Raw genomic sequence first — 913600 nt, forward strand, 5'->3', positions numbered from 1 at the left:
ACCTTCCTCGACACCCTCGCCCACCACCGCCGCACCCACGGCCAACCCGCCCTCTCCCTCGGCTGGGGCCTGTGGGAAGACCGCTCCACCATGACCGGCAATCTCACCCACACCGACCTCCACCGCATGACCCGCCACGGAGTAAGCGGGCTCTCCGCGGCCCAGGGGCTGGCACTGTTCGACGCCGCGTGCGCGGCCGGCGAGGCGCACCTGCTGCCCATCCGGCTCGACGTGGCGGCGCTGCGGCGTTCCCTCGGCGCAGAGGAGCCCGTGCCGGCGTTGTTGCGCGGGCTGGTGCGCCGCCCGGTGCGCCGGGCCGCCGCTCGGGAGGGAGCCGAACCGCAGGGCCGGTCCCTGACCGCCCGGCTGGTCGATTTGGAGCCGGCCGAGCGGATGGCGTCGGTGCTCGGCCTGGTGCGGGAGCACGTCGCCGAGATCCTGGGCTACGCGGGCGCCGGGGGCGTGGAGACCGAGCTCAGCTTCAAGGACCTGGGGTTCGACTCGCTGACGGGCATCGAGTTGCGCAACCGGCTGGCCGCGGCCACCGGGCTGCGGCTGCCCGCCACCCTGGTCTTCGACCACCCGAGCCCGGTCGAACTGGCCCGGTACATCGTCACCGAGGCCCTCGGTGACGAGCCCGGCACCGCGGCCGGCCCGGCTCAGCGCAGCGACGTGGACCCCGACGAGGACGCGGTGGCCGTCGTGGCCATGGCCTGCCGCTATCCGGGAGGGGTGCGCACTCCGGAGGACCTGTGGCGGCTGGTGCACTCCGGCGGCGACGCGATCTCCGGGTTCCCGGCCGACCGCGGCTGGGACACGGAGGCGCTGTACCACCCGGATCCGGACCACCCCGGCACGACGTACGCGGTGGAAGGCGGATTCCTATACGACGCCGCCGAGTTCGACGCCGGGTTCTTCGGGATCTCGCCCCGTGAGGCGCTCGCCATGGACCCGCAGCAGCGGCTGCTCCTGGAGACTTCCTGGGAGGCCGTGGAACGGGCCGGCATCGACCCGAGGACCCTGCGCGGCAGCCGTACGGGCGTCTTCGCCGGTGTCATGTATCACGACTACGGTACGCAGGTCACCGAGGTGCCGGAGGGGCTGGAGGCGTTCCTCGGCAACGGCAGTTCCGGCAGCATCGTCTCTGGCCGGGTGGCGTACCACCTGGGTCTGGAAGGCCCGGCCATCACGGTCGACACGGCCTGTTCCTCCTCGCTGGTGGCCCTGCATCTGGCCGCTCAGTCGCTGCGCAACGGTGAGTGCTCGCTGGCGCTGGCGGGGGGCGTGACCGTGATGACCACGCCCGGCACCTTCACAGGGTTCAGCCGGCAGCGCGGGCTGGCCCGCGACGGGCGGTGCAAGGCGTTCGCGGACTCCGCGGACGGCACGGGCTGGGGCGAGGGTGCGGGCGTCGTACTACTGGAGCGGCTGTCGGACGCGCGGCGCAAGAACCACCCGGTGCTGGCGGTGGTCCGCGGCAGCGCGGTGAACCAGGACGGCGCGAGCAACGGTCTCACCGCCCCGAACGGTCCCGCGCAGCAGCGTGTGATCCGCCAGGCCCTGTCCAGTGCGGGGCTGACCGGCGCGGACGTCGACGCGGTCGAGGCCCACGGCACGGGCACGAGCCTCGGCGACCCCATCGAGGCGCAGGCGCTGCTGGCCACGTACGGACAAGAGCACAGCGACGAACAGCCCTTGTGGCTCGGTTCGTTGAAGTCCAACATCGGCCACACCCAGGCCGCCGCCGGCGTCGGCGGCGTCATCAAGATGGTCATGGCCATGCGCCACGGCCTGCTGCCCCGGACCCTCCACGTCGACACACCCTCCACCCACGTCGACTGGGACTCCGGAGCCGTCTCGCTGCTGGCGGAGACCACCGAGTGGCCAGAGACCGGCCGTGCCCGACGGGCGGCCGTCTCCTCCTTCGGGATCAGCGGGACCAACGCCCATGTCGTCCTGGAGCAGGCCGCGCCGGACGAGGCCGGGACCGAGGAGCACGAGCCGGGCGGGGTCGTCGTCCTGCCGTGGGTGCTGTCCGGCAGGAGTCCGGAGGCCCTGCGTGCTCAGGCCACCCGGCTGCGGGACTTCGTACAGGAGCGGCCGGAGCTGACTGCCGCGCAGGTCGGGCTGTCGCTGGCCACGACCAGGTCCGCGTTCGCGTACCGGGGCGCTGTCCTCGGCGACGGCTCGGCGGAGCGGCTCGCGGCCCTGGACGCGCTGGCCCGTGGCGAGGGTTCCCCGGCCGTGGTGACGGGGGCCGCCGCGGGCGGCCACAAGGTCGCCTTCCTGTTCTCCGGGCAGGGCACCCAGCGGCCCGGGATGTGCCGGGAGCTGTATGCCGTGTCCGAGGTGTTCGCGGCGGCGTTCGACGAGGCCTGCGCGCAGTTCCGTCCGTTGCTGGAACGGCCCCTGGCGGATGTGGTGTTCGCGGAGTCCGGCACCCCGGAGGCGGAGCTGCTGGAACGCACCGAGTACACCCAGCCCGCGCTGTTCGCCGTCGAGGTGGCGCTGTTCCGGCTGCTGGAGGCGTGGGGGCTTCGGCCGGAGCTGCTGGCGGGGCACTCGATCGGTGAGCTGGCGGCGGCCCATGTCGCCGGGGTCTTCGACCTGCCCGACGCGGCGCGGCTCGTGGCGGCCCGCGGCCGGCTGATGCAGTCGCTGCCCGCCGGCGGGGCCATGGCCTCGCTGCAGGCGGCGGAGGGCGAGGTGCTGTCGCTGCTGGCCGGGCGGACGCACGAGGTGGGGGTGGCCGCGGTCAATGGGCCCTCGGCCGTGGTCGTGTCGGGCCGCGAGGGCGCGGTCGAGGAGATCGTCGCGCACTTCGCGGCTCTGGGCCGCAGGACCCGGCGGCTGCGGGTCAGTCACGCCTTCCACTCGCCGCTGCTGGATCCGGTGCTCGACGAGTTCGCGGAAGTCGCGCACGAGGTGTCGTACCGGGCGCCGCGTATCCCCGTCGTCTCCGACGTCACCGGGAAGACCGCGCCGGACGGCCTGCTTCAGGATCCCGCCTACTGGGTGCGGCACGCGCGCGAGGCGGTGCGTTTCGCCGATCAGCTGACACATCTGGACAAGGAGGGCGTGACAGCGTACGTCGAGGTCGGCCCGGACGCGGTGCTGGCCGCGATGGCCCGGGAGTGCCTCGGCGGTCAGACGCTGGTGGTGCCCGTCCAGCGGCGGGACCGCGCCCACGCCCGGGCGCTGGCCACGGGCGTCGCCGAACTGCACGTCCACGGGGTGTCCCCGGACTGGGCAGCGATGTTCGCCCCGACCGGCGCCCGTACGGTCGAGCTGCCGACGTACGCCTTCCAGCACACGGCGTACTGGCTGCGGTCGGGGCCGCAGCAGGTGCCGGCCGGTAGCAGCGACCCGGAGCGGCGGTTCTGGCGGGCTGTCGACAGCCGGGACGTCGGTGCTCTGGCCGCGCTGCTCGACGTCGACTTCGCCCGTGAGGCCGACTCACTGAACGCGGTGCTGTCGCTGCTGTCGGCGTGGGACCACAGCCGCGCCACGGCCGCACCGGAGGCGCCGGAGGACGCTCGGCCCGCCGAGGACGACGGGGACCTGGCGCGGGCCCTGGCCGAGGCGTCCGAGGGCGAGCGGCCCGCGCTGCTGCTGGAGGCGGTGCGGTCGGCCGCGTCCGCGGTGCTCGGGCACGCCGACGCGCAGGCGCTGCCGACCGAACAGGACTTCCTGGACGCCGGGTTCGCCTCGCTGACGGCCGTCGAGCTGAGCGGCCGGCTCACCAAGGTCACCGGCCTCGACCTGCCGCCCACGCTGATCTACGACCACCCCACGCCGGCGGAGCTCGCCGCGCACCTGCACGAGGAGATGAAGAGGACCGCGTCATGACCCCCACTCGTACCGCACCCATCGAGAGCCCCTGGATCCGCCGCTATCAGCCGGCGCCCGCCACCGGTGTCACCCTGGTGTGCTTTCCGCACGCCGGTGGCTCGGCCACGTCCTTCCACGCACTGTCCCGGGCGCTCGCGGGGCGGCTGGACGTGGTGGCCGTGCAGTATCCCGGCCGTCAAGACCGCCACCGTGAGCGCGCCTTCGAGGACTTGCACGAGCTGGCCGATGCCGCCTTCGACGCGGTCGTCGAGTCTGTCGGCACCGACCGTCCGCTCGCCCTGTTCGGGCACAGCATGGGCGCGTCCGTCGCCTTCGAGGTGGCCGCGCGGCTGGAGCAGCGGGCGGGCGTCGCGCCCGTGTCCCTGTTCGTTTCGGGGCGCCGCGCCCCGTCCCGGCACCGCAGCGAGGACCTGCACCGCAAGGGCGACGACGCGCTGCTGCGGGAGATCCGCGCCCTGGACGGCACCGCGCAGGCGGCGCTGGACGACGAGGACATCGTCCGGATGTTCCTGCCGTCCCTGCGGGCCGACTACAAGGCGATCGAGCGGTACCGCAGCGCGCCGGGCGCGTCCGTCGGCTGCCCCGTCGTCGCGCTGACCGGCGACAACGACCCGAAGACCACCGTGGAGGAGGCCCGGGCCTGGCAGGAGCACACCACCGGCCCGTTCGACCTGCGGGTCTTCGGCGGCGGTCACTTCTACGTCTCGGAGCAGACCGACGCGGTCGCCGAGGTGCTGGCCGCGCGGCTGGGGGTCGCAGGGGTCGGCTAGGGGTTATCCGAGTCAGAAGGCGAAGTTAGCGTGACCGCGCGTTCTCCGTATTCCACGGACGCGAACTCATCGTTCTCCACGGACGCGCATCCACCGTTCTCCACCGAACCGAACACAGTGTTTTCCACACAGTATGGGGGATCCCGAACCATGACCGATCCGCAGACGTGGCGGGTTCTCGGCAACGCGGACGCGCACGAACTCGTGCTCGCCGTGGACTTCGACGCCACCGGCCGGGCCGAGGGCCGCTTCACCGATCTGGCCCAGGGGCTGGGCGGTCTGCCCTGCTCGATCTGGGAGACGATTCCCCAGGAGGCGGGGACCGGCGACGACGACGCGGACCCCGTCGAGCGGTGGTTGGCGGAGGTGGCGGCCGACGGCCGCCCGGTCCGGGCGGTGTTCGGCTTCTGTGTCGGCGGCGTCTACGCGGCGGCGATTGCGCAGCGCCTCGCCGCCCGGCAGGAACAGGCGCCCGCGCTGCTGCTGTTCGACCCCGAGCAGTCCGGCCCGCTGACCCTGTACTCCCAGTTCCACAAGGTGCTCGACTCCATGTCCGCCCTGCTCAGACCCGAGGAGAGCGGGCAGGCGGCGGCCGAGGCGCGGCGGGCCCACGAGCAGCACACCCCGATGGCCGCGCTGGGCGCCGAACTCCTCGACGTGTACCGGCGTACCGCCAAGCCCGCCTTCGACCGGCTGGAGCTGGACGACAAGCGGACGCAGGAGATCACCGCGGTCTTCGCGTCGTTCGTCGGCTATCTGATCGCGGCGGCGGAGATCGACCCGCTGCCGGCGTGGCGGGAGGCCGTCGTCGTCACGTCCTCGTCGCCCACGAGTGGTCTGAACGGCTCCCGCGCGGCGGGCCAGGACATCGCCGTAGGCCGGGAGCTGCGCGTCGACGTCCCGCACGTCGATCTGCTGCGCGACCCCGGTGTCACCCGCACGGTGACCGAGCTGCTCGACCCGGGCTCGCGCGGCTGAGCAGTCGCGCACGCGCACATCCCGTATGCGGGCGTCCCGTGCGCGCGCGTCCCGTGCGCGCGCATTCCGTACGCACAACCCGTACGCCCAAATCACGTACGCAGCACTCGCGTACATACGCCCCACCGCGAATTCCCGCGAGACCACGGAACGGTTGGAATGCCAGAAGCAACGGAAGTCCGGTCGACCCCGGCCGACAGCAAGGAGCACGCCCTCTGGCTCCTGGACGAGCTGGTGCCCGTCAAGGGGGTCAACAACCTCTCCGTCGCCCTCCAGGCCGACGCACCACTGCTCGGCCCGGCGCTCCAGGGCACGGTCGATCTGCTGCTGCGCCGGCACGAGGCGCTGCGCACGGTGTTCCGGCAGGAGGAGGCGGGCCTCATCAAGGAGGTGCTCGACCCAGGTGACCTGCGGGTCGAGGTCGAGCAGCTGGCGGCCGAGCCGGGCGAGGTCGCGGCTGTCGTCGGGGAGTTCATCGCGCGTCCCTTCGACATCGACGGTCGGCCTCTGGTGCGGGCCGCGCGGGTGAGGTGCGCGGACGGCGACGCGTTCTGTCTCGCCGTCCACCACCTGGTCTTCGACACGGTCTCCGGCGCGGTCCTGCTGGAGGAGTTCACCGCTGGGTATACGGCGCAGGCCGCCGGTGCCGAGCCGCCTGCCGAACTGCTGGCCGCACATCCGCCGTACCGGGAGCCCGCTCCCCGGCCGGCGGCCGTGGAGTACTGGCGAGGACAGCTGGCCGGGGCCGACGCCGCGGGCCTCGCCCTGTGGTGCGGCAGCAAGGACCTTCCGGAGCCGACCCTCACCGGTGACCAGATCACGGCCGGCCTGTCCCCGCGGGCGACGGAGGTGCTGCGCCGACTGCAGAAGGAGCTGCGCGCGCCGGAGGCGGTGGTGCTGCTGGCCGCGTACGGTCTGCTGCTGGCCCGGCACGGCGCGGGCCCCGACCTGGTGGTGGGCACGCCGGTCAACGTCCGGGCGCGGGAGGCGTCCAGGGCCGTGGGCTACCACGTCAACACCTTGCCGCTGCGCATCCCCGTCGACCTCGGCGGCGGCTTCCGCGACCTGGTGCGGACCGCCCGCGACGCGTTCCTCGGGGCCGTCGCCCACGCCGATGTGCCGGTCGACGTGCTGCTGCCGGAACTGCGCAGGGACGGCGGCGCCTCCTGGCGCAACACCGTCTTCCGGCATCTGTTCAACTACGTTCCGGACGACGGCCGTACGAGCTTCCCCCTCGGGGGCACCACGGCCCGGAGGCTCCCGGTGGAGAACGGGTTCAGCAAGTTCGACCTGGAGTTCTTCTTTCTGTCCTCGGCGGACAAGGTGACCATCCGGGCCGCGTACTACACACAGGTGCTGGAGCGGGCGGACGTACAGGGGCTGCTCGAACGCTTCGAGGCGCTGCTGCTCGCGGCCGCCGACGGGCCCGACCGGCCGATGGGTGACCTGCCGCTGGCCGGCCCCTCCGACCTCGCGGTGCTGGCCGCGAGCAACGACACCGCGCGCCCGGTGGAGCCGCCCAGCGTGCTCGCGGCGGTGCGCGAACGGGTGGCGCTGACGCCGGCCGCTCCGGCCGTCGTGGCGGGCGGTCGCAGCACGACCTATGGCGAGCTGTGGCGGGCCGCCGAGCACACCCGGGACGTCCTGGCGGAGGCTGGTGTCGGGGCCGGTGACATCGTCGCGCTCGCCGCGCCCCGGAGCCCGGAACTCGCGGCCGCGGCCCTCGGTGTGTGGCTGGCCGGCGCGGTGTATCTGCCCGTCGATCCGGAGCACCCCGTCCAGCGCCTGGCGTATGTGCTGGACGACTCCGGCGCGCAGGCGGTGCTGACGGCGCCGGGGGTGGAGCTGCCCGAGGGGGCCGGGGCGCGCGTGCTTCCGCTGGAGCCGATCGCCCGGGACGGCTCCGGCCCGCTGCCGGACTCCGCTGTGAGCGGCTCCGATCCGCACTCGTGCGCCTATCTGATCTACACCTCCGGTTCGACGGGGAAGCCGAAGGGCACCCTGGTCGGCCACCGCGCCCTCGCCAACGTGGTCCAGCACTTCACCGAGGAGCTGAAGGTCACCGCGGACGACGCCGTGCTGTGGCTGACGACGTTCGCCTTCGACATCTCCGCCTTGGAGCTTTTCCTGCCACTGGTGTGCGGCGGGCGGCTGGTCGTGGCCTCCGACGAGGCCCGCACCGACGGCCGCGCCCTGCTGGCCGAGGTGGTCGCGCACGACGTCGGCATCGTGCAGGCCACCCCGACGACCTGGCGCGTCGTCGCCGACGCGGCGGACGGGCAGCTCGCGGGCCGACGCCTGGTCTGCGGCGGGGAGCCGCTGCCTCCGGCGCTGGCGCGCACCCTGGCCGCCTCGGGCGGCTCACTGCTCAATGTGTACGGCCCCTCGGAGACGACCATCTGGTCCACCTCGGGGCCGGTGCCGGACGAGGTGGTCCGCGTGGACGTGGGCCGCCCGATCGCCAACACCCAGGTGTTCGTCGTCGACCCGGACGGCCGGGAACTGCCGGTCGGGGTGCAGGGCGAGCTGTGCATCGCCGGGGCGGGTGTCGCGCTGGGCTACCACAACCGCCCCGAGCTGACGGCGGACCGCTTCCGCGACCATCCCACGCACGGGCGCCACTACTGCACCGGCGACCTAGCCCGGCTGCGGCCCGACGGCAGTGTCGAGCTGCTGGGCCGGACCGACCGGCAGATCAAGCTGCGCGGGCACCGGATCGAACTGGGCGAGGTGGAGGCGGTGCTGCTCGACCGTCCGGACGTACGGGACGTCGCCGTCGTCGTGGTGGGGCGCGGCGGGCCGGACGCCGCCCTGGTCGCGTTCGTGGAACCGGCGGACGGCGTGGCCGAGGTGGACACCGCCGGGCTGACGGCCCATGCCCGGTCCCTGCTGCCCTCCGCCGCCGTACCCCAGGAGATCGCCGTGCTGGAGTCGCTGCCGACCACCGCCAACGAGAAACGGGACCATCTCGCGCTGACCCGCCTCGCCGAGCAGCGCCGCTCCGAGCGCAGCGCGGCCGCACGGTCGGCGGAGGCCTCGCCCGAGACACAGTCCGGCACGGCCGGGCGGCTGCTCGCCCTGTGGCAGAGCACGCTCGGCCGGACCGACCTCGGCCCGCACGCCAACTTCTTCGACAGCGGCGGGCATTCGCTGCTCGGCGCGCAGCTCGTGCAGCGCATCGAAAAGACGCTGGGCCTGCCGGTGCGCCTGGCCGACCTGTTCGCCCATCCCACGCCGCTCGCCATGGCCGAGCATCTCGATCCGGACGCCGCCGCACTGTCGGCCCGGGAACCCGAGGAAGACGGAGCCTGAGAAAGACATGGAGACCGTGAACCAGAACCACGCCACCGCCCCGACCGCCGCGACCGCCGCGTCCGTGCCGCCCTCGTGGCGGGTCCTGTGGCAGGACACGTTCGAGGGGCCGGCCGGGTCCCCGCCCGACCCCGCCCTGTGGCAGGTGGTCACCGGGCAGCCGTTCGGCGCCGGCATCGAGTTCCACACGGACGACCCCACGAACGTCGGCCTCGACGGGGCCGGACATCTGCGGATCACCGCCACGCATGAGGACGGGGAGTACCGGGCGGCGTGGCTGGAGACCCGGCGCGAGGACTTCGTGCCGCGGCCCGGCGGCGCGCTGCGGCTGGACGCCCGGGTGAAGACCGCCGCGGGCCCCGGCCTCGACTGCGCGCTGTGGGCCTGGGGCACGCAGTTGCGGCACCGGGGCGATGAGGACCCGGTGCAGGCCTGGTACCGGGCCGGGGAGATCGACGTCCTGGAGGCGCTCGGCTCCGAGCCGGACTCCGTGTGGGGTGCCGTCCACTCCCCCGAGTGCCACAAGATCCCGTCCCTGGGCATGGGTGCCCGTACGACCACCGAGGACGGCAGCCCGCTCAGCGCGGACTTCCACACCTACTCGGCGGTCTGGCGGCGCGGGCCCGACTCGATCACCTGGTACCTGGACGGCTGCGAGTACCTGCGGCTGACACCGCAGGACACCACACCGAAGGGCTGGCTGTTCGACCAGCCCGTCTACTTCTGTCTGGCGATCATCATCGGCAGCCCCGGCGGCCCGGTCCTGCCGGGCGACCCCGACCCGGCGACGCTGCCGTCGTCGCTGCTCGTCGACAGCATCACCGTCTCCGAGGAGCTGCCCGCGTGAGAGCGCTCACTGACGTGGACCTCGACGGGCTCGTCGCCGAGTTGGTCGAGAGCGTGCTGGAGGACCCGACCGGCGCGCTGGGGCCCTCGGTGTACGAGACGGCCCGGCTGGTGTCGCTGGCCTCCTGGCTGGACGGGGACGCCGCTCGGGTCCGATACCTCCTCGACGAGCAGCAGCCCGACGGCAGTTGGGGCGGCCCCGGCGGGTACGCGCTCGTGCCGACGCTGAGCGCGACGGAGGCGCTGCTGGTTGTGCTGGGCCGGGAGGACCGCGAGGGCGGCGAGTGGCCGCTGTCACGTGCCGCGCTTGCTGAAGCCGCGCGGCGGGGGCTCGCGGCGGCTGCCGCGCTTGTGGCGCGGAGCGCCGAGGAGCCGGTGCCGTCGACGGTCGTGTTCTTCATGGTCATCCCGGCTCTGGTGGAAGGGATCAACGCCCGGCGCGCCGTCCTCGGGGACGGCCCGGTGCAACCGCTGGCGCTGCCGCACGGGTTGTCCGACGAGGCGTTGCGGGGGCTGCGCGGGGGTGCCTGGCGCAATCCGCTCGCCGGTCACTATCTGGAGATCGTGGGCCCGGCGGCAGTCGGCGCCGCCGAGATGGAGCCGGTCGACGGGGTCGTCGGCTGTTCCGCTGCCGCCACCGCCGCCTGGCTCGGCCCGCGCGAGCCGGCCGATCCGGCGCACCCCTCGGTGCGCTTCCTGCGGCAGGCACAGGAGCGGGGCGCCGGACCGGTTCCTGCGATGACTTCGATCGTGTTCTACGAGCGGGCGTGGATCGCCGGGAACCTGGCGACCGCCGGGGTGCCGCGGGACGTGCTCGCCCCGCTGCTGAAGGAACTGCCCGTCGACGTCGGCCGGTCGGGGGCGCCGACCGCGCCTGGTTTCGCGTACGAGGCGGAGACCAGCGCGATCGTCCTGACGGCCCTGGCCTGCCTGGGGGCGCCGCAGGAACCGGAGTATCTGTGGCAGTACGACGCGGGCAGCCACTTCATGTCCACCATCCCGGAGCACGAGCCGTCCACGACCACCAACGCGCACATCCTGGAGGCGCTGGGCTGTCATCTGGCCGACGGTCCCGCCGATGGGGGCCGCTACCGGGACGCCGTGAACCGGATCGCGTCATGGCTGCGGGGCCGCCAGCAGCCCGACGGCAGCTGGTACGACAAGTGGCACGCCTCGCCCTTCTTCGCAACGATGCGCTGCGCCCTGGCCCTGCACCGCTACGCCGGCCCGGCCTCGGCCGAAGCCCTCGACAGGTCCGTCGACTGGCTCCTGCACCGGCAGCACGAGGACGGCTCGTGGGGCCGCTGGCAGGGCGCAGCGGAGGAGACCGCCTACGCGGTACGCACCCTGCTGGCGCTGACCTCCGACGGCAACGCCCGGTCGGAGCAGGCGGCCCAGGCCGTGCGCAGGGGCTGTTCCTACCTCCTGGGGCACGGCTTGAACGCGGACCGCCGGCCCCCGCTCTGGATCGGCAAGGAGCTGTACGCCCCCGGCCATCTGGTAAACGCGGCGGTACTCGGCGCCCTGATCGCGGCCCGGGGGTAACCGCCCGCTGAAGCGCCGACCCGCGGGCAGCGGCAACCGACCCTGGGAGCACTGACCGCGGCCGGCGTTCGGCAGCCGCTCGAAGCGCAGTGCACGCCCGACGCGAGCCGACCGTTGGGACAGCTGCGCCCGGCCGGCGGTCAGCCACCGCTCGGAACACTCAACTCGGCCGGCGGCCCGGCCGTCAGGAACGCTCACCGCGGCGCAGCGGTGAGCAGCTGCGCCGAGCGCTGGCCGCGCCCGGCAGCAACCGACTACTGGGAACGCTGGTCGCGGGCAGCGGCAACCAACCGCTCTCAGCGCTGCCGTGCCGTCGGCGGGATCCGGCGGTCAATAACACAACTCAGCCAGTCTATTAACCCGGTTCAGTTATGCTGTGACCCGGAATTCGCCGTCCGGTCGCCGGGCGGCGCGCAAGGCCGTCACTTCGGAAAGGTCGATCGATGACGTCACACGTCCAGGACACGTACGGCACCCAGGAGGCCGGCGGACTCGACGACGAGCTGGCCCTGGAGCGTGCGTATGTCGCGGTGTGCCGCGAGGCGATGACCCGCCAGGTGGACGATGCCCAGTACCAGGTCGTCGCGGGCGAGGACGTGTCGGGTGACGGCGCGAGCGCCGAGGCGCTCGGCCGCTACCTGCGCACCCGCGCACGGCAGATGGCGGAGGAGCCCGACAGCCCCCTGTTCTTCGGCCGGCTCGACTTCGAGGACTCCGAGGAGGCCGGGAACCACCGGCGGCAGCGTTACTACATCGGCCGCAGGCGGGTCTCGGAGCACCCGGCCGCACCGCCCCTGGTGATCGACTGGCGCGCGCCGGTCTCCCGCACCTACTACCAGGCGAGCGCCCTGGAGCCGCGCGGAGTCGCGGTGCGGCGGCGCTTCGGGTGGGCGCCGTGGAGCCACGGCGCTCCCGAGGACCTCACCGGGCTGGAGGACGAGCACCTCGCCCACGCCCGGGGCGAGGACGGCGAGGACGCGGCGAGCGCGATCGTCGCCGCCGAGATCGAGCGGCCCCGTCTCGGTCCGATGCGCGACATCGTCGCCACCATCCAGCCCGAACAGGACAACCTGGTCCGCAGCGAGCTGAACGAGTCGGTCTGTGTGCAAGGCGCGCCGGGCAGCGGCAAGACCGCCGTCGGCCTGCACCGCGCCGCGTATCTCCTCTATACGTTCCCCGAGCGCCTGCAGCGCAGCGGTCTGCTGATCATCGGCCCAAACCGCACCTTTCTGCGCTACATCTCGGAGGTGCTGCCGTCGCTCGGCGAGATCGACATCGCCCAGCTGACGGTGGAGGACGTCGTCGCCCGGCACCCCGTGCGGCGGGTGGACTCCGAGGATGCCGGCGTCCTGAAGCACAGCGACCGTATGGCCACCGTCCTTGAGCGTGCGCTGTACGCCCGGGTGCGGCACCCGGAGGACTCCATCGCGGTCACCGACGGCTCGTACCGCTGGCGGGTGGACTCGTACGACCTGGTCCAGGTCATCGATGAGGTGCGGGGTATGGGCGTGCCGTACGGGATCGGCCGCGAACACGTGCGTTCGCGGGTGGTGACACTGATCCAGCAGCAGGCCGAGCGGCGGGCCGGCCCGAAGAGCGTGACATGGGCGCGGAAGATCGGCCGCTCGAAGCCGGTCGCCGCGCTGCTGGAGGCGGCGTGGCCGGTGGCGCGGCCCGGGGAGGTCGTGGCCACGCTGCTGAGCGATCCCGCGGTGATGGAGGCCGCCGCGGACGGGGTGTTCGACGCCGCCGAGCAGCGGGCCCTGCTGTGGGCCAAGCCGCCGCGGTCGGAGAAGAGCGCCACCTGGTCGGTGGAGGACATGCTGCTGCTCGACGAGGTCGCGGGGCTCATCGAACGCCCCGAGGGCTACGGCCATGTGGTCGTGGACGAGGCCCAGGACCTGTCGCCGATGCAGTGCCGGGCGATCGCCCGGCGCAGCGCGTTCGGCTCCATCACAGTGCTGGGCGACCTGGCCCAGGCGACGGCGCCCTGGTCCGCGCGGACCTGGCAGGAGCAGCTGACGCACCTGGGCAAGGCGCTGGCCACGGTCGTCCCGCTGACCACCGGCTTCCGTGTGCCGGCCGCGGTCATGGAACTGGCCAACCGGCTGGTGGGCGCCCTCGGCGTGGACGTGCCGCCGGCCCGCTCGCTGCGCCATGACGGCGAGTTGACGGTCAGCGCGGTCGACGACGTGGCGTCCGCCACCGTGTCCGCGGTCCGCGCCGCCCTCGGCCGGGAGGGCTCGGTCGCCGTCATCGCCGCCGACGACGCGGTGGCCGCCACGTCGGCGGCCCTGCGCAGGGCAGGCATCGAGACGGCGACGGCCGAGGAGGTCGGCACCCCCGCCCGGGTGACCGTACTGCCCGCGACGGTCGTCAAGGGTCTGGAGTACGACCATGTCGTCGTGGTGGAGCCGGCTGCGATCGTGGAGTCCGAGCCGCGCGGACTGCACCGGCTCTACGTCGTGGTGACGCGTGCGGTGTCCCGGCTCGACGTCCTGCACGCCCGGCCGCTGCCGGAGGCGCTCGTCGCCTGACGGTCGCGGACCTGTCCGAGACATGCGGCCCGGGGACTCCCCCGGGCCGCACTTTCTTTACGTCTCCTTGAAGAATCCCAGGCGGAGAATTGCCCTGGCTTTCGAAGTTGGCCGAATTGCCGTTCCCGACGGTCACACTTGCGCCAAATACCTGTGACGATGATCACTGAAGGTCCCCTGGACTGTCTGAAGTTGCAGGATGGCTGAAGACATAGGAAACCTCGGCACCATAGGGAGCATCCTGCGGATGTCCATCGTCGGACGGGACATACAACTCACCCAATTGCATGGCCTGCTGACCGCACGCGACCGCGGAGCGGGTCCGATCGCCCTGGTCAGTGGCCCTGCGGGGGTCGGCAAGACCGCTCTCCTGCACGAATTCACCCAGCGCGCGGCGAAATCCGGTTCCCTCGTCCTGAGAGCGGCCTGCTCCCCGAGGGAACGCGCCAACGCATGGGGTGTGGCCCATCAACTCCTGTGGTGCACAGGAAGATGGAAAGACGCTTCACAGCGTACGAGTGACATACTCGCAGCCGTCGGCCGCAGTCTTGCGGCGATCACCCGGGCGCCGGAAGGTGAACGCGATAAGGCGATGGACGAATTTTGCGCGTCCGTCATGAAATTGGCCGACGACCATCCCCTCGTCCTCGCCGTCGACGACATCCACGAAGCCGACCCGGAGTCGCTGGGCTGCCTCGGCCATCTCGCCCGCCGTATGGTCGCCTCCCGGGTCCTGGCGGTGTTCACCGACCGGCCGCAGGCCCTGCCGCCGTACGCCGCCGCGCGGGCCGAGTTCGGCCGGCAGCCCGGTTTCCATCAGCTGCGGGTCGGCCCGCTGACCGCCGGCGACATTCGGCTGCTGCTCACCGACCGGCTGGGCGTGCCCGCCGACGAGGCCGACGCCGCCGAATTCCACGCGGCGAGCGGGGGCAGCCCGCTGCTGACGCGGGCACTGATCGAGGACACGCACAACGCCCTGCAGGGCATGGCCACGGCCACGTTACGTCCGGTCGCCGGGGAGGTGTTCGACGCCGCGGTGGTCGACTGCGTCCACCGGGTCAGCGCGCCCGCGGCCGATCTCGCCCGGCACCTGGCGGTGCTGGGTCCGGACGCGCTGACGGTGCTCCTCGACCGCAACAGCACCGACCCGCCCACCCGGCACCTTCAGGAACTGGCCCAGGCCGGCCTGCTGGTGGGCCCGGGTTTCCGCCACCCGAGGATGCACACCGTGCTGGGCGGCGAGGTCTCCGCCGAGGAGCGGACGCGGCTGCACGGGCGCGCCGCCGTCCTGCTGCACGACAACGGCGCACATCCGGCCGCGGTCGCCGAACACATAGTGGCGGCGGGAGGTGTCGCGGAATCCTGGGCGATCCCACTGCTCAGGGAAGCCGCGGCCGACGCGCTCGCCCGGGACGAGTTCCCCAAGGCGATGCGGCTGTTCGACATGGCCCACGCCATCTGCCCGGACGGACCCCTGCGGGCATCCATCCTGTTCCAGCGCACACTGTCTGCCTGGCAGGTCGACCCGGCCAAGGCGATGCGCCGGCTCCCGGAACTGAAGGAGGCACTTCAGGCCGGGCACCTGACGGCCGCGTCGGGCGCGATGTCCCTGATCAAGAACCTGGTCTGGCACGGCTATGTGGACGAGGCCGCGGACGTGCTGGAGCTGGTCGACGATCAGCTGGCCGACGACCCGGTCGAGGAGGGTGTGGCCGAAGTACGGGCACTGCAGCGGTGGCTGTCCGTGCTGTGCCCGCCGTTCCACCGGCGGATGTTCGGCGATGTGTCCCCCGACGTCGCCGACGAGATCGCCCCCGCGGCGATCGCCGCCCAACCGCGGCTGCAGGCGGCCACCGCCCTGTCCGTCGTCCTGCGGGGCGGCGAACCCGGGTCGGCGGTGGTCGGCGCTGCGCATGTGCTGGAGATGTCCAGTCTGACGCCGACGCTCGAAACCATCCCGCTGGCGCTGATGACGCTGTTCTACGCCGACCGCACCGAGCAGGTCGACGCGTGGTGCACCACCCTGCTGGAGGCGGCCCGTGAGCGGAACATCCCCACCTGGGACGCGCTGCTGTCCTCGCTGCAGGCGGCGAACCTCATCCGACAGGGCCGGCTGCTGGAGGCCGAGCGGCACAGTGACCTGGCCCTGTCGCGGATGTCGTCACGGAGCTGGGGGCTGAGCATCGGGCTGCCGTTGGCGAGTTCGGTGTCCGCGCTGACCGCGATGGGCCGCTACGACGAGGCGCGGGCCCGGCTCGGCCAGCCGGTGCCCGAGGCGCTCTTCCAGACCCTCTTCGGCCAGCACTACCTGTATGCCCGAGGGCAGTTCCACCTGGCCACCGGGCGTCTTCAGGCCGCTCTCGGCGACTTCCTGGCATGTGGCAAGGCCCTGGAGAGCTGGGGGGTGGCCGACACCACGCTGATCGCGTGGCGCACGGGGGTGGCCGAGGCCCGGCTGCTCCTGGGCGAGCCGGACCTGGCCGCGACGTATCTGCGGGAGGAACTGACCCGGCACAAGGGCCGCCCCCGGCTGCACGGCAACGCGCTGCGTCTGCTGGCTTCGACGATGGAGCCCCGGCAGCGGCTGCGGTCGCTGCGGGAGGCCGTGGACGAGCTCCAGGACTCCGGCTGCGACCTGCTGCTGGCGCACGCGCTGGGCGATCTCGGCCATGTCTACCACCTGCTGGGGCAGTCCAACCGGGCACGGGTGATCGTACGGCGTGCCTACCGGATGGCGAAGAAGTGCCATGCCGAGCCGCTCAGCCAGAATCTGCTGCCGGACGCCGAGCGGTCGGCCGACAGCCGGGTGTGCGCCGCCGCGCACGAGGCCTCGGAGCAGGTGCACGACGTGCTGTCGGAGGCAGAGCTGCGGGTCGCCGCGCTCGCGGCAGAGGGGCACACCAACCGGGAGATTGCCCGGCGGCTGTTCATCACGGTCAGTACGGTCGAGCAGCACATGACGCGGATCCTGCGCAAGCTCAACCTCTCCCGCCGTGACGAACTGCCGCAGGGCCTGGACACTATGGGCGGTTCAGCCGCACCGGCAGTGAGTGTAGCCCGCGGATGAGCGTGCTGGTGCGCCACTGCACGTCCTCGGGGTCGACCGCGAGCCGCATGGCGGGGAAGGTGTCGAGCAGCGCACCGAACGCGATCTGCGCCTCCATCCGCGCCAGGGGTGCCCCGAGGCAGTAGTGGATGCCATGCCCGAAGGCGACATGGCCACCGGTGGGCCTGCGGATGTCCAGCGTGTGCGGATCGCCGAAGCGCTCCGGATCCCGGTTGGCCGAGGCCAGTGCCAGCAGCACGAAGTCACCGGCCGGGATCTCGGTGTCGCCGATGCGCAGGTCCTGGGTGGCGCACCGGAAGGTGGCGTGCTTCAGCGGGCTCTCCAGCCGCAGGAACTCCTCCACGGCGCCGGGCAGCAGGGAGCGGTCCTGACGCAGTGTCTCCCACTGGTCCGGGTTCCGCATCAGGTGCAGCGTGCCGTTGCCGAGGGTGTTGACGGTGGTCTCGTGACCGCCGATGAACAACAGGAAGGCCATCGAGACCAGTTCGGTCTCGGTGAGCCGGTCGTCGACGTCACGGGCCGAGACCAGCGCGGCGAGGACGTCGTCGGCGGGCGTACGGCGCTTGCGCTCGATGAGGTCGCCGAGGTACTCGATCATCGCGGTCGAGGCGGCGGCGGTCGCGGCCGGCGAGTCGCCGGAGACGAGCGCCTTGGACCAGGACTTGAAATTCTCCTGCTCCTCCAGCGGCACGCCGAGCAGCAGGCAGATCACGCGGATCGGCAGCGGGAACGCGAACGCGTCCAGCAGGTCCACGGGGTCCTCGTTCGGGAGGGCGGTGAGCAGTTCACCGGTGATCTGCTCGATCTCGGGCCGGAGCTTCTCGATGGCGCGGCTGGTGAACGCTTTGTTCACCAACTTGCGCAGCCGGGTGTGGTCCGGTGGGTCGGAGTGCAGCATGTGGGTGGCGAGGGCGGAGGAGAACGCGCCGCGCTTGTTGCGGTCGGGCTCGTTCTGCGCGAACAGCCGGTCCGTCCTGTTGAGGTCGGTGCTCAGTCGGGGGTCCGCGAGGGCCGAGCGCACCTCCTCGTATCCGGTGATCAGCCAGACCGGCAGTCCGCCGCACACGGGGACCCCGGGAGGCATCATCACGCGGTGCGCCGAACCTTCGGCGCTGAGCCGTGCGTACACGGAGTGGGGGTCCTGCATGAACGCGTCGTCGAGTTCCAGAGGGGCTGAATCCTGAAGCATGGGCACATCCTCGAAAATGACGGCTCCGGGCCGTTCGTGGGTCGCGCTGAGCCTATGTACGCCCCAGGCGGGCCGAAGCCGATCCACGGTGAGAAGAGGGGGTCTAGGGGCCTGATAGGGGCCGCCCGCCGGTCCGTTGGGCAAGTCCCGGCGGGCGGCCGGAGCAGCCACCGGGCCGGGGGAGGTACCCGGCGGCTGCTGGTCCGGTGGCGCGGTCAGTTGCTGGGCGCCAGGTCGCCTTCCGTGGCACGCGCCTGCTCCGGGGGAGCCTGTGCGGGCTTGCGCAGGTCGATGGTGATCAGCAGGCCCGCGAGTACGGCGGCGAGGGCGGTGATGCCCGCAGCCCACAGGCTCGCGACGGCGTAGCCGTGGACGGTCGCCTCGGTGACGGCCCGCTCACCGCGGCCGCCGGACGCGATCCGGTCGGCGGTCACGCTGGTGGCGATGGCGTTGAGCAGGGCCGTGCCGATGGAGCCGCCCAGCTGCTGGGAGGTGCTCACGAAGGCCGACACCACGCCCACCTCCTGCGGCGGCACGCGGTAGGTGGCGGCGCTGATGCACGGCGAGATCACCAGTCCGACACCGATGCCGAGCAGGATCTGGGTAGGCATCAGGGTCGAGGCGTAGGAGCTGTCGGGGGTGAGCCGGCCGAGGTTGAGCAGGCCCAGCATCGCGATGAGCAGGCCCGGCACCACGAGCAGGCGCAGCGGGACGCGGGGCACCAGCCGGGCGGCGATCTGGGTCGAGGTGAGCACCGTCGCCACGGTCGCCGGCAGGATCGCCAGACCCGTGCGCAGCGGCGAGAAGTCCATCACCACCTGCAACTGGTAGGTGAGGATCAGGAACAGACCGAACAGGCTCACCATCGCCAGGGCGATCGTCAGGCTCGCTCCCGCCCGGTTGCGGTCGGCGACCAGCCGCAGCGGGAGCAGCGGGGCCGGCCCCTTGGCCTGGGTGAGGCCGAACGCAGCGAGCAGCACCAGGGCGGCCCCGAGGCAGCCGAGGACGCGGAGCGAGGTCCAGCTGTGGGTCGCCGCCTGGTCGAAGGCGTAGACGAGGGCGAGCATCCCGCAGGCGGAGAGCACCGCGCCGGGCACGTCCACGCGCTGGCGGTTGGCGGGCAGGGCCGGCAGCAGCAGCAACGCCCCGGCGACCACGGCCGCGCCGATCGGCACGTTGACGTAGAAGCACCAGCGCCAGTCGAGGTACTCGGTGATCACACCGCCGCCCAGCAGTCCGATGGCGCCGCCGGCGCTGGCGACCGAGCTGAATACACCGAACGCCTTGGCGCGTTCGCGCGGTTCGGTGAAGGTGGTGGCGAGCATTGCCAGGGTCGAGGGCACTAGCAGCGCCGCGAACACGCCCTGCGCCGCCCGGGCGCCGACCAGCACCCCGGCGTTCGGCGCGGCGCCGCCCGCCACCGAGGCGACGGCGAAACCGATGGCGCCGGCCACGAAGGCGCGCCTGCGACCCACGAGGTCGCCGACGCGTCCACCGAGCAGCAGCAGGGCACCGAAGGCGAGGGTGTAGGCGGTCACCACCCACTGCCGGCTCGCGTCCGACATCCCGGTGTCCTGCTGGGCCCACGGGAGAGCGATGTTCACGATGGTCATGTCCAGCATGACCATCAGCTGAGCCAGGGCGATCACCCCCAGCCCCCACCACCGGTAGCGCACCGACCTCTCGGTGGAGGCGCCTGTTGCCTGTGCCATGTCTGAATTCCTTCCCTCACCGCGGGGCAGCGCTCCAGTGGGCCCGTCCGTCTTCCACCGGCGGACACTAGAGCAGATTTCTTAACCAAGTCAATTCTAGAACTCGGTTATCTGATTGCCTGGGTAAGGGAAGTGCTAGGATGGCCTGGTGAATGCGCCGATGGGCTTGCGGGAGCGCAAGAAACAGCGAACGCGAGAGACGATCTCCGACACGGCGATCTCGCTCTTCCTTGAGCACGGGTTCGACCAGGTCTCGGTCGTCGACATCGCGGCTGTCGCCGAGGTTTCCAAACCCACGCTGTTCAAGTACTTCCCCACCAAGGAAGACCTGGTCGTCCACCGCTTCGCCGACCACCAGACGGTGAGCAGTACCGTTGTCGCGGAGCGGCCGCCCGGCGTGTCCGCGATCGATGCCCTGCACCGGCACTTCCTGGACGGACTGGCGGCTCGGGACCCCATCACGGGGCTCAACGACGACGAGGACGTCCTCGCCTTCCACCACCTGGTGTATTCCACGCCGAGCCTGGTGGCGCGCGTCAGCCAGTACCTGGCCCAGGCCGAGGAGGCGCTCGCGCAGGCCCTGGTCGACGCGCTCGACTCGGACCGCGAGATCACGGCCGCCTTGCTGGCCGGCCAGGTCATCGCCACCGAGCGCATCCTGGCATCGGTGAACTGGCAGTGCATCGTCGCCGGCCGGTCCGCGGACGAGGTGTACCCCGAGGCGGTGGCCGACGCCGACCACGCGTACGAACTGCTGCGCCAGGGCCTGGCGGGGGCAGCCACCCAGAAGTGAGAACGACGACGGCGCCGCCTCCGAAGAGGCGGCGCCGTCGTCGTTCTTCCGTCGTACGCCGGATCAGTCGGCCGCGTCCGCCGACTCGGCCGTGCCGTGGCCGGGCTCCAGCCGGGTCAGGTTGTTGTGCCGCTCGATGTAGTCGGCGAGCCGGTCCATGCTGTCCGTGCCGCGCTCCCGGAAGGCCCGCGCCTGGGAGGCCATGTCGGCCGGGGACTTGTTCTGGCCGAGCTTGTACACGCCGTCGATGCGCCCGATCGGGATCTCGAACCCTTGGATGAGCCGCAGATACTCGTCGAACAGCGCGCTCGCCCGGCGCGGCAGCGACCAGGGCTGCTTCGGCGCGAGTCGGCTCTCCTGATCCTCGATCAGATCGTCCAGCTGACGCATGGTGCGCACCTCGTCCAGCAGCCGCGGCCGGCCCGTGACATGCACGGCCGCATACGCCCAGGTGGGGAAGTGCGGCTGGGTGGCGTAGTGGTCGGGCGAGATGTAGGCGCTGGGTCCCAGGAACGCCACCACCACCTCGACATTGCCGGCCAGCGCCTCACAGATCGGGTTGCCTCGCGAGAGGTGCCCGCGCAGCTTGCCGTAGGGCCAGGCGTGCCGGTCGAGGACGAACGGGATGTGGACGGCGGCGGGCCGGCCCTCCACCGACAGCGCCATCAGGCCCAGCGGGTACTCCTCGATGAGGTCCCACTGGGTCTCCAGGTCCGGCGGCCGGAAGTAGTCGGGGCGGTAGACCATCTGCACTCTCCTTTCCGTGGGGCCTGATCAGGCGGTGGCGGCGGACACCGCGCCGCCAAGCAGCGAACCGAGGTAGCCGAGCACCGCCGCGCCGTCCCCCGCCGGCGCGGTGAGCCCGATGTAGCCGTCCGGGCGGACCAGGACCAGCGTGTCGGCGCCAAGGCCGTAGGCCGTCGGCCGTTCGCCGAGCAGGCAGGTCCGAAGGTCCTCCGGGCCGGCTGCCGCGACCTCGCGCAGGGCCGCCTCGCAGCCGGCGCCGAAGCCGAGCAGCGTGAAGTGCGGGCCGCGGAACACGTCGAACAGCCGGACGAGCTGGCCGGTCATGTCCAGGCACACCGAGTCCGGGGCCCGGTCGCCGGCCTGGACGCCGTCGGTGTCGGAGAGCATGGCGCGGCTGAGCGAACTGGCCCGGTACTCAATGCCGAGCTGCAGCGTCTCCTGGGTCAGGCCGGCCTCGGCGCCGCCCGTGCCGCCGGTCATCTCCTCGAACACGGCTCTGGTGCTGGCGACGCTGGTGTCCAGCGTCCAGCGCGCCACGGGCAGCCGCTCTTCCTGGTAGGTGTCGAGCAGCTCCGGCGCCGCCCCGGCGAGGACCAGCGCGAGCTTCCAGCCGAGGTTGTAGGCGTCCTGGACGCCGGTGTTGGCGCCCAGCGCCCCGAGCACGGGGTGGACGTGCGCGGCGTCCCCGGCCAGGAACACCTGGTCCACCCGCAGCCGGTCGGCCATCCGCACGTTGATCCGCGAGGTCGACAGCCAGGTCGCGTCATGGACCCGGATCGGCATGCCCGTGGCCCGGTCGACGGCCCGCTGGAGGGCCTCCACCGACGGCTCCATGGGCCGGCCGTCCGCGTCGGCAGGGGGCGTGGCCTGGACCTGCCAGGAACGGGTGCCGCTGAGCGGGCACAGCATGACCACACCGAGGTCGAGGTCTAGCCACTGGTACCAGGCGTCGGGCGCCAGCCCGTCGATCTCGACGTCCCCGACGATCAGCTGCTTCTCCTCCTCGGTGAACCCCTCGAAGGAGATGCCGAGTTTCTTGCGGACCATGCTGCGGCCCCCGTCGCACCCGACCAGATAGGCGGCCGACACCTGCTCGGTGCCCTGCGCGGTCGCCAGGGTGGCGGTCACCCGGTCCGGGCCCGGCTGGTCGAACTCCACCAGCTCGGTGCCCAGTTCCACCGAGACGCCGTACTCGGCGAGCCGTTCCCGGAGGATCTCCTCGACCCGCGACTGCGGCATGAAGTGCAGCCGGCGGAACGGCTCCCCCTGGGTGGGCGCGTTGTCCAGGTAGGGGATGGTCTCGTTGATGAGCCGGTCCCGGCGGTAGCGCCGGAACGGCAGCCGCTGCGTACCGGACGCCAGGACCTTGTCGATGACCCCGAGGTCGTAGAACACCTCCAGGGTGCGCGGCTGGATGCCGGCCTTGCCACGCGAGGCGGTGGTGAAGCTCTGCTCCTTGTCGATGATCCGCACGGGCACGCCCCGGCGGGCCAGTTCGAGCCCGAGGGTCAGTCCGGTCGGCCCGGCCCCGCTGATCAGCACACTGACGCTGACGCTGTCCATACAACCCCGTAACTTCGTCGTCGATTGGGCGATCGCCCTGGTCAGGGCTGCACGCTAAGGACGCCGCGGGGCGCGGGCTAACCCCTAGCGATCCCCTACGGACAGGTGATCTCGCTGGTGAACGGCCCCGGCGGCCAGTAGGGGTCGGGCTGCCTGCGCCACGGCGCCCAGGCGCCGTCGGAGACCTGCGCAGTGAGGGTTCCCCCTGGGGCGGCGGACCGGGGGCGTCCTGCCCTCCGGTCCCGGGGTGCGCTCGGCTCAGCCGTGCCGTGGCGAGGCGAGGGCCGTCACAGTCGGCGCAGTTCGTGGCCGACGACGTACGAGCCGATGTTCCGGCCCAGCCGGAGGCCGTCGACCGCGTCCCAGCGGTAGGGCACGCAGAGGTAGAGGCGGCTCAGCGCGTCCTCCTCGGCGGCGTCGCTGAACCGGTTGAGGGGCGGTTGCGCACGGGCGACCTGGGGTCGTCGGTGGTGGCGGTGAGCGAGATCTGGTCGGTGTTGAAGACGTCGGTCATCACCGTCTGCCACGCCCCGGCGAAGGCCGCGTGGCCGGACGCCCAGGGCGGGGAAGCACGGTGCGGGGCCGAGCGGCTGCCAAGTAGTGTCGCCGAGGCCCACCTGTATGGCCCAGACAGGGCGCCACAGGTCGACCGGCGTCTGGTACTTGACGTCCCACTCAGCGATCGCGCCGTCCGCCATGGCGAGCGACACGAGGGCGAAGGCCCGCGCGGTGTCGTAGACGTTGAGGTTCCACTGATTGGCGAGGATGCGGGTGAGGTCGAGCATCTGCCCCGGCGGCTTGTAGGTACCGTCGGCGTCGTTGGCCCAGAACCAGGCCGCGGCGGTCTGGTCGGTGGTGCGCGCGGTCGAGTTCGCCGCCCCGAGCAAGCGTACTTCGGCCACCTGGTCCTGGTACGCCGGGCTCGCCATCAGTGCCTCGTACGTGCCGAGGATCTCGGGCGTCGCGGGCCGGAACTACGCCCCGGAGGACAGCACGAAGGGACGCACCTTGCTCCAGTTCGGGTCGACGGCGCCGTTCTCGGCGGTGCAGCCGGGGCCGCCGGTGGGACGCCAGGCGCCGGACTTGTTCTCCACGGTGTAGGACTCGCAGTTGTCCCAGCCGTCGGTCAACTTCGATATCCGAAACACGGCGGCAGAGCCCGCCAGGCACAACCGCTGACCAGCAAGTAGTTGATCGCCGCGAATAGCGTCTCATCAGGAGTGTCCTGCGTTCCGCCGCCCTGTGGCCGCATCTTCGACGGTGGGATCAACGGCTTCGCGATCTCCCACAGCCCGTCCGAAACAATCCAACTCCAGGTACCCCGCCCCATAGACAGCCCAACGAGCGATCACCACATAGGACACCGTCTTAGCGTATTCCGAGACGGTCCACTGCCCGACTTCGCGGCGGGCCTCGGCAACGGATGGCGCCGTATTTCTTCTTCTCCGCGTAGATCTGCGTAAGGCGCTCGATCGCGTAATCCTGCGTTCCGTAGCCAGCTTCCTCGCGCTGCTTGCAGACTGCGTCCCTGAGCCGGATCGGGTACGGGTGCGAGGAGCGAATCTGCTTGGCACAGTCGCATTCCTTGACGAAGGAGCCCATGCCGCAGGCGAGCTGTCGGGCCACGCATCGAACCTTCCGAGCGCAACTCAGTGATCACGCACCGCATCTGTGCGGGCGGACAGGTCAGCAAGCGGAGACGCGGCTGGGAACGCATGCTGACTTCTTGCTGACTAGCGGGCCTCCATCATGCCGCTGACCTGCACAAACACCCAAACGCTAGATCTTGGACTTGAACATGGTACGAAGCATTCAGAACTCCCTGAATTGAGCTCCCTGCCTGCTTTCCGCAGGTCAAGGGCTTTCTTCCAGCCTACAGTGGCTCGCTCTCCAGCTGAGGCCCACCGGTCGTTGACGGATTCACGCCGGCCGCTTGCTGACATCGCTGACGCTGCGCCGGTAACGGGCCTTCCACCTGACTCGGACACGACATCCCGACCAGGGTATGGACACGTGCGGCAGAACCGCATCGAGATCTGTGTCACGGCAGGCAGGCCCGACATGACCGGACCGCGCTCCGCTCAGCCGCGACAACTCGGTGAGGGCGCGTCCGGCCGGTCACTGGATGCGGATCTCGGCCGGCTGCAGGCAGTACCCGGTGAACTCGCCGGGGGCGGGGGCGCGGGCACCGAGCTCGGTGGCCTGCAGCCGGGTCGGCCTGCCCCGTTTCACCGTGCCGACAGTTGAAAGACAGTCCCGTGGTTCAGATGCAGGCAGGGGGACTGCTCGAAGGTGGAAGAACGCTTGTGGTCCGGCCTTCCGTCGGCCGAGCTTTTCCTGTTCCAGGTGCTCACCGCCCGGCTGTGCACCCACCCTCGGTCCGTGCGGCTGCCCACAGTGCGATCTGCGTGCGAGAGCGCAGGCCCAGCTTGTCGCGGATCTTGTCCAGGTGCGTGGCGACCGTGTGGCCCGAGAGTCCGAGCCTGTCCGCGATCTGCCGGTTGGTCAGCCCTTCGGCGACGAGTTCGGCCACCGTGGACTCCCTTGCGGTGAGCCGGAGCCGCTCGTCGGTGGCGCGGACATCGCGCCTCGATCGGTCCTCACCGCTCCCTGCGCCGAGCGCGTACGCGACCAGCCGCTCTCCGCGCAGCCCACGGGCACCGGCGACGGCAGCCTCCCGCGCCGCAGCTGACAGCCGTGTCCGGGCACGCGCCGCCGCCTGTTCCATCCTGTGCCGCCAGGGAGCCTCGGGCTCGGTGTCCAGGTGGCGCCGCGCCTGCACGCTCGCCTCGTACAGCCTCAGCGCACGCTGCATGTCGCCGCTCTCCGCAGCCACGAGGGCCAGGCCCTCCACGGGGTACAGGGCATGGAAGCTGGCCCCAGGAGCGATCCGCAGCACCTCGGAGAACAAGGTCTCCGCGCTGCGCAGACGCCCCAAGGCCAGCCGTACGGCTCCCGCGGTGTGCAGCGCGGCCGCGATCCGAGGCCACGGCGCTTGCTGCCTCAGCATGGGCAGACACCTTGTCATCAGTTCGTCGGCCTCCAACTCGTCGCCGGACTGAAGCAGCGCCCAGGCCAGGTGATGGGTGCACCAAGCAATGTCCTGCGGCCTGCCGGAGGAAGCGACGGCCTCCAGGCACTCCCTCAGATCCGCGACGGCCTCGGCGAACTCACCGCGGCACAGGCGCGCCGCCGCCCGTGCGTCCAGGGCGTTGGCCAGTCCGGCGGCGTCACCGCGCATCCGTTCGCTCTGCACCGCCTGCTCCCCCAGGCACAGCGCCTCGTCCAGATGGGCCAGCTGGCAGGCCACGCGTGCGGCGAGCGCCGGCACCTGCCCACCCAGCGCCCGGCCTCCGGCTCCCTGCAGTGGTCCGCTGAGCAGCGCGCGGGCGGCCGACGGCTGCTCCTGCTGGTAGTGCACACGTGCCAGCTCCAGTGTCAGCCGCGCCTGCACGGCATCGCCGTGGCCGGCGCTGCAGGCCAGTACCGACACGAGATTGTCCCGTTCCGCCGCGAGCGGGCTGCCGGCCTGGTCGGCGAACACCTCCCTGCGGCCTCGCCCGGCCAGCTCGGTCAGCCACGCGAGCGCCCGGCGCAGGGTGGCGTAAAGCTCGCCGGATGCACGCAGACGGTCCAGGGCGCAGGCACGGATGGCACTCAACTGCCTGAAGCGTGTGGGCGCCGTCTCTCCCGGCAGACGTACGACGAGCGACTTCGCTTCCAGGGCGCACAGGATGCGGAATACCTGCCGCCGGCCAATGCCGTCACCGGCGCAGACTGATTGCGCAGCGGTCGCGTCGAACCCGCCGACCAGGACCGAGAGGCGCCGGAAGACCGCCTGCTCGGCCGGATCCAGCAGCCGATGGCTCCAGTCGACAGCTGCGGCGAACCCGCTGTGGCGTGCGGGTCCGGTTCTGCTTCCCCCGGTCAGAAGGTCCAACTGGCAGAACTGGTCGTCCAGCCCTGCCAGGATGTCGCTCAGCGCGAGCGCACGGACGTGGCGGGCCGCGAGTTCGACTGCGAGCGCCAGACCGTCCAGGCGCCGGCAGATCTCGGCCACCAGATGGCCGTTGCCGCGATGGAGCGCGAACCCTGGGGAGTTGCTCGCGGCCCGGTCGACGAAGAGCCGTACGGCATCGGACTGCATGAGGGCCGTCGCATCGTCTCCGGCGTCGGCCGGCGGCAGGGACAGCTCGCCGAGCCGGAACACGGTCTCTCCGGGCACCCTCAGGGCCTCCCGGCTGGTGGCCAGGATCCGCAGACGGGGGCAGCGGCTCAGCAGGCTCGCCGCCAGCCGGGCGCACGGCTCGGCCAGATGCTCGCAGTTGTCCAGAATCAGCACCCGGGAGGCGTCACCGATCGCCCGGACCAGCACGTCGACGCCGGTCCGGCCCGCTCGTTCGCCCACCCCCAGCACGGCGGCCACGGACTGCGTCGCCAGCGCGCCGTCCTGGAGTGAGGCGAGTTCCACGAGGTCGACCCGTGCGAAGCGCCTCGGTAATCCCTTGGCGAACTCCAGCGCCAGCCGGGTCTTGCCCACACCGCCCGCACCGGTCAGCGTGAGGAGGCGCGAGCTCCTCAAGAGGGTACGCAGGGCCGACAGCTCGCTCTGCCGGCCGACGAAGGAGTCGAGCGCCGACGGCAGGACGTTTCCACCGGCCGTCGAGACCGCAGGCGTGACGCCCGAAGCCGCCCGTCGCCGCAGCGCCCGCTGCCGACAGGCGCTGGAGCAGTATCGAGCCGGCCGACCCCCGTGCGGCCTCACGGTCAACGTCGCACCGCACACTTCACACGTTCGACTCCGGCTCATGCCCGACTCCTGGCCGCACCGCCCAGGAACGAAACCATCGCCTTCAGCCATGTGTCTCTACGAAGTCTGAGCCGGTCGGCTCCGGCAGGAGCAGTGCGGCCGGAGTCGCGCGTGCGATGGCCGACACGGTGGCAGGGCCGGCCATCGCAGGCGTCCAAGTGCGTCAGGGTGTGGCGGCGGGGTCGATGCCGAGCACGACGGTTCCGGTCACTCCCTTGCCGAGGTCGCTGCCTGCCTGGGTGAGGGTCAGCAGGGTCGAGGACCCGCCGTTGCGGTAGATGCCGTCCCGCGCGTTGAGCGTGCGGGTGACCGTGTTGTTCCGGTACGGGGACAGGACAGCGATCCTGGTGTTGTACGCCTCCGGGAAGTAGAGCTGGCCCGTATGGGACACGTGGCCACCGTGGTACGTCCCGTTGGACACGGTGCCTCCCGCATGCGTCTTGACGTGGATGTGGAGGGCCCGGCCGGCGTACCAGCCGGGGTAGATGGTGGTGAACTCCGCGACACCGGCGGAGTCGGTGAGCTGCACGCCGCGCAGGAAGGTGGTGTCCGGGGTGGAACCGCCGGCGGCATAGCCGGAGTAGACCCCGAGGGCGTCGCAGTGCCAGATGTCGACCGCCGTCCGGGGCAGCGGGGCGCAGGTCACTGCGTCGACCACCGTCACGCGGAGGGTCAGCGGAACACCCGCCTTCCCCTCTGTGATGTCCTTGCGGACCGTCTCCAGGTCCAGGTAGTATGGCCCCTCGGTCTGCTCGGGCGTGAGGACGCAGGCTGCAGCCGGCCGGGCCGCGGCCTGGTGCTCGGTGTCGGCGGTCGCCTGCGTGGCGGCGAGACCCAGCGCGGCCACGCCGAGGGTGGCGCCGCCCAAGGCCGCTATGACGGACCTGCGGGTGGCACCTGCGGGAACGTCCGACGGCTGGAGGTCGCGCTGCGGTTCCGCGGTGGTGTGGCGGGGAATGTCAGTCATGGCGTGAGCATGGCGTCTGTGACGGCTCACGGGATCGCACGGACGACCCACGAGGCAACCGCGTAACGAAACCCTCCATGCGTGCCACGTGCGCGCCATGCACGGTCGCACCCTCCATGGGTGCCACGTGGGCGCCGTGCACGGTCGCCGCGCCGATGACGATCCGGATCAGCAGGACGAGGGCCTGACGTCGTGTTGAGCCATGCGCGGACGGCCACGCTCCAACAGGCGTAGCGGGTACGGTCGTTCACTGCTCTCGGCGCGACCACCTCATCGACGGGAACGTGCCGACTCGGGTGCGGCGCCATTCAGACAGCGAGACCGCCTGGTTCAGGATGTCGGCATCGGCCTGGGCCGCTGACGTATGACGTGATGCCAGCCCCGATGAACGCTGCTCACCGCCCGGATGGCCCAGGCCGGGAGTGAGGGGAGACATGGCCGTCGGCCAGGTGCCCCGGGGGGGGATCGCCGTGGTCGCGGCGCGTGCCCGTCGTCTTCACTCGCGGCGCAGGACCTTCGACCCGTGCCAGCGGCAGATCATGAGAGCGAAGTGGAGGTCGAAGGCGTTGGCGTCGAGGTCGAGTTGATAGTGGTCGACGGCGCGCTGGACGCGGTAGTGGACAGTGTTCCGGTGCACCATCAGCTGGTCCGCGGTGGCGGCGTAGCTGCGATTGGTGGCGAGGAAGACGCGCAGCGTCTCACGAAGGAGCTCGCGGCGGCGGTCGTCCACGGCGAGCTCACCGAGGGTGTCGAAGACGAAGTCGGCCAGTTCGCGGGGCTCCTCGACCAGGAGAGCGACGGGCGCGACGCGGGTGAAGGCCACCACTTCGGGGGTGCCGGCCCCCGCGGAGAGGGCGAGGGCCTTGGCGCGGGCAGCGGCTCGGGTGCTGCGGCGGAAGCCGTCGAGGCCCGGGCGGACGATGCCGAGGGCGACCCGCACCGGTAGCGCGGCGTCGGCCAGCTCGGTGGCGATGGTGTCGGGGTCCACCGGGCAGTCGGACCTGACGGCCAGCCAGATCCGGGCGTCGGCCTCGTCGGTGTGGACCAGCAGGGGACGGCCATGGGCACGCAGGACGGTGGACAGCAGCGAAGCCAGCCGGTCGAAGACGGCGGTGGGGTCGGCGGTCGCCGTGGGTCCGTGGAGCCAGCCCTCGACGGCCATATGGTTGCCGGACAACCGGTAATCGAGGGCGGCCTCGGCCTGCCGCAGATCGACGCGGGGGTTGTCGAGGAGCTGGCTGACCCAGTACTGGCGCAGCATGCCACGGGTGCCCACCCAGCGTTCACGCTCCTCCTCGTAGACACGGCCGATCTGATCGCAGACCCGGTCCACATAGGCGGCGCTGAGGCTGACCAGGGTGATGACGGTGCCGGCCGGATCCGGCAGCCCCAGCCGGACCGCCTCGCCGAGGACGAGGTCCAGGCTCTGCGCATGGCCGAGCCGGTAGGCGCGCAGCAGGGCGGAGAGCGGAACGTCGCGCTGGGCGAGCCTGCGGGCGTAGGAGACGGCCGAGGCCGGCGCGTCCACGGTCTGCGGGTCGATGCGGTTGATGATGACGTGCAGGGCGGTGACGATGTTCTCGGTGATGCTGGCTTCCAGGAGCCTGTGCAGCGGTTCGTCGTGTTCCAGTTGGGCGATCTCCGCCTCGGTGGTGGCGACCAGCCTGGCGATGACGTCGTCCCGGTTGGCCTGTATCACCTGGGCGACGAGAACGACCGGGTCCGGTGTCCCCTCCGGCCGCTGCACGGGACCGTTCACCGGTCCAGGTACCGCAGTGCGGAGCGGGCGGCGTTCGCCCCGCACATGCCGTGCACCCCCGCACCGGGTGGGGTGGCCGCCGAGCACAGATACACGCCGGGGATGCCGGTGCTGTAGGGGTCGAGGGACATCCGGGGGCGCAGCGCGAGCTGCACCTCGGTGTTGGCCCCGCCGATGATGTCGCCTCCCACGTAGTTGGGGTTGTACTGGGACAGCTCCACGGCCGAACGAACAGCGATGCCCACGATGCGTTCCCGGAAGCCGGGAGCGAACCGCTCGATCTGGCCCAGCACGGCCTCGGTGGCGTCCCCGGTGTAACCGTGCGGTACGTGCGCGTACGCGTAGACGGGGTGGACGTCCCCGGCCGAGCGGCCCGGGTCGGCGAGGTACTGCTGGGAGAGCAGCACGAAAGGTCGCTCCGGCATGCGGCCCCGGCTGGTCTCCGACTCGCTGTGGACGACCTCTTCAAGGGTGCCGCCGAGGTGCACGGTGCCGGCCTCGCGGCAGGACTCGTTGGTCCACGGCACCCCGCCCGCGACGGCCAGGTCCACCTTGAACGCCGCCGGGCCGTGGCGCCAGCGCAGATAGGCGCGTCGGACGCGCGCCGGCAGTGCCGGACCGCAGATGCCGACGGCAGCGCGCGGGGCGACGTCGAGCATCACGATCCGGGCGGGCGGGAGTTCGGTCAGCGCTCGCACGGTCACGCCGGTCTCGACCGTGCCGCCGAGCTCGCGTAGCAGCGCGGCCAGCCCGTCACTGATCACACGGGAGCCACCGCGGGCGACGGGCCAGCCGTAACGGTGCCCGGCGGCGACGAACATCAGCCCGAGCGACGCCGTCAGGGGGCGTGTCAGGGGATGGAATGCGTGCGCCGCCGCCCCCGCGAACAGTGCCCGGGCCTCCTCGCCGCGCCAGCGCCGAGCCACCGCCGTGGCCGGCTGCAGCGCCCGCACCCCGAACCGGCCGAGGCGGAGAGGATGTGCCGGCAGGTGCACCACCGGCCGCAGGACGTCGTCGAGCAGGGCGTCGAAGTCGTCGGTCAGCGGCGCGAACAGCCGCTCCCAGGCCGGGCCGTCGGCACCGAGCCCGCGCACGGTCCGCTCCATGGAGCGGAGCAGCACCCCGGCCCGCCCGCCGTCCAGCGGGTGGGCCAGATCGACCTCGGGCCACGCCCAGTCGACGCCGTACCGCTCCAGGCCGAGGGTGCGCAGGAACGGCGAGCCGACGCCCAGCGGGTGGACCGCGGAGCAGTGGTCGTGCAGGAGTCCGGGGAGGGTCAGTTCGCTGCTCCGGGTGCCGCCGCCGATCTCGTCGGCGGCCTCCAGGACGGTCACCCTCAGCCCCCGTTGGGCGAGGGCGACGGCGGCGGCCAGCCCGTTCGGGCCGGCCCCCACCACGATGGCGTCACTCATGTGCGGCCGCCACCTCGGTCGCCGGTCGCGGGTGCGCGACGGGCTCGACGGGAATCGCGGGTGTCTCGTCGTCGAGCCAGGGCTGCCTGATCACCATCTCCCCCACGTTCACATGTCCCTCCTCGACCAGGCCGCTCGCCGCGTCCACGATGCGGTAGTGCTGGCGCTGCCGGTGGGTCGGCTGGGACTCCAGCACGACGACGCGCAGGTCGCCCGGCGCGAAACCGCACCGCTGCTGTACGGCGGCCACCAGCTGCTCGTTGTGCAGATGGCCGTCTCCGAAGTTCCAGCCGAGGACAGCTCCCGCCACGGTCTCGCCGTCCCGCACATCGTAGGATTCCACGTCGTCCACGGCCCGCGGCAGCAGCCCGGCCAGCGCACGGCCGTGGCTGTGCATCGCCCGCCAGGCAAGCCCCTGGTGGAGTACCAGCTCGGCGGCTTCGGCTCCGTACAGGCGGGTGAGCTGCTCCACGGGCAGACCGGATGCCTTCACGATGTGCTCGCCCAGCCGGTGTTCGGTGCCCTTGCGGAAGCACCACAGGCTGGTGGCCCAGTTGCCGGCGTAGTAGCGCATCGAGGGCAGGAACGACACCAGGTCGGGACGGACGTGCCCGAGCAGAGGGACCACGGCCAGGCTCAGCACCAGCACCGCGGCCAGCAGCGGCGAGTGCAGGGTGAAGGCGCCGACCGCCGCGTCGTGGCCGAAGAGAACGAGCGCCGAGTAGATGAAGAAGACGTTCCACTCCAGCGGTACGCCCATCGGAAAGGTCGACATGATGTGCAGATGGAAGACGACCATCACGGCCAGAGCGACCGTGGTGACGGTCCCGCCGTGGGAGAGGACCAGGACCAGCGGCACGGCGTACTCGACGACCGTGCCGCTGTGCGCGGCCGCGGCGGCGAGAGCGGACGGCCTGAGATCGTCGGGGTAGTGGCGGTACAGCCGGCGTTTGAACCAGGCCGGCCGCAGCGGGCTGTTGCTGATCATCACCGCCACCACGAACGGGAAGTGGCGGTTGAGCTTGGAGGAAGCCGCGCCCCACCACAGGGCGAGCATGACCAGTTTCAGCGCGGCGGTCATGTCGCTCACCGGGAAGAGGAAGACCACGAGCGTCAGACCGTAGTGCTCCGCGCGGGCGGCCAGGAAGACGGTCTTGTCGCGCAGCCCGAGCAGCGCGAGCAGCGCGGCGAGGACGGCGACGCGCCACGGAGCCGACACGTCGGACGCGCCCGGGCCGCCTGACTCGGCCGGTGAGCACAGCAGCCACACCGCCGCCCCGAGCAGCGCCGCGTACAGGGCCACATCGGCCACCGTGCGCCGGGTTCCCGCGGTGAACGGAATCCGGCCGGGCCAGGGGGGCAGCCGTACCGTGCCGGGGCGCAGCCAGTGCAGAAACGCGCCTACCGGCGGCAGGAAGTGTGAGCTGAGTGGGCCGGAGCCGCAGCCGAGGCCCAGCACCTCCCACAGCAGTGTCCAGACGACGAGTTTCTGATAGACGAGCGGCTCCGCCCACCAGGTACCGAAGTCCGCGATGCCTCCCACGCCGGGGGTCGCGGAGACGACCGCGATGCCGCCGAGCGCGTACGCGGTGATCTTGAGCAGGTACAGCAGGTGCACGATGCCGGGGGTGCCGAAGCCGTGCATGGTCCAGTGCTCGGCCAGCGGCCTGATGCGTTGCTGGTAGGGGCGGCTGCGCCACTGCTGCAGGTCGACGTCCGCCGTGTTCGGTGCGAGGAATCCCATGACTGTTCTCCCGCCCCTGTTCAGCCGGCCACGGTGACAGCGGTGGTCCTGGCCCGCAGTGCGGGTTTGTCCGTCTTGCCGACGGGATTCCTGGGCAGCCGGTCGACGAAGACGATGTCGGTGGGCACCTTGAACCTGGCCAGCCGGGCACGGCAGTGGTCGAGCAGGCCGTCCGCGTCGGTTGCCGCGCCAGGACGCAGCGCCACGAACGCCACCGGCACTTCGCCGAGCCGCGGGTCGGCGGCGCCCACCACGGCGGCTTCGAGCACGTCGGGATGGTCGCCGAGGACGGTCTCGACCTCCTTGGGGTAGATGTTCTCGCCGCCTCGGATGATCATGTCCTTGATGCGGTCGACCAGCACGAGATAGCCGTCCTCGTCGAAGCGGCCGACATCGCCCGTGTGCAGCCAGCCGTCGACCACGGCGCGGGCGGTCTCCTCCGGGCGGCCAAGGTAGCCGCGCATCACGTTGGGTCCGCGGACGACGACTTCACCGGTCTCCCCCGCCGGGACGATCCGGCCCTGCGGGTCCATCACGGCGACCTGCTGGCCGGGCATCGGCCGTCCGACCGTGCCGGGCCTGCGCGGGCCGTCCAGTGGGTTGGTGGTGGAGGCGCAGGTGCCCTCGGAGAGGCCGTAGCCCTCCAGGATCGGGATGCCGTAGCGGCGCTCGAACCGCTCGATGAGTGCGGGCGGCATCGGGGCCGCCCCGCAGGCGGCGAACCGCACCGACGAGGTGTCCGGCCGTACGTGGTCCGGAAGTTCGGCGAGCATCGAGTAGATCGCCGGGACCGCGGAGAAGCAGGTCGGGCGCGCGGCTTCGACGAGGTCGAAGAAGGTCTCGGCCCGGAACCGTCCGGCCACGGTGACCCGTCCGCCGGCCAGCAGCGGGGACAGCACACCGGCCAGGATTCCGTTGACGTGGAAGAGCGGCAGGATCAGCAGGCTGTGGTCGGCCTCGGAGAGCCGGGCGGACTCGATCATCATGCCCGCCATGGCGGCGAGGTTGGCGTGGTCGAGCATGACGCCCTTGGGGCGCCCGGTGCTGCCGCTGGTGTAGATCAGCAGGGCGAGCGCGTCAGCATCCGTCTGCGGTGCGGCCGTGTCTTCGGCCGTGGCGCCCAGTTCGGCCACCGTGAGCGTCCTGGCGAGTGTCGACGGCTCCGCGGTGACGACCACCGCGGCGCCCGCGTAGCCGAGCTGGTACCGCACCTCGTCGTCGGTGAGAGCCGGGTTGACCGGGGTCACCGCCGCGCCGAGCCGCCAGGCGGCGAAGAGCACGACGACGAAGTCCACCGTGTTGGGCAGCAGCAGTGCCACCACGTCCCCGCGCCCGATCCCCCGCGCCCGCAGGGCCGCCGCGGCTCGGCGGACCCGGCGGGCGAACGCCGCGTTGTCCAGGACCGACGTCTCGTCGGCTGTGCAGGGACCGTCGGCGTCCCGTCGGGCCCGCAGGTCTGGCAGTTCCGCGATGTGCATGTCGGCTCCTCGTGGTACGTCGACGGACGTCGGGCGGACGGAACGCCCGTCCCGACGCGGGACGGATGTCCGGTACGTGAGGAGAGACGGTACGAATGGGCGGGGCTCGCGGCCCATGGGCGCGGGCGACGACGCTCGCGGCCGGACTTGTGCGCGGCGCACGAAGAGAGGCCGGCACGCCCGCACCGATCCACGCCGGCCCCGAGGCACGCTTCACTCGGGGCCGGTGCGGGGTCGTGGAGAGCCCGGGTCAGACGAAGGCGCTCTCGCCGGTGATCGACTTTCCGACGATGAGGGTGTTCATCTCGCGGGTGCCCTCGAACGAGTAGATCGCCTCGGCGTCGGCGAAGAACCGGGCGATGTCGTAGTCGAGCACGATGCCGTTGCCACCGAAGATCTCCCGGCACCACGCGACCACCTCGCGCATCCGCGAGGTGACGTAGGCCTTGGCCAGCGAGGAGTGCTCGTCGCGGAAAACACCGGCGTCCTGCAGCCGTGCGAGCCGGACCAGCATGCCCCAGCAGGCGGTGATGTTGCCGAGGCTCTTGACCAGCAGGTCCTGCACCATCTGGAACCGTGCGATCGGGCGGCCGAACTGCCTGCGTTCCTTGGCGTGGTGGAGAGCCAGCTCGTACGCGCCGATCATCACGCCGAGGGCCTGCCAGGCGACTCCGCTGCGGGTGGCGCGGAGAATCTCCGCCACATCACGGAAGGAGTCGATCCGCTGCAGCCGGTTGGCCTCGGGCACCTTGACGTCGGTCAGGGTGATCTCGGCGTTCTCCACGATCCTGAACGCGATTTTGTTCTCGATCTTCACCGCGGAGAAGCCCGGGGTGCCCTTCTCCACTACGAAGCCCTTGACTTTGTCGTCCGCCTCGTCGCGGGCCCAGACCACCACCAGGTCGGCGAACGTGGCGTTGCCGATCCACCGTTTGGCACCGTTGAGCACCCAGTTCTCGCCGTCCCGGCGGGCCGTGGTGCGCATGCCCCCGGCCACGTCGGAGCCGCCGAGCGGCTCGGTCATCGCGAAGGCGCCGATGGTCTCCAGCGCGGCCATCGAGGGCAGCCAGCGATCCCGCTGTTCCTGGTCGCCACCCCGGTAGATGCTGTACATCGCCAGGCCGCTGTGCACGCCGAAGAAGGTGGCGCTGGAGGCGTCGGTGCGGGTGTACTCCATGGAGAGCATGCCGACCAGCAGGTTGCTTCCAGCCGGCAGGGGGTCGCCGTACCCTTCGTAGGGGACGCCGGCGAGTCCCAGCTCGCGGAACCTGCCGATGAGCTCCCGGGGGAACTCCCCCTTCGCCCAGTACTCGTTGACCAGCGGCTTGACCTCGGTGCGCATGAACGACCGGGCCCGTAGCAGCAGTTCGCGCTCGTGCGACGGCAGCAGCGACTCGAAGTCGTAGAAGTCCGCGGCCGGCCGCTCGTCGACGGATGCCGTTTCGGATTCCTTCTCGGGCAGCAGTGCGGTCATGACCGGGTCTCCTTCTCCAGGCTGGTGGCGCTGTCCCGGGCGGACAGCACGGCGAGCTGCTTGGCGTCGCGTTCCTGGCTGAGGTCGGCGTAGGAACGGGAGCCATAGGCGTCCTCGACGGCCGCGACGAGCCGTTCGGTCTGTTCGGGGCTCTGCTCCGGGCTGCCGAGGGAGTCCCACATCTTCTGCATCGACACACCGATGTGCTCGGCCATGTGCCGGTAGCCGCCGGGGCCGCCACCGAGGTGTGCGCCGAGGAACGGTCCGACCGTCGCCCAGCGCAGGCCGAGCGAGTTCACCATCACGGTGTCCAGCTCTGCCGGGCTGACGACGCCCTGCTCGACCAGGTAGATCGCCTCCCGGCTGAGGGCGTTCTGCAGGCGGTTGCCGACGAAGCCGAGGATCTCCTTGCGTTCCACGACCGGGACCCGGCCGACGGAGCGGTAGAAGTCCACGGCCCGCGCCACGCTCTCCTGCGAGGTGCGCTCCCCAGGTACCACCTCCACCAGAGGCACCAGGTGCGGCGGGTTGAAGGGGTGGCCGATCAGGATCCGGCCGGCCTCCTCGATGGTGTCGGTGAACGCCGTGGCGGGGATGGCCGAGGAGGAGCTGAGCAGCAGCGCGTGTGCGGGGGCCGCGCCGACCAGGGTGGTGAACAACTCCCGCTTGAAGTCGGCGTTCTCCGGTCCGTTCTCCTGAACGATGTCGGCGTCGCGCACCGCGTCGGCGAGATCGTCGGCGATGTGCACCCGCTCGGCGAGGCCGTGCGGGTCCAGGCCCTGCGCGGCCAGCTGCCCGGCCGCCCGGTCGAGCGCCTCGGCGACAGCCTCGGCCAGATCCGGCCGCGGGTCGGTGACGCGTACCTGCAGGCCGTGACCGGCGAAGAGCGCGGCCCAGGACAGGCCGATCGTGCCGGCGCCGACCACCGCGGCGGTGGTGAATGGCTTGGTCATCACATGTCCTCCTTCTGCGTGCGTGGCCGTGTTCACCGCACGGGACGGGCGGGATGGGCCAGGTAGTCGTGCACGGGCTTGACCGGCGCCAGGGTCAGGTCGGTCAGGATGTGGCTGGCCGAGACGATCTCGCGCACCGGCAGATCGGCCAGGGGCGCCAGCACGTGCTCGAAGAGCTGCAGCCGGGCCGGACCGGTCCAGGCGCCCTTCACCGTGATGTCGGTGATCTCCGTGCGCACCAACTGCGCCACCTGCGGCGCCCCGTCGAACCCGGGGACCAGCTTCAGCATGTAGGTCGGCACCCCGACCTGGGCCACGGCCTCCTCGACCGACAGCTCGCAGTGCTTATAGCCCATCGTGGCGGTCGCCACCCGCAGCGTGCCCACGTCGAGCGCACCGACCAGCGCTCCGTGGTCGGCGTAGAGGGCGGGCGATCCGGCGGTCTTGGGGTAGGCGCCGGCCTCGCGGCCGGACGTGATGGCCGGGAGGTTGTCCAGGTACATCGCGTGCAGATACTCGCCGCGCTCGCCTTCGTAGCGGACCGGAATCGCCTGGCCGGACTCGGTGTACGGTCCGTATCCGCTGACGTCGCCCATGCGCATCACCTCGAAGCGCACCAGCGGCTCGTCGATCTCCAGCGGTTCGGGCACGACGGCGCGCAGTGCCTCGTGGTCGGTGCGGTAGACGATGTTGAGGTACTCGCGGTCGGTGAAGCGCGGCACGACCGGCGGATAGGCCGGGTTGGTGAGCGGCGTCGCGATGTGCCGGGGTATGTCGTACTGATGCATCGTGTGTTCCCCCTCGGGGCCTACCGGCCCTGCCAGACCGGGGAGCGGCGCTCGGTGAAGGCGGTCATGCCCTCGCGTACGTCCGCGGAGGCGGCGAGCCGGGCCATCTGCCGCGCCTGCACGGCAAACGCCTCCTCCTCCGGCGCGCCGTCGGCCGCGCGGACGAGTTCCTTGACGGCGGCCAGTGCCAGCGGGGCGTTCTGCGCTGTCCGCTCGGCCAACTGCAGGGCGGCCGCGACGGTTTCACCGGCCGGCACGACACGATTGGCGATGCCCAGTCGGCCGGCCCGTTCGCCGGTGACCGGTTCGCCGGTCAGCAGCAGTTCCATGGCCAGGTGGTACGGGATGCGCTTGGGCAGCCGGATCACTCCGCCGCCTGCCGCGATCAGCCCACGGCTGACCTCGGGGAGGCCGAACCGGGCATCGTCCGCGGCGACGATCAGATCACAGGCCAGGGCGAGTTCGAAGCCGCCTCCCATGGCCCAGCCCTCGACGGCGGCGATCAGCGGCTTGGTCGTGCGGGCCTGGGTCAGGCCGCCGAAGCCGCGCCCCGGGATCTCTGGCGATTCACCGGCCAGAGCGGCCTTGAGGTCCATTCCGGCGCTGAACGTGCCGCCGGCGCCGGTGAGCACGCCGGCCCGCAGGCCGGGGTCCGCCTCCAACTGGTCGAGAGCCGTGGACAGTCCGGCGGCGACAGCCGCGTTGACCGCGTTGCGCGCCCGGGGCCGGTCTATGGTGATGAGCAGTGAGGAACCGATGGTCTCGGTCCGCACCTCGGTGGTGCTGTGCATGGTGTGTGTCCTTGCTTGACGGCCGGTCAGCGGCCGGCTGCGAGTTCCTTGAGGACCTCTTCGGTGTGCTGGCCGGGCAGCGGGGCGAGACGGCGGACCGAACCCGGAGTGGCGGAGAACCGCACCGGGATGCCGACCGAGCGGATGGCGCCCTCGCTGGGGTGGTCCACCACGTCGAGCAGCCGGCCGCCGCGCACGTAGGGGTCGTCGGCGGCCCGGTCGAGTTCGAGCACGGGGGCCATCGGGATGCTGTGCTCGGCGCAGACCCGCTCCCACTCCGCAGTGGTCAGGCTCGGCGAGCACTCCTCCACCAGCTCCATCAGGGCGTCGACGTCGTCATCGGCGATGGACTCGCCGTTGACACGCCGGTCCGCGGCGAGATCGGCACGGTCGGCGGCGAGGAAGAAGTCCCGGAAGTTCTGCGGGTTGTACGGCATGACGCAGGCGAGGCCGTCCTTGGTGGGCACCGCGCGGTGGCCCCTCTTCATCGACAGTGGGAACCCGGTCGGACCCTCCGACGGTTCGAAGACATGGCCCGCCAGGTGCTCGACGAGGTTGAACGCGATGAGCGTGTCGGTCATCGGGATCTCGACGTACTGGCCGGCGCCGGTGCGGTCACGGTGGACCAGCGCGGCGAGCACCGAGTAGACGATAGTCAGCGCGCATACCTTGTCGCCGATGATCGTCGGCAGGTACGCCGGTGTGCCCAGCGCCCGGTTGGTCACGTCCACCAGGCCGGAGGCGGCCTGTACGGTCTCGTCGTAGGCCGCGTTGCCGGCCCGGTCGGAGTCGCTGCGGAACCCCTGGGCGTGGGCGTAGATCAGGCGGGGGTTGCGGGCGGCGACGTCGGCGTGGCCGAGGCCGAGGCGGGCGAGCGCGCCCGGGCGCATGTTGGTGACCAGCACATCGGCGCTGTCGATCAGTTCGAGTGCCCGCGCGCGGTCGGCGTCGTCCTTGAGATTCAGCGTCACGCTGCGCTTGTTGCGGTTGACGTTGAGGTTGAGCGGCGTCATGCCGGGCGTGGTCCGGTACGGACCCACCCGAACCGTGTCGGACGGGGACTCGATCTTGATGACGTCGGCACCGAGGTCGCCCAGGATCTGCGCCGCGTAGGGCCCCATCACCACCGTGGACAGATCGATCACCCGCACGCCGTCCAGCGGACCTGTGGTGTCGGCGGCCGTGATGTCCATCATTACTCCCGTTCACACAGTAATTTCATGCCGAATGTTTCCACCGACGACGTTATGCATGAACGAACCGGAAGGGAATGATCAACTGGCGAACAAGGGCATGACCGCTGCGGTCACACCGATTCCACAGTCCACCAAAAATGGTCTACGGAAATCGGTCAGACGGTGATGACTTCATGGAAGATCCGGCGGGCCAGGACAGCGACCTCACTCAGGTCCCCGCCGGTGTTCACCCTATCGGCATGGAACAACAGGCCGGTGACCAAAGTGGGTTGGAAGCCCTCGACCGGCAGCACGGCCACGTTTTCCAAGCGGTACAGGTGCATGGGGCTCTCCGGCGAGAGCATGGTCATCGAAAACGCGATGCCGGAGGAGATCAGTTCCGAACTTCCGGAATAGTCCGCCATTTTTATGCGGATCCTCTTTTTTACACCGACCGAATTGAGGCGGGCATCGATTTCCTCGAAATAGGCCGGTGTGGCGTCGTTCGGTGTGGCCACATACGACAGGTCGGCCAGCTCCTCCAGCGTTACGGACGCCCGCCCCGCGAACCGGTCGGCCGGCACCGCTGCACCCAGCACCTCGCGCATCACCTCGATGATCTCCAAAGCCGGGTCGGAGACCGGCAGCCGGGCCAGCGCCATTGCCAGCCTGCCGTCGCGCACCGCGTCCGCCAGGTCCGCCGACGTGCCGGGCCAGCGCTTGAGTTCGCACACCTCACGGCACTCGCCCTCGAGCAGCCGGACTCGCTCCCGCAGCAGCGGGTGCACTCCGGCCGGCATCCCTATGAACAGTCTGTCCAGCCGCGGACGCACCGCCTCGCTCAGCCGCCACGGGATCGAGTTGACGCGCTCCAGGACGTCGCGCGCCATCGGCAGCAGTGCGGCACCTGCCGGGGTCAGATCGACGCGGTGGGTGGTGCGCTCGAAGAGGTCATGGCCGAGTTCGCGTTCGAGGTCCTTGATGCGCTGGCTGAGCGGAGAAGCCGCCATGTGCAGTCTGCGCGCCGCCTGCGAGAAGTTGAGTTCCTCGGCCACGGCGACGAAGTAGCGCAGGTGCAGCATGTCCACACCAGTCACCCTACCCACGGCAGATCTCACCGAGCGCAGGAGCGCCGATGCAGCGGTCGCCGCCGCTCAGGTGCCGACTGCCGAGATCCGGGCCATCCACGGGCCGCAAAGCCGCCGGCCGCTTCCGCCCGCCTCATCCGTGCAGCTCGGATGCCGTGGCGCGCGGGTGCTACCGGCAGACGAGGAACTGCTGTCCGCCGAGGTCGCATCAAGCCGCTTCCCCCGGACCGGCGTCGAGCATGCGGGCGGCCTTGGTGCTGCCCGGGAAGCAGGGCCGATAGTGCAATACGACCCATTCGGCCATGTCGTAGATCGGGATGCCCTTCCAGAGCGCGTGGGAGGCGAAGTAGTGCCGGAAGCTGTACATGCCGACCCCGTCCTTGGCAGGGAGATCCGCAAGAGTCTCCGCACACGGCGGCGGTCCATCGGTTCCGCGCAGTAGCCGCTCGGACCGCTCAGGAGATAGCCCTCGTGCGTGGTGCCGTGCTTCTCCTCGTAGCGCTCCATCGCTTCCCGCACCGAGACGGGCAGAGGGACCTCGCGGAACTCCCCTGCCGTGCGGTGCTTCCAGTTCGCCGGCTTGAGCGTGTCGGAGTGGATCTGCTCCTGCACTCGGTGGACGTCGTCCGCAGTCCCTGTCGCGGGTGTAGGTCAGCAAGCCGGACACCGTCCGGCCTGATGCTGACCATTTGCTGACCCGGACGCGGTGATCGGGACCCTGACCTGCACTCTTGAAGAGGGCACTCGCCTGGGCTTCCGCGTGAACCAGGTTGTTGTGACGTCACCGACCAGGTGCCTGTTCGGAGAGCCTTTTCAGGATGCACGGGAACTGAACGGACCTGCGCCGGCCTTCGCGCAGACAGCCGGGTCCGGGTCGCGGCCGTCAGGCGCTGGCGCGGCTGACCAGGCGGGTGGGGAGGATCAGCGGGGTGGGGTCCTGCCCGTTGACGAGTGCGACGAGCATGCGTGCCATCTCCCGCCCCAAATCCTCTATGGGCTGGTGGACGGTGGTGAGCGGCGGATCGGCGATCCGCGCGACGGCCAGGTCGTCGAAGCCGACCACGGCGACGTCGGCGGGGATCCGTCGGCCGGCCTCCCGCAAGGTGCGCATCGCTCCCGCCGCCATGTTGTCGTTGGCAGCGAACACCCCGTCCACTCCGGGGTGTTCCGCCAGCAGGCCGGCCATGGCGGCGGCTCCGCCGGCCTCGGTGAAGTCCCCTTCCCGCGGTGGAAACGGATCGAGACCGGCGCCCAGCATGGCGTCCCGGTAGCCGCGGTACCGGGCGCGCCCGGCCCCGGTGTCCAGCCGACCGCAGATCGCGGCCACGCGCCTACGGCCGAGCGAGAGCAGGTACTCGGTCGCCTCGCGCGCCCCACCGACGTTGTCGACGTCCACGTACCACCGGGGTGCCGAACCCACCGGGCGTCCACCGAACACGACGGGTACCTGCGCGTCGTCGATCATCCGGGCCAGCGGATCGTCCTCGCGCAGCGCCATCAGCATGGCGCCGTCCACGCCCTTGGACCGAAGGAGTTCCGCGACCCGCTTGCGAGCCCGCTCGGTGGCTGCCAGACAGAGCATCAGATGCAGGTCGGCCTCCTCCAGGGCGGCCGACGCTCCCACGATCACCCGGGCGAAGAAGGGATCGGCGAAGATCGACGGGTCCTCTCCGGAGACGACCAGGGCGGCCGCTCCCGTCTGACGGGTAGCCAGGGCTCGGGCCGTCGGATTGGGTACGTAACCGAGGTGCCGGACCGCCCGTTCGACCGCCTCACGCTTGGCGCGGCTGACATGCGGAGCGTTGTTGAGGGCGCGGGAGGCCACCGAGCGGGAGACACCGGCGCGTTCGGCGACCTCGTCGAGCGTCGGCTGCCGACGCGGCGCATCTTCTGTCATGAATCATGAGCTTCCCACAGGTAGGGAGCCCCCTCGGTGACAAGTAGGACTGGGAGCGCTTCCAGTTTTGTGCACTGCTACCTCTTGATCCCCGCCGAAAGTCAACTGCCGCGCCGAGTATTGACAGTTGAAGCGGCTCGCCACACGATTGGGACCGCTTCCAGTGGGAGCGCTCCCAGCATCCCGTACCCCTGCCGGAAACCGAGGTACCGTCATGCGCCCGAGACTCCGCGCACTGGTGGCAGCGCTCTGCGCTCTGCCGCTGGCGCTCGCCGTCGCCCCGTCCGCCCACGCGGCCGACCCGACCACCATGACCAGCGGCTTCTACGTGGACCCCGACTCCAGCGCGAAGAGGTGGGTGGCCGCCAACGCCGCCGACGGCCGGGCCGCCGCGATCAACGCCTCCATCGCCAACACCCCGATGGCCCGCTGGTTCGGCTCCTGGAGCGGCACCATCGGCACCGCCACGGGTGCGTACGTGGGGGCGGCGGACACCCGGGACAAGCTGCCCGTCCTCGTCGCCTACAACATCTACCACCGCGACTACTGCGGCGGGCACTCCGCGGGCGGAGCGTCCTCGCCGTCCGCCTACGCCAGTTGGATCGCCCAGTTCGCCGGCGGGATCGCGGGCCGCCCGGCCGTCGTCGTCCTCGAGCCGGACTCCCTCGCGGACTACGGCTGCATGACGCAGGCGCAGATCGACGAACGCGAGGGCATGATCACCGGCGCCGTCACCGAGTTCAACCGCCAGGCCCCCAACACCTGGGTCTACCTGGACGCCGGCAACCCGCACTGGGTCGACGCGGCGACCATGGCCCGGCGCCTCCACGAAGCCGGCCTCCGTCAGGCCCACGGCTTCTCGCTCAACGTCTCCAACTACTTCAGCACCGCCGAGAACACCGCATACGGCAACGCCGTCAACAGCGAACTCAGCGCCCGCTACGGCTACACCAAGCCGTTCGTCGTCGACACCAGCCGCAACGGGAACGGCTCCGACGGACAGTGGTGCAACCCCGCGGGCCGCCGCATCGGCACCCCCACCCGGACGGGCTCGGGCGCCGAGATGCTGCTGTGGATCAAGACTCCGGGCGAGTCGGACGGCAACTGCGGGGTCGGAGCCGGCTCCACGGCCGGACAGTTCCTCCCCGAGGTCGCCTACAAGATGATCTACGGCTACTGATCCGGGCCTTCCGCCGCCTGCCCGGGCGATCGGCAGCCCTCAAGGGGTGGCGGCGCTCCCTCAACCATCCCACCGCTCCCCTCGACCATCCCATCGACCAGGAAGCACTCATGAATCCACGCAGCCTACGGCGCCGTGCGGCCGCCGTCGTCGCGGGCCTCACCGCCTGCGCCGCTCTCACCGCGACACAGGCGCAGGCCACCCCCACACAGGACGTGATCACTCCGGCCACGAAGTTCTACGTGGACCCGCACAGCAAGGCGGCACAGCAGGCGCTCGTGGACTTCGGGAACGGCGACATCGAGAACGCCACGAACATGGCCAGGCTCGCGAGCTGGCCACAGGCCGAGTGGTTCACCAAGGGCACGCCGGACGAGGTGCGCACCCAAGTGAGCAGGCTCGTCCATCGGGCCCGGGCCGTCGACCGGACGCCCGTCCTGGTCGCCTACAACGTTCCGGGCCGGGACTGCACGCAGTACTCCAGTGGCGGAGCCGCTTCCTCCGCCGCCTACCGGCAGTGGATCGACGCGTTCGCCGCCGGCCTGGGCGACAGCAAGTCGGTCGTCGTGGTCGAACCGGACGGCGCGGCCCTTCTCCCCAAAGACTGCGGGCCCACCGCGGATCCGACCGGCGAACTCACAGCCGCCCGGATCGCCGACCTGGCCTACGCCGTCAGAACCCTGAAGGCCCGGCCGCGCACCGCGGTCTATCTCGACGCGGGCAACGTCCAGTGGCGCCCCGTCGGCGACATCGCGCAGCGGCTGCTGGACGCCGGGGTCGGGTACAGCGACGGTTTCGCGCTGAACGTGTCCAACACCCATCCCACCGACCACAACGCCAGGTACGGCGCCTGGATCGCCCAGTGCATGTGGTTCGCCACCTCGGGACCCACGGAGGCGCGCGGCCACGCCGAGCGGTGCGCCGACCAGTACTACTCGTCCGCCGCGCCCAACGACGGCGCCCCCGGCAACGCGGTCTCCTCCACCGACCCCAGCACCTGGCGGTGGACCGACGCCTGGTACGACCGGAACGTGGGGACCCCGCCGGCCGGCGATCTGCGGCATTTCGTGATCGACACCAGCCGTAACGGGCTGGGCGCCTGGACCCCGGAACCGGGCAAGTACAGCGGGGATCCGGAGATCTGGTGCAACGCGCCCGGCCGTGGTCTCGGCCCGCGCCCCACCGCCGACACCGGAGTCCCCCTCGTCGACGCGTACCTGTGGATCAAGATCCCCGGTGAGTCCGACGGCAGTTGCACGCGCAACACCGGCGGGACGATCGACCCCGAGTACGGCGTCGTCGACCCGCCCGCGGGTACCTGGTGGCCCGAACAGGCCCACACGCTGGCGCACAACGCGGCCCCGCGTCTGAGGTTCAACCACTGATCCGGGCGCCGAGCCCGGCTACGCCGCTCCCGCAACGCGCACATGGGCATGCGTGCGTTGCGGGCCACGGCACCGGGCGCTCGAGTGGGCAGCGCGCAGGGTGCCGGTCAGGCGGCGGGCCTCCGGACTGATCGGCTCAGCCGCCGCTCTTGCGCCTGAACGAGCGCTGGCTCGCAGCCGGGCCGTGCGCCGCGCGCACCTTCGACGCATCGGAGTTGGCGGCGACATCGGCCGCGTCCGCCTGCGCACCGCGCTTGCGGGCCAGGGCTTCGCGGAACTTGCGCTTGAGGTCGTAGGTGCCGTCGCTGTCCGGCGCCAGAGGGGATGTCTCGGGGGCGGCCGGCTCCGAACCTTCCGGGGATACGGGTTCTGCGGTCATGGTGACCTCCTGGGTTCGGGGGGGTGAGCAAGCACAGCTTGTCATGCCGGGCGCGGTGCGGGGCGCCGGCAACATCATCCTGCTGCGTTTCGGCTGGTGCCGGGGCAGTGGTTCTCAGCCGTTGCGACGCACGAGGGCGGCCTTGCGGGCCTCGGCGAGCTTGCGGGCCTCGCCGGCCTTCCGGGACTTGCCGCCGGCTCCGCGGGAGGGGTCCTTGCTGGTGCCGAGGCCGCGGAAGGGGGCGTTGGTGTTCTTGGGCCGCTCGACGGCGGGCCCGCCGTCGAGCGGGACGCCGGAGGGGGCCTTCGCTCCGGTGATCCGGCTCAGTTCCGCCTCGCCCGAGCGCACCTTGGTGACGGTCGGCTCGATGCCGGCCTCGGCCATGATGCGGCTCGTCTCGCGGCGCTGGCCCGACAGCACGAGCGTGACCACGCTGCCGGACTCACCGGCGCGGGCGGTGCGGCCCGCCCGGTGCACATAGTCCTTGGGGTCGGTGGGCGGGTCGACGTTGACCACGAGATCGAGGTCGTCGACATGCAGGCCACGGGCCGCGACGTTGGTGGCCACCAGAACGCTGATCTGGCCGTTCTTGAACTGCGCCAGGGTCCGTGTGCGCTGCGGCTGGGACTTGCCGCTGTGCAGGGCCCCGGCGTGCACCCCGCTGGCCCGCAGATGCCGGGTGAGCTGGTCGACGGCGTGTTTCGTGTCCAGGAACAGCAGTACGCGGCCGTCGCGGGCGGCGATCTCCGTGGTGACGGCGTAGCGGTCAGGGCCGTGGACGACCAGAACGTGATGCTCCATCGTCGTGACCGTTCCCGCGGACGGGTCGACCGAGTGGACCACGGGGTCGTGCAGGTAACGGTGGACCAGCTGATCGACGTCACGATCGAGAGTGGCCGAGAACAGCATCCGCTGACCGTCGGGATGTACCCGGTCGAGCACGTCGACAACCTGCGGCAGGAATCCCAGGTCGCACATCTGGTCGGCCTCGTCCAGCACGGTGATCCTGACCCGTTCCAGGCGGCAGGCCTTGCGCTCGATCAGGTCGTGCAGGCGTCCGGGGGTGGCGACGACCACCTCGGCTCCCTCGCGCAGCGCGGCGACCTGCCGGCCGATCGACATGCCGCCGACGACCGCGGCCATCCGCAGCCGCAGTGCCTCGGCGTACGGTGCCAGCGCCTGGGTGACCTGTTGCGCCAGCTCCCGGGTGGGCACGAGGATCAGCGCGAGGGGTTGCTTCGGTTCGGCGCGCCGTCCTGCCGTACGTGTCAGCAGCGGCAGGCCGAAGGCGAGCGTCTTGCCCGATCCGGTGCGCCCGCGCCCCAGGACGTCGCGTCCCTTCAGGGCATCGGGCAGTGTGGCGGCCTGGATGGGGAAGGGTTCGCGCACGCCGAGTTCGCCCAGTGTCCGCAGCACCTGCGCCGGAAGTTCCAGGTCGGCGAAGGAGACGGCCGGGGGCGGCGCCGGGGTCGTGGCCCCGGAGTGGGCGGGACCGCCGTGAGCGATGCCGGAGTCATCAGGGTGCTTCATGAACAGCCTTCCGCAGGGGAACGTACCGAGGAAGGCCCGGCAGGCTTGAACAGCCCACACACAAGCTGAACCGAACAGGCAGAATCGCCCACCGCGACGACCACGCAAACGCATGACACTAACACACGGCACAGCATCGCGCCGTGACGCGGATCACCCCTCCCTCTCGATGACCCGCCGCGGCCCGACATTCCTACGACACGGTCCGCCGGACTCCCGTCTGACTCGCCCATGCGGGAGGCCGAAGGTCAGCCGTCGGTGCGGTGTCCCGGCCGGGCGGCGGCATCCTGGGCCGCGATGAGGTCCTTGTACCAGTGGAAGCCGGCCTTCGGCATGCGGCGCCGGGCAGGACCCTGCACGTCCCCGGCAACCGTGAGGTGACGTCCGCGCCGCCAGCCCGCCCCGCCCTGCGCAGAACCGTCGAGGCGTATCCCGCCCGCCACCCCCGCGAACGCGACGCGTCGGCCGACCTGCTGCCGCTCCGGAGCAATGCGCCGATACGACACGGACGTCACCTCGGCGACCCTGCGCGACATGTTTCTTCGCTGGCGGCTCGAGGGGAAGCCGGAACTGTGAAGAATCCACTGCGCCTGAGCCCGATGATCGGAGACCTGATCCTCCGTCACGCAGACCGGCTCGGTGGTCTGGTCGGCGCGTTGTCGCCGGTGCCGGAGGAGAGCCGGAACCGGACCGTGCTGCATGTCGTCGGGGTCCACCTCTACCTGGAGGACGACGAAGAACGCGTGCTGCTCGGGCTGCGCCACCCCGACGCCAAGTACGCGGGAAGGACATGGCATTTCCTGGCAGGGCACTGCGAGCAGGAGTCCGCGATCAGCTGCCTGGTGAGGGAAGCGCTCGAAGAGGCCGGCCTGGTCATCGATCCCGCGGACGTGGAGCTGGTCCACGTCGTGCACATCGTGGACGCCCCTGGCGGACAGCCGCGCATGCAGTTGGTGTTCCGGGCCCACCGCTGGAAGGGCGCCCCGGAACTACGCGAGCCCGACAGATGCCTCACCTGGCAATGGTGGCCGAAGGACGACCTGCCGGAACCGATCGTGCCGTACACCCGAGCAGCCATCACCGGTATCGCCGACGGGCGTGTCTACACGGAGCTGGGGTGGTGAACGGACACGACGTCCCCCGCGCGCCCTCCCCGCGGCGGCACACCGAGCCGCTGGACGTTCACCTCATCGCGGTCCGCGAGCGGGAGGGGCGCCCGGAAGTGCTGCTGTCGCGGCGGGCCGGCCCGGTGTACGCGGCCGGCTGCTGGCATCTTCCGTCCGGACACCTGGACGGGCCGCACGAGGACGTGGTCGCCGCTCTCGTCCGCGAGACCCGGGAGGAGACCGGTGTCCGCGTCGACGCCCGCGATGTCCGGGCGGCCGTCACCGTGCACCACCGCTCCCCCGGCGGGGGCGCGCGCGTCGGCTTCTTCTTCGAGACACGCCGCTGGCAGGGCACGCCCCGCGTGTGCGAGCCGGAGGTGTGCGACGCCATGGACTGGTTCCCGCTCGACGCCCTGCCGGAGCCGATGGTCGCCTACTGCCGGGCCGGACTGGACGCCTACCGGGCCGGAGCGCGGATGGCCGTGCACTTCCAGCACCCCGGTGACCCGATCTCCTACGACCCGTGCTTCGACCGGCTGGTCCTGGTCGGCACCGCTCCCTGGCCCGCCTCCGCATCCCGGAACATCCCCGGCCCTCGCACCGGTGGGCAGGAGTAACACGTCGACGTACGTCTGCGGAGAGGTCAGGTCCCCGTCAGCGCTGCCGCTGCACCGTCCGTCTCCCTGAAGGAGGCGGACAGGGCGCGGGCCTCGTGTTCGGTCATGCGGGTCGTTTCGTACGGCACGGCGTTGACCCAGCGCTGAGTCAGCCGGGCGATCCGCTCCCCGTACCGCTGAGCGGTGATCAGGTCCCCGCGGGATCCGGCCTGCTCCGGTCCCTGGTCGGCGTGGCTCTGGCTCATCAGCCCGAGCCACGAGCCCAGCCGGTTCACGTCGTCGCGGGAGCCACCGCTCCAGTTGTTGCCCGGCATGTCGGCCACGCCGATCCACTGCATGCCCAACTGTGCGGCGAAGACAGCCAGCTGTCCCAGAACCGCCAGTTTGTCGCCGCTCTGCGAGGCGGACATGGTGAACCCTCCGGCCAGCTTGTCCTTCCACGCCTGCGTGGTGAACGGCGTGAACGCCGCCTCCATGAACGCCTTGAACACCGCCGACACGCTGCCCATCAGCGTGGGGCAGCCGAGGACGATCGCATCGGAGCGGTCGAGCAGCGCCAGCACCTCCGCGTCGTGCCAGCGGCCCGCGGTGACGTCCTCGGGCCGGATCTCGACGAGGTGCACCTGGGCGCCCGGTACCAGCCGGGCACCGTCGGCGAGGTGCTCGGCCAGGACCCGGGTGTGTCCGTGCACCGAGTGATGGACCACCGTCACGGTGACCACAGGTGCCTCGGGCTCACGCTCAACGTCCTTGACTGTCATGTCTTCTCACTGCTTCCGGTCGTGGGGAAATCCTTGCCTGCACAGCCATTTCAGCTGGGGCACGGGACGGCATCAACGCCGAACTTCGCCGCGCAGCGATCGGTGGCACCGATCGATCGCGTTGGCCTGTCCCCGTGGACAGGATCGAACTGGAAGCATTCGTCGCGGTGGCGGAAGAACTCCACTTCGGCCGCGCCGCCGCCCGTCTGCACCGGGGGCAGCCCACTGTCAGCGACGCCGTCCGGCGGCTGGAGAGCGCCCTGGGCGGCCGGTTGTTCCACCGCACCAGCCGCCGGGTGTCACTGACCGACCTCGGCGAAGCGCTGCTGCCCGACGCCCGCGCCACACTGGCCCAGTTACGCCGCTTCCAGCAGCGCGGACGCTCCCTGGCCGCCGGTGACCGGGCCCGGACCACCCTGGTGGTGGCCCACGCCGAATACACCGACCACCAGCTGCTCTTGCGCTGCTTGCCGCAACTGCGCGACCCCTTCCCCGACGTGACGATCGTGCCGGAGTCCATGCCGACCACGGCCCAGGTCACCGCCCTGCGGGCGGAGACGATCGGGCTGGGCATCGGCTGGGCGACCGGCGACGTCGCCGGCGTACGGGCGAGGGTGCTGTCCAGCGAGCGGTTCATGGCGCTCGTGCCCGCCACCCACCCTCTCGCCGGGCACACCGAGCTGAGCGCGGCCGAGCTGTCCACCACCGGCCTGCTCAGGTGGCCCCACCAGATCAACAGCGGTCTCTGCGACCGGCTCCTGTCCGCCTTCCACATCGGCGGGGCCGACCTGCGCATCATCAGAACGGCGGACAGTGTGCACGCCATCGCCGCTCATGTCGCCGCGGGAACGGGTATCGGCATCACGGTCGAATCCGCGCTGGACCATCAGCCGCCGGGCTTGCGCGTCATCCCCCTCACCGGCCCGTCGACCACCGCCGACCAGGTCGTCCTCACCCCCACCGACCCGTCGGACGCGGCCACGGCCCTGCGCGACCTGCTTCTGCACACCTCGAGGAAGCCGGCCCGGACCCACTGATCGCCGGGCTCGAGAGCGGGCCGGGAAACGAACCCCTGTCTGACTGAGTACGGTCTGGTTCGGCGGCGCCGGGGGCGGTACTTTCGGCGGCGCGACGGTCGAACGGGCCGTTCGACCCGCTCGGCCCGCTCGGCACGACTTTCCGGCTTTCCGGCGCGAACCCCGCACGCGTCCGGCCGACCACCGCCACCGCCCGCGCGCGGTCGCGGCGTTCCGGCCACGCTCCATGAGAGAAAGGTTCAGCGCTATGAGTGCACGGATTCAGCCGACCGCCCAGGTGGACGAGGCCGCGACGATAGGTGACGGGACGACCGTCTGGGATCTCGCCCAGATACGCGAGGACGCGGTCCTGGGCAGCGGGTGCATCGTGGGGCGGGGGGCCTACGTCGGGCCGGGTGTACGGATCGGCGACCACGTCAAGCTGCAGAACTACGCCCTGGTGTACGAGCCCGCCGTGCTCGGCGACGGGGTGTTCGTCGGTCCGGCGGCCGTGCTCACCAACGACCACTTCCCGCGGTCCGTGGACCCGCGGGGCCGGCTCAAGCGCGGGGACGACTGGGAGGCCGTGGCCGTGACCGTGGGCGAGGGGGCTTCGCTCGGCGCGCGGTCGGTGTGTGTGGCCCCCGTGCGTGTCGGGCGCTGGGCGCTGGTCGCGGCAGGGGCGGTGGTCACCCGGGACGTACCGGACTTCGCGCTGGTGGCGGGTGTTCCGGCGCGCCGGATCGGCTGGGTGGGCCGGGCCGGCGCACGGCTGGTGGAGCGGGCCGGTGAACCGGGGGCGTGGGAGTGCCCGGACACGGGCGCGCTGTACGACGAGAAGAACGGCGAACTCTTCGAGCGAGTATGACTTCCTGATTTTCGCAATACGCCAATCTTCGAACATCCGTAGGCATAACATGTGTGCGAACTGTGGAGGTGGGGCACAGTGAGCACACAAACCAGCGCCCAGGGGGGGTACCGGGTGGGGACATCTGTGTCTGCCGCGAGGAGCGAGCGCCGCTCCGTCGCCTGACGTCCGACGATCGACTTCCGACGATCGACTCCGAAGATCGACGTCCGACGACCGGTGTCCGACGTCTGCCGTCCGCCGTGCGGCCTTCCGTCCCGGCGATGACAAGTCTGTGCACAACAGGGGGGTTGGTGTGTCCACACGATGATCACGACACGTCTCGCGGCGCTCGGTCATGAGGAGCCGCCGCTGCTCACGCTCGCCGGGCGGCTCCTCGCGCTCGCCGAATCGGGGCTGCCGAAAATGCTGCTGCCCGGCGGTGAGGCTTTCGCCTTCACCATGGCGGGGCAGCAGCGCCCCGACGGTTCCTGGTCCCTCGAGCGGCGTGGGATCAGCACCCGGTACGCGGCCATCACCGCGCTCGGCGTCCGTTTCCTGCCCGAGGACCGCCAGAGTGCGGTGCTCGGCGGGCGTACCGCTGAGGAGTTCGTCGGTCTGCTGGTGGAGTCGCTGCCCGCGGTGACCAACCTCGGCGACGCGGCCCTCATCGCGTGGGCCGCCGCCGACACCGGGCACCCCAAGCTCTCCGACGCCCTCGCCCGGGTCGAGGCCCTGGACGCGGCGGGCCGGCCGCAGTACACGGTCGAGGCGGCGTGGGTGCTGTCCGCACTCGCCGCGGCCCGGGACGTCGTCGACGTGGAGGCGCACTATGCCGCCGCCCGCGACCGTCTGCTGCGCGCCCGCCTCGGCGACAGCCCGTTGTTCCCGCACGCCACCGGGCCCGGCCTGGTGCCCTGGTACCGGGAGCACGTGAGCTGCTTCGCCGACCAGACCTACCCGCTGCAGGCCCTGGCCCGGGCGCACGCGAGCAGCGACGGCGGCGACCCGGAGGCGCTGGCCGCGTCCGAGGCGTGTGCCACGCGCATCTGCACGCTGCAGGGCGAGGGCGGCCAGTGGTGGTGGCACTACGACGCGCGCACCGGCGGGGTAGTGGAGAGCTACCCCGTCTACAGCGTCCACCAGCACGCGATGGCCCCGACCGCCCTGTTCGACCTCGCCGACGCCGGCGGCACCGAGTTCGGCGCGGCGATCCGGAGGGGCCTGCGCTGGATGACGGACGTACCCGAACTGGCCGGGGCCGCGCACCGGGAGCCGATGATCCTCGACGACCTCGGCGTCACCTGGCGCAAGGTCTTCCGGGGCGATCCGAGGAAGGCCGTACGCGCCGCCCGGGGGCTCGCCACCCGCGTCGCCCCGAATCTGCGGCTGACGGCCCTGGACCGGGTGTACCGCCCCCTGTCCGTGGACCGCGAGTGCCGGCCGTACGAGTTCGGCTGGATGCTGCACGCCTGGCTGGGGGGCCGTATATGAGTGCGCGTCGGACCTTGTTCGGGATCGAGGTGGACGCGCTGACCATGGACGAGACCGTGCGGCGCTGTCTGGAAGCGGTGCGCGACGGCCGCCGGCTGGAGATCGGGGTGGTCAACGCCGCGAAGCTGGTGAACATGCGGCGCGATGCCCGGCTCGCCGACGCCGTGACCGGCTGCGATCTCGTCCTCGCCGACGGGCAGGCCGTGGTGTGGGCCGGCCGCGTCCTGCGCGCCCCGCTGCCGGAACGGGTGGCCGGCATCGACCTGTTCCTGCGGCTGCTGGCCGAGGCGGAAACGGCCGGCGTCTCCGTGTACTTCCTCGGTGCGAAGGAGGAGGTCCTGAAGGAGATGCTGCGCCGGGTGGCGAACCGCTTCCCCCGTCTGAAGGTGGCCGGCAGCCGCAACGGCTACTTCCACGACGACGAGCAGGAGGCGATCGCGGACGGCATCGCCCGCAGTGGCGCCCAGATGCTCTTCCTCGGCATGACCTCCCCGAAGAAGGAGATCTTCACCGCCGCGCACGGCACCCGCACCGGCGCCCGCGTCGTGCACGGCGTCGGCGGCTCCTTCGACATCCTGGCCGGGGTCACCAAGCGGGCCCCGAAGTCCTGGCAGCGCTGGGGGCTCGAGTGGCTCTACCGCGCGCTGCAGGAGCCGCGTCGCCTCGGCCGGCGTTACGTCACCACGAACGCCTCCTTCCTTCTCATGACGGCGCGCGAGTTCGTCCGGCTCACCCCGTCGCCCGCTTCCGCGAACAGGAGTCACTGATGCGCGTCGTCGTGGTTGGACAGGGTTACGTCGGACTGCCGCTGGCCGTGCGGGCCGCCGAGGTCGGGCACGAGGTGATCGGCTACGACGTCGACGCCCGCCGGATCAAGAGCCTCGCCGCCGGTGCGTCGTACGTCGAGGACGTCTCCTCGGAGCGGATCCGCGCCGCGCTGGACGACGGCAGCTACAGACCGAGCGATCTGGCGCGCGACTGCGGCGGTTTCGACGTCGCCGTGGTCACCGTGCCGACGCCGCTGCACGAGGGCACCCCCGACCTGCGCTACATCAAGGAGTCGGCGGCCACCCTCGCCCGCTATCTGCGCCCCGGCGCCACCGTCGTCCTGGAGTCCACGACCTATCCCGGCACCACCGAGGAGCTGTTCGCGCCGATCCTGGAGGACGGCTCGGGCCTGAAGGCGGGCGCCGACTTCCACCTCGGCTACAGCCCCGAGCGGATCGACCCGGGCAACGCCGTCTGGGGCTTCCAGCAGACCCCGAAGGTGGTCTCCGGCGTCGACGCGGCGTCCTTGGCGTCCGTGCGGGACTTCTACGGGCAGCTCGTCGACACCACCGTGCCGGTGCGTTCGCCCAAGGAGGCCGAACTCGCCAAGTTGCTGGAGAACACCTTCCGGCACGTGAACATCGCGCTGGTCAACGAGATCGCGATGTTCGCCCACCACCTGGACATCGACGTCTGGCAGTCCATCGACGCGGCCTCCACCAAGCCGTTCGGCTTCATGAGGTTCACGCCCGGGCCGGGCGTCGGCGGCCACTGCCTGCCGATCGACCCCTCCTACCTGTCCTGGCGAGTGCAGCGTGAACTCGGCCAGAGCTTCCGGTTCGTGGAGCTGGCCAACGACATCAACAGCCATATGCCCGAGTACGTGGCGCGCCGGATCAGCGACCTGTTCAACCAAAGACGCCGGTCCGTGAACGGCTCGCGCATCCTGCTGCTGGGCCTGGCGTACAAGAAGAACACCGGTGACGCCCGGGAGTCGCCCGCGCTGCGCATCTCCCAGCTGCTGCTCGACATGGGGGCCCAGGTCAGGGCGGCGGACCCGCACGTCGTGGAGGACCTGCCGGTGGATTCCCGGCTGGTGAGGGTCGAGCCGGTGACCGAGGAACTGGCGGCCGCCGACGTGGTGGTCCTGCTCACCGACCACGACGGCTTCGACTACGAACTGATCGCCGAGTACGCCCCGTTCGTCCTCGACTGCCGTCGGCGGCTGACGGCCGGCCCCACGATCGAGGTGCTCTGAGTCATGCGAGTCGTCTGCGTCGCCGGGGCGCGACCCAACTACATGAAGATCAAGCCGGTGATGGACGCCCTGGAGCGCCGGGGCGCCGAGGTCGTGCTCGTCCACACCGGTCAGCACTACGACCCGGCGATGAACGACGTGTTCTTCGCCGACCTCGGCATCCGTGCGCCCGACCGCTTCCTCGGGGTCGGCTCCGGCACCCACGCCGAGCAGACCGGGCGCGTGATGACCGCGTTCGAGCCGCTCCTGAACGAGGTGTCCCCGGACGTCGTCGTCGTGGTCGGCGACATCAACTCCACCCTGGCCTGCGCCCTGGTGACGGCCAAGGCGGGGCCGCTGCTCGCACACGTCGAGGCCGGTCTGCGCAGCCGTGACTGGAGCATGCCGGAGGAGGTCAACCGGGTCGCCACCGACCGGGTCAGCGACTATCTGCTGGCCCCCTCGCCGGACGCGGTGGAGAATCTGCGCGCGGAGGGCTACCGGGACGACCAGATCCACCTCGTCGGCAACGTCATGATCGACACGTTGCTGGCCAACCTGGACCGGGCCCGGAAGGTGGGCGCCCTCGACCGGTACGGCCTGACCCGGGGCGAGTACGGCCTGGTCACGCTGCACCGCCCGGCCAACGTGGACGACCCCGAGGTGCTCGCCGGGCTGCTGAAGGCCCTGGGGGAGATCGCCGCCCGCTGCCCGCTCGTACTGCCCGTGCATCCGCGCGCGGCCGGGCGGCTGGCCGAGATCGGCGTCCCCGGCGGTGTCCGGCTGGTGCCTGCCGCCGGGTACCTGGACTTCATCGCCCTGCAGGAGGCCGCCCGGCTCGTGCTGACCGACTCCGGCGGGGTGCAGGAGGAGACCACCGCGCTCGGTGTGCCGTGCGTGACCCTGCGGGACAACACCGAGCGGCCCATCACCGTGGAGCAGGGCACCAACGTCCTGGCCGGCCGGGAACCGGAGCGGATCGTGTCGACCGTGCACCGGGTGCTCGACGCCCCGCCCGTCCCGCGCCGGCCCGAGTTGTGGGACGGCCGTGCGAGCGACCGTATCGCCGAGGTGCTGCTGGAGGGAGGCACCGCGCGTACCCGGCCGAGGCCCACCGACCGAACGCTCCCCCTATGATCCGCTTGCCACATATGCTCGGGGCACGCCGGGCCGCGAGGGGGGACCGCCATGGATCTCGCTGAGATCTTCCGTGTCATGCGCAGGCGCTGGAAGGTGCTGTTGCCCGGGCTGCTGCTGACCGCGGCGCTGACCGCGGCCGTGGCACTGACGGTGCCGGTCACCTACCAGTCGCAGAGCACGGTGGTGCTGCTGAACTCGCAGAAGGCCACCGTCGCCTACGACGGCAACCCGTTCCTGAGCACGCAGACCTCGCTCACCGGGATGGCCGACAGCCTGGCCCGCAATCTCAACTCCGACGGCTCGCTCCGGGAGCTGAAGTCCCGGGGGGCGACGGGCACGTTCGAGGCGAAGCTCGCCGACAACGCGCAGGGGCCGCTGATGTGGCTCACCGTCACCGGCGACGACAAGGCCGGTGTCCTGGCCGCGGACCGCATCCTGACCGCGTACGCCCAGGAACGGCTGGAGCAGTTCCAGCGGCAGCAGCGGGTCGACCCGAAGGCCATGATCCGCATGACGACCGTCGTGCCGCCGCAGAACCCGCTGGCGCAGACCAAGACCCGGCTCGAGTACATGATCATGGCCGGAGGCCTGGGCCTGGTGCTGAGCCTGGTGGCCGTGTTCTTCGTGGAGGCGCGCCGGCGGCCGCGGGGTGCGGAGCCCGCGCTGCCCGCGTCGCCGGGGGCACCGGGCGAACCGGGGGAACCGGCCGTGGAGCGGACGATGGCGCTGCGGACCGCACCCAGCTGGTCCCGGTCCCCCGACGGCAGGCCGGCCGACGGCAGGCCGGCCGAGACCGGGTCCCCCGACGCCGTGTCCGCCCGGGATCCGAGGGCCGGGCGGTCCGTCATGACCGTGGAGTCCGCCGCCGAGCCGCTCGACGAGGAGTCTGCGCATGGACAGCATCGACAGCGTCCGCACACCGGACAGCGACACCGCTGAGCCGAGCGGCACTCCCGCTCCCGCCTCCCTCGGCCACCAGGTCCGTTCCGCGGCCCGCTGGAGCCTGGTCAACACCGTCGTCATGCGGCTGGGCAACTTCGCCACCGGCATCCTGCTGGCGCGCTTCGCGCTGGGCCCGGCCGAGTGGGGCGTCTACGGCATCGCCCAGACCGTGCTGCTGGTCCTGCTGTCGGCTAACGAACTCGGCGTCAGCCTGGCCCTGGTGCGCTGGGAGGGCGACCCGCGCCGCTTCGCGCCGACCGTGCTGACCCTGGCCACCGCCTCCAGCGGCCTGCTGTACGCGGCCCTGTTCGTCGCGGCGCCGACGGTCGCCGTGCTGCTGGACTCGCCCGACGCCACCGGCGTGCTGCGTGTGATGTGCCTGTGCCTGGTGATCGACGGCGTGGCGCAGGTGCCCGCCGCCATCCTCACCCGGGAGTTCGCGCAGGGGCGGCGGATGGTCATCGACGCGCTCAACTTCGTCGTCAGCACCTCCGTGACCCTGGCGCTGGCGTTCACCGGTGAGGGCGCGATGAGCTTCGCCTGGGGCGCGGTCGCCGGCAACATCGCCGCCCTCGCCGGCTGCGCGCTGGCCGCCCCCGGCACTCTGCGCTTCGGCTGGGACCCCGTGCAGGCCCGCGCGCTGCTGAGGTTCGGGCTGCCGCTGGCCGGTGCGAGCCTGCTCGCGCTCGCCGTCGTGAACGTGGACACCCTGGTCGTCGGCTCCGCCCTCGGCGGGGTCCCGCTCGGCTTCTACGTGCTGGCGTTCAACATGTCCGGCTGGCCGGTCCGCATCATCTCCGAGGCGGCCCGGCGGGTCTCCTTCGCGGGCTTCTCCCGTCTCGCCGACTCCCCGCAGGCCCTCGCGGACGGTTTCAGCCGCGCCCTCGGTGTCCTGGTCACCGGGACGGTGCCGCTGTGTGTGCTGCTCGGCGGGCTCGCCGCCCCGGTCGTCCACCTCGTGTACGGCAGCACCTGGGTGCCCGCCGCGGCCGCGCTGCCCTGGCTGATGGCCCTGGGCCTGGTCCGCATCGGCTGCGAACTCGCCTACGACTGCCTCATCGCCGCCGGCCGGCGCCGCTCGCTGATCCTCACCCAGGGCCTGTGGGTCGTCGCCCTGGTCCCCGTCCTGATCGGCGGCGCCCGGCTGAACGGCATCGTCGGCGTCTCCCAGGGCCATGTACTGGTCGCCGCCGGTCTGGTCGTGCCCGCCTTCCTGCACGCGCTCGGCCGGGCCGGAATAGGCCTCGCCCCCGTCGCCCGGGCCTGCGCCTGGCCGTTCCTGGGGGGCGCGGTGATGACCGTGGTGGTGCTCGCCGCCGAACGCTTCCTCGGAGACGGCCTCCTCGCCCTGTGTGTCACCCCAACGGCCGCCCTGGCCTGCTATGTAGTGTGCGTTCTGCCGAGCCGCCGCTTCCTGCTCGGCTCGCGTACCCCGGAGACCGTATGACGAGGCTGCGCCTCCTGCTCGCCGGCCTGGCCCTCGTGCTGTGCGCCGCCTGTTCGCCGGGCGGCGACCCCGCTCCGGCCCCCTCCCGGGAGAGGGCGCAGGACGCCAAGCCGCCGCTCCCCGGTGAGGCCGGCTTCCCGGACGCCCGCAGCACCGGCCCGCGCGTCGGCCTCACCCCGCACGGCGCGGGGAACGTCAGCATCAGGACCGACGGCACGGTCATCAAGGGCTGGGACCTCACCGGCTCCCTCGACATCTACGCCGACGACGTGACCGTCGTCGACTCCAGGATCACCTCCGCCAACTGGTGGGGGATCAATCTGCGCCCCGGCCACAGCGGTCTGAAGGTCCTGCACAGCACGATCACCGCCGTTCCCGGCAAGGGCCCGGACAACGGCGGGGTGGACTACGCCGTCTCCACCATGGGGACCGCTTCGACCGAGGTCGGCTGGTGCGACATCTCCGTGTTCGGCAACGCCCTGTCCATGGGCCAGGGATACCTGCACGACAACTACGTCCACGACCTGGTGCCGTTCCGCAACAGCGGTGGCGAGTGGCAGCACACCGACGCCGTGATCAGCGGCGGCGGCAACACCGGCGAGCTGGTCGTGCGGCACAACACGCTGCTCAACCCGGTCCCCGTCGACCGGGGGGCGTCCGCCGCCCTCGGCCTGTTCGCCGACGCCGGCCACGTCTCCCGGGTCAGCGTCGAGCGCAACCTGCTGGCCGGCGGCGCGTACGCGCTGTACGGGGGCGGGCCCGGCGCCACGAGGGTCAGGGTGACGGACAACGTGTTCTCCCGTCGCTACCACCGCAACTCCGGCGTCTACGGCGCCGTCACCGCCTGGAACGAGGGCGGCAGCGGGAACGTCTGGCGCGGCAACCGGTTCTCCGACGGCACCCCGATCGTCCCCGAGCCGGCCGGCTGAGGAAGAGGATCATGCGACGTATCGTCCGCGCCCCCTGGGAGCTGCTCAAGCGCGCGTTCGGCTGGCTCGTCCTCTTCGAGCTGCGCAACAAGGTCCTGCTCGCCCCCTCGGCGCTGCGACTGCGCCGCTTCGAGACCGCGGAGGTCCGCCGGCTCGCGGCCGCCGCAGCTCCCCCGCCGGCCGCGCTCGTCGCCACGGTCATCGCCACCCACCACCGCCCCGACGCGCTGCGGGCGGCCGTCCGTTCCGCTCTCGCCCAGAGCGTGCGCGACCAGGTCGTGATCGTGGTCGACGACGGCGCCGGGCTGCCCGAACTCCCGGCCGATTCACGGCTGTTCGCCGTGTCGTTGGCCCGTAACACGGGTGTGGCCGGCGTCGTGCGCAATGCGGGCATCCGCCTCACCCGTTCGCGGTACGTGGCGTTCCTGGACGACGACAACCTGTGGGAACCGGACCATCTGGAGCGGGCGCTGGCGGTGCTGGAGTCCCCCGGTGGGCCCGACGGCGTGTACACGGCGCTGCGCCGCGTCCTGCCGGACGGCACCGAACGGGACGTGCTCTCGGTGCCGTTCGACCGGCGGCGGGCCGCCCGGGAGTCGTTCCTGGACACCAACGCGTTCGTCGCGCGACGTACGAAAGCCCTGCACTTCAGCCGGTTGCGGCGGACGCCCGAGGTGATGCCGCGCGAGGACTGGGAGCTCATCCACCGCTACAGCCGCGGCCACCGAGTGCGCCACGTCCCGCACGCCACCGTGCGGTACCTGGTGAATCCCGGGAGTTTCTACACGACTTGGTCCGCCTGAGGCCCGGGGGCCGCCCGCAGCGCGCCCGGGGTGAGCAGCGCGCGGGCCGCGGTGCGGCTGGCGGCGCGGCCGAGAAGGGCGCGTGAGGTCTCCCGCAGCAGGACGGCCCCACGGAAACACGCTGTCGCGAGCGCTCCGTGGCGTCGCCGGTACAGCCGCACCCGGTTGAGGGTCAGCAGCGTCCACAGCCGGGGCGACACCTGCGAGTCCCCGCCCAGGTGGACGGCCTCGGCGGCCGGTTCCAGCCGTGTGGCGTGTCCGAGGTCGCGTGCCCGCAGGCAGTACTCGGTCTCCTCCGAGTAGAGGAAGAAGGACTCGTCCCACGGGCCGCACGCGGCCAGGCAGCCGGCCGAAATCGCCATGAGCGCGCCCGTCGCCCAGTCCGCCCGGGTCGGCCGCCGGTAGGCGTCCGGGTCGGTGACGAGTTCGCTCAGCGCCGGGAAGCGTCCGGCCCGGCGGTTGCCGATGACGGCCTCACCGAGGGCCCGCAGCACGCTCGACTCCCGGCGCAGCGAGTGGTGCGGGGTGTCCCGGCCCTCCTCGTACAGCAGGGGTACGGCGATGCCGACGCCGTCGCCGAGGCTGTCGACGAGGCGCCTGGCGCAGCCCCGCCGCATACGGATGTCCGGGTTGCAGATCAGGACGGCGTCGCAGCCGTCGGCGGCGGCCAGCGCCGCGTTGACGCCGGCGGCGTACCCGGCGTTGCGGCCGGTCTGCACGACGGTGGCGTCGGGGGCGAGGGTCTTCAGGACGTCGACGGTGTCGTCGGCGGAGTCGTTGTCGGCGACGACCAGCCGCCAGTCCAGACCGGTCATGCCGTCCGGGAGCGCGGCGAGGAACCCGGGGAGCACCGCAGCGCTGTTCCAGGTGACGACGATGACGGCGACGCGGCTCATCGGGACTCCACGAGATCGGGAAGCCGGGCTTCGGTGGGGGTGCCGCGGTTCACGACGGCGGCGGCAGCCTCCTCGCGCCGGATGAACCCGAGGTAGCTGCCTCCGGCGCCCAGCAGCAGGAAGAACATGCCGGCGAACATCGGGAAGCTCAGCGAGTCGAAGGTGGCGCTGATGACCAGCGCGACCAGGGAGGAGGCGAAGAACGCCTGCCCCAGTTCGCGGTCGGCCTCGGTGCGGGCGAGGCGCCGGATGGCGCCGCCCTGGTGGATGCCGGTGACGAACAGGGTGAGCAGGGCGAGCAGCCCGACCACCCCCATCTCGGCGAGGCCCAGCATGTACTGGTTGTCGGTGAAGAAGTACAGGTCGGGGGTGAAGGTGCCGAAGCCCCGCCCGATCAGCGGGTGTTCCTTCAGATACGGCACGATCGCGCTGTACTTCACCGTCCGGGCCTGGGTGCTGCTGTCGGAGTTGGACAGGAAGGAAGCGAACAGGCCCGTGATGGTGCCGATCAGACCCGGGATGAGCACCTTGAAGACGGCCACGGACGCCGTCATCACCCCGATCGCGGCCCAGCGCCTGGCCGGCTTCCAGCGCACCACCATCACCACGGCCACCAGCAGCAGGCCGATGATCGAGGTCCGCGACACCGACAGGGGCAGCGCACCGGCCAGCAGCACCACCGGCGCCCACCGGCGCCAGGGCCGCAGCCGACGGCGTACCGGATCGAAGGCCTGCTGGATCGCGAAGGGCAGCAGGATCGCCAGCACGCCGGCGAACTCCAGGGGCTGGGCAGTGGTGGAGCGGGGCCGGGTGAAGGCACCGCGGTCCATGACGGACACCTGGGCCACGCTGGTCTGCAGGCCGGGGATGTGCAGGGAGTCGGCGATGTTGGTGGCGGCGAAGAAGTCGTAGAAGCCGATCGCGGCGACGACGGACGCGAACACCACCACCCTGCGCAGCAGCACGTCGAGCCGGCCGCGCTCCTGCACGGCCGCCGACGTCAGAACGACCAGCGACACCCACACCAGGTAGCCGATCAGCCCCCGGTCGGCACCGAGGACCTCCTGGTGCGAGCTCTCCCGCATCGCGTCCGCGATGTACGCCAGGAGGACGGCCACCCCGAGCGCGCCCACCGCGACCCGGACGAGCCGGGTGCCCGGCGCGGGCAGGATGCGGCCGCCGAGCCAGGTCGCGAGGTACCACAACAGGCCGAGCAGGGCGAAGACGTTGGCCGGGGTGCCGACGCCGCCGAGCGCGGGCAGGGCGAGGTTCGACGGGATGAAGAAGGCCAGCGCCAGATAGACGGTGAGGATCGCCGTGGCGTCGACGCGCCGGGCGAGCACGCCCACCGGGGCCCGGCTCACCTTCGGCCGGGGCTCCGTGCGCCGCCGGCGGCGGACCACCGCGACACCCTCCATCAGGATCGACAGCAGGAACGCGCTGACGACCCCCACGATGACGACGGCCGCGACGTCCTGGTAGCGGCTCTTCGACTTCGCCACGGGCGTCTGCGGCAGGACGACGGGCGCCGTCTGCACCAGGTAGGCGGGCGGGACCTTGGCGGCCTCCTGCAGGGCGTCGAGCTGCTCACCGGCGAACGCGGTGAGGGTGTTGGTCTCCTCGAGCACCTTCGCCCGGTCGGTGCCGGTGACGCTGAGCGAGAGCAGCGGGCTCTCGCTCTGCGGTGCGAATCCCGCGGTGTACGGGTCGGTGACGCCCCGGCCGCGCAGTTCCTCCGCCGCCTCGCCGGAGGCCAGGGTGCGGATCAGCACGTCGGCCGTGACGATCAGAGAACCGCCCGCGTTCGACAGGGGGTTGCCGAACGTCGGGGCCAGCCGGGCGACGGCCGAGGAGTCCAGCAGGGCTACGGAACTCTGCGACTGGTAGGAGACGGGCACCGTCACGTACAGATAGCCGCCGCAGACCAGGCTGAGCAGGGTGAAGGGCACCATGAAGTACCAGCGTCTGCGCAGGATGGCCCATATCTCACCAAGGCTCACGAACCGTCCCCCCGATCGGTGGCGTCACGCCGCGCGTCCTGCCAGTATCGAGGGCGACGGAAGGATCTCCTATGTCGCCCGGGAACGTCGCCGACGCGCTGCTGCGGCGCTGGTACGTCGTGGTGGCCGCGCTGCTGCTGACGGCCGCCGGGGCCTGGCAGGTGGTACGTCCGGCACCCCAGTACGTCGGCTCCGCGGTGGTCGTGCTCAAGCCGCCGGTGACCCGGAACCAGCCCAACCAGCTGACCAATCTGCAGCCGCCGCTCGCCCTGGTCTCCTACTCGGTGATCCAGCAGCTCCAGTCCCCCGCGGGCGACCGGGAGCTGCGCGCGGCGGGCGTCGAGGGGACCTACCACCTGGTGCCCCGCAACAGCGGCACCAGCGCGACGCCCCGCTATCTGATCCCGTCCGTGCAGGTGCAGGCGCAGGCGTCGGACTCGGACGCGGCCGTGACCGCGGTACGCCGGGTCGTCGACGTCTACACCCGGCACGTCGGGGCGTTGCAGACGTCCCAGACGGTTCCCGACGGGGCGCGGATCACCGCCTCGGTCCTGGTCTCCCCGAGCGCCGCCGCAGTCCGGGGCACACCGAGCCGGGGCCTGGCCGGCGCCGCGCTGCTGGGCATGGCCGGCGGTGTGGTGGGCGCGTTGTGGCTCGACCGGTATCTGACGGGCCGTCGCAAGGTCACTCCCGGACGGCACGGCGGTCCGCTTCCCGTGGTCCCCTGAGCACGGTCGCATCAGATGCCGCGGCGCTTCCAGGACTGCCACCACAGCCACTCCTGGCCGCGGTCGGCCACGGCCGACCACACCAGTGGCTGCAGATACGGCATCGCCGCCGGTCCGATCCGCCGCCGCAGCCGTAGCGCGCGGTACTCGGGCAGGGCCCGGTAGCCCGGCAGGCACTCCTCGGCGAACGCGACGCACGCGTCGACCGGGACGACATCGGTACGGCCCCGGTCGTAGGCGCGGTAGGCGCGGCGCAGGGCGTAGCGGGCGAGCCGGGTGTGGACCTGTTCGGCGAGGCGGTCGCGCTGGGGCAGCCGGTCGGCGCACTTGGTGAGCACCGAGTCGAAGGCGACGAGGCGCTGGCGCAGGTCGTCGAGCTGGCCGCCGTAGTCGGTGGTGGACATGTTGTCGCCGTGGACGCGGTAGAAGGCCTGGTCGGCGCCGCGTACGTAGCCGACGTCGGCGTGGGCGGCGAGCCGCATCCACATCTCGATGTCACCGGCGTGCGGGAGGGCCGGGTCGTAGCCGCCGACGGCGCGCTGGAGGCTGGTGCGGACGACGACCTCGGGTGAGGTGATGCAGCCCGTGCCCTCCCGGAAGCGGCGCTCCAGCCACCACTGGCCGGGGTGGACGACGGAGCCGGTGGTGCGGGTGCGGGCCTTCGGCAGCGGGCCGCCGTGCCGGAAGCGCAGCGGGCGGCCGTAGGCGAACCCGGCCTCGGGATGGGCGTCGAGGAGGGCGGCGGCGCGGACCAGGGCGCCGGGGACGAGCCGGTCGTCGGCGGACAGCAGCGCCACGTAGTCGCCGTCGGCCCACTCCAGCAGGCCCTCGTTGTAGGTGGCGATGTGGCCCTTGTTGGTCTCGTGGACGCGGACCTCGATCCGCGGGTCGGAGGCGGCCAGCTTCCGCGCGACGTCGGCCGAGTCGTCGGGCGAGGCGTCGTCGATGACGAGGACCCGGACGTCCACGCCGTCCTGCTCGTCCAGGACGCTGCTGACGCAGTCGGCGAGGAAGTGGCCGTACTTGTAGCAGGGGATGACAACACTGACGGTGCTCATCGGTGCGACAGCCAATCCCCGGTGGTGGTCCGCGCGGAAGCGGACCACCACCGGTGCGCTCGGTCGGTCAGTTCTTCTTCTTGTGGACGGTCTTGCTGGTCAGGGTCCAGCTGTGGGACCGCACCGGGTGGCGGTGCTTGTCCCGGGCGCTGACCGTGACGGTGAACCGCGTGCCGTCCGGCAGCGGGGCCGACAGGTGGACGGACACCTTGTGGGTGGCCCGGTCGTAGGAGGTGACGGCCGTGACGTGGAGCTTCCTGGCGGCGGCTGCCGTGGGGCCGGGCAGGACGGTCACGGTCGCGGTGACGGAGGACAGGGCGGTGGCGGCGGGCAGGGCCGCGACGAGGGGGGTGGCCGCGTCGGCGGTGTGCGTCACCGAGGACGTGGTCACCTCCGAGGCGGTGGCCGGTGCGAGCATCCCGCTCGGGTTGTCGGCGGTGAGGACCGGGCCCACCCAGTAGTTCGCGGATCCGTAGGAGCTGTTCGGGAAGGCGGGGCCCGTGCCGTACCGGTAGAGCCCGTTGTGGTGCGCGGCGGTGTCGGCGGTGGCGGTCAGCGGATACGACTGGTGGGCCGCCGCGAAGTAGCCGCCGTCGACGGCGTAGTTGCCCTGCGGGGCGTGGTAGGAGACGACGTACGCGGTGTCGGCGGTGATGGCCACCGGGGTGGCGAAGGTCAGCGTCTGCCAGCCCGAGGCCGTCTCGTTCGTGAACGTGCCGCTGCCGAGCAGGGTGCCGTCGTCGCTCCACAGGCTGCCGGTGTGGGTGCCGGTGTTGCCGGTGCCCTTGTAGAAGGTGACGCCGGTGACCCAGCCGGCGGTCGACGAGGTGAACCTGGTGCCCAGTTCGACGGAGTTGGCGTCACCGGTCACGTCGGCGGTGGCCGGGACGGTGCCGGCGTTCCAGAGCGTGCAGGGGCAGGTGACCGCCGGCGGGGTGGAACCGGTGGTGAAGTTCCAGGTCACCGGGGCCGCCAGGGCGTTGCCCCACACGTCGGTGGCCTGCACGGACGCCGTGTAGGTGGTGTGCAGCGCCAGTTCGGTCGACGGGGTGAAGGTCGCCTTGTTCGCCGCGGGGAGCGTGACGGTGCCCGGCACGGCGCTGCCGCCGGGGTCCTTCACGGTGAACGTGAGGCTGTCCGCGTCGACGGCCGCGTTGAAGGTGGCCGACACCGGTGCGGTGATCGACGTGTTGACCGCCCCGGAGGTCGGGGACGTCGCCGTGACGGTGGGCGGGGCCGTGCCGGCCGTCGAGGTGTCGAGCACCGCGTCGACCCAGTAGTTGCTGCCGGAGGACTGCGAGGTCGGGAAGGCGCTGGTGGAGCTGTACCGGTAGACGCCGTTGCCGCCGTCGGTGCCGGACTTCAGTGCCGTGAGCGGGGCGAGGCCGGCGTCGCTGTCGGTGAAGTAGCCGCCGTCGTAGGAGTAGCCGCCGTTGGGGGCGAAGTAGGAGGCGACGTAGGTGGTGTTCGCCTTGACCGCCACCGGGGTGGGGAAGTTCAGCTGCTGCCAGCCGGAGGCCGTCTCGTTCGTGAAGGTGCCGGTGGCCAGGCGGGTGCCGGAGGCGGTCCACAGGCTGCCGGTGTGGGTGCCCGTGTTGGCGGGCGACTTGTAGAAGCGGACACCGGTGATCGAACCGGCCGCCGTGGTGCGGAACTTGACGCCCAGCTCCAACGAGCTGCCGTCGCCCGCGTTGACGGTGCCGGGCACGGCCGAGGCCGGCCAGACGGTGCAGGGGCAGGTCTGCGGGCCGACGGTCACCGGGAGGGTCGTGGCGGCGCCGATGTTGACGCTGTCGTCGACGGCGCGCACCTTGAGGGAGGCCGGCCCCGGTGTGGTCGGGGTCCAGGTGTACTTCCAGGAGGTGAGACCGGTGGCGGCGTTCCATGTGGCGCCGCCGTCCGTGGACACCTCCACGCGGGCGACCACTCCCCCGCCGGTGTCGGTGGCGGTGCCGGTGAGGGTGACGGGCTTCAGCGCCGGGAGGGTGGCACCCGAGGCGGGGCTCGTCACGGTGACCGCGGGTCCGGTGCCGTCGGTGGAGGCGGTGGCGGCGGCGAGGTTGCTCTGCGGGGTCTTCGGCTGGACGCCCATGTCGGCGAGGATGTTCACGGTCGCCTGCTGCATCCGGGCGTCCTCGGTGACCACCGTGTCGGCGGGGTCGTAGGTGGGGACATTGGTCAGTCCCCATGACCACTGCACGGTGCCGGAGCCGAACACCAGCGCCCCGGAGTCCTGGTCGCGGAACGCGACGAGGCTGTGCGTCGCGGTGCCGTTGCCGTAGACGTTGCCCCAGTCCAGGCGGTACTTGCCGTCGGTGATGTCCACCGTCGTGGAGGACAGGTCGATCGCCCCGGCCGGCCGGGTGCCGTTGGCGATGTCGCTGTCCCACTCGTAGCCGAGGGTGCCGGCCGGGAAGGTGGCGGTCTGGCCCGGTGTGAGGTTGGCGATCGAGGTGTTGCGCCACAGCCGGTTCCTGCCGTACGAGCCGGGGACCGTGATGGCGTCGTTGCGGTATCCGTTCACCGTGAACATGGAGCCGGTGAGGATGTTCGGCGGCTGGTAGGCCTGCCCGTACTGGGCGCCGGCCGGGTCCATCCAGGTGCCGGTCCAGCTGCCGCTGGGGTCGGCGATGCCGTTGTTCTGCGCCATCTTGGTCATCTTGTAACAGACCAGGGTGCGGTTCGCCGTGGTCGCGCCGTCGATGCTCGGGGCGAGGCGGGTCTTCCAGAAGACCTCGTTGCCGCTGAAGAAGGCCTCGCGCAGCCCGGCCTTGCGGGCCGCCAGCACGTTGGAGTACTGGCTCTGCGTCCAGTACTCGTCGTGGCCGGAGGACAGGTACACCTTGTGGTTCTTCAGCAGAGTGGCGCCGTTGGTGGAGACGTCCACACCGGACAGATAGCTCACGTCGTAGCCGTTGCGCTCCAGCCACGACAGCATCATGAACTCGGAGCCGTAGATGCCGTTGTCGCCGCCGATGTCCAGCGGCCGGTTGTAACTGACCTCGTAGGCGCGGCCGTCGGGCGCGGGGCCGGCGCCGCCGTACAGGTCCTGGCCGCCGTAGTCGTTGTAGGCCTGCCAGGTCTGGTCGCTGGTCTGCACGACGACGTCGGAGGTGCTGGAGTCCTTGCGGACGACGAACGGGTACGGCATCAGGCCGTCGCCGTCGGTCTGCGTGATGTTCGCGATGTACAGGCCGGACACGGCGTCGCCGGGCACGGTCCAGCTCGCGGTCACCGGCCAGTTGCCGCAGTCGACCAGGCCGGTGGCGCTCTCGGTGGTGCAGCTCCTGGGACCGGTCGTGTAGTTCGCCGGGTACGTCACCGCGGCCTGCGCCGCCGTCGACACCTCCCGGGCGCCGTCACCGCCGTACCAGCCCAGCCGGTAGATCTCGATGCGGTACGGGGTCTTCGACTGGACCTTGAACTGGACCGTGTCGCCCGCCTGGACGCTCTCCTTGGTGGTGAACCCCTTGATGTCACCGTAGGCGTTGGCCGAGAACCAGTCGGACTTCGGGCTGCCCGGTTTGGAGTTCTCGCAGACGACCGGGTTCGATCCCGCACCGCACGGATCGGTGACCGCCTGGGCGGGGACGGCCTGCGGTAGCACTGTCCAGATCAACGCTGCGACGACGGCGAGGCGCCCGCCCCGCAGCCGTCTGCTCCAACTGTTCATGAGTACCTCTCAGCGGTGCTGTGCAGGACCGACCCGTGCGGTCGGGGTGGAGCGGGGATGGTTCAGCAGGCGAGCGCCGCGGTGAGCACGTCCACGACCCGCTGCTGCTGGTCGGGGGTGATCTGCGGGTAGAGCGGAAGCGACAGGATCCGCTCGGCCGCCTTCTCGGCGTTCGGGAAGTCGCCCGGGGAGTGGCCGAGATGGCGGTACGCCGGGGTGAGGTGGACGGGTTGCGGATAGTGCACGCCCGCGCCGATGCCCTCGGCGCCCAGCTTGCCGACCACGTCGTCGCGGTCCGCGCCGGTGATCTGGACGACGTACAGGTGCCAGACGTGGACATTGCCGGGCGCCGTCACCGGCAGGACGACCCGGCCGCCGGCCGCCAGGCCGGTGAGCAGCGCGTCGTAGCGGGCGGCGGCCGCGCGGCGGGCCGCGTTGCCGTCCGTGAGGCGGGCCAGCTTCGCGCGCAGGACGACGGCCTGCAGTCCGTCCAGGCGGCTGTTGAAGCCGGGCACGTCGTGGCGGTACTTGGCGACGCCGCCGTGGTTGGCGATCGCACGGACCAGGTCGGCGCGTTCCTCGTCGTCGGTGAGGACCGCGCCCGCGTCGCCGTAGGCGCCCAGGTTCTTGCCCGGGTAGAAGCTGGTGGCGGCGATGGAGCCGCTGCCCGGTGTGCGGCCGCCACAGCTGGCGCCCTGGCACTGCGCGGCGTCCTCGACGACGCGGACATGGCCGGGGAGCCGGCCGGTCAGCGCGGTGACGTCGGACATCTGACCGTACAGGTGCACCGGCACCACCGCGCGGGTGGCCGGGCCGACCGCGTCCAGCGCGGCCTGCGGATCCAGCAGATGGCTGTCGGGCAGGCAGTCCGCGAGGACCGGGCGGGCGCCGATGCGGGCCACCGCGCCGACGGTGGCGATGAACGTGTTGGCGGGCACCACGACCTCGTCGCCGGGCCCCACCCCGCCGGCCCGCAGGGCGAGTTCGACGGCGTCGGTGCCGTTGGCGACGCCCACGCAGTGCGCGACGCGGCCGAAGTCGGCGTACTCGCGCTCGAAGAGGCGGACCTCCTCCCCGCCGATGAACGCCGTGTTCGCCAGGACGCGTTCGAAGCCGGCCCGTACCTCGTCGGCGACCTCCGCGTGGGCCGCCTTCAGGTCCACCAGTGGAATCCGGTTCATGCGTGTGGTCCCCCCATTGCTCTCAGCGCGAGTTCGTCCAGCGCCGGGGCGGCCGCCTCGCGCAGCCGCCGGGCCGGGCTCCCCACCCAGACCTCTCCCGGCGGTACGTCGCCGAGCACGGTGCTCCCCATCCCGATCTGCGACCAGGCGCCGACCGTGGTGCCCTCCCGGACCAGGGCCCCGGAGCCCACATAGCTGCCCGTGGCCAGCCGCACTCCCCCGCCCAGGCACACACCGGACGCGACGGTGGCGAAGTCCTCGACGACGTCGTCGTGGGTGAGGACGGTGTGCGGCATCACCGCGACGTGCGCGCCCACCCGTACGGCGGCCGTCAGCGCGCAGTGCGCGAGCAGCACCGAGCCGGGGCCGACGCGCGAGGTCGCCGAGACGGCCGCGGTCGGGTGGACCACGGTGGCGTAGCGGTCCTCGGGCAGGTCGAGCCGGCGCACCAGGCGGGCGCGGGCGCCGTAGTCGCGCGGGTTGCCCACGCAGATCACCACGTCGGCGTCGGGCAGGTCGTGGACCAGGTCCGTGCCGCCGAGGACGGGCAGGCCGTCGACGTCGGTGCCGTGCAGGGCCCGGTTGTCGTCGAGGTGCCCGAGCAGCGTGACCTCGCCCGCGTCCCGTACGGCCTGCGCGGTCTCCCGGGCGAAGCCGCCGGCGCCGATGATCAGCAGCGTGTTCATCGTGCGGCCTGGGCGCGCAGAGCGGCCACCACGCGGTCCTGCTGGACCTCGGTCATCGTGTGGAACAGCGGCAGGATCAGCGAGTCGCGGCTGATCCGTTCGGTGACCGGCAGCGGCGCGCCGTGGTGGCCGGCGTAGGCGGGTTCGAGGTGTGCGGCCATGATGCCGCGGCGGGCGGAGACGCCGGCCGCGGCGAGCGCGGCGAGCAGGTCGTCCCGGCCGACGGGGAAGTCCGGCTCGAGCAGCACCCAGTAGGACTGGAAGTTGCTCTCGCCGTGCTCGGGGTCGCGGACCGGGGTGAGGCCCGGGATGTCCCGCAGCAACGCCTCGTAGCGGGCCGCCAGTTCCCGGCGGCGGTTGATCATCGCGTCGAGTTTGCCGAGCTGGACCAGGCCGACCGCGGCCTGGATGTCCGTCATCCGGTAGTTGTAGCCGACCTCGAGATAGCTCTCCAGGACGGGCTTGTCGCTGGCGTGACGCTCGGCCGCCGAGGCGTTCATGCCGTGTTCGCGCAGCCGGCGCAGACGGGCCGCCCATCCGGCGTCGTCGGTGGTGATCATGCCGCCCTCGCCGGTGGTGACGATCTTGCGGGGGTGGAAGGACCAGGCCGCGACCAGGGCGCCCTGTCCGACGGGCTTGCCGCCGGCCGTGGAGCCGATGGCGCAGGCCGCGTCCTCGACCAGCGGGATCTGCCAGTCGGCGCAGGCGGCGCGCAGGGCGTGCACGTCGGCCGGGACGCCGCCCTGGTGGACGGCGAGGACGGCCCGGGTGCGCGGGGTGCGGACCGCGTCCACGGTGTCCGTGGTCAGGTTGCCGGTGGCCGGGTCCACGTCCGCGAACACCGGCTCGGCGCCGACGTGGCGCACCGCGTTGGCGGTGGCGATGAAGGACAGCGAGGGCACCACGACCTGGTCGCCGGGCCCGAGTCCGAGGGCGACGAGGGACAGGTGCAGGGCGGTGGTGCAGGAGCTGACCGCGACGGCGTGCTCGGCGCCGACGCGCTCGGCGAAGGCCCGCTCGAAGGCGGCGACCCGGGGGCCCTGGGCGACCCAGCCGGACAGTACGGCCTCGGAGGCGGCCCGGGCCTCCTCCTCGCCCAGCCAGGGGATCATCACGGGGATGCGGTCGGTGCTCACTTGGCCGCCTCCCGCTCCGCACGCCACCACGCGACCAGGTCCTTGAGCCCGGTGCGCAGGTCGATGTGGGCGGTGAAGCCGAGCCGCTCGGCGGCCCGGCTGGTGTCGGCGAGGCGCCGGACCACGTTGTTCACGGTGCGGGCGGGGCCGTACTCGGGCTCCAGGCCGGTGGCGCCCATCGCCTCCAGCAGGCCCTCGGCCAGCTCCTTCAGCGAGGTCTCCGTGCCGCCGGCGACGTTGAACACCTCGTCGGTGACCGGGGACTCGGCGGCCAGCACATTGGCGCGGGCGATGTCGCGGACGTCGACGAAGTCCATGGTCTGGGTGCCGTCACCGAGGATCAGCGGCGGCTCGCCCGCCTCGATGCGTTCCATCCAGCGGATGAGCACCTCGGTGTACAGGCCGTGGATGTCCATCCGGGGGCCGTACACGTTGAAGTAGCGCAGGGCCACGTAATCGAGCCCGAACATGGCGTGGAAGCTGCGCAGCATGCCCTCGTTGAAGGCCTTGGCGGCGCCGTAGAACGTGTCGTTGTTGTAGGGGTGGTGGCGCTCGGTCGTCGGGAACTTCTCGGCCATGCCGTAGACGGACGCCGAGGACGAGGCGACGATCTTGGAGACGCCGGCGTCGACCGCCGCCTCCAGGACGTTGAAGGTGCCGTCGACCATCACCTCGTTGGCGAGCCGGGGTTCCTCGGCGCACTGCGTGATGCGGATCGCGGCGAGGTGGAACACCAGGTCGGCGCCCTCGGTGACCTTGCGGACCAGGGCGGCGTCACGGATGTCGCCCTCGACGACCCGCACGGTGTTGCTCCTAAGTGCCTGGGCGAGGTTGGCCATGCGCCCGCGCACGAAGTTGTCGAGCACGACGATCTCGCGGGCACCGCCCTCGGCCAGGAGGTCGACCAGGTGCGAGCCGATGGTGCCCGCCCCTCCGGTGACCAGGATCTTCTTGCCTCGTACGCTGCTCAACTGCTTGGCCCTCTCGCTGATGTGGAACGTCAGTGCGCGGCGCTGGAACGGACGTCAGTGGCCGGCGCGCAGGCCGACGACGGCGCCCTTGAACTGAAGGCTCCGGGAGGCCGCTTCGAGAATGTCCAGCACGCGCAGGCCCGCGCGGCCGTCGGTCAGCGGCGCCCGCCGGTGCCGGATCGCGTCGGCGAACTCCTCGGCCATGCCGCGCAGGGCTTCGCGCTCGGCGATCGCGGGGGCGACCATGTCCCCGGAGCGGTACGAGACGAGCATGTCGCGGCGCTCGTCCGCACCGATCTCCTGCGGCGCGGCCAGGTCCACGCCCCGGTCGTAGATCGCCACCCGTTGCAGCGGGTTGAGGTCGTCCCACACCAGGGTGCGTTTGGCGCCGCCCACCATGGTGGTGCGCACCTTCGTCGGGGAGAGCCAGTTGACGTGCACGTGGGCGATGGCCCCCGTGTTGAGCTGCAGCGTCAGATAGGCCACGCAGGCCTGGCCCGCGCCGATCGGGTCGGCCCCGTGGGCGGCGACGGCGACCGGCTCGACGTGGCCGGGGAGGATGAAGTCCAGGATGGACAGGTCGTGCGGGGCCAGGTCCCACAGCACGTCGATGTCCTTCTGGACGAGCCCGAGGTTGATGCGCACCGAGTCGACGAAGTGGATCTCGCCGAGTTCCCCGGAGTGGACCGCCTCCCGGATGCGGCCCACGGCGGGCGTGTAGCAGTAGGTGTGGTCGCACATCAGGGTCAGGCCGCGCTCCCGCGCCTCGTTCACCAGGCGCAGCCCGTCGGCGTAGGTGGCCGCGAGGGGTTTCTCCACGAGGACGTGCTTGCCGGCGCGCAGGGCGGCCAGGGCGATGTCGAGGTGGGTGCCGGCGGGCGTGGCCACGGCGACGGCGTCCACCTCCGGATCGGCGAGGACGGCCGCGTAGTCCGCGGTGGCCTGCACGGTCGAGTAACCGCCGAGGACCCGCTGGGCGCGGTCCACGTCGAGGTCGCACAGCCAGCGCAGCCGGAACCGGTCACTGGCCTGGAAGTTGCGGACGAGGTTGGGGCCCCAGTAGCCGGCCCCGACGACGGCGACCCCCAACGGCTCCTGCGTCACGGCGTTCCTCTTTCCCTGGCTCATCAGTAGGCCCCCGTTCCGCGCACCACGGCCGAGCCGGTGCGCAGCAGGATCGACAGGTCGAGGCCCATCGACCAGTTGTCCACGTATCCGAGATCGAGCCGGACCGCCTCGTCCCAGGGCAGGTCGGAGCGGCCGCTGACCTGCCACAGCCCGGTGAGACCGGGTTTGACCAGCAGCCGGCGCTTGATGTCCGGCGTGTACTCCTCCACCTCCTCGGGGAGCGGAGGGCGGGGGCCCACGAGCGACATGTGGCCCTTGACCACGTTGATCAGCTGCGGCAGTTCGTCGAGCGAGCTGCGGCGCAGGAACGAGCCGACGCGGGTGACGCGCGGGTCCTTCTTCACCTTGAACAGCAGTCCGTCGCTGTTGCTGTTGAGGTGCTCCAGCTCGGCCCGCAGGGCGTCCGCGTCCTGCCGCATGGTGCGGAACTTCAGCATGGTGAAGTGGTCGCCGTAGCGGCCCACCCGCTGCTGCCGGTACAGGGCCGGTCCGGTGCTGTCCAGCCGGACGATCAGGGCGATCAGCAGCAGGGGCAGCCCGAACAACAGCAGGAGCGCCGCCGCGAGCGTACGGTCCAGCGCCTCCTTGGGCAGCCGGGAGAGCCGGGAGAGGTTCGGCGCCTGGACGCGCAACAGCGGCACGCCGTTGGTGGGGCGCACGGCCAGGCGGGCGGCGGACACGTCGGTCAGGACGGGCGCCAGCAGGAAGTCCGCGGCGTGGACGGCGGCCGTCCACGACATGCGGCGCAGGACGGCGGCGTCGAACTCCGGGGCCGGGAGCACCACCACGGTGCCGATGCCCATGGCCCGGATGACGTCGTCCAGGTCGCCGGCGCCGCCCAGGACGGGCACCCCCAGCCGGCGGATCTGTGTGCTGTGGTCGGCGTCGCTCACGCACGCGCCGGCGACGTGCAGGGCGCGTGCGCCGCCGGTGCGCCGCAGGACGGCGGCCAGCTCCAGGACCCCGCGCGAGGGCCCGACCAGGAGCGTCGCGCTGCGGTCGCGCCCCCGCGCCCAGCGCCGGTGCAGCCGGCGGCGCAGTGCGTAACGGAGCGGCAGCGCGAAGGCGATCGCCGGCACCGCGGCCGTCGTCATGTCATGCAGGAACCCCGCATCGCGGGTGAACACCCAGTAGGTGGCCGCCAGCGCGGGCAGCAGGGCGGCGCCGCGCAGCACACGAAGGTATTCCTCGGCCCCCAGACCGAGGGCGCCGCGCTCGTAGGTGCGGTGGGCGAGCATCGCCACGATCCACAGCGGCGGCAGCACCAGCGCCACCGCCCAGCGGCCGTACGCCCCGTGAATCACCAGGGCGGCGGCCAGGGACGCGAACACGTCCGCGGCCAGCAGAGCTCTTCGGTATGTGCGTTCCCAGCGTCTTCGACGAGCATCTGGACGTCTATGTTCCACGACCAGGTGCTCATGCGTCATCTCAATGGTCATGGACCCCCCACCACCACATGCGCAACTATGCCTGAGCCAACGAAAACCGGGCATGCGGTCGCGAGACCCGCAGCCGGGAATGGATCGGCGCCGCTGTGTCTCCTCAGCCCAACGGCACTGAAAAACAAGGGAGTCTCAGCGGTTCCCCAACCGCTTCACGCCCCCCGCGTGCTGGCCGGCTGCCTGTTTCGGCCTCCGGTCCCCCAACGCCGTTCCCCTGACGTGCAGCCAGGGTCTGGTTTCCCTCCCAAACCGGTCCGGCGGACCTCAATCTAGACCACGGGACGCAGTCCCGGGAACAGTTGGACGAAACACGCAGCGCAACGGGATGCCGGGGGGCATACTGCCCGGGTGACGAGCATCGTGATCCCGGCGCACAACGAGGCGCGCGTCCTCGGCCGGCTCCTCGATGCTCTGCTGGCCGACGGCTTCGGGGACGACACCGACATCGTGGTCGTGTGCAACGGGTGCACGGACGACACCGCGCGCGTCGCGGCCGCCCGCGGTCCGCGCGTGCGGGTGGTCGAGATCCCCGTCCCCTCCAAGCACGCCGCGCTGCGGGCGGGTGACGACCACGCGCGCGGCTTCCCGCGCCTGTACGTGGACGCCGACGTGGTGCTCACGGCCGCCGACGTACGGGCGCTCACCACGCCCCTGGACGACGGCGCCGACGGCACCTTGCGGATCCTCGCCACCGCGCCACGGCGGCACATCCCGCTGGCCGCCTGCGCCTGGCCGGTGCGCGCCTACTACCGGGTGTGGCAGCGGCTGCCCGCGGTGCGCGAAGGGCTGTTCGGCCGGGGCGTCATCGCGCTGTCCAAGGCCGGGCACGACCGGATCGCCGTCCTGCCGCCGCTGATGGCGGACGACCTGGCCGCGTCGCTGGCGTTCGCCGCGCACGAGCGGCGCGTGGTCGGCGCGGCACAGGTCGTGGTCCATCCACCGCGCACCTGGCGGGATTTGATCAAACGGCGGGTCCGGGCGGCGGTGTCCACCGCGCAGGTCGAGCGGCAGGGCCCGCAGGGGTCCTCGGCGCGAACCGGACGATCGGACCTGACGGCGCTGCTGCGCGCGGAGCCATCACTCCTGCCGGGCGTCGTGGTCTTCGTCGCCGCGGCGCTGGTCGCCCGCCGGGGGGCGCGCAGGGCCATCCGCGCCGGGGACTTCGGCACCTGGCTGCGCGACGAGAGCAGCCGGCGGAACTGAGCGCACCGGGAGTCCTGCCACATGTACCTCACCGACCGTTCCGCACCGGCGCAGACGGGCGCCGACGCGGGCCGTATACGCGGCCGGCGGCCCGCAGTCGCCCCGGTCGTGCTCGTGCTCGGCACGGTCAGCCTGATCACCGACATCTCCTCGGAGATGGTCACCGCCGTCCTGCCGCTCTACCTGGTCAGCACGCTCGGCTTCAGCCCGCTGGGGTTCGGCACCCTGGACGGCATCTACAACGGCGTCAGCGCGCTGGTGCAGCTCACCGGCGGCCACCTCGCCGACCGGGTGCGCGGCCACAAGCTGATGGCCGGGCTCGGCTACGGGCTCTCGGCGCTGTGCAAGCCGCTGCTGCTGCTCGCCGGCAGCCTCGGCACGCTCGGCACCGTCCTGGCGCTGGAGAGGACCGGCAAGGGCCTGCGCACCGCCCCGCGCGACGCGATGATCTCCCTGTCCACGCCGGCCGCGAACCAGGGCCGGGCGTTCGGCGTGCACCGGGCGATGGACACCACCGGCGCCATGCTCGGCCCGCTGACGGCCTTCCTCATCCTGCGCGCTGCCGCCGACGGCTACGACGCCGTGTTCGGCGTGAGCACGTGCGTGGCGGTGCTGGGGGTGCTGGTCCTGGTGCTGTTCGTACCGGGGCGGCGGCAGCCGGGGCGGACGGAGGAGGCCGGCCCGCCGCGCCCCAAGCCGTCCGTGGGCGAGGCGCTCGCCCTGCTGCGCCTGCCGCGGCTGCGGGCGCTCGCCGGCTGTGCCGCGCTGCTCGGTCTGACCACCGTCAGCGACGCCTTCCTCTATCTGCTGCTGCAACGGCGGGCCGGGGTCGGTGACGCGTGGTTCACGCTGCTGCCGCTGGGCACCGCCGTCGTGTTCCTGCTGCTGGCCGTGCCGATGGGCGCGCTGGCCGACCGGGTCGGGCGGCGCACCGTGTTCCTCGCCGGGCATCTGGCCCTGCTCGCCGCCTACGCCCTGCTGCTGTGGGCGCCGGCCGCGCCGGTCCTGGCGCCGGTCGTCCTCGCCCTGCACGGCACGTTCTACGCGGCCACCGACGGCGTCCTCCCGGCCGCCCTCGCCGGTGTCGTGCCCGAGCACCTGCGCGCCAGCGGCCTCGCCATCGTCGGCACCAGCCAGGCCCTGGCCCGCTTCTGCTGCTCGCTGGGCTTCGGCGCCGCGTGGACGATGTGGGGCGACGGCCCCGCGCTGGCCTGTTCGGCGGCCGGCCTGGTGTGCTGCGCCGTCGTCGCGGGCCTGGTGCTGCGGCCGGCGGACGGCACACGATGACCACGACATCCACCGGCTCCGCCGGCCCCGTTGGCCCCGCCGGAACGACGAACGCGAGGACCGGAATGACACCGCTGCGCCGCCGCCTGCTGATCCTCCTCGCCGCGGTGCTGCTGCTCGCCGGCCTCGGCACCGGCGTCGTCCTGCACGCCGCCGACCGCGCCGACCGGGCCGGCCGGGCGCAGTCGGGCGGTCCCGCCGTCACCGCGGGCACGCCTGCGCTCGGCCAGAAGGGCCGCCTGCTGTTCGTGAACGCGGCCGCCGGCCCGCACCGGGGCGCTCTCGCCTCCGTGCCGTCGGCCGATCCGGGGGGCAGGCGGATCGCGGCGAGCCTGAAGTGCGTCCGCTTCTACGCGGCGGCCGGCACGGGCGTCTGCCTCCAGTCCAACCCCGGCGTGCTCAAGCAGAGCAACCGCGCCCTGATCCTCGACGCCGGGCTGCGCACCGTGCGCACCTTCCCGCTCGCGGGCACCCCGAGCCGGGCCCGCGTCTCGCCCAGTGGCCGCTTCGCCGCGTGGACCGTCTTCGTCTCCGGCGAGTCGTACTCGTCGGCCTTCTTCTCCACCCGCACCTCCGTGCTGGACACCCGTACGATGCGGCTGACGCCCAGCCTGGAGACGTTCTCCGTCGTCAAGGACGGCAAGCCGTACCACGCCTCGGACGTCAACTTCTGGGGCGTCACGTTCGCCGCCGACGACGACACCTTCTACGCCACCCTGAACTCCGCCGGCCGCACCCACCTGGTCCGCGGTTCCCTCTCCCGGCGTACGGTGACCACCCTGGCGGAGAACGTGGAGTGCCCGTCGCTCTCCCCCGACGGGACCCGGGTCGCCTACAAGAGGCGGGTCCTGTCCGGTGCCTCGCTCTGGCACGAGTACGTCCTCGACCTCAAGACCTTGCGCCGGACGCCGCTCGCCGAACGCCACAGCGTCGACGACCAGGCCACCTGGCTCGACGACCGCACCCTCGTCTACACCCTGCCCGCCGACGGCAAGATCGGCGGCAGCGACCTGTGGAGCGTGCCGGCGGACGGCACGGGAAGCCCGAGGCTGCTGATCGCGGGCGCGTCGTCCCCGGCACCGCTGTAGCCCGCGGCCCGCCTGGTGGGCCCGGCTGGAGGGGCGCGGACCAGGGAGGGCGGACTCCCCTTCGAGACGGCCCAGTTCGAGCTGGCCGAGGGCAGTGTGCTGACCCTGGACGCCGACGGCTTCGCCACGGAGCTGATCGTCAGTGAGCTGGTCACCAACGCGATCCGCTACGGCAAGGGCCCGATCCAGCCGCGGCGGATACTCCGGTCCACGCTGACGTGCGAGGTCTTCGACACGAACAGCACCTCGCCGCACCTGCGCCACGCCCGCATCTCGGACGAGGGCGGCCGCGGCCTGCTGCTGGGCCGTCGAACGGGCCGGTTCGCTGGGGCGGTTGGCCGAGTATCCCGTCGACCATCTCGACGTCCACGCGGGACCCTGGCAGCAGCGGGCACTGGCCCACCGGCTCCCCTTCCTCATCCGGGCACCAGATCCCTCCGCCACCCCGTCACCGGGGCCGGCACCGGGCTTCCCGGCCGAGCAGGACCGCATGTCACGGCACCCGCACTTGCTGCCAAAGGAGATGGGCATGAGCACGTACGACTACGTCATCGTCGGTGCCGGTTCCGCGGGCTGTGTGCTCGCGGCACGCCTCTCGGAGGATCCGGAGGTCCGGGTGGCGCTGATCGAGGCCGGCGGTCCCGACACCGCGCAGGAGATCCATGTCCCGGCCGCCTTCCCGCAGTTGTTCAAATCGGCCCTGGACTGGGACCTGGACAGCGAGCCGGAGCCGGGGATCGGCGGGCGGCGGACCTACCTGCCCCGGGGCAAGGTGTTCGGCGGCTCCAGCTCGATCAACGCGATGATCTATATCCGCGGCAACCGCGCCGACTACGACGGCTGGGCCGCGGCCGGTGCCGACGGCTGGTCGTACGACGAGGTCCTGCCGTACTTCAAGAGCTCGGAGGACAACGAGCGCGGCGCGGACGAGTACCACGGCGCGGACGGGCCGCTGACCGTCAGCGACGGCCGGTCGCTGCACCCGCTCGCCTCGGTCTTCGTGCAGGCGGCCGTGCAGGCCGGGCACAAGGCGAACGACGACTTCAACGGCGAGACGCAGTTCGGTGTCGGCCGCTACCAGCTCACCCAGCGCGGCGGTCTGCGCTGCAGCGCCGCCGTCGCGTATCTGCACCCCGCGCTGGAGCGGCCGAACCTGACCGTGTTGCCGTCGGCCCTCGCCCACCGCGTAGTGGTCGAGGGCGGCCGGGCGACCGGTGTGGAGGTGGAGCGGGGCGGCACCGTCGAGGTGGTGCGCGCCGAACGCGAGGTGATCCTGTCCGCGGGCGCCTACGAGTCGCCGAAGCTGCTGATGCTGTCCGGGATCGGGCCGGCCGCCACCCTGTCCGCCTTCGGCATCGGCGTCGTCCAGGACCTGCCCGTCGGCGAGGGGCTGCAGGACCACTACATGACGCTGCTGAACTTCCGTACCGGCGTCGAGTCGCTCCTCACGGCGGCCACGCCGGAGAACGCCGCGCTGCTGCAGAGCGAGGGCCGCGGCCACCTCACCTCCAACCTCGGCGAGGCCGGCGGCTTCTTCCGCAGCCGGGACGACCTGGCCGCCCCGGACGTGCAGTTCCACGCCTCCCCCGTACTCTTCCACCAGGAGGGGCTCGGCGCACCCACCGAGCACGGCTTCGCCTTCGGCCCGTGTGTGCTCGCCCCGACCAGCCGCGGCACGGTCACCCTGCGCTCCCCGCGGCCCGACGCCGCGCCCCGGATCGTGCACAACTACCTCACCACCAGGCAGGACCGCGACGCCATCGTCGCCGGTCTGCGCATCGCCCTGGATATCGCGGCACAGCGGGCGGTGACCGACGTCGCGACGGGGCCGTACCTCGTCCCGGACTCGGACGCGGACGCGGATCTCCTCGCCTGGGCACAGCGCAACGGGCAGACGCTGTTCCACCCGACGTCGACGTGCGCGATCGGTGAGGTCGTCGACCCCGAGCTGCGTGTCCTCGGCGTGCCGGGCCTGCGCGTCGTGGACGCCTCGGTCTTCCCGACGGTGCCGCGCGGCAACACCAACGCACCGACCATCATGGCCGCGGAGAAGGCGGCCGGCCTCATCACGGGAGTCGGACGATAGCGAGTCCCGTCCTGCCGGCCGACCGCGCCCTCGCCCCCTACCGACGAGAAGAACCAGAACCTAACGAAGCACTCTAGGGCGCCTCCCTCGCGTCCCGACGGGCCCGGGCCGCCGTGATCAGGGCCTGCATGAGCCGTACGTCGGTTCCGGCCTCCGGATGCCACTGCACGCCCATGGCGAAACCACCGGCGCCGGGCAGCTCGACGGCCTCGACCGTGCCGTCCTCGGCGTGGCAGCTCGCCGTCAGGCCGTCGGCCAGCCGGTCCAGGGCCTGGTGGTGGTAGGTCGCCACGGTGACGGCCTCGGGCAGTACCGCGGCCAGCCGGGTGCCCGGCACCGGTTTGACGACGTGCCGGGCGAACACCCCGGGCGGGCCGCAGTGGCCGCCGTGTCCCACCACGTCCGGCAGGTGCTGTATGAGGGTGCCGCCGAGGGCCACGTTGAGCAGTTGCATGCCCCGGCAGACGCCGAGCAGCGGGGTGCCCCGCTCCAGCGCGGCGTCGATCAGGGCGAGTTCCCAGGCATCCCGCCGCTCGTGGGCGGGGCCGGTGCGCGGGTGGCGTGCGGCGCCGTAGCGGCGCGGGTCGACGTCGGGGCCGCCGGTGACGACCAGGCCGTCCAGGCGGGCGACGGTCTCCTCGGCGGCGCCCGGGTCGTCCGGCGGCAGCAGGAGAGCGAGCCCGCCGCAGCGCTGCACCAGCTCGTGGTAGCCGGCCGGGAGCACTGCGGCGGGCAGGTCCCACACGCCCCAGCGCACGGAGGACTCCAGGTAGGTGCTGATGCCGATGCAAGGCGTGGGCACGGGGGTCTTTCCTTCCGGGCGTGGGGCGGGGTCAGTCGCGTTCGAGTTCGGCCTCGGCGGCCGCCAGCGCGGCGAACTCCTCCTCGGGGGCGGAGGCCACGAGACGGTGCCGACTGTAGAGCGCGAAGTAGGCGAGGGCGACCGCGTACACGGCCAGCGCGATCAGCGCGGCGGTCTTGTCCACCAGGAACGTCGCGGCGAGCGCGGCGCACGCCAGGACCAGGGCCACCGAGGAGGTCACGACGCCGCCCGGGGTGCGGTACGGCCGTGGCAGCCGCGGCTCACGGCGGCGCAGCACGATGTGGGACAGCGCCATCAGGGCGTAGGAGATGGTCGCGCCGAACACGGCGACGTTGAGCATGCGGGCGCCGTCGCGGGTCGCGGCGGCGAGCGCGAAGCCGAGCGCGCCGGGCACCAGCAGGCCGAGGTGAGGCGCCTTGCGGCGGCTGGTCAGGGACAGGAAGCGGGGCAGGTAGCCGGCCCGGGAGAGAGCGAACAGCTGCCGGGAGCCGGCGTAGATGAGGGAGAAGAAGGAGGCGACGAGCCCGGCGAGGCCGGCGTAGTTCACGAACCGGCTCAGCGCGGTGGGCCCGCCGTCCCCTTCCAGCGCCGCGACCAGCGGATTGCCGGCGTCCTTGATCGCGGCCGAGCCGTGTGCCCCGGTCGCGGTGAGGAAGGTGACCAGGGCCAGGGCGAGCAGGATGCCGATGGACAGGGCCATCGCCCTCGGCAGGGAGCGCGCCGGGTCCTTGGTCTCCTCGGCGGCCAGCGGCACCCCTTCGACGCCGAGGAAGAACCACATGCCGAAGGGGAACGCGGCCCAGATGCCGAGGAGTCCGTACGGCAGCCAGGAGTTCGCGGCGAAGGCGGTGTGGTCGACGGGGATGTCGTCGAGCCGGCCGGCGTCGAAGTGCGTGAGGGCGCCGACGGCGAAGACGATCAGTGCGGCGACCGCGATGCCGGTGACGACGAAGCTGAAGCGCAGCGCCTCTCCGACCCCCCACAGGTGGATGCCGATGAACAGGGCGAAGCAGGCGAGGTACACGGGCCAGTCGGAGGTCAGCCCGAACAGGTGCAGGGACTCGACGTAGTCACCGATGAAGATGGCGATGGCGGCCGGGGCGAGCACGTACTCGATGAGGATCGCGGTGCCCGTGAGGAACCCGCCCCACGGGCCGAGCGCCCGGCGGGCGAAGCCGTAACCGCCGCCGGCGGTGGGCAGCACCGCGGCCATCTCGGCCTGCGAGAAGACCAGGCAGGTGTACATCACGCCCATCAGCAGGGCGGCCGCGGCCAGGCCGCCGAACCCGGCCTCGGCCAGGCCGAAGTTCCAGCCGGCGTAGTCGCCGGAGACGACGTAGGCCACGCCGAGGCCGGTCAGCAGCAGCCAGCCGGCGCTGCCCCGGCGCAGGGTGCGCCGTTGGAGGTAGGCGTCGTCCGGCGACGGGGGCGCCGCGGGGGAAGACGAGGTCACATGTGCGTCGGTGCCGTCGGTCATGGGCCGCTCCCTACCTCGAGGAAAGGTACGGATGCACACCTTTGCGTTCCCGGAGCGCCGAGCGCAAGACCTCCGGGCTCTTCCCTTCCAAAGGTCTGCATGCGTACCTTAGGGCCTCCGTCCGCACCGACAGGAGGCCGTTCCCGTGGCTGACCGTACGCCCCCGCTCAGCGTCGACGACCTGGTGACACTCGTCGACGGCGGGGAGATCCACACCGTCGTCCTCGCCTTCACCGACATGCAGGGAAGGCTCCAGGGCAAGCGGTTCGCCGCGCGCTTCTTCCTCGACGAGGTCCTGCGCCATGGCACCGAGGGCTGCAACTACCTGCTCGCGGTGGACGCCGACATGAACACCGTCGGCGGCTACGCCATGTCCTCCTGGGAGAGCGGCTACGGCGACTTCGCGATGCACGCCGACCCCGCCACCCTGCGCCGCACCCCCTGGGACGCGGGCACCGCGCTGCTGCTCGCCGATCTGGCCTGGCACGACGGCTCCCCGGTGGTCGCCTCCCCGCGCCAGATCCTGCGCCGCCAGCTGGACCGGCTCGCGGAGCACGGCTGGACCGCGTACGCGGGCACCGAGCTGGAGTTCATGGTCTTCAAGGACACCTATGAGGCGGCCTGGTCCCGCGGCTACCGCGAGATGACCCCGGCCAACCAGTACAACGTCGACTACTCGCTGCTGGGCACCGCCCGGGTCGAACCGCTGCTGGCGCGCATCCGGAACGAGATGGGTGCGGCGGGCATGACCGTGGAGTCCGCCAAGGGCGAGTGCAACCTCGGGCAGCACGAGATCGCCTTCCGCTACGACGAGGCGCTGACCAGCTGCGACCAGCACAGCATCTACAAGACCGGCGCCAAGACCATCGCCGCGCAGGAGGGCGTGTCCCTCACCTTCATGGCCAAGTGGGACGAACGTGAGGGCAACTCCTGCCACATTCACCTCTCGCTGCGCGACGAGGCCGGCCGTCCCGTCCTCGCGGGCGACGGGCCGTACGGGATGTCCCCGCTGATGGAGCACTTCCTGGCCGGGCAACTGGCGGCGATGCGGGACTTCACGCTGCTGTACGCGCCGAACATCAACTCCTACAAGCGGTTCCGCCCGGGCTCGTTCGCGCCGACCGCCGTCGCCTGGGGTCCCGACAACCGCACCTGCGCGCTGCGGGTCATCGGCCACGGCCCCGGGCACCGCCTGGAGAACCGGCTGCCCGGCGGCGACGTCAACCCGTATCTGGCGGTCGCCGGCATGGTCGCGGCCGGGCTGTACGGCATCGAGCACGAGCTGGAGCTGCCCGAGGGGTGCACCGGCAACGCGTACACGGGCGACGCCAGGCAGGTGCCCGGCACTCTGCGGGAGGCCGCCGAGCTGTGGCAGTCCTCCCCGATCGCGCGGGCCGCCTTCGGCGAGGAGGTCGTCGAGCACTACCTGAACATGGCCCGCGTCGAGCTGGACGCCTTCGACTCCGCCGTCACCGACTGGGAGCGTTTCCGTTCCTTCGAGCGCCTGTGAGGAACCCCTTGTCCGACCACTCCTACCGCTGCGAGCCTTCCGAGCCCTTTGCGCACGAGGTCCTCAATCCGGCGACCGAGGAGGTCGTCGCCACCGTCCCGGCCACGAGCGCCGCGGAGGTGGCCGAGGCCGTCGCCCGCGCCGCCCGCGCCCAGACCGCCTGGGCCGCGCTCGCGCCCGGCGACCGGGCCCGGCTGCTGCGCCGCTTCGCCGCCGTCATCGACGACCACCTGGAGCAGCTGGCGAGGCTGGAGGTCCTGGAGGCCGGCCATCCGATCGGCAACGCCCGCTGGGAGGCCGGCAACGCCCGCGACCTGTTCGACTACGCGGCCGGCGGCGTCGAGCGCCTGGCGGGCAGTCAGATCCCGGTGGCGGGCGGCCTGAACGTCACCTTCCACGAGCCGCTCGGTGTGGTGGCGGTGATCGCGCCGTGGAACTTCCCGATGCCCATCGCCTGCTGGGGCGCTGCCCCGGCGCTGGCCGCGGGCAACGCGGTGCTGCTCAAACCCGCCGAGACGACCCCGCTGACGGCGATCAGGCTGGCCCGGCTCGCGCTGGAGGCCGGTCTGCCCGAGGGGTTGTTCCAGGTGCTGCCGGGCGCCGGCCCGGTCACCGGCGCCGCGCTCGTGGAGCACCCCGGTGTCGCCAAGGTGGTGTTCACCGGGTCCACGGCCGTCGGCAAGCAGGTGCTGGCGAAGGGCTCGGCGCAGCTCAAGCGGGTGACCCTCGAACTCGGCGGCAAGAGCCCGAACATCGTCTTCGCCGACGCCGACCTGGAGCGGGCCGCCGCCGCGGCGCCCGGCTCCTTCCTCGACAACAGCGGCCAGGACTGCTGCGCCCGCAGCCGCATCCTCGTCCAGCGCGAGGTGTACGACCGCTTCCTTCAGCTGCTCGAACCGGCCGTCACGGCGTGGCGGGTGGGCGATCCGGCGGACCCCGAGACGCAGATGGGCCCGCTGATCTCGGCCGCCCAGCGCGAGCGCGTGCGCTCCTACGTCCCCGACGGCGCTCCCGTCGTCATCCGCGGCGAGGCTCCCGAGGGCAAGGGCTTCTGGTACCCGGCGACGGTCCTGGAGGGACGCCCCGGTGACCCGGCGGCCACCGAGGAGATCTTCGGGCCCGTCGCCGTCGTCCTGCCCTTCGAGGACGAGGCGGACGCCGTACGCCTGGCCAACGCGACCGACTACGGCCTGTCCGGCTCCCTGTGGACCCGGGACGTGGGACGCGCGATCCGCGTCTCGCGGGCGGTCGCCGCCGGGAACCTGTCCGTCAACTCCCATTCCAGCGTCCGCTACTGGACCCCGTTCGGCGGGTTCAAGCAGTCCGGCATCGGCCGGGAGCTGGGGCCGGACGCCCTCACCGCCTTCACCGAGACCAAGAACGTCTTCATCAGCACCGAGGAGAACCGACCGTGACCGAGTCCGCCATCTGCCGCCGCCTGGCCGGCCGTACCGCCGTCGTCACCGGAGCCGGCAGCGGCATCGGCCTGGCCACCGTGCGCCGTCTCGCCTCCGAGGGCGCGAACGTCGTGTGCGCCGACATCGACGCGGCCGCCGGAAAGGCCGCCGCCGAAGAGGTCGGCGGGCTGTTCGTGCAGGTCGACGTCACCGACCCGGAGCAGGTCGAGGCCCTGTTCAAGACGGCCTACGACACCTACGGGAGCATCGACGTCGCCTTCAACAACGCGGGCATCTCGCCGCCCGACGACGACTCCATCCTGGAGACCGGCCTGGAGGCCTGGAAGCGCGTCCAGGAGGTCAACCTCACCTCCGTCTACCTGTGCTGCAAGGCGGCGCTCCCCTACATGCGCCGCCAGGGCAGGGGGTCGATCATCAACACCGCGTCGTTCGTCGCCGTCATGGGCGCGGCGACCTCGCAGATCAGCTACACCGCCTCCAAGGGCGGCGTGCTCGCCATGTCCCGCGAACTCGGCGTCCAGTTCGCCCGGGAGGGCATCCGCGTCAACGCGCTGTGCCCCGGCCCGGTCAACACCCCCTTGCTGAAGGAGCTGTTCGCGAAGGACCCGGAGCGTGCCGCGCGCCGCCTGGTGCACGTGCCGGTGGGGCGGTTCGCCGAGCCGGAGGAGATGGCGGCCGCCGTCGCCTTCCTCGCCAGCGACGACTCCTCCTTCGTCAACGCCGCCGAGTTCCTCGTCGACGGCGGCATCGCGGGCGCGTACGTCACCCCGCTGTAGGCCCCGCCCGCCGCCCCGGACGGCCGCCGGCGCGCCCGCACGGCCGGCGGCCGTCCACACGTTCCACAGCTCCAGCGTTCCGCAGCCCGAGGAGGCGTATCCCATGTCCGGCAAGAGCCGTCCACGGCTGGTGACCGCCCTGGCCTTGTTCCTGCTCGCCGGATCCCTGGCCGCCGGCCGCCCGGCCGTGGCGGAGCCGGCGCCGCGCGCGTGCCCCGTCCTCGCGCCCTCGCCCGGCTGGTACGGCGACAACCGCGCGCGGCTCCAGCAGCTGATCGACCGTCACGGCGGCTGCGGGGAACGGTCCCACCGGATGAAGGGCCGACCGGTCGCGGTGTTCGACTGGGACAACACGGTCGTCAAGAACGACGTCGGTGACGCGACGATGTTCTGGCTGCTGCGCCACGAAAGGATCCGCCGGCCCGCCCACCGGGACTGGCGCACGACCAGCCGCCACCTCACCGACGCCGCCGTCCGGGCGCTCGCGGCCGCCTGCGGCAGCTCCGCGCCGGCCGGTGCGCCGCTGCCCACCGCCACGGACACCGGCTGCGCCGACGAGATCCGCGCGGTGTACTCCGACGGCGCCACGACCGGCGGTGAGCACGCCTTCGCCGGCTTCGACCACCGCCGCACGCAGCCGCAGTACGCATGGCTCGCGCAGCTGCTGCAGGGCTGGACGCCGCGCGAGGTCAGGGAGTTCGCCGCGGCGGCCCGGGCGGAGAACCTCGCTGCGCCGGTCGGAACCGAGCAGCGGGTCGGCAGCGGACGGGAGACCGGCTGGGTGCGCTACTACGCCGAGCAGCGCGACCTGATCCGCACGCTCCAGCGGTCCGGCTTCGACGTATGGATCACCTCCGCCTCGCCCGAACCGGTCGTCGAGGTGTGGGCGCGTGGCGCCGGCGTCGACGCCGCGCACACCATCGGCATCCGCAGCGTCACCGCGGCCGGCCGGCTCACCGCGCATCTGAGGGGCTGCGGCACGGTCCGCGACGGCGAGGACGCGCTGATCCCGTACATCGACGGCAAGCGGTGCTGGATCAACACGGTGGTGTACGGCGTCCACGGCGCCGCGGCCGAGCGGTCCCTGCCCGCGGACCGCCGGCAGGTCTTCGCGGCCGGCGACTCCGACACCGACGTCACCTTCCTGCGGGACGCCACGGTGCTGCGGCTCGTGCTCAACCGCAACAGGACCGAGCTGATGTGCCGGGCGTACGACGACGGCGACGGGCGCTGGATCGTCAACCCGATGTTCCTTCAGCCGAAGCCGCGCAGGGCGGACCCGTACCCGTGTGCCACGACCGGATACGAGAACCCGGACGGCACGCGCGGGCCGGTGCTCCGTCAGGACGGTTCTCCCGTGCCGGACCAGTGGGACAGGGTGTACCCGCAGGGGCTGTGAAAGACTGACGTGTTTCCCGTGCCTGTTCGGGCAGGGGAGAGACGACGTACAGCGAGTGGAGAAGCAGTCATGACCAACGTCCGCCTTTCGACGACGATGGGCGACATCGTCCTCAGCCTCGACGACGCCAAGGCCCCGAAGACGGTCGAGAACTTCCTGGAGTACCTCAACAGCGGCCACTACGCAGGAACGATCTTCCACCGGGTCATCAACGGTTTCATGGTCCAGGGCGGTGGCCACGGCACCGACATGCGCATCAAGCCCGCCCCGCGCACGGTGGAGAACGAGGCCAAGAACGGCCTGAAGAACGTCAAGTACAGCGTCGCCATGGCCCGGACGTCCGCTCCGCACTCGGCCAGCGCGCAGTTCTTCATCAACGTCAGCGACAACGACTTCCTGAACTACCCGGGCCAGGACGGCTGGGGTTACGCGGTCTTCGGCAAGGTCGTCGAGGGCCAGGACGTCGTCGACCGGATCGCGCAGGTCCCCACGGGTGCGCAGGACGTGCCCAAGGAGCAGGTCGTGATCAACTCCGCCGAGGTCGTCCAGATCTGAGCCACGGCGTCACTCAGTACGGCCGGCCGGGCGCCGGGTCCTCCTTCAGCAGGGGGCGCAAGGCGCCCAGCACGGCACCCACGCACACGTCCCGCAGTTCGGTGCGGGTGCACGTCGGCTCGGTCAGCCAGTCCACGCACAGCACCTGGACGAAGACCAGCCAGCTCTTCAGGACGCCGGAGACGGCCTGCCGGGTGCCGGCGTCGGTGACCGGCAGGACGGCGAGCAGGCGCTCACGCAGGGCGTCCAGCTCACCGGTGATGATGGTCTGGATCAGCCGGTCGCCGGCCAGGACCCGGTTGGCCGCCAGGACGGTGTTGCGGTTCTCCGCGAAGTACGCGATGTGCACGTCCAGCCCCTGGGCCAGCTGGTCCGCCAGGTCGTCGGCGGGGTCGAGCCGGGTCAGGTCGAGCAGCCGCTCGGCGACCTGCCGGTAGAGCGCGGCGAACAGGTCCCGCTTGCTCGGGAAGTACCGGTACAGCAGCGCACGGGAGACGCCCGCCCGCTCGGCCACGTCCTCCATCAGCACCTCGTCGTAGGGACGCTCGGCGAACTGCCGCGCGGCCACGGCGAGGAGTTCGGCCCGGCGTTCGTCGGGGCTGAGGCGGCGGCGAGGGGACATGGGCGGCATGTTACTTGACATGTGTCTACTAGCGGCGCCTACCCTGAGGGCGTTACTGGACGTGTGTCTACCAAGCGACGGGGGTGTCCGGCATGACGCGGGTCGGAGTGCTGCGAGGACTGGCGTGGGCCATGGGGTACGCGTGCGTGGCCATCGGCCTCTTCCATGTGCTGCTCGGGAACGCCGCGATCCCCGGCGCCGGTGCGGCCGGGCCGACCGTCGACAGCTTCGGGCGGTTCATGGGCGCGGTCTTCGCCGGGTACGGGCTGGCCTGGCTGTGGGCGGTGCGGCAGTCCCCCGTCCCGGCGGCCGCGGTCCGGATACTGACCGCGGTGTTCCTGCTCGGCGGGGCGGCGCGGCTGCTCTCCCTCGCCGTCGCGGGCCGGCCGCACTGGTTCCAGCTCCTGCTGGCGGCCGTGGAACTGGGGTTGTCGCCGCTGCTGTTGTGGCTGGCGGACAGCGAGGAGGCGGCGGTCACGGCCTGACCGCCCAGCGCCGGGGACACCGCAGCGGCACGGTAGGGACCGATGCCCGTCCGGGGCAATCCGCTCAGGCCCCGTACGCGCTCTGCGAGAATGGACGGCCGGTCTTCCGAGCGCCGCAGACCGGCGGTGCTCGTCTCGTCCCTGGAGAGCACGCACGGTGTCCCGACAGCACGGAACCCCCTCCCCCGCCGGGGGCCGCAAGCGCCCCGCCTCGTCCGCACGCCGGGGCGGGTCCGACACGGCGGGTGGGGGGCGCGGCGGGCGCCGGTCCCCGCAGGCGCCCTCGCCCCGGGAGGCGGCGCGCGGCAAGCAGGGGGCACCCGGCGGCGGTGACCCGGTGCCCGCGCCGCGCCGGGCGGACCTGCAGGCCGACTGCGCGTCGTGCTTCGGGCTGTGCTGCGTCGCGCTGCCCTTCGCCCGCTCCGCCGACTTCGCCGCCGACAAGCCGGCCGGAAAGGCGTGCGGGAACCTCCAGGCGGACTTCCGCTGCGGCATCCACACCGACCTGCGCGAGCGGGGCTATCCGGGCTGCACCGTCTTCGACTGCTTCGGCGCGGGCCAGAAGGTCTCCCAGGTCACCTTCGGCGGTACGGACTGGCGGAGCGCGCCGGGCACCTCCGGGGCGATGTTCGCCGTGTTCCCGGTGATGCGGCAGCTGCACGAGCTGCTGTGGTACGTCACCGAGGCGCTCGGCCTCGCGGCGGCCCGGCCCGTCCACCGGGACCTGCGGCGCGCGGCGGACCGTATCGAGGAACTCACCCGGGGCAGTGCCGAGGAGATCCGCGCGGTGGACGTCAACGCGCTGCGCGGCGAGGTGAACGAGCTGCTGCTGCGGGCCGGCGAGCTGGCGCGGGCGGGGCTGCCCGGCCGGCGTCGCAACCACCGCGGGGCGGATCTGATCGGGGCCCGGCTGGCCGGCGCCGACCTGCGGGGCGCCAGTCTGCGCGGCGCGCTGCTGATCGCGGCCGACCTCTCGGGCGCCGACCTGCGCTCGGCCGACCTGATCGGCGCGGACCTGCGTGACGCCGACCTTTCGGGCGCCGACCTCTCGGGCGCGCTCTTCGTCACCCAGGCCCAGCTGAACGCGGCCAGGGGTGACGCGTCGACGGTTCTGCCGGCGGGGCTGGAGCGGCCAGTGCACTGGTGACGCGGGGCGCGGGCACGGGGCGCGGGGCCCGGCCGCCGGTGGGTTCGGCCGTTCGGCGCGCTGGAGATGCGGCGGGCGAGCGGGCGCTGTTGACTGAAGTCACCGGCACCGCACCGGAATCCACGACTCCGGCCGGGCCGCGTCCGGAACCCCGAGACGGATCGCGGCCCGGTCGGTGCTCTGCCCCGGCCGGGTCCGCAACCGCCCGGACGTCTCCTTACGCCACCGTCTCCCCCGTCAGCCGCCCGGCGGCCCCGGTCGTGTCCTGTGCCCGTGCGAACTGCGTCCGGTGCAGTTCGGCGTACCGTCCGTCCGCCGCCAGCAGCTCCTCGTGGGTGCCGCGCTCCACGATGCGGCCCGCCTCCACCACCAGGATCACGTCGGCCGTGCGCACGGTGGACAGCCGGTGGGCGATGACGACGGCGGTGCGGTCGGCGAGGGCCTCCGTCAGCGCCTCCTGCACGGCCGCCTCCGAGGTGTTGTCGAGGTGGGCGGTGGCCTCGTCGAGGATGACCACGCGCTGGCGGGCGAGCAGCAGCCGGGCGATCGTCATGCGCTGGCGTTCGCCGCCGGAGAGCCGGTAGCCGCGCTCGCCGACGACGGTGTCCAGGCCGTCGGGCAGGGAGCGGACGAGGTCGTCAAGGCGGGACCGGCGCAGCGCGTCCCACAGTTCGTCCTCGCTCGCCTCGGGGCGGGCGAGCAGCAGGTTGGCGCGGACGCTGTCGTGGAAGAGGTGGCCGTCCTGGGTGACCATGCCGACGGCTCCGTGCAGTGAGCGGAACGTCAGGTCGCGGACGTCGACGCCGCCGACTCTGACCGCGCCCGCGTCGGCGTCGTAGAGCCGCGGCAGCAGCTGGGCGATGGTCGACTTGCCGGCGCCGGAGGAACCGACGAGGGCGACGGTCCGGCCGGGTTCGGCGCGGAAGGAGATGCCGTGCAGGACCTCGGCGCCACCGCGGGTGTCGAGGGCCGCCACCTCCTCCAGGGAGGCGAGGGAGACCTGGTCGGCGGCCGGGTAGGCGAAGCGGACGTCGTCGAACTCGACGCCGACCGGCCCGTCGGGCACCTCGCGGGCGTCAGGCTTCTCCACGATCAGCGGCTTCAGGTCGAGCACCTCGAAGACCCGCTCGAAGCTGACCAGCGCGCTCATCACCTCCACCCGGGCCCCGGCGAGCGCGGTGAGCGGCGCGTACAGCCGGGTCAGCAGCAGCGCGAGGGAGACGACGGCGCCCGCCTCCAGGGTGCCGTGCAGGGCGTAGAAGCCGCCGAGGCCGTAGACCAGGGCGAGGGCGAGCGCGGAGACCAGGGTGAGGGCGGTGATGAACGCGGACTGGGCGGTGGCGGTGCGGATGCCGATGTCGGCGACCCGCCGGGCGCGCAGCGCGAACTGCACCGACTCCTCCTCGGGCCGCCCGAAGAGCTTCACGAGCGTGGCGCCGGGGGCCGAGAAGCGCTCGGTCATCCGGGTGCCCATGGACGCGTTCAGCGCCGCCGCCTCCCGCTGCATACGCGCCATCCGGCTGCCCATCCGCCGGGCCGGGATCACGAACACCGGCAGCAGCACCAGCGCGAGCAGGGTGATCTGCCAGGACAGCGTCAGCATGACCGCGAGGGTGAGCAGCAGCGTGACCAGGTTGCTCACCACGCCGGACAGGGTGTTGCTGAAGGCGCGCTGGGCGCCGATGACGTCGTTGTTGAGCCGGGAGACCAGCGCTCCCGTACGGGTTCGTGTGAAGAACGCGACCGGCATGCGCTGCACATGATCGAACACAGCCGTCCGCAGATCGAGGATGAGCCCCTCACCGAGCGTGGCCGACAGCCGCCGCGAGAGGATGCCCAGTGCCGCCTCGGCCACCGCGATGAGCGCGATGAGCAGGGCGAGGCGTACGACGTGGCCCGCCTCGCCCCTCGACACGATCGAGTCGACGACGCGTCCGGCGAGGATCGGGGTGGCCACGGCGAGCAGCGCGGTCCCCACCCCGAGCACCACGAACAGGGCGATGCGTCGGCGGTGCGGGCGGGCGAAGGCGCCGATGCGGCGCAGCGTCGCGGGGTCGAAGGGGCGCCGCTCCTGCTGAGCGGTCATGACGCTGTGCAGCTGCGTCCAAGCGGTGGTCTCCATGCTCATGGACAGCAACGTAGAACCTCAATCATCGTTGAGGTCAATGTCCGCCGTCCGTCCCCCCGTTCGAAGGATCCGATGACCGTACGCAATGTGCCGTACCCGCTTCCGCAACCCGCCGTTGGCGCGGTGCGGAGAACCTCTCCCGATGTGACCGCCGTCCCCCTCCCCCCGCTGCCGCAGGGACGACTCCCCCGTCGCGTCCCCGTCCGGCAGATGCTGTGTCTGCTCCCGCTCCTGCTCGTCGCCGTCGTCGCCGTACGGCACCGCTCCACGCTCACCGAAGGGCTCGGCCAGCTGCGCACCGCCGAGTGGCCCTGGCTGGTCGCCGCGGCCGGCGCGACCTGTCTGACCTGGGTGGCGGCCTCCTTCACCCGGCAGGGGGCGGTCGTCGAGCGGCTGCCCCGGCGGCGGCTGCTGGCCACCCAGTTCGCGGCCGGCGCCGCCAACCATCTGCTGCCCACGGGCCTCGGCGCGAGCGCGGTCAACCTGCGCTTCATGACGGTGTGCGGGGTGCCGCTGGCCCGCTCCTCGGCCGCCCTCGCGCTGTACATGCTCGCCGAGTGCGTGGGCCGGATCGCCCTGCTGGCGGCGCTGCTGCTCGCCTTCCCGGACGCGCTGCACCTCGGCACGCTGCTGCCCGGCGGCGCGCTGCTGCCGCTGCTGGCGGCCGCCGCCGCGCTCGCCTCGACCGCGGCACTGACGCTGGTCTGCGTACGGCGGCTGCGCACGGCCGCGCGCGGCTTCCTGCGCACCGCGCTCGGCGAGGCCCGCTCGGTGCACGCGCGACCGGCCCGCGCCCTGGCGCTGTGGGGCGGCTCGCTGGCCTTCCCGGCGCTGCAGGCGTCGGGTCTGGTCCTGGTCGGGCGGGCGCTGGACCTTCCCGTGTCGCCCCCGCACATCGCGGTGGCGTACCTCGCGGCGACCGTGGCGGTGGCGCTGGTGCCGACACCGGGCGGGATCGGCTCGGTGGAGGCCGCGCTGGTGGTGGCACTCGTCGCGGCGGGCGGGCCGGCGGCCGTGGCGACCGCGGTGGTGCTGGCGTACCGGATCCTCACCGTGTGGCTACCGCTGCTGCCGGGCGCGCTGACGCTGGGGGCGCTGGTGCGTCTGAAGGTGATCTGAGACCGGCGACTCGCGAGTAACCTGCGGGCGTCGCCGTACAGCGCCGCCCAGAAGGGGTTCCGTCATGCCGGTCCGCGTCGAACGAAGAGAGCACGTCACCACGGTCGTGCTGTCCCGCCCCGAGGTGCGCAACGCCGTGGACGGGCCGACGGCCGCGGAACTGGCCGCCGCGTTCCGGGCCTTCGAGGCGGACGAGGAGGCGCGGGTGGCGGTGCTGTGGGGCGAGGGCGGCACGTTCTGCGCGGGCGCGGACCTGAAGGCCATGGGCGGGGAGCGGAGCAACCGGGTCGCCGGGGACGGGGACGGGCCGATGGGGCCGACCCGGATGCGGCTGTCCAAGCCGGTGATCGCCGCTGTCGCCGGGCACGCGGTGGCCGGCGGGCTGGAGCTGGCGCTGTGGTGCGATCTGCGGGTCGCCGAGGAGGACGCGGTGTTCGGCGTGTTCTGCCGCCGCTGGGGAGTGCCGCTGATCGACGGCGGCACGGTACGGCTGCCCCGGCTGATCGGCACCGGCCGCGCGCTGGACATGATCCTCACCGGCCGCCCGGTCCCGGCAAGCGAGGCGTACGGGATGGGGCTGGCCGACCGCGTCGTGCCGGCCGGCACCGCACGTGCCGCCGCCGAGGAACTCGCCGCCGCCCTGGCCCGCTTCCCGCAGGACTGTCTGCGCTCCGACCGCGCGGCGGTCCTGGACCAGGAGGGGCTGGGTGAGCGGGAGGCGCTGCGGGTCGAACACGCCCACGGCGCGGCCGTGCTGGACGAGGCGATGCGGGGCGCCGGCCGGTTCGCGTCGGGGGCGGGACGGCACGGGTCGTTCACGGACGGCTGACGCGGCGCTCGTCACGGCGCCCGGTTTCGAACTGCCGTGCCGGATACGGCAGGATGAGCGCTCGCGCCGCGCGCTGACGCCCCGTCGGGCGCGTACGGCGCGCATCCCCGATACGAGCAGTTCGAGCAGGTGACAACGTGACGAGACTTCACATCCCGTCGTCGGCCGAGGGCGCCGACGACCGTCTTCTCGGAGGCGGCCGGTGAACCGTGCGCTGACCCTGGACGACCTGGTGCTGGCCGGCATCGCCCTGGCGGCGGGCCTGCTGGCGGCCTTCTTCTCCCGCACCCTGCTGCGCTGGCTGGCGAAGCACGCCAAGCGGACGAAGTGGAGCGGTGACGACGTCGTCGTGGACGCCCTGCGCACGGTGGTGCCGTGGGCGGCCATCGCGGGCGGTGCCGCCGCGGCGGCGGCCGTGCTGCCGCTGACCCGGACGGTGCAGCGGACCGTCAACCAGTCGCTGCAGGTGTGGCTGATCTTCGTCGTGACCCTGTCGGCGGCCCGGGTGGTCGCCGGGCTGGTGCGCGCGGTGACCCAGTCCCGCTCCGGCGTCGCCGGGTCCGCGACGATCTTCGTCAACATCACCCGGGTGCTGGTCCTGGCGATCGGGTTCCTGGTGGTGCTGCAGACCCTGGGCATCTCCATCGCGCCCCTGCTCACCGCCCTGGGCGTGGGCGGTCTGGCCGTCGCGCTGGCGTTGCAGGACACGCTCGCGAACCTCTTCGCCGGCATCCACATCCTCGCCTCCAAAACCGTGCAGGTGGGCGACTACATCCGGCTGAGCAGCGGGGAGGAGGGGTACGTCGAGGACATCAACTGGCGGCAGACGACCGTGCGGGCGCTGTCCAACAACCTCGTGGTCATCCCGAACGGCCAGCTGGCCAAGACCAACATGACCAACTTCTCGCGGCCCGAGCAGGACCTGACGATCCTGGTGCAGGTCGGGGTGGCCTACGACAGCGATCTGGACCATGTGGAGCGGGTGACCAACGAGGTGATCGCCGAGGTGATGACCGAGACCACCGGGGCGCTGCCGGACCATGAGCCGACGATCCGCTTCCACACCTTCGGCGACTCCCGGATCGGCTTCACGGTGATCCTGGGCGTCCGCGAGTTCAGCGACCAGTACCGGATCAAGCACGAGTTCATCAAGCGCCTGCACAAGCGCTACCGCGCGGAGGGCATCCACATCCCGGCCCCGACCCGCACGGTCACCCTCCAGCAGGGCACGGTCACGATCCCTCAGCAGCGGCCCGGCGAGGACATTCGGTCGGTCCTCTTCTCCGGCGAGTAGAGCACCCCGAAAGGGGCGCGGGGAACTGCGACCAGCCACGACGCGCCCGCGCGCCGAGGAACCGCCACCCCGTGCCCCAAAGGGCGCCTGGCCCCGCGGAGCGCCTACGCTCGGAAGCGGAATGAACTCCCCCACCAACCCCCACAGCATCGACCGACGGCTGGAAGCCCTCGCGCGCCAGCCGTTCCGGGCGAAGTTCCACCTGCGTGGCCGCGACCGCGCCACCGCCGAGCTGAAGGGCCCGGCGACGATCCGGCGGCACGCCGACGACCTGATCGTCAAGCGCCTCGCACCGGCCGAGCCGTACAAGGACGGCAAGCAGACGCCGTACCGCGGTCACCCCGTGTTCGTCGCCCAGCACGCGACCGCGACCTGCTGCCGGGGCTGCCTCCAGCGCTGGCACGGCATCCCCAAGGGCCGTGAGCTGAGCCACGCCGAGCGGGCGTACGTGGTGGAGGTGATCTGCCGGTGGATCACGCGCGAGATGACCGGGGGTACCGGGCCGGACACGGTCCGCCGCGACTGAGCCGTGCGGCCGCGCACGGGGCGGCCCACGGCGTCGTTTCAGGCCAGGACCCTTGTCGAGCCGGACCGGATCAGGAGATATCTTGATGTCGAGCAATGTTGCAGACGTGGAGCGGAGCACCCGGTGACTGACTCGACCATCATCTATACGCACACTGACGAGGCCCCGGCCCTGGCGACGTATTCCTTCCTGCCGGTGGTCCAGGCGTACGCCGCGCAGGCCGGTGTCGATGTGAAGACCCGCGACATCTCGCTGGCCGGGCGCATCATCGCCGTGTTCCCGGAGTACCTCACCGAGGACCAGCGCATCCCGGACGCGCTGACCGAGCTGGGCGAGCTGGCCAAGACGCCGGCCGCGAACATCATCAAGCTGCCGAACATCTCGGCGTCCATCCCGCAGCTCAAGGCCGCCATCGCCGAGCTGCAGGGGCAGGGCTACGCGCTGCCGAACTACCCGGACGAGCCGAAGACCGACGAGGAGCGCGAGATCCGCGCCCGCTACGACAAGATCAAGGGTTCCGCAGTGAACCCGGTCCTGCGTGAGGGCAACTCCGACCGCCGCGCCCCGGCCTCCGTCAAGAACTACGCCAAGACCCACCCGCACCGCATGGGCGCCTGGTCCTCCGAGTCCAGGACCGATGTGGCGACCATGGGCGAGAACGACTTCCGCTCCACCGAGAAGTCCGTGGTCATCGAGCAGGACGACACGCTCAAGATCGAGCTGGTGACCGCCGACGGCACCACCACCGTGTTGCGCGAGTCCGTACCCGTGCTGGCCGGCGAGGTCGTCGACGCGTCCGTGCTGCGCGTCGCCGAGCTGCGGGAGTTCCTCGCCGCGCAGGTCGCCCGCGCCAAGGCGGAGGGTGTGCTGTTCTCCGTGCACCTGAAGGCCACGATGATGAAGGTCTCCGACCCGATCGTCTTCGGTCACGTGGTGCGCACCTTCTTCCCGAAGACGTTCGAGAAGTACGGCGAGAAGCTCGCCGCCGCCGGCCTGACCCCGAACGACGGTCTGGGCGGCATCCTCAAGGGCCTGGACGCCCTGCCCGAGGGCGACGAGATCAAGGCCTCCTTCGACGCCGAGCTGGCCGAGGGCCCGGACCTGGCCATGGTCGACTCCGACAAGGGCATCACCAACCTGCACGTGCCGTCCGACGTGATCATCGACGCGTCGATGCCGGCGATGATCCGCACCTCGGGTCACATGTGGGGCGCCGACGGCCAGGAGCACGACGCGCTCGCCGTCATCCCGGACTCCTCCTACGCCGGCGTGTACCAGGCCGTCATCGAGGACTGCAAGGCCAACGGCGCGTTCGACCCGTCCACCATGGGCTCGGTGCCGAACGTCGGCCTGATGGCGCAGAAGGCCGAGGAGTACGGCTCCCACGACAAGACCTTCGAGATCGCGGCCGCCGGCACGGTGCGCCTCGTCGACGCCTCCGGTGCCGTTCTGATCGAGCAGAACGTCGAGGCCGGTGACATCTTCCGCGCCTGCCAGACCAAGGACGCGCCGGTCAAGGACTGGGTGAAGCTGGCCGTCACCCGCGCCCGCGCCACCGGCGACCCGGCCGTGTTCTGGCTGGACGAGGACCGCGCCCACGACGCCAACCTGATCGCCAAGGTCAAGCAGTACCTGCTGGAGCACGACACCGAGGGCCTGGACATCCGGATCCTGTCCCCCGTCGAGGCCACCAAGCTGTCGGTGGAGCGCATCCGCCGCGGCGAGAACACCATCTCGGTGACCGGCAACGTGCTGCGTGACTACCTGACCGACCTGTTCCCGATCCTGGAGCTGGGCACCAGCGCCAAGATGCTGTCGGTCGTCCCGCTGATGGCGGGCGGCGGCCTGTTCGAGACCGGCGCCGGCGGCTCCGCGCCCAAGCACGTGCAGCAGCTGGTCAAGGAGAACTACCTGCGCTGGGACTCCCTCGGTGAGTTCTTCGCGCTCGTGCCGTCCTTCGAGCAGTTCGCCGAGGCCACCGGCAACACCCGGGCCAAGGTCCTCGCCGACACCCTCGACCGGGCCACGGCGACCTTCCTCAACGAGGACAAGTCCCCGACCCGTCGCGTCGGCGGCATCGACAACCGCGGCAGCCACTTCTACCTGTCCCTGTACTGGGCGCAGGAGCTGGCGCGGCAGAGCGACGACGCCGAGCTCGCCAAGGCCTTCCAGCCGCTCGCGGAGACGCTCGCCGCGAACGAGCAGAAGATCGTCGACGAGCTGAACGCCGTCCAGGGCAAGCCGGTCGACATCGGCGGCTACTACCAGCCCGACCCGGCCAAGGCCGCCGCGGTGATGCGCCCGTCGGCCACCTGGAACGAGGCCCTGGCGTCCCTGAGCTGAACGCCTTCCGCGTTCCCGATCCGACGCCGGTGATCTGACCGGCCCCCACCTCCGCCCCGACCGAGCACCGCCCGGCCGGGGCGGAGGTGTTTCCCGGGGCGGCTCGTCCTCGTCGCCGCCTGGCCGGGGCGACTGCCCGACCGGGCGGGCCCGCGGGGGGCACTTCGCAGGCCGCACACGCGTGCACGCCGGTCCCGGCCGCGCGGCCGCCGGCTCAGCGCCCGCAGGGCGTCCCCGGTGCGAAGACCAAACGCTGCCCCCGACGAGGCGGGGTACTTAGCGCCCGGCGGGGCGACTGCCCATACCCACCCCGACCGGGCGGGCCCGCGCGGTGGCCACCTCGGGGACGCGACATGCCTGCACGCCGGTCCCGGCCGGGCGATCGCCGACGCGGGACGCACGCGCTACCGCCCGCAGGGCGTCCCCCGGTGCGGAGACGTAATCGCTGCCCCCGGCGGGGCGAGGTACCACATCCGGGGCGGCACGAGCACGCGCCGACCCCCGCAGGGCGAGGCACCGCCCCGTCGGTGGTCCGAGCGCGCCCCGCGCCGGGGAAGGCGGGGCGTTCCGCGGGTGCGGGGAACGCGAGGGCGCGCGCCGGCTGCCGGCCCGCGCGGGCGCTTCTCCCGCCGCCGGCGGCCCTCGCGGCCTTCGAGGCCCCCGCCGGGGCAGGACCGCGCCGGTGCCACCGGTCGGCGGACCGGTGACATGGCGTGCGCCCCGGTGCCGGCGGCACGGTGTGCGTGCCCGTGCCGGTGGCATCGCGTCACCGTGCCGCGGCATGGCCTCACCGTGCCGGTGTGGGATGTGGCACCTTGATCAGGCACCCTGCCACCGACAACGCCCCGGAGCCGCCCCATGACCCCAGCCGAGCCGTCCTTCGAGCTGCTGACCGGAGCGGGCGTGTCGCCCGTGATCCTGCATGTGCCGCACTCCGCGCGGGAGATACCGGACGACGTACGCGCCGGCATCGTGCTCGACGACTCCGCGCTCGCGCGGGAGCTGGACCACATCACCGACGCGCACACCGCCGGGATCGCGGACGAGGCGGCCCGGCTGGCCGACGTCACGCCGTGGCGGTTCGTCAACCGGCTGTCGCGGCTGGTCGTCGATCCGGAGCGGTTCCCGGACGAGCGGGAGGAGATGGGAGCGGTCGGCATGGGCGCCGTGTACACGCGGACCACGCACCGGGAGGTGCTGCGGCCCGACGGCCACGACCCAGAGCCGCTGCTGGAGCGGTACTTCCGGCCCTACGCGCGGGCCATGACGGAGGCCGTCGCGCAGCGGCTCGACTCCGTCGGGCGGGTCGTGATCGTCGACGTGCACTCGTACCCGACCACCCCGCTGCCCTACGAACTGCACGGCACCGGCCCGCGCCCGCCGGTGTGCCTGGGCACGGACGCCTTCCACACCCCGCCCGGCCTGCTGATGGCGGCGCGCGAGGCGTTCGCCGGGTGCGGTGAGACCGGCCTGGACAGCCCGTTCAGCGGGACGTACGTGCCGTTGGACTTCTACGGCCGCGAGCCGCGCGTCGCCGCGCTGATGGTGGAGATCCGCCGCGACACCTACATGAGCGAGCCGGGCGGACCCGCCGGCCCCGGGCTGTGCAGGCTCGCCGGCGCCCTGGCCCGTCTCGTGGACGCCGTCTCCGGCTGACTCCGCGGCCCGCCTCCGGTCAGGCCCGCAGCCACTCCGTGACGACGACGTCCCCGCCGGTCCGCAGCCGCAGGGCGAACGGCCCGGCGGGCGGCGCGGCGGCGCTGAAGCGGCCCATCGTGTCGGCCGTCAGCGCGGCACCGGCGTGCGGTCCGCTCAGCACCTCCACGCTCGCCCGCTGCGGCGGCAACACCTGCCCGTACAGCCCCTCTGCGCCCACCTCCACGTCGACCGTCAACTCCCCCGCCTGGAAGGTCAGCATCCGCGGCACGTCCGTCGCCCCGCGCACCGGCAGCGCGTCGATCAGCGAGTCGAAGGTCAGCTCCGCGATCCGGGCGTCGAGGTCGTGCAGCGCGTACGCCTCCACGGCGATCGCGCTCAGGGCGGCCGGCAACGGATCCAGTACGGTCGCGGCCGCGCGCAACTCCCCCTCCAGCCGGTCCAGTTCCGCTTCGTCCACCGGCCCGAGGCCCTCGCCGCCCACCGGCCCGAAGTACTCGTCCACCGGTCCGCCGCCGTCGTCGTCGTTCACCGCACCCCCCGTGCGTCCAGTCGTGCCCGCAGCCGGCGCAGGCAGCGCTGGCGCAGCGGGCCGATGCTGCCCACGGCGATACCGAGCGCCGCGGACACCTCCTGATAGCTGGGCGGCGGCGAGGCCATCAGCACCCGCAGCAGCCCCTGGCACCGCTCGCCCAGCGCCCCCAGCTCCCGCCGCAGCCGGCGGATGCGCTCGCTCTCGGCGGCCGCCTCCTCCGCCTCCAGCAGCGACTGCTCCGGCGTGTGCTCCTCGCTGGGCCGGTCCAGCAGAGACGGATCGTCGGTCAGGGTCAGCCGTTGCAGACTTCTGATCACCTTCAGCGACTCGTGCCGCGCGGTGCTCGCCAGCCACGCCCCCGCCTTGTCGGGCTCGCGCAGCCGCCCCAGGTGCTGGGCGAAGCGGAACCACACGGTCTGATAGACCTCGTGCGCGTCGGCGTCCGAGAGCCGGTGCGCGCGCACCACCGACCAGACCAGCGGGCTGAGCCCTTCCACCAGCGCCTTCCAGGCCGCGCCGTCACCGTCGACGGCGGACCGGACCAGCGTGCCGACCTCTGCACGGTCCACGACTGCTCCACCCCTCGTGTACGGCACGTCATGGTACGCCGTACGGAGGGCGACCCCGGCCGTCATGACGCCGGGGCGGCCGCCGGACGCCAGGTGGGCGGCCGCAGCGCCGGCACATGCGCACCGCGCACCTCGGCGAACTCCACGTCGGCGGCGAGCAGTTTGGCCAGGGCGGCGCGCGCGTCGGTCTCCCGGTGGGCGCTCATGTGCGCGGCGACGAGCCCGGCGGCCACCGGGGTGGCGAAGGAGGTGCCGCTCCAGTGCGCCAGGCCCTCGAACATCACCTGGTCCGGTTTGGCGCCCGTGTCCCCGTCGTCGCTGAGCAGTCCGCTGTGGCCTGGGGTGGTGCAGGTGCAGGCGTAGGTGAAGCCGTAGCGGCAGGCGTCGTAGGTGGAGTGGTGGTAGACGTACGGCACGGGTGTGGTGAAGCCGGTGAAGGTGCTGGTGAGGCGCTCACCGGGAGCGTAAGCCCGCACCCAGGGGCCGTGATTGGTGAAGCAGGCGCCGAACTCGCCGTCGTCACGCAGGGCGCCGACGCTCAGCACCGCGTCCTCGAAGCCGGGCACGGTGGCGTAGGCGGCGGGCCAGAAGGGACTGGCGCTGGAGTTGTTGCCGGCCGCGGCCACCAACAGGGTTCGCTGCTGGCGCAGTTCGCGCATGAAGGCGTCGAGGCCGAGCAGGCCGTCGGTGCGGCCGTTGGAGGTGCCGGCCGACAGGCTGAGGATGGCGGGCCAGCCGTGCCGGTCCACGGCGTCGAAGAGCTTGTCGCCGAACTCGGACTCCAGGATGGCGCCGGCGTCGTTCAGGGTGCCGAGGACGGTGATGTCGGTGCTGGGCGCGACGGCGGCGAGCAGCCCGGCGATGAAGGTGCCGTGGCCCATGTACTGGCGCAGGACGCCGGAGTCGTCGGTCTCCTGCGGGTGCAGGTCGCCCTGGGTGTGGGCGAGCAGCGGGTGGGCGCGGTGGTCATGGCTGAGGCCGTTGTCGATCACCAGCACGCCGACGGCCCGCTCGGGGTCGTAACCGCCCCGGCCGGGCGCCGGGTTGAGGCCCGCGGCGCGCTCGGCGGGCACGGGCTCGTCGCCGGGACAGGAGTTCACCGCGATGGACACCACGTGGTTGCGGCTGACCAGCCGGCGCCCGGTGCGGTCCTCGGCCTGCCGTACGGCGCGCAGCGCGTGGCCGACGACGGGGTCGGCGGGGTGGCTGCCCCGGCCGGGGTCGGCGACCTGGACGCGGGTGACGCCGGAGCGGTTGGTCTGCGGGGCCGCCCGGCGCACGGGCTCGGGGTCCAGGCCGTCGGTGGCGGTGAAGTGGGCGCGGACCGCGTCCTCGACGAACGCGGCGTCGTCGCCGTCACGCACGAGGAGGACGCCTTTTTCGAACACGAACTCCGGGGCGTCGTCCGGGCCGAGGGCCAGCGGGACGTCGGGCATGGAACGCTGGATCTGGTGGAACTGCTCCCTGAAGCGCTGGGCCGCCATGTCGTGTTCCTCCCCGTCGAGGCAACCGTCGTAGGGAAGAGCCCCCGGGTCGCCGATTGATACAGAGGCACTCCGGTGGGGATGTGGTTCCCGGTCCCCTACCATCCCAAGGGTGACCTCGGGAAGCGACTCGGTGTTCGGCCTGCTGCCGATGGTGTTCGCGGCCCCGCACGAGGCGCTGGCGCGGGCGCGGGAGGTGCTGGAGGCGGATCCCTGCCCGGTGCACGCCTCCGTGGCACATCAGGTGATCGGCATCTGGCAGCGGGACTGGGGCGATCTGCGTCTCGCGCTGCGTCATCTGCGGCGCGCCCGGGACCTCGCGGCCCGGGCGGGGTCGGCCGACCGGGAGGCCGACGTGCTGGCCACGCTCGGAGTGGCCCTGGTGCACGCGGGCCGCACCCGGCAGGGCCTGGCGGCGCTGGAGCGGGGCGTCGAGCGCGGCAGCGGGCACACCAGGGCGCAGGTGCTGTTCCGCCGGGCCTACGCCCGCTGGGTGCTGGGCCGGCACCGGGCGGCGCTGGAGGACGTGCGCCGGGCGATCCCCGTGCTGCGGCAGGAGAACGACGTCATCTGGACGGCACGGGCGCTGACCCTGCGGGCCACCGTGCACCTCGCGCTGGGCTCGGTGGAGCGGGCGGACGCCGACTTCAGCGCCGCGGAGGCGCTGTGGGACACCACCGGCCAGGAGCACGACAAGGCCGACGCGGTGGAGAGCCGGGGTCTGGCGGCGTTCCGCGCGGGGGACGTGCCGGCGGCGCTGCGGCTGCTGGACGAGGCGGAGAAGCGGTACGCGGAGCTGGGCACGCCCACGTTCATGCTCGACATCCGGCGCTGCGAGGTGCTGATGGCCGCGGGGCTCGCGCCGGAGGCGCTGGCCGAGGCGGACGCGGCGATCCGGGCGCTCGACGGGATCGGCGGGCAGCTGACCCGCAAGGCGGAGCTGCTGCTGGCCGCCGCCCGGGCCGCCCGCCCGGCCGGGGATCCGCACACGGCGATCGCCCGGGCCGCGGAGGCGGTGCGGCTGTTCGCGGCGCAGCGGCGCCCGTGGTGGGAGGCGCACGCGCGGCTGGTGCTGACCGAGGCGCGGTTCGCCGCCGGGCGGACCTCGGGGCGGCTGGTCGCGGACGCGGCGCGGGTCGCCGAGCGGCTGGCCTCGTTCGGGGCGCCGGCCGCGCCGGAGGCGTCCTTGCTGGCGGGGCGGATCGCGCTGGCGCTGGGCCGGCCGCGGGACGCCGAACGGCACCTTGCCCGGGCGGCGCGCAGCCGGCACGGCGGGCCGCCACTGGCCCGGATCACCGGCTGGGCGGCGCAGGCGCTGCGCGCCCGGGCCGCCGGGTCGAGTGCCGGCGTGCTGCGGGCGTGTCGCAGCGGTCTGGCCGTGCTGGACGCCCACCGGATGACGCTCGGCGCCTCGGAGTTGCGGGCCCGCGCCACCGAGCAGGGCGCGGAGCTCGCGGCGATGGCGCAGCGGGCGAGCCTGGACTGTGGCGGGCCGCGCCGTCTGCTGGAGTGGAGCGAGCGCTGGCGGGCCACCGCACTGAGCGCGCCGCCCACCCGGCCGCCGGCCGATCCGGCGCTGCTGAGCCGTCTGACCGCGTTCCGGGAGATCGCGGCACGCGCGGAGGAGGCCCGCGGTGCGGGCCGGGCCGTGCCGGCGCTGGAGCGCGAACAGCGGCGGCTGGAGCGGGAGATCCGCTCCCGCACCCTGCACCTGCGCGCGGACGCACCCGGTGGCGCCGACCGCTTCGACGCCGGCCGGCTGCTGGAGCGGCTCGGTGAGGGGCGGCTCGTCGAACTGGCCGTGGTGGACGGGCGGGTGCACGTGCTGCTGGTCGGGCAGGGCCGGGTGCGGCGGTTCACCGCGGGGTTGCTCGCCGATGCGGAGGCGGAGGCGGAACACGTGCAGGCGGGGCTGCGCCGGCTCGCGCATCCCGGCGGCGAGGCGCGGCTGCCGGTGCTGCTGGCGGCGGGGCGGCGGCTGGAGGAGCTGCTGCTCGGTGAGGCGGTCCGGCATCTGGGGTCGGGCCCGCTGGTCGTCGTACCGCCGGGTCGGCTGCATCGCGTGCCGTGGGCGGTGCTGCCGTCGCTCAGGGAGCGGGTGGTGAGCGTGTCGCCGTCGGCGAGCAGCTGGCTGCGCGCCCGTGACACCGAGCCGCCGGCGGACGGCCGGCACGTCCTGGTGCGCGGGCCGGGGCTGGCCACCGGCGGGGCCGAAGTGCCGGAACTGGCCGGGCGGTACGGCGCACCGACGCTGCTGGAGGACGAGCACGCGCGCGCGGCGCGGGTGCTGGCGGAACTGGACGGCGCGGCGCTCGCGCACATCGCCGCGCACGGCGCCTTCCGCGCCGACAGCCCGCTGTTCTCGTCGCTGCGGATGGCGGACGGGCCGCTGATCGTGCACGACTTCGAACGCCTCGCGCGCAGCCCGTACCGGATCATCCTGTCCTGCTGCGACACGGCCCGCTTCGCCTCCGTCGGCGCCGACGAACTGCTGGGACTGGTCACGGCGTTGCTGCCGCTGGGCACAGCCGGTGTGGTGGCGGCGAGCGCGCCGGTCAACGACGCGGCGGTGGTGCCGCTGATGCTCGCGCTGCACAAGGGCCTCGGCGCGGGGCTGTCGCTCGCGGAGGCGCTGCGCGACGCCCGCGCCGCCGTCCCGGACGACGCGCTGCACCAGACGACGGGCTGGGCTTTCACGGCGTTCGGCGCGGCGTGACGGCGCTTCAGACGGCTGCTACTCCTGCGGCGGCTCCGCCGGCCAGGGCGGGGCGTCGGGGGCCAGGTGTATGGATCACGAGCGTCGTTGACAGCTCCGGGGCTTGATCATGGCGAAGACCTCCGGTGTGGTGGAGCTGTCCAGGACTGCACCGCACGGAGGTCTTCGTGTCCCACCGTAATGCCCGGCTGACCGTTCACGGCAGGCGGCACTCGGCGGCCACCCCCCGATCAGCCGCGTTGACAACGCTTCAGGTCAATACAGCTAGGCGCCGTGCAGGCGGCTGCCGCGGGACCGCACAGACAGGGGCCTCGGCGATCTGCCGGTTGCTGACCGGCGGCGGCGAGGGTGACGATCCGCCGTCGGCGGACGGTGAGTTCGCCAGCACCGGACCGGTCAGCGCCGGGTGTGTGCCCTCGGGCAGCGACAGGCGCGGCCGTCAGCTCCCCCGGGGCGGCGGCACACCACGCGGCGGCCTTCCCATCCGGCGCCGGCTCCCCCGGCTGGGCCACGGCGAACGCCGGCCTGCGGCAGCCCGGGTCGTCCGCTGCTGAGAAACCCCCGCTCCCCCGCCGCGCAGGACGGACGGTGGCGCCCCGCCCGAACGCACAGCACGTCACCACCCCGGCTGGGCCCCTGGTCCACAGTCCGGCGTCGGCGTTCTCAGGGCGGCAGGAGGCGGGTGAACACGATTCTCGCCTCTCCGGGCCCGTCGTAGTCGTCCTCCGCGCGCGCCTCGAAGCCGAGGCTGCGGTGGAAGGCGAGCGAGCCGCTGTTGCCGAGCGAGGTGATCGCCTTCAGGCGCACCGCGCCCTGGCCGCGGGCCGCCTCGGTGAACGCCTCGTACAGCCGACGGCCCAGGCCCGTGCCCCGGCTGTCGTCGCGGGTGGCGATCAGATGGACGTAGCCGGTGCGGTCCGGGGTGACGAAACCCACGAGGTAGCCGCGGATGCCGTCGTCGGCGCGGGCCACGAGGCAGGTGGCACCGAACTCCTGCACGAACACGGGCTGGTGCAGGGCGCGCAGGTCGCGCTCGCCCCAGTAGCGGGGGTGGTCGGCCACCACCTGGTGCAGGTCCCGCACCGTGGCCCGGGTGATGTCGAGTGTCATGGGCCGATCATGGCACCCGAGCCGTGGTGGGCGCCGTGAACGTCAGGAAGCCGCCCGCTCCGCCCGGACGGCGTCGTCGGGGTGGGCGAGGCCCAGGTGGTCGCGGAGGGTCGTGCCCTCGTAGTCGGTGCGGAAGACGCCCTGTTCCTGCAGGAGCGGGACGACGGTGTCGGCGAACTCGTCCAGGCCACCGGGGGTGATGTGCGGGACGAGGATGAACCCGTCGGAGGCGTCGGCCTGGACGAGGTCGTTGATCGCCTTCGCCACCGTGGCCGGGGAGCCGACGAAGTTCTGCCGGTTGCCGGTGTGGATGACGAGGTCGCGGATCGACCAGTTGTTGGCCTCGGCCAGCTCGCGCCACTCGCGGGCGGTGGCCAGCGGATCGCGGTACATGCGCACCTGGGCGCGGCCCCGGGCGATGTGGTCGTCCCCGACGTCCGGGTCGACGACGGGCAGCGGGCCGTCCGGGTCGTATCCGGACAGGTCCCGGTTCCAGACGAACTCCAGGTGGCGGATCGCGGTGACGCCGCTGACCTGCTGCCGCCGCACCTCGCGGGCCGCCTGCTCGGCCTCGGCGTCGCTGTCGCCGAGCACAAAGGTCGCGGCGGGCAGGATCAGCAGCTGGTCGGGGCGGCGGCCGTACTTGGCGAGACGGCGCTTGACGTCCTGGTAGAAGGCCTGGCCGGTCTCCAGGGTGCCGTACCGGCTGAAGATGGCGTCGGCCTCGGCGGCGGCGAACTCGCGGCCCTCGTCGGAGTCGCCCGCCTGGAAGATCACCGGGCGGCCCTGCGGGGAGCGCGGGACGTTGAAACGTCCGTGGATGTCGAAGTGCCGGCCCTGGTGCACGAACGCGCCGGCCTTGGCGTCGGACAGGAAGGTGCCGGTGGCCTGGTCGGCGATGATCTCGTCGCCCCGCCAGGAGTCGAACAGCTCGTGCGCGGTGGCGAGGAACTCCTGGGCTCGGCTGTAGCGCTCCTCCTGCGGCAGGAAGCCGCCGCGGCGGAAGTTCTCGCCGGTGAAGGCGTCCCATGAGGTGACGACGTTCCACGCGGAACGCCCGCCGGAGAGGTGGTCCAGGCTCGCGAACTGGCGGGCCACCTCGTAGGGTTCGTTGAAGGTGGAGTTGATGGTGCCGGTCAGGCCGAGGTGCTCGGTGACGGCGGCGAGCGCCGCCAGCACCGTGAAGGTGTCGGGGCGTCCGACGACGTCCAGGTCGTAGATCTTCCCGGCGTGTTCGCGCAGGCGCAGGCCCTCGGCGAGGAACAGGAAGTCGAACTTGGCGCGTTCGGCGGTCTTCGCGAAGTGGACGAAGGAGTCGAACTCGATGTGGCTGCCGGCCTTCGGGTCGCTCCACACGGTGGTGTTGTTGACGCCGGGGAAGTGCGCGGCCAGGTGGATCTGCTTCAGCGGCTTGGTCATGGCGGTGGAATCCCTCGGCTCAGGCGGCGGTGTAGCGGTTGACGGGGCGGGCGAGGCCCAGCAGGCCGCGCAGGGTGTCGGCTTCGTAGGCGCGGCGGAAGGCGCCCCGGCGCTGGAGTTCGGGGACCAGGCCGCGGGTGATCGCGGGCAGGTCGTGCCCGGCGACGGCCGGCCGCAGCCGGAACCCGGACAGCCCCGCTTCCTGGAACTCAAGGAGCAGGTCGGCCAGTTGGGTGGACGTCCCGGTGAAGATCCGCGCGTCGCTGGTGTACGGCTCACCGGTCACGGCGTCCAGACGCTCCCGGCGGGCGGCGGCCGCGCCCGGGTCGTCGTCGAGGAAGACCACCAGGTCGGCGAAGACGTGCAGGGGTTGACCGGCTCGCCCGGCGGTCTCCTGCTCGGCGCGGATCTCGGCGACGATCGCGCGGGCCTGCTCGGTGTCGTGCGGGGTGACGTAGCCGAGGTCGGCCTGGCGGGCCACCACCCGGTAGGGAACGGTCCAGTGGGCGAGCGCCGTGACGAGCGGCTGGCCCTGCGGCGGGCGCGGGGTGATGGAGGGGCCCTTGACGCTGAAGTGCCGGCCCTCGAAGTCGATGTAGTGCAGCTTGTCCCGGTCGATGAAACGCCCGGTGGCCACGTCCCGGATCTCCGCGTCGTCCTCCCAGCTGTCCCACAGCCGGCGCACGGCCTCCACGTGGTCGGCGGCCTCGTCGAACAGCTCGGTCACCACGTCCCGCGCGGCGGGGCTGTCGTAGGCGTCGATGCGCTCGATGGTGCGGCGGCCGAAGTGGGCGGCCTCGGTGGGGCGGGCGGAGATCTGCACGCGCAGGCCGGCCCGGCCGGTGCTGACGTAGTCCAGGGTGGCGATGGCCTTGGAGATGTGGAACGGCTCGGTGTGGGTGGCGATGACGGTCGGCACCAGGCCGATGTGCGAGGTCAGCGGTGCGACACGGGAGGCGATCAGCACGGCGTCGAGCCGGCCGCGGACCTGGTCGGTGCGCTCGTCCGGGTCGAGGAAGTGGGAGGACTGCGGACCGAGGCCGTCCTCGATCGTCACGAAGTCGAGCAGACCGCGTTCGGCCTCGGTGACGAGGTCGGCCCAGTATCCGGCGGTGAACAGGTCGCGGGGCCGGGCCACCGGCTCACGCCAGGAGGCGGGATGCCAGCCGGTGCCGTCCAGGGCGACGGCAAGGTGCAGGGGAGCAGAGGGAGTCGAGGACACGAGGATGCCTTCCTGGAGGTCTGTGGGGACACGTCCGGCCCCGGGGAGCCACGGGGCGCGTGCGCACGAAGGGCCGCGAGGGCGGCCGGCCGGAAGGGGTCCGGCGTCAGGCGAGACAGAGCGCGCCGGCCACGCGCAGCAGATCGATGTGCGGCCGGGTGCGGAGGCGGACGGTGTGCGGGCTGCGGGGCACGGGCGTCACCTCCGGGGTGCGGGCGGGCGCGGCGGCTGGGGCCGCGCGAGGGTCGTCGTGGGTTCAACACCCTGTGCGGGCGCGGGTGTTGCCGTTGTCAGGAGTTGTCCAGCGGCAGGCCGGGCGGGTTGATCTGGGAGGTGGTGACGGCCTCGTTGGAGAGGTTCCATGCCTTGAGCCACTGCGCGTACTGGCCGTTCTTGATGAGGTGGTTGATCGCGTCGGCGACCGGCTTGGCCAGGCCGCTGTCCTTCTTCGTGGTGGCGGCGATCAGGCCCTGCAGGGTGGCGCCCGCCCCGGAGAAGGTGCCCGCGGTGCGCGTGGCCTGCGGGGTCTTCGCGGTCTGTGTGACGTGGTAGGCGATGCCCGGGTTGGGGCCGAAGTAGGTGTCGATCTTGCCGCTGCTCAGGGCGAGGTAGGTGCTGTTGTGGTCCTGGTAGTACTTGACGGTGAGTTTCCTGCCCTCGCTCCGCAGCTTCTTCTTCCACTCCAGCAGGATCCGCTCCTGGTTGGTGCCGCTGCTGACGGCGACGGTCTTCCCGGCGAGGGTGCGGTAGTCGCCGTCGAACGTCCAAGTGTCGTTCTTGGGGACCTCGAAGGCGAGGTTGTCCTGCCGGTAGGAGGCGAACTCGTACTTCCGCTTGCGCTCCTCGGTGTCGGTGACGTTGGAGAAGAGGACGTCGGACTTGCCGCTGTCGAGGCCGACGAACATGTTCTCCCAGGTGGAGTTGCGCACTTCGGGCTTCAGACCGAGGACCGCGGCGACCAGCCGGCCGAGGTCGGGTTCGGCGCCGGTGAGGGTCTTCTGGTCGCCGCCGACATAGGCCAACGGCGGGAAGCCGGACGGCAGGGCGCCGACTCCGACCAGGAGGGTGCCGCGTTTGCGGATGGCTGCGGGCACCTCGGCGCTGAGGGACTTCACCTCGCTCACCTTCAGGATGGCTTCCCTGGCCGCGCCGTTGGACAGCCGTCCCACGGTCACCGTCCCGGCGGCGGCACTGCCGGCCGTGGTCGCGGCCTCGCTGTCCCCGCCGCAGGCGGCCAGCGAGCCGGCGAGGAGCGCGGTGGCGGTGGCGGCGGTGAGACCGCGCAGCAGGTGGCGTCGGATGACGTGGGAAGTCATGGCTGTCCTTGTCGCTGGGTGAACGGGATGAGCGGAAGGGGACGACGGATGGTGTGTCATACGGCGGCCTCGTGACGGACACGCGCGCGCAGGCCGGTGAGGCCGGAGCGCAGGCGCTGCAAGGGGGTCGGCGGAAGGGAGCGTGCGGCGCCGCGGGCGTAGTGCCGTTCGACGTAGAACTGCACGACGGAGATGGCGCTCGTGAGCAGCAGGTACCAGACGGTGACGACCAGGAGCAGCGGCACGATGTCGCCGGGGTAGGTGGAGCCCATGGTCTGCGCGGCGCCGAACAGGTCGAGCAGGGAGACGTAGAAGACCAAGGAGGTGCCCTTGACGAGGCCGATCAGCTGGTTGACGTAGTTCGGGATGATGGAGCGCAGCGCCTGCGGCAGCACGATCCGGGTGAACTGGCGGCTCCTGGGCAGGCCGAGGGCCGCCGCCGCGTCGTGCTGGCCCTGGTCGACGGAGAGGATGCCGCCGCGGACCACCTCGGCGGCGTAGGCGGCCTCGTTCAGGCTGAGGCCGACGACGGCGACGACCATGTCGGTGGCCAGCCGCGACTCGTCGAAGGTGAGGAAGGCCGGCCCGAAGGGGACGCCGAGGCTGAGGGTCTTGTACAGGGCGGAGAAGTTGTACAGGAACAGCAGGACGACGATGAGCGGGATGGACCGCAGCGCCCAGACGTACGTCCAGCTGACCAGGCGCAGCACCGGGCTCCTGGACAGCCGGGCGAGCGCCAGCAGGATGCCGCCGAGCAGGCCCAGGACCGCGCTGTAGACGGTGACCTCCAGGGTGATGAGGAGGCCGTCGAGGATGGTGGGGCGGGAGAACCAGTAGGCGAAGCGGTCCCACTGGTAGAAGCTGTTGGTGGCCAGTCCGTGGACGAACTGGGCGAGCAGGACGAGCACGACGGCGGTGGCGATCCAGCGCCCGGGATGCCGCAACGGCACGACGCGCGGCGGGTGTTGCTTACCTGACGGGCTGTCACTGACCGGCGGGGCGGCCAGGGAGACGGCGGCGCCTTGGGTGTGGCTCATGGTGGGCTCCGGCGGGGAGTCGGCGGCGCCCCTCGGGCGTGGCGGGCCGCGCGGGGCCGCGTCCGGGCGGCGCGGGGCGGCTGCCGGGACGGGCGGGGCGCGGAGGGTGCACGGGACCGGGGGCTCGGGCGGGCGGCGGCACACCGCGGGTGCGGGGTGCGGCGAAGGAGCGCGGGGCGGACGGCTGAGGGGTCAGCCCCGGCAGCGGGCACGGCCCGGTGCGGTACACAGTGCGCTGTTGACGCGCAGGAGATCGACGGCGCGGTCGGCGACCAGCGGGTTCGCATACGGCCGCACGCAGCCCACGGCGCGGCGGGCCGCCGTGCTGGGAGCTGCGTGCATCACGTCACCGTCACTGTTCCGGCCCCGGGGGGCCTCGCGCTTACCGAAACGTCATCCGGTCCGGTCGTCACCTGGGGCACCCCACCGCGGAGCGAGGGTTGCCGGTCAGCAAGCCAGGGCTTGTCGCTGACGCTCATGACCGTTCTGGGCCGTAATTAAGACAGCTGCCCGAACGGCTGTCAACGGCCGTCCGGGTGCTGGGACCTGGCGTGACGGGCCCAGTCGAGGATCTGTACGGCGGACCCGGCGGCCTCCAGGCCGCGGCAACGGGCGTGGTGGCGTAGGGCGATGGAGTCGAGGTCGAGGTGGGTGCCGAACGCCGGGTGGGCGGACAGGCGGCGGGCGTGGGCCCACAGGGCGGGGTGACCGGCGATGCGCTGCACGGCGGCGGCGTCGAGGTGATGCCGGTGCACGGTGTCGAGTTGAACCAGCGCGACCCACAACTCGATGTCGGCGGCGGTGAGTTGCTCACCGATGAGATACCTGCGCCCGGCCAGCAGCCGTTGGGCGTCGTCCAGCGCGGTCAGCAGGGTGCGCAGGGCCGCAGCCCGCTCGGCGGGGTCGGCGGCTGCCGATCCGGCGCGTTGGGCGGCCTCCTCGATGCCGTCGGTGCACAGCCGCTCGACGTGCTCGATACCGGCGGCACCGGCCCGGGGATAGAGCGAGGGGTGGCCGGAGGTGAAGTGCCGGTCGAGGTCGCGCATGATGTCGCGCGCGTGCGTGCTGACGATCCGCCCGGACCAGTCGTCGCTGAGCACGGGCGCAAGGGCCGGGCCCGGATAACGGTGGGCGCCGGCCTCGTACAGCGGGCGCAGCGTGGCGTGTCCACCGTCGGGGCAGTCCGGGACGGCGGGCAGGAAGGTGACCGGACAGCTCTCGTCGAGCCCGAGCAGGCTGTGCGTGATGGCGATGCGCAGCCCGTCGGGAGCCGCGGTCGACACGTGCAGCCGGTAACGGCGGGGCACGGCGTAGTGCCCACTGCGCGCGTCCCGCCCGATCCGCCCGCGGAAGGCGGACGCGGACGACACGGAGGGGTGGGCGGCGAGGGGTGTGACGGACATGGGTCTCCCGGGGGTCGGGCGCGCGCGGGGGGGGGACCGGCGGCGGGTGCGGGGCGGGTGGGCGGCACCCCGTGGGGCGCCGCGGTGGCCGGGTACGGGCACGCGGGGTGGGATCGTGGGCGGTGGCGCGGAGGGCAGCGGTAGGTCCGCCACCGGCCACGGTGCGGAGCGCGGGAAGGGCCGCCGGCCCGGGCTCAGGCGGCCGGGCCGATGGCGCTGCAGACACGCAGAAGGTCGATGTGACGGCGGGAGGTGAGCAGGGGCGAACGGCTCGCTCGGGCGTGGGCCGGGAGCGGTGCGCGAGTCCTCATGCCTTTCCCTACCTGTTCACTAGGATTCCTGTCGGGAGTGTCGATCGACTTCGGGTCACCGTCAAGGGGGCGTCCACCGGTTGGTCAGTGGGTGAGGGGCAGCGGCACACGAAAAGGGCCCCCGCGGGCTCTCGCCCGCGAAGACCCTTCGCACCGTCGGGACGACAGGATTTGAACCTGCGACCCCTTGACCCCCAGTCAAGTGCGCTACCAAGCTGCGCCACGTCCCGGTGCGTCGCACGCGGTGGACCGCGTGATCACGCAGGTAAACCCTACCCCACCCGCGCGGGTGGTCCCGCCGGGCGGGGCGGGCGCTGTGGTCAGCCGGTGCCGGTGTACGCCACCGTCGTGCGGTCGGCGGCCTCGCGGGCCCGGCTCTCGTCCTCGCCGCTCGCCACGTTCGCTGCGTACCAGGCCTCGCTGCTCTCGGCATAGAAGCGGCGGCCCTCCTCGGAGGTCATCCACGCCATGCCCTCGGCCGGATCGACGGGCTTGCCGGTGCGCAGGTGCACGGTGAGGCCGACGAGCATCCCGTCCCAGCCGACGCCGACCGCGCCGGGCCCGAACTCGGCCCACTTGGTGTCGTCGACGTGGGCGATGTGGTCGAGCTCGAAGCGGGTCCGCCCCTCCCCCTCCGGCGTCAGCCGCAGCTCGATCCAGCTGACCTCGCCGCCGTACTCCCAGGTCGCGGTGAACCCCTTGGGTACCTCGCAGCGCTCGATCGTGCCGCCGGCCTGGCCCTCCAGCTGGAAGCGGCCGCCCTCGCGCAGGTCTCCCTCGACGGGGAGGAACCAGCGGGGGATGCGCTCGGGGTTGGTGCACGCGTCCCAGAGGTCGTCGAGCGGGACGTCGTACGTCCGGCTCACGGTGACCACGCGGGCCTCGCCCGCCTTGAAGTCACGGCGACCGACCGTGCGGCGCACGCTGCTGATCTGGCGGGTCACGTCGATCACGGGGTGCTCCTCGGGGGTTCGCCGGTGCCGCGCAGCCGGCGCTCACGGCGGCCGCGGGCGAGTTCGGTGGCCAGGGCGTCCAGGTGCGGGGTCCAGAAACGGCGGAAGCGGTCCAGCCAGGCGTCGATGTCCCGCAAGGGCTCGGAATCGACGGCGTACAGCCGCCGGGCACCCGCGGCGCGGACCGTCGCGAAGCCGTTCTCCCGCAGCACCTTCAGATGCTGGGAGACGCCGGGCTGCGATATCCCGAACTCCACGCGGACGACGTCGGCGACCGCCCCGGCGGTCATCTCACCCTCGGCCAGCAGCTCCAGTATCCGGCGGCGCACCGGGTCGGCGAGGACGTCGAAGGCGTGCATGGAACGAGGTTATCAGCTTGCGCTTATATAAGTAACCGGTGATTACGCTGCCGCCGCGTCGCCGGCCCCGAGGAGCGGGGAGGCGACGCGGCGGCGGCAGGTACCGTCCGCGGGCTACCTGACGCCCGCCCGGCGGGGTGCCGCGCCGTCCAGATGGACGACCACCGTGGTGAAGAAGCGCTGCACCGCGTCGTCGACGCTGCGGATGAAGCCGGACTCCGCGTTGCCCCGGCCGCTCCCCATGCCCTTGAACAGCGACAGCCGGAAACCGGTGATCCGCACACCGCTGTCCTTCGGCAGCATGTCACCGGGCTCGGGGCGCAACCGCTCCAGCGTGCCCCGCGGACCGCCGGCGTCCCCGTCGACGAGGGTTTCGACATGCAGGTCGGCCGGCGCCTCGGCCAGCCGCCGCACCAGCCGTTTGGCCCAGGACAGTGGATAGCCCTGCTCCGGCGCGGGGATCTCCATGGCGGTGCGCAGCTTGCCGGTCCGCAGGTCCGCGCTGATCGCGAGGACACCCGGCGTGCCCTCGATGCGCAGTTCGGCATGCAGCCGGCCGTTCAGGCACAGCTGGTCGGCGAGGTCGCTGCGGCGGGCCCGCGGGTCCGTGCCGCGCCGGGTGCGCTGCACGGGGAGCACCTTCTGGCCGAGCTCACCGCCGAGCCGCAGGCAGACCTGACGGATCAGCCGCTCCCAGCTCTCCACCACCTCCAGCGCCCGGGGGTCGCCCTGGCACAGCGTCTCGTCGTCGATGCCGTTGCGCACCGGGACCCAGGCGGAGCCCATGTTCTGGAACCCGTGGCAGCCGGAGTTCTCGTGCTGGAGGTAGTGGAGCAGCTCCTGGAGCAGCCAGGCGTGCGCGGCGTTGCCGACGCCCTCGTGCCGGATGAGCAGCTGCGCCTGGTGCGCCACCTCGGCCCAGGACAGGTGCCACAGGGCGACCTTGTGCTTGCGGCGGCCGTCGACCTTGACGTCGACGAGCGGAGTTCCCTCCAGGGCCACGTCGTTGGAGAGCGTGATCACCGCCTCGTAGCCGCGGCGCGCGGCGATGTCCATGTACGCCTGGACCTGTTCCGCCTTCAGGGGGTTGCCGTTGGTCTTCGTCTCGACCAGCGCGGTCCACAGCTTCCCCGCGCGCTCCACCCGGATGACCCCGTCGGGGCGGCGCGGCGTGTCGCCGTGCGGCAGGGAGACCTCCGTGAACGTCTCCATCCGCCCGGCCGGGGCGCCGAACGCCGCGGTGAGCCTGCGGCCGAACTCCGGCACCTGGGCCATCACCGACAGCAGGACCGAGGTGGCGCGCATCTCGCGGTCCCGGTCGCTCTTGAGGGCCGACACCGGAAAGAGCTTGGCCTGCTTCCAGGAGTCGTTCTCGGCGAGCGTCTTCACCGCCGCCTTGGGCAGGGTGATCTTCTTCTTGGCCGTGCGCGGCCGCGCGGACGACTTCCTGGGGGCCGGTTCGTCGGCGGGCTGACGAGGCGCGGGCACCGCCTCCAGTGTCGCCTGCGCCGAGGGCACGGCCGCCGTCTCCGCCCGCTCGTCGCCGGGCGCGTCCTCCAGCACCGCGGCCGCCGAGGTGGTGTCCGTCTCCTCCGCGTCGTCGACGTCGACGCCGAAGTCGGTGGCCAGGCCGGCCAGGCCGCTGTCGTAGCCCTGGCCGACGGCCCTGAACTTCCACTCCTCCCCGCGCCGGTACAGCTCGCCGAAGATGACGGCGCCGACCGAGTCGGCGTCGTCGATGGTGAAGCGCAGCAGGTTCTCACCGGCCGCGTCGGCCAACGTCACCCTGACGTCGTCGAGTTCGCCGAACCGGGCCCCCCGGTACCGGCTCGCGGCGACGACGATCCGCTCGACATCGGGCGCAACGGCGGTGAGGTCGAAGCTGATGCGATCCTCGCTGCCGTTGTCCGTGGGCGTCTTGCCGAGCAGCTGCACGCTGCCGTCGGCCGCCACCGGGTTGTTGTAGAAGTAGAAGTCCGCGTCGCTGCGCACCTTGCCGTTCGCGTCCAGCAGCAGCACGGAGACGTCCGCGTCCCCCTCCCCGGTCGGACTGGCCCAGCCCAGCCCGACGATCACGGATCCGGCGTCCTCGCTCAGGGCTGCCAGCGACACATTCGAGCCCTTGATCATTTCCTGCACAAAGCCCCCCAACCGCCGCGCGTTCCCAGCGCGCGGACATCACTGCCCCGAAGGCCTGTCGAGACCCCAAAGGCCTGTCGAGCGACACGGTGTGACATGCCGCAGGCAGATGACTGTAATACCCACGCAGCCGGCTCGGGGCAGCCCGCGGCAAACGGGGGCAGGGGCGGCTGCCGGCGTCACTTGATGATCGCGTTCGCCACGACCACCACGAAGCCCAGCAACGCGTCCACCGCTCCGATGGCCAACGCCGTGGGCCAGCCGCGGCGGGACGAGCGGGCCGTCGTCAGGCCGAGGGTGAAGAGCAGGGCGATGTTGAGGGCGAACGCCGGGTATTCGACGCCGTCGGGGGGCCACCAGCCCCAGCCGGCTCCGGCGAGCACCAGCACCGTCGGCAGGACGGCCGTGACCAGGGGCCACTCGTCGACGAGGGCGCGCAGGGCGTCCCCGCGGCGGTGCGGGCCGCGCTCGGCGATGTAGTGGGCGTAGCCGTGGGCCAGCGCCGAGGCGAAGGCGGTGATCAGCAGCCACAGGGCGTCGTAGCGGCGGCTGTGCGCGGAGGAGTGCCCGTACTGGGTGAGGGCCGCGACCATGGAGCTGGCCAGGACGGCGCCGTAGACACCACCGAAGAGGATCATTTCGCGCGTGTCGTGGCCGCGCGACACGGTGGCCGTCGGCGGCGAGTCGGAGTCGGCCATGCCCTCACGATCACCCGGCTCCGTGGCGCCTGCCACTTGCAAGGGGCCGGACCGGCGGGTGTGCGGGTGCGATGAACACAGCGGGCGGGGGGCCTGACCGGCAGGCGCCGCGCCTGCGATGACCACGCGGGCCGGGGCCGGACCGCAGGGGCACGGGTGTGATGCCACGGCCGGCGACGGCCGGACCCGGCAGGCGCGCCGGTACGACGATGTGTCCGGCCCGCGGGACCCAATACGCACACTGTGTCAAGCACCGCCGCGTGAGCCGTGCCGCTAGGGTCGCCGCATGATCCACTCCTTCGCCCTGCACGTCCCGGACGCCGACCTGACGCCGGAGCCGCTCGACCCCGCCCAGATCGTCTCCGGCTCGCCCGAGGTGACCGGGAAGGTGGTGTGGGAGTCCGAGGACGGGCGCCAGGTCCGCGGCGTCTGGCAGATCACGCCCGGCGTCGTCACCGACACGGAGGCCGACGAGATGTTCGTCGTGCTCAGCGGATCGGCCACGGTCGAGGTCGACGGCGGACCCACCCTTCGCCTCGGCCCCGGCGACATGGCGGTGCTGCGCGAGGGCGACCGCACGACGTGGACGGTGCACGAGACGCTGCGCAAGGTGTACGCGATCAATCAGTGACCTCTGGGCTCGTTCGGGGAACGGTCGCGGACGTCTTCACCGGCCGTTGCGGGGCACCGGCCCGTCGTCCCCCGCACCTCCAGGTGCGGCGCGGTCAGCTGGATCCGGCCCGCGCCCGCCTGGCCCTCGAACCGTTCCAGCAGGCAGCGCGCGGCGCGTCGGCCCACCTCGTGGCCGGCGTTGTCGGCGGTGGTCAGCCAGACGTGCCGGAGCCGGGAGATGCTCGTGTTGTCGTAGCCGGCCACGGAGACGTCCCGCGGCACGTTCAGTCCCAGCTCCGCGGCCGCCGTCAGCACGCCGACCGCCGTCATGTCGTTGACCGCGAAGACCGCCGTGGGCCGGTCGGGGCGGCTCAGCAGCCGGACCGTGGCCCGGTAGCCGCCCTCCTCCGTCAGATCCCCGCGCTCGACCAGCTGCTCCAGCCCGTGTGCGGCCAGCGCGGACGCGTAGCCGTTCCGGCGCAGCTCGCTCACCGCGCCGTGCCCGCCGACGTGCGCGATCCGGCGGTGCCCCAGCCCGATCAGGTGCTCCACGGCGAGCCGGGCGCCCTGCTCGTCGTCTCCCGCCACCACGTCCACGCCCGGCAGCACCGGCTCCCGCGCTCCCGCGACCACCACCGGGAGCCGTTCGGCGACCCGCGCCAGCCCGGCCGGATCGGGCAGCGTGCCGACCACGACCAGGCCGTCGACCCCGAGGTCGAGGAAGGGTTCGGCGACGTCGTGGCCCGCGCGGCGGCCGAGGCGGGCGTCGGAGAGCAGCATGTGCAGACCGGCCGTGTGCAGCAGGGAGTTGAGACCGTCGAGCAGCTCCACGAACCAGGGGTTGCGCAGGTCGTGCAGGAGCACCCCGACGGTGCGGGAGCGTCGTTCGCTCAGGGTGCGGGCCGCGGCGTTGGGCCGGTAGCCGAGCTCACGCACCGCCTGGAGCACCGCGTCCCGCTTTTCGGGGCGCACCTGACCGGAGCCGCGCAGCACGAGGGAGACCAGCGATTTGGACACCCCCGCCCGTTCGGCCACATCGCGGATCGTCGGCTGCCTCATGGTGTGGACCGTTCCATGAAGCCATCTGGTTGTCAAAGGGCTTGACAGGACGGACAGGCCCGCACAAGGTGACGGGAGAAGCCGTTTGGAACGGTCCAAAAGCGAGAGGGCTGTCATGGCACGCACGCTCGGGGTCGCCGTCGTCGGGTTCGGCTGGATGGGGCGGGTGCACACCCAGGCGTACGCGCGCGTGCTCCACCACTTCCCCCTCCTCGGCCTGCGGCCGCACCTGGTCACCGTCGCCGAGGAGGTGCCGGGCCGGGCGGAGGAGGCCTCCGCGCAGTTCGGGTTCGCCTCCACTACCCGTGACTGGCGTGAGGTCGCCGCCGATCCGCGGGTGGAGGCGGTCAGCGTCACCGCGCCGAACTTCCTGCACCGTGAGATCGGCGTCGCCATGGCCGAGGCGGGCAAGCACCTGTGGATCGAGAAACCGGTCGGCCTGGGCGCCGGCGACGCCCGCGCGGTCGCCGACGCGGCCGCCAGGGCGGGCCTGCAGGGCACGGTCGGCTTCAACTACCGCAATGCCCCGGCCGTCGAGGCGGCCCGTGAACTGATCGCCTCAGGGGAGCTGGGCTCGGTCACGCACGTCCGCATCCGGCTGTTCAGCGACTACGCCGCCCACCCCGAGTCCGCTCTGACCTGGCGTTACGAGCGGGAGCGCGGCGGCAACGGGGTGCTCGGCGACCTGGCCTCGCACGGCGTGGACCTCGCCCGGTACCTGCTCGGCGACATCACCGCCCTGACCGCCGACACCGCGATCTTCCTGCCCGAGCGGGCCCGGCCCACCGGTGCCACCGCCGGCCACGCGCGCGCCGCCGGCGGTGCACTCGGCCCCGTGGAGAACGAGGACTATGTCAGCTGTCTGCTGCGCTTCGCCTCCGGCGCCCGTGGCGTACTGGAGGCCTGCCGCGTCTCCGTGGGCGAGCAGAACGCCTACGGCTTCGAGGTGCACGGCACCCAGGGCGCCGTCTTCTGGGACTTCCGGCGGATGAACGAACTGGGCGTCAGCCGCGGTACGGCCTACCAGGACCAGCCGGTGAGCACGGTGTACGTCGGCCCGGGCGCCGGCGAGTACGGCGCGTTCCAGCCCGGCGCCGCCAACGCCATGGGCTACGACGACCTGAAGGTCATCGAGTGCCACCGCTTCCTGCGCTCCATCGCCGAGGGCACCCCGCACGGGGCGACCCTCACGGACGCCGTGCACAACGCGACCGTGCTGGACGCGATGACACGGTCCGCCGAGACCGGGGCGTGGGTCACGCTCCGGCAGTGACCGTCACGCTTTCCGCGCCAGCACCCGCAGCCGTCGTACGCCGTCGGCGAGTGCGTCGGCGACATCGCGCGGCGGCATGTCCGCGCCGCCCGGGACGGTGGTGCGGGCCAGAAGCGGCAGCTCCACCTGCACGCCCGGGCCGCCGGCCATGTTCACCGGGTTGCCGGGGTGGACGCCCCGCAGGGCGGCGGGGATCAGCGCCAGGTCGGTGACCGGCTCGAACCGGGGCCGCAGCGCCTGTAGCCCGCCCGCCATCAGGTGCGCCGCGCTCCGGTCGGCCCCGCCGAGGAAGATCGAGCGGGGCGCGGCCTTCCGCAGATGCCCGTGCAGCGATACGACGACGTCGACGCGGGCGAGGAAGTCGCGCAGCAGGCCGCACGGGGCGGCCGCCATCCGTGCCGAGGTGATGTGCACCGGTTCCCCGTCGCTCTGCCGGAACACCAGTCGCGCCGCCCCGCACCGCTCCGCCAGTTCGTCCGCGAGTTCGCCGGTGCCGCCCTCGACGCTGGCGTGCAGCGCGAGCAGGCCGATGCCGCCGCCGGGGGTCAGGGTGACCCTGAAGTCGACGCCCTCGATCGTCACGCGCTCGGTCCGCGTGCGGCCCGCGCCGGTCATCGGGCGGCCTGCGGCGGCATGTTGAACGGAGTGACGACCTGGATCGCGGACGGCAGGGTCGGCCCGGCCGGCGGGAGCGCGCCGTGGGCCCGCATCACCAGGTGGCAGGCCTCGCGCAGGTCCTGGCGCAGGTCGTGGTGGAGGACGGCGGACAGGCGGTGTTCGCGCAGCAGGCGGGTGTTGTCGTGGTCGAGGTCGTGGGCGACGAACACGGCGCACGCGCGGCCGAGGTCGGCGAAGGCCTGGAGCGTGGCGATGTTGCCGCCGCCGATCGAGTACACGGCACGGATGTCCGGGTCGCGCTCCAGGGCGGCCCGCACGAGGTCGTACTGGGTCGCGTCGAGTCCCTGGCCCTCGGCGATCTCGACGAGGACGCGCCCCGGATGCCGGGCGCGCATGGCGCTGCGGAACCCCATCTCGCGCTCCTCCTCGTTGCGGAAGAAGCCGCTGCTGAGGCTGGTGAGGACGTTGCCGGGCCGGTCGCCGAGCCACTGGCCCATCAGATAGGCGGCGGTGGCGCCGGCGGCGCGGTTGTCGATGCCTACGTAACCGAGCCGGGTGCTGGCCGGCAGGTCGGTGGCGAGGGTGATCACGGGGATGCCCGCTGCGGTGAGGCGACCGACGGCGGCGGTGATCTCAGGGACGTCCGGCGCCTTGAGCAGCACCCCCTGGGAGCCCCTGCGCGCGATCCGGTCCAGGACGCGAACCTGCTCCTCGACCGGCCCGGTCTCGCGGAAGTGGAAGCGGGAGCGCAGCACCGCCGGGTGCAGGGACGGCAGCTCCGCCTCCAGAGCGGCGCGTACGGCGGTGGAGAACCGCTCCGGTGCCTGCATCACGATGTCGATCATGAAGGTGCGGCCGATCAGCCGGACCTGGGTGCGCTGCCGGTCCAGGTCGGCGATGGCCCGGTGCACCTCCTGCGTGGTGGACGCGCGGACCCCGCCGCGGCCGTTGAGCACCCGGTCGACCGTGGCCTCGCTCAGACCGGCCTGACGTGCGATCTCCTTGATCGGGAAGGGGTGGCCCACGGTCGGCTCCTTGAGGGGTTTTTGATGGCTGCCTGCCGGTTGTTCGCCGTGTTTGTCCTGACAAGAATGACAGAGCCGCGCCGCTCAGTGACCCGCACCTTGCACCATGGAGCACGCGTCGCGCCATGAACCGAAGGGACCGCGATGTCCGCCACCGCACCACAGCGCGCCTGGCTGTCCGAGCCGGACTGCGACCTGACCGCCTTCCGTACCCTGATCGAGCGGACCACCGACCCCGCCGACTGTCCGCACGCCGCCGCCGTCGAGCACAACGTGCCGCTCTACGACGCCGGGCAGCTCGGCTCCGGCCGCGACATCCAGGCCGAGATCGTCCGCGTCCTCGCCGACGGCCCCGGGGTCGCCGTCTTCCGGGGCGCCTTCCCGGACCCCGCCGTCGTCGACCGGCTCACCGCCGTCTTCGATGCGCTGATCGCCGAGCAGCGCGCCGCGGGCCGGACGGGCGGTGACCACTTCGCGCGCCCGGGCGCCAACGACCGGGTGTGGAACGCCCTGGAGAAGGCCGCGCTGTACGACGCGGAAGCGTTCGCCGCGTACTACGCGAACGAGGTCGTGGCGCTGGTCTCCCGGGCCTGGCTCGGTCCCGCCTACCAGGTCACCTCCCAGGTCAACGTGGTCAACCCGGGCGGCGAGGCGCAGCAGCCGCATCGCGACTACCACCTGGGCTTCCTGGCGGGCGAGACCGCCGCGGCCTACCCGGCGCATGTGCACCGTCTCTCCCCCGCGCTCACCCTGCAGGGTGCCGTCGCGCACTGCGACATGCCGGTGGAGTCCGGGCCGACGCTGTACCTGCCCTACTCCCAGCTGTACGTGCCCGGGTATCTGGCCTGGCGGCTGCCGGAGTTCCGGGCGTACTTCGCGGAGCACCATGTGCAGCTGCCGCTCGCCAAGGGGGACGCGGTCTTCTTCAACCCGGCCCTCTTCCACGCGGCCGGCACCAACCGCTCGGCGGACATCCGGCGCACGGCCAACCTGCTCCAGGTGTCCTCCGCGTTCGGGCGGGCCATGGAGAGCGTGGACCGGGAGGCGGTCGTGAACGCCGTCTACCCGGTGCTGCTCAAGCGCAGGGCCGAGGGTGTGGGCGAGGCGTGGCTGGAGCACGTGATCGCCGCGAGCGCCGAGGGCTACCCCTTCCCCACCAACCTGGACCGCGACCCGCCGGTGGAGGGGCTCGCCCCGCCGTCACAGGCCGATCTGCTGCGGCGTGCGCTCGCCGGGGAGTGGAGCCCCGGGACACTGCGCGAGGAACTGCGCGCGGGCGCCGGGCGACGGCGCACGAGCTGACACGGAAGACGAGGGAGCAAGGAGAGATATGGGACTGCTCGACGACAAGGTCGTGCTGGTCAACGGCGGCAGCCAGGGCGTCGGCGCGGCCGTCGCCCGGGCGGCGGTCCGTGAGGGCGCGGCCGTGGCCGTCACCGGACGCCGCCCCGAGCCGGGCGAGGCACTGGTCGCGGAACTCACGGCCGGCGGCGGGAAGGCGCTGTACGTGCGGGCCGATCTGGCCGACGCGGAGCAGGCGAGGGCGGCGGTGGCCGCGGTGGTGGACGCCTGGGGCCGCATCGACTGCCTGGTGAACTCCGCCGGGCTCACCGCGCGCGGCACACTGCTCGACACCACGCCCGAGCTGTTCGACCAGCACATCGCCGTCAATCTCAGGGGGCCGTTCTTCGCGATGCAGGCGGCCGTCGCCGACATGCTGTCCCGCAGGGCGTCCGGCACGATCGTCAACGTCATCACGTCGTCGGCGCACGGTGGGCAGCCGTTCCTCGCGCCGTACGTGGCCGCGAAGGCGGGGCTGGCGGGACTGACCCGCAACGCGGCGCACGCCCACCGCTACGACCGCATCCGGATCAACGGCCTGAACATCGGCTGGACCGCGACCGAGGGCGAGGACGCCACCCAGCGGGCCTTCCACGGGGCGGGCGACGACTGGCAGGAGCAGGCGGCGGCACGGCTGCCGATGGGGCGGCTCGGCCGGCCCGACGAGATCGCCGACTTCGTGGTCTTCCTGCTGTCCGAGCGGTCCGGGGTGGTCACCGGTTCGGTGATCGACTGGGACCAGAACGTCCTCGGCGGACTGGACTGACCGGCAACCGGACCGACCGGCACACTCCTCTTCCTCTTTCGAGTTCTCTCTCAAGGAGCACCATGCGTATCGGAATCCTCGGCCTCGGCCGCATCGGGGCCTTCCACGCCGAGACCCTGTCCGGGCTCGACGCCGTCGAGTCCCTCGTCGTCACCGATCCCGTGGCGGACGCCGCCAAGGCCGCCGCCGAGCGGTTCGGCGCCGAGGTCGCCGACTCTCCCGAGGCCCTGCTGGCCTCCGGGGTGGACGGCATCGTCGTCGCCGCGGCCACCGACGCCCACCCGGCACTGATCCGGGCCGGCGTGACGGCCGGCGTGCCCGTGTTCTGTGAGAAGCCGGTCGCCCGGACCATCGCCGAGGGCGTCGAGGTGCTGCGCGCCGTCAAGGGCAGCGACGTGCCGGTGCAGATCGGCTTCAACCGGCGCTTCGACGCCGGGTTCACCGCCGCACGCGCCGCCGTCCGGGCCGGGGAACTCGGCAAGCTGCACACCGTGCGGTCGACCACCCTCGACCCGGCGCCGCCTCCGGCCGCCTACGTCGCCGCGTCCGGGGGCATCTTCCGGGACTGCTCCGTGCACGACTTCGACATCATCCGCTGGGTGACCGGCCGCGAGGTGACCGAGGTGTACGCCGTCGGCGGCAACCGGGGCGCCGACTACATCCGGCAGGCCGGTGACGCCGACACCACCGGCGCGCTGCTCACCCTCGACGACGGCACCATCGCGGTGGTCTCCAACTCCCGGCACAACGGCCGTGGTTACGACGTCCGCATGGAGCTGCACGGGTTCGAGGACTCCCTCGCCGTGGGCCTCGACGACAAGCTGCCGCTGCGCTCGGCCGAGCCCGGTGTCACCTTCCCCTCCGGTGTCCCGCACGACTTCTTCATGGATCGCTTCACCGCGGCCTACCGCGCCGAACTCGCCGCATTCACCGAGCTGATCGCCGGCACCCGGCCCTCTCCGTGCACGATCGAGGACGCGCTGGAGGCGGGCTGGATCGCGGAGGCATGCACCCTGTCCCGGCACGAGCACCGGCCGGTGACACTCGCGGAGGTACGCGGGGCGTGACTCCCGGCCGGGGGGGCGGACGGGCGCCTGCGGAGGTATGCGGCACCTGACCCCCTGCGGGACACGGAACAGGCGACCGCGAAGGTACGCGGCGCCTGGCCTTCGGCAGGGCGGAGGCGCGTGAGCGCTTCGGCAGGACGGAGGCGCGTGAGCGCACCTCCCCCGCGCGGGACCGGAACAGGCATGGCCGGAAGCACACCGCACCCGAACCGTGGCGGGGCCCCGGCCGGCGCTCCGGTCGGGGCTCAGCCGTAGTCGTGCGACGAACTCACCGCGCCACCGGTTGCGCCGGCAGGTCGAACACGTGGTCCGGGGAGACGATCCGGGTCACGGCCTGGCCGAAGAGGGTGCTGGGCTCCTGGTTCTTGTAGTTGATGTCGGTGTTCAGCACCACGACGACCGTCGCCTGCGCGGCCGGCAGATAGATGGTGAGGGACTCGTAGCCGGGCAGGGAGCCGTTGTGCCCGATCCAGCCCTGCACATTGAAGATGCCGAGTCCGTAGCCGGTGCCGGCGATCGGGGTCGCGGGCGTCGTCAGCCGCTGCTGCTGCGTCGCGGGGCTGATCATGTCACCGCCGTTCGGCAGCTTGCCGGTGGCCACCGTGCGGGCCCACACCCGCAGGTCGTCCAGCTGGGAGATCATCGCGCCGGCCGCCCAGCCCCAGGAGGGGTCCCAGTCGGCGGAGTCCTCGACCTTCCCGGTCGCCGTCTGGTTGGTGTACCCCTGCGAGTGCGGCGTCGGGAACTCGTTGCCGGTCGGGAAGAGCGTGTGCTTCAGGCCCACCGGGTCGAGGATCTTCTGCTGGATGTAGTCGTTCAGCTTCTGCCCGCTCTCCTTCTCGACGACCAGGCCGAGCAGGATCAGGTTGGTGTTGCAGTAGTAGAACTGCTGGCCCGGCGGGAAGAGCACGGGGTGCTTGAAGGAGTAGCCGAGCAGCTGTTGCGGGGTGAAGGGGCGTTTCGGGTCGGAGGTGAGCGCCTTGTAGAAGTCCTCGTCCGCCGAGTAGTTGAACAGCCCGCTGCGCATGCCGGCCAGCTGCCGGATGGTGATCTTGTCGCCGTTGGGCACGCCGCTGATGTACTTGTCAATGGTGTCGTCCAGGCCGATCTTGCCCTGGTCGACGAGTTGCAGCACCGCCGTGACGGTGAAGGTCTTCGTCTCGCTGCCGATGCGCATGTAGAGGTCGGGCGACATCTTGCGGCCGGTGCTCTTGTCGGCGACGCCGAAGGACTTGACGTACTGCCCCTGGTGGGGCGTCCACACGCCGACCGTCACGCCGGGGATCTTCGCCTGGTGCATCACCCGCTGCACGGCGGCGTCGAGAGCCCGCTGCACGGCGGGCGTGAGCGCCCGGACCTCGTTCCCGGACGGGGACGGCGAGACGGACGGCGAGACCGAGGCCGACGGGGAGACGGACGGGGAGGCCGATGGCGAGACGGACGCCGGCGTCGACGGCGACGTCGACGTCGATGGGGACGGCGACGGCGAGGTCGCCCCGGAGGAGGACGGCGAGGTGGACAGGGGCGCCGAGGACGGGCCGTACGGCGACGGCGGCGTGGGGGCGGCGGTCGGCAGCGCGACGGCCACCCCGCCGGCGACCGGTGCGGCGAGGAACCCCAGCGCGGCGGCCACGACGGCCGCCCTGCGCAGAGGGGTGGAAGCGTACGACATGGGCTTGCTCCCCGTGAGACGGCGGAAGGGGACGCCCCGCGAACGTCGTGGAAGGCGGCGGGAGCGAGGCCGTGGGACACGGACCGACACCCTGGTGCACCAGTGGCCCCAGCGGTCACACCGGCTACACCCAGCATAGGAGCGCCCGCCCGTCACGTCCTGTCGGCCAGCGGGCGCCCCGCCCGTTCCGCCGTGCGCTCAGGCTCCGCAGGAGCGCAGGAAGCGGCGGGTGCGGACCGCGATCGGCAGGGGCTTGTCCGGCTCGCAGGGATACATGTCCTGCTCGACGATGGCGAACAGGTCCACGCCCAGCTTCTGTGCCGCCACCAGCACCGGCTCCAACTCCGGCACGCCGGACGGTGGTTCGCACATCACTCCGCGCTGGACCGCCGGACCGAAGGGCACCCCATCGGCCACGACGTCGGCGAGGATGCCGGGGTCGACCTGCTTGAGGTGCAGATAGCCGATGCGCTCGCCGTAGGTCTCGATGAGCTTGACGCTGTCGCCGCCGCAGTAGGCGTAGTGCCCGGTGTCCAGGCACAGGTTGACGAGGTCGGAATCGGTGGAGTCGAGGAAGCGCTCGACGTGGGCCTCGGTGTCGATATGGGTGTCGGCGTGCGGGTGGACGACGATGTCCAGGCCGTAGGTCTCCTTCACCTCGTGTCCGAGGCGCTCCATGCCCTTGGTGAGGTAGGCCCACTGCTCGGTCGTCAGCTCCGGCGGCTCCAGGATCTCGGCGGTCTTGTCGTCGCGCCAGAAGGACGGGATGACGACGAGGTGCCGCGCGCCCATGGCCTGGGTGAGGGCCGCGACCTTGGCGACGTGCTCCCAGGTGGCGTCCCACACCGACAGGCCGCGGTGCAGGCCGGTGAAGACGGTGCCCGCGGACACCTTCAGGCCGCGGGCCCGCACCTCGTCGGTGAGCCGGGCCGGGTCGGTGGGCAGGTAGCCGTAGGGACCGAGCTCGATCCACTCGTAGCCGGCCTCGGCGACCTCGTCGAGGAAGCGCTGCCAGGGCACCTGGGCGGGATCGTCGGGGAACCACACCCCCCAGGAGTCGGGGGCGGAGCCGACCCGGATGCGGCTCAGAGCAGCGGGCATGTCAGGGGGTTCCTTCCGACGTGGGGGCCGCCACGGGTGCGGAGAGGTCCTGCGCCTCGGGGAGTCCTTCCACGTCGACGCCCCGGACCTGGGAGAGTTCGTGCTTGAGGGCGGCGAGCTCGGTGCCGCCGGCCATGTGGTTGGTCAGCTCCTCCAGGCCGACCTCGCTGCGGGCGGCGGACAGCTCCAGGGTGCCCAGGCGCAGCACGTTGAACTGGTCACCGACCATGTAGGCGTGGTGGGGGTTGTGGGTGATGAAGATGACGCCGAGGCCGCGGTCGCGGGCGGCGGCGATGTACTTCAGGACCACGCCGGACTGCTTGACACCGAGGGCGGCGGTCGGCTCGTCCAGGATGAGCACCCGGGCGCCGAAGTAGACGGCGCGGGCGATGGCCACGCACTGGCGCTGGCCGCCGGACAGGGTGCCGATGGGCTGTTCCAGGTCGTCCAGGACGATGCCCATGTTGCGCAGCTCCTGGTCGGCCGTCTTCTTCATGCGGCCGATGTCGAGGCGGCGGACCGGCCAGGGGCCCTTGGTCATCTCGGACCCGAGGAAGAAGTTGCGCCACACCGGCATCAGCGGGACGGTCGCGAGATCCTGGTAGACGGTGGCGATACCGCGGTCGAGGGCCTCGCGCGGGGTGCTGAAGCGCACCGGCTGCCCGTCCACGAGGAACTCGCCCTCGGTGTGCTGGTGCAGCCCCGAGATGATTTTGATGAGGGTGGACTTGCCTGCGCCGTTGTCGCCGAGGACGCAGGTCACCCGGCCGGGGAAGACGTTCAGGTCCACGCCGTGCAGGGCGCGGATGTTGCCGTAGGACTTGCCGGCCGCGCGCAGTTCGACGAGGGGCGTGTCCTTCTCGGGCACGGTGTCCGCGAGGATCGCGCCGTGTGTTCCGCTGCTGGTCATGTCACCTCACCTCCTCGTCGCGGTGCGCTGCACGTACAGGTTGATCAGGACCGCGCCGAGGAGCATCACCCCGAGGAACGCCTTGAACCAGTCCGGGTTCCAGCCGGCGTACACGATGCCCTGGTTGACCATGCCGAACATGAACGCGCCGAAGACCGGGCCGATCGCGGAGCCGTAGCCGCCGGTGAGCAGGCAGCCGCCGATGACGGCCGCGGCGATGTAGATCAGCTCCTGACCGACGCCCTCGCCGGACTGCACGGTGTTGAAGGAGAACAGGTTGTGCATGCCGACGAACCAGGCGCCGAAGCCGACGGTCATGAACAGCGTGATCTTCGTGAAGTTCACGGGCACGCCGACGGCCCGGGCGCTGTCCTTGTTTCCACCGACGGCGAAGATCCAGTTGCCGTACTTGGTGCGCAGCAGCACCCAGGTGGCCAGTGCGGCGAAGACCAGCCACCACACCACCGTGATCTTCACCTGGACACCGCCGACGTCGAAGGAGGAGGCGAAGACCTTTCTCGCCTGGCCGAAGCCGTCCATGTCGCTGATGTCGTCGGTGGCGACGTTGCCGGTGACGAGTTTGGTCACCGCGAGGTTGACGCCCTGGAGGATCAGGAAGGTGCCGAGGGTGACCAGGAAGCTGGGCAGCCCCGTTCTCACCACCATCCAGCCGTTGAAGGCGCCGATGCCGAGGGAGACGATCAGGGCGACGGCCACGCCGGTCCACACGTTCATGCTCAGCTGGAAACTCAGCATGCTCGCGGTGAGGGCCGAGGTGATCACCGCGACGCCGGCCGACAGGTCGAACTCGCCGCCGATCATCAGCAGCGCCACCGGCAGCGCCATGATGCCGATGGTCGACGACTGGTAGAGCACCGTGGCCATCGAACTGCCCTGGCGGACGGTCGGGGCCGCGATGAGGAAGAAGATCAGGACGGCCACGGCGCCGAGGAAGACGCCGACCTCGGGCCGCGCGAGCAGCCGGAACACCAGGGAGCGCTGCCGGGTGCGGCCGTCGGAGCCCCTGGGGCCGGGGGCCGGCGGTGTCCCCACCGCCGGCGCAGCCTGCTGGGTCATACCGATCACCGGGTGCCCTTCGCGGCGAAGTTCGCGACCTGGTCGACGTTGGACTTGTCGACGAAGGCCGGACCGGTGAGCACCGGCTGCTCGCCACCGCCGCTGTAGTTGCCGTTGTTCTTGTAGAGCCACAGGGAGTCGACCGCCAGGTAGCCCTGGAGGTAGGGCTGCTGGTCGACGGCGAACTGGATGGTGCCGTTCTTGATGGCCTTGGTGAGGTCCTTGTTGAGGTCGAAGGTGGCGACCTTGGCCTTGCTGCCGGCGTCGCCGACCGACTGCACCGCGGTCAGCGCGAAGGGCGCGCCGAGGGTGACGACGTAGTCGATGCCGGTGTCCTGCTTGAGCTTGGCGGTGATCGTCGACTTCACGGACGGCATGTCGGTACCGTTGACATAGAGGTTCTGCACGGAGCCGGAGAAGGTCTTCTTGACACCGTCGCAGCGCTGCGTCAGGCCGATGTTGCCCTGCTCCTGGATGACGCACACGGCGTTCTTGGCGCCCACCTCGTTGAGCTTCTTGCCGAAGGCCTCGCCGGCGACGGTCTCGTCCTGCCCGAAGAACTCCAGCAGGCCGAGCTTCTTCCAGTCGCTGACACCGGAGTTGAGGCCCACGACGGGTATGCCGGCGCTCTTGGCCTTGGCGACGGCGCCCTTCATGGCGTCCGGCTTGGCGAGGGTGACGGCGATGCCGTCGACCTTCTGGTCGATCCCGTTCTGCACCAGGTTGGCCTGGTTGCCGGCGTTGGGGTCGGCGGAGTAGATGAGCTTGATGTTGTCCTTGGCGGCCGCGGCCTCGGCGCCCTTGCGGACGATGTCCCAGAAGGTGTCGCCGGGCGACTGGTGGGTCACCAGGGCGACCGTCATCCGCGGGGTGTTGGCCTTGCCGGCGGAGGCCGCGGCCCCTCCTTCCTCGGACTTCTTGCCGCCGGAACTGCTGGAGCAGCCCGCGAGGGCCAGGGCCGCCGCCGCGGCCAGGGCCACGACCGGGGCGAGTCTGCGGGAGTGAGAAGAGCGGTCCATCTTTCCTGCACCTCACTGTGCGACGTGTGCGACGGGGGAAGACGTGTGCGACGGGGAAGGGAGGGGATCGAGAGCCGTGTCCCACGGCTGTTGCGCTGGGACGGGATACAAGTCGCTGCGGCGTCCGCTGTCAATACTTTGTTAAGACATCATTTCACGAGCAGGTCCGAATGTAAGTACAAAGCATTGACAGCGTCGGCTTCGGCCACCTACACCTGGGAGGCGGCAGGCCCGCCGGTACGTGGTCGATCCCTACCCCAGGGGCGCGGGCGTAGCCCTGACGCGGAAACGGAGCGACGTCTTGACTCTCAGCATCCCCGACCTCGCCGCAGTTCGCGCGCGGCACCCGGAGGCCGTCGCCGAGGCCGCCGCCCGCCGCGTCCGGCGGCCGCTGCTGAACGGCTCCGGGCGGCTGATGATCGTCGCCGCCGACCACCCGGCCCGCGGTGCGCTCGCCGTCGGCGACCGGCACCTGGCCATGGCCAACCGGGCCGAACTGCTGGAGCGGCTGTGTACGGCGCTGACCCGGCCCGGGGTCGACGGGGTGCTCGCCACCGCCGACATCCTGGAGGACCTGCTGCTGCTCGGCGTGCTGGACGGCAAGGTTGTGATGGGCTCGATGAACCGCGGGGGGCTCGCTGGCGCCGCCTTCGAGATGGACGACCGGTTCACCGGGCACCGCGCCGCCGACCTCGCCCGGCTGCGCTTCGACGCGGGCAAGCTGCTGCTGCGCATCGACTACGACGACCCCGGCTCGCTCACCACGCTGGAAGCCACCGCCCGCACCATCGACGAGATGGCGGCCCTGCGGCTGCCGGTGTTCGTCGAGCCGTTCCTCACGCGCCGCGTGGCCGGCCGGGTCCGCAACGACCTGTCCGCGCCGGCCGTCACCCGCTCCATCGCCATCGCCTCCGGCCTCGGCGGCACCTCCGCGTACACCTGGCTCAAGCTGCCCGTCACCGACGACCCCGACGACATGGGCGAGGTGCTGCAGGCCTCGACCCTGCCCGCCGTGCTGCTCGGCGGTGACGTCGGGGACGACCAGGACGCCGCTTACGAACGCTGGCGCAAGGCGCTCGGACTGCCCACCGTCCACGGCCTGGTCGTGGGCCGCTCGCTGCTCTACCCGGCCGCGGGCAGTGTGGAGGAGGCGGTCGACACGGCCGTCGGACTGCTGTGAGGCCCCGCCGGGGAAGGTCTGCTGTACGGGCGTGCCGTCAGAGGTCCGCTGTACGGCGCGTGCTGTGAAACGGAGGAGTTCATGACGTACCACCTGCCCGCGGGCAAGGCGGCCGCCGGGCCCTACGCCGTCGACATCGGTCCCAAGGAGGCCGGCTGGGGGTACTCCGCCCTGCGGGTGCTGGAGCTTCCCGCCGCCGGATCGCACACCTTCGACACCGGTGACAGCGAGTGGATCGTGCTGCCGCTCGGCGGCTCCTGCACGGTCGCCGTGGCCGACGACTTCGGTCACCACACCTTCGAGCTGGCGGGCCGGGCGGACGTCTTCAGCGGGGTCAGCGACTTCGCCTACGCCCCGCGTGACGCCCGCGCCACCGTGACCTCCGCCGCCGGCGGCCGCTTCGCGCTGACCGGCGCCCGCTGCGCCCGCCGGCTGCCCGCCCGCTACGGGCCCGCCGCCTCCGTACCGGTCGAGCTGCGCGGCAGCGGGAACTGCTCGCGCCAGGTCAACAACTTCGCGGCGGCCGGCGTCTTCGACTGCGACAAGCTCATCGCGGTCGAGGTACTCACGCCCGGCGGCAACTGGTCCTCCTTCCCACCGCACAAGCACGACGAGCACCGTCCGGGCGAGGAGTCGGTGCTGGAGGAGATCTACTACTTCGAGTTCGCCGCCCACGCCGCCACACCCGGCCTCGGCTACCAGCGGGTCTCGCCCTCCGGGCGGGGCCGCAGAACGGACGTGCTGGCCGAGGTCCGCGACGGCGACGTCGTCCTCATCCCCGACGGCTGGCACGGGCCGTCCATGGCGGTGCCGGGCCACCACATGTACTACCTCAACGTCATGGCGGGCCCCGAGGCCGAGCGGTCCTGGCTGATCTGCGACCACCCCGACCACGCCTGGATCCGCGACACCTGGCCCGCACAGCCCGTCGACCCCCGACTGCCCCTCTACACCGCCCCGGAGACGTCCCGATGAGCGCCCGCACCCTCCGTCTGACCACCGCCCAGGCCCTGGTGCGGTTCCTCGCCGCCCAGTACACCGAACGCGACGGCGTGCGCCGCAGGCTGATCGCCGGCACCTGGGGGATCTTCGGTCACGGCAACGTCGCAGGGATCGGCCAGGCACTCGTCGAGTACGCGGACGTCATGCCGTACCACCAGGGCCGCAACGAGCAGGCCATGGTGCACGCGGCCGTCGGCCGGGCCCGCCATCTGAACCGGCTGTCCGCCATGGCGGTGACGACGTCGATCGGCCCGGGCGCCACCAATCTGGTCACCGGCGCCGCCCTGGCCACCATCAACCGCCTGCCGGTCCTGCTGCTGCCCGGCGACTACTTCGCCGCGCACCCCGCCGACCCACTGCTCCAGCAGCTGGAACACCCGGTGGAGGCGGATGTGTCGGTGAACGACGCTCTGCGACCGGTCTCCCGCTACTTCGACCGGATCACCCGCCCCGAAGCCCTCCTGGTGAGCGCGCTGCAGGCCGCGCGGGTGCTGACCGACCCGGCCGAGACCGGGGCCGTGACGCTGGCCCTGCCGCAGGACGTGCAGGCGGAGGCGTACGACTGGCCGGTGGAGTTCTTCGCCGAGCGCGTGTGGTTCGTACGGCGGCCTGCGCCGGACCCCGTCGAACTCACCGAGGCCGTCCGGGAGATCCGGGCCGCGTCCCGCCCACTGATCGTCGCGGGCGGCGGCGTCCACCACAGCGAGGCCGAGGAGGCGCTGCGCGCGCTGGTGGACGCCACCGGCATCCCGGTCGCCTCCACACAGGCCGGCAAGGGCTCGCTGCGTTACGACCACCCGGCCGACGTGGGCGGCATCGGCCACACCGGCACGGCCGTGTGCGACGACCTCGCCCGCACCGCCGACCTGGTGATCGGCGTCGGCACCCGCTACTCGGACTTCACCACCGCCTCCGGGACCCTCTTCCGCGATCCCGGCGTGCGGTTCGTGAACCTCAACATCACCGCCTTCGACGCGCACAAGCTCGCGGCGCGCACGCTGGTCTGCGACGCGCGCAGCGGTCTGGAGCGGCTGACGGCGGCGCTCGCCGGGCACCGCGTCGACGCGGCGTACGAGGCGGAGTACCGGGAGGGCAAAGAACGCTGGGAGCGGGTCGTGGACGGCGCGTTCCGCGCGGCGGACGACAGCGCAGTGCCGACGCAGACGCAGGTGCTCGGCGCCCTGGACGGCGTCGTCGGCGACACGGACGTGGTGATCAACGCGGCCGGTTCGCTCCCCGGCGACCTGCACAAGCTGTGGCGGGCGCGCAGCCCGCGCCAGTACCACCTGGAGTACGGCTACTCCTGCATGGGCTACGAGATCCCGGCCTCGATCGGTGTGCAGCAGGCCGCGCCGGACACGGTGGTGTGGGCGCTGGTGGGCGACGGGACGTATCTGATGATGCCGACGGAGATCGTCACCGCCGTCCAGGAGGGGCTGCCGGTCAAGCTGGTGCTGATCCAGAACCACGGCTACGCCTCCATCGGCGGTCTGTCGGAGGAGACCGGCGGCGAACGCTTCGGCACCGCCTACCGCCACCGGGCCGCCGACGGCACGTTCACCGGGCCGCCGCTGCCGGTCGACCTCGCGGCGAACGCGGCCAGCCTCGGCATGGAGGTGCTGCGCGCCAAGACGGTGGCCGAGCTGCGCGAGGCGCTGGCCGCCGCACGCTCCGCGGACCGGCCGACCTGCGTGTACGTCGAGACGAACCCGGCGCCGACCGCGCCCGGCGCCGAGGCCTGGTGGGACGTGCCGGTCGCCGAGGTGGCGGGCCGTGATGCCGCGGTCGCCGCCCGCGCGCGCTACGAGCAGCGGGTGGCGGACCGCCGCCGCCACCTGTGAGGGGGGAGCCATGACGCCGTCCCGCACCGCGGGGCCTGGCACGGACGCGGTGGACTTCGCCCTGGACCGGGCCAGTCCGGTTCCGCTCTACCACCAGCTGGCCCAGCAGCTGGAGGCGGCCATCGGCCGCGGCGTGCTGGTCCCGGGCAGCCTGCTCGGCAACGAGGTCGGCCTGTCCACCCGGCTCGGCCTGTCCCGCCCGACGGTCCGCCAGGCGATCCAGTCCCTCGTCGACAAGGGCCTGCTGGTGCGGCGCCGCGGGGTGGGCACCCAGGTGGTGCACCGCCAGGTCCGGCGCCCGCTGGAACTCAGCAGCCTGTACGACGACCTGGAGGCGGCCGGGCAGGGACCGTCGACGCGGGTCGTGCGCCACGAGCGGGGGCCGGCGAGCGCGGAGGTGGCCGCCGCGCTGGGGATCGGCGAGGGCGAGGAGGTGATCGTGCTGGAGCGGCTGCGGCTCACGCACGGCAGGCCGGTGGCCCTGCTGTGCAACCACCTGCCGGCGGCACTGCTCGATCTCGACACGGCCCGGCTCGAGACGACGGGCCTGTACCGGCTGATGCGCGCGGCCGGCATCACCCTGCACAGCGCCCGGCAACGCGTCGGCGCCCGCTGCGCGACGGCCGAGGAGGCGTCCCGTCTGGACGAGCAGCAGGACGCCGCGCTCCTCACCATGCAGCGCACGGCCTACGACGATACGGGCCGCGCGGTGGAACACGGCACCCACATCTACCGCGCGTCGCGCTACTCGTTCGACTTCCAGTTGCTGGTACGGACCTAGGGGAGCCGTGGCGGCCCGGGAGGGGGCCAGTGCTGGCCAGGCGGGGCACTTGACGGGGCGCCGCAGGCGGAGCAGAGTCGGGTATACGTCGTAAACGTACACCATGTCGTGCGCGAAGGAGCCCAGGTCCATGAGCGCACCGTCCACGATCCTGGTCACCGGCGGGGCCGGTTTCCTCGGCAGCCATACCTGCGTCGACCTGCTCGATCACGGCTACGAAGTGATCGTGGTCGACAACCGGTCCCCCGCCCTGAGGCAGGTCCTGGCCCGCGTCGAGCAGCTCGCGGGCCGGTTCGTCGGCGCCGTGTACGAGCTGGACATCCGCGACCGCCGCGCGCTGTCGGCGGTGTTCGCCCGGCACCCGATCGACGCGGTGGTGCACTTCGCCGCCCTGACCTCGGCCCGGACCTCGCTGACCAGGCCGGTGGAGTACTACGACGCCAACCTCGGCGGCACCACCACGCTGCTGCGCTCGATGCACGAACACGGGGTGCGCCACCTGGTGTTCTCCTCCACCTGTGCCCTCTACGCGCCCACCGAGCAGGGCACGCACACCGAGAGCGACCCGATCCGCCCGGAGGACCCCTTCGCGGCCTCCAAGTGGGCCTGCGAACAACTTCTCGCCGACGTCTGCCTGCGCCGGCCGGAGTACACGGTGGTGTGCCTGCGCCACTTCACACCGGCCGGGGCACATCCGAGCGGGCTGCTGGGCGGGGGCGGTCCCGGCACGCACGACTCCCTGCTGCCGTCGGTGGCCCAGGTCGCCGCGGGCCGGCGCCGGCGAGTACGGGTGTACGGCGGTGACTACCCCACGTCAGACGGCACGGCGGTCCGCGACTACATGCACGTGCTGGACACCGTCGAGGCGCACCGGCTGGCGCTGAACCATCTCGCCGACGCGCCGGGGCTGCACGTGTACAACCTGGGCAGCGGACGGGGCGTCTCGGTGCTCGAGGTCGTCGCCGCGTTCTCCCGGGTGTGCGGGCGTGCGCTGCCGTACGAGGTGGTCCCGCCCCGGCCCGGTGACGCGGCGCGGCGGGTCGCGGACGCCGGGGCGATCGGCCGGGCCTGGGACTGGAGCCCGAGTCGCGGCCTGGACGACGTGTGCCGTGACGCCTGGCGCTACCAGCGGCTCCGGCAGGTCGGTTACGGCGACTTCGTCCGCCCTTCCGGGCCCGGGGAAGAGTGAGCACCGGCGCCGCGGACTCGGCCTGGGGCCGGCGCCGAAGATGCGCCTCGGAGCCTGGCGTGCCTAGGATCGGTATTCAGATGCTTTCTCGAGGTTGACGCTTTGACCGCAGCTCGGTGTCCTCCGCGTTGGGAGGCGCTTGCCAGTGCTGCCGACCCGCCGGCTGCCGGCCGCTTATCTCGCGACCATCCTGGCCGCCGCCTGCGTCTACCTGCTCGTCCCCGCCCTGCGGACCCCGCTGTGGGCGCTGATCGGGCTGGGTGGTGTGCTGGCCGTCCTCGCCGGAGTCCGGCGCAACCGGCCCGCCGTGCGCTGGCCGTGGCTGGCGCTCGCGGCCGGGCTGCTGGCCTTCGCGGCCGGCGACACGTACTACAACGCCTCGGAGCAGTACTTCCACGCCTCCAACCCGTTCCCCTCCCCCGCCGACGCCTGCTATCTCGCCGTCTACCCGCTGCTGGCTGCGGGGCTGTTCGGGCTGGTCCGGCACCGCTGGGTGGGCCGCGACCTGCCGAGCCTGCTCGACTCGATGATCGTCACCGCGGGGGTCGCCGTGCCGGTCTGGGTGTACCTGGTGCAGCCGCTGGCCGGCCAGGATCAGCTGACCTGGCAGCAACGGGCGATCAGCGTCGCCTACCCGCTAGGGGACCTGCTGGTCCTCGGAATGCTGGCCCGGCTGCTCGTGCCGAGGGGCGTCCCCAACCGGGCGGTGCAGCTGCTGGTGCTGGGCACCGTCACCCTGCTGTGCTTCGACATCACTTACGGCTTCCTCCAGCTCAACGGCACCTGGCAGGCGGGCACGGCCCTGGACTCGGGATGGGTCATCTTCTACACGGCCTGGGGCCTGGCCGGGCTGCACCCCTCCATGGCCGAGCTCACCGCCGCAGAGCCTCCGCCGCAGTCGCTGCTCCTGCGGTGGCACCGTCTGGTCCTGCTCACCGCCGCCACGCTGATCGCCCCGGCTCTGCTCCTGGTGGAGGAGCGGATGGGCCGGGTGCACGACGCGACGGCACTGGCCGTCTTCTCGACGCTGATGTTCCTGCTGGTGATCTTCCGGCTCACGGTCATGGTCGTCGCCCACCGCAAGGCTCTGGCCCGGGAGCAGACCCTGCGCACGGCGACCGTCACGCTGGTGGCCGCCATGACCCCGCAGGAGATCGCGGCGGCGTGCACGCGGGCGGTCGGCAGCCTGTTCGGGCCTGAGACACCGCACCGCTCGCTGCTGCTCACCACGCAGCAGGCCGCGGAGCTGTACGCCTCCCTCGACGGCCCGCGCGCCCGCGCCGGTCGGACCGAGCCGTCGCAGCGCTCGCTCGCCGTGCCCGTGGAACGGCTCGACCCACGGTTCGCCACCCGGCTCAACGGGCTGCCCCGTGCGCTGGTGTGCCCGACGGCGGCGCCCGGCGCCGCCGAAGGCCCCGAGCCGGCGGGCGCGCTGGTGGCGGCCGGTCCGGAGCGACGGCTGAATGAGGTGCGCGGTTCCCTGGAGATCCTCGCCTCGCACGCGGGCCTCGCCATGGAGCGCGTGAGGCTGCGGCAGGAGATCGTGCGCAAGGAGAGCGAGGCGTACTTCCGGACGCTGGTGCGCAACACCTCGGACGTCATCCTCATCGTCGACGAGGACACCACCGTGCGGTACGCCAGCCCCTCGGCCCGGGCGGTGTTCGGCCGCAGCGAGCTGGCCGGGACGGCGCTGCGGGACCTGGTGACGCCCGGCGACCGGGACGGGGTGGACCGCACCCTGGGGTTGCTGGGCAGGTACGGGCGCCACGAAGCGCACGACCACTGGTGGGTGCTGCGCGGTGACGGCCGCGTCGAGGTGGAGGTGCGCTGCAGCGACCTCCGGCAGGACACCACCGTGGGCGGCGTGGTGGTCACCCTGCGGGACGTGACGCAACAGCGGCAGCTGGAGGAGGAGCTGACCCAGCGGGCCTTCCACGACCCGCTGACGGGTCTGCCCAACCGCACGCTGCTGCTGGAGCGGACCGCCCGCGCCCTGCTGCGCGGCCGCCGGGAGTCCACGCTGACCTGCGTGCTCTTCCTGGACCTCGACGACTTCAAGACCGTCAACGACACCCTGGGGCACTCCACCGGCGACCGGCTGCTGAAGGCCGTGGGCGAGCGGCTGGCGCACACCCTGCGGCGTACCGACACGGCGGCTCGGCTCGGCGGGGACGAGTTCGCGGTGCTGATGGAGGACGCCCGGCAGCCGCTGGACGCCGAGCTGCTCGCCGCCCAGCTGATCCAGGCCTTCAGCCGCCCCTTCCATCTGGGCGACGAGGCGGTCACCGCCTCCGCCAGCGTGGGCTTGGCCACCGCGCTCGACAGCTCCGACGCCGAGGAACTGCTGGCCCTGGCCGACATGGCGCTCTATGCGGCCAAGGCGGCAGGTAAACGCCAATGGCGCCGCTTTCTCCCCCAGCTGCGGGTGCAGGTGGCGCAGCGGCACGATCTGCTCGCCCATCTCGACGACGCGATCGCACAGGAACGTTTCTCGCTGTGCTACCAGCCCGTCGTCGACCTCGCGGAGTCGCTGCCGCCGGTGGTCGGTTTCGAGGCGCTGGTCCGCTGGCCGCACGCGCCGGGCGGCCTGGTACCGCCCGACCAGTTCATCCCGCTCGCCGAGGAGACCGGCCAGATAGCGCCGCTGGGCGCCTGGGTGCTGCGCAGCGCCGTCTCCGACATCGCCCGGCTGCAGCGCCGCGTCCGGCCCGCCGCGCCGCCGTACGTCAGCGTCAACGTCTCCAGCCGGCAGTGGCGCGACCCCGGGTTCGTGGGGGCGGTGAGCCAGGCGCTGGACACGGCGGCTCTCGACGCGCGCTCCCTGCAGCTGGAGCTCACCGAGTCCGTGCTGATGCAGCGGGACGAGCAGATCGACTCCGCGATCGGCGGGGTAAGGGGCCTCGGGGTGCGCATCGCGGTGGACGACTTCGGCACCGGGTTCTCCTCGCTGCGTTATCTGCGGGAGTTCCCCCTCGACGTACTGAAGATAGACAAGACGTTCATCGACGACCTGCCGCGCGACCCACGGCAGGTGGCGCTCGTCGAGGGGATCGTCCGGATCGCCGACACCCTCGGCCTGACAGTGATCGCGGAGGGCATCGAGCAGCAGGCACAGCGGGAGCTGCTGGCCGACATGGGCTGCCGGTTCGGGCAGGGCTACCTGTTCGCGCCCCCGATGCCGCTGGACGAGGGGGAGGCCTTGCTGCGGCGGACGGCGCCCGTGATCACGGCACGGCGCCCGGGCCCGGCCGAGGGCGCCCGGGCGGCACGGGCGGGTCTCGCAGCGGCCGCCGGGGAGACCTCTCAGGTCCCGGCGCCCCCGGCGAGCACGCCTGCGACGACCGCCTCCCCGGGCAGCGGGACAACCCTCGAGAGGGGACACCGCACCATGGACGGAACGCCCGCCCACCTGGCGCCGGTCCGGCGCGACCCCCGCTGGGCGGACCTCGATCATCTGCGCCACACGAGTCGGATGAGTGACGCCGTACTGGACGAGGTGCGCGGCCGGCACATCCGCTGCGGCGAACACTGGCTGATCGATTTCGCGTCCTGCAACTACCTCGGCTTCGACCAGGATCCGGACATCATCGAGGCGATCGGCCCGACCGTGCGGGACTGGGGCACCCACCCGAGCTGGTCGCGTCTGCTGGGCAGCCCCCGGCTGTACCCGGACATCGAGGAGCGGCTCACCGCGCTGCTCGGCGCCGAGGACACCCTGCTGCTGCCGACGGCCACCCTCATCCACCACGCGGTGATCCCGCTCCTGGCCGAGCAGGGGGATGTGTTCGTGGAGGCCACCGCCCACCGCACGGTGTACGAGGGGTGCGTGTCGGCCCGCGGTCAGGGTGCGAGACTGCACCGGTTCCACGCGGACCGGCCGGAGCAACTGGACGCGCTGCTGCGGGACGCGCCGTCCGGCACCCCGCGCCTGGTGTGCATGGACGGCGTGAACAGCATGAGCGGCAACGTGTTCGATCTGCCGGTGCTCGCCGGGATCTGCCGGGGGCGCGGCGCCACGCTGTACATCGACGACACGCACGGCTTCGGTGTCATCGGCGAGCGCTCGCCGACCGAGCCGTGCCCGTACGGCTCGCGCGGCAACGGCGTGGTCCGGCACACCGGTACGTCCTACGACGGGATCGTGCTGGTGGGCGGGTTCTCCAAGGCGTACTCGTCGCTGCTGGCCTTCCTGGCGCTGCCGAGCGCGCTGAAGGACCATCTGAAGATCGCGGCCGCCCCCTACCTGTTCTCCGGCCCCTCCCCCACCGCCTCGCTGGCGACCGCCCTGGCCGGTCTGGAGGTCAACGAGCGCCGTGGGGACGCCATCCGCGCCGATCTGCACCGCAAGACGGTACGGGTGCTCGACCTGGTGCACGCGCTGGACCTGGACACGCCGTGCGAGGGCGAGCTGCCCATCGTGGAGATCCCGCTGGCGGACGCGGCCGAACTGGAGGCGGTCGCCGACTTCCTGTGGGACCACGGCGTCTACGTGACTCTCGCGGCGTATCCGCTGGTGCCGCGCCAGCAGGTCGGCTTCCGTGTCCAGGTCACGGCGCTGAACTCCGACGACGACATCGACCGGCTCGGCGAGGCGCTGACCGGGCTGGACGCGCGGGGCGCACTGCGGCACCGCGGCTGAGGCGGCGCCGATGTCGATCCGCAACGACGACGTGAACTGGGACGGCTGGCCCGTCGAGGACTACCTCACCGAGAACTACCGCCAACTGCATCCGTGTGACGCCGCGGTCATCGCCCACCACGCCGCGTACTACCGAACCCTGCCCGCCGGGGGCCTGGCCCGCACGGTGGAGTTCGGTGCCGGTCCGAACCTCTACCCGCTGCTGCTGGCCTCCGCGGTCAGCGCCGGGATCGACGCGGTCGAGGCGGGCGCCGCCAACGTCGCCTATCTGCGGCGGCAGTTGGCCACCGGTCCGGACGACAGCTGGCGCCCCTTCCACTCGCTGTGCCGGCAGCTCGACCCGCGGATCGCGGCGTCGCCGCCGGCCGCGCTGGCCCGGGTGCGGGTGGTGCACGGTGATGTGCGGGCGCTGCCGCCCGGGACGTACGAACTGGCGTCGATGCACTTCGTGGCGGAGGGGGCGAGTGAGGCCTTCGACGAGTTCGCCGCCTTCTGCGGGCACTTCGTGCGCTGTGTGGTGCCCGGCGGGCACCTGGTGGCAGCCTTCATGGAGAACCTGCCCACCTACCGCATCGGGGCCACCTCGCGCTGGCCGGGCTGCCCGGTGGACCCCGAGCGCGTCACCAGGGTGTTCGCACCGCTGACCGAGGAGCTGGACGTCACACGGATCGACGCCGATCCGACGCTGCCGGAGTACGGGGATACCGGGATGGTGCTGCTGACAGGGCGAACGCGGTCTCGACCAGCGCGAGGTGGCTGACGGCCATGGGGGCGTTGCCCAGGTGGCGGCCGGCGGCCGGGTCCCACTGCTCGGCGAGCAGTCCCACGTCGTTGCGGACGGCGAGGACACGCTCGAACGTCTCACGCGCCTTGAGGACATGGCCGGTCGCGGCGAGGGTGTCGGCATGCCACAAGGAGCAGGAGACGAAAGCTCCTTCACGACCGGCCATGCCGTCCACGGGGTGCACCCCTTCGTCGCCGGGTGCGTAGCGGTGCAGGAAGCCGTCCTCCTCGAGGGCCCCCAGGGCACGGACCGTGCTGCGGACACGCGGATCCTGCGCGGGCAGGAAGCCGAGCCGGGGCATGAGCAGGGCGGTGGCGTCCAGGGCGGTGGAACCGTAGGACTGCACGAAGGAGCCCTGTCGCGGGTCCCAGCCGTCCCGGCAGACCTGCCGGTGCACCTCCTGCCGCATGGCCCACCACTGCGCGGAGGAGCCGTTGCGGCCCAGCAGCTTTCCCATGCGCACAGCCCGGTCGGCGGCCACCCAGGCCATGACCTTGGAGTGCACGAAGTGGCGGCGCGGCCCGCGCACCTGCCACACGCCCTGGTCGGGCTCGCGCCAGTGCCGCAGCAGGTAGCCCATCAGCGCGTCGACCAGCTCCCACACATGGGCCGGCATCGCAATCCCCACCCGCAGGGACTGGTAGAGAGTGTCCAGCACCTCGCCGTAGACGTCGAGCTGGAACGATCCGTCGGCACAGTTCCCGAACCTGACGGGCTGCGAGCCCTCGTAGCCGCTCAGCCAGGGCGCCTCGGTCTCCCGCAGCAGCCGCTGGCCGCCCACGCCGTAGACGGATTGCAGGTCGGCGGGGTCGCTGGCGACGGTGCGCACCAGCCAGTCCAGCCAGGCCACCGCCTCCTCCCGGTAACCGCTGCGCAGCAGGCAGGACAGGGTCAGCGTGGAGTCGCGCAGCCAGCAGTAGCGCTGGTCCCAGTTGCGCCCGCCGCCGATACAGCCGGGCAGCGAGGTGGTGGGGGCGGCGACGACGCCACCGGTGGGGGCGTAGGTGAGGGCCTTCAGCGTGATCAGGGAGCGCACCACGGCGTCCCGCCAGGGGCCCTGGTAGCGGCAGCGGCCGGCCCAGCCGCGCCAGTAGTCGGTGGTCTCCTTCAGCAGGGTCTCGGCGGGAACGGCGAGCGACCGCGGCGGCTCGGTGTGATGCGAGGGCTCCCACGCCAGGACGAGGGCGATCCGCCGGCCGGCGGGGACGGTGAACTCGGCAACGGTGGCGTGCTCGTCGCCTGACAGCCGCCCGTCGCCGTCGATGCGCAGCCACACCGCGTCCGGCCCCGCGACGGCGACGGTGCAGCCGTCGATGCCGTGCACCCAGGGCACCACCCGGCCCTGGTGGAAGCGCAGCCGCAGCTCGCTGCGCAGGGACACCTCGCCCGCCACGCCCTCCACCATCCGCACCAGGCAGGGCAGCGGCGAGCCGGTCGGCATGAAGTCCGTGACCCGCGCGACGCCGGTCGCGGTGCGCCACCAGGTGTCCAGCACCAGCGTGTCGGGCCGGTAGGAGCGCCCCGCGCAGGTGCCGGCACCGGTGGCCGGGGCGAGGCGCCAGAAGCCGTTGTCGGGTGTCCCCACCAGGGCGGCGAGGCACGCCGGCGAGTCGAAACGGGGCAGACAGAGCCAGTCGACGGAGCCGTCGCGGCCGACCATGGCCGCGGTGCCCATGTCTCCGAGCAGGGCGTAGTCCTCGATGGACGTCATGGTGTCCTGCCTCCCACCGCCCCGTCCTGGGCGAGGTATGGCTCCTCCGTGCGGCCGGCCCACCACCGGGCCACCACGTGCTCGGCCCGCTTGCCCTGGGCGGAGCAGTCCAGTGACCGGACGCGGTCCGTCGGGGCCGGCAGCTGTGCCCAGACCCACCAGTGGACGCCCGCCCACCAGGGCAGGCCGGTGAAGGTGCGCAGCAACGCCTCGTAGCCGGCGGCCTGTTCCGCCATGTCGGGGGCGACCGGGCCGGTCGGCGCGCCGCGCACGCCGGCGTATCCGGCCTCCGCGAACAGCACCGAACGGCCGGTGCGGGCGGCGAACTCCCCGAGCGCGCCGCAGACGGGACGCCAGGCCTCGATGAACGCCTGCGCGTCCCGGCGCGGCCCGGTGGGCAGCGGCCAGCGGGCGTCCACAGCGATCAGATCGACCGCGTCCCAGAAGGCGACATCCTCGTAGTCCTTCAGGCGCGCCGCGTAGAGCAGCGAGCCGCCGTAGACGACGCGTGTGCGCTCGACGAGCGCGAGCCAGCGCGCGCGGTCGTCCACCGTGCCGGCGAGTTCGGTGCCCACGGTGAACGCGTCGGCGCCGTAGCGGGCCGCGAGGCGCGCATAGTGCGCGATGAACTCCGCGTAGGCGGCGAACCAGCGAGCGGGCAGGGCGGGGCGGATGGTGCCGCGGTACGCGGCGTCGTCGAGGTCGAGGTGGGGTTTGAGCAGAGCGTTCAGGCCGTGCGCATGCGCCAGGCGGATCATCCGCGCGACCCCTGCGTCCGTAGGGGTGATGCGGCTGGGGCGGATGATGTCCGAGGTGGCGGCGGGCTGGTACCACGTGGGAGTGAGCTGGACCCAGTTGGCGCCCGACCGTGCGATCCGGCGCAGGTGCTCGGCGGCGCGGGGGTCGTCGTAGCCGTCGCGGGCGTAGCTGGGCAGGGCGAAACCGCGATGCCGTGGCAGGGGCCCGGGTGCCGGGACGACCTCCCCGTCGACGTGTCCGTGACGGAAGGGAAGCTGCATGTCGGTCACCTCGCTGCCCTCGCCGGTTCGCGGGGACCACCGTATCCGTATCGTGTACGTTTACGACGTATACAGACAGGATGGCCCCGACCCCACGTAAGGTCAAGTCACGAAGGAGGGCGGTCCATGGCGAAGAACCCCGACACCACCCCGGCGCGGCGCGCCAGCGACCGGGGCCGTTACGGCCGGCTGAGCCGGGAGCGGGTGCTGGCCAGCGCGCTGGAGCTGGTCGACCGCGAGGGCCTTGGCGCCCTGAGCATGCGGCGGCTGGGCGCGGAACTCGGCGTCGAGGCGATGGCCCTGTACCGCTATGCGGAGGGCAAGGAAGCCCTGCTGGACGGCCTGGTCGAGGCGATGCACCTGGAGTTGCAGGCACGCCTGGACGCCGAAGGTCCGGCCACGGACGACACGCCCGACTGGCGCGCGGACCTGCACCGCTTCGCCGGGACGCTGTACGACGTCTGCCTGGCCCACCCGCACGCGGTGCCGCTGCTGACGACCCGGCTGCTGGCCGTGCCGATGGCCCGCAGGCCGCTGCCGGTGCTCCGCAGCCATGAGCGTGTGCTCGCCCTGCTGGAGAAGGCCGGCCTGGACGAGGCCGGGACCGCCGCCGCGTTCCAGGCCTGCCTCGCCTGGCTGCTCGGCTATGTCTCGGTCGAGCTGCATCCCATGGTGGACAACCCCGACGAGCCCGACCCGGCCTTCCGGCTGGGCCTGCACCGCCTGCCGTCGCAGGAACTGCCCACCCTGCGCCGCACCGCGCCGGCACTCGCCGAACGGGGCGGGACGAAGGGACTGGCGGCCGGCCTGGACGCGCTCCTGGACCGCTTCACGGACAGCGGGCCGACCGCGCCCTGAGACCGGCGCGACGGCCGCGCACCCACGCCGGGCCCGTCACCAGAGCTTGTCGATCCTGCCCGGGTGCAGCGCGATACGGCTGTTCCGAAAGGCCGGTTCCGCCGCGCGGCTGCCGTGGGTGAAGAAGCAGGCCATGGTCACCTTGTCGAAGGCCGACCAGTCACTGGGGAAGGGCGACTCGGCCGTCCCGCCGACCAGGACGGCGCCGGGCAGCCGCCGCCAGCCGGCGCTCTCGTAGAACGCCTGGAGCGGACGGTCGCAGGTGAACAGGCCCACCTCCAGGCCCTGCCCGGCCATCGCCTCCCGCGCGGTGCTCACCAGGCGCCTGCCGTGGCCCCGGCCGCGCGCCTCGGGCCGCGTGACCACCGTGCTCAGCCCGCCGACCGCCCAGCGCCGCCCGGCATGGGGGATCTCCTTGGTCAGCACGTCCAGGGCCGCCAGTACCGTGTCGCCGGCCACGAGCAGCATGGACACCGGCCGCAGCGCGGGGTCGTGGACCGGCGCGAGCGACACGGCCGACGCTTCGTCAGAGGACGGCCAGGCGTCCTCCTGCAGTGCCCGTACCTGCCGCCGCAGGCCGGTCGGGACGGCCTCCTCGGGGTAGGTCAGAACCGTCGCTTGCGCGGGGGCGGGGATCACCGCGCTCCTTCCGTCGGGGCCACCGTTCAGGGTAACGGCATCCGCGATCACGCCGTGCGGGACCGATCCCCTGGGGGACGGTCCCCACGGCGAGCCGTCCGCCGCCCGTCGACGGAGCGTCGTCACGTCCCGGACGGCGCGCCCTTCCGCGCGGTGAGCACGGTGTGGATCAGCCGGTCCCCGGCGCGGGCCGTGCTGTCGTCCGCGTCGAGCGCCGGGGTCAGCTCGGCGATGTCGCACAGCGCCGGCTTGCCGCTTCCGGCGACCCGGGTGCAGATCCGTTCCACGACCTCCATCGCGACCCTGCCGGTGGCCTCGGTGTCCTTCGGGTCACCGGACAGGGCGGCCCAGCGCAACGGACCGAGGCCCTCCTCGAACAGCGGACGGATGCGGGCCGGGACGAAGCCTGGGAAGGCGAAGACGCGCTCGCAGCCGGCCTTGCGGACCTCGTCGCCCGCGAGGGGATCGTCCGGTCACCGAGGTGGGCGTACGGCTGCCCGTCCACCCCGCTGGGTGGCGTGGCGTGGCGGGATGATCCCCGGCGCCCTCCGCGCCAGGACACGCGAAAGGCCGTTCCGGATCACTCCGAAACGGCCTTCACCTACGACTTCGCAAAGTCGGGACGACAGGATTTGAACCTGCGACCCCTTGACCCCCAGTCAAGTGCGCTACCAAGCTGCGCCACGTCCCGGCCGCGCCGATACGCGGGTGTCCCGCGTGATCGCGCGAACAGCACTTTACCCCACACCGGGGGCTGGGCCGAAGGGGGCACGGCCGGCACGGGACAATCGAGGCATGGCAGGCACCGCGGACACGGACGGCACGGCATCCGGCGACGGCACCTCACCGCCGCGCCCCGGCGACGGGGCCTCTCCCCCGCGCCAGGGCGACGGCGCCCGGGACCGGGACGGCGAGGGGCGGGCGCGCAACGCGCGACCCCGGGACGGGCTGGGCCGGCCCCTGCCGTACGGCGCCCCGGGCGTGGACCGGCAGCCGGAGGGGGTGGTGCGCACCCCGCAGGAGTCCGTGACCGAGGCGCAGGCGCTGCTGGACGAGGGCAAGCCGTTCCACGCGCACGAGGTGTTCGAGGACGCGTGGAAGTCGGGGCCGCAGCGGGAGCGGACGCTGTGGCGGGGGCTCGCGCAGCTCGCGGTGGGCCTCACGCACGCGGCGCGCGGGAACGCCACCGGCGGGGCGCGGTTGCTGCGGCGCGGGGCGGGCGCCGTCGAGGAGTGGGCGGCGGACACCGGTGAGGACCGGCCGCACGGCATGGACCTGGGCTCTCTCGCCGTCTGGGCGCGGGAGCTGGCCGCCGAGGTGGAGGCCGGCGGCGGGCCCGTGGACGCCCGGGAGCGGGCGCCCCGGCTGCGCTGACCGGCGGGCGGTGCGGTCACTGTCAGTGGCGTACGGCAGACTCGGGGCGTGCGAAAGATTCATGTCATCGGGATCGGTGCCGGCGATCCCGACCAGCTGACCCTGCAGGCGGTCAAGGCGCTGCGCGCCACGGACGTGTTCTTCGTCCTCGACAAGGGCGAGGTGAAGAGCGACCTGGTCCAGCTGCGCCGGGACATGCTCGAGGCGCACGTACCCGAGGGCGGCTACCGCGTGGTGGAGGCGCGTGACCCCGAGCGGGACCGCCGCGCGGGCGGCGCCGCGTACTCCCCGGCCGTCGGGGACTGGCGCAGCGCCCGCGCCGGCATCTACGAGCGACTGATCGCCGAGGAGCTGGGCGAGGAGGAGACCGGCGCGTTCCTGGTGTGGGGCGACCCGGCGCTCTACGACAGCACGATCGCGATCCTGGACGAGGTGCTCGAGCGGGGCGCGGTCGCCTTCGGCTACGACGTCGTGCCCGGCATCAGCAGCGTCTCCTCGCTCGTGGCCCGGCACCGCACGGGGCTGAACCGGGTCGCGCGGCCGGTGCAGATCACCACCGGGCGGCGGCTGGCGGAAGGCTTCCCGGACGGCGTGGACGACGTGGTCGTGATGCTGGACGCGCACCAGGCCTTCCGGCAGTACGCCGACCAGGACATCGACATCTACTGGGGCGCCTACCTCGGCACCCCGGACGAGATTCTCGCCTCCGGTCCGATCGCCGAGGCCGCGCCGCGCATCGAGCGGCTGCGGGCCGAGGCACGCGAGCGCAAGGGGTGGATCATGGACACGTATCTGCTGCGCCGCAACCCGAAGGACGCCTGACGCACCCGCCGGGGCCACCGGGCATGCGGGGGCGGTCCGCCGGTTGATCGTGACCTCGTGACAGCCGCCGAGGACATGGCACCGCCGGCCGCGCAGCCACCGGTGCTGCGCGTACGCCGCCGGAACATCGTCTTCGTGACGATCATGCTGGGCGTGCTGCTCGAGGCCCTCGACCGGACCATCGTGGGCTACGGCGCTGCCGACGATCGTCTCGGACCTGGGCGGCGCCGAGCATGGTCAAGTCGCCGTCCCGGCCGGTGATCGACTATGCGGGCATCGCGCTCGTCGCCGTCGGCGCGTCCGGACTGATCCTGGCGACCAGCTGGGGCGGCAACGAGTACGCGTGGGGCTCCGGCGTCGTCATCGGCCTGTTTCGCCGGCGGCGCGCTCGCCCTCGCCCTGTTCTGTCTGGTCGAGACGCGGGCCGCGGAACCGATGCTTTTGATGCGGCTGTTCGCCGACCCGGTGTTCACGGGTCGGCGCCCGGGCGACGGCGGCCGGGGGCGCCGCGCCGGTACGGGCGGCCGCCGCGATGCGGCCCGCATCCGCAGCGGGCGGTGGCGTGCCTTCGCATCGGCCAAGTGCCGCAGGGTGGTCCCACGCGTTACCGACCGTTGCGCGTCTCCCTCACCTGCGGCTGAACCCCAGCCGCTCCAGCACCGCCGCCACGTCCGCCACCGCCGTGACGCCCTCCGGCAGCGGCGGGCGGCGTACGACCACGACCGGCAGGCCCAGCTCGCGGGCCGCTGTCAGTTTGGCCGCGGTGGCCTCTCCCCCGCTGTCCTTGGTCACCAGGACGTCGATGCGGTGTTCCCGCAGAAGCGCCCTCTCGTCGGCCACGGTGAACGGGCCCCGCGCCAGGATCACGTCGAGCCGCGGCGGCAGCGGAGGCTCGGGCGGCTCCACGGACCGTACGACGAAGTGGATGTCCGTCAGGTGGGCGAAGGCGGCGAGGCCGAGGCGGCCCGTGGTCAGGAACACCCGGCGGCCGAGGCGGGGCAGCTCCCGCGCGGCCGCGTCCAGGGAGTCGACGGTGTGCCGGCGCTCGCCCGGGGCCGGACGCCACCCCGGCCGGCGCAGCACCACCAGAGGTACGCCGGTCAGCGCGGCGGCCTCGGCGGCGTTCGCGGTGATGCCGGCCGCGAAGGGATGGGTGGCGTCGACGACCGCGCTCACCCGCTGCTCGCGCAGCCACCCGGCGAGCCCCTCCGCACCGCCGAACCCCCCGACGCGCACCTCACCGTCGACCGCCCCCGGCCGGGTCACCCGCCCGGCCAGCGAAGTGGTCACCCGCACCTCCGCCCGCTCCGCGAGGGCGGCGGCGAGACGGCGGGCCTCGGTGGTGCCGCCGAGGACGAGGACGTGCGGGGTCGGCATGGCGTCGAGGGTACGAGGTGCCCGGTCCGGGCAGGTCACCGGCCCGGGTGGAGCAGGCGGCCGCCGCGGACCGACCGGCGGTCGCGGATCGGCGGTCGCGGACCGATCGGCCGCCGCGGCTCACCCCTGCGCGGGCCCGGCGCCGTGGCGCCGACGCCGGGGTGAGCGCGTCACCGGGGTGGCCGCCGTCCCCTTCGGCGGGATTCAGAAGTCGTCCGCGCCGTTGCGGAGTTCGGGGGTCCAGTAGCCCGTGAGGGCCTTGGCCGGATCGACGGCGATGCCGTCGCTGCCGGGCGCGGTGACGGCGATGACCGTGGAGTCGCCGTCCAGCATGACGGAGAACGCCGACACCGGTTCGTTGTCCTCGTCGACCCCGCCGTCCGACAGCTTCACCAGGGCGTAGGCCGGGGCTCCCACGGCGAGGACGACCGGCGTGGCCGGCTTGCTCTTGGCGACGGCCGGGACGTCCTGCTTGTGGCTCTCCAGGAACTGGATGTGCGGGAAGCCCGTCAGCCGGCAGGAGTGCCCGGCGGTGTTCTTCGCCGTGAGGACGATGTGGGTGTAGGGCGGGCCGTCCTGGGTGGCGGCGGTGACGCGGACGTCCCGTGCGGTGCAGACGGGCGTGGAGGCGGTCGCCTGCTCGCCGGTCGCGCCGTCCGAACCCGCGGAGGAGTCGGCGGACCCCGCCGAGCCCTTGGATCCGCCCGAGCCCTTCGACCCGCCCGAGGGCGCCGAGTCGGCCGATCCCGTCGTGCCGGACGTGCGGGTTCCGTTCACCGTCGCCCCGGCGGCCGGGGACGACGCCACCGTGGCCGAGGTGGTCGGTGCCGACGAGGACTTGGTGCCCGCGTCGCTCTGGCAGGCGGTGAGGGACACGGCGAGGGCCGTGCCCGCGACGGCGAGCAGCGTGGTGCGGTGACGCAGCGTGTTCATGGAAAGTTCCCCCGTGAGTGGTGCGGGGCCGCGGCGCGGTGCCGTCGGCGGTTCCTGCGAAAGGTGATCGGCGCGGGCCCGGACAGGGCGTTCCGCGTCGGCCTTCAGTCGACCATTTCCGGTCCGCGTCGCCCAGGCGGTTCTCCCGGCAGAAGTACCGTCGGCCATACTTCTGCCGGGGGCTCTCAACCGGACGGGCCGGACGATCGGGGACATCGACGGTGCGCGACGGCATGCCTTCCACGGGGGACTTCGGGCAGCAGTTGCGGCACCTACGAGTCCGTTCCGCTTTGAGCCAGGAGGCGCTGTCCCACGCGGCGGGGGTGAGCGTCAGGGCGCTGGCGGACATGGAACGCGGGCGCACCCGTGGGCCGCAGCGGCGTACGGTGCGGGCGCTGGCCGAGGCGCTGGGACTGGACGGTGACGAGGCGGCGAGCCTGGAGAAGTCCGCCTCGCTCGGCCGGCCGCGCCCCCGCACGGCCGCCGGTCCGGCGGGCCCCGGCACCCTGGGCCTGCCCCGCGACATCCGGGACTTCACCGCCCGCGGCCCGGCCCTGGCCCGGCTGCTGGAGCTGGCGGAGGACGCCGATCCGGACCTGCCGCCGGTCACTGTGGTCTCCGGGCAGCCGGGTCTGGGCAAGACCGCGTTCGCGGTGCACGCCGCGCACCGCCTCGCGCCGTACTTCCCGGACGGGCAGTACGCCCTGGACCTGCACGGCATGGATACCGAGCCGACCACCCCCCGCGACGCGCTGGCCCGGCTGCTCGGCGCGATGGGGGTCGCCGACGCGGCGATACCGGCCGGCACCGACGACCGTGCGGGTCTGTGGCGGTCCCTGGCCGGCGAGCGGCGCATGCTCCTGCTGCTGGACAACGCGGCCGACGAGTCCCAGGTCGGCCCGTTGCTTCCGGGCAGCGGTCCGTCCCTGACAATCGTCACCAGCCGCCACGCCCTGGCCGGTCTGGAGTCCGTCCACCGCACCGATCTGGCCCTGCTGCGGCGCGAGGAGGCGGTGGAACTGCTGACCCGCATCATCGGCCCGGACCGGGTGCGGGCGGAGGCACAGGCGGCACGTGACCTCGCCGACCTGTGCGGGCACCTGCCGCTGGCCGTCCGGATCGCCGGCCAGCGGCTCCTCAGCCGGCCGCACGAACGTCTCGGCAAGCTCGTCGCCCGCCTCGCCGCCGAGGGCCGGCGGCTGGACGGGCTGCAGGCCGGAAGCCTGCGGGTGCGTGCCGCCTTCGCGCTCTCCTATCGGCAACTGCCGCCGGGACCGAGGACGTTGCTGCGGCGCGCCGCGCTGGCCGCCGGAGCGGACTTCAGCGCCGAGACCGCCGCGGTCCTGGCCGGCCTTTCCTACGACGAGGCGGTCGCCTGCGCCGAGGAACTGACCGACGCCGGACTGCTGCAGAGCGATGCCGCCGCCGAGCGGTACCGCTTCCACGACCTGCTCAGGCTCTACGCGGCCGAGCAGGTGGAGGCCGAGGACGGCCCCGAGGTCCGCGACGCCGCCCTCGACCGGACCGCGTCCTGGATGCTGCGCCGGGCCACCGCCGCCGCGCTGCACTTCGACGTCGACCACGAACGGAGCGTGCCGCAGGACGACCCGGACCCGGACACGGCGCCCACCGGCCGGGAAGAGGCACGGGCCTGGCTGGAGGCCGAGCGGGCCCAGTGGCTCGCCGCACTGCGCCGGGCCCATGACACGGGCCGCCACCGGCAGGTCCTGGACACGGCGGAGGCGATGCACTGGTTCTCCGATCTCAACCAGCACTGGGAGCAATGGGTGGAGGTCTTCCAGCGCTCCGCGGACTGCGCCCGGCTGCTGGACAGCAGACGGCAGGAGGCGGTTCACCTCAACTACCTCGCCTGGGCCCACAACCTCTGTGTGCACGACCCGCACGCCGCCCTGACGAGCGCCGACGCCGCGCTCGTGGCGGCCCGCCAGTGCGGGGACGGGCTTCAGGAGGGCTGGGCACTCGGTTACGGCGCCGGCGCACTGCACCGGCTGGGCCGCGCGGAGGAGGCCCAGGAACGGCTGCGTGAGGGGGCGCGCTGCCTCGCCTCCCAGGAGTCACCGCAGGGCCGGCTGGCCGAGCTGACGATCCTCAACAGCCTCGGCACCCTGCTGCGCCAGACCGGCCGGGCCGCCGAGGCGCTGGACATCCACCGCCGCAGCGAGCGGATCTGCCGCGCGGGGGTCCCAGGCCGGACGGACGAAGTGATCGGGTTGTACCACGCGGTCGCCCGGCAGCAGATCGGCAACGACCTGGCGGCCCTGGAACGCTGGGACGAGGCCGAGGCGCCGCTGCGGCAGGCCCTCGCCGCCTTCGAGGCCGCGCAGATGCCGGTGTGGGTTGAGCAGGCCCGGCTGGACCTGGGTCAGGTCCTCGGTGCCATGGGCCACCCGGAGGCCCGGGAGACGTTGCGCACCGCCCGCGACGCCCTCGCCGCGCTGAGAAGCCCGCGCCAGGTCGAGGCCGCCGCCGCACTCGCCGCGCTCGACGAAGCCACCGCCGGAACCGTCTAACGCAGGAGCAGCTGCAGACCGCCCACCACGGTGGCCGCGATGACCAGTTGCTCGAAGAGTTTCTGGTTGATCCTGTTCACGGCCCACTTGCCGAACAACGCACCGGGCACCACGAACACCGCCAGCGCCGCGTCCAGGAGCAGCGAGCGGCCGTCGATCAGCCCGAGACCGGCGCTGAAGGGCACCTTGGAGACGTTGACGATGAGGAAGAAGAACGCCGACGTGCCCAGGAACCCCAGCTTGCGGAAGCCGGCCGAGAGCAGGTACATCGACATCACCGGGCCGCCGGCGTTGGCGACCATCGTGGTGAAGCCGCCGAGGACGCCGTAGGAGCGGGCCTTGATCCGGCCCGCGCGGGTGGTGACCGCGTCAGGCTCCGCCGTCCGTTCGGCCGTGCGCCGGCGCCACACGGTCACCGCGGCCATGACCAGCAGGATGACCCCGATCGAGACGCGTACGACCCCGTCACCGGCCCACACCAGGAACAGCGTGCCGGCCACCACGCCCGCCGCGACCGCCGGGAACAGCCGCCACAGCGTGGGCCAGTGGGCGTGCCGCCGGTAGGTGAGCACCGCGAGCACGTCCCCGGCGATCAGCACCGGGAGCAGTACGCCGGTGGAGGCGCGGGCGGGCAGGACCGCCGCGAAGATCGCGAGGCTGACCGTGTTCGCCCCGCTCACGGCGGTTTTCGAGAAGCCGACGAGCAGCGCCGCGAAGGCGAGCGCGGCGAACCCCCAGCCGGATATGTGCCACAGCGTCATCGTGTCCATGCGGCCACCGATGCTATGTCCTGACAACCGGTGCGCAGAAGGACCGTCTCGTCAGGCGGCCCGCCCGACTCGGCTGCTCGCCCCTAACCGGCGTACTGCGTGCGCAGCTCCCGCTTGAGCACCTTCATGCTCGGGCCGAGGGGCAGCGTGTCGGCGAACTCCACCCGCCGCGGGTACTTGTGCCGGCCCAGGTGTTCCTTGGACCACGCGGTGAGCGCGGCGGCGTCCCGGGAGGCGCCCGGCGCCGGGACGACGACCGCGCACACCTCCTCGCCGTGCAGCTCGTCCGGCAGGCCGATCACGGCGACCTGTGCGATGCCGGGGTGACGCATCAGGACCTCCTCGACCTCGCGCGGGTAGACGTTGTAGCCGCCGCGGATGATCACGTCCTTCTTCCGGTCGACGATCCTCAGGAAGCCGTCCTCGTCCTTGGTGCCGAGGTCGCCGGTGCGGAACCAGCCGTCGACCACGGCCTGAGCGGTCGCCTCGGGGCGGCCGAGGTAGCCGGAGAACACGTTGTGGCCGCGGATGACGACCTCGCCCAGCTCGCCGGGCGGCAGCAGCTCGACACGGCCCTCGACCTCGGCGCGGGCGATCTCCACGTCGACGCCCCACAGGGGGTGCCCGATGGTGCCGGCCTTCGTGCCGAAGCAGGGCTGGTTGACCGTCGCCGTCGGTGAGGTCTCCGACAGCCCGTACCCCTCGTAGATCCGCGCCCCGAACGCCGCCTCGAACCGCTCCAGGACGGCGACGGGCAGCGAGGCGCCGCCGGAGATGCACACCCGCAGCTCCGGAAGGGCCGGCGCCGCGGCGGCCGCGGCGGCGAGCGAGACGAACATGGTGGGCACGCCGTGGAAGGTGTTCACCTTCTCCGCCACCATCAGCTCGATCGCGCGTGCCGCGTCGAAGCGGGGCAGCAGGACGAGGGTGGCGCCCGCCCGCCAGGTGGAGTTCATCGACACCGTCTGCCCGAAGGCGTGGAAGAGCGGCAGCGCGCCGAGCGCGATGTCGTCGGGGCGGATGTCGTTGGCGTCGAAGGCGTTGACGGTCGCGTTCATCACCAGGTTGAAGTGGCTGAGCACGGCGCCCTTGGGCACGCCGGTGGTGCCGCTGGTGTAGAAGACGACCGCCGGGTCGTCGGCTGCGCGGGTGACGTACGACCGGAGCGGCTCGGCGTTCGCCGCCAGCTTGTCGAACTCCTCGCCGAGGGTGACGACCCGCACGCCGGTGGCCTCGGCGGCGGCGCGCCCGGTCTCCGCCTGCGCGGGGTGGACCAGCAGCAGGGTGGCGCCGCTGTCGCGCAGCACGTGCTCGACCTCCGGCGCGGAGAGCAGCAGATGCACGGGGACGACGACCCCGCCGGCCGCGGCGACGGCGTAGTACGCGAGCGGGAACTCGGCGGTGTTGGGTGCCATCAGGGCGATGCGGTCCCCCGGCGCGACGCCCAGCCCGGCCAGCGCGCCGGCCTGCGCCAGCGCCTGCCGCCACACCTCGGCGAAGGTCAGCCGCCGCTCGCCCTCGATCAGGGCGGTCTTCTCCGGACGGCGCCGGGCGTTCTCGGCGAGGATGACGGCCAGGGAGAGGGTTGCCATGGAGTGTCGCTCCGATTCCTTGCGGCTCGTGTTACCGGATCCCCTTCAGGGGAGCCCCCGTTCGGCTCCTCGGTGCGGAGCCGCCGTGCGCTGTGCTCGGTGCCCCTCGAGCGGGGCCGCTGTGCTCAGTGCCTCTCGACCAGCACCGCGCTGCCCTGGCCCACGCCCACGCACATCGTGGCGAGGCCGCGCGCGGCGCCCGTGCGGCGCATGCGGTGCAGCAGGGTGGTCAGGATGCGGGCGCCGGAGCAGCCGAGCGGGTGGCCCAGCGCGATGGCGCCGCCGCTCGTGTTGACCAGGTCGGGGTCGATGCCGAGCTGGTCGACGCAGGCGAGGGCCTGGGCGGCGAACGCCTCGTTGAACTCGGCCTCCTGCACCTCGCCGATGCTCCAGCCGGCCCGGGCCAGCACCTTGCGGGTGGCCGGGACCGGGCCGATGCCCATGACGTCGGGGTGGACCCCGGCGGAGCCGCCGGCGACGTACTGGCCCATGGACTCCAGGCCCAGCTCGTTGAGGGCCTCCTCGCTGGCCAGGATCAGGCCCGCCGCGCCGTCGTTCATCGGTGAGGCGTTGCCCGCGGTGACCGTGCCGCCGGAGCGGAAGACGGGCTTGAGGCGTGCGAGCTTGTCGTAGGACGTGTCCTCGCGGATGCACTCGTCGGTGTCGACGACCGTGCCGTCCGGGCGCTCGACGGGCAGGAGTTCGTCGTCGAAGTGGCCCAGCTTGCGCGCTTCGGCGGCGCGCTGGTGGCTGCGCAGCGCGAACTCGTCCTGCTGTTCCCGGCTGATGCCGTACCGGGCGGCGACCTCCTCGGCGGTCTCACCCATGGCGAGCAGGCCGTGCAGGTCCTTCATCGCCGGGTTCACCAGCCGCCAGCCGAGCCGGGTGTCGTAGGTCTCCATGCGGTGCGGCAGGGCCTCGTCGGGGCGGGGCAGGACGAAGGGGGCGCGGCTCATCGACTCCGAGCCGCCCGCGATCACGAGGTCGGCCTCGCCCGCGGCGATCGTGCGGGCGGCGGCGGTGACCGCTTCGAGGCCGGAGGCGCACAGCCGGTTGACCGTGGCGCCGGGCACGGTCTCGGGCAGGCCGGCGAGCAGGGCGGCCATGCGGGCGACGTTGCGGTTGTCCTCGCCGGCCTGGTTGGCGGCGCCCCAGTAGACGTCGTCGATCCGGGCGGGATCGAGTGCGGGCACGTCGGCGACCAGGGCGCGGATCACGGCGGCGGCGAGGTCGTCGGGGCGGACGGAGGACAGCGCGCCGCGCAGCTTGCCGATGGGGGTGCGGCGGGCGGCCGCGAAGTGGACGGGACGCACGGAAGGACTCCTGACCGACGGCGCTGTGGACCAGCGAGCTCTTAATTAGCACTGCTAGTTTTGGACTATAGACCGAGGGACCGCTCCCTGGGAAGATCCCCCCTCACAGCTGCGCCGACCCACCGGAGGAGACATGGCCGAGTCGCGCGAACACGTCCTGGCCGGAACCCGCGGCACGATCGTCACCCGCGAGTGGCCGAACCCGCGGGCCCGGTACATCGCCGTCGTCGTCCACGGCTACGGGGAGCACATCGGCCGCTACGAGGGCCTCGCGGACGTACTCCTGGAGCATGGCGCGGCGGTGTACGGGCCGGATCACATCGGGCACGGACGGTCGGCGGGTGAGCGGGTGGTGATCGAGGACTTCGAGGACGTCGTCAGCGACGTGCACGCGGTGGCCCGGCTCGCCCGGGCCGCACACCCCCGGCTGCCCGTGGTGATGGCCGGCCACTCCATGGGCGGCCTGATCGCCTCCCGCTACGCCCAGCGGTACGGCGACGACCTGGCCGCGCTGGTGCTGTCCGGGCCGGTGATCGGGGCCTGGGAGACCCCCGAGCGGCTGCTCGCGCACGCCGCGCGGCACGGCGAGATCCCCGACGTCCCGATCAGCCCGGCCGCGCTCTCCCGCGACCCGGCGGTCGGGGCGGCGTACGCGGCGGACCCGCTGGTGTGGCACGGGCCGATGAAGCGGCCGACGCTCGAGGCGTTCGTGCGCACGCTGGAGAGGGTGGCGAAGGGCGGTGACGTGGGGCGGCTGCCGGTGCTGTGGCTGCACGGCGACGACGACCGGCTCGTCCCGCTGCCGGGCAGCCGGATCGGCGTGGAGCGGCTGGCCGGTGACGGCGGCCCGACCGAGCGGGTCTACCGCGGCGCGCGGCACGAGGTCTTCCATGAGACCGACAGGGACGAGGTGTTCGCCGAGGTCACGGGCTTCCTGGACAAGGTGCTCACACCCTGAGACACCCCGAGACACCCCGGCGGGCATCCCGGACGCCTCCCGGTTTGGCCGCCGTACCGCCAGGGCACCCGCCCCTCTTCGCAGACGACGTGAGGAGGAGAAGCGCGCCATGACCGTGGTGAAGAGCACGCTGCCCGACGACGCCCGCCGTGTCACCGGCCAGGCCCTGCAGGAGACCCTCGTTGACCTGCTCGGCCTGTCACTGGTGGCAAAGCAGGCGCACTGGAACGTCGTGGGGCCGCGGTTCCGCTCGATCCACCTCCAGCTGGACGAGGTGGTCGAAGCCGCGCGTGGCTTCGCCGACACCGTGGCGGAGCGTGCCGCGGCGCTGGGCGTGACACCGGACGGCCGTCCCGAGACCGTCGCCGCCGCCTACGGGCTGCCCGGCGCGAAGGACGGCCGGCTGCGCGACACGGAGGTCGTGGGGCTGATGGTGCAGTCGCTCGAAGAGGCCGTCACCCGGCTGCGGGACCGCATCGAGGTCACCGACAAGCCCGACCCGGTCACCCAGGACCTGCTCATCGGCATCACCGCCGAGCTGGAGAAGCAGCGGTGGATGTTCGAGGCGGAGAACTTCCCGCAGGACTGACCGGGGCACGCCGTCCCGGCCCGCCACCCCGGTACCCATGCAACGCCACGAAAGGGGCAGCTGATGACCGACGCCCTCGAACTCGACGCGCTGTGGGAGGACTTCCACCGCGCGGTGAACATGACCTCGGCCGAGCTGGCCGCCTGGCTGAAGGTGCGGGACGCCGCCGAGGACACCGAGCCCCTGCCGGAGCAGGCGGGGAGCCCGACCGGGCAGCACGTGCTGGCCATCCTGCAGAAGCGGCGCACCGACCTGACGGAGGACGACCTGCGGGTGATGCGCAAGGTCGTCGACACGGTGGACGAGGAGGCCGACGTGGAGAACGAGCCGGAGGCCGCGGACACCCGCCGCCGGCACCGGCTGATGACGATCGGGCACGACCCGCTGAAGCCATGAGCCTGCGGCGCTCTCGCCGGTGCGGCGCGGTGCGTCGTTCCGGTGCGGCGCGCGGGGGTGCTCGCCCCCTTCCGGCGGCCCGTGCGGGTGCGTGCGTCGGGGCGGTTCGCGCCGTTCCCCACGTCCCGCCCGGGCCGCCGTACGCGCGTGCCGCTCAGGTCGCCAGGCGGGTGAGGGCCGCGGCGATCAGTGTCTGGACACCTGGCAGCAGGACCGCCGGATCGGGGGCGAACAGGGGGCTGTGGTTGCCGGGGACGTTGCCGAACTTCTCGGCGAGCTCCTCGCCGGGGGCCGCATCCCACACCGGGGCCGGTGTCGAGGTGACGTACCAGTAGTCGTAGGGCACACCCTCGGGTGCCAGCAGGGAGAAGTCCTCGCTGCCCATGGCCGGGCCGAAGTCGAAGACGGTGTGGTCGCCGAAGAGCGCGCGGTGCGCGGCGGCGATCTCGCCGTCCAGGGCCGCGTCGTTGACGGTGTTCGGGTAGCCCGGGTGCACGGTCACCTCGGGCGGGAGCGGGCAGCCGGCCGCTGCGCACTCCCCCTCCACTATCCGCCGGACAGCGGTGAGGACGCGTTCGCGTACCGCGGCGTTCTGGCTGCGCAGGTTCAGGGCGAGCCGGGCCTCGCCGGGGATGATGTTGTGCTTCGTACCGGCATGGAACTGGCCCACCGTCAGCACCGCCGACTCCTTCGCGGCCACCTCACGGGCGACCACGGTCTGCAGCCGGGTGACGACGTACGCCGCCGTCACGACGGGATCGACGGTGGACTCGGGGCGTGAGCCGTGGCCGCCGACGCCGTGCACGACCACGTCGATGTCGTCCGCGGCGGACATGGTGAGACCGGGGGTGTGCGGGTAGAACCCGGCCGGGCCGGGGGCGACGTGCTGGCCGAACAGGACGTCGGGGCGCGGGAAGCGCTCGTGCAGGCCGTCCGCGACCATCGCGCCCGCTCCCCCGCCGCTCTCCTCGGCGGGCTGGCCGATCACGACGAGCGTGCCCGACCAGGTGGCACGGGCCGCCGCGAGGGCCTCGGCGGCCCCGGCCAGCCAGGTGACGTGCAGATCATGACCGCAGGCGTGCATCACTGCGTCCACGCTCGAGGCGTAGGGCAGCCCGGTCGCCTCCCGCACCGGCAGCGCGTCCATGTCACCGCGCAGCCACACCACCGGCCCGTCACCGTTGCTGAGCACGCCCACCACGCCGGTGCGGGCGACCCCCTCGGTCACCGCGTATCCGGCCGCGCGCAGCCGTGCGGCGAGCCTGCCCGCGGTGCGGTGCTCCTGGAAGGCGAGCTCGGGATGACGGTGCAGGTCGCGGTAGAAGTCCTCGAGCTCCGCGGCCTTCACCGCCTCGCTCACCTCGCGCGTCCGTCGGGCCACGGCGGGCGGATCGATCATGCTGCTGCCTCCTCGTGATCGGCTGCGGCGATTCTCGACGGCCGGAGGGGGCCGGCTCCAGCCCCCGTGCTCGTGCGGCGGTACTGCCCGGTGACAGCGGGGTGAAAATATGGAAACGGCCGGTTCTTTTCCATCCCGGCGCACACTCCGCGTCATAGGTTGTGGCACAGATCACGTGTGCGAAACCCGAAAGGACGGCGGTCACCGATGTCCGGAGTCCAGGACGAAGCCCTTGGCTCAGCCACAGCGTCTTCCGGCTACACCCAGCGGCTCGCGCGGCTGGAAAAGGCCGGTATCAGACGGCTGCTGCCCACCCAGGCCCCGTACCGGTGGAATCTGCGGCGTCTGCGCCTGGGCCGGGTGCTCGACGTGGGCTGCGGCCTCGGCCGCAACCTGCTGAACTGCGGACCCGACAGCGTCGGCGTCGACCACAACGCCCACTCCGTGGCCGTGTGCCGTGAGCGCGGGCTGACCGCGTACACGCCGGAGGGGCTGGCCGAGGCGCCCGGCTGCGGTCCCGGCTCGTTCGACAGCCTGCTGTGCGCGCACGTCCTGGAGCACATGGCGGAGGACCTCGCGCAGAGTGTGCTGCAGCAGTACCTGCCGCTGGTCCGGCCGGGCGGGAAGGTCGTGCTGATCACGCCGCAGGAGGCCGGGTTCAAAAGCGACGCCACGCATGAGCGCTTCGTCGGCTTCGAGGAACTGGACCGGCACGCGCAGCAGGCGGGGATCACCGTGGCGCGGACGTACTCCTTCCCCTTCCCCCGGGCCCTCGGCACCGTCTTCCCGTACAACGAGTTCGTGCTGGTCGGCCGGGTCGCCGGCTGAGCGGCTACGGCAGGTGCAGGAAGCGTGCGATGGTGCGCAGGACGCCGTTGTCGTTGTTCGACGGGGCCAGGTGCCGGGCACGGCGGACGACCTCCGGGTGAGCGCCGGTCATCGCGAAGGACCACTCGGCGGCGTCCAGCATCTCCAGGTCGTTGAGGTAGTCGCCGAACACCATGGTCTGGGCCGGGGTGATGCCCAGCTCGCCCTGCAGGCGGCGGACGGCGGCGCCCTTGTCGGCGGTGCGGTTCATCACGTCCACCCAGTGCTCGCCGGAGACGACGACCTTGTGGGTGGCGGTGAAGTCGGCGAGCCCGGGGGCGGTGCCGTGCTCGGCGGAGCCGAAGTCGTACAGGGCGACCTTGATGAAGTCGTCGTCGACGGCGGTGACGTCCGGCACGACGCGGTGCTCGGCGTAGTACTTGCGCACCTCGGCCAGGAACGGCTCGTCGGTGCGCTCGACGTACGCGGCCCACTTGCCGCACAGCACGGCGCCGACGTCGACGCCGCCGGCCGCGAGGCGGCGGGCCGCGCCGACGACACGGACGGCGGCCTCCCGCTGCAGCGGGTCGGAGCTCAGCTCGACGCCGTCGCGTACGACGTAGGTGCCGTTCTCGGCGATGAACACCATGCCCTCGGCGACGTCCGCGAACTGACGCTCCAGGGTGGCGTACTGACGTCCGCTCGCCGGGCTGAACAGCACGCCCCGCTCGCGCAGCAGCTGCAGCGTGCGCCACAGGCCGGGCGGAATCTGCTTGTCGTCGTCCAGGAGCGTGCCGTCCATGTCGGTGACGATCAGCCGGATGTCGGCGGGGACCTCACCCAAGCGGGGCTCGGGGGTGCTGACCAGGGGGGCGCTGCTGTACGGCATGTCCTGCTCTCGGTCGGGGGCGTCCTTTCCACCCTACGGGAGGCGTCCGCGCGCCCCGTGTCGCGATTTCCCGGGACAGGGTGATCACCGGACGGCACAATGAGGCGGCGACGCCCGGTGCGACGAGGAGGATGCGATGACCACCCTTGCCGATCCCGTCCCCGGTGGACGCCCCGGTGATGTCGAACGGGCCACCGCGCTGGCCGGTGAGCTGTCGGGGCGCGGTGTGCACGGCGTCGTGCTGGCGTACGTCGACACCGCGGGCGTCACCCGGATCAAGACGGTTCCGACCGCGAAGCTCGCCTCGGCGGCGGCATGGGGTGTCGGCATGTCCCCGGTGTTCGACACCTTCCTGGCCGGTGACGGCATCGCCACCACCGATGTACTGGGCTCCCCCGACGGTGATCTGCGGCTCTTCCCCGACCTGCACCACCTCACGGTGCTGGCCGGGCAGCCCGGGTGGGCGTGGGCGCCCGTCGACCGGATCACCCAGGACGGGAAGCCGCATCCCGGGTGCAGCCGGACCTTCCTGCGCCGGATCACCGCCGACGCGGCCCGCGCGCACGGGCTGTCCTTCCGCGCCGCGATCGAGATCGAGTGGTCGGTGGGGCTGGGCTCGGCACCCGACGGGACGTTCCTGCCCGCCGCCACCGGCCCCGCCTACGGCGCCGACCGGCAGGTGGAGCTGGGCGACTACCTCGCCGATCTGCTGGCCGCCTGCCACGCGCAGGGCGTGGACGTCGACCAGTTGCACCCCGAGTACGCCGCCGGCCAGTTCGAGATCTCCGTCGGCGCCCTCGACCCGGTGGCGACGGCCGACCGCAGCGTGCTGGTCCGGCACACGATCCGCGCGGTGGCCCGGCGGCACGGGCTGCGGGTGTCGTTCGCGCCTGCCGTGCTCGCCGAGGGCGTCGGCAACGGCGGACACGTCCACCTCTCCGCCTGGCGGGCCGGGGACAACCTGCACACGGGCGGCGAAGGCCGGTACGGGATGACGGCCGGCGGCGAGTCCTTCGCGGCGGGCCTCCTCGGCCATCTGCCCGGCCTGACCGCGGTGACCGCGCCGAGCCCCGCGAGCTATCTGCGGCTGAAGCCCTCCCAGTGGGCGGGGGTGTACACCGCCTGGGGCCTGGAGACCCGCGAATGCGCCCTGCGGGTGATCGCCGGCATGGCGGGCCGCCGCGCGACGGACGCGAACGTCGAGGTCAAACCCGTCGACCTGGCCGCCAACCCCTACCTCGCCCTGGGCTGTCTGCTCGCCGCCGGGCTGGACGGCCTCGTCTCGGGCGCCGTCCTGCCCGAGGAGGTCACGGGCGACCCGGCGCTGCTGCCGGCCGACGAGGCGGCGAAGCGGGACGTGCACCGGCTGCCGGTGTCCCTGACGGAGGCGGTGGACCGGTTCCGGGCGGACACGGTGCTGCGCGAGGCGCTCGGCCCGGTCCTCGCCGACGCGGTCGTCGCCGTCCGCGAAGGAGAGGTGGCCGCCGTGGCGGGGCTGGACGACGCGCGGGTCGCCGCGGCCTACCGGTGGCGGTACTGACCATGGGCGCCGTCGCCGACGCGCTCGCCACGCTGCCGCTGGTGGACCACCACTGCCACGGCGTCGTCGCGACCGACCTGGAACGGGCCGGCTTCGAGACCCTGCTCACCGAGGGTGACCGCTGGCCCGGGATGTCGTCCTTCGACACACCAGTCGGGCTCGCCGTGCGCCGGTACTGCGCTCCCCTGCTGGACCTGGAACGGCACGCCCCGCCGGACGCGTACCTGGCACGCCGGGCCGAGCTGGGCGCGCGGGAGGTGAACCGGCGCTTCCTCGCCGCCGCGCGTACGGAGGTGTTCTGCGTCGACACCGGTTTCGCGCCCGCGGGAGCCGTCGGCCCCGCCGAGGCGGCCGGAGCCGCGGTGGCGTACGAGGTGGTGCGGCTGGAGTCGGTCGCCGAGGCGGTGGCCGCGCACGGGGTCGAAGCGGACGCCTACGCCGACGCGTTCCGTGCGGCCGCCCAGGGGGCCGTAGGGCGGCCGGGCGTGGTCGCCGTGAAGTCGGTCGCGGCCTACCGCACCGGTTTCGCGCTGGACCCGGCCCGCCCCACGGACGCGGAGGTCACCGCGGCGGCCGCGGACTGGCTGCCGCACGGCGGCCGGCTCACCGACCCGGTGCTGGTACGGCATCTGCTGTGGACGGCCGTCGACCTGGGACTGCCGCTCCAACTGCACGTCGGCTTCGGCGACAACGACCTGCGGCTGCACCGCTCTGACCCCGCGCTGCTGACGGACTGGCTGCACCTGATGGCAGGAACGATTCCCGTCCTGCTGCTGCACTGCTGGCCCTACCAGCGGCAGGCCGCGTACCTGGCCGCGGTGTTCGAGCAGGTCTACCTGGACGTCGGCCTCACCCTGCACCACGTCGGCCCGGCCCGCGCGCGTGCGGTGCTGGCCGAGGCCCTGGAGATCACGCCGTTCCGCAAGCTGCTGTACAGCTCCGACGCCTGCGGTGTGGCCGAGTTCTACGCACTCGGGGCGCTGGCCTTCCGGCGGGGGCTGGCCGAGCTGCTCGACGAGCGGGTGGCCGCCGACGAGCTGAGCCTGCCGGACGCGCTGCGCATCGCCGAGTGGGCGGGAGCACACAACGCCCGCCAGGTCTACCGCCTTTCCGGTCCCTCCTGAAAGTATGATCAAGCAATGTCTGACATGACCGAAACCACGCCCGGTTGGCTGTCCTCCGACGAGCTGGAGCAGGCGCGGGCGCGCATGCCGATCCTGTACGTGGAGGCCGTGCCCGTCCGGGTCGACGACAGCGGCGAAGTCACCCGGATCGGCCTGCTGCTGCGCATCGGGCCGGACGGAACGGTCAGCCGGACACTGGTCTCCGGCCGGGTCCTGCACCACGAGCGGGTGCGTGACGCCCTGCTGCGCCACCTGGAGAAGGACCTCGGGCCGGTGGCGCTGCCCCGCATCCCGGCCTCGCTCCAGCCGTTCACGGTCGCCGAGTACTTCCCCACGCAGGGCATCACGCCGTACCACGACCCCCGGCAGCACGCGGTGTCCCTCGCCTACATCGTGCCGGTGACCGGGGACTGCCGGCCGCGTCAGGACGCCCTGGACCTGGTCTGGTTCGACCCGCACGAGGCGGCCTCGCCGGGCGTGCAGAGCGAGATGCCGGGCGGCCACGGCTTCCTGCTCCGCCAGGCCCTGGCCCACCTGGGCCTGCCGCACTGACGCCCGGCGTTCTCAGGGCATTCCCGGTCAGTGGTCGTCACCGTTCGCCCCAGACGATGAGGCGGTGCGTGTAGGCACGGGTCAGCGGGTCGCGGTCCGCGCACGTGGTGAGGGTGATCCGCGCCTTGTCCGGCTTGACGCCGGGCTTGTTGGGGACCGGCAGGACGACACCGACGTCGGTCGGTTCCACCGTCCTGGTGCCGGTGACGTGGTAGGTGTACGTCCGCCCGCGCCATGCGACGACGAGTGCGTCGCCGCGCACCAGCGTGTTCAGCTTCCGGAAGGGCTCGCCCCAGCCCGTGCGGTGGCCGGCGACCGCGAAGTTGCCGACCTCGCCGGGCATCGCGGAGCCCGGATAGTGTCCCGGCCCCTTGGCGAGATCGTTCTGGGTGACGCCCTCGACGATCACCGGGTGATACGCGGAGCCGAATCTCGGGATGCGCAGGACGGCGAGCGCGGATGCGTCCCGGGGACGTGGCTCCGCCCGCGTCCTCGATGGCCCGGTGGCGACGGCCGGCTGGTCGCGCCCGGCCACGGGGTGTGCGAGCTGGGCGCGAAGGTCTCGCTGGGCTCGGCCGTAGGCCTGGTCGTGCTGCCGGTTCTGGTAGGTGGCGAGACCCGCCACCAGCAGACCGGCAATGATCAGAGCCGTACCGAACAGACGGATCAGTGTCCGCATGGTGCTCGTCCTCGCCGTCTTGGCGGGGCCGCCGGGCAGGCGGCCCCGCCTCGGGTGTGTGCCGGCGACGCTCTAGGTGTCGTTGTCGTGCGTCCTGCGCGGAACCAGCCGCAGCACGGCGAATCCCGCCGAGACGAGGACGAACATCACGACCCAGAACCAGATGCTGTCCACCCCGCCGGTGACGGGCAGGAGGCCCGCACCGACGCCGGCGGAAGCAGCGGTTCCTGCGCCTGTGTAATCCGCCATGAGGTGCTCCTTTCGCGTGCGCAGCGGCCGATCCCATATGGACAACTGCACGGAACAAGAGACGATCGGGGAAAGGGAAAGCACGTCCGAAGGAAACCTCGGGTCCATGGAGTACACGTGCTTCGGAAGGGATGTATCGACGGCGATCGTTCACGCCGCGACGATGGCTTGTTTACACCGTAGCGCCGCTTGTTTACGCCGTATACGTACAACCTTCTCCCCTTGTGCCGCCGACGTCAAGCGGAGCGGCGTTCACGCGGGGCCCTGCGACGCGGGCGGACCCACGAGGCGGTCGAGCAGCGCGTCGAGGCCGACGGCGAGCCCTTCCGGCCCGCTCGGCTCGGCGGCCGTGACGGCCTGGAGTTCGGGCAGTTCCTCCGGTGGGTCCATGAGACACAGGTCCACAGCGGGATAACCGTGGATCCAGGCGAGGCAGGCCCGGAACACCAAGGGGATGCGACGCTCGTCGAGCCCGGCCTCCCGCAACAGCGCGAGCACCGCCAGGTGCTGCTTGCGGACGACGGGCGGCCGGCGGGCCAACGGCACCTCCAGCACCCGGACGGTCAGCAGCGGCGCGGCACGGGGATGGGCCTGGCAGATCTCGTATGCCGTGCGGGCGATGCGATGCAGGCCGGCGCGCCACGACTCCGCGCCGCCCGCCCAGTCCGCCCGCTCCTCGGCGGCCCGGCGCTCCGCCTGTTCGCGGTACAGCCCCTCGACCAGGCCGTCGAGCAGCTCCTCCTTGCTCGCCGCGTGCCGGTAGAGCGCCATCGCCTCCACGCCGAGTTCGGCACCCAGACGGCGCATGCTCAGCGCCGCGAGCCCCTCGCGGTCCACCAGTTCCAGGACGCCGGCCAGCACGCGCTCCCGGCTCAGGCGACCGTAACCGCCACCCCGTCGCGTGGCCGCCATTGCGCACCTCCTCTGGATGCCCGGCGCACCTGGCTCGTGTTGACTGCGCACCCTCCTCGCTTAATAGTGTACGTATACGACGTAAACATTCATCTCGGAACACATCCGGGTCGCTGACGGAAGGCGGACGTCATGTCTCGCACCGAGGGCCACAGCGTTGCCGCCGACGCCCCGCAACAGGTGGTGGTGGTCGTTCCCGCCTACAAGGAAGTCGAGTCGCTGCCGCGCGTTCTCGACGCGCTGAGCCGGCAGACGCGTCCGGCGGACCGCGTGGTGGTGACCCTCGACCCCTACCGGGACCGGCGGACGACAGCCGAACTGGAGCGCATCGGCCGCCGCGCGGGCGCCGAGGTGCGGCACTCGGTCGGAAACCGGCACAAGAAGGCGGGCAATCTCAACGGGGCGCTCGCCGAACTGCTGCCCACCCTGGCGGACGACGACGCGGTGCTGGTGCAGGACGCCGACACCTACCTCGATCCCCACTTCATCGAAGTGACGCACGCCGGACTCCGCCAGGGTTACGGCGCGGTGGGTGGCAATTTCCGCGGCCGTTCGGGCGGCGGACTGTGCGGTGCGTTCCAGCGCAACGAATACGTCCGCTACGCCCGTGACACCGCACGCAAGCGGGGGAAGGTCCTGTGCCTCACCGGCACCGCCTGCCTGTTCCGGGTGGCGGCACTGAGGGACGTCCTGACCGCGCGTCGCGACGGACAGCTGCCGGCCGCGGACGGCGTCTACGACACCAAGGTGCTGACCGAGGACAACGAACTCACCCTCGCCCTCAAACACCGCGGATGGCGCGTCGTCGCCCCCTCCCGCGCCACCATGACGACGGAGGTCATGCCGACCTGGGGCGACCTGGCCAGGCAAAGACTGCGCTGGAAGCGCGGAGCGCTGGAGAACCTGTTCGACTACGGGCTGACGCGCCACACCTGCGAAGGGTGGGTCAGACAACTGGTCGCCCTGATGGGCACGGCCGTGTCGGGCATCTACATCGGGGCCATCCTGTGGTACCTCGCCAGCGGCACCGGAGTGCACCTCGCACCGTTCTGGCTGGCCCTCACCGGGTTCTACGCCATCGAGCGCGCGATCACCGTGAAGGCCCGGGGATGGCGAGTGGCGGCCACCTCGATGCTGGTCGTACCCGAGTGGTTCTACGACCTGTTCCTGCAGGGAGTGCACATCCGGGCGCTGACGGAGTCGGCGTTGCGCCGGGAACGCACCTGGTAGGCGGGGCGATTGCCGGAAACGCAGAAGAGGCCGCTTCGGCATCTCGCCGAAACAGCCTCCGACTCGCGACTTCGCGAAGTCGGGACGACAGGATTTGAACCTGCGACCCCTTGACCCCCAGTCAAGTGCGCTACCAAGCTGCGCCACGTCCCGTTGCCCGTCTGACCTGGGGTTTCCCCCGGACGAACGGACAGGGAAACAATACCGCACTCGCGTCGGTGGTCGCGCGCCCCTTTCCGGCGGGCCGCGCCGGGTGCCCCCCGGAGGGGCCGGCCTTGACCTCAAGTCCGCTTGAGGTTGCACGCTCGTCGGCATGACGATCACCGAGGAAGAGGTCCGCCGGTACGGCTACGCCGACCTGCCCGGACTCATGGGTCTGATGACCGGCGACGAGAAGCACGGGCCGGCCGCCACCTCCACGCTGGACGTGCTGTGGGTGCTCTACGACCGGGTGCTGAGGGTCGCGCCGGACCGGCTCGACGACCCGGCGCGGGACCGGTTCCTGCTGTCCAAGGGGCACGGGCCGATGGCGTACTACGCGGTGCTGGCCGCGAAAGGGTTCGTGCCGGTGGAGTGGCTGACCGGCTTCGGGTCGTACGACTCGCCGCTCGGGCACCACCCGGACCGGATGCTGGTGCCGGGCGCCGAGATCGGCAGCGGCTCGCTCGGGCACGGGCTGCCGATCGCCGTCGGCGCCGCGCTCGGCCTGCGCGCGCAGGGTCTGCCCGAACCGGCGGTGTGGGTGCTGACCGGGGACGCCGAACTGGACGAGGGCAGCAACCACGAGGCGATCGCGTTCGCCGGGCCGGCCGGTCTTGACCGGCTGCACACGGTCGTGATCGACAACGCCTCCGCCAGCCATGCCCGGCCCGGCGGTATCGCGGCCCGCTTCGAGGCCGCGGGCTGGTCCGCGGTCACCGTGGACGGCCGCGACCACGACGCGCTGTACGCCGCGTTCACCGCACCCCATCCGGGCCGCCCGCACGTCGTGGTGGCCCGTGTCGAGCCGAAGTACGCCTGATCCCGGTCCCTCCGACCCCGAAAGGAAGAGCTCTCATGGAGACCATGCGCGAGCGGTTCGCCCCTGTGCTCACCCGGCTGCTGGACGAAGACCCGCGGGTCGCCGTCGTGCTCGCCGAGATCGGAAAGGACGGTTTCACCGAGGCGATGCGCCGCCATCCGGACCGGGTGGTCAACGTCGGCATCCGCGAGCAGCTGCTGGTCGGCGCGGGCGCCGGTCTGGCACTGACCGGGCTGCGGCCGGTGGTGCACACCTTCGCCAGTTTTCTGGTGGAGCGGCCCTTCGAGCAGGTGAAACTGGACCTCGGGCACCAGGGGCTCGGCGCCGTCCTGGTCAGCGCGGCCGCCTCGTTCGACTGGCCGGCGGGCGGGTTCACCCACATGGCGCCGGGGGACGTGGCGCTGCTGGACACGCTGGACGGCTGGACCGTGCACGTTCCGGGCCATCCCGACGAGGCCGAGACCCTGCTGCGGCACGCCGTCGCGGCGGGCGACGACAAGGTGTACGTGCGGTTGTCGGTGCAGGCGAACGCCCAGGGGCGGCCGGTCGACGGGGAGCGGTTCCTGACGGTGCGGGAGGGCAGCGCGGGCGTCGTCGTCGCGGTGGGGCCCCTGCTGGACGCCGTACTGGAAGCGACCGAGGGCCTCGACGTGACCGTGCTGTACGCGACGACTGTGCGGCCCTTCGACACGGCGGCCCTGCGCCGGGCGGCAGACGCGGCCCGGCCGGACGTCGTGCTGGTCGAGCCGTATCTGGCGGGCACCTCGACGGCCGCGGCCGACGACGCCCTGGCCGACCTGCCGCACCGGGTGCTGGGGCTCGGCGTGGGGCGGCGCGAGCTGCGGCGCTACGGGACCGTCGAGGAGCACGTGGCCGCACACGGCCTGGACGCCGCCTCGCTGCGCGAACGGATCGCTGGGTTCCTGCGGCCGGCCGGCTGAGTGGCCTGTCAGCCGTGTTCCGTCCGCGTCGGCCGGGGTATCGCCGTCCCGGCCTGCGGGGGCGTGTCGGCGCGGACCAGGTCGCGTATCGCGGGCACCGACAGCAACGCCAGCGCGACGACGACACTGGTCGCCGCGGACACCAGCAGCACGGGGTCGGCGCCCAGTGCCGAGGCGGCGGGGCCGGACAGGGCCTGGCCGACGGGCAGCATGGCGAGGGAGCCGGCGACGTCGTAGGCGTGGATGCGGTTGAGGACGTCGGCGGGGACCTGGGTCTGCACACTGGTCGCCCACATCACGCCCCAGAACGACATCGCCGCCCCGGCGACCGCGGCCCCGGCCGCCATGGCGGGGACCCCGAGGCCCGCGCCGACGCTCGCCGGGAAGGCGACGAAGCCGAACAGCGCGATCGCCCCGGCGCGCAGCATGCGGCGCGGGCGCAGCCGCAGCGCCAGCAGTCCGCCGACCACGGTGCCGGCGCCGAGGGCGGAGTTGACCAGGCCGTAGGCACGCGGCCCGTGGTGCCGCACCACCTCGGCGGCGACCAGGGGAACGCTGGGGCCCCAGACGGCGATCATGTACAGACACCAGACGGCGATCACGCCCCACAGCCATGTGCGGGCCCCAGCCTTCGACGAGATCGGCCCGGAAGGCGCGAGCGCCCCGCCGGGGTGAGCGGTCGCCGTGCGCGAGCGGGGGCATGCGGATCAGCAGCAGGCACAGGGCGCTGACCGCGTAGGTGGCGGCGTGCGCGGCGAACACGCCGCCGGGTGAGGCGAAGCCGACGAGCAGGCCGGCGAGCGCGGGGCCGGCGAGCTGGGCGGCGGACTCGGCGATGCGGATGGCGCCGTTGGCGCCCTGGATGTCGGCGGCGAGACGGGGCACGGTACTGGCCACGCCGGGCTGGAAGACCGCGCCCGCGACCCCGCCCGCGAAGCCGATCGCGCAGATCTCCCACAGCACCACGTGGTCGGCGAAGAACAGCGCGGCGGCCAGGGACTGGGTGCCCAGCCTGATCAGGTCGGCGCCGATCATCAGCTTGCGGGTGGAGAAGCGGTCGGCGATGACCCCGCCGAAGACGACGAGCCCGGCGAACGCGGCGGCGGTCGCGGCCATGGCGAGTCCGACCGCGCCGGCGCCGTACCCGTGCTGGAGCAGTCCCGCGGCGAGGGCCACCGGCAGCATGGTGTCGCCCAGCCGGGCCACGGCCCGCGCCACGAAGAACAGCGCGAAGTCCCGCGACCACACGCCTCCCCCGCCGCTCACCACCGCGGTCCCGGTGTCACCGGCTCCTCCCGCGCCGCACCCCGTCGCGGACCCCGCGTCAGCCACCCCAGGCCCTCCCCTCCCGGTGTCCTGTGGCAGCCGGAGCCCCCTCCGCTCCGGCTGCCGTCACTGCCGTCACTGCCGTCACTGGCGTCGGATCATGCCATCCGCCACTGACAACGCCGCGGGAATTTCCGCCCCGTGGTCATTCCGGGGCCGGCTGCCCCCACTCCGGGTAGGACTCCAGCAGTCGCGGTGGGGCCGCCTGGCGCCAGGAGTCGGTGAGGATGTCGCGCAGCTCCCGCTCGTCCTCCAGCGCCCCGAGCCTGACCCGGATCCAGGCGAACTGCGCCTCGTGCCCGGCGATCCAGAACTTCTCCGGCTCGGCCAGCACCAGTTCGTCGCGCTCCTCCTTCGGGCAGCGCACCGCCATCGAGGTCTCGTCCTCGGGCAGCGTGGCGAACATCTTTCCCGCGACCCGGAACGTGGGCATGCTCCAGGCGGTCTTCTCCGTCGTGTCCGGCAGGGACAGCGCGACACGGCGTACGTCTTCGGCATCCGGCATGGCAGGAACCGTAACCGCTGCCACTGACACTCACCCGCCGGCGCCGGCCGCCCCGACCTGCTTGTAGTACAGGGTCGTCGGACGCAGTACGCCGTCGGGGCTCGCCGCGTAGTCGGGGATCGTCCCGGCGCGGGTCCAGCCGGCCGAGCGGTACAGGGACTCGGCGGGGCTGCCGGTCTCGGTGTCCAGGTGCAGCAGCGTGATCCCGGCCGCGACGGCGGCCTCCTCGGCGGTGGCCAGCAGGGCGCGGCCGAGTCCGCGGCCGCGCGCGCCGGGGTGGACCATCAGCTTGACGATCTCCGCGCGGTGACGGCTGTTGGGTTTGTCGGGCAGGGCGAGGCTCACGGTGCCGGCCGGCCGCCCCGCGTCGTACGCGACCCACACGGTGAGCCGTCCGGCGGCCACGGCCTGTGCGCGCTCCCGCCACCAGGCGACGGCCTCGGCCGGTTCCAGGGGGCCGAGGAAGCCGATGGAGGCACCCCCGGCCACCGTGTCGACCAGCAGGTCCGCCAACTCCGCGGAGGCGGCGAGGAGGTGCGGGGCGTCCAGGCGTCTCACGGCCGCACCACCGCCAGCAGGTAGCGCACGCCGGTGTCGTCCGCGCAGCGGAACCGGGTGGCCCCCCAGACCCGCATCCGCAGGCAGTCACCGGCTCCGAGCCGGTGCGTGACGTCCTGCGCGGTCACCTCCATCGCCCCCTGAAGCACCCAGATGTGCTGTTCCAGGCCGGCGACGGGCGGGCGGTCGTAGGCGAGGTCGGTGCCGGCGGCGAGGCGGCCCTCCACGAGTTCGCCGCGCAACCCGGTGTGCGGCGGGGACACCGAGCGCCGTACGAAGCCGGCCGAACGGTCCTCCCAGACCGGCTGGTCCGCCGCGCGCACGACGGCGGCGGGCTCCGCCTCGACCTCGCTGAGCAACTGGGACATGGTGCGTCCGTAGACCGCGCACAGGCGGTTCAGCAGGGCGGCGGTGGGGCTGATCTCGGCCCGCTCGGCCCGCGAGAGGGTCGAACGGCTGATGCCGCAGCGCTCGGCCAACTCGCCCAGCGACCAGCCTTGTTCGGTGCGCAGTTCGGCCAGCCGCACTCCGAGCCGCACGTCGACGTCGGCGGCCACGACTTCCGGGTTTCCCATATCCGGGACGTTATCCCGGATATGAGACAGCCGTGTTACGGCGGCCTCACTCCCGTCCGCCGAACTCGTGCGCCTGCCGGCCGGTTCACCTCGCGTCCGGGCGGCCCGTCCCGCCGCTATCCCTCGGCCGCCTCGCCCAGCGCGTCCAGTACCGGGCGGATCAGCGGGTGCTCCTCCGCGCCCCGGCGTACGGCGGCGAAGACGCGGCGGGTCGGCGGTGCGCCGTCGACCGGGCGGACGACGACGCCGGTGAGGTCCATGCCGCGCAGGGCGGAGCGCGGCACGAGGGCCACGCCGGCATCGGCCGCCGCGAGGGCGACGACGGCGCGGAAGTCGTCGGAGGAGTGCTCCATGCGGGGCTGGAAACCGGCGTGCTCGCAGGCCAGGACGACGACGTCGTGGCAGGGGTTGCCGGGGTAAGGGCCGATCCACGGGTCCTTGGCCAAGTCGGCGAGGGGGACCTCGACGGAGTCGGCGAGGCGGTGGCTGACCGGGACGACCGCGTCGAACGGCTCCGCGTAGAGCGGCATGTGGGTGAGGCGGGGGTCGTCGGCGGGCGGCGCGCCGCGGTACTCGACGGCGACCGCCACGTCTACCTGCCGGTCCAGCACCATCGGCAGGCTGGCGTCGCCCTCGGCGTCCTGGACGCGGATGCGGATGCCGGGGGCGGTGCCGGCGAGCCGGGCCACCGCGGGCGCGACGACCAGCGCGATGCCGGTGGCGAAGGCGGCGACGGTGACCGTGCCGGCCTGTCCGGAGCCGTAGGCGGCGAGCTCGGCCTCGGCCCGCTCCAGCTGGGCGAGGACGGCGTTGGTGTGGCTGAGCAGGATCTCACCGGCCGGGGTGAGCCGTACGCCCTTGGCGCCGCGCTCGACCAGGCGGTGACCGGTCTCCTGCTCCAGCGCGGTGAGCTGCTGGGAGACCGCCGACGGGGTGAGGTACAGCGCGGCGGCAGCCGCCGTCACCGTGCGGTGGTCGGCCACCGCACGGAGGATGTGGAGCCGCCGCGCTTCGATCACGGAATCGATTGTCTCAGGTCTGCCGGGCAGGTCGGCGCCGGGCGGGTGGGTCAGGCGCCCAGTTCCGCCCGCGCCGCCACGAACGCGTCCACGGCCCGGTTCACGTCCTCGGTGGAGTGCGCGGCGGACAGCTGCACGCGGATGCGGGCGGCGCCCTGCGGCACGACCGGGTAGGAGAAGCCGATCACGTACACGCCGCGCTCCAGCAGCAGCTCCGCCATCCGGCCGGCCACGGACGCGTCACCGATCATGACGGGGGCGATGGCGTGGTCGCCGGGGAGGATGTCGAAGCCCTCCTCGGTCATGCGGCGGCGGAACAGGGCGGTGTTCTCGTTCAGCCGGACCCGCAGGTCGTCGGCGGACTCCAGCAGGTCGAGGACCTTCAGCGAGGCGGCGGCGATCACCGGGGCGAGCGTGTTGGAGAACAGGTACGGCCGCGAGCGCTGGCGCAGCAGGGCGACGATCTCGGCGCGGGCGGCGACGTAACCGCCGGAGGCACCGCCGAGGGCCTTGCCGAGGGTGCCGGTGATGATGTCGACGCGGTCCATCACGCCGTGCAGTTCGGGGGTGCCTCGGCCGGTGGGGCCGACGAAGCCGACGGCGTGCGAGTCGTCGACCATGACCATCGCGTCGTAGCGGTCCGCGAGGTCGCAGATCTCGGCCAGCGGCGCCACGTAGCCGTCCATGGAGAAGACGCCGTCGGTGACGATCAGGCGGCGGCGCGCGTCGGACGCCTCCTTCAGCTTGGTCTCGAGGTCTTCCAGGTCGCGGTTGGCGTAGCGGAAGCGGCGGGCCTTGGACAGGCGGATGCCGTCGATGATGGAGGCGTGGTTGAGGGCGTCGGAGATGACCGCGTCCTCCTCGCCGAGCAGCGTCTCGAAGACACCGCCGTTGGCGTCGAAGCAGGAGGAGTACAGGATCGTGTCCTCCTGGCCGAGGAATGCCGCGAGGCGCGCCTCCAGCTCCTTGTGGACCTCCTGGGTGCCGCAGATGAAGCGCACGGAGGCCATGCCGTAGCCCCAGCGGTCCAGGGCCGCGTGGGCGGCGGCGACGACCTCGGGGTGGTCGGCGAGACCGAGGTAGTTGTTGGCGCAGAAGTTGAGGACCTCGCCGGGGCGGCCGCCGGCGGTGACGTTGACGGTCGCGGACTGCGGGGTGTCGATGACCCGCTCGGGCTTGTGCAGCCCGGCGGCGCGGATCTCGTCGAGGGTGACACGCAGGTCGTCGCGCACGGATTCGAACATCGGGAAAGCTCCTAGGAGTGCTCGCGGGGAAGAGGCCGGGGCGGGGTCAGGCGGTCCAGTCGAGGATGACCTTGCCGCCCTTGCCGCTCGCGGCGTCCGCGAACGCCGCCTCGAAGTCGCGGTAGCCGTAGCGGCCGGTGATCACGGGGGCGAGGTCGAGGCCGCCCTCCAGCAGCACCGACATCGCGTACCAGGTCTCGAACATCTCCCGGCCGTAGATGCCCTTGATGGTGATCATCGAGGTGACGATCCGGGCCCAGTCGACGGGGAACTCCTCGGCGGGCAGGCCGAGCATGGCGATACGGCCGCCGTGCGTCATGTTGGCGATCATGTCGCGCAGCGCCTCGGGCCGGCCGGACATCTCCAGGCCGATGTCGAAGCCCTCGCGCAGGCCCAGCTCCCGCTGCCCGTCGGCGATCTGTTCCCGCGCCACGTTCAGGGCGAGGCTGACACCGATCTTCCGTGCCAGCTCCAGGCGCTCCTCGCTGACGTCGGTGATGACGACGTGACGGGCTCCGGCGTGCTTGGCCACGGCGGCGGCCATCAGGCCGATCGGGCCGGCGCCGGTGATGAGCACGTCCTCGTTGACGAGCGGGAAGGACAGCGCGGTGTGCACGGCGTTGCCGAACGGGTCGAAGATCGCGGCGACGTCGAGGTCGACGGGGACGCGGTGCACCCACACGTTGGACGCGGGCAGCGCGACGTACTCCGCGAACGCGCCGTCGCGGCCGACGCCGAGACCGACGGTGGCCCGGCACAGGTGACGGCGGCCGGCCAGGCAGTTGCGGCACTTGCCGCACACCAGGTGGCCCTCGCCGCTGACCCGGTCGCCGACGGCGATGTCGGTGACGTCACGGCCGGTCTCGACGACCTCGCCGACGAACTCGTGCCCGATCACCAGCGGGGTGTCGATCGCCTGCTGCGCCCAGCCGTCCCAGGCCCGGATGTGCAGGTCGGTGCCGCAGATGCCGGTGCGCAGCACCTTGATCAGGACGTCCCCGGGGCCGATGGCCGGCTCCGGCACGTCCGTGAGCCACAGTCCGGGCTCCGCCTTCTCCTTGACCAGCGCCTTCACGCTACGGCTCCTGTGGTGCTCGGGCCCGGGCGCGGGCAGGCCGAAGAAGCCCGCGTGCGGGAAGAGGGATGGGAATGCGTTCAGCAATCTGCCGTATAGCGCACGCCGGGGTCCATCGAGCTTTTCTTAAGCGGCGGCTCAGCTTTCCTTCACGCCTTCGGTCCAGTCGTCACACCGGCCCGTGTGTGCCCCGCGGCCGGTCGTCACACCAGCCCGTGTTCCAGCCGGCCCGCCAGGTCGGCGGCCGCGGACTTGATCGTCTCCAGGCCGGCCTTGCCCCAGGTGCGTGGCGCGCGGTCGGCGACGCACACGGTGCCGAGGACGGTTCCGGTGGAGTCGATGAGCGGGGCGCCGAGGTAGGAGCGGATGCCGTACTCGTCGACGACCGGGTTGCCGGCGAAGCGCGGGTAGTCGGCGACGTCCTCCAGGGCCAGGGCGCGGCGGCGCACCGCGACGTGCGGGCAGTAGCCGTGGTCGCGCGGCAGGACCCGGCCGAGGGCGGGGCGCGGCGGCTCGCCCGGCGCGGGCGGCGGCGGGGGCGGTGCGTGCAGTCCGGCGAAGAACTGCGAATCCGCGCCGAGGAAGTTGACCATCCCGAACGACGCTCCGGTGAGGTCGGCGAGGTGGCCGGCGTAGGAGTCCAGGGAGGGCTCGGCCCGCTCCCCGAGACCCAGCAGGTGCAGCCGGCGGGCGCGAGCGGGGGCGTCGCGGTCCTCGGGGGTGAGCAGCAGCCGGCCGACGGGGCTCGGCGGCTCGTACCTCATGGCCGTTCTCCAGCAGTGCGGGGATGGTTCGGAAGATGGTCTGGGGGCGTCACGGTCTCTCCTGTCAGGCGCCGCGGGTCGAGGCGGGAGCGACGGGGGCGTAGGCGATGAGGTGCCGCACGAGGGTGAGCAGGGTCTGCACGCCGGAGGCGGAGATCCGGGCGTCGCAGCGCACGACGGGGATCTCCGGGGCCAGGTCGATGGCGGCGCGTACCTCGTCGGGGTCGTAGCGGTGGCCGCCGTCGAACTCGTTGATGGCGAGGATGAAGCCCAGGCCGCGCTCCTCGAAGAAGTCGACGGCGGCGAAGCAGTCCTGCAGCCGCCGGGTGTCGGCGAGGACGACCGCGCCGAGGGCGCCCTCGCACAGTTCGTCCCACATGAACCAGAAGCGCTCCTGTCCGGGGGTTCCGAACAGGTACAGCACGTGCTCGGGATCGAGGGTGATGCGGCCGAAGTCCATGGCGACCGTGGTCTCCATCTTGTTCTCGATGCCCTCGAGACTGTCGGTGGCCGCGCTGACGGTGGTGAGCAGCTCCTCGGTGCTGAGCGGGGCGATCTCGCTGACCGCGCCGACGAAGGTGGTCTTGCCGACGCCGAAACCGCCCGCGACGAGGATCTTCAGCGCGGTCGGGAACGGGTCGCCGTGGTCGTGCCCCTGGTAGGTGGGCGCGCCGGCTCGGTAGTCGGGGTGGCCGCCGTAGCCGGAGCGGTCGTAGGACGTCTCAGAGCTGTCGTCGTAGTCCATCGAGCACTGCCTCCAGTAGGGCCCGGTCGGTGGGTTGGTGGTGGAACGCCGGGGGTTTGGTGGTGAGCGCGCCGGTGTCGACGAGGTCGGACAGCAGCACCTTGGTGACGACCGCCGACAGCTTCAGGTGGGCGGCGATCTCGGCCACCGAGACGGGTGCCCGGCACAGGTCGAGGGCCTGTGCGTGTTCGGGGCCGAGATAGCCGAGGGGGGTCGCCCCGGTGGCCATCACCTGTGACATCAGGTCGAGTGCGACGCTGGGGCGGGTGCGGCCGTTGCTCACCGTGAAGGGGCGCACCAGCCGGCCGGCCGCGTCGTCGAGCCAGGGGCCCTCCCCGGCCGCCGCCACGCTCAAGGCCGCATCACCGGGGGTTCGGCGGACTGCTGGCGGGGCGCGGTCACCAGGTAGGGGCGGACGCTCTTGACGAGCATGGCCATCTCGTAGCCGAGCACGGCGGCGTCCGCGTCGCGGCCGGCGAGCACGGCGAGGCAGGTGCCGGAGCCCGCGGTGGTGACGAACAGCAGGGTCGCGTCGAGTTCGACGACGACCTGCCGGACGTCGCCGCCGTCGCCGAAGCGGATGCCGGCGCTGCGGCCGAGCGAGTACAGGCCGGAGGCGAGGGCCGCCATGTGGTCGGCGCTGTCCACGTCGAGCCCGTGCACGGACTTCACGAGCCCGTCGCAGGACAGCAGGACGGCGCTGCGGGTGTGGGGTACGCGCTGGACGAGGCCGCTCAACAGCCAGTCGAGGTCGGTTGCCTGGGCGGTCGGCGCATCGCTCGCCATGGTGGATCGACTCCTTGGGGTACGTGGTGGGGCGGGAGCGGTGGGGGTGGTCATCCGGCCGGTGCGCTCCCGTCGTGCCGGGTGGTGAGACGGTCGGGCGCGGGGGCGACGGGGTGGTGCGGCGCGGGGGCCGGCCTGCCGTCGTGGGTGCCGGGTGTGTCGAGCGGCGCGGGCAGGTGGACGGCATGCAGCCCGGGGTGCGGGGCGTGCGGAGGCGTCAGGTGCAGGGCGGTGGGCCCGGTCGCCGGTTCCGGGCGGGGCTCGGTGACCGGGCCGAGGCTCTGCTGGGCCTCGGCCAGAGTGATGCCGCGCTGGAAGGCGGCCATCAGACCGGGGTCGGGTCCGGCGGCGTCGTCCTCGGGGCGGGGCAGGGGGCCGCCGCGCAGTTGCGGCACGATGTGTTCCTGGGCGCGGCGCCGGGGCAGCCGGGGCTTGTCCATGGCACCGCGGACGGCGCCGGCCCGCGGGAGCGGCGGGGCGCCGGCGATCTCCTCCACGGCCGCCCGGTCCTCGGACCGGATGCCGGGTACGGCCGAGGCGGGGGTGGGTCGCTCCTGCTGCCGGCCCCGCACGGGCAACGGCGGAACGCCCCGCCCGTGGGCGGCGCTCCCGGGGGCCGGGGAGGCGGCCCGCTCGGGCAGGGGGTGGGCGGGCCGCTCGGGGCGCGCCTCGCCCGGCCGCCCGGCGCCGGTGTGCTGGTCGCCCTTCCTCGGCCGTACGACCGGCACGGCGCCGTCGTCGCCGTCCGGCACCGTGGCGTGGGACACGCTCGCGGGCGCGGGACGGGGCTCGTGCGGTGCCACGGCGTACAGCCCGGTGGGGTGCGCCTGCTGCGGCGGTACGACGACGGGGTGCGCGCCGGTGCCGGTGTCGTGCGGTCGGTCCCCGCCCGCCGGAACGGCCCCGGTGCCGGTGCCGGCGCCGAGCAGGGCCTGCGGGACGACGAGGACGGCCTGGACTCCGCCGTAGATGTTGTTCTGCAGACGCACCCGGATGCCGTGCCGCCGCGCGAGCTGGGAGACCACGTAGAGCCCGATGCGGCCGTCGGCGAGCAGCCGGGCGACGTTGACCTGGTCGGGGTCGGCGAGCAGCTGGTTCATCCGCTGCTGTTCCTCGACGGGCATACCCAGGCCGCGGTCCTCGACCTCGACGGCGAGGCCGGAGGTGACGAGGCTGGCGCGCAGCAGGACTTGGGTGTGCGGGGCGGAGAACACGCCGGCGTTCTCGACGAGTTCGGCGAGCAGGTGGATGACGTCGGCGACGGCGTGGCCGCGCAGGGTGCCCTCGATCGGCGGGACCAGCTTGACCCGGGAGTACTGCTCGACCTCGGCGATCGCCGAGCGCAGCACCTCGGTCATGGAGACGGGGTGACTCCACTGCCGGCGGGAGACGGCGCCGCCGAGCACGGCGAGGTTCTCGGCGTGGCGGCGGATGCGGGTGGCGAGGTGGTCGACGTGGAAGAGGCTCTTGAGCAGGTCGGGGTCCTCGATCTCGTTCTCGAGCTCGTCGAGGATGGAGATCTCCCGGTGCACCAGGGACTGCAGCCGCCGGGCGAGGTTCTCGAAGACCTCCAGTTTCTGTTCGCTGCCGGTCTGGCTGGACAGCTGCGCGGCATGGACCACGGCGGCGACGGCGGCGTCGTGCGCGCGGGTCAGGTCGGCGGCGAGCAGGTCGAGGTCGTCGGCGTCGGGGCCCGGGGCGCGCGGTTGCGGAGGTGCGGGCGGGGCCTCGCCGCGGCGCAGCGCCTCGACGAGGGCGCGCAGGTCCGCCTCGCCGCGCGCGCTGCGGCGGCGCAGGGCGCCGACCCGGTCGCCGATGGAGCGGGCGGCGCGGTCGGCCGCGACGGCGGCGATGACGATGCCGGCGAGGGCGACGGCGGCCGCGCCGACCAGCACGGCCCACAGGCCGTCGGGGCGTGGCCCGGAGGTGCGGACGGTGAACAGCACCGCCGCGCAGGCGCTCAGGGCGACCGCGGTCGGTGGGAGCACGGCGAGGCGCAGCAGCTGCGGCCGTATGTGGGCCTCGGGGAGGGAGGGGTGGGTGCGGACTGCCGGCCGCCCGTGCCGCCCGCCGCCCTCACGGCGGTCTGCGCGTGCGGCCGGTGCGCGGAGGTGAGACATCGGTGTCCTCGTACTGGGGTCCGGGTCCGTCGGGCTGGTGTCGCCCGACGGACACTCACAGTAGTCGGCAACCCGTCCTGTGCGGTGGGCAGTTGACAAAGTCCCACACACAGCACCCCCCTCTGGTATGAGGCTTCGTACGACAGACCGATAACCCTGCCCGGGAAGGGGACAGCGGCGATCATTTTGCGATCAGAGCTGTTCAGGAGCGGTCATGACGAAAGGAAGCGAGGGCCGGGAGGCATGTCACCTCCCGGCCCTCGCCCTTTCCGTTTTCTGTTCGGTGGACGCCCGGCGGGGATCACTCGGGACCGGTCCGCACTCGGTGCAGCTCTCCCCTTGGTATCACTCAACGTGAACGGCGAAGTGACTCGGGATCAGAACGCCGCGCGCGCCGGCGCCGGCAGGCGGGCCGGGTCGAACGTCGTGGCGGCGAGGGTGCCGTCGGCCGTGAGCAGGCCGAAGACCGGGTGGCCGGTGATGTCGAAGGCCTCGCCGAGCGGTCCGTCGCCCTCCTCGACGACGACATGGGCGACCGCGGGCAGGGCCGCCACCTGCTCACGGGCCTCCTCCGGCGTGCCGTGCACGACCGCCAGGACGCTGCGGCCGGTCAGGGCCGCCGTGGCGCGGGCCTGCTCCACGAAGCGGGGCAGCCGCTCCTTGCAGGCACGGCAGTCGGGGGTGAAGAACCCGAGCATGGTCTCGCCCAGCCCGTCGCGGGTGATGCGCTCGCCGGTGGTGGTCACGGCGGTGAAGGAGGGCACGGTGGAGCCAGACGGGACGATCAGCCCGACCACCACCCGGTCGGACGTCTCCGCTGCCTGCGCCCGCCGTTTGCGGATGACGCCGAAGGTGAGGAGCAGGTTCAGCAGACACAGCACGGCGAGCACCACGACGGCGCCGGCGAGGAAGGGCATGGGTGACGCCGAGGTCTCGTGTCATCGCCGGGCGGGGTGTCCGCCGCGGCGGTCCGGGAGGTCGAGCCGCCTTCAGGGTGCGGCGGTCGACGCCTACGGGGCGGATCCGCGGACGCACCCCTGGGTGCGGGGGGGCGCCGTCGTCGAACAGCGAGCCCAGCTCGTCGGTGAAGATCACGAGGAGTGCGCCGGCCAGCGCGGCGAACGCCGCGGCAAGCACACCGGCCGCCTGACCCGGCACCGGCGTCCCGGCGAGCGCCGCCGCCAGGCCCAAGGCGGCCAGGGCGAGCAGCACGGTGTTGCGCACCACGTGCCGGCGGCCGAGCGGCGTCGTCAAACGGGTCGCGGCGGTGCCCGGCGACCCGGTCCCGGAGGATGTGCGCGCGGCCGTCGGCGCTCCGCGGGGCGGGCGGGTGGCACCCGGGGCTCCCTGGTCGTCCGCGGGGGCGCACCGCGCACCCAGGACTCCCGCCACTTCGGCTACGTGCCCGCCTCGACCCTCCTCGGCGTCGTCCTCACGGTCCGACGCGGGTGACGGCTCCCTGGACGGGGGCTCCGGGGGGGGCGGTTCCCTGGACGAGGCGCTCAGTCGTCGCCCACGAGGTCCAGCCCCCGGGCCGCGCGCAGTCCGAGCTCCGGGGCCGGCCAGCTGCGGGTGAGGGTCTGGGACACGCCGCGCCACCAGGGCCGGGTGGGCAGGTCGCCGCCCGGCTCGAAGGGCGCGCCCGGCACGGGCACCGCGACGGGCTGCCCGACCGCCTCACCGGCCGCCAGCATCCACTCCCCCGGCTCGGCCCACGGGTGCGGGGCGAGGTTGAAGGTGCCCCAGTGGATCGGCAGCAGCGCCCCGTGCGGTGCGCCGCCCTGGAGATCGAGGTGGGCGCGTACGCCCTCCTCGGGGGTCATGTGGATGTCCGGCCAGAACTCGCTGTACGCCCCGACCTGGATCATCGTCGCGTCGAACGGGCCGTGGGCTGCGCCGATGTCCCGGAAGCCGTCGAAGTAGCCGGTGTCGCCGCTGTGGTAGATCCGGTGTTCCTCGCCCGCGACGACCCAGGACGCCCACAGCGTGTGCTGGGTGTTGCGCAGGCCGCGGCCGCAGAAGTGGCGGGCCGGGGTCGCGGTCAGGGTGAGGGGGCCGACCTTGGTGTCCTCGTGCCAGTCCAGCTCGCGCAGCCGGCTCTCCGCGACGCCCCAGTGCTCCAGGTGGGCGCCGACGCCGAGCGGCACGGCGAACAGCGTGTCGGTGCCCGCCAGCGCCTTGATCGTGGGCAGGTCGAGGTGGTCGTAGTGGTCGTGGGAGATGACGACGACGTCGACCGGGCCGAGCGCGGCCAGCGGCAGGGGCGCGGGGTGCAGCCGTCTGGGCCCGGCGAAGGGGAACGGGGAGCAGCGCTCACCCCACACAGGGTCGAAGAGCACCCGCTGCCCGTCGATCTCGGCGAGCACGCTGGAGTGCCCCATCCAGGTCAGCCGCAGCCCCGTCGCCGGCGGCCGGGCGAGGTCGGCGAGCGTGGTGGAGTGCACCGGAACCGTGCCCGTCGGAGAGCGCCGGGGGCGGGCCTCCTTGTCGAAGTACACCTTGGCGAAGTCCATCGCGGAGCCGGACGGGCGGGTGCGGGCGGTGCCTCCCGGGTTCACGAACACGCCGTCCTTGAAGTGGGGCGAACGCCGGATGCGCGCCAGGCGCTCACCGGCCGGGTCCGCACCGAAGGCCGCCGGCCTCAGCGCACGGAGCCCGGAGCTCGTGAAACGGGAGCCGGTCACGGCACCTCCAGAAGAGTCGGGGCGTTCCATTATGGTCCGCGACACGACCGACTACGGGGCGGGGCGGGGCAGGCGCGGGCGGCGGAAGCCGGCGGCCGGGGGCCGGGGGCCGGCCTGGGCCCAGGGGCCCCCGGAAGCCGAGATCAGGGGTCGTAGGCCCGGCGGCCAGGGGTCGTAGGCCCGGCGGCTGTGTGTGATCGTCCGTGGCGAGTGCGTCGCGGCCTTGATCTCCCCGACGGGTTGCCCGAGAGGTCTGTCGTCGGCCCCCCGACTCGGCGGGCCGGGTGCCGGGCGGACCGAGGTGCGGGCGGGGCGGGCCCGAGCCGACGGGACGGGCCCGAGCCGGCAGAGTGCGCCGCGCGTACGGCGCGGTCGGGGCATGGGGGCCGGCCGGGCGGCCGTCCGGGAACGACGATGGCCAGTCACCGAGAAGGGCGGCGAGGCCAGTTCACGTTCGGCCTCGCCGCCCTTTGAAGGGGAGACGCACGCTGCGGCCCGACTTCGCCTTTCGAACCGCAACTTTTATGCACCGCACGGGTGCCACGTGCCGAGCCAGGTAAACCACTTGTCGTCAGGCGCGGCAGGCGAATCCCCCGAACGCCTAGGGTCTTTCGCGAGCCCGGCATGATCCAAACGAGAGGCCCTAGGCCGGGGCCGGCCGCGGCATCAGTACGCACACGGCCTTACCGCTCGGGACCGGGACCACCGTCACCCTCTTGGCCAGGCGACGGACCATGGACCAGCCGAACCCTCCGGCCTGCCCGCTCAGGTCGGGCAGGCGTGAGCACGGAGGGGTGGGATCGGAGTCCACCACCGTCACCTCGACCGCATCGGGACGGGCGTCCAAGCTCAGCATGCACGTCGCACTGTGCGCATGCCGCACCACGTTGGTGACGAGTTCCGAGACGACCAGTTCGACGTCGTCGGCCGCGCGGCCCACGACCGGCGGTACCAGCTGCCGCAGATACCGCCGGCAGACGCGCCGAGCCCTGACGGGAGTTTCCGAGTCACTGTCGAGGACCGTGTGACGCGACGGACCGACTCCCGTCCCCGGACGATGGCGGATCACGCGCTGCCTCCCTGACTGGCCGGTACGTTCCGTTCGTGTGCCCGGCCTTCGCGTCGCCGCTGCCCGCCCCGGTGACTGCACCGGCATGGGGAGCAGGTCCGGGCGAGCACCCGTGCCGCCGGACGGCCCACGGTTCAGCGCGTGGTGAGCATGCCCTCACGCAGGCGCTTCAAGGTCCGGGACAGCAACCGTGAGACATGCATCTGGGAGCATCCCAGGTGCTCGCCGATCTGGGCCTGGGTGAGTTCCTCGACGAACCTCATGTGCAGGATCTGCCGGTCGCGCTCGCCGAGTTCGGCGATCAGGGGCGCCAGGGCGTGGAAGTCCTCCACCAGCCCCATGGCGGGGTCCTCGGCGCCGATGAATTCGGACAATGCCATCTCACCGTCCGGTGCGCCCCCGATGGTGGCGTCCAGGGAGGAGGAGTTGTAGCCGTTGGAAGCCATGCGGGCCTCTATGACCTCCTCCTCCGACAGGCTCATCAGTTCGGCGAGCTCCCGGACGGTGGGGGTGCGGCCCAGCCGGGAACGCAGTTCGTCCGTGGCCCGTGCGAGCTCGACCCGGGCCTCCTGCAGGCGGCGGGGCACGTGGACGGCCCAGGAGGTGTCCCGGAAGAAGCGCTTGATCTCGCCGACGATGTAGGGGATGGCGAAGGAGGTGAACTCCACCTCACGGGACAGTTCGAAGCGGTCGATCGCCTTGATCAGGCCGATCGTGCCGACCTGGACGATGTCCTCCATCTCCTCCGGACCGCGGCTGCGGAACCGGCTCGCCGCATACCGCACGAGAGAGGTGTTCATCTCGATCAGCGTGTTGCGCGCGTACTGGTACTGGGCCGTGCCCTCCTCCAGCACCGCCAGCCGCTCGAGGAACGCCTTCGTCAGCTGCCGGGCGTCCTTCGGCGGGACCGCCCGGGGGTCGGTCACCTCCGGCAGGCCGGCCGTCTTGCCGTTCACGTCCGTGCGTGACGCCGTCGCTGCCATCATTTCTCTCCCCTTCTCGTGCCTCCCCGACCGAAGCAGCCAGTGAGGCGCGACTACCCCGGTCCACACGAGGAAAACTCAGGTGCGGGACGGAGCGTCTTCTTCCCGCCCTCGGGGGACGCCGGCGTGAGCCCCGGTGGCGGTCTTAGCGAGTTCCGCGTTGAACTGAGCGCCCATCAGCAACGCCAGATTGGACAGCCACAGCCAGATGAGGAAGACGATGACGCCGGCCAGTGAGCCGTAGAGGCGGTGGTAGGTGCTCACGTGGTTGGTGTAGAAGGTGAAGCCGAGCGAGACGACCAGCAGGAGCGCGACCGCCAGACCACCGCCCGGCGCCATCCTCCGTACGGGACGCGAGGCCGCGGGGCCCGAGCGGTACAGCACCAGAACCAGGGCGACCGCGACCACGGTCAGGAGGGGCCACCGCAGCGCGCCCCAGGCGGTCTCGGGCACGTTGCCCAGATCCAGGGCCCTGCCCAGACTCCTGGCCAGGCTTCCGGTGAGGAGCAGGGCGAGGGTGGTGACGAGGAGCAGGGCGATCAGTACGACCGTGGTGAGGATGACGCGTGGAACGGTGCGCCACACCGGGCGGTGCGCGCCGACCCGGTGCATCGCGTGCAGGGCCCGCCGGAAGACGCTCAGGTAGCTGGAGCCCGACCACAGCGCTCCCGTCACGCTGAAGGCGAAGAGCAGCCACGTCGCGGACGACTGCCCGGCCATCTGCTGCAGAGCACCGCGCAGCAGCCCACGGGAGGCCAGCGGGAAGAGCTGGAGCATCCGGTCGATGACTCCCGGCTTCGTCGTGGGCATGGTCAGGCCCAGCACCGACAGGATCACCAGCAGCACGGGGAACAGAGCCAGCACCGCGTAGTAGGTCAGTGCGGCGGCCCAGTCCGTGACGTCGTCGTCCCACACCGCCACCGGTACCCGGCGAAGCGCCGTCCACCATCGGCCGTCCCGGCCGCCACAGTCACGCATGCCCCGATGTTCCCATCGCGGACCGCTCGCAGACGCCCTGCCCGGGGCTTCTTCAGCGCCTGCGGCCCCGTGCGGACCAACCGCTTCCCACGCCCGCGAGGTGCAGGGCCAGCACGGCGAGACCGATCAGCATGATGTTGGTCGAGGTGAAGGTGTCGTTGGTGGAGATGTCAGCCGCATTGATCAAAAAGGCGATGAAGAACAAAACCGCCGAGGCGATGGCCAGCACGATGCTCGTTCCTTCCGGCAGGGGTGAGAACGGATACTCCGGTGCGTTGCGGATTCCCCCTCTCCGGCCATGCACACGGCAATACCGGCGCGCAGCCAACTGAGCTGTTTCGGTCGGCGGGTTGGGCGTGCGAGCGCCGAGTGTCAGCCGAGTGTCATCCGTGGGGTTGCCGTCTCCCGGCGCGGGCAACCGCAGTAGCGCGGGGCGGTATCGGAACAGCTTGCGCTACCGAAGGTGACGACGCGAAGGAGGCCGACAATGACGTGGTGGGGCTGGGCGCTCTTCCTCATCGCGCTGGTGCTGCTGCTCACCGTGGGAGCCGTCGCCCTACAGGCGCGCCGCCGCTCCGGCACGGTCCTGGTGGTGCGGCGCGAACGGCGGCCCCGTCGGGGAGGTGCCCGGTGAGCACGCTCATGCTGGCCTCCGAACTGACCGGGCGGGTCGTGGTGACGTTGGGCGGTGAAGCCTTGGCGAAGGTCAAGGACACCGTCTTCGACGCCCCCGCAGGCCGGATCACCGGCTTCACGCTGAGCGGGCGGGGGCTGCTGGCAGGGCCGCTGCGGCAGAGTCTGCCGTTCACCGACGTCCATGCCCTCGGGCCGTCCGCCGTGATGATCCGCGACAGGGCCGCACTGGTGGAAAAGCGGGCGGTCATCGAACCCGGCGAGGCCGCGCGCGGCGATGTGCTGGGCGCGCCGGTTCTCACCGACCAGGGCACGGAGGTGGGGACGGTGCTCGACCTCGTCGTCGCGAGTGGGGCCGGCGGTCGGGTGGTGGGGTTCGAGATCGCCACCCACGCACCCCTCGAGCGGCGGCAGCGCAAGGTGTTCATCCCGCGCGGCCAGACGCTCGCCGTATCCGGACAGGCGCTGGTCGTTCCCACGTCCGCGCGTCACTTCCTCGCCGACGACCTGCCGAACTTCGCCGCCCAGGTCGAGGCCTTCCGCGTGCGCAGCCGACAAGGGGCCTCGGACACCCTTTCCCCTGGCGAGGACGAAGGAGGACGCGGATGATGCTCTTTTCGCAGACGCGCGGGCTGCCCGTTCTGACCGCCGTCGAGGCCGCATCGCTCGGCAAGGTGGAGGCGGTGTCGATCGACGCGGCCACGGCCACTGTCTCCTACCTGCGTCTGGCGGGAACTTCCCGTCACGCCGACGCGGTCTCCTGGAGCGCGGTCGAGGCAGTGGGGCCGGATGCCGTCATCGTGCGCTCCCGGATGGCCGCCGGCCGTACCGCGCCCGATGTGCCGGAGCATCACGAGGTCGTCGGGCGGCGGGTGTTGACGGACCAGGGCACCGAGCACGGGACGGTCAAGGATGTGGCGTTCGACCCGGACTCCGGACGTGTGCTCACCCTTTTCACCGCTCTGGGCGACATCCCTGGTGAGCGGCTGATCGGCGTGGGCCCCTACGCCGTGGTGGTGCGGGCGGTCGACCGGTGATCCCAGGACGGAACCGTGCCTGCGGGGCCGTGACCCTCGGCTGCCGGATCATCATCTGATCCGTGGGACGAGTGAAGAGGCAGACGGTAGTACCGCTTGCCTCTTGCCTCTTCGGGTACTGCATTTTGATGGGGATGCGTGCCCAGTCCTGAAACCTACGGAAGTGATGTGCCGGTGACCCGTCTCGGCAGCCCCGGAGGCGACGAAACGAGGGGATCGCGCGATGGCGTCGAGGCTGTCGCGGTGGAGATCGCCGATGCCGTGGACAGTCTCACCAGCCTCTGGTCGGTGGCTGCCCAGGAGGCCGCCTTGCGCTTGTCCCTGCATCAGCTGAGGGCGTTGCGCGCCTTGGAGGCGGCTCCGGACGTGAACCTGACGGCCCTTGCCGAGCAGCTGGGGATAGGCCCGCCCACGGCGAGTCGGCTGTGCGACCGGTTGGAGGCGGCCGGCCTCCTCCAGCGTTCGCCCCATCCGCACAAGCGGCGGGAGGTCCAGTTGAGGCTCACCGGGCACGGGAACCGGGTGCTGAAGGACGTGGCGGCCCGGCGGGCGCAGGCCCTGGGCGCCGCTCTGGCATCGATGGCCCCCGAGGAACGTTCGGCCTTGAGCCGTGGCCTGCGCGCCTACCTGGCCGCGCGCGAAACAGGTGCGCCGCCGCCCGCGCAGCGATGACGGGCGTGCTCACCCGGCCGTGCGGGGCCCGCACGGCGTTCGCCGCGGCACGGCCGGTCCGGTCGAGGCACACCATCGCGGCATCGGGAGCCTCGCCGAGCTGTCCCGCAGCGGCTGCTGCCTCGCGGGTGGACCGCAAAGGGTGCAGGCATGTCCGAAGTCTGGCGCCGGGCGTGCCGGCCGCGTGCTGAAGCCGGCCGGAGGCCGCCGCTGCGGCCAGGGAGGCCACCACGGACTCCCTGGCCGGGATACGCGACCTGGGTGCCGCCGGTCAGCGCCCGCGCCAGTCGAGGCAGACCACCAGGGCGTCGTCGTCGGGGACGGGCCGGCCGCGGTGGCCGGTCAGCTCCCGCAGGACGGCCCGCGGCACCTCGGCAGCGGGCAGCAGCCGGGTGGCCTGGATCGCCCGGGTCAGCGCGGTGTCGCCGTAGGGCTCCCCCTCGGGGGAGGCGACGGCGTACACCCCGTCGCTGACGAAGATCAGACGATCACCGGGCTCGACCTGGAACTCCTGGGCGACGTAGTCGGTCTCCTCGAACATGCCGAGCGGGAGCTGCTCCTCGAAGCGCACCGGCTCCACCACGCCGCCGCGCAGCCGCAGCAGCCGTGGGGAGCCGGCGTCCACGACCCGGGCACGGCCGGTGGCGAGTTCGAAGTCGAGCATCAGCACCGACACGTAGCAGCGGCCCCGGTAGTGCGCGTAGACCGCCTGATCGGCGAGGGCCGCCTGGTCGGCGATGGAGAGGCCGGCCCGCCGTGCGTTGCGCAGCGCGTTGATGGCCAGGTTGGTCAGCAGGGAGGCCTCTATGCCCTCCCCCATGCCGTTGGTGACGTAGAGCATGAGGTGGTCAGCGGTCAGGGACCAGTCGAAGTTGTCGCCGAAGATGGCGTAGGCGGGCTCCAGTTGAGCGCCCAGTTCGTACTCCGGGCGCGCGCAGGAGCGTCCGGGCAGCAGCTGCCACTGCATCTCGGCGGCCAGGGTGAGCCGGTCCTTGCGGCGTGCCTGCATGTACAGGTCGGTGTCCCGCTCGGCCACGATCACCTCGTGTCCCAGAACCTCGGCGATCTCGGCGAGTTCCGCGAGGCATTCCTCGACGCGCCCGCCGCCCGGTACGGTGACCGACAGCACGCCGAGCCGGTCACCACGCACGGTGACGGGCAGGTGGACCCGGGCCCGGCCCTCGCCGAGAGTCTCCACGACGGGCTGCTGGGCTCCGAACGCCCGGCCTGCCGGGCCGCTGTGCACCGATACCGGCTCCAGGGTGTGCGGCAGCACCGACACCGGTTGCAGCAGGGTGAGGCTGTAGTCGGCCAGGAACAGCTCGACGGACTCCGCCGCATACTGCTCCAGCAGTACACGACGGACGGCGTCGAGCAGCTCGTGCGGAGCCGCGGTACGGAGTGCGCGTTCAGCGACCACGAATCTCTTCACGATGGGAAAAACACCAATCCTTCGCCGGTGTGCCACCGGACATCACTCGGGGACTTCGGTCGTTGGATGCGTGTACCCGGTTGCCGAGACATCAGTAGCCGGCCCACTCGCCTAGTACGCTGGCAGCCGTCCCAGCGCGTCTACGAGAGTGTGACCGTGACTTCCTTCCGCGCCCGCCCGCAGCCCGACGAGGTCGCGCGGGTGACCTCCACGGCCGCGGAGCTGCTGGAAGTCGTCTGGGGCCGGGCCTCCACGGCGCCCGCCTCCGCGTCCCAGCTGCGTGTGCTGCTCGTCCTCGAGCACCAGGACGGCATCAATCTGCGCACCCTCGCCGACTGCCTGGCCTCCACGCCTCCGTCGACCAGCCGGCTCTGCGACCGGCTGCAGGCGGCCGGCTTCATCGACCGCGACGTCAGCCCGACCGACCGGCGCGAGGTGCGCCTGCACCTGAGCGGCCACGGCCGCTCCTTCCTCGCCGACCTGCGCGAGCGGAGACAACAGGAGCTGCAGTCGGTACTGAACGTGATGCCCCCGGCGAAGCGCGCAGCCCTTCTGGAAGGGCTGGAGGCCTTCTGCGACGCCGCTTCGACCCAGAAGCGCCACGAGCCCGGCGCCGACAGCCGGTCCGCCTGAGACGAGCGGCGCGACACGGGAAGTCGCCCAGTTGCTCGCCGACGGCGCGGGTCCCAGGACCGCGGCGCGGGGCCGGGCATTCGAGGTGTCCGGCCCCGAGCGCTGCACTAGGGTGAACAGCCGTGGCGAGAGTGCGGTTGAGCGTGGCGGAGCGGCGGGAGGAGATCCTGCGGGCCACCGTGGAGCAGATCGAGGAGCGGGGCGTTGCGGCGGTGCGGATCGCCGACGTCGCCCAGGCTCTCGGGGTGAGCAACGCGCTGGTGCTGTACCACTTCTCCACCAAGGAGAAGCTGGTCGCGGCGGCCTTCGCGTACGCCGCCGAGGCCGACCTCGCGCGGCTGCGGGAACTGCTCGGCCGCCGTACCACCGCGCTGCGCCGGCTGCGGGCGGCGGTGCGCTGGTACGCGCCGACGGGGCAGGCCAAGGGCTGGCGGCTGTGGATCGAGGGCTGGTCGGCGGCCCTGCGCGAGCCGCCGCTGCGCGCGGTGGGCCGCGACCTGGACCGGCGGTGGAAGGCGGCGCTCGCCGAAGTCGTCGAGGAGGGAGTGGCCGCGGGCGAGTTCACCTGCCCCGATCCGGCCGCCTCCGCGCTGCGGCTGACCGCTCTGCTGGACGGGCTGGCGGTACAGCTGACCGCGTACGGCGGCACGGTCTCGCGCATCCGGGCGCAGGAGTGGGTCGATGAGGCGCTGGCCCGGGAACTCGGACTGAGCCGCCAGGAGTTGACCGCGCCGGGGAGGTGAGTGACACCAACCCTGCCGTGGGGCGGTGCGCAGCGGCCTCGTAGAGTCCCGGGGTGAACCGACTGCACGCACCCGATCCCCATTTGCCCATGCTGACGGAACCACAGGCCGCGCGGCTGCGCTCCCTCGCCGTCGACCACCTCGGCGCCGGGCACGACGACGTCGTCGTCACCGGCACGGACGTCCTGCACAACGGGCGCCGCAGCCCGCTGACCACGCTGGCCCAGCGCTGCCGTGACATACCCGAGGAACAGTGGCCGGAGTTGGTCCGGCAGCACTTCGCGCGCCTGGAGAACGCCTCGCGGGGCGACGAGGGCGCCGAAGAGCTGCTGCGCGGGACGCGGCTGCGGCTGCTGCCCGACGACGCGTTCCCCGAGGAGGCGGCGGGCAGTTTCCGCTACGTACGCCCGGTCGCCGACGGCCTGCTCGCGGCCCTCGCCCTGGACACTCCCGACTCGGTGCGCATCCTGCACGACGGCGACGTGGCCCGGGTGGACGCCGAGCGGCTGTGGGCGGCGGGCCGGGCCAACCTGCTCGCCGAGCCCGTGCGGCACGAGGAGGTGCGCACCGGGACGGGGGCGGTGCTGCACTCGGTGTACGGCGACTCGCACTTCGTCGCGAGCAGGGCGCTGGCCCTGCCGGAACTGGTCCGGGAGGTGACCGGCCGGGACCTGCCGGAAGCCGGCGCGCTGGTGGCCGTGCCGACGCGGCATCTGCTGGCGTTCCATCCGATCGTGGACAGCACGGTCGTGGACGCGGTCAACGACCTCGGCTCCTACGCGCTGGGCGCCTGCCAGGACGGACCGGGCTCGCTTACCCCGCGTCTGTACTGGTGGCACCGGGGACGGCTGGTGTGTCTCACCCACATCGACGAGGAGACGCGCTCGCTGTCCGTGCGGGCCCCGCAGGAGTTGCTGGAGCTGATGAAACGGCTGCGCGGTGGCCAGGGCTCGTCCCCCTTCGCCACGGCGCTCGCGCACGCGCACGCCCAGGCCGCCGACGATCCCTCCGCGGTGAAGCTCGAGAGCTGGGAGGCGTGGGTGCGTGCCATGCAGGAGGGCTCCGCGCTGTTCGCAACGCCGGACGCTCCGCAGGGCGACGGCCGGGCCTGGCTGGAGGCGTTCTGGCTGGCGCTGGTGTGCCGGGAGGGCGAGCGGCTGACGAGGCTGAGCCAGGTGCCGGTGGAGCGGCTGCGCCGGGCCGGTGAGGCGGACGACTACCTCTTCCACTGGATCGGCACGCTGCAGGCCTTCGTGCTGCGGCGCCCCATGGACGAGGTCGCCGACCGGCTGGTCACCACGATCCAGACGTCCGACCCGCAGGTGGCGACCCGCACGCCGGGCGATCTCCTGAACCTGGTCGACTACCAGCCGATCGCGCTGTTCCACCGGTTCATCGCCCGCGATCAGGAGAAGTTCGCGGCCGCCCTGGCCGAGGCGCTCGCGCACCACGGCCGCTACTGGGAGGGCTCCTGCGACCCGCGCGCGCTGGTCGCCCTCGGCCCGCTGGCGCTGGCCTCACTGGCGTACGACGCGGGCTTCCCGGTGGACACGTCGTCGCCGTATCTGCCGACCCACCTCGTGCAGGGGAGCTGGTACGGGGAGTTCCCGACCTGACGGCGGGCCGAGGGGCGGTGCCGCCGCGGCCCGCCCCTCGCCGCGCGGTTCAGGCGACCGCAGCGATCCGCATCTTGATGTCGTCCGGTGACAGGGTGCCCTTGGCGGTCACATGGTCGCCGGAGGACTCGCCGCGCAGCCGCCGGCCGATCCACGGCACCAGGTACTCGCGCGCCCAGTGCACGTCGTCGCGCCGGACCTCGAGCGTGCCGCGCGGCGGCAGCGGCGGCCAGGGCTGCTCGGGGTCGGCCGGGATCCTCAGGCCGAGCGCCTGGCCGGCCCGCAGCGCCACGCGCGTGTGCCCCTCGGGCGACAGGTGCAGCCGGTCGTCGTCCCAGGCGCGGCGGTCCTGAACGGACTTCAGCGACCACAGGTCGAGTACCGGGCAGCCGTAGCGGTCGGCGATGGCCCGGACGTGCCCGTTGTACGTGGCGATCTTGCCGCGCAGATGCTTGAGCAGCGGGACGCCCCGGGTGTCGAAGCCGGTCGTCACCATGACCGTGCCGGCCGCCGCGGCGAGCTGCGCGACCGCCCTCTCGAACCGCTCGGCGACCTCGTCGGGGTCGGTGCCGGGCCGGATGATGTCGTTGCCGCCGGCGCAGAACGACACGAGGTCGGGGGCGAGTTCGACGGCCCGCGGGACCTGCTCGTCCACGATCTGGTCGAGGAGTCTGCCGCGTACTGCGAGGTTCGTGTAGGTGAAGTCGCCTTCGGGTCGCCGGTCGGCGAGGAGTACGGCGAAACGGTCGGCCCAGCCCACGAACTGCCCGTCGGGGCCGGGATCACCGACGCCCTCGGTGAAGCTGTCCCCCACCGCCACGTACGACCCGATCACTGCTCTGCTGTCACTCTTCGAATCGTCTGCCACAGCAGTCCATGATTCACCCTCGAATGTGACTTACGCGACCGTAGGCAAGGGTTGACGGGCGGTGAGATAAGCCACTCCACATGTCCGGCCGTGTCGGGAATAAGCGCTCCGGCCGGAAAACCCCGGCCGGTCCGGACACATCGAGGGGCCGGACACACCGAAGGCCGGACGCCCGTGGATCGGGGTCCGGCCTTGGTGGCGTGTCAGACGGGTGGCCGCCGGGGCGGCGCGGGGTCAGCCGACGGTGACGCCGTGGGCGCGCAGGTAGGCGACCGGGTCCACGTCGGAGCCGTAGTCCGGCGTGGTGCGGATCTCGAAGTGCAGGTGCGGGCCGGTCACGTTGCCGGTCGCGCCGGACAGGCCGAGCTGCTGGCCCGCGGTCACGGTCTGGCCGGCCGAGACGGAGAGCTGGGACAGGTGGGCGTACTGGGCGTAGTAGCCGTCGTTCAGCTTGATGACGACCTGGTTGCCGTAGGCGCCGCCCCAGCCGGCGGAGACGACGGTGCCCGCGCCGACGGCCTTGACGGTGGTGCCGGTCGGGACGACGAAGTCGACGCCGGTGTGGTAGCCGCTGGCCCACATGCTGCCGGCGGTGTGGTAGGCGGTGCCGATGGTGGCGCCGCTGACCGGGAGGGTGAAGCCGGCGGCGGTGCTCGTCGACCGGGCGGGCTCGGCGGCCTTCGCGGGCTTGGCGGCGGACTTGTGCGCGGGCGCCTCGCTCTTGTGCGACGGGGCGGCCTTGTGCGCCACGGCGGCCTTCTTGCCGAGGGTCAGCTTCAGACCGGGGTGGATGAGCGACGGGTCGCTGCCGACGACCTCACGGTTGTCCTCGTACAGCTTCTTCCAGCCGCCGGCGACATGCTGCTCGTCGGCGATCTTCGACAGGTAGTCGCCGGACTTGACGGTGTAGAGGCGCACCCCGGACCGCGTCGCCTTCTTCTCGGCGGACGGCAGGCTCTGGACGGCCTTGGCGGACACCGACTGGGCGGCGCTCTGCGGCGTGGCGGCGTGCGCTCCGGCGGCGCCCATGAGCGGCAGCGCGAGCGCGGCGCCACCGGTGCCGACGACGGCGAGAGTGCGGGCGAGACGCTGGGTCTTCGGACGACGGTGCTTACCCTTTGCGGGCATGGCGCTTTTCCTCTCCGGCGCCTGCGAGGTGAGCTGTCGGGTTCGGGCTGGAGATGCCCGGCCGCTGGGTGCGGCTTCACCCCATAGCCGTTCCGGGAACCGGAACAGGCGGTCGTACCTGTGGGTCCCCCGCTCCTGCCGTGCGTCGGGTGGGTGGGTGCGGTGCGCCGGACGGCGGCAGGATTCGGCGTCCGTCCGGATTCGGTGGGAACGTAAGCGAGCAGGACGCACAGGGACAAGCAGGAGGTTGCGTGAACGGGCGTTTATCGTGATCCAATGAGGGAATCCGCCGTCACACTGCGTGAATTCGATCTGCTGTCAGCTCGTCAATTCACCAGCAAATCCACCGCCATTACGTGGACATGACGTACGACGGACGGTCACGGTTATGACGCTCCTCACGCGCTCACCTTCCAGTGACCCCTATTTCCACGCGAGTTGGGAACAAGAGGCCAATTCGGGCAGAAAGCCCAGATGTGACGCCGAGGGATTACCAGCCCATTCGTACACCTCGGTCGGGAGGCCGGTGCAACCGGTTGCCCCGGGAATCCATGTCGTATCGTCGAAGGGCAGCCCGTCGGCCATTCGAGCCGCGTCGGCGGGTACGAGCGGGAGGAGCCCTTCGTGACGCAGCAGGTGCCGTCGACCGAACCCGAGCTGGCCGGAGTGCGCAACTTCCGAGACGTGGGCGGACTTCCCACGATCGACGGTCGGCGGGTGCGGCACGGCGTGCTGTTCCGCAGCGGCCACCTCGCTCACGCGACGCCCGAGGACGCGGCGTACCTCGCCACCCTGGGGCTGCACACGATCTTCGACTTCCGCAACGCGGCCGACCAGACGCTGGAGGGGCCGGACGTCGAGCTGCCGGGCGTGCGCAACGTCAATCTGCCGCTGTCGGACCCGGCGGACGGCGCCGAGTTCTGGAAGATGGTGCGCGACGGCGATCTCGAGCAGCTGCGCGGCATCCTCGCCGACGGCAAGGGAGCGAACCGGATGATCGCCTCCTACCGCACGATCATCAAGGAGCGCACCGCCGAGCACTCCCGGGTGCTGCACGCGCTCGCCGAGGACAACGTCCCGGCCCTGATGCACTGCGCCGCGGGCAAGGACCGCGCGGGCCTGTCGATAGCGGTCACCCTGCTCGCCCTGGGCGTGGAGAAGGACGCCATCGTCGAGGACTACCTGAAGTCCAACGAGAAGCACCGCCGCTACAAGGTGCGCCGCAGCGGCTCGGCCGAGTCGGCCTACACGCCCGAGGTGATGGAGCTGCTCAGCCCGCTCTTCGACGCGCGCGCCGAGTACCTCACTGCGGCGCTGGAGACCATCGAGGAGACCTGGGGCGGCGTCGACGCCTACCTGGAGCAGGGACTGCGGCTCACCCCCGAGACCCGGGAGCGGCTGCGGGCACGCCTGCTCGACTGAGCTGCGGAAGCGACCGCGCGGCCGGCCGTGCCCGCCGTGCCCGCCGAGGGGCCTACTGCCGGGCGCCCAGCTCGAACAGCAGCCAGACGAAGCCGGCCAGGACATGGCCGACGGCGATGTAGATGATGAGCCGGATCCACAGGGTCCGGGGGAACTTCTCCTCGACGTTGCTCATCGCGCCTCTCCAGGGTGGGCGGGCCCCAGGCACAGCGTGGCCGTGGGGCTCTGCAGCAGGGTGTGGACGAACAGCAGCTCCAGACCGGCGGGGTCGTCGGCGGCGATCCGGTGCGGGGTCATGGAGTCGAAGTGCGCGCTGTCCCCCGGGCCGAGCCGGTGGGTGGTGTCCCCCAGGCGCAGCCTGAGCCGTCCGGTCAGGACGTACAGCCACTCCTCGCCGGGGTGTACGCGCACGATGTCACCCTGCGCGCCATAGGGCACCTGCACCCGCAGGGCCTGCATACCGCGGCCCGGCGCGCCGGCCTGCCGGTACGTCCAGCCGCCGGCCGCCGTCGGCTCCATGTCGGAGCCGCGCACCACGGCGTCCCGCTCGGCGACGCTCTCGCCGAGCAGCTCCGAGACGGTCGTACCGTAGATACGGGCCAGCGCGAGCAGCATCGGCAGCGAGGGCTGGCGCTGCCCGGTCTCCAGGCGGGACAGATGGGCCGGGGAGAGTCCGGCGGCGCGGGCGGCGGCCTCCAGGGTGAGGCCGGCGCGGCGGCGCAGGGACCGCAGCTGCGGGGCCACCGCGGGCAGGCCGCCGGCCGGTTCCGCAGGGGACTCGGAGGAACTCATGTCCCCATTCAGCCGCAGGCTTGCCTCTGTGGCAAATTTGTTGCCTCAGAGGCAAAGTCTGCCACTGCCCGCGCGGCTCACCCACCCGGCCCGGCCCGGCCCGCCGTGTGCCGCTACCGGTTCGTCACGGCCTGCTTGATCAGCGTCTTGCCGAAGTCCCACATCAGCCCGTTGCCGCTGTGCGCGTCGTCCATCACGGCGGTGAAGGCGTCGACGAAGCGGTCCACGTCCGCCTCGTCGATGATCAGCGGCGGGATCAGCTTGATCACTTCGAGGTGGTCGCCGGAGACCTGGGTGAGGATCCGATGCCGCTGGAGCAGCGGCACGACCACCATCTGTGCGAACAGGCCCTTACGGGCGGCCTGGAGCATGGTCCAGCGGCTGCGCAGCTTCAGCGAGGCGGGCCGGCCGAACTCGATGCCGATCATCAGGCCTCGGCCGCGGACGTCGGCGAGCAGTTCGTACTTCTCGGTCAGCGCGGCGAGCCGGGACCTCAGCAGCTCGCCGGTCCTGCGCACCCCGGCGACGATCTGCTCCTGCTCCATGACCGACAGTACGGCGAGGCCGCATGCCATCGCCTGGGCATTGGAGCCGAAGCTCGCCGAGTGGACCAGGACGCGGTCCATGGACGAGTAGACCTTCTTGAAGATCCACTCCCTGCCCAGGGTGGCGCCCACCGGCACATAGCCGCCGGAGAGGGCCTTGGCGACGCAGACCAGGTCGGGTTCGACGCCGTCCTCGTGCTGGTAGGCGTAGAAGTCGCCGGTGCGGCCGAGGCCGGTCTGCACCTCGTCGGCGATGAGCAGCGCCTTGTGGCGGCGCAGCAGCTCCTGCGCGGCGCGCAGATAGCCGGGCGGGGCCTCGTGCACGCCCTTGCCCTGGATCGGCTCGACGATCAGGGCGGCGACGTCGCCCTTGCGCAGCTCCCGCGCGAGCGCGTCGAGGTCGCCGAGGGGGACAGCCGTGTCGGGCAGCAGCGGGGCGAAGCCGTCCCGGAAGCCGGACTCGCCGTTGACCGACAGCGAGCCGGTGGTCAGCCCGTGGAAGGCGTGGTCGCAGTACAGGACGCGCGGCTTGCCGGTGGCGTACCGGGCGAACTTCAGGGCCGTCTCGACGGCCTCGGTGCCGCTGTTGCCGAAGAACACCCGGTCCAGATGCGGGCTGTGCGCGAGCAGCCGTTCGGCGAGCAGGCCGGGCAGCGGCTGGCAGTCGAAACGGGTGAGGTCGGCGAGGCCGAGGTCGAGCACGTCGTGCAGCGCCTTGCGGACGACGGGGTGGTGGCGGCCGAGGCCCATCACCCCGAACCCGGCGAGCATGTCGAGGTAGTCGTTGCCCTCGGCGTCGAAGAAGTGGGCGCCCTCGGCGCGCTCGTAGACCTTGTCGAAGCCGATGGTGCGCAGCATGCGCGGAAGCTGCGGGTTGAGGTACCGCGCGTGCAGCTCGTAGCGTTCGGCTCCACGCTCGGCGAGCAGGGCGCCGAGGTCGAACTCGGTGGTCATTCACTCTCCTTGACTGGGCCGTCCAGGTCCCTCACGGCCAGACTCGCGCTGATCCGGCCGGCCACCTCGACGGGGGTGAGGCCGATGTCGGCCAGCACCTCACCGCGCTTGGCGTGGGCGAGAAACTGCTCCGGGATGCCGAAGCGCCGTACCGGCACATCCACGTCGGCGTCGCCGAGGGCGAGGGCCACCGCGCTGCCGACGCCCGCCGCGCGGCTGTTGTCCTCGACGACGGCAACCAGCCGGTGTTCGGCCGCGAGGCCCGGCAGCGCCGCGTCGACGGGCTTGACCCAGCGCGGGTCGACGACCGTGCAGCCGATGCCCCGGGCCGCCAGCAGCTCGGCGGCCTGCAGACACACGGGCGCCATCACGCCGACCGCGACCAGGAGGACCTGCGGGCTCCCGGCCGAGCGGTGCAGCACGTCGAGGCCGCCCACGCGGTCGATCGCCGGGATCGACGCGCCGACGGACTCCTTCGGGAAGCGGACCAGGGTCGGAGCGTCGTCCACGGCGACGGCCTCGCGCAGCTGGGCGCGCAGCTGGTCGGCGTCGCGCGGCGCGGCGATCCTGAGGCCGGGCACGACCTGGAGGACGGACATGTCCCACATGCCGTTGTGGGAGGGCCCGTCGACCCCGGTGACGCCGGCCCGGTCGAGGACGAAGGTGACCCCGCAGCGGTGCAGGGCGACGTCCATCAGCAGCTGGTCGAAGGCGCGGTTGAGGAAGGTGGCGTAGACCGCGACGACCGGGTGCAGTCCGCCGGTGGCCAGGCCGGCCGCGGAGACGGCCGCGTGCTGTTCGGCGATGCCGACGTCCCACACGCGGTCCGGGAAGCGGGCGGCGAACTCGCCGAGGCCCACCGGGTGCAGCATGGCCGCCGTGATCGCGACGACGTCGTCCCGCTCCTCGCCGATCCGCACGATCTCGTCGCCGAACACCGACGTCCACGACGGCCCGTCGGCCGGCACGAGCGGCGCGCAGGTGAGCGGGTCGATGACGCCGACGGTGTGGAAGTGGTCCTCCTCGTTGCGCAGGGCGGGTTCGTAACCGCGCCCCTTGACCGTGAGGCAGTGCACCAGCACCGGGCCGTGGAACCGCTTGGCGCGCCGCAGCGCCGACTCGACGGCCCGGATGTCGTGCCCGTCGATCGGGCCGACGTACTTCAGGCCCAGGTCCTCGAACATGCCCTGCGGTGCGAAGGCGTCCTTGAAGCCCTTCTTCGCGCCGTGCAGGGACTCGTAGACCGTGTTGCCCACGACGGGTGTGCGCAGCAGCGCGGCCTTGCCCCAGGCGAGGACCTTCTCGTAGGAGTCGGTGGTGCGCAGCGTCGCCAGGTGGTTGGCGAGGCCGCCTATGGTGGGGGCGTAGGAGCGTTCGTTGTCGTTGACGACGATGATGAGCGGCCGGTCCCTGGCCGCCGCGATGTTGTTCAGTGCCTCCCAGGCCATGCCACCGGTCAGCGCGCCGTCCCCGATCACCGCGACGACGTGGCCCTTCTCCCCCTGCACCTGGCGGGCCTTGGCGAGTCCGTCGGCCCAGCCGAGCGCGGTGGAGGCGTGGCTGTTCTCGATGACGTCGTGCTCGGACTCCTCGCGCGAGGGGTAGCCGGACAGGCCGCCCTTGCCGCGGAGCTTGGAGAAGTCCTGACGTCCCGTCAGCAGCTTGTGCACGTAGGACTGGTGGCCGGTGTCCCACAGGATGCGGTCGGCCGGCGACTCGAAGACCCGGTGCAGGGCGATCGTCAGCTCCACCACGCCCAGGTTGGGCCCGAGGTGTCCGCCGGTCCGGGTGACCGCCTGCACCAGGAACTCGCGTATGTCGTCCGACAGTTCGCTCAGTTGCGCCTCCGACAGCGCCTTCAGGTCGCGTGGTTGCCGGATGTCCTCCAGGATCGTCACGCTCGGGCCCCCTCTCGGTCCGTGCCGTATGTCAACTCACCGTCACTGCCGGTCTCCCGTTGGCCGGTCCGGAGCCCTCCCGCTCCATCTGCTCGGCGATCTTCATCGCCTCCTCGATCAGGGTCTCGACGATCTTCGACTCGGGTACGGTCCTGACGACCTCGCCCTTGACGAAGATCTGCCCCTTGCCGTTTCCGGAGGCGACGCCCAGGTCCGCCTCCCGTGCCTCGCCGGGGCCGTTGACCACGCACCCCATCACGGCCACCCGCAGGGGGACTTCCATGCCCTCCAGGCCGGCCGTGACCTCGTCGGCCAGCTTGTAGACGTCGACCTGGGCACGGCCGCAGGACGGACACGAGACGATCTCCAGCCGGCGCTCCTTCAGGCCCAGGGACTGCAGGATCTGGATGCCGACCTTGACCTCCTCGGCGGGCGGCGCGGACAGCGACACCCGGATGGTGTCGCCGATGCCCTGCGAGAGCAGCGCGCCGAAGGCGACCGCCGACTTGATCGTGCCCTGGAACGCCGGACCGGCCTCCGTCACGCCCAGGTGGAGCGGGTAGTCGCACTGCTCGGCGAGCTGGCGGTAGGCCTCGATCATCACGACCGGGTCGTTGTGCTTGACGGAGATCTTGATGTCGCGGAAGTCGTGCTCCTCGAAGAGGGACGCCTCCCACAGGGCCGACTCCACCAGGGCCTCGGGGGTCGCCTTGCCGTACTTCTGGAGCAGGCGCCGGTCCAGGGAGCCGGCGTTGACGCCGATGCGGATCGGGGTGCCGTGGTCCTTGGCGGCCTTGGCGATCTCCCTGACCTTGTCGTCGAACTGCTTGATGTTGCCGGGGTTGACGCGGACCGCGGCGCAGCCGGCCTCGATCGCGGCGAAGACGTACTTCGGCTGGAAGTGGATGTCGGCGATGACCGGGAGCTGCGACTTGCGGGCGATCGTGGCGAGCGCGTCGGCGTCGTCCTGCGTCGGGCAGGCCACCCGCACGATCTGGCAGCCGGAGGCGGTCAGCTCGGCGATCTGCTGGAGCGTGGCGCCGATGTCGGACGTGCGGGTCGTCGTCATCGACTGCACCGACACCGGGGCCCCGCCCCCGACCGGCACCGGCCCGACCTGGATCTGCCGCGACACGCGTCGCGCGGCGACCGGCCGGGCCGGTACCTCGGGGACGGGGAGGGACACGGCGGTCATCGCCTCACTCCCGGTTCCCTGAGACGGTCTCGCGCATGGCGCGCAGGGACTCCTTGAGCGATCCCATCGTGGCCAGCACGGCGGTGGGCTCGTAGCCGCAGTGCGCCATGCAGTTGGCGCAGCGCGGGTCCTTGCCGCGGCCGTACTTGTCCCAGTCGGTCTCCTCGATCAGCTCGCGGTAGGTCGGCACGTAGCCGTCGCTCATCAGGTAGCAGGGGCGCTGCCAGCCGAAGAGCGAGTAGTTGGGGATCGCCCAGGCGGTGCACGGGAAGTCGACCTTGCCCTCGAGGAAGTCGAGGAACAGCGGGGAGTGGTTGAGCCGCCACTTCTTGCGGTTGCCGCCCGCGAAGGCCTTCTTGAACAGCTCGCGGGTCTGCTCGACGCCGAGGAAGTGCTCCTGGTCGGGGGCCTTCTCGTAGGCGTAGGCGGGCGAGATCATCATCTCGTCGACCTTCAGGTCGTCGTTGAGGAAGTTGAGCACCTCGATGATGGTCTGCGGGGTGTCGGTGTTGAAGAAGGTGGAGTTGGTGGTGACCCGGAAGCCGCGCCGCTTGGCCTCCTTGATGGCCTCCACCGCCTCGTCGAACACGCCCTCCTTCGCCACGGACTCGTCGTGCCGCTCGCGCAGCCCGTCGATGTGCACGGCGAAGGCGAAGTACGGGGAGGGCGTGAACTTGTCGATCTTCTTGCGCAGGAGCATGGCGTTCGTGCACAGGAAGACGTATTTCCGCTTGGCCACCAACTGGCGCACGATCTCGTCGATCTGCGGATGCATCAGGGGCTCGCCGCCCGCGATGGACACCATCGGCGCACCCGACTCCAGTACGGCGCCCACGGCCTGCGCGACCGGCATGCGCTGCTTGAGCACGCCCGCCGGGTGCTGGATCTTGCCGCAGCCCTCACATTTGAGGTTGCACGCGAAGAGCGGCTCGAGCTCCACGATCAGCGGGAACTTGTCCCGCTTGCGCAGCTTCTGTTCGGCCAGGTATGTAGCGACCTTGATGGACTGGCGCAGCGGCATGGCCATCTGGCTCACCTCCGGGGGAGCAGCACATTACGGTGCCATTCGAAAAAAATAGGCAATACAGACCGAAGAACACGGAAAGCTGATATTCCACCGCGTATCGTGCCGATCCGGACGAGTTCATGTTCTGGAGCGTCCACGACCACCCGGACGGCCGCAACCGGGCGTACGCCGGCCCGGACGGCGCTGAAGAGCGTGGCCGCCGACTCCATGTCCACGGCGATCGCGCCACCGGCGGCCAGCGCGGACCGTTCGGCGCCGTGTACGACGTGGTCGGAGCCGGTGAGCGGACCGGTGTGCACGGTGCGCCCGGGAAGGGTGCGGGAGAGCTCCTTCACGAGCAGTTCGGTGCCGACGCAGGCGACCGTCGAGCGCTGGTCCCTGGTCTCCTCGGCCACGACCAGGTCGCCGGGGTGCATCCCGGGGGCGAGCCCCGCGCAGAAGCCGGTGGCGACGACGGCGGCGTCGGCCAGCGCCGGGGTGGCCAGGGCCCGCTCGACCGCGCGCTCGGCCGCCCTGGGCCCCATGCCGGTGCGCAGCACGGTTACCGGCCCGCCCGCCCCGCTCTTGTCGCCGGCGCGCAGGGCGAGGTGCTCGATGCCGAGCGCGCAGGCGATCAGCAGCGGGGCCAGGGCGGGCTGGGTGCTCATCAGGCCCCCTTGGCCTCGGCGTGGGCCCGGTGTGCCGGGAGCCGGTCGGCGAAGGGGTCGCCGTGGACGTACCGGCCGAGCGCGGTGAGCGGGAACACCTGCCGGTACAGGTGGTAGTTGATGGAGAAGTCCCAGGGGAAGCCGGTGCCGGTGAAGTAGGGCTCGTCCCAGGAGCCGTCCTCGCGCTGGGTCGCGGCCAGCCATGCGATGCCGCGCTCGACCGCCTTGGAGTCCCTCTCCCCCGCCGCGAGCAGCGCCATCAGCGCCCACGCCGTCTGGGAGGCGGTGGAGGGGCCCTTGCCGCTCCACTCCTTGGTGTACTTGTAGGAGCGCAGGTCCTCGCCCCAGCCGCCGTCGTCGTTCTGCACGGATTCCAGCCACGCCACGGCACGCCGGATCGCGGGGTGCGAGCCGGGCAGGCCGGCGGCGGTCAGCGCGGGGACGACGGAGCCGGTGCCGTAGACGTAGTTGACGCCCCAGCGGCCGAACCACGAGCCGTTCGCCTCCTGTTCGGCCAGCAGCCACGCGATGCCGCGCCGGGTGCGCGGGTCGTGGGCGAGCCCCTCGACGGCGAGCATCTCCACGACGTGCGCGGTGACGTCGGCCGACGGCGGGTCGATGACCTCGCCGAAGTCGCAGAACGGCAGCCGGTTGGGGAAGGGGCTGGTGTTGTCGGCGTCGAAGGCGCCCCACGCGCCGTTCTTCGACTGCATGCCGAGGTTCCAGCGCACGCCGCGGGAGATGGCCTTCTCGACGCGCTCGGGATCGTGGTGCACGACCCGGCGCAGCGCGAGGACGACCTCGGCGGTGTCGTCGATGTCGGGGTAGTTGTCGTTGTGGAACTCGAACGCCCAGCCGCCGGGCGGCAGTCCGGGCCGCTTCACCGACCAGTCGCCGGGGCGCACGATCTGCTCGCCCAGCATCCAGTCGGCGGCCTTGACCAGCTGCGGGTGGTCGGCGGGCACGCCGGCGTCGGCGAGCGCGATGGTCGCAAGACAGGTGTCCCACACCGGTGACTGACACGCCTCGATCATCCGGGCGCCGTCCTCGCGCCACACGGCGAAACGGTCCAGCGACTCGAGTCCCGCGCGCATCACGGGGTGCTGGAGGTCGTAGCCGAGCAGGTGCAGCGCGATGACCGAGTACACGGCCGGGGGCTGGATGCCGCCCCAGCAGCCGTCGTTCTCCTGGCGCTCGATGATCCAGCGGGCGGCGGTGTCCATCGCGGCCTTGCGCAGCCGCTTGGGCACCACCTTGCGCAGGACGTGCAGACCCTTGTCCAGGCGCTGGAAGGCGCCGTCCCAACTGGCCACGGGCGCGAGCGCCTTGGCCGGGCTGGGGTTCGCGGGGTCGGTGTGCAGCTCGTCCAGCGGGAAGGGCGCGGGGCGCACCGGGCGCTTGGCGGAGACGACGGTCAGCGGCACGATCGTCTGCCGGGCCCAGCACCCGAAGTCGTAGATGTTCAGCGGGACCCAGTGCGGGAACCAGATCAGTTCCGGCGGGAGTTCGGGCAGGTCCTCCCACTTCCACCAGCCGAACAGGGCCAGCCAGATCCGGGTGAAGACGCGGGCCGCTGCGATTCCGCCCTGCTCGCGGACCCAGGCGGAGGCCTTCGCCATGTGCGGGGCGTCGACCGCGTCCCCGGCCAGCCGCAGGGCGACGTAGGCCTCGACGGTGGCGGACAGGTCGCCGGGGCCGCCGTAGAAGGTGGCCCAGGTGCCGTCCTCACGCTGCTCGCCGCGGATGAACAGGGCGGCGGCGCGGGTGGTCGCCTCGTCGCGGATGCCCAGGAACTGGCGCAGCAGCAGGTCCTCGGCGTCCATCGTGACGTTCGTCTCGAGGTCGCCCTTCCACCAGCCCTCGGCATCCTGCGTGGAGAGCAGGTAGTGGGTGGCGCGCTGCACGGCGCGGATGGCGGCTTCGTGCACCCCGGCCGCCCCGGGGGTGTGGGTGTCGGTTTCGCTGGCCGCGGCAGCGCGGGGCGGCAAGGTCGCCCCGGTGCTTCCGTCGGTCGTCGCTGTCATGGCTTCCCCTTCGTGCAGTCGTGCGCGTCGTGCTGCTGTGGGTCCGCCGTCGGCCGGTGCTCTCGTGGCGGAGCTGCCGGCCGGCGACTACGCGAGGGTGGATGTTCGCTCGATAGTGATCATCTCTTTCGTACGACGACGAAGTCGGCGAGCGCCGTGAACTGCTCCCGCACCCGGTCGGGCATGTCGACGGCGTCGAGGGCTTCGATGGCGATGGTGTGCTGGCGGCGCGCCTCCTCGGCGGTCCAGTCCCGGCCGCCGGCCTCCTCGATGAGGCGGGCGCGGGCCGCGAACTCCTCCTCGGAGAAGTTCGCGAAGTCGCTCGCCTTGGCGTCGGCGGCCAGCAGGTCGCCGAGCTGCTCGGAGGCGGCGCCGCCCGCCGCGAGCGCGGCCACGACCGGCAGGGACTTCTTGCGCTGGCGCAGATCGCTCCAGGTCTGCTTGCCGGTGGCGTCCGGGTCGCCCCAGATGCCGAGGAGGTCGTCGACGGCCTGGAAGGCCAGGCCGAGGTGGTAGCCGTACTTCTCCAGCATGTCCGCGGTACGGTCGTCGGCGCCGCCGAGGACGGCACCGATGGAGCTGGCGCAGGCGAGCAGGGCGCCGGTCTTGTTGCCCTCCATCTCCAGGCACTCCTCGACGCTGACGCGATCGCGGTGCTCGTAGGAGATGTCCTGCGCCTGACCGTCGATCAGGGCCCGGGTGGCGGTGGTCAGCCGGCGCGTGGCGCGCCCGGCGTCGGTGGTGCCGAGCTCCAGCAGGACCTCGTTGGCCAGCGCGAACAGGGCGTCACCGACCAGAATGGCCTGGGCGGGGCCGTGCACCTTCCACACGGTGTCGCGGTGGCGGCGCTGTTCGTCGCCGTCCATGAGGTCGTCGTGCAGCAGCGAGAAGTTGTGGACGAGCTCGACCGCGACCGCGCCCGGGACGCCCGCCTCGGGTGCCGCCCCCGTCACCTCGGCGGACAGCACCGCCAGGGCGGGGCGTACCGCCTTGCCGCCGTCGCCGGAGGACGGGTTGCCCGCGGCGTCGATCCAGCCGAAGTGGTAGGCGGCGACGGTGTCCATGGGAGGGGCCAGGCGGTCGACGGCCGCCCGCAGTACCGGCGTGGCCAGTGTCCGGCCGCGCTCCAACAGCGCGGCCACGTCCACCTCGGTGGCACGAGCGGCCGTCGAGGCCGGGGGCACAGGGGGCACAGTTACTCCTCTTGTTGCGGTACCGGGGGTGCGGGGACCTGCCTCGCCGCGCTCACCGAGCATCACGCCGCCTCCTCGAGGGGGAAGAGACGGCTGGGGCGGGGCCGGCCCAGGGCGCCGAGCGCGGCCTCGGCCGCGCTCACACCGCTGCGGACCGCACTCTCCATGGTCGCGGGCCACCCGGTGGCGGTCCACGCTCCGGCCAGGTACAGGCCGGGGGTTCTGGTGCGGGCGCCGGGCCGCAGCCGCCCGACGCCGGGGGTGGGAGCGAACGTGGCGGTGCGCTCCCGGGTCACGAAGAAGTCCTGCACCTCGGCACCACGCGTGCCGGGCAGCAGCCGCTGAAGCTCGGGCAGATAGCGTGCGCGCAGCTCGGCGACGGGCAGGTCGATCTCGTCGTGCACGGCGGACTGGGACAGCGCCAGGTACTGGCCCGAGCGCAGCCCGGAGGCGTCCGTGCGGTCGAAGACCCACTGCACCGGGGAGCCCAGCGCGGTGAGGAAGGGTGCGTCGAGCACCTTGCGGTCGTAGACGACATGGACGTTGAGGATCGGCGCGGTCCCGATCCGCAGCAGGTCCCCGGGCGCGTCGAGCGCGCCGGGCGGCAGCAGGTCGTGGGTCTCGCGCTGCGGTACGGCGAGGACGACGGCGTCCGCGGTGAGCGTCTCGCCGGGAATCTGAACACGCAGGCGTCCGTTTCCGTCTTCACTGACGGAGGTGACGCGTGTACGGACTTCGGTGCGCACGCCCGCGGAGTCGAGCGCCTTGCGGGCCAGCCGGTCGTGCAGCTCGCCCAGGGGAACGCGCGCCCAGCCGATGTCGGCCGCGCCCGGGTCGGACAGCAGACCGGTCTTGAACACCATCGCGGCGAGAGCGAGGGAGGCGTCGGAGGCGACCGCGTTGAGAGTGGCGACCCCGACCAGGTCCCACAGCGCCTCGACGGCGCGCGCCGACTGGCCGTGCGCGGCCAGCCAGCTGCCGAAGTCCTGTGTGTCCAGGGCCGGGTCGGCGAGGTCGAGTCCCTTGAGCGCGAGCGCGGCCCGCCCGACCCTGGCCCGCTCGGCGAGCGAGAGGTGCGGGTAGGTGGCGAGGCTGCGCCCCAGGTGGAGCGGTACGGGCAGGGCGTCGCGCCGCAGCCGGCCGAGCCGCCGCCCCGCGGGCCTGTCGAGGTCGACCACGGGTACGTCGAGGCGGTCCTGCAGCGGGGCGAGCGCGGCGCCGTCGATGCGCTCCAGGAACCAGCGGTAGGCGGTGCAGCAGCGCAGATAGACATGCTGGCCGTTGTCGACGGTGAGGTCACCGCGCTGGAAGGAGAAGGCCAGGCCGCCGAGTCTGGGCCGGCCCTCCAGCAGGGTGACGCCGAGGCCCGCGTCGGCGAGCGCGAGCGCCGCGGTGATGCCGGCGAGCCCGCCGCCGACCACGACGGCGTGCCGCCCGGAGCCGGCCGGCCCGGGCGAGTCCGCCCGCGTCCCGTCGCTCATCGCGTCCCCTCCCCCGCGGCCGTGCCGTGCTGCCCGAGGGCCGCACGGGAGGCCGTCGCCGTCAGGGACGCCGCCACGCGGGGAAGGGTTGCCTGCCGCATGCCACCGTCCGGGGTGAGGTCCATCAGGCGCGCCTCCTGACGGTCTGCCGGGAGATGTGCCGGGCGTCCAGTCCGGACAGGCCGCGCACGGCGACGTAGGCCTTCTCGTGTCCGGGCAGCGAGACGCGGCCGCGCAGGACGGCCTCGGGTTCGCGTTCGATGCGGTCCAGCAGCCGGCGGTAGATGCCGGCCATCGCGGCCACGCAGGCGCCGCTGCGCCGGTCGAGCATCGGCAGCAGCCGGTAGCCCTCGGCGAAAAGGGCGCGGGCCCGTCGCACTTCGAAGTGCACGAGGCCCGCGAAGTCGGAGCCCTCCGGTGGGGTCGGCCCCCGGAAACCGGCGGAGCAGCCGAATTTGGCCAGGTCGTCGGCGGGCAGGTAGGTGCGGCCGCCCTCGGCGTCCTCGCGGACGTCCCTGAGGATGTTGGTGAGCTGCAGCGCGAGCCCGAGCGTGTCGGCGTACTCCGGCGCGCGTTCGGCGCCGCGCGCTCCCGGTTCCGTACCGAACACGCCGAGGGAGAGGCGGCCGATGGCGCCCGCCACGCAGCGGCAGTAGACCTTCAGATCGTCCCAGGTCTCGTAGGTCTCGCCGCGTACGTCCATCAGGACGCCGTCGATGAGCTCGTCCAGGCCGCCCAGCGGGACGGGGAAGTGCGCGGCGGCGTGGGTGAGGGCGACCGCGACCGGGTCGGTGTCGTCGTCGGCGACCTCGCCGGCGCGGATGCGGGCCAGCACCGCCCGGGTGTCCTCGAGCCGGGCCACCTTGACATCGTTACCGAGCGCGCCGTCGCCGATGTCGTCGACGCGACGCGAGAACGCGTACAGCGCCGACATCGCGCGCCGCTTGGGCGTGGGCAGCAGCCGGATGCCGTAGGCGAAGTTACGGGCCTGCTGTCCGGTCACGGCCTCGCAGTAGCGGTAGGCGGCGAGTACCGGTGCGGACACGTGTGACTCAGGCTCCACGGTCCGGATCACCCCTCTCCTCGCAGGGTCAGGCCCACCTCGCGCAGCAACTGGACCTTGCCGTGCTGGGGAGGGCCGGGAAGTACGTCGTATTCAGCGGCGGCGATCGCGTCGATCGCCGCCCTTCCCCCCGCAACGAACCCCGCGAGCAGCAGTTTCAGCCTGCCCTGGACGCTGCCCACCAGCGGTGCGCCTTCATCCAGCAGCCGGCGGGCGCGTTGCGCTTCGAACGCGACCAGCGCGCGCACCGAAGCGCCCGCGCTCGCCGCGGCGAGATCCGCCTCCCGGATATGAAAGCGTTTCATGTCCGCGGCGGGCAGATAGATGCGGTCACGGCCGAGGTCCTCGGCCACGTCCTGGAGGTGCTCGACGATCTGCAGGGCGGTGCAGATCTGGTCGGAGCGGCGGATCCGCTCGGGGGTGGCGGTGCCGGTGACGGCGAGCACGAGGCGGCCCACGGGATTGGCGGACAGTTCGCAGTACGCGAGGAGGTCGTCGTAGGTCTCGTAGCGCGAGACGAGCTGGTCCTGACGGTTGGCCGCGATCAGCCCGAGGAAGGGCTCGGGGGTCAGCGCGCGGCGGCGGACCGTGCGCTGGAGCCGGCGCAGCAGCGGATGGCGGGGGGCACCGTCGAAGACGCGCCGCAGATCGGCCTCGAAGGCGTCCAGCAGGACGAGACGGTCCTCGGCGTCGCTCTCCGGCACGCCGAGCAGCTCCGCGTCGGCGCCGCCGGGGGCGAGGTCGCCGTCACCGATGTCGTCGACCAGCCGGGCGAAGCCGTAGACGGCCATGAGGTCGTCGCGCCAGGCGCGGGGCAGGAAGAAGGGGGCCACGGGGAAGTTCTCGTCCGCGGCCTTGGCGAGGGTGCCGCGCTCCGGATCCGTACGGGGTCGCGTCGTCGCCGTGTCCGTCACCGCCGGCTGCCCGGGGCGGGGACGGCACATGCTGCGCCCAGCTGGGGAGTTTCCGTAGCCATTGCCGTCACATCTCCCGTTCTACACCGCGGACCCGATACACACTATTTCGGACACGCCGCCCGAGCCCCCGCGCGGCGTCCCCGGCGGAGGGTGTCGCGCACTATCTCCCCACTTGCCGCCTTTGAGGACCGCTCCAGTTTACGTTGTACAACGCCGCAAGGATCTCCGGGGTTTCCTGCGCATCACAAGAACACACCGATTGAAGCCAAGATTCCTTGGAGCAGCCGGAGTTGACGCTTCCTTTGCACAAGAGAGGGCCCCGCCGGAGCCGGTCCGGCGGGGCCCTGCGCTCAGCGGGTCACTTGCCCGTGAACTTCTCGTACTCCTTGAGGACCTCTTCGGTGGGCCCGTCCATGCGCAGCTCGCCGCGTTCCAGCCACAGCACCCGGTCGCATGTGTCGCGGATGGACTTGTTGCTGTGACTGACCAGAAACACCGTGCCGGCCTCCTTGCGCAGCTCCCGGATGCGCGCCTCGGAGCGCTTCTGGAACTTCGCGTCACCGGTGGCCAGCGCCTCGTCGATCATCAGCACGTCGTGGTCCTTGGCGGCCGCGATGGAGAACCGCAGACGCGCGGCCATGCCGGAGGAGTACGTGCGCATCGGCAGGGTGATGAAGTCGCCCTTCTCGTTGATGCCGGAGAAGTCGACGATGTCCTGGTAGCGGGCCTTGATCTCCTCGCGGGACATGCCCATGGCCAGGCCGCCGAGGATGACGTTGCGCTCGCCGGTCAGGTCGTTCATCAGCGCCGCGTTCACACCCAGCAGCGAGGGCTGGCCATCGGTGTAGACCCGGCCCCGCTCGCAGGGCAGCAGCCCGGCGATGGCGCGCAGCAGGGTCGACTTGCCGGAGCCGTTGGAGCCGATCAGGCCGATGGCCTCGCCCTTGTAGGCGACGAACGACACGCCGCGCACGGCGTGCACCTTGCGCACACCCCGCTCCTCCTCGCCGGAGCGCCGTTTGAGTATGCGGCTGAGGGCGGCGGTCGCGCTGCCCTTGCCGCCCTTGGCGCCATTGACGCGGTAGACGATGTGCACGCCGTCCGCGATCACCGTCGGGACGCGTTCGGTGCCCTGTTGCTCAGCCACGGCCGTACCTCTCCTCCGCCTTCCAGAAGTACACGAAGCCGCCCACCGCGAACAGCAGGGCCCAGCCGCCGGCCGCCGCCCAGACGTGGTCGGGCAGGTTGCCCGCGCCGTAGCCGTCGATGAGCGCGAAGCGCATCAGGTCCATGTAGATCGCGGTCGGGTTCCACTGGAGCACCGTGGCGATCCACGCCGGCTTGTCGGCCAGCATGACCGGGATGGAGAACATCACGCCCGACGCATACATCCAGGTGCGCATGATGAATGGCATGAGCTGCGCGAGGTCCGGGGTCTTGGCGCCGGCCCGCGCCATGATCAGCGACAGCCCGGTGTTGAAGCAGAACTGCAGCAGGAGTATGGGAATGATCAGCAGCCAGGACATGTCCGGGTAGCTGCCGAACCCGATCGCGAAGACGAACAGCACGATCATCGAGAAGAGCAGCTGCTGGAGCTGCTGCAGCGAGAACGAGATCGGCAGCGAGGCGCGCGGGAAGTGCAGCGCCCGCACCAGGCCGAGGTTCCCGGAGATCGCGCGGACGCCGGCCATCACCGAGTTCTGCGTGAAGGTGAAGACGAAGATGCCCGTGACCAGGAACGGCACGTACACCTCGCGCTCCATGCCCCTGTTGGCCTTCAGGATGAGCCCGAAGATCATGTAGTACACGGCCGCGTTCAGCAGCGGCGTGGCCACCTGCCACAGCTGGCCCAGCTTGGCCTGGCTGTACTGGGCGGTCAGCTTCGCCGAGGAGAAGGCCATGATGAAGTGGCGCCGACCCCACAGCTGACGGACGTAACTCGGCAGCGAAGGACGGGCGCCGCTCACGGCCAGCCCGTGCCGGGCGGCGAGCTGCGCCGCCGTGAGGCCCTCGTCGGGCGACGGGGCCGCGCTCACCGCGACTCCGCCATCGTGCGTTGTCTCACTCACAGTGGAAACTTTCGTCTTCGTTTCGATGCGCAGCCTGTGCGGGCTGGGCACGCGCCGGGGGCCAGGGGTCGGGCCCGTCGGCGTGCCGTCGGGAACGAGCTTCTCAGATGATGGGGGGCCGGCCCAGCCGGGTCAGCCGCCACACGGTACGCCACCGCATGGGGCGGCGGGGACCGCACGCGGTGGCCCAGCCCTCGCGGAAGCCGCCGAACCAGGCCTTCAGCGCGGACCGGGAGGGACGGCGGGCCAGCGTGAGCAGCAGCCACACCCCGAGATAGACCGGGACGAGGGCGGCGGGCAGGTTGCGGCGGGCCAGCCAGACGCGGTTGCGGGCGACCATGCGGTGGTAGACCGCATGCCGCGAGGGTGCGGTCGTCGGGTGGTACAGCACCATGTCGGACCGGTAGTCGATCATCCAGCCCGCGTCCAGGGCCCGCCAGGCCAGGTCGGTCTCCTCATGGGCGTAGAAGAACGCGTCCGGCAACACGCCGACCTCGGCGAAGACCCGCGTACGGACGGCGTTGGCGCCGCCCAGGAAGGTGGTGACCCGCGAGGAGCGCATCGGGTCCGAGGCGCGCAGCCGCGGCACGTGGCGGCGCTGGGTGACGCCGGTGTCCGGGTCGGCGATGCGGAAGCTGATGATGCCGAGCTTCTCGTCGTCGGCGAACGCCTGGCGGCACAGCTCGGCGGTGTCGGCGCGGGCGAGCAGACCGTCGTCGTCGAGGAAGAGCAGGATGTCGACGTCCCGGCCGCCGGGCCCGAACGCCTCGATGCCGACGTTGCGCCCGCCGGGGATGCCGAGGTTCTCCGGCAGCTCGATGGTGCGCACGCCCGCGGGGACGTCCGGTACCGGCGAGCCGTTGCCGACGACGACCACCTCGACCCGGTCACCGTCCTGCTTGGCGACCGAGTCGAGCAGCGCGCGCAGCTCGTCGGGGCGGTTGCCCATGGTGATGACGACCGCGCCGACCTTCGGTGAGGCGCTCATTTCAACCTGCTGGAGGCGAGGACGGACACCAGGTGCAGCACGGTCTGCAGCAGCGCGATCCCGGCGAGCACGGCGGTGCCGAGGCGGGTGAAGAACAGGTCACCGCGGGCCTGGTCGACGATCGCCAGCACCAGGATCAGCAGGGACGCCTCGATGCCGAGGATCAACCGGTGGAACTTCAGCGCCGCGGCGGCCTTGCGGGCCAGCGCCATCCCGGAGGAGCGCGGCTCGGACGCCGCCTCCTTGACCGGCGGCAGCCCTGCCTGATGGCGGGCGACGCCGACCAGGTCGGTCTCGGCCTTGATCAGGATCGCGCCGAGCGCGGCGAGGGTGCCGAGGAACGCCCACAGCCAGTCGATACGGCCGCTGCCGAACAGGTCGGCGGCGCGCAGCCCGAGGCCGACCAGCACGGCGGCGTCGGTGAGGTAGGCGCCGACCCGGTCCAGGTAGACCCCGCCGAGGGAGTACTGCTGCTTCCAGCGGGCGATCTCGCCGTCGACGCAGTCCAGCAGCAGGTACAGCTGGACCGCCACCACGCCGAGGACCGCGCCGGGGATCCCGGGCACCAGCAGCGCCGGGGCCGCGAGCACGCCGCAGACGGTCATCAGGTAGGTGAGCTGGTTGGGGGTGACCCTGGTGGTCACCAGGTAGCGGTCGATCCGCAGGGACACCTCACGCATGTAGAGGCGGCCCGCCCAGTGCTCACCGCTGCGCCGGTCCTTGACCCCGGCGGGGTGCACGACCGGGCGGAGTTCAGCTACCGATGGCCTTGACATAGTCGGCGTAGACGTCCTTGATCTGTTCGGTCGTGAGGTCGAGGTGTTCGAGGATCGTGTAGCGGCCGGGCCGGGTCTCCGGGGCGAACTCCACGACCTTGACGAACTCCTCGGTCGTGAAGCCGATCTCGGCGGGCAGCACCGGCAGCCCGTGCCGGCGCAGCACCTGGGCCATGTGGGCCGACGCCTCGTGCGCGCCGCGCAGGTACATCGCGAAGCTCGCGCCGAGACCGCACTGCTCGCCGTGGCTGGCGGCCCGCTTGGGGTAGAGCAGGTCGAAGGCGTGGTTGATCTCGTGGCAGGCGCCGGAGGACGGCCGCGAGTCGCCCGAGACGGACATGGCGATGCCGCTGAGGACCAGCGCCTCGGCGAGGACCTGCAGGAAGTCGTTGTCGCCGATGCCGCCGGGGTGGCGCAGCACCGCCTCGCCCGCCTGCCGGGCCATGGCCGCGGCCAGGCCGTCGATCTTCTCCCCGTTGACCCGGTTGGCCAGCTCCCAGTCCGCGATGGCGGAGATGTTGGAGATGGCGTCGCCGATGCCGGAGCGCACGAAGCGGGCCGGGGCGTCGCGGATCACGTCCAGGTCGATGACGACGGCGATCGGGTTCGGCACACCGTAGGAGCCGCGGCCGGCGTCGTTGTCGAGGGTGGCGACCGGGGAGCACAGGCCGTCGTGCGCGAGGTTGGTCGGCACGGCGACCAGCGGCAGGCCGACGCGTGCAGCGGCGAACTTGGCGCAGTCGATGATCTTGCCGCCGCCGAGGCCGACGACCGCGTCGTAGCGGCCCGCCTTCATGTCGCCGGCCAGCCGGATCGCGTCGTCCAGGGTGCCGCCGCCGACCTCGTACCAGGTGGCGCCGGGCAGGGTGGGCGCGATGCGCTCGCGCAGCCGGGCGCCGGAGCCGTTGCTGACGGCGACGGCGAGCCGCCCGGAGTGCGAGATCCGCTCGTCGGCGAGGACGCCCGCCAGGTCGTCGAGGGCACCCGGGCGGATGTCCACGACGACCGGGGTGGGGATCAGCCGGGTCAGTACTGGCACGCGATCACACGCCCCTTGGCGAGGTCGTCGTGGTTGTCGATCTCGACCCACTTGACGTCGCCGATCGGCGCCACGTCGATCTGGAAGCCTCGGTTGACGAGCTCCTGGTAGCCGTCCTCGTAGTACAGCTGCGGGTCACGCTCGAAGGTGGCCTTCAGCGCGTCGGCCAGCTCGGCGGCCGCGTCGCCCTCGATGAGAGTGACGCCGATGTACTCGCCGGTCGCCTCGGCCGGGTCCATCAGCTTGGTGATCTTCTGGACGCCCTTGGCGGGGTCGACGACGACCTTCATCTCCTCGTCGGCGAGGGACTTCACGGTGTCCAGGGCGAGGATGATCTTCTTGCCGTCGCCACGGGCCGCGAGCAGGGTCTTCTCGACGGAGACCGGGTGCACGGTGTCGCCGTTGGCGAGGATCACACCGTCCTTGAGGGCGTCACGGCCGCACCACAGGGAGTAGGCGTTGTTCCACTCCTCGGCCTTGTCGTTGTCGATCAGGGTGATCTTCAGGCCGTACTTGGCCTCCAGGGCCTCCCGGCGCTCGTACACGGCCTCCTTGCGGTAGCCGACGATGACCGCGACCTCGGTGAGCCCCACCTCGGCGAAGTTGCCGAGGGTGAGGTCCAGGACGGTGAGGCTGTCCTCGGCGCCCTCGGGCCCGACCGGCACCAGCGCCTTGGGCAGGGTGTCGGTGTAGGGGCGAAGACGCCGTCCGGCGCCGGCCGCCAGCACGAGGCCGATCATGCGGGTTCTCCTTCGTCGTGTACGGCGGGTGCGCCGCCCTGATGGGCGGACACCCAGAAGCGGATGCTCTCGACGAGCACCAGCAGGGCGATGATCACGGCCAGAGCCGTGAGCGCGACCTTGAACTGCGAGGCGGTGAGCAGCGCGGCCAGTACGGCGACGAGCAGCGTCCGCCCTTCCTGTCCCCCGGTGACGCGCACCAGCCAGGCAGGGGGCGCGCCGGCGCCGCCGCGGATGCGGTACACCGTGTCGTAGTGATGGTAGGCGACGGCCGCCACCAGCCCGAAAGCCGCCGGAAGTGCCCCGTTCACGTCGGCTTTCGCGGCCAGCGCGAGCACGGTGACGTATTCGGCGGCTCGGAACAGCGGCGGGACGAGCCAGTCGAGCGGGCCGGTGAGCGGGCGGGCGACGGCGAGCGCGGAGGTCAGGACGTAGCCGGCGGCCGCCAGGGCGGGCCACACACTGCCGTAGCCGGTCAGCGCCGAGACGGCCACGACCGCCGCGCCGCCCAGCAGAGCCGCGGCGGGGACGGCGAAGCCGGGCAGCCGCCCCGGCAGCACACGGGCGAGGCCGAGGGCGAGCGGCCCGGAGTCGGCCAGGTCCGCGAGCGAGCGCGCCGCGCGGTCGGTGCGGCGCCGGCTCCTGCGGGCCAGGGACCGCAGCACCCGGCCGGCCGTGGTGTACACGGAGGCGAAGGCGCAGCCGATGAGCAGGGCGTAGAAGGTGATGCGCGGGGTGGTCGCGGCGGTGAGGACCGCGATCATGGCCCACCGCTCGCCGATGGGCAGGATGATCATGCGGCGCACCCACAGCGTCCAGCCGACGCCGTCGAGCCGGTCGGTGGGGGCGGCGGGCCCGGCCGGCCCGGCTCCGGCCGTGGCGGGGGCCGCGTCGTCGGTGGCCTCGTGGAAGGCGAAGTCGACCATGTGCCTGCCGGTCTGCAGGATCATCGCCCCGAGCGCCAGCGCCCATACGTCGTCGCCGCCGCGGGCCGCGCCGAGGGCGAGCCCGGCGTAGTAGGCGTACTCCTTGGCCCGGTCGAAGGTGGCGTCCAGCCAGGCGCCGAGCGTGGAGTACTGCAGGGAGTAGCGGGCGAGCTGGCCGTCGGTGCAGTCGAGCACGAACGAGGCGATGAGCAGGACGGCGGCCGCGACGAAGCCGCCGCGGGTGCCGGTGGCCGCGCAGCCGGCGGCGATCAGGGCGGTGAACAGGGAGGCGGTGGTGACCTGGTTCGGGGTGAGTCCGCGCCGGGCGCACCAGCGGGCGAGGTAGCGCGAGTACGGGCTGATGAAGAAGGTCGTGAAGAAGCCGTCGCCGGCCTTCACGGCCGACTTCAGGCGTACGGCCTCCTCGTCGACGGCGGCGACGGCCTGCCGGGCCTCGTTACGGGCCTGCGGGTCGTCCGGTACGGCCGCGACGAGGCTGCCGAGCGCGGGACGGTGGACGTCGGTGCCCTCGGCGTCGAGGGCGGCGGTGACACGGTCGGCGAGGCCGGCGACGGCGGTGTGAGTGGTGCCCTGGGTGTCACCGGACGCGGAGGTCTCCCTGGCCATCGCCCGGGTGAGGGCCTGGCGGCCGGCGGGCCGGGCGGTGACGGCACCGGGGATCGCGGCGAGCGGGAAGCGGGGGTCGGTCAGGCCGAGGCGCAGGGCGTGCAGGTGGCCGACGAAACGGGTGTCGACGACGGCGACGCGCTGATCACCGGGGACCGCGGCGAGCAGGGACTCGGCGTCGGCGGCGTCGGAGGCGAGTCGCACCTCGAAGCCCAGCGCCCGCAGGTCGTCCTCGATCGACGCTCCGGGGACCGGCTGGCCGGTGAGGATGGCGGTCGACAACCGAACTCACTCCCTGGACACCGGCGCGTCGGGCGCCGGTCGTGTGCATGGTGGGGGGCACCGCTGGCTGCACCAGGCGGGCGGCATGTCGGCAGAGGCTATCGGATGCCGCGAAGCGCGTGTTCACCGCCCGTTAAACACCTGCTCGACGCGGACTGCACCGCCCTTTGCCGCGGTCATCATCGGTGATCACACCCCCACCCCACAAACCGCCCCCGACAGACGCCGCATCGGGGGACATACCGCCGGGCGCTCTGGGGGGGGTTCCTGGGGGCGCTGTGTCCCTGTCCTGCGTGACGGCTGCCCGGGAGACCGGCGTGGCAGCTGCCCGTGAGCGGGCCGGAGCCCGGGCCGGGCGCCCAGGCCGGGCGCCTGGGCGGGGGCCTGGGCCGGGGCCGGGGCCTCGTCTCCTGTATCTCGGCGATGGACACGGGGGGCCGAGCCGGGGCGGGCCTCGCGCGGGGCCAAGAGGCGGGGCCGCGTACCAGGGGTGGGGGAGCCGGGGGCACGCCGGGTGGCGGGACGAGGCCCGCCCGGCGGCGTGCAGGGCGGGCCGGGAGCAGCACCGGGCGGCGGGCCCAGGCCCACCGGACCGCATGCACCGTGGGCCGGAACCGCCCGCCTGACGGCAGAGCAAGGCCGCCCGGCGGGATGCAGGGCGGGGCGGAAGCCGCACCGGGCGGCGGGCCCAGGCCCACCGGACCGCATGCACCGTGGGCCGGAACCGCCCGCCTGACGGCAGAGCAAGGCCGCCCGGCGGCATGCAGAGGCGGGGCGGAAGCCGCGCATCGGGTGGTGGGCCGGGGCCACGGGGCGCCTGCGGCGGGGCGGGAGCCACGCGCCAGGCGGCGGGCCAGGGTCGTGGGGGCACGCGCCGAGGGACCACGCCGTCAGTTCCCCGGACGGTGTGGCTGGGTCTGGCGGCCCGCGCGTCTCGGTGGCCGAGCAATCGGCGCCGGCCACCTCCCTCCGCCGACCCGACCCCGACGCGGGCCACGGAGCCCGGCCCACGCGTCGTCCACCGCACCCGATCCCCGGCCGGCCCCCGGCCCCGCCGGGCTCACGCGGCGCCGCAGCCCGCCCCGGCGGAGCAACCCGGGCTCGCGCGACCCCAGCCCGCCGCAGCCCTCCCCCTGCAGAGCCGCCCCCACCATCCTGACCCGGTCCCTCCCCCGCCGGGCTCGACACCCCCGGCGCCCGCGGCCCGCTCCCCTTGCGGAGCAGCCCGCAACGCCCTGACCTGGGGTTCGTTTGTGCAGGTCAGGGCACATGACAACGGTGTTCAGTGCCGCGTTGCCCGATACCCCCCACCCGTAGTTGACTGGGGGCCCGGACGTTCAACAGGAGGAGTTTCATGGGGGTTGGCCACGACCACGCGCACGGTCACGGTGGACATGCGCACACCGCCGGGACGGCCACCGCGGCGTACCGCGGGCGGCTGCGCGCCGCGCTGGGGATCACGCTCACCGTGATGGTGGTCGAGATCGTCGGCGGCCTGCTGGCCGACTCCCTCGCGCTGGTCGCCGACGCCGCGCACATGGCCACCGACGCCCTCGGGCTCGGCATGGCCCTGCTGGCGATCCACTTCGCGAACCGTCCGCCGAGCGAGCGCCGCACCTTCGGCCTGGCCCGCGCCGAGATCCTCGCCGCGCTCGCCAACTGTCTGCTGTTGCTCGGCGTGGGCGGCTATGTGCTCATCGAGGCGATCCAGCGCTTCGTCACCCCCGCCGCCACCGAGGGCGGCCTGACCATCGTCTTCGGTCTGGTCGGCCTCGTCGCCAACAGCGTCTCGCTCGTGCTGCTGATGCGCGGCCAGGCGGAGAGCCTCAACGTGCGCGGCGCCTTCCTCGAGGTCGCCGCGGACGCGCTCGGCTCGGTCGCGGTGATCATCGCCGCGGGCGTGATCCTGCTCACCGGCTGGCAGGCCGCCGACCCGATCGCCTCCCTGGTCATCGCCGTGATGATCGTCCCGCGGACCGTCAAGCTGCTGCGCGAGACCCTGGACGTGCTGCTGGAGTCGGCGCCGAAGGGCGTGGACATGGCGGAGGTGCGCATGCACATCCTGGCCCTGGACGGCGTGGAGGACGTCCACGACCTGCACGCCTGGACGATCACCTCCGGCCTGCCGGTGCTGTCCGCGCACGTCGTGGTCAGCACCGAGGTCCTCAGCGCGATCGGCCACGAGAAGATGCTGCACGAGCTGCAGGAGTGCCTCGGCGGCCACTTCGACGTCGAGCACTGCACCTTCCAGCTGGAGCCGGGCGGCCACGCGGAGCACGAAGCGCACCTGTGCCACTGAGCGCCCCCGCCGTCACCTCCCGCTCACCCGGAAAGGACGGTTCCGCAGCCGTCGCCCCGGGCAACATCAACCACCGGGCCCCCTTCCGGTGACCGGACGGCCACGGCCGCGGTCCGCGTCGGCGCGGGACATGCGGGCGCGTCGCCAAGGGCCGGGAGTGCCGGACAGGTACGGCAGACTGGGGCCGTAGGACGATGCGAAGGATGGGTATGCCGATCACACCTGCCACTGCGACGCGCACCTCGTCGTCGGACGGCGCCGCGGACGCGATTTTGCTGGAACTGGTCGACGAGAACGGCGTGACGATCGGCACCGAGGAAAAGCTCGCCGCCCATCAGGCTCCCGGGCAGCTGCACCGGGCGTTCTCCGTGTTCCTCTTCGACGAGACCGGCCGGCTGCTGCTCCAGCAGCGGGCGCTGGGCAAGTACCACTCCCCCGGCGTCTGGTCGAACACCTGCTGCGGCCATCCCTACCCAGGTGAGGCGCCCTTCGCCGCCGCCGCCCGGCGCACCCACGAGGAGCTCGGCGTGTCCCCGTCACTGCTCGCCGAGGCCGGCACGGTGCGCTACAACCACCCGGACCCGGCATCGGGCCTGGTGGAGCAGGAGTACAACCACCTGTTCGTCGGGCTCGTGCAGTCCGCGCTGCGTCCGGACCCGGAGGAGGTCGGCGCGACAGCCTTCGTGACCTCCGCCGAGCTGGCCGAGCGCCACGCGCAGGACACGTTCTCCGCTTGGTTCATGACCGTCCTGGACGCGGCGCGCCCGGCGATCAGGGAGCTGACGGGCCCGGGCGCAGGCTGGTGAGCGCCGCCCCGTTCCGGTGGGCGCAGGCCGCCGGGCCGGTCGAGGAACGTTACGGCACGCGCGCGGGCGTGAGCGGCAGGGCCGCCCAGATCACCTTGCCGCCGCTCGCGGTGTGCTCCACTTCGCACACCCCGCCCGCCTCCCGTGTGATCTCGCGGACCAGCAGCAGCCCGCGCCCGCCGAGCTGCCCGTGGTCGGCCTCCAGGGCGGTGGGGCGGTAGGGGTGGTTGTCCTCCACGGACACCCGCACCCATTCGGCGCCGACCGCCACCTCCACGGCGAGCATCGGCGACAGCAGCGCCGCGTGCCGGACGGCGTTGGTCACCAGCTCCGAGACGATCAGCAGCAGTCCCTGCAGCAGGTCGGAGGAGACCGGGACGCCCTGGCGGTACAGCAGGTCCCGCACGGCGTGCCGGGCCTGCGGTACGGAGGCGTCGACAGCGGGGGCGGTGAACCGCCACACGCCCTCGTACGGAAGCGGGTCCCGTCTCGCCGGGTCGGCGGGTGCCTCCGCGCCGCCCGCGGGGCGTGGGGCGGACCCGCGCCCTTGATCGTCCATCGTCCGGTCGCCACCCTTGCGCTCGATTGTCACCACACGTCGAGTGTTGAGAACGCGTCGCTCCCGTCCGCACACCTGAACAGAAGTAGGCACATATCGAGCGTTCGTGACCGTTGGCGTATGACACGGTCAGATGTGGGACTGCTCGTGTCGACGTCGTGCCGCCTTCCGGAACTCTTCGGGTTGTACGGGTTCGGTGGGAGCCGTCGCGTGCGGTCCGGCGTCGGCCGTCCCCGGCCGTCTTCGCCCAGCGTGAGACGTTTCACCTTCCGTCGGTGGGTGGTCTCACTCCCGGCGCCGCCCGGGGGTCCGGCGGCGCCGATAGCATCCGGCCCATGGAGCCCGAGCTGCTGCACAGCGTCACCGAAGCGGTCGCCACCGTCGTCATCCGCCATCCGGCCAAGCGCAACGCCATGACGGCGGCGATGTGGCAGGCGCTGCCGCCGCTGCTGGACACCCTGGCCGCCGATCCGGACGTGCGCGTCCTGGTGCTGACCGGCGAGGGCGGCACCTTCTGCGCGGGCGCCGACATCTCCACGCTCCAGGGCTCCCCCGAGGAGGCCCAGCGCCTGGCGGTGCTCGCCGAGGAGGCCCTGGCCGCGTTTCCCAAGCCGACGCTGGCCGCGGTGCGGGGCCACTGCGTGGGCGGCGGCGCCCAGCTGGCGGCGGCCTGCGATCTGCGGTTCGCGGAGCAGGGAGCGCTGTTCGGGGTGACCCCGGCGAAGCTCGGGATCGTCTATCCGGCCTCCGCCACCCGCCGGCTGACCGCGCTGGTCGGCCCGGCGACCACGAAGTACCTGCTGTTCTCCGGTGAATTGATCGACGCCGAACGGGCCCTGCGCACCGGCCTGGTCGACGAACTGCTGCCCGAGGGGGAACTGGCCAAGCGGGTCGCCGAGTTCACCCGCGTCCTGGCCGCCCGCTCGCAGCTCACGCAGGCCGCCGCCAAGGAGTTCGCGAACGGCCGCACGGACCGCGAGGACCACTGGGCGCGGCAGGCGCGCGGCAGCGGCGACACCGCGGAGGGCGTCGCCGCGTTCCTTGAGCGCCGCGCGCCGCGCTTCACCTGGACTACGTCAGGCTGAATCGGCTCGCGGTGCGGAACTCCTCGACGAGGTGCGCGGGCGCCTTCTCGGGCGACCCCGCGTCGTAGGGCGGCTGCGGGTCGTACTCGGTCAGCAGTTGCACGGCCTGGGCGTGCTCGTCGCCGGCGATCCGGCCGACAAGGGCGAGCGCCATGTCGATGCCGGAGGAGACCCCGGCGGCGGTGACGTACTTGCCGTCGAAGACCACCCGCTGCCCGGTGGGCTCGGCGCCGTACTGCCGCAGCAGGTCCAGCGCGGCCCAGTGGCTCGTGGCGCGCCGGCCGCGCAGCAGGCCGGCGCAGCCCAGCAGCAGCGACCCGGAGCACACGGAGGTCGTCCAGGTGCTCGTCGCGTCGGCCGTGCGCAACCACTCGGCCAGTGCCTCGTTCTCCGCCTGTGCGAAGGTGCCGGGGCCGCCCGCCACCACCACGACGTCGGGGCTGGGCACCTCCCGCAGGGCCCTGTCGGCGGTGACGGCGAGGAATCCGGTGTCGGTGCGGACGGCGCCCGGTTCCTCGGCGACGAAGTCGACGTGCGCGTCCGGCAGGCGGCTGAGGATCTCGTAGGGCCCGACGGCGTCGAGGGCGGTGAAGCCGTCGTAGACGACCATGGCGATCTGCATGAGGATCCCTCTCAACGGGTGGGGGCGGGGCGGAAGCGGCGGCGGTACTCCGCCGGGGAGGCGCCGAGGGCCTTGACGAAGGCGCGTCGCATGGCCTCCGGGGTGCCGTAGCCGCTGGCCCGGGCGACCTCCTCCACGCCGTCGCCGGTGTCCTCGAGCAGACGGCGGGCGTGTTCCAGGCGGACCCGGTCGACGTACCGGCCGGGTGTCGTGCCGGTCTCGGCCTGGAACGCGCGCGTGAAGTGACGCGGCGAGAGCCGGGCGCGCGCCGCGAGCGCCTCCACGCCGAGGTCGTCGTCCGGGTGTTCGGTAATCCACTGCTGGACTTCACGCAGCGGCTCGCGGGAGGCGGTCTGCGCGGCGAGCTGGGCGCTGAACTGCGCCTGGTTGCCGGGCCTGCGCAGGAAGACGACCAGGTGGCGGGCGATGGTGAGCGCCGCGTCCCGGCCGAGGTCCTCCTCGACCAGGGCGAGCGAGAGGTCGATGCCGGAGGTGACGCCTGCGGACGTGCTCACGTGGCCGTCGCGGACGTAGATGGGGTCGGGGTCGACCTGGACGGCGGGGTGGTCCCGGGCGAGCTTGTCGCAGTACGCCCAGTGCGTGGTGGCGCGCCGGCCGTCCAGCAGTCCCGCCCGGGCGAGCAGGATCGCGCCGGTGCACACCGAGACCACACGCTGCGCACGCGGTCCGTGCCGGCGCAGCCAGTCGACCAGGTGCGGGTCGGGGCTGCGTGTGCCCTGCCCGCCGGGGACGAGCAGGGTGTGCGGGTCGGGCGTGTCCTCCAGCGCCTCGTCCGGTACGAGGAGCAGGCCGCTGGAGGTGCGCACGGGGGCGCCCCCCGCGGACGCCGTACGCAGGCGGTAGCTGCCCGGGGTCTGTTTCTCCGCACCGGTGAAGACCTCCAGGGGGCCGGTGACGTCGAGGCTCTGCACGCCGTCGAAGAGCACGAAGAGAACGGTTCGCTGCGCCATGCCGACGATTCTTCGGGAGTCGCGCCATGGCGGCAACGACGAATTTCCCACCTTTTCTGCCATCGCGGGCGGTGAGTGAGGCCCGGGGACTGGAGCAGATACCGACCGGTCGGTAACGTGCCCGCATGACTACCGCCGTCCTCGCGCCGCGCGCCGGCCGCCGCTGCCACAACGCGCTCAACACGCTGCACGCCATGCACTACTTCGCGCCCGAACTGGGCAAGGAACTCGGCGCGCTGGGGATCACGCACCCCCGCGGGGTCAACTTCGCCGTCCGGTCGGCGGCGCTCGGGCCGGTGGGCGCCGGCACCGTCGCCGCGGCCTTCTACAACTACCGGTACGACCTGGTCGCCGAGCACGTGCCCGCGGTGTGGGCGACGGCCGCGCCGGCCGATGTGCTCGCGGCACGCGCGCGTGCCGTCGACGGATCGCTGCGCCGCCTGCTGGGCGAGGAGGCGATCGCGTCGAAGGAGATGGCCGAGGCGGCACGGCTGGCGCTGCGGGCCGCGCAGGCCTGTTCCCGCCCCGGGCGGCCGCTGTACTCCGCCCACGCCGACCTGCCGGTGCCCGAGGAGCCGCACCTGGCGTTCTGGCACGCGGCGACGCTGCTGCGCGAGCACCGGGGCGACGGGCACCTCGCCGTACTGCTGGCGGCCGAGCTGGACGGTCTCGAGGCCGTGGTGACGCACACCGCGACGGGCAAGGGCATGACCCCGGCCTGGGTGTTCACCACACGCGGCTGGACGCGCGCGGACTGGGACGCGGCCCGGGCGCGGCTGCGCGGGCGCGGTCTGCTCGACGCGTCGGGGGAACTGACCGAGCAGGGCGTGGCGCTGCGCGCGGACATCGAGGAGCAGACGGACCGGCTGGACCGGGCGCCGTACGAGCACCTGGGCGCGGAGGACGTCGCGCGGCTCACGGACCTCGCCGGCGCCTTCGCCCGCACCGCCGCCCTCGCGGGGGCCTTCCCGGCGGACCTGGTCGGCAAGGGCTGAGCCGCTGGTCCGGCGAGTGCCGAGCCGCCGGCGGCCCGGGCATGGGAGCACAGCGGCGCGGTACCCGGTCCGGGACAGCAACCCGGACGAACAAAGGGGATCTACGTGTTGCGTGCGATCGCAGACGTCCTGCGCCAGATCGGCTCGGCGGTGGCCACGGTGGTGACCCTGCCGTTCCGCGCCGTGGCCCGCCTGTTCGGCGGCGCCTCGAGCACGGCCCGAGGACATGGGGCCTGAGCCCAGGGGGCGGGGCGGGCCGGTGACACGCTGACCACCGCCCTCCCGCCCCGGCCGCCCCGCCGTCCCGGCGTGCGCGATCCCGCCCCGCCGGGAGGCACGCCCTGATCCACGTTGTCGGTGCCGCCTGCCACAATTGCCGCGCAACCCGATGTGGAGAAGGCGGTACGGGATCGTGACGACACCCGGATCCATCGAAGTAGGGTCCATCGAAGGCAGGATCGCCGAGGAGCTCGGCGTACGAGAGCGGCAGGTCAAGGCCGCCGTGGAGTTGCTCGACGGCGGTTCGACGGTGCCCTTCGTCGCCCGCTACCGCAAGGAAGCGACCGAGATGCTCGACGATGCGCAGCTGCGCACGATCGAGGAGCGGCTGCGCTATCTGCGTGAGCTGGAGGAGCGCCGGACGGCGATCCTGGAGTCGGTGCGCGAGCAGGGCAAGCTCACCGACGAGCTGGAGGCGCGGATCCGCGGCGCCGAGACCAAGGCGCGGCTGGAGGACATCTACCTCCCGTACAAGCCCAAGCGGCGCACCAAGGCGCAGATCGCCCGCGAGGCGGGTCTCGAGCCGCTGGCCGAGGGACTGCTCGGCGACCCGTCCGTCGACCCGCTCGCGGCCGCAGCGGCCTTCGTCGACGCCGACAAGGGCGTCGCCGACCCGCAGGCGGCCCTGGACGGCGCCCGCGCGATCCTCACCGAGCGGTTCTCCGAGGACGCCGACCTGATCGGCGAGCTGCGCGAGCGCATGTGGGTGCGGGGCCGGCTGACCGCGAAGGTGCGCGAGGGCAAGGAGGAGGCGGGCGCCAAGTTCGCCGACTACTTCGACTTCGCCGAGCCGTTCACCGAGCTGCCCTCGCACCGCGTCCTGGCGATGCTGCGCGGCGAGAAGGAAGAGGTCCTCGACCTCGTCCTGGAGCCGGAGGAGCCCACGGACGGCCCGTCGTCGTACGAGGGCATCGTCGCCGCGAAGTTCGGGATCGCCGACCGCGGGCGGCCGGGTGACAAGTGGCTGAAGGACACCGTCCGCTGGGCCTGGCGCACCCGCATCCTCGTCCACCTGGGCATCGACCTGCGGCTGCGGCTGCGCACGGCCGCCGAGGACGACGCCGTGGGCGTCTTCGCCGCCAACCTGCGGGACCTGCTGCTCGCCGCCCCCGCGGGCACGCGCGCGACGCTCGGCCTCGACCCCGGTTTCCGTACGGGCGTCAAGGTCGCCGTCGTCGACGCCACCGGCAAGGTCGTCGCCACGGACGTCATCCACCCGCACGTCCCGGCGAACCGGTGGGACGAGGCGATCGCCAAGCTGGCCCGGCTCGCCGAGGAGCACGCGGTCGAGCTGATCGCCATCGGCAACGGCACCGCCTCCCGCGAGACCGACAAGCTCGCCGGTGAGCTGATCACCAAGCACCCGGAGCTGAACCTCACCAAGGTCATGGTGTCGGAGGCCGGCGCCTCGGTGTACTCGGCGTCGGCGTTCGCCTCGCAGGAGCTGCCCGACATGGACGTGTCGCTGCGCGGCGCGGTGTCCATCGCGCGCCGGCTGCAGGACCCGCTGGCCGAGCTGGTGAAGATCGACCCGAAGTCGATCGGCGTCGGCCAGTACCAGCACGACCTGTCCGAGGTGAAGCTGTCCCGCTCGCTGGACGCGGTCGTGGAGGATTGTGTGAACGGCGTCGGTGTCGACGTCAACACCGCGTCCGCGCCCCTGCTGGCCCGCGTCTCCGGTATCACCTCAGGGCTCGCCGAGAACATCGTGGCGCACCGCGACGCCAACGGCCCCTTCACCTCCCGCGCGCAGCTGAAGAAGGTGCCGCGGCTCGGCCCGAAGGCGTACGAGCAGTGCGCCGGCTTCCTGCGCATCCGCGGGGGCACCGACCCGCTGGACGCCTCCAGCGTGCACCCCGAGGCCTACCCGGTGGTGCGCCGCATGGTGAAGAACACCGGGCAGGAGGTCGCCTCCCTGATCGGCAACACCGCGGTGCTGCGCTCGCTGCGGCCGCAGGAGTTCGTCGACGACACGTTCGGTCTGCCGACCGTCACCGACATCCTCAAGGAGCTCGAGAAGCCCGGCCGCGACCCGCGGCCCGCCTTCAAGACGGCCACCTTCAAGGAGGGCGTCGAGAAGATCTCCGACCTCGCCTCCGGGATGATCCTCGAGGGCGTCGTCACCAACGTGGCCGCCTTCGGTGCCTTCGTCGACGTCGGTGTCCACCAGGACGGGCTGGTGCACGTCTCCGCGATGTCGAAGACGTTCGTCAAGGACCCGCGCGACGTCGTCAAGCCCGGCGACATCGTGAAGGTGAAGGTCCTCGAGGTCGACATCCCGCGCAAGCGGATCTCGCTGACCCTGCGTCTCGACGACGAGGCTGCCCCCCAGGAGAAGTCCGCCTCTCCCGGCGGCGGCCGGCAGCGCGGCGGACGCCCGCCGCAGCAGCGTCAGGGCCGCGGGGGCGGCGGTGGTGCCGGTGGCGGCGGCGGTGGCCGTCAGGCTCCGGCGAACAGCGCCATGGCCGACGCGCTGCGTCGCGCGGGGCTGCTGGGCGGCGACAAGAAGGGCCGCCGCTAGGCCGTTTCGGGGCGCCCGGTTCCGCTCCGGCAGGGGCGGAACCGGGCGCGCTCGTACAGTGGCCGTATGACCACTTCGCGTGTGCTCACCTGGGACGTGCCGGCGAGCGGTGGGTACGAGACCGCGTGGGTCGACTGCGGCCCGGGCGCCCTGCACGCCCGGGGACGGGCGGTCGGCACCACGCCGGAGCCGTACTGGATCTCCTACGAGCTGGAAACCGCGGAGGACTTCGTCACGCGGCGGCTGCTGGTGACCGCGGAGACCGCCGCCCGCACCCGCACCCTGGAGCTGCGCCACGACGGCCGCGGCGGCTGGAGCGCCGACGGGGAACCCCTGCCCCCGCTGACCGGCGCCCTCGACTGCGACCTCGGGCTCAGCCCGCTCACCAACACCATGCCGCTGCTGCGCCACGCGCTGCACCGGGCAGTGGGCGAGCAGGAGTTCCTGATGGCCTGGGTGTCGGTGCCGGGCCTGGTGGTACGCCCGTCCCGGCAGACCTACACCCATCTCGCCCGCCTGTCCGGCGGAGGCGGTCGCGTCCGCTACGCCTCCGGCTCCTTCCGCAGCGACCTGGAGATCGACGCGGACGGGTTCGTCGTCCACTATCCGCGGCTGGCGACACGGATCGCGGCGGAATAACGCGGAATAACAGGGTGAAGGAAGATCGTCGCGTCGGCAGACTGGCCGCATGAGCGCGACCGAACCCAAGGAAGACCTCCGCCGCTGCCTCCAGGACGCCCGCGAGGTCATGCTCTGGAAGCTGGAGGGAGTTTCGGAGTACGACGTCCGCCGCCCGCTGACCCCGACCGGCACCAATCTACTGGGCCTGGTGAAGCACCTGACCGGCGCCGAGGCACTGTACTTCGGCGCGACCTTCGGGCGGCCCTTCGACGGGCCGGCACTGTGGATCGCGGGCGACGCCGAACCGGACGCTGACCTGTGGGCCCGGCCCGAGGAGCCCCGCGCGCGGATCGTCGCCGGGTACCGGCGGGCGTGGGCGCACGCGGACGCCACGATCGAGGCGCTGCCGCTGGACGCGGTGGGCCGGCTGCCCGGCGGCCCAGGCGTCGAACTGACCCTGCACCGGGTGCTCACTCACATGATCGGCGAGACGCACCGGCACGCCGGGCACGCCGACATCGTCCGGGAGCTGATCGACGGCACCGCGGGCCAGCGGGCGGGCGGCGGCAACGTGGCACCGCACGACCCCGGGCACGTGGCCCGCGTGGAGCGGGCGGCGAAGGAGGCGGCCGGCCTGTACGGCGGAGACGCCCCCTAGCGTTCGGTGACCTTGCCGTCCGCGACCTCCAGGCGGCGGGTTACGTGGACGGCGTCCAGCATGCGGCGGTCGTGGGTGACCAGGAGCAGGGTGCCCTCGTAGGCGTCGAGCGCGGATTCCAGTTGCTCGATGGCCGGCAGGTCGAGGTGGTTGGTCGGCTCGTCGAGGACGAGGAGGTTGACGCCCCGGCCCTGCAGGAGCGCCAGGGCGGCCCGGGTGCGCTCGCCCGGGGAGAGCGTCGCCGCCGGGCGCACGACATGGCCGGCCTTGAGGCCGAACTTGGCGAGCAGCGTGCGGACCTCGGCCGGTTCGGTGTCGGGGACGGCCGCGCAGAAGGCGTCCAGCAGGGACTCCGGGCCGTGGAACAGCCGCCGCGCCTGGTCGACCTCGCCGACGAGCACCCCCGAGCCGAGCGCGGCGTGCCCGGCGGCCAGGGGGACACGGCCGAGCAGGGCGCCGAGCAGGGTGGACTTGCCGGCGCCGTTCGCACCGGTGACCGCCACCCGATCCGCCCAGTCGATCTGCAGGGAGACCGGGCCGAAGGTGAAGTCGCCGCGCCGGACCTCGGCGTCGCGCAGGGTCGCCACGACCGCGCCGGAGCGCGGGGCGGAGGCGATCTCCATGCGCAGCTCCCACTCCTTGCGCGGCTCCTCGACGACGTCGAGGCGCTCGATCAGCCGCTGCGTCTGGCGGGCCTTCGCGGCCTGCTTCTCGCTGGCCTCGCTGCGGAACTTGCGGCCGATCTTGTCGTTGTCGCCCGCTTTGCGCCGGGCGTTCTTCACACCCTTGTCCATCCACGCGCGCTGGGTGCGCGCCCGGTCCTCCAGCGCGGACTTCTTGTCGGCGTACTCGTCGTAGTCGTCGCGTGCATGGCGGCGGGCCACCTCGCGCTCCTCCAGGTAGGCGTCGTAGCCGCCGCCGTAGAGGTTGATCTGCTGCTGGACGAGGTCGAGTTCGAGCACCTTGGTGACCGTGCGGGTGAGGAACTCGCGGTCGTGGCTGACGACGACCGTGGCCGCGCGCAGCCCGCTCACGAAGCGTTCGAGACGCTCCAGGCCGTCCAGGTCGAGGTCGTTGGTGGGCTCGTCGAGGAGGAAGACGTCGTAGCGCGACAGCAGGAGTGAGGCGAGGGAGGCGCGGGCCGCCTGGCCGCCGGACAGCGACGTCATCGGCTGGTCCAGACCCACGGCCAGACCGAGGGAGTCGGCGACCTCCTCCGCGCGCTCGTCGAGGTCGGCGCCGCCGAGGGCGAGCCAGCGCTCCAGGCTCACCGCGTACGCGTCGTCAGCGCCGGGCGCCCCGTCGACCAGCCCCTGCGTGGCCTCGTCCATGGCCCGCTGGGCGGCGGCGACGCCGGTGCGGCGGGCCAGGAACTCCCGGACCGTCTCCCCCGGCCGCCGCTCGGGTTCCTGCGGGAGGTGGCCCACGGTGGCCGTCGGCGGGGACAGGCGAAGCTCGCCCTGCTCGGGCGGGAGGAGCCCGGCGAGCATGGTCAGCAGCGTGGACTTGCCCGCGCCGTTGGCACCGACCAGCCCGATCACGTCGCCGGGCGCGACGACGAGGTCGAGCCCGGAGAAGAGCGAGCGGTCGCCGTGCCCGGCGGCGAGGTTCTTGGCGACGAGAGTGGCAGTCATCAGGGCGCCGATCCTAACGGGGCGTCCAGCAGGACGCGGTGCCTGCCGGTCTCGAGGATGCCGTCGAAGATCCCGTGGGTGTGGCGAGGGCCGGTCCACACGGTACGCCGTCTACCGCACCCGGCACGGCGAGGTGACCTCGACCCGCCTCGCCCCGGGCGGGTCAGGCGGCGCTGCCGACGGGGCTGCGGTCCAGGGCGTGTTCGATGACCGCGGTGACCGCCCGCAGGCCAGGTCGGCGCACTCGGGGCAGCCGTGATGACGGACCGCCCGCCGGGCAGCGGCGCCTCGGCCTCGCGCAGCAGGCCGCGCACCGTTCGGCGAAGCACGGCAGACATGCGGTGAGCATTCCCGCGTCGTCACCGATGTGAGCGCTGACACGTTCCGCTACCGTCCCGGTGTGGAAAGTGAGCGCAGGGACGACGTGATCGTGGTCGGTGGCGGGGTCGTGGGGCTGACCACCGCCGTGGTGCTCGCCGAGCGCGGCCGGCGGGTGCGCGTGTGGACGCGGGACCCGGTGGAGCGGACGACATCGGCGGTCGCCGGTGCGCTGTGGTGGCCGTACCACATCAAACCGGTGGCCTCGGCGCGGGCGTGGGCACTGCGCTCCCTGGACGTGTACGAGGAGCTGGCGGAGCGCCCGGAGGCGACCGGCGTGCGCCTGGTCGACGGGGTGCTGGGCGAGACGGAGCTGGAGGAGGTCGCGGGATGGGCTGCCGCCCGGCTGCCGGGGCTGCGGGCCTCCGTGAAGGAGGAGTACGCCGGGTCGGGGGTGTGGGCGCGGCTGCCGTTGATCGACATGGCGGTGCATCTGCCGTGGCTGCGGCGGCGGTTCACGGCGGCGGGCGGGATCGTCGAGGAGCGCACGGTGTCCGATCTGGACCGGGTGCCGGCCGCGGTGGTGGTCAACTGCACGGGTCTGGGCGCCCGTCGGCTCGTCCCCGATCCGGCGGTGCGGCCGGTGCGGGGGCAGTTGGTCGTGGTGGAGAACCCCGGCGTGCGCACCTGGGTCGTCTCGACCACCGCCGAGGGCGAGTTGGCCTATCTGCTGCCGCACACCGACCGTCTGCTGCTGGGCGGCACCGCGCAGGACGGCGACTGGTCCACCGAGCCCGACCCGGCCGTGGCCGAGGCGATCGTACGGCGGTGTGCGGCGCTGCGGCCGGAGGTGGCCGGGGCGCGCGTCCTGGAGCACCGGGTGGGGCTGCGGCCCGCCCGGGACGCGGTCCGGCTGGAGCGCGAACCGCGGCCGGACGGGCGGGTGGTGGTGCACAACTACGGGCACGGCGGCGCGGGCGTCACCGTGGCGTGGGGTTGTGCGGAGGAGGCGGCCGCGTTGGCCGCCCCCTCCTGAGGGGCGGCTCTCGTGGGGGTCAGGGCACGCGCGGGGTGGTGCGCGGCCCGTGCACGCCGTTCAGCGTCGTCGGGTGCTGGGCCGGGGTGGCCGCTCCGGCCGTGGCGCGGGCGAAGGCACCGGCACCGCCGGCCAGCGGGAGCCGGGCGGAGGTCCGGGACAGGTCGAGGGTGAGGGTCGGGGTGGTGGACGGCGGATCGATGAGGTCCTTGTCGGTGCCGGCCACGATCAGCGCCAGCCGGTGGCCCTTGGGCACGACGTGGTCGGTCGCCGCCAGGTCGACGGTGATCGTGTACGACCGGCCCGGCACGAGCGGCGCGCCCTTGCCCGGGTGGGCCCAGGTGCCGAGGTCGGCCCAGCCGCGGCTGACGACGGTGTAGCCGACGTCGGTGGTCTTGGCCCGCGTCTCCTTGAAGCAGGCGCTGTCGCCCGCGGTGCTCGCGCCCCAGCAGGTGTGTTCGGTGAGGGTGATGATGCCCTCGCCGGCGTCGGCGTAGTCCCGGACGGTGGCCGGGCCGATGTCGACGAGGACCGCCGACAGATGGGCCGTGCTGGTGGTCGGTGTCGCGGTGACGGTGACCTTGGAGGAGCCGGACAGACGCAGGTCGCGGGTGAGCGGCGCGGTGGTGAAGCCGGCCTTGTCGGGGGTCGGCCGGTCGATCTGGGCCGCCCAGTCGGTCTCGCTGTGCTTCGGGTCGTCGGTGAAGGTCGCGGTGCCGGTGGCCGGGCGCAGACCGAGGGTGCCGACGCCGGACTCGGTGCCGGGGGCGGGCCGCAGGGTGGTGAGCCGGGTGCCGCTCGGGGGCCAGACGTGCGAGGTCACCCACTGGTCGGGGTGGCGTTCGATGTCGGCCATCGGTTCGCGGTCGATGCCGTTGTCGTAGCCGAGGAGTTCGTGGTCGAACCAGCGGTGCAGGGTGTCGACCCACGGGGCGCGGCGGAAGTCGAAGGGGTCGACGTGCCCGGTCTGGGAGAGCCAGATCTTGCGCTTCACGCCGTTCTTCGCGAGGGCGTCCCACCACTGGCCGAGGTGCTTGGTCCGCACGTTGAGGTCCTGCATGCCGTGCACGAGGAAGACGCTGGCGCGGACTTTCTTCGCGTCCTTGACGTAGTCGCGCTCGGTCCACAGGGGCGTCCAGTCGCCGCTGCGGGGCGCGCCGTCGACCAGCTTCTGCTGTACGGCCGCGCACTTGGCGTGGGCGTCGGGGCTCTCGACGTAGTCGGACAGCCACTCGGGGCCGGAGTCGTACAGCGGAGCGCCCTGCTGGAAGTAGTAGTCGTACCAGGAGGAGATCGCGCTGATCGGGACGACGGTCTTCAGGCCCTTGACGCCGGTCGCGGCGACGCCGTTGGCGATGGTGCCGTCCCAGCTCTTGCCGATCATTCCGGTGCGGCCGTCGGTCCAGCCGGCTGTGACGGTGGTGGTGCCGGTTCGGGAGGTGTACGCCTTCGCGCGGCCGTTCAGCCAGTCGATCACGGCCTTGGCGGACAGGACGTCGGAGCGGCCGCCGACGTCGACGCAGCCGTCGGAGCGGTTGGTACCGGCGAGGTCGACGCCGACGACGGCGTAGCCGCGCGGAACGAAGTAGTTGTCGTAGAACAGCGGCATCCGGAGGATGTCGCCGTGTGCGTCGTAGGTCTTCTTCTGGCTCTCGTTGCCGCGGCCGCAGCAGGAGTAGTAGGGGCTGGCGTCCATGATGACGGGCACCTTGCGGCCCTGCGCGGCAGGCTCGCTGGGCCGGACGATGTCCGCGGCGACGCGGTCGGTGCGGCCGTCGCCGTCGCCGTCGAGTCCGGTGTCCACCCAGACGGCTTCGCGGATGGCGTGCGCGTACGAGTAGACGGGCCGGCTCTCGCGCGGGGTGGCGTGCGCGGCGGCCGGGGTGAGGAGAGCGGCCACCAGGGCGGCGACCGCGGCTGTCACGAGCGTTCTTGTGGTCGTGAAGCGGGTGCGTTTCGGCATGCGCGGACGGTACATCGGTCAACTCCCGTGCAGAAGAGCGCATACGGGGGCCGGTGAGCCGTGTCGGGCGAGCAGGCCGTGAGGAGCGTGGAACGGCTTCGGTCATGACGGCTGAATGGCGATCGTGTGACAGGAGGGACCATGGACATGACCGGAGGCGGAGGGACTCAATAGGCTCGAACGAACTTCGGTCCCCTACGACTTGGAGCTTTCGTGCACCGCAGAATCATCGCGCCGGGCGCACTGGCCGCCGCCTCCGTCCTGCTGGCGATCCCGGCATCGGCGGCGAGCTTCTCCCCCGGCGCCCCGGGCATCGGCGACCCCTACTACCCGGCCTACGGCAACGGCGGATACGACGTCTCCCACTACGACCTGAGGCTGAAGTACCAGCCGGCCACCGACGAGTTGGAGGGCACCGCGACGATCCTGGCGCGGACCACGCAGGATCTGTCGCGGTTCGACCTGGACTTCCTGCTGGATGTGAGCGAGGTCCGGGTCAACGGGGCCAAGGCGGCCTTCACGACGTCGGGCGAGCACGAGCTGGTGATCACGCCGAGGACGCCGCTGCCGAAGGGGACGGCGGTCACCGTCGTCGTGCGCTACAGCGGGGTACCGTCGTCGAAGAAGGCGTACGGCTTCACGAGCTGGCACCGCACCCCGGACGGCGGCATCGGGGCGAACGAGCCGGAAGCGGCCTGGTGGTGGTTCCCGAGCAACGACCATCCGCTGGACAAGGCCACCTACGACGTGTCGGTGCTGGTGCCCGACGGAACCCAGGCCCTCTCCAACGGCACGCTTCAGTCCACGAGTTCCAAGCTCGGCTGGACGCGGTGGAACTGGCGTGAGAACAAGCCGCAGGCGACCTATCTGGCCACCTTGGCGCTGGGCAGGTTCGACGTCACCACGTCCACCTCCGAGGGCGGCGTCCCGGTCGTCAACGCCTACAGCAAGGACCTCGGCGACAACGACGGCGCGGCCCGGGCGAGCGTGGAGCGCACCGGGGAGCTCGTCGACTGGCTGAGCGGCTACTTCGGCCCGTACCCGTTCTCGTCGGCGGGCGGCTATGTGCCCAACACGACCACCGGGTACGCGCTGGAGACCCAGACGCGCGTCTACTACAGCCCGCGGCAGTTCGCGAACGGCGCGAACACCTCCGTCGTCGTGCACGAGCTGGCCCACCAGTGGTGGGGCGACAGTGTGTCGCTCAAGGGCTGGAAGGACATCTGGATCAACGAGGGTTTCGCGCGGTACGCGCAGTGGCTGTGGTCGGAGCACGAGGGCGAGGGCACCACGCAGGAACTCGCGGACTACACCTACGCATCGCACCCGGCCGACGACCCCTTCTGGACGGTGAAGCCGGGCGACCCGGGTCCGGACAACCAGTTCGACATCGCGGTCTACGACCGGGGCGCGCTGGCCATCCAGGCGCTGCGCAACGAGATCGGTGACGACGCGTTCTTCAGGATCCTGAAGGGCTGGCCGCAGCAGTACGCGTACGGCAACGCGTCGGTGGCCGATTTCCAGCGCTACGCCGAGCAGGTCTCCGGCAAGCCGCTCGCGGCCCTCTTCGACACCTGGCTGTACCAGCCGGTGAAGCCGAGCGCTCCGGCGGCCCGCGCGGAATCCTTCGCCCGGACCTCGGCGGCCCCGGCCGCCCAGCCGAAGTCCTGGAAGAAGATCGCGGCGACGAACGAGGTGCACGGGCACTGAGCGGAAGGCGGGGCCGGCGGGCGGGTGACGCAGGCCCTGCCGGCCGACGCGGAGGCTGAGGCCGACCCGGCCGGCCGGCGGGGTGCGACTCCGGGCCCGCCGGCCGACACGGAGGGTGCGACGACGGGCCTGCCGGCCGCCTCGGGGCTGTGGCCCCGGGTCGGCTAGCCGGTGACGGGTTCCGCCTCGGTCGCCCGGGCCAGGAGCTCGGTGCGGCCGAGGGCGGCCGTGCGGGTCGCCGGGACCGTGCAGGCGTGGGCGCCGGCCAGTGTGCCGTAGAAGGCGCAGCGCTGCGGCGGCTCGCCGGTCAGGAAGCCGAAGAGGAAGCCGGCGGCGAAGGCGTCACCCGCGCCGTTGGAGTCCACCACCGGTGCGGGCGGCGCCGCCACCGGTATGCGGGTCAGGGTGCCCTCGGCCAGCAGGTGGGCGCCCTCCGCCCCGGCCGTCGCGACCGCGAGGCGGGCGCGGCCCCGGGCGGCGATGCGGCGCAGGGTGCCCTCGGGGTCGGTCAGAGCGGCGGCCGACAGGAAGACGATGTCGGCCTCGTAGGCGAACTGCTCGTGGTAGGGGTTCTCGCCGTCCCAGTCGTGCAGGTCGGTGGAGATCGTCACGCCGGCCGCGCGCAGCGCCGGCAGGGCGTCGGCGCACGGCTGGGTGATGCACACATGCGCGTGCCGGGCGGTGGCGGCGAGGCGGCGGACGGTGTCCTCGGGCAGCCGGTCGCCGGGGCGGCTGCGGCTGGTGTCGTACAGCGACAGACGGCGGCCGTCCGGGCCGACCAGGTTCACCGCGCGTTTGGTGCCGGCCGGCTGCGGGATCGCGGTGAGCGCGATGCCGTGGTCGCGGTGCAGGTCGCGCACCAGGTCGCCCTCCGGGTCGTCGCCGAGCAGGTCGACATGGTGGACGGCGAGGCCCAGGGCGGCCAGACCGAGCGAGACGAAGTCGCCGGTCTGGCCGGCGCGGGTACGGATGCCGGAGTCGATCATGTAACTGTCGGCATAGGGCAGCGGCAGCTCGGGCACCTGGACGATCGTGTCCACCCCGGCCCCGCCCAGCACGAGAACGTCGAGGTCCCGGCTCACAGCCCCTGCCCGTGGTCGTGGACCGTCACGGCGCTCTGCCGTGACCGGCAGACGTGGGCGATCAGCTTGACGCCCTTGACCGGCGGCGCGGTGGCGTCACCCCGGCCATATGTGATCTCCGACATGACGCCACCCTAGGGGGTGCCACCGACAGTGGCCATGGGCTGCTACTGCGTGACTTCGTACTCCGCGTTCTGGGCCACGCGGCGGCGCACGGCGAACCAGCCGGCGACCAGGAGCACCGCGATCAGCGGGATCAGGAGCAGCGTCTTGCGGCCGACCTCGGGGTCGTTCCACATCATGCCGAGGCAGGCCAGCAGGAACGCCACCGTCGCGATCTCGGTGACGGGGCTGCCCGGCAGGCGGAAGTGCGGCCGGGTGACCAGGCCCGCCTTGGCCCGGCGCACGAAGACCAGATGGCAGATCATGATGATCACCCAGGTGCTGATGATGCCGAGGGAGGCCACGTTCAGCACGATCTCGAAGGCCTGGCTCGGCATCAGGTAGTTCAGGCCCACGCCGAGCACACAGATTCCGCAGGTCAGCAGGATGCCGCCGTACGGCACCTGGGTGCGGCTCATCACGCGGGTGAACTTCGGCGCCGAGCCCGCCATCGCCATGGAGCGCAGGATGCGGCCGGTGGAGTACAGGCCGGAGTTGAGCGAGGACATGGCCGCGGTCAGGACGACGAGGTTCATCACGTCGCCGGCCGCCGGCACGCCGATCTTCGACAGCACGGTCACGAAGGGGCTCTGGTCACCGGAGTACACCGACCCCGGCAGCAGCAGCGCCAGCAGGACGACGGAACCGACGTAGAACAGACCGACCCGCCACATGATCGAGTTCACCGCGCGCGGGACGACCTTCTCGGGCTCGGAGGTCTCGCCGGCCGCGACACCGACCAGTTCCAGCGCCGCGTACGCGAAGATCACGCCCTGCATGACCAGGACGACCGGCATGACGCCGTGCGGGAAGACGCCGCCGTGGTCGGTGACCATGCTGAGGCCGGGCGTGTGACCGCCGACCTCGTGCTGCGTGGCCAGCAGGAAGATGCCGATCAGCATGAAGGCGACGAGCGTGGCCACCTTGACGATCGAGAACCAGAACTCCATCTCGCCGAAGATCTTCACGGAGATGAGGTTCACGGCGAGCACCACCGCGAGCGCGATCAGCGCCAGCACCCACTGCGGGATGGGCGTGAACAGGCTCCAGTAGTGCGTGTACAGCGCGATCGCGGTGATGTCGGCGATACCGGTCGTCGACCAGTTCAGGAAGTACATCCAGCCGGCGACGTATGCGCCCTTCTCGCCGAGGAACTCGCGCGCGTACGACACGAAGGATCCGGAGGAGGGGCGGTAGAGGACCAGCTCGCCGAGCGCCCGCACCACGAAGAAGGCGAAGATGCCGCAGACGAGGTAGGCCAGCGCGAGGGCGGGGCCCGCGCTGTGCAGTCGGCCACCGGCGCCCAGGAAGAGGCCGGTGCCGATCGCGCCGCCGATCGCGATCATGTTGACGTGGCGGTGCTTGAGGTCCTTGCTGTAACCGGCGTCGCCCGCGTCCGCGGGCGTTGCGGTCGCCGCGGGGTGGGCGGCGGCCTGTGCCGTGTGCACGGCTTCCTTGCTCACGGGTGGTTCCACTCTCTGGTGCGGCCCGAGCGGGTTGCCCTCGGGACTCGTACGTGGCTTGGCCCGCACCACCCCCTCACGGCACAGACCAAGGCAGCAGCTTCCCCGCTGGATCACTTCTCATGCGATGGTCCATGTCACAGAGCGGTTCTTCTCACATGGGGTTCACGGCGCGTTCACCAGGGCGGACGAGCGGTCCACTCCTCGCACGACAGGTGTCACAGCACCGGTGAGACAGTGATACTGCTGCACATGACGACGACCGAGGAGCCGACCCTCACGATCGACGAGCTGGCCGCCCGCGCGGGCGTCACCGTGCGCACGGTCCGTTTCTACAGCACCAAGGGTCTGCTCCCGCCGCCCGTGCTGGGCCCGCGCCGGGTGGGCCACTACGGCCCCGGTCATCTCGCGCGCCTGGCGCTGATCGAGGAGCTCCAGCGCCAGGGGATGACGCTGGCGGCGATCGAGCGGTATCTGCGGCAGCTCCCGGCCGACCTGAGCGCCCGCGACCTCGCCCTGCACCGCGCGGTGGTGGCGTCGTGGGCGCCGGACACGGTGGAGTCGGTGAGCCGGGAGGAGCTGGAGCGGCGGGCGGGCCGCGCGCTCGGCGACGAAGACCTGCGGCGGCTGACGGCCATGGACGTGGTCGTGCCGGACGGGGACGCGTTCCGCGTCGACGCCGGGCTGCTGCGGCTCGGCGTCGGGCTGCTGGACGTACCGCTGTCGCAGGAGACGGTCCTCGCCGCCCGTACCGTGCTGATCGAGCACTCCCGTGCAGCCGCGCGGGAGCTGTCGGGACTGCTGCGGGCCGCGGTCGCCGACCGCGGCCCGCAGGATGTGAAGTCACTGTCCGCCCATATGCACCCACTGGTGGTGCAGGCACTGCTCACGACCTTCCAGCGGTCGCTGAAGGATGAGCTGCGGGAGTGGCTGGACAGCGCCGATGAGTGATACGGCCGCTCAGCGCCCGTCCGTGAAGGTCTCCCCCGTCTCCGCCTTCTCCACCAGCAGCGCCGGCGGCGTGAAGCGCTCGCCGTAGCGCTCGGCGAGCTCACGCGCGCGTGCCACGAAGCCGGGGAGACCGCCGTCGTAGCCGTTGATGTACTGCAGCACGCCGCCCGTCCAGCCGGGGAAGCCGATGCCGAGGATCGAGCCGATGTTGGCGTCGGCGACCGAGGTCAGCACCCCCTCCTCCAGCAACCGGACGGTGTCCAGCGCCTCGGAGAACAGCATGCGCTCCTGCATGTCGCGGAAGGGGATCTCGCGTCCCTCCTGCGTGAAGTGCTCGCGCAGGCCCGGCCACAGGCGCAGCCGCTTGCCGTCCTCGCCGTACTCGTAAAAGCCGGCGCCGCCGCTGCGGCCGGTGCGGCCGAACTCGTCGACCATCCGGTCGATGACGGCCTCGGCCGGGTGCGCCGTCCAGGTGCCGCCGGACTCCTCCACGGCCCGCTTCGTCTCGTTCCGGATCTTGCGGGGCAGGGTCAGCGTCAGGTCGTCCATCAGGGAGAGCACCTTGGCCGGGTAGCCGGCCTGGGCCGCGGCCTGCTCGACCGACGCGGGCTCGATGCCCTCGCCGACCATGGCCACGCCCTCGTTGATGAAGTGGCCGATGACCCGGGAGGTGAAGAAGCCGCGCGAGTCGTTGACGACGATCGGCGTCTTGTTGATCTGCCGCACCAGGTCGAAGGCGCGGGCGAGGGCCTCGTCCCCGGTGCGCTCGCCCTTGATGATCTCCACCAGGGGCATCTTGTCGACCGGCGAGAAGAAGTGCAGCCCGATGAAGTCGGTCTGCCGCTCGACGCCCTCGGCGAGCGTGGTGATGGGCAGCGTGGAGGTGTTCGAGCACAGCAGCGCGTCCGGCGCGACGACGGACTCGGTCTCCTGGAACACCTTGTGCTTGAGCGCGGTGTCCTCGAACACGGCCTCGATGACCGCGTCGCAGCCCGCGAGGTCGGCGGCATCGGCGGTGGGCGTGATGCGGGCGAGCAGCGCGTCGGCCTTCTCCTGCGTCGTACGGCCCTTGGCGACGGCCTTGGCGCACAGCTTCTCGGAGTAGCCCTTGCCCTTGACGGCGGCTTCCAGGGCGACGTCCTTGAGGACGACGTCGATGCCGGCGCGGGCGCAGGAGTAGGCGATGCCGGCGCCCATCATGCCGGCGCCGAGCACGGCGACCTTGCGGACCTTGCGGGGCTCGACGCCCTTCGGGCGGTTGGCGCCGGAGTTGACGGCCTGCAGGTCGAAGAAGAACGCCTGGATCATGTTCTTCGAGGTCTGGCCCGCGGCCAGCTCCACGAAGTAGCGGGCCTCGATGATCTGCGCGGTCTCGAAGTCGACCTGGGCGCCCTCTACGGCGGCGGCGAGGATGTTGCGCGGCGCCGGGTAGGGGGCGCCGCCCGTCTGCTTGCGCAGACTGGCCGGGAAGGCGGGCAGGTTGGCGGCGAACTTCGGGTTCGAGGGGGTGCCGCCGGGGATGCGGTAGCCGGGGCGGTCCCAGGGCTGCTCGGACTCGGGGTGGGCGTCGATGAAGGCGCGGGCCCGGGCGAGAAGCTCCTCGTGGCTGTCGACGACCTCGTCCACCAGGCCGTTGTCGAGGGCGCGGCGCGGGTTGTACTGGGTGCCCTGGAGGAGGACCTTCAGCAGGGCGTCGGTGATGCCGAGCAGCCGGACGGTGCGCACGACGCCGCCGCCTCCGGGCAGCAGGCCGAGGGTGACCTCCGGGCAGCCGATCCTGGAGCCGGGGGCGTCCAGGGCGACGCGGTGGTGACAGGCCAGCGCGATCTCGTAGCCGCCGCCCAGGGCCGCGCCGTTGATCGCGGCGACGACGGGCTTGCCGAGGGTCTCGATGCGGCGCAGGTTGCGCTTGATGGCCATGCCGCCGTCGAGGAGGTCCTGCGCGGTCTCGGGGGTGACCCGGATGAGGTCGCGCAGATCGCCGCCGGCGAAGAAGGTCTTCTTGGCGGAGGTGACGATGACGCCGCGGATCGAGTCCTTCTCGGCCTCCAGGCGGTCGGCGACCGCGGCCAGCGAATCGCGGAAGGCCTGGTTCATGGTGTTGGCGGACTGGTTGGGGTCGTCGAGGACGAGGGTGACGACACCGGTGTCGTCCTGTTCCCAGCGGATGGTGGTGGGCTCAGTGCTCATGGAAGCTGCTCCGTGATGGTCCGTGGTGATCCGTTGGGAAGGTCAGATGCGCTCGACGACGGTGGCGATGCCCATGCCGCCGCCCACGCACAGGGTGGCGAGGCCGTAGCGCTTGTCCTGGCGCTCCAGTTCGTCGACGAGGGTGCCGAGGATCATCGCGCCGGTCGCGCCGAGCGGGTGGCCGAGCGCGATGGCACCGCCGTTGACGTTGACCTTGTCCAGCGACAGGCCCATGTCCTTCACGAAGCGCAGCACGACCGCCGCGAACGCCTCGTTGATCTCGACGAGGTCGATGTCGTCGATGGTCAGTCCGGCCTTGGCGAGGGCCTTGCGGGTGGCGGGGGCGGGGCCGGTGAGCATGATGGTGGGCTCGGAGCCGGAGACCGCGGCGGAGACGATCCGGGCGCGCGGGGTGAGGCCGTAGCGCTCGCCGACCTCCTTCGAGCCGATGGCGACGAGGGAGGCGCCGTCGACGATGCCGGAGGAGTTGCCCGCGTGGTGGACGTGGTCGATCTGCTCCACCCAGTGGTACTTCTGCAGCGCGACCGCGTCGAAGCCGCCCAGTTCGCCGATGTCCGCGAAGGACGGCTTGAGCTTGGCGAGGGAGTCGGCGGTGGTGCCCGGGCGCAGGTGCTCGTCGTGGTCGAGGACGACGAGGCCGCTGCGGTCCTTCACGGGTACGACGGACCGCTCGAAGCGGCCTTCCTTCCAGGCGGTTGCCGCGCGCTCCTGGGAAAGGGCCGCGTACTCGTCGACGTCCCGGCGGGTGAAGCCCTCGATGGTGGCGATGAGGTCGGCGCCGATGCCCTGCGGCACGAAGTTGGTGGCGAGGTTGGTCATCGGGTCGTTGAACCAGGCGCCGCCGTCGGAGGCCATCGGCACCCGGGACATCGACTCCACGCCGCCCGCGAGGACCAGGTCCTCCCAGCCGGAACGGACCTTGGCGGCGGCCAGGTTGACCGCCTCCAGACCGGAGGCGCAGAAGCGGTTCTCCTGCACGCCGGCGACCGTGTCGGGCAGGCCGGCGGCGATCGCGGCGATCCGCGCGATGTCGGAGCCCTGGTCGCCGACCGGGCCGACCACGCCGAGCACGATGTCGTCGACCGCCGCCGGGTCCAGGCCCGGGAAGCGGGCGCGGATCTCGTGGATGAGGCCGACGACCAGGTCGACGGGCTTGGTGCCGTGCAGGGAGCCGCCTGCCTTGCCGCGTCCGCGCGGGGTGCGGATGGCGTCGTACACGTACGCTTCGGTGCTCACGAGGAGGCCTTTCGCTGAAGGTGGGAGGAAGGCGGGGGCAGCAGTTCGGGTACGTCCCAGTCGCGGGCCACGTCCGCGGTGTCGGCGCCGGGTCGCGCCGGGCCGCTGCGGATGGTGGCGGGGGTCGCGGAGAAGCGCGGCGCCGGGGCGGGCTGGGTGATGCCGCCGTGGTCGGTGAAGGTGGAGCGGGCGGCGAGGTGGGGGTGGTGCGGGGCCTCACGGAGCGACAGCACGGGCGCCACGCAGGCGTCGGAGCCCTCGAAGACGGCCGTCCACTCGTCCTGGGTACGGGCCTTGAAGCGGGCGGCGACCGCCTCGCGCAGCTCGCCCCAGCGGGCGACCTCGTGCCGGGCCGGGACCTCGCCGTCGATGCCGAGCAGGTCGGTGAACGCGTCGTAGAACCGCGGCTCGAGCGCGCCCACCGCCATGTACCGGCCGTCGGCGGTCTCGTAGGTGCCGTAGAAGGGGCAGCCGCCGTCGAGGAGGTTGGCGCCGCGCCGGTCCTGCCAGTCGCCGGCCGCGAGCATGCCGTGGATCATCGCCGACAGATGGGCGGTGCCGTCGACGATCGCGGCGTCGACGACCTGCCCGGTGCCGCACGCGCGCGCGTGGTGCAGCGCGGCGAGGAGGCCGACGACGAGGTAGAGGGAGCCGCCCGCGTAGTCGCCGAGGAGGTTGGCCGGGGGCGGGGGCGGCTGGTCGGGGCCGCCGATCATGCCGAGGGTGCCGGTGACGGCGATGTAGCCGATGTCGTGACCTGCGCGGTCGGCGAGCGGGCCGTCCTGGCCCCAGCCGGTCATGCGGCCGTAGACCAGCTTCGGGTTGCGGGCGTGGCAGGCCTCCGGGCCGACGCCGAGGCGCTCGGCGACGCCGGGACGGTAGCCCTCGATGAGGAGGTCGGCGCGGGCGGCCAGGGCGAGGACGCACTGTGGTCCGCCGGGGTCCTTCAGGTCGACCACCACCGAGCGCTTGTTGCGGTTGGTGACGTCGTACGCCGGGTCGATGCCGAGGCCGGGGCCGCCGGGCCGGTCGACGCGCACCACGTCGGCGCCGAGGTCGGCCAGCAGCATGGCGGCGAACGGACCGGGGCCGATACCGGCCAGCTCGACCACGCGCACGCCGGTCAGCGGCCCCTGCGCGGGCGTCGTCGGTGCCGTGGCCATCCAGGCCCCCTCGCTGTGACACAACCGATGTAACACCAGTGATGCTAAGAACGTGTTCCACCGGGCACAAGACCCGGGCGAGCAAGCGCTTAGCCAATTATGGGCCGCCGCCGGCCGGTCGGCCTCCTGTCCGCCGCCCGCCTCACCCGGCGTCCAGCTCGGCGACAAGCCGCCTGGGCGCGATGGCGCGGTAGCTCTCCTCCACCCAGTCGCACAGCAGCTCGGCCGCCGGGGCGCCCGGCTCCTGGAGCGGGATGCGCACCCAGCCCGCTCTGCCCAGGCCGTACCCGGCGGGTTCGGCGCCCGGGGAGGTCAGGGCATGGGCGTGGGCCGCCTCGTCCGTGAGTTTCACGGTCACCGCCATGGGGTGGCTGCCGTCGTCCACACCGAGGAAGGCGAACACCTTCTTGTTCACCTTGGCGACCGTCTCGCCCCAGGGGAACTCCTCGGCCGCACTCGGCAGGGACAGGGCGAACCCGCGTACTTTCTCCCACTTTCTCTGGACGCTTTCGGCCACGGCCATCCGCCACCTCCGGGCTCGTCATCCGCTCACGCACTCCTCACGCTAGCCTCGGCCACCGACAGCGGCGCGGCCGAACAAGGCGAGGGGTGTCATGAGCAGGCTGAACAGGACGGACCGTCCGTACGACATCGTGCTCTTCGGAGCCACCGGCTTCGTCGGGACGCTCACCGCGGAGTACCTCGCCGCGCACGCGCCCGCCGACCTGCGCTGGGCGGTGGCCGGACGCGACACGTCGAAACTCCAGCGGCTGCGGGAGCGGCTGCCCGGCGGCGAGCGGATCGGGATGCTGCGGGCCGACGTCGCCGACGCCGCGTCGCTGCGGGAACTCGCCGAGCACGCGCGCGTGGTGGCGTCCACGGTCGGGCCGTACATCCGTTACGGCGAGCAGCTCGTCGCCGCCTGCGCGGACACCGGCGCGGACTATCTCGACCTCACCGGTGAGCCGGAGTTCGTGGACCTGATGTACGTACGGCACGACGCACGCGCGCGGGAGACGGGTGCGCGCCTCGTGCACGCGTGCGGCTTCGACTCCGTACCGCACGACCTGGGGGTGCTGTTCACGGTGGGGCAGCTGCCGCCGGACGTGCCGCTGACCGTGGACGGCTTCGTGTCCGCCGACGCGGCCTTCTCGGGCGGGACGCTGGCCTCGGCGCTGAACCAGTTCGCGCGCGGACGGCAGATGGTGGCGGCGGCCCGGGACCGCGCGCGGCACGAGCCGCGGCTGGTGGGCCGCCGGGCGGCCGCCCCGATCGGCGCGCCGCACTACGCGCGCGACATCGGCGCGTGGGCGCTGCCGCTGCCGACCATCGACCCGCAGGTCGTCCAGCGGTCGGCACGGTCCCTGGACCGCTACGGGCCCGACTTCCGCTACCGCCACTACGCGGCCGTACGCCGGCTGCCGGTCGCGGCCGGGGGGATCGCGGCCGTGGGCGCGGTCGCCGTCGCCGCCCAAGTGCCGCCGGTACGGCGCTGGTTGTCGGACCGGGTCCGCCCCGGGGAGGGGCCGGACGCCGAGAAGCGGGCCCGCAGCTGGTTCCGCGTGCGCTTCGTCGGCGAGGGCGGCGGCCGGCGCGTCTTCACCGAGGTGTCGGGCGGCGACCCCGGCTACGGCGAGACCGCGAAGATCTTCGCCGAGGCGGCCCTGTCCCTGTCCTTCGACGACCTGCCGCCGACGTCGGGCCAGGTCACCACGGCGGTGGCGATGGGTGAGGCGCTCACCGAGCGGCTGCGGGCGGCGGGAATCGTCTTCCGGGTCGCCGCGCGCCGCTGAGGCGGCGTCCGGCGGTCCGCCCGACTCAGGCGCGGCTACAGCGGCCAGGACACCACTGTGTAGATCATCGCGCAGACCCAGCCGAGCCCGGCGAGCACGGCGAGGGCGAGCGCGGCGTTCACGGCGCGTTCGACGGGCCGGGCGGGGTCGTTGAGGGGCTTGGCGGCGCGATGTGTCGTCATGCGGGTCAGCCTTCCGGTGCCCTGCCCGCCGCACATCCGTACGGGTACTCAGTACGCGTACTCAGATGCACCCTGCTTTGAGACTTTCACCGGCACCGTGCAGGCACTCCTCGCCGCCGTCGGCAGAAGTCTCACCGGGCGCGTCAATGAAACGATGGAACGTATGAAATTCCTTCTCGACATCACCCTGGACGAGGCGGCGAGCAGCGAGGACAAGGCGCGGGAGCTGAGCCGGATCCTGCGGTACTGGGCCGGCAACGTCCGCCACTATCCGCTGCAGACCGGCGACGGGTCGGCCGTGTACGACTCGGGCTACAAGGAGGTGGGTGCCTGGCGGGTCGTCGCCTCCTGAAGCGCCCGGCGGCACAGCGCGTCGGCCCGGCGGGTGGTCTCCGGCAGCCGGTAGGCCGGCGTCAGCGCCAGTGTGTGGGCGCAGGCGCCGGCGAGGCTCACGCGGTGGCCCACGGACACGAACACCGGCTTGACGCCGTCGCGGGTGCGCAGCGCCCTGCCGACCTCCTCCTCGCCGGCCAGGAGCGGCGAGGAGGACCCGCGCGGCGCGTCCGGCTCGTCGTAGGCGAAGGTGAACGGGTTCTTGGCGACGCCGATGGTGGGCAGCCCGGTGAGCACGCCGAGGTGGCTGGCGAGCCCGAAACGGCGGGGGTGGGCGAGGCCGTAGCCGTCGCAGACGACCAGGCCCGGCGGACAGGGCAGGGCGTCCAGCGCGGCCAGCACCGTCGGTACCTCGCGGAAGGCGAGCAGCCCGGGCACGTAGGGGAAGGAGACCTGGCCGACGGCCGTGGCCTCGGCGACGACACCGAGGGTCGCGGCGTCCAGGACGACGGCCGCCGCGGCGACGACATCACGCCCGTCGTCATAGGCCACGTCGACGCCGGTGACGTGCCCGGTGCCCGGCTGCGGCCCCGGCTCGTCGAGCACCACCCGGGCCCGCAGCCCGTCCTGGACCGCCCGGGCCTCTTCCTCGGTCGCGGGCCAGCCCGCGGGAACGCGTACGGTCGTCATGATGACCATGAGCCTACGGTGTCGCCGCGACCCGGCGTAGGCTCGCGATCATGTTCGTGATGGAGCTGATCTACACCGCCCCGCTCGAAGCCGTCGACGCCGTCCTGAAGGACCATGTCGTCTGGCTGGACGAGTTGTACGCCCAGGGCCGCGTCCTGGCCTCCGGACGCAAGGAACCCCGCGACGGCGGGGTGATCATCGCCGTCGCGGGGGACCGCGCGCAGATAGAGGCCATCGCCGCGAGCGACCCCTTCGTCGCCGCGGGCGTCTGCGAGTACCGCATCACCGAGTTCATCGCCACCAAGACGGCGCCGGAGCTGGAGCGCCACCGCGAGACGCTCGGCTGAGCGGTACCGCTCACTTGCCGAGGGCGCGCTGCAGCTCGCTCTTGTTCATGTTCGAACGGCCGGAGATGTCCCGGCGCTTGGCCTCCTCGTACAGCTGGTCATAGGTCTGGCCCTCGGAGCCCTTGCCCTGGGAGCCCTTGCCCGACCGCTGGCCGCCCCGCTTGCCGGACGACATGTCCTTGGTGGAGGAGCGGCCGGCGGTCTTGGACTCGCCGGAGCGGGCGCGTTCCTTGTTGACGGTCCGTGCGGCCATCTCCTTGGCGCGCCCGGTGCTCGCGCCGCGCTCCTCGGCGCTCTCCTTGATGTGTTCGTACTGGCGTTCCCGCTTGGGGCTGGAACCGCGTGGCATGTGCGTTCACTTCCTTTCGGATGCGGTCCCCGAGTACCCCCATTGCACCCGAATCCGCCTCCCGGGGCCTGTTTCAGGGCTCCATGCGGGCCACGCGCCCCTGCTCGCCCGCGGCCCAACACGCCCGGTCCGCCGTGCAGTCCACGGTGTCGTACGACCCGGTGTCGACGGTGCGCCAGGTGCGCCCGCCGTCCGTCGTCAGCTCGGTGCCGGTGGGGCCGACGGCGAGCGCGGCGCCACGGCTGTGCGCGAGCCAGGCGGCGCCGGAGCGGTAGGCGGGCGGAGGGCGGTCGGCAGGGCGCCAGGTGCGGCCGCCGTCGGCGGTCACCGCGGCCGCGAGCGGCGAGGGCTGCTCGGGGCGGTAGTCGCCGCCGACGGCGAGTCCGTGGGTGCGGTCGCGGAAGGTGAGCGCGAAGACACCGCGGGCCGGGTCGCCGGCCGGGACGGGTGCCTCGGTGGCCGTCCAGGTCAGGCCGCGGTCGGCGGAGTGCAGCACGCGCGCGTGGGCGGCTCCGCCGGTGGCCAGCCAGACGTCCTTCGGTCCGGAGGTGACCAGGCACTGGCCGCTCGCCGCGAAGCCGGCCTCGCCGTCCAGGGCGGCGGGCATGCCGCGTGCGGGCAGCACCGTCCAGGAGCGGCCGCCGTCGCTGGTGGACAGAGCGCGGAACCGCCCGTCGACGGGGTCACTCACCGCCAGGCCATGCCGGTGGTCGAAGAAGGCCAGGCAGTCGTAGAAGGCCTTCGGGTCGGTGTTGCGGAAGGACTCCGTCCAGGTCGTGCCGCCGTCCTCGGTGCGATACACGCGGGACGCCTCGCCCTCGCCGATCGCCAGGACGACGGCGCGGCGCGCGTCGAACGCCTCGACGTCCCGGAACTGCAGTTCGCCGGCGCCGGGCGGGGAGACGTTCCGCCAGCTCGCCCCGCCGTCTGTGGTGCGCAGCACGGTCCCCGCGGTGCCGGCAGCCCACGCGGTGTCCCGGTCGACGGCGGCCAGCCCGCGGAAGCGGACGGAGGGCGCGCCGGTGTTCTTGAGCGCCCAGTGGGGCATGCGGTGCGCGCCGTCGTGCGCCTGCGCCGGAGCGGCGGCCAGGGCGGCGAGCACCGTGGCGCACACCGCTCCCGAGACGGTCCCGCGACCCTTGCCCGCCTTGGGTCGTTTGCGCCCGTTGCGCCTCTCGGATCCCTTGCTCCTCATGACCCTCGCGATCGTCATGGCGGGCGAAGCTAGCCGACCGCCCGGGTGCCGTCCAGAGCGCGTCCCGCCACAAGTGACCTTCCCGGCACACCGGAAGCAGTCGGACACCTCCGTGCATGAAGGCGGTGACAGAGGTCACTCGCTCTGAGTGTGCACGGATCGGCCGGTTCCTACGTCTCTTGGAGTGACCGGCCTCATCCGCCCCTCCGTCCGTCCACCGTCCAGCCGTCACAAGGGAGCAAGGCGTTGTCCACCGTCATCGAGCAGCCCGTGCAGGCACGTCTCGTCGCCGCCGCGCCCCGGATGCCGAACATCCCCGCCACGCTGCACTACGACCGCCGGGACCCGTTCGCGATCCGGATGACCTTCCCCGCGCCGGCCACGCTGGAAGGCGTGGAGGTCTGCTGGACCTTCTCCCGCGAACTGCTCACGGCCGGCCTGGAGGGCCCGGAAGGCCACGGCGACGTCCGAGTGCGGCCATACGGCTTCGACCGCACGGTCCTGGAGTTCCACGCCCCCGAGGGCACGGCCGTCGTCCATGTCCGCACCGGTGAGATCCAGCGCTTCCTGCGGGCCACCAGCGAGCTGGTGCCGGTGGGCCTGGAGCACCTGCAGCTCGACCTGGACCACGGCCTGGCGGAGCTGATGCGGGACGCCTGCTAGGCCGTCCCCAGGTCTGCTGGGCGCTCCGGCTCCGGCCCGGCAGCGGTTCAGCTCGCCGTGGTCGAGCCCTCCGGACAGCGTCTCGTGGGTGCCGGCGCCGAGCAGTTTCCCGTGCCGCGTGGCGGACGACGGCGTGCGCGGCCTGGGCGAACCCGGCACGTGCCCGCGCGCCCTGCACGGGGCTCCGTCAATTCGGTTGACCGCCCCTATGCGCTCCCTTACCGTGGATGTCGGCCCTGTTGCCGTCGATTGGAGAAGGACGTTGCTCGTCTGAGGTCCTGAGACACCGCGCCACACCCGTCAGGTGTGCATTGCGTGCGTGCGACCTCGGCATACGAGCCGTCCCGGGCACAGGGCTTTCCCTTTGACGCCTTCCCGGACCCTCAGTGGTTGCCGTCCCGCGGTGTCTCGATACGCGTTTGCCCCCGCTTCCGTATACGAGCAACCGCGAGGCCCCATGTACGTATCCCTCACCTGCACCTCCCTGTCCTTCGCCTGGCCGGACGGCACGGTCGTCCTCGACGGCCTGGACGCCACCTTCGGTCCCGGCCGCACCGGACTGGTCGGCGCCAACGGGTCGGGCAAGTCCACCCTGTTGAAGCTGATCGCCGGGGAGCTGACCCCCACCGACGGTGCCGTACGCGTCGCTGGGGAGACCGGCCATCTGCCGCAGAACGTCACGCTGGACACCACCCTGCGCGTCGACGAGGCGCTCGGCATCGCCGTGCAGCGCGCCGCGCTGCACGCCATCGAGGCCGGTGACGCCGCCGACGAACACTTCGAGACCATCGGCGACGACTGGGACGTCGAGGAGCGCGCGCTCGCCACCCTCGGCGAACTCGGCCTCGGGCACATCGCGTTGGACCGCACCATCGGCGAGGTGTCGGGCGGCGAGTCGGTCCTGCTGCGGCTGGCCGCGCTGCTGCTGCGCCGGCCGGAGGTCCTGCTGCTGGACGAACCCACCAACAACCTCGACCTGTACGCCCGCCGCCGGCTCTACGCGGCCGTGGAGTCCTGGCCGGGTGTGATGATCGTGGTCAGCCACGACCGTGAACTGCTGGAGCGGGTCGACCAGATCGCCGATCTGCGCGGCGGGGAGATCACCCGGTACGGCGGCAACTTCTCCGCCTACGAGGAGGCGCTCGCCGTCGAGCAGGAGGCCGCCGAGCGCATGGTGCGCGTGGCGGAGTCCGACTTGCGCAAGCAGAAGCGCGAACTGACCGACGCCCAGGTGAAGCTGGCCCGCCGCAAGCGGTACGGGCAGAAGATGTGGGACCAGAAACGCGAGCCGAAGATCGTCATGGGGGCGCGCAAGCGCGCGGCCCAGGAGTCCGCGGGCAAGCACCGCCTCCTGCACGAGGAGAAGCTCACCGAGGCCAGGGAACGGCTCGACGAGGCGGTGGAGGCCGTACGGGACGACGACGAGATCCGTGTCGACCTGCCGCACACCGCCGTCCCCACGGGCCGCGGCGTGCTCACCCTGCGGGCCCTGACACTGGCCTACGGCGCGCGTGTCGAGGGCGGCTTCGATCTGTACGGTCCGGAGCGGATCGCGCTGATCGGGCGCAACGGCGCGGGCAAGACCACGCTGCTGCGCACGATCGCCGGCGAACTCGCGCCGGTCTCGGGCGAGGCGACGGCGCACGTCCCGCTGCGTTTCCTGCCGCAGCGCCTGGACGTCCTGGACGGTGAGCTGACCGTCGCGCAGAACGTGGCCCGGTTCGCGCCGGGCGCCACCAACAACCGGATCCGGGCGCGGCTCGCCCGCTTCCTGTTCCGGGGCGCACGCGCCGACCAGATGGCGGCCACGCTGTCCGGCGGCGAGCGCTTCCGGGCGGCCCTGGCCGCGCTGATGCTCGCCGAGCCGGCCCCGCAGCTGCTGATGCTGGACGAGCCGACGAACAACCTCGACATGGCGAGCGTGAACCAGCTGACCACGGCGCTGGAGTCGTACCAGGGCGCACTGATCGTGGCCAGCCACGACCTGCCGTTCCTGGAGTCGATCGGCATCACGCGCTGGCTGCTGCTCGACGGAGAACTGAAGGAAATCACGCCAGAAGCTGTCGGGTATCCCGCCTAGCGTCGGGGTCATGCGCGACTACATCACCCTCACCGGAGCCAGGGAGAACAACCTCAAGGACGTCACCCTGCGCATCCCGAAAGGCCGGCTGACCGTGTTCACCGGCCTTTCGGGATCGGGCAAGTCGTCGGTCGTCTTCGACACGATCGCCGTCGAGTCGCAGCGCCAGCTCAACGAGACGTACACCTGGTTCGTGCGCAACCGGCTGCCCAGGTACGAACGCCCGCGCGCGGACGCCATGGAGGACCTGTCCCCCGCCATCGTGGTCGACCAGCGGCCGGTCGGCGGCCACTCACGCTCCACCGTCGGCACGATGACCGACGTCTACGCGGTGATCCGGGTGCTGTTCTCCCGGTGCGGTACCCCGAGCGCCGGCGAGGCGACGGCGTACTCCTTCAACGACCCGGCGGGCATGTGCCCCGAGTGCCAGGGGCTCGGCCGCACGGTACGGCCCGCCTGGGACCGCATCCTCGACCCGGCCCGCTCCCTCGCCGGCGGTGCGATCCTCTTCCCGCCGTTCGCCGCGGGCACCTGGCAGGGGCAGACCTACACCAACACGGCGGACCTGGATGTGCGCAAACCGGTCGGCGAGTTCACCGACGCCGAGCGGGAGTTCCTGCTGCGCGGGCGCGGCACGCGCGTGAACGTCGACAACACCGGCGGATCGCGCGCCATCGACTACGAGGGCCTGGCGGACCGCTTCGAGCGGCTGTACCTGAACCGGGACCTGTCCGCGCTCAGCGCGCGCACCCGCGAGATGGTCGAGCGCTTCCTCACCGAGGACACCTGCCCGCGCTGCGCGGGCGCCCGGCTCAACGAGGCCGCGCTGGCCACCCAAATCCGCGGCCGGTCCGTCGCCGACTGCACCCGGATGCAGATCACCGACCTCATCGCCGTACTCGGGGAACTCGACGACGACCCGCTCGCCGCGCCGATCGCCGGGGCCGCCGTCACGGCGCTGGAGCGGATCGAGGCGATCGGCCTCGGCTACCTCAGCCTCGACCGGGAGACGGCGACGCTGTCCGGGGGCGAGGGACAGCGGCTGAAGACCGTACGGCACCTGGGCTCCAGCCTGACCGGCATGACGTACATCTTCGACGAGCCCAGCGTCGGGCTGCACCCGCGCGACGTCCACCGCCTCGGCGACCTGTTGCTGGGCCTGCGCGACAAGGGCAACACCGTGCTCGTCGTCGAGCACGACCGGGACGTCATCGCGCTGGCCGACCACGTCGTCGACATGGGTCCCGGAGCCGGTACCGAGGGCGGGCACGTGGTGTTCGAGGGGCCGCCGCGCGCGCTGGCCGGGTCGCCGACGGCGACCGGGCGCTGTCTGCGCCGCCGTACGGCGCTCAAGGCGCGGGTGCGGCGGCCGGGCGGCGGGCTGTGGGTGAAGGGCGCGAGCCGGCACAACCTGCGGGAGGTGACGGTTAAGTTCCCGACCGGGGTGCTGACCGCGGTCACCGGCGTCGCCGGGTCGGGAAAGTCGACCCTGGTGGCGGAGTTCACCGCCGCTCATCCGGACGCCGTGGTGGTCGACCAGTCGTCGATCGGGATCTCCGCACGCTCCACGCCGGCGACGTATCTGGGGATCATGGACACGGTACGGCGGATCTTCGCGCGCGCGACGGACAGTGAGCCGGGGCTGTTCAGCTTCAACTCCACGGGCGCGTGCCCGGCGTGCGAGGGGCGCGGGGTGCTGTACGCGGACCTCGCGTTCATGGACCCGGTGACGACCACCTGCCCGGACTGCCGGGGCCGGCGCTTCCGGGAGGAGGTGCTGCGGCTGACGGTGGACGGCCGTTCGATCGCCGACGTGCTGGCGATGACGGCCGAGCAGGCACTCGGCTTCTTCGGCGACAGCGCGGTGCGGCGACGGCTGCGCGCCCTGCACGACGTCGGCCTGACCTACCTGGCGCTCGGACAGCCGCTGTCCACGCTGTCCGGCGGCGAACGGCAGCGGCTGAAGCTCGCGACCCGGCTGCACCGCACCGGCGCGGTGTACGTGTTGGACGAGCCGACGACCGGCCTGCACATGGCGGACGTGAACGGGCTGCTCGCGCTGCTGGACCGGCTGGTGGACGGCGGCAACACGGTCGTGGTGGTGGAGCACGACATGGACGTGGTGGCCCACGCCGACTGGGTGATCGACCTGGGCCCGGACGGGGGCCGGGACGGCGGCCGGGTCCTCTTCGAGGGCACCCCACGGCAACTGCTCACCGACCGGACGTCGGTCACGGCGGAGTACCTGCGCCGGGCGGCGGGCTGCCCGGGGGGCGCCATGGGTGCGGGCTGACGGCGGGGGCGACGTCGGTGCGGGCTGACGGCGTCTCCCTCGGAACCGCGCGCCCCGGGCGGGGGCGGTTCGGACGGCCGGAGAGGGCCGTGTGCGGCCGAGACGGCCGAGGGTCGGCTCAGGGCGGGCCACGGCGGCAGGGGCGACCCAGTGCCGCCCGGGAGGCCGCGGCGGGGGGGGGTGACGGCTCAGCGCCGGCCCAGGCGGCCACGGCGGCCGGAGGCAGCCGAGCAGTGACCCGGGCGGCCGCGACGGGCACGGAGACGGCTCGGAGGCGGTCGTGGGGCGGTCCGGCGGCGGGCGGTCGTGGTCCCTGGACCGACGCCGGGCGCGGCTGCGGTCCGCGACGGCCGGGCGCGTCTGCGGTCCGCGACGGCCGGGGCGCGCGTGGGGCCCGGGGACGCCGGGGCGCGCCCGCGGTCCGGGGACGCGGGGCGGCCCTGCTCCTCGGCCGGCCGTGACGGCGGGGCGCGCCCTGTGTGCCAATCCGGGGTTACGCCCTGGTAATCCCTCCCCACCCGGGGTTTCGCCGAGTACTCCTCGCCCGGCATCATGGCGGACCGGTGCCCCATGATGGCCCCAGGAACCACCCGCCGATACGGAGACCACGCTCGTGCCCAGCAAGAAGGCCCTCGTCCGCCGCCCCAGCCCCCGCCTCGCCGAAGGTCTGGTGACGCACATCGCGCGGGAGAAGGTCGACGCCGAGCGGGCGGTCGAGCAGTGGGAGGCGTACGTCGCCGCCCTGCGCGCGCACGGCTGGGACGCGATCGAGGTCGACCCGGCCGACGACTGCCCCGACTCGGTGTTCGTCGAGGACACGGTGGTCATGTACAAGAACGTCGCGCTCATCACCCGCCCCGGCGCCGAGTCCCGCCGGCCGGAGACCGTCGGCGTCGAGGAGGCCGTGGCGCGGCTCGGCTGCTCGGTGAACTGGATCTGGGAGCCGGGCACGCTGGACGGCGGCGACGTGCTCAAGACCGACGACACGATCTACGTGGGCCGGGGCGGCCGTACCAACGCGGCCGGGGTGCAGCAGCTGAGGGCCGCCTTCGAGCCGCTGGGCGCGCGCGTGGTCGCCGTACCGGTGAGCAAGGTGCTGCATCTGAAGTCGGCGGTGACCGCGCTGCCGGACGGCACGGTGATCGGGCACATTCCGAAGGTGGACCGGCCGGCGCTGTTCCCGCGGTTCCTGTCGGTGCCGGAGGAGTCCGGGGCGCACGTGGTGCTGCTCGGCGGCGCGAAGCTGCTGATGGCGGCGAGCGCGCCGCGGACCGCGGACCTGCTCACCGACCTCGGCTTCGAGGTGGTCGCGGTGGACATCAGCGAGTTCGAGAAGCTCGAGGGGTGTGTGACTTGCCTCTCGGTACGGCTGCGGGAGCTGTATGCCTGACGGGCGGCATCCTTACCCGTGCGGCCCCGGGATCTGCGGATTCCGGGGCCGTGATGTCTCTCCGGCGGGCCGGAGCCGGCTGTGCTGATCAGCAGTGTTTACGACGTCCTTAACCTACGGTTACGTAACCTACGGACTCGTAGCCTACGATTCCGTAAGTTCCGGCGCCGCACCGCCGGAGGCTTCCGCTCCGTTACGTCCCCCTGGAGTACCCGTGACTGTTACCTCGTCCCACCTCGGCAGTTCCGCCGCCTGGACCGACGCCCGGCTGCTGTACGCACTCGAGGAAGTGGTCGAGAAGGAACTGAACCGGCATCTGCAGGTCGCCAAGGACTGGATGCCCCACGAGTACGTGCCATGGAGCGACGGCCGCAACTTCCCCGGCTACTTCGAGGACGGCGAGGCCTGGGACAAGGAGCAGTCCAAGGTCACCGAGATCGGCCGCATCGCGCTCGTGGTGAACCTCCTGACGGAGGACAACCTGCCGAGCTACCACCACGAGATCGCCACGCTCTTCGGCCGGGACGGCGCCTGGGGCACCTGGGTGCACCGCTGGACCGCCGAGGAGGGCCGGCACGGCATCGTGATGCGGGACTACCTGCTCGCCTCGCGCGCGGTGGACCCGGACAAGCTGGAGCAGTTCCGCATGGCGCACATGAGCGAGGGCTTCGAGTCCGACAACCGGCACTCGATGCTGCACTCGGTCGCCTACGTCGCCTTCCAGGAGCTGGCCACCCGCATCTCGCACCGCAACACGGGCCACCAGTCCGGTGACCCGGTGTGCGACCGCATGCTGGCGCGCATCGCGACCGACGAGAACCTGCACATGATCTTCTACCGCAACCTGCTCAAGGCGGCCTTCGAGATAGCGCCTGACCTCACCATGCAGGCGGTGCGGGACGTGGTGGTCAACTTCCGCATGCCCGGCCACAGCATCCCCGGCTTCGAGCGGGCAGCGGCGCAGATGGCGATCGGCGGCGTGTACAACCTGCGCATCCACCACGACGACGTGCTCCAGCCCGTGCTGCGCCACCTGAAGGTACTGGAGATCGACGGCCTCGGCCCCGAGGGCCTGCAGGCCCAGGAGGAACTCGGCCTCTACATGGGCGGCCTGAACGACGAGGCGACGAAGTTCGACGAGAAGCTGGCGGCGCGCCGGGCGCGGCTGGCAGCCCGCGCGGGCGCCTGACGCTCGGCGCGACCGGCGAGCCGGCAGGCGCCGGGTCGCCGGTCGCCGGCGCCCCGTGCGGAGCGGTCCGGCGTCGTCGGCGGGCGCCCGCATCCGGTGCCGGGCGGTGTCCGAGGCCGGCGCCGGCCGGTGCGCACGCCCCGTACGGGCCACCGGAATTGCCCGTGCGAGGCCGGGCCGGCCTGCGGCATCATGCCCCGCATGAGGGACAACGGCAGAGCGGCGCGGACGGTCGGATTTCTTCTCGGGCTGACCGACGAGGAAACCGCCGAACGCGTCCGGTCACGCATCGGCCTGCCTAGCCAGGAGGACCCCGTAGCGCTGCGCCGCCGGCTGGCCCGCCCCTGGCAGTGGCCGGGCCGGCTGCCGGCCTCGGTGGCGCTGTGGATGCTGGAGCAGGACGACCCCGACCTCAACGTCACGGTGTGGCGGTACCTCACCACCGACTCCGGCCTGCGCCGGGCCGTCTGCCGCGGCGTCCCGTTCGGACCCGGCCGTACCGAGCCGCTGCCGCCGCCCCCGACGCTGGCCGGCGAAGAGCCCGAGGTGCCCGAGAGCTACGTCCACCACGGGCTAGTCGGTTCCCTGCGCCGCGCCACCGCCATGAAGACCGCACGCGCGGCCGCTTCGATGGTGCTCACCCGCGATGACTGGCGGACGGTCACCGCGGCGGACGCCGAGCGCCCGCTGCCCGGTTACGCCCGCTGGGCCCTGTCCGTACGCCCCGACTGTCCGCCGGCGCTGCGCGCCCGGTTCGGCAGTCACGCCAAGTTCACTCACCGGGTGCGGCAGGCAGGCGTGTTCGACGGGCCGGCCGACTACGCCACGGCCCACGGGCCCGCCGTGGACGTCCTCGACCTGCTGTCCCTCGGCCCCTGCGCGTTCCCGGCCCGCGCCCGGGCCGCCGAGGACGCACTGCGTCCGCTCGTCCAGGACCACTTGGGCCGGCGGGAGGACGCCTGGGCGGTGCTGGCGCAACTGGTCGAGACGTTCCACGGCACCGTGCCCGAACTGGTGATGACGGCCGGCGCCATCGCCTGAATCCCCTCGGCCCCGAAAGGGGGCGGGGCGGCTGGATTCGAACCAGCGTGTTCCGGTTTTGGAGACCAGCGCGCCTGCCTCTGCGCTACGGCCCCGCCTTGAGAGCGCAGCGTAATGCCTTGGCCCGCTGTCAGTGGTGCCTGCTACCAATGAGGCAGTGCGACGACGCGGGAACAGCACGGCACGGGGGGCGCCATGGGTTACGAGGCATACGGAGAGCGGGCACCGGGGCGTGCCGTGGTGGTCGACCTGGCCGACCGCCGGGCACTCGAGCGGTACCGTCCGGCGGATCCGCTCGTGATCGAGGAGGCCCAGCGGCTGAAGGAGGCCGCGCTGCTGGACTTCGGCCTGACGCAGTCGGCGGTGGCGTCGTGGCTGTACGCGAAGTGCCCGCACCAGATCGCGACGACGGCGGTGGACACGGCGGCGGTGGTCGCCTCCGGCGACGGCACCTGTCTGCTGCTGTACAACCCGGAGTTCTTCGCCGGACTCGGCCTGGACGGCGTGAAGTTCGTGCTGTTCCACGAGGCGCGCCACCTGGTGCACCGGCATCTGCTCGCCGATCCGGAGCTGCGCGAGGACCCGGTGTTCACGCTGGCCGCCGAGGTCGCCATCAACCATGTGGCGCTGATCCGTCTCGACCGCACGGAGCTGCCCCTGCTCGACGGCCGGCCGACGGGCGTCGACCCACGGCGGGTCCACGACGCCTACGTCGCCGACCTCGGCGAGCACAGCCGGGAGCCGGTGTCCTACGAGGAGTTCACCGAGACGGACATGCGGGTGTACGGCGAGCTGAAGCGCATGCACCGGCCGCCGGTTCCGCAGCCGGTGTGTCCGCATCTGGTGGCCGGTCTCGTCCCGGCCGACCAGGCGACCGTCGACGAGGTGACCTCCTCCGCCCTGCTCAACTCCCTGCTGGCGGCGCGCCGGGGGCACACGGGCGCGGAGCGGGAGCTGCTGGACCTGATGAGCCGCACCTCGGACGGCTCGGTGCGGGCCGCGAAGATCTGGGGGACGCTCGGCGCGGGGGCGCTGCGCGGTGAGACCATGCGCACGCGGACGGTGCACTGGTGGCAGCGCTGGCTGGCCGACGTGCTGGGCTCCAAGCTCAGGGAGGGCGAGCGGCTGGTGTACCCGAAGAAGCGGGGCGCCCTGCTGGCGGCGCTCGGGCAGGAGCCGATGCTGGCCCGGCGCGGCCCGGTCCGTGAGAAGGTCCTCGTCATCGCCTACGACACGTCCGGCTCCATGCCGGACCAAGTGATCCGGTGGCTGACGGAACTGGTGGGCCGGATCGACGGGGTGGAGGCGCACTGGCTGTCCTTTGACGCGGTGGTGATGCCGTTCAGGCCGGGCGAGCGGGTGTACGGCGGTGGGGGTACCAGCTTCCAGGCGGTCGCCGACTATGTGGAGGGGCGCACGGAGGTGAACGGCCGCCGGTTCGACGTCTCGCCGGACGCGGTCGTCGTCCTCACCGACGGCTACGCGCCGCCGATCACGCCCGCCGAGCCGGACAAATGGATCTGGCTGATCACCGAGGGCGGCCGTGAGTGGCCCGAGACGCACACGCCTGCGATGGCCTGCCATCGCGTCACGACGGGAACGCGGTAGATGACAGTGCACACGGGGCGGCAGACGCAGGTCACGGCGCCCGGCGGCGGGCGCATCGAGGAGCCCTCGCGTCTGGAGGCGTTCATCGACGCGATGATCGAGCTGGGGCAGACCGGGCAGATCTTCGGCGAGCACGGCATCGGCAAGACGGCGACGTTCTTCTCACACCTCACCCGGGCCCACTCGGACACGGCGCTGGTCTATGTGCCGGCGGCCAATCTGACGCCGGACGACCTGCTCGTCAACGCGCCCGTGCGTGATCCTCGCACCGGTGAACTGGTGCTGCGGCAGCTGGTGATGAGCCAGCTCAAGCCGGACCGGCCGTTCGTGCTGCTGATCGACGACTCGCTGCAGGCGGGCGACACCATCCAGTCGCAGCTGATGCAGATCGCCTGCAACTGGACGCTGGGCGAGCACGATCTGCGGGCCCTGGGCTGTGTCGGCGTGTTCCTCACCGACAACGAGTCCCTCGCGGAGACCTCGGCCAGGCGCGGTGACCTGGCGCTGCTGGACCGCATGGTGACGATGCGGATCACGGCGAACGACACCTCCTGGCAGCGGCATCTGGCGGCAAAGTACCGGCCGTGGGACCTGCGCCCGGTGTTCTCGCTGTGGGCGTCGCTCTCCCCCACCCTGCGCGAGCTGTTGTCGCCGCGCACACTGGACAACGTCCTGGCCAACGCCCGCGAGGGCTTCCCGCTGCGCTGGGGCCTGCCACTGCTGGACGGTGCGCGCCTGCGGCTGGCCGAGCCCGGCCCGGACGGCCGGCCCGGACCTGACCGCACGGCGGAGATCCTGGACCGCCTCGCCGGGGCGCTCGGCGTGCCCGATCCGGCCCGGATTCCCGACCCGGTCCGGCAGGTGGTGCGCGCCGCGCTGCGCAACCGCTGGACGGTGCTGCTGCAGGGCCCGCCCGGCTGCGGCAAGACGGAGGTGGTGCGCGAGACGTTGCGTGAGGGGCTGGGCCGGGAGCCGCTGTACTTCTCCCTGCCGGTGACGAACGTCGAGGATCTGTGCGCGCCGGTGCCGTCGCCGGACGGCACGCTGGACAATCTGCTCGCCGCGCCGTTCACCGGGCCGGAGCCCAAGGCGATCGTGTGGGACGAGTACAACCGGCCCAAGGACCGGGCCGCGTTCGCCAAGCTGATGGAGATCACACAGGAGTGGTCGCTGGCCGGGCGGCGGATCGAGCACCTGCGGGCGCAGATAGCCGTGCAGAACCCGCCGTACCACCTGGGCCGCAAGCTGCTCGTGTCCCGGAACAACATCGCCCAGGCGAGCCGGTTCACCGTGTCGCTGGAGGTGGAGCCCGAGGACATCCCGGCGAACGAGTGGCTCATCGACCGGTACGGCGCGGACGCCGAGACGGTGCTGGAGTGGTGGAAGCACGACATCGACGACGACGGCCGCGCCTGGATCACCAAGCGCACGCTGGAGCGGCTGATCAAGCTGCACCGGCGGGGGCTGCCGCTGGAGATGGCGACGGTCTACCTCGGGGACGGCGAGTACGCGCCCGTGCCGCTCACCGGGCTGATCGACCGGTTCCGGGGCCGGCCGGTGACCGGGCTGCGGGAGCTGGCCCGTGACGTGGACGCCTGGGAGGCCCGGCTGCGCCGTGCCGCCGAGCAGTCGGCGGAGGGGGACGACGACAGTGACGTGGTCCACCAGATCCTGGCCAATGCGGAGCTGTCCCAGCTGAAGAGGCACCGTGCGGCGGTGGCCCGCCTGGTGGCACTGCTCCCGGCGAAGCTGCGGGCGACGTATCTGGTGGGGACGTCGCAGAAGCAGCAGCGGTTCTGGACGGAGGTGTTCATGGCGATGCGCAAAGGCTAGGCCCATCGTCCCGCGGGCGGGGCGCTGGCCTGGGCGTCGGGGTCGCCGTCCTGCGACGCGGCGCGGTGGACGCTGCGGACGGCGGCGACGTCGGCCGGGACCGGCAGGGGCGGGACGTGCGCGCTCAGGGCGTCCAGGCGGCGTTTGACGCTCGCGGCGATGCCGCGGCCGAGGACGAAGCGGGTGGCCGTGACCGCCCGGGGTGCGGTGTCGAGGAGGCGGTGGGCCTCACGGCTGCGCAGACCGGTGTGGGTCAGGACGAGACGGCTGAGGCGGTGCTCGGCGCCCGCCAGGGCCTCGGCGATCGTCTCGGTGGCGGTCAGGTCGAGCCGGTTGTCCACCGCGCCGAGGACGGCCGCCGCGCGCACCCGGCCGAGGTCGAGGAGGGTGACTCCGGCCCCGACGGCCGCCGTGACCAGCCGGGCGGCCGCATGAGGCCCGATACCGTTGCTGGCGACGGAGAGCCGGGTGAGACGCGCGTGCGGTGCCCGCTCCAGCGCGTCGGCGAGCCGCAGCGCGCCCGTATCCCCCAACCCGGCGGCTGACACGTACAGTTCGTCCAGTGCTCCGGCGGTGATCAGCGCGGCGAGGGGTTCGGCGCCGGCCTGGCCGAGGGGGTTGCCGCCGACGAACAGCCGCTCGATGCGCCGCCCGTGGTCGGCGGCTGCGAGCAGCGCGTCCGCGAGCACGGTCGCGCCGGCCGCATCGAGGCCGGTCTGGACGAGATCGAGGGTGCGCAACTTGCGGGCAGCCTCTAGGAGTTCGGCGGCCGCGCGGCCGCCGCCGCTGCCCAGCGGGTTGCGTTTCAGCCAGACGCCGGTGACGACCTGCGGCGAGGCGCGCAGGTTGTCGGCGATCCGGCAGGCGCCGCCCGCGGTGATGCCGTTGCAGCCGAGGTAGAGCGTTTCGACGTCCCTGCTCTTCTCGGCCACGGCGGCGGCGCCGTCGTCGCCGAGGGCGTCCGTGCCGAGCAGCAGGTGGCGTACCGGGGAGGGCCCGTCGCCCTGTGCTTCGGCGATCAGGGCGGCGCCGCGGGCGCCCAGTGCCTGCTTGCACAGGTCGAGCCGGCCGTCGGGCAGGGCGGTGCCGGCCGCGAAGTCCAGCCGCTCCCCCGCCGGGCGACCGGCGCGCAGCCAGTCCAGCAGCGGGGCGAGGTCGGCGAGCGGGCGCGGCGCCACGGGCGGCACGCCGGCGAAACCGCCGTGTTCGTCGGGGGACCCGGTCACCACGCCGCCTCCTGGTAGTCCTTGAGGAACACGCCCGACACCGGGTCGCCGGCCTCGCCGCGCACGATCGGGTCGTAGACACGGGCCGCGCCGTCCACGATGTCCAGCGGGGTGCGGAAGCCGGCGCCGGCCATGCGGGCCTTCTTGGGGGCCGGGTTCTCGTCGGTGATCCAGCCGGTGTCGACGGCGCACATGTGCACGCCTCGGTCGGCGAGTTCGGCGGCGCTGGTGCGGGTGAGCATGTTCAGCGCGGCCTTGGCCATGTTGGTGTGCGGGTGGCCGGCGGTCTTGTTGCGGACGGCGAACCGGCCCTCGACGGCGGTGACGTTGACGATGTAGCGGCGGGGGTGCGACGAGGCGAGCAGCAGGGGCAGCAGGCGGTCGCAGAGCAGCGCGGGTGCGAGCGCGTTGACGAGCTGGGTCTCCAGCACCTCCGCCGGATCGAGCCCGCCGAGCCGCGCCGACCAGGAGTTCTCTGGTGACGGGTCGGGCAGCAGTCCGGCCTCGTCGGCCTCCCGCAGGGCGGCGGGCAGCGCGGAGACGGACCCGCCGAGCATGCGCATCGGGGTGAACCCCGGCGCCGGGCGGGCGCCCTCGGGCAGGGCGTCGTACTCCGCGCCGGCCAGCAGCGCGTACGACTCGGGGGGCCGGCGGACGGTCTGGGCGGCGTTGTTGACGAGGACGTCCAGCGGCTCGCCGTCCTGCCGCAGTTCCTCACACAGGCCCAGCACCTGGCGCGGATCGCGCAGGTCGACGGCGAGGACGGTGAACCGCTGCCACCAGGTCTCGCTGCCCGGCGCGCCCCGGAAGCGGCGCACGGTGTCGTGCGGGAAGCGGGAGGTGACCAGCACATGGGCGCCGTCTCGGAGCATCATCAGCGCAAGCTGGAAGCCGATCTTGACACGGCCGCCGGTGATCAGCGCCCGGCGGCCGGTGAGGTCGGTGCTCAGGGCGCGGCGCCGGGTGTGGTCGGCCGCGCAGTGCGGGCACAGCCGGTGGTAGAAGGAGTCGACCTGCCGATATGCCGACTTGCAGACATAGCAGTGGCGTGGTGTGCGGAAGACCCCGCCGGTGCCGGGCGCGACCAGGGGCGCGTCCTCGCGGCGGTCCGTGGCGCCGGTGGCGGTGGCGGCCATGACGGCGGCGTCGGCGGCCGACTTCTCCTCGCCGCGTGCCTTGCGGCGCCGCAGCCGGCCGTCGCGGGCGAAGGAGGCGGCGACCTGCTCGGCCCGCAGCCGGACGGGATCGTCGACGGGCAGGGCGCGCAGCTTGCCCACCACCTGGTGGAAGGCCGCCAGCTCCGCCTGGGTGACCGTCTCGGCCGCCTCGTTCATGTCCCCGCCCCGTGTCCGTGCCCGGCAGTGGTCCCGACCGGATTCGAACCGGCGTATCCGCCTTGCAAAGGCGGCGAGTCTGCCTCTGCTCTACGGGACCTCGCACGCGTCCGGACGACCGGATTCGAACCGGCGTGTACGCCGGTGCATGGCGTGCGACTGCCTCTGCGCTACATCCGGGCGCGCCCGAGGATCTTAGCGGTACGGCCCCCCGCGAGCCGTACCGGTTTTCGATTCCCGCGACGGGGGCGTGCAGGGTGGTGACCGGCCGGGCCGGTCACGGGGCGGTGCGGCGCAGGGCCTGGCGTTCCTTCTCGGACAGGCCGCCCCAGACGCCGAAGCGCTCGTCGTGCTCCAGGGCGTGGTCCAGGCAGGCGGAGCGGATCGGGCACAGGGCGCAGATCTGCTTGGCCTCGCGGACGGAGCTGCCGGGCTCGGGGAAGAAGAAGTCGCCTCCGGTCTGCGCGCACAGCGCCTCCTCCTGCCAGGCGAGGTCGGGCATGTCGATCGTCTCGATGTACATGGCCGTGAGCGTGCCGGGCGGCGCAAAACGTTCGATCAACGCCGGATCAACGCCTCCCCGGGCTTCCGGCCACCCGATGATGCCCCCGCCACCGGTGGCGCGCACGGCGGCGCGCGGGACGGTGTTGCGGCGGCGATTGTCAGTGGCCGGTGCAAGACTCGGCAGAGCAGACAACGGGACCTTCGAAGGAGGGTGACGATGCTCACCACCCGTTTCGTCAACGGCGCTCCGAACTGGCTCGACGTCGGCACGGCCGACATCGAGGGCGCCACGCGCTTCTACGGCGCCCTCTTCGGCTGGCGGTTCCAGTCGGCGGGCCCCGACGCCGGCGGCTACGGCTTCTTCCAGCTGGACGGAAAGACCGTGGCCGGCGGTATGCAGGTCGCACCGGAGCAGGGCCCGCCGGCCTGGACGGTGTATTTCCGCAGCGGGAACGCCGAGGACACCGTGAAGGCCGCCGAGCAGGCGCACGGCAGCGTGCCGTTCCGGCCCATGGACGTGATGGGCGAGGGCACCATGGCCGTCCTCGCCGACCCGGCCGGGGCCCGGTTCGGCATCTGGCAGCCGGGCCGTACGAAAGGCGTCGACGTGGCCGGTGACAGCCGTTCACTGACCTGGGTCGAGCTGTACACGGCGGACATCGCCGCGGCGGCCGCCTTCTACCACTCGGTGCTGGGCCTGGAGACCTCGGCGGTGCCCTTCCCCGGCGGCACGTACACCTGCGTCAATCCGGCCGAGGGCGGCGAGGACGCCATGTTCGGCGGGATCGTCGCCCTGGCGGACGACCCGGCGGAGACGGAGGCGCACTGGCTGCCGTACTTCGAGGTGCCCGACGTGGACACGGTCGTCGCCACGGCGGAGCAGCTGGGCGGCACGGTCCGGGTGCCGGCCATGGACGTGGAGGGCGTCGGCCGGATGGCCCGGCTCGCCGATCCGTACGGGGCCCGGTTCGCAGTGATCAAGAGCGCCCCGCGGCAGGAGTGACGGCCCGCGCCGCGCTCCCGTGAACGCCGGGCCTGCCTACGCCGACGCGCGGCGCACCAGGGTCGTGGGCAGCACCACGCCGGGCGGCTCGCCCAGCGCGCCGTGCTGCGCCGCGGCACCGTCGCCGTCCAGGCCGCCCAGCAGCAGGCGGGCCATGAGCCGGCCCATCTCCTCGATGTCCTGACGGACCGTGGTCAGCGGTGGGTCGGTCTGCTCGGCGACGGTGACCATGTCGTCGAAGCCGATGACGGCGACGTCGTCGGGGACGCGCCGCCCGTGCTCGCGCAGGACGCGCAGCGCGCCGGCGGCGCTGAGGTCGTTGCCCGCGAAGACGGCGTCCAGGTCGGGGCGGCGGTGCAGCAGCGTGCGCATGGCGCGCTCGCCGCCGGCCGCGGTGAAGTCTCCCTCGGCGATCAGGGACGGGTCGGGGTCGCCCAGGGCGTCCCGGTACCCGTCGAGCCGGTCCGCCGCCGACGTCTGGTCCAGGGGGCCGGTGATGTGGGCGACGCGGCCGCGGCCGAGGGCGAGGAGATGGCGGACGGCCTCGCGGGCGCCGCCCCGGTTGTCGCTGTCGACGTAGGAGGCGCTGCGGTCGCCGTCGCGCCAGCCCGGGCGGCCGCCGAACACCGTGGGGACGCCGGCGTCGTGGATCAGGCCGGGCAGCGGGTCGTCGAGGTGCAGCGAGAAGACGAGCGCCCCGTCGACATGGCCGCCGGCGAGGTACCGGGCGACGCGCGCGTGGTCGTCGCGTCCCTCGGTGAGAAGCAGGACGAGCTGGTTGTCGTGGGCGGTCAGCTCCCGGCTGATGCCGCGTAGTTGCAGCGCGAAGAAGGGGTCGGCGAAGACGCGGGTCTCGGGCTCGGCGATGACGACGGCGACGGCCTCGTGCCGCCGGGTCACCAGGCTGCGGGCGGCCTGGTTGGGGACGTAGCCGAGTTCGTCGACGACGCGCCGGACCCGCTCCACGAGGTGCGGTCTGACTCCGTCCCCGCCGTTGACCACCCGGGACACCGTCGCCCGGGACACACCGGCCCGGGCGGCGACGGCCTCCAGCGTGGGGCGCGGGACTGTCTGGGTCACGTCGGGCTCCTCGGCGGCGGGGTGCGGCCCAGGATAGCCCGGGTGGCCTGCGTCGGCGGAGGGTGCGCCTGCCCTGCCCCGTCCGGCTCGGCGAGGCAGGCCGGGGCGGTGCGCCCGCCTCGGCCCGGCCGCCGGCACGTGTGTCCCGGGGGACTTGAGCTCGTTGATCAGCCCCTCGACGGTGTTCCCTCCTTGCTTCCCTCGTTGCAGAGGTCGGCGTCGTGGCTGACGGGTCCACCGGGACTGCGACGGAGCCCTTCCCCTGACCCGGCCCTGAGCGTGTGCGCCCTGCGCCCCGATCGCCCCTGAGCGGTCCCCGACCCGACCGGAAAAGCCCTGACGGGGTCACCACATGGGCGACAGTGCACCTACCGTGACGACGGTGCCCCGGCCGGGTCCGCACGCCTCACGCAACCGCTCTCTTCACGAGGAGGATCCATGCCGTTCAGAGGCAGATCCGCACTGCGGCGCATCGCCGCGCGGGGCACGGCCATGGCCGTGGGGGCCGCCATGGCCGTCCTCACCGGCCTCGCCGCCGCTCCCGCGGTCCACGCGTCGCCGTCTCCCACCGGGGCCCTGCGGTGGGCACCGTGTGACGACCCGGCAAACCCGGGAGCCGAGTGCGCCACTCTTTCGGTGCCGGTCGACTGGGCCCACCCGGACGGGCCGAGACTCGGCCTGGCCGTGGCCCGCCGCAAGGCCACCGCCGCCGGCGCACGCGTCGGCTCGATGGTGTTCGGCCCAGGTGGGCCGGGCGACTCGGGTGTGGAGATGGTGGTGCGCCGTATCAGCCGGTTCAGCCCCGAGGCCCGCCGCAGGTTCGACATCGTCAGCTTCGACCCGCGCGGCGTGGGCGGCAGCAACCCGGTGACCTGCTCCGGCGACCTGCTGGCCGAGCGGCCGTCACCGGAGCTGCAGAGCCAGGCGGACTTCGACGCCACCAAGGCGTACAACAGGCGGCTCCGTGCCGACTGCCGGGCCCGTACCGGTCCCGTGTTCGACCACCTTGACACCGCCCAGACAGTCCGGGACCTGGACGCCCTCCGGGCCGCCCTCGGCGAGCGGAAACTGACCTTCCACGGCAGCTCGTACGGCACGCTGCTCGGCGCGCAGTACGCCGAGACCTACCCGCGCCGCGTGCGCGCGATGGTGCTGGAGAGCGTCATGGACCACAGCGTCCCGACCACCCGTGACTTCCTGCGGTCCGCGGCGGCCACGGCAGAGGATTCGTTCCAGGAGTTCGTGAAGTGGTGCCACGGTGCCGCGGACTGCGCGCTGCACGGCCGTGACGTCCGCGCCGTCTGGCAGGGCTTGTTGGCGCAGTCCGGGCGCGGCGAGCTGGAGGACCCGGCGAAGCCGGGCACCTCGCTGTCGTCCTCGGATCTGGTCAACAAGATCGCGTTCCGGAAGTTCTACCAGGCCGACTTCGCGGGCCTGGCCACGGCGATCGCGGGGATGGACGCGAGCAAGCCGCTGCCCGCGTCGCCCACCTCGACAGCGCCGCTGCATCCGGCCACCCCGGTGTTCTGCTCGGACTGGCACCTGCCGGTGCGCGACTACCAGGAGTACGCCTCACTCGTCGCCATGATGAACATCACCGCCCCAGACCTGCCCTATCTGCTGCCGATCCACATGGCAGCGGCGTGTCTGGGCGCATCGACCGCCAACCCGCAGCACCGCCTGGACGCACAAGGCGCCCCGCCGATCCTGCTGTCCAACGCGCTGCACGACCCCGCCACCGGCTATCCGTGGGCGGTCTCGGTGGCCTGGCAGCTCGGCCGCAGCGGCGTGCTCCTCACCTACGCCGGCCAGGGGCACGGCAGCGTCACCAGCGGCCCATGCATGGAGGACGCCGTGGACAGCTACCTCACCGATCTGGCAGTCCCACCACGGGGCACCATCTGCCCCGCCGTGCCGTCCTGACAGCTTGCCGATCCGGATCCGCCTGGAAGGCGGATCCGGTAGGACGACGATCGTGAAGCGCAGGCAACTCACCGAAAGCCGGCGAAAGGTGATGCGATCTGTTGCAAGCAGCCGACTGACCACCACATCGCACAGACGCTAGGACGGTGTGCCGGTCTCGTCCGTCGGTTGTGGGCGACGGGCGCGGCTCGGCTGGACCCGCTTGGGCTCGCCGGGCATCTTCGGGTACTCGGGCGGGTAGGGCAGGTCGCCGAGGCCGTGGTCGTGTTCGTCCTTCGTCGCCAGGTCGAGCAGCGCCTGGAGGGAGTAGCGGTGGTCGTCCATGTCGGCGTGGACGTCGCCGAGTTCGGCGAAGCGGGCCGGCATCGTCACGAGGTCGAAGTCGCGCGGGTGGGCGACACCGACCTCCTCCCAGCGCAGGGGTGCGGAGACGGGGGCGTGCGGGCGGGGCCGTACGGAGTAGGCGGAGGCGATGGTGCGGTCGCGGGCGGTCTGGTTGTAGTCGATGAAGATGCGCTCGCCGCGCTCCTCCTTCCACCACTTGATGGTGACCTGCTCGGGCATCCGGCGCTCCATCTCCCGGCCCACGGCGATCGCGGCGCGGCGCACCTGGGTGAAGGTCCAGCGCGGTTCGATGGGCACGAAGACGTGCAGGCCGCGGCCGCCGGAGGTCTTCGGGAAGCCGCGCAGTCCGCCGAACTCGTCGAGGACGGCGCGCAGTTCGTGGGCGGCGCGGGCGGCGTCGTCGTAGTCGGTGCCGGGCTGCGGATCGAGGTCGATGCGCAGTTCGTCGGGGCGGTCGACGTCGTCGCGGCGTACCGGCCAGGGGTGGAAGGTGAGCGTGCCGTACTGGGCGGCCCACAGCACGGCGGCCTCCTCCGTGGGGCACATCTCGTCGGCGCTGCGGCCGCTGGGGAAGGTGATGTGGGCGGTGGGGATCCAGTCCGGCATGTTCTTGGGGGCGCGTTTCTGGTAGAACCACTCGCCGGTCACGCCGTCCGGGTAGCGCTCGAGTGTGGTGGGCCGGTTGCGCAGGGCGCGCAGGATGCCGGGGCCGACGGCCTGGTAGTAGCGGGCGAGGTCCAGCTTGGTGAAGCCGCGCTCCGGGAAGAAGACCTTGCCGGGGTTGGACAGCCGTACGGTCCTGCCGCCCGCTTCGAGTTCCACCGCGTCACCCATGCGGCCACGGTAGGCGCAGCCCGCAAACTTCGCATACCGGATGAATCACCTGGCCGGATGGTGCACCCGGCCGAAGGTGCACGACGTGCAGTCGGAGAAGGACCGGGCGAGGGTGGCGAAGAGGCGGTCGATCCAGGCCCTGTCGTTTGGATCACCCCGGCGTCGCGGGGTCTGGCACGCACTCCCCCGAGCTCTTCAGGAAGTCGTCGCGGCCGGCCATGCCACCCAGGATGCATCGGGCGGACATTCGCGACGAATCGTACAGTCGGTGCATGGACCTGCCCGTCATGCCGCCCGTGAAGCCGATGCTCGCCAAGTCCGTCGCGAAGATCCCGCCCGGTATGCAGTACGAGGCGAAGTGGGACGGGTTCCGCGCGATCGTGTTCCGCGACGGGGACGAGGTCGAGCTGGGCAGCCGGACCGGCAAGCCGCTGACCAGGTACTTCCCCGAGCTGGTGGCGGCACTGAAGGAGCGGGTGCCCGAGCGGTGCGTGCTGGACGGGGAGATCGTGATCGCCCTGGAGGGCCGGCTGGACTTCGACGCGCTCACCGAGCGCATCCACCCCGCCGACTCACGGGTGCGGATGCTGGCGGAGAGGACCCCGTCCTCCTTCGTGGCATTCGACGTGCTGGCGCTGGACGACGAGTCGGTGACCGGCGTGCCGCTGACCGACCGGCGGGCGCTGCTGACCGGGGCGCTGGCCGGTGCGACGCCCCCGGTGCACGTGGCTCCGGCGACGACGGACATCGAGGTGGCCGAGCGGTGGTTCGAGGAGTTCGAGGGGGCGGGCCTGGACGGAGTGATCGCCAAGCCGCTCTCTCTGCGGTATCTCCAGGACGAGCGCGCCATGTTCAAGATCAAGCACGAGCGGACGGCGGACGTCGTGGTCGCCGGTTACCGCTTCCACAAGTCGGGGCCGGTCGTGGGCTCCCTGCTGCTCGGCCTCTACGACGACAAGGGCGCGCTGCAGCACGTGGGCGTGTCGGCGGCGTTCTCGATGAAGAAGCGCGCCGAACTGGTGGAGGAGCTGGAGCCGCTGCGCATGGACGACGTCGCGGGCCATCCGTGGGCGGCCTGGTCCGAGGACGCCGCCCACGAGACGGCGCGGCTGCCGGGGGCGCCGAGCCGCTGGTCGGGCAAGAAGGACCTGTCCTGGGTCCCGCTGCGGCCGGAACGGGTGGTGGAGGTGGCGTACGACCACATGGAGCACGGGGCGCGCTTTCGGCACACCGCCCGCTTCCGCCGCTGGCGCCCGGACCGGACACCGGAGAGCTGCACTTACGCGCAGTTGCAGGAGCCGGTGCGCTACGACCTCGCGGAGGTCCTCGGCGAGTGACCGCCCGCGCGCGTGGAGGTGCGCACACCCTCACCGACCGCCCGCGCGGCAGCTCGCACACACGCTCACGGCTTCATCAGGATCTTCACCGCGCCGTCCTGCTTCTTCTGGAACATCTCGTAGGCGTGCGGCGCCTCGTCCAGCGGCAGCCGGTGGGTGGCGAAGTCGTCGACGCCGAGGGGGTCCTCGTCGGTGAGGTACGGCAGGATCTCGTCGCTCCAGCGGCGCACATTGGCCTGGCCCATGCGGATCTGGATCTGCTTGTCGAACAGGGTCAGCATCGGCATCGGGTCGGCCATGCCGCCGTAGACGCCGACGAGGGAGAGCGTGCCGCCGCGGCGGACCAGTTCGATGGCCGTGTGCAGGGCCGCGAGCCGGTCGATGCTGAAGCGCTCCATGAGCGGGCCGACCAGCTTGCGAGGCATCGACGAGGTGGCCTGCTGGGCCAGCTTGGCGAGCGCGCTGCCGTGCGCCTCGGTGCCCACCGCGTCGATCACGGCGTCGGGTCCGCGCCCGTCGGTCTGGTCGCGGATGGCGGTGACCAGCTCCTTCTCGCTGTCGAAGCTGCTCAGGTCGAAGGTCTCCACCCCGCGGTCCTTCGCCCGGCGCAGCCGCTCCGGGACCCGGTCCACCCCGAACACCCGCCCGGCGCCGCGCACCTGGGCGACACGGCAGGCCATGTCGCCGATCGGGCCGAGCCCGAGCACGGCAACGCTCCCGCCCTGCGGGATGTCGGCGTAGGCGACGGCCTGCCACGCCGTGGGCAGCACGTCGGAGAGGTAGACGAAGCGGTCGTCGGGCGGCCCCTCGGGGATCTTGATGGGACCGAACTGGGCCTGCGGGACGCGCAGATACTCGGCCTGCGCGCCGGGTACCGAGCCGTACAGGCGGGTGTAGCCGAAGAGGGCGGCGCCCATGCCCTCGGCGGAGACCTGGGTGGTCTCGCACTGGGTGGGCAGCCCGTTCAGGCACATCCAGCAGCCGCCGCAGGCGATCTGGAACGGCACCACGACCCGGTCGCCGGCCATCAGGTCCGGCACTCCGGCGCCGACCTCCTCGACGATGCCGATCGGTTCGTGGCCGAGGATGTCGCCGGGCGTCATGAACGCGGTCAGCACCTCGTACAGATGCAGGTCGGAGCCGCACAGCCCGGAGGAGGTGACGCGGATGACGGCGTCGGTGGGTTCCTGGATCGTCGGATCGGGCACCGTCTCCACCCGCACGTCCCGCTTGCCCTGCCACGTCACTGCCTTCATCGCGCCGGCTCCCTCCGCCGTGTGTGCGCATCCGGGGAACTGCGTCCGGGTACCCGGACGGCCCCCGGCGAACCGTTGGGGGCGGTTCGCTGAGCCGATCGGCCGAGCCGGCCCGACCGAGGGAGGACGACCGGGTATGTCCAGTGATGATCCGATAAGCGGACGATCAATGACCGAGCTGGGCGGGTGGCGACGGTGGCCAGAGGACGTGGGGCGCGCGCACGACGCGCGGTGACGACGACGGCGTTCCTGGCCGTCACGCTGACGATCGCGTCGGCCGCGGGCTGCACGACGGGGCGCGAAGAGGTCGACGACGGGCGCGATCACAGCCGCGGGACGGCGACGGCACCCTCGCCGACCGGGCAGGAAACGAGACCCACGCCGAGCGGCCAGGGGACGGGGCCCACGCCCAGCGGCCAGATCTCGGGACCCTCGCCGAGCGGTCAGCACACCGCCCGGGGTTCCGTGATCGCGGTGAAGATCGACAACTCGTCGGCGGCCCGGCCGCAGACCGGCCTCAACGCCGCGGACATCGTCTATGTCGAGCAGGTCGAGGGCGGGCTGAGCCGGCTGATGGCGGTGTACGCGACCGCGGTCCCGTCCGTGGTGGGCCCGGTGCGCAGCGCCCGCGAGTCGGACCTTGAGCTGCTGCGCCAGTTCGACCGGCCCACCCTCGCCTTCTCCGGCGCCCAGAGCAAACTGCTGCCGCTGATCGACCGGGCCCCGCTGCGGGCGGAGACCCCGGGCCACACCAGGGGTGCCTTCGAACGCGGCGCCGGCCGCCCCGCCCCGCACAACCTCTTCCTGCGCCCGCGCGCCCTGCTGAGCCGCGAGCCCGGCGCGACGGCGCTGACCACCGGCTTCCGCTTCGGCGCGGCACCCGAGGGCGGGCACCCGTCGGCGTCGCGCACCGTGCGCTACCCGCTCGCCAGTTTCACCTTCACCTGGTCCCCGGGCCGGCACCGCTACCTGGTCGCCATGGACGGCACGCCCGCCGTGACGACCGACGCGGGACCGGTGGCACCGGCGACGGTCGTCGTGCAGTACGTCAAGGTGCACCCGTCCCGATTCCACGACTTCCTCGGCCACGCCACGCCGTACACGCAGACGGTCGGCGCGGGGGCGGCGACGGTGATGCGCGACGGGCGGGCCTACCGGGCCACCTGGAAGCGCCCCACGGCCACGGACGGCACGCGCTTCGAGACGAACGACGGGAAGCCGATGACCTTCGCCCAGGGCCAGGTCTGGGTGGTCCTCGCCAAGGCCGCCTGACCGGTACGCCCCGGCGCCTTCCCTCGCCGGGTCAGCACGGCGACTCCCTCGCCCGCCAGCCCTGCCCCCCTCGCCGGTCAGCTCTGCGAGGCGGCGACCGGCTCCGCGGGGTTGCGCAGCCCCTCCGCCGCGTCGGCGACGCGGCGGATCAGGTCCAGGAACCGGGTCTGCTCCTCGGCGGACAGGGGCGCGAGGAAGACCTGGTTCATCCGCGCCGTGCGGACGGTCAGCTTGCGGTGGGTGCGCAGGCCCTCGTCGGTCGGACGGAGCAGGGAGCGACGGCCGTCCTGCGGGTCGCGCACCTTGTCGATCAGACCGCGGCGGCCGAGCCGGCTGATCACCTCGGCGATCGTGGAGCGGTCGAGGCCCACCCGCTCCCCCACCGTGCGCTGGTCGAGCCCCGGCTCGCCGACGAGCGCGTTGAGCACCGCGAACTGCGGTGAGGTGATCTCCTCCGAGACCATGGTGTTCCAGAGCAGGTAGTGGGCCTGCTGGAGCCGCCGGGCGAGGTGCCCGGGGTGCGTCGAGAGGTCCACCGCGGCCATGTGCGCTCCCCTGGTCGTTTTCGTTGGTGCACTGAACGATACCTGCACACTCCCCTCCCGCCTTCAGCGGCCTCTCCCACGAAGCCCAGGTCTTGACGGCTCAACCGACCGATGGCAGCGTGACGGCATCTCGCTGAATTACTCAGTTCGCTGACTAATTGGAGGCTCCCCGGATGGACAAGGTGGTCGCCTCGGCCCTGGAGGCGGTGGGTGACGTGCCGGACGGTGCGTCGCTCGCGGTCGGCGGGTTCGGGCTGAGCGGTGTGCCGAACGTGCTGATCCAGGCGCTGTACGAGCGCGGGGTCAGCGGTCTGAGCGTGGTCTCGAACAACTGCGGTGCCATGGAGACGGGTCTCGCGGTGCTGCTGGCCGCGGGACGGATCGGCCGGGTGACCGGCTCCTACATCGGCGGGAACAAGGAGTTCGCCCGGCAGTATCTGGCGGGCGAGCTGGAGGTGGAACTGATCCCGCAGGGCACGCTCGCGGAGCGGCTGCGTGCGGGCGGGGCCGGCATCCCCGCCTTCTACACGCCGGCCGGGGTGGGCACGCAGGTCGCCGAAGGCGGCCTGCCCTGGCGCTACGACGGCTCCGGCGCGGTCGCGCTGGCCTCACCGCCGAAGGAGGTCCGCGAGTTCGACGGCACCGCGTACGTGCTGGAGCGCGGCATCCGCACCGACTTCGCGCTGGTGCGGGCGGCGAAGGGCGACCGGCACGGGAACCTGGTGTTCAACAAGTCCACCCGGAACTTCAACCCGCTGGCCGCCATGGCGGGACGGATCACCGTCGCCGAGGTCGAGGAACTCGTCGAGCCCGGCGCCCTCGACCCCGACGCGGTGCATCTGCCCGGCATCTTCGTGCAGCGGGTCGTGGCGCTGAGCGCACAGCAGGTGGCGGACAAGAAGATCGAGCAGCGGACGGTGAGCAGCTGATGGCCTGGACGCGCCAGGAGATGGCCGCCCGCGCGGCGCGAGAACTGAAGGACGGGAGCTACGTCAATCTCGGCATCGGCCTGCCCACCCTGATCCCGAATCACCTCCCGCCGGGTGTGGAGGTCGTCCTCGAATCCGAGAACGGCATCCTCGGCACCGGCCCCTACCCCACCGAGGACCAGGTCGACCCGGACCTGATCAACGCGGGCAAGGAGACCGTGACCGTCCTGCCGGGGGCCTCCTTCTTCGACTCCGCGCTGTCGTTCGCGATGATCCGCGGCGGCCACATCGATGTCGCCGTGCTCGGCGCCATGCAGGTCTCCGCCGGCGGCGACCTGGCCAACTGGGCCGTCCCGGGCAAGCTCGTCACCGGGATCGGCGGCGCGATGGACCTGGTGCACGGGGCGCGCACGGTGATCGTGGTGATGACCCACACCGCCAAGGACGGCAGCCCGAAGATCCTCAAGCAGTGCACGCTTCCGCTCACGGGCAAGGCGTGCGTGAACCGCGTCATCACCGATCTCGGCGTCCTGGACGTCACCGACGACGGGCTCGTTCTCGTCGAGACCGCGCCCGGCGTGAGTGTCGACGAGATCACCGCCAAGACCGACGCACCGCTGACCGTTCCGGAGAATGCGCTGTGAAGCCGGTTTACATCGTCGACGCCGTACGCACCCCGTTCGGCAAGTACAACGGCGCCCTGGCCGGTGTCCGCCCGGACGACCTGGCCGCGCACGCCCTGCGCGAACTCCTGGCCCGCACCCCGCAGCTGGACCCGGCCCGCATCGACGACGTGTACCTCGGCAACGCCAACGGCGCCGGCGAGGAGAACCGCGACGTCGCCCGCATGGCCGCCCTGCTCGCCGGACTGCCCACCACCGTCCCCGGCGTCACCGTCAACCGCCTGTGCGCCTCCGGCCTCGAGGCCGTCGTCCAGGCCGCCCGCGCCATCGCCGTCGGTGACGCCCGCATCGCCGTGGCCGGCGGCGTGGAGTCCATGACCCGCGCCCCCTACGTCCTGCCCAAGAGCGACAAGCCCTTTCCGGCCGCGCACACCGAGCTGTACTCGACCACGCTCGGCTGGCGGATGGTCAACCCGAGGATGGACCCGCAGTGGACCATTCCCTGGGTGAGTCGGCCGAACTCATCGCCGACAAGCACAAGATCACCCGCGAGCAGCAGGACGAGTACGCCCTGCACAGCCACCACAAGGCCGCCGAAGCCCGGGCGCGGGGTCTCTTCGACGCCGAGATCACCCCCGTCCCCGTCCCGCAACGCAAGGGCGACCCGGTTCCCTTCGCCGCCGACGAATGCGTACGCCCCACCGCCTCCCTGGAGGCGATGGCCAAGCTGAAGCCGTCGTTCCGGGACGACGGCACGGTGACGGCCGGCAACGCCTCCCCGCTCAACGACGGCGCCGCCGCCCTCCTCCTCGCCGACGAGGAAAGCCTCGAAGCCACCGGCCGGGAGCCGCTGGCCCGGATCTCCGCCACCGGCGTCTGCGGCATCGACCCCCAGTACTTCGGCCTCGCTCCTGTCGAAGCGGTCAACCGGGCTCTGGACAGAGCCGGCAGAACCCATGCCGACCTGGACGTCCTCGAACTCAACGAGGCCTTCGCCGCGCAGGTCCTCGGCTGTCTCGCCGAATGGCCGGAGTTCGACCCGGCCGTGCTCAACCCGCAGGGCGGTGCCATCGCCCTGGGCCACCCGCTCGGCGCCTCCGGCGCACGCCTCGCCGGCACCCTCGCCCACCAACTCGCCTGCAAGGGCAGCGGAGTCGGCGTCGCCACCCTCTGCATCGGTGTCGGCCAGGGCCTCGCCCTCCTCCTCGAACGCTAGAAGATCCCACCATCCCGGGGACTGACATGACTCTCACCCAGCACGACATCGACCAGGAGATCGCGGCCGAGCACGCCGCGTACGAGAAGCGGCTCGCCGACGGCGCGCCCGTGGAGCACCACCCGCGGCGCGACTACGCCCCCTACCGGTCCTCCGTCCTGCGTCACCCGAAGCAACCGCCGCTCACCATCGACGTCACCAAGGACCCCGAGCTGATGGAGCTGGCCTCCCCCGCCTTCGGCGAGCGCGACGTCACGGAGATCGACAACGACCTCACCCGGCAGCACACCGGTGAGCCGGTCGGCGAGCGCATCACCGTCTCCGGGCGGCTGCTCGACCGCGACGGACGCCCGCTGCGCGGCCAGCTGATCGAGATCTGGCAGGCCAACTCGGCCGGCCGCTACGCCCATCTGCGCGAACAGCACGACGCGCCGCTCGACCCGAACTTCACCGGCGTGGGCCGCACCCTCAGCGACGACGAGGGCCGCTACCACTTCACGACGATCCAGCCCGGCCCGTACCCGTGGCGCAACCACGTCAACGCCTGGCGTCCGGCGCACATCCACTTCTCGCTCTTCGGCACGGCGTTCACCCAGCGGCTCGTCACGCAGATGTACTTCCCCAACGACCCGCTCTTCCCGTACGACCCGATCCTGCAGTCCGTGACGGACGACGCCGCCCGGCAGCGGCTGGTCGCGACCTACGACCACGCTCTGTCGGTGCCGGAGTTCTCCCTCGGCTACCGCTGGGACATCGTGCTGGACGGCCCGAACGCCACCTGGATCGAAGAAGGACGCTGAGGCGACATGACGAAGATCGACACGAGCCGGCCAAAGACCGTGCTGCCCACGCCGTCGCACACGGTCGGCCCCTTCTACGGCTACGCGCTGCCCTTCCGCGGCGGCGAGGAGATCGCGCCGCTCGGCCACCCGGACACCGTCACCGTGCACGGATACGTCCTCGACGGCGAGGGCAAGCCGCTGCCGGACGCCTTCGTGGAGCTGTGGGGCGCGGACCCGGACGGGAACATCCCGCAGGTGGACGGCTCCCTCCGGCGCGACCCGGCGACCGGCGGCCATCTCGGCCGCAACGGCGTGGAGTTCACCGGCTGGGGCCGGATGCAGACGGACGCGAACGGCCACTGGTACGCGCGCACACTCCGTCCCGGCGCGCGCGGACGCAGTGCGCCCTGTCTCAGTGCGTGCGTGTTCGCCCGGGGTCTGCTGGTGCACCTGTTCACGCGGATCTACCTGCCCGGCGACGACGCGGCGCTCGCCGCCGACCCGCTGCTCGCCCAGGTGGGCGACCGGCGCGACACGCTGATCGCCGGGGACGAGGGCAACGGGACGTACCGTTTCGACATCCGCCTTCAGGGCGAAGGCGAGACGGTCTTCCTGGAGTTCCAGTGACATCCGAGGCAACGGACACCGGCCTGCTCGCCCCCGGCTGGTTCGGCTCCCCGGCGGCCGCGGCGACGAACGACGCCGCCTTCCTGCGCGCCCTGCTCGACGCCGAGGCCGCCCTGACCCGCGCCCAGGCCGCCCTCGGGCTCGCGCCGCGCGAGGCCGCGGCCGCGGTGACCGACGCGGCCTCCGACCGGGGCGCCTTCGACATCGCCTCGCTGGCCGCGCGGGCCCGCGGCGGCGGCAATCCGGTGATCCCGCTAGTCGCGGACCTGACGAAGGCGGTCGGCGAGGAGTACGGCCCCTATGTCCACCGGGGCGCGACCAGCCAGGACATCATGGACACCGCGGCGATGCTGGTCGCCGCTCGCGCCCTCGGCCTCGTCCTCGCCGACCTGACCCGCACCGAGCGGGAGCTGGCCCGGCTCGCGGCGGAGCACCGCGACACGCCGATGCCGGGGCGGACGCTCACCCAGCACGCCGTACCGACGACGTTCGGGCTGAAGGCGGCCGGGTGGCGGTCGCTGGTGCTCGACGCGCGGGACCGCGTGACGGCCGTACGGGACGCGCTGCCCGCCCAACTCGGCGGGGCAGCCGGTACGCTGGCCGCCTTCACGGCATACGGCGCCGAGGACGCGACCGCACTGCCGGCGCAGTACGCGTGCGAACTGGGCCTGCGTGCGCCGCTGCTGCCGTGGCACACCCTGCGCACGCCGGTCGCCGATCTCGCCGGGTGCCTGGCCTTCACGGCCGGGGCGCTGGGCAAGGCGGCCGCGGACGTGCTCACCCTGTCCCGCACCGAAATCGCCGAGGTGGCGGAGGGCAGCGGGGGTGGCTCGTCGGCCATGCCGCACAAGGCGAACCCGGTGCGCGCCACGCTGGTCGCGTCCGCCGCCCGGCGTGCCCCGCAGCTCGCGGCCACCCTGTACGGGGCGATGGCCGCCGAGGACGAGCGGCCGGCCGGGGCCTGGCACGCGGAGTGGGAGCCGCTGCGGGACCTGCTGCGCCTGGTGGGCGGCGCGGCCCGGGAAGCGGCCGAACTGGCCGAAAACCTGCGGGTCGCCCCGGATGCCATGCGCGCCCACCTGGACCTCACCCACGGTCTGATCGTCTCCGAACGGCTGTCGGCGGAACTGGCCCCGCTGCTCGGCCGCGCCCGCGCCAAGGAGCTGCTCACCGCGCTCGCCCGGAGAGCAGCCGAAGAGGGCCGTCCGCTCGGCGAACTCCTCGCCCATGAGCCGCAGTTGCAGGGCGTCGACCTGGACGAGCTGCCGGACCCCGCCCGTTACACCGGCTCCGCCGGAGCCCTCACCGACCGTGCGCTGGAGCGACGTTGACCGACACACTCCTCAACCACCTCATCGAAGGGCCCGCCACCGCTCCCCCGCTGCTGCTGGGGCCCTCGCTCGGCACGTCGTACGCCCTGTGGGACACCATCGCGCCCGAGTTGTCGATCGGGCACCGCGTGGTGCGCTGGGACCTGCCGGGGCACGGCGGGTCGGCGGCCGATCTGGTCGGTCCGGGCGCCACCGTCGGCGACCTGGCCGGCCTGGTACTGGCGCTGGCCGACTCCCTCGGCGCCGACCGGTTCGCGTACGCCGGGGTGTCGCTGGGCGGCGCGGTCGGGCTGCACCTCGCCGTGCACCACCCGGAGCGGCTCTCCTCCCTGGCCGTGATCTGCTCCTCCGCGCACTTCAACGGGGCGAGCCCCTGGCAGGAGCGGGCCGAGCGGGTGCGGCGCGAGGGGCTCGACTGGCTGGTGGAGAGCGCGGACGCCCGCTGGTTCACCCAGGGATTCACCGTCCCGCGCCTGGTGCGCGACCACCGGGAGGCCGACCCGCACGCGTACGCCGCCTGCTGCGACGCGCTCGCCGCTTTCGACCTCACCGACCGGCTCGGCGGGATACTTGTACCGACGCTGCTGGTCGCCGGCCGGGAGGACCCGGCGACGCCGCCCGCGCATCTGCGTCAGATCGCGGACGCGGTGCCCGGCTCCACGCTGGTGGAGCTGCCCGGCGCCTCGCACCTGGCGCCCGCACAGTGCCCGCAGGCGGTACTCACCGCGCTGCGCGCACACCTCGGCGGCGGCGGGGCGCGGCTCGGCATGGCCGTACGGCGTGAGGTGCTCGGCGACGCGCATGTGGACCGGGCGCAGGAACGGCAGACGCCGTTCACGGCGCGGTTCCAGGACTTCATCTCCCGCTACGCGTGGGGCGAGATCTGGACCGACCCGACGCTGTCCCGTCGCGAGCGCAGCCTGATCACCATGACCGCGCTGGTGGCGCACGGCCACTACGACGAGCTGGCGATGCACGTACGGGCGGCGCGGCGCAACGGGCTCACCGCAGAGGAGATCGGCGCGGTGCTGTTGCAGACGGCCGTGTACTGCGGGGTGCCGGCGGCGAACTCGGCGTTCGCGGCGGCCCAGCGGGTGCTCGCGCAGGAGGAGGACTGAGGGCGCCGCGCGCGGGCCGGCTGAGGGTGTCCCTGCCGGTCGTAGGCTCCGCCGCATCTCCCACGGGGGTGCGCGGCGGGCCTACGGTGGGGGCATGTCCACTGTTCTGATCACCGGGGCGACCTCGGGTCTCGGGCGGTACGTCGCCTTCGAGCTGGTGCGCGCCGGGCACCGCGTCCTCGCGCACGGGCGTGATGCGGGCCGCACCGAGCGGCTGGTCGAGGAGCTGCGCACGGAGAGCGACGCCGACGGCTTCGTCGCCGATCTGGCCTCGCTGGCGCAGGTACGTGAGCTGGGCGCGCGGGTCGCCGCCGCCCGTCCGGACCTCGACGTGCTGATCAACAACGCGGGCGTGGGTGCCCGATCGCCGGGCGGCGGACGGGAGGTGAGCGCCGACGGCCACGAGCTGCGCCTCGCGGTCAACTATCTGGCGCCGGTCGCCCTGACCCGCGCCCTGCTGCCGGTGCTGCGGCAGAACACCCCCGCCCGGATCGTCAACGTCGGCTCGGGCGGGCAGGAGCCCCTGGACCCCGACGACCCCGAGATGACGCGCCGCTACGACGGGATGTCGGCGTACTGCCGCAGCAAGTTCGCGCTGGCCGCGCACACCTTCGCCCTCGCCGAGGAGCTGGCCGGCACGGGCGTGGCGGTGAACGTGCTGCACCCCGCCACCTACATGGACACCGCGATGGTCCGCGAAGCGGGCGTCTCGCCGTGGAACTCCGTCGCGGACGGCGCGCCCGGCGTGCTCGCCCTGGCGACCGGGGACCTGGAGAGCGGGGCGGCGGGCACGGGCGGCTACTTCGACGGGACGCGTCCGGCACGGGCGCACGAGGCGGCGTACGACCCGCGGGTGCGGGAGCGGCTGGCCGCGGTGACGGAGCAGCTGCTCACGATGTGACGGAGGAGCGGCTCACGGCGTGAGGGGCAGGCTCATGCGGGTGTCACGCGGCGGCGCACCGCTCATGGGCTGACACCGCTCAGTCCGCGGACCGTCTCCAGTGCCTGTGTCGCCCGCGCGGCCAGCCCGTCCGCGCCGCAGGAGCGGGCCAGCGCCAGGCCGCGCTCCAGCTCGGCCCCGGAGCGGGCCAGGATGCCGTACTCGATCCGCGCGGCGGCGTGCTCGTACTGCGCGGGCGAGGCCGCGAGATACGTCACCGCCTGCGCGGCCAGGTCGACCGCGCGACGGCCGGTCTCCAGGGCGGCCGCGCAGCGCAGCGCCTCCCCGATGGCGGTGTCGGTACCGAAGCGCTCGGCGCGCGTGCGGGCGTCCGCGGCGAGCCGGGCGGCGCGGGCGGGGTCCTCGGTGGCCAGCGCGCGGGCCAGGTCGCCGGCCCAGGGAACCATCACCGGGTTGTGGTGGCCGCGCGCGGCGGCCGCCTTCTCCGCGGCCTCCAGTTCGTTGATGCCGTCCTTGGTGCGGCCGACGGCCAGCAGGAGCCGGCCGCGCAGGGAACGCGGGTCGGGCAGCACGATGGTGGACGGATAAGGCGGCGCGAAGCCGTACTGCTCCGCGATCGACCAGGCCTCCTCGACATGGCCGCGGGCCAGGAGGGTGTCGACCAGGTTGCAGGTCGCCGACCAGTACAGGGGCAGGCCGCGGCCGACGCGTTCGGCGAGCCGCAGCGCCTCGCGCAGGGACTCCTCGGCCTCCCGGAGCCGGCCGCGCCTGCGGTGCCCCAACCCGACGTAGGCGTGGGCGAGGGCGAGGTGGCCGCCGCTCCAGCCGGCGGACTCGTAGGCCCGCAGGGCGTCGGTGAAGAGGGCCTCGGCGCGGTCGAGGCGGTCGGTGTAGGCGTAGGCGCTCGCCAGCATCATCGGCAGTTCGAGGCCCCACTGGGTGTCGGTCCAGCCGAGGCCGGGGGCGAGACGGCCGTTGACGAGGGCGCGGTCGCACACCTCGACGACCTCCTCGGCGTTCTCGCCGCGGCTCATGGCGTCGAAACCGCGCAGGATGAGCAGGGCCCGCTCGGAGTTGTCGCGACCGGTGCAGGTGCGCGCGAGCTGGGCGAGCCGTTCGGAGCGGCCCGGGGTCGGCGCCTCACCGGCGTGGACGCCTTCCCACATGAACTGCACGGCCTGAAGGCGCATCCTCGCCGGTCCGTCCGGCAGCCGGGCCGCTTCGGCCCCGACGGTGCGGACGGCCTCCTCCAGCTGGTCGTTGTGGAGCAGCGCCTGCGAGAGGCGTACGACGGCATCCACGCGGACGTCCTCGCCCAGGCCCGGCAGGGCGAGGGCCTGGCGCAGGTGGCCGATGGTCTTCGCGGGGGCGGTGAGCAGGGTTGCGCAGCCGAGTTCGAACAGCACGCGCGCCCGCACCTCGGGCAGCGGCGGCTCCTCCAAGGCGCGTTCCAGGCAGCGCTGGGCGGCGTCGGGGGCACCGACGGCGAGGTGTTCGCGGGCGGCCTCGCGCAGTTGGCCGACGAGTTCCTCGTCGTCGTCCGGGTGGACCTGGAGAAGATGGCGGGAGGCGGCCGCGGCGCCGAGGCCGAGGTCGGTGACGAGCTCGGCGGCGATGCCGTGCATGGCGCGGCGCAGGGCGTCGGGGATGGAGTTGTAGACGGCAGTCGCGATCAGCGGGTGGACGAACTCCAGGGCGCCGTCCCGCGCGGGGCCGGCGGCCGGGTCGGGCGCGGTGAGAATGCGCGCGTTCTTGAGGAGTTCGGCGCAGCGGAGGGCGTCCTCGCGCTTCATGGTGGCGAGCCGGGAGACCAGGTCGACGGTGATGGCGTCGCCGAGGATGGCGGCGGCCCAGGCGAACCGGGTGGCGTCTACGCCGAGTTGTTCGAGGCGGGCGACGAGGCCGCCGCCGCGGGCGGAGCGGTTGAGGTCGCGCAGTTCGGCGGCGGAGGACTCGGCCGGCAGGAGTTCGCTGTCGCGGACCTTGGCGAGGAGCTCGACGGTCTCGTACGGGTTGCCGCCGGTGACGGCCCACACCTCGCGGCAGAAGGGGGCGTCGGCGTGCGCGCCGAGCTCGGCGCGGGTGAGGCCCGCGACGGCGTCGGGGGTAAGGGCGCTGAGGACGGTGGCGGGCCGTCCGGCGGCGGCGACGGCCTCCAGCAGGCGGGCGCTCTCCCCCGCGATCTCGCCGGGCCGGCGGGCGACGACCACGAGGACGGACAGGTCGTCGAGGCGCTCGGTGAACGCGGCGAGCCAGCGCAGCGTCTCCTGGTCGGCCCAGTGGGCGTCGTCGATGAGCAGCACCAGCGGCCAGTCCCGGGTGGCGAGGCGGCGTACGGCGGCGACGAGGCCGTCGCACACGCCCTGCGGGTCGGCGTGGCCCTCCCCGGGTTCCGCTATGCCGAGGGCGGGGCCTGCTATGTCGTACCAGTCGCCGAGGTACTCGCGGGCCTCCTCCGGAAGCATCGGGACCAGGGCGGGCTGCAGCAACTGCCGTACGACGTTGAAGGGGACGGAACGCAGGGTTTCGCCGCCGCGGGCCGACCAGACCGTGCAGCCGCGGGCCTCGGCGATCCGGCGGGTCTCGGCCAGCACCGCGGTCTTGCCCAGGCCGGCCTCGCCCCGGAACACCAGCAGGGTGCCGGAGGTCATCCGGTCCGCGCACAGGTCGTCCACCGCCCGTGCGACGACGGCGATTCCTGATCGCGCTCCCACAGGGAAGCCGAGGCGGCCGTCGTGGGCCGTACCTCCGTCATCCCGCTACCTCCCCAAGTCGCCCGAACGACGTACCGACCTCGAGCCTAGCCCCCTCGGCCACCGGACGGTGCTCCGCGACCGCAGGTGTTGCCGTGGAGAGTGAAAGGGGGTATGGGAGACGACGGCCGGGCCTGCGGGGTGCGACGACACCGTCAACGGAGTGCTGCGGACCCTGAATTGACGCGGGGTCGGCCGGAGTTTGACGGGGGGCCGCCGGGGGGATCGCGGGGGCAGTCCGCGAACGCCCTCACGGATGGGCCGACCGCGGTGGCAGCGGGCCACGGGGCAACTCCCCGGGTGCGTGGGCCGCGGACGACTCGGCCGGCGGCCCCGGCGGGGAGTCCGCGGTGGGGGTTCTCATCCGGCTTTCAGGGTGGGCTCATACGGTGGGGGCATGACGCAGGTGACTCCTCCCGGGTGGTATCCCGACCCCGGGCAAAGCAGTGACGGTCCCGCCACCGAGCGCTGGTGGGACGGCGGGGCGTGGACGGACCGGACGCGCCCGGCGGGGACGGCCGCCTGGGGGCCCCCGGCCGACGGACCGGCGACGCCGGCCCACCCCTGGTATCCGGGGTATCCGGCGTACCCCGGATACCCCGGGCAGCCGCCCGCCCGGCGTGGGCGGCGTGGGCTGCGGATCGGTATCGCCGTCGCCGCGGCCGCAGCCGTACTGGCGAGCATCGGTGTCGGGGTCTACGCCCTGACCGACGGCGGTGGCGGCAGCAGCCGTCGCACCGACGCGCAGCAGGCGCCGGGACCCGACGGCCGTAACGGCGGCCCGGGCGAGCGCGGTGAGGGCGGTGGCGGCGGGCAGGCGCCGTCACCGGGGCAGAGCGAGCCGCCGAAGATCGACAGCGGTTCGGTGACCGACGCGGCCGGCGGTATCAGCCTGCCCATCCCGGACGGCTGGTACGGCCAGGAGTACGGCACCAGTGCCGCGGTGACCTCCGACTCCTCCTACCCGTGCCCCGGTGTCACCTCGCAGACCTGCACCAAGGGCGGCGCGTACGCGGCGCCGGCGGCGATGCTGGGGGTCCGGGGCACCACCCCGGAGGAGGTGGCCAAGGCGGACATCGCGAAGAACGCGAAGGAGTCCTACGGCGGTGCCACCTACGGCGCGATCACCTCGCACCAGGTGCTCGCCTCCCAGGCGGTCACCGTGGCGGGGCAGAAGGGCTATCTGGTCCGCTGGAAGGCGGTCACCAGCAAGGGCGCCGACGGTTACGTCGAGTCCCTGGCGTTCCCTTCCCCGGCCGGCCCCCGGATGATCGTCCTGGTCCGGTTCGGCGTGGACGCCGACCAGGAAGTGTCGGTCATCGACCGGATCACCCAGGGGATCAAGCAGGCCGCCGGCGGAGGCAGCGGGCAGAGCGTCTGAACCGGCGGCCGGGAACGGACGACGGCCGGGTGGGACCCCCTCCGCTCAAGAAGGGTCCCACCCGGCCGGGGGGTGCGCGCCGCCCCCGTCCCCACGGTGCGGCGCGGTCAGGTCACCGTCCAGTCATCCCATGGACGGCGGCCTGAGTCTTCAGGTGAGGCCGAGTGCCGGCAGCACCACGGCCTCCACGAACCGGACCAGGTAGTCGGAGTCCGCGTACTGCCCGTCGATGACGGGCCGCACCCGCAGGACGCCGTAGAGCTGGACCGGGACGAACTCCAGCGCCGGATGGTCCGCGGCGACCTCGCCGCGTTCGACGCCGCGGCGCAGGATCGCGCGCAGCGCGCCCATCTCCGGCTCGACGAGCGCCTCGCGCAGGGCCTTGCGCAGCTCCTCGTCCTGCATCACCGCGTGTCCGAGGGCCTGGAGCAGGCTGGTGTCCGGCCCGGACCAGGCGCCGGCCTGCCGGGCCGCCTCGCGCAGGTCCCCGGCGACCGAACCGGTGTCGATGCCGGCGAACCGGCACGCCCGGTTGGAGCGCAGCGCGGCCGCCACGAACTGCGGCTTGGTCTTCCACTGCCGGTACAGCGTGGACTTGCTGCACCGGGTGCTGGCGGCGATGCCCTCCATGGTGACGGCGTCGTACCCGCACGAGCGGATCTGCTCGAGGACGGCGTCGAAGAACTCCTGCTCGCGCTCGGGCGTGAGCTTGGAGCGGCGCGATGCGGCGGCCGTCTCCGGTCCGTCCGCGGCCTGCGACGTCATCGGGGCTTCACCTCGCTGGGATCCGTGGGGCGCTGACTTCCAGTGTGTCGCACCTCAATCGATACGCCAGTGTACCGGTACTCCCCCGTATCGGTACACTGGCGTATCGGTACGCTGTCGTATCGATGAGAACCACCGCACCGCCGTCAGTGAAGGGGCCGGGGGATGAACGCCCGCACCGAGCCTGAAGAAGCAGAGCCGGAAGAAGCCGAGCCCGGGCAGGCAGAGCCGGGTGACATAGCCGCGCGCACGGCGCGGCCGCCGCTCGTGCGCGAGCTGCTGCTCGTCGCCGGTCTCTTCCTCGTGTACAAGTTCGGCCGCCAGTTGGCCACCGGCCACACCGGTGAGGCCTTCCGCGACGCCCACCACGTGTGGCACTTCGAGCGGACCCTCCGGCTGCCGGGCGAGGGCGCGGTGCAGTCGCTGCTGCTGCACGGCGACACGCTGATCCACGTCGCGAACACCTACTACGCGACCGTGCACTTCCCCGTCACGGCGGCCTTCCTCATCTGGCTGTACCTGCGCCGCCCGGCCCACTACGTCTGGGCCCGCCGGGTGCTGGCCGTGCTCACCACCGCCGCGCTGGTGCTGCATCTCACGTTCCCGCTGGCCCCGCCGCGGATGCTCGCCGAGACCGGGCTGATCGACACCGCGCGGGTGTACGGCCCCTCGGTGTACGGGCCGCCGCAGACCGACCATCTGTCGAACCAGTTCGCGGCGATGCCGTCGCTGCACTTCGGCTGGGCCCTGATGGTCGCGATCGGCCTGATCGCCGCGACCCGCTCCCGGTGGCGCTGGCTGTGGCTGCTGCATCCGGCGCTGACGCTGCTGGTGATCGTCGGCACGGCCAACCACTACTGGCTGGACGTGATCGTCGCGACGGCGCTGCTCGGTGCCGCCCTCGCGGTGATCCATCTGCCGCACCGCACGGCGACGACCGCCGGGCGGGGGCGCGAGCAGTTGCTGCCCACCGAGGACCGCGAGCTCGTGGGAGCGGCCCGATGAACGCCGCCCTGATCGCCGTGGTGCTCTCGCTGTTCTCGGCCGCCGCCTACGCCACCGCGGCCGTCGCCCAGGAACGGCTGGCGTCCCGGTCCTCCGGGGCCGGGCTGCCGCGCATGCTGGGCAGCCGCGCCTGGTGGTCGTCGGTCGGACTGAACGCCGGCGCCGCGCTGCTGCACGTGGTCGCGCTGAAGTACGGTCCGCTCACCGTCGTACAGCCGCTCGGGGCGCTGACCCTGGTGGCGGCGGTACCGCTGGGGGCGCGGATGGCGGGGCGCCGGGTCAGCGCGACCGAGTGGCGGGGCACCGGGTTCACACTCCTCGGGCTCGGCGCGATCCTCGTCACCGCGTCCGGTCCCGCGCCGGACGACGTGCTGAGCGTGCCGGAGGCGCTGGCGGTCGCGGGTGCGACGGCGGCGCTGATCGGGGCGCTGTCCCGGCCGGGCGCCCGGCCGGGCCTCAGGCACGCGACGGCGTCCGGGCTGGCCTCGGGTGTCGCCTCCGCGCTCACCCAGACCGTCACGGTGGCCGCGACGGACCGCTCGGGTCCGCTGCTGAGCGTGCAGGTGATCGGGGTGGCGGTGCTGGTCGCGGCCTTCGCGACGGGTGGGCTGCTGCTGTCGCAGACCGCCTACCGAGGCGGCCTCGGCGCTCCGCTGGCGGTGGTGACGCTGGCGAACCCGGTGGCCGCCGCGGTGATCGGTGTGTCCCTGCTGGGCGAGCGGCTCCAGGGCGGGGTGCTCGGCATCCTGCTCGCGCTCGCGGGCGCGGGGTGCGCGGCGTGGGGTGTGCTGCTGCTGTCCCGCGCGACCCCGCAACCGGCCGCGAACCCGGCACCCGCACTCGCACCCGCACCCGCACCCGCACCCGCACCCGCACCCGCGGTCCACGACGACGAGCACCCGGTGGCGGCCGTCCTCGCCCTGGACCCGAACGCGGCGATGCCCCGGCCGACGAGCGAACCGGGGCACCTGAGCGTGCTGTGAGGCAGGGAAACCGCGGTGGGGACGTGGCGGTGAGACGGTGACGACCGGCCTCAGCCGAGCCCGCGGGAGTCCTGCTTCAGTGCCGTGTCGACGGTCAGGGCCGTCGCGACGACGAGGGTGAGCAGCGGGTCCGGCAGCTGGTAGTGGATCTGCAGGACGTAGTTGTCCGCCGTCGTGAACATCGTCTTGGCGAGGCCTTCCCAGGTCTTCGTGATCCGGGCCACCTCGTTGTCCGCGTGGTCGACGATCGCGAAGTTCCACGCGCGCCAGTTCTCCGCCTTGATGGCGCCGACCTTCTGGCCGTTCACCATCATCGCGAAGTTGATCTTCCCGAAGACGTTCTGCTGGACGATCTCACCGACCGGCGTGCCGTCCGGGCGCTCGACGATCACCCGGGACTTGAAGATCTTGCCCGGGCGGGTCAGCAGCAGCACCGGCTGGCCGTAGGCGTCGCGGATCTCCAGCTTGACCTTCATGAACTGGTCGATGCTGTAGAGGAACCGCACGATCTTGCGCAGGATGCTCTGACCGACCTGGACGACCGCACCGATCTCCCGGCCGTGCTGGTCCATGACCTTGTACTCGTTGGTCAGCTCGATCAGCTTGGCCTTCTGGTTCACCACCAGGACCGGCTCGGAGAACAGGGTCCCGCCACCGGCGCCGCCCGCGGCGACACCGGCCTGCTGCTGGACCTGACGCTGGACGCGCGGGTCGGGGCCGGCCTGCTGCGCCGGCACCTGCGGGACGGCTGGGGCCTGTACCTGGGCCTGCGGGTGGTGGCCCTGAGCCGGGGGCCGGCCCTGCTGGTCGGCGTGGGTGTGCTCGGTCCACTGGGTACCGTCCCAGTACCGCAGGGTCTGCTGCGCCCCGTGCGGGTCGGGGTACCACCCTGCAGGTGTGTTCGATTGCGTGGTCACCGGGGCACACTATCGCGCACCGGCCGGAAAGCAACCGGCGTCCGGACGCCCGCCGCCACAGGGCTCGAAGGCGGCGGGCACCCGTCGTCCGAGCGTCCGTCAGACGGTCGCGATGGCCGGGTCGCTGAACCCTGGCAGCCCGTTCTCGACATGTCCGGCGAACCGCCGCAGATAGGCCGCGTCGCCGTCGGCCGTCACGGTCAGGTCGTACCAGCGCCGGCTCGCCGTGAGGTCGACGAGCTGCTTCACGGTGGCGCCCGGCCGCACGCTCACGGACCGCTTGGCCCCGCCGTAGCCGTCGGTCACGGTCAGACGTGCGGTGCCCGAGCCGGAGTTGGTGAAGGTCAGCTCCAGGTTGTCCCCGCTCGGCCGGGCCTTGACCTCGGGACCGGTGACCTTGTTGCGGCCCTTGAAGGCGCGCAGAAAGCCGTTCGGGCCGTGCACGGTGAGGTCGTAGGAACCGCTCGAGTACACCGAGTTCCAGGTGTCCGCAACGGTCTTCCCGGCCTCGGTGGTGTAGGTCCAGGGGCCGTCGGTGCGGTTGCCGGAGGTGACGAGGAAGGCCGCGCCGGCGGCGGCTCCGGAGGCGAAGGCGAGGGTGAACTTCCCTGCCGCCGCGTCGACCGACCCGTCCACGGCCGGGTTGTACCGCAGGGGGCGGGCGGGCCGCAGGCCCCGCTCCTGCTTGGGCAGCGCCCCGGTGGCCGGCGGTGTGGGCTTGTAGTCGGGGTGGCGCAGGCGGTCCGGCGGCTCGTAGCCGGCCGTGTCGGGCAGCGCGACCGGCCGGGTGTCCGGGCGGGAGAAGTCGAAGGCGGAGGTCAGATCGCCGCAGACGGCCCGCCGCCAGGGCGAGATGTTCGGCTCGCGCACGCCGAAGCGGTTCTCGATGAACCGGATGATGGAGGTGTGGTCCAGCGTCTCGGAGCAGACGTAGCCGCCCTTGCTCCAGGGCGAGACCACCAGCATGGGCACCCGCTGGCCGAGCCCGTAGGGGCCGGCGACGTGGCTCGCGTCGCCCTTGAAGACGTCGAGGGAGGCGTCGACGGTCGACTTGCCCTGGGCGGCGGAGCCGGGCGGGAACGGCGGTATCAGGTGGTCGAAGAAGCCGTCGTTCTCGTCGTACGTGATGAACAGCGCGGTCTTCGCCCACACCTCCGGGTTGGAGGTGAGCGCGTCCAGCACCTGGGCGACGTACCAGGCGCCGTAGTTGGCCGGCCAGTTCGGGTGCTCGGTGAACGCCTCGGGGGCGACGACCCAGGACACCTGGGGCAGCTTCCCGGTCGCCACGTCGGCCTTCAGCCGGTCGAAGTAGCCCTCGCCCTTGCGGTAGTCGGTGCCGGTGCGGGCCTTGTCGTACAGCGGGTCGCCGGGCGCGGCGTTGCGGTACTGGTTGAAGTAGAGCAGCGAGTTGTCGCCGTAGTTGCCCCGGTAGGCGTCCGGGATCCATCCCCAGCTGCCGTTCGCGTCGAGGCCGTCGCCGACGTCCTGGTAGATCTTCCAGGACACCCCGGCCTTCTCCAGGCGTTCGGGGTACGTCGTCCAGCCGTACCCCTTCTCGTCGTTGCCGAGGACGGGCCCGCCGCCGGAGCCGTCGTTGCCGACGTAGCCGCTCCACATGTAGTAGCGGTTGGGGTCGGTGGAGCCGATGAAGGAGCAGTGGTACGCGTCGCAGATGGTGAAGGCGTCGGCGAGCGCGTAGTGGAACGGGATGTCGTCGCGGTTCAGGTACGCCATCGTCGTGGAGCCCTTGGACGGCACCCACTTGTCGTACTTGCCCCCATCGAAGGCGGCGTGTCCGTCGTTCCAGCCGTGCGGGAGGTCCTGGAGGAACGCCATGCCCAGGTCGTCGGCGTCCGGATGGAAGGGGAGGATGTCCTTGGTGCCGTCGGACTGGTACCAGACGGACTTGGCGCCGGGACGGGTGGTGGCCGGGCGGGGGTCGCCGAAGCCGCGGACGCCTCTGAGGGTGCCGAAGTAGTGGTCGAAGGACCGGTTCTCCTGCATGAGGACGACGATGTGCTCGACGTCCTCGACGGAGGCCGTGCGGTGGTTCGCCGGGAGGGCGGCGGCCCGCTGGATGCTGGCGGACAGCGCGGTGAACGCCGTGGTGGCGCCCGCGAGTTGGAGGAAGCGACGCCGGTTCACATCGGACATGGGGGGACAGACCTCTCGTCTGGCGACGGCAACTCGCCGCTGAATGACGCAATGTGCGCGGAGCGAGTGTTCCAAGAGCATCAAACGTCAGGGAAGGGTCTGGTGGCACTCATGTGAACTCATCGCTACGGCAGGTGTGCGGAACCGGCCACACGGGGAGGTCGCGATCATGACAGGGACGCAGACGACGGTACCGGCCAGGACAAAACGCCCCGTACGGCAGCTTCTTGCGGCATCCGTGGGCAATGCCGTCGAGTGGTACGACTGGTACGCCTACACGTTTCTGGCGACCTACCTCGCGCGGGCGGTCTTCCCCAAGGGCGCGGGGAACTCACTGCTGCCACTGCTGTCGGCGTTCGCCGTGTTCGCCGTCGGCTTCTTCATGCGGCCCGTCGGCGGCCTGGTCATGGGCGCGATCGCCGACCGGCGCGGACGGCGGGCCGCGCTGACGGTCACCATCCTGCTGATGGGCGGCAGCAGCCTGCTGGTCGGCCTCACCCCGACCTACGCCTCGGCCGGACTCCTGGCGCCGGTGGTGCTGGTCGCGGCCCGGCTGCTGCAGGGGCTGTCGGTGGGCGGCGAGTTCGCCGCCTCGACGACCTTCCTGGTGGAGTCGGCCGGGCCGGGCCGGCGCGGGCTGTTCTCCAGCTTCCAGTACGTCTCCACCACCGCGGGGCAGCTCGTCGCCTCCGGGATCGCGACGCTGCTCGTGGACACACTCGCCGAGTCCTCGATGGACGGCTGGGGCTGGCGCGTGCCCTTCTGGCTCGGCGGTCTGTTCAGCCTGGTCGGGTTCTGGATCCGGCGCGGCGCCGAGGAGACCCGCAGCGCCGCACTGCAACGGGCCCCGCGGCCCGGTCTGTTCGAGGCGCTGCGCCGCCACCCGCGCGCGTCACTGCGCATCGCCGGCATCACCGCCGGTGGCACCCTCGCCTACTACACCTGGACGTCGTACCTGCCCACCTACGCCGAACTCAACGCGGGCGTCACCAAGTCCGACGCGCTGCTCGCCGGGACGATCTCGCTGGCGTTCTTCGCCCTGCTGCAGCCGCTCGGCGGGATGCTCTCCGACCGGCTGGGCCGCCGCCCGCTGCTGCTGTTCTTCGGGCTGGGCTTCGCGCTGCTGTGCGTGCCGCTGCTGCACGCGCTGCGCGACTCCTTCACTGTGCTGCTGCTCGTGCAGCTGGCGGGCATGGTCCTGCTGACCGGTTTCACGTCGATCAGCGCCGCGGTCAACGCCGAGGTGTTCCCGCCCCGGGTGCGCGCGGCCGGCATCGGCTTCCCCTACTCCCTCACGGTCGCCCTCTTCGGCGGCACGGCGCCGTACGTCGGCACGCTGTTCAAGCAGTGGGGGCGGGCGGGCCTCTTCCCCTGGTACGTCGCCGTGCTGTGCCTGCTGTCCTCGCTGGTGTACCTGCGGCTGCCGGAGACCGCCCACCGGGAACTCGACCGCTGACGAGGGGTGTCACACCCGGCTGCCGGTCGCCGTGTCCGCGGACAGCCGCTGGGCGACGTAGATCGGGACGACGGAGAGCAGGACCAGGACCGCCGCCACCACGTTCACCACCGGGGCCTGCTGCGGGCGGGTCATGTTCTCGTAGATCCACAGCGGCAGGGTCTGCACGCCTGGCCCGGCGGTGAACGTCGTCACCACGATCTCGTCGAAGGACAGCGCGAACGCCAGCAGCCCGCCCGCCAGCAGCGCGGTGCGCACCAGCGGGAAGGTGACGTCGGCGAAAGCCCGGAGGGTGTGCGCGCCGAGGTCCGCCGCGGCCTCCTCGTACGACCGCGAGGTGCGCCTCAGACGCGCCACCACGTTGTTGAACACCACAACGATGCAGAAGGTGGCGTGCCCGACGACGACGGTGAACAGGCCGAGGCCCACGCCGAGCGGCTGAAGCACCGTGCCGAAGGCGGAGTTGAGCGCGATGCCGGTGACGATGCCGGGCAGCGCGATCGGCAGGACGACCACGAAGGACAGCGCGTCGCGGCCGAAGAAGCGGTACCGGGCGACGGCGAAGGCGATCAGCGTGCCCAGCACCAGGGCGATCGCGGTCGCCCCGAGGCCGGCCTTGACCGACACCCACAGGGCCGCGCGGGCCCCGGAGTTCTCCCAGGCGACCGACCACCAGTGCAGGGTCAGCCCGGGCGGCGGCCAGCTCGCACTGCGGTCGGGGTTGAGGGAGTTGACGAGGACCAGCAGCAGCGGCACGTAGATCACCGCGAAGCCGAGCCCGGCGGCGACGCGCAGCGCGATGCGCGCGGGACGGGACAGTTGCACGAGTCGGGCACCTCCTCTACAGGCTGCTGAGCGCACCCGTGCGGCGCATGGCCAGCAGGTACAGCACGATGACGACGACCGGGACCGTGCCGAGGGCCGCGGCCATGGGCAGGTTGAGTTCGATGTTGGAGTACACGAGGTTGCCGATCAGCTGGGTCTTCCCGCCGACGATCTGCACGGTGATGTAGTCGCCGAGGCTGAGCGAGAAGGTGAAGACGGAGCCGGCGGCCACGCCCGGCAGCACCATCGGCAGCACCACGGACCGGAAGGTCCGCCAGGGCCGGGCCCCGAGGTCGGCGGAGGCGTCCAGCAGACCGCCGGGCAACTGCTCCAGCGCGGTGTGGACCGGCAGGATCATGTACGGCAGCCAGAGATACGTCAGGGTCAGTACCGTCGCCGGCAGTCCGAACCCGGGTCCGGCCAGGCCGAAGGGCCTGAGCATCCAGTCGGCGAGGCCGCCCTCGGACAGGATCAGCCGCCAGGCGTACACCTTGACCAGATAGCTCGCCCACAGCGGGGTGAGGATCGCGACGACCAGCAGCGGCCGCCACTTCGGCCGCGCGACGCGGGCGGTGTAGAAGGCGAGCGGGAAGGCGATCACCGCACAGCAGACGGTGACGGCGAGGGCGACGCCGATGCTGCGCACGATCACCTGACGGAAGACCGGGGTGGTCAGCAGTTCCTGGAAGTTGTCGGTCGAGAAGACCTTGACGACCTGGGAGGTGAAGGAGTCCGTCGTCCAGAAGGCGGAGACGAACAGCACGGTGAGCGAGCCGAGGTAGAGCACGGCCAGCCACAGCAGCGGCGCGGTCAGCAGCAGGGACAGACGCAGGCGGGGGCGCCGGTGCAGCGCCCCGGCGAGCCGCCGGACACGGTCGCGTCCGGCGGTCTCGGGGATGACGGCGGTCATGGCGTCAGCCCTTGATCTCGGTCCAGGCCTGGACCCACTTGGCGTACGGCACGCACTTCACGTCGGTGCGGCCGTCCAGGCACTGCTCGATGGGGGTGTTCCAGAAGGCGATGTTCTTCCAGTAGGCCTCGTCGGCGGCGTGGTAGACCGTGCAGAAGTTCTTGTCGCTGGTGACGGTGCACGCCTTGGAGTTGGCCGGGGCCTCGCCGAAGTACTCGGCGACCTCGGCGTTGACCTTCGGTGAGACGATCCAGTCGAGCCACTTGTAGGCGCAGGTGGGGTGCTTGGCCTTGGCGGAGACCATCCAGGTGTCGGACCAGCCGGTGGAGCCCTCCTTGGGGACGAACGCCTTGACCTTGGCGCCCTCGTCGGCCGTGAGGTTGGCGATCACCTGCCAGGTGGTACCGACGACGGAGTCACCGCTCTTGAAGGCGGAGACCTCCTTGAGGTAGTCGCTCCAGTACTCGCCCACGTTCGCGTTCTGCTTCTTCAGCAGGTCTACGGCCGCGTCGAACTGCTTCTGGTCCAGCGCGTACGGGTTCTCGATCTTCAGCTCCGGCTTGGTGGCCTTCAGATACAGGGCTGCGTCGGCGATGTAGATCGGCGAGTCGTACGCGGTGACGTGGCCCTTGTACTTCGCGGCGCCGTCGAAGACGGCGGACCAGGAGGTGGGGGCGGGGCTGACCTTCTGGGTGTTGTACATCAGCAGGTTGGCGCCGCGGCCGTGCGGGATGCCGTACATCTTCCCGTCGACGGAGTTCCAGGCGCCGTTCTTCAGACCGCTGAAGATGTCCTTGTAGTTCGGGACGAGAGCGGTGTTGACGGGGGCCGCGTCGCCGGAGGCGATGAGGCGCAGCGAGGCGTCGCCGGAGGCGGAGACGGCGTCGTACTCGCCGGTCTTCATCAGCTTGACCATCTCGTCGGAGCTTGCGGCGACCTTGGAGTGGACCTGGCAGCCGGTCTGCTTCTCGAAGTCGCCGACCCAGTTCACCTTGGGGTCGTTGGAGCCGTCCTCGACATAGCCAGCCCAGGCGATCAGGTTGACCTGGCCCTCCGGCGCGCCGAGCTTGGCGGGGGCCTGGAGGTCGGGCGGGTTGAGGCCGCCCGGGCCTGCCTCGGTGCCGGAGGAGCCGCAGGCGGTGGCGGCGAGCAGCACCGCGGCGGCGGCCGCGGCCTTCCATGCGGGGGTGAAGCGCACGACGTACTCCTGGGAGGTCAGTGGGGGACGTGGACGGCGTGGCGGCGGTGCCACTGGAGGCGGATCCGCATGCCGCGGTAGGCGGCGACGTCCTCGGAGGAGGTCTCGAGGTTCTGCTGGAGGGCGGTGAGGCGGCCGCCGGCGTCGAGGTCGACGAGGAAGCGGGTGGCGTCGCCCAGGTAGACGACCTCTGCGACGGTGCCGGTGGCCGAGGAGTGCTCCGGCTCGTCGGCGCCGTCGGCCTCCTTCAGGACGCGGATCTTCTCGGGGCGGATGCTGTAGGTGCCCGGGGCGCCGACGATGCGGTGGGCCGACTCGCCGTTCAGCAGGTTGGAGATGCCGACGAAGGAGGCGACGAAGCCGGTCGCGGGGCGTTCGTAGATCTCGGCGGGGGTGCCGACCTGTTCGATGCGGCCCTGGTGGAAGACGGCGATGCGGTCGCTCATCGTCAGGGCCTCCTCCTGGTCGTGGGTGACGAAGACGAAGGTGATGCCGACCTCGCGCTGGATCGCCTTGAGCTCGACCTGCATCTGCTCGCGCAGGCGCAGGTCGAGGGCGCCGAGCGGCTCGTCGAGCAGCAGCACCCGGGGGCGGCCGACGAGGGCGCGGGCGAGGGCGACGCGCTGGCGCTGACCGCCGGAGAGCTGGGCGGGGCGGCGCTTGCCGTAGCCCTCCAGGCGGACCTCGGCGAGGGCCTTGCGGGCGCGGACCAGGCGCTCGGGCTTGGGGACCTTGCGGATCCTCAGGGGGTAGGCGACGTTCTGTTCGACCGTCATGTGCGGGAAGAGGGCGTAGTCCTGGAAGACGGTGTGCACATCGCGTTCGAAGGGCGCGCGGCGCGTCACCTCCTGCCCGGCGAGTTCGATCCGGCCCGCGGTGGGGGTCTCGAACCCGGCGATCATGCGCAGGACCGTCGTCTTGCCCGAGCCGGACGGGCCGAGCATCGAGAAGAACTCGCCGTCGCGGATGTCCAGGTCGACCCCGGCCACGGCGGTCGTGTCACCGAACGACTTCCGCAGGTCCTGCAGCCGGACGGCCGTCCCGGTGGCCGGCTCCCCCCGGGTCCCGCCGGCCCTTCCTTCAGCAATCCCCTCCATGGGCGGGAACCTTTCTGACGCCTTCGAGCGTTGACCGATGGAGCGAAAACATATGAAGTCATAGTTCAAATCTCAAGGCCCCCTTAGGGTAAAGCTTGAGTCAACGCACAAGGTGGTGGCCGTGAATCAGCAGCAGATCGCCGGGGGCGCCCGCGCGGCCGTCTTCGCGCCCCTCGACAGCCGGGCACGGGTGGAGACGGTCGTCCGCCGGCTCGGCGACGCCATAGAGCTCGGCCTGCTCGCCGACGGAGAGCAACTGCCCGGCGAGAGCGAGCTGGCCGGGCAGCTCGGTGTGTCCACCGTGACCCTGCGGGAGGCGCTGATGGCGCTGCGCCAGCAGGGCCTGGTCACCACCCGGCGCGGCCGGGGCGGCGGCAGCTTCGTCTCCCTGCCGGAGGTGCCCGCAGAGGAACGCCTGCGGACCCGGCTGCGCGGCTGGAGCACCGAGGAGCTGCGCGATCTCGGCGACCACTGGGCGGCGCTGTCGGGGGCGGCGGCGCGGCTCGCGGCGCAGCGCACCGAGCCGGAGGACCTCACGCAGCTGCGACGCACGGTGGAGGAGTTCACCGCCGCCGAGGACGCGGCCGCCCGCGCCCGGATGTACGGCCGCTTCCATGTGGAGCTGGCCGCCGCGGCGCAGTCCGCGCGGCTCACCCGCGAACAGGTCGCGCTGCAGACGGAGATCGGGGCACTGCTGTGCCTGGTGCTCGGTGACGACGCGGGCACATGTCGTGAAGAAGTCGCGGACCGACACCGCGCCGTGATCTCGGCGGTGCAAGATGGGGCCCACGACTCGGCCGGCGCACTGGCCGAGCGGTGCGTACGGGAGTCGACGGCACGGCTGATCGCCGTACGGCTCGCCCTGTAGGCCTGTCACGGCCCCGGCTGCTGGAGGGCGTCATGAGCTCGAGCCCCGGCCTCGTCGCGACCGCTCCGCCCGCGCCGGACCTCGGCGCCGCACGGCGGGTGGCACACCTCGCGGGCGGCACCCTGGAGGCGGTGTTCACGGCGGTCGCCGCGACCGCCGACGAGACGGGGGCCCTGCTGACCACGCTGGCCGCGGCCGGCCACAGGCCCACCAGCGCGGACCTCGCCGCGCTGCGGCCCGCCCTCCATCTTCGGCTGCGTCGGCAGGAGTTGGTTTCGGGCATCGGCTTCGTCGCGGCGCCGGGGCTGCTGGCGGACGTACCCGCGTGGCTGGAATGGTGGCAGTGCGGGCCCGAGGGAGACGTACGGCCGCTGCTGCCGGACCTGGACCCCGAGCAGTCGGCGTACTCGGACTACACGCACTGGGACTGGTTCGCGCTGCCCCGCGACACCGGGCGCCGCGCGGCGGCCGGGCCGTACGTCGACTATCTCTGCTCGGACGAGTACAGCCTCACGCTGTCCGCGCCGGTCACGGTCGCGGGCCGCTTCGCCGGCGTGGCCGCGGCGGACGTCTACCTGCGGCACTTCGAGGCAGCGGTCCTGCCCCTGCTGCGCGCCCTGCCGGTACCGGCCCGCCTGGTCAACGCCCGCGGCCGCGTTGCCGCCTCCGCCGACCCCGCCCACCTGGCCGGCTCCCTCACCAAGGGCCCGGACTTCGCGACCGCACTGGAACACGGCCGCGAACTCGCGCTGCCGGGCCTGCACCTGCTGCCGTGCGGCGAGGTACCCCTGCTGCTGGCCCTGACCCTCGCCCTGCCGGACGACTGAGGCGCACGGCGCCTGGTGCGGGGGGGGCGGTTGGGGGGCGCGGATCGGCTGGGGCGTGGATCGGCTGGGAGCGGGTTGGCGGGGGCCTCGTGTCCGGCGGTGGGGCGGCCCGGCCGGGGCGTGCTCGGCAAAGGCATCGCGCTCGGCACGAGAATCGCGGGCCCGGTGGAAGGGGCTCGCGCCCGGCAAGTGCATTGGCGCTCGGGGAGGCTCGCGCCCCGGCGGGTCTATCAGCGCTCGGGGAGAGCTCGCGCCCGGCGAAGCATCGCGCCCGGGGGCTTGTACTCGGCGAGGGCATCGCCCCGGGTCCGGTCGGCGAGGCATCGCGCCCAGCGCAAGAGTGGTCCGGCCCGGCCGGTGCGCGCGCCCGGCGCCGCATTGTGCCCGGTGCCGCATTGTGCCCGGTGCCGCATTGCGCGCGGTGCCGCATTGCGCGCGGTGCGGTCTGCGAGCGGGTGGGAGCTCAGCGCACGAGCCGGACGACGGCGCCGGCAGGACGGCGCCGGGGCAGCGCGCCCGACGCGGCGTGAGGAACCCGGTGACCGGGCATGCGGGGCGCCGCGCGGCGCAGGGTTGCCGCATCGCCTGCCGGAGAGCGTCTCCCGTGCCACAGTTCGGCCCGGCAGCACCCGCCCGGGCGGAGACCACGCACTCACCCGCCGGCGGCCACCGCGGCCACCCTCCACCACGCCCGCGGCGGCGTCCGGCAACGAGGAGGGGGCAGCGCCGGAGCGCCGCCGCCTGCCGCGGTGGGGTGAGCCGGGCGGGGCCGGGCCGTGGCATCGCGACCCGCGGTGGGCGCGGCGGCGCGTGCGGGACCACACCCGGCGCGGGATTCCGGTGCGGGCACGAGCTCGGGCCCGGGCCGCTGCATCGCCGGACGGCACCCCGCGCCCGGCCGGCGCAGGGCAGCGCCGAGGGACGAGCCCCGGCCGGAGAGTACGTGTCGAACCCCGGCCGGAGTGCACTTGTTGTGCCGCCGGACGGCCCCCGTGGCCGTCCCCTCCCCCGGCGGGCCGGGCGCCGTCGGCGACCTGAACGCCGGCGGTGTCCGGTCAGGGGCCGGGGGTGGGGACCACCGTGAGGTGGGCCGCCGAGCGGGCTCGGCGGCGGCCGCGTGGGGGCGGGGCCGTGCGGCGGGGCTCGCGCAGGACCAGGGTCAGCCGGGTGCAGCCCATCTCGCGCAGCATCGGGGTCGTCTCGTCGATCAGCCGGCACTCGGTGGCGCCCCGGCGCGGATCGGGGTGCAGCAGGGGCCGCACCGCGCCGTCCTGCCGCAGGCCCTCCTCCCCCACCGCGCGCATCCAGTGCGGCAGACCCTGGCGGAACGCGGCCTCCATGATCGGGTCCTGGGCGATGTCCCGGCGCACCGCCTGCAGCACCGGATCGTGCGCGTGCCGCTCCAGGGCGCTGCGGAACTGCGCCAGCATCGGCAGACACCAGCTCGTCTCGTGGTCACCGAGGACGGCACCCGCGTCCGGGTGGAAGAGCACGAAACGCAGGAAGTTGTCGCCGGGCATCGCCGTCGGATGCGGGGCGACCGCCCGGAAAAGTGACTGATAAGCGGTGTTGGCCAGCACCACGTCCCAGCGGTGGTCCACCACCAGGGACGGCAGCGAGAGCGCAGCCATGAGCGTGGCGCAGTCCTGGAGATAGGCCTGGGCCTCGGGAGAGTCGGGGACGGGCCGCGGCGCCGGCCGCTGCCCACCTGCCTGATATGCCATCGGGAGGTCACCCCTTATGACTCTGCGGCCTTTCACGCGGCGCCTCGATCCTGGTGCCCGGACACTTGCCGTGTCAACTATCGTGGCATTCCGCGCTCGTTGACGGCTGAAATTGGCCACAGTTGTGGCGAGACCTGGATGGAAGTTCGAACCAGCGGATAATCTCCGGGCAGTTCACGACTGCCGGTGCGGCACGACACGCCTGTGAGAGGGCTGTGAGAGACGTGGGAGACCTGTCGGTGACGGATGGCTTCGAGGTTCCGGACGCCACTCCGTCCGCTGTGCTGTCCGCCGTCGTCACCCGGGTCACCGCACTCGCCGACCGGCTCGGCGTGCCGCATTCCGAGGTGTTCGACACCACCCGCCTGTCCGTGGCCTGCGGTGTCCCCGAGCCCGTGGTCAAGGCCCTGCTCAGCGGCCGCCCGGCGGGTGAGCCGGACGTCCAGGCGCGGTTCCTGCAACGCCTGGACCTGCTGCGCCGCACCCGGCTCAAGCCCAACGGCCGCCGCTACACCCAGCAGGAGATCGCCGACGGCGCGGGCATGTCGCGGCAGCAGGCGGGCGCGCTGATCAACGGCGACAGGCGCCCCACCATGGAGCACTGCGACGCCCTGCAGCGCTTCTTCCGGGTGCACGCCGGCTTTCTGACCGCGGAGGACCCGGAGGCGCTGGCGGGCGCGCTGCAGCGCACCGAGCAGGACCTGCTGCAGCGGCTCGCCGGCCGGGAGCGGGCGGCTGCCGCGGCCGCCGAGGACCCCTTGGAACGGCTGCTGCAGGACCACGGTGTGCGCGGCATCGCCTGGCGGGCCGCCCAACTGCCCACCGACCAGCACCGCGACAAGGTCGCCGAATGGCTGGACATGCTTCTGGAGAGCGTCAAGCGGCCCGAGTCGTGAACCGGGGGAGGACCGTGGGCATCGCCAGGGACATGCGCCGCCTGTGCGGCGCGCTGGTCACCGAACTCGACCTGCCGGCACCGGCCGCGCCGGTCGAGCTGTACACCGCGCTGTGCGCCGCGATGGGCCGGCGCCGGGGCCGCCCCGTGCGGCTGCGCACCGCCGCGTTCCCGCCCGGGACGGCCAGCGGGCTGTGGCTCGACATGGCCGACCAGGACCTGGTCGTACTGGAGGAACGCACCGCTCCCGACCACCAGTTGGTGATCCTCGGGCACGAGCTGTGGCACATGCAGGCCGGGCACCGCGGTCACCCCGTCGACGGTGCGTCGGTCGGCGCACGGCTGCTGGGCGACGGCGTCGATCTGCAGGCCACGGTCCGTTCGGTGGCCGCGCGCACCCGTTTCGACGAGGCCGACGAGCAGGAGGCGGAGGCCTTCGGCATGCTGCTGGCCAGCCGGTGCCGCACCTGGCTGGCGGGTTCGGCACTGCGCGCCCCGGTGCAGCGGGACCGGCTGGCGGGCCGCATCGAGGCGTCACTCGGTTATCGGGGCCCGCAGGGCTAGGAGGCGTCTCTCCCGGGTTGTCGGAGCGGCTGAGTCCGGTTGTCAGTGGGGGACGGCAAGCTTGGTCCCCTCATGCCGACACGGGGAGGGCCGATGCCGACCACCGTACTGACCGACCGCGAGCGCACCGCCGTTCAGGCCTATCTGCGGTTGCTGCACACCGTTCGGGCCGTCCACGACGACGGCGCCGGCCCTCCCGGGGTGCCCGGCCCGCCGCCGGTCCCGCCCGCGGTCCTGGCGGAGGCGGAACGGGCGCTCGCCGAAGCGGGCCTTTCGGGCAACGAGGAGGCGTTCTTCCACCTGCTGCGCGGCTGGTACCCCTGACCCGGCCGAGGGGCGGCACAGCCGTCAGCGGGGTGCCACACACCGTGACACCGCACCGCGGGGCTGCCGACCGGCGGTCCCTACGCGCCGCCGCGCCTCTCCGGGCGCGGCGGAGCCTCACGCGTACGGCACGGTCACGGCCGTGGCGAGCAGGCCGCGGCCGGCCGTCCAGCGGCCCTCGAACTGCTGTACGGCGCGACCGCCCACCGACGGGCCGGGTACGAGGAGTTCGGCGCGCAGGGTGCCGTGCGGGCCGCCGCCGGGGTCGGGACGGAGGTCGATGTCTGCCTCCATGAAGTCCAGCCACCGGCCGGTCAGCGGGAACCACGCCTTGTAGACGGACTCCTTGGCGCTGAACAGCAGCCGGTCCGCGTGCAGCCCGGGCAGCGCCACGGCGAGCTCCGCCAGGCGCCGCCGCTCCGTGGGCAGCGACACCGTGGGCAACACCCCGTCGGGCAGCGGCCCGTGCGGTTCCGCGTCGATGCCGAGCGAGGCCAGGTCCGCCGCGTCGACGAGCGCGGCTGCGGCATAGCCCTCGCAGTGCGTCATGCTGCCGGTCACCCCACGGGGCCAGCGCGGCGCGCCGCGTTCCCCGGGCAGCAGGGGCTGCGGCTCCACGCCGAGCTTGTCCATCGCGCGCCGGGCGCACGCCCGTACGGCGGCGAACTCGCGGCGCCGCTTGGGCACCGCCCGCGCCACGACCGCCGCCTCCTCGGGGTGCAGCAGTGCCTCGTCGGCGCCGTCGAGGTCGTAGGTCTCGACGGCGACGACGCAGGACGGCAGGAGTTTCTCGATCACGGCCGGCCCGCCTGCGCGGGGAGGATGCGACGCAGTCGTCCCGGTGGCTGGGTCCGCTTGCGCCATTCGCGCGGGTAGCCCACCGAGACCTCCTCGAAGCGGACGCCGTCCTGGTGGGTCGTGCGCGGGATGTGGAGGTGGCCGTAGACCATGGCGGCGACGTCGAAGCGGCGGTGCCAGTCGGCGGTGAGCGCGGTGCCGCACCACATGGCGAACTCCGGGTGCCAGAGCACCTCGGTCGGGTGACGGTGCAACGGGTAGTGGTTGACGAGCACCATGGGCAGGCCGTCGGGCAGCTCGGCCAGCCGCCGCTCGGTCTCCGCCACGCGGGCCCGGCACCAGTCCTCCCGGGTCGGGTAGGGATCGGGGTGCAGCAGGTTCTCGTCGGTGCAGACGACCCCGGTCCGGTGCGCGTAGGCCAGGCCCTCCTCCTTGGTGGCGCAGCCCGCCGGCAGGAAGGAGTAGTCGTACAGCAGGAAGAGCGGGGCGACGGCCACCGGCCCGCCCTGACCCTTCCATAGGGCGTAGGGGTCCTCCGGGGTGAGGACGCCGAGGTCGCGGCAGACGCCGACGAGGTGTTCGTAGCGGGCGACGCCGCGCAGCGCGACCGGGTCGCTCGGATGGCTCCACAACTCGTGGTTGCCCGGCGCCCACACCACCTGGCTGAAGCGGCTCGCGAGGGTCTTCAGGGCCCAGCGGACGTCGGCCACGGTCTCCGAGACGTCTCCGGCCACCAGGAGCCAGTCGTCGTCGGTCTCCGGGCGCATCTCCTGCACCAGCGCACGGTTCTCCGGGTAGCCGATGTGCAGGTCGCTGATGGCGAGCAGCCGGCCGTCGCCCCGGGCCCCCGATGTCACGCGTCTTCCCCCTTCGTCAGGCGAACGCCACCACCAGAACACATCCGTACGCGGCGGACAAGGCCGAGCTCGGAAGCTGTCCGCCGGTCGCCTGATCGCGGCCGGACCTGCCCCGGAAGCCGTAACACACGCGTTGCACGCGGGGCCCCGGGAAAGCCGTATGATCCCCCCGACACCACCGCCGAGGCTCCCTGAACGCAGGGCGGTTCGGTGTCCCTCCCTCACTCCTGCCCGGGCACGGGCCGCCGAGCCCTGCCCGCTCGACCCGGAAGGCGGCCTGCATGGTCTCTTGCGTACGCGTCTGGCTCAACCGCACGTACGCGGAGAACGTGTTCTTCATGGATCAGCTGCGGCGAAATCCCGACGACCGGGCCGTCGCGATCCACGCCACCCACGGCGACCCCGACTCCCCGGTGCTGGCCGCCGCGGACACCGCCGAACTCGAGCCGGAGGGCCTGTCGTCGGCGGCGTACGTCGAGTACGCCCTCGACCAGTGCCGGCGGCGCGGCATCGACGTGTTCGTGCCCCGGCTGCACCAGGCGGCGATCGCCGCGCGCCACGCGGAGTTCACCGCGGCGGGCACGGCACTGCTCGCGCCGACGCCGGAGGCCGTCGCCGTCTTCCAGGACAAGGTGGTCGCGTACGAGGCCGTGCAGGCGATCGGGGTGCCGGTGCCGCCGTGGTGGCGGGTGCAGGGCCCCGACGAATTCGTCGCCGCCGTCGAGGAGCTGGAGGCGGCCGGGCACCAGGCATGCTTCAAGCCGGCGTCCGGGGCCGGCGGGGTCGGCTTCCGGGTGGTCAGCCGCGCCCCCTTCTCACTCGTCCAGCTCAGCGGCTTCCCGAGCCCGTATGTGAACCTCGACCTGGTGGTGGACGCGCTGCGGCGGGCCGAGGAGCCGGTGGACTGGCTGGTGATGCCGCGGCTGGAGCAGCCGGAGGTGTCGGTGGACTGTCTCACCGGTCCCGACAACCGCCTCCGGCTCGCTGTCGGCCGCACCAAGAACGGCCGCCGCCGGGGCTTCACGCTGCACGAGCAGTGGCTGGAGCCCGCCCGGCGTATCGCGGAGGGCTTCGGGCTGCACCACCTGTCCAATGTGCAGTTCCGTATGTTCGGTGACCGGCCGGTGCTGATGGATGTCAACACGCGGCCCGCCGGAGGGCTGCACCAGCTGTCGCTGTGCGGGGTGAACGTGCCATGGGCGGCGGTGAAGCTGGCGCTGGGCGAGGACCCCGGGGTGATCGAACCGCCGTTCCTGGGGCCGGACTACACGGTGGTGGCGGGGCTGCGGGCGCTGCGGTCGGTCACGCTGCCGGCGCAACGGGTCGACTCCGTCGGCGCCCGGGTGGGCGAGGCAGTGCCTCTGTAGGCCCCGGCACACCACCGGAGGCAGCCGGAGCGACGTTCCCTCACCGGTATGGACCAATTCTGTCCAGAGCCTTGACGGGCGGATTGGTCCATACCAAATTGGTGCGCGCACCACCCCCGCACATCCGTGCACTCCCGAACGCCCCCATTCCTTCAGGGAGATCGCGTGCGCTCCACAGCCCCCAGACGCCCCGTGCGTCGCCTCCTCGCTCTGCTCGGCTCCGGCGCCCTCGCGCTGACCGGGGCCATCGCCCTGCCCAGTACGGCGCAGGCGGCCAACATCCTCGGCAACGCCGGCTTCGAGTCCGGCTCCCTCTCCCCCTGGTCCTGCACCGGCAACCTCGGCTCGGTCGTCGACTCCCCCGTGCACAGCGGCGGCAAGGCCCTCGCCGGCGCGGTGACGTCGAGCGACATCGCCAAGTGCAGCCAGACCGTGTCCGTACAGCCCAACACCACCTACTCACTGCAGGGTTGGGTGCGCGGCTCCTACGTCTACTTGGGCGTCGACTCAGGCGCCTCGACGTGGACGTCGTCGCCGTCGGCGTACACCCCGCTGTCGGTGTCCTTCACCACGGGCGCCTCCCAGACCAGCGCCACCATCTACGTCCACGGGTGGTACGCGCAGGGCACCTACTACGCCGACGACATCAGCCTCGACGGGCCGGGCGGCGGCGGAGGCGGCTCGGACACCCAGGCGCCGACCGCGCCCTCCGGCCTCACCTCCACCGGCAAGACCTCGTCCAGCGTGTCGCTGAAGTGGAACGCCTCGAGCGACAACGTCGGCGTCACCGGGTACGACGTCTACAGCGGCGCGAGCAAGGTGGCGAGCGCCTCCGGGACCAGCGCCACGGTCAGCGGCCTTTCCGCGAGCACCGGTTACACCTTCACCGTGAAGGCGCGCGACGCGGCCGGGAACGTCTCCGGCGCCTCCAATGCCGTCACGGTCACCACCGACGCCGGCACCGGCAACGGAGGCGGCGGCTTCAAGCAGGCCGCGCCGTACCTGTACGAGGGCTGGGGCGACCCGCCGAGCCCGACGACGGTGATGAGCGCGACCGGCGTGAAGTGGTTCACGATGGCGTTCGTCCTGGACTCGGGCGGCTGCACCCCCGCCTGGGACGGGCAGCGGGCGCTGACCGGCGGGGCCGACCAGTCCGCCATCAACGCGATCCGCTCGGCCGGTGGTGACATCGTCCCGTCGTTCGGCGGCTGGCAGGGCAGCAAGCTCGGCGCCAACTGCTCCTCTGCGAGCGCGCTCGCCGGGGCGATCCAGAAGGTGATCGACGCCTATGGCCTGAAGGCGATCGACATGGACATCGAGAACACCGACGAGTTCGAGAACGAGGCCGTCCAGGCGAAGATCCTCACCGCGCTGAAGACGGTCAAGGCGAACAACCCCGGTCTGAAGACCATCGTGACCTTCGGGACCTCGACCACCGGCCCGACGTACTACGGCAACCGGCTCATCGAGCAGGCCAAGTCGCTGGGCGCCGACATCGACGTCTTCACCATCATGCCGTTCGACTTCGGCGGCGGCTCGGACATGTACGGCAACACCGTGAACGCGGCCGAGGGTCTGAAGGCCAAGCTGAAGTCCACCTTCGGGTGGGACGACGCCACCGCCTACTCCCACATCGGCATCTCCGGCATGAACGGGCTGTCGGACCAGCAGGAGAACACCACGCCGCAGATCTGGACCCAGATCCGCGACTGGGCCAACTCCCACCACATCGCCCGGCTCGCCTTCTGGTCGGTCAACCGTGACCGTCCCTGCCCGGGCGGCGGCGTGGCCGAGAACTGCTCCGGGACCAGCCAGACGAACTGGCAGTTCACCTCCATCACGGCCGGTTTCACCGGCTGAGCCCACCCCCCGTCCTCCCGCGTTCCCCCCGGCCTCCGGCGCCGGGGGGAACTTTTTTCCGCGGGGGTGTATCAGACGGCGGCCTCGGTGCTCTCCATACCGGGGAACGGGGGAAGCACCACAGGATCCCGGACGGGGGAAGCACCGGGATCCTGCCGGGGGGAAGCACGGGGGACCGGGCCGGCCGGCCGCTGCGGGGGAGCGGCCGGCCGGCCCGCAAGCAGTTCCGGGGGCCGGCTAGGTCAGATACGCCAGTCCCGGGTGGACGGCACGGTAGCCGTCGAGCAGGCGGCGGGCCACGGTCACCGAGTCGACCAGCGGGTGCAGCGCGAACGCCTTCACCGCCGCCGTACGCGAGCCGGACGCGGCCGCCGCGAGCACCTCACGTTCGACGGCCTTCACCGCGCACACCAGCCCCGTGGCATGGCCGGGCAGCGGGTCGGCCGCCACCGGGTGGGCGCCGTTCGCGTCGACCAGACAGGGCACCTCGATCACCGCCTCGGTATCCAGCGCCGCCAGGGTGGAGCGGTTGCGGACGTTGAGGATCAGCGTGGTGCGCTCGTCGCGGGCGATGGCCCGCATCAGCGCCAGCGCCACCTTCTCGTAACCGCCGGACAGGTCGTCGGCGTCGCGCTCGCCCGCGCCGGCCGCCTCCCGGTTCTCCGCCATGTAGGTCGCCTCGCGCTCGGCGCGGGTGCGGTTCCAGGCAGCCAGGGCGGGGGTCGCCGGGTCGCGCACCTCGTGGTAGAAGCGGGCCTGCTGGTCGCGCAGGAAGGCGCCGCGGGTGCGCTCGGCCTGCTGGTAGGCGGAGACGGTCTCGCGGTTGAAGTAGTAGTAGTGCAGGTATTCGTTGGGGATCGCGCCCAGCGAGCGCAGCCACTCGGCGCCGAACAGCTTGCCCTCCTCGAAGGAGGTGAGCAGCTCGTCGTCGGCGAGCAGCCGCGGCAGTTCGTCGCGCCCGGCCACGCGCAGGCCGCGTACCCAGCCGAGGTGGTTGAGGCCGACGTAGTCGATCCACGCCTGCCCCGGGTCCGCACCGAGCACCCGGGCGATACGGCGGCCGAGACCGACCGGTGAGTCGCAGATGCCGATCACCCGGTCCCCGAGGTGCCGGGACATGGCCTCGGTGACCAGCCCCGCCGGGTTGGTGAAGTTGATGACCCACGCGTCCGGCGCGAGCGCGGCCACACGGCGGGCGATGTCGACGGCGACCGGCACCGTGCGCAGCCCGTAGGCGATGCCGCCCGCGCCGACCGTCTCCTGGCCGAGGACGCCCTCGGCCAGCGCGACCCGCTCGTCGTCGGCGCGGCCCGCGAGTCCGCCGACGCGGATCGCGGAGAAGACGAAGTCGGCGCCGCGCAGCGCCTCGTCGAGGTCGGTGGTCGTCGTCACGCTCGGGGCGTCCGGGACGGCCGCCGCCTGCTCGGCCAGCACCCGGGCGACGGCGGCGAGCCGGCCGGCGTCCACATCGTGCAGGACCACCGCGGTGACGCGGCCCTCGGCGCGGTCCGTCAGCAGGGCCCCGTACACCAGCGGCACCCGGAATCCGCCGCCGCCCAGAATCGTCAGCCTCATACCGCTCCCACCTCGTCCACCACGCGGGAACCCTACCCGGCACCCCGGCCGTTCCCGGCGCGCTCACCGCGGTGGCGCGGTGCGGGTCGGCACGATGGCAGCCGGACCCAATAATTGCAGCCTGCAATAGTTGTTGCACCCTCCCGGATCCGGCATCCTGGGACACCCGGCGGCCGAGTACCGGGGAGAGCGCCATCAGCCCGCGGCAGACGAAGCGGACCACCCCGATCGACGCGGACGAGCCCTGGACGCGCGCGCTGCACGCGGACGCCGGTTGTCTGCTCTACCGGCTGCGGCCTCGTCGACGACCTGGAGAAGCAGGGCCTGACCGAGCGCCGCCCGGCGCCCGACGACCGCCGCAGCCGGATCGTCGTCCTGACCGACGCCGGCCGCGCCTTCCTGCGCGGCACCGACGAGGCGGGCCGGCGTGTGACGGCGGAACTGCTCGCCCCGCTCGACGACGCCGACCGCGAGACCCTGCACACGCTGCTCCTGCGCGTCGCGGAGGCCGGCCTCGACTGAGCGGGGAGGCGACGGCGAGCGCCGGTTGCCGACGAGGCGAGGGCAGACGAGGTTCAGTGCTCGCAGAGGGAGAATTCTCGTTCGTAGAGCTGCTCGTTGTGTTCGTCGACGAAGAACTTGCGTTCCTGCATGAGTTGTTCGCGGTAGCTCTTGGCCTGTTCGAGCGTCATGGTCGAGGTGTCGGACCATGGTTGCTGCGGTGGCACATCGGATGTCGAGACGATCTTTTCCGACGGGTCGACCAGGAAGAAGGCGAGAATTTTCCGATGTCCCGGGCGGGTGGCGTCCGCCAGGCGGAACGAGCCGACGCGGTGTTGCAGGATGTTCGGGAACGCCAGGCAGCGGCCGGCCGGTGTGGAGGCTGATCCCAGCATCTGGTTCAGTGCGTCCTCGTTCTCCAGGCCGTAGACCTCACGCACACCGTTGTCGTCGTTCTGTTCGTAGTCCGGATCGTCGAGTGCCGCCCGGAAACTCAGCCGGCTCTCGGTGATGTTCTCGCTGTCCCAGTAGTAGATGCCGGTCGAGACGATCCGCTCGTTCAGCATCCCCTCGACGTGCCAGGAGCCGCCGGGGTACTCGGGCTTGTCCGGGGTGAGATGAATGGTGGCGAGCTTGACGATGACCTGGAGACGGCGGCCGCGCAGGTCGACCCGGGCGGATTCGTCGGGCACCTCGGGCGGGGTGAAGTCCGGGGCGTCCGGGATGACCGGGCGGCGGTTCTCCCACCAGTCGTCCGTGGCCTCTTCCCATGCGCGGACGGCTTCTTGGTAGGCCTCGTCATCGCTGTAGGAGGAATGGTCCGGCTGCTCCGGCTCCGAGTCGTACCATCCGTAAGGATCGGCCTCGATCCGCAGGGGCCGCGGATGGCGCAGATCGGTGAGCACGTTCTCCAGCAGCGGGCGCAGGCACGCGAACAAGTCCGGCAGGACGGAGGCGAGTTCGCGATGAGTCTCGGGGTGGACGTTGTTGACGTACGAACGGAAGGTGACATCGCCGTCGTCACTGACGTCGACGTCCGTGGGCAGCCACTGGAATTTCTCCGAGAACTCGTACTTCGAGTAGCGGTCCGTCGGGTTCTGCCACGCCCGCTCGGGCGCGCCGCTCGCCTCTCTCACCAGGCAGAAAAGTGAGGGATGAACCAGATCCAGCACCTGGCCGTCGGATCCGGGGTGCCAGTCCAGTTCTGCTTCGGGGACCTCTTCCAGAACCCGGACCGCCTCGCGCAGCCGGGATCCGAGCTTGTCGTCGACCAGCATGTCCGACTGCCACACCCCGTCGACGGCGGACACCTCGATGCCGGTGCGTTCGTCCCGCAGCGCGGCATAATGCACGAGTTCGGCAAGCACGTAACGAACCTGCGCTTCGGTGAGACCCTGGGCGAGAGCTTCTTTCGTCCACCGCGCGACGATTTCCGCATCGTTCATCTTGTCGAACCACCCGGGCTTCTCCCGAATGTGCGCGCTGCACTGCATCATCTGAAGTTCCCGCAGCGTTCTAGGCGTTGCGAACGATATGGAACGGGAGGCATGAAAGGGCAGCGGGAAAGCGGACAGGCCGGTCAATTCTCTTGATCCTCCCAGTCGGTGTGCGGTGGCGGGAAGGATACTTCAGCGGACTGACACCGCGGCCCAGGTCCCTGCCCTCGCCGACCCGGGAAGGGCCGGAGGTTGCGGGCGTTGCGGCGCAGGCCGCCCTCCGACGGCAGCGCATCCCGGGACGTTCACCCCCTTCGCGGTATTCGCGACCCGAACTTGCCCGCCCCGCATGGAGTTTGTTGCCTTCAACCTCTTGACGGTCGCAGCGACGGAGAGCACATTGGCCGCACTTGAGAGCGCTCTCAAACGGCATCCGCTTGCGACTCCGAGAGGCACCCCCCATGACCGAATCCCCCGTCACGCCCAGACGTCGCCCGCTGCGGCGGGCCCTCGTCGCCGCCTTCGGCACCCTCGGCCTGGCCGCCGCCGCGGCGGGCATCGCCGTCCCGTCCGCCGACGCCGCCGCGCCAACGCCCCCATCCGGCTGGACGCGCGTCTTCCTCGACGACTTCGACGGCCCCGCGGGCTCCGGCGTCAACACCGCCAACTGGCAGTACGACACCGGCATCTCCTACCCCGGCGGCCCCGCCAACTGGGGCACCGGCGAGGTCGAGACGATGACCAGCAGCACGAGCAACGTCTCGCTCGACGGCAGCGGCAATCTGCGCGTCACCCCGCTCCGCGACGCCTCCGGCCGCTGGACGTCCGGGCGTATCGAGACCGTACGCACCGACTTCCAGCCGCCGGCCGGCGGCAAGCTGCGCGTCGAGGGCCGCATCCAGATGCCCAACGTCACCGGCACCGCCGCCGAGGGCTACTGGCCGGCGTTCTGGGCCCTGGGCGCGCCGTACCGGGGCAACTACCAGAACTGGCCCGGCGTCGGCGAGCTGGACATCATGGAGAACGTGCAGGGCCTGAACAAGGTGTGGGCCACGATGCACTGCGGCACCAGCCCGGGCGGCCCCTGCAACGAGACCACCGGCATCGGCAACTCCACCGCGTGCCCGAACACCACCTGCCAGTCCGGCTTCCACACCTACGCGATGGAGTGGGACCGCTCGGTGAGCCCGGAGGCGATCCGCTTCTCGGTCGACGGCGTCGTCTACCACACGGTGACGGCGAACCAGATGGACGCGGCCACCTGGGCCAACGCCACGAACCACGGCTTCTTCGTCATCCTCAACGTGGCCATGGGCGGCGGCTTCCCGGACGCCTTCGGCGGCGGACTGGACGGCGACACCCAGCCCGGCCATCCGATGGTCGTGGACTACGTCCAGGTCCTGTCGTCCGGTGGGGGCGGCACCACTCCCCCGCCCACGCCCCCGCCGTCCGGCAACCGCGACGCCTACAGCCCCGTGCAGGCCGAGTCCTACGACAGCCAGTCCGGCACGATCACCGAGGCCACCTCCGACAGCGGCGGCGGGCAGAACATCGGCGCCGTGGCGAACGGTGACTGGACCCTGTACAAGGGCGTCAACTTCGGCTCCACGGCGGCCCGTCAGTTCTACGCCCGGGTGGCGAGCGGTGCCGCGTCCGGTGTGAGCGGGCTCGTCGAGGTGCGCCTCGACAGCCGCAGCAACGCTCCGATCGGCAGCTTCGCCCTGGCCAACACCGGCGGCTGGCAGTCCTGGCGGACGGTCCCGGCGAACATCGGCGGCGTCACCGGTGTCCACGACGTCTATCTGACCTTCACCAGCGGGCAGCCCGCGGACTTCGTCAACGTGAACTGGTTCGACTTCGGGCACTGAGTCCGCCCGGGTCCAGGAGCGCCCGGGGTCGGCCCAGCGCCATCCCCGGGTGCTCAGGGTCCACTGCCCGGCCGGGCCGTGCGGGCCACCAGGAGCAGGAACAGCCCGCAGGCGGTGACCATGAGCCAGCCCGGACGGGAGGCGTGCGCGAGTTCGGCGGCACCGGCGCCGGCCACCAGGCCGCCGGCCAGGGCGATGCCGAGGGCGGAGCCGAGCTGGCGTGCGGTGGAGGTGATGGCTCCCGCCACGCCGGCGCGGCTGCGCGGCAGCGCGCCGACCGCGGTGTTGGTGAGGGGGGCGTTGGCGAATCCGAATCCGGTGCCGATGAGCAGATAGGCCGTCAGCAGCAGGAGGACGCCGGTGTCCCGGTCGAGCGCGGCGAGGCTGAGACCGCCGGCCGCGATGAACGCGCCGCCCAGGGCGAGGGGACGCCGGGGGCCGACGCGTCCGACCAGGTACCCGGACCAGGGGGCGCACAGCGTCGCGCCGACGGCCATGGGCAGGGTGGCCGCTCCGGCCTGAAAGGCAGTCCAGCCCCGGGTGTGCTGGAGGTACAGGGTGTTGAGCAGCAGGGTCGCGTTGAGGGCGACGAACACGGCCACCGCTCCGAGGACCGCTCCGGTGAACACCGGGCGCCGGAAGAGCCGTGGGTCGATCAGCGGCTCGCCGCGCCGCAGCTCGGCCCACGCGAACGCCGCGGCCGCCAGGGCCGCGCACGTGTAGCCCGCGAGGATCCAGGGCGAGGTCCAGCCGATGTGCGGCCCTTCGATGAGGAGGCCGATCGTGACGGCGATGACCGCGGTCAGCAGGAACTGGCCGGGGCAGATCGAGCCGACGCGCCCGCCCTGCCGCCCGGGACTCGGGCACCAGCAGCGCGCTGAGCACTAGAGCGGCGACGACGACCGGCGCATTGATCCAGAACACCGACCGCCAGCCGAGCGCGGCGACGAGCGCGCCGCCGGTGACCGGTCCTGCGGCCATGCTGAGGCCGAACACCGACGCCCACACGCCGATGGCCTGGGCCCGTTCCCGGGGATCGGGCATCACGTTCACGACGATCGCCAGGGCGACGGGGCTGAGCATCGAGGCGCCGACGCCCTGCACGGCACGGGCCGCGACGAGCACGCCCGCCGACGGAGCGAGAGCACAGGCCAGGGAGGCGACTCCGAAGACGGCCAGGCCGCACTGGAACACCCGGCGGCGGCCCAGCCGGTCCGCCAGCGCGCCGGCGGAGATCAGCAGACCGGCCAGGACGACGGTGTAGGCGTCCACGGTCCATTCCAGGCCGCGGGTGCCGATGTCCAGGCCGTCGCCGACGGCGGGGAGCGCCACGTTGACGATGGTGGTGTCCAGGCCGACCAGAAACATGCTCAGACAGCAGACGGCCAGGACGGTCCGGCGTCTTCGCCTGCTCAGCGAGGGCGGCGCGGAGAGCGCCGGCGCGGTGATGGTCATGGCTTCACCTCTCGGATGCGGGGGCGGGTGCCCGGCCATGCTGCGGCCGGGTGGCGGCCCCCTCCGAGAGTTTTTGCGGTGGCGGCAAAACGGGCCCTGCGCACCTGGGTGTTGAGCCTGGGCGGCAGGCCGGCGGCGACCGCCGCCGACGGCCTTCCCACGCCGACACCACGCGTGACACATGTGCACGTGTGGCACGTGTGGCACGTGATCGGCCCGCCGACCGCCCCCTACCGCAGCTCCGCCCGGAACGCCGCCGGCGTCCGGTCGGTGTGCTGGTGGAAGAACTTGGAGAAGTTCGCCGCGTCGGGGAAGCCGACCGCCGCGCCGACCCGGCCGATGGGCAGATCGGTGTGGGCCAGCAGCCGCTTGGCCTCCAGGACGACCCGTTTGTCGATGAAGCCCTTGGGTGTCTCCCCGGTGGCGGCGCGCACCGCGCGGACCAGGGTGCGGCGGGAGTAACCGAGGGCGTCGGCATAGGCGCTGACGCTGTGGTTGGTGGCGAAGCCCCCCTCCACCGCGTCCCGGAAGCGGGTGAAGGTGGTGTCGCTCGGGTGCCGCGCCGCCTCCGCGGAACTGGCGGCGAGATGCGCGAGGCGCAGCAGGAACGCGGTCAGGGTGTGCCGCAGCACCGCCGTGTGCAGGCTCAGCGGGAGGGTGTCCGTGTCCTCGTACTCGCGCCGGAGCTGCTCCAATGCCGTGCGCAACCCGGTGAGCTGGGCCGCGGCGGGGTGGAGCAGGGGCGGCAGGTCGTAGCGGTACAGGCCGGTGGCCTCGACGGTCGTGCGGGGCAGAAAGCCGGGCTGCATGGTCAGGACGGTTCCGCGGTACTCGCTCTGTTTCGAGAAGCGGTGGACCTGACCCGGGCGGATCCACAGGACGTCACCGGCGTTCGCCTCGTACTCGGCGAAGTCGACCATGTGGCGGACGGGGCCGTGCGTGAAGAGCATGACGACGTGGAAGTCGATGCGGTGGACGCGGTCGAGAGGAGCCTCGGAGTGCCAGGTGCGACCGCTGCCCATCGGGCCGACCTGCATGCCCACACCGCCGACGCTCAGACCCACCGGGAAGGGGAACGTTCTGATCCCGTCCGCATCCTCGCCGGCGTCGCCGTCTTGCCTGGTTGTGTCCGCCATGTCCTTCTCGTGCCGTCCCGGTCGCGCGCTCGGTGTCCCACTTTCACCACAGGCTGACACACGCAGACCTTCCGGAGAAAAAGTCAGACTTTTAAGTTTGAACACGTCAGAGCATAAGCAGCGCTTCTTGCGAGGACTTCTTGAAGATGAGCACGCAGACACCCGACACCCTCGAGTGGACCGAACTCGACCGGCGTGCCGTCGACACCGCACGGCTGCTGGCCGCGGATGCCGTGCAGAAGGTCGGCAACGGCCACCCCGGCACCGCCATGGCCCTGGCCCCGGCGGCGTACACGATCTTTCAGAAGGTGATGCGGCACGACCCCGCCGACCCGGAGTGGACCGGCCGTGACCGTTTCGTCCTCTCCCCCGGCCACACGTCGCTGACCCTCTACACCCAGCTGTACCTCGCCGGGTACGAGCTGGAGCTGGACGATCTGAAGGCGTTCCGCACGCACGGCTCGAAGACGCCCGGCCACCCCGAGTACGGGCACACGGCCGGTGTGGAGACCACCACCGGCCCGCTCGGCCAGGGCGTCGCGAACGCCGTCGGCATGGCGATGGCCGCCCGCTACGAGCGCGGCCTGTTCGATCCCGGGGCCCCGGCCGGCGAGTCCCCCTTCGACCACACGATCTGGGCGATCGTCTCCGACGGCGACCTCCAGGAGGGCGTCTCCGCCGAGGCCTCCTCCCTCGCCGGCCACCAGAAGCTCGGCAACCTGGTCTTCCTCTACGACGACAACCACATCTCCATCGAGGGCGACACCGCGACCGCGTTCTCCGAGGACGTGCTGAAGCGGTACGAGGCCTACGGCTGGCACACCCAGCGCATCGAGCCCGCCGGGGACGGCGACGTCGACGTACACGCCCTGTACGCCGCCCTGAAGGCCGCGCAGGCCGAGACCGAACGGCCGTCGATCATCGCGATGCGCACGGTCATCGCCTGGCCCGCCCCGAACGCCCGGAACACCGAGGCCGCCCACGGCTCCGCGCTCGGCGAGGCGGAGGTCGCCGCCACCAAGCGCCTGCTGGGCTTCGACCCGGAGCAGGCCTTCCAGGTCGACGCCGACGTCCTCACCCACACCCGCGCCGCCCTGGACCGGGGCGCCGACGCGCACGCCGCCTGGGACAAGCAGATCGCCGTCTGGCGCGAGGAGCGGCCGGAGCGCGCCGAGCTGTTCGACCGGATCGTCGCCGGCCGGCTCCCCGAGGGCTGGGAGGAGGCCCTGCCGGCGTTCGAGGAGGGCAGGGCCGTCGCGACCCGCGCCGCCTCCGGCAAGGTCCTGCAGTCGCTCGGCGGGGTCATCCCCGAGCTGTGGGGCGGCTCCGCCGACCTGGCAGGCTCCAACAACACCACCATCGACAAGACGTCCTCGTTCCTCCCCGAGGGCAACCCGCTGCCCGAGGCGAACCCGTACGGCCGTACCGTCCACTTCGGGATCCGCGAGTTCTCCATGGCCGCGGAGATGAACGGCATCGCCCTGCACGGCAACACCCGCGTCTACGGCGGCACCTTCCTGGTGTTCTCCGACTACATGCGCAACGCCGTGCGGATGTCGGCGCTGATGCAGCTGCCGGTGACCTACGTGTGGACGCACGACTCGATCGGCCTCGGCGAGGACGGGCCGACCCACCAGCCGGTGGAGCACCTGGCCTCGCTGCGCGCCATTCCGGGTCTGAACGTCGTCCGCCCGGCCGATGCCAACGAGACCGCGGCCGCCTGGGCCGAGATCCTGAAGAGGCACGCCACCCGTCCGGCCCCGCACGGGCTCGCGCTCACCCGCCAGGGCGTGCCGACGTACGCGCCGAACCCGGACGCGGCGAAGGGCGGCTACGTGCTGCGCGAGTCGTCCACGAAGACCCCGGAGGTGATCGTCATCGCCACCGGCTCCGAGGTACAGCTCGCCGTCGCCGCGCGGGAGCGGCTGGAGGCCGAGGGGATCGGCACGCGCGTGGTGTCGATGCCGTCCGTGGAGTGGTTCGAGGAGCAGCCCCGCGCCTACCGCGAGTCCGTCCTGCCGCCGGCCGTGAAGGCCCGGGTCGCGGTCGAGGCCGGCATCGGTCTGACCTGGTACCGCTACATCGGCGACGCCGGCCGCATCGTGTCCCTGGAGCACTTCGGCGCCTCCGCCGACGCCACGACCCTGTTCGCCGAGTACGGCTTCACCCCCGAGAACGTCGCCGCAGCAGCCCGGGAATCGCTGGCTGCCGTGCGCGGTTGATCCGATCGCCAGAAGGAAGATGATCACTGTGACCGAAGCAACCGCTCCCGCGGCAGCCCTCAAGCGCCTTTCCGACGAGGGCGTGTCGATCTGGCTGGACGACCTCTCGCGCACCCGCATCGACAGCGGCAACCTCGCCGAGCTCATCGCCACGAAGCACGTCGTCGGCGTCACCACCAACCCGTCGATCTTCCAGGCCGCCATCGGCTCCGGCGAGGGCTACGAGGCCCAGCTCACCGAGCTGGCCGTGCGCGGCGTGACGGTCGACGAGGCCGTCCGCATGATGACCACCGCCGACGTACGGGCCGCCGCCGACGTGCTGCGCCCGGTGTACGAGTCGACCGGCGGCCGCGACGGCCGGGTCTCCATCGAGGTCGACCCCCGTCTCGCGCACCACACGGCGGCCACGATCGCCGAGGCCAAGCAGCTCGCGTGGCTGGTGGACCGCCCCAACGTCATGATCAAGATCCCGGCGACCAAGGCCGGTCTGCCCGCCATCACCGAGGTGATCGCCGAGGGCATCAGCGTAAACGTCACGCTGATCTTCTCCCTCGAGCGCTACCGCGCGGTGATGGACGCCTACCTCGCGGGCCTGGAGAAGGCCGCCGCGAAGGGCCTGGATCTGTCCGCGATCCACTCCGTGGCGTCCTTCTTCGTCTCCCGCGTGGACGCCGAGATCGACAAGCGCCTGACCGTCCTCGGCACCGACGAGGCGCTCGGGCTCAAGGGCCGCGCCGCCCTCGCCAACGCCCGCCTCGCCTATGCGGCCTACGAGGAGGTCTTCGCCGGTCAGCGCTGGCTCGCCCTGGCCGGCGCCAAGGCGAACAAGCAGCGCCCGCTGTGGGCGTCGACCGGTGTGAAGGACCCGGCGTACAAGGACACCCTGTACGTGGACGAGCTGGTCGCCCCGGGCACCGTCAACACGATGCCTGAGGGCACCCTGAACGCCGTCGCCGACCACGGCGAGATCACCGGCGACACGGTGTCCGGCGGCTATGCGCAGGCGCGCGCCGACCTCGCGGCGGTGGAGAAGCTCGGCATCTCCTACGACGCGGTGGTGCAGAAGCTGGAGGACGAGGGCGTCGCCAAGTTCGAGACGGCCTGGCAGGACCTGCTGACGGCCGTGGCGAAGGCCATGGACAGCAAGGGGGTGGCAGCGTAAATGACCGCGACACCGCTGATGGAACTGACGGCTCCGGCCGCAGGCTGGGCCAACCCGCTGCGCGATCCGCGCGACCGCCGGCTGCCGCGGATCGCGGGCCCCTCGGGGCTCGTCATCTTCGGCGTGACCGGTGACCTGTCCCGCAAGAAGCTGATGCCGGCCGTGTACGACCTGGCCAACCGCGGGCTGCTGCCGCCGGGCTTCTCCCTGGTCGGTTTCGCCCGCCGCGACTGGGAGGACCAGGACTTCGCGCAGGTCGTGCACGACGCCGTCAAGGAGCACGCCCGCACCCCCTTCCGTGAGGAGGTGTGGCAGCAGTTGTCGGAGGGCATGCGGTTCATCCCCGGCGACTTCGACGACGACAACGCCTTCGACCAGCTGCGCCAGACCGTCGAGGAGCTGGACGCCGCCCGCGGCACCAGCGGCAACTACGCCTTCTACCTGTCGGTGCCGCCGAAGTTCTTCCCGAAGGTCGTCCAGCAGCTGAAGAAGCACGGCCTGGCGGACGGCCCCGAGGACTCCTGGCGGCGCGCGGTGATCGAGAAGCCGTTCGGCCATGATCTCACCAGCGCCCGTGAGCTGAACGCGATCGTGCACGAGGTGTTCGAGCCGGACCAGGTGTTCCGCATCGACCACTACCTGGGCAAGGAGACCGTCCAGAACATCCTGGCGCTGCGCTTCGCCAACCAGATGTTCGAGCCGATCTGGAACCGGTCCTACGTCGACCACATCCAGATCACGATGGCCGAGGACATCGGCATCGGCGGCCGCGCCGGCTACTACGACGGCATCGGCTCGGCCCGTGACGTCATCCAGAACCACCTGCTCCAGCTGATGGCGCTCACCGCCATGGAGGAGCCGGCCGCGTTCGACGCCGAGTCGCTGCTCACCGAGAAGCTCAAGGTCCTCAAGGCCGTACGGCTGCCCGACGACCTCGGCAAGCACACCGTGCGCGGCCAGTACGCGCCCGCCTGGCAGGGCGGTACGAAGGTGCGCGGCTATCTGGAGGAGGACGGCATCGACCCGAACTCCACCACCGACACCTACGCCGCGATCAAGCTCGGCGTCGACAACCGCCGCTGGGCCGGGGTGCCGTTCTACCTGCGCACCGGCAAGCGGCTGGGCCGCCGGGTCACGGAGATCGCGGTGGTCTTCCAGCGCGCCCCGCACTCCCCCTTCGACTCCACGGCGACGGAGGAGCTGGGCCAGAACGCGATCGTCATCCGGGTGCAGCCCGACGAGGGCATGACCGTCCGGTTCGGCTCCAAGGTGCCGGGCACCTCGATGGAGATCCGGGACGTCACGATGGACTTCGCGTACGGCGAGTCCTTCACGGAGTCCAGCCCGGAGGCGTACGAGCGCCTCATCCTGGACGTGCTGCTCGGCGACGCCAACCTGTTCCCGCGTCACCAGGAAGTGGAAGAGTCCTGGAAGATCCTCGACCCGATCGAGGGCTACTGGGCCGCGCACGGCAGGCCGGCGCAGTACCCGTCGGGCAGCTGGGGACCCAAGGAAGCGGACGAGATGCTCGCACGAGACGGACGGAGCTGGCGCAGGCCATGAGGATCGACCTGACCGACACCACGGCAAGCAAGGTCAACAAGGCGCTCGTCCAGGGGCGCCGTGCCATCGGCACCCCGGCGGTGGGCATGGTCCTGACGATGGTCATCGTCACGGACGAGGAGAACGCCTACGACGCGATCAAGGCGGCCGAGGAGGCCTCGCACGAGCACCCCTCGCGCACCCTGGTCGTCATCAAGCGGCACGCCCGCACCCCGCGCGACCGCCAGGCCTCCCGGCTGGACGCCGAGGTCCGGGTGGGCTCGGAGGCCGGCACCGGCGAGACGGTCGTGCTGCGCACCTACGGCGAGGTGTCCGACCACGCCGACTCCGTCGTCCTGCCGCTGCTGCTGCCGGACGCCCCGGTCGTCGTGTGGTGGCCGGTCGACGCGCCGGACAACCCCTCCAAGGACCCCCTCGGCGCGCTGGCCCAGCGCCGCATCACCGACCTGTACGCGGTCGAGAACCCGCTGGAGATGCTGCAGACCCGGGAACGCACCTACGCCCCCGGCGACACCGACCTCGCCTGGACCCGGCTCACCCCGTGGCGCTCGATGCTGGCCGCCGCCCTGGACCAGGCCCGCGCGAAGGTGATCTCGGCGGCCGTCGAGGCCGAGGCCGACAACCCGGCCGCCGAGCTGCTGGCCCGCTGGCTGGAGGCCCGCCTCCGGGTCACCGTGGACCGGGTCGTCACCGCCGGTCCGGTCGTCACCGCCGTACGCCTGGGCACGGCCGAGGGCGAGCTCGTCATCGACCGGCCCGAGGGCCCGCTGGCCACGCTGACCCTGCCGGGCCAGCCCTCGCGCACCCTGGCGCTGAAGGTCCGCGCCACCTCCGAACTCATCGCCGAGGAACTGCGCCGCCTGGACGCCGACGAGATGTACGCCATCGCCCTGCGCGGCGAGGGCAGCAAGGAGACTCCCGCACATGTCTGAGACCCCGTTGCTGACCCGGCGGCCCGAGTGGACCGCCCTGGAGGACCACCGCGCCCAGTGGCAGGCGCACCTGCGGGAGCTGTTCGCGAGCGACCCCGGGCGCGCCGAGCGGTACGTGGTGCGCGTCGGTGACCTGCGCATCGACTACTCGAAGAACCTGATCACGGACGAGACCCTCGCCCTGCTGCGGGAACTGGCCACCGCCACCGACGTGTTCGGGCTGCGCGACGCGATGTTCCGCGGTGAGAAGATCAACGTCACCGAAAGGCGGGCGGTGCTGCACACCGCGCTGCGTGCCCCGCGCGACGCCGTGATCGAGGTCGACGGCGAGAACGTGGTGCCGAAGGTGCACGCCGTGCTCGACAGGATGAGCGCCTTCGCCGAGCGGGTCCGCTCCGGCGAGTGGACCGGCCACACCGGCAAGCGCATCCGCAACGTCGTCAACATCGGCATCGGCGGCTCGGACCTCGGCCCGGCGATGGCGTACGAGGCACTGCGCGCCTTCACGGCCCGTGACCTGACGTTCCGTTTCGTCTCCAACGTCGACGGCGCCGACCTGCACGAGGCCGTGCACGACCTGGACCCGGCGGAGACGCTGTTCATCGTCGCGTCCAAGACCTTCACGACGATCGAGACGATCACCAACGCCACCTCGGCCCGCGCCTGGCTGCTTCAGGGCCTGGGCGGCGAGGACAAGGCGGTGGCCAAGCACTTCGTCGCGCTGTCGACGAACGCGGAGAAGGTCACCGAGTTCGGTATCGACGTCGACAACATGTTCGAGTTCTGGGACTGGGTCGGCGGCCGCTACTCCTACGACTCCGCGATCGGCCTGTCGCTGATGATCGCCATCGGCCCGGACCGCTTCCGGGAGATGCTCGACGGCTTCCACACCGTCGACGAGCACTTCCGCACCGCGCCCGCCGAGGCCAACGCCCCGCTCCTGCTGGGCCTGCTGGGCATCTGGTACGGCAACTTCTTCGACGCCCAGTCGCACGCGGTCCTGCCGTACAGCCACTACCTGTCGAAGTTCACCGCGTACCTGCAGCAGCTGGACATGGAGTCCAACGGCAAGTCGGTGCAGCGCGACGGGCGCCCGGTGGAATGGCAGACCGGGCCGGTGGTGTGGGGCACGCCGGGCACCAACGGCCAGCATGCCTACTACCAGTTGATCCACCAGGGCACCAAGCTCATCCCGGCCGACTTCATCGGGTTCGCCCGTCCCGTCGCCGAGCTGAGCGACCGCCTCAAGGGCCAGCACGACCTGCTGATGGCCAACTTCTTCGCCCAGACCCAGGCCCTCGCCTTCGGCAAGACCGCCGACGAGGTGCGCGCCGAGGGCGTGCCCGAGGAGCAGGTCACCGCCCGCACCTTCCAGGGCAACCACCCCACCACCACCGTCCTGGCCCGCGAGCTGACCCCGTCCGTGCTCGGCCAGCTGGTCGCCCTCTACGAGCACAAGGTGTTCGTCCAGGGCGCGATCTGGAACATCGACTCCTTCGACCAGTGGGGCGTGGAACTGGGCAAGGTCCTCGCCAAGCGGGTCGAACCCGCCCTCACCGAGGGCGCGGACGTGCCCGGTCTCGACCCGTCCACCGCAGCGCTCGTCGCGGCCTACCGCGACCTCAAGGAAGTGAAGTAACCATGCAGATCGGTCTTGTTGGTCTCGGCAAGATGGGCGGCAACATGCGCGAGCGTCTGCGCAACGCCGGCCACGAAGTCGTCGGATACGACACCAACCCCGAGCTCTCCGACGTCGACAACCTGGTCGAGCTCGCCGACCGCCTCGCCGCACCGCGCGCGGTGTGGGTCATGGTCCCGGCCGGCGCGGTCACCCAGAACGTCATCGACCAGCTGTCGGGCATCCTCAAGCCCGGCGACACCGTCATCGACGGCGGCAACTCCCGCTGGAGCGACGACGAGAAGCATGCCGAGGAGCTCGCCAAGCGCGGCATCGGCTTCGTCGACGCGGGTGTCTCCGGCGGCGTGTGGGGCCTGGAGAACGGCTACGCGCTGATGGTCGGCGGCGAGAAGGAGCACGTCGACCGCCTCAAGCCCATCTTCGACGCCCTGAAGCCGGAAGGCCCCTACGGTTACGTCCACGCGGGCAAGGTCGGCGCCGGGCACTTCGCGAAGATGGTCCACAACGGCATCGAGTACGCCATGATGCAGGCCTACGCCGAGGGCTGGGAGCTGCTGGAGAAGGCCGAATCCGTGGAGAACGTCCGCGAGGTCTTCCGCTCCTGGCAGGAGGGCACCGTCATCCGCTCCTGGCTGCTGGACCTCGCCGTCAACGCCCTCGACGAGGACGAGCACCTGAACAAGCTGCGCGGCTACGCCGAGGACTCCGGCGAGGGCCGCTGGACGGTCGAGGCGGCCATCGACAACGCGGTGCCGCTGCCCGCGATCACGGCCTCCCTGTTCGCCCGGTTCTCCTCCCGCCAGGACGACTCGCCGCAGATGAAGATGATCGCCGCGCTGCGCAACCAGTTCGGCGGCCACGCCGTCGAGTCCTCGAAGAAGTGACCCTGCGTGGGTGATCTTCTCCTCGTCCGCCACGGCGAGACCGAGTGGAGCCTGACGGGACAGCACACCAGCTTCACCGACCTGCCCCTCACCACCCATGGTGAGGAGCAGGCCAAGTCCCTGGCTCCGCTCCTGTCCGGACGGCCCTTCGCGCTGGCTCTCACGAGCCCGCTGCGGCGGGCCGTCCGCACGGCGGAACTCGCGGGCGTGCTCGGGGCCGTCCCGGAGCCCGACCTGCACGAATGGGACTACGGGGGGTACGAGGGCGTCGCCACCGTCGACATCCACCGCACCCGTCCGGGCTGGGACCTGTGGACCGACGGCGTCCCGCCCGGCACCGGCAGCCGTGGGGAGTCGCCGGAGGAAGTGGGCCGTCGCGCGGACCGGGTCCTGTCCCGGGTGGTCCCGGCCCTGGCGGCCGGCGACGTCGTCCTGGTCGCCCACGCCCACTTCCTGCGCGTCCTGACGGCCCGCCGCCTGGGCCTGCCGCCGTCAAAGGGGCGGCTGCTCCAGCTGGCGACGGGCACACTGAGCCGGCTGTCGACGGAACACGGGCGACCGGTGGTCGCGGAGTGGAACGTGCGGGCGTAAGGAGACGGTGATGACGCACGACGGTGGTCTGCGACTGCATCTGCGGCGTGTTCTCGCCGCGCCATCCCCTGTCGTGTTCAGCGCCCTGACCGAACCACGGGAGCTGGCCAGGTGGTGGGGACCCGAGGGGTTCACCATCCCGAGCGTGGAGTGCGATCTGCGGCCGGGCGGCGGTTATCGCATGGCGATGCAGCCACCGGAGGGCGACGCATTCCACCTCGTGGGTGAATACCTCGAGGTCGCTCCTCCGGTGGGCCTGTCCTACACCTTCCGCTGGGAGGATCCCGATCCCGAGGACCAGGAGACGGTCGTGCGGCTGACGCTTCGCGACATCGGTGCCGCGTCTGCCGAACTGACCCTCACCCAGGGCGACTTCCTGACCGAGCGGCGACGAGCCCTCCACGAGGAAGGCTGGACCCAGGCCCTCGACAAGCTCGAGGAACTGGTGTCATCGGCTGCGTCACCCTGAGACGTCGTGTGCCGTGTGCTGCGCGGCCAGGCGTATCGGTGCGTTCGGGGCGCCGTAGCCGCCGTAGCCGCCGTCGCGCTGGACCAGTTCGAAGAAGACCTGGCCGACGGTCCGGGTGTAGCAGTGGCGGAACTCGCCGCCCTGCTGGTCGCGGTCGTAGAGGATGCCGAGGTCGCGATAGGCCGCCAGGTCCTCCTCGGGGAGGTCGAAGCGGGCGGCCAGGTCGTCGTGGTAGTTGGCGGGCACCGGCAGCAATCGGCCGCCCGCCGCGCGGAAACGCCGGGCCGCGGCGACCACGTCGTCGCAGGCCAGTGCGATGTGCCGGGCGTGCGCGGTGGCGTCGCCGGGGGCCGCGCCCACGGTGAGGGCGAGGCGGACGCTGCCGTCGGCGGTGGCTACGGCGCGGCTGCGCATCAGGCCGTACGGGTCGGCCAGGTCCACGCTCTCCTGGGCGTCCAGGCCGAGGACGGAGCGGTGGAAGAGGGCGGCCTCGTCGAAGTGGTGCCAGGGCTGGGTGAGCGCGAGGTGGTCGATGCCGCGGATGCCGGTGTCCCGCGGGGCTGCCGTCACGTCCGCGAAGTCGGCGCGCCAGTCGGGGAGTTCGGGCGCCCGGCCGGTGGCGCAGAAGAACAGTTCCGTGCCGTCGGGTGCGGCCACCGCCTCCAGCGGCGCGTCCTCGGGTGCGCGCCGGCGGGGCAGTACGGGCGCGAGCAGGGCCTCGGCGCGACGGGCGGCGCCGGCCGGGTCGGGCGAGGTGAGGCCGATCGCGGCGAGCCGGGTGCCGTCACGGCGGGCGGCCGGGCCGGTGTTGAGCAGGATCCGGGCGTCTCCCTGCTCCCACAGGTCGACCGGCTTGCCGCGGTGGCGTGCGGTGCGGGTGAAGCCGAGGGCGCCGAGCACCGCGGCGGCGGGGGCGGGGTCGGGGGTGAGGAGTTCGGCGAAGGCGACGCCCGTGGGCACGACGGGCGCGGGCGGTGCCGCCGCGCCGGTCTCCTCCTGCAGGACCAGCAGTGAGCGGCGGCCGTCGACGGCCGTGGGGCCGGGGTCGGCCTGCCGGAAGACGTCGTTGAAGACCTCCAGCGACAGCGGGCCGGTGTATCCGGTGCGCAGCACGTGCCGTACCAGGCCGGCGACGTCGAAGCCGCCCTGGCCGGGGAAGCAGCGGTAGTGGCGGCTCCACTGCAGGACGTCCATGGCGAGCCGGGGCGCGTCGGCGAGCTGGAGGAAGAAGATCTTGTCGCCGGGGATGTCCTCGATGCCCTTGGGGTCCGAGCCACGGGACAGGATGTGGAAGCTGTCCAGGCAGGTGCCGAGCGCCGGGTGGTCCGCGGCCTCGACGATCCGCCAGGCGTGGTCGTACGTCGACACGTGCCGCCCCCAGGCCAGTGCCTCGTAGGCGACGCGGACGCCGAAGTCCTGGGCGAGGTCGGCGAGCCGGGCGAGCTGGGCGGCGGCGAGGGCGTCGTCGTCGACGGCGAGCGGGTGGACGCTGGAGCAGACCAGGACCGTGTCGGCGCCGAGCCGGCGCATCAGCTCGAACTTGTGCCGGGCGCGGCGCAGGCTGCGCGTGAACTCCTCCTCGGGCAGCGCCTCGACGTCCCGCATCGGCTGGTAGAGGTCGACGGTCAGACCGAGGTCGGCGCAGCGGGCGCGGATCTCCTCGGGACCGAGCGGGCCGGCGAGCAGGTCGTTCTCGAAGATCTCGACACCGTCGAAGCCGGCCCGGGCGGCGGCCGTGAGCTTCTCGGTGAGGGAGCCGCTCAGACAGACGGTGGCGATACAGGTACGCATCGGTGGCCTCACGGGGTGGTGGTCGCGGCGGCGCCGGTCAGGGCGGCGAGGTCGGCGAGCACCGCCGCGCTGTCGGGTTCCCGCCCGGTGAACAGGCGGAACGCGTCGGCGGCCTGGAAGGCGGCCATCCCGCCGCCGTCCAGGGTGGTGCAGCCCAGCGCCCGCGCGATGCGCAGCAGTTCGGTCCGAAGGGGGCGGTAGACCACCTCGGCGACCCACAGGCCGGGGTGCAGCAGCTCGGCGGCCAGCGGCAGCCCGGGGTGGGCGGCCATGCCGGTCGGGGTGGCGTGGATGACGCCGTCGGCGCCGGTGAGCAGTGCGGGCAGCTCGTCCGGGCCCGCGGCGACGGCCCGGCCGGCGCCGAAGTGCCCGGTGAGGGACGCGGCGAGGGCGGCGGCTCGCTCGGGCTGGGCGTCGACGAGGGTGATCCGTTCGGCGCCGAGGGTGAGCGCGGCGTGCGCGACGGCCGCGCCGGCGCCGCCCGCACCGAGCTGTACGACCCGCTCCAGCGGGGCATCGGGCAGGCCGCGCGCGAAGGAGGCGGCGAAGCCGGTGACGTCGGTGTTGTGGCCGACTGCCCGGCCGCCGTCGAAGACGACGGTGTTGACCGCGCCGAGCGCCTCGGCCTGCGGGTCCAGGGCGTCGAGATGGGGAATCACCAGCTGCTTGCAGGGGTGCGTGACGTTGAGCCCGTCGTAGCCGAGGTCGCGGGCGGAGCGGACCAGGTCGCCGACGGCCTCGGGCTGCAGCCCGAGTGTGTCGAGGTCGAGGAGCCGGTAGAGGTAGCGCAGCCCCTGGCGGTCGGCCTCCCGCTGGTGCAGGGCCGGGCTGAGCGACGGGCCGATGCCGGAACCGATCAGTCCGACGAGGAAGGAGTCACCGGGCACTGCTGACCTCCGGAGCTAATGTACGAACCAGTACGTTAGCTATACCAGTCCAGCGGACCCACGAAAAGCCCCGGCCCGCCGCGGACCCGCCGCCTTCTACAATCTGCGGCACTGGCCCAACGCACCGGGGGAAGCCCATGACCAGCGTCGACGAACCGGCACGCACCGGCGGACGCACCCGCGACGCCGCCCGCACCCGGGCCGAGATCCTCGACGTGGCGACCCAGGAGTTCGCCCGGGCCGGCTACGACGGGGCCCGCGTCGACGAGATCGCCGCCCGCACCCGCACCACGAAGCGGATGATCTACTACTACTTCGGCGGCAAGGAGCAGCTGTTCACGGCCGTGCTGGAGCGGGCGTACGCGGTGATCCGCGAGGCCGAGCAGCAGCTGGACGTCGAGCACCTCGACCCCGTCGCGGCGATCCGCCGGCTGGCGGAGCTGACCTTCGACCACCATGAGGAGCACCCGGACTTCATCCGGCTGGTCAGCATCGAGAACATCCACGAGGCCGAGCACATCGCGGCGTCACAGAAGCTCGGCCGGATCGGCTCGCCCGCACTGGACGTCATCCGCCGCATCCTGGCCGCCGGCCGGGGGTCGGGCGTGTTCACGGCGGACGTCGACGCCGTCGATCTGCACGCGATGATCAGCGCGTTCTGCTTCTTCCGGGTCTCCAACCGGCACACCTTCGGGGCACTGTTCGACCGCGATCTGCTCGACCCGGCGGAGCGCGAGCGCTACCGGACGATGCTGGGCGACATGGTGCTCGCCTATCTGACGGCGGAGCGCGCCGGCGACTGAGTCCGCGGGCTTCCGCTGCGGCAACACCCCTTGACAGCGTGGAAACACGGGCGCAACATCGCTTGCCATCGCGACTAACTATCCAGTGGGTTAATTAACCGAAGATCCGGCTCCCCCGCGCTCCCCGCGTTGTCCCGCGGTTCTTCCGCTCACCCCGTTCCGCCTACGGTGGAGTCCCCCGAAGGAGCACGCCGTGTCCGTCCCCGCCGCACCGCACGACGCCACCGCCCCGCCCGGCCAGGCCAGGAAGGCGGCGGCCGCCGCCTGGATCGGCAGTGCCCTCGAGTACTTCGATTTCTTCATCTACGGCAGCGCGGCCGCGCTGATCTTCCCGGAGGTCTTCTTCGACTCCTCCGACCCGGCGACCGCCACCCTGCTCTCGCTCGCCACGTTCGGGGTCGCCTACGCCGCCCGCCCGGTCGGCGCCCTCTTCCTCGGGCACATCGGCGACCGGCTGGGCCGTAAGAAGATCATGGTGTTCACGCTGATCCTGATGGGCGTCTCGACGTTCCTGATCGGCTGTCTGCCCACCCGCGCACAGGTCGGCGGCCTCGCCCCGGTGCTGCTGGTGGCCTGCCGCGTGCTCCAGGGCATCTCCGCGGCCGGTGAGCAGGCCAGCGCGAGTTCCATGACGCTGGAGCACGCGCCGCCAAACCGGCGCGGGTTCTTCACCAGCTTCACCCTCAGCGGTACGCAGGGCGGCCAGCTCATCGCCACGCTCGTCTTCCTGCCGATCGCCGCACTGCCCGAGGACCAGTTGCTGTCGTGGGGCTGGCGGGTGCCGTTCTGGCTGAGCATCGTGGTCGCGGTGGTCGGCTACCTGGTGCGCCGTCGGCTGGCCGAGACGCCGGCGTTCACCCGGCAGGCCGCGACCGAGGGCGTGGTGAAACTGCCGCTGGCGGTCCTCGCGCGCGAGCACTGGGCGGACGTGCTGCGGGTGATCGCGGGCGCGCTGATCGCCTCCGTCAGCACGATCTTCACGGTGTGGGCGCTGGCGTACGCCACCAGTGACGCGGTGGGGATGGACCGGTCCGGGATGCTGTGGGTGGGTGCGCTCGCCAATCTGGTGGCGCTCGTCGCGATCCCGCTGTGGGCGCGGCTGGCGGACCGGATCGGCCGCCGCCCGGTGTACCTGGTCGGCGCGGTGGGCAGCGCGGTGACGATGGCGCTGTACCTGTGGGCGATCTCCACCGGCTCCTACCCGCTGACGCTGGTGTGCGGCGTCCTGGCGTTCGGGGTCGTCTACAGCGCCGCGAACGGGGTATGGCCCGCGTTCTACGGCGAGATGTTCTCCACCCGGGTCCGCCTGTCCGGCATGGCCGTCGGCACCCAGATCGGGTTCGCGGTCGCCGGTTTCGCGGTGACGTTCGCCGCGCGGCTCGCCGGGCCGGGCGGTGACGACTGGGCCGCGGTGGCACTGTTCACGGCCGCGCTGTGCGTGCCGCCGGTGATCGCCGCGCTGTCGGCGCGGGAGACGCACCGGGTGCCGACCGAGCTGCTCGGCCGGCGGCCGGTGTCCCGGGCGGCGCAGCAGGAGACGGTGACGGCCTGAGGTCACGTACCGCCCGGGAGCCGTGCCCACGGCGACCGGGGCCCGGTGCCGCGCTACGGGCGCGGGTGCCGTGGCTCGTACAGTCCGATCTCGCCGCCGCCCGGCAGCCGGAACCCGGTCAGACGCCCCCAGGGCGCCTGCACCACCGGGCTGAAGTCGACGCCCTTGGCGGTGAGTTCGGCGATGGTCGCGGTCAGGTCGTCGCACATCAGCATCAGCTCGTGCGACGGCTCACCGTCCGCGGGGTGGCAGGCCACCTCCGCGGGCGGCATCCGGAAGATCAGCCAGCCGTTGCCGGCGTCGACGTGCGGCCAGCCCAGCACGTCCCGGAGAAAGGCCCGGTCGGCCTCCGCGTCCCGGCTGTACAGCACCACGTGCGCCCCATTGATCACCCCTGGGAGGCTAGCGCCTGCCTTGAGGACCGGCCAGATGACGCGCGGCCCGCACAGCACGCTCACCTCCGCCTGCGGCCGCCCTCGGGCTCACTCGCCCGTGATGTCGACACTGACGTGCGCGGACAGTGCGCGCAGGAAGTCCTGCGCGTCGAAGATCGCACCGGCCGAGGCGACACCGGCCCCGCGGGTCCGTCCCGTCAGGATGCGGTCGACCGCCTCCACCGCGAGCGGCGCGGTGACGGCGTAGATGTCCCGCCCTCTCGCCACGGCACGCCGCTCACGACCGCCGGAGCGTACGACGACGTCGACGAGGAAGGTCTGCGCCGACCGCCCCCGCTCGTCCGTCGCCGCCGGGGCGGGTGCGTCCGGGTCCACCACGTCGCGGGCCGCCTCGACCGTCATGTAGGTGCGCACCTCGGGGATGGACAGGTGGCTGGGGAGGGTGATGACGTCCGCCATCGTGAACTCGCCGATGACCGCGCGGGGACCGGTCGGGGCGGGGAACGCCCACTCCAGGGCCGGCGGTTCGTCATGACGGTGTTCCAGCCGCCCGTTCGTGTACACGATGCGTGCGCTGCCCCGCCGCTGCCGGGACACCGCGCCCGCCGCCCGCGTACCGGCCGTGGGGTGCCAGCTATTCAGCCCGTACGCGATGTGCGCCTCGTCCGCCGCCGTCCAGTCGCCCATCGCCGCGGTGGCCAGCAGGTCGCCGAGGCCGCCGTAGAAGGCCATCGCCGGGACGATCACCGCGCCCGCCGCCCGCGCGCGGTCGGTGAAGTGCGTGAACGTGTCGGCGTTGGCCTCGATCTCGGCCGCCACGTCCACGTAGGGAATCCCGGCCCGCAGAGCCGCCTCGATCAGGGGAGCGGCGGTCACGGCGAACGGCCCGGCGCAGTTGACCACGGCGGCCACGCCGGCCAGGGCGCGGTCGAGGGCGGCGGCGTCGTCGACGGGCGCCGGCCGGACATCGAGCCCCGGGCCGGCGGCCGCCCGCAGCTTCCCGGCGTCGCGGCCGGAGAGGACGGGGACGAATCCGCGTTCCAGCAACTCCGCCACTACGAACCGTCCGGTGTGCCCGTACGCCCCGTACACGGCCACCCTCTGCCCCGCTGCCATGCCGCTCTCCTCCGCTTGAACGATCGACTGCGCTCATCCTGTCGTCCGTGGTGCACGCCCGTGAGTGTCGGGAACGACACCACCCGTACAATTCCGGACATGAATCCGAGGGCGGGGACGGTCGCACTGGCGGTGACCGAGGGCATGCTGCACTTCGAACTGTCCGTGGCGTACGAGGTGTTCGGCTCCGCTCCGGACGCGGTGCGCGGACCCTGGTACGACGTGGCCGTCTGCGGCCCGGCTGCCGTACGGGTCGGCCGCTTCCTGCTGGAGCCCGACCACGGCCTGGACCGGCTGGCCCACGCGGACACGGTGATCGTCCCCGGGTGGGCCGACGTCGACGTGAGTCCGCCCGCCGACCTCGTGCACGCGGTGCGCGCGGCGCACGCGGCGGGAGCGCGCGTCGCCTCGCTGTGCACCGGGGCGTTCGTGCTGGCCGCGGCCGGACTGCTGGACGGCAGGCGCGCGACCACGCACTGGGCGCACACGGCCGCGCTGGCCGCCCGCCATCCCGCGGTCGAGGTCGATCCCGACGTGCTCTACGTCGACAACGGCAGCGTGCTCACCTCCGCCGGCAAGGCCGCCGCGCTGGACCTCTGCCTGCACCTCGTCCGCCTGGACCACGGTTCGTCGGTCGCCAACACGGTGGCCCGGCGCCTGGTGGTGCCGCCGCACCGCGACGGTGGTCAGGCTCAGTTCGTGACCACCCCGTTCCCGGCGCCGGGCCATCATCCACTCGCCGGCCTCCTGCCCTGGGTGCTGCAGAACCTGGACCGTCCGCTGACCGTCGAGGACCTGGCCCGCAAGGCGCGGATGAGCTCACGCCACCTCAGCCGCCACTTCCGGTCACTGACGGGGTCCACTCCGCTGCAATGGCTGCTGACCCAGCGGATCCGCCTCGCCCAGGAGCTGCTGGAGACCACCGACGGCACCGTCGACGCCATCGCGGCGGCCACCGGCATGGGCACCGCGACAACGCTGCGCCGGCACTTCAGCCACCGGGTCGGCGTGCCCCCGGACACCTACCGCCGCACCTTCCGTCGCCGCAGCGGCTCCCCCGGGTCGGCGCCGCCACACACTGTCCGGTGCGCTGACAGCTGATGCCTGCCGGGGGCGACGAAGGCGCTGCCTGCCCTGCGCCGAACCGATCCGGCACCGGCGCCCCTTGAACCTGACACCGGTGTCAGGGTCGACCCTGCGGGCATGACGACCGACACCACGTCACCCGCCGTAGGGGTGCGCAGCCCCCGACTTCCCCTGGCCGCCCTTCTCGCGCTGGCCACCGCCGTCTTCGTCACCAGCCTCACCGAGACCCTGCCCGCGGGACTGCTGCCCGCGATGAGCGCCGGACTCGGCGTCGGCGAGTCGGCGGCCGGACAGGCGGTGACCGTCTACGCCGTCGGGACGGCCCTCACCGCGATCCCGCTGGCGGCGGCCGCCTCCGCCTGGCGCCGCAAGCGGCTGCTGCTGACCGCGATGGCCGGCTTCGCCGTCGCCAACACGGTGACCGCCGTCTCCGCGGACTACCCGCTCACCATGGTGGCCCGGTTCGTCGCCGGCGTGGCGGCCGGACTCGCCTGGGCCCTGCTCGCCGGATACGCCCGTGGCCTGGCCCCCGCCGAACTGCGCGGCCGCGCGGTCGCGGTGGTGATGACCGGCATCCCCGTGGCCCTCTCGCTCGGTGTACCCGCGGGCACCTACCTGGGTGAACTGCTGGGCTGGCGCTGGGAGTTCGCGCTGATGACGGCGGTGACCGCCGGACTGCTCGGCTGGATCGCGCTGCTGGTGCCGGACCGGCCCGGACAGCAGCGGACGGCACGTGAACCGGTGCTGCGCGCCCTGGCCGTGCCCGGGGTCGCGCCGGTCCTCTTCGTCACGCTGGTCTTCGTGCTCGCGCACACCGTGCTGTACGCCTACATCGCCACGTTCCTCGACCGGTACGGCATGGGCGGCTCGGCCGGCGCGGTGTTGCTGGTGTTCGGCGGGGCGTCCCTGGTGAGCATCTGGTACGTCGGCGCCCGCATCGACCGCCGGCTGCGCGCGCTCAGTGTGGCGGCCGTCCTGCTGGTCGCCGGGGCGGCGGCCGTGCTGGGCCTCTTCGCGGACGTACCGGTGCTGGTGTACGTCGCGGCGGGGCTGTGGGGCCTCGGCTGGGGCGGTGTGCCGACGCTGCTGCAGACCGCCGCGGCGGAGGCGGGCGGCCCGCGTGCCGACGCCGCGCAGGCGATGCTGGTCACGCTGTGGAACGCGGCGATGGCGGCCGGCGGGGTGCTCGGCGGGGTACTGCTCGACCGGTTCGGGGCGGGCGCCTTCCCCTGGACGGTGCTGATGCTGATGGCGCCGGTGCTGGCGGTGGTGGCGGGAGCGCGCCGGCACGGTTTCCCTGCCGGGTGACAGCCGGACACCCGCCCGCCGGCGGCCCTCGACTCGCCCGGCACACCGGACGCTTCGCGGCCGGGCGCCTCTTACCGGGGCGCCGCCGCCGCGTCCAGCAGGGGGCCCAGTTCCTCGACGACCGTGTGGAGCGCGCGGGTGTCGCGTTCGCTGCGGGCGAGGAGGATGGCCCCCTCGAGAGCGCTGATCATCACGGTGGCGAGGGAACGGGCGCGGTCCGCGGGCACCCGCATACCGGTGAGCCCCTCGGCCACCGCGCCGGTCCACGTGGCGAACGCCCCGGCCGTCGCCTCGCGCGTCGCCTGCCCGGCGGCCGAGCAGTCGACGGTGGCGGCGGCGACCGGGCAGCCCGTGGCGAAGCCGCCGCTCTCGTACTCGTCGATCCACTGGCGGGCCATCGCCGCGAACAGCCCGCTCGGCGTGGGGTCGTCGAGCTGCGCGAGGAAGCGGGGCACGCGCCGGGCGGCGTACCGGCCGGCCCAGCCGACGGCCTCGTTGACGAGCTGTTCCTTGCCGCCGGGGAAGTAGTGCTGGAGCGAGCCGCGGGGCGCCTCGGCGTGCGCGGCGACGTCGCGCATCCCGGTCGCGGTCACGCCGTCGCGCCGGATGAGCTGGGCCGCGCTGAAGACCATCCGCTCCCGTGGTCCCGGTCCGGACCCCGCCATCTCCGACCTCCTGACACCGTCGCCGAGCCTGTGCCCAGGGTAGGGCCGGACGACCGGCTATGACGACGGTCATGGAGCAGCGCTACTATGACGACTGTCATAGCGAGTGGGCAGGAGGGTGGACGCATGCATGTCGGCTTCATCGGTCTCGGCGTCATGGGGCAGCCGATGGCCCTGCGCCTGGCCGCCGCCGGGATCCCGCTGACCGTGTGGAACCGCACCCCGGCCCGCGCCGAGCCGCTGCGCGCGGCCGGCGCCACGGTGGCCGCGGACGCCGGCGAGGTGTTCGCCGGGGCCGGCACCGTGTTCCTGATGCTGGCCGACGAGGGGGCCGTCGACGCCGTACTCGCCCGGTACACCGAGGAGTTCACCGCGCGCGTGGCCGGTCGGACCGTCGTCCACATGGGCACCACGTCCGCGGAGTACTCCCGCGCCCTGGAGGCGGACGTGCGCGCGGCGGGCGGCCGCTACGCCGAGGCCCCCGTCTCCGGATCGCGGGTACCGGCCGAGCAGGGCCGCCTGGTGGCGCTGCTGGCCGGCGAGGAGGCGGCCGTGTCCGCCGTACGGCCGCTGCTGGCGCCGATGTGCCACCAGACGTTCGTGTGCGGTGCCGCCCCGAACGCGCTGCTGATGAAGCTGTCGGTGAACCTCTTCCTGATCACCCAGGTGACCGGGCTGACGGAGGCCTTCCACTTCGCCGGGCGGCACGGGCTGGATCCCGAGCTGTTCCTGGACGTCCTGGACGCCGGGCCCATGGCCAGCGCGGTGTCCCGGATGAAGGCGCCCAAGCTGCTGGCCGGGGACTTCGCGGTGCAGGCGGCCGCGCTGGACGTCCTGAAGAACAACCGGCTGATCGCCGAGGCCGCCCGCGCCCGGGGGCTCGCCTCCCCCCTCATCGACGCCTGCCACACGCTGTTCGAGGAGACGGTGGCGCTCGGACACGGGGGCGCGGACATGGTCGCCGTGCTGCGCGCGATCGAGGCGCGGACGGAGACTCCGGCCGAGAGCTGATCGGCCGGCGCCGTCAGCCGTCGTTGGCGCCCTTGGGGATGCCGTACGCCCGCTCCACCGGCAGTCGCAGGACCAGGCGGCGGTCGCGGACCATGGCGGCGCGGTAGTCGTCCCAGTCGGGGTGCTCGCCCGCGACGGCGCGGTAGAGGCGGATCAGCTCCTCCACGGTCTCGTCGTGAGGGTCCTGCGCCACCGGCGTCAGGTCTGCCGTCGCCTCGACGACCGTGTAGGCCCAGCGGTCGGCGCTGGTGACGTGGTACGACGCGCGCGGGTCCCGGCGCAGGTTGCGCGTCTTGGCGCGGTCGTCGGTGAGCGAGATCCGGACGACCCGCTCGTCGGGGTCGTAGTGGTGGCTGACGTTCGACAGCTGCGGGCGTCCGTCGCGCTTGAGGGTGACCAGCACCCCTCCTCGCTGCTCGGAGAGGAGGGCGAGCAGCGCGTCCTGTGTCGTGTCATGAGTCATGTGGGGACAACTCGCGGGAGGCGCGGCCCATTCCCGCTCGGTAGACAGTGTCTACGGCAGCCTGGTAGACACTGTCTATGACTGCTGCCGAACCGGCCGATCTACGGACCCGACTCGTCGACGCCGGCGTGGACCTGGTTGCCCATGAGGGCGTCCAGGCACTGACCCTGCGGGAGATCGCCCGGCGTGCCGGCGTCTCGCACGGGGCGCCGCGCCGCTGGTTCCCCACCCATCTGGAGCTGCTGTCGGCCATCGCCCGCCGCGGCTTCGGCGACCTGGCGGACCGGGTCGCGGCGCTGGACACCGCGGGCTCACCACGCGCCGGCGTCGAGGAACTCGCCCGTCTGTACCTGGAGTTCGCCCGGGACAACCCCGGCATGTACGAGCTGATGTTCCGTCACGACCTGCTGGAGAGCGGTCGTCTGGGGCTGCGGGAGACCAGCCTGCCGCTGTTCGGCGTGCTCGTGGACCTGGTGGGCCGGGCCCGGCCGGACGCCGACGCCCGCACGGTCGCGGCCGCACTGTGGGCGAACCTGCACGGCATCGCCCAGCTGTGGCGCTGGGGCAGCCTTCAGCTCGCCACCGGCAGCGAGGACGTCACCGTGCTGCTGCGCGGCGCGCTGGACGCCCACCTCGGCTCCGGGAGGACCCGGTGAAGCGGTGGGCCGCCCTGACGTGCAGCATCGCGGGTGCGGTCGTGGTGGCCCTGGACGGCACGGTCCTGACCGTCGCCCAGCCCGCCCTCGGCGCGGACCTGCACGCGTCGGCCGGCCAGGTGCAGTGGACCACCACCGGGTACCTCATCGCGGTGGCCGGCCTGCTGGTGGCCGCCGGGCGGATCGCCGACCTGTACGGGCACCGGCGCGTCTTCGCCGTCGGCATGCTCGGCTTCGGCGCGGCCTCGGCGGGGATCGCGGCGGCCCCCGGCGTGGGCTGGGTCGTCGCGCTGCGGATCGTCCAGGGCGTCTTCGGGGCCCTGCTCCAGCCCGCCACCCTCGGCATGCTGCGCGCCGCCTACCCACCGGACCGGCTGCGCCGGCCGCTCGCCGCGCGCACGGCGGCCATCGGCCTGGCGGCAGCGACCGGACCGCTGCTCGGCGGGGCGCTGACGACGGCGGTGGGCTGGCGGGCCGTGTTCCTCGTCAACGTCGTACCGGCTGCGGCGTTCGGGCTGCTCGCCCTGGCCTGCGGGCAGCCGGGAGCGCCCCGCCGAGAGCACCCGGCGCCCCGCCCCGACCTGCCCGGCGCCGTGCTGCTCGCGCTCTGCCTGGCCGGTTCGGTGCACGCCCTCGTCGCGCTCCCGGCGTCCGGGTGGACGCCGGCCCGCGCGCTGGAAGCCGCGGGGGCCGCGGGGGCGGCACTGGCCTTCGTCCGCCATGAGCGTCATACCGCCGACCCGCTGGTGCCCGCCGACGCGGTCGGCGCGGCGGGCGTGGGCGCCGCGCTGGGCATGCTGGTGGCCGCGTCGGCGGCCCTCCAGGGCGCCCTGTTCACCTGCGTCTACGTCCTCCAGCGCGACCTCGGCCTGGATCCGCTGCACTGCGCGCTGACCGCCCTGCCGCTGGCCGCGCTGATGATCCTGGCCGCGCCCGGCTGCACCGTCGCGCTGGGCCGGGCCGGTGCCCGCCGCACGACCGCTGCCGCGCTGGCGGCGCTCGCGCTGGGACTGCTGGTCCTCGCCCGCGCCACCGGCCCGCTCGTCTTCGGTGCCGGGTTCGCGCTGCTCGGCGCCGGTTTCGGCACGGTGATGGTGGCGGCCACCCACGTCGTCGTACGACAGGCGGCCGCGCGGTCGGCCGGGGTGGCGGGCGGCCTGCAGCAGACGGCGCTGAACCTCGGCCCGGTCCTGGGCGTGGCCACCGCGACCACCCTGTGGGGCCTGGCCGGATCGCGGGCGCCGCTGTTCGCCCTGGCCGCGGTGGCGGCGGTCGCCGCGGTGGCGGCGCGGGGCCTGCCGGGGCGGGACACAGAGCCAGGGGCAGCGGGGGCGGAGGCGGAGGCGAAGGCGAAGGCGACCGGAACGCGTCCCGCCGCTTCCGTGCGGCGGTGACGTCTGACGGCTCGCGGGTGGGGTATGCCGGTGGAGGGGCCCGCGGCGACGAAGGACACGCGATGGCGATGCTGCGACAAGAGGTCGAGCCGGGTGAGGCCGGGCTGGACGCGACGGCGCTGGACCGGCTCGACCGGCATGTCGTCCGCCTCGTCGAGGAGGGCCGGCTGCCCGGGTTCCTCGTCTGCGTCGCACGCGGCGGGCGCGTCGCGCACCTCACCTGCCACGGCCTGCGCGACATCGCCGCCAAGGCGCCGGTCGAGCCGGACACGCTGTGGCGGATCTACTCCATGACCAAGCCGGTCACCGCGGTCGCCGCGCTGCTGCTCGTCGAGGAGGGCCGGCTGGCGCTCGACGACCCACTCGAGCGGTATCTGCCCGCGTTCGCCGCGCCGCGCGTGTACGTGGGCGGCGAGGGGACGGACGTGCGGACCCGGCCGGCCGCCGGGCCCCTGCTCATCCGGCATCTGATGACCCACACCGCCGGTCTGACCTTCGGCTTCTACCACACCCACCCGGTGGACGCCCTGTACCGGGCGGCGGGCCTGGAGTCGTCGGTGCGGCCGGGCTCCGACCTCGCGGAGACGATCGAGCTGTACGCGAGCCTGCCGTTGCAGTTCGACCCGGGCACCCAGTGGAACTACTCGGTGGCCTCCAACGTGCTCGGCCGGGTGATCGAGGTGGTCTCCGGGCAGCCGCTCGATACGTTCTTCACCGAGCGGATCTTCCGCCCGCTCGGCATGACCGGCACCGGCTTCCAGGTGAGCGAAGAACAGGCGGGGCGGCTGGCCGAGTTGTACGGCGACGCGGACGACGGCGGTATCACGCCGATCCCCGGGCTGCCGGTGCGCGGACGGCCCCGGTTCCTGTCCGGCAGCGGCGGCCTGGTGACGTCCGCGCCCGACTGGCACCGCTTCATGGAGATGCTGCGCCGCCGCGGGGAACTCGACGGCGTACGCCTCCTCGCGCCGCACACGGTGGCGGAGATGACCCGCAACCAGCTGCCGGGCGGCGCCGACCTGAGGTCCTTCGGCAGCCGCCCGGCCCACGACGAGCGCGGCAACGACGGCGTCGGTTTCGGCCTCGGCGTCTCCGTCGTCGTCGACCCCGCCCGCACCCTGGCACCGGCCGGGTCCGGCACCTACGGCTGGAGCGGGGTGGCGACGACGACGTTCTGGGTGGACCCGGGCCGGGAGCTGACCGTGCAGTTCCTGACCCAGCTGCGGCCGGGGCGCTCGCTGCGGCTGTTCCCGGAGCTCAGACGGCTCGTCCACGAGGCGGTCACCGACTGAGTCGGGACCGGCTCACGACCAGTGGGCCACCGCGTCCAGGTGCGGCAGATGGTGGTCCATCCGCTCCCGCTTGGTGCGCAGATAGGTGATGTTGTTCTCGCACGGCGGGATCAGCAGCGGCACCTGCTCGGCCACGCCGACGCCGTGCCGTACCAACGCCTCGCGCTTGAGGGGGTTGTTGGACATCAGCCGCACGGAGTCCACGCCCAGGTCGCGCAGCATCGCGGCGGCCACGCCGTAGTCGCGGGCGTCCACCGGCAGCCCCAGCGCCAGGTTCGCCTCCACGGTGTCCAGGCCCTCCGCCTGCAACGCCATCGCCCGCAGCTTGGCCAGCAGTCCGATGCCCCGGCCCTCGTGGCCCCGCAGATACAGCACGACGCCGCTGCCCTCGGCGACGACCGCGCGCAGTGCCGCGGCCAGCTGGTCGCCGCACTCGCAGTGCCGGGAGCCGAACGCGTCACCGGTGAGGCACTCCGAGTGCAGCCGGGTCAGGACGTTCTCGGTGCCGAGGTCTCCGTGCACGAGCGCGACCTGCTCCTCGCCGCGGTCGTGGTCCAGGAAACCGATCGCCTGGAACATTCCGTACACCGTCGGCAGCGGGGCGCTCACGACGCGTTCCACACCCGTGCGCCGGTCCTGCTTCTCGCCGAGGACGCCGAGGGGCGCCGTGCTGTTCTCTGTCATGATCTGATTCCTCAGCTCCGTACGAAAGGCCGTGAAAACATGAGTGGTTCGGGCTCGGTGACAGCGGGAGACGGTCCGGTGCCGGCGGGTCACGGTCTGCTGCCCGCGGACACCACGGAAGACGTACGGGCGCGGGCGGCGGACGGTTCAGCACGGGTCGCCGTCCTTCCCGTCGGCAGCCACGAACAGCACGGCCCGTACCTTCCGCTGGCGACGGACACCCTCGTCGCCTGTGCGATCGCCCGGGAGATCGCCGCCGCGTACCCGGTGCAGCTCCTGCCGCCGGTGACGATCTCCTGTTCGCACGAGCACGCCGGCTGGCCGGGCACCGTCAGCATCTCCGCGGTGACGCTGCACGCGGTGGTGAGGGACATCGCCGCCTCGCTGCGCCGCTCGGGCGTCGAGGCCCTGGTCGTCGTCAACGGGCACGGCGGCAACTACGTGCTCGGCAACGTCGTCCAGGAGGCCTCCGCGCGCGGCGAACGCATGGCGCTCTTCCCGGCCGCGGAGGACTGGGAGGCGGCCCGCGTGCGGGCGGGGGTGGCCACATCGCTGCTCACCGACATGCACGCGGGAGAGATCGAGACGTCCGTTCTGCTGCACGCTCACCCCGAATTCGTCCGGCCCGGTTACGAGTCCGCCGACGTCGTCGCCGACGACCGCCGTCATCTGCTCACCGTGGGCATGTCCGCCTATACGGCTTCCGGTGTCATCGGCCGTCCCTCCCTGGGCTCGGCGGACAAGGGCGGAGAGCTGCTGGCGAGCCTCGCGGACTCCTTCGGCGCATACTTCGCACTGCTCACGGGAGCCGCCGAGGAGTAGCCGCGGGCGGGCAACGCCAGCGCGCCCGGCAGGGCGGCCGCGAAACACAGCACGCCGTAGACCACCGCGACCGCCAGCCCGGTGCCCGCGCCGAGCCCGGCGGCACCGAACGCCCACGCGGTCACGCCCTCCCGCGGCCCGAACCCGCCGACGTTCAGCGGCAGTCCCATCGCGAGCAGGGCCAGTACGGCGAGCGGCAGCAGCGCGACGACGGAGGCGCCGGGCGCGGCGGCCCGGGCGGCGAGGGCGAACGTCGCCAGGTGTCCGGCGAGCACGACGGCCGAGGACAGCAGCACACCCGGCCCGTTGCGCCGGGACAGCAGCCCCTCGCGGGCCTCCGCCAGCACCGCCCGCAGCGCACGCGTGTGCCGGGCGGGCGCCCCCGGTGCGCGGTTCATGCGGACGGCGAGGACCACGGCCAGCGCTCCGACGGCGGCGAGCGCGGCGAGCGGGACGGCGTGCCGTACGTCGCCGCGGACCGGGGAGGGCGCGACGAGCAGCACCAGCAGCCCGGCCACGGTCAGCACGACCTGCCCGGCGGTGCGTTCCAGGACCACCGCGCGCACGCCTCGTCCCATGTCACCGGCGCTGCGCCCGTGCCGCACCGCGCGGTGCACGTCGCCGAGGACACCGCCGGGCAGGGCGGCGTTGAGGAACAGCGCGCGGTAGTAACCGGCGAGAGCGGTGCGGAAGGGAAGCCGGATGCCGAGCCCACGGGCCACGAGCGACCAGCGCCAGGCACTGCACGCCGTGGTGATCCCGCCGATCCCGACGGCCGCGGCCAGCGTCGGCATGTCGATCCTGCGCAGCCCGTCGAGAAACGCCCCGGTCCCCAGCCGCCAGACCAGCAGCCCGAGGATGAGCACCCCGGCGAGGGTGCCGAGGTGCCGGCGGAGGGAGGCCGACCGGCGGGCGGTGGGGGGCGTCGGCATACCCCGGACGGCCCCGGCGTGACCGGCACGTCCGGTTCCGGGCCCCGGGGGCGGCGGGCCGGGTGTCCCGCCCGCCGGGCGGAGGTGAGGCGCGCCTGTGCCGGAGGCGGACTCGGGGCGCGCGTCGGCCGAGCCGTCGTGGCCGGTCGCCGTACCGGAGCCGACCGAGCTGTCGTGCACGTTTTGGGTCCGCGGGCCGGCCGAGTCGTCGAGGCCGTTCCGGGTCTCCGAGCCGACCGATTCGTCGCGGCAGCTCCCCTCCGCCCATCCGGCCGCTCTCGGGGCCGGGACTGCGGTGCCCGGGCGGCGCGCCGTCGTAGCGGCGGGACCGGTACCGGTCGAGGCGATCCGCCCGGTCACGGGCCCCGCGGTGTCCGCCTCGGGCATCAGGACACCGGCCGCCGTGGCGGACGTCGCCCCGACGCGATCGGCGGCCGGGCGCCCCGTTCCGGCCCTCATGACGTGCCGCCGCTCGGAGCGGCCAGGGCCAGCAGGTCGCTGTGGTGGACGATCGCGCGCAGCTCCCCCACGGCCAGGGACGCGAGCCGGGCCGCCAGATAGGTCCCGGCGCGCTCGGCAAGCTCCGGCCGCTGTTCCAGGGCGGCGCCGACCCAGCCGCGCAGCCACTGCGCCGTCAGCTCGGGGTCGGCGGACCCCAGATGCCAGGCGCTCGGGCGGACCCGCACGGTGGCGCCGTACGCGGCGAACGCCTCGCAGGCCGCGGTGACCGCGTCCGGGCCGAGCAGACCGGTGCGCCGCTGGTGGTCGTTGAAGGCGGCCGTGATCTCCGCGTCCAGTGGATCCCCCGGGGTCAGCTCCACGCGCCCGGCGACGGAGAGCGTGAGCAGCGCCGGACAGCCGGCGCCCGCGCACGCGGCGGCGAGGGCGTCGATCTCGTCGCGGGTCAGCACGTCCAGCAGCGCGGACGCGGTGACCAGGCCGGCACCCGCCAGCGCGTCCGGCGTGAGCCGGGCGACGTCGCCGCGACGGGTCTCCACGGTGACCCGGCTGCCGTCGGCGGCGGCGCGCGGGGCGCCGGCCGCCGCGAAGTGCAGCAGGTAGGGGTCGCGGTCGTGCAGCACCCAGTGCTGGGCGCCGTCCAGCCGGGGCGCCAGCCAGCGGCCCATCGAGCCGGTACCGCATCCCAGGTCGTGCACGACCAGGCCGCCGGAGCGTCCGGGCCGGTTGGCGAGCCGGATGCGCAGCGGGTCCAGCAGATCGGCGGCGCGCGCGGCCGCGTCGGCCGGCTCCCGCAGCCGCAGCCACTCGGGCGCGTACCGGGCCGGTTCCTCGGGAGCACCCGGCCGCAGCCGTACCGTCTCCCGCTCCCCTCGCCGGGTCACCGGCCCGGCGCCCGGAATCACCACGGACGTGCCCCCGGCCGCCTGGGCCGGCGCGGCCTGAGCGAGCTGCCGCACCGCCGGAGCGGGCGCACCGGGAGTCGTCTGCTCCTCGCGCGGAACGCGGCCGTCCGCAGCGGCCGTGGGCCGCGTCATGACGGCCTCCCCGACGGGGCCGGGAGCCTGCCCAGGACGGCGGCCAGGCGCTGGGCCGTCGTCCCCCAGCCGCTCAGGGCGGCCCGGCGGGCGCGCGCGGCCGTCCTGAGGCGGCGGCGCAGCTCCGGGTCGCCGAACCAGGCGCGCAGGGCCGTGGCGAGGGCGGCGGGGTCGTCCGGGGGGACGAGGAGGCCGGGGCGGGTGCCGTCGGGGGCGCGGCCGAGCGCCTCGGGCAGTCCGCCGACGTCGGTGGCCAGCACCGGGACCCCGCGGGCCAGGGCCTCGGTGACCGCCATGCCGTAGGTCTCGCCGGCGGAGGCCAGGACCATCAGGTCGGCGGTGGCGTAGGACGCGTCGAGGGCTCCGGCGGTGCGCGGTCCGGTGAGGGCGACGCGGTCGTCGAGGCCGTACGACCGGATCGCCGAGCGGACGCGGGAGACGTAGGCCGGGTCCTGGGTGACCCCGCCGACGAGTTCGCAGTGGAAGGGCAGGCCGGCGACCGCGGCCAGGGCCTCCACCAGCCGGTGCTGGCCCTTGCGCGGGGTGACGGCGGCGACGCACAGCAGGCGGGAGACGCCGTCGGTGCCGGGCGCGAGGGGCGCTATGTCGGCGCCGGGCGCGGCGACGTGCACGGCGTCCGGGGCGAGGCCGTGGTGGGCGACGAGCCGGCGTCCGGCCCACGCGCTGGTGGCGATCACGGTCGGTACGGCGCGCAGCACCGCCCGCTCCCGTGCGTCCAGGTCGGCGGCGACGGCCGGGTCGAGGCCAATCTCGTCGCCGAGGGGGAGATGCACGAGGACGGCGAGGGACAGCCGCCGCGCCGCCGGGACGACGACCTCGGGGACGCCGCAGGCGACCAGTCCGTCCAGCAGGACCACCGAACCGTCGGGTATCTCCCGCAGGGTGCGGTCCAGTGCGGCGCGGGCGCCGGCGTCAGGGCGGGGCCAGGCGCCGGCCACCAGGTGGGCGTGCGGCTGCCAGCCGAAGCCGGGCAGGTCCAGGCCCACGCGCCGGTCGTAGGCGTTGCCGCCGCTCGGTGCGGCCGGGTCGTCGACTCCGGCCGGCATCACGAAGTGCGCGGTGCGCAGGGACATGGGGATGATCCCGCCGTCGGTCGGGGATACGGGCTGCGCGGGTATGTGGGCGAGCCGCTTCGTCCGCGTCGTCGTGCCGGTCACAGCGCACGCTCGTAACTCGCCCACGCCACATGCGACTCGTGGAGGGTGACGGAGAGGCCGGCGATGCCCCGGGCGCCCTCGCCCAGCGCGCCCTTGTGGATGCGCTCGGCGAGGCGGTCCGCTATGACCTTGGCCAGGAACTCCGTGGAGGTGTTGATCCCGGCGAAGTCGGGTTCGTTGTCGAGGTTGCGGTAGTTCAACTCGCCGACGACGGCGCCCAGTTCGCGGGTGGCCAGACCGATGTCGACGACGATGTTGTCGTCGTCCAGCTCCTCGCGCCGGAAGGTGGCGTCCACCAGGAACGTCGCCCCGTGCAGGCGCTGCGCGGGGCCGAAGACCTCACCGCTGAAGCTGTGGGCGATCATGATGTGATCGCGGACGGTGACACTGAACAACGGACGACCCTCCAGGTGCGGCGCGTCGGTTCCCCGGCCGATGGCCGCCGGGGATGCCGAGTAATACGGCTCATGTCTCCCCCGCGTTCAGCCTCTCCTCACCCTTTTCGCTCAGGTCAGGCGCTCGGATCGGGATACCGGATCCGGTGGCACAGCGCCGGCACCTCCCCCGACGCGAGCCGGGGCAGCGCCTCGGGCAGCTCCTCGAAAGCGGACTCGCCGGTGACGAGGGCGTCGAGGGCGGGATCGGCGAGCAGGTCGAGGGCGAGCGCGAGCCGGTCGCCGTAGGAGCGGGAGGCACGGGCCGGGGAGACGGTGCCGACCTGGCTGCTGCGGATCGTCAGGCGCCGGGAGTGGAAGGCCTCACCGAGCGGGAGACGGACCGTGCGATCGCCGTACCAGCTCAGTTCGACGACCGTGCCCTCGGGGGCGAGGAGTTCCAGCGCCCGGGTGAGGCCCTGCTCGGTGGCACTGGCGTGCACGACGAGGTCGCACCCGCCGAGCGCGTCCGCGGGCGCGGCGAAGCCGACGCCGAGCGCCTCGGCGGTGCGGGCGCGGCCCGGGTCGGTGTCCACCAGCTGGACGCGGACGCCCGGGAAACGGGCGAGCAGGGCGGCCACCGAGCAGCCGACCATGCCCCCGCCGACCACCGCGATCCGGTCCCCGACCAGCGGCGCGGCGTCCCACAGCGCGTTCACGGCGGTCTCCACGGTGCCGGCCAGCACGGCCCGGTGGGCCGGCACGTTCTCGGGGACGACGGTGAGGGCGTCCGCGGGGACGACGTACCGCGTCTGGTGCGGGTACAGGCAGAAGACGGTACGGCCGGTCAGCTCCGGCGGCCCCTCCTCCACCACGCCGACGTTGAGGTAGCCGTACTTCACCGGGCCGGGGAAGTCGCCCTCCTGGAACGGCGCGCGCATCGCCGCGTGCTGACTGACGGGCACCCCGCCGTGGAAGACGAGGGTCTCGGTGCCGCGGCTGACCCCGCTGAACAGGGTCCGCACCACGGCCTCCCCCGGCGCGGGGTCCGGCAGAGTGACGTCGCGGATCTCGCCGTGCCCGGGCGAGCGAAGCCAGAACGCGCGTGCTGAACGGCTCATCGGCATCCTCCTGAACGATCGGAAGGCGGTGCACGTACCGGGATGTGCACAGGCCGCGCACAGTACGCGGCGTTGATCGACTCTGTCACTCGGCCGGAGGGTGTTCGGTGGCCCTGAACGACATGTATGCAGCCAGGCCCGTTCAGCAGGAGCCGGCGGTGGGCGCAGGCGTCCAGCTGGTGTTGCTGGGCCTGCTCGGCGCGGCGATAGGTCTGGGGCCGGTGGGGTGGCTGACCGGGCTCGTCTTCGCCGTCACCAGCTGGGCGGTGCTGTCGCGGGCCCTGCACCGTTCCGGTCTGGACTCCTTCGGCCCCGCGAACCGTGTCACGCTCGGCCGCGCCACTCTGGTCGGCGGAGTGACCGCGTTGGTCGCGGACTCCTTCGAGAGCGCGCCGCCGGTGACGCTGTTCGTCGCGCTGACGGCGGTGGCGCTGCTGCTGGACGGCGTGGACGGCAAGGTGGCCCGCCGCACCGGCACCACGACGGCGCTCGGTGCGCGCTTCGACATGGAGGTCGACGCGTTCCTGATCCTGGTGCTCAGCGTGTACGTGGCGCTGGACTTCGGCCCGTGGGTGCTGCTGATCGGCGCGATGCGCTACGTGTTCGTCGCCGCGGCCCGCGTGTGGCCGTGGCTGACCGCCCCGCTCCCGCCGAGCACCGCCCGCAAGACGGTGGCCGCCCTCCAGGGGATCCTCCTGCTGCTCGCAGCCTCCGCCCTGCTGCCGCAACCGGCGGGCGCCGGGGTGGTACTACTGGCGCTGGGGCTGCTGACCTGGTCCTTCGGCCGGGACGTGGTGTGGCTGTGGCGAAGCACGCACAGCGTGCCGGACACGGTCCCGGTGCACGCGGAGGAACTGGACCTCGCGGCCCGCTGAGCGCGATGTGTCCGGTCGCTCAGACCCGGCGTGGCAGCAGGGCGAGCGTCGCCAGGGGTACGCAGGCCGGCACGAGCCAGGCCGTCCTCCCCATCGCCGGCTCACCAGCCCGGATACCGCTCCCACCAGTGCGGGTCCCACGCCGGTACGTACTCCATGCCGCTGGGCGAGTCGTCGAGTTCCAGGGTCATGTCGCGGGCCAGGGTGTCCAGGACCCAGGCCAGTTCGTGACGGGCGATCAGGTCGGTGGGCAGCGCCTCGACCCCGTGGACGGCGCCGAGCAGCGCGCCGGTCACGCACGCGACCGAGTCGCCGTCCGGGGCGCCCGCGGCGAAGGTGAGCGCGGCGCGGATGTCGGTGCGGGCGGGGAAGGATGCGGCCGCGTAGACGGCGCCGAGCAGGGCCGCGGGCGCGGTGGGGTCCGGGGCGAGGCCGGCCAGGTGGCCGGGGTGCGCCGGCTCGTCGACCGCGCGGCGCAGGGCCGCCGTCAGCAGGGCGTGCTCCTGCTCGGTCACCGGGCGGTTCTCGGCCGGGAGGGCGGTGAGACCCGTGTGCAGGGCTTCCCGTACGGCCTCGTCGGGCCGCACCGGCGTATGGGTCAGGCAGTGGCGGGCGAGGTGGACCGCATGCGCGGTGGCGCTCTGCGCGGCCGGGTCGCCGTGCGTGAGGGCGGCAAGCGCGGCGGCCTGGGCGATGCCCGCGGGGCCGGTGGCCGCGACCGGGAGCGTCCGGGTCAGCGCGTGACAGCCACGGCTCGCGGTGGCCATGCCCGGCTCGCCCTGCTCGATCCGGGACAGGGCCGTCACCGTCGCCGGTGCGCTGCCCCGCCGTTCGGCCAGCGCGGGCACGCCCGCGAGCCAGCCGTCCGGCCAGGGCTGGTGGTCGTACGGGTTCCAGCGGCGCCGCATCGTCTCGCGGGCGATGCCCTGCAGGTGGGCCCAGCGGCTGTAGGCGTGCAGGACCACGCCGGGCGCGTGGCAGATGCCCTTGTGGTGGACGCGCACCTGGGCGCGGATGATGCCCTCGGCCGTGAAGCAGGCCAGTTGGGTGCTGACGCCGGCGGGCAGCGGACCGCCGGCGGGCAGCCTGCCCCGCGCCGCCCCCAGGGTGTCTCCGATCGCCAGGCCGAGCATCAGCCCGCGTACGCGGGACTGCCGGGCGAACAGTTCCCTCTGGGGGTCCTTGGCGTGGGGCAAGGCGGCGCGCCTCTCTTTCTTCGTGGGGAGAGCCGACGGCGGCGTCAGAGGCCGGCCCGCTCCAGCAGCACGGGCAGGGCCTCCGGCTTCACCTTCTGCACCGACCGCACCTGCCCGAGCCCCAACTGCTCGCGGCTCACCGGGTCACGGGACAGCGCCTTCGTCGCCTCGGTGAGCAGCGTCGCGGCGACGAGGTAGGAGACCTCGGGATCGTCGGGGTCCTGCCAGGGTTCCTCGTCGACCTCGCCCACGGCGCAGACCGCCGCGTCCGGGTGGGTGAAGAAGAACCAGAGCCGGTCCCCGGGCTTCATACGGTTACGGCGGCTGAGCCAGAGATCCAGTTCGGGGTCCTCCTCGGCCAGTTGCCGGATCGTCTCCGGGTCGGTCGGTTCACCGTCCAGCATGTCCAGTTGAGGATTGAGGATGTAGATCCAGTCCGCCACGGCTCTCCCCTCGATCAGAACGCCCGGTCCGCGACCGCGCGCACGCAGCGCCCCATGGTGCCAGGCGGACGGCACTGGTGCGAACTTGGTTTCGAAGACCGGACATCGGCCGGGGCCTCGGCACCGGTCCTCGGCCGCCGACGCACGGCCACCGGCCCACGGCCCACGGCCCACGGCCGCAGCGTACGGCCGCCGGTGCAACCGCTCCGGACAGCCGTACGCCCACCATGCGTGCCGCATCCTTGACGGGCGGGCCGTCGGCGGCCCTCCCCCGGCCAAGGGGAGGGCCGCCGGCCGTGCGCGTCACGCCGGCGCGTATCCCGTCGGCCGGGTCGTGAAGGTGCCGCGGCCCTGGGTGCGGCTGCGCAAGCGGGTGGCGTAGCCGAACAGTTCGGCCAGCGGCACCGTCGCCGTCACCACCGCCGCGCCGCCGCGGGTGTCCGACCCGGTGACCCGGGCCCGGCGCGCGGCCAGGTCGCCGAGGACCGCACCGACCGCGTCCTCGGGCACGGTCACCGTGACCTCGGCGACCGGCTCCAGCAGGAGCATGGCGCAGCCGCGCAGCGCCTCGCGCAGGCCGAGCCGGCCGGCGGTGCGGAAGGCCATCTCCGAGGAGTCCTTCACATGCGTGGACCCGTCGGTGAGCGTGACCCTCAGGCCCGTCACCGGATGCCCGGCGAGCGGGCCGCCCTCGGCGAGCGCGTCCCGGCAGCCGGCCTCGACCGCGCGGACGTACTCCTGCGGCACCCGGCCGCCCACCACGGTGGACGCGAACGCGAAGCCGGTGGTGCCCGGTCCGCCCGGCAGTGGTTCGACGTCGAGCACGACGTGCGCGAACTGGCCCGCTCCGCCGTCCTGTTTGACGTGCCGGAAGACGACACCGGTCACGCCGCGGGAGACCGTCTCGCGGTGGCTGACCCGCGGGCGGCCCGTGGTGATCTCCAGCCCGTGCGCGCGGCGCAGCTTCTCCGCCGCGACCTCGAGGTGGAGTTCGCCCATGCCGGACAGCACGGTCTGGCCCGTCTCGGGGTCGGTGCGGACCACCAGGGACGGGTCCTCCTCGACCAGCCGGGCCAGCGCGGCCGACAGCCGTTCGGTGTCGGTGCCGCGACGGACCTCCACGGCCACCGAGACGACGGGTTCGGCCGCGCCCGGCGGTTCGAGCACGATGGGCGCGCCCGGCGCGCACAGGGTCGTGCCCGCGCGGGCGGTCTTCAGGCCGACGACGGCGACGATGTCGCCGGCGCCCGCCCGCTCGACCGCCGCGTGCCGGTCGGCCTGGACGCGCAGGATGCGGCCGACGCGCTCGGTGCGGCGTGCTGTGGCGTCCCACACGGTGTCTCCCTTCTCCAGCGTTCCGGCGTACACGCGCAGGTAGGTGAGGCGTCCGGTCGCCGTGGCGGTGACCTTGAACGCCAGGGCGGTGAACGGGGCGGCGGGGTCGGCGGGGCGCTCCTGGCCGTCCTGCGTGCCCCGGACCGGCCGCCGGTCGGCCGGCGAGGGCAGGTAGGCGACCACGGCGTCCAGCAGCGGCTCGATACCCCGGTTGCGGTAGGCGGAGCCGCACAGCACAACCACGCCGTCACCGCTGATGGTCAGGTCCCGCAGGGCGGTGGAGAGCGTCCGTGCCGAGAGGGTCTCCCGGTCGCAGAACTCCTCCAGCGCCGCCGGGTGCCGCTCCGCCACGGCCTCCTCCAGCGTCCGGCGCCGCCGCCGGGCCTCGTCGAGGACCGCGTCCGGAACCGGTCCCTCGTTGACCGATTCGCCGCCGTCGGGCCAGGTCAGGGCGCGCATTCGGACCAGGTCGACGACTCCGGTGAAGGCGTCCTCCGCACCGAGCGGCAGCTGCACCACCAGCGGCGTGGGGTGCAGCCGCGCGCGGATGGACGCCACGGCCGCGTCCAGGTCGGCGCCCGCGCGGTCCATCTTGTTGACGAACGCGATCCTGGGCACGCCGTGCCGGTCGGCCTGCCGCCACACGGACTCGCTCTGCGGCTCGACACCCGCCACCGCGTCGAACACGGCGACCGCGCCGTCCAGCACCCGCAGCGAGCGCTCGACCTCGTCGGCGAAGTCGACGTGGCCGGGGGTGTCGATCAGATTGACGCGGTGGCCGTCCCAGGCACAGCTGACGGCCGCGGCGAAGATGGTGATGCCGCGGTCGCGTTCCTGCGGGTCGAAGTCGGTGACGGTGGTGCCGTCGTGCACCTCGCCGCGTTTGTGCGTGGTGCCGGTGGCGTACAGGATCCGCTCGGTGACGGTGGTCTTGCCGGCGTCGACGTGGGCGAGGATGCCCAGGTTGCGGACGGCGGTGAGCGGGTGGGTGAGGTGACGGTCGAGTGCGGTGCGCACGGCCCTGTTGCCTTTCGGTGGGATGCGGTGCAAGAGCAGCGCGATTCCCCCACGACGCAGAGAGTTGACGGAACGTCAGATCGTCAGATTCGCGTCGCGGGCTTCCGGTGCCGGCCGCGCAGCGGGCACCGGACGGCACGAGACACGAGGATCACCTCGTAACGGGCGCGGGAAGCGGCGGCAGCGGTGCGGTCACGCATGGCCTGCTCCTCTCGCTCGTCATAGGCCGTGGCGGCGCGCCGCACAGGGCGTGCGGCGCGCGATGTGTGCCGAGTCTAGGGAGACGGGTGTGGGCCAGGCATCCGATTTACCGTCAGCTACCCGTGGACTCCGCGGGCTTGTAGAAGTGGGCGCGTACCCGGCGCAGCCAGGCGTCGGCCGCCGACTCGTCGGGCCGCTCGGGCAGGGCGCTGGGCGTGGTCGCGAAGGCGTCCTCGTAGTGCCGCAGCAGCGGCTCCGCGGCCGACGGGTCGGCGGCGACCCGCTCACCGAAGGCGTGGTAGGCATCGGGGTCGTCGACGCGGACGGTCAGCGCGCCGGTCGCGTACAGCTCGAAGCCCTGCACGCACAGCCGCCGCAGGTGCCGGGCGTGCTTGGCGACCCGCGCGGGCGGGGCGGTGCCCTCGGACCGGTTGACGAGCTTGCGGAACTGCTGGGTGGCGTAGCCGAGATAGGCGTCGCGGACCCGTCGGGCGCTGAGCAGGGAGGTGCGCAGGGCGATGAGTTCGTCGCCGAGCGGGGTGCGCACCTCGTACAGCTCGTCCGGCAGCCACACCAGCTCCATGACGGTCGGGTTGCCGCCCAGGGCCAGCCGGCACCACTTGGCCGCCTCGTGCAGGGTGCGGTCCGGTGCGGTGGAGACGTAGGAGTCCTGGGGCTGCCGCAGGCCGTGCAGTTCCTCGGTGGGGGCGGCGAACAGGCCGAGCCGGTCGATGTCGGAGCCCTCGCGGGCCAGACCGTACGCGGTCGAGCCGACGATGCCGGACAGCAGGACGTATCTCTCGCTCACAGGTCCCCCCGGTGGTGGTGCGGTCCGCCATCATGCCTCGCACAACCGTTCACCGGCCTCGCATTTTCCGATCGCGCGGAGGTCCTGCCGGTCACGGTGCGTGCCCGCCGCGACACCTGGCGCGACCGGCCCGGTGGGGCGGAGAGAGGACCGGACGCTGCCGGCGTGACCGCTCAAGAAAAAAGACCCCTGCGATGCAGGGGCCTCACTGGTGTCCGAGGGGGGACTTGAACCCCCACGCCCGATAAAGGGCACTAGCACCTCAAGCTAGCGCGTCTGCCATTCCGCCACCCGGACAAGGTGTCTGTCGCTCGGCGGGAGCTTCCCCGCGGCGACGAGGACAACCATACCAAGGTTTCGCAGTGCGTTTCACCTGCGTATCCGTGACCTCGGGCAGGTGCGGCGGGGTGTCACGTGGCGTGCTCGGGCCGTGACGCGACCGGGGCGCGGGAACCGCTCCCCGGCGCCCGGCCGCCGAGGAGGGGCCTGCCCGCGACACGGGGGAGGCCCCTCCTCGTACCGGTGCGCTATTCGCGGCGCAAGGCGGCCAGATTGCGGTAGCCGATCGCCGCGTGCTCCAGCGACTGCCCCGGGTTGGTGGCGCTGGGCGCGTTGTCCTGCTCGACCATCGGGTTGTGGTAGTTGCGGTGGCCGACGCGGGTGAAGAACGTCGTGTAGTCGATCACGCCGGTGCCGAACGGCACCATGTCGTAGCCCATGCCGTTGGTGTTGTTCACGACGCCGTCCTTGGCGTGGAAGAGCGGGTAGCGCTTGTTGTACCGCTCGACCAGACCGGCCGGGTCGAAGATCTCCGTCTGTGTAGTGCCGTCGTGGGCGGTGTAGGTGCGGAACTTGTACTGCGCCACATGGGCCCAGAAGACGTCCATCTCCAGCCAGACCAGCTGCGGGTCGGTGACGGTGAGGAAGTACTCCAGCTTGCGCAGGCCGGAGCTGCGGGTCGGCCGGCCCTGGGCGTCCAGCGGGCCGCCGTCCAGCAGGAAGCCGTAGGCCGCGTCGTGGTTGTGGGTGTACAGCTTGATGCCGGCGGAGCGGGCGATCTCGCCGAGGGCGTTCCACTTGTCGGCGGCCACGTCCCAGTCGGACTTCACGGCGCTGGAGGTGGGGTCGCCACCGGTGCCCATGTGCGCCATGCCGAGGATGTTCGCGATTTCCAGGTGCTTCTTGAAGGTGTCCAGGTCGGCGCTGGTCAGCGGCCAGGACGGCGGGATGAAGCCGTGGTTGCCCTGGGCGCGCAGCCCGTAGTCGTCGAGCCAGCCGCGCAGGAGCCTGGCGCCCTGCACGGACTCGAGGTTCGCTCCGCCGGGCGCGTTGGCGTGCTGGCCGTAGCCGGCGAACTCGACCTGCCGGTAGCCGAACCGGGCCAGTCGCTCGAAGACCGCGCGGAAGCCGGAGGGCAGGGTGGTGGTCAGCGGGTCGCGGCCGATGGCGTCGCGGACGGTGTACAGGATGATGCCGCGCCGGTCGGCGGGCACCAGCTCGTGCCCCCGGGCGGTGTCGCCGTCGGCGGCCGCCGGGGTGGCTGCGTGCACGGGGGCCGCGCCGAGGACGGGCGCGGCGATCGCGCCGGCCGCGACGGCGGTGCAGGTGCTCAGGAAGGAGCGGCGGCCGATGCCGAGGGAGCGGCGCAGCTGGTCGTCGGGGGTGCGGATGTCGTTCACGGGTGCCTCTCTTCGCCATGGTGGTCCGGTCCGTCGAGACCGGCAAGGTGGAGCAGGAGGGACTTCACGTCGGTGGCCGCGAGACGGTCAGCGACGGCGCGGGGGGTGGAGCACAGGACGAGCGGACCGTCGTCGTCGCTCGTGGGGAGGCGGCCGTGGCTGCCGCGCACGGGTGCCGGGTCGAGCGGCACGACCGCCATGCGGTAGCGCAGGCCCACCTTCTTGCGGGCCAGGGCGCCGGCCGCGCGGAGTTTCACATAGGGGTCGAGCGGGTCCATGAACAGCTCGGCCGGGTCGTAGCCGGGTTTGCGGTGGATGTCGACGAGCCGCGCGAAGTCGGGTGCGCGGGCGTCGTCGAGCCAGTAGTAGTACGTGAACCAGGCGTCCTCGTCCGCGACGGCGACGAGTTCCCCCGCGCGCGGGTGGTCCAGGTGGTGGGCCTTCTTGCCCTCGTCGCCGAGCAGGTCGGCGAGGCCGGGCAGGCGGTCGAGGGCGGCGCGGGTGGCGGCGAGGTCCTCGGGGCGGCGTACGTAGACGTGGGCGATCTGGTGGTCGGCGACGGCGAAGGCGCGCGAGGCCATCGGGTCCAGGTACTCCATGCCGTCCTGGGTGTGCACCTGGAGCAGCCCGGCGCGGCGCAGGGCGCGGTTGATGTCGACCGGGCGGCGCACCGGGGTGATCCCGTACTCCGACAGGGCGAGCACGGTACGGCCCCCGGCGCGGGCGTCGTCCAGCAGCGGGGCGAGGGCGGCGTCGAGGTCGGCGGCGGCGCGGTGGGAGCGCGGATCGTCGGGGCCGTAGCGCTGGAGGTCGTAGTCCAGGTGGGGCAGGTAACACAGCGTCAGGTCCGGTCGGCGGGTGCGGTTGATGTGCCGGGTGGCGTCGATGATCCAGCGGCTGGAGGTGAGGTCGGCGGTGGGGCCCCAGTAGTGGAAGAGGGGGAACGTGCCGAACTCCTGCGTCAGTTCGTCGTGCAGGGCCGGGGGCCAGGTGTAGCAGTCTGGTTCCTTGCGGCCGTCGGCGTAGTACACCGGGCGGGGGGTGACCGTGTAGTCGGTGTCGGCGCCCATGGCGTACCACCAGCAGACGTTGGCGACCGTGTAGCCGGGGTGGGCGCGGCGGGCGGCGTCCCACACCTTGTCGCCCTCGATCAGGGCGTTGTGCTGCCGCCACAGCAGTACGTCGCCGAGGTCGCGGAAGTACCAGCCGTTGCCGACGATGCCGTGCTCGTCGGGGTGGGTGCCGGTGAGGAAGGTGGCCTGGGCGGAGCAGGTGACGGCGGGCAGGACGGTGTCCAGGGGGGCGTGGGAGCCGGTGTCGGCGAGTGCTCGCAGGCGGGGCATGTGGGCGAGCAGGCGCGGGGTGAGGCCGACGACGTCCAGCACGAGCAGGGGGGTCGGCTCGGTGGTGCTCATGGCAGCTCCTTCAGGCCTAGGTCCGTCAGCAGGTCGCGGGCCAGGGTGAGTTCGGCGGCGATGCCGTCGACGAGCCGGTCGCGGGTGCGGGGGCGCAGCTCGGGTGGCAGGGCCTGCCAGGTGTAGGTCTCGACCTCCAAGTGGCGGGTGAGCGGTTGCGGTCCGCCGGCCAGCCGGGCCAGGGCGGCTTTGAGGACGGGCAGCGTGGAGGTCAGCGGCGGGGCGGGGTCCGCGTGCAGCGGCACATGGAAGTGGGCACGCCAGGGCGTGGCGTCGGGCAGGGTGTCGCCGGCCACGGCCTCGTCGAGGTCGTCGGTGCCGCGCAGGCCGGTGGCGGTCGTCGTGCGGGTCTGGTGCAGGAAGCGGGGCTCGGCGAACTGGGCCAGCGCCGCCCGCACCTCGGGCAGGTGGGGCTGCTCGGCGTGCAGGGCCGCGGACAGCTGGGACTTGACGATGGGGACGCCGGCCGCGGTGAGGGCGTCCAGGGCGGTGTCCGGGTCCTCGAAGGAGGTCGCGAGGTGGCACGTGTCCACGCACACGCCGATGCGGGGATGGCGGATCGCGGCGAGCGGGGCGAGGGCGTCGCCGGTGGTCTCGACGACGCACCCCGGCTCGGGCTCCAGGCCGATCCGCACGCTGCGGCCGGTCAGCTCCTGCAGGGCGTCGAGACGTTCGCCGAGCATCCGCAGCGCGTCGAGTCCGCGGCCCGTGTCCGCCGCGGTGCGCCAGGCGAGCGGCAGGGTGGAGATGCTGCCCTCGGTGACGTCGTCCGGGAGCAGGACGGTGAGGACGCGGGCGAGGGCGCTGGTGTGCTCCAGCCGTTCCGGTTCGGACCAGTCGGGCCGGTACACCCGGTACTTGACCTCTTCGGCGCCGAATCCCTCGTACGGGAAGCCGTTGAGGGTGACGACCTCCAGGCCGCGCCTTTCGAGCTCGTCGCGCAGTCCGCGCAGCGCGGCCGGGTCGGTGGCCAGGGCGCGGGCGGCGCCCTGCGCGAGCCACAGGCCGATGCCGAGGCGGTCGCGGCCGAGGCGGCGGCGCACCGGCTCGCAGTAGTCCCGGAGTTGCCCGAGGACACCGTCGAGGGTCTCGGCCGGGTGGACGTTGGTGCAGTAGGCGAGGTGGACCGTGGAGCCGTCGGGGTGGCGGAAGCGCATGGGCGTCACTCCCCGCCGCGCAGCACGGAGTTGCCCTCGTGGGTGGGGCCGGTCGCGGCGACGTCCAGGGCGAGGCGGCCGCTGAGGCCGTAGAACGCGACCGGGTTGCGCCACAGGACGCGGTCCACGTCGTCCTCGGTGAACCCTTCGGCCAGCATCAGGTCGGCGACCTTGCGGGTCTTGAGGGGGTCGCTGCGGCCCCAGTCGGCGGCGGAGTTCACCAGCACCCGCTCGGGGCCGTAGGTGCGCAGGAGGGCGACCATGCGGGCCTCGTCCATCTTGGTGCCCGGGTAGACGGAGAAGCCCAGCCAGCAGCCGCTGTCCTTCGCCTCCTTGACCGTGGTCTCGTTGAGGTGGTCGACCAGGACCCGTTCCGGGGCCAGCGCCGATTCGCGTACGACGTCGAGGGTGCGGCGCAGGCCTGCGAGCTTGTCGCGGTGCGGGGTGTGCACGAGGGCGGGCAGGCCGTGGTCGGCGGCGAGCTGGAGCTGCACGGCCAGGGCCTTGTCCTCGGCGGGTGTCATCGCGTCGTAGCCGATCTCGCCGACGGCGACCACGCGGTCCTTGACGAGGTAGCGGGGCAGTTCGTCGAGGACGGGGGTGCAGCGCGGGTCGTTGGCCTCCTTGGGGTTGAGGGCGATCGTGCAGTGGTGGGCGATGCCGTACTGGGCGGCGCGGAACGGCTCCCAGCCGAGCAGTGAGTCGAAGTAGTCGTAGAAGGTGGCGGGCGCGGTGCGGGGCTGCCCCAGCCAGAAGGCGGGCTCGACCACGGCGCGCACCCCGGCGGCGTGCATGGCCGCGTAGTCGTCGGTCGTGCGGGACGTCATGTGGATGTGCGGGTCGAAGATGCGCATCACTGATCCCCCTCCTCGGTCAGGGCGAGCACGCGGCGCAGGTCGTCCGGCACGGCACGGCCGGCGGCGGTGCGTTCGGCGGCGTAGTCGCGCAGCATGCGGGCGAGTTCCGCGTCACCGCGGGCGCGCCGGTCCAGGTCGGCGATGGCGTCCACGGGCACGCCGGTGAACAGGCACTTCAGTACGGCGTGCCGCCAGCCGTGCGGATCGAGGTGGCGGGCGGCGTAGGGGCCGACGGCGGCGGCCAGCAGCCGGGTGTCGTTGGTGCGCAGCGCGTCCTCGACCAGCGGCAGGGCGTCCGGTCCGGGTACCAGGCCGGGCAGGGCGCGCAGCACGGCGAGGCGTTCCTCGGCGGTGCCCTGGTGGTAGACGCGGGCCAGCGCGTCCCGGTCGGGGCGGGCGGCGGCGAGGATGAGGGCGCGGGCGGTGGTCGCGTGCTCGGGTCCGCAGCGTCTGCCGGCCTCGGCCAGGCGCAGTTCCCACACGGAGATCGGGCCGTGCGCCCCGGGGTGCGCGGCGGCCTCGTCCAGGGCCCGGTCGAGCCAGGCGCGGGCGGCGCCGGGCAGACGGTCGCGCAGGTCGTCCGCGGTGAGGTGGGTCATGAGGTGCTCCCTTGTGCGTGCCTGAGGAAGGGCAGGGAGAGCGCCGCGAAGTGCGGGCCCGCGTGGGAGTGGCGGGGCAGTTCGACGACCGTGAGGCCCTGGTAGCCGACCTCGGCGAGGGCGGAGAGCACGGGCGGGAAGTCGATCTCGCCGTCGCCGAACGGGAGGTGTTCGTGGACGCCGCGGCGCATGTCCTCGATCTGCACGTGCCGCAGCCACGGAGCGGCGGCCCGGACGCAGTCGGCGGGCGGCAGCGGCTCCAGGCACTGGCAGTGGCCGATGTCGAGGGTGAGGCCGAGGGGTGCGGGATCGCCGAGGTCGCGGCGCAGACGGTGGAAGTCGTCGAGGGTGGCGAGGAGGTGGCCGGGTTCGGGTTCCACGGCGAGCGGGACGCCGGCCGCGGCGGCCGCCTCCAGTACGGGTGCGAGGGACTCGGCGAGCCGCTTCCAGGCGGTGTCCTCGTCGGTGCCGGCCGGTGTGACGCCGCTGAAGCAGTGCACGGCGTGCGCGCCGAGGCCGGCGGCGATCCGTACGGCGCGCAGCAGCAGGTCGGTGCGGCGGGCGCGGTCGTCGGGGTCGGCGTCGAGCAGGGTCGGGCCGTGTTTGCGGCGCGGGTCGAGAACATAGCGGGCGCCGGTCTCGACGGTGACGCCCAGGCCCAGTTCGGCCAGCCGGCGTGCGATCCGGCTGGTGCGGGTCGGCAGGTCGGGGGCCAGCGGGTCGAGGTGCATGTGGTCGAGGGTCAGGCCCACGCCGTCGTAGCCGAGGTCGGCGAGCAGGGCGAGGGCGTCGTCCAGGCGCAGGTCGGCCAGGCCGTTGGTGCCGTACCCGATGCGGAGGCTCATGTGATGCTCACCCGCTTCGCGAGGCGGGCGCCCAGGGGTGCGAGCGCCGCGACCAGCAGCGCGCTGCCCCGGGCGCCGGAGCGTGCGGCGAGCGCGGCCTGGAGCGGCACGGTGGCGCGGATACCGGCGCCGACGGCGCGCTGGGTGAGCGGGGGTGAGGGGTTGAGCGCGGCGTGGGTGTAGGGGCGGGCGGCGGTGGCGGCGTACAGGGCGGTCAGGGCGGCGGTGAGGGTGGGGCCCGGCAGTCCGCGGGGGGCTGCGTCGCCGCGGGCTGCCGGGAGACGGTGGGTGAGCAGGGCGGTCGTGGCCAGGGCGGCCAGCGGGGCCGCGGTGGAGCCGCCGCGGGTCTCGGTGCGGGAGACCGTCGTGACGGCGAGGGTGTGGCTGCTGAGCAGGGCCGCCGACGGCACGGCCGCGCGGGTGCGGCCGGCGGTGGCGGCAGCGCCGAGCAGCAGGTCGAGGGCGCGGGCGGCCGCCATGCTCGCGGGGCCGGCCGGGGTGTGCTTCAGGGCGAGGTCGTACGCCCAGACGGTGGCCGCGAGCGGGGCGGCGACGGTGAGGGCGGGGCGGCCGGCGCGGGCCGCGAGGCCCAGGCCGGCCGCCGTGAGCGCACCGGCCGCCGTGAGGGCCGCGGCGGGGCGGACGCGGCCCGACGGAAGCGGCCGGTGCGGGCGGTCCACGGCGTCCTCGGCGCGGTCCGCCCAGTCGTTGAGGGCCATCCCCGCCTCGTACAGGCACACCGAGGCGCCGATGGCGAGGAGCGTGCGCCGGTTCGGCCGTACGGCGGCGGCAGCGGCGCCCGCCAGGACGTCCCCGGGGACCGTGCACAGGGCGGGCAGCCGCAGCAGTTCGGCCCAGGCGCGCAGCCGGGCCCTCACCGCTGTCCCCCGCCGAGCCGCCCGGCGAACCGCAGCAGTGCCGCGTACTGCTCCCCGAGCGCCGCCGGGCCGTCTCCGACCGGGTCCTTGAAGTAGAAGCCCAGGTCGGTGAGCGGTCCGCTCAGGCCGGCCTCGTGGGCGCGGGCGGTCAGCCGGGCCAGGTCGAGGACGAGGGGTGCGGCGAGGGCGGAGTCGCAGCCCTGCCAGATGGTCTGCAGGACCATGCGGGTGCCGAGGAAGCCGTCGAAGGCGACGTGGTCCCAGGCGGTCTTGAAGTCACCGAGGGCCGGTACGTCGTCGATGTGCACCTCGCCCTGCGGCACCGCTCCGAGGGTGTCGGTGAGGACGCGTTCCTTGCCGGCGTTCTTGGCGGCCGCGGCGGCCGGATCGGCCAGGGCCGCGCCGTCGCCCCCGCCGAGCAGATTGGTGCCGGACCAGGCCCGCACGGTGAGCGAGCGCTGCGCGAACATCGGCCCGAGCACGGACCGCAGCAGCGTCTGCCCGGTCTTGCCGTCCCGTCCGGCGTACGGCAGCCCGCTCGCCGCGGCCTCGGCGGTCAGCGCCGGGTGGTGCAGTCCGGTGGAGGGGGTGAAGTTGACGTAGGGGCAGCCGGCGCGCAGGGCGGCGGCCGCGTAGAGGGAGCTCGGGGGCAGCTCCCCGCCGGTGGGGGCCGGTTCCGTCGAGGCGACGTTCACGACGACGACCCGTGCCAGATCGTTTCTGCGCGAGAAGTCGGTCAGGTCGGCGGTGAAGGTCTCGATGAGCTGGTCCGCGTCCCTGGTGTCACCCGGCAGCGGTCCGCCGGGCCTGATCTCCCGGTCCGCGGCGGCGAGTTCCGCGGTGACGGCCGCGGGCAGTCCGTGCGGCAGCACCCCGGCCGCGGCCAGGTGCTCGGCCCGCTTGGGCAGCGGGCAGTCGACGGTGTCGTGACCGCCGAAGACCAGTGCGCCCAGCGGGGGCAGACCGGCCGCGGTGAACTCCGGGGTCTCGGTGACCATCCCGGTCGGCGGGTGCAGGGCCGCCGTCAGCGCGGCGCAGCCCGCCACGACGGTCGTGGCGACCGAGCCGCGGGCGCCTATCAGCCAGACTCCGGTACGGGACGCGGACATGGGCAGCCTCCTTGTCGCGTGCGAACCCTGAAAAGGGTGGGGAAAAGACGGCGGGCGGGAGTCCGGCGTCCCCCGCCCGCCGCCGCTCAGTCGCCCTGGGCGGGCAGTTCCTTGATCCGGATGTCGCGGAAGGACACCTCGTCACCGGCTCCGTGGTTCTGGATGCCGATGTGCCCGTCCGTCAGGCTCCGGGCCGGATCGGTGTTGGTGAAGTCGTTGATCTGCACGCCGTTGAGCCACACGCGCAGGCGCTCGCCCTGCACGCGGATCTCGTAGGTGTTCCACTCCCCCGGCGGGTTCAGCGCACGATCACGCTTCTTCAGATCGGCGGACCGGAAGCCGTAGACGGACCCGGTGGTCTTCTCCGGGACGTCGGTGGCGTCGATCTGGACCTCGTACCCGTTGTTCACGGCCGACCAGGGGTCGTCCGAGGGCGGGAAGCCCACGAACACACCGGAGTTGTCGTCGCCGGCCACCTTCCAGTCGAGCTTCAGGGAGTACGAACCGAAGCTCTGGTTCGCGTACCACAGCAGGCCCAGCCCTCCGGACGAGGTGAGCGTGCCGTCCTCGGACAGCGTGAAGGAGCCGGGTCCGGCCTGCCGCCAGCCGTCCACGGAGGTGCCGTCGAAGAGCGGACGGTAGCCGTTCTCCGGGCGGCAGTCCGCCTGGGCCGCGCCGATGGCGTACCGGATGCCGCCCAGCAGGTGCTGCCGGAAGGCGGGGTCGGCGTAGGACTCCCTGGTGTGGCCGCCGCCGGTGTAGAAGGCGCGGCCGCCCTGGTACTCCTGGCACCAGGCGATCGGGTGGTCGCCGTTCATGGTGCCGCCGCTGTACGACGACTCGTCCAGCGAAGCGAGGACGTGCGCCCGCTCGCGGGGATCGGAGCGGTAGTTGTACCACTCGTCGGTGCGGTTCCAGGCCGGGCCGAGGTGTGCGGTCGCCGGGTGCGCCCGGTCCTCGACCGTGACAGTGGCGGGCTGGATCGCCGGGTGCGACTGGAAGTACGCGCCGGCCAGTCCGCCGTAGAACGCCCAGTCGTACTCGGTGTCGGCGGCGGCGTGCACGCCGACGTAACCGCCGCCGTGGTGGACGTAGTCCTCGAAGGCCCGCTGCTGGGCGGCGTCCAGGACGTCCCCGGTCGTGGACAGGAACACGACCGCGGCGTACCGGCGTAGGTTGCCCGGCGTGAACGCGCCCGCGTCCTCGGTGGCGTCGACCGTGAAGCCGCCGCTCACGCCGAGCTGCTTCACCGCTGCCACACCGTCCGGGATGGAGTCGTGGCGGAAGCCGGCCGTCTTGGAGAAGACCAGCACCCGCTTGCCGTCGCCGGGCTGGGAGGTCGCCGGGCCGGTCGCACAGCCGAGCAGCAGCGCGGCGGTCGCGGCGGCGGTGGTGAGTCTGCCGACGGTTCGCATGACGTCCGCCTCTCAGCCGGTCGTGAAGGTGAAGTCGTCCACGTCGAACAGGGCTCCGGTGCCGCCCTTGAACACCAGGTACAGCGTGGTGGTGCCGCGGGGTGCGCGGGACAGGCCTGCCTCGACGTCCTGGAAGGTCTCCCAGCCGCCGGTGACGGGGACGGCCGCATTGCCGAGCAGGGTGCCGGTCGGGGAGCCGGCGCGCACCTCGAGGGTGCCGCCCGCGCCGCCGGAGGAGACCCGGGCGGTGATCTTCGTGGCGTTGCTCAGGGCGTACGGCGTGAAGGAGATCCAGTCGCCGTTGTCGATGTCGCCGACGGTCCTGCCGCCGTGCGCGGTGTCCTTGGCGACGACGCTGACGCCGGAGCTGTCACCGAAGTGCTCGGCCTGGCGGTGCTTGGGCTGGGTGACGTGCCGGGCGTGCGTGGTGAGCGGGGCCTGGCCGCCGCCGCCGTTGTCGGTGTACTGGGCGTCGAAGACGCCGAAGATGTTGGCGTCCTCGTCGTGGCCGCCGTCGGCGCTGGTCTGGATGGTGCCGGAGCAGCCCGTGGCGGAGGTCAGCGGGTGGCCGTGGCTGTCGTGACCGAGGACGAAGGTGACGGTGACCTTGGAGCAGTCGACCGCCGTTCCGTCCTCGGGGTCGGTCACCTTCACCTTGAACGGGATGGCGTCACCGAAGCTGAACAGCTGCCCGTCCTGCGGCAGTTCGAGTGTCACCTTCGGCGCGGTGTTGCCGACGACGATCTGCACGCCGGCGCTGCCGGTGCGGCCGCCGGGGTCCTTGGCGGTCAGGGTCGCGGTGTAGGTGCCGTTCGTCTTGTACTTGTGCGTGGGGTCGGCCTCGGTGGACTTGGTGCCGTCCCCGAAGTCCCAGCTGTAGGTGAGGGCGTCGCCGTCCTGGTCGGTGGTGCCGGCGGAGGAGAACTGCACCTTCAGCGGCGCCTGCCCGTTGGTGCGGCTCGCGGCGGCCTGCGGGACCGGGGAGTGGCCGTCGGTGGCGTTCTCGATGCGGTACAGCGCCGAGTTGTCGTCGCCGCCGAACCAGGAGAGGCCGTAATCGAGGACGTACAAGGCGCCGTCGGGGCCGAAGGCCATGTCCATCACCTGGGTGCCGGTCCAGGGGAAGGGGTTGATGGACTGCACGGTGCCGTTGCCGTCGCTGACGATCCGCTTGATCCAGCGGCGGCCGAACTCACCGGCGAAGAAGTTCCCGTCATAGGCCTCGGGGAACTTCACCGGCGACTCGAGCGCCGGGTCGTAGTGGTAGACCGGGCCGCCCATCGGGGACTCGGAGCCGGAGCCGAACTCGGGCACGGAGCCGTTGTCGTAGGGGATCCATGCGGGCTGGGCCGGGGGCAGGTCGGTCAGGCCGGTGTTGTGCGGGGAGGTGTTCTTCGGCGCGTCGCAGTCGAACGCGGCGCCGGAGGCCTTCGTGGCGAAGTCGTAGTCGACGTAGGCGTCGTTGGCGCCGGTGCAGTACGGCCAGCCGAAGTTGCCGGGGCCGGTGACGCGGGCGAACTCGACCTGGCCGGCGGGGCCGCGGCTGGGGCTGGCGGAGCCGGCGTCGGGGCCGTAGTCGCCGACGTAGAGGATGCCGGTCTTCTTGTCGACGCTGAACCGGAACGGGTTGCGGAAGCCCATGGCGTAGATCTCGGGCCGTGTCTTGGCCGTGCCGGGCGCGAAGAGGTTGCCGTCGGGGATGGAGTAGGAGCCGTCGGCGTTCACCTTGATGCGCAGGATCTTGCCGCGCAGGTCGTTGGTGTTGCCGGCGGTGCGCTGGGCGTCGAAGCCGGGGTTGCGGTCCGCCCGCTCGTCGATCGGGGTGTAGCCGTCGGACTGGAAGGGGTTGGTGTCGTCGCCGGTCGACAGGTAGAGGTTCCCGGCCGCGTCGAAGTCGATGTCACCGCCGACGTGGCAGCACAGGCCGCGCGTGGTGGGGACGTCGAGGATCTGCTTCTCGCTGGCGAGGTCGAGGGTGCCGTCCGTCTTCAGCACGAAGCGGGAGAGCCGGTTGACGCCGTTGAAGGGCGCGAAGTCGGCGGCGGTGCCGCTCTCCGGGGCGTCGCCCGCCGGGGTGTTCAACGGCGGCGCGTAGTACAGGTAGATGAACCGGTTGCTGGTGAAGTCCGGGTCGATGCCCACGCCCTGCAGGCCCTCCTCGTCGTGCGAGTACACGGCGAGCTTGCCCGCGAGCCTGGTGTTGCCGGCGGCGTCGGTCAGGCGCAGTGTGCCGTCGCGGGAGGTGTGCAGCACGGAGCGGTCCGGCAGCACGGCCAGCGACATGGGCTCGCCGACCTCCGCCGCGCCCTTGGCGAGGGTGACCTGCTGGAAGTCCTCGGCGGCGAGGGTCTGTTGGTCGGCGACGGCTGCGCCGGCCGGCGGTGTGGTGAGGGTGAGCGTGGCGCCCGCGAGCAGGGCACCGCTGAACAGCGCGAGTGCCGCGCGCAGACGTGAGCGAGGGGATCTGGTGGTGCGGTCGTTCCCGTGCACGAATGCCTCCAGATGAGGGGCTGGTTGTACGGGCGGGTGGAGACGCCGGGATGCGCCGTCATCCCGGAGAGGGGGAAGAGAAGTCAGTTGGCGAACGCCGCGTCGAAGGACGCCGTCGGGGGTTCGAAGTCGTACGCCTTCAGGCGGGTCAGGGCCTCGGGGGCGCCCTGGAGCCGGTCCATGCCGGCGTCCTCCCACTCCACGGAGACCGGGCCCTGGTAGCCGATGGAGCGCAGCATGCGGAAGACGTCCTCCCAGGGGACGTCGCCGTGGCCGGCCGAGACGAAGTCCCAGCCACGGCGCGGGTCGCCCCAGGGCAGGTGGGAGCCGAGACGGCCGTTGCGGCCGTCGAGGCGCTTGCGGGCTTCCTTGCAGTCGACGTGGTAGATCCGGTCGCGGAAGTCCCACAGGAAACCGACCGGGTCGAGGTCCTGCCACACGAAGTGGGAGGGGTCGAAGTTCAGGCCGAACGCGGGGCGGTGGCCGACCGCTTCGAGGGCGCGCCGGGTGGTCCAGTAGTCGTAGGCGATCTCGCTGGGGTGGACCTCGTGCGCGAACCGGACGCCCTCGGCGTCGAAGACGTCCAGGATCGGGTTCCAGCGCTCGGCGAAGTCCTGGTAGCCGCGCTCGATCATCGACTCGGGGGCCGGCGGGAACATCGCCACCAGGTGCCAGATCGCGGAGCCGGTGAAGCCGATGACGGTGTCGACACCGAACGCGGCCGCCGCGCGCGCGGTGTCCTTCATCCGTGCGGCGGCGCGCTGCCGTACGCCCTCGGCGTCGCCGTCGTCCCAGATGGCGGCCGGCAGGATGGCCTGATGGCGTTCGTCGATGATGGCGTCGCACACGGCCTGGCCGACGAGGTGGTTGGAGACCGCCCAGCACTTCAGGCCGTACTTGTCGAGCAGCTGGTGGCGCGAGGGTATGTAGGCCGGGTCGGCGAGGGCCTTGTCGACCTCGAAGTGGTCTCCCCAGCAGGCGAGTTCGAGGCCGTCGTAGCCGAAGTCCCGGGCGAGCCGGCAGACCTCTTCCAGGGGCAGGTCGGCCCACTGGCCGGTGAACAGCGTGAACGGACGCGGCATGGCGGTGGCTTCTCCTCAGAGCCCGACGGGCGTGTAGACGGAGTTCTTCTCGGCGCTCTCCTCCACGGCCGCGAGTACGCGCTGCACCTGCAGCCCGTCGGCGAAGGAGGGTTCGGGGCGGCGGCGCTCCGCGACCGCGTGGACGAGGTCGCGGACCTGGTGGACGAAGGTGTGCTCGTATCCGAGGCCGTGGCCGGGCGGCCACCAGGCGTCCACGTAGGGGTGGTCGGGCTCGGTGACGAGGATGCGGCGGAAACCCGCGTGCTCGCCGGGCTCTGTGCCGTCGTGGTACCAGAGCTCGTTGAGCCGCTCCAGGTCGAAGGAGAGGGAGCCGCGCTCCCCGTTCAGCTCGATGCGCAGGGCGTTCTTGCGGCCGGTGGCGTACCGGGTGGCCTCGAAGGAGGCGAGGGCGCCGGAGGTGAACCGGCCGGTGAACAGGGCGGCGTCGTCGACGGTGACGGTGCCGGTGCGGGCGGCGGCGGTCCCGGCGGACAGACCTTGTACGGCCCCCGCGGGCAGCGGCCGCTCCCGCACGAACGTCTCCGTCAGCGCGGACACCCCGGCCAACTGCTCCCCCGCGAGGTACTGGGCGAGGTCCACGATGTGTGCGCCGAGGTCGCCGAGCGAGCCGGAGCCCGCCTGCTCCCTGCGCAGCCGCCAGGTCAGCGGAAAGGCCGGATCGACCAGCCAGTCCTGGAGATACGTCACCCGCACGTGCCGCAGGGTGCCGAGCCGGCCCTCGGCGACCATGCGGCGGGCCAGCGCGGTCGCCGGGACCCGGCGGTAGTTGAAGCCGACCATCGCCACCAGGCCCCGCGCCTCGGCCTGCTGCGCCGCACGGACCATGGCCTCGGCCTCGGCGACGGTGTTGGCCAGCGGCTTCTCGCACAGCACGTGCTTGCCCGCGGCGAGCGCGGCGAGCGCGATCTCGGCGTGGCTGTCGCCGGGGGTGCAGATGTCGACGAGGTCGACGTCGTCGCGCTCGATCATCTCCCGCCAGTCGGTGACGGCCTGAGCCCAGCCGTGCCGGCCGGCCGCCGCGCGCACCGCCGTGGCGTCCCGGCCGCAGATCACGGCCAGCTCCGGGCGGCGGGGCAGGTCGAAGACCCGGCCCGCGGTGCGCCAGCCCTGGGAGTGGGCGGCGCCCATGAAGGCGTAGCCGACCATCCCGACGCGCAGCGGCGGTCTGTCCCGGCCCGCTGAGCCGGCCGGGCTCGTCGGGCTCTGGGTCCCGTCTGACTGCTGCGGCTGTGCCATGGGGTAAGTCCTCCGTCCTCGTCGTGACGACGTCGTGGCGGTGCGGTGGGGGGTGCGGGGCCAGGCCTGTCGTTGCGTTCACCCCGGTGTGGCGGGGGCCCTCGGTCAGCGGAAGCCGGTGGGCATGTACTGGTCGACGTTGGTCTTGTCGACGACGGCCGAGTAGAGCGTGATCGACGCCGGGATCTCGAACTCGGCGAGGCCGCCGACGCCCTTGCCCTGGCCGAGGGCGCGGGCGAGGTCGATGGCGGAGGCGGCCATGGTGGGCGGGTAGAGCACGGTCGCCTTCAGCACGCCGTTGTCCTGCTTGATGGCCTGGAAGGCGGAGAGCGCGCCCGCGCCGCCGACCATCAGGAAGTCGTCACGGCCGGCCTGCTCGATGGCGCGCAGCGCGCCGACGCCCTGGTCGTCGTCGTGGTTCCACAGCGCGTCGAAGCCCGACTGGGCCTGCAGCAGCTGGGCCATCTTGGCCTGCCCGGACTCCACGGTGAACTCGGCGGCCTGGCGGGCGACCTTGCGGATGTTGGGGTAGTTCTTCAGCGCGTCGTCGAAGCCCTGGGTGCGCTGCTTGGTCAGCTCCAGGTTGTCGAGCCCCGCGAGTTCGACGACCTTGGCGTTCGGCTTGCCCTTGAGCTTCTCGCCGATGTAGTGGCCGGCGCTCAGGCCCATGCCGTAGTTGTCGCCGCCGATCCAGCAGCGGTAGGCCTGCGGGGTGTTGAAGACGCGGTCGAGGTTGACCACGGGGATGCCGGCGCGCATCGCCTTCAGGCCGACCTGGGTGAGGGCCTTGCCGTCGGCGGGCAGCACCACCAGCACGTCGACCTTCTTGTTGATCAGCGTCTCGATCTGGCCGATCTGCTGCGCGGTGTCGTTGGAGCCCTCGGTGATCTCCAGGGTGACGTCGGAGTACTTCTTCGCGCGGCTCTTGGCGTTGTCGTTGATGGCGTTGAGCCAGCCGTGGTCGGCCTGCGGTCCGGCGAAGCCGATGGTGACGTGCTTGCCGGGCTTGTCGGCGGCGGCCGGCCGCTCGTCCGCGGCCGGCGCGGAGTCCTTCGGCTCGTTGCTGGTGCAAGCCGTGAGGAGGGCTCCGGCGGAGACGGCGGCGGATCCGAAGAGCAGTCCTCTGCGGGTGGGCAGCTGGGGCATGGCGGGGAACCCTTTCCTCAGGTCGTGCTTGCGGTACGGCGCTGGACCAGCACGGCGGCGACGATGATCGCGCCCTTGGCGATCTGCTGGACGTCGCTCTGCAGGTTGTTCAGGGCGAAGATGTTGGTGATCGTGGTGAAGACCAGAACGCCGAGCACGGACCCGGTGATGGTGCCGCGGCCCCCGCTGAGCAGGGTTCCGCCGATGATGGCGGCGGCGATGGCGTCGAGTTCGTAGAGGTTGCCGTTGGTGTTCTGGCCGGAGCCGGACAGGACGATCAGCAGGAACGCGGCGATGCCGCAGCACAGTCCCGACAGCAGGTACAGATACAGCCGCTGGCGGCGGACGTCGATGCCGGCGAGCCGGGCGGCCTCGGCGTTGCCGCCGACGGCGACGGTGCGCCGGCCGAAGGTGGTCCGGTTCAGCAGCAGCCAGCCGAGAACCGTCACGAGTGCGAAGACCAGCACCAGGGGCGGGATGCCGAGGACATACGCGTCGCGTTCGCCGAGGCTCAGCACGCCGTCGATGGTGACGATCTGTGTCTTGCCGTCGGTGATCTGCAGGGCGAGACCGCGCGCCGAGGCCAGCATGGCGAGGGTGGCGATGAACGGGACCATCCCGCCGTACGCGATGAGCAGGCCGTTGACCAGGCCGCAGCCGAGGCCGACGACCATCGCGGTGAACAGGATGCCCGCGAAGCCGAACTCCTGGGTGGCGAGGGTGGTCGCCCACACCGAGGCGAGGGCGACGATCGCGCCGACGGAGAGGTCGATGCCGCCGGAGGTGATGACGAAGGTCATGCCGACGGTGACGACACCGATCACCGACGCCTGGGTGAGGACGAGTTGCAGATTGCGGGTGTCGAGGAACTCGTCGGGCTTGGTGACACCGCCGATGACCACGAGCACGGTGAGCACGCCGAGCAGGGAGAGGGTGCGGACGTCGGCGCGGGCCAGCAGGGTGCGCCAGGCGGGGAGATGGACCGGCGGCACCTTCGAGGTGCCGTCCCGCGGCGGGGAGACGTGCTGCGTCATGACGCCGGGCTTCCTTCCATGACGAGGTCGAGGACGCGGTGTTCGTCGAGCTGCCGGGCGGGTGCGGTGTGCACGACCCGGCCCTCGCGCAGGACCAGGACACGGTCGGCGAGGCCGAGCACCTCGGGCACCTCGCTGGAGACGAGGAGCACCGCGAGGCCTTCGTCCGCCAAGCGGCGGACCACCGCGTACAGTTCGGCGCGGGCGCCGACGTCGACGCCGCGGGTGGGCTCGTCGAGCAGCAGGACCCGGCAGCCGCGCAGCAGCCAGCGGGCCAGGACGGCTTTTTGCTGGTTGCCGCCGGACAGGGTGCGCACCGGCACGGACGGGTTGTCGGGCCGCAGCGACAGCTCTCGGACGGCGGCGCGGGCGGCGCCGCTCTCGGCCCCGCGGTCGATCCAGCCGCCGCGGGAGAAACGGGACAGTGAGGAGACGGAGACGTTGCGGGTGACGGACTCCAGCATCAGCAGCGCCTGCGCCTTGCGCTCCTCGGGCGCGAGCCCGAGACCGGCGCGGACGGCGGCGCGGACGCTGCCGGGCCTGAGCGGACGGCCGTCCACGAGCACCTGACCGGCCGTCGGCCTGCGGGCGCCGTAAATCGTCTCCAGGATCTCCGAGCGTCCCGAGCCGACGAGTCCGGCGAGGCCGACGATCTCCCCGGCGTGCACGTCGAGGTCGAGCGGCGCGAACTCGCCGTCCCGGGCGAGCGAGCGCACCTGGAGCACCGGCGTGCCGGCGGGCGGCTCGGCCGGCCGCTCGGGGAAGACGTACTCCACGTTCCGGCCGGTCATCAACGCGACCACGTCACGGGTCGGGGTCGTCTTGGCGGGCAAGCCCCCCGCGAGTGCCCGCCCGTCCTTCAGCACCGTGACGCGGTCGCCGATGCGGCGGATCTCCTCCAGGCGGTGCGAGATGTAGACGACGGCGACCCCCTCGGCGGTGAGGTCGGCGACGATCCGGAAGAGGTTGTCCACCTCGTCGGGGTCGAGCGCGGCGGACGGCTCGTCCATCACGATCAGCCGTACGTCGTGGGAGAGCGCCCGCGCCATGGAGACGATCTGCTGCTGCGCCGCGGACAACTCGCCCACCAGGCGGCCCGGTTCGATCTCGGGGTGCCCGAGTCGCCCGAGCAGCGCGGCGGTCGACTCCTTCGCCGCCTTGCGCCGTACGACGAAGCCGGCGGCCGCGGGTTCGTGGCCGAGGTGGACGTTCTCGGCCACGGACAGGTGTTCCACCAGGTCGAGTTCCTGGTAGATGGTGGCGATGCCCAGGCGCATGGCGGCGATCGGGGAGCGCAGGGTGACCGGCTCGCCGCGCCAGCGGATGGTGCCGGTGTCGGGCTGGTGGGCTCCGGCGAGGACCTTGATGAGGGTGGACTTGCCGGCGCCGTTCTGGCCGAGCAGGCAGTGCACTTCGCCGGTCTGGACGTCGAGGTCGACGCCGTCCAGGGCCCGGACGCCGGGGAAGGACTTGGTGATGCCGGACATGCTGAGCAGCGGTGGTTGTGGTGCCATGCGGATTCCCCTCGGCGGGCGTGCGGGCCGGTTCAGGGCAGGGCGGAGCAGGACGGGGCAGCTTGTGACCAGGGTGCGGCGGAGCGTGAGCAGGGCAGGGCAGGGCTGAGCTGGTCCCCGTACTGATGAGGTGAACCGAGGTCGGTGACTTACGCGGGTGAGAACAGGTGGTCGCTGATCAGCCGGGCCGCGCCGATGACTCCGGCGACGGGTCCCAGCTCCCCCAGGACGATGGGCAGGTTGCCGGTCGCCAGCGGCAGCGACTGGCGGTAGACCTGGGTGCGGATCGCGGCGAGCAGGGTGTGGCCGAGTCCGGTCACCCCGCCGCCGATCACCACCAGGCCCGGGTTGAAGAAGCTGACCAGGCCGGCGATGACCTGGCCGGTGCGGGTGCCGCCCTCCCGGATGAGGTCGAGGGAGGTGGCGTCACCGGCGGACGCGGCGGCGGCGACGTCCACGGCGGAGAGCGTGCCGCCCGTCTCCAGCCGTGACGCCAGTTCCGGCGACAGCCCCTGGCGGGCGGCCTCGGTGGCGTCGCGGGCCAGGGCGGCCCCACTGAAGTGGGCCTCCAGGCAGCCGCGGTTGCCGCAGGCACAGGGACGGCCGTCGGGCACGGCCTGGATGTGGCCGATGTCGCCCGCGCTGCCCGTCACCCCGCGGTGGACGCCGCCGCCCACCACGATTCCGCAGCCGATGCCGGTGCCGATCTTGACGCAGAGGAAGTCGCCCACGGAGCGTGCGACGCCCGCGTGCATCTCCCCCATCGCCATCAGGTTCACGTCGTTGTCGACCATGACGGGGCAGCCCAGTTCCTGGCTGAGCGCCTCCCGTACGGGGAAGCCGTCCCAGCCCGGCATGATCGGCGGGGCGACCGGGACGCCCTCCGGGAAGCGGACCGGGCCCGGAACGCCGATGCCGGCCCCGTCGTATCCCTCCGCGAGCCCGGAGTCGCGCAACTTCGCGGCCATGGACAGCACATGCTCGAAGACCGCGACGGGTCCCTCACGGACGTCCATGGGCTGGTTGAGGTGACCCAGGACCTCCAGCTCGGCGTTGGTGACGGCGACGTCGATCGAGGTCGCGCCGATGTCGACGCCGAGGAAGCGCAGCTGCGGGTTGAGCCGGACGTTGTGCGAGCGGCGCCCGCCGCGGGAGGCGGCGAGTCCGTCGGCCACGACCAGGCCCGTCTGCAGCAGCCGGTCGACCTCCACGGCGAGCTTGGACCGCGAGAGGTCGATCTGATCGCCCAGCTGGGCGCGGGAGTTGGGTCCCCCGTCGCGCAGCAGCTTCAGCAGCTGAGCCTGATGCGTGTTCGCGGGTCGTGCGGTCATGCGCCTCACGTGCCCCTCCCCGCCTCAAATCGGCCACCGTCGTTGGGCTTTCGAGGGGAACGTAGCAGCGACCGTTGAATGTGGGAAGAAGTCGCGCAGGGATTCCCGCAGACTTTCTCCACTCACAGGACAAAGACCGGAGCCCGAACTTCCCTGCCCCTAACGAGAGGCCCGAGACCTCTTACGACGGACGGGCACGTCGATCACCTGCGGGGACTGCTGCCGAACGCGCCGGCCGCGCTGCACGCCGGGGAGTCAGGACGCCGGGCGGTCGTGGTACGAGCGCCGGGTGTGCTCGGTGTGTTCGCGCATCAACCGGGTGGCGCGGCTCTCGTCGCCCTCGGCGATGGCGGCGATCAGCGCGCGGTGCTCGATCCAGGACTGCTGCCCGCGCTGCCGCGCGACCGGCGTGTAGTACCAGCGCACCCGGCGGTCCACCTGGGCCGCGAGGTCGGCGAGGACGGTGTTGCCGGCCAGTTCCATGACCGTGGCGTGGAAGCGGGCGTTGAGCGCGAGGGCGGTGTCGACGTCGTCCGCGGCGACGGCCTCCTCGCCCTGCGCGCACAGCTCTTCGAGGCGGGCGACGCCGTCCCTGCCGGCGGCCGCGGCGGCGAGCCGGGCGGCCTCGGCCTCCAGGAGCGTGCGGACGGTGAGCAGCTGGTCGGCCTCCTCCTCCGTCGGCTCGTGCACGAACGCGCCCTGGGCAGGCCGCAGATCGACCCAGCCCTCGGTGTTGAGCCGCTGCAGCGCCTCGCGCACCGGCTGCCGGGAGACCCCGAGATGCCCGGCGAGTTCACTCTCCACGAGGTGCTGACCGGGCTGCAGGGTACGCGTGGTGATGAGTTCGAGCAGGGCCTCGTAGACACGCTCGCGCAGCGGGCCGGGCCGCTCCAGTCGGGGCACCGCGCCCTGCGGCAGTCCGGTCGACAACATCGCTCCCCCTCGGGACTCGGTGGGACGGCACGCGCAGCAGACCAGCAGTATCGATTGTCTTTCGTCTACAGTCTACGGCGCACACGAGCCGCCGCGGCGTGCCGCACGTCGCCTCAGGGGTACACCGGCGCGCTCAGGGGCAGCGCACGACCTGCCCCGCGTACGACAGGTTGCCGCCGAAGCCGAACAGCAGCACCGGGTCGCCGGTCGTGACCCGGCCCTGCTCGACCAGCTTCGACAGGGCCAGCGGAATGCTCGCCGCGGAGGTGTTGCCGGAGTCGGTCACGTCGCGGGCGACGACCGCGTGCGCGGCGCCGATGCGCTCGGCGAGCGGTTCGATGATGCGCAGGTTGGCCTGGTGGAGCACGACGGCCGCGAGGTCCTGCGGGGAGATGCCGGCGCGTTCACAGGCCTGCCGGGCCAGCGGCGGCAGCTGGGTCGTCGCCCAGCGGTAGACGGACTGCCCCTCCTGCGCGAACCGGGCCGGCTGGCCCTCGATGCGCACGGCGTGCCCCATCTCGGGCACCGACCCCCACAGCACGGGCCCGATGCCGGGCTCCTCCCCGTCGGCACACGCCTCGACCACCGCGGCCCCCGCCCCGTCACCGACCAGGACGCAGGTGCTGCGGTCGCTCCAGTCGGCCACGTCGGACATCTTGTCGGCGCCGATGACGAGGGCCCGCCGGGCAGCGCCGGCGCGCAGGGTGTGGTCGGCGGTGGCCAGCGCGTGGGTGAACCCGGCGCACACCACGTTGACGTCTATCGCGGCCGGGCGCGGGATGCCGAGCCGGGCGGCGACGCGGGCCGCGGTGTTCGGGGAGCGGTCGATGGCGGTGGAGGTGGCGACCAGGACGAGGTCGATGTCGGCGGGCGCGAGGCCGGCCGTCGCGAGCGCCTTGGCGGCGGCGTGCGCGGCGAGTTCGTCGACGGGCTCGTCGGGCCCGGCGATGTGCCGCGTGCGGATGCCGACCCGGCTCCTGATCCACTCGTCGCTGGTGTCGACCAGTCCGGCGAGGTCCTCGTTGGTGAGCACCTTGGCTGGCTGGTAGTGGCCGACGGCGGCGATCCGTGAGCCGTTCATCTGGAGGGTCCCCCTCGTTGCCTGGACAGCGGACCCCTCAGTCTGATCAGTGACTCACGGGTACGAGGGCAGGCGAAGCGACAGGAATCGGGTGCGGGTGTTGTCGGCTTCCATCAGAGGCGCGGACCCGGCCGGACAGCCGCTGCGCGACCCCCTTGCCCAGCGTCACCTCCAGGAGCTGCTCGCCTCCTCGGCGGACCTGTCGACCACGCCCGGGGCGGCGGAGTGGATCGCGCAGTACGGTGCCGAGCCCGACCGTTTCGGCCCGGACGCGGCCCGTCTGAACGAGGAGCCGAAGGCCGACTACGAGCTGTACGTCCGCGACTACGACAAGTGCATCCTGCGCCACAAGTGCGTCGACGCCTGCGGCGAGCAGTGGCAGACCGAGACGACGACGGTGTGCGCATACTGCGCAGTGGGCTGCAACCTCACGCTGCACGTACAGGACAATGCGATCGTCAAGGTCACCTCGCCGCACGACACCCCGGTGACCCACGGCAACCTCTGCATCAAGGGGCGGTTCGGCTACCAGCACGTACAGAACCGGGACTGACCGGGACGGATGGGGACATGGGACGAGTGACGGAACGACGCAAGGTGATCCGCGTACGGGACGGAGCGGTCTCCGCACGCCCGGACACGCTCGTCGCGGAGGAACCCCTGGAGATCCGCCTCGACGGCAAGCCCCTCGCCATCACCATGCGCACCCCCGGCGACGACTTCGCGCTGGCCGCCGGCTTCCTGGTCAGCGAGGGCGTGCTGGCGGAGGCGCCCGACCTGCTCAACATCGTGTACTGCGCGGGCGCCACGGCGGACGGCTCGAACACGTACAACGTCGTCGACGTCCGGACGGCCCCGCACGTGGTCGCCCCCGACATCACACTGGAGCGCAACGTCTATACGACGTCCTCCTGCGGCCTGTGCGGCAAGGCGAGCCTGGACGCCGTGCGCACCACGGCCCGCTGGCCCATCGCCGACACGCCCCCGCTGCGCGTGACGCCGGAGCTGCTGGCGAGCCTGCCCGACCGGCTGCGCGCGGCCCAGCAGGTGTTCGACCGGACCGGCGGGCTGCACGCGGCGGCCCTGTTCACAGAGGACGGCGAGCTGCTGGACGTCCGTGAGGACGTGGGCCGGCACAACGCGGTGGACAAACTGGTCGGGCGTGCCCTGCGGAACGGGGACCTGCCCCTGTCCCGCACGATCCTGCTGGTGTCCGGGCGCGCCTCCTTCGAGCTGGCGCAGAAGGCCGTGATGGCCGGCATCCCCCTGCTGGCGGCGGTGTCGGCGCCGTCGTCGCTGGCCGTGGACCTGGCGGCCGAGACCGGCCTGACCCTGGTGGGCTTCCTGCGGGGCGCCTCCATGAACGTGTACGCGGGCGAGGACCGCATAGCCCTGAAGGCCACGGCCGACCAGGACTGACTCCCTCCCCCGCGGCACGACGACGGGGTCCCGCAGGCGGGGAGCGCCCCCTGCGCCGCGGGACCCCGTCTCAGTTTGTTTCCCGCGTCCCGCTGACGCGGACCAGCATCTCCAGGAACCGCTCCCGCTCCTCCTCCGACAGCGGCTCCAGGAGTTCCGCGTTGGCCGCGCAGGCCACCTCCTCGCACCGCTGGAGCATCCGCTCGCCCTGTTCCGTGAGCCGCACGGCGTTCTTGCGGCGGTCCTTCGGGTCGGGTTCACGCAGGACCAGGGACGCGGACTGGAGGTCGTTGAGGACACCGACCAGGTCCTTGGGGTCCAGGCCCACGCCGCGGCCGAGGTCGGCCTGCGCGACCGGGGCGAGGTCGCGGACGGCGGAGAGCACCACGTGGTGCCACATCTTCATGCCCTGTGCGGCGAGCGCCTCGGCGACCAGAGCGCGCCCCCGCGCGGCGGCGCGCCCGAGCAGCCAGCTGGGCAGGGAGCGGATCGCGGGCAACGGTGCTTCGGCCATGCGAGCAGCCTATCCGGAAGTCATTGGACTTCCCCACGACATCACCTATACCGTTGGGACTCCCAACGAATTCATGGGTACACCCAACGATTTTCCGGAGGTCGCCATGCGCCGCATCCGATACGACCGCCCCGGCGGCCCCCTGTTCATGGAGGAGGCCCCCGTCCCCGCACCCGCCCCCGGCGAGCTGCTCGTGCGCTGCGAGGCGGTCGGCGTCACGCTCCCCGTCGTCCGCAAGGTCACCGAGGCCGCGGAGCCCATCGCACTCGGCGGCGAGATCGCCGGCGAGGTCGTGGCCGTCGGCGAGGGCGTGACCCGCTGGGCGCCGGGCGACCGGGTGACCGGGCTGTGCTTCGGCCACGGCTACGCCGACTTCGCGCTGCTGCAGGACGCCATGGCCTCACCGATCCCGGACACGGCCTCGGCCGTCGACGCCGTTACCCTGGTGCGCAGCGGCCTCGTCGCCTACGGCGCCCTGGACGCGGCACGTCCCGAGCCTGGCGAGACGGCACTGATCACGGCCGCCGCGAGCGGTGTCGGCCATCTCACCGTTCAGCTGGCCCGGATACGCGGCGCGGCCCGGGTGACCGGCGCCGTCTCCGATCCGGCCAAGGCCGGCTTCGTGCGCGCGCTCGGCGCCGACGAGGTCGTCGGGTACGGCGACGACAGCTGGGGTGAGCCGGCCGACTACGCTCTGGACGCCGTCGGCGGCGAGCTGCTCACCCCGGCCCTCGCCGCACTGGCCCCCGGCGGCCGGCTCGTGGCGTACAGCTCGGGCGGCGGGACCATTCAGGCGTACGACCTGCTGGTGGCCGCCAAGTCCGTGATCGGGTTCCAGATGGCCCGCATCGCCCGCGGCCGGCCGGCGCTGTACGAGCAGTGGCGCGCAGAGCTGTGGCGGCTGTTCACCGAGGGCTCCCTGAGGCCTGCCGTGCACGGCGAGTTCGCGCTCGCCGACGCGGGAAAGGCACACGAGACGATAGAGAACCGGGCGAATCTGGGCAAAGTTGTTCTGATCCCATGATCCGCTCGGCCCGTCCGGGAGACGATGGACGGGGCGGGGTCGGCGCGTGACAGCCGCAGGTGTGGGTGGGCGGCCGGCCGGCGCGGAACCGTGTCGTGGGCCTGATCACCGTGCGGGACCGGGGCGCGGCACCGCGGACGGCGTCCGTGCGCACCAGGAGCGCGTACAACGACGGCCGGTGGCACGGCGCCGGGGCGCAGGCCGCCCGTCGCTGTCCGTCGACGGCGTGGAGTCCTCCGTCGCGGCTCCCCCGGGCTCGGTCAGCCGGACCTCGCCCTTCGGGGTGCACCTCGGGCAGCGCATGGACGGCAGGGCCTTCTTCACCGGAGCGCTCGACGAGCTGCGCGTCTGGGACCGGGCGCTGAGCGACGGGGAGCTGAGGCATCCGGCGGTGCCGGACTCAGCGCAGCACACGGTCCTGTCGCTGCCCCTGGACCGGGTGAGCGGCTGAGTCTTCGCCGTCCGCCTCGGGGTCGTGGGAGCGGCGCTTGGCGATCACCGCGCACACCATCAGCTGCATCTGGTGGAAGAGCATCAGCGGCAGCACGGCCAGCGAGGCCTGCGGGCCGAAGAGCACGCTCGCCATGGGCAGCCCGGACGCCAGCGACTTCTTCGACCCGGCGAACTGGATCGCGATCCGGTCCGCGCGGCCGAAGCCCATCGCCTTCGCGCCGTACCAGGTCATCAGCAACATCACCGCGAGCAGCACGGCCTCCACGACGAGCAGCCCGCCGAGCCGGACCGGGCTGACCTGGTGCCAGATGCCGCGGACCATGCCCTCGCTGAACGCGGTGTACACGACGAGCAGGATCGAACCGCGGTCGACCAGGCCGAGCACCTTCTTGTGCCGGGTGACGAAGCCGCCGATCCAGCGGCGCAGCACCTGCCCGGCGAGGAACGGCACCAGCAGCTGCAGCACGATCTGCACCACGGAGTCGGCGGAGAAGCCTCCCGCGCCGCTGCCCAGCAGACCCGCTGCCAGCAGCGGCGTGACGACGATGCCGACCAGGGAGGAGAAGGAGCCGGCGCAGATCGCGGCGGGCACGTTGCCGCGGGCGATGGAGGTGAAGGCGATGGAGGACTGGATGGTGGAGGGCACCAGGGTGAGGAACAGCAGGCCCTGGTAGAGCGGCTGGGTGAGGAAGACCGGGACCAGCCCGCGGGCGGCCAGGCCCAGCAGCGGGAAGATCACGAAGGTGCAGACCAGGACGGTGCCGTGCAGCCGCCAGTGCTTGAGGCCGTCCAGCGCCTCACGGGTGGACAGCCGGGCGCCGTACAGGAAGAACAGGAACGCGATCGCCGCCGTGGACGCACCGGAGGCGACGTCGGCGCCCGTGCCGCGCGCCGGGAACAGCGCGGCCAGCCCCACCGTGCCCAGCAACAGCACGATGTAGGGGTCGATCGGCATCCAGCTCGGCCACTGCAGGCGTTTCACGGTGCTCCACGTGCTCGGTCGTCGTACGTACGGATGGGGCGTGCGGCCTCGGGCTGCGGCCATGGACGTGGCCCCGGTTCGCCGCCGGGGGCAGGCGGCCCGCGGCCCGCGGCGAGGCCCGGAGGGCGCCCTTCCATCCTGCTCCCCCGAGCCGTGATCGGGAATCCGGCATACGGCTCTGACTGTCATCACGTTTCATGATGAGCGGCTAGGGTGGCAGGCGTGTACGACCCCTCCCAGCTGCGCACCTTCCTCGCGGTCGCGCAGACGCTGAGCTTCACGCAGGCAGCGCGGCGGCTCGGGCTGCGCCAGTCGACGGTCAGCCAGCACGTGCGGCGGCTGGAGGACGCCACCGGGCGCACGCTGTTCACCCGGGACACGCACGCGGTGGAGCTGACCGAGGACGGCGAGGCGATGCTCGGCTTCGCGCGCCGGATCCTGGAGGTGCACGAGCAGGCCACGGCGTTCTTCACCGGGACCCGGCTGCGCGGCCGGCTGCGCTTCGGCGCGTCGGAGGACTTCGTGCTGACTCGGCTGCCGGAGATCCTGGAGGGCTTCCGGCACGACCATCCCGAGGTCGATCTCGAGCTGACGGTGGAGCTGTCCGGCACGCTGCACGAGCAACTGGCGGCCGGGAAGCTGGACCTGGTGCTGGCCAAGCGGCGCCCGCAGGATCCGCGCGGGGAGCTGGTGTGGCGGGACGACCTGGTGTGGATCGGCGCGGAACGGCTGCGTGTGGACCCCGACCGGCCCGTCCCGCTGATCGTCTACCCGCCGCCGGGCATCACCCGGGCGCTCGCCATGGAGGCGCTGCAGCGGGCGGGGCGCCCGTGGCGGATCGCCTGCACCAGCGGCAGCCTGAACGGCCTGATCGCGGCGGCCCGCGCGGGCCTCGGCGTGATGGCGCACTCCCGCGGCCTGGTCCCGCCCGGCCTGGTGCGCGTCCCCGACCGGGCCGGTCTTCCGGAGCTGTCGGGCGTCGACTTCGTCCTGGTGCACGGCCACCGCCGCACCTCCGCCCAGGACGCCGCCGACGCCCTCGCCGCGGCGATCCTGGCGGGCGGTGACCGCCTTCAGCGGCGCCGGCGGACCGGCGTCGGCTAGGACACCCGGGGACGCGCCGTCGGGTTCAGCGGGCCGGCATGGGATACGTCAGCTGCTTGACCCGGCGCAGCAAGGGGCTGGCCTCGACGTGCTGGACGCCCGTCAGCCGGCCGAGGGGGCCGCTGAGGTAGGCGTAGAGCTCGGCGGTGTCGCGGAAGACGGCGGTGGCCGTGAGGTTGGACGGGCCTGCGGTCGCGGCGGCGTGGGCGATCTGGTCGTGCGTGGCGAGCGCCTCGCCGACGGCGTGCAGAGTGGCCGGTGTGGTGGTGATCCACAGGGCGGCGGCGGTCGGGAAGCCGAAGATCTCCGAGTGGTACTCGACGTCGATGTAGACCGCCCCCGACCCCAGCAGCGCGGCGAGCCGGCGTTTGACCGCCGACTCCGAGCGGCCGGTCGCGCGCTGCAGTTCCGGGTAGCCGGCCCGGCCGTCGCGCTCGAGAACGGCCAGCAGCGGCTCGTCCGACGGTTCGATGCGGGCGGGTCCCGCGTGCGGGACCGGCTCCGGCCGCAGGGCCGCGATCTCGTCGTCCCGCAGCACGCCGAACTTGCCGAGCCAGCCCGTGGGCCCGCCGTAGAAGCGGTGCAGCATCTGGTGGGCGCGGATCTCCAGCACGCGCGGGGTGCGCGGCAGCTTGCCGAGCAGCAGGTCGTCACGGTCGCCGGCGCTGCGCGGCCGGGTGCCGAAGACGATCTCCGTGCCGCCGGAGGCGAGGCCGATCCAGTTGGTGTCGGGCCGTTTGGCGAGCGCGTCGGCGATGGTCAGGGCGGCGTCGGGGACGCAGCGCAGCCGCAGCGTCCACTGGTCCTGGCCGAGCCGCTCGGCGTCCCGGACGGCGACGACGCGCAGACCGCCCTCGGAGCACAGCCGGCGGTAGCGGCGGGCGACGGTCTGGTCGGACGCCCCGAGCACGGCGGCGAGCCGGCTGAAGGAGGCGCGCCCGTTCAGTTCCAGGGCGCACAGCAGGCGCAGGTCCAGCTCATCGAAGGTGTCGGATTCCCACTCCAGCACGCCGTCTCCTGTCGGATTCCGTCACTCGGGAGGTCACCTCGCATGTGATCGTCCACGGACGGCCCATCGTACGGAACCGGGCGCAGACGCGTCCCGGTATCGGTGAGGAGTTGAGGACATGCGCACATGGGGGCCGCTGACGGCGGTGTGCCTGGGCACGTTCATGTTGTTGCTGGACGTGACGATCGCGGTCGTGGCGCTGCCGGACATGGGGCGGGCGCTGCACGCGTCGCTGAGCGATCTGCAATGGGTGATGGACGGCTACGCGCTCGCGCTGGCCGCGCTGCTGCTGGGCATCGGAGCGGCGGCCGACGTCCTCGGGCGCCGTCGGGTGCATGTGGCCGGTGTCGTGCTGTTCGCGGTGGCGTCGCTGCTGTGCGGGCTGGCCGGCGGGCCGGGGCTGCTGGTCGCGGCCCGCTGCCTGCAGGGCGTGGGGGCGGCGGCGATGTTCGCCACCACTCTGCCCCTGCTGGGCGCGGTCTACCAGGGCCGGCAGCGGTCGGTCGCCCTCGGCGTGTGGGGCGCGGTGAGCGGCGCGGCGGCCGCGGTGGGCCCCGTGGTCGGCGGGCTGCTGACCGACGGGCCGGGCTGGCGGTGGATCTTCTTCGTGAACCTGCCGGTGAGCGTGGCCTCGGTGTGGCTGACCCTGCGGGTGGTGCCGGAGTCGCACGGCGAGCGCCGGCGGCGTATCGACCTGGCCGGCACGGCGACCTTCGCCGCGTTCGCCGGGGCGCTGACCTACGGGGCGGTGCGGGCCGGGTCGCACGGCTGGACGGAGTCCGGGACGCTGCTCTCCTTCGCCCTCGCGGTGCTGGCGCTGGTGTGCTTCGTCGTGGTGGAGCTGCGGGTGGCCGACCCGCTGCTGGACCCCCGGCTGTTCCTGCGGCCCGCGTTCACGAGCGTGATGGTGGGCGCGTTCGCCTTCAACCCGGCGGCGTTCGCGGTGATGGCGTACTCCTCGATCTGGCTGCAGACCCTGCTCGGGATGAGCCCGGTGCGCGGCGGCCTGGTGTTCCTGTGGCTGTCGCTGGCCTCGTTCGTGGTGGCGGCGCTGGGCGGCCGGCTGCTGCACGGCGTGCCGGCGCGGCTCACCGTCGGCGGCGGGCTGCTGCTGATCGGCGTCGGCCAGTTCTGCTCGGCGGTGCTGGACGCGGGGTCGACGGCGACGACGCTGGTGCCGGGTCTGGTGCTGGTCGGCATCGGTACGGGTCTGGTCTCGCCGGGCATCGCGGGCGCAGCGCTGGCCGTGGTGGAGCCGCAGCGCGCCGGTATGGCGGGCGGCGCGGTCAACACCTTCCGCCAGCTCGGTTACGCGCTCGGCATCGCCGTCTTCGGCACGGTGCTGACCTCGCGGCTGCGGGACACCCTGCCGCCGGACGCCGCGCACACCCTGGCCGGTGGCGGCGCCGGCGCGCTGCGCGGGGCGTTTTCCGAGCACACGCTGCGGTCCGCGTTCGCCTCGGGTCTGAACACCGCGTCGGTCGCGGCGGGTGCGGTGGCGATGATCGGCGGCGCGCTGGTGCTGACACTGGCCCGTTCACCGCGCGCCGAGCGGCCCACGGTGACGGAATCCGGGGCGCGGACGCTGACCGAAGTGAAGCGCTGACGGGAGCCCGCGCCGCGCGGCGGCCCGGTCGTACAGATTCGGTGGAGATTGGGGCGCCGAAACTTACGGAACCGTCGGTTTTCTGTCCGACCCTTCCGCATGTGCGCCCATTTTCCGCCCATGACCAGCGCGGACCCCGGCGCCGCCCGAAGCGCTCGCCCCTCCCGTCCCGCCGCCGCGTGGGGTAGCTTTCACGGCGCTGCGCGGGCGCCAAGGACGAGCCGGGCGCCGGGACCGGGGAGCGGGGAGTGGGTTTGCGCGAGTACTCCAACCCTCCGTTGGCGCTGTCGCCGCCGGTGGGCGGTCTGGCCGACGTCGTCTTCCGGCATGCCGAGACCGATCCGCTGCACGTCGCGCTGGGCCGCAAGGACGAGGCCGGGCAGTGGCGGGACGTGACCGCGGCCGAGTTCCGCGACGAGGTGCTGGCGCTGGCCAAGGGGTTGCTGGCGAGCGGCATCCGGTTCGGCGACCGGGTCGCGATCATGTCCCGTACCCGCTACGAGTGGACGCTGTTCGACTTCGCGCTGTGGACGATCGGCGCCCAGGTGGTGCCGGTGTACCCGACCTCCTCGGCCGAGCAGTGCTTCTGGATGCTGTACGACGCCGAGTGCACGGCGGCGATCGTGGAGCACGAGGACCACGCGATGACGATCGCCACCGTCATCGACCGGCTGCCGAACCTGCGCCGGCTGTACCAGCTGGACGAGGGAGCCGTGCAGGAGCTCTACGACGCGGGCGCCCACCTGGACGACGAAGTGGTGCACCGGCACCGCGAGGCGGTCACCCCGGAGTCGGTGGCCACGATCATCTACACCTCCGGCACCACCGGCCGCCCCAAGGGCTGTGTGATCTCGCACGGCAACTTCATGTACGAGGCGGACACGGTCATCGGGCGCTGGGAGCCGGTGTTCCACTCCAAGAAGGGCGACGAGGCGGCGACGCTGCTGTTCCTGCCGCTGGCGCACGTCTTCGGGCGGATGGTGCAGGTCGCGGCGATCCGCGGCAAGGTCCGCTTCGGTCACCAGCCGCAGCTGAACGCGGCCGCGCTGCTGCCTGACCTGCAGGCGTTCCGGCCGACGTTCATCCTGGCCGTGCCGTACATCTTCGAGAAGGTGTTCAACGCGGCGCGGCGCAAGGCGGAGAAGGACGGCAGGGCGGCGCCGTTCGAGAAGGCCGTCGAGGTGGCGGTGAAGTACGCCGAGGCGGTGGAGGCGAAGGCGTGGGGCATCGGGCCCGGGCCTTCGGCGGGGCTGCGCATGCAGCACCAGTTCTTCGACAAGCTGGTGTACGCGAAGGTGCGCGCGGCGATGGGCGGCCGGATCCGCAACGCCATGTCCGGCGGCTCGGCCATGGACCGCCGGATGGGCCTGTTCTTCGCGGGCGCCGGTGTGCAGATCTACGAGGGATACGGCCTGACCGAGTCGACGGCCGCGGCCACCGCGAACCCGCCCGAGCGCACCCGGTACGGCACGGTGGGGCAGCCCATCCCGGGCGTGACCGTGCACATAGCCGACGACGGCGAGATCTGGCTGCGCGGCGGCAACGTCTTCCAGGGCTACCTCAACAACCCCAAGGCGACCGACCAGACCCTGCACGACGGCTGGCTGGCCACCGGCGACCTCGGCTCGCTGGACGAGGACGGCTACCTCACCATCACCGGCCGCAAGAAGGAGATCCTGGTCACCTCGGGCGGCAAGAGCGTCTCGCCGGGGGTGCTGGAGGAGCGGGTGCGCGAGCATCCGCTGGTGAACCAGTGCATCGTCGTCGGCAACGACCGCCCGTTCATCGCCGCCCTGGTCACCCTCGACCAGGAGGCCGTCGAGCACTGGCTGCAGATGCGCAACAAGCCCCGCCTCACCGCGTCGGAGCTGGTGCGCGACGCCGATCTGGAGACCGAGGTGCGCCGCGCGGTCGTGGCGGCCAACACGCTGGTCTCGCAGGCGGAGTCGATCCGCACCTTCCGCATCCTCGCCCAGCCCTTCACCGAGGAGCACGGCCTGCTCACGCCGTCGCTGAAACTGAAGCGCAAGGCGATCGAGAACACCTACGCCCGTGAGGTGGAGGCGCTCTACCAGGTGTGAGCCGTCGCACGGCAGGCGACGGATTTCGCCGTCAGGAATGCATCGCGGCCGGTGATCGTTGACGATATGCGGAACACCTGACGGACAACCGAAGGATCAAGAGCTCGTGAGCAGCAAGGTCCCCCCGATCACCCTCAACAACGGCGTCGAGATGCCCCAGCTGGGCTTCGGCGTCTGGCAGGTGCCGGACGACGAGGCGGAGCGGGCGGTCGCCACCGCCCTGGAGGCCGGGTACCGCAGCATCGACACGGCGGCGATCTACGGCAACGAGGAGGGCACCGGCAAGGCCATCGCCGCCTCCGGTCTGCCCCGCGAGGACATCTTCGTCACCACCAAGCTCTGGAACAGCGAGCAGGGCCACGACTCGACGCTGCGCGCGTTCGACACCTCGCTCGCCAAGCTCGGCCTGGACTACGTGGACCTGTACCTGATCCACTGGCCGCTGCCGTCCAAGGACGCCTACGTCGACACCTACAAGGCGTTCGAGAAGCTGCACGCCGACGGCCGCGTCCGCGCGATCGGTGTCTCCAACTTCCTGGAGCCCCACCTGGACCGGCTCATCGCGGAGACCTCGGTCATCCCGGCGGTCAACCAGATCGAGCTGCACCCGCACCTCCAGCAGCGCGCCGCCCGCGAGTACCACGCCGAGCAGGGCATCGCCACGGAGGCCTGGTCGCCGCTCGGCTCGGGCAAGGGCATCCTGGAGATCCCGGCGATCGTCGCGATCGCCCAGAAGCACGGCCGCACCCCCGCCCAGGTGGTGCTGCGCTGGCACCTCCAGCTCGGCAACGTCGTGATCCCGAAGTCCGTGACGCCGTCGCGGATCAAGGAGAACATCGAGGTGTTCGACTTCAGCCTGGACGACGAGGACCTCGCCGCGATCAGCGCGCTCAACGAAGACCGGCGGCTGGGCCCGGACCCGGCGACGTTCGACGTGGTCTGAGCGACACTCCGTCCCGACGTCACCTCGTCTCGCGTCACCCCGTCCGAGGATCATTCCTCCCGATCGTCACCCGATCACCACGCCGCTCCGGGACCCGCCGTCCCGGGGCGGCGTGGCGTATCCCCGGGGACCGGGCATCGGGGTGCTAGCGTCCGGGACTCGTGCACTCGTTCCCCGCAACGCGTACCCGCCCCCGCCGTCTCGCCCTCGGTGCGGCCGCGGCAGCCGTCCTCGCCGCCGGTGTCCTCCCGGCGCTCGCCGGCCGCGGTTCCGGCGCGGCCTTCGCCCACGAGGGCTACGTCCCCGCCGCCGATCTGCTCGCCAAGGTGCGCTCCTGCGCGCAGGTGTCGCACGGCTTGTACCGCACCGACCAGGACAAGGCCCCCAGCGTCCCGGTGTGCGCGGCGAAGGGCGCGGTGTTCTTCACCGCCGACATGGACATCGACTGCGACGGCCGCCCCAGCGCCCGGTGCAGCGGGGCCACCGACCACTCGTTCCAGGACGACACCGCCTTCCACCAGTCCAACGGCAAGCCACTGCGCGCCGACCGGCTGCCGTTCGTCGTCGTCCCCGGCGCGAGCGACATCTGGGACTACCGCGCGTCGGGCGTGCGGGGCGGTGGCGTGGCGGCGGTCGTCCACGACGACCAGGTCGAGTACGCGGTCGTCGGCGACGTGGGCCCCAAGCAGATCATCGGGGAGGCGTCGTACGCCACCGCCAAGGCCCTGGGCCTCGACCCCGACCCGGAACACGGCTGCACCGACGCCCCGGTGACATACATCCTGTTCACGGACTCCCAGGTCACGCCCCTCGAGAGCCACCGCGCGGCGGTGACTCTCGGCGAGCGGCTGGCCCGGGAGTTCCTGCAGAGCAACTGACGCGGGGGCGTCGTCACACGGGCTGCCCGATGGGCCGTACGACGACGGTGTTGACGTCGACCCCGGCCGGCCGGCGGATCGCCCAGACGACCGAGTCGGCGATCTGCTCGGCGGTCAGCAGACGGCCGGGCGGCAGGCTGCCGTAGGAGTCCCAGAACGGCGTCTCCACCCGGCCCGGCGCCACCAGCGTCACACCGACGCCGTACTCGGTGACCTGGCGCCGGGTGTTCTCGGCGAGCCCGGTCACCGCCCACTTCGTCGCCCCGTACAGGTTGCCCGGGCCGTTGACGAACCCGGCGACGCTGCCGACCAGCACGATCCTGCCCCGGGTCTCCTTCAGCGCGTCGACGGACGCCCGGATCAGCAGCGCCGGCCCGAGCACGTTGGTCAGCACCATCTCCGGCCAGCCCGCCGGATCGCCCTCGGCGACCGTGTCGTGGGTGGCGAAACCGGCGTTGGCGACGACGGTGTCGAGGCGGCCGTACGCCTTCAGCGTGCGCGCGACGGCGTCCTGGACGTCGGCGTACTCGGCGGCGCTGCCGGTGACCGTGAGCAGCCCCTCCGGCTCGCCGAGCCCGGCGGCGAAGTCCCGCAACCGCTGCTCACCGCGTCCGGTGACGGTCACCCGCCACCCGTCGTCCAGCAGCCGCCGCGCGACGGCCGCGCCGATGCCGCTGCCGCCGCCGGTGATGAGTGCGACCGGAGAGTCGGTCATGACAAGCCCCCTGAGAAGTCGTTCGTCGTGAACGAGCGGGAGTTCATCAGTTGGAGCGCACTCGATGTCAAGGACGGCCGGTCAGTACGGCCTGACCGCCGTGTGGACGGTGTGCGCGGCGAGGACGAACACGTCCTGGCGGTGGTGGACGCTCGCCGGGTCACCGGGGTCGAGGAGGCGGTCCAGGGTGGCACGGTCCTCGGCGTCCAGACCGTCGCCGACCGTTTCCCGCAGCCGGCCGAGGGCGGTGACGACATGGGCGCGGGCCCGGTCGGGCACGGGGGCCGGGACGTCGAGCAGGAAGGTGCGGGTGCGGGTGTGCTTCAGGCCGGCCGCGGTGAGCAGCGCCGGCCAGTCCTCGGTCACGGCGACGCTGCCGGGCAGCTCGGCGCGCATGCGGGCGAAGCGGTCCTCCTGCAGCGCGTCGAGCCGCGCCTGCAGACCCGGGCGGCCGAAGCCGATGTCGCGGGGCAGGTGGCGGGCCGGCAGCCCGCCCTCCAGCAGGGCCAGCGTGCCGCCGGGTGCCAGCCGCTCGGCGAAGGCGGCGAGGGCGGCGCGCTGGTCGCCGAGGTGGTGCAGGCTGCGGCTGGCCCACAGCAGGTCGGCGGGGTAGTCGAGGTCGTCCAGGGCCTCGGGCAGGTCCCCGGCCAGGGTGGCGAAGCGGTCGGCGACGCCGGTGCGCTCGGCGCGGGCCTGGGCGCGCTCGAGCAGCGGCGCGGAGCCGTCCGCGGCCAGCACGCGGGCGCCCGGGAACGCCTCGGCGAACAGGCACGACACCACGCCGGGCCCGCTGCCCGCGTCGACGATCAGCCCCGGCTCGGTCACCTCCTTCCCCAGCCAGGCCAGCGCGCGCTCGTACAGGGGCGTGAACAGCTCGGCCTCGGACTCCAGATATGCCGCCATCTCGGCCCAGTCGATGTCGGCGCCGTGGTCGTGGCCGTGGCCGTGCGGGTGGTCATGGTGGTGCTCGTGTGCCATGGTGGTCAGCCTCTCCTCCGGATGCCGCCAGCGTGCGCCGACGCACCGCGCGGCGGCCAGCGCTGTTGCCGGGACGGCAAAAATGAGGTGCGGGCGCGGACCGGTGAAGCCCACCATGACGCGGTGGACGACGAGATGCTGACACGGTTCCTGCGGGACGGGTTCGTGAAGATCGACGGAGCCGTCCCGCCGCGGGTCGCGCGGGACTGCGCGCGGCTGCTGTGGCGGGAGACGGGCTACGAGCCCGACGACCCGGGCACCTGGAAGGACCCGGTGGTGTGGGTGGGCGGGATGGCCCAGGGCCCGTTCGCCGCCGCGGCCAACACCCATGTGCTGCACGAGGCGTTCGACCTGCTGGTGGGGGTGGGCCGCTGGCAGCCCCGGTACTCGCTCGGCACCTTCCCGCTGCGCTTCCCGCACCCGGAGGAGCCGGCCGACGCCGGCTGGCACATCGAGGCGAGCTACCTGCCCGAGGGGGCCGAGCACTACCGCACCAATCTGCTCTCGCAGGACCGGGCGCTGCTGATGCTGTTCCTGTTCAGCGAGGTCACCGAGGCGGACGCGCCGACCCGGATCAGGGTCGGCTCGCACCTCGACGTGCCGGCCGTCCTGCAGCCGTACGGCGAGGCCGGCGCCTCCTTCCTGGAACTGGGCCCGAAAGTGGACGCGGCCTCGGCGCACCGCCCGGTGGCGTACGCGACCGGGCGGCCGGGGGACGTCTATCTGTGCCATCCGTTCCTGGTGCACGCCGCCCAGCCGCACCACGGGACGCGGCCCCGGTTCCTGGCGCAGCCGCCGCTGCACCCGGCGGAGCCGGTGACGCTCCAGCGGCCGGACGGCGACTACTCGGCCGTCGAGTTCGCGATCCGCCGGGGCCTGGGCGAAGAGTCCTGACCCCGGCGGTCGCACTCGGGGCCGGCTCCCCACGGCCGGCCCCGAGCGGTCACTCACCGCGCTACGGCAGCGGCGGGTAGGCGTTCTGCATCAGCTGCTGGAACTGTGCGGAGAACCAGTGCCCGGCCAGCGGCGCGTTCGGCAGCGCGCCCGAGGGGTTGTTGCCGTTGCGCGCGTTGCCTCCGTAGGTCGGGTCGCACATCCGGTCGAAGCCCTTGCCCTCGTCGTTGGAGACGGCGGAGCTGGACCCGTCGGACTCCCCCGGCGGCTTGACCCAGACGTAGGCGTCGATCCCGGCGGCGGGCGCCGCGGTGGGCCGTTCGCCGAGGCCGGCACCGCTCTGGTTGCACCAGTTGCCGACGTGGATGCGCCGGTCGGTGCGGCTGCCGTTGACGTAGTCGTCGACGGAGGTCAGCGGGCCGGGACCGGCCGGGCGGGCGGTGCCGCCCCAGCCGTTGCGGGAGGTGTCGATCAGCATGCCGAGGTTGCTGTTGAACCCGGCCGCGACGAGCTTGTCGCGCAGCCCCTGGGCGAAGGACTGCTCGTCCACGTACTGGTTCCAGTCGACCCACTTCGACTGGCGCACGGTCTGCCCGTTGACGCTGTCGGTGACCTTGAAGTACGGCTCCTTGGTGGGGCTGTAGTTGGCGGTGTTGACGATGAACCCGGTCACGTCGTTCACGCTCGCGCCGTTGGAGGTCGCCGTCCGGTAGAACTCCTGCACGGAGGGGCCGATGTTGGTGTCCCAGCCGAGCCAGCCGTGGTGACCCGCGTCGATGTAGTTGTAGACGTTCGGGATGGCGCCGAGCTTGTCCAGCGCGTAGCCGACGCCCTTCTCGTAATTGCCGTTCGACTTCATGGTCACGCAGGCGTCGGTGGTGGTGTTGGTGCCGCCGGCGTTGGTGACCAGGTTGGGCAGGGAGTCGGGTTCGATGACGGTGGCGATCCGCAGGCCCGCGTACTTCGCGTCGGACAGGATCGAGGCGATGGGGTCGATGTACTGGGTCTTGTACTTGTCGATGTCGTTCGGGCCGAGTTCGCCGTTGGAGGCGAGGGCGGCGCAGTCCCGGCCGGGCAGGTCGTAGATGACCAGCTGGACGACGAGGTCCCCGGATCCCTTCTGCTTCAGCGCCTCGTCGAGGTGAGCGCGCAGGCCCATGCCGCCGTTCACGCCGTTGATGGCGGCGATCCGGTCCAGCCAGACGTAGGTGGGCTGGTTGGCGACACGGCTGCCACCCGGTTCGGCCGCGGCCAGCGACGACCACTCGGGGTTGACGTACACCTTGGCGCCGGCGTAGGGGTTGTCGGCCTTGCCCGACGGGTCGGTGGGGGTGGGCGTCGGGGTGGTCGGGTCGGGGGTCGGCGTGCCGCCTGTGCCGTCGACGTTGCAGGTGACGCCGTCGAGGGTGAAGGTGGCGGGAACCGCGTTGGTGCCGCTGTAGGAGGCCTGGAAGCCGAAGCTCGCCGAACCGCCGGTGGGCAGCGAGCCGTTGTAGGACTCGTTGGCGGCGGTGACGGCGGTGCCGGACTGGGTGACCTTCGCGTTCCAGGCGTTGCCGATCTTCTGGTTGCCGGCGTAGGTCCACTTCAGCGACCAGCCCGACTTGGCGGCGCCGTTGTTGGTGACGGTGACGGCGGCGGTGAAGCCGGTGTCCCACTGGTTCTGCACGGTGTAGCCGACGGTGCAGGCGGGAGCGGCGGCCGCGGCCCCGGCGGGCACGGCCGTCAGCGCGGCCGCTCCGGACCCGGCGGTCAGCGCAAGGGCGGCGATCAGGGACAGTCTCGTACGACTCATGGCTGCGGGTTTCCTTGTCGGTAGCGGGTGTTACGGGTTGAGGGCGCGCAGATGGTCACGCAGCCCGGTGCCGTAAGCGGTGGGGGTGCCGTCGTAGGCGGAGATGAGCGAGGGACCCGAAGAGCAGTCCCAGGTGTTCCAGGTCCAGCCGAGGTAGGACAGGCCGCGGTCGTCGAACCACTTCATGACCCGGTCGACGAAGGAGTGGGCGCAGGTGTTCTCGCCGATCTCCCCGCCGATCAGGGGGACTTGGGCGGCGACCGGGGCGAGTGTGGAGTCCCAGCAGCTCTCACTGGAGCAGGTGTTGAAGTTGTACACGTGGTACGCGGCGGCCAGATTGCCCGCCGGGTCGGCGGGTTTGTACGTCAGCCACTGGCTCAGGTCGTTGGAGTAGGCCAGGCCGCCCAGCATGATCACGTTCTTGGCGCCGGTGGCGCGCACCGCGTCGACCAGGTCCTGCATGCCGGCGACCTGGTAGCCGATCCCCGGGCAGGTGCCGCCGTCCCGCCAGCACTGCCAGGCCTGGGCGATGGTGGACGTGGCACGGTCCGGGTAGGGCTCGTTGAACAGGTCGAGGACGACGGCCGGGTCGTCCTTGAAGGTGCTCGCGACCGACGACCAGAACGACGGTGAGTACTGCGCGTCCGGCATCGGCTTCTGGCAGGTGGCGTGCACGTCGGAGCAGCCCGCCGAGTTGCCGGTGTACTGCCCGTACGTCCAGTGCAGTTCGACGATCGGCGTCATGCCGTGCGCCTTGACCCGGCCCACCAGCTCCTTGACGGCGCTGATGTAGTTGGCGCCCGCGTACTCCGGCTTGACGTTGGCCAGGCCGAGCCAGCACTCCTCGTTGAGGGGGATGCGCACGGCGTCGGCCTTCCAGTCGGCGATCGCCTTGATCGCGGCGTCGTCGACCGGGCCGTCCCAGATGCCGTAGCCCTGGACGCACATGAACTCGCCGCCGGAGCGGTTCACGCCGAGCAGCCGGCGCGCCCTGCCGTCGGCGTCGACGAGCTTGTTGCCCTGGACGTGCAGGGCGGGTGCGCCGCCCCCGGAGGGCGGCGGGTCGGTGGGGCCCGGGTCGGTCGGGCCCGGGGTGGGTTCCGTGTCGACGTTGCAGGCGGTGCCGTTGAGCTTGAAGCCGGCCGGTACGGCGTTGGTGCCGGAGAACCAGCCGAGGAAGCCGGCGCTGACGCTCGCGCCGGTGGCGAGCGAACCGTTCCAGCTCTTGTTGGCCGCGGTGACGGTCGTGCCGGACTGGGACCACTCGGCGTTCCAGCCCTGGGTGACCTTCTGGGTACCGGGGAAGTCGAAGGTGAGCCGCCAACTGCTCAGCGCGGCCGTGTTGTTGGTGATCTTCACGGCGCCCTGGAAGCCGGTGTCCCACTGGCCGGTGACGGAGTACTCCACCGTGCACGCGGGCGCGGCGGCCTGTGCCGTGACGACCGGCACGAGCGCGGTGGTGAGCAGGGCGATCGCGCCGCCGACGGCTAAAAGTGCTGAACGCGGGGGGTGTCTCATCGAGCGACTCCTTGCAGTTCGGGCACGTGCTGGCACACGCGCCGACTGGTGGAACCGCTCCCACTGGTGCGATGGAAGGTAGCGGGAAGTGACGGAGAAGACCAGAGGGGTCACGGGACTTTTCGAAAGGCGGGCCGTCGAACTTTTTCGACTCTTCAAGTCTCTTGACCCTCCGTCAGCCCATCCCCACTATGGGAGCGCTCCCACTGGTTCAAGCCTTGACTTCTCCCGAGCCCGTACACCCCGAGCCGCAAGGAGGAACCAGCACCATGCATCCCCCACCCCGACGCGGACGCAGAGCCGTACGGCGACTGTGGACCGCCGCCGCCGCGGCCTTGGCACTGCCCTTGTCGATGCTGGCGAGCGGCGCGACGACCGCGCACGCTGCCGCACTCCAGTGCAGCGTCGACTACAAGACCAACGACTGGGGCTCCGGCTTCACCGCGGACCTGACGCTCACCAACCGTGGCACCGAGGCCCTCGACGGCTGGACCCTGACGTACAGCTACTCCGGCAACCAGAAGCTGACGAACGGCTGGAACGGCACCTGGAGCCAGTCCGGCCAGACGGTCACCGTCAAGAACGCCTCGTACAACGGCATGATCGCCGCCGGCGCGGGGACCAGCACCGGCGCGCAGTTCACCTACAGCGGCACCAACACCGCGCCGACGTCGTTCGCGGTCAACGGCACACCCTGCACCGGCGCGCACCAGCCACCGGTCGCCGTGCTGACCAGCCCGGCGGCGGGCGCTGTCTACACGCAAGGGGACGCCGTCCCCCTCGCGGCGACCGCGGCCGCGGCGGACAACGCATCCATCGGCAAGGTGGAGTTCTACGACGACACCACGCTGCTGGGCACGGACACGACCGCGCCGTACACGCTCTCCGCCTCCGGCTTGACCGTGGGCAGTCATTCCCTGGTGGCGAAGGCGTACGACAGCCTGGGCGCGTCGGCGTCCTCCACGCCCGTCGGCATCACGGTCGCCGCGGGACCCTCCGTGGTCGCCTCCACCCAGCAGCTGGCGGTGCAGCAGGGCAAGACGGCCTCCTACGAACTGAAGCTGTCGACGCAGCCCAGCTCGAACGTCACGGTCACCACCGCGCGGGCGAGCGGCAACAGCGGCCTGAGCGTCTCCGGCGGCGCCTCGCTCACCTTCACCCCGGCCAACTGGTCCACGCCGCAGAAGGTGACGGTCACCGCGGACGCCTCCGGGACCGGCGCGGCGACCTTCGAGTCCACCGCCCCCGGGCTGGCGAAGGCGTCGGTGACGGTCACGCAGATCGCCGCGGCCAAGGAGTACGACGCCCGCTTCCTGGACCTGTACGGGAAGATCACCAACCCGGCGAACGGCTACTTCTCGCCCGAGGGCATCCCCTACCACTCGGTCGAGACGCTGATCGTGGAAGCCCCCGACCAGGGCCACGAGACGACGTCCGAGGCGTACAGCTACCTGCTGTGGCTCCAGGCGATGTACGGCAAGGTGACGGGCGACTGGTCGAAGTTCAACGGCGCGTGGGACCTCATGGAGAAGTACATGATCCCCACCCACGCCGACCAGCCGACCAACTCCTTCTACAACGCGTCCAAGCCGGCCACCTACGCGCCCGAGTACGACACCCCCGACGAGTACCCGGCGAAGCTGGACACCTCGGTGCCGGTGGGCTCGGACCCGATCGCCGGGGAGCTGAAGAGCGCCTACGGCACGGACGACGTGTACGGCATGCACTGGATCCAGGACGTCGACAACGTCTACGGCTACGGCAACGAGCCCGGCACGTGCGAGGCCGGACCGGCGGCCACCGGCCCGTCGTACATCAACACCTTCCAGCGCGGCCCGCAGGAGTCCGTGTGGGAGACCGTCCCGCAGCCCACCTGCGACGCCTTCAAGTACGGCGGCAAGAACGGCTACCTGGACCTGTTCACCGGCGACTCCTCCTACGCCAAGCAGTGGAAGTACACCGACGCCCCGGACGCCGACGCGCGTGCGGTGCAGGCCGCCTACTGGGCGGACGTGTGGGCCAAGCAGCAGGGCAAGGGCACGGCGGTGTCCGGCACGGTCGCCAAGGCCGCCAAGATGGGCGACTACCTGCGCTACGCGATGTACGACAAGTACTTCAAGAAGATCGGCAACTGCGTCGGTCCGTCCGCCTGCCCGGCCGGCAGCGGCAAGGACGCCTCGCACTACCTGCTGTCCTGGTACTACGCGTGGGGCGGCGCCACCGACACCTCGGCCGGCTGGGCCTGGCGCATCGGCTCCAGCCATGTGCACGGCGGCTACCAGAACCCGCTCGCCGCGTACGCGCTCAGCTCCTACGCCGACCTGAAGCCCAAGTCGGCCACGGGCGCGGGCGACTGGGCCAAGTCCCTCGACCGGCAGCTGGAGTTCTACCGCTGGCTGCAGTCCTCGGAGGGCGGTATCGCGGGCGGCGCGACCAACAGCTGGGCGGGCCGGTACGCCACCCCGCCGGCCGGCACGCCGACCTTCTACGGCATGTACTACGACCCGGCGCCCGTCTACCACGACCCGCCGTCCAACCAGTGGTTCGGGTTCCAGGCGTGGTCGATGGAGCGCGTCGCCGAGTACTACCAGCAGACGGGCAGCACGGCCGCGAAGACGGTCCTCGACAAATGGGTGAAGTGGGCGCTGTCCAAGACCACGGTCAACCCGGACGGCACGTACCTCATCCCCTCCACGCTCCAGTGGACCGGGCAGCCGGACACCTGGAACGCGTCGAGTCCCGGCGCCAACACGGGACTGCACGTCACCGTCACCGACTACACCGACGACGTCGGTGTGGCCGCCGCCTACGCCAAGACCCTGACGTACTACGCCGCCAAGTCCGGTGACACACAGGCGAAGGCGACGGCGAAGGCGCTGCTCGACGGCATGTGGACGAACTACCGGGACGCGCTCGGTGTGGCCGTTCCGGAGACCCGCGCCGACTACAGCCGGTTCGACGACAGCGTGTACGTGCCGAGCGGCTGGAGCGGCACGATGCCGAACGGCGACAGGATCGACTCCGCGTCGACGTTCGCCTCCCTGCGGTCCTTCTACAAGAACGACCCGGCCTGGTCGAAGGTCGAGGCCTATCTGAAGGGCGGCGCGGCGCCCGTGTTCACGTACCACCGGTTCTGGGCCCAGGCGGACATCGCACTCGCCATGGGTTCGTACGCGGAGCTCCTCGAATAGTCCCCGCTCTCCGCGTACACGCCGGGCGGCCCCGACCTCCCTGGGGCCGCCCGGTTCTCTCACGCCCTCCTTCACCGACGAGGAAGGACCCCACCGTGCGAAGAACCCGTATCTGGACGGCCGTAGTGGCGCTGGCCGCCGGGCTGCTGGCCGGGGCCCCGCCCGCGCTCGCCGCCGACGCGCCGACGGCGGAGGCCGCCTACACCTGGAAGAACGTCCGCGTGGACGGCGGCGGCTTCGTGCCCGGCATCGTCTTCAACCGCTCGGAGAAGAACCTCGCCTACGCCCGTACCGACATCGGCGGTGCCTACCGCTGGCAGCAGTCGACGAAGACGTGGACACCGCTGCTGGACTCGGTCGGCTGGGACGACTGGGGCCACACCGGCGTCGTCAGCCTCGCCTCCGACTCCGTCGACCCGGACAAGGTGTACGCCGCGGTCGGCACGTACACCAACGGCTGGGACCCCGGCAACGGGGCCGTGCTGCGCTCCGCCGACCGGGGCGCGACCTGGAAGAAGACCGACCTGCCGTACAAGCTCGGCGGCAACATGCCGGGCCGCGGCATGGGCGAGCGCCTCGCGATCGACCCGCACCGCAACAGTGTGCTCTACCTCGGCGCGCCCGGCGGCAAGGGCCTGTGGCGCTCCACGGACTCGGGCGTCACCTGGTCGCAGGTGACGAACTTCCCCAACGCCGGTAACTACCAGCAGGACCCGGGCGACACCTCGGGATACACGAGCGACAACCAGGGCATCGTCTGGGTCACCTTCGACGAGTCGACCGGCACCGCCGGCAACGCCACGAAGACGATCTACGTGGGCGTGGCCGACAAGGACAACGCGGTGTACCGGTCGGCGGACGCGGGCGCGACCTGGCAGCGGCTGGCCGGGCAGCCCACCGGTCACCTGGCGCACAAGGGCGTCCTGGACGCGGTCGACGGCTACCTCTACCTCGCCTACAGCGACAAGGGCGGCCCGTACGACGGCGGCAAGGGACAGCTGTGGCGGTACGCGACCGCGACCGGCACCTGGACCGACATCAGCCCCGTCGCCGAGGCCGACACCTTCTACGGCTTCAGCGGGCTCACCGTGGACCGGCAGCACCCGGGAACGGTGATGGCGACCGCGTACAGCTCCTGGTGGCCGGACACACAGATCTTCCGCTCGACGGACAGCGGCGCGCACTGGACCACGGCGTGGGACTACACGTCGTACCCGGACCGCGAGAACCGCTACACCATGGACGTGTCCTCCGCCCCCTGGCTGACCTGGGGCGCGAACCCCTCCCCGCCCGAGCAGAGCCCCAAGCTCGGCTGGATGACCGAGGCGCTGGAGATCGACCCGTTCGACTCCGACCGCATGATGTACGGCACCGGAGCGACGATCTACGGCACCGAGGACCTGACGAAGTGGGACAGCGGGACGAAGTTCGCCCTCCGGCCCATGGTGCAGGGCCTGGAGGAGACCGCGGTCAACGACCTCGCCGCTCCCCCGTCCGGCGGCGCCCAGCTGTTCAGCGCCCTCGGTGACATCGGCGGGTTCCGGCACACGGACCTGACGAAGGTGCCGTCGATGATGTACACCGCGCCGAACTTCACGACCACCACCAGCCTCGACTTCGCCGAGACGAACCCCGACACGGTGGTGCGGGTCGGCGACCTCGACTCCGGTCCGCACATCGCCTTCTCCACGGACAACGGGGCCACCTGGTCCGGCGGCACCGACCCGTCGGGGGTGAGCGGCGGCGGCACGGTGGCCGCCGCGGCGGACGGCAGCCGGTTCGTGTGGAGCCCGCAGGGCACCGGCGTGCAGCACTCGACGGGCTTCGGCACGTCGTGGTCGGCGTCGGCCGGCCTCCCGGCGGGCGCGGTCGTCGAGTCCGACCGGGTCGATCCGAAGAGCTTCTACGGCTTCAAGTCCGGCCGCTTCTACGTCAGTTCCGATGGCGGAGCGACCTTCACCGCGTCCCCCGCGACGGGCCTGCCCAGCGGTGACAGCGTGCGCTTCAAGGCGCTGCCCGGCACCAAGGGCGACATCTGGCTGGCCGGTGGGGCGAGCGACGGCGCGTACGGACTGTGGCACTCCACCGACGGCGGCGCGACCTTCACGAAGCTGAGCGGTGTGGAACAGGCCGACACCGTCGGCTTCGGCAAGGCGGCGCCGGGAGCGTCGTACCAGACCCTCTACACCAGCGCGAAGATCGGCGGGGTGCGCGGCATCTTCCGCTCCACGGACAAGGGCGCGAGCTGGACGCGGATCAACGACGACGCCCACCAGTGGGGCTGGACGGGCGCGGCCATCACGGGCGATCCGCGGGTGTACGGCCGGGTGTACGTCTCCACCAACGGCCGGGGCATCGTCTACGGCGACGTCTCCGGCACCGGGGGCGGTACGGATCCGGCTCCCGCGGGCGGGTGCGCGGTGACGTACCGGATCACCAACCAGTGGTCGGGCGGCTTCCAGGCCGACGTACAGCTGACCAACAGCGGGACGACCACCTGGAACGGCTGGTCGCTCGGCTGGGCCTTCGACGACGGCCAGCAGATCACCCAGCTGTGGAACGCCGACCACACCCAGTCCGGCGCGTCCGTGACCGCGAAGAACACCGCCTGGAACGGAACGGTCGCGGCAGGCTCGTCCGTGAGCTTCGGCTTCACGGGCAGCTGGTCGGGGCGGAACACGGCACCGACGGTGTTCCAACTGGGCGGCCTGAGCTGCGGCTTGAGGTGAGCGAGGGGGGCGCGCAGGCGGCCGGACTCGTCGCCGGGAGATGCCACGCTTCTCCGGACTCGTGCGCCCCGCCGCGCGCTCTTGTGGACGCGCTCGACTCCCCCGACCTTGGTGCGTAGGTGTAGTTGCTTCACGACGACGGGAGAAATCTTTGCGGCGTTGGTGGAACGACACGGCAGGCCGGCTGTCGGTGGCGCTGGCGGTGCTTTTCGAGCGGTTGGCAGGACGGGAGGCCACGCGGCGGGTCCGGTTGCGGCGGAACGAGGCGCTGCGGCGGGCGCACCAGCGCGGTGTGCCGGTGGAGGTGCTGGCGGCGCGACTGGGCCTGACGCCGGCGTGGGTTCGATCTGTGATCCGCAACCCGGAGAAGGCCGCACTCGAAGAAGCGGCGTAGCGCGGGAGGCGGTTCGAACAAGAAGCCCCCGACCGGCGTCACCCGGCGGTCGGGGGCTTCTGGGCTCCGGCTGAGAATGCGCTCAGGCACCTCGGCGCGTCGGCCTTCGAGTTGCGGATTCCTCGGTGGCCCCTTGGTGCGCGGGCCCTCTCACGGCGCGTAGACGGCCGGCCGCGGCGGCGTCGGCATGCCGTTGCCGAGGAAGAAGCTCGGGTGCGGCGGCTGGTTGTACGCGGTGTTCTGCCACGCCAGGCCCGTGCGGTACTGGGTGTCGTGCAGCAGGGTGGTGATGCGGGTGGCCGTCGGGTAAGGGGTGGAGTAGATCCGCAGGGCCGTGTTGTCGGCGGTCGGCCAGACGACCTCCTCGCGCCAGTCGCCGAGGATGTCCCCGGACAGGGACGGCGTGGCCTTCGTGCCGTTGTTCGCGCGCACCGACGCGCCGGTCAGCAGGCGGGTGTCGGCGGAGGTGCCGTACTTGTCGACGTGGGTGCCGTCGAGGAGTTCGCGGACCGGGTCGCCGTCCCACCAGGACAGGAAGTTGGCGGAACCCGGTTTGCGGCTCGCCACCACCGCGCCCCGGGGATCGCGGAGCCCGCTCTCGGCGGACGACCAGGACTCGGCGCCCGCGCTGCCGGCCCAGATGTCGTCGGAGACGCCGCGGCCGTTGTCACCGTTGGGCGGGGTGGACCACAGGATCTGGCCGGTGCGGGCGTCCGCCATCCAGGACGAGGGCTTCGAGCCGTCCTCGTCGACCTTGAACTCCTCCAGGCCCGGCCGGGACGGGTCGAGGTCGCCGACGTGCATCGCGTCGCCATGGCCGTTCCTCGTGGTCCACAGGCCGGCGCCGTTGTCGTCGACCGCCATCGAGCCGTAGACGATCTCGTCGCGGCCGTCGCCGTCGACGTCCGCCACGGACAGCTGGTGGTTGCCCTGCCCGTCGTAGCCCTTGCCGCTGTTGGTTGAGGAGGCGGTGTCGAAGGTCCAGCGGCGGGTGAAGGCACCGCCCCGCCAGTCCCAGGCGGTGATGACGGTGCGGGTGTAGTAGCCGCGCGCCGTGATCAGGGAGGGCCGGGAGCCGTCGAGATAGGCGGTGCCGGCCAGGAAGCGGTCGACGCGGTTGCCGTAGGAGTCGCCCCAGGAGGACACCGTGCCGCGGGCGGGCACATAGTCCACGGACTGCAGGGCCCGGCCCGTCCGGCCGTCGAACATGGTCAGATACTCGGGGCCGGACAGCACATGGCCGGAAGGATTGCGGTAGTCGGCCGCGGGGTCGCCGACGACCGTGCCGGTGCCGTCCTTCGTGCCGTCGGCGGTCTTCATGGCGACCTCGGCGCGTCCGTCGCCGTCGTAGTCGTACACCTGGAACTGCGTGTAATGCGCGCCGGAGCGGATGTTGCGGCCCAGGTCGACGCGCCACAGGCGGGTGCCGTCCAGCTTCACCGCGTCGACGATCGTGGTGCCGGTGTAGCCGGACTGCGAGTTGTCCTTGGCGTCGGTGGGCTGCCACTTGAGGACGAAGTCGAGGACGCCGTCGCCGTCGAGGTCGCCGACGGAGGCGTCGTTGGCCTCGTAGGTGTAGGCCACTTTGTCGGGGGTGGTGCCGCCCGGCGGCGGGGAGAGCGGCACGTCCTTGTAGCCGGTGCGGAACTGGATCGCGTGCACGGCCTCGCCGGTCTCGGCGCCGTTCACGACGGGCCGGACGACGTAGTCGGCGGAGGATTCGGCACCGGAGTGGAACCAGTTCGTGGCCGTGACCGGTGACGCGGTGAGCTTGGTGGCGCCGCGGTAGACGTTGAACGCCACGCCGTCCGGGTCGGTGCCCAGCCAGCGCCAGCTGACCAGGTTGCCGCCGGCGGTGTGGACGCTGACCACACCGCGGTCCAGCTTCTCGACCTGCCGCGCGGTGGCGGCCCGGGCCTCGCCCGAGGCGACCGAGGTGAGGGCGGCGCCGGAGAGCGCGGCCGTGGCGGTCAGCGCGGCCAGGACGGCGGCGGTACGGCGTCTGCGGTGCCGGGTGCGCGAGTGCGGGTGCGGGTGGCCCATACGGCCCTCCTACGGGGGGAGCGGACAGGTGGCACCCGCTGGTCGCCGCCGGCGAAGGGAAGGTTGCCGGGTCTACGCCGGCTTGCGGAACGCGCGCAGCGTGAACTCCGGGTCAGGGCGGGGCCGGTCCTGGTCCGGCAGCTCGGCCAGCCGGGCCGCGTAGCGCTCGGTGAGCGGCCGTCCGGGCGGCAGCGTGACGAACCAGCCGCGACGCAGGTCGGCGATCGTACGCCGCGGACTACGGCCCTGACCGCGTCCGGTGAACCGGGCCCGGCCTGCCGGGACCAGACCGTGCTCGACGGCGTACTTCTCGACCTGGTCGGAGGCGTCGCGGGCCTCGCTGGGCGGCCGGGAGGCGAGGACGGCGTCGATGTCGCTGCCCACGTTGTGCGCGGCGGCCTTGTCGACCGTGGTGACGTACACGCCGCCGGGTGCGAGGACCCGGGCGCACTCGGCGACGACGGCGCGCACGTCCTCGGGTGTGTCCAGCAGGTGCAGCAGCCATACGCCGGCGACCGCGTCGAACGCGGCGCGCGCGAAGGGCAGGCGCCGCGTGTCGGCGCGTATGACGGCACCCGGCAGACGGGCGGCCGCGTGCCGGGTCATGGTGTGCGCCAGGTCGGCGCCGATGACGGCGAGGTCCGGGCGGGCGGCGGACAGCCGGCGTGTGACGATGCCGGTGCCGCAGGCGACGTCGAGCATCCGGCGCGCGGTCGGCGGTACGAGACTCAGCACGGCGTCCGCCGCCGCGGCCGCCCGGGGTTCGCCGCCGCGCAGGGCGTCGTAGCGCTCCGCTTCCTTGTCGTAGTCCAGCACCACCCGCTCCCCCCTCGTCCGCGTGTGTGCCGGTCAGTCGGCCCCGTGGCCTGCGGCCAGGTCCTGGACGCGGCGCGCCAGCTCGAAGTCGAGCGCGGTGACCGCGCCGCCGGCGCTGTGTGTGCTCACCGTGAGGGAGACGGTGTTGTAGCCGAGGGTCAGGTCGGAGTGGTGGTTCAGCTCGTCCTGCACCTGGGCGATGTGGATGACCATCGCGGTCGCCGCGAAGTGGGAGGCCAGCCGGTAGGAGCGGGCGAGGCGGTCCCCGTCGAGGGACCAGCCGGGCAGCTCCGCCAGCCGGTCCTCGATCTCCTTCTGCGACAGCGGTTCGACGGCCATGCCTCGCTCCCTTCAGCTGTGTCGCGTACGCGTCCAGCCTGCCACAACGCGGCGCGGCGAGCGCCGGTCGACGCGGTGCGTCCGGCGAACTCCACCGCGCAGCCGAGTGCGTCCCCGAGCGCCCCGCCCCGGCGGACCTCGGCTACCGTCGTCCCCATGACCCCTGTCGCCTCCGGCACCACCGTCTCCCCCAGCGCCCCCGCCGGCCAGGGCATCGGCCCGCTGCTGCGGGCCTGGCGGGTACGGCGGCGGATCAGTCAGCTGGAGCTGGCGCTGCGCGCAGACTCCTCCGCCCGGCACATCTCCTTCGTCGAGACCGGCCGCTCCAAGCCGAGCGAGGAGATGGTGCTGCGGCTGGCGGAGCACTTGGAGGTGCCGGTGCGCGAGCGCAACGCGCTGCTGCTGGCGGCCGGTTACGCGCCCCGCTACCCGGAGACCGCGCTGGACGATCCGGCGCTGGACGCGCTGTGGGACGGCATGGAGCGGCTGATCCGCGGCTACGAGCCGTACCCGGCGCTGGTGCTGGACGGGCTGTACCGGGTGCGGGCGGCGAACCGGGGTGTCGCGATGTTCTTGGAGGGCGTGCCGGAGTGGCTGCTGCAACCCCCGCTGAACGCGATGCGGTTGACGCTGCACCCCGAGGGCATGGCGCCGCGCATCCGGAACCTGCGGGAGTGGCGCGGGCATCTGCTGGAGCAGATGCAGCGGCAGATCGCCCTGCAGCGCTCCGAGGAACTGCGCGCGCTGTACGAGGAGGTGGCGGCCTACCCGGTGCCGCGAGAGGCGCCGGACAGCGAACCCGAGGAGCCCTACCCGTATTTCGCGCTGCCGTTGCGCTTCGAGCACGAGGGCCGGGTGCTGTCGTTCATCTCGTCGATCTCCACCTTCAACACGCCGATGGACGTCACGGTCGCCGAGCTGGCCATCGAGACGTTCCTGCCGGCCGACCCGGCGACCGTGAAGTACCTGCACTCGCTGGGGACCTGACCGGCAAAACCCCGCACCTGGCGGCCCGTCGGCGTCTCGCGCGTGACAGACTGGCCGGTGTGCTTCGGCTGCTTCGGCGCGTAGGGGAGGCGTGGGGTGAGTGAGCGGCGGCCCGCGCCCACGGTGGGCCAGGTGGTGCTCGGCAGGCGGTTGCAGGAGCTGCGGGAGGCGGCCGGTCTCGAACGCGAGGAGGCCGCGCAAGTGCTGCGGGTGGCCCCGGCGACCGTGCGGCGGATGGAGACGGCCGAGGTCGCGCTGAAGATCCCGTATGTGCAGGTGCTGCTGCAGACGTACGGCGTCGGTGCGACGGAGGTCACCGAGTTCGTGGCGCTGGCCGAGGAGGCCAACCGGCCCGGCTGGTGGCAGCGCTTCCACGATGTGCTGCCGGACTGGTTCAGCCTGTTCGTCAGCCTGGAGGGTGCGGCGCGGCTGATGCGCTCCTACGAGCCGCACTTCGTGCCGGGCCTGCTGCAGACGGAGGGCTACGCGCGTGCCGTGCTGGAGTCCGGCACGATCGGGCGGCGCAGCCCTCAGGCCACGGAGCGGCATGTGACGCTGCGCATGGAGCGGCAGCGGCTGCTGGAGAGCCCGGACGCCCCCCGTCTGTGGGTGGTCATGGACGAGACGGTGCTGCTGCGCCCGGTCGGCCACGACCCGGCGGTCATGCGGGAGCAATGGGAGAAGCTGCTGGAGTTCGGCGAGCGCGACAAGGTCACGCTGCAGGTCGCCGAGTTCGCCTCCGGCCCGCACCCGGGGGCGTACGCGCCGTTCTCCCTGTTCCGCTTCGCGGAGCCGGAGCTGCCCGACATGGTGGTCTCCGAGTACCTCAGCGGCGCGCTGTACCTGGACTCCCGCTCGGAGGTGTCGGTGCATCTGGAGGTGCTCGACCATCTGACGACGCACGCCGCGTCGGCCGAGCGCACGAAGAAGATCCTCACGCACCACCGTGACCGACTGAGCTAGGAGAGCCCCGAGCATGACCGGATCCGACACCGCGGCGTCCCGCATCGACACCAGCCGCCCGCACCCGGCCCGGGTGTACGACTGGTGGCTGGGCGGCAAGGACAACTACCCGGTGGACGAGGAACTGGCCCGCCGGATCCTCGCCGTCGACGGCACCGTGGTGCGCGGCGCCCGCGCCAATCGCCGGTTCATGCACCGGGCCGTGCGCGCGGTGGCCGAGGCGGGCGTCCGCCAGTTCCTGGACATCGGCACCGGCATCCCGACCGAGCCCAACCTGCACCAGGTCGCGCAGGGCGTGGCTCCGGAGGCGAAGGTGGTGTACGCGGACAATGACCCGATCGTGCTGCGGCACGCCGAGGCGCTGCTGCGCGGCACGGCGGAGGGCTCCACGGACTATGTGCACGCCGACGTCCGCGACGTGGACACCCTGCTCGCCCGGGCCGCCGAGTCGCTGGACCTGGACCGGCCGGTCGCGCTGTCGCTGGTCGCCCTCACCCACTACCTGAGCGCGGACCCCGCCGGGGACGACGTCCACGGCCTGGTCAAGCGGTACGTCGACGCGCTCCCCCCGGGCAGCCATCTGATCCTGTCCCAGGTCACCCCGGACCTGAACCCGGAGGCGATCGAGAAGGCCGCCGAGAACTTCCGGCGCAGCGGCACCCCGTTCTTCCCGCGCCCGCTCGCCGAGTTCTCCCGATTCTTCGACGGGCTGGAGCTGCTGGGCCCGGGGGTGATCCCGGTGACCGGCTGGCGCCCGGAGCCGGTGGACGTGGCCGCCCAGGCGGAGGGCATCGTCCCGGTGTACGCGGGGGTCGCCCGCAAGCCCTGACGGATGCGCCCGCGCCGCCTGCCTCCCGCGGGCCCCTGCTCGCCGTACCGGTCCCGCTGACCCGTACGGATGCGCTGAACAGGTGCCTCTTGCCGCCCGCCCCTAGCGTCGAGCCTGACGGTGAGCGAGAAAGGGCCTGTGACCGACACGCGGATACCGCCCACCGAGCCGGGCGCGGCCCTGCTGCGCGCCGGCCGGTTCTTCCGGCCGGCGGTACACGGCGTTCACGCTGAACACCGAGCACCTGCTGCGCCGTAGGCAGACCGCGGACGACGAAGCCGAGGTGGCCGACCCGAAGGAGGCACCCTGATGCCCTCGGACGCCGTGCTGTACCAGGCGGCCGCGCTCTGCCTGACCTATCCCGACGACGACCTGTTCGCCCGGCTGCCGCTGCTGCGCGAGGCGGCCCCGCAGCTGCGCGCGTTCACCGACCACGCGGCCGTCACCGAACCGCGGGAGCTGGCCGCGCACTACGTGCAGGTCTTCGACCCGAAGAACCGGCACAGCCTGTACCTCAGCTGGTGGCACGACGGCGACACGCGGCGCCGCTGGATGTCGCTGGTCCGCTTCAAGGAGCAGTACCGCGCGCACGGTCTGGAGTTCACCGACGAGGAGCTGCCTGACTTCCTGCCCGCGGTGCTGGAGTTCACCGCCCGCACCGGTGACACCGGCCTGCTGACCGAGTACCGCGACGCTCTGGAGCAGCTCCGGACCCGGCTGACCGCCTTCGGCACCCCGTACGCGGCCGTCCTGGACGCCGTGTGCGCCGCACTGCCGCCCTCCCGCACCGAGGTCCGCCGATGACCACCCTGCTCCGGGGCGCCCTGCCCTGCATCGCGTTCGTCCTGCTGCTGGCCGGCCTGCTCTGACGCCACCGCCACGACAGGTTCCGGCCGGACCACCCGCTCCTCGCAGGTGTACGAGTCGCGGCTGCTGAACATCGCCTCGCCGGCCTTCCACTACGGCATCCTGTTCGTCCTCGGGCCGGACACCTGGCCAGCCCGAGGACAGCCGCGAAATGACCCGGCGGCGTGCGGTCGGGCCGCTCGTCGAGCGGGGCGGAAAAGCCGGCGCGGACCGTCCCCCGGAAGTCGGGGGACGGTCCGCGTGGTGTACCGGGTGCGGGCGCGGACTCAGGCGAGCTTGGCGTCCAGCGTCATCGGTACGGCCTTCAGGGCCTGGCTGACCGGGCAGTTGGCCTTGGCGTCCTGCGCGGCGGCGACGAAGGCGTCGTTGTCGATGCCGGGGACGGTGCCCTCGACGGTGAGGTGGATGCCGGTGATCCCCTCACCGGGCTGGAAGGTGACGTCGGCCGAGGTGACGAGCTTGGTGGGCGCGTTGCCGGCCCCGGCCAGAGCGTGCGACAGAGCCATGGAGAAGCAGCTGGAGTGGGCGGCGGCGATCAGCTCCTCCGGGCTGGTCTTGCCGTTCGCCTGCTCGGCGCGCGACGGCCACGACACCGGCTGCTGACCGATGCCGGAGGAGTCGAAGGTGACGACACCGTTGCCCTCGAGCAGGTTGCCTTCCCAGACGGTGTGTGCGGAACGCGTGGTGGCCACGTTTGCTTCCTTTCACGTGTGGTCCCGCCCAAGCGGGGTTCCCTAAGCCTCCATCCGATCACATTTCAGCACTCCGCACGCACAGGACCGGCCTCTCACGCCCCGCCGCGCTGCCGCCGCGCCGCGAGCCACGCGTACACGGGGACGCCCGCGAACAGGAACAGCACGCCCTGGTAGACGGCGGCGTAACCGGCACCCGCGACGAGCCACAGGGAGAAGCCGAAGGCGAGCGCGGCGAGGACCGCGTCGCGCACCAGGCGCACCCGGTCGACCTGCGCGCCCCGGGCGAGGTGGTGGATCTGCGCGGCGGTGGTCAGCAGGTACGGGACGGTCGCGGTGAAGGTGGTGACCAGGACGAGGACCTCGAAGACCCGCGCCGAGCCGGCCGTGTAGTTGTAGATCGTCAGCAGGGAGGCGAGGACGACGGTGACGCCGACACCGACGGTCGGCACACCGCGCCGCTTGCGGGTGAACGCGGCCGGGAACAGCCCGTCGCGGGCGGCCGCGTAGGGCGTCTGGGCGCTCAGCAGGGTCCAGCCGTTGAGGCAGCCGGTCATCGACACCAGTGCGGCGAGCGCGACGGCCCAGCCGCCCCAGGAGCCGCCGAACATGGCGTTCACGGCGTCGGAGAACGGGGCGGTGGAGTGCACCAGCTTGTCGTGGGCGACCGTGCCGAACACGGCGAGGGTGCCGAGCAGGTAGACCAGGGCGGCGCCGGTGGTGCCGATCACGGTGGCGCGGCCGACGTTGCGGCGCGGGTCGCGGACCTCGCCGGCGCTGACCGCTGCGGACTCCACGCCCAGGTAGGAGAAGAGCAGGATCGCGGCGGAGGCGGAGATCGCGCCGAGCGTGCTGCCGCCGCCCTCCTGGAAGGGCCCGAGGTTGTGCGCGTCGAAGTGGAACAGGCCGCCGACCGCCACGAGCAGCAGCGGGGCGAACTTCAGCACGGTGGAGATCAGCTGGACGGCTCCGACGTAGCGGCTGCCGGCGAAGTTGGACAGGGCGGGCAGCCACTGGATGACCAGTGCGGCCAGGCACGCGCTCCACTTGTGGTCGTTCACCGGGATCAGCACGTCGAGGTAGCCGACGGCGGCTACGGCGAGGGCCGCGTTGGAGACCCAGGTGGTGATCCAGTACGCCCACGCGGCGAGGAAACCGGCGAAGTCGCCGAAGGCCTCGCGGGCGTAGACGTAGGGGCCGCCGGTGCGCGGGTCGCGCTCGGCGAGCCGGCCGAAGACCAGGGCCAGCGCGATCGCGCCGAGCGTCAGGACGCCGAAGGCGAGCAGGCTGACGGTGCCGAAGGGGGCCACGGAGGCCGGGAGGAGGAAGATGCCGCCGCCGATGATGTTGCCCATGACGAGGGCGGTGGCGACGGGGAGCCCGAAGCGCCGGGCGTGCTTCTCGGGTGCCGAAGCGGACCGGGTTGCGGTCGCCTCGGGGGCCGGAGCCTGGACGGATCCGGTGTCGTGCATGGGGTGGTGCGCCTCTCGTCGTGCTGATGCCCGGGATCGCCGGGCTCCCCGCTGAGCCGCGGGGCGGGTGCCCGGGGTCGCCGGACGACCGCCCATGGTCGGTCACGGGTTGGAGGCGCTCCAAATCACGCGCTTTTGTCCTGTACGGCCGGGTCGGGCGCCGTAAAAGGTGCGCCCTCGAGGGCTTCGTACCGGGAATCGTCCACCGGCACCTGGGGGCCGTGCGCCTCGCGCAGCCAGCGCCGCAGCACCCGGTGGACGTGTTCGGCGCCGACGAGATCCGCCCCGTCGGCCACGGGCGCGGACAGCACCAGGGGCGAGAGCAGGAAGGGCCGGTTCTGGGCGCCGCCGAGGCCGCCGTGGGAGCCGATCTGCTCCTCGAAGGCGAGCACCTCGCCGTCGGCGGGGTCGTGGAAGGAGTTGACCATGATGTCGGCGGCGTGGGGGAAGGACTGGGTGCGGCGCACCGCGTCGGCGGCGCCGGGCCCGAAGGCGGCGAGCGGCCCGCGGCCGTCCGTCAGCTCCCCGACGGGTATCTCGGCCCCCCGCGCACCGAGCACCACCCCACCATGCTCCGCACTGCGCACGAGCAGGAACCCGACGCCGGGATGGTTGGCGAGGGTGGCCAGCAGCGCGGGGTGGCGGGCGTCGATCTCCTCGCGGGTCATACGGTGGGGGACGTCCGGGAAGGAGACCAGGCCGAGGTTGCCGGAGGCGAGCACGATGGGCTCGGAACGCCGCCCGGAGGGCCGGTGCTGCTCACCGCCCTCCTCCACGGGCCGGCGCAGCGCGGCGCGCACGGCGTTGCGGGCCTCGGCCCCACTGCGTGTCCGCCGGGCGCGGCGCGGCACGGGCAGCCCGCACCCGGCCCGCACCAGGTCACCGAGGGTGAGCCCGTACCGGGAGCGGAAGGTCTCCCCCGGACTCTGCCCGTGATCGGACAGCACGACGATCCGGTACGGCCGAGGGGCGTGCTCGGCGGCCTTCTCGATCAGCGCCAGCGACCGGTCGAGCCGCTGCAGCACCTTCTCGGCATCCCGGCTCGCCGGGCCGGAGTGGTGGGCGACCTCGTCGTAGGCGACGAGGTCGGCGTAGACGGTGGTGCGGCCTGCGAGCAGGTCGCCCATGACGGCGGCGACGACGACGTCGCGTTCGACGACGGTGGCGAAGGCGCGCACGAAGGGGTAGAGGCCGCCGCGGCTCACCCGCGGCCGCTGCTTGCGCAGCCGGGCCCGCACGGACTGACCGATCTCCCGGCCGGCCTCGGCGACGAAGGAGAGGGCGGTGCGGACGGCGTTGGCGGGGTCGGAGAAATAGGCGAAGTACCCGGCGCGGGAGCGGTTGGCGCGGCCGATGCGGGCGGAGACGGACAGCACCAGGGCGTTCTCGTCGGCCCCGCCGCTGAAGAGGTTGCCGCGGCTGGCGCCGTCCGCGGTGAGCAGCCCCCCGTCGTGGGTGCGGGCGACGGCGCGGCGCTGGAGCTCGGCGGCGGAGGAGGGCCGGTTGCACACCATGACCTCCCCCGTGTCCTTCTCGTACCAGCGGAAGGCGGGCACGTCGTGGTTGGAGCCGTGCAGGATGCCGAGCTGGCTGGCGCCGGTCTGGCTGGACCAGTCGGTGCGCCAGGGAGTGAGCCGGTGGGTGGGCTCTCCGAGCCAGCGGGCGACGGTCGGCATCAGCCCCTTGGCGACGGCGCCCCGGAGCACGTCGTGGCCGACGCCGTCCAGCTGGAGGAAGACGGTGCCGGGCCCGGCCGGGCAGGGCGGCCCGTGCCGGCGCCGACGCGTGGCGAGCCGGAGCAGCCGGCGCCGGTAGGCGTCGTCGTCGCGCACCGCGAGGGCGGCGCCGGTCGCGGAGGCCACGGCGGACATCACGGCGGCGACGATGACGGCGGTCTCGGGAGCGGCGGCGCTGTCGCCGGAGGGGTTGATCCGCAGGGCGAGCCACAGCAGCGACCCGTTGAGGAAGAACACCAGCAGCCCGAGCAGCAGGGCCGGCACGAGCAGCAGCAGCCGCACGAGCAGCGGCCACACCAGAGCCGACAGCAGACCGAACGCCCCGGCACCGAGCGCGGCGGTCACGGCGATACGGGTCGCGCTGTCACCGTCGGCGGACTGCAACTGGAAGTCGGGCAGCAGCCCGGCGAGCGCGAGCATGGTCACGGTGGACGCGGCCCACACGACGACGCTGCGCCCCACCTGTCCGGCCACTGCGGCCCAACGCCCACCGCCCGACAAGCCCCACGCCTCTCTTCCCCGACCCGCACCCGGCGCGGGTCCATCCCGTACACCCTGTCATACCGGTTTGTCCGGGTGGGGGTGTGGTGGGCGCCGGCAGGTGGACGCCTGCGGCAACCAACCCTGCCGAGAGCGAACATCCTTGGTTGCGGGCCGTGTTGTGTGAAAGCTGGGGGAACACATCCCGCGTCCCGGAGGCCTTCCATGAGCGCCGAGCACACGAACACCCTGTACGACGCCGTGGGTGGCGCCGACGCGCTGCGCCGGCTCTCCGAGACGTTCTACGAGGGGGTCCTGGCCGACCCCCTCCTCGCACCCGTCTTCGCCGGCTTCACCGCCACCCACGTGCAACACGTGGCCGTGTGGCTGGCGGAGGTCTTCTCGGGACCGGCCCTGTTCACGGCGGAGCACGGCGGACACCAGGCCCTGCTCCGCGCCCATCTCGGGCTCGGCATCACCGAGGAGCAGCGGCTCCGCTGGATGGAGCTGATGACGGCGGCCGTGGAGAAGGAACTGCCGGACGACGCCCTGCTGCGCCGCAGGGTGATGGAGTACTTCGACTGGGGCACGCGGATCGCCAAGGACGTCTCGGCCTCGGCCCCGGACACGGACCTGGGGGCCCCGGGCCCCACCCCGCGCTGGGGCTGGGACGGTCTGGCCTGACCCCGCCGCCACCGCCCCCGGGACGGTGACCCCGGCCGGCCGAGCCGTCAGCGACCGTCGTACCCGGCTGTCGGCATCGACAGGCGCCGATGCACCCGCGCCTTCATCTGCGCGTCGTACGCGGGCTCGGCGCAGCCGACCGTCTCCACCCGCACCCCCCGCCGCGCGCACTCCGCGGTGAACTCCTCCACGGAGGACAGCGCGGACTCCAGCACCCGCCTGCTCGGGGCGACGAACACGTCCCGCCCGGCCCGCACCCCGTCCCACAGCACGCGGTGGTCGGCCCGCAGCCCCCGGACGAGCAGTTCACGCGCGACGACGTAGCCGCGCTCGGCGGCCCAGCGGGCGCACATCGCGAACTGGCTGCGCGAGTCCACCAGAAAGGGGTCGCTGTCCAGCTCCTCCAGCGGCGTCAGACCGGCGATCGCCGTGACGCGGACCTGGGCCGGCCGGCCGAAGGCACCCCGCACCTCTCCCATGGCGTCCCCCTCACCTCCGCGTTTCGCCGCCGACCCTACTCCTGCCCGTAGGCTTCGGGGGAGTCGCTCGAAGGAGGCATTGAGGTGCCGGTGGAGATCACCTGGTGGGGTCACGCCACCTGCACGGTGGAGGACTCGGACACCCGTGTGCTCACCGATCCCCTGTTCACCCGCCGGCTGGCGCATCTGCGGCGCAGGCGCGGGGCGCTGCCGCCGCCGGACGCCTGGCGCGCAGACGTCGCACTGGTCTCCCACCTGCACGCCGACCACCTCCACGTGCCCTCCCTGGAGCGGCTTGCGCCGGGCACGCGCCTGCTGGTGCCCCGGGGTGCGCCGCGTGCCGTACCGGGACTACGGCGTCTGACGCATCTGCGTCTGCGCGAGATGGCTCCCGGCGACGAGACCCGGGCCGGCGATCTGGTGATCCGCGCGGTGCCGGCCGAGCACGACGGCCGCCGGCTGCCGTTCGGCCCGCACCGCTCCCCCGCCCTCGGATACGTCGTCGAGGGCGAGGCCCGCACGTACTTCGCCGGGGACACCGGGCTGTTCGAGTCGATGGCGAAGGAGGTCGGCCCGATCGAGGTGGCGCTGCTGCCGGTGGGCGGCTGGGGGCCGTACCTCGGGGAGGGCCATCTGGACGCGGGGCGGGCGGCGCAGGCACTGGCCCGGCTGGCGCCGCGCTGCGCGATACCGGTGCACTACGGCACGTACTGGCCGATCGGGCTGGACGCGGTGCGCCCGCACGAGTTCCACGCGCCCGGCGAGGAGTTCGTGCGGCTCGCGGCCCACTGGGCCCCGGACGTGGCCGTGCACCGGTTGGCGCACGGCGAGAGCGTGCGGCCGGCGGTCGCCCCGTGAGCGGGCTGGCCGCGGCGGTGACGGCGGTGCCGACGGAGTCCACCCAGCAGGCGCTCGGCTATCCGTCGCTGTTCCTGCTGGTGTTGATCGGGGCGCTGGTGCCGGTGGTGCCGACGGGCGCGCTGGTGAGTTCGGCGGCGGTGGTGGCCTTCCACCAGACGGCGCCGTTCTCGCTGGCGCTGGTCTTCGTCACGGCGTCGCTGGCCGCGTTCTGCGGGGACGCGGCGCTGTACTGGCTGGGCCGGCGCGGGATGCGCTCGCACAGCGGCTCGCGCTGGCTGGAGGCGATCCGCGCGCGGGCGCCGCAGGAGCGGCTGACGCAGGCCCAGGACAAGCTGGCGGAGCACGGGGTGGCGGTGCTGGTGCTGTCCCGGCTGGTGCCGGCGGGCCGTATCCCGGTGATGCTGGCGTGCCTGCTGGCGAAGTGGCCCCTGCGGAGGTTCGCGCGGGGCAACCTGCCGGCCTGTCTCGCGTGGGCGTTGACCTATCAGCTGATCGGCATCCTCGGCGGCTCGCTCTTCCCCGAGCCGTGGGAGGGCGTCGTGGCGGCGATCGGCCTGACCCTGCTCGCCGGTGCCCTGCCCGGTGTGTGGAGGCGCGTGCAGCGGTAGGCCCACCGTCGTACGGCGGGCGCGGGCCGCCGGGACCGGTCGCGCGGATCCCCGCCCCTTCAGGGGCGCTCCAGCACCCGGGACGCCCCCACCGCCAGGTCCCACAGGTCGTCGCGGTCCAGCCCGGCCCTCTCCCACGCCTCCCGCACCCGCGTCAGCGGTTCCAGGACGGGTTCCGCGGAGAGGATGAACGTCCCCCAGTGCATCGGGGCCATTCTGCGCGCGCCGAGGTCCCGGGCGGCCTGCACGGCCTCCTCCGGGTCGCAGTGGACGTCGCTGAGCCACCAGCGCGGGTCGTAGGCGCCGATCGGGAGCAGGGCGAGGTCGATGCCGGGGTAGTGGCGGCCGATACGGCTGAACCAGTGGCCGTATCCGGTGTCGCCGGCGAAGTACAGCCGCCGGCCGTCGGGCGCGGTGAGTACCCAGCCGCCCCACAGGCTGCGGCAGGTGTCGGTGAGGGTGCGCTTGGACCAGTGGTGGGCCGGGACGAAGTCGAAGCGGACCCCGGACAGTTCGGCGCTCTCCCACCAGTCCAGTTCGGTGACGCGGGTGAACCGGCGCCTGTCGAACCAGCGTCCCAGTCCGGCGGGCGCGAACACGGGGGTGTCGCGCGGCAGTCGGCGCAGCGTGGGGGCGTCGAGATGGTCGTAATGGTTGTGGCTGACGACGACGGCGTCGACGCGCGGCAGCTCCTCCCACGGCACGCCGACGGGCGTGATGCGGGCCGGGGTGCCGAGGATGCGGCGCGACCAGACCGGGTCGGTGAGCACGGTCAGTCCCCCGACCTGGACGATCCAGCTGGCGTGTCCCGCCCAGGTGACGGCGAGGGTGCGGGCGTCGACGCGGGGCAGCGGAGCGGGAGCGTAGGGCAGGCGGGGGATGTCGGCGAGGCCCTCCTTGCCGGGGCGCACCGCGCCCTCGCGGGCGAAGCGGGCGATCGCCTTGAGGCCGGGCAGCGGTGCGGTGAGCCGGTCGTGGAAGGTCCGCGGCCACACCCGCCGCTCCCCCAGCGGGCGGGGTTCGGCGAGGGGCGGGAGCGGGGGCGCGAAGGAGGGCGGGGCGGCGGCCGGGGGTGCCGGGGCGTCGGGGGACGGAGACGGGGTCGTGCCGGTGACGGGGGCCGGGGACGGGGACGGCGTCGTGCTCGTGACCGCGCCGGTGGCGGGCGACTCGGACTGCTGCGTCATCGAGGAGGCTCCCATCGCTGGGCGTCGTCGCGGAGGTCGTCGAAGACGGACCGCACCGTGCTCAACGCGCGGTGCACGTGTGGCAGTTCCAACGGCGCGGGGGACGTGAGGCATTCCGCGCGCTCGGCGTCCGTGCCGCCCAGCAGCGGACCCGTGGTCAGCCGCACGCGCAGCGCGGCGAGGTCGTCTCCGAAGCGGTGGCCGCCCGGGGCGGGCATGCCGAGCCGGGCGGAGAGGTATTCCTCCAAGTCCTGCGCGTCGCCCACCCCGTGCGCGGCGAGCGCCGCACGCAGCGGGCCCAGGTCGGCGTACAGGTGGCGGCCCGCCTGCGGCGGCCTGGCGAGGGCGCCCGCGGTGACGACGGCGTGATGCACGGCGGCGGCCACCCGCGCGTGCAGCGCGACGGTGGCCGCGACCCGGTCCGCGACCGGCTGGGGTTCGGTCAGCGCGTACGCGGCGGCGGCGGCGACGGGCGCGGCGATACGGGCGTCGAGTGCGGTGAGGATGTCCCGTACGCGCGCGTGCAGTTCGCCGCCGCGGCCGTCCGCCGGGAACCGGGCGATCGCGGCGGGCCAGCCGGCCGGCAGCAGCGCACCGGCCAGGTCGGTGACGACGGTGACCCGACCGGGCAGCATCTCGGCGGGGCTGAGCAGCACGGTGTCGTGCCGGGCGTGCAGGGTGTCGCGCCAGGTCTCGTCGCTGACCAGGTGCAGTCCCTCTCCGGCGGCCGCCTCCACTGTCTCGTGCAGCAGCTCCGGCGGGACGACCGTGCCGGTCGGATCGTCGGCGAGCGACAGGACCAGCAGCCGCGGGTCGCCGCCCTCGGCGCGGACCCGGCGGACGGTCTCCAACAGCGCGTAGGGGTCGGGCACACCGCCGGACTCCGCGGGTGTGGGCACGTGGAAGAGGGGTCTGCCCAGCACGCGCGCGTACGGCGCCCACCAGGCCGCGCAGGGCCGGGGCACCAGGACGTCCCCGCCGAGGGCCGCGGTCAGCGCCAGCAGCAGCGCGGGCGCGCCGGACGCCGCGGCGACACGGCCGGGTTCGGTGGCAAGGCCCCGCCGCTCCCAGTAGCCGCAGGCCGCCTCGGTGACGGCGGGTGAGCCGCCCACGGGTTCGGCGTCGGCCCGGTCGGCGGCGGCGCAGATCCGGGCGGTCAGTTCGGGGAGCACCGGCAGCCCGGTGCCGGGCAGTGGGGGGCCGTAGCGGACGGGGCCGTGCCCTTCGGGGTCGGTCCGCCGCATGCGTGCCTCCGCGCAGTCGCTCGTGCCGTGGGGTGGGCCGGTGCCGCGTCACCGCCTCGCCGCTCCGGCCTCCAAGTACCCACGTCGTGCGCCCCCCATGGCTCGGGGCGCGGGTTGCGCCGGTCACATCCCCCGCTCGCTCAGCGGCGGTCCCGCTCGCGCTGCCGCAGCCGGTGCGCGGCGGCCCCGGCCGCGCCCAGGATGAGCAGCCCGCCGGCCACCAGGGCGGGCGCCGAGGTGGTGAAGCTGCCGCCCTCGCCCGCGTGCACGCCGTGCTCGATCGCCGGGGGCCGCGGGGGCTGGGCGGTGGGCTGCTGCCGGCCGGGTTCCTGCGCGGGCGGTGTCGGCTTCACACCCTCGTCCCCCTTGCCTTCCTTGTCTCCCTTGTCCCCGCAGGGTGTGAGGTGGGGCTCGGGGCAGGCCGGGGCGGCGGTGGCGCCGTGGGAGGCGTGGGCGAGGTCGAACGTGGTGCGCCAGGGCCGGCCCTTGCCGCCCGGCGGTGCCGGGCAGGTGCCGTCCACGGCCCAGCCGGCGTCGGCTCCGCCGTCGGCCAGGCCCTCGAGGTCCTCGGCGGGGACGATCTTCGCGGTGCCCTTGTAGGAGGGCCCGGACAGTTCGTCGTCGCCGCCGGGCACCTTCTGCAGCTTCACGGTGCCGTCCGCGAAGGCCGCCTCGGAGCTGGCGTCGATGCTCTCGGGCGCGGGCCCGCCCGTCGGGTCGCAGGTCACGGACACGGTGACGGTGCCGCCCGGCTCCACCGAGGCGGGGCTGATCTGCGCGGCCGGCGTGGCCGGGTCGCCCGGGCCGGCCTCCACGGCCGTGTCCAGGGGGTCGGCCGGGTCATCCGCGGCCGCGGCCGGCGCGGCACCGGCCAGCACGACCAGCGCGGCGACGGACAGGGCACGGGCGGTGCGGCGCATGGGGAGAACTCCTTCGGCCGTACGACTGCGGGCACGGGGGTGTCGTGCCGTACAGCCATGACAGCCGCCGAAGGACGAGGCCGCGCGCGGCCGGACGCCGTTAGGGGGACGGCTGAGAGCCGACGGAGTGATTCAGCCGACGTCGAAGCCGGTACGGGCAGGGACGCGGGGAACTGCGCGACCAGCCACCGAACCCCCGCGCCCGGCATCGAAGAGAGACCCGCACGGCGCTACTCCGCATCCGCCAGGATCTCCGACCGCATCCGCCCACAGCACCGGCTGATCAGCCGGGACACATGCATCTGCGAGATCCCCAGCTCCTCCGCGATCCGGCTCTGCGTCATGTCCCCGAAGAACCGCATGTACAGGATCGCCCGCTCCCGCTCCGGCAGCGCCGCCAGCCGCGGCCGTACCGCCTCGCGGTCCACGACCGTGTCCAGCGCCGCGTCGGGTGAGCCGAGTGTGTCGGTCAGCGCGTAGCCGCCTTCGGTGCCCGTCATCTCGGCGTCCAGGGACAGCGCGGTGAAGCTCTCCAGCGCCTCCAGACCGGCCTTGACGTCCTCCTCGCTCAGCTGCGCGCGTTCGGCGATCTGCTCGACGGTGGGCCGCTCGCCGGAGACGGTCTGGGACAGCTCCTGGACGGCGGCGCGTACCCGGTTGCGCAGGTCCTGGACGCGGCGCGGCACGTGCAGGGTCCACATGTGGTCGCGGAAGTGCCGCTTGATCTCGCCGGTGATGGTGGGCACGGCGTAGCTCTCGAAGGCGTTGCCGAGCTCGGGGTCGTAGCGGTCGACGGCCTTGACCAGGCCGAGGGCGGCGACCTGGCGCAGGTCGTCGTAGGACTCGCCGCGGTTGCGGAAGCGTCCGGCGAGGCGTTCGGCCATCGGCAGCCAGACCTCGGTGATCTCCGCGCGCAGGGCGTCGCGTTCGGGCCCCGGCTCGAGCGCGGCGAGCCTGCGGAAGGCGTCGGCGGTGTCGGGGGCGTCGTCGTGCGGGTGTGTGCCGGTTCGGGTTCGCATGGTGCGTCGCTCTCCCCTGGGTGCTCTGGGTGGACGGTCACCGAGGGAATGGCGCAGGCCCGGACCGGGTACGCCGGGGCCACGTGCAGCCGTTCCCACGGACGTGCCTCCGTTCCGAAGCACTGGTCCTGCGCCTGCCCTGAAGGTCGGCGGGCAAACCCGGGCTCAGGTTTTCCGGGATGCCTGCGGGTGACTCGTCCCGTGCTGACGCCCACCGATGCCGGTGCGACCTGGAGGTCCTTCATGAGCAGCAAGGTGTCCGACTACGTCCTCGAGCGGCTGCGCGACTGGGGCGTGGACTGTGTGTTCGGCTATCCGGGTGACGGCATCAACGGACTGCTCGCCGCCTGGGGACGCGCCGAGGACAAGCCCCGCTTCATCCAGTCCCGGCACGAGGAGATGTCCGCGTTCGAGGCGGTCGGATACGCCAAGTTCAGCGGCCGGCTGGGGGTGTGCACGGCCACGTCGGGACCCGGCGCGATCCACCTGCTGAACGGGCTGTACGACGCGAAGCTGGACCATGTGCCGGTCGTGGCGATCGTCGGCCAGACGCACCGTACCGCGATGGGCGGCTCCTACCAGCAGGAAGTCGACCTGCACACGCTCTACAAGGACGTCGCCTCGGACTTCGTGGAGACGGTGACGGTGCCCGAGCAGCTGCCGAACGTGCTGGACCGGGCCATCCGCACCGCGTACGCGCGGCGCGCCCCGACGGCCGTGATCATCCCGGGTGACGTGCAGGAGCTGGACTACTCGCCGCCGGGCCACGCGTTCAAGATGGTGCCCTCCAGCCTGGACCGCAGCTCGTGGACGGCGATGCCCTCGGAGGAGTCGCTGCGCCGGGCGGCGGAGGTGCTCAACGCCGGTGACAAGGTGGCGATCCTGGTCGGGCAGGGCGCGGCGCACGCGCGCGAGGAGGTGCAGCACATCGCGGAGCTGCTCGGCGCGGGCGTGGCGAAGGCGCTGCTCGGCAAGGACGTCCTCAGTGACGAGCTGCCGTATGTCACCGGCTCGATCGGGCTGCTGGGCACCCGCCCGAGCTATGAGCTGATGCGGGACTGCGACACGCTGCTGACGATCGGCTCGTCGTTCCCGTACTCGCAGTTCCTGCCGGAGTTCGGCAAGGCCCGGGCGGTGCAGATCGACATCGATCCGCACATGGTGGGCATGCGTTACCCGTACGAGGTGAACCTGGTCGGTGACGCGAAGGCGACGCTGGACCGGCTGATCCCGATGATCGACTCGGGCCGCGGGCGGGAGTGGTTCGACACGGTGTGCGACAACGTGCAGCACTGGCAGCAGGTGATGGAGCGGCGCGCGAACCTCTCCGCCGACCCGATCAATCCGGAGTACGTCGCCGCCGCGCTGGACCCGCTGCTGCCGGACGACGCGATCATCACCTCCGACTCGGGATCGACCGCGAACTGGTACGCCCGGCACATCACGATGCGCGGCACCATGCGCGGTTCGCTGTCCGGCACGCTGGCGACGATGGGCCCCGGGGTGCCGTACGCGATCGGCGCGAAGTTCGCCCACCCGGACCGGCCGGTGGTCGCGCTGGTCGGTGACGGCGCGATGCAGATGAACGGCCTCGCGGAGATGATCACCGCGGCGAAGTACGCCGACCGCTGGCAGGACCGGCGGCTGGTGGTGGCCGTGTGGAACAACCAGGACCTCAACCAGGTGACCTGGGAGATGCGGGCCATGGAGGGTGCGCCGTCCTTCGTGGAGTCGCAGGCGATCCCGGACGTGCAGTACGCGGCGTTCGCCCGCTCGCTGGGCCTGACCGGCGTGCGGGTGGAGAAGCCGGAGGACGTGGAGGCGGGCTGGCGGGCCGGTCTGGAGGCCGACGGGCCGGCGGTGATCGAGTTCCTCACCGACCCCGCGGTGCCGCCGGTCCCGCCGCACGCCACCTGGGAGCAGATGGAGGCCACGATCGCGTCGATCCTCAAGGGCGACGCCGACCGGGGCTCGATGGTCAAGCAGGGCTTCAAGGCGAAGGTGCAGGAGTTCCTGCCGGGCCGGGACAAGAAGTAAGCCTCCGAAAGGAACGTGACATGCAGCGAGGCAGTGACCGGATGAGCGTGCACCGCGACAACGAGAGGAAGCACGAACTGCAGGGTCTGCTCCGGTCCGGCCACCCGACCCGGACCGAGGAGTGGCACGACCCGGAGCCGGCCGCCGACGACGACCCGCAGGTCTGGGGCGGCCCGGTGGCGCCCGGTGGCCTCGGCTCCTCCCTGGAGACCGTTCGCCTGGAGCTGGCGCGGATCCTGGGCCGCAGCTCGTTCCCGGCAGGCCCGCACGAACTGATCGGCGTGCTGCGCCGCAACAACGCGCCGGACCCGCTCGTGGACGCGCTGGAGCGCCTGCCCCGCAAGGCGCACTACGGCAACGTCCAGGAGCTGGCCGAGGCGGTCACCGGCACGCAGTCCACACGCACGAAGGGATGATCATGCGTATCGCTTTCCTGGCAGCCCCCGAGGGTGTCGAGCAGGTCGAGCTGACCGACCCGTGGCAGGCGGCGAAGGACGCCGGGCACGAGCCGGTGCTGGTGTCGACCGAGTCCGGCGAGATCCAGGCGTTCAACCACCTGGACAAGGCCGACACCTTCCCCGTCGACGAGGTCGTCCAGGACGCCTCGGCCGACTCCTTCGGCGGGCTGGTGCTGCCCGGCGGTGTCGCCAACCCGGACTTCCTGCGGATGGACGACAAGGCGGTGGCGTTCGTCAAGGACTTCTTCACGCAGGGCCGCCCGGTCGCCGCGATCTGCCACGCGCCGTGGACGCTGGTCGAGGCCGACGTCGTACGCGGGCGGGTGCTGACGTCGTGGCCGAGTCTTGAGACGGACATCCGCAATGCGGGCGGCACCTGGGTCGACGAGCAGGTCAAGGTCTGCGACCACGGACCCAACAAGCTGGTCACCAGCCGCAAGCCGGACGATCTTAAGGCCTTCTGCCAGACGTATCTGGAGGTGTTCGCGCAGGAGTCCCGGCAGGCCGCCTGAGCGGCCCGCGCGGGGCTGGGACGGTCAGCAGGTCAGGAGCGGGGAGTCGCCGACTCCCCGCTTCCGCGTTCCCGGGCGCCTTCCCGGGTACGGCCGGCCGCGACAGGACGGCTCGGGTTGCGACGCAGGTACTCGCCCTCGAGTTGCGCCATGCGTTCGTTGTGGGCGCGCAGCGCGTCGTTCGAGCCGTACAGCAGGGTGTCGTGACGCGTGCGGTGGATGTTCTCCAGCTCCTTCATCAGCTGCTGGTCGTCCAGTCGCCCTGGGTCGACTCCGCTCATGGTGGCCCCGTCCGGTCGGTCGTGTCCGTTCATGCGGTCCGGGTACCCGCCCGTGAGCACTACCCCCGAGCTCATCACGGGAGGGAGCCATGGATCTCGCCTTTCTGCACCCACTCTATGAACACTCCGGCCCCTGGGCCTCCGTGTACGTCGACCTCTCACGCCATGCGGAGGACACGGCGCACGAACGGGAACTGACGGCGCAGGCGGTGGCGCGGGAGCTGGCCGGGCAAGGAGCGGACGAGGCGACCTGCCGTGCGGTGCGCGAGGCCGTGGACGAGTTGCGCCATGCCAGTGATCCGCACGGACGCGCGCTGTTCGCGAGGGACGGTGAGGTGGTGCTGGATCCGCCGCTGGCCCGGGCGCCGGCGCGGGGCAGCTCCGCGCAGTGGGCTCCGCTGCCCCGGGTGTCACCGCTGCTGGAACTCGCCGGGGAGGACCCGGTGTGCGTGGTGGCGTACATCGACCGCAAGGGCGCGGACTTCGAGCTGCGCTCGGGCCTGGGCAGCCAGGAGGCCGGCACGGTCAGCGGGCGGCAGTGGCCGGTGCACCGGACCGGCTCCTCCGACTGGTCGGAGCGCCACTTCCAGCTGCGGGTGGAGAACACCTGGGAGCACAACGCGGCGGAGATCGCCGACGCGCTCGCGGTGTGCCAGGAAGAGACCGGCGCCGACCTGCTGATCCTGGTGGGTGACGCGCGCGAGCGGCGGACCGTGCACGAGCGGCTGCCGCAGCGGCTGCGCGGGTGCGCGGTCGAGGCCGACCACGGCAGCGGCAGCCGACTGCTCGACGAGGAGGTGGAGCGGGCGCGCGCCGAGCATGTGCGGCGGCGGGCGCAGGAGGACCTGGACCGTTTCCTGGCCGCCCGCACCCCGGGCGGCGAGGGCCGCGCGGCCGCCGTGGAGGGCGTGCCCGCGCTGGTGGAGGCGGCCCGCGAGCACCGTATCGACGAGCTGCTGATCCGGCCGGACGGCCCGGACACGCACCGTGAGGTGTGGATCGGCGAGGACCCCGACCAGCTGGCGGTGCGCCGCACGGAGCTGAAGACGCTCGGTGAGCAGCACTCGTGGTCGGCGCGCGCCGACGACGCCCTGCTGCGGTCGGTGGTCATGACGGGTGCCCCGGCAATCTCGGTCACCCCGGCCCTGCCGGAGCACGGCGACGACACCCCGGCGGGTGGCCTCGGAGCCCTGCTGCGCTGGAGCTGAGGCACCACTGACGGGGGCGTGATCCGGACGACAGACCCTAGCGGGCCCGCTCCACCCGTCGTTCGTCCCACACCGGGTCCGCCGTCTCGCGGACGTGGCCGTCCGTGCCGAAGACCAGGTAGCGGTCGAAGGAGCGGGCGAACCAGCGGTCGTGGGTGACGGCGAGGACCGTGCCCTCGAACGCCTCCAGGCCCTCCTGGAGGGCTTCCGCGGAATCCAGGTCGAGGTTGTCGGTGGGCTCGTCCAGGAGCAGGGCGGTGGCGCCGGCGAGTTCCAGCAGCAGGATCTGGAAGCGGGCCTGCTGGCCGCCGGAGAGGCGGTCGAAGGTCTGCTCGGCCTGCTGGGTCAGCTCGTAGCGGCGCAGCCGGGACATCGCCGCGCCCCGGTCCTGGGAGTGTTCCGTCCACAGGATGTCCAGGAGCGTGCGGCCCACCAGCTCCGGGTGGGCGTGGGTCTGCGCGAAGTGCCCGGGCACGACCCGCGCGCCCAGCTTCCACCGGCCCGTGTGCGCCACGTCCTCACCGGCGAGCAGGCGCAGGAAGTGCGACTTGCCGGAGCCGTTGGAGCCGAGGACGGCGACCCGCTCGCCGTAGAAGACCTCCAGGTCGAACGGTTTCATCAGGCCCGTGAGCTCGAGGCCCTCGCAGGTGAGAGCGCGTACACCGGTGCGGCCGCCCTTGAGGCGCATGGTGATGTCCTGCTCGCGCGGCGGCTCGGGCGGCGGTCCGGCCTCCTCGAACTTGCGCAGCCGGGTCTGCGCCGCCGCGTAGCGGGAGGCCATCTCATGGCTGACGCTGGCGGCCTGGCGCAGGTTCAGCACCAGCTTCTTCAGCTGGGCGTGCTTCTCGTCCCAGCGGCGGCGCAGCTCCTCGAAGCGGGCGAAGCGTTCCCGGCGGGCCTCGTGATAGGTGGCGAAGCCGCCGCCGTGCACCCAGGCGTCGGCCCCGGCCGGCCCGGGCTCCACCGAGACGATCTTCTCGGCGGCGCGGGAGAGGAGCTCACGGTCGTGGGAAACGAACAGGACGGTCTTGCGGGTCTCCCGCAGCCGTTCCTCCAGCCAGCGCTTGCCGGGCACGTCGAGGTAGTTGTCCGGCTCGTCGAGCAGCAGCACCTCGTCGGTGCCGCGCAGCAGCGCCTCCAGCACCAGCCGCTTCTGCTCACCGCCGGACAGCGTGCGCACCTGCCGCCACTGTGCCTTCTCGTACGGCACGCCGAGCGCGGCCATGGTGCACATGTCCCACAGCGTCTCGGCCTCGTAGCCCCGCACCTCCGCCCAGTCGGCGAGGGCCTGCGCGTACTGCAGCTGGGCGGCCTCGTCGTCCACGGTGAGCAGGGCGTGCTCGGCGGAGTCGACGGCGGCCGCGGCCTCGCGGATACGGGGCGGCGCCACGGAGACCAGCAGGTCGCGTACGGTCGTGTCGTCCCGTACGGACCCGACGAACTGGCGCATCACGCCGAGCCCGCCGCTGACGGTGACGGAACCGCCGTGCGGTTTCAGCTCGCCGGAGATCAGCCTGAGCAGCGTGGTCTTGCCGGCCCCGTTGGGGCCCACGAGCGCGACGGCGGCGCCTTCGCCGACCCGGAAGGACACGTCACCGAGCAGTGCCCTCCCGTCGGGGAGGTAGTACTCGAGGTGCGCGGCTTCCAGATGTCCCATGGGCAGGCATTCTCCGGTGCGGCACGCGGCGACGGCAAACTCATAACGCGGGGTCTGCCGTGCGGCCACGGAGGATCGCGTCATTCGACGGCCGGGACGGCCTCCCCCGTCGGGCCCGCCTCGCCCGACGGCGCCACCGTCTCGTCCGCCCAGGTCAGTGCCGTCCAGCCGGCGGACGGGCTGCCCTCCAAGGCCACCACGCCGGTGTTGCGCAGGGGATGGGCGGCGGCGAAAGGGACGTCGACGTTGGCCGCGCGGGCCGCGGTCCACAGACGGATCACGGCGCCGTGGCTGACCAGGGCGGCCGTGCTGGCGCCGGTCGCCGTGGCCTCGGCGACCACCGTGTCGAAGCGCTCCAGCACCTCCTCGCCGCTCTCACCGCCGGGCAGGCGCAGCGCGGTGTCCCCGGCCGCCCAGGCGAACACGGTCTTCATGTACAGCTCAGCCTGGGGACTGTCACCGGGCAGCATCTCCAGGTCGCCGGCCGTGACCTCCCGGATGCCGTCACGCACGCGCACGTCGAGGCCGTGGGCGGCGGCCAGCGGGGCGGCGGTGAGCCGGGTGCGGATCAGGGGGGAGACGTAGAGCGCCGTGATGTCCTCGCCCGCCAGCGCGTCGGGCAGCGCGGCGGCCTGCTGTTCGCCTAGGGCCGTCAGCGCGGGCCCGGGCGCCGCCGTGTCCAGCAGATGGCGCACGTTGGACGGGGTCTCGGCGTGGCGGACGAGCAGCAGACGCATACGGTCTCCGTGCGGTGTGGCCCCCCGGTCGGCAAACGGCCACTTCAGGGTAATCGCCAGGGTATGAGTCCCGATGTCGACCTCACCGCGCCCCGGTCCGAGGGGCACCCCCTGCGGCAGAAGCTGCTCGCCCTGGACTGCCGTCTCTTCGAGTTCGCCGCCGAGCGGCACTGGCCGGCCGCCGGGCCGGTGCTGCCCCGGCTGAGCCGCAGCGCCAACCACGGACTGCTCTGGTTCGCGACGGCGGCCGCCATCGCGGCGAGCCGCACCCCCCGCGGCCGCCGGGCCGCCGCCCGCGGCGTGGCCTCGCTGACGCTCGCCTCGCTGACCGTCAACACGCTCGGCAAGCGCTCGGTGCGCCGCGACCGGCCGGTGCTGGACCCGGTTCCGCTGGTGCGGCAGCTGAAGCGGCAGCCGATCACCACGTCGTTCCCGTCGGGCCACGCGGCGTCGGCGGCCGCCTTCGCGACCGGGGTGGCGCTGGAGTCCCCGGCCTGGGGCGCGGCCGTGGCGCCGGTGGCGTTCTCGGTGGCGATGTCCCGCGTCTACACCGGCGTCCACTTCCCGAGCGACGTGCTGGCGGGCGCGGCCCTCGGCGCGGGCGCCGCCTTCGCCGTACGGGGTCTGGCGCCCACCCGGGGGCAGCTGGCGCCGTCGGCCCGGCCGCGGGCGGACGCCCCAGTGCTGCCGGACGGGCGGGGCCTGGTGCTGGTGGCGAACACCGCCGCTGGGACCGCCGACCGGGTGCGGGCGCTGCGGAACGCGCTGCCGGGCGCCGAGGTCGTGGAGTGCGCGCCGCAGGACGCGCCGGCGGAGCTGGAGAAGGCGGCGGCGCGGGCGGTCGCGCTCGGCGTGTGCGGCGGCGACGGCACGGTGAACACGGCCGCCGAGGTCGCCCTGCGCCACGGGCTGCCGCTCGCGGTGCTGCCGGGCGGCACGCTGAACCACTTCGCCCTCGACCTGGGTCTGGAGGACGTCCGCGATCTGGCCGGGGCGCTGACGCGGGGCGAGGCGGTGCGCGTGGACGTGGGCCGGTTCACCTCCGGCGAGCAGCGCGGCATCTTCGTCAACACCCTCAGCCTCGGTGTGTATCCGGAGCTGGTGCGCGAGCGGGACCGCTGGGCGCGCCGCGTCGGCGGCTGGCCGGCCGGGGTGCTGGCGGCGCTGCGCGTGCTGCGCGCCGACCGGCATCCGCTTGAGGCGGAAGTGGGCGGCCGGCCGCACCCGCTGTGGCTGCTGTTCGTCGGCAACGGCACCTACCACCGCATGGGCCTCGCCCCGGGCCGCCGCCTGGACCTGGCGGACGGGCAACTGGACGTGCGGGTCGTGCACGGCGGGCGCCATCCGGCGCTGCGGCTGCTGGCCGCCGCCGTCGCCGGCCCGCTGACCCGCTCCCCGGCACACGCCGCTGTGCAGGTGCCCCGGCTGCGGCTGGCCGGTGTCGCCCCGGGCACGCTGCTCGCGTACGACGGTGAAGTGGCCGAGGTGCACGGCGAGGTGACGGTGGAGAAGCTGCCGCAGGCGCTGACCGTCTACCGGCCCGCGGTCATCCACTGACACACCGTCAGACCATATGGCGATACGCCTATCTCATCATGCGGCCGACGCGCGTACCGTGGCGAGCACCGGCCGGGGCGTCCGGCCGGGTTCGACGAGGAGGGGCACAGCCATGTCGGAAGCGCAGGAGACGGCCGTCTACACGCACGGGCACCACGCATCGGTGCTGCGATCGCACACCTGGCGCACCGCCGCCAACTCGGCGGCCTACCTGCTCGGCGTGCTGAAGCCCCACATGAGGATCCTGGACATCGGCTGCGGTCCCGGCACGATCACCGCCGACCTGGCCGCGCTGGTCCCCGACGGACACGTCACCGGCGTCGACCGGGCAGCGGGCGTCCTGGAGCAGGCGCGGGCCGAGGCCGACCGGCGGGGCCTGACGAACGTCGACTTCGCCACCGCCGACGTCCACGCCCTGGACTACCCGGACGACACCTTCTGCGTGGTCCACGCCCACCAGGTGCTGCAGCACGTCAGCGACCCGGTCCAGGCGCTGCGGGAGATGGCACGGGTCACCAAGCCCGGCGGCTTCATCGCGGTCCGCGACGCGGACTACGCGGCGATGACCTGGTATCCGCAGCTGCCCGCGTTGGACGACTGGCTGGCCCTGTACCACCGGGTCGCCCGCGCGGGCGGCGGCGAACCGGACGCGGGGCGCCGGCTGACGGCGTGGGCGCGCGCGGCGGGCCTGACCGACGTCACCGCGTCCTCCGCCACCTGGACGTTCGCCACGACCGAGGAACGGCGGTGGTGGAGCGGTCTGTGGGCGGAGCGCACGACGGCCTCCGCGTTCGCCGGGCTGGCCGTCGCCGGCGGGCACGCCACCGAGGCGGAGCTGGCCGCCGTGGCGGCCGGCTGGCGGGAATGGGGAAAGCACCAGGACGGCTGGTTCGCGGTCCTGCACGGCGAAATTCTGTGCCGCAAGGAAGTCTGAATCCCCTTTTTCGGGAAACCCGGAAAGCAGGAGGTTCAGACTATGGTTCCCATCCTGCTGGTACTGCTTCTGGCGATCGTCCTTTTCGGTCTCGGATTCGCAGTGAAGGTTCTCTGGTGGATCGCGCTGGCGGTTCTGGTTGTGTGGCTGCTGGGGTTCCTGCTGCGGAGCACGAGCGCGGCGGGCGGCAGGGGCCGCTGGTACAGGTGGTGAGGTGACCGGGAGCCCGACTCCCGGCCGGGACCGGCCTCCCCGGGGCTTTCCCGGGGAGGTCAGTCGCGAGGAAGCAACGGTCCCAGCGGCCCGAGGTCCAGATTGAGGTCCTCGGGCCGCAGTCCGTAGCGGTCGCGCAGTTCCGCCATGCGGTCCTCCAGCAGCATCAGGGTCAGCCCGATGCGCTCCTCCTGCTCCTCGCTCAGGTCGCCCTCGTCGAAGCGGCGCACGGCCTGGCGCTCCATGAGCTGACGCAGCAGCTCCACGACGGTCAGGACGAGCTTGACCAGGTCCCGTTCCACCGTGTCGGGATCGAGGTCCATGTGACGGTCGGTCACGGCAGCTCCTTGCGCGACGGAACCAGAGGATCGAACGGCGAGGGCACCTGGGCGTTCACCGAGCTGATCAGCGCGTTGAGGTCGATGCGCACCAGATCGACGTCGGCGATGCGCAGGGTGATGTCCCCCGTGATCACCACCCCGCCGGCCAGCAGCCGGTCCAGCAGGTCCACGAGCGCGATCTCACGGCGTTGGACGACGGTCACCCGGACCCCTCCCCCACCGGCCGCGGGGTCTCCACGAACGAATAGGCGGCCCAGGGGCCCGTGAGTTCCACGCGCATTCCCGGGACGTCGTCCTTGGTCCGGTCGACGAGTTCCACGAATTCCTCGGACGCCGCCCGCGGCACCAGATAGGCCGCATTGAGCACATTGCGTCCGGCGGCCCCGGAAAGCGCCGGGTTCTGCGGTGCGTGCACCCGGGAATCGTCGGCATGCGCGGAAAGGGACGCATGGAGCCGCGTGGCGAATTCCTCGGCCTTTTGCCACATGTCCTCGTGCGCCCTGGCACTCATGCTGCGCCGGCGCAGATAGTCCCGCCCCGACGCGGCCGGCGCCGCCGCGGAGGAGGCCTGCGGTGACGGCACCCCGCGCTGCGCCTCCTCGCCCTGCGCCTCCGCGTACACCTTCACGCCCCACTCGACCTTGCCCTGGAGCCGGTCCAGGGTGCGCCGGAAGTCGCGCTCGCGGGCCTCCATCATGGTGCGCACCCCGCTGTCGTCGTGGAAGACGGTGCCCAGGCGCAGCGGCAGCGGGGTGGTGACCACGGTCAGCGCGTCGATCACGCCCTGGTGGGCGCGGGCCGTTTCGGTCACCCAGTCGAGGTCCTCCAGATGCGCGCGCAGCGCTTCCTCGGCGAAGTCCCGCGCCGGGACCTCGCTGTAGACGGCGACCAGGCCGTGGTGGGTCAGATGCCGGGGCGGCGCGCCGCCCACCCCGGTCAGCTGCGCCTGGAGTGGCGCGCTGAACGGGCGGCACACGGCGTAGACGTACCGCAGTCCGGTCATGGGGCCTCCTCCTGGCCTCGTCCGGGCTCCAGCTCCGCCAGCCGGGCCCGCAGCTCGGCGTTCTCGCGGGTGAGTTCGTCGCGGCGGGCGCGGCTGGAGAGCGCCGGATCGGTCTCCCACCAGTCGATGCCCATCTCCTTGGCCTTGTCCACGGAGGCGACGATGAGCCGCAGCTTGATGGTGAGCAGTTCGATGTCGAGCAGGTTGATCCGGATGTCACCCGCGATGACGATGCCCTTGTCCAGGACGCGCTCGAGGATGTCGGCGAGGTTGGCTCCGCTGCCGCCCCCGTAGGGCTCGGGCATCCGGCCCGCCATCGGGCTGGGTGTGGTCATCGCCGGCTCCCGGAGTGCTCGTCCTCGTCCTCCTCCTCTTCCTCGTATTCCTCATCGGCGTCCCCGGCGCCCTCGTCCTCGTCCTCCTCCTCCTCTTCCTCGTCCTCGTACTCGCCCTCCTCCTCGTCGTACGGCTCCTCGTCCTCGTCCTCCTCCTCGTCCTCGGAGGCCTGCTGGTCCTCGTCCTCGGGGGCCTGCTCCTCGGCCTCGGGAGCCTGGTCCTCGGCCTCGGAGGTCTCCTCGCCGCCGTTCTCGTCCTCGGCCTCGTCGCCTTCCGCTTCCTCAGCCTCCAGCGCCTCCTCGTGGCTGCGGACGACCTCGCCGTCCTCGATCTCGCCGCGCCACCCCTCGTCCACTTCTCCCTTGAGGGTGATGAAGCGGGCGTAGTTCTTCAGGTCGAGACGGGCCCGGCGGCCCTGGGCGCGCCAGATGTTGCCGGTCTTCTCGAACAGGCCGGAGGGGTAGTACTCGATCACCAGCAGGACGCGGGTGAGGTTGTCCGCGAGCCGGTGGAAGGTGACCGCGCCCTTGGTGGTGCCCTTGGCGCCCTCCGACGTCCAGGCGATGCGCTGGTCGGGGATCTGCTCGGTGGTGGTCGCCTTCCAGCTGCGGCTGGACCAGAACACCTTGGCCTGCCAGTCGGAATGGGTGTCGTCGGCGCGGCTCGCGCTCTTGACGCCCTTGGCGAAGGTGCTGAAGTCCTGGTACCGGGTCCACTGGTCGTAGGCGGTACGCAGCGGCACCCCGACGTCGATGTGCTCGATGATCACGGTCGGCTTGTTGCCGGCGCGGCCCTTGCCGCCCTTCTTGCCGCCGCCGAGGCCCTTCAGCTTGCCCATCACGCTGTCCTTGGCTCGGGAGGCGCCGAGTTCCAGCGCCGTGCGGAGGGGGCCCTTGCCCTCGGCGATCTTGCGACCGCCGTCGAGAGCCAGCTTGGCGAAGCCCGGGCTCTTGCCCTCGGCGATGTCGTTCAGCTTCAGGGTGGTCTCGCCGAGCTTGTGCCCGACACCGCTGAGCATCCGGGTCGCCTGGGCGGCGAGGTAGTCCTGCAGTTCGGCCTTGAGCCGGTCGGCGGCTTCGCTGTGCGCCAGGTCGGCGAGCGGGTTCTTGCCCGCCGCGTTCCCGGCGGCGCCTGCCGCGTCCCGACCGGCGGAACCGGCCGCTCCCAGGGTATCGGTCATCGTTCACCGCCTCCCTTCGCCTGCCGGTCCCGGCCGACGGTCTTCTCGGCCGTCTTACCGGCCGAGGCGGTCTTCTTCGCAGCGGCGCCGGGGCCCGGCGCCCTCTTGGCGGTCTTCTTGGCGGGGGCGGCCTTCTTGGCCGGAGCCTTCTTGGCCGCCTTCTTGGCCTTGCGAGCCGAGCCGGTCGCCTTCTTCGCCGGGGCGTCGCGCTCGCCGCGCGACCTCTCCGGTTCGTCGTCGGCGCCCTCGTCCCGGTCTTCGTCCCGGTCTTCGTCCCGGTCCTCGGCGTCGTCCTCCGGCTCCTCGTCCTCCTCGTCCCGCTCACCGCGGCCCGAGCCGCCGGAGGTCTGATCGCGCAGATCGGCCGTACGGGAATGCAGCCGGTCGGCGAGGGCGCCGATCTGCCGCTCGACGAGGGCGCCGGAGGCCGCCTTGCCCACGCCTCGCAGGTCACCGCGCAGCTGGTCCCCGATCTCCTTGACCTGAGGATTGTTCTTGAGCTGCTGGTTCACCAGGTCCGCGACCATGCGCGGGCTGAGGTTCATCCGCTTGCCGGCGACCATGCTGCCGACGGCGATCGCCAGCTTCGCCTTCTTGGTACGTCCAAGGACGTATCCGGCCCCTACCGCGAGGCCCAGTCCGACTCGGTTCATTGCGCTGTCCACTCACCTGTTCCCGCGCTCGCGCGCGTCGCCGTCTCCAGCCGGTCGAGAAGCTCGTCCTCCTGACGGTCGAACTCTTCCTCGCTGATCTCTCCGGCCTCCAGCCGCTCTTCCAGGCGGGCCAGCTCGGTCCGTATGGTGGCCGGGTCGTAGTAGATCCGCTCCGCCTCCTGGAGCACCTGTCTCATCACCCACGCGCTGCCGCGCACCGGGGCGAACGGCAGCAGAAGCACCTCACCGAGCAGGCCCATGGCGTCACCCCTCTTCGGTGTCCGCGCTGCCGGCCAGGGTGGCCGTGTGCTCGGCCGGGCCCGGGTCGACGAAGCTGTAGGGCGGCAGCGGGCCGTTGACGCGGATCTCCAGCTGCGGCATGTCCGTGCGGGCCTGCTCGACGGCGGCCAGGAAATGCTCGGCGCTGTCCTTCTCGACCAGGAACGACGTGTTGGCCAGCCAGCCGGTGGACTCCGGCCCCGCGCTGACCGCGTCGGCGGCCGGCTCCAGGAGGCGCTGCAGGGCGGTGCCGTCCTCGGCCTCCTTGGCCTTCACGGCGGCGGCGACCATCTCACCGAGGCGCAGCTTGTCGTCGTAATTCCCGCCACCCGCCTGTCGGTTGGCCTCCGCGAGGGTGCGGATCTCCGGGCTCTCGGACATCACCCGGTGCAGGACCGCCTCTTCCACATGGTTGGCCTTGACGTTGTACTCCACGCGGCCGTCGAGGGCGCGCAGCCGTTCCTTGTAGTGGTCGGCGCGCTCGGTGAGCACCGCGGTGACGGTGTCGTCGTCGGGGGCGACGCTGCCGAACCGCATGGGCAGCACGCAGCCGGCCGCGCCCGCCTCGGCGAGCACGTTCTGGTGGGCGAGCAGGTCGCGCCGCTTGGGCCGCAGCCCTTCGGGGGCGTCACTGACGACGGCCGCCAGCTCACCCGCCCTGAGGATGCGGACCGGAAGGGAGGGCTCGCCGACGCCGTCCATCCCCTCGGGGAGCTTCGGGTGGGAACTCGCCGTGATGCCGTAGACGTACGTGCTCACTCCTGCTCCTCCTTCCGGCGGGCGGCCGTGCTCTTGCGGGGCCGCCGCTCCTCGGTCTCTCCCTCGCCGCGCGCCTCCTTGAAGGCGTCCGATATGGTCTGCGCGGCACCGGACAGGGCGCCCTTGGACTTGCCGCGCGCGCCGGACTCGGTGATCTCGCCGACCAGGTCGGGCAGGCCGGGGGCCTTGCGCGGCCCGGCCTCCAGGTCGAGCCGGTTGCACGCCTCGGCGAAGCGCAGGTAGGTGTCGACGCTGGCCACCACGACCCGTACGTCGATCTTCAGGATCTCGATGCCGACGAGGGACACCCGCACGAACGCGTCGATGACAAGCCCCCTGTCGAGGACGAGCTCGAGAACGTCGTAGAGGCCGCTGCTGCCGCCTCCGCCGCCGGACTGCTGTGCCGGGACAACGGTCATACCGACCGTGCCTCCTTCTGTCGTGATCGTGTGTGTTCGGTCGTCGAGAGCGAGCTGACTACCGGCCGCGGGCGTCCGCCCGGCCGCGCTCGTAACGACGGACCTTCCGGTAACCGGTGAGCTGCCCCTCGGGGTCCAGCTCCACCTGGTAGCTCGCCATCAGGCTCATCGTGTCGGGGACCCGAGCGAGTTCGAGGACCTCGACCTCCAGCGCCCAGCCGTCCTCCGTCTGCTCGAAGGACGACACGGACTCCGGATTCATACCGGTCAGCTCGGCGAGCTGGGCCCGTGCGTTGCGGAGCACCTCCATCGGACGGGGCCGCTCCTCGGCGGTCTCCCGCTCTGGTGCGGGCTTCCGCTCTGGTGCGGGCTTCCGCTCCTCGTCGGGTTCCCGCTCTTCGGGTTCGTTCGGTGAATTCTGCGAATCTCGCGTGTTCTTTGTGTTCGCCATGGCCACCTCTCTCCTCCGTGTGGCCGCTCGTGCCATGGCCAAACCTTCACGAACGCAGGCGCGGGCGGCACGAGCGGCTTCGATCGCACGGAGTGGCCCGTCAACCGCGCAGCGCGTCCAGGCGGCGCCGGGCGGGCCCCAGCGTGCGGCCCCTGTTCATAAGACCGGCCCACGGGTTGGTGCGGGCCTGGTCGACGGCGTCGGCGATGGTCCAGCGGCGGGCGTCGACGCCCGGGTCGTCCAGCTGGTCCCAGGTGAGGGGGACGGCGACGGGCGCACCGGGCAGGGCCCGCACGGTGAACGGGGCGACGGCGGTCTGCGCGTAGGCGTTGCGCTGGATGTCCAGGTACAGCCGGTCGCGGCGGTCCTTCTTGCGGGCGGCGGTGGTGAGCCGGTCGGGGTGCTCGGCGGCGAGCAGCTCGGCGACGTCGCGCGCGAACTGCCGTACGGTGTCGAAGTCCTGATGGCCGGCCAGGGGGACGACGATGTGCAGTCCTCTCGACCCGGTGGTCATCGGGGCGGACGGCAGGCGCAGCTCGTCGAGCAGGTCGCCCAGTCGGCGGGCGGCCTCCCGGACGGCCGAGAAGTCGTCACGGGAGGGGTCGAGGTCGAAGACCATCCGGTCGGGCGCGTCGATACTGCCGGTGCTGGAGAGCCAGCGGTGAAAGGTGAGACAGGCCTGGTCGGCGAGGTAGACGAGGCTGGGGGTGTCGTCGCAGACCGTGTGGCAGACCGTGCCGTCCTCCTTCGGGAGCTCGACGCGGGTGATCCACTCCGGATAGTGCTCCGGCGTGTTCTTCTGCATGAACCGGGGCCCGTCGACGCCGTCGGGATGCCGCTCCAGCATCAGCGGCCGGCCGCGCAGATGCGGCAGCATGAACGCGGCGACGGACCGGTAGTAGTCGACGAGATCGCCCTTGGTGTACTCCTTGGCGCCCGCGTCGCCCGGGAAGAGCACCTTGCCGGGCCGGTGCACCGGCACACGCCGGCGCCCGGCCCGCACCGTGCGCGTGTCGCCGTCGCTCACCGCACGACCGCCTCCCCCACCAGCAGCCGCCCGGCCGCCGCGATGGACTCGGCGTCGATGCCGGCGGCGTGCAGCTGCTCCTCGGGCGTGGCCGAGCCCGGCATGTTCCGCACCCCCAACCGGACCAGTCGCGGCACGGGCCGCCCGTCGGCGAAGGCCTCCGCCACTGCGTCGCCGAGCCCGCCCTCGGGGTGGTGGTCCTCGACGGTGAGCAGACAGCCGGTGTCCTCGGCGGCCCGCCGCAGCGTCTCGGCGTCCACGGGCTTGACCGAGTACAGATCGATCACCCGTACGGCGATGTCCTGCGCGGCCAGCGCGTCCGCGGCGGCGAGAGCCTCGGGCACGGTGACCCCGGCCGCGACGATCGTCAGCCGGTCCCCGCCGGAGGAGCGCAGCACCTTGCTGCCGCCGACGGGGAACTCCTCGTCGGGCCCGTAGAGCACCGCGCTCTTGCCGCGCGAGGTGCGCAGATAGCGGATGCCGTCCAGGTCGGCCATGGCGGCGACCAGCTTCGCCGTCTGGTTGGCGTCACAGGGGTACAGCACCGTGGAGCCGTGCACGGCCCGCATCATCGCCAGGTCCTCCAGGCCCATCTGGGACGGCCCGTCCTGCCCGATGGCCACCCCGGCGTGCGAACCGACGAGATTGATGCCGGAGCCGCTGACGGAGGCCATGCGCACGAAGTCGTAGGCGCGGGTGAGGAAGGCGGCGAACGTCGCGGCGTACGGCACCCAGCCGCGCGCGGCGACGCCGACGGCGGCCGCGACCATCTGCTGCTCGGCGATGTAGCACTCGATGTACCGCTCAGGGTGCTCCTTGGCGAACAGTTCCGCCCGCGTGGAGTCGCCGACCTCGCCGTCGAGCGCGACGATGTCGCCGCGCCCGTGTCCGAGGGCGGCGAGGGCCTTGCCGTAGGCGTCCCGCGTGGCGGCCTCCTCGCCCTTGTCCCAGCGGGGCAGCTCGTAGGGCGAGGTGGTCGCGGACCGCACCACGGTGACCGTCGGCGGCTCGTGCACCTGCACCCGCAGGTCGCGCTTCCCACCGAGCTGCTCGATGGCCTCCTCGGCCTCCGGCAGCGGCTTTCCGTGCAGCCCCTCCCGGTCCTGCACGCCCTCGACTCCCTTGCCCTTCAGGGTGCGGGCGATGATCGCGGTGGGCTGCCCGGCGGTGGACAGGGCTTCGCCGTAGGCCCGGTCGACGGCGTCGACATCATGGCCGTCGATCTCGATCGTGTGCCAGCCGAAGGCCTTGAAGCGGCGGGCGTAGGCGTCGAGGTCGTGGCCGTGCCGGGTGGGTCCGCGCTGCCCGAGCCGGTTGACGTCGACGATCGTGATCAGGTTGTCGAGATGCTCGTGGCCGGCGTGCTCGGCGGCCTCCCACACCGACCCCTCGGCGAGTTCGCTGTCGCCGGTGAGGACCCATACGCGGTAGCCGTCGTGCTCCAGCCGCTTGCCGGACAGCGCGATGCCGACGCCGACGGGCAGGCCCTGCCCGAGCGAACCGGTGGCCGTCTCCACCCAGGGCAGCCGCTGCGGGGTCGGGTGCCCCTCGAGCCGGCTGCCGAGCTTGCGGAAGGTCAGCAGTTCCTCGTCGCCGATCGCCCCGGCGGCCTTGGACGCGGCGTACAGCAGCGGTGAGGCGTGGCCCTTGGAGAGCACGAAACGGTCGTTGCCGGGATGGTCGGGCCGGTCGAAGTCGTAGCGCAGATGGTGGGCGAGCAGGACGGCCATCAGATCGGCCGCGGACATCGAGGACGTCGGGTGCCCGGAGCCCGCGGCGGCGGCCGCACGCACGCTGTCCACGCGCAACTGCTGGCCGAGTTCGACGAGTTCACCGGTGTTCATGTGTCTCCTTGAGCGTCGGTATCGGTTTCGTCGGTGCGGGTTTCGTCGGTGCGGGTTTCTTCCGTGCGGGGTTCGTCGATGCGCTTGACCGGCCCGGGCGCGGGACGGTCCGCGTCGAGGGCGTCGGGCCCGGGCCGCTGGGCGGGCGCGGGCTCCTGCCGCCGGGGCGCCCCGGGTGTCCGGGCCAGCTCCGGGGAGGCCGTGTCCAGGGGCACCGACCAGGACCGTACGAGTCCCAACTGGACGCCTTGGCGGGGCAGTACGGCATCGAGCAACCAGTCGGCGGCGACGCGCACCCGGTTGCCGGGCATCGCCGCGAGGTGGTAACCGCGGGTGACCAGCCCCGCGACCGGCCCGGACAGCGAAAGCCCCAGCGGATTGGCGGAGGCCTGCGCGCCGCCGAGGTCGACGACGAACCCCAGGTTCCGGTGCCGGTAGGACCGCAGCGCGCCGCCGGTCAGCGAGGCAGCCACGTTCTGCGCGGCGACCTTCCCCTGCCGCCACGCGTGCTGGGCGGTCATCGGGGTGTACGACCCCGGCTCGTCCAGATCCGGTACGGCGGCGGCGTCACCGCAGGCGAACACCTCGGGGCGCCCCGGCACCCGGAGGGTGGGCTCGACGAGGAGCCGTCCGCGCTCCAGCGGCAGGCCCAGCGACTCGGCGAGCGGATCGGGCCGGACCCCCACGCACCACACCAGGGTCCGGGTGTCGACGAACTCGCCGTCGGTGAGCAGGACACCCCGCTCGGTGGCCTCCTTCACGGAGGTCCCCATCCGCACGTCGACGCCCCGCTCGCGCAGTACGCGGTCCGCGGTGCGCGACAGCCGTTCGTCCAGCTCGGGCAGGACACGTTCGGCGACGTCGAGCAGCAGCCAGCGCGGGCGCATGCCGTGACGCAAGGGGTGGTTGCGCACCAGCGCATCGGTGAAGAGCTGCCCCTGCGCGGCGACCTCGGTACCCGTGTATCCGGCGCCTACGACCACGAAGGTGCAGCGGGCGGCGCAGGCGGATGGGTCGTCCCCGCCGGCGGCCAGCTCGATCTGCCGGATCACGTGATCACGAAGATAGAGGGCCTCCGGCAGCCCGCGGAAGCCGTGGGCGTGCTCGGCGACACCGGGGACGGGCAGCAGCTTGTTGACACTGCCGGCGGCCAGGACGAGCCGGTCGTACGCCACGGCACCGCTGTCGCCCTCGGGCCCGGTGTAGTGCACGGTCCGCGCGTCGAGATCGACCCGCCCGACCTCCCCGAGCACCAGCCGCACCCCACGCAGCGTCCCGGTCAGCGACACGGTCACCCGGCGCGCCTCGAGGATCCCGGCGGCGACCTGGGGCAGCAGCGGCAGATACAGGAAGTAGTCGGTCGGATTGACGAGCGTGATCTCGGCCCGCCCCCGGGCCATCCGCCCCAGCACCCGAGCGGCCCGGTACCCGGCGAACCCCCCACCGACAATCACCACCCGGGGTCGACCCACGACGTCCTCACCCTCTCCGTCCCGCACACAACGCACCGCCTCCCCGCGTTTCCCTCCGGGGGTTGGCCAAACGTGGTCCCGGCGTGGGCGGCACGTGGTTGCCCAAGGGTGGGCAGGACGTGGTCCCGGCGAGGGGGGACCTGGTTGCTCCGGTGAGCCGACCGTGGTCCCGGCGGGGGTGGGTGAGACGTGGGCCCCGACGGGGGTGAGCGGGCGCGGTCCCGACGGGGGTGAGCGGACACGGTCCCGCCAGGGGCGGGGGCGGAGGCTGTCTCGCCAGGCAGGAGGACGGACGCTGTCCCGCCGGATCGGGCGGACGCACTCCGGCCCTCGGGGAGCGTGCCGAGGGTGCAGGGGGCGCAGGCCCCCGCCGGGCGAGGGGCGGAGCCCCAGAGGGGGTCCGGGGCGCAGCCCCGTGGCGTACCTCTTGCGCAACCGAGACGGGCGGGCAGGTGGGCAAACACCCCGAAGGGGGTCCGGGGCGCAGCCCCGCGACGGCACCTCCTGCCCGACCGAGACGGGCTGGCGGGTGGGCCAACACCCCCCAAAGGGAGACCGGGGCGCAGCCCCAGCCAACCGCACCCACCCCCGTTGCACCGGCGGAGCCCTGGGTACTCGCCCCACCGACCACCCACCCCCCACCCCCGGAGGCGCCGCCCATGCCCCAGTACGGCTACTTCCTCTCCTGCGAGCAGTACGGCCCCGCGGAGCTGATCGAGCAGGCCAGGATGGCCGAGCAGGCCGGTTTCCAGGCGCTGTGGATCTCGGACCACTACCACCCGTGGAACGACGCGCAGGGCCAGAGCCCGTTCGTCTGGTCGGTGATAGGCGCCCTCTCCGAAGCCGTCTCGCTGCCCATCGAGACGGCTGTCACCTGCCCCACCGTCCGCATCCACCCCGCCGTCGTCGCGCAGGCCGCCGCCACCAGCGCGGTCATGACGAACGGCCGCTTCCGCCTCGGCGTGGGCACCGGCGAGGCCCTCAACGAGCACATCGTCGGCGGCCCCTGGCCCCCGGCCCACGTACGCCTGGAGATGCTGGAGGAAGCCATCCAGGTGATGCGCCGCCTGTTCACCGGCGAGGAGGTCAACCACCACGGCACGCACTACACCGTGGAGAACGCCCGCCTGTACACGGTCCCCGACGAGCCCGTCGCCATCGACATCTCCGGCTTCGGCCCGGCCGCCGTCAAGCTGGCCTCCCGCGTGGGCGACGGCTACATCACGATCGCCCCGGACGCCTCGATGGTGGAGCAGTACCGCAAGGGCGGCGGCGGGGCGAAGCTCGTCAGCGGCGGTACCAAGGTCTGTTATGACACCGACAAGGACGCCGCCGTCCGCACGGTCCACCGTCTGTGGGCGAACGAGCAGCTGCCCGGTGAACTCTCCCAGGTGCTCCCCTCCCCCAAGCACTTCGAACAGGCCCAGCAGCTCGTCACCGAGGACATGGTGCGCGAGAACCGGGTGTGCGGCGCCGACGTGGACGAGCACGTCGCCGAGCTGCGCCAGTTCGCGGACGCCGGTTTCGACGTCGTCTACGTCAACCAGATCGGCCCGGACGTGCGCGGCTTCTTCGACTTCTATCGCACCAAGGTGCTGCCGCAGCTGACCTGACACGTCCGGCGTGACAGGCGCGTCCGCGCTCGCCGTCGGGCCCGGTGTCAGGCCCGATGGTGGGGCGAGGCGGGGTCGGCGTCGTCCGGGCGCGGCACGGCCGGCCCGGCCGCCCCGGGCTCCGGAGTGCCCGCGGCGGGCGCGACGGGCGGCATCGGCGGGTACGGAGGGGCCGCTCCGGGCTCCGGCGCGGCCGGCGCGGTGCCGACGGCGTGCTCGGCCCCGCCCCGTGGGCCGGCGGACGGCCGCGCGGCACTCCGCAGCGCGTAGGCCGCGGCACCCAGGATCGCGGCGGTGATCAGCGCGGCGGCCCAGCCGGGCAGGCCGAGGGCGAGCGCCAGTCCCACGGCGAGCGCGAGTGCCGCCCCCGCGTACAGCGCGGCCGCGCCGGACGCCGCGTACAGCAGGGCGGTGCGGCGCCTCTCTCGCGTCTGGCGCCGCAGCTCGTCGCGGACGGTCTCGCGGGCCACCTGCGCCAGCTCGTCGACCAGGTGCTTGTCCAGATGCTCCAGGTGATCCAGCGGTTTCATACCGTTCGGGTACCCGGCGCCGCAGGGCCGTAACGGCGTGCAGCCGGCCCGCCGGTCGTGGGGATCGGGTGAAACGATCACCGGTCCGGGCGCGCCCAACTAGGCTCTGCCGTATGGAGATCCAGGGTGCCTCACTCCGTGTCTGCGTAGACGACCTCGACACCGCCATCCCCTTCTACGAGCGGCTCGCGGGCGGCAGAGCCCTCCGCTTCGAGCGGGGCGGCGTCCAGGTCGCCGCCATCGGCTGCTTCCTGCTGATGAGTGGCCCGGCGGCGGAGATCGAAGTGCTGCGCAAGGTGGCGGCGACGATCGCGGTCGCCGACGTGGACGAGGCGCACACCGTCCTCGCCGAGCTGGGCGCGGAGATCGTGGCCGGCCCGGTGCCGACGCCGGCGGGTCGCAATCTGATCGCTCGCCACCCGGACGGGGCGGTGTACGAGTACATGGACCGCCGCCGCCCGTAGCAGCCGCGGCCCCGACGGCTCAGGACGGCCGCATGCGGAAGTCGTACCGCTGAGGGAGGGGTTCGCCGGCGATCCGGGCCCACAGGCGCCCGATCACCTCGTCCCCCTCCCTGAGGTCGGCGACCTCGAAGCCCGCGTCGAACACGCCCCGCGCCTCGTTCGTCCTGCCCTCGGCGAGCAGCAGGGCCGCCTCGGTCAGCCGGAACCGGCCGAGTTCCCGGGTGCCGGGGTGCAGCCGCTCCCACACGGCACGCGCCGCGTCCGTACGCCCGGCGGCGAGCAGCGCCTCGATGGCCTCGCGGCCGAGCGCGGCGCCGACGGCCGTCCACTCGGGGCCGGTGTCGCGCCGCTCCCGGCACAGGTCGTCGAAGGCCTCGGCGTACCGCTCGGCGGCCCGCTCCCCGTGGCCGCCCTCCCGGTCGGCGACGGCAAGGCAGCGCAGCAGCGGCCACCGCGAGGGGGCGAGCGGCAGCGCCCGCTCCCAGCTGCGCACGGCCTGGGCGCGGTCGCCGGCGTGCCACTGGGCGACGCCGAGGTGGTACTCGGTGTGCGGACGGGCCGGTGCGGTCTCCAGCATGTCCCGCCAGTGCGGGGCGACGAGGCTCTCGCCGGGCGGCCGTTCCCCGCCCGGCTCGGGCAGCGCCCCGGTGTGCAGCAGCGCCAGCCAGGGTTCCTGTTCCTTGCCGAGGGTGGCCTGTGCGAAGGGAGTGCCGGGCAGCTTGAAGCCGCCGCGCAGGACCTCCAGCGCGCCCCAGCCGGAACCGACGGCGAGCGTCTCGGCGGGTTCGGCGTCGGCGTTCGGCAGCCACGCGGCGTAGGCGGAGTCGACCTCGGCGGGCGGCAGTACGGCCGCCAGGTGGGCCTCGGCCCGGTCGACGACGGCGTCCCACTCGCCCTCGGGGTCGGCGTCGAACGGACCGTACGCCTCCAGCCAGGAGACCTCGCTCTCCTCCGGCAGCCGCACATGCTCGAGTTGGGTGCGGACGAGGCCGGCCTGGATCTCGCAGTAGCCGCCGGTGCCGGGTTCGGTGAGCCACTGCTGCCAGCGGCGGCCGCCGGGCAGATGGCCCCACACGAACAGCTTGCGGCCGCGCAGCACGTCGGTGGAGGTCTGCACCAGCCCGTGGCCGCTCTCGTCCAGCGCGGCGATCCAGCGCCGGCGCCCTTCGGGCACGTCGTAGAAGTAGTCGGCGGCGTACGGGCTGCCCAGCGGGTGGCTGCGGTCCGCGCCGTCGTACGCCGGTACCGGAACCCGGCGCAGTCGGCGCTCGTAACCGAAGTGGTAGGCCTCGCTCGCCGGGGCGAGGACCCGGCACTCCTCGGGGACGGCGATGTTGGACCACCAGTAGGTGGGCAGGGGTCGCTCGTGCGGGTTGCGGACACGGACGCCGACGTACAGGAAGTCGGAGCCCTCCGGCAGCCACAGGTCGACCTGGAAGGGCAGGTCGCGCAGCCGCTCCCACTCCCACAGCCGCAGCATGTCGGTGCCGTCCGGGCCGGGGACGCGGGCGGCGTGCAGGGGTGCGCAGGACAGGGTGGTGTGGCCGGTGGCGCCGATGTTCCACTCGATGCCGCCGGAGTACCAGGCGCCGTTGAGGGCGAAGTTGGCCGGCTGGAACACCGGGTTGCGGTAGAGGAGTTCGCGCCCGGTCGGCTTGTGCAGCAGGGAGACGATCCGGCCGCCGAGGCCGGGCAGGACGGTGGCGCGCAGGCGGTCGTTCTCGATGACTAGGGCGTCGAGCCGGCGCGGTGCGCGGTCGCGGCCGTAGCCGTCGCGCACCCGCACGGGCAGCAGGCTGGTCAGCGGGGCGTAGCCGATCTGGCGGGCCATGTCGCGCGGCAGATCCTCCTTGTCGCGGTCGTCGATGCGGTGCATCTCGTCCAGGGGGCGCAGCGCGGGCAGCGGGTTGTCCGGGCCGAGGTCCGCGGCGGGCAGGGTCAGTACCTCACGTCGGATCGTCGTCACGATCACCATGGAAGCGGTTGCCCGGTGATCCGGCCAGGGCCGCTGCGGGTCAGGGTTGCGCAAAGTCGCCGGTGGTTCTGTAGGTGGGAGCGGGCAACGACGGTTTTGGACAGCACTTAGCGATCACAGGGCCCGAACATGTCGATGAGAACTGGCAACGCTGCGGGGTGTTGGGGCTCTTTGGATCTCGGCAGATGATGCGATCTGTTCGGGGACATGATGAGGAGTACAAGCCCGCGGTGCGGCATGTCGGCGGGGTGACCAGGTTCGGCTGGAGGCCGGGCCGGGAGCGGTGACCGTGGGGGTCCACGACGCCAGCACGCTTCTCCAAGGCACTTGCCCTTGGCTGACTGAGCTGTTCAGGGGATCGAGTGCGCAAATCTTATTGGCACGGTACCGATTTCGACCAGGATACGACTTATCCGGTGAATGCTTAGCGCATGCGTTCCCTGCCCAAGGGGACGGGAGATGGAGATCCCATGCGCAAGGCGATGAGGCTGCCTGGCTTGATGCTTGCGTCGCTGGCCCTGGTCGGAGCATCGGCGACGGCTGCCAGCGCGTCCGGTCAATTCGGCGCGGACCGGCCTGGACAGCAGGCCCGCGGTGCCGACGAGGGCAATAAGTGCGGCAACGGCACCAAGACGACGGACGGCGACGCGCAGGTCACGGTGATCTGTGGGGCAGATCATGTCACCATCCATAACGAACAAGGCATCACGCCGAGTCTTGCCACCGCGATTATTGGAGGAATTGGCGGGATCGTCGGGGGCGGTGGCTGAGAGGCCGGTTCCGGGAACCTGAGACGAGACGGACGAAACATGCTGCCCGGGCTTCGTCAGTGACGCACCAGATCCGTACTGTCGGCGTACGGACTACGTTCAGGTGTACGCCGACACGTACGTCCCGTCGGCGGGAAGGGTACTCGTGGCGGGTCCCCCTCTAGGGTCCATCGATACCCGACGCTGACATGAGCGTGTCCTGCGGAGAGCTGCGGGCGTTGGTCACGTGGCCCACGCGTGCAGTGGTCCTGGATCCGCACTCACGGCGCATCGAGGGTCTCCGGCTGCCAGGCTGTGGCCGGGCAGCCGGAGGTCCTGGGCAGTCATGGCCGACCCTGGCCCAGGGCCTCCGACGCGGGCTGCGGCCGGCCGTCGTTGGCGACGATGGTCTTGTTCCGGGCCGGGCGGCAGGCTGGTTCAGCCGGCGGCATCGTGCCCGGCGTCGGTGCGGGCCCTGGTGCTGGCGAGCCGGTAGGAGTCCCTTCCCCTGCCGACCCCTTAGCTTGACGGCCTGCGGGGGAAGCGGTCGCCGAGGACGAACGCGGCGGGCCAAGTCTCGCTCAATACCTTGCTGAGCAGGGGGTCGGTGGACTCCAGAACCTCGCTGCGGCGGACCGAGCCGTCCTCGTTGATCCGTTGGCCGCCGAGGACGACGGGGGCGCGCAGGACGCCCTCGCCCCAGGGGCCGATGGCATTGCACAGCAGGCCCTCAAAGCGGTGGCCGTCCAGGTCGTCGTTGTGGATCCGCTGCACGAAGTCGTCGATCACGGCTGCCTGGAGGTAGACCCAGGCGAGGTAGACCACCGTGCGTCCGTCGTCCAGACGGATCGGGAGGCGGACCTTGAGGAAGTTGCCAACGCCCTCCGCGATGATGATCGCGCCCGTGTCCGACTTTACGCGGCGTCTACGTTCTTCCTCCGAGAGCTCGGCCACCAGGTGAGGCAGGGCCAGGTCGAAGCCGGGGTGCTCCGGGTCGAGGTGGCCCCCGCAGTCGCAGGCGCAGGCGGCGCCGTGGCTGTGGGCGTTGTTTTGCACGGAGGCGGGAGCAAGATCGAGCCGGACCGTCGGGTAGCTCGGCTCGCCGCTGCCCGCCGGTACCGGCAGCAGCAATGCATAGAAGCGAACCGCTGTGAACGTCGTTGGCTCGGGCAGTCCGAGCGCCGCCATCGCTGCCGATGCGGCCTCGTGGCGCTCACCGTTCACGCGGATCTCAGCCTGCATGGCGCCTGGGCTGCCGCCATAGAAGACCTTGACGCCGTTGAAAAATGGCGATTCCAGGTCCGCGGTGAACGAGTCCGCGATCCGGTGCAGCACGTTCGCTTCCAACAGCGCGCCCTGAAGCCGCCGGTTCTCGTCGACATCGCGTCCGAGACCGACCGCGCCCGACGTGATCACGTGCCAGCCGGGCACGCCGCGCTCGTCGTCGGGGCCCGCGTGGCCCGCGAAATGCTCGCGGTGGTCGAGGAGTTCCAGCAGACACGCGCCTGCCGTCTGCACCCACGTGTTCGCTGCATCCTGGGGATCGGCGGACATCGACACAACACAATCCATGAAGCACGGCACGTCCGGCTGGAGACCGACGTCCGGTAGCGCGACGAGGTCGTAGTGGTGGCCGCCCCCGTGGTGCGGCGGGGCTACGGCCACGGCCCAACCATGCGGGCTGATCAACGAGTTCCCCTTGAGCTGGGCGCCCTGCGTCACGCCGGGCGCGAACTCTTCGAGCCCGCCCCTCACCAGTGCGAGGAACTCCAGGTCGGGCAGCCGGTTCGCCGGCGGTTCCTCTTTGCGCGTACGACGTCGTATCCAAGACACCTGTGGATGGTACTGAGGCCGCTCGGCCGACCGGGCAGCGCTCGGGCTTGTGGCTCCGGAGGTGCCGGGCGCTTGGACAGGCTTCCGGACCGGAGGATGGTCGACTGCCCCTGGCGCCCCGGGAGTGGCGGCGACCGGATGTGGCTGAAGGCCCAAACCAACGCGGTGGCGTGATCGCCTAACCAAGGGCGGCGACCCCGTCTTCACTGGCCATCACCACGGAAAGTAGTCGTTGCAGAGCTGGGCGAACGGGCGCTTCGGCCGTGTCGCGCGTCGATTACGGGCTCAGTTCCGGTCCTACTGGGAGAACGCGAACGTCCGAATGGGATCGAGGTGAAGTTCGTAGGGCCCGAAGCAGTCGGCTGCAAGGGTCGCGACCGGAGCACCGCAGGGGCAGGCTCGGTTGAGTCCTTCGTTGCCGGTCGGTCCGCAGCACCCTGTGCTGTTTTCCCAGTCGGGCAAGGGCTGAAGGTCAGAGGCGTCTTCAGGATTCACCAGTATGGTGCCCGGGGTGCCCGCCGAGATGACGAAGCCCTCCTCGTTGCAGACCAGAGGGCCCCGGGACTGCGCCTGCTGCGGGTTGTCCTGGTCATCCTGCAGGACATAGGGAGGTCCCCAGGGCTCGGGGTCGATCGCGTAGTAACCCTGTCGGACGGTGGAAGCCGCCCGACGTGTCTTCTTGTCCCGGTCTTGCAGACTGTCCGAGACGTCGGGGACAGCGGCGAGCTCGACGAGCTCCGGCGTGATCGCGGTGCCGCACTTGGAACAGAGGAAGACGGTCATCCCCTCGTTGTAGTGCCCAGCGTTGCCACCGCGCATCCTCCTTCTGCTCGGCGGCGGCGAGGCCGGCCTCGATCGGATAGCGCAGGGGCCTGGGCCAGGGACAATGCAGCACATGGATGACGCGTTCACACTCCTTCGGCAGGCCGTCGACCTACTGCCCGAGGATGCGGTGGCAGAGAACGGCCAGACGGTCGGAGATGTTCGCAGGGACATCGAGCTTCAGGAAGGGGAGATGGTGCTCGACGTGCTCATCGAGATCGCGGATGTCCCGCCTCGCGTCTGAGGCCACTGGTCCGGGCAGGTGCGCGAGCCCGCGGGGGACGGCCGTCAGCCACCGTCAGGGCTCGCGGTGAGTCGGCCAGCGCTGGTGCGGACGTCGGGCATGCCGAGGTGGACGGTGGACGGCTGGGCTGCACGGTCACGCATGGCCTCCAGCTTCTGCGCGGCGGCGGCCATGGTGGTCTCTGCGGATCGCCCGTACAGTCGGCGCTTTGAGTCGAGGTCACGAAGGAGCGCGAGCGTCCCATGAGCGAGCAGCACACCTACCGGGTGATCGTCCGGGGCACCTGGGACGGGCTGACCGACGAGGCCCGGGAGCGGCTGCTCGCACAGGCCGCCGGCCACGGGCTGACGAGCATGCGGTTCACCGATGAGGGCACGCTGAGCTATGAGCCGCGGCCGCTGAAGCACTTCTCGATGCGGTTCGTGGTGGTGTCGGACGCGGAGGACGGCGAGGAGATGGCCGCGGCGATCGCGGAGGACCGTGCGGCGACGACGCTGCGCGGTCTGGGGTACGGCTTCGGCGAGCTGAAGTCGTCCGTCACCGACCTCGACACGATGAAGATCAACTACAAGCGCGCATCTCGGCGGTGATCGCCCAGCGCTCGTGATCGCGCCACGCCCCGTCGATGAAGAGCATCTTCGGCGAGAACCCCTCGAGCCGGAAGCCGCAGGCGCGGGCCAGACCGATGGAGGCGGCGTTGCCCGGCTGGACGTTGATCTCCAGCCGGTGCAGCCGCATCGGGCCGAAGGCGTGGCCGACGACGAGGTCGAGGCCCTCCTTCATCAGCCCGCGTCCGGCCGCGTGCGCGAAGGCGCCGTAGCCGAGGGCGCCGCTGAGGAAGGCGCCCTCGACGATGTTGTTGATGTTGATGAAGCCCGCGATGTCCCCGCCGTCCTTCTCGCAGACCAGGAAGCCGGCCTTCGTGGGGTCCTCGATCAGCCGGGAGGCGTACGCCGTGTAGGCGTCGGCGCTGTCCGGCGGAAACAGCCACGGGTGGTGCAGATCCTTGCTCTGCCGGGCCCGTGCGGCGAACTCGGGCCCGTCGCCGTAGGCGAAGTGGCGTATGCCCACGCGGGGCCCTTCGGCGAGCCAGCGGGATGCATGGTGCGGCATTCGAACACTGTACGACGCGACCGGCGCGCGTGCGCGTCGTACCGCGGAGGCCCGTCAGGAGGACCAGGCGGGACCAGGGGCCCGGTCAGGTCAGCGCCGGCTCGTCCAGCGTCAACGTACCCACCTCCGCGTCGAGTTCGGCCGCGACGCCGAACGGGAGCGTCAACGCCCCCTGTCCGTGCCCGAATCCGAACTCCTCGGCGACGGGCACGCCGAGCCCGCCGAGCCGGTCGGCGAGCAACGCCCGCACCTGCTCGTACGGGCCGCACTGCTCCCAGGAGCCGAGCAGCACCCCGCGTACGCCCTCCAGCCAGCCCGAGCGCAGGAGCTGGGTGAGGTAGCGGTCCAGGCGGTAGGTCTCCTCACCGACGTCCTCAAGGCACAGCAGTCCGCCCCGCGCGGACGGCCGGGCGTGCGGGGTGCCCAGTTCGGCGGCGAGCAGGCACAGGCAGCCGCCCAGCAGCACGCCCCGCGCCCGCCCGGGCACCAGCGCGCCGCCGCCCGAGGTGATCGTGCGGACCGTCTCCGGGGCGAACAGCGTGGCCCGCAGATGCTCCTGGGCGCGGGCGTTCTTGACGAAGTCGACCCCGGCGGCCATCGGCCCGTGCAGGGTGACCAGGCCGAGCCGGGTCGCGAACGCCTCGTGCAGCGCCGTGATGTCGCTGAAGCCGACGAACACCTTCGGTCCGGCGGCCGCCATCGCGTCCCAGTCGAGCAGGTCGGCCATGCGCTGCACGCCGTAGCCGCCCCGCGCGCACAGCACGGCGTCGACGGCCGGATCGCACCAGGCGGCCTGGAGGTCGGCGGCCCGGTCCGTGTCGGTCCCGGCGAGGTAGCCGAAGTCGCGGTGCCGGTCGAGCACATGGGGTGCGACCACCGGGTCCAGGTCCCAGCCGCGCAGCACGTCGAGTCCCGCCTGCAGCCGCTCCTCGGGCACAGGTCCGCTGGGTGCGACGACGGCCACGCGGGCGCCGGGAGCGAGGCGGCGGGGCCGCGGCAGCGGCTTCACTTGGTCAGCTCCAGCCGCGGGACGCCGGTCGCATTCATCCCGAACACCTGGGCGTACAGGGACAGTTCGGCTTCCAGGGCGCGGATCATGGTCTCCGCCCGGCGGAAGCCGTGCCCCTCCCCCTCGAAGGCGATGTAGGCGTGCGGCAGCCGCCGGCCCTCGAGGCGGGCGAGGAACCGCTCGCACTGCGCCGGCGGGCAGATCACGTCGTCGAGCCCCTGAAGCAGGAGGAAGGGCGCGGTGATCCGGTCGGCGTGCGTCAGGGGCGAGCGCTCGGCGTAACGTTCCGGGCTGAATGGTCCGACCAGGGAGTCGAGATAGCGGGACTCGAAGTCATGGGTGCCGCCCGACGCCCAGCCGATGAGGTCGAGCACGGGGTAGATGATCGTGCCGCAGGCGTAGACGTCGGTGGTCGCCAGGGAGGCGGCCGCGGTCCAGCCGCCGGCGCTGCCGCCCCGGATCGCCAGCCGGGCCCGGTCGGCGGTGCCCTCCTCGGCGAGGGCGAGCGCGACGGCCGCGCAGTCCTCGACGTCGACCACGCCCCACTGTTCCCGCAGCCGCTCGCGGTAGACGCGCCCGTATCCGGTGGAGCCGCCGTAGTTGACCTCGGCCACCCCGATGCCGCGCGAGGTGAAGTAGGCGATCTCCAGGTCCAGCACGAGCGGGGACCGGCCGGTGGGCCCGCCGTGCGCCCACACGACGTACGGGGGCAGCTCGCCCTGCGGTGCCGCGCAGTGCGGGTGGTGGGGCGGGTACACATGGGCGTGGATCTCGCGTCCGCCGGGGCCGGTGAAGGTCCGGGCCTGTGGCTCGGGGCAGTAGGCGGGGTCGACGGCGTCCTCGTGGTCGGCGCCGATCACCCGGGCGCGTCCGGTGCAGGTGTCCAGCTCCACGACCTCGCCGCCGCTGCGCGCACCGGCGCCGACGGCGAGGACCCGGTCGCCGTGCACGGCGAGGGTGGCGGCGAACTCGGTCCACGGGCCGACGGCGTCGACCAGGTCGCCGGTCTCCGGGTCGAGTATCCCGAGGACGGCGGGCCCGCGCCCGTGCAGCACGGCGATCAGTCCGCTCTCCAGCGGCGCGAACCAGCGCTGCCCCAGCTTCCACAGCGGCCCGCCGAACTCCTCCTCGCGCGGGCACAGCGGCTCGCCGTCGCGGTAGAGGTTCCACCAGCCGGTGCGGTCACTGGCGTACAGCAGCCGCCCGTCCGCCGACCAGTCGGCCTGCGCGACGGACTCCTGCTCACCGCCCGCGATGACCCGCGGCTCCCCGAAGGTGCCGTCCGGGCCGACGTCGGCCACCAGCAGCTCGGTGCCGTCCCACGGCATCCGCGGATGGTCCCACGCCAGCCAGGCGGCCCTGCGCCCGTCCGGTGCGAGCCGCGGCCCGGTGACGAACCGGTGCCGCTCACCGGTCAGTTCGCGCACCGCGCCCCGGTCCTCGGCGGCCGACCCGTCCAGCGGTACGGCGGCCAGGACGCGCCGCACGTCGGTGGGCGCCGGGCCGGTGAACTCCTCCAGCACACACCACACCTCGCCACGGGCGAGAAGGATCTGCGGTTCGGCCCAGCGCGGCCCGGCCGGCGTCAGCGGGCGGGGCTCACCACCGGGCTCGTACACATACAGCCGCTGGTCGGCGAAGTGCGTGAACACCACGAGCGGCCGGCCCTCGTGCAGCGCACCGGCCCAGGGCCGTCCGCCGTACTCGATGACCCGGCTGCGCACGTTCCACGGCGCGGGCAGCACCGGCTCCCGCCGGCCGTCCGCGTGCCGCCGCACCAGGGTGCGCCGGCCGCCCTCGGTGGGGCGCGGCTCGGTCCACCAGGCCTCGTCGCCGACGAAGCCGACGTACTCGGGGTACCCGTCGTGGGCCGCGGCGAGCGCGGCGTCGATGGGCGACGGCCACGATCCGTACGGCAGGGTCTGCACGGTGTGTCTCTCCTAGGCTGTGCGCAGGAAGCGGTCGAGGACGCGGACGCCGAAGTGCAGTGCTTCGACGGGCACGCGCTCGTCGACGCCGTGGAAGAGAGCCTGGTAGTCGAAGCCCTCGGGCAGCTTCAGCGGCGTGAAGCCGTAGCCGGTGATGCCGAGCCGGGAGAACTGCTTGGCGTCCGTGCCGCCGGACATGCAGTACGGCACCACGTGCCCCTCCGGCGCGAACTCCTCGACGGCGGCACGCATCTTCGCATACGTCGGCGAGTCCACCGGTGCCTGGAGGGCGACCTCGTGGTGGTGGAAGGCCCAGTCGACGTCCGGCCCGGTGAGGTCGTCGAGGGTCGCGCGGAACTCGTCCTCGTGGCCTGCCAGATGGCGTCCGTCGATATGGGCGACGGCTTCGCCCGGGATGACGTTGACCTTGTAACCGGCGTCCAGCATGGTCGGGTTGGCGCTGTTGCGGACCGTCGCCTCGACCAGCTGGGCGGCCGGGCCGAGCTTGGCCAGCAGCGCGTCCACGTCACCGAGGTCGGGCTCGACGCCGTACAGCGTGGCGAGTTCGGTGAGCGCGGCCCGCACGGTCGGGGTCAGGCGCGTCGGCCAGCTGTGCTCGCCGATGCGGGTGACGGCGGCGGCGAGCCGGGTCACCGCGTTCTCCGCGTTGACCTTGGAGCCGTGTCCGGCCCGGCCGCGCGCGGTGAGCTTCAGCCAGCCCGTGCCGCGCTCGCCCGCCGCGATGGGGTAGATCTGCCGCCCGGAGCCGTCGTGGAAGGTGAAGGCGCCGGACTCGCTGACACCCTCGGTGCAGCCCTCGAACAGGTGCGGATGGTGGTCGGCGAGGAAGCCGGAGCCGTCCTCGGCGCTGGCCTCCTCATCGGCGGTGAACGCGACGACGATGTCCCGCCGGGGCCGGAAGCCCTCGCGGGCCCAGGCACGCACGACGGCGAGGATCATCGCGTCCATGTTCTTCATGTCGACGGCCCCGCGCCCCCACACGACGCCGTCGCGCACCTCCCCGGAGAAGGGGTGCACGCTCCAGTCGCGCGCCTCGGCCGGTACGACGTCCAGGTGACCGTGGAGCAGCAGCGCGTCCGCGGACGGGTCGGTGCCCTCGATCCGGGCGACGACGTTGGTACGGCCCGGTGTCCGCTCCAGCAGCACGGGTTCGAGCCCCGCCCCGGCGAGCCGTTCGGCGGCGTACTCGGCGGCGGGCCGCTCCCGGCAGTCGCCGCCACCGCGGTTGGTGGTGTCGATGCGGATGAGGCCGGAGGTGAAGTCGACGACCTCGTCCAGGGCCTGCTGGTCAGCCATACTGCTCCTCCACGGCGGCCGAGGCGATGGTGGTGACCGCCTTGAACGTACGGATCCCCTCGTACATGGTGGCGCTGGTGTACGCCACCTTCCGCTCCCCGATCCGGCCGACGCCGGGCACGACGGTCGCGGCCATCGCCAGGTGCTCGGCGTCGAACTCGACGGCTACAGTGAACGGGCCGCCGTCCGCGGCTTCCTGACGCACCGCCAGCCGAGCGGCTTCCTTGGCGGCGGCGCGGATGTCGGCGGCGGTGCGTGCCGGGGTGCGGCACACGGCGGCGTACCGCGACACATGGTCCTTCACGGCGACCTTCAGCGCCTCGGGCGCGTAGCCGAGGGCGTCCTCGCAGGCGACGTCGTCCCCGGTCACCAGGATCACGGGCACCCCGTACTCGGCGACGACATGCGCGTTCAGCAGTCCTTCGCTCGCGCGTACGTCGTTCAGCCAGACGCCGGTGATCTGGTTGGCGAGGTAGGTGTGGGCCAGGACGCCCTCCATGCCGGCGCCCGCGTGGTAGCCGACGAACGCGATGCCGTCGATGTCGCCGTGCTGCACGCCCTCGACCATGGACAGCGCCTTGTGCCGGCCGGTGAGCATCTGCGCCCGCTCGTCGAGCTGCTCCAGGAGCAGGTTGCGCATGGTCCAGTGGGCCTCGTTGATCAGCACCTCGTCGGCGCCGCCGTCGAAGAAGCCCTGCACGGCCGCGTTGACGTCGGAGGTGAACATCGCCCGGCACCGCTCCCACTGCGGCGTCCCGGGCAGCACGTCCGCCGGCCACGTCACCCCCGTGGCGCCCTCCATGTCGGCGCTGATGAGGATCTTCATGCTGCGCCACGTTACGCGCCGACCGCCCCGGCGACCAGGCTCCGGCCCGGGTGTCCCCCGCGGCGCGCCGGACGCCCCCGAGCGGGCGGGAGGACCCGCCCAGCGCCTCGGGGTGCGCCACGCCCACGCCACAGGCGATCGGACCGGCGTTGGCCCATCGCTGGGCCCCACCAGACCGCCGGGCCGCCCGAGCAGGGGACGACCCGGCCGACGGGCCGCCGAGCGCGGGATGACCCGGCCGACGGGCCGCCCGCGCGCGGGACGCCCCGACCACCGGGACCGTGACAGGCTCCCGGGCGGTCCGAACCGGGGCCCGTCCCTGGCGGACGGCGGCGGGCCCTCGGCCCCGAACGGGACGGCCGGCCTTCGGGGGGTTGCCGTGATCGACCGGCGGATGCCGGGAGGGCCCGACCGTAGGCGGCGGCGCCACGTCGCCGGGTCACCCAGGAGCCGGAGGACCCCACCGCCGGGGCGTCAGGCAGCCCGAGTGCGGGGTCCGTCCGCCGGAGGTGCCCGGCAGGCTGTCCGGCCGTCGCCCGCACACGCCGCCGCCCGGCCGCGGGTGCGTGCGGCCGGGCGGCGCGCCGGTCCTGCGGTCCGCCGTGCCGGTGGTCAGGCCGCCAGGCCCAGCACCAGGGACGCCACCACGGGCGCCGCGTACACCAGCGGGAACGGCACGTGGGAGAACCAGCGGGCGCGGGCCACGGTGATCGCCGCGCCGAGGAAGTACAGGATCAGGCCGGCCGCGGCCAGCCGCCCGATCGCCGGCACGGCCAGGCCGACGAGCAGACCCGCCGCTCCGGCGGCCTTGGCCGCGCCCAGCCACGGCCACCAGCTGCGCGGGACGCCGTAGTCGGCCAGCGGCTTGACGGTCCACTCCGCGTGGAGGAAGACCGAGCCGGCGGAGAAGGCCGCCATGGCGGCCCCGAGGACCGTGACGACGAGGTAGGCGGTGGACATGGCTGCTGCTCCTTGGCGGTGACGACTGTGCTGCTCTGTCACCGGTCTGACGAGACACACGGCCCGGATGTGACCGGCACGGCGCAACCAGGAGCCGTGACCGCGGTCACACCTGCCTGCGGGCCAGCACGAACCAGTGCGCGGGCAGCTCCAGCAGGCTGCCGTCGGGCAGGTACTCGGTCTGCGCCAGTGCCGTGTCGCCCTCGGCCAGGGTCTCCAGGCCGGCCCCGCCCAGCAGGTGCCGGATCTCCTCGTCGGGGGCGTCGGCCGGCTTGAGTCCGTGCTCGAAGACCCGGCGCAGCTTGGGCCCTGGCCCGCCCGGCCCTTGCGCGGCCCGCTGCAGCACCTCGCGGGAGCCGGAGGTCAGCTCCACGACGAAGGCCCGGCCGCGGGCGCCGGTCAGCTCGGCGACGGCCGCCGCGACCGCGGACCGCGCCTCCGGCTCGCTCTGGTGGATGACCGCCCGCATATAGACGTTGGTGTCACCCAGCCGCTCGTGCAGGGCGCGCACGGCGTCCGCGTCGGTCAGGTCGAGCTGCTGGAACTCCACCCCGTCGCCCTCCCCGCCGCGCCGCGCGTGCTCGACGGCCGCGTGGGACAGGTCGACGCCGACGGCCCGCGCGAACCGGGTGGCGAGATAGCGGGTCTGGGTGCCGTTGCCGCAGCCGAGGTCGACGACGGGCAGCGCCGGGTCGGCGTGGGGCAGCAGCAGCTCGGTGTGCGGGACGGCGGTCAGCTCCACACCGGCGTCCCATATCGCCTCGCCCGGCTCGTCGGATGTCTTCTCCCAGTAACTCTCCCAGGCATTACGGTAGTTGTCCGAGACGTTCATGCGTGCTCCCCAGGGTCGGCGTCATGATCGACATATCGCGACGCCCGGGGGCACGACAAGGGGTCGGGGGCAGGCTTTCACCCGGTGTTCGAGGAGATGGTCAGGATGACAACGCCTGTTCGAACCACACGGTCTTGCCGTTGCCCTGCACGCTGGCGCCCCACTCCCGGGCCAGCCGGCTGACCACGCGCAGTCCGCGCCCGTACTCCTGCTCCCGCCCGGAGTCGAGCAGTGCGGGCAGGTCGGCGCCTTCGTCGGTGACCTCGACGAGCAGCGCGTCCGCGAGGACGAGCCGCAGCCCGATCCGCCGTCCGCCGGTGTGCCGCACGGCATTGGTGACGACCTCGCTGACGAGCAGCTGTGCCGTCTCCACCGCGTCGGCCAGGTCCCAGCGCAGCAACTGGTCGCGAATCAGCCGGCGGGCGCGGCCCACCTCGCGCGGATCGTGGTCGAGCGGCCACTCGGCGACGTGACCGGTGGGGATGCCGTTGAGCCTGGCCATGAGGAGCGCGACGTCGTCCTTGCGTTCGCCGCGCGTGTTGAGGGCCCGGATGATGGTGTCGCAGGCGTCGTCCATGGAGGCCGCGGGATGCGCGGCGGACTCGCACAGCGCGGCCAGCCCGTCCCCGATGTCCGCGCCGCGCACCTCGACGAGCCCGTCGGTGCACAGCACGAGCCGGTCACCGGGCGCCACCCGCACCACGGCGGTCCCGAAGGGGACACCGCCGAGGCCGATGGGTGCGCCGGTCGGCACGTCGAGCAGCTCGCTGCGCCCGTCCTCGGCGCGTACCAGCACCGGCGGGATGTGCCCGGCGTTGGAGATCCTCAGCTCGCCGTGGATCGGGTCGTACACGGCGTACAGGCAGGTGGCGAGGTAGGTCTCGCCGAGCCGCCGGGCCAGGTCGTCGAGGTGGCGCAGCAGCTGGGCGGGCGGCACCTCCATGGCGGCCATGGTCTGCACGGCCGTACGCAACTGGCCCATCATGGCCGCGGAGTTCAGGCCGTGGCCCATCACGTCGCCGACGACGAGGGCGGTGCGGGCGCCGGGCAGTTTGATGGTGTCGAACCAGTCGCCGCCGACCCGGCCGAGGCGGGTGCCCGGCAGATAGCGAGTGGCGGTGTCGCAGCCCGCCATGCGCGGGGCGACCTGGGGCAGCATGCTGTCCTGGAGCGTCTCGGCGACGTTCTCCTGGTAGGTGTACATGCGGGCGTTGTCGAGCACGAGGCCTGCACGGGCGGCGAGTTCGGCGCCGGTGGTGCGGTCCATGTCGTCGAACGCGGCGCGGTCGGGGCGGCGCATGAGCACCATGAAGCCGAGGACGACGTTACGCGCCTTGAGCGGCACGATCAGCAGGGAGCGGCCGGTGATCAGCGGCCTGAGGTCGCGCTTTTCGAACTCGCCGGAGATCCGCTCACTCAGCTCGGGGCTCACCCGCTCGATGAGGACCGGTTCGCCCGTGACCATGCACCGGTAGAAGGGCGTGTGCTCGGGGAAGGCGAAGGTCTCGCCGACCGGGACGGTGTCGTCCCAGCGGCCCGGTTCGTCGTTGTGCTCGACCCAGACGCGGTGCATCACCGTCCGGGCGTCCGGCGGCCCGTCCGGAAAGTCCTCACCGGCCAGGACGGCCGCGCGCAGATGGGTGCCGGCGAAGTCCGCGAAGCGGGGCACCGCGGCGCTGGTGACCTCGCGGATCGTCGCGTCGAGGTCGAGGGAGGAGCCGATGCCCCGGCTGACCTCGTTGAGGAACTCCAGCCGCTCGCGTACGGCCGCGTACTCCAGGTCCTCCTCCGCGCCCGCCGGTACGGCCGCCGGCGCCACCGTCCGCGTTCGCTCGACGAGCGCCGGCGCGCCCCGGTCGGCGCGGCGCGGCACACCCCAGTCGGGGGTGACGGGCACGCGGTCGAACTGGCTGAACTCCAGGACCGGGTAGCCCAGTTCGAGCACCTGCGAGACGATCCGGGCGCTGGGGCCGGGGCCCATGTTGGGCAGGATCTCCGGCAGCCGGCGGGCCAGGCCGTCGGCGTCGGGCAGTTCGGTGTGGCGGGCGAAGCCAGGGGAGATCCGCTCGATCACCTCGTCGTCGTAACCGCGTTCGGCGTGCAGCCGGGCCGCGTCGGCGGCGAGCACCAGCAGCCGCGCGGAGTCGGGGCCGACCAGTGGGTAGGCCCACCACAGGACGTCGAGGCGGTCGCCCTGACCGGGGTGGGCGACGCGCGCCCGGCCCGCCGCCGGGTAGGCCGTGCGGCCGCCGAGCGAGGCGCCCAGGTCGGGGCCGAGGCCGTCGTAGGCGTCGTAGGCGTCCAGTGTCGGCCCGTCCTCCAGGTCCTCGGGCAGCGCGCCGGAGACCGGCAGCAGATCGACGGCGGCGTGGCCGACGGCGTCCTCGCGTGCGGTGCCGAACAGCCGCCGCGCGCCGGTGCTCCAGTGGGACACCAGGCCGCCCCGGTCGACGACGACCACGGCGAGCGGGATCCGCCCGGCGTCCGCCCGTGCGGTCTCGCCGCCGGCCGCGCGGCCGGGGTGCACGCCCGCTTCGGTGCCATGGTCCATGGCCCAGGCCCCTTCTCCCCCTCGACGTCACGTGGGTTCCCCGTGGGTGCCGCGCACTCAAGATCTGCGCCGCTCTCCCACGGTACGGTGACCGCGCACCGTGGTGTACGGCAATCACAGGAATTGCCGCGACCGGATGCGCCGTCACGCGCCCTGCGGCTCAGTCCTCGTGGCCGAGTTGCAGGTCCCGTTCGGTACGGCCACCGCCGGCCACCTGCAGGACGGTGGCGACGGGCGGGTAGCCGGCGGCGATGACGGTGTACTCGCCGGACGACAGGTCGACGAAGCGGAACGCGCCGTCCCCACCGGTGGTGAGGGTGTCGACGACGTTGCCGGCCGCGTCGAGCAGCGTCACGCGCGCGTCCTCCACCGGCCGGCCGCCGCTCGCCCGCACGGTGCCGCGCAGCACGGCGCCGCCCGCGAGTTCGACGTCCTGCCGGGTCTCGCGGGAGGCCTGCACGGTGACCGGGAGGGCGGCGGGGCGGAAGGCGGGGGCGCTGGCGGCGAGGGTGTATTCGCCGGCGACGAGTTCGGTGATGACGTAGCCGCCCTCGCGTCCGCTGCGGGTGGTGGCGACGACCTCGCCGTGCACATTGGTGAGGGTGACGGCGGCGTCCCGCACGGGGGTGCCGTCGGCGGTGAGCACACTGCCCGCGAGGCGTCCGGCGCCGCCCAGGACGACGTCCAGCTCGACGGGCCGCTCGCCGACGGTCACGGAGACGGCCTGCGGCTGGTGCCCGCCCGCGGCGGCGATCAGGACGTACGCGCCGGAGCCGGGCGTGGCCAGCGCGTACCGCCCGTCCTCGCCGCTGGCGCCCCGGCCGATCTGCTGCCCGGCGACGTCGATGAGGGTGAGCGCCGCGCGCGGTACGACGGTGCCGTCGGGGTGCTGCACCGTGCCGCAGACGGGGATGCCGGCGGCGTGGGGGGCGCGGGCCTGCGGGACGCTCGCGTGCACGGGCCCGGTCTCCGTCTCGGGGGCGGGAGCGTTGTGGGACTCTGCAGTGGTCAACAGGGGGGTCTCCTTGAGGAAGAAGGCGATGAGGAGGCCGAGGACGAGCACCGGCACCAGGTAGAGGAAGATGCGCGGCATGGCGTCGGCGTACGCCTGGATGTAGGCATCGCGCAGGGCGGGCGGCAGCCGGTGGACGAGCTGCGGGGTGATGGACTCGGCGTCGGGCAGTGCGGCACCCGCGCGTGCCGGGAGGCGGTCGGCGAGGGCGTCGGTGAGCCGGTCGGCGAAGAGGGTGCCGAAGATCGCGGCGCCCACGCTGCCGCCGATCTGCCGGAAGTAGTTGTTGGCGCTGGTGGCGGTGCCGAGGTCGGCGGGGCGCACCGAGTTCTGCACGGCGAGCACCAGGACGGGCATCACCAGGCCGATGCCGGCGCCGAGCACGGCCATCCAGATGCTGTAGTGCAGCCGCGGGGTGTCCACTTCGAGCCGGGACAGCAGCCACATACCGAGCGCGGAGACGGCACCGCCGAGCACCGGGTAGAGCTTGTAGCGGCCGGTGTGGCTGATGAGCTGGCCGGAGACGACGGAGGCGACGACGATGCCGCCCATCATGGGCAGCATCAGCAGGCCGGACTCGGTGGCGGAGGCCCCGTCGACCATCTGCAGGAAGGTCGGCAGATAGCTGGCGGCGCCGAAGAGGGCGACGCCGATCACCAGGCCGACGAGCGCGGAGACGTTGAAGACGGAGTCGCGGAACAGCCGCAGCGGGATGAGGGGTTCGGCCGCGCGGTGCTCGGTGAACAGGAACAGCGCGGCGGCGACGACCGCGCCCGCGCCGAGCCCGGCGATGACGCGCGAGCCCCAGGCGTACTCGGTGCCGCCCCAACTGGTCAGCAGCACCAGGCAGGTGGACCCGGCGGCGAGCAGCAGGGTGCCGAGGACGTCGAAGCGGGGCCGGGCGGTGGGCTTGGGCAGTTTCAGTACGACGGTGACGACGGCGAGGGTGAGCAGGCCGAAGGGGACGTTGATGTAGAAGCACCAGCGCCAGGAGAGGTGGTCGGTGAAGTAGCCGCCGAGCAGCGGTCCGGCGACGGAGGCGAGGCCGAAGGCGGCGCCGATCAGGCCCATGAACCGGCCGCGCTGCCGGGGCGGCACGATGTCCGCGATGATCGCCTGGACGCCGATCATCAGGCCGCCCGCGCCGACCCCCTGCACGGCCCGGAAGGCGATCAGCTGGTCCATGCTCTGCGCCCGTCCGGCGAGCGCGGAGCCGATGACGAAGACGACGATCGCGAACTGGAAGACGCTCTTGCGGCCGAGCAGGTCGCCGAGTTTGCCGTAGACGGGCAGTCCGACGGTGGAGGTGAGCAGGTAGGCGGTGATCGCCCAGGACATCCGCTCCAGGCCGTGCAGCTCGCCGACGATCTTCGGCAGGGCCGTGGCGACGATCATCTGCTCCAGCGCGGCGAGCAGCAGCGCGAGCATCAGCCCGAGGAAGACCAGGCGCACCTGGCGGGGGGTGAGCCCGGCCGGATCGCCGGGCTCGGGCGCGGGAGGTGCGGGCGGCGCCGCGACCGGCGGTTCCTGCAGCTCCTCCTGCGTCAGGGTGATCCCGCCCACGTGCCGCTCCCCTCGTCGCGCCTGCCACACAATTCCCGCGTAAGGCGACAACTACGGGCAGGCGAGACGAGTTACGGCGAATCGGCGCGTCGAACGGAGATCCACTCGAACCGGTGACGGGGTCAAGGCCCTTCGACGGGCGTGGACTTGTCAGAGTCCGGACGTCACCGGCGACCGGTCACTTCTCGACGTCGGCGGCGAGCTTGGCGAGCATCGCGTCGTAGATCCGGGCGAGCCCCTTGGGCGCGAAGGTCTTCTCGAAGAAGCCGCCGATGCCGCCGGCGCCCTTCCAGGTGGTGGTCACCTGCACCCGGGACCTCCCCTCTCCGGCCGGGGTGACGGTCCAGGTGGTGACCATGGAGGAGTTGCGGTCCTTCTCCACCAGCTGTCCGTCGGTGGGCTCGGTGACCTCCAGCAGGCAGTCGCGGACGCGCTTGCTGGTGGCCTGGAGCTTCCAGTGGACGAGGGTGCCCTCGCCGTCGCCGCCCTCGCGCACCTCGTACTCGCTGAAGTGCTCGGGCAGCAGCTTCTCGCGCGCGCCGCTGTAGTCGGCGAGGGTGTCGAACACCTTCTCCGGGTCCGCCGCGACGACCCGCTCGGTAGTGGCCTCGACCTGCGCCATCGGATCCCTCCAGGGACTCGTGTTCTCGGGCTTGGGGCAAGCCAACCACCCCGCCGCACGGCCACCCAAATCGGGGTGCCGGAAGTGATCGATCGGGGGTCTTCGGATGACCGGAGATGACGCTCGCACGATCAAGGGAACAAGTGTTCTATTCTATCGCCGGAGGCACCAGGTCTTCGCCAGAGCTACCGAGGAGGCGTCATGCGCTGGGAGAACCTCACCGTGGACTCCGGCGAGCACGGCCGGACCGAGGACGCCGCACTGTTCGGCGCGGACGCGGTGGTCCGCCGTACGATCGGCACGCCCGAGTTCAGTGGGATCACCTTCCACGAGATCCGGGCCCGCTCGATCATCAACCGGGTGCCCGGCGCCTCGCGCATGCCGTTCGAGTGGACGGTGAACCCCTACCGGGGCTGCACGCACGCGTGCGTGTACTGCTTCGCCAGGAAGACGCACAGCTATCTGGACCTGGACACCGGCATCGGCTTCGACACCCAGATCGTGGTCAAGGTGAACGCTGGGGAGCTGCTGCGCCACCAACTGGCCTCACCGCGCTGGCAGGGCGAGCACATCGCGATGGGCACGAACGTCGACTGCTACCAGCGCGCCGAGGGCCGCTACCGGCTGATGCCGGGCATCATCGGCGCCCTGCGCGACCGCGCGAACCCCTTCTCGATCCTGACCAAGGGCACGCTGATCCTGCGCGACCTGGAGCTGCTGAAGCAGGCGGCCGAGGTGACCGACGTCGGCATCTCCGTCTCGGTCGGCTTCGTCGACGGCGAGCTGTGGCGCACGGTGGAGCCGGGCACCCCCGCCCCGCAGCGGCGCCTGGACGTCGTACGCACCCTGGCCGGACACGGCATCAGGTGCGGGGTGCTGATGGCGCCGGTGATCCCCTTCCTCGGCGACCGGCCCGAGCAGCTGCGGGCGACCGTGCAGGCCGTCGCGGAGGCCGGCGCGACCTCGGTCACCCCGCTGACGCTGCACCTGCGGCCCGGGGCGCGGGAGTGGTTCATGACCTGGCTGCGGCAGCACCACGCGTATCTGGTGCCGCGCTACGAGCGGCTGTACGCCGCGGGCGCCTACGCGCCGAAGTGGTACCAGCGCCGGATCACCCGTCAGGTGCACGAGCTGGCCCAGGAGTACGGGATCGGGCCGGCCGGCCCGGGCCTGCCCCGCCGGATCCGCCCCGCGCGGGCGACCGGCACACCGGAGTCCGAGCCGACCCAACTGTCGCTGATCTGAGAGCGTTCGAGGGCATCCGGCGGCCCAATTGGGTCAAGTATCGCCGGAACGCGTTCCCCGGGGGTCCCTTGCCGGGACGATGCGGCGTGGACCGTGAATCTCGCGGCCACCACCCTCCGTCCTGGGAGGACCCCCATGAGCAAACGCGCAGCCGCGCTGTGCGGCGCCGCCGCCGTACTGGCCGGAGCCCTTACGGCCGCACCCGCGCAGGCGGGAGCCGCGCACGGCGCCCCCGCCGCCCACCTCACCTGGAAGAAGTGCGGCACCACCGACTATCCGACGCTCCAGTGCGCGTCGCTGACGGTGCCGCTGGACCACTCGAACCCGGACGGGCGGCAGATCACCCTCGCGCTGTCCCGTGTCCCGCACACCGCCCCGGTGTACCAGGGCCCGCTGCTGGTCAACCCCGGCGGTCCCGGCGGCAGCGGGCTCACCCTCGCCGGGTTCGTCGCCTCCTCGCTGCCCAAGGCGGTGGCAGCGCAGTACGACGTCATCGGCTTCGACCCGCGCGGCGTCGGCAAGTCCCGCCCCGTCCTGGACTGCAAGCCCGGTCACTTCAAGCCGGTGCGCCCCGACTCGGTGCCGGCGACCGGCGCCCTGGAGCAGGCCGATCTGCGCCGGGCCATCTCCTTCGCCGCGGCCTGCGGCAGGACGTACGCGGACCTGCTGCCCTACATGGACACGGTCAGTGCCGTACGGGACATGGACGCCATCCGCGCGGCGGTCGGCGCGCCGAAGCTCAACTACTTCGGTTACTCCTACGGCACCTACCTGGGCGCCGTCTACGCCCGGCTGTTCCCGGAGCGGGTGCGCCGCCTGGTGCTGGACTCGATCGTCGACCCCACCGGTGTGTGGTACGACGACAACCTCACGCAGGACTACGCCTTCAACGACCGCCACCGGGCGCTGATGGCCTGGATCGCCAAGTACGACGCCACCTACCACCTGGGCACCGACCCGGAGAAGGTGGAGGCGAAGTGGTACGCGATGCGGGCGGCCCTCGCCGGGAAGCCGGCCGAGGGGAAGGTGGGCGCCTCCGAGCTGGAGGACACCTACATCCCCGGCGGCTACTACAACGGCTACTGGCCCTACCTCGCCGAGGCCTTCTCGGCGTACGTCACCAAGAAGGACACCGCGCCGCTGGTCGAGGCGTACGACAACTTCGGCGCGGTGGGCGCCTCCGGTGACAACGGCTACAGCGTCTACACCGCCGTGCAGTGCCGGGACGCCTCCTGGCCGCGCGACTGGCGGCAGTGGCGCAAGGACAACTGGGCGGTGCACGAGAAGGCGCCGTTCATGACATGGAACAACGCCTGGTACAACGCGCCGTGCGCGTTCTGGCCGACGTCCACGCAGCAGCCGGTGCGTGTGGCCAACGACCGGCTGCCCCCGGCACTGCTGTTCCAGGCGACGAACGACGCGGCGACCCCGTACCGGGGCGGCACGACCGTGCACCGGTTGCTGCGCCGCTCCAGCCTGGTGGTGGAGCAGGGCGGCGGCAACCACGGCATCACGCTCAGCGGCAACGAGTGCCTGGACCGGTATCTGTCGGCGTATCTGGCCGACGGCACGGTGCCGCGCGGCGGCGGGGGCGTGGACGCGGTGTGCGCGACGCTGCCCGACCCGAAGCCGCTCGGCACCAAGGAGGCGTCCAGCGGCTCGCGGGGCTCGGCGCTGCACGGGCTGCTCGGCTTCCGCGGCTGAGCGGGCCTTTGACGTCCCGTCGGGGACGGTGGTTGTCAGACCCGTGCTCCACGATGGACGCATGAGTGAACTGACGCGAATCACCGCCCCCGACGGAGTCGCCCCCGCGGCGCAGTACAGCCATGTCGTGATCGGCACCGGCCGCCTGGTCGCCGTCTCGGGGCAGCTGGCGCTGGCCGAGGACGGCGGCGTGGTCGGCGAGGGCGATCCGGCCGCGCAGGCCCGCCAGGTCTTCGACAACCTCCGCCGCTGCCTGGAGGCGGCCGGGGCCACCTTCGACGACGTCGTCAAACTGACCTACTTCGTCACGGACATGGCCCACATGCCGGCGATCCGCGCGGCCCGGGCCGCACACATACCGGACGACCGTCTCCCGGCGTCCACGGCCGTCCAGGTGGCGGCGCTGGTGCGCCCGGAGTTCCTGATGGAGATCGAGGCGCTGGCGATCACTCCGGCCTGATGTGCGCTCAGCGCTGCGTGGGGATGCGGGCCAGCGCGTGGACCGCCGCTTCGGCGAGGGCCGGGTGGGCCAGGGCCTCGGTGAGGACCTCCCGGGCCCGGGCGTCGGCCAGGGTGCCGAGCCCTTCCACGCAGGCGAGGGCCACCCTGCGGTAGGGGTCGTGCGGGCTCAGGCGGCGGCGCAGCGTGGTGATCAGGGCCGGCACGGACTCCGGCGCGTCCAGGGCCGCCAGCAGGCGGACGGGGTGCAGGGCGTAGGCCACGCGCAGTTCGTTGGTGGCGAGGGCGGCGGCCGCGCGGGCGGTGCGCGGGTCGCCGAGGCGGGCCAGGGCGTGTGCGGCGGACGCGCAGCGCTCGGGGTCGCGGTGGTTGAGCAGCAGGACGAGGGCCTCGAAGGCGCGCCGGTCGCCGGCCCGGCCCAGCCGGAAGGCGGCCAGCTCGCGGGCCCACAGCGGCTCTGCCGGGGCGGTCAGTACCCGGGCCAGCACATCGGAGTCGTCCGTGGTGAGCAGCCGCTCGAAGTCCGGGCCGCCTCCCGACTCCCGCCGTAAGCGCTCCGTGAGCGCTCGCAACTCTTCGTCCATGCCTGAGAGAGTAGGGCGCCTGCGGCGTCGAGGGACGTACATCACAAAGTCCGAGGGCTGGCGTGCTCGTTACCCGCCGGTTAAGCTCAAGCGAGCGAGTTACCCACTCGCATTCCCCGTGGCGGTTTGGTGACGCAGCCCCACGGGAGCAGTCGGTTCGGTACTTCATGTACCGCAGTGCGACCCGGCCTCGGGACAGGGCCGGTCGGTTCTTCGCCGTTCCACGGGCGTGTGCACGCCCGCCCCGCTCTCGGGCCCGCCCGAGCGGGGTACCGGCGACGGCACCGGGCGTGTGCGCTCAGCAGCCCGGACATCACACCCGCACTCCTGCACGCACCCGGTGCGCCCCCGCGGCGCACCCGGGCGCTCCCCTCGTCGTCACCCTCATTCCTGGAGTCCCGCGATGGCCACTCCCCTGTCCCCCAGCTCTCCCTCCGCCCTGCAGAAGATCGCCGTCGTCGGTCTCGGCACCATGGGCACCGGTATCACCGAGGTCCTGGTCCGCGCCGGCCGCGAGGTGACCGGCATCGACATCAGCGAGGCGCAGGCGGCGAGTTGCGTCGCCGCCCTGGAGACGTCCACCGCCCGCGCGGTCGAGCGCGGCCGGCTGACCGACCAGGAGCGCGCCGACGCCCTCGCCCGCTTCCGCACCGCCACCGACCTGTCGGCGGCGGCCGACGCCGACCTCGTCATCGAGGTGGCGCCGGAGTCGTACGAGATCAAGCAGCAGATCTTCCGCGAGCTGGACGGGATCGTGCGTCCCGAGACCATCCTCGCGACCGGCACCAACGCCCTGTCCGTGACCCGGCTGGCCGCCGACTCGTCCCGCCCGGAGCGGGTGCTGGGCCTGCACTTCTTCAACCCGGCGCCGGCCATGAAGCTGGTCGAGGTCGTCTCCTGTGTGCTGACCGCGCCGCAGGCCGTCGCCGCGGTCACCGACCTGGCGATCGAGCTGGGCAAGGAGCCCGTCGCGGTCGGCGACCGCCCCGGGTTCGTGGCGGACGGGCTGCTGTTCGGCTACCTCAACCAGGCGGCCGCGATGTACGAGGCGAAGTACGCCTCCCGGGAGGACATCGACGCGGCGATGCGGCTCGGCTGCGGTCTGCCGATGGGTCCGCTCGCGCTGCTCGACCTGATCGGCATCGACACCGCGCGTACGGTCCTGGAGGCCATGTACGCCGCCTCCCGTGACCGGCTGCACGCCCCGGCGCCGATCCTGAAGCAGCTCAGCGAGGCGGGGCTGACCGGCCGCAAGGCGGGCCGCGGCTTCTACACCTACGAGGCCCCCGGCAGCGCCACCGTGGTGCGGGACGCCCTGACCCCGCTGGAGGGCAGCGGCCTCACCCCCGGCCGCCCGGTGCGCTCGGTCGGCGTCGCGGGCTCCGGCACCATGGCCTCCGGCATCGCCGAGGTCTTCGCCAAGGCCGGTTACGAGGTCGTGCTCGCCGCCCGCAGCGAGGAGAAGGCGCAGACGGCGAAGGCCCGTATCGGCAAGTCGCTGGCACGCTCGGTCGACAAGGGCCGGATGACCGCCGAGGCCGCGTCCCAGACCCTGGAGCGGATCACCCCGGCGGGCTCCTACGACGCGTTCGCCGACGTCGACCTGGCCGTCGAGGCCGTCGCCGAGGACCTGGAGGTCAAGCGGCAGCTGTTCGTGGCCCTGGACAAGGTCTGCAAGCCGGGCGCGGTCCTGGCCACGACGACGTCCTCGCTGCCGGTCGTCGCCTGCGCCCGCGCCACCTCGCGCCCGCAGGACGTGATCGGCATGCACTTCTTCAACCCCGCGCCGGCGATGAAGCTGGTCGAGGTGGTCCGTACGGTGCTCACCGCCGACGACGTGCACGCCACCGTCCGCGAGGTCTGCGGCAAGATCAGGAAGCACGCCGTGGACTGCGGCGACCGTGCCGGGTTCATCGTCAACGCGCTGCTCTTCCCGTACTTGAACAACGCGATCAAGATGGTCCAGGAGCACTACGCCTCGCTCGACGACATCGACGCCGCGATGAAGCTGGGCGGCGGCTACCCGATGGGCCCCTTCGAGCTGCTGGACGTGGTCGGCCTGGACGTCTCGCTGGCCATCGAGAAGGTCCTGCACCGCGAGTTCCGCGACCCCGGTCTCGCGCCCGCGCCGCTCCTGGAGCACCTGGTGGCCGCGGGCTGCCTCGGCCGCAAGACGGGCCGCGGCTTCCGCGAATATGCCCGCCGCTGAGCATTCCGGCGACTGGTCCGGGGTGGATCAGGACCGTGCGGACTGGGGCGGGCTGCTCGATCCGGCCGCCCCTCCCCCGCCCTTCGAGGGCGGGGGAAGCCCCGGACCTGCACAGGGAGCTGCGCCCATGCAGTACGTTCGGGTCATGTCCCAGCCCGCCAAGTCCTCACGTACCCCCGCCACGCCCGACGCGCCGGAAACCGCCGCGGGCTCCCGCGCGGCTGCCCAGCGGCTGAAAATGCGCCGAGAACTGGCGGCCGCCGCGATGGAGCTCTTCGCGACGAAGGGGTACGAGGCGACCACCGTCGACGAGATCGCCGCCGCGGCAGGCGTCGCCCGCCGCACCTTTTTCCGCCACTTCCGCTCCAAGGAAGAGGCGATCTTCCCGGACCACGACGACACCCTGGTCCGCGCCGAGGCGGTGCTCAACGCGGCCCCTGCGCACGAGCACCCGCTGGACACGGTGTGCCGCGGCATCAAGGAAGTCATGAAGATGTACGCGGGCCGCCCCGAGATCTCCGTGGCCCGCTACAAGCTCACGCGCGAGGTGCCCACCCTGCGCGAGGCGGAGATCGCCTCGGTGGCCCGCTACGAGCGCCTGTTCACCCGCTATCTGCTCGGCCACTTCGACGAGCACGCGCACGACGACGACGCCAACGACGACCCGCTGCTGGCCGAGGTCGCCGCCTCCGCGGTGGTCACCGCGCACAACCACGTCCTGCGGCGCTGGCTGCGGGCCGGCGGCCAGGGTGACGTGGAGGCGCAGCTGGACCACGCCTTCGCGATCGTGCGCAAGACGTTCGGCAGCGGGATCATGGCCGGGCGCTCCACTCCGCCCGCGCAGCCGACCGCGGCGACGACGTCCGCACAGGGGGAGGTGCTGGTGACGGTCGCCCGCACCGACGCCCCGCTGGAGGAGGTCATGCGGACCATCGAGCAGGCGCTCAAGGAGCGCTGACCGCCCGCTCCGTCGCTGTGACAACGGCCACCCGTTCCGGGTGGCCGTTTTGGCGTATCCGGAGCCGTTTTCGACCGGCTTTCCACCCGCCTTCCAGGGTCATTCGATCGATCATCGCTCATTTGTTGCGTAAAGATTTCATCTGAGAGCAAGTTCTGGCACTCAGTGCCTTGTCACCTGACACGCTGTGCCATACGTTGAGAGTGTTCCGGGCGGCCGGCGCACAGCGAAACCGCAATGTGCCGGCTGTCCCCGCAAGCCCCTGGCCTGCGCGCCCGGACGCCTGCGTCACAGGCACCCTCCCGCGCCACAAAGCGCTGCCGAACAGCACCACCCGCCGAACCGACGGCATCCCCTCGACCCTCAGCAGCACCGACGTACCCCTCAGCGTCCCTCCCTCAGGGCGCTCACCGCCGGAGGCAATACCGTGACCGTGAAGGACATCCTGGCCGCGATCCAGTCGCCCGAGACCACCTCGGCCGACTTCGCCAACCTGACGCTCCCCGAGTCGTACCGCGCGATCACCGTCCACAAGGACGAGACGGAGATGTTCGCGGACCTCGACACCCGCGACAAGGACCCGCGCAAGTCGATCCACCTGGACGAGGTCCCGGTGCCGGAACTCGGCCCGGGTGAGGCCCTGGTGGCCGTCATGGCCTCCTCGGTCAACTACAACTCGGTGTGGACCTCGATCTTCGAGCCGGTGTCGACCTTCGCCTTCCTCGAGCGCTACGGCAAGCTGTCCCCGCTGACCAAGCGGCACGACCTGCCGTACCACATCATCGGCTCCGACCTGGCCGGCGTCGTCCTGCGCACCGGCCCCGGCGTCAACGCCTGGCAGCCCGGCGACGAGGTCGTCGCCCACTGCCTCAGCGTCGAGCTGGAGTCCCCCGACGGACACGACGACACCATGCTCGACCCCGAGCAGCGCATCTGGGGCTTCGAGACGAACTTCGGCGGCCTGGCCGAGATCGCGCTCGTCAAGTCCAACCAGCTGATGCCCAAGCCCAAGCACCTGAGCTGGGAGGAGGCCGCCGCCCCGGGTCTGGTCAACTCCACCGCCTACCGGCAGCTGGTCTCCCGCAACGGCGCGGCGATGAAGCAGGGCGACAACGTCCTGATCTGGGGTGCGAGCGGCGGCCTCGGCTCCTACGCCACTCAGTTCGCGCTGGCCGGCGGCGCCAACCCGATCTGTGTCGTCTCCTCGCCGCAGAAGGCGGAGATCTGCCGGAAGATGGGCGCCGAGGCGATCATCGACCGCAACGCCGAGGGCTACAAGTTCTGGAAGGACGAGCACACCCAGGACCCCAAGGAGTGGAAGCGGTTCGGCAAGCGCATCCGTGAGCTCACCGGGGGCGAGGACATCGACATCGTCTTCGAGCACCCCGGCCGTGAGACCTTCGGCGCCTCGGTCTACGTCACCCGCAAGGGCGGCACCATCACCACCTGCGCCTCGACCTCGGGCTACATGCACGAGTACGACAACCGCTACCTGTGGATGTCCCTGAAGCGCATCATCGGCTCGCACTTCGCCAACTACCGCGAGGCCTACGAGGCCAACCGTCTGATCGCCAAGGGCAAGATCCACCCGACGCTGTCGAAGACGTACTCCCTGGAGGAGACCGGCCAGGCGGCCTACGACGTGCACCGCAACCTGCACCAGGGCAAGGTCGGCGTGCTGTGCCTGGCGCCCGAGGAGGGCCTGGGCGTGCGCGACCAGGAGATGCGCGCGCAGCACATCGACGCCATCAACCGCTTCCGGAACGTCTGAGGGAGCGAGGGCCCAGATGACTGAGCGTCAGCCCGCCGAAGGCAGGCGGGAGAAGGACCGGCCGTGGCTCATGCGCACGTACGCCGGTCACTCCACGGCCGAGGCGTCCAACGAGCTGTACCGGCGCAACCTCGCCAAGGGCCAGACGGGCCTGTCGGTGGCGTTCGACCTGCCGACGCAGACCGGCTACGACTCCGACCACATCCTCGCCCGCGGCGAGGTCGGCCGGGTGGGCGTGCCCGTCGCGCACCTCGGTGACATGCGCCGGCTGTTCCAGGACATCCCCCTGGAGCAGATGAACACCTCGATGACGATCAACGCCACCGCCATGTGGCTGCTGGCGCTCTACCAGGTCGTCGCCGAGGAGCAGGGCGCGGACATCACCAAGCTCCAGGGCACGACCCAGAACGACATCGTCAAGGAGTACCTGTCCCGCGGGACGCACGTCTTCCCGCCGGGTCCGTCGCTCCGGCTGACGACGGACATGATCGCGTACACGGTCTCCCACATCCCGAAGTGGAACCCGATCAACATCTGCAGCTACCACCTGCAGGAGGCCGGGGCCACGCCGGTGCAGGAGATCGCGTACGCGATGTCCACCGCGATCGCCGTGCTCGACGCCGTGCGCGACTCCGGCCAGGTGCCGCAGGAGCGCATGGGCGATGTGGTCGCCCGGATCTCCTTCTTCGTCAACGCGGGCGTCCGCTTCGTCGAGGAGATGTGCAAGATGCGCGCCTTCGGCCGCATCTGGGACAAGATCACCCGCGAGCGGTACGGCATCGAGAACCCCAAGCAGCGCCGCTTCCGCTACGGCGTCCAGGTCAACTCGCTCGGTCTGACCGAGGCGCAGCCGGAGAACAACGTCCAGCGGATCGTGCTGGAGATGCTGGCCGTCACCCTCTCCAAGGACGCACGCGCACGTGCCGTGCAGCTGCCCGCCTGGAACGAGGCCCTCGGCCTGCCCCGGCCCTGGGACCAGCAGTGGAGCCTGCGCATCCAGCAGGTCCTGGCCTACGAGAGCGACCTGCTGGAGTACGACGACATCTTCGAGGGCTCGAAGGTGATCGAGGCGAAGGTCGACGAACTGGTCGAGGCCTCCCTCGCGGAGATCGAGCGGATCCAGGAGATGGGCGGCGCGATGGCCGCCGTGGAGTCCGGCTACCTGAAGTCGCAGCTGGTCGCCTCGCACGCCGAGCGCCGGGCCCGGATCGAGTCCGGGCAGGAGAAGATCGTCGGCGTCAACATCTTCGAGTCGACCGAGCCCAACCCGCTCACCGCCGATCTCGACACGGCGATCCAGACGGTCGACCCGGCGGTCGAGGCCCAGGTCATCGCCTCGCTGCAGCACTGGCGGGACACGCGCTACCAGCCGCCCTTCAACCACCCGCGCCCGTGCAAGGCGCTGGAGAAGCTGAAGGAGGCGGCGCGCGGCAGCGACAACCTCATGGAGGCCACCCTGGAGTGCGCCCGCGCCGGCGTGACGACCGGTGAGTGGGCCGGGGCGCTGCGCGAGGTGTTCGGCGAGTTCCGGGCTCCGACGGGTGTGTCGTCGGCGCCGGTGGCGGTCCCCGCCGAAGAGGGCTCGGCCATGTCCGAGGTGCGCCGCAAGGTCGACCTGACGGCGAAGGACCTCGGCGTCGGCAAGCTGCGCTTCCTGGTCGGCAAGCCGGGCCTGGACGGGCACTCCAACGGCGCCGAGCAGATCGCCGTGCGCGCCCGTGACGCCGGGTTCGAGGTGGTCTACCAGGGCATCCGCCTGACGCCCGAGCAGATCGTGGACGCGGCCCTGGCCGAGGACGTGCACGCGGTGGGTCTGTCCATCCTGTCCGGCTCGCACGCGCAACTGGTGCCGGACGTGCTGGACCGGCTGCGTGTGGCCGGTGCCACAGATATACCCGTGATCGCGGGTGGCATCATCCCCAGCGGGGACGCCGCGCAGCTCAAGGCCGCCGGCGTGGCCGCCGTCTTCACCCCGAAGGACTTCGACATCACCGGGATCATCGGCCGCATCGTCGACGAGATCCGGACAGCGAACAAGCTCGACCCCCTGGAGGTCCCCGCATGACCACGGTCAACCGCCTTCGCCCCCGGCGTTCCTGCCTGGCGGTGCCGGGCTCGAACCCGCGCTTCCTGGAGAAGGCCCAGGGCCTCCCCGCCGACCAGGTCTTCCTCGACCTGGAGGACGCGTGCGCGCCGCTCGCCAAGCCCGAGGCGCGGCACACCATCGTCAAGTTCCTCAACGAGGGTGACTGGACCGGCAAGACCAGGGTCGTGCGCGTCAACGACTGGACGACCGAGTGGACCTACCGGGACGTCGTGACGGTGGTCGAGGGCGCCGGCCAGAACCTCGACTGCATCATGCTGCCGAAGGTGCAGAGCGCCGAGCAGATCGTCGCCCTCGACCTGCTGCTGACGCAGATCGAGAAGACGATGGGCTTCGAGGTCGGCAAGATCGGCATCGAGGCGCAGATCGAGAACGCGCAGGGCCTGAACAACGTCAACGCGATCGCGCAGGCCTCCCCGCGCGTCGAGACGATCATCTTCGGCCCGGCCGACTTCATGGCGTCGATCAACATGAAGTCGCTCGTCGTGGGCGAGCAGCCGCCCGGCTACCCGGCGGACGCCTACCACTACATCCTGATGAAGATCCTGATGGCCGCCCGCGCCAACAACCTCCAGGCGATCGACGGCCCCTACCTGCAGATCCGCAACATCGACGGCTACCGCGCGGTCGCCCAGCGCGCCGCCGCCCTCGGTTTCGACGGCAAGTGGGTGCTGCACCCGGGCCAGGTCGAGGCGTCCAACGAGATCTTCTCGCCCTCGCAGGAGGACTACGACCACGCCGAGCTGATCCTGGACGCGTACGACTACTACACGTCCGAGGCGGGCGGCAAGAAGGGCTCCGCGATGCTCGGCGACGAGATGATCGACGAGGCCAGCCGCAAGATGGCGCTCGTGATCTCCGGCAAGGGGCGCGCCGCCGGCATGCAGCGCACCAGCAAGTTCGAGATTCCGGAGGCGTGAGCATGCAGTTCGGGCGCACCTACGAGGAGTTCGAGGTCGGGGCGACGTACAAGCACTGGCCGGGCAAGACGGTCACGGAGTACGACGACCACCTGTTCTGTCTCCTCACCATGAACCACCACCCGCTCCACATGGACACCAACTATGCGGAGAAGACGACGGACTTCGGCAAGAACGTCGTCGTCGGCAACTACATCTACTCCCTGCTGCTCGGCATGAGCGTGCCGGACATCTCCGGCAAGGCGATCGCCAACCTGGAGATCGAGTCGCTCAAGCACGTGGCGCCGACCTTCCACGGCGACACGATCTACGGCCAGACGACCGTGCTGGACAAGTGGCCGTCGAAGTCGAAGAACGACCGCGGCATCGTCTACGTGGAGACCAAGGGCTACAAGCAGGACGGCACCCTGGTGTGCGTCTTCCGCCGCAAGGTCATGGTGCCGACCGAGACGTACATCAAGGAGCGCGGCGGCGAGCAGCCCGGCCGCCCCGAGCTCAAGGAGCAGGAGAAGTAAGCCATGGCCCGTCTCGCCCAGACCGCCGGTCTGACCGACGTCCAGCAGGAGATCCTCTCCACCGTCCGGGATTTTGTCGACAAGGAGATCATTCCTGTCGCGACGGAGCTGGAGCACCGCGACGAGTACCCGCAGCAGATCGTCGACGGGCTCAAGGAGCTCGGTCTCTTCGGTCTGATGATCCCCGAGGAGTACGGGGGTCTGGGCGAGTCGCTGCTCACCTACGCCCTGTGCGTGGAGGAGATCGCCCGCGGCTGGATGAGTGTCTCCGGCATCATCAACACGCACTTCATCGTGGCGTACATGCTCAAGCAGCACGGCACGCAGGAGCAGAAGGAGCACTTCCTGCCGAGGATGGCGGCCGGTGACATCCGCGGCGCCTTCTCGATGTCGGAGCCGGCCCTGGGCTCCGACGTGTCGGCCATCACCTCGAAGGCGGTGAAGGACGGCGACGAGTACGTCCTGAACGGCCAGAAGATGTGGCTGACCAACGGCGGCACCTCCTCGCTCGTGGCCGTCCTCGTCCGCAGTGACGAAGGACACCCCGAGGGCACGGCCCCGCACAAGTCGATGACCACGTTCCTCGTCGAGAAGGAGCCCGGCTTCGGTGAGGTCCGCCCCGGCCTGACCATCCCGGGCAAGATCGACAAGATGGGCTACAAGGGTGTCGACACCACCGAGCTGATCATGGACGGCCTGCGCATTCCGGCCGACCGGGTGCTCGGCGGGGTCACCGGCCGAGGTTTTTACCAAATGATGGACGGCGTCGAGGTCGGCCGCGTCAACGTCGCGGCGCGTGGCTGCGGTGTCGCCCAGCGCGCCTTCGAGCTGGGTGTGCAGTACGCCCAGCAGCGCCACACGTTCGGCAAGCCGATCGCCCAGCACCAGGCGATCCAGTTCAAGCTCGCCGAGATGGCCACCAAGGTGGAGGCCGCGCATGCGATGATGGTGAACGCAGCGCGCAAAAAGGACTCCGGTGAACGAAACGACCTCGAGGCAGGGATGGCGAAGTACCTCGCCTCCGAGTACTGCAAGGAGGTCGTGGAGGATGCCTTCCGGATCCACGGCGGCTACGGCTTCTCCAAGGAGTACGAGATCGAGCGCCTCTACCGTGAGGCCCCGATGCTGCTCATCGGTGAAGGTACCGCCGAGATCCAGAAAATGATCATCGGGCGCAGACTGCTCGAAGAGTATCGGTTCCAGGGCTGATTGTCCGGGTACGGGGTGTTATCTCCGGGAGGAAGATCACACCCCGTAGGCACTCTTCGGACGCCGACTCGGCTTCCTGCCTTACCCAGTTGTGCCCGTGAACCGCTACGATCGCGGAAAGCCGCCGTCCCCCTCCTGAAGCGCGGCATCATCCGCTACGAAGGTCATCCATGCCCCACAGCCAAACCTCTGCACCTCGCGACAGCCGAGCCGGCGTACGCCTCGCGCGCGGAGCATCGCCGTGGCTTCTCCCGACCGTCGCCACCGCAGCCCTCAGCCTCGCCCGGGCGCGCCGCTCCGGCGCCGCCAGGGCCGTCGCCGTTCCCGCCACCGCGCTCGCGGCGGGGATGCTGTGGTTCTTCCGCGACCCCGAGCGCGAGATCGCCCAGGGCCGGGTCATCTCCCCGGCCGACGGCGTGGTGCAGAGCATCATGCCGTGGAAGGACGGGCGGACCCGCGTCGCGATCTTCATGAGCCCGCTCAACGTCCACGTGAACCGCGCCCCGCTGGCCGGCACCGTGACGTCGGTCGAGCACATCCCCGGGGGCTTTGTTCCGGCTTTCAACAAGGAGAGCGAGAACAACGAGCGCGTAGTCTGGCATTTCGACACCGAACTCGGCGACATCGAGATGATCCAGATCGCCGGCGCGGTGGCCCGTCGCATCGTGCCGTACATCCCGCAGGGGACGAAGGTCGAGCAGGGCGACCGGATCGGGCTGATCCGCTTCGGCTCGCGTGTCGACCTCTACCTGCCGGAGGGTGTGGAGGTCGCGGTCGAGGTCGGTCAGAAGACCGTGGCTGGGGTGACTCGCATTGACCGTGATTGATCCGCAGACTCAGTCGGGCTGGGTGCCCGAGGCGGCCGAGGAGGACGAGGAGGAGATGCCTCTCTCCCTCCGCCTCTCAATAGCCGACACCCTCACCCTCGGTAACGCCACGTGCGGCTTCATGGCGGTGTACTTCACCACCACCGGCATCCTGATCCCGCACCTGACCGGCAGCCAGGAGTCCGGCATGGCCCGCCACAGCGCGGCCACGGCGGTCATCCTGATGCTCTGCGCGGCGGTCTTCGACCTGTTCGACGGCCTGGTGGCGCGCAAGCTGCGCTCCTCCCCCATGGGCGCGGAACTGGACAACCTGTCCGACCTGATCAGCTTCGGCCTGGCCCCGGCGTACTTCGTCCTGGTCTACGGCATGGTCGCCGACGACGCCCACCAGAGAGTGGCCGCGGTCGGCGCGATCGTCGTTCTGCTGGCGGTCGTGCTGCGGCTGGCGCGCTTCTCGTGCGTGACGATGAAGGACGGCATGTTCCAGGGCATGCCGAGCCCCTTCGGGGCGCTCACGGTCGTGGCGATCGTGCTGCTGGAGCTGCCGTTCGCGGCGACGCTGCTGGCGATCATCGGTACGGCGTGGCTGATGGTGAGCCGCGTGGAGTACCCCAAGCCGCGCGGGCGTCTCGCGGTGGCGATGCTCTCCTGGATCGTGCTCAGCATGGGCCTGCTGGCCGCGTGGGCCTTCGGCGCACCGAGCGGGCAGCTGCTGCTGCAGAGCGGGTGCGCGCTGCAGCTGGTGACGGGGGCGGTGATCCCGCTCTTCGCCACGGCGCGGCGGGTGAACAACTTCCGCGGCAATCGGCGCGAGGCGCGTGCCGCGCAGCTTCCGTAACAGCGTTCTTGAAGGGCCCCGGACCGTTTGGGTTCGGGGCCCTTTGCCGTGTGCGTGGCCGGTGCGGGGGTCGCTGTCCTGGGGGATCCGCCCCAGACCCCCGTGGGCGTTTCCCGCCCACCCCTCTCGGTCGGCTGGAAGGCGCCATGGAGGGTCGGACGGGTCGGCACCGGTGAAAGGGCCCTGGCCGGGTGCGGCGCGCCACGGCCCGGGACGGCGCCCGTGGCGCGGCGCCGTGCTGAGTTCGGCGAGCGGGCTGCGGAGGCCGCTGCGCAGGAGCCGGGCCCGGAGCCGGCGCAAGCACGGTACGGCCCCTGTGCAGCCCCCGCCGGCAGCGACCGCCGGGCGTCACCCGGAGCCACGGCACCCCGGGGCAGCGCCCGGCACCCCGGGACGGCACCCGGGACGGCGCACGCCGACAGTGAACCCGGGCGGCCCCCGAGCACGGCGCCCGGGAAGGGCGGCAGGACGGCGCCCGGACAGCGTCCGGCGGCCGGGGCGGCGCCGAGAAAACGGCGACCCCGGGGACGGCGTCGGTGAGGACGCGTCCCGGGGTCGCCGCCGGAGGGCACGGGCTCCGGACCCACAGCCGCCGCCGGAGGGCGCCGGCTCCGGGCCCACAGCCACCGCCGGAAGACGAGGCTCCGGGCCCACAGCCACCGCCGAAGGACGGCTCCGGGCCCACAGCCACCGCCGGAAGACGAGGCCTCCGGGCCCACAGTCACCGCCGGTAGACGCGTGCTCCGGGCCCGCAGTCGCCGACTCGGGGTCCGGTGCCCCGGGGCCGCGGTCACCGACTGCGGGGCCCGCGGCACAAGGCTCAGCTCAGGTAGTCCTTCGCGATCTGTTCCGCCACCCGCTCCAGGATCGGGCCCGCGTCCGCGATGCACTTCGCGACGTCCGGCTCGATCTCCGTCAGGGGGTACGCGCGGCGGATGCCGGCGCGGCCCAGGGCCTCGTGCGGGAGGGCGAGGCGGCCGCAGACCGCGACGACCTCCTTGTCCGCCGCCCGCGCCGCCGCGGCGACGCCCGCCGGGGCCTTGCCGTGCAGGGTCTGCTCGTCCAGGGAGCCCTCGCCGGTGATCACCAGCGTGGCCCGCTCCAGGGCCGGGGCGAAGCCGAGCACGTCCAGCATCAGCTCGATGCCGGGGCGGAAGCTCGCGCCGAGCAGCAGGGCGCCGTAGCCGATGCCGCCCGCGCCGCCGGCGCCCGGGGACGCGGCGAGTTCGGCGGCCTTGGGGCCGATCGCCTTCTCAAGGACCTGCGCGTAGTGGGCGAGGGCCGCGTCGAGGGTCGCCACGTCCTCCTCGGAGGCGCCCTTCTGCGGTCCGTACACAGCCGCGCAGCCCTTGGGACCGGTGAGCGGGTTGTCCACGTCACTGGCGAGGACGAATTCCACGTCGGCGAAGCGGGGGTCCACGCCCGACAGGTCGGCCGAGGCGAGGTCCGCCAGCGCGCCGCCGCCCGGACCGACGGGCTCGCCGTCGGCGTCCAGGAAGACCGCGCCCAGCGCGGCCAGCATGCCGGCGCCGCCGTCGGTGGTGGCGCTGCCGCCCACGCCGAAGACGATGGTGCGGGCGCCCGCGTCGAGCGCGGCCTTCAGCACCTCGCCGGAGCCGTAGGTGGTGGCGGTCAGGGGGGCGAAGACGCCCGCCGGGAGCAGCTGCAGGCCCGAGGCCTCGGCCATCTCCACCACCGCGGTGCCGTCGCGCAGGGCGAAGGCAGCCGTGACCGGCTCGCCGAGCGGGCCGGTGACCCGGACCTCCCGGCGCTCGAAACCGGCCGCGACGGCGGCCGCGACCGTGCCGTCACCGCCGTCCGCGACGGGGAGGGTCTCGACCTCCACGCCGGGTACGACCCGCCGCAGCCCGGCCGTCACCCGCTGGGCGACCTCCACCGCCGTCAGCGAGCCCTTGAACTTGTCCGCGGCAACGAGCACCCGCCGGGTGCCCTCCACAGCAGCGTCCGCCACCTTGCTATCCCCTTGCTCTCCGGGCCCGACGCACGTCGGGGCCAGTCGCGCCGCTGCGACCATAACCGGAGGACACCCCCGGCGTCATGCCCCGCCCGCTCCCTGGAACGCCCGCTGCCTGCGCAGACCCGGCCGCGAGCGGGTACCCCTCCCCCATGACCGCTGTGGACACGAGACCGGAACTGGCCGACCGCATCCTCGGAGGCTGGCTGGGCCGGATCGCCGGCAACATGCTCGGCAAGCCGGTGGAGCAGGGCGAGGTGTGGACCCGGGACCGCATCGACCGCTATCTGCGGCAGGCCGCCGCGCTCCCGCTGACCGACTACCTGCCCGAGCCCGCGGACGGCGGTGAGCACGATCCGCCGCTGCGCCCCGAGTGGCGCGACTGCGTGCGCGGCCGCATCCACGGCAGCTGCCGGGACGACGACATCGACTACGCGATCCTCGGTCTGCACCTGCTGGAGACGTACGGCTTCGCCTTCAGCACCGAGCAGGTCGGCGACCTGTGGCTGCTGCGGCTGCCGTATCTTCAGACGTTCACGGCGGAGCGCGCGGCGTACCGCAATCTCGCCAACGGGCTCAAGCCGCCGCTGACGGCCACCTTCGACAACCCCTACCAGGAGTGGATCGGTGCGCTGATCCGCGCCGACGTCTTCGGCTGGACCTGTCCCGGCGCCCCGCGCCGCGCGGCCCTGCTGGCCCGCCGGGACGCGGTGCTGTCGCACACCGGCAACGGCGTCTACGGGGCGATGTTCGCGGCCGCGCTGATCTCCGCCGCGTTCGGCGCGCCGGGCGTGCGGGAGGCGCTGGAGAGCGCGCTGGCGGTCGTACCGGCGAGCAGCCGGCTGGCCCGGACCGTGCGCCGGGTGATGTCCCTGCACGAGACGCGGCTGCCCTGGGAGGACACCCTGGCCACGGTCGAGGAGGAGACCGCCGGGCTGGGCTGGATCCACACCGTGCCCAACGCCGCGGTGCTCACCGCGGGCCTGCTCTACGGCGACGGGGACTTCTCCCGCACCATCGCGCTCACCGTGCGCGGGGGTCTGGACACCGACTCCAACGGGGCGACGGCGGGGTCGGTGGCCGGGGTGCTGGCGGGTGCCGCGGCGATCCCGGCGCAGTGGAAGGAGCCCCTGGAGGACACCGTGCGCAGTGCGGTGTTCGGCTTCGACGGGGTGCGGATCAGCGAGCTGGCCGAGCGGACGTTGCGGCTGGCCGGAACGGAGGTCTGACGCGCGCGAAGGCTGGTTACCCTTCCTGGATGACCACAGCTGACTTCGCGACGTACATCGCCTCCCTCCCGCGCGTGCTGGCCGGGGCCGCCGCGCTGTTCCGGGACGCCGAGGGCCGGGTGCTGCTGGTGGAGCCCAACTACCGCGAGGGGTGGGCGCTGCCGGGCGGGACGATCGAGTCCGACGACGGTGAGACGCCGCGGCAGGGTGCGCGGCGCGAGACGCTGGAGGAGATCGGTCTGGACCGGCCGCTGGGCCGGCTGCTCGCCGTGGACTGGGTGCACGGCCCGGGCCGCCCGCCGCTGGTGGCCTATCTGTACGACGGCGGTGTGCTGGCCGAGGACGACCTCAAGGCGATCCGCCTGCAGGAGGAGGAGCTGCTGTCCTGGCGGCTGGTGCCGCGCGAGGAGCTGGCCGACCATCTCCTCGACGCCCTGGGCCGCCGTGTCCTGGTCGCCCTCGACGTCCTGGCGGAGGGCTCGGGCACGGCGGAACTGGAGAACGGCCACCGGGTCGGGTGAGCGGCGGCGTGCTCAGCCGTCGGTGTGCCGGGGCTTGACGTCCACCTCGCGCAGCGCCTCGTCCCGGGTCGCGGTGCGGGCCTCGGTGCGGTGGCCGCGCTCGACGTAGTCACGCACGACCAGCTCGACGGCGTCCTGGGGGCTGCCCACGCCCGCGAGGACCATGACCTCGACGACGAGTTCGGCGTCGAGCGAAACGGTGACCTTGGCCATGCGCGGACCCTAACACCGGGCGTCCGCGCGGAGAATGTGTTCCGGCGAGCATCCTCAGCGGTGCGCCGAGGGGGCGGGGAGGCGGTACACGACGCTCCGGCGCAGTGGGCCGTCGGGCACGCCCGGGTCGTCGAAGTCGTCTGCCGGGTCGTGGGTCATGCCGAGCCGGCGCATGACGGCCTGCGAGCGGACGTTGGCGGCCGCGGTCACCGCGAGGATCTCCGGGAGCCCGAGACGCGCGAAGCCGAAGTCCAGCACCGCGCGGGCGGCCTCGGTGGCGTAGCCGTGCCCCCACGCCGGGCGGGCCAGCCGCCACCCGGCCTCCACGCCCGTGAACGGCATGTCCTCCTCCACCGGGTCCAGCCCGGTGAATCCGATGAACGCGCCGGTGGCCCGCACCTCGAGGGCCCACCAGCCCCAGCCCCGCCGGTCGAGGTCGGCCTGGAAACGCGCCACGGACGCGTCGCTCCGCTCGGGAGTGAGGACGTCGGGGAAGTAGGCGCGGACCTCGGCGTCGGCGTTCATGGCCGCCCACGGGGCGAGGTCGGACGTGCGCCAGTGGCGCAGCAGAAGCCGGTCGGTCGTCAGCTCGGACATCGGGCCAAGCTAACGCGGCCACCCGCTCCCGGACGACTGGTTATCGCCGCCCCCGGTCCGGGCCTTATCCGCTCGGACGCCGCGCGGATACTCGCTCGCTCCTGAACCGGCGGGCGTCATAGTCTCGGCCCATGACCAGGCCCCTCGTAGCGATTCTCAGTGGCGCGGGCATCTCAACCGACTCGGGCATCCCCGACTACCGCGGCCCCCAGGGGCTGTGGCGGCGCGATCCGGACGCCGAGAAGCTCGTGACGTACTCGTACTACATGGCGGATCCGGAGATCCGGCGGCGCTCCTGGCGGATGCGGCGCGAGAACGGCGCGCTCCAGGCGCGGCCCAACGCCGCGCACCGGGCCGTCGCGGAGCTGGAGCGGGCCGGGGTGCCGGTGCGGGTGATCACGCAGAACGTGGACGGGCTGCACCAGCTGGCCGGGATGCCCGCCCGCAAGGTGCTCGAACTGCACGGCAGCGCCCGCAGCGTGGTGTGCACCGCATGTCATGCGCGTAGTTCGATGCAGGACGCGCTCGCCCGGCTCGACGCCGGTGAGGAGGACCCCTCCTGCCGGGACTGCGGCGGCATCCTGAAGTCGGCGACCGTCATGTTCGGCGAGCGGCTCGACCCGATGGTGCTCGGTGAGGCGGCCGCGATCAGCAAGGCGTGTCAGGTGTTCATCGCCGTCGGCACCTCTCTCCAGGTGCAGCCGGCGGCCGGGCTCGCGGGTGTCGCCGCCGACCACGGGGCGCGGCTGATCATCGTCAACGCCGAGCCGACGCCGTACGACGAGCTGGCGGACGAGGTGATCCGCGAGCCCATCGGTACGGCCCTGCCCGCGCTGCTCCGCCGGATCGGCGGCGGCGAGAACGGGTGACGCCCGCGGCCTTCGACCGCACCGGTTTCGGAGCAGTCGAAGGTCACGGGCGTCAGCCGTCGGTCAGAGCGCGATCTCGACGCAGACCTGGGCCTGCAGGCACGCCTCGCCGGTGCCGGCGGCGCCGACGGCGAGCCCGGCACCGAGGCCCCCACCGGCGTGCACGGCGAGACCACCGGCGACGTTGTCGAGTTCGGCCTCGGAGATCTCGGCGGTCTCGACCTGGTAAACGGAGTTCATGACTGTTCCCTTTCGTACTGGCTGCCGAAAGATCCAAACACGCATGCGGAGGGGCGCCGGCCGGTCCAGGGGGGTCTGCGGTGAATCTGCACAGCACATGCGCACGGCGGTCAGAACAGCGCCGCACCGCCTTCGAAGTCCAGCAGTTGGCGCTTGCGGGGCAGGCCGCCGCCGTAGCCGGTGAGGCCGCCGTCCGCGCCGACGACACGGTGGCAGGGGACGATGATGCCGATCGGGTTCTTGCCGTTGGCGAGGCCGACCGCGCGGGAGGCACTCGGGGCACCGAGGGCGGCGGCCAGCTCGCCGTAGGTGCGCCGCTCGCCGTAGGGGATGGCGCGCAGCTGTTCCCACACACTGCGCTGGAACGGCGTGCCGTGCAGGCGCAGTTCGAGGGTGAACTCCCTCAACTGGCCCGCGAAGTACGCCTTGAGCTGCTCCTTCGCCTCGGCGAACGGGGTCGGGTCGCGGTCGCCGAAGGTCTCCTCGGGCGGGCGGTGGCGCTGTGCGGTCATGTACAGCCCGCACAGGACGCCGTCCTCGGCGACGAGGGTGAGCGGGCCGCACGGGCTGTCGATGACGGTGTGCTGCTTCATGAACGTCCTCACACGGGCAGGAAGTTGATGGGGTGGTCGTCGGTCGCCCACAGGTACTGCACGGCGTACGCCCGCCACGGGCGCCAGGCCGTCGCACGGGCGGTGAGGGCGGCCGGAGTGGCGGGCAGGCCCAGCTCGGCGGCCGCGCGCCGGATGCCGAGGTCGGTGGGGAGGAAGGCGTCGGGGTCGCCGAGGGCGCGCATGGCGATGACGTCGACGGTCCAGGGGCCGAAGCCGGGCAGGTCCAGCAGGCGGGCGCGGGCCTCGGCCCAGTCGCTCTCGACGCCCAGATGGAGGGAGCCGTCGGCCAGGTGACGGACCAGGGTGGTGAGCGTGGTGCGGCGGGTGCGGGGCATCGCCAGGGTCTCGGGGTCCACCGCCGCGAGGGCCTGCGGGCACGGGAAGAGGTGGGTCAGGCCGCCCTCCGGGTCCGTGACCGGCTCGCCGTGCGCCGTGGTGAGCCGGGCGGCGTGGGTGCGGGCGGCCGCGGTGGACACCTGCTGCCCGAGCACGGCCCGCACGGCGAACTCCGCCTCGTCGACCGTGCGCGGCACGCGCCGCCCGGGTGCCTTGTCGACCAGGGGCGCGAGCAGCGGATCGGTGCGCAGCGCGTCGTCGACGGCGACCGGGTCGGCGTCCAGGTCGAGCAGACGGCGGCAGCGGCTGATGGCGACGGTGAGGTCGCGCAGGTCGGTGAGGGTGAGGCGGCAGGCGATGTGGTCAGGGCGCGGGGTGAGGGCGGCGATGCCGTGCCCGTACGGCAGCCGCAGCGTGCGCCGGTAGGAGCCGCCCCGCCACTCCTCCACGCCGGGTACGGCGGTCGCGGCGAGGTGCCCGAAGAGGTTGTCGGGGTTCAGCGGGGCCCGGAACGGCAGGCGCAGCGACAGGGTGCCGGGGGCGGCCGGCGCGGCGCTCTTCGGCGCATGGGCGCGCAGGTCGCTCGGGGCGAGGGCGAAGACCTCGCGGACGGTGTCGTTGAAGGTGCGGATGGAGGAGAAGCCGGCGGCGAAGGCGACGTCCGCCATCGGCAGCTGTGTCGTCTCGATGAGCAGGCGCGCGGTCTGGGCGCGCTGGGCGCGGGCCAGGGCGAGGGGTCCCGCGCCCAGTTCGGCGAGGAGTTGGCGTTCGACCTGGCGGGTGCTGTAGCCGAGGCGGGCGGAGAGGCCGGGCACGCCCTCGCGGTCCACGACGCCGTCGGCGATCAGCCGCATGGCGCGGGCGGTGAGGTCGGCGCGCTGGTTCCACTCGGGTGAGCCGGGGCTGGTGTCGGGGCGGCAGCGCTTGCAGGCGCGGAACCCGGCCTGCTGGCAGGCGGCCGCGCTCGGGTGGAAGGTCATGTTCTCGGGTTTCGGCGGCACGGCCGGGCAGCTGGGCCGGCAGTAGATGCCGGTGGTCAGGACGGCGGTGAAGAACCAGCCGTCGAAGCGCGCGTCCTTGGACTGGACGGCGCGCACGCACCGTTCCCGGTCGGTGTGCATCCCGTTCTGCATGCCTCCAGCATCGGCCACGCACGAGGTCAGGGCTGGCGGGAATCCGACATCGACGCGGCGTGGGCTGCGCCGGGACCGATCGCTGCCGGGCGAGTCAACCGGATGCCGCGGCGTCGTTACGATACGGCCATGGCCCACGGCGTCGTCCCCACCCGCCGGCCGGCACGCGGAGCACACCCGGTCGGGCAGCGGTGACGCCGCCGGGTGAGCCGGCGCCGCGCCGGGCGATGTGGCCGCTGTACGCGGCCGGCTTCACCACCGCCTTCGGCGCGCACGGCATCGCGGCCAACCTCGGCGCGGCCGACGTGGACGCCGTCACCTCCCTGCTGGTCCTCGGCGGGCTGCTCGCGCTGTACGACGGCGCGGAGGTGCTGCTCAAGCCGCTGTTCGGCACGCTGGCCGACCGGGTCGGGGCGCGCCCGGTGCTGCTGGGCGGGCTGCTCGCGTTCGCGGCCGCGTCCGCGCTGTACGTCGTCGTGGACCGCCCCGGCTGGCTGTGGGCGGCGCGGCTCGGTCAGGGCGCGGCGGCCTCCGCCTTCTCGCCGTCGGCGTCGGCGCTGGTGTCCCGGCTGAACCCGGCGGTGGGGCAGGGGCGTGCCTTCGGCAGCTACGGCTTCTTCAAGTCCGTCGGCTACACGCTGGGCCCGCTGCTGGGCGGGCTGCTGGTCTGGGCCGGGGGGCTGCGGCTGCTGTTCGGGGTGCTCGCGGTGCTCGGCGCCGGGGTCGCGCTGTGGGCGTGGGTGGCCGTGCCGGTCGTACCGCTGCTGCCCAAGGAGCGGCAGACGGTGCTGGATCTGGCGAGGCGGCTGGCCGATCCGGTGTTCCTGGTGCCGACGGCGGCGCTGGCGGGGGCGACGGCCGCGCTGTCGGTCGGGGTGGGTTTCCTGCCGGTGTCCGGGCGGGCGGCCGGGCTCGGGCCGGTGGCGACGGGCGCGGCGGTGTCGGTGCTTGCGGCGTGCGCGGCCGTCGTGCAGCCGCGGGCCGGGCGGGCACTGGACGCCGGGCGGCTGCGCACGGGGGCCGGGCTGGGCGCGGGGCTGCTGCTGGCGGCGGCCGGGGCGGGGTGCGCGATGCTGCCGGGGCTCACGGGGGTGCTGCTCGCCGCCGCGTTGATCGGGGTCGGCACCGGGCTGATCACACCGCTGGGGTTCGCCGCGCTGGCCGCGGGGGCGCCGAAGGAGCGGCTGGGGCAGACCATGGGGGCGGCGGAGCTGGGGCGGGAACTGGGCGACGCGGGCGGGCCGTTGCTGGTCGCGGGGGTGGCGTCGGCGGCGACCCTGACGTACGGGTACGCCGCGCTGGCGGTGCTGCTGGCGCTGGGGCCGGTGCTCGCCCGGGTGGGGCGAGCACCGGTGCGGCGTGCCGGAAGCCGGCCGGACGCGCGCTAGAAGTTGATCATGTGACCGGCGAGTCCGTGGACGGCCTCCTTGACCGCCTCGCCCAGCGTCGGGTGGGCGTGGACGTTGCGGGCGACCTCGTGGACGGTGAGGTCCCACTGCTGGGCCAGGGTCAGCTCGGGCAGCAGCTCGGTGACGTCGGGGCCGATGAGGTGGCCGCCGATCAGCTCGCCGTACTTGGCGTCGCTGATCAGCTTGACGAAGCCGGTGGAGTCGCCGAGGCCGTGCGCCTTGCCGTTGGCGGTGAAGGGGAACTTGGCCACCTTCACGTCGTAGCCGAGGTCGCGGGCCTGGGCCTCGGTGTAGCCGAAGCTGGCGATCTGCGGCTGGCAGTAGGTGGCGCGTGGGATCATCGCGTACTCCAGCTCCATGGTCTCCGCGTCCGCGATGGTCTCGGCGGCGACCACGCCCATGGCCTCGGCGGCGTGCGCCAGCATCAGCTTGGCTGTGACGTCGCCGATGGCGTAGATGTGCGGCACGGAGGTGCGGCAGCGGCCGTCGACGTCGATCGCGCCGCGGTCGGTGACCTTGACGCCGGTGTTCTCCAGGCCGTAGCCCTCGACGTTCGGTGCGAAGCCGATGGCCTGGAGCACCTTGTCGGCCTCCAGCACCTGCTGGGAGCCGTCCTTGGCGGTGACGGTGACGCGGACCTGGGGGCCGGACTCGTCGATGGCGTCCACGCGGGTGGAGGTGAGCACGTCGATGCCGAGCTTGCGGTACTGCTTGGCCAGCTCGGCGGAGACCTCGGCGTCCTCCAGCGGGGCGACGCGGTCCAGGAACTCGACGATGGTGACCTTCACGCCGTAGTTGTGCAGCACGTAGGCGAACTCGATGCCGATCGCGCCGGCGCCCGCGATGACGATCGACTGCGGGAGGTCCTCGGCGAGGATCTGCTCCTCGTAGGTCACCACGCGCGCGGTGCGCTTGGTGCCGGGCAGCAGCTTGGGCGTGGCGCCGGTGGCGATGATGCAGTTGTCGAAGCCGATCGTGCGCGTGTTGCCGTCGTAGTCGGCGACCTGGAGGGTGTTCGCGTCGAGGAAGGTGCCCCGGCCGTCGAACTCCGTGATCTTGTTCTTCTTCATCAGGTAGTGGACGCCCTTGACCCGGCCGTCGGCGACGCGGCGGCTGCGGCGGAAGGCCTCGCCGTAGTCGAAGGAGATGGGGCTGTCCGACTTGATGCCGAAGGTCTTCGCCTCACGGGTGACGATGTGCGCGAGCTCGGCGTTGCGCAGCAGCGCCTTGGTGGGGATGCAGCCGACGTTCAGGCAGACGCCGCCCCAGTACTTCTCCTCGACGACGGCGACGCGCTTGCCCAGCTGGGCGGCGCGGATCGCGGCGACGTAGCCGCCGGGGCCCGCGCCGAGGACCACGACGTCGAAGCGCTCGTCCTGCTCGACCATGAGGACTTCCTTTTCGGGTGTGCCGTGAAGTGCTGACCCACGGATTCTTTCTCCCCCGCAGCCTCCCCGCCACGCCGATCACACATCTCTCCCGGACCGAGGGTGTGATCTTGCTCCTTGCCACGATGTGACGGACAAGGCCTTCACCATGGAGGCCGCCCGGGTCAGCCGGCTGCGGTCGGCCGCCGCGACAGTGCCGTCGCCAGGTTCACGTCCGTGAGGGGGCGCAGGCGGTAGGTGTACGTGTAGCCGCGGTCGGCGAAGAGTTTGTACGCGTCGTGGGTGTGGGCGCCCCAGCTGTTGTCTCCGCCGACGCCCATCTGACGGTGGTTGACCCGCAGGACGACCTCCTTGCGGGGGGTGAGCTGGTAGTCGTGGCGGACGCCGAGGGACAGGTCCTCCGGGGTGAAGTGGGACGCGTTGACCTCGATCAGCGGCTCTCCGGCCACCAGCAGGCCGCGGCCGGCGCCGTCCGTGAGGGCGGCCCAGCGCACATCGGTCTTGTTGCCGTTCTCCTGGGGGCGGATGTACGAGGTCCACTGCTCGGAGACGGTGCCGGAGTACAGACCGACGTCGGTGCCGTCCTTGCGGTCCCAGTAGTTGTCCTCGGGGCCGCGCCCGTAGTAGTGCAGGTGCTCCAGCCGCTCCGGCAGGAACAGCATCGTGCCGACCTCCGGGATGTACGGCAGGCTCGCGGCGCCCGGATGCAGGGTGTGGTCGACGCGGATCTCGCCGTTGCCGAACACGGTGTAGGTGGTGGAGTAGGCCGACGCCACCGTCGTGGGCAGGGTGCCGGCCACCTTGATCTCGACGGCGCGGTCGCGCAGGGGCCGCACGGTCACACCGGTCACGGCACGGCGGGCGCCCGCGTCGCGCCAGGTCTGGTTGCGCGTGTGCTGGCCGTTGCCGCGGTCGTTGTCGGTGGGTGCGCGCCAGTGGTTGGGCACCGGCCCGGAGGTGAGCAGGCGCATTCCGGCGGCCTCGTAGGAGGTGATCAGGCCAGTGCGCTTGTCGACGACGACGGTGAGGTCGTCGCCGGTGACGGTGACGGACTCCGCCGCGTCGGTGTACCGCAGCGCCGGGACGGTGCTCAGCGGGACCGGGGTCACCGCGGGGCTGCCGGCGTCGAGGGGGATCTGCTGCCGGGCCACCTCGAAGCCGGCCTTCGCCCAGGGCGTGGCCTCCTTGGTGGTGAAGGACAGCCGGAGGAAGTACTCCGTGCCGGGCGCGGGGCTCGCCGGCAGGGTCAGCGGCACGGTGACGTCCTTGTGCGCGAGGGGAGCCAGGTCCAGCTGGTCGCGGCTCAGCTTCCCCTTCTGCACCACGACTCCGTCGGCGAGCAGGGACCAACTTCCGTCGAATTCACGGACGTTGGTGAACAGATACTCGTTGGTGAGCGTCACCCGGCGCGGGTCGCCACCGGCCGGGGCGGCGTTGATCGCCTGGTAGATCCGCTTGACCTCGGCGGCCTTGCCGGTGTGGCCGCGGTCGGCGGTGACGATGCCGTCGGCGACGAAGGCGCCGTCGTTGGGGTTGTCGCCCCAGTCGCCGCCGTACGCGAAGAAGGTCTTGTCCTCCGGCTCGGCCTCGGCGTGTTCCACGGTGGCCGCGTCGAACCAGAACCGCACCGCCGCGTCCCCCGGCCCGCGTCCCTCGGCGGCCAGCTCGCCGGCGCCCAGTGCACGGGCGTAGACCCGCGCCCGCCGGATCGTGCCGCTGAACTCGCGGGTCATGTTGTCCACGTCGGTGGCGAGGGAGAGCGGTGCCGTGGTGCCGGTGGGCCGCAGGGTGGTCGTCCGCGTGGCCTTCGCCGCGCCGTCGACGTACAGCGTCACCGTGCCCGCGTCCGCGTCGAAGACGCCGGCGACATGGTGTTCGCGGCCGGTCCAGTCCGCGGGCAGCGCCCAGCTCGCGGTGATCCACTGGCCGGCGCTGTGGATGAAGAACTCCAGGTTCCCGTCGGTCTGTTTGAGGGCGTACTGGGTGTCGCCTTTGGCGAGGATCGGCTGGTGGTAGCCGGTGACGCGCGGGGTGATCCACGCCTCCAATGTGAGCGAACCGGTGAGGTCGAGACGGTCGTCGCGAGCGAAGACGGTGGCGCCGCTCAGGCCTCTGGCGCGGTCGAAGGAACCGGCGGGAGCGAGGATCTCTCCGCGCAGCCGGCCCGGCCCGGTCTCGGTGAGGAGCGTGCGCGCGGGGGTCGGCCAGCTCAGCGACTGGTCGACGAAGTCCCAGATCCAGCCGCCCTGCAGGACGTCATGGCGGCGGATGAGATCCCAGTACTCCTTCAGGTTGCCGTTGGAGTTCCCCATCGCGTGGGCGTACTCGATCATCACGTACGGCCGGGTGTCGGCGGTGTCCTCGGCCCGCTGCTCGACGCGCGCGGGGCTGTCGTACATCTCCGAGCGGATGTCGCTGACGCCGGGGCGGTCGTCGCCCTCGTACTGGATGACGCGGGTGGGGTCGTAGGAGCGGATCCAGTCGTGCATGGCGGAGAACGTGCTGCCGCCGCCGGCCTCGTTGCCGAGGGACCAGATGACCACCGAGGCGTGGTTCTTGTCGCGGTGCACCATGTTCTGCGCGCGGGCGACGCAGGCGGCGGTCCACTCGGGGTGGCTGCCGGGGTACTGGCCGCGGATGCCGTGCGTCTCGAGGTTGGTCTCGTCGACGAGGTAGAGGCCGTACTCGTCCGCGAGTTCCAGCCACTGCGGGTTGTTCGGGTAGTGGGAGGTGCGGACGGAGTTGATGTTCATCCGCTTGATGATCTCGATGTCGCGCACCAGGTCGGCGCGGGTGAGCGCGGTGCCGCGGTCGGGGTGCATCTCGTGGCGGTTGGTGCCGCGGAAGGACACCGGCTGCCCGTTGATGCGCATCAGGCCGTCCTTGAGCGCGAACTCCCGCAGCCCCACCCGGTGCGAGAGCGTCTCGGTCACCTTCCCGGCCGCATCGCGCAGTAGCAGGACGGCGGTGTAGAGATACGGCCGCTCGGCCGACCACAGCTTCGGATCGGGTACGGCTCCGGCGACCTGTACGGTCAGCTCGCCGCCGGAGCCGAGGTCGGCGCTCTGCTGCAGGGGCCGGGGCCACACGGGGTGGCCGGCCGCGTCGTACAGCATCGTCTCCACGGTGTACCGGCCGCCGCCCCCACCGGCGTAGTCGCGCACGCTCGCGGTCACCTTCAGCTCCGCCGACCGGTAACCGTCGCCGAGCGGGGTGTCCAGCTTGAAGTCGCGCAGGTGCACGTTCGGCGTGGAGTACAGGTAGACCGAGCGGAAGATGCCGCTCAGCCGGATCATGTCCTGATCCTCCAGCCAGTCGCCGTCGGAGTAGCGGTAGACCTCGACGGCGATCTGGTTGGTGCCGGGCTTCAGATGGTCGGTGATGTCGTATTCGGCGGGCGTGTAGGAGTCCTCGTGGTAGCCGACGAGCTGCCCGTTGATCCACACGTAGTGCGCGGACTTCACGCCCTCGAAGTGCAGGAAGGTGCGACGGCCTGACCAGTCCTCGGGGACGGTGAAGGTGCGCCGGTACTGGCCGACGGGGTTGTAGCGGGTCGGCGCGGCGGGCGGCTGCACCTCCTCGCCGAGGCCGTTGGGACCCCAGTAGGGGTAGGTGATGTTGACGTAGATCGGGAAGTCGTGGCCGTGCAGCTGCCACACGGAGGGGACGGGGATGGTCTCCCAGTCCCGGTCGTCGAGGTCGGTGCGGTGGAAGTCGGCGTCCCGGTCGTCGGGACGGTCTGCGTAGGCGAACTTCCAGGTCCCGTCGAGACTGCGCCGGTACGGCGAGGCGGTGCGGTCCGCCTTCAGCGCCTGGGCGAGGTTCGCGTACGGCATGAGCGTGGTGTGCGGTGGCTCGGTGCCGACCTGGAACAGGTTCATGTGCCCGTTCCACTCCGGCCGGTCGTCCGCTGCCTCGCGCGGGCCTGCCGCGTGCGCGGTGGCGGACGGGCCGGACAGGGCGAGCGCGCCGAGCACGGCGGCGGAGGACTCCAGGAGACGACGGCGGCTGACGACCGTGCGCTCGGGACGGGCGGACGGGGACGCGTTCGGGTGCGGCATGACCAGCGCCTTCCTGACGACCGACACGCAACTCATGGTGACTGAGGGGTTACTGAGCCCCCGTCACCCTAGAACCCGAACACATTCCTATCAATGATTCTGTCGGAGTTTGTGTGATCCTGATGGGCAGGCTTCGCCCATCAGGATCAGCGGCGTGGCGCGTCCGGCTCGGGTCGCGCGAAAACCGGCGGCGCCCCGGCGCGGTACGGCTACGCCCCGACCTCGGCCTTCACGCCGGCGAGCGTCGCCTCGATGCCGGTGCGCAGCAGGGCGAGCCGGCCCTCGATGATCTGCTCCTCACGCTCCGGGTGCTTCTCCACGAAGTCCTGCAGCGGGCCGCGGCCGGGGCCGATGCGCATTCCGTGCCGCAGCCGGGTGGCCGTCCCGTCGGCGACCGGCTCCAGGGTGTACGCCCACAGGGCGAGCGCCTCTTCGTCCGGGTTGCTGTGCCGGACGACCTCCCAGGTGAAGGTGCGCGGCTCCTCGAGCGCCGTGATGCGGCTGACGGTGCGCCACTCCCCGATGCGCTCGTTGCGGTTGCGGCCGGAGAAGCGCGCGCCGACGGCCGGCCCGCTCGCCCCGTCGAGCCACTCCACCTCCTGCAGCTCCGGGCTGTACTTCGCCGAGGTGGTGATGTCCGTGACGACCTTCCACACCTGCTCCGGCGCGGCGGCTATCTCGATCTCACATTCGACGCCGGGACCATCGGAAAAACGCATCGCTTCGACCTCCGGAAAAGAGAACGGCTCCATACCCGCGCGGCCGGTGAACGATCACCGGCTGCGCGGCGCGGCCAGGCTAGCGCGCGCCTCTGACGCACCGTCAACGACGGGGGCCTTCGGGCGCGCCGCCGCGTCAGCCCAGTTGCCGGGCGAACGCCTCGTACGCGCGGTCGTCGAAGAGGACGAAGCGGACCTCTTCCACCGCCGTGGGGGTGGCGCGGACCGTCTCCACGGCGATGCGGGCCGCGTCGTCCATCGGCCAGCGGTAGACGCCGGTGGAGATCGCCGGGAAGGCGACGGTCTTCGCGCCGAGTTCGTCGGCCACGCGCAGGGACTCCCGGTAGCAGGAGGCGAGCAGGCCGGAGCGGTCCTCGCTGCCGCTGTGGACCGGGCCGACCGTGTGGATCACCCAGCGGGCGTCCAGCTCGCCCGCGGTGGTGGCGACCGCCTGGCCGGTGGGCAGGCCCTTGCCGTAGGAGGAGGCGCGCAGCTTGCGGCAGTCCTCGAGGATCGCCGGGCCGCCGCGGCGGTGGATCGCGCCGTCGACACCTCCGCCGCCCAGCAGGGAGGAGTTGGCGGCGTTGACGAGGGCGTCGGCGCTCTGCCGGGTGATGTCTCCCTGGACCAGGCTGATCGTGGTCATTCCTGCCTCAGCCTCCTCCACACGGCCTTGGCCGCGTTGTGCCCCGACATGCCGTGCACGCCCGGACCCGGCGGGGTGGCCGACGAGCAGATGAAGACCGCCGGATGCGGGGTGGCGTACGGGAACAGGGACAGTCTGGGGCGCAGCAGCGTCTGGAGTCCGGACACCGCGCCGGAGGCGATGTCGCCGCCGACGTAGTTGGCGTTGCGGGCGGCCAGTTCGGGCGGGCCGGCGGTGGCGCGGGCGAGGACGCGGTCGCGGAACCCGGGGGCGAACCGCTCCAGTTGGCGTTCCAGCGCGTCGGTGAGGTCGCCGGCCCAGCCGTTCGGGACATGGCCGTAGGCCCAGAAGACGTGCCGGCCCTCGGGCGCGCGGGTGGGGTCGACCACGCTCGGCTGCACGGTGATCAGGAACGGTCGCTCGGGGGCGCGGCCTTCGCGGGAGGCAGCGCGCAGGGCCGCGCCGATCTCCGCGCTGTTCGCCCCGATCTGGACCGTGCCGGCGGTGCGGGCCTCCGGCGCGGTCCATGGGACCGGGCCGTCCAGGGCGTAGTCGATCTTGAAGGCGGCGGGGCCGTAGCGGAAGCCGTCGTAGTAGCGGCCGAAGCCCGCGATGCGGGCCAGGGCGGTGGGCGAGGTGTCGAAGACGTAGGCGCGGGCCGGGGGAAGGTCGTCGAGCCGCTTGACCTCGTAGTCGGTGTGGACCTCGCCGCCCAGGTCCGTCAGGTAGGCGGCGAGCGCGTCGGAGATCGACTGGGAGCCGCCGCGGGCGACGGGCCACCCGCGGGCGTGTGCGGCGAGCGCGAAGACCAGGCCGATGGCGCTGGTGGCGACGCCACTGAGCGGGGCCATGACGTGCGCGACGAGACCGGCGAACAGCGTCTTGGCCTTCTCGTCGCGGAAGCGGCGGGTCAGCCAGGTGGACGGGGGCAGACCGGCAAGGCCGAAACGGGCGAGCGTCACCGGGTCGCGGGGCAGCGAGGTCAGCGGCAGGGACATGAAGTCCCGGGCGAGGGTGTCCCATCTGTGCAGGAACGGCTCCACCAGCCGGCGGTAGGCGCCGGCGTCGCGCGGGCCGAAGGACGCGGCGGTCTCGGCGACCGAGCGGGCGAGCACGGCCGCGCTGCCGTCCGGGAAGGGGTGCGCCATGGGCAGCTCGGGATGCAGCCACTCGAGCCCGTAGCGATCCAGCGGCATGGCGCGGAAGGCGGGCGAGTTGACGGCGAGGGGGTGCGCCGCGGCGCACGGGTCGTGGCGGAACCCGGGCAGCGTCAGCTCCTCGGTGCGCGAGCCGCCGCCGACGGTGTCGCGGGCCTCGAACAGGGCGACGGAGAAGCCGCGGCGGGCCAGCTCCACGGCTGCGGTCAGTCCGTTCGGCCCCGCACCCACCACGACCGCATCGAGCATCGACGGCACCTTTCGGACCCCTTCGTCAGCCGATGGCCTGCCTGAGGGGATCAGGATATGCCGGGGCACCGACGGGCCCGGCGGCGCGGTCGGCTCCCACCCCGCGGGCCTTGCCGGTCGGCCCCCTGCCACAGCACCGCTCTCCCCCCTTACGCCCCCTGCTGCGGCACCGCTCCTCCCCTTGCGTCCGTCTGCGTCAGCAGGGTCCGGATCCGGCGCGCCGTGGCCGCGTCGCGGGCCGCGGTGAAGGGCAGGGCGTTGCCGCCGGTGACGCGGAACGGCTCTCCGGTGATCGTCAGGTGGGTGCCGCCCGCCTCCTCGACCAGCAGCAGGCCCGCCGCGTGGTCCCAGGCCGCCTCCCAGGAAAAGGCCACACCGTCGGACTCGCCGCGCGCGACGGCCAGATACTCAAGGCCCGCCGAACCGCAGGCGCGCGGCGCGACTCCCGGCGTCCACAGGCCCAGCAGGGCGCGCTTCTGCTCGTCGGTGGTGTAGTCGGGGTGCGAGGTGGCGACCCGCAGGTCCTTCCCGGGGACCGGCGGTCCGGCGTACAGCCGCTGTCCGTCGAGGTGGGCGCCGCCGCCCCGTACCGCGGTGGCGAACTGGCCGCGGGCGGGCGCGAACGTCCACGAGGCGCACACGACGCCGCCGTGCGCGAGCGCGACCAGGGTGCAGAAGCCGTCCTCGCCGCGCACGAACTGCCTCGTGCCGTCGACGGGGTCGACGATCCACACCGGCGCCTCGCCCCGTATCGCCTCGTACGTCGCCGGGTTGGCGTGGACGGCCTCCTCGCCGACCACCACGGAGCCGGGCAGCAGGGCGCGCAGGCTCTCGGTGAGATACAGCTCGGCCTTGCGGTCGGCGTCCGTCACCAGGTCGTGCGGCCCGCTCTTGACGTCCACCTCGTGGTCGGCGAGCTGCCGCCAGCGGGGCATGATCTCGGCCGCGGCGGCCTCGCGGACCGCCTCCTCCACGTCGGCCGAGCGGCGGGCGAGAAACTCCTCGATGGTTCCCGTGTCTTGGATCATGCCTCCATCACAGCATGTGGCACTGACATTCCTCACTCGCCCCGTGCACATCGGGTGGAATCGGTATGAACGTGCGGCTCCGCACCTCCTGCACGAGGCCGCGGGGGTTCAGCGTCCCACCGCGTACCCCTGCATCCCCCGCGGGTTCGCCGCCGCCGACAGCACGCCGGTGCGCGGGTCGCGGGCGACCGCGCAGAGCCGGCCCTCGGACCAGGGCGGGCCGACGGTGACGTCATGGCCGCGGCGGCGCAGCTCGGCGACGACGCCGGGATCCGTGCGGGACTCGACGGTCAGGGCACCCGGCCGCATGGCGCGGGGGTAGAAGGAGCCGGGGAAGCTGTCGTTGTGCCAGTTCGGGGCGTCGATGGCGCCCTGCAGGTCGAGTCCGCCGCGCACCGGGGAGCGCAGGGCCGCGGCGAGGAAGAAGTGCAGCTGCCACTGGTCCTGCTGGTCGCCGCCGGGGGTGCCGAAGGCGAGGACGGGCACGCCGTCGCGCAGCGCGAGGGACGGCGTGAGGGTGGTGCGCGGGCGGCGGCCGGGCGTCAGGGAGTTCGGCAGCCCCTCCTCCAGCCAGGTCATCTGCAGCCGGGTGCCGAGCGGGAAGCCCAGCTCGGGCACGACGGGGTTGGACTGCAGCCAGCCTCCGCTGGGTGTGGCGGAGACCATGTTGCCCCAGCGGTCGACGACGTCGAGATGGCAGGTGTCGCCGCGTGTGGCGCCGTCCGCGTCCACCAGCGGATCGCCCGGCACCGGGGAGGTGACCGGCTCGGCGACGGTGGGCTCGCCGACACCGAGCGCGGCCAGTGGATCGGAGCCCGGCCGGACCGTGGCGGCCACGCGCGCGTGCCCGCTGAGCCGCGGGGTGCGGCCGCCGGGGCTGCCGGGCCGCAGCTCGGTGGAGGCGGTGTCGCCGATCAGGGCCCGGCGGGCCGCGTTGTAGTCCTCGGACAGCAGTTCGTCGACGGGCACGCCGGCGGCGTCGCCGTACCAGGCCTCGCGGTCGGCCATCGCGAGCTTGCAGCCCTCGACGAGCAGGTGGACGTAGTCGGCGGAGCCGTGCGGCGGCAGCTCCGGCGGGAGCAGGGCGAGTTGCTGGAGCAGGACGGGTCCCTGGCTCCAGGGGCCGGCCTTGCACAGGGTCCAGCCGTTCCAGTCGTACGTCACCGGCGCCTCGTAGGCAGCGGACCAGCCGGCGAGGTCGGCGAGCGTGAGGGTGCCGGTGTGGTGCTCACCGCTGGTGTCCAGCGTCGGCCGCCCGGCCTGCCGTACCAGCGCCTCGGCGATGAAGCCGCAGCGCCACACCTCCCGCGCGGCCTCGATCCGCTCCTGACGGTCCCCCGCCCCGGCGGTCTCGGCCAGCAGCCGCCTCCAGGTGGCCGCGAGCGCGGGGTTGCGCAGCAGTTCACCGGGCCGGGGCGCGCGGCCGCCGGGCAGATAGACCTCCGCCGAGGACGTCCACTCGGTCTCGAACAGCTCCCGTACGGTCTCCACGGTCGCGCCGACGTTCTCCACGGGCGCGTGCCCGTGTTCGGCGTACCCGACGGCGTACTTCAGGACGTCGGCGAGGGACTTGGTGCCGTGGTCGCGCAGCAGCAGCATCCACGCGTCGAAGGCGCCCGGCACGGCGGCGGCGAGCGGGCCGGTGCCGGGCACCAGGTCCAGGCCGAGCCCGCGGTAGTGCGCGACGCTCGCGCCCGCCGGGGCCACGCCCTGTCCGCACAGCACCCGCACCTCGCCGCCGGCCGGGGCGAGCAGGATCGGCACCTCGCCCGCCGGCCCGTTCAGGTGCGGCTCCACCACGTGCAGCACGAACGCCCCGGCCACGGCGGCGTCGAAGGCGTTGCCGCCGTCCTCCAGGACCGCCATGGCCGACTGGGAGGCGAGCCAGTGGGTGGAGGACACCATGCCGAAGGTGCCCTGCAGGGTGGGCCGGGTGGTGAACACGGGCGCCTCCTGGGTTCCGGGTACGTCTCCCGGGTGGATGGTACGAGCGTGATCACGCTCCGGGGAACACGGCGACGACCTGCGGCGTTGATCTCGTAGGCAGGAGGGGAGGCCCAGTGCACGGTGAGTACAAGGTGCCCGGCGGCAAGCTGGTCGTCGTGGACGTGGACGTGGAGGACGGCGTGCTGCGGCACGTGCGCGTGGCGGGCGACTTCTTCCTGGAGCCGGACGAGGCGCTGGACGCGGTGAACGGCGCGCTGGAGGGCGCCCCGGCGGACACCGACGCGGCGGGGCTCGCGGCCCGCGTCGACGCGGCGCTGCCCGAGGGCACCGTGATGTACGGGCTGACCTCGGAGGGCATCGGCATCGCCGTGCGCCGCGCCCTCGCGCACGCCACGGACTGGACGGACTACGACTGGCAGCTGATCCACGACGGCCCGCAGTCACCGGCGCTGCACATGGCGCTGGACGAGGTGCTGACCGCCGAGGTGGCGGCCGGACATCGCCCTCCGACGCTGCGCGTGTGGGAGTGGGGCGCACCCGCGGTGATCATCGGCAGCTTCCAGTCCCTGCGCAACGAGGTCGACGCCGAAGGTGCCGCGCGCCACGGTGTCCGGGTCGTGCGCCGGATCTCCGGCGGCGGCGCGATGTTCGTCGAGCCGGGCAACACGATCACCTACTCGCTGTCGGTGCCGCAGGCGCTGGTGCAGGGCCTGTCCTTCCAGGACAGCTACGCCTATCTCGACGACTGGGTGCTCGGCGCGCTCGGCGGCATGGGCATCCGGGCCTGGTACCAGCCGCTGAACGACATCGCCACCGACCAGGGAAAGATCGCGGGCGCCGCACAGAAGCGGCTCGTGGCCCCGCACGGCGGGCCGGGGGCCGTCCTGCACCACGTGACCATGTCGTACGACATCGACGCCGGCAAGATGGTGCAGGTGCTGCGCATCGGGCGGGAGAAGCTGTCCGACAAGGGGACCAGGAGCGCGAAGAAGCGGGTGGACCCGCTGCGCCGGCAGACCGGGCTGCCCCGCGAAGCCGTCATCGAGCGGATGATCGACTCCTTCCGTACCCGGTACGGCCTGACCGAGGGCAAGGTCACGGACGAGGAGCTGGCACGCGCCGAGGAGCTGGCCCGCACCAAGTTCTCCTCACCCAAGTGGACCGCCCGGGTGCCCTGAGCATGCCGGCGGGAGCGGCTTTTCGCCCAAGTCCGGCGTCCGCCGACACGTCAGCGTCACCGCACCGGCACGGAGCGAGTTCGCCCTTCCGCCTCACGGGGAGTCATGTGACACTGTCGTCCCGTCCGTACTGCGGACACCCCTCACAGCCTCCCCCCATGAGAAGTGCGCCGTGCGTTTGCTTCCTCTGCCGCTCGCCCTGACCGCGCGCCTGTCCCCGGTGGCCGTGCTCGCCACGGCCGGCTGGGCGCTGTCGTCCGGCCCGCTCGCGCCGGCCCCGGCCGCCGGGCACGAACCCGTGCAGAACAAGACGGCCACCCAGTCGGCCACCGCCCCGCCGGCGACGACGGAGTCGAAGACGTACGCCACCGCCCCCGCCCCCTGCGACAGCATCGGCGCCAAGACCATCACGGCGCTGGTGCCCGGCGCCAAGACGGGCGGCAAGGAGATCCCGTCCACCGACGCGAAGCTGCGCCGCACCTGCTCCTGGAACGCGCTCAAGGGCTACGACTACCGGTGGCTGGACGTCTCCTTCGAGGTCATGGGCTCCGGGGAGCAGGCGCAGAAGTCGTACCAGGAGCGCACGACGGAGAAGAGCGGCGGCGGTGCCGTGCCCGGTCTCGGGGACGAGGCCTACTCGGTGGTGAACCTGACCACCGAGGACAAGCAGCAGACCCGGGAGGGCGAGGTGATCGCCCGCGCCGACAACGCCCTCGTGGTGGTCACCTACAACGGCAGTGACTTCGAGACGAAGAAGGCGCCGAGCACCGACGAGATCAACAAGGGTGCGATCAAGGCGGCCAAGGAAGCGATGGCGGCGCTGAAGGGCGGCCAGGCCGGCTGACCGCCCTCGTGCGCTCACGCCTCGGCGTACGCGCGACGGCGGCGCGGCAGCATCAGCGCCAGGTACAGCACCAGGGAGGTGCCGAGGCCCACGGCCCAGCCGTAGTCCGCCAGATCGGCCAGCGCCGGGATCGGGCGGCCGTCGACGAGCGGGTGGAAGTCGGCGCCGCCGACGGCCAGGACCCCGCCCGCCGCGAAGGCGACCACGGCCCGCCAGTTCCAGCCGCCCGCGTACCAGTAGCGGCCGCCCGCCCGGTACAGGTCGGCGAGGTCGAGCCGGGCCCGGCGCAGGATCCAGTAGTCGGCGACGAGGATCCCGGCGACCGTGCCGAGCAGCCCGCCGACCAGGCCCAGCCAGGTGAAGATGTAGCCCTGAGGGTCGGCGTACAGCTTCCACGGGCAGATCACCACGGCGAGAACGCAGGTGATCAGCGCGCCGGTGCGGAAACTCACCCTGCGCGGCGCGACGTTGGAGAAGTCGAACGCCGGGGAGACCAGGTTCGCCGCGACGTTCACGGACAAGGTCGCCACCAGGACCGTGACGAGGGCGTACAGCAGGCCGACCGTGTTGTCCGTCTTGGCGGCCAACTGGACCGGGTCCCAGACCGGCTTGCCGTACACCGCCTGAGAGCCGGAGGTGACCAGCACGGACAGGAACGCGAACAGGGTCATCGTGGTGGGCAGACCGAGCGCCTGGCCCCAGGTCTGCGCCTTCTGGCTGCGGCCGTAGCGGGTGAAGTCGGGGATGTTCAGCGACAGCGTGGACCAGAAACCGATCATGCCCATGAGCGAGGGCGCGAAGAGTTTCCAGAAGTCGGCGCCCCAGCCGAGCCTGGACGGCTGGTCGAAGAGCGGGCCGAGGCCGCCGGCCTTGTCGCTCATCCACCACAACATGACGAACGCGCCGACCAGGACGAAGGGCGCCGCCCAGTTCTCGAAGCGGCGGATGGTCTCCATACCGCGGTGGACGATGGCGACCTGGAGCACCCAGAACAGCGCGAACGACAGCCACATGGTCCAGGCGTAGCCGCCGATGTGGGACGCCTGTGACCAGCCGGAACCGATCAGCTTCCCGGCCAGGAAGTAGATCGCCTCACCGCCGATCCAGGTCTGGATGCCGAACCAGCCGCACGCCACCAACGCCCGCACCACCGCGGGGAGGTTGGCGCCGCGCACGCCGAACGAGGCGCGCGCGAACACCGGGAACGGGATGCCGTACTTGGGTCCGGCGTGCCCGGTGAGCAGCATCGGCACGAGCACGATCACATTGGCCAGGGCGATGGTGAACACCGCCTGCTTCCAGTCCATCCCGACGGCGATCAGCCCGGAGGCCAGCGTCCAGGAGGCGGTGTTGTGGGCCATGCCGACCCACAGCGCGCAGAAGTTGTACGTCGTCCAGGTGCGCTGCGCCGCCGGGACCGGCAGCAGGTCCTCGTTGGCGTAACGGCCGGCCGGCGGCCCCGAGTCCGGCGCGAGCTCCACGCGGCCGTCGGGCAGGGTGACTTGGGTGGTCGAAGGTATCGCGGTGGGAGCGGTCTCGGTCATGGCAGCCCCATGAGGTGAGGTGGGTCGGGGTGTGTGCGGGCACCGGCCCCTCCCCCCGGGGGCGGGGAGGGGCGACCAAGGGCTTGAAGAAGAGGGGGTTCAGGCGGTCAAGCGGTGAGGCGGTCAGGCGGTCAGGGCGGGGATGACGTGCTGCCCGTAGGCGTCGATGACGGCTTCCTGCGCGTCGTGCATGTCGTAGACGGCGAACTGGTCGACGCCCAGCGCGCGCAGCGCCTGGAGCTTCTCGATGTGCCGCTCGACGGGGCCGATCAGGCAGAACCGGTCGACGATCTCGTCCGGTACGAAGGCGGTGTCGGGGTTGCCGCTGCGTCCGTGGTGGGCGTAGTCGTAGCCCTGGCGGGACTTGATGTAGTCGGTGAGTTCGTCGGGGACGGCCGCCGAGTGCTCGCCGTACTTGCCGACCAGGTCGGCGACGTGGTTGCCGACCATGCCGCCGAACCAGCGGCACTGCTCGCGGGCGTGAGCGAGGGCCTCGGGCGAGTCGTCGGCGGTGACATAGGCCGGGGCGGCGACGCAGACCGTCACCTCGGACGGGTCGCGTCCGGCGCCGGTGGCGGCGTCGCGGACGGCCTTGACCATGTACTCGGTCAGATACAGGTCGGCGAGCTGGAGGATGAAGCCGTCGGCCTCCTCCCCGGCCATCTTCAGCGCCTTGGGCCCGTAGGCGGCCATCCACACGGGCAGTTCGGCGCCGGGCTTGATCCAGGGGAACCGCACGACCGTGCCGCCGCCGAGGTCGGCCTCCCGGCCGCCGGCGAGGGCCCGGATGACCTTCATCGCCTCGCTGATCCGGGCGAGCGTGTTGGGCTTGCGGCCGGCGACGCGCATGGCGGAGTCGCCGCGGCCGATGCCGCACACGGTGCGGTTGCCGAACATGTCGTTGAGGGTGGCGAAGGTGGAGGCGGTGACCTCCCAGGTGCGCGTCCCGGGGTTCGTCACCATCGGCCCCACGGTCAGCGTCTCCGTGGCGGCCAGGATCTGGCTGTAGATCACGAACGGTTCCTGCCACAGCACGGCGGAGTCGAAGGTCCAGCCGTGGCTGAAGCCGTTGCGTTCGGCCCGTTTCATCAGGTCGATGACCCGGGATGCGGGCGGGTCGGTCTGCAGGACGAGTCCGAAATCCATGGGCGCCACTCCTCGTTCGACTAGTTCAGGTACTGGCAGGTGGAGCGGGGGAGGTAGACGCCGTGACCGGCGTGTCCGGTGTACTCCCGCTGGTCGATGACGAGTTCGCCGCGCGAGAGAACGGTCTCGACACGGCCGGTGACCCGTTTGCCCTCGTACGCCGAGTAGTCGACGTTCATGTGGTGCGTCTCGGCGGAGATCACCTGCTCGGCGTGCGGGTCGTAGATCACGACGTCGGCGTCGGCGCCCGGGGCGATGGTGCCCTTCTTCGGGTACAGGCCGAACATCCGGGCCGGGGTGGCGCAGGCGATCTCGATCCAGCGGCGGCGCGAGATGTGCCCGTCGACGACGGCCTGGTGCAGCAGGTCCATCCGGTTCTCCACCCCCGGCAGACCGTTGGGGATCTTGGAGAAGTCGCCCAGGCCCAGTTCCTTCTGGCCCTTGAAGCAGAACGGGCAGTGGTCGGTGGAGACGACCTGGAGGTCGTTGGTGCGCAGGCCTTTCCACAGCTGGGCCTGGTGCTCCTTCGGCCGCAGTGGCGTGGAGCAGACGTACTTGGCGCCCTCGAAGCCGGGCTCGGCGAGGTTGTCGGTGGACAGGAACAGGTACTGCGGGCAGGTCTCGCCGAACACCGGCAGCCCCTCGTCACGTGCCCGGGCCAGCTCGGCCACCGCCTCCGTCGCGGAGACGTGCACGACGTACAGGGGCGCCCCGGCCACCTGCGCGAGCCGGATCGCACGGTGGGTCGCCTCGGCCTCCAGCAGCGCCTTGCGGACCTCGCCGTGGTAGCGCGGGTCGCCCTCGCCGCGCTCCAGGGCCTGCTGCACGAGCACGTCGATCGCGATGCCGTTCTCGGCGTGCATCATGATCAGCCCGCCGTTGTCGGCGGAGCGCTGCATGGCGCGCAGGATCTGGCCGTCGTCGCTGTAGAAGACGCCCGGGTACGCCATGAACTGCTTGAAGGAGGTCACGCCCTCCTCGACCAGCAGGTCCATCTCCTTCAGCGTCTCGTCGTTGACGTCCGAGACGATCATGTGGAAGCCGTAGTCGATCGCGCAGTTGCCCTCCGCCTTGGCGTGCCAGGCGTCCAGCCCCTCCCGCAGGCTGTGCCCGACGCCCTGCACCGCGAAGTCGACGATCGTGGTGGTTCCGCCCCAGGCGGCGGCCCGGGTGCCGGTCTCGAAGGTGTCCGAGGCGAAGGTGCCGCCGAACGGCAGCTCCATGTGGGTGTGGGCGTCGACGCCGCCCGGCAGGACGTACTTCCCGGTGGCGTCGATCGTCCGCTCGGCCGTCCACGCCTCGGCGGCCGCGGTGCCGGAGGCGGCGAGGGCGGCGACGCGGCCGTCCTCGATCAGGACGTCGGCGTGGATCTCGTCGGACGCGGTGACGACGAGGCCACCGCGGATCACTGTCCGGTTGCTCATGTCTGGGTCGCTCCTCCCGGTGGGGACGTGTCGGTTGTCGGTGGCCGGTCGCGCCCGCGCGGCGGCAGCCGCGGATCGCCCGCGCCCCGCGCCCCAGGGACCTTGCCCTCGGCGGCGCTCTACGGTGCCGTCAGCGGTTCGTACGCTCCCGGTGCGCGGTCCCGGTAGAACTGCCAGCGGTCGCGCACCTCGCGCAGCTTCGCCATGTCCAGGTCCCGCACGACCAGTTCGGCCTCCTTGTCGCTCGCGACCTCTCCCACGAACTGGGCCTCGGGGTCGACGAAGTAGCTCGTGCCGTAGAAGTCGTTGTCGCCGAGGTCCTCGACACCGACCCGGTTGATCGCGCCGACGAAGTACTCGTTGGCCACGGCCGCCGCGGGCTGCTCCAGCTGCCACAGGTAGCGGGACAGGCCGCGCGAGGTGGCCGACGGGTTGAAGACGACCTCGGCGCCCGCGAGCCCGAGGGCGCGCCAGCCCTCCGGGAAGTGCCGGTCGTAGCAGATGTAGACGCCGATGCGGCCGGCGGCGGTGTCGAAGACGGGCCAGCCGCCGTTGCCGGGACGGAAGTAGAACTTCTCCCAGAACCCTTTGACCTGCGGGATGTGCGTCTTGCGGTACTTGCCGAGGTAGGAGCCGTCGGCGTCGATCACGGCGGCGGTGTTGTACAGGACGCCGGGCTGCTCCTCCTCGTACATCGGCAGGACGAGGACGATGCCTGCCTCCCGCGCGAGCGCCTGGAAGCGCTGCACGATCGGGCCGTCGGGGATCTGTTCGGCGTACGCGTAGAAGGCGGGGTCCTGGACCTGGCAGAAGTACGGCCCGTAGAACAGCTCCTGGAAGCACAGCACCTGGGCGCCCTGCGCGGCGGCGTCGCGCACCGCCTGCTCATGGACCTGGATCATGGACTCCTTGTCGCCCGTCCACGCGGTCTGGAAGAGGGCGGCGCGGATCACTCGGCTCATCACGTTTCTCCGCTCGGTCGGTGTGCGGCGAGCGTAGAAAGTCCGCGGGCGCGCGGTGAGGTACACGGTGTCACGTCCGCAGTGGTGCGGCGTGTCACCGTGTCACCCTTCGTCCGGGCCATGTTTCACCGCCGTTTTCCCAGGTGGTGGTCGTGTGTCAGGGGTGTTGCGCGTCGTGCGCGAGGAGGGCTATGTGCACCGAGACGGCCTGTTCGAAGTCGTCCAGGTCCACGCCGAGGCGGGTCTGTATCGCTTCCAGGCGGCGGTAGAGGGCGGGCCGGGAGACGTGGTGGAGCTGGGCGGTGCGGGACTTGTTGCGGCCGGTGGCGAGGTAGGTGCGCAGGACGGCGAGCAGGTCGTCGTCTGCGGCGCCGAGCAGCCCGTCCAGCTCCCGTTCCGCGAAGGACTGCACCTGCGGGTCGTCGCGCAGCAGCCGGATCAGGCCGCGCAGATGGACGTCCCGAAGGCGGACCACGGGCGGCAGGTCGAGGGGGGCGGCGGAGTCGGCGACGGCGTCGGCCACGTGCTGCGCCTCGCGCAGTCCGGCCGGTACGTCGTCCCAGGCGGTGCACGGGTCGGCGGCGGCGACCACCACCGGGGCCACCTCGCGCAGCCGGGCCGCGAGGTGCGCGGTGAGCGCCCCGGCGTCCTGATCGCGAGCGAGGCTGAGGAGGACGGCGGTGGCCCTGCCGTCGGCCTCGGCGACGACTCCGGGGAGTCCCAACAGGCGCAGGAAACGGTCGAGTTCGCCTGGGCCGCGGTCGCGGACGACGAGCGGGACGAAGGTGCGCCGGTTGACCGGCAGCCCGGCGGCGCGCGCCCGGGGCAGCAGGTGCCGGGCCGGTACGGCGCCGGAGACCAGGTCGGTGAGCAGGCTCTGCGCGGACTGCTCCTCCCAGGTGCGGGCCGCGGGTCCGGCGAGCATGCGGTGCAGGACGAGGGCCTCGGCGGCCCGGTCGGCGAGGAGGCGGCCGACGGCCGGGTCGGTGCGGTGGCCACACAGCACGAGGCGGCCCCAGCGTTCGCCGCGGCTGGCGAGTTCGGCGCGGATCCAGCCGTCGGCGTCACCGGCGCCGGCCTGGCGCGCGATGCGGTCCCAGTCGCGCAGCACGTCGTCCACCGCGGGCCGCTCCCCCGCCGTCGCCAGCACCCGGTGGGCGAGGTTGGTGACGACGACGGGGCAGCCGCTGTGCCGGGCGATCTCCTCCAGGAGGTGTTGCAGCGGGGCGCCGGAGGTGATCAGCGCGGTCAGCGCGGTGCGCACCGACTCCGACAGGCTGACCGCCGCGAACTTGCGCCGCACCAGCCGCGCCTGCACCTCCTCGGTCAGCTGGGCGAAGGGGAACGGCCGGTGCAGCACGACCAGCGGCAGCCCACACCGCTCGGCAGCCCGGCGCATCACCTCCGGCGCCGCCGGGAACGCCCGCCCGAGGCCCAGGACGACCGCGGCGGCCTCGGCGCGGTGCAGGGAGCGGATGTAGTCGGCCTGCTTGTCCTCGTCGCCGGCGAGGAGGACGCCGGTGGTGAGCACGAGTTCGCCGCCGCTGAGCATCACGCCGACGTCGGGCGCCTCGGCGACGTGCACCCAGCGCACGGGACGGTCCAGCCGGCCGGCGCCGGCCACCACCTCGGGCTCCCCGGCGAGCACCCGCTCCAGGGTGAGGATCTGGCGTACCGACAGGGCCGGTTCCACGGGTTCCCAGGTGGTGGTCATGACGCCTTCCCCGCTCAGTCTCGCCGCTCGGTTCCTGCCGCTCGGCTCCCCGCTCACCGCGCCGCTACTGAACGCTTCTCAGGGCGTCCTCGAGGATCGCGGCGCCCTCCTCGGCCTCCGCGACGGTCAGGGACAGCGGTGGGGCGATGCGCAGGGCGGCGGTGTTGTGCCCGCCGCCCTTGCCGATGAGCAGCCCCTGCGTGCGGCACGCCTCCAGGACGGCCGCGGCGGCCTGCGGATCGGCCTCGTCGGTGCCGGGTCGCACCAGCTCGACGCCGATCATCAGTCCGCGTCCGCGTACCTCCCGTACGGCCGGGTTCTGGGCGGCGATCGCCCGCAGCCGCTCCATCAGCAGGCCACCGACGCGCCGGGCGTTGCCCTGCAGGTCGTGCTCCAGCAGGTAGCCCAGGTTGGCCAGGCCCGCGGCCATGGTGATCTGGGTGCCGCCGAAGGTGGAGATGCTGTTGGCGTCCAGGCAGTTCATGATCTCGGCTCGGGCGATCACGCCGCCGATGGACATGCCGTTGCCGATGCCCTTGGCGAAGGTGACGATGTCCGGCGGGCCGCTGCGGGCGTGCGCCTGCCAGCCCCAGAAGTGGTCGCCGGTACGGCCCCAGCCGGTCTGCACCTCGTCGGCGATCCACAGGATGCCCCGCTCGGCGAGCACCTCGCGGAAGGCGGCGTACAGGCCGTCCGGCGGGGAGGTGAAGCCGCCGACGCCCTGGATCGGCTCGGCGATCAGCGCGGCGGGCGGGCGGGTGTGGCCGAGGAGGTCCTTCAGGTCGTCCACGCAGGCCGCGATGAAGTCGGCGTCGTTCAGGGAGGCGTAGGGCCCGCGGGTGCGCACCCCGCCGTGCACGTACAGCGTCTGCAGCGGGGACAGCGAGGTCGGCGACCAGCTGCGGTTGCCCGTGATGCCGACGGCGCTGAAGGAACGGCCGTGGTAGCTGTTGCGCATCGCGAGGATCGTGTTGCTGCGCCGGTGGGTCGTGCCGAGCAGCAGGGCGGTGTCGTTGGCCTCGGTGCCGGAGGTGGTGAAGAAGACGCGGGCGTCGGGGATGCCGCTGAGCCCGGCGATGCGCTCGGCCAGCTCCACCATCGGGCGGTTGAGGTAGAGGGTGGAGGAGTGGATGATCCGCCCGGCCTGCTCGCTGACCGCCTTGGTCACCTCCGGCAGGGCGTGCGCGGTCATCGTCGTCAGGATGCCGCCGAAGAAGTCCAGGTAGCGGCGGCCGTCGGAGTCCCAGACATGGCGGCCCTCGCCGTGCGTGATCTCGATCGGGTCGTCGTAGTACAGCGCGAGCCAGTCCGGCATCACACTGCGGTGGCGGGCGTACAGGTCGCTCACGGCTCCACCAGTCCTTCGTAGGCGTCGGGGCGGCGGTCGCGGTAGAAGGCCCACTGCTGCCGCACCTGGTCGATCAGGTCGAAGTCGAGGTCGCGGACGACGAGTTCCTCCTTGGAGTCGGAGGCTGCCCCGCCGACGAACTGTCCTCGCGGGTCCACGAAGTAGCTCGTGCCGTAGAAGTCGTTGTCGCCGTAGGGCTCCTGGCCGACGCGGTTGATCGCCGCGACGAAGTACTCGTTGGCGACCGCGGCGGCGGGCTGCTCCAGGTGCCACAGGTGGGACGACAGCCCTCGGTGGGTGGCCGACGGGTTGTAGACCAGCTGGGCGCCGTTGAGCCCGAGTTGCCGCCAGCCTTCCGGGAAGTGCCGGTCGTAGCAGATGTAGACGCCGACCTTGCCGACGGCCGTGTCGAAGACGGGCCAGCCGAGGTTGCCGGGCTTGAAGTAGTACTTCTCCCAGAAGCCCCGCACCTGCGGGATGTGATGCTTTCTGTACTTCCCCAGATAGCTGCCATCGGCGTCGATCACGGCCGCGGTGTTGTAGTAGAAGCCGGACTGCTCGACCTCGAACACGGGGACGACCATCACCATGCCGGTCTCGCGGGCGAGCTCCTGCATACGGCGCACGGTCGGCCCGTCGGGCACGGGCTCGGCCCAGCGGTAGTGCTCCGGCTCCTGGACCTGGCAGAAGTACGGGGCGTTGAAGACCTCCTGGAAGCCGATCACCTTGGCTCCCTGGCGGGCGGCCTCGCGGGCGTGCTCCTCGTGCTTCGCCACCATGGACTCGGTGTCGCCGGTCCAGGTGGCCTGGACCAGGGCGGCACGGACGACGTTCGCCATGAGCTGCTCCTTCGACGCGACGTCAGAGCCTCTACGCCCGTAGAAACAGGCTGTAGAGGGACGAACGTAAGCCTCTCGGACGGGCTTGCCAAGACCATCGTCGCCAACCCGCTGAGTCGAGCGCGTTTGACACTCCTCTGGGTGATGTCCGGGGCTGGTGGGGCGGGTGTGGCGTCCCGGCGCTCGGTTTGCGAGTCAGTGGGCGAGACCGGCGACCCGCAGGGCGTGCAGCAGGTCCCAGTGGCGTTCGTCGGAGACGCCCCGGGCGGCCTCGAGCAGCAGCGGCGCGAGCAGCCGGGGGTCGGGGGCGGCGCTGCGGGCGGCCTCCTCGGGGGCGCGGACGCGGACGTAGGCGCCGAGCAGCGCGCGCACCTCGCGGTGGCGGCCGCCCGCGTGCAGCGTGCGCACAGTGGCCCCGATCTCCTCGGCGGGCCGTACGACGCCTTGGCGCAGGACGTGCTCGCCGTCGGCGTCCCGGCCGGCCGCGACGAGCGCGTCCGCGGCGGCGACGAGCCGCTCGGCGGGCAGCGAGGCGGCCTCCCACAGCAGCGTCGTCCAGTCCGCGCCGAGCCCGGCCCGGTGCAGCGCGGCGGCGAGCAGCGGGAAGCGGGCGGCGGGCCAGTGGGCGAGCTCGACGAGCAGCGCATGCGCGTCGCCGGTACGGCCGTCGGCGCGCAGCCGCGCCAGCCGGTCCACGGCGCCCTGGACCGCGCGACGGTCGGCGCCGTCCATCGGCTCGGCCGAGGGTGCGGGCTCGGCCAGGGGCGCAGCATCGGCGTGTTCCCCGGCCCCGGCGAACCGGGCACCCCGCGGGGTCCGTCCGGCAGCGGGAACGGGCGCCGGCTCGGCGAGAAGGGGAGCGTCCCCCTCGTCGACGGCACCGGCGAACCGGGCACCGCCACGGCGACGCTTGCGCGTCGTGGCGTCGGGGGGTGCCGGGCGGACGGAGGGGTCGGCGCCGCGAGCGGCGCCGGCAGGGGGCGGCACGAAACCGGGCGGCGCCGAGGAGACGGCCTGTGCTCCGGGCCGGGTGGACGGGCCGGCACCGGGCTGTGCGGGGGTTTCGGCGAGCCGGTGCGGGGCGGGCGCGGCACCGGCAGGAACGGGCGCGAGGGCCGAAGGGGCGGGGCCGGGCAGGGGCCCGGAGGGTGCCGGGCGAGCGTCGCGCCCCGGCCGGGAGGCGATCGCACCATGCCCTGTGTGCGGTGCGGCACCGACGGGGGCCGTGACCTCCTGGCCGCCGAGGAGTGCCTGGGCATGCGGAGTGGAGACCGGCGCGCCATGCCCGGCGCGTGCCGCCGCATCCGTCGCCGCCACAGGGCCGGCGCCGCCTGCGCCCGCACCCCTCGTCGCCACAAAGTCGGCGCCCCCTGCCGCCGCACCCCTCACGGCCACAGCACCGGCGCCCTCCGCGCCTCCCGCCGCGAACCAGGAACCTCCCTCCCCGGCACGGAGCGCGGCCGCGTGGGCGTCGGGTGCGACCGGGACGTGGCCGGCGTGCCCGAGCGCGTCCCCGAGGGGGCCGTCGTCACGGGAAGGGCCACCGTGCGCGCTGCCCCGCGTCCCCCGCGTCGGCAGCGCCCGCTCCAGTCGCGCCATCCGGGCCCGCAGTTCCGCGCAGCGGGCGGTCGCGCGTTCGTGGTCGTCGTCGGACCAGGCGAGGTCGAGGCGGAGGGCGTCGGCCTCCTCGCGGGTCGCGGCGTGCGCAAGCGTCCGGGTCAGGACCGCGCGGCGCTCCGCCGCGTAGCGCTGTTCGCGGAGCATCACATCGAGACGGTCCGCGAGTGCCTCCCGGCCACCGGGACGGGCGTCGTACGCGGCGACCGCGGCGGCGTGCAGGACGCTGGCCCGCTCCGCCTCCCGTGCCGCGGCCTCCCGGCCGTGGCGGGAGGCGAGGTCCTGCAGCAGCGCCGCGACCACGTCCCAGGGCGGCATCTCGCGGCCCTCCCGGCACGCGCGCATGCCGTCCGGGTCGCGTTGCCAGAAGACGCCGCACCAGCCGTCGGCCGTATCGAGACGCCCCAGCAGGGCGTCGAGGTACTCCACGAACTCCCGCATTTCGCCCGGGAGTTGCTCCACCGCCATCGCCCGACTCCCACCCGAGGGGAACACTCCGGCCTCGTAGCCAACACCAGTTGTGTTACGGCGCGGCTACGCGGAGTTTTCCCCCGGGGTGCGGGGACCTCAGTCCCGCACTCCGGCCACGGTGACGCTCAGGCGGCGGCGAGGTCCACCCCCGCCTGCGCACACCGGGCGGCCAGCTCGTCCAGGGACAGCCCGAGCGCGCCGGCCAGCGCGGCCACGGTGAAGAAGGCCGGCGTCGGGGCCCGTCCGGTCTCGATCTTCCGCAGCGTCTCCGCCGAGATCCCGGCATCGGCCGCGACCCGCGTCATGCTGCGGTCGCCGCGGGCCTCGCGCAGCAGCCGCCCGAGCCGCTCGCCGCGCTCGTGCTCTTCGGGTGTGAGAGGGGTACGCACCATGGCACCCATTCTAATACCGGTATAGTAATTGGCATGGTGGAACTGAAGACGGACACGTCGATCGATGCGATGTACGAGGCGGGCCAGGTCGTCGCCCGAGCCCTGACGGCCGTACGGGAGGCCGCGGACGTCGGCGTCTCCCTGCTGGAACTGAACGAGGTCGCCCACGACGTGCTGCGCGAGGCGGGCGCGACATCCCCCTTCCTGGGCTACCGGCCCTCCTTCGCGCCCACCGCGTTCCCGGCCGTGCTCTGCGCCTCCGTGAACGACGCCATCGTGCACGGCATCCCCACGACGTACCGCCTGCGAGACGGCGACCTCCTCTCCGCCGACTTCGGCGCCGAGCTGAACGGCTGGGTCGGCGACTCCGCGATCAGCTTCACGGTGGGCCGCCCGCGACCGGCGGACCTGAAGCTGATCGAGACCGCCGAGCGGGCCCTCGACGCCGCCATCGCCGCGGCCGTCGTCGGCAACCGCATCGGCGACATCGCCCACGCCGTCGGCACGGTGTGCCGCGCCGCCGGCTACGGCATCCCCGACGGCTTCGGCGGACACGGCATCGGCCGCCGTATGCACGAGGACCCGGGCGTCCCCAACGAGGGCCGCCCCGGCCGCGGCCTGCCGCTGCGCCACGGCATGGTCCTCGCGATCGAGCCGATGCTGATCGCCGGCGGCACGGACGCCTACCACGCGGATCCCGACGGCTGGACCCTGCGCACCAACGACGGCACCAGGGCAGCCCACGTGGAACACACGGTGGCGATCACGGAAAGCGGACCCCGCGTCCTCACCCAGCGGTGAGATGACGTACGCAAGGGTCGCGGCGCTGTATCGATAGGCAACTCCGCCGCGCGAGCACGGGCAACCACCGAGGACCCGCACCCGCGAGAGTAGAGAACACCCCGAGCCGAAAGGCGCACCCCCACAGAACATGCCATCGTGGGCATGACCGACCCCACCCCCGGTTACCCGCCTCCGGTACGTCTCAGCGAAGGAACGGAGCGCCATGACCAGCGGCTACCTCGGCCCGGAGGGCGACCCCTTCGGAGAATTCCTCGCCCGCTTCTTCGGTGGCCCCCGCCCGGGGCCCCGGCAGATCGACATCGGCCGTCTGCTCAGTCAGCCCGCCAGGGAACTGGTGCGCGGCGCTGCACAGTACGCCGCGGAACACGGCAGCCGGGATCTGGACACCGAACACCTGCTGCGAGCGGCGCTGGCCAGCGAACCCACCCGCAGTCTGCTCAGCCGTGCGGGCGCGGACCCCGACTCGCTGGCCTCGGAGATCGACGAACGCTCGGGGCCGGTCCAGCACCCACCCGGCGAGGCGCCCGCGCCGACCTCGCTCTCGCTCACCCCGGCGGTCAAGCGGGCGCTGCTGGACGCGCACGAGATGGCGCGCTCCACCGGCGCCGGCTACATCGGCCCGGAGCACGTGCTCAGCGCGCTCGCCGCCAACCCGGACTCCGCCGCCGGGCACATCCTCAACGCGGCCCGCTTCGCCCCCTCGGGTCCGCCGCCTGCGCCGGAGGCCCCGCAGATGCCCCGGTCCGAGCGGGCGCGGCCGACGGGCACGCCGACCCTCGACAAGTACGGCCGCGACCTCACCGACCTGGCCCGGCAGGGCCGTATCGACCCGGTGATCGGACGCGACACGGAGATCGAGCAGACGATCGAGGTGCTCTCCCGGCGCGGCAAGAACAACCCCGTGCTGATCGGCGACGCGGGCGTCGGCAAGACCGCCATCGTCGAGGGCCTCGCGGAGCGCATCGCCGACGGCGACGTCCCGGACATCCTCCTCGGGCGGCGGGTGGTCGCCCTGGATCTGACCGGGGTGGTCGCGGGCACTCGCTACCGCGGTGACTTCGAGGAGCGGCTGAACAACATCGTCGAGGAGATCCGCACCCACTCCGACCAGTTGATCGTCTTCATCGACGAGCTGCACACCGTCGTCGGCGCCGGGGGCGGCGGCGAGGGCGGCAGCATGGACGCGGGCAACATCCTCAAGCCCGCCCTGGCCCGCGGCGAGCTGCACATCGTCGGCGCGACCACGCTGGAGGAGTACCGGCGCATCGAGAAGGACGCGGCGCTCGCCCGCCGTTTCCAGCCGATCCTGGTGCCGGAGCCGTCCGTGCCGGACACCATCGAGATCCTGCGCGGGCTGCGCGACCGCTACGAGGCTCACCACCAGGTCCGCTACACCGACGAGGCGCTGGTGGCGGCCGTGGAGCTGTCCGACCGCTATCTGACCGACCGGCGGCTGCCGGACAAGGCGATCGACCTGATCGACCAGGCCGGCGCGCGCGTGCGGCTCCAGGCGCGCACCAAGGGCACGGACGTACGAGCCCTGGAGCGCGAGGTCGAGCAGCTCAGCCGGGACAAGGACCAGGCGGTCGCCGACGAGAGTTACGAGACGGCCACGCAGCTGCGCGACCGGATCATGGAGCTGAAGCAGCGGATCGCCGAGGCCGGCGGCGACGGCGAGGCGGACGAGGGGCAGAACCTCCAGGTCACCGCGGAGGCGATCGCCCAGGTGGTGTCCCGGCAGACCGGCATCCCGGTCAGCAGCCTCACCCAGGAGGAGAAGGAGCGCCTGCTGGGCCTGGAGGAACATCTGCACGAGCGGGTCGTCGGGCAGGAGGAGGCCGTCCGCGTCGTCTCCGAGGCGGTCCTGCGCAACCGCGCCGGTCTGTCCGCCCCGGGCCGGCCGATCGGCTCCTTCCTCTTCCTCGGCCCGACCGGCGTCGGCAAGACGGAGCTGGCGCGGGCGCTGGCGGAGGCGCTGTTCGGCAGCGAGGACCGCATGGTCCGCCTCGACATGAGCGAGTATCAGGAGCGGCACACCGTCTCCCGGCTGGTCGGCGCCCCGCCCGGGTACGTCGGCCACGAGGAGGCCGGCCAGCTCACCGAGGTGGTGCGCCGGCACCCGTACTCGCTGCTGCTGCTCGACGAGGTGGAGAAGGCGCACCCGGATGTCTTCAACATCCTGCTGCAGGTGCTGGACGACGGCCGGCTGACCGACTCGCAGGGACGCACGGTGGACTTCAGCAACACCGTGATCGTGATGACCAGCAACCTCGGTTCGGAGGCCATCACGCGGCGCGGCGCAGGTATCGGTTTCGGGGCGACCGGCACCGAGGCCGACGAGGAGGCGCGGCGCGAGCAGATCCTGCGGCCGCTGCGCGAGCACTTCCGGCCGGAGTTCCTCAACCGCATCGACGAGATCGTCGTCTTCCGCCAGCTGACCGGCGACGAACTGCGCCGGATCACCCAGCTGCTGCTGACGCAGACCCGCCGGCTGGTGCAGGCGCAGGGCGTCTCGGTGGACTTCACCGACGCGGCGGTGGACTGGCTCGCCGAGCGCGGCTACGAGCCGGAGTACGGCGCCCGGCCGCTGCGCCGCACCATTCAGCGGGAGGTCGACAACCAGTTCTCCCGGCTGCTGCTGAACGGCACGATCAGCGAGGGCGGCCGGGTGACCGTCGATGTCGAGGACGGGCGGCTCGCGTTCCGCACGCAGGAGCGGCCCGCCCCCGAGCTATGACGGCTTGCGCTACGGCGCCGGGCGGACGACCATCGCCGAGCCGCCGCCGCGCCGCACCTTCTCGGCCGCGGCGAGCCAGCGGCCGTCCGGCAGCCGCTGCACGCCGGTCCCGGCACCGATCTCCGGGTTGAGCTTGAAGGAGTGCCCGAGCTTCTCCAGCTGCGCCCTCAGATCGCTGTTCCACAGGCCGGGTTCCAGCTCCGTCTGGGCGGCGTTGCGCTGGCTGGCGCGCGGCGCGGCGATCGCGTCGACCAGTGGCAGCCCGCGGTCGAGGAACTCGGTCAGGGTCTGCAGCACGGTGGTGATGATGGTCGCGCCGCCGGGCGAACCGAGCGCCACGACCGGCTTGTCGTGGCGGTCCAGCACGATCGTCGGGGAGATCGACGAGCGCGGCCGCTTGCCGGGTCCGGGCAGGTTCGGGTCGTGCACGGCCGGGTTGGCCGGGGCGAAGGAGAAGTCGGTCAGCTCGTTGTTGAGCAGGAAGCCGCGGCCGGGCACGGTGATGCCGCTGCCGCCGGTCTGCTCGATGGTGAGCGTGTAGGCGACGACGTTGCCCCACTTGTCGGCGACGGTGAGGTGCGTGGTGTTCTCGCCCTCGTACGTCGTCGGGGCCGCCGTGCCCGGGGCGCCGCAGTCGGCGGGGTGGCGCGGGTCGCCGGGCGGCACGGGGCTGGTGAGCACCGCGTCGTCCTTGATCAGGCAGGCCCGCGAGTCGGCGTACCGCTGCGAGAGCAGTTCCTTCGTCGGTACGTCCTCGAAGGCGGGGTCGCCGACCCAGCGCCCGCGGTCGGCGAACGCGATCCGGCTCGCCTCGATGTAGCGGTGCAGGTACTGCGCCTCGGTGGCCTTCGACAGGTCGGTGTTCTCCAGGATGTTGAGCGCCTCGCCGACGGTGGTGCCGCCGGAGGAGGAGGGTGCGATGGAGTACACACCGAGTCCGCGGTACGACGTCTTCGTGGGCGCCTGGTACTTGGCACGGTAGGCCGCCAGGTCCCGCGCGGACAGCTCACCCGGGCGCGCGTTCCAGCCGGAGGCCGGGTCGACGGGCGGGTGGTTGACGGTGTCGACGATGTCCCGGCCCAGGTCGCCGTGGTAGATCGCGCCGACGCCCTTGCGGGCCAGTTCGGCGTAGGTGGCGGCGAGGTCGGAGTTCTTGAACGTCGAGCCGACGGCGGGCAGTTGTCCGCCGGGCAGGAACAGTTTCGCGGTGTCCGGGAAGTAGCGGAAGCGGGTCTCGTTGGCGGCCGTCTGCGAGCGGAAGGTGTCGTCGACGGTGAACCCGTCCCGGGCGAGCCGTTCGGCGGGCTTCAGCACGGTCGCCAGCCGCTTGCTGCCCCAGGCGTCCAGCGCCGCCTGCCAGGTGGCGGGCGTGCCCGGGGTGCCGACGCTCAGTCCGCTGCTGACGGCGTCGGCGAAGGCGAGCGGCTTGCCGTTCTCCGTGAACAGGTTCTGATCCGCGCTCAGCGGCGCGGTCTCGCGGCCGTCGATGGTGTGCACGGTGCGCGACTCGGCGTCGTAGTAGACGAAGTAGCCGCCCCCGCCGATACCGGCGGAGTAGGGCTCGGTGACGCCGAGCGCGGCGGCGGTGGCGACGGCGGCGTCGACCGCGTTGCCGCCCTTCTTCAGCACCTCGATGCCGGCGGCGGAGGCGTCCGCGTCGACGCTGGCGACGGCGCCGCCGTAGCCGACGGCGAGGGGTGACTTCGGGACGGGATCCCGGTGGGCGGTGGGCGGTGCTGCCGCCCCCACCGACACCACGGCGGCCGAGACCGCCAGAACGGACAGTTTCCGGGCAACAGGACGACGCATCCGCACCTCCGGTTGAGGGACCGTTCGCGCAGCCTATTCCACCATCATGGTCACGTCAGTCACGTAGCATGCGCGCCCATGAACGACGACGTGCGCAACATCCTCCTCGGGGTGATAGCGGCCGGTATCAGCGCCGCGCTGGGATGGCTGTCCCGCACCTGGTTGTGGAACCGGAAACTCAGGCGCAAGCAGGCCTTCTTAGGGCTGCCGGACGACTCCGAGTCGCTGCTGGTGGTGAACCGGAACGCCGGCGGACCCGAACTGGCGGTGATGCGCCACGACGTGTTCGCCCTGCTCGAACTCGCCGCGCTGATCAAGGACTGCCGCGCCCACGCGCAGGTGCTGCCGCACGACACGGCCCGTCAGGGCTTCGGGGAGCGCACCGAGTTCTGCGTCGGCGGCCCGGCCTCCAAGGGGCTCGTTCCCCGTCACCGTCTTTGCACTCAATAGCCAAGGGCCGCAGCGTGACCTTGATCTCCGCGGGCACCGGCGACCAGGCGGGCCTGGTCTCGGCATCCTTCAGCAGTTCCATGGCCTTGGCCCAGGTGCCGTCCTGCAGCCATCTGTTGGACTGCGTCTGCAGGGCATTGAGGTTGACGCCGTACCGGGGCGCGATGTCCGCCATGCCCTCCCCCGTCACGGCCTTCTCCAGCAGGGCCTCGGTGACCGTACGCCGGTCGATGGTCGACCGGCGGCCCCCCATCAAGGGCTTGATCAGCTCCCATCCCTCGTCCGTCAGGATCGGCACCTGCCGGCCCTCCCGGACGAACCAGTCCCGCACCGCACAGGCCACGCCCTTGCGGCGGGGCTGGCAGCTGATGACCTCTGCCTCCAGGCCCATTTCCGCGAACAGCTCGGCCTTCTCGTGGTCGCTCAAGCCCCGCAGATTATCCCGGGCCGCCTTGGCCAGCCGTTCCAGGCTGTCGATTCTCTGCACGGCTTCGGCAGCGTCCCGCTGCAGCCCTTCCGCTTCCCGGCGCAGCTTCTCCAGCCCCTCCAGCTCCTCAATATGGGGCTTCGTGGCCCGGTCCACCGCGGCCTCAGCCTCGGCTTTTGACAAGCCGCGCCTGAGCGCCCTACGGGCGGCAGTGGCTTCCGTCCCGAGCCGAAGGTCAAGCTGAGCTTCCGAGACGAGGCTCCGGACCCGGCGGCCTATGCCCCGCTGACGGCGGCGCCCTCTAAGATCAGGGGGCGCCCTGGAGGTTCGTGCGCAGCCCCTGGGTGCCCGTGGAAGTCGGTGGCCGCGAAGGCACCGGTCATCCAGCGCAGTTCGGTCTGCCAGTTGGTCTCGGGCGTGGCTTCCTCCCATGACGAAGGCCCCCACCGAAGCAGGGGCCTTGAGTGTTTGTGCTGGTCAGGCAATTGTAGTGAATGTGAGTGCAAGATGGGTGCTGGGCCCCTTGATCCAACCGTCGTATGGCCGCGCATCTGTCCTCCCTGCTGCCCGGGGTGCGGATCAACGTGGACGTCGAACCCGGCCCGGACCGGGGCGTCTTCCAGATCGGCTCCGAGCGCTACCGGTTGGAGGCCGGCCGCGTCGAGTACGTGCTGCTCGCGCGGCTCACCGTGGACGGCAGCCACGGCGACCGGCCGGTGTTCCTCTTCTGCGGCCAGACCGCGCTCACCAACCAGGCCGCCACCCGCTACCTCGCCCGCAGCCACGAGCGGCTCGCCCGCAAGCACGGCAGGAACTCCTTCGTGCTGCTGCTGAAGGTCGTCAATTCGCAGGCGTACGGTCCTGACGTGGTGGAACTGGTCGCGGACGTCACCCGGGCCGCGCTGGCCCCGCTGCCGGCGTCGACGCCGAGGAACTCGCACCGGGCGCAGGCCTGACGCCGTATCGGCCGGGGAAGACGTCCCCGGAACGAGCACAACCCGACCGGCGCGCGGCTGACCTTCTCCTCGCGGCGAGCGGCCCCTGGCGTGGGTCGCTGCCGCCGCGAGCAGTGATCTGCGGCCGCGGCCGGGCGGGTATGGCCCTGTGTACTGCTGCCCCCTACGGACGAGGGGCCGTGGGGGGACCCACCCCCGGCAGCAGCGTTCGTGGTGCGGCCGCACCGGCGGGTACGGCCTCGGTCGTCACCACAGGGATGAACGGCACATCGTAGTTGAGAACCGCCGTGCGGGCACAAGCGGTACGGACCATGCGGAGCGCTCCTCGTTCGATTCCGCGCAGGGCTCGGCGCCCCGAGGGCCTGAACTCCCTCAGTGCTTGAGGATCTTGGAGAGGAAGTCCTTGGCCCGGTCGCTGCGCGGGTCGGTGAAGAACTCGTCGGGGCGGCGGTCCTCGACGATCCGGCCGTCCGCCATGAACACCACGCGGTTGGCGGCGGAGCGGGCGAAGCCCATCTCGTGGGTGACGACGACCATGGTCATGCCGTCGCGGGCGAGTTGCCGCATCACCTCCAGCACCTCGTTGATCATCTCCGGGTCGAGGGCGGAGGTCGGCTCGTCGAACAGCATCACCTTGGGGTCCATGGCGAGGGCCCGGGCGATGGCGACGCGCTGCTGCTGGCCGCCGGAGAGCTGCGCGGGGTACTTGTCGGCCTGTTCGGCCACCCCGACCCGGTCGAGCAGCTCGTGCGAGCGCCGGTCGGCCTCGGTCTTCTTGCGGCCGCGTACCTTGACCTGGCCGAGCGAGACGTTCTGCAGCACGGTCTTGTGGGCGAAGAGGTTGAAGGACTGGAAGACCATGCCGACCTCGGCGCGCAGCCGGGCGAGCGCCTTACCCTCCTCGGGCAGCGGCTGCCCGTCCAGCAGGATGGTGCCCGAGTGGATGGGCTCCAGCCGGTTGACGGCCCGGCACAGCGTCGACTTGCCCGACCCGGACGGGCCGATGACCACGACCACCTCTCCCCTGCCTACCGAGAGGTCGATGTCTTGCAGGACGTGCAGCTCCCCGAAGTACTTGTTGACGTTCCGCAGTTCGATCAACGGTTCGACGGCCATGCGCAGCCCTACTCACTCTCAGCTGTGTCGTGGTTGCCGCAACCTATCCAGCGGCTCTGCCCCCGGAGAGACGACACGCACTTTCCGGGCATAAGCCGTATTTAAGCCGGAGGTTGGGCCATGACCTCACCCTCGGATCCCTCGTGGTCAGTCCTCGGCGACCTCCGCGTACAGCTGCGACAGCTCGGGGACCCCGCTCTCGGCCCAGTCCCGGCCCGCCGCCACCACGTCGATCTCGCGCCCCGAGGCGAGCCGGACCACGGGCGGCCCGCCGGAGCGGATCTCCCACACCGCGCCGGGCACCGTGCGCACGACCACCGTGCCGAGGTACAGACCCGCGTCGTTGCCGAGCCGGGGCAGCGTCTCCGCGTCGTCCCGCCAGCGCGGCACCAACTGGTCCAGCGCCTCCAGCGAGAGCGCCGTGTCGTCGAGCCGTACACCCGACTCGGCGGCCTGCGAACGCAGCAGCTCGCACTCCGACAGCAGCGCAGCGACCGCCTCCGGTGCCGCCGTGAACCGTGCCTCATCGGTCTTCCTGCGCCCGATGCCCAGAAAAGGGAGATTCATAGGGACAGCGTGGCATTCGCACCCCCGTGCGCACCACAGGCGCGCGGGCCTCCTTTTCACCCGGGCACGCGCCCCGTACGGCCCATTTCGCGCCCCGCCCGCGCATGGCGCGTTGACGGGTCCCTGACGGGTTCCTAGCTTCGCGGTGCGCGGACCTGCCCGGGTCCGTGTGAGCGGGAGAGCGCGGGAGGAGCGGGTGCCGGTGATGCGCCGAGGCATCGGGGGGCTGGTGGCGGCTCTCGTCCTGGCCACGGCCGCACCGCTGCCGGCCGCCGCGGTCCCGGCGGCGGACACCGTGCCGCTGCCGCTGGAGCGGCTGTACGACAATGCCGCGGTCAGCGACGACTCCCGGCCCGGCGGCGCGGACTTCGACGGTGCGGGGGCCTCCCTGTCGGCGCAGGATCTCGCGGCCGCCGGCTGGACACCGGGCCGGACGCTGACCGTGCAGGGCGCGCGGCTGACGTGGCCGCGGCGGGCACCGGGCGAGGCGGACAACGTACGGTCCGCCGGGCAGTGGGTGCGCCTGTCGGGGCATGGTGACGCGCTGGCCTTCCTGGTGGCGGGGACGGCCGGGGACGCCACGGGCGGGACGGGCACGGTCCGCTACACGGACGGCACGTCCGCCCCGTACGCGCTCACCGCGCCCTCCTGGCGCACCGGCCCGCCCGCCACGAAGGCGGTCGCGCTCCCGCACGTCAACACGCCCGGCGGCCGGCTCGCCCGCCAGGCCCGGCTGTACGTCGTGACGGTACCGCTCACCCCGGGACGCGCCGTGGCGGCGGTACGGCTGCCCGTCGCGCCGGGGCTGCACGTATTCGCGATGTCGGTGCGCTCGCACGCGCCGGGCTGGACCGGCAGCTGGGCCGCGCCGACCGGCGGCTGTCCGGCCGTCGGCCCGTGGACGGACCGCACACTGCGGCTGGTCGTGCACACCTCGGCGGGCGGTCCCCGGGTGCGTCTGCGCTTCGACAACACCTTCGCGGGGGCGCCGGTGCGCATCGGCGCGGCGACGGTGGCGCTGCGGGCGCCGGGAGCAGCGGGGGCGGTGCCCGCGGCGGCGCCGGTGGCCCTGTCCTTCGACGGGGCGGCCGGGGTGATGATCCCGGCGGGGGCCCAGGCGGTCAGCGATCCGCTGGACTTCGCCGTGCCGGCCGGGGCCGATTTGCTGGTCAGCTTCCATCTGCCGGGTCCGGTGACGGCGGCGCCCGTGCACCGGCTCGGGCAGCAGCGGTCGTATCTGAGCGAGCCGGGCGACCACACCGCGGACGCCTCCCCGGCCGCCTACACCGCGACCCTGACCAGCCGGCCGCTGCTGACCGGGGTGGACGTCGGCGGCGGGCCCGGGGCGGTGGTCACCCTCGGCGACTCGATCACCGACGGAGACCGTTCGACGCCCGACACGAACCGGCGATGGCCCGATGCCCTGGCCGCGCGCCTGCGGAGGCAGAGTGCCGTGCCGCGCTACGGCGTGCTGAATCAGGGCATCTCAGGCAACCGGGTGCTGACCGACCGCTACCCCGGCGACGGCGTCTCGGCCGAGCAGTCCGGGGTGAGCGCCCTGCACCGGCTGGACCGGGACGTGTTCGCGCAGACCGGTGTGCGCACGCTCGTCGTCTTCGAGGGCGTCAACGACCTGCTGGACGGTGTCACGGCCGCACCGCTGATCGACGGGCTGCGCACGATCGCCGACCGGGCCCACGCCCGCGGGCTGCGCGTCCTCGGCGCGACCATCCTGCCCTGCGGGGGCCACGCACGGTGCCCGGCCTCCGTGGACACCGAGCGGACGGCGGTGAACGCCTGGATCCGCTCCACCGGCGCCTTCGACGGGGTACTGGACTTCGACGCCGTGATCCGCGACCCCGCGCACCCGGCGCGGATGCCGGCCGCCTACGACAGCGGCGACCACCTGCACCCCGGGGACGCGGGGCTGGCCGCGCTGGGCGAGTCCGTGGACCTGCGGCTGCTGTGAGCCAGGGCCCCTCGCTCGGCCGGGAGGATCCGAACGACCCGACCTAGACGTCCAGGTCGACGACGACCGGCGCGTGGTCCGAGGCGCCCTTGCCCTTGCGCTCCTCCCGGTCGACGTAGGCGTCCTTGACGGCCTTGGCGAACGGCTCGTTGCCGTAGACCAGGTCGATGCGCATGCCGCGGTTCTTGGGGAAGCAGAGCTGGCGGTAGTCCCAGTAGGTGAACGGGTGCTCGTACTTCAGCGGGCGCGGCACCACGTCGTTCAGCCCGGCCTCGCGCAGGGAGGCGAGCGCGGCGCGCTCCGCCGGGGTGACGTGGGTGGAGCCCTCGAAGGCGGCCGCGTCGAAGACGTCGTCGTCGGTCGGCGCGATGTTGTAGTCGCCCAGCACCGCGAAGGGGCGACCACCCTGGGCGTCACCGGCGACGGCGGCTCTGAGGGCCTCCAGCCACTGAAGCTTGTACGCGTAGTGCGGGTGCTCCACCTCGCGGCCGTTCGGCACGTACACCGACCACACGCGGACCGGGCCGCAGGTCGCGGAGATCGCGCGCGGCTCGACCCCGCCGTCGAAACCGGGGTCGCCGGGCAGGCCCTTGACCACGTCCTCGATGCCGACGCGGGAGAGCACCGCCACGCCGTTCCACCGGCCGGTGGCGTGCACCGCCGCCTCGTATCCCAGCTCGCGCAGCTGCTCGACGGGGAACTGCTCCTCGGCGACCTTGGCCTCCTGCAGGCAGAGCACGTCGGTGCCGCTGCTCTCCAGCCAGGTCAGCAGCCTCGGAAGGCGGGCGGTGATCGAGTTCACGTTCCAGGTCGCGATGCGCATGCCTCACAACCTACCCGGCGGCACTGACAACGCGATCCCGCCCGGGTCGGTCCTAGACGTCGGTGCAGTCCCCGGGGGTCAGCCGCCGGTGGTCCGTGCCGCCGAGGGCGCCGATCTGGCGGTCGTAGATCGGGCGGGCGAGGTCGGTGAGGAGGGCGTCGTGTATGTCGTAGGCGCGTTGCGGTTTCACCTCGCGGACGTAGTCGATGACCTCGGAGATCTTGTTCCAGGGGGCCATGACCGGCAGCATCAGCGTCTCGACTCGGCGGCCGGGGACGGTGAGCGCGTCGCCGGGGTGGAAGACGGTGCCGTCGTCGATGAGATAGCCGACGTTGGTGATGCGCGGGATGTCCGGGTGGATCACGGCGTGCAGCTCGCCGTGGACCTGCACGTCGAAGCCGGCGGCGGTGAAGGTGTCGCCGTGGCCGACGGTGTGCACACGGCCCGGGAAGGCCGCGGAGATCCGCTCGGCGACCGAGCGCAGGGTCCAGATCTCGGCGGCGGGGTTGTGCTCCAGCGCGGCCCGCAGCCGTCCCTCGTCGAAGTGGTCCGGGTGCTCGTGCGTGACCAGGACGGCGTCCGCGCCGAGCGCGGCGTCCTCCTCGCTGAAACCGCCGGGGTCCAGGACGAGGGTCCGGCCGCCCTTCTCCAGGCGGACACAGGCATGCGACATCTTCGTGAGCTTCATGCGTCCCATCCTGCATGCGCGGGGCGGGGCGCGGTGGCGCACCCCGCCCCGGGGTCACTCCGCGAGGGTGGTCTCCTCGAGGATGACCTGCTGGGCCACGCGGAAGGCGCTGTTCGCCGCGGGGACGCCGCAGTAGACGGCCGCCTGGAGCAGGACCTCCTTGATCTCGTCCGGGGTGAGGCCGTTGCGCAGGGCCGCGCGGGTGTGGAAGGCGAGCTCTTCCAGGTGGCCGCCGGCGACGAGCGCGGTCAGGGTGACACAGCTGCGGGAGCGCCGGTCGAGGCCGGGTCTGTTCCACACCTCGCCCCAGGCGTAGCGGGTGAGAAGCTCCTGGAAGTCGCCGGAGAAGTCACCGGCCTGCGCCAGCTCCCGGTCGACGTGGGCATCGCCGAGCACCTCCCGGCGTACCTTGAGCCCCGCGTCGTACGGGTCGGGCCGCCCGGCGGGCTGGGGCTGCGCCACGGGCGGCGCGATCTCGGCGATCGGCGCCGTCGGCTGCGGGGGCGGTGCGGCCAGCACGGGCTTGACGGGCGCGGCAGGGATGGCGATCTGGCCGGTACCGGGGTCGATGAGGGGCTGCCAGGCCGTCGAGAAGTGCGTGACCAGCAGATCGGTCACGGCGGCCGGCTGTTCCACCGGAACCAGATGGGAGGCGCCGGGTACGACCGCGAGTCGGGCGTCGGGGATGCCGGCGACCAGCGTGCGCGCCTCGGCGGGGCCGGTGACCTGGTCCTCGGAGCCGACCAGTACCAGAGTCGGCACGCCGACCCGGCCCAGCTCGGGCCGCACGTCGAACGCGGCGAGTGCCTCGCAGGCGGCGATGTAGCAGCCGGGGTCGGTGGTGCGCACCATCTGCACGGCCCACTCGGTGATCGCGGGCTGGGCGGCGGCGAAGCCGTGCGTGAACCAGCGGTCGGGGGACGTACGGGCGATCGGGTCGAGGCCGTTGGTCCGGACGATCACCCCGCGCTGGCGGAACTCGTCGGCGGTGCCGAACCGGGGGGAGGCGGCGATCAGCACGAGCGAGGCGACCCGCTCGGGGTGGCGCAGCGCCAGCTCCACGCCGACGGCACCGCCGAGGGCGCATCCCGCGTAGCCGAAGCGCTGCACGCCGAGCGCGTCGAGGGTGGCGAGCAGACGGGCGGTCAGCTCGGCGACGGACCCCGCGGGGTGGGCGGGCGCGCCGCCGTGCCCCGGCAGGTCGAACCGCAGGACGCGCCACTGCTTGGCAAGCTCGGGGACCTGCCGGTCCCACATGTGCCATGTGGTACCCAGTGAGGGACCCAGGATCAGGACGGGGGCCTCTTCTGGCCCGTCAAAGCGGTATTGCAGGGTGTTCGACGGTGTCTCACTCACGCGTCAGACCCTCTCACGTATCGCGACTGCCCCTATGACGGGGGTGACGACTGCACGGGTCTGACCAGGTGGCAGACCTCTCGGCCGCGTAGCGCTTGAGGCTTCGGACCATCTCGCGTCGAGTCTTGCCCGCCTTGCTGCGGCGTTCGTCGTAGTCCTGGGTACGCGGGTCAACGCGCAGGCGAGTCTGCACGATCCGGTGCAGGGCCGCGTTCGCTTGCCGGTCGCCGCCCCGGTTCAGGCGACGGTACTGCCGACTGCCCGAGGAACGCTCGGCCGGGATGACCCCGCACAGCGCCGCGAAGGACGCCTCACTGCTCAGGCGTTCCGGGTTGTCCCCGATCGTGATCAGCAAAGTGACGGCTGTGTCCGGACCGATGCCCACTACCTCAAGCAACCGGGGAGCGTGGCGTTCCACCAGCCGGGTCAGGCGGCCTTCCAGGTCCCGGACTTCTTCGCTGAGCTGCCCGATGCGCCGGGCCAGCAGACACAGGGTGACGTGGGTGGCGTGGAGCACCGCCCCTTCGTCGGCCTCGTGGTTCAGGCTGTCGTCGACGAGCCCGGCGCAGGTGCGGATGAGCTCTGCGTTGCCCAGCCCGGACAGTTCCTCCCTCAGCTGCGGATCGGCACGGATGAGGACGGCCTTGAGCTGGTTGATCGCCTGGGTGCGGGCCTTGACCGCCGAGTCCTTGGCCAGCTTGTACATCCGGGCGATCTCCACTGGCCCGTCGCCCGTCTTGGCCTGGGCGCGCGCCCGCCCGCTGAGCACGGCCCGGGCTGCGTTCTCGGCATCGAGCGGGTCCGACTTGCCGCGCCGCCGGCGGTCGGCCCGGTCGAACCGGTTCACTTGAAAACGTCCACGCCCTGGGCCAGCAGGTAGCGGGACAGGGCAGCTCCGAAGGAACCGGTCCCTTCCACTCCGGCCCGGCGCACCGTACCCGACGCCCTGGCCCATCCCAGCAGGTCTCGGTATCCAGCCGCGGTGGCCGGGAACTCCTTGGTGCCGATCACTTCCCCCACCAGGGAGAGACAGCGGTCACATGGGCATGCGTGTCCACTCCCAGGACCACCTCCCTCGCCGACCGGCGGCGACGAGAACGCGAAGCGGGAGGTGTGCCGATCACGCTCGTTCCCTTTCAGGCCGACGGCTTATCGCGTAGCCGGCACCGGGCGTGCGGACGGTCAGCCGCGGGAAGAAAGACGCCGCCTACATCCGTAGGGTCATCTCGGCGCAGCGCAAGCTCAAGTTGGTCAGCAGGGGCGTGCTGCTGTTCTCGATCTTCCCGCCGGCGTGGCTGATCGGCACCGCCGGTCTGTCCGTGGCGAAGATCATGGACAACATGGAGATCGGCCACAACGTCCTGCACGGCCAGTGGGACTGGATGCGGGACCCGAAGATCCACTCCACCACCTGGGAGTGGGATCACGTCTCGCCGTCCGACCAGTGGAAGCACTCGCACAACGAGCTGCACCACACGTACACCAACGTGATCGGCAAGGACAACGACCTCGGCTACGGCATCATGCGCGTCGACGAGGACCAGGAATGGCAGCCGTTCCACCTCGGCCAGCCGCTGTGGACCTTCATGAACATCAGCCCGGCCGGCTCCGACCCGACGATCATCCTGGTCGCCGGCGGCGCCCGCAACTACCTGGCCACCAACAACATCACCGCGAACGTTGGCGTCAAGGTAGTCCTCGACGCCTCCTCCGCCGAAACAAAGCTCCTTTACACCCCACAGAACTCTCAAGTGCAGGCGTTCACCACCAACTACTCGCTCGTCGCCACGCCCTGAACGCATCCTGCGCCCAGGCGCAGGACTGTGGGGCGGTTCCGTGGAGCGTCTTCGACACGCATGGAGGCGGGCGGGCCGCGCACAGAGGAACGCGGAGGGTACCAGCGGGTGTCGCGGGCTCGGAACCGAGCCGGGCATCCGCTGCCCGGCGCTGACCGCCGTCCGCGCCGCTGCTCGCTCGCATTCCGACCGGCAAGAGGCAACCGAACGAGCGCGTCTGCCGACGGGCGCCGCACCGCTCGCCGCGACGGCCTGGGAGCCGCCTGCCGTCCCAGTGGCCGCGGCAGCCCGCTGAGGTACCTCGCCGCCCCAGGCTCGGCACCTTCGTGTAAGTGACCAAGGCACGCCGGCCATGCGCACCGGCTGGTGCCTCCAGTGGTGCGCAGAGGGATCAGCTCGGACGTCAGGACGCCTTTCCACGCCCCGGCTACCCCCTGTTTTCTTCGCTGCATCACAAAAATAGCCGAGGGGAGGCGCACCCTCAAGGACCCTGGGCTCGCATCAGCCTTCTACGACCTCCCGCCTGTTGCTTAAAGGGGAAGCCGCCCGCCAGCCGCCCGCCAGCTCCCTGGGTCACGGTTGCGTAAACCCCTATTTACTTTCTTGACGCACAAAAATAGCCAGGACACACTCCCGTCATCCGCAGGCAACCGGTCGAGTCGCACCGGCCCTGCCCACTGACGGACGGAGCCTTGCCATGGCACTTTCCCGAAGGGCCCTTCTCTCCGGCGCCGCAGCCGGAGCGGGCCTCGTGGCCCTCGTCCCCGCCTCCCCGGCCCTCGCCGCCGAACCGGCCGCACCCGGCCTGCCCGCCCAGCGCACCGGTCTCCGCAGCCTGCCGGTGGCCGGCCGCAACAGCGTCTTCTCCCGCTCCGGCGCCGGCCCCCTGTACTGGAACATCTACGGCTGGGCCTTCCCGCACAACGCTCCCATCCCCGAGGACGAGTGGCAGGCCAACATCGACTGGCTGGCCCGTGACTTCGCCCCGTACGGCTACACGATGGCCTGCACCGACGGGTGGATCGAGGGATCGAGCAGGACGACCGAGCACGGTTACGTCGTCAGCTACAACGACTCCTGGACCCACGACTGGGCCTACTGGGCGCGCTACCTCGAGGACCGCGGTATGCGGCTCGGCGTCTACTACAACCCGCTGTGGGTGCACAAGGCCGCCGTCGCGGACCGCGGCAAGACCGTCGTCGGCCGACCGGACGTCAAGATCGCCGATCTCGTCGTCGACGGTGACTTCTTCGCGTCCGACATCGGCGGCGACAGCCTCTACTGGATCGACGTCACCAAGGACGGCGCCAAGGAATACGTCCAGGGATACGTGCGGTACTTCAAGGACCTCGGCGTCCCCTACCTGCGCGTCGACTTCCTCTCCTGGTACGAGGACGGCCGCGACTCCGGCCTCGGCCGCGTCAACCGGCCCCACGGCCGCGACAACTACCTCACCGCACTGAGCTGGATGAACGAGGCCGCGGGCGAGGACATGGAACTGTCCCTGGTGATGCCGCACCTCTACCAGCACGCCGAGGCGGAGATCCGCTACGGCGACATGGTGCGCATCAACGCCGACGCCGACAAGGGCGGCTGGGAGCGGCTCAGCGGCGGCCGGCAGGACTGGCAGAACATGTGGCCGAACTGGTTCAACCCCTTCGGCGGGTTCACCGGGTACGCCGACCGCTCCGGACGCGGCCAGCTCATCCTCGACGGCGACTTCCTGCGCCTCCACACCTTCGCCAACGACGACGAACGCCGCACCTGCGTCTCCCTGATGACCATCGCCGGCTCCCCGCTGGCCATCGCCGACACCCACGCCGACATCGCCGACCACGGCTGGGCCTACACCAACCCCGAGGTGCTCGCCCTGCACCACCAGGGCCTGGTCGGCAAGCCCTACTTCCACAACGGCACCTCCTACGCCGACGACCCCTCCAGCCGTGACAGCGAACGCTGGGCGGGCCAGCTGCCCGACGGCACCTGGGCGATCGCCCTGTTCAACCGCTCCGACGCCCCCGCCACCCGCGCCCTGGACCTGTCCGCGCTCGGCATCAAGGGCACGGCAAAGGTCCGGGACGTGTGGAAGCGGCAGGACCTCGGCGAGCTGAGCACGGTCACCGTCGAACTGCCCGCCCACGGCTGCCTGTTCGTCACCGTCGCCCCCACCGACCGCTGCCGCTACCAGGCGGCGTTCGCGGCGTGGGGCGGCGGTGCCGGCTTCGCCAACTCGCTGCCCGGGCACGAGGCGATGGGCTACGCCCGTATCGCCGGCGAGAACCAGTCGGTCACTTTCACCATCAGGGCACCCCACGCGGGCACCTACCGCCTTGGCGTGCGCTACCAGGCCACGGAGCGGGGCCGGCTCACCCTCGACGCCGAGCAGCCCGATCACACCGTGGTCAGCGCACCCCGCTCGGTCACCTTCGGGGCCACCGGCGGGAAGTGGGCCACCCTCAGCGGTGAAATCAAGCTGGCCGAGGGCGAGAACCTGGTCACGTTCATGCGCACCGCGGGCGACACCGGTTCGATAGCGCTGAACTACATCGACGTCACCGCCCGCTGACGTTACGGCACCCACGCTGGGAGGCACCTGGGATGAGCCCCACCCCGATCCCCTTCTCGGATCTCGTCAGTGAGCAGACCCGCGCGGAGATCTTCGCCACCGTGCTCACCGCCGGTCCGCTCTCACGCACCCAGCTCGCCCAGCGACTGGGACTGGTGCCCTCCAGCGTCACCCGCATGCTGCCGCCCCTGCTCGAGCACGACTACCTGCGGGAGAGGGATGCCGCTCCGCACGGGCGGGGCCGACCGCAGAAACTGCTGTACGTCAACCCCGACAAACACGTGGTCGTCGGTATCAAGATCGGGCCGGCGCTGGTGTCCGGGGTGGTCACCGACATGGCGGCCAACGTGCTGGCCAGGGGCGAGCGACCGATCGACGAATGCCGCCCGGAAACCGCTCTGTCCGCCGCCGCGGCACTGGCCTCGGCGCTGCTGGAGCAGGCGCCGCAGGCGGCGGACCGGGTGTTGGGCATCGGAGTGGGAGTCAGCGGTCACGTCGACTCCGCGTCCGGCATCTGCCGCTACTCCGCCCTGCTGGGCTGGACGAAGGTCGACGTGGCCGGCCCCCTGTCGCAGGCGACGGGCCTGATGGTCACCGTCAACAACGACGTCAACACCCTCGTCGTCGCCGAGCGGTGGTTCGGAGCCGGCCGGGACGTCGACTCCTTCGCCGTCGTCACGGTGGGACCCGGTATCGGTTGCGGTCTCCTGCTGGGCGGCAATCTCTACGCCGGCGCGAGCGGCATGGCCGGCGAACTCGGCCACCTTCCGCTGGACCCGGCCGGCCCGATGTGCAGCTGCGGTCGCCGCGGCTGCCTCGAGGCGCTGGCCGGCGACCGGGCCGTGCTGCGGCACATCCAGGACGGCGGCATCGCCGACTGCACCACCATCACCGACGCCATCGCCCTGGCCCGCGGCGACCACGCCGCCGCCCGGACCGTCGCCCGCGCCGCCTTCACCGAGGCCGGCGCCGCGCTGGGACGGGGACTGGCGGGCCTGTGCAACCTGCTCAACCTGCAGAAGATCATCATCGCCGGCGAAGGAGCCGTGGCCCACGATCTGTTCGGCCCTGCCATGCAGCAGGCCCTCCAGACGTACGCCTTCTCCGACGCCGCTCGCGACTGCGAGATCCACATCGACCCGGTCACCCATGACCTGTGGGCGCGCGGCGCGGCCTGCCTCGTGATCCGCGAAGCCGTCGGCTCCGCCATCTCCTGACGCCCATCCGACGATCACCCCGACACGAGGTTACTGACGTGCTCCTGAACATGCCCGCCGACACTCCCGCCTGGTGGAAGAACGCGGTGGTCTATCAGATCTACCCGCGCTCCTTCGCGGACTCCAACGCGGACGGCATCGGCGACCTCCCGGGGATCACAGAGCGTCTGGACTACCTGGCAGAACTCGGTGTCGACGTGCTGTGGCTGTCACCCGTCTACCCCTCCCCCCACGACGACAACGGGTACGACATCAGCGACTACCAGGACATCGACCCCGTGTTCGGCACGCTCGCCGACTTCGACCGGCTGCTGTCGGCCGCCCACGCTCGCGGCATGAAGCTGGTGATGGACCTGGTCGTCAACCACACCTCCGACGAACACCCCTGGTTCACCGCTTCCCGTGACGGCGGCCGGGAAGGCCCCCGGCGTGACTGGTACATCTGGCGCCCGCCTCGCCAGGGCATGGAGCCGGGCACGCCGGGCGCGGAACCCAACAACTGGGGATCGTTCTTCTCCGGGTCCGCCTGGACCTTCGACGAGGCGTCGGGCGAGTACTACCTGCACCTCTTCTCCCGCAAGCAGCCCGACCTGAACTGGGACAACCCCGAGGTGCGGCAGGCCGTGCACGCCATGATGCGCTGGTGGCTGGAGCGGGGGGTGGACGGCTTCCGCATGGACGTCATCAACCTCATCTCCAAGGACCCGGCCCTGCCCGACGGGATCGTCCCCGAGGGCGGCCGCTTCGGGGACGGCAGCCCCTTCTACGTCTGCGGGCCACGCATCCACGAGTACCTCGCCGAGATGCACCGCGAGGTGTTCGCAGGCCACCCGCGTCGGCTGCTGTGCGTCGGTGAGATGCCCGGCGTCACGGTCGACGAGGCGAGGCTGTTCACCGACCCGGCCCGGCGGGAGCTGGACATGGTCTTCCAGTTCGAGCACGTCGGACTCGACCAGGGACCCGGCGGCAAGTTCGACGTGCGCCCCCTGAAGCTGAGCGACCTCAAGGCCAGCCTGGGCCGCTGGCAGACCGGTCTGGCCGAGGCCGGCTGGAACAGCCTGTACTGGAACAACCACGACCAGCCGCGGGTCGTCTCACGTTTCGGCGACGACAGCGACCCCGTCCTGCGGGCGCGTTCGGCCACCATGCTGGCGACCGTGCTGCACCTGCACCGGGGCACGCCCTTCATCTACCAGGGCGAAGAACTGGGCATGGTCAACGCCCCGTTCACCTCCATCGACGACTTCCGTGACATCGAATCCCTCAACCACTACCGCGAGCAGCGTGCACTGGGCGTCGACGAGGAGAGGGTCCTGGCCGGGCTGCGAGCGCGCGGCCGCGACAACGCCCGCACGCCCATGCAGTGGGACACCACCGACCACGCCGGCTTCACGGCCGGTGAGCCGTGGATCGCGGTCAATCCCGACCACCGCCATGTCAACGCCAAGGAACAGCTCGCCGACCCCTGCTCCGTCTTCCACCACTACCGCCGGCTGATCGACCTACGTCACACCGAACCCGTCGTGACGGACGGCGACTTCCGGATGCTGTTGCCCGACGACGAGCAGATCTACGCCTTCACCCGTGCCGACGACACCACCGAACTCCTCGTCCTGGCCAACTTCACGGGCTGTTCCGTGCCGGTGACCGTCCCCGACGGCTGGCAGGGCACCGAACTCCTCCTCGCCAACATCCCCATGGCAGCACCGCTGACCACCCACCACACCCTGCTGCCGTGGGAAGCACGCGTTCACCGCCGCACCGCTCCTTGAGCCGGTCCGTCCCTCTACCGCAAGGAACCCGCCATGAGCAACAACTCTGTCCTGGTCTCCCGGCGCCGCATGCTGACGGCAGCGGCCTGCCTCGCCCTGATAGCTCCGCTGGCCGCGGCCTGCGGTGGTTCCGGCACCGCCGCCGGGGAGGGCAAGACTCTCCGGCTGTGGCACTACGAGGAGCAGGGCGGCGCCCTGGACAGGGCGTGGGCGGCCGCCATCGACGAGTTCAAGAAGACCCACCCCGGCGTCAAGGTCGTCTTCGAGCGCAAGACGTTCGAGCAGATCCAGCAGAACGCCGGCATGATCCTCAACTCCGACAGCGCGCCCGACGTCCTGGAATACAACAAGGGCAACGCCACCACGGGTCTGCTGGCCAAGCAGGGCCTGCTCACCGACCTGACCCCCGTCGTCAAGGCACACGGCTGGGACAGGAAGATCAGCGAGAACGCGTCCGTCACCGCCCGCTATGACACGAACGGCGAGATGGGTGGCGACAAGTGGTACGGCGTTCCGAACTACGGCGAATTCGTCCTCGCGTACTACAACGACGACCTGTTCAAGAAGTACGGCGTCGCCAAGCCCACCGACCTTGCGAGCTTCGAGGCGGCGCTCGCCAAGTTCAAGAAGGCCGGCATCACCCCCCTCGCCAACGCGGGCAACGAGTACCCCGCCTCCCACTGGCTCTATCTGCTCGCACTGACCAAGGCGAACAAGACCTGGGTCGACGACTACCAGCTCTACAAGGGCAAGACCGATTTCCACGGCCCCGAGTGGACGTGGGCGGTCACCAAGTACAAGGACTGGCTGAAGAAGGGCTACTTCGACAAGAAGGACGTCGGCCTCAAGGGCGCCGACATGAGCGAGCAGTTCGTCTCCGCCAAGCGTCCGATCATGGTCAGCGGCAACTGGTTCTTCGGCGGCTTCACCCACGACATCAAGAACTTCACGTGGTCGGTCGCCCCCTACCCGGGCGCCACGATGACCCTGGGCTCCGGCGGCAACCAGTGGGTCGTCCCGACCAGGGCCCGGAACAAGAAGCTCGCCGAGGACTTCATCGACATCACGATGTCGGACAGGGTCCAGAAACTGATCGGTGAGAACGGCAACGTGCCGATCGCCGTCAAGCCCGACCAGATCAGCAACGCCCGCTCGAAGCAGCTCATCGGCGCCTTCGACCGGTACGAGCACTCCAACGGCCTGGCCTTCTACCCGGACTGGCCCGTCCCGGGCTACTACGACGCCCAGGTCGCCGCCACCCAGAACCTCATGAACGGCGCGAGCACCGACACCGTCCTGGACGAACTCGCCGCGCCCTACGACAAGTACGTCTCCACGCGGCACTGAGGCTCATCCGCCGGGCCCCAACCCACCGGCCGGCACCCGTCCGGGGGCGGCGGCGCCTCCTCCCCGCCGCGTCGCCGCCCCCCACCCCCAAGGAGCAACCGTGAAAACCCAACGCCGCCCACTTCCCACGGGCTACGCCGTCTTCCTCCTGCCGGGCCTGCTGCTGAGCCTGCTGTTCCTCGTCGTTCCGCTGGTGATGACGTTCGCCTACAGCTTCACCCGGTGGACGGGCATCGGCCCCGCCGCCTTCACCGGCATGGACAACTACACCCGCCTCCTGCAGGACTCCGACTTCTGGGCGTCCTTCCGCAACATCGGCTTCGTCATCGTCGGCATGGCCGTGGCCCCCACCCTGCTGGGCCTCTTCCTCTCCGCCCTGCTCTTCGACTACGTCGGCAAGAAGCACGGCGACCGCGTGGTCACCCTCCTGCGTTCCGGCCTCTACCTCCCCCAGGTCATCCCGGTCGCCGTCACCGGCCTGATGTGGGGCTGGATCCTGGCCCCGGAGGGCGCGGCCAACAGCCTCCTGGACAAGATCGGCCTGAAGTCCCTGGCCCAGAACTGGCTCGGCGACCCCGAACTCGCCCTGTGGGTGGTCCTGGCGGTCCTGGTCTGGATGCAACTGGGCTATCCGCTGGTGCTGTTCCTCTCCGGCCTGCAACGCATCGATCCCGAACTGTACGAGGCCGCCGACCTGGACGGCGCCTCCTGGTGGACCCGCTTCACCCGCATCACCGTCCCTCTGCTGCGCCCGGAGATCTACGTCGTCCTCGTCACCACCACCATCGCCGGCCTGAAGGTCTTCGCCCAGATCTACGTCCTGACCGGCGGCGGACCCGGCAACGCCACCCTGGTGCCCTCCTACTTCGCCTACCAGAACTTCTTCGAGCGCGCCGACGTCGGCTACGGTTCCGCGATCTCCAGCACGATGACGCTTCTCGTCCTGGTCATCGCCGCCACCACCCTGACCCGCCAGGCCCGCGAGGACGGATGACCATGAGCACCGACACGACGACACCCCAGCCCGTGGCAGCCCCGGAAGCCGCCCGCGAAGAATCCGGGCCGACCACGCAGGGCCGCAAAGCCGCCGGCTCCCGGCGCACCCCATTGTCCTGGGCGACGCTCATAGCGGTCGGCGTCTTCACCCTCGTCTTCCTCGCGCCCTTCCTCATCATCCTGCTCAACTCGTTCAAGACGAGCGGCGACTTCCGCTCCCACGGCTCACTCTCCTGGCCCGGGAGCTGGAACTGGGGCGTCATTGCGGACGTGTGGCAGCGAACCGACTTCACACAGAAGCTGCTGAACAGCGCCGAGACCAGCCTCGGCGTGGTCGTCATCGCCGTCGTCCTGGCCCTGTTCAACGCCTACGCCCTCGGCATCGGCCGTATCCGATGGCGCACGGCCTTCCTGGTCTTCTTCCTGGGCGTGAACGTCCTGCCCCAGGAGGGCCTGGTCTACCCGATCTACTACCTGTTCAAGGAGCTCGGCCTGTACGACGGGAAGCTCGGCTACACACTGCTGATCGGCATCACCTACAGCGCCTTCGGCACCTATCTGCTCTCCTCCGTGTACAGCAGCTTCCCCCGTGAGCTGATCGAGGCGGCCTCCCTCGACGGCGCCGGCCGCTGGACCATCCTGTGGCGCATCGTCCTGCCCATGAGCTGGCCCACCTTGTCCGTGATGTGTGTCTTCTTCTTCGTCTGGAGCTGGAACGAGTTTCTCTACCCGCTGGTCCTGCTCGTCTCCAACGACCACCAGACCGTCCCCCTCGCCCTGGCCGGGATGCGCGGCCAGTACACCAGCGACCCCACCGCCCTGAGCGCCGCGGCCCTCCTCGGCGTCGTCCCCATGGTCGCGTTCTTCCTCATCTTCCAGCGCTCACTGACCCGCGGCGTCACCGCAGGCGCGGTGAAGTGAGCCGGCACGCCCCGGCCCGGTTACCTGGACGCTCTCTCCAAGCCCGCCCTCCCGCCACAAAGAGACGGAGCCTCGATGAGGAAACACAGCGAGACCGTACGAGACAGGAGACGCGGACCTGCTCCGGCCCGGCGCCGCCGGTCGGCCCGGATGCGCTTCGCCGTGGCGGTGACCACCGCGCTGGCCATACCGGCCATCGTCCAACCGGTGACGGCCTCGGCCGGCTCGGACATGGCGCCTGCCCGTCCGACACCTCACCGGTGGACCTGTCGACAAAGGTGGACCTGACCGCGGCCAAGGCCGCGAAGGCCCTGCGACGGTCCTCTCCGGCAACGCGCGGTTTCAGGTGCTGACCTGCAAGGTGGTACGCCTGGAGTACTCCACCAAGGACTTCCTCGACCTGCCCAGCTTCAACGTGCTGAACCGGCAGTTCACCGTGCCCCACTACACCACGTCCGAACAGGACGGCTGGCTGCCGTTGCGTACCGATGACCTGGTGCTGCGGTACCGGATCGGCTCCGGGCCGTTCACTGCCGAGAACACCCGGGTGACCCTGCTGCGCCGGCCGGCCGACGGCAACACCGAAATCACTCCCGGCTGTCCCGGCGAGTGCACCTTAGGCCGAGGACGAGGCGGACGAGTCCGACCCGCGTAGACGAGAGCGGCGGCGGATCCGGCGCAGGCGCCGGGTCCGCCTGAGGCCGCCCGGCTCGGGCGTTCGTGCGGCGGGCTGACCAGCAAGGTCCACCTGATCCGCAGGACCCTACGACGTACCTCCAAGCAGCACCACGCGGCTGACATGTCGACGCTGAAGGCTTTCTACACGGCTGCGGCCATAGCGCCGCTCCGGCCAGACCTCACGGCAAGCGGTTGCCCCTGTCTACCAGCTGATTGAGGGGGCCGTCTGTCAGGGTCGCACGCTGGTCCGTCACGACGGGCAGCCGTGACAGCGCCGCGGGCTCGATGAGTTGCGTTTGGCTGAGGACCGATGCCTGGTCCCAGTAGATGTGCTCGCTCGAGATCAAGGAGCCCTCGAAAGTCACGATGGCGATCACGGCGATGCTGACGGGGCGCCCAGTCGGGGCCACCCCCGGAAGGATCCAGGGCACCTGGCTGTCATGGGTGAACGAGATCAGCATTTCATCGACGATGCGGTCGCGTCCCGTGGTGCGGCTCAGCGATGTGATCGTGAAGTCCTGCGGATTGTGTCCTACGAACCAGCGGGCGTAGAAGTCCCGGACGGCCAGCCTGCCGCGGGCGCCCATGGCTGTGGGCACATGGAGCACCTCAGGTGAGTCCGTCATCGTGGCCATGGCCGCATCGACATCGAGCGTGACGAATTCGTTGCTGATATGGAGCTCCCAGATGCGCTCCAGGTCCTGGGCGGCGGTCACGAGCAACCTCCTCGAGGTCAGACAGCTGGCCGCACCGATCTTTTACCGCGCCGACGCGCGCCTGGCCGAAACACGCCGAGCGGGACCAACCATGTTGAGCGGATCTCCCGACGCGAGCCGCGCCCACCTCCCCCGGCTGGCGCCCTTGCGGTCACGGCCGAGGTCTGGCTCCGCCGACTTAACCCACGGCGGCCGCCCCAGGGCTCTACTGCCAGCCGCGAGGGGGTGATCTGGCGATTCCGCACCGGCAGAAGAAAGGCAGACGTGGCGGCAGGCCCGTCACCCACAACGCCAATCTCTACCGCGACCGCAACACGGTCGAGCGGGCCATCAACAAGATGAAGGACTGGCGAGGCATCGCCACCCGCTACGACAAGACGCTTGCGCGAGCATCCGGACCGGGTTCCTTCCTGGTGAGGGGCAGGGGAGGTGCCGGACCTGCGCCGGGGACCGGGAGCGTCACCGAGTCGCCGATCTCCTTCTGCGGGCCGGAGAACAACAAGTGCGGAGACGCAGTCAGCGGGGACATTCCGACCAGAAGGCCCGCTGCCGTCGGCAACGGCGCCCCGGTAAGCGCGGACTACCGGGCCAATTTCTTTACCGCGAACCCAAGCGTGAAGGCGAGTAGCGGATAGTGGGTCCACCATGCAGTGGAGCGACAGGTTCTGAAAAGATACCCCGGGCTATTCACCATTGACGAACTCAACGCACCGAAAAACCTGCGGGGGATCCCGAGCAGCGTCAACAGCGAGCTCCACCTAAGCCGCATACGAAATTCTGTGGAACGGCTTTTACAACACTCATCCGACGGCCACGAGGCAGGAGATTTTGGACTATGCTACGTTCATCGACGATTTCGTGGGTGGGGAATTCGAGCCTCGGATCCGCTAGTTGATCGAATGTTGTATCCTGTTGCGGAGTGAAGCTTGAGTGAAGGGAATCCCCAGTGTGGAAAGACGTTGGCTGCCGAGGCCTACGTCGGCGCTACATTCAGGGACCCTGTCCTTTCCGTCGACCTTGAGGAAGCGGAGCGCTCGCTGGGGGAATCCCTTCCACAGGAGCTGAAAAACCTCTTGTCGGAGACCGACGGAATCACTGGACGCACGAGTTCGGACGCCGTTTGGTCCTTGGAAAGAATTGTCCGGGACAACCTGAGATTCCGTCGGGAACGCTCCTTCGTCGAGCTCTACATGCCCTTCGATCCATTTCTCTTCTTCGGCGACAATGGAGGCGGGGACCAGTTCGCCTCGTGCTGCGCCCGGCGCGACCGGACATCTTCGTTTGGCAGCACGAGAGCGACAGTCGCAAGTGGGTCGCCAACAATTTGCAGGACTACCTTTCCCGCCGACTGAACCAGGGCGGGGATGACTGGTACGAAAGCTACTAGCAGGGGTGGCGGGATATCAGGCCGCCCAGCGCAGCGAGAGTCGGCCAAGCATTCATACTGGTCTGCACCGTCCCAACTCAGTGCAACAAAACGCCTGACAAACCCGGCTGCTAGACACGTTGGCGAGGGCAATCACAAAGGCAGCGGGCCACAAAGCGCCACAAGGATAGGCCGCAGAGGTGCCGACCGCGTCGCCCGACAGCGCAGCCGATCTCACGACGAAGCCGCACCGGAGCCTTCCGGTGCGGCTTCGTCGTCTCACGGCTCCGCGCACAGGCCCCACTGAAGCGGCCCATGACGCGGCCGGCGGTAATGCGGCGGCTCCTGAGAAGGCCACGCCCCAGGACGCAGCGGAATCTGCGTCCAGTGCGGCCTCCCAGCCTGACGCCCCAGCCACCGGCGCCGCGGGTACGAAGGGGGCCAACCCGCAGCGGGGTCCGCACGGTTACCGCTACGGCGATGCCAAGACAGGCACGCGGGGTAAGCGAACAGGCGCTATGCCCACCGTGCATCGGCAGCAAGCTTTCGGGGACTGGACGCTGGACGAGCGGCTCGGCGACGCTGCTGCTCTGCGCGACGCGGTGTCGGGACAATCCGCCGGCGCGGCGCGCGTGGCCACTTGGACCGCCGCGGTCCACACTCAGACCGGGGAGATCGCCACCACCTGCTCCGGCCATGGAAGCTGCGCCGAGATCACCATCCTTGAGGTCACCAATTGGGACCCGGATCTTGCAGTTTTCACCCCTGCCATGCGGCTCGAGAACCTCAAGGACTGCATGGGGAAGATATGGCAGGAGAAGGCGATCTGCGACGTTTGCGAGGTCCTGCTGCCTGATTCGAGCAAACTTGAAGGTGCTTACCGAAAGGAACGGCGTTGGCCCCCTGGATGATCGAGCTCTCCCGGATTGACTGGGGGGCGTACGAGTGCCGGTGCGGTGAGGGCGGCCATGTCGGGGAGGACATGCGGCGGATCATCTCCGCTCGGTCGCTCGCCGAGATGGGCGTGGCAACACTCGAGGGACACGTCGAGGACCAGGCGATGGTTGCCCCTGTAGCCGCGCCTGCGGCAGGGGTCATCATGGCCGCGTTCCAGGAAGACCTGGCGCCCGTCGTCGTCGAGGAACTGCTGCTGGCCCTCTGGCGCCTCGTCCTGGGGGAGGCCGACGAGAGCGTCACTGCGGAAATCCACGAACAGGTACGCGACGGCATCTGGCTGATCTACCGGGAGGCGACACGCGGCGATACCGAGACCGCACTCGAGATCCTCGAATATGTCGAGCGCGACCGGGCGCGCTACGAACACGTTCGCCAAGCCCTCGCCGGTCGCCTGGCCAAGCGCACCCGCTGACGCGAGACGCAACCTCACCGACGACCAGATCCGCGGGGCGGCCGGCACCGGTGGCGTGATCTGCGTGACTGCTTACGGATCCCCATCTCGCCTCACGGATCTCCGTCTCGCCGGCTGCGATCGCAAATCCAGCGTCCTCGAGTGCATCGCAGGAACACGAACTGCATGAGGAGCCAAGCGCGTCATGCGCGCCAGGACAGTCGAATTCGAGACGAAGCCGCACCGGGAGCACTCCGATGCGGCTTCGTCGTCTCGCGGCTCCGCGCAGAGGGGCCGCCAGGGCGGACACCGGCGCCTCGCCGTATCACAGCCCCTATGAGCAGGGTGCTGGCTGTAGCTGTTTGACCAGGTGGAAGACCTCGCGGGCAGCATAGCGTTTGAGGCAACGGACGATTTCGCGCCGGGTCTTGCCCTCCTTGATGCGGCGCTCGTAGTAGTCCTGGGTGCGCGGGTCCACCCGCAGGCGGGTGAACACGATGCGGTGGAGCGCGGCGTTGGCCTGACGGTCGCCGCCTCGGTTGAGGCGACGGAACTGCCGGCGTCCCGAGGAACGCTCGACAGGGCTGACCCCGCACAGCGCGGCGAAGGACGCCTCGCTGTCCAGGCGGTCTGGGTTGTCCCCCACCGTGATCAGCAACGTGACCGCCGTGTCCGGGCCGATCCCCACCACGTCGAGCAGCTGCGGGGCATGGCATTCCACGAGCCGGGCAAGACGAGTCTCCACGTCCCGGATCTGCTCGGAGAGCTGGCCGATCCGGTGAGCCAGCCAGCCCAACGTGATCCGAGTGGCCTGCAGCACCGACTCCTCGCCGACCTCCTCGCAACTGCTCGCGTCCGCGAACCGTGCACAGGTACGGAGGAGTTCGGCATTGCCCAGTCCGGCCAGCTCTGCCCGTAAAGCGGGATCAGCAGTAACAAGGACGGCCTTGAGCTGATTGATGGCCTGGGTGCGGGCTTTGACAGCCGATGCCTTCGTGAGTTTGTACATTCTCGCAACCTGCACCGGCCCGTCGCCCGTTTTGGCCCGGGCGCGGGCCCGCCCGCTCAACACGGCTCGCGCCGCATTCTGGGCATCGAGCGGATCCGTTTTACCGCGCCGCCGACGATCCGCCCGATCCATCCGATTCACGTCAAACACGTCCACGCCCTGGGCCAGCAGATAGCGGGACAGGGACGCCCCATAGGAGCCGGTCCCCTCCACGCCGGCCCGCTCCACGGTTCCCGACTTCCTCGCCCACTTCAGCAGATCCCGGTATCCAGCCGCGGTGGCCGGGAACTCGTCAGAGGCAAGCAGCGCCCCCGTCAAGGAGAGCACCGCAGCCACGTGGACGTCCCGGTGTGTGTCCACGCCCAGCACCACTTCCCCCGCCGGGCGACGACGGCGGGCCCGCGGAGCAGGCGTCGTACCGGGCAGTGTCGAACTGCACATGCCCCTTTCCCTTCCGGTCCGATGTCGCGTCGCGTTGCCGGTACCGGGCCGCGTCGGGCGGTCAGAATCGTGAGGACGCCGCAACTGTCGACAGGCCCCTATCGGGACACACCCCGCCGGCCCGGCACCGGCAACGCACCGTCCCCGACCACCGGCCGACACTGTGACAGCAGGACACTTCGGTCAGAAATATCATGAGTCAGACCATGGGCCCGGGACAGCACCCACCCATCCTCCCGCCCCCCATCTCGCTACCGCTCAGGAACCGCAGGACCTGCTCAACCCCCTTCACGCAACACCCCGAACCTGATCCCGGACGAGCAAAAACAGCACACGAAGGCAAGCTACGCGATCAGGGGTCGCCAGCGGCAAGAGCGGCGAGCCGATCGGCGGATCCCTCGCCCCCTTCGACAGCACCTCAACGCCCGGAGCAATGGAACCCGGCCTCTCACCGCACCGGACTGCGTCGACTCCCCCGGACCAGGATGCCTTGATCTGGCATTACGCGCCCATCCTGGACTGGCCCGGACGCCCACGGACGGCTGTTGATGTTCGCGGTCGACGGTGTGGCCTTTGTTCCAGGTAAGCGTCAGCGCAACGGGCGTGAGCCGGTCAGGCGAGACGGTCCTGGACGGGTGCGTACGACCAGGGCCGTGTGGTCTCCAGGGCTTTGCCGACGCGGAAGACGGTCGGGTCGTCGTAGGGGTGGCCGACGATCTGGAGGCCGGTGGGGAGGCCCCAGCTCGACATGCCCGAGGGGACGTTGAGGACCGGGCAGCGGTTGTTGATGTTGAACGGGTTGGTCATGGCACACCACAAGGTGTCCGCGACTTCCTCGCCGTGCACCACGACCTTGTCGCCCGTGAGGTCGTCGCCCGCGTGCCAGCCGGGGACGGCGGTGGTGGGGCAGAGCAGGGCGTCGAATCCGGCCATGGCGGTGGCGAGTTGGCGCTGGAGCCGGTGTTCGGCGCGCAGGGAGTCGAGGTAGCTCGCCTGGGTGCGAGCGTACGACATGACGTCCGCGAAGGCGACCGCGTACGGGCTGAGCAGGTCGCGGTGGGTTTCGGCGGCCTCGATGACGACGGCGCCGAAGATGGTGGAGAAGTGGCCTGCGATCGCGGTCAGCAGGTCGTGGTGGGTCCAGGGGAGGGTGATCTCCTCCACGGTGGCGCCGGCGTCGGCGAGGGCCTGGGCTGCCGCCCGGGTACCGGCCTCCATCTCCGGGTGGACGTCGTACTCGCCGAGGCGGACGCACAAGGCGATCCGCATCCCGGTCACGTCCTCGTACGTGGTGGGCAGGGTGAGCTTGGGGCCGATCGAGGCGTGGTCGCGGGGGTCGGGTCCTGACAGGACGTTCTGGAAGGCGATGACGTCGTCCACGGTACGACCCATCGGGCCGTCGCCCCGGTAGTGGTCGGCCGTGAGCACACCGAGGCCGGGGTTGCGGCCGTAGGGGGCCTTGAAGCCGACGGTGCCGGTGAACGCGGCCGGGATGCGGGTGGAGCCGCCGATGTCGGAGGCCGAGGCGAGCAGGGACGTACCGGCCGCGAGGGACGCGCCGGAGCCGCCGGAAGAGCCGCCCGGGGTGAAGTCCGGGTTCCAGGGGTTGCGCGTGATGCCCCACATGCGGGAGTGCGTGTAGGTGGCGAGGGAGAACTCGGGGGTGGTGGTGCGGGCATGGATGATCCCACCGGCGTCGAGGATGCGGTCGACCGCTGGGTGGTTCTCGGTGGCGATGTCTCCCTCTTTGCTGAGGGAGCCCTCGGTCAGGGAACGGCCCAGGATCGCGTGCTTCTCCTTCGCCGCGACCGGAATGCCTTCGAGGGGGCGGGGGGCGAGGCCGTTCCTGCCTAGATAGCGGTCCTCTGCGTGCCGGGCCTGTCCCAGCGCCTGGTCGAAGAGGCGTTCGGTGAAGGCGTTGATCCGCGGTTCGACCTTCTCGGCGCGTTCGATGACGGCCCGCATCAGCTCGACGGGCGACAGCTCGCGGCGGGTGAAGAGCCTCAGCGCCTCGGTGGCGCTGAGATAGCCGAGGTCGGTGGGCGGCATGGGTTTCCCCTCTCGCTCGTGGGCCCGGGGCGGGCCGTCTGGCGGTGCCGTCAGCCTCGGGGACCGGCCCCGCCGCCCCGCCGGATTGCACGGATCCGCCAGGGGCGGGGGTCAGGTGCCGGAAAGCGCAGCAGGCTCGGGAGGGGCGAATCGGGCGACCGGGTGCCAGACCTCGTGAAGTTCAGGCGACCGGGTGCCAGACGTCGATCGGGACGCAGCCGGTGCTGCGGCCGTCGTCGGCGAGCAGGCGGCCCATGCGCTTGACCCAGCGCAGGGTGACCGTACGGTTCAGCACCCGCGTCGCGGGGATCCTGGCGGCGACCTGGGTCTCGTAGCGGGCGAGGTCGTCGAGGGAGTGCAGCCATACGACGGTCAGCAGGTTGGCCTCGGAGGACACCGACGCCGCCATGCGGGTGTCCCGCATCCGGCACAGCTCATCCCCGGCGCGGGTGAGCTGCGCGGGCGGTACGGACATCCAGAGCGTGGCCGTGCTGCGCCAGCCCGCGTGCAGGTGGGCGGCGTCGCAGCGCAGCACGGCCCGGCCCCCGTGCAGCAGCGAGTTCAGCATCCGCCGGACCGTCGACTCCGGGCGCTCCAGTTCGGCGGCGATCGAGGCGACGGGGCGGCGGCCGTCCTCGGCGACGGCGAACAGCAGGACGCGGTCCTCCGCCGTGAGGGTGGCCCCGGCGGCCGTCCGATGGGATGCTTCCTCGGTTTCCGCCAGGTCGCGCTGCTGGTCGCGGGAGAGCGAGTCCATGCGCCATTCGCTTCCCTCGCGGTGCAGGTGCTGCACCAGGTGGGTGCGGGTGGCGGTTACGTCCTCGATACGGCTGAGGGCGAGGACGTAGCCGCTCATCAGCGACATCGTCGCCGTGGCCACGGTCAGGAGCAGGTCGCAGGATCCGGCCACCAACTCCACGCTCATCGCCTGCGGATGCCGGGCGAGCCGCTCGGCCAGGGCTTCCCGGGCCTGCGGCACGCACGACACCTCGATCAAGGCCATGGCCCCGTACGTCACTTGGGAGGGCGCCGCGTAGCAGGTGACCCAGGCGGCGCCGGAGTCACGCAGCCGGGCCCAGCGACGTGAGAGCGTCGCGGCGTCCACGCCGAGGGGCCGGGCGAGCTGCGCCCAGGGGGCGCGGGGTGCCATCTGCAGCGCGTTGACGAGCGCGAGGTCGAGTTCATCGAGTGTTCCCCGGGACGGGGTGTCGCCCGTACCCGGGGCGGCAGATGGTGCGGATTCCTGCATTCGATCAGCCTCCGGTCGCGGATTCTTGCAATTTCGGGCCGGGCCGGGAAGTGGCCTGTTCTGTATCCCGCATCACACCGCACCCCCCGCTCCGCCCTCAGCCCTGGGGAGTTCCTTCATGCATCGTTCGCGGTTCCTCGCCGGTGCCTCCGTGGCCGCCGCCGCCTCGCTCCTGGCCACCGCCTGCACGACCGGCTCCGCCGACGGCCCTTCGTCGGGCGACGGCAAGAGCGGCGGCACCGTCAGGATCGGCGTGACTTCTGACGTCACCTCGTTCGACCCCGCCAAGGGCGCGGGCGCTACCGACTACGTGATCACGTCGCTGCTGTACCAGCCGCTGCTGGGCCAGGACGACGGAGGCACGTTCGTCGCCGGGCTCGCCGAATCGTGGACGTCCACGCCGACGAAGACGACCCTGACGCTGAAGAAGGGGCTGACCTGCTCCGACGGTTCGGCGCTGACCGCCTCGCAGGTCGTCGCCTCGCTGGAGCACTTCCGGGCGACCTCGGCCGGCGCGCTGCTGACCTTCGGCGCGGCGAACGCCGGAAAGAAGACCACGATCACGGGCGACGACTCGGCCGGCACCGTCACCATCACCACCGCCACCCCCTGGGGCGAGGTCCTCACCGGCCTGGCCGGCACCGGCGCCGGGATCATCTGCAAGGCCGGACTCGACGCGGGTGCCGCCGCGCTCGCCCGGGGCGCCGTCAAGGGCGCGGCGTCCGGCCCGTACGAGATGGTGAAGGCGCAGCGTGGCGCCTCGTACGAGCTGAGACTGCGCAAGGGTTACGACGCGTTCGCGCGCTTCGCCGCGCAGCCCGCCGGGAAGCCCGCCCACACCCTGCGGATCCAGATCTCGAAGAACGAGTCGACCCTCGCCAACCAGCTCCAGACCGGGGCCCTGGATCTCGCCCCGTTCACCGGCACCGATGTCGCGCGGTTCACGAGCGACGACGCCTACGCCGTCAGGTCGGTGCCGTTCATCCGCAACTTCATCGCCTTCAACCAGCGCCCCGGCCGTCCCGGCTCCGATCCGAAGGTGCGCGAGGCGGTCGCCCAGGCGGTGAGCGCGACGGCGTTCAACAAGGTGTTCGGCGGCGCGGGCCAGGTCATGACCTCGTACGTGGACGAGAAGTCCGCCTGCGTCTCCACCGACACCTCCCTGCTGACCTCGACCGATCCGGCCGCGGCGAAGAAGGCGCTCACCGGTGTCTCGATCAAGCTGGAGGGGTCGAACGCGGTGGCGGGCGGCGCGGGCAACTCCTACGTCGCCGAGGCCCTGCGCGCCGCCGGCGCCGAGGTGAAGCTCGCCAACGCCGACAACGCCACCTGGGCCACCGACGTGACCGCTAACCAGGGCGACTGGGACGCCACCGTCTTCCCCCTGATCACCGGCAGCCTCGCGCGCGGCGGCGCCTACTACCTGGGCCCCGAACCGGCCGAGGGCGGCCAGAACTACGGCGCGGTCGACAACAAGGGCTTTGCCGCGCACTATGTCGCCGCCACCTCCACCACGGACCGCAACGCCAAGTGCGCCGCCTGGCAGAAGGCGCAGGACGCCCTGCTCAAGGCCCACGACGTCATCCCGCTCGCCACGGTGAACGTGCACTATGTCGCCCGCGAGGGCATCGCCTTCGCGATGCCGGGAGGCTCGGTCGCCGTCTCCACGCTCCGGGTCACCGGCTGATGGCGGCCGCTGTGGATGCCGCGGGGGCCGGGCGCACGAGCCTGCTCGGCCCCTGGGGCACCTTCCTCGTACGGCGCCTAGCCGGGCTCGCCGCGGTAGCGGTCACGCTTGTCGTCGGCACGTTCCTGATGGTGCAGCTCATACCCGGCGACCCGGCCCGCGTGGTGGCCGGCGCCGACGCGGCGCCGGCCGACGTGGAGCGGGCCCGGCACGAACTGGGCCTGGACCGGCCGCTGTTCACGCAGTTCGGCACGTATGTGAGCGGTCTGCTCCGCGGCGATCTGGGCGCCTCCTTCCAGACGAAGGAGCCCGTCGCCGACATCATCGGCGCCCGTCTGCCCTTCACCGCCGAGATCGCGTTCCTCTCCGTCCTCGGCGTTCTGGTGCTCGCGGTGCCGATCGGGCTGGCCGTCGCCGCGCGCGGCAGCCGCCGCACCGACGGGGCGTTCACCTTCGTCACCGGTCTGGTCGGCGCGACGCCCGAGTACATCATCGGCACCTTGCTCGTCCTGGGCTTCGCCATCAAGCTCGGCTGGCTCCCGGCGGCAGGCGCCGAGACCGTCTCGTCGATGGTGCTGCCGGTCGCCGCGCTCGTCCTGCCCGGCACGTGCGTCATGACCCGCATCGTGCGCACCGAGGCCGCGCACGTCCTGGCCCAGGACTACATGCGCACCGCGCGCGGACGCCGGCTGCCGCCGTTGCGCCTCTACGCCCGCCATGCCCTGCCGAATCTGCTGACCGCCACGCTCACCCTCGGCGGACTGATCCTCGCGGGCCTGCTCGGGGGCACGGTCATCGTGGAGTCGGTGTTCGCGTGGCCCGGTATCGGGCAGCGCGTCGTCGAGGCGCTGCTGGTGCGCGACTACCCCGTGATCCAGGGCTGTGTCCTGGTCCTCGGCCTCCTCGCCGCCCTGCTCAACCTGCTCGCCGACGCGGCCCTCGCTCTGCTCGACCCACGCACCCTCGCCGGAACCGGAAAGGGAGGACACTGATGCGCCGCATACGGTGGAACGCACCTCTGGTCACGGCCCTCGCCGGGCTGGGCCTGATCGCCGTACTCGGCATCGTCGCGCCGCTGCTGTGGGAAGGGGAGGCGACCACCCTGAGCGGCGACGCCCGCGCGCATCCGAGCGGCGAGCACTGGCTCGGCACGGACGCCCTCGGCCGCGACGTACTGGCCCGCACCCTGGTCGCCACCCGCCTCACCCTGGAGATGACCGTCGCCGCCACCGCGCTCGCGGCCGTCGCGGGGATCCTCCTCGGCACCGTCGTCTGGGTGTCCGGCCCGCGCGTGCGCGAACTGGGGCTGCGGCTGATCGACGTCATGATCTCCTACCCGGCGCTGCTGCTGGCGATGGTGATCGCCACGGTCCTGGGCACCGGACCCACCGCCTCGATCCTCGCGATCGGCCTGGGCGGCGCGCCCGCCTTCGCCCGCCTCACCGCGAACATGGCGGCCTCGGTCGCCCAGCGCGACTTCGTCACCCAGGCCCGCCTGATGGGCGTACCGCCCTCCCGGTTGCTCAGTCGGCATCTCCTACCGAACATCTCCGGGCCGCTGCTGGTGCTGTTGTCGGTGGCGTTCGCCAACGTCCTCGTGGCCCTGTCCGGCCTGTCCTTCCTCGGCGTTGGCGTGCAGTCGCCGGACTACGACTGGGGCGCGCTGCTCAATTCCGGTCTGGAGTCCCTCTACACCACCCCGGCCGAGGCGATCGGCCCGGCGGCGGCCATCACCGTCACCGGCGTCCTCGCGGGCTTCGTCGGCGACGGCTTGGCCACGGCACTCGACCCACGCGGCGGCGGTACGAAGACCAGGGCGCCCCGACCCGTCGTCGTACCTCCGCACTCGCACCGAGCCCCGAAGGACGCGCTGGTGACGGTGGACGGCCTGTCCGTCGCCCTGCCGGATGGCACCCGCCTCGTCGACGACGTCTCCTTCCACGTCATGCCCGGCGAGATCGTCGGCCTGGTCGGCGAGTCCGGCTCCGGCAAGTCGATCACGGCGATGAGCGTGGCGCGGCTCCTGCCCGACGGGCTGACGGCCCACGCGGCCCAACTCACCCTGGGCGACCTCGACCTGGCCGCTCCCGCCGCCGACCCCAAGCGGCTGGCGACCGAGATCGGCATCGTCTTCCAGGATCCGTCGGCCTCTTTCAACCCCGCGCTGCGGATGGGCGGTCAGCTCACCGAGACGCTCCGGGTGCACCAGGCCGTGCCCCGGACTGAGGCGCTGCACCGTACCCTCGAGGCTCTGGAACAGGTCAGGATCACGGACCCGGCCCGGGTCGTGAAGCAGTACCCGCACGAGCTGTCCGGCGGTATGCGGCAGCGCGCGGTGATCGCCGCGGCCGTCCTGCCGGGCCCCCGCCTGATCGTCGCCGACGAACCGACCACCGCCCTCGACGTCACCGTCCAGGCGGAGGTCCTGGAGCTGCTGAAGGACATCAACCGCACCCGCGGCACGAGCATCCTGTTCATCTCCCACGACATCGGTGTGGTCGGCACCCTGTGCCACCGGGTCCTGGTGATGTACGCAGGCCGGGTAGTGGAGGAGCTGTCGACTGCCGATCTACGAGCGGGCCGCGCCCGGCACCCGTACACCAAGGCGCTCCTGGCCGCGAGCCCGCGCCTGGAGGAACCCCACGGCGAAGAGCGCTCGTTGCTCGCGACCATCCCCGGTCGGCCACCGGCGCCCGCCGCCCGCCCCGCCGGGTGCGCGTTCGTTGACCGCTGCCCGGTCGCGCTCGACGCCTGCACGAGTGAACGGCCCGAACTGATCGACGCCGTCGCCTGCCACGCCGTACGCCAGGAGGTGCAGCCCGCGTGACCATGGACAAGCTGGCCGTCGAGGACCTGACCGTCACCTTCGGCCACGGCAAGCGCGCGAGAACCGTCCTGCACGGTGTGTCCCTGGGGGTACGGGCCGGGCAGACGCTCGGCCTGGTCGGCGAGTCCGGCTCCGGGAAGTCGACCATCGCCAAGGCGATCGTGGGCGTCCATCCGGCGCGCGCGGGCCGCATCACCCTCGACGGCGAGGACCTCACGGGTCTGCGGGGCGGACGGCTCACGGCGGTGCGCCGCCGGGTGCAGCTCGTCTCCCAGGACCCGTACGCCTCCCTCAACCCGCGCATGACCGTGGGCCAGGCCATCGCCGAGGCCGTCGACCCGGTACGGGCCGACGCCCGCAGGAACGCGGCGGTGGTGGAGCGCTGGCTGGAGACGGTCGCGCTCGACGGTTCGGCGGCCCGCAGGTACCCGCACGAGTTCTCCGGCGGGCAGCGGCAGCGGATCGCCGTCGCCCGCGCGCTGGCCGTCGAACCCGAGGTGATCATCGCTGACGAGATCACGTCGGCGCTGGACGCCTCCGTACAGGCCGAAGTCCTCAACCTCCTCGAGGAACTTCGCCGTTCCCTGTCCCTGACGATGCTCTTCATCTCGCACGACCTGGCCGTCGTCCGCCACGTCAGCGACGAGGTCACCGTCCTGCGCCAAGGAGAAGTGGTGGAACACGGGCCCGTACGGGACGTCTACCGCACCCCGCAACACCCCTACACACGCCGCCTGCTGGCGAGCGTCCCGCCCTTCGAGGAGAAGGAGCAGCTGGCATGAGCGAGCCGACCACCGCAGCCCGCCTCACCCTGGACCTCACCGCCGACCTGAAACCCGCCCAACTGCAGGACTTCTACCGGGATCTGCACCGCCATCCCGAACTGGCCTTCCAGGAGCACCGGACCGCGGCCAGGCTAGCCGCACGGCTGCGCGCGGCCGGCTACGACGTGACCGAGGGCGTCGGCCGCACCGGAGTGGTCGGCGTCCTGGCAAACGGTGACGGTCCCGTCGTCTGGCTGCGCGGCGACATGGACGCCCTGCCCGTCCAGGAGGCCACCGGCCTGGAGTACGCCTCCACCGTCGACGGCGTGATGCACGCCTGCGGCCACGATCTGCACGTCACCTGGCTCGCGGGCGCCGCCGAAGTCCTGGCCGCCGCCCGCGACACCTGGTCCGGCACGCTCGTCGTCGTCGGACAGCCTGCGGAGGAGTCCGGCGGTGGGGCGGCGGCCATGGTCGCCGAAGGAGTGCACCGGCGCTTCCCGCGCCCCGACGTGCTGCTCGGCCAGCACGTCACACCCGGCCTCGCCGGGTTCTACCCGCATACGCCCGGCCTGACCATGTCCGCCTCCGACGACATCGACGTCGTCGTCCACGGCGTCGGCGGCCACGGCTCACGCCCCGAGTCGACCGTCGACCCGGTGGTGACCGCCGCGTACATCGTCACGCACCTGCAGACCGTGGTGTCGCGGGAGGTCGCGGCGCGCGAGTCGGTAGTCCTGACGGTCGGCCGGTTCCACGCCGGCACGAAGCACAACATCATCCCCGCCGAGGCCCGGCTCGCCCTGAACCTGCGCACGCAGGACACACGGGTGCGTGAGCGCGTCCTCGGCGCCGTCCGCCGGATCGTCGCGGGCGAGTGCCGGACGGCGGGCTGCACGGTACCGCCCGAGGTCACCGTCCGGCCCGGCTATCCGAACACCGTCAACGACGCCTCGCTGGACGGTGAGATCGCGGCTGTGCACCGTGAACTCTTCGGCGCAGCCACAGTCTTCGACTTCGGTCCGGCCATGGGCAGCGAGGACTTCTCCCTGCTCGCGCCCGAGGGTGTGCCGTACGACTACTGGTACGTGACGGCGACCCCTGCCGATGTCTGGGAGGCGGCGCCCGGCGACGACCTCGCCGAGAAGTTCGGCAACGTGCCGGGCAACCACAGCCCGCTGTTCGCTCCCGAACCGTCGTCAGTACTCGTGCCCGGTGTGCGGACGCTGGTGTCGGCGGCGCTGAGCCGACTGGCCTGAGCGCACGTCACCGCTGGGTGCGGCGCACCTCCAGCACCACCCCCGCTCCCTCCCGCGTGTCGAAGTAGCAGAAGCCGCTGCCATCGGCGCGCCGCCCGGGCGCGAGGACGCCGAGCCCGAGCCGCCCGGCATGGGCCCGCGCGTCGGTCAGGTCCGGCGTCTCGAAGCCGAGGTGGTGGACGCCCTCGCCGTGCTCGTCGAGGAACCGCCGCTGCGGGCAGTCGAGTTCAGGCGGCTTGCAGAGCTGGAGCTGCACGTTGTCGAGGTTGGCGCACTTGTAGCGCATCGCCGCCGACGCCTCACGGCTGGGCACCTCGAACTCCTTGTAGGCGGTGCTCTTCGGGTAGTCGTACCAAGGCCCGACGCCGAGGCTCTCGTAGTACGCCACGGCCCGGTCGAGGTCGATCGCCACGATGCAGATGTGGTGGAGGGTGCGCAGATGCGGGTTCGGGTTCACGGTATTGCAGGGTGTTCGACGGTGTCTCACTCACGCGTCAGACCCTCTCGCGACTGCCCCTATGACGGGGGTGACGACTGCACGGGTCTGACCAGGTGGCAGACCTCTCGGCCGCGTAGTGCTTGAGGCTTCGGACCATCTCGCGTCGAGTCTTGCCCGCCTTGCTGCGGCGCTCGTCGTAGTCCTGGGTACGCGGGTCAACCCGCAGGCGAGTCGGCACGATCCGGTGCAGGGCCGCGTTCGCTTGCCGGTCGCCGCCCCGGTTCAGGCGACGGTACTGCCGACTGCCCGAGGAACGCTCGACCGGGCTGACCCCGCACAGCGCGGCGAAGGACGCCTCACTGCCCGTCGACGAGCTCTGCGCAGGTGCGGAAGAGATCTGGCCCACGCACGAGACGCCCCGCCGAGGCACATCGATCTCGGCGGGGCGCCCGTGGCACGGTCAGGAGTCGGCGACCGGGTCCTTGCTCAGGTCCCAGGCGCCGACCGTGTAAGCGGCGGAGCCGACTCCCATGGCGCCCATCTGCACGCGCCAAGGCCCCTCGCCGACGGGATAGAAGCGCAGGGTGAGGGCACAGCCGGAGGCGGTGAAGATCTCCGCGACCGAGTGATCCAGCAGGATCCGCAGCGTCGCGGTGGGCCCCTCTGCCGGAAGGCGCCAGCTGCCGCCCTTGGCGCGGGAATCGAGGGAGGCATGGTCGCGGTCGACGACCAGTTCGCCGGTGAGCAGGTGGTGGACGATGTCGAGGTACTCCGTCCCGTCCGGCGAGGTGAGCAGCCGCAGACGTCCGCCGCGCTCGAGGGACACGGTCAGATCGGTGGCCCGGCTTACCTCGCCGAGGTCGGCCGGCTGCTCGGCGCTCGCCTTTCCCGCGGCGACGATCCGTCGTTCGCCGCGCAGGGCGAGCAGCTCGCGAGCGGGCTGTTGGATCAGCTCGCCGTCCGGGCCGGGGGTCAGTTCGCGGGGCAGGGAGAGCATTCCGGCCCAGCCGACCTCGTCGGTCCAGGCGCTGGGGGCGCCGACGCGTTCCTCGTCTCGGGCCTCCCAGATCCAGGCCCACATCAGCCGGCGCCCGTCGGGGGCGCGCAGCAGGGCGGGGGCGTAGAAGTCGGGCCCGTGGTCGAGGAGCCGGGGTGGCGCCGCGGCTTGGAACTCACCGTCCTGTTCGTGGCCCGGCCAGTAGATCGCGCAGCTGGCTCCCTCCTCGGGATCCCAGGCGCTGGCAAGTACCGCACCGGTGCCGTCCGGGAAGGCGGCGTACTGGGCACACTCCCAGCCTTCCTCGGTATTGCGGCCATAGGGAAGCGGGTGGGGCGGCCGGGCGAGGAAGACCCCCTTGTACGACCAGTGGTCGAGGTCGCCGGAGGTGTACTCCAGCGCTGCTCCGCGGCCGTCGGCCAAGGCCGCGCCGACCAGCATCCGCCAGCGGCCGCCGTCTTGCCACACGTACGGGTCGCGGAACATCGTCGTGTCGTCGGGTGCCTCCGGTATCAGCAGCCGGCCGCGTTTGGTGAACGTCGTACCGCCGTCGTACGACACCGCCGAGGTCACCGGCTGGTGCCGGCGGTCCGGGTGGCGGGCGGAGTAGAAGGCGGTGAGGCGGCCGTCGTGCGAGACCGCGTTGCCCGACCAGATCCCGCCCTCGTCGTCGCTGCCGGGTGTGGGGGCGAGGGCCACCGGCAGGAGCTCCCAGTGGATGAGGTCCGGGCTGCGGAAGTGGCCCCAGTGCATGTCGGCGTGGCGGGCGCCGTGCGGGTTGTACTGGAAGTAGACGTGGTAGTGGCCGTCGTGGAAGACCAGGCCGTTGGGGTCGTTGATCCAGTGCGCCGGCGGGCGGAGGTGGACCGCCGGGAAGTGGGTGTCGAGCGCCGGTGGTACTTGGGTCTCAGTCATGGGCGCGCTCGTCGTAGCGGCGACGGACGGCGGCGGCCTGCTTGATGTTGGCCTCGGACTCCTGCAGCGAGCGTTCGCCCCTCAGACGGGTGCGCTCGGCGAGGTTGTTCATATGGCGTTCGAAGCGGGCCTGGTAGCGCTCGCGCATGACGGCGATCTCCTCGGCGACCGCGCCGGAGCGCGCGGCCGGAACCGGCATCGGCTGTCCGGCCGGACGCACGGGCAGGCGCTGTTCCAGCGGCAGGATCATCGCCTTCGGGGAGGGCAGGGTCTGGTACCAGTACGCGGTCGAGGCCCAGTCGTCGGCGAGGTGGTTGCCGTGGCCGTGCTCGATGGAGACCTTGATGCGTTCCTCGAAGCGGATCGGATCGGCGACATGGAAGCGGTAGTTGACGGAGTAGCCGGGGACGTCGGCCTCGTGGAGGATCGCGCCGTGGTAGAGGTAGGCGTTCTTCTGCATCCCCCAGGCGTGGTTGAAGTAGTCCTCGGTGCCGGTGCCATGCAGGGAGGGCGGCCAGCTGGTGGAGCCGTCGGGCAGGAAGTCGTCGTCGATCCAGATCATGTCGTTGCCCTCGCCCCACCAACTGCCCTGCCGGTGGTGGACGGAGAGGTTGCAGCCGACGTAGTGGCCCTTGCCCTCGGTGTCGAGGATGACGTAGTTGTCCTCACCGGTCAGGTCGGTGATGTTGGCCTCGGGGCTGTTGGTCTGGATGTCCGGGGCCCAGCCGTTGCAGGGGTTGCTGCGGCTCCAGCGGGCGTGGAAGTAGAGGGTGTCCTCGGCCAGTTCGTCGGGGAACAGTTCGTAGTCGATGTAGAAGTACTGCTGGATGGGCAGGTCGTTCTCGTTGACCAGCTCGATGCGGGCGCGCTTGTTGAAGGGCATCGGCGCCCAGCAGTTCAGGGCCGCACTGCCGCCGAAGATCAGTGATTCCTCCGGCTTGGCGGAGACGGTGAACAGGGCCGACTGGTAGCTGTTGGGCATGCAGTGGCCGATGCCGAAGAAGTCGCCGAGCGGGACGAGGACGGCGGGCTCCTCTTCGTCGTCCCAGGTGATCCGGATGAGGACCTTGCGGTAGTAGTCCGGGTCCGGCTCTTCCCAGTTGACGCCGAGCGCGTTGTGGATCTCCATCACGGGGGCCACGGTGTCGGCCTCCAGGGGGTCGATCAGGCCCGGGCCGAGGGTGCGGCGGCAGAACTGGGTCATCCAGATGTGGCTGATCCGTCCGGGGCCTTCGAGGTCGGCCAGGACACGGCTGGAGTGGGCCGGGGTCGTCCAGTAGTCCTGGTTACGGCCGCGCTGGTCCCAGCTGGAGACGCGGGCGGTGCGGGCCCGCGCGGGGCGGGTGAGGTGTTCGAGGGCGTGCGAGGGCATGGGAGACTGACCCCTTCAGTGATGGTTCGCTGAACTCGGGCGGCGGGAGACTGGACCTCTCCTGCCGCCCCTTGCTGTGGTGGAGTGGCTCAGGCCGGGCAGCCGCAGGACTCCCGGTAGGTGATCTCCGGCTCAAGGCGGACGGTGCGGGGCCGGGAGGTGAGGGTGCCGTCGATACGGCTGAGCAGCAGCTGCATCGCCGTGGCCCCGATCTCGTGGGCCGGCTGGGCGACCGCGGTGATACCGGGCCGGAACAGGTCGGTGTGCGGGAAGCCGTCGAAGGTGGCGAAGGCGAAGTCCTCCGGCGTGGTCAGGCTCAGCCCCTTTGCCGCCGTCAGGACACCCACCGCGGTCTCGGTACTGGCGGCGACCACGGCCGTCGGCCGGTGCTGCCGCAGGACACTCGTCATGCGCTCGCGGGTGTCGTCCGCCCGCCCGTTTCCGGTCACGATCAGGGCGTCGTCGACCTCGATGCCGGCCTCGTCGAGTGCGTCGAGATAGCCGCGCCGCCGCTCGGAGATGGTGGACACGCCGGTGTCACCCGCGGCCAGCGCGATCCGCCGGTGGCCGTGCCGTTCCGCCAGGTGCAGCACCAGCTCCCGCATGGGCGCGGTGTTCTCGACGCCCACCTGATCGGCCCTGACCCCGTTGAGGCGGTCGATCAGGACGACCGGCGTGCCCTGGTCGATGACCGCGGTGATCACTTCCCGGCGTGACCGGGCCACCGGAGCGATGAGGAGGCCGTCGACCCGACGCTCGGCGAGGACCTCCAGCGCCCGCGCCTCCAGCTCCGCGTCCTCGCCCGAGTTGGCCAGCAGCACGGTCAGGCCGGCACCCATGGCCTCCCGTTCGACACCGCGGGCCATCGCCGCGAAAGCCGGCTCGGCCATGTCCGTCAGGACCAGTCCGATGGAGTCCGTGCGAGAGCGGCGCAGCGCGCGAGCGAGGCTGTCGCGCCGGTAGCCCGTGGCCTTTACCGCCTCCTCGACCCGGGTGCGGGTCTCATCGCGGACCGGCCGCGTGCCGTTGATGACGTGCGACACGGTGGACGTCGATACGCCGGCCATCCGTGCAACGTCGGAGATCGTGGCCACTGCCGCTCGCCGCCTCCTCGTGTCGTGGGACTGGATCCATGATCCGGTCCGTCACTGCGCAGCGCCATACGGTCCACCGGTTCATGGGATCGACCGATGCGCCGTCCACCGCTCACCGTCCGACTCATCGAAACGATTGCGCAGACTTTCGCATGCTCGACGATGACCGTCAATAGGGTTCAACCAGCAAGGACGTTGACCCGCTCGGAACTTCTCCGACGCGCAGTATTGACAGTCCAGACCTGCCGAGTACCTTTCATCGAAACGTTTGCGTCAGACCGTCACGCCGGTCCCACGCCGAACGCCCGAGCGGCACCGGTACACACCCCGGACCCGACGGCCCGTAGCGCATCACCTCCCCGGAGCCCCTCCCCCACGCCGGTTCCGCCTCACCCTGTGTTTCCCGGAAGGCAACAGCACCATGGCGACCTCTTCCCAGCCCGCGTCCTCCTCGTCGGGACCGCGCTCCGGCATCTCGCGCCGGCTCCTGTTCACCGCTGCGGCGACCGCACTGCTGGCCACCAGCACGGCCTGCGGCTCCGCGGTGAACTCACCGAACGGCTCGTCGTCGGACGGTGTGATCACCCTGTCCATGCACAACCCGGACAGCAAGACACAGGACCCGGCGACCTGGCGGCTCGTGCAGGCGTTCAACGCCATGCACCCCGACATGAAGGTCAAGCTGGAGGGTCAACTGGTCGACCAGCACGAACAGCGGATGACCATCGCCGCGCAGAGCGGCACGCTGCCGGAGATGTTCTGGGTCTACGACTCACTCGCGAAGACCATGGCCAAGAACGGCAACCTGCTGGACCTTTCCCTGATCCTCGCCGAGAACGACCTCCACTCGAAGTTCAAGCCGAGCATGCTGGCCGCCTTCCGCTTCGACAACGTCCAGTACGGCGTCCCCTACCAGGCGCTGGTCACCGGCTTCTACTACAACAAGGACATCCTCCGGGCACACGGGATCGCCGTGCCCAGGACGTTCGACGACCTGCTCGCTGCGGTGAAGAAGCTCAAGGCCGCGGGCGTGGTGCCGATCGCGCAAGGAGCGAACACCTCCTCGTTCAGCGTCTGGGCCTTCCTCACCATGCTCGACCGCTTCGGGTTCGAGGCGAAGTACCAGGACATCCTGGTCGGCAAGGCACGCTACGACAACGCCGACTTCGTGCGCCTGTACCAGCACGTGGAAGAACTCGCCAAGGCCGGCGCCTTCCCCGCCAACATGAACACCCAGACGTACGCCCAGGCCGTCGCCTCGTACACGGACGGCAAGGCGGCCTTCCTCGACACGGGCGTCTGGGACGCGCACAAGATCCAGGAGAGCAAGGTGGGCAAGAGCACCGGCTTCTGGGCCGGCCCCACCTTCTCCGACGGCGTCGGGGACCAGAACCTCGTCATGAACGTCCCCTCGGCGCCGTTCGTGGTGAGCGCCAAGGTGAAGCAGGACAAGAAGAAGTACGCCGCGGTGAAGGCGTTCATCCAGTTCTACTACAGCGACGCGGGCCAGAAGATCCTCGTCGACAACGGCCAGCCGCCGGTCACCACGTACAAGCCCACCGTGGACCCGGCGAAGAACCCGGTCTTCGCTGGTGTTCTCGCCGAAGCGGCCAAGCCCGGCTGGAAGAGCCCCCAGGCCCAGCCCGACCTGGTGGTCTCCGCTGCCACCGCCAGCGCCATGTACGACAGCTTCTACGGGGTCATGGGCGGCAGCCTGAGCCCCGAGGAGGCCGCGGCGAAGGTCCAGAAGTCCATCAAGTAGTCGCCCGCACCAGCCTTCTTCGGCATGCCTCGAACAACGGGAACGGCATGAACTGGCTCACCACGCGCCGGCACTTCACCCTCATGATCGCGCCGGCCCTCCTCCTCTACAGCGTGTACATGATCTACCCGATCCTGTACTCGCTCTACTACAGCTTCACCGACTACGACGGCGTCTCCGCCACCGCGTTCACCGGCCTGAGCAACTACCGGCAGATGGCGCAGGACGATGTCTTCTGGACTTCCCTGCGCAACACCGGAGTCATCCTGGGCATCGCCCTGTTCCTGCTGATCCCCCTGGGCTTCCTGCTCGCCGTACTGCTCAGCGGCCGGGTGAGGGGCAGCGGCGCGCTGCGGGCGCTCGTCTTCGCCCCGGCCATCATCGCGCCGATCCTGGTGGGACTGATCTGGATCTTCATGCTGGACCCGAAGATCGGCCTGGTGAACGCGTTTCTGCTGGCGATCGGCCTACCGGCAGGGCCGCAGTGGATCGGCGGTCCCACGCTCAGCCCGTACTCGATCGGCCTGGTCTACCTCTGGCAGCAGGTCGGCTTCGTCCTGACCATCTTCTACGCGGGCCTGCGCATGCTGCCCCGCGACGTGATGGAAGCCAGCAGCCTCGACGGCGCGTCACGCTGGCAGCAACTGCGGCACATCCAGATCCCGATGCTGCGCGAGACGTTCGGCATCGTCACCGCCCTCGTCGTCACCGGCGTCTTCAAGGTCTTCGAACTCGTCTACGCGCTCACCGGCGGCGGTCCCGTCCACCTGTCCGAGGTCATGGTCAGCTACATGTACCACATCACCTTCACCACTCAGCAGTACGGCTACGGCATGGCCCTGGCGGTCGTGGTGTTCGTGGTCGGTTCGCTCGCCTCCGCGGCCACGTTTCTCGGCAACCGACGCAGACAGGAGCGGAGTTGAGCACCGACATGCACACCGACACCAAGTCCGGCGTCCGCACACGGCCGGTGCCGCGACCGTCCCGGAAGGCCGTCCCGCGCCGGCCCCGGCGCAGCGGACGCGGCGTGATCGTCGCCTCGGCGGCCGCCTACCTGATCACCTTCGTGATCCTGATCCCCCTGCTGTGGATCTTGCTGTTGTCGTTCCAGACCAACGACACCATCCTGGCCCACCCCTTCTCGTTCTCCCACCTCACTCTGGCCAACTACCAACAGGCGCTGGAGACCCTCAACCTGCTGGTGATGTACAAGAACACACTGATCCTGGCCGTCGTCTCCGTCACGGTCGGGCTGTTCATCTCCTACCTGGCGGCGTTCGCGCTCACGCGCATGGTCTTCCGCAGGGGCGGTCGCCGCACGCAGAACACCCTCCGGTACTACTTCCTCGGTGGACTGGCCATCCCCGTCTACATCCTGCTGTTCCCGGTGTACCGGATCGACATCGCCCTCGGCCTGTTCGGCACCTACGCGGCGCTGATCCTGCCGTACATCGCCGTCTCGATCCCGTTCAACATCCTGCTGCTGACCGGGTTCCTGCGGGACTTCCCCGACGACATCGAACAGGCGGCGGTGATGGACGGGGTCGGGCTCTGGCGCATGGCCTGGAAGATCGTCTTCCCGCTCATGCGGCCGGTCGTCGCCACCCTCGCCATCCTCAACGTCATCTACGTCTGGAACGAGTTCCCCTTCGCGGTCACGCTCATCAACGACCCGTCGCTGACCACCGCGTCCCTCGCCGTCTCCCAGTTCCAGGGCGTCTACAGCGTCAACTACGGCGCGATGATGGCATCCGCCACCCTCGTCCTCCTGCCGCAGCTGGCGATCTACGCGGCCTTCCAGAAGCAGGTCATCGCGGGCATGACCGCGGGCGCCGTCCGCTGACCCCTGCACACGCCCCACTCCACGAGGAGCCGCCATGGATTCCGACCGACAGCCCGCCCCCTCCCGGCGCACCGTGCTGAGGGGCGCCGCGCTCGCGGCGCTCACCACGGTGGCGTCCCTGAACGCCACCAGGCCCCTGCCGGCGCACGCCACCGTACCGGCCCCTCCCGAGCCCCCTCAGCACACCAAGCACACCAGCACGTCGCATCGGTCGTACAGGGCGATCGTCGGCGTCCTGTGACCAGAGGTCTTCAACCGGAAGGATCATCCCCGTGGCGGACACCGTCTACGACGTCACCACCTTCGCGGCCAGCGTGTCGCCCTACACCGACATCGGCCGGGTGATCAACGAGATCATCGCGGACATCAAGTCCAGGCAGACCACCCAGAACACCCGGCCCGGCGCCGTCATCTACATCCCGCCGGGCCACTACGACCTTCTCACCCGGGTCATCGTCGACATCAGCTTCCTGACGATCAAGGGCTCCGGACACGGCTTCCTGTCCGAGGCCATCCGCGACGGGTCCAACACCGGCTCGTGGGGGGAGGTGCAGCCCGGCTCCAGCCACGTCCGGGTGATGAACACCGATGGCCACAGTGAAGCGTTCCTGGTGCAACGCGCCGGACGGCCGGACGACGTCGGCCGGCTCAGCGGCATCGTCTTCCAGGACTTCTGCATCGACGGTGTGTCGGCTGTCAAGCCGTACACGCCCGGCAACTCCAAGATCGGCATATCGGTGCAGTCGGACAACGACTCCTTCCGCTTCGAGGGAATGGGCTTCGTCTACCTCGAACACGCCATGACCGTGAACGGGGCGGACGCCTGCAGCTTCACCAACAACTTCGTCGCCGAGTGCGGCAGCAGCATCGAACTGACCGGCGCCTCCCAGTCCGTCAAGATCACCAACAATTACCTCATCAGCGCCTGGGCCGGCTACTCCGTCCACGCGGAGAGGACCGAGGGGCTCTCCATCACCGGCAACACCATCCTGTGGGCCTGCAACATCACCCTCATCGAATCGAACCGCTGCACCATCTCCGCCAACAAGCTGCTGAGCGACTTCCCGAGCATGATCTCGCTGCAGAACGGCAGCTCGGGCAACCTGATCTCCGCGAACCACTTCCGGCGGGTGTACGGCGACGGCACCAGCACCCGCTTCGACGACCTCTACGGCATGATGCGCATCAGCGGCGACGACAACGCCGTGATCGGCAACCAGTTCTCCTTCTCCGTACCCCCGGAGAACATCAGCCCGGCCGGCTCCGACCCGACGATCATCCTGGTCGCCGGCGGCGCCCGCAACTACCTGGCCACCAACAACATCACCGCGAACGTTGGCGTCAAGGTAGTCCTCGACGCCTCCTCCGCCGAAACAAAGCTCCTCTACACCGCACAGAACTCTCAAGTGCAGGCGTTCACCACCAACTACTCGCTCGTCGCCACGCCTTGAACGCATCCTGCGCCCAGGCGCAGGACTGTGGGGCGGTTCCGTGGAGCGTCTTCGACACGCATGGAGGCGGGCGGGCCGCGCACAGAGGAACGCGGAGGGTACCAGCGGGTGTCGCGGGTTCGGAACCGAGCCGGGCATCCGCTGCCCGGCGCTGACCGCCGTCCGCGCCGCTGCTCGCTCGCATTCCGACCGGCAAGAGGCAACCGAACGAGCGCGTCTGCCGACGGGCGCCGCACCGTTCGCCGCGACGGCCTGGGAGCCGCCTGCCGTCCCAGTGGCCGCGGCAGCCCGCTGCGGTACCTCGCCGCCCCAGGCTCGGCACCTTCGTGTAGATGCACCTCGGAAGCGTCACAGGGACAGGCCGCATGAGGCGCCGACCGCATCGTGCCCGGCACCGCCGCCGAAGTCACGACGAAGCCGCACCGGAGAGCTCCGGTGCGGCTTCGTCGTCTCACGGCTCCGCGCACAGGCCCCACCAGGACGGCCCTCGGCCCGGCGGCCGGTCGACGTACCCGGCGTTCCGTCGGTCCGGGGCAACGATTTGCCCTGGGTGGGCGGCTGTACTGAGGTCAAAAACATCCTCCATCGCAGAACTCGGTCTAGTGTGGCCCGGTCGGTGATCGAGGCGGGGTGGCTATGGAGTGGCAGAAGTACGCCGAGCAGATGGCGGTGCTCGCGCGGCACCTGCTGGCCCAGGATTCGCTGCAGGCGACGCTGGATGAGATCGCGGCGTCGGCGGTGAAGCTGATCGAGGGCTGTGATGCGGCGGGGATCCTTGCGGTGCGCAAGGGACGGGCGGTGACGCTGGCGGCCTGCGGGGACATGGTCCACGAGTCCGACCGCCTCCAGGGCGAGCTGGACGAGGGGCCCTGTTTCGATCTCGCCCGGCACAAGGACGGCGAACGCGTGTACCGGATCGAGGACCTGAACCAGCCGCAGCCGGCATGGGAGCGTTTCGCCGCGGAGGCCCGCAAGCTGGGCATCGGCAGCATGACCGGCGTACTGCTCTACACCGACGAGGACGACTTCGGCGCACTGAACCTGTACGCCCGCCGCCCCGGAGCCATGGGCAAGGACATCGAGACCGCGGGCTGGCTGCTGGCCTCGCACGCCGCCGTCGCCCTGGACAGCGCCCGCACCATCGACCAGCTCGAGCACGCCATGGAGTCCCGGCACTCCATCGGTGAGGCCATGGGCATCCTCATGGAGCGCCACCAGCTGAGCGAGGACGACGCCTTCAACGTGCTGCGCCGCATCTCCCAGCAGCACAACATCAAACTCCGCGATGTCGCCCAGCGGATACGGACCGGACGCACCGACCCGGCCTGAGCGGCAGCCCGCATGCCCTGGTCGACCGTCCGAGCACGGTGTCGGCGTCGCCGTCCAGGGCGATGCACCGCACCTGCAGGCAAGTCACCTGAGGTGTGTGCGGTCGACAGAGGGGTACACGCGGGCCCGACGGCCGCAATGGACGGCAAGCACAACGAAAGAGCCCCGGATGGTCACCCCGCTTAGGAATCAGGCGGCGGATGAACAGGGCACGGGTGAGCCCGTCACGCTGCGCTGCAGCGTGACGTGGGACGGCGCAGCGGCCCGCGTCAGTGACGCGCGCCATGTTTTGCGCGCCTTCCTCGCCTGTGTCCGGTACCGCACGCCCGTGCCGCCCCCACTGGTCCTGGACGCCGAGCTCGTCGTCAGTGAGCTCGTCACGAACGCGATCCGGCACGCCCCGGGCCCGTGCGGGCTGACCCTGCAGCTGTCCGACGAAGAGCTCGCGATCACCGTCCGGGACACCTCCTCCGACCGGCCGACAGTGCACCGACGCGACCCACAGCGCGTCGGCGGCCACGGACTGCACCTGGTCCACGCGGTCAGCGATCACGTCGCCGTCACATCGCATGCCGTGGGAAAGCAGATCACCGCCCGTCTGCGCCTCACCTCTCAGGACGACACCGGTGGCACGGATCGGGCCCGCCGCATCGAGACGGCGGGCCCGGCTTCCTCACCGCGGCCATGAGCGTGCGGCTCAGGGAAGGTCCTCGCGACGCCGCCTCACTCCGGCGCTGAGCCGAGCGCGGCCCGGCAGAGATCAGCCGGGCAGCTCCGTGTGCAGACGGATGGTGGTGCCCGTATCAGGGGTGGAACGTATCTCGACGAGGTCGCACAGCTGGTGCACGAGCCAGAGCCCGCGGCCGCCGATCTGCATGCCGCTGGGACGGGACCGGCCCACGAGGGGGTCCTTGATGTAGCCGGCGTCGCGGAACTCGCACACCATCCGGTGGTCGTCGCCCCAGGTCCGCAGCACGCCCTGGCCTCCGCCGTGCCGGATGCTGTTGGCGGCCACTTCGGTGGCGGCCAGATGCAGCTCGCGCAGCTTGCTGCCGCTCAGGCCGTGCCGTTCGGCACAGCGCTCGATCTTCTCCCGCACCGCCGTCAGGTCACCACGGGCGTAGACCAGTTCGTCGTACGGGTCGCATGGATTGGTCAGCGGATCGAAAGCGAACGGTGTGTGCGGATCGTAGTCCGTGCACGGCACGGTGCGACCGTCCCTTCGGACCTCGGGGTGGCAGCGCGCCATCTCCTCCAGCACGGCCCCGTGGCCGGTGGTGTCGTACGGGCACAGCAGCCACCAGGCCGGGCCGTCTGCGAAGGCCTTGTTCAGCAGCCACTCGTGGTAGTGCAGTTCCTGTGCCTGGGCGCGGTTGCGGATCTCGTCCCAGGGGGATTCGCCGATCCCGCGCACCGGCCGCCCCTCGGCGACATGCTCCTTGATCCACTCCTGCCAGGCTCCGATGAGCCGGCCCGGATGGTGCGCCACCATGGTGGTGTCGACGTAGCGCACCGCCGCTTCGGCGGGAATCTCGGCCCGCAGCAAGGACACCTTGTCCTCGGGGACGGCTACGACGACGGCCTCGTCACCGTCCAGCGCCTCCTGGATGAAACCGAGGGTTCCCTCGACGAACTGGTCCCGGCCGCGGTACGGGTACAGCTCGTGCCGGTACCCGGCGACCGAGGGTGTGGAGGCGGAGCGGGTGGAGGTCACGGCGCCATCACCACCGGAACGTCCCGCACGGCGAAGCCGGACAGTTCCCAGGCCAGCCGCACGGTGTCGTTGGTACCTTCCAGAACGACCTTGCGGTCCGGCAGGCATCTGGCCGCGTCGGCCAGCGCGCTCATCCCGGCTGCGTCGAAGAAATCCAGGGCGTGACAGAGGAGGCGCACTGTCGCTGTCTGCGCGAGCAGCGTGCGCAGGATGTTCCCGAAGGCCGGCGCGCCTTCGCTGTCGATGACCCCGTTCACCGTCCAGCCGTCCTTTCCTGTCCGGTACACCTGGAATGCGGGTGATGCCGGACGGCTGCCCAGGTGGTGAGGGTGCACGCACCTGACCTGTTCCAGTGTAGAAGCGTCCCAGCCACCACCGCTGTAGGCGCACACCACCAGAGCTCCGCTGTCGGTGGCGAACTCCTCCAGCTCGAGCTCGCTGCGCAACAGGTCCTCCGGCCGCTCCGTGCGGCCGCTGGGCGTCACGTGATGCAGCACCCGAAGCGAGCGGAAACCCTCACGGCCGGCGCTCACCGCCTCGCGCCGCACGGCGGCAAGGAGAGAGCCCTCCAGCCGGGAAGGGTCGAGCACCAGCTGGGCGAACTCGCCGCCTGTCCGCGGAGCCGGGCCGATGATCACCACTTTGTCGCCGAACAGCGCCCCGTCCGCGACGAAGGCCCGGCTGCGGTCCATGACATCGTCCGCAGCATCCAGCACCTGGCAGACATGATCACCAGGGTCGACCTCGTCCAGGGTCGCCAAAGTCCGCGCCGCTCTCACCGCTCCTCCCCTCGCCATCGGATGCCCACCCTACTGACCCGCACACCTTGCACCGCCCAGAGGGCCGGGCGGCGACAGGGAAGATCCGCCGTCGCGAAGTGGCTGGGCAGCGGGGTGGTGACCTCGTTACGGGGTGCCCGTGCCGGTCGTGGGCGGCAGTCCGTGCCGTAGACCGCCCGGCGGGGTGGTCGTGCCGATGAGTTCACCGTCCATGAACGGTCTACCCAGCGACACGACCGTTCTTGACAGGGGTGCCATGTCCACCATCCAGCCAGTGATCGTGACTGCCGACCAGGACGTTCTGCTCGGCTTCTACACGGCATTGCTCGGCGCTGAGGAGATCTTCCGGATACCGGCGGAAGGCCCGGCCTTCTACGTCGGCTTGCGCATCGGCGACACCGACCTCGGGCTGGTGGCCAGGGCGGACGTGGGGACGGGGGCGGAGGCGCGGATCCTGCTCAGCATCGGTGTCGACGACGTCGACGAGACGCTCGGCCGGGTGGTGGCGCTGGGCGGCTCGGTCCGCGGCGGTCCCAACGACATGCCGTGGGGACAGCGCGTCGCCCACATCCAGGACCCCGACGGCAACCCGGTGAACCTCACTCAGCCGATCCCGGCCCGGTGACGCTGTTCCGGGGGCAGGTGCTGATCGCGGGCTGCCGTCAGTGGCGTGCCGGTCGACGGGCCGGCGAGCATCGCCGCCTTGAGCTGCGGGGTACTATCGGCGCCGCAAGGCCCGCACTCCCCCCGTCCGGGTCGTTGCCACGGAGCGGGCAGGGGTCCCCCCGTCGCCTGCCCGCTCCGTCCCCAAGACCTCCCGCTCGGCCAACCGCGACGTGTCCTGCCTTGTGCAGATCTGCCTGGACACCGCTCCGCACCTGTGCCGTCCGCGCGCTGTCGGCGCGCGCCAACGGGGCCCGGGTCAGTGTCGAAGGAGCTGGAGGAAATCCTCGACAGCGGTGGCGACGGCGCGGGGGGCTTCCGCGGGGAGGAGGTGGCCGGTGGCGGGGACGGTGACCAGGGTGGCGTGCGGGATGTGCGGCAGGAGGCACTCGCGCAAGACGCCCGGCGGTTCCACGAGGTCGTTCTCCGCGGCCAGCACGGTCACCGGAACCGCGATGCCGCGCACGGCGTGGGTGATGTCCTGCGCGATGCCGCGCAGCGGCCACTCCTGCCGGGCCTCGGGTCCGGCGGCGAGGCTGTCGCGTACCGCGGTGGCCCGCACCGTCTCGGACAGCGGTGTGGCGGTCAGGACATGGTCGAGGGCGTGCATCGCCGCCTCGGGCGAGTCGTAGGCGTGGGACAGGCCCTGCCGGTGCTCCTCGGTCACCGTGACGGGCGGCTCGGGCGGTGCGGGGGCGAGAAGCACCACGCCGGCCAGGCCGGCCGGCCTTCGGGCCGCGACGAGCTGGCTCACCTTGCCGCCCATCGAGTGGCCGACGAGGACGAACGGCCCCCGCACGCACGTGTCGATCACGCGAGCGAGGTCGTCGGCGAGCCGGTCGAGGTGATAGGGGCCGGGCAGGGCGCGAGAGGTGCCCCAGCCGCGTTGGTCGAAGCGGACCGTCGCCTGCCCGGGCGGCAGATGACCGATCACGTCGTTCCATGTGCCGGCGGAGCCGCCCCAGTAGTGGACGAACACCAGCGCCGGTCCGGTACGGCCGCCGACCCGTACGTCCAGAGTCCCGCCCGCCACCGGCACCGGCCTTGTCGTTTCCGTCATCCCTGCGCCTTTCACTCGGCTGCCCGAGACGATCGGTGTCTCCCGGCCGCAGCCTTCCACGGGTAACCTGACCTGCCTGCCAGGTGCACATCGACGGTAGGGGAAGCGCGGTCCATGCCCCGGTGAAAAGGAGCACAGCACTTGTGGAAAACGGACAACCGGCAGTGCGACAGCTGCGCTACTCACCTGCCGTCGGCTCACCGCACGGCGTGGAGGTCCTCGACTTCGCCGCGCTGCGCTCCATGGACACCGAGGGCCGTCGCGTACTCCCCCAGCGCCCCGACTTCCACGTCCTGGCCCTGATCGCCTCCGGCACCGGCGCCCACGAAGCGGACTTCGACATCTACCGGCTGGCGGAAGGCAGCGCCGTATGGATCCGGCCCGGCATGGTGCACCGCTGGAGCGACGTCGACGCCTGCGACGGCCCGCTGGTCCTCTTCCGGCCCGGCTTTCTCCCCGGCCTCACCGCCGCGGAGGCCACCACCCCGGCGTGCTGGCGCCTGGACCGGCAGCGTCTGGACCTGGCCCTGCTCGCGGCCCAACACCTCGGCCGCGAGCACGACACGGCAGCGCGCACCCCGCTCCTGGCATCTCCCGCACTGCTGTCCCACCTGCTGGCGGCGCTGGTCCTGCGCGCACTACCGGCCGCGCCCGCCCGAACCGACGGGGTTCCGGCCGGCAACCGGTCCACGGACGTGTTCCGCGCCTACCGGGCCGCCGTCGAAGAACACTTCACCGACTGGCACCACGTGGGCGACTACGCGCGGGCACTCGGTTACGACGTGCGCACCCTCACCCGGGCGACGCGCGCCGCCACCGGCACGGGCGCCAAGGCCTTCCTCGACCAGCGCATCCTGCTGGAGGCCAGGAGGCTGCTCGCGCACACCGGCCTGCCGGTCGCCGGCTGCGCCCGACGCCTCGGCTTCCGGGACGCCGGCAACTTCACCACCTTCTTCCGGCGTCAGGCAGCCACGACCCCCGCCGCCTGGCGCGCCGCTTACGGCGCGACCGACATCCGCGGGGTCTGATGTCGCCACGACCGGTCCCGGTCAGCGACCCGGGTCCGGCTGGCTCCCAGAGCAGCGAGTTCGCCGCAACGGCGTGAGCAGGGGCGCTCACCGGGCAGCACGCAGGTTCCCCGTGCCCTGCACAGAAGTGCGGCCGCCGAGGTCTCCGCCCGGATCGTCCGGCAGGGCGATGCGTGCGGTGACGCGTTTGCCGGCCCGCTCGCGCTGGACCTCGAGGCCCTGTGTGACGGCCATGACGATCTCCAGACCGTGCTGTCCCACCCGTCCCGCGTCCGCGGCCCGGGCCACCGGCAGCACCGGATCGGAATCCCGCACCGCCACCTCGACCGCGTCCCGCGTGATCCGCACTTCCAGCAGCACCGGACCGGGCGCGTACTTACGGGCGTTGGTGACCAGCTCGCTCACCATCAGCTGCGTCACTTCCATGGCGCGCCGCGAGACCGGAAGGCCGTGCTCCGCCTGCACCCGGGTCAGGAAGTCCGCGACCACGGGCCGGGCACGAGCGATGACGGAGCCGTCGCCGTCCAGGGCCGCCGTGACCTGGAGCGCCCGCGCGTCGGGCGTGGTGGGGCCCTCCCCCAGCGGAACTCGTTCCGACACGGCCGCCTTCACCATCCCGTTCACGCCCACGCGCTCACCCACGCCCGGTCGGCTGCACAGCCCAGCCCCTGCGCCGGCTCCCACGGCGCACGGGCACCCGGTTCTTGCAGGCCGACGCTTCGAGCACGGGTCTCGGTGTGCCAGTATCACCGCTATGGCGGACGGACGAACGACGGACACCGAAACCACCGGGCAGCTCGGCGGGCTGTCCGTGACAGCCACGGCCGCCGACGGCGCCCGCGTGCTGACCCTGGCCGGAGAGATCGACCATCACACCGCCGACACGCTCCGCGAGGCCCTGGACGTCACCGGCGCCCCGCGGCCGCGCCTCGTGATCGACATGCGGCAGGTCACCTTCATGGACTCCAGCGGCATCAACATCCTCATCGCCGCCTACCAGGCCGTCACCGCGGCCGGCGGCCGGCTGCGCCTGGCCGGACCCACCCTGCCCGTGCTGCGCACCCTCCAGCTCGTCGGCATCGACACTCTCATCGACTGCCACCCCACCCTCGACGACGCCCTCGCGTCCTGACCGCTGCCGATCCGGTCCCGGGCACACGGCCGGGGCGAGCGTGAAGGCACCCCTGGGTGCGGCGAACCGCATCACCACCCATTTGGCCCCGTGTCCGCGCGCTGATCCAGGGCATCCGGCTGTGGTCCCTGGGCGTTAGGCCTCTTCCGCGCCCCGGGCGGTGGTGCCGCGGCCGATCCCCGAGTACGGACGCGGCACCACCCGGCCAGGACCACGAGGTGAGCGGCGGTGTCCGTTGCGCTACTTCAGTTCGATCTCGACGAAGGCCAGCGCGGACGTGCCGGCGTTGACGACCTCGTGTTCGCCGCCGGCCGGGCGCGCGTAGGACTCGCCCGCGCGCAGCTGCGACGAGGTGACCGTGCCGTCGGGGGTGATCACCTGGGTCTGCCCGTCGGTGACCGGCACGACGACGTAGTCGTACCCGTGCACATGACGGCCGGTGCTCTCTCCCGGCCGGAAGTCCCAGCGGGTCACCCGGACCCGCTCGTCTTCGTGCTGCACGGTGGCACGGGCGGTGCTCGCCATGAAGGCCTCCTCTTCGTCGGTTGCCCCCACAGACAGGTGTGGGGCGGCGACATCCCAGGTGGCAGGCTATCCGCCAGGCTCAGCCGTACTACGTGACGCGGGGCGTCTCCCGGGTCGTCGGCCTGCACCACCTGCCCCCCGCCGGGCACTGCCAGGCGCTCAAGCCCAGGCATCGGCGAGCGAGCATGCGCCGCCGCGCTCCCCCCCTCACACGGGTGATGACTCTTCCCCCGCAGTGGGGAACCGGTTCCCGTGGCAGGGTGAAGGCCGGGCGCGTCGCCTGTCCTTGATCAACCCGGGCTTGGTTGATAGGGGCATGAGCAACACGGACACGAGCCCGATACTGACCACACCGGCCGAGAAGGCCGGGGCCGCACAGGGCGCGGACGCCGCGCCCGGGGACATACTCTCCCTGTCCTGCACCACACCCGACGCACGCACGGTGAAGGTGGTCGCGCGCGGGGAGGCCGACCACTTCGGCCTCGCTCCGCTGCGCGTCCTTCTGACCACCGCGGCCGTCTACGGCTACCGGCGGCTGGTCCTCGACTGCCGGCACGTCACCTTCTGCGACAGCGCGCTCCTGGCGGCCTTCGATTCCTGGTACGCGGCGGGCGGGAGGGTCGTGATCCAGCACCCGCCGCCCCAGCTCGGGCTGCTCCAACCCCTGTTGCGGCGATTTTGGCCGGGGCCGCCGACGGGGGCACCTTGCTTCCGGCGAGCGGTGACGGCCGCCGGCTCCCTGCCGGGGACGTGAGCGGCGGGCGCCGAGGGGTGCTGGGAAAGGATCGCGTGCATGCGCGGTGTGCATGAACCTCCGGCCCCTGGCTGATACCCGCACCTGATGAGGGCCCGGACCACCGCACGGGGTTCGGGCCCTCCCGCACGACCGGCCCGGGCCCAACGGGGCTGGTCCGGCGGCTGATCGGGTCGTCACGGGGCGCCCGCTGCGGGTGCCCCTCTCCGCTGGGAGAAGCCAGATCGCAGAGGCAATGGATCACCCCGCCCCACTCTCCGGGTAACGTCAAGGTATGAGTCATCCGCACCCCGAACTGAAAGCCGCCCCGCCCCTGCCCGAGGGAGGGCTGCGAGTCATCGCCCTGGGCGGCCTGGGGGAGATCGGCCGCAACATGACCGTCTTCGAGTACGCCGGCAAACTGCTCGTCGTCGACTGCGGTGTGCTGTTCCCCGAGGAAACCCAGCCCGGCGTGGACGTGATCCTGCCGGACTTCACCTCGATCCGGGACCGGCTGGACGACATCGTGGCCGTCGTACTCACCCACGGTCACGAGGACCACATCGGTGGCGTGCCGTACCTGTTGCGCGAGCGGTCCGACATTCCCCTCGTCGGCTCCAAGCTGACGCTGGCGTTCCTGGAGGCCAAGCTCAAGGAACACGGCATCCGGCCGCGCACGGTGCGGGTGCGGGAGGGCGACCGGCGCGGTTTCGGGCCGTTCGACTGCGAGTTCGTGGCGGTCAACCACTCCATCCCCGACAGCCTCGCGGTCGCGATCCGCACCGGCGCCGGGATGGTGCTGCACACCGGTGACTTCAAGATGGACCAGTTCCCTCTGGACGACCGCATCACCGATCTGCGCGCCTTCGCCCGCCTCGGCGAGGAGGGCGTGGACCTGTTCCTCACCGACTCCACCAACGCCGAAGTACCCGGCTTCACCACGTCCGAGCGTGAGCTGAATCCGGCGATCGAGCAGGTGATGCGCACGGCACCGCGCCGGGTCATCGTCTCCAGCTTCGCCAGCCATGTGCATCGCATCCAGCAGGTCCTGGACGCCGCCCACCAGCACGGCCGCAAGGTCGCCTTCGTCGGCCGGTCGATGGTCCGCAACATGGGCATCGCCCGTGACCTGGGTTATCTGAAGGTTCCGTCCGGTCTGGTCGTGAGCACGAAGGAGCTGGAGAAGCTCCCCGACCACAAGGTCACTCTGGTGTGCACCGGCTCCCAGGGCGAACCGATGGCCGCGCTGTCCCGGATGGCCAACCGCGACCACATGATCCGCATCGGCAAGGGCGACACCGTCCTGCTCGCCAGCTCCCTCATCCCCGGCAACGAGAACGCCATCTACCGGGTGATCAACGGACTCACCCGGTGGGGCGCCCATGTGGTCCACAAGGGCAACGCCAAGGTGCACGTCTCCGGGCACGCGAGCGCCGGCGAGCTCGTCTACTGCTACAACATCGTCAAGCCGCGCAACGTCATGCCCGTGCACGGTGAATGGCGGCACCTGCGGGCCAACGGCGACCTCGCCATCCGTACCGGCGTCGACCCCGACCGGGTCGTCATCGCCGAGGACGGCGTCGTCGTCGACCTCGTCGACGGGCGTGCGTCCATCACCGGCAAGGTCCCCGCCGGCAACGTCTACGTGGACGGCATGGAAGTCGGCGGCGCCACCGAGGCCTCCCTCAAGGACCGCCTCACCCTCGCCGCCGAAGGCGTGGTCACGGTGGTGGCGATCGTCGACGCGGACACCGGCGCGCTCGCCGAGGCCCCCGACTTCCTGGCCCGGGGCTTCGTCCACGACGACACCACCTTCGAGCCGGTCGTCCCCGTCATCGAGAAGACCCTGGCCACCGCGGCCCAGGAAGGCGTCGGGGACGCGCGCCAGCTCGAACAACTCATCGCCCGTGCCGTGGCGAACTGGGCGTTCCGCACCTACCGCCGCAAGCCCCTCATCATCCCCGTCATCATCGACGCCTGAGGCGCAGCCCGGCAGCCGGGCGCCTGTGGGCACAGGCCATCTCACGACGAAGCCCCACCGGACGTTCTGGTGGGGCTTCGTCGGGTCACGGTCCGCGCAGACGCTGGATCAGCGAGGTCCCCTTCGAGGACCGCGTCGAGCCCGGCGTCGTCGTTGCGGTGGGCCGCCGGCCGGCCGGTTCCGGGGCCGCTGATCTGCTGAGGGCCGTCACGGCGGCCGTCGGCCTCAGGCGGTGGCCGGGAGCGAAGCGGACGCCGGTCAGCTGCTCGGACAGGCGCCACAGCCGGTCGGCGGTCTGCGGGTCGGTGGCCCGCCAGGCCACTTCCACCTGGCGGGGGGCGCCCCGCAGTTCGCCGGGGCCGTCCGGACCGTACAACTCGCCGCCACGGGCGTCGGGCGCGGTCGCCGCGTACAACTGGGGCAGGGCGCCCTGGTCCGGGGACTGGGCGAGAGGCAGCAGGAGGCGGCCGAAGAGGAGTCCGACCCTCGCCACGGGGGCGCTGGTCTGGAGGCCGGTGGCGGTGTAGCCGGGGTGGGCCAGCACGCTGCGGACCGGACTGCCGGCCGCCGTCAGCCGACGGTGCAGTTCGTACCCGAAGACCGCGGTCGCCAGCTTGGACTGGTTGTAGCGGCCCATCGGCGAGTACGACCGCTCGCCGGTCGGGTCGTCGAAGAACATCCGCGCCCGGCGGTGGTTGACCGACGTCACCGTCACCACGCGCGGGTCGTCGCCGTCGGTCATCGCCTCGAGCAGCAGGCCCGTGAGGGCGAAGTGGCCGAGGTGGTTGGCCGCGAACTGCAACTCCGCGCCCTCGGCGGTGAGCGTGCGGGGCGGCGCCATCACCCCGGCGTTGTTGACGAGGACGTCCGGGCGGACGCCGTCGGACTTCAGCCGGTCGGCGAAGGCGTGGACCGACGCGGTGTCGGTCAGGTCCAGCCGGCGCACCTCCAGGCGGGCGTCCGGGCGTTCGGCCGTGATCTGCGCGACCGCTCTGCGGCCCTTGTCCTCGTCCCGCACGGCGAGGATCACGCGGGCCCCCTTGCGGGCGAGGGCGCGGGTGGTCGCGAGGCCCAGGCCGCTGTTCGCTCCGGTGACGACGAAGAGCCGTCCGTCCTGGTCCGGTATGTGCTCGGCGCTCCAGCGTTCTGCACTTGTCATGTGACTCAGCGTGCCGTTCATGACATCGAGCGTCAAGGACGACATCTGAAGCCACGCTCGGCACACCGCGTACTATGGCGCCATGACCTCCCGCCCGGCAGAAACCCTGGCCCAGCGCAAACGGCAGCTCGTCGCGGACGAGCTGACGCAGGCCGCGCTGACCCTGCTGGCCCGTGACGGCTTCGACGCGGTCACGGTGGACGAGATCGCCGCCGCCGCGGGGGTCTCCAAGCGGACGTTCTTCCGCTACTTCGCCTCCAAGGAAGACGTGGTCGTGCAGTTCCTGGCCGGCATGGGCACCGCCATGGGCGAGGAACTCGCGGGCCGCCCGGCCGCGGAATCACCGTCGGCTGCGCTGCGGGCCACGGTGTGGCGCTCCATCGACGCCTGCGCGGGACACGCGGAGCGGGCCTTGCCCGTGGTGCAGCTGATCCTGCGGACACCCGCCCTGCTCGGCCGTTTCCTGGAACGCCAGGCGCAGTGGCGTGAGGTGCTCGCGCAGGAGGTGGCCCGCCGCCTCCGGCTCGACCCGGTGACGGACCTGTATCCGCAGCTGGCCGCCGGGATGGCGCTGACGGCCTTCCACGCGGTGCTGCAGCGCTGGTGTGACAGCGACGGCGCCGAGGACCCCGCCGCGCTGACCGACCAAGCCTTCGCGGTCATCGCGCCGGCGCTGGACGCCGGTGCGGGAGCCGATCAGGCCGGTCTGCCGGGGCACCGATGAGTTTGTGCGCGGCGGACGGTCTTCTCACCGTTGACACCGACACGGGAGGACCCTGCCCCCATGACTCAGCTACTGCGTGTGCAGAACCTCAACGTCTCCAGTGACGGATTCGGTGCCGGGGAGGGCCAGAGCCTCGAGCGGCCGTTCGGCCACGCCGATCCGTCCCAGCTGTTCGCGTGGGCGGGCGCCACGGCGAGCTGGCCCATGCGCACCGATCCCGGCGGCAGCCGTGGCCTCGACGACTACTTCACCCGCGACTACGCCCGCAACATCGGTGCCGAGATCATGGGCCGCAACAAGTTCGGGCCGCAGCGCGGGCCGTGGCAGAACCACGAGTGGCGCGGCTGGTGGGGTGACGAGCCGCCGTTCCGCACCCCGGTCTTCGTCATGACCCATCACCCGCGTCCTTCGTTCACGCTCTCCGACACCACCTTCCACTTCGTCGGCGGGGATCCGGCCGACGTCCTGGCGCAGGCGCGGGAGGCGGCGCAGGGCAAGGACGTCCGGCTCGGAGGCGGGGCGACGACCATCCGGCAGTTCCTGGACGCCGGCCTGGTCGACACCCTGCACGTGGTGGTCTCGCCGGTGAAGATCGGCTCCGGCGCACGGCTGTGGGAGTCGCCCGACGAACTGCTCGACCGGTACCACCTGGACGTCGTGCCGAGCCCGAGCGGTGTCACGCACCATCTGTTCTGGCGCAGGTGAGACGAGGCGTTGCCGGGGCCACCGCATCCTGAGGTGCGGTGGCCCCGGACCTCGCCGTCAGCCGGTGGCCAGCAGCGCCTCCACGGCCTCGGCGGTCTGCGGGTGGCGGGCGAGCAGCGCCACCCCGTCCGGGGCCGGTTCCGCCGTCCGCCAGGGGCCCGCGCAGCCGAGCAGGTCCGCGACCGCGTCACAGGTCGCGGGGTGAGCCGCCAGCAGGGGCAGGCCGCAGGGGCCGGCCGCTCGGTCGCGGGAGGACCGATCTGCCGTGGGTTCCGGGGCGGCCCGCCACGGGGGCGTCCACGCGTCGAGCTCCGCCAGCCGGGCCGGGAAGATGCGGCCGGCCTCACGGATCAGCAGGGGCGCTAGGTCGGCACCGCCACCGCGCAGTGTGGTGATCAGGGTCGGCAGCCAGGGCAGCAGCACCGGGTCCGGCAGCTGCGCGAAGGCCTGGGACACGGCTTCGACGACGAAGTCGGCCAGGCCGGGCACCGGTTCCAGCGCGTGCAGGAAACCGCTGAGGTAGCGCGGATAGGCGGGCACCACCAGCGGGTTGCCCAGCAGCTCGGCGCACCGCGCCCGCAGCTGTGCCCGGGAGAGCCGGCCCAGCTGCGTCTGGGCCGCCCACAGCAGTGCCGTCTTGGCCGGGTCCCCGGGATGCGACTGGGCGACGGCCAGCTCCAGCTGGTTGCGGTCACAGCCGAGCGACAGGGCGAGGCTCTCCATGCTGAACAGGAAGCCCAGCATGGCCGCCACCTGGCCCACGCCCGCGTCGTCGTCGGTGAACGCCGTCGGCAGCAGCGTGCAGTAGTGCGCGTAACCGGTCTTGACGAACGCCTCGATCCACGGCGGGAGCGTCGGCTCGCTGGTGCGGTAGTACGCCAGCAGTGCGCGCACCCGGCGCAGCACCTCGGGCGCGCCGTCGACGCTGCGCTCGGTCGCCAGCACCTCCAGGGCGCGCTGCCCCAGTTCGTCGGCCAGCCGGCGGCTGTTCAGGTAGAGGGTGGCGTCCTCGACGGCCTCGAGGACCCGCGCCGTGGTCGCCTGTGGGCCGTACGCGACGCGACGCAGCCGCTGTTCGAGGACCTGCTCGATGCTGACGCCGTCGTAGCCCAGCTCGATCAGCGCCCGCTGGTGGGTGCCGAGGGCGAGGTCCCAGGACTCCTGGATGGGGCGTTCGCCGAGCCGCCGCTCGCCCATGATGGGCCGGGCGGCGCCGTGCGGCATCAGATACCGCAGCATCCACAGCACGTCGGAGCACTGCGCCAGCTCAGGCCGGGACGCCATGTCGAGCAGGGCCCGCTGCACGCCGCGCTGTTGCAGCTTGAGGTTCAGCGGCGCCAGCCGGTCGTGCACGTCACGGGCCAGCGGGGGCAGGGCGTCGTAGCCGACCTGCCCGACGCGGTCGCCGCCGAGCATGATCTCCACCAGCCGGCGCACATCCCGCCGTCCCGGCACGGTGTCCTTCTCGATGCAGGTGACCGCCGCGTCCTGGAAGTCGTACGGCGTCGGCTTGGCGCGTTCACGCATCCCGGCCAGGAGGATCGACGTCTCGAACACCGCGATGGCGTCGGCGGTGGACGCGAGGTAGCCGTTGCGGCGGGCGGCACGCACGATCTCCACGGACCAGCCGAGCAGTTCCGCCTCGTCGAGACGGTCCAGGACGGGCGGCCGTTGCAGGAAACCGGTGAGCTTGTCGGACGCGTCGAGCGGTGCGGCGGGGACGGCGGCGGGCACGGCCTTGGCCGCCTTCTTCGGCGTCCTGGTGCCCGCCTGCCCGGCGAGCCGGTACGGCTTGACCCGGGTGCGCTTGAGGTTCTTCGCCCACTCGGTCGCGGCGATGGACACCGAGCCGGCGGCGAGGCCGAACTGCGCCTCGATCGCCGCGTGGCTGGACGGGATCAGACCGTGCTGCCACTTGGTGGCACTCGGCGGGCTGATCCGGAAGGTGTCGGCGCCCTGAACACCGAACTCCTCGACGCGGCTGGCGGCGTGGAAGGCGCCGCACACATAGAGCGCGTCCGCGGGGTCGGTGCCGGTCGCGGCGAGGTGAGCACGCATCCGCGTCCACATGTACCGTTCGCGGTCCTCGTCCACCCGCACCCGGCCCGGATCGCCGGGGGCCAGGCGGCGGAAGAGGCTGCCGATCAGCAGCATGACCTGCCGGTAGGTGTCGTGGTCGGCGTCCCCGAGGGGCAGTTCGACGTACTGGTGCCACCACTCCGACCAGTGCCGCACCCGCCCGTGCCGCAGCAGGTGCTCCTCCAGCTCGGCGAAGCGCGGGCGCAGGTCGCCGATCTCCACACCGACCGCGTCGCCGTGCAGCGCCGCCTCCTCCTCGGCGGGCGGTGCGTCCGGGCCGGCCGCATCGGCCGTGTCACCGGAGTTCTCCTGCCACTGGAAGACGTGGTCGGAGGAACGGTCGACGAGGACCAGCTCGACGCCGGGGGTGTCCAGGGCGTAGGCGATCGCCTGGTACTCCGCGGACGCCTCGGTGATCGGGGCGACCACCGACAGCGGCGCCCACTCGGCCGGGAAGCCGTCGACCTCGGTCGCGAACGCCTGCACCGCGACGGGGAGCCGGCAATTGCGCAGCTCGGTCAGCAGCGGCGCCATGTCCTCGCACAGCTCCAGGTACACCACCTTGGGCTGCTTCTCGCGCAGCCGGCGCGCCATGGCGAGCGCCGAGGCCGGCGAGTGGTGGCAGACCGGGAAGATCTCCAGCGGTTCGCGCACCGCGCGGTCGACGTCGTCGACGATGCCGAGGAGGATCCCCTGAAGGGCGTCGGGGCCGTCGGCGAACGCGGCCGCCGCTTGCTGGAGTTGGCCGCGCAGGGCGGCGAAGGTTCCCTCGGTCATGGCGCTCACGACAGGGTGGCGATCGCGTCGCGGCCGCCCTCGTAGAACTCCGGCCAGGAACCGCCCTCCTCCTTGCCGCGCGGCTCGACGACGCCGTGCAGGTACTTGTTGAGGATCGCCAGGTCCTCGGGTTCGCGCCGGGCGAGCGAGCCGACGAGCGAGGAGGCGAGGGTACGGGCGGTCAGGGCGCGCTCGCCGAAGAAGTTGCTGTGCAGGATGGCGTCCTCGAGCACGCCGATCTGCTCGGCGGTGGACAGCGCCGACTCCAGTTTCTCGTCGTCGCTCGCGGCCGCGGCCGCGGAAGCGCGCAGGTCGGCGAAGCTCTGCAGCAGCACGTCCAGCAGCGTGGGCGGCACGTCCAGCTCTATCCGGTGGCGGCGCAGCAGTTCCTCGGTGCGGAAGCGGACGATCTCCGCCTCGCTCTTCTTGTTCGTCACCACGGGGATGCGGACGAAGTTGAAACGGCGCTTGAGGGCGGAGGACAGGTCGTTGACGCCGCGGTCGCGGCTGTTGGCGGTGGCGATGACGGAGAAGCCGGGCTTGGCGAAGACGATGTTGTCGCTGTCGAGTTCGGGAACCGAGATGTACTTCTCGGACAGGATGGAGATCAGCGCGTCCTGGACGTCACTGGTGGAACGCGTGAGCTCCTCGAAGCGGCCGATGACGCCGGCCTCCATCGCCGTCATGATCGGCGAGGGGATCATCGACTCCCGTGACTGTCCCTTGGCGATGACCATGGACACGTTCCACGAGTACTTGATGTGGTCCTCGGTGGTACCGGCCGTGCCCTGCACCACGAGCGTGGAGTTGCGGCAGACGGCGGCGGCCAGCAGCTCGGCCAGCCAGCTCTTGCCGGTCCCGGGGTCGCCGATCAGCAGCAGGCCGCGGTCGGAGGCGAGGGTGACGATGGCGCGCTCGACGATGCTGCGCTCACCGAACCACTTCTGGGAGATCTCCCGGTCGAGGCCGTCGGCCCGCTCGGAGCCCAGGATGAACAGCCGGATCATCTTCGGCGACAGCCGCCAGGAGAAGGGCTTGGGGTTGTCGTCGACGGACTCCAGCCAGTCCAGCTCCTCGGCGTACTTGATCTCGGCGGGGGCACGCAACAGGTCGGACACGTCAGGGCCTTTCGATGAGGAAGCTGAGCAAGAGAAGAAGGGTGAGGCAGCGAGCGGACGGGCCTAGGTGAGGAACGTCTTCAGCTCGTGCACGAGCTTGCGGATGTGGCCGGATATGACCGGCGTACCGAGGTCCTTGAAGCGGTCCTTGAACCACGGGTTGACGCTGCCGCGGCCGGCGCTGGTCACCGAGCCGACCGGGATGAACTTCGCGCCGGAGCGGTGGATGGCCGCCATGCTCTCGAACAGCGGTTCGCAGCGCCATTCGTAGAAGTCGGAGATCCACACCACGACGGTGTTGCGCGGTTCGGCGATCTTCGGCTGGGCCAGGGCCATGGCGACCGTGCCGTCCGTGCCGCCGCCGAGCTGGGTGCGCAGCAGGGTCTCGAAGGGGTCGTTCACCCACGGGGTGAGGTCGAGCGCCTGGGTGTCGTAGGCGATCAGGTGGACGTCGACCTTGGGCAGTCCGGCGAAGATCGACGCCAGAATGGTGCAGTTGACCATCGAGTCGACCATGGAGCCCGACTGGTCGACGACCACGATCAGCCGCTGCGGTGTGGTCTTGCGGGCGGTGTGCCGGTAGTAGAGGCGGTCGACATAGAGCCGCTCCTCCTCGGGGTCCCAGTTGGTGAGGTTCTTCCAGATGGTGCGGTCGAGGTCGAGGTTGCGGAAGACCCGCTTGGGCGGGACCGACCGGTCCAGGGCGCCCACGGACGCCTTCTCGACCTGGGTGCGCAGCACTTCGGCGACCTCGTCGACGAAGCGGCGGATCAGCGCCTTGGCATTGGCGAGGGCGACGCCGGAGAGGTTGTTCTTGTCGCGCAGCAGCTGCTCGATGAGCGACATGCTCGGCGTGAGCTGCGCGGCGAGCCGGGGGTCGGCAAGGACTTCGCGCAGCCGCATGCGCTTGACCATGTCGGCCTCGATGGTGCCGAGTTCGGGTCCGATCGCCGGGATCAGCGTGCTGAGGTCGGGCGTCGGGACGCCGGTTCCGGTGCCGGTCGGGCTCACTCCCCCGCCCGCGCCCGCCCGGGCTGCGCCGCTGCCCGCGCCGCGGCCGCCGCGCAGGTCGCCGGGGGTGCAGCCCAGGGCCCGCTCCAGCCAGCCGGCGTCGGACTGCCAGCGGGCGAGCTGCCCGGCGGTGACCGTGCCGCTGCCGGAGGCGAAGACGTTGAGCAGCACCTTGGACGCCAGGGCGGCCCGCCGTACCTCGGCGGCCCGGTCGCGGCCCTCCTCCTCCGGTTCGGGCACCATCAGACCGTCGAACTCGGCGGCCAGCTCGGGGTGGCGCTGCACGATGGCGTCGACGGAGGCCTGCGGGTCCAGCAGGGCGGCCGGCAGCCCGATGTCCTCGACGACGGCGAGGGAGGCGGACTCCAGACCGGCCTGCTCCTCGGAGTCGAAGAGACGGGCGAGCAGGCGCCAGTACAGGATCTGGCGGCGGTTCTCGTCGGGGGTGGGCAGCGGCGGTGTTCCGGCGGCGGGGACCGCCTGCTCGGCGCCGGGGCCGCCCTGGCCGGTGGTGTGACCGGTCTGCTCGGCGCCGGTGCCGACCTGCGCGGTGGTCTGACCGGTCCGCTCGGCGCCGGTGCCGACCTGCGCGGTGGTCTGACCGGTCCGCTCGGCGCCGGTGCCGACCTGCGCGGTGGTCTGACCGGTCCGCTCGGTGGTGTGGTCTCTCATTTGCGCAGCAGCCTTCCGGCGCGTTCGCGCTGTACGGCCACCGCGTCGGTGGCGGCCTTCTCCGCCTTGACCCCGGCCTTGTCGGTCGTGCCCCCGGCCCAGGCGCCGGCGTGCACCGCGACGGTCTTCTTGCGCACGGTGGTCTCCACGGCGAGCGGCTGCAGGACCCACCGCCCGGCGTCCCAGCGCAGCAACCCGATGCACGCGCTGGAGGCGGCGACGGCCTGCGAGGTGAGCGGTCCGGCGACCGGGACACGGTCGGTGTCGACAGCCAGGCGGTGCCCGGTGAAGGTGAACGTGACCGTGTCGTCGTCCTGTTCGATGCCGTAGCCCTCCAGGAACACCGGATGCGCCAGGCGGACCGGGTGCCGGTCCAGGGGTACGGCCTGGGGGGCGGCGGCGGTGGGCAGGGCGACGCGGGCGGTGGCGAAGGGGTCGGCACTCTCACCGGGGCGGGCGTGTTCGTCCTGCCAGATCAGGTCGCCTTCGGCGGTGACGGGCATGTCGGTGAGGTCCATGCAGCGGCCCTCGCCGACGGCGGCCAGGAGCGACATGTGCGGGCGCAGCAGCTGCCAGACCCCGGCACCGATGACCGTGTCCGGCTTCGGCGCGGACACACTCGCGCGCACCAGCCGGGGCGCGGTGCCGTCGGCGGGTTCGAGCACGGCGTGCACCTGGGCCTGGGCCGCTGTGGCGTGCTCCTGGAGGTCGACCCCGAGGGGCAGCAGCCGGCCGGTGACGGTCTGTGTGGCGGGCGCGGCGGCGGCACCCGGCACCGTCAGAAGCATGCCGCGCGCCCACAGGTCGGCCCAGCGGCGCACGGGCACGCGGTCCAGCAAGGCTCCCGGACAGGATGCGGCGAGTTCCGCGGCGAAGCCGTCGAGGAGGGTCGCGAGGCGCCGCAGCGCGGGGTCCGGGAGCATCGCGGAGACCACCTGGGCGGAGCCGGAGACCACGTCGTGGTCGAGGCCCTGCCAGCCGGTGCGGGCCAGGTCGCAGAGCCAGGAGCGGGCGGCCGCGAGCAGGTTCGGCGCCTGCTCCCCGGCGGCGGCAGGGGCGGGCGCCTCGACGCAGGTGCGGCCGGTGGCCTCGTCGGCGCGCGCGGCGAGCGCGTCGTGCGCGGCGCCGAGCAGGGCTGTGCGGGCCGCGGCGAGGGAGAGGAAGTGGTCCTCGCTCGCGGCGCCGGCCGCGGCCTTCTCGGCGGCTTCGGCGACGCGGCCGGCGAGCGGGCTCGCGGCGACCGCGTCGGCGAGCGCCGTCAGCCCCTCGGTCTGGGCGGGCTGCGGGCGCAGGAGGCCGCCGAGCAGGGTCCGGTCGAAAGCGTCGACGGCGGCCAGGGTCTCGTCGAGACCGTCGACCGGTTCGGTCAGCAGATCCATCCGCATCAGGCCACCGCCCTCGTCGGCGGGAACCACTGCATCTCCGGCAACGGCGCGGTGGCGGACGCCAGTTCGAGATACGCCAGGTGGCGCAGGAAGCGGCTGAAGACGGAGGCGGCGGCCTTGCTGTCGGCCGGGGAGGGGCGGGTGGTGCTCATCGTGAGGCGGATCGCCTGCGCGCCGGCCTCGCTCTCCCCCAGGTCGACCCGCAGATAGCGGGCGACGCGCTCGGCGCCGTACTGGAGCACCGATTCGTTGATCAGCGCGCCGATGTGGTTGCAGAAGCCGCCGCGGGCGCCGCCGCAGGGGCGGTTGTTGTTGGTGCTGCACGCGTAGGCGTACGTCCCGGCGGCGACCGACGAGACGTAGACCCGCTCGATGTCCGAGCCGCTGGAGACGACGCCCTGCAGGCGTCCGTCGGCCAGTTCCACGAACGGCACCTTGGCCAGCTTGCGCGGCCGGGCGGGCGGGATCACCCGCGTCGTGCTCGACCTCTCGACGTCGGACAACGCACCATCTCCTTTGCAGCACAAGGGAAGCCCTTCGCCGGATCGGCGGGACACCAACGAACTTAGCGGGGACCACTGACAACGCCCCTTCGCTGGACGGCCGGTGGGCTCAGCCGCGCAGGACGGGGCCGGGGTGGGTCGGTCGGCAAGAGGGCACTGATGGGCTCAAGGCCGAAGGCTGGAGCCGGGTGCGGTCGGTCAGACGTCGTCGGTGGTGCCGAGGCCCGTGAGGGCGCCGACCGGGTCGAGGTCGGGGATGCCGCGCGGCCACCAGTCGTCGGCGCCCGGCTCGGACTCGTACGCGTACCACAAGCCGTCGCGGCCCAGCCGGAGTTGGACATGCCCGCGAGGGTGGGTGAGGCGGTTGCGCCAGGGTCGGAACGCCGGGTGGTCGGCGGCCAGGAGCGCCGGACGGGCCCGGTCGAAGCGTCCCGCCGGGGGATCCCAGGGCTCCTCCTCCAGTACGGCGAGCCCGTCCGGGCCGCCCTGGCGCCACGCGGCGACCGCGCGCGCCAGCTCGGCGGGGGTGCGGCCGGCGGCGGAGGCGAGCGAGGAGTACAGGGCGCGCGAGCCGGCGGTGAGCCCGGAGCCGGGCCGTGCCGCCGCCAGCCGTACCGCGTCCTGCCACAGCGTCAGCTCGCCCACGTCGTCCCGGCCGGTGGCGAGCAGGGCGTGGGCGCGCGCGGCCGCGTCGGTGGCCAACTGGTCCAGCGCGATCGGGTCGGGTCCGCCGGGGGCCGCCGGGTAGGCGGGCGGCTGCTCCGGGTGCGGCGGGAGGGGCAACGGCGCGGGCAGCGGCGGGAGTTGGCGGGGCGCGAGGGCTTCGGCGGCTCGGACGCCGGGCAACGGGGCGGGTTCCCGGTCCTGGGCGGCTCTGGCCGCGCGCGTGGCGCTGAGCCGGGCGAGCGCGTCGAGCAGTTCCCGCTCGCCGCGGCCGCGCAGCAGGAGCAGCACGAAGGGGTCGGCGTCCAGCAGGCGGGCGGTCTGGTAGCACAGGGCGGCGGCGTGTTTGCAGGGGTGGCCGCGGTCGGGGCAACTGCAGCGTGGCTCCAGGTCGCCGGGGCCGGGCAGCAGCGGGATGCCGCAGTCGGCGAGGGAGTGCGGCATCTCCTTGTCGAGCAGGGCGGCGATGTGCCCGGGCCGCTCGGCCGCGGCGTCCAGGAAACGCGCCCAGTCGGCGTCGCCGAGGGTCCGCAGCCGCACCTGCACACGGTACGGACGCGGTCGGCTGCCCTGCACGTACGCGAGTACCGAACCCGGGGTGACGGTGATCGCGTCCACGTGGCCCTGCTCGGCGTAATCCCGCCCGCGGGCCAGTCTCTTCGGGTCGAGCGCGCCCTCCTCCAGCGCCGTCACCCAGGCGTTGCCCCACCAGGTCTCGGCGAACCGGGAGTCCTCACCCGCCGGCCGGGGCGCCAAGGCCGGGAAGGTGCGGCGCAGGTCGCCGTCCCGCGCGGGCGCGGCCATGGAGCGGGGCAGGCGGGGCGCCGGGGCGGGGGCTTCGGGCGGTGCGGGACGGGTGGGGGCGTCGTCGTGCGCGGGCCGCGGCTCCACCGGCGGCGGGGTGGTCCGACTTGCCTGCTCACCGGGGCCGCCGGTCTCCCCAGCAACCTCGTCCGTGATCGCGTCGGTGGGCATACGGAAGGCATCCGTCAGCAACTGCCGCAGTTCCCGGGCCCGTTGGCCGGCCCGTGGGTTGCCGGAGGGATGGCTGGGGTGCCGGGTGGCCGCGGGCTCGGCGGAGCGGGACGGTCTGCGCCGCGGGGAGGACGTGCGGTCCGTCTGTTCCGCTTCGGCCGCCTTGCGCCGAGCCTCGGCGCGGGCCGCCCGCAGCGCCTCGCGGGCGCGGTCCGCGGGGGCCGCGTCATCGGCCTCGGGTCCCGGCTCCGCCGGTGCCGCGGCGGCCTGCTCGTCGGGCGGGGCCGGATGCTCCACGGCTTCGTCGTCGGCCGGCACCGCCGTGCGCCGCTGGGCCACCGCGCGGCGCAGCGCCTCGCGCGCGGCGTCACCCGGCCGAGGCTGCTGCCGCCCACCGGACGGCTGTACGGCGTCGGTGGCGGCCGTGTTTTCCGGACGTCCGGCATCGGCAGCGGCCGCATGCTCCGGATGTACGGCGTCGGTGACAGCACCATGCTCCGGCGGTACGGCGTCGGTGGCTGGCGCACGCTCCGGCGGTACGGCGTCGGTGGCTGGCGCATGCTCCGGCCGCGCGGCCTCGTCCTCGTGCCCGGGGGTGCGCCGCTCCCCCGCGCCGGTCCCCTCCGCCGCGGCCGCGCCACGCCCCCGCGCCTCGCGCAGGGCCCGGCGTGCCGCCTCCGCGGGGCCAGGGCCGTGGGCGTCGTCCGTCGGTGTCATCACGCCTCCCTCCGCAGCGAGACCAGGTCGGAGAGCTCACGGTCCGTCAGTTCCGTCAGCGCGGACTCGCCGGAGCCGAGAATGGCGTCGGCCAGGGCGCGTTTCGCGGCGAGCATCTCGGCGATGCGGTCCTCGACGGTGCCCTCCGTGATCAGCCGGTGGACCTGCACCGGCTGGGTCTGGCCGATGCGGTAGGCGCGGTCGGTGGCCTGCTCCTCCACGGCCGGGTTCCACCAGCGGTCGAAGTGGACGACATGGCCTGCGCGGGTGAGGTTCAGGCCGGTGCCGGCGGCCTTGAGGGACAGGACCAGGACGGGTGTCGTACCGGCTTGGAAGCGGTCGACCATGCGCTCGCGTTCGGGGACGGGGGTGCCGCCGTGCAGCAGGTCGACGGGGACCGCGCGGGCGGCGAGGTGCGCGGTGATCAGGCGGGCCATGCCGACGTACTGCGTGAAGACCAGAGCGGAGCCGTCCTCGGCCAGCAGGGTGTCCAACAACTCGTCGAGCAGGGCCAGTTTGCCGGAGCGGGCGGCGAGCCGGTCGCCGACGGCCGGGCCGTGGTCCTCCTTGAGGTACAGCGCCGGGTGGTCGCAGATCTGCTTCAGCGAGGTGAGCAGCTTCAGCACCAGGCCGCGGCGGCCCATGCCCTCGGCGGTCTCGATGGCGAGCATCGACTCGCGCACCACCGCCTCATAGAGCGCCGCCTGTTCACGGGTGAGCGGCACCGGGTGGTCCGTCTCCGTCTTGGGCGGCAGTTCGGGCACGATGCCGGGGTCGGACTTCTTGCGCCGCAGCAGGAACGGGCGGACCAGGCGGGCCAGCCGCTGCACGGCCTCCTCGTCCTCGCCGGTCTCCACGGCCCGCGCGTGCCGGGCGCGGAAGGACTTCAGGGGGCCGAGCAGGCCGGGGGTCGTCCAGTCGAGCAGCGCCCACAGTTCGGAGAGGTTGTTCTCGACCGGGGTGCCGGTCAGCGCCACGCGCGCGGGAGTAGGGAGGGTGCGCAGCGCCTTGGCCGTCGCCGAGTACGGGTTCTTCACATGCTGGGCCTCGTCGGCGACCACCATGCCCCACGGCTGCTCGGCCAGGGCCGGCGCGGCCGAGCGCATGGTGCCGTACGTGGTGAGGACGAAACCGCCGTCGAGGTCGTCCAGGCTGCGGTCCGGGCCGTGGTAGCGGCGGACCGGGACGCCGGGTGCGAACCGGGTGATCTCCCGCTGCCAGTTGCCGAGCAGGGACGCCGGGCACACCACCAGGGTCGGTTCGCCACAGGCTCGTTTGAGGTGCAGGGCGATCACGGTGATGGTCTTGCCGAGGCCCATGTCGTCGGCGAGGCAGCCGCCGAGGCCGAGGGAGGTCATCAGTTCCAGCCAGGCCAGTCCGCGCAGCTGGTAGTCGCGCAGGGTGGCGTGCAGCCCGGCGGGCGGGACGGCCGGGGCCACTCCGGCGGTGATGCGGTCGCGCAGGGCGGCCAGCGCGCCGGCCGGGACCGCCTCGACCGTCTCGCCGTCGACCTCGGCGGTGCCGGTGAGGGCGACGGAGAGCGCGTCGACCGGGTCGAGCAGCCCCAGGTCGCGCTTGCGTGCCTTGCGGACGAGCGCCGGGTCGACGAGGACCCACTGGTCGCGCAGCCGCACGACCGGGCGGTGGGCCTCGGCGAGGGTGTCCATCTCGGTCTCGGAGAGGGGGTCGCCGCCGAGCGCGAGCTGCCAGCGGAACTGCAGCAGGTCCTCGCTCTCGAAGAAGCCGGTGCCGTCGGTCGCGGAGCCCGGCGCGGGCCGGACCACCGCGCTCGCGGTGAGGTCCTGCGCCAGGTCACGCGGCCAGTGCACGGCGACCCCGGCGGCCGCGAGCCGGGTGGCGGCCACGCCGAGCAGGTCGCCCAGCTCGTCCTCGGACAGCGCCAGCACATCGGGGGCGTCCTGGTCGGTGAGCCGGGCGAGCGGGGGCCACACGCGGGCCGCGCGACGTACGGCGAGCGCGGCGTCGACCCGCGCGCGGGGGCCGAAGGCGGCGTCGGCCCCGCCCGCCCACAGCGCTGCCGCGTCGGTGACCAGGGTGGGGTCGGCGAGACTGTGCACCTGCACGATCGCCGCTCCGGCGCCGCGCGCGCCCGCGCCGCCCGACCCCTGGTCGAACAGGTCGTACGCCGACAGGTCCAGGCGCAGTGAGATCCGCACTCCCGCGTCCATGCCGGCGGCGACCTCGGCGGCCCAGTCCTGCGCGCCGGGCAGCCGGACCGGCTCGCGGGCGGCGAACGGCCTGCCGGAGGCGTACGGCGCCGCCGGGGTGCGGGGCAGGGTGTCGGCGACCGCGTCGAGGAACGCGCGCAGGAGCGCCTCCGGGTCGGGCAGCCGCAGCGGGCCCGGGCCGTGCAGCGGAGCGGCGTGCCCCTCGGCGGGCAGCGCGGCGGCGATGGCGCGCAGGTGGGCGATGTCGTCCGGGTCGAGCGGGCCGGCGCGCCAGGCGTCGTGGCCGGTCGGGGTGAGGCCGGGCAGCAGGCGCCCGCGGGCGGTGAGCCGCAGCGCGTGCAGCGCGGCCGCGCCCCAGCAGGCGGTGGCGGGATGGGCGGCCGGGTCGCGGCGGGCGCGCACCAGCAGGGGCAGGGCGGCGTCGAACGGGAGGGACAGCGCCGGGGTCTGCCGGCGGCGGACGGACGCGCCGTGCGGACGGACGACGGTCAGGTCGACCGGCTCCCCGGCGGTCTGCTCGGGCAGGGGGCCGTCGTCCGGGTCCCAGAAGGCGACGCGGCTGTCGCGCGGCACAGGGGCGGGCAGGAACAGGGCCGCGAGCCGCACGGGCAGGCCTTCGGCCGTCGTGGGCAGGCCGGCCGTGCGCTCCGCTCCGCGTTCCGCCACCGCGGGCACCTCACCCATACGCTCTGCCACCTCCCGTCCACGCGTCGGATCAGACGTCTTCGACTCTACGGGCGGGGTCTGACAATCGGCTCCGGCGGCCGGGGCGAGCCGGGACGCCGCACGGGCGTCGGCCGGGCTCAGGGCACCGTGCGGGACACGACGTACACCATCGGGTGGTCCGGGTCGGCCGTGTTCACGACGATGTCCTGGGTGGGTGCCGGGTTCTTCTGCTCGTGCACCAGACCGCTCCACGGACCGGGGCCGCTGAACTTCCACCCGGTGACCTTCTGGTCGCGGTCACTGATGGCGATGTCGTTCGGGCGCAGCTCGCCGCGGTGGGCGCCGATCCACCGCAGGAAGTTGTCCACATTGGCCGCGGAGGTCTGGAACTGCACGTAGAGACGGCTGGTCTTCCAGTTGTTCGTCTCGTAGTAGGCGACCTCGTACGACTGCCTCGGGATCGGCACCTGGTACAGACGGCGCTGCACGCTGGACGGCCAGCCCGCGGTCAGGCCGGTCGCCGAGTACTTCGCCTCCTTGTCCTTGCCGCTGTCGCGGCTCTGGTTCGCCGAGATCACCAGGTAGCCCGCCGGGACGCCGATGAGCAACACGATGATCAGCAGAGTGAGTGCCCGACGGCGGATCCTGTGCCGGCGGTCCTCGCCCGGCTGCTCCGTCTCGTCCGCCGGGGGCGCCTGGTGGGGAAGCGAGGCCGTCATGCGGAGTCCCGGGCCGCGCGGCGCGCCTCGACGTACCGCTCGTAGCGCTCGTGGCGCTCGACGCGGCGCCGGTTGGCGCGGCGGAACCGGCGGGCGACCAGCCGCGCCAGGTCGGCGGCGCCCACCATGCCGGCCTCGGGGCCGAGCTGGGCCCGCACGATGCGCGCCTCGGGGCGGTAGCCGCGCCCGGTCAGGTGCCGTTTGAAGGCGTCCCGCGCGGGGCCGATCAGCAGGTCGTCGGCCGCGGAGACGCCGCCGCCGATGACGAAGCAGGAGGGGTCGAGGGCGGCGGCCAGGTTGGCGATGCCGACGCCGAGCCACTGGCCGATGTCCTGCAGCAGCTCCACGCACATCGCGTCGCCGTCGCGGGCCAGCTCGGTGATCATCGGACCGTTGATGTCGGCGATGTTGCCCTTGACGTGCTCGATGACCCCGTACGCCACCGGGGAGTCCGCGGCGGCCAGTTCCCTGGCCTCCCGGACGAGGGCGTTGCCGGAGCTGTACTGCTCCCAGCAGCCGCGGTTGCCGCACGGGCAGCGGTGGCCGCCGGGGACGACCTGCATATGGCCGAACTCGCCGGCGACGCCGTACTTGCCCCGCTTGACCTGGCCGTCCTCGAGGATCGCGCCGCCGATGCCGGTACCGAGCGTGATCATGACGAGGTGGTCCTCGCCGCGGCCGGCGCCGAAGCGCCACTCGGCCCACGCGGCGGTGTTGGCGTCGTTGTCGACCAGTACCGGCACCGACAGGCGGTCGGCGAGGCGGTCGCGCAGCGGCTCGTTGCGCCAGGACAGGTGGGGGGCGAACAGGACGCGGTTGCGGTCGGCGTCGACCCAGCCGGCCGCGCCGATGCCGACGGCGTGCACGTCGTGCCGGTCGGACAGGTCCAGCACCAGCTCGACGATGGTGTCTTCGACGACCTTGGGACTCTTGGACTTGTCCGGGGTCTCCGTGCGGAGCTTCTCCAGGATGTTGCCGTCGGCGTCCACGACACCGGCCATCACCTTCGTGCCACCGATGTCGATGCCGACGGTGGGCACGCGCGGGGCGGTCAGGTGGGACCGGCGCTCGCGGGTGCCGACCGTCCGCAGCGCGGTGGCTCGGCGGGAGCCGATGGGGGCCGTGAAGTTGCCGTAGGTGCTCATCGCCGCCGATTCTGCCGCACCGGTACCTTCGGCGACCAACGGGAATGGAGAGCGTTGTTGATCATTTACGCCGGGTGCGGCGCCGTTGGGGCTGGTCGCGCAGTTCCCCGCGCCGCCTACCGGCGCTGGAGTTCGTGGCGTAGAGCATCAAGGTCGGATCCCCCGGCCATTTGCTGGGTCAGCTCGTCGAGGCTGATCTCGTCCCGTGTGTGGTTGCCCACCATCGTGCCGCGCTTGAGCAGGACGAAGCGGTCGCCGACCAAGTACGCGTGGTGCGGGTTGTGGGTGATCAGTACGACACCGAGACCCTCGTCACGTGCCGCCGCCACGTACTTGAGGACCACGCCGGACTGCTTCACGCCCAGCGCCGCCGTCGGCTCGTCCAGGACCAGGACCTTCGCGCCGAAGTGGACCGCCCGCGCGATCGCCACGCACTGGCGTTCGCCGCCGGACAGGGTGCCGATGGGCTGGTCCACGTCGCGCAGGTCGATGCCCATGCGCAGCAGCTCCGCGCGCGTGGTGCGGCGCATGTGGTCGACGTCCATGCGCTTGAAGGGGCCGACGCCCTTGCGCGGCTCGGAGCCGAGGAAGAAGTTGCGCCACACCGGCATGAGCGGAACGACGGCGAGGTCCTGGTAGACCGTGGCGATGCCGCGGTCCAGGGCCGCGCGGGGCGAGGAGAGACGGGTCTCCTCGCCATCGATGCGCAGGACACCGCCGTCATGCTGGTGCAGGCCGGCGATCATCTTGATCAATGTTGACTTGCCGGCGCCGTTGTCGCCGAGGACGCAGGTGATCTCCCCCGCGTGGACTTCCAGGGACACGCCCTCCAGGGCGCGGATGTTCCCGTAGTGCTTGCTGACGTCCGACAGCTCGACGAGTGCCGTCCGGGCCTCGGTCCGCGTCATGTCGTGGCCTCCGCGCGCTTGCGGACCCAGGCGTTGAGCAGGGTCGCGAGGAGCAGCATCGCTCCGAGGAAGAACTTGAACCAGTCGGGGTTCCACTCGGCGAAGACGATGCCCTTGCTCGTCATGCCGAAGATGAACGCGCCGACGGCGGACCCGACCGCGCTGCCGTGGCCGCCGGTGATCAGGCAGCCGCCGATGACGGCCGCGATGATGTAGATCAACTCGTTGCCGACGCCCTCGCCGGACTGGACGACGTCATAGCTGAACAGCAAGTGCTGACCGGAGATCCAGGCGCCGAAGGCCACGCCCATGTACAGGCCGATCTTGGTCTTCGCGACGGGGACGCCGACCGCGCGGGCCGCGTCCTGGTTGCCGCCCACCGCGAAGATCCAGTTGCCCGTGCGGGTGCGCAGCAGGATCCAGGAGGCGAGGGCGACCAGGGCGAGCCACCACAGGATGGTGACCTTGATGTCGACACCACCGACGGTCAGCGTCGAGGCGAAGACGTCGTGCGCGGTCGGGAAGCCCTCCATGTCGGCAATGGTCTTCGTCGACACCGTGCCGTCGATCAACTTGGTGAAGCCGAGATTCATGCCGGTCAGCATCAGGAACGTGCCCAGCGTGATGATGAAGCTGGGCAGCTTGGTGCGGGTCAGCATGAACCCGTTGAAGGCGCCGATGGCCAGCGTGACCAGCAGGGACACACCGACGCCGACCCAGACGTTCGTGGTCGTCTGGAAGCTGAACATGGACGAGATCAATGCCGACGACGTCACCATGACGCCGGCCGACAGGTCGAACTCGCCGCCGATCATCAGCAGCGCGACCGGGACGGCCATGATGCCGATGGTCGAGGACGCGTAGAGCACCGTGCTGAGGCTGGAGGCGCGCAGGAAGCTGTCGGCGAAGAACGCGAAGAAGACGAAGACCGCGATCGCGCCGACCACCGAGCCCAGCTCGGGACGGGCGAGCAGGGTGCGCAGCGGCGACGTCCGAAGGAGCCGTTCGTCCGCGGTGGTGGCGGTCATCGGGTGCCTCGCTTCGCGTACTCCTGCAGCGCGGCCGCCTGGTCCTTGGTGATGATCTGCGGGCCGGTGAGAACGGGGCGGCCGCCGCCGAGGACGTCATTGTTGTACCTGTACAGCCACAGCAGGTCGACGGCCTGGTAGCCCTGGAGGTAGGGCTGCTGGTCGACGGCGAAGCCGAGGGTGCCGTCCTGGAGCTCGGTGGCGACCTTGGCGTTGAGGTCGAAGGTGTCGATCTCGGCCTTGCTGCCCGCGTCCGCCTTGGCCTTCACGGCGGTGTCGGCGTAGGGGGCGCCGAGCGTGACGACGGCGTCGATGGACGGGTCGGCCTGGAGCTTGGCCCCGATGCCGGACTGCACGTCGGGCATGTTGGTGCCGTTGACGTAGACACGCTGCAGGGTGCCGTGGAAGGTCTTGCCGATGCCGTCGCAGCGCTGCTCGTGGCCGACGTTGCCCTGCTCGTGCAGCACGCACAGGGCCTTCTTCCTGCCGCGCTTGTTCAGCTCCTCGCCGACGGCCTCACCGGCGATCGTCTCGTCCTGCCCGACGTGGGTGAGCGCGCCGAACGCCTTGGACTCGGCGGACCCGGAGTTCACGGTGATCACCGGGATGCCGGCCTTCTCTGCGCGGGCGACGGCGGCCTTCAGGGCGTCGGGCTTGGCGAGCGTGACGATGATGCCGTCGACCTTCTTGTCGACGGCGGCGTCGACGAGCTGCGCCTGCTGCTGGGCCTCGTCGTCGTGCGAGTACAGGAAGTTGATGTTGTCCTTGACGGCGGCCTGCTTGGCGCCGCTCTGGACGATGTCCCAGAAGGTGTCGCCGTCGCCGGAGTGCGTGATCATCGCGAAGGTCCAGCGGGGCGTGTTCACCGCCGCGCGGCCCTGCGCGGCCGCGGCCTTGCGGGCGTCCTCGGCGCGTTTGCCGCCGGTGCTGCTGCACGCCGACAGGGACACGCACAGTGCCCCCGCCAACGCGATCCCTGCCCAGGTCCGAAACCGTGCCACGAGGCCGTGCCCTTCTTGCTGTCTGCTGTGCGGTGTCCTGCGACGGGCCCGGTGGTGTCTCGGCAACCCCAAGGGTCACACCGGCCCCAAACGCCCCAGTATCCGGCACGGGTCACCGCCGTCGCGCGCCTGGGGAGCACTCTGCGGTCTTATTGTCCGGACATGTCGACGAGACCCGGGCGCCGAACGGCGGCAGCGGGCTCAGGACCTCACGAGCAGCTGGAACTCGAAGGAGTAGCGGCTCGGGCGGTAGATGTGGTCGCCGAACTCCACCGCGCGTCCGGTGTCGTCGAAGGTGGTGCGCTGCATCGTCAGCAGCGGGGCGCCCTCGCTCTCGGCGAGCCGCTCGGCCTCGTCGGCGGTGGCGCCGCGGGCCCCGATGGACTGGCGGGCGCTGTGCAGGGTGATCCCGGCACTGCGCATCAGCCGGTACAGGCCGGTGGCCTCCAGCTGCGCGGTGTCCAGCTCCAGCAGCCCGGTCGGCAGGTGGTTGCACAGGTACGCCATCGGCTCGCCGTGCGCGAGTCGCAGCCGCTCCACCCGGTGGACGTCACCGCCCTCGGTGACCCCGAGTGCGGCCGCGACCTCGGCGGACGCCGGGACGACCGCGTTGACCAGGACCTTGGTCGCCGGACGCTGCCCGGCCGCCTCCAGGTCGTCGTAGAGGCTGCTGAGCTCCAGCGGCCGCTTGACCTGGCTGTGCACGACCTGGGTGCCGACCCCGCGGCGGCGCACCAGCAGCCCCTTGTCGACCAGGGACTGGATAGCCTGGCGCACCGTCGGCCGGGACAGGCCGAGCCGTGCGGCGAGCTCGATCTCGTTGCCGAGCAGGCTGCCCGGGGTGAGGGTGCCGTGCTCGATCGCGGCCTCGAGCTGCTGGGAGAGCTGGAAGTACAGCGGCACGGGAGAGCTGCGGTCCACACGGAGTTCGAGCTGCACGGTCGGGTCCACTTCTGGTTTCGGCACGGCCCGAGCGTAGCTCTGTGCGCTGTTGACGGGAAGTTGTGTAGTTCGGTTGTCCGGACATACGCATTGACAGCGACCGGATCGCGACCTCACTTTGTTTCCATGCGCATCGGGGTCATCGGTACGGGCCGGATCGGCACCATCCACGCGAACACCCTCAGTCGCCATCGCGACGTCGGTTCGCTGATCCTCACGGACGTCGACCCGGCCCGGGCCCAGGAGCTCGCGCTGCGGCTGGGCGAGACGGCGGCGCCCGGGGTGGACGAGATCTTCACCTGGGGCGTGGACGCCGTGGTGATCACGACGGCGACGCAGGCGCACGCGGAACTGATCGGCCGGGCGGCGCGCTCCGGGCTGCCCGTGTTCTGCGAGAAGCCGATCGCGCTCGACCTGCCGGGCACACTGCAGGCGATCGCGGAGGTGGAGGCGGCCGGCACGGTGCTGCAGATGGGTTTCCAGCGCCGTTTCGACGCCGGCTACGTCGGCGCCCGGGAAGCGGTGCGATCGGGGCGGCTCGGGCGGCTGCACACCGTGCGGGCGGTCACCTCCGACCAGGTGCCGCCGCCCGCCGCGTGGCTGCCCCTGTCCGGCGGCCTGTACCGGGACACGCTGATCCACGACTTCGACATCCTGCGCTGGGTCACCGGCCGGGAGGTGTCCGACGTGTACGCCGCGGGGTCCGACGCCGGCCCGGGGATGTTCCGTGAGGCGGGTGACGTGGACACCGCCGCGGTGCTGCTGACCCTGGACGACGGCACGCTGGCCACCGCCACGGCGACCCGGCTGAACGGCGCCGGGTACGACGTGCGCATGGAACTCGCCGGGGAGCGGGACCAGATCGTCGTCGGGCTGGACGACCGCACGCCGATCGCGTCCACGGAGCCGACCGGGCCGCCGGCCGCTGACAAACCGTGGACCGGCTTCCTGGAGCGCTTCGCGCCCGCGTACGAGGCGGAACTGATGGCGTTCGTGGAGGTGGTGCGGGGAGAGCGGGCCAACCCCTGCGACGGGCGCGAGGCCCTGCAGGCGCTGCGGATCGCCGAGGCCTGCGAGGCGTCGCGACGCGAGCGGCGGCCGGTGCGGTTGAGGGAAGTGGCGGGGGCGTAGGCCGGGGCGGCGGTGCACGGGCCGGGCGCTGCGCCACACCTCTGTGCACCCGCGAGCGGCAACACGGCCACCTGTCCCCCGCCGACCGATCGCGCACCGACCGCCGTACGGCCTTGTCTCCTTCCAACGCGCGAGTGGGGCCCTCAGTGCCCGCTGCCGCCGGTTTCGTCGACCAGTCCGGCGTCGTACGCCAACAGGGCTACCTGCACGCGGTTGTTGAGGCCCAGGCGGGCCAGGATGCGCGAGACGTGCGCCTTGACGGTGGCGACGCTCATGAACAGCTGGGCGGCGATCTCCGCGTTGGACAGACCCCGGCCCACCGCGACGGCGACCTCGCGTTCCCTTTCGGCCAGCGCGGCGAGCCGTTCACGCGCGCGTGCGCCGCGGGTGTCCGCGGCGGTGCCGGCCGCGTGGAGCATCAACTGCCGGGTGACGGCGGGTGACAGGACCGGGTCCCCGGCGGCGACCTTGCGGACCGCGTCGATGATCTCGGCGGGCGGGGTGTCCTTCAGCACGAATCCGGCGGCGCCCGCGCGCAGGGCGCGCAGGACCTGGTCGTCGGCGTGGAAGGTGGTGAGCAGCACGACCTGCGGCGCGTCCGCATGGCCGCGCAGCCGTTCGGTGGCGGCCAGTCCGTCCACGGACGGCATGCGGATGTCCATGAGCACGACGTCCGGGCGCGTGCTCTCCACCAGTTCGGCCACCTCGCCGCCGTCGCCCGCCTCACCGACGACTGTGATGTCGTCGGCCCCTCCCAGCATCAGCGACAGACCGGCCCGCACCAGCGGGTCGTCGTCGACGAGAAGCACTCTGATCGCAGTCATGGCCCTACGAAACCACGGCGCTCGCGCGCTCAGTGCGCGGTTTGAGACGCGGGAACCGCCACGCGAGGCTCACCCCACGGCAGCCACGCGCGTACCTCGAAACCGCCGTCCGCGCGCGGGCCGTGTTCCAGGTGGCCGCCCGCGAGTGTGGCGCGTTCGGTGAGGCCGATCAGGCCCTGGCCGGAGCCGGGGACCGGTGGGGGTTCGTGGTCGGGGGCCGGGTTGCGTACGGCGATGGTGAGGCCGTCGCCCGGGGCGCCGGTGACCGTGACGGTGACCTCCGTGCCGGGGGCGTGCTTGCGGGCGTTGGTCAGGCTTTCCTGGGCGATGCGGTAGGCGGTGCGGCCCACCGAGGCGGGAACGCCGGCGGCGTCGGTGACGTGCTGGTCGAACGTGACCTTCATGCCGGCCTCGCGGGACTCGGCGACCAGCGTCTCCAGCGCGGCGAGCGTGGGCTGCGGGCGGCCCGCGTCGTCGGCGTCGCCCGCCCGCAGGACGCCGATGATCTCCCGCAGGTCCTGCAGGGCCTCGTGGGCGCTCTCCCGGATGACGCCGGCCGCCCGCGCGATCTCCTCGCCGGGGGCGTCGGGGCGGAACTCCAGTGCCCCGGCGTGCACGCTGAGCAGGGTGAGCCGGTGGGCGAGCACGTCGTGCATCTCGCGGGCGATGGCCTCGCGGGCGAGCCGCTGCGCCTGTTCGGCGCGCAGCCGCGCCTCCGTCTCGGCGCGCCGCGCCCGGTCCCGCAGGCTCAGCAGCAGCTGCCGCTTGGAGCGCACGAACATGCCCCAGCCGACGACGGCGACGGTGAGCACATAGACGAAGGCGACGGCGGCGGGGTAGGACAGGTCGGCGTCGGGCCGCGCCCAGTAGTAGAGCGGGATGACGGCCAGCTCGGCGGCGCCCACCCAGGCCACGTACCGGAAGGGCCGGTGGACGGCGAGAGTGAACAGGGCGATGAGGTAGGCGCCGCCGGCGGTGTCGGAGACGAAGTTGACCGCGGTCAGCGCGATGGCGAGGGCGACGGGCCAGCGGCGGCGCAGCCAGACGGCCGCGCAGGCCGCCACGCCGAGCAGCTGGTCGGCGACGGCCAGCGCGTGCGGGACGTGCGGGTTGTCGCGCACCGACTCGGCGGCAGCCAGGCCGATGGCGACGGCCAGCGCGAAGCAGGAGAAGTCGACGGCCCAGTCGCGCGCGGTGCGCCGGGGCCGTCCGGCGCGGCCGGTGACCGGGTCCAGTTCATGGGTCAGGGCCGACGGCAGCCACCACCGCCGGCCGGGCAGGACCGGCGCGGGCGCCGACCCGTCGTCACTCGCAGTCCGCTTCACGAGCGACCAATCTACGGAGCGCGGGCGGGCCGCACCCGCCGGTACAAGCGGTCGTCGACCGAAGTCGCCCGGGCACCGACTTTGGTCGCACCGGCCGCCCGGCACTCCGCCACCTGCGTCGGGCGCGAGCCACCGTGTGGCCGATGCGGGCGGGGAGTGCGCGGGGCGAGGCTCGGACCCATGAAGACGTTGCTCGAGACTCTCGGATTCCTCGCCCTGGTGCAGGGCGCCATGGGCCTGCTGCACGAGTTCACCGACTGGCATGTGGGCCTGGTGCAGCGGGTCGGCCTGCTCGACGGCCACGAGGTGTACGCGAGCGTCGCGCTGATCGTGCTGGCGATCGCCCTGTTCGCGGCCGCCGAGCGCTGCGAAGCCGACTGAGGCCGGGCCGGTGGCTCAGCAGTTGTGGTCGACCAGGTCGAACGTGGCGTAGTGGTCGGCGGTGTAGTAGTCCTCCTGGCGCTCCTCACCGGTGACGATGCGGCGGGCGCCGCGGGTGGGAGAGCCGGGCGTGATCACCGTGTACTCGTGGTAGTAGCCGCTGGTCCGGCTCGGCAGGACCCCTTCCCTGTTCAGGAAGACGACGCCGTCCTGGTCGTACGGGAAGGGGCCGCCCTGTGCGATCAGGTTCAGGGTGTCGTGCGCCTGGGACGGCAGGTCGCTGTAGCAGATGCTGCCGACGGACGCGGCGGTGGCACCGGCCGGGGTGGCGGAGACGGTGCCGCCCATGAGGAGGGCGGACAGGACTGCGGCTGTGGCGCCGAGCCGCGAGATGCGTGGGGGGAATCTCATGTCGGCATGATGACGCGCGTAGAGACTGGCATGTCAATGACAATCACGGGGTCTCCCCCTTTCCCTCCCGGGTGTTCGCGGACCGTTAACCCGGACCTGCCGCCGCCGAACTCGATGTCCGTTGCCCGCCCCACCGGTGGCAGCCGGGGCATCGGGGCCGCGACCGGCACTGCGGCCGGGCGCGCGAGGGTGCGGACGTGGCGCTGACCTACGCACAGGGGAAGGAAGCGGCCGAGGACGTGGTGCGGGCCGTCGAGGCGCTCGGGCGGCGCGCGGTGGCGCTGCGGGCCGATGCGGCGGACGCCCAGGAGGCGGCGGGCGCCGTGGGCCGGGCCGCCGGCGCGCTGGGCCGTCTTGACGTGCTGGTGAACAACGTGGGGGTGGGCGTGCTCGGTCCCCTGGAGAGCCTGCCGGTCACGGAGGTGGACCGGGTGCTCGGTGAACGTGCGGGGGGGGTGTTCCTCGCCTCGCAGGCGGCGGCCGCGCGGATGTCCGGCGGCGGGCGGATCATCACCATCGGCACGTGCATGGTCCAGCGGGTGCCGGGGCCCGGCGGCACGCTGTACGCCATGGGCAAGGCGGCGCCGGCAGGGCTGACGAAGGCCCTGGCGCGGGAGCTGGGGCCGCGCGGGATCACGGCGGACATCGTGCGTCCCGGGCCGATCGACACCGGCATGAACCCCGCCGACAGCCCGTACGCGGCCGGTCAGGCCGAGATGACGGCCCTGGGCCGGTTCGGACGGCCGCAGGAGGTGGCCGCCACGGTGGCGCACCTCGCGGGCGCTGCGTACGTCACCGGCGCGGAGTTCACGGTGGACGGCGGCCACGCGGCCTGACCGGGCGACTCGCCGCCGGACGGGTACACGCGCGTGGGGCGCACCGGTGCTGTCAGGCCGGTGCGCCCCACGGGTCCTTCAGGGGGCTGTGCGTCAGCCGCCCAGTTCCTGGTGACGGGCCGCAAGGCGGGTCGCGCCGGCCTCGGTCAGGGAGCCGAACAGGCGCAGGCGGGAGATGCCACCGTCGGGGAAGATGTCCACGCGCGCGTGCGTGCCGACGGCCCGCTGCGGCAGGACGAAGCGGTGGTTGGTGTCGGGCTGCATGCGGGTGCGCGGGAGGATCTCGACCCACTCACCGCTCTCGCCGTCCTTGACGGACACCGACGCCCAGCCGGCGCTGTTGCCCTTGAGGTAGGCGGTGTCGATCTCGATGGCGCGGATCTCGGACTGGGCGACCAGCTGGTAGCGGATCCAGTCGTTGCCCTGGTCGCGCCGGCGGCGGGTCTCCCAGCCGTCGTCCATCTTGCGGGAGCGGCCCGGCTGGATGGTGTTGGTGGCCGGCGAGTAGAAGAGGTTGGAGGCGTCCTCGACCCGGCCGCCGTTCTCCAGGGCGACCACGTCGAACGTGCCGAGCACCTCGAGCCACTTCGGGTCGGGTACGACTTCGCCGTACACCCGCAGGCGCGCGATGCCGCCGTCGGGGTGCTGCTTGAGCCGCAGGTGCGTGAAGCGCTGCTCGACGTCGACCGCGAAGCCGTTGGCCGCGTGGCCGCCGACCGGGGTGCGCGGGACGAGCGTCGTCCACTTCACGTCGTCGGCGAGCAGCTCCTCGGGCGACGGCGAGCCCGGGACGGAGGCGGCCTCGACGGAGACCGCCTGCGGGTAGTTGCCGCGGAAGTGGGCGGTGTCGACGACGATGCCGCGGACGACGCCGGGCGCGCCGAGGCGGATCAGCGCCCAGTCGTGGTCGTCCTCGGTCGGCCACGGATGGTCGGCGGAGGCACCGCGCCGGCGGCGGGTCTCCCAGCCGTCCATGACCTTGCCCTTGTGCCCGAAGTGCTCGGGGTCGAACTCCGCGGCCTCGGGGACCAGCAGGTTCTCGCGCTGGGCGAAGAACTCGTCGTTGGCGGCGATGACACCGGCACCGAGCTGCCGGTCGGCGAGGTTGGCGTGGTGGGTGAAGGGGAAGTCGGCGGTGCGGTAGTCCGCGTACGGGTCGCCGCCGGAGAAGGGGTTCGCGTCGCCGGTGAAGCGGGGTATCGCCGTCACGGTGATCAGGTCCTGCCTTTCGGTTCGAAAAGTCGCTACGGGGTGGGAGTGGTCGATGACGCCCCTTCGGTCAGGCGGACCGGGTGAGCAGACGGCCTCTGGGCTCGGTGAACTCGCCGTCGGCGACGATCCGCTCGCCGCGCAGCCAGGTCGACTTGACCACCCCGTACAGGGTCCGGCCGGCGTAGGCGGTGACGCGGTTGCGGTGCTGGAGGGCGGCCGGGTCGACGGTGAAGGTCTCGTCGGGGGCGAGGACGGCGAAGTCGGCGTCGCGGCCGGCCGCGATGGCGCCCTTGGAGCCGAGGCCGACGAGGGCCGCCGTACGCTCCGACATCCACCGGACGACGTCCTCCAGGCCGTGGCCGCGCTCGCGGGCGGCGGTCCACACGGCGGGCAGGCTGACCTGGAGGCCGGAGATGCCGCCCCAGGCGGTGAGGAAGTCGTCGGTCTTCAGGTCGGCGGTGGACGGCGAGTGGTCGGTGACGATGCAGTCGATCGTGCCGTCGGCGAGCGCCTCCCACAGCAGGTCCTGGTTTGCGGCCTCGCGGATGGGCGGGCAGCACTTGAACTCGCTGGCGCCGTCCGGAACCTCCTCGGCGGTGAGGGCCAGGTAGTGCGGGCAGGTCTCGACGGTGATCGAAACGCCCTCCGCCTTGGCGGCGCGGATCAGCGGCAGCGCGTCGCTGGAGGACAGGTGCAGGACGTGCACGCGCGCGTTGAGGCGCTTGGCCTGCGCGATGAGGTTCGCGATGGCGGTGTCCTCGGCGTCGCGCGGGCGGGAGGCGAGGAAGTCCGTGTACTTGGGGCCGCCGTGCTGCGGGGCCGCGTCGAGGTGGTGCGGGTCCTCGGCGTGCACGATCAGCAGGCCGTCGAAGCCGGCGATCTCGGCGAGGGACTGGGCGAGCTGGTCCTGGTCGAGATGCGGGAACTCGTCCACGCCCGACGGCGACAGGAAGCACTTGAAGCCGAAGACGCCGGCGTCGTGCAGCGGGCGCAGGTCCTTGACGTTGTCGGGCAGGGCGCCGCCCCAGAAGCCGACGTCGATGTGCGCCTTGTCGCGGGCCACGTCCTGCTTGATCCGCAGGTTGTCGGCGGTCGTGGTGGGCGGCAGGGAGTTGAGCGGCATGTCGATCAGGGTCGTGATGCCCCCGGCGGCCGCCGCGCGAGTGGCGGTCCAGAAGCCCTCCCACTCGGTCCGGCCCGGGTCGTTGACATGCACGTGCGTGTCGACCAGGCCGGGCAGCAGCACGTCGTCGCCGAAGTCCTCCAGGCGGGCCGTGGCCGGTACGTCCGCGTCATGGGGGAGTACGGCGGTGATCGTGCCGTCGGCGACCACGACGGACGCGGGCCGCGTCCCCTCGGGAGTGATGACGCGCCTCGAACGCAGGACCAGTTCAGCGTCGGACACCCGGACCCCTCTCTCTGCCGCCGTGGCCGCCTCGGAGGCTTCGGCGGCCTCCGCGCGTCTTCCACACAGCGGAATTTCAACGAACTGTTGAAGCTACTTCGGGAGTCTTCACTCCCGTCTTCGCGTCGTCAAGGGCACACTCATCCACAGTGCACCCGATCCGCCCACCCTGGACGTTTCCACAAAGCGGAATTAGAATTCCACCAGATAGAACGTAGCTACGCACAAGCAGGGAGTCAACCGACTGCCGGGTAGGCTGCTGCCTCTTCAGTCAGTCCCGAAAGGAACGCGCCGTGCCGACGTCCAGCGCCAGCACCACCGACTCCGCCAAACCCGCCGCCACGGGGGGTGTCCAGTCCCTGGAGCGCGCCTTCGACCTGCTGGAGCGCATGGCGGACGCCGGCGGCGAAGTCGGGCTGAGTGAGCTGTCCGCGAGCAGCGGACTGCCCCTGCCGACCATCCACCGCCTCATGCGCACCCTGGTCGCGTGCGGATACGTCCGCCAGCAGACCAACCGGCGCTACGCCCTCGGCCCGCGCCTGATCCGTCTCGGCGAGTCCGCGTCGCGTCTGCTCGGTACGTGGGCCCGGCCGTACCTGGCCCGCCTGGTGGAGGAGACCGGCGAGACGGCGAACATGGCGCTGCTGGACGGCGACGAGATCGTGTACGTGGCGCAGGTGCCGTCCAAGCACTCGATGCGGATGTTCACCGAGGTCGGCCGGCGGGTGCTGCCGCACTCCACGGGTGTGGGCAAGGCGCTGCTCGCCGGCTACCCGCCGGAGGAGGTGCGCGCTCTGCTGTACCGCACGGGGATGCCGGCGGCGACGGACAAGACGATCACCACGCCGGACGACTTCCTGGCCTCCCTGGAAGAGGTGCGCCGGCTCGGTTACGCCATCGACGACAGCGAGCAGGAGATCGGGGTCCGCTGCCTCGCGGTCTCCGTACCGAACTCCCCCACGGCGGCGGCCATCTCCATCTCGGGCCCGGCGGGCCGCGTCACGGAAGCCGCCACGGACAAGATCGTCCCGGTCCTGCAGCAGGTGGCCGTGGAACTCTCCGAGGCCCTGACCAGCTCGACCAACAACGGCGGCTGACCCCAGCCGCGCGCCGGCAGCCACCGCCCCCGCCCGGCACGCATGCCGTTGCCCGGGGGCGTGGGGCCGGAACCCACAGACCGCCGAGGGCGAAGGCGCGGGCGCGGCGTGCCGAGGCCGGGCAGCGGGGCGGGATGCCAAACAGCAGGCACCGGCCGCCGAAGGCGGGCATCGGGCGAAGGCACGGACGCGAGACGAAGGCACGCGTGCAAGGTGCCCCAGGCCGGGTCGCCGGGCCGGATGCCACACGGCAGCCACCGCAGCCGAAGGCGCGGGACGTACACCACCACGGGGCAGGAGCGCCGGTCTCCCCTGCCGCGGGGCAGACGTGGACGCCGGGGCGCGACAACGTGGAGCCCGGCGCAGGACACCCGCCGGGCACAGACCGTTCGGCGGGGCGGGCGCGGGGGCCGGGTGGAGGCGCGGCGCTGAGGCCGCACGGCAAGCACGCAGGTCCATGGGCCCAGGTCGGACCCCCAGCCCGCCCGCACGGGCATCCACGCAGAACCCCACTCCGAGCCCGCCCGCCTCCGTCCGCAGGGCACGAGCCCCAGGCCCCGTGACGTGCCCGCGCCCCGCGGACCCCGCGCGCCCGAACCACAAACGCCCCACCGCCGGAGGCCACCGCAAGGATCAGGATTCGAGAAGCGCTCGCGCCCCGGTTCCACGTAGCGTGAGCGGCACGGGCATCCGGACGGCGCCGGTCGGGCCGGCGGGCGCGGAGGGTGGCCGTGATCGAGGGTCTGAACGGATGGAGACGCCATGACCAAGGCAACGGGGACCGGCCACGCCGCCGACAGCCACGACCTGATCCGCGTGCACGGCGCGCGCGAGAACAACCTCAAGGACATCAGCGTCGAGCTCCCCAAGCGCCGGCTGACGGTCTTCACCGGTGTCTCCGGCTCGGGCAAGAGCTCCCTGGTGTTCGACACGATCGCCGCCGAGTCGCAGCGGATGATCAACGAGACCTACAGCGCCTTCGTCCAGGGCTTCATGCCGACCCTCGCCCGCCCCGACGTCGACGTCCTGGACGGTCTGACCACCGCTATCACCGTCGACCAGCAGCGCATGGGCGCCGATCCGCGCTCCACCGTCGGCACCGCCACCGACGCCAACGCGATGCTGCGCATCCTCTTCAGCCGTCTCGGCAGGCCCCACCTCGGCTCCCCCAAGGCGTTCTCCTTCAACGTCGCCTCGATCAGCGGCGCCGGCGCGGTCACCGTGCAGCGCGGCGGGCAGACGGTGAAGGAGCGCCGCCAGTTCAGCATCACCGGCGGCATGTGCCCCCGCTGCGAGGGCCGCGGCTCGGTCACCGACCTCGACCTCACCCAGCTCTACGACGACAGCAAGTCCCTGAACGAGGGCGCGCTGAGCATCCCCGGCTACAAGTCGGGCGGCTGGAACCACCGCCTCTACACCGAGTCCGGCCTCTACGACGCCGACAAGCCGATCCGGAAGTTCACCAAGCGGGAACTGCAGGACTTCCTGTACCGCGAGCCGACCCGGATGAAGATCGCCGGCATCAACATGACCTACGAGGGTCTGGTCCCGCGCATCCAGAAGTCGATGCTCGCCAAGGACAAGGAGGCGATGCAGCCGCACATCCGGGAGTTCGTGGAGCGGGCCGTCACCTTCACCACCTGCCCCGAGTGCGAGGGCACCCGGCTCAACGAGGGCGCCCGGTCCTCCAAGATCAAGGGTCTGAGCATCGCCGACGTCTGCGCGATGCAGATCAGCGACCTGGCCGCCTGGGTGCGCGGCCTGGACGAGCCGTCGGCCGCGCCGCTGCTCGCCTCCCTGCGCGACACCCTCGACGCCTTCGTGGAGATCGGCCTCGGCTACCTCTCGCTCGACCGGCCGGCCGGCACCCTCTCGGGCGGCGAGGCACAGCGCGTGAAGATGATCCGCCACCTCGGCTCCTCCCTCACCGACGTGACGTACGTCTTCGACGAGCCCAGCATCGGTCTGCACCCGCACGACATCCAGCGCATGAACGAGCTGCTGCTCCAGCTGCGGGACAAGGGCAACACGGTGCTCGTCGTGGAGCACAAGCCGGAGATGATCGCGATCGCGGACCACGTCGTCGACCTCGGCCCCGGCGCCGGCACCGCGGGCGGCACGGTCTGCTTCGAGGGCACCGTGGAGGAGCTGCGGGCCGGCGGCACCCTCACCGGACGCCACCTGGACGACCGGGCGCGCGTGAAGGAGACGGTCCGCACGCCCACCGGCAAACTGGCGATCCGCGACGCGACCACGCACAACCTGCAGTCCGTGGACGTCGACATCCCGCTCGGCGTGCTGGTCGTCGTCACGGGTGTCGCCGGCTCCGGCAAGAGCTCGCTCGTGCACGGGTCGATGCCCGCCGACGCCGGAGTGGTCTTCATCGACCAGACCCCGATCCGCGGCTCACGGCGCAGCAACCCGGCGACGTACACCGGACTGCTCGAGCCGATCCGCAAGGCGTTCGCCAAGGCCAACGGCGTCAAGCCGGCGCTGTTCAGCGCGAACTCCGAGGGCGCCTGCCCCACCTGCAACGGCGCCGGAGTCGTCTACACCGACCTGGCGATGATGGCCGGGGTCGCCACCACCTGCGAGGAGTGCGAGGGCAAGCGCTTCGAGGCGTCGGTGCTGGAGTACAAGCTCGGCGGCCGCGACATCAGCGAGGTGCTGGCGATGCCGGTGGCGCAGGCGGAGGAGTTCTTCGGCGACGGGGAGGCGCGTACGCCCGCGGCGCACAAGATCCTTGACCGCCTGTCCGACGTCGGGCTCGGCTACCTCACGCTCGGCCAGCCGCTCACCACGCTGTCGGGCGGCGAGCGGCAGCGGCTGAAGCTGGCGACGCAGATGGGCGACAAGGGCAGCGTCTACGTCCTGGACGAGCCGACCACCGGTCTTCATCTGGCCGACGTCGAGCAGCTGCTCGGCCTGCTGGACCGGCTGGTCGACTCCGGGAAGTCGGTGATCGTGGTCGAGCACCACCAAGCCGTCATGGCCCACGCGGACTGGATCATCGACCTGGGGCCGGGCGCGGGGCATGACGGGGGGCGGGTCGTCTTCGAGGGGACGCCGGCGGAGTTGATCGCGGCGCGGTCGACTCTCACCGGGCAGCACCTTGCGACGTACGTGGGCGGCTAGCGCCTTCTCGTCCGCCGGGGTTCCCCTGTCAGGCGAGCGCGGGTGGATCGTGGCCGGTCGCACCGGTGGATTGTGGCCGGTCGCGCCCCCGCGTCGGAGCCGCACATCGACGCAGCCCCGCGCGCCTTCAGGGCGCTGCCGTGCCCGGTGCGTCAGGGCGCCCGGGATGCGGTGGCTCGCTGAACAGATCCACCGCCGCCCGGACCTCTCTCAACGCCCCCGACAGCGCACTCACCGAGCCGATCGCGCCCGCTATCAGCAGCAGGGAGCGGTGCAGCGGGGCCGGCTCGGGGGTGCCCCGGGTGGCCATGGCCGTCAGTGCGGCCAGCTCTTCCTCCGCTATGTCCCGGTCGCGTAACTCGGCCGGGTACGCGGCCAGTTCGCGGTGCAGCCGGGACGCCGCCGCGCGCAGCCGGCTCGCGCGCAGGTCCCCTTCGCCGCCGGTGACCGGCTTGTGCTGAACGCTCCGCAACACAGCCCTCCCCTTCGCACTCCGTCGTGCGATCTCCCTGAGCCGTCCGGTCCGCGCCGGTGCGGTGAGCCGGGGCGGGGGAGACAGTAAACGACACCTCGCCCGCGCCGCGCCAGTCCGCTGCGTCATCGAGTTGCTGCGCTGCGTGAACCCGTGGCCCTGCGCGGTGCGGTATGCAGGGCGTATGACGACACCCCTCCCCGCAGGCATGGAAAATCCCACGGACGCCGTCGCCGGGCTGCTGCTCGCCGCCGGAGGTGGCCGGCGGCTCGGCGGACGCCCCAAGGCCCTGCTGGAGCACCGGGGGCGGCCGCTGGTCGAGCACGCCGTCGGGGTGCTGCGGGCGGCCGGGTGCACGCGCGTGCACGTGGTGCTGGGGGCGAGCGCCGACGCCGTACGGGAGCGGGCGCGGCTCGCCGGGTGTGTGCTCGTGGAGAACCCGGAGTGGGAGCAGGGGATGGGTTCCTCGCTGCGGGCCGGGCTCGCCTCGCTGGCCGGGACCGGGGCGCGGGCCGCGCTCGTGTCGCTCGTGGACCAGCCGGGGATCGGCGTTGAAGCCGTCGCGCGGGTGCTCGGCGCCTTCGAGGACGAGCACACGCTCGCATCGGCCGCCTACGACGGCGTGCGCGGGCATCCGGTGCTGTTCGGCGCGGCCCACTGGGCAGGCATCGCGGCGACTGCCACAGGCGACCGGGGGGCACGCGCGTATCTGCGCGAGCACGCGCGTGAGATACGGCTCATCGAGTGCGGGGAGGTGGCACAGCCGTACGACATCGACACCGAGGCCGACCTGGGCCACCTTCAGTGAACGCGGTGGCACTGAGCGCCACCTTTGCTCGACTCGGAGAATCTCGACATCAACAAACCATTGAACTTCCACTATGCGGTAACTACTATCCACTGTTCAGAAGCACCCGACCGCACAGCGGGTGCGAACCGCCCCCTTTCTGCCTGTAGGCACCGCGTGCCAGGGCAGAGTGGCGTTGCACGTGGTTCGCTGAAACAGCCCCCCGTAAGGAAGTGACCGCTCATGTCCGCACCAGCGCCGTCCACGCTGGCCATCGTCGACGCCGAGCCCCTGCCCCGGCAGGAAGAGGTCCTCACCGACGCGGCGCTCGCCTTCGTGGCCGAGCTGCACCAGCGGTTCACGCCGCGCCGCGCGGAACTCCTCGCCCGCCGTGCCGAGCGCCGCGCCGAGATCGCCCGCACCTCCACGCTCGACTTCCTGCCGGAGACGGCCGCCGTCCGCGCGGACGACTCCTGGAAGGTCGCCCCGGCCCCGGCCGCGCTGCAGGACCGCCGTGTCGAGATCACCGGCCCGACGGACCGCAAGATGACCATCAACGCCCTGAACTCGGGCGCCAAGGTCTGGCTCGCGGACTTCGAGGACGCCTCCGCCCCTACCTGGGAGAACGTCGTCCTCGGCCAGCTCAACCTGATCGACGCCTACACCCGCAGCATCGACTTCACCGACCCGAAGTCGGGCAAGTCGTACGCGCTCAAGCCGAACGAGCAGCTCGCCACGGTCGTCATGCGGCCGCGCGGCTGGCACCTGAACGAGCGCCACCTCGTCGACGCCGACGGCACCCCGGTCCCGGGCGCCTTCGTCGACTTCGGCCTGTACTTCTTCCACAACGCCCAGCGCCTGCTCGACCTCGGCAAGGGCCCCTACTTCTACCTCCCGAAGACGGAGTCGCACCTGGAGGCCCGCCTCTGGAACGACGTGTTCGTCTTCGCGCAGGACTACCTCGGCATCCCGCAGGGCACCGTCCGCGCCACCGTCCTGATCGAGACGATCACCGCGGCGTACGAGATGGAGGAGATCCTCTACGAGCTGCGCGACCACGCCGCCGGACTGAACGCCGGCCGCTGGGACTACCTGTTCTCCATCGTCAAGAACTTCCGTGACGGCGGCGAGAAGTTCGTCCTGCCGGACCGCAACGCGGTGACGATGACCGCCCCGTTCATGCGCGCGTACACCGAACTGCTGGTGCGCACCTGCCACAAGCGCGGCGCGCACGCGATCGGCGGCATGGCGGCGTTCATCCCGTCCCGCAAGGACGCCGAGGTCAACAAGGTGGCCTTCGAGAAGGTCCGCGCCGACAAGGACCGTGAGGCCGGCGACGGCTTCGACGGCTCCTGGGTCGCCCACCCCGACCTGGTGCCGATCGCCATGGAGTCCTTCGACAAGGTCCTCGGTGACAAGCCGAACCAGAAGGACCGCCTGCGCGAGGACGTCGACGTCGAGGCGGCCGACCTGATCGCCATCGACTCCCTGGACGCCAAGCCCACCTACGCCGGTCTGGTCAACGCCGTCCAGGTCGGCATCCGTTACATCGAGGCCTGGCTGCGCGGCCTCGGCGCCGTCGCGATCTTCAACCTGATGGAGGACGCGGCCACCGCCGAGATCTCCCGCTCCCAGATCTGGCAGTGGATCAACGCCGGTGTCGTCCTGGACAACGGCGAGAAGGTGACCGCCGACCTCGCCCGCAAGGTCGCCGCCGAGGAGCTGGAGAACATCCGCGAGGAGATCGGCGAGGAGGCCTTCGCCGCCGGCAACTGGCAGCGGGCGCACGACCTCCTGCTGCAGGTCTCCCTCGACGAGAACTACGCCGACTTCCTCACCCTGCCGGCGTACGAGCAGCTGAAGGGCTGAGACCCGAACGTGCTGATCCGAGTGGCCCCGGGCGATTTCCCGGGGCCGCTCGGTCCGTTCAGCCCAGGTGCACCGACCAGTCCTGCTGGGCGGCGGGCTTGCCGTGCAGATCGGGGACCCGCTTCAGCCAGTCCGGGCGGCCGGCCTGGGTGCGCGCCGCCCGCCGGGCCTCGTCCGCGGCCAGCTCCTGAGGGCCGGGGAAGTCGGTGGGCAGCCACTTCCGCGAGGCCCGCACGCGCGCGTACAGATACGCCACGTACGCCTCGCGCATCTCGTCGGGGCTCCCGAGGTCGGTCAGCCAGGCGTCCGGGACCTCGGCGACGATCGCGCGCAGCAGTTCCTCGGTGACCTTGGGCGCGAGTTCGGCGTCGGCGGCACGCACGTCGGGGCCGTAGTGGCCGAGGGCGTGGTGGCGGAAGTCGTAGGCCTTCTCGGGGTCGGCGCCGTCCCAGCGGTGGTGGAAGACGAGGGCGGCGCCGTGGTCGATGAGCCACAGGCGCGGGGGCGCGACGCCCAGGGTGGGCCACACCATCAGGTTGGAGCTGTGGACCGTGCGGTCGACGTTCGCGGTGAGCGCGTCGAGCCAGACGATCCGGCCTGCCTCCAGCGGGTCCACGGGGAAGGACCGCGCGACCTCGGGCGTGAGGTCGACCGCGCCCGGCAGGTGGTCCATGCCGAGGTTCAGCCCGTGGCTGGCGCCGTGCAGGTCCCGTACCTCCTGGTGGGGTTCGTCGGCGGCGATCGCCGGGTCGAAGTGCACCAGCACCAGTTCGGGGAAGCGCAGCCCCAGCGCCCGGGCCAACTCCCCCACGATCACCTCGGCGACCAGCGCCTTGGGCCCCTGCGCGGAGCCGGTGAACTTCACCACGTACGTGCCGTCGTCGTCGGCCTCGACGACCGCGGGCACCGAACCGCCCGACCTCAGCGGGGTCACGTATCGGACAGCGGTCACGTCGCGCAGCACACCGGCCAGCCTACGGCAGGTCAGGTGCCGGCCAGTGGGTTGGGCAGGGGCAGGTAGCGGGCCGCCGCGCCGTCCGCTCCGGTCCAGCGCAGCAGCAGGTTGGTCTTGCCGGGCAGGGTGGGCGAGGCCAGCAGCGCGGCGACCTCGGGCAGGTCGTGGCGGGCCAGTTCGCGGCGGGCCGCCGGCCACGGGTCCAGCCCGGGGTGGTGTTCGGCAAGGGCCGCGGCGACCTCGGTGAGGTGGTTGACGACCAGGCAGTACACCAGCCGTTCCCACCCGGCCGCCGGTGTCACCTCGGGCAGCAGTTTCACGCCCTCGGCGTCCCGGAAGAGAGCCTGGACGGGCGTCCCGCCGTCGTCGACGGCGACCAGCGTGTTCTGCAGGTGCGCCTCCAGGACGACGCCGTGGTCGGCGTACGCGGCGAGGGCGGGCGGCACGACGGCGCGCAGATACGCCTCCCACCAGGCCGCCGGGTCGGCGGCGGCGGCGAGCGGGTTGCCGTCGAACCCCTCCACCAGGCCGGCCGCGAGCAGGGGCGTCGCGCCGGGCAGGACGGCCCCGCCCAGGCCGTCGCGGACGACGACGGCCAGTTCCTCGTGGGCGAAGCAGGCGGTGCGGTGACCGCGGTCGCTCAGCCAGCCCGCCGGGCCGCCGAGCGCCGCGAAGGCGTGCGTGACGGCCTTGTCCGTACGGCGCAGCCTGCGCAGGTCGTGCTCCCACAACCGGCGGATGTCGTTGGTGATCCGCACATCGAGGCTGAACTTGAGGAAGAGGTCCCGCTCCGGCGCATATACGGTGCGGATCGCGGCCGTCGGCCACACCTCGAACGCGCTCGCGCCCAGCCGGATCAGGCGCCCGTCGGCGAAGGCGTCCGCGAGGGCGGGCGCGGCCAGCCGAAGCTGCCAGGGGTGGGCGGGCAGCAGTCGGTAGCCGGGCGGGGCCTCGCCGAGCGCGTCGAGGGCGCTGGTGTCGCCCTCCTGCACGACCGTGTCCGCGCGCACGCCGAGCAGCTCCAGCGGGAAGCGGACGTGCGCCTCGGGCGCGTACGGCAGCCAGGCGGCCGGCGGGCCGCCGCCCCGCGCCTTCGGGGCGGGGTGGTGGGGGTGCCCGGTGATCAGGGACTGCTCGGAGCGCAGATAGGCGTCGGCGGGCGCGGTGGCACCGGCACGCGCGGCCAGCAGGGCGGCGACCACGTCCCGGCTGTCGGTCATCTCGGCGGGCAGGACCGGATTGACGAGCCCGGTGAGCCGGTACAGCTCGTCCGCGACGAGGGCGACCAGGTCACGGTGGTCCAGCGGCCGCCAGGTTCCGTCCGCCCCGACCTCGGGGCGGGCGGGGCGGCGTGTGCCGCGCACCCGCAGCAGCCGGCCCGACGCGGCCAGCCGGTGCACCCGCCAGGCGCCGTCGTCCCCGACCGGCTCGGCGGCCTCGCGCAGCAGGCAGTTCAGCAGGGGCGCCGCCGCGTGGGCGTCGGCCCGGGCCGCGAGGTCGTCGCGCGGCGGGAAATCGCCGATGGTGGGGGGCAGGAGGTCCACGCGATCCACTCGTTCCCTACGGTCCTGTCGGTCGGAGACGATCAGTATCCCCGCCGTCACGGTCCGCCGTGACGCCGTCCGCGTACCCGAGGAGCCCGCCCGTGCACCAACCCCCCACCGCCGAGGCGGAGGTCGCCGCCGAACTCGCCGCCGAGCGTCCCGGCCTGGTGCCCCGGTACCGGGCCGCGCTGCCCGGCGCGCGCGCCGCCGTGCTGACCCGCCTGTGGCGCGGCCTCGGCCACGAGCCACTGCCCTGGATCACGCGCCGGAAGGAGGGCGGCGACGGCCTCACCCTGCACCTGGCGGACGGCCGCCGGCTGCACGGCCCGGTGCCGGACGCGTACGCCACCGACGCGTACGTCGGCGCCGTACACCTCGACGGTGTGGCGTACGAGCGCCCGGAGCGGCTGATGACGGACCTGGCGGTGCCGCACGCGGCGGGTTTCGCGACCGAGCTGGGGCACAGCGTCGCCTCGCTCGCGCTGTCCCGGGCCGGGCAGCGGGGGTGCCCGCGGGAGCGGCCTGCGCAGGGCTGGGAGTGGGAGCAGCGGGTCGTCGACGGGCATCCCTACCATCCGTGCTGCCGCTCGCGGCCCGGTTTCTCGGTGGCGGAGCAGCTGGCGTACGCACCCGAGCACCGGCCGGTGGTGGAGCTGGAGCTGCTGCCGGTGCCGGCGGCCGGGTGCCTGGTGAGCGGAGCGTGGCCCCAGTGGCTGCGGGACGGGGAGTGGCTGCTGCTGCCGGTGCATCCGTGGCAGGCCGGGCATGTGCTGAAGCGGACCGGCCAGTCCACGCTCGCCGCGCATCCGCTGATGGCGCTGCGCACGCTCGCGCTGCCCGGCGGCCCGCATGTGAAGACCGCGCTGAGCACCCGGCTGACGTCCTCGGTGCGGGACATCTCGGTCGGCTCGGTGCGCATGGCGGCCTCGCTTTCGGAGTTCGGCGAGCGGCTCGCCGCGCACACGGACGGGCTGCTGCACGTCACGCGCACGCTGGGTGCGGCCACCGCCCACTCCCCCGACCTGGCGGTCCAGCTGCGCGAGGCGCCGGAGGTGTACGCGGGACCGGGTGAGGAGGTGGTGCCGGTGGCCGCTCTGGCCGGGCCGCACTCCCCCGCCTGGCTCGCCGACTTCGCCCGGCTGGCGCTGTCCGTGGGGCTGCGGCTGCTGGAGCTGGGCGCGGCGCTGGAGGCGCACGGGCAGAACCTGCTGGTGGTGCTGGGCCCGGCGGGCGAGCCGCAGCGTCTGGTCTACCGGGATCTGGCCGACATCCGGGTCAGCCCCGCCCGGCTGGCCCGGCACGGCATCGCGGTCCCCGGTGACCTCGCGGGCCGGATCGTCACGGACGACGTGACGGCGCTGCGGCGCAAGCTGTTCGGCTCGCTGGTGGCGGGTGGGCTGGCCGCCACCGCGGGCAACGGTCCCGCGCTGCGGGCGGCCCTGGCGGCGGCCATAGGGGATCTGCCGCGCACCGCCGACCTGGTGGCGCTGTGTCAGGAGCCGTTGCCGGTGAAGGCGCTGACGCTGATGCGGCTGTCGCCGGACGCGCCCGGCGACCAGTGGACGCGGCTGCCGTCACCGCTCGCCTGACGGACCGTTTTGGAGCCGGGCGGCACAGATCAATAGGATCCGCCGATGATCAGAAGACAACGGCTGGCGGCGGGCGTCGGCGCCCTGCTCGCCGCGCTCGCGGCCGGGCTCGCGTTCCCGGCGGGGGCGGTCGCCGACGAGACCACCGCAAGCGCGCCGAAGGTCGACCTCGTGATCGACGTCAGCGGGTCGATGCGGACGCGGGACATCGACGGGCAGTCGCGCATGTCGGCGGCCAAGCAGGCGTTCAACGAGGTGCTGGACGCAACGCCCGAGGAGGTGCAGCTCGGCATCCGCACGCTGGGCGCCACCTACCCGGGCGACGACCGGCAGACCGGCTGCAAGGACACCGCGCAGCTGTACAAGGTCGGTCCGCTGGACCGCACCGAGGCCAAGACGGCGGTGGCCACGCTCAACCCGACCGGCTGGACGCCGATCGGGCCGGCCCTGCTCAAGGCGGCCGGAGACCTGGACGGCGGCACCGGCTCCAAGCGGATCGTGCTGATCAGCGACGGCGAGGACACCTGCGCCCCGCTCGACCCGTGCGAGGTGGCCCGCGACATAGCCGCAAAGGGCATCGGCCTGACCATCGACACCCTCGGCCTGGTGCCGAACGTGAAGATGCGCCGACAGCTCAGCTGCATCGCCGAGGCCACCGGCGGCACCTACACATCGGTGGAGCACACCGGCGAACTCGCCGACAAGGTCAACCAGTTGGTGGACCGGGCGGCCGACCCGGTGGTCACGCCGGTCGCCACCGACGGCGCGTCCTCGTGCGCCAAGGCGCCGACGCTGAACTCGGGCCTGTACACCGACCGCGAGGAGTTCGGGCAGCAGCGCTGGTACCGGGTGGACGTGAAGCCCGGCCAGGAGCTGCGCGCCTCGGTGAGCGTGGCCGCGGACCGCTCGATGCACCCGGACTACGGCGTGCTGCTGCGCGCGGTCACGGTGCACGGCCGGGAGATCGTGCGCGGTGAGGCGGCCGGCAACGGCCGTACGGATGTCGCCTCGACGGGTCTGCGCTACCCGAAGGCGGACAGCGACGACGAGAACGCGCCGGCGGAGACGGTGTGCCTCGCGGTGACGAACTCCTTCTCGGCGGCGCCCGGCGTGAAGGCCACGCCCGGCATGCCGCTGGAGCTGACCGTGGACGTGGTCGACGGCCCGTCGCAGGCGGACGACGTGGCGTCGTTCGGTCTCGGGCGCGGCTGGTGGCTGCTCGGCCTGCTGGTGCTGATCGGCTTCCTCGCGGGTGTGGTGTGGGGCTGGCTGTCGCGCTGGCGCGTCGCGGTGTGGAGGACGAACTGATGAGGATCACCCAGGTGTTGGGCGCTGCCCTGCTGACGCTCGGCCTCGCCGCCGCCCCCGCGGCGGCCGACTCGTCCCCGTCACCGAGCCCGTCCGGCTCCACCGCGGCACCGGCGTCGGCGGGCACGTCGTTCCGTACGGCGACGGAGGTGGAGCAGGGGCAGACCGCCACCGCGAGCGCCTCCACGGGTGACTACCTGTACTGGTCGTTCCCGGCGGACGCCGAGCAGCGGCCCACCGTGAAGGCCACGGTGAAGCTGCCGCAGACGCACACGGCGCAGACCTGGCAGGTCGACGTGTACGACGGCCTCCGGCGCCGTCAGGCCTGCCAGTACGGCGCACAGACCCGCACGGCTGGCGCGGGGACGTCCTCGCTGGAGCTGACGTGCGTGCTGCGCACGGTGCGCGCCTGGTCGGAGCCGTGGGCGAACGACCCGCTGCCGGGTACGTACTACGTCCGGCTGACGGCGGTGGGCGTGCAGACGGCCGACCTCGGGCAGCCGGTGAACGCCGAACTGCGCGTGCGGTCCAAGGACATCGGCGGCGCGGCGGCCGTGGACGGCCGGCTGGCCGAGCCGCTGGTGCCCGGCGTCGCCGTCACGGCGCGGCAGGACAAGGACGACTCGAAGAAGGCGGCCGTGCTGGCGAGCGTCGAGCCGGACGGCGGCTGGTCGTCCGGCTGGTGGTCCGACCGCTGGGTGTGGACCGCGATCGGCGGTGTGCTGGCCGCGCTCGCGGGCATAGGCGGGTACGCGCTGACGCGGGGACGGGGACGCCCGTCCTCCGTGCCGCCGAACGCCTGACGGACCGTCGAGGGGCCCGCCGCATGGTCATGCGGCGGGCCCCTCGCGCAGTTCCTTGGCGAGGGCGCCGTCACCGGTCACCTCGACGCGGCCCGCGCGGATCGCTTCGGCGAGGCTCGTCTCGCCGCGGGAGAGCGCCGTACAGGTCGCGGAGTCCATGACTAGCCGGGCGTCGGGCTCGCCGGGCGCGGTGCCGTCGCCGTAGACCGGCCCCTCCTCGGCTCCGGCGCGCAGATGGAACACGCCCTCCTCCAGCCCCACTTCGACCAGTCCGGCGCCGTCGATCGCGCGCAGCAGCGGCAGGGCGAACCAGTGAGCGCGGACGGCGTCGGTGGGCCGCCGCTCCCCCAGTTCCGCCTCGCCCCAGGTACCGAGAGCTTGGAGTACGGGCAGCAACTGCCGCCCGCGCGGCGTCAGTTCGTAGACGAAGGCGGCTCCCGGCGGCGGCAGCCGGCGCCGGGTGGCGAGGCCGCCCTGTTCCATGTCCTTCAGCCGGGAGGCGAGCACGTCCGTGCTGACGCCCGGCAGGTCGGCATGCAGGTCGGTGTAGCGGCGCGGTCCGGCGAGCAGTTCCCGGACGATCAGCAGGGTCCAGCGGTCGCCGACGACGTCGAGGGCGCGGGCGGCGGAGCAGTACTGGTCGTAACTGCGGCGGGTGCGGGGTGACATGCGACGCAGTCTAGACATGTTGTTGGACTTTCCAAGCTCTCACTTGGTAAAACCAAGCACCACGAGTTTCCGGAGGGGCGCATGGAGTTCCGGCAGTCGAACAAGCTCAGCGAGGTCTGTTACGAGATCCGCGGGCCGGTGATCGAGCACGCCAACGCGCTGGAGGAGGCCGGGCACAGCGTGCTGCGGCTGAACACCGGCAACCCGGCCCTCTTCGGCTTCGAAGCGCCGGAGGAGATCCTCCAGGACATGATCCGGATGCTGCCGCAGGCGCACGGCTACACCGACTCGCGGGGCATCCTCTCCGCCCGCCGCGCGGTCGCCCAGCGCTACCAGAGCCTCGGCCTGGCGGTCGACGTCGACGACGTCTTCCTCGGCAACGGCGTCAGCGAACTGGTCTCCATGGCCGTACAGGCGCTGATCGAGGACGGCGACGAGATCCTCATCCCCGCCCCGGACTTCCCGCTGTGGACGGCCGTGACGACCCTCGCGGGCGGCAAGGCCGTCCACTACCTGTGCGACGAGCAGGCCGAGTGGTACCCCGACCTCGCCGACATCGAGTCGAAGATCACCGGCCGCACCAAGGCGGTCGTCCTCATCAATCCCAACAACCCCACCGGCGCGGTCTACCCGAAGGAGGTCGTCGAGGGCGTCCTCGACCTGGCCCGCAGGCACGGCCTGATGGTCTTCGCCGACGAGATCTACGACCAGATCCTCTACGACGACGCCGTGCACCACTGCGCCGCGGCCCTCGCCCCCGACCTGGTCGTCCTCACCTTCTGTGGCCTGTCCAAGACATACCGGGTGGCCGGCTTCCGCTCCGGCTGGCTCGTGGTCACCGGCCCGAAGCAGCACGCGAAGAGCTACCTGGAGGGCCTGGCCATGCTGGCCTCCATGCGCCTGTGCGCCAACGCGCCCGCCCAGTACGCCATCCAGGCCGCGCTCGGCGGCCGGCAGTCCATCCGCGAGCTGACCGCGCCCGGCGGGCGGCTGCGCGAGCAGCGGGACGTGGCGTGGGAGAGGCTGAACGAGATCCCCGGCGTGAGCTGCGTGAAACCCAAGGGGGCTCTGTACGCCTTCCCGCGCCTCGATCCCAAGGTCCACAAGATCCACGACGACGAGAAGTTCGTCCTCGACCTGCTGCTGCGCGAGAAGATCCAGGTCGTCCAGGGCACCGGCTTCAACTGGCCCACCCCCGACCACTTCCGCATCCTGACCCTGCCGCACGCGGAGGACCTGGAGGCGGCGATCGGCCGGATCGGGCGGTTTCTGAGCGGGTACCGGCAGTAGGAGCACGGTCACCGAGCACGGCGTACGGTACGCCGTCGCCCACCACGACGGGCCCGCGCCGCTGCTCAGGATCGACCCGCGCAGAGTACTGCGGGAGCCGGACCTCGCGCGGCTCGAGGAGTGGGCCCGTAGCCTGTGAGGCGTGGGTGATCTCTTTCTGGTCCGGCACGGTGAGACCGAGTGGTCCCGTTCCGGGCGGCACACCGGGTGGACGGACGTCCCGCTGACCGAGCACGGGCGGGAGGAGGCACGGCGGCTGGTGCCGCTGATCCGCTCGCACCGGATCGGCGCCGCGTTCGTCAGCCCTCTGCAACGGGCGCGCGAGACGGCCGAGCTGATCGGGGTGCACGACGCGCGCGTGGACGCCGATCTGCGGGAGTGGGACTACGGCGGCTACGAGGGCGTCACCACCGTGCAGATCCAGCGCGACCGGCCGGGGTGGTTCCTGTTCACGGACGGGGTCGTGCCCGGGCCGCCCGATCACCCCGGGGAGAGCCCGGAGCAGGTCGCGGAGCGCGCCGACCGGATGCTGGGCAAGGTGGACGCCGCCCTCGCCAACACGGAGGGCGTGGTGCTCCTGGTCGCCCACGGACACTTCCTGCGGGTGCTGACCGCCCGGCGGCTGGGCCTTCCGCCCGAGCACGGGGCGCTGTTCCAGCTGGCGACCGGGTCGCTGTGCCGGCTGGGCACCGAGCACGGGCGGCCGGTGATCGCCGGCTGGAATGTCAGACCCCCCGCGTAGCCTGCGAAGCGGTAGGCGCTCCTCGGGCAGGCCCCCCGAGCTCTGGCGAACGGGGAGCGTGCCAGGCCCCGCGACGCCGGGGTGATCCGACGAGAGGTGCCTGGATCCCGGCAGCGGGACCCGCGCAGGAAGGAGCACGCCGTGAGCCGACCGCCCACCGCCGCGCAGCGGCGTGTCATCGACGCCGCCGACCCGGTCAGCGGGCGGCTGCGCGGGACGCCGGCACAGCTCGCGGCGCTGGTGAAGCACGGGCTGGCATTCCGGCATCCGCGTCCGCCGCACGACCATTTCCTCACGCCGGCCGGGCACCGGATACGGGAAACGCCCGAGACGGCGCCACCCGAACCGGCGCCCGCGCAGCCGTCGACCGGTGTCTTCACCGCGCGGGCGGGAGGCGAGGAGGAACCACCGGACACCGGCCCGGGCCGGGCGCGCGAGGTGCACAGCGCCTGGCAGGGGCTGCTGGAGCTGCGCCGTATGACCAACCCCGACGGTGCGACCGACCGGCCGTGCGGCTGGGAGCGCGCGCACCTGGTGCAGGCCGCGGCGCTGGCCCTGGAGGCGGCCGGGCAGCGGCCTGCCGGGGGCGGGCAGGAGGGGTACCGGGTGCGGGCGACGCCCCAGCCGGAGGCCGTGGCGGTGCGGGCGGAGGACCCCTCGGCGCTGAGCGCCTGCGCGGCCGCGCTGGAGCGGGCGGGCTGGCAGACCGGCGAGTACACCGAGCCCCGCACCCGGGCCCGCTATCTGCTCGCTTCCCCGCGCCGGGTGTGAGGAGTCCCGGCGGCCGGTGTGCGGGGCGTGCCAAGATCGGTGGTCACTGCAAGGAACGCGAAGGGGAAGTGATGAGCGAGCCGTTCTCCGTCCGGATCACCGTCCGCGGATACGAGACCGACGTCCAGGGGCACCTGAACCAGAGCGTGTACCTCAACTACGCCGAGCACGCGCGCTGGTCGCTGCTGCAGGCGGCCGGCATCACCCAGGCCGGGCTGATCGCGACGGGCGTCGGACCGGTCGCCCTGGAGACCACCATCCGCTACCAGCGCGAGCTGCTCGCCGGCGACGAGGTCGACGTGACGTGCGCCTTCGAGTGGGGCGAGGGCAAGACGTTCCGCATCCGGCAGACGATCCGCAAGACGGACGGCACGGTCGCCGCCGAGATCACAGCGGTCGGCGGCCTGCTGGACCTGAAGGCCCGCCGTCTGGCGGCGAACCCTCAGGCCCACTTCAAGGAACTGGCCGAGAACCCCGGCCTTTTCGGTCTGTGACCCCGGGCAGGCTCACACCACGCCCGGCGGGTAGCCGTAGTGCGGCCCGCCGCGGACCAGGGCGCGCCAGGCCTCCTCGCCGCCGGAGCGGTCGGGGAAGGCCTGGACGCTGAAACCGTGGGCGGCCTCCAGGGTGAGGGCGCCCGCCGCGCCCTGGTGGACGTCCCGCACCGTCGGACGGGCCCCCGCCAAGACGCGGTTGAGGATCGCCGCGCGGTCGTCGTACAGCGTGCCAAAGGTGTCGAACGCGTCGTCCCCGGCGCCGTCGCGCACGTACGACATGTCGCGCGAGCCCAGCACCACCTGCCCGTCGCGCACGATCCGGAAGGCGCACTGCAGGTGCAGTCCGAGGTCCTCGCCGTGCGCGCCGGTCAGCTCCAGCACGCCCATGCCCGCCGCGCGGCCGACCGAGCGGATCTCCGCCCCGGTCAGCAGCCGCCGGACGTTCTCCTGCTCCGTGTCAGCATCCACCGAACAACCCCTTGGCCTCCTCGACGATCCGATGGTAGTCGTACCCCTGACCGGTGATCCGATCGTGCAGCGCACGGCGCTCGGCGGGGGTCACCTTGCGGCCCAGGTCGCGCTCGACGGATCGCAGGGCGTCCCTGAACTCCTTGTTCTCCGCCTGGTTGCCGCGCGGTGCGTGGTAGCCGTCGTCGTCCTGGCCCCCGGAGTCCCAGGTCTGCTTGAGCTTCTCGAACTCCTTCTCCCAGTCGAGGCCGCCGTCGTTGTGCACGAGGACCGTGGCGCCGCCGGCCCGCACGTAGAAGGTGTGGGCGTGGGCGACGGTGAGGTTGTGGACCGTCCGGGTCTCCGCCCAGGCGCGGACGGCGGTGACGGTGCGGAGCGTGCCGTCGGCGCCCAGGAGCCGGTCGCCGGGCCGGATGTGGCCCGCGGGAATCCAGGCGTGCCGGCCGGGCACCCACAGCGGGTGGTTGTCGGTCGCGGTGAGCGTGCCGGTGGCCTCGCCCGCGTCGCCGTCGGTGTCGACGGTGAAGCGGACCAGGCTCTTCGCCCCGGTGCCGGTGATGACCCGCTGCACGGTCTGCGGCCCCGTGCGGCCGGTGCGCAGGTCGGTGGCGAGTACGCGGTCGCCGACGCGTACATCCTTGATCGGCTTGGCCGTGCCGTCGGCCATGACGACGGGCGTGCCGGGCGTGAAGCTGTTGGCCAGCGGCACCCGGCAGACCTTGCGGGCCTTGCCGAACAGGCCCTTGAAGACGCCGAGCGCCTTCTTGCCCCACTTGCCGAACTTCACGGTGGAGGCGCCGTAGCCGGCGACCGGGACGGCGGAGGCGCAGGACAGGCCGGCGTCCAGCGCGTCGCCCTCGGCGCCGTACCAGGCGCAGTTGGCACCGTCGGCGAACTCGCCGGCGCCCGGGACCAGGCCCGCCACGTCGAGCAGCAGGTGCCCGGTGTCGGACAGGGTCCACTCGGACTCGTCGGCCTCCTCCTCGGCCGCCTCGCGGATCGCCTCCTCGCGGGCCTTGCGGGCCGCCTCGTCCTTGCGCCGGGCCTCTTCCTCGGCGCGCCGCTTGGTCTCGGCGGTGGCCTTGGCGTCCTTGGCCGCCTTGTCGGCGTCCGCGGCGTCCTTGCCGGCGGCCTGGGCGGAAGCGCGGGCCTGCCGGGAGGACTCCGAGGCGTCCTCGGCGGAGTAGCGGGCCCAGGCGGCGGAGGCGCGTGCCTTGTCCGCCGACGTGGTCGCGTCGATCGCGGCGGCGTTCGCGTCGACCTGCGCCTTGTGGGCGGCCCTGGCCGACTGCTGTGCCTGCGCGGCGGACGTGGCCGCCTGGTCGGCTGACTTGTCGGCCTCGGTGGCGTACTTCTTCGCCTCCTGCGCCGACGCGCTCGCCTTGTCGGACCAGGTCCTGGCCTCGCCGGCCTGCTTGCGGGCGAGGGCGGCCGCCTTGAGGGCGTCGGCGGCGTTCTGCTGGGCCGTCGCGGCGACGCCGGCCGCTTCGGCGATCATCTGCTGGACGGCGGCGATGTGGGTGGCGGCCAGGGCGTCCTGGCGGGCGGCCCGGTACTGGCCGACGGTGACGAACTCGTGCAGGACCTGCGGCGCACCCTCGACGGCGACACTCGCCGCCGCCTTGAGTTCGGGGCCGCCGGTGCTGACGAGACGAGAGGCGCGCAGCTGCTCGTCCTTGATCCGGGCGGTGTACTGGCCGGAGGTGAGGAAGGCCCGCAGGGCATCCGTGCCGCCGTCGAGGGCGGCCAGGGCGGCCTCCTTGGTGGCGACGTCGCCGGTGCTGACGAGCTGCGAGACGCGCAGCCGGTAGTCGTTGGCGGCGACCTCGTGCTGTCCGGTCGTCAGGAACGCGTGGATCTGCCCGGCGTCCTTGCCGAGGACCTCCTCGGCGGCCTTGCGCACCGCGGGCGACTCGGCCTCGTCGGCGAGACGCTCGACCCGGGCCTCTTCGTCCTGCTGGGCCGCCTCCGTCCAGCCGGTGCGGACATAGGCCACGACGTCCTGGTCCGAGCCGGCGAGGGCGTCGGCGGCGGCGTTGCTGCTCCACGGGCCGCGGGTCTTCATGGTGACCAGCGCGATCCAGCGGCCCTTGGTGACGATCCGTGCGGGATCCGCGTCCGGCCGGGCCGCGTAAGCGGAGGCCTGGGCGACCACGCCGTCGAGCGCGGTCGACGCCTGGGCGAGCTGGTCGGCCAGACCGGTCTGTAGGTCGTAGGCGGCCTTGCTCTCCCGGGCCGTCTCCAGAGCGTCGGCCGTACGGGCCGTGAGCTCCTCGGCCTCGCTCCGGCGGGTCAGGTCGAAGGTGTCACGGGCCTTCTTGACCGCGGCGGTGGCGGCGTCGGCGGCCTTCTTCGCCTCGCCTGCCTGGGTGGTCGACTCCTTGGCGGCGTCGGTGGCCTTACCGGCCTGGTTGGCCGCCTCGTCCGCGGCCTTGGCCGCGCTCTCGGCGTGGTCGGCGGCGCCGTTGGCGGCGTCCCTGGCCTCCGTGGCCGCTGCGGCGGACTCCTTGGCGAGGCCCTGGGAGACGCCGGCGGCACGGGTCGCCTCGCGGGCCCTGCGGCGGGCCGTGTCGGCGGCGGCGTCGGCCTGTGCGGAGTGCGCCCCGGCGGCCCGGGCGAGTCCGCCCGCCCGGCCGGCCTGGGCGGCCGCCTCGTCGGCGTTGCGGCCGGCGCTCGCGGCGGAGTCCGCGGCGGAGCCGGCGGCGAGCGACGCCACGGAGGCGGCCTGCGCGGCCAGCGCGGCCTCGCGTGCCTGCTTGGCGATGGTCCGGGCCTCCTGCGCCGCCTTGCGGGCGGCGGCGGCCCGGTTCGCGTCACCGGCGGCCGCGGCAGCGGCACTGCGGGCGCGGACGGCGGCATCCTCGGCGCCGGCCGCGGCGATGGCGGCCTGGGACGCGGCGGACGCGGCGACCCGGGCCGCCGCGTTCGCGGCGCGTGCGGCGCTGATGGCCTGCTGCGCGGCGGAGGCGGCGCCCTGGGCGGCGCGTGCGGCGCGGCCCGCGGCGCCGGCGGCCCGCTTGGCGTCGTTGCCGGCGGCGGCGGTCTCCTGGGCGGCCTCCAGTGCGGCCTTCTTCGCCAGGGCGGACGCCTTGACGGCCCGGTCGGAGGCCTCCTTGGCGGCGTCGGTGTGCTGCTTGGCCTGTGCACCGGCCGCCTTGGCCCGTTCGACGAGCTGCGCGACGGTGGCGTGCTCGTTGTCCCGGGCGCGGGCGATGTACTGCCCGACGTCCAGGAACTCCCGTACGTCCTCGATGGTTCCGTCGGCGGCGGCCATGGCGGCCGCCTTCGTGGCCGGTCCGCCGGTGCTGACGATCCGGGAGAGCTCCAGCCGGTCGTCGGCCTCGGCGGCCGTGTACCGGCCCTTCTCCAGGAATGCGCTGACCTGGTCGGGGCCGCCGTCGAGCGCGGCGACCCCGGCGGACTTCACGTTCGGCCCGCCCTCGCTGACCAGCTGCGAGATCCGCAGTTGCCGGTCCTGCTTCAGCGGCGCCTGCCAGCCGTCCCGCAGGAACGCCAGCACCTGTTCGCGATCGCCGCTGTCGAGCGCCTTGAGCGCCGCCTCGCGCACCTTGGGCCCGCTGACCGAGTAGAGCTGCGAGAACAGCATCTGCTCGTCATGGCGTTCGGCCACGGCCTGCTCCTGGTCGAGGAACAGCCGGATGTCGGCGTCGGATCCCTGGAGCGCGGTCTCGGCGGCGGCCCGTACGGAGGGACCTCCGGCGTTCCACGCGTCCAGCACCAGTTGCCGGTCGGTCGCCGGTGCAGTGACGACCGGTCCGTCGTCCGCCGCGGCGGGTGTGAGGGCTCCCATGGTCAGTGAGAGCGTCAGGGCGCCGAGGCACACCGTACGTATGCCACGCGCCCACCTTCCCCCTGCTCTATTCACGTTTTGATTTTCCGTTCAAGAATCCCGCCCGGTCATGGCGGGTTCGCCGAATATCGGCGCGGCGAGCATATCCCCGGCCTGCGTGATGTCCGCACCCGAAGAACGGAGCACCAGGTTCCGGAATTGACGGAGGATCAGCCGGCCGGGTTCCTGCCAATTGCCAGCCGTTATTGGGTTGTTATACCGACCACCCTTGTCAGGAACCTGTGAACGAAGGTGATACGTTCTGAAAAGGCCCTGGGGGAACGGGCCTTCTTCGCGGCTGCCCTGGCGCGCCGCATCTTCGAAGGGAACCACTCGTGAAATTTCGCGTGCGCGGAATGCTGCTCGCGGGCGTCGTCGGCACGGTCGCGACACTGACCTCGATCACCGCACTCACCACGGCGAACGCCGCCCCGCTGACCACGGCGGCGGCTGCCGGGACCACGGACGACGCCGAGACGCAACCGCCCTACGCCGTGGAGGACTTCGGCTATCCGGGCGCCGAGCAAATCCTCAAAGAAAAGGGGATCGTCCTGCGCCGTGGCGATGGTCACATCACCCTGACGGACTGCTCCGCCCCGCACCAGATCCAGGTGTGGACCCTGCAGAACACCGAGGGCCGGTACTGCTTCCGGGTCGCCGGTAAGACCGGATATCTCAGCCTGGAAGTCAATCGCGTCCACGCGATCCGCACGGACGACCTGGCCGTTCGCGCCAGCCTGACGACGGACGGGAAAACCACCACCGTCGACGTCCCCAAGGACGACTACAAACCGGTAGGCGAAGGCGACCAGAAGGACCCGCGTCCCGCGGTCCTCGTGGAACTCAAGGTGACGGGTTGAGCCGGCCGGCGCGCGCGATGAACCCGCCCGCCGCAGCCCCGCTCTCCGCGCCCTCCGACTCGCTAGGAACGCACATGCACAAGCCGCGCCGCCGCGCCGCGGTCGTCTCCCTCGTCTCGGCGGCCGCCGTCGCCGCCGGGGTCCTGGCCACGGCGCCCGCCCACGCCGTCGTGGGCGACAGCCCCAAGGACGGTTCGTACGCCTTCACCGCCAAACTGGACATCGGCAACGGCGCCCGTTCCTGCACCGGCACTCTCGTAGAGCAGCAGTGGCTCGTCACCGCCGCCAGCTGCTTCGCCGAGAACCCGGCCGCCGGTACGCCGGTCGCCGCGGGCGCGCCCCGCTGGAAGACCACGGCCACCATCGGCCGTACGGACCTGAACGCCACCGGCGGAGCCGTCACCGAGGTGGTCGAGCTGGTCCCGCGGACCGACCGCGACCTGGTGATGGCCCGCCTCGCCGCCCCGGTCCCCGGGGTCGCACCGGCGCGGATCGCCACGACTGCCCCGCAGACCGGCGAGGCGCTCGTCGCCGCCGGGTACGGCCGTACCAAGGACGAGTGGGTGCCCGACCGGCTGCACACCGGCGCCTTCACCGCGCAGACCGTCAAGGACGGCTCCCTCGGCCTGGAACCGGCCGCCGCGTCGGAGGCCGCCCTGTGCAAGGGCGACACGGGCGGACCGACCCTGCGCGAGTCCCCGGCCGGTCCGGAGCTCGCCGCTGTCAACAGCCGCTCCTGGCAGGGGGGTTGCCTCGGAACTCCGGCCACCGAGACCCGCAGGGGTGCCACGAGCGTCCGCGTGGACGACATCGCCGGCTGGATCGAGCAGACGGCGCTGCGCAGCCTGCTGCCCCGCTCCGACTGGAAGAAGGCCGACCTGCTCGCGTCCGGCTACTTCACCGGCGGCTCCGCGGGCGCATCCCGCCACATGGACCTGCTGGTGCGCTGGTCGGACGGTTCGGTGAGCCTCTTCCAGGGCGCCGACCGCAACGACCCGCAGGCCCCCTTCGCCGCGCAGTACCAGATCGCCAAGCCGGGCAGCGTGTGGCAGTACGCCCGGGCGATCGCCGGCGGGGGCTTCGCCGACGGCGGCGAGGGTCTGGTCGTGCGCTGGAGCGACGGCGAGGTCAGCCAGTACACGACCGTCGACCGCAGCGGCTTCCACGGCGAGAAGATGCTCACCGCCAAGAACGCCACCTGGCAGAACGCCAAGCTCGTCACCCTCGGCCGCTTCAACGGCGGTTCCCTGCGCGACGACCTGCTCGTCGTGTGGGCGAGCGGCACCGTGTCGATCTACCCCGACCTCGGCGCCAACGCCCTGCGCAAGGAAACCCAGATCGTCAAGAACGTCAAGACGTGGACCTACGCCGAGCAGATCGGCACGGGCGACTTCACCGGCGCCAAGTCCTCCGACCTGATGGTCCGCTGGATCGACGGCGAGACCACGATCTACCCGGCGGTCGACCTCAAGGGCCTGCACGGCGAGAAGACGATCCGCCCCGCCAATTCCCCCTGGAGCAACGCCACGGTCCTGACCACCGGCGCCTTCACCGAGAACAAGGCCGCCAACGACGTCCTCGTCCGCTGGAGCGACGGCCGCCTCACCCTGCACCCGGGAGTGGACGGCACCGGTCTGCACAGCGAGGTGCGGCTCGCCGGCTGACCCGAGCAGCCCGGCGGCATCACCGCGGCGGGTGCCGCGCCGGTACCGGTACCGGCGCGGCACCCGCCGCGGTGATGCCGCCGGGCTGCTCGGGTCAGCCGGCGAGCCGCACCTCGCTGTGCAGACCGGTGCCGTCCACTCCCGGGTGCAGGGTGAGGCGGCCGTCGCTCCAGCGGACGAGGACGTCGTTGGCGGCCTTGTTCTCGGTGAAGGCGCCGGTGGTCAGGACCGTGGCGTTGCTCCAGGGGGAATTGGCGGGGCGGATCGTCTTCTCGCCGTGCAGGCCCTTGAGGTCGACCGCCGGGTAGATCGTGGTCTCGCCGTCGATCCAGCGGACCATCAGGTCGGAGGACTTGGCGCCGGTGAAGTCGCCCGTGCCGATCTGCTCGGCGTAGGTCCACGTCTTGACGTTCTTGACGATCTGGGTTTCCTTGCGCAGGGCGTTGGCGCCGAGGTCGGGGTAGATCGACACGGTGCCGCTCGCCCACACGACGAGCAGGTCGTCGCGCAGGGAACCGCCGTTGAAGCGGCCGAGGGTGACGAGCTTGGCGTTCTGCCAGGTGGCGTTCTTGGCGGTGAGCATCTTCTCGCCGTGGAAGCCGCTGCGGTCGACGGTCGTGTACTGGCTGACCTCGCCGTCGCTCCAGCGCACGACCAGACCCTCGCCGCCGTCGGCGAAGCCCCCGCCGGCGATCGCCCGGGCGTACTGCCACACGCTGCCCGGCTTGGCGATCTGGTACTGCGCGGCGAAGGGGGCCTGCGGGTCGTTGCGGTCGGCGCCCTGGAAGAGGCTCACCGAACCGTCCGACCAGCGCACCAGCAGGTCCATGTGGCGGGATGCGCCCGCGGAGCCGCCGGTGAAGTAGCCGGACGCGAGCAGGTCGGCCTTCTTCCAGTCGGAGCGGGGCAGCAGGCTGCGCAGCGCCGTCTGCTCGATCCAGCCGGCGATGTCGTCCACGCGGACGCTCGTGGCACCCCTGCGGGTCTCGGTGGCCGGAGTTCCGAGGCAACCCCCCTGCCAGGAGCGGCTGTTGACAGCGGCGAGCTCCGGACCGGCCGGGGACTCGCGCAGGGTCGGTCCGCCCGTGTCGCCCTTGCACAGGGCGGCCTCCGACGCGGCGGCCGGTTCCAGGCCGAGGGAGCCGTCCTTGACGGTCTGCGCGGTGAAGGCGCCGGTGTGCAGCCGGTCGGGCACCCACTCGTCCTTGGTACGGCCGTACCCGGCGGCGACGAGCGCCTCGCCGGTCTGCGGGGCAGTCGTGGCGATCCGCGCCGGTGCGACCCCGGGGACCGGGGCGGCGAGGCGGGCCATCACCAGGTCGCGGTCGGTCCGCGGGACCAGCTCGACCACCTCGGTGACGGCTCCGCCGGTGGCGTTCAGGTCCGTACGGCCGATGGTGGCCGTGGTCTTCCAGCGGGGCGCGCCCGCGGCGACCGGCGTACCGGCGGCCGGGTTCTCGGCGAAGCAGCTGGCGGCGGTGACGAGCCACTGCTGCTCTACGAGAGTGCCGGTGCAGGAACGGGCGCCGTTGCCGATGTCCAGTTTGGCGGTGAAGGCGTACGAACCGTCCTTGGGGCTGTCGCCCACGACGGCGTGGGCGGGCGCCGTGGCCAGGACCCCGGCGGCGACGGCGGCCGCCGAGACGAGGGAGACGACCGCGGCGCGGCGGCGCGGCTTGTGCATGTGCGTTCCTAGCGAGTCGGAGGGCGCGGAGAGCGGGGCTGCGGCGGGCGGGTTCATCGCGCGCGCCGGCCGGCTCAACCCGTCACCTTGAGTTCCACGAGGACCGCGGGACGCGGGTCCTTCTGGTCGCCTTCGCCTACCGGTTTGTAGTCGTCCTTGGGGACGTCGACGGTGGTGGTTTTCCCGTCCGTCGTCAGGCTGGCGCGAACGGCCAGGTCGTCCGTGCGGATCGCGTGGACGCGATTGACTTCCAGGCTGAGATATCCGGTCTTACCGGCGACCCGGAAGCAGTACCGGCCCTCGGTGTTCTGCAGGGTCCACACCTGGATCTGGTGCGGGGCGGAGCAGTCCGTCAGGGTGATGTGACCATCGCCACGGCGCAGGACGATCCCCTTTTCTTTGAGGATTTGCTCGGCGCCCGGATAGCCGAAGTCCTCCACGGCGTAGGGCGGTTGCGTCTCGGCGTCGTCCGTGGTCCCGGCAGCCGCCGCCGTGGTCAGCGGGGCGGCGTTCGCCGTGGTGAGTGCGGTGATCGAGGTCAGTGTCGCGACCGTGCCGACGACGCCCGCGAGCAGCATTCCGCGCACGCGAAATTTCACGAGTGGTTCCCTTCGAAGATGCGGCGCGCCAGGGCAGCCGCGAAGAAGGCCCGTTCCCCCAGGGCCTTTTCAGAACGTATCACCTTCGTTCACAGGTTCCTGACAAGGGTGGTCGGTATAACAACCCAATAACGGCTGGCAATTGGCAGGAACCCGGCCGGCTGATCCTCCGTCAATTCCGGAACCTGGTGCTCCGTTCTTCGGGTGCGGACATCACGCAGGCCGGGGATATGCTCGCCGCGCCGATATTCGGCGAACCCGCCATGACCGGGCGGGATTCTTGAACGGAAAATCAAAACGTGAATAGAGCAGGGGGAAGGTGGGCGCGTGGCATACGTACGGTGTGCCTCGGCGCCCTGACGCTCTCACTGACCATGGGAGCCCTCACACCCGCCGCGGCGGACGACGGACCGGTCGTCACTGCACCGGCGACCGACCGGCAACTGGTGCTGGACGCGTGGAACGCCGGAGGTCCCTCCGTACGGGCCGCCGCCGAGACCGCGCTCCAGGGATCCGACGCCGACATCCGGCTGTTCCTCGACCAGGAGCAGGCCGTGGCCGAACGCCATGACGAGCAGATGCTGTTCTCGCAGCTCTACTCGGTCAGCGGGCCCAAGGTGCGCGAGGCGGCGCTCAAGGCGCTCGACAGCGGCGATCGCGAACAGGTGCTGGCGTTCCTGCGGGACGGCTGGCAGGCGCCGCTGAAGCAGGACCGGCAACTGCGGATCTCGCAGCTGGTCAGCGAGGGCGGGCCGAACGTGAAGTCCGCCGGGGTCGCCGCGCTCGACGGCGGCCCCGACCAGGTCAGCGCATTCCTGGAGAAGGGCCGGTACACGGCCGCCGAGGCCGACGACCGGCTGGAGCTCTCCCGGATCGTCAGCACCGGCGGACCGGCCACGAAGGCGGCCGCCATGGCCGCCGCCGACGGAACCATCGAGGACGTACGGGAGTTCCTGGACGTCGGGCAGTACATCGCCCGCGCCCGGGACAACGAGCACGCCACCGTCGCGCAGCTCGTCGAACGGGCCAAGGCGGCCGGTGCACAGGCCAAGCAGCACACCGACGCCGCCAAGGAGGCCTCCGACCGGGCCGTCAAGGCGTCCGCCCTGGCGAAGAAGGCCGCACTGGAGGCCGCCCAGGAGACCGCCGCCGCCGGCAACGACGCCAAGCGGGCCGCCGGCGCCGCGGGCCGCGCCGCACGCGCCGCCCAGGGCGCCGCCTCCGCCGCGCAGCAGGCCATCAGCGCCGCACGCGCCGCGAACGCGGCGGCCCGGGTCGCCGCGTCCGCCGCGTCCCAGGCCGCCATCGCCGCGGCCGGCGCCGAGGATGCCGCCGTCCGCGCCCGCAGTGCCGCTGCCGCGGCCGCCGGTGACGCGAACCGGGCCGCCGCCGCCCGCAAGGCGGCGCAGGAGGCCCGGACCATCGCCAAGCAGGCACGCGAGGCCGCGCTGGCCGCGCAGGCCGCCTCCGTGGCGTCGCTCGCCGCCGGCTCCGCCGCGGACTCCGCCGCGAGCGCCGGCCGCAACGCCGACGAGGCGGCCGCCCAGGCCGGCCGGGCGGGCGGACTCGCCCGGGCCGCCGGGGCGCACTCCGCACAGGCCGACGCCGCCGCCGACACGGCCCGCCGCAGGGCCCGCGAGGCGACCCGTGCCGCCGGCGTCTCCCAGGGCCTCGCCAAGGAGTCCGCCGCAGCGGCCACGGAGGCCAGGGACGCCGCCAACGGCGCCGCCGACCACGCCGAGAGCGCGGCCAAGGCCGCGGACGAGGCGGCCAACCAGGCCGGTAAGGCCACCGACGCCGCCAAGGAGTCGACCACCCAGGCAGGCGAGGCGAAGAAGGCCGCCGACGCCGCCACCGCCGCGGTCAAGAAGGCCCGTGACACCTTCGACCTGACCCGCCGGAGCGAGGCCGAGGAGCTCACGGCCCGTACGGCCGACGCTCTGGAGACGGCCCGGGAGAGCAAGGCCGCCTACGACCTACAGACCGGTCTGGCCGACCAGCTCGCCCAGGCGTCGACCGCGCTCGACGGCGTGGTCGCCCAGGCCTCCGCTTACGCGGCCCGGCCGGACGCGGATCCCGCACGGATCGTCACCAAGGGCCGCTGGATCGCGCTGGTCACCATGAAGACCCGCGGCCCGTGGAGCAGCAACGCCGCCGCCGACGCCCTCGCCGGCTCGGACCAGGACGTCGTGGCCTATGTCCGCACCGGCTGGACGGAGGCGGCCCAGCAGGACGAAGAGGCCCGGGTCGAGCGTCTCGCCGACGAGGCCGAGTCGCCCGCGGTGCGCAAGGCCGCCGAGGAGGTCCTCGGCAAGGACGCCGGGCAGATCCACGCGTTCCTGACGACCGGACAGCACGAGGTCGCCGCCAACGACTACCGGCTGCGCGTCTCGCAGCTCGTCAGCACCGGCGACGTCGCCACCAAGGAGGCCGCCCTGGCCGCCCTCGACGGCGGCACGGATGCCCTGCGGGCCTTCCTCACCTCCGGCCAGTACACCGCCCGGATCAAGGACGAGCAGCTGCGCGCCTCTCGTCTCGTCAGCACCGGCGGCCCCGAACTCAAGGCGGCGGCGAGTGTCGCCGTCGAGGGTGCGCCGCAGGTCCTGCACGAGTTCGTCACCGTCGGCCAGTACCGGGCCGCCCGCCAGGACGCCCTGGCCGCCACCCACATCGCCGCCGTCCAGCAGATGATCGCCGAAGCGGCCGGCGTCGCCGCGACGGCCCAGCAGAACGCCGCCGACGCCCTCAAGGCGGCCGCCCTCGCCCGCAAGCAGGCCGGCGAGGCCAGGACCTGGTCCGACAAGGCGAGCGCGTCGGCGCAGGAGGCGAAGAAGTACGCCACCGAGGCCGACAAGTCAGCCGACCAGGCGGCCACGTCCGCCGCGCAGGCACAGCAGTCGGCCAGGGCCGCCCACAAGGCGCAGGTCGACGCGAACGCCGCCGCGATCGACGCGACCACGTCGGCGGACAAGGCACGCGCCTCCGCCGCCTGGGCCCGCTACTCCGCCGAGGACGCCTCGGAGTCCTCCCGGCAGGCCCGCGCTTCCGCCCAGGCCGCCGGCAAGGACGCCGCGGACGCCGACAAGGCGGCCAAGGACGCCAAGGCCACCGCCGAGACCAAGCGGCGCGCCGAGGAAGAGGCCCGGCGCAAGGACGAGGCGGCCCGCAAGGCCCGCGAGGAGGCGATCCGCGAGGCGGCCGAGGAGGAGGCCGACGAGTCCGAGTGGACCCTGTCCGACACCGGGCACCTGCTGCTCGACGTGGCGGGCCTGGTCCCGGGCGCCGGCGAGTTCGCCGACGGTGCCAACTGCGCCTGGTACGGCGCCGAGGGCGACGCGCTGGACGCCGGCCTGTCCTGCGCCTCCGCCGTCCCGGTCGCCGGCTACGGCGCCTCCACCGTGAAGTTCGGCAAGTGGGGCAAGAAGGCGCTCGGCGTCTTCAAGGGCCTGTTCGGCAAGGCCCGCAAGGTCTGCCGGGTGCCGCTGGCCAACAGCTTCACGCCCGGCACGCCCGTCGTCATGGCCGACGGCACGGCCAAGCCGATCAAGGATGTACGCGTCGGCGACCGCGTACTCGCCACCGACCTGCGCACCGGCCGCACGGGGCCGCAGACCGTGCAGCGGGTCATCACCGGCACCGGGGCGAAGAGCCTGGTCCGCTTCACCGTCGACACCGACGGCGACGCGGGCGAGGCCACCGGCACGCTCACCGCGACCGACAACCACCCGCTGTGGGTGCCCGGCCGGCACGCCTGGATTCCCGCGGGCCACATCCGGCCCGGCGACCGGCTCCTGGGCGCCGACGGCACGCTCCGCACCGTCACCGCCGTCCGCGCCTGGGCGGAGACCCGGACGGTCCACAACCTCACCGTCGCCCACGCCCACACCTTCTACGTGCGGGCCGGCGGCGCCACGGTCCTCGTGCACAACGACGGCGGCCTCGACTGGGAGAAGGAGTTCGAGAAGCTCAAGCAGACCTGGGACTCCGGGGGCCAGGACGACGACGGCTACCACGCACCGCGCGGCAACCAGGCGGAGAACAAGGAGTTCAGGGACGCCCTGCGATCCGTCGAGCGCGACCTGGGCCGCAAGGTGACCCCCGCCGAGCGCCGTGCGCTGCACGATCGGATCACCGGTCAGGGGTACGACTACCATCGGATCGTCGAGGAGGCCAAGGGGTTGTTCGGTGGATGCTGACACGGAGCAGGAGAACGTCCGGCGGCTGCTGACCGGGGCGGAGATCCGCTCGGTCGGCCGCGCGGCGGGCATGGGCGTGCTGGAGCTGACCGGCGCGCACGGCGAGGACCTCGGACTGCACCTGCAGTGCGCCTTCCGGATCGTGCGCGACGGGCAGGTGGTGCTGGGCTCGCGCGACATGTCGTACGTGCGCGACGGCGCCGGGGACGACGCGTTCGACACCTTTGGCACGCTGTACGACGACCGCGCGGCGATCCTCAACCGCGTCTTGGCGGGGGCCCGTCCGACGGTGCGGGACGTCCACCAGGGCGCGGCGGGCGCCCTCACCCTGGAGGCCGCCCACGGTTTCAGCGTCCAGGCCTTCCCCGACCGCTCCGGCGGCGAGGAGGCCTGGCGCGCCCTGGTCCGCGGCGGGCCGCACTACGGCTACCCGCCGGGCGTGGTGTGAGCCTGCCCGGGGTCACAGACCGAAAAGGCCGGGGTTCTCGGCCAGTTCCTTGAAGTGGGCCTGAGGGTTCGCCGCCAGACGGCGGGCCTTCAGGTCCAGCAGGCCGCCGACCGCTGTGATCTCGGCGGCGACCGTGCCGTCCGTCTTGCGGATCGTCTGCCGGATGCGGAACGTCTTGCCCTCGCCCCACTCGAAGGCGCACGTCACGTCGACCTCGTCGCCGGCGAGCAGCTCGCGCTGGTAGCGGATGGTGGTCTCCAGGGCGACCGGTCCGACGCCCGTCGCGATCAGCCCGGCCTGGGTGATGCCGGCCGCCTGCAGCAGCGACCAGCGCGCGTGCTCGGCGTAGTTGAGGTACACGCTCTGGTTCAGGTGCCCCTGGACGTCGGTCTCGTATCCGCGGACGGTGATCCGGACGGAGAACGGCTCGCTCATCACTTCCCCTTCGCGTTCCTTGCAGTGACCACCGATCTTGGCACGCCCCGCACACCGGCCGCCGGGACTCCTCACACCCGGCGCGGGGAAGCGAGCAGATAGCGGGCCCGGGTGCGGGGCTCGGTGTACTCGCCGGTCTGCCAGCCCGCCCGCTCCAGCGCGGCCGCGCAGGCGCTCAGCGCCGAGGGGTCCTCCGCCCGCACCGCCACGGCCTCCGGCTGGGGCGTCGCCCGCACCCGGTACCCCTCCTGCCCGCCCCCGGCAGGCCGCTGCCCGGCCGCCTCCAGGGCCAGCGCCGCGGCCTGCACCAGGTGCGCGCGCTCCCAGCCGCACGGCCGGTCGGTCGCACCGTCGGGGTTGGTCATACGGCGCAGCTCCAGCAGCCCCTGCCAGGCGCTGTGCACCTCGCGCGCCCGGCCCGGGCCGGTGTCCGGTGGTTCCTCCTCGCCTCCCGCCCGCGCGGTGAAGACACCGGTCGACGGCTGCGCGGGCGCCGGTTCGGGTGGCGCCGTCTCGGGCGTTTCCCGTATCCGGTGCCCGGCCGGCGTGAGGAAATGGTCGTGCGGCGGACGCGGATGCCGGAATGCCAGCCCGTGCTTCACCAGCGCCGCGAGCTGTGCCGGCGTCCCGCGCAGCCGCCCGCTGACCGGGTCGGCGGCGTCGATGACACGCCGCTGCGCGGCGGTGGGCGGTCGGCTCACGGCGTGCTCCTTCCTGCGCGGGTCCCGCTGCCGGGATCCAGGCACCTCTCGTCGGATCACCCCGGCGTCGCGGGGCCTGGCACGCTCCCCGTTCGCCAGAGCTCGGGGGGCCTGCCCGAGGAGCGCCTACCGCTTCGCAGGCTACGCGGGGGGTCTGACATTCCAGCCGGCGATCACCGGCCGCCCGTGCTCGGTGCCCAGCCGGCACAGCGACCCGGTCGCCAGCTGGAACAGCGCCCCGTGCTCGGGCGGAAGGCCCAGCCGCCGGGCGGTCAGCACCCGCAGGAAGTGTCCGTGGGCGACCAGGAGCACCACGCCCTCCGTGTTGGCGAGGGCGGCGTCCACCTTGCCCAGCATCCGGTCGGCGCGCTCCGCGACCTGCTCCGGGCTCTCCCCGGGGTGATCGGGCGGCCCGGGCACGACCCCGTCCGTGAACAGGAACCACCCCGGCCGGTCGCGCTGGATCTGCACGGTGGTGACGCCCTCGTAGCCGCCGTAGTCCCACTCCCGCAGATCGGCGTCCACGCGCGCGTCGTGCACCCCGATCAGCTCGGCCGTCTCGCGCGCCCGTTGCAGAGGGCTGACGAACGCGGCGCCGATCCGGTGCGAGCGGATCAGCGGCACCAGCCGCCGTGCCTCCTCCCGCCCGTGCTCGGTCAGCGGGACGTCCGTCCACCCGGTGTGCCGCCCGGAACGGGACCACTCGGTCTCACCGTGCCGGACCAGAAAGAGATCACCCACGCCTCACAGGCTACGGGCCCACTCCTCGAGCCGCGCGAGGTCCGGCTCCCGCAGTACTCTGCGCGGGTCGATCCTGAGCAGCGGCGCGGGCCCGTCGTGGTGGGCGACGGCGTACCGTACGCCGTGCTCGGTGACCGTGCTCCTACTGCCGGTACCCGCTCAGAAACCGCCCGATCCGGCCGATCGCCGCCTCCAGGTCCTCCGCGTGCGGCAGGGTCAGGATGCGGAAGTGGTCGGGGGTGGGCCAGTTGAAGCCGGTGCCCTGGACGACCTGGATCTTCTCGCGCAGCAGCAGGTCGAGGACGAACTTCTCGTCGTCGTGGATCTTGTGGACCTTGGGATCGAGGCGCGGGAAGGCGTACAGAGCCCCCTTGGGTTTCACGCAGCTCACGCCGGGGATCTCGTTCAGCCTCTCCCACGCCACGTCCCGCTGCTCGCGCAGCCGCCCGCCGGGCGCGGTCAGCTCGCGGATGGACTGCCGGCCGCCGAGCGCGGCCTGGATGGCGTACTGGGCGGGCGCGTTGGCGCACAGGCGCATGGAGGCCAGCATGGCCAGGCCCTCCAGGTAGCTCTTCGCGTGCTGCTTCGGGCCGGTGACCACGAGCCAGCCGGAGCGGAAGCCGGCCACCCGGTATGTCTTGGACAGGCCACAGAAGGTGAGGACGACCAGGTCGGGGGCGAGGGCCGCGGCGCAGTGGTGCACGGCGTCGTCGTAGAGGATCTGGTCGTAGATCTCGTCGGCGAAGACCATCAGGCCGTGCCTGCGGGCCAGGTCGAGGACGCCCTCGACGACCTCCTTCGGGTAGACCGCGCCGGTGGGGTTGTTGGGATTGATGAGGACGACCGCCTTGGTGCGGCCGGTGATCTTCGACTCGATGTCGGCGAGGTCGGGGTACCACTCGGCCTGCTCGTCGCACAGGTAGTGGACGGCCTTGCCGCCCGCGAGGGTCGTCACGGCCGTCCACAGCGGGAAGTCCGGGGCGGGGATGAGGATCTCGTCGCCGTCCTCGATCAGCGCCTGTACGGCCATGGAGACCAGTTCGCTGACGCCGTTGCCGAGGAAGACGTCGTCGACGTCGACCGCCAGGCCGAGGCTCTGGTAGCGCTGGGCGACCGCGCGGCGGGCGGAGAGGATGCCCCGCGAGTCGGTGTAGCCGTGCGCCTGCGGCAGCATCCGGATCATGTCCTGGAGGATCTCCTCCGGCGCTTCGAAGCCGAAGAGGGCCGGGTTGCCGGTGTTCAGCCGCAGCACGCTGTGCCCGGCCTCCTCCAGCGCGTTGGCGTGCTCGATCACCGGCCCGCGGATCTCGTAACAGACCTCGCTGAGCTTGTTCGACTGCCGGAACTCCATGCGCCCCTCCGGAAACTCGTGGTGCTTGGTTTTACCAAGTGAGAGCTTGGAAAGTCCAACAACATGTCTAGACTGCGTCGCATGTCACCCCGCACCCGCCGCAGTTACGACCAGTACTGCTCCGCCGCCCGCGCCCTCGACGTCGTCGGCGACCGCTGGACCCTGCTGATCGTCCGGGAACTGCTCGCCGGACCGCGCCGCTACACCGACCTGCATGCCGACCTGCCGGGCGTCAGCACGGACGTGCTCGCCTCCCGGCTGAAGGACATGGAACAGGGCGGCCTCGCCACCCGGCGCCGGCTGCCGCCGCCGGGAGCCGCCTTCGTCTACGAACTGACGCCGCGCGGGCGGCAGTTGCTGCCCGTACTCCAAGCTCTCGGTACCTGGGGCGAGGCGGAACTGGGGGAGCGGCGGCCCACCGACGCCGTCCGCGCTCACTGGTTCGCCCTGCCGCTGCTGCGCGCGATCGACGGCGCCGGACTGGTCGAAGTGGGGCTGGAGGAGGGCGTGTTCCATCTGCGCGCCGGAGCCGAGGAGGGGCCGGTCTACGGCGACGGCACCGCGCCCGGCGAGCCCGACGCCCGGCTAGTCATGGACTCCGCGACCTGTACGGCGCTCTCCCGCGGCGAGACGAGCCTCGCCGAAGCGATCCGCGCGGGCCGCGTCGAGGTGACCGGTGACGGCGCCCTCGCCAAGGAACTGCGCGAGGGGCCCGCCGCATGACCATGCGGCGGGCCCCTCGACGGTCCGTCAGGCGTTCGGCGGCACGGAGGACGGGCGTCCCCGTCCCCGCGTCAGCGCGTACCCGCCTATGCCCGCGAGCGCGGCCAGCACACCGCCGATCGCGGTCCACACCCAGCGGTCGGACCACCAGCCGGACGACCAGCCGCCGTCCGGCTCGACGCTCGCCAGCACGGCCGCCTTCTTCGAGTCGTCCTTGTCCTGCCGCGCCGTGACGGCGACGCCGGGCACCAGCGGCTCGGCCAGCCGGCCGTCCACGGCCGCCGCGCCGCCGATGTCCTTGGACCGCACGCGCAGTTCGGCGTTCACCGGCTGCCCGAGGTCGGCCGTCTGCACGCCCACCGCCGTCAGCCGGACGTAGTACGTACCCGGCAGCGGGTCGTTCGCCCACGGCTCCGACCAGGCGCGCACCGTGCGCAGCACGCACGTCAGCTCCAGCGAGGACGTCCCCGCGCCAGCCGTGCGGGTCTGTGCGCCGTACTGGCAGGCCTGACGGCGCCGGAGGCCGTCGTACACGTCGACCTGCCAGGTCTGCGCCGTGTGCGTCTGCGGCAGCTTCACCGTGGCCTTCACGGTGGGCCGCTGCTCGGCGTCCGCCGGGAACGACCAGTACAGGTAGTCACCCGTGGAGGCGCTCGCGGTGGCGGTCTGCCCCTGCTCCACCTCCGTCGCCGTACGGAACGACGTGCCCGCCGACGCCGGTGCCGCGGTGGAGCCGGACGGGCTCGGTGACGGGGACGAGTCGGCCGCCGCGGGGGCGGCGGCGAGGCCGAGCGTCAGCAGGGCAGCGCCCAACACCTGGGTGATCCTCATCAGTTCGTCCTCCACACCGCGACGCGCCAGCGCGACAGCCAGCCCCACACCACACCCGCGAGGAAGCCGATCAGCACCAGCAGGCCGAGCAGCCACCAGCCGCGCCCGAGACCGAACGACGCCACGTCGTCCGCCTGCGACGGGCCGTCGACCACGTCCACGGTCAGCTCCAGCGGCATGCCGGGCGTGGCCTTCACGCCGGGCGCCGCCGAGAAGGAGTTCGTCACCGCGAGGCACACCGTCTCCGCCGGCGCGTTCTCGTCGTCGCTGTCCGCCTTCGGGTAGCGCAGACCCGTCGAGGCGACATCCGTACGGCCGTTGCCGGCCGCCTCACCGCGCACGATCTCCCGGCCGTGCACCGTGACCGCGCGCAGCAGCACGCCGTAGTCCGGGTGCATCGAGCGGTCCGCGGCCACGCTCACCGAGGCGCGCAGCTCCTGGCCGGGCTTCACGTCCACCCGGTACCAGCGCTGCTGCCCGAACTCCTCGCGGTCGGTGTACAGGCCCGAGTTCAGCGTCGGCGCCTTGGCGCACGAGGACGCGCCGTCGGTGGCGACCGGCGTGACCACCGGGTCGGCCGCCCGGTCCACCAACTGGTTGACCTTGTCGGCGAGTTCGCCGGTGTGCTCCACCGATGTGTAGGTGCCGCCGGTGGCCTCGGCGATGCAGCTGAGCTGTCGGCGCATCTTCACGTTCGGCACCAGGCCGAGGGTGTCGATGGTCAGGCCGATGCCCTTTGCGGCTATGTCGCGGGCCACCTCGCACGGGTCGAGCGGGGCGCAGGTGTCCTCGCCGTCGCTGATCAGCACGATCCGCTTGGAGCCGGTGCCGCCGTCCAGGTCTCCGGCCGCCTTGAGCAGGGCCGGCCCGATCGGCGTCCAGCCGGTCGGGTTGAGCGTGGCCACCGCCGTCTTGGCCTCGGTGCGGTCCAGCGGACCGACCTTGTACAGCTGCGCGGTGTCCTTGCAGCCGGTCTGCCGGTCGTCGCCCGGGTAGGTGGCGCCCAGCGTGCGGATGCCGAGCTGCACCTCCTCGGGCGTTGCGTCCAGCACCTCGTTGAACGCCTGCTTGGCCGCCGACATGCGCGACTGCCCGTCGATGTCCCGCGTCCGCATCGACCCGCTGACGTCGATCACGAGGTCGACCTTCGGCGCGCTTGCGGTGGTCTCGTCGGCGACCGCCCCCGCCGGGAACGCGAGCCCGGCCGCGAGCGCGGCGAGCAGGGCGCCGACGCCCGCCGCCAGCCGTTGTCTTCTGATCATCGGCGGATCCTATTGATCTGTGCCGCCCGGCTCCAAAACGGTCCGTCAGGCGAGCGGTGACGGCAGCCGCGTCCACTGGTCGCCGGGCGCGTCCGGCGACAGCCGCATCAGCGTCAGCGCCTTCACCGGCAACGGCTCCTGACACAGCGCCACCAGGTCGGCGGTGCGCGGCAGATCCCCTATGGCCGCCGCCAGGGCCGCCCGCAGCGCGGGACCGTTGCCCGCGGTGGCGGCCAGCCCACCCGCCACCAGCGAGCCGAACAGCTTGCGCCGCAGCGCCGTCACGTCGTCCGTGACGATCCGGCCCGCGAGGTCACCGGGGACCGCGATGCCGTGCCGGGCCAGCCGGGCGGGGCTGACCCGGATGTCGGCCAGATCCCGGTAGACCAGACGCTGCGGCTCGCCCGCCGGGCCCAGCACCACCAGCAGGTTCTGCCCGTGCGCCTCCAGCGCCGCGCCCAGCTCCAGCAGCCGCAGCCCCACGGACAGCGCCAGCCGGGCGAAGTCGGCGAGCCAGGCGGGGGAGTGCGGCCCGGCCAGAGCGGCCACCGGCACCACCTCCTCACCCGGTCCCGCGTACACCTCCGGCGCCTCGCGCAGCTGGACCGCCAGGTCGGGGGAGTGGGCGGTGGCCGCACCCAGCGTGCGCGTGACGTGCAGCAGCCCGTCCGTGTGCGCGGCGAGCCGCTCGCCGAACTCCGAAAGCGAGGCCGCCATGCGCACCGAGCCGACCGAGATGTCCCGCACCGAGGACGTCAGCCGGGTGCTCAGCGCGGTCTTCACATGCGGGCCGCCGGGCAGCGCGAGCGTGCGCAGCGCCATCAGCGGATGCGCGGCGAGCGTGGACTGGCCGGTCCGCTTCAGCACATGCCCGGCCTGCCACGGATGCACCGGCAGCAGCAGCCACTCCCCGTCCCGCAGCCACTGGGGCCACGCTCCGCTCACCAGGCACCCGGCCGCCGGCACCGGCAGCAGCTCCAGCTCCACCACCGGCCGGTGCTCGGGTGCGTACGCCAGCTGCTCCGCCACCGAGAAACCGGGCCGCGAGCGGCAGCACGGATGGTAGGGATGCCCGTCGACGACCCGCTGCTCCCACTCCCAGCCCTGCGCAGGCCGCTCCCGCGGGCACCCCCGCTGCCCGGCCCGGGACAGCGCGAGCGAGGCGACGCTGTGCCCCAGCTCGGTCGCGAAACCCGCCGCGTGCGGCACCGCCAGGTCCGTCATCAGCCGCTCCGGGCGCTCGTACGCCACACCGTCGAGGTGTACGGCGCCGACGTACGCGTCGGTGGCGTACGCGTCCGGCACCGGGCCGTGCAGCCGGCGGCCGTCCGCCAGGTGCAGGGTGAGGCCGTCGCCGCCCTCCTTCCGGCGCGTGATCCAGGGCAGTGGCTCGTGGCCGAGGCCGCGCCACAGGCGGGTCAGCACGGCGGCGCGCGCGCCGGGCAGCGCGGCCCGGTACCGGGGCACCAGGCCGGGACGCTCGGCGGCGAGTTCGGCGGCGACCTCCGCCTCGGCGGTGGGGGGTTGGTGCACGGGCGGGCTCCTCGGGTACGCGGACGGCGTCACGGCGGACCGTGACGGCGGGGATACTGATCGTCTCCGACCGACAGGACCGTAGGGAACGAGTGGATCGCGTGGACCTCCTGCCCCCCACCATCGGCGATTTCCCGCCGCGCGACGACCTCGCGGCCCGGGCCGACGCCCACGCGGCGGCGCCCCTGCTGAACTGCCTGCTGCGCGAGGCCGCCGAGCCGGTCGGGGACGACGGCGCCTGGCGGGTGCACCGGCTGGCCGCGTCGGGCCGGCTGCTGCGGGTGCGCGGCACACGCCGCCCCGCCCGCCCCGAGGTCGGGGCGGACGGAACCTGGCGGCCGCTGGACCACCGTGACCTGGTCGCCCTCGTCGCGGACGAGCTGTACCGGCTCACCGGGCTCGTCAATCCGGTCCTGCCCGCCGAGATGACCGACAGCCGGGACGTGGTCGCCGCCCTGCTGGCCGCGCGTGCCGGTGCCACCGCGCCCGCCGACGCCTATCTGCGCTCCGAGCAGTCCCTGATCACCGGGCACCCCCACCACCCCGCCCCGAAGGCGCGGGGCGGCGGCCCGCCGGCCGCCTGGCTGCCGTACGCGCCCGAGGCGCACGTCCGCTTCCCGCTGGAGCTGCTCGGCGTGCGCGCGGACACGGTCGTGCAGGAGGGCGACACCAGCGCCCTCGACGCGCTCGGCGAGGCCCCGCCCGGCTACCGACTGCTGCCCGCCCACCCCTGGCAGCTTCGGCTGGCCGCGCCCGCCCTCGCGGACGCCTTCGCCGACGGGCGCCTGATCCGGCTGGGCGCGAGCGCGTTCGAGGTGTGGCCGACGGCCGCGATCCGCACCGTATATGCGCCGGAGCGGGACCTCTTCCTCAAGTTCAGCCTCGATGTGCGGATCACCAACGACATCCGCCGGTTGTGGGAGCACGACCTGCGCAGGCTGCGCCGTACGGACAAGGCCGTCACGCACGCCTTCGCGGCGCTCGGCGGCCCGGCGGGCTGGCTGAGCGACCGCGGTCACCGCACCGCCTGCTTCGCCCACGAGGAACTGGCCGTCGTCGTCCGCGACGGCCTGGGCGGGGCCGTCCTGCCCGGCGCGACGCCCCTGCTCGCGGCCGGCCTGGTGGAGGGGTTCGACGGCAACCCGCTCGCCGCCGCCGCCGACCCGGCGGCCTGGTGGGAGGCGTATCTGCGCGCCGTCGTGCCGCCCGCCCTCGCCGCGTACGCCGACCACGGCGTCGTCCTGGAGGCGCACCTGCAGAACACGCTGGTCGCCGTCGACGACGGCGGGACGCCCGTCCAGGCTCTCTTCCGGGACGCCGAGGGCGTGAAACTGCTGCCCGAGGTGACACCGGCGGCCGGGTGGGAACGGCTGGTGTACTGCCTGGTCGTCAACCACCTCACCGAGGTCGCCGCGGCCCTTGCCGAACACCACCCCGGGCTGGACCCGTGGCCGGCGGCCCGCCGCGAACTGGCCCGCCACGACCTGCCCGAGGTCGCCGCGCTGCTGGCCTCGCCCACCCTGCCCGGCAAGACCAACCTGCTGCTGCGCTGGACCGGAGCGGACGGCGCGGCGGCCCGCTACCTGCCCCTGCCCAACCCACTGGCCGGCACCTGACCTGCCGTAGGCTGGCCGGTGTGCTGCGCGACGTGACCGCTGTCCGATACGTGACCCCGCTGAGGTCGGGCGGTTCGGTGCCCGCGGTCGTCGAGGCCGACGACGACGGCACGTACGTGGTGAAGTTCACCGGCTCCGCGCAGGGGCCCAAGGCGCTGGTCGCCGAGGTGATCGTGGGGGAGTTGGCCCGGGCGCTGGGGCTGCGCTTCCCCGAACTGGTGCTGGTGCACTTCGACCCGGCGATCGCCGCCGACGAACCCCACCAGGAGGTACGGGACCTGCACGGCGCCAGCCACGGGCTGAACCTCGGCATGGACCACCTGCCGGGCGCGGTCGACCTCACGCCCGAGGTCGCGCGGTCCTTCCCCGTGGACCCGCTGGAGGCAGGCCGGATCGTCTGGCTCGACGCGCTCACCGCGAACGTCGACCGCACGGTCCACAGCTCCAACCTGATGGTGTGGCCCACCCTGGGCGTCGCGCCCCCGCGCCTGTGGCTCATCGACCACGGCGCCGCCCTCGTCTTCCACCACCGCTGGGACGGCGCCGACCCCGAGAAGGCCTACGACTTCCGCCACCACGCCCTCGGCCACTACGGCCCCGACGTGCGTGCCGCCGACGCCGAACTCGCGCCCAAGGTCACCGAGGAACTGCTGCGCGCGATCGTCGCCGAGGTCCCGGACGCCTGGCTGACCGACCTCGGGAGCCCCGACGAGATGCGCGAGGCGTACGTGGCGTATCTGTACGCGCGCGTGCGGGCCTCGCGGAAGTGGCTGCCCACCGACTTCCCCGGCCCTCAGGAGCTGGCCGCGGACGAGGCCCGGCGGGCGGCGCGCACCCAGGCCGGCCGCCCGGACTGGCTGAAGCGGGTCCCCGATCTGCACGGCAAGCCCGCCGCCCAGCAGGACTGGTCGGTGCACCTGGGCTGAACGGACCGAGCGGCCCCGGGAAATCGCCCGGGGCCACTCGGATCAGCACGTTCGGGTCTCAGCCCTTCAGCTGCTCGTACGCCGGCAGGGTGAGGAAGTCGGCGTAGTTCTCGTCGAGGGAGACCTGCAGCAGGAGGTCGTGCGCCCGCTGCCAGTTGCCGGCGGCGAAGGCCTCCTCGCCGATCTCCTCGCGGATGTTCTCCAGCTCCTCGGCGGCGACCTTGCGGGCGAGGTCGGCGGTCACCTTCTCGCCGTTGTCCAGGACGACACCGGCGTTGATCCACTGCCAGATCTGGGAGCGGGAGATCTCGGCGGTGGCCGCGTCCTCCATCAGGTTGAAGATCGCGACGGCGCCGAGGCCGCGCAGCCAGGCCTCGATGTAACGGATGCCGACCTGGACGGCGTTGACCAGACCGGCGTAGGTGGGCTTGGCGTCCAGGGAGTCGATGGCGATCAGGTCGGCCGCCTCGACGTCGACGTCCTCGCGCAGGCGGTCCTTCTGGTTCGGCTTGTCACCGAGGACCTTGTCGAAGGACTCCATGGCGATCGGCACCAGGTCGGGGTGGGCGACCCAGGAGCCGTCGAAGCCGTCGCCGGCCTCACGGTCCTTGTCGGCGCGGACCTTCTCGAAGGCCACCTTGTTGACCTCGGCGTCCTTGCGGGACGGGATGAACGCCGCCATGCCGCCGATCGCGTGCGCGCCGCGCTTGTGGCAGGTGCGCACCAGCAGTTCGGTGTACGCGCGCATGAACGGGGCGGTCATCGTCACCGCGTTGCGGTCCGGCAGGACGAACTTCTCGCCGCCGTCACGGAAGTTCTTGACGATGGAGAACAGGTAGTCCCAGCGGCCGGCGTTCAGTCCGGCGGCGTGGTCGCGCAGCTCGTAGAGGATCTCCTCCATCTCGTACGCCGCGGTGATCGTCTCGATCAGGACGGTGGCGCGGACGGTGCCCTGCGGGATGCCGAGGTAGTCCTGCGCGAAGACGAACACGTCGTTCCAGAGGCGGGCCTCCAGGTGCGACTCCGTCTTCGGGAGGTAGAAGTAGGGGCCCTTGCCGAGGTCGAGCAGGCGCTGGGCGTTGTGGAAGAAGTACAGGCCGAAGTCGACGAAGGCGCCCGGGACCGGGGTGCCGTCGGCGTCGACGAGGTGGCGCTCGTTCAGGTGCCAGCCGCGCGGCCGCATGACGACCGTGGCGAGCTGCTCGTTCGGCTTGAGCGCGTACGACTTGCCCGACTTCGGGTCGGTGAAGTCGATGCTGCGGGTGTAGGCGTCGATCAGGTTGAGCTGGCCGAGGACGACGTTCTCCCAGGTAGGGGCGGAGGCGTCCTCGAAGTCCGCGAGCCAGACCTTGGCGCCCGAGTTCAGGGCGTTGATGGTCATCTTGCGGTCCGTCGGGCCGGTGATCTCGACACGGCGGTCCTGCAGCGCGGCCGGGGCCGGGGCGACCTTCCAGGAGTCGTCCGCGCGGACGGCGGCCGTCTCCGGCAGGAAGTCGAGCGTGGAGGTGCGGGCGATCTCGGCGCGGCGCTCGGCACGGCGGGCGAGGAGTTCCGCGCGGCGCGGCGTGAACCGCTGGTGCAGCTCGGCCACGAAGGCGAGCGCCGCGTCGGTGAGGACCTCTTCCTGCCGGGGCAGGGGCTCGGCGTCGACGATGGCCAGCGTGGACGGCGCTGGTGCGGACATGAGCGGTCACTTCCTTACGGGGGGCTGTTTCAGCGAACCACGTGCAACGCCACTCTGCCCTGGCACGCGGTGCCTACAGGCAGAAAGGGGGCGGTTCGCACCCGCTGTGCGGTCGGGTGCTTCTGAACAGTGGATAGTAGTTACCGCATAGTGGAAGTTCAATGGTTTGTTGATGTCGAGATTCTCCGAGTCGAGCAAAGGTGGCGCTCAGTGCCACCGCGTTCACTGAAGGTGGCCCAGGTCGGCCTCGGTGTCGATGTCGTACGGCTGTGCCACCTCCCCGCACTCGATGAGCCGTATCTCACGCGCGTGCTCGCGCAGATACGCGCGTGCCCCCCGGTCGCCTGTGGCAGTCGCCGCGATGCCTGCCCAGTGGGCCGCGCCGAACAGCACCGGATGCCCGCGCACGCCGTCGTAGGCGGCCGATGCGAGCGTGTGCTCGTCCTCGAAGGCGCCGAGCACCCGCGCGACGGCTTCAACGCCGATCCCCGGCTGGTCCACGAGCGACACGAGCGCGGCCCGCGCCCCGGTCCCGGCCAGCGAGGCGAGCCCGGCCCGCAGCGAGGAACCCATCCCCTGCTCCCACTCCGGGTTCTCCACGAGCACACACCCGGCGAGCCGCGCCCGCTCCCGTACGGCGTCGGCGCTCGCCCCCAGCACCACGTGCACGCGCGTGCACCCGGCCGCCCGCAGCACCCCGACGGCGTGCTCGACCAGCGGCCGCCCCCGGTGCTCCAGCAGGGCCTTGGGGCGTCCGCCGAGCCGCCGGCCACCTCCGGCGGCGAGCAGCAGCCCGGCGACGGCGTCCGTGGGATTTTCCATGCCTGCGGGGAGGGGTGTCGTCATACGCCCTGCATACCGCACCGCGCAGGGCCACGGGTTCACGCAGCGCAGCAACTCGATGACGCAGCGGACTGGCGCGGCGCGGGCGAGGTGTCGTTTACTGTCTCCCCCGCCCCGGCTCACCGCACCGGCGCGGACCGGACGGCTCAGGGAGATCGCACGACGGAGTGCGAAGGGGAGGGCTGTGTTGCGGAGCGTTCAGCACAAGCCGGTCACCGGCGGCGAAGGGGACCTGCGCGCGAGCCGGCTGCGCGCGGCGGCGTCCCGGCTGCACCGCGAACTGGCCGCGTACCCGGCCGAGTTACGCGACCGGGACATAGCGGAGGAAGAGCTGGCCGCACTGACGGCCATGGCCACCCGGGGCACCCCCGAGCCGGCCCCGCTGCACCGCTCCCTGCTGCTGATAGCGGGCGCGATCGGCTCGGTGAGTGCGCTGTCGGGGGCGTTGAGAGAGGTCCGGGCGGCGGTGGATCTGTTCAGCGAGCCACCGCATCCCGGGCGCCCTGACGCACCGGGCACGGCAGCGCCCTGAAGGCGCGCGGGGCTGCGTCGATGTGCGGCTCCGACGCGGGGGCGCGACCGGCCACAATCCACCGGTGCGACCGGCCACGATCCACCCGCGCTCGCCTGACAGGGGAACCCCGGCGGACGAGAAGGCGCTAGCCGCCCACGTACGTCGCAAGGTGCTGCCCGGTGAGAGTCGACCGCGCCGCGATCAACTCCGCCGGCGTCCCCTCGAAGACGACCCGCCCCCCGTCATGCCCCGCGCCCGGCCCCAGGTCGATGATCCAGTCCGCGTGGGCCATGACGGCTTGGTGGTGCTCGACCACGATCACCGACTTCCCGGAGTCGACCAGCCGGTCCAGCAGGCCGAGCAGCTGCTCGACGTCGGCCAGATGAAGACCGGTGGTCGGCTCGTCCAGGACGTAGACGCTGCCCTTGTCGCCCATCTGCGTCGCCAGCTTCAGCCGCTGCCGCTCGCCGCCCGACAGCGTGGTGAGCGGCTGGCCGAGCGTGAGGTAGCCGAGCCCGACGTCGGACAGGCGGTCAAGGATCTTGTGCGCCGCGGGCGTACGCGCCTCCCCGTCGCCGAAGAACTCCTCCGCCTGCGCCACCGGCATCGCCAGCACCTCGCTGATGTCGCGGCCGCCGAGCTTGTACTCCAGCACCGACGCCTCGAAGCGCTTGCCCTCGCACTCCTCGCAGGTGGTGGCGACCCCGGCCATCATCGCCAGGTCGGTGTAGACGACTCCGGCGCCGTTGCAGGTGGGGCAGGCGCCCTCGGAGTTCGCGCTGAACAGCGCCGGCTTGACGCCGTTGGCCTTGGCGAACGCCTTGCGGATCGGCTCGAGCAGTCCGGTGTACGTCGCCGGGTTGCTGCGCCGTGAGCCGCGGATCGGGGTCTGGTCGATGAAGACCACTCCGGCGTCGGCGGGCATCGACCCGTGCACGAGCGAGCTCTTGCCGGAGCCGGCGACACCCGTGACGACGACCAGCACGCCGAGCGGGATGTCGACGTCCACGGACTGCAGGTTGTGCGTGGTCGCGTCGCGGATCGCCAGTTTGCCGGTGGGCGTGCGGACCGTCTCCTTCACGCGCGCCCGGTCGTCCAGGTGGCGTCCGGTGAGGGTGCCGCCGGCCCGCAGCTCCTCCACGGTGCCCTCGAAGCAGACCGTGCCGCCCGCGGTGCCGGCGCCGGGGCCGAGGTCGACGACGTGGTCCGCGATCGCGATCATCTCCGGCTTGTGCTCCACGACGAGCACCGTGTTGCCCTTGTCCCGCAGCTGGAGCAGCAGCTCGTTCATGCGCTGGATGTCGTGCGGGTGCAGACCGATGCTGGGCTCGTCGAAGACGTACGTCACGTCGGTGAGGGAGGAGCCGAGGTGGCGGATCATCTTCACGCGCTGTGCCTCGCCGCCCGAGAGGGTGCCGGCCGGCCGGTCGAGCGAGAGGTAGCCGAGGCCGATCTCCACGAAGGCGTCGAGGGTGTCGCGCAGGGAGGCGAGCAGCGGCGCGGCCGACGGCTCGTCCAGGCCGCGCACCCAGGCGGCCAGGTCGCTGATCTGCATCGCGCAGACGTCGGCGATGCTCAGACCCTTGATCTTGGAGGACCGGGCGCCCTCGTTGAGCCGGGTGCCCTCGCACTCGGGGCAGGTGGTGAAGGTGACGGCCCGCTCCACGAACTCCCGGATGTGCGGCTGCATCGCCTCCTTGTCCTTGGCGAGCATCGACTTCTGGATGCGCGGGACCAGACCCTCGTAGGTCATGTTGATGCCGGCGATCTTCATCCGGGTCGGCTCGCGGTACAGGAAGTCCTGCAGTTCCCGCTTGGTGAACTTCCGGATCGGCTTGTCGGCGTCGTAGAGGCCGGACTCGGTGTAGAGGCGGTGGTTCCAGCCGCCCGACTTGTAGCCGGGGATGCTCAGCGCGCCCTCGTTCAGGGACTTGCTGTCGTCGTAGAGCTGGGTGAGGTCGAGGTCGGTGACCGAGCCGCGGCCCTCGCAGCGGGGGCACATGCCGCCGGTGATGCTGAACTGGCGGCGCTCCTTCACCGTCTGCCCGCCGCGCTGCACGGTGACCGCGCCGGCGCCGCTGATCGAGGCGACGTTGAAGGAGAACGCCTTGGGGGAGCCGAGGTGGGGCCTGCCGAGACGGCTGAAGAGGATGCGCAGCATCGCGTTGGCGTCGGTGGCGGTGCCGACGGTGGAGCGCGGATCGGCGCCCATGCGCTGCTGGTCGACGGTGATAGCGGTGGTCAGACCGTCCAGGACGTCGACGTCGGGGCGGGCGAGGGTCGGCATGAAGCCCTGGACGAAGGCGCTGTAGGTCTCGTTGATCATCCGCTGCGACTCGGCGGCGATCGTGTCGAACACCAGGGAGCTCTTGCCCGAGCCGGAGACACCGGTGAAGACCGTCAGCCGGCGCTTGGGGAGCTCGACGCTGATGTCCTTGAGGTTGTTCTCGCGCGCGCCGTGCACGCGGATCAGGTCGTGGCTGTCGGCGGCGTGGCCGGTCCCCGTTGCCTTGGTCATGGCGTCTCCATCCGTTCAGACCCTCGATCACGGCCACCCTCCGCGCCCGCCGGCCCGACCGGCGCCGTCCGGATGCCCGTGCCGCTCACGCTACGTGGAACCGGGGCGCGAGCGCTTCTCGAATCCTGATCCTTGCGGTGGCCTCCGGCGGTGGGGCGTTTGTGGTTCGGGCGCGCGGGGTCCGCGGGGCGCGGGCACGTCACGGGGCCTGGGGCTCGTGCCCTGCGGACGGAGGCGGGCGGGCTCGGAGTGGGGTTCTGCGTGGATGCCCGTGCGGGCGGGCTGGGGGTCCGACCTGGGCCCATGGACCTGCGTGCTTGCCGTGCGGCCTCAGCGCCGCGCCTCCACCCGGCCCCCGCGCCCGCCCCGCCGAACGGTCTGTGCCCGGCGGGTGTCCTGCGCCGGGCTCCACGTTGTCGCGCCCCGGCGTCCACGTCTGCCCCGCGGCAGGGGAGACCGGCGCTCCTGCCCCGTGGTGGTGTACGTCCCGCGCCTTCGGCTGCGGTGGCTGCCGTGTGGCATCCGGCCCGGCGACCCGGCCTGGGGCACCTTGCACGCGTGCCTTCGTCTCGCGTCCGTGCCTTCGCCCGATGCCCGCCTTCGGCGGCCGGTGCCTGCTGTTTGGCATCCCGCCCCGCTGCCCGGCCTCGGCACGCCGCGCCCGCGCCTTCGCCCTCGGCGGTCTGTGGGTTCCGGCCCCACGCCCCCGGGCAACGGCATGCGTGCCGGGCGGGGGCGGTGGCTGCCGGCGCGCGGCTGGGGTCAGCCGCCGTTGTTGGTCGAGCTGGTCAGGGCCTCGGAGAGTTCCACGGCCACCTGCTGCAGGACCGGGACGATCTTGTCCGTGGCGGCTTCCGTGACGCGGCCCGCCGGGCCCGAGATGGAGATGGCCGCCGCCGTGGGGGAGTTCGGTACGGAGACCGCGAGGCAGCGGACCCCGATCTCCTGCTCGCTGTCGTCGATGGCGTAACCGAGCCGGCGCACCTCTTCCAGGGAGGCCAGGAAGTCGTCCGGCGTGGTGATCGTCTTGTCCGTCGCCGCCGGCATCCCCGTGCGGTACAGCAGAGCGCGCACCTCCTCCGGCGGGTAGCCGGCGAGCAGCGCCTTGCCCACACCCGTGGAGTGCGGCAGCACCCGCCGGCCGACCTCGGTGAACATCCGCATCGAGTGCTTGGACGGCACCTGCGCCACGTACACGATCTCGTCGCCGTCCAGCAGCGCCATGTTCGCCGTCTCGCCGGTCTCCTCCACCAGGCGGGCCAGGTACGGCCGGGCCCACGTACCGAGCAGACGCGACGCGGACTCGCCGAGACGGATCAGGCGCGGGCCGAGGGCGTAGCGCCGGTTGGTCTGCTGGCGGACGTATCCGCACGCGACCAGGGTGCGCATGAGGCGGTGGATGGTCGGCAGGGGCAGTCCGCTGCTCGCGGACAGCTCACTCAGCCCGACTTCGCCGCCGGCGTCCGCCATGCGCTCCAGCAGGTCGAAGGCGCGCTCCAGGGACTGGACACCCCCCGTGGCGGCGGGTTTGGCGGAGTCGGTGGTGCTGGCGCTGGACGTCGGCACGGCGCGTTCCTTTCGGGACTGACTGAAGAGGCAGCAGCCTACCCGGCAGTCGGTTGACTCCCTGCTTGTGCGTAGCTACGTTCTATCTGGTGGAATTCTAATTCCGCTTTGTGGAAACGTCCAGGGTGGGCGGATCGGGTGCACTGTGGATGAGTGTGCCCTTGACGACGCGAAGACGGGAGTGAAGACTCCCGAAGTAGCTTCAACAGTTCGTTGAAATTCCGCTGTGTGGAAGACGCGCGGAGGCCGCCGAAGCCTCCGAGGCGGCCACGGCGGCAGAGAGAGGGGTCCGGGTGTCCGACGCTGAACTGGTCCTGCGTTCGAGGCGCGTCATCACTCCCGAGGGGACGCGGCCCGCGTCCGTCGTGGTCGCCGACGGCACGATCACCGCCGTACTCCCCCATGACGCGGACGTACCGGCCACGGCCCGCCTGGAGGACTTCGGCGACGACGTGCTGCTGCCCGGCCTGGTCGACACGCACGTGCATGTCAACGACCCGGGCCGGACCGAGTGGGAGGGCTTCTGGACCGCCACTCGCGCGGCGGCCGCCGGGGGCATCACGACCCTGATCGACATGCCGCTCAACTCCCTGCCGCCCACCACGACCGCCGACAACCTGCGGATCAAGCAGGACGTGGCCCGCGACAAGGCGCACATCGACGTCGGCTTCTGGGGCGGCGCCCTGCCCGACAACGTCAAGGACCTGCGCCCGCTGCACGACGCCGGCGTCTTCGGCTTCAAGTGCTTCCTGTCGCCGTCGGGCGTGGACGAGTTCCCGCATCTCGACCAGGACCAGCTCGCCCAGTCCCTCGCCGAGATCGCCGGCTTCGACGGCCTGCTGATCGTGCACGCCGAGGACCCGCACCACCTCGACGCGGCCCCGCAGCACGGCGGCCCCAAGTACACGGACTTCCTCGCCTCCCGCCCGCGCGACGCCGAGGACACCGCCATCGCGAACCTCATCGCGCAGGCCAAGCGCCTCAACGCGCGCGTGCACGTCCTGCACCTGTCCTCCAGCGACGCGCTGCCGCTGATCCGCGCCGCCAAGGCGGAGGGCGTTTCGATCACCGTCGAGACCTGCCCGCACTACCTGGCCCTCACCGCCGAGGAGGTTCCGGACGGCGCCAGCGAGTTCAAGTGCTGCCCGCCCATCCGCGAGGCCGCAAACCAGGACCTGCTGTGGGAGGCGCTCGCCGACGGCACGATCGACTGCATCGTCACCGACCACTCGCCGTCCACCGCCGACCTGAAGACCGACGACTTCCTCACCGCCTGGGGCGGCATCTCCGGCCTCCAGGTCAGCCTGCCCGCCGTGTGGACCGCCGCCCGCGAGCGCGGCCACGGCCTGGAGGACGTCGTCCGGTGGATGTCGGAGCGTACGGCGGCCCTCGTCGGCCTCGGCTCCAAGGGCGCCATCGCGGCCGGCCGCGACGCCGACTTCGCCGTCCTCGCCCCCGACGAGACCTTCACCGTCGACCCGGCCGCCCTCCAGCACCGCAACCGCGTCACCGCCTACGCCGGCCGGACCCTGTACGGGGTGGTCAAGTCGACCTGGCTGCGCGGCGAGCGGATCGTCGCCGACGGCGAGTTCACCGAGCCCAGAGGCCGTCTGCTCACCCGGTCCGCCTGACCGAAGGGGCGTCATCGACCACTCCCACCCCGTAGCGACTTTTCGAACCGAAAGGCAGGACCTGATCACCGTGACGGCGATACCCCGCTTCACCGGCGACGCGAACCCCTTCTCCGGCGGCGACCCGTACGCGGACTACCGCACCGCCGACTTCCCCTTCACCCACCACGCCAACCTCGCCGACCGGCAGCTCGGTGCCGGTGTCATCGCCGCCAACGACGAGTTCTTCGCCCAGCGCGAGAACCTGCTGGTCCCCGAGGCCGCGGAGTTCGACCCCGAGCACTTCGGGCACAAGGGCAAGGTCATGGACGGCTGGGAGACCCGCCGCCGGCGCGGTGCCTCCGCCGACCATCCGTGGCCGACCGAGGACGACCACGACTGGGCGCTGATCCGCCTCGGCGCGCCCGGCGTCGTCCGCGGCATCGTCGTCGACACCGCCCACTTCCGCGGCAACTACCCGCAGGCGGTCTCCGTCGAGGCCGCCTCCGTCCCGGGCTCGCCGTCGCCCGAGGAGCTGCTCGCCGACGACGTGAAGTGGACGACGCTCGTCCCGCGCACCCCGGTCGGCGGCCACGCGGCCAACGGCTTCGCGGTCGACGTCGAGCAGCGCTTCACGCACCTGCGGCTCAAGCAGCACCCCGACGGCGGCATCGCGCGCCTGCGGGTGTACGGCGAAGTCGTACCCGACCCGAAGTGGCTCGAGGTGCTCGGCACGTTCGACGTGGTCGCCCTGGAGAACGGCGGCCGGGTCGAGGACGCCTCCAACCTCTTCTACTCGCCGGCCACCAACACCATCCAGCCGGGCCGCTCCCGCAAGATGGACGACGGCTGGGAGACCCGCCGCCGGCGCGACCAGGGCAACGACTGGATCCGCTACCAGCTGGTCGCCCAGTCCGAGATCCGCGCCATCGAGATCGACACCGCCTACCTCAAGGGCAACAGCGCCGGCTGGGCGTCGGTGTCCGTCAAGGACGGCGAGAGCGGTGAGTGGGTCGAGATCCTCCCGCGCACCCGCATGCAGCCCGACACCAACCACCGCTTCGTCCTGCCGCAGCGGGCCGTCGGCACGCACGCGCGCGTGGACATCTTCCCCGACGGTGGCATCTCCCGCCTGCGCCTGTTCGGCTCCCTGACCGAGGCCGGCGCGACCCGCCTTGCGGCCCGTCACCAGGAACTGGGCGGCTGACGCACAGCCCCCTGAAGGACCCGTGGGGCGCACCGGCCTGACAGCACCGGTGCGCCCCACGCGCGTGTACCCGTCCGGCGGCGAGTCGCCCGGTCAGGCCGCGTGGCCGCCGTCCACCGTGAACTCCGCGCCGGTGACGTACGCAGCGCCCGCGAGGTGCGCCACCGTGGCGGCCACCTCCTGCGGCCGTCCGAACCGGCCCAGGGCCGTCATCTCGGCCTGACCGGCCGCGTACGGGCTGTCGGCGGGGTTCATGCCGGTGTCGATCGGCCCGGGACGCACGATGTCCGCCGTGATCCCGCGCGGCCCCAGCTCCCGCGCCAGGGCCTTCGTCAGCCCTGCCGGCGCCGCCTTGCCCATGGCGTACAGCGTGCCGCCGGGCCCCGGCACCCGCTGGACCATGCACGTGCCGATGGTGATGATCCGCCCGCCGCCGGACATCCGCGCGGCCGCCGCCTGCGAGGCGAGGAACACCCCCCCCGCACGTTCACCGAGCACCCGGTCCACCTCCGTGACCGGCAGGCTCTCCAGGGGACCGAGCACGCCCACCCCCACGTTGTTCACCAGCACGTCAAGACGGCCCAGCGCGCCGGCGGCCCGGCCCACGGCGCCCGCCGCCTCCTGGGCGTCCGCCGCATCGGCCCGCAGCGCCACCGCGCGCCGCCCGAGCGCCTCGACGGCCCGCACCACGTCCTCGGCCGCTTCCTTCCCCTGTGCGTAGGTCAGCGCCACGTCCGCACCCTCGCGCGCCCGGCCGCAGTGCCGGTCGCGGCCCCGATGCCCCGGCTGCCACCGGTGGGGCGGGCAACGGACATCGAGTTCGGCGGCGGCAGGTCCGGGTTAACGGTCCGCGAACACCCGGGAGGGAAAGGGGGAGACCCCGTGATTGTCATTGACATGCCAGTCTCTACGCGCGTCATCATGCCGACATGAGATTCCCCCCACGCATCTCGCGGCTCGGCGCCACAGCCGCAGTCCTGTCCGCCCTCCTCATGGGCGGCACCGTCTCCGCCACCCCGGCCGGTGCCACCGCCGCGTCCGTCGGCAGCATCTGCTACAGCGACCTGCCGTCCCAGGCGCACGACACCCTGAACCTGATCGCACAGGGCGGCCCCTTCCCGTACGACCAGGACGGCGTCGTCTTCCTGAACAGGGAAGGGGTCCTGCCGAGCCGGACCAGCGGCTACTACCACGAGTACACGGTGATCACGCCCGGCTCTCCCACCCGCGGCGCCCGCCGCATCGTCACCGGTGAGGAGCGCCAGGAGGACTACTACACCGCCGACCACTACGCCACGTTCGACCTGGTCGACCACAACTGCTGAGCCACCGGCCCGGCCTCAGTCGGCTTCGCAGCGCTCGGCGGCCGCGAACAGGGCGATCGCCAGCACGATCAGCGCGACGCTCGCGTACACCTCGTGGCCGTCGAGCAGGCCGACCCGCTGCACCAGGCCCACATGCCAGTCGGTGAACTCGTGCAGCAGGCCCATGGCGCCCTGCACCAGGGCGAGGAATCCGAGAGTCTCGAGCAACGTCTTCATGGGTCCGAGCCTCGCCCCGCGCACTCCCCGCCCGCATCGGCCACACGGTGGCTCGCGCCCGACGCAGGTGGCGGAGTGCCGGGCGGCCGGTGCGACCAAAGTCGGTGCCCGGGCGACTTCGGTCGACGACCGCTTGTACCGGCGGGTGCGGCCCGCCCGCGCTCCGTAGATTGGTCGCTCGTGAAGCGGACTGCGAGTGACGACGGGTCGGCGCCCGCGCCGGTCCTGCCCGGCCGGCGGTGGTGGCTGCCGTCGGCCCTGACCCATGAACTGGACCCGGTCACCGGCCGCGCCGGACGGCCCCGGCGCACCGCGCGCGACTGGGCCGTCGACTTCTCCTGCTTCGCGCTGGCCGTCGCCATCGGCCTGGCTGCCGCCGAGTCGGTGCGCGACAACCCGCACGTCCCGCACGCGCTGGCCGTCGCCGACCAGCTGCTCGGCGTGGCGGCCTGCGCGGCCGTCTGGCTGCGCCGCCGCTGGCCCGTCGCCCTCGCCATCGCGCTGACCGCGGTCAACTTCGTCTCCGACACCGCCGGCGGCGCCTACCTCATCGCCCTGTTCACTCTCGCCGTCCACCGGCCCTTCCGGTACGTGGCCTGGGTGGGCGCCGCCGAGCTGGCCGTCATCCCGCTCTACTACTGGGCGCGGCCCGACGCCGACCTGTCCTACCCCGCCGCCGTCGCCTTCGTCTATGTGCTCACCGTCGCCGTCGTCGGCTGGGGCATGTTCGTGCGCTCCAAGCGGCAGCTGCTGCTGAGCCTGCGGGACCGGGCGCGGCGCGCCGAGACGGAGGCGCGGCTGCGCGCCGAACAGGCGCAGCGGCTCGCCCGCGAGGCCATCGCCCGCGAGATGCACGACGTGCTCGCCCACCGGCTCACCCTGCTCAGCGTGCACGCCGGGGCACTGGAGTTCCGCCCCGACGCCCCCGGCGAGGAGATCGCGCGGGCGGCCGGCGTCATCCGGGAGAGCGCCCACGAGGCCCTGCAGGACCTGCGGGAGATCATCGGCGTCCTGCGGGCGGGCGACGCCGACGACGCGGGCCGCCCGCAGCCCACGCTCGCCGCGCTGGAGACGCTGGTCGCCGAGTCCCGCGAGGCCGGCATGAAGGTCACGTTCGACCAGCACGTCACCGACGCCGCCGGCGTTCCCGCCTCGGTGGGCCGCACCGCCTACCGCATCGCCCAGGAAAGCCTGACCAACGCCCGCAAGCACGCCCCCGGCACGGAGGTCACCGTCACGGTCACCGGCGCCCCGGGCGACGGCCTCACCATCGCCGTACGCAACCCGGCCCCCGACCACGAACCCCCACCGGTCCCCGGCTCCGGCCAGGGCCTGATCGGCCTCACCGAACGCGCCACACTCGCGGGCGGCCACCTGGAACACGGCCCGCGCGCGGACGGCGGTTTCGAGGTACGCGCGTGGCTGCCGTGGGGTGAGCCTCGCGTGGCGGTTCCCGCGTCTCAAACCGCGCACTGAGCGCGCGAGCGCCGTGGTTTCGTAGGGCCATGACTGCGATCAGAGTGCTTCTCGTCGACGACGACCCGCTGGTGCGGGCCGGTCTGTCGCTGATGCTGGGAGGGGCCGACGACATCACAGTCGTCGGTGAGGCGGGCGACGGCGGCGAGGTGGCCGAACTGGTGGAGAGCACGCGCCCGGACGTCGTGCTCATGGACATCCGCATGCCGTCCGTGGACGGACTGGCCGCCACCGAACGGCTGCGCGGCCATGCGGACGCGCCGCAGGTCGTGCTGCTCACCACCTTCCACGCCGACGACCAGGTCCTGCGCGCCCTGCGCGCGGGCGCCGCCGGATTCGTGCTGAAGGACACCCCGCCCGCCGAGATCATCGACGCGGTCCGCAAGGTCGCCGCCGGGGACCCGGTCCTGTCACCCGCCGTCACCCGGCAGTTGATGCTCCACGCGGCCGGCACCGCCGCGGACACCCGCGGCGCACGCGCGCGTGAACGGCTCGCCGCGCTGGCCGAAAGGGAACGCGAGGTCGCCGTCGCGGTGGGCCGGGGTCTGTCCAACGCGGAGATCGCCGCCCAGCTGTTCATGAGCGTCGCCACCGTCAAGGCGCACGTCTCGCGCATCCTGGCCCGCCTGGGCCTCAACAACCGCGTGCAGGTAGCCCTGTTGGCGTACGACGCCGGACTGGTCGACGAAACCGGCGGCAGCGGGCACTGAGGGCCCCACTCGCGCGTTGGAAGGAGACAAGGCCGTACGGCGGTCGGTGCGCGATCGGTCGGCGGGGGACAGGTGGCCGTGTTGCCGCTCGCGGGTGCACAGAGGTGTGGCGCAGCGCCCGGCCCGTGCACCGCCGCCCCGGCCTACGCCCCCGCCACTTCCCTCAACCGCACCGGCCGCCGCTCGCGTCGCGACGCCTCGCAGGCCTCGGCGATCCGCAGCGCCTGCAGGGCCTCGCGCCCGTCGCAGGGGTTGGCCCGCTCTCCCCGCACCACCTCCACGAACGCCATCAGTTCCGCCTCGTACGCGGGCGCGAAGCGCTCCAGGAAGCCGGTCCACGGTTTGTCAGCGGCCGGCGGCCCGGTCGGCTCCGTGGACGCGATCGGCGTGCGGTCGTCCAGCCCGACGACGATCTGGTCCCGCTCCCCGGCGAGTTCCATGCGCACGTCGTACCCGGCGCCGTTCAGCCGGGTCGCCGTGGCGGTGGCCAGCGTGCCGTCGTCCAGGGTCAGCAGCACCGCGGCGGTGTCCACGTCACCCGCCTCACGGAACATCCCCGGGCCGGCGTCGGACCCCGCGGCGTACACGTCGGACACCTCCCGGCCGGTGACCCAGCGCAGGATGTCGAAGTCGTGGATCAGCGTGTCCCGGTACAGGCCGCCGGACAGGGGCAGCCACGCGGCGGGCGGCGGCACCTGGTCGGAGGTGACCGCCCGCACGGTGTGCAGCCGCCCGAGCCGCCCCGATCGCACCGCTTCCCGGGCGCCGACGTAGCCGGCGTCGAAACGGCGCTGGAAACCCATCTGCAGCACCGTGCCGGCCGCCTCCACCTCCGCGATCGCCTGCAGTGTGCCCGGCAGGTCGAGCGCGATCGGCTTCTCGCAGAACACGGGCAGCCCGGAGCGCGCCGCCCGGCCGATCAGTTCCGCGTGCGCCTGCGTCGCCGTCGTGATCACCACGGCGTCCACGCCCCAGGTGAAGATCTCGTCCACCCCGGGCGCCGCCGTCTCGCCCAGCCGCAGCGCGAGCTCCTGGGCCCGGGCCGGGTCGACGTCCGTGAGGATCAGCGAACCGACGTCGCGATGGCGACTGAGGGTGTTCGCGTGGATGGTGCCGATCCGGCCCGTACCGATGACCCCGATGCGCATGGAAACAAAGTGAGGTCGCGATCCGGTCGCTGTCAATGCGTATGTCCGGACAACCGAACTACACAACTTCCCGTCAACAGCGCACAGAGCTACGCTCGGGCCGTGCCGAAACCAGAAGTGGACCCGACCGTGCAGCTCGAACTCCGTGTGGACCGCAGCTCTCCCGTGCCGCTGTACTTCCAGCTCTCCCAGCAGCTCGAGGCCGCGATCGAGCACGGCACCCTCACCCCGGGCAGCCTGCTCGGCAACGAGATCGAGCTCGCCGCACGGCTCGGCCTGTCCCGGCCGACGGTGCGCCAGGCTATCCAGTCCCTGGTCGACAAGGGGCTGCTGGTGCGCCGCCGCGGGGTCGGCACCCAGGTCGTGCACAGCCAGGTCAAGCGGCCGCTGGAGCTCAGCAGCCTCTACGACGACCTGGAGGCGGCCGGGCAGCGTCCGGCGACCAAGGTCCTGGTCAACGCGGTCGTCCCGGCGTCCGCCGAGGTCGCGGCCGCACTCGGGGTCACCGAGGGCGGTGACGTCCACCGGGTGGAGCGGCTGCGACTCGCGCACGGCGAGCCGATGGCGTACCTGTGCAACCACCTGCCGACCGGGCTGCTGGAGCTGGACACCGCGCAGCTGGAGGCCACCGGCCTGTACCGGCTGATGCGCAGTGCCGGGATCACCCTGCACAGCGCCCGCCAGTCCATCGGGGCCCGCGGCGCCACCGCCGACGAGGCCGAGCGGCTCGCCGAGAGCGAGGGCGCCCCGCTGCTGACGATGCAGCGCACCACCTTCGACGACACCGGACGCGCGGTGGAGTTCGGCGACCACATCTACCGCCCGAGCCGCTACTCCTTCGAGTTCCAGCTGCTCGTGAGGTCCTGAGCCCGCTGCCGCCGTTCGGCGCCCGGGTCTCGTCGACATGTCCGGACAATAAGACCGCAGAGTGCTCCCCAGGCGCGCGACGGCGGTGACCCGTGCCGGATACTGGGGCGTTTGGGGCCGGTGTGACCCTTGGGGTTGCCGAGACACCACCGGGCCCGTCGCAGGACACCGCACAGCAGACAGCAAGAAGGGCACGGCCTCGTGGCACGGTTTCGGACCTGGGCAGGGATCGCGTTGGCGGGGGCACTGTGCGTGTCCCTGTCGGCGTGCAGCAGCACCGGCGGCAAACGCGCCGAGGACGCCCGCAAGGCCGCGGCCGCGCAGGGCCGCGCGGCGGTGAACACGCCCCGCTGGACCTTCGCGATGATCACGCACTCCGGCGACGGCGACACCTTCTGGGACATCGTCCAGAGCGGCGCCAAGCAGGCCGCCGTCAAGGACAACATCAACTTCCTGTACTCGCACGACGACGAGGCCCAGCAGCAGGCGCAGCTCGTCGACGCCGCCGTCGACAAGAAGGTCGACGGCATCATCGTCACGCTCGCCAAGCCCGACGCCCTGAAGGCCGCCGTCGCCCGCGCAGAGAAGGCCGGCATCCCGGTGATCACCGTGAACTCCGGGTCCGCCGAGTCCAAGGCGTTCGGCGCGCTCACCCACGTCGGGCAGGACGAGACGATCGCCGGTGAGGCCGTCGGCGAGGAGCTGAACAAGCGCGGCAGGAAGAAGGCCCTGTGCGTGCTGCACGAGCAGGGCAACGTCGGCCACGAGCAGCGCTGCGACGGCATCGGCAAGACCTTCCACGGCACCCTGCAGCGTGTCTACGTCAACGGCACCAACATGCCCGACGTGCAGTCCGGCATCGGGGCCAAGCTCCAGGCCGACCCGTCCATCGACGCCGTCGTCACGCTCGGCGCCCCCTACGCCGACACCGCCGTGAAGGCCAAGGCGGACGCGGGCAGCAAGGCCGAGATCGACACCTTCGACCTCAACGCCAAGGTCGCCACCGAGCTCCAGGACGGCACCCTCGGCTTCGCCGTCGACCAGCAGCCCTACCTCCAGGGCTACCAGGCCGTCGACCTGCTGTGGCTGTACAGGTACAACAATGACGTCCTCGGCGGCGGCCGCCCCGTTCTCACCGGCCCGCAGATCATCACCAAGGACCAGGCGGCCGCGCTGCAGGAGTACGCGAAGCGAGGCACCCGATGACCGCCACCACCGCGGACGAACGGCTCCTTCGGACGTCGCCGCTGCGCACCCTGCTCGCCCGTCCCGAGCTGGGCTCGGTGGTCGGCGCGATCGCGGTCTTCGTCTTCTTCGCGTTCTTCGCCGACAGCTTCCTGCGCGCCTCCAGCCTCAGCACGGTGCTCTACGCGTCCTCGACCATCGGCATCATGGCCGTCCCGGTCGCGCTGCTGATGATCGGCGGCGAGTTCGACCTGTCGGCCGGCGTCATGGTGACGTCGTCGGCATTGATCTCGTCCATGTTCAGCTTCCAGACGACCACGAACGTCTGGGTCGGCGTCGGTGTGTCCCTGCTGGTCACGCTGGCCATCGGCGCCTTCAACGGGTTCATGCTGACCCGCACCAAGCTGCCCAGCTTCATCATCACGCTGGGCACGTTCCTGATGCTGACCGGCATGAATCTCGGCTTCACCAAGTTGATCGACGGCACGGTGTCGACGAAGACCATTGCCGACATGGAGGGCTTCCCGACCGCGCACGACGTCTTCGCCTCGACGCTGACCGTCGGTGGTGTCGACATCAAGGTCACCATCCTGTGGTGGCTCGCCCTGGTCGCCCTCGCCTCCTGGATCCTGCTGCGCACCCGCACGGGCAACTGGATCTTCGCGGTGGGCGGCAACCAGGACGCGGCCCGCGCGGTCGGCGTCCCCGTCGCGAAGACCAAGATCGGCCTGTACATGGGCGTGGCCTTCGGCGCCTGGATCTCCGGTCAGCACTTGCTGTTCAGCTATGACGTCGTCCAGTCCGGCGAGGGCGTCGGCAACGAGTTGATCTACATCATCGCGGCCGTCATCGGCGGCTGCCTGATCACCGGCGGCCACGGCAGCGCGGTCGGGTCCGCCGTCGGCGCGTTCATCTTCGGCATGACGAGCAAGGGCATCGTCTTCGCCGAGTGGAACCCCGACTGGTTCAAGTTCTTCCTCGGAGCGATGCTGCTCCTCGCGACCCTGCTCAACGCCTGGGTCCGCAAGCGCGCGGAGGCCACGACATGACGCGGACCGAGGCCCGGACGGCACTCGTCGAGCTGTCGGACGTCAGCAAGCACTACGGGAACATCCGCGCCCTGGAGGGCGTGTCCCTGGAAGTCCACGCGGGGGAGATCACCTGCGTCCTCGGCGACAACGGCGCCGGCAAGTCAACATTGATCAAGATGATCGCCGGCCTGCACCAGCATGACGGCGGTGTCCTGCGCATCGATGGCGAGGAGACCCGTCTCTCCTCGCCCCGCGCGGCCCTGGACCGCGGCATCGCCACGGTCTACCAGGACCTCGCCGTCGTTCCGCTCATGCCGGTGTGGCGCAACTTCTTCCTCGGCTCCGAGCCGCGCAAGGGCGTCGGCCCCTTCAAGCGCATGGACGTCGACCACATGCGCCGCACCACGCGCGCGGAGCTGCTGCGCATGGGCATCGACCTGCGCGACGTGGACCAGCCCATCGGCACCCTGTCCGGCGGCGAACGCCAGTGCGTGGCGATCGCGCGGGCGGTCCACTTCGGCGCGAAGGTCCTGGTCCTGGACGAGCCGACGGCGGCGCTGGGCGTGAAGCAGTCCGGCGTGGTCCTCAAGTACGTGGCGGCGGCACGTGACGAGGGTCTCGGTGTCGTACTGATCACCCACAACCCGCACCACGCGTACTTGGTCGGCGACCGCTTCGTCCTGCTCAAGCGCGGCACGATGGTGGGCAACCACACACGGGACGAGATCAGCCTCGACGAGCTGACCCAGCAAATGGCCGGGGGATCCGACCTTGATGCTCTACGCCACGAACTCCAGCGCCGGTAGGCGGCGCGGGGAACTGCGCGACCAGCCCCAACGGCGCCGCACCCGGCGTAAATGATCAACAACGCTCTCCATTCCCGTTGGTCGCCGAAGGTACCGGTGCGGCAGAATCGGCGGCGATGAGCACCTACGGCAACTTCACGGCCCCCATCGGCTCCCGCCGAGCCACCGCGCTGCGGACGGTCGGCACCCGCGAGCGCCGGTCCCACCTGACCGCCCCGCGCGTGCCCACCGTCGGCATCGACATCGGTGGCACGAAGGTGATGGCCGGTGTCGTGGACGCCGACGGCAACATCCTGGAGAAGCTCCGCACGGAGACCCCGGACAAGTCCAAGAGTCCCAAGGTCGTCGAAGACACCATCGTCGAGCTGGTGCTGGACCTGTCCGACCGGCACGACGTGCACGCCGTCGGCATCGGCGCGGCCGGCTGGGTCGACGCCGACCGCAACCGCGTCCTGTTCGCCCCCCACCTGTCCTGGCGCAACGAGCCGCTGCGCGACCGCCTCGCCGACCGCCTGTCGGTGCCGGTACTGGTCGACAACGACGCCAACACCGCCGCGTGGGCCGAGTGGCGCTTCGGCGCCGGCCGCGGCGAGGACCACCTCGTCATGATCACGCTCGGTACCGGCATCGGCGGCGCGATCCTCGAGGACGGCCAGGTCAAGCGGGGCAAGTACGGCGTCGCCGGCGAGTTCGGCCATATGCAGGTCGTCCCCGGCGGCCACCGCTGCCCGTGCGGCAACCGCGGCTGCTGGGAGCAGTACAGCTCCGGCAACGCCCTCGTCCGGGAGGCCAGGGAACTGGCCGCCGCGGACTCCCCGGTGGCGTACGGGGTCATCGAGCACGTCAAGGGCAACATCGCCGACATCAACGGTCCGATGATCACCGAGCTGGCCCGCGACGGCGACGCGATGTGCGTGGAGCTGCTGCAGGACATCGGCCAGTGGCTCGGCGTCGGCATCGCCAACCTGGCCGCCGCCCTCGACCCCTCCTGCTTCGTCATCGGCGGCGGCGTCTCCGCGGCCGACGACCTGCTGATCGGCCCCGCGCGGGACGCCTTCAAACGGCACCTGACCGGGCGCGGCTACCGCCCCGAGGCGCGCATCGTGCGGGCCCAGCTCGGCCCCGAGGCCGGCATGGTGGGCGCCGCCGACCTGGCGCGGCTGGTCGCCCGCCGGTTCCGCCGCGCCAACCGGCGCCGCGTCGAGCGCCACGAGCGCTACGAGCGGTACGTCGAGGCGCGCCGCGCGGCCCGGGACTCCGCATGACGGCCTCGCTTCCCCACCAGGCGCCCCCGGCGGACGAGACGGAGCAGCCGGGCGAGGACCGCCGGCACAGGATCCGCCGTCGGGCACTCACTCTGCTGATCATCGTGTTGCTCATCGGCGTCCCGGCGGGCTACCTGGTGATCTCGGCGAACCAGAGCCGCGACAGCGGCAAGGACAAGGAGGCGAAGTACTCGGCGACCGGCCTGACCGCGGGCTGGCCGTCCAGCGTGCAGCGCCGTCTGTACCAGGTGCCGATCCCGAGGCAGTCGTACGAGGTCGCCTACTACGAGACGAACAACTGGAAGACCAGCCGTCTCTACGTGCAGTTCCAGACCTCCGCGGCCAATGTGGACAACTTCCTGCGGTGGATCGGCGCCCACCGCGGCGAGCTGCGCCCGAACGACATCGCCATCAGTGACCGCGACCAGAAGGTCACCGGGTGGAAGTTCAGCGGCCCCGGTCCGTGGAGCGGTCTGGTGCACGAGCAGAAGAACCCGGCACCCACCCAGGACATCGTCGTGAACACGGCCGACCCGGACCACCCGATGGTGTACGTCGTGTCCCGCACGGTGCCCTGAGCCCGGCCGACGCCCGTGCGGCGTCCCGGCTCGCCCCGGCCGCCGGAGCCGATTGTCAGACCCCGCCCGTAGAGTCGAAGACGTCTGATCCGACGCGTGGACGGGAGGTGGCAGAGCGTATGGGTGAGGTGCCCGCGGTGGCGGAACGCGGAGCGGAGCGCACGGCCGGCCTGCCCACGACGGCCGAAGGCCTGCCCGTGCGGCTCGCGGCCCTGTTCCTGCCCGCCCCTGTGCCGCGCGACAGCCGCGTCGCCTTCTGGGACCCGGACGACGGCCCCCTGCCCGAGCAGACCGCCGGGGAGCCGGTCGACCTGACCGTCGTCCGTCCGCACGGCGCGTCCGTCCGCCGCCGGCAGACCCCGGCGCTGTCCCTCCCGTTCGACGCCGCCCTGCCCCTGCTGGTGCGCGCCCGCCGCGACCCGGCCGCCCATCCCGCCACCGCCTGCTGGGGCGCGGCCGCGCTGCACGCGCTGCGGCTCACCGCCCGCGGGCGCCTGCTGCCCGGCCTCACCCCGACCGGCCACGACGCCTGGCGCGCCGGCCCGCTCGACCCGGACGACATCGCCCACCTGCGCGCCATCGCCGCCGCGCTGCCCGCCGAGGGGCACGCCGCTCCGCTGCACGGCCCGGGCCCGCTGCGGCTGCCCGACCCGGAGGCGCTCCTGCGCGCGTTCCTCGACGCGGTCGCCGACACCCTGCCCCGCACCCCGGCGGCGCCGTACGCCTCCGGCAGGCCGTTCGCCGCCCGCGAGCCGGTCCGGCTGCCCGGCGCGCAGGACTGGGCCGCCGAGGTCGCCGCCGGCATGGACGCGGGAGTGCGGATCTCACTGCGCCTGGACCTGTCGGCGTACGACCTGTTCGACCAGGGGTCGGGCGGCGCGGGCGCGCGCGGCGCCGGAGCGGCGATCGTGCAGGTGCACAGTCTCGCCGACCCCACCCTGGTCACCGACGCGGCAGCGCTGTGGGCGGGCGGGGCCGACGCCGCCTTCGGCCCCCGCGCGCGGGTCGACGCCGCGCTCGCCGTACGTCGCGCGGCCCGCGTGTGGCCCCCGCTCGCCCGGCTCACCGACCAGGACGCCCCCGATGTGCTGGCGCTGTCCGAGGACGAGCTGGGCGACCTGCTCGGCGTGGCCGCCACCCGGCTCGCGGCCGCCGGGGTCGCCGTGCACTGGCCGCGTGACCTGGCGCAGGACCTCACCGCGAGCGCGGTGGTCCGGCCCGCGCCGGGCTCCGCGACCGACGGCACCGGCTTCTTCGAGAGCGAGGACCTGCTGCAGTTCCGCTGGCAGCTCGCGCTCGGCGGCGACCCCCTCTCCGAGACCGAGATGGACACCCTCGCCGAGGCCCACCGCCCGGTCGTGCGGCTGCGCGACCAGTGGGTCCTCGTCGACCCGGCGCTCGTCCGCAAGGCACGCAAGCGCGACCTGGGGCTGCTCGACCCGGTCGACGCGCTCTCCGTCGCCCTCACCGGCACCGCCGAGGTCGACGGCGAGACGGTCGAGGCGGTCCCGGCCGGCGCGCTGGCCGCCCTGCGCGACCGCATCACCGCCGGAGTGGCCCCGGCCGTCCCGCCCGCCGGGCTGCACGCCACCCTGCGCGACTACCAGCTGCGCGGACTGGCCTGGCTGGAACTGATGACCTCCCTCGGCCTCGGCGGCTGCCTCGCCGACGACATGGGCCTCGGCAAGACCATCACCGTGATCGCCCTGCACCTCAAACGAGCCTGTGGCGAACCGACCCTGGTGGTGTGCCCGGCGTCCCTGCTCGGCAACTGGCAGCGGGAGATCACCCGGTTCGCACCCGGCGTCCCGGTCCGCCGCTACCACGGCCCGGACCGCAGCCTGGACGACCTCGACGGCGGTTTCGTCCTCACCACGTACGGCACCATGCGCTCGGCCGCGCCGGCCCTGGCCGAGCAGCCGTGGGGCATGGTGGTCGCCGACGAGGCCCAGCATGTGAAGAACCCGTACTCGGCGACGGCCAAGGCGCTGCGCACCCTCCCTACTCCCGCGCGCGTGGCGCTGACCGGCACCCCGGTCGAGAACAACCTCTCCGAACTGTGGGCGCTGCTCGACTGGACGACCCCCGGCCTGCTCGGCCCCCTGAAGTCCTTCCGCGCCCGGCACGCGCGGGCCGTGGAGACCGGCGAGGACGAGGAGGCCGTGCAGCGGCTGGCCCGCCTGGTCCGCCCGTTCCTGCTGCGGCGCAAGAAGTCCGACCCCGGCATCGTGCCCGAACTGCCGCCCAAGACGGAGACGGACCACCCGGTGCCGCTCACCCGTGAACAGGCGGCGCTCTATGAGGCGGTGGTGCGCGAGTCGATGCTCGCCATCGAGACCGCCGAGGGCATGGGCCGCCGCGGCCTGGTGCTGAAGCTGCTCACCTCGCTGAAGCAGATCTGCGACCACCCGGCGCTGTACCTCAAGGAGGACCACGGCCCGGCCGTCGGCGACCGGCTCGCCGCCCGCTCCGGCAAACTGGCCCTGCTCGACGAGTTGTTGGACACCCTGCTGGCCGAGGACGGCTCCGCTCTGGTCTTCACGCAGTACGTCGGCATGGCCCGCCTGATCACCGCGCACCTCGCCGCCCGCGCGGTCCCCGTCGACCTGCTGCACGGCGGCACCCCCGTCCCCGAACGCGAGCGCATGGTCGACCGCTTCCAAGCCGGTACGACACCCGTCCTGGTCCTGTCCCTCAAGGCCGCCGGCACCGGCCTGAACCTCACCCGCGCAGGCCATGTCGTCCACTTCGACCGCTGGTGGAACCCGGCCGTGGAGGAGCAGGCCACCGACCGCGCCTACCGCATCGGCCAGACCCAGCCGGTGCAGGTCCACCGGCTGATCACGGAGGGCACCGTCGAGGACCGCATCGCCGAGATGCTCGCCGCGAAACGCGCCCTGGCCGACGCCATTCTCGGCTCCGGCGAGTCCGCGCTGACGGAACTGACGGACCGTGAGCTCTCCGACCTGGTCTCGCTGCGGAGGGAGGCGTGATGACACCGACGGACGACGCCCACGGCCCTGGCCCCGCGGAGGCGGCACGCCGGGCCCTGCGCGAGGCGCGGGGGCGTGGCGCGGCCGCGGCGGAGGGGACCGGCGCGGGGGAGCGGCGCACCCCCGGGCACGAGGACGAGGCCGCGCGGCCGGAGCATGCGCCAGCCACCGACGCCGTACCGCCGGAGCGTGCGCCAGCCACCGACGCCGTACCGCCGGAGCATGGTGCTGTCACCGACGCCGTACATCCGGAGCATGCGGCCGCTGCCGATGCCGGACGTCCGGAAAACACGGCCGCCACCGACGCCGTACAGCCGTCCGGTGGGCGGCAGCAGCCTCGGCCGGGTGACGCCGCGCGCGAGGCGCTGCGCCGCGCGGTGGCCCAGCGGCGCACGGCGGTGCCGGCCGACGACGAAGCCGTGGAGCATCCGGCCCCGCCCGACGAGCAGGCCGCCGCGGCACCGGCGGAGCCGGGACCCGAGGCCGATGACGCGGCCCCCGCGGACCGCGCCCGCGAGGCGCTGCGGGCGGCCCGCGCCGAGGCTCGGCGCAAGGCGGCCGAAGCGGAACAGACGGACCGCACGTCCTCCCCGCGGCGCAGACCGTCCCGCTCCGCCGAGCCCGCGGCCACCCGGCACCCCAGCCATCCCTCCGGCAACCCACGGGCCGGCCAACGGGCCCGGGAACTGCGGCAGTTGCTGACGGATGCCTTCCGTATGCCCACCGACGCGATCACGGACGAGGTTGCTGGGGAGACCGGCGGCCCCGGTGAGCAGGCAAGTCGGACCACCCCGCCGCCGGTGGAGCCGCGGCCCGCGCACGACGACGCCCCCACCCGTCCCGCACCGCCCGAAGCCCCCGCCCCGGCGCCCCGCCTGCCCCGCTCCATGGCCGCGCCCGCGCGGGACGGCGACCTGCGCCGCACCTTCCCGGCCTTGGCGCCCCGGCCGGCGGGTGAGGACTCCCGGTTCGCCGAGACCTGGTGGGGCAACGCCTGGGTGACGGCGCTGGAGGAGGGCGCGCTCGACCCGAAGAGACTGGCCCGCGGGCGGGATTACGCCGAGCAGGGCCACGTGGACGCGATCACCGTCACCCCGGGTTCGGTACTCGCGTACGTGCAGGGCAGCCGACCGCGTCCGTACCGTGTGCAGGTGCGGCTGCGGACCCTCGGCGACGCCGACTGGGCGCGTTTCCTGGACGCCGCGGCCGAGCGGCCCGGGCACATCGCCGCCCTGCTCGACAAGGAGATGCCGCACTCCCTCGCCGACTGCGGCATCCCGCTGCTGCCCGGCCCCGGCGACCTGGAGCCACGCTGCAGTTGCCCCGACCGCGGCCACCCCTGCAAACACGCCGCCGCCCTGTGCTACCAGACCGCCCGCCTGCTGGACGCCGACCCCTTCGTGCTGCTCCTGCTGCGCGGCCGCGGCGAGCGGGAACTGCTCGACGCGCTCGCCCGGCTCAGCGCCACGCGCGCGGCCAGAGCCGCCCAGGACCGGGAACCCGCCCCGTTGCCCGGCGTCCGAGCCGCCGAAGCCCTCGCGCCCCGCCAACTCCCGCCGCTGCCCGCGCCGTTGCCCCTCCCGCCGCACCCGGAGCAGCCGCCCGCCTACCCGGCGGCCCCCGGCGGACCCGACCCGATCGCGCTGGACCAGTTGGCCACCGACGCGGCCGCGCGCGCCCACGCCCTGCTCGCCACCGGCCGGGACGACGTGGGCGAGCTGACGCTGTGGCAGGACGCGGTACGGCTGGCGGCGGCACGGCCCGGCTCCGGGCTCACCGCCGGCTCGCGCGCCCTGTACTCCTCGCTCGCCTCCGCCGCCGGCCGCACCCCCGCCGAGCTGGCGCGCGCGGTCGCCGCGTGGCGCCAGGGCGGCCCGGACGGGCTCGCCGTACTGGAGGAGGAGCCCTGGGATCCCCCGGCGGGACGCTTCGACCGGGCCCGTCCGGCGCTCCTGGCCGCCGACCACCCGGCGTTCCGACCCTGGCGCAACCGCCTCACCCACCCTCGCGGGCATGTCCAACTCCGGCTGGGCCGCGACGGCTTGTGGTACGCGTACGAGTCCGAGCCGGGCGCCGACGACTGGTGGCCGCGCGGCATCCCCGACCTCGACCCGGTCGGCGCCCTCACGGGCCTCGGCACCACCGACGACGTCTGACCGACCGCACCCGGCTCCAGCCTTCGGCCTTGAGCCCATCAGTGCCCTCTTGCCGACCGACCCACCCCGGCCCCGTCCTGCGCGGCTGAGCCCACCGGCCGTCCAGCGAAGGGGCGTTGTCAGTGGTCCCCGCTAAGTTCGTTGGTGTCCCGCCGATCCGGCGAAGGGCTTCCCTTGTGCTGCAAAGGAGATGGTGCGTTGTCCGACGTCGAGAGGTCGAGCACGACGCGGGTGATCCCGCCCGCCCGGCCGCGCAAGCTGGCCAAGGTGCCGTTCGTGGAACTGGCCGACGGACGCCTGCAGGGCGTCGTCTCCAGCGGCTCGGACATCGAGCGGGTCTACGTCTCGTCGGTCGCCGCCGGGACGTACGCCTACGCGTGCAGCACCAACAACAACCGCCCCTGCGGCGGCGCCCGCGGCGGCTTCTGCAACCACATCGGCGCGCTGATCAACGAATCGGTGCTCCAGTACGGCGCCGAGCGCGTCGCCCGCTATCTGCGGGTCGACCTGGGGGAGAGCGAGGCCGGCGCGCAGGCGATCCGCCTCACGATGAGCACCACCCGCCCCTCCCCGGCCGACAGCAAGGCCGCCGCCTCCGTCTTCAGCCGCTTCCTGCGCCACCTGGCGTATCTCGAACTGGCGTCCGCCACCGCGCCGTTGCCGGAGATGCAGTGGTTCCCGCCGACGAGGGCGGTGGCCTGATGCGGATGGATCTGCTGACCGAACCGGTCGACGGTCTCGACGAGACCCTGGCCGCCGTCGACGCTTTCGACCGGACCCTGCTCGGCGGCCTCCTGCGCCCGCAGCCCGCCCAGACCGAGGGGCTGACGGCGCTCGCCGACGCGGTCGCCGCGAGCCCGCTCGCCGGCCGCGTCGCCGAAGCCGCCGAGAAGGCCGCGGCCGGCGCCGCGAGCGAGGACCACTTCCTCTCCCTCGCCGCGGCCCGCACAGCCCTGCTCGGCGCCGCGCACGACGCGCTCGCCGCGCGCGCCGACGAGGCCACCGGCCGCACCTGCGTCGAGGCGCCCGCCCCTGCCGCCGCCGGGGAGCAGGCGCCGAACCTGCTCGCGGCCGCCCGCTCCTGGCTCTGCGACCTGGCCCGCACCGGCTGGCAGGGCCTCGACCACGACGTGGTCTCCGGCTCCGCCCAGGTGGTCTCCGCGATGCTCCCGGACCCCGCGCTGCGGCGCCTCGCGACCCTCCTCGACGGCTTCGCCGCGGAACTCGCCGCATCCTGTCCGGGAGCCTTGCTGGACCGCGTGCCCGTGCGCCGCTGGGCCGACCTGTGGGCGCGCGGCATGCTTCTGACGGTGCCGGGTGCCGCCGCCGCGCCCGCCACACAGACCGTCACCGGCCGGCTGCTGCCCCTCGGGGTCGACCTCCAGGAGCACGCCACAGCGGCCCAGGCCCAGGTGCACGCCGTGCTCGAACCCGCCGACGGCACCGCGCCCCGGCTGGTGCGCGCGAGTGTGTCCGCGCCGAAGCCGGACACGGTCATCGGTGCCGGGGTCTGGCAGCTGCTGCGCCCGCACATGTCGCTCCTGGCCGCCGTCGGCGAGGGCCGCTGCATGGACCTCACCGACATGCCCGTCACCGCCGAAGGCGACCTGATCTGGCAGGACGAACACGCCCGCCCCGGTGAGAGTGCCGACCCCTTCGCCACCGCCCGCGTCGCCCTGCCCACCGCCGCCGCCCCCCAGGCCGTACCCCTGGACCGGCACCCGGTCCGCCTGGCGCATCCGGTGTTCCTGGAGGGCTACGGCATCGAACAGGACGACGACACGGTCACGTTCACCTTCACCGGGCACCGCCTGGCTGTCGACACCGACCGTGTCCCGGTCGCCGGACCGCTCACCTCGCAGGCCGTCGCCGCCTCCAGCGCGTGCATCGGGTTGCTGCGCTGGGACGCCGGGCGGTGGGTCCTGCAGCCGCTCGCCGTGGAGACCACCGTGCGCAAGAAGACCGTCGCGGTGCACGCCGGCGCCTGGGCCGGGGGCACGACCGACAAGGCCGGGGTCAAGGCGGAGAAGGCCGCCACCGACGCGGTGGCCGTACTGCGCGAACGCGCCGGAAGGCTGCTGCGCAAATGAGCGACCACACCACCGAGCGGACCGGTCAGACCACCGCGCAGGTCGGCACCGGCGCCGAGCGGACCGGTCAGACCACCGCGCAGGTCGGCACCGGCGCCGAGCGGACCGGTCAGACCACCGCGCAGGTCGGCACCGGCGCCGAGCGGACCGGTCAGACCACCGCGCAGGTCGGCACCGGCGCCGAGCAGACCGGTCACACCACCGGCCAGGGCGGCCCCGGCGCCGAGCAGGCGGTCCCCGCCGCCGGAACACCGCCGCTGCCCACCCCCGACGAGAACCGCCGCCAGATCCTGTACTGGCGCCTGCTCGCCCGTCTCTTCGACTCCGAGGAGCAGGCCGGTCTGGAGTCCGCCTCCCTCGCCGTCGTCGAGGACATCGGGCTGCCGGCCGCCCTGCTGGACCCGCAGGCCTCCGTCGACGCCATCGTGCAGCGCCACCCCGAGCTGGCCGCCGAGTTCGACGGTCTGATGGTGCCCGAACCGGAGGAGGAGGGCCGCGACCGGGCCGCCGAGGTACGGCGGGCCGCCCTGGCGTCCAAGGTGCTGCTCAACGTCTTCGCCTCCGGCAGCGGCACGGTCACCGCCGGGCAGCTCGCCCGCTGGCAGTCCGACGCCGGCTGGCTGGAGCGGGCCCTGGGCTGCACCCCCGGCGACCTGCGCGGCGGCCGCGGCGCGGGCAGCGGCGCAGCCCGGGCGGGCGCGGGCGGGGGAGTGAGCCCGACCGGCACCGGAACCGGCGTCCCGACGCCCGACCTCAGCACGCTGATCCCGGCGATCGGACCCGAACTCGGCACCATCGAGGCCGACATGGTCAAGCGCATGCGGCTGCGCGAAGTCCTTGCCGACCCCCGGCTCGCCGCGCAGCTCACGCCGAGCATGTCGCTCATCGAGCAGCTGCTGCGCGACAAGAACAACCTCTCCGGCGTCGCCCTCGCCAATGCCAAGGCGCTGATCCGCCGCTTCGTCGACGAGGTCGCCGAAGTGCTGCGCACCCAGGTCGAGAAGGCGTCCGTGGGCGCCCTGGACCGGTCGGTCCCGCCCAAGCGGGTCTTCCGCAACCTCGACCTCGACCGCACCATCTGGAAGAACCTCACCAACTGGGACCCCGAGGAGGAGCGGCTCTATGTCGACCGCCTCTACTACCGGCACACCGCCCGCAAGACCACACCGCAGCGGCTGATCGTGGTCGTCGACCAGTCGGGCTCCATGGTCGACTCGATGGTCAACTGCACCATTCTGGCGTCGATCTTCGCCGGACTGCCCAAGGTCGACGTCCACCTGATCGCCTACGACACCCAGGCGCTCGACCTCACCCCGTGGGTGAACGACCCCTTCGAGACCCTGCTGCGCACCCAGCTCGGCGGCGGCACGGACGGCACGGTCGCCATGGCCCTGGCCCAGCCGAAGATCGCCGAACCGCGCAACACCGTCGTGGTGTGGATCTCCGACTTCTACGAATGGCGCTGCGAACCGCTGTTCGAGAGCATGGCGGCCATCCACCGCTCCGGCGCGAAGTTCATCCCGGTCGGCTCGGTGACCAGCGCCGGCCGCGGCAGCGTCAACCCGTGGTTCAAGGACCGCTTCAAGGACCTCGGTACGCCGGTCATATCCGGCCACATCCGCAAGCTCGTGCACGAGCTGAAGACGTTCCTCACCTAGGCCCGTCCGCTCGCTGCCTCACCCTTCTTCTCTTGCTCAGCTTCCTCATCGAAAGGCCCTGACGTGTCCGACCTGTTGCGTGCCCCCGCCGAGATCAAGTACGCCGAGGAGCTGGACTGGCTGGAGTCCGTCGACGACAACCCCAAGCCCTTCTCCTGGCGGCTGTCGCCGAAGATGATCCGGCTGTTCATCCTGGGCTCCGAGCGGGCCGACGGCCTCGACCGGGAGATCTCCCAGAAGTGGTTCGGTGAGCGCAGCATCGTCGAGCGCGCCATCGTCACCCTCGCCTCCGACCGCGGCCTGCTGCTGATCGGCGACCCCGGGACCGGCAAGAGCTGGCTGGCCGAGCTGCTGGCCGCCGCCGTCTGCCGCAACTCCACGCTCGTGGTGCAGGGCACGGCCGGTACCACCGAGGACCACATCAAGTACTCGTGGAACGTGTCCATGGTCATCGCCAAGGGACAGTCACGGGAGTCGATGATCCCCTCGCCGATCATGACGGCGATGGAGGCCGGCGTCATCGGCCGCTTCGAGGAGCTCACGCGTTCCACCAGTGACGTCCAGGACGCGCTGATCTCCATCCTGTCCGAGAAGTACATCTCGGTTCCCGAACTCGACAGCGACAACATCGTCTTCGCCAAGCCCGGCTTCTCCGTCATCGCCACCGCCAACAGCCGCGACCGCGGCGTCAACGACCTGTCCTCCGCCCTCAAGCGCCGTTTCAACTTCGTCCGCATCCCCGTGGTGACGAACAAGAAGAGCGAGGCGGAGATCGTCCGCTTCCGCACCGAGGAACTGCTGCGCCGCCACCGGATAGAGCTGGACGTGCCGCCCACGCTGCTGGACGTGCTGCTGCAGAGCTTCGCCGACCTGCGCGCTTCCGCGGCCGCGGCCGCGAGCGACGACGAGAAACTGGAGTCGGCGCTGTCCACCGCCGAGCAGATCGGCGTGCTCGAGGACGCCATCCTGCACAGCAACTTCTTCGGCGAGCGCGCCCTGACCGCCCGTACCCTCGCCTCCTCGCTCGTCGGCTCGCTCGCCCGGCGCGAACCCGAGGACCTGGCGATCCTCAACAAGTACCTGCACGGCGTCGTCGAGCCGCGCGGCAAGGAGGAGGGCGGTTCCTGGCCGGAGTTCTACGAGGGCGGCCGCGACGCGATCGCCACCCTGTCGTGAGCGCCATGACCGAGGGAACCTTCGCCGCCCTGCGCGGCCAACTCCAGCAAGCGGCGGCCGCGTTCGCCGACGGCCCCGACGCCCTTCAGGGGATCCTCCTCGGCATCGTCGACGACGTCGACCGCGCGGTGCGCGAACCGCTGGAGATCTTCCCGGTCTGCCACCACTCGCCGGCCTCGGCGCTCGCCATGGCGCGCCGGCTGCGCGAGAAGCAGCCCAAGGTGGTGTACCTGGAGCTGTGCGAGGACATGGCGCCGCTGCTGACCGAGCTGCGCAATTGCCGGCTCCCCGTCGCGGTGCAGGCGTTCGCGACCGAGGTCGACGGCTTCCCGGCCGAGTGGGCGCCGCTGTCGGTGGTCGCCCCGATCACCGAGGCGTCCGCGGAGTACCAGGCGATCGCCTACGCCCTGGACACCCCCGGCGTCGAGCTGGTCCTCGTCGACCGTTCCTCCGACCACGTCTTCCAGTGGCAGGAGAACTCCGGTGACACGGCCGATGCGGCCGGCCCGGACGCACCGCCCGCCGAGGAGGAGGCGGCGCTGCACGGCGACGCGGTCGGTGTGGAGATCGGCGACCTGCGCCCGCGCTTCGCCGAGCTGGAGGAGCACCTGCTGCGGCACGGGCGGGTGCGGCACTGGTCGGAGTGGTGGCACCAGTACGTCGAACTGCCCCTCGGGGACGCCGACCACGACACCTACCGGCAGGTCATGCTGCTGATCGGCAGCCTCTTCCGCCGCCTGGCCCCCGGCGATCCGGGCCGGGTGCGGGTGGACGAGGACCGCGAACGGTACATGTGGACGCGGATGCGTGCTCACCTCGCCGCGACCGGCACCGACCCCGCGGACGCGCTCTATGTGTGCGGCGCCTTCCACGCCGCCAGCCGCGTCGAGGAGTTCGGTGTTCAGGGCGCCGACACCTTCCGGATCAGCCCGCCGAGTGCCACCAAGTGGCAGCACGGTCTGATCCCGTCCAGCCACGCGGCGATCGAGGCGCAGTTCGGCCTCGCCGCCGGCTCGGTGTCCATCGCCGCGACCGAGTGGGCGAAGAACCTCAAGCGCACCCGGGTCAAGCCGTACCGGCTCGCCGGGCAGGCGGGCACCAGGACGCCGAAGAAGGCGGCCAAGGCCGTGCCCGCCGCCGTCCCCGCCGCACCGCTCGACGCGTCCGACAAGCTCACCGGTTTCCTGCAACGGCCGCCCGTCCTGGACCGTCTCGACGAGGCGGAACTGCTCGGCTGGTCCGTGGAGATCGTGCGTGCCGCCCGCCGCAACGGCTACCTCGCGTCCACCGCCGACGCCATCGCGGTGTTCGAGACGTCGATCCTCCTGGCCGGGATGCGTGAACGCGCCAAGCCGACGCCGTACGACTTCCAGGACGCGGCGGTCACCTGCATCGAGAAGGACACCGTGCCGGGACGGCGGGATGTGCGCCGGCTGGTGGAGATCATGCTCGGCGGCGACCGCGTCGGGCAGGTCGGCTACGACGCCCTGCCCCCGCTGGCCCGTGACGTGCACGACCGGCTGGCGCCGCTGAACCTCAAGCTGCAACAGCGCGGCGTGCAGCGGGCCCTGCTCGACATGGCGTCCCGGCCTGAGCTGGCGCAGTGCTCCGACGTGCTGTGGATGCTGCGGTATCTGATGCCGCACGGCGCCGCCCGGCCCATCATGGGCGAGCGGCGGCTCGGCGAACGCCCCATCCAGGAGTCCTGGGACCTCGCCCTCGGCACCCACCAGCGGGCGCTGATCGAGCTGGGCTACGACGGCGTCAGCATCGAGCAGGTCCTCGAACAGCGGCTGCGTCGCGTCGCGTACGGCCCACAGGCGACCACGGCGCGGGTCCTCGAGGCCGTCGAGGACGCCACCCTCTACCTGAACAGCCGCCGGCTGGCCGACGAACTGGGGCAGCGCGCCCTGGAGGTGCTGGCGACCGAGCGCAGCGTCGACGGCGCGCCCGAGGTGCTGCGCCGGGTGCGCGCACTGCTGGCGTACTACCGCACCAGCGAGCCGACGCTCCCGCCGTGGATCGAGGCGTTCGTCAAGACCGGTTACGCGCACTACTGCACGCTGCTGCCGACGGCGTTCACCGACGACGACGCGGGCGTGGGCCAGGTGGCGGCCATGCTGGGCTTCCTGTTCAGCATGGAGAGCCTCGCCCTGTCGCTCGGCTGTGACCGCAACCAGCTGGAGCTGGCCGTCGCCCAGTCGCATCCCGGGGACCCGGCCAAGACGGCACTGCTGTGGGCGGCCCAGACGCAGCTGGGCCGGCTCTCCCGGGCACAGCTGCGGGCGCGGTGCGCCGAGCTGCTGGGCAACCCGCTGGTGGTGCCCGCCTATCCGCGCTACCTCAGCGGTTTCCTGCACGCGCTGGAACCGGTGCCCGGCCTGGCCGACTTCGTCGTCGAAGCCGTGTCCCAGGCCTTCGCGCAGCTGCCGGACCCGGTGCTGCTGCCCTGGCTGCCGACCCTGATCACCACACTGCGCGGTGGCGGTGCCGACCTAGCGCCCCTGCTGATCCGTGAGGCCGGCCGCATCTTCCCGGCCCGGCTGGCGGAGCTCGACGCGTGGACGCCCCCGTGGCGGGCCGCCCCGGAACCCACGGCAGATCGGTCCTCCCGCGACCGAGCGGCCGGCCCCTGCGGCCTGCCCCTGCTGGCGGCTCACCCCGCGACCTGTGACGCGGTCGCGGACCTGCTCGGCTGCGCGGGCCCCTGGCGGACGGCGGAACCGGCCCCGGACGGGGTGGCGCTGCTCGCCCGCCACCCGCAGACCGCCGAGGCCGTGGAGGCGCTGCTGGCCACCGGCTGACGGCGAGGTCCGGGGCCACCGCACCTCAGGATGCGGTGGCCCCGGCAACGCCTCGTCTCACCTGCGCCAGAACAGATGGTGCGTGACACCGCTCGGGCTCGGCACGACGTCCAGGTGGTACCGGTCGAGCAGTTCGTCGGGCGACTCCCACAGCCGTGCGCCGGAGCCGATCTTCACCGGCGAGACCACCACGTGCAGGGTGTCGACCAGGCCGGCGTCCAGGAACTGCCGGATGGTCGTCGCCCCGCCTCCGAGCCGGACGTCCTTGCCCTGCGCCGCCTCCCGCGCCTGCGCCAGGACGTCGGCCGGATCCCCGCCGACGAAGTGGAAGGTGGTGTCGGAGAGCGTGAACGAAGGACGCGGGTGATGGGTCATGACGAAGACCGGGGTGCGGAACGGCGGCTCGTCACCCCACCAGCCGCGCCACTCGTGGTTCTGCCACGGCCCGCGCTGCGGCCCGAACTTGTTGCGGCCCATGATCTCGGCACCGATGTTGCGGGCGTAGTCGCGGGTGAAGTAGTCGTCGAGGCCACGGCTGCCGCCGGGATCGGTGCGCATGGGCCAGCTCGCCGTGGCGCCCGCCCACGCGAACAGCTGGGACGGATCGGCGTGGCCGAACGGCCGCTCGAGGCTCTGGCCCTCCCCGGCACCGAATCCGTCACTGGAGACGTTGAGGTTCTGCACACGCAGTAGCTGAGTCATGGGGGCAGGGTCCTCCCGTGTCGGTGTCAACGGTGAGAAGACCGTCCGCCGCGCACAAACTCATCGGTGCCCCGGCAGACCGGCCTGATCGGCTCCCGCACCGGCGTCCAGCGCCGGCGCGATGACCGCGAAGGCTTGGTCGGTCAGCGCGGCGGGGTCCTCGGCGCCGTCGCTGTCACACCAGCGCTGCAGCACCGCGTGGAAGGCCGTCAGCGCCATCCCGGCGGCCAGCTGCGGATACAGGTCCGTCACCGGGTCGAGCCGGAGGCGGCGGGCCACCTCCTGCGCGAGCACCTCACGCCACTGCGCCTGGCGTTCCAGGAAACGGCCGAGCAGGGCGGGTGTCCGCAGGATCAGCTGCACCACGGGCAAGGCCCGCTCCGCGTGTCCCGCGCAGGCGTCGATGGAGCGCCACACCGTGGCCCGCAGCGCAGCCGACGGTGATTCCGCGGCCGGGCGGCCCGCGAGTTCCTCGCCCATGGCGGTGCCCATGCCGGCCAGGAACTGCACGACCACGTCTTCCTTGGAGGCGAAGTAGCGGAAGAACGTCCGCTTGGAGACCCCCGCGGCGGCGGCGATCTCGTCCACCGTGACCGCGTCGAAGCCGTCACGGGCCAGCAGGGTCAGCGCGGCCTGCGTCAGCTCGTCCGCGACGAGCTGCCGTTTGCGCTGGGCCAGGGTTTCTGCCGGGCGGGAGGTCATGGCGCCATAGTACGCGGTGTGCCGAGCGTGGCTTCAGATGTCGTCCTTGACGCTCGATGTCATGAACGGCACGCTGAGTCACATGACAAGTGCAGAACGCTGGAGCGCCGAGCACATACCGGACCAGGACGGACGGCTCTTCGTCGTCACCGGAGCGAACAGCGGCCTGGGCCTCGCGACCACCCGCGCCCTCGCCCGCAAGGGGGCCCGCGTGATCCTCGCCGTGCGGGACGAGGACAAGGGCCGCAGAGCGGTCGCGCAGATCACGGCCGAACGCCCGGACGCCCGCCTGGAGGTGCGCCGGCTGGACCTGACCGACACCGCGTCGGTCCACGCCTTCGCCGACCGGCTGAAGTCCGACGGCGTCCGCCCGGACGTCCTCGTCAACAACGCCGGGGTGATGGCGCCGCCCCGCACGCTCACCGCCGAGGGCGCGGAGTTGCAGTTCGCGGCCAACCACCTCGGCCACTTCGCCCTCACGGGCCTGCTGCTCGAGGCGATGACCGACGGCGACGACCCGCGCGTGGTGACGGTGACGTCGGTCAACCACCGCCGGGCGCGGATGTTCTTCGACGACCCGACCGGCGAGCGGTCGTACTCGCCGATGGGCCGCTACAACCAGTCCAAGCTGGCGACCGCGGTCTTCGGGTACGAACTGCACCGTCGGCTGACGGCGGCCGGCAGTCCGGTCCGCAGCGTGCTGGCCCACCCCGGCTACACCGCCACCGGCCTCCAGACCAGCGCCCCCGTGGCGAGGGTCGGACTCCTCTTCGGCCGCCTCCTGCTGCCTCTCGCCCAGTCCCCGGACCAGGGCGCCCTGCCCCAGTTGTACGCGGCGACCGCGCCCGACGCCCGTGGCGGCGAGTTGTACGGTCCGGACGGCCCCGGCGAACTGCGGGGCGCCCCCCGCCAGGTGGAAGTGGCCTGGCGGGCCACCGACCCGCAGACCGCCGACCGGCTGTGGCGCCTGTCCGAGCAGCTGACCGGCGTCCGCTTCGCTCCCGGCCACCGCCTGAGGCCGACGGCCGCCGTGACGGCCCTCAGCAGATCAGCGGCCCCGGAACCGGCCGGCCGGCGGCCCACCGCAACGACGACGCCGGGCTCGACGCGGTCCTCGAAGGGGACCTCGCTGATCCAGCGTCTGCGCGGACCGTGACCCGACGAAGCCCCACCAGAACGTCCGGTGGGGCTTCGTCGTGAGATGGCCTGTGCCCACAGGCGCCCGGCTGCCGGGCTGCGCCTCAGGCGTCGATGATGACGGGGATGATGAGGGGCTTGCGGCGGTAGGTGCGGAACGCCCAGTTCGCCACGGCACGGGCGATGAGTTGTTCGAGCTGGCGCGCGTCCCCGACGCCTTCCTGGGCCGCGGTGGCCAGGGTCTTCTCGATGACGGGGACGACCGGCTCGAAGGTGGTGTCGTCGTGGACGAAGCCCCGGGCCAGGAAGTCGGGGGCCTCGGCGAGCGCGCCGGTGTCCGCGTCGACGATCGCCACCACCGTGACCACGCCTTCGGCGGCGAGGGTGAGGCGGTCCTTGAGGGAGGCCTCGGTGGCGCCGCCGACTTCCATGCCGTCCACGTAGACGTTGCCGGCGGGGACCTTGCCGGTGATGGACGCACGCCCGTCGACGAGGTCGACGACGACGCCGTCCTCGGCGATGACGACCCGGTCGGGGTCGACGCCGGTACGGATGGCGAGGTCGCCGTTGGCCCGCAGGTGCCGCCATTCACCGTGCACGGGCATGACGTTGCGCGGCTTGACGATGTTGTAGCAGTAGACGAGCTCGCCGGCGCTCGCGTGCCCGGAGACGTGCACCTTGGCGTTGCCCTTGTGGACCACATGGGCGCCCCACCGGGTGAGTCCGTTGATCACCCGGTAGATGGCGTTCTCGTTGCCGGGGATGAGGGAGCTGGCGAGCAGGACGGTGTCGCCCTTGCCGATGCGGATCATGTGGTCGCGGTTGGCCATCCGGGACAGCGCGGCCATCGGTTCGCCCTGGGAGCCGGTGCACACCAGAGTGACCTTGTGGTCGGGGAGCTTCTCCAGCTCCTTCGTGCTCACGACCAGACCGGACGGAACCTTCAGATAACCCAGGTCACGGGCGATGCCCATGTTGCGGACCATCGACCGGCCGACGAAGGCGACCTTGCGGCCGTGCTGGTGGGCGGCGTCCAGGACCTGCTGGATGCGATGCACATGGCTGGCGAAGCTGGAGACGATGACCCGGCGCGGTGCCGTGCGCATCACCTGCTCGATCGCCGGATTCAGCTCACGCTCGGACGTGGTGAAGCCGGGTACTTCGGCGTTGGTGGAGTCGGTGAGGAACAGGTCCACGCCCTCCTCGCCGAGGCGGGCGAAGGCGCGCAGATCGGTGATGCGGTCGTCCAGAGGGAACTGGTCCATCTTGAAGTCACCGGTGTGCAGCACCATCCCGGCGCCGGTGCGGATCGCGACCGCGAGGCTGTCGGGGATGGAGTGGTTGACCGCCACGAACTCGCAGTCGAACGGCCCGAAACCGCGCCGGTCGCCCTCCCGCACCCGCACCGTGCGCGGCCGGATGCCGTGTTCCTTGAGCTTGGCCTCCAGGAACGCCAGCGTCAGCTTGGAGCCGACGAGGGGAATGTCGGACCGCTCGCGCAACAGGTACGGCACGCCACCGATGTGGTCCTCGTGACCGTGGGTGAGTACGACGGCCACGATGTCGTCCAGCCGGTCCCGGATCGAGGTGAAGTCCGGCAGGATCACGTCCACGCCGGGCTGGGTTTCCTCGGGGAACAGCACACCGCAGTCGACGACGAGCAGTTTGCCGGCGTACTCGAAGACGGTCATGTTGCGGCCGATCTCCCCCAGGCCGCCCAGGGCGATGACTCGCAGCCCTCCCTCGGGCAGGGGCGGGGCGGCTTTCAGTTCGGGGTGCGGATGACTCATACCTTGACGTTACCCGGAGAGTGGGGCGGGGTGATCCATTGCCTCTGCGATCTGGCTTCTCCCAGCGGAGAGGGGCACCCGCAGCGGGCGCCCCGTGACGACCCGATCAGCCGCCGGACCAGCCCCGTTGGGCCCGGGCCGGTCGTGCGGGAGGGCCCGAACCCCGTGCGGTGGTCCGGGCCCTCATCAGGTGCGGGTATCAGCCAGGGGCCGGAGGTTCATGCACACCGCGCATGCACGCGATCCTTTCCCAGCACCCCTCGGCGCCCGCCGCTCACGTCCCCGGCAGGGAGCCGGCGGCCGTCACCGCTCGCCGGAAGCAAGGTGCCCCCGTCGGCGGCCCCGGCCAAAATCGCCGCAACAGGGGTTGGAGCAGCCCGAGCTGGGGCGGCGGGTGCTGGATCACGACCCTCCCGCCCGCCGCGTACCAGGAATCGAAGGCCGCCAGGAGCGCGCTGTCGCAGAAGGTGACGTGCCGGCAGTCGAGGACCAGCCGCCGGTAGCCGTAGACGGCCGCGGTGGTCAGAAGGACGCGCAGCGGAGCGAGGCCGAAGTGGTCGGCCTCCCCGCGCGCGACCACCTTCACCGTGCGTGCGTCGGGTGTGGTGCAGGACAGGGAGAGTATGTCCCCGGGCGCGGCGTCCGCGCCCTGTGCGGCCCCGGCCTTCTCGGCCGGTGTGGTCAGTATCGGGCTCGTGTCCGTGTTGCTCATGCCCCTATCAACCAAGCCCGGGTTGATCAAGGACAGGCGACGCGCCCGGCCTTCACCCTGCCACGGGAACCGGTTCCCCACTGCGGGGGAAGAGTCATCACCCGTGTGAGGGGGGGAGCGCGGCGGCGCATGCTCGCTCGCCGATGCCTGGGCTTGAGCGCCTGGCAGTGCCCGGCGGGGGGCAGGTGGTGCAGGCCGACGACCCGGGAGACGCCCCGCGTCACGTAGTACGGCTGAGCCTGGCGGATAGCCTGCCACCTGGGATGTCGCCGCCCCACACCTGTCTGTGGGGGCAACCGACGAAGAGGAGGCCTTCATGGCGAGCACCGCCCGTGCCACCGTGCAGCACGAAGACGAGCGGGTCCGGGTGACCCGCTGGGACTTCCGGCCGGGAGAGAGCACCGGCCGTCATGTGCACGGGTACGACTACGTCGTCGTGCCGGTCACCGACGGGCAGACCCAGGTGATCACCCCCGACGGCACGGTCACCTCGTCGCAGCTGCGCGCGGGCGAGTCCTACGCGCGCCCGGCCGGCGGCGAACACGAGGTCGTCAACGCCGGCACGTCCGCGCTGGCCTTCGTCGAGATCGAACTGAAGTAGCGCAACGGACACCGCCGCTCACCTCGTGGTCCTGGCCGGGTGGTGCCGCGTCCGTACTCGGGGATCGGCCGCGGCACCACCGCCCGGGGCGCGGAAGAGGCCTAACGCCCAGGGACCACAGCCGGATGCCCTGGATCAGCGCGCGGACACGGGGCCAAATGGGTGGTGATGCGGTTCGCCGCACCCAGGGGTGCCTTCACGCTCGCCCCGGCCGTGTGCCCGGGACCGGATCGGCAGCGGTCAGGACGCGAGGGCGTCGTCGAGGGTGGGGTGGCAGTCGATGAGAGTGTCGATGCCGACGAGCTGGAGGGTGCGCAGCACGGGCAGGGTGGGTCCGGCCAGGCGCAGCCGGCCGCCGGCCGCGGTGACGGCCTGGTAGGCGGCGATGAGGATGTTGATGCCGCTGGAGTCCATGAAGGTGACCTGCCGCATGTCGATCACGAGGCGCGGCCGCGGGGCGCCGGTGACGTCCAGGGCCTCGCGGAGCGTGTCGGCGGTGTGATGGTCGATCTCTCCGGCCAGGGTCAGCACGCGGGCGCCGTCGGCGGCCGTGGCTGTCACGGACAGCCCGCCGAGCTGCCCGGTGGTTTCGGTGTCCGTCGTTCGTCCGTCCGCCATAGCGGTGATACTGGCACACCGAGACCCGTGCTCGAAGCGTCGGCCTGCAAGAACCGGGTGCCCGTGCGCCGTGGGAGCCGGCGCAGGGGCTGGGCTGTGCAGCCGACCGGGCGTGGGTGAGCGCGTGGGCGTGAACGGGATGGTGAAGGCGGCCGTGTCGGAACGAGTTCCGCTGGGGGAGGGCCCCACCACGCCCGACGCGCGGGCGCTCCAGGTCACGGCGGCCCTGGACGGCGACGGCTCCGTCATCGCTCGTGCCCGGCCCGTGGTCGCGGACTTCCTGACCCGGGTGCAGGCGGAGCACGGCCTTCCGGTCTCGCGGCGCGCCATGGAAGTGACGCAGCTGATGGTGAGCGAGCTGGTCACCAACGCCCGTAAGTACGCGCCCGGTCCGGTGCTGCTGGAAGTGCGGATCACGCGGGACGCGGTCGAGGTGGCGGTGCGGGATTCCGATCCGGTGCTGCCGGTGGCCCGGGCCGCGGACGCGGGACGGGTGGGACAGCACGGTCTGGAGATCGTCATGGCCGTCACACAGGGCCTCGAGGTCCAGCGCGAGCGGGCCGGCAAACGCGTCACCGCACGCATCGCCCTGCCGGACGATCCGGGCGGAGACCTCGGCGGCCGCACTTCTGTGCAGGGCACGGGGAACCTGCGTGCTGCCCGGTGAGCGCCCCTGCTCACGCCGTTGCGGCGAACTCGCTGCTCTGGGAGCCAGCCGGACCCGGGTCGCTGACCGGGACCGGTCGTGGCGACATCAGACCCCGCGGATGTCGGTCGCGCCGTAAGCGGCGCGCCAGGCGGCGGGGGTCGTGGCTGCCTGACGCCGGAAGAAGGTGGTGAAGTTGCCGGCGTCCCGGAAGCCGAGGCGTCGGGCGCAGCCGGCGACCGGCAGGCCGGTGTGCGCGAGCAGCCTCCTGGCCTCCAGCAGGATGCGCTGGTCGAGGAAGGCCTTGGCGCCCGTGCCGGTGGCGGCGCGCGTCGCCCGGGTGAGGGTGCGCACGTCGTAACCGAGTGCCCGCGCGTAGTCGCCCACGTGGTGCCAGTCGGTGAAGTGTTCTTCGACGGCGGCCCGGTAGGCGCGGAACACGTCCGTGGACCGGTTGCCGGCCGGAACCCCGTCGGTTCGGGCGGGCGCGGCCGGTAGTGCGCGCAGGACCAGCGCCGCCAGCAGGTGGGACAGCAGTGCGGGAGATGCCAGGAGCGGGGTGCGCGCTGCCGTGTCGTGCTCGCGGCCGAGGTGTTGGGCCGCGAGCAGGGCCAGGTCCAGACGCTGCCGGTCCAGGCGCCAGCACGCCGGGGTGGTGGCCTCCGCGGCGGTGAGGCCGGGGAGAAAGCCGGGCCGGAAGAGGACCAGCGGGCCGTCGCAGGCGTCGACGTCGCTCCAGCGGTGCACCATGCCGGGCCGGATCCATACGGCGCTGCCTTCCGCCAGCCGGTAGATGTCGAAGTCCGCTTCGTGGGCGCCGGTGCCGGAGGCGATCAGGGCCAGGACGTGGAAGTCGGGGCGCTGGGGGAGTACGCGACGGCCCTCGGTGTCCATGGAGCGCAGCGCGGCGAAGTCGAGGACCTCCACGCCGTGCGGTGAGCCGACGGCAGGTGAGTAGCGCAGCTGTCGCACTGCCGGTTGTCCGTTTTCCACAAGTGCTGTGCTCCTTTTCACCGGGGCATGGACCGCGCTTCCCCTACCGTCGATGTGCACCTGGCAGGCAGGTCAGGTTACCCGTGGAAGGCTGCGGCCGGGAGACACCGATCGTCTCGGGCAGCCGAGTGAAAGGCGCAGGGATGACGGAAACGACAAGGCCGGTGCCGGTGGCGGGCGGGACTCTGGACGTACGGGTCGGCGGCCGTACCGGACCGGCGCTGGTGTTCGTCCACTACTGGGGCGGCTCCGCCGGCACATGGAACGACGTGATCGGTCATCTGCCGCCCGGGCAGGCGACGGTCCGCTTCGACCAACGCGGCTGGGGCACCTCTCGCGCCCTGCCCGGCCCCTATCACCTCGACCGGCTCGCCGACGACCTCGCTCGCGTGATCGACACGTGCGTGCGGGGGCCGTTCGTCCTCGTCGGCCACTCGATGGGCGGCAAGGTGAGCCAGCTCGTCGCGGCCCGAAGGCCGGCCGGCCTGGCCGGCGTGGTGCTTCTCGCCCCCGCACCGCCCGAGCCGCCCGTCACGGTGACCGAGGAGCACCGGCAGGGCCTGTCCCACGCCTACGACTCGCCCGAGGCGGCGATGCACGCCCTCGACCATGTCCTGACCGCCACACCGCTGTCCGAGACGGTGCGGGCCACCGCGGTACGCGACAGCCTCGCCGCCGGACCCGAGGCCCGGCAGGAGTGGCCGCTGCGCGGCATCGCGCAGGACATCACCCACGCCGTGCGCGGCATCGCGGTTCCGGTGACCGTGCTGGCCGCGGAGAACGACCTCGTGGAACCGCCGGGCGTCTTGCGCGAGTGCCTCCTGCCGCACATCCCGCACGCCACCCTGGTCACCGTCCCCGCCACCGGCCACCTCCTCCCCGCGGAAGCCCCCCGCGCCGTCGCCACCGCTGTCGAGGATTTCCTCCAGCTCCTTCGACACTGACCCGGGCCCCGTTGGCGCGCGCCGACAGCGCGCGGACGGCACAGGTGCGGAGCGGTGTCCAGGCAGATCTGCACAAGGCAGGACACGTCGCGGTTGGCCGAGCGGGAGGTCTTGGGGACGGAGCGGGCAGGCGACGGGGGGACCCCTGCCCGCTCCGTGGCAACGACCCGGACGGGGGGAGTGCGGGCCTTGCGGCGCCGATAGTACCCCGCAGCTCAAGGCGGCGATGCTCGCCGGCCCGTCGACCGGCACGCCACTGACGGCAGCCCGCGATCAGCACCTGCCCCCGGAACAGCGTCACCGGGCCGGGATCGGCTGAGTGAGGTTCACCGGGTTGCCGTCGGGGTCCTGGATGTGGGCGACGCGCTGTCCCCACGGCATGTCGTTGGGACCGCCGCGGACCGAGCCGCCCAGCGCCACCACCCGGCCGAGCGTCTCGTCGACGTCGTCGACACCGATGCTGAGCAGGATCCGCGCCTCCGCCCCCGTCCCCACGTCCGCCCTGGCCACCAGCCCGAGGTCGGTGTCGCCGATGCGCAAGCCGACGTAGAAGGCCGGGCCTTCCGCCGGTATCCGGAAGATCTCCTCAGCGCCGAGCAATGCCGTGTAGAAGCCGAGCAGAACGTCCTGGTCGGCAGTCACGATCACTGGCTGGATGGTGGACATGGCACCCCTGTCAAGAACGGTCGTGTCGCTGGGTAGACCGTTCATGGACGGTGAACTCATCGGCACGACCACCCCGCCGGGCGGTCTACGGCACGGACTGCCGCCCACGACCGGCACGGGCACCCCGTAACGAGGTCACCACCCCGCTGCCCAGCCACTTCGCGACGGCGGATCTTCCCTGTCGCCGCCCGGCCCTCTGGGCGGTGCAAGGTGTGCGGGTCAGTAGGGTGGGCATCCGATGGCGAGGGGAGGAGCGGTGAGAGCGGCGCGGACTTTGGCGACCCTGGACGAGGTCGACCCTGGTGATCATGTCTGCCAGGTGCTGGATGCTGCGGACGATGTCATGGACCGCAGCCGGGCCTTCGTCGCGGACGGGGCGCTGTTCGGCGACAAAGTGGTGATCATCGGCCCGGCTCCGCGGACAGGCGGCGAGTTCGCCCAGCTGGTGCTCGACCCTTCCCGGCTGGAGGGCTCTCTCCTTGCCGCCGTGCGGCGCGAGGCGGTGAGCGCCGGCCGTGAGGGTTTCCGCTCGCTTCGGGTGCTGCATCACGTGACGCCCAGCGGCCGCACGGAGCGGCCGGAGGACCTGTTGCGCAGCGAGCTCGAGCTGGAGGAGTTCGCCACCGACAGCGGAGCTCTGGTGGTGTGCGCCTACAGCGGTGGTGGCTGGGACGCTTCTACACTGGAACAGGTCAGGTGCGTGCACCCTCACCACCTGGGCAGCCGTCCGGCATCACCCGCATTCCAGGTGTACCGGACAGGAAAGGACGGCTGGACGGTGAACGGGGTCATCGACAGCGAAGGCGCGCCGGCCTTCGGGAACATCCTGCGCACGCTGCTCGCGCAGACAGCGACAGTGCGCCTCCTCTGTCACGCCCTGGATTTCTTCGACGCAGCCGGGATGAGCGCGCTGGCCGACGCGGCCAGATGCCTGCCGGACCGCAAGGTCGTTCTGGAAGGTACCAACGACACCGTGCGGCTGGCCTGGGAACTGTCCGGCTTCGCCGTGCGGGACGTTCCGGTGGTGATGGCGCCGTGACCTCCACCCGCTCCGCCTCCACACCCTCGGTCGCCGGGTACCGGCACGAGCTGTACCCGTACCGCGGCCGGGACCAGTTCGTCGAGGGAACCCTCGGTTTCATCCAGGAGGCGCTGGACGGTGACGAGGCCGTCGTCGTAGCCGTCCCCGAGGACAAGGTGTCCTTGCTGCGGGCCGAGATTCCCGCCGAAGCGGCGGTGCGCTACGTCGACACCACCATGGTGGCGCACCATCCGGGCCGGCTCATCGGAGCCTGGCAGGAGTGGATCAAGGAGCATGTCGCCGAGGGGCGGCCGGTGCGCGGGATCGGCGAATCCCCCTGGGACGAGATCCGCAACCGCGCCCAGGCACAGGAACTGCACTACCACGAGTGGCTGCTGAACAAGGCCTTCGCAGACGGCCCGGCCTGGTGGCTGCTGTGCCCGTACGACACCACCGGCCACGGGGCCGTGCTGGAGGAGATGGCGCGCTGCCACCCCGAGGTCCGAAGGGACGGTCGCACCGTGCCGTGCACGGACTACGATCCGCACACACCGTTCGCTTTCGATCCGCTGACCAATCCATGCGACCCGTACGACGAACTGGTCTACGCCCGTGGTGACCTGACGGCGGTGCGGGAGAAGATCGAGCGCTGTGCCGAACGGCACGGCCTGAGCGGCAGCAAGCTGCGCGAGCTGCATCTGGCCGCCACCGAAGTGGCCGCCAACAGCATCCGGCACGGCGGAGGCCAGGGCGTGCTGCGGACCTGGGGCGACGACCACCGGATGGTGTGCGAGTTCCGCGACGCCGGCTACATCAAGGACCCCCTCGTGGGCCGGTCCCGTCCCAGCGGCATGCAGATCGGCGGCCGCGGGCTCTGGCTCGTGCACCAGCTGTGCGACCTCGTCGAGATACGTTCCACCCCTGATACGGGCACCACCATCCGTCTGCACACGGAGCTGCCCGGCTGATCTCTGCCGGGCCGCGCTCGGCTCAGCGCCGGAGTGAGGCGGCGTCGCGAGGACCTTCCCTGAGCCGCACGCTCATGGCCGCGGTGAGGAAGCCGGGCCCGCCGTCTCGATGCGGCGGGCCCGATCCGTGCCACCGGTGTCGTCCTGAGAGGTGAGGCGCAGACGGGCGGTGATCTGCTTTCCCACGGCATGCGATGTGACGGCGACGTGATCGCTGACCGCGTGGACCAGGTGCAGTCCGTGGCCGCCGACGCGCTGTGGGTCGCGTCGGTGCACTGTCGGCCGGTCGGAGGAGGTGTCCCGGACGGTGATCGCGAGCTCTTCGTCGGACAGCTGCAGGGTCAGCCCGCACGGGCCCGGGGCGTGCCGGATCGCGTTCGTGACGAGCTCACTGACGACGAGCTCGGCGTCCAGGACCAGTGGGGGCGGCACGGGCGTGCGGTACCGGACACAGGCGAGGAAGGCGCGCAAAACATGGCGCGCGTCACTGACGCGGGCCGCTGCGCCGTCCCACGTCACGCTGCAGCGCAGCGTGACGGGCTCACCCGTGCCCTGTTCATCCGCCGCCTGATTCCTAAGCGGGGTGACCATCCGGGGCTCTTTCGTTGTGCTTGCCGTCCATTGCGGCCGTCGGGCCCGCGTGTACCCCTCTGTCGACCGCACACACCTCAGGTGACTTGCCTGCAGGTGCGGTGCATCGCCCTGGACGGCGACGCCGACACCGTGCTCGGACGGTCGACCAGGGCATGCGGGCTGCCGCTCAGGCCGGGTCGGTGCGTCCGGTCCGTATCCGCTGGGCGACATCGCGGAGTTTGATGTTGTGCTGCTGGGAGATGCGGCGCAGCACGTTGAAGGCGTCGTCCTCGCTCAGCTGGTGGCGCTCCATGAGGATGCCCATGGCCTCACCGATGGAGTGCCGGGACTCCATGGCGTGCTCGAGCTGGTCGATGGTGCGGGCGCTGTCCAGGGCGACGGCGGCGTGCGAGGCCAGCAGCCAGCCCGCGGTCTCGATGTCCTTGCCCATGGCTCCGGGGCGGCGGGCGTACAGGTTCAGTGCGCCGAAGTCGTCCTCGTCGGTGTAGAGCAGTACGCCGGTCATGCTGCCGATGCCCAGCTTGCGGGCCTCCGCGGCGAAACGCTCCCATGCCGGCTGCGGCTGGTTCAGGTCCTCGATCCGGTACACGCGTTCGCCGTCCTTGTGCCGGGCGAGATCGAAACAGGGCCCCTCGTCCAGCTCGCCCTGGAGGCGGTCGGACTCGTGGACCATGTCCCCGCAGGCCGCCAGCGTCACCGCCCGTCCCTTGCGCACCGCAAGGATCCCCGCCGCATCACAGCCCTCGATCAGCTTCACCGCCGACGCCGCGATCTCATCCAGCGTCGCCTGCAGCGAATCCTGGGCCAGCAGGTGCCGCGCGAGCACCGCCATCTGCTCGGCGTACTTCTGCCACTCCATAGCCACCCCGCCTCGATCACCGACCGGGCCACACTAGACCGAGTTCTGCGATGGAGGATGTTTTTGACCTCAGTACAGCCGCCCACCCAGGGCAAATCGTTGCCCCGGACCGACGGAACGCCGGGTACGTCGACCGGCCGCCGGGCCGAGGGCCGTCCTGGTGGGGCCTGTGCGCGGAGCCGTGAGACGACGAAGCCGCACCGGAGCTCTCCGGTGCGGCTTCGTCGTGACTTCGGCGGCGGTGCCGGGCACGATGCGGTCGGCGCCTCATGCGGCCTGTCCCTGTGACGCTTCCGAGGTGCATCTACACGAAGGTGCCGAGCCTGGGGCGGCGAGGTACCGCAGCGGGCTGCCGCGGCCACTGGGACGGCAGGCGGCTCCCAGGCCGTCGCGGCGAACGGTGCGGCGCCCGTCGGCAGACGCGCTCGTTCGGTTGCCTCTTGCCGGTCGGAATGCGAGCGAGCAGCGGCGCGGACGGCGGTCAGCGCCGGGCAGCGGATGCCCGGCTCGGTTCCGAACCCGCGACACCCGCTGGTACCCTCCGCGTTCCTCTGTGCGCGGCCCGCCCGCCTCCATGCGTGTCGAAGACGCTCCACGGAACCGCCCCACAGTCCTGCGCCTGGGCGCAGGATGCGTTCAAGGCGTGGCGACGAGCGAGTAGTTGGTGGTGAACGCCTGCACTTGAGAGTTCTGTGCGGTGTAGAGGAGCTTTGTTTCGGCGGAGGAGGCGTCGAGGACTACCTTGACGCCAACGTTCGCGGTGATGTTGTTGGTGGCCAGGTAGTTGCGGGCGCCGCCGGCGACCAGGATGATCGTCGGGTCGGAGCCGGCCGGGCTGATGTTCTCCGGGGGTACGGAGAAGGAGAACTGGTTGCCGATCACGGCGTTGTCGTCGCCGCTGATGCGCATCATGCCGTAGAGGTCGTCGAAGCGGGTGCTGGTGCCGTCGCCGTACACCCGCCGGAAGTGGTTCGCGGAGATCAGGTTGCCCGAGCTGCCGTTCTGCAGCGAGATCATGCTCGGGAAGTCGCTCAGCAGCTTGTTGGCGGAGATGGTGCAGCGGTTCGATTCGATGAGGGTGATGTTGCAGGCCCACAGGATGGTGTTGCCGGTGATGGAGAGCCCCTCGGTCCTCTCCGCGTGGACGGAGTAGCCGGCCCAGGCGCTGATGAGGTAATTGTTGGTGATCTTGACGGACTGGGAGGCGCCGGTCAGTTCGATGCTGCTGCCGCACTCGGCGACGAAGTTGTTGGTGAAGCTGCAGGCGTCCGCCCCGTTCACGGTCATGGCGTGTTCGAGGTAGACGAAGCCCATTCCCTCGAAGCGGAAGGAGTCGTTGTCCGACTGCACCGATATGCCGATCTTGGAGTTGCCGGGCGTGTACGGCTTGACAGCCGACACACCGTCGATGCAGAAGTCCTGGAAGACGATGCCGCTGAGCCGGCCGACGTCGTCCGGCCGTCCGGCGCGTTGCACCAGGAACGCTTCACTGTGGCCATCGGTGTTCATCACCCGGACGTGGCTGGAGCCGGGCTGCACCTCCCCCCACGAGCCGGTGTTGGACCCGTCGCGGATGGCCTCGGACAGGAAGCCGTGTCCGGAGCCCTTGATCGTCAGGAAGCTGATGTCGACGATGACCCGGGTGAGAAGGTCGTAGTGGCCCGGCGGGATGTAGATGACGGCGCCGGGCCGGGTGTTCTGGGTGGTCTGCCTGGACTTGATGTCCGCGATGATCTCGTTGATCACCCGGCCGATGTCGGTGTAGGGCGACACGCTGGCCGCGAAGGTGGTGACGTCGTAGACGGTGTCCGCCACGGGGATGATCCTTCCGGTTGAAGACCTCTGGTCACAGGACGCCGACGATCGCCCTGTACGACCGATGCGACGTGCTGGTGTGCTTGGTGTGCTGAGGGGGCTCGGGAGGGGCCGGTACGGTGGCGTGCGCCGGCAGGGGCCTGGTGGCGTTCAGGGACGCCACCGTGGTGAGCGCCGCGAGCGCGGCGCCCCTCAGCACGGTGCGCCGGGAGGGGGCGGGCTGTCGGTCGGAATCCATGGCGGCTCCTCGTGGAGTGGGGCGTGTGCAGGGGTCAGCGGACGGCGCCCGCGGTCATGCCCGCGATGACCTGCTTCTGGAAGGCCGCGTAGATCGCCAGCTGCGGCAGGAGGACGAGGGTGGCGGATGCCATCATCGCGCCGTAGTTGACGCTGTAGACGCCCTGGAACTGGGAGACGGCGAGGGACGCGGTGGTCAGCGACGGGTCGTTGATGAGCGTGACCGCGAAGGGGAACTCGTTCCAGACGTAGATGACGTTGAGGATGGCGAGGGTGGCGACGACCGGCCGCATGAGCGGGAAGACGATCTTCCAGGCCATGCGCCAGAGCCCGACCCCGTCCATCACCGCCGCCTGTTCGATGTCGTCGGGGAAGTCCCGCAGGAACCCGGTCAGCAGCAGGATGTTGAACGGGATCGAGACGGCGATGTACGGCAGGATCAGCGCCGCGTAGGTGCCGAACAGGCCGAGGGCGATGTCGATCCGGTACACCGGGAACAGCAGGATGTAGACGGGGATGGCCAGTCCACCGAGGAAGTAGTACCGGAGGGTGTTCTGCGTGCGGCGACCGCCCCTGCGGAAGACCATGCGCGTGAGCGCGAACGCCGCCAGGTAGGAGATGAACAGCCCGACCGTGACGGAGACGACGGCCAGGATCAGTGTGTTCTTGTACATCACCAGCAGGTTGAGGGTCTCCAGCGCCTGTTGGTAGTTGGCCAGAGTGAGGTGGGAGAACGAGAAGGGGTGGGCCAGGATGGTGTCGTTGGTCTGGAACGACAACAGCAAGATCCACAGCAGGGGGATCAGGATCACGAAGGTGATCAGGTAGGCGGCCGCCGAGGCGACGATCACGCCGCGTCCGCTGCGCCGGGGCCGGCGCGGGACGGCCTTCCGGGACGGTCGCGGCACCGGCCGTGTGCGGACGCCGGACTTGGTGTCGGTGTGCATGTCGGTGCTCAACTCCGCTCCTGTCTGCGTCGGTTGCCGAGAAACGTGGCCGCGGAGGCGAGCGAACCGACCACGAACACCACGACCGCCAGGGCCATGCCGTAGCCGTACTGCTGAGTGGTGAAGGTGATGTGGTACATGTAGCTGACCATGACCTCGGACAGGTGGACGGGACCGCCGCCGGTGAGCGCGTAGACGAGTTCGAAGACCTTGAAGACGCCGGTGACGACGAGGGCGGTGACGATGCCGAACGTCTCGCGCAGCATCGGGATCTGGATGTGCCGCAGTTGCTGCCAGCGTGACGCGCCGTCGAGGCTGCTGGCTTCCATCACGTCGCGGGGCAGCATGCGCAGGCCCGCGTAGAAGATGGTCAGGACGAAGCCGACCTGCTGCCAGAGGTAGACCAGGCCGATCGAGTACGGGCTGAGCGTGGGACCGCCGATCCACTGCGGCCCTGCCGGTAGGCCGATCGCCAGCAGAAACGCGTTCACCAGGCCGATCTTCGGGTCCAGCATGAAGATCCAGATCAGTCCCACCAGGATCGGCGCGATGATGGCCGGGGCGAAGACGAGCGCCCGCAGCGCGCCGCTGCCCCTCACCCGGCCGCTGAGCAGTACGGCGAGCAGGAAGCCCAGGGGGATCAGCAGGAACAGGGCGATGCCCAGGATGACTCCGGTGTTGCGCAGGGAAGTCCAGAAGACATCGTCCTGCGCCATCTGCCGGTAGTTGCTCAGGCCGGTGAACGCGGTGGCGGAGACGCCGTCGTAGTCGGTGAAGCTGTAGTAGAGCGAGTACAGGATCGGGTAGATCATGTACACGCTGTAGAGGAGGAGGGCCGGCGCGATCATGAGGGTGAAGTGCCGGCGCGTGGTGAGCCAGTTCATGCCGTTCCCGTTGTTCGAGGCATGCCGAAGAAGGCTGGTGCGGGCGACTACTTGATGGACTTCTGGACCTTCGCCGCGGCCTCCTCGGGGCTCAGGCTGCCGCCCATGACCCCGTAGAAGCTGTCGTACATGGCGCTGGCGGTGGCAGCGGAGACCACCAGGTCGGGCTGGGCCTGGGGGCTCTTCCAGCCGGGCTTGGCCGCTTCGGCGAGAACACCAGCGAAGACCGGGTTCTTCGCCGGGTCCACGGTGGGCTTGTACGTGGTGACCGGCGGCTGGCCGTTGTCGACGAGGATCTTCTGGCCCGCGTCGCTGTAGTAGAACTGGATGAACGCCTTCACCGCGGCGTACTTCTTCTTGTCCTGCTTCACCTTGGCGCTCACCACGAACGGCGCCGAGGGGACGTTCATGACGAGGTTCTGGTCCCCGACGCCGTCGGAGAAGGTGGGGCCGGCCCAGAAGCCGGTGCTCTTGCCCACCTTGCTCTCCTGGATCTTGTGCGCGTCCCAGACGCCCGTGTCGAGGAAGGCCGCCTTGCCGTCCGTGTACGAGGCGACGGCCTGGGCGTACGTCTGGGTGTTCATGTTGGCGGGGAAGGCGCCGGCCTTGGCGAGTTCTTCCACGTGCTGGTACAGGCGCACGAAGTCGGCGTTGTCGTAGCGTGCCTTGCCGACCAGGATGTCCTGGTACTTCGCCTCGAACCCGAAGCGGTCGAGCATGGTGAGGAAGGCCCAGACGCTGAACGAGGAGGTGTTCGCTCCTTGCGCGATCGGCACCACGCCCGCGGCCTTGAGCTTCTTCACCGCAGCGAGCAGGTCGTCGAACGTCCTGGGCACGGCGATCCCGTGTGCCCGGAGGATGTCCTTGTTGTAGTAGAAGCCGGTGACCAGCGCCTGGTAGGGGACGCCGTACTGGACGTTGTCGAAGCGGAAGGCGGCCAGCATGCTCGGCTTGAACTTCGAGTGGAGGTCGTTCTCGGCGAGGATCAGGGAAAGGTCCAGCAGGTTGCCGTTCTTGGCCATGGTCTTCGCGAGTGAGTCGTAGACCCAGAACATCTCCGGCAGCGTGCCGCTCTGCGCGGCGATGGTCATCCGCTGTTCGTGCTGGTCGACCAGTTGACCCTCCAGCTTGACCTTCATGTCGGGGTGCATGGCGTTGAACGCCTGCACGAGCCGCCAGGTCGCCGGGTCCTGTGTCTTGCTGTCCGGGTTGTGCATGGACAGGGTGATCACACCGTCCGACGACGAGCCGTTCGGTGAGTTCACCGCGGAGCCGCAGGCCGTGCTGGTGGCCAGCAGTGCGGTCGCCGCAGCGGTGAACAGGAGCCGGCGCGAGATGCCGGAGCGCGGTCCCGACGAGGAGGACGCGGGCTGGGAAGAGGTCGCCATGGTGCTGTTGCCTTCCGGGAAACACAGGGTGAGGCGGAACCGGCGTGGGGGAGGGGCTCCGGGGAGGTGATGCGCTACGGGCCGTCGGGTCCGGGGTGTGTACCGGTGCCGCTCGGGCGTTCGGCGTGGGACCGGCGTGACGGTCTGACGCAAACGTTTCGATGAAAGGTACTCGGCAGGTCTGGACTGTCAATACTGCGCGTCGGAGAAGTTCCGAGCGGGTCAACGTCCTTGCTGGTTGAACCCTATTGACGGTCATCGTCGAGCATGCGAAAGTCTGCGCAATCGTTTCGATGAGTCGGACGGTGAGCGGTGGACGGCGCATCGGTCGATCCCATGAACCGGTGGACCGTATGGCGCTGCGCAGTGACGGACCGGATCATGGATCCAGTCCCACGACACGAGGAGGCGGCGAGCGGCAGTGGCCACGATCTCCGACGTTGCACGGATGGCCGGCGTATCGACGTCCACCGTGTCGCACGTCATCAACGGCACGCGGCCGGTCCGCGATGAGACCCGCACCCGGGTCGAGGAGGCGGTAAAGGCCACGGGCTACCGGCGCGACAGCCTCGCTCGCGCGCTGCGCCGCTCTCGCACGGACTCCATCGGACTGGTCCTGACGGACATGGCCGAGCCGGCTTTCGCGGCGATGGCCCGCGGTGTCGAACGGGAGGCCATGGGTGCCGGCCTGACCGTGCTGCTGGCCAACTCGGGCGAGGACGCGGAGCTGGAGGCGCGGGCGCTGGAGGTCCTCGCCGAGCGTCGGGTCGACGGCCTCCTCATCGCTCCGGTGGCCCGGTCACGCCGGGAAGTGATCACCGCGGTCATCGACCAGGGCACGCCGGTCGTCCTGATCGACCGCCTCAACGGGGTCAGGGCCGATCAGGTGGGCGTCGAGAACACCGCGCCCATGCGGGAGCTGGTGCTGCACCTGGCGGAACGGCACGGCCACCGGCGGATCGCGCTGGCCGCGGGTGACACCGGCGTGTCCACCATCTCCGAGCGGCGGCGCGGCTATCTCGACGCACTCGACGAGGCCGGCATCGAGGTCGACGACGCCCTGATCGTGACCGGAAACGGGCGGGCGGACGACACCCGCGAGCGCATGACGAGTGTCCTGCGGCAGCACCGGCCGACGGCCGTGGTCGCCGCCAGTACCGAGACCGCGGTGGGTGTCCTGACGGCGGCAAAGGGGCTGAGCCTGACCACGCCGGAGGACTTCGCCTTCGCCACCTTCGACGGCTTCCCGCACACCGACCTGTTCCGGCCCGGTATCACCGCGGTCGCCCAGCCGGCCCACGAGATCGGGGCCACGGCGATGCAGCTGCTGCTCAGCCGTATCGACGGCACCCTCACCTCCCGGCCCCGCACCGTCCGCCTTGAGCCGGAGATCACCTACCGGGAGTCCTGCGGCTGCCCGGCCTGAGCCACTCCACCACAGCAAGGGGCGGCAGGAGAGGTCCAGTCTCCCGCCGCCCGAGTTCAGCGAACCATCACTGAAGGGGTCAGTCTCCCATGCCCTCGCACGCCCTCGAACACCTCACCCGCCCCGCGCGGGCCCGCACCGCCCGCGTCTCCAGCTGGGACCAGCGCGGCCGTAACCAGGACTACTGGACGACCCCGGCCCACTCCAGCCGTGTCCTGGCCGACCTCGAAGGCCCCGGACGGATCAGCCACATCTGGATGACCCAGTTCTGCCGCCGCACCCTCGGCCCGGGCCTGATCGACCCCCTGGAGGCCGACACCGTGGCCCCCGTGATGGAGATCCACAACGCGCTCGGCGTCAACTGGGAAGAGCCGGACCCGGACTACTACCGCAAGGTCCTCATCCGGATCACCTGGGACGACGAAGAGGAGCCCGCCGTCCTCGTCCCGCTCGGCGACTTCTTCGGCATCGGCCACTGCATGCCCAACAGCTACCAGTCGGCCCTGTTCACCGTCTCCGCCAAGCCGGAGGAATCACTGATCTTCGGCGGCAGTGCGGCCCTGAACTGCTGGGCGCCGATGCCCTTCAACAAGCGCGCCCGCATCGAGCTGGTCAACGAGAACGACCTGCCCATCCAGCAGTACTTCTACATCGACTACGAACTGTTCCCCGACGAACTGGCCGAGGACACCCTCTACTTCCACGCCCGCTGGAGCCGCAGCAACCCCTGCAACGGCTGGGCCCCGGACATCCAGACCAACAGCCCCGAGGCCAACATCACCGACCTGACCGGTGAGGACAACTACGTCATCCTCGACACCGAGGGCAAGGGCCACTACGTCGGCTGCAACCTCTCCGTCCACCACCGGCAGGGCAGTTGGTGGGGCGAGGGCAACGACATGATCTGGATCGACGACGACTTCCTGCCCGACGGCTCCACCAGCTGGCCGCCCTCCCTGCATGGCACCGGCACCGAGGACTACTTCAACCACGCCTGGGGGATGCAGAAGAACGCCTACCTCTACCACGGCGCGATCCTCCACGAGGCCGACGTCCCCGGCTACTCCGTCAACTACCGCTTCCATGTCGCCGATCCGATCCGCTTCGAGGAACGCATCAAGGTCTCCATCGAGCACGGCCACGGCAACCACCTCGCCGACGACTGGGCCTCGACCGCGTACTGGTACCAGACCCTGCCCTCCCCGAAGGCGATGATCCTGCCGCTGGAACAGCGCCTGCCCGTGCGTCCGGCCGGACAGCCGATGCCGGTTCCGGCCGCGCGCTCCGGCGCGGTCGCCGAGGAGATCGCCGTCATGCGCGAGCGCTACCAGGCCCGCTTCGAACGCCATATGAACAACCTCGCCGAGCGCACCCGTCTGAGGGGCGAACGCTCGCTGCAGGAGTCCGAGGCCAACATCAAGCAGGCCGCCGCCGTCCGTCGCCGCTACGACGAGCGCGCCCATGACTGAGACCCAAGTACCACCGGCGCTCGACACCCACTTCCCGGCGGTCCACCTCCGCCCGCCGGCGCACTGGATCAACGACCCCAACGGCCTGGTCTTCCACGACGGCCACTACCACGTCTACTTCCAGTACAACCCGCACGGCGCCCGCCACGCCGACATGCACTGGGGCCACTTCCGCAGCCCGGACCTCATCCACTGGGAGCTCCTGCCGGTGGCCCTCGCCCCCACACCCGGCAGCGACGACGAGGGCGGGATCTGGTCGGGCAACGCGGTCTCGCACGACGGCCGCCTCACCGCCTTCTACTCCGCCCGCCACCCGGACCGCCGGCACCAGCCGGTGACCTCGGCGGTGTCGTACGACGGCGGTACGACGTTCACCAAACGCGGCCGGCTGCTGATACCGGAGGCACCCGACGACACGACGATGTTCCGCGACCCGTACGTGTGGCAAGACGGCGGCCGCTGGCGGATGCTGGTCGGCGCGGCCTTGGCCGACGGCCGCGGAGCAGCGCTGGAGTACACCTCCGGCGACCTCGACCACTGGTCGTACAAGGGGGTCTTCCTCGCCCGGCCGCCCCACCCGCTTCCCTATGGCCGCAATACCGAGGAAGGCTGGGAGTGTGCCCAGTACGCCGCCTTCCCGGACGGCACCGGTGCGGTACTTGCCAGCGCCTGGGATCCCGAGGAGGGAGCCAGCTGCGCGATCTACTGGCCGGGCCACGAACAGGACGGTGAGTTCCAAGCCGCGGCGCCACCCCGGCTCCTCGACCACGGGCCCGACTTCTACGCCCCCGCCCTGCTGCGCGCCCCCGACGGGCGCCGGCTGATGTGGGCCTGGATCTGGGAGGCCCGAGACGAGGAACGCGTCGGCGCCCCCAGCGCCTGGACCGACGAGGTCGGCTGGGCCGGAATGCTCTCCCTGCCCCGCGAACTGACCCCCGGCCCGGACGGCGAGCTGATCCAACAGCCCGCTCGCGAGCTGCTCGCCCTGCGCGGCGAACGACGGATCGTCGCCGCGGGAAAGGCGAGCGCCGAGCAGCCGGCCGACCTCGGCGAGGTAAGCCGGGCCACCGATCTGACCGTGTCCCTCGAGCGCGGCGGACGTCTGCGGCTGCTCACCTCGCCGGACGGGACGGAGTACCTCGACATCGTCCACCACCTGCTCACCGGCGAACTGGTCGTCGACCGCGACCATGCCTCCCTCGATTCCCGCGCCAAGGGCGGCAGCTGGCGCCTTCCGGCAGAGGGGCCCACCGCGACGCTGCGGATCCTGCTGGATCACTCGGTCGCGGAGATCTTCACCGCCTCCGGCTGTGCCCTCACCCTGCGCTTCTATCCCGTCGGCGAGGGGCCTTGGCGCGTGCAGATGGGCGCCATGGGAGTCGGCTCCGCCGCTTACACGGTCGGCGCCTGGGACCTGAGCAAGGACCCGGTCGCCGACTCCTGACCGTGCCACGGGCGCCCCGCCGAGATCGATGTGCCTCGGCGGGGCGTCTCGTGCGTGGGCCAGATCTCTTCCGCACCTGCGCAGAGCTCGTCGACGGGCAGTGAGGCGTCCTTCGCCGCGCTGTGCGGGGTCAGCCCGGTCGAGCGTTCCTCGGGCAGTCGGCAGTACCGTCGCCTGAACCGGGGCGGCGACCGGCAAGCGAACGCGGCCCTGCACCGGATCGTGCCGACTCGCCTGCGGGTTGACCCGCGTACCCAGGACTACGACGAGCGCCGCAGCAAGGCGGGCAAGACTCGACGCGAGATGGTCCGAAGCCTCAAGCACTACGCGGCCGAGAGGTCTGCCACCTGGTCAGACCCGTGCAGTCGTCACCCCCGTCATAGGGGCAGTCGCGAGAGGGTCTGACGCGTGAGTGAGACACCGTCGAACACCCTGCAATACCGTGAACCCGAACCCGCATCTGCGCACCCTCCACCACATCTGCATCGTGGCGATCGACCTCGACCGGGCCGTGGCGTACTACGAGAGCCTCGGCGTCGGGCCTTGGTACGACTACCCGAAGAGCACCGCCTACAAGGAGTTCGAGGTGCCCAGCCGTGAGGCGTCGGCGGCGATGCGCTACAAGTGCGCCAACCTCGACAACGTGCAGCTCCAGCTCTGCAAGCCGCCTGAACTCGACTGCCCGCAGCGGCGGTTCCTCGACGAGCACGGCGAGGGCGTCCACCACCTCGGCTTCGAGACGCCGGACCTGACCGACGCGCGGGCCCATGCCGGGCGGCTCGGGCTCGGCGTCCTCGCGCCCGGGCGGCGCGCCGATGGCAGCGGCTTCTGCTACTTCGACACGCGGGAGGGAGCGGGGGTGGTGCTGGAGGTGCGCCGCACCCAGCGGTGACGTGCGCTCAGGCCAGTCGGCTCAGCGCCGCCGACACCAGCGTCCGCACACCGGGCACGAGTACTGACGACGGTTCGGGAGCGAACAGCGGGCTGTGGTTGCCCGGCACGTTGCCGAACTTCTCGGCGAGGTCGTCGCCGGGCGCCGCCTCCCAGACATCGGCAGGGGTCGCCGTCACGTACCAGTAGTCGTACGGCACACCCTCGGGCGCGAGCAGGGAGAAGTCCTCGCTGCCCATGGCCGGACCGAAGTCGAAGACTGTGGCTGCGCCGAAGAGTTCACGGTGCACAGCCGCGATCTCACCGTCCAGCGAGGCGTCGTTGACGGTGTTCGGATAGCCGGGCCGGACGGTGACCTCGGGCGGTACCGTGCAGCCCGCCGTCCGGCACTCGCCCGCGACGATCCGGCGGACGGCGCCGAGGACGCGCTCACGCACCCGTGTGTCCTGCGTGCGCAGGTTCAGGGCGAGCCGGGCCTCGGCGGGGATGATGTTGTGCTTCGTGCCGGCGTGGAACCGGCCGACCGTCAGGACTACCGACTCGCGCGCCGCGACCTCCCGCGACACCACGGTCTGCAGGTGCGTGACGATGTACGCGGCGGTCACCACCGGGTCGACGGTCGACTCGGGGCGTGAGCCGTGGCCGCCGACGCCGTGGACGACGACGTCGATGTCGTCGGAGGCGGACATGGTCAGGCCGGGCGTATGCGGGTAGAACCCGGCGAGGCCGGGTGTGACGTGCTGGCCGAGCAGCACGTCGGGGCGCGGGAAGCGCCGGTGCACTCCTTCGGCGACCATGGCCGCCGCCCCACCGCCGGACTCCTCCGCAGGCTGTCCGACGACGACGAGCGTGCCGGACCAGGTGTCGCGGGCGGCGGCCAGGACTTCGGCGGCGCCCGCGAGCCAGGTGACGTGCAGATCGTGGCCGCAGGCGTGCATCACGCCGTCGACGGTGGAGGCGTACTCCAGGCCGGTGGCCTCCTGGACGGGCAGGGCGTCCATGTCGCCGCGCAGCCAGACGACGGGACCGTCACCGTTTGCCAGGACGCCGACCACTCCGGTGCGGCCGACGCCCTCGGTCACGTCGTAGCCGGCCGCGCGCAGCCGTGCGGCTAGCCTGGCCGCGGTCCGGTGCTCCTGGAAGGCCAGTTCGGGATGGCGGTGCAGATCCCGGTAGAAGTCCTGCAGTTGGGCGGGTTTCAGGTCGGCGGTGAGGTCCAGGGTGAGGCGGGCTGCGGTGGTCGGCTCGCTCATGCCAGCTGCTCCTTCTCCTCGAAGGGCGGGACGCTCGCCAGCAGGCGGCGTGTGTAGGGGTGTTGCGGGGTGCGGTAGACGTCCCGTACGGGCCCGTGTTCCACCACTTCTCCTTGGCGCAGGACGGTGACCTCGTCGCTGACGTGGCGGACGACGGCCAGGTCGTGCGAGATGAAGAGCATCGTCAGGGACAGGGAACGGCGAAGTTCCTCGAGGAGGTTGAGGACTTCGGCCTGTACGGAGGCGTCCAGCGCCGACGTGATCTCGTCAGCGATGATCACCTCGGGTTCGACGGCCAGCGCGCGGGCGACGGCGATCCGCTGCCGCTGCCCGCCGGAGAACTCGTGCGGGTACCTGCGGGCCGCCGAACCGTCGAGCGCGACCGTCTCCAGCCAGCGCTCCACCACCGCCGCGTTCCTGCGGGCGTCGGCCCGTACCGGGTCGACGGCCTCGGCGATGGCCTGGCCCACGGTCATGCGCGGGTTGAGGGAGGCGTACGGGTCCTGGGAGACGAGCTGCACCCGGCGGCGCACCGCCGTGAGCCGTCCGCCCCGCAGACCCGTGAGGTCCTCGCCGTCGAGGGTGATGCGGCCCGCGCGCGCCGGATGGACGCCCACGATCGCCTTGGCGATGGTCGACTTCCCGGAGCCGGACTCGCCGACCAGGCCGAGCGTCTGCCCGGCCCGTACCCCCAGGGACACACCGTGCAGGACGGTTCTCGCGCGCTTGCCGTGGCCGAAGGTGACGGTCAGGTCCTCGACGGCCAGCTTGTCCATGGTCACGCGGGCTGCACCTCCTGGCGTACGGCGTGGCAGGCGACGGCGTCGATCAGTTCGGGCCGTTCACTCGTGCAGGCGTCGAGCGCGACCGGGCAGCGGTCAACGAACGCGCACCCGGCGGGGCGGGCGGCGGGCGCCGGTGGCCGACCGGGGATGGTCGCGAGCAACGAGCGCTCTTCGCCGTGGGGTTCCTCCAGGCGCGGGCTCGCGGCCAGGAGCGCCTTGGTGTACGGGTGCCGGGCGCGGCCCGCTCGTAGATCGGCAGTCGACAGCTCCTCCACTACCCGGCCTGCGTACATCACCAGGACCCGGTGGCACAGGGTGCCGACCACACCGATGTCGTGGGAGATGAACAGGATGCTCGTGCCGCGGGTGCGGTTGATGTCCTTCAGCAGCTCCAGGACCTCCGCCTGGACGGTGACGTCGAGGGCGGTGGTCGGTTCGTCGGCGACGATCAGGCGGGGGCCCGGCAGGACGGCCGCGGCGATCACCGCGCGCTGCCGCATACCGCCGGACAGCTCGTGCGGGTACTGCTTCACGACCCGGGCCGGGTCCGTGATCCTGACCTGTTCCAGAGCCTCGAGGGTACGGTGCAGCGCCTCAGTCCGGGGCACGGCCTGGTGCACCCGGAGCGTCTCGGTGAGCTGACCGCCCATCCGCAGCGCGGGGTTGAAAGAGGCCGACGGATCCTGGAAGACGATGCCGATCTCGGTCGCCAGCCGCTTGGGGTCGGCGGCGGGAGCGGCCAGGTCGAGGTCGCCCAGGGTGAGTTGGGCCGCGTGGGCCGTCAGCCCGTCGGGCAGGAGCCGCGCCACGCTCATCGCCGTGATCGACTTGCCGGAGCCGGACTCGCCGACCAGGCCGACGATCTCGCCGGGCATGACGTGGAAGGAGACGTCGTCGACGAGGCGGGTGCCATCCGGCAGGGCGACGGACAGGCCGTCCACCGTCACCAGCGCGTCCTTCGGGGCTCGGTGCGAGTGCGGAGGTACGACGACGGGTCGGGGCGCCCTGGTCTTCGTACCGCCGCCGCGTGGGTCGAGTGCCGTGGCCAAGCCGTCGCCGACGAAGCCCGCGAGGACGCCGGTGACGGTGATGGCCGCCGCCGGGCCGATCGCCTCGGCCGGGGTGGTGTAGAGGGACTCCAGACCGGAATTGAGCAGCGCGCCCCAGTCGTAGTCCGGCGACTGCACGCCAACGCCGAGGAAGGACAGGCCGGACAGGGCCACGAGGACGTTGGCGAACGCCACCGACAACAGCACCAGCAGCGGCCCGGAGATGTTCGGTAGGAGATGCCGACTGAGCAACCGGGAGGGCGGTACGCCCATCAGGCGGGCCTGGGTGACGAAGTCGCGCTGGGCGACCGAGGCCGCCATGTTCGCGGTGAGGCGGGCGAAGGCGGGCGCGCCGCCCAGGCCGATCGCGAGGATCGAGGCGGTGGGTCCGGTGCCCAGGACCGTGGCGATCACCATCGCCAGCAGCAGCGCCGGGTAGGAGATCATGACGTCGATCAGCCGCAGCCCCAGTTCGCGCACGCGCGGGCCGGACACCCAGACGACGGTGCCGAGGAGGATCCCCGCGACGGCCGCGAGCGCGGTGGCGGCGACGGTCATCTCCAGGGTGAGGCGGGTGGCGACCAGGGTGCGGGCCAGTACGTCGCGGCCGAGGGCGTCCGTGCCGAGCCAGTGCTCGCCGCTCGGATGCGCGCGGGCGTCGCCGCTCAGGGTGGTCGCCTCCCCTTCCCACAGCAGCGGCGCGACGATGCCGAGTACGGCGATCAGGCCCAGCCCGGCGAGGGCCGTGACCAGAGGTGCGTTCCACCGTATGCGGCGCATCAGTGTCCTCCCTTTCCGGTTCCGGCGAGGGTGCGTGGGTCGAGCAGAGCGAGGGCCGCGTCGGCGAGCAGGTTGAGCAGGGCGGCGAGGAGGCCGAGGACCAGGACACAGCCCTGGATCACGGGGTAGTCGCGCACCAGCAGCGCCTCGACGACGCGCTGCCCGATACCGGGCCACGCGAACACCGACTCCACGATGACCGTGCCCCCGAGCAGGCCCGCGAGGATCAGTCCGCCGAGGGTGAGCGTGGCGGTCAGCAGATTCGGCAGGGCATGGCGGGCGTAGAGGCGCAACGGCGGCAGCCGGCGTCCGCGCGCGGTGCGCATGTAGTCCTGGGCCAGGACGTGCGCGGCCTCGGTGCGCACGATGCGGGTCATGACGCACGTGCCGGGCAGGACGAGCGCGGCGACCGGCAGCACCATCGACGAGACGGTCTCGGCGCCTGCCGCCGGGAGCCAGCCGAGCTTGATGGCGAAGCCCAGGACGAGCAAGGTGCCGATGATGTACTCGGGCGTCGCGCCGACCAGACCGGTGACGAAGGTGAACGCCCCGTCGGTGCGGCGGCTGCCGCGCGCGGCGACGGCCAGCCCGATCGGCACCGCGAGCACCAGAACGCCGAGGACGGAGAGGAACGCGATCTCGGCGGTGAAGGGCAGACGGGCGCCGATGATGTCGGCGACGGGCTCCTTCGTCTGGAAGGAGGCGCCCAGATCGCCGCGGAGCAGACCGCTCACATACGTGCCGAACTGCGTGAACAGCGGCCGGTCCAGGCCCAGTTCGTGCCGGGCCCGCTCCACGTCGGCCGGCGCCGCGTCGGCGCCGGCCACCACGCGGGCCGGGTCGCCGGGTATGAGCTGCACCATCAGGAACGTGCCGACGACAAGCGTGACCGCTACCGCGGCGAGCCCGGCTAGGCGCCGTACGAGGAAGGTGCCCCAGGGGCCGAGCAGGCTCGTGCGCCCGGCCCCCGCGGCATCCACAGCGGCCGCCATCAGCCGGTGACCCGGAGCGTGGAGACGGCGACCGAGCCTCCCGGCATCGCGAAGGCGATGCCCTCGCGGGCGACATAGTGCACGTTCACCGTGGCGAGCGGGATGACGTCGTGGGCCTTGAGCAGGGCGTCCTGCGCCTTCTGCCAGGCGGCGCACTTGGCGTTGCGGTCCGTGGTGGAGGTGGCGGCGACATAGTGCGCGGCAAAGCCCTTGTTGTCGACCGCGCCGTAGTTCTGGCCGCCCTCGGCCGGTTCGGGGCCCAGGTAGTAGGCGCCGCCGCGCGCGAGGCTGCCGGTGATCAGGGGGAAGACGGTGGCGTCCCAGTCGCCCTGGTTAGCGGTCACGTCGGTGGCCCAGGTGGCGTTGTCGGCGTTGGCGAGCTTCACCTCGGCGCCGGCGGCGCGCAGGGCCTCGGCGACGTAGGAGTTGCCCGCGCCGCCCGCCACCGCGTTCGACCCCTCCAGCTTGATCGAGACACCGGTGAGCGCCTTCTTCGCCGCGGCCGGATCGGTCGAGGTCAGCAGGGAGGTGTCGGTGGAGACGCAGGCGGACTTCTCGTCCACGTACGAGGTCATGACCTGGCCCGCGCCGCCGAACACCTTGTTGAACGCCGTCGCGCTCACCGCCTGGGCGACCGCCTCGCGCACCTTCGGATCGGAGCCGGGACGGCCGGGGCGCTGGTTGAAGGCGATGAAGTTGCGGATGAACGGCACCGACCTGACGGCGTAGGCGTCGTCGCTCGTGAACCGCGCGACATCGGTGCCGGTGAACGGGGCGAGATCCAGGGCCCCGGTCTGGAGCTGGTTGGCGAGGGTCGACTCGTTCTTCGAGATCTGGATCCGCAGGGTGTGGGCGGGCTTCCCGGCGGGCTGCGCGGCGAAGCGCGCGAACGCGTCGTAACCCTTGCGCAGTCTCAGCTCGTACGAGGCGCCACGCTGCGCCTTCACCATCTCGTACGGGCCGGACGCCGCGCCCTTGACGGCGCCCCGGGCGAGCGCGGCGGCACCCGCGTCGAGTCCGGCCTTGCAGATGATCCCGGCGCCGGTGCCGGCCAGGCCGGTGAGGACCTCGCCCCAGGGGGTGGCGGTGGTGATGGTGACGGTGCCGGCCGAGTCGTCGCCCGTGATCGTGGTCTTCTTTCCGGCGTTCGCCGCGCCGAAGGTCAGCAGCGCGCCGGCCGAGGTCGCCCGGAAGTGCTCCAGCGAGGCGACGACCTGCGAGGCGGTCAGCGCCGAACCGTCGGAGCAGGTCAGCCCCTTCTTCAGCGTCAGGGTCGTCTTCGTCGGCGTGGACGTCCACGATTCGGCGAGCCCGGCGACGAACGTGCCTCCGTCGTCCTGGCCCAGCAGCGGCTGGTACAGCAGCGACGTGATCACGTAGTCGGTAGCGCCCGCGCCCTTGGCGGGGTCGAACGAGGTGACGTCAGAAGTCACGCCGATCCTGACGGTGCCGCCGCTCTTGCCGTCGCCCGACGAAGGGCCGTCGGCGGAGCCGGTCGTGCAGGCGGTGGCCAGGAGCGAGGCGGCGGCGGCCACGGAGGCACCGGCGAGGAACCGCGAACGATGCATGAAGGAACTCCCCAGGGCTGAGGGCGGAGCGGGGGGTGCGGTGTGATGCGGGATACAGAACAGGCCACTTCCCGGCCCGGCCCGAAATTGCAAGAATCCGCGACCGGAGGCTGATCGAATGCAGGAATCCGCACCATCTGCCGCCCCGGGTACGGGCGACACCCCGTCCCGGGGAACACTCGATGAACTCGACCTCGCGCTCGTCAACGCGCTGCAGATGGCACCCCGCGCCCCCTGGGCGCAGCTCGCCCGGCCCCTCGGCGTGGACGCCGCGACGCTCTCACGTCGCTGGGCCCGGCTGCGTGACTCCGGCGCCGCCTGGGTCACCTGCTACGCGGCGCCCTCCCAAGTGACGTACGGGGCCATGGCCTTGATCGAGGTGTCGTGCGTGCCGCAGGCCCGGGAAGCCCTGGCCGAGCGGCTCGCCCGGCATCCGCAGGCGATGAGCGTGGAGTTGGTGGCCGGATCCTGCGACCTGCTCCTGACCGTGGCCACGGCGACGATGTCGCTGATGAGCGGCTACGTCCTCGCCCTCAGCCGTATCGAGGACGTAACCGCCACCCGCACCCACCTGGTGCAGCACCTGCACCGCGAGGGAAGCGAATGGCGCATGGACTCGCTCTCCCGCGACCAGCAGCGCGACCTGGCGGAAACCGAGGAAGCATCCCATCGGACGGCCGCCGGGGCCACCCTCACGGCGGAGGACCGCGTCCTGCTGTTCGCCGTCGCCGAGGACGGCCGCCGCCCCGTCGCCTCGATCGCCGCCGAACTGGAGCGCCCGGAGTCGACGGTCCGGCGGATGCTGAACTCGCTGCTGCACGGGGGCCGGGCCGTGCTGCGCTGCGACGCCGCCCACCTGCACGCGGGCTGGCGCAGCACGGCCACGCTCTGGATGTCCGTACCGCCCGCGCAGCTCACCCGCGCCGGGGATGAGCTGTGCCGGATGCGGGACACCCGCATGGCGGCGTCGGTGTCCTCCGAGGCCAACCTGCTGACCGTCGTATGGCTGCACTCCCTCGACGACCTCGCCCGCTACGAGACCCAGGTCGCCGCCAGGATCCCCGCGACGCGGGTGCTGAACCGTACGGTCACCCTGCGCTGGGTCAAGCGCATGGGCCGCCTGCTCGCCGACGACGGCCGCAGCACCGGCTGCGTCCCGATCGACGTCTGGCACCCGGTCGCCTGAACTTCACGAGGTCTGGCACCCGGTCGCCCGATTCGCCCCTCCCGAGCCTGCTGCGCTTTCCGGCACCTGACCCCCGCCCCTGGCGGATCCGTGCAATCCGGCGGGGCGGCGGGGCCGGTCCCCGAGGCTGACGGCACCGCCAGACGGCCCGCCCCGGGCCCACGAGCGAGAGGGGAAACCCATGCCGCCCACCGACCTCGGCTATCTCAGCGCCACCGAGGCGCTGAGGCTCTTCACCCGCCGCGAGCTGTCGCCCGTCGAGCTGATGCGGGCCGTCATCGAACGCGCCGAGAAGGTCGAACCGCGGATCAACGCCTTCACCGAACGCCTCTTCGACCAGGCGCTGGGACAGGCCCGGCACGCAGAGGACCGCTATCTAGGCAGGAACGGCCTCGCCCCCCGCCCCCTCGAAGGCATTCCGGTCGCGGCGAAGGAGAAGCACGCGATCCTGGGCCGTTCCCTGACCGAGGGCTCCCTCAGCAAAGAGGGAGACATCGCCACCGAGAACCACCCAGCGGTCGACCGCATCCTCGACGCCGGTGGGATCATCCATGCCCGCACCACCACCCCCGAGTTCTCCCTCGCCACCTACACGCACTCCCGCATGTGGGGCATCACGCGCAACCCCTGGAACCCGGACTTCACCCCGGGCGGCTCTTCCGGCGGCTCCGGCGCGTCCCTCGCGGCCGGTACGTCCCTGCTCGCCTCGGCCTCCGACATCGGCGGCTCCACCCGCATCCCGGCCGCGTTCACCGGCACCGTCGGCTTCAAGGCCCCCTACGGCCGCAACCCCGGCCTCGGTGTGCTCACGGCCGACCACTACCGGGGCGACGGCCCGATGGGTCGTACCGTGGACGACGTCATCGCCTTCCAGAACGTCCTGTCAGGACCCGACCCCCGCGACCACGCCTCGATCGGCCCCAAGCTCACCCTGCCCACCACGTACGAGGACGTGACCGGGATGCGGATCGCCTTGTGCGTCCGCCTCGGCGAGTACGACGTCCACCCGGAGATGGAGGCCGGTACCCGGGCGGCAGCCCAGGCCCTCGCCGACGCCGGCGCCACCGTGGAGGAGATCACCCTCCCCTGGACCCACCACGACCTGCTGACCGCGATCGCAGGCCACTTCTCCACCATCTTCGGCGCCGTCGTCATCGAGGCCGCCGAAACCCACCGCGACCTGCTCAGCCCGTACGCGGTCGCCTTCGCGGACGTCATGTCGTACGCTCGCACCCAGGCGAGCTACCTCGACTCCCTGCGCGCCGAACACCGGCTCCAGCGCCAACTCGCCACCGCCATGGCCGGATTCGACGCCCTGCTCTGCCCCACCACCGCCGTCCCCGGCTGGCACGCGGGCGACGACCTCACGGGCGACAAGGTCGTGGTGCACGGCGAGGAAGTCGCGGACACCTTGTGGTGTGCCATGACCAACCCGTTCAACATCAACAACCGCTGCCCGGTCCTCAACGTCCCCTCGGGCATGTCGAGCTGGGGCCTCCCCACCGGCCTCCAGATCGTCGGCCACCCCTACGACGACCCGACCGTCTTCCGCGTCGGCAAAGCCCTGGAGACCACACGGCCCTGGTCGTACGCACCCGTCCAGGACCGTCTCGCCTGACCGGCTCACGCCCGTTGCGCTGACGCTTACCTGGAACAAAGGCCACACCGTCGACCGCGAACATCAACAGCCGTCCGTGGGCGTCCGGGCCAGTCCAGGATGGGCGCGTAATGCCAGATCAAGGCATCCTGGTCCGGGGGAGTCGACGCAGTCCGGTGCGGTGAGAGGCCGGGTTCCATTGCTCCGGGCGTTGAGGTGCTGTCGAAGGGGGCGAGGGATCCGCCGATCGGCTCGCCGCTCTTGCCGCTGGCGACCCCTGATCGCGTAGCTTGCCTTCGTGTGCTGTTTTTGCTCGTCCGGGATCAGGTTCGGGGTGTTGCGTGAAGGGGGTTGAGCAGGTCCTGCGGTTCCTGAGCGGTAGCGAGATGGGGGGCGGGAGGATGGGTGGGTGCTGTCCCGGGCCCATGGTCTGACTCATGATATTTCTGACCGAAGTGTCCTGCTGTCACAGTGTCGGCCGGTGGTCGGGGACGGTGCGTTGCCGGTGCCGGGCCGGCGGGGTGTGTCCCGATAGGGGCCTGTCGACAGTTGCGGCGTCCTCACGATTCTGACCGCCCGACGCGGCCCGGTACCGGCAACGCGACGCGACATCGGACCGGAAGGGAAAGGGGCATGTGCAGTTCGACACTGCCCGGTACGACGCCTGCTCCGCGGGCCCGCCGTCGTCGCCCGGCGGGGGAAGTGGTGCTGGGCGTGGACACACACCGGGACGTCCACGTGGCTGCGGTGCTCTCCTTGACGGGGGCGCTGCTTGCCTCTGACGAGTTCCCGGCCACCGCGGCTGGATACCGGGATCTGCTGAAGTGGGCGAGGAAGTCGGGAACCGTGGAGCGGGCCGGCGTGGAGGGGACCGGCTCCTATGGGGCGTCCCTGTCCCGCTATCTGCTGGCCCAGGGCGTGGACGTGTTTGACGTGAATCGGATGGATCGGGCGGATCGTCGGCGGCGCGGTAAAACGGATCCGCTCGATGCCCAGAATGCGGCGCGAGCCGTGTTGAGCGGGCGGGCCCGCGCCCGGGCCAAAACGGGCGACGGGCCGGTGCAGGTTGCGAGAATGTACAAACTCACGAAGGCATCGGCTGTCAAAGCCCGCACCCAGGCCATCAATCAGCTCAAGGCCGTCCTTGTTACTGCTGATCCCGCTTTACGGGCAGAGCTGGCCGGACTGGGCAATGCCGAACTCCTCCGTACCTGTGCACGGTTCGCGGACGCGAGCAGTTGCGAGGAGGTCGGCGAGGAGTCGGTGCTGCAGGCCACTCGGATCACGTTGGGCTGGCTGGCTCACCGGATCGGCCAGCTCTCCGAGCAGATCCGGGACGTGGAGACTCGTCTTGCCCGGCTCGTGGAATGCCATGCCCCGCAGCTGCTCGACGTGGTGGGGATCGGCCCGGACACGGCGGTCACGTTGCTGATCACGGTGGGGGACAACCCAGACCGCCTGGACAGCGAGGCGTCCTTCGCCGCGCTGTGCGGGGTCAGCCCTGTCGAGCGTTCCTCGGGACGCCGGCAGTTCCGTCGCCTCAACCGAGGCGGCGACCGTCAGGCCAACGCCGCGCTCCACCGCATCGTGTTCACCCGCCTGCGGGTGGACCCGCGCACCCAGGACTACTACGAGCGCCGCATCAAGGAGGGCAAGACCCGGCGCGAAATCGTCCGTTGCCTCAAACGCTATGCTGCCCGCGAGGTCTTCCACCTGGTCAAACAGCTACAGCCAGCACCCTGCTCATAGGGGCTGTGATACGGCGAGGCGCCGGTGTCCGCCCTGGCGGCCCCTCTGCGCGGAGCCGCGAGACGACGAAGCCGCATCGGAGTGCTCCCGGTGCGGCTTCGTCTCGAATTCGACTGTCCTGGCGCGCATGACGCGCTTGGCTCCTCATGCAGTTCGTGTTCCTGCGATGCACTCGAGGACGCTGGATTTGCGATCGCAGCCGGCGAGACGGAGATCCGTGAGGCGAGATGGGGATCCGTAAGCAGTCACGCAGATCACGCCACCGGTGCCGGCCGCCCCGCGGATCTGGTCGTCGGTGAGGTTGCGTCTCGCGTCAGCGGGTGCGCTTGGCCAGGCGACCGGCGAGGGCTTGGCGAACGTGTTCGTAGCGCGCCCGGTCGCGCTCGACATATTCGAGGATCTCGAGTGCGGTCTCGGTATCGCCGCGTGTCGCCTCCCGGTAGATCAGCCAGATGCCGTCGCGTACCTGTTCGTGGATTTCCGCAGTGACGCTCTCGTCGGCCTCCCCCAGGACGAGGCGCCAGAGGGCCAGCAGCAGTTCCTCGACGACGACGGGCGCCAGGTCTTCCTGGAACGCGGCCATGATGACCCCTGCCGCAGGCGCGGCTACAGGGGCAACCATCGCCTGGTCCTCGACGTGTCCCTCGAGTGTTGCCACGCCCATCTCGGCGAGCGACCGAGCGGAGATGATCCGCCGCATGTCCTCCCCGACATGGCCGCCCTCACCGCACCGGCACTCGTACGCCCCCCAGTCAATCCGGGAGAGCTCGATCATCCAGGGGGCCAACGCCGTTCCTTTCGGTAAGCACCTTCAAGTTTGCTCGAATCAGGCAGCAGGACCTCGCAAACGTCGCAGATCGCCTTCTCCTGCCATATCTTCCCCATGCAGTCCTTGAGGTTCTCGAGCCGCATGGCAGGGGTGAAAACTGCAAGATCCGGGTCCCAATTGGTGACCTCAAGGATGGTGATCTCGGCGCAGCTTCCATGGCCGGAGCAGGTGGTGGCGATCTCCCCGGTCTGAGTGTGGACCGCGGCGGTCCAAGTGGCCACGCGCGCCGCGCCGGCGGATTGTCCCGACACCGCGTCGCGCAGAGCAGCAGCGTCGCCGAGCCGCTCGTCCAGCGTCCAGTCCCCGAAAGCTTGCTGCCGATGCACGGTGGGCATAGCGCCTGTTCGCTTACCCCGCGTGCCTGTCTTGGCATCGCCGTAGCGGTAACCGTGCGGACCCCGCTGCGGGTTGGCCCCCTTCGTACCCGCGGCGCCGGTGGCTGGGGCGTCAGGCTGGGAGGCCGCACTGGACGCAGATTCCGCTGCGTCCTGGGGCGTGGCCTTCTCAGGAGCCGCCGCATTACCGCCGGCCGCGTCATGGGCCGCTTCAGTGGGGCCTGTGCGCGGAGCCGTGAGACGACGAAGCCGCACCGGAAGGCTCCGGTGCGGCTTCGTCGTGAGATCGGCTGCGCTGTCGGGCGACGCGGTCGGCACCTCTGCGGCCTATCCTTGTGGCGCTTTGTGGCCCGCTGCCTTTGTGATTGCCCTCGCCAACGTGTCTAGCAGCCGGGTTTGTCAGGCGTTTTGTTGCACTGAGTTGGGACGGTGCAGACCAGTATGAATGCTTGGCCGACTCTCGCTGCGCTGGGCGGCCTGATATCCCGCCACCCCTGCTAGTAGCTTTCGTACCAGTCATCCCCGCCCTGGTTCAGTCGGCGGGAAAGGTAGTCCTGCAAATTGTTGGCGACCCACTTGCGACTGTCGCTCTCGTGCTGCCAAACGAAGATGTCCGGTCGCGCCGGGCGCAGCACGAGGCGAACTGGTCCCCGCCTCCATTGTCGCCGAAGAAGAGAAATGGATCGAAGGGCATGTAGAGCTCGACGAAGGAGCGTTCCCGACGGAATCTCAGGTTGTCCCGGACAATTCTTTCCAAGGACCAAACGGCGTCCGAACTCGTGCGTCCAGTGATTCCGTCGGTCTCCGACAAGAGGTTTTTCAGCTCCTGTGGAAGGGATTCCCCCAGCGAGCGCTCCGCTTCCTCAAGGTCGACGGAAAGGACAGGGTCCCTGAATGTAGCGCCGACGTAGGCCTCGGCAGCCAACGTCTTTCCACACTGGGGATTCCCTTCACTCAAGCTTCACTCCGCAACAGGATACAACATTCGATCAACTAGCGGATCCGAGGCTCGAATTCCCCACCCACGAAATCGTCGATGAACGTAGCATAGTCCAAAATCTCCTGCCTCGTGGCCGTCGGATGAGTGTTGTAAAAGCCGTTCCACAGAATTTCGTATGCGGCTTAGGTGGAGCTCGCTGTTGACGCTGCTCGGGATCCCCCGCAGGTTTTTCGGTGCGTTGAGTTCGTCAATGGTGAATAGCCCGGGGTATCTTTTCAGAACCTGTCGCTCCACTGCATGGTGGACCCACTATCCGCTACTCGCCTTCACGCTTGGGTTCGCGGTAAAGAAATTGGCCCGGTAGTCCGCGCTTACCGGGGCGCCGTTGCCGACGGCAGCGGGCCTTCTGGTCGGAATGTCCCCGCTGACTGCGTCTCCGCACTTGTTGTTCTCCGGCCCGCAGAAGGAGATCGGCGACTCGGTGACGCTCCCGGTCCCCGGCGCAGGTCCGGCACCTCCCCTGCCCCTCACCAGGAAGGAACCCGGTCCGGATGCTCGCGCAAGCGTCTTGTCGTAGCGGGTGGCGATGCCTCGCCAGTCCTTCATCTTGTTGATGGCCCGCTCGACCGTGTTGCGGTCGCGGTAGAGATTGGCGTTGTGGGTGACGGGCCTGCCGCCACGTCTGCCTTTCTTCTGCCGGTGCGGAATCGCCAGATCACCCCCTCGCGGCTGGCAGTAGAGCCCTGGGGCGGCCGCCGTGGGTTAAGTCGGCGGAGCCAGACCTCGGCCGTGACCGCAAGGGCGCCAGCCGGGGGAGGTGGGCGCGGCTCGCGTCGGGAGATCCGCTCAACATGGTTGGTCCCGCTCGGCGTGTTTCGGCCAGGCGCGCGTCGGCGCGGTAAAAGATCGGTGCGGCCAGCTGTCTGACCTCGAGGAGGTTGCTCGTGACCGCCGCCCAGGACCTGGAGCGCATCTGGGAGCTCCATATCAGCAACGAATTCGTCACGCTCGATGTCGATGCGGCCATGGCCACGATGACGGACTCACCTGAGGTGCTCCATGTGCCCACAGCCATGGGCGCCCGCGGCAGGCTGGCCGTCCGGGACTTCTACGCCCGCTGGTTCGTAGGACACAATCCGCAGGACTTCACGATCACATCGCTGAGCCGCACCACGGGACGCGACCGCATCGTCGATGAAATGCTGATCTCGTTCACCCATGACAGCCAGGTGCCCTGGATCCTTCCGGGGGTGGCCCCGACTGGGCGCCCCGTCAGCATCGCCGTGATCGCCATCGTGACTTTCGAGGGCTCCTTGATCTCGAGCGAGCACATCTACTGGGACCAGGCATCGGTCCTCAGCCAAACGCAACTCATCGAGCCCGCGGCGCTGTCACGGCTGCCCGTCGTGACGGACCAGCGTGCGACCCTGACAGACGGCCCCCTCAATCAGCTGGTAGACAGGGGCAACCGCTTGCCGTGAGGTCTGGCCGGAGCGGCGCTATGGCCGCAGCCGTGTAGAAAGCCTTCAGCGTCGACATGTCAGCCGCGTGGTGCTGCTTGGAGGTACGTCGTAGGGTCCTGCGGATCAGGTGGACCTTGCTGGTCAGCCCGCCGCACGAACGCCCGAGCCGGGCGGCCTCAGGCGGACCCGGCGCCTGCGCCGGATCCGCCGCCGCTCTCGTCTACGCGGGTCGGACTCGTCCGCCTCGTCCTCGGCCTAAGGTGCACTCGCCGGGACAGCCGGGAGTGATTTCGGTGTTGCCGTCGGCCGGCCGGCGCAGCAGGGTCACCCGGGTGTTCTCGGCAGTGAACGGCCCGGAGCCGATCCGGTACCGCAGCACCAGGTCATCGGTACGCAACGGCAGCCAGCCGTCCTGTTCGGACGTGGTGTAGTGGGGCACGGTGAACTGCCGGTTCAGCACGTTGAAGCTGGGCAGGTCGAGGAAGTCCTTGGTGGAGTACTCCAGGCGTACCACCTTGCAGGTCAGCACCTGAAACCGCGCGTTGCCGGAGAGGACCGTCGCAGGGCCTTCGCGGCCTTGGCCGCGGTCAGGTCCACCTTTGTCGACAGGTCCACCGGTGAGGTGTCGGACGGGCAGGCGCCATGTCCGAGCCGGCCGAGGCCGTCACCGGTTGGACGATGGCCGGTATGGCCAGCGCGGTGGTCACCGCCACGGCGAAGCGCATCCGGGCCGACCGGCGGCGCCGGGCCGGAGCAGGTCCGCGTCTCCTGTCTCGTACGGTCTCGCTGTGTTTCCTCATCGAGGCTCCGTCTCTTTGTGGCGGGAGGGCGGGCTTGGAGAGAGCGTCCAGGTAACCGGGCCGGGGCGTGCCGGCTCACTTCACCGCGCCTGCGGTGACGCCGCGGGTCAGTGAGCGCTGGAAGATGAGGAAGAACGCGACCATGGGGACGACGCCGAGGAGGGCCGCGGCGCTCAGGGCGGTGGGGTCGCTGGTGTACTGGCCGCGCATCCCGGCCAGGGCGAGGGGGACGGTCTGGTGGTCGTTGGAGACGAGCAGGACCAGCGGGTAGAGAAACTCGTTCCAGCTCCAGACGAAGAAGAAGACACACATCACGGACAAGGTGGGCCAGCTCATGGGCAGGACGATGCGCCACAGGATGGTCCAGCGGCCGGCGCCGTCGAGGGAGGCCGCCTCGATCAGCTCACGGGGGAAGCTGCTGTACACGGAGGAGAGCAGATAGGTGCCGAAGGCGCTGTAGGTGATGCCGATCAGCAGTGTGTAGCCGAGCTTCCCGTCGTACAGGCCGAGCTCCTTGAACAGGTAGTAGATCGGGTAGACCAGGCCCTCCTGGGGCAGGACGTTCACGCCCAGGAAGAAGACCAGGAAGGCCGTGCGCCATCGGATACGGCCGATGCCGAGGGCGTAGGCGTTGAACAGGGCCAGGACGACGGCGATGACGACCACGCCGAGGCTGGTCTCGGCGCTGTTCAGCAGCTTCTGTGTGAAGTCGGTTCGCTGCCACACGTCCGCAATGACGCCCCAGTTCCAGCTCCCGGGCCAGGAGAGTGAGCCGTGGGAGCGGAAGTCGCCGCTCGTCTTGAACGAGTTGAGCAGGATGATGAGGAAGGGCGCGAGGAAGACGAGGGTGAAGACGCCGACCGCTATGAGCGTCGCCCAGGACAATGGGGTGCGCCGGGAGCCGGCGGCTTTGCGGCCCTGCGTGGTCGGCCCGGATTCTTCGCGGGCGGCTTCCGGGGCTGCCACGGGCTGGGGTGTCGTCGTGTCGGTGCTCATGGTCATCCGTCCTCGCGGGCCTGGCGGGTCAGGGTGGTGGCGGCGATGACCAGGACGAGAAGCGTCATCGTGCTGGAGATCGCGGAACCGTAGCCGACGTCGGCGCGCTCGAAGAAGTTCTGGTAGGCGAAGTAGGAGGGCACCAGGGTGGCGTTGCCGGGTCCGCCGCCGGTCAGGACGTAGATCTGGGCGAAGACCTTCAGGCCGGCGATGGTGGTGGTGACGAGGACGACGTAGATCTCCGGGCGCAGCAGAGGGACGGTGATGCGGGTGAAGCGGGTCCACCAGGAGGCGCCGTCCAGGTCGGCGGCCTCGTACAGTTCGGGATCGATGCGTTGCAGGCCGGAGAGGAACAGCACCAGCGGATAGCCCAGTTGCATCCAGACCAGGACCGCCAGGACCACCCACAGGGCGAGTTCGGGGTCGCCGAGCCAGTTCTGGGCCAGGGACTTCAGGCCGATCTTGTCCAGGAGGCTGTTGGCCGCGCCCTCCGGGGCCAGGATCCAGCCCCACATCAGGCCGGTGACGGCGACCGGGATGACCTGGGGGAGGTAGAGGCCGGAACGCAGGAGGGTGACCACGCGGTCGCCGTGCTTCTTGCCGACGTAGTCGAAGAGCAGGGCGGAGAGGAAGAGGCCCAGCAGGGTGGGGGCCACGGCCATGCCGACGATGACGAAGCCGATGTTGCGGAAGGACGCCCAGAAGTCGGAGTCCTGCAGGAGGCGGGTGTAGTTGTCCATGCCGGTGAAGGCGGCGGGGCCGATGCCCGTCCACCGGGTGAAGCTGTAGGCGAACGTCATCACCAGCGGAACGACGAGGAACAGCAGGCTCAGCAGCAGGCCCGGCAGGAGGAAGACGGCGTAGCCCGTGGGAAGTGGGCGGCGTTGGGTTTTCACGGTTGCTCCTTGGGGGTGGGGGGCGGCGACGCGGCGGGGAGGAGGCGCCGCCGCCCCCGGACGGGTGCCGGCCGGTGGGTTGGGGCCCGGCGGATGAGCCTCAGTGCCGCGTGGAGACGTACTTGTCGTAGGGCGCGGCGAGTTCGTCCAGGACGGTGTCGGTGCTCGCGCCGTTCATGAGGTTCTGGGTGGCGGCGACCTGGGCGTCGTAGTAGCCCGGGACGGGCCAGTCCGGGTAGAAGGCCAGGCCGTTGGAGTGCTCGTACCGGTCGAAGGCGCCGATGAGCTGCTTCGAGCGGGCGTTGCTGATCTGGTCGGGCTTGACGGCGATCGGCACGTTGCCGTTCTCACCGATCAGTTTCTGGACCCTGTCCGACATCGTGATGTCGATGAAGTCCTCGGCGAGCTTCTTGTTCCGGGCCCTGGTCGGGACGACCCACTGGTTGCCGCCGGAGCCCAGGGTCATCGTGGCGCCCGGGTAGGGGGCGACCGACCACGTGAAGTTCTTGATGTCGTGGGTGAAGCCGCCGAAGAACCAGTTGCCGCTGACCATGATCGGACGCTTGGCGGAGACGAACTGCTCGCTCATGTCGGCGCCCTTGAGGCCGACGTCCTTCTTGTCGAAGTAGCCCTTCTTCAGCCAGTCCTTGTACTTGGTGACCGCCCACGTCCACTCGGGGCCGTGGAAATCGGTCTTGCCCTTGTAGAGCTGGTAGTCGTCGACCCAGGTCTTGTTCGCCTTGGTCAGTGCGAGCAGATAGAGCCAGTGGGAGGCGGGGTACTCGTTGCCCGCGTTGGCGAGGGGGGTGATGCCGGCCTTCTTGAACTTGGCGAGCGCCGCCTCGAAGCTCGCAAGGTCGGTGGGCTTGGCGACGCCGTACTTCTTGAACAGGTCGTCGTTGTAGTACGCGAGGACGAATTCGCCGTAGTTCGGAACGCCGTACCACTTGTCGCCACCCATCTCGCCGTTCGTGTCATAGCGGGCGGTGACGGACGCGTTCTCGCTGATCTTCCTGTCCCAGCCGTGTGCCTTGACGACGGGGGTCAGGTCGGTGAGCAGGCCCTGCTTGGCCAGCAGACCCGTGGTGGCGTTGCCCTTGTTGTATTCCAGGACGTCGGGCGCGCTGTCGGAGTTGAGGATCATGCCGGCGTTCTGCTGGATCTGCTCGAACGTCTTGCGCTCGAAGACGACCTTGACGCCGGGGTGGGTCTTCTTGAACTCGTCGATGGCGGCCGCCCACGCCCTGTCCAGGGCGCCGCCCTGCTCCTCGTAGTGCCACAGCCGGAGAGTCTTGCCCTCCCCGGCGGCGGTGCCGGAACCACCGCAGGCCGCGGCCAGCGGAGCTATCAGGGCGAGGCAGGCCGCTGCCGTCAGCATGCGGCGCCGGGAGACCAGGACAGAGTTGTTGCTCATGGCGGGTTCCTTGCGGTAGAGGGACGGACCGGCTCAAGGAGCGGTGCGGCGGTGAACGCGTGCTTCCCACGGCAGCAGGGTGTGGTGGGTGGTCAGCGGTGCTGCCATGGGGATGTTGGCGAGGAGGAGTTCGGTGCCCTGCCAGCCGTCGGGGACGGTCACCGGCACGGAACAGCCCGTGAAGTTGGCCAGGACGAGGAGTTCGGTGGTGTCGTCGGCACGGGTGAAGGCGTAGATCTGCTCGTCGTCGGGCAACAGCATCCGGAAGTCGCCGTCCGTCACGACGGGTTCGGTGTGACGTAGGTCGATCAGCCGGCGGTAGTGGTGGAAGACGGAGCAGGGGTCGGCGAGCTGTTCCTTGGCGTTGACATGGCGGTGGTCGGGATTGACCGCGATCCACGGCTCACCGGCCGTGAAGCCGGCGTGGTCGGTGGTGTCCCACTGCATGGGCGTGCGGGCGTTGTCGCGGCCGCGCGCTCGCAGCCCGGCCAGGACCCTCTCCTCGTCGACGCCCAGTGCACGCTGCTCGCGGTAGTGGTTGAGGGATTCGATGTCACGGAAGTCGTCGATGGAGGTGAACGGGGCGTTGACCATGCCCAGTTCTTCGCCCTGGTAGATGAAGGGCGTGCCCCGGTGCAGGTGCAGCACGGTCGCCAGCATGGTGGCCGAACGCGCCCGCAGGACGGGGTCGCTGTCGTCGCCGAAACGTGAGACGACCCGCGGCTGGTCGTGGTTGTTCCAGTACAGGCTGTTCCAGCCGGCCTCGGCCAGACCGGTCTGCCAGCGGCCCAGGCTGGCCTTGAGGTCGCTCAGCTTCAGGGGGCGCACGTCGAACTTGCCGCCGGGTCCCTGGTCGAGTCCGACGTGCTCGAACTGGAAGACCATGTCCAGCTCCCGCCGGGCCGGGTCGGTGAACAGCCTCGCCTCGTCGACCGTGACGCCGGGCATCTCACCGACGCACAGCAGCCGACGCGGGTGGCCTGCGAACACCTCGCGGTGCATCTCGGCGAGGTACTCGTGGATGCGTGGCCCGCAGACGTAGAAGGGGCTGCCGTCCCCGAAGCGGCCGCCCTCGGGGACGATCCCGTCGGGCAGGGCCGGGTCCTTGGAGATGAGGTTGATGACGTCCATGCGGAAGCCGTCCACCCCCCGCTCCAGCCACCAGCGCATCATGGCGTGCACGGCCTGCCGCACCTCGGGGTTGTCCCAGTTCAGGTCGGGCTGCTTGCGGGAGAAGAGGTGCAGGTAGTACTCGCCCGACGCCTCGTCGAAGGTCCAGGCGGACCCGGAGAAGAACGATCCCCAGTTGTTGGGTTCCGCGCCCGGCGTGCCCGGCTCCATGCCCTGGCGAGGCGGGCGCCAGATGTACCAGTCACGCCGGGGGCCTTCCCGGCCGCCGTCACGGGAAGCGGTGAACCAGGGGTGTTCGTCGGAGGTGTGGTTGACGACCAGGTCCATCACCAGCTTCATGCCGCGAGCGTGGGCGGCCGACAGCAGCCGGTCGAAGTCGGCGAGCGTGCCGAACACGGGGTCGATGTCCTGGTAGTCGCTGATGTCGTACCCGTTGTCGTCGTGGGGGGAGGGGTAGACGGGTGACAGCCACAGCACGTCGACACCGAGTTCTGCCAGGTAGTCCAGACGCTCTGTGATCCCCGGGAGGTCGCCGATGCCGTCCGCGTTGGAGTCCGCGAAGGAGCGCGGGTAGATCTGATAGACCACCGCGTTCTTCCACCAGGCGGGAGTGTCGGCGGGCATGTTCAGGAGCACGTCAGTAACCTCGTGTCGGGGTGATCGTCGGATGGGCGTCAGGAGATGGCGGAGCCGACGGCTTCGCGGATCACGAGGCAGGCCGCGCCGCGCGCCCACAGGTCATGGGTGACCGGGTCGATGTGGATCTCGCAGTCGCGAGCGGCGTCGGAGAAGGCGTACGTCTGGAGGGCCTGCTGCATGGCAGGGCCGAACAGATCGTGGGCCACGGCTCCTTCGCCGGCGATGATGATCTTCTGCAGGTTGAGCAGGTTGCACAGGCCCGCCAGTCCCCGTCCCAGCGCGGCGCCGGCCTCGGTGAAGGCGGCGCGGGCGACGGTCCGGGCGGCGGCGTGGTCGCCGCGGGCCAGGGCGATGGCGTCGGTGATGGTGGTGCAGTCGGCGATGCCGCCGTCCTGGATGTGCCGCAGCACGGCCCGGTCGCCGGCCAGCGCCTCGAGGCAGCCGCGGCGACCGCAGCTGCACATCGGGCCGGCCGGGTCCAGCGGAAGGTGGCCGAGTTCGCCGGCCATGCCGCTCGCGCCGGCGTAGAGATTGCCGCCCAGCAGGAGACCGCAACCGATACCGGGTCCCACCGTGACGACGGCGAAGGAGTCGACGTCCCGGCCGGCTCCGAACCACCGCTCGGCGACGACGAGGGTGTTGACGTCGTTGTTGACGGTGACCATCAGGCCCGTCGCCTGCGACAGGGGGCCGGCCACGTCGACCTTCGTCCAGCCCAGCAGGGCGGAGTAGCGGCAGATGCCGGACGCGGAGTCGACGTGACCGCTGACTCCCACTCCGATGCCCAACACCCGGTCCGCCGCCTGCGGCGCCTGCTCCAGCAGCGCCGAGGCCAGTGCCGCGGCGGCGGACAGAGCGGTTTCCGGGCGGCATTCGTCGATCGGTCGCTCGCCCCTGGCCAGCACGTTGGCCGCCATGTCGGTGACCACCCCGGACACCAGCGCCGGCCCGATCTTGATACCGACGACCACGTGTTTGTCGGGGTTGACGTACAGCAGTTTCTGCGGTCGGCCCCGCCCGTGCGGAGCGGCATCCCTCTCCCGCAGGTAGTCGTGCTCGAGCAGGGGCGGCAGCATGCGGGTGACGCTGGAGGGCACCAGTCCCAGTCGCTGGGCGAGCTGGGTGCGTGAGAGCGGACCGGCGGTGAGCACGGTGGCGAAGATCTCCGCGCGGGTCTGCTCACTGACGAGATCCGAGAAGGGGATCGGGGTGGGGCTCATCCCAGGTGCCTCCCAGCGTGGGTGCCGTAACGTCAGCGGGCGGTGACGTCGATGTAGTTCAGCGCTATCGAACCGGTGTCGCCCGCGGTGCGCATGAACGTGACCAGGTTCTCGCCCTCGGCCAGCTTGATTTCACCGCTGAGGGTGGCCCACTTCCCGCCGGTGGCCCCGAAGGTGACCGAGCGGGGTGCGCTGACCACGGTGTGATCGGGCTGCTCGGCGTCGAGGGTGAGCCGGCCCCGCTCCGTGGCCTGGTAGCGCACGCCAAGGCGGTAGGTGCCCGCGTGGGGTGCCCTGATGGTGAAAGTGACCGACTGGTTCTCGCCGGCGATACGGGCGTAGCCCATCGCCTCGTGCCCGGGCAGCGAGTTGGCGAAGCCGGCACCGCCGCCCCACGCCGCGAACGCCGCCTGGTAGCGGCAGCGGTCGGTGGGGGCGACGGTGACGAACAGGCAGCCGTGGGCGGGCAGTTCGACGGTGACCGTGCTCAGCTCGCCGAGGTCCTGCCGCTTCCACACGTCCCGGACCTTTGCCGTGCCCTTGATGCCGAGCGCGGACAGGTCCAGGGCGCGGGTGGCGGGGGCGTCGGAGCGGTTGAACAGGGCGATCGCCCAGGTGCCGTCGGGCAGCTGGCCCGCCCAGCGTTCGCTGTCACGGCTGGAGGGGTCGTCGGCGTAGGAGGTGCCGTTGTGGAAGTAGGGCTTGCCGACCAGGCCCTGGTGGTGCAGGGCGAGCACCTCGGGGTTGGTGTAGGCCCAGCCGTGGTCGGCGATGTCGGCGTGGGTGTCGGCGATGGCCAGCGGGGAGCCGGCGATGGTCATCAGGGAGACGCAGGTGCGGCGTTCGTCGTCGTTGGCGAAGGTGTGGAGGCGCAGGAAGTCGCCGTCGAGGATGAGCTGGCCGCGTCCGGAGCGGTCGGCGTACCCGGTGAACCCGCCGAAGGGGTTGAACCAGTTCGGCCACATGTTCTGCCAGTCCTGCCGGCCGCCGCTGAGCCGCTCCCAGCCGCCCTTGTCGGCGTCGGCGTTGATGCGCACCATGTCGCCGTAGCGGATCTCCGCCTCGGCGTGCTGGTAGAGGTGCGGCATCACCAGGGACAGTTCCATGTCCTCGCCCGCGGCCTCGTTCATCCAGCTCAGTGCGGTGAGGTAGTTGTCGCGGCCGTGGGGCCGGTTGACGCGGCCGAGGCCGGAGTCGCGGCCGTCCTCGTACCAGGAGAGGAAGTCGACGCGCAGGTAGGGGACGCCGAGGTCCTTGAAGTACCGCACGTATCCCTGGACGTATTCCTTGGCGCCGTCCTTGGTGACGTCGATCCAGTAGAGGCTGTCGCCGCCGATGTCGGACGCGAAGAAGTCACCGTCGACGACGAGATCGGCGATCTTGACGTCCGGTCGGCCGACGACGGTCTTGCCGCGGTCCGCGACGGCGGCCTTGTGCACCCACAGCGGGTTGTAGTAGACGCCGAGCCGCATACCGCGGTCCTCGAGGTAGCGCGCCCAGTAGGCCCAGTCGTGGGTCCAGGAGTCGTTGTAGCTGACGACGTAACCGTGCTCGGTCGTCCTGCTCGATCCCTCGATCCACCCGTCGGTGCAGGCCATCGTGTAGCCGTACGGGGCGAAGTCACGGGCCAGCCAGTCGATGTTGGCCTGCCACTCGTCCTCGGGGATGGGAGCGTTGTGCGGGAAGGCCCAGCCGTAGATGTTCCAGTACAGGGGGCCGGCGCCGGAGCGGGAGAAGACGCTGTTGCGGCCGGCCACCGGCAGGCTGCGGAGACCGGTGCGCTGGGCGGGCAGGCCGGGTGCGGCCGGTTCGGCGGCGAGGGCCGGGGAGGCGGGGACGAGGGCCACGAGGCCCGCTCCGGCTGCGGCGCCGGAGAGAAGGGCCCTTCGGGAAAGTGCCATGGCAAGGCTCCGTCCGTCAGTGGGCAGGGCCGGTGCGACTCGACCGGTTGCCTGCGGATGACGGGAGTGTGTCCTGGCTATTTTTGTGCGTCAAGAAAGTAAATAGGGGTTTACGCAACCGTGACCCAGGGAGCTGGCGGGCGGCTGGCGGGCGGCTTCCCCTTTAAGCAACAGGCGGGAGGTCGTAGAAGGCTGATGCGAGCCCAGGGTCCTTGAGGGTGCGCCTCCCCTCGGCTATTTTTGTGATGCAGCGAAGAAAACAGGGGGTAGCCGGGGCGTGGAAAGGCGTCCTGACGTCCGAGCTGATCCCTCTGCGCACCACTGGAGGCACCAGCCGGTGCGCATGGCCGGCGTGCCTTGGTCACTTACACGAAGGTGCCGAGCCTGGGGCGGCGAGGTACCTCAGCGGGCTGCCGCGGCCACTGGGACGGCAGGCGGCTCCCAGGCCGTCGCGGCGAGCGGTGCGGCGCCCGTCGGCAGACGCGCTCGTTCGGTTGCCTCTTGCCGGTCGGAATGCGAGCGAGCAGCGGCGCGGACGGCGGTCAGCGCCGGGCAGCGGATGCCCGGCTCGGTTCCGAGCCCGCGACACCCGCTGGTACCCTCCGCGTTCCTCTGTGCGCGGCCCGCCCGCCTCCATGCGTGTCGAAGACGCTCCACGGAACCGCCCCACAGTCCTGCGCCTGGGCGCAGGATGCGTTCAGGGCGTGGCGACGAGCGAGTAGTTGGTGGTGAACGCCTGCACTTGAGAGTTCTGTGGGGTGTAAAGGAGCTTTGTTTCGGCGGAGGAGGCGTCGAGGACTACCTTGACGCCAACGTTCGCGGTGATGTTGTTGGTGGCCAGGTAGTTGCGGGCGCCGCCGGCGACCAGGATGATCGTCGGGTCGGAGCCGGCCGGGCTGATGTTCATGAAGGTCCACAGCGGCTGGCCGAGGTGGAACGGCTGCCATTCCTGGTCCTCGTCGACGCGCATGATGCCGTAGCCGAGGTCGTTGTCCTTGCCGATCACGTTGGTGTACGTGTGGTGCAGCTCGTTGTGCGAGTGCTTCCACTGGTCGGACGGCGAGACGTGATCCCACTCCCAGGTGGTGGAGTGGATCTTCGGGTCCCGCATCCAGTCCCACTGGCCGTGCAGGACGTTGTGGCCGATCTCCATGTTGTCCATGATCTTCGCCACGGACAGACCGGCGGTGCCGATCAGCCACGCCGGCGGGAAGATCGAGAACAGCAGCACGCCCCTGCTGACCAACTTGAGCTTGCGCTGCGCCGAGATGACCCTACGGATGTAGGCGGCGTCTTTCTTCCCGCGGCTGACCGTCCGCACGCCCGGTGCCGGCTACGCGATAAGCCGTCGGCCTGAAAGGGAACGAGCGTGATCGGCACACCTCCCGCTTCGCGTTCTCGTCGCCGCCGGTCGGCGAGGGAGGTGGTCCTGGGAGTGGACACGCATGCCCATGTGACCGCTGTCTCTCCCTGGTGGGGGAAGTGATCGGCACCAAGGAGTTCCCGGCCACCGCGGCTGGATACCGAGACCTGCTGGGATGGGCCAGGGCGTCGGGTACGGTGCGCCGGGCCGGAGTGGAAGGGACCGGTTCCTTCGGAGCTGCCCTGTCCCGCTACCTGCTGGCCCAGGGCGTGGACGTTTTCAAGTGAACCGGTTCGACCGGGCCGACCGCCGGCGGCGCGGCAAGTCGGACCCGCTCGATGCCGAGAACGCAGCCCGGGCCGTGCTCAGCGGGCGGGCGCGCGCCCAGGCCAAGACGGGCGACGGGCCAGTGGAGATCGCCCGGATGTACAAGCTGGCCAAGGACTCGGCGGTCAAGGCCCGCACCCAGGCGATCAACCAGCTCAAGGCCGTCCTCATCCGTGCCGATCCGCAGCTGAGGGAGGAACTGTCCGGGCTGGGCAACGCAGAGCTCATCCGCACCTGCGCCGGGCTCGTCGACGACAGCCTGAACCACGAGGCCGACGAAGGGGCGGTGCTCCACGCCACCCACGTCACCCTGTGTCTGCTGGCCCGGCGCATCGGGCAGCTCAGCGAAGAAGTCCGGGACCTGGAAGGCCGCCTGACCCGGCTGGTGGAACGCCACGCTCCCCGGTTGCTTGAGGTAGTGGGCATCGGTCCGGACACAGCCGTCACTTTGCTGATCACGATCGGGGACAACCCGGAACGCCTGAGCAGTGAGGCGTCCTTCGCGGCGCTGTGCGGGGTCATCCCGGCCGAGCGTTCCTCGGGCAGTCGGCAGTACCGTCGCCTGAACCGGGGCGGCGACCGGCAAGCGAACGCGGCCCTGCACCGGATCGTGCAGACTCGCCTGCGCGTTGACCCGCGTACCCAGGACTACGACGAACGCCGCAGCAAGGCGGGCAAGACTCGACGCGAGATGGTCCGAAGCCTCAAGCGCTACGCGGCCGAGAGGTCTGCCACCTGGTCAGACCCGTGCAGTCGTCACCCCCGTCATAGGGGCAGTCGCGATACGTGAGAGGGTCTGACGCGTGAGTGAGACACCGTCGAACACCCTGCAATACCGCTTTGACGGGCCAGAAGAGGCCCCCGTCCTGATCCTGGGTCCCTCACTGGGTACCACATGGCACATGTGGGACCGGCAGGTCCCCGAGCTTGCCAAGCAGTGGCGCGTCCTGCGGTTCGACCTGCCGGGGCACGGCGGCGCGCCCGCCCACCCCGCGGGGTCCGTCGCCGAGCTGACCGCCCGTCTGCTCGCCACCCTCGACGCGCTCGGCGTGCAGCGCTTCGGCTACGCGGGATGCGCCCTCGGCGGTGCCGTCGGCGTGGAGCTGGCGCTGCGCCACCCCGAGCGGGTCGCCTCGCTCGTGCTGATCGCCGCCTCCCCCCGGTTCGGCACCGCCGACGAGTTCCGCCAGCGCGGGGTGATCGTCCGGACCAACGGCCTCGACCCGATCGCCCGTACGTCCCCCGACCGCTGGTTCACGCACGGCTTCGCCGCCGCCCAGCCCGCGATCACCGAGTGGGCCGTGCAGATGGTGCGCACCACCGACCCCGGCTGCTACATCGCCGCCTGCGAGGCACTCGCCGCGTTCGACGTGCGGCCCGAGCTGGGCCGGGTCGGCGTGCCGACTCTGGTACTGGTCGGCTCCGAGGACCAGGTCACCGGCCCCGCCGAGGCGCGCACGCTGGTCGCCGGCATCCCCGACGCCCGACTCGCGGTCGTACCCGGCGCCTCCCATCTGGTTCCGGTGGAACAGCCGGCCGCCGTGACCGATCTGCTGGTCACGCACTTCTCGACGGCCTGGCAGCCCCTCATCGACCCCGGTACCGGCCAGATCGCCATCCCTGCCGCGCCCGTCAAGCCCGTGCTGGCCGCACCGCCCCCGCAGCCGACGGCGCCGATCGCCGAGATCGCGCCGCCCGTGGCGCAGCCCCAGCCCGCCGGGCGGCCCGACCCGTACGACGCGGGGCTCAAGGTACGCCGGGAGGTGCTCGGCGATGCCCACGTCGACCGGGAGCTGGCGCAGGCCGGTGACTTCTCCGGCGACTTCCAGGAGCTTCTCACCCGCTACGCCTGGGGCGAGGTGTGGAACAGACCCGGCCTCGACCGGCGCTCCCGCAGCTGTGTCACCCTGACCGCGCTCGTCGCCGGCGGCCACCTGGAAGAGCTCGCCTTCCACACCCGCGCGGCCCTGCGCAACGGCCTCACCCCGGACGAGATCAAGGAGGTCCTGCTCCAGGCGGCCGTCTACTGCGGCGTCCCCGCGGCGAACAGCGCCTTCCGCGTGGCCCAGCAGGTCATCCTCGAGGAGACCACCCTCGCGGAGTGACCCCGGGGCGGGGTGCGCCACCGCGCCCCGCCCCGCGCATGCAGGATGGGACGCATGAAGCTCACGAAGATGTCGCATGCCTGTGTCCGCCTGGAGAAGGGCGGCCGGACCCTCGTCCTGGACCCCGGCGGTTTCAGCGAGGAGGACGCCGCGCTCGGCGCGGACGCCGTCCTGGTCACGCACGAGCACCCGGACCACTTCGACGAGGGACGGCTGCGGGCCGCGCTGGAGCACAACCCCGCCGCCGAGATCTGGACCCTGCGCTCGGTCGCCGAGCGGATCTCCGCGGCCTTCCCGGGCCGTGTGCACACCGTCGGCCACGGCGACACCTTCACCGCCGCCGGCTTCGACGTGCAGGTCCACGGCGAGCTGCACGCCGTGATCCACCCGGACATCCCGCGCATCACCAACGTCGGCTATCTCATCGACGACGGCACCGTCTTCCACCCCGGCGACGCGCTCACCGTCCCCGGCCGCCGAGTCGAGACGCTGATGCTGCCGGTCATGGCCCCCTGGAACAAGATCTCCGAGGTCATCGACTACGTCCGCGAGGTGAAACCGCAACGCGCCTACGACATACACGACGCCCTCCTCACCGACCTCGCCCGCCCGATCTACGACCGCCAGATCGGCGCCCTCGGCGGCACGGACCACCGGCGGCTGACCCCCGGGGACTGCACCGACGTCTAGGACCGACCCGGGCGGGATCGCGTTGTCAGTGCCGCCGGGTAGGTTGTGAGGCATGCGCATCGCGACCTGGAACGTGAACTCGATCACCGCCCGCCTTCCGAGGCTGCTGACCTGGCTGGAGAGCAGCGGCACCGACGTGCTCTGCCTGCAGGAGGCCAAGGTCGCCGAGGAGCAGTTCCCCGTCGAGCAGCTGCGCGAGCTGGGATACGAGGCGGCGGTGCACGCCACCGGCCGGTGGAACGGCGTGGCGGTGCTCTCCCGCGTCGGCATCGAGGACGTGGTCAAGGGCCTGCCCGGCGACCCCGGTTTCGACGGCGGGGTCGAGCCGCGCGCGATCTCCGCGACCTGCGGCCCGGTCCGCGTGTGGTCGGTGTACGTGCCGAACGGCCGCGAGGTGGAGCACCCGCACTACGCGTACAAGCTTCAGTGGCTGGAGGCCCTCAGAGCCGCCGTCGCCGGTGACGCCCAGGGTGGTCGCCCCTTCGCGGTGCTGGGCGACTACAACATCGCGCCGACCGACGACGACGTCTTCGACGCGGCCGCCTTCGAGGGCTCCACCCACGTCACCCCGGCGGAGCGCGCCGCGCTCGCCTCCCTGCGCGAGGCCGGGCTGAACGACGTGGTGCCGCGCCCGCTGAAGTACGAGCACCCGTTCACCTACTGGGACTACCGCCAGCTCTGCTTCCCCAAGAACCGCGGCATGCGCATCGACCTGGTCTACGGCAACGAGCCGTTCGCCAAGGCCGTCAAGGACGCCTACGTCGACCGGGAGGAGCGCAAGGGCAAGGGCGCCTCGGACCACGCGCCGGTCGTCGTCGACCTGGACGTCTAGGTCGGGTCGTTCGGATCCTCCCGGCCGAGCGAGGGGCCCTGGCTCACAGCAGCCGCAGGTCCACGGACTCGCCCAGCGCGGCCAGCCCCGCGTCCCCGGGGTGCAGGTGGTCGCCGCTGTCGTAGGCGGCCGGCATCCGCGCCGGGTGCGCGGGGTCGCGGATCACGGCGTCGAAGTCCAGTACCCCGTCGAAGGCGCCGGTGGAGCGGATCCAGGCGTTCACCGCCGTCCGCTCGGTGTCCACGGAGGCCGGGCACCGTGCGTGGCCCCCGCAGGGCAGGATGGTCGCGCCGAGGACGCGCAGCCCGCGGGCGTGGGCCCGGTCGGCGATCGTGCGCAGCCCGTCGATCAGCGGTGCGGCCGTGACACCGTCCAGCAGGTCGTTGACGCCCTCGAAGACGACGAGCGTGCGCACACCGGTCTGCGCGAACACGTCCCGGTCCAGCCGGTGCAGGGCGCTCACCCCGGACTGCTCGGCCGAGACGCCGTCGCCGGGGTAGCGGTCGGTCAGCACCCGGTTGCCTGAGATGCCCTGATTCAGCACGCCGTAGCGCGGCACGGCACTCTGCCTCCGCAGGCGCGCGGCCAGGGCATCGGGCCATCGCCGGTTCGTGTCGGGCGTCGAACGGTCTCCGTCGGTGATCGAGTCGCCGAGGGTGACCACCGCCCCGGGCCCGCCGCCGACGTCCACCCCGGTCAGCAGCGGCCGGCTGGTCAGGGTCGCGGTGTAGGCGGCCGGGGAGGCGTCCGCGGTGTGGTCGCCCGGCTCGCTCAGATACGACCGCTGCTGCCCGAGCCGGTGCACGGGCGCCGCCGTCACCGGACCCGGCAGATGGAAGCTGACCAGCAAATCGGCCCCGGCCGGCACGGCGAAGTCCAGCGGATCGCTGACCGCCTGGGCCCCCGCCGGGATCATCACCCCGGCCGCCCCGTCGAAGGACAGGGCCACCGGCGCCGCCGCGGGCACCGCCCCCGCTGCTCCCGGCGCCCGCAGCGCCACCGTCGCCGCGCCGATGCGCACCGGCGCCCCCGCGAAGGTGTTGTCGAAGCGCAGACGCACCCGGGGACCGCCCGCCGAGGTGTGCACGACCAGCCGCAGTGTGCGGTCCGTCCACGGGCCGACGGCCGGACAGCCGCCGGTCGGCGCGGCCCAGCTGCCGGTCCAGCCCGGCGCGTGCGAGCGCACCGACATCGCGAATACGTGCAGCCCCGGCGCGACGGGCAGCCGTACCGCCGCCACGGCGCGTCCCGGGGTGAGCGGTACCGTCACGACGTACAGCCGGGCCTGGCGGGCGAGCCGGCCGCCGGGCGTGTTGACGTGCGGGAGCGCGACCGCCTTCGTGGCGGGCGGGCCGGTGCGCCAGGAGGGCGCGGTGAGCGCGTACGGGGCGGACGTGCCGTCCGTGTAGCGGACCGTGCCCGTCCCGCCCGTGGCGTCCCCGGCCGTCCCCGCCACCAGGAAGGCCAGCGCGTCACCATGCCCCGACAGGCGCACCCACTGCCCGGCGGACCGTACGTTGTCCGCCTCGCCCGGTGCCCGCCGCGGCCACGTCAGCCGCGCGCCCTGCACGGTCAGCGTCCGGCCCGGTGTCCAGCCGGCGGCCGCGAGATCCTGCGCCGACAGGGAGGCCCCCGCACCGTCGAAGTCCGCGCCGCCGGGCCGGGAGTCGTCGCTGACCGCGGCATTGTCGTACAGCCGCTCCAGCGGCAGCGGCACGGTGTCCGCCGCCGGGACCGCGGCGGCCGGCAGCGGTGCGGCCGTGGCCAGGACGAGAGCCGCCACCAGCCCCCCGATGCCTCGGCGCATCACCGGCACCCGCTCCTCCCGCGCTCTCCCGCTCACACGGACCCGGGCAGGTCCGCGCACCGCGAAGCTAGGAACCCGTCAGGGACCCGTCAACGCGCCATGCGCGGGCGGGGCGCGAAATGGGCCGTACGGGGCGCGTGCCCGGGTGAAAAGGAGGCCCGCGCGCCTGTGGTGCGCACGGGGGTGCGAATGCCACGCTGTCCCTATGAATCTCCCTTTTCTGGGCATCGGGCGCAGGAAGACCGATGAGGCACGGTTCACGGCGGCACCGGAGGCGGTCGCTGCGCTGCTGTCGGAGTGCGAGCTGCTGCGTTCGCAGGCCGCCGAGTCGGGTGTACGGCTCGACGACACGGCGCTCTCGCTGGAGGCGCTGGACCAGTTGGTGCCGCGCTGGCGGGACGACGCGGAGACGCTGCCCCGGCTCGGCAACGACGCGGGTCTGTACCTCGGCACGGTGGTCGTGCGCACGGTGCCCGGCGCGGTGTGGGAGATCCGCTCCGGCGGGCCGCCCGTGGTCCGGCTCGCCTCGGGGCGCGAGATCGACGTGGTGGCGGCGGGCCGGGACTGGGCCGAGAGCGGGGTCCCCGAGCTGTCGCAGCTGTACGCGGAGGTCGCCGAGGACTGACCACGAGGGATCCGAGGGTGAGGTCATGGCCCAACCTCCGGCTTAAATACGGCTTATGCCCGGAAAGTGCGTGTCGTCTCTCCGGGGGCAGAGCCGCTGGATAGGTTGCGGCAACCACGACACAGCTGAGAGTGAGTAGGGCTGCGCATGGCCGTCGAACCGTTGATCGAACTGCGGAACGTCAACAAGTACTTCGGGGAGCTGCACGTCCTGCAAGACATCGACCTCTCGGTAGGCAGGGGAGAGGTGGTCGTGGTCATCGGCCCGTCCGGGTCGGGCAAGTCGACGCTGTGCCGGGCCGTCAACCGGCTGGAGCCCATCCACTCGGGCACCATCCTGCTGGACGGGCAGCCGCTGCCCGAGGAGGGTAAGGCGCTCGCCCGGCTGCGCGCCGAGGTCGGCATGGTCTTCCAGTCCTTCAACCTCTTCGCCCACAAGACCGTGCTGCAGAACGTCTCGCTCGGCCAGGTCAAGGTACGCGGCCGCAAGAAGACCGAGGCCGACCGGCGCTCGCACGAGCTGCTCGACCGGGTCGGGGTGGCCGAACAGGCCGACAAGTACCCCGCGCAGCTCTCCGGCGGCCAGCAGCAGCGCGTCGCCATCGCCCGGGCCCTCGCCATGGACCCCAAGGTGATGCTGTTCGACGAGCCGACCTCCGCCCTCGACCCGGAGATGATCAACGAGGTGCTGGAGGTGATGCGGCAACTCGCCCGCGACGGCATGACCATGGTCGTCGTCACCCACGAGATGGGCTTCGCCCGCTCCGCCGCCAACCGCGTGGTGTTCATGGCGGACGGCCGGATCGTCGAGGACCGCCGCCCCGACGAGTTCTTCACCGACCCGCGCAGCGACCGGGCCAAGGACTTCCTCTCCAAGATCCTCAAGCACTGAGGGAGTTCAGGCCCTCGGGGCGCCGAGCCCTGCGCGGAATCGAACGAGGAGCGCTCCGCATGGTCCGTACCGCTTGTGCCCGCACGGCGGTTCTCAACTACGATGTGCCGTTCATCCCTGTGGTGACGACCGAGGCCGTACCCGCCGGTGCGGCCGCACCACGAACGCTGCTGCCGGGGGTGGGTCCCCCCACGGCCCCTCGTCCGTAGGGGGCAGCAGTACACAGGGCCATACCCGCCCGGCCGCGGCCGCAGATCACTGCTCGCGGCGGCAGCGACCCACGCCAGGGGCCGCTCGCCGCGAGGAGAAGGTCAGCCGCGCGCCGGTCGGGTTGTGCTCGTTCCGGGGACGTCTTCCCCGGCCGATACGGCGTCAGGCCTGCGCCCGGTGCGAGTTCCTCGGCGTCGACGCCGGCAGCGGGGCCAGCGCGGCCCGGGTGACGTCCGCGACCAGTTCCACCACGTCAGGACCGTACGCCTGCGAATTGACGACCTTCAGCAGCAGCACGAAGGAGTTCCTGCCGTGCTTGCGGGCGAGCCGCTCGTGGCTGCGGGCGAGGTAGCGGGTGGCGGCCTGGTTGGTGAGCGCGGTCTGGCCGCAGAAGAGGAACACCGGCCGGTCGCCGTGGCTGCCGTCCACGGTGAGCCGCGCGAGCAGCACGTACTCGACGCGGCCGGCCTCCAACCGGTAGCGCTCGGAGCCGATCTGGAAGACGCCCCGGTCCGGGCCGGGTTCGACGTCCACGTTGATCCGCACCCCGGGCAGCAGGGAGGACAGATGCGCGGCCATACGACGGTTGGATCAAGGGGCCCAGCACCCATCTTGCACTCACATTCACTACAATTGCCTGACCAGCACAAACACTCAAGGCCCCTGCTTCGGTGGGGGCCTTCGTCATGGGAGGAAGCCACGCCCGAGACCAACTGGCAGACCGAACTGCGCTGGATGACCGGTGCCTTCGCGGCCACCGACTTCCACGGGCACCCAGGGGCTGCGCACGAACCTCCAGGGCGCCCCCTGATCTTAGAGGGCGCCGCCGTCAGCGGGGCATAGGCCGCCGGGTCCGGAGCCTCGTCTCGGAAGCTCAGCTTGACCTTCGGCTCGGGACGGAAGCCACTGCCGCCCGTAGGGCGCTCAGGCGCGGCTTGTCAAAAGCCGAGGCTGAGGCCGCGGTGGACCGGGCCACGAAGCCCCATATTGAGGAGCTGGAGGGGCTGGAGAAGCTGCGCCGGGAAGCGGAAGGGCTGCAGCGGGACGCTGCCGAAGCCGTGCAGAGAATCGACAGCCTGGAACGGCTGGCCAAGGCGGCCCGGGATAATCTGCGGGGCTTGAGCGACCACGAGAAGGCCGAGCTGTTCGCGGAAATGGGCCTGGAGGCAGAGGTCATCAGCTGCCAGCCCCGCCGCAAGGGCGTGGCCTGTGCGGTGCGGGACTGGTTCGTCCGGGAGGGCCGGCAGGTGCCGATCCTGACGGACGAGGGATGGGAGCTGATCAAGCCCTTGATGGGGGGCCGCCGGTCGACCATCGACCGGCGTACGGTCACCGAGGCCCTGCTGGAGAAGGCCGTGACGGGGGAGGGCATGGCGGACATCGCGCCCCGGTACGGCGTCAACCTCAATGCCCTGCAGACGCAGTCCAACAGATGGCTGCAGGACGGCACCTGGGCCAAGGCCATGGAACTGCTGAAGGATGCCGAGACCAGGCCCGCCTGGTCGCCGGTGCCCGCGGAGATCAAGGTCACGCTGCGGCCCTTGGCTATTGAGTGCAAAGACGGTGACGGGGAACGAGCCCCTTGGAGGCCGGGCCGCCGACGCAGAACTCGGTGCGCTCCCCGAAGCCCTGACGGGCCGTGTCGTGCGGCAGCACCTGCGCGTGGGCGCGGCAGTCCTTGATCAGCGCGGCGAGTTCGAGCAGGGCGAACACGTCGTGGCGCATCACCGCCAGTTCGGGTCCGCCGGCGTTCCGGTTCACCACCAGCAGCGACTCGGAGTCGTCCGGCAGCCCTAAGAAGGCCTGCTTGCGCCTGAGTTTCCGGTTCCACAACCAGGTGCGGGACAGCCATCCCAGCGCGGCGCTGATACCGGCCGCTATCACCCCGAGGAGGATGTTGCGCACGTCGTCGTTCATGGGCGCGCATGCTACGTGACTGACGTGACCATGATGGTGGAATAGGCTGCGCGAACGGTCCCTCAACCGGAGGTGCGGATGCGTCGTCCTGTTGCCCGGAAACTGTCCGTTCTGGCGGTCTCGGCCGCCGTGGTGTCGGTGGGGGCGGCAGCACCGCCCACCGCCCACCGGGATCCCGTCCCGAAGTCACCCCTCGCCGTCGGCTACGGCGGCGCCGTCGCCAGCGTCGACGCGGACGCCTCCGCCGCCGGCATCGAGGTGCTGAAGAAGGGCGGCAACGCGGTCGACGCCGCCGTCGCCACCGCCGCCGCGCTCGGCGTCACCGAGCCCTACTCCGCCGGTATCGGCGGGGGCGGCTACTTCGTCTACTACGACGCCGAGTCGCGCACCGTGCACACCATCGACGGCCGCGAGACCGCGCCGCTGAGCGCGGATCAGAACCTGTTCACGGAGAACGGCAAGCCGCTCGCCTTCGCCGACGCCGTCAGCAGCGGACTGAGCGTCGGCACCCCGGGCACGCCCGCCACCTGGCAGGCGGCGCTGGACGCCTGGGGCAGCAAGCGGCTGGCGACCGTGCTGAAGCCCGCCGAACGGCTCGCCCGGGACGGGTTCACCGTCGACGACACCTTCCGCTCGCAGACGGCCGCCAACGAGACCCGCTTCCGCTACTTCCCGGACACCGCGAAACTGTTCCTGCCCGGCGGACAACTGCCCGCCGTCGGCTCGACGTTCAAGAACTCCGACCTCGCCGCCACCTACGCCGAACTGGCCCGCAAGGGCGTCGGCGCGATCTACCACGGCGACCTGGGCCGGGACATCGTCGACACCGTCAACCACCCGCCCGTCGACCCGGCCTCCGGCTGGAACGCGCGCCCGGGTGAGCTGTCCGCGCGGGACCTGGCGGCCTACCGTGCCAAGTACCAGGCGCCCACGAAGACGTCGTACCGCGGACTCGGTGTGTACTCCATCGCACCCTCCTCCTCCGGCGGCACCACCGTCGGCGAGGCGCTCAACATCCTGGAGAACACCGACCTGTCGAAGGCCACCGAGGCGCAGTACCTGCACCGCTACATCGAGGCGAGCCGGATCGCGTTCGCCGACCGCGGGCGCTGGGTCGGCGACCCCGCCTTCGAGGACGTACCGACGAAGGAACTGCTCTCGCAGCGGTACGCCGACTCGCGGGCCTGCCTGATCAAGGACGACGCGGTGCTCACCAGCCCCGTGCCGCCCGGCGACCCGCGCCACCCCGCCGACTGCGGCGCCCCGGGCACGGCGGCCCCGACGACGTACGAGGGCGAGAACACCACGCACCTCACCGTCGCCGACAAGTGGGGCAACGTCGTCGCCTACACGCTCACCATCGAGCAGACCGGCGGCAGCGGCATCACCGTGCCCGGCCGCGGCTTCCTGCTCAACAACGAGCTGACCGACTTCTCCTTCGCCCCGGCCAACCCGGCCGTGCACGACCCGAACCTGCCCGGACCCGGCAAGCGGCCGCGCTCGTCGATCTCCCCGACGATCGTGCTGGACCGCCACGACAAGCCGGTCGTGGCGCTCGGTTCGCCCGGCGGCGCGACCATCATCACCACCGTGCTGCAGACCCTGACCGAGTTCCTCGACCGCGGGCTGCCACTGGTCGACGCGATCGCCGCGCCGCGCGCCAGCCAGCGCAACGCCGCCCAGACGGAGCTGGAACCCGGCCTGTGGAACAGCGATCTGAGGGCGCAGCTGGAGAAGCTCGGGCACTCCTTCAAGCTCAACCCGGAGATCGGTGCCGGGACCGGCGTGCAGCGGCTGCCGGACGGCCGCTGGCTCGCCGCGGCCGAGAAGGTGCGGCGCGGCGGCGGCTCGGCGATGGTCGTCCGCCCGGCGCCGTAGCGCAAGCCGTCATAGCTCGGGGGCGGGCCGCTCCTGCGTGCGGAACGCGAGCCGCCCGTCCTCGACATCGACGGTCACCCGGCCGCCCTCGCTGATCGTGCCGTTCAGCAGCAGCCGGGAGAACTGGTTGTCGACCTCCCGCTGAATGGTGCGGCGCAGCGGCCGGGCGCCGTACTCCGGCTCGTAGCCGCGCTCGGCGAGCCAGTCCACCGCCGCGTCGGTGAAGTCCACCGAGACGCCCTGCGCCTGCACCAGCCGGCGGGTCTGCGTCAGCAGCAGCTGGGTGATCCGGCGCAGTTCGTCGCCGGTCAGCTGGCGGAAGACGACGATCTCGTCGATGCGGTTGAGGAACTCCGGCCGGAAGTGCTCGCGCAGCGGCCGCAGGATCTGCTCGCGCCGCGCCTCCTCGTCGGCCTCGGTGCCGGTCGCCCCGAAACCGATACCTGCGCCGCGCCGCGTGATGGCCTCCGAACCGAGGTTGCTGGTCATCACGATCACGGTGTTGCTGAAGTCCACCGTGCGTCCCTGCGAGTCGGTCAGCCGGCCGTCGTCCAGCACCTGCAGCAGGATGTTGAAGACATCCGGGTGCGCCTTCTCCACCTCGTCGAGCAGCAGCAGCGAGTACGGGTGCCGGCGCACCACCTCGGTGAGCTGGCCGGCCTCCTCGTGGCCGACGTACCCGGGCGGGGCGCCGACCAGCCGGGAGACGGTGTGCCGCTCCTGATACTCGCTCATGTCGAGGCGGACCATGCGGTCCTCGCTGCCGAACAGCGCCTCCGCCAGCGCCCGCGCCAGCTCCGTCTTGCCGACGCCGGTCGGGCCGAGGAAGAGGAAGGAGCCGATCGGCCGGCCCGGGGCGGACAGACCGGCGCGGTTGCGCAGGACCGCCTCGGAGACGACGCGGACGGCCTCCTCCTGCCCGACGACCCGCTCGTGCAGATGTTCCTCCAGGCCCAGCAGGCGCTCCTTCTCCTCCTGGGTGAGGCTGCTGACCGGGATGCCGGTCTGCCGGGACACCACCTGGGCGATCGCCTCCGCGGTGACCTGGAGGTTCTGCCCCTCGTCCGCCTCGCCGTCGCCGCCGGCCTCGGCGATCCGCTGCTTCAGCTCCATGATCCGGTCGCGCAGCTGCGTGGCCGTCTCGTAACTCTCGTCGGCGACCGCCTGGTCCTTGTCCCGGCTGAGCTGCTCGACCTCGCGCTCCAGGGCTCGTACGTCCGTGCCCTTGGTGCGCGCCTGGAGCCGCACGCGCGCGCCGGCCTGGTCGATCAGGTCGATCGCCTTGTCCGGCAGCCGCCGGTCGGTCAGATAGCGGTCGGACAGCTCCACGGCCGCCACCAGCGCCTCGTCGGTGTAGCGGACCTGGTGGTGAGCCTCGTAGCGGTCGCGCAGCCCGCGCAGGATCTCGATGGTGTCCGGCACGGACGGCTCCGGCACCAGGATCGGCTGGAAACGGCGGGCGAGCGCCGCGTCCTTCTCGATGCGCCGGTACTCCTCCAGCGTGGTCGCGCCGACGATGTGCAGCTCGCCGCGGGCCAGGGCGGGCTTGAGGATGTTGCCCGCGTCCATGCTGCCGCCCTCGCCGCCGCCCCCGGCGCCGACGACGGTGTGCAGCTCGTCGATGAAGACGATCAACTGGTCGGAGTGGGTGCGGATCTCCTCGACGATGTTGTTCAGCCGCTCCTCGAAGTCACCGCGGTAGCGAGTGCCCGCGACCACCCCGGTCAGATCCAGGGCGACCACCCGCCGCCCGAGGAGGATGTCCGGGACGTCGCCGTCGGCGATGCGCTCCGCGAGGCCCTCGACGATGGCGGTCTTGCCGACGCCCGCGTCGCCGATCAGCACGGGGTTGTTCTTGCCGCGCCGGGAGAGCACCTCGATCGTCTGCTCGATCTCCGTGTCGCGTCCGATCACCGGGTCGATACGGCCCTGCCGGGCCAGGTCGGTGAGGTCGCGGCCGTACTTGTCGAGGGTCGGCGTGCCCGTCGGCCGCGCCCGCTCGGACCGGGGCATCTGCGGGGCCTCCGGCGCAGGCGGCGGACCCGAGGGGGCGAAGCGGGCCGCGTTGAGGATGTGCCCGGCGGCGGAGTCCGGGTTGGCGGCGAGCGCGCTGAGCACGTGCTCCGGGCCGATGTAGCCGGCGCCGGTGGAGCGCGCCATCTCGTGCGCGTCCAGCAGCGCCCGCTTGACCGCCGGGGTGAGCGAGAGCGAGGTCGGCGCGGGCGCCTCGCCGGGTGGGTGCTGGACCGGCCCCGAGCGTTCGTCGATCTCCGAGGCCAGCGAGTCGGGGTCCGCGCCCGCACGGCTGAGCAGACTGCGGGTGGGTTCGCTGGCCAGCGCCGCTCGCAGCAGGTGTTCGGTGTCCAGATCCCGGCTGCCGTGTTCCGCGGCGTACTGTGCAGCGCCGCGCACCAGTTCCCTGGCGGGCTGACTGAGCAGACGGCCGATGTCGATCTGCCGGGGCCCCGGGCGGGGGCCACCGAAGAAGCGGGCGAGGAATTCTCCGAAGGGGTCGCCCTCCGGGCCGAGGTAGCCGCTGGTCATGGCGCTCCGTTCCTTCGCTGAGACGTACCGGAGGCGGGTAACCGGGGGTGGGGTCGGTCATGCCCACGATGGCATGTTCTGTGGGGGTGCGCCTTTCGGCTCGGGGTGTTCTCTACTCTCGCGGGTGCGGGTCCTCGGTGGTTGCCCGTGCTCGCGCGGCGGAGTTGCCTATCGATACAGCGCCGCGACCCTTGCGTACGTCATCTCACCGCTGGGTGAGGACGCGGGGTCCGCTTTCCGTGATCGCCACCGTGTGTTCCACGTGGGCTGCCCTGGTGCCGTCGTTGGTGCGCAGGGTCCAGCCGTCGGGATCCGCGTGGTAGGCGTCCGTGCCGCCGGCGATCAGCATCGGCTCGATCGCGAGGACCATGCCGTGGCGCAGCGGCAGGCCGCGGCCGGGGCGGCCCTCGTTGGGGACGCCCGGGTCCTCGTGCATACGGCGGCCGATGCCGTGTCCGCCGAAGCCGTCGGGGATGCCGTAGCCGGCGGCGCGGCACACCGTGCCGACGGCGTGGGCGATGTCGCCGATGCGGTTGCCGACGACGGCCGCGGCGATGGCGGCGTCGAGGGCCCGCTCGGCGGTCTCGATCAGCTTCAGGTCCGCCGGTCGCGGGCGGCCCACCGTGAAGCTGATCGCGGAGTCGCCGACCCAGCCGTTCAGCTCGGCGCCGAAGTCGGCGGAGAGGAGGTCGCCGTCTCGCAGGCGGTACGTCGTGGGGATGCCGTGCACGATGGCGTCGTTCACGGAGGCGCAGAGCACGGCCGGGAACGCGGTGGGCGCGAAGGAGGGCCGGTAGCCCAGGAAGGGGGATGTCGCGCCCGCCTCGCGCAGCACGTCGTGGGCGACCTCGTTCAGTTCCAGCAGGGAGACGCCGACGTCCGCGGCCTCCCGTACGGCCGTCAGGGCTCGGGCGACGACCTGGCCCGCCTCGTACATCGCATCGATCGACGTGTCCGTCTTCAGTTCCACCATGCCAATTACTATACCGGTATTAGAATGGGTGCCATGGTGCGTACCCCTCTCACACCCGAAGAGCACGAGCGCGGCGAGCGGCTCGGGCGGCTGCTGCGCGAGGCCCGCGGCGACCGCAGCATGACGCGGGTCGCGGCCGATGCCGGGATCTCGGCGGAGACGCTGCGGAAGATCGAGACCGGACGGGCCCCGACGCCGGCCTTCTTCACCGTGGCCGCGCTGGCCGGCGCGCTCGGGCTGTCCCTGGACGAGCTGGCCGCCCGGTGTGCGCAGGCGGGGGTGGACCTCGCCGCCGCCTGAGCGTCACCGTGGCCGGAGTGCGGGACTGAGGTCCCCGCACCCCGGGGGAAAACTCCGCGTAGCCGCGCCGTAACACAACTGGTGTTGGCTACGAGGCCGGAGTGTTCCCCTCGGGTGGGAGTCGGGCGATGGCGGTGGAGCAACTCCCGGGCGAAATGCGGGAGTTCGTGGAGTACCTCGACGCCCTGCTGGGGCGTCTCGATACGGCCGACGGCTGGTGCGGCGTCTTCTGGCAACGCGACCCGGACGGCATGCGCGCGTGCCGGGAGGGCCGCGAGATGCCGCCCTGGGACGTGGTCGCGGCGCTGCTGCAGGACCTCGCCTCCCGCCACGGCCGGGAGGCCGCGGCACGGGAGGCGGAGCGGGCCAGCGTCCTGCACGCCGCCGCGGTCGCCGCGTACGACGCCCGTCCCGGTGGCCGGGAGGCACTCGCGGACCGTCTCGATGTGATGCTCCGCGAACAGCGCTACGCGGCGGAGCGCCGCGCGGTCCTGACCCGGACGCTTGCGCACGCCGCGACCCGCGAGGAGGCCGACGCCCTCCGCCTCGACCTCGCCTGGTCCGACGACGACCACGAACGCGCGACCGCCCGCTGCGCGGAACTGCGGGCCCGGATGGCGCGACTGGAGCGGGCGCTGCCGACGCGGGGGACGCGGGGCAGCGCGCACGGTGGCCCTTCCCGTGACGACGGCCCCCTCGGGGACGCGCTCGGGCACGCCGGCCACGTCCCGGTCGCACCCGACGCCCACGCGGCCGCGCTCCGTGCCGGGGAGGGAGGTTCCTGGTTCGCGGCGGGAGGCGCGGAGGGCGCCGGTGCTGTGGCCGTGAGGGGTGCGGCGGCAGGGGGCGCCGACTTTGTGGCGACGAGGGGTGCGGGCGCAGGCGGCGCCGGCCCTGTGGCGGCGACGGATGCGGCGGCACGCGCCGGGCATGGCGCGCCGGTCTCCACTCCGCATGCCCAGGCACTCCTCGGCGGCCAGGAGGTCACGGCCCCCGTCGGTGCCGCACCGCACACAGGGCATGGTGCGATCGCCTCCCGGCCGGGGCGCGACGCTCGCCCGGCACCCTCCGGGCCCCTGCCCGGCCCCGCCCCTTCGGCCCTCGCGCCCGTTCCTGCCGGTGCCGCGCCCGCCCCGCACCGGCTCGCCGAAACCCCCGCACAGCCCGGTGCCGGCCCGTCCACCCGGCCCGGAGCACAGGCCGTCTCCTCGGCGCCGCCCGGTTTCGTGCCGCCCCCTGCCGGCGCCGCTCGCGGCGCCGACCCCTCCGTCCGCCCGGCACCCCCCGACGCCACGACGCGCAAGCGTCGCCGTGGCGGTGCCCGGTTCGCCGGTGCCGTCGACGAGGGGGACGCTCCCCTTCTCGCCGAGCCGGCGCCCGTTCCCGCTGCCGGACGGACCCCGCGGGGTGCCCGGTTCGCCGGGGCCGGGGAACACGCCGATGCTGCGCCCCTGGCCGAGCCCGCACCCTCGGCCGAGCCGATGGACGGCGCCGACCGTCGCGCGGTCCAGGGCGCCGTGGACCGGCTGGCGCGGCTGCGCGCCGACGGCCGTACCGGCGACGCGCATGCGCTGCTCGTCGAGCTCGCCCACTGGCCCGCCGCCCGCTTCCCGCTGCTCGCCGCCGCGCTGCACCGGGCCGGGCTCGGCGCGGACTGGACGACGCTGCTGTGGGAGGCCGCCTCGCTGCCCGCCGAGCGGCTCGTCGCCGCCGCGGACGCGCTCGTCGCGGCCGGCCGGGACGCCGACGGCGAGCACGTCCTGCGCCAAGGCGTCGTACGGCCCGCCGAGGAGATCGGGGCCACTGTGCGCACGCTGCACGCGGGCGGCCGCCACCGCGAGGTGCGCGCGCTGCTCGGCGCCTACGTCCGCGTCCGCGCCCCCGAGGAGGCCGCCCGCAGCGCCGCCCCCGACCCCCGGCTGCTCGCGCCGCTGCTGCTCGAGGCCGCCCGGGGCGTCTCCGACGAACGCCACTGGGACCTGCTGCACGCCCTGCGGGTCGCCGGTCTCGCCCACTGACTCGCAAACCGAGCGCCGGGACGCCACACCCGCCCCACCAGCCCCGGACATCACCCAGAGGAGTGTCAAACGCGCTCGACTCAGCGGGTTGGCGACGATGGTCTTGGCAAGCCCGTCCGAGAGGCTTACGTTCGTCCCTCTACAGCCTGTTTCTACGGGCGTAGAGGCTCTGACGTCGCGTCGAAGGAGCAGCTCATGGCGAACGTCGTCCGTGCCGCCCTGGTCCAGGCCACCTGGACCGGCGACACCGAGTCCATGGTGGCGAAGCACGAGGAGCACGCCCGCGAGGCCGCCCGCCAGGGAGCCAAGGTGATCGGCTTCCAGGAGGTCTTCAACGCCCCGTACTTCTGCCAGGTCCAGGAGCCGGAGCACTACCGCTGGGCCGAGCCCGTGCCCGACGGGCCGACCGTGCGCCGTATGCAGGAGCTCGCCCGCGAGACCGGCATGGTGATGGTCGTCCCCGTGTTCGAGGTCGAGCAGTCCGGCTTCTACTACAACACCGCGGCCGTGATCGACGCCGATGGCAGCTATCTGGGGAAGTACAGAAAGCATCACATCCCGCAGGTGCGGGGCTTCTGGGAGAAGTACTACTTCAAGCCCGGCAACCTCGGCTGGCCCGTCTTCGACACGGCCGTCGGCAAGGTCGGCGTCTACATCTGCTACGACCGGCACTTCCCGGAAGGCTGGCGGCAACTCGGGCTCAACGGCGCCCAGCTGGTCTACAACCCGTCGGCCACCCACCGAGGGCTGTCGTCCCACCTGTGGCACCTGGAGCAGCCCGCCGCCGCGGTCGCCAACGAGTACTTCGTCGCGGCGATCAACCGCGTCGGCCAGGAGCCCTACGGCGACAACGACTTCTACGGCACGAGCTACTTCGTGGACCCGCGAGGACAGTTCGTCGGCGGGGCAGCCTCCGACTCCAAGGAGGAACTCGTCGTCCGCGACCTCGACTTCGACCTGATCGACCAGGTGCGGCAGCAGTGGGCCTTCTACCGCGACCGCCGCCCCGACGCCTACGAAGGACTGGTGGAGCCGTGAGCGACCTGTACGCCCGCCACCGCAGTGTGATGCCGGACTGGCTCGCGCTGTACTACGACGACCCGATCGAGATCACGCACGGCGAGGGCCGCCATGTCTGGGACTCCGACGGCCGCCGCTACCTGGACTTCTTCGGCGGCATCCTGACGACGATGACCGCGCACGCCCTGCCGGAGGTGACCAAGGCGGTCAGCGAGCAGGCCGGGCGGATCATCCACTCCTCCACCCTCTACCTCAACCGCCCGATGGTGGAGCTGGCCGAGCGCATCGCCGGGCTCAGCGGCATCCCCGACGCCCGCGTCTTCTTCACCACCTCCGGCACCGAGGCCAACGACACCGCCCTGCTGCTCGGCACGACCCACCGGCGCAGCAACACGATCCTCGCGATGCGCAACAGCTACCACGGCCGTTCCTTCAGCGCCGTCGGCATCACGGGCAACCGCAGCTGGTCGCCGACCTCGCTGTCCCCGCTGCAGACGCTGTACGTGCACGGCGGGGTGCGCACCCGCGGGCCCTACGCCTCCCTGAACGACGCCGACTTCATCGCGGCCTGCGTGGACGACCTGAAGGACCTCCTCGGCCACACCCGCCCGCCCGCCGCGCTGATCGCCGAGCCGATCCAGGGCGTCGGCGGCTTCACCTCCCCGCCGGACGGCCTGTACGCCGCCTTCCGCGAGGTGCTCGCCGAGCGGGGCATCCTGTGGATCGCCGACGAGGTGCAGACCGGCTGGGGCCGTACCGGCGACCACTTCTGGGGCTGGCAGGCGCACGCCCGCAGCGGCCCGCCGGACATCGTCACCTTCGCCAAGGGCATCGGCAACGGCATGTCCATCGGCGGCGTGATCGCCCGAGCCGAGATCATGAACTGCCTGGACGCCAACAGCATCTCCACCTTCGGCGGCACCCAGATCACCATGGCCGCGGGCCTGGCCAACCTGGGCTACCTGCTGGAGCACGACCTGCAGGGCAACGCCCGGCGCGTCGGTGGCCTGCTGATGGAGCGGCTGCGGGCGATCGCCGCCCAGAACCCGGCCGTACGGGAGGTACGCGGACGCGGACTGATGATCGGCGTCGAGCTGGTGCGACCCGGCACCGACGAGGCCGATCCGCAGGCCGCCGCGGCCGTCCTGGAGGCGTGCCGCACGCAGGGGCTGCTCATCGGCAAGGGCGGCGGGCACAACACCGCCGCCCTGCGCATCGCCCCACCGCTGTCCCTGACCGTCGCGGAGGCCGAGGAGGGCGCCGCGATCCTCGAGGACGCCCTGAGAAGCGTTCAGTAGCGGCGCGGTGAGCGGGGAGCCGAGCGGCAGGAACCGAGCGGCGAGACTGAGCGGGGAAGGCGTCATGACCACCACCTGGGAACCCGTGGAACCGGCCCTGTCGGTACGCCAGATCCTCACCCTGGAGCGGGTGCTCGCCGGGGAGCCCGAGGTGGTGGCCGGCGCCGGCCGGCTGGACCGTCCCGTGCGCTGGGTGCACGTCGCCGAGGCGCCCGACGTCGGCGTGATGCTCAGCGGCGGCGAACTCGTGCTCACCACCGGCGTCCTCCTCGCCGGCGACGAGGACAAGCAGGCCGACTACATCCGCTCCCTGCACCGCGCCGAGGCCGCCGCGGTCGTCCTGGGCCTCGGGCGGGCGTTCCCGGCGGCGCCGGAGGTGATGCGCCGGGCTGCCGAGCGGTGTGGGCTGCCGCTGGTCGTGCTGCACCGGCCGTTCCCCTTCGCCCAGCTGACCGAGGAGGTGCAGGCGCGGCTGGTGCGGCGCAAGTTCGCGGCGGTCAGCCTGTCGGAGTCGGTGCGCACCGCGCTGACCGCGCTGATCACCTCCGGCGCCCCGCTGCAACACCTCCTGGAGGAGATCGCCCGGCACAGCGGCTGCCCCGTCGTCGTCACCAACCTCGCCCACCGGGTGCTGGCGACGGCGGGGGAGCGGCCCGCGGTGGACGACGTGCTGCGCGACTGGGACCGCATCGCGCGCCAGGCCGGCGCCGGTGACGCCGACGGCTGGATCCGCGCCGAACTCGCCAGCCGCGGCGAACGCTGGGGCCGCCTCGTGCTGTGTGGCCACCGCACCGACCCGGCCGTCGGCCGCCTCCTCGCCGACCGGGCCGCCGAGGCCCTCGTCCTGCACCGCATGCTCGCCGGACCCGCGGCCCGCACCTGGGAGGAGCAGTCCGCGCAGAGCCTGCTCACCGACCTGGTCTCCGGCGCCGTACCGGCCCGGCACCTGCTGCCCCGGGCGCGCGCCGCCGGGCTGCCGGTCAACCGGCGCACCTTCGTCCCGCTCGTCGTCCGCGACCGCGGCCCAGGCGAACTCGACCGTTTCCTGCGCCTGTTGGGACTCCCCGGAGTCGTCGCCGAGGCCGACGGCAGGGCCACCGCCGTCCTCCTCAGCCTCGCTCGCGATCAGGACGCCGGGGCGCTCACCGCGCACCTCGCGGCCCGGCTGCGCGAGGTGGCCCCGGTGGTGGTCGCCGCCGCCGACCCGTGCACCGCCTGGGACGACGTACCGGCCGGACTGCGCGAGGCGCAGCACGTGGCCGACGCCGTCGCCGACTCCGCCGCCCCCCTCGACCTGCCGCCCGTGGTCCGCCTTCGGGACGTCCATCTGCGCGGCCTGATCCGGCTGCTGCGCGACGACCCGCAGGTGCAGTCCTTCGCGGAACGGGAGCTGGACGGGCTGCTCGGCGCCGCAGACGACGACCTGCTCGCCGTCCTGCGCACCTACCTCGCCACCGGCCGCAACAAGTCCCGCACCGCCCAGCTCCACCACGTCTCCCGGCCCGCCCTCTACCGCCGCCTGGAAGCGATACAGACCCGCCTCGGCGTGGACCTGGACGACTTCGAACAGGCCGTCTCGGTGCACATAGCCCTCCTCGCGCACGACGCGCAACACCCCTGACACACGACCACCACCTGGGAAAACGGCGGTGAAACATGGCCCGGACGAAGGGTGACACGGTGACACGCCGCACCACTGCGGACGTGACACCGTGTACCTCACCGCGCGCCCGCGGACTTTCTACGCTCGCCGCACACCGACCGAGCGGAGAAACGTGATGAGCCGAGTGATCCGCGCCGCCCTCTTCCAGACCGCGTGGACGGGCGACAAGGAGTCCATGATCCAGGTCCATGAGCAGGCGGTGCGCGACGCCGCCGCGCAGGGCGCCCAGGTGCTGTGCTTCCAGGAGCTGTTCTACGGGCCGTACTTCTGCCAGGTCCAGGACCCCGCCTTCTACGCGTACGCCGAACAGATCCCCGACGGCCCGATCGTGCAGCGCTTCCAGGCGCTCGCGCGGGAGGCAGGCATCGTCCTCGTCCTGCCGATGTACGAGGAGGAGCAGCCCGGCGTCCTGTACAACACCGCCGCCGTGATCGACGCCGACGGCTCCTACCTCGGCAAGTACCGCAAGACGCACATCCCGCAGGTCAAAGGGTTCTGGGAGAAGTTCTACTTCCGTCCCGGCAACGGCGGCTGGCCCGTCTTCGACACCGCCGCCGGCCGCATCGGCGTCTACATCTGCTACGACCGGCACTTCCCGGAGGGCTGGCGCGCCCTCGGGCTCGCGGGCGCCGAGGTCGTCTTCAACCCGTCGGCCACCTCGCGCGGCCTGTCCCGCTACCTGTGGCAGCTGGAGCAGCCCGCGGCGGCCGTGGCCAACGAGTACTTCGTCGGCGCGATCAACCGGGTCGGTGTCGAGGACCTCGGCGACAACGACTTCTACGGCACGAGCTACTTCGTCGACCCCGAGGCCCAGTTCGTGGGAGAGGTCGCGAGCGACAAGGAGGCCGAACTGGTCGTGCGGGACCTGGACATGGCGAAGCTGCGCGAGGTGCGCGACCGCTGGCAGTTCTACCGGGACCGCGCACCGGGAGCGTACGAACCGCTGACGGCACCGTAGAGCGCCGCCGAGGGCAAGGTCCCTGGGGCGCGGGGCGCGGGCGATCCGCGGCTGCCGCCGCGCGGGCGCGACCGGCCACCGACAACCGACACGTCCCCACCGGGAGGAGCGACCCAGACATGAGCAACCGGACAGTGATCCGCGGTGGCCTCGTCGTCACCGCGTCCGACGAGATCCACGCCGACGTCCTGATCGAGGACGGCCGCGTCGCCGCCCTCGCCGCCTCCGGCACCGCGGCCGCCGAGGCGTGGACGGCCGAGCGGACGATCGACGCCACCGGGAAGTACGTCCTGCCGGGCGGCGTCGACGCCCACACCCACATGGAGCTGCCGTTCGGCGGCACCTTCGCCTCGGACACCTTCGAGACCGGCACCCGGGCCGCCGCCTGGGGCGGAACCACCACGATCGTCGACTTCGCGGTGCAGGGCGTCGGGCACAGCCTGCGGGAGGGGCTGGACGCCTGGCACGCCAAGGCGGAGGGCAACTGCGCGATCGACTACGGCTTCCACATGATCGTCTCGGACGTCAACGACGAGACGCTGAAGGAGATGGACCTGCTGGTCGAGGAGGGCGTGACCTCCTTCAAGCAGTTCATGGCGTACCCGGGCGTCTTCTACAGCGACGACGGCCAGATCCTGCGCGCCATGCAGCGCTCCGCCGACAACGGCGGGCTGATCATGATGCACGCCGAGAACGGCATCGCGATCGACGTGCTCGTGCAGCAGGCCCTGGAGCGCGGCGAGGGCGACCCGCGCTACCACGGCGAGGTCCGCAAGGCGCTGCTGGAGGCCGAGGCGACCCACCGTGCGATCCGGCTCGCGCAGGTGGCCGGGGCGCCCCTGTACGTCGTGCACGTCTCCGCGACGGAGGCGGTGGCCGAGCTGGCCCGGGCACGTGACGAGGGGCTGCCGGTGTTCGGCGAGACCTGCCCGCAGTACCTGTTCCTGTCCACCGACAACCTCGCCGAGCCCGGCTTCGAGGGCGCCAAGTACGTCTGCTCCACGCCACTGCGGCCGAAGGAGCACCAGGCCCAGCTGTGGAAAGGCCTGCGCACCAACGACCTCCAGGTCGTCTCCACCGACCACTGCCCGTTCTGCTTCAAGGGCCAGAAGGAACTGGGCCTGGGCGACTTCTCCAAGATCCCCAACGGTCTGCCGGGGGTGGAGAACCGGATGGACCTGCTGCACCAGGCCGTCGTCGACGGGCACATCTCGCGCCGCCGCTGGATCGAGATCGCCTGCGCCACCCCGGCCCGGATGTTCGGCCTGTACCCGAAGAAGGGCACCATCGCCCCGGGCGCCGACGCCGACGTCGTGATCTACGACCCGCACGCCGAGCAGGTGATCTCCGCCGAGACGCACCACATGAACGTCGACTACTCGGCGTACGAGGGCAAACGGGTCACCGGCCGTGTCGAGACCGTTCTCTCGCGCGGCGAACTCGTCATCGACCAGCGGGAGTACACCGGACACGCCGGTCACGGCGTCTACCTCCCCCGCTCCACCTGCCAGTACCTGAACTAGTCGAACGAGGAGTGGCGCCCATGGATTTCGGACTCGTCCTGCAGACCGACCCGCCCGCATCCCGGGTCATCGACCTGATGAAACGGGCCGAACGCAACGGCTTCAGCCACGGCTGGACCTTCGACTCCGCCGTGCTGTGGCAGGAACCGTTCGTGATCTACAGCCAGATCCTGGCCGCCACGGAGACGCTGACCGTGGGGCCGATGGTGACGAACCCCGGGACGCGCACCTGGGAGGTCACCGCCTCCACCTTCGCCACCCTCAACGACATGTTCGGCAACCGCACCGTGTGCGGCATCGGCCGCGGCGACTCCGCCATGCGCGTCGCCGGCCGCAAGCCCAACACGCTCGCCCGGATCAGCGAGGCGATGAAGGTCATCCGGGCCCTCGCCGGCGGCCGGGAGGCCGACCTCGGCGGCGGCACGGTCGTGCGGTTCCCCTGGATCAAGCCCGGCGCCGAACTGCCCGTGTGGATGGCCGCCTACGGGCCCAAGGCGCTGAAGATGGCCGGGGAGGAGGCCGACGGCTTCATCCTCCAGCTCGCCGACCTGTATCTGACCGAGTACATGGTCAAGGCCGTCCGCGACGCCGCCACCGGCGCCGGACGCGACCCGTCCGAGGTGACGGTCTGCGTCGCCGCCCCGGCCTATGTCACCGCCGACGACTCGCCCGAGGCCCTCGCTCACGCCCGCGAGCAGTGCCGCTGGTTCGGCGGCATGGTCGGCAACCACGTCGCCGACCTGGTCGGCAAGTACGGCGAGCACTCGGCGGCCGTCCCCGACGAACTCACCGACTACATCAAGTCCCGCCAGGGCTACGACTACGCCCACCACGGACGCAGCGGCAACCCCGACACCGCCTTCGTACCGGACGAGATCGTCGACCGGTTCTGCCTGATCGGCCCCGTCGAGCGGCACATCGAGAAGCTCCAGGCGCTGCGCGCGCTGGGCGTCGACCAGTTCGCCGTCTACGACATGCACGACGCGCAGGAAGCCGTCATCGACGCCTACGGGCAGCACGTCATCCCCGCCCTGACCGCCTGACCGCCTCACCGCTTGACCGCCTGAACCCCCTCTTCTTCAAGCCCTTGGTCGCCCCTCCCCGCCCCCGGGGGGAGGGGCCGGTGCCCGCACACACCCCGACCCACCTCACCTCATGGGGCTGCCATGACCGAGACCGCTCCCACCGCGATACCTTCGACCACCCAAGTCACCCTGCCCGACGGCCGCGTGGAGCTCGCGCCGGACTCGGGGCCGCCGGCCGGCCGTTACGCCAACGAGGACCTGCTGCCGGTCCCGGCGGCGCAGCGCACCTGGACGACGTACAACTTCTGCGCGCTGTGGGTCGGCATGGCCCACAACACCGCCTCCTGGACGCTGGCCTCCGGGCTGATCGCCGTCGGGATGGACTGGAAGCAGGCGGTGTTCACCATCGCCCTGGCCAATGTGATCGTGCTCGTGCCGATGCTGCTCACCGGGCACGCCGGACCCAAGTACGGCATCCCGTTCCCGGTGTTCGCGCGCGCCTCGTTCGGCGTGCGCGGCGCCAACCTCCCCGCGGTGGTGCGGGCGTTGGTGGCGTGCGGCTGGTTCGGCATCCAGACCTGGATCGGCGGTGAGGCGATCTACTTCCTGGCCGGGAAGCTGATCGGTTCCGGCTGGTCACAGGCGTCCCACATCGGCGGCTACGCCTGGACCATGTGGCTGTCGTTCGCGCTGTTCTGGGTGCTCCAGGTCGCCATCGTCCACCGCGGTATGGAGACCATCCGCCGCTTCGAGAACTGGGCGGCGCCCTTCGTCCTGGTCGGCGCGTTCGTCATGTTGTGGTGGATGAGCGACAAGGCCGGCGGCCTCGGCCCGCTCTTCGACCAGCCGTCCAGGCTCGGCTGGGGCGCCGACTTCTGGAAACTCTTCGCGCCCTCGCTCATGGGCATGATCGGTTTCTGGTCCACGCTGTCGCTGAACATCCCCGACTTCACCCGCTACGGCCGCAGCCAGAAGGCGCAGACCTGGGGCCAGGCGCTCGGTCTGCCCACCACGATGACCCTGTTCGCGTTCCTGTCCGTGCTGGTCACCTCCGGCTCTCAGGCGGTGTACGGCAAGCCGGTCTGGGACCCGGTCCAGTTGGCCGCCAAGACGGACAACACGGTCGGCCTGCTGTACGCCCTCGTCACGGTCCTGGTGGCGACCTTGTCCGTGAACGTCGCGGCGAACCTGGTCTCCCCGGCGTTCGACTTCTCCAACGTCGCGCCGCGCAGGGTGAGTTTCCGCACCGGCGCGCTGATCACCTGCGTTCTCGCCGTGGTGATCTGCCCGTGGAAGCTGTACGCCGACCCTCAGGGCTACATCTTCACCTGGCTGGGCCTGGTCGGCGGGCTGCTCGGCACGGTCGCCGGGATCCTCGTCGCCGACTACTGGATCCTGCGCCGGGCCCGGCTCGACCTCGCCGACCTGTACCGGGCGGGCGGCCGCTACTGGTACGCGGGCGGCTGGAACTGGCGGGCCGTGGTCGCCTTCGCGGCGGGCGGGGTCCTGGCCGTCGGCGGCGCCGACTTCCACCCGCTCGTCGACGGCCGCCCGATCCCGGCGCTGGCCGATCTGGCGGACTACGGCTGGGCCGTGGGCCTCGGCACCTCCCTGGTGCTGTACCTGGCGCTGATGCTGCCGCGCCGCCGTCGCGCGTACGCCGAGGCGTGAGCGCACGAGGGCGGTCAGCCGGCCTGGCCGCCCTTCAGCGCCGCCATCGCTTCCTTGGCCGCCTTGATCGCACCCTTGTTGATCTCGTCGGTGCTCGGCGCCTTCTTCGTCTCGAAGTCACTGCCGTTGTAGGTGACCACCACGAGGGCGTTGTCGGCGCGGGCGATCACCTCGCCCTCCCGGGTCTGCTGCTTGTCCTCGGTGGTCAGGTTCACCACCGAGTAGGCCTCGTCCCCGAGACCGGGCACGGCACCGCCGCCGCTCTTCTCCGTCGTGCGCTCCTGGTACGACTTCTGCGCCTGCTCCCCGGAGCCCATGACCTCGAAGGAGACGTCCAGCCACCGGTAGTCGTAGCCCTTGAGCGCGTTCCAGGAGCAGGTGCGGCGCAGCTTCGCGTCGGTGGACGGGATCTCCTTGCCGCCCGTCTTGGCGCCGGGCACCAGCGCCGTGATGGTCTTGGCGCCGATGCTGTCGCAGGGGGCGGGGGCGGTGGCGTACGTCTTCGACTCCGTCGTCGCCGGCGGGGCGGTGGCCGACTGGGTGGCCGTCTTGTTCTGCACGGGTTCGTGCCCGGCGGCCGGGGCCGGCGCGAGCGGGCCGGACGACAGCGCCCAGCCGGCCGTGGCGAGCACGGCCACCGGGGACAGGCGCGCGGTCAGGGCGAGCGGCAGAGGAAGCAAACGCACGGCGCACTTCTCATGGGGGGAGGCTGTGAGGGGTGTCCGCAGTACGGACGGGACGACAGTGTCACATGACTCCCCGTGAGGCGGAAGGGCGAACTCGCTCCGTGCCGGTGCGGTGACGCTGACGTGTCGGCGGACGCCGGACTTGGGCGAAAAGCCGCTCCCGCCGGCATGCTCAGGGCACCCGGGCGGTCCACTTGGGTGAGGAGAACTTGGTGCGGGCCAGCTCCTCGGCGCGTGCCAGCTCCTCGTCCGTGACCTTGCCCTCGGTCAGGCCGTACCGGGTACGGAAGGAGTCGATCATCCGCTCGATGACGGCTTCGCGGGGCAGCCCGGTCTGCCGGCGCAGCGGGTCCACCCGCTTCTTCGCGCTCCTGGTCCCCTTGTCGGACAGCTTCTCCCGCCCGATGCGCAGCACCTGCACCATCTTGCCGGCGTCGATGTCGTACGACATGGTCACGTGGTGCAGGACGGCCCCCGGCCCGCCGTGCGGGGCCACGAGCCGCTTCTGTGCGGCGCCCGCGATCTTTCCCTGGTCGGTGGCGATGTCGTTCAGCGGCTGGTACCAGGCCCGGATGCCCATGCCGCCGAGCGCGCCGAGCACCCAGTCGTCGAGATAGGCGTAGCTGTCCTGGAAGGACAGGCCCTGCACCAGCGCCTGCGGCACCGACAGCGAGTAGGTGATCGTGTTGCCCGGCTCGACGAACATCGCGCCGCCGCCGGAGATCCGGCGCACGACCCGGACACCGTGGCGCGCGGCACCTTCGGCGTCGACCTCGTTGCGCAGGGACTGGAAGCTGCCGATGATCACCGCGGGTGCGCCCCACTCCCACACGCGCAGCGTCGGAGGGCGATGTCCGGCCGCCACCTCGGCGGTCAGCACCTCGTCCAGCGCCATGTGCAGCGCCGGTGACTGCGGGCCGTCGTGGATCAGCTGCCAGTCGTAGTCCGTCCAGTCCGTGGCGTGCGCGAGGGCGCGGCGCACGGCGATGCCGATGCCCTCCGAGGTCAGCCCGTACATCACGGTGCCCTCGGGCAGCGCCGCGTCGACGCGGGCCGCGAGCCCCGCCGCGTCGGTGTCCGCCGGGGCGCCCTCCAGCGCGCCGTTCACCGCGTCCAGCGCCTCGTCCGGCTCCAGGAAGAAGTCGCCCGCCACGCGCACGTGCCGCAGCACGCCGTCCTCCACGTCCACGTCCACGACGACCAGCTTGCCGCCGGGCACCTTGTACTCACCGTGCACTGGGCCTCCCCTCCTGCCTACGAGATCAACGCCGCAGGTCGTCGCCGTGTTCCCCGGAGCGTGATCACGCTCGTACCATCCACCCGGGAGACGTACCCGGAACCCAGGAGGCGCCCGTGTTCACCACCCGGCCCACCCTGCAGGGCACCTTCGGCATGGTGTCCTCCACCCACTGGCTCGCCTCCCAGTCGGCCATGGCGGTCCTGGAGGACGGCGGCAACGCCTTCGACGCCGCCGTGGCCGGGGCGTTCGTGCTGCACGTGGTGGAGCCGCACCTGAACGGGCCGGCGGGCGAGGTGCCGATCCTGCTCGCCCCGGCCGGCGGCGAGGTGCGGGTGCTGTGCGGACAGGGCGTGGCCCCGGCGGGCGCGAGCGTCGCGCACTACCGCGGGCTCGGCCTGGACCTGGTGCCCGGCACCGGCCCGCTCGCCGCCGCCGTGCCGGGCGCCTTCGACGCGTGGATGCTGCTGCTGCGCGACCACGGCACCAAGTCCCTCGCCGACGTCCTGAAGTACGCCGTCGGGTACGCCGAACACGGGCACGCGCCCGTGGAGAACGTCGGCGCGACCGTGGAGACCGTACGGGAGCTGTTCGAGACCGAGTGGACGTCCTCGGCGGAGGTCTATCTGCCCGGCGGCCGCGCGCCCCGGCCCGGTGAACTGCTGCGCAACCCCGCGCTCGCGGCCACCTGGAGGCGGCTGCTGGCCGAGACCGCCGGGGCGGGGGACCGTCAGGAGCGGATCGAGGCCGCGCGGGAGGTGTGGCGCTGCGGCTTCATCGCCGAGGCGCTGGTACGGCAGGCCGGGCGGCCGACGCTGGACACCAGCGGTGAGCACCACACCGGCACCCTCACGCTCGCCGACCTCGCCGGCTGGTCCGCTGCCTACGAGGCGCCGGTGACGTACGACTGGAACGGCTGGACCCTGTGCAAGGCCGGCCCCTGGAGCCAGGGACCCGTCCTGCTCCAGCAACTCGCCCTGCTCCCGCCGGAGCTGCCGCCGCACGGCTCCGCCGACTACGTCCACCTGCTCGTCGAGGGCTGCAAGCTCGCGATGGCCGACCGCGAGGCCTGGTACGGCGACGCCGCCGGCGTGCCCGTCGACGAACTGCTGTCCGAGGACTACAACGCGGCCCGCCGGGCCCTGATCGGCGACACCGCCTCCACCGAGCTGCGGCCCGGCAGCCCCGGCGGCCGCACCCCGCGGCTCAGCGGGCACGCGCGCGTGGCCGCCACGGTCCGGCCGGGCTCCGATCCACTGGCCGCGCTCGGTGTCGGCGAGCCCACCGTCGCCGAGCCGGTCACCTCCCCGGTGCCGGGCGATCCGCTGGTGGACGCGGACGGCGCCACACGCGGCGACACCTGCCATCTCGACGTCGTCGACCGCTGGGGCAACATGGTCTCCGCCACACCCAGCGGAGGCTGGCTGCAGTCCAACCCCGTCGTGCCCGAGCTGGGCTTCCCGCTCGGCACCCGGCTGCAGATGACCTGGCTGGAGGAGGGGCTGCCGAACTCCCTGACGCCCGGCCGCCGCCCGCGCACCACCCTCACGCCGTCCCTCGCGCTGCGCGACGGCGTGCCCGTCCTCGCCTTCGGCACCCCCGGCGGCGACCAGCAGGACCAGTGGCAGCTGCACTTCTTCCTCGCCGCGGCCCTGCGCTCCCCGGTGCGCGGCGGACTCGACCTGCAGGGCGCCATCGACGCCCCGAACTGGCACAACGACAGCTTCCCCGGCTCCTTCTACCCCCGCGCCATGCGGCCGGGTGCCCTGACCGTCGAGTCCCGCACGGATCCCGGCGTCGTCGCCGAGCTGCGCCGCCGCGGCCATGACGTCACCGTCGGCCCGCCCTGGTCCGAGGGCCGGCTCTGCGCGGTCGCCCGCGACCCGCGCACCGGCGTGCTGTCGGCGGCGGCGAACCCGCGGGGGATGCAGGGGTACGCGGTGGGACGCTGAACCCCCGCGGCCTCGTGCAGGAGGTGCGGAGCCGCACGTTCATACCGATTCCACCCGATGTGCACGGGGCGAGTGAGGAATGTCAGTGCCACATGCTGTGATGGAGGCATGATCCAAGACACGGGAACCATCGAGGAGTTTCTCGCCCGCCGCTCGGCCGACGTGGAGGAGGCGGTCCGCGAGGCCGCCGCGGCCGAGATCATGCCCCGCTGGCGGCAGCTCGCCGACCACGAGGTGGACGTCAAGAGCGGGCCGCACGACCTGGTGACGGACGCCGACCGCAAGGCCGAGCTGTATCTCACCGAGAGCCTGCGCGCCCTGCTGCCCGGCTCCGTGGTGGTCGGCGAGGAGGCCGTCCACGCCAACCCGGCGACGTACGAGGCGATACGGGGCGAGGCGCCGGTGTGGATCGTCGACCCCGTCGACGGCACGAGGCAGTTCGTGCGCGGCGAGGACGGCTTCTGCACCCTGGTCGCGCTCGCGCACGGCGGCGTCGTGTGCGCCTCGTGGACGTTCGCGCCCGCCCGCGGCCAGTTCGCCACCGCGGTACGGGGCGGCGGCGCCCACCTCGACGGACAGCGGCTGTACGCCGGACCGCCGGTCCCCGGGAAGGACCTGCGGGTCGCCACCTCGCACCCCGACTACACCACCGACGAGCAGAAGCGCGCCCTGCTGGGCCTGTGGACGCCGGGAGTCGCGCCGCGCGCCTGCGGTTCGGCGGGCCTTGAGTATCTGGCCGTCGCGCGCGGCGAGTCCGACGGTGTGGCCTTTTCCTGGGAGGCGGCCTGGGACCACGCGGCGGGCCTGCTGCTGGTCGAGGAGGCGGGCGGCACCCACCTGACGATCACCGGAGAGCCGTTCCGCGTCACCGGCGGCAACGCCCTGCCCTTCACCGCGGCCCGCGACGCGGCCACGGCGCGCCGGATCCGGACCCTGCTGACGCAGACGGACGCAAGGGGAGGAGCGGTGCCGCAGCAGGGGGCGTAAGGGGGGAGAGCGGTGCTGTGGCAGGGGGCCGACCGGCAAGGCCCGCGGGGTGGGAGCCGACCGCGCCGCCGGGCCCGTCGGTGCCCCGGCATATCCTGATCCCCTCAGGCAGGCCATCGGCTGACGAAGGGGTCCGAAAGGTGCCGTCGATGCTCGATGCGGTCGTGGTGGGTGCGGGGCCGAACGGACTGACCGCAGCCGTGGAGCTGGCCCGCCGCGGCTTCTCCGTCGCCCTGTTCGAGGCCCGCGACACCGTCGGCGGCGGCTCGCGCACCGAGGAGCTGACGCTGCCCGGGTTCCGCCACGACCCGTGCGCCGCGGCGCACCCCCTCGCCGTCAACTCGCCCGCCTTCCGCGCCATGCCGCTGGATCGCTACGGGCTCGAGTGGCTGCATCCCGAGCTGCCCATGGCGCACCCCTTCCCGGACGGCAGCGCGGCCGTGCTCGCCCGCTCGGTCGCCGAGACCGCCGCGTCCTTCGGCCCGCGCGACGCCGGCGCCTACCGCCGGCTGGTGGAGCCGTTCCTGCACAGATGGGACACCCTCGCCCGGGACTTCATGTCCCTGCCGCTGACCTCGCTGCCCCGCGACCCGGTGACGCTCGCCCGTTTCGGCCTTGCCGGTCTGCCCCCGTCCACCTGGCTGACCCGCCGCTTCCGCGACGAGAAGGCCAAGACGCTGTTCGCCGGTCTCGTCGCGCACGTCATGGCCCCGCTCAGTGGCGTCGCCACCAGCGCCATCGGCCTGGTCTTCGCGCTCGCCGCACACGCCCGCGGGTGGCCCGTCGCCCGCGGCGGCTCCCAGTCGATCTCCGACGCGCTCGCCGCCTACCTGACGGACCTGGGCGGCGAGGTCCACACCGACTACGAGGTCAAGCGGCTCGACGACCTTCCCCCGGCCCGCGCCTACGTCTTCGACACCTCGCCCACCGCCCTGGCCCGCATCGCGGGCTTCGGCCGCTACTACGACGGCTTCCGCTACGGCCCCGCCGCCTTCAAGATCGACTACGCCCTGGACGGCCCGGTCCCATGGACCGCGCCGGAGGCCCGCACCGCCGGCACGGTCCAGATCGGGGCGAACAGCGCGGAGATCGGCGCGGCCCTGCGCGCTGCCTCCCGCGAAGGCCGCGCCCCCGAGCGACCGTTCCTGATCACCGTGCAGCCGAGCGTGGTCGACCCCACCCGCGCGCCCGAGGGCCGGCACGTCTTCTGGGCCTACGGCCATGTCCCGAACGGCTGGGCCGGCGACCTCACCGACGCGCTGGAACGCCAACTGGAGCGGTTCGCCCCCGGGTTCCGCGACCGCGTCCTCGCCCGCGCCACCGCCGGCCCGCCCGAACTGGCCGCCCGCAACGCCAACTACGTCGGCGGCGACATCGCCTCCGGCGCGGTGTCCGGACTCCAGACGCTGCTGCGCCCCAGACTGTCCCTGTTCCCGTACGCCACCCCGCATCCGGCGGTCTTCATCTGCTCGTCGGCCACCCCGCCGGGTCCGGGCGTGCACGGCATGTCGGGGCACAACGCGGCCAAGGCCGTGTGGAGGAGGCTGAGGCAGGAATGACCACGATCAGCCTGGTCCAGGGAGACATCACCCGGCAGAGCGCCGACGCCCTCGTCAACGCCGCCAACTCCTCCCTGCTGGGCGGCGGAGGTGTCGACGGCGCGATCCACCGCCGCGGCGGCCCGGCGATCCTCGAGGACTGCCGCAAGCTGCGCGCCTCCTCCTACGGCAAGGGCCTGCCCACCGGCCAGGCGGTCGCCACCACCGCGGGCGAGCTGGACGCCCGCTGGGTGATCCACACGGTCGGCCCGGTCCACAGCGGCAGCGAGGACCGCTCCGGCCTGCTCGCCTCCTGCTACCGGGAGTCCCTGCGCGTGGCCGACGAACTCGGCGCGAAGACCGTCGCCTTCCCGGCGATCTCCACCGGCGTCTACCGCTGGCCGATGGACGACGCGGCCCGCATCGCCGTGGAGACGGTCCGCGCCACCCCCACGGCGGTGGAAGAGGTCCGCTTCGTCCTCTTCGACGACCGCGCGTACGAGGCGTTCGCCCGGCAACTGGGCTGACGCGGCGGCGCGCCCGAAGGCCCCCGTCGTTGACGGTGCGTCAGAGGCGCGCGCTAGCCTGGCCGCGCCGCGCAGCCGGTGATCGTTCACCGGCCGCGCGGGTATGGAGCCGTTCTCTTTTCCGGAGGTCGAAGCGATGCGTTTTTCCGATGGTCCCGGCGTCGAATGTGAGATCGAGATAGCCGCCGCGCCGGAGCAGGTGTGGAAGGTCGTCACGGACATCACCACCTCGGCGAAGTACAGCCCGGAGCTGCAGGAGGTGGAGTGGCTCGACGGGGCGAGCGGGCCGGCCGTCGGCGCGCGCTTCTCCGGCCGCAACCGCAACGAGCGCATCGGGGAGTGGCGCACCGTCAGCCGCATCACGGCGCTCGAGGAGCCGCGCACCTTCACCTGGGAGGTCGTCCGGCACAGCAACCCGGACGAAGAGGCGCTCGCCCTGTGGGCGTACACCCTGGAGCCGGTCGCCGACGGGACGGCCACCCGGCTGCGGCACGGAATGCGCATCGGCCCCGGCCGCGGCCCGCTGCAGGACTTCGTGGAGAAGCACCCGGAGCGTGAGGAGCAGATCATCGAGGGCCGGCTCGCCCTGCTGCGCACCGGCATCGAGGCGACGCTCGCCGGCGTGAAGGCCGAGGTCGGGGCGTAGCCGTACCGCGCCGGGGCGCCGCCGGTTTTCGCGCGACCCGAGCCGGACGCGCCACGCCGCTGATCCTGATGGGCGAAGCCTGCCCATCAGGATCACACAAACTCCGACAGAATCATTGATAGGAATGTGTTCGGGTTCTAGGGTGACGGGGGCTCAGTAACCCCTCAGTCACCATGAGTTGCGTGTCGGTCGTCAGGAAGGCGCTGGTCATGCCGCACCCGAACGCGTCCCCGTCCGCCCGTCCCGAGCGCACGGTCGTCAGCCGCCGTCGTCTCCTGGAGTCCTCCGCCGCCGTGCTCGGCGCGCTCGCCCTGTCCGGCCCGTCCGCCACCGCGCACGCGGCAGGCCCGCGCGAGGCAGCGGACGACCGGCCGGAGTGGAACGGGCACATGAACCTGTTCCAGGTCGGCACCGAGCCACCGCACACCACGCTCATGCCGTACGCGAACCTCGCCCAGGCGCTGAAGGCGGACCGCACCGCCTCGCCGTACCGGCGCAGTCTCGACGGGACCTGGAAGTTCGCCTACGCAGACCGTCCCGACGACCGGGACGCCGACTTCCACCGCACCGACCTCGACGACCGGGACTGGGAGACCATCCCCGTCCCCTCCGTGTGGCAGCTGCACGGCCACGACTTCCCGATCTACGTCAACATCACCTACCCCTACTGGGGTCCCAACGGCCTCGGCGAGGAGGTGCAGCCGCCCGCCGCGCCGACCCGCTACAACCCCGTCGGCCAGTACCGGCGCACCTTCACCGTCCCCGAGGACTGGTCAGGCCGTCGCACCTTCCTGCACTTCGAGGGCGTGAAGTCCGCGCACTACGTGTGGATCAACGGGCAGCTCGTCGGCTACCACGAGGACTCCTACACGCCCGCCGAATACGACATCACCGACCATCTGAAGCCCGGCACCAACCAGATCGCCGTCGAGGTCTACCGCTACTCCGACGGCGACTGGCTGGAGGATCAGGACATGATCCGGCTGAGCGGCATCTTCCGCTCGGTCTACCTGTACTCCACGCCGAACGTGCACCTGCGCGACTTCAAGCTGGACACCCCGCTCGGCGACGGTTACCGGTCGGCGGAGCTGAAGGTGACCGCGAGCGTGCGCGACTACGCCGGTGGGGGCGGCGGCCGGTACACCGTGGAGACGATGCTGTACGACGCGGCCGGCCACCCCGTGTGGCCCCGGCCCCTGCAGCAGAGCGCCGACCTCGGCTCCGGCGGCGAGCTGACCGTACAGGTCGCCGGAGCCGTACCCGATCCGAAGCTGTGGTCGGCCGAGCGGCCGTATCTCTACACCGCCGTCCTGCTACTGCGCGATGCGGCCGGGAAGGTGACCGAGACGCTCTCGCACCGGGTGGGGCTGCGGGAGTTCGCGCTCAAGGACGGCCTGATGCGCATCAACGGGCAGCCGGTGTCCTTCCGCGGCACCAACCGCCACGAGATGCACCCCGACCGCGGCACCGCGCTCACCCGCGCCGACCTGGTGCGCGACATCGAGATCATCAAGCGGATGAACATCAACTCCGTCCGCACCTCCCACTACCCGAACAACCCGCAGTGGCTGGAACTCGCGGACGAGTACGGCCTCTACCTCGTCGACGAGACCAACCTCGAGACGCACGGCATCCGCGGCCAGTACCCCGGCAGCCACCCCGAGTGGACCGCCGCCTGCGTCGCCCGCGCGCAGAACATGGTGCACCGCGACAAGAACCACGCCTCGGTGGTCATCTGGTCCCTCGGCAACGAGGCCGGCGGCGGCAGCACGTTCTCCGCCATGCACGACTGGATCCGCTCCTACGACCCCACCCGCGTCATCCAGTACGAGGGCGACGACCGCCCCGGCGTCAGCGACATCCGCTCGGAGATGTACGACAGCCCCGCGCGCGTCGAGCAGCGGGCCGAGGACACCGCCGACACCCGGCCGTACGTGATGATCGAGTACGCCCACGCGATGGGGAACTCCAACGGCAACCTGAAGGAGTACTGGGATCTCATCCGCCGCCATGACGTCCTGCAGGGCGGCTGGATCTGGGACTTCGTCGACCAGTCGCTGAGCTGGCCGACCCCCGCGCGCACGCTCCTCACCGAGACCGGGCCGGGCCGGCTGCGCGGAGAGATCCTCGCTCCCGCCGGTTCCTTCGACCGCGCCAGAGGCCTGAGCGGCGCCACCGTCTTCGCTCGCGACGACCGTCTCGACCTCACCGGTTCGCTCACATTGGAGGCGTGGATCACCCCGCGCGTCACCGGCTACCACCAGCCGATCCTCGCCAAAGGCGACACCCAGTACGCCCTCAAACAGACCGACGGGAACCTGGAGTTCTTCATCCACAGCGCCGGCCAGTGGATCACCGCGAGCTGGGCGCTGCCCGCGGACTGGACCGGCCGCGAACACCATGTCGCCGGCGTCTTCGACGCGGACGCGGGCACGGTGACGCTGTACGTCGACGGCGCGGCGAAGGCCACGCGGACGACCACCCTGCGGCCCACCGGCACCACGGCACCGCTCTCCCTCGCCACCGACGTGGACAACATGACCCGCGAGTTCAGCGGCACGATCCGGCGGGCGCGGGTCTACGCCCGTGCACTGGGCGCCGGCGAGCTGGCCGCCGAGGGACGCGGGCCGGGGGACGCGGCGGTGCGGTTCTGGTTCGACGCGGCCACCGTGGAACACGCCGAGGCCGAGCCGGAGGACAAGACCTTCTTCGCGTACGGCGGCGACTGGGGCGACAACCCCAACGACGGCGCCTTCGTCGCCGACGGCATCGTCACCGCCGACCGCGGCCACACCGGCAAGGCCGCCGAGGTCAAGCGGATCTACCAGGCGATCAACGCCGCCCCGGCCGGTGGCGACCCGCGCCGGGTGACGCTCACCAACGAGTATCTGTTCACCAACGTCCGTGAATTCGACGGAAGTTGGTCCCTGCTCGCCGACGGAGTCGTGGTGCAGAAGGGGAAGCTGAGCCGCGACCAGCTGGACCTGGCTCCCCTCGCGCACAAGGACGTCACCGTGCCGCTGACCCTGCCGGCGAGCCCCGCGCCCGGCACGGAGTACTTCCTCCGGCTGTCCTTCACCACCAAGGAGGCCACGCCCTGGGCGAAGGCCGGCTTCGAGGTGGCCCGGCAGCAGATCCCCCTCGACGCCGGCAGCCCCGCGGTGACCCCGGTCCCGCTGAGCACCGTCCCGGCGCTGCGGTACACCGACGCGGCGGAGTCCGTCACCGTCACCGGCGACGACCTCACCGTCGTCGTCGACAAGCGCACTGGCCTGATCACCTCCTACGAGGCCGCCGGAATGCGCCTGCTCACCTCCGGGCCGGTGCCCAACCACTGGCGCGCACCCACCGACAACGACCGCGGCAACGGCCAGCACACGCGCAACCAGACCTGGCGCGACGCGGGCGCCCGCCGTGCCGTGACCGGTGTGACCGTGCGGCCCCTGCGCGACCGCGCCGTCGAGATCAAGGTGGCCGGCACCCTGCCCACGACGGTGGCGTCGGCCTACTCCACCACCTACACCGTGTTCGGCAACGGCGAGATCCGCGTCGACCACACCCTGCATCCGGGCGCCGCGAGCCTGCCGTACATCCCGGAGGTCGGCACGATGCTGTTCCTGCCGGAGCGGCTGGAGCACCTGCACTACTACGGGCGCGGCCCCGAGGACAACTACTGGGACCGCAAGGACGGCACCGACGTCGGTCTGTACTCCGGCACCGTCTCCGAGCAGTGGACCTCGTACATCCGCCCCCAGGAGAACGGCAACAAGACCGATGTGCGCTGGGCCGCCCTCACGGACGGCGCCGGCCGCGGCCTGCTGGTGGCCGGAGAGCCGCTGATCGAGGTCAACGCGTCCCACTTCACCCCGGAGGACCTGTCCCTCGGCGTCCGCCACGACTACCAGCTCACCCCCCGCAAGGAGGTCGTCCTGCGGGTCAACCACCGTCAGATGGGCGTCGGCGGAGACAACAGCTGGGGCGCCCACACCCACGACGCGTACAAACTCTTCGCCGACCGCGGCTACACGTACACCTACCGCCTGCGCCCCCTCACGGACGTGAACCTGGCGACGGCACTGTCGCGGCGGCCGACCGCAGCCGGCTGACCCGGGCGGCCTCCATGGTGAAGGCCTTGTCCGTCACATCGTGGCAAGGAGCAAGATCACACCCTCGGTCCGGGAGAGATGTGTGATCGGCGTGGCGGGGAGGCTGCGGGGGAGAAAGAATCCGTGGGTCAGCACTTCACGGCACACCCGAAAAGGAAGTCCTCATGGTCGAGCAGGACGAGCGCTTCGACGTCGTGGTCCTCGGCGCGGGCCCCGGCGGCTACGTCGCCGCGATCCGCGCCGCCCAGCTGGGCAAGCGCGTCGCCGTCGTCGAGGAGAAGTACTGGGGCGGCGTCTGCCTGAACGTCGGCTGCATCCCCACCAAGGCGCTGCTGCGCAACGCCGAGCTCGCGCACATCGTCACCCGTGAGGCGAAGACCTTCGGCATCAAGTCGGACAGCCCCATCTCCTTCGACTACGGCGAGGCCTTCCGCCGCAGCCGCCGCGTCGCCGACGGCCGGGTCAAGGGCGTCCACTACCTGATGAAGAAGAACAAGATCACGGAGTTCGACGGCCGGGGCACCTTCCTCGACGCGAACACCCTCCAGGTCGCCGACTACGACGGCAACACGCGCACGATCGGCTTCGACAACTGCATCATCGCCACCGGCGCCACGCCCAAGCTGCTGCCCGGCACCAAGCGCACCGCGCGCGTGGTGACCTACGAGGAGCAGATCCTCGCCGAGGACCTCCCGCAGTCGATCGTCATCGCGGGCGCCGGCGCGATCGGCATCGAGTTCGCCTACGTGCTGCACAACTACGGCGTGAAGGTCACCATCGTCGAGTTCCTGGACCGCGTCGCCCCGCTGGAGGACGCCGAGGTCTCCGCCGAGCTGGCCAAGCAGTACCGCAAGCTCGGCATCGACGTGCTCACCTCCACCCGCGTGGACGCCATCGACGAGTCCGGCCCCCAGGTCCGCGTCACCGTCACCGCCAAGGACGGCTCCCAGCAGGTGCTGGAGGCCGACAAGGTGCTCCAGGCCATCGGCTTCGCACCGAACGTCGAGGGCTACGGCCTGGAGAACACCGGCGTCAAGGTCACCGACCGCGGCGCGATCGACGTCGACGGCCGCTGCCGCACCTCCGTGCCGCACATCTACGCCATCGGCGACGTCACAGCCAAGCTGATGCTGGCGCACGCCGCCGAGGCCATGGGCGTGGTCGCCGCCGAGACCATCGCGGACGCGGAGACCATGGAGCTGGAGTACGCGATGATCCCACGCGCCACCTACTGCCAGCCGCAGATCGCCAGCTTCGGCTACACCGAGGCCCAGGCCCGCGACCTCGGCTACGACGTGAAGGTGGCCAAGTTCCCCTTCACCGCCAACGGCAAGGCGCACGGCCTCGGCGACTCCACCGGCTTCGTCAAGCTGATCAGCGACGCCAAGTACGGCGAGCTGATCGGCGGCCACCTCATCGGCCCCGACGTCACCGAGCTGCTGCCCGAGCTGACCCTGGCCCAGCAGTGGGACCTCACCGTCCACGAGGTCGCCCGCAACGTCCACGCCCACCCGACGCTGGGCGAGGCGGTCAAGGAGGCCGTCCACGGACTCGCCGGTCACATGATCAACTTCTAGCGCGCGTCCGGCCGGCTTCCGGCACGCCGCACCGGTGCTCGCCCCACCCGGGCGAGCACCGGCCCCAGCGCCAGCAGCACCGCCAGCGCGGCGTACCCGTACGTCAGGGTCGCCGCCGACGCCACCCCCGCGACCAGCAACGGCCCGCCCGCGTCGCCCAGTTCCCGCCCCAGCTCCGCCGCCCCCATGGTCTGCCCCAGCCGCTCCTTCGGCGCCCCCGCGGCCAGCGCGGCGAACCCCAGCGGTGTGATCAGCCCGGTGCCGACCCCGATCAACGCGGCGGCGAGCAGCACCCCCGTGAGCCCCGGCAGCATCGCGCACCCCGCCCCGGCCGCCGCCAGCAGCAGCCCCGCGCCCAGCCCGGCCCCCGTGCGCAGCCGCCCGGCGTCCAGTGCCCGCCCGGCCCGCGGCTGCACGACGGCCGCGCACGCCGCAAGCACCGACACCGCCGCGCCCGTCGCCACCGGCCCGAGCCCGGCCGCCCGCCCGGACACCGGCAGGAAACCCACCCCGACCGACAGCGCGGCCGTCGCCCCCGCCAGCGCCGCCGTCGGCACCAGGAACACCGGATCGGCCAGCCGCCTCGCCAGATCCAGCACCGTCTGCCGCTCCTTGGGCAGCAGCGGTACGACCGGCACGGCCACCCACGCCCACAGCGCGACCCCGGCGCCGAGCACCGCGAGCACCCCGAACAGCAGCCGCAGCCCCCCGGCCCAGACCAGCAGCCCGCCCAGCAGCGGGCCCAGCGTGTAGCCGACGGACTTGAAGAAGCCGTAGCTGCCGAAGGCACGCCCCTGCCCCACCGCCGGGTTCAGCCGGGACACCAGCGCCGACGCCGACGGCGAGAAGGCGGAGGCCGCCGCGCCCTGACCGAGCCGCGCCGCCCACAGCCAGCCGGGGCGGTCCACGACGACGTACAGCGCGGACGCGGCCGCGAACGCGAGCAGCCCGCCCAGCAGCACCGGGCGCGCCCCGACCCGGTCGGCCAGCGTGCCGAACAGCGGCTTGAGCAGCACCTCCGCGCCGTCGTACAGCGCGAGCAGCCCGCCGAGGACCAGCAGGGAGGTGACGGCGTCCACGTCGGCCGCGCCGAGGTTGGCCGCGATGCCGTGCGCGCCGAAGGCGGTGGTGAAGCCGGCCGCGTACAGCGGCCACATCGCCCGGCGCGGCGCCGGCTCACCCGGCGGCGTCACCGCTGCCCGACCGGGTGTGCTCCGCGTGCCGGCCGGCGGGTGGGGACGACGCCGTGGGCCATGGCCGTATCGTAACGACGCCGCGGCATCCGGTTGACTCGCCCGGCAGCGATCGGTCCCGGCGCAGCCCACGCCGCGTCGATGTCGGATTCCCGCCAGCCCTGACCTCGTGCGTGGCCGATGCTGGAGGCATGCAGAACGGGATGCACACCGACCGGGAACGGTGCGTGCGCGCCGTCCAGTCCAAGGACGCGCGCTTCGACGGCTGGTTCTTCACCGCCGTCCTGACCACCGGCATCTACTGCCGGCCCAGCTGCCCGGCCGTGCCGCCGAAACCCGAGAACATGACCTTCCACCCGAGCGCGGCCGCCTGCCAGCAGGCCGGGTTCCGCGCCTGCAAGCGCTGCCGCCCCGACACCAGCCCCGGCTCACCCGAGTGGAACCAGCGCGCCGACCTCACCGCCCGCGCCATGCGGCTGATCGCCGACGGCGTCGTGGACCGCGAGGGCGTGCCCGGCCTCTCCGCCCGCCTCGGCTACAGCACCCGCCAGGTCGAACGCCAACTCCTCGCCGAACTGGGCGCGGGACCCCTCGCCCTGGCCCGCGCCCAGCGCGCCCAGACCGCGCGCCTGCTCATCGAGACGACACAGCTGCCGATGGCGGACGTCGCCTTCGCCGCCGGCTTCTCCTCCATCCGCACCTTCAACGACACCGTCCGCGAGGTCTTCGCCCTCGCCCCGAGCGACCTGCGCGCCCATGCGCCGAAGAGCGCCGCGCCGGCCGCCCCCGGCACCCTGTCGCTGCGCCTGCCGTTCCGGGCCCCGCTGAACCCCGACAACCTCTTCGGGCACCTCGCCGCGACCGCCGTACCCGGCGTGGAGGAGTGGCGGGGCGGCTCCTACCGGCGCACGCTGCGGCTGCCGTACGGGCACGGCATCGCCGCCCTCACCCCGCGCCCTGACCACATCGCCTGCCGCCTCACCCTCACCGACCTGCGCGACCTCACCGTCGCCATCAGCCGCTGCCGCCGTCTGCTCGACCTGGACGCCGACCCGGTCGCCGTCGACGACGCGCTGCGCACCGATCCGCTGCTCGCGCCCCTGGTCGACAAGGCACCCGGGCGGCGCGTGCCGCGCACGGTCGACGAGGCGGAGTTCGCCGTGCGGGCCGTGCTCGGGCAGCAGGTGTCCACCGCGGCCGCCCGCACCCACGCCGCCCGGCTCACCACGGCGCACGGCGAGCCGGTCACGGACCCGGAGGGCGGCCTGACCCACCTCTTCCCGTGCCCGCAGGCCCTCGCGGCGGTGGACCCCGAGACCCTGGCGATGCCCCGCACCCGCCGCACCACGCTCACCACCCTGGTCCGTCACCTGGCCGACGGCTCCCTCCATCTGGGCGTCGAGAGCGACTGGGCCGAGGCCCGCGCCCGCCTGCTGGACCTGCCCGGCTTCGGCCCCTGGACCGTCGACGTCATCGCCATGCGCGCCCTCGGCGACCCCGACGCCTTCCTCCCCACCGACCTCGGCATCCGGCGCGCGGCCGCCGAGCTGGGCCTGCCCGCCACTCCGGCCGCCCTCACCGCCCGTGCGACGGCCTGGCGCCCGTGGCGGGCGTACGCCGTGCAGTACCTGTGGGCGACCGACGACCACCCCATCAACTTCCTGCCCGTGTGAGGACGTTCATGAAGCAGCACACCGTCATCGACAGCCCGTGCGGCCCGCTCACCCTCGTCGCCGAGGACGGCGTCCTGTGCGGGCTGTACATGACCGCACAGCGCCACCGCCCGCCCGAGGAGACCTTCGGCGACCGCGACCCGACCCCGTTCGCCGAGGCGAAGGAGCAGCTCAAGGCGTACTTCGCGGGCCAGTTGAGGGAGTTCACCCTCGAACTGCGCCTGCACGGCACGCCGTTCCAGCGCAGTGTGTGGGAACAGCTGCGCGCCATCCCCTACGGCGAGCGGCGCACCTACGGCGAGCTGGCCGCCGCCCTCGGTGCCCCGAGTGCCTCCCGCGCGGTCGGCCTCGCCAACGGCAAGAACCCGATCGGCATCATCGTCCCCTGCCACCGTGTCGTCGGCGCGGACGGCGGCCTCACCGGCTACGGCGGCGGCCTGCCCCGCAAGCGCCAACTGCTGGACTTCGAAGGCGGTGCGGCGCTGTTCTGACCGCCGTGCGCATGTGCTGTGCAGATTCACCGCAGACCCCCCTGGACCGGCCGGCGCCCCTCCGCATGCGTGTTTGGATCTTTCGGCAGCCAGTACGAAAGGGAACAGTCATGAACTCCGTTTACCAGGTCGAGACCGCCGAGATCTCCGAGGCCGAACTCGACAACGTCGCCGGTGGTCTCGCCGTGCACGCCGGTGGGGGCCTCGGTGCCGGGCTCGCCGTCGGCGCCGCCGGCACCGGCGAGGCGTGCCTGCAGGCCCAGGTCTGCGTCGAGATCGCGCTCTGACCGACGGCTGACGCCCGTGACCTTCGACTGCTCCGAAACCGGTGCGGTCGAAGGCCGCGGGCGTCACCCGTTCTCGCCGCCGCCGATCCGGCGGAGCAGCGCGGGCAGGGCCGTACCGATGGGCTCGCGGATCACCTCGTCCGCCAGCTCGTCGTACGGCGTCGGCTCGGCGTTGACGATGATCAGCCGCGCCCCGTGGTCGGCGGCGACACCCGCGAGCCCGGCCGCCGGCTGCACCTGGAGAGAGGTGCCGACGGCGATGAACACCTGACACGCCTTGCTGATCGCGGCCGCCTCACCGAGCACCATCGGGTCGAGCCGCTCGCCGAACATGACGGTCGCCGACTTCAGGATGCCGCCGCAGTCCCGGCAGGAGGGGTCCTCCTCACCGGCGTCGAGCCGGGCGAGCGCGTCCTGCATCGAACTACGCGCATGACATGCGGTGCACACCACGCTGCGGGCGCTGCCGTGCAGTTCGAGCACCTTGCGGGCGGGCATCCCGGCCAGCTGGTGCAGCCCGTCCACGTTCTGCGTGATCACCCGCACCGGCACCCCGGCCCGCTCCAGCTCCGCGACGGCCCGGTGCGCGGCGTTGGGCCGCGCCTGGAGCGCGCCGTTCTCGCGCCGCATCCGCCAGGAGCGCCGCCGGATCTCCGGATCCGCCATGTAGTACGAGTACGTCACGAGCTTCTCGGCGTCCGGATCGCGCCGCCACAGCCCCTGGGGGCCGCGGTAGTCGGGGATGCCCGAGTCGGTTGAGATGCCCGCGCCACTGAGAATCGCTACGAGGGGCCTGGTCATGGGCCGAGACTATGACGCCCGCCGGTTCAGGAGCGAGCGAGTATCCGCGCGGCGTCCGAGCGGATAAGGCCCGGACCGGGGGCGGCGATAACCAGTCGTCCGGGAGCGGGTGGCCGCGTTAGCTTGGCCCGATGTCCGAGCTGACGACCGACCGGCTTCTGCTGCGCCACTGGCGCACGTCCGACCTCGCCCCGTGGGCGGCCATGAACGCCGACGCCGAGGTCCGCGCCTACTTCCCCGACGTCCTCACTCCCGAGCGGAGCGACGCGTCCGTGGCGCGTTTCCAGGCCGACCTCGACCGGCGGGGCTGGGGCTGGTGGGCCCTCGAGGTGCGGGCCACCGGCGCGTTCATCGGATTCACCGGGCTGGACCCGGTGGAGGAGGACATGCCGTTCACGGGCGTGGAGGCCGGGTGGCGGCTGGCCCGCCCGGCGTGGGGGCACGGCTACGCCACCGAGGCCGCCCGCGCGGTGCTGGACTTCGGCTTCGCGCGTCTCGGGCTCCCGGAGATCCTCGCGGTGACCGCGGCCGCCAACGTCCGCTCGCAGGCCGTCATGCGCCGGCTCGGCATGACCCACGACCCGGCAGACGACTTCGACGACCCGGGCGTGCCCGACGGCCCACTGCGCCGGAGCGTCGTGTACCGCCTCCCCGCCCCCTCGGCGCACCGCTGAGGATGCTCGCCGGAACACATTCTCCGCGCGGACGCCCGGTGTTAGGGTCCGCGCATGGCCAAGGTCACCGTTTCGCTCGACGCCGAACTCGTCGTCGAGGTCATGGTCCTCGCGGGCGTGGGCAGCCCCCAGGACGCCGTCGAGCTGGTCGTGCGTGACTACGTCGAGCGCGGCCACCGCACCGAGGCCCGCACCGCGACCCGGGACGAGGCGCTGCGCGAGGTGGACGTCAAGCCCCGGCACACCGACGGCTGAGCACGCCGCCGCTCACCCGACCCGGTGGCCGTTCTCCAGTTCCGCCGTGCCCGAGCCCTCCGCCAGGACGTCGAGGGCGACCAGGACACGGCGGCCCAGGGCGTCGAGGAGATGGTCGGCCAGCTCCTCGCGCGGCACCAGCCGCCAGGACAGCAGCTCCTCCTCCTGCAGGCGGATCGCCTTGAGGTCGTCCTCGGCCAGCACACCGCCGTCGTACAGATAGGCCACCAGCGGCGGGCGGCCCGGGCCGTGCACCCAGTCCACGGCGAGCAGCCGGCCCAGCGGCCGGTCCAGACCGATCTCCTCCAGCGTCTCGCGCCGCGCACCCTGCCGCGGCGTCTCACCGTCGTCGGACTCGATCGTCCCGCCCGGCAGCGCCCACCCCTCGCGGTAGTTGGGCTCCACCAGCAGCACCCGGCCCTCGGCGTCCCGGAACAGCGCGGCGGCCCCGGCCAGCACGCGCGGGAGGGAGGCGATGTACGTCGCGAAGTCAGCTGTGGTCATCCAGGAAGGGTAACCAGCCTTCGCGCGCGTCAGACCTCCGTTCCGGCCAGCCGCAACGTCCGCTCGGCCAGCTCGCTGATCCGCACCCCGTCGAAGCCGAACACCGCACTGCGCACGGTGTCCTCCAGGGGCTCCTTCCACTGCGCCGGGATCGCCGCGGCACCCGCCAGCACCCCGGCCACCGACCCCGCCGTCGCCCCGTTGGAGTCGGTGTCCAGACCCCCGCGCACGGTGAGCGCGATGGTGCGGGAGAAGTCCCCGTCGCCGTAGAGCAGGCCCGCGGTGAGCACCGCGGCGTTGGGCACGGTGTGGATCCAGCCCAGCCCGGCGGTCTCCTCCTCGACCGTGGCCAGGGTGTCCTCCCAGGGCAGCCGCGTCTCGTGCAGGGACATCACCCGGCGCACGGTCCGGGCCAGCCGGCTGCTCGCCGGTACGACCGCCAGCGCGCTCTCCAGCGCCTCCCGCACGCCCGGCGCGCCGAACGCGGCGGAGATCAGCGCGGCCGCGAACATCGCCCCGTAGACGCCGTTGCCGGTGTGCGACAGCACCGCGTCCCGGCGGGCCAGCAGGGCCGCGCGGCGCGGGGCGCCGGGACAGGTCCAGCCGAAGACGTCGGCGCGGATCAGCGCACCGATCCACTCCTGGTAGGGGTTGTCGAAGGTGGCCGTCAGCGGCGGCTTGAGCCCGTTGGCGAGATTGCGGTACGCCGCGCGCTCCGCCGTGAACGTCTGAAGATACGGCAGCCGCAGCAGCCACAGGTCGCCGACCTGCTCGGTGCTGAAGGCGAAGCCGTACGTCTCCAGCAGGTGCAGACCGAGGATCGCGTAGTCGATGTCGTCGTCCCGGCAGCTGCCGTGGATGCGGCCGCGCACGCAGTCGCGCCACTCGGGGCGCAGCGGCGGATCGTGCTCACCGCCGTCCGCGGGCTCGGGCAGGTAGTCGGTCAGCGGGAGCGCGGCGGCCTGCCGCAGATAGCGGTCGATGCGGTCCCGGGTCCACACCTCGCCCTGCTCCACCGGCTTGCCGAGCATGTTGCCGGCGATCCGGCCCAGCCAGCCTCCGAGGATGCGGTCGGCCAGTTCCGGTCTCGTGTCCACAGCGGTCATGGGGGAGGGGTACCCGCTCGCGGCCGGGTCTGCGCAGGCAGCGGGCGTTCCAGGGAGCGGGCGGGGCATGACGCCGGGGGTGTCCTCCGGTTATGGTCGCAGCGGCGCGACTGGCCCCGACGTGCGTCGGGCCCGGAGAGCAAGGGGATAGCAAGGTGGCGGACGCTGCTGTGGAGGGCACCCGGCGGGTGCTCGTTGCCGCGGACAAGTTCAAGGGCTCGCTGACGGCGGTGGAGGTCGCCCAGCGGGTGACGGCCGGGCTGCGGCGGGTCGTACCCGGCGTGGAGGTCGAGACCCTCCCCGTCGCGGACGGCGGTGACGGCACGGTCGCGGCCGCCGTCGCGGCCGGTTTCGAGCGCCGGGAGGTCCGGGTCACCGGCCCGCTCGGCGAGCCGGTCACGGCTGCCTTCGCCCTGCGCGACGGCACCGCGGTGGTGGAGATGGCCGAGGCCTCGGGCCTGCAGCTGCTCCCGGCGGGCGTCTTCGCCCCCCTGACCGCCACCACCTACGGCTCCGGCGAGGTGCTGAAGGCCGCGCTCGACGCGGGCGCCCGCACCATCGTCTTCGGCGTGGGCGGCAGCGCCACCACCGACGGCGGCGCCGGCATGCTGGCCGCGCTGGGCGCGGTCTTCCTGGACGCCGACGGCGAGCCCGTCGGTCCGGGCGGCGGCGCGCTGGCGGACCTCGCCTCGGCCGACCTGTCGGGCGTGGACCCCCGCTTCGCCGACGTGGAATTCGTCCTCGCCAGTGACGTGGACAACCCGCTCACCGGTCCCAAGGGCTGCGCGGCTGTGTACGGACCGCAGAAGGGCGCCTCCGAGGAGGACGTGGCGACCCTCGACGCGGCCCTCGCCCACTACGCGCAGGTCCTTGAGAAGGCGATCGGCCCCAAGGCCGCCGAACTCGCCGCGTCCCCGGGCGCCGGCGGCGCGGGCGGCATCGGCTACGGCGCCCTGCTGCTCGGCGCGAGCTTCCGCCCCGGCATCGAGCTGATGCTGGACGTGCTCGGCTTCGCCCCGGCCCTGGAGCGGGCCACGCTGGTGATCACCGGCGAGGGCTCCCTGGACGAGCAGACCCTGCACGGCAAGGCCCCGGCGGGCGTCGCCGCGGCGGCGCGGGCGGCGGACAAGGAGGTCGTCGCGGTCTGCGGCCGCCTCGCCCTCCCGCACGAGGCCCTGGGCCGCGCCGGCATCCGCCGCGCGTACCCCCTGACGGAGATCGAGCCGGACGTCGCGAAGTGCATCGCGGACGCGGGCCCGATCCTGGAGCGGGTGGCGGAACAGATCGCGAAGGACTACCTGAGCTGAGCCTTGTGCCGCGGGCCCCGCAGTCGGTGACCGCGGCCCCGGGGCACCGGACCCCGAGTCGGCGACTGCGGGCCCGGAGCACGCGTCTACCGGCGGTGACTGTGGGCCCGGAGGCCTCGTCTTCCGGCGGTGGCTGTGGGCCCGGAGCCGTCCTTCGGCGGTGGCTGTGGGCCCGGAGCCTCGTCTTCCGGCGGTGGCTGTGGGCCCGGAGCCGGCGCCCTCCGGCGGCGGCTGTGGGTCCGGAGCCCGTGCCCTCCGGCGGCGACCCCGGGACGCGTCCTCACCGACGCCGTCCCCGGGGTCGCCGTTTTCTCGGCGCCGCCCCGGCCGCCGGACGCTGTCCGGGCGCCGTCCTGCCGCCCTTCCCGGGCGCCGTGCTCGGGGGCCGCCCGGGTTCACTGTCGGCGTGCGCCGTCCCGGGTGCCGTCCCGGGGTGCCGGGCGCTGCCCCGGGGTGCCGTGGCTCCGGGTGACGCCCGGCGGTCGCTGCCGGCGGGGGCTGCACAGGGGCCGTACCGTGCTTGCGCCGGCTCCGGGCCCGGCTCCTGCGCAGCGGCCTCCGCAGCCCGCTCGCCGAACTCAGCACGGCGCCGCGCCACGGGCGCCGTCCCGGGCCGTGGCGCGCCGCACCCGGCCAGGGCCCTTTCACCGGTGCCGACCCGTCCGACCCTCCATGGCGCCTTCCAGCCGACCGAGAGGGGTGGGCGGGAAACGCCCACGGGGGTCTGGGGCGGATCCCCCAGGACAGCGACCCCCGCACCGGCCACGCACACGGCAAAGGGCCCCGAACCCAAACGGTCCGGGGCCCTTCAAGAACGCTGTTACGGAAGCTGCGCGGCACGCGCCTCGCGCCGATTGCCGCGGAAGTTGTTCACCCGCCGCGCCGTGGCGAAGAGCGGGATCACCGCCCCCGTCACCAGCTGCAGCGCGCACCCGCTCTGCAGCAGCAGCTGCCCGCTCGGTGCGCCGAAGGCCCACGCGGCCAGCAGGCCCATGCTGAGCACGATCCAGGAGAGCATCGCCACCGCGAGACGCCCGCGCGGCTTGGGGTACTCCACGCGGCTCACCATCAGCCACGCCGTACCGATGATCGCCAGCAGCGTCGCCGCGAACGGCAGCTCCAGCAGCACGATCGCCACGACCGTGAGCGCCCCGAAGGGGCTCGGCATGCCCTGGAACATGCCGTCCTTCATCGTCACGCACGAGAAGCGCGCCAGCCGCAGCACGACCGCCAGCAGAACGACGATCGCGCCGACCGCGGCCACTCTCTGGTGGGCGTCGTCGGCGACCATGCCGTAGACCAGGACGAAGTACGCCGGGGCCAGGCCGAAGCTGATCAGGTCGGACAGGTTGTCCAGTTCCGCGCCCATGGGGGAGGAGCGCAGCTTGCGCGCCACCAGGCCGTCGAACAGGTCGAAGACCGCCGCGCAGAGCATCAGGATGACCGCCGTGGCCGCGCTGTGGCGGGCCATGCCGGACTCCTGGCTGCCGGTCAGGTGCGGGATCAGGATGCCGGTGGTGGTGAAGTACACCGCCATGAAGCCGCACGTGGCGTTACCGAGGGTGAGGGTGTCGGCTATTGAGAGGCGGAGGGAGAGAGGCATCTCCTCCTCGTCCTCCTCGGCCGCCTCGGGCACCCAGCCCGACTGAGTCTGCGGATCAATCACGGTCAATGCGAGTCACCCCAGCCACGGTCTTCTGACCGACCTCGACCGCGACCTCCACACCCTCCGGCAGGTAGAGGTCGACACGCGAGCCGAAGCGGATCAGCCCGATCCGGTCGCCCTGCTCGACCTTCGTCCCCTGCGGGATGTACGGCACGATGCGACGGGCCACCGCGCCGGCGATCTGGATCATCTCGATGTCGCCGAGTTCGGTGTCGAAATGCCAGACTACGCGCTCGTTGTTCTCGCTCTCCTTGTTGAAAGCCGGAACAAAGCCCCCGGGGATGTGCTCGACCGACGTCACGGTGCCGGCCAGCGGGGCGCGGTTCACGTGGACGTTGAGCGGGCTCATGAAGATCGCGACGCGGGTCCGCCCGTCCTTCCACGGCATGATGCTCTGCACCACGCCGTCGGCCGGGGAGATGACCCGGCCCTGGGCGATCTCGCGCTCGGGGTCGCGGAAGAACCACAGCATCCCCGCCGCGAGCGCGGTGGCGGGAACGGCGACGGCCCTGGCGGCGCCGGAGCGGCGCGCCCGGGCGAGGCTGAGGGCTGCGGTGGCGACGGTCGGGAGAAGCCACGGCGATGCTCCGCGCGCGAGGCGTACGCCGGCTCGGCTGTCGCGAGGTGCAGAGGTTTGGCTGTGGGGCATGGATGACCTTCGTAGCGGATGATGCCGCGCTTCAGGAGGGGGACGGCGGCTTTCCGCGATCGTAGCGGTTCACGGGCACAACTGGGTAAGGCAGGAAGCCGAGTCGGCGTCCGAAGAGTGCCTACGGGGTGTGATCTTCCTCCCGGAGATAACACCCCGTACCCGGACAATCAGCCCTGGAACCGATACTCTTCGAGCAGTCTGCGCCCGATGATCATTTTCTGGATCTCGGCGGTACCTTCACCGATGAGCAGCATCGGGGCCTCACGGTAGAGGCGCTCGATCTCGTACTCCTTGGAGAAGCCGTAGCCGCCGTGGATCCGGAAGGCATCCTCCACGACCTCCTTGCAGTACTCGGAGGCGAGGTACTTCGCCATCCCTGCCTCGAGGTCGTTTCGTTCACCGGAGTCCTTTTTGCGCGCTGCGTTCACCATCATCGCATGCGCGGCCTCCACCTTGGTGGCCATCTCGGCGAGCTTGAACTGGATCGCCTGGTGCTGGGCGATCGGCTTGCCGAACGTGTGGCGCTGCTGGGCGTACTGCACACCCAGCTCGAAGGCGCGCTGGGCGACACCGCAGCCACGCGCCGCGACGTTGACGCGGCCGACCTCGACGCCGTCCATCATTTGGTAAAAACCTCGGCCGGTGACCCCGCCGAGCACCCGGTCGGCCGGAATGCGCAGGCCGTCCATGATCAGCTCGGTGGTGTCGACACCCTTGTAGCCCATCTTGTCGATCTTGCCCGGGATGGTCAGGCCGGGGCGGACCTCACCGAAGCCGGGCTCCTTCTCGACGAGGAACGTGGTCATCGACTTGTGCGGGGCCGTGCCCTCGGGGTGTCCTTCGTCACTGCGGACGAGGACGGCCACGAGCGAGGAGGTGCCGCCGTTGGTCAGCCACATCTTCTGGCCGTTCAGGACGTACTCGTCGCCGTCCTTCACCGCCTTCGAGGTGATGGCCGACACGTCGGAGCCCAGGGCCGGCTCCGACATCGAGAAGGCGCCGCGGATGTCACCGGCCGCCATCCTCGGCAGGAAGTGCTCCTTCTGCTCCTGCGTGCCGTGCTGCTTGAGCATGTACGCCACGATGAAGTGCGTGTTGATGATGCCGGAGACACTCATCCAGCCGCGGGCGATCTCCTCCACGCACAGGGCGTAGGTGAGCAGCGACTCGCCCAGACCCCCGTACTCCTCGGGGATCATCAGACCGAAGAGACCGAGCTCCTTGAGCCCGTCGACGATCTGCTGCGGGTACTCGTCGCGGTGCTCCAGCTCCGTCGCGACAGGAATGATCTCCTTGTCGACAAAATCCCGGACGGTGGAGAGGATCTCCTGCTGGACGTCGGTCAGACCGGCGGTCTGGGCGAGACGGGCCATGGCTTACTTCTCCTGCTCCTTGAGCTCGGGGCGGCCGGGCTGCTCGCCGCCGCGCTCCTTGATGTACGTCTCGGTCGGCACCATGACCTTGCGGCGGAAGACGCACACCAGGGTGCCGTCCTGCTTGTAGCCCTTGGTCTCCACGTAGACGATGCCGCGGTCGTTCTTCGACTTCGACGGCCACTTGTCCAGCACGGTCGTCTGGCCGTAGATCGTGTCGCCGTGGAAGGTCGGCGCCACGTGCTTGAGCGACTCGATCTCCAGGTTGGCGATCGCCTTGCCGGAGATGTCCGGCACGCTCATGCCGAGCAGCAGGGAGTAGATGTAGTTGCCGACGACGACGTTCTTGCCGAAGTCCGTCGTCTTCTCCGCATAGTTGGTGTCCATGTGGAGCGGGTGGTGGTTCATGGTGAGGAGACAGAACAGGTGGTCGTCGTACTCCGTGACCGTCTTGCCCGGCCAGTGCTTGTACGTCGCCCCGACCTCGAACTCCTCGTAGGTGCGCCCGAACTGCATGCTCACGCCTCCGGAATCTCGAACTTGCTGGTGCGCTGCATGCCGGCGGCGCGCCCCTTGCCGGAGATCACGAGCGCCATCTTGCGGCTGGCCTCGTCGATCATCTCGTCGCCGAGCATCGCGGAGCCCTTCTTGCCGCCCGCCTCGGACGTGTAGTAGTCGTACGCGTCCAGGATCAGCTCGGCGTGGTCGTAGTCCTCCTGCGAGGGCGAGAAGATCTCGTTGGACGCCTCGACCTGGCCCGGGTGCAGCACCCACTTGCCGTCGAAACCGAGGGCGGCGGCGCGCTGGGCGACCGCGCGGTAGCCGTCGATGTTGCGGATCTGCAGGTAGGGGCCGTCGATCGCCTGGAGGTTGTTGGCGCGGGCGGCCATCAGGATCTTCATCAGGATGTAGTGGTAGGCGTCCGCCGGGTAGCCGGGCGGCTGCTCGCCCACGACGAGCGACTTCATGTTGATCGACGCCATGAAGTCGGCCGGGCCGAAGATGATCGTCTCGACGCGCGGGGAGGCCTGCGCGATCGCGTTGACGTTGTTCAGGCCCTGCGCGTTCTCGATCTGCGCCTCGATGCCGATCTTGCCGACCTCGAAGCCCATCGTCTTCTCGATCTGCGTCAGCAGCAGGTCGAGGGCGACGATCTGCTCGGCGCTCTGCACCTTCGGCAGCATGATGCAGTCGAGGTTCTGGCCGGCGCCCTCGACCACCGTCACGACGTCCCGGTAGGTCCACTCGGTCGTCCAGTCGTTGACGCGCACGACCCTGGTCTTGCCGGTCCAGTCACCCTCGTTGAGGAACTTGACGATGGTGTGCCGCGCCTCGGGCTTGGCGAGCGGCGCGCACGCGTCCTCCAGGTCGAGGAAGACCTGGTCGGCGGGGAGGCCCTGGGCCTTCTCCAGGAAGCGCGGGTTCGAGCCCGGCACCGCCAGGCAGGAACGCCGGGGGCGAAGGCGGTTGACCGTGGTCATGCGGGGACCTCCAGGGGGTCGAGCTTGTTCGCTGTCCGGATCTCGTCGACGATGCGGCCGATGATCCCGGTGATGTCGAAGTCCTTCGGGGTGAAGACGGCGGCCACGCCGGCGGCCTTGAGCTGCGCGGCGTCCCCGCTGGGGATGATGCCACCCGCGATCACGGGTATATCTGTGGCACCGGCCACACGCAGCCGGTCCAGCACGTCCGGCACCAGTTGCGCGTGCGAGCCGGACAGGATGGACAGACCCACCGCGTGCACGTCCTCGGCCAGGGCCGCGTCCACGATCTGCTCGGGCGTCAGGCGGATGCCCTGGTAGACCACCTCGAACCCGGCGTCACGGGCGCGCACGGCGATCTGCTCGGCGCCGTTGGAGTGCCCGTCCAGGCCCGGCTTGCCGACCAGGAAGCGCAGCTTGCCGACGCCGAGGTCCTTCGCCGTCAGGTCGACCTTGCGGCGCACCTCGGACATGGCCGAGCCCTCTTCGGCGGGGACCGCCACCGGCGCCGACGACACACCCGTCGGAGCCCGGAACTCGCCGAACACCTCGCGCAGCGCCCCGGCCCACTCACCGGTCGTCACGCCGGCGCGGGCGCACTCCAGGGTGGCCTCCATGAGGTTGTCGCTGCCGCGCGCCGCCTCCTTCAGCTTCTCCAGCGCCTTGCACGGGCGCGGGTGGTTGAAGGGCGGCTGGTAGCGCGTGTCCCGCCAGTGCTGCAGCGAGGCGATGACCTGGGCCTCGACCGCCGGGTCGACCGTCTGGATCGCCGTGTCGAGATCGGCGGTGAGCGGGTTGGGCTCGGTCGACTCGAAGATGTTGACGCCGACGATCTTCTCCTGCCCGGACTCGATCCGGGCCCGGCGCTCGGCGTGCGAGGCGACCAGCTGCGACTTCAGGTAGCCGGACTCCACGGCGGCCATCGCGCCGCCCATCTCCTGGATCCGCTCGATCTCCGCGAGGGAGGCCTCGACCAGTTCGTCGACCTTCGCCTCGATCACCTTCGAGCCCTCGAAGATGTCGTCGTACTCCAGCAGGTCGCTCTCGTAGGCCAGGACCTGCTGGATGCGCAGGCTCCACTGCTGGTCCCAGGGCCGGGGCAGGCCGAGGGCCTCGTTCCAGGCGGGCAGCTGCACGGCACGTGCGCGTGCGTCCTTGGAGAGGGTGACGGCCAGCATCTCCAGCACGATCCGCTGGACGTTGTTCTCCGGCTGCGCCTCGGTCAGACCGAGCGAGTTGACCTGGACGCCGTAGCGGAAGCGGCGCTGCTTGGGGTTCTCGATGCCGTACCGCTCGCGGGTGATCTTGTCCCAGATGCGGCCGAAGGCGCGCATCTTGCACATCTCCTCGACGAAGCGGACGCCCGCGTTGACGAAGAAGGAGATCCGGGCGACCACATCGCCCATGCGCTCCTGCGGCACCTGGCCGGAGTCGCGCACGGCGTCGAGCACGGCGATCGCGGTGGACATCGCGTACGCGATCTCCTGCACCGGCGTGGCCCCGGCCTCCTGCAGGTGGTAGCTGCAGATGTTGATCGGGTTCCACTTCGGGATGTGGGAGACCGTGTACGCGATCATGTCCGTCGTCAGCCGGAGCGACGGACCCGGCGGGAAGACGTGCGTCCCGCGGGACAGGTACTCCTTGACGATGTCGTTCTGGGTCGTGCCCTGGAGCTTGGTGATGTCCGCGCCCTGCTCCTCGGCGACGACCTGGTAGAGCGCCAGCAGCCACATGGCGGTGGCGTTGATCGTCATCGAGGTGTTCATCTGCTCCAGGGGGATGTCCTGGAACAGCCGGCGCATGTCACCGAGGTGCGCGACGGGCACGCCCACCCGGCCGACCTCGCCGCGGGCGAGGATGTGGTCGGAGTCGTAGCCGGTCTGCGTCGGCAGGTCGAACGCCACCGACAGGCCCGTCTGGCCCTTGGCGAGGTTGCGCCGGTACAGCTCGTTGGACGCCTCGGCCGTGGAGTGACCGGCGTACGTGCGCATGAGCCACGGCCGGTCCTTCTCCCGCCTGCCTTCGGCGGGCTGACGCTCAGTCATCTGGGCCCTCGCTCCCTCAGACGTTCCGGAAGCGGTTGATGGCGTCGATGTGCTGCGCGCGCATCTCCTGGTCGCGCACGCCCAGGCCCTCCTCGGGCGCCAGGCACAGCACGCCGACCTTGCCCTGGTGCAGGTTGCGGTGCACGTCGTAGGCCGCCTGGCCGGTCTCCTCCAGGGAGTACGTCTTCGACAGCGTCGGGTGGATCTTGCCCTTGGCGATCAGACGGTTGGCCTCGTAGGCCTCGCGGTAGTTGGCGAAGTGCGAGCCGATGATGCGCTTCAGGGACATCCACAGGTAGCGGTTGTCGTACTCGTGCATGTAGCCCGAGGTCGAGGCGCAGGTGGTGATGGTGCCGCCCTTGCGGGTGACGTAGACCGAGGCGCCGAAGGTCTCACGGCCGGGGTGCTCGAAGACGATGTCGATGTCCTCGCCCCCGGTGAGCTCACGGATGCGCTTGCCGAACCGCTTCCACTCCTTGGGGTCCTGGGTGTGCTCGTCCTTCCAGAACTTGTAGCCCTCGGCGTTGCGGTCGATGATCGCCTCGGCGCCCATCTTCCGGCAGATCTCCGCCTTCTGCGGCGAGGAGACGACACAGATCGGGTTGGCGCCGCCGGCCAGCGCGAACTGAGTGGCGTAGGAGCCGAGGCCGCCGCTCGCACCCCAGATCAGGACGTTGTCGCCCTGCTTCATCGCCGCGCCGTTGCGGGAGACCAGCTGCCGGTAGGCGGTGGAGTTGACCAGACCCGGGGCGGCGGCCTCCTCCCAGCTCAGGTGCTTGGGCTTGGGCATCAGCTGGTTGGACTTGACGAGCGCGATCTCGGCCAGGCCGCCGAAGTTCGTCTCGAAGCCCCAGATGCGCTGCTCGGGGTCGAGCATGGTGTCGTCGTGTCCGTCGGGGGACTCCAGCTCGACGCTGAGGCAGTGGGCGACGACCTCGTCGCCGGGCTGCCAGGCGTTGACGCCGGGGCCGGTGCGCAGGACGACGCCGGCCAGGTCGGAGCCGATGATGTGGTACGGCAGGTCGTGCCGCTTGGTCAGCGGGGACAGCTTGCCGTAGCGCTCGAGGAAGGCGAAGGTCGACACCGGCTCGAAGATCGAGGTCCACACCGAGTTGTAGTTGACCGAGGAGGCCATGACGGCCACCAGGGCCTCACCCGGGCCGAGTTCCGGCACCGGGACCTCGTCCAGGTGGATCGACTTGCGCGGGTCCTTGTCGCGGGTGTCGAGGTCCGCGAACATCTCCGTCTCGTCCTTGTGGACGGTGATCGCGCGGTACGACTCGGGGAGCGTCAGGTTGGCGAAGTCGGCCGAGGTGGTCTCGGGCGACTGGATCGCGGCCAGGATGTCCTTCACGGTCACGGTATTGCCTCCGGCGGTGAGCGCCCTGAGGGAGGGACGCTGAGGGGTACGTCGGTGCTGCTGAGGGTCGAGGGGATGCCGTCGGTTCGGCGGGTGGTGCTGTTCGGCAGCGCTTTGTGGCGCGGGAGGGTGCCTGTGACGCAGGCGTCCGGGCGCGCAGGCCAGGGGCTTGCGGGGACAGCCGGCACATTGCGGTTTCGCTGTGCGCCGGCCGCCCGGAACACTCTCAACGTATGGCACAGCGTGTCAGGTGACAAGGCACTGAGTGCCAGAACTTGCTCTCAGATGAAATCTTTACGCAACAAATGAGCGATGATCGATCGAATGACCCTGGAAGGCGGGTGGAAAGCCGGTCGAAAACGGCTCCGGATACGCCAAAACGGCCACCCGGAACGGGTGGCCGTTGTCACAGCGACGGAGCGGGCGGTCAGCGCTCCTTGAGCGCCTGCTCGATGGTCCGCATGACCTCCTCCAGCGGGGCGTCGGTGCGGGCGACCGTCACCAGCACCTCCCCCTGTGCGGACGTCGTCGCCGCGGTCGGCTGCGCGGGCGGAGTGGAGCGCCCGGCCATGATCCCGCTGCCGAACGTCTTGCGCACGATCGCGAAGGCGTGGTCCAGCTGCGCCTCCACGTCACCCTGGCCGCCGGCCCGCAGCCAGCGCCGCAGGACGTGGTTGTGCGCGGTGACCACCGCGGAGGCGGCGACCTCGGCCAGCAGCGGGTCGTCGTTGGCGTCGTCGTCGTGCGCGTGCTCGTCGAAGTGGCCGAGCAGATAGCGGGTGAACAGGCGCTCGTAGCGGGCCACCGAGGCGATCTCCGCCTCGCGCAGGGTGGGCACCTCGCGCGTGAGCTTGTAGCGGGCCACGGAGATCTCGGGGCGGCCCGCGTACATCTTCATGACTTCCTTGATGCCGCGGCACACCGTGTCCAGCGGGTGCTCGTGCGCAGGGGCCGCGTTGAGCACCGCCTCGGCGCGGACCAGGGTGTCGTCGTGGTCCGGGAAGATCGCCTCTTCCTTGGAGCGGAAGTGGCGGAAAAAGGTGCGGCGGGCGACGCCTGCCGCGGCGGCGATCTCGTCGACGGTGGTCGCCTCGTACCCCTTCGTCGCGAAGAGCTCCATCGCGGCGGCCGCCAGTTCTCGGCGCATTTTCAGCCGCTGGGCAGCCGCGCGGGAGCCCGCGGCGGTTTCCGGCGCGTCGGGCGTGGCGGGGGTACGTGAGGACTTGGCGGGCTGGGACATGACCCGAACGTACTGCATGGGCGCAGCTCCCTGTGCAGGTCCGGGGCTTCCCCCGCCCTCGAAGGGCGGGGGAGGGGCGGCCGGATCGAGCAGCCCGCCCCAGTCCGCACGGTCCTGATCCACCCCGGACCAGTCGCCGGAATGCTCAGCGGCGGGCATATTCGCGGAAGCCGCGGCCCGTCTTGCGGCCGAGGCAGCCCGCGGCCACCAGGTGCTCCAGGAGCGGCGCGGGCGCGAGACCGGGGTCGCGGAACTCGCGGTGCAGGACCTTCTCGATGGCCAGCGAGACGTCCAGGCCGACCACGTCCAGCAGCTCGAAGGGGCCCATCGGGTAGCCGCCGCCCAGCTTCATCGCGGCGTCGATGTCGTCGAGCGAGGCGTAGTGCTCCTGGACCATCTTGATCGCGTTGTTCAAGTACGGGAAGAGCAGCGCGTTGACGATGAACCCGGCACGGTCGCCGCAGTCCACGGCGTGCTTCCTGATCTTGCCGCAGACCTCGCGGACGGTGGCGTGCACGTCGTCGGCGGTGAGCACCGTACGGACCACCTCGACCAGCTTCATCGCCGGCGCGGGGTTGAAGAAGTGCATGCCGATCACGTCCTGCGGGCGCGAGGTGGCGCGGGCGCAGGCGACGACCGGCAGCGAGGACGTCGTCGTGGCCAGGACCGCGCCCGGCTTGCAGACCTTGTCCAGGGCCACGAACAGCTGCCGCTTGACCTCCAGGTCCTCGGCGACGGCCTCGACGGCCAGGTCGACGTCGGCGAACGCGTCGTAGGAGCCCGCCGGGGTGATCCGCTCCAGGGTCTGGGACGCGGCCTCGGCGGTCATCCGGCCCTTGTCGACCGAGCGTGCCAGCGACTTGCCGATACGGGCCTTCGCCGTCTGCGCCTTCTCCTCGCTGCGGGCGGCGAGCACGACCTCGTAACCGGCCTTGGCGAAGACCTCGGCGATGCCGGAGGCCATGGTGCCGGAGCCCGCGACGCCGACCGAGCGCACCGGGCGGCCGGGGGTGAGGCCGCTGCCCTCCAGCGGGGTCAGGGCGTCCCGCACCACGGTGGCGCTGCCGGGGGCCTCGTAGGTGTAGAAGCCGCGGCCCGCCTTGCGGCCGGTCAGCCCCGCCTCGCTGAGCTGCTTCAGGATCGGCGCCGGGGCGTGCAGCCGGTCACGGGAGGCGGCGTACATGGCCTCCAGGACCGTACGCGCGGTGTCGATGCCGATCAGGTCGAGCAGCGCGAGCGGACCCATCGGCAGACCGCAGCCGAGCCGCATCGCCGCGTCGATGTCCTCCCGGGAGGCGTACTTCGCCTCGTACATCGCGGCCGCCTGGTTGAGGTAGCCGAACAGCAGCCCGTCCGCCACGAACCCGGGGCGGTCGCCGACCGCGACGGGCTCCTTGCCCAGCTCGATCGCCAGGTCGGTGACCGCGGCGACGGCCTGCGGCGCGGTCAGCACACAGGAGACGACCTCGACCAGCTTCATGGCCGGCGCCGGGTTGAAGAAGTGCAGGCCCAGCACCCGCTCCGGGCGGGACGAGTCGGCGGCCAGCCGGGTCACGGACAGGGCGTTGGTGCCGGTCGCGAGGATGGTCTCGGGACGCACGATCCCGTCCAGCTCGCGGAAGATCTGCTGCTTGATCTCGTACGACTCCGGCGCCACCTCGATGACGAGGTCGGCGTCGGCCGCCGCCGACAGGTCGGTGGCGGTGCGGAAGCGGGCGAGGGCGTCGGCGCGCTCCTGGTCGGTCAGCCGGCCGCGCTCGACCGCGCGGGCGGTGGACGTCTCCAGGGCGGCGACGCAACTCGCCGCCTGCGCCTCGCTGATGTCGATGCCGGTCACCTCGCGGCCGGCGCGGACCAGGACCTCGGTGATACCGGTGCCCATGGTGCCGAGACCGACGACGGCGATCTTCTGCAGGGCGGAGGGAGAGCTGGGGGACAGGGGAGTGGCCATCGCGGGACTCCAGGAATGAGGGTGACGACGAGGGGAGCGCCCGGGTGCGCCGCGGGGGCGCACCGGGTGCGTGCAGGAGTGCGGGTGTGATGTCCGGGCTGCTGAGCGCACACGCCCGGTGCCGTCGCCGGTACCCCGCTCGGGCGGGCCCGAGAGCGGGGCGGGCGTGCACACGCCCGTGGAACGGCGAAGAACCGACCGGCCCTGTCCCGAGGCCGGGTCGCACTGCGGTACATGAAGTACCGAACCGACTGCTCCCGTGGGGCTGCGTCACCAAACCGCCACGGGGAATGCGAGTGGGTAACTCGCTCGCTTGAGCTTAACCGGCGGGTAACGAGCACGCCAGCCCTCGGACTTTGTGATGTACGTCCCTCGACGCCGCAGGCGCCCTACTCTCTCAGGCATGGACGAAGAGTTGCGAGCGCTCACGGAGCGCTTACGGCGGGAGTCGGGAGGCGGCCCGGACTTCGAGCGGCTGCTCACCACGGACGACTCCGATGTGCTGGCCCGGGTACTGACCGCCCCGGCAGAGCCGCTGTGGGCCCGCGAGCTGGCCGCCTTCCGGCTGGGCCGGGCCGGCGACCGGCGCGCCTTCGAGGCCCTCGTCCTGCTGCTCAACCACCGCGACCCCGAGCGCTGCGCGTCCGCCGCACACGCCCTGGCCCGCCTCGGCGACCCGCGCACCGCCCGCGCGGCCGCCGCCCTCGCCACCAACGAACTGCGCGTGGCCTACGCCCTGCACCCCGTCCGCCTGCTGGCGGCCCTGGACGCGCCGGAGTCCGTGCCGGCCCTGATCACCACGCTGCGCCGCCGCCTGAGCCCGCACGACCCCTACCGCAGGGTGGCCCTCGCCTGCGTGGAAGGGCTCGGCACCCTGGCCGACGCCCGGGCCCGGGAGGTCCTCACCGAGGCCCTGGCCCACCCGGCCCTCGCCGAAGCGGCGGTCCACGCGCTGGCCCGCATCCCCACGCAGCGCTGAGCGCACATCAGGCCGGAGTGATCGCCAGCGCCTCGATCTCCATCAGGAACTCCGGGCGCACCAGCGCCGCCACCTGGACGGCCGTGGACGCCGGGAGACGGTCGTCCGGTATGTGTGCGGCCCGGGCCGCGCGGATCGCCGGCATGTGGGCCATGTCCGTGACGAAGTAGGTCAGTTTGACGACGTCGTCGAAGGTGGCCCCGGCCGCCTCCAGGCAGCGGCGGAGGTTGTCGAAGACCTGGCGGGCCTGCGCGGCCGGATCGCCCTCGCCGACCACGCCGCCGTCCTCGGCCAGCGCCAGCTGCCCCGAGACGGCGACCAGGCGGCCGGTGCCGATCACGACATGGCTGTACTGCGCCGCGGGGGCGACTCCGTCGGGGGCGGTGATTCGCGTCAGTTCACTCATGCGTCCATCGTGGAGCACGGGTCTGACAACCACCGTCCCCGACGGGACGTCAAAGGCCCGCTCAGCCGCGGAAGCCGAGCAGCCCGTGCAGCGCCGAGCCCCGCGAGCCGCTGGACGCCTCCTTGGTGCCGAGCGGCTTCGGGTCGGGCAGCGTCGCGCACACCGCGTCCACGCCCCCGCCGCCGCGCGGCACCGTGCCGTCGGCCAGATACGCCGACAGATACCGGTCCAGGCACTCGTTGCCGCTGAGCGTGATGCCGTGGTTGCCGCCGCCCTGCTCCACCACCAGGCTGGAGCGGCGCAGCAACCGGTGCACGGTCGTGCCGCCCCGGTACGGGGTCGCCGCGTCGTTCGTCGCCTGGAACAGCAGTGCCGGGGGCAGCCGGTCGTTGGCCACACGCACCGGCTGCTGCGTGGACGTCGGCCAGAACGCGCACGGCGCGTTGTACCAGGCGTTGTTCCATGTCATGAACGGCGCCTTCTCGTGCACCGCCCAGTTGTCCTTGCGCCACTGCCGCCAGTCGCGCGGCCAGGAGGCGTCCCGGCACTGCACGGCGGTGTAGACGCTGTAGCCGTTGTCACCGGAGGCGCCCACCGCGCCGAAGTTGTCGTACGCCTCGACCAGCGGCGCGGTGTCCTTCTTGGTGACGTACGCCGAGAAGGCCTCGGCGAGGTAGGGCCAGTAGCCGTTGTAGTAGCCGCCGGGGATGTAGGTGTCCTCCAGCTCGGAGGCGCCCACCTTCCCCTCGGCCGGCTTCCCGGCGAGGGCCGCCCGCATCGCGTACCACTTCGCCTCCACCTTCTCCGGGTCGGTGCCCAGGTGGTAGGTGGCGTCGTACTTGGCGATCCAGGCCATCAGCGCCCGGTGGCGGTCGTTGAAGGCGTAGTCCTGCGTGAGGTTGTCGTCGTACCACACACCGGTGGGGTCGACGATCGAGTCCAGCACCAGGCGGCGCACCCGCTCCGGGAACAGCCGGGCGTAGACGGCGCCCAGGTAGGTGCCGTAGGAGTAACCGAAGTAGTTGAGCTTCGGCGCGCCGACCGCCGCGCGGATGGCGTCCATGTCCCGTACGGCACTGACCGTGTCCATGTAGGGCAGCAGGTCCGCGTACGTCCTGCCGCAGGCCGCGGCGAAGGAGATGGCCCGGCGCAGATCGGCCTGCTCCAGGGCGCCGGTCGCCGGCACCGAGTCGGGGCGCACCGGCTTGAAGTGACCGGGCTTGCAGTCCAGGACGGGGCGGGACTTGCCGACGCCGCGCGGGTCGAAGCCGATGACGTCGTACTGCGCTGCCACCGCCTTGGGCAGCGAGGAGGCGACGAACCCGGCGAGGGTGAGCCCGCTGCCGCCGGGACCGCCGGGGTTGACCAGCAGCGGGCCCTGGTACACCGGGGCGGTGTGCGGGACACGGGACAGCGCGAGGGTGATCTGCCGCCCGTCCGGGTTCGAGTGGTCCAGCGGCACCGTCAGCGACGCGCACTGGAGCGTCGGATAGTCGGTGGTGCCGCACTTCTTCCAGGTGAGGTGGGCGGCGGGGGCGCCGTGCGCGGCTCCCGCCTGCGCGGGTGCGGCCGTAAGGGCTCCGGCCAGTACGGCGGCGGCGCCGCACAGCGCGGCTGCGCGTTTGCTCATGGGGGTCCTCCCAGGACGGAGGGTGGTGGCCGCGAGATTCACGGTCCACGCCGCATCGTCCCGGCAAGGGACCCCCGGGGAACGCGTTCCGGCGATACTTGACCCAATTGGGCCGCCGGATGCCCTCGAACGCTCTCAGATCAGCGACAGTTGGGTCGGCTCGGACTCCGGTGTGCCGGTCGCCCGCGCGGGGCGGATCCGGCGGGGCAGGCCCGGGCCGGCCGGCCCGATCCCGTACTCCTGGGCCAGCTCGTGCACCTGACGGGTGATCCGGCGCTGGTACCACTTCGGCGCGTAGGCGCCCGCGGCGTACAGCCGCTCGTAGCGCGGCACCAGATACGCGTGGTGCTGCCGCAGCCAGGTCATGAACCACTCCCGCGCCCCGGGCCGCAGGTGCAGCGTCAGCGGGGTGACCGAGGTCGCGCCGGCCTCCGCGACGGCCTGCACGGTCGCCCGCAGCTGCTCGGGCCGGTCGCCGAGGAAGGGGATCACCGGCGCCATCAGCACCCCGCACCTGATGCCGTGTCCGGCCAGGGTGCGTACGACGTCCAGGCGCCGCTGCGGGGCGGGGGTGCCCGGCTCCACCGTGCGCCACAGCTCGCCGTCGACGAAGCCGACCGAGACGGAGATGCCGACGTCGGTCACCTCGGCCGCCTGCTTCAGCAGCTCCAGGTCGCGCAGGATCAGCGTGCCCTTGGTCAGGATCGAGAAGGGGTTCGCGCGGTCGCGCAGGGCGCCGATGATGCCCGGCATCAGCCGGTAGCGGCCCTCGGCGCGCTGGTAGCAGTCGACGTTCGTGCCCATCGCGATGTGCTCGCCCTGCCAGCGCGGTGAGGCCAGTTGGTGGCGCAGCAGCTCCCCAGCGTTCACCTTGACCACGATCTGGGTGTCGAAGCCGATGCCGGTGTCCAGGTCCAGATAGCTGTGCGTCTTCCTGGCGAAGCAGTACACGCACGCGTGCGTGCAGCCCCGGTAGGGGTTCACCGTCCACTCGAACGGCATGCGCGAGGCGCCGGGCACCCGGTTGATGATCGAGCGGGCCCGGATCTCGTGGAAGGTGATCCCACTGAACTCGGGCGTGCCGATCGTACGGCGGACCACCGCGTCCGCGCCGAACAGTGCGGCGTCCTCGGTCCGGCCGTGCTCGCCGGAGTCCACGGTGAGGTTCTCCCAGCGCATGACGCCTCCTCGGTAGCTCTGGCGAAGACCTGGTGCCTCCGGCGATAGAATAGAACACTTGTTCCCTTGATCGTGCGAGCGTCATCTCCGGTCATCCGAAGACCCCCGATCGATCACTTCCGGCACCCCGATTTGGGTGGCCGTGCGGCGGGGTGGTTGGCTTGCCCCAAGCCCGAGAACACGAGTCCCTGGAGGGATCCGATGGCGCAGGTCGAGGCCACTACCGAGCGGGTCGTCGCGGCGGACCCGGAGAAGGTGTTCGACACCCTCGCCGACTACAGCGGCGCGCGCGAGAAGCTGCTGCCCGAGCACTTCAGCGAGTACGAGGTGCGCGAGGGCGGCGACGGCGAGGGCACCCTCGTCCACTGGAAGCTCCAGGCCACCAGCAAGCGCGTCCGCGACTGCCTGCTGGAGGTCACCGAGCCCACCGACGGACAGCTGGTGGAGAAGGACCGCAACTCCTCCATGGTCACCACCTGGACCGTCACCCCGGCCGGAGAGGGGAGGTCCCGGGTGCAGGTGACCACCACCTGGAAGGGCGCCGGCGGCATCGGCGGCTTCTTCGAGAAGACCTTCGCGCCCAAGGGGCTCGCCCGGATCTACGACGCGATGCTCGCCAAGCTCGCCGCCGACGTCGAGAAGTGACCGGTCGCCGGTGACGTCCGGACTCTGACAAGTCCACGCCCGTCGAAGGGCCTTGACCCCGTCACCGGTTCGAGTGGATCTCCGTTCGACGCGCCGATTCGCCGTAACTCGTCTCGCCTGCCCGTAGTTGTCGCCTTACGCGGGAATTGTGTGGCAGGCGCGACGAGGGGAGCGGCACGTGGGCGGGATCACCCTGACGCAGGAGGAGCTGCAGGAACCGCCGGTCGCGGCGCCGCCCGCACCTCCCGCGCCCGAGCCCGGCGATCCGGCCGGGCTCACCCCCCGCCAGGTGCGCCTGGTCTTCCTCGGGCTGATGCTCGCGCTGCTGCTCGCCGCGCTGGAGCAGATGATCGTCGCCACGGCCCTGCCGAAGATCGTCGGCGAGCTGCACGGCCTGGAGCGGATGTCCTGGGCGATCACCGCCTACCTGCTCACCTCCACCGTCGGACTGCCCGTCTACGGCAAACTCGGCGACCTGCTCGGCCGCAAGAGCGTCTTCCAGTTCGCGATCGTCGTCTTCGTCATCGGCTCCGCGCTCGCCGGACGGGCGCAGAGCATGGACCAGCTGATCGCCTTCCGGGCCGTGCAGGGGGTCGGCGCGGGCGGCCTGATGATCGGCGTCCAGGCGATCATCGCGGACATCGTGCCGCCCCGGCAGCGCGGCCGGTTCATGGGCCTGATCGGCGCCGCCTTCGGCCTCGCCTCCGTCGCCGGACCGCTGCTCGGCGGCTACTTCACCGACCACCTCTCCTGGCGCTGGTGCTTCTACATCAACGTCCCCTTCGGCCTGCTCACCCTCGCCGTCGTCACCGTCGTACTGAAACTGCCCAAGCCCACCGCCCGGCCCCGCTTCGACGTCCTCGGCACCCTGCTGCTCGCCGCCGGGTCCACCTGCCTGGTGCTGCTGACCAGTTGGGGCGGCACCGAGTACGCCTGGGGCTCGCGCGTCATCGCCGGGCTCGGCGCGGGCGCGGTCGTCGCCGCCGCGCTGTTCCTGTTCACCGAGCACCGCGCGGCCGAACCCCTCATCCCGCTGCGGCTGTTCCGCGACTCCGTCTTCAACGTCTCCGCGCTCGTCGGCCTGGTGATCGGCGTCGCCCTCTTCGGCGCCGCCAGCTATCTGCCGACCTTCCTGCAGATGGTCGACGGGGCCTCCGCCACCGAGTCCGGCCTGCTGATGCTGCCCATGATGGGCGGCATCGTCGTCGCCTCCGTCGTCTCCGGCCAGCTCATCAGCCACACCGGCCGCTACAAGCTCTACCCGGTGCTCGGCGGTGCCGTCTCCGCGCTCGGTATGTGGCTGCTGTCCCGGCTCGAAGTGGACACCCCGCGGCTGCACTACAGCATCTGGATGGCCGTGCTCGGCGCCGGCATCGGCCTGGTGATGCCCGTCCTGGTGCTCGCCGTGCAGAACTCGGTGCGCCCCGCCGACCTCGGCACCGCCACCAGCGCCAACAACTACTTCCGGCAGATCGGCGGCAGCGTGGGCGCCGCGATCTTCGGCACCCTCTTCGCCGACCGGCTCACCGACGCCCTCGCCGACCGCCTCCCGGCACGCGCGGGTGCCGCACTGCCCGACGCCGAGTCCATCACCCCGCAGCTCGTCCACCGGCTGCCGCCCGCCCTGCGCGATGCCTACATCCAGGCGTACGCCGACGCCATGCCGCGCATCTTCCTCTACCTGGTGCCGGTGCTCGTCCTCGGCCTCCTCATCGCCTTCTTCCTCAAGGAGACCCCCCTGTTGACCACTGCAGAGTCCCACAACGCTCCCGCCCCCGAGACGGAGACCGGGCCCGTGCACGCGAGCGTCCCGCAGGCCCGCGCCCCCCACGCCGCCGGCATCCCCGTCTGCGGCACGGTGCAGCACCCCGACGGCACCGTCGTACCGCGCGCGGCGCTCACCCTCATCGACGTCGCCGGGCAGCAGATCGGCCGGGGCGCCAGCGGCGAGGACGGGCGGTACGCGCTGGCCACGCCCGGCTCCGGCGCGTACGTCCTGATCGCCGCCGCGGGCGGGCACCAGCCGCAGGCCGTCTCCGTGACCGTCGGCGAGCGGCCCGTCGAGCTGGACGTCGTCCTGGGCGGCGCCGGACGCCTCGCGGGCAGTGTGCTCACCGCCGACGGCACCCCCGTGCGGGACGCCGCCGTCACCCTCACCAATGTGCACGGCGAGGTCGTCGCCACCACCCGCAGCGGACGCGAGGGCGGCTACGTCATCACCGAACTCGTCGCCGGCGAATACACCCTCGCCGCCAGCGCCCCCGCCTTCCGCCCCGCCGCCCTCCCGGTCACCGTGCAGGCCTCCCGCGAGACCCGGCAGGACGTCGAACTCGCGGGCGGCGCCGTGCTGCGCGGCACCGTGCGGGCGAGCGGCGGCCGGCCGGTGGAGGACGCGCGCGTGACGCTGCTCGACGCGGCCGGCAACGTCGTCGACACCCTCACCACCGGTGGGGACGGCGCGTTCCGCTTCGTCGACCTGTCGTCCGGCGAGTACACCGTCATCGCCGCCGGCTACCCGCCCGTCGCCACCGTCCTGCAGGTGGCCGGCGGTGGCCGTACCGAACGGGACCTGCAACTCGGCCACGAGGACTGAGCCGCAGGGCGCGTGACGGCGCATCCGGTCGCGGCAATTCCTGTGATTGCCGTACACCACGGTGCGCGGTCACCGTACCGTGGGAGAGCGGCGCAGATCTTGAGTGCGCGGCACCCACGGGGAACCCACGTGACGTCGAGGGGGAGAAGGGGCCTGGGCCATGGACCATGGCACCGAAGCGGGCGTGCACCCCGGCCGCGCGGCCGGCGGCGAGACCGCACGGGCGGACGCCGGGCGGATCCCGCTCGCCGTGGTCGTCGTCGACCGGGGCGGCCTGGTGTCCCACTGGAGCACCGGCGCGCGGCGGCTGTTCGGCACCGCACGCGAGGACGCCGTCGGCCACGCCGCCGTCGATCTGCTGCCGGTCTCCGGCGCGCTGCCCGAGGACCTGGAGGACGGGCCGACACTGGACGCCTACGACGCCTACGACGGCCTCGGCCCCGACCTGGGCGCCTCGCTCGGCGGCCGCACGGCCTACCCGGCGGCGGGCCGGGCGCGCGTCGCCCACCCCGGTCAGGGCGACCGCCTCGACGTCCTGTGGTGGGCCTACCCACTGGTCGGCCCCGACTCCGCGCGGCTGCTGGTGCTCGCCGCCGACGCGGCCCGGCTGCACGCCGAACGCGGTTACGACGACGAGGTGATCGAGCGGATCTCCCCTGGCTTCGCCCGCCACACCGAACTGCCCGACGCCGACGGCCTGGCCCGCCGGCTGCCGGAGATCCTGCCCAACATGGGCCCCGGCCCCAGCGCCCGGATCGTCTCGCAGGTGCTCGAACTGGGCTACCCGGTCCTGGAGTTCAGCCAGTTCGACCGCGTGCCCGTCACCCCCGACTGGGGTGTGCCGCGCCGCGCCGACCGGGGCGCGCCGGCGCTCGTCGAGCGAACGCGGACGGTGGCGCCGGCGGCCGTACCGGCGGGCGCGGAGGAGGACCTGGAGTACGCGGCCGTACGCGAGCGGCTGGAGTTCCTCAACGAGGTCAGCCGGGGCATCGGCTCCTCCCTCGACCTCGACGCGACGATCCGCGAGGTCACCAGCGCCGCGGTGCCCCGCTTCGCGGACTTCGCCGGCACCCATCTGCGCGCGGCCGTCCTGGCCGGTGAGGACTTTCCGGACGGGCCGCCGGACGCCCGGACGGTGATGCACCGCGTCTGGGTCGAGCACAACGACGAACCGGGCCGCTGGGACGACACCGTCCCGGTCGGCGAGACCTTCGCCTTCCCCGAGCACACGCCCTTCTACCGGTGCATGGTCACGGGCGAACCGGTCCTCATCGAGCGGGTGAGCCCCGAGCTGAGTGAGCGGATCTCCGGCGAGTTCGAAAAGCGCGACCTCAGGCCGCTGATCACCGGCCGCTCCCTGCTGATCGTGCCGCTCAAGGCGCGTAACGTCGTCCTCGGCTTCATGGTGCTCATGCGCCGCCCCGACCGCGCCGCGTTCGACGACATGGACCGCACCACCGGCGCCGAACTCGCCGCCCGTGCAGGCCTCGTGCTCGACAACGCCCGCATGTACACCTACCAGGAGAACGTCGCCGAGACGCTCCAGGACAGCATGCTGCCCCAGGTCGCCCCGCGCATGGCGGGCTGCGACACCGCCACTCGCTATCTGCCGGGCACCCGCCTCGGCCGGGTCGGCGGCGACTGGTTCGACACCATCAAACTGCCCGGCGCCCGCACCGCCCTCGTCGTCGGCGACGTGATGGGCCACGGCCTGAACTCCGCGGCCATGATGGGCCAGTTGCGTACGGCCGTGCAGACCATGGCCGCCATGGAGGTGCCGCCCGCCCAGCTGCTGCGCCACCTCGACGACCTGGCCCGGCGGCTCGGCGAGACCTACCTCGCCACCTGCCTGTACGCCGTGTACGACCCGATCCACGGCGAGCTGAGGATCTCCAACGCCGGGCACATCCCGCCGGTGCTGGTACGCGCCGAGGACGGGCGCAGCGAGCTGCTCGACGTGCCGACCGGCGCACCCATCGGCCTCGGCGGTGTCCCCTTCGGGACCGCCGTGGTGCGGGTGGCGCCCGGTGACCGGCTCGTGCTGTGCACCGACGGGCTCGTCGAGGTGCGCGGCGCGGACATCGGGGACGGGCTGGCCGCGCTGTGCGAGTCCGCCGCGCATCCCGCGGCCTCCATGGACGACGCCTGCGACACCATCATCCGGGCCCTCAACACGCGCGGCGAACGCAAGGACGACGTCGCGCTCCTCATGGCCAGGCTCAACGGCATCCCCACCGGTCACGTCGCCGAGTGGCCGCTCGACCACGATCCGCGCGAGGTGGGCCGCGCCCGCCGGCTGATTCGCGACCAGTTGCTGCGCTGGGACCTGGCCGACGCGGTGGAGACGGCACAGCTGCTCGTCAGCGAGGTCGTCACCAATGCCGTGCGGCACACCGGCGGACGGCGGATCGGGCTGCGGCTCGTCCTCGCGGACGCGCTGCTCGTCGAGGTCACCGACGAAGGCGCCGACCTGCCCGCACTGCTCGACTCCGGGCGGGAGCAGGAGTACGGGCGCGGACTGCGCGTGGTCAGCCGGCTGGCCCGGGAGTGGGGCGCCAGCGTGCAGGGCAACGGCAAGACCGTGTGGTTCGAACAGGCGTTGTCATCCTGACCATCTCCTCGAACACCGGGTGAAAGCCTGCCCCCGACCCCTTGTCGTGCCCCCGGGCGTCGCGATATGTCGATCATGACGCCGACCCTGGGGAGCACGCATGAACGTCTCGGACAACTACCGTAATGCCTGGGAGAGTTACTGGGAGAAGACATCCGACGAGCCGGGCGAGGCGATATGGGACGCCGGTGTGGAGCTGACCGCCGTCCCGCACACCGAGCTGCTGCTGCCCCACGCCGACCCGGCGCTGCCCGTCGTCGACCTCGGCTGCGGCAACGGCACCCAGACCCGCTATCTCGCCACCCGGTTCGCGCGGGCCGTCGGCGTCGACCTGTCCCACGCGGCCGTCGAGCACGCGCGGCGCGGCGGGGAGGGCGACGGGGTGGAGTTCCAGCAGCTCGACCTGACCGACGCGGACGCCGTGCGCGCCCTGCACGAGCGGCTGGGTGACACCAACGTCTATATGCGGGCGGTCATCCACCAGAGCGAGCCGGAGGCGCGGTCCGCGGTCGCGGCGGCCGTCGCCGAGCTGACCGGCGCCCGCGGCCGGGCCTTCGTCGTGGAGCTGACCTCCGGCTCCCGCGAGGTGCTGCAGCGGGCCGCGCAAGGGCCGGGCGGGCCAGGGCCCAAGCTGCGCCGGGTCTTCGAGCACGGACTCAAGCCGGCCGACGCCCCCGACGAGGAGATCCGGCACCTGCTGGGCGGGGCCGGCCTGGAGACCCTGGCCGAGGGCGACACGGCACTGGCGCAGACCGAGTACCTGCCCGACGGCAGCCTGCTGGAGCTGCCCGCGCACTGGTTCGTGCTGGCCCGCAGGCAGGTGTGACCGCGGTCACGGCTCCTGGTTGCGCCGTGCCGGTCACATCCGGGCCGTGTGTCTCGTCAGACCGGTGACAGAGCAGCACAGTCGTCACCGCCAAGGAGCAGCAGCCATGTCCACCGCCTACCTCGTCGTCACGGTCCTCGGGGCCGCCATGGCGGCCTTCTCCGCCGGCTCGGTCTTCCTCCACGCGGAGTGGACCGTCAAGCCGCTGGCCGACTACGGCGTCCCGCGCAGCTGGTGGCCGTGGCTGGGCGCGGCCAAGGCCGCCGGAGCGGCGGGTCTGCTCGTCGGCCTGGCCGTGCCGGCGATCGGGCGGCTGGCCGCGGCCGGCCTGATCCTGTACTTCCTCGGCGCGGCGATCACCGTGGCCCGCGCCCGCTGGTTCTCCCACGTGCCGTTCCCGCTGGTGTACGCGGCGCCCGTGGTGGCGTCCCTGGTGCTGGGCCTGGCGGCCTGACCACCGGCACGGCGGACCGCAGGACCGGCGCGCCGCCCGGCCGCACGCACCCGCGGCCGGGCGGCGGCGTGTGCGGGCGACGGCCGGACAGCCTGCCGGGCACCTCCGGCGGACGGACCCCGCACTCGGGCTGCCTGACGCCCCGGCGGTGGGGTCCTCCGGCTCCTGGGTGACCCGGCGACGTGGCGCCGCCGCCTACGGTCGGGCCCTCCCGGCATCCGCCGGTCGATCACGGCAACCCCCCGAAGGCCGGCCGTCCCGTTCGGGGCCGAGGGCCCGCCGCCGTCCGCCAGGGACGGGCCCCGGTTCGGACCGCCCGGGAGCCTGTCACGGTCCCGGTGGTCGGGGCGTCCCGCGCGCGGGCGGCCCGTCGGCCGGGTCATCCCGCGCTCGGCGGCCCGTCGGCCGGGTCGTCCCCTGCTCGGGCGGCCCGGCGGTCTGGTGGGGCCCAGCGATGGGCCAACGCCGGTCCGATCGCCTGTGGCGTGGGCGTGGCGCACCCCGAGGCGCTGGGCGGGTCCTCCCGCCCGCTCGGGGGCGTCCGGCGCGCCGCGGGGGACACCCGGGCCGGAGCCTGGTCGCCGGGGCGGTCGGCGCGTAACGTGGCGCAGCATGAAGATCCTCATCAGCGCCGACATGGAGGGCGCCACGGGGGTGACGTGGCCGGCGGACGTGCTGCCCGGGACGCCGCAGTGGGAGCGGTGCCGGGCGATGTTCACCTCCGACGTCAACGCGGCCGTGCAGGGCTTCTTCGACGGCGGCGCCGACGAGGTGCTGATCAACGAGGCCCACTGGACCATGCGCAACCTGCTCCTGGAGCAGCTCGACGAGCGGGCGCAGATGCTCACCGGCCGGCACAAGGCGCTGTCCATGGTCGAGGGCGTGCAGCACGGCGACATCGACGGCATCGCGTTCGTCGGCTACCACGCGGGCGCCGGCATGGAGGGCGTCCTGGCCCACACCTACCTCGCCAACCAGATCACCGGCGTCTGGCTGAACGACGTACGCGCGAGCGAAGGACTGCTGAACGCGCATGTCGTCGCCGAGTACGGGGTGCCCGTGATCCTGGTGACCGGGGACGACGTCGCCTGCGAGGACGCCCTCGGCTACGCGCCCGAGGCGCTGAAGGTCGCCGTGAAGGACCATGTGTCGCGGTACGCCGCCGTGTGCCGCACCCCGGCACGCACCGCCGCCGACATCCGCGCCGCCGCCAAGGAAGCCGCTCGGCTGGCGGTGCGTCAGGAAGCCGCGGACGGCGGCCCGTTCACTGTAGCCGTCGAGTTCGACGCCGAGCACCTGGCGATGGCCGCGACCGTCGTGCCCGGCGTCGGCCGGATCGGGGAGCGGAAGGTGGCGTACACCAGCGCCACCATGTACGAGGGGATCCGTACGTTCAAGGCGGTCACCACCATCGCCTCGGCCGCCGTGGAGGAGCAGTATGGCTGACCAGCAGGCCCTGGACGAGGTCGTCGACTTCACCTCCGGCCTCATCCGCATCGACACCACCAACCGCGGTGGCGGCGACTGCCGGGAGCGGCCCGCCGCCGAGTACGCCGCCGAACGGCTCGCCGGGGCGGGGCTCGAACCCGTGCTGCTGGAGCGGACACCGGGCCGTACCAACGTCGTCGCCCGGATCGAGGGCACCGACCCGTCCGCGGACGCGCTGCTGCTCCACGGTCACCTGGACGTCGTACCGGCCGAGGCGCGCGACTGGAGCGTGCACCCCTTCTCCGGGGAGGTGCGCGACGGCGTCGTGTGGGGGCGCGGGGCCGTCGACATGAAGAACATGGACGCGATGATCCTCGCCGTCGTGCGTGCCTGGGCCCGCGAGGGCTTCCGGCCCCGGCGGGACATCGTCGTCGCGTTCACCGCCGATGAGGAGGCCAGCGCCGAGGACGGCTCCGGCTTCCTCGCCGACCACCATCCGCACCTGTTCGAGGGCTGCACCGAGGGTGTCAGCGAGTCCGGCGCCTTCACCTTCCACGACGGCTCCGGGCGGCAGATCTACCCCATCGCGGCGGGCGAGCGCGGCACGGGCTGGCTGAAGCTCACCGCGCGCGGCCGGGCCGGACACGGCTCCAAGGTCAACGCGGAGAACGCGGTGACCCGGCTCGCCGCCGCCGTCACCCGCATCGGCGAGCACAGCTGGCCGACGCGCCTGACCCCGACCGTGCGGGCCGCGCTCACCGAACTCGCCACGCTGTACGGCGTCGAGCCCGACCTCGGTGACGTGGACGCGCTGCTGGCCAAGCTCGGCCCGGCCGCCCAGCTGGTCGAGGCGACGGTCCGCAACAGCGCCAACCCGACCATGCTGGACGCCGGTTACAAGGTCAACGTCATCCCGGGCGAAGCCGTCGCCCATATCGACGGACGCCATCTGGCAGGCCACGAGGACGAGTTCCGCGCGACCCTCGACGACCTCACCGGGCCGGACGTCGACTGGGCCTTCCACCACCACGAGGTCGCCCTCCAGGCACCGGTGGACTCGCCGACGTATGCGAAGATGCGTGCCGCCGTCGAGGAGTTCGCGCCGGAGGGGCACGTGGTGCCGTACTGCATGTCCGGCGGCACGGACGCCAAGCAGTTCTCCCGGCTCGGCATCACCGGCTACGGCTTCACGCCGCTGAAGCTGCCCGAGGGCTTCGACTACCAGGCTCTCTTCCACGGCGTCGACGAGCGCGTGCCCGTCGAAGCACTGCACTTCGGCGTCCGCGTCCTCGACCGCTTCCTGCGCACAGCCTAGGAGAGACACACCGTGCAGACCCTGCCGTACGGATCGTGGCCGTCGCCCATCGACGCCGCGCTCGCCGCGGCCCACGACGGGTACCCCGAGTACGTCGGCTTCGTCGGCGACGAGGCCTGGTGGACCGAGCCGCGCCCCACCGAGGGCGGCCGGCGCACCCTGGTGCGGCGGCACGCGGACGGCCGGCGGGAGCCGGTGCTGCCCGCGCCGTGGAACGTGCGCAGCCGGGTCATCGAGTACGGCGGACGGCCCTGGGCCGGTGCGCTGCACGAGGGCCGGCCGCTCGTGGTGTTCACGCACTTCGCCGACCAGCGGCTGTATGTGTACGAGCCCGGTGGTGAGCCCCGCCCGCTGACGCCGGCCGGGCCGCGCTGGGCCGAACCGCAGATCCTTCTCGCCCGTGGCGAGGTGTGGTGTGTGCTGGAGGAGTTCACCGGCCCGGCGCCCACCGACGTGCGGCGCGTCCTGGCCGCCGTACCGCTGGACGGGTCGGCCGCCGAGGACCGGGGCGCGGTGCGCGAACTGACCGGTGAGCGGCACCGGTTCGTCACCGGGCCGCGGCTCGCACCGGACGGGCGCAGGGCCGCCTGGCTGGCGTGGGACCATCCGCGGATGCCGTGGGACGGCACCGAGCTGCTGGTGGCCGACGTCGGCCCGGACGGCACCTTCGGGGAGCCGCGGGTCATCGCGGGCGGTGAGCAGGAGTCCGTCGCGCAGGCCGACTGGTCGGCGGACGGGCGGCTGCTGTACGCCAGTGACCGCACCGGCTGGTGGAACCTCTACCGCGACGGCGAGCCGCTGTGCCCGCGCGAGGAGGAGTTCGGCGGGCCGCTGTGGAAGCTGGGGCAGCGCTGGTTCGCGCCGCTGGAGAGCGGACTGATCGCCGTGCTGCACGGGCGCGGGCCCGCCGTCCTCGGGATACTCGACCCGGAGACCGGCGACCTGGTCGACGCCGTCGGCCCGTGGACCGAGTTCGCCGCCACCCTCGCCGTGCACGGCGACCGGGTCCTCGCCGTCGGCGCCGGTGCGCGCAGCGGCGGCGAGGTCGTGGAGCTGGACACCTGCACCGGACGCGCCCGGGTGATCGGCGCCGACCACGAGGACGCCGTCGACCCCGCCTACTGCCCCGAGCCACAGGCCCGGACCTTCACCGGCCCCGGCGGACGCGAGATCCACGCCCATGTGTACCCGCCCCACCACCCGCACTGCGCGGCACCGCAGGGCGAGCTGCCCCCGTACGTCGTGTGGGCGCACGGCGGGCCCACCGGCCGGTCCCCGCTCGTGCTGGACCTGGAGATCGCCTACTTCACCTCGCGCGGCATCGGGGTGGCCGAGGTCAACTACGGCGGCTCCACCGGATACGGGCGCGTCTACCGCGAGCGGCTGCGGGAACAGTGGGGCGTGGTCGACGTCGAGGACTGCGCGGCCGTCGCGCTCGCCCTCGCCGAGGAGGGCACCGCCGACCGGGCCCGGCTGGCGATCCGGGGCGGCAGCGCCGGCGGCTGGACCGCGGCCGCCTCCCTGGCGACCACCGACGTCTACGCCTGCGGCACGATCATCTACCCCGTGCTCGACCTCATCGGCTGGGCGTCGGGCGGCACCCATGACTTCGAGTCCCGCTATCTCGACTCCCTGGTCGGACCATTCAGCCCGGAACGTTACGCCGAGCGCTCGCCCCTGACGCACGCCGACCGGATCACCGCGCCCTTCCTCCTGCTTCAGGGGCTCGACGACGTGATCTGCCCGCCGGCGCAGTGCGAGCGGTTCCTCGCCCGCCTCGAGGGCCGGCGGCTGCCGCACGCCTACATCGCCTTCGAGGGGGAGGGGCACGGCTTCCGCCGGGCGGAGACCATGATCCGCGCCCTGGAAGCCGAACTGTCCCTGTACGCCCAGGTGTTCGGGATGAATGCGACCGGCGTCCCGCGGCTGGAGCTGACCAAGTGAAGCCGCTGCCGCGGCCCCGCCGCCTCGCTCCCGGCGCCCGCGTGGCCGTCGTCGCACCCAGCGGACCTGTGCCCGAGGAGCGGCTGCAGGCGGGACTCGACGTGCTGCGCGGCTGGGACCTGGACCCGGTGGTCGCACCCCATGTGCTCGACCGGCACCGCGACTTCGGCTACCTCGCCGGGACCGACACGGACCGGGCCGCCGACCTCCAGGCCGCCTGGTGCGATCCGGCCGTCGACGCCGTGCTGTGCGCGCGGGGCGGCTACGGCGTGCAGCGCATGGCCGACCTGCTCGACTGGGACGCGATGGCGGCCGCCGGACCGAAGGTGTTCGTCGGCTTCAGCGACATCACGGCGCTGCACGAGGCGTTCGCGACCCGGCTCGGCCTGGTCACCCTGCACGGGCCGATGGCCGCCGGGGTCGACTTCGTCAAGAACGCCCGCGCCCAGGAGCATCTGCGGGCCACGCTGTTCGCCCCGGAGACGGTCCGCACGATCACCTCGGGCGGCGGCGCGCTGGTGCCCGGGCGGGCGCGGGGCGTGCTGCTGGGCGGCTGCCTGTGCCTGCTCGCCGCCGAACTGGGCACCCCGCACGCCCGGCCGTCCGCGCGGGGCGGACTGCTGTGCCTTGAGGACGTCGGTGAGGAGACCTACCGCCTGGACCGCTACCTCACCCAGCTCCTGCGCTCGGGCTGGCTGGAGGGCGTACGCGGGGTGCTGCTCGGCTCCTGGGAGCAGTGCGGCCCGTACGAGCAGGTGCGGGCGTTGCTCGCCGACCGGCTCGGCGGGCTCGGCGTGCCCGTCGCCGAGGAGTTCGGATTCGGGCACGGACAGGGGGCGTTGACGCTCCCGTTCGGCGTCGCGGCCGAACTCGACGCGGAGGTGGGTACGTTGACGCTGGACGAGCCGGCGCTGACCTGACCGGGCCCCTGGTCCCGCCTGGTCCTCCTGACGGGCCTCCGCGGTACGACGCGCACGCGCGCCGGTCGCGTCGTACAGTGTTCGAATGCCGCACCATGCATCCCGCTGGCTCGCCGAAGGGCCCCGCGTGGGCATACGCCACTTCGCCTACGGCGACGGGCCCGAGTTCGCCGCACGGGCCCGGCAGAGCAAGGATCTGCACCACCCGTGGCTGTTTCCGCCGGACAGCGCCGACGCCTACACGGCGTACGCCTCCCGGCTGATCGAGGACCCCACGAAGGCCGGCTTCCTGGTCTGCGAGAAGGACGGCGGGGACATCGCGGGCTTCATCAACATCAACAACATCGTCGAGGGCGCCTTCCTCAGCGGCGCCCTCGGCTACGGCGCCTTCGCGCACGCGGCCGGACGCGGGCTGATGAAGGAGGGCCTCGACCTCGTCGTCGGCCACGCCTTCGGCCCGATGCGGCTGCACCGGCTGGAGATCAACGTCCAGCCGGGCAACGCCGCCTCCATCGGTCTGGCCCGCGCCTGCGGCTTCCGGCTCGAGGGGTTCTCGCCGAAGATGCTCTTCATCGACGGGGCGTGGCGCGATCACGAGCGCTGGGCGATCACCGCCGAGATGCGCGCTTGTAGTTGATCTTCATCGTGTCGAGGTCGGTGACGGACGACTTCAGCTCGCCGAAGCCGTACCCCAGACCGCGCAGCGTCGTCGCCGCACGGTCCTCCGCGATCGCCGCGGCCATCTCCTCGCCGTCCTCCGCGTCCGACACCACCACGAACCGCATCGAGAAGTGCTTCAGCGGCCGCGGCTCATAGCTCAGCGTGCCCTCATCGGTGAACCGCATGCTCGTCAGCCCGTGGCCGGCGGCCTGTGCGAGCAGCCGCTCCCGGGCCTCGTCGGTCAGCCCGTCCCAGGTGCCCCGGACGATCACCCGGTAGGTGTGCTGCTCGCTCATGGGACGCTCGCGCTCCTTCGTGACCTCGACTCAAAGCGCCGACTGTACGGGCGATCCGCAGAGACCACCATGGCCGCCGCCGCGCAGAAGCTGGAGGCCATGCGTGACCGTGCAGCCCAGCCGTCCACCGTCCACCTCGGCATGCCCGACGTCCGCACCAGCGCTGGCCGACTCACCGCGAGCCCTGACGGTGGCTGACGGCCGTCCCCCGCGGGCTCGCGCACCTGCCCGGACCAGTGGCCTCAGACGCGAGGCGGGACATCCGCGATCTCGATGAGCACGTCGAGCACCATCTCCCCTTCCTGAAGCTCGATGTCCCTGCGAACATCTCCGACCGTCTGGCCGTTCTCTGCCACCGCATCCTCGGGCAGTAGGTCGACGGCCTGCCGAAGGAGTGTGAACGCGTCATCCATGTGCTGCATTGTCCCTGGCCCAGGCCCCTGCGCTATCCGATCGAGGCCGGCCTCGCCGCCGCCGAGCAGAAGGAGGATGCGCGGTGGCAACGCTGGGCACTACAACGAGGGGATGACCGTCTTCCTCTGTTCCAAGTGCGGCACCGCGATCACGCCGGAGCTCGTCGAGCTCGCCGCTGTCCCCGACGTCTCGGACAGTCTGCAAGACCGGGACAAGAAGACACGTCGGGCGGCTTCCACCGTCCGACAGGGTTACTACGCGATCGACCCCGAGCCCTGGGGACCTCCCTATGTCCTGCAGGATGACCAGGACAACCCGCAGCAGGCGCAGTCCCGGGGCCCTCTGGTCTGCAACGAGGAGGGCTTCGTCATCTCGGCGGGCACCCCGGGCACCATACTGGTGAATCCTGAAGACGCCTCTGACCTTCAGCCCTTGCCCGACTGGGAAAACAGCACAGGGTGCTGCGGACCGACCGGCAACGAAGGACTCAACCGAGCCTGCCCCTGCGGTGCTCCGGTCGCGACCCTTGCAGCCGACTGCTTCGGGCCCTACGAACTTCACCTCGATCCCATTCGGACGTTCGCGTTCTCCCAGTAGGACCGGAACTGAGCCCGTAATCGACGCGCGACACGGCCGAAGCGCCCGTTCGCCCAGCTCTGCAACGACTACTTTCCGTGGTGATGGCCAGTGAAGACGGGGTCGCCGCCCTTGGTTAGGCGATCACGCCACCGCGTTGGTTTGGGCCTTCAGCCACATCCGGTCGCCGCCACTCCCGGGGCGCCAGGGGCAGTCGACCATCCTCCGGTCCGGAAGCCTGTCCAAGCGCCCGGCACCTCCGGAGCCACAAGCCCGAGCGCTGCCCGGTCGGCCGAGCGGCCTCAGTACCATCCACAGGTGTCTTGGATACGACGTCGTACGCGCAAAGAGGAACCGCCGGCGAACCGGCTGCCCGACCTGGAGTTCCTCGCACTGGTGAGGGGCGGGCTCGAAGAGTTCGCGCCCGGCGTGACGCAGGGCGCCCAGCTCAAGGGGAACTCGTTGATCAGCCCGCATGGTTGGGCCGTGGCCGTAGCCCCGCCGCACCACGGGGGCGGCCACCACTACGACCTCGTCGCGCTACCGGACGTCGGTCTCCAGCCGGACGTGCCGTGCTTCATGGATTGTGTTGTGTCGATGTCCGCCGATCCCCAGGATGCAGCGAACACGTGGGTGCAGACGGCAGGCGCGTGTCTGCTGGAACTCCTCGACCACCGCGAGCATTTCGCGGGCCACGCGGGCCCCGACGACGAGCGCGGCGTGCCCGGCTGGCACGTGATCACGTCGGGCGCGGTCGGTCTCGGACGCGATGTCGACGAGAACCGGCGGCTTCAGGGCGCGCTGTTGGAAGCGAACGTGCTGCACCGGATCGCGGACTCGTTCACCGCGGACCTGGAATCGCCATTTTTCAACGGCGTCAAGGTCTTCTATGGCGGCAGCCCAGGCGCCATGCAGGCTGAGATCCGCGTGAACGGTGAGCGCCACGAGGCCGCATCGGCAGCGATGGCGGCGCTCGGACTGCCCGAGCCAACGACGTTCACAGCGGTTCGCTTCTATGCATTGCTGCTGCCGGTACCGGCGGGCAGCGGCGAGCCGAGCTACCCGACGGTCCGGCTCGATCTTGCTCCCGCCTCCGTGCAAAACAACGCCCACAGCCACGGCGCCGCCTGCGCCTGCGACTGCGGGGGCCACCTCGACCCGGAGCACCCCGGCTTCGACCTGGCCCTGCCTCACCTGGTGGCCGAGCTCTCGGAGGAAGAACGTAGACGCCGCGTAAAGTCGGACACGGGCGCGATCATCATCGCGGAGGGCGTTGGCAACTTCCTCAAGGTCCGCCTCCCGATCCGTCTGGACGACGGACGCACGGTGGTCTACCTCGCCTGGGTCTACCTCCAGGCAGCCGTGATCGACGACTTCGTGCAGCGGATCCACAACGACGACCTGGACGGCCACCGCTTTGAGGGCCTGCTGTGCAATGCCATCGGCCCCTGGGGCGAGGGCGTCCTGCGCGCCCCCGTCGTCCTCGGCGGCCAACGGATCAACGAGGACGGCTCGGTCCGCCGCAGCGAGGTTCTGGAGTCCACCGACCCCCTGCTCAGCAAGGTATTGAGCGAGACTTGGCCCGCCGCGTTCGTCCTCGGCGACCGCTTCCCCCGCAGGCCGTCAAGCTAAGGGGTCGGCAGGGGAAGGGACTCCTACCGGCTCGCCAGCACCAGGGCCCGCACCGACGCCGGGCACGATGCCGCCGGCTGAACCAGCCTGCCGCCCGGCCCGGAACAAGACCATCGTCGCCAACGACGGCCGGCCGCAGCCCGCGTCGGAGGCCCTGGGCCAGGGTCGGCCATGACTGCCCAGGACCTCCGGCTGCCCGGCCACAGCCTGGCAGCCGGAGACCCTCGATGCGCCGTGAGTGCGGATCCAGGACCACTGCACGCGTGGGCCACGTGACCAACGCCCGCAGCTCTCCGCAGGACACGCTCATGTCAGCGTCGGGTATCGATGGACCCTAGAGGGGGACCCGCCACGAGTACCCTTCCCGCCGACGGGACGTACGTGTCGGCGTACACCTGAACGTAGTCCGTACGCCGACAGTACGGATCTGGTGCGTCACTGACGAAGCCCGGGCAGCATGTTTCGTCCGTCTCGTCTCAGGTTCCCGGAACCGGCCTCTCAGCCACCGCCCCCGACGATCCCGCCAATTCCTCCAATAATCGCGGTGGCAAGACTCGGCGTGATGCCTTGTTCGTTATGGATGGTGACATGATCTGCCCCACAGATCACCGTGACCTGCGCGTCGCCGTCCGTCGTCTTGGTGCCGTTGCCGCACTTATTGCCCTCGTCGGCACCGCGGGCCTGCTGTCCAGGCCGGTCCGCGCCGAATTGACCGGACGCGCTGGCAGCCGTCGCCGATGCTCCGACCAGGGCCAGCGACGCAAGCATCAAGCCAGGCAGCCTCATCGCCTTGCGCATGGGATCTCCATCTCCCGTCCCCTTGGGCAGGGAACGCATGCGCTAAGCATTCACCGGATAAGTCGTATCCTGGTCGAAATCGGTACCGTGCCAATAAGATTTGCGCACTCGATCCCCTGAACAGCTCAGTCAGCCAAGGGCAAGTGCCTTGGAGAAGCGTGCTGGCGTCGTGGACCCCCACGGTCACCGCTCCCGGCCCGGCCTCCAGCCGAACCTGGTCACCCCGCCGACATGCCGCACCGCGGGCTTGTACTCCTCATCATGTCCCCGAACAGATCGCATCATCTGCCGAGATCCAAAGAGCCCCAACACCCCGCAGCGTTGCCAGTTCTCATCGACATGTTCGGGCCCTGTGATCGCTAAGTGCTGTCCAAAACCGTCGTTGCCCGCTCCCACCTACAGAACCACCGGCGACTTTGCGCAACCCTGACCCGCAGCGGCCCTGGCCGGATCACCGGGCAACCGCTTCCATGGTGATCGTGACGACGATCCGACGTGAGGTACTGACCCTGCCCGCCGCGGACCTCGGCCCGGACAACCCGCTGCCCGCGCTGCGCCCCCTGGACGAGATGCACCGCATCGACGACCGCGACAAGGAGGATCTGCCGCGCGACATGGCCCGCCAGATCGGCTACGCCCCGCTGACCAGCCTGCTGCCCGTGCGGGTGCGCGACGGCTACGGCCGCGACCGCGCACCGCGCCGGCTCGACGCCCTAGTCATCGAGAACGACCGCCTGCGCGCCACCGTCCTGCCCGGCCTCGGCGGCCGGATCGTCTCCCTGCTGCACAAGCCGACCGGGCGCGAACTCCTCTACCGCAACCCGGTGTTCCAGCCGGCCAACTTCGCCCTCAACGGCGCCTGGTACTCCGGCGGCATCGAGTGGAACATCGGCGCCACCGGCCACACCACCCTGTCCTGCGCACCCCTGCACGCCGCCCGCGTCCCCGGCCCGGACGGCACCGACATGCTGCGGCTGTGGGAGTGGGAGCGGCTGCGCGACCTGCCCTTCCAGGTCGACCTGTGGCTGCCGGAGGGCTCCGACTTCCTGTACGTCGGCGTCCGTGTCCGCAACCCGCACGAGCGACCCCTGCCCACCTACTGGTGGTCCAACATCGCCGTCCCCGAGGAGTGCCGGGTCCTCGCCCCGGCGAGCGAGGCCTACCACTTCGGTTACGAGCGCCGACTGCGCCGGGTTCCGGTACCGGCGTACGACGGCGCGGACCGCAGCCACCCGCTGGGCAGCCCGTACGCCGCCGACTACTTCTACGACGTGCCCGAAGGGCGCCGGCGCTGGATCGCCGCGCTGGACGAGAGCGGCCACGGGCTGGTGCAGACCTCCACCGACGTGCTGCGCGGCCGCAAGCTGTTCGTGTGGGGCCATCTGCCCGGCGGCCGCCGCTGGCAGCAGTGGCTCACCGAACCCGGCACCGGCGGCTACTGCGAGATCCAGGCCGGCCTCGTCCGCACCCAACTCGAGCATGTGCGGCTGCCGGAGGAGAGCGAGGTCTCCTGGCTGGAGGCGTACGGTCCGTTCGACGCCGACCCCGAGGGCGAGTGGGACGCCGTCGTCGACCGGGCCGAGGCCCACCTGGCGGCCGTACTGCCGCCCGCCGAGGTCGACTCCGCCTACGCCGCGTGGCTGCCGAACGCCGACGCCGAACCCGCCGAGACGCTCGCCGTCGGTTCCGGCTGGGGCGCGCTGGAGGTCCTGCGCGGCGGCTTCAAGCTGCCCGGCACTCCCTTCGCACAGGCCACCCTCGGCAAGGAACAGGAACCCTGGCTGGCGCTGCTGCACACCGGGGCGCTGCCCGAGCCGGGCGGGGAACGGCCGCCCGGCGAGAGCCTCGTCGCCCCGCACTGGCGGGACATGCTGGAGACCGCACCGGCCCGTCCGCACACCGAGTACCACCTCGGCGTCGCCCAGTGGCACGCCGGCGACCGCGCCCAGGCCGTGCGCAGCTGGGAGCGGGCGCTGCCGCTCGCCCCCTCGCGGTGGCCGCTGCTGCGCTGCCTTGCCGTCGCCGACCGGGAGGGCGGCCACGGGGAGCGGGCCGCCGAGCGGTACGCCGAGGCCTTCGACGACCTGTGCCGGGAGCGGCGCGACACCGGCCCCGAGTGGACGGCCGTCGGCGCCGCGCTCGGCCGCGAGGCCATCGAGGCGCTGCTCGCCGCCGGGCGTACGGACGCGGCGCGTGCCGTGTGGGAGCGGCTGCACCCCGGCACCCGGGAACTCGGCCGGTTCCGGCTGACCGAGGCGGCCCTGCTGCTCGCCGAGGGCAGGACGAACGAGGCGCGGGGCGTGTTCGACGCGGGCTTCGAGGTCGCCGACCTCAGGGAGGGGGACGAGGTGATCGGGCGCCTGTGGGCCCGGATCGCCGGCGAACCCCTCCCTCAGCGGTACGACTTCCGCATGCGGCCGTCCTGAGCCGTCGGGGCCGCGGCTGCTACGGGCGGCGGCGGTCCATGTACTCGTACACCGCCCCGTCCGGGTGGCGAGCGATCAGATTGCGACCCGCCGGCGTCGGCACCGGGCCGGCCACGATCTCCGCGCCCAGCTCGGCGAGGACGGTGTGCGCCTCGTCCACGTCGGCGACCGCGATCGTCGCCGCCACCTTGCGCAGCACTTCGATCTCCGCCGCCGGGCCACTCATCAGCAGGAAGCAGCCGATGGCGGCGACCTGGACGCCGCCCCGCTCGAAGCGGAGGGCTCTGCCGCCCGCGAGCCGCTCGTAGAAGGGGATGGCGGTGTCGAGGTCGTCTACGCAGACACGGAGTGAGGCACCCTGGATCTCCATACGGCAGAGCCTAGTTGGGCGCGCCCGGACCGGTGATCGTTTCACCCGATCCCCACGACCGGCGGGCCGGCTGCACGCCGTTACGGCCCTGCGGCGCCGGGTACCCGAACGGTATGAAACCGCTGGATCACCTGGAGCATCTGGACAAGCACCTGGTCGACGAGCTGGCGCAGGTGGCCCGCGAGACCGTCCGCGACGAGCTGCGGCGCCAGACGCGAGAGAGGCGCCGCACCGCCCTGCTGTACGCGGCGTCCGGCGCGGCCGCGCTGTACGCGGGGGCGGCACTCGCGCTCGCCGTGGGACTGGCGCTCGCCCTCGGCCTGCCCGGCTGGGCCGCCGCGCTGATCACCGCCGCGATCCTGGGTGCCGCGGCCTACGCGCTGCGGAGTGCCGCGCGGCCGTCCGCCGGCCCACGGGGCGGGGCCGAGCACGCCGTCGGCACCGCGCCGGCCGCGCCGGAGCCCGGAGCGGCCCCTCCGTACCCGCCGATGCCGCCCGTCGCGCCCGCCGCGGGCACTCCGGAGCCCGGGGCGGCCGGGCCGGCCGTGCCGCGCCCGGACGACGCCGACCCCGCCTCGCCCCACCATCGGGCCTGACACCGGGCCCGACGGCGAGCGCGGACGCGCCTGTCACGCCGGACGTGTCAGGTCAGCTGCGGCAGCACCTTGGTGCGATAGAAGTCGAAGAAGCCGCGCACGTCCGGGCCGATCTGGTTGACGTAGACGACGTCGAAACCGGCGTCCGCGAACTGGCGCAGCTCGGCGACGTGCTCGTCCACGTCGGCGCCGCACACCCGGTTCTCGCGCACCATGTCCTCGGTGACGAGCTGCTGGGCCTGTTCGAAGTGCTTGGGGGAGGGGAGCACCTGGGAGAGTTCACCGGGCAGCTGCTCGTTCGCCCACAGACGGTGGACCGTGCGGACGGCGGCGTCCTTGTCGGTGTCATAACAGACCTTGGTACCGCCGCTGACGAGCTTCGCCCCGCCGCCGCCCTTGCGGTACTGCTCCACCATCGAGGCGTCCGGGGCGATCGTGATGTAGCCGTCGCCCACGCGGGAGGCCAGCTTGACGGCGGCCGGGCCGAAGCCGGAGATGTCGATGGCGACGGGCTCGTCGGGGACCGTGTACAGGCGGGCGTTCTCCACGGTGTAGTGCGTGCCGTGGTGGTTGACCTCCTCGCCGGTGAACAGGCGGCGCATCACCTGGATGGCTTCCTCCAGCATCTCCAGGCGTACGTGGGCCGGGGGCCAGGGGCCGCCGACGATGTGCTCGTTGAGGGCCTCGCCGGTGCCCACGCCGAGGCGGAAGCGGCCGTTCGTCATGACCGCGCTGGTGGCGGCGGCCTGCGCGACGACGGCGGGGTGGATGCGGACGGTGGGGCAGGTGACAGCCGTCTCGATGGGCAGCGAGACGGCTTCGGAGAGGGCGCCTATCACCGACCAGACGAACGGGCTCTGGCCCTGCGCGTCGTTCCACGGGTGGTAGTGGTCCGAGATCCACAGCGCCTGGAAACCGGCCTGCTCGGCCATCCTGGCCTGCTCGATCAGCTCCGCGGGGCCGTACTGCTCGCAGGAGAGGAAGTAGCCGTACTGGGGCATGGGCGGCGCCTCCGGGGGTGGGGGGTGGGTGGTCGGTGGGGCGAGTACCCAGGGCTCCGCCGGTGCAACGGGGGTGGGTGCGGTTGGCTGGGGCTGCGCCCCGGTCTCCCTTTGGGGGGTGTTGGCCCACCCGCCAGCCCGTCTCGGTCGGGCAGGAGGTGCCGTCGCGGGGCTGCGCCCCGGACCCCCTTCGGGGTGTTTGCCCACCTGCCCGCCCGTCTCGGTTGCGCAAGAGGTACGCCACGGGGCTGCGCCCCGGACCCCCTCTGGGGCTCCGCCCCTCGCCCGGCGGGGGCCTGCGCCCCCTGCACCCTCGGCACGCTCCCCGAGGGCCGGAGTGCGTCCGCCCGATCCGGCGGGACAGCGTCCGTCCTCCTGCCTGGCGAGACAGCCTCCGCCCCCGCCCCTGGCGGGACCGTGTCCGCTCACCCCCGTCGGGACCGCGCCCGCTCACCCCCGTCGGGGCCCACGTCTCACCCACCCCCGCCGGGACCACGGTCGGCTCACCGGAGCAACCAGGTCCCCCCTCGCCGGGACCACGTCCTGCCCACCCTTGGGCAACCACGTGCCGCCCACGCCGGGACCACGTTTGGCCAACCCCCGGAGGGAAACGCGGGGAGGCGGTGCGTTGTGTGCGGGACGGAGAGGGTGAGGACGTCGTGGGTCGACCCCGGGTGGTGATTGTCGGTGGGGGGTTCGCCGGGTACCGGGCCGCTCGGGTGCTGGGGCGGATGGCCCGGGGGCGGGCCGAGATCACGCTCGTCAATCCGACCGACTACTTCCTGTATCTGCCGCTGCTGCCCCAGGTCGCCGCCGGGATCCTCGAGGCGCGCCGGGTGACCGTGTCGCTGACCGGGACGCTGCGTGGGGTGCGGCTGGTGCTCGGGGAGGTCGGGCGGGTCGATCTCGACGCGCGGACCGTGCACTACACCGGGCCCGAGGGCGACAGCGGTGCCGTGGCGTACGACCGGCTCGTCCTGGCCGCCGGCAGTGTCAACAAGCTGCTGCCCGTCCCCGGTGTCGCCGAGCACGCCCACGGCTTCCGCGGGCTGCCGGAGGCCCTCTATCTTCGTGATCACGTGATCCGGCAGATCGAGCTGGCCGCCGGCGGGGACGACCCATCCGCCTGCGCCGCCCGCTGCACCTTCGTGGTCGTAGGCGCCGGATACACGGGTACCGAGGTCGCCGCGCAGGGGCAGCTCTTCACCGATGCGCTGGTGCGCAACCACCCCTTGCGTCACGGCATGCGCCCGCGCTGGCTGCTGCTCGACGTCGCCGAACGTGTCCTGCCCGAGCTGGACGAACGGCTGTCGCGCACCGCGGACCGCGTACTGCGCGAGCGGGGCGTCGACGTGCGGATGGGGACCTCCGTGAAGGAGGCCACCGAGCGGGGTGTCCTGCTCACCGACGGCGAGTTCGTCGACACCCGGACCCTGGTGTGGTGCGTGGGGGTCCGGCCCGATCCGCTCGCCGAGTCGCTGGGCCTGCCGCTGGAGCGCGGACGGCTCCTCGTCGAGCCCACCCTCCGGGTGCCGGGGCGCCCCGAGGTGTTCGCCTGCGGTGACGCCGCCGCCGTACCGGATCTGGACGAGCCGGGGTCGTACACCCCGATGACCGCCCAGCACGCGTGGCGGCAGGGGAAGGTCGCCGCGCAGAACGTGGCTGCCTCGCTGACCGGCGGCGCGCTGCGGTCCTACCGGCACCGGAACCTGGGGTTCGTCGTCGACCTCGGCGGCGCGCAGGCCTCCGCCAATCCGCTGGGGCTTTCGCTGTCCGGGCCGGTCGCGGGGCTGGTCACCCGCGGTTACCACCTCGCGGCGATGCCCGGCAACCGGGTGCGCGTCGCCGCCGACTGGTTGCTCGATGCCGTACTGCCCCGCCAAGGCGTCCAGTTGGGACTCGTACGGTCCTGGTCGGTGCCCCTGGACACGGCCTCCCCGGAGCTGGCCCGGACACCCGGGGCGCCCCGGCGGCAGGAGCCCGCGCCCGCCCAGCGGCCCGGGCCCGACGCCCTCGACGCGGACCGTCCCGCGCCCGGGCCGGTCAAGCGCATCGACGAACCCCGCACGGAAGAAACCCGCACCGACGAAACCCGCACCGACGAAACCGATACCGACGCTCAAGGAGACACATGAACACCGGTGAACTCGTCGAACTCGGCCAGCAGTTGCGCGTGGACAGCGTGCGTGCGGCCGCCGCCGCGGGCTCCGGGCACCCGACGTCCTCGATGTCCGCGGCCGATCTGATGGCCGTCCTGCTCGCCCACCATCTGCGCTACGACTTCGACCGGCCCGACCATCCCGGCAACGACCGTTTCGTGCTCTCCAAGGGCCACGCCTCACCGCTGCTGTACGCCGCGTCCAAGGCCGCCGGGGCGATCGGCGACGAGGAACTGCTGACCTTCCGCAAGCTCGGCAGCCGGCTCGAGGGGCACCCGACCCCGCAGCGGCTGCCCTGGGTGGAGACGGCCACCGGTTCGCTCGGGCAGGGCCTGCCCGTCGGCGTCGGCATCGCGCTGTCCGGCAAGCGGCTGGAGCACGACGGCTACCGCGTATGGGTCCTCACCGGCGACAGCGAACTCGCCGAGGGGTCGGTGTGGGAGGCCGCCGAGCACGCCGGCCACGAGCATCTCGACAACCTGATCACGATCGTCGACGTCAACCGGCTCGGGCAGCGCGGACCCACCCGGCACGGCCACGACCTCGACGCCTACGCCCGCCGCTTCAAGGCCTTCGGCTGGCACACGATCGAGATCGACGGCCATGATGTCGACGCCGTCGACCGGGCCTACGGCGAAGCCCTGTCCACCGCCGGGCAGCCCACCGCGATCATCGCCCGCACCCTGAAGGGCAAGGGAGTCGAGGGCGTGCAGGACCGGGAGGGGCTGCACGGAAAGCCGCTGCCGGAGGCCGAGGAGGCCATCGAGCAGCTCGGTGGGAAGCGCGACCTGCGGGTGCAGGTGCACGAGCCGCCGACGGTCACCGTGGTGCGGTCCGCGACCACCTCGCCCTACGAGCTGCCCCGCTGGGACAAGGGCGAGGAGGCCGCCACGCGGGACGCCTACGGCAAGGCCCTCGCCGCCCTCGGACACGGGCGCGGCGACATCGTCGCGCTCGACGGCGAGGTCGGCGACTCCACGCGGGCGGAACTGTTCGCCAAGGAGCACCCTGAGCGGTACATCGAGTGCTACATCGCCGAGCAGCAGATGGTCGCGGCCGCCGTCGGCGTCGCCGCGCGCGGCTGGGTGCCGTACGCCGCGACGTTCGCCGCCTTCCTCACCCGCGCCTACGACTTCGTGCGCATGGCCTCCGTCAGCGGCTCCGGCATCAATCTCGTCGGTTCGCACGCCGGGGTGGCCATCGGGCAGGACGGGCCGTCCCAGATGGGCCTGGAGGACCTGGCGATGATGCGGGCCGTGCACGGCTCCACGGTGCTGTACCCCTGTGACGCCAACCAGACGGCGAAGCTGGTCGCCGCCATGGCCGACCTGGACGGCATCCGCTATCTGCGCACCTCGCGCGGCAAGAGCGCGGTGCTCTACGGGCCCGACGAGGAGTTCCCCGTCGGCGGCAGCAAGGTGCTGCGCTCCTCCGGCGGGGACCGGCTGACGATCGTCGCGGCCGGGGTCACCGTGCCCGAGGCTCTCGCCGCCGCGGACGCGCTGGCCGCGCAGGACATCGCCGTACGGGTGATCGATCTGTACTCGGTCAAGCCCGTGGACGCCGAGACGCTGCGGCGGGCCGCCGAGGACACCGGCTGTCTGCTCACCGTCGAGGACCACCACCCCGAGGGCGGGCTCGGCGACGCAGTGGCGGAGGCCTTCGCCGACGGGCGGCCCGTGCCGCGACTGGTCCGGTTGGGGGTGCGGAACATGCCGGGCTCGGCCACGCCCGAGGAGCAGCTGCACGCCGCCGGCATCGACGCCGAGTCCATCGCGGCGGCCGGGCGGCTGCTGGTGGGGGAGGCGGTCGTGCGGTGAGCGACGGCGACACGCGCACGGTGCGGGCCGGGCGCCGGCGTGTGCCGGTGCACCGGCCCGGCAAGGTGCTCTTCCCGGGCGACGCGGGCGCCAAGGAGTACACCAAGGGCGATCTCGTCGACTACTACCGGTCCGTCGCCGCGTTCATGCTGCCGCATCTGCGCGGCCGGCCGCTGATGCTGGAGCGGCATCCCGACGGCGTCGACGGGCCCCGGTTCATGCAGAAGAACACGCCGGAGCACTATCCGGAGTGGATCACCCGCGTCGAGCTCCCGAAGGAGGACGGCACGGTCTGCCACACGGTCTGCGACGACACCCCCAGCCTCGTCTACCTCGCCGACCAGGCCTGTCTCACCTTTCACCGCTGGCTCTCCAGCACCGGCAGTATCGACGCGCCCGACCGGATGGTCTTCGACCTCGACCCCTCCCGTGACGACTTCTCGGCCGTCCGGGAGGCCGCCCGCCGACTGGGCGACCTGCTCGACGAGCTGCGCCTGCCGTCCGCCCCGATGACCACCGGGTCGAGAGGACTGCACATCGTCGTCCCCCTGGCCGGCCATCAGGACTTCGACACCGTACGGCAGTTCGCGCGCGACGTCGCCGAGCTGCTCGCCGCCGAGCACCCCGACCGGCTCACCACCGCCGCCCGCAAGAAGGACCGCCGCGACCGGCTGTACCTGGACATCCAGCGCAACGCCTACGCGCAGACCGCCGTCGCCCCGTTCACCGTGCGGGCCCTGCCCGGTGCGCCCGTCGCCGTCCCCCTCACCTGGGACCAGCTGGACGACCCGGGCGTCGACGCCCGCCGCTGGACCATCGCCGACGCCGTCGACCAGGCCCGCACCAACCCGTGGGCCGGTCTTATGAACAGGGGCCGCACGCTGGGGCCCGCCCGGCGCCGCCTGGACGCGCTGCGCGGTTGACGGGCCACTCCGTGCGATCGAAGCCGCTCGTGCCGCCCGCGCCTGCGTTCGTGAAGGTTTGGCCATGGCACGAGCGGCCACACGGAGGAGAGAGGTGGCCATGGCGAACACAAAGAACACGCGAGATTCGCAGAATTCACCGAACGAACCCGAAGAGCGGGAACCCGACGAGGAGCGGAAGCCCGCACCAGAGCGGAAGCCCGCACCAGAGCGGGAGACCGCCGAGGAGCGGCCCCGTCCGATGGAGGTGCTCCGCAACGCACGGGCCCAGCTCGCCGAGCTGACCGGTATGAATCCGGAGTCCGTGTCGTCCTTCGAGCAGACGGAGGACGGCTGGGCGCTGGAGGTCGAGGTCCTCGAACTCGCTCGGGTCCCCGACACGATGAGCCTGATGGCGAGCTACCAGGTGGAGCTGGACCCCGAGGGGCAGCTCACCGGTTACCGGAAGGTCCGTCGTTACGAGCGCGGCCGGGCGGACGCCCGCGGCCGGTAGTCAGCTCGCTCTCGACGACCGAACACACACGATCACGACAGAAGGAGGCACGGTCGGTATGACCGTTGTCCCGGCACAGCAGTCCGGCGGCGGAGGCGGCAGCAGCGGCCTCTACGACGTTCTCGAGCTCGTCCTCGACAGGGGGCTTGTCATCGACGCGTTCGTGCGGGTGTCCCTCGTCGGCATCGAGATCCTGAAGATCGACGTACGGGTCGTGGTGGCCAGCGTCGACACCTACCTGCGCTTCGCCGAGGCGTGCAACCGGCTCGACCTGGAGGCCGGGCCGCGCAAGGCCCCCGGCCTGCCCGACCTGGTCGGCGAGATCACCGAGTCCGGCGCGCGCGGCAAGTCCAAGGGCGCCCTGTCCGGTGCCGCGCAGACCATATCGGACGCCTTCAAGGAGGCGCGCGGCGAGGGAGAGACCGAGGAGCGGCGGCCCCGCAAGAGCACGGCCGCCCGCCGGAAGGAGGAGCAGGAGTGAGCACGTACGTCTACGGCATCACGGCGAGTTCCCACCCGAAGCTCCCCGAGGGGATGGACGGCGTCGGCGAGCCCTCCCTTCCGGTCCGCATCCTCAGGGCGGGTGAGCTGGCGGCCGTCGTCAGTGACGCCCCCGAAGGGCTGCGGCCCAAGCGGCGCGACCTGCTCGCCCACCAGAACGTGCTCGCCGAGGCGGGCGCGGCCGGCTGCGTGCTGCCCATGCGGTTCGGCAGCGTCGCCCCCGACGACGACACCGTCACCGCGGTGCTCACCGAGCGCGCCGACCACTACAAGGAACGGCTGCGCGCCCTCGACGGCCGCGTGGAGTACAACGTCAAGGCCAACCATGTGGAAGAGGCGGTCCTGCACCGGGTGATGTCCGAGAGCCCGGAGATCCGCACCCTCGCGGAGGCCAACCGACAGGCGGGTGGCGGGAATTACGACGACAAGCTGCGCCTCGGTGAGATGGTCGCCGCCGCCGTGAAGGCCAAGGAGGCCGAGGACGGCACCGCCCTGCAGCGCCTCCTGGAGCCGGCCGCCGACGCGGTCAGCGCGGGGCCGGAGTCCACCGGCTGGCTGGCCAACACGTCGTTCCTGGTCGAGAAGGACAGCGCCGAGCATTTCCTGGCCGCCGTCGAGCAGGCCCGCACGGACATGCCGCAGCTGGAGATCCGCGTCAACGGCCCGCTGCCGCCCTACAGCTTCGTCGACCCGGGCCCGGCCGAGCACACGGCCACCCTGGCCGGCAGCGCGGACACCGAAGAGGGGTGACGCCATGGGCCTGCTCGGTGAGGTGCTTCTGCTGCCGTTCGCCCCGGTGCGCGGCAGCGCGTGGGTGATGAGACAGGTGCTCCAGGAGGCGGAGCGGATCTACTACGACCCGGCCACCATACGGACCGAGCTGGCCCGCCTGGAAGAGCGGCTGGAGGCCGGAGAGATCAGCGAGGAAGAGTTCGACCGTCAGGAGGACGAGCTTCTCGACCGGCTGGAGACGGCGACGCGCGCGAGCGCGGGAACAGGTGAGTGGACAGCGCAATGAACCGAGTCGGACTGGGCCTCGCGGTAGGGGCCGGATACGTCCTTGGACGTACCAAGAAGGCGAAGCTGGCGATCGCCGTCGGCAGCATGGTCGCCGGCAAGCGGATGAACCTCAGCCCGCGCATGGTCGCGGACCTGGTGAACCAGCAGCTCAAGAACAATCCTCAGGTCAAGGAGATCGGGGACCAGCTGCGCGGTGACCTGCGAGGCGTGGGCAAGGCGGCCTCCGGCGCCCTCGTCGAGCGGCAGATCGGCGCCCTCGCCGACCGGCTGCATTCCCGTACGGCCGATCTGCGCGATCAGACCTCCGGCGGCTCGGGCCGCGGTGAGCGGGACGAGGAGGACGAGGAGCCGGAGGACGACGCCGAGGACCGGGACGAAGACCGGGACGAAGACCGGGACGAGGGCGCCGACGACGAACCGGAGAGGTCGCGCGGCGAGCGCGACGCCCCGGCGAAGAAGGCGACCGGCTCGGCTCGCAAGGCCAAGAAGGCGGCCAAGAAGGCTCCGGCCAAGAAGGCCGCCCCCGCCAAGAAGACCGCCAAGAGGGCGCCGGGCCCCGGCGCCGCTGCGAAGAAGACCGCCTCGGCCGGTAAGACGGCCGAGAAGACCGTCGGCCGGGACCGGCAGGCGAAGGGAGGCGGTGAACGATGACCGATACCCTGGGAGCGGCCGGTTCCGCCGGTCGGGACGCGGCAGGCGCCGCCGGGAACGCGGCGGGCAAGAACCCGCTCGCCGACCTGGCGCACAGCGAAGCCGCCGACCGGCTCAAGGCCGAACTGCAGGACTACCTCGCCGCCCAGGCGACCCGGATGCTCAGCGGTGTCGGGCACAAGCTCGGCGAGACCACCCTGAAGCTGAACGACATCGCCGAGGGCAAGAGCCCGGGCTTCGCCAAGCTGGCTCTCGACGGCGGTCGCAAGATCGCCGAGGGCAAGGGCCCCCTCCGCACGGCGCTGGAACTCGGCGCCTCCCGAGCCAAGGACAGCGTGATGGGCAAGCTGAAGGGCCTCGGCGGCGGCAAGAAGGGCGGCAAGGGCCGCGCCGGCAACAAGCCGACCGTGATCATCGAGCACATCGACGTCGGGGTGCCGCTGCGTACCGCCTACGACCAGTGGACCCGGTACCAGGACTTCAGCACCTTCGCCAAGGGCGTCAAGAGCGCGAGCCGCGCCGACGACACCCATTCCGACTGGCAGGCCAAGGTGTTCTGGTCCAGCCGCAGCTGGAAGGCGACCACCACCGAGCAGATCCCCGACCAGCGCATCGCCTGGACGTCGGAGGGCGCCAAGGGCACCACCAAGGGCGCGGTCACCTTCCACCGGCTCGCGGACAACCTCACCCGCGTCCTGCTGGTGATCGAGTACTACCCCTCCGGCCTGTTCGAGAAGACCGGCAACATCTGGCGCGCCCAGGGCCGCCGGGCCCGTCTCGACCTGAAGAACTACGCCCGCTTCATCACCCTCAAGGGAGAAGTGGACGAGGGGTGGCGCGGCGAGATCGAGGACGGCGAGGTCGTCCGCAGCCACGAGGAGGCGCTGGAGGCTGAGGAAGCGGAAGGCGACGAGGCCGAGGACGAGAACGGCGGCGAGGAGACCTCCGAGGCCGAGGACCAGGCTCCCGAGGCCGAGGAGCAGGCCCCCGAGGACGAGGACCAGCAGGCCTCCGAGGACGAGGAGGAGGACGAGGACGAGGAGCCGTACGACGAGGAGGAGGGCGAGTACGAGGACGAGGAAGAGGAGGAGGAGGACGAGGACGAGGGCGCCGGGGACGCCGATGAGGAATACGAGGAAGAGGAGGAGGACGAGGACGAGCACTCCGGGAGCCGGCGATGACCACACCCAGCCCGATGGCGGGCCGGATGCCCGAGCCCTACGGGGGCGGCAGCGGAGCCAACCTCGCCGACATCCTCGAGCGCGTCCTGGACAAGGGCATCGTCATCGCGGGTGACATCCGGATCAACCTGCTCGACATCGAACTGCTCACCATCAAGCTGCGGCTCATCGTCGCCTCCGTGGACAAGGCCAAGGAGATGGGCATCGACTGGTGGGAGACCGATCCGGCGCTCTCCAGCCGCGCCCGCCGCGACGAACTCACCCGCGAGAACGCCGAGCTGCGGGCCCGGCTGGCGGAGCTGGAGCCCGGACGAGGCCAGGAGGAGGCCCCATGACCGGACTGCGGTACGTCTACGCCGTGTGCCGCCCGTTCAGCGCGCCACTCCAGGCGCAGCTGACCGGGGTGGGCGGCGCGCCGCCCCGGCATCTGACCCACCACGGCCTGGTCGCCGTCTACAGCGAGGTCCCGGCGCGGGACTTCGCCGAGGAAGCGCTGCGCGCGCATCTGGAGGACCTCGACTGGGTGACCGAAACGGCCCGCGCCCACCAGGGCGTGATCGACGCGCTGACCGTGGTCACCACCCCGCTGCCGCTGCGCCTGGGCACCGTCTTCCACGACGACAGCGGGGTGCGCACCATGATGGAGGCCCGCGAGCGCGACTTCCGGCGCACCCTGGACCGGCTCCAGGGCAAGGTCGAGTGGGGCGTGAAGGTGTACGCGGAGGCGCAGGGCGAGGAGGCGCAGCGCGGGGTGCCGTCACCGCAGGCCTCCTCCGCGGCGGCGCCGGCCGCGTCGGGGCGGGACTATCTGCGCCGGCGCAGCATGAGTGCCAGGGCGCACGAGGACATGTGGCAAAAGGCCGAGGAATTCGCCACGCGGCTCCATGCGTCCCTTTCCGCGCATGCCGACGATTCCCGGGTGCACGCACCGCAGAACCCGGCGCTTTCCGGGGCCGCCGGACGCAATGTGCTCAATGCGGCCTATCTGGTGCCGCGGGCGGCGTCCGAGGAATTCGTGGAACTCGTCGACCGGACCAAGGACGACGTCCCGGGAATGCGCGTGGAACTCACGGGCCCCTGGGCCGCCTATTCGTTCGTGGAGACCCCGCGGCCGGTGGGGGAGGGGTCCGGGTGACCGTCGTCCAACGCCGTGAGATCGCGCTCGTGGACCTGCTGGACCGGCTGCTGGCCGGCGGGGTGGTGATCACGGGGGACATCACCCTGCGCATCGCCGACGTCGATCTGGTGCGCATCGACCTCAACGCGCTGATCAGCTCGGTGAACGCCCAGGTGCCCTCGCCGTTCGATCCTCTGGTTCCGTCGCGCAAGGAGCTGCCGTGACCGACCGTCACATGGACCTCGATCCCGACACGGTGGAACGGGACCTGGTCAAGCTCGTCCTGACCGTCGTGGAGCTGCTGCGTCAGCTCATGGAGCGCCAGGCCGTGCGCCGCTTCGACGAGGGCGACCTGAGCGAGGAGCAGGAGGAGCGCATCGGGCTGACCCTGATGCTGCTGGAGGACCGCATGGCGGAACTGCGCGACCGCTACGGACTGCGGCCCGAGGACCTCAATCTGGACCTCGGGCCGCTGGGACCGTTGCTTCCTCGCGACTGACCTCCCCGGGAAAGCCCCGGGGAGGCCGGTCCCGGCCGGGAGTCGGGCTCCCGGTCACCTCACCACCTGTACCAGCGGCCCCTGCCGCCCGCCGCGCTCGTGCTCCGCAGCAGGAACCCCAGCAGCCACACAACCAGAACCGCCAGCGCGATCCACCAGAGAACCTTCACTGCGAATCCGAGACCGAAAAGGACGATCGCCAGAAGCAGTACCAGCAGGATGGGAACCATAGTCTGAACCTCCTGCTTTCCGGGTTTCCCGAAAAAGGGGATTCAGACTTCCTTGCGGCACAGAATTTCGCCGTGCAGGACCGCGAACCAGCCGTCCTGGTGCTTTCCCCATTCCCGCCAGCCGGCCGCCACGGCGGCCAGCTCCGCCTCGGTGGCGTGCCCGCCGGCGACGGCCAGCCCGGCGAACGCGGAGGCCGTCGTGCGCTCCGCCCACAGACCGCTCCACCACCGCCGTTCCTCGGTCGTGGCGAACGTCCAGGTGGCGGAGGACGCGGTGACGTCGGTCAGGCCCGCCGCGCGCGCCCACGCCGTCAGCCGGCGCCCCGCGTCCGGTTCGCCGCCGCCCGCGCGGGCGACCCGGTGGTACAGGGCCAGCCAGTCGTCCAACGCGGGCAGCTGCGGATACCAGGTCATCGCCGCGTAGTCCGCGTCGCGGACCGCGATGAAGCCGCCGGGCTTGGTGACCCGTGCCATCTCCCGCAGCGCCTGGACCGGGTCGCTGACGTGCTGCAGCACCTGGTGGGCGTGGACCACGCAGAAGGTGTCGTCCGGGTAGTCCAGGGCGTGGACGTCGGCGGTGGCGAAGTCGACGTTCGTCAGGCCCCGCCGGTCGGCCTCGGCCCGCGCCTGCTCCAGGACGCCCGCTGCCCGGTCGACGCCGGTGACGTGTCCGTCGGGGACCAGCGCGGCCAGGTCGGCGGTGATCGTGCCGGGACCGCAGCCGATGTCCAGGATCCTCATGTGGGGCTTCAGCACGCCGAGCAGGTAGGCCGCCGAGTTGGCGGCGGTGCGCCAGGTGTGCGATCGCAGCACCGATGCGTGGTGCCCGTGCGTGTAGACGGCCGTCTCCTGCGCTTCCGACATGGCTGTGCCCCTCCTCGTCGAACCCGGCCGGACGCCCCGGCCGGTGCTCGCCACGGTACGCGCGTCGGCCGCATGATGAGATAGGCGTATCGCCATATGGTCTGACGGTGTGTCAGTGGATGACCGCGGGCCGGTAGACGGTCAGCGCCTGCGGCAGCTTCTCCACCGTCACCTCGCCGTGCACCTCGGCCACTTCACCGTCGTACGCGAGCAGCGTGCCCGGGGCGACACCGGCCAGCCGCAGCCGGGGCACCTGCACAGCGGCGTGTGCCGGGGAGCGGGTCAGCGGGCCGGCGACGGCGGCGGCCAGCAGCCGCAGCGCCGGATGGCGCCCGCCGTGCACGACCCGCACGTCCAGTTGCCCGTCCGCCAGGTCCAGGCGGCGGCCCGGGGCGAGGCCCATGCGGTGGTAGGTGCCGTTGCCGACGAACAGCAGCCACAGCGGGTGCGGCCGGCCGCCCACTTCCGCCTCAAGCGGATGCCGGTCGGCGCGCAGCACGCGCAGCGCCGCCAGCACCCCGGCCGGCCAGCCGCCGACGCGGCGCGCCCAGCGGTCCCGCTCGCGCACCAGCTCCGGATACACACCGAGGCTGAGGGTGTTGACGAAGATGCCGCGCTGCTCGCCGGAGGTGAACCGGCCCACGTCCACGCGCACCGCCTCGCCCCGCGTCAGCGCCCCGGCCAGATCGCGGACGTCCTCCAGACCCAGGTCGAGGGCGAAGTGGTTCAGCGTGCCGCCCGGCAGCACCGCGAGCGGCAGCCCGTGGCGCAGGGCGACCTCGGCGGCCGTGTTCACCGTGCCGTCGCCGCCGCACACGCCGAGCGCGACCGCCCGCGCCGCCGCCTTCTCCAGCTCCGCCGGCGCGTCCTGCGGCGCGCACTCCACGACCTCGGCGCCCGGCAGCGCGTTCCGCAGCGCCCGCACCCGGTCGGCGGTCCCAGCGGCGGTGTTCGCCACCAGCACCAGGCCCCGCCCGTCCGGCAGCACTGGGGCGTCCGCCCGCGGCCGGGCCGACGGCGCCAGCTGCCCCCGGGTGGGCGCCAGACCCCGTACGGCGAAGGCGGCGCCCGCGCCGAGGGCCGCGCCCGCCAGCACGTCGCTCGGGAAGTGGACGCCGGTGTAGACGCGGGACATCGCCACCGAGAACGCCACCGGCGCCACGGCCGCGCCCCAGGCCGGGGACTCCAGCGCCACCCCGGTCGCGAAGGCGGCCGCCGACGCCGCGTGGCCCGACGGGAACGACGTGGTGATCGGCTGCCGCTTCAGCTGCCGCACCAGCGGAACCGGGTCCAGCACCGGCCGGTCGCGGCGCACCGAGCGCTTGCCGAGCGTGTTGACGGTCAGCGAGGCGAGCGTCAGCGAGGCCACGCCGCGGGCGGCGGCCCGGCGGCCGCGGGGGGTGCGGCTCGCCGCGATGGCGGCCGCCGTCGCGAACCAGAGCAGTCCGTGGTTGGCGCTGCGGCTCAGCCGGGGCAGCACCGGCCCGGCGGCCGGCCAGTGCCGCTCGGCGGCGAACTCGAAGAGACGGCAGTCCAGGGCGAGCAGCTTCTGCCGCAGGGGGTGCCCCTCGGACCGGGGCGCGGTGAGGTCGACATCGGGACTCATACCCTGGCGATTACCCTGAAGTGGCCGTTTGCCGACCGGGGGGCCACACCGCACGGAGACCGTATGCGTCTGCTGCTCGTCCGCCACGCCGAGACCCCGTCCAACGTGCGCCATCTGCTGGACACGGCGGCGCCCGGGCCCGCGCTGACGGCCCTAGGCGAACAGCAGGCCGCCGCGCTGCCCGACGCGCTGGCGGGCGAGGACATCACGGCGCTCTACGTCTCCCCCCTGATCCGCACCCGGCTCACCGCCGCCCCGCTGGCCGCCGCCCACGGCCTCGACGTGCGCGTGCGTGACGGCATCCGGGAGGTCACGGCCGGCGACCTGGAGATGCTGCCCGGTGACAGTCCCCAGGCTGAGCTGTACATGAAGACCGTGTTCGCCTGGGCGGCCGGGGACACCGCGCTGCGCCTGCCCGGCGGTGAGAGCGGCGAGGAGGTGCTGGAGCGCTTCGACACGGTGGTCGCCGAGGCCACGGCGACCGGCGCCAGCACGGCCGCCCTGGTCAGCCACGGCGCCGTGATCCGTCTGTGGACCGCGGCCCGCGCGGCCAACGTCGACGTCCCTTTCGCCGCCGCCCATCCCCTGCGCAACACCGGCGTGGTGGCCTTGGAGGGCAGCCCGTCCGCCGGCTGGACGGCACTGACCTGGGCGGACGAGACGGTGGCGCCGTCGGGCGAGGCGGGCCCGACGGGGGAGGCCGTCCCGGCCGTCGAATGACGCGATCCTCCGTGGCCGCACGGCAGACCCCGCGTTATGAGTTTGCCGTCGCCGCGTGCCGCACCGGAGAATGCCTGCCCATGGGACATCTGGAAGCCGCGCACCTCGAGTACTACCTCCCCGACGGGAGGGCACTGCTCGGTGACGTGTCCTTCCGGGTCGGCGAAGGCGCCGCCGTCGCGCTCGTGGGCCCCAACGGGGCCGGCAAGACCACGCTGCTCAGGCTGATCTCCGGCGAGCTGAAACCGCACGGCGGTTCCGTCACCGTCAGCGGCGGGCTCGGCGTGATGCGCCAGTTCGTCGGGTCCGTACGGGACGACACGACCGTACGCGACCTGCTGGTCTCCGTGGCGCCGCCCCGTATCCGCGAGGCCGCGGCCGCCGTCGACTCCGCCGAGCACGCCCTGCTCACCGTGGACGACGAGGCCGCCCAGCTGCAGTACGCGCAGGCCCTCGCCGACTGGGCGGAGGTGCGGGGCTACGAGGCCGAGACGCTGTGGGACATGTGCACCATGGCCGCGCTCGGCGTGCCGTACGAGAAGGCACAGTGGCGGCAGGTGCGCACGCTGTCCGGCGGTGAGCAGAAGCGGCTGGTGCTGGAGGCGCTGCTGCGCGGCACCGACGAGGTGCTGCTGCTCGACGAGCCGGACAACTACCTCGACGTGCCCGGCAAGCGCTGGCTGGAGGAACGGCTGCGGGAGACCCGCAAGACCGTCCTGTTCGTTTCCCACGACCGTGAGCTCCTCTCCCGCGCCGCCGAGAAGATCGTCTCGGTGGAGCCCGGGCCGGCCGGGGCCGACGCCTGGGTGCACGGCGGCGGCTTCGCCACCTATCACGAGGCCCGCCGGGAACGCTTCGCCCGCTTCGAGGAGCTGCGCCGCCGCTGGGACGAGAAGCACGCCCAGCTGAAGAAGCTGGTGCTGAACCTGCGCCAGGCCGCCAGCGTCAGCCATGAGATGGCCTCCCGCTACGCGGCGGCGCAGACCCGGCTGCGCAAGTTCGAGGAGGCCGGACCGCCGCCCGAGCCGCCGCGCGAGCAGGACATCACCATGCGCCTCAAGGGCGGCCGCACCGGTGTACGCGCTCTCACCTGCGAGGGCCTCGAGCTCACGGGCCTGATGAAACCGTTCGACCTGGAGGTCTTCTACGGCGAGCGGGTCGCCGTCCTCGGCTCCAACGGCTCCGGCAAGTCGCACTTCCTGCGCCTGCTCGCCGGTGAGGACGTGGCGCACACGGGCCGGTGGAAGCTGGGCGCGCGGGTCGTGCCCGGGCACTTCGCGCAGACCCACGCCCACCCGGAGCTGGTGGGCCGCACGCTCCTGGACATCCTGTGGACGGAACACTCCCAGGACCGGGGCGCGGCGATGTCCCGGCTGCGCCGCTACGAGCTGACCCAGCAGGCCGAGCAGACCTTCGACCGCCTCTCCGGCGGCCAGCAGGCCCGCTTCCAGATCCTGCTGCTGGAACTCGCCGGCGCCACCGCCCTGCTCCTGGACGAGCCCACCGACAACCTCGACCTGGATTCCGCGGAAGCCCTCCAGGAGGGCCTGGAGGCGTTCGAGGGCACGGTCCTCGCCGTCACCCACGACCGCTGGTTCGCCCGCTCCTTCGACCGCTACCTGGTCTTCGGCACGGACGGCCACGTCCGCGAGACGGCGGACCCGGTGTGGGACGAACGACGGGTGGAGCGGGCCCGCTAGGGTCTGTCGTCCGGATCACGCCCCCGTCAGTGGTGCCTCAGCTCCAGCGCAGCAGGGCTCCGAGGCCACCCGCCGGGGTGTCGTCGCCGTGCTCCGGCAGGGCCGGGGTGACCGAGATTGCCGGGGCACCCGTCATGACCACCGACCGCAGCAGGGCGTCGTCGGCGCGCGCCGACCACGAGTGCTGCTCACCGAGCGTCTTCAGCTCCGTGCGGCGCACCGCCAGCTGGTCGGGGTCCTCGCCGATCCACACCTCACGGTGCGTGTCCGGGCCGTCCGGCCGGATCAGCAGCTCGTCGATACGGTGCTCGCGGGCCGCCTCCACCAGCGCGGGCACGCCCTCCACGGCGGCCGCGCGGCCCTCGCCGCCCGGGGTGCGGGCGGCCAGGAAACGGTCCAGGTCCTCCTGCGCCCGCCGCCGCACATGCTCGGCGCGCGCCCGCTCCACCTCCTCGTCGAGCAGTCGGCTGCCGCTGCCGTGGTCGGCCTCGACCGCGCACCCGCGCAGCCGCTGCGGCAGCCGCTCGTGCACGGTCCGCCGCTCGCGCGCGTCACCCACCAGGATCAGCAGGTCGGCGCCGGTCTCTTCCTGGCACACCGCGAGCGCGTCGGCGATCTCCGCCGCGTTGTGCTCCCAGGTGTTCTCCACCCGCAGCTGGAAGTGGCGCTCCGACCAGTCGGAGGAGCCGGTCCGGTGCACCGGCCACTGCCGCCCGCTGACCGTGCCGGCCTCCTGGCTGCCCAGGCCCGAGCGCAGCTCGAAGTCCGCGCCCTTGCGGTCGATGTACGCCACCACGCACACCGGGTCCTCCCCGGCGAGTTCCAGCAGCGGTGACACCCGGGGCAGCGGAGCCCACTGCGCGGAGCTGCCCCGCGCCGGCGCCCGGGCCAGCGGCGGATCCAGCACCACCTCACCGTCCCTCGCGAACAGCGCGCGTCCGTGCGGATCACTGGCATGGCGCAACTCGTCCACGGCCTCGCGCACCGCACGGCAGGTCGCCTCGTCCGCTCCTTGCCCGGCCAGCTCCCGCGCCACCGCCTGCGCCGTCAGTTCCCGTTCGTGCGCCGTGTCCTCCGCATGGCGTGAGAGGTCGACGTACACGGAGGCCCAGGGGCCGGAGTGTTCATAGAGTGGGTGCAGAAAGGCGAGATCCATGGCTCCCTCCCGTGATGAGCTCGGGGGTAGTGCTCACGGGCGGGTACCCGGACCGCATGAACGGACACGACCGACCGGACGGGGCCACCATGAGCGGAGTCGACCCAGGGCGACTGGACGACCAGCAGCTGATGAAGGAGCTGGAGAACATCCACCGCACGCGTCACGACACCCTGCTGTACGGCTCGAACGACGCGCTGCGCGCCCACAACGAACGCATGGCGCAACTCGAGGGCGAGTACCTGCGTCGCAACCCGAGCCGTCCTGTCGCGGCCGGCCGTACCCGGGAAGGCGCCCGGGAACGCGGAAGCGGGGAGTCGGCGACTCCCCGCTCCTGACCTGCTGACCGTCCCAGCCCCGCGCGGGCCGCTCAGGCGGCCTGCCGGGACTCCTGCGCGAACACCTCCAGATACGTCTGGCAGAAGGCCTTAAGATCGTCCGGCTTGCGGCTGGTGACCAGCTTGTTGGGTCCGTGGTCGCAGACCTTGACCTGCTCGTCGACCCAGGTGCCGCCCGCATTGCGGATGTCCGTCTCAAGACTCGGCCACGACGTCAGCACCCGCCCGCGTACGACGTCGGCCTCGACCAGCGTCCACGGCGCGTGGCAGATCGCGGCGACCGGGCGGCCCTGCGTGAAGAAGTCCTTGACGAACGCCACCGCCTTGTCGTCCATCCGCAGGAAGTCCGGGTTGGCGACACCGCCGGGCAGCACCAGCCCGCCGAAGGAGTCGGCCGAGGCGTCCTGGACGACCTCGTCGACGGGGAAGGTGTCGGCCTTGTCCAGGTGGTTGAACGCCTGGATCTCGCCGGACTCGGTCGACACCAGCACCGGCTCGTGCCCGGCGTCCTTCGCCGCCTGCCACGGGTCGGTCAGCTCGACCTGCTCGACACCCTCGGGGGCTGCCAGGAAAGCGATACGCATGATCATCCCTTCGTGCGTGTGGACTGCGTGCCGGTGACCGCCTCGGCCAGCTCCTGGACGTTGCCGTAGTGCGCCTTGCGGGGCAGGCGCTCCAGCGCGTCCACGAGCGGGTCCGGCGCGTTGTTGCGGCGCAGCACGCCGATCAGTTCGTGCGGGCCTGCCGGGAACGAGCTGCGGCCCAGGATCCGCGCCAGCTCCAGGCGAACGGTCTCCAGGGAGGAGCCGAGGCCACCGGGCGCCACCGGGCCGCCCCAGACCTGCGGGTCGTCGTCGGCGGCCGGCTCCGGGTCGTGCCACTCCTCGGTCCGGGTCGGGTGGCCGGACCGGAGCAGACCCTGCAGTTCGTGCTTCCTCTCGTTGTCGCGGTGCACGCTCATCCGGTCACTGCCTCGCTGCATGTCACGTTCCTTTCGGAGGCTTACTTCTTGTCCCGGCCCGGCAGGAACTCCTGCACCTTCGCCTTGAAGCCCTGCTTGACCATCGAGCCCCGGTCGGCGTCGCCCTTGAGGATCGACGCGATCGTGGCCTCCATCTGCTCCCAGGTGGCGTGCGGCGGGACCGGCGGCACCGCGGGGTCGGTGAGGAACTCGATCACCGCCGGCCCGTCGGCCTCCAGACCGGCCCGCCAGCCCGCCTCCACGTCCTCCGGCTTCTCCACCCGCACGCCGGTCAGGCCCAGCGAGCGGGCGAACGCCGCGTACTGCACGTCCGGGATCGCCTGCGACTCCACGAAGGACGGCGCACCCTCCATGGCCCGCATCTCCCAGGTCACCTGGTTGAGGTCCTGGTTGTTCCACACGGCCACCACCAGCCGCCGGTCCTGCCAGCGGTCGGCGTACTTCGCCGCGGTGATCATCTCCGCGAGGCCGTTCATCTGCATCGCGCCGTCACCGACCAGCGCGACCACCGGCCGGTCCGGGTGGGCGAACTTCGCGCCGATCGCGTACGGCACCCCGGGGCCCATCGTCGCCAGCGTGCCGGACAGCGAACCGCGCATGGTGCCGCGCATCGTGATGTGCCGGGCGTACCAGTTCGCGGTCGATCCCGAGTCGGAGGTGATGATCGCGTCGTCCGGCAGCAGCGGGTCCAGCGCGGCGGCGACGTACTCCGGATTGATCGGGTCGGCGGAGAGGTTCGCGCGCCGCTCCATCACCTGCTGCCAGTGCTGCACGTTGTCGCACACCGTGTCGAACCACTCCCGCCCGCGGCCCGAGTCGATCATCGGGATCAGCCGGTCCAGCGTCGCCTTCGCGTCACCGACCAGGTTCACCTCGTACGGGTAACGCATGCCCACCATGTGCGGATCGATGTCGATCTGCACCGCCCGGGCCTTGCCGAACTCCGGCAGGAACTGCGAGTACGGGAACGACGAGCCGATCGTCAGCAGCGTGTCGCAGTCCCGCATCAGCTCATAGCTCGGGCGGGTGCCCAGCAGCCCGATCGAGCCGGTGACATACGGCAGCTCGTCACTGAGGACGTCCTTGCCGAGCAGCGCCTTCGCCACGCCCGCGCCGAGCAGCTCCGCGATGTGCTGCACCTCCTCGCGCGCGTGCGCCGCGCCCTGCCCGACCAGGATCGCCACCTTGTCACCGGCGTTGAGCACCTCCGCCGCCCGGCGCAGCGACTCCTCCGAGGGCATCGCCGTCCACGAGCTGCGGTCCAGGCTGGAGGGCACCATCTTGAACGCGTGGCCCGGCGGCGAGTAGTCCAGCTCCTGCACGTCACCCGGGATGATCACGGCCGTCGGGGCGCGCCGCGCGTACGCGGTGCGGATGGCCCGGTCCAGCACGTTCGGCAGCTGCTCGGGCACCGTCACCGTCTCCACGAAGTCCGAGGCGACGTCCTTGTAGAGCGTGTGCAGGTCGACTTCCTGCTGGTAGGAGCCGCCCATCGCGGTACGGTGCGTCTGGCCGACGATCGCCACGACCGGCACATGGTCCAGCTTCGCGTCGTACAGCCCGTTCAGCAGGTGGATCGCGCCGGGTCCCGACGTGGCCGTGCACACCCCCAGCCGGCCGCTGAACTTGGCGTATCCGACCGCCTCGAACGCGGACATCTCCTCGTGCCGGGACTGGATGAAGCGGGGCTTGTCCTCGGCGCGTCCCCAGGCGGCGAGCAGTCCGTTGATGCCGTCACCCGGATAGCCGAACACACAGTCCACGCCCCAGTCGCGCAGCCGCTCGAGGACGTAGTCGGACACCTTGCTGCTCATGAAGGACCTCCAGGTCGCACCGGCATCGGTGGGCGTCAGCACGGGACGAGTCACCCGCAGGCATCCCGGAAAACCTGAGCCCGGGTTTGCCCGCCGACCTTCAGGGCAGGCGCAGGACCAGTGCTTCGGAACGGAGGCACGTCCGTGGGAACGGCTGCACGTGGCCCCGGCGTACCCGGTCCGGGCCTGCGCCATTCCCTCGGTGACCGTCCACCCAGAGCACCCAGGGGAGAGCGACGCACCATGCGAACCCGAACCGGCACACACCCGCACGACGACGCCCCCGACACCGCCGACGCCTTCCGCAGGCTCGCCGCGCTCGAGCCGGGGCCCGAACGCGACGCCCTGCGCGCGGAGATCACCGAGGTCTGGCTGCCGATGGCCGAACGCCTCGCCGGACGCTTCCGCAACCGCGGCGAGTCCTACGACGACCTGCGCCAGGTCGCCGCCCTCGGCCTGGTCAAGGCCGTCGACCGCTACGACCCCGAGCTCGGCAACGCCTTCGAGAGCTACGCCGTGCCCACCATCACCGGCGAGATCAAGCGGCACTTCCGCGACCACATGTGGACCCTGCACGTGCCGCGCCGCGTCCAGGACCTGCGCAACCGGGTACGCGCCGCCGTCCAGGAGCTGTCCCAGACCGTCTCCGGCGAGCGGCCCACCGTCGAGCAGATCGCCGAACGCGCGCAGCTGAGCGAGGAGGACGTCAAGGCCGGTCTGGAGGCGCTGGAGAGCTTCACCGCGCTGTCCCTGGACGCCGAGATGACGGGCACCGAAGGCGGCTACGCGCTGACCGACACACTCGGCTCACCCGACGCGGCGCTGGACACGGTCGTGGACCGCGAGGCGGTACGGCCGCGGCTGGCGGCGCTGCCGGAGCGGGAGCGGGCGATCCTGTACATGCGGTTCTTCGGGGACATGACGCAGAGCCGGATCGCGGAGGAGCTGGGGATCTCGCAGATGCATGTGTCCCGGCTGATCAGCCGGTGCTGTGGGCGGATGCGGTCGGAGATCCTGGCGGATGCGGAGTAGCGCCGTGCGGGTCTCTCTTCGATGCCGGGCGCGGGGGTTCGGTGGCTGGTCGCGCAGTTCCCCGCGTCCCTGCCCGTACCGGCTTCGACGTCGGCTGAATCACTCCGTCGGCTCTCAGCCGTCCCCCTAACGGCGTCCGGCCGCGCGCGGCCTCGTCCTTCGGCGGCTGTCATGGCTGTACGGCACGACACCCCCGTGCCCGCAGTCGTACGGCCGAAGGAGTTCTCCCCATGCGCCGCACCGCCCGTGCCCTGTCCGTCGCCGCGCTGGTCGTGCTGGCCGGTGCCGCGCCGGCCGCGGCCGCGGATGACCCGGCCGACCCCCTGGACACGGCCGTGGAGGCCGGCCCGGGCGACCCGGCCACGCCGGCCGCGCAGATCAGCCCCGCCTCGGTGGAGCCGGGCGGCACCGTCACCGTGTCCGTGACCTGCGACCCGACGGGCGGGCCCGCGCCCGAGAGCATCGACGCCAGCTCCGAGGCGGCCTTCGCGGACGGCACCGTGAAGCTGCAGAAGGTGCCCGGCGGCGACGACGAACTGTCCGGGCCCTCCTACAAGGGCACCGCGAAGATCGTCCCCGCCGAGGACCTCGAGGGCCTGGCCGACGGCGGAGCCGACGCCGGCTGGGCCGTGGACGGCACCTGCCCGGCACCGCCGGGCGGCAAGGGCCGGCCCTGGCGCACCACGTTCGACCTCGCCCACGCCTCCCACGGCGCCACCGCCGCCCCGGCCTGCCCCGAGCCCCACCTCACACCCTGCGGGGACAAGGGAGACAAGGAAGGCAAGGGGGACGAGGGTGTGAAGCCGACACCGCCCGCGCAGGAACCCGGCCGGCAGCAGCCCACCGCCCAGCCCCCGCGGCCCCCGGCGATCGAGCACGGCGTGCACGCGGGCGAGGGCGGCAGCTTCACCACCTCGGCGCCCGCCCTGGTGGCCGGCGGGCTGCTCATCCTGGGCGCGGCCGGGGCCGCCGCGCACCGGCTGCGGCAGCGCGAGCGGGACCGCCGCTGAGCGAGCGGGGGATGTGACCGGCGCAACCCGCGCCCCGAGCCATGGGGGGCGCACGACGTGGGTACTTGGAGGCCGGAGCGGCGAGGCGGTGACGCGGCACCGGCCCACCCCACGGCACGAGCGACTGCGCGGAGGCACGCATGCGGCGGACCGACCCCGAAGGGCACGGCCCCGTCCGCTACGGCCCCCCACTGCCCGGCACCGGGCTGCCGGTGCTCCCCGAACTGACCGCCCGGATCTGCGCCGCCGCCGACCGGGCCGACGCCGAACCCGTGGGCGGCTCACCCGCCGTCACCGAGGCGGCCTGCGGCTACTGGGAGCGGCGGGGCCTTGCCACCGAACCCGGCCGTGTCGCCGCGGCGTCCGGCGCGCCCGCGCTGCTGCTGGCGCTGACCGCGGCCCTCGGCGGGGACGTCCTGGTGCCCCGGCCCTGCGCGGCCTGGTGGGCGCCGTACGCGCGCGTGCTGGGCAGACCCCTCTTCCACGTGCCCACACCCGCGGAGTCCGGCGGTGTGCCCGACCCCTACGCGCTGTTGGAGACCGTCCGCCGGGTCCGCGCCGAGGGCGGCGACCCGCGGCTGCTGGTCCTGTCGCTCGCCGACGATCCGACCGGCACGGTCGTCCCGCCGGAGCTGCTGCACGAGACAGTGGAGGCGGCCGCCGGAGAGGGACTGCACCTGGTCAGCGACGAGACCTGGCGCGACACCCTGCACGCCCGGCACGACACCGTGCTGCTCAGCCCCGCCGAGATGCTGCCCGGTCGGGTCACCGTCGTCACCGACCTGGCCGGTGCGCTGCTGCCGGCCGGCTGGCCCGCCGCGATCGCCCGGTTCCCGGCGGACGGCCGCGGCGGCGAACTGCACGCGCGCGTACGGGACATCCTCACCGCACTCGACGCCCGTATCGCCGCGCCCGTCGCCGCCGCCGCCGCGTACGCGCTGACCGAACCCCAGCCGGTCGCGGACCGGGTCGCGGCCACCGTCGCGCTGCACGCGCGGGTGGCCGCCGCCGTGCATCACGCCGTCGTCACCGCGGGCGCCCTCGCCAGGCCGCCGCAGGCGGGCCGCCACCTGTACGCCGACCTGGGCCCGCTGCGTGCGGCGCTCGCCGCGCACGGGGTGGGCGACGCGCAGGACTTGGAGGAATACCTCTCCGCCCGGCTCGGCATGCCCGCCCCGGGCGGCCACCGCTTCGGAGACGACCTCGCCGCGCTGCGCGTGCGGCTGACCACGGGTCCGCTGCTGGGCGGCACGGACGCCGAGCGCGCGGAATGCCTCACGTCCCCCGCGCCGTTGGAACTGCCACACGTGCACCGCGCGTTGAGCACGGTGCGGTCCGTCTTCGACGACCTCCGCGACGACGCCCAGCGATGGGAGCCTCCTCGATGACGCAGCAGTCCGAGTCGCCCGCCACCGGCGCGGTCACGAGCACGACGCCGTCCCCGTCCCCGGCCCCCGTCACCGGCACGACCCCGTCTCCGTCCCCCGACGCCCCGGCACCCCCGGCCGCCGCCCCGCCCTCCTTCGCGCCCCCGCTCCCGCCCCTCGCCGAACCCCGCCCGCTGGGGGAGCGGCGGGTGTGGCCGCGGACCTTCCACGACCGGCTCACCGCACCGCTGCCCGGCCTCAAGGCGATCGCCCGCTTCGCCCGCGAGGGCGCGGTGCGCCCCGGCAAGGAGGGCCTCGCCGACATCCCCCGCCTGCCCTACGCTCCCGCTCCGCTGCCCCGCGTCGACGCCCGCACCCTCGCCGTCACCTGGGCGGGACACGCCAGCTGGATCGTCCAGGTCGGGGGACTGACCGTGCTCACCGACCCGGTCTGGTCGCGCCGCATCCTCGGCACCCCGGCCCGCATCACGCCCGTCGGCGTGCCGTGGGAGGAGCTGCCGCGCGTCGACGCCGTCGTCGTCAGCCACAACCATTACGACCATCTCGACGCCCCCACGCTGCGCCGACTGCCGCGCGACACCCCCGTGTTCGCGCCCGCCGGACTGGGACGCTGGTTCGACAGGCGCCGGTTCACCCGCGTCACCGAACTGGACTGGTGGGAGAGCGCCGAACTGTCCGGGGTCCGCTTCGACTTCGTCCCGGCCCACCACTGGTCCAAGCGCACCCTCACCGACACCTGCCGCAGCCTGTGGGGCGGCTGGGTACTCACCGCGCCCGACGGCCGGCGGCTGTACTTCGCCGGCGACACCGGATACGGCCACTGGTTCAGCCGTATCGGCCGCCACTACCCCGGCATCGACCTCGCCCTGCTCCCGATCGGCGCCTACGACCCGCGCTGGTGGCTCAGCGACGTCCACTGCGACCCGGAGGAGGCCGTGCAGGCCGCCCGGGACCTCGGCGCGCGCAGAATGGCCCCGATGCACTGGGGGACGTTCATCCTCTCCGCGGAACCCGTCCTGGAACCGCTGACGCGGGTGCGGGAGGCGTGGGAGAGGGCCGGGCTGGACCGCGACGACCTGTGGGACCTGGCGGTGGGGGCGTCCCGGGTGCTGGAGCGCCCCTGAAGGGGCGGGGATCCGCGCGACCGGTCCCGGCGGCCCGCGCCCGCCGTACGACGGTGGGCCTACCGCTGCACGCGCCTCCACACACCGGGCAGGGCACCGGCGAGCAGGGTCAGGCCGATCGCCGCCACGACGCCCTCCCACGGCTCGGGGAAGAGCGAGCCGCCGAGGATGCCGATCAGCTGATAGGTCAACGCCCACGCGAGACAGGCCGGCAGGTTGCCCCGCGCGAACCTCCGCAGGGGCCACTTCGCCAGCAGGCACGCCAGCATCACCGGGATACGGCCCGCCGGCACCAGCCGGGACAGCACCAGCACCGCCACCCCGTGCTCCGCCAGCTTGTCCTGGGCCTGCGTCAGCCGCTCCTGCGGCGCCCGCGCGCGGATCGCCTCCAGCCAGCGCGAGCCGCTGTGCGAGCGCATCCCGCGCCGGCCCAGCCAGTACAGCGCCGCGTCCCCGCAGAACGCGGCCAGCGACGCCGTGACGAAGACCAGCGCCAGCGAGAACGGCGCCGTCTGGTGGAAGGCCACCACCGCCGCCGAACTCACCAGCGCGCCCGTCGGCACCACCGGCACCAGCGCCCCGATCAACACCAGCAGGAACAGCGACGGATAGCCGAGCGCCTGCTGGGTGGACTCCGTCGGCACCGCCGTCACCGCCGCGGCCAGCCCGCTCACGGGGCGACCGCCGGCCGCACGCTCTCGCCGTGCGCCAACCGGTGCACGGCCACGTCCGGGGCCCAGTGGGCCGCGAGCCGCACGAACTCCTCGCCGGGCGCGTGGAACTCGTGCGGGCGCACCGCGTCCAGCCCGATCGGCCAGTACGTGCCGTAGTGCACCGGTATCGCGCAGCGCGGCGCCAGCCGGGCCAGTGCCTGCGCCGCCCGCCCCGCGTCCAGATGGCCCTCCCCGAGGTACGGCCCCCAGCCGCCCACCGGCAGCAGCGCCACCTCGATCGGGCCGACCTCCTTCGCCATCGACTCGAACAGCCCGGTGTCCCCGGCGAAGTACGTGCGGGCCTCGCCCTCGACGACGTATCCGAGGGCGGGGGAGCGGTGCGGGCCGAACGGCAGCCGGCGGCCGTCGTGCTCGGCCGGCACCGCGCGGATCACCAGATCGCCGGCCCGGGTCTCGTCGCCGGGAGCCATCTCGCGCAGACGCAGATGCGTCAGACGCCGTAGTCCCGGTACGGCACGCGGCGCACCCCGGGGCACCAGCAGGCGCGTGCCCGGCGCAAGCCGCTCCAGGGAGGGCACGTGGAGGTGGTCGGCGTGCAGGTGGGAGACCAGTGCGACGTCTGCGCGCCAGGCGTCCGGCGGCGGCAGCGCCCCGCGCCTGCGCCGCAGATGCGCCAGCCGGCGGGTGAACAGGGGATCGGTGAGCACACGGGTGTCCGAGTCCTCCACCGTGCAGGTGGCGTGACCCCACCAGGTGATCTCCACCGGCACCTCAATGCCTCCTTCGAGCGACTCCCCCGAAGCCTACGGGCAGGAGTAGGGTCGGCGGCGAAACGCGGAGGTGAGGGGGACGCCATGGGAGAGGTGCGGGGTGCCTTCGGCCGGCCGGCCCAGGTCCGCGTCACGGCGATCGCCGGTCTGACGCCGCTGGAGGAGCTGGACAGCGACCCCTTTCTGGTGGACTCGCGCAGCCAGTTCGCGATGTGCGCCCGCTGGGCCGCCGAGCGCGGCTACGTCGTCGCGCGTGAACTGCTCGTCCGGGGGCTGCGGGCCGACCACCGCGTGCTGTGGGACGGGGTGCGGGCCGGGCGGGACGTGTTCGTCGCCCCGAGCAGGCGGGTGCTGGAGTCCGCGCTGTCCTCCGTGGAGGAGTTCACCGCGGAGTGCGCGCGGCGGGGGGTGCGGGTGGAGACGGTCGGCTGCGCCGAGCCCGCGTACGACGCGCAGATGAAGGCGCGGGTGCATCGGCGCCTGTCGATGCCGACAGCCGGGTACGACGGTCGCTGACGGCTCGGCCGGCCGGGGTCACCGTCCCGGGGGCGGTGGCGGCGGGGTCAGGCCAGACCGTCCCAGCCCCAGCGCGGGGTGGGGCCCGGGGCCCCCAGGTCCGTGTCCGGGGCCGAGGCCGAGACGTCCTTGGCGATCCGCGTGCCCCAGTCGAAGTACTCCATCACCCTGCGGCGCAGCAGGGCGTCGTCCGGCAGTTCCTTCTCCACGGCCGCCGTCATCAGCTCCATCCAGCGGAGCCGCTGCTCCTCGGTGATGCCGAGCCCGAGATGGGCGCGGAGCAGGGCCTGGTGTCCGCCGTGCTCCGCCGTGAACAGGGCCGGTCCCGAGAAGACCTCCGCCAGCCACACGGCCACGTGTTGCACGTGGGTGGCGGTGAAGCCGGCGAAGACGGGTGCGAGGAGGGGGTCGGCCAGGACCCCCTCGTAGAACGTCTCGGAGAGCCGGCGCAGCGCGTCGGCGCCACCCACGGCGTCGTACAGGGTGTTCGTGTGCTCGGCGCTCATGGAAGGCCTCCGGGACGCGGGATGTGTTCCCCCAGCTTTCACACAACACGGCCCGCAACCAAGGATGTTCGCTCTCGGCAGGGTTGGTTGCCGCAGGCGTCCACCTGCCGGCGCCCACCACACCCCCACCCGGACAAACCGGTATGACAGGGTGTACGGGATGGACCCGCGCCGGGTGCGGGTCGGGGAAGAGAGGCGTGGGGCTTGTCGGGCGGTGGGCGTTGGGCCGCAGTGGCCGGACAGGTGGGGCGCAGCGTCGTCGTGTGGGCCGCGTCCACCGTGACCATGCTCGCGCTCGCCGGGCTGCTGCCCGACTTCCAGTTGCAGTCCGCCGACGGTGACAGCGCGACCCGTATCGCCGTGACCGCCGCGCTCGGTGCCGGGGCGTTCGGTCTGCTGTCGGCTCTGGTGTGGCCGCTGCTCGTGCGGCTGCTGCTGCTCGTGCCGGCCCTGCTGCTCGGGCTGCTGGTGTTCTTCCTCAACGGGTCGCTGCTGTGGCTCGCCCTGCGGATCAACCCCTCCGGCGACAGCGCCGCCGCTCCCGAGACCGCCGTCATCGTCGCCGCCGTGATGTCCGCCGTGGCCTCCGCGACCGGCGCCGCCCTCGCGGTGCGCGACGACGACGCCTACCGGCGCCGGCTGCTCCGGCTCGCCACGCGTCGGCGCCGGCACGGGCCGCCCTGCCCGGCCGGGCCCGGCACCGTCTTCCTCCAGCTGGACGGCGTCGGCCACGACGTGCTCCGGGGCGCCGTCGCCAAGGGGCTGATGCCGACCGTCGCCCGCTGGCTCGGAGAGCCCACCCACCGGCTCACTCCCTGGCGCACCGACTGGTCCAGCCAGACCGGCGCCAGCCAGCTCGGCATCCTGCACGGCTCCAACCACGACGTGCCCGCCTTCCGCTGGTACGAGAAGGACACGGGGGAGGTCATGGTGTGCAACCGGCCCTCCTCCGCCGCCGAGCTCCAGCGCCGCGCCGTCGCCCGCACCCACGACGGGGGGCTGCTCACCGCGGACGGCGCCAGCCGCGGCAACCTCTTCAGCGGCGGGGCCGACGAGAACGCCCTGGTGCTGTCCGTCTCCGCCCGCATCGGCCGCGCCAACCGCTCCCGCGCCGGGTACTTCGCCTATTTCTCCGACCCCGCCAACGCCGTCCGCACCGCCCTCTCCTTCGTCGCCGAGGCCGGCCGGGAGATCGGTCAGTCCGTGCGGGCCCGGCTGCGCAAGCAGCGGCCGCGGGTGAGCCGCGGCGGCCTCTACCCCTTCGTGCGCGCCTTCGCCACCGTCGTCGAACGCGACGTCGTCGTCGCCGCCGTCATGGGCGACCTGCTCGCAGGCCGCACCACCGTCTACGCCGACCTCGTCGCCTACGACGAGGTCGCCCACCACTCCGGCCCGGCGAGCCGGGATGCCGAGAAGGTGCTGCAGCGGCTCGACCGGTCGCTGGCGCTGATCGAGAAGGCCGCCGAGCACGCCCCTCGGCCGTACCGGATCGTCGTGCTGTCCGATCACGGGCAGAGTCCGGGGGAGACCTTCCGCTCCCGGTACGGGCTCACCCTCGGTGACCTGGTGCGGGCCGGGTGCGGGCTGCCCGTGCCGCGCCGCGCCCGGCGGACACGCAGTGGGGCCGAGGCCCGCAACGCCGTGCGCGCCGCGCTGCGCCGGCCCGTGGAGGAGGGCGGTGAGCAGCACCGGCCCTCCGGGCGGCGTTCCGAGCCCATCGTGCTCGCCTCCGGCAACCTCGGCCTGGTCTCCTTCCCGGACGTCCCCCACCGTATGACCCGCGAGGAGATCGACGCCCGCCACCCCGCGCTGCTGGCCACCCTCGCCAACCATCCCGGCGTCGGGTTCCTGCTCGTGCGCAGTGCGGAGCATGGTGGGGTGGTGCTCGGTGCGCGGGGGGCCGAGATACCCGTCGGGGAGCTGACGGACGGCCGCGGGCCGCTCGCCGCCTTCGGGCCCGGCGCCGCCGACGCGGTGCGCCGCACCCAGTCCTTCCCCCACGCCGCCGACATCATGGTCAACTCCTTCCACGACCCCGCCGACGGCGAGGTGCTCGCCTTCGAGGAGCAGATCGGCTCCCACGGCGGCCTCGGCGGCGCCCAGAACCGGCCCTTCCTGCTCTCGCCCCTGGTGCTGTCCGCGCCCGTGGCCGACGGGGCGGATCTCGTCGGCGCCGAACACGTCCACCGGGTGCTGCGGCGCTGGCTGCGCGAGGCGCACGGCCCCCAGGTGCCGGTGGACGATTCCCGGTACGAAGCCCTCGAGGGCGCACCTTTTACGGCGCCCGACCCGGCCGTACAGGACAAAAGCGCGTGATTTGGAGCGCCTCCAACCCGTGACCGACCATGGGCGGTCGTCCGGCGACCCCGGGCACCCGCCCCGCGGCTCAGCGGGGAGCCCGGCGATCCCGGGCATCAGCACGACGAGAGGCGCACCACCCCATGCACGACACCGGATCCGTCCAGGCTCCGGCCCCCGAGGCGACCGCAACCCGGTCCGCTTCGGCACCCGAGAAGCACGCCCGGCGCTTCGGGCTCCCCGTCGCCACCGCCCTCGTCATGGGCAACATCATCGGCGGCGGCATCTTCCTCCTCCCGGCCTCCGTGGCCCCCTTCGGCACCGTCAGCCTGCTCGCCTTCGGCGTCCTGACGCTCGGCGCGATCGCGCTGGCCCTGGTCTTCGGCCGGCTCGCCGAGCGCGACCCGCGCACCGGCGGCCCCTACGTCTACGCCCGCGAGGCCTTCGGCGACTTCGCCGGTTTCCTCGCCGCGTGGGCGTACTGGATCACCACCTGGGTCTCCAACGCGGCCCTCGCCGTAGCCGCCGTCGGCTACCTCGACGTGCTGATCCCGGTGAACGACCACAAGTGGAGCGCGTGCCTGGCCGCACTGGTCATCCAGTGGCTGCCCGCCCTGTCCAACTTCGCCGGCAGCCGCTACGTCGGAGCCGTCCAGCTGATCTCCACCGTGCTGAAGTTCGCCCCGCTGCTGCTCGTGGCGGTCGGCGGCCTGTTCCACTTCGACGCGCACAACCTCGGGCCCTTCCAGGAGGGCGGCGGCAGCACGCTCGGCGCGATCTCCGCCTCCGCCGCGATCCTGCTCTTCTCCTACCTGGGCGTGGAGTCCGCAGCGGTCAGCGCCGGCGAGGTCCGCGACCCGCGCCGCAACGTCGGCCGCGCCACCGTGATCGGCACCACCGGCGCCGCCCTGGTCTACCTGCTCGGCACCCTCGCCGTGTTCGGCACGGTCGCCCACGACAAGCTGGTGCACTCCACCGCCCCGTTCTCCGACGCCGTGAACGCCATGTTCGGCGGCTCCTGGGGCGGCTGGGCCGTCGCGCTCGCCGCACTGGTGTCGATGACCGGCTGCCTCAACGGCTGGACCCTGCTGAGCGCCCAGACGCCCTACGCGGCCGCCCGCGACGGGCTGTTCCCGGCCGCGTTCACCCGCAAGCGGCGCGGTGTGCCGACCGTCGGTGTCGGCGTCACCGTCGTCCTCGCCTCCCTGCTGACGATCTACAACTACACGGCCGGCTCGGCGCGGGTCTTCGAGGTCCTCGTCCTGGTCACCACCTTCACCGCGACCGTCCCGTACCTGCTGACCACCGCCGCGCAGATCCACCACCTCGCCCGGGGCGCGCAGGTCGACCGGGTGCGCCTGGTGCGCGACGCGGTCCTCGCCGCGCTCGCCTTCGGCTTCTCCCTGTGGCTCGTCGCGGGTGCCGGTTACGCCGCCGTCTACCAGGGCGTGCTGTTCCTGTTCGCGGGCGTCCCCGTGTACGCGTGGCTCGCGGCGCGGCGGCAGCGCGGCGGGGCGTGAGAGGCCGGTCCTGTGCGTGCGGAGTGCTGAAATGTGATCGGATGGAGGCTTAGGGAACCCCGCTTGGGCGGGACCACACGTGAAAGGAAGCAAACGTGGCCACCACGCGTTCCGCACACACCGTCTGGGAAGGCAACCTGCTCGAGGGCAACGGTGTCGTCACCTTCGACTCCTCCGGCATCGGTCAGCAGCCGGTGTCGTGGCCGTCGCGCGCCGAGCAGGCGAACGGCAAGACCAGCCCGGAGGAGCTGATCGCCGCCGCCCACTCCAGCTGCTTCTCCATGGCTCTGTCGCACGCTCTGGCCGGGGCCGGCAACGCGCCCACCAAGCTCGTCACCTCGGCCGACGTCACCTTCCAGCCCGGTGAGGGGATCACCGGCATCCACCTCACCGTCGAGGGCACCGTCCCCGGCATCGACAACGACGCCTTCGTCGCCGCCGCGCAGGACGCCAAGGCCAACTGCCCGGTCAGCCAGGCCCTGAAGGCCGTACCGATGACGCTGGACGCCAAGCTCGCCTGAGTCCGCGCCCGCACCCGGTACACCACGCGGACCGTCCCCCGACTTCCGGGGGACGGTCCGCGCCGGCTTTTCCGCCCCGCTCGACGAGCGGCCCGACCGCACGCCGCCGGGTCATTTCGCGGCTGTCCTCGGGCTGGCCAGGTGTCCGGCCCGAGGACGAACAGGATGCCGTAGTGGAAGGCCGGCGAGGCGATGTTCAGCAGCCGCGACTCGTACACCTGCGAGGAGCGGGTGGTCCGGCCGGAACCTGTCGTGGCGGTGGCGTCAGAGCAGGCCGGCCAGCAGCAGGACGAACGCGATGCAGGGCAGGGCGCCCCGGAGCAGGGTGGTCATCGGCGGACCTCGGTGCGGGAGGGCGGCAGTGCGGCGCACACGGCGTCCAGGACGGCCGCGTACGGGGTGCCGAAGGCGGTCAGCCGGGTCCGGAGCTGCTCCAGAGCGTCGCGGTACTCGGTCAGCAGGCCGGTGTCACCGGTGCGGGCGGTGAACTCCAGCACCGCGGGCAGGAAGTCAGGCAGCTCCTCGTCGGTGAACTCCAGACCGTGCGCGCGGTACTGCTCCTTGAAGCGGACCAGCGACATCCAGCGGCGCCGCGTGTCGCCGTCGTGCCACCAGCTGAGGTACAGGCTGTGCCGGTTCTTCGGGTCGAAGACCTGCACGTAGTGCGCGGCCAGCTCCCGCGGTTCGGTGACGGCCGCGTGGTCGGTGAACGCGCGCAGCTGCGGGGCCGCCTCGCGCAGCAGCGGCAGCCGGGCGAACAGGTCGTCGTCGGGATAGGTCAGGCAGAGCGCGGCCGCCTGGTACAGCACGGCGTCCGAGGGCATCAGGGTGCCTCCTTCGGGTCGGCCACCTCGGCTTCGTCGTCCGCGGTCTGCCTACGGCGCAGCAGGTGCTCGGTGTTCAGCGTGAACGCCGTGTACCGCCGGCCGGAAGAACCGGCCGGCGCGCAGCAGGGCCGCGCCCGGCTCGGTGGGCGGTATCCGCGTGTCGGTCACAGGCCCTTTCTCGCTCACCGTCAGGCTCGACGCTAGGGGCGGGCGGCAAGAGGCACCTGTTCAGCGCATCCGTACGGGTCAGCGGGACCGGTACGGCGAGCAGGGGCCCGCGGGAGGCAGGCGGCGCGGGCGCATCCGTCAGGGCTTGCGGGCGACCCCCGCGTACACCGGGACGATGCCCTCCGCCTGGGCGGCCACGTCCACCGGCTCCGGGCGCCAGCCGGTCACCGGGATCACCCCCGGGCCCAGCAGCTCCAGCCCGTCGAAGAATCGGGAGAACTCGGCGAGCGGGCGCGGGAAGAACGGGGTGCCGCTGCGCCGGAAGTTCTCGGCGGCCTTCTCGATCGCCTCCGGGTTCAGGTCCGGGGTGACCTGGGACAGGATCAGATGGCTGCCCGGGGGGAGCGCGTCGACGTACCGCTTGACCAGGCCGTGGACGTCGTCCCCGGCGGGGTCCGCGCTCAGGTAGTGGGTGAGGGCGACCAGCGACAGCGCGACCGGCCGGTCCAGGTCCAGCGACTCGGCGGCCCGGGCGAGCAGGGTGTCCACGTCGCGGACGTCGGCGTGCACATAGTCCGTGGAGCCCTCCGCCGTGCCGCGCAGCAGCGCCTCGGCGTGCCGCAGCACGATCGGGTCATTGTCCGCGTACACCACCTTCGCCTCCGGAGCCACGCCCTGCGCGACCTGGTGCAGGTTGGGCTCGGTCGGGATGCCGGTGCCGATGTCCAGGAACTGGCGGACGCCCGCCTCGGCCACCGCGCGCACGGCCCGGTGCATGAACCGGCGATTGGCGCGGGCGCCGCGCACCACGGTGCCGTCGACGGCGAGGATCCGGCGGGCCAGTTCCTCGTCCACCGGGTAGTTGTCCTTGCCGCCCAGCCACCAGTCGTACACCCGGGCCGGGTGCGGGCGGCTGGTGTCGATGCGGGACGCCGCGGTGTCGGATCCGGTCATGCTCGGGGCTCTCCTAGCTCAGTCGGTCACGGTGGTGCGTGAGGATCTTCTTCGTGCGCTCGGCCGACGCGGCGTGCGTCGTCAGATGGTCGAGCACCTCCAGATGCACCGACACCTCCGAGCGGGAGTCCAGGTACAGCGCGCCGCTGAGGTACTCGGAGACCACCATGTCGGGCAGCTCCGGCTCCGCGAAGCGGAACAGGGAGAACGGCGCGTACGCCCCCGGGTGCGGGCCGGAGGCGAACTCGGCGACCTGCAGCGTGACCTTGTCGCGCTCGCCGAACTCCAGCAGCTTCTCCCATTGCTCCCGCATGACCGCCGGGTCGTGGCCGACCGGGCGCAGCAGCACCGTCTCGTCCATGACCACCCACAGACGGGGGGCGTCCGGGCTCTCCAGCAGCCGCTGCCGCTCCATGCGCAGCGTCACATGCCGCTCCGTGGCCTGAGGGCTGCGCCGCCCGATCGTGCCGGACTCCAGCACGGCACGCGCGTAGCCCTCCGTCTGCAGCAGGCCCGGCACGAAGTGCGGCTCGTAGGAGCGCATCAGCCGCGCCGCACCCTCCAGGCTGACGAACAGGCTGAACCAGTCCGGCAGCACATCGTGGAAGCGCTGCCACCAGCCGGGCCGGTTGGCCTCCTCGGCCAGCGCCACGAACTCGGTGACCTCCGTCGCACCGACGCCGTACGTCTGCAGCAGCACCTGCACATACGGGATCTTCAGCGCGACCTCGGCCGTCTCCATCCGCCGCACGGTCGCCGGGGCCACCCGCAGCACTTGCGCGGCCTCCTCGCGTTCGAGACCGGCCGCCTCCCGCAGCTCCTGCAACCGCCTGCCGAGCACCACCTGGCCCACCGTGGGCGCGGGCCGCCGCTCACTCACCCCACGCCTCCCCTACGCGCCGAAGCAGCCGAAGCACACCGGCCAGTCTGTCACGCGCGAGACGCCGACGGGCCGCCAGGTGCGGGGTTTTGCCGGTCAGGTCCCCAGCGAGTGCAGGTACTTCACGGTCGCCGGGTCGGCCGGCAGGAACGTCTCGATGGCCAGCTCGGCGACCGTGACGTCCATCGGCGTGTTGAAGGTGGAGATCGACGAGATGAACGACAGCACCCGGCCCTCGTGCTCGAAGCGCAACGGCAGCGCGAAATACGGGTAGGGCTCCTCGGGTTCGCTGTCCGGCGCCTCTCGCGGCACCGGGTAGGCCGCCACCTCCTCGTACAGCGCGCGCAGTTCCTCGGAGCGCTGCAGGGCGATCTGCCGCTGCATCTGCTCCAGCAGATGCCCGCGCCACTCCCGCAGGTTCCGGATGCGCGGCGCCATGCCCTCGGGGTGCAGCGTCAACCGCATCGCGTTCAGCGGGGGTTGCAGCAGCCACTCCGGCACGCCCTCCAAGAACATCGCGACACCCCGGTTCGCCGCCCGCACCCGGTACAGCCCGTCCAGCACCAGCGCCGGGTACGGCTCGTAGCCGCGGATCAGCCGCTCCATGCCGTCCCACAGCGCGTCCAGCGCCGGATCGTCCAGCGCGGTCTCCGGGTAGCGGGGCGCGTAACCGGCCGCCAGCAGCAGCGCGTTGCGCTCGCGCACCGGCACCTCCAAGTGCTCCGCCAGCCGCAGCACCATCTCCTCGCTCGGCTTGGAGCGGCCGGTCTCGACGAAGGAGATGTGCCGGGCGGAGGAGTCTGCGCGCAGCGCCAGCTCCAGCTGACTGATCCGCCGCCGTACCCGCCAGGCCCGCAGCAGCGGGCCGATGCCCTGGCCGGCGGGGGCGCTGGGGGAGACGGTGGTGCCGGAGGCGACAGGGGTCATGGGGACGACGGTAGCCGAGGTCCGCCGGGGCGGGGCGCTCGGGGACGCACTCGGCTGCGCGGTGGAGTTCGCCGGACGCACCGCGTCGACCGGCGCTCGCCGCGCCGCGTTGTGGCAGGCTGGACGCGTACGCGACACAGCTGAAGGGAGCGAGGCATGGCCGTCGAACCGCTGTCGCAGAAGGAGATCGAGGACCGGCTGGCGGAGCTGCCCGGCTGGTCCCTCGACGGGGACCGCCTCGCCCGCTCCTACCGGCTGGCCTCCCACTTCGCGGCGACCGCGATGGTCATCCACATCGCCCAGGTGCAGGACGAGCTGAACCACCACTCCGACCTGACCCTCGGCTACAACACCGTCTCCCTCACGGTGAGCACACACAGCGCCGGCGGCGCGGTCACCGCGCTCGACTTCGAGCTGGCGCGCCGCGTCCAGGACCTGGCCGCAGGCCACGGGGCCGACTGACCGGCACACACGCGGACGAGGGGGGAGCGGGTGGTGCTGGACTACGACAAGGAAGCGGAGCGCTACGACGCCCTGCGCGGCGGCGAACCCCGGGCGGCCGCGGCGGCGGACGCCGTGCTGAGTCTCGTACCGCCGACCGCGCGCCGGATGCTCGACGTCGCCTGCGGCACCGGCATCGTCACACGCCGGCTGTCCGCCGCCCGCCCGGACCTCGCCGTCATCGGCGCCGACCTGGCGCACACCATGACCCGGCACGCGGCCGCCCGTCTGCCGGGTGCCGTCATACGCGCCGACACGCGGCGCCTGCCCTTCGCGCGCGCCGCGTTCGACGCGGTCGCCGGCGTATGGCTGCTGCACCTGCTGGACACACCCGAGGACGTGCGCGCCGTCGTCGCCGAGTGCGCCCGGGTCCTCGCACCCGGCGGCGTGTACGTCACCACGGTCGACAAGGCCGCCGCGCACAACGTGGGCAGCGACATCGACGCCGTCCTCGCCTCCCGGCCGCCCAGCGAGGCCCGCGACGCCTCCGACCAGGTCGAGAAGTACGCCGTCGAGCACGGTCTGGTCCCGGCAGGCCGGGCCCGGTTCACCGGACGCGGTCAGGGCCGTAGTCCGCGGCGTACGATCGCCGACCTGCGTCGCGGCTGGTTCGTCACGCTGCCGCCCGGACGGCCGCTCACCGAGCGCTACGCGGCCCGGCTGGCCGAGCTGCCGGACCAGGACCGGCCCCGCCCTGACCCGGAGTTCACGCTGCGCGCGTTCCGCAAGCCGGCGTAGACCCGGCAACCTTCCCTTCGCCGGCGGCGACCAGCGGGTGCCACCTGTCCGCTCCCCCCGTAGGAGGGCCGTATGGGCCACCCGCACCCGCACTCGCGCACCCGGCACCGCAGACGCCGTACCGCCGCCGTCCTGGCCGCGCTGACCGCCACGGCCGCGCTCTCCGGCGCCGCCCTCACCTCGGTCGCCTCGGGCGAGGCCCGGGCCGCCACCGCGCGGCAGGTCGAGAAGCTGGACCGCGGTGTGGTCAGCGTCCACACCGCCGGCGGCAACCTGGTCAGCTGGCGCTGGCTGGGCACCGACCCGGACGGCGTGGCGTTCAACGTCTACCGCGGCGCCACCAAGCTCACCGCGTCACCGGTCACGGCCACGAACTGGTTCCACTCCGGTGCCGAATCCTCCGCCGACTACGTCGTCCGGCCCGTCGTGAACGGCGCCGAGACCGGCGAGGCCGTGCACGCGATCCAGTTCCGCACCGGCTACAAGGACGTGCCGCTCTCCCCGCCGCCGGGCGGCACCACCCCCGACAAAGTGGCCTACACCTACGAGGCCAACGACGCCTCCGTCGGCGACCTCGACGGCGACGGCGTCCTCGACTTCGTCCTCAAGTGGCAGCCCACCGACGCCAAGGACAACTCGCAGTCCGGCTACACCGGCACCACGATCGTCGACGCGGTGAAGCTGGACGGCACCCGCCTGTGGCGCGTCGACCTGGGCCGCAACATCCGCTCCGGCGCGCATTACACGCAGTTCCAGGTGTACGACTACGACGGCGACGGACGCGCCGAGGTCGCCATGAAGACCGCCGACGGCACGAAGGACGGCACCGGCACGGTCGTCGGCGACCCCGCGGCCGACTACCGCAATCCTTCCGGCCATGTGCTGTCCGGCCCCGAGTATCTGACCATGTTCGACGGCCGGACGGGCCGGGCCCTGCAGTCCGTGGACTATGTGCCCGCCCGCGGCACGGTGTCCTCCTGGGGCGACTCCTACGGCAACCGCGTCGACCGCTTCCTGGCCGGCACCGCCTATCTCGACGGCTCCCGGCCCTCCCTGATCACGGCGCGCGGCTACTACACCCGCACCGTCATCACCGCCTGGGACTGGCGGGGCGGTGCCTTCACCCGCCGCTGGACCTTCGACACCGCCTCCTCAACCAACAGCGGCAAGGGCTACGACGGGCAGGGCAACCACCAGCTGTCCGTGGCGGACGTCGACGGCGACGGCCGCGACGAGATCGTCTACGGCTCGATGGCGGTCGACGACAACGGCGCCGGCCTGTGGACCACGAGGAACGGCCATGGCGACGCGATGCACGTCGGCGACCTCGACCCGTCCCGGCCGGGCCTGGAGGAGTTCAAGGTCGACGAGGACGGCTCGAAGCCCTCGTCCTGGATGGCGGACGCCCGCACCGGCCAGATCCTGTGGTCCACCCCGCCCAACGGTGACAACGGCCGCGGCGTCTCCGACGACATCTGGGCCGGCAGCGCGGGCGCCGAGTCCTGGTCGTCCGCCGAGAGCGGGCTCCGCGATCCCCGGGGCGCGGTGGTGGCGAGCCGCAAACCGGGTTCCGCCAACTTCCTGTCCTGGTGGGACGGCGACCCGGTCCGCGAACTCCTCGACGGCACCCACGTCGACAAGTACGGCACCTCCGCCGACACCCGCCTGCTGACCGGCGCGTCGGTGCGCGCGAACAACGGCACGAAGGCCACGCCGTCCCTGTCCGGGGACATCCTCGGCGACTGGCGCGAGGAGGTCGTCTGGCCGACCGCCGACAACACGGCCCTGCGGATCTACTCCACCCCTTACCCGACGGCCACCCGCATCACCACCCTGCTGCACGACACCCAGTACCGCACGGGCCTGGCGTGGCAGAACACCGCGTACAACCAGCCGCCGCACCCGAGCTTCTTCCTCGGCAACGGCATGCCGACGCCGCCGCGGCCGGCCGTCTACGCGCCGTGAGAGGGCCCGCGCACCAAGGGGCCACCGAGGAATCCGCAACTCGAAGGCCGACGCGCCGAGGTGCCTGAGCGCATTCTCAGCCGGAGCCCAGAAGCCCCCGACCGCCGGGTGACGCCGGTCGGGGGCTTCTTGTTCGAACCGCCTCCCGCGCTACGCCGCTTCTTCGAGTGCGGCCTTCTCCGGGTTGCGGATCACAGATCGAACCCACGCCGGCGTCAGGCCCAGTCGCGCCGCCAGCACCTCCACCGGCACACCGCGCTGGTGCGCCCGCCGCAGCGCCTCGTTCCGCCGCAACCGGACCCGCCGCGTGGCCTCCCGTCCTGCCAACCGCTCGAAAAGCACCGCCAGCGCCACCGACAGCCGGCCTGCCGTGTCGTTCCACCAACGCCGCAAAGATTTCTCCCGTCGTCGTGAAGCAACTACACCTACGCACCAAGGTCGGGGGAGTCGAGCGCGTCCACAAGAGCGCGCGGCGGGGCGCACGAGTCCGGAGAAGCGTGGCATCTCCCGGCGACGAGTCCGGCCGCCTGCGCGCCCCCCTCGCTCACCTCAAGCCGCAGCTCAGGCCGCCCAGTTGGAACACCGTCGGTGCCGTGTTCCGCCCCGACCAGCTGCCCGTGAAGCCGAAGCTCACGGACGAGCCTGCCGCGACCGTTCCGTTCCAGGCGGTGTTCTTCGCGGTCACGGACGCGCCGGACTGGGTGTGGTCGGCGTTCCACAGCTGGGTGATCTGCTGGCCGTCGTCGAAGGCCCAGCCGAGCGACCAGCCGTTCCAGGTGGTCGTCCCGCTGTTGGTCAGCTGTACGTCGGCCTGGAAGCCGCCCGACCACTGGTTGGTGATCCGGTACGTCACCGCGCACCCGCCCGCGGGAGCCGGATCCGTACCGCCCCCGGTGCCGGAGACGTCGCCGTAGACGATGCCCCGGCCGTTGGTGGAGACGTACACCCGGCCGTACACCCGCGGATCGCCCGTGATGGCCGCGCCCGTCCAGCCCCACTGGTGGGCGTCGTCGTTGATCCGCGTCCAGCTCGCGCCCTTGTCCGTGGAGCGGAAGATGCCGCGCACCCCGCCGATCTTCGCGCTGGTGTAGAGGGTCTGGTACGACGCTCCCGGCGCCGCCTTGCCGAAGCCGACGGTGTCGGCCTGTTCCACACCGCTCAGCTTCGTGAAGGTCGCGCCGCCGTCGGTGGAGTGCCACAGTCCGTACGCGCCGTCGCTCGCCCCACCGGCCAGCCAGATGTCGCCCTTGGTGCCGGGCAGCGCCTTGAAGCGCACGCTGTCACCGCTGGGCAGGCCCGTCGCGGGGGACGCGGTGAAGGTCGCTCCGCCATCGGAACTGACGTAGAAGCGGCCGGACTTGAAGCCGTAGAAGCTCTTCGGATCGACCCGGTCGGACTCGACGACCGCGCCCGCCGGGAGGCCGGCCGACGCCGACCACGACGTGCCGAAGCCCGTCGAGTGCTGCACGCCGGTGCCCTGCGGGCTCCACACGAACCGGCTGCCGTCCGCCGCGGCGGCCACCGTGCCGCCGCCGCTCACCCCCGACGGGTCGGTGCCGCCGGACCAGGTGGCCCCGTTGTCCGTGGAGAAGGCGATGTGCGGACCGGAGTCGAGGTCGCCGACCCGCACCACCGTGTCGGGGTTCGTCTCGGCGAAGTCGAGGCTGGTGGTGGTCGTGAAGTTCGGCGCGGTGTACATCATCGACGGCACCTTCGTCAGGTCCGTGTGCCGGAACCCGCCGATGTCACCGAGGGCGCTGAACAGCTGGGCGCCGCCGGACGGGGGAGCGGCGAGGTCGTTGACCGCGGTCTCCTCCAGGCCCTGCACCATGGGCCGGAGGGCGAACTTCGTCCCGCTGTCCCACTTCGTCAGGTCCTCGGTGCCGTAGATCGTCGCTCCGGTGCCGTACATCATGCGGTCGGAGTCGAACGGGTCGATCTCCAGCGCCTCGGTCATCCAGCCGAGCTTGGGGCTCTGCTCGGGCGGGGAGGGGTTCGCGCCCCAGGTCAGCCAGGGGGCGGAGGACACGTCCATGGTGTAGCGGTTCTCGCGGTCCGGGTACGACGTGTAGTCCCACGCCGTGGTCCAGTGCGCGCCGCTGTCCGTCGAGCGGAAGATCTGTGTGTCCGGCCACCAGGAGCTGTACGCGGTCGCCATCACCGTTCCCGGGTGCTGCCGGTCCACGGTGAGCCCGCTGAAGCCGTAGAAGGTGTCGGCCTCGGCGACGGGGCTGATGTCGGTCCAGGTGCCGGTCGCGGTCGCGTACCGCCACAGCTGTCCCTTGCCGCCGTCGTACGGGCCGCCCTTGTCGCTGTAGGCGAGGTAGAGGTAGCCGTCGACCGCGTCCAGGACGCCCTTGTGCGCCAGGTGACCGGTGGGCTGCCCGGCCAGCCGCTGCCAGGTCGCGCCCGCGTCCGCCGACCGGTACACCGCGTTGTCCTTGTCGGCCACGCCCACGTAGATCGTCTTCGTGGCGTTGCCGGCGGTGCCGGTCGACTCGTCGAAGGTGACCCAGACGATGCCCTGGTTGTCGCTCGTGTATCCCGAGGTGTCGCCCGGGTCCTGCTGGTAGTTACCGGCGTTGGGGAAGTTCGTCACCTGCGACCAGGTGACGCCCGAGTCCGTGGAGCGCCACAGGCCCTTGCCGCCGGGCGCGCCGAGGTAGAGCACACTGTTGCGGTGCGGGTCGATCGCGAGGCGCTCGCCCATGCCGCGGCCCGGCATGTTGCCGCCGAGCTTGTACGGCAGGTCGGTCTTCTTCCAGGTCGCGCCCCGGTCGGCGGAGCGCAGCACGGCCCCGTTGCCGGGGTCCCAGCCGTTGGTGTACGTGCCGACCGCGGCGTACACCTTGTCCGGGTCGACGGAGTCGGAGGCGAGGCTGACGACGCCGGTGTGGCCCCAGTCGTCCCAGCCGACCGAGTCCAGCAGCGGTGTCCACGTCTTCGTCGACTGCTGCCAGCGGTAGGCACCGCCGATGTCGGTACGGGCGTAGGCGAGGTTCTTCTCCGAGCGGTTGAAGACGATGCCGGGCACGAAGCCGCCGCCGTCCACGCGGACGTTCTTCCAGGTGTAGGCGGCCTCCGCCGTCGGCGCGTCGGCGGCGAGCGCGGGCGGGGCCCCGGCCAGCAGCCCGGCGGCCAGCGCCACTACGGCCGTCCAGATACGGGTTCTTCGCACGGTGGGGTCCTTCCTCGTCGGTGAAGGAGGGCGTGAGAGAACCGGGCGGCCCCAGGGAGGTCGGGGCCGCCCGGCGTGTACGCGGAGAGCGGGGACTATTCGAGGAGCTCCGCGTACGAACCCATGGCGAGTGCGATGTCCGCCTGGGCCCAGAACCGGTGGTACGTGAACACGGGCGCCGCGCCGCCCTTCAGATAGGCCTCGACCTTCGACCAGGCCGGGTCGTTCTTGTAGAAGGACCGCAGGGAGGCGAACGTCGACGCGGAGTCGATCCTGTCGCCGTTCGGCATCGTGCCGCTCCAGCCGCTCGGCACGTACACGCTGTCGTCGAACCGGCTGTAGTCGGCGCGGGTCTCCGGAACGGCCACACCGAGCGCGTCCCGGTAGTTCGTCCACATGCCGTCGAGCAGCGCCTTCGCCGTCGCCTTCGCCTGTGTGTCACCGGACTTGGCGGCGTAGTACGTCAGGGTCTTGGCGTAGGCGGCGGCCACACCGACGTCGTCGGTGTAGTCGGTGACGGTGACGTGCAGTCCCGTGTTGGCGCCGGGACTCGACGCGTTCCAGGTGTCCGGCTGCCCGGTCCACTGGAGCGTGGAGGGGATGAGGTACGTGCCGTCCGGGTTGACCGTGGTCTTGGACAGCGCCCACTTCACCCATTTGTCGAGGACCGTCTTCGCGGCCGTGCTGCCCGTCTGCTGGTAGTACTCGGCGACGCGCTCCATCGACCACGCCTGGAACCCGAACCACTGGTTGGACGGCGGGTCGTGGTAGACGGGCGCCGGGTCGTAGTACATGCCGTAGAAGGTCGGCGTGCCGGCCGGCGGGGTGGCGTACCGGCCCGCCCAGCTGTTGGTCGCGCCGCCCGCGATACCGCCCTCCGAGGACTGCAGCCAGCGGTAGAACTCCAGCTGCCGGTCGAGGGACTTGGCCCAGTCGCCCGCGCCCGTGGCCGACTTGGGCTTCAGGTCGGCGTAGGAGCTGAGCGCGTACGCGGCGAGCGGGTTCTGGTAGCCGCCGTGCACATGGCTGGAGCCGATGCGCCAGGCCCAGCCGGCCGAGGTGTCGGTGGCGCCGCCCCACGCGTAGTACCAGGACAGCAGGTAGTGCGAGGCGTCCTTGCCGCTGCCGGCCGGGCAGGCGGACGGACCGACGCAGTTGCCGATCTTCTTGAAGTACTTGTCGTACATCGCGTAGCGCAGGTAGTCGCCCATCTTGGCGGCCTTGGCGACCGTGCCGGACACCGCCGTGCCCTTGCCCTGCTGCTTGGCCCACACGTCCGCCCAGTAGGCGGCCTGCACCGCACGCGCGTCGGCGTCCGGGGCGTCGGTGTACTTCCACTGCTTGGCGTAGGAGGAGTCGCCGGTGAACAGGTCCAGGTAGCCGTTCTTGCCGCCGTACTTGAAGGCGTCGCAGGTGGGCTGCGGGACGGTCTCCCACACGGACTCCTGCGGGCCGCGCTGGAAGGTGTTGATGTACGACGGGCCGGTGGCCGCCGGTCCGGCCTCGCACGTGCCGGGCTCGTTGCCGTAGCCGTAGACGTTGTCGACGTCCTGGATCCAGTGCATGCCGTACACGTCGTCCGTGCCGTAGGCGCTCTTCAGCTCCCCGGCGATCGGGTCCGAGCCCACCGGCACCGAGGTGTCCAGCTTCGCCGGGTACTCGTCGGGGGTGTCGTACTCGGGCGCGTAGGTGGCCGGCTTGGACGCGTTGTAGAAGGAGTTGGTCGGCTGGTCGGCGTGGGTGGGGATCATGTACTTCTCCATGAGGTCCCACGCGCCGTTGAACTTCGACCAGTCGCCCGTCACCTTGCCGTACATCGCCTGGAGCCACAGCAGGTAGCTGTACGCCTCGGACGTCGTCTCGTGGCCCTGGTCGGGGGCTTCCACGATCAGCGTCTCGACCGAGTGGTAGGGGATGCCCTCGGGCGAGAAGTAGCCGTTCGCCGGGTTGGTGATCTTCCCGTACAGGTCCAGGAAGCGGGCGTCGTACTCCTTGGCCGCGGCGATCTGCGTGACCGTCACCGACGCCTTCGCCAGCCCGGGGGCGGTGGACTCGAAGGTCGCCGCGCCGGTCCCGGAGGCGTCCGCGGTGACCGTCACCTTCTGCGGCGTGGACCAGTTGGCCGGGGTGAAGGTGAGCGAGGCGCCGCCGGAGACGCTCAGGCCGCTGTTGCCGCTCGCCCGCGCGGTGGTGACCGTGACGTTCGAGCTGGGCTGCGTCGACAGCTTCAGTTCGTAGGAGGCCGTCTTGCCCTGCTGCACCGCCAGCTGCTGGGTGGAGGCGACCACGGAGGGTCCCGCGGCGACCGTGATGCCGACGGGCGTGGAGGACGCCGACGCGCCCAGGCTGTCGTACGCCTTCGCCACCAGGGAATGACTGCCCACGGTCAAGCCGGAGGCGGAGAGCGTGTACGGCGCGGTCGTGTCCGTGCCCAGCAGCGTGGTGTCGTCGTAGAACTCCACCTTGCCGATGGATGCGTTGTCCGCCGCGGCCGCGGTCGCCGCGAGGGGGACGGCGTCCCCTTGCGTGTAGACAGCGCCCGCCGCCGGGCTGGTCAGCACGGCGACCGGTGGCTGGTGCGCGCCGGTGCAGGGTGTGCCGTTGACCGCGAACGACGTCGGCGCGGTGTTGGTGCCGCTGTAGGTGAACTGCGCGCCGGTGCTGGTCCCCGCGCCGGCGGCGATCATGCCGTTGTACGAGGCGTTCTTGACGGTGACCGTCTGGCCGGACTGGCTCCAGGTGCCGTTCCAGCCGTTCGTCAGCTTCTGGTTGCCGGAGTAGCTGTACGTCAGGGTCCAGCCGTCGAGGGCCTCGGTGCCACGGTTGGTGAGCGTCAGGTCCGCGGTGAAGCCGGAGCCCCAGTCGTTGGTCTTGTAGTCGACGCTGCACTGGAGTGCGGCAGCGTGCGCGGTCGTCGCGCCGCTCGCCAGCATCGACAAGGGCAGTGCCAAGGCCGCGGCGGCGGCGGTCCACAGTCGCCGTACGGCTCTGCGTCCGCGTCGGGGTGGGGGATGCATGGTGCTGGTTCCTCCTTGCGGCTCGGGGTGTACGGGCTCGGGAGAAGTCAAGGCTTGAACCAGTGGGAGCGCTCCCATAGTGGGGATGGGCTGACGGAGGGTCAAGAGACTTGAAGAGTCGAAAAAGTTCGACGGCCCGCCTTTCGAAAAGTCCCGTGACCCCTCTGGTCTTCTCCGTCACTTCCCGCTACCTTCCATCGCACCAGTGGGAGCGGTTCCACCAGTCGGCGCGTGTGCCAGCACGTGCCCGAACTGCAAGGAGTCGCTCGATGAGACACCCCCCGCGTTCAGCACTTTTAGCCGTCGGCGGCGCGATCGCCCTGCTCACCACCGCGCTCGTGCCGGTCGTCACGGCACAGGCCGCCGCGCCCGCGTGCACGGTGGAGTACTCCGTCACCGGCCAGTGGGACACCGGCTTCCAGGGCGCCGTGAAGATCACCAACAACACGGCCGCGCTGAGCAGTTGGCGGCTCACCTTCGACTTCCCCGGTACCCAGAAGGTCACCCAGGGCTGGAACGCCGAGTGGTCCCAGTCCGGCACGACCGTCACCGCGGCCAACAAGAGCTGGAACGGTTCGCTCGCCACCGGCGCGAGCGTCAGCGCCGGCTTCCTCGGCTGGTTCTCCGGCACCAACGCCGTACCGGCCGGCTTCAAGCTCAACGGCACCGCCTGCAACGTCGACACGGAACCCACCCCGGGCCCGACCGACCCGGGCCCCACCGACCCGCCGCCCTCCGGGGGCGGCGCACCCGCCCTGCACGTCCAGGGCAACAAGCTCGTCGACGCCGACGGCAGGGCGCGCCGGCTGCTCGGCGTGAACCGCTCCGGCGGCGAGTTCATGTGCGTCCAGGGCTACGGCATCTGGGACGGCCCGGTCGACGACGCCGCGATCAAGGCGATCGCCGACTGGAAGGCCGACGCCGTGCGCATCCCCCTCAACGAGGAGTGCTGGCTCGGCCTGGCCAACGTCAAGCCGGAGTACGCGGGCGCCAACTACATCAGCGCCGTCAAGGAGCTGGTGGGCCGGGTCAAGGCGCACGGCATGACGCCGATCGTCGAACTGCACTGGACGTACGGGCAGTACACCGGCAACTCGGCGGGCTGCTCCGACGTGCACGCCACCTGCCAGAAGCCGATGCCGGACGCGCAGTACTCACCGTCGTTCTGGTCGTCGGTCGCGAGCACCTTCAAGGACGACCCGGCCGTCGTCCTCGACCTGTTCAACGAGCCCTACCCGGACCGTGCCACGTCCACCATCGCCCAGGCCTGGCAGTGCTGGCGGGACGGCGGCACCTGCCCGGGGATCGGCTACCAGGTCGCCGGCATGCAGGACCTGGTCGACGCGGTGCGCGCCACCGGCGCCAAGAACGTGATCATGCTGGGCGGCCTGGCCTACTCCAACGACCTGAGCCAGTGGCTGACGTACAAACCCGCCGACCCGGCGGGCAATCTGGCCGCCGCGTACCACGTGTACAACTTCAACACCTGCTCCAGTGAGAGCTGCTGGGACTCCACACTCGCCCCGGTCGCCGCCCAAGTCCCCCTGATCGGCGGGGAGATCGGCGAGAACACCTGCGCCCACTCCTTCGTCGACCGGGTCATGAAGTGGTTCGACGACCGCGGCCTGTCCTACCTCGGCTGGACCTGGAACACCTGGGACTGCTCTTCGGGTCCCTCGCTCATCTCCGCCTACGACGGCACCCCCACCGCTTACGGCACCGGGCTGCGTGACCATCTGCGCGCCCTCAACCCGTAACACCCGCTACCGACAAGGAAACCCGCAGCCATGAGTCGTACGAGACTGTCCCTGATCGCCGCCCTTGCGCTGACCGCCGGGTCCGGAGCGGCCGCGCTGACGGCCGTGCCCGCCGGGGCCGCGGCCGCCGCTCCCGCCTGCACCGTCGGCTACACCGTGCAGAACCAGTGGGACACCGGCTTCACCGCCGCCGTCACCGTCACCAACAACGGCGCCGCCAAGTCGGGCTGGTCGCTGAAGTGGACCTACGCCGGCAACCAGAAGATCGGCAACGCCTGGAACGCGAAGGTCACCCAGTCCGGCACCGCCGTCACCGCCGCCAACGAGTCCTACAACGGCTCGCTGCCCACCGGCGGTTCGGCGAGCTTCGGCTTCCAGGCCTCCTACAGCGGCACCAACGCGGTTCCCGCCACCTTCACCCTCGACGGCGTCACCTGCAACGTCGACGGCACAGGCGGCACGCCGACCCCCGACCCGACCACCCCGACGCCCACCCCCACCGACCCGTCGGGCAAGGCCGACAACCCCTACGCCGGCGCCAAGGTGTACGTCAACCCCGAGTGGTCGTCGCTGGCCGCGGCCGAACCGGGTGGCAGCCGTGTCGCCAACCAGCCCACCTACGTCTGGCTGGACCGGATCGCCGCCATCAACGGCGTGAACGGCGGCATGGGCCTGCGCGCTCACCTCGACGAGGCGCTGAAGCAGAAGGGATCCGGGGACCTCGTCGTCCAGCTGGTCATCTACGACCTGCCCGGCCGGGACTGCGCCGCCCTCGCCTCCAACGGCGAACTCGGCCCGAACGACATCGACAAGTACAAGACCCAGTACATCGACCCCATCGCCTCGATCCTGTCCGACGCGAAGTACGCGGGCCTGCGGATCGCCACCGTCATCGAACCCGACTCCCTGCCCAACCTGGTCACCAACGCCGGCGGCACCAACACCACCACCGACGCCTGCGTGACCATGAAGTCGAACGGCAATTACGAGAAGGGCGTCGGCTACGCGCTGGACAAGCTCGGCGCCATCCCGAACGTCTACAACTACATCGACGCGGGTCACCACGGCTGGCTCGGCTGGGACACCAACATCGGCCCCTCCGTGCAGGAGTTCTACCGGACGGCGACCTCCAACGGCGCGAGCGTGAACGACGTGACCGGGTTCATCGTCAACACCGCCAACTACAGCCCCACCAAGGAGCCGTACTTCAAGGTCACCGACAGCGTCAACGGGCAGACCGTGCGCCAGTCGAAGTGGGTCGACTGGAACCAGTACGTGGACGAGCAGTCCTTCGCCCAGGGGCTGCGCGACAAGCTCGTCGCGGCCGGGTTCAACAGCAACCTCGGCATGCTGATCGACACCTCCCGCAACGGCTGGGGCGGCACCGCCCGCCCGGCCGGTCCCGGCCCGCTGACCTCCGTCGACGACTACGTCAACGGCAGCCGCACCGACCGGCGCATCCACGTCGGCAACTGGTGCAACCAGAGCGGTGCCGGCCTCGGCGAACGGCCCACCGCGGCGCCCGCCGCCGGGATCGACGCCTACGTCTGGGTCAAGCCGCCGGGGGAGTCCGACGGGTCCAGCTCCGCCGTCTCCAACGACGAGGGCAAGGGCTTCGACCGGATGTGCGACCCGACCTACGGAGGCAACGCGCGCAACGGCAACAACCCCTCGGGCGCGCTGCCGAACGCGCCGCTGGCCGGGCACTGGTTCTCCGCACAGTTCCAGCAGCTGATGCAGAACGCCTACCCGCCGCTGCCGTAGCGCGGTGAGTGACCGCTCGGGGCCGGCCGTGGGGAGCCGGCCCCGAGTGCGACCGCCGGGGTCAGGACTCTTCGCCCAGGCCCCGGCGGATCGCGAACTCGACGGCCGAGTAGTCGCCGTCCGGCCGCTGGAGCGTCACCGGCTCCGCCGGGTGCAGCGGCGGCTGCGCCAGGAACCGGGGCCGCGTCCCGTGGTGCGGCTGGGCGGCGTGCACCAGGAACGGATGGCACAGATAGACGTCCCCCGGCCGCCCGGTCGCGTACGCCACCGGGCGGTGCGCCGAGGCCGCGTCCACTTTCGGGCCCAGTTCCAGGAAGGAGGCGCCGGCCTCGCCGTACGGCTGCAGGACGGCCGGCACGTCGAGGTGCGAGCCGACCCTGATCCGGGTCGGCGCGTCCGCCTCGGTGACCTCGCTGAACAGGAACAGCATCAGCAGCGCCCGGTCCTGCGAGAGCAGATTGGTGCGGTAGTGCTCGGCCCCCTCGGGCAGGTAGCTCGCCTCGATGTGCCAGCCGGCGTCGGCCGGCTCCTCCGGGTGCGGGAAGCGCAGCGGGAAGGTGCCGAGCGAGTACCGGGGCTGCCAGCGGCCCACCCCCACCAGCAGGTCGAACGCCTCGTGCAGCACATGGGTGTTGGCCGCGGCGGCGAACGGGCCCTGGGCCATCCCGCCCACCCACACCACCGGGTCCTTCCAGGTGCCCGGGTCGTCGGGCTCGTAGCCCGTCTCCCGCCACAGCAGCCGCGCGCAGTCCCGCGCGACCCGCGGCGGGACGGCTCCGTCGATCTTCACGAACCCGTCCCGCAGGAACCGTGTCAGCATCTCGTCGTCCACCGCGTCATGGTGGGCTTCACCGGTCCGCGCCCGCACCTCATTTTTGCCGTCCCGGCAACAGCGCTGGCCGCCGCGCGGTGCGTCGGCGCACGCTGGCGGCATCCGGAGGAGAGGCTGACCACCATGGCACACGAGCACCACCATGACCACCCGCACGGCCACGGCCACGACCACGGCGCCGACATCGACTGGGCCGAGATGGCGGCATATCTGGAGTCCGAGGCCGAGCTGTTCACGCCCCTGTACGAGCGCGCGCTGGCCTGGCTGGGGAAGGAGGTGACCGAGCCGGGGCTGATCGTCGACGCGGGCAGCGGGCCCGGCGTGGTGTCGTGCCTGTTCGCCGAGGCGTTCCCGGGCGCCCGCGTGCTGGCCGCGGACGGCTCCGCGCCGCTGCTCGAGCGCGCCCAGGCCCGCGCCGAGCGCACCGGCGTCGCCGACCGCTTCGCCACCCTGGCCGGGGACCTGCCCGAGGCCCTGGACGACCTCGACTACCCCGCCGACCTGCTGTGGGCCAGCCGCAGCCTGCACCACCTCGGCGACCAGCGCGCCGCCCTCGCCGCCTTCGCCGAGCGGCTGGCACCCGGCGGCACGCTGGCCCTGCTGGAGGGCGGGCTGCCGGCCCGCCACCTGCCCCGCGACATCGGCTTCGGCCGCCCGGGTCTGCAGGCGCGGCTCGACGCGCTGCAGGAGGACCGCTTCGCCCGCATGCGCGCCGAGCTGCCCGGCAGCGTCGCCGTGACCGAGGACTGGCCGGCGCTGCTCACCGCGGCCGGCCTGAAGCACACCCGCACCCGCACCTTCCTGCTCGACGTCCCGGCCCCCGTGCCCGACCGGGCCCGCGCCCATGTCGTCACCGCCCTCGGCCGGCTGCGGGAAACGGTCGGCGACGGTCTGGACGCCGAGGACCGTGCCACCCTGGACCGCCTCCTCGACCCCGGTGACCCGGCGAGCGTCCACCACCGCCAGGACGTGTTCGTCCTCGCCGCGCACACCGTCCACACGGCGGTCAGGCCGTACTGACCGGCCGTCCTTGACATCGAGTGCGCTCCAACTGATGAACTCCCGCTCGTTCACGACGAACGACTTCTCAGGGGGCTTGTCATGACCGACTCTCCGGTCGCACTCATCACCGGCGGCGGCAGCGGCATCGGCGCGGCCGTCGCGCGGCGGCTGCTGGACGACGGGTGGCGGGTGACCGTCACCGGACGCGGTGAGCAGCGGTTGCGGGACTTCGCCGCCGGGCTCGGCGAGCCGGAGGGGCTGCTCACGGTCACCGGCAGCGCCGCCGAGTACGCCGACGTCCAGGACGCCGTCGCGCGCACGCTGAAGGCGTACGGCCGCCTCGACACCGTCGTCGCCAACGCCGGTTTCGCCACCCACGACACGGTCGCCGAGGGCGATCCGGCGGGCTGGCCGGAGATGGTGCTGACCAACGTGCTCGGGCCGGCGCTGCTGATCCGGGCGTCCGTCGACGCGCTGAAGGAGACCCGGGGCAGGATCGTGCTGGTCGGCAGCGTCGCCGGGTTCGTCAACGGCCCGGGCAACCTGTACGGGGCGACGAAGTGGGCGGTGACCGGGCTCGCCGAGAACACCCGGCGCCAGGTCACCGAGTACGGCGTCGGTGTGACGCTGGTGGCGCCGGGCCGGGTGGAGACGCCGTTCTGGGACTCCTACGGCAGCCTGCCGCCCGGCCGTCTGCTGACCGCCGAGCAGATCGCCGACTCGGTCGTCTGGGCGATCCGCCGGCCGGCCGGGGTCGACGTCAACACCGTCGTCGTACGGCCCATCGGGCAGCCCGTGTGACGACGCCCCCGCGTCAGTTGCTCTGCAGGAACTCCCGGGCCAGCCGCTCGCCGAGAGTCACCGCCGCGCGGTGGCTCTCGAGGGGCGTGACCTGGGAGTCCGTGAACAGGATGTATGTCACCGGGGCGTCGGTGCAGCCGTGTTCCGGGTCGGGGTCGAGGCCCAGGGCCTTGGCGGTGGCGTACGACGCCTCCCCGATGATCTGCTTGGGGCCCACGTCGCCGACGACCGCGTACTCGACCTGGTCGTCGTGGACGACCGCCGCCACGCCACCGCCCCGCACGCCCGACGCGCGGTAGTCCCAGATGTCGCTCGCGCCGGGGACGACGACGAACGGCAGCCGGTCGGCGCGCAGTGGCTTGCCGTTGGACTGGTGGAAGGCGGTGTCGTCCTGGAACGAGTGGTCGGTGGCCCCGCTGCACCGGGCGCTGGGGCGGCCGTCGCAGTCGATGTCCATGTCGGCGGTGAAGAACACCGCGCCCTTCGCCGCGCACACCGGGACGCTGGGGGCCTTGTCCTGGTCGGTGCGGTACAAGCCGTGCGACACCTGCGCGCAGGAGCGCACCTTGGCGAGCAGATCGGCGGCGGGGACGTAGCCCTCGTGGGCGAAGGCCGCGCCGGAACCGCGGCCGGCGAGCGCCGGGAGGACACCGGCGGCGAGGACGGCTGCCGCGGCCGCACCGAGGGCGAGACGGCGGGGGCGGGTACGCGTTGCGGGGAACGAGTGCACGAGTCCCGGACGCTAGCACCCCGATGCCCGGTCCCCGGGGATACGCCACGCCGCCCCGGGACGGCGGGTCCCGGAGCGGCGTGGTGATCGGGTGACGATCGGGAGGAATGATCCTCGGACGGGGTGACGCGAGACGAGGTGACGTCGGGACGGAGTGTCGCTCAGACCACGTCGAACGTCGCCGGGTCCGGGCCCAGCCGCCGGTCTTCGTTGAGCGCGCTGATCGCGGCGAGGTCCTCGTCGTCCAGGCTGAAGTCGAACACCTCGATGTTCTCCTTGATCCGCGACGGCGTCACGGACTTCGGGATCACGACGTTGCCGAGCTGGAGGTGCCAGCGCAGCACCACCTGGGCGGGGGTGCGGCCGTGCTTCTGGGCGATCGCGACGATCGCCGGGATCTCCAGGATGCCCTTGCCCGAGCCGAGCGGCGACCAGGCCTCCGTGGCGATGCCCTGCTCGGCGTGGTACTCGCGGGCGGCGCGCTGCTGGAGGTGCGGGTGCAGCTCGATCTGGTTGACCGCCGGGATGACCGAGGTCTCCGCGATGAGCCGGTCCAGGTGGGGCTCCAGGAAGTTGGAGACACCGATCGCGCGGACGCGGCCGTCGGCGTGCAGCTTCTCGAACGCCTTGTAGGTGTCGACGTAGGCGTCCTTGGACGGCAGCGGCCAGTGGATCAGGTACAGGTCCACGTAGTCCAGGCCGAGCTTGGCGAGCGAGGTGTCGAACGCGCGCAGCGTCGAGTCGTGGCCCTGCTCGCTGTTCCAGAGCTTGGTGGTGACGAAGATGTCCTCGCGGGGCAGACCGGAGGCGGCGATGGCCTTGCCGGTGCCCTCCTCGTTGCCGTAGATCGCCGCCGTGTCGATGCTGCGGTACCCGGCCTCCAGGGCGGTGGCGACCGCCCGCTCCGCCTCGTCGTCCGGCACCTGCCAGACGCCGAAGCCCAGCTGGGGCATCTCGACGCCGTTGTTGAGGGTGATCGGGGGGACCTTGCTGCTCACGAGCTCTTGATCCTTCGGTTGTCCGTCAGGTGTTCCGCATATCGTCAACGATCACCGGCCGCGATGCATTCCTGACGGCGAAATCCGTCGCCTGCCGTGCGACGGCTCACACCTGGTAGAGCGCCTCCACCTCACGGGCGTAGGTGTTCTCGATCGCCTTGCGCTTCAGTTTCAGCGACGGCGTGAGCAGGCCGTGCTCCTCGGTGAAGGGCTGGGCGAGGATGCGGAAGGTGCGGATCGACTCCGCCTGCGAGACCAGCGTGTTGGCCGCCACGACCGCGCGGCGCACCTCGGTCTCCAGATCGGCGTCGCGCACCAGCTCCGACGCGGTGAGGCGGGGCTTGTTGCGCATCTGCAGCCAGTGCTCGACGGCCTCCTGGTCGAGGGTGACCAGGGCGGCGATGAACGGGCGGTCGTTGCCGACGACGATGCACTGGTTCACCAGCGGATGCTCGCGCACCCGCTCCTCCAGCACCCCCGGCGAGACGCTCTTGCCGCCCGAGGTGACCAGGATCTCCTTCTTGCGGCCGGTGATGGTGAGGTAGCCGTCCTCGTCCAGCGAGCCGAGGTCGCCGGTGGCCAGCCAGCCGTCGTGCAGGGTCTGGTCGGTCGCCTTGGGGTTGTTGAGGTAGCCCTGGAAGACGTTGCCGCCGCGCAGCCAGATCTCGCCGTCGTCGGCTATGTGCACGGTCACGCCCGGGATGGGCTGCCCCACCGTGCCGTACCGGGTGCGCTCGGGCGGGTTCGCGGTGGCCGCGGCCGTCGACTCGGTCAGGCCGTATCCCTCGTAGATCTGCACACCGGCGCCCGCGAAGAACAGGCCCATCCGGCGGTCCATGGCCGAGCCGCCGGACATGGCGTTGCGGATCCGGCCGCCCATCGCCGCGCGCACCTTCGCGTACACCAGCTTGTCGAAGAACTGGTGCTGCATGCGCAGCCCCGCCGAAGGCCCGGGCCCGATGCCCCACGCCTTCGCCTCCACCGCCTCGGCGTACTTCACCGCCACCTCGACGGCCTTCTCGAACGGCGCCGCCCTGCCGTCCTTCTCCGCCTTGCGCCGCGCCGCGTTGAACACCTTCTCGAAGATGTACGGCACGGCCAGGATGAACGTCGGCCGGAACGCCTGCAGGTCAGGCAGCAGCGCGGCCGCGTTCAGCTGCGGCTGGTGACCGAAGCGGACCTTGCCGCGGATCGCCGCGACCTGCACCATCCGCCCGAAGACGTGCGCCAGCGGCAGGAACAGCAGCGTCGCCGCCTCGTCGCCCTTCTTGGAGTGGAACACCGGCTCCCAGCGCCCGATGACCGTGTCCGCCTCGTACATGAAGTTGCCGTGCGAGATCACACAGCCCTTGGGGCGGCCGGTGGTGCCGGAGGTGTAGATGATCGTGGCCACCGACTCCGGGGTGACCGCCTCGCGGTGCCGGTGCACCACTTCGTCGTCCAGGTGGGCGCCCGCGTCGTAGAGCTCCTGCACGGCTCCCTCGTCCAGCTGGTACAGCCGGCGCAGGTTCGGCAGCCGGTCGATGACGGTGGCGATCGTCATCGCGTGGTCCTCGTGCTCCACGATCGCCGCCGTGCACTCGGCGTCGTACAGCATCCAGAAGCACTGCTCGGCCGAGGAGGTCGGGTACACCGGCACCACCTGGGCGCCGATCGTCCACAGCGCGAAGTCGAACAGCGTCCACTCGTAGCGGGTACGGGACATGATCGCGACCCGGTCGCCGAACCGGATGCCGCTCGCCAGCAACCCCTTGGCCAGCGCCAGCACCTCGTCGCGGAACTCGGCCGCGGTCACGTCCCGCCACTGCCCGGCCTCGTCCTTGCGGCCCAGCGCGACGTGCAGCGGATCGGTCTCGGCATGCCGGAAGACGACGTCGGCCAGACCGCCCACCGGCGGCGACAGCGCCAACGGAGGGTTGGAGTACTCGCGCAAACCCACTCCCCGCTCCCCGGTCCCGGCGCCCGGCTCGTCCTTGGCGCCCGCGCAGCGCCGTGAAAGCTACCCCACGCGGCGGCGGGACGGGAGGGGCGAGCGCTTCGGGCGGCGCCGGGGTCCGCGCTGGTCATGGGCGGAAAATGGGCGCACATGCGGAAGGGTCGGACAGAAAACCGACGGTTCCGTAAGTTTCGGCGCCCCAATCTCCACCGAATCTGTACGACCGGGCCGCCGCGCGGCGCGGGCTCCCGTCAGCGCTTCACTTCGGTCAGCGTCCGCGCCCCGGATTCCGTCACCGTGGGCCGCTCGGCGCGCGGTGAACGGGCCAGTGTCAGCACCAGCGCGCCGCCGATCATCGCCACCGCACCCGCCGCGACCGACGCGGTGTTCAGACCCGAGGCGAACGCGGACCGCAGCGTGTGCTCGGAAAACGCCCCGCGCAGCGCGCCGGCGCCGCCACCGGCCAGGGTGTGCGCGGCGTCCGGCGGCAGGGTGTCCCGCAGCCGCGAGGTCAGCACCGTGCCGAAGACGGCGATGCCGAGCGCGTAACCGAGCTGGCGGAAGGTGTTGACCGCGCCGCCCGCCATACCGGCGCGCTGCGGCTCCACCACGGCCAGCGCTGCGCCCGCGATGCCCGGCGAGACCAGACCCGTACCGATGCCGACCAGCACCAGACCCGGCACCAGCGTCGTCGCCGTCGACCCCGCGTCCAGCACCGCCGAGCAGAACTGGCCGACGCCGATCAGCAGCAGCCCGCCGCCGACGGTGAGCCGCGCCGGCACGCCGTGCAGCAGCCGGCCGCCCAGCGCCGCCACCACGAACGAGGCCAGCGACAGCCACAGGAACACCAGGCCGCCGCGCACCGGGCTCATCCCGAGCAGGGTCTGCAGCCAGATCGAGGAGTACGCCATCACCGCGAACGCCGCCGGGTTGAAGGCGAACGCGCCCACCATCACGCTCGTGAACGCGGGCCGCAGGAACAGCCGGGGGTCCAGCAGCGGGTCGGCCACCCGCAGCTCCACCACGACGAAGCACACCAGCGCCAGCACCGCGAGGGCGAAGGAGAGCAGCGTCCCGGACTCCGTCCAGCCGTGCGACCCGGCCCGCACCGCCCCGTAGGTCAGCGCCCCGGCGAACGCGGCGAAGGTCGCCGTGCCGGCCAGGTCGATACGCCGCCGGCGCTCGCCGTGCGACTCCGGCACCACCCGCAGGGTCAGCCACACCGAGGCCACGCTCACCGGCAGGTTCACGAAGAAGATCCACCGCCAGCCCGGCCCGTCGGTCAGCAGCCCGCCGACCACGGGGCCCACCGCGGCCGCCGCGCCGCTCACCGCGCCCCACACGCCGAGGGCGACCGACCGCTGCCGGCCCTGGTAGACCGCGCCCAGCAGGGGCAGAGTGGTGGCGAACATCGCCGCCGCCCCCACGCCCTGCAGGCAGCGGGCCGCGACCAGCAGCCCCGGCCCGCCGGCCAGCCCGCACAGCAGCGACGCCACCGCGAACAGCACGACACCGGCCACATGCACCCGACGGCGCCCGAGGACGTCGGCCGCCGCTCCGATGCCCAGCAGCAGCGCGGCCAGCGCGAGCGCGTAGCCGTCCATCACCCATTGCAGATCGCTCAGCGACGCGTGCAGCGCCCGCCCCATGTCCGGCAGCGCCACGACCGCGATCGTCACGTCCAGCAACAACATGAACGTGCCCAGGCACACCGCCGTCAGCGGCCCCCATGTGCGCATGTCCTCAACTCCTCACCGATACCGGGACGCGTCTGCGCCCGGTTCCGTACGATGGGCCGTCCGTGGACGATCACATGCGAGGTGACCTCCCGAGTGACGGAATCCGACAGGAGACGGCGTGCTGGAGTGGGAATCCGACACCTTCGATGAGCTGGACCTGCGCCTGCTGTGCGCCCTGGAACTGAACGGGCGCGCCTCCTTCAGCCGGCTCGCCGCCGTGCTCGGGGCGTCCGACCAGACCGTCGCCCGCCGCTACCGCCGGCTGTGCTCCGAGGGCGGTCTGCGCGTCGTCGCCGTCCGGGACGCCGAGCGGCTCGGCCAGGACCAGTGGACGCTGCGGCTGCGCTGCGTCCCCGACGCCGCCCTGACCATCGCCGACGCGCTCGCCAAACGGCCCGACACCAACTGGATCGGCCTCGCCTCCGGCGGCACGGAGATCGTCTTCGGCACCCGGCCGCGCAGCGCCGGCGACCGTGACGACCTGCTGCTCGGCAAGCTGCCGCGCACCCCGCGCGTGCTGGAGATCCGCGCCCACCAGATGCTGCACCGCTTCTACGGCGGGCCCACGGGCTGGCTCGGCAAGTTCGGCGTGCTGCGGGACGACGAGATCGCGGCCCTGCGGCCGGAGCCGGTCCCGCACGCGGGACCCGCCCGCATCGAACCGTCGGACGAGCCGCTGCTGGCCGTTCTCGAGCGCGACGGCCGGGCCGGCTACCCGGAACTGCAGCGCGCGACCGGCCGCTCGGAGTCGGCGGTCAAACGCCGGCTCGCCGCGCTGCTGGGGTCGGGGGCGGTCTACATCGACGTCGAGTACCACTCGGAGATCTTCGGCTTCCCGACCGCCGCCGCCCTGTGGATCACCACCACACCGGCCACTCTGCACGCCGTCGGCGAGGCGCTCGCCACGCACGACCAGATCGCCCACGCCGCCGCGACCGCAGGCCCGTCCAACCTCACGGCCACCGCCGTCTTCCGCGACACCGCCGAGCTCTACGCCTACCTCAGCGGCCCCCTCGGCCGGCTGACGGGCGTCCAGCACGTCGAGGCCAGCCCCTTGCTGCGCCGGGTCAAGCAGCTGACGTATCCCATGCCGGCCCGCTGAACCCGACGGCGCGTCCCCGGGTGTCCTAGCCGACGCCGGTCCGCCGGCGCCGCTGAAGGCGGTCACCGCCCGCCAGGATCGCCGCGGCGAGGGCGTCGGCGGCGTCCTGGGCGGAGGTGCGGCGGTGGCCGTGCACCAGGACGAAGTCGACGCCCGACAGCTCCGGAAGACCGGCCCGGTCGGGGACGCGCACCAGGCCGGGCGGGACCAGGCCGCGGGAGTGCGCCATCACGCCGAGGCCCGCGCGGGCCGCCGCGATCAGGCCGTTCAGGCTGCCGCTGGTGCAGGCGATCCGCCACGGGCGCCCCGCCCGCTGCAGCGCCTCCATGGCGAGCGCCCGGGTGATGCCCGGCGGCGGGTAGACGATCAGCGGGACGGGCCGGTCGGGGTCCACACGCAGCCGTTCCGCGCCGATCCACACCAGGTCGTCCCGCCACACCAGCTCCCCGCGCGGATCCTGCGGGCGCCGCTTGGCCAGCACCAGGTCCAGCTTCCCGGCCGCCAGTTGCTCGTGCAGCGTGCCGGACAGCTCCACCGTCAGCTCGAGATCGACCTCGGGATGGTCGTGCCGGAAGCCCTCCAGGATCTCCGGCAGCCGAGTCAGCACGAAGTCCTCCGACGCGCCGAAGCGCAGCCGGCCGCGCAGCCGGGTCCCGGTGAAGAACGCCGTGGCCTGCTCGTGCACCTCCAGGATCCGGCGCGCGAAGCCGAGCATCGCCTCGCCGTCCTCGGTCAGCTCCACCGCGTGCGTGTCCCGGGTGAACAGCGTGCGCCCGGTGGCGTCCTCCAGCCGCCGCACGTGCTGGCTGACCGTCGACTGGCGCAGCCCGAGCCGCCGCGCTGCCTGCGTGAAGCTCAGCGTCTGCGCGACCGCGAGGAAGGTGCGCAGCTGGGAGGGGTCGTACACGCCTGCCACCCTAGCCGCTCATCATGAAACGTGATGACAGTCAGAGCCGTATGCCGGATTCCCGATCACGGCTCGGGGGAGCAGGATGGAAGGGCGCCCTCCGGGCCTCGCCGCGGGCCGCGGGCCGCCTGCCCCCGGCGGCGAACCGGGGCCACGTCCATGGCCGCAGCCCGAGGCCGCACGCCCCATCCGTACGTACGACGACCGAGCACGTGGAGCACCGTGAAACGCCTGCAGTGGCCGAGCTGGATGCCGATCGACCCCTACATCGTGCTGTTGCTGGGCACGGTGGGGCTGGCCGCGCTGTTCCCGGCGCGCGGCACGGGCGCCGACGTCGCCTCCGGTGCGTCCACGGCGGCGATCGCGTTCCTGTTCTTCCTGTACGGCGCCCGGCTGTCCACCCGTGAGGCGCTGGACGGCCTCAAGCACTGGCGGCTGCACGGCACCGTCCTGGTCTGCACCTTCGTGATCTTCCCGCTGCTGGGCCTGGCCGCCCGCGGGCTGGTCCCGGTCTTCCTCACCCAGCCGCTCTACCAGGGCCTGCTGTTCCTCACCCTGGTGCCCTCCACCATCCAGTCCTCCATCGCCTTCACCTCCATCGCCCGCGGCAACGTGCCCGCCGCGATCTGCGCCGGCTCCTTCTCCTCCCTGGTCGGCATCGTCGTCACGCCGCTGCTGGCAGCGGGTCTGCTGGGCAGCGGCGCGGGAGGCTTCTCCGCCGACTCCGTGGTGCAGATCGTGCTGCAGCTGCTGGTGCCGTTCCTCGCCGGGCAGGTGCTGCGCCGCTGGATCGGCGGCTTCGTCACCCGGCACAAGAAGGTGCTCGGCCTGGTCGACCGCGGTTCGATCCTGCTCGTCGTGTACACCGCGTTCAGCGAGGGCATGGTCCGCGGCATCTGGCACCAGGTCAGCCCGGTCCGGCTCGGCGGGCTGCTCGTCGTGGAGGCCGTGCTGCTCGCGGTGATGTTGCTGATGACCTGGTACGGCGCGAAGGCGATGGGCTTCGGCCGCGCGGACCGGATCGCGATCCAGTTCGCCGGGTCGAAGAAGTCGCTGGCGTCCGGGCTGCCCATGGCGAGCGTGCTCTTCGGCCCGCAGGCCTCGCTGGCCGTGCTGCCGCTGATGCTCTTCCACCAGATGCAGCTGATGGTGTGCGCGGTGATCGCCAAGCGCCGCTCCCACGACCCCGAGGCGGACGGCGAAGACTCAGCCGCTCACCCGGTCCAGGGGCAGCGACAGGACCGTGTGCTGCGCTGAGTCCGGCACCGCCGGATGCCTCAGCTCCCCGTCGCTCAGCGCCCGGTCCCAGACGCGCAGCTCGTCGAGCGCTCCGGTGAAGAAGGCCCTGCCGTCCATGCGCTGCCCGAGGTGCACCCCGAAGGGCGAGGTCCGGCTGACCGAGCCCGGGGGAGCCGCGACGGAGGACTCCACGCCGTCGACGGACAGCGACGGGCGGCCTGCGCCCCGGCGCCGTGCCACCGGCCGTCGTTGTACGCGCTCCTGGTGCGCACGGACGCCGTCCGCGGTGCCGCGCCCCGGTCCCGCACGGTGATCAGGCCCACGACACGGTTCCGCGCCGGCCGGCCGCCCACCCACACCTGCGGCTGTCACGCGCCGACCCCGCCCCGTCCATCGTCTCCCGGACGGGCCGAGCGGATCATGGGATCAGAACAACTTTGCCCAGATTCGCCCGGTTCTCTATCGTCTCGTGTGCCTTTCCCGCGTCGGCGAGCGCGAACTCGCCGTGCACGGCAGGCCTCAGGGAGCCCTCGGTGAACAGCCGCCACAGCTCTGCGCGCCACTGCTCGTACAGCGCCGGCCGGCCGCGGGCGATGCGGGCCATCTGGAACCCGATCACGGACTTGGCGGCCACCAGCAGGTCGTACGCCTGAATGGTCCCGCCGCCCGAGCTGTACGCCACGAGCCGGCCGCCGGGGGCCAGTGCGGCGAGGGCCGGGGTGAGCAGCTCGCCGCCGACGGCGTCCAGAGCGTAGTCGGCCGGCTCACCCCAGCTGTCGTCGCCGTACCCGACGACCTCGTCGGCGCCGAGCGCGCGCACGAAGCCGGCCTTGGCCGGATCGGAGACGGCGCCGGTCACCCGGGCCGCGCCGCGTATCCGGGCCAGCTGAACGGTGAGATGGCCGACACCGCTCGCGGCGGCCGTGATCAGTGCCGTCTCGCCAGGCTCGGGACGTGCCGCGTCCAGGGCGCCGTAGGCGACGAGGCCGCTGCGCACCAGGGTAACGGCGTCGACGGCCGAGGCCGTGTCCGGGATCGGTGAGGCCATGGCGTCCTGCAGCAGCGCGAAGTCGGCGTAGCCGTGGCCGAAGCACAGCCCGGTCACCCGGTCGCCCGGCGCCCAGCGGGTCACGCCCTCGCCGACGGCCACGACCTCGCCGGCGATCTCGCCGCCGAGTGCGATGGGCTCCGCGGCCTCGGTGACCTTGCGGACGACGGGGAGCGTGACGCCGACCGCCTCGCAGCGCACGAGCAGCTCGCCGGGGGCGGGTGCGGGGACGGGGGCCTCCTCCATGAACAGGGGGCCGCCGGGGCGGTCGTATCGGATGCGGCGCATGGCGACCTCCGGAAAATCGTTGGGTGTACCCATGAATTCGTTGGGAGTCCCAACGGTATAGGTGATGTCGTGGGGAAGTCCAATGACTTCCGGATAGGCTGCTCGCATGGCCGAAGCACCGTTGCCCGCGATCCGCTCCCTGCCCAGCTGGCTGCTCGGGCGCGCCGCCGCGCGGGGGCGCGCTCTGGTCGCCGAGGCGCTCGCCGCACAGGGCATGAAGATGTGGCACCACGTGGTGCTCTCCGCCGTCCGCGACCTCGCCCCGGTCGCGCAGGCCGACCTCGGCCGCGGCGTGGGCCTGGACCCCAAGGACCTGGTCGGTGTCCTCAACGACCTCCAGTCCGCGTCCCTGGTCCTGCGTGAACCCGACCCGAAGGACCGCCGCAAGAACGCCGTGCGGCTCACGGAACAGGGCGAGCGGATGCTCCAGCGGTGCGAGGAGGTGGCCTGCGCGGCCAACGCGGAACTCCTGGAGCCGCTGTCGGAGGAGGAGCGGGAGCGGTTCCTGGAGATGCTGGTCCGCGTCAGCGGGACGCGGGAAACAAACTGAGACGGGGTCCCGCGGCGCAGGGGGCGCTCCCCGCCTGCGGGACCCCGTCGTCGTGCCGCGGGGGAGGGAGTCAGTCCTGGTCGGCCGTGGCCTTCAGGGCTATGCGGTCCTCGCCCGCGTACACGTTCATGGAGGCGCCCCGCAGGAAGCCCACCAGGGTCAGGCCGGTCTCGGCCGCCAGGTCCACGGCCAGCGACGACGGCGCCGACACCGCCGCCAGCAGGGGGATGCCGGCCATCACGGCCTTCTGCGCCAGCTCGAAGGAGGCGCGCCCGGACACCAGCAGGATCGTGCGGGACAGGGGCAGGTCCCCGTTCCGCAGGGCACGCCCGACCAGTTTGTCCACCGCGTTGTGCCGGCCCACGTCCTCACGGACGTCCAGCAGCTCGCCGTCCTCTGTGAACAGGGCCGCCGCGTGCAGCCCGCCGGTCCGGTCGAACACCTGCTGGGCCGCGCGCAGCCGGTCGGGCAGGCTCGCCAGCAGCTCCGGCGTCACGCGCAGCGGGGGCGTGTCGGCGATGGGCCAGCGGGCCGTGGTGCGCACGGCGTCCAGGCTCGCCTTGCCGCACAGGCCGCAGGAGGACGTCGTATAGACGTTGCGCTCCAGTGTGATGTCGGGGGCGACCACGTGCGGGGCCGTCCGGACGTCGACGACGTTGTACGTGTTCGAGCCGTCCGCCGTGGCGCCCGCGCAGTACACGATGTTGAGCAGGTCGGGCGCCTCCGCCAGCACGCCCTCGCTGACCAGGAAGCCGGCGGCCAGCGCGAAGTCGTCGCCGGGGGTGCGCATGGTGATGGCGAGGGGCTTGCCGTCGAGGCGGATCTCCAGGGGTTCCTCCGCGACGAGCGTGTCCGGGCGTGCGGAGACCGCTCCGTCCCGTACGCGGATCACCTTGCGTCGTTCCGTCACTCGTCCCATGTCCCCATCCGTCCCGGTCAGTCCCGGTTCTGTACGTGCTGGTAGCCGAACCGCCCCTTGATGCAGAGGTTGCCGTGGGTCACCGGGGTGTCGTGCGGCGAGGTGACCTTGACGATCGCATTGTCCTGTACGTGCAGCGTGAGGTTGCAGCCCACTGCGCAGTATGCGCACACCGTCGTCGTCTCGGTCTGCCACTGCTCGCCGCAGGCGTCGACGCACTTGTGGCGCAGGATGCACTTGTCGTAGTCGCGGACGTACAGCTCGTAGTCGGCCTTCGGCTCCTCGTTCAGACGGGCCGCGTCCGGGCCGAAACGGTCGGGCTCGGCACCGTACTGCGCGATCCACTCCGCCGCCCCGGGCGTGGTCGACAGGTCCGCCGAGGAGGCGAGCAGCTCCTGGAGGTGACGCTGGGCAAGGGGGTCGCGCAGCGGCTGTCCGGCCGGGTCCGCGCCTCTGATGGAAGCCGACAACACCCGCACCCGATTCCTGTCGCTTCGCCTGCCCTCGTACCCGTGAGTCACTGATCAGACTGAGGGGTCCGCTGTCCAGGCAACGAGGGGGACCCTCCAGATGAACGGCTCACGGATCGCCGCCGTCGGCCACTACCAGCCAGCCAAGGTGCTCACCAACGAGGACCTCGCCGGACTGGTCGACACCAGCGACGAGTGGATCAGGAGCCGGGTCGGCATCCGCACGCGGCACATCGCCGGGCCCGACGAGCCCGTCGACGAACTCGCCGCGCACGCCGCCGCCAAGGCGCTCGCGACGGCCGGCCTCGCGCCCGCCGACATCGACCTCGTCCTGGTCGCCACCTCCACCGCCATCGACCGCTCCCCGAACACCGCGGCCCGCGTCGCCGCCCGGCTCGGCATCCCGCGCCCGGCCGCGATAGACGTCAACGTGGTGTGCGCCGGGTTCACCCACGCGCTGGCCACCGCCGACCACACCCTGCGCGCCGGCGCTGCCCGGCGGGCCCTCGTCATCGGCGCCGACAAGATGTCCGACGTGGCCGACTGGAGCGACCGCAGCACCTGCGTCCTGGTCGGTGACGGGGCGGGGGCCGCGGTGGTCGAGGCGTGTGCCGACGGGGAGGAGCCCGGCATCGGGCCCGTGCTGTGGGGGTCGGTGCCCGAGATGGGGCACGCCGTGCGCATCGAGGGCCAGCCGGCCCGGTTCGCGCAGGAGGGGCAGTCCGTCTACCGCTGGGCGACGACCCAGCTGCCGCCGCTGGCCCGGCAGGCCTGTGAACGCGCCGGCATCTCCCCGCAGGACCTCGCGGCCGTCGTGCTCCACCAGGCCAACCTGCGCATCATCGAACCGCTCGCCGAGCGCATCGGCGCCGCGCACGCGGTCGTCGCCCGCGACGTGACCGACTCCGGCAACACCTCCGCGGCGAGCATTCCGCTGGCCCTGTCGAAGCTGGTCGAGCAGGGCCGGGTCACGACCGGCGACCCGGTGCTGCTGTTCGGCTTCGGCGGCAACCTGTCGTACGCGGGGCAGGTCGTGCGCTGCCCCTGAGCGCGCCGGTGTACCCCTGAGGCGACGTGCGGCACGCCGCGGCGGCTCGTGTGCGCCGTAGACTGTAGACGAAAGACAATCGATACTGCTGGTCTGCTGCGCGTGCCGTCCCACCGAGTCCCGAGGGGGAGCGATGTTGTCGACCGGACTGCCGCAGGGCGCGGTGCCCCGACTGGAGCGGCCCGGCCCGCTGCGCGAGCGTGTCTACGAGGCCCTGCTCGAACTCATCACCACGCGTACCCTGCAGCCCGGTCAGCACCTCGTGGAGAGTGAACTCGCCGGGCATCTCGGGGTCTCCCGGCAGCCGGTGCGCGAGGCGCTGCAGCGGCTCAACACCGAGGGCTGGGTCGATCTGCGGCCTGCCCAGGGCGCGTTCGTGCACGAGCCGACGGAGGAGGAGGCCGACCAGCTGCTCACCGTCCGCACGCTCCTGGAGGCCGAGGCCGCCCGGCTCGCCGCCGCGGCCGCCGGCAGGGACGGCGTCGCCCGCCTCGAAGAGCTGTGCGCGCAGGGCGAGGAGGCCGTCGCCGCGGACGACGTCGACACCGCCCTCGCGCTCAACGCCCGCTTCCACGCCACGGTCATGGAACTGGCCGGCAACACCGTCCTCGCCGACCTCGCGGCCCAGGTGGACCGCCGGGTGCGCTGGTACTACACGCCGGTCGCGCGGCAGCGCGGGCAGCAGTCCTGGATCGAGCACCGCGCGCTGATCGCCGCCATCGCCGAGGGCGACGAGAGCCGCGCCACCCGGTTGATGCGCGAACACACCGAGCACACCCGGCGCTCGTACCACGACCGCCCGGCGTCCTGACTCCCCGGCGTGCAGCGCGGCCGGCGCGTTCGGCAGCAGTCCCCGCAGGTGATCGACGTGCCCGTCCGTCGTAAGAGGTCTCGGGCCTCTCGTTAGGGGCAGGGAAGTTCGGGCTCCGGTCTTTGTCCTGTGAGTGGAGAAAGTCTGCGGGAATCCCTGCGCGACTTCTTCCCACATTCAACGGTCGCTGCTACGTTCCCCTCGAAAGCCCAACGACGGTGGCCGATTTGAGGCGGGGAGGGGCACGTGAGGCGCATGACCGCACGACCCGCGAACACGCATCAGGCTCAGCTGCTGAAGCTGCTGCGCGACGGGGGACCCAACTCCCGCGCCCAGCTGGGCGATCAGATCGACCTCTCGCGGTCCAAGCTCGCCGTGGAGGTCGACCGGCTGCTGCAGACGGGCCTGGTCGTGGCCGACGGACTCGCCGCCTCCCGCGGCGGGCGCCGCTCGCACAACGTCCGGCTCAACCCGCAGCTGCGCTTCCTCGGCGTCGACATCGGCGCGACCTCGATCGACGTCGCCGTCACCAACGCCGAGCTGGAGGTCCTGGGTCACCTCAACCAGCCCATGGACGTCCGTGAGGGACCCGTCGCGGTCTTCGAGCATGTGCTGTCCATGGCCGCGAAGTTGCGCGACTCCGGGCTCGCGGAGGGATACGACGGGGCCGGCATCGGCGTTCCGGGCCCGGTCCGCTTCCCGGAGGGCGTCCCGGTCGCCCCGCCGATCATGCCGGGCTGGGACGGCTTCCCCGTACGGGAGGCGCTCAGCCAGGAACTGGGCTGCCCCGTCATGGTCGACAACGACGTGAACCTGATGGCGATGGGGGAGATGCACGCGGGCGTCGCACGCTCCGTGGGCGACTTCCTCTGCGTCAAGATCGGCACCGGCATCGGCTGCGGAATCGTGGTGGGCGGCGGCGTCCACCGCGGGGTGACGGGCAGCGCGGGCGACATCGGCCACATCCAGGCCGTGCCCGACGGCCGTCCCTGTGCCTGCGGCAACCGCGGCTGCCTGGAGGCCCACTTCAGTGGGGCCGCCCTGGCCCGCGACGCCACCGAGGCCGCCCGCCAGGGGCTGTCGCCGGAACTGGCGTCACGGCTGGAGACGGGCGGCACGCTCTCCGCCGTGGACGTCGCCGCCGCCGCGTCCGCCGGTGACGCCACCTCCCTCGACCTCATCCGGGAGGGCGGCACCCGCACCGGCCAGGTCATCGCCGGCCTGGTCAGCTTCTTCAACCCGGGCCTGGTGGTGATCGGCGGCGGGGTGACCGGACTCGGCCACACCCTGCTCGCCGCGATCCGCACCCAGGTCTACCGCCAGTCGCTGCCGCTGGCGACCGGCAACCTGCCCATCGTCCTGGGGGAGCTGGGACCCGTCGCCGGAGTCATCGGCGCGGCCCGGCTGATCAGCGACCACCTGTTCTCACCCGCGTAAGTCACCGACCTCGGTTCACCTCATCAGTACGGGGACCAGCTCAGCCCTGCCCTGCCCTGCTCACGCTCCGCCGCACCCTGGTCACAAGCTGCCCCGTCCTGCTCCGCCCTGCCCTGAACCGGCCCGCACGCCCGCCGAGGGGAATCCGCATGGCACCACAACCACCGCTGCTCAGCATGTCCGGCATCACCAAGTCCTTCCCCGGCGTCCGGGCCCTGGACGGCGTCGACCTCGACGTCCAGACCGGCGAAGTGCACTGCCTGCTCGGCCAGAACGGCGCCGGCAAGTCCACCCTCATCAAGGTCCTCGCCGGAGCCCACCAGCCCGACACCGGCACCATCCGCTGGCGCGGCGAGCCGGTCACCCTGCGCTCCCCGATCGCCGCCATGCGCCTGGGCATCGCCACCATCTACCAGGAACTCGACCTGGTGGAACACCTGTCCGTGGCCGAGAACGTCCACCTCGGCCACGAACCCGCGGCCGCCGGCTTCGTCGTACGGCGCAAGGCGGCGAAGGAGTCGACCGCCGCGCTGCTCGGGCGACTCGGGCACCCCGAGATCGAACCGGGCCGCCTGGTGGGCGAGTTGTCCGCGGCGCAGCAGCAGATCGTCTCCATGGCGCGGGCGCTCTCCCACGACGTACGGCTGATCGTGATGGACGAGCCGTCCGCCGCGCTCGACCCCGACGAGGTGGACAACCTCTTCCGGATCGTCGCCGACCTCACCGCCGAGGGGGTCGCCGTCGTCTACATCTCGCACCGCCTGGAGGAGATCCGCCGCATCGGCGACCGCGTCACGGTGCTGAAGGACGGGCGGGCACTCGCGGGGGGCTTGCCCGCCAAGACGACCCCGACCCGTGACGTGGTCGCGTTGATGACCGGCCGGAACGTGGAGTACGTCTTCCCCGAGCGGCCGGCCGAGCCGCCCGCCGGCACGCCGGTGCTCCAGGTGCGCTCGCTCGCCCGGGACGGCGAGTTCGCGCCGCTCGACCTCGACGTGCACGCCGGGGAGATCGTCGGCCTCGCCGGACTCGTCGGCTCGGGACGCTCGGAGATCCTGGAGACGATTTACGGCGCCCGCAGGCCGACGGCCGGTCAGGTGCTCGTGGACGGCCGTCCGCTCAGGCCCGGCAGCGTCCGCGCCGCCGTCCGCGCCGGTCTCGGGCTCGCGCCCGAGGAGCGCAAGGCGCAGGCGCTGCTGATGCTGGAGTCCGTCACCCGCAACGTCTCCGTCTCCTCACTGTCCCGTTTCTCCCGCGGCGGCTGGATCGACCGCGGGGCCGAGAGCGGCGCCGCCCGCGCCGCCGTCCGAGAGCTGTCGCTGCGGCCCGACAACCCGTCCGTGCCGGTGCGCACCCTGTCCGGCGGCAACCAGCAAAAAGCCGTCCTGGCCCGCTGGCTGCTGCGCGGCTGCCGGGTCCTGCTGCTCGACGAGCCCACCCGCGGCGTCGACGTCGGCGCCCGCGCCGAACTGTACGCGGTGGTCCGCCGCTTGGCGGACGAAGGCCTCGCGGTGCTCCTCGTCTCCAGCGAGGTGCCCGAGGTGCTCGGCCTCGCCGACCGTGTCCTGGTCCTGCGCGAGGGCCGGGTCGTGCACACCGCACCCGCCCGGCAGCTCGACGAACACCGCGTCCTCGACCTCGTCATGGAAGGAAGCCCGGCGTCATGACGCAGCACGTCTCCCCGCCGCGGGACGGCACCTCGAAGGTGCCGCCGGTCCATCTCCCCGCCTGGCGCACCCTGCTGGCCCGCGCCGACGTCCGCACCCTCTCCCTGCTCGGCGTGCTCACCGTGCTCGTGGTCATCGGCGGTGTCACCAAGCCCGACGAGTTCCTCGACACCCGCAATCTGCAACTCGTCCTCACCCAGGCGTCGGTGATCGGTGTCGTCACCGTCGGCATGACCTTCGTCATCACCTCCGGCGGCATCGACCTCTCCGTCGGCGCGATCGTCGCCCTCGCCTCGGTGTGGGCGACCACCCTCGCCACCCAGGAGTTCGGCTTCGCGGGCATCCTGTTCACCGCGATGGTCGTCGGCCTCGGCTGCGGCCTGGTCAACGGCCTGCTCATCGCGTACGGCGGGATGGTCCCGTTCATCGCCACCCTCGCCATGCTGGCCTCGGCGCGCGGTCTCGCCCTGCAGATCACCGACGGCAAGACACAGATCGTCACCATCGACGGCGTGCTGAGCCTCGGCGAACGCGACGCGTATGTCCTCGGCATCCCGCCCCTGGTGCTGGTCTTCGCACTCGTGACGGTTCTCGGCTGGCTGCTGCTGAACCGGACCACCTTCGGCCGGCGCACCGTCGCCGTCGGCGGCAACGCCGAGGCCGCCCGGCTCGCCGGCATCGACGTCCGCCGCCAGCGGCTGTATCTGTACCTGCTGTCGGGACTGTGCTGCGGCATCGCCGCGTTCCTGCTGATCGTCCTGTCCGGCTCCGGCCAGAACACCAACGGCAACCTCTACGAACTCGACGCCATCGCCGCCGCCATCATCGGCGGAACCCTGCTCAGCGGGGGCCGCGGCACCATCACCGGGTCCGTGCTCGGCGTTCTGGTCTTCACCACGATCACCAACATCTTCGCCCTGAACAACCTGCAGAGCGACGTCCAGCAGATCGCCAAGGGCGCGATCATCGTCGCCGCCGTGCTGGTCCAGCGCCGTACCGCAAGCACGACCTGAGGAAAGGGTTCCCCGCCATGCCCCAGCTGCCCACCCGCAGAGGACTGCTCTTCGGATCCGCCGCCGTCTCCGCCGGAGCCCTCCTCACGGCTTGCACCAGCAACGAGCCGAAGGACTCCGCGCCGGCCGCGGACGAGCGGCCGGCCGCCGCCGACAAGCCCGGCAAGCACGTCACCATCGGCTTCGCCGGACCGCAGGCCGACCACGGCTGGCTCAACGCCATCAACGACAACGCCAAGAGCCGCGCGAAGAAGTACTCCGACGTCACCCTGGAGATCACCGAGGGCTCCAACGACACCGCGCAGCAGATCGGCCAGATCGAGACGCTGATCAACAAGAAGGTCGACGTGCTGGTGGTGCTGCCCGCCGACGGCAAGGCCCTCACCCAGGTCGGCCTGAAGGCGATGCGCGCCGGCATCCCCGTGGTCAACCTCGACCGCGTCTTCAACACCCCGCAGGCCTACCGCTGCTGGATCGGCGGCGACAACTACGGCATGGGCCTGAGCGCCGGCCACTACATCGGCGAGAAGCTCAAGGGCAAGCCGAACGCCAAGGTCGTCGAACTCGCGGGGCTCGACAACCTGGAGCTGACCAAGCAGCGCACCCAGGGCTTCGACGACGCGCTGAAGAACTACCCCAACATCCGCAAGGTCGCCCGCCAGGCCGCCGAGTTCACCGTGGAGTCCGGGCAGGCCAAGATGGCCCAGCTGCTGCAGGCCCAGTCGGGCTTCGACGCGCTGTGGAACCACGACGACGACCAGGGCGTCGGCGCGCTGCGCGCCATCGAGCAGGCCGGCCGTGACGACTTCCTGATGGTCGGCGGCGCGGGCGCGCTCTCCGCCTTCCAGGCCATCAAGCAGGACAACGGCGTGCTGAAGGCGACCGTGCTCTACCCGCCCACCATGGCCGCCTCCGCCATCGACCTCGCCCGCGCCCTCGGCCAGGGCAAGGGCGTCGGCGGCCTCGCCGAGTTCGAGATCCCGGCGTCGATCACGCTCTACTCGGCCGTCGTCGACAAGACCAACGTCGACCAGTACATGCCCACCGGCTTCCGCTGACCGAGGGCCCCCGCCACACCGGGGTGAACGCAACGACAGGCCTGGCCCCGCACCCCCCACCGCACCGCCACGACGTCGTCACGACGAGGACGGAGGACTTACCCCATGGCACAGCCGCAGCAGTCAGACGGGACCCAGAGCCCGACGAGCCCGGCCGGCTCAGCGGGCCGGGACAGACCGCCGCTGCGCGTCGGGATGGTCGGCTACGCCTTCATGGGCGCCGCCCACTCCCAGGGCTGGCGCACCGCGGGCCGGGTCTTCGACCTGCCCCGCCGCCCGGAGCTGGCCGTGATCTGCGGCCGGGACGCCACGGCGGTGCGCGCGGCGGCCGGCCGGCACGGCTGGGCTCAGGCCGTCACCGACTGGCGGGAGATGATCGAGCGCGACGACGTCGACCTCGTCGACATCTGCACCCCCGGCGACAGCCACGCCGAGATCGCGCTCGCCGCGCTCGCCGCGGGCAAGCACGTGCTGTGCGAGAAGCCGCTGGCCAACACCGTCGCCGAGGCCGAGGCCATGGTCCGTGCGGCGCAGCAGGCCGAGGCGCGGGGCCTGGTGGCGATGGTCGGCTTCAACTACCGCCGGGTCCCGGCGACCGCGCTGGCCCGCCGCATGGTCGCCGAGGGCCGGCTCGGCACCCTGCGGCACGTGCGGGTGACGTATCTCCAGGACTGGCTGGTCGATCCGGCCTTTCCGCTGACCTGGCGGCTGCGCAGGGAGCAGGCGGGCTCCGGCTCGCTCGGCGACCTCGGCGCACACATCGTGGACCTCGCCCAGTACCTCGCGGGGGAGCAGTTGGCCGGGGTGTCCGCGCTGACGGAGACGTTCGTGCGGGAGCGGCCGCTGCCCGCGGGGGCCGTACAAGGTCTGTCCGCCGGGACCGCCGCCGCCCGCACCGGCACCGTCACCGTCGACGACGCCGCCCTGTTCACCGGCCGGTTCACCTCCGGCGCCCTCGCCTCCTTCGAGGCCACCCGGTACGCCACCGGCCGCAAGAACGCCCTGCGCATCGAGCTGAACGGGGAGCGCGGCTCCCTCTCCTTCGACCTGGAGCGGCTCAACGAGCTCTGGTACCACGACGGCACAGAGCCCGGCGAGCACGCGGGTTTCCGCCGCATCCTCGTCACCGAGCCCGACCACCCCTACGTGGACGCCTGGTGGCCGCCCGGCCACGGCCTCGGATACGAGCACACCTTCGTCCACCAGGTCCGCGACCTCGTCCACGCGGTCGCGGAGCGCCGCCGCCCCGAACCCTCCTTCGCCGACGGGCTGCAGGTGCAGCGCGTACTCGCGGCCGTGGAGGAGAGCGCCGAGAAGAACTCCGTCTACACGCCCGTCGGGCTCTGAGGAGAAGCCACCGCCATGCCGCGTCCGTTCACGCTGTTCACCGGCCAGTGGGCCGACCTGCCCCTGGAAGAGGTCTGCCGGCTCGCCCGGGACTTCGGCTACGACGGCCTCGAACTCGCCTGCTGGGGAGACCACTTCGAGGTCGACAAGGCCCTCGCCGACCCGGCCTACATACCCTCGCGCCACCAGCTGCTCGACAAGTACGGCCTGAAGTGCTGGGCGGTCTCCAACCACCTCGTCGGCCAGGCCGTGTGCGACGCCATCATCGACGAACGCCATCAGGCCATCCTGCCGGCCGCCATCTGGGACGACGGCGACGCCGAGGGCGTACGGCAGCGCGCCGCCGCACGGATGAAGGACACCGCGCGCGCGGCGGCCGCGTTCGGTGTCGACACCGTCATCGGCTTCACCGGCTCCGCGATCTGGCACCTGGTGGCGATGTTCCCGCCGGCCCCCGAGTCGATGATCGAGCGCGGCTACCAGGACTTCGCCGAGCGCTGGAACCCGATCCTGGACGTCTTCGACGCCGAGGGCGTCCGGTTCGCGCACGAGGTCCACCCCAGCGAGATCGCCTACGACTACTGGACCACCCGGCGCGCCCTCGAAGCGGTCGGCCACCGCCCCGCGTTCGGCCTGAACTTCGACCCCTCCCACTTCGTGTGGCAGGACCTCGACCCGGTCGGTTTCCTGTGGGACTTCCGCGACCGGATCTACCACGTCGACTGCAAGGAAGCCCGCAAGCGCCTCGACGGCCGCAACGGCCGTCTCGGCTCCCACCTGCCCTGGGGCGACCCGCGCCGTGGCTGGGACTTCGTCTCGGCCGGCCACGGCGACGTCCCCTGGGAGGACGTCTTCCGCATGCTGCGCTCCATCGGCTACCAGGGCCCGGTCTCCGTGGAGTGGGAGGACGCCGGCATGGACCGGCTCCAGGGCGCCCCCGAGGCCCTGACCCGCCTGAAGGCGTACGACTTCGAACCCCCGACGGCGTCCTTCGACGCGGCGTTCGCCAACTGACTTCTCTTCCCCCTCTCCGGGATGACGGCGCATCCCGGCGTCTCCACCCGCCCGTACAACCAGCCCCTCATCTGGAGGCATTCGTGCACGGGAACGACCGCACCACCAGATCCCCTCGCTCACGTCTGCGCGCGGCACTCGCGCTGTTCAGCGGTGCCCTGCTCGCGGGCGCCACGCTCACCCTCACCACACCGCCGGCCGGCGCAGCCGTCGCCGACCAACAGACCCTCGCCGCCGAGGACTTCCAGCAGGTCACCCTCGCCAAGGGCGCGGCGGAGGTCGGCGAGCCCATGTCGCTGGCCGTGCTGCCGGACCGCTCCGTGCTGCACACCTCCCGCGACGGCACACTGCGCCTGACCGACGCCGCCGGCAACACCAGGCTCGCGGGCAAGCTCGCCGTGTACTCGCACGACGAGGAGGGCCTGCAGGGCGTGGGCATCGACCCGGACTTCACCAGCAACCGGTTCATCTACCTGTACTACGCGCCGCCGTTGAACACCCCGGCGGGCGACGCCCCGGAGAGCGGCACCGCCGCCGACTTCGCGCCCTTCAACGGCGTCAACCGGCTCTCCCGCTTCGTGCTGAAGACGGACGGCACCCTCGACCTCGCCAGCGAGAAGCAGATCCTCGACGTCCCCACCACGCGCGGCCTGTGCTGCCACGTCGGCGGTGACATCGACTTCGACGCGGCCGGGAACCTCTACCTGTCGACCGGCGACGACACCAACCCCTTCCAGTCCGACGGCTACACCCCGATCGACGAGCGGGCGGACCGCAACCCCGGCTTCGACGCCCAGCGCACCGCCGGCAACACCAACGACCTGCGCGGCAAGATCCTGCGCATCAAGGTGAACGCCGACGGCTCCTACTCCATCCCCGACGGCAACCTCTTCGCGCCCGGCACGGCCAAGACACGGCCCGAGATCTACGCCATGGGCTTCCGCAACCCGTTCCGGTTCAGCGTCGACAAGAAGACCGGCATCCTCTACGTCGGCGACTACGGCCCCGACGCCGGCTCCGCCAGCCCCAGCCGCGGCCCCGCCGGCCAGGTCGAGTTCGCCCGCGTCACCGGCCCCGGCAACTTCGGCTGGCCGTACTGCACCGGCGCCAACGACGCCTACGTCGACTACGACTTCGCCACGAAGGCCTCCGGCGCCGCGTTCGACTGCGACGCGCCGAAGAACACCTCCCCGCACAACACCGGCCTGACCGACCTGCCCCCGGCCCAGCCCGCATGGATCCCCTACGACAACGGCTCCGTGCCCGAGTTCGGCTCCGGCTCCGAGTCCCCGATGGGCGGCCCGGTCTACCACTACGACCCGGCGCTCGAGTCGCCGGTGAAGTTCCCCGAGGCCTATGACGGGAACTTCTTCGCCGGTGAGTTCGGCCGCCGCTGGATCAAGCGGATCGTCAGCGACGGCAACGGCACCGTGCAGTCCATCAACCCCTTCCCCTGGACCGGCACCCAGGTGATGGACATGGCCTTCGGCCCCGACGGCGCCTTGTACGTCCTCGATTACGGCCTCTCCTGGTTCGGCGGCGACGACAACTCGGCGCTGTACCGCATCGAGAACGCCACCGACGGCCACTCCCCGGTCCCGCAGGCCGCCGCGAGCCGCACCAACGGGCAGGCGCCGCTGAAGGTGCAGTTCTCCTCCGCCGGCACCACCGACCAGGACGGCGACGCCCTCACCTACAGCTGGGACTTCGGGGACGGCACCAAGTCCACCGAGGCCGACCCCACGCACAAGTACAAGACGAACGGCACCTACACCGCGACCCTGACCGCCAAGGACCCCGGCGGCCGCACCGGCAGCGCCGGCGTGCAGATCGTCGTCGGCAACACCGCGCCGAAGGTGACACTCGAACTGCCGCAGGACGGGCAGCTGTTCAGCTTCGGTGACGCCATCCCGTTCAAGGTGAAGGTGACCGACCCCGAGGACGGAACGGCGGTCGACTGCTCCAAGGTCACCGTCACCTTCGTCCTCGGTCACGACAGCCACGGCCACCCGCTGACCTCCGCCACGGGCTGCTCCGGCACCATCCAGACCAGCGCCGACGGCGGCCACGACGAGGACGCCAACATCTTCGGCGTCTTCGACGCCCAGTACACCGACAACGGCGGCGGCGGCCAGGCCCCGCTCACCACGCACGCCCGGCACGTCACCCAGCCCAAGCACCGCCAGGCCGAGCACTTCGGTGACAGCTCCGGCGTCAGCGTCGTCGCCAAGGACACCGCGCACGGCGGCAGGACCGTCGGCGACATCGACAACGGCGACTGGATCTCCTTCACGCCGTACGCCCTGAGCAACGCCACGAAGATCACCGCCCGGGTCTCCTCCGGCGGCGCGGGCGGCACCCTCGAGGTGCGCGCCGGCTCCCCGACCGGCACCCTGCTCGGCAATGCGGCCGTCCCCGTCACCGGCGGCTGGGAGACCTTCCAGGACGTCGAGGCAGGCCTGTCCCGCGCACCCCGCGGCACCACCACGCTGTACCTGGTGTTCAAGGGCGGCACCGGAGCCCTGTTCGACGTGGACGACTTCACCTTCACGACCGGCTGAGAGGCGGACGTCATGCGAACCGTCGGCAGACTCACCACCGCCGCCGCGACCGCCGCGCTGCTGCTCGGCTGTGCGACCGGCCCGGCGACCTCCCAGCCCGGCGACGGCAAGCGGGTGCTGGTCTTCTCCAAGACGGCCGGCTTCCGCCACGACTCCATCCCGGACGGTGTGGCAGCGGTGAAGCAGCTCGGCGTGAGCGGCGGCTTCACGGTCGACGCCACCGAGGACGCGGGCGCGTTCACGCCGGGCAACCTACGCCGGTACGCCGCGGTCGTGTTCCTGTCCACGACCGGGGACGTCCTGGACGCCGCCCAGCAGCGGGCCTTCGAGGACTACGTCCACCACGGCGGCGGTTACGTCGGCGTGCACGCCGCCGCCGACACCGAGTACGACTGGGCGTTCTACGGCGGACTGGCCGGCGCGTACTTCCAGTCGCACCCGGCGATCCAGCCCGCCACTGTCACGGTCGAGGACCGGGCGCACCCGGCGACCGCACACCTCGGCCCGGCCTGGAACCGCACCGACGAGTGGTACAACTACCGCTCCGATCCCCGCGAGCGGGCGCACGTCCTCGCTTCGCTGGACGAGTCGTCGTACAGCGGCGGCACCATGAACGGCGACCACCCGATCGCCTGGTGCCAGGAGTACCAGGGCGGCCGCGCCTTCTACACCGGCGGCGGCCACACCAGGGAGTCCTACGCCGACCCCGCCTTCCGGCAGCACCTGCTGGGCGGCATCCGGTACGCCATCGGCGCGGCCCAGGCGGACTGCCGCCCGGAGAACGGCTACCGTCCGCTCTTCGACGGCACCTCCGTGGACGGCTGGCGGCAGGCCGGACCCGGCTCCTTCACGCTGTCCGAGGACGGCACGCTCACCTCGTCCGGAGGGCTGGGCCTGCTGTGGTACGCGAACCAGAGCTTCGGTTCGTACTCCCTGAAGCTCGACTGGAAGGTGGCCGGCGACGACAACTCCGGTGTGTTCGTGGGCTTCCCGCCCTCGGACGACCCCTGGTCGGCCGTGAACAACGGGTACGAGGTCCAGATCGACGCCACCGACGTCCCGGAGAAGACCACCGGGTCCGTCTACGGCTTCCGGTCCGCCGATCTGAAGAAGCGTGATCGTGCGCTGAACCCGCCGGGGGAGTGGAACACCTACGAGATCCGCGTGCAGGGCGAGCGCCTGCGCGTGTGGCTCAACGGCGTGCAGATCAACGACTTCACCAACACCGATCCGGCCCGGAGCCTGACGGACGGGCACATCGGCATCCAGAACCACGGAGCCGGTGACGAGGTGTCCTTCCGCGACATCCGGATCAAGGAACTGCCCGCCCAGGGCGACTGAGCGGCGGCGGGCGGGGGACGCCGGACTCCCGCCCGCCGTCTTTTCCCCACCCTTTTCAGGGTTCGCACGCGACAAGGAGGCTGCCCATGTCCGCGTCCCGTACCGGAGTCTGGCTGATAGGCGCCCGCGGCTCGGTCGCCACGACCGTCGTGGCGGGCTGCGCCGCGCTGACGGCGGCCCTGCACCCGCCGACCGGGATGGTCACCGAGACCCCGGAGTTCACCGCGGCCGGTCTGCCCCCGCTGGGCGCACTGGTCTTCGGCGGTCACGACACCGTCGACTGCCCGCTGCCCAAGCGGGCCGAGCACCTGGCCGCGGCCGGGGTGCTGCCGCACGGACTGCCCGCGGCCGTCACCGCGGAACTCGCCGCCGCGGACCGGGAGATCAGGCCCGGCGGACCGCTGCCGGGTGACACCAGGGACGCGGACCAGCTCATCGAGACCTTCACCGCCGACCTGACCGACTTCTCGCGCAGAAACGATCTGGCACGGGTCGTCGTCGTGAACGTCGCCTCGACGGAACCGGCCCCCACCGGCGGGGAGCTGCCCCCGAGCTCCCTCTACGCGGCCGCCGCCCTGCGCGCCGGCTGCCCCTACGTCAACTTCACCCCCTCCACCGGACTGCACCACCCGGCGCTGACCGCCGAGGCCGCGGCGAGCGGGCTGCCGTACGCCGGACGGGACGGCAAGACCGGGCAGACGCTGCTGCGGTCCGTGCTCGGGCCGATGTTCGCGCAGCGCTCGCTCACCGTGCGGGCCTGGTCCGGCACCAATCTGCTCGGCGGGGGCGACGGCGCGGCCCTGGCCGATCCGGCCGCCGCGGCCGCCAAGAACGCCGGCAAGGAACGCGTCCTCACCGACACCCTCGGAGCGGTGCCGCAGGGCGAGGTGCACATCGACGACGTACCGGCCCTCGGTGACTTCAAGACCGCCTGGGACCACGTCGCCTTCGACGGCTTCCTCGGCACCCGCATGGTCCTGCAGACCATCTGGCAGGGCTGCGACTCCGCCCTCGCCGCACCCCTCGTCCTCGACCTGGCCCGGCTGACCGCCCGCGCCCACGAGGCCGGCCTGAGCGGACCGCTCACCGACCTGGGCTTCTACTTCAAGGACCCGGTCGGAGACGGCCCGGCGGCGCTCGGGGAGCAGTACGCGGCACTGCTGCGGTTCGCCGGGCGGCTCGGCGGGGGACAGCGGTGAGGGCCCGGCTGCGCGCCTGGGCCGAACTGCTGCGGCTGCCCGCCCTGTGCACGGTCCCCGGGGACGTCCTGGCGGGCGCCGCTGCCGCCGCCGTACGGCCGAACCGGCGCACGCTCCTCGCCATCGGCGCCTCGGTGTGCCTGTACGAGGCGGGGATGGCCCTCAACGACTGGGCGGACCGCGCCGAGGACGCCGTGGACCGCCCGCACCGGCCGCTTCCGTCGGGCCGCGTCCGCCCCGCCGCGGCCCTCACGGCGGCCGGTGCGCTCACGGCGGCCGGCCTGGGCCTCGCGGCCCGCGCCGGCCGCCCCGCCCTCACCGTCGCCGCCCCGCTCGCGGCCACCGTCTGGGCGTACGACCTCGCCCTGAAGCACACCCCGGCCGGCCCCGCGAGCATGGCGGCCGCCCGCGCCCTCGACCTGCTGCTCGGCGCTGCCGCCACCGCCGGCCGCACCCGCGCGGCCGTGCCGTCGGCGGCCCTGCTCAGCAGCCACACCCTCGCCGTCACGACGGTCTCCCGCACCGAGACCCGCGGCGGCTCCACCGCGGCCCCGCTGGCCGCCCTGGCCACGACCGCCCTGCTCACCCACCGTCTCCCGGCAGCCCGCGGCGACGCAGCCCCCCGCGGACTGCCGGGCCCCACCCTCACCGCCGCCCTGACCGCCCTGTACGCCGCCACCGCCGCCCGCCCCTACACCCACGCCGCGCTCAACCCCTCACCCCCGCTCACCCAGCGCGCCGTCGGCGCCGGTATCCGCGCCACCGTGCCGCTCCAGGCCGCGCTCGCCGCACGCTCCGGCGCCCGGGGCAGCGCGCTGCTGGTCGCGGCGCTCGCACCCCTGGGCGCCCGCCTCGCGAAGCGGGTGAGCATCACATGAGCCTCCGCATCGGGTACGGCACCAACGGCCTGGCCGACCTGCGCCTGGACGACGCCCTCGCCCTGCTCGCCGACCTCGGCTACGACGGCGTGGGCCTGACCCTCGACCACATGCACCTCGACCCGCTGGCCCCCGACCTGCCGACCCGCACCAGCCGGATCGCACGCCGGCTGGCCGAACTGGGCCTGGGCGTCACCGTCGAGACCGGCGCCCGCTATGTTCTCGACCCGCGCCGCAAACACGGCCCGACCCTGCTCGACGCCGACCCCGACGACCGCGCCCGCCGCACCGACCTGCTGCTGCGCGCCGTACGGATCGCCGCCGGCCTCGGCGCGCACGCCGTGCACTGCTTCAGCGGCGTCACACCGGCCGGCACCGACGAGGACACCGCCTGGAAGCGGCTCGCCGAGTCCCTCGCACCCGTACTGGAGGCGGCCGCCGCGGCCGGCGTCCCGCTCGCCGTGGAACCCGAACCCGGCCACCTCCTCGCCACCCTCGACGACTTCCACCGTCTGCGCCGCGACCTCGGCGATCCCGCACCCCTCGGCCTCACCCTCGACATCGGCCACTGCCAGTGCCTGGAGCCGCTGCCGCCCGCCGACTGCGTCCGGGCCGCCGCTCCGTGGCTGCGGCACGTGCAGATCGAGGACATGCGCCGCGGCGTCCACGAACACCTCCCGTTCGGCGACGGCGAGATCGACTTCCCGCCCGTGCTCTCCGCCCTCGCCGAGGTCGGCTACCAGGGCCTCACGGTCGTCGAACTGCCCCGCCACTCCCACGCGGGCCCGCACTTCGCGGCGCTCTCCCTGCCCTTCCTCAGGCACGCACAAGGGAGCACCTCATGACCCACCTCACCGCGGACGACCTGCGCGACCGTCTGCCCGGCGCCGCCCGCGCCTGGCTCGACCGGGCCCTGGACGAGGCCGCCGCGCACCCCGGGGCGCACGGCCCGATCTCCGTGTGGGAACTGCGCCTGGCCGAGGCCGGCAGACGCTGCGGACCCGAGCACGCGACCACCGCCCGCGCCCTCATCCTCGCCGCCGCCCGCCCCGACCGGGACGCGCTGGCCCGCGTCTACCACCAGGGCACCGCCGAGGAACGCCTCGCCGTGCTGCGCGCCCTGCCCGGCCTGGTACCCGGACCGGACGCCCTGCCGCTGGTCGAGGACGCGCTGCGCACCAACGACACCCGGCTGCTGGCCGCCGCCGTCGGCCCCTACGCCGCCCGCCACCTCGATCCGCACGGCTGGCGGCACGCCGTACTGAAGTGCCTGTTCACCGGCGTGCCCGTGGACGCCATCGCCGACCTGGACCGGCGCGCCCGCGGTGACGCGGAACTCGCCCGCATGCTGCGCGACTACGCCGCCGAACGCACCGCCGCCGGCCGTGCCGTGCCGGACGACCTGCGCCGCGTGCTCGCCCTGACCGAGGAGGGGGATCAGTGATGCGCATCTTCGACCCGCACATCCACATGACGTCCCGCACGACCGACGACTACGCGGCCATGCACGCCGCCGGGGTGCGCGCCGTGGTCGAGCCCGCCTTCTGGCTGGGGCAGCCCCGCACCGCGCCCGCCACCTTCTACGACTACTTCGACTCACTGCTCGGCTGGGAGCCGTTCCGCGCCGCCCAGTACGGCATCGCCCACCACTGCACGATCGCCCTCAACCCCAAGGAGGCCAACGACCCGCGCTGCACCCCCGTCCTCGACGAACTGCCCCGCTACCTCGTCAAGGACCGCGTGGTCGCCGTCGGCGAGATCGGCTACGACGCGATGACACCCGCCGAGGACAAGGCCCTGGCCGTGCAGCTCCAGCTCGCCGCCGACCACGGCCTGCCCGCCCTCGTGCACACCCCGCACCGCGACAAGCTCGCAGGCCTGCGCCGCACCCTCGACGTCGTACGCGAATCGGCGCTGGCCCCGGAACGGGTCCTGGTCGACCACCTCAACGAGACCACGGTCAAGGAGGCGAAGGACAGCGGCTGCTGGCTGGGCTTCTCCGTCTACCCGGGCACCAAGATGGACGAGGCCCGCATGGTCGCCCTCCTGCGCACCTACGGCCCCGAGCGGGTGCTGGTGAACTCCGCCGCCGACTGGGGCCGCAGCGACCCCCTCAAGACCCGCAAGGTCGCCGACCTGATGCTGGCCGAAGGGTTCACCGAGGACGACGTGGACCGCGTCCTGTGGCGCAACCCGGTCGCGTTCTACGGCCTCAGCGGCCGCCTCGCCCTGGACGTCGCCGCGACCGGCCCCACCCACGAGGGCAACTCCGTGCTGCGCGGCGGGGAGTGACGCCCATGCGCTTCCGCCACCCCGACGGCTCCACGGTCCACCTCGCCTACTGCACCAACGTCCACCCGGCCGAGACCCTCGACGGTGTCCTCGGGCAACTCCGGGACTACTGCGAGCCGGTGCGCCGCCGCCTCGGCCGCGACCGCCTCGGCATCGGCCTGTGGCTCGCGCAGGGCGCCGCCCGCGCCCTGGCCACCGACCCGGCCGCGCTGCGCGGACTGCGCGACGAGCTCGAAAGGCGCGGCCTGGAGGTCGTCACCCTCAACGGCTTCCCGTACGAGGGATTCGGCGCCGAAGAGGTCAAGTACCGGGTGTACCGGCCCGACTGGTCCGAACCGGAACGGCTGGAGCACACCAGCGCCCTCGCCCGCGTCCTCACCGTCCTGCTCCCGGACGACGTCACCGAGGGCAGCATCTCCACCCTGCCGCTCGCCTGGCGCACCGCGGCGGACACGGGCCGCGGACTCGACGCGCTGCGGATGCTCGGCGAACGTCTCGACGCCCTGCAGGAGCTGACCGGCCGCAGCGTGCGGATCGGCCTGGAGCCCGAGCCGGGGTGCGTCGTCGAGACCACCGGCGACGCCCTCGCCCCGCTCGCCGCGATCCGCCATCCCCGCATCGGCGTGTGCGTGGACACGTGCCACCTCGCGACCTCCTTCGAGGACCCGGACACCGCCCTGGACGCCCTCACCGCGGCCGGCGTCCCCATCGTCAAGTCCCAGCTGTCCGCGGCCCTGCACGCCGAGCAGCCCCACCTGCCCGAGGTGCGGGCGGCGCTGGCCCAGTTCGCCGAGCCCCGCTTCCTGCACCAGACCCGCACGACGACCGCCACCGGCCTGCGCGGCACCGACGACCTCGACGAGGCCGTGGCCGGCGACACCCTGCCCGACGCCACGCCCTGGCGTGCCCACTTCCATGTGCCGCTGCACGCGGACCCCGCCCCGCCGCTGACCTCCACGCTGCCCGTCCTCAAAGCCGCCCTGGCCCGGCTGGCCGGCGGACCGCAACCGCTCACCCGCCACTTGGAGGTCGAGACCTACACCTGGCAGGCCCTGCCACCCGAGCTGCGCCCCCGCACCCGCGACCGGCTCGTCGACGGCATCGCCGCCGAACTCACCCTGGCCCGCGACCTGCTGACGGACCTAGGCCTGAAGGAGCTGCCATGAGCACCACCGAGCCGACCCCCCTGCTCGTGCTGGACGTCGTCGGCCTCACCCCGCGCCTGCTCGCCCACATGCCCCGCCTGCGAGCACTCGCCGACACCGGCTCCCACGCCCCCCTGGACACCGTCCTGCCCGCCGTCACCTGCTCCGCCCAGGCCACCTTCCTCACCGGCACCCACCCCGACGAGCACGGCATCGTCGGCAACGGCTGGTACTTCCGCGACCTCGGCGACGTACTGCTGTGGCGGCAGCACAACGCCCTGATCGAGGGCGACAAGGTGTGGGACGCCGCCCGCCGCGCCCACCCCGGCTACACGGTCGCCAACGTCTGCTGGTGGTACGCCATGGGCGCCGACACCGACTACACGGTCACCCCCCGCCCGGTGTACTACGCCGACGGCCGCAAGGAACCAGACTGCTACACCTGGCCCCCGGCCCTGCACGACGAACTGACGCAGGAGTTCGGCACGTTCCCCCTCTTCCACTACTGGGGCCCCACCGCCGACCTCACCTCCAGCCGCTGGATCATCGACGCCACCCGGCACATCAACCGCACCCGCCGACCGGACCTGACGCTGTGTTACCTGCCCCACCTGGACTACGACCTCCAGCGCTACGGCCCCGACGATCCGCGCTCCCACCGCGCCGCCGCCGACCTCGACGCCGCCCTCGCCCCGCTGCTGGACGACGCCCGCGCCGGGGGCCGTACCGTGCTCGCCCTGTCGGAGTACGGGATCACCCCGGTGCGCCGCCCGGTCGACATCAACCGCGCCCTGCGCCGCGCCGGGCTGCTCCAGGTGCACACCCAGGACGGCATGGAGTACCTGGACCCGATGGCCTCGCGCGCCTTCGCCGTCGCCGACCACCAGATCGCCCACGTCTACGTACGCCGCCCCGAGGACCTCGCCGCCACCCGCGCCGCCCTCGACCGCCTGCCCGGCCTCGCCGACCTGCTCGGCGACGAGGGCAAGAAGGCCCACCACCTGGACCACCCGCGCGCGGGGGAACTCGTCGCCGTCGCGGACGAGGACGCCTGGTTCACGTACTACTACTGGCTCGACGACGCCCGCGCACCCGACTTCGCGCGGCTCGTCGACATCCACCGCAAACCCGGCTACGACCCGGCCGAGCTGTTCATGGACCCGCTCGACCCCTATGTGAAACTCCGCGCGGCCGGCGCCCTGGCCCGCAAGAAGGTGGGCCTGCGCTACCGCATGGCGGTCGTGCCGCTCGACCCGGCACCCGTGCGCGGCAGCCACGGCCGCCTCCCCACGAGCGACGACGACGGTCCGCTCGTCCTGTGCTCCACCCCCCGCGCCGTCGCTGACCGTCTCGCGGCCACCGACGTGAAGTCCCTCCTGCTCCACCTTGCCGGTCTCGACGGACCGGACCACCATGGCGAAGAGAGGCACCCGTGAACGACATCCGCACCCCCGACGACCAGCTGCGCCGCTCCCTCGGCATCGGCCGCCGCTCCTTCCTGAGCACCTGCACCGCCGTCGCGGCCGGCGCGATCGCCGCGCCCGTCCTCGGCGCGGCCCCCGTGCACGCAGCCACCCCGGCGGCCGCCGACGGCGACACCGCCCGGGGGCACGAGCTGGTGCCCGCCGACCGGCGCGGCATCATCCTGTACACCGTCCGCGACGCCATCGGCCGCGACCCGCTGACCACCACCCTGCCCTCCGGCTTCCGCGCGGTCTTCGAGCGACTGGCCCGGTTCGGCTACCGGCAGGTCGAGTTCGCCGGCTACGGCCAGCACGCCAACGCGCCCGGCGGAGCGAACCTCGAGTCCGTGCAGGGCGCCAGGCTCCTGCGCGGCTGGCTCGACGACTACGGGCTGCGCGCCCAGGGCAACCACGGCTTCATCCCGCCGTCCTGGCCGCTGACCAGCGCCGACCTGGACACCTTCAAGAAGCACCTGGAAATCGCGAACATCCTCGGCATGGCGCACATGGGCACCGGTGGCGACCCCACCTCCAGCGCCGTGAAGTCCGACTGGGACGTGGCCGCCGACAAGTGGAACGCCCTCGGCGAGATCGCCCGCTCCGCCGGCATCAAGCTGTACACCCACAACCACGACGCGGCCTACGGCTTCCTGCTGGACGGCGGCCCGCTGGACGCCCAGGGCCGGCCGACCCGCAGCTCCGGCCTGCGCAAGCTGGAGTACTTCCTCACCGTCACCGACCCGCAGCTGGTCTGGCTGGAGATGGACGTCTTCTGGGCCCATGTGGCGCAGTACAAGTTCCGCACCTACACCGCCCACGACGGCACTACACAGACGGAGATCTTCGACCCGGCCGGTCTGGTCGAGCGGTACAACAAGCGCTACCCGCTCTTCCACGCCAAGGACGGCGTCGTGAACAACACCAACGGCATGGGCTACGACATGGTGCCGTTCGGCACCGGCGTGATCGACTACACGACGTTCTTCACCCGCGTCGGCCACCGCAACTACCACAACCCGATGGTCGAGCAGGACAACGCGCCCAGCGCCACCAACCCGGGGCAGTCGCTGGAGCACGCGGCGATCGGCTACCGCAATCTGGCCGCCTTGCGCCGCGAATAGCGCACCGGTACGAGGAGGGGCCTCCCCCGTGTCGCGGGCAGGCCCCTCCTCGGCGGCCGGGCGCCGGGGAGCGGTTCCCGCGCCCCGGTCGCGTCACGGCCCGAGCACGCCACGTGACACCCCGCCGCACCTGCCCGAGGTCACGGATACGCAGGTGAAACGCACTGCGAAACCTTGGTATGGTTGTCCTCGTCGCCGCGGGGAAGCTCCCGCCGAGCGACAGACACCTTGTCCGGGTGGCGGAATGGCAGACGCGCTAGCTTGAGGTGCTAGTGCCCTTTATCGGGCGTGGGGGTTCAAGTCCCCCCTCGGACACCAGTGAGGCCCCTGCATCGCAGGGGTCTTTTTTCTTGAGCGGTCACGCCGGCAGCGTCCGGTCCTCTCTCCGCCCCACCGGGCCGGTCGCGCCAGGTGTCGCGGCGGGCACGCACCGTGACCGGCAGGACCTCCGCGCGATCGGAAAATGCGAGGCCGGTGAACGGTTGTGCGAGGCATGATGGCGGACCGCACCACCACCGGGGGGACCTGTGAGCGAGAGATACGTCCTGCTGTCCGGCATCGTCGGCTCGACCGCGTACGGTCTGGCCCGCGAGGGCTCCGACATCGACCGGCTCGGCCTGTTCGCCGCCCCCACCGAGGAACTGCACGGCCTGCGGCAGCCCCAGGACTCCTACGTCTCCACCGCACCGGACCGCACCCTGCACGAGGCGGCCAAGTGGTGCCGGCTGGCCCTGGGCGGCAACCCGACCGTCATGGAGCTGGTGTGGCTGCCGGACGAGCTGTACGAGGTGCGCACCCCGCTCGGCGACGAACTCATCGCCCTGCGCACCTCCCTGCTCAGCGCCCGACGGGTCCGCGACGCCTATCTCGGCTACGCCACCCAGCAGTTCCGCAAGCTCGTCAACCGGTCCGAGGGCACCGCCCCGCCCGCGCGGGTCGCCAAGCACGCCCGGCACCTGCGGCGGCTGTGCGTGCAGGGCTTCGAGCTGTACGCGACCGGCGCGCTGACCGTCCGCGTCGACGACCCCGATGCCTACCACGCCTTCGGTGAGCGGGTCGCCGCCGACCCGTCGGCCGCGGAGCCGCTGCTGCGGCACTACGAGGACGCCTTCGCGACCACGCCCAGCGCCCTGCCCGAGCGGCCCGACGAGTCGGCGGCCGACGCCTGGCTGCGCCGGGTACGCGCCCACTTCTACAAGCCCGCGGAGTCCACGGGTAGCTGACGGTAAATCGGATGCCTGGCCCACACCCGTCTCCCTAGACTCGGCACACATCGCGCGCCGCACGCCCTGTGCGGCGCGCCGCCACGGCCTATGACGAGCGAGAGGAGCAGGCCATGCGTGACCGCACCGCTGCCGCCGCTTCCCGCGCCCGTTACGAGGTGATCCTCGTGTCTCGTGCCGTCCGGTGCCCGCTGCGCGGCCGGCACCGGAAGCCCGCGACGCGAATCTGACGATCTGACGTTCCGTCAACTCTCTGCGTCGTGGGGGAATCGCGCTGCTCTTGCACCGCATCCCACCGAAAGGCAACAGGGCCGTGCGCACCGCACTCGACCGTCACCTCACCCACCCGCTCACCGCCGTCCGCAACCTGGGCATCCTCGCCCACGTCGACGCCGGCAAGACCACCGTCACCGAGCGGATCCTGTACGCCACCGGCACCACGCACAAACGCGGCGAGGTGCACGACGGCACCACCGTCACCGACTTCGACCCGCAGGAACGCGACCGCGGCATCACCATCTTCGCCGCGGCCGTCAGCTGTGCCTGGGACGGCCACCGCGTCAATCTGATCGACACCCCCGGCCACGTCGACTTCGCCGACGAGGTCGAGCGCTCGCTGCGGGTGCTGGACGGCGCGGTCGCCGTGTTCGACGCGGTGGCGGGTGTCGAGCCGCAGAGCGAGTCCGTGTGGCGGCAGGCCGACCGGCACGGCGTGCCCAGGATCGCGTTCGTCAACAAGATGGACCGCGCGGGCGCCGACCTGGACGCGGCCGTGGCGTCCATCCGCGCGCGGCTGCACCCCACGCCGCTGGTGGTGCAGCTGCCGCTCGGTGCGGAGGACGCCTTCACCGGAGTCGTCGACCTGGTCCGAATGCGCGCCCTGACCTGGCCCGACGGCGGCGAATCGGTCAACGAGGGACCGGTTCCGGACGCGGTCCTCGACGAGGCCCGGCGGCGGCGCCGGACGCTGGAGGAGGCCGTGGCGGAGCGGCACCCGGCGGCGCTGGAGGAGTTCTGCGACCGGGAGACCCTCTCGGCACGGACGCTCTCCACCGCCCTGCGGGACCTGACCATCAGCGGTGACGGCGTGGTTGTGCTGTGCGGCTCCGCCTACCGCAACCGGGGTATCGAGCCGCTGCTGGACGCCGTGGTCGCCTACCTGCCCTCGCCGGCCGACCGGCGGCCGGTCCGGGGCACGCAGGACGGCCAGGAGCGCCCCGCCGACCCCGCCGCCCCGTTCACCGCCCTGGCGTTCAAGGTCACCGCCACGGCGACCGGACGCCTCACCTACCTGCGCGTGTACGCCGGAACGCTGGAGAAGGGAGACACCGTGTGGGACGCCACAGCACGCCGCACCGAGCGCGTCGGCCGCATCCTGCGCGTCCAGGCCGACCGGCACGCGGCGGTCGAGCGGGCGGGCGCCGGCGACATCGTCGCCGTCGTCGGCCTGAAGACCGCCCGCGCGGGCACGACCCTGTGCGCGCCGGGCGCGCCCATCGTGCTCGAACCGCCGGGCGCGGCCGAACCCGTCGTCTCGGTGGCCGTGGAGGTCCGTCGCGGCACCGACACCGAACGGCTGTCGGCCGCGCTGGCCCGGCTGGTCGAGGAGGACCCGTCCCTGGTGGTCCGCACCGACCCCGAGACGGGCCAGACCGTGCTGTCCGGCATGGGCGAACTCCACCTCGAGGTCGCGGCGGAGAAGCTGCGCCGCGCGCACGGGCTGGAGATCACCACGGGCCGCCCGCGGGTCAGCCACCGCGAGACGGTCTCCCGCGGCGTGACCGGTGTCGTCTTCCGGCACGTCAAACAGGACGGCGGAGCGGGCCAGTTCGCGCACGTCGTGCTCGACGTCGAACCACTGCCGGGCGGACCGGGCACCACCGGCTTCGCGTTCGCGTCCACCGTGGTGGGCGGCCGGGTGCCGCAGGAGTACGTCCGCGCGGTCGAGGCCGGCTGCCGGGACGCGCTCGCCGAGGGCGGCCCGCTCGCCGGGCATCCGGTGACGGGCCTGAGGGTCACGCTCACCGACGGGTCCACGCATGTGAAGGACTCCTCGGAGATGGCCTTCCGCACCGCCGGCCGGCTCGGCCTGCGCGAGGCGCTGCGCGGCTGCGCCATGCTCCTGCTGGAGCCGGTCGCCGAGGTCACGGTGACCGTGCCCGAGGACGCGGTCGGTGCGGTCCTCGGCGACCTGGCCGCGCGCCGGGCCCGGGTCACCGGGTCGGACACCCGCGGCGGCGCGGCGGTGGTGACGGCGACGGTGCCGCTGGCCGAACTGTTCGGCTACGCCACCCGCTTGCGCAGCCGCACCCAGGGCCGCGGCACCTTCACGACCCGGCCGACGGGATACGCGCCGGCGTGACGCGCACGGCCGGCGGCCCTCCCCTTGGCCGGGGGAGGGCCGCCGACGGCCCGCCCGTCAAGGATGCGGCACGCATGGTGGGCGTACGGCTGTCCGGAGCGGTTGCACCGGCGGCCGTACGCTGCGGCCGTGGGCCGTGGGCCGTGGGCCGGTGGCCGTGCGTCGGCGGCCGAGGACCGGTGCCGAGGCCCCGGCCGATGTCCGGTCTTCGAAACCAAGTTCGCACCAGTGCCGTCCGCCTGGCACCATGGGGCGCTGCGTGCGCGCGGTCGCGGACCGGGCGTTCTGATCGAGGGGAGAGCCGTGGCGGACTGGATCTACATCCTCAATCCTCAACTGGACATGCTGGACGGTGAACCGACCGACCCGGAGACGATCCGGCAACTGGCCGAGGAGGACCCCGAACTGGATCTCTGGCTCAGCCGCCGTAACCGTATGAAGCCCGGGGACCGGCTCTGGTTCTTCTTCACCCACCCGGACGCGGCGGTCTGCGCCGTGGGCGAGGTCGACGAGGAACCCTGGCAGGACCCCGACGATCCCGAGGTCTCCTACCTCGTCGCCGCGACGCTGCTCACCGAGGCGACGAAGGCGCTGTCCCGTGACCCGGTGAGCCGCGAGCAGTTGGGGCTCGGGCAGGTGCGGTCGGTGCAGAAGGTGAAGCCGGAGGCCCTGCCCGTGCTGCTGGAGCGGGCCGGCCTCTGACGCCGCCGTCGGCTCTCCCCACGAAGAAAGAGAGGCGCGCCGCCTTGCCCCACGCCAAGGACCCCCAGAGGGAACTGTTCGCCCGGCAGTCCCGCGTACGCGGGCTGATGCTCGGCCTGGCGATCGGAGACACCCTGGGGGCGGCGCGGGGCAGGCTGCCCGCCGGCGGTCCGCTGCCCGCCGGCGTCAGCACCCAACTGGCCTGCTTCACGGCCGAGGGCATCATCCGCGCCCAGGTGCGCGTCCACCACAAGGGCATCTGCCACGCGCCCGGCGTGGTCCTGCACGCCTACAGCCGCTGGGCCCACCTGCAGGGCATCGCCCGCGAGACGATGCGGCGCCGCTGGAACCCGTACGACCACCAGCCCTGGCCGGACGGCTGGCTCGCGGGCGTGCCCGCGCTGGCCGAACGGCGGGGCAGCGCACCGGCGACGGTGACGGCCCTGTCCCGGATCGAGCAGGGCGAGCCGGGCATGGCCACCGCGAGCCGTGGCTGTCACGCGCTGACCCGGACGCTCCCGGTCGCGGCCACCGGCCCCGCGGGCATCGCCCAGGCCGCCGCGCTTGCCGCCCTCACGCACGGCGACCCGGCCGCGCAGAGCGCCACCGCGCATGCGGTCCACCTCGCCCGCCACTGCCTGACCCATACGCCGGTGCGGCCCGACGAGGCCGTACGGGAAGCCCTGCACACGGGTCTCACCGCCCTCCCGGCCGAGAACCGCCCGGTGACCGAGCAGGAGCACGCCCTGCTGACGGCGGCCCTGCGCCGCGCGGTCGACGAGCCGGCGCACCCCGGCCACCTGGCCGGCCTCGCCCCGGACCCCACCGCGCCCGCGGCCCTGCTCGGCGCCGTCTACGCGGCCGCATCCTTCCCCGCCCGCACCGACATCCGCGCCGCGCTCACCTTCGCCGCGGGCGCCCCGGACGGCGACTCGGTCGCGTGCGTGACCGGCGCGCTGCTCGGCGCCGTCCACGGGGTCGAGGCGCTGCCCACCGACCTGATCGCCCGTCACGAACTGGCCTGGGTCCTGGACACCCTGGCCCGCGACATGACCCTGGAACTCGACGACTCGCCCAGCGGCATGGAGTACGTACCGGCGTGGGACCCGCACTGGTGGGAGCGGTATCCGGGCTGGTGAGCCGGCGATGGGGAGGACGGCCTGGCTCGTGCCGGCCTGCGTACCCCTGGCGACGCTCGCCCTGCTGCCACGCCGGGTCTGAGCGACCGGACACATCGCGCTCAGCGGGCCGCGAGGTCCAGTTCCTCCGCGTGCACCGGGACCGTGTCCGGCACGCTGTGCGTGCTTCGCCACAGCCACACCACGTCCCGGCCGAAGGACCAGGTCAGCAGCCCCAGCGCCAGTAGTACCACCCCGGCGCCCGCCGGTTGCGGCAGCAGGGCGGAGGCTGCGAGCAGCAGGAGGATCCCCTGGAGGGCGGCCACCGTCTTGCGGGCGGTGCTCGGCGGGAGCGGGGCGGTCAGCCACGGCCACACGCGGGCCGCGGCGACGAACACGTAGCGCATCGCGCCGATCAGCAGCACCCACGGGCCGAAGTCCAGCGCCACGTACACGCTGAGCACCAGGATCAGGAACGCGTCGACCTCCATGTCGAAGCGCGCACCGAGCGCCGTCGTGGTGCCGGTGCGGCGGGCCACCTTGCCGTCCACGCCGTCCAGCAGCAGCGCCACCGCCGTCAGCGCGACGAACAGCGTCACCGGCGGCGCGCTCTCGAAGGAGTCCGCGACCAACGCGGTCACTCCGCCGACCAGAGTGGCGCGGCCGAGCGTGACACGGTTCGCGGGGCCGAAGGAGTCCAGACCGGAACGGTGCAGGGCCCGCGACAGCACCGCCCAGCTGGTGACGGCGAAGACGAGCCCGGTCAGCCACCCCACCGGCCCCAGACCTATCGCCGCGCCGAGCAGGCCCAGCAACACCAGCTGGACGCCTGCGCCCACCGCCGGCTCCTGCTGAACGGGCCTGGCTGCATACATGTCGTTCAGGGCCACCGAACACCCTCCGGCCGAGTGACAGAGTCGATCAACGCCGCGTACTGTGCGCGGCCTGTGCACATCCCGGTACGTGCACCGCCTTCCGATCGTTCAGGAGGATGCCGATGAGCCGTTCAGCACGCGCGTTCTGGCTTCGCTCGCCCGGGCACGGCGAGATCCGCGACGTCACTCTGCCGGACCCCGCGCCGGGGGAGGCCGTGGTGCGGACCCTGTTCAGCGGGGTCAGCCGCGGCACCGAGACCCTCGTCTTCCACGGCGGGGTGCCCGTCAGTCAGCACGCGGCGATGCGCGCGCCGTTCCAGGAGGGCGACTTCCCCGGCCCGGTGAAGTACGGCTACCTCAACGTCGGCGTGGTGGAGGAGGGGCCGCCGGAGCTGACCGGCCGTACCGTCTTCTGCCTGTACCCGCACCAGACGCGGTACGTCGTCCCCGCGGACGCCCTCACCGTCGTCCCCGAGAACGTGCCGGCCCACCGGGCCGTGCTGGCCGGCACCGTGGAGACCGCCGTGAACGCGCTGTGGGACGCCGCGCCGCTGGTCGGGGACCGGATCGCGGTGGTCGGCGGGGGCATGGTCGGCTGCTCGGTGGCCGCCCTGCTCGCCCGTTTCCCGGGCGTCCGCGTCCAGCTGGTGGACACCGACCCGGGCCGCGCCCGCACCGCCGAGGCGCTCGGCGTCGGCTTCGCCGCGCCCGCGGACGCGCTCGGCGGGTGCGACCTCGTCGTGCACGCCAGTGCCACCGAGCAGGGCCTCACCCGGGCGCTGGAACTCCTCGCCCCCGAGGGCACGGTCGTCGAACTGAGCTGGTACGGCGATCGCACGGTCCGTCTCCCGCTCGGTGAGGCCTTCCACTCCCGGCGCCTGACGATCCGCAGCAGCCAGGTCGGCACCGTCTCCCCGGCCCGTGCCTCCCGCTCCTACGGCGACCGGCTCGCGCTCGCCCTCGACCTGCTCGCCGATCCCGCCCTCGACGCCCTCGTCACCGGCGAGTCCGCTTTCGAGGAGCTGCCCGAGGCGCTGCCCCGGCTCGCGTCGGGGGAGGTGCCGGCGCTGTGCCACCGGATCCGGTATCCCGATCCGAGCGCCTGACCTGAGCGAAAAGGGTGAGGAGAGGCTGAACGCGGGGGAGACATGAGCCGTATTACTCGGCATCCCCGGCGGCCATCGGCCGGGGAACCGACGCGCCGCACCTGGAGGGTCGTCCGTTGTTCAGTGTCACCGTCCGCGATCACATCATGATCGCCCACAGCTTCAGCGGTGAGGTCTTCGGCCCCGCGCAGCGCCTGCACGGGGCGACGTTCCTGGTGGACGCCACCTTCCGGCGCGAGGAGCTGGACGACGACAACATCGTCGTCGACATCGGTCTGGCCACCCGCGAACTGGGCGCCGTCGTCGGCGAGTTGAACTACCGCAACCTCGACAACGAACCCGACTTCGCCGGGATCAACACCTCCACGGAGTTCCTGGCCAAGGTCATAGCGGACCGCCTCGCCGAGCGCATCCACAAGGGCGCGCTGGGCGAGGGCGCCCGGGGCATCGCCGGCCTCTCCGTCACCCTCCACGAGTCGCATGTGGCGTGGGCGAGTTACGAGCGTGCGCTGTGACCGGCACGACGACGCGGACGAAGCGGCTCGCCCACATACCCGCGCAGCCCGTATCCCCGACCGACGGCGGGATCATCCCCATGTCCCTGCGCACCGCGCACTTCGTGATGCCGGCCGGAGTCGACGACCCGGCCGCACCGAGCGGCGGCAACGCCTACGACCGGCGCGTGGGCCTGGACCTGCCCGGCTTCGGCTGGCAGCCGCACGCCCACCTGGTGGCCGGCGCCTGGCCCCGCCCTGACGCCGGCGCCCGCGCCGCACTGGACCGCACCCTGCGGGAGATACCCGACGGTTCGGTGGTCCTGCTGGACGGACTGGTCGCCTGCGGCGTCCCCGAGGTCGTCGTCCCGGCGGCGCGGCGGCTGTCCCTCGCCGTCCTCGTGCATCTCCCCCTCGGCGACGAGATTGGCCTCGACCCGGCCGTCGCCGCCGACCTGGACGCACGGGAGCGGGCGGTGCTGCGCGCCGTACCGACCGTGATCGCCACCAGCGCGTGGGCCGGACGCCGGCTCGTCGCCCACCACGGCCTCGCCCCGGACGCCGTGCACGTCGCCGCGCCCGGCGCCGACATAGCGCCCCTCGCGCCCGGCACCGACGGCGTCTCCCGCCTGCTGTGCGTCGCCGCCGTCACCCCGCGCAAGGGCCAGCACCGGCTGGTGGAGGCCCTGGCCGCGGTCGCCGGCCTGCCCTTCCACTGCGAACTCGTCGGCGGGGTCACCCAGGACCCGGCCTACGTCTCCCGCGTCCGCTCGGCGATCCGGTCGTACGGCCTCGACGACCGCGTCGCCCTCACCGGACCGCGCACCGCCGGAGCCCTCGACGCGTCCTACGCCACCGCCGACCTGATGGTCCTGGCCTCCGCCGGCGAGACCTACGGCATGGCGGTCACCGAGGCCCTGGCCCGCGGGGTCCCGGTGCTGGCCACCGACGTCGGCGGACTGCCCGAGGCGCTCGGCCGCGCCCCCGACGGCACCCGCCCCGGCCTCCTCGTCCCCCCGGACGACCCCGCCGCCCTCGCCACGGCCCTGCGCGCCTGGTTCGGCGACCCGGAGCTGCGCCGCCGCCTCAGGACGGCCGCGCGCGCCCGCCGGGCCGCCCTGAGCGGCTGGGGGACGACGGCCCAGCGCCTGGCCGCCGTCCTGGGCAGGCTCCCGGCCCCGTCGGGGAGGCCGTCATGACGCGGCCCACGGCCGCTGCGGACGGCCGCGTTCCGCGCGAGGAGCAGACGACTCCCGGTGCGCCCGCTCCGGCGGTGCGGCAGCTCGCTCAGGCCGCGCCGGCCCAGGCGGCCGGGGGCACGTCCGTGGTGATTCCGGGCGCCGGGCCGGTGACCCGGCGAGGGGAGCGGGAGACGGTACGGCTGCGGCCGGGTGCTCCCGAGGAACCGGCCCGGTACGCGCCCGAGTGGCTGCGGCTGCGGGAGCCGGCCGACGCGGCCGCGCGCGCCGCCGATCTGCTGGACCCGCTGCGCATCCGGCTCGCCAACCGGCCCGGACGCTCCGGCGGCCTGGTCGTGCACGACCTGGGATGCGGTACCGGCTCGATGGGCCGCTGGCTGGCGCCCCGGCTGGACGGCGCCCAGCACTGGGTGCTGCACGACCGCGACCCCTACCTGCTGCACTTCGCGGCGGCCGGCGCCCCGCGCGCCGCCGCCGACGGCAGCCGGGTCACCGTGGAGACCCGTCGCGGCGACGTCGCCCGGCTCACGCCGGACGCGCTGGCGGGTGCCGGCCTGGTCACCGCGTCCGCGCTGCTGGACGTGCTGACCCGCGACGAGATCGACGCCCTCGCCGCCGCGTGCGCGGGCGCCGGCTGTCCGGCGCTGCTCACGCTCTCCGTCGCCGGGCGCGTGGAGCTGACCCCGGGGGATCCACTGGACGCGGAGATCACGGCCGCCTTCAACGACCACCAGCGGCGCACCGGTCTGCTCGGCCCGGACGCGGTCACCGCGGCCTGCGAGGCGTTCGCCGCGTACGGCGCCACCGTGCGGGTCCGCCCGAGCGCCTGGCATCTGGGGTCCGCCGACCCCGAGCTGACGGCGCAGTGGCTGCGCGGCTGGGTCGGCGCCGCCCTGGAACAGCGGCCGGAGCTTGCCGAGCGCGCCGGGACCTATCTGGCGGCCCGGCTCGCGTCCCTGGCCGTGGGGGAGCTGCGCGCGATCGTCCACCACAGCGACCTGCTGGCCCTGGCCGCTCCGAGCGGCGGCACGTCATGAGGGCCGGAACGGGGCGCCCGGCCGCCGATCGCGTCGGGGCGACGTCCGCCACGGCGGCCGGTGTCCTGATGCCCGAGGCGGACACCGCGGGGCCCGTGACCGGGCGGATCGCCTCGACCGGTACCGGTCCCGCCGCTACGACGGCGCGCCGCCCGGGCACCGCAGTCCCGGCCCCGAGAGCGGCCGGATGGGCGGAGGGGAGCTGCCGCGACGAATCGGTCGGCTCGGAGACCCGGAACGGCCTCGACGACTCGGCCGGCCCGCGGACCCAAAACGTGCACGACAGCTCGGTCGGCTCCGGTACGGCGACCGGCCACGACGGCTCGGCCGACGCGCGCCCCGAGTCCGCCTCCGGCACAGGCGCGCCTCACCTCCGCCCGGCGGGCGGGACACCCGGCCCGCCGCCCCCGGGGCCCGGAACCGGACGTGCCGGTCACGCCGGGGCCGTCCGGGGTATGCCGACGCCCCCCACCGCCCGCCGGTCGGCCTCCCTCCGCCGGCACCTCGGCACCCTCGCCGGGGTGCTCATCCTCGGGCTGCTGGTCTGGCGGCTGGGGACCGGGGCGTTTCTCGACGGGCTGCGCAGGATCGACATGCCGACGCTGGCCGCGGCCGTCGGGATCGGCGGGATCACCACGGCGTGCAGTGCCTGGCGCTGGTCGCTCGTGGCCCGTGGGCTCGGCATCCGGCTTCCCTTCCGCACCGCTCTCGCCGGTTACTACCGCGCGCTGTTCCTCAACGCCGCCCTGCCCGGCGGTGTCCTCGGCGACGTGCACCGCGCGGTGCGGCACGGGCGCAGCGCCGGTGACATGGGACGAGGCGTGCGCGCGGTGGTCCTGGAACGCACCGCCGGGCAGGTCGTGCTGACCGTGGCCGGGCTGCTGGTGCTGCTCGTCGCGCCCTCCCCGGTCCGCGGCGACGTACGGCACGCCGTCCCGCTCGCCGCGCTCGCCGCCGTCGGAGCGCTGGCCGTGGTCCTCGCCGTCCGCATGAACCGCGCACCGGGGGCGCCCGCCCGGCACACGCGTGCGCTGCGGGCGGTGCTGGCGGAGGCCCGCGAGGGGCTGCTGTCCCGGCGCAACGGGCCGGGTGTGCTGCTGTCCTCGGCCGTCGTGCTCGCCGGACACCTGGCGACGTTCGCCCTCGCCGCCCGGGCCGCCGCGCCCGGCGCCTCCGTCGTCGCGCTGCTGCCGCTCGCCGTACTGGCCCTGCTCGCGATGGGACTGCCGCTGAACGTCGGCGGGTTCGGGCCGCGGGAGGGCGTGACCGCGTGGGCGTTCGGTGCCGCCGGGCTCGGCGCGGGCACCGGGCTGGCGGTCGCGGTGGTCTACGGCGTGCTGTGTTTCGCGGCCGCCCTGCCGGGCGCGCTGGCGTTGCCCGCCCGCGGCTACTCCTCGGCGGCTCCCGTGAGCAGTGCGAAGTATGCGCCGAAGGAGTCCGCGAGGCTCGCCAGCAGCTCTCCGCCCTTGTCCGCCGAGCCCAGGGAGGGACGGCCGATGACACCGGAAGCCGTATAGGCGGACATGCCCACGGTGAGCAGATGACGGCGGTCGTCGGCGACGACGTCGGCGGACTCGTAACCGGGCCGGACGAATTCGGGGTGAGCGTGCAGCAGAACGGACGTCTCGATCTCTCCCGCGTGCATGTCGGTGAGCAGCGATGTGGCCACCCCCGCCCGCACGCGGGCCGCCTCCCAGTCCTCCGCGGCCGGGAAGAGCGCCATGCGTTCGCCGCGCGCGGAGGCCTCCTGGACGACGTTGCCGAGCACGTAGTTGCCGCCGTGCCCGTTGACGACGACCAGGGCCTCGACGCCCGAGCGGCGCAGCGAGGCGGCGATGTCCCTCACCACCGCGTGCAGCGTCACCGCGGAGATGCTGACGGTGCCCGGCCAGCCGGCGTGCTCGTGCGAACAGGAGATCGTCACCGGCGGCAGGAGCTGCACCGGGTACGCGGCGGCGATCTCCCGGGCGATCGCACAGGCGACGAGGGTGTCCGTCGCCAGCGGAAGGTACGGGCCGTGCTGTTCGTGGCTGCCGACGGGAAGGACGGCGACCCGTGCTGAACCGTCCGCCGCCCGCGCCCGTACGTCTTCCGTGGTGTCCGCGGGCAGCAGACCGTGACCCGCCGGCACCGGACCGTCTCCCGCTGTCACCGAGCCCGAACCACTCATGTTTTCACGGCCTTTCGTACGGAGCTGAGGAATCAGATCATGACAGAGAACAGCACGGCGCCCCTCGGCGTCCTCGGCGAGAAGCAGGACCGGCGCACGGGTGTGGAACGCGTCGTGAGCGCCCCGCTGCCGACGGTGTACGGAATGTTCCAGGCGATCGGTTTCCTGGACCACGACCGCGGCGAGGAGCAGGTCGCGCTCGTGCACGGAGACCTCGGCACCGAGAACGTCCTGACCCGGCTGCACTCGGAGTGCCTCACCGGTGACGCGTTCGGCTCCCGGCACTGCGAGTGCGGCGACCAGCTGGCCGCGGCACTGCGCGCGGTCGTCGCCGAGGGCAGCGGCGTCGTGCTGTATCTGCGGGGCCACGAGGGCCGGGGCATCGGACTGCTGGCCAAGCTGCGGGCGATGGCGTTGCAGGCGGAGGGCCTGGACACCGTGGAGGCGAACCTGGCGCTGGGGCTGCCGGTGGACGCCCGCGACTACGGCGTGGCCGCCGCGATGCTGCGCGACCTGGGCGTGGACTCCGTGCGGCTGATGTCCAACAACCCCCTCAAGCGCGAGGCGTTGGTACGGCACGGCGTCGGCGTGGCCGAGCAGGTGCCGCTGCTGATCCCGCCGTGCGAGAACAACATCACCTATCTGCGCACCAAGCGGGAGCGGATGGACCACCATCTGCCGCACCTGGACGCGGTGGCCCACTGGTCGTGAGCCGGTCCCGACTCAGTCGGTGACCGCCTCGTGGACGAGCCGTCTGAGCTCCGGGAACAGCCGCAGCGAGCGCCCCGGCCGCAGCTGGGTCAGGAACTGCACGGTCAGCTCCCGGCCCGGGTCCACCCAGAACGTCGTCGTCGCCACCCCGCTCCAGCCGTAGGTGCCGGACCCGGCCGGTGCCAGGGTGCGGGCGGGGTCGACGACGACGGAGACGCCGAGGCCGAAACCGACGCCGTCGTTGCCGCGCTCGTCGTGGGCCGGGCGGCTGCCGAAGGACCTCAGGTCGGCGCCGCCCGGCAGCTGGTTGCGGGTCATCTCCGCCACCGTGTGCGGCGCGAGGAGGCGTACGCCGTCGAGTTCCCCGCGGCGGCGCAGCATCTCCATGAAGCGGTGCCAGTCGGGCGCGGACGTCACCAGGCCGCCGCTGCCGGACAGGAACCGGGGCCGTCCGCGCACCGGCAGCCCGGGGATCGGCGTGATACCGCCGTCGTCCGCGTCGCCGTACAACTCGGCCAGCCGCCCCGCCTGTTCTTCGCTCACCTGGAAGCCGGTGCCGGTCATGCCGAGCGGGCGGAAGATCCGCTCGGTGAAGAACGTATCGAGCGGCTGCCCGGAGACCACCTCGATCACCCGGCCGAGCACGTTGGAGGCCACCGAGTAGTTCCACTGGGTGCCCGGGTCGAACTGCAACGGCAGGCTCGCGTACAGCTCGATCGTCTCCGCGAGGTCGGAGCCCGGCCGCACCGACGACTCCAGGCCCGCCGCCCGGTACAGGGCGTCCACCGGGTGGGTGTGGTAGAAGCCGAAGGTCAGACCGGCGGTGTGGGTCATCAGATGCCGGATGAGCAGGGGCCCGGCGGCCGGCCGGGTCCGCACGTCCGTCCCCTCGCCGCCCACGTACACGCGCGGCGCGGCGAACGCGGGCAGATACCGCTCGAGTGGGTCGTCGAGCGCCAGCCGGCCCTCCTCGACGAGCAGCAGCGCGGCGACCGCGGTGACCGGCTTGGTCATGGAGTAGATCCGCCACAGCGTGTCCGGCTCGACCGGCGCCTTGGCGGCGATGTCGCGCAGGCCGTGGCAGGTGAGGTGCGCGACGCGCCCGCCGCGTGCGACGCAGACGAGGAACCCGGGCAGCCGGCCCTCCTCGACGAGGCGGACGACATGCCGGTCGAGCCGGTCCAGCGCCGTCGCGTCCAGCCCGGCCTCACCCGGCTCGACCTCTTGTCGCAGCATCGCCATCGCGTGTCCTTCGTCGCCGCGGGCCCCTCCACCGGCATACCCCACCCGCGAGCCGTCAGACGTCACCGCCGCACGGAAGCGGCGGGACGCGTTCCGGTCGCCTTCGCCTTCGCCTCCGCCTCCGCCCCCGCTGCCCCTGGCTCTGTGTCCCGCCCCGGCAGGCCCCGCGCCGCCACCGCGGCGACCGCCGCCACCGCGGCCAGGGCGAACAGCGGCGCCCGCGATCCGGCCAGGCCCCACAGGGTGGTCGCGGTGGCCACGCCCAGGACCGGGCCGAGGTTCAGCGCCGTCTGCTGCAGGCCGCCCGCCACCCCGGCCGACCGCGCGGCCGCCTGTCGTACGACGACGTGGGTGGCCGCCACCATCACCGTGCCGAAACCGGCGCCGAGCAGCGCGAACCCGGCACCGAAGACGAGCGGGCCGGTGGCGCGGGCGAGGACCAGCAGTCCCAGCGCGAGCGCCGCCAGCGCGGCAGCGGTCGTGCGGCGGGCACCGGCCCGGCCCAGCGCGACGGTGCAGCCGGGCGCGGCCAGGATCATCAGCGCGGCCAGCGGCAGGGCGGTCAGCGCGCAGTGCAGCGGATCCAGGCCGAGGTCGCGCTGGAGGACGTAGACGCAGGTGAACAGGGCGCCCTGGAGGGCCGCCGACGCGGCCACCAGCATGCCCAGCGCGGCGCCCACGCCCGCCGCGCCGACCGCGTCGGCGGGCACCAGCGGGTCGGCGGTATGACGCTCATGGCGGACGAAGGCCAGTGCCGCCCCCGCGGCCCCCGCGGCTTCCAGCGCGCGGGCCGGCGTCCACCCGGACGCCGGGAGCGCGACGAGGGCGTGCACCGAACCGGCCAGGCAGAGCGCGAGCAGCACGGCGCCGGGCAGGTCGGGGCGGGGCGCCGGGTGCTCTCGGCGGGGCGCTCCCGGCTGCCCGCAGGCCAGGGCGAGCAGCCCGAACGCCGCAGCCGGTACGACGTTGACGAGGAACACGGCCCGCCAGCCCACCGCCGTCGTCAGCGCCCCGCCGAGCAGCGGTCCGGTCGCTGCCGCCAGGCCGATGGCCGCCGTGCGCGCGGCGAGCGGCCGGCGCAGCCGGTCCGGTGGGTAGGCGGCGCGCAGCATGCCGAGGGTGGCGGGCTGGAGCAGGGCCCCGAAGACGCCCTGGACGATCCGCAGCGCGACGACCCAGCCCACGCCGGGGGCCGCCGCGATCCCCGCCGAGGCCGCGCCGAAGCCGAGCATGCCGACGGCGAAGACGCGCCGGTGCCCGTACAGGTCGGCGATCCGCCCGGCGGCCACCAGCAGGCCGGCCACCGCGATGAGGTACCCGGTGGTGGTCCACTGCACCTGGCCGGCCGACGCGTGCAGGTCCGCGCCGAGGGCGGGCTGGGCGACGGTCAGGACCGTGCCGTCCAGGGCCACCACGACCGCACCCGCGATGCTGCACGTCAGGGCGGCCCACCGCTTCACCGGGTCCTCCCGGAGCCGAGGTGGGCGTCCAGCGCGCCGCGCAGCAGCACGGTGACGTCCTCGCTGCCGGTGGCGAGCTGAAGGCTGCCCCAGCGCCACAGCTGGGCGATGCCGTGCAGGTTCGCCCACAGTGCGGCCGCGACCGTGCGGGCGTCGGCGTCCGGCCGGGCCCGGCCCACCAGGTCCACGAGCACGCCGAACAGCGGCAGGCTGGTCTCCCGCAGCCCCAGACGACCGCTCTCCAGCAGGTCGTGACGGAACATCAGCTCGTACATGCCGGGGTTGTCCCGGGCGAACTCCAGGTACAGACGGGCGAGTTCCTCGACGCCGGCGCGTGGTGAGCCCGCGGTGTCCAGCGCCGCGACCCGGTCCGCCAGGTCGCCGAAGCCGCGGCGGGCGATGGCCGACAGCAGCTCCAGATGGGTGGGGAACCAGCGGCGCGGCGCCCCGTGCGAGACGCCGGCACGCCGGGCGATCTCCCGCAGGGTCAGTGCCTGGACGCCCTCATGGGCAACCAGGTCCACGCCGGCGTCGACGAGTCGGGTCCGTAGATCGGCCGGTTCGGCAGCAGTCATAGACAGTGTCTACCAGGCTGCCGTAGACACTGTCTACCGAGCGGGAATGGGCCGCGCCTCCCGCGAGTTGTCCCCACATGACTCATGACACGACACAGGACGCGCTGCTCGCCCTCCTCTCCGAGCAGCGAGGAGGGGTGCTGGTCACCCTCAAGCGCGACGGACGCCCGCAGCTGTCGAACGTCAGCCACCACTACGACCCCGACGAGCGGGTCGTCCGGATCTCGCTCACCGACGACCGCGCCAAGACGCGCAACCTGCGCCGGGACCCGCGCGCGTCGTACCACGTCACCAGCGCCGACCGCTGGGCCTACACGGTCGTCGAGGCGACGGCAGACCTGACGCCGGTGGCGCAGGACCCTCACGACGAGACCGTGGAGGAGCTGATCCGCCTCTACCGCGCCGTCGCGGGCGAGCACCCCGACTGGGACGACTACCGCGCCGCCATGGTCCGCGACCGCCGCCTGGTCCTGCGACTGCCGGTGGAGCGGGCGTACGGCATCCCCAAGGGCGCCAACGACGGCTGACGGCGCCGGCCGATCAGCTCTCGGCCGGAGTCTCCGTCCGCGCCTCGATCGCGCGCAGCACGGCGACCATGTCCGCGCCCCCGTGTCCGAGCGCCACCGTCTCCTCGAACAGCGTGTGGCAGGCGTCGATGAGGGGGGAGGCGAGCCCCCGGGCGCGGGCGGCCTCGGCGATCAGCCGGTTGTTCTTCAGGACGTCCAGCGCGGCCGCCTGCACCGCGAAGTCCCCGGCCAGCAGCTTGGGCGCCTTCATCCGGGACACCGCGCTGGCCATGGGCCCGGCGTCCAGGACGTCCAGGAACAGCTCGGGATCCAGCCCGTGCCGCCCGGCGAAGTGGAAGGCCTCCGTCAGCCCGGTCACCTGGGTGATCAGGAAGAGGTTCACCGACAGCTTCATCAGCAGCGCGTTCGGGGCGGCACCGCACACGAACGTCTGGTGGCACATCGGCGCCAGCAGCGGCCGTACGGCGGACACGGCCGCCTCCTCGCCGGCCAGCAGCGCCACCAGGCGGCCCTGCTCGGCCGGTACCCGCGATCCGGAGACGGGGGCCTCGGCGTAGCGGCCGCCCGCCGCGCGCACGTCCGCCTCCAGGGCGCGGGAGTACTCCGCGGACGTGGTGCCCATGTGGACGACGGTCCGACCGGCCACGCGCGCGGTGAACTCCTCGGTGTACCGGGCGAGTACGGCGTCGACGGCCCCCTCGTCGGCCAGCATCAGGAACACGGTGCCGGCCCCGGCGAACACCTCGCCGGCGTCCGCGGCCACCGTGGCGCCGGCCGCGCGCAGCGGCTCGGCGCGGGCCGGGGTGCGGTTCCACACGGTCAGCGGGATCCCGGCGGCGGCCAGGCGCAGGGCCATCGGCTGCCCCATGACGCCGAGACCGATGAAGCCGACATGCATGCGTCCACCCTCCTGCCCACTCGCTATGACAGTCGTCATAGTAGCGCTGCTCCATGACCGTCGTCATAGCCGGTCGTCCGGCCCTACCCTGGGCACAGGCTCGGCGACGGTGTCAGGAGGTCGGAGATGGCGGGGTCCGGACCGGGACCACGGGAGCGGATGGTCTTCAGCGCGGCCCAGCTCATCCGGCGCGACGGCGTGACCGCGACCGGGATGCGCGACGTCGCCGCGCACGCCGAGGCGCCCCGCGGCTCGCTCCAGCACTACTTCCCCGGCGGCAAGGAACAGCTCGTCAACGAGGCCGTCGGCTGGGCCGGCCGGTACGCCGCCCGGCGCGTGCCCCGCTTCCTCGCGCAGCTCGACGACCCCACGCCGAGCGGGCTGTTCGCGGCGATGGCCCGCCAGTGGATCGACGAGTACGAGAGCGGCGGCTTCGCCACGGGCTGCCCGGTCGCCGCCGCCACCGTCGACTGCTCGGCCGCCGGGCAGGCGACGCGCGAGGCGACGGCCGGGGCGTTCGCCACGTGGACCGGCGCGGTGGCCGAGGGGCTCACCGGTATGCGGGTGCCCGCGGACCGCGCCCGTTCCCTCGCCACCGTGATGATCAGCGCTCTCGAGGGGGCCATCCTCCTCGCCCGCAGCGAACGCGACACCCGCGCGCTCCACACGGTCGTCGAGGAACTGGGCCCCCTGCTGGACGCGGCGGCGGCGCCCCGGTAAGAGGCGCCCGGCCGCGAAGCGTCCGGTGTGCCGGGCGAGTCGAGGGCCGCCGGCGGGCGGGTGTCCGGCTGTCACCCGGCAGGGAAACCGTGCCGGCGCGCTCCCGCCACCACCGCCAGCACCGGCGCCATCAGCATCAGCACCGTCCAGGGGAAGGCGCCCGCCCCGAACCGGTCGAGCAGTACCCCGCCGAGCACCCCGCCGGCCGCCATCGCCGCGTTCCACAGCGTGACCAGCATCGCCTGCGCGGCGTCGGCACGCGGGCCGCCCGCCTCCGCCGCGGCGGTCTGCAGCAGCGTCGGCACACCGCCCCAGCCGAGGCCCCACAGCCCCGCCGCGACGTACACCAGCACCGGTACGTCCGCGAAGAGGCCCAGCACGGCCGCCGCCCCGGCGACCAGCAGGACGGCCGCCACACTGAGCGCGCGCAGCCGGCGGTCGATGCGGGCGCCGACGTACCAGATGCTCACCAGGGACGCCCCGCCGAACACCAGCAACACCGCGCCGGCCGAGCCGCCCATGCCGTACCGGTCGAGGAACGTGGCGATGTAGGCGTACAGCACGGTGTGCGCGAGCACGAAGACCAGCGTGACGAAGAGGACCGGCGCGACCCCGGGCACGGCCAGGGCGCGCAGCACCGGTTCACGTGCCGTCCGCTGCTGTCCGGGCCGGTCCGGCACCAGCAGCGCGATCCAGCCGAGCAGTCCGGCGGTCACCGCCGTCATCAGCGCGAACTCCCAGCGCCAGCCCAGCAGTTCACCCAGGTAGGTGCCCGCGGGTACACCGAGCGAGAGGGCCACGGGGATGCCGGTCATCACCACCGCGACCGCGCGGCCGCGCAGTTCGGCGGGGGCCAGGCCACGGGCGTATCCGGCGAGCAGGGCCCAGGCGAGTCCGGCCGCCACGCCGGCGACGAACCGGGCCACCATGGTGAGCGGGTAGTCCGCGGAGACGGCGGTCACCGTGTTGGCGACGGCGAAGCCGGCCATCGCGGTCAGCAGCAGCCGCTTGCGGCGCCAGGCGGAGGCGGCCGCCGCCAGCGGGATCGCGGTGAGGGCCGTCCCGACGGCGTAGACGGTCACCGCCTGTCCGGCCGCCGACTCGCCGACGCCGAGTCCGGCGCTCATCGCGGGCAGCAGTCCCGCGGGCAGGGTCTCGGTGAGGCTGGTGACGAAGACGGCGGTGGCCAGCGCGAGAAGGGCGGCCAGGGGAAGTCGGGGGCTGCGCACCCCTACGGCGGGTGACGTGGTGTCGGTCGTCATGCCCGCAGGGTCGACCCTGACACCGGTGTCAGGTTCAAGGGGCGCCGGTGCCGGATCGGTTCGGCGCAGGGCAGGCAGCGCCTTCGTCGCCCCCGGCAGGCATCAGCTGTCAGCGCACCGGACAGTGTGTGGCGGCGCCGACCCGGGGGAGCCGCTGCGGCGACGGAAGGTGCGGCGGTAGGTGTCCGGGGGCACGCCGACCCGGTGGCTGAAGTGCCGGCGCAGCGTTGTCGCGGTGCCCATGCCGGTGGCCGCCGCGATGGCGTCGACGGTGCCGTCGGTGGTCTCCAGCAGCTCCTGGGCGAGGCGGATCCGCTGGGTCAGCAGCCATTGCAGCGGAGTGGACCCCGTCAGTGACCGGAAGTGGCGGCTGAGGTGGCGTGAGCTCATCCGCGCCTTGCGGGCCAGGTCCTCGACGGTCAGCGGACGGTCCAGGTTCTGCAGCACCCAGGGCAGGAGGCCGGCGAGTGGATGATGGCCCGGCGCCGGGAACGGGGTGGTCACGAACTGAGCCTGACCACCGTCGCGGTGCGGCGGCACCACCAGGCGCCGGGCCACCGTGTTGGCGACCGACGAACCGTGGTCCAGGCGGACGAGGTGCAGGCAGAGGTCCAGCGCGGCGGCCTTGCCGGCGGAGGTGAGCACGCTGCCGTTGTCGACGTAGAGCACGTCGGGATCGACCTCGACCGCGGGATGGCGGGCGGCCAGCGCGGCCGTGTGCGCCCAGTGCGTGGTCGCGCGCCTGCCGTCCAGCAGTCCGGCCGCGGCCAGCACGAACGCCCCGGTGCACAGCGAGGCGACGCGCGCTCCCGCCGCGTGCGCCGCGCGCACCGCGTGCACGAGGTCGGCGGGCGGACTCACGTCGACGTCGGCCCACCCGGGGACGATCACCGTGTCCGCGTGGGCCAGCCGGTCCAGGCCGTGGTCGGGCTCCAGCAGGAAGCGGCCGACCCGTACGGCAGCCGGGCCGCAGACGGCCACGTCGTACCAGGGTCCGCGCACCGCGTCCGGAGCGGAGCCGAACACCTCGTACGCCACGGACAGTTCGAAGTGCAGCATGCCCTCGGTCACCGCCAGTGCGACCGTCCCCGCCCTCGGATTCATGTCCGGAATTGTACGGGTGGTGTCGTTCCCGACACTCACGGGCGTGCACCACGGACGACAGGATGAGCGCAGTCGATCGTTCAAGCGGAGGAGAGCGGCATGGCAGCGGGGCAGAGGGTGGCCGTGTACGGGGCGTACGGGCACACCGGACGGTTCGTAGTGGCGGAGTTGCTGGAACGCGGATTCGTCCCCGTCCTCTCCGGCCGCGACGCCGGGAAGCTGCGGGCGGCCGCCGGCCCGGGGCTCGATGTCCGGCCGGCGCCCGTCGACGACGCCGCCGCCCTCGACCGCGCCCTGGCCGGCGTGGCCGCCGTGGTCAACTGCGCCGGGCCGTTCGCCGTGACCGCCGCTCCCCTGATCGAGGCGGCTCTGCGGGCCGGGATTCCCTACGTGGACGTGGCGGCCGAGATCGAGGCCAACGCCGACACGTTCACGCACTTCACCGACCGCGCGCGGGCGGCGGGCGCGGTGATCGTCCCGGCGATGGCCTTCTACGGCGGCCTCGGCGACCTGCTGGCCACCGCGGCGATGGGCGACTGGACGGCGGCGGACGAGGCGCACATCGCGTACGGGCTGAATAGCTGGCACCCCACGGCCGGTACGCGGGCGGCGGGCGCGGTGTCCCGGCAGCGGCGGGGCAGCGCACGCATCGTGTACACGAACGGGCGGCTGGAACACCGTCATGACGAACCGCCGGCCCTGGAGTGGGCGTTCCCCGCCCCGACCGGTCCCCGCGCGGTCATCGGCGAGTTCACGATGGCGGACGTCATCACCCTCCCCAGCCACCTGTCCATCCCCGAGGTGCGCACCTACATGACGGTCGAGGCGGCCCGCGACGTGGTGGACCCGGACGCACCCGCCCCGGCGGCGACGGACGAGCGGGGGCGGTCGGCGCAGACCTTCCTCGTCGACGTCGTCGTACGCTCCGGCGGTCGTGAGCGGCGTGCCGTGGCGAGAGGGCGGGACATCTACGCCGTCACCGCGCCGCTCGCGGTGGAGGCGGTCGACCGCATCCTGACGGGACGGACCCGCGGGGCCGGTGTCGCCTCGGCCGGTGCGATCTTCGACGCGCAGGACTTCCTGCGCGCACTGTCCGCGCACGTCAGTGTCGACATCACGGGCGAGTGAGCCCGAGGGCGGCCGCAGGCGGAGGTGAGCGTGCTGTGCGGGCCGCGCGTCATCTGGCCGGTCCTCAAGGCAGGCGCTAGCCTCCCAGGGGTGATCAATGGGGCGCACGTGGTGCTGTACAGCCGGGACGCGGAGGCCGACCGGGCCTTTCTCCGGGACGTGCTGGGCTGGCCGCACGTCGACGCCGGCAACGGCTGGCTGATCTTCCGGATGCCGCCCGCGGAGGTGGCCTGCCACCCCGCGGACGGTGAGCCGTCGCACGAGCTGATGCTGATGTGCGACGACCTGACCGCGACCATCGCCGAACTCACCGCCAAGGGCGTCGACTTCAGCCCGGTGGTGCAGGCGCCCTGGGGGCGTCTGACCGGGTTCCGGCTGCCGGGCGGCGGCGAGATCGGACTGTACGAGCCACGGCACCCGCGCCCGTAGCGCGGCACCGGGCCCCGGTCGCCGTGGGCACGGCTCCCGGGCGGTACGTGACCTCAGGCCGTCACCGTCTCCTGCTGCGCCGCCCGGGACACCGGCCGCCGGCCGAGCAGCTCGGTCGGCACCCGGTGCGTCTCCCGCGCCGACAGCGCGGCGATCACCGGCGGCACGCACAGCGCGGCCGTGAACAGTGCCACCGCGGCCCAGTCGTCACCGCCCGGCCCGGCGAGCCGCGCGGCGAACGTCACCGCGAAACCGGCGACCGCGAACCCGATCTGGGTGCCGACGGCCATGCCGGACAGGCGGACCCGGGTGGAGAACATCTCGCCGTAGAACGCGGGCCATACCCCGTTCGCGGCGCTGTAGACGACCCCGAACGCCAGGACGCCGCACACCAGCGTCAGCGGGTAGGAGCCGGTGGAGATCGCCCACAGGTACAGCGCCATCGTCACCGCGCTGCCCACCGCGCCGACCAGGTACACCGGGCGGCGGCCGATCCGGTCCGCCAGCCGCGCCCACAGCGGGATCGCGACGAGCGCCACCAGATTGGCGAGCGCACCCACCCACAGCATCCCGGACCGGTCCATCCCCACCGCGTCACTGGTGGCGTACGCCAGCGCCCACACCGTGAAGATCGTGCTGACGGAGGCGATCAGCGCGCCCGCGATCACCCGCAGCACGTCCGCCCAGTGCTCGCGCGCGAGGACCGCCAGCGGCAGTTTCACCACGCCCTCGGTCGCGGCCTGCCGGGTGAACGCCGGCGTCTCGGCCAGCCGACGGCGCACCAGGTAGCCGACCACCGCGACCACGATGCTCAGCCAGAACGGCACCCGCCAGCCCCACGACAGCAACTGGTCCTCGGGCAGTGCGGCGATCGGCAGGAAGACGAGCGTGGCGATGAGCTGGCCGCCCTGCGTACCGCTGAGGGTGAAGCTGGTGAAGAACCCGCGCCGGTTTGGCGGCGCGTGCTCCAGCGTCATGGAACTCGCGCTGGCCTGCTCACCGGCCGCGGAGATGCCCTGGAGCACGCGGCAGGCCACCAGCAGCACCGGGGCGAGGCCGCCGACCTGTGCGCGGGTGGGCAGACAGCCGATCAGGAACGTCGAGACGCCCATCAGGATCAGCGTGAACACCATGATCTTCTTACGGCCCAGCCGGTCGCCGATGTGCCCGAGGAAGAGGGCGCCGACCGGGCGGGCGGCGTAGGCGACCCCGAACGTGGCGAGCGAGAGCAGGGTGGCGGTCGCCGGGTCGGAGGAGTCGAAGAAGACCTCCGGGAAGATCAGCGCGGCCGCGCTGCCGTAGATGAAGAAATCGAAGTACTCGAGGGCACTGCCGATCCAGGCGGCGGCCGCCGCCTTCCTGGCCTGGCCGGGCGGGGCGGTGGCGTCGTGCGGTGCGGCGGGGACGGACACGGCGTGCTCCTTCGGGGGACTCCACCGTAGGCGGAACGGGGTGAGCGGAAGAACCGCGGGACAACGCGGGGAGCGCGGGGGAGCCGGATCTTCGGTTAATTAACCCACTGGATAGTTAGTCGCGATGGCAAGCGATGTTGCGCCCGTGTTTCCACGCTGTCAAGGGGTGTTGCCGCAGCGGAAGCCCGCGGACTCAGTCGCCGGCGCGCTCCGCCGTCAGATAGGCGAGCACCATGTCGCCCAGCATCGTCCGGTAGCGCTCGCGCTCCGCCGGGTCGAGCAGATCGCGGTCGAACAGTGCCCCGAAGGTGTGCCGGTTGGAGACCCGGAAGAAGCAGAACGCGCTGATCATCGCGTGCAGATCGACGGCGTCGACGTCCGCCGTGAACACGCCCGACCCCCGGCCGGCGGCCAGGATGCGGCGGATGACGTCCAGTGCGGGCGAGCCGATCCGGCCGAGCTTCTGTGACGCCGCGATGTGCTCGGCCTCGTGGATGTTCTCGATGCTGACCAGCCGGATGAAGTCCGGGTGCTCCTCATGGTGGTCGAAGGTCAGCTCCGCCAGCCGGCGGATCGCCGCGACGGGGTCGAGGTGC

800 protein-coding genes, 8 tRNA genes, 25 pseudogenes and 2 riboswitches (1 of these 835 cut by a window edge) are annotated in these 913600 nt (G+C 72.2%); of the genes and pseudogenes, 401 read left to right on the plus strand and 432 right to left on the minus strand.

What is annotated here, in order from left to right; translation table 11 throughout:
• The 8 genes from ACF1GV_RS06470 to ACF1GV_RS06505 all read left to right on the plus strand — a co-directional run.
• A partial coding sequence (locus tag ACF1GV_RS06470) for a beta-ketoacyl synthase N-terminal-like domain-containing protein (protein ID WP_391678527.1) occupies window positions 1-3849 on the plus strand: 3849 nt, incomplete at its 5' end.
• Complete coding sequence (locus ACF1GV_RS06475; RefSeq protein WP_391678530.1) at window positions 3846-4622, plus strand: thioesterase II family protein; 777 nt, start codon at window positions 3846-3848, stop codon at window positions 4620-4622. The genes ACF1GV_RS06470 and ACF1GV_RS06475, both read left to right, overlap by 4 nt.
• Window positions 4623-4772: 150 nt before the next feature.
• Window positions 4773-5600, plus strand: coding sequence for a hypothetical protein (locus tag ACF1GV_RS06480; RefSeq protein ID WP_391678532.1), 828 nt, complete (start codon window positions 4773-4775; stop codon window positions 5598-5600).
• Window positions 5601-5759: 159 nt separating this feature from the next.
• Window positions 5760-8912: an amino acid adenylation domain-containing protein gene (locus tag ACF1GV_RS06485; protein ID WP_391678534.1), complete on the plus strand. Its 3153-nt coding sequence runs from the start codon at window positions 5760-5762 to the stop codon at window positions 8910-8912.
• Between the two features lie 7 nt (window positions 8913-8919).
• Window positions 8920-9759, plus strand: a complete 840-nt coding sequence (locus ACF1GV_RS06490; RefSeq protein WP_391678536.1) for a family 16 glycosylhydrolase — start codon at window positions 8920-8922, stop codon at window positions 9757-9759.
• Entirely contained in the window at window positions 9756-11303 is a 1548-nt protein-coding gene (locus tag ACF1GV_RS06495; RefSeq protein ID WP_391678539.1) for a prenyltransferase/squalene oxidase repeat-containing protein, read from the plus strand. The genes ACF1GV_RS06490 and ACF1GV_RS06495 overlap by 4 nt, the downstream gene beginning before the upstream one ends.
• Before the next feature lie 443 nt (window positions 11304-11746).
• Window positions 11747-13840: a HelD family protein gene (locus tag ACF1GV_RS06500; protein WP_391678540.1), complete on the plus strand. Its 2094-nt coding sequence runs from the start codon at window positions 11747-11749 to the stop codon at window positions 13838-13840.
• A gap of 247 nt (window positions 13841-14087) precedes the next feature.
• Window positions 14088-16907: an ATP-binding protein gene (locus ACF1GV_RS06505; protein WP_391679588.1), complete on the plus strand. Its 2820-nt coding sequence runs from the start codon at window positions 14088-14090 to the stop codon at window positions 16905-16907.
• Here the strand turns inward: ACF1GV_RS06505 and ACF1GV_RS06510 are convergent.
• Together ACF1GV_RS06510 and ACF1GV_RS06515 are read right to left on the minus strand one after the other, a co-directional pair.
• Window positions 16861-18096, minus strand: coding sequence for a cytochrome P450 (locus tag ACF1GV_RS06510; protein WP_391678542.1), 1236 nt, complete (start codon window positions 18094-18096; stop codon window positions 16861-16863). The two genes, ACF1GV_RS06505 and ACF1GV_RS06510, sit on opposite strands and share 47 nt — an antisense overlap.
• A 215-nt stretch (window positions 18097-18311) precedes the next feature.
• Window positions 18312-19808 (minus strand): MFS transporter, encoded by a 1497-nt coding sequence (locus tag ACF1GV_RS06515; RefSeq protein WP_391678544.1) that lies wholly within the window; start codon window positions 19806-19808, stop codon window positions 18312-18314.
• A gap of 148 nt (window positions 19809-19956) precedes the next feature.
• Here ACF1GV_RS06515 and ACF1GV_RS06520 point away from each other — a divergent pair, with 148 nt between their 5' ends.
• The gene (locus ACF1GV_RS06520) at window positions 19957-20601 is read left to right on the plus strand and encodes a TetR family transcriptional regulator (protein WP_391678547.1); all 645 of its coding nucleotides are present in this window, start codon (window positions 19957-19959) and stop codon (window positions 20599-20601) included.
• A 63-nt stretch (window positions 20602-20664) separates the two neighbouring features.
• On the opposite strand, the gene ACF1GV_RS06525 is transcribed toward ACF1GV_RS06520, so the two are convergent.
• The 20 genes from ACF1GV_RS06525 to ACF1GV_RS06620 all read right to left on the minus strand — a co-directional run bounded on the left by ACF1GV_RS06525 (window position 20665) and on the right by ACF1GV_RS06620 (window position 43247).
• Window positions 20665-21348, minus strand: a complete 684-nt coding sequence (locus ACF1GV_RS06525; RefSeq protein WP_391678550.1) for an FMN-binding negative transcriptional regulator — start codon at window positions 21346-21348, stop codon at window positions 20665-20667.
• A gap of 27 nt (window positions 21349-21375) precedes the next feature.
• Window positions 21376-22911 (minus strand): FAD-dependent monooxygenase, encoded by a 1536-nt coding sequence (locus ACF1GV_RS06530; protein WP_391678552.1) that lies wholly within the window; start codon window positions 22909-22911, stop codon window positions 21376-21378.
• 287 nt (window positions 22912-23198) lie between these two features.
• Window positions 23199-23840 carry a vanadium-dependent haloperoxidase gene (locus ACF1GV_RS06535; RefSeq protein WP_391678555.1) on the minus strand — a complete coding sequence of 214 codons (642 nt, stop codon included), beginning with the start codon at window positions 23838-23840 and terminating at the stop codon, window positions 23199-23201.
• 45 nt (window positions 23841-23885) lie between these two features.
• The gene (locus tag ACF1GV_RS06540) at window positions 23886-24041 is read right to left on the minus strand and encodes a hypothetical protein (protein ID WP_391678556.1); all 156 of its coding nucleotides are present in this window, start codon (window positions 24039-24041) and stop codon (window positions 23886-23888) included.
• Complete coding sequence (locus ACF1GV_RS06545; RefSeq protein WP_391678558.1) at window positions 24038-24241, minus strand: transposase; 204 nt, start codon at window positions 24239-24241, stop codon at window positions 24038-24040. The genes ACF1GV_RS06540 and ACF1GV_RS06545 overlap by 4 nt, the downstream gene beginning before the upstream one ends.
• 38 nt (window positions 24242-24279) lie before the next feature.
• Window positions 24280-24537, minus strand: coding sequence for a hypothetical protein (locus ACF1GV_RS06550; RefSeq protein WP_391678559.1), 258 nt, complete (start codon window positions 24535-24537; stop codon window positions 24280-24282).
• A gap of 724 nt (window positions 24538-25261) precedes the next feature.
• On the minus strand, window positions 25262-27493 hold the full coding sequence (locus ACF1GV_RS06555; RefSeq protein WP_391678561.1) for an ATP-binding protein: 2232 nt from the start codon (window positions 27491-27493) through the stop codon (window positions 25262-25264).
• Window positions 27494-27884: 391 nt separating this feature from the next.
• Window positions 27885-28688, minus strand: a complete 804-nt coding sequence (locus tag ACF1GV_RS06560) for an intradiol ring-cleavage dioxygenase (protein ID WP_391678562.1) — start codon at window positions 28686-28688, stop codon at window positions 27885-27887.
• A gap of 496 nt (window positions 28689-29184) precedes the next feature.
• On the minus strand, window positions 29185-30447 hold the full coding sequence (locus tag ACF1GV_RS06565) for a PucR family transcriptional regulator (protein WP_391678564.1): 1263 nt from the start codon (window positions 30445-30447) through the stop codon (window positions 29185-29187).
• On the minus strand, window positions 30444-31859 hold the full coding sequence (locus tag ACF1GV_RS06570; protein WP_391678566.1) for a phytoene desaturase family protein: 1416 nt from the start codon (window positions 31857-31859) through the stop codon (window positions 30444-30446). Before ACF1GV_RS06570 ends, ACF1GV_RS06565 begins: the two co-directional genes overlap by 4 nt.
• Complete coding sequence (locus ACF1GV_RS06575) at window positions 31852-33603, minus strand: DUF3556 domain-containing protein (protein ID WP_391678569.1); 1752 nt, start codon at window positions 33601-33603, stop codon at window positions 31852-31854. The genes ACF1GV_RS06570 and ACF1GV_RS06575 overlap by 8 nt, the downstream gene beginning before the upstream one ends.
• Before the next feature lie 20 nt (window positions 33604-33623).
• Window positions 33624-35081, minus strand: coding sequence for a class I adenylate-forming enzyme family protein (locus ACF1GV_RS06580; protein WP_391678572.1), 1458 nt, complete (start codon window positions 35079-35081; stop codon window positions 33624-33626).
• A gap of 250 nt (window positions 35082-35331) precedes the next feature.
• Window positions 35332-36555: an acyl-CoA dehydrogenase family protein gene (locus ACF1GV_RS06585; RefSeq protein WP_391678574.1), complete on the minus strand. Its 1224-nt coding sequence runs from the start codon at window positions 36553-36555 to the stop codon at window positions 35332-35334.
• Window positions 36552-37544, minus strand: coding sequence for a 3-hydroxyacyl-CoA dehydrogenase NAD-binding domain-containing protein (locus ACF1GV_RS06590; protein ID WP_391678575.1), 993 nt, complete (start codon window positions 37542-37544; stop codon window positions 36552-36554). Before ACF1GV_RS06590 ends, ACF1GV_RS06585 begins: the two co-directional genes overlap by 4 nt.
• A complete protein-coding gene (locus ACF1GV_RS06595; RefSeq protein WP_391678577.1) occupies window positions 37541-38296 on the minus strand; it encodes an acetoacetate decarboxylase in 756 nt (251 codons plus the stop codon). The genes ACF1GV_RS06590 and ACF1GV_RS06595 overlap by 4 nt, the downstream gene beginning before the upstream one ends.
• Window positions 38297-38316: 20 nt before the next feature.
• On the minus strand, window positions 38317-39087 hold the full coding sequence (locus tag ACF1GV_RS06600; protein ID WP_391678579.1) for a crotonase/enoyl-CoA hydratase family protein: 771 nt from the start codon (window positions 39085-39087) through the stop codon (window positions 38317-38319).
• Between the two features lie 26 nt (window positions 39088-39113).
• On the minus strand, window positions 39114-40283 hold the full coding sequence (locus ACF1GV_RS06605; RefSeq protein WP_391678580.1) for a CaiB/BaiF CoA transferase family protein: 1170 nt from the start codon (window positions 40281-40283) through the stop codon (window positions 39114-39116).
• A gap of 155 nt (window positions 40284-40438) precedes the next feature.
• Complete coding sequence (locus ACF1GV_RS06610; protein WP_391679590.1) at window positions 40439-41344, minus strand: LysR family transcriptional regulator; 906 nt, start codon at window positions 41342-41344, stop codon at window positions 40439-40441.
• A 214-nt stretch (window positions 41345-41558) separates the two neighbouring features.
• On the minus strand, window positions 41559-41717 hold the full coding sequence (locus ACF1GV_RS06615; protein ID WP_391678582.1) for a hypothetical protein: 159 nt from the start codon (window positions 41715-41717) through the stop codon (window positions 41559-41561).
• A gap of 516 nt (window positions 41718-42233) precedes the next feature.
• On the minus strand, window positions 42234-43247 hold the full coding sequence (locus tag ACF1GV_RS06620; protein WP_391678584.1) for a LacI family DNA-binding transcriptional regulator: 1014 nt from the start codon (window positions 43245-43247) through the stop codon (window positions 42234-42236).
• A gap of 214 nt (window positions 43248-43461) precedes the next feature.
• Between ACF1GV_RS06620 and ACF1GV_RS06625 the strand changes: the two genes are divergently transcribed.
• Both ACF1GV_RS06625 and ACF1GV_RS06630 read left to right on the plus strand, forming a co-directional pair.
• Window positions 43462-44427, plus strand: coding sequence for a glycoside hydrolase family 6 protein (locus ACF1GV_RS06625; protein ID WP_391678585.1), 966 nt, complete (start codon window positions 43462-43464; stop codon window positions 44425-44427).
• 110 nt (window positions 44428-44537) lie between these two features.
• Window positions 44538-45812: a glycoside hydrolase family 6 protein gene (locus tag ACF1GV_RS06630; RefSeq protein ID WP_391678587.1), complete on the plus strand. Its 1275-nt coding sequence runs from the start codon at window positions 44538-44540 to the stop codon at window positions 45810-45812.
• Window positions 45813-45948: 136 nt separating this feature from the next.
• Here ACF1GV_RS06630 and ACF1GV_RS06635 read toward each other — a convergent pair whose 3' ends face one another.
• From ACF1GV_RS06635 to ACF1GV_RS06645, 3 genes are all read right to left on the minus strand, one after another.
• Window positions 45949-46191: a DUF5302 domain-containing protein gene (locus tag ACF1GV_RS06635; protein ID WP_391678589.1), complete on the minus strand. Its 243-nt coding sequence runs from the start codon at window positions 46189-46191 to the stop codon at window positions 45949-45951.
• Window positions 46192-46305: 114 nt separating this feature from the next.
• A complete protein-coding gene (locus ACF1GV_RS06640) occupies window positions 46306-47721 on the minus strand; it encodes a DEAD/DEAH box helicase (protein ID WP_391678590.1) in 1416 nt (471 codons plus the stop codon).
• A 248-nt stretch (window positions 47722-47969) separates the two neighbouring features.
• Window positions 47970-48257 carry a hypothetical protein gene (locus ACF1GV_RS06645; protein WP_391678593.1) on the minus strand — a complete coding sequence of 96 codons (288 nt, stop codon included), beginning with the start codon at window positions 48255-48257 and terminating at the stop codon, window positions 47970-47972.
• 36 nt (window positions 48258-48293) lie between these two features.
• On the opposite strand from ACF1GV_RS06645, the gene ACF1GV_RS06650 reads away from it, so the two are divergent.
• A complete protein-coding gene (locus ACF1GV_RS06650; protein WP_391678595.1) occupies window positions 48294-48845 on the plus strand; it encodes an NUDIX domain-containing protein in 552 nt (183 codons plus the stop codon).
• The gene (locus ACF1GV_RS06655) at window positions 48842-49444 is read left to right on the plus strand and encodes an NUDIX domain-containing protein (protein ID WP_391678597.1); all 603 of its coding nucleotides are present in this window, start codon (window positions 48842-48844) and stop codon (window positions 49442-49444) included. Before ACF1GV_RS06650 ends, ACF1GV_RS06655 begins: the two co-directional genes overlap by 4 nt.
• A gap of 26 nt (window positions 49445-49470) precedes the next feature.
• Here ACF1GV_RS06655 and ACF1GV_RS06660 read toward each other — a convergent pair whose 3' ends face one another.
• Window positions 49471-50205 carry a flavodoxin family protein gene (locus ACF1GV_RS06660; protein ID WP_391678600.1) on the minus strand — a complete coding sequence of 245 codons (735 nt, stop codon included), beginning with the start codon at window positions 50203-50205 and terminating at the stop codon, window positions 49471-49473.
• Window positions 50206-50339: 134 nt separating this feature from the next.
• On the opposite strand from ACF1GV_RS06660, the gene ACF1GV_RS06665 reads away from it, so the two are divergent.
• The 10 genes from ACF1GV_RS06665 to ACF1GV_RS06710 all read left to right on the plus strand — a co-directional run bounded on the left by ACF1GV_RS06665 (window position 50340) and on the right by ACF1GV_RS06710 (window position 60828).
• On the plus strand, window positions 50340-51242 hold the full coding sequence (locus ACF1GV_RS06665; RefSeq protein ID WP_391678602.1) for a LysR substrate-binding domain-containing protein: 903 nt from the start codon (window positions 50340-50342) through the stop codon (window positions 51240-51242).
• Window positions 51243-51489: 247 nt separating this feature from the next.
• Window positions 51490-52089, plus strand: a complete 600-nt coding sequence (locus ACF1GV_RS06670) for an acyltransferase (RefSeq protein ID WP_391678604.1) — start codon at window positions 51490-51492, stop codon at window positions 52087-52089.
• 306 nt (window positions 52090-52395) lie between these two features.
• Window positions 52396-53562, plus strand: a complete 1167-nt coding sequence (locus ACF1GV_RS06675; RefSeq protein ID WP_391678606.1) for a hypothetical protein — start codon at window positions 52396-52398, stop codon at window positions 53560-53562.
• Entirely contained in the window at window positions 53559-54329 is a 771-nt protein-coding gene (locus tag ACF1GV_RS06680) for a WecB/TagA/CpsF family glycosyltransferase (RefSeq protein ID WP_391678609.1), read from the plus strand. Before ACF1GV_RS06675 ends, ACF1GV_RS06680 begins: the two co-directional genes overlap by 4 nt.
• On the plus strand, window positions 54329-55588 hold the full coding sequence (locus tag ACF1GV_RS06685) for a nucleotide sugar dehydrogenase (RefSeq protein ID WP_391678611.1): 1260 nt from the start codon (window positions 54329-54331) through the stop codon (window positions 55586-55588). Before ACF1GV_RS06680 ends, ACF1GV_RS06685 begins: the two co-directional genes overlap by 1 nt.
• A gap of 3 nt (window positions 55589-55591) precedes the next feature.
• On the plus strand, window positions 55592-56704 hold the full coding sequence (gene wecB, locus ACF1GV_RS06690; protein WP_391678612.1) for a non-hydrolyzing UDP-N-acetylglucosamine 2-epimerase: 1113 nt from the start codon (window positions 55592-55594) through the stop codon (window positions 56702-56704).
• Window positions 56705-56755: 51 nt separating this feature from the next.
• A complete protein-coding gene (locus tag ACF1GV_RS06695; RefSeq protein ID WP_391678615.1) occupies window positions 56756-57646 on the plus strand; it encodes a Wzz/FepE/Etk N-terminal domain-containing protein in 891 nt (296 codons plus the stop codon).
• Entirely contained in the window at window positions 57600-59096 is a 1497-nt protein-coding gene (locus ACF1GV_RS06700; protein ID WP_391678618.1) for an oligosaccharide flippase family protein, read from the plus strand. Before ACF1GV_RS06695 ends, ACF1GV_RS06700 begins: the two co-directional genes overlap by 47 nt.
• Complete coding sequence (locus ACF1GV_RS06705; RefSeq protein ID WP_391678620.1) at window positions 59093-60025, plus strand: hypothetical protein; 933 nt, start codon at window positions 59093-59095, stop codon at window positions 60023-60025. Before ACF1GV_RS06700 ends, ACF1GV_RS06705 begins: the two co-directional genes overlap by 4 nt.
• A gap of 11 nt (window positions 60026-60036) precedes the next feature.
• Window positions 60037-60828 carry a glycosyltransferase family 2 protein gene (locus ACF1GV_RS06710; protein WP_391678623.1) on the plus strand — a complete coding sequence of 264 codons (792 nt, stop codon included), beginning with the start codon at window positions 60037-60039 and terminating at the stop codon, window positions 60826-60828.
• Here the strand turns inward: ACF1GV_RS06710 and ACF1GV_RS06715 are convergent.
• Both ACF1GV_RS06715 and ACF1GV_RS06720 read right to left on the minus strand, forming a co-directional pair.
• Window positions 60807-61724, minus strand: coding sequence for a glycosyltransferase family 2 protein (locus tag ACF1GV_RS06715; protein ID WP_391678625.1), 918 nt, complete (start codon window positions 61722-61724; stop codon window positions 60807-60809). The genes ACF1GV_RS06710 and ACF1GV_RS06715 overlap by 22 nt on opposite strands.
• A complete protein-coding gene (locus tag ACF1GV_RS06720) occupies window positions 61721-63724 on the minus strand; it encodes an O-antigen ligase family protein (RefSeq protein ID WP_391678627.1) in 2004 nt (667 codons plus the stop codon). Before ACF1GV_RS06720 ends, ACF1GV_RS06715 begins: the two co-directional genes overlap by 4 nt.
• Before the next feature lie 71 nt (window positions 63725-63795).
• On the opposite strand from ACF1GV_RS06720, the gene ACF1GV_RS06725 reads away from it, so the two are divergent.
• Window positions 63796-64452 (plus strand): hypothetical protein, encoded by a 657-nt coding sequence (locus ACF1GV_RS06725; protein WP_391678629.1) that lies wholly within the window; start codon window positions 63796-63798, stop codon window positions 64450-64452.
• 11 nt (window positions 64453-64463) lie between these two features.
• Here the strand turns inward: ACF1GV_RS06725 and ACF1GV_RS06730 are convergent, their stop codons facing one another.
• From ACF1GV_RS06730 to ACF1GV_RS06765, 8 genes are all read right to left on the minus strand, one after another.
• Window positions 64464-65510 (minus strand): glycosyltransferase, encoded by a 1047-nt coding sequence (locus tag ACF1GV_RS06730; protein WP_391678631.1) that lies wholly within the window; start codon window positions 65508-65510, stop codon window positions 64464-64466.
• A gap of 67 nt (window positions 65511-65577) precedes the next feature.
• Window positions 65578-69183: a DUF4082 domain-containing protein gene (locus ACF1GV_RS06735; RefSeq protein ID WP_391678632.1), complete on the minus strand. Its 3606-nt coding sequence runs from the start codon at window positions 69181-69183 to the stop codon at window positions 65578-65580.
• A 62-nt stretch (window positions 69184-69245) separates the two neighbouring features.
• Window positions 69246-70364, minus strand: a complete 1119-nt coding sequence (locus ACF1GV_RS06740; RefSeq protein WP_391678635.1) for a DegT/DnrJ/EryC1/StrS family aminotransferase — start codon at window positions 70362-70364, stop codon at window positions 69246-69248.
• On the minus strand, window positions 70361-71050 hold the full coding sequence (locus tag ACF1GV_RS06745; RefSeq protein ID WP_391678637.1) for an acetyltransferase: 690 nt from the start codon (window positions 71048-71050) through the stop codon (window positions 70361-70363). The genes ACF1GV_RS06740 and ACF1GV_RS06745 overlap by 4 nt, the downstream gene beginning before the upstream one ends.
• Window positions 71047-72186, minus strand: a complete 1140-nt coding sequence (locus ACF1GV_RS06750) for a DegT/DnrJ/EryC1/StrS family aminotransferase (protein WP_391678639.1) — start codon at window positions 72184-72186, stop codon at window positions 71047-71049. Before ACF1GV_RS06750 ends, ACF1GV_RS06745 begins: the two co-directional genes overlap by 4 nt.
• On the minus strand, window positions 72183-73157 hold the full coding sequence (locus ACF1GV_RS06755) for an SDR family NAD(P)-dependent oxidoreductase (protein ID WP_391678640.1): 975 nt from the start codon (window positions 73155-73157) through the stop codon (window positions 72183-72185). The genes ACF1GV_RS06750 and ACF1GV_RS06755 overlap by 4 nt, the downstream gene beginning before the upstream one ends.
• Window positions 73158-73211: 54 nt before the next feature.
• Window positions 73212-74261 carry a Gfo/Idh/MocA family protein gene (locus ACF1GV_RS06760; RefSeq protein WP_391678642.1) on the minus strand — a complete coding sequence of 350 codons (1050 nt, stop codon included), beginning with the start codon at window positions 74259-74261 and terminating at the stop codon, window positions 73212-73214.
• 23 nt (window positions 74262-74284) lie between these two features.
• Window positions 74285-75724, minus strand: a complete 1440-nt coding sequence (locus ACF1GV_RS06765) for a sugar transferase (protein WP_391678645.1) — start codon at window positions 75722-75724, stop codon at window positions 74285-74287.
• Window positions 75725-76075: 351 nt separating this feature from the next.
• On the opposite strand from ACF1GV_RS06765, the gene ACF1GV_RS06770 reads away from it, so the two are divergent.
• From ACF1GV_RS06770 to ACF1GV_RS06790, 5 genes and pseudogenes are all read left to right on the plus strand, one after another.
• Window positions 76076-76930: a glycosyltransferase gene (locus ACF1GV_RS06770; RefSeq protein WP_391678646.1), complete on the plus strand. Its 855-nt coding sequence runs from the start codon at window positions 76076-76078 to the stop codon at window positions 76928-76930.
• A gap of 21 nt (window positions 76931-76951) precedes the next feature.
• The gene (locus ACF1GV_RS06775; protein ID WP_391678647.1) at window positions 76952-78217 is read left to right on the plus strand and encodes an MFS transporter; all 1266 of its coding nucleotides are present in this window, start codon (window positions 76952-76954) and stop codon (window positions 78215-78217) included.
• A gap of 65 nt (window positions 78218-78282) precedes the next feature.
• The gene (locus tag ACF1GV_RS06780) at window positions 78283-79305 is read left to right on the plus strand and encodes a TolB family protein (RefSeq protein ID WP_391678648.1); all 1023 of its coding nucleotides are present in this window, start codon (window positions 78283-78285) and stop codon (window positions 79303-79305) included.
• A gap of 120 nt (window positions 79306-79425) precedes the next feature.
• Window positions 79426-79608, plus strand: a pseudogene (locus ACF1GV_RS06785) (ATP-binding protein); the annotation flags it as partial.
• A gap of 226 nt (window positions 79609-79834) precedes the next feature.
• Window positions 79835-81391, plus strand: coding sequence for a GMC family oxidoreductase (locus ACF1GV_RS06790; RefSeq protein ID WP_391678649.1), 1557 nt, complete (start codon window positions 79835-79837; stop codon window positions 81389-81391).
• A gap of 73 nt (window positions 81392-81464) precedes the next feature.
• Here the strand turns inward: ACF1GV_RS06790 and ACF1GV_RS06795 are convergent, their stop codons facing one another.
• The gene (locus ACF1GV_RS06795; RefSeq protein WP_391678651.1) at window positions 81465-82193 is read right to left on the minus strand and encodes a gamma-glutamyl-gamma-aminobutyrate hydrolase family protein; all 729 of its coding nucleotides are present in this window, start codon (window positions 82191-82193) and stop codon (window positions 81465-81467) included.
• Between the two features lie 31 nt (window positions 82194-82224).
• Complete coding sequence (gene eat / locus ACF1GV_RS06800; protein ID WP_391678653.1) at window positions 82225-83691, minus strand: ethanolamine permease; 1467 nt, start codon at window positions 83689-83691, stop codon at window positions 82225-82227.
• Between the two features lie 145 nt (window positions 83692-83836).
• Between eat and ACF1GV_RS06805 the strand changes: the two genes are divergently transcribed.
• From ACF1GV_RS06805 to ACF1GV_RS06825, 5 genes are all read left to right on the plus strand, one after another.
• Complete coding sequence (locus ACF1GV_RS06805) at window positions 83837-85201, plus strand: glutamine synthetase family protein (RefSeq protein WP_391678656.1); 1365 nt, start codon at window positions 83837-83839, stop codon at window positions 85199-85201.
• An 8-nt stretch (window positions 85202-85209) separates the two neighbouring features.
• Window positions 85210-86616, plus strand: a complete 1407-nt coding sequence (locus tag ACF1GV_RS06810) for an aldehyde dehydrogenase family protein (RefSeq protein ID WP_391678658.1) — start codon at window positions 85210-85212, stop codon at window positions 86614-86616.
• On the plus strand, window positions 86613-87395 hold the full coding sequence (locus tag ACF1GV_RS06815) for a 3-oxoacyl-ACP reductase (protein WP_391678660.1): 783 nt from the start codon (window positions 86613-86615) through the stop codon (window positions 87393-87395). Before ACF1GV_RS06810 ends, ACF1GV_RS06815 begins: the two co-directional genes overlap by 4 nt.
• 103 nt (window positions 87396-87498) lie before the next feature.
• The gene (locus ACF1GV_RS06820) at window positions 87499-88794 is read left to right on the plus strand and encodes a haloacid dehalogenase-like hydrolase (protein WP_391678662.1); all 1296 of its coding nucleotides are present in this window, start codon (window positions 87499-87501) and stop codon (window positions 88792-88794) included.
• 69 nt (window positions 88795-88863) lie between these two features.
• Window positions 88864-89349 carry a peptidylprolyl isomerase gene (locus tag ACF1GV_RS06825; protein ID WP_363263970.1) on the plus strand — a complete coding sequence of 162 codons (486 nt, stop codon included), beginning with the start codon at window positions 88864-88866 and terminating at the stop codon, window positions 89347-89349.
• Window positions 89350-89362: 13 nt separating this feature from the next.
• Here the strand turns inward: ACF1GV_RS06825 and ACF1GV_RS06830 are convergent, their stop codons facing one another.
• Window positions 89363-89971, minus strand: coding sequence for a TetR/AcrR family transcriptional regulator (locus ACF1GV_RS06830; RefSeq protein ID WP_391678664.1), 609 nt, complete (start codon window positions 89969-89971; stop codon window positions 89363-89365).
• Between the two features lie 92 nt (window positions 89972-90063).
• Between ACF1GV_RS06830 and ACF1GV_RS06835 the strand changes: the two genes are divergently transcribed.
• Window positions 90064-90456, plus strand: a complete 393-nt coding sequence (locus ACF1GV_RS06835; protein ID WP_391678665.1) for a DUF4345 domain-containing protein — start codon at window positions 90064-90066, stop codon at window positions 90454-90456.
• 337 nt (window positions 90457-90793) lie between these two features.
• The gene (locus tag ACF1GV_RS06840; RefSeq protein ID WP_391678667.1) at window positions 90794-91603 is read left to right on the plus strand and encodes a pentapeptide repeat-containing protein; all 810 of its coding nucleotides are present in this window, start codon (window positions 90794-90796) and stop codon (window positions 91601-91603) included.
• Between the two features lie 217 nt (window positions 91604-91820).
• On the opposite strand, the gene ACF1GV_RS06845 is transcribed toward ACF1GV_RS06840, so the two are convergent.
• Entirely contained in the window at window positions 91821-93725 is a 1905-nt protein-coding gene (locus ACF1GV_RS06845; RefSeq protein ID WP_391679591.1) for an ABC transporter ATP-binding protein, read from the minus strand.
• 216 nt (window positions 93726-93941) lie between these two features.
• Here ACF1GV_RS06845 and ACF1GV_RS06850 point away from each other — a divergent pair, with 216 nt between their 5' ends.
• The 6 genes from ACF1GV_RS06850 (at window position 93942) to ACF1GV_RS06875 (ending at window position 101498) form a co-directional block, all read left to right on the plus strand.
• A complete protein-coding gene (locus ACF1GV_RS06850) occupies window positions 93942-94850 on the plus strand; it encodes a YbhN family protein (protein WP_391678669.1) in 909 nt (302 codons plus the stop codon).
• A gap of 64 nt (window positions 94851-94914) precedes the next feature.
• Window positions 94915-95679 carry a crotonase/enoyl-CoA hydratase family protein gene (locus tag ACF1GV_RS06855; RefSeq protein ID WP_391678671.1) on the plus strand — a complete coding sequence of 255 codons (765 nt, stop codon included), beginning with the start codon at window positions 94915-94917 and terminating at the stop codon, window positions 95677-95679.
• Window positions 95680-95881: 202 nt separating this feature from the next.
• A complete protein-coding gene (locus tag ACF1GV_RS06860; protein ID WP_391678673.1) occupies window positions 95882-96973 on the plus strand; it encodes a mechanosensitive ion channel family protein in 1092 nt (363 codons plus the stop codon).
• A gap of 121 nt (window positions 96974-97094) precedes the next feature.
• Window positions 97095-97499 (plus strand): DUF4186 domain-containing protein, encoded by a 405-nt coding sequence (locus tag ACF1GV_RS06865; protein ID WP_391678674.1) that lies wholly within the window; start codon window positions 97095-97097, stop codon window positions 97497-97499.
• A gap of 123 nt (window positions 97500-97622) precedes the next feature.
• Window positions 97623-99842 (plus strand): NADP-dependent isocitrate dehydrogenase, encoded by a 2220-nt coding sequence (locus ACF1GV_RS06870; protein ID WP_391678676.1) that lies wholly within the window; start codon window positions 97623-97625, stop codon window positions 99840-99842.
• Between the two features lie 858 nt (window positions 99843-100700).
• Window positions 100701-101498, plus strand: coding sequence for an N-formylglutamate amidohydrolase (locus ACF1GV_RS06875; RefSeq protein ID WP_391678677.1), 798 nt, complete (start codon window positions 100701-100703; stop codon window positions 101496-101498).
• A gap of 19 nt (window positions 101499-101517) precedes the next feature.
• Here the strand turns inward: ACF1GV_RS06875 and ACF1GV_RS06880 are convergent, their stop codons facing one another.
• The 3 genes from ACF1GV_RS06880 to ACF1GV_RS06890 are packed head-to-tail and all read right to left on the minus strand — an operon-like array spanning window position 101518 to window position 104086.
• Window positions 101518-102030, minus strand: coding sequence for a hypothetical protein (locus ACF1GV_RS06880; protein ID WP_391678679.1), 513 nt, complete (start codon window positions 102028-102030; stop codon window positions 101518-101520).
• Window positions 102027-102668 (minus strand): RNA polymerase sigma factor, encoded by a 642-nt coding sequence (locus ACF1GV_RS06885; protein ID WP_391678680.1) that lies wholly within the window; start codon window positions 102666-102668, stop codon window positions 102027-102029. Before ACF1GV_RS06885 ends, ACF1GV_RS06880 begins: the two co-directional genes overlap by 4 nt.
• Complete coding sequence (locus ACF1GV_RS06890) at window positions 102665-104086, minus strand: S8/S53 family peptidase (protein WP_391678682.1); 1422 nt, start codon at window positions 104084-104086, stop codon at window positions 102665-102667. Before ACF1GV_RS06890 ends, ACF1GV_RS06885 begins: the two co-directional genes overlap by 4 nt.
• A 151-nt stretch (window positions 104087-104237) precedes the next feature.
• Here ACF1GV_RS06890 and ACF1GV_RS06895 point away from each other — a divergent pair, with 151 nt between their 5' ends.
• Window positions 104238-106802, plus strand: coding sequence for a CHAT domain-containing protein (locus ACF1GV_RS06895; protein ID WP_391679594.1), 2565 nt, complete (start codon window positions 104238-104240; stop codon window positions 106800-106802).
• A gap of 663 nt (window positions 106803-107465) precedes the next feature.
• Here the strand turns inward: ACF1GV_RS06895 and ACF1GV_RS06900 are convergent.
• The 14 genes from ACF1GV_RS06900 to ACF1GV_RS06965 form a co-directional block, all read right to left on the minus strand.
• Window positions 107466-107912, minus strand: a complete 447-nt coding sequence (locus tag ACF1GV_RS06900) for a GNAT family N-acetyltransferase (protein ID WP_391678684.1) — start codon at window positions 107910-107912, stop codon at window positions 107466-107468.
• Between the two features lie 42 nt (window positions 107913-107954).
• Window positions 107955-109331: an NtaA/DmoA family FMN-dependent monooxygenase gene (locus tag ACF1GV_RS06905; protein ID WP_391678686.1), complete on the minus strand. Its 1377-nt coding sequence runs from the start codon at window positions 109329-109331 to the stop codon at window positions 107955-107957.
• Window positions 109332-109350: 19 nt separating this feature from the next.
• Complete coding sequence (locus tag ACF1GV_RS06910; RefSeq protein ID WP_391678688.1) at window positions 109351-110553, minus strand: LLM class flavin-dependent oxidoreductase; 1203 nt, start codon at window positions 110551-110553, stop codon at window positions 109351-109353.
• A gap of 106 nt (window positions 110554-110659) precedes the next feature.
• On the minus strand, window positions 110660-110755 hold the full coding sequence (locus ACF1GV_RS06915; RefSeq protein ID WP_391678690.1) for a putative leader peptide: 96 nt from the start codon (window positions 110753-110755) through the stop codon (window positions 110660-110662).
• An 88-nt stretch (window positions 110756-110843) separates the two neighbouring features.
• Complete coding sequence (locus ACF1GV_RS06920; RefSeq protein WP_391678691.1) at window positions 110844-111869, minus strand: ABC transporter substrate-binding protein; 1026 nt, start codon at window positions 111867-111869, stop codon at window positions 110844-110846.
• A gap of 56 nt (window positions 111870-111925) precedes the next feature.
• Complete coding sequence (locus tag ACF1GV_RS06925) at window positions 111926-112906, minus strand: amino acid ABC transporter permease (protein WP_391678693.1); 981 nt, start codon at window positions 112904-112906, stop codon at window positions 111926-111928.
• A gap of 192 nt (window positions 112907-113098) precedes the next feature.
• Entirely contained in the window at window positions 113099-113248 is a 150-nt protein-coding gene (locus tag ACF1GV_RS06930; protein ID WP_363263988.1) for a hypothetical protein, read from the minus strand.
• A 31-nt stretch (window positions 113249-113279) separates the two neighbouring features.
• A riboswitch (SAM riboswitch) is annotated at window positions 113280-113389 on the minus strand.
• Between the two features lie 38 nt (window positions 113390-113427).
• Window positions 113428-114309 (minus strand): glutathione S-transferase C-terminal domain-containing protein, encoded by an 882-nt coding sequence (locus ACF1GV_RS06935; RefSeq protein ID WP_391678695.1) that lies wholly within the window; start codon window positions 114307-114309, stop codon window positions 113428-113430.
• Between the two features lie 194 nt (window positions 114310-114503).
• The gene (locus ACF1GV_RS06940) at window positions 114504-114620 is read right to left on the minus strand and encodes a putative leader peptide (RefSeq protein WP_361628884.1); all 117 of its coding nucleotides are present in this window, start codon (window positions 114618-114620) and stop codon (window positions 114504-114506) included.
• 156 nt (window positions 114621-114776) lie between these two features.
• Window positions 114777-114850, minus strand: a tRNA-Pro gene (locus ACF1GV_RS06945).
• Window positions 114851-114940: 90 nt separating this feature from the next.
• A complete protein-coding gene (locus ACF1GV_RS06950; protein ID WP_391678696.1) occupies window positions 114941-115573 on the minus strand; it encodes an SRPBCC family protein in 633 nt (210 codons plus the stop codon).
• Window positions 115570-115932, minus strand: coding sequence for an ArsR/SmtB family transcription factor (locus ACF1GV_RS06955; RefSeq protein ID WP_391678698.1), 363 nt, complete (start codon window positions 115930-115932; stop codon window positions 115570-115572). The genes ACF1GV_RS06950 and ACF1GV_RS06955 overlap by 4 nt, the downstream gene beginning before the upstream one ends.
• A 114-nt stretch (window positions 115933-116046) precedes the next feature.
• Window positions 116047-118062 carry a TerD family protein gene (locus ACF1GV_RS06960; protein ID WP_391678699.1) on the minus strand — a complete coding sequence of 672 codons (2016 nt, stop codon included), beginning with the start codon at window positions 118060-118062 and terminating at the stop codon, window positions 116047-116049.
• A gap of 188 nt (window positions 118063-118250) precedes the next feature.
• The gene (locus ACF1GV_RS06965; RefSeq protein ID WP_391678701.1) at window positions 118251-118769 is read right to left on the minus strand and encodes a hypothetical protein; all 519 of its coding nucleotides are present in this window, start codon (window positions 118767-118769) and stop codon (window positions 118251-118253) included.
• 286 nt (window positions 118770-119055) lie between these two features.
• Between ACF1GV_RS06965 and ACF1GV_RS06970 the strand changes: the two genes are divergently transcribed.
• Complete coding sequence (locus tag ACF1GV_RS06970) at window positions 119056-119400, plus strand: cupin domain-containing protein (RefSeq protein WP_391678703.1); 345 nt, start codon at window positions 119056-119058, stop codon at window positions 119398-119400.
• Here the strand turns inward: ACF1GV_RS06970 and ACF1GV_RS06975 are convergent.
• A complete protein-coding gene (locus ACF1GV_RS06975) occupies window positions 119394-120440 on the minus strand; it encodes a LacI family DNA-binding transcriptional regulator (RefSeq protein ID WP_391678705.1) in 1047 nt (348 codons plus the stop codon). The two genes, ACF1GV_RS06970 and ACF1GV_RS06975, sit on opposite strands and share 7 nt — an antisense overlap.
• A gap of 115 nt (window positions 120441-120555) precedes the next feature.
• On the opposite strand from ACF1GV_RS06975, the gene ACF1GV_RS06980 reads away from it, so the two are divergent.
• Window positions 120556-121713: a Gfo/Idh/MocA family protein gene (locus tag ACF1GV_RS06980; RefSeq protein WP_391678707.1), complete on the plus strand. Its 1158-nt coding sequence runs from the start codon at window positions 120556-120558 to the stop codon at window positions 121711-121713.
• Between the two features lie 3 nt (window positions 121714-121716).
• On the opposite strand, the gene ACF1GV_RS06985 is transcribed toward ACF1GV_RS06980, so the two are convergent.
• Together ACF1GV_RS06985 and ACF1GV_RS06990 are read right to left on the minus strand one after the other, a co-directional pair.
• A complete protein-coding gene (locus ACF1GV_RS06985; protein ID WP_391678708.1) occupies window positions 121717-122295 on the minus strand; it encodes a poly-gamma-glutamate hydrolase family protein in 579 nt (192 codons plus the stop codon).
• A gap of 29 nt (window positions 122296-122324) precedes the next feature.
• Window positions 122325-123356 carry a LacI family DNA-binding transcriptional regulator gene (locus tag ACF1GV_RS06990; protein WP_391678709.1) on the minus strand — a complete coding sequence of 344 codons (1032 nt, stop codon included), beginning with the start codon at window positions 123354-123356 and terminating at the stop codon, window positions 122325-122327.
• Between the two features lie 144 nt (window positions 123357-123500).
• On the opposite strand from ACF1GV_RS06990, the gene ACF1GV_RS06995 reads away from it, so the two are divergent.
• The 3 genes from ACF1GV_RS06995 (at window position 123501) to ACF1GV_RS07005 (ending at window position 126530) form a co-directional block, all read left to right on the plus strand.
• Window positions 123501-124658 (plus strand): phytanoyl-CoA dioxygenase family protein, encoded by a 1158-nt coding sequence (locus ACF1GV_RS06995; RefSeq protein ID WP_391678711.1) that lies wholly within the window; start codon window positions 123501-123503, stop codon window positions 124656-124658.
• Window positions 124659-124686: 28 nt separating this feature from the next.
• The gene (locus ACF1GV_RS07000; protein WP_391678713.1) at window positions 124687-125463 is read left to right on the plus strand and encodes an SDR family oxidoreductase; all 777 of its coding nucleotides are present in this window, start codon (window positions 124687-124689) and stop codon (window positions 125461-125463) included.
• Between the two features lie 62 nt (window positions 125464-125525).
• Window positions 125526-126530, plus strand: a complete 1005-nt coding sequence (locus ACF1GV_RS07005; RefSeq protein ID WP_391678715.1) for a Gfo/Idh/MocA family oxidoreductase — start codon at window positions 125526-125528, stop codon at window positions 126528-126530.
• A gap of 268 nt (window positions 126531-126798) precedes the next feature.
• On the opposite strand, the gene ACF1GV_RS07010 is transcribed toward ACF1GV_RS07005, so the two are convergent.
• Window positions 126799-127830 carry a serine hydrolase domain-containing protein gene (locus ACF1GV_RS07010; RefSeq protein WP_391678716.1) on the minus strand — a complete coding sequence of 344 codons (1032 nt, stop codon included), beginning with the start codon at window positions 127828-127830 and terminating at the stop codon, window positions 126799-126801.
• On the opposite strand from ACF1GV_RS07010, the gene ACF1GV_RS07015 reads away from it, so the two are divergent.
• Window positions 127736-128341 carry a hypothetical protein gene (locus ACF1GV_RS07015; RefSeq protein WP_391678718.1) on the plus strand — a complete coding sequence of 202 codons (606 nt, stop codon included), beginning with the start codon at window positions 127736-127738 and terminating at the stop codon, window positions 128339-128341. The two genes, ACF1GV_RS07010 and ACF1GV_RS07015, sit on opposite strands and share 95 nt — an antisense overlap.
• A 59-nt stretch (window positions 128342-128400) precedes the next feature.
• Here the strand turns inward: ACF1GV_RS07015 and ACF1GV_RS07020 are convergent, their stop codons facing one another.
• The 4 genes from ACF1GV_RS07020 to ACF1GV_RS07035 are packed head-to-tail and all read right to left on the minus strand — an operon-like array spanning window position 128401 to window position 132309.
• Window positions 128401-129303 carry a sugar phosphate isomerase/epimerase gene (locus ACF1GV_RS07020; protein ID WP_363264002.1) on the minus strand — a complete coding sequence of 301 codons (903 nt, stop codon included), beginning with the start codon at window positions 129301-129303 and terminating at the stop codon, window positions 128401-128403.
• 1 nt (window position 129304) lies between these two features.
• Complete coding sequence (locus ACF1GV_RS07025; protein ID WP_391678721.1) at window positions 129305-130213, minus strand: ATP-binding cassette domain-containing protein; 909 nt, start codon at window positions 130211-130213, stop codon at window positions 129305-129307.
• Window positions 130214-130219: 6 nt separating this feature from the next.
• Window positions 130220-131296, minus strand: coding sequence for an ABC transporter permease (locus tag ACF1GV_RS07030; RefSeq protein ID WP_391679596.1), 1077 nt, complete (start codon window positions 131294-131296; stop codon window positions 130220-130222).
• Complete coding sequence (locus ACF1GV_RS07035) at window positions 131296-132309, minus strand: sugar ABC transporter substrate-binding protein (RefSeq protein WP_391678723.1); 1014 nt, start codon at window positions 132307-132309, stop codon at window positions 131296-131298. Before ACF1GV_RS07035 ends, ACF1GV_RS07030 begins: the two co-directional genes overlap by 1 nt.
• Before the next feature lie 301 nt (window positions 132310-132610).
• Here ACF1GV_RS07035 and ACF1GV_RS07040 point away from each other — a divergent pair, with 301 nt between their 5' ends.
• The 7 genes from ACF1GV_RS07040 to ACF1GV_RS07070 all read left to right on the plus strand — a co-directional run bounded on the left by ACF1GV_RS07040 (window position 132611) and on the right by ACF1GV_RS07070 (window position 143701).
• Complete coding sequence (locus ACF1GV_RS07040; RefSeq protein ID WP_391678726.1) at window positions 132611-133489, plus strand: deoxyribose-phosphate aldolase; 879 nt, start codon at window positions 132611-132613, stop codon at window positions 133487-133489.
• Window positions 133490-133570: 81 nt separating this feature from the next.
• Window positions 133571-134464, plus strand: a complete 894-nt coding sequence (gene iolB, locus ACF1GV_RS07045; protein ID WP_391678728.1) for a 5-deoxy-glucuronate isomerase — start codon at window positions 133571-133573, stop codon at window positions 134462-134464.
• A complete protein-coding gene (gene iolD, locus ACF1GV_RS07050; protein ID WP_391678731.1) occupies window positions 134461-136332 on the plus strand; it encodes a 3D-(3,5/4)-trihydroxycyclohexane-1,2-dione acylhydrolase (decyclizing) in 1872 nt (623 codons plus the stop codon). Before iolB ends, iolD begins: the two co-directional genes overlap by 4 nt.
• Window positions 136333-136342: 10 nt before the next feature.
• Window positions 136343-137113, plus strand: a complete 771-nt coding sequence (locus ACF1GV_RS07055; RefSeq protein ID WP_391678734.1) for a GntR family transcriptional regulator — start codon at window positions 136343-136345, stop codon at window positions 137111-137113.
• A 130-nt stretch (window positions 137114-137243) separates the two neighbouring features.
• Entirely contained in the window at window positions 137244-138302 is a 1059-nt protein-coding gene (galE, locus tag ACF1GV_RS07060) for a UDP-glucose 4-epimerase GalE (protein ID WP_391678737.1), read from the plus strand.
• A gap of 145 nt (window positions 138303-138447) precedes the next feature.
• Window positions 138448-142941 carry an aminotransferase class I/II-fold pyridoxal phosphate-dependent enzyme gene (locus ACF1GV_RS07065; protein WP_391679598.1) on the plus strand — a complete coding sequence of 1498 codons (4494 nt, stop codon included), beginning with the start codon at window positions 138448-138450 and terminating at the stop codon, window positions 142939-142941.
• Between the two features lie 10 nt (window positions 142942-142951).
• The gene (locus tag ACF1GV_RS07070; RefSeq protein ID WP_391678740.1) at window positions 142952-143701 is read left to right on the plus strand and encodes a class I SAM-dependent methyltransferase; all 750 of its coding nucleotides are present in this window, start codon (window positions 142952-142954) and stop codon (window positions 143699-143701) included.
• Here ACF1GV_RS07070 and ACF1GV_RS07075 read toward each other — a convergent pair.
• Together ACF1GV_RS07075 and ACF1GV_RS07080 are read right to left on the minus strand one after the other, a co-directional pair.
• On the minus strand, window positions 143601-145436 hold the full coding sequence (locus ACF1GV_RS07075; RefSeq protein ID WP_391678743.1) for a glycoside hydrolase family 15 protein: 1836 nt from the start codon (window positions 145434-145436) through the stop codon (window positions 143601-143603). The genes ACF1GV_RS07070 and ACF1GV_RS07075 overlap by 101 nt on opposite strands.
• A complete protein-coding gene (locus ACF1GV_RS07080) occupies window positions 145433-146455 on the minus strand; it encodes a glycoside hydrolase family 113 (RefSeq protein WP_391678746.1) in 1023 nt (340 codons plus the stop codon). Before ACF1GV_RS07080 ends, ACF1GV_RS07075 begins: the two co-directional genes overlap by 4 nt.
• A gap of 126 nt (window positions 146456-146581) precedes the next feature.
• On the opposite strand from ACF1GV_RS07080, the gene ACF1GV_RS07085 reads away from it, so the two are divergent.
• Window positions 146582-147313: a TetR/AcrR family transcriptional regulator gene (locus ACF1GV_RS07085; RefSeq protein ID WP_391678749.1), complete on the plus strand. Its 732-nt coding sequence runs from the start codon at window positions 146582-146584 to the stop codon at window positions 147311-147313.
• 36 nt (window positions 147314-147349) lie between these two features.
• Here the strand turns inward: ACF1GV_RS07085 and ACF1GV_RS07090 are convergent, their stop codons facing one another.
• The 3 genes and pseudogenes from ACF1GV_RS07090 to ACF1GV_RS07100 all read right to left on the minus strand — a co-directional run bounded on the left by ACF1GV_RS07090 (window position 147350) and on the right by ACF1GV_RS07100 (window position 148643).
• On the minus strand, window positions 147350-147952 hold the full coding sequence (locus ACF1GV_RS07090) for a GNAT family N-acetyltransferase (protein ID WP_391678752.1): 603 nt from the start codon (window positions 147950-147952) through the stop codon (window positions 147350-147352).
• A gap of 287 nt (window positions 147953-148239) precedes the next feature.
• A pseudogene (locus ACF1GV_RS07095) lies at window positions 148240-148404 on the minus strand (hypothetical protein); the annotation flags it as partial.
• A 165-nt stretch (window positions 148405-148569) separates the two neighbouring features.
• Window positions 148570-148643: transfer RNA gene (locus tag ACF1GV_RS07100), tRNA-Pro, on the minus strand.
• Between the two features lie 104 nt (window positions 148644-148747).
• Between ACF1GV_RS07100 and ACF1GV_RS07105 the strand changes: the two genes are divergently transcribed.
• The 3 genes and pseudogenes from ACF1GV_RS07105 to ACF1GV_RS07115 all read left to right on the plus strand — a co-directional run.
• Window positions 148748-149326: a DUF309 domain-containing protein gene (locus ACF1GV_RS07105; protein WP_391678755.1), complete on the plus strand. Its 579-nt coding sequence runs from the start codon at window positions 148748-148750 to the stop codon at window positions 149324-149326.
• A gap of 48 nt (window positions 149327-149374) precedes the next feature.
• On the plus strand, window positions 149375-150148 hold the full coding sequence (cobF, locus tag ACF1GV_RS07110) for a precorrin-6A synthase (deacetylating) (RefSeq protein ID WP_391678757.1): 774 nt from the start codon (window positions 149375-149377) through the stop codon (window positions 150146-150148).
• Window positions 150149-150205: 57 nt separating this feature from the next.
• Window positions 150206-150622: pseudogene (locus ACF1GV_RS07115) on the plus strand (hypothetical protein); the annotation flags it as partial.
• Window positions 150623-150775: 153 nt separating this feature from the next.
• Here ACF1GV_RS07115 and ACF1GV_RS07120 read toward each other — a convergent pair.
• Both ACF1GV_RS07120 and ACF1GV_RS07125 read right to left on the minus strand, forming a co-directional pair.
• A complete protein-coding gene (locus tag ACF1GV_RS07120) occupies window positions 150776-151525 on the minus strand; it encodes a cobalt-precorrin-6A reductase (RefSeq protein ID WP_391678760.1) in 750 nt (249 codons plus the stop codon).
• Window positions 151526-151729: 204 nt separating this feature from the next.
• Window positions 151730-152458 (minus strand): DUF4232 domain-containing protein, encoded by a 729-nt coding sequence (locus ACF1GV_RS07125; protein WP_391678762.1) that lies wholly within the window; start codon window positions 152456-152458, stop codon window positions 151730-151732.
• A gap of 233 nt (window positions 152459-152691) precedes the next feature.
• Here ACF1GV_RS07125 and ACF1GV_RS07130 point away from each other — a divergent pair, with 233 nt between their 5' ends.
• Complete coding sequence (locus ACF1GV_RS07130; RefSeq protein ID WP_391678765.1) at window positions 152692-154989, plus strand: ATP-binding protein; 2298 nt, start codon at window positions 152692-152694, stop codon at window positions 154987-154989.
• On the opposite strand, the gene ACF1GV_RS07135 is transcribed toward ACF1GV_RS07130, so the two are convergent.
• From ACF1GV_RS07135 to ACF1GV_RS07145, 3 genes are all read right to left on the minus strand, one after another.
• On the minus strand, window positions 154986-155759 hold the full coding sequence (locus ACF1GV_RS07135) for a sulfite exporter TauE/SafE family protein (RefSeq protein ID WP_391678767.1): 774 nt from the start codon (window positions 155757-155759) through the stop codon (window positions 154986-154988). The genes ACF1GV_RS07130 and ACF1GV_RS07135 overlap by 4 nt on opposite strands.
• A gap of 83 nt (window positions 155760-155842) precedes the next feature.
• Window positions 155843-157351: a long-chain fatty acid--CoA ligase gene (locus ACF1GV_RS07140; protein ID WP_391678769.1), complete on the minus strand. Its 1509-nt coding sequence runs from the start codon at window positions 157349-157351 to the stop codon at window positions 155843-155845.
• Between the two features lie 125 nt (window positions 157352-157476).
• Window positions 157477-158664 carry a thiolase family protein gene (locus ACF1GV_RS07145; RefSeq protein WP_391678771.1) on the minus strand — a complete coding sequence of 396 codons (1188 nt, stop codon included), beginning with the start codon at window positions 158662-158664 and terminating at the stop codon, window positions 157477-157479.
• A 133-nt stretch (window positions 158665-158797) separates the two neighbouring features.
• On the opposite strand from ACF1GV_RS07145, the gene ACF1GV_RS07150 reads away from it, so the two are divergent.
• The 3 genes from ACF1GV_RS07150 to ACF1GV_RS07160 all read left to right on the plus strand — a co-directional run bounded on the left by ACF1GV_RS07150 (window position 158798) and on the right by ACF1GV_RS07160 (window position 160607).
• A complete protein-coding gene (locus tag ACF1GV_RS07150; protein WP_391678773.1) occupies window positions 158798-159622 on the plus strand; it encodes an alpha/beta hydrolase in 825 nt (274 codons plus the stop codon).
• A gap of 109 nt (window positions 159623-159731) precedes the next feature.
• On the plus strand, window positions 159732-160211 hold the full coding sequence (locus tag ACF1GV_RS07155) for a Dps family protein (RefSeq protein ID WP_391678775.1): 480 nt from the start codon (window positions 159732-159734) through the stop codon (window positions 160209-160211).
• Between the two features lie 63 nt (window positions 160212-160274).
• Window positions 160275-160607 (plus strand): DUF3140 domain-containing protein, encoded by a 333-nt coding sequence (locus ACF1GV_RS07160; RefSeq protein WP_391678777.1) that lies wholly within the window; start codon window positions 160275-160277, stop codon window positions 160605-160607.
• A gap of 154 nt (window positions 160608-160761) precedes the next feature.
• Here the strand turns inward: ACF1GV_RS07160 and ACF1GV_RS07165 are convergent, their stop codons facing one another.
• Window positions 160762-162006, minus strand: a complete 1245-nt coding sequence (locus tag ACF1GV_RS07165; protein ID WP_391678780.1) for an amidohydrolase — start codon at window positions 162004-162006, stop codon at window positions 160762-160764.
• 207 nt (window positions 162007-162213) lie between these two features.
• Here ACF1GV_RS07165 and ACF1GV_RS07170 point away from each other — a divergent pair, with 207 nt between their 5' ends.
• On the plus strand, window positions 162214-162834 hold the full coding sequence (locus ACF1GV_RS07170; protein WP_391678782.1) for a class I SAM-dependent methyltransferase: 621 nt from the start codon (window positions 162214-162216) through the stop codon (window positions 162832-162834).
• A gap of 4 nt (window positions 162835-162838) precedes the next feature.
• On the opposite strand, the gene ACF1GV_RS07175 is transcribed toward ACF1GV_RS07170, so the two are convergent.
• Window positions 162839-163702, minus strand: a complete 864-nt coding sequence (locus ACF1GV_RS07175) for a Cof-type HAD-IIB family hydrolase (RefSeq protein WP_391678784.1) — start codon at window positions 163700-163702, stop codon at window positions 162839-162841.
• Between the two features lie 136 nt (window positions 163703-163838).
• On the opposite strand from ACF1GV_RS07175, the gene ACF1GV_RS07180 reads away from it, so the two are divergent.
• The 3 genes from ACF1GV_RS07180 to ACF1GV_RS07190 are packed head-to-tail and all read left to right on the plus strand — an operon-like array spanning window position 163839 to window position 166918.
• Window positions 163839-165242, plus strand: coding sequence for a glutamine synthetase family protein (locus ACF1GV_RS07180; protein WP_391678788.1), 1404 nt, complete (start codon window positions 163839-163841; stop codon window positions 165240-165242).
• A gap of 2 nt (window positions 165243-165244) precedes the next feature.
• Window positions 165245-166366, plus strand: coding sequence for an amidohydrolase family protein (locus ACF1GV_RS07185; RefSeq protein WP_391679601.1), 1122 nt, complete (start codon window positions 165245-165247; stop codon window positions 166364-166366).
• Window positions 166367-166381: 15 nt separating this feature from the next.
• Window positions 166382-166918: an NUDIX hydrolase family protein gene (locus ACF1GV_RS07190; protein ID WP_391678791.1), complete on the plus strand. Its 537-nt coding sequence runs from the start codon at window positions 166382-166384 to the stop codon at window positions 166916-166918.
• A gap of 37 nt (window positions 166919-166955) precedes the next feature.
• Here ACF1GV_RS07190 and ACF1GV_RS07195 read toward each other — a convergent pair whose 3' ends face one another.
• The 3 genes from ACF1GV_RS07195 to ACF1GV_RS07205 all read right to left on the minus strand — a co-directional run bounded on the left by ACF1GV_RS07195 (window position 166956) and on the right by ACF1GV_RS07205 (window position 168758).
• On the minus strand, window positions 166956-167597 hold the full coding sequence (locus ACF1GV_RS07195; RefSeq protein ID WP_391678793.1) for a class E sortase: 642 nt from the start codon (window positions 167595-167597) through the stop codon (window positions 166956-166958).
• 72 nt (window positions 167598-167669) lie between these two features.
• Complete coding sequence (locus ACF1GV_RS07200; protein WP_391678795.1) at window positions 167670-167846, minus strand: hypothetical protein; 177 nt, start codon at window positions 167844-167846, stop codon at window positions 167670-167672.
• Between the two features lie 252 nt (window positions 167847-168098).
• Window positions 168099-168758 (minus strand): TetR/AcrR family transcriptional regulator, encoded by a 660-nt coding sequence (locus ACF1GV_RS07205; protein WP_391678797.1) that lies wholly within the window; start codon window positions 168756-168758, stop codon window positions 168099-168101.
• 132 nt (window positions 168759-168890) lie between these two features.
• Here ACF1GV_RS07205 and ACF1GV_RS07210 point away from each other — a divergent pair, with 132 nt between their 5' ends.
• Complete coding sequence (locus ACF1GV_RS07210) at window positions 168891-169988, plus strand: glycosyltransferase (protein ID WP_391678799.1); 1098 nt, start codon at window positions 168891-168893, stop codon at window positions 169986-169988.
• A gap of 79 nt (window positions 169989-170067) precedes the next feature.
• Here ACF1GV_RS07210 and ACF1GV_RS07215 read toward each other — a convergent pair.
• Window positions 170068-170141: transfer RNA gene (locus ACF1GV_RS07215), tRNA-Pro, on the minus strand.
• Window positions 170142-170301: 160 nt separating this feature from the next.
• On the opposite strand from ACF1GV_RS07215, the gene ACF1GV_RS07220 reads away from it, so the two are divergent.
• Both ACF1GV_RS07220 and ACF1GV_RS07225 read left to right on the plus strand, forming a co-directional pair.
• Window positions 170302-171009: a transketolase gene (locus tag ACF1GV_RS07220; RefSeq protein ID WP_391678801.1), complete on the plus strand. Its 708-nt coding sequence runs from the start codon at window positions 170302-170304 to the stop codon at window positions 171007-171009.
• Window positions 171010-171044: 35 nt separating this feature from the next.
• Window positions 171045-171950 carry a transketolase family protein gene (locus ACF1GV_RS07225; RefSeq protein WP_391678803.1) on the plus strand — a complete coding sequence of 302 codons (906 nt, stop codon included), beginning with the start codon at window positions 171045-171047 and terminating at the stop codon, window positions 171948-171950.
• Window positions 171951-171958: 8 nt separating this feature from the next.
• On the opposite strand, the pseudogene ACF1GV_RS07230 reads toward ACF1GV_RS07225, so the two are convergent.
• The 18 genes and pseudogenes from ACF1GV_RS07230 to ACF1GV_RS07315 form a co-directional block, all read right to left on the minus strand.
• Window positions 171959-173219: pseudogene (locus ACF1GV_RS07230) on the minus strand (MFS transporter).
• A gap of 202 nt (window positions 173220-173421) precedes the next feature.
• Entirely contained in the window at window positions 173422-173781 is a 360-nt protein-coding gene (locus tag ACF1GV_RS07235; protein WP_391678805.1) for an MmcQ/YjbR family DNA-binding protein, read from the minus strand.
• Between the two features lie 30 nt (window positions 173782-173811).
• Window positions 173812-174339: a GNAT family N-acetyltransferase gene (locus ACF1GV_RS07240; protein ID WP_391678808.1), complete on the minus strand. Its 528-nt coding sequence runs from the start codon at window positions 174337-174339 to the stop codon at window positions 173812-173814.
• On the minus strand, window positions 174336-174914 hold the full coding sequence (locus ACF1GV_RS07245; protein WP_391678811.1) for a helix-turn-helix domain-containing protein: 579 nt from the start codon (window positions 174912-174914) through the stop codon (window positions 174336-174338). The genes ACF1GV_RS07240 and ACF1GV_RS07245 overlap by 4 nt, the downstream gene beginning before the upstream one ends.
• A gap of 116 nt (window positions 174915-175030) precedes the next feature.
• Entirely contained in the window at window positions 175031-175933 is a 903-nt protein-coding gene (locus ACF1GV_RS07250; protein WP_391678812.1) for a LysR family transcriptional regulator, read from the minus strand.
• A 50-nt stretch (window positions 175934-175983) separates the two neighbouring features.
• Window positions 175984-177177: a glycine C-acetyltransferase gene (locus ACF1GV_RS07255; RefSeq protein ID WP_391678814.1), complete on the minus strand. Its 1194-nt coding sequence runs from the start codon at window positions 177175-177177 to the stop codon at window positions 175984-175986.
• A gap of 46 nt (window positions 177178-177223) precedes the next feature.
• Window positions 177224-178252, minus strand: coding sequence for an L-threonine 3-dehydrogenase (gene tdh, locus ACF1GV_RS07260; RefSeq protein WP_391678815.1), 1029 nt, complete (start codon window positions 178250-178252; stop codon window positions 177224-177226).
• A 203-nt stretch (window positions 178253-178455) separates the two neighbouring features.
• Window positions 178456-179016, minus strand: a complete 561-nt coding sequence (locus ACF1GV_RS07265; protein ID WP_391678816.1) for a GAF domain-containing protein — start codon at window positions 179014-179016, stop codon at window positions 178456-178458.
• 64 nt (window positions 179017-179080) lie between these two features.
• Window positions 179081-179761: an ATP/GTP-binding protein gene (locus ACF1GV_RS07270; protein ID WP_391678818.1), complete on the minus strand. Its 681-nt coding sequence runs from the start codon at window positions 179759-179761 to the stop codon at window positions 179081-179083.
• Window positions 179739-180110, minus strand: a complete 372-nt coding sequence (locus tag ACF1GV_RS07275; RefSeq protein ID WP_391679604.1) for a DUF742 domain-containing protein — start codon at window positions 180108-180110, stop codon at window positions 179739-179741. Before ACF1GV_RS07275 ends, ACF1GV_RS07270 begins: the two co-directional genes overlap by 23 nt.
• 2 nt (window positions 180111-180112) lie before the next feature.
• Window positions 180113-180547 carry a roadblock/LC7 domain-containing protein gene (locus tag ACF1GV_RS07280; RefSeq protein ID WP_363264046.1) on the minus strand — a complete coding sequence of 145 codons (435 nt, stop codon included), beginning with the start codon at window positions 180545-180547 and terminating at the stop codon, window positions 180113-180115.
• A gap of 50 nt (window positions 180548-180597) precedes the next feature.
• Complete coding sequence (locus ACF1GV_RS07285) at window positions 180598-182667, minus strand: ATP-binding protein (RefSeq protein WP_391678821.1); 2070 nt, start codon at window positions 182665-182667, stop codon at window positions 180598-180600.
• A 377-nt stretch (window positions 182668-183044) separates the two neighbouring features.
• Window positions 183045-183584 carry a peroxiredoxin family protein gene (locus tag ACF1GV_RS07290; RefSeq protein WP_391678822.1) on the minus strand — a complete coding sequence of 180 codons (540 nt, stop codon included), beginning with the start codon at window positions 183582-183584 and terminating at the stop codon, window positions 183045-183047.
• Between the two features lie 585 nt (window positions 183585-184169).
• The gene (locus tag ACF1GV_RS07295; protein ID WP_391678824.1) at window positions 184170-185351 is read right to left on the minus strand and encodes an MBL fold metallo-hydrolase; all 1182 of its coding nucleotides are present in this window, start codon (window positions 185349-185351) and stop codon (window positions 184170-184172) included.
• Window positions 185352-185994: 643 nt separating this feature from the next.
• Entirely contained in the window at window positions 185995-186420 is a 426-nt protein-coding gene (locus ACF1GV_RS07300) for an ATP-binding protein (protein WP_391678826.1), read from the minus strand.
• 134 nt (window positions 186421-186554) lie between these two features.
• Window positions 186555-187406: an RNA polymerase sigma factor SigF gene (locus ACF1GV_RS07305; protein WP_391678827.1), complete on the minus strand. Its 852-nt coding sequence runs from the start codon at window positions 187404-187406 to the stop codon at window positions 186555-186557.
• A gap of 75 nt (window positions 187407-187481) precedes the next feature.
• A complete protein-coding gene (locus ACF1GV_RS07310; protein ID WP_391678829.1) occupies window positions 187482-188381 on the minus strand; it encodes a YihY/virulence factor BrkB family protein in 900 nt (299 codons plus the stop codon).
• Window positions 188382-188433: 52 nt separating this feature from the next.
• A complete protein-coding gene (locus ACF1GV_RS07315) occupies window positions 188434-188610 on the minus strand; it encodes a hypothetical protein (RefSeq protein ID WP_363264057.1) in 177 nt (58 codons plus the stop codon).
• Between the two features lie 258 nt (window positions 188611-188868).
• Between ACF1GV_RS07315 and ACF1GV_RS07320 the strand changes: the two genes are divergently transcribed.
• The 4 genes from ACF1GV_RS07320 (at window position 188869) to ACF1GV_RS07335 (ending at window position 190723) form a co-directional block, all read left to right on the plus strand.
• Window positions 188869-189015: a hypothetical protein gene (locus tag ACF1GV_RS07320; RefSeq protein WP_391678830.1), complete on the plus strand. Its 147-nt coding sequence runs from the start codon at window positions 188869-188871 to the stop codon at window positions 189013-189015.
• The gene (locus ACF1GV_RS07325) at window positions 189012-189623 is read left to right on the plus strand and encodes a PRC-barrel domain-containing protein (protein ID WP_391678831.1); all 612 of its coding nucleotides are present in this window, start codon (window positions 189012-189014) and stop codon (window positions 189621-189623) included. The genes ACF1GV_RS07320 and ACF1GV_RS07325 overlap by 4 nt, the downstream gene beginning before the upstream one ends.
• Window positions 189620-190051, plus strand: a complete 432-nt coding sequence (locus ACF1GV_RS07330; protein WP_391678833.1) for a PRC-barrel domain-containing protein — start codon at window positions 189620-189622, stop codon at window positions 190049-190051. Before ACF1GV_RS07325 ends, ACF1GV_RS07330 begins: the two co-directional genes overlap by 4 nt.
• Window positions 190052-190225: 174 nt before the next feature.
• The gene (locus ACF1GV_RS07335) at window positions 190226-190723 is read left to right on the plus strand and encodes a MarR family winged helix-turn-helix transcriptional regulator (protein WP_391678835.1); all 498 of its coding nucleotides are present in this window, start codon (window positions 190226-190228) and stop codon (window positions 190721-190723) included.
• A gap of 271 nt (window positions 190724-190994) precedes the next feature.
• Here ACF1GV_RS07335 and ACF1GV_RS07340 read toward each other — a convergent pair whose 3' ends face one another.
• Entirely contained in the window at window positions 190995-192143 is a 1149-nt protein-coding gene (locus ACF1GV_RS07340) for a PP2C family protein-serine/threonine phosphatase (RefSeq protein ID WP_391678838.1), read from the minus strand.
• A 162-nt stretch (window positions 192144-192305) separates the two neighbouring features.
• Between ACF1GV_RS07340 and ACF1GV_RS07345 the strand changes: the two genes are divergently transcribed.
• From ACF1GV_RS07345 to ACF1GV_RS07355, 3 genes are all read left to right on the plus strand, one after another.
• Window positions 192306-192788, plus strand: coding sequence for a MarR family winged helix-turn-helix transcriptional regulator (locus ACF1GV_RS07345; RefSeq protein ID WP_391678841.1), 483 nt, complete (start codon window positions 192306-192308; stop codon window positions 192786-192788).
• A 122-nt stretch (window positions 192789-192910) separates the two neighbouring features.
• Window positions 192911-193531, plus strand: a complete 621-nt coding sequence (locus tag ACF1GV_RS07350; RefSeq protein ID WP_391678844.1) for a TetR/AcrR family transcriptional regulator — start codon at window positions 192911-192913, stop codon at window positions 193529-193531.
• A gap of 89 nt (window positions 193532-193620) precedes the next feature.
• Entirely contained in the window at window positions 193621-195147 is a 1527-nt protein-coding gene (locus tag ACF1GV_RS07355) for an immunity 49 family protein (protein ID WP_391678845.1), read from the plus strand.
• Window positions 195148-195196: 49 nt separating this feature from the next.
• On the opposite strand, the gene ACF1GV_RS07360 is transcribed toward ACF1GV_RS07355, so the two are convergent.
• Both ACF1GV_RS07360 and ACF1GV_RS07365 read right to left on the minus strand, forming a co-directional pair.
• Window positions 195197-195982 (minus strand): SGNH/GDSL hydrolase family protein, encoded by a 786-nt coding sequence (locus ACF1GV_RS07360; protein ID WP_391679607.1) that lies wholly within the window; start codon window positions 195980-195982, stop codon window positions 195197-195199.
• Between the two features lie 267 nt (window positions 195983-196249).
• Window positions 196250-197143 carry a peptidoglycan DD-metalloendopeptidase family protein gene (locus tag ACF1GV_RS07365; protein WP_391678846.1) on the minus strand — a complete coding sequence of 298 codons (894 nt, stop codon included), beginning with the start codon at window positions 197141-197143 and terminating at the stop codon, window positions 196250-196252.
• Between the two features lie 5 nt (window positions 197144-197148).
• Window positions 197149-197302, minus strand: a riboswitch (cyclic di-AMP (ydaO/yuaA leader).
• 465 nt (window positions 197303-197767) lie between these two features.
• Between ACF1GV_RS07365 and ACF1GV_RS07370 the strand changes: the two genes are divergently transcribed.
• Complete coding sequence (locus ACF1GV_RS07370; RefSeq protein ID WP_391678849.1) at window positions 197768-198565, plus strand: tyrosine-protein phosphatase; 798 nt, start codon at window positions 197768-197770, stop codon at window positions 198563-198565.
• Window positions 198566-198617: 52 nt separating this feature from the next.
• Here ACF1GV_RS07370 and ACF1GV_RS07375 read toward each other — a convergent pair whose 3' ends face one another.
• The 20 genes from ACF1GV_RS07375 to ACF1GV_RS07470 form a co-directional block, all read right to left on the minus strand.
• Window positions 198618-198740, minus strand: a complete 123-nt coding sequence (locus tag ACF1GV_RS07375) for a DUF6126 family protein (RefSeq protein WP_391678852.1) — start codon at window positions 198738-198740, stop codon at window positions 198618-198620.
• On the minus strand, window positions 198737-199357 hold the full coding sequence (locus tag ACF1GV_RS07380; protein ID WP_391678855.1) for a helix-turn-helix domain-containing protein: 621 nt from the start codon (window positions 199355-199357) through the stop codon (window positions 198737-198739). Before ACF1GV_RS07380 ends, ACF1GV_RS07375 begins: the two co-directional genes overlap by 4 nt.
• Window positions 199358-199470: 113 nt before the next feature.
• The gene (locus tag ACF1GV_RS07385; RefSeq protein ID WP_391678857.1) at window positions 199471-200856 is read right to left on the minus strand and encodes an aspartate aminotransferase family protein; all 1386 of its coding nucleotides are present in this window, start codon (window positions 200854-200856) and stop codon (window positions 199471-199473) included.
• A complete protein-coding gene (dxs, locus tag ACF1GV_RS07390) occupies window positions 200853-202754 on the minus strand; it encodes a 1-deoxy-D-xylulose-5-phosphate synthase (protein ID WP_391678859.1) in 1902 nt (633 codons plus the stop codon). The genes ACF1GV_RS07385 and dxs overlap by 4 nt, the downstream gene beginning before the upstream one ends.
• A 31-nt stretch (window positions 202755-202785) precedes the next feature.
• On the minus strand, window positions 202786-203949 hold the full coding sequence (ispG, locus tag ACF1GV_RS07395) for a flavodoxin-dependent (E)-4-hydroxy-3-methylbut-2-enyl-diphosphate synthase (protein ID WP_391678861.1): 1164 nt from the start codon (window positions 203947-203949) through the stop codon (window positions 202786-202788).
• A gap of 4 nt (window positions 203950-203953) precedes the next feature.
• On the minus strand, window positions 203954-204976 hold the full coding sequence (gene hpnH / locus ACF1GV_RS07400) for an adenosyl-hopene transferase HpnH (RefSeq protein ID WP_391678863.1): 1023 nt from the start codon (window positions 204974-204976) through the stop codon (window positions 203954-203956).
• Between the two features lie 5 nt (window positions 204977-204981).
• Window positions 204982-205623 carry a 1-hydroxy-2-methyl-2-butenyl 4-diphosphate reductase gene (locus ACF1GV_RS07405; RefSeq protein WP_391678865.1) on the minus strand — a complete coding sequence of 214 codons (642 nt, stop codon included), beginning with the start codon at window positions 205621-205623 and terminating at the stop codon, window positions 204982-204984.
• Window positions 205623-207647, minus strand: a complete 2025-nt coding sequence (gene shc, locus ACF1GV_RS07410; RefSeq protein WP_391678867.1) for a squalene--hopene cyclase — start codon at window positions 207645-207647, stop codon at window positions 205623-205625. Before shc ends, ACF1GV_RS07405 begins: the two co-directional genes overlap by 1 nt.
• A gap of 119 nt (window positions 207648-207766) precedes the next feature.
• A complete protein-coding gene (locus ACF1GV_RS07415) occupies window positions 207767-208831 on the minus strand; it encodes a polyprenyl synthetase family protein (protein WP_391679610.1) in 1065 nt (354 codons plus the stop codon).
• 71 nt (window positions 208832-208902) lie between these two features.
• Complete coding sequence (gene hpnE / locus ACF1GV_RS07420) at window positions 208903-210321, minus strand: hydroxysqualene dehydroxylase HpnE (protein WP_391678869.1); 1419 nt, start codon at window positions 210319-210321, stop codon at window positions 208903-208905.
• Window positions 210318-210446, minus strand: a complete 129-nt coding sequence (locus ACF1GV_RS07425) for a DUF6380 family protein (protein ID WP_391678871.1) — start codon at window positions 210444-210446, stop codon at window positions 210318-210320. Before ACF1GV_RS07425 ends, hpnE begins: the two co-directional genes overlap by 4 nt.
• Window positions 210446-211396: a presqualene diphosphate synthase HpnD gene (gene hpnD, locus ACF1GV_RS07430; RefSeq protein WP_391678872.1), complete on the minus strand. Its 951-nt coding sequence runs from the start codon at window positions 211394-211396 to the stop codon at window positions 210446-210448. The genes ACF1GV_RS07425 and hpnD overlap by 1 nt, the downstream gene beginning before the upstream one ends.
• On the minus strand, window positions 211393-212298 hold the full coding sequence (gene hpnC / locus ACF1GV_RS07435) for a squalene synthase HpnC (RefSeq protein ID WP_391678874.1): 906 nt from the start codon (window positions 212296-212298) through the stop codon (window positions 211393-211395). The genes hpnD and hpnC overlap by 4 nt, the downstream gene beginning before the upstream one ends.
• Window positions 212299-212659: 361 nt before the next feature.
• Window positions 212660-213448, minus strand: coding sequence for an ABC transporter ATP-binding protein (locus ACF1GV_RS07440; RefSeq protein ID WP_363264079.1), 789 nt, complete (start codon window positions 213446-213448; stop codon window positions 212660-212662).
• Window positions 213441-214370: an ABC transporter permease gene (locus ACF1GV_RS07445; protein WP_363264080.1), complete on the minus strand. Its 930-nt coding sequence runs from the start codon at window positions 214368-214370 to the stop codon at window positions 213441-213443. Before ACF1GV_RS07445 ends, ACF1GV_RS07440 begins: the two co-directional genes overlap by 8 nt.
• 103 nt (window positions 214371-214473) lie before the next feature.
• Window positions 214474-215358 (minus strand): glycosyltransferase family 2 protein, encoded by an 885-nt coding sequence (locus tag ACF1GV_RS07450; RefSeq protein ID WP_391678877.1) that lies wholly within the window; start codon window positions 215356-215358, stop codon window positions 214474-214476.
• Window positions 215355-216134: a CDP-alcohol phosphatidyltransferase family protein gene (locus ACF1GV_RS07455; protein ID WP_391678878.1), complete on the minus strand. Its 780-nt coding sequence runs from the start codon at window positions 216132-216134 to the stop codon at window positions 215355-215357. Before ACF1GV_RS07455 ends, ACF1GV_RS07450 begins: the two co-directional genes overlap by 4 nt.
• Window positions 216112-217173 carry an iron-containing alcohol dehydrogenase family protein gene (locus ACF1GV_RS07460; protein WP_363264083.1) on the minus strand — a complete coding sequence of 354 codons (1062 nt, stop codon included), beginning with the start codon at window positions 217171-217173 and terminating at the stop codon, window positions 216112-216114. The genes ACF1GV_RS07455 and ACF1GV_RS07460 overlap by 23 nt, the downstream gene beginning before the upstream one ends.
• The gene (locus ACF1GV_RS07465) at window positions 217161-217913 is read right to left on the minus strand and encodes a sugar phosphate nucleotidyltransferase (protein WP_391678880.1); all 753 of its coding nucleotides are present in this window, start codon (window positions 217911-217913) and stop codon (window positions 217161-217163) included. The genes ACF1GV_RS07460 and ACF1GV_RS07465 overlap by 13 nt, the downstream gene beginning before the upstream one ends.
• Window positions 217910-219748: a DUF5941 domain-containing protein gene (locus ACF1GV_RS07470; protein ID WP_391678881.1), complete on the minus strand. Its 1839-nt coding sequence runs from the start codon at window positions 219746-219748 to the stop codon at window positions 217910-217912. Before ACF1GV_RS07470 ends, ACF1GV_RS07465 begins: the two co-directional genes overlap by 4 nt.
• Window positions 219749-221102: 1354 nt before the next feature.
• Here ACF1GV_RS07470 and ACF1GV_RS07475 point away from each other — a divergent pair.
• Together ACF1GV_RS07475 and idi are read left to right on the plus strand one after the other, a co-directional pair.
• Window positions 221103-222047, plus strand: coding sequence for a cation diffusion facilitator family transporter (locus ACF1GV_RS07475; protein ID WP_391678883.1), 945 nt, complete (start codon window positions 221103-221105; stop codon window positions 222045-222047).
• Window positions 222048-222256: 209 nt separating this feature from the next.
• Window positions 222257-222853 (plus strand): isopentenyl-diphosphate Delta-isomerase, encoded by a 597-nt coding sequence (idi, locus tag ACF1GV_RS07480; RefSeq protein WP_391678885.1) that lies wholly within the window; start codon window positions 222257-222259, stop codon window positions 222851-222853.
• 49 nt (window positions 222854-222902) lie between these two features.
• Here idi and ACF1GV_RS07485 read toward each other — a convergent pair whose 3' ends face one another.
• On the minus strand, window positions 222903-223412 hold the full coding sequence (locus ACF1GV_RS07485; RefSeq protein WP_391679613.1) for an ATP-binding protein: 510 nt from the start codon (window positions 223410-223412) through the stop codon (window positions 222903-222905).
• A gap of 335 nt (window positions 223413-223747) precedes the next feature.
• Between ACF1GV_RS07485 and ACF1GV_RS07490 the strand changes: the two genes are divergently transcribed.
• A complete protein-coding gene (locus tag ACF1GV_RS07490; protein ID WP_391678887.1) occupies window positions 223748-224497 on the plus strand; it encodes an enoyl-CoA hydratase/isomerase family protein in 750 nt (249 codons plus the stop codon).
• Here the strand turns inward: ACF1GV_RS07490 and ACF1GV_RS07495 are convergent.
• On the minus strand, window positions 224484-225119 hold the full coding sequence (locus ACF1GV_RS07495) for a DJ-1/PfpI family protein (RefSeq protein WP_391678889.1): 636 nt from the start codon (window positions 225117-225119) through the stop codon (window positions 224484-224486). The two genes, ACF1GV_RS07490 and ACF1GV_RS07495, sit on opposite strands and share 14 nt — an antisense overlap.
• Before the next feature lie 11 nt (window positions 225120-225130).
• The gene (locus tag ACF1GV_RS07500; RefSeq protein ID WP_391678892.1) at window positions 225131-226090 is read right to left on the minus strand and encodes a GlxA family transcriptional regulator; all 960 of its coding nucleotides are present in this window, start codon (window positions 226088-226090) and stop codon (window positions 225131-225133) included.
• Between the two features lie 125 nt (window positions 226091-226215).
• Here ACF1GV_RS07500 and ACF1GV_RS07505 point away from each other — a divergent pair, with 125 nt between their 5' ends.
• From ACF1GV_RS07505 to ACF1GV_RS07525, 5 genes are all read left to right on the plus strand, one after another.
• Window positions 226216-227085 (plus strand): hypothetical protein, encoded by an 870-nt coding sequence (locus ACF1GV_RS07505; protein WP_391678894.1) that lies wholly within the window; start codon window positions 226216-226218, stop codon window positions 227083-227085.
• Window positions 227086-227190: 105 nt separating this feature from the next.
• Window positions 227191-227322 (plus strand): LPFR motif small protein, encoded by a 132-nt coding sequence (locus tag ACF1GV_RS07510; RefSeq protein WP_258054876.1) that lies wholly within the window; start codon window positions 227191-227193, stop codon window positions 227320-227322.
• 175 nt (window positions 227323-227497) lie between these two features.
• On the plus strand, window positions 227498-229885 hold the full coding sequence (locus ACF1GV_RS07515) for a Tex family protein (RefSeq protein WP_391678896.1): 2388 nt from the start codon (window positions 227498-227500) through the stop codon (window positions 229883-229885).
• A gap of 66 nt (window positions 229886-229951) precedes the next feature.
• Window positions 229952-230524, plus strand: coding sequence for a putative glycolipid-binding domain-containing protein (locus ACF1GV_RS07520; RefSeq protein WP_391678897.1), 573 nt, complete (start codon window positions 229952-229954; stop codon window positions 230522-230524).
• A gap of 49 nt (window positions 230525-230573) precedes the next feature.
• Window positions 230574-231164, plus strand: a complete 591-nt coding sequence (locus ACF1GV_RS07525; RefSeq protein WP_391678898.1) for a DinB family protein — start codon at window positions 230574-230576, stop codon at window positions 231162-231164.
• Here the strand turns inward: ACF1GV_RS07525 and ACF1GV_RS07530 are convergent.
• On the minus strand, window positions 231161-232798 hold the full coding sequence (locus tag ACF1GV_RS07530; protein ID WP_391678900.1) for an ABC-F family ATP-binding cassette domain-containing protein: 1638 nt from the start codon (window positions 232796-232798) through the stop codon (window positions 231161-231163). The two genes, ACF1GV_RS07525 and ACF1GV_RS07530, sit on opposite strands and share 4 nt — an antisense overlap.
• A gap of 400 nt (window positions 232799-233198) precedes the next feature.
• Here ACF1GV_RS07530 and ACF1GV_RS07535 point away from each other — a divergent pair, with 400 nt between their 5' ends.
• Entirely contained in the window at window positions 233199-234152 is a 954-nt protein-coding gene (locus tag ACF1GV_RS07535) for an FAD-dependent oxidoreductase (RefSeq protein WP_391678903.1), read from the plus strand.
• Window positions 234153-234171: 19 nt separating this feature from the next.
• Here ACF1GV_RS07535 and ACF1GV_RS07540 read toward each other — a convergent pair whose 3' ends face one another.
• On the minus strand, window positions 234172-236115 hold the full coding sequence (locus tag ACF1GV_RS07540) for a Xaa-Pro dipeptidyl-peptidase (RefSeq protein ID WP_391678904.1): 1944 nt from the start codon (window positions 236113-236115) through the stop codon (window positions 234172-234174).
• Between the two features lie 213 nt (window positions 236116-236328).
• Between ACF1GV_RS07540 and ACF1GV_RS07545 the strand changes: the two genes are divergently transcribed.
• Window positions 236329-237825: a M1 family metallopeptidase gene (locus ACF1GV_RS07545; RefSeq protein WP_391678907.1), complete on the plus strand. Its 1497-nt coding sequence runs from the start codon at window positions 236329-236331 to the stop codon at window positions 237823-237825.
• A 164-nt stretch (window positions 237826-237989) separates the two neighbouring features.
• Here ACF1GV_RS07545 and ACF1GV_RS07550 read toward each other — a convergent pair whose 3' ends face one another.
• From ACF1GV_RS07550 to ACF1GV_RS07560, 3 genes and pseudogenes are all read right to left on the minus strand, one after another.
• Entirely contained in the window at window positions 237990-238907 is a 918-nt protein-coding gene (locus ACF1GV_RS07550) for a PfkB family carbohydrate kinase (protein WP_391678910.1), read from the minus strand.
• A 47-nt stretch (window positions 238908-238954) separates the two neighbouring features.
• Window positions 238955-239032: pseudogene (locus ACF1GV_RS07555) on the minus strand (Appr-1-p processing protein); the annotation flags it as partial.
• A 42-nt stretch (window positions 239033-239074) separates the two neighbouring features.
• Window positions 239075-240532, minus strand: coding sequence for an amino acid permease (locus ACF1GV_RS07560; protein WP_391678911.1), 1458 nt, complete (start codon window positions 240530-240532; stop codon window positions 239075-239077).
• A gap of 252 nt (window positions 240533-240784) precedes the next feature.
• On the opposite strand from ACF1GV_RS07560, the gene ACF1GV_RS07565 reads away from it, so the two are divergent.
• Window positions 240785-241483 carry a MerR family transcriptional regulator gene (locus ACF1GV_RS07565; protein WP_391678912.1) on the plus strand — a complete coding sequence of 233 codons (699 nt, stop codon included), beginning with the start codon at window positions 240785-240787 and terminating at the stop codon, window positions 241481-241483.
• A 9-nt stretch (window positions 241484-241492) separates the two neighbouring features.
• On the opposite strand, the gene ACF1GV_RS07570 is transcribed toward ACF1GV_RS07565, so the two are convergent.
• The 4 genes from ACF1GV_RS07570 to ACF1GV_RS07585 form a co-directional block, all read right to left on the minus strand.
• Window positions 241493-243673 (minus strand): 3-hydroxyacyl-CoA dehydrogenase NAD-binding domain-containing protein, encoded by a 2181-nt coding sequence (locus ACF1GV_RS07570; protein WP_391678913.1) that lies wholly within the window; start codon window positions 243671-243673, stop codon window positions 241493-241495.
• Window positions 243674-243715: 42 nt separating this feature from the next.
• Window positions 243716-244930, minus strand: a complete 1215-nt coding sequence (locus ACF1GV_RS07575; protein WP_391678916.1) for an acetyl-CoA C-acetyltransferase — start codon at window positions 244928-244930, stop codon at window positions 243716-243718.
• Complete coding sequence (locus ACF1GV_RS07580) at window positions 244927-246093, minus strand: CaiB/BaiF CoA transferase family protein (RefSeq protein WP_391678919.1); 1167 nt, start codon at window positions 246091-246093, stop codon at window positions 244927-244929. The genes ACF1GV_RS07575 and ACF1GV_RS07580 overlap by 4 nt, the downstream gene beginning before the upstream one ends.
• Before the next feature lie 142 nt (window positions 246094-246235).
• Complete coding sequence (locus ACF1GV_RS07585; RefSeq protein WP_391678921.1) at window positions 246236-246616, minus strand: MmcQ/YjbR family DNA-binding protein; 381 nt, start codon at window positions 246614-246616, stop codon at window positions 246236-246238.
• A gap of 91 nt (window positions 246617-246707) precedes the next feature.
• Between ACF1GV_RS07585 and ACF1GV_RS07590 the strand changes: the two genes are divergently transcribed.
• Window positions 246708-247886 carry a saccharopine dehydrogenase family protein gene (locus tag ACF1GV_RS07590; protein ID WP_391678923.1) on the plus strand — a complete coding sequence of 393 codons (1179 nt, stop codon included), beginning with the start codon at window positions 246708-246710 and terminating at the stop codon, window positions 247884-247886.
• Between the two features lie 35 nt (window positions 247887-247921).
• Here ACF1GV_RS07590 and mmpA read toward each other — a convergent pair whose 3' ends face one another.
• Entirely contained in the window at window positions 247922-248068 is a 147-nt protein-coding gene (gene mmpA / locus ACF1GV_RS07595) for a morphogenic membrane protein MmpA (RefSeq protein WP_391678925.1), read from the minus strand.
• A gap of 163 nt (window positions 248069-248231) precedes the next feature.
• Between mmpA and ACF1GV_RS07600 the strand changes: the two genes are divergently transcribed.
• Entirely contained in the window at window positions 248232-248420 is a 189-nt protein-coding gene (locus tag ACF1GV_RS07600; protein WP_391678926.1) for a hypothetical protein, read from the plus strand.
• On the opposite strand, the gene ACF1GV_RS07605 is transcribed toward ACF1GV_RS07600, so the two are convergent.
• The gene (locus tag ACF1GV_RS07605; protein WP_391679616.1) at window positions 248381-249091 is read right to left on the minus strand and encodes an endonuclease V; all 711 of its coding nucleotides are present in this window, start codon (window positions 249089-249091) and stop codon (window positions 248381-248383) included. The genes ACF1GV_RS07600 and ACF1GV_RS07605 overlap by 40 nt on opposite strands.
• Window positions 249092-249141: 50 nt before the next feature.
• Between ACF1GV_RS07605 and ACF1GV_RS07610 the strand changes: the two genes are divergently transcribed.
• Window positions 249142-249438, plus strand: a complete 297-nt coding sequence (locus ACF1GV_RS07610; protein ID WP_363264111.1) for a YciI family protein — start codon at window positions 249142-249144, stop codon at window positions 249436-249438.
• A gap of 10 nt (window positions 249439-249448) precedes the next feature.
• Here the strand turns inward: ACF1GV_RS07610 and ACF1GV_RS07615 are convergent, their stop codons facing one another.
• A complete protein-coding gene (locus ACF1GV_RS07615; RefSeq protein WP_363264112.1) occupies window positions 249449-249787 on the minus strand; it encodes a plasmid stabilization protein in 339 nt (112 codons plus the stop codon).
• Window positions 249788-249860: 73 nt separating this feature from the next.
• The gene (locus ACF1GV_RS07620) at window positions 249861-250901 is read right to left on the minus strand and encodes a WD40/YVTN/BNR-like repeat-containing protein (protein ID WP_391679617.1); all 1041 of its coding nucleotides are present in this window, start codon (window positions 250899-250901) and stop codon (window positions 249861-249863) included.
• A gap of 327 nt (window positions 250902-251228) precedes the next feature.
• Between ACF1GV_RS07620 and ACF1GV_RS07625 the strand changes: the two genes are divergently transcribed.
• The 6 genes from ACF1GV_RS07625 (at window position 251229) to ACF1GV_RS07650 (ending at window position 259638) form a co-directional block, all read left to right on the plus strand.
• Window positions 251229-251645 carry an SsgA family sporulation/cell division regulator gene (locus ACF1GV_RS07625; protein WP_391678929.1) on the plus strand — a complete coding sequence of 139 codons (417 nt, stop codon included), beginning with the start codon at window positions 251229-251231 and terminating at the stop codon, window positions 251643-251645.
• A 457-nt stretch (window positions 251646-252102) separates the two neighbouring features.
• Window positions 252103-253725: an ABC-F family ATP-binding cassette domain-containing protein gene (locus ACF1GV_RS07630; protein WP_391678931.1), complete on the plus strand. Its 1623-nt coding sequence runs from the start codon at window positions 252103-252105 to the stop codon at window positions 253723-253725.
• Window positions 253726-253735: 10 nt separating this feature from the next.
• On the plus strand, window positions 253736-256018 hold the full coding sequence (locus tag ACF1GV_RS07635) for an ATP-binding cassette domain-containing protein (RefSeq protein WP_391678933.1): 2283 nt from the start codon (window positions 253736-253738) through the stop codon (window positions 256016-256018).
• 613 nt (window positions 256019-256631) lie between these two features.
• The gene (ddaH, locus tag ACF1GV_RS07640; protein ID WP_391678934.1) at window positions 256632-257408 is read left to right on the plus strand and encodes a dimethylargininase; all 777 of its coding nucleotides are present in this window, start codon (window positions 256632-256634) and stop codon (window positions 257406-257408) included.
• A gap of 214 nt (window positions 257409-257622) precedes the next feature.
• On the plus strand, window positions 257623-258597 hold the full coding sequence (locus ACF1GV_RS07645; RefSeq protein ID WP_391678936.1) for an acyl-ACP desaturase: 975 nt from the start codon (window positions 257623-257625) through the stop codon (window positions 258595-258597).
• Window positions 258598-258798: 201 nt separating this feature from the next.
• On the plus strand, window positions 258799-259638 hold the full coding sequence (locus tag ACF1GV_RS07650; protein ID WP_391678938.1) for a hypothetical protein: 840 nt from the start codon (window positions 258799-258801) through the stop codon (window positions 259636-259638).
• A gap of 21 nt (window positions 259639-259659) precedes the next feature.
• Here ACF1GV_RS07650 and ACF1GV_RS07655 read toward each other — a convergent pair.
• Window positions 259660-259735: transfer RNA gene (locus ACF1GV_RS07655), tRNA-Trp, on the minus strand.
• Window positions 259736-259833: 98 nt separating this feature from the next.
• On the opposite strand from ACF1GV_RS07655, the gene ACF1GV_RS07660 reads away from it, so the two are divergent.
• Window positions 259834-261246 (plus strand): hypothetical protein, encoded by a 1413-nt coding sequence (locus ACF1GV_RS07660; RefSeq protein ID WP_391678940.1) that lies wholly within the window; start codon window positions 259834-259836, stop codon window positions 261244-261246.
• Window positions 261247-263079 (plus strand): AAA family ATPase, encoded by a 1833-nt coding sequence (locus tag ACF1GV_RS07665; protein ID WP_391678942.1) that lies wholly within the window; start codon window positions 261247-261249, stop codon window positions 263077-263079.
• Here ACF1GV_RS07665 and ACF1GV_RS07670 read toward each other — a convergent pair.
• From ACF1GV_RS07670 to ACF1GV_RS07690, 5 genes are all read right to left on the minus strand, one after another.
• Window positions 263076-264308: a ribonuclease inhibitor gene (locus ACF1GV_RS07670; RefSeq protein ID WP_391678944.1), complete on the minus strand. Its 1233-nt coding sequence runs from the start codon at window positions 264306-264308 to the stop codon at window positions 263076-263078. The genes ACF1GV_RS07665 and ACF1GV_RS07670 overlap by 4 nt on opposite strands.
• Window positions 264302-265639 carry an SDR family NAD(P)-dependent oxidoreductase gene (locus ACF1GV_RS07675; RefSeq protein ID WP_391678947.1) on the minus strand — a complete coding sequence of 446 codons (1338 nt, stop codon included), beginning with the start codon at window positions 265637-265639 and terminating at the stop codon, window positions 264302-264304. The genes ACF1GV_RS07670 and ACF1GV_RS07675 overlap by 7 nt, the downstream gene beginning before the upstream one ends.
• Window positions 265640-265667: 28 nt before the next feature.
• Window positions 265668-265739 (minus strand) — tRNA-Ala (locus ACF1GV_RS07680).
• A 9-nt stretch (window positions 265740-265748) separates the two neighbouring features.
• Window positions 265749-265819 (minus strand) — tRNA-Cys (locus ACF1GV_RS07685).
• Between the two features lie 97 nt (window positions 265820-265916).
• Complete coding sequence (locus tag ACF1GV_RS07690) at window positions 265917-266162, minus strand: WhiB family transcriptional regulator (protein ID WP_391678948.1); 246 nt, start codon at window positions 266160-266162, stop codon at window positions 265917-265919.
• Between the two features lie 198 nt (window positions 266163-266360).
• Between ACF1GV_RS07690 and ACF1GV_RS07695 the strand changes: the two genes are divergently transcribed.
• The gene (locus tag ACF1GV_RS07695) at window positions 266361-267146 is read left to right on the plus strand and encodes a VOC family protein (RefSeq protein ID WP_391678951.1); all 786 of its coding nucleotides are present in this window, start codon (window positions 266361-266363) and stop codon (window positions 267144-267146) included.
• A 36-nt stretch (window positions 267147-267182) separates the two neighbouring features.
• On the opposite strand, the gene ACF1GV_RS07700 is transcribed toward ACF1GV_RS07695, so the two are convergent.
• Window positions 267183-268226, minus strand: coding sequence for a LacI family DNA-binding transcriptional regulator (locus ACF1GV_RS07700; RefSeq protein WP_391678954.1), 1044 nt, complete (start codon window positions 268224-268226; stop codon window positions 267183-267185).
• A gap of 438 nt (window positions 268227-268664) precedes the next feature.
• Here ACF1GV_RS07700 and ACF1GV_RS07705 point away from each other — a divergent pair, with 438 nt between their 5' ends.
• Window positions 268665-270149, plus strand: a complete 1485-nt coding sequence (locus ACF1GV_RS07705; protein WP_391678956.1) for an alpha/beta hydrolase — start codon at window positions 268665-268667, stop codon at window positions 270147-270149.
• 138 nt (window positions 270150-270287) lie between these two features.
• Here the strand turns inward: ACF1GV_RS07705 and ligD (ACF1GV_RS07710) are convergent, their stop codons facing one another.
• Window positions 270288-271328 (minus strand): non-homologous end-joining DNA ligase, encoded by a 1041-nt coding sequence (gene ligD / locus ACF1GV_RS07710; protein ID WP_391678959.1) that lies wholly within the window; start codon window positions 271326-271328, stop codon window positions 270288-270290.
• A 272-nt stretch (window positions 271329-271600) separates the two neighbouring features.
• Between ligD (ACF1GV_RS07710) and ACF1GV_RS07715 the strand changes: the two genes are divergently transcribed.
• On the plus strand, window positions 271601-272665 hold the full coding sequence (locus ACF1GV_RS07715; RefSeq protein ID WP_391678961.1) for an ATP-dependent DNA ligase: 1065 nt from the start codon (window positions 271601-271603) through the stop codon (window positions 272663-272665).
• A 65-nt stretch (window positions 272666-272730) separates the two neighbouring features.
• On the opposite strand, the gene ACF1GV_RS07720 is transcribed toward ACF1GV_RS07715, so the two are convergent.
• Entirely contained in the window at window positions 272731-273921 is a 1191-nt protein-coding gene (locus ACF1GV_RS07720) for a zinc-dependent alcohol dehydrogenase (protein ID WP_391678963.1), read from the minus strand.
• Window positions 273922-274116: 195 nt separating this feature from the next.
• Here ACF1GV_RS07720 and ACF1GV_RS07725 point away from each other — a divergent pair, with 195 nt between their 5' ends.
• Window positions 274117-275193 carry a DUF3048 domain-containing protein gene (locus tag ACF1GV_RS07725; protein WP_391678965.1) on the plus strand — a complete coding sequence of 359 codons (1077 nt, stop codon included), beginning with the start codon at window positions 274117-274119 and terminating at the stop codon, window positions 275191-275193.
• Between the two features lie 77 nt (window positions 275194-275270).
• Here ACF1GV_RS07725 and ACF1GV_RS07730 read toward each other — a convergent pair whose 3' ends face one another.
• Complete coding sequence (locus tag ACF1GV_RS07730; protein WP_391678968.1) at window positions 275271-275738, minus strand: MarR family winged helix-turn-helix transcriptional regulator; 468 nt, start codon at window positions 275736-275738, stop codon at window positions 275271-275273.
• A 173-nt stretch (window positions 275739-275911) separates the two neighbouring features.
• Here ACF1GV_RS07730 and ACF1GV_RS07735 point away from each other — a divergent pair, with 173 nt between their 5' ends.
• The 9 genes and pseudogenes from ACF1GV_RS07735 to ACF1GV_RS07775 all read left to right on the plus strand — a co-directional run bounded on the left by ACF1GV_RS07735 (window position 275912) and on the right by ACF1GV_RS07775 (window position 283265).
• Window positions 275912-276667, plus strand: a complete 756-nt coding sequence (locus tag ACF1GV_RS07735) for a CoA transferase subunit A (protein ID WP_391678971.1) — start codon at window positions 275912-275914, stop codon at window positions 276665-276667.
• On the plus strand, window positions 276667-277311 hold the full coding sequence (locus ACF1GV_RS07740; RefSeq protein ID WP_391678973.1) for a CoA transferase subunit B: 645 nt from the start codon (window positions 276667-276669) through the stop codon (window positions 277309-277311). The genes ACF1GV_RS07735 and ACF1GV_RS07740 overlap by 1 nt, the downstream gene beginning before the upstream one ends.
• Window positions 277308-277631, plus strand: a pseudogene (locus ACF1GV_RS07745) (3-oxoadipyl-CoA thiolase); the annotation flags it as partial. The gene ACF1GV_RS07740 and the pseudogene ACF1GV_RS07745, both read left to right, overlap by 4 nt.
• A 149-nt stretch (window positions 277632-277780) precedes the next feature.
• The gene (locus tag ACF1GV_RS07750) at window positions 277781-278506 is read left to right on the plus strand and encodes a thiolase family protein (RefSeq protein WP_391678975.1); all 726 of its coding nucleotides are present in this window, start codon (window positions 277781-277783) and stop codon (window positions 278504-278506) included.
• A gap of 26 nt (window positions 278507-278532) precedes the next feature.
• Complete coding sequence (pcaH, locus tag ACF1GV_RS07755; protein WP_391678977.1) at window positions 278533-279306, plus strand: protocatechuate 3,4-dioxygenase subunit beta; 774 nt, start codon at window positions 278533-278535, stop codon at window positions 279304-279306.
• Between the two features lie 6 nt (window positions 279307-279312).
• Window positions 279313-279915, plus strand: coding sequence for a protocatechuate 3,4-dioxygenase subunit alpha (pcaG, locus tag ACF1GV_RS07760; protein ID WP_391678979.1), 603 nt, complete (start codon window positions 279313-279315; stop codon window positions 279913-279915).
• Complete coding sequence (pcaB, locus tag ACF1GV_RS07765; RefSeq protein WP_391678981.1) at window positions 279912-281246, plus strand: 3-carboxy-cis,cis-muconate cycloisomerase; 1335 nt, start codon at window positions 279912-279914, stop codon at window positions 281244-281246. Before pcaG ends, pcaB begins: the two co-directional genes overlap by 4 nt.
• The gene (gene pcaD, locus ACF1GV_RS07770) at window positions 281243-282364 is read left to right on the plus strand and encodes a 3-oxoadipate enol-lactonase (RefSeq protein ID WP_391678982.1); all 1122 of its coding nucleotides are present in this window, start codon (window positions 281243-281245) and stop codon (window positions 282362-282364) included. The genes pcaB and pcaD overlap by 4 nt, the downstream gene beginning before the upstream one ends.
• Before the next feature lie 94 nt (window positions 282365-282458).
• On the plus strand, window positions 282459-283265 hold the full coding sequence (locus ACF1GV_RS07775) for an SDR family NAD(P)-dependent oxidoreductase (RefSeq protein WP_391678985.1): 807 nt from the start codon (window positions 282459-282461) through the stop codon (window positions 283263-283265).
• A 62-nt stretch (window positions 283266-283327) separates the two neighbouring features.
• Here the strand turns inward: ACF1GV_RS07775 and ACF1GV_RS07780 are convergent.
• Window positions 283328-286020, minus strand: a pseudogene (locus ACF1GV_RS07780) (ATP-binding protein).
• Window positions 286021-286415: 395 nt separating this feature from the next.
• Between ACF1GV_RS07780 and ACF1GV_RS07785 the strand changes: the two are divergent.
• Window positions 286416-287399 (plus strand): DUF2510 domain-containing protein, encoded by a 984-nt coding sequence (locus ACF1GV_RS07785; RefSeq protein ID WP_391678986.1) that lies wholly within the window; start codon window positions 286416-286418, stop codon window positions 287397-287399.
• 150 nt (window positions 287400-287549) lie between these two features.
• Here ACF1GV_RS07785 and ACF1GV_RS07790 read toward each other — a convergent pair whose 3' ends face one another.
• Window positions 287550-288164 carry a TetR/AcrR family transcriptional regulator gene (locus ACF1GV_RS07790; protein ID WP_391678987.1) on the minus strand — a complete coding sequence of 205 codons (615 nt, stop codon included), beginning with the start codon at window positions 288162-288164 and terminating at the stop codon, window positions 287550-287552.
• A gap of 165 nt (window positions 288165-288329) precedes the next feature.
• Here ACF1GV_RS07790 and ACF1GV_RS07795 point away from each other — a divergent pair, with 165 nt between their 5' ends.
• Both ACF1GV_RS07795 and ACF1GV_RS07800 read left to right on the plus strand, forming a co-directional pair.
• Entirely contained in the window at window positions 288330-289169 is an 840-nt protein-coding gene (locus ACF1GV_RS07795; RefSeq protein WP_391678988.1) for a phosphatase PAP2 family protein, read from the plus strand.
• The gene (locus ACF1GV_RS07800; protein ID WP_391678991.1) at window positions 289166-290152 is read left to right on the plus strand and encodes a hypothetical protein; all 987 of its coding nucleotides are present in this window, start codon (window positions 289166-289168) and stop codon (window positions 290150-290152) included. The genes ACF1GV_RS07795 and ACF1GV_RS07800 overlap by 4 nt, the downstream gene beginning before the upstream one ends.
• Before the next feature lie 50 nt (window positions 290153-290202).
• Here the strand turns inward: ACF1GV_RS07800 and ACF1GV_RS07805 are convergent, their stop codons facing one another.
• Together ACF1GV_RS07805 and ACF1GV_RS07810 are read right to left on the minus strand one after the other, a co-directional pair.
• A complete protein-coding gene (locus ACF1GV_RS07805; RefSeq protein WP_391678994.1) occupies window positions 290203-291069 on the minus strand; it encodes a phospholipid scramblase-related protein in 867 nt (288 codons plus the stop codon).
• A gap of 99 nt (window positions 291070-291168) precedes the next feature.
• Window positions 291169-293223, minus strand: coding sequence for a phosphocholine-specific phospholipase C (locus ACF1GV_RS07810; protein WP_391678997.1), 2055 nt, complete (start codon window positions 293221-293223; stop codon window positions 291169-291171).
• Between the two features lie 169 nt (window positions 293224-293392).
• On the opposite strand from ACF1GV_RS07810, the gene ACF1GV_RS07815 reads away from it, so the two are divergent.
• Window positions 293393-294679 carry an MFS transporter gene (locus tag ACF1GV_RS07815; protein ID WP_391679000.1) on the plus strand — a complete coding sequence of 429 codons (1287 nt, stop codon included), beginning with the start codon at window positions 293393-293395 and terminating at the stop codon, window positions 294677-294679.
• A 9-nt stretch (window positions 294680-294688) separates the two neighbouring features.
• Here ACF1GV_RS07815 and ACF1GV_RS07820 read toward each other — a convergent pair whose 3' ends face one another.
• Genes ACF1GV_RS07820 through ACF1GV_RS07835 form a run of 4 tightly spaced genes read right to left on the minus strand, consistent with a single transcriptional unit; the run spans window position 294689 to window position 298709 of the window.
• Window positions 294689-295504 carry an ABC transporter permease gene (locus ACF1GV_RS07820; protein ID WP_391679002.1) on the minus strand — a complete coding sequence of 272 codons (816 nt, stop codon included), beginning with the start codon at window positions 295502-295504 and terminating at the stop codon, window positions 294689-294691.
• A gap of 16 nt (window positions 295505-295520) precedes the next feature.
• Complete coding sequence (locus tag ACF1GV_RS07825) at window positions 295521-296414, minus strand: ABC transporter permease (protein WP_391679004.1); 894 nt, start codon at window positions 296412-296414, stop codon at window positions 295521-295523.
• A 4-nt stretch (window positions 296415-296418) separates the two neighbouring features.
• Window positions 296419-297612 carry an ABC transporter substrate-binding protein gene (locus ACF1GV_RS07830; RefSeq protein WP_391679006.1) on the minus strand — a complete coding sequence of 398 codons (1194 nt, stop codon included), beginning with the start codon at window positions 297610-297612 and terminating at the stop codon, window positions 296419-296421.
• A gap of 17 nt (window positions 297613-297629) precedes the next feature.
• A complete protein-coding gene (locus ACF1GV_RS07835) occupies window positions 297630-298709 on the minus strand; it encodes an ABC transporter ATP-binding protein (protein WP_391679009.1) in 1080 nt (359 codons plus the stop codon).
• A gap of 121 nt (window positions 298710-298830) precedes the next feature.
• Between ACF1GV_RS07835 and ACF1GV_RS07840 the strand changes: the two genes are divergently transcribed.
• The gene (locus tag ACF1GV_RS07840) at window positions 298831-299577 is read left to right on the plus strand and encodes a FadR/GntR family transcriptional regulator (RefSeq protein WP_391679011.1); all 747 of its coding nucleotides are present in this window, start codon (window positions 298831-298833) and stop codon (window positions 299575-299577) included.
• Between the two features lie 32 nt (window positions 299578-299609).
• Window positions 299610-300404, plus strand: coding sequence for a cache domain-containing protein (locus tag ACF1GV_RS07845; protein ID WP_391679014.1), 795 nt, complete (start codon window positions 299610-299612; stop codon window positions 300402-300404).
• Window positions 300405-301459: 1055 nt separating this feature from the next.
• Here the strand turns inward: ACF1GV_RS07845 and ACF1GV_RS07850 are convergent.
• Window positions 301460-302128: a hypothetical protein gene (locus ACF1GV_RS07850; protein WP_391679015.1), complete on the minus strand. Its 669-nt coding sequence runs from the start codon at window positions 302126-302128 to the stop codon at window positions 301460-301462.
• 239 nt (window positions 302129-302367) lie between these two features.
• Between ACF1GV_RS07850 and ACF1GV_RS07855 the strand changes: the two genes are divergently transcribed.
• The 3 genes from ACF1GV_RS07855 (at window position 302368) to ACF1GV_RS07865 (ending at window position 303911) form a co-directional block, all read left to right on the plus strand.
• Window positions 302368-303024 carry a helix-turn-helix domain-containing protein gene (locus ACF1GV_RS07855; RefSeq protein WP_391679619.1) on the plus strand — a complete coding sequence of 219 codons (657 nt, stop codon included), beginning with the start codon at window positions 302368-302370 and terminating at the stop codon, window positions 303022-303024.
• Between the two features lie 32 nt (window positions 303025-303056).
• Complete coding sequence (locus ACF1GV_RS07860; protein WP_391679621.1) at window positions 303057-303587, plus strand: toxin-antitoxin system, toxin component; 531 nt, start codon at window positions 303057-303059, stop codon at window positions 303585-303587.
• A 93-nt stretch (window positions 303588-303680) separates the two neighbouring features.
• Complete coding sequence (locus ACF1GV_RS07865; RefSeq protein ID WP_391679017.1) at window positions 303681-303911, plus strand: hypothetical protein; 231 nt, start codon at window positions 303681-303683, stop codon at window positions 303909-303911.
• Between the two features lie 117 nt (window positions 303912-304028).
• On the opposite strand, the gene ACF1GV_RS07870 is transcribed toward ACF1GV_RS07865, so the two are convergent.
• Together ACF1GV_RS07870 and ACF1GV_RS07875 are read right to left on the minus strand one after the other, a co-directional pair.
• Entirely contained in the window at window positions 304029-304709 is a 681-nt protein-coding gene (locus tag ACF1GV_RS07870; protein WP_391679019.1) for a 4'-phosphopantetheinyl transferase, read from the minus strand.
• Window positions 304706-305566 carry a metallophosphoesterase family protein gene (locus ACF1GV_RS07875; RefSeq protein ID WP_391679022.1) on the minus strand — a complete coding sequence of 287 codons (861 nt, stop codon included), beginning with the start codon at window positions 305564-305566 and terminating at the stop codon, window positions 304706-304708. The genes ACF1GV_RS07870 and ACF1GV_RS07875 overlap by 4 nt, the downstream gene beginning before the upstream one ends.
• Window positions 305567-305847: 281 nt before the next feature.
• Here ACF1GV_RS07875 and ACF1GV_RS07880 point away from each other — a divergent pair, with 281 nt between their 5' ends.
• On the plus strand, window positions 305848-306933 hold the full coding sequence (locus tag ACF1GV_RS07880) for an ATP-grasp domain-containing protein (RefSeq protein WP_391679024.1): 1086 nt from the start codon (window positions 305848-305850) through the stop codon (window positions 306931-306933).
• Window positions 306934-307098: 165 nt separating this feature from the next.
• Window positions 307099-308793, plus strand: a complete 1695-nt coding sequence (locus tag ACF1GV_RS07885; RefSeq protein ID WP_391679027.1) for a carbohydrate binding domain-containing protein — start codon at window positions 307099-307101, stop codon at window positions 308791-308793.
• A gap of 237 nt (window positions 308794-309030) precedes the next feature.
• Here ACF1GV_RS07885 and ACF1GV_RS07890 read toward each other — a convergent pair whose 3' ends face one another.
• The gene (locus tag ACF1GV_RS07890) at window positions 309031-310368 is read right to left on the minus strand and encodes a 6-phospho-beta-glucosidase (RefSeq protein WP_391679030.1); all 1338 of its coding nucleotides are present in this window, start codon (window positions 310366-310368) and stop codon (window positions 309031-309033) included.
• Window positions 310369-310562: 194 nt separating this feature from the next.
• On the opposite strand from ACF1GV_RS07890, the pseudogene ACF1GV_RS07895 reads away from it, so the two are divergent.
• A pseudogene (locus ACF1GV_RS07895) lies at window positions 310563-310890 on the plus strand (MarR family winged helix-turn-helix transcriptional regulator).
• Window positions 310891-310943: 53 nt separating this feature from the next.
• Here the strand turns inward: ACF1GV_RS07895 and ACF1GV_RS07900 are convergent.
• Window positions 310944-312452: a DUF4246 domain-containing protein gene (locus ACF1GV_RS07900; RefSeq protein ID WP_391679032.1), complete on the minus strand. Its 1509-nt coding sequence runs from the start codon at window positions 312450-312452 to the stop codon at window positions 310944-310946.
• 314 nt (window positions 312453-312766) lie between these two features.
• Between ACF1GV_RS07900 and ACF1GV_RS07905 the strand changes: the two genes are divergently transcribed.
• Entirely contained in the window at window positions 312767-314173 is a 1407-nt protein-coding gene (locus ACF1GV_RS07905; protein ID WP_391679035.1) for a glycoside hydrolase family 16 protein, read from the plus strand.
• Window positions 314174-314226: 53 nt separating this feature from the next.
• On the opposite strand, the gene ACF1GV_RS07910 is transcribed toward ACF1GV_RS07905, so the two are convergent.
• The 3 genes and pseudogenes from ACF1GV_RS07910 to ACF1GV_RS07920 form a co-directional block, all read right to left on the minus strand.
• Complete coding sequence (locus ACF1GV_RS07910) at window positions 314227-314802, minus strand: MFS transporter (protein ID WP_391679038.1); 576 nt, start codon at window positions 314800-314802, stop codon at window positions 314227-314229.
• Window positions 314803-315073: 271 nt separating this feature from the next.
• A pseudogene (locus ACF1GV_RS07915) lies at window positions 315074-315811 on the minus strand (MFS transporter); the annotation flags it as partial.
• 47 nt (window positions 315812-315858) lie between these two features.
• A complete protein-coding gene (locus ACF1GV_RS07920) occupies window positions 315859-316764 on the minus strand; it encodes a helix-turn-helix domain-containing protein (protein WP_391679040.1) in 906 nt (301 codons plus the stop codon).
• 146 nt (window positions 316765-316910) lie between these two features.
• Between ACF1GV_RS07920 and tkt the strand changes: the two genes are divergently transcribed.
• The 8 genes from tkt to ACF1GV_RS07960 are packed head-to-tail and all read left to right on the plus strand — an operon-like array spanning window position 316911 to window position 326226.
• Window positions 316911-318986 carry a transketolase gene (gene tkt / locus ACF1GV_RS07925; protein ID WP_391679042.1) on the plus strand — a complete coding sequence of 692 codons (2076 nt, stop codon included), beginning with the start codon at window positions 316911-316913 and terminating at the stop codon, window positions 318984-318986.
• 19 nt (window positions 318987-319005) lie between these two features.
• Window positions 319006-320148: a transaldolase gene (gene tal / locus ACF1GV_RS07930; protein WP_391679044.1), complete on the plus strand. Its 1143-nt coding sequence runs from the start codon at window positions 319006-319008 to the stop codon at window positions 320146-320148.
• Window positions 320149-321711 (plus strand): glucose-6-phosphate dehydrogenase, encoded by a 1563-nt coding sequence (gene zwf / locus ACF1GV_RS07935; RefSeq protein WP_391679046.1) that lies wholly within the window; start codon window positions 320149-320151, stop codon window positions 321709-321711. It begins immediately after the preceding gene.
• A complete protein-coding gene (opcA, locus tag ACF1GV_RS07940; RefSeq protein WP_391679049.1) occupies window positions 321708-322643 on the plus strand; it encodes a glucose-6-phosphate dehydrogenase assembly protein OpcA in 936 nt (311 codons plus the stop codon). The genes zwf and opcA overlap by 4 nt, the downstream gene beginning before the upstream one ends.
• Entirely contained in the window at window positions 322636-324282 is a 1647-nt protein-coding gene (gene pgi / locus ACF1GV_RS07945) for a glucose-6-phosphate isomerase (RefSeq protein ID WP_391679051.1), read from the plus strand. The genes opcA and pgi overlap by 8 nt, the downstream gene beginning before the upstream one ends.
• Window positions 324283-324284: 2 nt before the next feature.
• Window positions 324285-325166 carry a phosphogluconate dehydrogenase (NAD(+)-dependent, decarboxylating) gene (gene gnd, locus ACF1GV_RS07950; protein ID WP_391679052.1) on the plus strand — a complete coding sequence of 294 codons (882 nt, stop codon included), beginning with the start codon at window positions 324285-324287 and terminating at the stop codon, window positions 325164-325166.
• Window positions 325167-325172: 6 nt separating this feature from the next.
• Window positions 325173-325757 (plus strand): histidine phosphatase family protein, encoded by a 585-nt coding sequence (locus tag ACF1GV_RS07955; protein ID WP_391679055.1) that lies wholly within the window; start codon window positions 325173-325175, stop codon window positions 325755-325757.
• Window positions 325758-325767: 10 nt separating this feature from the next.
• Window positions 325768-326226 carry an SRPBCC domain-containing protein gene (locus ACF1GV_RS07960; RefSeq protein WP_391679057.1) on the plus strand — a complete coding sequence of 153 codons (459 nt, stop codon included), beginning with the start codon at window positions 325768-325770 and terminating at the stop codon, window positions 326224-326226.
• Here ACF1GV_RS07960 and ACF1GV_RS07965 read toward each other — a convergent pair.
• Together ACF1GV_RS07965 and ACF1GV_RS07970 are read right to left on the minus strand one after the other, a co-directional pair.
• The gene (locus ACF1GV_RS07965) at window positions 326218-328017 is read right to left on the minus strand and encodes a bifunctional sugar phosphate isomerase/epimerase/4-hydroxyphenylpyruvate dioxygenase family protein (RefSeq protein WP_391679059.1); all 1800 of its coding nucleotides are present in this window, start codon (window positions 328015-328017) and stop codon (window positions 326218-326220) included. The two genes, ACF1GV_RS07960 and ACF1GV_RS07965, sit on opposite strands and share 9 nt — an antisense overlap.
• 8 nt (window positions 328018-328025) lie before the next feature.
• Window positions 328026-328904 (minus strand): shikimate dehydrogenase, encoded by an 879-nt coding sequence (locus ACF1GV_RS07970; protein ID WP_391679061.1) that lies wholly within the window; start codon window positions 328902-328904, stop codon window positions 328026-328028.
• A 137-nt stretch (window positions 328905-329041) separates the two neighbouring features.
• Between ACF1GV_RS07970 and ACF1GV_RS07975 the strand changes: the two genes are divergently transcribed.
• Both ACF1GV_RS07975 and ACF1GV_RS07980 read left to right on the plus strand, forming a co-directional pair.
• Entirely contained in the window at window positions 329042-329707 is a 666-nt protein-coding gene (locus ACF1GV_RS07975) for a TetR family transcriptional regulator (RefSeq protein WP_391679063.1), read from the plus strand.
• A 193-nt stretch (window positions 329708-329900) separates the two neighbouring features.
• Window positions 329901-331259: an MFS transporter gene (locus ACF1GV_RS07980; protein WP_391679065.1), complete on the plus strand. Its 1359-nt coding sequence runs from the start codon at window positions 329901-329903 to the stop codon at window positions 331257-331259.
• A gap of 53 nt (window positions 331260-331312) precedes the next feature.
• Here the strand turns inward: ACF1GV_RS07980 and ACF1GV_RS07985 are convergent, their stop codons facing one another.
• Both ACF1GV_RS07985 and ACF1GV_RS07990 read right to left on the minus strand, forming a co-directional pair.
• A complete protein-coding gene (locus ACF1GV_RS07985; protein WP_363261805.1) occupies window positions 331313-331651 on the minus strand; it encodes an extradiol dioxygenase in 339 nt (112 codons plus the stop codon).
• A 90-nt stretch (window positions 331652-331741) separates the two neighbouring features.
• Window positions 331742-332770, minus strand: a complete 1029-nt coding sequence (locus ACF1GV_RS07990; protein ID WP_391679068.1) for a saccharopine dehydrogenase family protein — start codon at window positions 332768-332770, stop codon at window positions 331742-331744.
• A 99-nt stretch (window positions 332771-332869) separates the two neighbouring features.
• On the opposite strand from ACF1GV_RS07990, the gene ACF1GV_RS07995 reads away from it, so the two are divergent.
• Both ACF1GV_RS07995 and ACF1GV_RS08000 read left to right on the plus strand, forming a co-directional pair.
• Window positions 332870-333871 carry a helix-turn-helix domain-containing protein gene (locus ACF1GV_RS07995; protein ID WP_391679069.1) on the plus strand — a complete coding sequence of 334 codons (1002 nt, stop codon included), beginning with the start codon at window positions 332870-332872 and terminating at the stop codon, window positions 333869-333871.
• Window positions 333872-333973: 102 nt separating this feature from the next.
• Window positions 333974-335164, plus strand: coding sequence for an MFS transporter (locus ACF1GV_RS08000; protein ID WP_391679071.1), 1191 nt, complete (start codon window positions 333974-333976; stop codon window positions 335162-335164).
• Between the two features lie 71 nt (window positions 335165-335235).
• Here ACF1GV_RS08000 and ACF1GV_RS08005 read toward each other — a convergent pair whose 3' ends face one another.
• Window positions 335236-335829 carry a TetR/AcrR family transcriptional regulator gene (locus ACF1GV_RS08005; RefSeq protein ID WP_391679074.1) on the minus strand — a complete coding sequence of 198 codons (594 nt, stop codon included), beginning with the start codon at window positions 335827-335829 and terminating at the stop codon, window positions 335236-335238.
• Window positions 335830-335955: 126 nt separating this feature from the next.
• Here ACF1GV_RS08005 and ACF1GV_RS08010 point away from each other — a divergent pair, with 126 nt between their 5' ends.
• Window positions 335956-336840, plus strand: coding sequence for an NAD(P)-dependent oxidoreductase (locus ACF1GV_RS08010; protein WP_391679075.1), 885 nt, complete (start codon window positions 335956-335958; stop codon window positions 336838-336840).
• 13 nt (window positions 336841-336853) lie between these two features.
• On the opposite strand, the gene ACF1GV_RS08015 is transcribed toward ACF1GV_RS08010, so the two are convergent.
• Complete coding sequence (locus tag ACF1GV_RS08015) at window positions 336854-337303, minus strand: PPOX class F420-dependent oxidoreductase (RefSeq protein ID WP_391679077.1); 450 nt, start codon at window positions 337301-337303, stop codon at window positions 336854-336856.
• 77 nt (window positions 337304-337380) lie between these two features.
• Between ACF1GV_RS08015 and ACF1GV_RS08020 the strand changes: the two genes are divergently transcribed.
• The 3 genes from ACF1GV_RS08020 to ACF1GV_RS08030 all read left to right on the plus strand — a co-directional run bounded on the left by ACF1GV_RS08020 (window position 337381) and on the right by ACF1GV_RS08030 (window position 340645).
• On the plus strand, window positions 337381-337959 hold the full coding sequence (locus tag ACF1GV_RS08020) for a TetR/AcrR family transcriptional regulator (RefSeq protein ID WP_391679079.1): 579 nt from the start codon (window positions 337381-337383) through the stop codon (window positions 337957-337959).
• Window positions 337956-339353, plus strand: a complete 1398-nt coding sequence (locus ACF1GV_RS08025) for an MFS transporter (protein ID WP_391679080.1) — start codon at window positions 337956-337958, stop codon at window positions 339351-339353. The genes ACF1GV_RS08020 and ACF1GV_RS08025 overlap by 4 nt, the downstream gene beginning before the upstream one ends.
• A 62-nt stretch (window positions 339354-339415) precedes the next feature.
• Complete coding sequence (locus tag ACF1GV_RS08030) at window positions 339416-340645, plus strand: serine hydrolase domain-containing protein (protein WP_391679081.1); 1230 nt, start codon at window positions 339416-339418, stop codon at window positions 340643-340645.
• 12 nt (window positions 340646-340657) lie between these two features.
• On the opposite strand, the gene ribA (ACF1GV_RS08035) is transcribed toward ACF1GV_RS08030, so the two are convergent.
• Window positions 340658-341329, minus strand: a complete 672-nt coding sequence (ribA, locus tag ACF1GV_RS08035) for a GTP cyclohydrolase II (protein WP_391679084.1) — start codon at window positions 341327-341329, stop codon at window positions 340658-340660.
• A 39-nt stretch (window positions 341330-341368) separates the two neighbouring features.
• Between ribA (ACF1GV_RS08035) and ACF1GV_RS08040 the strand changes: the two genes are divergently transcribed.
• Entirely contained in the window at window positions 341369-342151 is a 783-nt protein-coding gene (locus ACF1GV_RS08040; protein WP_363261816.1) for a creatininase family protein, read from the plus strand.
• A gap of 101 nt (window positions 342152-342252) precedes the next feature.
• Here ACF1GV_RS08040 and ACF1GV_RS08045 read toward each other — a convergent pair.
• The 5 genes and pseudogenes from ACF1GV_RS08045 to ACF1GV_RS08065 form a co-directional block, all read right to left on the minus strand.
• A pseudogene (locus ACF1GV_RS08045) lies at window positions 342253-343542 on the minus strand (lysylphosphatidylglycerol synthase transmembrane domain-containing protein); the annotation flags it as partial.
• The gene (locus ACF1GV_RS08050; protein ID WP_391679085.1) at window positions 343539-344579 is read right to left on the minus strand and encodes a methyltransferase domain-containing protein; all 1041 of its coding nucleotides are present in this window, start codon (window positions 344577-344579) and stop codon (window positions 343539-343541) included. The pseudogene ACF1GV_RS08045 and the gene ACF1GV_RS08050, both read right to left, overlap by 4 nt.
• Complete coding sequence (locus ACF1GV_RS08055; RefSeq protein ID WP_391679087.1) at window positions 344576-345757, minus strand: glycosyltransferase family 4 protein; 1182 nt, start codon at window positions 345755-345757, stop codon at window positions 344576-344578. The genes ACF1GV_RS08050 and ACF1GV_RS08055 overlap by 4 nt, the downstream gene beginning before the upstream one ends.
• Window positions 345754-346152, minus strand: coding sequence for a 6-carboxytetrahydropterin synthase (locus ACF1GV_RS08060; RefSeq protein WP_363261819.1), 399 nt, complete (start codon window positions 346150-346152; stop codon window positions 345754-345756). The genes ACF1GV_RS08055 and ACF1GV_RS08060 overlap by 4 nt, the downstream gene beginning before the upstream one ends.
• 116 nt (window positions 346153-346268) lie before the next feature.
• Entirely contained in the window at window positions 346269-347252 is a 984-nt protein-coding gene (locus ACF1GV_RS08065; protein ID WP_391679089.1) for a zinc-binding alcohol dehydrogenase, read from the minus strand.
• A gap of 107 nt (window positions 347253-347359) precedes the next feature.
• Here ACF1GV_RS08065 and ACF1GV_RS08070 point away from each other — a divergent pair, with 107 nt between their 5' ends.
• Window positions 347360-348127, plus strand: a complete 768-nt coding sequence (locus ACF1GV_RS08070) for a CDP-alcohol phosphatidyltransferase family protein (protein ID WP_391679091.1) — start codon at window positions 347360-347362, stop codon at window positions 348125-348127.
• 101 nt (window positions 348128-348228) lie between these two features.
• On the opposite strand, the gene ACF1GV_RS08075 is transcribed toward ACF1GV_RS08070, so the two are convergent.
• The 23 genes and pseudogenes from ACF1GV_RS08075 to ACF1GV_RS08185 form a co-directional block, all read right to left on the minus strand.
• Complete coding sequence (locus ACF1GV_RS08075) at window positions 348229-349323, minus strand: ADP-ribosylglycohydrolase family protein (protein ID WP_391679094.1); 1095 nt, start codon at window positions 349321-349323, stop codon at window positions 348229-348231.
• Window positions 349324-349367: 44 nt separating this feature from the next.
• Window positions 349368-349766: a hypothetical protein gene (locus tag ACF1GV_RS08080; RefSeq protein ID WP_363261823.1), complete on the minus strand. Its 399-nt coding sequence runs from the start codon at window positions 349764-349766 to the stop codon at window positions 349368-349370.
• Between the two features lie 303 nt (window positions 349767-350069).
• Window positions 350070-352118 carry an elongation factor G gene (fusA, locus tag ACF1GV_RS08085; protein ID WP_391679096.1) on the minus strand — a complete coding sequence of 683 codons (2049 nt, stop codon included), beginning with the start codon at window positions 352116-352118 and terminating at the stop codon, window positions 350070-350072.
• A 313-nt stretch (window positions 352119-352431) separates the two neighbouring features.
• Complete coding sequence (locus ACF1GV_RS08090) at window positions 352432-353127, minus strand: DNA polymerase beta superfamily protein (protein ID WP_391679098.1); 696 nt, start codon at window positions 353125-353127, stop codon at window positions 352432-352434.
• Window positions 353128-353336: 209 nt separating this feature from the next.
• Window positions 353337-353424 (minus strand) — tRNA-Leu (locus ACF1GV_RS08095).
• A gap of 230 nt (window positions 353425-353654) precedes the next feature.
• A complete protein-coding gene (locus ACF1GV_RS08100) occupies window positions 353655-354806 on the minus strand; it encodes a sugar phosphate isomerase/epimerase family protein (RefSeq protein ID WP_391679100.1) in 1152 nt (383 codons plus the stop codon).
• Complete coding sequence (locus ACF1GV_RS08105; RefSeq protein WP_391679102.1) at window positions 354803-356221, minus strand: alkaline phosphatase family protein; 1419 nt, start codon at window positions 356219-356221, stop codon at window positions 354803-354805. Before ACF1GV_RS08105 ends, ACF1GV_RS08100 begins: the two co-directional genes overlap by 4 nt.
• Window positions 356218-357378 carry a metabolite traffic protein EboE gene (eboE, locus tag ACF1GV_RS08110; protein WP_391679103.1) on the minus strand — a complete coding sequence of 387 codons (1161 nt, stop codon included), beginning with the start codon at window positions 357376-357378 and terminating at the stop codon, window positions 356218-356220. Before eboE (ACF1GV_RS08110) ends, ACF1GV_RS08105 begins: the two co-directional genes overlap by 4 nt.
• A gap of 5 nt (window positions 357379-357383) precedes the next feature.
• Window positions 357384-358232, minus strand: coding sequence for a TatD family hydrolase (locus ACF1GV_RS08115; RefSeq protein ID WP_391679104.1), 849 nt, complete (start codon window positions 358230-358232; stop codon window positions 357384-357386).
• Entirely contained in the window at window positions 358232-359053 is an 822-nt protein-coding gene (locus ACF1GV_RS08120) for an EboA domain-containing protein (protein WP_391679105.1), read from the minus strand. Before ACF1GV_RS08120 ends, ACF1GV_RS08115 begins: the two co-directional genes overlap by 1 nt.
• Window positions 358954-359679: pseudogene (locus ACF1GV_RS08125) on the minus strand (sugar phosphate isomerase/epimerase family protein); the annotation flags it as partial. The gene ACF1GV_RS08120 and the pseudogene ACF1GV_RS08125, both read right to left, overlap by 100 nt.
• The gene (locus ACF1GV_RS08130; RefSeq protein ID WP_391679106.1) at window positions 359676-360557 is read right to left on the minus strand and encodes an SCO3242 family prenyltransferase; all 882 of its coding nucleotides are present in this window, start codon (window positions 360555-360557) and stop codon (window positions 359676-359678) included. The pseudogene ACF1GV_RS08125 and the gene ACF1GV_RS08130, both read right to left, overlap by 4 nt.
• Complete coding sequence (locus ACF1GV_RS08135) at window positions 360554-361666, minus strand: inositol-3-phosphate synthase (RefSeq protein WP_391679107.1); 1113 nt, start codon at window positions 361664-361666, stop codon at window positions 360554-360556. Before ACF1GV_RS08135 ends, ACF1GV_RS08130 begins: the two co-directional genes overlap by 4 nt.
• A gap of 86 nt (window positions 361667-361752) precedes the next feature.
• Complete coding sequence (locus tag ACF1GV_RS08140; RefSeq protein ID WP_391679108.1) at window positions 361753-363081, minus strand: ThuA domain-containing protein; 1329 nt, start codon at window positions 363079-363081, stop codon at window positions 361753-361755.
• 12 nt (window positions 363082-363093) lie between these two features.
• Entirely contained in the window at window positions 363094-365571 is a 2478-nt protein-coding gene (locus ACF1GV_RS08145; RefSeq protein WP_391679109.1) for a PQQ-dependent sugar dehydrogenase, read from the minus strand.
• Between the two features lie 83 nt (window positions 365572-365654).
• On the minus strand, window positions 365655-366653 hold the full coding sequence (locus ACF1GV_RS08150; protein ID WP_391679110.1) for a sugar phosphate isomerase/epimerase family protein: 999 nt from the start codon (window positions 366651-366653) through the stop codon (window positions 365655-365657).
• Window positions 366654-366668: 15 nt separating this feature from the next.
• Window positions 366669-367910 (minus strand): Gfo/Idh/MocA family protein, encoded by a 1242-nt coding sequence (locus tag ACF1GV_RS08155; RefSeq protein WP_391679112.1) that lies wholly within the window; start codon window positions 367908-367910, stop codon window positions 366669-366671.
• A gap of 105 nt (window positions 367911-368015) precedes the next feature.
• On the minus strand, window positions 368016-369056 hold the full coding sequence (locus tag ACF1GV_RS08160; RefSeq protein ID WP_391679115.1) for a substrate-binding domain-containing protein: 1041 nt from the start codon (window positions 369054-369056) through the stop codon (window positions 368016-368018).
• A gap of 17 nt (window positions 369057-369073) precedes the next feature.
• On the minus strand, window positions 369074-370090 hold the full coding sequence (locus ACF1GV_RS08165) for an ABC transporter permease (RefSeq protein WP_391679117.1): 1017 nt from the start codon (window positions 370088-370090) through the stop codon (window positions 369074-369076).
• The gene (locus ACF1GV_RS08170) at window positions 370087-371604 is read right to left on the minus strand and encodes a sugar ABC transporter ATP-binding protein (protein ID WP_391679118.1); all 1518 of its coding nucleotides are present in this window, start codon (window positions 371602-371604) and stop codon (window positions 370087-370089) included. The genes ACF1GV_RS08165 and ACF1GV_RS08170 overlap by 4 nt, the downstream gene beginning before the upstream one ends.
• A 149-nt stretch (window positions 371605-371753) precedes the next feature.
• Window positions 371754-372935 carry an ROK family protein gene (locus ACF1GV_RS08175; RefSeq protein WP_391679121.1) on the minus strand — a complete coding sequence of 394 codons (1182 nt, stop codon included), beginning with the start codon at window positions 372933-372935 and terminating at the stop codon, window positions 371754-371756.
• A gap of 255 nt (window positions 372936-373190) precedes the next feature.
• Complete coding sequence (locus ACF1GV_RS08180; protein ID WP_391679122.1) at window positions 373191-373868, minus strand: GntR family transcriptional regulator; 678 nt, start codon at window positions 373866-373868, stop codon at window positions 373191-373193.
• A gap of 133 nt (window positions 373869-374001) precedes the next feature.
• Window positions 374002-374949, minus strand: a complete 948-nt coding sequence (locus ACF1GV_RS08185) for a beta-ketoacyl-ACP synthase III (protein WP_391679125.1) — start codon at window positions 374947-374949, stop codon at window positions 374002-374004.
• 97 nt (window positions 374950-375046) lie between these two features.
• On the opposite strand from ACF1GV_RS08185, the pseudogene ACF1GV_RS08190 reads away from it, so the two are divergent.
• Window positions 375047-375502: pseudogene (locus tag ACF1GV_RS08190) on the plus strand (Fe-S-binding domain-containing protein); the annotation flags it as partial.
• Window positions 375503-375519: 17 nt separating this feature from the next.
• The gene (gene fdhD, locus ACF1GV_RS08195) at window positions 375520-376368 is read left to right on the plus strand and encodes a formate dehydrogenase accessory sulfurtransferase FdhD (protein WP_391679128.1); all 849 of its coding nucleotides are present in this window, start codon (window positions 375520-375522) and stop codon (window positions 376366-376368) included.
• Window positions 376369-376438: 70 nt separating this feature from the next.
• Here the strand turns inward: fdhD (ACF1GV_RS08195) and ACF1GV_RS08200 are convergent, their stop codons facing one another.
• On the minus strand, window positions 376439-376882 hold the full coding sequence (locus ACF1GV_RS08200) for a MarR family winged helix-turn-helix transcriptional regulator (protein ID WP_391679131.1): 444 nt from the start codon (window positions 376880-376882) through the stop codon (window positions 376439-376441).
• 106 nt (window positions 376883-376988) lie between these two features.
• On the opposite strand from ACF1GV_RS08200, the gene ACF1GV_RS08205 reads away from it, so the two are divergent.
• Both ACF1GV_RS08205 and ACF1GV_RS08210 read left to right on the plus strand, forming a co-directional pair.
• On the plus strand, window positions 376989-377906 hold the full coding sequence (locus ACF1GV_RS08205) for a zinc-binding alcohol dehydrogenase family protein (protein ID WP_391679133.1): 918 nt from the start codon (window positions 376989-376991) through the stop codon (window positions 377904-377906).
• Between the two features lie 178 nt (window positions 377907-378084).
• A complete protein-coding gene (locus tag ACF1GV_RS08210; RefSeq protein ID WP_391679135.1) occupies window positions 378085-378357 on the plus strand; it encodes a LamG-like jellyroll fold domain-containing protein in 273 nt (90 codons plus the stop codon).
• Here the strand turns inward: ACF1GV_RS08210 and ACF1GV_RS08215 are convergent.
• Window positions 378307-379341: a bile acid:sodium symporter family protein gene (locus ACF1GV_RS08215; protein WP_391679137.1), complete on the minus strand. Its 1035-nt coding sequence runs from the start codon at window positions 379339-379341 to the stop codon at window positions 378307-378309. The two genes, ACF1GV_RS08210 and ACF1GV_RS08215, sit on opposite strands and share 51 nt — an antisense overlap.
• 222 nt (window positions 379342-379563) lie before the next feature.
• Here ACF1GV_RS08215 and ACF1GV_RS08220 point away from each other — a divergent pair, with 222 nt between their 5' ends.
• Window positions 379564-380445, plus strand: a complete 882-nt coding sequence (locus tag ACF1GV_RS08220; RefSeq protein WP_391679139.1) for a LysR substrate-binding domain-containing protein — start codon at window positions 379564-379566, stop codon at window positions 380443-380445.
• A gap of 25 nt (window positions 380446-380470) precedes the next feature.
• Here the strand turns inward: ACF1GV_RS08220 and ACF1GV_RS08225 are convergent, their stop codons facing one another.
• On the minus strand, window positions 380471-381451 hold the full coding sequence (locus tag ACF1GV_RS08225) for an Lrp/AsnC family transcriptional regulator (RefSeq protein WP_391679623.1): 981 nt from the start codon (window positions 381449-381451) through the stop codon (window positions 380471-380473).
• Window positions 381452-381572: 121 nt separating this feature from the next.
• Here ACF1GV_RS08225 and ACF1GV_RS08230 point away from each other — a divergent pair, with 121 nt between their 5' ends.
• The 4 genes from ACF1GV_RS08230 to ACF1GV_RS08245 all read left to right on the plus strand — a co-directional run bounded on the left by ACF1GV_RS08230 (window position 381573) and on the right by ACF1GV_RS08245 (window position 386962).
• Complete coding sequence (locus ACF1GV_RS08230; RefSeq protein ID WP_391679141.1) at window positions 381573-383060, plus strand: MFS transporter; 1488 nt, start codon at window positions 381573-381575, stop codon at window positions 383058-383060.
• Window positions 383061-383314: 254 nt separating this feature from the next.
• Window positions 383315-385141 carry an AMP-dependent synthetase/ligase gene (locus ACF1GV_RS08235; RefSeq protein WP_391679626.1) on the plus strand — a complete coding sequence of 609 codons (1827 nt, stop codon included), beginning with the start codon at window positions 383315-383317 and terminating at the stop codon, window positions 385139-385141.
• Between the two features lie 106 nt (window positions 385142-385247).
• Entirely contained in the window at window positions 385248-386084 is an 837-nt protein-coding gene (locus tag ACF1GV_RS08240) for an aldo/keto reductase (RefSeq protein ID WP_391679143.1), read from the plus strand.
• A gap of 161 nt (window positions 386085-386245) precedes the next feature.
• Window positions 386246-386962, plus strand: coding sequence for a glycoside hydrolase family 75 protein (locus ACF1GV_RS08245; RefSeq protein ID WP_391679145.1), 717 nt, complete (start codon window positions 386246-386248; stop codon window positions 386960-386962).
• A 13-nt stretch (window positions 386963-386975) separates the two neighbouring features.
• On the opposite strand, the gene ACF1GV_RS08250 is transcribed toward ACF1GV_RS08245, so the two are convergent.
• Both ACF1GV_RS08250 and ACF1GV_RS08255 read right to left on the minus strand, forming a co-directional pair.
• Window positions 386976-387677, minus strand: coding sequence for an SDR family oxidoreductase (locus tag ACF1GV_RS08250; RefSeq protein WP_391679147.1), 702 nt, complete (start codon window positions 387675-387677; stop codon window positions 386976-386978).
• Window positions 387678-387758: 81 nt separating this feature from the next.
• Complete coding sequence (locus ACF1GV_RS08255; RefSeq protein ID WP_391679148.1) at window positions 387759-388655, minus strand: class I SAM-dependent methyltransferase; 897 nt, start codon at window positions 388653-388655, stop codon at window positions 387759-387761.
• 135 nt (window positions 388656-388790) lie between these two features.
• Between ACF1GV_RS08255 and ACF1GV_RS08260 the strand changes: the two genes are divergently transcribed.
• Window positions 388791-389549: a phytanoyl-CoA dioxygenase family protein gene (locus tag ACF1GV_RS08260; protein WP_391679628.1), complete on the plus strand. Its 759-nt coding sequence runs from the start codon at window positions 388791-388793 to the stop codon at window positions 389547-389549.
• A gap of 61 nt (window positions 389550-389610) precedes the next feature.
• Here ACF1GV_RS08260 and ACF1GV_RS08265 read toward each other — a convergent pair whose 3' ends face one another.
• A complete protein-coding gene (locus ACF1GV_RS08265; RefSeq protein WP_391679150.1) occupies window positions 389611-391344 on the minus strand; it encodes a glycoside hydrolase family 6 protein in 1734 nt (577 codons plus the stop codon).
• Window positions 391345-391374: 30 nt separating this feature from the next.
• Window positions 391375-392862, minus strand: coding sequence for a cellulase family glycosylhydrolase (locus ACF1GV_RS08270; protein WP_391679152.1), 1488 nt, complete (start codon window positions 392860-392862; stop codon window positions 391375-391377).
• A 269-nt stretch (window positions 392863-393131) separates the two neighbouring features.
• Here ACF1GV_RS08270 and ACF1GV_RS08275 point away from each other — a divergent pair, with 269 nt between their 5' ends.
• The 3 genes from ACF1GV_RS08275 (at window position 393132) to ACF1GV_RS08285 (ending at window position 399176) form a co-directional block, all read left to right on the plus strand.
• Window positions 393132-396053: a glycoside hydrolase family 48 protein gene (locus ACF1GV_RS08275; RefSeq protein ID WP_391679154.1), complete on the plus strand. Its 2922-nt coding sequence runs from the start codon at window positions 393132-393134 to the stop codon at window positions 396051-396053.
• 95 nt (window positions 396054-396148) lie between these two features.
• Window positions 396149-398782 (plus strand): cellulose binding domain-containing protein, encoded by a 2634-nt coding sequence (locus ACF1GV_RS08280; RefSeq protein WP_391679156.1) that lies wholly within the window; start codon window positions 396149-396151, stop codon window positions 398780-398782.
• Window positions 398783-398933: 151 nt separating this feature from the next.
• Window positions 398934-399176, plus strand: a complete 243-nt coding sequence (locus ACF1GV_RS08285) for a hypothetical protein (RefSeq protein ID WP_391679158.1) — start codon at window positions 398934-398936, stop codon at window positions 399174-399176.
• A gap of 150 nt (window positions 399177-399326) precedes the next feature.
• Here ACF1GV_RS08285 and ACF1GV_RS08290 read toward each other — a convergent pair whose 3' ends face one another.
• The 3 genes from ACF1GV_RS08290 to ACF1GV_RS08300 form a co-directional block, all read right to left on the minus strand.
• Window positions 399327-401219 carry a rhamnogalacturonan lyase gene (locus tag ACF1GV_RS08290; protein WP_391679159.1) on the minus strand — a complete coding sequence of 631 codons (1893 nt, stop codon included), beginning with the start codon at window positions 401217-401219 and terminating at the stop codon, window positions 399327-399329.
• 72 nt (window positions 401220-401291) lie between these two features.
• Window positions 401292-402035 (minus strand): class I SAM-dependent methyltransferase, encoded by a 744-nt coding sequence (locus ACF1GV_RS08295; protein ID WP_391679161.1) that lies wholly within the window; start codon window positions 402033-402035, stop codon window positions 401292-401294.
• A 33-nt stretch (window positions 402036-402068) separates the two neighbouring features.
• Window positions 402069-402374 carry a 4a-hydroxytetrahydrobiopterin dehydratase gene (locus ACF1GV_RS08300; protein ID WP_363261896.1) on the minus strand — a complete coding sequence of 102 codons (306 nt, stop codon included), beginning with the start codon at window positions 402372-402374 and terminating at the stop codon, window positions 402069-402071.
• A 156-nt stretch (window positions 402375-402530) separates the two neighbouring features.
• Here ACF1GV_RS08300 and ACF1GV_RS08305 point away from each other — a divergent pair, with 156 nt between their 5' ends.
• From ACF1GV_RS08305 to ACF1GV_RS08325, 5 genes and pseudogenes are all read left to right on the plus strand, one after another.
• Entirely contained in the window at window positions 402531-403361 is an 831-nt protein-coding gene (locus tag ACF1GV_RS08305; RefSeq protein WP_391679164.1) for a helix-turn-helix domain-containing protein, read from the plus strand.
• A 96-nt stretch (window positions 403362-403457) separates the two neighbouring features.
• The gene (locus ACF1GV_RS08310; RefSeq protein ID WP_391679166.1) at window positions 403458-404324 is read left to right on the plus strand and encodes a helix-turn-helix domain-containing protein; all 867 of its coding nucleotides are present in this window, start codon (window positions 403458-403460) and stop codon (window positions 404322-404324) included.
• A 13-nt stretch (window positions 404325-404337) separates the two neighbouring features.
• The gene (locus ACF1GV_RS08315) at window positions 404338-405153 is read left to right on the plus strand and encodes an SAM-dependent methyltransferase (RefSeq protein WP_391679167.1); all 816 of its coding nucleotides are present in this window, start codon (window positions 404338-404340) and stop codon (window positions 405151-405153) included.
• 309 nt (window positions 405154-405462) lie between these two features.
• The gene (narJ, locus tag ACF1GV_RS08320; protein WP_391679169.1) at window positions 405463-405957 is read left to right on the plus strand and encodes a nitrate reductase molybdenum cofactor assembly chaperone; all 495 of its coding nucleotides are present in this window, start codon (window positions 405463-405465) and stop codon (window positions 405955-405957) included.
• Window positions 405954-406134, plus strand: a pseudogene (locus tag ACF1GV_RS08325) (respiratory nitrate reductase subunit gamma); the annotation flags it as partial. The gene narJ (ACF1GV_RS08320) and the pseudogene ACF1GV_RS08325, both read left to right, overlap by 4 nt.
• A 152-nt stretch (window positions 406135-406286) precedes the next feature.
• Here the strand turns inward: ACF1GV_RS08325 and ACF1GV_RS08330 are convergent.
• The 3 genes from ACF1GV_RS08330 to ACF1GV_RS08340 form a co-directional block, all read right to left on the minus strand.
• A complete protein-coding gene (locus ACF1GV_RS08330) occupies window positions 406287-406712 on the minus strand; it encodes an OsmC family protein (protein WP_363261900.1) in 426 nt (141 codons plus the stop codon).
• Between the two features lie 95 nt (window positions 406713-406807).
• Window positions 406808-408184 (minus strand): amino acid permease, encoded by a 1377-nt coding sequence (locus ACF1GV_RS08335; protein WP_391679171.1) that lies wholly within the window; start codon window positions 408182-408184, stop codon window positions 406808-406810.
• Between the two features lie 125 nt (window positions 408185-408309).
• Window positions 408310-410394 (minus strand): phage holin family protein, encoded by a 2085-nt coding sequence (locus ACF1GV_RS08340; protein ID WP_391679173.1) that lies wholly within the window; start codon window positions 410392-410394, stop codon window positions 408310-408312.
• 231 nt (window positions 410395-410625) lie between these two features.
• Between ACF1GV_RS08340 and ACF1GV_RS08345 the strand changes: the two genes are divergently transcribed.
• On the plus strand, window positions 410626-411084 hold the full coding sequence (locus ACF1GV_RS08345) for a group II truncated hemoglobin (protein WP_391679175.1): 459 nt from the start codon (window positions 410626-410628) through the stop codon (window positions 411082-411084).
• 47 nt (window positions 411085-411131) lie between these two features.
• On the opposite strand, the gene ACF1GV_RS08350 is transcribed toward ACF1GV_RS08345, so the two are convergent.
• Window positions 411132-411563, minus strand: a complete 432-nt coding sequence (locus ACF1GV_RS08350) for a hypothetical protein (protein ID WP_363261903.1) — start codon at window positions 411561-411563, stop codon at window positions 411132-411134.
• A gap of 84 nt (window positions 411564-411647) precedes the next feature.
• On the opposite strand from ACF1GV_RS08350, the gene ACF1GV_RS08355 reads away from it, so the two are divergent.
• Complete coding sequence (locus ACF1GV_RS08355; RefSeq protein ID WP_391679177.1) at window positions 411648-412421, plus strand: MBL fold metallo-hydrolase; 774 nt, start codon at window positions 411648-411650, stop codon at window positions 412419-412421.
• The gene (locus ACF1GV_RS08360; protein ID WP_391679179.1) at window positions 412418-413032 is read left to right on the plus strand and encodes a DedA family protein; all 615 of its coding nucleotides are present in this window, start codon (window positions 412418-412420) and stop codon (window positions 413030-413032) included. The genes ACF1GV_RS08355 and ACF1GV_RS08360 overlap by 4 nt, the downstream gene beginning before the upstream one ends.
• Before the next feature lie 59 nt (window positions 413033-413091).
• On the opposite strand, the gene ACF1GV_RS08365 is transcribed toward ACF1GV_RS08360, so the two are convergent.
• From ACF1GV_RS08365 to ACF1GV_RS08380, 4 genes are all read right to left on the minus strand, one after another.
• Window positions 413092-414219: an MBL fold metallo-hydrolase gene (locus ACF1GV_RS08365; protein ID WP_391679181.1), complete on the minus strand. Its 1128-nt coding sequence runs from the start codon at window positions 414217-414219 to the stop codon at window positions 413092-413094.
• The gene (locus ACF1GV_RS08370) at window positions 414216-415463 is read right to left on the minus strand and encodes an aminotransferase class I/II-fold pyridoxal phosphate-dependent enzyme (protein WP_391679183.1); all 1248 of its coding nucleotides are present in this window, start codon (window positions 415461-415463) and stop codon (window positions 414216-414218) included. Before ACF1GV_RS08370 ends, ACF1GV_RS08365 begins: the two co-directional genes overlap by 4 nt.
• Before the next feature lie 140 nt (window positions 415464-415603).
• Window positions 415604-416383 carry a hypothetical protein gene (locus ACF1GV_RS08375; RefSeq protein ID WP_391679185.1) on the minus strand — a complete coding sequence of 260 codons (780 nt, stop codon included), beginning with the start codon at window positions 416381-416383 and terminating at the stop codon, window positions 415604-415606.
• Between the two features lie 230 nt (window positions 416384-416613).
• Window positions 416614-417402: a SigB/SigF/SigG family RNA polymerase sigma factor gene (locus tag ACF1GV_RS08380; RefSeq protein ID WP_391679188.1), complete on the minus strand. Its 789-nt coding sequence runs from the start codon at window positions 417400-417402 to the stop codon at window positions 416614-416616.
• Window positions 417403-417645: 243 nt separating this feature from the next.
• Here ACF1GV_RS08380 and ACF1GV_RS08385 point away from each other — a divergent pair, with 243 nt between their 5' ends.
• The 3 genes from ACF1GV_RS08385 to ACF1GV_RS08395 are packed head-to-tail and all read left to right on the plus strand — an operon-like array spanning window position 417646 to window position 420409.
• On the plus strand, window positions 417646-419439 hold the full coding sequence (locus ACF1GV_RS08385) for a thiamine pyrophosphate-requiring protein (RefSeq protein ID WP_391679190.1): 1794 nt from the start codon (window positions 417646-417648) through the stop codon (window positions 419437-419439).
• Window positions 419440-419459: 20 nt separating this feature from the next.
• Window positions 419460-419855, plus strand: coding sequence for a DUF2795 domain-containing protein (locus tag ACF1GV_RS08390; RefSeq protein WP_391679193.1), 396 nt, complete (start codon window positions 419460-419462; stop codon window positions 419853-419855).
• A 2-nt stretch (window positions 419856-419857) separates the two neighbouring features.
• On the plus strand, window positions 419858-420409 hold the full coding sequence (locus ACF1GV_RS08395) for a type 1 glutamine amidotransferase domain-containing protein (RefSeq protein ID WP_391679195.1): 552 nt from the start codon (window positions 419858-419860) through the stop codon (window positions 420407-420409).
• A 32-nt stretch (window positions 420410-420441) separates the two neighbouring features.
• Here the strand turns inward: ACF1GV_RS08395 and ACF1GV_RS08400 are convergent, their stop codons facing one another.
• Window positions 420442-420723 (minus strand): DUF6158 family protein, encoded by a 282-nt coding sequence (locus ACF1GV_RS08400; protein ID WP_391679197.1) that lies wholly within the window; start codon window positions 420721-420723, stop codon window positions 420442-420444.
• Window positions 420724-420779: 56 nt separating this feature from the next.
• Here ACF1GV_RS08400 and ACF1GV_RS08405 point away from each other — a divergent pair, with 56 nt between their 5' ends.
• Complete coding sequence (locus tag ACF1GV_RS08405; RefSeq protein ID WP_391679200.1) at window positions 420780-421898, plus strand: Vms1/Ankzf1 family peptidyl-tRNA hydrolase; 1119 nt, start codon at window positions 420780-420782, stop codon at window positions 421896-421898.
• A 37-nt stretch (window positions 421899-421935) separates the two neighbouring features.
• Here ACF1GV_RS08405 and ACF1GV_RS08410 read toward each other — a convergent pair whose 3' ends face one another.
• Window positions 421936-423555, minus strand: a complete 1620-nt coding sequence (locus ACF1GV_RS08410) for an ABC-F family ATP-binding cassette domain-containing protein (protein WP_391679203.1) — start codon at window positions 423553-423555, stop codon at window positions 421936-421938.
• 80 nt (window positions 423556-423635) lie between these two features.
• Window positions 423636-424292, minus strand: coding sequence for a histidine phosphatase family protein (locus tag ACF1GV_RS08415; RefSeq protein WP_391679205.1), 657 nt, complete (start codon window positions 424290-424292; stop codon window positions 423636-423638).
• Between the two features lie 63 nt (window positions 424293-424355).
• Here ACF1GV_RS08415 and ACF1GV_RS08420 point away from each other — a divergent pair, with 63 nt between their 5' ends.
• From ACF1GV_RS08420 to ACF1GV_RS08430, 3 genes are all read left to right on the plus strand, one after another.
• Entirely contained in the window at window positions 424356-425849 is a 1494-nt protein-coding gene (locus ACF1GV_RS08420) for a bifunctional phosphatase PAP2/diacylglycerol kinase family protein (protein ID WP_391679207.1), read from the plus strand.
• Between the two features lie 112 nt (window positions 425850-425961).
• Window positions 425962-426783, plus strand: coding sequence for a methyltransferase domain-containing protein (locus tag ACF1GV_RS08425; protein ID WP_391679209.1), 822 nt, complete (start codon window positions 425962-425964; stop codon window positions 426781-426783).
• A 42-nt stretch (window positions 426784-426825) separates the two neighbouring features.
• Window positions 426826-426996 (plus strand): hydrophobic protein, encoded by a 171-nt coding sequence (locus tag ACF1GV_RS08430; RefSeq protein ID WP_361627216.1) that lies wholly within the window; start codon window positions 426826-426828, stop codon window positions 426994-426996.
• Window positions 426997-427055: 59 nt separating this feature from the next.
• On the opposite strand, the gene ACF1GV_RS08435 is transcribed toward ACF1GV_RS08430, so the two are convergent.
• The 13 genes from ACF1GV_RS08435 to ACF1GV_RS08495 form a co-directional block, all read right to left on the minus strand.
• Window positions 427056-427319, minus strand: a complete 264-nt coding sequence (locus tag ACF1GV_RS08435) for a gas vesicle protein K (RefSeq protein ID WP_363262268.1) — start codon at window positions 427317-427319, stop codon at window positions 427056-427058.
• 11 nt (window positions 427320-427330) lie between these two features.
• Window positions 427331-427540, minus strand: a complete 210-nt coding sequence (locus ACF1GV_RS08440) for a gas vesicle protein (protein ID WP_391679211.1) — start codon at window positions 427538-427540, stop codon at window positions 427331-427333.
• Entirely contained in the window at window positions 427537-428340 is an 804-nt protein-coding gene (locus ACF1GV_RS08445) for a GvpL/GvpF family gas vesicle protein (RefSeq protein ID WP_391679214.1), read from the minus strand. The genes ACF1GV_RS08440 and ACF1GV_RS08445 overlap by 4 nt, the downstream gene beginning before the upstream one ends.
• Window positions 428337-428675, minus strand: coding sequence for a gas vesicle protein (locus ACF1GV_RS08450; protein WP_363261923.1), 339 nt, complete (start codon window positions 428673-428675; stop codon window positions 428337-428339). Before ACF1GV_RS08450 ends, ACF1GV_RS08445 begins: the two co-directional genes overlap by 4 nt.
• On the minus strand, window positions 428672-429856 hold the full coding sequence (locus ACF1GV_RS08455; protein WP_391679217.1) for an SRPBCC family protein: 1185 nt from the start codon (window positions 429854-429856) through the stop codon (window positions 428672-428674). Before ACF1GV_RS08455 ends, ACF1GV_RS08450 begins: the two co-directional genes overlap by 4 nt.
• On the minus strand, window positions 429853-430509 hold the full coding sequence (locus ACF1GV_RS08460) for a DNA primase (protein WP_391679219.1): 657 nt from the start codon (window positions 430507-430509) through the stop codon (window positions 429853-429855). The genes ACF1GV_RS08455 and ACF1GV_RS08460 overlap by 4 nt, the downstream gene beginning before the upstream one ends.
• Window positions 430506-430769 carry a gas vesicle protein GvpG gene (locus ACF1GV_RS08465; protein WP_391679221.1) on the minus strand — a complete coding sequence of 88 codons (264 nt, stop codon included), beginning with the start codon at window positions 430767-430769 and terminating at the stop codon, window positions 430506-430508. The genes ACF1GV_RS08460 and ACF1GV_RS08465 overlap by 4 nt, the downstream gene beginning before the upstream one ends.
• Window positions 430770-430773: 4 nt before the next feature.
• Complete coding sequence (locus ACF1GV_RS08470; protein WP_391679223.1) at window positions 430774-431547, minus strand: GvpL/GvpF family gas vesicle protein; 774 nt, start codon at window positions 431545-431547, stop codon at window positions 430774-430776.
• Window positions 431544-431966, minus strand: coding sequence for a gas vesicle structural protein GvpA (locus ACF1GV_RS08475; RefSeq protein ID WP_391679226.1), 423 nt, complete (start codon window positions 431964-431966; stop codon window positions 431544-431546). Before ACF1GV_RS08475 ends, ACF1GV_RS08470 begins: the two co-directional genes overlap by 4 nt.
• A 58-nt stretch (window positions 431967-432024) precedes the next feature.
• Window positions 432025-432417 (minus strand): gas vesicle protein, encoded by a 393-nt coding sequence (locus ACF1GV_RS08480; protein WP_391679228.1) that lies wholly within the window; start codon window positions 432415-432417, stop codon window positions 432025-432027.
• Window positions 432418-432517: 100 nt separating this feature from the next.
• Window positions 432518-433444, minus strand: coding sequence for a non-homologous end-joining DNA ligase (ligD, locus tag ACF1GV_RS08485; protein WP_391679229.1), 927 nt, complete (start codon window positions 433442-433444; stop codon window positions 432518-432520).
• Window positions 433441-435288, minus strand: a complete 1848-nt coding sequence (locus tag ACF1GV_RS08490) for a transketolase (RefSeq protein WP_391679231.1) — start codon at window positions 435286-435288, stop codon at window positions 433441-433443. The genes ligD (ACF1GV_RS08485) and ACF1GV_RS08490 overlap by 4 nt, the downstream gene beginning before the upstream one ends.
• A complete protein-coding gene (locus tag ACF1GV_RS08495; protein WP_391679233.1) occupies window positions 435285-436760 on the minus strand; it encodes an NAD(P)/FAD-dependent oxidoreductase in 1476 nt (491 codons plus the stop codon). Before ACF1GV_RS08495 ends, ACF1GV_RS08490 begins: the two co-directional genes overlap by 4 nt.
• 659 nt (window positions 436761-437419) lie before the next feature.
• On the opposite strand from ACF1GV_RS08495, the gene ACF1GV_RS08500 reads away from it, so the two are divergent.
• Window positions 437420-438373, plus strand: a complete 954-nt coding sequence (locus ACF1GV_RS08500) for an LLM class F420-dependent oxidoreductase (RefSeq protein ID WP_391679235.1) — start codon at window positions 437420-437422, stop codon at window positions 438371-438373.
• A 47-nt stretch (window positions 438374-438420) separates the two neighbouring features.
• Here the strand turns inward: ACF1GV_RS08500 and ACF1GV_RS08505 are convergent, their stop codons facing one another.
• Window positions 438421-438903 carry a phage holin family protein gene (locus ACF1GV_RS08505; RefSeq protein ID WP_391679237.1) on the minus strand — a complete coding sequence of 161 codons (483 nt, stop codon included), beginning with the start codon at window positions 438901-438903 and terminating at the stop codon, window positions 438421-438423.
• A 113-nt stretch (window positions 438904-439016) separates the two neighbouring features.
• Here ACF1GV_RS08505 and ACF1GV_RS08510 point away from each other — a divergent pair, with 113 nt between their 5' ends.
• Window positions 439017-439367, plus strand: coding sequence for a VOC family protein (locus ACF1GV_RS08510; RefSeq protein WP_391679238.1), 351 nt, complete (start codon window positions 439017-439019; stop codon window positions 439365-439367).
• Between the two features lie 19 nt (window positions 439368-439386).
• On the opposite strand, the gene ACF1GV_RS08515 is transcribed toward ACF1GV_RS08510, so the two are convergent.
• On the minus strand, window positions 439387-441342 hold the full coding sequence (locus tag ACF1GV_RS08515; protein WP_391679240.1) for a DUF5107 domain-containing protein: 1956 nt from the start codon (window positions 441340-441342) through the stop codon (window positions 439387-439389).
• A gap of 470 nt (window positions 441343-441812) precedes the next feature.
• On the opposite strand from ACF1GV_RS08515, the gene ACF1GV_RS08520 reads away from it, so the two are divergent.
• Window positions 441813-442112, plus strand: coding sequence for a hypothetical protein (locus ACF1GV_RS08520; RefSeq protein WP_391679242.1), 300 nt, complete (start codon window positions 441813-441815; stop codon window positions 442110-442112).
• Between the two features lie 498 nt (window positions 442113-442610).
• On the opposite strand, the gene ACF1GV_RS08525 is transcribed toward ACF1GV_RS08520, so the two are convergent.
• Window positions 442611-444131, minus strand: coding sequence for a DUF6348 family protein (locus tag ACF1GV_RS08525; RefSeq protein ID WP_391679245.1), 1521 nt, complete (start codon window positions 444129-444131; stop codon window positions 442611-442613).
• Window positions 444132-444221: 90 nt separating this feature from the next.
• A complete protein-coding gene (locus tag ACF1GV_RS08530) occupies window positions 444222-444707 on the minus strand; it encodes a hypothetical protein (protein ID WP_391679248.1) in 486 nt (161 codons plus the stop codon).
• Between the two features lie 112 nt (window positions 444708-444819).
• Here ACF1GV_RS08530 and ACF1GV_RS08535 point away from each other — a divergent pair, with 112 nt between their 5' ends.
• Window positions 444820-444990 (plus strand): hypothetical protein, encoded by a 171-nt coding sequence (locus ACF1GV_RS08535; RefSeq protein ID WP_391679250.1) that lies wholly within the window; start codon window positions 444820-444822, stop codon window positions 444988-444990.
• Window positions 444991-445232: 242 nt separating this feature from the next.
• Window positions 445233-445580: a DUF6204 family protein gene (locus tag ACF1GV_RS08540; protein WP_391679251.1), complete on the plus strand. Its 348-nt coding sequence runs from the start codon at window positions 445233-445235 to the stop codon at window positions 445578-445580.
• On the opposite strand, the gene ACF1GV_RS08545 is transcribed toward ACF1GV_RS08540, so the two are convergent.
• The 10 genes from ACF1GV_RS08545 to ACF1GV_RS08590 form a co-directional block, all read right to left on the minus strand.
• Entirely contained in the window at window positions 445552-446103 is a 552-nt protein-coding gene (locus ACF1GV_RS08545; protein ID WP_391679254.1) for a GNAT family N-acetyltransferase, read from the minus strand. The genes ACF1GV_RS08540 and ACF1GV_RS08545 overlap by 29 nt on opposite strands.
• Before the next feature lie 85 nt (window positions 446104-446188).
• On the minus strand, window positions 446189-447112 hold the full coding sequence (locus tag ACF1GV_RS08550) for an LD-carboxypeptidase (RefSeq protein ID WP_391679256.1): 924 nt from the start codon (window positions 447110-447112) through the stop codon (window positions 446189-446191).
• The gene (locus tag ACF1GV_RS08555) at window positions 447109-449040 is read right to left on the minus strand and encodes an LpqB family beta-propeller domain-containing protein (protein ID WP_391679258.1); all 1932 of its coding nucleotides are present in this window, start codon (window positions 449038-449040) and stop codon (window positions 447109-447111) included. The genes ACF1GV_RS08550 and ACF1GV_RS08555 overlap by 4 nt, the downstream gene beginning before the upstream one ends.
• 12 nt (window positions 449041-449052) lie before the next feature.
• On the minus strand, window positions 449053-450357 hold the full coding sequence (locus ACF1GV_RS08560; RefSeq protein WP_391679261.1) for a M20/M25/M40 family metallo-hydrolase: 1305 nt from the start codon (window positions 450355-450357) through the stop codon (window positions 449053-449055).
• Window positions 450350-451183, minus strand: a complete 834-nt coding sequence (locus ACF1GV_RS08565; protein WP_391679263.1) for a M55 family metallopeptidase — start codon at window positions 451181-451183, stop codon at window positions 450350-450352. The genes ACF1GV_RS08560 and ACF1GV_RS08565 overlap by 8 nt, the downstream gene beginning before the upstream one ends.
• 612 nt (window positions 451184-451795) lie before the next feature.
• A complete protein-coding gene (locus tag ACF1GV_RS08570) occupies window positions 451796-452143 on the minus strand; it encodes a DoxX family protein (protein WP_363261945.1) in 348 nt (115 codons plus the stop codon).
• Between the two features lie 106 nt (window positions 452144-452249).
• Window positions 452250-452975, minus strand: coding sequence for a class I SAM-dependent methyltransferase (locus ACF1GV_RS08575; protein WP_391679265.1), 726 nt, complete (start codon window positions 452973-452975; stop codon window positions 452250-452252).
• Between the two features lie 100 nt (window positions 452976-453075).
• Entirely contained in the window at window positions 453076-455526 is a 2451-nt protein-coding gene (locus ACF1GV_RS08580; protein WP_391679267.1) for a SpoIIE family protein phosphatase, read from the minus strand.
• 160 nt (window positions 455527-455686) lie between these two features.
• On the minus strand, window positions 455687-458101 hold the full coding sequence (locus tag ACF1GV_RS08585) for an MFS transporter (protein ID WP_391679268.1): 2415 nt from the start codon (window positions 458099-458101) through the stop codon (window positions 455687-455689).
• A 178-nt stretch (window positions 458102-458279) separates the two neighbouring features.
• Window positions 458280-458723 carry an SRPBCC family protein gene (locus ACF1GV_RS08590; RefSeq protein WP_391679270.1) on the minus strand — a complete coding sequence of 148 codons (444 nt, stop codon included), beginning with the start codon at window positions 458721-458723 and terminating at the stop codon, window positions 458280-458282.
• Between the two features lie 201 nt (window positions 458724-458924).
• Between ACF1GV_RS08590 and ACF1GV_RS08595 the strand changes: the two genes are divergently transcribed.
• The 3 genes from ACF1GV_RS08595 (at window position 458925) to ACF1GV_RS08605 (ending at window position 462132) form a co-directional block, all read left to right on the plus strand.
• Entirely contained in the window at window positions 458925-459968 is a 1044-nt protein-coding gene (locus ACF1GV_RS08595; RefSeq protein WP_391679272.1) for an Rv2578c family radical SAM protein, read from the plus strand.
• A gap of 135 nt (window positions 459969-460103) precedes the next feature.
• Window positions 460104-461672: an alpha/beta hydrolase gene (locus tag ACF1GV_RS08600; protein WP_391679274.1), complete on the plus strand. Its 1569-nt coding sequence runs from the start codon at window positions 460104-460106 to the stop codon at window positions 461670-461672.
• A gap of 61 nt (window positions 461673-461733) precedes the next feature.
• A complete protein-coding gene (locus ACF1GV_RS08605; protein WP_391679277.1) occupies window positions 461734-462132 on the plus strand; it encodes a RidA family protein in 399 nt (132 codons plus the stop codon).
• A 7-nt stretch (window positions 462133-462139) separates the two neighbouring features.
• On the opposite strand, the gene ACF1GV_RS08610 is transcribed toward ACF1GV_RS08605, so the two are convergent.
• Window positions 462140-462715 (minus strand): adenylosuccinate lyase, encoded by a 576-nt coding sequence (locus ACF1GV_RS08610; RefSeq protein ID WP_391679278.1) that lies wholly within the window; start codon window positions 462713-462715, stop codon window positions 462140-462142.
• A 403-nt stretch (window positions 462716-463118) separates the two neighbouring features.
• On the opposite strand from ACF1GV_RS08610, the gene ACF1GV_RS08615 reads away from it, so the two are divergent.
• The 9 genes from ACF1GV_RS08615 (at window position 463119) to pssA (ACF1GV_RS08655) (ending at window position 474066) form a co-directional block, all read left to right on the plus strand.
• Window positions 463119-464924: a 3-hydroxyacyl-CoA dehydrogenase family protein gene (locus tag ACF1GV_RS08615; protein WP_391679281.1), complete on the plus strand. Its 1806-nt coding sequence runs from the start codon at window positions 463119-463121 to the stop codon at window positions 464922-464924.
• A 145-nt stretch (window positions 464925-465069) separates the two neighbouring features.
• On the plus strand, window positions 465070-465882 hold the full coding sequence (locus ACF1GV_RS08620) for a TetR family transcriptional regulator (RefSeq protein WP_391679630.1): 813 nt from the start codon (window positions 465070-465072) through the stop codon (window positions 465880-465882).
• 433 nt (window positions 465883-466315) lie between these two features.
• A complete protein-coding gene (gene ccrA / locus ACF1GV_RS08625; RefSeq protein WP_391679633.1) occupies window positions 466316-467653 on the plus strand; it encodes a crotonyl-CoA carboxylase/reductase in 1338 nt (445 codons plus the stop codon).
• Between the two features lie 16 nt (window positions 467654-467669).
• On the plus strand, window positions 467670-469718 hold the full coding sequence (locus ACF1GV_RS08630; RefSeq protein ID WP_391679284.1) for a protein meaA: 2049 nt from the start codon (window positions 467670-467672) through the stop codon (window positions 469716-469718).
• Entirely contained in the window at window positions 469715-470677 is a 963-nt protein-coding gene (locus ACF1GV_RS08635; protein ID WP_391679287.1) for an HpcH/HpaI aldolase/citrate lyase family protein, read from the plus strand. The genes ACF1GV_RS08630 and ACF1GV_RS08635 overlap by 4 nt, the downstream gene beginning before the upstream one ends.
• A 2-nt stretch (window positions 470678-470679) precedes the next feature.
• Complete coding sequence (locus ACF1GV_RS08640) at window positions 470680-471192, plus strand: MaoC family dehydratase (RefSeq protein ID WP_030948303.1); 513 nt, start codon at window positions 470680-470682, stop codon at window positions 471190-471192.
• Window positions 471193-471195: 3 nt separating this feature from the next.
• On the plus strand, window positions 471196-472401 hold the full coding sequence (locus ACF1GV_RS08645; protein ID WP_363261958.1) for an acyl-CoA dehydrogenase family protein: 1206 nt from the start codon (window positions 471196-471198) through the stop codon (window positions 472399-472401).
• Window positions 472402-472571: 170 nt separating this feature from the next.
• The gene (locus tag ACF1GV_RS08650; protein ID WP_103783614.1) at window positions 472572-473228 is read left to right on the plus strand and encodes a phosphatidylserine decarboxylase; all 657 of its coding nucleotides are present in this window, start codon (window positions 472572-472574) and stop codon (window positions 473226-473228) included.
• Window positions 473229-473250: 22 nt separating this feature from the next.
• Window positions 473251-474066, plus strand: a complete 816-nt coding sequence (gene pssA, locus ACF1GV_RS08655; RefSeq protein WP_391679635.1) for a CDP-diacylglycerol--serine O-phosphatidyltransferase — start codon at window positions 473251-473253, stop codon at window positions 474064-474066.
• Window positions 474067-474886: 820 nt separating this feature from the next.
• Here pssA (ACF1GV_RS08655) and ACF1GV_RS08660 read toward each other — a convergent pair.
• Window positions 474887-476038, minus strand: coding sequence for a glycerate kinase (locus ACF1GV_RS08660; protein ID WP_391679289.1), 1152 nt, complete (start codon window positions 476036-476038; stop codon window positions 474887-474889).
• A gap of 155 nt (window positions 476039-476193) precedes the next feature.
• Here ACF1GV_RS08660 and ACF1GV_RS08665 point away from each other — a divergent pair, with 155 nt between their 5' ends.
• Entirely contained in the window at window positions 476194-477270 is a 1077-nt protein-coding gene (locus tag ACF1GV_RS08665; RefSeq protein ID WP_391679290.1) for an ADP-ribosylglycohydrolase family protein, read from the plus strand.
• A gap of 29 nt (window positions 477271-477299) precedes the next feature.
• Window positions 477300-477791, plus strand: a complete 492-nt coding sequence (locus ACF1GV_RS08670; RefSeq protein ID WP_391679292.1) for an NUDIX domain-containing protein — start codon at window positions 477300-477302, stop codon at window positions 477789-477791.
• A 12-nt stretch (window positions 477792-477803) separates the two neighbouring features.
• On the opposite strand, the gene ACF1GV_RS08675 is transcribed toward ACF1GV_RS08670, so the two are convergent.
• Window positions 477804-478004, minus strand: a complete 201-nt coding sequence (locus tag ACF1GV_RS08675) for a type II toxin-antitoxin system VapB family antitoxin (RefSeq protein ID WP_391679294.1) — start codon at window positions 478002-478004, stop codon at window positions 477804-477806.
• Between the two features lie 54 nt (window positions 478005-478058).
• On the minus strand, window positions 478059-478601 hold the full coding sequence (locus tag ACF1GV_RS08680; protein ID WP_391679297.1) for a GNAT family N-acetyltransferase: 543 nt from the start codon (window positions 478599-478601) through the stop codon (window positions 478059-478061).
• A 131-nt stretch (window positions 478602-478732) separates the two neighbouring features.
• On the opposite strand from ACF1GV_RS08680, the gene ACF1GV_RS08685 reads away from it, so the two are divergent.
• Window positions 478733-479470 carry an NAD-dependent deacetylase gene (locus ACF1GV_RS08685; RefSeq protein ID WP_391679300.1) on the plus strand — a complete coding sequence of 246 codons (738 nt, stop codon included), beginning with the start codon at window positions 478733-478735 and terminating at the stop codon, window positions 479468-479470.
• Between the two features lie 63 nt (window positions 479471-479533).
• On the opposite strand, the gene ACF1GV_RS08690 is transcribed toward ACF1GV_RS08685, so the two are convergent.
• From ACF1GV_RS08690 to ACF1GV_RS08700, 3 genes are all read right to left on the minus strand, one after another.
• Window positions 479534-479710 carry a hypothetical protein gene (locus ACF1GV_RS08690; RefSeq protein ID WP_391679303.1) on the minus strand — a complete coding sequence of 59 codons (177 nt, stop codon included), beginning with the start codon at window positions 479708-479710 and terminating at the stop codon, window positions 479534-479536.
• A 110-nt stretch (window positions 479711-479820) separates the two neighbouring features.
• Entirely contained in the window at window positions 479821-480303 is a 483-nt protein-coding gene (locus ACF1GV_RS08695) for a methylated-DNA--[protein]-cysteine S-methyltransferase (RefSeq protein WP_391679306.1), read from the minus strand.
• An 8-nt stretch (window positions 480304-480311) separates the two neighbouring features.
• Window positions 480312-481793 carry a DNA-3-methyladenine glycosylase 2 family protein gene (locus ACF1GV_RS08700; RefSeq protein WP_391679308.1) on the minus strand — a complete coding sequence of 494 codons (1482 nt, stop codon included), beginning with the start codon at window positions 481791-481793 and terminating at the stop codon, window positions 480312-480314.
• Window positions 481794-482020: 227 nt separating this feature from the next.
• Here ACF1GV_RS08700 and ACF1GV_RS08705 point away from each other — a divergent pair, with 227 nt between their 5' ends.
• Window positions 482021-483181 (plus strand): MFS transporter, encoded by a 1161-nt coding sequence (locus ACF1GV_RS08705; RefSeq protein WP_391679638.1) that lies wholly within the window; start codon window positions 482021-482023, stop codon window positions 483179-483181.
• Here ACF1GV_RS08705 and lpdA (ACF1GV_RS08710) read toward each other — a convergent pair.
• The 7 genes from lpdA (ACF1GV_RS08710) to ACF1GV_RS08740 form a co-directional block, all read right to left on the minus strand.
• Window positions 483178-484590 carry a dihydrolipoyl dehydrogenase gene (gene lpdA, locus ACF1GV_RS08710; protein ID WP_391679310.1) on the minus strand — a complete coding sequence of 471 codons (1413 nt, stop codon included), beginning with the start codon at window positions 484588-484590 and terminating at the stop codon, window positions 483178-483180. The two genes, ACF1GV_RS08705 and lpdA (ACF1GV_RS08710), sit on opposite strands and share 4 nt — an antisense overlap.
• A 164-nt stretch (window positions 484591-484754) precedes the next feature.
• On the minus strand, window positions 484755-488651 hold the full coding sequence (locus tag ACF1GV_RS08715) for a glycoside hydrolase family 2 TIM barrel-domain containing protein (RefSeq protein WP_391679640.1): 3897 nt from the start codon (window positions 488649-488651) through the stop codon (window positions 484755-484757).
• A 209-nt stretch (window positions 488652-488860) separates the two neighbouring features.
• Window positions 488861-489370: an SRPBCC family protein gene (locus ACF1GV_RS08720; protein WP_391679313.1), complete on the minus strand. Its 510-nt coding sequence runs from the start codon at window positions 489368-489370 to the stop codon at window positions 488861-488863.
• 136 nt (window positions 489371-489506) lie between these two features.
• Complete coding sequence (locus ACF1GV_RS08725; protein ID WP_391679317.1) at window positions 489507-490016, minus strand: O-acetyl-ADP-ribose deacetylase; 510 nt, start codon at window positions 490014-490016, stop codon at window positions 489507-489509.
• Complete coding sequence (locus ACF1GV_RS08730) at window positions 490013-491422, minus strand: phytoene desaturase family protein (RefSeq protein ID WP_391679319.1); 1410 nt, start codon at window positions 491420-491422, stop codon at window positions 490013-490015. The genes ACF1GV_RS08725 and ACF1GV_RS08730 overlap by 4 nt, the downstream gene beginning before the upstream one ends.
• A 149-nt stretch (window positions 491423-491571) precedes the next feature.
• On the minus strand, window positions 491572-492450 hold the full coding sequence (locus tag ACF1GV_RS08735; protein WP_391679322.1) for an inositol monophosphatase family protein: 879 nt from the start codon (window positions 492448-492450) through the stop codon (window positions 491572-491574).
• 108 nt (window positions 492451-492558) lie between these two features.
• Complete coding sequence (locus ACF1GV_RS08740) at window positions 492559-494394, minus strand: gamma-glutamyltransferase family protein (RefSeq protein ID WP_391679324.1); 1836 nt, start codon at window positions 494392-494394, stop codon at window positions 492559-492561.
• A gap of 116 nt (window positions 494395-494510) precedes the next feature.
• On the opposite strand from ACF1GV_RS08740, the gene ACF1GV_RS08745 reads away from it, so the two are divergent.
• On the plus strand, window positions 494511-495575 hold the full coding sequence (locus tag ACF1GV_RS08745) for a biotin/lipoate A/B protein ligase family protein (protein ID WP_391679326.1): 1065 nt from the start codon (window positions 494511-494513) through the stop codon (window positions 495573-495575).
• Between the two features lie 172 nt (window positions 495576-495747).
• Window positions 495748-496419, plus strand: coding sequence for a hypothetical protein (locus tag ACF1GV_RS08750; protein ID WP_391679329.1), 672 nt, complete (start codon window positions 495748-495750; stop codon window positions 496417-496419).
• Window positions 496420-496433: 14 nt separating this feature from the next.
• On the opposite strand, the gene ACF1GV_RS08755 is transcribed toward ACF1GV_RS08750, so the two are convergent.
• From ACF1GV_RS08755 to ACF1GV_RS08795, 9 genes are all read right to left on the minus strand, one after another.
• Window positions 496434-497963 (minus strand): NCS1 family nucleobase:cation symporter-1, encoded by a 1530-nt coding sequence (locus ACF1GV_RS08755; protein WP_391679332.1) that lies wholly within the window; start codon window positions 497961-497963, stop codon window positions 496434-496436.
• Between the two features lie 123 nt (window positions 497964-498086).
• A complete protein-coding gene (locus ACF1GV_RS08760) occupies window positions 498087-499109 on the minus strand; it encodes a TIGR03842 family LLM class F420-dependent oxidoreductase (protein WP_391679334.1) in 1023 nt (340 codons plus the stop codon).
• Window positions 499110-499129: 20 nt separating this feature from the next.
• Complete coding sequence (gene hydA / locus ACF1GV_RS08765) at window positions 499130-500533, minus strand: dihydropyrimidinase (RefSeq protein ID WP_391679337.1); 1404 nt, start codon at window positions 500531-500533, stop codon at window positions 499130-499132.
• 119 nt (window positions 500534-500652) lie between these two features.
• Window positions 500653-501495 (minus strand): nitrilase-related carbon-nitrogen hydrolase, encoded by an 843-nt coding sequence (locus tag ACF1GV_RS08770; protein ID WP_391679340.1) that lies wholly within the window; start codon window positions 501493-501495, stop codon window positions 500653-500655.
• Between the two features lie 157 nt (window positions 501496-501652).
• Window positions 501653-503209 (minus strand): PucR family transcriptional regulator, encoded by a 1557-nt coding sequence (locus ACF1GV_RS08775; protein ID WP_391679343.1) that lies wholly within the window; start codon window positions 503207-503209, stop codon window positions 501653-501655.
• Between the two features lie 64 nt (window positions 503210-503273).
• Window positions 503274-504524, minus strand: coding sequence for an aspartate aminotransferase family protein (locus tag ACF1GV_RS08780; RefSeq protein ID WP_391679641.1), 1251 nt, complete (start codon window positions 504522-504524; stop codon window positions 503274-503276).
• Window positions 504525-504553: 29 nt separating this feature from the next.
• The gene (locus ACF1GV_RS08785; RefSeq protein WP_391679346.1) at window positions 504554-505396 is read right to left on the minus strand and encodes a nitrilase-related carbon-nitrogen hydrolase; all 843 of its coding nucleotides are present in this window, start codon (window positions 505394-505396) and stop codon (window positions 504554-504556) included.
• A 195-nt stretch (window positions 505397-505591) separates the two neighbouring features.
• On the minus strand, window positions 505592-507481 hold the full coding sequence (locus tag ACF1GV_RS08790) for a hypothetical protein (protein WP_391679348.1): 1890 nt from the start codon (window positions 507479-507481) through the stop codon (window positions 505592-505594).
• A gap of 128 nt (window positions 507482-507609) precedes the next feature.
• A complete protein-coding gene (locus tag ACF1GV_RS08795; protein WP_391679351.1) occupies window positions 507610-507876 on the minus strand; it encodes a helix-turn-helix domain-containing protein in 267 nt (88 codons plus the stop codon).
• Between the two features lie 33 nt (window positions 507877-507909).
• Here ACF1GV_RS08795 and map (ACF1GV_RS08800) point away from each other — a divergent pair, with 33 nt between their 5' ends.
• Both map (ACF1GV_RS08800) and ACF1GV_RS08805 read left to right on the plus strand, forming a co-directional pair.
• Window positions 507910-508677, plus strand: a complete 768-nt coding sequence (gene map / locus ACF1GV_RS08800) for a type I methionyl aminopeptidase (protein ID WP_391679354.1) — start codon at window positions 507910-507912, stop codon at window positions 508675-508677.
• A gap of 205 nt (window positions 508678-508882) precedes the next feature.
• Complete coding sequence (locus ACF1GV_RS08805) at window positions 508883-511417, plus strand: ATP-dependent Clp protease ATP-binding subunit (RefSeq protein WP_391679357.1); 2535 nt, start codon at window positions 508883-508885, stop codon at window positions 511415-511417.
• Window positions 511418-511426: 9 nt separating this feature from the next.
• Here ACF1GV_RS08805 and ggt (ACF1GV_RS08810) read toward each other — a convergent pair whose 3' ends face one another.
• Window positions 511427-513226, minus strand: a complete 1800-nt coding sequence (gene ggt / locus ACF1GV_RS08810; protein ID WP_391679360.1) for a gamma-glutamyltransferase — start codon at window positions 513224-513226, stop codon at window positions 511427-511429.
• 78 nt (window positions 513227-513304) lie between these two features.
• On the opposite strand from ggt (ACF1GV_RS08810), the pseudogene ACF1GV_RS08815 reads away from it, so the two are divergent.
• Window positions 513305-513658, plus strand: a pseudogene (locus ACF1GV_RS08815) (hypothetical protein); the annotation flags it as partial.
• On the opposite strand, the gene ACF1GV_RS08820 reads toward ACF1GV_RS08815, so the two are convergent.
• Window positions 513540-514535, minus strand: coding sequence for a transposase (locus ACF1GV_RS08820; protein WP_391679642.1), 996 nt, complete (start codon window positions 514533-514535; stop codon window positions 513540-513542). The pseudogene ACF1GV_RS08815 and the gene ACF1GV_RS08820 sit on opposite strands and share 119 nt — an antisense overlap.
• A gap of 95 nt (window positions 514536-514630) precedes the next feature.
• Here ACF1GV_RS08820 and ACF1GV_RS08825 point away from each other — a divergent pair.
• Window positions 514631-515059 (plus strand): annotated as a pseudogene (locus tag ACF1GV_RS08825) (hypothetical protein); the annotation flags it as partial.
• A 372-nt stretch (window positions 515060-515431) separates the two neighbouring features.
• On the opposite strand, the gene ACF1GV_RS08830 reads toward ACF1GV_RS08825, so the two are convergent.
• Window positions 515432-516175: an amino acid ABC transporter ATP-binding protein gene (locus ACF1GV_RS08830; protein WP_391679362.1), complete on the minus strand. Its 744-nt coding sequence runs from the start codon at window positions 516173-516175 to the stop codon at window positions 515432-515434.
• A 147-nt stretch (window positions 516176-516322) separates the two neighbouring features.
• Window positions 516323-516742 carry a DUF6278 family protein gene (locus ACF1GV_RS08835; RefSeq protein WP_391679365.1) on the minus strand — a complete coding sequence of 140 codons (420 nt, stop codon included), beginning with the start codon at window positions 516740-516742 and terminating at the stop codon, window positions 516323-516325.
• Window positions 516743-516947: 205 nt separating this feature from the next.
• Between ACF1GV_RS08835 and ACF1GV_RS08840 the strand changes: the two genes are divergently transcribed.
• The gene (locus ACF1GV_RS08840; protein ID WP_391679368.1) at window positions 516948-518711 is read left to right on the plus strand and encodes a GDSL-type esterase/lipase family protein; all 1764 of its coding nucleotides are present in this window, start codon (window positions 516948-516950) and stop codon (window positions 518709-518711) included.
• 43 nt (window positions 518712-518754) lie between these two features.
• Here ACF1GV_RS08840 and ACF1GV_RS08845 read toward each other — a convergent pair whose 3' ends face one another.
• The 5 genes from ACF1GV_RS08845 to ACF1GV_RS08865 are packed head-to-tail and all read right to left on the minus strand — an operon-like array spanning window position 518755 to window position 522598.
• Window positions 518755-519534, minus strand: a complete 780-nt coding sequence (locus tag ACF1GV_RS08845) for an exodeoxyribonuclease III (protein ID WP_391679370.1) — start codon at window positions 519532-519534, stop codon at window positions 518755-518757.
• A gap of 52 nt (window positions 519535-519586) precedes the next feature.
• Window positions 519587-520222: an MBL fold metallo-hydrolase gene (locus tag ACF1GV_RS08850; protein WP_391679371.1), complete on the minus strand. Its 636-nt coding sequence runs from the start codon at window positions 520220-520222 to the stop codon at window positions 519587-519589.
• Window positions 520223-520276: 54 nt separating this feature from the next.
• Complete coding sequence (gene pcaC / locus ACF1GV_RS08855) at window positions 520277-521578, minus strand: 4-carboxymuconolactone decarboxylase (protein WP_391679373.1); 1302 nt, start codon at window positions 521576-521578, stop codon at window positions 520277-520279.
• 13 nt (window positions 521579-521591) lie between these two features.
• On the minus strand, window positions 521592-522425 hold the full coding sequence (locus ACF1GV_RS08860) for a transposase (RefSeq protein ID WP_391679376.1): 834 nt from the start codon (window positions 522423-522425) through the stop codon (window positions 521592-521594).
• Complete coding sequence (locus tag ACF1GV_RS08865; RefSeq protein WP_391679379.1) at window positions 522422-522598, minus strand: hypothetical protein; 177 nt, start codon at window positions 522596-522598, stop codon at window positions 522422-522424. The genes ACF1GV_RS08860 and ACF1GV_RS08865 overlap by 4 nt, the downstream gene beginning before the upstream one ends.
• Window positions 522599-522765: 167 nt before the next feature.
• Between ACF1GV_RS08865 and ACF1GV_RS08870 the strand changes: the two are divergent.
• The 9 genes and pseudogenes from ACF1GV_RS08870 to ACF1GV_RS08910 form a co-directional block, all read left to right on the plus strand.
• A pseudogene (locus ACF1GV_RS08870) lies at window positions 522766-523170 on the plus strand (fatty acid desaturase family protein); the annotation flags it as partial.
• Window positions 523165-523374 (plus strand): hypothetical protein, encoded by a 210-nt coding sequence (locus ACF1GV_RS08875; RefSeq protein WP_391679645.1) that lies wholly within the window; start codon window positions 523165-523167, stop codon window positions 523372-523374. The pseudogene ACF1GV_RS08870 and the gene ACF1GV_RS08875, both read left to right, overlap by 6 nt.
• A gap of 697 nt (window positions 523375-524071) precedes the next feature.
• Window positions 524072-525940, plus strand: coding sequence for a hypothetical protein (locus ACF1GV_RS08880; RefSeq protein ID WP_391679381.1), 1869 nt, complete (start codon window positions 524072-524074; stop codon window positions 525938-525940).
• Between the two features lie 32 nt (window positions 525941-525972).
• Window positions 525973-527157, plus strand: a complete 1185-nt coding sequence (locus ACF1GV_RS08885; RefSeq protein ID WP_391679383.1) for an ROK family protein — start codon at window positions 525973-525975, stop codon at window positions 527155-527157.
• 38 nt (window positions 527158-527195) lie between these two features.
• A complete protein-coding gene (locus ACF1GV_RS08890; protein WP_391679385.1) occupies window positions 527196-528929 on the plus strand; it encodes an alpha-glucosidase in 1734 nt (577 codons plus the stop codon).
• Between the two features lie 33 nt (window positions 528930-528962).
• On the plus strand, window positions 528963-530276 hold the full coding sequence (locus ACF1GV_RS08895) for an ABC transporter substrate-binding protein (protein WP_391679387.1): 1314 nt from the start codon (window positions 528963-528965) through the stop codon (window positions 530274-530276).
• 100 nt (window positions 530277-530376) lie between these two features.
• Window positions 530377-531270: a carbohydrate ABC transporter permease gene (locus tag ACF1GV_RS08900; RefSeq protein ID WP_391679390.1), complete on the plus strand. Its 894-nt coding sequence runs from the start codon at window positions 530377-530379 to the stop codon at window positions 531268-531270.
• Between the two features lie 2 nt (window positions 531271-531272).
• On the plus strand, window positions 531273-532193 hold the full coding sequence (locus ACF1GV_RS08905) for a carbohydrate ABC transporter permease (RefSeq protein ID WP_391679393.1): 921 nt from the start codon (window positions 531273-531275) through the stop codon (window positions 532191-532193).
• 346 nt (window positions 532194-532539) lie between these two features.
• Window positions 532540-532848 carry a hypothetical protein gene (locus ACF1GV_RS08910; RefSeq protein WP_391679395.1) on the plus strand — a complete coding sequence of 103 codons (309 nt, stop codon included), beginning with the start codon at window positions 532540-532542 and terminating at the stop codon, window positions 532846-532848.
• Between the two features lie 202 nt (window positions 532849-533050).
• On the opposite strand, the gene ACF1GV_RS08915 is transcribed toward ACF1GV_RS08910, so the two are convergent.
• Window positions 533051-533587, minus strand: a complete 537-nt coding sequence (locus ACF1GV_RS08915; RefSeq protein ID WP_391679398.1) for a nuclear transport factor 2 family protein — start codon at window positions 533585-533587, stop codon at window positions 533051-533053.
• Between the two features lie 959 nt (window positions 533588-534546).
• Here ACF1GV_RS08915 and ACF1GV_RS08920 point away from each other — a divergent pair.
• The 3 genes from ACF1GV_RS08920 to ACF1GV_RS08930 all read left to right on the plus strand — a co-directional run bounded on the left by ACF1GV_RS08920 (window position 534547) and on the right by ACF1GV_RS08930 (window position 536322).
• Window positions 534547-534939 (plus strand): SMI1/KNR4 family protein, encoded by a 393-nt coding sequence (locus ACF1GV_RS08920; RefSeq protein ID WP_391679648.1) that lies wholly within the window; start codon window positions 534547-534549, stop codon window positions 534937-534939.
• A gap of 532 nt (window positions 534940-535471) precedes the next feature.
• The gene (locus tag ACF1GV_RS08925) at window positions 535472-535864 is read left to right on the plus strand and encodes a hypothetical protein (protein ID WP_391679400.1); all 393 of its coding nucleotides are present in this window, start codon (window positions 535472-535474) and stop codon (window positions 535862-535864) included.
• Window positions 535861-536322 carry a hypothetical protein gene (locus ACF1GV_RS08930; protein ID WP_391679403.1) on the plus strand — a complete coding sequence of 154 codons (462 nt, stop codon included), beginning with the start codon at window positions 535861-535863 and terminating at the stop codon, window positions 536320-536322. Before ACF1GV_RS08925 ends, ACF1GV_RS08930 begins: the two co-directional genes overlap by 4 nt.
• A 313-nt stretch (window positions 536323-536635) precedes the next feature.
• Here ACF1GV_RS08930 and ACF1GV_RS08935 read toward each other — a convergent pair whose 3' ends face one another.
• The 3 genes from ACF1GV_RS08935 to ACF1GV_RS08945 all read right to left on the minus strand — a co-directional run bounded on the left by ACF1GV_RS08935 (window position 536636) and on the right by ACF1GV_RS08945 (window position 541049).
• Window positions 536636-537646, minus strand: a complete 1011-nt coding sequence (locus ACF1GV_RS08935; protein WP_391679406.1) for an IS110 family transposase — start codon at window positions 537644-537646, stop codon at window positions 536636-536638.
• Window positions 537647-538363: 717 nt separating this feature from the next.
• The gene (locus ACF1GV_RS08940; protein ID WP_391679412.1) at window positions 538364-539800 is read right to left on the minus strand and encodes an amidase; all 1437 of its coding nucleotides are present in this window, start codon (window positions 539798-539800) and stop codon (window positions 538364-538366) included.
• A gap of 181 nt (window positions 539801-539981) precedes the next feature.
• Entirely contained in the window at window positions 539982-541049 is a 1068-nt protein-coding gene (locus tag ACF1GV_RS08945) for an Lrp/AsnC family transcriptional regulator (protein ID WP_391679415.1), read from the minus strand.
• A 118-nt stretch (window positions 541050-541167) separates the two neighbouring features.
• On the opposite strand from ACF1GV_RS08945, the gene ACF1GV_RS08950 reads away from it, so the two are divergent.
• Genes ACF1GV_RS08950 through ACF1GV_RS08970 form a run of 5 tightly spaced genes read left to right on the plus strand, consistent with a single transcriptional unit; the run spans window position 541168 to window position 547586 of the window.
• Window positions 541168-542736, plus strand: coding sequence for an ABC transporter substrate-binding protein (locus tag ACF1GV_RS08950; protein WP_391679418.1), 1569 nt, complete (start codon window positions 541168-541170; stop codon window positions 542734-542736).
• Between the two features lie 11 nt (window positions 542737-542747).
• Entirely contained in the window at window positions 542748-543728 is a 981-nt protein-coding gene (locus ACF1GV_RS08955) for an ABC transporter permease (protein WP_391679421.1), read from the plus strand.
• Window positions 543728-545563 carry a dipeptide/oligopeptide/nickel ABC transporter permease/ATP-binding protein gene (locus ACF1GV_RS08960; RefSeq protein ID WP_391679423.1) on the plus strand — a complete coding sequence of 612 codons (1836 nt, stop codon included), beginning with the start codon at window positions 543728-543730 and terminating at the stop codon, window positions 545561-545563. The genes ACF1GV_RS08955 and ACF1GV_RS08960 overlap by 1 nt, the downstream gene beginning before the upstream one ends.
• 2 nt (window positions 545564-545565) lie before the next feature.
• Entirely contained in the window at window positions 545566-546345 is a 780-nt protein-coding gene (locus tag ACF1GV_RS08965) for an ATP-binding cassette domain-containing protein (protein ID WP_391679650.1), read from the plus strand.
• A complete protein-coding gene (locus ACF1GV_RS08970) occupies window positions 546342-547586 on the plus strand; it encodes an amidohydrolase (protein WP_391679426.1) in 1245 nt (414 codons plus the stop codon). The genes ACF1GV_RS08965 and ACF1GV_RS08970 overlap by 4 nt, the downstream gene beginning before the upstream one ends.
• A gap of 7 nt (window positions 547587-547593) precedes the next feature.
• Here ACF1GV_RS08970 and ACF1GV_RS08975 read toward each other — a convergent pair whose 3' ends face one another.
• From ACF1GV_RS08975 to ACF1GV_RS08995, 5 genes are all read right to left on the minus strand, one after another.
• Complete coding sequence (locus ACF1GV_RS08975; RefSeq protein ID WP_391679429.1) at window positions 547594-548043, minus strand: VOC family protein; 450 nt, start codon at window positions 548041-548043, stop codon at window positions 547594-547596.
• Window positions 548044-548080: 37 nt separating this feature from the next.
• The gene (locus ACF1GV_RS08980; RefSeq protein ID WP_391679431.1) at window positions 548081-548455 is read right to left on the minus strand and encodes a transposase; all 375 of its coding nucleotides are present in this window, start codon (window positions 548453-548455) and stop codon (window positions 548081-548083) included.
• Window positions 548456-548485: 30 nt separating this feature from the next.
• Complete coding sequence (locus ACF1GV_RS08985) at window positions 548486-549937, minus strand: glycoside hydrolase family 32 protein (protein ID WP_391679434.1); 1452 nt, start codon at window positions 549935-549937, stop codon at window positions 548486-548488.
• Complete coding sequence (locus ACF1GV_RS08990; RefSeq protein WP_391679436.1) at window positions 549930-551309, minus strand: glycoside hydrolase family 172 protein; 1380 nt, start codon at window positions 551307-551309, stop codon at window positions 549930-549932. The genes ACF1GV_RS08985 and ACF1GV_RS08990 overlap by 8 nt, the downstream gene beginning before the upstream one ends.
• Before the next feature lie 89 nt (window positions 551310-551398).
• Window positions 551399-552403: a LacI family DNA-binding transcriptional regulator gene (locus ACF1GV_RS08995; RefSeq protein WP_391679439.1), complete on the minus strand. Its 1005-nt coding sequence runs from the start codon at window positions 552401-552403 to the stop codon at window positions 551399-551401.
• Between the two features lie 421 nt (window positions 552404-552824).
• Here ACF1GV_RS08995 and ACF1GV_RS09000 point away from each other — a divergent pair, with 421 nt between their 5' ends.
• From ACF1GV_RS09000 to ACF1GV_RS09030, 7 genes are all read left to right on the plus strand, one after another.
• Entirely contained in the window at window positions 552825-554165 is a 1341-nt protein-coding gene (locus ACF1GV_RS09000) for an ABC transporter substrate-binding protein (RefSeq protein WP_391679441.1), read from the plus strand.
• Window positions 554166-554212: 47 nt separating this feature from the next.
• Window positions 554213-555088: a carbohydrate ABC transporter permease gene (locus ACF1GV_RS09005; RefSeq protein WP_391679444.1), complete on the plus strand. Its 876-nt coding sequence runs from the start codon at window positions 554213-554215 to the stop codon at window positions 555086-555088.
• Window positions 555085-556008 carry a carbohydrate ABC transporter permease gene (locus tag ACF1GV_RS09010; RefSeq protein ID WP_391679448.1) on the plus strand — a complete coding sequence of 308 codons (924 nt, stop codon included), beginning with the start codon at window positions 555085-555087 and terminating at the stop codon, window positions 556006-556008. The genes ACF1GV_RS09005 and ACF1GV_RS09010 overlap by 4 nt, the downstream gene beginning before the upstream one ends.
• Window positions 556009-556042: 34 nt before the next feature.
• On the plus strand, window positions 556043-556249 hold the full coding sequence (locus tag ACF1GV_RS09015) for a hypothetical protein (RefSeq protein WP_391679451.1): 207 nt from the start codon (window positions 556043-556045) through the stop codon (window positions 556247-556249).
• A 31-nt stretch (window positions 556250-556280) separates the two neighbouring features.
• Entirely contained in the window at window positions 556281-557459 is a 1179-nt protein-coding gene (locus tag ACF1GV_RS09020) for a NosD domain-containing protein (protein WP_391679453.1), read from the plus strand.
• Between the two features lie 636 nt (window positions 557460-558095).
• Complete coding sequence (locus tag ACF1GV_RS09025) at window positions 558096-558788, plus strand: ANTAR domain-containing protein (RefSeq protein WP_391679456.1); 693 nt, start codon at window positions 558096-558098, stop codon at window positions 558786-558788.
• Between the two features lie 169 nt (window positions 558789-558957).
• Window positions 558958-559476, plus strand: a complete 519-nt coding sequence (locus ACF1GV_RS09030; RefSeq protein WP_391679653.1) for an ATP-binding protein — start codon at window positions 558958-558960, stop codon at window positions 559474-559476.
• 72 nt (window positions 559477-559548) lie between these two features.
• On the opposite strand, the gene ACF1GV_RS09035 is transcribed toward ACF1GV_RS09030, so the two are convergent.
• Complete coding sequence (locus tag ACF1GV_RS09035) at window positions 559549-560502, minus strand: anti-sigma factor RsbA family regulatory protein (RefSeq protein WP_391679459.1); 954 nt, start codon at window positions 560500-560502, stop codon at window positions 559549-559551.
• Window positions 560499-561281 carry an MEDS domain-containing protein gene (locus ACF1GV_RS09040; RefSeq protein ID WP_391679461.1) on the minus strand — a complete coding sequence of 261 codons (783 nt, stop codon included), beginning with the start codon at window positions 561279-561281 and terminating at the stop codon, window positions 560499-560501. The genes ACF1GV_RS09035 and ACF1GV_RS09040 overlap by 4 nt, the downstream gene beginning before the upstream one ends.
• A gap of 256 nt (window positions 561282-561537) precedes the next feature.
• On the opposite strand from ACF1GV_RS09040, the gene ACF1GV_RS09045 reads away from it, so the two are divergent.
• A complete protein-coding gene (locus ACF1GV_RS09045) occupies window positions 561538-561906 on the plus strand; it encodes a VOC family protein (protein ID WP_391679464.1) in 369 nt (122 codons plus the stop codon).
• Between the two features lie 297 nt (window positions 561907-562203).
• Here ACF1GV_RS09045 and ACF1GV_RS09050 read toward each other — a convergent pair whose 3' ends face one another.
• Window positions 562204-563004 (minus strand): alpha/beta fold hydrolase, encoded by an 801-nt coding sequence (locus ACF1GV_RS09050; RefSeq protein ID WP_391679466.1) that lies wholly within the window; start codon window positions 563002-563004, stop codon window positions 562204-562206.
• Between the two features lie 143 nt (window positions 563005-563147).
• Between ACF1GV_RS09050 and ACF1GV_RS09055 the strand changes: the two genes are divergently transcribed.
• Window positions 563148-564032 (plus strand): AraC family transcriptional regulator, encoded by an 885-nt coding sequence (locus ACF1GV_RS09055; RefSeq protein WP_391679468.1) that lies wholly within the window; start codon window positions 563148-563150, stop codon window positions 564030-564032.
• 87 nt (window positions 564033-564119) lie between these two features.
• On the opposite strand, the gene ACF1GV_RS09060 is transcribed toward ACF1GV_RS09055, so the two are convergent.
• On the minus strand, window positions 564120-564647 hold the full coding sequence (locus tag ACF1GV_RS09060; RefSeq protein ID WP_391679655.1) for an ATP-binding protein: 528 nt from the start codon (window positions 564645-564647) through the stop codon (window positions 564120-564122).
• A 139-nt stretch (window positions 564648-564786) separates the two neighbouring features.
• Between ACF1GV_RS09060 and ACF1GV_RS09065 the strand changes: the two genes are divergently transcribed.
• Window positions 564787-565164, plus strand: a complete 378-nt coding sequence (locus tag ACF1GV_RS09065) for an STAS domain-containing protein (RefSeq protein WP_391679471.1) — start codon at window positions 564787-564789, stop codon at window positions 565162-565164.
• 240 nt (window positions 565165-565404) lie between these two features.
• On the opposite strand, the gene ACF1GV_RS09070 is transcribed toward ACF1GV_RS09065, so the two are convergent.
• A complete protein-coding gene (locus tag ACF1GV_RS09070) occupies window positions 565405-565689 on the minus strand; it encodes a cupin domain-containing protein (RefSeq protein ID WP_391679473.1) in 285 nt (94 codons plus the stop codon).
• A 316-nt stretch (window positions 565690-566005) separates the two neighbouring features.
• On the opposite strand from ACF1GV_RS09070, the gene ACF1GV_RS09075 reads away from it, so the two are divergent.
• Together ACF1GV_RS09075 and ACF1GV_RS09080 are read left to right on the plus strand one after the other, a co-directional pair.
• Window positions 566006-566443, plus strand: coding sequence for an STAS domain-containing protein (locus tag ACF1GV_RS09075; protein WP_391679476.1), 438 nt, complete (start codon window positions 566006-566008; stop codon window positions 566441-566443).
• 274 nt (window positions 566444-566717) lie between these two features.
• Complete coding sequence (locus tag ACF1GV_RS09080; protein ID WP_391679479.1) at window positions 566718-568403, plus strand: ribonuclease J; 1686 nt, start codon at window positions 566718-566720, stop codon at window positions 568401-568403.
• An 85-nt stretch (window positions 568404-568488) separates the two neighbouring features.
• Here ACF1GV_RS09080 and ACF1GV_RS09085 read toward each other — a convergent pair whose 3' ends face one another.
• On the minus strand, window positions 568489-569562 hold the full coding sequence (locus tag ACF1GV_RS09085) for an oxidoreductase (RefSeq protein WP_391679482.1): 1074 nt from the start codon (window positions 569560-569562) through the stop codon (window positions 568489-568491).
• 82 nt (window positions 569563-569644) lie between these two features.
• Here ACF1GV_RS09085 and ACF1GV_RS09090 point away from each other — a divergent pair, with 82 nt between their 5' ends.
• Both ACF1GV_RS09090 and ACF1GV_RS09095 read left to right on the plus strand, forming a co-directional pair.
• Window positions 569645-570286: a TetR family transcriptional regulator gene (locus ACF1GV_RS09090; RefSeq protein ID WP_391679485.1), complete on the plus strand. Its 642-nt coding sequence runs from the start codon at window positions 569645-569647 to the stop codon at window positions 570284-570286.
• 60 nt (window positions 570287-570346) lie between these two features.
• Complete coding sequence (locus tag ACF1GV_RS09095; protein ID WP_391679487.1) at window positions 570347-570991, plus strand: dihydrofolate reductase family protein; 645 nt, start codon at window positions 570347-570349, stop codon at window positions 570989-570991.
• 57 nt (window positions 570992-571048) lie between these two features.
• On the opposite strand, the gene ACF1GV_RS09100 is transcribed toward ACF1GV_RS09095, so the two are convergent.
• The 13 genes from ACF1GV_RS09100 to ACF1GV_RS09160 all read right to left on the minus strand — a co-directional run bounded on the left by ACF1GV_RS09100 (window position 571049) and on the right by ACF1GV_RS09160 (window position 589486).
• Window positions 571049-573847: a hypothetical protein gene (locus ACF1GV_RS09100; protein ID WP_391679489.1), complete on the minus strand. Its 2799-nt coding sequence runs from the start codon at window positions 573845-573847 to the stop codon at window positions 571049-571051.
• Between the two features lie 5 nt (window positions 573848-573852).
• Window positions 573853-574965 carry an AAA family ATPase gene (locus tag ACF1GV_RS09105; RefSeq protein WP_363262013.1) on the minus strand — a complete coding sequence of 371 codons (1113 nt, stop codon included), beginning with the start codon at window positions 574963-574965 and terminating at the stop codon, window positions 573853-573855.
• 63 nt (window positions 574966-575028) lie between these two features.
• Window positions 575029-576648, minus strand: a complete 1620-nt coding sequence (locus ACF1GV_RS09110) for a VWA domain-containing protein (protein ID WP_391679492.1) — start codon at window positions 576646-576648, stop codon at window positions 575029-575031.
• Complete coding sequence (locus ACF1GV_RS09115; protein WP_391679494.1) at window positions 576645-578063, minus strand: hypothetical protein; 1419 nt, start codon at window positions 578061-578063, stop codon at window positions 576645-576647. The genes ACF1GV_RS09110 and ACF1GV_RS09115 overlap by 4 nt, the downstream gene beginning before the upstream one ends.
• Window positions 578033-578536: a hypothetical protein gene (locus tag ACF1GV_RS09120; protein WP_391679496.1), complete on the minus strand. Its 504-nt coding sequence runs from the start codon at window positions 578534-578536 to the stop codon at window positions 578033-578035. Before ACF1GV_RS09120 ends, ACF1GV_RS09115 begins: the two co-directional genes overlap by 31 nt.
• A 198-nt stretch (window positions 578537-578734) precedes the next feature.
• Window positions 578735-580891: an SWIM zinc finger family protein gene (locus ACF1GV_RS09125; protein WP_391679498.1), complete on the minus strand. Its 2157-nt coding sequence runs from the start codon at window positions 580889-580891 to the stop codon at window positions 578735-578737.
• Entirely contained in the window at window positions 580891-583764 is a 2874-nt protein-coding gene (locus ACF1GV_RS09130; protein ID WP_391679500.1) for an SNF2-related protein, read from the minus strand. The genes ACF1GV_RS09125 and ACF1GV_RS09130 overlap by 1 nt, the downstream gene beginning before the upstream one ends.
• Window positions 583765-583883: 119 nt before the next feature.
• Window positions 583884-584465: a sugar kinase gene (locus ACF1GV_RS09135; RefSeq protein WP_391679503.1), complete on the minus strand. Its 582-nt coding sequence runs from the start codon at window positions 584463-584465 to the stop codon at window positions 583884-583886.
• Entirely contained in the window at window positions 584462-585610 is a 1149-nt protein-coding gene (locus tag ACF1GV_RS09140) for an ROK family glucokinase (protein ID WP_363262020.1), read from the minus strand. Before ACF1GV_RS09140 ends, ACF1GV_RS09135 begins: the two co-directional genes overlap by 4 nt.
• 116 nt (window positions 585611-585726) lie before the next feature.
• Window positions 585727-586518 carry an ATP-binding cassette domain-containing protein gene (locus tag ACF1GV_RS09145; RefSeq protein WP_391679507.1) on the minus strand — a complete coding sequence of 264 codons (792 nt, stop codon included), beginning with the start codon at window positions 586516-586518 and terminating at the stop codon, window positions 585727-585729.
• Window positions 586515-587546, minus strand: coding sequence for an ABC transporter permease (locus ACF1GV_RS09150; RefSeq protein WP_391679510.1), 1032 nt, complete (start codon window positions 587544-587546; stop codon window positions 586515-586517). The genes ACF1GV_RS09145 and ACF1GV_RS09150 overlap by 4 nt, the downstream gene beginning before the upstream one ends.
• Window positions 587543-588547: a sugar ABC transporter substrate-binding protein gene (locus ACF1GV_RS09155; RefSeq protein ID WP_391679513.1), complete on the minus strand. Its 1005-nt coding sequence runs from the start codon at window positions 588545-588547 to the stop codon at window positions 587543-587545. Before ACF1GV_RS09155 ends, ACF1GV_RS09150 begins: the two co-directional genes overlap by 4 nt.
• A gap of 201 nt (window positions 588548-588748) precedes the next feature.
• Entirely contained in the window at window positions 588749-589486 is a 738-nt protein-coding gene (locus ACF1GV_RS09160; RefSeq protein ID WP_363262276.1) for a GntR family transcriptional regulator, read from the minus strand.
• A 129-nt stretch (window positions 589487-589615) separates the two neighbouring features.
• Between ACF1GV_RS09160 and ACF1GV_RS09165 the strand changes: the two genes are divergently transcribed.
• Window positions 589616-590620, plus strand: coding sequence for a Gfo/Idh/MocA family oxidoreductase (locus ACF1GV_RS09165; protein ID WP_391679516.1), 1005 nt, complete (start codon window positions 589616-589618; stop codon window positions 590618-590620).
• A 143-nt stretch (window positions 590621-590763) separates the two neighbouring features.
• Here ACF1GV_RS09165 and ACF1GV_RS09170 read toward each other — a convergent pair whose 3' ends face one another.
• Window positions 590764-591444 (minus strand): response regulator, encoded by a 681-nt coding sequence (locus tag ACF1GV_RS09170; RefSeq protein ID WP_391679518.1) that lies wholly within the window; start codon window positions 591442-591444, stop codon window positions 590764-590766.
• Window positions 591445-591473: 29 nt separating this feature from the next.
• Window positions 591474-592769, minus strand: a complete 1296-nt coding sequence (locus ACF1GV_RS09175; RefSeq protein WP_391679521.1) for a sensor histidine kinase — start codon at window positions 592767-592769, stop codon at window positions 591474-591476.
• Between the two features lie 180 nt (window positions 592770-592949).
• On the opposite strand from ACF1GV_RS09175, the gene ACF1GV_RS09180 reads away from it, so the two are divergent.
• Complete coding sequence (locus ACF1GV_RS09180; protein WP_391679522.1) at window positions 592950-593150, plus strand: hypothetical protein; 201 nt, start codon at window positions 592950-592952, stop codon at window positions 593148-593150.
• 15 nt (window positions 593151-593165) lie between these two features.
• On the opposite strand, the gene ACF1GV_RS09185 is transcribed toward ACF1GV_RS09180, so the two are convergent.
• Complete coding sequence (locus tag ACF1GV_RS09185; protein WP_391679524.1) at window positions 593166-593561, minus strand: ribonuclease domain-containing protein; 396 nt, start codon at window positions 593559-593561, stop codon at window positions 593166-593168.
• A gap of 114 nt (window positions 593562-593675) precedes the next feature.
• Here ACF1GV_RS09185 and ACF1GV_RS09190 point away from each other — a divergent pair.
• Window positions 593676-594397 (plus strand): annotated as a pseudogene (locus ACF1GV_RS09190) (SDR family oxidoreductase).
• Window positions 594398-594490: 93 nt separating this feature from the next.
• On the opposite strand, the gene alc (ACF1GV_RS09195) reads toward ACF1GV_RS09190, so the two are convergent.
• The gene (alc, locus tag ACF1GV_RS09195; RefSeq protein WP_391679526.1) at window positions 594491-595606 is read right to left on the minus strand and encodes an allantoicase; all 1116 of its coding nucleotides are present in this window, start codon (window positions 595604-595606) and stop codon (window positions 594491-594493) included.
• 70 nt (window positions 595607-595676) lie between these two features.
• Window positions 595677-597014, minus strand: a complete 1338-nt coding sequence (allB, locus tag ACF1GV_RS09200; RefSeq protein ID WP_391679528.1) for an allantoinase AllB — start codon at window positions 597012-597014, stop codon at window positions 595677-595679.
• A 293-nt stretch (window positions 597015-597307) separates the two neighbouring features.
• Between allB (ACF1GV_RS09200) and ACF1GV_RS09205 the strand changes: the two genes are divergently transcribed.
• Window positions 597308-598111 carry an IclR family transcriptional regulator gene (locus ACF1GV_RS09205; RefSeq protein WP_363262030.1) on the plus strand — a complete coding sequence of 268 codons (804 nt, stop codon included), beginning with the start codon at window positions 597308-597310 and terminating at the stop codon, window positions 598109-598111.
• 762 nt (window positions 598112-598873) lie between these two features.
• Window positions 598874-601246: an ATP-binding cassette domain-containing protein gene (locus tag ACF1GV_RS09210; protein ID WP_391679531.1), complete on the plus strand. Its 2373-nt coding sequence runs from the start codon at window positions 598874-598876 to the stop codon at window positions 601244-601246.
• A 127-nt stretch (window positions 601247-601373) separates the two neighbouring features.
• On the opposite strand, the gene ACF1GV_RS09215 is transcribed toward ACF1GV_RS09210, so the two are convergent.
• Window positions 601374-601721 carry a DUF5955 family protein gene (locus ACF1GV_RS09215; protein ID WP_391679532.1) on the minus strand — a complete coding sequence of 116 codons (348 nt, stop codon included), beginning with the start codon at window positions 601719-601721 and terminating at the stop codon, window positions 601374-601376.
• 181 nt (window positions 601722-601902) lie between these two features.
• Here ACF1GV_RS09215 and ACF1GV_RS09220 point away from each other — a divergent pair, with 181 nt between their 5' ends.
• Both ACF1GV_RS09220 and aceB (ACF1GV_RS09225) read left to right on the plus strand, forming a co-directional pair.
• Window positions 601903-602526 (plus strand): NTP transferase domain-containing protein, encoded by a 624-nt coding sequence (locus ACF1GV_RS09220; RefSeq protein WP_391679535.1) that lies wholly within the window; start codon window positions 601903-601905, stop codon window positions 602524-602526.
• Window positions 602527-602748: 222 nt separating this feature from the next.
• Window positions 602749-604374 carry a malate synthase A gene (gene aceB, locus ACF1GV_RS09225; protein ID WP_391679537.1) on the plus strand — a complete coding sequence of 542 codons (1626 nt, stop codon included), beginning with the start codon at window positions 602749-602751 and terminating at the stop codon, window positions 604372-604374.
• 58 nt (window positions 604375-604432) lie between these two features.
• Here the strand turns inward: aceB (ACF1GV_RS09225) and ACF1GV_RS09230 are convergent, their stop codons facing one another.
• Complete coding sequence (locus tag ACF1GV_RS09230; protein ID WP_363262035.1) at window positions 604433-605338, minus strand: HipA family kinase; 906 nt, start codon at window positions 605336-605338, stop codon at window positions 604433-604435.
• A 20-nt stretch (window positions 605339-605358) separates the two neighbouring features.
• Window positions 605359-606882 carry an IucA/IucC family protein gene (locus ACF1GV_RS09235; RefSeq protein WP_391679540.1) on the minus strand — a complete coding sequence of 508 codons (1524 nt, stop codon included), beginning with the start codon at window positions 606880-606882 and terminating at the stop codon, window positions 605359-605361.
• A 92-nt stretch (window positions 606883-606974) separates the two neighbouring features.
• Here ACF1GV_RS09235 and ACF1GV_RS09240 point away from each other — a divergent pair, with 92 nt between their 5' ends.
• The 3 genes from ACF1GV_RS09240 to ACF1GV_RS09250 are packed head-to-tail and all read left to right on the plus strand — an operon-like array spanning window position 606975 to window position 610573.
• Window positions 606975-608462 carry an IucA/IucC family protein gene (locus tag ACF1GV_RS09240; RefSeq protein ID WP_391679543.1) on the plus strand — a complete coding sequence of 496 codons (1488 nt, stop codon included), beginning with the start codon at window positions 606975-606977 and terminating at the stop codon, window positions 608460-608462.
• 45 nt (window positions 608463-608507) lie between these two features.
• The gene (locus ACF1GV_RS09245) at window positions 608508-609770 is read left to right on the plus strand and encodes a VWA domain-containing protein (protein WP_391679546.1); all 1263 of its coding nucleotides are present in this window, start codon (window positions 608508-608510) and stop codon (window positions 609768-609770) included.
• Complete coding sequence (locus ACF1GV_RS09250) at window positions 609770-610573, plus strand: hypothetical protein (protein ID WP_391679548.1); 804 nt, start codon at window positions 609770-609772, stop codon at window positions 610571-610573. The genes ACF1GV_RS09245 and ACF1GV_RS09250 overlap by 1 nt, the downstream gene beginning before the upstream one ends.
• Window positions 610574-610600: 27 nt before the next feature.
• Here the strand turns inward: ACF1GV_RS09250 and ACF1GV_RS09255 are convergent, their stop codons facing one another.
• Complete coding sequence (locus tag ACF1GV_RS09255; RefSeq protein WP_391679551.1) at window positions 610601-611242, minus strand: winged helix-turn-helix transcriptional regulator; 642 nt, start codon at window positions 611240-611242, stop codon at window positions 610601-610603.
• Window positions 611243-611323: 81 nt separating this feature from the next.
• On the opposite strand from ACF1GV_RS09255, the gene ACF1GV_RS09260 reads away from it, so the two are divergent.
• From ACF1GV_RS09260 to ACF1GV_RS09275, 4 genes are all read left to right on the plus strand, one after another.
• Window positions 611324-612532: a pyridoxal phosphate-dependent aminotransferase gene (locus ACF1GV_RS09260; protein WP_391679552.1), complete on the plus strand. Its 1209-nt coding sequence runs from the start codon at window positions 611324-611326 to the stop codon at window positions 612530-612532.
• A gap of 142 nt (window positions 612533-612674) precedes the next feature.
• Complete coding sequence (locus ACF1GV_RS09265; RefSeq protein WP_391679555.1) at window positions 612675-613274, plus strand: histidine phosphatase family protein; 600 nt, start codon at window positions 612675-612677, stop codon at window positions 613272-613274.
• 141 nt (window positions 613275-613415) lie between these two features.
• On the plus strand, window positions 613416-614045 hold the full coding sequence (locus tag ACF1GV_RS09270) for a hypothetical protein (RefSeq protein ID WP_391679556.1): 630 nt from the start codon (window positions 613416-613418) through the stop codon (window positions 614043-614045).
• 71 nt (window positions 614046-614116) lie between these two features.
• Entirely contained in the window at window positions 614117-614539 is a 423-nt protein-coding gene (locus tag ACF1GV_RS09275) for an acyl-CoA thioesterase (RefSeq protein ID WP_391679557.1), read from the plus strand.
• Between the two features lie 12 nt (window positions 614540-614551).
• Here ACF1GV_RS09275 and ACF1GV_RS09280 read toward each other — a convergent pair whose 3' ends face one another.
• From ACF1GV_RS09280 to ACF1GV_RS09290, 3 genes are all read right to left on the minus strand, one after another.
• Entirely contained in the window at window positions 614552-615010 is a 459-nt protein-coding gene (locus tag ACF1GV_RS09280) for a hypothetical protein (protein WP_391679558.1), read from the minus strand.
• Window positions 615000-618821, minus strand: coding sequence for a polymorphic toxin-type HINT domain-containing protein (locus ACF1GV_RS09285; protein ID WP_391679560.1), 3822 nt, complete (start codon window positions 618819-618821; stop codon window positions 615000-615002). The genes ACF1GV_RS09280 and ACF1GV_RS09285 overlap by 11 nt, the downstream gene beginning before the upstream one ends.
• A 90-nt stretch (window positions 618822-618911) precedes the next feature.
• The gene (locus tag ACF1GV_RS09290) at window positions 618912-619193 is read right to left on the minus strand and encodes a hypothetical protein (RefSeq protein WP_391679562.1); all 282 of its coding nucleotides are present in this window, start codon (window positions 619191-619193) and stop codon (window positions 618912-618914) included.
• A 2-nt stretch (window positions 619194-619195) separates the two neighbouring features.
• Here ACF1GV_RS09290 and ACF1GV_RS09295 point away from each other — a divergent pair, with 2 nt between their 5' ends.
• Entirely contained in the window at window positions 619196-619720 is a 525-nt protein-coding gene (locus tag ACF1GV_RS09295) for a hypothetical protein (protein WP_391679564.1), read from the plus strand.
• Between the two features lie 74 nt (window positions 619721-619794).
• Window positions 619795-621384, plus strand: coding sequence for a S1 family peptidase (locus ACF1GV_RS09300; protein WP_391679566.1), 1590 nt, complete (start codon window positions 619795-619797; stop codon window positions 621382-621384).
• Between the two features lie 94 nt (window positions 621385-621478).
• Here the strand turns inward: ACF1GV_RS09300 and ACF1GV_RS09305 are convergent, their stop codons facing one another.
• The gene (locus ACF1GV_RS09305; protein ID WP_391679566.1) at window positions 621479-623068 is read right to left on the minus strand and encodes a S1 family peptidase; all 1590 of its coding nucleotides are present in this window, start codon (window positions 623066-623068) and stop codon (window positions 621479-621481) included.
• A gap of 74 nt (window positions 623069-623142) precedes the next feature.
• Window positions 623143-623667, minus strand: a complete 525-nt coding sequence (locus ACF1GV_RS09310) for a hypothetical protein (RefSeq protein ID WP_391679564.1) — start codon at window positions 623665-623667, stop codon at window positions 623143-623145.
• 2 nt (window positions 623668-623669) lie between these two features.
• Here ACF1GV_RS09310 and ACF1GV_RS09315 point away from each other — a divergent pair, with 2 nt between their 5' ends.
• The 3 genes from ACF1GV_RS09315 to ACF1GV_RS09325 all read left to right on the plus strand — a co-directional run bounded on the left by ACF1GV_RS09315 (window position 623670) and on the right by ACF1GV_RS09325 (window position 628311).
• Window positions 623670-623951, plus strand: coding sequence for a hypothetical protein (locus ACF1GV_RS09315; protein WP_391679562.1), 282 nt, complete (start codon window positions 623670-623672; stop codon window positions 623949-623951).
• Between the two features lie 90 nt (window positions 623952-624041).
• Entirely contained in the window at window positions 624042-627863 is a 3822-nt protein-coding gene (locus ACF1GV_RS09320) for a polymorphic toxin-type HINT domain-containing protein (RefSeq protein WP_391679560.1), read from the plus strand.
• Window positions 627853-628311: a hypothetical protein gene (locus tag ACF1GV_RS09325; RefSeq protein WP_391679558.1), complete on the plus strand. Its 459-nt coding sequence runs from the start codon at window positions 627853-627855 to the stop codon at window positions 628309-628311. Before ACF1GV_RS09320 ends, ACF1GV_RS09325 begins: the two co-directional genes overlap by 11 nt.
• Before the next feature lie 12 nt (window positions 628312-628323).
• On the opposite strand, the gene ACF1GV_RS09330 is transcribed toward ACF1GV_RS09325, so the two are convergent.
• From ACF1GV_RS09330 to ACF1GV_RS09345, 4 genes are all read right to left on the minus strand, one after another.
• Window positions 628324-628746 carry an acyl-CoA thioesterase gene (locus tag ACF1GV_RS09330; protein ID WP_391679557.1) on the minus strand — a complete coding sequence of 141 codons (423 nt, stop codon included), beginning with the start codon at window positions 628744-628746 and terminating at the stop codon, window positions 628324-628326.
• A gap of 71 nt (window positions 628747-628817) precedes the next feature.
• Window positions 628818-629447 carry a hypothetical protein gene (locus ACF1GV_RS09335; RefSeq protein WP_391679556.1) on the minus strand — a complete coding sequence of 210 codons (630 nt, stop codon included), beginning with the start codon at window positions 629445-629447 and terminating at the stop codon, window positions 628818-628820.
• Between the two features lie 141 nt (window positions 629448-629588).
• Complete coding sequence (locus ACF1GV_RS09340; RefSeq protein WP_391679555.1) at window positions 629589-630188, minus strand: histidine phosphatase family protein; 600 nt, start codon at window positions 630186-630188, stop codon at window positions 629589-629591.
• Window positions 630189-630330: 142 nt separating this feature from the next.
• On the minus strand, window positions 630331-631539 hold the full coding sequence (locus ACF1GV_RS09345) for a pyridoxal phosphate-dependent aminotransferase (RefSeq protein WP_391679552.1): 1209 nt from the start codon (window positions 631537-631539) through the stop codon (window positions 630331-630333).
• An 81-nt stretch (window positions 631540-631620) separates the two neighbouring features.
• Here ACF1GV_RS09345 and ACF1GV_RS09350 point away from each other — a divergent pair, with 81 nt between their 5' ends.
• Window positions 631621-632262: a winged helix-turn-helix transcriptional regulator gene (locus ACF1GV_RS09350; protein WP_391679551.1), complete on the plus strand. Its 642-nt coding sequence runs from the start codon at window positions 631621-631623 to the stop codon at window positions 632260-632262.
• A 27-nt stretch (window positions 632263-632289) separates the two neighbouring features.
• On the opposite strand, the gene ACF1GV_RS09355 is transcribed toward ACF1GV_RS09350, so the two are convergent.
• Genes ACF1GV_RS09355 through ACF1GV_RS09365 form a run of 3 tightly spaced genes read right to left on the minus strand, consistent with a single transcriptional unit; the run spans window position 632290 to window position 635888 of the window.
• Window positions 632290-633093, minus strand: coding sequence for a hypothetical protein (locus tag ACF1GV_RS09355; protein WP_391679548.1), 804 nt, complete (start codon window positions 633091-633093; stop codon window positions 632290-632292).
• On the minus strand, window positions 633093-634355 hold the full coding sequence (locus ACF1GV_RS09360) for a VWA domain-containing protein (RefSeq protein WP_391679546.1): 1263 nt from the start codon (window positions 634353-634355) through the stop codon (window positions 633093-633095). Before ACF1GV_RS09360 ends, ACF1GV_RS09355 begins: the two co-directional genes overlap by 1 nt.
• A 45-nt stretch (window positions 634356-634400) precedes the next feature.
• Window positions 634401-635888 carry an IucA/IucC family protein gene (locus ACF1GV_RS09365; RefSeq protein ID WP_391679543.1) on the minus strand — a complete coding sequence of 496 codons (1488 nt, stop codon included), beginning with the start codon at window positions 635886-635888 and terminating at the stop codon, window positions 634401-634403.
• Between the two features lie 92 nt (window positions 635889-635980).
• On the opposite strand from ACF1GV_RS09365, the gene ACF1GV_RS09370 reads away from it, so the two are divergent.
• A complete protein-coding gene (locus ACF1GV_RS09370; protein WP_391679540.1) occupies window positions 635981-637504 on the plus strand; it encodes an IucA/IucC family protein in 1524 nt (507 codons plus the stop codon).
• 20 nt (window positions 637505-637524) lie between these two features.
• Window positions 637525-638430: a HipA family kinase gene (locus ACF1GV_RS09375; protein ID WP_363262035.1), complete on the plus strand. Its 906-nt coding sequence runs from the start codon at window positions 637525-637527 to the stop codon at window positions 638428-638430.
• 58 nt (window positions 638431-638488) lie between these two features.
• On the opposite strand, the gene aceB (ACF1GV_RS09380) is transcribed toward ACF1GV_RS09375, so the two are convergent.
• The gene (gene aceB / locus ACF1GV_RS09380; protein ID WP_391679537.1) at window positions 638489-640114 is read right to left on the minus strand and encodes a malate synthase A; all 1626 of its coding nucleotides are present in this window, start codon (window positions 640112-640114) and stop codon (window positions 638489-638491) included.
• A 222-nt stretch (window positions 640115-640336) separates the two neighbouring features.
• A complete protein-coding gene (locus tag ACF1GV_RS09385) occupies window positions 640337-640960 on the minus strand; it encodes an NTP transferase domain-containing protein (protein ID WP_391679535.1) in 624 nt (207 codons plus the stop codon).
• Between the two features lie 181 nt (window positions 640961-641141).
• Here ACF1GV_RS09385 and ACF1GV_RS09390 point away from each other — a divergent pair, with 181 nt between their 5' ends.
• On the plus strand, window positions 641142-641489 hold the full coding sequence (locus ACF1GV_RS09390; RefSeq protein ID WP_391679532.1) for a DUF5955 family protein: 348 nt from the start codon (window positions 641142-641144) through the stop codon (window positions 641487-641489).
• Between the two features lie 127 nt (window positions 641490-641616).
• On the opposite strand, the gene ACF1GV_RS09395 is transcribed toward ACF1GV_RS09390, so the two are convergent.
• Window positions 641617-643989 (minus strand): ATP-binding cassette domain-containing protein, encoded by a 2373-nt coding sequence (locus ACF1GV_RS09395; protein WP_391679531.1) that lies wholly within the window; start codon window positions 643987-643989, stop codon window positions 641617-641619.
• Between the two features lie 762 nt (window positions 643990-644751).
• Window positions 644752-645555 carry an IclR family transcriptional regulator gene (locus ACF1GV_RS09400; protein WP_363262030.1) on the minus strand — a complete coding sequence of 268 codons (804 nt, stop codon included), beginning with the start codon at window positions 645553-645555 and terminating at the stop codon, window positions 644752-644754.
• A 293-nt stretch (window positions 645556-645848) separates the two neighbouring features.
• Between ACF1GV_RS09400 and allB (ACF1GV_RS09405) the strand changes: the two genes are divergently transcribed.
• Both allB (ACF1GV_RS09405) and alc (ACF1GV_RS09410) read left to right on the plus strand, forming a co-directional pair.
• Window positions 645849-647186, plus strand: a complete 1338-nt coding sequence (allB, locus tag ACF1GV_RS09405; protein WP_391679528.1) for an allantoinase AllB — start codon at window positions 645849-645851, stop codon at window positions 647184-647186.
• Between the two features lie 70 nt (window positions 647187-647256).
• Window positions 647257-648372: an allantoicase gene (gene alc, locus ACF1GV_RS09410; RefSeq protein WP_391679526.1), complete on the plus strand. Its 1116-nt coding sequence runs from the start codon at window positions 647257-647259 to the stop codon at window positions 648370-648372.
• A gap of 93 nt (window positions 648373-648465) precedes the next feature.
• Here the strand turns inward: alc (ACF1GV_RS09410) and ACF1GV_RS09415 are convergent.
• A pseudogene (locus ACF1GV_RS09415) lies at window positions 648466-649187 on the minus strand (SDR family oxidoreductase).
• A gap of 114 nt (window positions 649188-649301) precedes the next feature.
• Here ACF1GV_RS09415 and ACF1GV_RS09420 point away from each other — a divergent pair.
• Window positions 649302-649697 (plus strand): ribonuclease domain-containing protein, encoded by a 396-nt coding sequence (locus ACF1GV_RS09420; protein ID WP_391679524.1) that lies wholly within the window; start codon window positions 649302-649304, stop codon window positions 649695-649697.
• A 15-nt stretch (window positions 649698-649712) separates the two neighbouring features.
• Here ACF1GV_RS09420 and ACF1GV_RS09425 read toward each other — a convergent pair whose 3' ends face one another.
• On the minus strand, window positions 649713-649913 hold the full coding sequence (locus ACF1GV_RS09425; protein ID WP_391679522.1) for a hypothetical protein: 201 nt from the start codon (window positions 649911-649913) through the stop codon (window positions 649713-649715).
• Window positions 649914-650093: 180 nt separating this feature from the next.
• Between ACF1GV_RS09425 and ACF1GV_RS09430 the strand changes: the two genes are divergently transcribed.
• Together ACF1GV_RS09430 and ACF1GV_RS09435 are read left to right on the plus strand one after the other, a co-directional pair.
• Complete coding sequence (locus tag ACF1GV_RS09430) at window positions 650094-651389, plus strand: sensor histidine kinase (RefSeq protein WP_391679521.1); 1296 nt, start codon at window positions 650094-650096, stop codon at window positions 651387-651389.
• Window positions 651390-651418: 29 nt separating this feature from the next.
• Window positions 651419-652099, plus strand: coding sequence for a response regulator (locus ACF1GV_RS09435; RefSeq protein WP_391679518.1), 681 nt, complete (start codon window positions 651419-651421; stop codon window positions 652097-652099).
• 143 nt (window positions 652100-652242) lie between these two features.
• On the opposite strand, the gene ACF1GV_RS09440 is transcribed toward ACF1GV_RS09435, so the two are convergent.
• Window positions 652243-653247 carry a Gfo/Idh/MocA family oxidoreductase gene (locus ACF1GV_RS09440; RefSeq protein WP_391679516.1) on the minus strand — a complete coding sequence of 335 codons (1005 nt, stop codon included), beginning with the start codon at window positions 653245-653247 and terminating at the stop codon, window positions 652243-652245.
• A 129-nt stretch (window positions 653248-653376) separates the two neighbouring features.
• On the opposite strand from ACF1GV_RS09440, the gene ACF1GV_RS09445 reads away from it, so the two are divergent.
• From ACF1GV_RS09445 to ACF1GV_RS09505, 13 genes are all read left to right on the plus strand, one after another.
• Window positions 653377-654114, plus strand: coding sequence for a GntR family transcriptional regulator (locus tag ACF1GV_RS09445; RefSeq protein ID WP_363262276.1), 738 nt, complete (start codon window positions 653377-653379; stop codon window positions 654112-654114).
• 201 nt (window positions 654115-654315) lie between these two features.
• Window positions 654316-655320: a sugar ABC transporter substrate-binding protein gene (locus ACF1GV_RS09450; protein ID WP_391679513.1), complete on the plus strand. Its 1005-nt coding sequence runs from the start codon at window positions 654316-654318 to the stop codon at window positions 655318-655320.
• The gene (locus ACF1GV_RS09455; protein ID WP_391679510.1) at window positions 655317-656348 is read left to right on the plus strand and encodes an ABC transporter permease; all 1032 of its coding nucleotides are present in this window, start codon (window positions 655317-655319) and stop codon (window positions 656346-656348) included. Before ACF1GV_RS09450 ends, ACF1GV_RS09455 begins: the two co-directional genes overlap by 4 nt.
• Window positions 656345-657136 carry an ATP-binding cassette domain-containing protein gene (locus tag ACF1GV_RS09460; protein ID WP_391679507.1) on the plus strand — a complete coding sequence of 264 codons (792 nt, stop codon included), beginning with the start codon at window positions 656345-656347 and terminating at the stop codon, window positions 657134-657136. The genes ACF1GV_RS09455 and ACF1GV_RS09460 overlap by 4 nt, the downstream gene beginning before the upstream one ends.
• 116 nt (window positions 657137-657252) lie before the next feature.
• Window positions 657253-658401, plus strand: coding sequence for an ROK family glucokinase (locus tag ACF1GV_RS09465; protein WP_363262020.1), 1149 nt, complete (start codon window positions 657253-657255; stop codon window positions 658399-658401).
• Window positions 658398-658979 (plus strand): sugar kinase, encoded by a 582-nt coding sequence (locus ACF1GV_RS09470; RefSeq protein WP_391679503.1) that lies wholly within the window; start codon window positions 658398-658400, stop codon window positions 658977-658979. The genes ACF1GV_RS09465 and ACF1GV_RS09470 overlap by 4 nt, the downstream gene beginning before the upstream one ends.
• Before the next feature lie 119 nt (window positions 658980-659098).
• Window positions 659099-661972 (plus strand): SNF2-related protein, encoded by a 2874-nt coding sequence (locus ACF1GV_RS09475; RefSeq protein ID WP_391679500.1) that lies wholly within the window; start codon window positions 659099-659101, stop codon window positions 661970-661972.
• On the plus strand, window positions 661972-664128 hold the full coding sequence (locus tag ACF1GV_RS09480; protein WP_391679498.1) for an SWIM zinc finger family protein: 2157 nt from the start codon (window positions 661972-661974) through the stop codon (window positions 664126-664128). The genes ACF1GV_RS09475 and ACF1GV_RS09480 overlap by 1 nt, the downstream gene beginning before the upstream one ends.
• A gap of 198 nt (window positions 664129-664326) precedes the next feature.
• On the plus strand, window positions 664327-664830 hold the full coding sequence (locus tag ACF1GV_RS09485; RefSeq protein ID WP_391679496.1) for a hypothetical protein: 504 nt from the start codon (window positions 664327-664329) through the stop codon (window positions 664828-664830).
• Window positions 664800-666218, plus strand: coding sequence for a hypothetical protein (locus ACF1GV_RS09490; RefSeq protein ID WP_391679568.1), 1419 nt, complete (start codon window positions 664800-664802; stop codon window positions 666216-666218). The genes ACF1GV_RS09485 and ACF1GV_RS09490 overlap by 31 nt, the downstream gene beginning before the upstream one ends.
• The gene (locus ACF1GV_RS09495; protein WP_391679570.1) at window positions 666215-667876 is read left to right on the plus strand and encodes a VWA domain-containing protein; all 1662 of its coding nucleotides are present in this window, start codon (window positions 666215-666217) and stop codon (window positions 667874-667876) included. Before ACF1GV_RS09490 ends, ACF1GV_RS09495 begins: the two co-directional genes overlap by 4 nt.
• A 63-nt stretch (window positions 667877-667939) precedes the next feature.
• Window positions 667940-669052, plus strand: a complete 1113-nt coding sequence (locus ACF1GV_RS09500; protein ID WP_363262013.1) for an AAA family ATPase — start codon at window positions 667940-667942, stop codon at window positions 669050-669052.
• A 5-nt stretch (window positions 669053-669057) separates the two neighbouring features.
• Entirely contained in the window at window positions 669058-671856 is a 2799-nt protein-coding gene (locus ACF1GV_RS09505) for a hypothetical protein (RefSeq protein ID WP_391679489.1), read from the plus strand.
• A 57-nt stretch (window positions 671857-671913) separates the two neighbouring features.
• Here ACF1GV_RS09505 and ACF1GV_RS09510 read toward each other — a convergent pair whose 3' ends face one another.
• Window positions 671914-672558 carry a dihydrofolate reductase family protein gene (locus ACF1GV_RS09510; protein WP_391679487.1) on the minus strand — a complete coding sequence of 215 codons (645 nt, stop codon included), beginning with the start codon at window positions 672556-672558 and terminating at the stop codon, window positions 671914-671916.
• A 60-nt stretch (window positions 672559-672618) separates the two neighbouring features.
• On the minus strand, window positions 672619-673260 hold the full coding sequence (locus ACF1GV_RS09515) for a TetR family transcriptional regulator (RefSeq protein ID WP_391679485.1): 642 nt from the start codon (window positions 673258-673260) through the stop codon (window positions 672619-672621).
• An 82-nt stretch (window positions 673261-673342) separates the two neighbouring features.
• Here ACF1GV_RS09515 and ACF1GV_RS09520 point away from each other — a divergent pair, with 82 nt between their 5' ends.
• Entirely contained in the window at window positions 673343-674416 is a 1074-nt protein-coding gene (locus tag ACF1GV_RS09520) for an oxidoreductase (RefSeq protein ID WP_391679482.1), read from the plus strand.
• A gap of 85 nt (window positions 674417-674501) precedes the next feature.
• Here ACF1GV_RS09520 and ACF1GV_RS09525 read toward each other — a convergent pair whose 3' ends face one another.
• Together ACF1GV_RS09525 and ACF1GV_RS09530 are read right to left on the minus strand one after the other, a co-directional pair.
• A complete protein-coding gene (locus ACF1GV_RS09525) occupies window positions 674502-676187 on the minus strand; it encodes a ribonuclease J (RefSeq protein ID WP_391679479.1) in 1686 nt (561 codons plus the stop codon).
• A gap of 274 nt (window positions 676188-676461) precedes the next feature.
• Window positions 676462-676899, minus strand: coding sequence for an STAS domain-containing protein (locus ACF1GV_RS09530; protein WP_391679476.1), 438 nt, complete (start codon window positions 676897-676899; stop codon window positions 676462-676464).
• A 316-nt stretch (window positions 676900-677215) separates the two neighbouring features.
• Between ACF1GV_RS09530 and ACF1GV_RS09535 the strand changes: the two genes are divergently transcribed.
• The gene (locus ACF1GV_RS09535; protein WP_391679473.1) at window positions 677216-677500 is read left to right on the plus strand and encodes a cupin domain-containing protein; all 285 of its coding nucleotides are present in this window, start codon (window positions 677216-677218) and stop codon (window positions 677498-677500) included.
• Between the two features lie 240 nt (window positions 677501-677740).
• Here ACF1GV_RS09535 and ACF1GV_RS09540 read toward each other — a convergent pair whose 3' ends face one another.
• Window positions 677741-678118, minus strand: coding sequence for an STAS domain-containing protein (locus tag ACF1GV_RS09540; protein ID WP_391679471.1), 378 nt, complete (start codon window positions 678116-678118; stop codon window positions 677741-677743).
• A 139-nt stretch (window positions 678119-678257) separates the two neighbouring features.
• On the opposite strand from ACF1GV_RS09540, the gene ACF1GV_RS09545 reads away from it, so the two are divergent.
• Window positions 678258-678785 carry an ATP-binding protein gene (locus tag ACF1GV_RS09545; protein WP_391679655.1) on the plus strand — a complete coding sequence of 176 codons (528 nt, stop codon included), beginning with the start codon at window positions 678258-678260 and terminating at the stop codon, window positions 678783-678785.
• Window positions 678786-678872: 87 nt separating this feature from the next.
• Here the strand turns inward: ACF1GV_RS09545 and ACF1GV_RS09550 are convergent, their stop codons facing one another.
• Window positions 678873-679757 (minus strand): AraC family transcriptional regulator, encoded by an 885-nt coding sequence (locus ACF1GV_RS09550; protein ID WP_391679468.1) that lies wholly within the window; start codon window positions 679755-679757, stop codon window positions 678873-678875.
• Window positions 679758-679900: 143 nt separating this feature from the next.
• Here ACF1GV_RS09550 and ACF1GV_RS09555 point away from each other — a divergent pair, with 143 nt between their 5' ends.
• A complete protein-coding gene (locus ACF1GV_RS09555; RefSeq protein ID WP_391679466.1) occupies window positions 679901-680701 on the plus strand; it encodes an alpha/beta fold hydrolase in 801 nt (266 codons plus the stop codon).
• Window positions 680702-680998: 297 nt separating this feature from the next.
• On the opposite strand, the gene ACF1GV_RS09560 is transcribed toward ACF1GV_RS09555, so the two are convergent.
• Window positions 680999-681367 carry a VOC family protein gene (locus tag ACF1GV_RS09560; RefSeq protein ID WP_391679464.1) on the minus strand — a complete coding sequence of 123 codons (369 nt, stop codon included), beginning with the start codon at window positions 681365-681367 and terminating at the stop codon, window positions 680999-681001.
• Window positions 681368-681623: 256 nt separating this feature from the next.
• Here ACF1GV_RS09560 and ACF1GV_RS09565 point away from each other — a divergent pair, with 256 nt between their 5' ends.
• Complete coding sequence (locus tag ACF1GV_RS09565) at window positions 681624-682406, plus strand: MEDS domain-containing protein (protein WP_391679461.1); 783 nt, start codon at window positions 681624-681626, stop codon at window positions 682404-682406.
• Window positions 682403-683356, plus strand: a complete 954-nt coding sequence (locus ACF1GV_RS09570; RefSeq protein WP_391679459.1) for an anti-sigma factor RsbA family regulatory protein — start codon at window positions 682403-682405, stop codon at window positions 683354-683356. Before ACF1GV_RS09565 ends, ACF1GV_RS09570 begins: the two co-directional genes overlap by 4 nt.
• Before the next feature lie 72 nt (window positions 683357-683428).
• On the opposite strand, the gene ACF1GV_RS09575 is transcribed toward ACF1GV_RS09570, so the two are convergent.
• The 7 genes from ACF1GV_RS09575 to ACF1GV_RS09605 form a co-directional block, all read right to left on the minus strand.
• Window positions 683429-684160 (minus strand): ATP-binding protein, encoded by a 732-nt coding sequence (locus tag ACF1GV_RS09575; protein ID WP_391679572.1) that lies wholly within the window; start codon window positions 684158-684160, stop codon window positions 683429-683431.
• Window positions 684117-684809 carry an ANTAR domain-containing protein gene (locus ACF1GV_RS09580; protein WP_391679456.1) on the minus strand — a complete coding sequence of 231 codons (693 nt, stop codon included), beginning with the start codon at window positions 684807-684809 and terminating at the stop codon, window positions 684117-684119. Before ACF1GV_RS09580 ends, ACF1GV_RS09575 begins: the two co-directional genes overlap by 44 nt.
• Before the next feature lie 636 nt (window positions 684810-685445).
• Window positions 685446-686624 carry a NosD domain-containing protein gene (locus ACF1GV_RS09585; RefSeq protein WP_391679453.1) on the minus strand — a complete coding sequence of 393 codons (1179 nt, stop codon included), beginning with the start codon at window positions 686622-686624 and terminating at the stop codon, window positions 685446-685448.
• A 31-nt stretch (window positions 686625-686655) separates the two neighbouring features.
• Window positions 686656-686862 carry a hypothetical protein gene (locus tag ACF1GV_RS09590; RefSeq protein ID WP_391679451.1) on the minus strand — a complete coding sequence of 69 codons (207 nt, stop codon included), beginning with the start codon at window positions 686860-686862 and terminating at the stop codon, window positions 686656-686658.
• Window positions 686863-686896: 34 nt separating this feature from the next.
• Window positions 686897-687820, minus strand: coding sequence for a carbohydrate ABC transporter permease (locus ACF1GV_RS09595; protein ID WP_391679448.1), 924 nt, complete (start codon window positions 687818-687820; stop codon window positions 686897-686899).
• Complete coding sequence (locus tag ACF1GV_RS09600; RefSeq protein ID WP_391679444.1) at window positions 687817-688692, minus strand: carbohydrate ABC transporter permease; 876 nt, start codon at window positions 688690-688692, stop codon at window positions 687817-687819. Before ACF1GV_RS09600 ends, ACF1GV_RS09595 begins: the two co-directional genes overlap by 4 nt.
• Window positions 688693-688739: 47 nt before the next feature.
• Window positions 688740-690080 (minus strand): ABC transporter substrate-binding protein, encoded by a 1341-nt coding sequence (locus ACF1GV_RS09605; RefSeq protein WP_391679441.1) that lies wholly within the window; start codon window positions 690078-690080, stop codon window positions 688740-688742.
• Window positions 690081-690501: 421 nt separating this feature from the next.
• Here ACF1GV_RS09605 and ACF1GV_RS09610 point away from each other — a divergent pair, with 421 nt between their 5' ends.
• The 5 genes from ACF1GV_RS09610 to ACF1GV_RS09630 all read left to right on the plus strand — a co-directional run bounded on the left by ACF1GV_RS09610 (window position 690502) and on the right by ACF1GV_RS09630 (window position 695311).
• Window positions 690502-691506 carry a LacI family DNA-binding transcriptional regulator gene (locus tag ACF1GV_RS09610; RefSeq protein WP_391679439.1) on the plus strand — a complete coding sequence of 335 codons (1005 nt, stop codon included), beginning with the start codon at window positions 690502-690504 and terminating at the stop codon, window positions 691504-691506.
• Between the two features lie 89 nt (window positions 691507-691595).
• Window positions 691596-692975 (plus strand): glycoside hydrolase family 172 protein, encoded by a 1380-nt coding sequence (locus tag ACF1GV_RS09615; protein WP_391679436.1) that lies wholly within the window; start codon window positions 691596-691598, stop codon window positions 692973-692975.
• Window positions 692968-694419: a glycoside hydrolase family 32 protein gene (locus tag ACF1GV_RS09620; protein WP_391679434.1), complete on the plus strand. Its 1452-nt coding sequence runs from the start codon at window positions 692968-692970 to the stop codon at window positions 694417-694419. Before ACF1GV_RS09615 ends, ACF1GV_RS09620 begins: the two co-directional genes overlap by 8 nt.
• A 54-nt stretch (window positions 694420-694473) precedes the next feature.
• Window positions 694474-694824: a transposase gene (locus tag ACF1GV_RS09625; RefSeq protein WP_391679574.1), complete on the plus strand. Its 351-nt coding sequence runs from the start codon at window positions 694474-694476 to the stop codon at window positions 694822-694824.
• 37 nt (window positions 694825-694861) lie between these two features.
• On the plus strand, window positions 694862-695311 hold the full coding sequence (locus tag ACF1GV_RS09630; RefSeq protein ID WP_391679429.1) for a VOC family protein: 450 nt from the start codon (window positions 694862-694864) through the stop codon (window positions 695309-695311).
• Window positions 695312-695318: 7 nt separating this feature from the next.
• On the opposite strand, the gene ACF1GV_RS09635 is transcribed toward ACF1GV_RS09630, so the two are convergent.
• The 5 genes from ACF1GV_RS09635 to ACF1GV_RS09655 are packed head-to-tail and all read right to left on the minus strand — an operon-like array spanning window position 695319 to window position 701737.
• On the minus strand, window positions 695319-696563 hold the full coding sequence (locus ACF1GV_RS09635; RefSeq protein WP_391679426.1) for an amidohydrolase: 1245 nt from the start codon (window positions 696561-696563) through the stop codon (window positions 695319-695321).
• Window positions 696560-697339, minus strand: a complete 780-nt coding sequence (locus ACF1GV_RS09640) for an ATP-binding cassette domain-containing protein (RefSeq protein WP_391679650.1) — start codon at window positions 697337-697339, stop codon at window positions 696560-696562. The genes ACF1GV_RS09635 and ACF1GV_RS09640 overlap by 4 nt, the downstream gene beginning before the upstream one ends.
• 2 nt (window positions 697340-697341) lie before the next feature.
• The gene (locus ACF1GV_RS09645) at window positions 697342-699177 is read right to left on the minus strand and encodes a dipeptide/oligopeptide/nickel ABC transporter permease/ATP-binding protein (RefSeq protein WP_391679423.1); all 1836 of its coding nucleotides are present in this window, start codon (window positions 699175-699177) and stop codon (window positions 697342-697344) included.
• The gene (locus ACF1GV_RS09650; protein ID WP_391679421.1) at window positions 699177-700157 is read right to left on the minus strand and encodes an ABC transporter permease; all 981 of its coding nucleotides are present in this window, start codon (window positions 700155-700157) and stop codon (window positions 699177-699179) included. The genes ACF1GV_RS09645 and ACF1GV_RS09650 overlap by 1 nt, the downstream gene beginning before the upstream one ends.
• A gap of 11 nt (window positions 700158-700168) precedes the next feature.
• A complete protein-coding gene (locus ACF1GV_RS09655; RefSeq protein ID WP_391679418.1) occupies window positions 700169-701737 on the minus strand; it encodes an ABC transporter substrate-binding protein in 1569 nt (522 codons plus the stop codon).
• A 118-nt stretch (window positions 701738-701855) separates the two neighbouring features.
• Here ACF1GV_RS09655 and ACF1GV_RS09660 point away from each other — a divergent pair, with 118 nt between their 5' ends.
• The 3 genes from ACF1GV_RS09660 (at window position 701856) to ACF1GV_RS09670 (ending at window position 706269) form a co-directional block, all read left to right on the plus strand.
• Window positions 701856-702923: an Lrp/AsnC family transcriptional regulator gene (locus tag ACF1GV_RS09660; RefSeq protein WP_391679415.1), complete on the plus strand. Its 1068-nt coding sequence runs from the start codon at window positions 701856-701858 to the stop codon at window positions 702921-702923.
• A 181-nt stretch (window positions 702924-703104) separates the two neighbouring features.
• Complete coding sequence (locus tag ACF1GV_RS09665; RefSeq protein WP_391679412.1) at window positions 703105-704541, plus strand: amidase; 1437 nt, start codon at window positions 703105-703107, stop codon at window positions 704539-704541.
• A 717-nt stretch (window positions 704542-705258) separates the two neighbouring features.
• On the plus strand, window positions 705259-706269 hold the full coding sequence (locus tag ACF1GV_RS09670) for an IS110 family transposase (protein WP_391679406.1): 1011 nt from the start codon (window positions 705259-705261) through the stop codon (window positions 706267-706269).
• 313 nt (window positions 706270-706582) lie between these two features.
• Here ACF1GV_RS09670 and ACF1GV_RS09675 read toward each other — a convergent pair whose 3' ends face one another.
• The 3 genes from ACF1GV_RS09675 to ACF1GV_RS09685 form a co-directional block, all read right to left on the minus strand.
• Window positions 706583-707044, minus strand: coding sequence for a hypothetical protein (locus ACF1GV_RS09675; RefSeq protein ID WP_391679403.1), 462 nt, complete (start codon window positions 707042-707044; stop codon window positions 706583-706585).
• Entirely contained in the window at window positions 707041-707433 is a 393-nt protein-coding gene (locus ACF1GV_RS09680) for a hypothetical protein (protein WP_391679400.1), read from the minus strand. The genes ACF1GV_RS09675 and ACF1GV_RS09680 overlap by 4 nt, the downstream gene beginning before the upstream one ends.
• Before the next feature lie 532 nt (window positions 707434-707965).
• Window positions 707966-708391, minus strand: coding sequence for an SMI1/KNR4 family protein (locus tag ACF1GV_RS09685; protein ID WP_391679577.1), 426 nt, complete (start codon window positions 708389-708391; stop codon window positions 707966-707968).
• Window positions 708392-709317: 926 nt separating this feature from the next.
• On the opposite strand from ACF1GV_RS09685, the gene ACF1GV_RS09690 reads away from it, so the two are divergent.
• A complete protein-coding gene (locus tag ACF1GV_RS09690) occupies window positions 709318-709854 on the plus strand; it encodes a nuclear transport factor 2 family protein (RefSeq protein WP_391679398.1) in 537 nt (178 codons plus the stop codon).
• A 202-nt stretch (window positions 709855-710056) separates the two neighbouring features.
• Here the strand turns inward: ACF1GV_RS09690 and ACF1GV_RS09695 are convergent, their stop codons facing one another.
• From ACF1GV_RS09695 to ACF1GV_RS09735, 9 genes and pseudogenes are all read right to left on the minus strand, one after another.
• Entirely contained in the window at window positions 710057-710365 is a 309-nt protein-coding gene (locus ACF1GV_RS09695) for a hypothetical protein (protein ID WP_391679395.1), read from the minus strand.
• A 346-nt stretch (window positions 710366-710711) separates the two neighbouring features.
• The gene (locus ACF1GV_RS09700; protein ID WP_391679393.1) at window positions 710712-711632 is read right to left on the minus strand and encodes a carbohydrate ABC transporter permease; all 921 of its coding nucleotides are present in this window, start codon (window positions 711630-711632) and stop codon (window positions 710712-710714) included.
• A gap of 2 nt (window positions 711633-711634) precedes the next feature.
• Window positions 711635-712528: a carbohydrate ABC transporter permease gene (locus ACF1GV_RS09705; protein ID WP_391679390.1), complete on the minus strand. Its 894-nt coding sequence runs from the start codon at window positions 712526-712528 to the stop codon at window positions 711635-711637.
• A 100-nt stretch (window positions 712529-712628) separates the two neighbouring features.
• Window positions 712629-713942: an ABC transporter substrate-binding protein gene (locus ACF1GV_RS09710; protein ID WP_391679387.1), complete on the minus strand. Its 1314-nt coding sequence runs from the start codon at window positions 713940-713942 to the stop codon at window positions 712629-712631.
• Window positions 713943-713975: 33 nt separating this feature from the next.
• Entirely contained in the window at window positions 713976-715709 is a 1734-nt protein-coding gene (locus tag ACF1GV_RS09715) for an alpha-glucosidase (protein WP_391679385.1), read from the minus strand.
• Window positions 715710-715747: 38 nt separating this feature from the next.
• Window positions 715748-716932, minus strand: a complete 1185-nt coding sequence (locus tag ACF1GV_RS09720; RefSeq protein WP_391679383.1) for an ROK family protein — start codon at window positions 716930-716932, stop codon at window positions 715748-715750.
• 32 nt (window positions 716933-716964) lie between these two features.
• Window positions 716965-718833, minus strand: a complete 1869-nt coding sequence (locus tag ACF1GV_RS09725) for a hypothetical protein (protein WP_391679381.1) — start codon at window positions 718831-718833, stop codon at window positions 716965-716967.
• Window positions 718834-719530: 697 nt separating this feature from the next.
• Window positions 719531-719740: a hypothetical protein gene (locus tag ACF1GV_RS09730; protein WP_391679645.1), complete on the minus strand. Its 210-nt coding sequence runs from the start codon at window positions 719738-719740 to the stop codon at window positions 719531-719533.
• Window positions 719735-720139: pseudogene (locus ACF1GV_RS09735) on the minus strand (fatty acid desaturase family protein); the annotation flags it as partial. The pseudogene ACF1GV_RS09735 and the gene ACF1GV_RS09730, both read right to left, overlap by 6 nt.
• A 167-nt stretch (window positions 720140-720306) precedes the next feature.
• Between ACF1GV_RS09735 and ACF1GV_RS09740 the strand changes: the two are divergent.
• Genes ACF1GV_RS09740 through ACF1GV_RS09760 form a run of 5 tightly spaced genes read left to right on the plus strand, consistent with a single transcriptional unit; the run spans window position 720307 to window position 724150 of the window.
• Window positions 720307-720483: a hypothetical protein gene (locus tag ACF1GV_RS09740; protein ID WP_391679379.1), complete on the plus strand. Its 177-nt coding sequence runs from the start codon at window positions 720307-720309 to the stop codon at window positions 720481-720483.
• Window positions 720480-721313, plus strand: coding sequence for a transposase (locus ACF1GV_RS09745; protein WP_391679376.1), 834 nt, complete (start codon window positions 720480-720482; stop codon window positions 721311-721313). The genes ACF1GV_RS09740 and ACF1GV_RS09745 overlap by 4 nt, the downstream gene beginning before the upstream one ends.
• Before the next feature lie 13 nt (window positions 721314-721326).
• Entirely contained in the window at window positions 721327-722628 is a 1302-nt protein-coding gene (gene pcaC, locus ACF1GV_RS09750) for a 4-carboxymuconolactone decarboxylase (RefSeq protein WP_391679373.1), read from the plus strand.
• A gap of 54 nt (window positions 722629-722682) precedes the next feature.
• Entirely contained in the window at window positions 722683-723318 is a 636-nt protein-coding gene (locus ACF1GV_RS09755) for an MBL fold metallo-hydrolase (RefSeq protein ID WP_391679371.1), read from the plus strand.
• Between the two features lie 52 nt (window positions 723319-723370).
• Window positions 723371-724150: an exodeoxyribonuclease III gene (locus ACF1GV_RS09760; protein WP_391679370.1), complete on the plus strand. Its 780-nt coding sequence runs from the start codon at window positions 723371-723373 to the stop codon at window positions 724148-724150.
• A 43-nt stretch (window positions 724151-724193) separates the two neighbouring features.
• Here ACF1GV_RS09760 and ACF1GV_RS09765 read toward each other — a convergent pair whose 3' ends face one another.
• The gene (locus ACF1GV_RS09765) at window positions 724194-725957 is read right to left on the minus strand and encodes a GDSL-type esterase/lipase family protein (RefSeq protein ID WP_391679368.1); all 1764 of its coding nucleotides are present in this window, start codon (window positions 725955-725957) and stop codon (window positions 724194-724196) included.
• A gap of 205 nt (window positions 725958-726162) precedes the next feature.
• Between ACF1GV_RS09765 and ACF1GV_RS09770 the strand changes: the two genes are divergently transcribed.
• Both ACF1GV_RS09770 and ACF1GV_RS09775 read left to right on the plus strand, forming a co-directional pair.
• Window positions 726163-726582 (plus strand): DUF6278 family protein, encoded by a 420-nt coding sequence (locus ACF1GV_RS09770; protein ID WP_391679365.1) that lies wholly within the window; start codon window positions 726163-726165, stop codon window positions 726580-726582.
• Window positions 726583-726729: 147 nt separating this feature from the next.
• The gene (locus ACF1GV_RS09775) at window positions 726730-727473 is read left to right on the plus strand and encodes an amino acid ABC transporter ATP-binding protein (RefSeq protein WP_391679362.1); all 744 of its coding nucleotides are present in this window, start codon (window positions 726730-726732) and stop codon (window positions 727471-727473) included.
• Window positions 727474-727845: 372 nt separating this feature from the next.
• On the opposite strand, the pseudogene ACF1GV_RS09780 reads toward ACF1GV_RS09775, so the two are convergent.
• Window positions 727846-728274 (minus strand): annotated as a pseudogene (locus tag ACF1GV_RS09780) (hypothetical protein); the annotation flags it as partial.
• Window positions 728275-728837: 563 nt separating this feature from the next.
• Between ACF1GV_RS09780 and ACF1GV_RS09785 the strand changes: the two are divergent.
• On the plus strand, window positions 728838-729365 hold the full coding sequence (locus ACF1GV_RS09785; protein ID WP_391679656.1) for a transposase: 528 nt from the start codon (window positions 728838-728840) through the stop codon (window positions 729363-729365).
• Here the strand turns inward: ACF1GV_RS09785 and ACF1GV_RS09790 are convergent.
• Window positions 729247-729600: pseudogene (locus ACF1GV_RS09790) on the minus strand (hypothetical protein); the annotation flags it as partial. The gene ACF1GV_RS09785 and the pseudogene ACF1GV_RS09790 sit on opposite strands and share 119 nt — an antisense overlap.
• Before the next feature lie 78 nt (window positions 729601-729678).
• On the opposite strand from ACF1GV_RS09790, the gene ggt (ACF1GV_RS09795) reads away from it, so the two are divergent.
• On the plus strand, window positions 729679-731478 hold the full coding sequence (ggt, locus tag ACF1GV_RS09795) for a gamma-glutamyltransferase (protein WP_391679360.1): 1800 nt from the start codon (window positions 729679-729681) through the stop codon (window positions 731476-731478).
• A 9-nt stretch (window positions 731479-731487) separates the two neighbouring features.
• Here the strand turns inward: ggt (ACF1GV_RS09795) and ACF1GV_RS09800 are convergent, their stop codons facing one another.
• Together ACF1GV_RS09800 and map (ACF1GV_RS09805) are read right to left on the minus strand one after the other, a co-directional pair.
• Entirely contained in the window at window positions 731488-734022 is a 2535-nt protein-coding gene (locus ACF1GV_RS09800) for an ATP-dependent Clp protease ATP-binding subunit (protein WP_391679357.1), read from the minus strand.
• 205 nt (window positions 734023-734227) lie between these two features.
• Window positions 734228-734995 carry a type I methionyl aminopeptidase gene (gene map / locus ACF1GV_RS09805; protein ID WP_391679354.1) on the minus strand — a complete coding sequence of 256 codons (768 nt, stop codon included), beginning with the start codon at window positions 734993-734995 and terminating at the stop codon, window positions 734228-734230.
• A gap of 33 nt (window positions 734996-735028) precedes the next feature.
• Between map (ACF1GV_RS09805) and ACF1GV_RS09810 the strand changes: the two genes are divergently transcribed.
• The 9 genes from ACF1GV_RS09810 to ACF1GV_RS09850 all read left to right on the plus strand — a co-directional run bounded on the left by ACF1GV_RS09810 (window position 735029) and on the right by ACF1GV_RS09850 (window position 746471).
• A complete protein-coding gene (locus ACF1GV_RS09810; RefSeq protein WP_391679351.1) occupies window positions 735029-735295 on the plus strand; it encodes a helix-turn-helix domain-containing protein in 267 nt (88 codons plus the stop codon).
• Between the two features lie 128 nt (window positions 735296-735423).
• Window positions 735424-737313 carry a hypothetical protein gene (locus tag ACF1GV_RS09815; protein WP_391679348.1) on the plus strand — a complete coding sequence of 630 codons (1890 nt, stop codon included), beginning with the start codon at window positions 735424-735426 and terminating at the stop codon, window positions 737311-737313.
• A 195-nt stretch (window positions 737314-737508) separates the two neighbouring features.
• Entirely contained in the window at window positions 737509-738351 is an 843-nt protein-coding gene (locus tag ACF1GV_RS09820; protein ID WP_391679346.1) for a nitrilase-related carbon-nitrogen hydrolase, read from the plus strand.
• Between the two features lie 29 nt (window positions 738352-738380).
• On the plus strand, window positions 738381-739631 hold the full coding sequence (locus tag ACF1GV_RS09825; protein WP_391679641.1) for an aspartate aminotransferase family protein: 1251 nt from the start codon (window positions 738381-738383) through the stop codon (window positions 739629-739631).
• Between the two features lie 64 nt (window positions 739632-739695).
• A complete protein-coding gene (locus ACF1GV_RS09830) occupies window positions 739696-741252 on the plus strand; it encodes a PucR family transcriptional regulator (RefSeq protein WP_391679343.1) in 1557 nt (518 codons plus the stop codon).
• 157 nt (window positions 741253-741409) lie between these two features.
• Entirely contained in the window at window positions 741410-742252 is an 843-nt protein-coding gene (locus ACF1GV_RS09835) for a nitrilase-related carbon-nitrogen hydrolase (protein WP_391679340.1), read from the plus strand.
• 119 nt (window positions 742253-742371) lie between these two features.
• Window positions 742372-743775 (plus strand): dihydropyrimidinase, encoded by a 1404-nt coding sequence (hydA, locus tag ACF1GV_RS09840; RefSeq protein WP_391679337.1) that lies wholly within the window; start codon window positions 742372-742374, stop codon window positions 743773-743775.
• A 20-nt stretch (window positions 743776-743795) separates the two neighbouring features.
• Window positions 743796-744818, plus strand: a complete 1023-nt coding sequence (locus tag ACF1GV_RS09845; protein WP_391679334.1) for a TIGR03842 family LLM class F420-dependent oxidoreductase — start codon at window positions 743796-743798, stop codon at window positions 744816-744818.
• Window positions 744819-744941: 123 nt separating this feature from the next.
• Entirely contained in the window at window positions 744942-746471 is a 1530-nt protein-coding gene (locus tag ACF1GV_RS09850) for an NCS1 family nucleobase:cation symporter-1 (RefSeq protein ID WP_391679332.1), read from the plus strand.
• A 14-nt stretch (window positions 746472-746485) separates the two neighbouring features.
• Here ACF1GV_RS09850 and ACF1GV_RS09855 read toward each other — a convergent pair whose 3' ends face one another.
• Together ACF1GV_RS09855 and ACF1GV_RS09860 are read right to left on the minus strand one after the other, a co-directional pair.
• The gene (locus tag ACF1GV_RS09855; RefSeq protein ID WP_391679329.1) at window positions 746486-747157 is read right to left on the minus strand and encodes a hypothetical protein; all 672 of its coding nucleotides are present in this window, start codon (window positions 747155-747157) and stop codon (window positions 746486-746488) included.
• 172 nt (window positions 747158-747329) lie between these two features.
• Window positions 747330-748394: a biotin/lipoate A/B protein ligase family protein gene (locus ACF1GV_RS09860; protein ID WP_391679326.1), complete on the minus strand. Its 1065-nt coding sequence runs from the start codon at window positions 748392-748394 to the stop codon at window positions 747330-747332.
• A gap of 116 nt (window positions 748395-748510) precedes the next feature.
• Between ACF1GV_RS09860 and ACF1GV_RS09865 the strand changes: the two genes are divergently transcribed.
• From ACF1GV_RS09865 to lpdA (ACF1GV_RS09895), 7 genes are all read left to right on the plus strand, one after another.
• Window positions 748511-750346, plus strand: a complete 1836-nt coding sequence (locus ACF1GV_RS09865) for a gamma-glutamyltransferase family protein (protein ID WP_391679324.1) — start codon at window positions 748511-748513, stop codon at window positions 750344-750346.
• A 108-nt stretch (window positions 750347-750454) separates the two neighbouring features.
• A complete protein-coding gene (locus ACF1GV_RS09870) occupies window positions 750455-751333 on the plus strand; it encodes an inositol monophosphatase family protein (protein WP_391679322.1) in 879 nt (292 codons plus the stop codon).
• A 149-nt stretch (window positions 751334-751482) separates the two neighbouring features.
• Entirely contained in the window at window positions 751483-752892 is a 1410-nt protein-coding gene (locus ACF1GV_RS09875) for a phytoene desaturase family protein (RefSeq protein WP_391679319.1), read from the plus strand.
• Window positions 752889-753398: an O-acetyl-ADP-ribose deacetylase gene (locus ACF1GV_RS09880; protein WP_391679317.1), complete on the plus strand. Its 510-nt coding sequence runs from the start codon at window positions 752889-752891 to the stop codon at window positions 753396-753398. Before ACF1GV_RS09875 ends, ACF1GV_RS09880 begins: the two co-directional genes overlap by 4 nt.
• A gap of 136 nt (window positions 753399-753534) precedes the next feature.
• Window positions 753535-754044, plus strand: a complete 510-nt coding sequence (locus tag ACF1GV_RS09885) for an SRPBCC family protein (protein ID WP_391679313.1) — start codon at window positions 753535-753537, stop codon at window positions 754042-754044.
• A gap of 209 nt (window positions 754045-754253) precedes the next feature.
• Window positions 754254-758150 carry a glycoside hydrolase family 2 TIM barrel-domain containing protein gene (locus ACF1GV_RS09890; protein ID WP_391679640.1) on the plus strand — a complete coding sequence of 1299 codons (3897 nt, stop codon included), beginning with the start codon at window positions 754254-754256 and terminating at the stop codon, window positions 758148-758150.
• Window positions 758151-758314: 164 nt separating this feature from the next.
• Window positions 758315-759727, plus strand: coding sequence for a dihydrolipoyl dehydrogenase (lpdA, locus tag ACF1GV_RS09895; protein ID WP_391679310.1), 1413 nt, complete (start codon window positions 758315-758317; stop codon window positions 759725-759727).
• On the opposite strand, the gene ACF1GV_RS09900 is transcribed toward lpdA (ACF1GV_RS09895), so the two are convergent.
• The gene (locus ACF1GV_RS09900; RefSeq protein ID WP_391679638.1) at window positions 759724-760884 is read right to left on the minus strand and encodes an MFS transporter; all 1161 of its coding nucleotides are present in this window, start codon (window positions 760882-760884) and stop codon (window positions 759724-759726) included. The genes lpdA (ACF1GV_RS09895) and ACF1GV_RS09900 overlap by 4 nt on opposite strands.
• A 227-nt stretch (window positions 760885-761111) precedes the next feature.
• On the opposite strand from ACF1GV_RS09900, the gene ACF1GV_RS09905 reads away from it, so the two are divergent.
• The 3 genes from ACF1GV_RS09905 (at window position 761112) to ACF1GV_RS09915 (ending at window position 763371) form a co-directional block, all read left to right on the plus strand.
• Entirely contained in the window at window positions 761112-762593 is a 1482-nt protein-coding gene (locus ACF1GV_RS09905; RefSeq protein ID WP_391679308.1) for a DNA-3-methyladenine glycosylase 2 family protein, read from the plus strand.
• Between the two features lie 8 nt (window positions 762594-762601).
• Window positions 762602-763084 (plus strand): methylated-DNA--[protein]-cysteine S-methyltransferase, encoded by a 483-nt coding sequence (locus tag ACF1GV_RS09910; protein ID WP_391679306.1) that lies wholly within the window; start codon window positions 762602-762604, stop codon window positions 763082-763084.
• Window positions 763085-763194: 110 nt separating this feature from the next.
• Window positions 763195-763371, plus strand: coding sequence for a hypothetical protein (locus ACF1GV_RS09915; protein WP_391679303.1), 177 nt, complete (start codon window positions 763195-763197; stop codon window positions 763369-763371).
• A gap of 63 nt (window positions 763372-763434) precedes the next feature.
• Here ACF1GV_RS09915 and ACF1GV_RS09920 read toward each other — a convergent pair whose 3' ends face one another.
• Window positions 763435-764172 carry an NAD-dependent deacetylase gene (locus ACF1GV_RS09920; protein WP_391679300.1) on the minus strand — a complete coding sequence of 246 codons (738 nt, stop codon included), beginning with the start codon at window positions 764170-764172 and terminating at the stop codon, window positions 763435-763437.
• A 131-nt stretch (window positions 764173-764303) separates the two neighbouring features.
• Between ACF1GV_RS09920 and ACF1GV_RS09925 the strand changes: the two genes are divergently transcribed.
• Window positions 764304-764846, plus strand: coding sequence for a GNAT family N-acetyltransferase (locus tag ACF1GV_RS09925; RefSeq protein WP_391679297.1), 543 nt, complete (start codon window positions 764304-764306; stop codon window positions 764844-764846).
• Between the two features lie 54 nt (window positions 764847-764900).
• Window positions 764901-765101: a type II toxin-antitoxin system VapB family antitoxin gene (locus ACF1GV_RS09930; RefSeq protein WP_391679294.1), complete on the plus strand. Its 201-nt coding sequence runs from the start codon at window positions 764901-764903 to the stop codon at window positions 765099-765101.
• A 12-nt stretch (window positions 765102-765113) separates the two neighbouring features.
• Here the strand turns inward: ACF1GV_RS09930 and ACF1GV_RS09935 are convergent, their stop codons facing one another.
• Window positions 765114-765605 carry an NUDIX domain-containing protein gene (locus tag ACF1GV_RS09935; RefSeq protein WP_391679292.1) on the minus strand — a complete coding sequence of 164 codons (492 nt, stop codon included), beginning with the start codon at window positions 765603-765605 and terminating at the stop codon, window positions 765114-765116.
• Window positions 765606-765634: 29 nt separating this feature from the next.
• Window positions 765635-766711: an ADP-ribosylglycohydrolase family protein gene (locus ACF1GV_RS09940; protein WP_391679290.1), complete on the minus strand. Its 1077-nt coding sequence runs from the start codon at window positions 766709-766711 to the stop codon at window positions 765635-765637.
• 155 nt (window positions 766712-766866) lie between these two features.
• Here ACF1GV_RS09940 and ACF1GV_RS09945 point away from each other — a divergent pair, with 155 nt between their 5' ends.
• Window positions 766867-768018 carry a glycerate kinase gene (locus tag ACF1GV_RS09945; RefSeq protein ID WP_391679289.1) on the plus strand — a complete coding sequence of 384 codons (1152 nt, stop codon included), beginning with the start codon at window positions 766867-766869 and terminating at the stop codon, window positions 768016-768018.
• An 820-nt stretch (window positions 768019-768838) separates the two neighbouring features.
• On the opposite strand, the gene pssA (ACF1GV_RS09950) is transcribed toward ACF1GV_RS09945, so the two are convergent.
• The 9 genes from pssA (ACF1GV_RS09950) to ACF1GV_RS09990 form a co-directional block, all read right to left on the minus strand.
• Window positions 768839-769654 (minus strand): CDP-diacylglycerol--serine O-phosphatidyltransferase, encoded by an 816-nt coding sequence (pssA, locus tag ACF1GV_RS09950; protein WP_391679635.1) that lies wholly within the window; start codon window positions 769652-769654, stop codon window positions 768839-768841.
• A gap of 22 nt (window positions 769655-769676) precedes the next feature.
• On the minus strand, window positions 769677-770333 hold the full coding sequence (locus tag ACF1GV_RS09955) for a phosphatidylserine decarboxylase (protein WP_103783614.1): 657 nt from the start codon (window positions 770331-770333) through the stop codon (window positions 769677-769679).
• A gap of 170 nt (window positions 770334-770503) precedes the next feature.
• The gene (locus ACF1GV_RS09960) at window positions 770504-771709 is read right to left on the minus strand and encodes an acyl-CoA dehydrogenase family protein (protein ID WP_363261958.1); all 1206 of its coding nucleotides are present in this window, start codon (window positions 771707-771709) and stop codon (window positions 770504-770506) included.
• A gap of 3 nt (window positions 771710-771712) precedes the next feature.
• Complete coding sequence (locus ACF1GV_RS09965; protein ID WP_030948303.1) at window positions 771713-772225, minus strand: MaoC family dehydratase; 513 nt, start codon at window positions 772223-772225, stop codon at window positions 771713-771715.
• Between the two features lie 2 nt (window positions 772226-772227).
• Window positions 772228-773190, minus strand: coding sequence for an HpcH/HpaI aldolase/citrate lyase family protein (locus ACF1GV_RS09970; protein ID WP_391679287.1), 963 nt, complete (start codon window positions 773188-773190; stop codon window positions 772228-772230).
• Window positions 773187-775235, minus strand: a complete 2049-nt coding sequence (locus tag ACF1GV_RS09975; protein ID WP_391679284.1) for a protein meaA — start codon at window positions 775233-775235, stop codon at window positions 773187-773189. The genes ACF1GV_RS09970 and ACF1GV_RS09975 overlap by 4 nt, the downstream gene beginning before the upstream one ends.
• Before the next feature lie 16 nt (window positions 775236-775251).
• A complete protein-coding gene (gene ccrA / locus ACF1GV_RS09980; protein WP_391679633.1) occupies window positions 775252-776589 on the minus strand; it encodes a crotonyl-CoA carboxylase/reductase in 1338 nt (445 codons plus the stop codon).
• Window positions 776590-777022: 433 nt separating this feature from the next.
• Complete coding sequence (locus tag ACF1GV_RS09985; RefSeq protein WP_391679630.1) at window positions 777023-777835, minus strand: TetR family transcriptional regulator; 813 nt, start codon at window positions 777833-777835, stop codon at window positions 777023-777025.
• A 145-nt stretch (window positions 777836-777980) separates the two neighbouring features.
• Complete coding sequence (locus ACF1GV_RS09990) at window positions 777981-779786, minus strand: 3-hydroxyacyl-CoA dehydrogenase family protein (RefSeq protein ID WP_391679281.1); 1806 nt, start codon at window positions 779784-779786, stop codon at window positions 777981-777983.
• A 403-nt stretch (window positions 779787-780189) separates the two neighbouring features.
• Between ACF1GV_RS09990 and ACF1GV_RS09995 the strand changes: the two genes are divergently transcribed.
• On the plus strand, window positions 780190-780765 hold the full coding sequence (locus tag ACF1GV_RS09995) for an adenylosuccinate lyase (protein ID WP_391679278.1): 576 nt from the start codon (window positions 780190-780192) through the stop codon (window positions 780763-780765).
• 7 nt (window positions 780766-780772) lie between these two features.
• Here the strand turns inward: ACF1GV_RS09995 and ACF1GV_RS10000 are convergent, their stop codons facing one another.
• The 3 genes from ACF1GV_RS10000 to ACF1GV_RS10010 form a co-directional block, all read right to left on the minus strand.
• Complete coding sequence (locus ACF1GV_RS10000) at window positions 780773-781171, minus strand: RidA family protein (protein WP_391679277.1); 399 nt, start codon at window positions 781169-781171, stop codon at window positions 780773-780775.
• Window positions 781172-781232: 61 nt separating this feature from the next.
• Complete coding sequence (locus tag ACF1GV_RS10005) at window positions 781233-782801, minus strand: alpha/beta hydrolase (RefSeq protein ID WP_391679274.1); 1569 nt, start codon at window positions 782799-782801, stop codon at window positions 781233-781235.
• 135 nt (window positions 782802-782936) lie between these two features.
• Window positions 782937-783980: an Rv2578c family radical SAM protein gene (locus tag ACF1GV_RS10010; protein ID WP_391679272.1), complete on the minus strand. Its 1044-nt coding sequence runs from the start codon at window positions 783978-783980 to the stop codon at window positions 782937-782939.
• 201 nt (window positions 783981-784181) lie between these two features.
• Between ACF1GV_RS10010 and ACF1GV_RS10015 the strand changes: the two genes are divergently transcribed.
• The 10 genes from ACF1GV_RS10015 to ACF1GV_RS10060 all read left to right on the plus strand — a co-directional run bounded on the left by ACF1GV_RS10015 (window position 784182) and on the right by ACF1GV_RS10060 (window position 797353).
• Entirely contained in the window at window positions 784182-784625 is a 444-nt protein-coding gene (locus ACF1GV_RS10015; RefSeq protein WP_391679270.1) for an SRPBCC family protein, read from the plus strand.
• Window positions 784626-784803: 178 nt separating this feature from the next.
• On the plus strand, window positions 784804-787218 hold the full coding sequence (locus ACF1GV_RS10020; RefSeq protein ID WP_391679268.1) for an MFS transporter: 2415 nt from the start codon (window positions 784804-784806) through the stop codon (window positions 787216-787218).
• A gap of 160 nt (window positions 787219-787378) precedes the next feature.
• A complete protein-coding gene (locus tag ACF1GV_RS10025; protein ID WP_391679267.1) occupies window positions 787379-789829 on the plus strand; it encodes a SpoIIE family protein phosphatase in 2451 nt (816 codons plus the stop codon).
• A 100-nt stretch (window positions 789830-789929) separates the two neighbouring features.
• Window positions 789930-790655: a class I SAM-dependent methyltransferase gene (locus ACF1GV_RS10030; RefSeq protein ID WP_391679265.1), complete on the plus strand. Its 726-nt coding sequence runs from the start codon at window positions 789930-789932 to the stop codon at window positions 790653-790655.
• 106 nt (window positions 790656-790761) lie between these two features.
• The gene (locus ACF1GV_RS10035; RefSeq protein ID WP_363261945.1) at window positions 790762-791109 is read left to right on the plus strand and encodes a DoxX family protein; all 348 of its coding nucleotides are present in this window, start codon (window positions 790762-790764) and stop codon (window positions 791107-791109) included.
• Between the two features lie 612 nt (window positions 791110-791721).
• Complete coding sequence (locus ACF1GV_RS10040) at window positions 791722-792555, plus strand: M55 family metallopeptidase (protein ID WP_391679263.1); 834 nt, start codon at window positions 791722-791724, stop codon at window positions 792553-792555.
• Window positions 792548-793852, plus strand: a complete 1305-nt coding sequence (locus ACF1GV_RS10045) for a M20/M25/M40 family metallo-hydrolase (RefSeq protein ID WP_391679261.1) — start codon at window positions 792548-792550, stop codon at window positions 793850-793852. The genes ACF1GV_RS10040 and ACF1GV_RS10045 overlap by 8 nt, the downstream gene beginning before the upstream one ends.
• Window positions 793853-793864: 12 nt before the next feature.
• On the plus strand, window positions 793865-795796 hold the full coding sequence (locus ACF1GV_RS10050) for an LpqB family beta-propeller domain-containing protein (protein ID WP_391679258.1): 1932 nt from the start codon (window positions 793865-793867) through the stop codon (window positions 795794-795796).
• Window positions 795793-796716, plus strand: coding sequence for an LD-carboxypeptidase (locus ACF1GV_RS10055; RefSeq protein WP_391679256.1), 924 nt, complete (start codon window positions 795793-795795; stop codon window positions 796714-796716). Before ACF1GV_RS10050 ends, ACF1GV_RS10055 begins: the two co-directional genes overlap by 4 nt.
• 85 nt (window positions 796717-796801) lie before the next feature.
• Entirely contained in the window at window positions 796802-797353 is a 552-nt protein-coding gene (locus ACF1GV_RS10060) for a GNAT family N-acetyltransferase (protein ID WP_391679254.1), read from the plus strand.
• On the opposite strand, the gene ACF1GV_RS10065 is transcribed toward ACF1GV_RS10060, so the two are convergent.
• Together ACF1GV_RS10065 and ACF1GV_RS10070 are read right to left on the minus strand one after the other, a co-directional pair.
• Complete coding sequence (locus tag ACF1GV_RS10065) at window positions 797325-797672, minus strand: DUF6204 family protein (protein ID WP_391679251.1); 348 nt, start codon at window positions 797670-797672, stop codon at window positions 797325-797327. The genes ACF1GV_RS10060 and ACF1GV_RS10065 overlap by 29 nt on opposite strands.
• 242 nt (window positions 797673-797914) lie before the next feature.
• The gene (locus ACF1GV_RS10070; protein ID WP_391679250.1) at window positions 797915-798085 is read right to left on the minus strand and encodes a hypothetical protein; all 171 of its coding nucleotides are present in this window, start codon (window positions 798083-798085) and stop codon (window positions 797915-797917) included.
• A gap of 112 nt (window positions 798086-798197) precedes the next feature.
• On the opposite strand from ACF1GV_RS10070, the gene ACF1GV_RS10075 reads away from it, so the two are divergent.
• Window positions 798198-798683 carry a hypothetical protein gene (locus tag ACF1GV_RS10075; RefSeq protein WP_391679248.1) on the plus strand — a complete coding sequence of 162 codons (486 nt, stop codon included), beginning with the start codon at window positions 798198-798200 and terminating at the stop codon, window positions 798681-798683.
• 408 nt (window positions 798684-799091) lie between these two features.
• The gene (locus ACF1GV_RS10080) at window positions 799092-800294 is read left to right on the plus strand and encodes a DUF6348 family protein (RefSeq protein WP_391679581.1); all 1203 of its coding nucleotides are present in this window, start codon (window positions 799092-799094) and stop codon (window positions 800292-800294) included.
• 498 nt (window positions 800295-800792) lie between these two features.
• Here the strand turns inward: ACF1GV_RS10080 and ACF1GV_RS10085 are convergent, their stop codons facing one another.
• Window positions 800793-801092: a hypothetical protein gene (locus tag ACF1GV_RS10085; protein ID WP_391679242.1), complete on the minus strand. Its 300-nt coding sequence runs from the start codon at window positions 801090-801092 to the stop codon at window positions 800793-800795.
• Window positions 801093-801562: 470 nt separating this feature from the next.
• Between ACF1GV_RS10085 and ACF1GV_RS10090 the strand changes: the two genes are divergently transcribed.
• On the plus strand, window positions 801563-803518 hold the full coding sequence (locus ACF1GV_RS10090; RefSeq protein WP_391679240.1) for a DUF5107 domain-containing protein: 1956 nt from the start codon (window positions 801563-801565) through the stop codon (window positions 803516-803518).
• A 19-nt stretch (window positions 803519-803537) separates the two neighbouring features.
• Here ACF1GV_RS10090 and ACF1GV_RS10095 read toward each other — a convergent pair whose 3' ends face one another.
• Complete coding sequence (locus tag ACF1GV_RS10095) at window positions 803538-803888, minus strand: VOC family protein (protein WP_391679238.1); 351 nt, start codon at window positions 803886-803888, stop codon at window positions 803538-803540.
• 113 nt (window positions 803889-804001) lie between these two features.
• Here ACF1GV_RS10095 and ACF1GV_RS10100 point away from each other — a divergent pair, with 113 nt between their 5' ends.
• A complete protein-coding gene (locus ACF1GV_RS10100; protein WP_391679237.1) occupies window positions 804002-804484 on the plus strand; it encodes a phage holin family protein in 483 nt (160 codons plus the stop codon).
• A gap of 47 nt (window positions 804485-804531) precedes the next feature.
• Here ACF1GV_RS10100 and ACF1GV_RS10105 read toward each other — a convergent pair whose 3' ends face one another.
• On the minus strand, window positions 804532-805485 hold the full coding sequence (locus ACF1GV_RS10105) for an LLM class F420-dependent oxidoreductase (RefSeq protein ID WP_391679235.1): 954 nt from the start codon (window positions 805483-805485) through the stop codon (window positions 804532-804534).
• A gap of 659 nt (window positions 805486-806144) precedes the next feature.
• Here ACF1GV_RS10105 and ACF1GV_RS10110 point away from each other — a divergent pair.
• The 13 genes from ACF1GV_RS10110 to ACF1GV_RS10170 all read left to right on the plus strand — a co-directional run bounded on the left by ACF1GV_RS10110 (window position 806145) and on the right by ACF1GV_RS10170 (window position 815849).
• On the plus strand, window positions 806145-807620 hold the full coding sequence (locus ACF1GV_RS10110; RefSeq protein ID WP_391679233.1) for an NAD(P)/FAD-dependent oxidoreductase: 1476 nt from the start codon (window positions 806145-806147) through the stop codon (window positions 807618-807620).
• Window positions 807617-809464 carry a transketolase gene (locus ACF1GV_RS10115; RefSeq protein WP_391679231.1) on the plus strand — a complete coding sequence of 616 codons (1848 nt, stop codon included), beginning with the start codon at window positions 807617-807619 and terminating at the stop codon, window positions 809462-809464. Before ACF1GV_RS10110 ends, ACF1GV_RS10115 begins: the two co-directional genes overlap by 4 nt.
• Window positions 809461-810387, plus strand: coding sequence for a non-homologous end-joining DNA ligase (gene ligD, locus ACF1GV_RS10120; protein ID WP_391679229.1), 927 nt, complete (start codon window positions 809461-809463; stop codon window positions 810385-810387). Before ACF1GV_RS10115 ends, ligD (ACF1GV_RS10120) begins: the two co-directional genes overlap by 4 nt.
• Before the next feature lie 100 nt (window positions 810388-810487).
• Window positions 810488-810880, plus strand: coding sequence for a gas vesicle protein (locus tag ACF1GV_RS10125; RefSeq protein ID WP_391679228.1), 393 nt, complete (start codon window positions 810488-810490; stop codon window positions 810878-810880).
• A 58-nt stretch (window positions 810881-810938) separates the two neighbouring features.
• Window positions 810939-811361 carry a gas vesicle structural protein GvpA gene (locus tag ACF1GV_RS10130; RefSeq protein ID WP_391679226.1) on the plus strand — a complete coding sequence of 141 codons (423 nt, stop codon included), beginning with the start codon at window positions 810939-810941 and terminating at the stop codon, window positions 811359-811361.
• Window positions 811358-812131, plus strand: a complete 774-nt coding sequence (locus ACF1GV_RS10135; RefSeq protein ID WP_391679223.1) for a GvpL/GvpF family gas vesicle protein — start codon at window positions 811358-811360, stop codon at window positions 812129-812131. Before ACF1GV_RS10130 ends, ACF1GV_RS10135 begins: the two co-directional genes overlap by 4 nt.
• 4 nt (window positions 812132-812135) lie before the next feature.
• Window positions 812136-812399, plus strand: a complete 264-nt coding sequence (locus tag ACF1GV_RS10140) for a gas vesicle protein GvpG (RefSeq protein WP_391679221.1) — start codon at window positions 812136-812138, stop codon at window positions 812397-812399.
• On the plus strand, window positions 812396-813052 hold the full coding sequence (locus ACF1GV_RS10145; protein ID WP_391679219.1) for a DNA primase: 657 nt from the start codon (window positions 812396-812398) through the stop codon (window positions 813050-813052). The genes ACF1GV_RS10140 and ACF1GV_RS10145 overlap by 4 nt, the downstream gene beginning before the upstream one ends.
• Window positions 813049-814233: an SRPBCC family protein gene (locus tag ACF1GV_RS10150; RefSeq protein WP_391679217.1), complete on the plus strand. Its 1185-nt coding sequence runs from the start codon at window positions 813049-813051 to the stop codon at window positions 814231-814233. Before ACF1GV_RS10145 ends, ACF1GV_RS10150 begins: the two co-directional genes overlap by 4 nt.
• Window positions 814230-814568 (plus strand): gas vesicle protein, encoded by a 339-nt coding sequence (locus tag ACF1GV_RS10155; protein WP_363261923.1) that lies wholly within the window; start codon window positions 814230-814232, stop codon window positions 814566-814568. The genes ACF1GV_RS10150 and ACF1GV_RS10155 overlap by 4 nt, the downstream gene beginning before the upstream one ends.
• On the plus strand, window positions 814565-815368 hold the full coding sequence (locus ACF1GV_RS10160) for a GvpL/GvpF family gas vesicle protein (protein WP_391679214.1): 804 nt from the start codon (window positions 814565-814567) through the stop codon (window positions 815366-815368). Before ACF1GV_RS10155 ends, ACF1GV_RS10160 begins: the two co-directional genes overlap by 4 nt.
• On the plus strand, window positions 815365-815574 hold the full coding sequence (locus ACF1GV_RS10165) for a gas vesicle protein (RefSeq protein ID WP_391679211.1): 210 nt from the start codon (window positions 815365-815367) through the stop codon (window positions 815572-815574). The genes ACF1GV_RS10160 and ACF1GV_RS10165 overlap by 4 nt, the downstream gene beginning before the upstream one ends.
• A gap of 11 nt (window positions 815575-815585) precedes the next feature.
• Window positions 815586-815849, plus strand: coding sequence for a gas vesicle protein K (locus tag ACF1GV_RS10170; protein WP_363262268.1), 264 nt, complete (start codon window positions 815586-815588; stop codon window positions 815847-815849).
• 59 nt (window positions 815850-815908) lie between these two features.
• Here the strand turns inward: ACF1GV_RS10170 and ACF1GV_RS10175 are convergent, their stop codons facing one another.
• From ACF1GV_RS10175 to ACF1GV_RS10185, 3 genes are all read right to left on the minus strand, one after another.
• Window positions 815909-816079 carry a hydrophobic protein gene (locus ACF1GV_RS10175; RefSeq protein ID WP_361627216.1) on the minus strand — a complete coding sequence of 57 codons (171 nt, stop codon included), beginning with the start codon at window positions 816077-816079 and terminating at the stop codon, window positions 815909-815911.
• Between the two features lie 42 nt (window positions 816080-816121).
• Window positions 816122-816943, minus strand: a complete 822-nt coding sequence (locus ACF1GV_RS10180; RefSeq protein WP_391679209.1) for a methyltransferase domain-containing protein — start codon at window positions 816941-816943, stop codon at window positions 816122-816124.
• 112 nt (window positions 816944-817055) lie between these two features.
• Entirely contained in the window at window positions 817056-818549 is a 1494-nt protein-coding gene (locus ACF1GV_RS10185; RefSeq protein ID WP_391679207.1) for a bifunctional phosphatase PAP2/diacylglycerol kinase family protein, read from the minus strand.
• A 63-nt stretch (window positions 818550-818612) separates the two neighbouring features.
• Between ACF1GV_RS10185 and ACF1GV_RS10190 the strand changes: the two genes are divergently transcribed.
• Window positions 818613-819269, plus strand: a complete 657-nt coding sequence (locus tag ACF1GV_RS10190) for a histidine phosphatase family protein (protein ID WP_391679205.1) — start codon at window positions 818613-818615, stop codon at window positions 819267-819269.
• An 80-nt stretch (window positions 819270-819349) separates the two neighbouring features.
• Entirely contained in the window at window positions 819350-820969 is a 1620-nt protein-coding gene (locus ACF1GV_RS10195; RefSeq protein WP_391679203.1) for an ABC-F family ATP-binding cassette domain-containing protein, read from the plus strand.
• Between the two features lie 37 nt (window positions 820970-821006).
• On the opposite strand, the gene ACF1GV_RS10200 is transcribed toward ACF1GV_RS10195, so the two are convergent.
• Window positions 821007-822125: a Vms1/Ankzf1 family peptidyl-tRNA hydrolase gene (locus ACF1GV_RS10200; RefSeq protein WP_391679200.1), complete on the minus strand. Its 1119-nt coding sequence runs from the start codon at window positions 822123-822125 to the stop codon at window positions 821007-821009.
• A 56-nt stretch (window positions 822126-822181) separates the two neighbouring features.
• Between ACF1GV_RS10200 and ACF1GV_RS10205 the strand changes: the two genes are divergently transcribed.
• A complete protein-coding gene (locus ACF1GV_RS10205) occupies window positions 822182-822463 on the plus strand; it encodes a DUF6158 family protein (RefSeq protein WP_391679197.1) in 282 nt (93 codons plus the stop codon).
• Window positions 822464-822495: 32 nt separating this feature from the next.
• Here the strand turns inward: ACF1GV_RS10205 and ACF1GV_RS10210 are convergent, their stop codons facing one another.
• Genes ACF1GV_RS10210 through ACF1GV_RS10220 form a run of 3 tightly spaced genes read right to left on the minus strand, consistent with a single transcriptional unit; the run spans window position 822496 to window position 825259 of the window.
• The gene (locus ACF1GV_RS10210) at window positions 822496-823047 is read right to left on the minus strand and encodes a type 1 glutamine amidotransferase domain-containing protein (protein ID WP_391679195.1); all 552 of its coding nucleotides are present in this window, start codon (window positions 823045-823047) and stop codon (window positions 822496-822498) included.
• 2 nt (window positions 823048-823049) lie between these two features.
• Window positions 823050-823445 carry a DUF2795 domain-containing protein gene (locus ACF1GV_RS10215; RefSeq protein ID WP_391679193.1) on the minus strand — a complete coding sequence of 132 codons (396 nt, stop codon included), beginning with the start codon at window positions 823443-823445 and terminating at the stop codon, window positions 823050-823052.
• Window positions 823446-823465: 20 nt separating this feature from the next.
• Window positions 823466-825259, minus strand: a complete 1794-nt coding sequence (locus ACF1GV_RS10220; RefSeq protein ID WP_391679190.1) for a thiamine pyrophosphate-requiring protein — start codon at window positions 825257-825259, stop codon at window positions 823466-823468.
• Window positions 825260-825502: 243 nt separating this feature from the next.
• On the opposite strand from ACF1GV_RS10220, the gene ACF1GV_RS10225 reads away from it, so the two are divergent.
• From ACF1GV_RS10225 to ACF1GV_RS10240, 4 genes are all read left to right on the plus strand, one after another.
• Complete coding sequence (locus tag ACF1GV_RS10225) at window positions 825503-826291, plus strand: SigB/SigF/SigG family RNA polymerase sigma factor (protein WP_391679188.1); 789 nt, start codon at window positions 825503-825505, stop codon at window positions 826289-826291.
• A gap of 230 nt (window positions 826292-826521) precedes the next feature.
• Window positions 826522-827301 carry a hypothetical protein gene (locus tag ACF1GV_RS10230; protein WP_391679185.1) on the plus strand — a complete coding sequence of 260 codons (780 nt, stop codon included), beginning with the start codon at window positions 826522-826524 and terminating at the stop codon, window positions 827299-827301.
• 140 nt (window positions 827302-827441) lie between these two features.
• Window positions 827442-828689 (plus strand): aminotransferase class I/II-fold pyridoxal phosphate-dependent enzyme, encoded by a 1248-nt coding sequence (locus ACF1GV_RS10235; protein WP_391679183.1) that lies wholly within the window; start codon window positions 827442-827444, stop codon window positions 828687-828689.
• Window positions 828686-829813, plus strand: coding sequence for an MBL fold metallo-hydrolase (locus ACF1GV_RS10240; protein ID WP_391679181.1), 1128 nt, complete (start codon window positions 828686-828688; stop codon window positions 829811-829813). The genes ACF1GV_RS10235 and ACF1GV_RS10240 overlap by 4 nt, the downstream gene beginning before the upstream one ends.
• 59 nt (window positions 829814-829872) lie before the next feature.
• On the opposite strand, the gene ACF1GV_RS10245 is transcribed toward ACF1GV_RS10240, so the two are convergent.
• The gene (locus ACF1GV_RS10245) at window positions 829873-830487 is read right to left on the minus strand and encodes a DedA family protein (protein ID WP_391679179.1); all 615 of its coding nucleotides are present in this window, start codon (window positions 830485-830487) and stop codon (window positions 829873-829875) included.
• Window positions 830484-831257, minus strand: coding sequence for an MBL fold metallo-hydrolase (locus tag ACF1GV_RS10250; protein WP_391679177.1), 774 nt, complete (start codon window positions 831255-831257; stop codon window positions 830484-830486). Before ACF1GV_RS10250 ends, ACF1GV_RS10245 begins: the two co-directional genes overlap by 4 nt.
• Window positions 831258-831341: 84 nt before the next feature.
• Here ACF1GV_RS10250 and ACF1GV_RS10255 point away from each other — a divergent pair, with 84 nt between their 5' ends.
• Window positions 831342-831773, plus strand: a complete 432-nt coding sequence (locus ACF1GV_RS10255) for a hypothetical protein (protein WP_363261903.1) — start codon at window positions 831342-831344, stop codon at window positions 831771-831773.
• Window positions 831774-831820: 47 nt separating this feature from the next.
• Here the strand turns inward: ACF1GV_RS10255 and ACF1GV_RS10260 are convergent, their stop codons facing one another.
• Window positions 831821-832279, minus strand: a complete 459-nt coding sequence (locus tag ACF1GV_RS10260) for a group II truncated hemoglobin (RefSeq protein ID WP_391679175.1) — start codon at window positions 832277-832279, stop codon at window positions 831821-831823.
• Between the two features lie 231 nt (window positions 832280-832510).
• On the opposite strand from ACF1GV_RS10260, the gene ACF1GV_RS10265 reads away from it, so the two are divergent.
• From ACF1GV_RS10265 to ACF1GV_RS10275, 3 genes are all read left to right on the plus strand, one after another.
• The gene (locus ACF1GV_RS10265) at window positions 832511-834595 is read left to right on the plus strand and encodes a phage holin family protein (RefSeq protein ID WP_391679173.1); all 2085 of its coding nucleotides are present in this window, start codon (window positions 832511-832513) and stop codon (window positions 834593-834595) included.
• 125 nt (window positions 834596-834720) lie between these two features.
• On the plus strand, window positions 834721-836097 hold the full coding sequence (locus ACF1GV_RS10270) for an amino acid permease (RefSeq protein ID WP_391679171.1): 1377 nt from the start codon (window positions 834721-834723) through the stop codon (window positions 836095-836097).
• Between the two features lie 95 nt (window positions 836098-836192).
• On the plus strand, window positions 836193-836618 hold the full coding sequence (locus ACF1GV_RS10275) for an OsmC family protein (protein ID WP_363261900.1): 426 nt from the start codon (window positions 836193-836195) through the stop codon (window positions 836616-836618).
• Window positions 836619-836770: 152 nt separating this feature from the next.
• Here the strand turns inward: ACF1GV_RS10275 and ACF1GV_RS10280 are convergent.
• The 5 genes and pseudogenes from ACF1GV_RS10280 to ACF1GV_RS10300 all read right to left on the minus strand — a co-directional run.
• Window positions 836771-836951, minus strand: a pseudogene (locus tag ACF1GV_RS10280) (respiratory nitrate reductase subunit gamma); the annotation flags it as partial.
• On the minus strand, window positions 836948-837442 hold the full coding sequence (gene narJ, locus ACF1GV_RS10285) for a nitrate reductase molybdenum cofactor assembly chaperone (RefSeq protein ID WP_391679169.1): 495 nt from the start codon (window positions 837440-837442) through the stop codon (window positions 836948-836950). The gene narJ (ACF1GV_RS10285) and the pseudogene ACF1GV_RS10280, both read right to left, overlap by 4 nt.
• Before the next feature lie 309 nt (window positions 837443-837751).
• On the minus strand, window positions 837752-838567 hold the full coding sequence (locus ACF1GV_RS10290; RefSeq protein ID WP_391679167.1) for an SAM-dependent methyltransferase: 816 nt from the start codon (window positions 838565-838567) through the stop codon (window positions 837752-837754).
• 13 nt (window positions 838568-838580) lie between these two features.
• Window positions 838581-839447 carry a helix-turn-helix domain-containing protein gene (locus tag ACF1GV_RS10295; protein WP_391679166.1) on the minus strand — a complete coding sequence of 289 codons (867 nt, stop codon included), beginning with the start codon at window positions 839445-839447 and terminating at the stop codon, window positions 838581-838583.
• A 96-nt stretch (window positions 839448-839543) separates the two neighbouring features.
• Window positions 839544-840374 carry a helix-turn-helix domain-containing protein gene (locus tag ACF1GV_RS10300; RefSeq protein WP_391679164.1) on the minus strand — a complete coding sequence of 277 codons (831 nt, stop codon included), beginning with the start codon at window positions 840372-840374 and terminating at the stop codon, window positions 839544-839546.
• A gap of 156 nt (window positions 840375-840530) precedes the next feature.
• Between ACF1GV_RS10300 and ACF1GV_RS10305 the strand changes: the two genes are divergently transcribed.
• The 3 genes from ACF1GV_RS10305 to ACF1GV_RS10315 all read left to right on the plus strand — a co-directional run bounded on the left by ACF1GV_RS10305 (window position 840531) and on the right by ACF1GV_RS10315 (window position 843578).
• Window positions 840531-840836, plus strand: a complete 306-nt coding sequence (locus tag ACF1GV_RS10305; protein ID WP_363261896.1) for a 4a-hydroxytetrahydrobiopterin dehydratase — start codon at window positions 840531-840533, stop codon at window positions 840834-840836.
• A 33-nt stretch (window positions 840837-840869) separates the two neighbouring features.
• Entirely contained in the window at window positions 840870-841613 is a 744-nt protein-coding gene (locus tag ACF1GV_RS10310; RefSeq protein ID WP_391679161.1) for a class I SAM-dependent methyltransferase, read from the plus strand.
• Between the two features lie 72 nt (window positions 841614-841685).
• Window positions 841686-843578, plus strand: a complete 1893-nt coding sequence (locus ACF1GV_RS10315) for a rhamnogalacturonan lyase (RefSeq protein WP_391679159.1) — start codon at window positions 841686-841688, stop codon at window positions 843576-843578.
• Between the two features lie 150 nt (window positions 843579-843728).
• Here ACF1GV_RS10315 and ACF1GV_RS10320 read toward each other — a convergent pair whose 3' ends face one another.
• The 3 genes from ACF1GV_RS10320 to ACF1GV_RS10330 all read right to left on the minus strand — a co-directional run bounded on the left by ACF1GV_RS10320 (window position 843729) and on the right by ACF1GV_RS10330 (window position 849773).
• Entirely contained in the window at window positions 843729-843971 is a 243-nt protein-coding gene (locus ACF1GV_RS10320) for a hypothetical protein (RefSeq protein ID WP_391679158.1), read from the minus strand.
• 151 nt (window positions 843972-844122) lie between these two features.
• The gene (locus tag ACF1GV_RS10325) at window positions 844123-846756 is read right to left on the minus strand and encodes a cellulose binding domain-containing protein (protein ID WP_391679156.1); all 2634 of its coding nucleotides are present in this window, start codon (window positions 846754-846756) and stop codon (window positions 844123-844125) included.
• Window positions 846757-846851: 95 nt separating this feature from the next.
• Complete coding sequence (locus ACF1GV_RS10330) at window positions 846852-849773, minus strand: glycoside hydrolase family 48 protein (protein ID WP_391679154.1); 2922 nt, start codon at window positions 849771-849773, stop codon at window positions 846852-846854.
• Between the two features lie 269 nt (window positions 849774-850042).
• On the opposite strand from ACF1GV_RS10330, the gene ACF1GV_RS10335 reads away from it, so the two are divergent.
• Window positions 850043-851530: a cellulase family glycosylhydrolase gene (locus tag ACF1GV_RS10335; RefSeq protein WP_391679152.1), complete on the plus strand. Its 1488-nt coding sequence runs from the start codon at window positions 850043-850045 to the stop codon at window positions 851528-851530.
• Window positions 851531-851560: 30 nt separating this feature from the next.
• A complete protein-coding gene (locus ACF1GV_RS10340) occupies window positions 851561-853294 on the plus strand; it encodes a glycoside hydrolase family 6 protein (protein ID WP_391679150.1) in 1734 nt (577 codons plus the stop codon).
• Window positions 853295-853355: 61 nt separating this feature from the next.
• On the opposite strand, the gene ACF1GV_RS10345 is transcribed toward ACF1GV_RS10340, so the two are convergent.
• Window positions 853356-854114 (minus strand): phytanoyl-CoA dioxygenase family protein, encoded by a 759-nt coding sequence (locus ACF1GV_RS10345; protein ID WP_391679628.1) that lies wholly within the window; start codon window positions 854112-854114, stop codon window positions 853356-853358.
• A 135-nt stretch (window positions 854115-854249) separates the two neighbouring features.
• Between ACF1GV_RS10345 and ACF1GV_RS10350 the strand changes: the two genes are divergently transcribed.
• Both ACF1GV_RS10350 and ACF1GV_RS10355 read left to right on the plus strand, forming a co-directional pair.
• Window positions 854250-855146, plus strand: a complete 897-nt coding sequence (locus ACF1GV_RS10350; RefSeq protein ID WP_391679148.1) for a class I SAM-dependent methyltransferase — start codon at window positions 854250-854252, stop codon at window positions 855144-855146.
• An 81-nt stretch (window positions 855147-855227) separates the two neighbouring features.
• Window positions 855228-855929: an SDR family oxidoreductase gene (locus ACF1GV_RS10355; RefSeq protein ID WP_391679147.1), complete on the plus strand. Its 702-nt coding sequence runs from the start codon at window positions 855228-855230 to the stop codon at window positions 855927-855929.
• Between the two features lie 13 nt (window positions 855930-855942).
• Here the strand turns inward: ACF1GV_RS10355 and ACF1GV_RS10360 are convergent, their stop codons facing one another.
• From ACF1GV_RS10360 to ACF1GV_RS10375, 4 genes are all read right to left on the minus strand, one after another.
• Window positions 855943-856659: a glycoside hydrolase family 75 protein gene (locus ACF1GV_RS10360; RefSeq protein ID WP_391679145.1), complete on the minus strand. Its 717-nt coding sequence runs from the start codon at window positions 856657-856659 to the stop codon at window positions 855943-855945.
• A 161-nt stretch (window positions 856660-856820) separates the two neighbouring features.
• Window positions 856821-857657 (minus strand): aldo/keto reductase, encoded by an 837-nt coding sequence (locus ACF1GV_RS10365; RefSeq protein ID WP_391679143.1) that lies wholly within the window; start codon window positions 857655-857657, stop codon window positions 856821-856823.
• Window positions 857658-857763: 106 nt separating this feature from the next.
• Window positions 857764-859590: an AMP-dependent synthetase/ligase gene (locus ACF1GV_RS10370; RefSeq protein ID WP_391679626.1), complete on the minus strand. Its 1827-nt coding sequence runs from the start codon at window positions 859588-859590 to the stop codon at window positions 857764-857766.
• Window positions 859591-859844: 254 nt separating this feature from the next.
• Window positions 859845-861332 (minus strand): MFS transporter, encoded by a 1488-nt coding sequence (locus tag ACF1GV_RS10375; RefSeq protein ID WP_391679141.1) that lies wholly within the window; start codon window positions 861330-861332, stop codon window positions 859845-859847.
• Window positions 861333-861453: 121 nt separating this feature from the next.
• On the opposite strand from ACF1GV_RS10375, the gene ACF1GV_RS10380 reads away from it, so the two are divergent.
• A complete protein-coding gene (locus ACF1GV_RS10380; protein ID WP_391679623.1) occupies window positions 861454-862434 on the plus strand; it encodes an Lrp/AsnC family transcriptional regulator in 981 nt (326 codons plus the stop codon).
• 25 nt (window positions 862435-862459) lie between these two features.
• Here ACF1GV_RS10380 and ACF1GV_RS10385 read toward each other — a convergent pair whose 3' ends face one another.
• The gene (locus ACF1GV_RS10385) at window positions 862460-863341 is read right to left on the minus strand and encodes a LysR substrate-binding domain-containing protein (RefSeq protein ID WP_391679139.1); all 882 of its coding nucleotides are present in this window, start codon (window positions 863339-863341) and stop codon (window positions 862460-862462) included.
• Window positions 863342-863563: 222 nt separating this feature from the next.
• On the opposite strand from ACF1GV_RS10385, the gene ACF1GV_RS10390 reads away from it, so the two are divergent.
• Entirely contained in the window at window positions 863564-864598 is a 1035-nt protein-coding gene (locus ACF1GV_RS10390; protein ID WP_391679137.1) for a bile acid:sodium symporter family protein, read from the plus strand.
• Here the strand turns inward: ACF1GV_RS10390 and ACF1GV_RS10395 are convergent.
• The gene (locus ACF1GV_RS10395) at window positions 864548-864820 is read right to left on the minus strand and encodes a LamG-like jellyroll fold domain-containing protein (RefSeq protein ID WP_391679135.1); all 273 of its coding nucleotides are present in this window, start codon (window positions 864818-864820) and stop codon (window positions 864548-864550) included. The genes ACF1GV_RS10390 and ACF1GV_RS10395 overlap by 51 nt on opposite strands.
• A gap of 178 nt (window positions 864821-864998) precedes the next feature.
• A complete protein-coding gene (locus tag ACF1GV_RS10400; protein WP_391679133.1) occupies window positions 864999-865916 on the minus strand; it encodes a zinc-binding alcohol dehydrogenase family protein in 918 nt (305 codons plus the stop codon).
• Between the two features lie 106 nt (window positions 865917-866022).
• On the opposite strand from ACF1GV_RS10400, the gene ACF1GV_RS10405 reads away from it, so the two are divergent.
• Window positions 866023-866466, plus strand: coding sequence for a MarR family winged helix-turn-helix transcriptional regulator (locus ACF1GV_RS10405; RefSeq protein ID WP_391679131.1), 444 nt, complete (start codon window positions 866023-866025; stop codon window positions 866464-866466).
• A gap of 70 nt (window positions 866467-866536) precedes the next feature.
• Here the strand turns inward: ACF1GV_RS10405 and fdhD (ACF1GV_RS10410) are convergent, their stop codons facing one another.
• Window positions 866537-867385 carry a formate dehydrogenase accessory sulfurtransferase FdhD gene (gene fdhD / locus ACF1GV_RS10410; protein ID WP_391679128.1) on the minus strand — a complete coding sequence of 283 codons (849 nt, stop codon included), beginning with the start codon at window positions 867383-867385 and terminating at the stop codon, window positions 866537-866539.
• Between the two features lie 17 nt (window positions 867386-867402).
• Window positions 867403-867858: pseudogene (locus ACF1GV_RS10415) on the minus strand (Fe-S-binding domain-containing protein); the annotation flags it as partial.
• A gap of 97 nt (window positions 867859-867955) precedes the next feature.
• Here ACF1GV_RS10415 and ACF1GV_RS10420 point away from each other — a divergent pair.
• The 23 genes and pseudogenes from ACF1GV_RS10420 to ACF1GV_RS10530 all read left to right on the plus strand — a co-directional run bounded on the left by ACF1GV_RS10420 (window position 867956) and on the right by ACF1GV_RS10530 (window position 894676).
• The gene (locus tag ACF1GV_RS10420) at window positions 867956-868903 is read left to right on the plus strand and encodes a beta-ketoacyl-ACP synthase III (RefSeq protein WP_391679125.1); all 948 of its coding nucleotides are present in this window, start codon (window positions 867956-867958) and stop codon (window positions 868901-868903) included.
• 133 nt (window positions 868904-869036) lie between these two features.
• Window positions 869037-869714: a GntR family transcriptional regulator gene (locus ACF1GV_RS10425; RefSeq protein ID WP_391679122.1), complete on the plus strand. Its 678-nt coding sequence runs from the start codon at window positions 869037-869039 to the stop codon at window positions 869712-869714.
• Window positions 869715-869969: 255 nt separating this feature from the next.
• Window positions 869970-871151, plus strand: coding sequence for an ROK family protein (locus ACF1GV_RS10430; protein ID WP_391679121.1), 1182 nt, complete (start codon window positions 869970-869972; stop codon window positions 871149-871151).
• Between the two features lie 149 nt (window positions 871152-871300).
• Window positions 871301-872818, plus strand: coding sequence for a sugar ABC transporter ATP-binding protein (locus ACF1GV_RS10435; RefSeq protein ID WP_391679118.1), 1518 nt, complete (start codon window positions 871301-871303; stop codon window positions 872816-872818).
• Window positions 872815-873831 (plus strand): ABC transporter permease, encoded by a 1017-nt coding sequence (locus ACF1GV_RS10440; protein WP_391679117.1) that lies wholly within the window; start codon window positions 872815-872817, stop codon window positions 873829-873831. The genes ACF1GV_RS10435 and ACF1GV_RS10440 overlap by 4 nt, the downstream gene beginning before the upstream one ends.
• A 17-nt stretch (window positions 873832-873848) precedes the next feature.
• Window positions 873849-874889, plus strand: coding sequence for a substrate-binding domain-containing protein (locus ACF1GV_RS10445; protein WP_391679115.1), 1041 nt, complete (start codon window positions 873849-873851; stop codon window positions 874887-874889).
• 105 nt (window positions 874890-874994) lie between these two features.
• Entirely contained in the window at window positions 874995-876236 is a 1242-nt protein-coding gene (locus ACF1GV_RS10450; RefSeq protein WP_391679112.1) for a Gfo/Idh/MocA family protein, read from the plus strand.
• A 15-nt stretch (window positions 876237-876251) separates the two neighbouring features.
• On the plus strand, window positions 876252-877250 hold the full coding sequence (locus ACF1GV_RS10455; RefSeq protein ID WP_391679110.1) for a sugar phosphate isomerase/epimerase family protein: 999 nt from the start codon (window positions 876252-876254) through the stop codon (window positions 877248-877250).
• 83 nt (window positions 877251-877333) lie between these two features.
• Window positions 877334-879811, plus strand: coding sequence for a PQQ-dependent sugar dehydrogenase (locus ACF1GV_RS10460; protein WP_391679109.1), 2478 nt, complete (start codon window positions 877334-877336; stop codon window positions 879809-879811).
• Window positions 879812-879823: 12 nt separating this feature from the next.
• Window positions 879824-881152, plus strand: coding sequence for a ThuA domain-containing protein (locus ACF1GV_RS10465; protein ID WP_391679108.1), 1329 nt, complete (start codon window positions 879824-879826; stop codon window positions 881150-881152).
• Between the two features lie 86 nt (window positions 881153-881238).
• On the plus strand, window positions 881239-882351 hold the full coding sequence (locus ACF1GV_RS10470) for an inositol-3-phosphate synthase (RefSeq protein ID WP_391679107.1): 1113 nt from the start codon (window positions 881239-881241) through the stop codon (window positions 882349-882351).
• Window positions 882348-883229, plus strand: a complete 882-nt coding sequence (locus ACF1GV_RS10475; RefSeq protein ID WP_391679106.1) for an SCO3242 family prenyltransferase — start codon at window positions 882348-882350, stop codon at window positions 883227-883229. Before ACF1GV_RS10470 ends, ACF1GV_RS10475 begins: the two co-directional genes overlap by 4 nt.
• A gap of 110 nt (window positions 883230-883339) precedes the next feature.
• A pseudogene (locus ACF1GV_RS10480) lies at window positions 883340-883951 on the plus strand (sugar phosphate isomerase/epimerase family protein); the annotation flags it as partial.
• On the plus strand, window positions 883852-884673 hold the full coding sequence (locus ACF1GV_RS10485; RefSeq protein WP_391679105.1) for an EboA domain-containing protein: 822 nt from the start codon (window positions 883852-883854) through the stop codon (window positions 884671-884673). The pseudogene ACF1GV_RS10480 and the gene ACF1GV_RS10485, both read left to right, overlap by 100 nt.
• Entirely contained in the window at window positions 884673-885521 is an 849-nt protein-coding gene (locus ACF1GV_RS10490; RefSeq protein WP_391679104.1) for a TatD family hydrolase, read from the plus strand. Before ACF1GV_RS10485 ends, ACF1GV_RS10490 begins: the two co-directional genes overlap by 1 nt.
• A 5-nt stretch (window positions 885522-885526) precedes the next feature.
• On the plus strand, window positions 885527-886687 hold the full coding sequence (gene eboE / locus ACF1GV_RS10495) for a metabolite traffic protein EboE (protein WP_391679103.1): 1161 nt from the start codon (window positions 885527-885529) through the stop codon (window positions 886685-886687).
• Complete coding sequence (locus tag ACF1GV_RS10500) at window positions 886684-888102, plus strand: alkaline phosphatase family protein (protein WP_391679102.1); 1419 nt, start codon at window positions 886684-886686, stop codon at window positions 888100-888102. The genes eboE (ACF1GV_RS10495) and ACF1GV_RS10500 overlap by 4 nt, the downstream gene beginning before the upstream one ends.
• Complete coding sequence (locus ACF1GV_RS10505; RefSeq protein WP_391679100.1) at window positions 888099-889250, plus strand: sugar phosphate isomerase/epimerase family protein; 1152 nt, start codon at window positions 888099-888101, stop codon at window positions 889248-889250. The genes ACF1GV_RS10500 and ACF1GV_RS10505 overlap by 4 nt, the downstream gene beginning before the upstream one ends.
• A 230-nt stretch (window positions 889251-889480) precedes the next feature.
• Window positions 889481-889568: transfer RNA gene (locus ACF1GV_RS10510), tRNA-Leu, on the plus strand.
• Window positions 889569-889777: 209 nt separating this feature from the next.
• On the plus strand, window positions 889778-890473 hold the full coding sequence (locus ACF1GV_RS10515; RefSeq protein ID WP_391679098.1) for a DNA polymerase beta superfamily protein: 696 nt from the start codon (window positions 889778-889780) through the stop codon (window positions 890471-890473).
• 313 nt (window positions 890474-890786) lie between these two features.
• Entirely contained in the window at window positions 890787-892835 is a 2049-nt protein-coding gene (gene fusA, locus ACF1GV_RS10520; RefSeq protein ID WP_391679096.1) for an elongation factor G, read from the plus strand.
• A 303-nt stretch (window positions 892836-893138) separates the two neighbouring features.
• On the plus strand, window positions 893139-893537 hold the full coding sequence (locus tag ACF1GV_RS10525) for a hypothetical protein (RefSeq protein WP_363261823.1): 399 nt from the start codon (window positions 893139-893141) through the stop codon (window positions 893535-893537).
• Window positions 893538-893581: 44 nt separating this feature from the next.
• On the plus strand, window positions 893582-894676 hold the full coding sequence (locus ACF1GV_RS10530) for an ADP-ribosylglycohydrolase family protein (RefSeq protein ID WP_391679094.1): 1095 nt from the start codon (window positions 893582-893584) through the stop codon (window positions 894674-894676).
• Between the two features lie 101 nt (window positions 894677-894777).
• On the opposite strand, the gene ACF1GV_RS10535 is transcribed toward ACF1GV_RS10530, so the two are convergent.
• Window positions 894778-895545, minus strand: a complete 768-nt coding sequence (locus ACF1GV_RS10535) for a CDP-alcohol phosphatidyltransferase family protein (RefSeq protein WP_391679091.1) — start codon at window positions 895543-895545, stop codon at window positions 894778-894780.
• Window positions 895546-895652: 107 nt separating this feature from the next.
• Between ACF1GV_RS10535 and ACF1GV_RS10540 the strand changes: the two genes are divergently transcribed.
• From ACF1GV_RS10540 to ACF1GV_RS10560, 5 genes and pseudogenes are all read left to right on the plus strand, one after another.
• Complete coding sequence (locus ACF1GV_RS10540) at window positions 895653-896636, plus strand: zinc-binding alcohol dehydrogenase (RefSeq protein ID WP_391679089.1); 984 nt, start codon at window positions 895653-895655, stop codon at window positions 896634-896636.
• Window positions 896637-896752: 116 nt separating this feature from the next.
• Window positions 896753-897151 carry a 6-carboxytetrahydropterin synthase gene (locus ACF1GV_RS10545; RefSeq protein WP_363261819.1) on the plus strand — a complete coding sequence of 133 codons (399 nt, stop codon included), beginning with the start codon at window positions 896753-896755 and terminating at the stop codon, window positions 897149-897151.
• Complete coding sequence (locus tag ACF1GV_RS10550) at window positions 897148-898329, plus strand: glycosyltransferase family 4 protein (RefSeq protein WP_391679087.1); 1182 nt, start codon at window positions 897148-897150, stop codon at window positions 898327-898329. Before ACF1GV_RS10545 ends, ACF1GV_RS10550 begins: the two co-directional genes overlap by 4 nt.
• Complete coding sequence (locus tag ACF1GV_RS10555) at window positions 898326-899366, plus strand: methyltransferase domain-containing protein (protein ID WP_391679085.1); 1041 nt, start codon at window positions 898326-898328, stop codon at window positions 899364-899366. The genes ACF1GV_RS10550 and ACF1GV_RS10555 overlap by 4 nt, the downstream gene beginning before the upstream one ends.
• 455 nt (window positions 899367-899821) lie before the next feature.
• Window positions 899822-900652 (plus strand): annotated as a pseudogene (locus ACF1GV_RS10560) (lysylphosphatidylglycerol synthase transmembrane domain-containing protein); the annotation flags it as partial.
• Window positions 900653-900753: 101 nt separating this feature from the next.
• Here ACF1GV_RS10560 and ACF1GV_RS10565 read toward each other — a convergent pair.
• Window positions 900754-901536: a creatininase family protein gene (locus tag ACF1GV_RS10565; protein WP_363261816.1), complete on the minus strand. Its 783-nt coding sequence runs from the start codon at window positions 901534-901536 to the stop codon at window positions 900754-900756.
• 39 nt (window positions 901537-901575) lie between these two features.
• On the opposite strand from ACF1GV_RS10565, the gene ribA (ACF1GV_RS10570) reads away from it, so the two are divergent.
• Window positions 901576-902247 carry a GTP cyclohydrolase II gene (gene ribA, locus ACF1GV_RS10570; protein ID WP_391679084.1) on the plus strand — a complete coding sequence of 224 codons (672 nt, stop codon included), beginning with the start codon at window positions 901576-901578 and terminating at the stop codon, window positions 902245-902247.
• Between the two features lie 12 nt (window positions 902248-902259).
• On the opposite strand, the gene ACF1GV_RS10575 is transcribed toward ribA (ACF1GV_RS10570), so the two are convergent.
• From ACF1GV_RS10575 to ACF1GV_RS10585, 3 genes are all read right to left on the minus strand, one after another.
• Entirely contained in the window at window positions 902260-903489 is a 1230-nt protein-coding gene (locus ACF1GV_RS10575) for a serine hydrolase domain-containing protein (protein ID WP_391679081.1), read from the minus strand.
• A gap of 62 nt (window positions 903490-903551) precedes the next feature.
• Window positions 903552-904949 (minus strand): MFS transporter, encoded by a 1398-nt coding sequence (locus ACF1GV_RS10580; RefSeq protein ID WP_391679080.1) that lies wholly within the window; start codon window positions 904947-904949, stop codon window positions 903552-903554.
• A complete protein-coding gene (locus tag ACF1GV_RS10585) occupies window positions 904946-905524 on the minus strand; it encodes a TetR/AcrR family transcriptional regulator (RefSeq protein ID WP_391679079.1) in 579 nt (192 codons plus the stop codon). The genes ACF1GV_RS10580 and ACF1GV_RS10585 overlap by 4 nt, the downstream gene beginning before the upstream one ends.
• A 77-nt stretch (window positions 905525-905601) precedes the next feature.
• Between ACF1GV_RS10585 and ACF1GV_RS10590 the strand changes: the two genes are divergently transcribed.
• The gene (locus ACF1GV_RS10590) at window positions 905602-906051 is read left to right on the plus strand and encodes a PPOX class F420-dependent oxidoreductase (RefSeq protein WP_391679077.1); all 450 of its coding nucleotides are present in this window, start codon (window positions 905602-905604) and stop codon (window positions 906049-906051) included.
• A 13-nt stretch (window positions 906052-906064) separates the two neighbouring features.
• Here ACF1GV_RS10590 and ACF1GV_RS10595 read toward each other — a convergent pair whose 3' ends face one another.
• The gene (locus ACF1GV_RS10595) at window positions 906065-906949 is read right to left on the minus strand and encodes an NAD(P)-dependent oxidoreductase (RefSeq protein ID WP_391679075.1); all 885 of its coding nucleotides are present in this window, start codon (window positions 906947-906949) and stop codon (window positions 906065-906067) included.
• A gap of 126 nt (window positions 906950-907075) precedes the next feature.
• On the opposite strand from ACF1GV_RS10595, the gene ACF1GV_RS10600 reads away from it, so the two are divergent.
• Entirely contained in the window at window positions 907076-907669 is a 594-nt protein-coding gene (locus tag ACF1GV_RS10600) for a TetR/AcrR family transcriptional regulator (protein WP_391679074.1), read from the plus strand.
• Window positions 907670-907740: 71 nt separating this feature from the next.
• Here ACF1GV_RS10600 and ACF1GV_RS10605 read toward each other — a convergent pair whose 3' ends face one another.
• A complete protein-coding gene (locus ACF1GV_RS10605) occupies window positions 907741-908931 on the minus strand; it encodes an MFS transporter (protein WP_391679071.1) in 1191 nt (396 codons plus the stop codon).
• A 102-nt stretch (window positions 908932-909033) separates the two neighbouring features.
• Window positions 909034-910035, minus strand: coding sequence for a helix-turn-helix domain-containing protein (locus ACF1GV_RS10610; protein WP_391679069.1), 1002 nt, complete (start codon window positions 910033-910035; stop codon window positions 909034-909036).
• 99 nt (window positions 910036-910134) lie between these two features.
• Between ACF1GV_RS10610 and ACF1GV_RS10615 the strand changes: the two genes are divergently transcribed.
• Complete coding sequence (locus tag ACF1GV_RS10615; protein ID WP_391679068.1) at window positions 910135-911163, plus strand: saccharopine dehydrogenase family protein; 1029 nt, start codon at window positions 910135-910137, stop codon at window positions 911161-911163.
• A 90-nt stretch (window positions 911164-911253) separates the two neighbouring features.
• A complete protein-coding gene (locus ACF1GV_RS10620; protein ID WP_363261805.1) occupies window positions 911254-911592 on the plus strand; it encodes an extradiol dioxygenase in 339 nt (112 codons plus the stop codon).
• A 53-nt stretch (window positions 911593-911645) separates the two neighbouring features.
• On the opposite strand, the gene ACF1GV_RS10625 is transcribed toward ACF1GV_RS10620, so the two are convergent.
• Window positions 911646-913004, minus strand: a complete 1359-nt coding sequence (locus tag ACF1GV_RS10625; RefSeq protein WP_391679065.1) for an MFS transporter — start codon at window positions 913002-913004, stop codon at window positions 911646-911648.
• 193 nt (window positions 913005-913197) lie between these two features.
• Window positions 913198-913600, minus strand: the 3' portion of a protein-coding gene (locus ACF1GV_RS10630; RefSeq protein WP_391679063.1) for a TetR family transcriptional regulator. The gene runs 263 nt beyond the window's last position; the window shows 403 of its 666 coding nt (coding positions 264-666); the start codon falls outside the window, past its right edge; it ends in the stop codon at window positions 913198-913200.

This window comes from Streptomyces sp. NPDC014006, from assembly GCF_043088925.1.
GTDB lineage: Bacteria > Actinomycetota > Actinomycetes > Streptomycetales > Streptomycetaceae > Streptomyces.

Excerpts from the sequence above, each read along its gene's own strand:
- ACF1GV_RS09845 (WP_391679334.1), top strand. The coding sequence starts at position 743,796 with ATGGATTTCGGACTCGTCCTGCAGACCGACCCGCCCGCATCCCGGGTC.
- ACF1GV_RS08795 (WP_391679351.1), bottom strand. The coding sequence starts at position 507,876 with ATGGTGCGTACCCCTCTCACACCCGAAGAGCACGAGCGCGGCGAGCGG.
- ACF1GV_RS10425 (WP_391679122.1), top strand. The coding sequence starts at position 869,037 with ATGTTGTCGACCGGACTGCCGCAGGGCGCGGTGCCCCGACTGGAGCGG.
- ACF1GV_RS06865 (WP_391678674.1), top strand. The coding sequence starts at position 97,095 with ATGAACTCCCCCACCAACCCCCACAGCATCGACCGACGGCTGGAAGCC.
- ACF1GV_RS09720 (WP_391679383.1), bottom strand. The coding sequence starts at position 716,932 with ATGAGCCCCACCCCGATCCCCTTCTCGGATCTCGTCAGTGAGCAGACC.
- ACF1GV_RS08695 (WP_391679306.1), bottom strand. The coding sequence starts at position 480,303 with ATGAAGCAGCACACCGTCATCGACAGCCCGTGCGGCCCGCTCACCCTC.
- ACF1GV_RS07165 (WP_391678780.1), bottom strand. The coding sequence starts at position 162,006 with ATGATCGATCCGCCCGCCGTGGCCCGACGGACGCGCGAGGTGAGCGAG.
- ACF1GV_RS10490 (WP_391679104.1), top strand. The coding sequence starts at position 884,673 with ATGCGCATCTTCGACCCGCACATCCACATGACGTCCCGCACGACCGAC.
- ACF1GV_RS08275 (WP_391679154.1), top strand. The coding sequence starts at position 393,132 with ATGCATCCCCCACCCCGACGCGGACGCAGAGCCGTACGGCGACTGTGG.
- hydA (WP_391679337.1), bottom strand. The coding sequence starts at position 500,533 with ATGAGCAACCGGACAGTGATCCGCGGTGGCCTCGTCGTCACCGCGTCC.
- ACF1GV_RS09990 (WP_391679281.1), bottom strand. The coding sequence starts at position 779,786 with ATGGCCACTCCCCTGTCCCCCAGCTCTCCCTCCGCCCTGCAGAAGATC.
- ACF1GV_RS09320 (WP_391679560.1), top strand. The coding sequence starts at position 624,042 with ATGGGAGCCCTCACACCCGCCGCGGCGGACGACGGACCGGTCGTCACT.
- ACF1GV_RS08425 (WP_391679209.1), top strand. The coding sequence starts at position 425,962 with ATGTCGGAAGCGCAGGAGACGGCCGTCTACACGCACGGGCACCACGCA.
- ACF1GV_RS08760 (WP_391679334.1), bottom strand. The coding sequence starts at position 499,109 with ATGGATTTCGGACTCGTCCTGCAGACCGACCCGCCCGCATCCCGGGTC.
- ACF1GV_RS09985 (WP_391679630.1), bottom strand. The coding sequence starts at position 777,835 with ATGTCCCAGCCCGCCAAGTCCTCACGTACCCCCGCCACGCCCGACGCG.
- ACF1GV_RS08665 (WP_391679290.1), top strand. The coding sequence starts at position 476,194 with ATGACCGCTGTGGACACGAGACCGGAACTGGCCGACCGCATCCTCGGA.
- ACF1GV_RS09665 (WP_391679412.1), top strand. The coding sequence starts at position 703,105 with ATGCCGCCCACCGACCTCGGCTATCTCAGCGCCACCGAGGCGCTGAGG.
- ACF1GV_RS06480 (WP_391678532.1), top strand. The coding sequence starts at position 4,773 with ATGACCGATCCGCAGACGTGGCGGGTTCTCGGCAACGCGGACGCGCAC.
- ACF1GV_RS09920 (WP_391679300.1), bottom strand. The coding sequence starts at position 764,172 with ATGACCAGGCCCCTCGTAGCGATTCTCAGTGGCGCGGGCATCTCAACC.
- ACF1GV_RS08455 (WP_391679217.1), bottom strand. The coding sequence starts at position 429,856 with ATGACCGATACCCTGGGAGCGGCCGGTTCCGCCGGTCGGGACGCGGCA.
- ACF1GV_RS09560 (WP_391679464.1), bottom strand. The coding sequence starts at position 681,367 with ATGTCCACCATCCAGCCAGTGATCGTGACTGCCGACCAGGACGTTCTG.
- ACF1GV_RS09825 (WP_391679641.1), top strand. The coding sequence starts at position 738,381 with ATGCCGGACTGGCTCGCGCTGTACTACGACGACCCGATCGAGATCACG.
- ACF1GV_RS08610 (WP_391679278.1), bottom strand. The coding sequence starts at position 462,715 with ATGGACGAAGAGTTGCGAGCGCTCACGGAGCGCTTACGGCGGGAGTCG.
- ACF1GV_RS08830 (WP_391679362.1), bottom strand. The coding sequence starts at position 516,175 with ATGGCCGTCGAACCGTTGATCGAACTGCGGAACGTCAACAAGTACTTC.
- ACF1GV_RS10335 (WP_391679152.1), top strand. The coding sequence starts at position 850,043 with ATGAGACACCCCCCGCGTTCAGCACTTTTAGCCGTCGGCGGCGCGATC.
- ACF1GV_RS09360 (WP_391679546.1), bottom strand. The coding sequence starts at position 634,355 with ATGATCAGAAGACAACGGCTGGCGGCGGGCGTCGGCGCCCTGCTCGCC.
- ACF1GV_RS08960 (WP_391679423.1), top strand. The coding sequence starts at position 543,728 with ATGCGCCGCATACGGTGGAACGCACCTCTGGTCACGGCCCTCGCCGGG.
- ACF1GV_RS08985 (WP_391679434.1), bottom strand. The coding sequence starts at position 549,937 with ATGACTGAGACCCAAGTACCACCGGCGCTCGACACCCACTTCCCGGCG.
- ACF1GV_RS09970 (WP_391679287.1), bottom strand. The coding sequence starts at position 773,190 with ATGACCACGGTCAACCGCCTTCGCCCCCGGCGTTCCTGCCTGGCGGTG.
- ACF1GV_RS08040 (WP_363261816.1), top strand. The coding sequence starts at position 341,369 with ATGAGTGGTTCGGGCTCGGTGACAGCGGGAGACGGTCCGGTGCCGGCG.
- ACF1GV_RS08480 (WP_391679228.1), bottom strand. The coding sequence starts at position 432,417 with ATGGCGAACACAAAGAACACGCGAGATTCGCAGAATTCACCGAACGAA.
- ACF1GV_RS10115 (WP_391679231.1), top strand. The coding sequence starts at position 807,617 with ATGAACACCGGTGAACTCGTCGAACTCGGCCAGCAGTTGCGCGTGGAC.
- ACF1GV_RS10405 (WP_391679131.1), top strand. The coding sequence starts at position 866,023 with ATGGCCGAAGCACCGTTGCCCGCGATCCGCTCCCTGCCCAGCTGGCTG.
- ACF1GV_RS07455 (WP_391678878.1), bottom strand. The coding sequence starts at position 216,134 with ATGTCAAGGCCATCGGTAGCTGAACTCCGCCCGGTCGTGCACCCCGCC.
- ACF1GV_RS07565 (WP_391678912.1), top strand. The coding sequence starts at position 240,785 with ATGACGACGACCGAGGAGCCGACCCTCACGATCGACGAGCTGGCCGCC.
- ACF1GV_RS07775 (WP_391678985.1), top strand. The coding sequence starts at position 282,459 with ATGTCCACTGTTCTGATCACCGGGGCGACCTCGGGTCTCGGGCGGTAC.
- ACF1GV_RS09110 (WP_391679492.1), bottom strand. The coding sequence starts at position 576,648 with ATGAGAGACCACACCACCGAGCGGACCGGTCAGACCACCGCGCAGGTC.
- ACF1GV_RS07365 (WP_391678846.1), bottom strand. The coding sequence starts at position 197,143 with ATGCCCGCAAAGGGTAAGCACCGTCGTCCGAAGACCCAGCGTCTCGCC.
- ACF1GV_RS09275 (WP_391679557.1), top strand. The coding sequence starts at position 614,117 with ATGAGCGAGCCGTTCTCCGTCCGGATCACCGTCCGCGGATACGAGACC.
- ACF1GV_RS06965 (WP_391678701.1), bottom strand. The coding sequence starts at position 118,769 with ATGGCCGACTCCGACTCGCCGCCGACGGCCACCGTGTCGCGCGGCCAC.
- ACF1GV_RS10430 (WP_391679121.1), top strand. The coding sequence starts at position 869,970 with ATGACCGCACGACCCGCGAACACGCATCAGGCTCAGCTGCTGAAGCTG.
- ACF1GV_RS08430 (WP_361627216.1), top strand. The coding sequence starts at position 426,826 with ATGGTTCCCATCCTGCTGGTACTGCTTCTGGCGATCGTCCTTTTCGGT.
- ACF1GV_RS10075 (WP_391679248.1), top strand. The coding sequence starts at position 798,198 with ATGACCGTCTTCCTCTGTTCCAAGTGCGGCACCGCGATCACGCCGGAG.
- ACF1GV_RS09915 (WP_391679303.1), top strand. The coding sequence starts at position 763,195 with ATGAACTCCGTTTACCAGGTCGAGACCGCCGAGATCTCCGAGGCCGAA.
- ACF1GV_RS07735 (WP_391678971.1), top strand. The coding sequence starts at position 275,912 with ATGGACAAGGTGGTCGCCTCGGCCCTGGAGGCGGTGGGTGACGTGCCG.
- ACF1GV_RS09800 (WP_391679357.1), bottom strand. The coding sequence starts at position 734,022 with ATGACCAGCGGCTACCTCGGCCCGGAGGGCGACCCCTTCGGAGAATTC.
- ACF1GV_RS06560 (WP_391678562.1), bottom strand. The coding sequence starts at position 28,688 with ATGACTGACATTCCCCGCCACACCACCGCGGAACCGCAGCGCGACCTC.
- ACF1GV_RS07270 (WP_391678818.1), bottom strand. The coding sequence starts at position 179,761 with ATGGACTACGACGACAGCTCTGAGACGTCCTACGACCGCTCCGGCTAC.
- ACF1GV_RS07835 (WP_391679009.1), bottom strand. The coding sequence starts at position 298,709 with ATGGAGGGGATTGCTGAAGGAAGGGCCGGCGGGACCCGGGGGGAGCCG.
- ACF1GV_RS08535 (WP_391679250.1), top strand. The coding sequence starts at position 444,820 with ATGGATGACGCGTTCACACTCCTTCGGCAGGCCGTCGACCTACTGCCC.
- ACF1GV_RS07405 (WP_391678865.1), bottom strand. The coding sequence starts at position 205,623 with ATGAGCACCCAGCCCGCCCTGGCCCCGCTGCTGATCGCCTGCGCGCTC.
- ACF1GV_RS10465 (WP_391679108.1), top strand. The coding sequence starts at position 879,824 with ATGCGAACCGTCGGCAGACTCACCACCGCCGCCGCGACCGCCGCGCTG.
- ACF1GV_RS07695 (WP_391678951.1), top strand. The coding sequence starts at position 266,361 with ATGCTCACCACCCGTTTCGTCAACGGCGCTCCGAACTGGCTCGACGTC.
- ACF1GV_RS10240 (WP_391679181.1), top strand. The coding sequence starts at position 828,686 with ATGACGCAGCAGTCCGAGTCGCCCGCCACCGGCGCGGTCACGAGCACG.
- ACF1GV_RS06500 (WP_391678540.1), top strand. The coding sequence starts at position 11,747 with ATGACGTCACACGTCCAGGACACGTACGGCACCCAGGAGGCCGGCGGA.
- ACF1GV_RS07485 (WP_391679613.1), bottom strand. The coding sequence starts at position 223,412 with ATGGACGATCAAGGGCGCGGGTCCGCCCCACGCCCCGCGGGCGGCGCG.
- ACF1GV_RS10500 (WP_391679102.1), top strand. The coding sequence starts at position 886,684 with ATGAGCACCACCGAGCCGACCCCCCTGCTCGTGCTGGACGTCGTCGGC.
- ACF1GV_RS06790 (WP_391678649.1), top strand. The coding sequence starts at position 79,835 with ATGAGCACGTACGACTACGTCATCGTCGGTGCCGGTTCCGCGGGCTGT.
- ACF1GV_RS07675 (WP_391678947.1), bottom strand. The coding sequence starts at position 265,639 with ATGAACGAGGCGGCCGAGACGGTCACCCAGGCGGAGCTGGCGGCCTTC.
- ACF1GV_RS09125 (WP_391679498.1), bottom strand. The coding sequence starts at position 580,891 with ATGACACCGACGGACGACGCCCACGGCCCTGGCCCCGCGGAGGCGGCA.
- ACF1GV_RS09935 (WP_391679292.1), bottom strand. The coding sequence starts at position 765,605 with ATGACCACAGCTGACTTCGCGACGTACATCGCCTCCCTCCCGCGCGTG.
- ACF1GV_RS06730 (WP_391678631.1), bottom strand. The coding sequence starts at position 65,510 with ATGAGCACCGTCAGTGTTGTCATCCCCTGCTACAAGTACGGCCACTTC.
- ACF1GV_RS08680 (WP_391679297.1), bottom strand. The coding sequence starts at position 478,601 with ATGTCCGAGCTGACGACCGACCGGCTTCTGCTGCGCCACTGGCGCACG.
- ACF1GV_RS09330 (WP_391679557.1), bottom strand. The coding sequence starts at position 628,746 with ATGAGCGAGCCGTTCTCCGTCCGGATCACCGTCCGCGGATACGAGACC.
- ACF1GV_RS08410 (WP_391679203.1), bottom strand. The coding sequence starts at position 423,555 with ATGGGACATCTGGAAGCCGCGCACCTCGAGTACTACCTCCCCGACGGG.
- ACF1GV_RS10555 (WP_391679085.1), top strand. The coding sequence starts at position 898,326 with ATGACGCGGCCCACGGCCGCTGCGGACGGCCGCGTTCCGCGCGAGGAG.
- ACF1GV_RS08805 (WP_391679357.1), top strand. The coding sequence starts at position 508,883 with ATGACCAGCGGCTACCTCGGCCCGGAGGGCGACCCCTTCGGAGAATTC.
- ACF1GV_RS08685 (WP_391679300.1), top strand. The coding sequence starts at position 478,733 with ATGACCAGGCCCCTCGTAGCGATTCTCAGTGGCGCGGGCATCTCAACC.
- ACF1GV_RS09100 (WP_391679489.1), bottom strand. The coding sequence starts at position 573,847 with ATGACCGAGGGAACCTTCGCCGCCCTGCGCGGCCAACTCCAGCAAGCG.
- ACF1GV_RS10125 (WP_391679228.1), top strand. The coding sequence starts at position 810,488 with ATGGCGAACACAAAGAACACGCGAGATTCGCAGAATTCACCGAACGAA.
- ACF1GV_RS08930 (WP_391679403.1), top strand. The coding sequence starts at position 535,861 with ATGATCGAGCTCTCCCGGATTGACTGGGGGGCGTACGAGTGCCGGTGC.
- ACF1GV_RS06525 (WP_391678550.1), bottom strand. The coding sequence starts at position 21,348 with ATGGTCTACCGCCCCGACTACTTCCGGCCGCCGGACCTGGAGACCCAG.
- ACF1GV_RS07865 (WP_391679017.1), top strand. The coding sequence starts at position 303,681 with ATGCCGACCACCGTACTGACCGACCGCGAGCGCACCGCCGTTCAGGCC.
- ACF1GV_RS09145 (WP_391679507.1), bottom strand. The coding sequence starts at position 586,518 with ATGACGCGGACCGAGGCCCGGACGGCACTCGTCGAGCTGTCGGACGTC.
- zwf (WP_391679046.1), top strand. The coding sequence starts at position 320,149 with ATGACCGCGACACCGCTGATGGAACTGACGGCTCCGGCCGCAGGCTGG.
- ACF1GV_RS09765 (WP_391679368.1), bottom strand. The coding sequence starts at position 725,957 with ATGCGCCGAGGCATCGGGGGGCTGGTGGCGGCTCTCGTCCTGGCCACG.
- ACF1GV_RS08165 (WP_391679117.1), bottom strand. The coding sequence starts at position 370,090 with ATGACGCAGCACGTCTCCCCGCCGCGGGACGGCACCTCGAAGGTGCCG.
- ACF1GV_RS06530 (WP_391678552.1), bottom strand. The coding sequence starts at position 22,911 with ATGGACAGCGTCAGCGTCAGTGTGCTGATCAGCGGGGCCGGGCCGACC.
- ACF1GV_RS08465 (WP_391679221.1), bottom strand. The coding sequence starts at position 430,769 with ATGGGCCTGCTCGGTGAGGTGCTTCTGCTGCCGTTCGCCCCGGTGCGC.
- ACF1GV_RS09350 (WP_391679551.1), top strand. The coding sequence starts at position 631,621 with ATGTCACCCCGCACCCGCCGCAGTTACGACCAGTACTGCTCCGCCGCC.
- ACF1GV_RS10145 (WP_391679219.1), top strand. The coding sequence starts at position 812,396 with ATGAACCGAGTCGGACTGGGCCTCGCGGTAGGGGCCGGATACGTCCTT.
- ACF1GV_RS08565 (WP_391679263.1), bottom strand. The coding sequence starts at position 451,183 with ATGAAGATCCTCATCAGCGCCGACATGGAGGGCGCCACGGGGGTGACG.
- ACF1GV_RS09185 (WP_391679524.1), bottom strand. The coding sequence starts at position 593,561 with ATGAGATTCCCCCCACGCATCTCGCGGCTCGGCGCCACAGCCGCAGTC.
- ACF1GV_RS10345 (WP_391679628.1), bottom strand. The coding sequence starts at position 854,114 with ATGCTGACACGGTTCCTGCGGGACGGGTTCGTGAAGATCGACGGAGCC.
- ACF1GV_RS08785 (WP_391679346.1), bottom strand. The coding sequence starts at position 505,396 with ATGGCGAACGTCGTCCGTGCCGCCCTGGTCCAGGCCACCTGGACCGGC.
- ACF1GV_RS10130 (WP_391679226.1), top strand. The coding sequence starts at position 810,939 with ATGACCGTTGTCCCGGCACAGCAGTCCGGCGGCGGAGGCGGCAGCAGC.
- ACF1GV_RS09475 (WP_391679500.1), top strand. The coding sequence starts at position 659,099 with ATGGGTGAGGTGCCCGCGGTGGCGGAACGCGGAGCGGAGCGCACGGCC.
- ACF1GV_RS09510 (WP_391679487.1), bottom strand. The coding sequence starts at position 672,558 with ATGACTCAGCTACTGCGTGTGCAGAACCTCAACGTCTCCAGTGACGGA.
- ACF1GV_RS09520 (WP_391679482.1), top strand. The coding sequence starts at position 673,343 with ATGACAAGTGCAGAACGCTGGAGCGCCGAGCACATACCGGACCAGGAC.
- ACF1GV_RS08730 (WP_391679319.1), bottom strand. The coding sequence starts at position 491,422 with ATGCTCGATGCGGTCGTGGTGGGTGCGGGGCCGAACGGACTGACCGCA.
- ACF1GV_RS08000 (WP_391679071.1), top strand. The coding sequence starts at position 333,974 with ATGACGACCGACACCACGTCACCCGCCGTAGGGGTGCGCAGCCCCCGA.
- ACF1GV_RS08530 (WP_391679248.1), bottom strand. The coding sequence starts at position 444,707 with ATGACCGTCTTCCTCTGTTCCAAGTGCGGCACCGCGATCACGCCGGAG.
- ACF1GV_RS09875 (WP_391679319.1), top strand. The coding sequence starts at position 751,483 with ATGCTCGATGCGGTCGTGGTGGGTGCGGGGCCGAACGGACTGACCGCA.
- tkt (WP_391679042.1), top strand. The coding sequence starts at position 316,911 with ATGAGCACGCAGACACCCGACACCCTCGAGTGGACCGAACTCGACCGG.
- ACF1GV_RS09655 (WP_391679418.1), bottom strand. The coding sequence starts at position 701,737 with ATGCATCGTTCGCGGTTCCTCGCCGGTGCCTCCGTGGCCGCCGCCGCC.
- ACF1GV_RS06545 (WP_391678558.1), bottom strand. The coding sequence starts at position 24,241 with ATGGGGCGGGGTACCTGGAGTTGGATTGTTTCGGACGGGCTGTGGGAG.
- ACF1GV_RS08635 (WP_391679287.1), top strand. The coding sequence starts at position 469,715 with ATGACCACGGTCAACCGCCTTCGCCCCCGGCGTTCCTGCCTGGCGGTG.
- ACF1GV_RS08155 (WP_391679112.1), bottom strand. The coding sequence starts at position 367,910 with ATGGCACAGCCGCAGCAGTCAGACGGGACCCAGAGCCCGACGAGCCCG.
- ACF1GV_RS10170 (WP_363262268.1), top strand. The coding sequence starts at position 815,586 with ATGGACCTCGATCCCGACACGGTGGAACGGGACCTGGTCAAGCTCGTC.
- ACF1GV_RS09545 (WP_391679655.1), top strand. The coding sequence starts at position 678,258 with ATGGTGAAGGCGGCCGTGTCGGAACGAGTTCCGCTGGGGGAGGGCCCC.
- ACF1GV_RS10035 (WP_363261945.1), top strand. The coding sequence starts at position 790,762 with ATGTCCACCGCCTACCTCGTCGTCACGGTCCTCGGGGCCGCCATGGCG.
- ACF1GV_RS09045 (WP_391679464.1), top strand. The coding sequence starts at position 561,538 with ATGTCCACCATCCAGCCAGTGATCGTGACTGCCGACCAGGACGTTCTG.
- ACF1GV_RS06610 (WP_391679590.1), bottom strand. The coding sequence starts at position 41,344 with ATGCTGCACCTGCGCTACTTCGTCGCCGTGGCCGAGGAACTCAACTTC.
- ACF1GV_RS07920 (WP_391679040.1), bottom strand. The coding sequence starts at position 316,764 with ATGGCGGACACAACCAGGCAAGACGGCGACGCCGGCGAGGATGCGGAC.
- ACF1GV_RS09995 (WP_391679278.1), top strand. The coding sequence starts at position 780,190 with ATGGACGAAGAGTTGCGAGCGCTCACGGAGCGCTTACGGCGGGAGTCG.
- ACF1GV_RS09455 (WP_391679510.1), top strand. The coding sequence starts at position 655,317 with ATGACCGCCACCACCGCGGACGAACGGCTCCTTCGGACGTCGCCGCTG.
- ACF1GV_RS10565 (WP_363261816.1), bottom strand. The coding sequence starts at position 901,536 with ATGAGTGGTTCGGGCTCGGTGACAGCGGGAGACGGTCCGGTGCCGGCG.
- ACF1GV_RS09930 (WP_391679294.1), top strand. The coding sequence starts at position 764,901 with ATGGCCAAGGTCACCGTTTCGCTCGACGCCGAACTCGTCGTCGAGGTC.
- ACF1GV_RS06475 (WP_391678530.1), top strand. The coding sequence starts at position 3,846 with ATGACCCCCACTCGTACCGCACCCATCGAGAGCCCCTGGATCCGCCGC.
- ACF1GV_RS06580 (WP_391678572.1), bottom strand. The coding sequence starts at position 35,081 with ATGCACATCGCGGAACTGCCAGACCTGCGGGCCCGACGGGACGCCGAC.
- ACF1GV_RS07265 (WP_391678816.1), bottom strand. The coding sequence starts at position 179,016 with ATGAGGTACGAGCCGCCGAGCCCCGTCGGCCGGCTGCTGCTCACCCCC.
- ACF1GV_RS09590 (WP_391679451.1), bottom strand. The coding sequence starts at position 686,862 with ATGGATTCCGACCGACAGCCCGCCCCCTCCCGGCGCACCGTGCTGAGG.
- ACF1GV_RS08945 (WP_391679415.1), bottom strand. The coding sequence starts at position 541,049 with ATGCAGGAATCCGCACCATCTGCCGCCCCGGGTACGGGCGACACCCCG.
- ACF1GV_RS07790 (WP_391678987.1), bottom strand. The coding sequence starts at position 288,164 with ATGACGTCGCAGGCCGCGGACGGACCGGAGACGGCCGCCGCATCGCGC.
- ACF1GV_RS08600 (WP_391679274.1), top strand. The coding sequence starts at position 460,104 with ATGAGCAAACGCGCAGCCGCGCTGTGCGGCGCCGCCGCCGTACTGGCC.
- ACF1GV_RS08445 (WP_391679214.1), bottom strand. The coding sequence starts at position 428,340 with ATGACCGGACTGCGGTACGTCTACGCCGTGTGCCGCCCGTTCAGCGCG.
- ACF1GV_RS06595 (WP_391678577.1), bottom strand. The coding sequence starts at position 38,296 with ATGCATCAGTACGACATACCCCGGCACATCGCGACGCCGCTCACCAAC.
- ACF1GV_RS08720 (WP_391679313.1), bottom strand. The coding sequence starts at position 489,370 with ATGCGTTTTTCCGATGGTCCCGGCGTCGAATGTGAGATCGAGATAGCC.
- ACF1GV_RS08590 (WP_391679270.1), bottom strand. The coding sequence starts at position 458,723 with ATGGCGCAGGTCGAGGCCACTACCGAGCGGGTCGTCGCGGCGGACCCG.
- ACF1GV_RS10045 (WP_391679261.1), top strand. The coding sequence starts at position 792,548 with ATGGCTGACCAGCAGGCCCTGGACGAGGTCGTCGACTTCACCTCCGGC.
- ACF1GV_RS06620 (WP_391678584.1), bottom strand. The coding sequence starts at position 43,247 with ATGACAGAAGATGCGCCGCGTCGGCAGCCGACGCTCGACGAGGTCGCC.
- pcaH (WP_391678977.1), top strand. The coding sequence starts at position 278,533 with ATGACTCTCACCCAGCACGACATCGACCAGGAGATCGCGGCCGAGCAC.
- ACF1GV_RS08520 (WP_391679242.1), top strand. The coding sequence starts at position 441,813 with ATGCGCAAGGCGATGAGGCTGCCTGGCTTGATGCTTGCGTCGCTGGCC.
- ACF1GV_RS08260 (WP_391679628.1), top strand. The coding sequence starts at position 388,791 with ATGCTGACACGGTTCCTGCGGGACGGGTTCGTGAAGATCGACGGAGCC.
- eboE (WP_391679103.1), bottom strand. The coding sequence starts at position 357,378 with ATGCGCTTCCGCCACCCCGACGGCTCCACGGTCCACCTCGCCTACTGC.
- ACF1GV_RS06845 (WP_391679591.1), bottom strand. The coding sequence starts at position 93,725 with ATGGAGACCACCGCTTGGACGCAGCTGCACAGCGTCATGACCGCTCAG.
- ACF1GV_RS10015 (WP_391679270.1), top strand. The coding sequence starts at position 784,182 with ATGGCGCAGGTCGAGGCCACTACCGAGCGGGTCGTCGCGGCGGACCCG.
- ACF1GV_RS08380 (WP_391679188.1), bottom strand. The coding sequence starts at position 417,402 with ATGCGAACCCGAACCGGCACACACCCGCACGACGACGCCCCCGACACC.
- ACF1GV_RS07000 (WP_391678713.1), top strand. The coding sequence starts at position 124,687 with ATGGGACTGCTCGACGACAAGGTCGTGCTGGTCAACGGCGGCAGCCAG.
- ACF1GV_RS09060 (WP_391679655.1), bottom strand. The coding sequence starts at position 564,647 with ATGGTGAAGGCGGCCGTGTCGGAACGAGTTCCGCTGGGGGAGGGCCCC.
- ACF1GV_RS10010 (WP_391679272.1), bottom strand. The coding sequence starts at position 783,980 with ATGCGCTGGGAGAACCTCACCGTGGACTCCGGCGAGCACGGCCGGACC.
- ACF1GV_RS06735 (WP_391678632.1), bottom strand. The coding sequence starts at position 69,183 with ATGAACAGTTGGAGCAGACGGCTGCGGGGCGGGCGCCTCGCCGTCGTC.
- ACF1GV_RS09725 (WP_391679381.1), bottom strand. The coding sequence starts at position 718,833 with ATGGCACTTTCCCGAAGGGCCCTTCTCTCCGGCGCCGCAGCCGGAGCG.
- ACF1GV_RS08490 (WP_391679231.1), bottom strand. The coding sequence starts at position 435,288 with ATGAACACCGGTGAACTCGTCGAACTCGGCCAGCAGTTGCGCGTGGAC.
- ACF1GV_RS08885 (WP_391679383.1), top strand. The coding sequence starts at position 525,973 with ATGAGCCCCACCCCGATCCCCTTCTCGGATCTCGTCAGTGAGCAGACC.
- ACF1GV_RS08880 (WP_391679381.1), top strand. The coding sequence starts at position 524,072 with ATGGCACTTTCCCGAAGGGCCCTTCTCTCCGGCGCCGCAGCCGGAGCG.
- ACF1GV_RS10455 (WP_391679110.1), top strand. The coding sequence starts at position 876,252 with ATGCCGCGTCCGTTCACGCTGTTCACCGGCCAGTGGGCCGACCTGCCC.
- ACF1GV_RS07105 (WP_391678755.1), top strand. The coding sequence starts at position 148,748 with ATGGCAGGCACCGCGGACACGGACGGCACGGCATCCGGCGACGGCACC.
- ACF1GV_RS10445 (WP_391679115.1), top strand. The coding sequence starts at position 873,849 with ATGCCCCAGCTGCCCACCCGCAGAGGACTGCTCTTCGGATCCGCCGCC.
- ACF1GV_RS08305 (WP_391679164.1), top strand. The coding sequence starts at position 402,531 with ATGACCCCTGTCGCCTCCGGCACCACCGTCTCCCCCAGCGCCCCCGCC.
- ACF1GV_RS10155 (WP_363261923.1), top strand. The coding sequence starts at position 814,230 with ATGACCACACCCAGCCCGATGGCGGGCCGGATGCCCGAGCCCTACGGG.
- ACF1GV_RS09905 (WP_391679308.1), top strand. The coding sequence starts at position 761,112 with ATGCAGAACGGGATGCACACCGACCGGGAACGGTGCGTGCGCGCCGTC.
- ACF1GV_RS08015 (WP_391679077.1), bottom strand. The coding sequence starts at position 337,303 with ATGACTCATGACACGACACAGGACGCGCTGCTCGCCCTCCTCTCCGAG.
- ACF1GV_RS06980 (WP_391678707.1), top strand. The coding sequence starts at position 120,556 with ATGGCACGCACGCTCGGGGTCGCCGTCGTCGGGTTCGGCTGGATGGGG.
- ACF1GV_RS06745 (WP_391678637.1), bottom strand. The coding sequence starts at position 71,050 with ATGAACACGCTGCTGATCATCGGCGCCGGCGGCTTCGCCCGGGAGACC.
- ACF1GV_RS10440 (WP_391679117.1), top strand. The coding sequence starts at position 872,815 with ATGACGCAGCACGTCTCCCCGCCGCGGGACGGCACCTCGAAGGTGCCG.
- ACF1GV_RS10340 (WP_391679150.1), top strand. The coding sequence starts at position 851,561 with ATGAGTCGTACGAGACTGTCCCTGATCGCCGCCCTTGCGCTGACCGCC.
- ACF1GV_RS07450 (WP_391678877.1), bottom strand. The coding sequence starts at position 215,358 with ATGAGCGCCTCACCGAAGGTCGGCGCGGTCGTCATCACCATGGGCAAC.
- ACF1GV_RS09090 (WP_391679485.1), top strand. The coding sequence starts at position 569,645 with ATGACCTCCCGCCCGGCAGAAACCCTGGCCCAGCGCAAACGGCAGCTC.
- ACF1GV_RS07425 (WP_391678871.1), bottom strand. The coding sequence starts at position 210,446 with ATGGACCTCACCCCGGACGGTGGCATGCGGCAGGCAACCCTTCCCCGC.
- ACF1GV_RS08895 (WP_391679387.1), top strand. The coding sequence starts at position 528,963 with ATGAGCAACAACTCTGTCCTGGTCTCCCGGCGCCGCATGCTGACGGCA.
- ACF1GV_RS06895 (WP_391679594.1), top strand. The coding sequence starts at position 104,238 with ATGGTGTTCGCGGCCCCGCACGAGGCGCTGGCGCGGGCGCGGGAGGTG.
- ACF1GV_RS08005 (WP_391679074.1), bottom strand. The coding sequence starts at position 335,829 with ATGGCGGGGTCCGGACCGGGACCACGGGAGCGGATGGTCTTCAGCGCG.
- ACF1GV_RS07025 (WP_391678721.1), bottom strand. The coding sequence starts at position 130,213 with ATGACCAGCAGCGGAACACACGGCGCGATCCTCGCGGACACCGTGCCC.
- ACF1GV_RS08420 (WP_391679207.1), top strand. The coding sequence starts at position 424,356 with ATGAGTCCCGATGTCGACCTCACCGCGCCCCGGTCCGAGGGGCACCCC.
- ACF1GV_RS08875 (WP_391679645.1), top strand. The coding sequence starts at position 523,165 with ATGAACATCAGCCCGGCCGGCTCCGACCCGACGATCATCCTGGTCGCC.
- ACF1GV_RS07650 (WP_391678938.1), top strand. The coding sequence starts at position 258,799 with ATGAGGGACAACGGCAGAGCGGCGCGGACGGTCGGATTTCTTCTCGGG.
- ACF1GV_RS10160 (WP_391679214.1), top strand. The coding sequence starts at position 814,565 with ATGACCGGACTGCGGTACGTCTACGCCGTGTGCCGCCCGTTCAGCGCG.
- ACF1GV_RS06640 (WP_391678590.1), bottom strand. The coding sequence starts at position 47,721 with ATGAAGCACCCTGATGACTCCGGCATCGCTCACGGCGGTCCCGCCCAC.
- ACF1GV_RS06975 (WP_391678705.1), bottom strand. The coding sequence starts at position 120,440 with ATGAGGCAGCCGACGATCCGCGATGTGGCCGAACGGGCGGGGGTGTCC.
- ACF1GV_RS09955 (WP_103783614.1), bottom strand. The coding sequence starts at position 770,333 with ATGCCCCACAGCCAAACCTCTGCACCTCGCGACAGCCGAGCCGGCGTA.
- ACF1GV_RS06970 (WP_391678703.1), top strand. The coding sequence starts at position 119,056 with ATGATCCACTCCTTCGCCCTGCACGTCCCGGACGCCGACCTGACGCCG.
- lpdA (WP_391679310.1), bottom strand. The coding sequence starts at position 484,590 with ATGGTCGAGCAGGACGAGCGCTTCGACGTCGTGGTCCTCGGCGCGGGC.
- ACF1GV_RS09305 (WP_391679566.1), bottom strand. The coding sequence starts at position 623,068 with ATGCACAAGCCGCGCCGCCGCGCCGCGGTCGTCTCCCTCGTCTCGGCG.
- ACF1GV_RS10610 (WP_391679069.1), bottom strand. The coding sequence starts at position 910,035 with ATGAATCCGAGGGCGGGGACGGTCGCACTGGCGGTGACCGAGGGCATG.
- ligD (WP_391678959.1), bottom strand. The coding sequence starts at position 271,328 with ATGGGTGACGCGGTGGAACTCGAAGCGGGCGGCAGGACCGTACGGCTG.
- ACF1GV_RS09580 (WP_391679456.1), bottom strand. The coding sequence starts at position 684,809 with ATGGAGTGGCAGAAGTACGCCGAGCAGATGGCGGTGCTCGCGCGGCAC.
- ACF1GV_RS07490 (WP_391678887.1), top strand. The coding sequence starts at position 223,748 with ATGGAGCCCGAGCTGCTGCACAGCGTCACCGAAGCGGTCGCCACCGTC.
- ACF1GV_RS09710 (WP_391679387.1), bottom strand. The coding sequence starts at position 713,942 with ATGAGCAACAACTCTGTCCTGGTCTCCCGGCGCCGCATGCTGACGGCA.
- ACF1GV_RS09355 (WP_391679548.1), bottom strand. The coding sequence starts at position 633,093 with ATGAGGATCACCCAGGTGTTGGGCGCTGCCCTGCTGACGCTCGGCCTC.
- ACF1GV_RS10605 (WP_391679071.1), bottom strand. The coding sequence starts at position 908,931 with ATGACGACCGACACCACGTCACCCGCCGTAGGGGTGCGCAGCCCCCGA.
- ACF1GV_RS09535 (WP_391679473.1), top strand. The coding sequence starts at position 677,216 with ATGGCGAGCACCGCCCGTGCCACCGTGCAGCACGAAGACGAGCGGGTC.
- ACF1GV_RS08105 (WP_391679102.1), bottom strand. The coding sequence starts at position 356,221 with ATGAGCACCACCGAGCCGACCCCCCTGCTCGTGCTGGACGTCGTCGGC.
- ACF1GV_RS10435 (WP_391679118.1), top strand. The coding sequence starts at position 871,301 with ATGGCACCACAACCACCGCTGCTCAGCATGTCCGGCATCACCAAGTCC.
- ACF1GV_RS07850 (WP_391679015.1), bottom strand. The coding sequence starts at position 302,128 with ATGGCATATCAGGCAGGTGGGCAGCGGCCGGCGCCGCGGCCCGTCCCC.
- ACF1GV_RS08375 (WP_391679185.1), bottom strand. The coding sequence starts at position 416,383 with ATGCGCCGCACCGCCCGTGCCCTGTCCGTCGCCGCGCTGGTCGTGCTG.
- ACF1GV_RS07815 (WP_391679000.1), top strand. The coding sequence starts at position 293,393 with ATGACAGGGACGCAGACGACGGTACCGGCCAGGACAAAACGCCCCGTA.
- ACF1GV_RS10040 (WP_391679263.1), top strand. The coding sequence starts at position 791,722 with ATGAAGATCCTCATCAGCGCCGACATGGAGGGCGCCACGGGGGTGACG.
- ACF1GV_RS08140 (WP_391679108.1), bottom strand. The coding sequence starts at position 363,081 with ATGCGAACCGTCGGCAGACTCACCACCGCCGCCGCGACCGCCGCGCTG.
- ACF1GV_RS09345 (WP_391679552.1), bottom strand. The coding sequence starts at position 631,539 with ATGGAGTTCCGGCAGTCGAACAAGCTCAGCGAGGTCTGTTACGAGATC.
- ACF1GV_RS07185 (WP_391679601.1), top strand. The coding sequence starts at position 165,245 with ATGGGCGCCGTCGCCGACGCGCTCGCCACGCTGCCGCTGGTGGACCAC.
- wecB (WP_391678612.1), top strand. The coding sequence starts at position 55,592 with ATGCGAGTCGTCTGCGTCGCCGGGGCGCGACCCAACTACATGAAGATC.
- ACF1GV_RS07860 (WP_391679621.1), top strand. The coding sequence starts at position 303,057 with ATGCGCCGCCTGTGCGGCGCGCTGGTCACCGAACTCGACCTGCCGGCA.
- ACF1GV_RS08050 (WP_391679085.1), bottom strand. The coding sequence starts at position 344,579 with ATGACGCGGCCCACGGCCGCTGCGGACGGCCGCGTTCCGCGCGAGGAG.
- ACF1GV_RS06715 (WP_391678625.1), bottom strand. The coding sequence starts at position 61,724 with ATGAGCCGCGTCGCCGTCATCGTCGTCACCTGGAACAGCGCTGCGGTG.
- ACF1GV_RS09885 (WP_391679313.1), top strand. The coding sequence starts at position 753,535 with ATGCGTTTTTCCGATGGTCCCGGCGTCGAATGTGAGATCGAGATAGCC.
- ACF1GV_RS08775 (WP_391679343.1), bottom strand. The coding sequence starts at position 503,209 with ATGACCACCACCTGGGAACCCGTGGAACCGGCCCTGTCGGTACGCCAG.
- ACF1GV_RS09385 (WP_391679535.1), bottom strand. The coding sequence starts at position 640,960 with ATGACGACACCCCTCCCCGCAGGCATGGAAAATCCCACGGACGCCGTC.
- ACF1GV_RS06830 (WP_391678664.1), bottom strand. The coding sequence starts at position 89,971 with ATGTCCCCTCGCCGCCGCCTCAGCCCCGACGAACGCCGGGCCGAACTC.
- ACF1GV_RS07465 (WP_391678880.1), bottom strand. The coding sequence starts at position 217,913 with ATGATCGGCCTCGTGCTGGCGGCCGGCGCCGGACGGCGTCTTCGCCCC.
- ACF1GV_RS08840 (WP_391679368.1), top strand. The coding sequence starts at position 516,948 with ATGCGCCGAGGCATCGGGGGGCTGGTGGCGGCTCTCGTCCTGGCCACG.
- ACF1GV_RS06855 (WP_391678671.1), top strand. The coding sequence starts at position 94,915 with ATGCCGGTCCGCGTCGAACGAAGAGAGCACGTCACCACGGTCGTGCTG.
- ACF1GV_RS08650 (WP_103783614.1), top strand. The coding sequence starts at position 472,572 with ATGCCCCACAGCCAAACCTCTGCACCTCGCGACAGCCGAGCCGGCGTA.
- narJ (WP_391679169.1), bottom strand. The coding sequence starts at position 837,442 with ATGCCCTCGGACGCCGTGCTGTACCAGGCGGCCGCGCTCTGCCTGACC.
- ACF1GV_RS07825 (WP_391679004.1), bottom strand. The coding sequence starts at position 296,414 with ATGACCGCCGTCATCCCCGAGACCGCCGGACGCGACCGTGTCCGGCGG.
- ACF1GV_RS07010 (WP_391678716.1), bottom strand. The coding sequence starts at position 127,830 with ATGCACCAGGCGAAGATCCCCGGCGTGACGGTCGGCGTGTGGACGCCC.
- ACF1GV_RS09435 (WP_391679518.1), top strand. The coding sequence starts at position 651,419 with ATGACTGCGATCAGAGTGCTTCTCGTCGACGACGACCCGCTGGTGCGG.
- ACF1GV_RS09815 (WP_391679348.1), top strand. The coding sequence starts at position 735,424 with ATGGCGGTGGAGCAACTCCCGGGCGAAATGCGGGAGTTCGTGGAGTAC.
- tal (WP_391679044.1), top strand. The coding sequence starts at position 319,006 with ATGATCACTGTGACCGAAGCAACCGCTCCCGCGGCAGCCCTCAAGCGC.
- ACF1GV_RS06710 (WP_391678623.1), top strand. The coding sequence starts at position 60,037 with ATGCGACGTATCGTCCGCGCCCCCTGGGAGCTGCTCAAGCGCGCGTTC.
- ACF1GV_RS07220 (WP_391678801.1), top strand. The coding sequence starts at position 170,302 with ATGACGATCACCGAGGAAGAGGTCCGCCGGTACGGCTACGCCGACCTG.
- ACF1GV_RS08395 (WP_391679195.1), top strand. The coding sequence starts at position 419,858 with ATGCGTATCGCTTTCCTGGCAGCCCCCGAGGGTGTCGAGCAGGTCGAG.
- ACF1GV_RS07475 (WP_391678883.1), top strand. The coding sequence starts at position 221,103 with ATGGGGGTTGGCCACGACCACGCGCACGGTCACGGTGGACATGCGCAC.
- hydA (WP_391679337.1), top strand. The coding sequence starts at position 742,372 with ATGAGCAACCGGACAGTGATCCGCGGTGGCCTCGTCGTCACCGCGTCC.
- ACF1GV_RS09150 (WP_391679510.1), bottom strand. The coding sequence starts at position 587,546 with ATGACCGCCACCACCGCGGACGAACGGCTCCTTCGGACGTCGCCGCTG.
- ACF1GV_RS09285 (WP_391679560.1), bottom strand. The coding sequence starts at position 618,821 with ATGGGAGCCCTCACACCCGCCGCGGCGGACGACGGACCGGTCGTCACT.
- ACF1GV_RS07290 (WP_391678822.1), bottom strand. The coding sequence starts at position 183,584 with ATGCCCTTCCTCGCCGGCGCCGTCGTGGTGCTCGCCGTGCTGTGTCTG.
- narJ (WP_391679169.1), top strand. The coding sequence starts at position 405,463 with ATGCCCTCGGACGCCGTGCTGTACCAGGCGGCCGCGCTCTGCCTGACC.
- ACF1GV_RS06645 (WP_391678593.1), bottom strand. The coding sequence starts at position 48,257 with ATGTCGCGCAGGGTCGCCGAGGTGACGTCCGTGTCGTATCGGCGCATT.
- ACF1GV_RS06695 (WP_391678615.1), top strand. The coding sequence starts at position 56,756 with ATGGATCTCGCTGAGATCTTCCGTGTCATGCGCAGGCGCTGGAAGGTG.
- pcaG (WP_391678979.1), top strand. The coding sequence starts at position 279,313 with ATGACGAAGATCGACACGAGCCGGCCAAAGACCGTGCTGCCCACGCCG.
- ACF1GV_RS06585 (WP_391678574.1), bottom strand. The coding sequence starts at position 36,555 with ATGACCGCACTGCTGCCCGAGAAGGAATCCGAAACGGCATCCGTCGAC.
- ACF1GV_RS09910 (WP_391679306.1), top strand. The coding sequence starts at position 762,602 with ATGAAGCAGCACACCGTCATCGACAGCCCGTGCGGCCCGCTCACCCTC.
- iolB (WP_391678728.1), top strand. The coding sequence starts at position 133,571 with ATGACGTACCACCTGCCCGCGGGCAAGGCGGCCGCCGGGCCCTACGCC.
- ACF1GV_RS08020 (WP_391679079.1), top strand. The coding sequence starts at position 337,381 with ATGACTGCTGCCGAACCGGCCGATCTACGGACCCGACTCGTCGACGCC.
- ACF1GV_RS08515 (WP_391679240.1), bottom strand. The coding sequence starts at position 441,342 with ATGGTGATCGTGACGACGATCCGACGTGAGGTACTGACCCTGCCCGCC.
- ACF1GV_RS09975 (WP_391679284.1), bottom strand. The coding sequence starts at position 775,235 with ATGACTGAGCGTCAGCCCGCCGAAGGCAGGCGGGAGAAGGACCGGCCG.
- ACF1GV_RS08350 (WP_363261903.1), bottom strand. The coding sequence starts at position 411,563 with ATGGGAGAGGTGCGGGGTGCCTTCGGCCGGCCGGCCCAGGTCCGCGTC.
- ACF1GV_RS09700 (WP_391679393.1), bottom strand. The coding sequence starts at position 711,632 with ATGAGCACCGACACGACGACACCCCAGCCCGTGGCAGCCCCGGAAGCC.
- ACF1GV_RS07540 (WP_391678904.1), bottom strand. The coding sequence starts at position 236,115 with ATGCCGAAACGCACCCGCTTCACGACCACAAGAACGCTCGTGACAGCC.
- ACF1GV_RS07310 (WP_391678829.1), bottom strand. The coding sequence starts at position 188,381 with ATGCGTGACTGTGGCGGCCGGGACGGCCGATGGTGGACGGCGCTTCGC.
- ACF1GV_RS10420 (WP_391679125.1), top strand. The coding sequence starts at position 867,956 with ATGAACGGCTCACGGATCGCCGCCGTCGGCCACTACCAGCCAGCCAAG.
- ACF1GV_RS10290 (WP_391679167.1), bottom strand. The coding sequence starts at position 838,567 with ATGACCGGATCCGACACCGCGGCGTCCCGCATCGACACCAGCCGCCCG.
- ACF1GV_RS08905 (WP_391679393.1), top strand. The coding sequence starts at position 531,273 with ATGAGCACCGACACGACGACACCCCAGCCCGTGGCAGCCCCGGAAGCC.
- ACF1GV_RS06900 (WP_391678684.1), bottom strand. The coding sequence starts at position 107,912 with ATGACACTCGACATCACCCGGGCCACGGTGCGGGACCTGCACCAGGTG.
- ACF1GV_RS08160 (WP_391679115.1), bottom strand. The coding sequence starts at position 369,056 with ATGCCCCAGCTGCCCACCCGCAGAGGACTGCTCTTCGGATCCGCCGCC.
- ACF1GV_RS08065 (WP_391679089.1), bottom strand. The coding sequence starts at position 347,252 with ATGAGCCGTTCAGCACGCGCGTTCTGGCTTCGCTCGCCCGGGCACGGC.
- ACF1GV_RS09250 (WP_391679548.1), top strand. The coding sequence starts at position 609,770 with ATGAGGATCACCCAGGTGTTGGGCGCTGCCCTGCTGACGCTCGGCCTC.
- ACF1GV_RS09210 (WP_391679531.1), top strand. The coding sequence starts at position 598,874 with ATGACCAAGGCAACGGGGACCGGCCACGCCGCCGACAGCCACGACCTG.
- ACF1GV_RS10185 (WP_391679207.1), bottom strand. The coding sequence starts at position 818,549 with ATGAGTCCCGATGTCGACCTCACCGCGCCCCGGTCCGAGGGGCACCCC.
- ACF1GV_RS10025 (WP_391679267.1), top strand. The coding sequence starts at position 787,379 with ATGGACCATGGCACCGAAGCGGGCGTGCACCCCGGCCGCGCGGCCGGC.
- ACF1GV_RS08435 (WP_363262268.1), bottom strand. The coding sequence starts at position 427,319 with ATGGACCTCGATCCCGACACGGTGGAACGGGACCTGGTCAAGCTCGTC.
- ACF1GV_RS08265 (WP_391679150.1), bottom strand. The coding sequence starts at position 391,344 with ATGAGTCGTACGAGACTGTCCCTGATCGCCGCCCTTGCGCTGACCGCC.
- ACF1GV_RS09130 (WP_391679500.1), bottom strand. The coding sequence starts at position 583,764 with ATGGGTGAGGTGCCCGCGGTGGCGGAACGCGGAGCGGAGCGCACGGCC.
- ACF1GV_RS09300 (WP_391679566.1), top strand. The coding sequence starts at position 619,795 with ATGCACAAGCCGCGCCGCCGCGCCGCGGTCGTCTCCCTCGTCTCGGCG.
- ACF1GV_RS10585 (WP_391679079.1), bottom strand. The coding sequence starts at position 905,524 with ATGACTGCTGCCGAACCGGCCGATCTACGGACCCGACTCGTCGACGCC.
- aceB (WP_391679537.1), top strand. The coding sequence starts at position 602,749 with ATGTCCGCACCAGCGCCGTCCACGCTGGCCATCGTCGACGCCGAGCCC.
- ACF1GV_RS06850 (WP_391678669.1), top strand. The coding sequence starts at position 93,942 with ATGCTGTGTCTGCTCCCGCTCCTGCTCGTCGCCGTCGTCGCCGTACGG.
- ACF1GV_RS06920 (WP_391678691.1), bottom strand. The coding sequence starts at position 111,869 with ATGACTTCCCACGTCATCCGACGCCACCTGCTGCGCGGTCTCACCGCC.
- ACF1GV_RS10400 (WP_391679133.1), bottom strand. The coding sequence starts at position 865,916 with ATGCGCCGCATCCGATACGACCGCCCCGGCGGCCCCCTGTTCATGGAG.
- ACF1GV_RS10140 (WP_391679221.1), top strand. The coding sequence starts at position 812,136 with ATGGGCCTGCTCGGTGAGGTGCTTCTGCTGCCGTTCGCCCCGGTGCGC.
- ACF1GV_RS09180 (WP_391679522.1), top strand. The coding sequence starts at position 592,950 with ATGAAGACGTTGCTCGAGACTCTCGGATTCCTCGCCCTGGTGCAGGGC.
- ACF1GV_RS07960 (WP_391679057.1), top strand. The coding sequence starts at position 325,768 with ATGACGCACGACGGTGGTCTGCGACTGCATCTGCGGCGTGTTCTCGCC.
- ACF1GV_RS10000 (WP_391679277.1), bottom strand. The coding sequence starts at position 781,171 with ATGAGTGAACTGACGCGAATCACCGCCCCCGACGGAGTCGCCCCCGCG.
- ACF1GV_RS07615 (WP_363264112.1), bottom strand. The coding sequence starts at position 249,787 with ATGCCACGCGGTTCCAGCCCCAAGCGGGAACGCCAGTACGAACACATC.
- ACF1GV_RS10590 (WP_391679077.1), top strand. The coding sequence starts at position 905,602 with ATGACTCATGACACGACACAGGACGCGCTGCTCGCCCTCCTCTCCGAG.
- ACF1GV_RS09835 (WP_391679340.1), top strand. The coding sequence starts at position 741,410 with ATGAGCCGAGTGATCCGCGCCGCCCTCTTCCAGACCGCGTGGACGGGC.
- ACF1GV_RS06885 (WP_391678680.1), bottom strand. The coding sequence starts at position 102,668 with ATGACGGCCGGGGTCGCCCTCCGTACGGCGTACCATGACGTGCCGTAC.
- ACF1GV_RS09965 (WP_030948303.1), bottom strand. The coding sequence starts at position 772,225 with ATGCAGTTCGGGCGCACCTACGAGGAGTTCGAGGTCGGGGCGACGTAC.
- ACF1GV_RS06780 (WP_391678648.1), top strand. The coding sequence starts at position 78,283 with ATGACACCGCTGCGCCGCCGCCTGCTGATCCTCCTCGCCGCGGTGCTG.
- ACF1GV_RS07665 (WP_391678942.1), top strand. The coding sequence starts at position 261,247 with ATGACAGTGCACACGGGGCGGCAGACGCAGGTCACGGCGCCCGGCGGC.
- ACF1GV_RS09505 (WP_391679489.1), top strand. The coding sequence starts at position 669,058 with ATGACCGAGGGAACCTTCGCCGCCCTGCGCGGCCAACTCCAGCAAGCG.
- ACF1GV_RS07285 (WP_391678821.1), bottom strand. The coding sequence starts at position 182,667 with ATGTCTCACCTCCGCGCACCGGCCGCACGCGCAGACCGCCGTGAGGGC.
- ACF1GV_RS10355 (WP_391679147.1), top strand. The coding sequence starts at position 855,228 with ATGACCGACTCTCCGGTCGCACTCATCACCGGCGGCGGCAGCGGCATC.
- ACF1GV_RS10220 (WP_391679190.1), bottom strand. The coding sequence starts at position 825,259 with ATGAGCAGCAAGGTGTCCGACTACGTCCTCGAGCGGCTGCGCGACTGG.
- ACF1GV_RS06905 (WP_391678686.1), bottom strand. The coding sequence starts at position 109,331 with ATGACCAAGCCGCTGAAGCAGATCCACCTGGCCGCGCACTTCCCCGGC.
- ACF1GV_RS08270 (WP_391679152.1), bottom strand. The coding sequence starts at position 392,862 with ATGAGACACCCCCCGCGTTCAGCACTTTTAGCCGTCGGCGGCGCGATC.
- ACF1GV_RS06940 (WP_361628884.1), bottom strand. The coding sequence starts at position 114,620 with ATGAGGACTCGCGCACCGCTCCCGGCCCACGCCCGAGCGAGCCGTTCG.
- ACF1GV_RS06705 (WP_391678620.1), top strand. The coding sequence starts at position 59,093 with ATGACGAGGCTGCGCCTCCTGCTCGCCGGCCTGGCCCTCGTGCTGTGC.
- ACF1GV_RS06960 (WP_391678699.1), bottom strand. The coding sequence starts at position 118,062 with ATGATCAAGGGCTCGAATGTGTCGCTGGCAGCCCTGAGCGAGGACGCC.
- ACF1GV_RS08400 (WP_391679197.1), bottom strand. The coding sequence starts at position 420,723 with ATGAACGGACACGACCGACCGGACGGGGCCACCATGAGCGGAGTCGAC.
- ACF1GV_RS06680 (WP_391678609.1), top strand. The coding sequence starts at position 53,559 with ATGAGTGCGCGTCGGACCTTGTTCGGGATCGAGGTGGACGCGCTGACC.
- ACF1GV_RS06875 (WP_391678677.1), top strand. The coding sequence starts at position 100,701 with ATGACCCCAGCCGAGCCGTCCTTCGAGCTGCTGACCGGAGCGGGCGTG.
- ACF1GV_RS09675 (WP_391679403.1), bottom strand. The coding sequence starts at position 707,044 with ATGATCGAGCTCTCCCGGATTGACTGGGGGGCGTACGAGTGCCGGTGC.
- ACF1GV_RS10270 (WP_391679171.1), top strand. The coding sequence starts at position 834,721 with ATGCACGACACCGGATCCGTCCAGGCTCCGGCCCCCGAGGCGACCGCA.
- ACF1GV_RS07305 (WP_391678827.1), bottom strand. The coding sequence starts at position 187,406 with ATGATGGCAGCGACGGCGTCACGCACGGACGTGAACGGCAAGACGGCC.
- ACF1GV_RS10235 (WP_391679183.1), top strand. The coding sequence starts at position 827,442 with ATGCGGCGGACCGACCCCGAAGGGCACGGCCCCGTCCGCTACGGCCCC.
- ACF1GV_RS07255 (WP_391678814.1), bottom strand. The coding sequence starts at position 177,177 with ATGTTCGAATCCGTGCGCGACGACCTGCGTGTCACCCTCGACGAGATC.
- ACF1GV_RS08715 (WP_391679640.1), bottom strand. The coding sequence starts at position 488,651 with ATGCCGCACCCGAACGCGTCCCCGTCCGCCCGTCCCGAGCGCACGGTC.
- ACF1GV_RS07235 (WP_391678805.1), bottom strand. The coding sequence starts at position 173,781 with ATGCCGGATGCCGAAGACGTACGCCGTGTCGCGCTGTCCCTGCCGGAC.
- ACF1GV_RS08755 (WP_391679332.1), bottom strand. The coding sequence starts at position 497,963 with ATGACCGAGACCGCTCCCACCGCGATACCTTCGACCACCCAAGTCACC.
- ACF1GV_RS10085 (WP_391679242.1), bottom strand. The coding sequence starts at position 801,092 with ATGCGCAAGGCGATGAGGCTGCCTGGCTTGATGCTTGCGTCGCTGGCC.
- ribA (WP_391679084.1), bottom strand. The coding sequence starts at position 341,329 with ATGACAGAGAACAGCACGGCGCCCCTCGGCGTCCTCGGCGAGAAGCAG.
- ACF1GV_RS08835 (WP_391679365.1), bottom strand. The coding sequence starts at position 516,742 with ATGAATCTCCCTTTTCTGGGCATCGGGCGCAGGAAGACCGATGAGGCA.
- ACF1GV_RS10540 (WP_391679089.1), top strand. The coding sequence starts at position 895,653 with ATGAGCCGTTCAGCACGCGCGTTCTGGCTTCGCTCGCCCGGGCACGGC.
- ACF1GV_RS06890 (WP_391678682.1), bottom strand. The coding sequence starts at position 104,086 with ATGGCGGCCCAGCGCTTCAGGGAGCAGTTCCACCAGATCCAGCGTTCC.
- ACF1GV_RS07975 (WP_391679063.1), top strand. The coding sequence starts at position 329,042 with ATGACCAGCGTCGACGAACCGGCACGCACCGGCGGACGCACCCGCGAC.
- ACF1GV_RS09660 (WP_391679415.1), top strand. The coding sequence starts at position 701,856 with ATGCAGGAATCCGCACCATCTGCCGCCCCGGGTACGGGCGACACCCCG.
- ACF1GV_RS07210 (WP_391678799.1), top strand. The coding sequence starts at position 168,891 with ATGTCTCGCACCGAGGGCCACAGCGTTGCCGCCGACGCCCCGCAACAG.
- ggt (WP_391679360.1), top strand. The coding sequence starts at position 729,679 with ATGCGTCGTCCTGTTGCCCGGAAACTGTCCGTTCTGGCGGTCTCGGCC.
- ACF1GV_RS06630 (WP_391678587.1), top strand. The coding sequence starts at position 44,538 with ATGAATCCACGCAGCCTACGGCGCCGTGCGGCCGCCGTCGTCGCGGGC.
- ACF1GV_RS09425 (WP_391679522.1), bottom strand. The coding sequence starts at position 649,913 with ATGAAGACGTTGCTCGAGACTCTCGGATTCCTCGCCCTGGTGCAGGGC.
- ACF1GV_RS10215 (WP_391679193.1), bottom strand. The coding sequence starts at position 823,445 with ATGCAGCGAGGCAGTGACCGGATGAGCGTGCACCGCGACAACGAGAGG.
- ACF1GV_RS08185 (WP_391679125.1), bottom strand. The coding sequence starts at position 374,949 with ATGAACGGCTCACGGATCGCCGCCGTCGGCCACTACCAGCCAGCCAAG.
- ACF1GV_RS10030 (WP_391679265.1), top strand. The coding sequence starts at position 789,930 with ATGAACGTCTCGGACAACTACCGTAATGCCTGGGAGAGTTACTGGGAG.
- ACF1GV_RS10315 (WP_391679159.1), top strand. The coding sequence starts at position 841,686 with ATGGGCCACCCGCACCCGCACTCGCGCACCCGGCACCGCAGACGCCGT.
- ACF1GV_RS07845 (WP_391679014.1), top strand. The coding sequence starts at position 299,610 with ATGAGCTCGAGCCCCGGCCTCGTCGCGACCGCTCCGCCCGCGCCGGAC.
- ACF1GV_RS07355 (WP_391678845.1), top strand. The coding sequence starts at position 193,621 with ATGCTGACGGAACCACAGGCCGCGCGGCTGCGCTCCCTCGCCGTCGAC.
- ACF1GV_RS09820 (WP_391679346.1), top strand. The coding sequence starts at position 737,509 with ATGGCGAACGTCGTCCGTGCCGCCCTGGTCCAGGCCACCTGGACCGGC.
- ACF1GV_RS07890 (WP_391679030.1), bottom strand. The coding sequence starts at position 310,368 with ATGAGGCTGACGATTCTGGGCGGCGGCGGATTCCGGGTGCCGCTGGTG.
- ACF1GV_RS08175 (WP_391679121.1), bottom strand. The coding sequence starts at position 372,935 with ATGACCGCACGACCCGCGAACACGCATCAGGCTCAGCTGCTGAAGCTG.
- ACF1GV_RS08630 (WP_391679284.1), top strand. The coding sequence starts at position 467,670 with ATGACTGAGCGTCAGCCCGCCGAAGGCAGGCGGGAGAAGGACCGGCCG.
- ACF1GV_RS08615 (WP_391679281.1), top strand. The coding sequence starts at position 463,119 with ATGGCCACTCCCCTGTCCCCCAGCTCTCCCTCCGCCCTGCAGAAGATC.
- ACF1GV_RS09775 (WP_391679362.1), top strand. The coding sequence starts at position 726,730 with ATGGCCGTCGAACCGTTGATCGAACTGCGGAACGTCAACAAGTACTTC.
- aceB (WP_391679537.1), bottom strand. The coding sequence starts at position 640,114 with ATGTCCGCACCAGCGCCGTCCACGCTGGCCATCGTCGACGCCGAGCCC.
- ACF1GV_RS09540 (WP_391679471.1), bottom strand. The coding sequence starts at position 678,118 with ATGGCGGACGGACGAACGACGGACACCGAAACCACCGGGCAGCTCGGC.
- ACF1GV_RS08605 (WP_391679277.1), top strand. The coding sequence starts at position 461,734 with ATGAGTGAACTGACGCGAATCACCGCCCCCGACGGAGTCGCCCCCGCG.
- ACF1GV_RS08560 (WP_391679261.1), bottom strand. The coding sequence starts at position 450,357 with ATGGCTGACCAGCAGGCCCTGGACGAGGTCGTCGACTTCACCTCCGGC.
- ACF1GV_RS09080 (WP_391679479.1), top strand. The coding sequence starts at position 566,718 with ATGAGTCATCCGCACCCCGAACTGAAAGCCGCCCCGCCCCTGCCCGAG.
- ACF1GV_RS07965 (WP_391679059.1), bottom strand. The coding sequence starts at position 328,017 with ATGCGTACCTGTATCGCCACCGTCTGTCTGAGCGGCTCCCTCACCGAG.
- ACF1GV_RS09260 (WP_391679552.1), top strand. The coding sequence starts at position 611,324 with ATGGAGTTCCGGCAGTCGAACAAGCTCAGCGAGGTCTGTTACGAGATC.
- ACF1GV_RS08940 (WP_391679412.1), bottom strand. The coding sequence starts at position 539,800 with ATGCCGCCCACCGACCTCGGCTATCTCAGCGCCACCGAGGCGCTGAGG.
- ACF1GV_RS06740 (WP_391678635.1), bottom strand. The coding sequence starts at position 70,364 with ATGAACCGGATTCCACTGGTGGACCTGAAGGCGGCCCACGCGGAGGTC.
- ACF1GV_RS07580 (WP_391678919.1), bottom strand. The coding sequence starts at position 246,093 with ATGGCCACGGCACCGACGACGCCCGCGCAGGGGCCGCTGACCGGCGTG.
- ACF1GV_RS08135 (WP_391679107.1), bottom strand. The coding sequence starts at position 361,666 with ATGTCCGCGTCCCGTACCGGAGTCTGGCTGATAGGCGCCCGCGGCTCG.
- hpnH (WP_391678863.1), bottom strand. The coding sequence starts at position 204,976 with ATGGCCATGCCGCTGCGCCAGTCCATCAAGGTCGCTACATACCTGGCC.
- ACF1GV_RS10065 (WP_391679251.1), bottom strand. The coding sequence starts at position 797,672 with ATGAGCGAGCAGCACACCTACCGGGTGATCGTCCGGGGCACCTGGGAC.
- ACF1GV_RS06575 (WP_391678569.1), bottom strand. The coding sequence starts at position 33,603 with ATGGGATTCCTCGCACCGAACACGGCGGACGTCGACCTGCAGCAGTGG.
- ACF1GV_RS07160 (WP_391678777.1), top strand. The coding sequence starts at position 160,275 with ATGACCGACGCCCTCGAACTCGACGCGCTGTGGGAGGACTTCCACCGC.
- ACF1GV_RS08735 (WP_391679322.1), bottom strand. The coding sequence starts at position 492,450 with ATGATCCAAGACACGGGAACCATCGAGGAGTTTCTCGCCCGCCGCTCG.
- ACF1GV_RS09085 (WP_391679482.1), bottom strand. The coding sequence starts at position 569,562 with ATGACAAGTGCAGAACGCTGGAGCGCCGAGCACATACCGGACCAGGAC.
- ACF1GV_RS09575 (WP_391679572.1), bottom strand. The coding sequence starts at position 684,160 with ATGTCGCCCAGCGGATACGGACCGGACGCACCGACCCGGCCTGAGCGG.
- ACF1GV_RS10105 (WP_391679235.1), bottom strand. The coding sequence starts at position 805,485 with ATGCCCCAGTACGGCTACTTCCTCTCCTGCGAGCAGTACGGCCCCGCG.
- ACF1GV_RS10450 (WP_391679112.1), top strand. The coding sequence starts at position 874,995 with ATGGCACAGCCGCAGCAGTCAGACGGGACCCAGAGCCCGACGAGCCCG.
- ACF1GV_RS06515 (WP_391678544.1), bottom strand. The coding sequence starts at position 19,808 with ATGGCACAGGCAACAGGCGCCTCCACCGAGAGGTCGGTGCGCTACCGG.
- ACF1GV_RS08250 (WP_391679147.1), bottom strand. The coding sequence starts at position 387,677 with ATGACCGACTCTCCGGTCGCACTCATCACCGGCGGCGGCAGCGGCATC.
- ACF1GV_RS09830 (WP_391679343.1), top strand. The coding sequence starts at position 739,696 with ATGACCACCACCTGGGAACCCGTGGAACCGGCCCTGTCGGTACGCCAG.
- ACF1GV_RS08580 (WP_391679267.1), bottom strand. The coding sequence starts at position 455,526 with ATGGACCATGGCACCGAAGCGGGCGTGCACCCCGGCCGCGCGGCCGGC.
- ACF1GV_RS09440 (WP_391679516.1), bottom strand. The coding sequence starts at position 653,247 with ATGCGCATCGGGGTCATCGGTACGGGCCGGATCGGCACCATCCACGCG.
- ACF1GV_RS07585 (WP_391678921.1), bottom strand. The coding sequence starts at position 246,616 with ATGGCCGTGGCCGAAAGCGTCCAGAGAAAGTGGGAGAAAGTACGCGGG.
- ACF1GV_RS07800 (WP_391678991.1), top strand. The coding sequence starts at position 289,166 with ATGAACGCCGCCCTGATCGCCGTGGTGCTCTCGCTGTTCTCGGCCGCC.
- ACF1GV_RS07140 (WP_391678769.1), bottom strand. The coding sequence starts at position 157,351 with ATGGCAACCCTCTCCCTGGCCGTCATCCTCGCCGAGAACGCCCGGCGC.
- lpdA (WP_391679310.1), top strand. The coding sequence starts at position 758,315 with ATGGTCGAGCAGGACGAGCGCTTCGACGTCGTGGTCCTCGGCGCGGGC.
- ACF1GV_RS07810 (WP_391678997.1), bottom strand. The coding sequence starts at position 293,223 with ATGTCCGATGTGAACCGGCGTCGCTTCCTCCAACTCGCGGGCGCCACC.
- ACF1GV_RS07200 (WP_391678795.1), bottom strand. The coding sequence starts at position 167,846 with ATGGCGGATTACACAGGCGCAGGAACCGCTGCTTCCGCCGGCGTCGGT.
- ACF1GV_RS07905 (WP_391679035.1), top strand. The coding sequence starts at position 312,767 with ATGACCGAATCCCCCGTCACGCCCAGACGTCGCCCGCTGCGGCGGGCC.
- ACF1GV_RS06485 (WP_391678534.1), top strand. The coding sequence starts at position 5,760 with ATGCCAGAAGCAACGGAAGTCCGGTCGACCCCGGCCGACAGCAAGGAG.
- ACF1GV_RS07320 (WP_391678830.1), top strand. The coding sequence starts at position 188,869 with ATGACGTGGTGGGGCTGGGCGCTCTTCCTCATCGCGCTGGTGCTGCTG.
- ACF1GV_RS09050 (WP_391679466.1), bottom strand. The coding sequence starts at position 563,004 with ATGACGGAAACGACAAGGCCGGTGCCGGTGGCGGGCGGGACTCTGGAC.
- ACF1GV_RS07525 (WP_391678898.1), top strand. The coding sequence starts at position 230,574 with ATGAGCGCGACCGAACCCAAGGAAGACCTCCGCCGCTGCCTCCAGGAC.
- ACF1GV_RS10095 (WP_391679238.1), bottom strand. The coding sequence starts at position 803,888 with ATGGAGATCCAGGGTGCCTCACTCCGTGTCTGCGTAGACGACCTCGAC.
- ACF1GV_RS07785 (WP_391678986.1), top strand. The coding sequence starts at position 286,416 with ATGACGCAGGTGACTCCTCCCGGGTGGTATCCCGACCCCGGGCAAAGC.
- ACF1GV_RS09075 (WP_391679476.1), top strand. The coding sequence starts at position 566,006 with ATGAGCAACACGGACACGAGCCCGATACTGACCACACCGGCCGAGAAG.
- ACF1GV_RS09880 (WP_391679317.1), top strand. The coding sequence starts at position 752,889 with ATGACCACGATCAGCCTGGTCCAGGGAGACATCACCCGGCAGAGCGCC.
- ACF1GV_RS08690 (WP_391679303.1), bottom strand. The coding sequence starts at position 479,710 with ATGAACTCCGTTTACCAGGTCGAGACCGCCGAGATCTCCGAGGCCGAA.
- ACF1GV_RS09015 (WP_391679451.1), top strand. The coding sequence starts at position 556,043 with ATGGATTCCGACCGACAGCCCGCCCCCTCCCGGCGCACCGTGCTGAGG.
- ACF1GV_RS08820 (WP_391679642.1), bottom strand. The coding sequence starts at position 514,535 with ATGGGAGGAAGCCACGCCCGAGACCAACTGGCAGACCGAACTGCGCTG.
- ggt (WP_391679360.1), bottom strand. The coding sequence starts at position 513,226 with ATGCGTCGTCCTGTTGCCCGGAAACTGTCCGTTCTGGCGGTCTCGGCC.
- ACF1GV_RS07120 (WP_391678760.1), bottom strand. The coding sequence starts at position 151,525 with ATGCCGACCCCGCACGTCCTCGTCCTCGGCGGCACCACCGAGGCCCGC.
- ACF1GV_RS08180 (WP_391679122.1), bottom strand. The coding sequence starts at position 373,868 with ATGTTGTCGACCGGACTGCCGCAGGGCGCGGTGCCCCGACTGGAGCGG.
- pgi (WP_391679051.1), top strand. The coding sequence starts at position 322,636 with ATGTCTGAGACCCCGTTGCTGACCCGGCGGCCCGAGTGGACCGCCCTG.
- ACF1GV_RS09220 (WP_391679535.1), top strand. The coding sequence starts at position 601,903 with ATGACGACACCCCTCCCCGCAGGCATGGAAAATCCCACGGACGCCGTC.
- ACF1GV_RS10205 (WP_391679197.1), top strand. The coding sequence starts at position 822,182 with ATGAACGGACACGACCGACCGGACGGGGCCACCATGAGCGGAGTCGAC.
- ACF1GV_RS08645 (WP_363261958.1), top strand. The coding sequence starts at position 471,196 with ATGGCCCGTCTCGCCCAGACCGCCGGTCTGACCGACGTCCAGCAGGAG.
- ACF1GV_RS07715 (WP_391678961.1), top strand. The coding sequence starts at position 271,601 with ATGGACCTGCCCGTCATGCCGCCCGTGAAGCCGATGCTCGCCAAGTCC.
- ACF1GV_RS10060 (WP_391679254.1), top strand. The coding sequence starts at position 796,802 with ATGCCGCACCATGCATCCCGCTGGCTCGCCGAAGGGCCCCGCGTGGGC.
- ACF1GV_RS08595 (WP_391679272.1), top strand. The coding sequence starts at position 458,925 with ATGCGCTGGGAGAACCTCACCGTGGACTCCGGCGAGCACGGCCGGACC.
- iolD (WP_391678731.1), top strand. The coding sequence starts at position 134,461 with ATGAGCGCCCGCACCCTCCGTCTGACCACCGCCCAGGCCCTGGTGCGG.
- ACF1GV_RS06835 (WP_391678665.1), top strand. The coding sequence starts at position 90,064 with ATGACGCGGGTCGGAGTGCTGCGAGGACTGGCGTGGGCCATGGGGTAC.
- ACF1GV_RS06935 (WP_391678695.1), bottom strand. The coding sequence starts at position 114,309 with ATGTCCGTCACACCCCTCGCCGCCCACCCCTCCGTGTCGTCCGCGTCC.
- ACF1GV_RS10005 (WP_391679274.1), bottom strand. The coding sequence starts at position 782,801 with ATGAGCAAACGCGCAGCCGCGCTGTGCGGCGCCGCCGCCGTACTGGCC.
- ACF1GV_RS07150 (WP_391678773.1), top strand. The coding sequence starts at position 158,798 with ATGGCCGAGTCGCGCGAACACGTCCTGGCCGGAACCCGCGGCACGATC.
- ACF1GV_RS08670 (WP_391679292.1), top strand. The coding sequence starts at position 477,300 with ATGACCACAGCTGACTTCGCGACGTACATCGCCTCCCTCCCGCGCGTG.
- ACF1GV_RS08850 (WP_391679371.1), bottom strand. The coding sequence starts at position 520,222 with ATGAAGCTCACGAAGATGTCGCATGCCTGTGTCCGCCTGGAGAAGGGC.
- ACF1GV_RS08725 (WP_391679317.1), bottom strand. The coding sequence starts at position 490,016 with ATGACCACGATCAGCCTGGTCCAGGGAGACATCACCCGGCAGAGCGCC.
- ACF1GV_RS10375 (WP_391679141.1), bottom strand. The coding sequence starts at position 861,332 with ATGCGCACATGGGGGCCGCTGACGGCGGTGTGCCTGGGCACGTTCATG.
- ACF1GV_RS07130 (WP_391678765.1), top strand. The coding sequence starts at position 152,692 with ATGCCTTCCACGGGGGACTTCGGGCAGCAGTTGCGGCACCTACGAGTC.
- ACF1GV_RS07795 (WP_391678988.1), top strand. The coding sequence starts at position 288,330 with ATGAACGCCCGCACCGAGCCTGAAGAAGCAGAGCCGGAAGAAGCCGAG.
- ACF1GV_RS09925 (WP_391679297.1), top strand. The coding sequence starts at position 764,304 with ATGTCCGAGCTGACGACCGACCGGCTTCTGCTGCGCCACTGGCGCACG.
- ACF1GV_RS09140 (WP_363262020.1), bottom strand. The coding sequence starts at position 585,610 with ATGAGCACCTACGGCAACTTCACGGCCCCCATCGGCTCCCGCCGAGCC.
- ACF1GV_RS07705 (WP_391678956.1), top strand. The coding sequence starts at position 268,665 with ATGCCGTTCAGAGGCAGATCCGCACTGCGGCGCATCGCCGCGCGGGGC.
- ACF1GV_RS09755 (WP_391679371.1), top strand. The coding sequence starts at position 722,683 with ATGAAGCTCACGAAGATGTCGCATGCCTGTGTCCGCCTGGAGAAGGGC.
- ACF1GV_RS08540 (WP_391679251.1), top strand. The coding sequence starts at position 445,233 with ATGAGCGAGCAGCACACCTACCGGGTGATCGTCCGGGGCACCTGGGAC.
- ACF1GV_RS08300 (WP_363261896.1), bottom strand. The coding sequence starts at position 402,374 with ATGGCCGTCGAACCGCTGTCGCAGAAGGAGATCGAGGACCGGCTGGCG.
- ACF1GV_RS07740 (WP_391678973.1), top strand. The coding sequence starts at position 276,667 with ATGGCCTGGACGCGCCAGGAGATGGCCGCCCGCGCGGCGCGAGAACTG.
- ACF1GV_RS09005 (WP_391679444.1), top strand. The coding sequence starts at position 554,213 with ATGAACTGGCTCACCACGCGCCGGCACTTCACCCTCATGATCGCGCCG.
- ACF1GV_RS09680 (WP_391679400.1), bottom strand. The coding sequence starts at position 707,433 with ATGCCCACCGTGCATCGGCAGCAAGCTTTCGGGGACTGGACGCTGGAC.
- ACF1GV_RS07035 (WP_391678723.1), bottom strand. The coding sequence starts at position 132,309 with ATGGACCGCTCTTCTCACTCCCGCAGACTCGCCCCGGTCGTGGCCCTG.
- ACF1GV_RS06605 (WP_391678580.1), bottom strand. The coding sequence starts at position 40,283 with ATGATGGACATCACGGCCGCCGACACCACAGGTCCGCTGGACGGCGTG.
- ACF1GV_RS06660 (WP_391678600.1), bottom strand. The coding sequence starts at position 50,205 with ATGACAGTCAAGGACGTTGAGCGTGAGCCCGAGGCACCTGTGGTCACC.
- ACF1GV_RS10350 (WP_391679148.1), top strand. The coding sequence starts at position 854,250 with ATGGCACACGAGCACCACCATGACCACCCGCACGGCCACGGCCACGAC.
- ACF1GV_RS09730 (WP_391679645.1), bottom strand. The coding sequence starts at position 719,740 with ATGAACATCAGCCCGGCCGGCTCCGACCCGACGATCATCCTGGTCGCC.
- ACF1GV_RS09785 (WP_391679656.1), top strand. The coding sequence starts at position 728,838 with ATGGGCCTGGAGGCAGAGGTCATCAGCTGCCAGCCCCGCCGCAAGGGC.
- map (WP_391679354.1), top strand. The coding sequence starts at position 507,910 with ATGGTGGAACTGAAGACGGACACGTCGATCGATGCGATGTACGAGGCG.
- ACF1GV_RS07385 (WP_391678857.1), bottom strand. The coding sequence starts at position 200,856 with ATGACCACCGAGTTCGACCTCGGCGCCCTGCTCGCCGAGCGTGGAGCC.
- ACF1GV_RS10470 (WP_391679107.1), top strand. The coding sequence starts at position 881,239 with ATGTCCGCGTCCCGTACCGGAGTCTGGCTGATAGGCGCCCGCGGCTCG.
- ACF1GV_RS07690 (WP_391678948.1), bottom strand. The coding sequence starts at position 266,162 with ATGTACATCGAGACGATCGACATGCCCGACCTCGCCTGGCAGGAGGAG.
- ACF1GV_RS09635 (WP_391679426.1), bottom strand. The coding sequence starts at position 696,563 with ATGAGCGAGCCGACCACCGCAGCCCGCCTCACCCTGGACCTCACCGCC.
- ACF1GV_RS08780 (WP_391679641.1), bottom strand. The coding sequence starts at position 504,524 with ATGCCGGACTGGCTCGCGCTGTACTACGACGACCCGATCGAGATCACG.
- ACF1GV_RS08030 (WP_391679081.1), top strand. The coding sequence starts at position 339,416 with ATGGCGATGCTGCGACAAGAGGTCGAGCCGGGTGAGGCCGGGCTGGAC.
- ACF1GV_RS10070 (WP_391679250.1), bottom strand. The coding sequence starts at position 798,085 with ATGGATGACGCGTTCACACTCCTTCGGCAGGCCGTCGACCTACTGCCC.
- ACF1GV_RS09525 (WP_391679479.1), bottom strand. The coding sequence starts at position 676,187 with ATGAGTCATCCGCACCCCGAACTGAAAGCCGCCCCGCCCCTGCCCGAG.
- ACF1GV_RS09000 (WP_391679441.1), top strand. The coding sequence starts at position 552,825 with ATGGCGACCTCTTCCCAGCCCGCGTCCTCCTCGTCGGGACCGCGCTCC.
- eboE (WP_391679103.1), top strand. The coding sequence starts at position 885,527 with ATGCGCTTCCGCCACCCCGACGGCTCCACGGTCCACCTCGCCTACTGC.
- ACF1GV_RS07020 (WP_363264002.1), bottom strand. The coding sequence starts at position 129,303 with ATGCCCGCTGCTCTGAGCCGCATCCGGGTCGGCTCCGCCCCCGACTCC.
- ACF1GV_RS07070 (WP_391678740.1), top strand. The coding sequence starts at position 142,952 with ATGTCGATCCGCAACGACGACGTGAACTGGGACGGCTGGCCCGTCGAG.
- ACF1GV_RS06775 (WP_391678647.1), top strand. The coding sequence starts at position 76,952 with ATGTACCTCACCGACCGTTCCGCACCGGCGCAGACGGGCGCCGACGCG.
- ACF1GV_RS07720 (WP_391678963.1), bottom strand. The coding sequence starts at position 273,921 with ATGAAGGCAGTGACGTGGCAGGGCAAGCGGGACGTGCGGGTGGAGACG.
- ACF1GV_RS09470 (WP_391679503.1), top strand. The coding sequence starts at position 658,398 with ATGACGGCCTCGCTTCCCCACCAGGCGCCCCCGGCGGACGAGACGGAG.
- ACF1GV_RS08705 (WP_391679638.1), top strand. The coding sequence starts at position 482,021 with ATGTGGCCGCTGTACGCGGCCGGCTTCACCACCGCCTTCGGCGCGCAC.
- ACF1GV_RS10180 (WP_391679209.1), bottom strand. The coding sequence starts at position 816,943 with ATGTCGGAAGCGCAGGAGACGGCCGTCTACACGCACGGGCACCACGCA.
- ACF1GV_RS09025 (WP_391679456.1), top strand. The coding sequence starts at position 558,096 with ATGGAGTGGCAGAAGTACGCCGAGCAGATGGCGGTGCTCGCGCGGCAC.
- ACF1GV_RS08335 (WP_391679171.1), bottom strand. The coding sequence starts at position 408,184 with ATGCACGACACCGGATCCGTCCAGGCTCCGGCCCCCGAGGCGACCGCA.
- ACF1GV_RS09890 (WP_391679640.1), top strand. The coding sequence starts at position 754,254 with ATGCCGCACCCGAACGCGTCCCCGTCCGCCCGTCCCGAGCGCACGGTC.
- ACF1GV_RS06955 (WP_391678698.1), bottom strand. The coding sequence starts at position 115,932 with ATGCACGCCTTCGACGTCCTCGCCGACCCGGTGCGCCGCCGGATACTG.
- ACF1GV_RS08845 (WP_391679370.1), bottom strand. The coding sequence starts at position 519,534 with ATGCGCATCGCGACCTGGAACGTGAACTCGATCACCGCCCGCCTTCCG.
- ACF1GV_RS08500 (WP_391679235.1), top strand. The coding sequence starts at position 437,420 with ATGCCCCAGTACGGCTACTTCCTCTCCTGCGAGCAGTACGGCCCCGCG.
- ACF1GV_RS07730 (WP_391678968.1), bottom strand. The coding sequence starts at position 275,738 with ATGGCCGCGGTGGACCTCTCGACGCACCCCGGGCACCTCGCCCGGCGG.
- ACF1GV_RS10230 (WP_391679185.1), top strand. The coding sequence starts at position 826,522 with ATGCGCCGCACCGCCCGTGCCCTGTCCGTCGCCGCGCTGGTCGTGCTG.
- ACF1GV_RS08460 (WP_391679219.1), bottom strand. The coding sequence starts at position 430,509 with ATGAACCGAGTCGGACTGGGCCTCGCGGTAGGGGCCGGATACGTCCTT.
- ACF1GV_RS07085 (WP_391678749.1), top strand. The coding sequence starts at position 146,582 with ATGGCGAAGAACCCCGACACCACCCCGGCGCGGCGCGCCAGCGACCGG.
- ACF1GV_RS10595 (WP_391679075.1), bottom strand. The coding sequence starts at position 906,949 with ATGCATGTCGGCTTCATCGGTCTCGGCGTCATGGGGCAGCCGATGGCC.
- ACF1GV_RS07155 (WP_391678775.1), top strand. The coding sequence starts at position 159,732 with ATGACCGTGGTGAAGAGCACGCTGCCCGACGACGCCCGCCGTGTCACC.
- ACF1GV_RS09170 (WP_391679518.1), bottom strand. The coding sequence starts at position 591,444 with ATGACTGCGATCAGAGTGCTTCTCGTCGACGACGACCCGCTGGTGCGG.
- ACF1GV_RS09095 (WP_391679487.1), top strand. The coding sequence starts at position 570,347 with ATGACTCAGCTACTGCGTGTGCAGAACCTCAACGTCTCCAGTGACGGA.
- ACF1GV_RS08790 (WP_391679348.1), bottom strand. The coding sequence starts at position 507,481 with ATGGCGGTGGAGCAACTCCCGGGCGAAATGCGGGAGTTCGTGGAGTAC.
- ispG (WP_391678861.1), bottom strand. The coding sequence starts at position 203,949 with ATGACCGCCGTGTCCCTCCCCGTCCCCGAGGTACCGGCCCGGCCGGTC.
- ACF1GV_RS06765 (WP_391678645.1), bottom strand. The coding sequence starts at position 75,724 with ATGACCATTGAGATGACGCATGAGCACCTGGTCGTGGAACATAGACGT.
- ACF1GV_RS07180 (WP_391678788.1), top strand. The coding sequence starts at position 163,839 with ATGACCACCCTTGCCGATCCCGTCCCCGGTGGACGCCCCGGTGATGTC.
- ACF1GV_RS08365 (WP_391679181.1), bottom strand. The coding sequence starts at position 414,219 with ATGACGCAGCAGTCCGAGTCGCCCGCCACCGGCGCGGTCACGAGCACG.
- ACF1GV_RS09960 (WP_363261958.1), bottom strand. The coding sequence starts at position 771,709 with ATGGCCCGTCTCGCCCAGACCGCCGGTCTGACCGACGTCCAGCAGGAG.
- ACF1GV_RS09620 (WP_391679434.1), top strand. The coding sequence starts at position 692,968 with ATGACTGAGACCCAAGTACCACCGGCGCTCGACACCCACTTCCCGGCG.
- ACF1GV_RS07225 (WP_391678803.1), top strand. The coding sequence starts at position 171,045 with ATGGAGACCATGCGCGAGCGGTTCGCCCCTGTGCTCACCCGGCTGCTG.
- ACF1GV_RS10190 (WP_391679205.1), top strand. The coding sequence starts at position 818,613 with ATGCGTCTGCTGCTCGTCCGCCACGCCGAGACCCCGTCCAACGTGCGC.
- ACF1GV_RS09515 (WP_391679485.1), bottom strand. The coding sequence starts at position 673,260 with ATGACCTCCCGCCCGGCAGAAACCCTGGCCCAGCGCAAACGGCAGCTC.
- ACF1GV_RS08675 (WP_391679294.1), bottom strand. The coding sequence starts at position 478,004 with ATGGCCAAGGTCACCGTTTCGCTCGACGCCGAACTCGTCGTCGAGGTC.
- eat (WP_391678653.1), bottom strand. The coding sequence starts at position 83,691 with ATGACCGACGGCACCGACGCACATGTGACCTCGTCTTCCCCCGCGGCG.
- ACF1GV_RS07505 (WP_391678894.1), top strand. The coding sequence starts at position 226,216 with ATGACTACCGCCGTCCTCGCGCCGCGCGCCGGCCGCCGCTGCCACAAC.
- ACF1GV_RS07330 (WP_391678833.1), top strand. The coding sequence starts at position 189,620 with ATGATGCTCTTTTCGCAGACGCGCGGGCTGCCCGTTCTGACCGCCGTC.
- ACF1GV_RS10615 (WP_391679068.1), top strand. The coding sequence starts at position 910,135 with ATGGCAGCGGGGCAGAGGGTGGCCGTGTACGGGGCGTACGGGCACACC.
- ACF1GV_RS09605 (WP_391679441.1), bottom strand. The coding sequence starts at position 690,080 with ATGGCGACCTCTTCCCAGCCCGCGTCCTCCTCGTCGGGACCGCGCTCC.
- ACF1GV_RS09850 (WP_391679332.1), top strand. The coding sequence starts at position 744,942 with ATGACCGAGACCGCTCCCACCGCGATACCTTCGACCACCCAAGTCACC.
- ACF1GV_RS06505 (WP_391679588.1), top strand. The coding sequence starts at position 14,088 with ATGTCCATCGTCGGACGGGACATACAACTCACCCAATTGCATGGCCTG.
- ACF1GV_RS08370 (WP_391679183.1), bottom strand. The coding sequence starts at position 415,463 with ATGCGGCGGACCGACCCCGAAGGGCACGGCCCCGTCCGCTACGGCCCC.
- ACF1GV_RS09420 (WP_391679524.1), top strand. The coding sequence starts at position 649,302 with ATGAGATTCCCCCCACGCATCTCGCGGCTCGGCGCCACAGCCGCAGTC.
- ACF1GV_RS10255 (WP_363261903.1), top strand. The coding sequence starts at position 831,342 with ATGGGAGAGGTGCGGGGTGCCTTCGGCCGGCCGGCCCAGGTCCGCGTC.
- ACF1GV_RS08950 (WP_391679418.1), top strand. The coding sequence starts at position 541,168 with ATGCATCGTTCGCGGTTCCTCGCCGGTGCCTCCGTGGCCGCCGCCGCC.
- ACF1GV_RS09770 (WP_391679365.1), top strand. The coding sequence starts at position 726,163 with ATGAATCTCCCTTTTCTGGGCATCGGGCGCAGGAAGACCGATGAGGCA.
- ACF1GV_RS07380 (WP_391678855.1), bottom strand. The coding sequence starts at position 199,357 with ATGAGTTCCTCCGAGTCCCCTGCGGAACCGGCCGGCGGCCTGCCCGCG.
- ACF1GV_RS09600 (WP_391679444.1), bottom strand. The coding sequence starts at position 688,692 with ATGAACTGGCTCACCACGCGCCGGCACTTCACCCTCATGATCGCGCCG.
- ACF1GV_RS07125 (WP_391678762.1), bottom strand. The coding sequence starts at position 152,458 with ATGAACACGCTGCGTCACCGCACCACGCTGCTCGCCGTCGCGGGCACG.
- ACF1GV_RS08115 (WP_391679104.1), bottom strand. The coding sequence starts at position 358,232 with ATGCGCATCTTCGACCCGCACATCCACATGACGTCCCGCACGACCGAC.
- ACF1GV_RS06635 (WP_391678589.1), bottom strand. The coding sequence starts at position 46,191 with ATGACCGCAGAACCCGTATCCCCGGAAGGTTCGGAGCCGGCCGCCCCC.
- ACF1GV_RS10330 (WP_391679154.1), bottom strand. The coding sequence starts at position 849,773 with ATGCATCCCCCACCCCGACGCGGACGCAGAGCCGTACGGCGACTGTGG.
- map (WP_391679354.1), bottom strand. The coding sequence starts at position 734,995 with ATGGTGGAACTGAAGACGGACACGTCGATCGATGCGATGTACGAGGCG.
- ACF1GV_RS08385 (WP_391679190.1), top strand. The coding sequence starts at position 417,646 with ATGAGCAGCAAGGTGTCCGACTACGTCCTCGAGCGGCTGCGCGACTGG.
- ACF1GV_RS09530 (WP_391679476.1), bottom strand. The coding sequence starts at position 676,899 with ATGAGCAACACGGACACGAGCCCGATACTGACCACACCGGCCGAGAAG.
- ACF1GV_RS07635 (WP_391678933.1), top strand. The coding sequence starts at position 253,736 with ATGCGCGACTACATCACCCTCACCGGAGCCAGGGAGAACAACCTCAAG.
- ACF1GV_RS07995 (WP_391679069.1), top strand. The coding sequence starts at position 332,870 with ATGAATCCGAGGGCGGGGACGGTCGCACTGGCGGTGACCGAGGGCATG.
- ACF1GV_RS07600 (WP_391678926.1), top strand. The coding sequence starts at position 248,232 with ATGAAATTCCTTCTCGACATCACCCTGGACGAGGCGGCGAGCAGCGAG.
- ACF1GV_RS06510 (WP_391678542.1), bottom strand. The coding sequence starts at position 18,096 with ATGCTTCAGGATTCAGCCCCTCTGGAACTCGACGACGCGTTCATGCAG.
- ACF1GV_RS09165 (WP_391679516.1), top strand. The coding sequence starts at position 589,616 with ATGCGCATCGGGGTCATCGGTACGGGCCGGATCGGCACCATCCACGCG.
- ACF1GV_RS08290 (WP_391679159.1), bottom strand. The coding sequence starts at position 401,219 with ATGGGCCACCCGCACCCGCACTCGCGCACCCGGCACCGCAGACGCCGT.
- ACF1GV_RS06825 (WP_363263970.1), top strand. The coding sequence starts at position 88,864 with ATGACCAACGTCCGCCTTTCGACGACGATGGGCGACATCGTCCTCAGC.
- ACF1GV_RS07170 (WP_391678782.1), top strand. The coding sequence starts at position 162,214 with ATGTCCGGAGTCCAGGACGAAGCCCTTGGCTCAGCCACAGCGTCTTCC.
- ACF1GV_RS06675 (WP_391678606.1), top strand. The coding sequence starts at position 52,396 with ATGATCACGACACGTCTCGCGGCGCTCGGTCATGAGGAGCCGCCGCTG.
- ACF1GV_RS08390 (WP_391679193.1), top strand. The coding sequence starts at position 419,460 with ATGCAGCGAGGCAGTGACCGGATGAGCGTGCACCGCGACAACGAGAGG.
- ACF1GV_RS08510 (WP_391679238.1), top strand. The coding sequence starts at position 439,017 with ATGGAGATCCAGGGTGCCTCACTCCGTGTCTGCGTAGACGACCTCGAC.
- ACF1GV_RS10210 (WP_391679195.1), bottom strand. The coding sequence starts at position 823,047 with ATGCGTATCGCTTTCCTGGCAGCCCCCGAGGGTGTCGAGCAGGTCGAG.
- ACF1GV_RS06820 (WP_391678662.1), top strand. The coding sequence starts at position 87,499 with ATGTCCGGCAAGAGCCGTCCACGGCTGGTGACCGCCCTGGCCTTGTTC.
- ACF1GV_RS08545 (WP_391679254.1), bottom strand. The coding sequence starts at position 446,103 with ATGCCGCACCATGCATCCCGCTGGCTCGCCGAAGGGCCCCGCGTGGGC.
- ACF1GV_RS07245 (WP_391678811.1), bottom strand. The coding sequence starts at position 174,914 with ATGGGAAACCCGGAAGTCGTGGCCGCCGACGTCGACGTGCGGCTCGGA.
- hpnE (WP_391678869.1), bottom strand. The coding sequence starts at position 210,321 with ATGAGCGACGGGACGCGGGCGGACTCGCCCGGGCCGGCCGGCTCCGGG.
- ACF1GV_RS07500 (WP_391678892.1), bottom strand. The coding sequence starts at position 226,090 with ATGGCGCAGCGAACCGTTCTCTTCGTGCTCTTCGACGGCGTGCAGAGC.
- ACF1GV_RS08570 (WP_363261945.1), bottom strand. The coding sequence starts at position 452,143 with ATGTCCACCGCCTACCTCGTCGTCACGGTCCTCGGGGCCGCCATGGCG.
- ACF1GV_RS08770 (WP_391679340.1), bottom strand. The coding sequence starts at position 501,495 with ATGAGCCGAGTGATCCGCGCCGCCCTCTTCCAGACCGCGTGGACGGGC.
- ACF1GV_RS07610 (WP_363264111.1), top strand. The coding sequence starts at position 249,142 with ATGTTCGTGATGGAGCTGATCTACACCGCCCCGCTCGAAGCCGTCGAC.
- ACF1GV_RS10305 (WP_363261896.1), top strand. The coding sequence starts at position 840,531 with ATGGCCGTCGAACCGCTGTCGCAGAAGGAGATCGAGGACCGGCTGGCG.
- ACF1GV_RS08925 (WP_391679400.1), top strand. The coding sequence starts at position 535,472 with ATGCCCACCGTGCATCGGCAGCAAGCTTTCGGGGACTGGACGCTGGAC.
- ACF1GV_RS10225 (WP_391679188.1), top strand. The coding sequence starts at position 825,503 with ATGCGAACCCGAACCGGCACACACCCGCACGACGACGCCCCCGACACC.
- ACF1GV_RS08640 (WP_030948303.1), top strand. The coding sequence starts at position 470,680 with ATGCAGTTCGGGCGCACCTACGAGGAGTTCGAGGTCGGGGCGACGTAC.
- ACF1GV_RS08315 (WP_391679167.1), top strand. The coding sequence starts at position 404,338 with ATGACCGGATCCGACACCGCGGCGTCCCGCATCGACACCAGCCGCCCG.
- gnd (WP_391679052.1), top strand. The coding sequence starts at position 324,285 with ATGCAGATCGGTCTTGTTGGTCTCGGCAAGATGGGCGGCAACATGCGC.
- ACF1GV_RS07280 (WP_363264046.1), bottom strand. The coding sequence starts at position 180,547 with ATGGCGAGCGATGCGCCGACCGCCCAGGCAACCGACCTCGACTGGCTG.
- ACF1GV_RS10150 (WP_391679217.1), top strand. The coding sequence starts at position 813,049 with ATGACCGATACCCTGGGAGCGGCCGGTTCCGCCGGTCGGGACGCGGCA.
- ACF1GV_RS06670 (WP_391678604.1), top strand. The coding sequence starts at position 51,490 with ATGAGTGCACGGATTCAGCCGACCGCCCAGGTGGACGAGGCCGCGACG.
- ACF1GV_RS09640 (WP_391679650.1), bottom strand. The coding sequence starts at position 697,339 with ATGGACAAGCTGGCCGTCGAGGACCTGACCGTCACCTTCGGCCACGGC.
- ACF1GV_RS06535 (WP_391678555.1), bottom strand. The coding sequence starts at position 23,840 with ATGGCGAGCCCGGCGTACCAGGACCAGGTGGCCGAAGTACGCTTGCTC.
- ACF1GV_RS08970 (WP_391679426.1), top strand. The coding sequence starts at position 546,342 with ATGAGCGAGCCGACCACCGCAGCCCGCCTCACCCTGGACCTCACCGCC.
- ACF1GV_RS07135 (WP_391678767.1), bottom strand. The coding sequence starts at position 155,759 with ATGGACACGATGACGCTGTGGCACATATCCGGCTGGGGGTTCGCCGCG.
- ACF1GV_RS08405 (WP_391679200.1), top strand. The coding sequence starts at position 420,780 with ATGGATCTCGCCTTTCTGCACCCACTCTATGAACACTCCGGCCCCTGG.
- ACF1GV_RS09480 (WP_391679498.1), top strand. The coding sequence starts at position 661,972 with ATGACACCGACGGACGACGCCCACGGCCCTGGCCCCGCGGAGGCGGCA.
- ACF1GV_RS08205 (WP_391679133.1), top strand. The coding sequence starts at position 376,989 with ATGCGCCGCATCCGATACGACCGCCCCGGCGGCCCCCTGTTCATGGAG.
- ACF1GV_RS07880 (WP_391679024.1), top strand. The coding sequence starts at position 305,848 with ATGGTCTCTTGCGTACGCGTCTGGCTCAACCGCACGTACGCGGAGAAC.
- ACF1GV_RS07190 (WP_391678791.1), top strand. The coding sequence starts at position 166,382 with ATGTCTGACATGACCGAAACCACGCCCGGTTGGCTGTCCTCCGACGAG.
- ACF1GV_RS06930 (WP_363263988.1), bottom strand. The coding sequence starts at position 113,248 with ATGCACGCAGCTCCCAGCACGGCGGCCCGCCGCGCCGTGGGCTGCGTG.
- ACF1GV_RS09135 (WP_391679503.1), bottom strand. The coding sequence starts at position 584,465 with ATGACGGCCTCGCTTCCCCACCAGGCGCCCCCGGCGGACGAGACGGAG.
- ACF1GV_RS07080 (WP_391678746.1), bottom strand. The coding sequence starts at position 146,455 with ATGCAGCTTCCCTTCCGTCACGGACACGTCGACGGGGAGGTCGTCCCG.
- ACF1GV_RS09255 (WP_391679551.1), bottom strand. The coding sequence starts at position 611,242 with ATGTCACCCCGCACCCGCCGCAGTTACGACCAGTACTGCTCCGCCGCC.
- galE (WP_391678737.1), top strand. The coding sequence starts at position 137,244 with ATGAGCGCACCGTCCACGATCCTGGTCACCGGCGGGGCCGGTTTCCTC.
- ACF1GV_RS09395 (WP_391679531.1), bottom strand. The coding sequence starts at position 643,989 with ATGACCAAGGCAACGGGGACCGGCCACGCCGCCGACAGCCACGACCTG.
- ACF1GV_RS08505 (WP_391679237.1), bottom strand. The coding sequence starts at position 438,903 with ATGAAACCGCTGGATCACCTGGAGCATCTGGACAAGCACCTGGTCGAC.
- ACF1GV_RS08415 (WP_391679205.1), bottom strand. The coding sequence starts at position 424,292 with ATGCGTCTGCTGCTCGTCCGCCACGCCGAGACCCCGTCCAACGTGCGC.
- ACF1GV_RS07605 (WP_391679616.1), bottom strand. The coding sequence starts at position 249,091 with ATGACGACCGTACGCGTTCCCGCGGGCTGGCCCGCGACCGAGGAAGAG.
- ACF1GV_RS06725 (WP_391678629.1), top strand. The coding sequence starts at position 63,796 with ATGTCGCCCGGGAACGTCGCCGACGCGCTGCTGCGGCGCTGGTACGTC.
- ACF1GV_RS07570 (WP_391678913.1), bottom strand. The coding sequence starts at position 243,673 with ATGAGCACTGAGCCCACCACCATCCGCTGGGAACAGGACGACACCGGT.
- ACF1GV_RS07495 (WP_391678889.1), bottom strand. The coding sequence starts at position 225,119 with ATGCAGATCGCCATGGTCGTCTACGACGGCTTCACCGCCCTCGACGCC.
- ACF1GV_RS09760 (WP_391679370.1), top strand. The coding sequence starts at position 723,371 with ATGCGCATCGCGACCTGGAACGTGAACTCGATCACCGCCCGCCTTCCG.
- ACF1GV_RS10090 (WP_391679240.1), top strand. The coding sequence starts at position 801,563 with ATGGTGATCGTGACGACGATCCGACGTGAGGTACTGACCCTGCCCGCC.
- ACF1GV_RS09030 (WP_391679653.1), top strand. The coding sequence starts at position 558,958 with ATGGTCACCCCGCTTAGGAATCAGGCGGCGGATGAACAGGGCACGGGT.
- mmpA (WP_391678925.1), bottom strand. The coding sequence starts at position 248,068 with ATGACGACACATCGCGCCGCCAAGCCCCTCAACGACCCCGCCCGGCCC.
- ACF1GV_RS08990 (WP_391679436.1), bottom strand. The coding sequence starts at position 551,309 with ATGCCCTCGCACGCCCTCGAACACCTCACCCGCCCCGCGCGGGCCCGC.
- ACF1GV_RS06700 (WP_391678618.1), top strand. The coding sequence starts at position 57,600 with ATGGACAGCATCGACAGCGTCCGCACACCGGACAGCGACACCGCTGAG.
- ACF1GV_RS06685 (WP_391678611.1), top strand. The coding sequence starts at position 54,329 with ATGCGCGTCGTCGTGGTTGGACAGGGTTACGTCGGACTGCCGCTGGCC.
- ACF1GV_RS08230 (WP_391679141.1), top strand. The coding sequence starts at position 381,573 with ATGCGCACATGGGGGCCGCTGACGGCGGTGTGCCTGGGCACGTTCATG.
- ACF1GV_RS08255 (WP_391679148.1), bottom strand. The coding sequence starts at position 388,655 with ATGGCACACGAGCACCACCATGACCACCCGCACGGCCACGGCCACGAC.
- ACF1GV_RS10260 (WP_391679175.1), bottom strand. The coding sequence starts at position 832,279 with ATGAGCGCCGAGCACACGAACACCCTGTACGACGCCGTGGGTGGCGCC.
- ACF1GV_RS08200 (WP_391679131.1), bottom strand. The coding sequence starts at position 376,882 with ATGGCCGAAGCACCGTTGCCCGCGATCCGCTCCCTGCCCAGCTGGCTG.
- ACF1GV_RS07055 (WP_391678734.1), top strand. The coding sequence starts at position 136,343 with ATGACGCCGTCCCGCACCGCGGGGCCTGGCACGGACGCGGTGGACTTC.
- ACF1GV_RS06615 (WP_391678582.1), bottom strand. The coding sequence starts at position 41,717 with ATGTACAGCTTCCGGCACTACTTCGCCTCCCACGCGCTCTGGAAGGGC.
- shc (WP_391678867.1), bottom strand. The coding sequence starts at position 207,647 with ATGACAGCGACGACCGACGGAAGCACCGGGGCGACCTTGCCGCCCCGC.
- ACF1GV_RS09465 (WP_363262020.1), top strand. The coding sequence starts at position 657,253 with ATGAGCACCTACGGCAACTTCACGGCCCCCATCGGCTCCCGCCGAGCC.
- ACF1GV_RS08150 (WP_391679110.1), bottom strand. The coding sequence starts at position 366,653 with ATGCCGCGTCCGTTCACGCTGTTCACCGGCCAGTGGGCCGACCTGCCC.
- ACF1GV_RS06490 (WP_391678536.1), top strand. The coding sequence starts at position 8,920 with ATGGAGACCGTGAACCAGAACCACGCCACCGCCCCGACCGCCGCGACC.
- ACF1GV_RS09245 (WP_391679546.1), top strand. The coding sequence starts at position 608,508 with ATGATCAGAAGACAACGGCTGGCGGCGGGCGTCGGCGCCCTGCTCGCC.
- ACF1GV_RS08345 (WP_391679175.1), top strand. The coding sequence starts at position 410,626 with ATGAGCGCCGAGCACACGAACACCCTGTACGACGCCGTGGGTGGCGCC.
- ACF1GV_RS09810 (WP_391679351.1), top strand. The coding sequence starts at position 735,029 with ATGGTGCGTACCCCTCTCACACCCGAAGAGCACGAGCGCGGCGAGCGG.
- ACF1GV_RS10600 (WP_391679074.1), top strand. The coding sequence starts at position 907,076 with ATGGCGGGGTCCGGACCGGGACCACGGGAGCGGATGGTCTTCAGCGCG.
- ACF1GV_RS10195 (WP_391679203.1), top strand. The coding sequence starts at position 819,350 with ATGGGACATCTGGAAGCCGCGCACCTCGAGTACTACCTCCCCGACGGG.
- ACF1GV_RS10200 (WP_391679200.1), bottom strand. The coding sequence starts at position 822,125 with ATGGATCTCGCCTTTCTGCACCCACTCTATGAACACTCCGGCCCCTGG.
- ACF1GV_RS09065 (WP_391679471.1), top strand. The coding sequence starts at position 564,787 with ATGGCGGACGGACGAACGACGGACACCGAAACCACCGGGCAGCTCGGC.
- ACF1GV_RS08575 (WP_391679265.1), bottom strand. The coding sequence starts at position 452,975 with ATGAACGTCTCGGACAACTACCGTAATGCCTGGGAGAGTTACTGGGAG.
- idi (WP_391678885.1), top strand. The coding sequence starts at position 222,257 with ATGCCGATCACACCTGCCACTGCGACGCGCACCTCGTCGTCGGACGGC.
- ACF1GV_RS10300 (WP_391679164.1), bottom strand. The coding sequence starts at position 840,374 with ATGACCCCTGTCGCCTCCGGCACCACCGTCTCCCCCAGCGCCCCCGCC.
- ACF1GV_RS10100 (WP_391679237.1), top strand. The coding sequence starts at position 804,002 with ATGAAACCGCTGGATCACCTGGAGCATCTGGACAAGCACCTGGTCGAC.
- ACF1GV_RS09870 (WP_391679322.1), top strand. The coding sequence starts at position 750,455 with ATGATCCAAGACACGGGAACCATCGAGGAGTTTCTCGCCCGCCGCTCG.
- ACF1GV_RS07520 (WP_391678897.1), top strand. The coding sequence starts at position 229,952 with ATGACCACTTCGCGTGTGCTCACCTGGGACGTGCCGGCGAGCGGTGGG.
- ACF1GV_RS09460 (WP_391679507.1), top strand. The coding sequence starts at position 656,345 with ATGACGCGGACCGAGGCCCGGACGGCACTCGTCGAGCTGTCGGACGTC.
- ACF1GV_RS07590 (WP_391678923.1), top strand. The coding sequence starts at position 246,708 with ATGAGCAGGCTGAACAGGACGGACCGTCCGTACGACATCGTGCTCTTC.
- ribA (WP_391679084.1), top strand. The coding sequence starts at position 901,576 with ATGACAGAGAACAGCACGGCGCCCCTCGGCGTCCTCGGCGAGAAGCAG.
- ACF1GV_RS08475 (WP_391679226.1), bottom strand. The coding sequence starts at position 431,966 with ATGACCGTTGTCCCGGCACAGCAGTCCGGCGGCGGAGGCGGCAGCAGC.
- ACF1GV_RS07195 (WP_391678793.1), bottom strand. The coding sequence starts at position 167,597 with ATGCGGACACTGATCCGTCTGTTCGGTACGGCTCTGATCATTGCCGGT.
- ACF1GV_RS09900 (WP_391679638.1), bottom strand. The coding sequence starts at position 760,884 with ATGTGGCCGCTGTACGCGGCCGGCTTCACCACCGCCTTCGGCGCGCAC.
- ACF1GV_RS10175 (WP_361627216.1), bottom strand. The coding sequence starts at position 816,079 with ATGGTTCCCATCCTGCTGGTACTGCTTCTGGCGATCGTCCTTTTCGGT.
- ACF1GV_RS09940 (WP_391679290.1), bottom strand. The coding sequence starts at position 766,711 with ATGACCGCTGTGGACACGAGACCGGAACTGGCCGACCGCATCCTCGGA.
- ACF1GV_RS06995 (WP_391678711.1), top strand. The coding sequence starts at position 123,501 with ATGTCCGCCACCGCACCACAGCGCGCCTGGCTGTCCGAGCCGGACTGC.
- ACF1GV_RS07075 (WP_391678743.1), bottom strand. The coding sequence starts at position 145,436 with ATGACGTCCATCGAGGACTACGCCCTGCTCGGAGACATGGGCACCGCG.
- ACF1GV_RS06625 (WP_391678585.1), top strand. The coding sequence starts at position 43,462 with ATGCGCCCGAGACTCCGCGCACTGGTGGCAGCGCTCTGCGCTCTGCCG.
- ACF1GV_RS08170 (WP_391679118.1), bottom strand. The coding sequence starts at position 371,604 with ATGGCACCACAACCACCGCTGCTCAGCATGTCCGGCATCACCAAGTCC.
- ACF1GV_RS09645 (WP_391679423.1), bottom strand. The coding sequence starts at position 699,177 with ATGCGCCGCATACGGTGGAACGCACCTCTGGTCACGGCCCTCGCCGGG.
- ACF1GV_RS06600 (WP_391678579.1), bottom strand. The coding sequence starts at position 39,087 with ATGCACAGCACCACCGAGGTGCGGACCGAGACCATCGGTTCCTCACTG.
- ACF1GV_RS07175 (WP_391678784.1), bottom strand. The coding sequence starts at position 163,702 with ATGCCGTACAGCAGCGCCCCCCTGGTCAGCACCCCCGAGCCCCGCTTG.
- ACF1GV_RS09495 (WP_391679570.1), top strand. The coding sequence starts at position 666,215 with ATGAGCGACCACACCACCGAGCGGACCGGTCAGACCACCGCGCAGGTC.
- ACF1GV_RS07990 (WP_391679068.1), bottom strand. The coding sequence starts at position 332,770 with ATGGCAGCGGGGCAGAGGGTGGCCGTGTACGGGGCGTACGGGCACACC.
- ACF1GV_RS08450 (WP_363261923.1), bottom strand. The coding sequence starts at position 428,675 with ATGACCACACCCAGCCCGATGGCGGGCCGGATGCCCGAGCCCTACGGG.
- ACF1GV_RS08620 (WP_391679630.1), top strand. The coding sequence starts at position 465,070 with ATGTCCCAGCCCGCCAAGTCCTCACGTACCCCCGCCACGCCCGACGCG.
- ACF1GV_RS10575 (WP_391679081.1), bottom strand. The coding sequence starts at position 903,489 with ATGGCGATGCTGCGACAAGAGGTCGAGCCGGGTGAGGCCGGGCTGGAC.
- ACF1GV_RS08700 (WP_391679308.1), bottom strand. The coding sequence starts at position 481,793 with ATGCAGAACGGGATGCACACCGACCGGGAACGGTGCGTGCGCGCCGTC.
- ACF1GV_RS07530 (WP_391678900.1), bottom strand. The coding sequence starts at position 232,798 with ATGACTGCCACTCTCGTCGCCAAGAACCTCGCCGCCGGGCACGGCGAC.
- ACF1GV_RS08965 (WP_391679650.1), top strand. The coding sequence starts at position 545,566 with ATGGACAAGCTGGCCGTCGAGGACCTGACCGTCACCTTCGGCCACGGC.
- ACF1GV_RS06570 (WP_391678566.1), bottom strand. The coding sequence starts at position 31,859 with ATGAGTGACGCCATCGTGGTGGGGGCCGGCCCGAACGGGCTGGCCGCC.
- fdhD (WP_391679128.1), bottom strand. The coding sequence starts at position 867,385 with ATGGGACGAGTGACGGAACGACGCAAGGTGATCCGCGTACGGGACGGA.
- ACF1GV_RS07005 (WP_391678715.1), top strand. The coding sequence starts at position 125,526 with ATGCGTATCGGAATCCTCGGCCTCGGCCGCATCGGGGCCTTCCACGCC.
- ACF1GV_RS08010 (WP_391679075.1), top strand. The coding sequence starts at position 335,956 with ATGCATGTCGGCTTCATCGGTCTCGGCGTCATGGGGCAGCCGATGGCC.
- ACF1GV_RS07375 (WP_391678852.1), bottom strand. The coding sequence starts at position 198,740 with ATGAGCAACGTCGAGGAGAAGTTCCCCCGGACCCTGTGGATCCGGCTC.
- ACF1GV_RS09070 (WP_391679473.1), bottom strand. The coding sequence starts at position 565,689 with ATGGCGAGCACCGCCCGTGCCACCGTGCAGCACGAAGACGAGCGGGTC.
- ACF1GV_RS07630 (WP_391678931.1), top strand. The coding sequence starts at position 252,103 with ATGTACGTATCCCTCACCTGCACCTCCCTGTCCTTCGCCTGGCCGGAC.
- ACF1GV_RS09555 (WP_391679466.1), top strand. The coding sequence starts at position 679,901 with ATGACGGAAACGACAAGGCCGGTGCCGGTGGCGGGCGGGACTCTGGAC.
- opcA (WP_391679049.1), top strand. The coding sequence starts at position 321,708 with ATGAGGATCGACCTGACCGACACCACGGCAAGCAAGGTCAACAAGGCG.
- fdhD (WP_391679128.1), top strand. The coding sequence starts at position 375,520 with ATGGGACGAGTGACGGAACGACGCAAGGTGATCCGCGTACGGGACGGA.
- ACF1GV_RS07205 (WP_391678797.1), bottom strand. The coding sequence starts at position 168,758 with ATGGCGGCCACGCGACGGGGTGGCGGTTACGGTCGCCTGAGCCGGGAG.
- ACF1GV_RS07660 (WP_391678940.1), top strand. The coding sequence starts at position 259,834 with ATGGGTTACGAGGCATACGGAGAGCGGGCACCGGGGCGTGCCGTGGTG.
- ACF1GV_RS06925 (WP_391678693.1), bottom strand. The coding sequence starts at position 112,906 with ATGAGCCACACCCAAGGCGCCGCCGTCTCCCTGGCCGCCCCGCCGGTC.
- ACF1GV_RS09615 (WP_391679436.1), top strand. The coding sequence starts at position 691,596 with ATGCCCTCGCACGCCCTCGAACACCTCACCCGCCCCGCGCGGGCCCGC.